The 729,255-nt window shown below is 63.2% G+C and carries 730 protein-coding genes, 7 tRNA genes, 3 other RNA genes, 4 pseudogenes and 1 riboswitch (1 of these 745 only partly in view); of the genes and pseudogenes, 415 read left to right on the top strand and 329 right to left on the bottom strand.

Features of this window, described 5'->3' with window-relative positions:
- The 3 genes from OEZ71_RS05810 to trpS all read right to left on the bottom strand — a co-directional run.
- Positions 1-841 (bottom strand): calcium-binding protein (locus OEZ71_RS05810; protein WP_318527804.1); only part of this gene is annotated, 841 nt, incomplete at its 3' end.
- Positions 842-1,354: 513 nt separating this feature from the next.
- The gene (locus OEZ71_RS05805) at positions 1,355-1,840 is read right to left on the bottom strand and encodes a VOC family protein (protein ID WP_263738961.1); all 486 of its coding nucleotides are present in this window, start codon (positions 1,838-1,840) and stop codon (positions 1,355-1,357) included.
- 257 nt (positions 1,841-2,097) lie between these two features.
- Positions 2,098-3,135 carry a tryptophan--tRNA ligase gene (gene trpS / locus OEZ71_RS05800; protein ID WP_263738960.1) on the bottom strand — a complete coding sequence of 346 codons (1,038 nt, stop codon included), beginning with the start codon at positions 3,133-3,135 and terminating at the stop codon, positions 2,098-2,100.
- Positions 3,136-3,218: 83 nt separating this feature from the next.
- On the opposite strand from trpS, the gene OEZ71_RS05795 reads away from it, so the two are divergent.
- Positions 3,219-3,905, top strand: a complete 687-nt coding sequence (locus OEZ71_RS05795; RefSeq protein ID WP_263738959.1) for a rhomboid family intramembrane serine protease — start codon at positions 3,219-3,221, stop codon at positions 3,903-3,905.
- On the opposite strand, the gene murJ is transcribed toward OEZ71_RS05795, so the two are convergent.
- The 3 genes from murJ to OEZ71_RS05780 are packed head-to-tail and all read right to left on the bottom strand — an operon-like array spanning position 3,896 to position 9,385.
- A complete protein-coding gene (gene murJ / locus OEZ71_RS05790) occupies positions 3,896-5,440 on the bottom strand; it encodes a murein biosynthesis integral membrane protein MurJ (RefSeq protein ID WP_263738958.1) in 1,545 nt (514 codons plus the stop codon). The two genes, OEZ71_RS05795 and murJ, sit on opposite strands and share 10 nt — an antisense overlap.
- Positions 5,437-8,229 (bottom strand): [protein-PII] uridylyltransferase, encoded by a 2,793-nt coding sequence (locus OEZ71_RS05785; protein WP_263738957.1) that lies wholly within the window; start codon positions 8,227-8,229, stop codon positions 5,437-5,439. Before OEZ71_RS05785 ends, murJ begins: the two co-directional genes overlap by 4 nt.
- Positions 8,213-9,385 (bottom strand): penicillin-binding protein activator, encoded by a 1,173-nt coding sequence (locus OEZ71_RS05780; RefSeq protein ID WP_263738956.1) that lies wholly within the window; start codon positions 9,383-9,385, stop codon positions 8,213-8,215. The genes OEZ71_RS05785 and OEZ71_RS05780 overlap by 17 nt, the downstream gene beginning before the upstream one ends.
- Before the next feature lie 95 nt (positions 9,386-9,480).
- Here OEZ71_RS05780 and rsmI point away from each other — a divergent pair, with 95 nt between their 5' ends.
- The 4 genes from rsmI (at position 9,481) to OEZ71_RS05760 (ending at position 12,618) form a co-directional block, all read left to right on the top strand.
- Positions 9,481-10,341 carry a 16S rRNA (cytidine(1402)-2'-O)-methyltransferase gene (rsmI, locus tag OEZ71_RS05775; RefSeq protein WP_263738955.1) on the top strand — a complete coding sequence of 287 codons (861 nt, stop codon included), beginning with the start codon at positions 9,481-9,483 and terminating at the stop codon, positions 10,339-10,341.
- Between the two features lie 8 nt (positions 10,342-10,349).
- Entirely contained in the window at positions 10,350-10,691 is a 342-nt protein-coding gene (locus OEZ71_RS05770) for a YraN family protein (RefSeq protein ID WP_412175602.1), read from the top strand.
- A 68-nt stretch (positions 10,692-10,759) separates the two neighbouring features.
- Positions 10,760-11,698 carry a glutathione synthase gene (gshB, locus tag OEZ71_RS05765; RefSeq protein ID WP_263738953.1) on the top strand — a complete coding sequence of 313 codons (939 nt, stop codon included), beginning with the start codon at positions 10,760-10,762 and terminating at the stop codon, positions 11,696-11,698.
- Positions 11,695-12,618 (top strand): alpha/beta hydrolase, encoded by a 924-nt coding sequence (locus OEZ71_RS05760; RefSeq protein ID WP_263738952.1) that lies wholly within the window; start codon positions 11,695-11,697, stop codon positions 12,616-12,618. The genes gshB and OEZ71_RS05760 overlap by 4 nt, the downstream gene beginning before the upstream one ends.
- On the opposite strand, the gene OEZ71_RS05755 is transcribed toward OEZ71_RS05760, so the two are convergent.
- Both OEZ71_RS05755 and OEZ71_RS05750 read right to left on the bottom strand, forming a co-directional pair.
- Positions 12,603-14,117, bottom strand: a complete 1,515-nt coding sequence (locus tag OEZ71_RS05755) for a YifB family Mg chelatase-like AAA ATPase (protein WP_263738951.1) — start codon at positions 14,115-14,117, stop codon at positions 12,603-12,605. The two genes, OEZ71_RS05760 and OEZ71_RS05755, sit on opposite strands and share 16 nt — an antisense overlap.
- Positions 14,118-14,171: 54 nt before the next feature.
- Positions 14,172-15,041 carry a glutathione S-transferase gene (locus OEZ71_RS05750; RefSeq protein WP_263738950.1) on the bottom strand — a complete coding sequence of 290 codons (870 nt, stop codon included), beginning with the start codon at positions 15,039-15,041 and terminating at the stop codon, positions 14,172-14,174.
- Between the two features lie 153 nt (positions 15,042-15,194).
- On the opposite strand from OEZ71_RS05750, the gene coaBC reads away from it, so the two are divergent.
- From coaBC to OEZ71_RS05710, 8 genes are all read left to right on the top strand, one after another.
- Positions 15,195-16,400, top strand: a complete 1,206-nt coding sequence (gene coaBC / locus OEZ71_RS05745) for a bifunctional phosphopantothenoylcysteine decarboxylase/phosphopantothenate--cysteine ligase CoaBC (protein ID WP_263738949.1) — start codon at positions 15,195-15,197, stop codon at positions 16,398-16,400.
- Positions 16,401-16,449: 49 nt separating this feature from the next.
- Positions 16,450-16,917: a dUTP diphosphatase gene (gene dut, locus OEZ71_RS05740; RefSeq protein ID WP_263738948.1), complete on the top strand. Its 468-nt coding sequence runs from the start codon at positions 16,450-16,452 to the stop codon at positions 16,915-16,917.
- Positions 16,914-17,948, top strand: a complete 1,035-nt coding sequence (locus OEZ71_RS05735) for a HesA/MoeB/ThiF family protein (RefSeq protein WP_263738947.1) — start codon at positions 16,914-16,916, stop codon at positions 17,946-17,948. Before dut ends, OEZ71_RS05735 begins: the two co-directional genes overlap by 4 nt.
- Positions 17,949-18,079: 131 nt before the next feature.
- Positions 18,080-20,110, top strand: coding sequence for a M3 family metallopeptidase (locus OEZ71_RS05730; protein ID WP_263738946.1), 2,031 nt, complete (start codon positions 18,080-18,082; stop codon positions 20,108-20,110).
- Positions 20,107-21,180, top strand: coding sequence for an NAD(P)/FAD-dependent oxidoreductase (locus OEZ71_RS05725; protein ID WP_263738945.1), 1,074 nt, complete (start codon positions 20,107-20,109; stop codon positions 21,178-21,180). The genes OEZ71_RS05730 and OEZ71_RS05725 overlap by 4 nt, the downstream gene beginning before the upstream one ends.
- A 42-nt stretch (positions 21,181-21,222) precedes the next feature.
- On the top strand, positions 21,223-21,990 hold the full coding sequence (locus OEZ71_RS05720; protein WP_412175601.1) for a glycoside hydrolase family 25 protein: 768 nt from the start codon (positions 21,223-21,225) through the stop codon (positions 21,988-21,990).
- 96 nt (positions 21,991-22,086) lie between these two features.
- Complete coding sequence (locus OEZ71_RS05715; RefSeq protein ID WP_263738944.1) at positions 22,087-22,431, top strand: carboxymuconolactone decarboxylase family protein; 345 nt, start codon at positions 22,087-22,089, stop codon at positions 22,429-22,431.
- Positions 22,432-22,568: 137 nt separating this feature from the next.
- Positions 22,569-23,294 carry a glutathione S-transferase family protein gene (locus tag OEZ71_RS05710; protein WP_263738943.1) on the top strand — a complete coding sequence of 242 codons (726 nt, stop codon included), beginning with the start codon at positions 22,569-22,571 and terminating at the stop codon, positions 23,292-23,294.
- On the opposite strand, the gene OEZ71_RS05705 is transcribed toward OEZ71_RS05710, so the two are convergent.
- Together OEZ71_RS05705 and OEZ71_RS05700 are read right to left on the bottom strand one after the other, a co-directional pair.
- Positions 23,291-23,815 (bottom strand): GFA family protein, encoded by a 525-nt coding sequence (locus tag OEZ71_RS05705; protein WP_263738942.1) that lies wholly within the window; start codon positions 23,813-23,815, stop codon positions 23,291-23,293. The two genes, OEZ71_RS05710 and OEZ71_RS05705, sit on opposite strands and share 4 nt — an antisense overlap.
- 229 nt (positions 23,816-24,044) lie before the next feature.
- A complete protein-coding gene (locus tag OEZ71_RS05700; RefSeq protein ID WP_263738941.1) occupies positions 24,045-26,543 on the bottom strand; it encodes a GcvT family protein in 2,499 nt (832 codons plus the stop codon).
- Between the two features lie 202 nt (positions 26,544-26,745).
- Between OEZ71_RS05700 and OEZ71_RS05695 the strand changes: the two genes are divergently transcribed.
- On the top strand, positions 26,746-27,720 hold the full coding sequence (locus tag OEZ71_RS05695) for a quinone oxidoreductase family protein (protein ID WP_263738940.1): 975 nt from the start codon (positions 26,746-26,748) through the stop codon (positions 27,718-27,720).
- A gap of 87 nt (positions 27,721-27,807) precedes the next feature.
- On the opposite strand, the gene OEZ71_RS05690 is transcribed toward OEZ71_RS05695, so the two are convergent.
- Together OEZ71_RS05690 and OEZ71_RS05685 are read right to left on the bottom strand one after the other, a co-directional pair.
- Entirely contained in the window at positions 27,808-29,052 is a 1,245-nt protein-coding gene (locus OEZ71_RS05690) for a hypothetical protein (RefSeq protein ID WP_263738939.1), read from the bottom strand.
- Positions 29,053-29,164: 112 nt separating this feature from the next.
- Positions 29,165-30,151, bottom strand: coding sequence for a 2-hydroxyacid dehydrogenase (locus tag OEZ71_RS05685; RefSeq protein ID WP_263738938.1), 987 nt, complete (start codon positions 30,149-30,151; stop codon positions 29,165-29,167).
- A 130-nt stretch (positions 30,152-30,281) separates the two neighbouring features.
- Between OEZ71_RS05685 and OEZ71_RS05680 the strand changes: the two genes are divergently transcribed.
- On the top strand, positions 30,282-30,806 hold the full coding sequence (locus OEZ71_RS05680; RefSeq protein ID WP_263738937.1) for an SH3 domain-containing protein: 525 nt from the start codon (positions 30,282-30,284) through the stop codon (positions 30,804-30,806).
- 40 nt (positions 30,807-30,846) lie between these two features.
- On the opposite strand, the gene OEZ71_RS05675 is transcribed toward OEZ71_RS05680, so the two are convergent.
- The 3 genes from OEZ71_RS05675 to OEZ71_RS05665 all read right to left on the bottom strand — a co-directional run bounded on the left by OEZ71_RS05675 (position 30,847) and on the right by OEZ71_RS05665 (position 33,154).
- On the bottom strand, positions 30,847-31,845 hold the full coding sequence (locus OEZ71_RS05675; RefSeq protein WP_263738936.1) for an Lnb N-terminal periplasmic domain-containing protein: 999 nt from the start codon (positions 31,843-31,845) through the stop codon (positions 30,847-30,849).
- 105 nt (positions 31,846-31,950) lie between these two features.
- The gene (locus OEZ71_RS05670) at positions 31,951-32,595 is read right to left on the bottom strand and encodes a hypothetical protein (RefSeq protein WP_263738935.1); all 645 of its coding nucleotides are present in this window, start codon (positions 32,593-32,595) and stop codon (positions 31,951-31,953) included.
- A gap of 22 nt (positions 32,596-32,617) precedes the next feature.
- The gene (locus OEZ71_RS05665) at positions 32,618-33,154 is read right to left on the bottom strand and encodes a DUF2141 domain-containing protein (RefSeq protein WP_263738934.1); all 537 of its coding nucleotides are present in this window, start codon (positions 33,152-33,154) and stop codon (positions 32,618-32,620) included.
- 126 nt (positions 33,155-33,280) lie between these two features.
- On the opposite strand from OEZ71_RS05665, the gene OEZ71_RS05660 reads away from it, so the two are divergent.
- Complete coding sequence (locus tag OEZ71_RS05660) at positions 33,281-34,114, top strand: LytTR family DNA-binding domain-containing protein (RefSeq protein ID WP_263738933.1); 834 nt, start codon at positions 33,281-33,283, stop codon at positions 34,112-34,114.
- 59 nt (positions 34,115-34,173) lie between these two features.
- On the opposite strand, the gene OEZ71_RS05655 is transcribed toward OEZ71_RS05660, so the two are convergent.
- Positions 34,174-35,652, bottom strand: coding sequence for an NAD-dependent succinate-semialdehyde dehydrogenase (locus OEZ71_RS05655; RefSeq protein ID WP_263738932.1), 1,479 nt, complete (start codon positions 35,650-35,652; stop codon positions 34,174-34,176).
- 190 nt (positions 35,653-35,842) lie between these two features.
- On the opposite strand from OEZ71_RS05655, the gene OEZ71_RS05650 reads away from it, so the two are divergent.
- The 3 genes from OEZ71_RS05650 (at position 35,843) to OEZ71_RS05640 (ending at position 40,801) form a co-directional block, all read left to right on the top strand.
- The gene (locus tag OEZ71_RS05650) at positions 35,843-36,646 is read left to right on the top strand and encodes an alpha/beta hydrolase (RefSeq protein WP_263738931.1); all 804 of its coding nucleotides are present in this window, start codon (positions 35,843-35,845) and stop codon (positions 36,644-36,646) included.
- Positions 36,647-36,880: 234 nt separating this feature from the next.
- Complete coding sequence (gene lysA, locus OEZ71_RS05645; RefSeq protein ID WP_263738930.1) at positions 36,881-38,146, top strand: diaminopimelate decarboxylase; 1,266 nt, start codon at positions 36,881-36,883, stop codon at positions 38,144-38,146.
- Between the two features lie 45 nt (positions 38,147-38,191).
- Positions 38,192-40,801: a TIGR02302 family protein gene (locus OEZ71_RS05640; protein ID WP_318527803.1), complete on the top strand. Its 2,610-nt coding sequence runs from the start codon at positions 38,192-38,194 to the stop codon at positions 40,799-40,801.
- Between the two features lie 18 nt (positions 40,802-40,819).
- On the opposite strand, the gene OEZ71_RS05635 is transcribed toward OEZ71_RS05640, so the two are convergent.
- Positions 40,820-41,755 (bottom strand): zinc-ribbon domain-containing protein, encoded by a 936-nt coding sequence (locus tag OEZ71_RS05635; RefSeq protein WP_263739012.1) that lies wholly within the window; start codon positions 41,753-41,755, stop codon positions 40,820-40,822.
- Positions 41,756-41,926: 171 nt separating this feature from the next.
- Between OEZ71_RS05635 and OEZ71_RS05630 the strand changes: the two genes are divergently transcribed.
- The 5 genes and pseudogenes from OEZ71_RS05630 to OEZ71_RS05610 all read left to right on the top strand — a co-directional run bounded on the left by OEZ71_RS05630 (position 41,927) and on the right by OEZ71_RS05610 (position 45,397).
- Complete coding sequence (locus tag OEZ71_RS05630) at positions 41,927-42,598, top strand: cell division ATP-binding protein FtsE (protein ID WP_263738929.1); 672 nt, start codon at positions 41,927-41,929, stop codon at positions 42,596-42,598.
- Between the two features lie 5 nt (positions 42,599-42,603).
- Positions 42,604-43,500, top strand: a complete 897-nt coding sequence (locus OEZ71_RS05625; protein ID WP_263739011.1) for a cell division protein FtsX — start codon at positions 42,604-42,606, stop codon at positions 43,498-43,500.
- The gene (locus tag OEZ71_RS05620; protein WP_263738928.1) at positions 43,497-44,234 is read left to right on the top strand and encodes a lysophospholipid acyltransferase family protein; all 738 of its coding nucleotides are present in this window, start codon (positions 43,497-43,499) and stop codon (positions 44,232-44,234) included. Before OEZ71_RS05625 ends, OEZ71_RS05620 begins: the two co-directional genes overlap by 4 nt.
- Positions 44,235-44,237: 3 nt before the next feature.
- Positions 44,238-44,840, top strand: a pseudogene (locus tag OEZ71_RS05615) (pyridoxamine 5'-phosphate oxidase family protein).
- Positions 44,837-45,397 carry a DUF2585 domain-containing protein gene (locus tag OEZ71_RS05610; protein WP_263738927.1) on the top strand — a complete coding sequence of 187 codons (561 nt, stop codon included), beginning with the start codon at positions 44,837-44,839 and terminating at the stop codon, positions 45,395-45,397. The pseudogene OEZ71_RS05615 and the gene OEZ71_RS05610 overlap by 4 nt, the downstream one beginning before the upstream one ends.
- A 12-nt stretch (positions 45,398-45,409) precedes the next feature.
- On the opposite strand, the gene OEZ71_RS05605 is transcribed toward OEZ71_RS05610, so the two are convergent.
- Together OEZ71_RS05605 and OEZ71_RS05600 are read right to left on the bottom strand one after the other, a co-directional pair.
- Positions 45,410-46,369 carry an acetyl-CoA carboxylase carboxyltransferase subunit alpha gene (locus tag OEZ71_RS05605; RefSeq protein ID WP_263738926.1) on the bottom strand — a complete coding sequence of 320 codons (960 nt, stop codon included), beginning with the start codon at positions 46,367-46,369 and terminating at the stop codon, positions 45,410-45,412.
- 160 nt (positions 46,370-46,529) lie between these two features.
- On the bottom strand, positions 46,530-47,486 hold the full coding sequence (locus tag OEZ71_RS05600) for an L-malyl-CoA/beta-methylmalyl-CoA lyase (protein WP_263738925.1): 957 nt from the start codon (positions 47,484-47,486) through the stop codon (positions 46,530-46,532).
- 275 nt (positions 47,487-47,761) lie between these two features.
- Between OEZ71_RS05600 and dgcN the strand changes: the two genes are divergently transcribed.
- From dgcN to OEZ71_RS05585, 3 genes are all read left to right on the top strand, one after another.
- Positions 47,762-48,763 carry an N-acetyltransferase DgcN gene (gene dgcN / locus OEZ71_RS05595; protein ID WP_263738924.1) on the top strand — a complete coding sequence of 334 codons (1,002 nt, stop codon included), beginning with the start codon at positions 47,762-47,764 and terminating at the stop codon, positions 48,761-48,763.
- An 82-nt stretch (positions 48,764-48,845) separates the two neighbouring features.
- Complete coding sequence (gene dgcA, locus OEZ71_RS05590; protein ID WP_263738923.1) at positions 48,846-49,811, top strand: N-acetyl-D-Glu racemase DgcA; 966 nt, start codon at positions 48,846-48,848, stop codon at positions 49,809-49,811.
- Positions 49,812-49,885: 74 nt separating this feature from the next.
- The gene (locus tag OEZ71_RS05585; RefSeq protein ID WP_263738922.1) at positions 49,886-50,749 is read left to right on the top strand and encodes a D-amino-acid transaminase; all 864 of its coding nucleotides are present in this window, start codon (positions 49,886-49,888) and stop codon (positions 50,747-50,749) included.
- Between the two features lie 66 nt (positions 50,750-50,815).
- On the opposite strand, the gene trhA is transcribed toward OEZ71_RS05585, so the two are convergent.
- A complete protein-coding gene (gene trhA, locus OEZ71_RS05580) occupies positions 50,816-51,466 on the bottom strand; it encodes a PAQR family membrane homeostasis protein TrhA (protein WP_263738921.1) in 651 nt (216 codons plus the stop codon).
- Positions 51,467-51,620: 154 nt separating this feature from the next.
- Between trhA and OEZ71_RS05575 the strand changes: the two genes are divergently transcribed.
- Together OEZ71_RS05575 and OEZ71_RS05570 are read left to right on the top strand one after the other, a co-directional pair.
- Positions 51,621-51,857 (top strand): Lrp/AsnC ligand binding domain-containing protein, encoded by a 237-nt coding sequence (locus OEZ71_RS05575; protein ID WP_263738920.1) that lies wholly within the window; start codon positions 51,621-51,623, stop codon positions 51,855-51,857.
- A gap of 1 nt (position 51,858) precedes the next feature.
- Positions 51,859-52,596: an SDR family oxidoreductase gene (locus OEZ71_RS05570; RefSeq protein WP_263738919.1), complete on the top strand. Its 738-nt coding sequence runs from the start codon at positions 51,859-51,861 to the stop codon at positions 52,594-52,596.
- Positions 52,597-52,605: 9 nt separating this feature from the next.
- Here OEZ71_RS05570 and OEZ71_RS05565 read toward each other — a convergent pair whose 3' ends face one another.
- From OEZ71_RS05565 to OEZ71_RS05525, 9 genes are all read right to left on the bottom strand, one after another.
- Positions 52,606-53,373 carry a TIGR02186 family protein gene (locus OEZ71_RS05565; RefSeq protein WP_263738918.1) on the bottom strand — a complete coding sequence of 256 codons (768 nt, stop codon included), beginning with the start codon at positions 53,371-53,373 and terminating at the stop codon, positions 52,606-52,608.
- Positions 53,373-54,290 (bottom strand): sulfite exporter TauE/SafE family protein, encoded by a 918-nt coding sequence (locus OEZ71_RS05560; RefSeq protein WP_263738917.1) that lies wholly within the window; start codon positions 54,288-54,290, stop codon positions 53,373-53,375. Before OEZ71_RS05560 ends, OEZ71_RS05565 begins: the two co-directional genes overlap by 1 nt.
- A 127-nt stretch (positions 54,291-54,417) precedes the next feature.
- A complete protein-coding gene (locus OEZ71_RS05555; protein WP_263738916.1) occupies positions 54,418-55,386 on the bottom strand; it encodes an ABC transporter permease in 969 nt (322 codons plus the stop codon).
- On the bottom strand, positions 55,386-56,477 hold the full coding sequence (locus OEZ71_RS05550; protein WP_263738915.1) for an ABC transporter permease: 1,092 nt from the start codon (positions 56,475-56,477) through the stop codon (positions 55,386-55,388). Before OEZ71_RS05550 ends, OEZ71_RS05555 begins: the two co-directional genes overlap by 1 nt.
- Positions 56,477-58,054: an ABC transporter ATP-binding protein gene (locus OEZ71_RS05545; protein ID WP_263738914.1), complete on the bottom strand. Its 1,578-nt coding sequence runs from the start codon at positions 58,052-58,054 to the stop codon at positions 56,477-56,479. The genes OEZ71_RS05550 and OEZ71_RS05545 overlap by 1 nt, the downstream gene beginning before the upstream one ends.
- Positions 58,055-58,062: 8 nt before the next feature.
- Entirely contained in the window at positions 58,063-59,055 is a 993-nt protein-coding gene (locus OEZ71_RS05540; protein ID WP_263738913.1) for a BMP family lipoprotein, read from the bottom strand.
- Positions 59,056-59,198: 143 nt separating this feature from the next.
- Complete coding sequence (gene rimI, locus OEZ71_RS05535) at positions 59,199-59,630, bottom strand: ribosomal protein S18-alanine N-acetyltransferase (RefSeq protein ID WP_263739010.1); 432 nt, start codon at positions 59,628-59,630, stop codon at positions 59,199-59,201.
- Between the two features lie 2 nt (positions 59,631-59,632).
- Positions 59,633-60,238: a tRNA (adenosine(37)-N6)-threonylcarbamoyltransferase complex dimerization subunit type 1 TsaB gene (gene tsaB / locus OEZ71_RS05530; protein WP_263738912.1), complete on the bottom strand. Its 606-nt coding sequence runs from the start codon at positions 60,236-60,238 to the stop codon at positions 59,633-59,635.
- Positions 60,228-60,788 (bottom strand): NifU family protein, encoded by a 561-nt coding sequence (locus tag OEZ71_RS05525; RefSeq protein ID WP_263738911.1) that lies wholly within the window; start codon positions 60,786-60,788, stop codon positions 60,228-60,230. The genes tsaB and OEZ71_RS05525 overlap by 11 nt, the downstream gene beginning before the upstream one ends.
- Before the next feature lie 131 nt (positions 60,789-60,919).
- Here OEZ71_RS05525 and OEZ71_RS05520 point away from each other — a divergent pair, with 131 nt between their 5' ends.
- On the top strand, positions 60,920-61,756 hold the full coding sequence (locus OEZ71_RS05520; RefSeq protein ID WP_263738910.1) for a DMT family transporter: 837 nt from the start codon (positions 60,920-60,922) through the stop codon (positions 61,754-61,756).
- A 4-nt stretch (positions 61,757-61,760) separates the two neighbouring features.
- Here OEZ71_RS05520 and OEZ71_RS05515 read toward each other — a convergent pair whose 3' ends face one another.
- The 4 genes from OEZ71_RS05515 to fsa all read right to left on the bottom strand — a co-directional run bounded on the left by OEZ71_RS05515 (position 61,761) and on the right by fsa (position 64,948).
- On the bottom strand, positions 61,761-62,453 hold the full coding sequence (locus OEZ71_RS05515; protein WP_263738909.1) for a CDP-alcohol phosphatidyltransferase family protein: 693 nt from the start codon (positions 62,451-62,453) through the stop codon (positions 61,761-61,763).
- 38 nt (positions 62,454-62,491) lie between these two features.
- On the bottom strand, positions 62,492-63,421 hold the full coding sequence (locus OEZ71_RS05510; RefSeq protein WP_263738908.1) for a tyrosine recombinase XerC: 930 nt from the start codon (positions 63,419-63,421) through the stop codon (positions 62,492-62,494).
- A 9-nt stretch (positions 63,422-63,430) separates the two neighbouring features.
- Complete coding sequence (locus OEZ71_RS05505; protein WP_263738907.1) at positions 63,431-64,138, bottom strand: DUF484 family protein; 708 nt, start codon at positions 64,136-64,138, stop codon at positions 63,431-63,433.
- A gap of 156 nt (positions 64,139-64,294) precedes the next feature.
- A complete protein-coding gene (gene fsa, locus OEZ71_RS05500; RefSeq protein ID WP_263738906.1) occupies positions 64,295-64,948 on the bottom strand; it encodes a fructose-6-phosphate aldolase in 654 nt (217 codons plus the stop codon).
- 86 nt (positions 64,949-65,034) lie between these two features.
- On the opposite strand from fsa, the gene OEZ71_RS05495 reads away from it, so the two are divergent.
- Entirely contained in the window at positions 65,035-67,230 is a 2,196-nt protein-coding gene (locus OEZ71_RS05495) for a primosomal protein N' (RefSeq protein WP_263738905.1), read from the top strand.
- Positions 67,231-67,344: 114 nt separating this feature from the next.
- Here the strand turns inward: OEZ71_RS05495 and OEZ71_RS05490 are convergent, their stop codons facing one another.
- From OEZ71_RS05490 to OEZ71_RS05475, 4 genes are all read right to left on the bottom strand, one after another.
- Complete coding sequence (locus tag OEZ71_RS05490) at positions 67,345-68,109, bottom strand: anti-sigma factor family protein (RefSeq protein WP_263738904.1); 765 nt, start codon at positions 68,107-68,109, stop codon at positions 67,345-67,347.
- A complete protein-coding gene (locus tag OEZ71_RS05485; RefSeq protein ID WP_263738903.1) occupies positions 68,106-68,609 on the bottom strand; it encodes a sigma-70 family RNA polymerase sigma factor in 504 nt (167 codons plus the stop codon). Before OEZ71_RS05485 ends, OEZ71_RS05490 begins: the two co-directional genes overlap by 4 nt.
- A gap of 11 nt (positions 68,610-68,620) precedes the next feature.
- The gene (locus OEZ71_RS05480; RefSeq protein ID WP_263738902.1) at positions 68,621-69,004 is read right to left on the bottom strand and encodes a COG4315 family predicted lipoprotein; all 384 of its coding nucleotides are present in this window, start codon (positions 69,002-69,004) and stop codon (positions 68,621-68,623) included.
- A gap of 133 nt (positions 69,005-69,137) precedes the next feature.
- Positions 69,138-70,196 carry a YeeE/YedE family protein gene (locus tag OEZ71_RS05475; RefSeq protein ID WP_263738901.1) on the bottom strand — a complete coding sequence of 353 codons (1,059 nt, stop codon included), beginning with the start codon at positions 70,194-70,196 and terminating at the stop codon, positions 69,138-69,140.
- Positions 70,197-70,336: 140 nt separating this feature from the next.
- On the opposite strand from OEZ71_RS05475, the gene OEZ71_RS05470 reads away from it, so the two are divergent.
- The 3 genes from OEZ71_RS05470 (at position 70,337) to OEZ71_RS05460 (ending at position 72,895) form a co-directional block, all read left to right on the top strand.
- Positions 70,337-71,572, top strand: a complete 1,236-nt coding sequence (locus tag OEZ71_RS05470) for an MFS transporter (RefSeq protein WP_263738900.1) — start codon at positions 70,337-70,339, stop codon at positions 71,570-71,572.
- Between the two features lie 120 nt (positions 71,573-71,692).
- Complete coding sequence (gene msrA, locus OEZ71_RS05465) at positions 71,693-72,346, top strand: peptide-methionine (S)-S-oxide reductase MsrA (RefSeq protein ID WP_263738899.1); 654 nt, start codon at positions 71,693-71,695, stop codon at positions 72,344-72,346.
- Between the two features lie 3 nt (positions 72,347-72,349).
- Positions 72,350-72,895, top strand: coding sequence for a sugar O-acetyltransferase (locus OEZ71_RS05460; RefSeq protein WP_263738898.1), 546 nt, complete (start codon positions 72,350-72,352; stop codon positions 72,893-72,895).
- A gap of 13 nt (positions 72,896-72,908) precedes the next feature.
- Here OEZ71_RS05460 and OEZ71_RS05455 read toward each other — a convergent pair whose 3' ends face one another.
- Together OEZ71_RS05455 and OEZ71_RS05450 are read right to left on the bottom strand one after the other, a co-directional pair.
- Positions 72,909-73,565 carry a TetR/AcrR family transcriptional regulator gene (locus tag OEZ71_RS05455; RefSeq protein ID WP_263738897.1) on the bottom strand — a complete coding sequence of 219 codons (657 nt, stop codon included), beginning with the start codon at positions 73,563-73,565 and terminating at the stop codon, positions 72,909-72,911.
- A 61-nt stretch (positions 73,566-73,626) separates the two neighbouring features.
- On the bottom strand, positions 73,627-74,082 hold the full coding sequence (locus tag OEZ71_RS05450) for a carboxymuconolactone decarboxylase family protein (protein ID WP_263738896.1): 456 nt from the start codon (positions 74,080-74,082) through the stop codon (positions 73,627-73,629).
- A gap of 202 nt (positions 74,083-74,284) precedes the next feature.
- On the opposite strand from OEZ71_RS05450, the gene OEZ71_RS05445 reads away from it, so the two are divergent.
- Positions 74,285-75,157, top strand: a complete 873-nt coding sequence (locus OEZ71_RS05445) for a 50S ribosomal protein L11 methyltransferase (RefSeq protein WP_263738895.1) — start codon at positions 74,285-74,287, stop codon at positions 75,155-75,157.
- A gap of 87 nt (positions 75,158-75,244) precedes the next feature.
- Positions 75,245-75,592, top strand: coding sequence for a hypothetical protein (locus OEZ71_RS05440; RefSeq protein WP_263738894.1), 348 nt, complete (start codon positions 75,245-75,247; stop codon positions 75,590-75,592).
- An 87-nt stretch (positions 75,593-75,679) separates the two neighbouring features.
- Here the strand turns inward: OEZ71_RS05440 and OEZ71_RS05435 are convergent, their stop codons facing one another.
- A complete protein-coding gene (locus OEZ71_RS05435) occupies positions 75,680-75,871 on the bottom strand; it encodes a DUF1127 domain-containing protein (protein ID WP_263738893.1) in 192 nt (63 codons plus the stop codon).
- Positions 75,872-76,185: 314 nt separating this feature from the next.
- On the opposite strand from OEZ71_RS05435, the gene ruvC reads away from it, so the two are divergent.
- The 4 genes from ruvC (at position 76,186) to OEZ71_RS05415 (ending at position 79,078) form a co-directional block, all read left to right on the top strand.
- The gene (gene ruvC / locus OEZ71_RS05430) at positions 76,186-76,689 is read left to right on the top strand and encodes a crossover junction endodeoxyribonuclease RuvC (RefSeq protein WP_263738892.1); all 504 of its coding nucleotides are present in this window, start codon (positions 76,186-76,188) and stop codon (positions 76,687-76,689) included.
- Positions 76,686-77,360: a Holliday junction branch migration protein RuvA gene (ruvA, locus tag OEZ71_RS05425; protein WP_263738891.1), complete on the top strand. Its 675-nt coding sequence runs from the start codon at positions 76,686-76,688 to the stop codon at positions 77,358-77,360. Before ruvC ends, ruvA begins: the two co-directional genes overlap by 4 nt.
- 2 nt (positions 77,361-77,362) lie before the next feature.
- Positions 77,363-78,388, top strand: a complete 1,026-nt coding sequence (ruvB, locus tag OEZ71_RS05420) for a Holliday junction branch migration DNA helicase RuvB (RefSeq protein WP_263738890.1) — start codon at positions 77,363-77,365, stop codon at positions 78,386-78,388.
- Positions 78,389-78,463: 75 nt separating this feature from the next.
- Positions 78,464-79,078, top strand: coding sequence for a DUF2927 domain-containing protein (locus OEZ71_RS05415; protein WP_263738889.1), 615 nt, complete (start codon positions 78,464-78,466; stop codon positions 79,076-79,078).
- Positions 79,079-79,087: 9 nt separating this feature from the next.
- Here the strand turns inward: OEZ71_RS05415 and OEZ71_RS05410 are convergent, their stop codons facing one another.
- Together OEZ71_RS05410 and OEZ71_RS05405 are read right to left on the bottom strand one after the other, a co-directional pair.
- Positions 79,088-79,945: a class I SAM-dependent methyltransferase gene (locus OEZ71_RS05410; protein WP_263738888.1), complete on the bottom strand. Its 858-nt coding sequence runs from the start codon at positions 79,943-79,945 to the stop codon at positions 79,088-79,090.
- Positions 79,946-79,948: 3 nt separating this feature from the next.
- Complete coding sequence (locus OEZ71_RS05405) at positions 79,949-80,263, bottom strand: bactofilin family protein (RefSeq protein ID WP_263738887.1); 315 nt, start codon at positions 80,261-80,263, stop codon at positions 79,949-79,951.
- A 169-nt stretch (positions 80,264-80,432) separates the two neighbouring features.
- Between OEZ71_RS05405 and ybgC the strand changes: the two genes are divergently transcribed.
- The 13 genes from ybgC (at position 80,433) to folD (ending at position 93,768) form a co-directional block, all read left to right on the top strand.
- Positions 80,433-80,834 carry a tol-pal system-associated acyl-CoA thioesterase gene (gene ybgC, locus OEZ71_RS05400; protein WP_263738886.1) on the top strand — a complete coding sequence of 134 codons (402 nt, stop codon included), beginning with the start codon at positions 80,433-80,435 and terminating at the stop codon, positions 80,832-80,834.
- A 115-nt stretch (positions 80,835-80,949) separates the two neighbouring features.
- On the top strand, positions 80,950-81,645 hold the full coding sequence (gene tolQ, locus OEZ71_RS05395; protein WP_263738885.1) for a protein TolQ: 696 nt from the start codon (positions 80,950-80,952) through the stop codon (positions 81,643-81,645).
- 4 nt (positions 81,646-81,649) lie between these two features.
- A complete protein-coding gene (gene tolR, locus OEZ71_RS05390) occupies positions 81,650-82,132 on the top strand; it encodes a protein TolR (protein WP_263738884.1) in 483 nt (160 codons plus the stop codon).
- 11 nt (positions 82,133-82,143) lie between these two features.
- On the top strand, positions 82,144-83,307 hold the full coding sequence (locus OEZ71_RS05385; RefSeq protein WP_263738883.1) for a hypothetical protein: 1,164 nt from the start codon (positions 82,144-82,146) through the stop codon (positions 83,305-83,307).
- 122 nt (positions 83,308-83,429) lie between these two features.
- On the top strand, positions 83,430-84,746 hold the full coding sequence (tolB, locus tag OEZ71_RS05380) for a Tol-Pal system beta propeller repeat protein TolB (protein ID WP_263738882.1): 1,317 nt from the start codon (positions 83,430-83,432) through the stop codon (positions 84,744-84,746).
- Positions 84,747-84,822: 76 nt separating this feature from the next.
- The gene (gene pal, locus OEZ71_RS05375) at positions 84,823-85,350 is read left to right on the top strand and encodes a peptidoglycan-associated lipoprotein Pal (RefSeq protein WP_263738881.1); all 528 of its coding nucleotides are present in this window, start codon (positions 84,823-84,825) and stop codon (positions 85,348-85,350) included.
- A gap of 8 nt (positions 85,351-85,358) precedes the next feature.
- Entirely contained in the window at positions 85,359-86,198 is an 840-nt protein-coding gene (gene ybgF / locus OEZ71_RS05370) for a tol-pal system protein YbgF (protein WP_263738880.1), read from the top strand.
- A complete protein-coding gene (tilS, locus tag OEZ71_RS05365) occupies positions 86,195-87,433 on the top strand; it encodes a tRNA lysidine(34) synthetase TilS (RefSeq protein WP_263738879.1) in 1,239 nt (412 codons plus the stop codon). The genes ybgF and tilS overlap by 4 nt, the downstream gene beginning before the upstream one ends.
- A gap of 79 nt (positions 87,434-87,512) precedes the next feature.
- Positions 87,513-89,432: an ATP-dependent zinc metalloprotease FtsH gene (gene ftsH, locus OEZ71_RS05360; RefSeq protein ID WP_263738878.1), complete on the top strand. Its 1,920-nt coding sequence runs from the start codon at positions 87,513-87,515 to the stop codon at positions 89,430-89,432.
- A gap of 22 nt (positions 89,433-89,454) precedes the next feature.
- A complete protein-coding gene (locus OEZ71_RS05355) occupies positions 89,455-90,234 on the top strand; it encodes a methyltransferase domain-containing protein (RefSeq protein ID WP_263738877.1) in 780 nt (259 codons plus the stop codon).
- 81 nt (positions 90,235-90,315) lie between these two features.
- Positions 90,316-90,951 (top strand): MOSC domain-containing protein, encoded by a 636-nt coding sequence (locus tag OEZ71_RS05350; RefSeq protein WP_263738876.1) that lies wholly within the window; start codon positions 90,316-90,318, stop codon positions 90,949-90,951.
- A gap of 132 nt (positions 90,952-91,083) precedes the next feature.
- The gene (locus OEZ71_RS05345) at positions 91,084-92,760 is read left to right on the top strand and encodes a formate--tetrahydrofolate ligase (protein WP_263738875.1); all 1,677 of its coding nucleotides are present in this window, start codon (positions 91,084-91,086) and stop codon (positions 92,758-92,760) included.
- 117 nt (positions 92,761-92,877) lie between these two features.
- The gene (folD, locus tag OEZ71_RS05340; protein WP_263738874.1) at positions 92,878-93,768 is read left to right on the top strand and encodes a bifunctional methylenetetrahydrofolate dehydrogenase/methenyltetrahydrofolate cyclohydrolase FolD; all 891 of its coding nucleotides are present in this window, start codon (positions 92,878-92,880) and stop codon (positions 93,766-93,768) included.
- Positions 93,769-93,772: 4 nt separating this feature from the next.
- On the opposite strand, the gene OEZ71_RS05335 is transcribed toward folD, so the two are convergent.
- From OEZ71_RS05335 to OEZ71_RS05315, 5 genes are all read right to left on the bottom strand, one after another.
- The gene (locus OEZ71_RS05335) at positions 93,773-94,198 is read right to left on the bottom strand and encodes a PaaI family thioesterase (RefSeq protein WP_263738873.1); all 426 of its coding nucleotides are present in this window, start codon (positions 94,196-94,198) and stop codon (positions 93,773-93,775) included.
- On the bottom strand, positions 94,195-94,857 hold the full coding sequence (pdeM, locus tag OEZ71_RS05330; RefSeq protein ID WP_263738872.1) for a ligase-associated DNA damage response endonuclease PdeM: 663 nt from the start codon (positions 94,855-94,857) through the stop codon (positions 94,195-94,197). Before pdeM ends, OEZ71_RS05335 begins: the two co-directional genes overlap by 4 nt.
- Positions 94,858-94,933: 76 nt before the next feature.
- Entirely contained in the window at positions 94,934-97,336 is a 2,403-nt protein-coding gene (locus tag OEZ71_RS05325) for a ligase-associated DNA damage response DEXH box helicase (protein ID WP_263738871.1), read from the bottom strand.
- 34 nt (positions 97,337-97,370) lie between these two features.
- Positions 97,371-98,156 (bottom strand): NAD(P)-binding domain-containing protein, encoded by a 786-nt coding sequence (locus OEZ71_RS05320; RefSeq protein WP_263738870.1) that lies wholly within the window; start codon positions 98,154-98,156, stop codon positions 97,371-97,373.
- Complete coding sequence (locus OEZ71_RS05315) at positions 98,156-99,466, bottom strand: ATPase (RefSeq protein ID WP_263738869.1); 1,311 nt, start codon at positions 99,464-99,466, stop codon at positions 98,156-98,158. The genes OEZ71_RS05320 and OEZ71_RS05315 overlap by 1 nt, the downstream gene beginning before the upstream one ends.
- 104 nt (positions 99,467-99,570) lie before the next feature.
- On the opposite strand from OEZ71_RS05315, the gene OEZ71_RS05310 reads away from it, so the two are divergent.
- Positions 99,571-101,235 carry a hypothetical protein gene (locus OEZ71_RS05310; RefSeq protein WP_263738868.1) on the top strand — a complete coding sequence of 555 codons (1,665 nt, stop codon included), beginning with the start codon at positions 99,571-99,573 and terminating at the stop codon, positions 101,233-101,235.
- Here OEZ71_RS05310 and OEZ71_RS05305 read toward each other — a convergent pair.
- The 13 genes from OEZ71_RS05305 to OEZ71_RS05245 all read right to left on the bottom strand — a co-directional run bounded on the left by OEZ71_RS05305 (position 101,217) and on the right by OEZ71_RS05245 (position 112,750).
- Complete coding sequence (locus OEZ71_RS05305) at positions 101,217-101,756, bottom strand: prepilin peptidase (protein ID WP_263738867.1); 540 nt, start codon at positions 101,754-101,756, stop codon at positions 101,217-101,219. The two genes, OEZ71_RS05310 and OEZ71_RS05305, sit on opposite strands and share 19 nt — an antisense overlap.
- Positions 101,757-101,761: 5 nt before the next feature.
- Positions 101,762-102,622, bottom strand: coding sequence for a tetratricopeptide repeat protein (locus OEZ71_RS05300; protein WP_263738866.1), 861 nt, complete (start codon positions 102,620-102,622; stop codon positions 101,762-101,764).
- A gap of 25 nt (positions 102,623-102,647) precedes the next feature.
- Complete coding sequence (locus OEZ71_RS05295) at positions 102,648-103,214, bottom strand: tetratricopeptide repeat protein (protein ID WP_263738865.1); 567 nt, start codon at positions 103,212-103,214, stop codon at positions 102,648-102,650.
- Positions 103,215-103,218: 4 nt separating this feature from the next.
- Positions 103,219-104,199 (bottom strand): type II secretion system F family protein, encoded by a 981-nt coding sequence (locus tag OEZ71_RS05290; protein WP_263738864.1) that lies wholly within the window; start codon positions 104,197-104,199, stop codon positions 103,219-103,221.
- Between the two features lie 13 nt (positions 104,200-104,212).
- Positions 104,213-105,181, bottom strand: coding sequence for a type II secretion system F family protein (locus OEZ71_RS05285; protein ID WP_263738863.1), 969 nt, complete (start codon positions 105,179-105,181; stop codon positions 104,213-104,215).
- A gap of 5 nt (positions 105,182-105,186) precedes the next feature.
- Entirely contained in the window at positions 105,187-106,635 is a 1,449-nt protein-coding gene (locus OEZ71_RS05280) for a CpaF family protein (protein WP_263738862.1), read from the bottom strand.
- A gap of 15 nt (positions 106,636-106,650) precedes the next feature.
- Positions 106,651-107,901 (bottom strand): AAA family ATPase, encoded by a 1,251-nt coding sequence (locus tag OEZ71_RS05275; protein WP_263738861.1) that lies wholly within the window; start codon positions 107,899-107,901, stop codon positions 106,651-106,653.
- 262 nt (positions 107,902-108,163) lie between these two features.
- Entirely contained in the window at positions 108,164-108,814 is a 651-nt protein-coding gene (locus OEZ71_RS05270) for an OmpA family protein (protein WP_263738860.1), read from the bottom strand.
- 16 nt (positions 108,815-108,830) lie between these two features.
- The gene (locus tag OEZ71_RS05265; RefSeq protein ID WP_412175600.1) at positions 108,831-110,237 is read right to left on the bottom strand and encodes a type II and III secretion system protein family protein; all 1,407 of its coding nucleotides are present in this window, start codon (positions 110,235-110,237) and stop codon (positions 108,831-108,833) included.
- 213 nt (positions 110,238-110,450) lie between these two features.
- Positions 110,451-111,323: a Flp pilus assembly protein CpaB gene (cpaB, locus tag OEZ71_RS05260; protein WP_263738859.1), complete on the bottom strand. Its 873-nt coding sequence runs from the start codon at positions 111,321-111,323 to the stop codon at positions 110,451-110,453.
- A gap of 239 nt (positions 111,324-111,562) precedes the next feature.
- On the bottom strand, positions 111,563-111,757 hold the full coding sequence (locus OEZ71_RS05255; protein WP_263738858.1) for a hypothetical protein: 195 nt from the start codon (positions 111,755-111,757) through the stop codon (positions 111,563-111,565).
- Positions 111,758-111,979: 222 nt separating this feature from the next.
- Complete coding sequence (locus OEZ71_RS05250; protein ID WP_263738857.1) at positions 111,980-112,171, bottom strand: hypothetical protein; 192 nt, start codon at positions 112,169-112,171, stop codon at positions 111,980-111,982.
- A 387-nt stretch (positions 112,172-112,558) separates the two neighbouring features.
- Positions 112,559-112,750, bottom strand: coding sequence for a hypothetical protein (locus OEZ71_RS05245; protein WP_263738857.1), 192 nt, complete (start codon positions 112,748-112,750; stop codon positions 112,559-112,561).
- 342 nt (positions 112,751-113,092) lie between these two features.
- Between OEZ71_RS05245 and OEZ71_RS05240 the strand changes: the two genes are divergently transcribed.
- Entirely contained in the window at positions 113,093-113,968 is an 876-nt protein-coding gene (locus tag OEZ71_RS05240) for a lytic transglycosylase domain-containing protein (protein ID WP_263738856.1), read from the top strand.
- Between the two features lie 10 nt (positions 113,969-113,978).
- A complete protein-coding gene (locus OEZ71_RS05235) occupies positions 113,979-115,412 on the top strand; it encodes a UbiA family prenyltransferase (RefSeq protein WP_263738855.1) in 1,434 nt (477 codons plus the stop codon).
- 3 nt (positions 115,413-115,415) lie between these two features.
- Here OEZ71_RS05235 and OEZ71_RS05230 read toward each other — a convergent pair whose 3' ends face one another.
- Positions 115,416-115,652 carry a hypothetical protein gene (locus OEZ71_RS05230; protein WP_263738854.1) on the bottom strand — a complete coding sequence of 79 codons (237 nt, stop codon included), beginning with the start codon at positions 115,650-115,652 and terminating at the stop codon, positions 115,416-115,418.
- 149 nt (positions 115,653-115,801) lie between these two features.
- Between OEZ71_RS05230 and OEZ71_RS05225 the strand changes: the two genes are divergently transcribed.
- The 4 genes from OEZ71_RS05225 (at position 115,802) to OEZ71_RS05210 (ending at position 117,813) form a co-directional block, all read left to right on the top strand.
- Positions 115,802-116,506 (top strand): M48 family metallopeptidase, encoded by a 705-nt coding sequence (locus OEZ71_RS05225; RefSeq protein WP_263738853.1) that lies wholly within the window; start codon positions 115,802-115,804, stop codon positions 116,504-116,506.
- Positions 116,507-116,628: 122 nt separating this feature from the next.
- Positions 116,629-116,913: a DUF6455 family protein gene (locus OEZ71_RS05220; protein ID WP_263738852.1), complete on the top strand. Its 285-nt coding sequence runs from the start codon at positions 116,629-116,631 to the stop codon at positions 116,911-116,913.
- Between the two features lie 52 nt (positions 116,914-116,965).
- Positions 116,966-117,328, top strand: coding sequence for a YigZ family protein (locus OEZ71_RS05215; RefSeq protein WP_263738851.1), 363 nt, complete (start codon positions 116,966-116,968; stop codon positions 117,326-117,328).
- Between the two features lie 122 nt (positions 117,329-117,450).
- The gene (locus OEZ71_RS05210) at positions 117,451-117,813 is read left to right on the top strand and encodes a diacylglycerol kinase (protein WP_263738850.1); all 363 of its coding nucleotides are present in this window, start codon (positions 117,451-117,453) and stop codon (positions 117,811-117,813) included.
- Positions 117,814-118,102: 289 nt separating this feature from the next.
- On the opposite strand, the gene rimO is transcribed toward OEZ71_RS05210, so the two are convergent.
- A complete protein-coding gene (gene rimO / locus OEZ71_RS05205) occupies positions 118,103-119,473 on the bottom strand; it encodes a 30S ribosomal protein S12 methylthiotransferase RimO (RefSeq protein WP_263738849.1) in 1,371 nt (456 codons plus the stop codon).
- A gap of 286 nt (positions 119,474-119,759) precedes the next feature.
- Here rimO and OEZ71_RS05200 point away from each other — a divergent pair, with 286 nt between their 5' ends.
- From OEZ71_RS05200 to OEZ71_RS05185, 4 genes are all read left to right on the top strand, one after another.
- Positions 119,760-119,960, top strand: a complete 201-nt coding sequence (locus OEZ71_RS05200; protein WP_263738848.1) for a YgaP family membrane protein — start codon at positions 119,760-119,762, stop codon at positions 119,958-119,960.
- An 11-nt stretch (positions 119,961-119,971) separates the two neighbouring features.
- Positions 119,972-120,934 carry an efflux RND transporter periplasmic adaptor subunit gene (locus OEZ71_RS05195; protein ID WP_263738847.1) on the top strand — a complete coding sequence of 321 codons (963 nt, stop codon included), beginning with the start codon at positions 119,972-119,974 and terminating at the stop codon, positions 120,932-120,934.
- A complete protein-coding gene (locus OEZ71_RS05190) occupies positions 120,931-124,125 on the top strand; it encodes an efflux RND transporter permease subunit (RefSeq protein WP_263738846.1) in 3,195 nt (1,064 codons plus the stop codon). Before OEZ71_RS05195 ends, OEZ71_RS05190 begins: the two co-directional genes overlap by 4 nt.
- 188 nt (positions 124,126-124,313) lie before the next feature.
- Positions 124,314-124,484, top strand: a complete 171-nt coding sequence (locus OEZ71_RS05185; protein ID WP_263738845.1) for a hypothetical protein — start codon at positions 124,314-124,316, stop codon at positions 124,482-124,484.
- A gap of 30 nt (positions 124,485-124,514) precedes the next feature.
- On the opposite strand, the gene OEZ71_RS05180 is transcribed toward OEZ71_RS05185, so the two are convergent.
- The 4 genes from OEZ71_RS05180 to OEZ71_RS05165 form a co-directional block, all read right to left on the bottom strand.
- Positions 124,515-125,324: a division plane positioning ATPase MipZ gene (locus tag OEZ71_RS05180; RefSeq protein ID WP_263738844.1), complete on the bottom strand. Its 810-nt coding sequence runs from the start codon at positions 125,322-125,324 to the stop codon at positions 124,515-124,517.
- Positions 125,325-125,432: 108 nt separating this feature from the next.
- Entirely contained in the window at positions 125,433-125,654 is a 222-nt protein-coding gene (gene rpmE / locus OEZ71_RS05175; RefSeq protein ID WP_263738843.1) for a 50S ribosomal protein L31, read from the bottom strand.
- Between the two features lie 11 nt (positions 125,655-125,665).
- Positions 125,666-126,040: a 50S ribosomal protein L19 gene (gene rplS, locus OEZ71_RS05170; protein WP_263738842.1), complete on the bottom strand. Its 375-nt coding sequence runs from the start codon at positions 126,038-126,040 to the stop codon at positions 125,666-125,668.
- 302 nt (positions 126,041-126,342) lie between these two features.
- Positions 126,343-126,942, bottom strand: a complete 600-nt coding sequence (locus OEZ71_RS05165) for a DUF1285 domain-containing protein (protein ID WP_263738841.1) — start codon at positions 126,940-126,942, stop codon at positions 126,343-126,345.
- A 76-nt stretch (positions 126,943-127,018) separates the two neighbouring features.
- On the opposite strand from OEZ71_RS05165, the gene OEZ71_RS05160 reads away from it, so the two are divergent.
- Genes OEZ71_RS05160 through OEZ71_RS05145 form a run of 4 tightly spaced genes read left to right on the top strand, consistent with a single transcriptional unit; the run spans position 127,019 to position 133,762 of the window.
- A complete protein-coding gene (locus OEZ71_RS05160; RefSeq protein WP_263738840.1) occupies positions 127,019-128,023 on the top strand; it encodes an AAA family ATPase in 1,005 nt (334 codons plus the stop codon).
- 14 nt (positions 128,024-128,037) lie between these two features.
- Positions 128,038-128,916: a DUF58 domain-containing protein gene (locus OEZ71_RS05155; RefSeq protein WP_412175609.1), complete on the top strand. Its 879-nt coding sequence runs from the start codon at positions 128,038-128,040 to the stop codon at positions 128,914-128,916.
- Positions 128,916-131,681, top strand: coding sequence for a DUF4159 domain-containing protein (locus tag OEZ71_RS05150; protein ID WP_263738838.1), 2,766 nt, complete (start codon positions 128,916-128,918; stop codon positions 131,679-131,681). The genes OEZ71_RS05155 and OEZ71_RS05150 overlap by 1 nt, the downstream gene beginning before the upstream one ends.
- Positions 131,678-133,762: a hypothetical protein gene (locus OEZ71_RS05145; RefSeq protein ID WP_263738837.1), complete on the top strand. Its 2,085-nt coding sequence runs from the start codon at positions 131,678-131,680 to the stop codon at positions 133,760-133,762. The genes OEZ71_RS05150 and OEZ71_RS05145 overlap by 4 nt, the downstream gene beginning before the upstream one ends.
- Positions 133,763-134,001: 239 nt before the next feature.
- Here OEZ71_RS05145 and OEZ71_RS05140 read toward each other — a convergent pair whose 3' ends face one another.
- Positions 134,002-134,205, bottom strand: coding sequence for a hypothetical protein (locus OEZ71_RS05140; RefSeq protein WP_263738836.1), 204 nt, complete (start codon positions 134,203-134,205; stop codon positions 134,002-134,004).
- Positions 134,206-134,223: 18 nt separating this feature from the next.
- On the bottom strand, positions 134,224-134,718 hold the full coding sequence (locus tag OEZ71_RS05135; protein ID WP_318527801.1) for a hypothetical protein: 495 nt from the start codon (positions 134,716-134,718) through the stop codon (positions 134,224-134,226).
- A gap of 145 nt (positions 134,719-134,863) precedes the next feature.
- Between OEZ71_RS05135 and OEZ71_RS05130 the strand changes: the two genes are divergently transcribed.
- From OEZ71_RS05130 to OEZ71_RS05100, 7 genes are all read left to right on the top strand, one after another.
- On the top strand, positions 134,864-136,297 hold the full coding sequence (locus OEZ71_RS05130) for an FAD-linked oxidase C-terminal domain-containing protein (RefSeq protein WP_263738835.1): 1,434 nt from the start codon (positions 134,864-134,866) through the stop codon (positions 136,295-136,297).
- Positions 136,298-136,355: 58 nt separating this feature from the next.
- A complete protein-coding gene (glcE, locus tag OEZ71_RS05125; RefSeq protein WP_263738834.1) occupies positions 136,356-137,465 on the top strand; it encodes a glycolate oxidase subunit GlcE in 1,110 nt (369 codons plus the stop codon).
- Complete coding sequence (glcF, locus tag OEZ71_RS05120; RefSeq protein WP_263738833.1) at positions 137,465-138,751, top strand: glycolate oxidase subunit GlcF; 1,287 nt, start codon at positions 137,465-137,467, stop codon at positions 138,749-138,751. Before glcE ends, glcF begins: the two co-directional genes overlap by 1 nt.
- Before the next feature lie 118 nt (positions 138,752-138,869).
- A complete protein-coding gene (locus OEZ71_RS05115; RefSeq protein ID WP_263738832.1) occupies positions 138,870-139,679 on the top strand; it encodes a trypsin-like serine peptidase in 810 nt (269 codons plus the stop codon).
- 7 nt (positions 139,680-139,686) lie between these two features.
- Positions 139,687-140,193 (top strand): trypsin-like serine peptidase, encoded by a 507-nt coding sequence (locus OEZ71_RS05110; protein WP_263738830.1) that lies wholly within the window; start codon positions 139,687-139,689, stop codon positions 140,191-140,193.
- Positions 140,190-140,519 carry a trypsin-like serine peptidase gene (locus OEZ71_RS05105; RefSeq protein ID WP_263738829.1) on the top strand — a complete coding sequence of 110 codons (330 nt, stop codon included), beginning with the start codon at positions 140,190-140,192 and terminating at the stop codon, positions 140,517-140,519. Before OEZ71_RS05110 ends, OEZ71_RS05105 begins: the two co-directional genes overlap by 4 nt.
- Positions 140,520-140,643: 124 nt before the next feature.
- Positions 140,644-141,108, top strand: coding sequence for an Hsp20 family protein (locus OEZ71_RS05100; RefSeq protein ID WP_263738828.1), 465 nt, complete (start codon positions 140,644-140,646; stop codon positions 141,106-141,108).
- 403 nt (positions 141,109-141,511) lie between these two features.
- On the opposite strand, the gene OEZ71_RS05095 is transcribed toward OEZ71_RS05100, so the two are convergent.
- A complete protein-coding gene (locus OEZ71_RS05095) occupies positions 141,512-141,991 on the bottom strand; it encodes a cupin domain-containing protein (protein WP_263738827.1) in 480 nt (159 codons plus the stop codon).
- A 69-nt stretch (positions 141,992-142,060) separates the two neighbouring features.
- Here OEZ71_RS05095 and OEZ71_RS05090 point away from each other — a divergent pair, with 69 nt between their 5' ends.
- A complete protein-coding gene (locus OEZ71_RS05090) occupies positions 142,061-143,038 on the top strand; it encodes a LysR family transcriptional regulator (RefSeq protein WP_263738826.1) in 978 nt (325 codons plus the stop codon).
- A gap of 1 nt (position 143,039) precedes the next feature.
- Here the strand turns inward: OEZ71_RS05090 and OEZ71_RS05085 are convergent, their stop codons facing one another.
- On the bottom strand, positions 143,040-145,073 hold the full coding sequence (locus OEZ71_RS05085) for a vWA domain-containing protein (protein WP_263738825.1): 2,034 nt from the start codon (positions 145,071-145,073) through the stop codon (positions 143,040-143,042).
- Positions 145,070-145,609 (bottom strand): RNA polymerase sigma factor, encoded by a 540-nt coding sequence (locus OEZ71_RS05080; protein WP_263738824.1) that lies wholly within the window; start codon positions 145,607-145,609, stop codon positions 145,070-145,072. The genes OEZ71_RS05085 and OEZ71_RS05080 overlap by 4 nt, the downstream gene beginning before the upstream one ends.
- Before the next feature lie 187 nt (positions 145,610-145,796).
- Here OEZ71_RS05080 and OEZ71_RS05075 point away from each other — a divergent pair, with 187 nt between their 5' ends.
- From OEZ71_RS05075 to OEZ71_RS05005, 15 genes are all read left to right on the top strand, one after another.
- The gene (locus OEZ71_RS05075; protein ID WP_263738823.1) at positions 145,797-146,321 is read left to right on the top strand and encodes a peptidoglycan-binding protein; all 525 of its coding nucleotides are present in this window, start codon (positions 145,797-145,799) and stop codon (positions 146,319-146,321) included.
- A gap of 109 nt (positions 146,322-146,430) precedes the next feature.
- Positions 146,431-147,561 (top strand): DNA alkylation repair protein, encoded by a 1,131-nt coding sequence (locus tag OEZ71_RS05070; RefSeq protein ID WP_263738822.1) that lies wholly within the window; start codon positions 146,431-146,433, stop codon positions 147,559-147,561.
- 70 nt (positions 147,562-147,631) lie between these two features.
- Positions 147,632-148,507 (top strand): cation diffusion facilitator family transporter, encoded by an 876-nt coding sequence (locus OEZ71_RS05065; RefSeq protein ID WP_263738821.1) that lies wholly within the window; start codon positions 147,632-147,634, stop codon positions 148,505-148,507.
- Between the two features lie 25 nt (positions 148,508-148,532).
- A complete protein-coding gene (locus OEZ71_RS05060; RefSeq protein ID WP_263738820.1) occupies positions 148,533-149,753 on the top strand; it encodes a serine hydrolase domain-containing protein in 1,221 nt (406 codons plus the stop codon).
- 134 nt (positions 149,754-149,887) lie between these two features.
- Positions 149,888-150,331, top strand: a complete 444-nt coding sequence (locus OEZ71_RS05055) for a hypothetical protein (RefSeq protein WP_263738819.1) — start codon at positions 149,888-149,890, stop codon at positions 150,329-150,331.
- Positions 150,332-150,369: 38 nt separating this feature from the next.
- Positions 150,370-153,027, top strand: coding sequence for a cation-translocating P-type ATPase (locus tag OEZ71_RS05050; RefSeq protein WP_263738818.1), 2,658 nt, complete (start codon positions 150,370-150,372; stop codon positions 153,025-153,027).
- Positions 153,028-153,157: 130 nt separating this feature from the next.
- On the top strand, positions 153,158-154,309 hold the full coding sequence (locus OEZ71_RS05045) for a WD40/YVTN/BNR-like repeat-containing protein (protein WP_263738817.1): 1,152 nt from the start codon (positions 153,158-153,160) through the stop codon (positions 154,307-154,309).
- A 152-nt stretch (positions 154,310-154,461) separates the two neighbouring features.
- Positions 154,462-154,698 carry a hypothetical protein gene (locus OEZ71_RS05040; RefSeq protein ID WP_263738816.1) on the top strand — a complete coding sequence of 79 codons (237 nt, stop codon included), beginning with the start codon at positions 154,462-154,464 and terminating at the stop codon, positions 154,696-154,698.
- An 86-nt stretch (positions 154,699-154,784) separates the two neighbouring features.
- On the top strand, positions 154,785-155,678 hold the full coding sequence (locus OEZ71_RS05035) for a LysR family transcriptional regulator (RefSeq protein WP_263738815.1): 894 nt from the start codon (positions 154,785-154,787) through the stop codon (positions 155,676-155,678).
- 123 nt (positions 155,679-155,801) lie between these two features.
- Positions 155,802-157,244, top strand: a complete 1,443-nt coding sequence (locus OEZ71_RS05030; RefSeq protein ID WP_263738814.1) for an aldehyde dehydrogenase family protein — start codon at positions 155,802-155,804, stop codon at positions 157,242-157,244.
- Positions 157,245-157,249: 5 nt separating this feature from the next.
- Positions 157,250-158,263 carry a dipeptidase gene (locus OEZ71_RS05025; protein WP_263738812.1) on the top strand — a complete coding sequence of 338 codons (1,014 nt, stop codon included), beginning with the start codon at positions 157,250-157,252 and terminating at the stop codon, positions 158,261-158,263.
- Between the two features lie 38 nt (positions 158,264-158,301).
- Entirely contained in the window at positions 158,302-159,855 is a 1,554-nt protein-coding gene (locus OEZ71_RS05020; RefSeq protein ID WP_263738811.1) for a BCCT family transporter, read from the top strand.
- 82 nt (positions 159,856-159,937) lie between these two features.
- Positions 159,938-161,635 (top strand): hypothetical protein, encoded by a 1,698-nt coding sequence (locus OEZ71_RS05015; protein ID WP_263738810.1) that lies wholly within the window; start codon positions 159,938-159,940, stop codon positions 161,633-161,635.
- The gene (locus OEZ71_RS05010; protein WP_263738809.1) at positions 161,632-162,270 is read left to right on the top strand and encodes a DUF3726 domain-containing protein; all 639 of its coding nucleotides are present in this window, start codon (positions 161,632-161,634) and stop codon (positions 162,268-162,270) included. Before OEZ71_RS05015 ends, OEZ71_RS05010 begins: the two co-directional genes overlap by 4 nt.
- Positions 162,271-162,372: 102 nt before the next feature.
- Positions 162,373-163,392, top strand: a complete 1,020-nt coding sequence (locus tag OEZ71_RS05005; protein WP_263738808.1) for an Ldh family oxidoreductase — start codon at positions 162,373-162,375, stop codon at positions 163,390-163,392.
- 28 nt (positions 163,393-163,420) lie between these two features.
- Here OEZ71_RS05005 and OEZ71_RS05000 read toward each other — a convergent pair whose 3' ends face one another.
- Genes OEZ71_RS05000 through OEZ71_RS04990 form a run of 3 tightly spaced genes read right to left on the bottom strand, consistent with a single transcriptional unit; the run spans position 163,421 to position 166,925 of the window.
- Positions 163,421-164,023: an amino acid synthesis family protein gene (locus tag OEZ71_RS05000; protein WP_263738807.1), complete on the bottom strand. Its 603-nt coding sequence runs from the start codon at positions 164,021-164,023 to the stop codon at positions 163,421-163,423.
- 11 nt (positions 164,024-164,034) lie between these two features.
- Positions 164,035-166,119, bottom strand: coding sequence for a CoA transferase (locus OEZ71_RS04995; protein ID WP_263738806.1), 2,085 nt, complete (start codon positions 166,117-166,119; stop codon positions 164,035-164,037).
- Positions 166,116-166,925 carry an alpha/beta hydrolase gene (locus tag OEZ71_RS04990; RefSeq protein ID WP_263738805.1) on the bottom strand — a complete coding sequence of 270 codons (810 nt, stop codon included), beginning with the start codon at positions 166,923-166,925 and terminating at the stop codon, positions 166,116-166,118. The genes OEZ71_RS04995 and OEZ71_RS04990 overlap by 4 nt, the downstream gene beginning before the upstream one ends.
- 148 nt (positions 166,926-167,073) lie before the next feature.
- Between OEZ71_RS04990 and OEZ71_RS04985 the strand changes: the two genes are divergently transcribed.
- The gene (locus OEZ71_RS04985) at positions 167,074-168,555 is read left to right on the top strand and encodes an aldehyde dehydrogenase (RefSeq protein ID WP_263738804.1); all 1,482 of its coding nucleotides are present in this window, start codon (positions 167,074-167,076) and stop codon (positions 168,553-168,555) included.
- A gap of 256 nt (positions 168,556-168,811) precedes the next feature.
- Here OEZ71_RS04985 and ccoP read toward each other — a convergent pair whose 3' ends face one another.
- Genes ccoP through ccoN form a run of 4 tightly spaced genes read right to left on the bottom strand, consistent with a single transcriptional unit; the run spans position 168,812 to position 172,215 of the window.
- Positions 168,812-169,681, bottom strand: coding sequence for a cytochrome-c oxidase, cbb3-type subunit III (gene ccoP, locus OEZ71_RS04980; protein ID WP_263738803.1), 870 nt, complete (start codon positions 169,679-169,681; stop codon positions 168,812-168,814).
- Position 169,682: 1 nt separating this feature from the next.
- Positions 169,683-169,862, bottom strand: a complete 180-nt coding sequence (locus tag OEZ71_RS04975) for a cbb3-type cytochrome c oxidase subunit 3 (RefSeq protein WP_263738802.1) — start codon at positions 169,860-169,862, stop codon at positions 169,683-169,685.
- A gap of 10 nt (positions 169,863-169,872) precedes the next feature.
- Positions 169,873-170,598, bottom strand: coding sequence for a cytochrome-c oxidase, cbb3-type subunit II (ccoO, locus tag OEZ71_RS04970; protein ID WP_263738801.1), 726 nt, complete (start codon positions 170,596-170,598; stop codon positions 169,873-169,875).
- A 15-nt stretch (positions 170,599-170,613) separates the two neighbouring features.
- Positions 170,614-172,215, bottom strand: coding sequence for a cytochrome-c oxidase, cbb3-type subunit I (ccoN, locus tag OEZ71_RS04965; RefSeq protein WP_263738800.1), 1,602 nt, complete (start codon positions 172,213-172,215; stop codon positions 170,614-170,616).
- Positions 172,216-172,423: 208 nt separating this feature from the next.
- Between ccoN and OEZ71_RS04960 the strand changes: the two genes are divergently transcribed.
- Positions 172,424-173,263: a universal stress protein gene (locus tag OEZ71_RS04960; RefSeq protein ID WP_263738799.1), complete on the top strand. Its 840-nt coding sequence runs from the start codon at positions 172,424-172,426 to the stop codon at positions 173,261-173,263.
- A 298-nt stretch (positions 173,264-173,561) separates the two neighbouring features.
- Here OEZ71_RS04960 and rsgA read toward each other — a convergent pair whose 3' ends face one another.
- Both rsgA and ffs read right to left on the bottom strand, forming a co-directional pair.
- Positions 173,562-174,602: a ribosome small subunit-dependent GTPase A gene (rsgA, locus tag OEZ71_RS04955; RefSeq protein WP_263738798.1), complete on the bottom strand. Its 1,041-nt coding sequence runs from the start codon at positions 174,600-174,602 to the stop codon at positions 173,562-173,564.
- A 159-nt stretch (positions 174,603-174,761) separates the two neighbouring features.
- Positions 174,762-174,858, bottom strand: an RNA gene (ffs, locus tag OEZ71_RS04950) — signal recognition particle sRNA small type.
- A gap of 161 nt (positions 174,859-175,019) precedes the next feature.
- On the opposite strand from ffs, the gene OEZ71_RS04945 reads away from it, so the two are divergent.
- Both OEZ71_RS04945 and OEZ71_RS04940 read left to right on the top strand, forming a co-directional pair.
- Entirely contained in the window at positions 175,020-175,502 is a 483-nt protein-coding gene (locus OEZ71_RS04945; RefSeq protein WP_263738797.1) for a BrnA antitoxin family protein, read from the top strand.
- A gap of 663 nt (positions 175,503-176,165) precedes the next feature.
- Positions 176,166-176,934: pseudogene (locus tag OEZ71_RS04940) on the top strand (IS5 family transposase).
- A gap of 19 nt (positions 176,935-176,953) precedes the next feature.
- On the opposite strand, the gene OEZ71_RS04935 reads toward OEZ71_RS04940, so the two are convergent.
- A complete protein-coding gene (locus OEZ71_RS04935; protein ID WP_263738796.1) occupies positions 176,954-177,943 on the bottom strand; it encodes an adenosine kinase in 990 nt (329 codons plus the stop codon).
- Complete coding sequence (nth, locus tag OEZ71_RS04930) at positions 177,940-178,584, bottom strand: endonuclease III (protein ID WP_263738795.1); 645 nt, start codon at positions 178,582-178,584, stop codon at positions 177,940-177,942. Before nth ends, OEZ71_RS04935 begins: the two co-directional genes overlap by 4 nt.
- Positions 178,585-178,709: 125 nt before the next feature.
- On the opposite strand from nth, the gene OEZ71_RS04925 reads away from it, so the two are divergent.
- The 4 genes from OEZ71_RS04925 to polA all read left to right on the top strand — a co-directional run bounded on the left by OEZ71_RS04925 (position 178,710) and on the right by polA (position 184,182).
- Entirely contained in the window at positions 178,710-179,321 is a 612-nt protein-coding gene (locus OEZ71_RS04925; protein ID WP_263738794.1) for a Hint domain-containing protein, read from the top strand.
- 75 nt (positions 179,322-179,396) lie between these two features.
- A complete protein-coding gene (locus OEZ71_RS04920) occupies positions 179,397-180,251 on the top strand; it encodes a bifunctional helix-turn-helix domain-containing protein/methylated-DNA--[protein]-cysteine S-methyltransferase (RefSeq protein WP_263739008.1) in 855 nt (284 codons plus the stop codon).
- A 101-nt stretch (positions 180,252-180,352) separates the two neighbouring features.
- The gene (locus tag OEZ71_RS04915; protein ID WP_263738793.1) at positions 180,353-181,015 is read left to right on the top strand and encodes an OmpA family protein; all 663 of its coding nucleotides are present in this window, start codon (positions 180,353-180,355) and stop codon (positions 181,013-181,015) included.
- Between the two features lie 335 nt (positions 181,016-181,350).
- On the top strand, positions 181,351-184,182 hold the full coding sequence (gene polA, locus OEZ71_RS04910) for a DNA polymerase I (protein ID WP_263738792.1): 2,832 nt from the start codon (positions 181,351-181,353) through the stop codon (positions 184,180-184,182).
- A 48-nt stretch (positions 184,183-184,230) separates the two neighbouring features.
- Here the strand turns inward: polA and OEZ71_RS04905 are convergent, their stop codons facing one another.
- Positions 184,231-184,860, bottom strand: a complete 630-nt coding sequence (locus OEZ71_RS04905; protein ID WP_263738791.1) for a ribonuclease T2 — start codon at positions 184,858-184,860, stop codon at positions 184,231-184,233.
- Between the two features lie 126 nt (positions 184,861-184,986).
- Between OEZ71_RS04905 and OEZ71_RS04900 the strand changes: the two genes are divergently transcribed.
- Positions 184,987-185,745, top strand: a complete 759-nt coding sequence (locus OEZ71_RS04900) for a DUF1013 domain-containing protein (protein ID WP_263738790.1) — start codon at positions 184,987-184,989, stop codon at positions 185,743-185,745.
- Between the two features lie 217 nt (positions 185,746-185,962).
- On the opposite strand, the gene OEZ71_RS04895 is transcribed toward OEZ71_RS04900, so the two are convergent.
- The gene (locus OEZ71_RS04895) at positions 185,963-186,934 is read right to left on the bottom strand and encodes a zinc ABC transporter substrate-binding protein (RefSeq protein WP_263738789.1); all 972 of its coding nucleotides are present in this window, start codon (positions 186,932-186,934) and stop codon (positions 185,963-185,965) included.
- 103 nt (positions 186,935-187,037) lie between these two features.
- Here OEZ71_RS04895 and OEZ71_RS04890 point away from each other — a divergent pair, with 103 nt between their 5' ends.
- The 4 genes from OEZ71_RS04890 to OEZ71_RS04875 are packed head-to-tail and all read left to right on the top strand — an operon-like array spanning position 187,038 to position 190,634.
- Positions 187,038-187,523: a transcriptional repressor gene (locus OEZ71_RS04890; RefSeq protein WP_412175608.1), complete on the top strand. Its 486-nt coding sequence runs from the start codon at positions 187,038-187,040 to the stop codon at positions 187,521-187,523.
- On the top strand, positions 187,520-188,293 hold the full coding sequence (locus tag OEZ71_RS04885; protein ID WP_263738787.1) for a metal ABC transporter ATP-binding protein: 774 nt from the start codon (positions 187,520-187,522) through the stop codon (positions 188,291-188,293). Before OEZ71_RS04890 ends, OEZ71_RS04885 begins: the two co-directional genes overlap by 4 nt.
- A complete protein-coding gene (locus OEZ71_RS04880) occupies positions 188,286-189,074 on the top strand; it encodes a metal ABC transporter permease (protein WP_263739007.1) in 789 nt (262 codons plus the stop codon). Before OEZ71_RS04885 ends, OEZ71_RS04880 begins: the two co-directional genes overlap by 8 nt.
- Before the next feature lie 51 nt (positions 189,075-189,125).
- On the top strand, positions 189,126-190,634 hold the full coding sequence (locus OEZ71_RS04875) for a malonate--CoA ligase (protein WP_263738786.1): 1,509 nt from the start codon (positions 189,126-189,128) through the stop codon (positions 190,632-190,634).
- Between the two features lie 93 nt (positions 190,635-190,727).
- Here the strand turns inward: OEZ71_RS04875 and OEZ71_RS04870 are convergent, their stop codons facing one another.
- On the bottom strand, positions 190,728-192,032 hold the full coding sequence (locus OEZ71_RS04870; protein ID WP_263738785.1) for a UDP-glucose dehydrogenase family protein: 1,305 nt from the start codon (positions 192,030-192,032) through the stop codon (positions 190,728-190,730).
- Positions 192,033-192,192: 160 nt separating this feature from the next.
- Here OEZ71_RS04870 and OEZ71_RS04865 point away from each other — a divergent pair, with 160 nt between their 5' ends.
- Positions 192,193-192,828: a CAP domain-containing protein gene (locus OEZ71_RS04865; protein WP_263738784.1), complete on the top strand. Its 636-nt coding sequence runs from the start codon at positions 192,193-192,195 to the stop codon at positions 192,826-192,828.
- A 134-nt stretch (positions 192,829-192,962) separates the two neighbouring features.
- Positions 192,963-193,160 carry a hypothetical protein gene (locus tag OEZ71_RS04860; protein ID WP_263738783.1) on the top strand — a complete coding sequence of 66 codons (198 nt, stop codon included), beginning with the start codon at positions 192,963-192,965 and terminating at the stop codon, positions 193,158-193,160.
- Between the two features lie 87 nt (positions 193,161-193,247).
- On the opposite strand, the gene OEZ71_RS04855 is transcribed toward OEZ71_RS04860, so the two are convergent.
- From OEZ71_RS04855 to OEZ71_RS04795, 13 genes are read right to left on the bottom strand one after another with little or no spacing between them, the layout of a single operon-like run.
- Complete coding sequence (locus OEZ71_RS04855) at positions 193,248-194,885, bottom strand: amidohydrolase (RefSeq protein ID WP_263738782.1); 1,638 nt, start codon at positions 194,883-194,885, stop codon at positions 193,248-193,250.
- Positions 194,882-195,667, bottom strand: coding sequence for a methyltransferase domain-containing protein (locus tag OEZ71_RS04850; RefSeq protein ID WP_263738781.1), 786 nt, complete (start codon positions 195,665-195,667; stop codon positions 194,882-194,884). Before OEZ71_RS04850 ends, OEZ71_RS04855 begins: the two co-directional genes overlap by 4 nt.
- 33 nt (positions 195,668-195,700) lie before the next feature.
- Positions 195,701-196,582, bottom strand: a complete 882-nt coding sequence (locus OEZ71_RS04845; RefSeq protein WP_263738780.1) for a dimethylsulfoniopropionate lyase — start codon at positions 196,580-196,582, stop codon at positions 195,701-195,703.
- A complete protein-coding gene (locus OEZ71_RS04840; RefSeq protein WP_263738779.1) occupies positions 196,579-197,418 on the bottom strand; it encodes an ABC transporter permease subunit in 840 nt (279 codons plus the stop codon). The genes OEZ71_RS04845 and OEZ71_RS04840 overlap by 4 nt, the downstream gene beginning before the upstream one ends.
- A complete protein-coding gene (locus OEZ71_RS04835; protein ID WP_263738778.1) occupies positions 197,415-198,356 on the bottom strand; it encodes an ABC transporter permease in 942 nt (313 codons plus the stop codon). The genes OEZ71_RS04840 and OEZ71_RS04835 overlap by 4 nt, the downstream gene beginning before the upstream one ends.
- Positions 198,357-198,360: 4 nt before the next feature.
- Complete coding sequence (locus OEZ71_RS04830; RefSeq protein ID WP_263738777.1) at positions 198,361-199,524, bottom strand: ABC transporter ATP-binding protein; 1,164 nt, start codon at positions 199,522-199,524, stop codon at positions 198,361-198,363.
- Between the two features lie 46 nt (positions 199,525-199,570).
- Entirely contained in the window at positions 199,571-200,674 is a 1,104-nt protein-coding gene (locus OEZ71_RS04825) for a polyamine ABC transporter substrate-binding protein (protein WP_263738776.1), read from the bottom strand.
- A gap of 40 nt (positions 200,675-200,714) precedes the next feature.
- Positions 200,715-201,935, bottom strand: a complete 1,221-nt coding sequence (locus OEZ71_RS04820; RefSeq protein WP_263738775.1) for an aromatic ring-hydroxylating oxygenase subunit alpha — start codon at positions 201,933-201,935, stop codon at positions 200,715-200,717.
- Entirely contained in the window at positions 201,932-203,080 is a 1,149-nt protein-coding gene (locus OEZ71_RS04815) for an aromatic ring-hydroxylating oxygenase subunit alpha (RefSeq protein WP_263738774.1), read from the bottom strand. Before OEZ71_RS04815 ends, OEZ71_RS04820 begins: the two co-directional genes overlap by 4 nt.
- 11 nt (positions 203,081-203,091) lie before the next feature.
- Complete coding sequence (locus OEZ71_RS04810; RefSeq protein ID WP_263738773.1) at positions 203,092-204,288, bottom strand: aminomethyltransferase family protein; 1,197 nt, start codon at positions 204,286-204,288, stop codon at positions 203,092-203,094.
- Entirely contained in the window at positions 204,285-205,841 is a 1,557-nt protein-coding gene (locus OEZ71_RS04805; protein WP_263738772.1) for a phytoene desaturase family protein, read from the bottom strand. The genes OEZ71_RS04810 and OEZ71_RS04805 overlap by 4 nt, the downstream gene beginning before the upstream one ends.
- Positions 205,828-207,441 (bottom strand): phytoene desaturase family protein, encoded by a 1,614-nt coding sequence (locus tag OEZ71_RS04800; RefSeq protein ID WP_263738771.1) that lies wholly within the window; start codon positions 207,439-207,441, stop codon positions 205,828-205,830. The genes OEZ71_RS04805 and OEZ71_RS04800 overlap by 14 nt, the downstream gene beginning before the upstream one ends.
- Positions 207,438-208,781 carry an aspartate aminotransferase family protein gene (locus OEZ71_RS04795; RefSeq protein WP_263738770.1) on the bottom strand — a complete coding sequence of 448 codons (1,344 nt, stop codon included), beginning with the start codon at positions 208,779-208,781 and terminating at the stop codon, positions 207,438-207,440. The genes OEZ71_RS04800 and OEZ71_RS04795 overlap by 4 nt, the downstream gene beginning before the upstream one ends.
- A gap of 202 nt (positions 208,782-208,983) precedes the next feature.
- Between OEZ71_RS04795 and OEZ71_RS04790 the strand changes: the two genes are divergently transcribed.
- Both OEZ71_RS04790 and OEZ71_RS04785 read left to right on the top strand, forming a co-directional pair.
- Positions 208,984-209,655 carry a TetR/AcrR family transcriptional regulator gene (locus OEZ71_RS04790; protein ID WP_263738769.1) on the top strand — a complete coding sequence of 224 codons (672 nt, stop codon included), beginning with the start codon at positions 208,984-208,986 and terminating at the stop codon, positions 209,653-209,655.
- 614 nt (positions 209,656-210,269) lie between these two features.
- Positions 210,270-211,066 (top strand): annotated as a pseudogene (locus OEZ71_RS04785) (IS5 family transposase).
- A gap of 31 nt (positions 211,067-211,097) precedes the next feature.
- Here OEZ71_RS04785 and OEZ71_RS04780 read toward each other — a convergent pair.
- From OEZ71_RS04780 to OEZ71_RS04755, 6 genes are all read right to left on the bottom strand, one after another.
- Positions 211,098-211,709 (bottom strand): tetratricopeptide repeat-containing protein, encoded by a 612-nt coding sequence (locus tag OEZ71_RS04780; RefSeq protein WP_263738768.1) that lies wholly within the window; start codon positions 211,707-211,709, stop codon positions 211,098-211,100.
- Positions 211,660-212,367: an ABC transporter ATP-binding protein gene (locus OEZ71_RS04775; RefSeq protein ID WP_263738767.1), complete on the bottom strand. Its 708-nt coding sequence runs from the start codon at positions 212,365-212,367 to the stop codon at positions 211,660-211,662. The genes OEZ71_RS04780 and OEZ71_RS04775 overlap by 50 nt, the downstream gene beginning before the upstream one ends.
- The gene (locus tag OEZ71_RS04770) at positions 212,357-213,124 is read right to left on the bottom strand and encodes an ABC transporter ATP-binding protein (RefSeq protein ID WP_263738766.1); all 768 of its coding nucleotides are present in this window, start codon (positions 213,122-213,124) and stop codon (positions 212,357-212,359) included. The genes OEZ71_RS04775 and OEZ71_RS04770 overlap by 11 nt, the downstream gene beginning before the upstream one ends.
- A complete protein-coding gene (locus OEZ71_RS04765) occupies positions 213,121-214,098 on the bottom strand; it encodes a branched-chain amino acid ABC transporter permease (protein ID WP_263738765.1) in 978 nt (325 codons plus the stop codon). The genes OEZ71_RS04770 and OEZ71_RS04765 overlap by 4 nt, the downstream gene beginning before the upstream one ends.
- Positions 214,091-214,960 carry a branched-chain amino acid ABC transporter permease gene (locus OEZ71_RS04760; RefSeq protein ID WP_263738764.1) on the bottom strand — a complete coding sequence of 290 codons (870 nt, stop codon included), beginning with the start codon at positions 214,958-214,960 and terminating at the stop codon, positions 214,091-214,093. Before OEZ71_RS04760 ends, OEZ71_RS04765 begins: the two co-directional genes overlap by 8 nt.
- Before the next feature lie 73 nt (positions 214,961-215,033).
- Positions 215,034-216,326: an ABC transporter substrate-binding protein gene (locus tag OEZ71_RS04755; protein WP_263738763.1), complete on the bottom strand. Its 1,293-nt coding sequence runs from the start codon at positions 216,324-216,326 to the stop codon at positions 215,034-215,036.
- Between the two features lie 402 nt (positions 216,327-216,728).
- Here OEZ71_RS04755 and OEZ71_RS04750 point away from each other — a divergent pair, with 402 nt between their 5' ends.
- Positions 216,729-217,457 carry a FadR/GntR family transcriptional regulator gene (locus tag OEZ71_RS04750; protein ID WP_263738762.1) on the top strand — a complete coding sequence of 243 codons (729 nt, stop codon included), beginning with the start codon at positions 216,729-216,731 and terminating at the stop codon, positions 217,455-217,457.
- 2 nt (positions 217,458-217,459) lie between these two features.
- Here OEZ71_RS04750 and OEZ71_RS04745 read toward each other — a convergent pair whose 3' ends face one another.
- On the bottom strand, positions 217,460-218,755 hold the full coding sequence (locus OEZ71_RS04745; RefSeq protein ID WP_263738761.1) for an ABC transporter substrate-binding protein: 1,296 nt from the start codon (positions 218,753-218,755) through the stop codon (positions 217,460-217,462).
- Between the two features lie 163 nt (positions 218,756-218,918).
- Between OEZ71_RS04745 and OEZ71_RS04740 the strand changes: the two genes are divergently transcribed.
- From OEZ71_RS04740 to OEZ71_RS04675, 14 genes are all read left to right on the top strand, one after another.
- The gene (locus tag OEZ71_RS04740) at positions 218,919-220,292 is read left to right on the top strand and encodes an NAD(P)-binding domain-containing protein (RefSeq protein WP_263738760.1); all 1,374 of its coding nucleotides are present in this window, start codon (positions 218,919-218,921) and stop codon (positions 220,290-220,292) included.
- Positions 220,293-220,368: 76 nt separating this feature from the next.
- Positions 220,369-220,758 (top strand): cupin domain-containing protein, encoded by a 390-nt coding sequence (locus tag OEZ71_RS04735; RefSeq protein WP_263738759.1) that lies wholly within the window; start codon positions 220,369-220,371, stop codon positions 220,756-220,758.
- Between the two features lie 445 nt (positions 220,759-221,203).
- Complete coding sequence (locus OEZ71_RS04730; protein WP_263738758.1) at positions 221,204-222,457, top strand: tyrosine-type recombinase/integrase; 1,254 nt, start codon at positions 221,204-221,206, stop codon at positions 222,455-222,457.
- A complete protein-coding gene (locus OEZ71_RS04725; protein ID WP_263738757.1) occupies positions 222,454-223,122 on the top strand; it encodes a hypothetical protein in 669 nt (222 codons plus the stop codon). The genes OEZ71_RS04730 and OEZ71_RS04725 overlap by 4 nt, the downstream gene beginning before the upstream one ends.
- Before the next feature lie 75 nt (positions 223,123-223,197).
- The gene (locus OEZ71_RS04720; RefSeq protein WP_263738756.1) at positions 223,198-223,386 is read left to right on the top strand and encodes a helix-turn-helix transcriptional regulator; all 189 of its coding nucleotides are present in this window, start codon (positions 223,198-223,200) and stop codon (positions 223,384-223,386) included.
- A 3-nt stretch (positions 223,387-223,389) separates the two neighbouring features.
- The gene (locus tag OEZ71_RS04715) at positions 223,390-223,611 is read left to right on the top strand and encodes a hypothetical protein (RefSeq protein ID WP_263738755.1); all 222 of its coding nucleotides are present in this window, start codon (positions 223,390-223,392) and stop codon (positions 223,609-223,611) included.
- A complete protein-coding gene (locus OEZ71_RS04710; protein ID WP_263738754.1) occupies positions 223,608-224,693 on the top strand; it encodes a bifunctional DNA primase/polymerase in 1,086 nt (361 codons plus the stop codon). Before OEZ71_RS04715 ends, OEZ71_RS04710 begins: the two co-directional genes overlap by 4 nt.
- A gap of 13 nt (positions 224,694-224,706) precedes the next feature.
- Entirely contained in the window at positions 224,707-224,940 is a 234-nt protein-coding gene (locus OEZ71_RS04705) for a hypothetical protein (RefSeq protein WP_263738753.1), read from the top strand.
- Between the two features lie 175 nt (positions 224,941-225,115).
- Positions 225,116-226,351, top strand: coding sequence for a phage major capsid protein (locus OEZ71_RS04700; RefSeq protein ID WP_263738752.1), 1,236 nt, complete (start codon positions 225,116-225,118; stop codon positions 226,349-226,351).
- Between the two features lie 177 nt (positions 226,352-226,528).
- Positions 226,529-226,954: a hypothetical protein gene (locus OEZ71_RS04695; RefSeq protein WP_263738751.1), complete on the top strand. Its 426-nt coding sequence runs from the start codon at positions 226,529-226,531 to the stop codon at positions 226,952-226,954.
- Between the two features lie 270 nt (positions 226,955-227,224).
- Complete coding sequence (locus OEZ71_RS04690) at positions 227,225-227,458, top strand: tautomerase family protein (RefSeq protein ID WP_263738750.1); 234 nt, start codon at positions 227,225-227,227, stop codon at positions 227,456-227,458.
- 34 nt (positions 227,459-227,492) lie between these two features.
- A complete protein-coding gene (locus tag OEZ71_RS04685; RefSeq protein WP_263738749.1) occupies positions 227,493-228,371 on the top strand; it encodes an alpha/beta fold hydrolase in 879 nt (292 codons plus the stop codon).
- Between the two features lie 411 nt (positions 228,372-228,782).
- Positions 228,783-229,718: a polysaccharide lyase gene (locus OEZ71_RS04680; RefSeq protein ID WP_263738748.1), complete on the top strand. Its 936-nt coding sequence runs from the start codon at positions 228,783-228,785 to the stop codon at positions 229,716-229,718.
- A 179-nt stretch (positions 229,719-229,897) separates the two neighbouring features.
- Positions 229,898-230,137, top strand: a complete 240-nt coding sequence (locus OEZ71_RS04675; protein ID WP_263738747.1) for a hypothetical protein — start codon at positions 229,898-229,900, stop codon at positions 230,135-230,137.
- 357 nt (positions 230,138-230,494) lie between these two features.
- Here OEZ71_RS04675 and OEZ71_RS04670 read toward each other — a convergent pair.
- Both OEZ71_RS04670 and OEZ71_RS04665 read right to left on the bottom strand, forming a co-directional pair.
- Positions 230,495-230,570: transfer RNA gene (locus OEZ71_RS04670), tRNA-Ala, on the bottom strand.
- A 184-nt stretch (positions 230,571-230,754) separates the two neighbouring features.
- Entirely contained in the window at positions 230,755-231,084 is a 330-nt protein-coding gene (locus OEZ71_RS04665) for a TIGR02300 family protein (RefSeq protein WP_263738746.1), read from the bottom strand.
- A gap of 156 nt (positions 231,085-231,240) precedes the next feature.
- On the opposite strand from OEZ71_RS04665, the gene OEZ71_RS04660 reads away from it, so the two are divergent.
- The gene (locus OEZ71_RS04660; RefSeq protein ID WP_263738745.1) at positions 231,241-231,933 is read left to right on the top strand and encodes a M48 family metallopeptidase; all 693 of its coding nucleotides are present in this window, start codon (positions 231,241-231,243) and stop codon (positions 231,931-231,933) included.
- A gap of 51 nt (positions 231,934-231,984) precedes the next feature.
- On the top strand, positions 231,985-232,635 hold the full coding sequence (locus tag OEZ71_RS04655) for a GntR family transcriptional regulator (protein WP_263739006.1): 651 nt from the start codon (positions 231,985-231,987) through the stop codon (positions 232,633-232,635).
- A 16-nt stretch (positions 232,636-232,651) separates the two neighbouring features.
- Here the strand turns inward: OEZ71_RS04655 and lpdA are convergent, their stop codons facing one another.
- From lpdA to mdh, 10 genes are all read right to left on the bottom strand, one after another.
- Positions 232,652-234,040, bottom strand: coding sequence for a dihydrolipoyl dehydrogenase (gene lpdA, locus OEZ71_RS04650; RefSeq protein WP_263738744.1), 1,389 nt, complete (start codon positions 234,038-234,040; stop codon positions 232,652-232,654).
- A 153-nt stretch (positions 234,041-234,193) separates the two neighbouring features.
- Positions 234,194-234,589, bottom strand: a complete 396-nt coding sequence (locus tag OEZ71_RS04645) for an MAPEG family protein (RefSeq protein ID WP_263738743.1) — start codon at positions 234,587-234,589, stop codon at positions 234,194-234,196.
- 17 nt (positions 234,590-234,606) lie between these two features.
- Positions 234,607-234,972: a hypothetical protein gene (locus OEZ71_RS04640; RefSeq protein ID WP_263738742.1), complete on the bottom strand. Its 366-nt coding sequence runs from the start codon at positions 234,970-234,972 to the stop codon at positions 234,607-234,609.
- Positions 234,972-236,525: a 2-oxoglutarate dehydrogenase complex dihydrolipoyllysine-residue succinyltransferase gene (odhB, locus tag OEZ71_RS04635; protein WP_263738741.1), complete on the bottom strand. Its 1,554-nt coding sequence runs from the start codon at positions 236,523-236,525 to the stop codon at positions 234,972-234,974. Before odhB ends, OEZ71_RS04640 begins: the two co-directional genes overlap by 1 nt.
- Entirely contained in the window at positions 236,525-239,491 is a 2,967-nt protein-coding gene (locus tag OEZ71_RS04630; protein WP_263738740.1) for a 2-oxoglutarate dehydrogenase E1 component, read from the bottom strand. The genes odhB and OEZ71_RS04630 overlap by 1 nt, the downstream gene beginning before the upstream one ends.
- 52 nt (positions 239,492-239,543) lie before the next feature.
- The gene (locus OEZ71_RS04625) at positions 239,544-240,266 is read right to left on the bottom strand and encodes a sulfotransferase family protein (RefSeq protein ID WP_263738739.1); all 723 of its coding nucleotides are present in this window, start codon (positions 240,264-240,266) and stop codon (positions 239,544-239,546) included.
- Positions 240,267-240,319: 53 nt separating this feature from the next.
- Positions 240,320-241,201 (bottom strand): succinate--CoA ligase subunit alpha, encoded by an 882-nt coding sequence (gene sucD, locus OEZ71_RS04620; RefSeq protein WP_263738738.1) that lies wholly within the window; start codon positions 241,199-241,201, stop codon positions 240,320-240,322.
- A 4-nt stretch (positions 241,202-241,205) separates the two neighbouring features.
- On the bottom strand, positions 241,206-242,399 hold the full coding sequence (sucC, locus tag OEZ71_RS04615; protein WP_263738737.1) for an ADP-forming succinate--CoA ligase subunit beta: 1,194 nt from the start codon (positions 242,397-242,399) through the stop codon (positions 241,206-241,208).
- A gap of 234 nt (positions 242,400-242,633) precedes the next feature.
- Complete coding sequence (locus tag OEZ71_RS04610) at positions 242,634-243,866, bottom strand: hypothetical protein (RefSeq protein WP_263738736.1); 1,233 nt, start codon at positions 243,864-243,866, stop codon at positions 242,634-242,636.
- Between the two features lie 84 nt (positions 243,867-243,950).
- Positions 243,951-244,913 (bottom strand): malate dehydrogenase, encoded by a 963-nt coding sequence (gene mdh, locus OEZ71_RS04605; protein ID WP_263738735.1) that lies wholly within the window; start codon positions 244,911-244,913, stop codon positions 243,951-243,953.
- A gap of 151 nt (positions 244,914-245,064) precedes the next feature.
- Between mdh and OEZ71_RS04600 the strand changes: the two genes are divergently transcribed.
- On the top strand, positions 245,065-245,808 hold the full coding sequence (locus OEZ71_RS04600) for a sulfite exporter TauE/SafE family protein (RefSeq protein WP_263738734.1): 744 nt from the start codon (positions 245,065-245,067) through the stop codon (positions 245,806-245,808).
- A gap of 49 nt (positions 245,809-245,857) precedes the next feature.
- Here the strand turns inward: OEZ71_RS04600 and OEZ71_RS04595 are convergent, their stop codons facing one another.
- Positions 245,858-246,319 (bottom strand): hypothetical protein, encoded by a 462-nt coding sequence (locus OEZ71_RS04595; RefSeq protein WP_318527800.1) that lies wholly within the window; start codon positions 246,317-246,319, stop codon positions 245,858-245,860.
- A gap of 142 nt (positions 246,320-246,461) precedes the next feature.
- Between OEZ71_RS04595 and OEZ71_RS04590 the strand changes: the two genes are divergently transcribed.
- The 11 genes from OEZ71_RS04590 to OEZ71_RS04540 all read left to right on the top strand — a co-directional run bounded on the left by OEZ71_RS04590 (position 246,462) and on the right by OEZ71_RS04540 (position 254,350).
- Entirely contained in the window at positions 246,462-247,304 is an 843-nt protein-coding gene (locus OEZ71_RS04590) for an HpcH/HpaI aldolase/citrate lyase family protein (protein WP_263739004.1), read from the top strand.
- Positions 247,305-247,344: 40 nt separating this feature from the next.
- A complete protein-coding gene (locus tag OEZ71_RS04585) occupies positions 247,345-247,902 on the top strand; it encodes an NnrU family protein (protein ID WP_263738733.1) in 558 nt (185 codons plus the stop codon).
- A 68-nt stretch (positions 247,903-247,970) separates the two neighbouring features.
- Positions 247,971-249,002, top strand: coding sequence for a MaoC family dehydratase (locus OEZ71_RS04580; protein ID WP_263738732.1), 1,032 nt, complete (start codon positions 247,971-247,973; stop codon positions 249,000-249,002).
- Between the two features lie 69 nt (positions 249,003-249,071).
- Positions 249,072-249,773 carry a DUF1194 domain-containing protein gene (locus tag OEZ71_RS04575; RefSeq protein ID WP_263738731.1) on the top strand — a complete coding sequence of 234 codons (702 nt, stop codon included), beginning with the start codon at positions 249,072-249,074 and terminating at the stop codon, positions 249,771-249,773.
- A gap of 205 nt (positions 249,774-249,978) precedes the next feature.
- Positions 249,979-250,362 carry a succinate dehydrogenase, cytochrome b556 subunit gene (gene sdhC, locus OEZ71_RS04570; protein WP_263738730.1) on the top strand — a complete coding sequence of 128 codons (384 nt, stop codon included), beginning with the start codon at positions 249,979-249,981 and terminating at the stop codon, positions 250,360-250,362.
- 12 nt (positions 250,363-250,374) lie between these two features.
- Entirely contained in the window at positions 250,375-250,746 is a 372-nt protein-coding gene (gene sdhD / locus OEZ71_RS04565) for a succinate dehydrogenase, hydrophobic membrane anchor protein (RefSeq protein WP_263738729.1), read from the top strand.
- Between the two features lie 10 nt (positions 250,747-250,756).
- Positions 250,757-252,559 carry a succinate dehydrogenase flavoprotein subunit gene (gene sdhA / locus OEZ71_RS04560; protein WP_263738728.1) on the top strand — a complete coding sequence of 601 codons (1,803 nt, stop codon included), beginning with the start codon at positions 250,757-250,759 and terminating at the stop codon, positions 252,557-252,559.
- Positions 252,559-252,933, top strand: coding sequence for a hypothetical protein (locus tag OEZ71_RS04555; RefSeq protein WP_263738727.1), 375 nt, complete (start codon positions 252,559-252,561; stop codon positions 252,931-252,933). The genes sdhA and OEZ71_RS04555 overlap by 1 nt, the downstream gene beginning before the upstream one ends.
- Positions 252,933-253,259 (top strand): hypothetical protein, encoded by a 327-nt coding sequence (locus OEZ71_RS04550; RefSeq protein ID WP_263738726.1) that lies wholly within the window; start codon positions 252,933-252,935, stop codon positions 253,257-253,259. The genes OEZ71_RS04555 and OEZ71_RS04550 overlap by 1 nt, the downstream gene beginning before the upstream one ends.
- Positions 253,256-253,570 (top strand): hypothetical protein, encoded by a 315-nt coding sequence (locus OEZ71_RS04545; RefSeq protein ID WP_263738725.1) that lies wholly within the window; start codon positions 253,256-253,258, stop codon positions 253,568-253,570. Before OEZ71_RS04550 ends, OEZ71_RS04545 begins: the two co-directional genes overlap by 4 nt.
- A 3-nt stretch (positions 253,571-253,573) precedes the next feature.
- Positions 253,574-254,350 (top strand): succinate dehydrogenase iron-sulfur subunit, encoded by a 777-nt coding sequence (locus OEZ71_RS04540; RefSeq protein ID WP_263738724.1) that lies wholly within the window; start codon positions 253,574-253,576, stop codon positions 254,348-254,350.
- A gap of 56 nt (positions 254,351-254,406) precedes the next feature.
- Here OEZ71_RS04540 and OEZ71_RS04535 read toward each other — a convergent pair whose 3' ends face one another.
- The 8 genes from OEZ71_RS04535 to OEZ71_RS04500 form a co-directional block, all read right to left on the bottom strand.
- A complete protein-coding gene (locus OEZ71_RS04535; protein ID WP_263738723.1) occupies positions 254,407-256,416 on the bottom strand; it encodes a hydantoinase/oxoprolinase family protein in 2,010 nt (669 codons plus the stop codon).
- A 10-nt stretch (positions 256,417-256,426) separates the two neighbouring features.
- Positions 256,427-258,055 (bottom strand): GMC family oxidoreductase, encoded by a 1,629-nt coding sequence (locus OEZ71_RS04530; RefSeq protein WP_263738722.1) that lies wholly within the window; start codon positions 258,053-258,055, stop codon positions 256,427-256,429.
- Between the two features lie 77 nt (positions 258,056-258,132).
- Positions 258,133-259,032 (bottom strand): NAD(P)-dependent oxidoreductase, encoded by a 900-nt coding sequence (locus OEZ71_RS04525; RefSeq protein ID WP_263738721.1) that lies wholly within the window; start codon positions 259,030-259,032, stop codon positions 258,133-258,135.
- A 21-nt stretch (positions 259,033-259,053) separates the two neighbouring features.
- Positions 259,054-260,490, bottom strand: a complete 1,437-nt coding sequence (locus OEZ71_RS04520; protein WP_263738720.1) for an aldehyde dehydrogenase family protein — start codon at positions 260,488-260,490, stop codon at positions 259,054-259,056.
- 4 nt (positions 260,491-260,494) lie between these two features.
- On the bottom strand, positions 260,495-262,048 hold the full coding sequence (locus OEZ71_RS04515; RefSeq protein ID WP_263738719.1) for a trimethylamine methyltransferase family protein: 1,554 nt from the start codon (positions 262,046-262,048) through the stop codon (positions 260,495-260,497).
- 85 nt (positions 262,049-262,133) lie between these two features.
- A complete protein-coding gene (locus tag OEZ71_RS04510) occupies positions 262,134-264,578 on the bottom strand; it encodes a GcvT family protein (RefSeq protein WP_263738718.1) in 2,445 nt (814 codons plus the stop codon).
- Positions 264,579-265,616, bottom strand: a complete 1,038-nt coding sequence (locus tag OEZ71_RS04505) for an alcohol dehydrogenase catalytic domain-containing protein (protein WP_263738717.1) — start codon at positions 265,614-265,616, stop codon at positions 264,579-264,581. It abuts the gene before it with no gap.
- Positions 265,617-265,640: 24 nt separating this feature from the next.
- Complete coding sequence (locus tag OEZ71_RS04500) at positions 265,641-268,085, bottom strand: GcvT family protein (protein WP_263738716.1); 2,445 nt, start codon at positions 268,083-268,085, stop codon at positions 265,641-265,643.
- A 230-nt stretch (positions 268,086-268,315) separates the two neighbouring features.
- On the opposite strand from OEZ71_RS04500, the gene OEZ71_RS04495 reads away from it, so the two are divergent.
- Positions 268,316-269,194 carry a LysR family transcriptional regulator gene (locus tag OEZ71_RS04495; protein WP_263738715.1) on the top strand — a complete coding sequence of 293 codons (879 nt, stop codon included), beginning with the start codon at positions 268,316-268,318 and terminating at the stop codon, positions 269,192-269,194.
- A gap of 220 nt (positions 269,195-269,414) precedes the next feature.
- Here the strand turns inward: OEZ71_RS04495 and OEZ71_RS04490 are convergent, their stop codons facing one another.
- The 4 genes from OEZ71_RS04490 to OEZ71_RS04475 form a co-directional block, all read right to left on the bottom strand.
- A complete protein-coding gene (locus tag OEZ71_RS04490) occupies positions 269,415-270,182 on the bottom strand; it encodes an HpcH/HpaI aldolase family protein (protein WP_263738714.1) in 768 nt (255 codons plus the stop codon).
- The gene (aroQ, locus tag OEZ71_RS04485; protein ID WP_263738713.1) at positions 270,179-270,616 is read right to left on the bottom strand and encodes a type II 3-dehydroquinate dehydratase; all 438 of its coding nucleotides are present in this window, start codon (positions 270,614-270,616) and stop codon (positions 270,179-270,181) included. The genes OEZ71_RS04490 and aroQ overlap by 4 nt, the downstream gene beginning before the upstream one ends.
- A 115-nt stretch (positions 270,617-270,731) precedes the next feature.
- Positions 270,732-272,618 carry a monovalent cation:proton antiporter-2 (CPA2) family protein gene (locus OEZ71_RS04480; protein ID WP_263738712.1) on the bottom strand — a complete coding sequence of 629 codons (1,887 nt, stop codon included), beginning with the start codon at positions 272,616-272,618 and terminating at the stop codon, positions 270,732-270,734.
- A 6-nt stretch (positions 272,619-272,624) separates the two neighbouring features.
- Positions 272,625-273,098: an Lrp/AsnC family transcriptional regulator gene (locus OEZ71_RS04475; protein WP_263738711.1), complete on the bottom strand. Its 474-nt coding sequence runs from the start codon at positions 273,096-273,098 to the stop codon at positions 272,625-272,627.
- Between the two features lie 117 nt (positions 273,099-273,215).
- Here OEZ71_RS04475 and hppD point away from each other — a divergent pair, with 117 nt between their 5' ends.
- Positions 273,216-274,310, top strand: a complete 1,095-nt coding sequence (gene hppD, locus OEZ71_RS04470) for a 4-hydroxyphenylpyruvate dioxygenase (protein ID WP_263738710.1) — start codon at positions 273,216-273,218, stop codon at positions 274,308-274,310.
- Positions 274,311-274,350: 40 nt separating this feature from the next.
- Here hppD and OEZ71_RS04465 read toward each other — a convergent pair whose 3' ends face one another.
- The 3 genes from OEZ71_RS04465 to OEZ71_RS04455 all read right to left on the bottom strand — a co-directional run bounded on the left by OEZ71_RS04465 (position 274,351) and on the right by OEZ71_RS04455 (position 279,142).
- On the bottom strand, positions 274,351-275,949 hold the full coding sequence (locus OEZ71_RS04465; RefSeq protein WP_263738709.1) for a winged helix-turn-helix domain-containing tetratricopeptide repeat protein: 1,599 nt from the start codon (positions 275,947-275,949) through the stop codon (positions 274,351-274,353).
- The gene (locus OEZ71_RS04460) at positions 275,937-276,167 is read right to left on the bottom strand and encodes a DUF1127 domain-containing protein (protein ID WP_263738708.1); all 231 of its coding nucleotides are present in this window, start codon (positions 276,165-276,167) and stop codon (positions 275,937-275,939) included. The genes OEZ71_RS04465 and OEZ71_RS04460 overlap by 13 nt, the downstream gene beginning before the upstream one ends.
- Positions 276,168-276,307: 140 nt before the next feature.
- The gene (locus OEZ71_RS04455; protein ID WP_263738707.1) at positions 276,308-279,142 is read right to left on the bottom strand and encodes a hypothetical protein; all 2,835 of its coding nucleotides are present in this window, start codon (positions 279,140-279,142) and stop codon (positions 276,308-276,310) included.
- A 157-nt stretch (positions 279,143-279,299) separates the two neighbouring features.
- On the opposite strand from OEZ71_RS04455, the gene OEZ71_RS04450 reads away from it, so the two are divergent.
- Positions 279,300-280,001 carry an SIMPL domain-containing protein gene (locus OEZ71_RS04450; protein WP_263738706.1) on the top strand — a complete coding sequence of 234 codons (702 nt, stop codon included), beginning with the start codon at positions 279,300-279,302 and terminating at the stop codon, positions 279,999-280,001.
- Positions 280,002-280,048: 47 nt separating this feature from the next.
- On the opposite strand, the gene OEZ71_RS04445 is transcribed toward OEZ71_RS04450, so the two are convergent.
- The 7 genes from OEZ71_RS04445 to OEZ71_RS04415 form a co-directional block, all read right to left on the bottom strand.
- Positions 280,049-281,335 carry an O-acetylhomoserine aminocarboxypropyltransferase/cysteine synthase family protein gene (locus OEZ71_RS04445; protein ID WP_263738705.1) on the bottom strand — a complete coding sequence of 429 codons (1,287 nt, stop codon included), beginning with the start codon at positions 281,333-281,335 and terminating at the stop codon, positions 280,049-280,051.
- Between the two features lie 89 nt (positions 281,336-281,424).
- On the bottom strand, positions 281,425-281,553 hold the full coding sequence (locus OEZ71_RS04440; RefSeq protein WP_263738704.1) for a hypothetical protein: 129 nt from the start codon (positions 281,551-281,553) through the stop codon (positions 281,425-281,427).
- A 104-nt stretch (positions 281,554-281,657) separates the two neighbouring features.
- Positions 281,658-283,040, bottom strand: coding sequence for a trypsin-like peptidase domain-containing protein (locus OEZ71_RS04435; protein WP_263738703.1), 1,383 nt, complete (start codon positions 283,038-283,040; stop codon positions 281,658-281,660).
- Between the two features lie 92 nt (positions 283,041-283,132).
- The gene (locus OEZ71_RS04430; protein WP_263738702.1) at positions 283,133-283,555 is read right to left on the bottom strand and encodes a c-type cytochrome; all 423 of its coding nucleotides are present in this window, start codon (positions 283,553-283,555) and stop codon (positions 283,133-283,135) included.
- 142 nt (positions 283,556-283,697) lie between these two features.
- Entirely contained in the window at positions 283,698-284,699 is a 1,002-nt protein-coding gene (locus tag OEZ71_RS04425; RefSeq protein ID WP_263738701.1) for a hypothetical protein, read from the bottom strand.
- 104 nt (positions 284,700-284,803) lie between these two features.
- Positions 284,804-285,025, bottom strand: coding sequence for a hypothetical protein (locus OEZ71_RS04420; protein ID WP_263738700.1), 222 nt, complete (start codon positions 285,023-285,025; stop codon positions 284,804-284,806).
- A gap of 143 nt (positions 285,026-285,168) precedes the next feature.
- Positions 285,169-285,243, bottom strand: a tRNA-Thr gene (locus OEZ71_RS04415).
- An 89-nt stretch (positions 285,244-285,332) separates the two neighbouring features.
- Here OEZ71_RS04415 and OEZ71_RS04410 point away from each other — a divergent pair.
- The 9 genes from OEZ71_RS04410 to OEZ71_RS04370 all read left to right on the top strand — a co-directional run bounded on the left by OEZ71_RS04410 (position 285,333) and on the right by OEZ71_RS04370 (position 291,215).
- Positions 285,333-285,485, top strand: coding sequence for a hypothetical protein (locus OEZ71_RS04410; protein ID WP_263738699.1), 153 nt, complete (start codon positions 285,333-285,335; stop codon positions 285,483-285,485).
- A gap of 7 nt (positions 285,486-285,492) precedes the next feature.
- Complete coding sequence (gene murA, locus OEZ71_RS04405; RefSeq protein ID WP_263738698.1) at positions 285,493-286,761, top strand: UDP-N-acetylglucosamine 1-carboxyvinyltransferase; 1,269 nt, start codon at positions 285,493-285,495, stop codon at positions 286,759-286,761.
- Positions 286,761-287,240: a DUF2948 family protein gene (locus OEZ71_RS04400; RefSeq protein WP_263738697.1), complete on the top strand. Its 480-nt coding sequence runs from the start codon at positions 286,761-286,763 to the stop codon at positions 287,238-287,240. Before murA ends, OEZ71_RS04400 begins: the two co-directional genes overlap by 1 nt.
- Positions 287,237-287,713, top strand: coding sequence for a GNAT family N-acetyltransferase (locus OEZ71_RS04395; protein ID WP_263738696.1), 477 nt, complete (start codon positions 287,237-287,239; stop codon positions 287,711-287,713). Before OEZ71_RS04400 ends, OEZ71_RS04395 begins: the two co-directional genes overlap by 4 nt.
- A gap of 172 nt (positions 287,714-287,885) precedes the next feature.
- Positions 287,886-289,199 (top strand): histidinol dehydrogenase, encoded by a 1,314-nt coding sequence (gene hisD / locus OEZ71_RS04390; protein WP_263738695.1) that lies wholly within the window; start codon positions 287,886-287,888, stop codon positions 289,197-289,199.
- Positions 289,196-289,675 carry a UPF0262 family protein gene (locus tag OEZ71_RS04385; RefSeq protein WP_263738694.1) on the top strand — a complete coding sequence of 160 codons (480 nt, stop codon included), beginning with the start codon at positions 289,196-289,198 and terminating at the stop codon, positions 289,673-289,675. The genes hisD (OEZ71_RS04390) and OEZ71_RS04385 overlap by 4 nt, the downstream gene beginning before the upstream one ends.
- 65 nt (positions 289,676-289,740) lie before the next feature.
- A complete protein-coding gene (locus OEZ71_RS04380) occupies positions 289,741-290,136 on the top strand; it encodes an arsenate-mycothiol transferase ArsC (RefSeq protein WP_412175607.1) in 396 nt (131 codons plus the stop codon).
- A 96-nt stretch (positions 290,137-290,232) separates the two neighbouring features.
- Positions 290,233-290,631 carry a ketosteroid isomerase-related protein gene (locus tag OEZ71_RS04375; protein ID WP_263738692.1) on the top strand — a complete coding sequence of 133 codons (399 nt, stop codon included), beginning with the start codon at positions 290,233-290,235 and terminating at the stop codon, positions 290,629-290,631.
- Entirely contained in the window at positions 290,628-291,215 is a 588-nt protein-coding gene (locus OEZ71_RS04370; protein ID WP_263738691.1) for a GNAT family N-acetyltransferase, read from the top strand. The genes OEZ71_RS04375 and OEZ71_RS04370 overlap by 4 nt, the downstream gene beginning before the upstream one ends.
- Positions 291,216-291,678: 463 nt before the next feature.
- Here the strand turns inward: OEZ71_RS04370 and OEZ71_RS04365 are convergent, their stop codons facing one another.
- Complete coding sequence (locus OEZ71_RS04365) at positions 291,679-292,398, bottom strand: GntR family transcriptional regulator (protein ID WP_263738690.1); 720 nt, start codon at positions 292,396-292,398, stop codon at positions 291,679-291,681.
- Positions 292,399-292,601: 203 nt separating this feature from the next.
- Here OEZ71_RS04365 and OEZ71_RS04360 point away from each other — a divergent pair, with 203 nt between their 5' ends.
- The 6 genes from OEZ71_RS04360 (at position 292,602) to OEZ71_RS04335 (ending at position 297,944) form a co-directional block, all read left to right on the top strand.
- Positions 292,602-293,789, top strand: a complete 1,188-nt coding sequence (locus OEZ71_RS04360) for an ABC transporter substrate-binding protein (RefSeq protein WP_263738689.1) — start codon at positions 292,602-292,604, stop codon at positions 293,787-293,789.
- Between the two features lie 76 nt (positions 293,790-293,865).
- Entirely contained in the window at positions 293,866-294,735 is an 870-nt protein-coding gene (locus OEZ71_RS04355) for a branched-chain amino acid ABC transporter permease (protein ID WP_263738688.1), read from the top strand.
- 4 nt (positions 294,736-294,739) lie between these two features.
- The gene (locus OEZ71_RS04350) at positions 294,740-295,708 is read left to right on the top strand and encodes a branched-chain amino acid ABC transporter permease (protein ID WP_263738687.1); all 969 of its coding nucleotides are present in this window, start codon (positions 294,740-294,742) and stop codon (positions 295,706-295,708) included.
- The gene (locus OEZ71_RS04345; RefSeq protein WP_263738686.1) at positions 295,705-296,487 is read left to right on the top strand and encodes an ABC transporter ATP-binding protein; all 783 of its coding nucleotides are present in this window, start codon (positions 295,705-295,707) and stop codon (positions 296,485-296,487) included. Before OEZ71_RS04350 ends, OEZ71_RS04345 begins: the two co-directional genes overlap by 4 nt.
- Positions 296,488-296,490: 3 nt before the next feature.
- The gene (locus tag OEZ71_RS04340) at positions 296,491-297,213 is read left to right on the top strand and encodes an ABC transporter ATP-binding protein (RefSeq protein ID WP_263738685.1); all 723 of its coding nucleotides are present in this window, start codon (positions 296,491-296,493) and stop codon (positions 297,211-297,213) included.
- Between the two features lie 8 nt (positions 297,214-297,221).
- A complete protein-coding gene (locus OEZ71_RS04335) occupies positions 297,222-297,944 on the top strand; it encodes an aspartate/glutamate racemase family protein (protein WP_263738684.1) in 723 nt (240 codons plus the stop codon).
- 105 nt (positions 297,945-298,049) lie between these two features.
- Here the strand turns inward: OEZ71_RS04335 and OEZ71_RS04330 are convergent, their stop codons facing one another.
- Positions 298,050-299,252: an ROK family transcriptional regulator gene (locus tag OEZ71_RS04330; RefSeq protein WP_263738683.1), complete on the bottom strand. Its 1,203-nt coding sequence runs from the start codon at positions 299,250-299,252 to the stop codon at positions 298,050-298,052.
- Positions 299,253-299,457: 205 nt separating this feature from the next.
- On the opposite strand from OEZ71_RS04330, the gene OEZ71_RS04325 reads away from it, so the two are divergent.
- From OEZ71_RS04325 to OEZ71_RS04315, 3 genes are all read left to right on the top strand, one after another.
- Positions 299,458-300,477 (top strand): sugar ABC transporter substrate-binding protein, encoded by a 1,020-nt coding sequence (locus OEZ71_RS04325; protein WP_263738682.1) that lies wholly within the window; start codon positions 299,458-299,460, stop codon positions 300,475-300,477.
- Between the two features lie 118 nt (positions 300,478-300,595).
- Complete coding sequence (locus OEZ71_RS04320; protein ID WP_263738681.1) at positions 300,596-301,666, top strand: ABC transporter permease; 1,071 nt, start codon at positions 300,596-300,598, stop codon at positions 301,664-301,666.
- The gene (locus OEZ71_RS04315; RefSeq protein WP_263738680.1) at positions 301,663-302,445 is read left to right on the top strand and encodes an ATP-binding cassette domain-containing protein; all 783 of its coding nucleotides are present in this window, start codon (positions 301,663-301,665) and stop codon (positions 302,443-302,445) included. Before OEZ71_RS04320 ends, OEZ71_RS04315 begins: the two co-directional genes overlap by 4 nt.
- Before the next feature lie 240 nt (positions 302,446-302,685).
- On the opposite strand, the gene OEZ71_RS04310 is transcribed toward OEZ71_RS04315, so the two are convergent.
- From OEZ71_RS04310 to dapA, 3 genes are read right to left on the bottom strand one after another with little or no spacing between them, the layout of a single operon-like run.
- Entirely contained in the window at positions 302,686-303,702 is a 1,017-nt protein-coding gene (locus OEZ71_RS04310) for a proline racemase family protein (RefSeq protein WP_263738679.1), read from the bottom strand.
- Positions 303,703-303,715: 13 nt separating this feature from the next.
- Positions 303,716-304,963 carry an NAD(P)/FAD-dependent oxidoreductase gene (locus OEZ71_RS04305; protein WP_263738678.1) on the bottom strand — a complete coding sequence of 416 codons (1,248 nt, stop codon included), beginning with the start codon at positions 304,961-304,963 and terminating at the stop codon, positions 303,716-303,718.
- 34 nt (positions 304,964-304,997) lie between these two features.
- On the bottom strand, positions 304,998-305,888 hold the full coding sequence (gene dapA, locus OEZ71_RS04300) for a 4-hydroxy-tetrahydrodipicolinate synthase (protein ID WP_263738677.1): 891 nt from the start codon (positions 305,886-305,888) through the stop codon (positions 304,998-305,000).
- Between the two features lie 127 nt (positions 305,889-306,015).
- On the opposite strand from dapA, the gene OEZ71_RS04295 reads away from it, so the two are divergent.
- From OEZ71_RS04295 to OEZ71_RS04285, 3 genes are all read left to right on the top strand, one after another.
- A complete protein-coding gene (locus OEZ71_RS04295) occupies positions 306,016-306,750 on the top strand; it encodes a GntR family transcriptional regulator (RefSeq protein ID WP_263738676.1) in 735 nt (244 codons plus the stop codon).
- Between the two features lie 10 nt (positions 306,751-306,760).
- Positions 306,761-306,907, top strand: coding sequence for a hypothetical protein (locus OEZ71_RS04290; RefSeq protein ID WP_263738675.1), 147 nt, complete (start codon positions 306,761-306,763; stop codon positions 306,905-306,907).
- Positions 306,908-307,045: 138 nt separating this feature from the next.
- On the top strand, positions 307,046-307,291 hold the full coding sequence (locus OEZ71_RS04285) for a tyrosine-type recombinase/integrase (RefSeq protein WP_318527806.1): 246 nt from the start codon (positions 307,046-307,048) through the stop codon (positions 307,289-307,291).
- 52 nt (positions 307,292-307,343) lie between these two features.
- Here the strand turns inward: OEZ71_RS04285 and OEZ71_RS04280 are convergent.
- The 6 genes from OEZ71_RS04280 to OEZ71_RS04255 all read right to left on the bottom strand — a co-directional run bounded on the left by OEZ71_RS04280 (position 307,344) and on the right by OEZ71_RS04255 (position 310,515).
- Positions 307,344-307,419, bottom strand: a tRNA-Phe gene (locus OEZ71_RS04280).
- Positions 307,420-307,511: 92 nt separating this feature from the next.
- The gene (locus tag OEZ71_RS04275) at positions 307,512-307,688 is read right to left on the bottom strand and encodes a DNA gyrase inhibitor YacG (protein ID WP_263738674.1); all 177 of its coding nucleotides are present in this window, start codon (positions 307,686-307,688) and stop codon (positions 307,512-307,514) included.
- The gene (locus OEZ71_RS04270; RefSeq protein ID WP_263738673.1) at positions 307,685-308,737 is read right to left on the bottom strand and encodes a ribonuclease E/G; all 1,053 of its coding nucleotides are present in this window, start codon (positions 308,735-308,737) and stop codon (positions 307,685-307,687) included. The genes OEZ71_RS04275 and OEZ71_RS04270 overlap by 4 nt, the downstream gene beginning before the upstream one ends.
- On the bottom strand, positions 308,734-309,318 hold the full coding sequence (locus tag OEZ71_RS04265) for a Maf family protein (protein WP_263738672.1): 585 nt from the start codon (positions 309,316-309,318) through the stop codon (positions 308,734-308,736). Before OEZ71_RS04265 ends, OEZ71_RS04270 begins: the two co-directional genes overlap by 4 nt.
- A gap of 1 nt (position 309,319) precedes the next feature.
- Complete coding sequence (gene infA / locus OEZ71_RS04260) at positions 309,320-309,538, bottom strand: translation initiation factor IF-1 (protein ID WP_263340199.1); 219 nt, start codon at positions 309,536-309,538, stop codon at positions 309,320-309,322.
- A gap of 71 nt (positions 309,539-309,609) precedes the next feature.
- Positions 309,610-310,515 carry a carbon-nitrogen hydrolase family protein gene (locus tag OEZ71_RS04255; protein WP_263738671.1) on the bottom strand — a complete coding sequence of 302 codons (906 nt, stop codon included), beginning with the start codon at positions 310,513-310,515 and terminating at the stop codon, positions 309,610-309,612.
- Positions 310,516-310,759: 244 nt separating this feature from the next.
- Here OEZ71_RS04255 and OEZ71_RS04250 point away from each other — a divergent pair, with 244 nt between their 5' ends.
- The 4 genes from OEZ71_RS04250 (at position 310,760) to OEZ71_RS04235 (ending at position 313,039) form a co-directional block, all read left to right on the top strand.
- Positions 310,760-311,131 carry a VOC family protein gene (locus tag OEZ71_RS04250; protein WP_263738670.1) on the top strand — a complete coding sequence of 124 codons (372 nt, stop codon included), beginning with the start codon at positions 310,760-310,762 and terminating at the stop codon, positions 311,129-311,131.
- Positions 311,131-311,820, top strand: a complete 690-nt coding sequence (locus tag OEZ71_RS04245) for a helix-turn-helix transcriptional regulator (protein WP_263738669.1) — start codon at positions 311,131-311,133, stop codon at positions 311,818-311,820. Before OEZ71_RS04250 ends, OEZ71_RS04245 begins: the two co-directional genes overlap by 1 nt.
- Positions 311,821-312,150: 330 nt before the next feature.
- Complete coding sequence (gene deoD / locus OEZ71_RS04240; RefSeq protein WP_263738668.1) at positions 312,151-312,855, top strand: purine-nucleoside phosphorylase; 705 nt, start codon at positions 312,151-312,153, stop codon at positions 312,853-312,855.
- A gap of 108 nt (positions 312,856-312,963) precedes the next feature.
- Positions 312,964-313,039 (top strand) — tRNA-Ala (locus OEZ71_RS04235).
- 372 nt (positions 313,040-313,411) lie between these two features.
- On the opposite strand, the gene OEZ71_RS04230 is transcribed toward OEZ71_RS04235, so the two are convergent.
- Positions 313,412-316,504 (bottom strand): efflux RND transporter permease subunit, encoded by a 3,093-nt coding sequence (locus tag OEZ71_RS04230; RefSeq protein WP_263738667.1) that lies wholly within the window; start codon positions 316,502-316,504, stop codon positions 313,412-313,414.
- 4 nt (positions 316,505-316,508) lie between these two features.
- On the bottom strand, positions 316,509-317,645 hold the full coding sequence (locus OEZ71_RS04225) for an efflux RND transporter periplasmic adaptor subunit (protein WP_263738666.1): 1,137 nt from the start codon (positions 317,643-317,645) through the stop codon (positions 316,509-316,511).
- 212 nt (positions 317,646-317,857) lie between these two features.
- Here OEZ71_RS04225 and OEZ71_RS04220 point away from each other — a divergent pair, with 212 nt between their 5' ends.
- Entirely contained in the window at positions 317,858-318,616 is a 759-nt protein-coding gene (locus OEZ71_RS04220) for a LamB/YcsF family protein (protein WP_263738665.1), read from the top strand.
- A 36-nt stretch (positions 318,617-318,652) separates the two neighbouring features.
- Here the strand turns inward: OEZ71_RS04220 and rfbA are convergent, their stop codons facing one another.
- Genes rfbA through rfbC form a run of 4 tightly spaced genes read right to left on the bottom strand, consistent with a single transcriptional unit; the run spans position 318,653 to position 322,021 of the window.
- On the bottom strand, positions 318,653-319,555 hold the full coding sequence (gene rfbA / locus OEZ71_RS04215) for a glucose-1-phosphate thymidylyltransferase RfbA (protein WP_263738664.1): 903 nt from the start codon (positions 319,553-319,555) through the stop codon (positions 318,653-318,655).
- Positions 319,552-320,421: a dTDP-4-dehydrorhamnose reductase gene (gene rfbD, locus OEZ71_RS04210; protein WP_263738663.1), complete on the bottom strand. Its 870-nt coding sequence runs from the start codon at positions 320,419-320,421 to the stop codon at positions 319,552-319,554. The genes rfbA and rfbD overlap by 4 nt, the downstream gene beginning before the upstream one ends.
- Positions 320,418-321,455, bottom strand: coding sequence for a dTDP-glucose 4,6-dehydratase (gene rfbB / locus OEZ71_RS04205; RefSeq protein ID WP_263738662.1), 1,038 nt, complete (start codon positions 321,453-321,455; stop codon positions 320,418-320,420). The genes rfbD and rfbB overlap by 4 nt, the downstream gene beginning before the upstream one ends.
- The gene (gene rfbC / locus OEZ71_RS04200; protein ID WP_263738661.1) at positions 321,452-322,021 is read right to left on the bottom strand and encodes a dTDP-4-dehydrorhamnose 3,5-epimerase; all 570 of its coding nucleotides are present in this window, start codon (positions 322,019-322,021) and stop codon (positions 321,452-321,454) included. Before rfbC ends, rfbB begins: the two co-directional genes overlap by 4 nt.
- A gap of 590 nt (positions 322,022-322,611) precedes the next feature.
- On the opposite strand from rfbC, the gene OEZ71_RS04195 reads away from it, so the two are divergent.
- Genes OEZ71_RS04195 through OEZ71_RS04145 form a run of 11 tightly spaced genes read left to right on the top strand, consistent with a single transcriptional unit; the run spans position 322,612 to position 336,076 of the window.
- The gene (locus OEZ71_RS04195) at positions 322,612-323,586 is read left to right on the top strand and encodes a UDP-glucuronic acid decarboxylase family protein (RefSeq protein WP_263738660.1); all 975 of its coding nucleotides are present in this window, start codon (positions 322,612-322,614) and stop codon (positions 323,584-323,586) included.
- On the top strand, positions 323,586-325,109 hold the full coding sequence (locus tag OEZ71_RS04190) for a hypothetical protein (RefSeq protein WP_263738658.1): 1,524 nt from the start codon (positions 323,586-323,588) through the stop codon (positions 325,107-325,109). The genes OEZ71_RS04195 and OEZ71_RS04190 overlap by 1 nt, the downstream gene beginning before the upstream one ends.
- On the top strand, positions 325,106-326,119 hold the full coding sequence (locus OEZ71_RS04185; RefSeq protein ID WP_263738657.1) for a glycosyltransferase family 2 protein: 1,014 nt from the start codon (positions 325,106-325,108) through the stop codon (positions 326,117-326,119). Before OEZ71_RS04190 ends, OEZ71_RS04185 begins: the two co-directional genes overlap by 4 nt.
- 54 nt (positions 326,120-326,173) lie before the next feature.
- Positions 326,174-327,085 carry a glycosyltransferase family 2 protein gene (locus OEZ71_RS04180; protein WP_263738656.1) on the top strand — a complete coding sequence of 304 codons (912 nt, stop codon included), beginning with the start codon at positions 326,174-326,176 and terminating at the stop codon, positions 327,083-327,085.
- 43 nt (positions 327,086-327,128) lie between these two features.
- Positions 327,129-328,760, top strand: a complete 1,632-nt coding sequence (locus OEZ71_RS04175) for a glycosyltransferase family 39 protein (protein ID WP_263738655.1) — start codon at positions 327,129-327,131, stop codon at positions 328,758-328,760.
- Between the two features lie 38 nt (positions 328,761-328,798).
- Positions 328,799-330,700 carry an asparagine synthase (glutamine-hydrolyzing) gene (gene asnB, locus OEZ71_RS04170; protein ID WP_263738654.1) on the top strand — a complete coding sequence of 634 codons (1,902 nt, stop codon included), beginning with the start codon at positions 328,799-328,801 and terminating at the stop codon, positions 330,698-330,700.
- 34 nt (positions 330,701-330,734) lie between these two features.
- Complete coding sequence (locus OEZ71_RS04165) at positions 330,735-331,136, top strand: GtrA family protein (protein ID WP_263738653.1); 402 nt, start codon at positions 330,735-330,737, stop codon at positions 331,134-331,136.
- A complete protein-coding gene (locus tag OEZ71_RS04160; protein WP_263738652.1) occupies positions 331,133-332,584 on the top strand; it encodes a protoporphyrinogen/coproporphyrinogen oxidase in 1,452 nt (483 codons plus the stop codon). The genes OEZ71_RS04165 and OEZ71_RS04160 overlap by 4 nt, the downstream gene beginning before the upstream one ends.
- 2 nt (positions 332,585-332,586) lie before the next feature.
- A complete protein-coding gene (locus OEZ71_RS04155; RefSeq protein ID WP_263738651.1) occupies positions 332,587-333,372 on the top strand; it encodes a polysaccharide deacetylase family protein in 786 nt (261 codons plus the stop codon).
- Positions 333,369-334,820: a lipopolysaccharide biosynthesis protein gene (locus tag OEZ71_RS04150; protein WP_263738650.1), complete on the top strand. Its 1,452-nt coding sequence runs from the start codon at positions 333,369-333,371 to the stop codon at positions 334,818-334,820. Before OEZ71_RS04155 ends, OEZ71_RS04150 begins: the two co-directional genes overlap by 4 nt.
- Entirely contained in the window at positions 334,817-336,076 is a 1,260-nt protein-coding gene (locus OEZ71_RS04145; RefSeq protein WP_263738649.1) for a glycosyltransferase family 4 protein, read from the top strand. The genes OEZ71_RS04150 and OEZ71_RS04145 overlap by 4 nt, the downstream gene beginning before the upstream one ends.
- Here OEZ71_RS04145 and OEZ71_RS04140 read toward each other — a convergent pair.
- Positions 336,073-337,605: a GMC family oxidoreductase gene (locus OEZ71_RS04140; RefSeq protein ID WP_263738648.1), complete on the bottom strand. Its 1,533-nt coding sequence runs from the start codon at positions 337,603-337,605 to the stop codon at positions 336,073-336,075. The two genes, OEZ71_RS04145 and OEZ71_RS04140, sit on opposite strands and share 4 nt — an antisense overlap.
- A 96-nt stretch (positions 337,606-337,701) precedes the next feature.
- The gene (locus tag OEZ71_RS04135) at positions 337,702-338,673 is read right to left on the bottom strand and encodes an NAD-dependent epimerase/dehydratase family protein (RefSeq protein ID WP_263738647.1); all 972 of its coding nucleotides are present in this window, start codon (positions 338,671-338,673) and stop codon (positions 337,702-337,704) included.
- Positions 338,674-338,922: 249 nt separating this feature from the next.
- Here OEZ71_RS04135 and OEZ71_RS04130 point away from each other — a divergent pair, with 249 nt between their 5' ends.
- Both OEZ71_RS04130 and OEZ71_RS04125 read left to right on the top strand, forming a co-directional pair.
- Positions 338,923-340,269, top strand: a complete 1,347-nt coding sequence (locus OEZ71_RS04130; RefSeq protein WP_263738646.1) for a nucleotide sugar dehydrogenase — start codon at positions 338,923-338,925, stop codon at positions 340,267-340,269.
- A gap of 344 nt (positions 340,270-340,613) precedes the next feature.
- Positions 340,614-342,095, top strand: coding sequence for an NAD(P)/FAD-dependent oxidoreductase (locus OEZ71_RS04125; protein ID WP_263738645.1), 1,482 nt, complete (start codon positions 340,614-340,616; stop codon positions 342,093-342,095).
- 489 nt (positions 342,096-342,584) lie between these two features.
- Here OEZ71_RS04125 and OEZ71_RS04120 read toward each other — a convergent pair whose 3' ends face one another.
- The gene (locus tag OEZ71_RS04120; protein WP_263738644.1) at positions 342,585-343,031 is read right to left on the bottom strand and encodes a DMT family transporter; all 447 of its coding nucleotides are present in this window, start codon (positions 343,029-343,031) and stop codon (positions 342,585-342,587) included.
- Positions 343,032-343,276: 245 nt separating this feature from the next.
- Between OEZ71_RS04120 and OEZ71_RS04115 the strand changes: the two genes are divergently transcribed.
- The 3 genes from OEZ71_RS04115 to OEZ71_RS04105 all read left to right on the top strand — a co-directional run bounded on the left by OEZ71_RS04115 (position 343,277) and on the right by OEZ71_RS04105 (position 345,032).
- Positions 343,277-343,918, top strand: a complete 642-nt coding sequence (locus OEZ71_RS04115) for a hypothetical protein (RefSeq protein ID WP_263738643.1) — start codon at positions 343,277-343,279, stop codon at positions 343,916-343,918.
- A gap of 177 nt (positions 343,919-344,095) precedes the next feature.
- Complete coding sequence (locus OEZ71_RS04110) at positions 344,096-344,590, top strand: hypothetical protein (protein ID WP_263738642.1); 495 nt, start codon at positions 344,096-344,098, stop codon at positions 344,588-344,590.
- A gap of 70 nt (positions 344,591-344,660) precedes the next feature.
- Positions 344,661-345,032: a hypothetical protein gene (locus OEZ71_RS04105; RefSeq protein WP_263738641.1), complete on the top strand. Its 372-nt coding sequence runs from the start codon at positions 344,661-344,663 to the stop codon at positions 345,030-345,032.
- Between the two features lie 3 nt (positions 345,033-345,035).
- On the opposite strand, the gene yghX is transcribed toward OEZ71_RS04105, so the two are convergent.
- On the bottom strand, positions 345,036-345,923 hold the full coding sequence (gene yghX / locus OEZ71_RS04100) for a YghX family hydrolase (protein ID WP_263738640.1): 888 nt from the start codon (positions 345,921-345,923) through the stop codon (positions 345,036-345,038).
- Positions 345,924-346,057: 134 nt separating this feature from the next.
- Here yghX and ubiT point away from each other — a divergent pair, with 134 nt between their 5' ends.
- From ubiT to ribD, 7 genes are all read left to right on the top strand, one after another.
- Positions 346,058-346,573 (top strand): ubiquinone anaerobic biosynthesis accessory factor UbiT, encoded by a 516-nt coding sequence (gene ubiT / locus OEZ71_RS04095; protein WP_263738639.1) that lies wholly within the window; start codon positions 346,058-346,060, stop codon positions 346,571-346,573.
- Positions 346,570-347,568 carry a ubiquinone anaerobic biosynthesis protein UbiU gene (ubiU, locus tag OEZ71_RS04090; RefSeq protein WP_263738638.1) on the top strand — a complete coding sequence of 333 codons (999 nt, stop codon included), beginning with the start codon at positions 346,570-346,572 and terminating at the stop codon, positions 347,566-347,568. Before ubiT ends, ubiU begins: the two co-directional genes overlap by 4 nt.
- On the top strand, positions 347,559-348,497 hold the full coding sequence (gene ubiV, locus OEZ71_RS04085; RefSeq protein ID WP_263738637.1) for a ubiquinone anaerobic biosynthesis protein UbiV: 939 nt from the start codon (positions 347,559-347,561) through the stop codon (positions 348,495-348,497). Before ubiU ends, ubiV begins: the two co-directional genes overlap by 10 nt.
- Positions 348,498-348,732: 235 nt before the next feature.
- A complete protein-coding gene (locus OEZ71_RS04080) occupies positions 348,733-349,473 on the top strand; it encodes a DUF616 domain-containing protein (RefSeq protein ID WP_263738636.1) in 741 nt (246 codons plus the stop codon).
- On the top strand, positions 349,470-349,889 hold the full coding sequence (locus OEZ71_RS04075; RefSeq protein ID WP_263738635.1) for a secondary thiamine-phosphate synthase enzyme YjbQ: 420 nt from the start codon (positions 349,470-349,472) through the stop codon (positions 349,887-349,889). The genes OEZ71_RS04080 and OEZ71_RS04075 overlap by 4 nt, the downstream gene beginning before the upstream one ends.
- A 253-nt stretch (positions 349,890-350,142) precedes the next feature.
- Complete coding sequence (nrdR, locus tag OEZ71_RS04070) at positions 350,143-350,610, top strand: transcriptional regulator NrdR (protein ID WP_263738634.1); 468 nt, start codon at positions 350,143-350,145, stop codon at positions 350,608-350,610.
- Entirely contained in the window at positions 350,607-351,704 is a 1,098-nt protein-coding gene (gene ribD, locus OEZ71_RS04065) for a bifunctional diaminohydroxyphosphoribosylaminopyrimidine deaminase/5-amino-6-(5-phosphoribosylamino)uracil reductase RibD (RefSeq protein ID WP_263738633.1), read from the top strand. The genes nrdR and ribD overlap by 4 nt, the downstream gene beginning before the upstream one ends.
- Here ribD and OEZ71_RS04060 read toward each other — a convergent pair.
- Entirely contained in the window at positions 351,693-352,463 is a 771-nt protein-coding gene (locus tag OEZ71_RS04060) for an inositol monophosphatase family protein (protein ID WP_263738632.1), read from the bottom strand. The two genes, ribD and OEZ71_RS04060, sit on opposite strands and share 12 nt — an antisense overlap.
- A gap of 1 nt (position 352,464) precedes the next feature.
- Entirely contained in the window at positions 352,465-353,250 is a 786-nt protein-coding gene (locus OEZ71_RS04055) for a DeoR/GlpR family DNA-binding transcription regulator (RefSeq protein ID WP_263738631.1), read from the bottom strand.
- Between the two features lie 121 nt (positions 353,251-353,371).
- Here OEZ71_RS04055 and OEZ71_RS04050 point away from each other — a divergent pair, with 121 nt between their 5' ends.
- From OEZ71_RS04050 to OEZ71_RS04025, 6 genes are all read left to right on the top strand, one after another.
- A complete protein-coding gene (locus tag OEZ71_RS04050) occupies positions 353,372-354,880 on the top strand; it encodes an alkaline phosphatase family protein (RefSeq protein ID WP_263738630.1) in 1,509 nt (502 codons plus the stop codon).
- Positions 354,881-355,165: 285 nt separating this feature from the next.
- On the top strand, positions 355,166-357,205 hold the full coding sequence (locus OEZ71_RS04045) for an ABC transporter substrate-binding protein (protein ID WP_263738629.1): 2,040 nt from the start codon (positions 355,166-355,168) through the stop codon (positions 357,203-357,205).
- A gap of 83 nt (positions 357,206-357,288) precedes the next feature.
- Complete coding sequence (locus OEZ71_RS04040; protein WP_263738628.1) at positions 357,289-358,299, top strand: ABC transporter permease; 1,011 nt, start codon at positions 357,289-357,291, stop codon at positions 358,297-358,299.
- A 12-nt stretch (positions 358,300-358,311) separates the two neighbouring features.
- Positions 358,312-359,463: an ABC transporter permease gene (locus tag OEZ71_RS04035; protein ID WP_263738627.1), complete on the top strand. Its 1,152-nt coding sequence runs from the start codon at positions 358,312-358,314 to the stop codon at positions 359,461-359,463.
- Positions 359,460-360,455 (top strand): ABC transporter ATP-binding protein, encoded by a 996-nt coding sequence (locus OEZ71_RS04030; protein WP_263738626.1) that lies wholly within the window; start codon positions 359,460-359,462, stop codon positions 360,453-360,455. The genes OEZ71_RS04035 and OEZ71_RS04030 overlap by 4 nt, the downstream gene beginning before the upstream one ends.
- Positions 360,452-361,453 carry an ABC transporter ATP-binding protein gene (locus OEZ71_RS04025; protein WP_263738625.1) on the top strand — a complete coding sequence of 334 codons (1,002 nt, stop codon included), beginning with the start codon at positions 360,452-360,454 and terminating at the stop codon, positions 361,451-361,453. The genes OEZ71_RS04030 and OEZ71_RS04025 overlap by 4 nt, the downstream gene beginning before the upstream one ends.
- Positions 361,454-361,458: 5 nt before the next feature.
- Here OEZ71_RS04025 and pbfA read toward each other — a convergent pair whose 3' ends face one another.
- The 4 genes from pbfA to OEZ71_RS04005 form a co-directional block, all read right to left on the bottom strand.
- Complete coding sequence (pbfA, locus tag OEZ71_RS04020; protein ID WP_263738624.1) at positions 361,459-362,805, bottom strand: (R)-1-hydroxy-2-aminoethylphosphonate ammonia-lyase; 1,347 nt, start codon at positions 362,803-362,805, stop codon at positions 361,459-361,461.
- Positions 362,806-362,865: 60 nt separating this feature from the next.
- A complete protein-coding gene (phnY, locus tag OEZ71_RS04015) occupies positions 362,866-364,314 on the bottom strand; it encodes a phosphonoacetaldehyde dehydrogenase (protein ID WP_263738623.1) in 1,449 nt (482 codons plus the stop codon).
- A gap of 17 nt (positions 364,315-364,331) precedes the next feature.
- Complete coding sequence (gene phnA / locus OEZ71_RS04010) at positions 364,332-365,555, bottom strand: phosphonoacetate hydrolase (protein ID WP_263738622.1); 1,224 nt, start codon at positions 365,553-365,555, stop codon at positions 364,332-364,334.
- A 62-nt stretch (positions 365,556-365,617) separates the two neighbouring features.
- Positions 365,618-366,802 (bottom strand): 2-aminoethylphosphonate--pyruvate transaminase, encoded by a 1,185-nt coding sequence (locus tag OEZ71_RS04005; protein ID WP_263738621.1) that lies wholly within the window; start codon positions 366,800-366,802, stop codon positions 365,618-365,620.
- 133 nt (positions 366,803-366,935) lie between these two features.
- On the opposite strand from OEZ71_RS04005, the gene OEZ71_RS04000 reads away from it, so the two are divergent.
- Complete coding sequence (locus OEZ71_RS04000) at positions 366,936-367,808, top strand: LysR substrate-binding domain-containing protein (protein ID WP_263738620.1); 873 nt, start codon at positions 366,936-366,938, stop codon at positions 367,806-367,808.
- A gap of 130 nt (positions 367,809-367,938) precedes the next feature.
- On the opposite strand, the gene OEZ71_RS03995 is transcribed toward OEZ71_RS04000, so the two are convergent.
- Both OEZ71_RS03995 and OEZ71_RS03990 read right to left on the bottom strand, forming a co-directional pair.
- The gene (locus tag OEZ71_RS03995) at positions 367,939-368,640 is read right to left on the bottom strand and encodes a glutathione S-transferase N-terminal domain-containing protein (RefSeq protein WP_263738619.1); all 702 of its coding nucleotides are present in this window, start codon (positions 368,638-368,640) and stop codon (positions 367,939-367,941) included.
- Between the two features lie 84 nt (positions 368,641-368,724).
- Positions 368,725-368,970, bottom strand: coding sequence for a hypothetical protein (locus OEZ71_RS03990; protein WP_263738618.1), 246 nt, complete (start codon positions 368,968-368,970; stop codon positions 368,725-368,727).
- A 101-nt stretch (positions 368,971-369,071) separates the two neighbouring features.
- Positions 369,072-369,149, top strand: a riboswitch (SAM riboswitch).
- A gap of 44 nt (positions 369,150-369,193) precedes the next feature.
- Between OEZ71_RS03990 and metZ the strand changes: the two genes are divergently transcribed.
- From metZ to OEZ71_RS03975, 3 genes are all read left to right on the top strand, one after another.
- Entirely contained in the window at positions 369,194-370,369 is a 1,176-nt protein-coding gene (gene metZ / locus OEZ71_RS03985) for an O-succinylhomoserine sulfhydrylase (RefSeq protein ID WP_263738617.1), read from the top strand.
- Between the two features lie 103 nt (positions 370,370-370,472).
- Positions 370,473-371,570, top strand: coding sequence for a GTP cyclohydrolase FolE2 (gene folE2 / locus OEZ71_RS03980; protein ID WP_263738616.1), 1,098 nt, complete (start codon positions 370,473-370,475; stop codon positions 371,568-371,570).
- 120 nt (positions 371,571-371,690) lie between these two features.
- Positions 371,691-372,800 carry a serine/threonine protein kinase gene (locus OEZ71_RS03975; protein WP_263738615.1) on the top strand — a complete coding sequence of 370 codons (1,110 nt, stop codon included), beginning with the start codon at positions 371,691-371,693 and terminating at the stop codon, positions 372,798-372,800.
- 99 nt (positions 372,801-372,899) lie between these two features.
- Here the strand turns inward: OEZ71_RS03975 and OEZ71_RS03970 are convergent, their stop codons facing one another.
- From OEZ71_RS03970 to hisB, 3 genes are read right to left on the bottom strand one after another with little or no spacing between them, the layout of a single operon-like run.
- Entirely contained in the window at positions 372,900-373,814 is a 915-nt protein-coding gene (locus OEZ71_RS03970; protein WP_263738614.1) for a glutaminase, read from the bottom strand.
- Entirely contained in the window at positions 373,811-374,452 is a 642-nt protein-coding gene (hisH, locus tag OEZ71_RS03965) for an imidazole glycerol phosphate synthase subunit HisH (protein WP_263738613.1), read from the bottom strand. The genes OEZ71_RS03970 and hisH overlap by 4 nt, the downstream gene beginning before the upstream one ends.
- Positions 374,449-375,036, bottom strand: coding sequence for an imidazoleglycerol-phosphate dehydratase HisB (gene hisB, locus OEZ71_RS03960; protein ID WP_263738612.1), 588 nt, complete (start codon positions 375,034-375,036; stop codon positions 374,449-374,451). Before hisB ends, hisH begins: the two co-directional genes overlap by 4 nt.
- Before the next feature lie 277 nt (positions 375,037-375,313).
- Here hisB and OEZ71_RS03955 point away from each other — a divergent pair, with 277 nt between their 5' ends.
- Positions 375,314-375,889: a transglutaminase-like cysteine peptidase gene (locus OEZ71_RS03955; protein ID WP_263738611.1), complete on the top strand. Its 576-nt coding sequence runs from the start codon at positions 375,314-375,316 to the stop codon at positions 375,887-375,889.
- 69 nt (positions 375,890-375,958) lie between these two features.
- On the opposite strand, the gene OEZ71_RS03950 is transcribed toward OEZ71_RS03955, so the two are convergent.
- The 6 genes from OEZ71_RS03950 to OEZ71_RS03925 form a co-directional block, all read right to left on the bottom strand.
- Positions 375,959-376,429, bottom strand: a complete 471-nt coding sequence (locus tag OEZ71_RS03950) for a hypothetical protein (protein ID WP_263738610.1) — start codon at positions 376,427-376,429, stop codon at positions 375,959-375,961.
- Positions 376,430-376,738: 309 nt separating this feature from the next.
- Positions 376,739-376,813, bottom strand: a tRNA-Gly gene (locus OEZ71_RS03945).
- A 111-nt stretch (positions 376,814-376,924) separates the two neighbouring features.
- Positions 376,925-377,260, bottom strand: a complete 336-nt coding sequence (locus OEZ71_RS03940) for a hypothetical protein (RefSeq protein WP_263738609.1) — start codon at positions 377,258-377,260, stop codon at positions 376,925-376,927.
- 61 nt (positions 377,261-377,321) lie between these two features.
- On the bottom strand, positions 377,322-377,825 hold the full coding sequence (locus OEZ71_RS03935) for a DUF2314 domain-containing protein (RefSeq protein ID WP_263738608.1): 504 nt from the start codon (positions 377,823-377,825) through the stop codon (positions 377,322-377,324).
- Complete coding sequence (locus OEZ71_RS03930) at positions 377,822-381,262, bottom strand: pyruvate carboxylase (protein ID WP_263738607.1); 3,441 nt, start codon at positions 381,260-381,262, stop codon at positions 377,822-377,824. Before OEZ71_RS03930 ends, OEZ71_RS03935 begins: the two co-directional genes overlap by 4 nt.
- Positions 381,263-381,425: 163 nt before the next feature.
- Positions 381,426-382,562 (bottom strand): alpha-hydroxy acid oxidase, encoded by a 1,137-nt coding sequence (locus OEZ71_RS03925; protein ID WP_263738606.1) that lies wholly within the window; start codon positions 382,560-382,562, stop codon positions 381,426-381,428.
- Positions 382,563-382,665: 103 nt separating this feature from the next.
- On the opposite strand from OEZ71_RS03925, the gene OEZ71_RS03920 reads away from it, so the two are divergent.
- Positions 382,666-385,017, top strand: a complete 2,352-nt coding sequence (locus OEZ71_RS03920; RefSeq protein ID WP_263738605.1) for an ATP-dependent helicase — start codon at positions 382,666-382,668, stop codon at positions 385,015-385,017.
- 470 nt (positions 385,018-385,487) lie between these two features.
- Here the strand turns inward: OEZ71_RS03920 and OEZ71_RS03915 are convergent, their stop codons facing one another.
- Positions 385,488-385,703 carry a DUF1127 domain-containing protein gene (locus OEZ71_RS03915; protein WP_263738604.1) on the bottom strand — a complete coding sequence of 72 codons (216 nt, stop codon included), beginning with the start codon at positions 385,701-385,703 and terminating at the stop codon, positions 385,488-385,490.
- Positions 385,704-385,949: 246 nt separating this feature from the next.
- Here OEZ71_RS03915 and OEZ71_RS03910 point away from each other — a divergent pair, with 246 nt between their 5' ends.
- The 9 genes from OEZ71_RS03910 (at position 385,950) to OEZ71_RS03870 (ending at position 395,977) form a co-directional block, all read left to right on the top strand.
- Positions 385,950-387,020, top strand: coding sequence for an Mrp/NBP35 family ATP-binding protein (locus tag OEZ71_RS03910; protein ID WP_263738603.1), 1,071 nt, complete (start codon positions 385,950-385,952; stop codon positions 387,018-387,020).
- Positions 387,021-387,655: 635 nt separating this feature from the next.
- The gene (mraZ, locus tag OEZ71_RS03905; protein ID WP_263738602.1) at positions 387,656-388,159 is read left to right on the top strand and encodes a division/cell wall cluster transcriptional repressor MraZ; all 504 of its coding nucleotides are present in this window, start codon (positions 387,656-387,658) and stop codon (positions 388,157-388,159) included.
- 3 nt (positions 388,160-388,162) lie between these two features.
- The gene (gene rsmH, locus OEZ71_RS03900; protein WP_263738601.1) at positions 388,163-389,155 is read left to right on the top strand and encodes a 16S rRNA (cytosine(1402)-N(4))-methyltransferase RsmH; all 993 of its coding nucleotides are present in this window, start codon (positions 388,163-388,165) and stop codon (positions 389,153-389,155) included.
- A complete protein-coding gene (gene ftsL, locus OEZ71_RS03895; RefSeq protein ID WP_263738600.1) occupies positions 389,155-389,502 on the top strand; it encodes a cell division protein FtsL in 348 nt (115 codons plus the stop codon). Before rsmH ends, ftsL begins: the two co-directional genes overlap by 1 nt.
- A complete protein-coding gene (locus OEZ71_RS03890; RefSeq protein WP_263738599.1) occupies positions 389,499-391,283 on the top strand; it encodes a peptidoglycan D,D-transpeptidase FtsI family protein in 1,785 nt (594 codons plus the stop codon). The genes ftsL and OEZ71_RS03890 overlap by 4 nt, the downstream gene beginning before the upstream one ends.
- A 28-nt stretch (positions 391,284-391,311) precedes the next feature.
- Entirely contained in the window at positions 391,312-392,790 is a 1,479-nt protein-coding gene (locus OEZ71_RS03885; protein ID WP_263738598.1) for a UDP-N-acetylmuramoyl-L-alanyl-D-glutamate--2,6-diaminopimelate ligase, read from the top strand.
- On the top strand, positions 392,790-394,235 hold the full coding sequence (locus tag OEZ71_RS03880) for a UDP-N-acetylmuramoyl-tripeptide--D-alanyl-D-alanine ligase (protein WP_263738597.1): 1,446 nt from the start codon (positions 392,790-392,792) through the stop codon (positions 394,233-394,235). The genes OEZ71_RS03885 and OEZ71_RS03880 overlap by 1 nt, the downstream gene beginning before the upstream one ends.
- Positions 394,236-395,318, top strand: a complete 1,083-nt coding sequence (gene mraY, locus OEZ71_RS03875) for a phospho-N-acetylmuramoyl-pentapeptide-transferase (RefSeq protein WP_263738596.1) — start codon at positions 394,236-394,238, stop codon at positions 395,316-395,318.
- The gene (locus OEZ71_RS03870; RefSeq protein ID WP_263739002.1) at positions 395,315-395,977 is read left to right on the top strand and encodes a DUF2161 domain-containing phosphodiesterase; all 663 of its coding nucleotides are present in this window, start codon (positions 395,315-395,317) and stop codon (positions 395,975-395,977) included. Before mraY ends, OEZ71_RS03870 begins: the two co-directional genes overlap by 4 nt.
- On the opposite strand, the gene OEZ71_RS03865 is transcribed toward OEZ71_RS03870, so the two are convergent.
- Positions 395,974-396,417 carry a hypothetical protein gene (locus OEZ71_RS03865; RefSeq protein ID WP_263738595.1) on the bottom strand — a complete coding sequence of 148 codons (444 nt, stop codon included), beginning with the start codon at positions 396,415-396,417 and terminating at the stop codon, positions 395,974-395,976. The two genes, OEZ71_RS03870 and OEZ71_RS03865, sit on opposite strands and share 4 nt — an antisense overlap.
- A gap of 128 nt (positions 396,418-396,545) precedes the next feature.
- On the opposite strand from OEZ71_RS03865, the gene OEZ71_RS03860 reads away from it, so the two are divergent.
- Both OEZ71_RS03860 and OEZ71_RS03855 read left to right on the top strand, forming a co-directional pair.
- Positions 396,546-397,217: an SDR family NAD(P)-dependent oxidoreductase gene (locus OEZ71_RS03860; RefSeq protein ID WP_263738594.1), complete on the top strand. Its 672-nt coding sequence runs from the start codon at positions 396,546-396,548 to the stop codon at positions 397,215-397,217.
- A gap of 132 nt (positions 397,218-397,349) precedes the next feature.
- Entirely contained in the window at positions 397,350-397,712 is a 363-nt protein-coding gene (locus OEZ71_RS03855; protein WP_263738593.1) for a hypothetical protein, read from the top strand.
- 76 nt (positions 397,713-397,788) lie between these two features.
- On the opposite strand, the gene OEZ71_RS03850 is transcribed toward OEZ71_RS03855, so the two are convergent.
- Positions 397,789-398,217 carry an FKBP-type peptidyl-prolyl cis-trans isomerase gene (locus OEZ71_RS03850; protein WP_263738592.1) on the bottom strand — a complete coding sequence of 143 codons (429 nt, stop codon included), beginning with the start codon at positions 398,215-398,217 and terminating at the stop codon, positions 397,789-397,791.
- Positions 398,218-398,377: 160 nt separating this feature from the next.
- Between OEZ71_RS03850 and murD the strand changes: the two genes are divergently transcribed.
- The 17 genes from murD to OEZ71_RS03765 all read left to right on the top strand — a co-directional run bounded on the left by murD (position 398,378) and on the right by OEZ71_RS03765 (position 418,983).
- Positions 398,378-399,778: a UDP-N-acetylmuramoyl-L-alanine--D-glutamate ligase gene (murD, locus tag OEZ71_RS03845; protein ID WP_263738591.1), complete on the top strand. Its 1,401-nt coding sequence runs from the start codon at positions 398,378-398,380 to the stop codon at positions 399,776-399,778.
- A gap of 191 nt (positions 399,779-399,969) precedes the next feature.
- Positions 399,970-401,373, top strand: a complete 1,404-nt coding sequence (locus OEZ71_RS03840) for a hypothetical protein (RefSeq protein WP_263738590.1) — start codon at positions 399,970-399,972, stop codon at positions 401,371-401,373.
- A 192-nt stretch (positions 401,374-401,565) separates the two neighbouring features.
- Positions 401,566-402,732 (top strand): putative lipid II flippase FtsW, encoded by a 1,167-nt coding sequence (gene ftsW, locus OEZ71_RS03835; RefSeq protein ID WP_263738589.1) that lies wholly within the window; start codon positions 401,566-401,568, stop codon positions 402,730-402,732.
- Positions 402,732-403,829, top strand: a complete 1,098-nt coding sequence (locus OEZ71_RS03830) for a UDP-N-acetylglucosamine--N-acetylmuramyl-(pentapeptide) pyrophosphoryl-undecaprenol N-acetylglucosamine transferase (RefSeq protein WP_263738588.1) — start codon at positions 402,732-402,734, stop codon at positions 403,827-403,829. Before ftsW ends, OEZ71_RS03830 begins: the two co-directional genes overlap by 1 nt.
- Positions 403,826-405,235: a UDP-N-acetylmuramate--L-alanine ligase gene (murC, locus tag OEZ71_RS03825; protein ID WP_263738587.1), complete on the top strand. Its 1,410-nt coding sequence runs from the start codon at positions 403,826-403,828 to the stop codon at positions 405,233-405,235. Before OEZ71_RS03830 ends, murC begins: the two co-directional genes overlap by 4 nt.
- 48 nt (positions 405,236-405,283) lie before the next feature.
- Complete coding sequence (locus OEZ71_RS03820; RefSeq protein WP_263738586.1) at positions 405,284-405,532, top strand: DUF2484 family protein; 249 nt, start codon at positions 405,284-405,286, stop codon at positions 405,530-405,532.
- Between the two features lie 188 nt (positions 405,533-405,720).
- The gene (locus OEZ71_RS03815) at positions 405,721-406,878 is read left to right on the top strand and encodes a hypothetical protein (RefSeq protein ID WP_263738585.1); all 1,158 of its coding nucleotides are present in this window, start codon (positions 405,721-405,723) and stop codon (positions 406,876-406,878) included.
- A gap of 254 nt (positions 406,879-407,132) precedes the next feature.
- Positions 407,133-408,071 carry a UDP-N-acetylmuramate dehydrogenase gene (murB, locus tag OEZ71_RS03810; RefSeq protein WP_263738584.1) on the top strand — a complete coding sequence of 313 codons (939 nt, stop codon included), beginning with the start codon at positions 407,133-407,135 and terminating at the stop codon, positions 408,069-408,071.
- Between the two features lie 45 nt (positions 408,072-408,116).
- Positions 408,117-409,040: a D-alanine--D-alanine ligase gene (locus tag OEZ71_RS03805; protein WP_263738583.1), complete on the top strand. Its 924-nt coding sequence runs from the start codon at positions 408,117-408,119 to the stop codon at positions 409,038-409,040.
- A complete protein-coding gene (locus tag OEZ71_RS03800; RefSeq protein ID WP_263738582.1) occupies positions 409,028-409,930 on the top strand; it encodes a cell division protein FtsQ/DivIB in 903 nt (300 codons plus the stop codon). The genes OEZ71_RS03805 and OEZ71_RS03800 overlap by 13 nt, the downstream gene beginning before the upstream one ends.
- Positions 409,927-411,258, top strand: a complete 1,332-nt coding sequence (gene ftsA, locus OEZ71_RS03795) for a cell division protein FtsA (protein ID WP_263738581.1) — start codon at positions 409,927-409,929, stop codon at positions 411,256-411,258. Before OEZ71_RS03800 ends, ftsA begins: the two co-directional genes overlap by 4 nt.
- A 172-nt stretch (positions 411,259-411,430) precedes the next feature.
- A complete protein-coding gene (gene ftsZ, locus OEZ71_RS03790; RefSeq protein WP_263738580.1) occupies positions 411,431-413,050 on the top strand; it encodes a cell division protein FtsZ in 1,620 nt (539 codons plus the stop codon).
- A 217-nt stretch (positions 413,051-413,267) separates the two neighbouring features.
- Positions 413,268-414,191: a UDP-3-O-acyl-N-acetylglucosamine deacetylase gene (gene lpxC, locus OEZ71_RS03785; protein WP_263738579.1), complete on the top strand. Its 924-nt coding sequence runs from the start codon at positions 413,268-413,270 to the stop codon at positions 414,189-414,191.
- 126 nt (positions 414,192-414,317) lie between these two features.
- On the top strand, positions 414,318-415,157 hold the full coding sequence (locus OEZ71_RS03780; protein WP_263739001.1) for an outer membrane protein assembly factor BamD: 840 nt from the start codon (positions 414,318-414,320) through the stop codon (positions 415,155-415,157).
- 39 nt (positions 415,158-415,196) lie between these two features.
- Entirely contained in the window at positions 415,197-416,843 is a 1,647-nt protein-coding gene (gene recN, locus OEZ71_RS03775; protein WP_263738578.1) for a DNA repair protein RecN, read from the top strand.
- Between the two features lie 215 nt (positions 416,844-417,058).
- Complete coding sequence (proS, locus tag OEZ71_RS03770) at positions 417,059-418,396, top strand: proline--tRNA ligase (RefSeq protein WP_263738577.1); 1,338 nt, start codon at positions 417,059-417,061, stop codon at positions 418,394-418,396.
- 95 nt (positions 418,397-418,491) lie between these two features.
- A complete protein-coding gene (locus OEZ71_RS03765; protein WP_263738576.1) occupies positions 418,492-418,983 on the top strand; it encodes a DUF2937 family protein in 492 nt (163 codons plus the stop codon).
- A gap of 14 nt (positions 418,984-418,997) precedes the next feature.
- Here the strand turns inward: OEZ71_RS03765 and OEZ71_RS03760 are convergent, their stop codons facing one another.
- On the bottom strand, positions 418,998-419,825 hold the full coding sequence (locus OEZ71_RS03760) for an MBL fold metallo-hydrolase (RefSeq protein ID WP_263738575.1): 828 nt from the start codon (positions 419,823-419,825) through the stop codon (positions 418,998-419,000).
- Positions 419,826-419,946: 121 nt separating this feature from the next.
- Here OEZ71_RS03760 and OEZ71_RS03755 point away from each other — a divergent pair, with 121 nt between their 5' ends.
- Both OEZ71_RS03755 and OEZ71_RS03750 read left to right on the top strand, forming a co-directional pair.
- The gene (locus OEZ71_RS03755) at positions 419,947-421,260 is read left to right on the top strand and encodes a lipoprotein-releasing ABC transporter permease subunit (protein ID WP_412175599.1); all 1,314 of its coding nucleotides are present in this window, start codon (positions 419,947-419,949) and stop codon (positions 421,258-421,260) included.
- Positions 421,253-421,930 (top strand): ABC transporter ATP-binding protein, encoded by a 678-nt coding sequence (locus OEZ71_RS03750; protein WP_263738574.1) that lies wholly within the window; start codon positions 421,253-421,255, stop codon positions 421,928-421,930. Before OEZ71_RS03755 ends, OEZ71_RS03750 begins: the two co-directional genes overlap by 8 nt.
- On the opposite strand, the gene OEZ71_RS03745 is transcribed toward OEZ71_RS03750, so the two are convergent.
- Positions 421,927-422,790 (bottom strand): helix-turn-helix domain-containing protein, encoded by an 864-nt coding sequence (locus tag OEZ71_RS03745; protein ID WP_263738573.1) that lies wholly within the window; start codon positions 422,788-422,790, stop codon positions 421,927-421,929. The genes OEZ71_RS03750 and OEZ71_RS03745 overlap by 4 nt on opposite strands.
- A 99-nt stretch (positions 422,791-422,889) precedes the next feature.
- Here OEZ71_RS03745 and OEZ71_RS03740 point away from each other — a divergent pair, with 99 nt between their 5' ends.
- The 3 genes from OEZ71_RS03740 to OEZ71_RS03730 are packed head-to-tail and all read left to right on the top strand — an operon-like array spanning position 422,890 to position 424,925.
- Positions 422,890-423,105 carry a DUF2061 domain-containing protein gene (locus tag OEZ71_RS03740; protein ID WP_263738572.1) on the top strand — a complete coding sequence of 72 codons (216 nt, stop codon included), beginning with the start codon at positions 422,890-422,892 and terminating at the stop codon, positions 423,103-423,105.
- A complete protein-coding gene (locus tag OEZ71_RS03735) occupies positions 423,098-423,994 on the top strand; it encodes a fatty acid desaturase (RefSeq protein ID WP_263738571.1) in 897 nt (298 codons plus the stop codon). The genes OEZ71_RS03740 and OEZ71_RS03735 overlap by 8 nt, the downstream gene beginning before the upstream one ends.
- Before the next feature lie 37 nt (positions 423,995-424,031).
- Positions 424,032-424,925 (top strand): DMT family transporter, encoded by an 894-nt coding sequence (locus OEZ71_RS03730; protein WP_263738570.1) that lies wholly within the window; start codon positions 424,032-424,034, stop codon positions 424,923-424,925.
- Positions 424,926-424,929: 4 nt separating this feature from the next.
- On the opposite strand, the gene OEZ71_RS03725 is transcribed toward OEZ71_RS03730, so the two are convergent.
- Together OEZ71_RS03725 and OEZ71_RS03720 are read right to left on the bottom strand one after the other, a co-directional pair.
- The gene (locus OEZ71_RS03725; protein WP_263738569.1) at positions 424,930-425,616 is read right to left on the bottom strand and encodes an NUDIX hydrolase; all 687 of its coding nucleotides are present in this window, start codon (positions 425,614-425,616) and stop codon (positions 424,930-424,932) included.
- On the bottom strand, positions 425,609-426,007 hold the full coding sequence (locus tag OEZ71_RS03720; protein WP_263738568.1) for a DUF983 domain-containing protein: 399 nt from the start codon (positions 426,005-426,007) through the stop codon (positions 425,609-425,611). The genes OEZ71_RS03725 and OEZ71_RS03720 overlap by 8 nt, the downstream gene beginning before the upstream one ends.
- 175 nt (positions 426,008-426,182) lie before the next feature.
- Here OEZ71_RS03720 and OEZ71_RS03715 point away from each other — a divergent pair, with 175 nt between their 5' ends.
- The 4 genes from OEZ71_RS03715 (at position 426,183) to OEZ71_RS03700 (ending at position 428,296) form a co-directional block, all read left to right on the top strand.
- The gene (locus OEZ71_RS03715; RefSeq protein ID WP_263738567.1) at positions 426,183-426,794 is read left to right on the top strand and encodes an EF-hand domain-containing protein; all 612 of its coding nucleotides are present in this window, start codon (positions 426,183-426,185) and stop codon (positions 426,792-426,794) included.
- Between the two features lie 95 nt (positions 426,795-426,889).
- Positions 426,890-427,474: an RNA polymerase sigma factor gene (locus OEZ71_RS03710; RefSeq protein WP_263738566.1), complete on the top strand. Its 585-nt coding sequence runs from the start codon at positions 426,890-426,892 to the stop codon at positions 427,472-427,474.
- Entirely contained in the window at positions 427,467-427,823 is a 357-nt protein-coding gene (locus tag OEZ71_RS03705; protein ID WP_263738565.1) for a hypothetical protein, read from the top strand. Before OEZ71_RS03710 ends, OEZ71_RS03705 begins: the two co-directional genes overlap by 8 nt.
- Positions 427,824-427,825: 2 nt before the next feature.
- On the top strand, positions 427,826-428,296 hold the full coding sequence (locus tag OEZ71_RS03700) for a periplasmic heavy metal sensor (RefSeq protein ID WP_263738564.1): 471 nt from the start codon (positions 427,826-427,828) through the stop codon (positions 428,294-428,296).
- 6 nt (positions 428,297-428,302) lie between these two features.
- Here OEZ71_RS03700 and OEZ71_RS03695 read toward each other — a convergent pair whose 3' ends face one another.
- Positions 428,303-429,724: a diguanylate cyclase gene (locus OEZ71_RS03695; RefSeq protein WP_263738563.1), complete on the bottom strand. Its 1,422-nt coding sequence runs from the start codon at positions 429,722-429,724 to the stop codon at positions 428,303-428,305.
- A gap of 84 nt (positions 429,725-429,808) precedes the next feature.
- Between OEZ71_RS03695 and OEZ71_RS03690 the strand changes: the two genes are divergently transcribed.
- From OEZ71_RS03690 to OEZ71_RS03670, 5 genes are all read left to right on the top strand, one after another.
- Complete coding sequence (locus OEZ71_RS03690) at positions 429,809-430,066, top strand: DUF3572 domain-containing protein (RefSeq protein ID WP_263738999.1); 258 nt, start codon at positions 429,809-429,811, stop codon at positions 430,064-430,066.
- Positions 430,067-430,135: 69 nt separating this feature from the next.
- Entirely contained in the window at positions 430,136-430,846 is a 711-nt protein-coding gene (locus OEZ71_RS03685; protein ID WP_263738562.1) for an HAD family hydrolase, read from the top strand.
- A 99-nt stretch (positions 430,847-430,945) separates the two neighbouring features.
- Positions 430,946-432,499: a trimethylamine methyltransferase family protein gene (locus OEZ71_RS03680; RefSeq protein WP_263738561.1), complete on the top strand. Its 1,554-nt coding sequence runs from the start codon at positions 430,946-430,948 to the stop codon at positions 432,497-432,499.
- A 161-nt stretch (positions 432,500-432,660) separates the two neighbouring features.
- A complete protein-coding gene (locus OEZ71_RS03675) occupies positions 432,661-433,242 on the top strand; it encodes a heme NO-binding domain-containing protein (protein WP_263738560.1) in 582 nt (193 codons plus the stop codon).
- Positions 433,242-434,306: a GGDEF domain-containing protein gene (locus OEZ71_RS03670; RefSeq protein ID WP_263738559.1), complete on the top strand. Its 1,065-nt coding sequence runs from the start codon at positions 433,242-433,244 to the stop codon at positions 434,304-434,306. Before OEZ71_RS03675 ends, OEZ71_RS03670 begins: the two co-directional genes overlap by 1 nt.
- Positions 434,307-434,327: 21 nt before the next feature.
- Here OEZ71_RS03670 and OEZ71_RS03665 read toward each other — a convergent pair whose 3' ends face one another.
- The 13 genes from OEZ71_RS03665 to OEZ71_RS03605 all read right to left on the bottom strand — a co-directional run bounded on the left by OEZ71_RS03665 (position 434,328) and on the right by OEZ71_RS03605 (position 447,653).
- The gene (locus OEZ71_RS03665) at positions 434,328-434,885 is read right to left on the bottom strand and encodes a PqiC family protein (RefSeq protein ID WP_263738558.1); all 558 of its coding nucleotides are present in this window, start codon (positions 434,883-434,885) and stop codon (positions 434,328-434,330) included.
- Between the two features lie 4 nt (positions 434,886-434,889).
- Complete coding sequence (locus OEZ71_RS03660; protein ID WP_263738557.1) at positions 434,890-436,974, bottom strand: MlaD family protein; 2,085 nt, start codon at positions 436,972-436,974, stop codon at positions 434,890-434,892.
- The gene (locus tag OEZ71_RS03655) at positions 436,971-437,606 is read right to left on the bottom strand and encodes a paraquat-inducible protein A (protein WP_263738556.1); all 636 of its coding nucleotides are present in this window, start codon (positions 437,604-437,606) and stop codon (positions 436,971-436,973) included. Before OEZ71_RS03655 ends, OEZ71_RS03660 begins: the two co-directional genes overlap by 4 nt.
- A complete protein-coding gene (locus OEZ71_RS03650) occupies positions 437,573-438,139 on the bottom strand; it encodes a paraquat-inducible protein A (protein ID WP_263738555.1) in 567 nt (188 codons plus the stop codon). The genes OEZ71_RS03655 and OEZ71_RS03650 overlap by 34 nt, the downstream gene beginning before the upstream one ends.
- Positions 438,140-438,316: 177 nt before the next feature.
- The gene (locus tag OEZ71_RS03645) at positions 438,317-439,780 is read right to left on the bottom strand and encodes a mannitol dehydrogenase family protein (protein WP_263738554.1); all 1,464 of its coding nucleotides are present in this window, start codon (positions 439,778-439,780) and stop codon (positions 438,317-438,319) included.
- A 29-nt stretch (positions 439,781-439,809) separates the two neighbouring features.
- Entirely contained in the window at positions 439,810-440,583 is a 774-nt protein-coding gene (locus OEZ71_RS03640) for an L-iditol 2-dehydrogenase (protein ID WP_263738553.1), read from the bottom strand.
- Complete coding sequence (locus tag OEZ71_RS03635; RefSeq protein WP_263738552.1) at positions 440,580-441,584, bottom strand: ABC transporter ATP-binding protein; 1,005 nt, start codon at positions 441,582-441,584, stop codon at positions 440,580-440,582. Before OEZ71_RS03635 ends, OEZ71_RS03640 begins: the two co-directional genes overlap by 4 nt.
- Positions 441,585-441,594: 10 nt before the next feature.
- Entirely contained in the window at positions 441,595-442,425 is an 831-nt protein-coding gene (locus OEZ71_RS03630) for a carbohydrate ABC transporter permease (RefSeq protein ID WP_263738551.1), read from the bottom strand.
- A gap of 8 nt (positions 442,426-442,433) precedes the next feature.
- The gene (locus OEZ71_RS03625) at positions 442,434-443,300 is read right to left on the bottom strand and encodes a carbohydrate ABC transporter permease (protein ID WP_263738550.1); all 867 of its coding nucleotides are present in this window, start codon (positions 443,298-443,300) and stop codon (positions 442,434-442,436) included.
- Positions 443,301-443,417: 117 nt separating this feature from the next.
- Positions 443,418-444,722, bottom strand: coding sequence for an ABC transporter substrate-binding protein (locus OEZ71_RS03620; RefSeq protein ID WP_263738549.1), 1,305 nt, complete (start codon positions 444,720-444,722; stop codon positions 443,418-443,420).
- Between the two features lie 116 nt (positions 444,723-444,838).
- Positions 444,839-445,870, bottom strand: coding sequence for a LacI family DNA-binding transcriptional regulator (locus OEZ71_RS03615; RefSeq protein ID WP_263738548.1), 1,032 nt, complete (start codon positions 445,868-445,870; stop codon positions 444,839-444,841).
- 138 nt (positions 445,871-446,008) lie between these two features.
- On the bottom strand, positions 446,009-447,232 hold the full coding sequence (locus OEZ71_RS03610) for a multidrug effflux MFS transporter (protein WP_263738547.1): 1,224 nt from the start codon (positions 447,230-447,232) through the stop codon (positions 446,009-446,011).
- Positions 447,233-447,299: 67 nt separating this feature from the next.
- Entirely contained in the window at positions 447,300-447,653 is a 354-nt protein-coding gene (locus OEZ71_RS03605; protein WP_263738546.1) for a DMT family protein, read from the bottom strand.
- A gap of 252 nt (positions 447,654-447,905) precedes the next feature.
- On the opposite strand from OEZ71_RS03605, the gene OEZ71_RS03600 reads away from it, so the two are divergent.
- The 9 genes from OEZ71_RS03600 (at position 447,906) to OEZ71_RS03560 (ending at position 456,314) form a co-directional block, all read left to right on the top strand.
- Positions 447,906-449,438 (top strand): acyl-CoA carboxylase subunit beta, encoded by a 1,533-nt coding sequence (locus OEZ71_RS03600; RefSeq protein WP_263738545.1) that lies wholly within the window; start codon positions 447,906-447,908, stop codon positions 449,436-449,438.
- 4 nt (positions 449,439-449,442) lie between these two features.
- Positions 449,443-449,883, top strand: coding sequence for a DUF6497 family protein (locus tag OEZ71_RS03595; protein ID WP_263738544.1), 441 nt, complete (start codon positions 449,443-449,445; stop codon positions 449,881-449,883).
- Between the two features lie 211 nt (positions 449,884-450,094).
- Positions 450,095-450,223 (top strand): hypothetical protein, encoded by a 129-nt coding sequence (locus OEZ71_RS03590; protein WP_263738543.1) that lies wholly within the window; start codon positions 450,095-450,097, stop codon positions 450,221-450,223.
- Between the two features lie 69 nt (positions 450,224-450,292).
- Positions 450,293-450,646: a hypothetical protein gene (locus OEZ71_RS03585; RefSeq protein ID WP_263738542.1), complete on the top strand. Its 354-nt coding sequence runs from the start codon at positions 450,293-450,295 to the stop codon at positions 450,644-450,646.
- Between the two features lie 352 nt (positions 450,647-450,998).
- The gene (locus tag OEZ71_RS03580; protein WP_263738541.1) at positions 450,999-451,208 is read left to right on the top strand and encodes a hypothetical protein; all 210 of its coding nucleotides are present in this window, start codon (positions 450,999-451,001) and stop codon (positions 451,206-451,208) included.
- A 78-nt stretch (positions 451,209-451,286) separates the two neighbouring features.
- A complete protein-coding gene (locus OEZ71_RS03575; protein ID WP_263738540.1) occupies positions 451,287-451,487 on the top strand; it encodes a hypothetical protein in 201 nt (66 codons plus the stop codon).
- A gap of 126 nt (positions 451,488-451,613) precedes the next feature.
- On the top strand, positions 451,614-453,614 hold the full coding sequence (locus tag OEZ71_RS03570) for an acetyl-CoA carboxylase biotin carboxylase subunit (RefSeq protein ID WP_263738539.1): 2,001 nt from the start codon (positions 451,614-451,616) through the stop codon (positions 453,612-453,614).
- 17 nt (positions 453,615-453,631) lie between these two features.
- Complete coding sequence (locus tag OEZ71_RS03565) at positions 453,632-455,164, top strand: hypothetical protein (RefSeq protein WP_263738538.1); 1,533 nt, start codon at positions 453,632-453,634, stop codon at positions 455,162-455,164.
- Between the two features lie 271 nt (positions 455,165-455,435).
- The gene (locus tag OEZ71_RS03560; RefSeq protein ID WP_263738537.1) at positions 455,436-456,314 is read left to right on the top strand and encodes a hypothetical protein; all 879 of its coding nucleotides are present in this window, start codon (positions 455,436-455,438) and stop codon (positions 456,312-456,314) included.
- A gap of 7 nt (positions 456,315-456,321) precedes the next feature.
- On the opposite strand, the gene OEZ71_RS03555 is transcribed toward OEZ71_RS03560, so the two are convergent.
- Positions 456,322-456,768, bottom strand: a complete 447-nt coding sequence (locus OEZ71_RS03555) for a DUF4174 domain-containing protein (protein WP_263738536.1) — start codon at positions 456,766-456,768, stop codon at positions 456,322-456,324.
- A gap of 101 nt (positions 456,769-456,869) precedes the next feature.
- Between OEZ71_RS03555 and scpA the strand changes: the two genes are divergently transcribed.
- Positions 456,870-459,002 (top strand): methylmalonyl-CoA mutase, encoded by a 2,133-nt coding sequence (gene scpA / locus OEZ71_RS03550; RefSeq protein ID WP_263738535.1) that lies wholly within the window; start codon positions 456,870-456,872, stop codon positions 459,000-459,002.
- Between the two features lie 79 nt (positions 459,003-459,081).
- Here the strand turns inward: scpA and OEZ71_RS03545 are convergent, their stop codons facing one another.
- Both OEZ71_RS03545 and nhaA read right to left on the bottom strand, forming a co-directional pair.
- On the bottom strand, positions 459,082-459,351 hold the full coding sequence (locus OEZ71_RS03545; protein WP_263738998.1) for a DksA/TraR family C4-type zinc finger protein: 270 nt from the start codon (positions 459,349-459,351) through the stop codon (positions 459,082-459,084).
- A 69-nt stretch (positions 459,352-459,420) separates the two neighbouring features.
- Positions 459,421-460,620, bottom strand: coding sequence for a Na+/H+ antiporter NhaA (gene nhaA / locus OEZ71_RS03540; RefSeq protein ID WP_263738534.1), 1,200 nt, complete (start codon positions 460,618-460,620; stop codon positions 459,421-459,423).
- A gap of 142 nt (positions 460,621-460,762) precedes the next feature.
- Between nhaA and OEZ71_RS03535 the strand changes: the two genes are divergently transcribed.
- From OEZ71_RS03535 to OEZ71_RS03525, 3 genes are all read left to right on the top strand, one after another.
- Positions 460,763-461,368: a VOC family protein gene (locus OEZ71_RS03535; protein ID WP_263738533.1), complete on the top strand. Its 606-nt coding sequence runs from the start codon at positions 460,763-460,765 to the stop codon at positions 461,366-461,368.
- Entirely contained in the window at positions 461,368-461,865 is a 498-nt protein-coding gene (locus OEZ71_RS03530) for a GNAT family N-acetyltransferase (RefSeq protein WP_263738997.1), read from the top strand. The genes OEZ71_RS03535 and OEZ71_RS03530 overlap by 1 nt, the downstream gene beginning before the upstream one ends.
- Positions 461,866-461,972: 107 nt before the next feature.
- A complete protein-coding gene (locus OEZ71_RS03525) occupies positions 461,973-462,572 on the top strand; it encodes a rhodanese-like domain-containing protein (RefSeq protein WP_263738532.1) in 600 nt (199 codons plus the stop codon).
- 12 nt (positions 462,573-462,584) lie between these two features.
- On the opposite strand, the gene OEZ71_RS03520 is transcribed toward OEZ71_RS03525, so the two are convergent.
- The gene (locus OEZ71_RS03520; RefSeq protein ID WP_263738531.1) at positions 462,585-463,247 is read right to left on the bottom strand and encodes a pyridoxamine 5'-phosphate oxidase family protein; all 663 of its coding nucleotides are present in this window, start codon (positions 463,245-463,247) and stop codon (positions 462,585-462,587) included.
- A 75-nt stretch (positions 463,248-463,322) separates the two neighbouring features.
- On the opposite strand from OEZ71_RS03520, the gene pdxR (OEZ71_RS03515) reads away from it, so the two are divergent.
- Positions 463,323-464,756, top strand: a complete 1,434-nt coding sequence (gene pdxR / locus OEZ71_RS03515) for a MocR-like pyridoxine biosynthesis transcription factor PdxR (RefSeq protein ID WP_263738530.1) — start codon at positions 463,323-463,325, stop codon at positions 464,754-464,756.
- On the opposite strand, the gene OEZ71_RS03510 is transcribed toward pdxR (OEZ71_RS03515), so the two are convergent.
- The 3 genes from OEZ71_RS03510 to OEZ71_RS03500 form a co-directional block, all read right to left on the bottom strand.
- A complete protein-coding gene (locus OEZ71_RS03510; RefSeq protein WP_263738529.1) occupies positions 464,753-465,214 on the bottom strand; it encodes a hypothetical protein in 462 nt (153 codons plus the stop codon). The two genes, pdxR (OEZ71_RS03515) and OEZ71_RS03510, sit on opposite strands and share 4 nt — an antisense overlap.
- Before the next feature lie 54 nt (positions 465,215-465,268).
- A complete protein-coding gene (locus OEZ71_RS03505; protein ID WP_263738528.1) occupies positions 465,269-466,165 on the bottom strand; it encodes a DMT family transporter in 897 nt (298 codons plus the stop codon).
- A 68-nt stretch (positions 466,166-466,233) separates the two neighbouring features.
- Entirely contained in the window at positions 466,234-467,166 is a 933-nt protein-coding gene (locus OEZ71_RS03500; RefSeq protein ID WP_263738527.1) for a LysR substrate-binding domain-containing protein, read from the bottom strand.
- A gap of 104 nt (positions 467,167-467,270) precedes the next feature.
- Here OEZ71_RS03500 and OEZ71_RS03495 point away from each other — a divergent pair, with 104 nt between their 5' ends.
- On the top strand, positions 467,271-467,717 hold the full coding sequence (locus OEZ71_RS03495; protein WP_263738526.1) for a cupin domain-containing protein: 447 nt from the start codon (positions 467,271-467,273) through the stop codon (positions 467,715-467,717).
- Here OEZ71_RS03495 and OEZ71_RS03490 read toward each other — a convergent pair.
- On the bottom strand, positions 467,657-468,094 hold the full coding sequence (locus OEZ71_RS03490) for an OB-fold nucleic acid binding domain-containing protein (RefSeq protein ID WP_263738525.1): 438 nt from the start codon (positions 468,092-468,094) through the stop codon (positions 467,657-467,659). The genes OEZ71_RS03495 and OEZ71_RS03490 overlap by 61 nt on opposite strands.
- A gap of 189 nt (positions 468,095-468,283) precedes the next feature.
- On the opposite strand from OEZ71_RS03490, the gene OEZ71_RS03485 reads away from it, so the two are divergent.
- Positions 468,284-469,174 (top strand): sterol desaturase family protein, encoded by an 891-nt coding sequence (locus OEZ71_RS03485; RefSeq protein ID WP_263738524.1) that lies wholly within the window; start codon positions 468,284-468,286, stop codon positions 469,172-469,174.
- A gap of 109 nt (positions 469,175-469,283) precedes the next feature.
- Here OEZ71_RS03485 and OEZ71_RS03480 read toward each other — a convergent pair whose 3' ends face one another.
- A complete protein-coding gene (locus tag OEZ71_RS03480) occupies positions 469,284-469,892 on the bottom strand; it encodes a sulfotransferase family protein (RefSeq protein WP_263738523.1) in 609 nt (202 codons plus the stop codon).
- Positions 469,893-470,008: 116 nt separating this feature from the next.
- Here OEZ71_RS03480 and OEZ71_RS03475 point away from each other — a divergent pair, with 116 nt between their 5' ends.
- Together OEZ71_RS03475 and OEZ71_RS03470 are read left to right on the top strand one after the other, a co-directional pair.
- Complete coding sequence (locus tag OEZ71_RS03475) at positions 470,009-470,332, top strand: 2Fe-2S iron-sulfur cluster-binding protein (RefSeq protein ID WP_263738996.1); 324 nt, start codon at positions 470,009-470,011, stop codon at positions 470,330-470,332.
- Positions 470,332-471,087: an FG-GAP repeat domain-containing protein gene (locus tag OEZ71_RS03470; protein ID WP_263738522.1), complete on the top strand. Its 756-nt coding sequence runs from the start codon at positions 470,332-470,334 to the stop codon at positions 471,085-471,087. The genes OEZ71_RS03475 and OEZ71_RS03470 overlap by 1 nt, the downstream gene beginning before the upstream one ends.
- A gap of 93 nt (positions 471,088-471,180) precedes the next feature.
- Here OEZ71_RS03470 and purD read toward each other — a convergent pair whose 3' ends face one another.
- On the bottom strand, positions 471,181-472,443 hold the full coding sequence (purD, locus tag OEZ71_RS03465) for a phosphoribosylamine--glycine ligase (RefSeq protein ID WP_263738521.1): 1,263 nt from the start codon (positions 472,441-472,443) through the stop codon (positions 471,181-471,183).
- A 69-nt stretch (positions 472,444-472,512) separates the two neighbouring features.
- Between purD and xseA the strand changes: the two genes are divergently transcribed.
- Positions 472,513-474,015, top strand: coding sequence for an exodeoxyribonuclease VII large subunit (gene xseA / locus OEZ71_RS03460; RefSeq protein WP_263738520.1), 1,503 nt, complete (start codon positions 472,513-472,515; stop codon positions 474,013-474,015).
- A gap of 105 nt (positions 474,016-474,120) precedes the next feature.
- On the opposite strand, the gene OEZ71_RS03455 is transcribed toward xseA, so the two are convergent.
- Both OEZ71_RS03455 and OEZ71_RS03450 read right to left on the bottom strand, forming a co-directional pair.
- Positions 474,121-474,537 carry a hypothetical protein gene (locus OEZ71_RS03455; RefSeq protein ID WP_263738519.1) on the bottom strand — a complete coding sequence of 139 codons (417 nt, stop codon included), beginning with the start codon at positions 474,535-474,537 and terminating at the stop codon, positions 474,121-474,123.
- A 61-nt stretch (positions 474,538-474,598) separates the two neighbouring features.
- A complete protein-coding gene (locus tag OEZ71_RS03450) occupies positions 474,599-475,606 on the bottom strand; it encodes an alkane 1-monooxygenase (protein WP_263738518.1) in 1,008 nt (335 codons plus the stop codon).
- A 462-nt stretch (positions 475,607-476,068) separates the two neighbouring features.
- Between OEZ71_RS03450 and OEZ71_RS03445 the strand changes: the two genes are divergently transcribed.
- The 5 genes from OEZ71_RS03445 to OEZ71_RS03425 all read left to right on the top strand — a co-directional run bounded on the left by OEZ71_RS03445 (position 476,069) and on the right by OEZ71_RS03425 (position 480,514).
- Positions 476,069-476,701, top strand: coding sequence for a lysoplasmalogenase (locus OEZ71_RS03445; protein WP_263738517.1), 633 nt, complete (start codon positions 476,069-476,071; stop codon positions 476,699-476,701).
- Positions 476,702-476,761: 60 nt separating this feature from the next.
- Positions 476,762-478,099 (top strand): signal recognition particle-docking protein FtsY, encoded by a 1,338-nt coding sequence (ftsY, locus tag OEZ71_RS03440; protein ID WP_263738516.1) that lies wholly within the window; start codon positions 476,762-476,764, stop codon positions 478,097-478,099.
- Positions 478,100-478,107: 8 nt separating this feature from the next.
- Entirely contained in the window at positions 478,108-479,007 is a 900-nt protein-coding gene (locus tag OEZ71_RS03435; protein ID WP_263738515.1) for a DMT family transporter, read from the top strand.
- Between the two features lie 5 nt (positions 479,008-479,012).
- Positions 479,013-479,615 (top strand): inner membrane-spanning protein YciB, encoded by a 603-nt coding sequence (locus OEZ71_RS03430; protein ID WP_263738514.1) that lies wholly within the window; start codon positions 479,013-479,015, stop codon positions 479,613-479,615.
- Positions 479,616-479,680: 65 nt separating this feature from the next.
- Positions 479,681-480,514 carry a class I SAM-dependent methyltransferase gene (locus tag OEZ71_RS03425; RefSeq protein ID WP_263738513.1) on the top strand — a complete coding sequence of 278 codons (834 nt, stop codon included), beginning with the start codon at positions 479,681-479,683 and terminating at the stop codon, positions 480,512-480,514.
- A 110-nt stretch (positions 480,515-480,624) separates the two neighbouring features.
- Here OEZ71_RS03425 and OEZ71_RS03420 read toward each other — a convergent pair whose 3' ends face one another.
- From OEZ71_RS03420 to OEZ71_RS03410, 3 genes are all read right to left on the bottom strand, one after another.
- Complete coding sequence (locus OEZ71_RS03420; protein WP_263738512.1) at positions 480,625-482,661, bottom strand: capsular polysaccharide biosynthesis protein; 2,037 nt, start codon at positions 482,659-482,661, stop codon at positions 480,625-480,627.
- On the bottom strand, positions 482,661-483,794 hold the full coding sequence (locus OEZ71_RS03415; protein WP_459542628.1) for a polysaccharide biosynthesis/export family protein: 1,134 nt from the start codon (positions 483,792-483,794) through the stop codon (positions 482,661-482,663). The genes OEZ71_RS03420 and OEZ71_RS03415 overlap by 1 nt, the downstream gene beginning before the upstream one ends.
- Before the next feature lie 77 nt (positions 483,795-483,871).
- The gene (locus tag OEZ71_RS03410) at positions 483,872-485,125 is read right to left on the bottom strand and encodes a capsule biosynthesis protein (protein ID WP_263738511.1); all 1,254 of its coding nucleotides are present in this window, start codon (positions 485,123-485,125) and stop codon (positions 483,872-483,874) included.
- 227 nt (positions 485,126-485,352) lie between these two features.
- Between OEZ71_RS03410 and OEZ71_RS03405 the strand changes: the two genes are divergently transcribed.
- The 5 genes from OEZ71_RS03405 to OEZ71_RS03385 all read left to right on the top strand — a co-directional run bounded on the left by OEZ71_RS03405 (position 485,353) and on the right by OEZ71_RS03385 (position 488,605).
- Positions 485,353-485,958: a riboflavin synthase gene (locus OEZ71_RS03405; RefSeq protein ID WP_263738510.1), complete on the top strand. Its 606-nt coding sequence runs from the start codon at positions 485,353-485,355 to the stop codon at positions 485,956-485,958.
- 120 nt (positions 485,959-486,078) lie between these two features.
- A complete protein-coding gene (gene ribB / locus OEZ71_RS03400; protein WP_263738509.1) occupies positions 486,079-487,173 on the top strand; it encodes a 3,4-dihydroxy-2-butanone-4-phosphate synthase in 1,095 nt (364 codons plus the stop codon).
- Positions 487,174-487,176: 3 nt separating this feature from the next.
- On the top strand, positions 487,177-487,728 hold the full coding sequence (locus OEZ71_RS03395; RefSeq protein WP_263738508.1) for a 6,7-dimethyl-8-ribityllumazine synthase: 552 nt from the start codon (positions 487,177-487,179) through the stop codon (positions 487,726-487,728).
- Positions 487,725-488,207, top strand: coding sequence for a transcription antitermination factor NusB (nusB, locus tag OEZ71_RS03390; protein ID WP_263738507.1), 483 nt, complete (start codon positions 487,725-487,727; stop codon positions 488,205-488,207). The genes OEZ71_RS03395 and nusB overlap by 4 nt, the downstream gene beginning before the upstream one ends.
- A gap of 95 nt (positions 488,208-488,302) precedes the next feature.
- Positions 488,303-488,605: a hypothetical protein gene (locus OEZ71_RS03385; RefSeq protein ID WP_263738506.1), complete on the top strand. Its 303-nt coding sequence runs from the start codon at positions 488,303-488,305 to the stop codon at positions 488,603-488,605.
- A 64-nt stretch (positions 488,606-488,669) separates the two neighbouring features.
- Here the strand turns inward: OEZ71_RS03385 and ssrS are convergent.
- A non-coding RNA gene (gene ssrS / locus OEZ71_RS03380) (6S RNA) lies at positions 488,670-488,827 on the bottom strand.
- A gap of 105 nt (positions 488,828-488,932) precedes the next feature.
- Here ssrS and OEZ71_RS03375 point away from each other — a divergent pair.
- The gene (locus tag OEZ71_RS03375) at positions 488,933-489,385 is read left to right on the top strand and encodes an MmcB family DNA repair protein (RefSeq protein ID WP_263738505.1); all 453 of its coding nucleotides are present in this window, start codon (positions 488,933-488,935) and stop codon (positions 489,383-489,385) included.
- On the opposite strand, the gene OEZ71_RS03370 is transcribed toward OEZ71_RS03375, so the two are convergent.
- Positions 489,360-489,572, bottom strand: a complete 213-nt coding sequence (locus OEZ71_RS03370) for a DUF6324 family protein (RefSeq protein ID WP_263738504.1) — start codon at positions 489,570-489,572, stop codon at positions 489,360-489,362. The two genes, OEZ71_RS03375 and OEZ71_RS03370, sit on opposite strands and share 26 nt — an antisense overlap.
- 130 nt (positions 489,573-489,702) lie before the next feature.
- Here OEZ71_RS03370 and OEZ71_RS03365 point away from each other — a divergent pair.
- Positions 489,703-489,779, top strand: a tRNA-His gene (locus tag OEZ71_RS03365).
- Between the two features lie 133 nt (positions 489,780-489,912).
- Here OEZ71_RS03365 and OEZ71_RS03360 read toward each other — a convergent pair.
- The 4 genes from OEZ71_RS03360 to OEZ71_RS03345 form a co-directional block, all read right to left on the bottom strand.
- Complete coding sequence (locus OEZ71_RS03360; protein ID WP_263738503.1) at positions 489,913-490,362, bottom strand: host attachment protein; 450 nt, start codon at positions 490,360-490,362, stop codon at positions 489,913-489,915.
- A 74-nt stretch (positions 490,363-490,436) separates the two neighbouring features.
- Positions 490,437-491,411, bottom strand: coding sequence for a Gfo/Idh/MocA family protein (locus OEZ71_RS03355; RefSeq protein WP_263738502.1), 975 nt, complete (start codon positions 491,409-491,411; stop codon positions 490,437-490,439).
- Between the two features lie 82 nt (positions 491,412-491,493).
- Positions 491,494-492,387, bottom strand: a complete 894-nt coding sequence (rpoH, locus tag OEZ71_RS03350) for an RNA polymerase sigma factor RpoH (RefSeq protein ID WP_263738501.1) — start codon at positions 492,385-492,387, stop codon at positions 491,494-491,496.
- Positions 492,388-492,552: 165 nt separating this feature from the next.
- Positions 492,553-493,602 (bottom strand): RluA family pseudouridine synthase, encoded by a 1,050-nt coding sequence (locus OEZ71_RS03345; protein WP_263738500.1) that lies wholly within the window; start codon positions 493,600-493,602, stop codon positions 492,553-492,555.
- On the opposite strand from OEZ71_RS03345, the gene OEZ71_RS03340 reads away from it, so the two are divergent.
- A complete protein-coding gene (locus OEZ71_RS03340; RefSeq protein WP_318527796.1) occupies positions 493,592-493,921 on the top strand; it encodes a DUF6476 family protein in 330 nt (109 codons plus the stop codon). The two genes, OEZ71_RS03345 and OEZ71_RS03340, sit on opposite strands and share 11 nt — an antisense overlap.
- 43 nt (positions 493,922-493,964) lie before the next feature.
- On the opposite strand, the gene OEZ71_RS03335 is transcribed toward OEZ71_RS03340, so the two are convergent.
- The 3 genes from OEZ71_RS03335 to OEZ71_RS03325 form a co-directional block, all read right to left on the bottom strand.
- The gene (locus OEZ71_RS03335; RefSeq protein WP_263738499.1) at positions 493,965-495,143 is read right to left on the bottom strand and encodes a dipeptidase; all 1,179 of its coding nucleotides are present in this window, start codon (positions 495,141-495,143) and stop codon (positions 493,965-493,967) included.
- Between the two features lie 52 nt (positions 495,144-495,195).
- On the bottom strand, positions 495,196-496,149 hold the full coding sequence (locus OEZ71_RS03330) for a capsular polysaccharide export protein, LipB/KpsS family (protein WP_263738498.1): 954 nt from the start codon (positions 496,147-496,149) through the stop codon (positions 495,196-495,198).
- Positions 496,150-496,213: 64 nt separating this feature from the next.
- Positions 496,214-498,034 (bottom strand): M3 family oligoendopeptidase, encoded by a 1,821-nt coding sequence (locus OEZ71_RS03325; RefSeq protein ID WP_263738497.1) that lies wholly within the window; start codon positions 498,032-498,034, stop codon positions 496,214-496,216.
- A 150-nt stretch (positions 498,035-498,184) separates the two neighbouring features.
- Between OEZ71_RS03325 and OEZ71_RS03320 the strand changes: the two genes are divergently transcribed.
- The gene (locus OEZ71_RS03320; protein WP_263738496.1) at positions 498,185-498,922 is read left to right on the top strand and encodes a proteasome-type protease; all 738 of its coding nucleotides are present in this window, start codon (positions 498,185-498,187) and stop codon (positions 498,920-498,922) included.
- Here the strand turns inward: OEZ71_RS03320 and OEZ71_RS03315 are convergent, their stop codons facing one another.
- Both OEZ71_RS03315 and OEZ71_RS03310 read right to left on the bottom strand, forming a co-directional pair.
- A complete protein-coding gene (locus tag OEZ71_RS03315) occupies positions 498,923-499,858 on the bottom strand; it encodes an alpha/beta fold hydrolase (protein ID WP_263738495.1) in 936 nt (311 codons plus the stop codon). It lies immediately after the preceding gene.
- Positions 499,859-499,860: 2 nt separating this feature from the next.
- Entirely contained in the window at positions 499,861-500,148 is a 288-nt protein-coding gene (locus OEZ71_RS03310; protein WP_263738494.1) for an SCP2 sterol-binding domain-containing protein, read from the bottom strand.
- 182 nt (positions 500,149-500,330) lie between these two features.
- Between OEZ71_RS03310 and OEZ71_RS03305 the strand changes: the two genes are divergently transcribed.
- The 6 genes from OEZ71_RS03305 (at position 500,331) to OEZ71_RS03280 (ending at position 505,635) form a co-directional block, all read left to right on the top strand.
- Complete coding sequence (locus OEZ71_RS03305; protein ID WP_318527795.1) at positions 500,331-500,777, top strand: tetratricopeptide repeat protein; 447 nt, start codon at positions 500,331-500,333, stop codon at positions 500,775-500,777.
- A 10-nt stretch (positions 500,778-500,787) separates the two neighbouring features.
- Positions 500,788-503,532 carry a helicase-related protein gene (locus OEZ71_RS03300; RefSeq protein ID WP_263738493.1) on the top strand — a complete coding sequence of 915 codons (2,745 nt, stop codon included), beginning with the start codon at positions 500,788-500,790 and terminating at the stop codon, positions 503,530-503,532.
- 7 nt (positions 503,533-503,539) lie between these two features.
- A complete protein-coding gene (locus tag OEZ71_RS03295) occupies positions 503,540-503,842 on the top strand; it encodes an RNA-binding S4 domain-containing protein (protein ID WP_318527794.1) in 303 nt (100 codons plus the stop codon).
- A gap of 114 nt (positions 503,843-503,956) precedes the next feature.
- Positions 503,957-504,295, top strand: coding sequence for a ferredoxin FdxA (gene fdxA, locus OEZ71_RS03290; RefSeq protein ID WP_263738492.1), 339 nt, complete (start codon positions 503,957-503,959; stop codon positions 504,293-504,295).
- A 307-nt stretch (positions 504,296-504,602) separates the two neighbouring features.
- Positions 504,603-505,112, top strand: coding sequence for a CarD family transcriptional regulator (locus tag OEZ71_RS03285; RefSeq protein ID WP_263738491.1), 510 nt, complete (start codon positions 504,603-504,605; stop codon positions 505,110-505,112).
- Between the two features lie 103 nt (positions 505,113-505,215).
- A complete protein-coding gene (locus OEZ71_RS03280) occupies positions 505,216-505,635 on the top strand; it encodes an ACT domain-containing protein (RefSeq protein ID WP_263738490.1) in 420 nt (139 codons plus the stop codon).
- Positions 505,636-505,637: 2 nt separating this feature from the next.
- Here OEZ71_RS03280 and OEZ71_RS03275 read toward each other — a convergent pair whose 3' ends face one another.
- Positions 505,638-506,333 carry an EI24 domain-containing protein gene (locus OEZ71_RS03275; protein WP_412175598.1) on the bottom strand — a complete coding sequence of 232 codons (696 nt, stop codon included), beginning with the start codon at positions 506,331-506,333 and terminating at the stop codon, positions 505,638-505,640.
- Entirely contained in the window at positions 506,330-506,908 is a 579-nt protein-coding gene (locus OEZ71_RS03270; RefSeq protein WP_263738489.1) for a nitroreductase family protein, read from the bottom strand. Before OEZ71_RS03270 ends, OEZ71_RS03275 begins: the two co-directional genes overlap by 4 nt.
- A gap of 106 nt (positions 506,909-507,014) precedes the next feature.
- Between OEZ71_RS03270 and OEZ71_RS03265 the strand changes: the two genes are divergently transcribed.
- Both OEZ71_RS03265 and OEZ71_RS03260 read left to right on the top strand, forming a co-directional pair.
- A complete protein-coding gene (locus tag OEZ71_RS03265; protein WP_263738488.1) occupies positions 507,015-507,266 on the top strand; it encodes a DUF167 domain-containing protein in 252 nt (83 codons plus the stop codon).
- Between the two features lie 92 nt (positions 507,267-507,358).
- On the top strand, positions 507,359-508,153 hold the full coding sequence (locus tag OEZ71_RS03260) for a hypothetical protein (protein WP_263738487.1): 795 nt from the start codon (positions 507,359-507,361) through the stop codon (positions 508,151-508,153).
- A gap of 6 nt (positions 508,154-508,159) precedes the next feature.
- Here OEZ71_RS03260 and OEZ71_RS03255 read toward each other — a convergent pair whose 3' ends face one another.
- From OEZ71_RS03255 to OEZ71_RS03235, 5 genes are all read right to left on the bottom strand, one after another.
- A complete protein-coding gene (locus OEZ71_RS03255) occupies positions 508,160-508,471 on the bottom strand; it encodes a nitrile hydratase accessory protein (RefSeq protein ID WP_263738486.1) in 312 nt (103 codons plus the stop codon).
- Positions 508,468-509,139 (bottom strand): nitrile hydratase subunit beta, encoded by a 672-nt coding sequence (nthB, locus tag OEZ71_RS03250; protein ID WP_263738485.1) that lies wholly within the window; start codon positions 509,137-509,139, stop codon positions 508,468-508,470. The genes OEZ71_RS03255 and nthB overlap by 4 nt, the downstream gene beginning before the upstream one ends.
- Entirely contained in the window at positions 509,136-509,750 is a 615-nt protein-coding gene (nthA, locus tag OEZ71_RS03245; protein WP_263738484.1) for a nitrile hydratase subunit alpha, read from the bottom strand. Before nthA ends, nthB begins: the two co-directional genes overlap by 4 nt.
- An 86-nt stretch (positions 509,751-509,836) precedes the next feature.
- The gene (locus OEZ71_RS03240) at positions 509,837-511,477 is read right to left on the bottom strand and encodes a BCCT family transporter (protein ID WP_263738483.1); all 1,641 of its coding nucleotides are present in this window, start codon (positions 511,475-511,477) and stop codon (positions 509,837-509,839) included.
- A 30-nt stretch (positions 511,478-511,507) separates the two neighbouring features.
- Positions 511,508-511,924, bottom strand: a complete 417-nt coding sequence (locus OEZ71_RS03235) for a universal stress protein (RefSeq protein WP_263738482.1) — start codon at positions 511,922-511,924, stop codon at positions 511,508-511,510.
- Positions 511,925-512,277: 353 nt separating this feature from the next.
- Between OEZ71_RS03235 and rpmB the strand changes: the two genes are divergently transcribed.
- Together rpmB and OEZ71_RS03225 are read left to right on the top strand one after the other, a co-directional pair.
- Positions 512,278-512,565, top strand: a complete 288-nt coding sequence (gene rpmB / locus OEZ71_RS03230; RefSeq protein WP_263738481.1) for a 50S ribosomal protein L28 — start codon at positions 512,278-512,280, stop codon at positions 512,563-512,565.
- A 136-nt stretch (positions 512,566-512,701) separates the two neighbouring features.
- Positions 512,702-513,625, top strand: a complete 924-nt coding sequence (locus OEZ71_RS03225) for a DMT family transporter (RefSeq protein ID WP_263738480.1) — start codon at positions 512,702-512,704, stop codon at positions 513,623-513,625.
- 75 nt (positions 513,626-513,700) lie between these two features.
- On the opposite strand, the gene dtd is transcribed toward OEZ71_RS03225, so the two are convergent.
- The gene (dtd, locus tag OEZ71_RS03220; RefSeq protein ID WP_263738479.1) at positions 513,701-514,138 is read right to left on the bottom strand and encodes a D-aminoacyl-tRNA deacylase; all 438 of its coding nucleotides are present in this window, start codon (positions 514,136-514,138) and stop codon (positions 513,701-513,703) included.
- A 1-nt stretch (position 514,139) separates the two neighbouring features.
- Complete coding sequence (locus OEZ71_RS03215) at positions 514,140-515,063, bottom strand: carbohydrate kinase family protein (protein ID WP_263738478.1); 924 nt, start codon at positions 515,061-515,063, stop codon at positions 514,140-514,142.
- Positions 515,064-515,218: 155 nt separating this feature from the next.
- Here OEZ71_RS03215 and OEZ71_RS03210 point away from each other — a divergent pair, with 155 nt between their 5' ends.
- Positions 515,219-515,638: an Hsp20/alpha crystallin family protein gene (locus OEZ71_RS03210; RefSeq protein ID WP_263738477.1), complete on the top strand. Its 420-nt coding sequence runs from the start codon at positions 515,219-515,221 to the stop codon at positions 515,636-515,638.
- A 17-nt stretch (positions 515,639-515,655) separates the two neighbouring features.
- Here OEZ71_RS03210 and OEZ71_RS03205 read toward each other — a convergent pair whose 3' ends face one another.
- Both OEZ71_RS03205 and OEZ71_RS03200 read right to left on the bottom strand, forming a co-directional pair.
- On the bottom strand, positions 515,656-516,597 hold the full coding sequence (locus OEZ71_RS03205) for a DUF2927 domain-containing protein (RefSeq protein WP_263738476.1): 942 nt from the start codon (positions 516,595-516,597) through the stop codon (positions 515,656-515,658).
- Between the two features lie 233 nt (positions 516,598-516,830).
- The gene (locus OEZ71_RS03200; RefSeq protein ID WP_263738475.1) at positions 516,831-518,270 is read right to left on the bottom strand and encodes a pseudouridine synthase; all 1,440 of its coding nucleotides are present in this window, start codon (positions 518,268-518,270) and stop codon (positions 516,831-516,833) included.
- A gap of 100 nt (positions 518,271-518,370) precedes the next feature.
- On the opposite strand from OEZ71_RS03200, the gene OEZ71_RS03195 reads away from it, so the two are divergent.
- The 3 genes from OEZ71_RS03195 to OEZ71_RS03185 all read left to right on the top strand — a co-directional run bounded on the left by OEZ71_RS03195 (position 518,371) and on the right by OEZ71_RS03185 (position 520,381).
- Entirely contained in the window at positions 518,371-518,826 is a 456-nt protein-coding gene (locus OEZ71_RS03195; protein ID WP_263738474.1) for a nucleoside deaminase, read from the top strand.
- A 62-nt stretch (positions 518,827-518,888) separates the two neighbouring features.
- On the top strand, positions 518,889-519,773 hold the full coding sequence (locus OEZ71_RS03190; protein ID WP_263738473.1) for a sulfotransferase domain-containing protein: 885 nt from the start codon (positions 518,889-518,891) through the stop codon (positions 519,771-519,773).
- 380 nt (positions 519,774-520,153) lie between these two features.
- Positions 520,154-520,381: a hypothetical protein gene (locus tag OEZ71_RS03185; protein WP_263738472.1), complete on the top strand. Its 228-nt coding sequence runs from the start codon at positions 520,154-520,156 to the stop codon at positions 520,379-520,381.
- Positions 520,382-520,423: 42 nt separating this feature from the next.
- Here OEZ71_RS03185 and OEZ71_RS03180 read toward each other — a convergent pair whose 3' ends face one another.
- Positions 520,424-521,116 carry a metal-dependent hydrolase gene (locus OEZ71_RS03180; RefSeq protein ID WP_263738471.1) on the bottom strand — a complete coding sequence of 231 codons (693 nt, stop codon included), beginning with the start codon at positions 521,114-521,116 and terminating at the stop codon, positions 520,424-520,426.
- An 84-nt stretch (positions 521,117-521,200) separates the two neighbouring features.
- Here OEZ71_RS03180 and gatC point away from each other — a divergent pair, with 84 nt between their 5' ends.
- From gatC to OEZ71_RS03160, 4 genes are read left to right on the top strand one after another with little or no spacing between them, the layout of a single operon-like run.
- Positions 521,201-521,488, top strand: coding sequence for an Asp-tRNA(Asn)/Glu-tRNA(Gln) amidotransferase subunit GatC (gene gatC / locus OEZ71_RS03175; protein WP_263738470.1), 288 nt, complete (start codon positions 521,201-521,203; stop codon positions 521,486-521,488).
- Positions 521,485-522,972: an Asp-tRNA(Asn)/Glu-tRNA(Gln) amidotransferase subunit GatA gene (gene gatA, locus OEZ71_RS03170; RefSeq protein ID WP_263738469.1), complete on the top strand. Its 1,488-nt coding sequence runs from the start codon at positions 521,485-521,487 to the stop codon at positions 522,970-522,972. Before gatC ends, gatA begins: the two co-directional genes overlap by 4 nt.
- A 33-nt stretch (positions 522,973-523,005) precedes the next feature.
- Positions 523,006-523,773, top strand: a complete 768-nt coding sequence (locus tag OEZ71_RS03165; RefSeq protein WP_263738468.1) for a hypothetical protein — start codon at positions 523,006-523,008, stop codon at positions 523,771-523,773.
- Between the two features lie 3 nt (positions 523,774-523,776).
- Positions 523,777-524,436 (top strand): N-acetylmuramoyl-L-alanine amidase, encoded by a 660-nt coding sequence (locus OEZ71_RS03160; RefSeq protein WP_263738467.1) that lies wholly within the window; start codon positions 523,777-523,779, stop codon positions 524,434-524,436.
- A gap of 49 nt (positions 524,437-524,485) precedes the next feature.
- Here OEZ71_RS03160 and OEZ71_RS03155 read toward each other — a convergent pair whose 3' ends face one another.
- From OEZ71_RS03155 to OEZ71_RS03145, 3 genes are all read right to left on the bottom strand, one after another.
- Positions 524,486-525,511, bottom strand: coding sequence for a fatty acid desaturase (locus tag OEZ71_RS03155; protein ID WP_263738991.1), 1,026 nt, complete (start codon positions 525,509-525,511; stop codon positions 524,486-524,488).
- Positions 525,512-525,817: 306 nt separating this feature from the next.
- On the bottom strand, positions 525,818-527,536 hold the full coding sequence (gene metG / locus OEZ71_RS03150; protein ID WP_263738466.1) for a methionine--tRNA ligase: 1,719 nt from the start codon (positions 527,534-527,536) through the stop codon (positions 525,818-525,820).
- Positions 527,537-527,599: 63 nt separating this feature from the next.
- Positions 527,600-528,820: an MFS transporter gene (locus OEZ71_RS03145; RefSeq protein ID WP_263738465.1), complete on the bottom strand. Its 1,221-nt coding sequence runs from the start codon at positions 528,818-528,820 to the stop codon at positions 527,600-527,602.
- Positions 528,821-529,038: 218 nt separating this feature from the next.
- Between OEZ71_RS03145 and OEZ71_RS03140 the strand changes: the two are divergent.
- Positions 529,039-529,825 (top strand): annotated as a pseudogene (locus OEZ71_RS03140) (IS5 family transposase).
- A gap of 101 nt (positions 529,826-529,926) precedes the next feature.
- On the opposite strand, the gene OEZ71_RS03135 reads toward OEZ71_RS03140, so the two are convergent.
- Positions 529,927-532,206, bottom strand: coding sequence for an adenosylcobalamin-dependent ribonucleoside-diphosphate reductase (locus OEZ71_RS03135; RefSeq protein WP_263738464.1), 2,280 nt, complete (start codon positions 532,204-532,206; stop codon positions 529,927-529,929).
- Between the two features lie 113 nt (positions 532,207-532,319).
- Between OEZ71_RS03135 and OEZ71_RS03130 the strand changes: the two genes are divergently transcribed.
- Entirely contained in the window at positions 532,320-532,751 is a 432-nt protein-coding gene (locus OEZ71_RS03130) for a DUF1489 family protein (RefSeq protein ID WP_263738463.1), read from the top strand.
- Between the two features lie 36 nt (positions 532,752-532,787).
- On the opposite strand, the gene hisG is transcribed toward OEZ71_RS03130, so the two are convergent.
- From hisG to hisS, 3 genes are read right to left on the bottom strand one after another with little or no spacing between them, the layout of a single operon-like run.
- Positions 532,788-533,492, bottom strand: a complete 705-nt coding sequence (hisG, locus tag OEZ71_RS03125; RefSeq protein ID WP_263738462.1) for an ATP phosphoribosyltransferase — start codon at positions 533,490-533,492, stop codon at positions 532,788-532,790.
- A complete protein-coding gene (locus OEZ71_RS03120) occupies positions 533,486-534,580 on the bottom strand; it encodes an ATP phosphoribosyltransferase regulatory subunit (RefSeq protein ID WP_263738461.1) in 1,095 nt (364 codons plus the stop codon). The genes hisG and OEZ71_RS03120 overlap by 7 nt, the downstream gene beginning before the upstream one ends.
- Complete coding sequence (hisS, locus tag OEZ71_RS03115; protein WP_263738460.1) at positions 534,581-536,071, bottom strand: histidine--tRNA ligase; 1,491 nt, start codon at positions 536,069-536,071, stop codon at positions 534,581-534,583.
- Between the two features lie 120 nt (positions 536,072-536,191).
- Here hisS and OEZ71_RS03110 point away from each other — a divergent pair, with 120 nt between their 5' ends.
- The 3 genes from OEZ71_RS03110 to OEZ71_RS03100 all read left to right on the top strand — a co-directional run bounded on the left by OEZ71_RS03110 (position 536,192) and on the right by OEZ71_RS03100 (position 538,109).
- Positions 536,192-536,422: a SlyX family protein gene (locus OEZ71_RS03110; protein WP_263738459.1), complete on the top strand. Its 231-nt coding sequence runs from the start codon at positions 536,192-536,194 to the stop codon at positions 536,420-536,422.
- Between the two features lie 5 nt (positions 536,423-536,427).
- The gene (locus OEZ71_RS03105) at positions 536,428-536,952 is read left to right on the top strand and encodes a GNAT family N-acetyltransferase (protein WP_263738458.1); all 525 of its coding nucleotides are present in this window, start codon (positions 536,428-536,430) and stop codon (positions 536,950-536,952) included.
- A gap of 83 nt (positions 536,953-537,035) precedes the next feature.
- Positions 537,036-538,109, top strand: a complete 1,074-nt coding sequence (locus OEZ71_RS03100) for an AbrB family transcriptional regulator (RefSeq protein WP_263738457.1) — start codon at positions 537,036-537,038, stop codon at positions 538,107-538,109.
- A 21-nt stretch (positions 538,110-538,130) separates the two neighbouring features.
- On the opposite strand, the gene OEZ71_RS03095 is transcribed toward OEZ71_RS03100, so the two are convergent.
- The 3 genes from OEZ71_RS03095 to OEZ71_RS03085 form a co-directional block, all read right to left on the bottom strand.
- A complete protein-coding gene (locus OEZ71_RS03095; RefSeq protein WP_263738456.1) occupies positions 538,131-538,757 on the bottom strand; it encodes a DUF1638 domain-containing protein in 627 nt (208 codons plus the stop codon).
- Entirely contained in the window at positions 538,754-538,927 is a 174-nt protein-coding gene (locus OEZ71_RS03090; protein ID WP_263738455.1) for a hypothetical protein, read from the bottom strand. Before OEZ71_RS03090 ends, OEZ71_RS03095 begins: the two co-directional genes overlap by 4 nt.
- A 121-nt stretch (positions 538,928-539,048) precedes the next feature.
- On the bottom strand, positions 539,049-539,750 hold the full coding sequence (locus OEZ71_RS03085; protein WP_263738454.1) for a corrinoid protein: 702 nt from the start codon (positions 539,748-539,750) through the stop codon (positions 539,049-539,051).
- A 165-nt stretch (positions 539,751-539,915) separates the two neighbouring features.
- Between OEZ71_RS03085 and OEZ71_RS03080 the strand changes: the two genes are divergently transcribed.
- The gene (locus tag OEZ71_RS03080; RefSeq protein WP_263738453.1) at positions 539,916-540,998 is read left to right on the top strand and encodes a PA0069 family radical SAM protein; all 1,083 of its coding nucleotides are present in this window, start codon (positions 539,916-539,918) and stop codon (positions 540,996-540,998) included.
- Positions 540,999-541,070: 72 nt separating this feature from the next.
- Here the strand turns inward: OEZ71_RS03080 and OEZ71_RS03075 are convergent, their stop codons facing one another.
- The 3 genes from OEZ71_RS03075 to OEZ71_RS03065 all read right to left on the bottom strand — a co-directional run bounded on the left by OEZ71_RS03075 (position 541,071) and on the right by OEZ71_RS03065 (position 543,711).
- The gene (locus OEZ71_RS03075; protein ID WP_263738452.1) at positions 541,071-541,967 is read right to left on the bottom strand and encodes an ankyrin repeat domain-containing protein; all 897 of its coding nucleotides are present in this window, start codon (positions 541,965-541,967) and stop codon (positions 541,071-541,073) included.
- A 174-nt stretch (positions 541,968-542,141) separates the two neighbouring features.
- Positions 542,142-543,155, bottom strand: coding sequence for a betaine--homocysteine S-methyltransferase (gene bmt, locus OEZ71_RS03070; RefSeq protein ID WP_263738451.1), 1,014 nt, complete (start codon positions 543,153-543,155; stop codon positions 542,142-542,144).
- Positions 543,156-543,396: 241 nt separating this feature from the next.
- Positions 543,397-543,711 (bottom strand): DUF1476 domain-containing protein, encoded by a 315-nt coding sequence (locus OEZ71_RS03065; protein WP_263738450.1) that lies wholly within the window; start codon positions 543,709-543,711, stop codon positions 543,397-543,399.
- 169 nt (positions 543,712-543,880) lie between these two features.
- Between OEZ71_RS03065 and purC the strand changes: the two genes are divergently transcribed.
- From purC to OEZ71_RS03045, 4 genes are all read left to right on the top strand, one after another.
- Positions 543,881-544,642 (top strand): phosphoribosylaminoimidazolesuccinocarboxamide synthase, encoded by a 762-nt coding sequence (purC, locus tag OEZ71_RS03060; protein WP_263738449.1) that lies wholly within the window; start codon positions 543,881-543,883, stop codon positions 544,640-544,642.
- A 14-nt stretch (positions 544,643-544,656) separates the two neighbouring features.
- The gene (gene purS, locus OEZ71_RS03055; RefSeq protein ID WP_263738448.1) at positions 544,657-544,896 is read left to right on the top strand and encodes a phosphoribosylformylglycinamidine synthase subunit PurS; all 240 of its coding nucleotides are present in this window, start codon (positions 544,657-544,659) and stop codon (positions 544,894-544,896) included.
- Positions 544,897-544,994: 98 nt separating this feature from the next.
- The gene (locus tag OEZ71_RS03050; RefSeq protein ID WP_263738447.1) at positions 544,995-545,909 is read left to right on the top strand and encodes a DMT family transporter; all 915 of its coding nucleotides are present in this window, start codon (positions 544,995-544,997) and stop codon (positions 545,907-545,909) included.
- Positions 545,910-545,955: 46 nt separating this feature from the next.
- The gene (locus OEZ71_RS03045) at positions 545,956-546,999 is read left to right on the top strand and encodes a zinc-dependent alcohol dehydrogenase family protein (protein ID WP_263738446.1); all 1,044 of its coding nucleotides are present in this window, start codon (positions 545,956-545,958) and stop codon (positions 546,997-546,999) included.
- Positions 547,000-547,019: 20 nt separating this feature from the next.
- On the opposite strand, the gene OEZ71_RS03040 is transcribed toward OEZ71_RS03045, so the two are convergent.
- On the bottom strand, positions 547,020-548,615 hold the full coding sequence (locus tag OEZ71_RS03040) for a SulP family inorganic anion transporter (protein ID WP_263738445.1): 1,596 nt from the start codon (positions 548,613-548,615) through the stop codon (positions 547,020-547,022).
- A 233-nt stretch (positions 548,616-548,848) separates the two neighbouring features.
- Here OEZ71_RS03040 and OEZ71_RS03035 point away from each other — a divergent pair, with 233 nt between their 5' ends.
- The 6 genes from OEZ71_RS03035 to OEZ71_RS03010 all read left to right on the top strand — a co-directional run bounded on the left by OEZ71_RS03035 (position 548,849) and on the right by OEZ71_RS03010 (position 557,442).
- Positions 548,849-549,226: a GFA family protein gene (locus tag OEZ71_RS03035; protein ID WP_263738444.1), complete on the top strand. Its 378-nt coding sequence runs from the start codon at positions 548,849-548,851 to the stop codon at positions 549,224-549,226.
- 108 nt (positions 549,227-549,334) lie between these two features.
- The gene (purQ, locus tag OEZ71_RS03030; protein WP_263738443.1) at positions 549,335-550,003 is read left to right on the top strand and encodes a phosphoribosylformylglycinamidine synthase subunit PurQ; all 669 of its coding nucleotides are present in this window, start codon (positions 549,335-549,337) and stop codon (positions 550,001-550,003) included.
- Positions 550,004-550,137: 134 nt separating this feature from the next.
- Positions 550,138-551,880 (top strand): sensor histidine kinase, encoded by a 1,743-nt coding sequence (locus tag OEZ71_RS03025; RefSeq protein WP_263738990.1) that lies wholly within the window; start codon positions 550,138-550,140, stop codon positions 551,878-551,880.
- A gap of 11 nt (positions 551,881-551,891) precedes the next feature.
- Complete coding sequence (locus OEZ71_RS03020) at positions 551,892-553,223, top strand: sigma-54-dependent transcriptional regulator (protein ID WP_263738442.1); 1,332 nt, start codon at positions 551,892-551,894, stop codon at positions 553,221-553,223.
- A 444-nt stretch (positions 553,224-553,667) separates the two neighbouring features.
- Positions 553,668-556,427, top strand: a complete 2,760-nt coding sequence (locus OEZ71_RS03015; RefSeq protein ID WP_263738441.1) for an Rne/Rng family ribonuclease — start codon at positions 553,668-553,670, stop codon at positions 556,425-556,427.
- Between the two features lie 16 nt (positions 556,428-556,443).
- On the top strand, positions 556,444-557,442 hold the full coding sequence (locus OEZ71_RS03010) for a methyltransferase domain-containing protein (protein ID WP_263738440.1): 999 nt from the start codon (positions 556,444-556,446) through the stop codon (positions 557,440-557,442).
- Between the two features lie 189 nt (positions 557,443-557,631).
- Here OEZ71_RS03010 and OEZ71_RS03005 read toward each other — a convergent pair whose 3' ends face one another.
- Positions 557,632-559,257 carry an AMP-binding protein gene (locus OEZ71_RS03005; protein ID WP_263738439.1) on the bottom strand — a complete coding sequence of 542 codons (1,626 nt, stop codon included), beginning with the start codon at positions 559,255-559,257 and terminating at the stop codon, positions 557,632-557,634.
- Between the two features lie 94 nt (positions 559,258-559,351).
- On the opposite strand from OEZ71_RS03005, the gene OEZ71_RS03000 reads away from it, so the two are divergent.
- A complete protein-coding gene (locus OEZ71_RS03000; RefSeq protein ID WP_263738438.1) occupies positions 559,352-560,275 on the top strand; it encodes a DMT family transporter in 924 nt (307 codons plus the stop codon).
- Between the two features lie 10 nt (positions 560,276-560,285).
- Entirely contained in the window at positions 560,286-560,942 is a 657-nt protein-coding gene (locus tag OEZ71_RS02995; protein ID WP_263738437.1) for a sulfotransferase family protein, read from the top strand.
- A 6-nt stretch (positions 560,943-560,948) separates the two neighbouring features.
- Here the strand turns inward: OEZ71_RS02995 and OEZ71_RS02990 are convergent, their stop codons facing one another.
- The 10 genes from OEZ71_RS02990 to OEZ71_RS02945 form a co-directional block, all read right to left on the bottom strand.
- On the bottom strand, positions 560,949-561,842 hold the full coding sequence (locus OEZ71_RS02990; RefSeq protein WP_263738436.1) for a DMT family transporter: 894 nt from the start codon (positions 561,840-561,842) through the stop codon (positions 560,949-560,951).
- A 160-nt stretch (positions 561,843-562,002) separates the two neighbouring features.
- Positions 562,003-564,204, bottom strand: a complete 2,202-nt coding sequence (locus tag OEZ71_RS02985) for a 3-hydroxyacyl-CoA dehydrogenase NAD-binding domain-containing protein (RefSeq protein ID WP_263738435.1) — start codon at positions 564,202-564,204, stop codon at positions 562,003-562,005.
- Positions 564,201-564,674 carry a cupin domain-containing protein gene (locus tag OEZ71_RS02980; protein ID WP_263738434.1) on the bottom strand — a complete coding sequence of 158 codons (474 nt, stop codon included), beginning with the start codon at positions 564,672-564,674 and terminating at the stop codon, positions 564,201-564,203. The genes OEZ71_RS02985 and OEZ71_RS02980 overlap by 4 nt, the downstream gene beginning before the upstream one ends.
- A 2-nt stretch (positions 564,675-564,676) precedes the next feature.
- A complete protein-coding gene (locus OEZ71_RS02975) occupies positions 564,677-565,888 on the bottom strand; it encodes an acetyl-CoA C-acetyltransferase (protein WP_263738433.1) in 1,212 nt (403 codons plus the stop codon).
- 12 nt (positions 565,889-565,900) lie between these two features.
- Positions 565,901-566,539 (bottom strand): glutathione S-transferase family protein, encoded by a 639-nt coding sequence (locus tag OEZ71_RS02970; RefSeq protein ID WP_263738432.1) that lies wholly within the window; start codon positions 566,537-566,539, stop codon positions 565,901-565,903.
- A gap of 304 nt (positions 566,540-566,843) precedes the next feature.
- Complete coding sequence (locus OEZ71_RS02965; RefSeq protein ID WP_263738431.1) at positions 566,844-567,056, bottom strand: hypothetical protein; 213 nt, start codon at positions 567,054-567,056, stop codon at positions 566,844-566,846.
- A gap of 76 nt (positions 567,057-567,132) precedes the next feature.
- Entirely contained in the window at positions 567,133-568,911 is a 1,779-nt protein-coding gene (locus tag OEZ71_RS02960) for an acyl-CoA dehydrogenase C-terminal domain-containing protein (RefSeq protein WP_263738430.1), read from the bottom strand.
- Between the two features lie 18 nt (positions 568,912-568,929).
- Complete coding sequence (locus tag OEZ71_RS02955; RefSeq protein ID WP_263738429.1) at positions 568,930-569,322, bottom strand: MerR family transcriptional regulator; 393 nt, start codon at positions 569,320-569,322, stop codon at positions 568,930-568,932.
- Between the two features lie 186 nt (positions 569,323-569,508).
- A complete protein-coding gene (locus tag OEZ71_RS02950; RefSeq protein WP_263738428.1) occupies positions 569,509-569,880 on the bottom strand; it encodes a MerR family transcriptional regulator in 372 nt (123 codons plus the stop codon).
- A 67-nt stretch (positions 569,881-569,947) separates the two neighbouring features.
- Positions 569,948-571,093 carry a putative manganese transporter gene (locus tag OEZ71_RS02945; RefSeq protein WP_263738427.1) on the bottom strand — a complete coding sequence of 382 codons (1,146 nt, stop codon included), beginning with the start codon at positions 571,091-571,093 and terminating at the stop codon, positions 569,948-569,950.
- Positions 571,094-571,189: 96 nt separating this feature from the next.
- Between OEZ71_RS02945 and OEZ71_RS02940 the strand changes: the two genes are divergently transcribed.
- From OEZ71_RS02940 to OEZ71_RS02930, 3 genes are read left to right on the top strand one after another with little or no spacing between them, the layout of a single operon-like run.
- Positions 571,190-571,639, top strand: a complete 450-nt coding sequence (locus OEZ71_RS02940; RefSeq protein WP_263738426.1) for a PaaI family thioesterase — start codon at positions 571,190-571,192, stop codon at positions 571,637-571,639.
- Positions 571,636-572,151: a PaaI family thioesterase gene (locus tag OEZ71_RS02935; RefSeq protein WP_263738425.1), complete on the top strand. Its 516-nt coding sequence runs from the start codon at positions 571,636-571,638 to the stop codon at positions 572,149-572,151. Before OEZ71_RS02940 ends, OEZ71_RS02935 begins: the two co-directional genes overlap by 4 nt.
- Entirely contained in the window at positions 572,144-573,448 is a 1,305-nt protein-coding gene (locus tag OEZ71_RS02930; RefSeq protein ID WP_263738424.1) for an MATE family efflux transporter, read from the top strand. Before OEZ71_RS02935 ends, OEZ71_RS02930 begins: the two co-directional genes overlap by 8 nt.
- Before the next feature lie 52 nt (positions 573,449-573,500).
- Here OEZ71_RS02930 and arsC read toward each other — a convergent pair whose 3' ends face one another.
- The 3 genes from arsC to OEZ71_RS02915 are packed head-to-tail and all read right to left on the bottom strand — an operon-like array spanning position 573,501 to position 575,232.
- Positions 573,501-573,842: an arsenate reductase (glutaredoxin) gene (gene arsC, locus OEZ71_RS02925; protein WP_263738423.1), complete on the bottom strand. Its 342-nt coding sequence runs from the start codon at positions 573,840-573,842 to the stop codon at positions 573,501-573,503.
- Positions 573,839-574,897: a quinone-dependent dihydroorotate dehydrogenase gene (locus OEZ71_RS02920; RefSeq protein WP_263738422.1), complete on the bottom strand. Its 1,059-nt coding sequence runs from the start codon at positions 574,895-574,897 to the stop codon at positions 573,839-573,841. Before OEZ71_RS02920 ends, arsC begins: the two co-directional genes overlap by 4 nt.
- Positions 574,894-575,232, bottom strand: coding sequence for a DUF952 domain-containing protein (locus OEZ71_RS02915; RefSeq protein ID WP_263738421.1), 339 nt, complete (start codon positions 575,230-575,232; stop codon positions 574,894-574,896). Before OEZ71_RS02915 ends, OEZ71_RS02920 begins: the two co-directional genes overlap by 4 nt.
- A 150-nt stretch (positions 575,233-575,382) precedes the next feature.
- Between OEZ71_RS02915 and OEZ71_RS02910 the strand changes: the two genes are divergently transcribed.
- From OEZ71_RS02910 to rnpB, 3 genes are all read left to right on the top strand, one after another.
- Positions 575,383-576,963: a bifunctional metallophosphatase/5'-nucleotidase gene (locus OEZ71_RS02910; protein WP_263738989.1), complete on the top strand. Its 1,581-nt coding sequence runs from the start codon at positions 575,383-575,385 to the stop codon at positions 576,961-576,963.
- A 203-nt stretch (positions 576,964-577,166) separates the two neighbouring features.
- Positions 577,167-577,373, top strand: a complete 207-nt coding sequence (locus tag OEZ71_RS02905; protein WP_263738420.1) for a cold-shock protein — start codon at positions 577,167-577,169, stop codon at positions 577,371-577,373.
- Positions 577,374-577,511: 138 nt separating this feature from the next.
- Positions 577,512-577,912: RNase P RNA component class A (gene rnpB / locus OEZ71_RS02900), an RNA gene on the top strand.
- Between the two features lie 51 nt (positions 577,913-577,963).
- On the opposite strand, the gene OEZ71_RS02895 is transcribed toward rnpB, so the two are convergent.
- Entirely contained in the window at positions 577,964-578,215 is a 252-nt protein-coding gene (locus OEZ71_RS02895; protein WP_263738419.1) for a hypothetical protein, read from the bottom strand.
- Between the two features lie 149 nt (positions 578,216-578,364).
- On the opposite strand from OEZ71_RS02895, the gene OEZ71_RS02890 reads away from it, so the two are divergent.
- The 6 genes from OEZ71_RS02890 to OEZ71_RS02865 all read left to right on the top strand — a co-directional run bounded on the left by OEZ71_RS02890 (position 578,365) and on the right by OEZ71_RS02865 (position 582,735).
- Positions 578,365-579,273, top strand: a complete 909-nt coding sequence (locus OEZ71_RS02890) for a LysR family transcriptional regulator (protein WP_263738418.1) — start codon at positions 578,365-578,367, stop codon at positions 579,271-579,273.
- Positions 579,274-579,531: 258 nt separating this feature from the next.
- The gene (locus OEZ71_RS02885; protein WP_263738417.1) at positions 579,532-580,236 is read left to right on the top strand and encodes a tellurite resistance TerB family protein; all 705 of its coding nucleotides are present in this window, start codon (positions 579,532-579,534) and stop codon (positions 580,234-580,236) included.
- Between the two features lie 171 nt (positions 580,237-580,407).
- Positions 580,408-581,148 (top strand): EF-hand domain-containing protein, encoded by a 741-nt coding sequence (locus OEZ71_RS02880; RefSeq protein ID WP_263738416.1) that lies wholly within the window; start codon positions 580,408-580,410, stop codon positions 581,146-581,148.
- A gap of 132 nt (positions 581,149-581,280) precedes the next feature.
- Positions 581,281-581,448, top strand: a complete 168-nt coding sequence (gene rpmG / locus OEZ71_RS02875; protein WP_017928995.1) for a 50S ribosomal protein L33 — start codon at positions 581,281-581,283, stop codon at positions 581,446-581,448.
- 462 nt (positions 581,449-581,910) lie between these two features.
- On the top strand, positions 581,911-582,267 hold the full coding sequence (locus OEZ71_RS02870) for a hypothetical protein (RefSeq protein WP_263738415.1): 357 nt from the start codon (positions 581,911-581,913) through the stop codon (positions 582,265-582,267).
- 33 nt (positions 582,268-582,300) lie between these two features.
- Complete coding sequence (locus OEZ71_RS02865; RefSeq protein WP_263738414.1) at positions 582,301-582,735, top strand: copper chaperone PCu(A)C; 435 nt, start codon at positions 582,301-582,303, stop codon at positions 582,733-582,735.
- A 38-nt stretch (positions 582,736-582,773) separates the two neighbouring features.
- On the opposite strand, the gene OEZ71_RS02860 is transcribed toward OEZ71_RS02865, so the two are convergent.
- Positions 582,774-583,298, bottom strand: a complete 525-nt coding sequence (locus OEZ71_RS02860; protein ID WP_263738413.1) for a GNAT family N-acetyltransferase — start codon at positions 583,296-583,298, stop codon at positions 582,774-582,776.
- Positions 583,291-584,478: a phosphoglycerate kinase gene (locus OEZ71_RS02855; protein ID WP_263738412.1), complete on the bottom strand. Its 1,188-nt coding sequence runs from the start codon at positions 584,476-584,478 to the stop codon at positions 583,291-583,293. The genes OEZ71_RS02860 and OEZ71_RS02855 overlap by 8 nt, the downstream gene beginning before the upstream one ends.
- Before the next feature lie 152 nt (positions 584,479-584,630).
- Between OEZ71_RS02855 and OEZ71_RS02850 the strand changes: the two genes are divergently transcribed.
- From OEZ71_RS02850 to OEZ71_RS02840, 3 genes are all read left to right on the top strand, one after another.
- Positions 584,631-585,137 (top strand): peptidylprolyl isomerase, encoded by a 507-nt coding sequence (locus tag OEZ71_RS02850; protein ID WP_263738411.1) that lies wholly within the window; start codon positions 584,631-584,633, stop codon positions 585,135-585,137.
- The gene (locus OEZ71_RS02845; protein WP_263738410.1) at positions 585,130-585,744 is read left to right on the top strand and encodes a peptidylprolyl isomerase; all 615 of its coding nucleotides are present in this window, start codon (positions 585,130-585,132) and stop codon (positions 585,742-585,744) included. The genes OEZ71_RS02850 and OEZ71_RS02845 overlap by 8 nt, the downstream gene beginning before the upstream one ends.
- Before the next feature lie 87 nt (positions 585,745-585,831).
- Entirely contained in the window at positions 585,832-586,806 is a 975-nt protein-coding gene (locus tag OEZ71_RS02840) for a DUF3179 domain-containing protein (protein WP_263738409.1), read from the top strand.
- A 107-nt stretch (positions 586,807-586,913) separates the two neighbouring features.
- On the opposite strand, the gene OEZ71_RS02835 is transcribed toward OEZ71_RS02840, so the two are convergent.
- Together OEZ71_RS02835 and tyrS are read right to left on the bottom strand one after the other, a co-directional pair.
- The gene (locus OEZ71_RS02835) at positions 586,914-587,645 is read right to left on the bottom strand and encodes a heparan-alpha-glucosaminide N-acetyltransferase (RefSeq protein WP_263738408.1); all 732 of its coding nucleotides are present in this window, start codon (positions 587,643-587,645) and stop codon (positions 586,914-586,916) included.
- A complete protein-coding gene (gene tyrS, locus OEZ71_RS02830) occupies positions 587,642-588,892 on the bottom strand; it encodes a tyrosine--tRNA ligase (RefSeq protein WP_263738988.1) in 1,251 nt (416 codons plus the stop codon). Before tyrS ends, OEZ71_RS02835 begins: the two co-directional genes overlap by 4 nt.
- 63 nt (positions 588,893-588,955) lie before the next feature.
- On the opposite strand from tyrS, the gene OEZ71_RS02825 reads away from it, so the two are divergent.
- Complete coding sequence (locus OEZ71_RS02825; RefSeq protein ID WP_263738407.1) at positions 588,956-590,059, top strand: anhydro-N-acetylmuramic acid kinase; 1,104 nt, start codon at positions 588,956-588,958, stop codon at positions 590,057-590,059.
- 22 nt (positions 590,060-590,081) lie between these two features.
- Here OEZ71_RS02825 and OEZ71_RS02820 read toward each other — a convergent pair whose 3' ends face one another.
- The gene (locus tag OEZ71_RS02820; RefSeq protein WP_263738406.1) at positions 590,082-590,216 is read right to left on the bottom strand and encodes a hypothetical protein; all 135 of its coding nucleotides are present in this window, start codon (positions 590,214-590,216) and stop codon (positions 590,082-590,084) included.
- Positions 590,206-590,829 (bottom strand): TetR family transcriptional regulator C-terminal domain-containing protein, encoded by a 624-nt coding sequence (locus OEZ71_RS02815; protein ID WP_263738405.1) that lies wholly within the window; start codon positions 590,827-590,829, stop codon positions 590,206-590,208. Before OEZ71_RS02815 ends, OEZ71_RS02820 begins: the two co-directional genes overlap by 11 nt.
- 97 nt (positions 590,830-590,926) lie before the next feature.
- On the opposite strand from OEZ71_RS02815, the gene OEZ71_RS02810 reads away from it, so the two are divergent.
- Positions 590,927-591,214 carry a cupin domain-containing protein gene (locus OEZ71_RS02810; protein WP_263738404.1) on the top strand — a complete coding sequence of 96 codons (288 nt, stop codon included), beginning with the start codon at positions 590,927-590,929 and terminating at the stop codon, positions 591,212-591,214.
- Here OEZ71_RS02810 and OEZ71_RS02805 read toward each other — a convergent pair.
- A complete protein-coding gene (locus OEZ71_RS02805) occupies positions 591,130-591,954 on the bottom strand; it encodes a class I SAM-dependent methyltransferase (protein WP_263738403.1) in 825 nt (274 codons plus the stop codon). The two genes, OEZ71_RS02810 and OEZ71_RS02805, sit on opposite strands and share 85 nt — an antisense overlap.
- Positions 591,955-592,230: 276 nt before the next feature.
- Here OEZ71_RS02805 and OEZ71_RS02800 point away from each other — a divergent pair, with 276 nt between their 5' ends.
- The gene (locus OEZ71_RS02800; protein ID WP_263738402.1) at positions 592,231-592,914 is read left to right on the top strand and encodes a DUF6639 family protein; all 684 of its coding nucleotides are present in this window, start codon (positions 592,231-592,233) and stop codon (positions 592,912-592,914) included.
- A 14-nt stretch (positions 592,915-592,928) separates the two neighbouring features.
- Here the strand turns inward: OEZ71_RS02800 and OEZ71_RS02795 are convergent, their stop codons facing one another.
- Positions 592,929-593,561 carry a TetR/AcrR family transcriptional regulator gene (locus OEZ71_RS02795; protein ID WP_263738401.1) on the bottom strand — a complete coding sequence of 211 codons (633 nt, stop codon included), beginning with the start codon at positions 593,559-593,561 and terminating at the stop codon, positions 592,929-592,931.
- A gap of 129 nt (positions 593,562-593,690) precedes the next feature.
- Between OEZ71_RS02795 and OEZ71_RS02790 the strand changes: the two genes are divergently transcribed.
- Both OEZ71_RS02790 and hydA read left to right on the top strand, forming a co-directional pair.
- Positions 593,691-594,941, top strand: a complete 1,251-nt coding sequence (locus OEZ71_RS02790) for a Zn-dependent hydrolase (protein WP_263738399.1) — start codon at positions 593,691-593,693, stop codon at positions 594,939-594,941.
- 350 nt (positions 594,942-595,291) lie between these two features.
- Positions 595,292-596,746, top strand: a complete 1,455-nt coding sequence (hydA, locus tag OEZ71_RS02785; protein WP_263738398.1) for a dihydropyrimidinase — start codon at positions 595,292-595,294, stop codon at positions 596,744-596,746.
- Between the two features lie 3 nt (positions 596,747-596,749).
- On the opposite strand, the gene OEZ71_RS02780 is transcribed toward hydA, so the two are convergent.
- Complete coding sequence (locus tag OEZ71_RS02780) at positions 596,750-597,148, bottom strand: cupin domain-containing protein (protein ID WP_263738397.1); 399 nt, start codon at positions 597,146-597,148, stop codon at positions 596,750-596,752.
- Positions 597,149-597,243: 95 nt separating this feature from the next.
- Between OEZ71_RS02780 and OEZ71_RS02775 the strand changes: the two genes are divergently transcribed.
- The 7 genes from OEZ71_RS02775 (at position 597,244) to OEZ71_RS02745 (ending at position 603,800) form a co-directional block, all read left to right on the top strand.
- Positions 597,244-598,026 (top strand): ABC transporter ATP-binding protein, encoded by a 783-nt coding sequence (locus tag OEZ71_RS02775; RefSeq protein ID WP_263738987.1) that lies wholly within the window; start codon positions 597,244-597,246, stop codon positions 598,024-598,026.
- A 156-nt stretch (positions 598,027-598,182) separates the two neighbouring features.
- A complete protein-coding gene (locus OEZ71_RS02770; RefSeq protein ID WP_263738396.1) occupies positions 598,183-599,052 on the top strand; it encodes an ABC transporter permease in 870 nt (289 codons plus the stop codon).
- The gene (locus OEZ71_RS02765) at positions 599,049-599,897 is read left to right on the top strand and encodes an ABC transporter permease (RefSeq protein WP_263738395.1); all 849 of its coding nucleotides are present in this window, start codon (positions 599,049-599,051) and stop codon (positions 599,895-599,897) included. The genes OEZ71_RS02770 and OEZ71_RS02765 overlap by 4 nt, the downstream gene beginning before the upstream one ends.
- A gap of 22 nt (positions 599,898-599,919) precedes the next feature.
- Positions 599,920-600,903, top strand: a complete 984-nt coding sequence (locus OEZ71_RS02760; protein WP_263738394.1) for an ABC transporter substrate-binding protein — start codon at positions 599,920-599,922, stop codon at positions 600,901-600,903.
- Positions 600,904-601,101: 198 nt separating this feature from the next.
- Positions 601,102-602,124, top strand: coding sequence for a tRNA dihydrouridine(20/20a) synthase DusA (dusA, locus tag OEZ71_RS02755; protein WP_263738393.1), 1,023 nt, complete (start codon positions 601,102-601,104; stop codon positions 602,122-602,124).
- A gap of 84 nt (positions 602,125-602,208) precedes the next feature.
- Positions 602,209-603,027, top strand: a complete 819-nt coding sequence (locus OEZ71_RS02750) for a sulfite exporter TauE/SafE family protein (RefSeq protein WP_263738392.1) — start codon at positions 602,209-602,211, stop codon at positions 603,025-603,027.
- Positions 603,021-603,800 (top strand): hypothetical protein, encoded by a 780-nt coding sequence (locus OEZ71_RS02745; RefSeq protein WP_263738391.1) that lies wholly within the window; start codon positions 603,021-603,023, stop codon positions 603,798-603,800. Before OEZ71_RS02750 ends, OEZ71_RS02745 begins: the two co-directional genes overlap by 7 nt.
- Before the next feature lie 139 nt (positions 603,801-603,939).
- Here OEZ71_RS02745 and OEZ71_RS02740 read toward each other — a convergent pair whose 3' ends face one another.
- The 3 genes from OEZ71_RS02740 to OEZ71_RS02730 form a co-directional block, all read right to left on the bottom strand.
- The gene (locus tag OEZ71_RS02740) at positions 603,940-604,899 is read right to left on the bottom strand and encodes a hypothetical protein (RefSeq protein WP_263738390.1); all 960 of its coding nucleotides are present in this window, start codon (positions 604,897-604,899) and stop codon (positions 603,940-603,942) included.
- Between the two features lie 137 nt (positions 604,900-605,036).
- Entirely contained in the window at positions 605,037-605,510 is a 474-nt protein-coding gene (locus OEZ71_RS02735) for a hypothetical protein (protein ID WP_263738389.1), read from the bottom strand.
- Between the two features lie 210 nt (positions 605,511-605,720).
- Entirely contained in the window at positions 605,721-606,449 is a 729-nt protein-coding gene (locus OEZ71_RS02730; protein ID WP_263738388.1) for a winged helix-turn-helix transcriptional regulator, read from the bottom strand.
- Positions 606,450-606,621: 172 nt separating this feature from the next.
- Here OEZ71_RS02730 and OEZ71_RS02725 point away from each other — a divergent pair, with 172 nt between their 5' ends.
- From OEZ71_RS02725 to OEZ71_RS02715, 3 genes are all read left to right on the top strand, one after another.
- Positions 606,622-606,894: a DUF4242 domain-containing protein gene (locus tag OEZ71_RS02725; RefSeq protein WP_263738387.1), complete on the top strand. Its 273-nt coding sequence runs from the start codon at positions 606,622-606,624 to the stop codon at positions 606,892-606,894.
- Between the two features lie 399 nt (positions 606,895-607,293).
- Positions 607,294-607,794: a hypothetical protein gene (locus tag OEZ71_RS02720; protein ID WP_263738386.1), complete on the top strand. Its 501-nt coding sequence runs from the start codon at positions 607,294-607,296 to the stop codon at positions 607,792-607,794.
- 261 nt (positions 607,795-608,055) lie between these two features.
- Positions 608,056-608,739, top strand: coding sequence for a DUF5765 domain-containing protein (locus tag OEZ71_RS02715; protein WP_263738986.1), 684 nt, complete (start codon positions 608,056-608,058; stop codon positions 608,737-608,739).
- Positions 608,740-608,883: 144 nt separating this feature from the next.
- Here OEZ71_RS02715 and OEZ71_RS02710 read toward each other — a convergent pair whose 3' ends face one another.
- From OEZ71_RS02710 to OEZ71_RS02700, 3 genes are read right to left on the bottom strand one after another with little or no spacing between them, the layout of a single operon-like run.
- Positions 608,884-609,843: a methyltetrahydrofolate cobalamin methyltransferase gene (locus OEZ71_RS02710; protein WP_263738385.1), complete on the bottom strand. Its 960-nt coding sequence runs from the start codon at positions 609,841-609,843 to the stop codon at positions 608,884-608,886.
- 27 nt (positions 609,844-609,870) lie between these two features.
- Positions 609,871-610,794, bottom strand: coding sequence for a methylenetetrahydrofolate reductase (locus OEZ71_RS02705; RefSeq protein WP_263738384.1), 924 nt, complete (start codon positions 610,792-610,794; stop codon positions 609,871-609,873).
- Positions 610,795-610,821: 27 nt separating this feature from the next.
- Positions 610,822-611,118, bottom strand: coding sequence for a virulence factor (locus OEZ71_RS02700; protein ID WP_263738383.1), 297 nt, complete (start codon positions 611,116-611,118; stop codon positions 610,822-610,824).
- Between the two features lie 281 nt (positions 611,119-611,399).
- On the opposite strand from OEZ71_RS02700, the gene OEZ71_RS02695 reads away from it, so the two are divergent.
- Positions 611,400-612,512, top strand: a complete 1,113-nt coding sequence (locus tag OEZ71_RS02695; RefSeq protein ID WP_263738382.1) for a Ppx/GppA phosphatase family protein — start codon at positions 611,400-611,402, stop codon at positions 612,510-612,512.
- Between the two features lie 88 nt (positions 612,513-612,600).
- Positions 612,601-613,359 carry an RlmE family RNA methyltransferase gene (locus OEZ71_RS02690; protein WP_263738381.1) on the top strand — a complete coding sequence of 253 codons (759 nt, stop codon included), beginning with the start codon at positions 612,601-612,603 and terminating at the stop codon, positions 613,357-613,359.
- A 66-nt stretch (positions 613,360-613,425) separates the two neighbouring features.
- Here OEZ71_RS02690 and OEZ71_RS02685 read toward each other — a convergent pair whose 3' ends face one another.
- From OEZ71_RS02685 to OEZ71_RS02670, 4 genes are all read right to left on the bottom strand, one after another.
- Positions 613,426-613,869, bottom strand: coding sequence for a Hint domain-containing protein (locus tag OEZ71_RS02685; RefSeq protein ID WP_263738380.1), 444 nt, complete (start codon positions 613,867-613,869; stop codon positions 613,426-613,428).
- Positions 613,870-614,400: 531 nt separating this feature from the next.
- A complete protein-coding gene (locus OEZ71_RS02680) occupies positions 614,401-615,666 on the bottom strand; it encodes an ABC transporter permease (protein ID WP_263738985.1) in 1,266 nt (421 codons plus the stop codon).
- A 5-nt stretch (positions 615,667-615,671) separates the two neighbouring features.
- On the bottom strand, positions 615,672-616,478 hold the full coding sequence (locus OEZ71_RS02675; protein WP_263738378.1) for a taurine ABC transporter ATP-binding protein: 807 nt from the start codon (positions 616,476-616,478) through the stop codon (positions 615,672-615,674).
- 133 nt (positions 616,479-616,611) lie between these two features.
- Complete coding sequence (locus OEZ71_RS02670; RefSeq protein ID WP_263738377.1) at positions 616,612-617,610, bottom strand: taurine ABC transporter substrate-binding protein; 999 nt, start codon at positions 617,608-617,610, stop codon at positions 616,612-616,614.
- Between the two features lie 417 nt (positions 617,611-618,027).
- Here OEZ71_RS02670 and tpa point away from each other — a divergent pair, with 417 nt between their 5' ends.
- Entirely contained in the window at positions 618,028-619,407 is a 1,380-nt protein-coding gene (tpa, locus tag OEZ71_RS02665; RefSeq protein WP_263738376.1) for a hypotaurine--pyruvate aminotransferase Tpa, read from the top strand.
- Positions 619,408-619,532: 125 nt separating this feature from the next.
- Here the strand turns inward: tpa and OEZ71_RS02660 are convergent, their stop codons facing one another.
- On the bottom strand, positions 619,533-621,098 hold the full coding sequence (locus tag OEZ71_RS02660; RefSeq protein ID WP_263738375.1) for a hypothetical protein: 1,566 nt from the start codon (positions 621,096-621,098) through the stop codon (positions 619,533-619,535).
- A gap of 191 nt (positions 621,099-621,289) precedes the next feature.
- On the opposite strand from OEZ71_RS02660, the gene pdxR (OEZ71_RS02655) reads away from it, so the two are divergent.
- The 7 genes from pdxR (OEZ71_RS02655) (at position 621,290) to OEZ71_RS02625 (ending at position 630,902) form a co-directional block, all read left to right on the top strand.
- On the top strand, positions 621,290-622,762 hold the full coding sequence (gene pdxR, locus OEZ71_RS02655; protein WP_263738374.1) for a MocR-like pyridoxine biosynthesis transcription factor PdxR: 1,473 nt from the start codon (positions 621,290-621,292) through the stop codon (positions 622,760-622,762).
- A 103-nt stretch (positions 622,763-622,865) separates the two neighbouring features.
- The gene (gene xsc, locus OEZ71_RS02650) at positions 622,866-624,644 is read left to right on the top strand and encodes a sulfoacetaldehyde acetyltransferase (RefSeq protein ID WP_263738373.1); all 1,779 of its coding nucleotides are present in this window, start codon (positions 622,866-622,868) and stop codon (positions 624,642-624,644) included.
- Positions 624,644-625,390 carry a sulfite exporter TauE/SafE family protein gene (locus OEZ71_RS02645; protein WP_263738372.1) on the top strand — a complete coding sequence of 249 codons (747 nt, stop codon included), beginning with the start codon at positions 624,644-624,646 and terminating at the stop codon, positions 625,388-625,390. Before xsc ends, OEZ71_RS02645 begins: the two co-directional genes overlap by 1 nt.
- Before the next feature lie 13 nt (positions 625,391-625,403).
- A complete protein-coding gene (gene pta / locus OEZ71_RS02640; protein WP_263738371.1) occupies positions 625,404-626,417 on the top strand; it encodes a phosphate acetyltransferase in 1,014 nt (337 codons plus the stop codon).
- An 89-nt stretch (positions 626,418-626,506) separates the two neighbouring features.
- Positions 626,507-629,293: a molybdopterin oxidoreductase family protein gene (locus OEZ71_RS02635; protein WP_263738370.1), complete on the top strand. Its 2,787-nt coding sequence runs from the start codon at positions 626,507-626,509 to the stop codon at positions 629,291-629,293.
- On the top strand, positions 629,290-630,027 hold the full coding sequence (locus OEZ71_RS02630) for a 4Fe-4S dicluster domain-containing protein (protein WP_263738369.1): 738 nt from the start codon (positions 629,290-629,292) through the stop codon (positions 630,025-630,027). Before OEZ71_RS02635 ends, OEZ71_RS02630 begins: the two co-directional genes overlap by 4 nt.
- Positions 630,027-630,902 (top strand): dimethyl sulfoxide reductase anchor subunit family protein, encoded by an 876-nt coding sequence (locus tag OEZ71_RS02625; protein ID WP_263738368.1) that lies wholly within the window; start codon positions 630,027-630,029, stop codon positions 630,900-630,902. The genes OEZ71_RS02630 and OEZ71_RS02625 overlap by 1 nt, the downstream gene beginning before the upstream one ends.
- 132 nt (positions 630,903-631,034) lie before the next feature.
- Here the strand turns inward: OEZ71_RS02625 and OEZ71_RS02620 are convergent, their stop codons facing one another.
- Entirely contained in the window at positions 631,035-632,027 is a 993-nt protein-coding gene (locus OEZ71_RS02620) for a LysR family transcriptional regulator (RefSeq protein ID WP_263738367.1), read from the bottom strand.
- A 78-nt stretch (positions 632,028-632,105) separates the two neighbouring features.
- Here OEZ71_RS02620 and hisD (OEZ71_RS02615) point away from each other — a divergent pair, with 78 nt between their 5' ends.
- The 8 genes from hisD (OEZ71_RS02615) (at position 632,106) to OEZ71_RS02580 (ending at position 640,936) form a co-directional block, all read left to right on the top strand.
- Positions 632,106-633,419, top strand: coding sequence for a histidinol dehydrogenase (gene hisD / locus OEZ71_RS02615; protein WP_263738366.1), 1,314 nt, complete (start codon positions 632,106-632,108; stop codon positions 633,417-633,419).
- Positions 633,420-633,435: 16 nt separating this feature from the next.
- Entirely contained in the window at positions 633,436-634,119 is a 684-nt protein-coding gene (gene cuyB / locus OEZ71_RS02610) for a cysteate racemase (protein WP_263738365.1), read from the top strand.
- 156 nt (positions 634,120-634,275) lie between these two features.
- Positions 634,276-635,385 (top strand): mandelate racemase/muconate lactonizing enzyme family protein, encoded by a 1,110-nt coding sequence (locus tag OEZ71_RS02605; protein ID WP_263738364.1) that lies wholly within the window; start codon positions 634,276-634,278, stop codon positions 635,383-635,385.
- 61 nt (positions 635,386-635,446) lie between these two features.
- The gene (locus OEZ71_RS02600; RefSeq protein WP_263738363.1) at positions 635,447-637,015 is read left to right on the top strand and encodes an ABC transporter substrate-binding protein; all 1,569 of its coding nucleotides are present in this window, start codon (positions 635,447-635,449) and stop codon (positions 637,013-637,015) included.
- Positions 637,016-637,119: 104 nt separating this feature from the next.
- Positions 637,120-638,076 carry an ABC transporter permease gene (locus OEZ71_RS02595; RefSeq protein ID WP_263738362.1) on the top strand — a complete coding sequence of 319 codons (957 nt, stop codon included), beginning with the start codon at positions 637,120-637,122 and terminating at the stop codon, positions 638,074-638,076.
- 11 nt (positions 638,077-638,087) lie between these two features.
- Positions 638,088-639,011 (top strand): ABC transporter permease, encoded by a 924-nt coding sequence (locus tag OEZ71_RS02590; protein ID WP_263738361.1) that lies wholly within the window; start codon positions 638,088-638,090, stop codon positions 639,009-639,011.
- A gap of 13 nt (positions 639,012-639,024) precedes the next feature.
- Positions 639,025-640,653 carry an ABC transporter ATP-binding protein gene (locus tag OEZ71_RS02585; protein WP_412175605.1) on the top strand — a complete coding sequence of 543 codons (1,629 nt, stop codon included), beginning with the start codon at positions 639,025-639,027 and terminating at the stop codon, positions 640,651-640,653.
- 196 nt (positions 640,654-640,849) lie between these two features.
- Positions 640,850-640,936: transfer RNA gene (locus OEZ71_RS02580), tRNA-Leu, on the top strand.
- A gap of 26 nt (positions 640,937-640,962) precedes the next feature.
- On the opposite strand, the gene OEZ71_RS02575 is transcribed toward OEZ71_RS02580, so the two are convergent.
- Complete coding sequence (locus OEZ71_RS02575; protein WP_263738359.1) at positions 640,963-641,421, bottom strand: MarR family winged helix-turn-helix transcriptional regulator; 459 nt, start codon at positions 641,419-641,421, stop codon at positions 640,963-640,965.
- 188 nt (positions 641,422-641,609) lie between these two features.
- On the opposite strand from OEZ71_RS02575, the gene OEZ71_RS02570 reads away from it, so the two are divergent.
- The 6 genes from OEZ71_RS02570 to OEZ71_RS02545 all read left to right on the top strand — a co-directional run bounded on the left by OEZ71_RS02570 (position 641,610) and on the right by OEZ71_RS02545 (position 649,323).
- Entirely contained in the window at positions 641,610-642,497 is an 888-nt protein-coding gene (locus OEZ71_RS02570; protein ID WP_263738358.1) for a UPF0280 family protein, read from the top strand.
- Positions 642,494-643,081, top strand: a complete 588-nt coding sequence (locus OEZ71_RS02565) for an amino acid synthesis family protein (RefSeq protein ID WP_263738357.1) — start codon at positions 642,494-642,496, stop codon at positions 643,079-643,081. Before OEZ71_RS02570 ends, OEZ71_RS02565 begins: the two co-directional genes overlap by 4 nt.
- Positions 643,047-643,925, top strand: a complete 879-nt coding sequence (locus OEZ71_RS02560) for an FAD binding domain-containing protein (RefSeq protein WP_263738356.1) — start codon at positions 643,047-643,049, stop codon at positions 643,923-643,925. Before OEZ71_RS02565 ends, OEZ71_RS02560 begins: the two co-directional genes overlap by 35 nt.
- Complete coding sequence (locus OEZ71_RS02555) at positions 643,922-646,621, top strand: molybdopterin-dependent oxidoreductase (protein WP_263738355.1); 2,700 nt, start codon at positions 643,922-643,924, stop codon at positions 646,619-646,621. Before OEZ71_RS02560 ends, OEZ71_RS02555 begins: the two co-directional genes overlap by 4 nt.
- Before the next feature lie 28 nt (positions 646,622-646,649).
- Positions 646,650-648,098, top strand: a complete 1,449-nt coding sequence (locus OEZ71_RS02550) for a 6-hydroxynicotinate reductase (protein WP_263738354.1) — start codon at positions 646,650-646,652, stop codon at positions 648,096-648,098.
- Positions 648,099-648,159: 61 nt separating this feature from the next.
- Positions 648,160-649,323 carry an aminotransferase class I/II-fold pyridoxal phosphate-dependent enzyme gene (locus tag OEZ71_RS02545; protein ID WP_263738353.1) on the top strand — a complete coding sequence of 388 codons (1,164 nt, stop codon included), beginning with the start codon at positions 648,160-648,162 and terminating at the stop codon, positions 649,321-649,323.
- Positions 649,324-649,509: 186 nt separating this feature from the next.
- Here the strand turns inward: OEZ71_RS02545 and OEZ71_RS02540 are convergent, their stop codons facing one another.
- The 13 genes from OEZ71_RS02540 to OEZ71_RS02480 form a co-directional block, all read right to left on the bottom strand.
- Positions 649,510-650,706, bottom strand: a complete 1,197-nt coding sequence (locus tag OEZ71_RS02540; protein ID WP_263738352.1) for an amidohydrolase family protein — start codon at positions 650,704-650,706, stop codon at positions 649,510-649,512.
- A 101-nt stretch (positions 650,707-650,807) separates the two neighbouring features.
- Positions 650,808-651,764 (bottom strand): ABC transporter ATP-binding protein, encoded by a 957-nt coding sequence (locus tag OEZ71_RS02535; RefSeq protein WP_263738351.1) that lies wholly within the window; start codon positions 651,762-651,764, stop codon positions 650,808-650,810.
- Positions 651,761-652,738, bottom strand: coding sequence for an ABC transporter ATP-binding protein (locus OEZ71_RS02530; RefSeq protein ID WP_263738350.1), 978 nt, complete (start codon positions 652,736-652,738; stop codon positions 651,761-651,763). Before OEZ71_RS02530 ends, OEZ71_RS02535 begins: the two co-directional genes overlap by 4 nt.
- Positions 652,739-652,742: 4 nt before the next feature.
- Positions 652,743-653,636, bottom strand: a complete 894-nt coding sequence (locus OEZ71_RS02525) for an ABC transporter permease subunit (RefSeq protein ID WP_263738349.1) — start codon at positions 653,634-653,636, stop codon at positions 652,743-652,745.
- Between the two features lies 1 nt (position 653,637).
- Positions 653,638-654,645, bottom strand: a complete 1,008-nt coding sequence (locus OEZ71_RS02520) for an ABC transporter permease subunit (RefSeq protein ID WP_263738348.1) — start codon at positions 654,643-654,645, stop codon at positions 653,638-653,640.
- Entirely contained in the window at positions 654,645-655,745 is a 1,101-nt protein-coding gene (locus OEZ71_RS02515) for a M24 family metallopeptidase (RefSeq protein WP_263738347.1), read from the bottom strand. The genes OEZ71_RS02520 and OEZ71_RS02515 overlap by 1 nt, the downstream gene beginning before the upstream one ends.
- Before the next feature lie 62 nt (positions 655,746-655,807).
- The gene (locus tag OEZ71_RS02510; RefSeq protein WP_263738346.1) at positions 655,808-657,400 is read right to left on the bottom strand and encodes an ABC transporter substrate-binding protein; all 1,593 of its coding nucleotides are present in this window, start codon (positions 657,398-657,400) and stop codon (positions 655,808-655,810) included.
- A 133-nt stretch (positions 657,401-657,533) separates the two neighbouring features.
- The gene (locus tag OEZ71_RS02505) at positions 657,534-658,163 is read right to left on the bottom strand and encodes a helix-turn-helix domain-containing protein (protein ID WP_263738345.1); all 630 of its coding nucleotides are present in this window, start codon (positions 658,161-658,163) and stop codon (positions 657,534-657,536) included.
- Between the two features lie 96 nt (positions 658,164-658,259).
- A complete protein-coding gene (locus OEZ71_RS02500; protein WP_263738344.1) occupies positions 658,260-659,561 on the bottom strand; it encodes a sigma-54-dependent transcriptional regulator in 1,302 nt (433 codons plus the stop codon).
- Positions 659,558-661,369: a sensor histidine kinase gene (locus tag OEZ71_RS02495; protein WP_263738343.1), complete on the bottom strand. Its 1,812-nt coding sequence runs from the start codon at positions 661,367-661,369 to the stop codon at positions 659,558-659,560. The genes OEZ71_RS02500 and OEZ71_RS02495 overlap by 4 nt, the downstream gene beginning before the upstream one ends.
- A 99-nt stretch (positions 661,370-661,468) precedes the next feature.
- Positions 661,469-661,843, bottom strand: coding sequence for a DUF1850 domain-containing protein (locus tag OEZ71_RS02490; protein WP_263738342.1), 375 nt, complete (start codon positions 661,841-661,843; stop codon positions 661,469-661,471).
- Positions 661,840-663,912 (bottom strand): TRAP transporter permease, encoded by a 2,073-nt coding sequence (locus OEZ71_RS02485; RefSeq protein WP_263738341.1) that lies wholly within the window; start codon positions 663,910-663,912, stop codon positions 661,840-661,842. Before OEZ71_RS02485 ends, OEZ71_RS02490 begins: the two co-directional genes overlap by 4 nt.
- A gap of 86 nt (positions 663,913-663,998) precedes the next feature.
- Positions 663,999-664,949, bottom strand: a complete 951-nt coding sequence (locus tag OEZ71_RS02480) for a TAXI family TRAP transporter solute-binding subunit (protein WP_263738340.1) — start codon at positions 664,947-664,949, stop codon at positions 663,999-664,001.
- A 211-nt stretch (positions 664,950-665,160) separates the two neighbouring features.
- Between OEZ71_RS02480 and OEZ71_RS02475 the strand changes: the two genes are divergently transcribed.
- Positions 665,161-666,882 carry an ATP-binding protein gene (locus OEZ71_RS02475; protein ID WP_263738339.1) on the top strand — a complete coding sequence of 574 codons (1,722 nt, stop codon included), beginning with the start codon at positions 665,161-665,163 and terminating at the stop codon, positions 666,880-666,882.
- A complete protein-coding gene (locus tag OEZ71_RS02470; protein ID WP_263738338.1) occupies positions 666,879-668,114 on the top strand; it encodes a sigma-54-dependent transcriptional regulator in 1,236 nt (411 codons plus the stop codon). The genes OEZ71_RS02475 and OEZ71_RS02470 overlap by 4 nt, the downstream gene beginning before the upstream one ends.
- A gap of 46 nt (positions 668,115-668,160) precedes the next feature.
- On the opposite strand, the gene olsA is transcribed toward OEZ71_RS02470, so the two are convergent.
- From olsA to OEZ71_RS02455, 3 genes are all read right to left on the bottom strand, one after another.
- Positions 668,161-669,000 (bottom strand): lyso-ornithine lipid O-acyltransferase, encoded by an 840-nt coding sequence (gene olsA / locus OEZ71_RS02465; RefSeq protein ID WP_412175597.1) that lies wholly within the window; start codon positions 668,998-669,000, stop codon positions 668,161-668,163.
- Entirely contained in the window at positions 668,997-669,782 is a 786-nt protein-coding gene (gene olsB / locus OEZ71_RS02460) for an L-ornithine N(alpha)-acyltransferase (protein ID WP_263738337.1), read from the bottom strand. Before olsB ends, olsA begins: the two co-directional genes overlap by 4 nt.
- Before the next feature lie 137 nt (positions 669,783-669,919).
- Positions 669,920-670,099: a DUF3553 domain-containing protein gene (locus OEZ71_RS02455; protein ID WP_263738336.1), complete on the bottom strand. Its 180-nt coding sequence runs from the start codon at positions 670,097-670,099 to the stop codon at positions 669,920-669,922.
- Between the two features lie 32 nt (positions 670,100-670,131).
- Between OEZ71_RS02455 and OEZ71_RS02450 the strand changes: the two genes are divergently transcribed.
- Positions 670,132-670,731: a histidine phosphotransferase family protein gene (locus OEZ71_RS02450; RefSeq protein WP_263738335.1), complete on the top strand. Its 600-nt coding sequence runs from the start codon at positions 670,132-670,134 to the stop codon at positions 670,729-670,731.
- On the opposite strand, the gene OEZ71_RS02445 is transcribed toward OEZ71_RS02450, so the two are convergent.
- The 8 genes from OEZ71_RS02445 to rplU all read right to left on the bottom strand — a co-directional run bounded on the left by OEZ71_RS02445 (position 670,725) and on the right by rplU (position 676,957).
- Complete coding sequence (locus OEZ71_RS02445; RefSeq protein WP_263738334.1) at positions 670,725-671,072, bottom strand: TraR/DksA family transcriptional regulator; 348 nt, start codon at positions 671,070-671,072, stop codon at positions 670,725-670,727. The two genes, OEZ71_RS02450 and OEZ71_RS02445, sit on opposite strands and share 7 nt — an antisense overlap.
- Entirely contained in the window at positions 671,069-672,322 is a 1,254-nt protein-coding gene (locus OEZ71_RS02440; protein WP_263738983.1) for a glutamate-5-semialdehyde dehydrogenase, read from the bottom strand. The genes OEZ71_RS02445 and OEZ71_RS02440 overlap by 4 nt, the downstream gene beginning before the upstream one ends.
- A gap of 54 nt (positions 672,323-672,376) precedes the next feature.
- On the bottom strand, positions 672,377-673,492 hold the full coding sequence (gene proB, locus OEZ71_RS02435; RefSeq protein WP_263738333.1) for a glutamate 5-kinase: 1,116 nt from the start codon (positions 673,490-673,492) through the stop codon (positions 672,377-672,379).
- On the bottom strand, positions 673,480-674,511 hold the full coding sequence (gene obgE, locus OEZ71_RS02430) for a GTPase ObgE (protein ID WP_263738332.1): 1,032 nt from the start codon (positions 674,509-674,511) through the stop codon (positions 673,480-673,482). Before obgE ends, proB begins: the two co-directional genes overlap by 13 nt.
- A gap of 314 nt (positions 674,512-674,825) precedes the next feature.
- Complete coding sequence (locus tag OEZ71_RS02425; RefSeq protein ID WP_263738331.1) at positions 674,826-675,317, bottom strand: GNAT family N-acetyltransferase; 492 nt, start codon at positions 675,315-675,317, stop codon at positions 674,826-674,828.
- Positions 675,318-675,322: 5 nt separating this feature from the next.
- Positions 675,323-675,862, bottom strand: a complete 540-nt coding sequence (locus OEZ71_RS02420) for a GNAT family N-acetyltransferase (protein ID WP_263738330.1) — start codon at positions 675,860-675,862, stop codon at positions 675,323-675,325.
- Between the two features lie 297 nt (positions 675,863-676,159).
- Positions 676,160-676,429: a 50S ribosomal protein L27 gene (gene rpmA / locus OEZ71_RS02415; protein ID WP_263738329.1), complete on the bottom strand. Its 270-nt coding sequence runs from the start codon at positions 676,427-676,429 to the stop codon at positions 676,160-676,162.
- 6 nt (positions 676,430-676,435) lie between these two features.
- Positions 676,436-676,957: a 50S ribosomal protein L21 gene (rplU, locus tag OEZ71_RS02410; RefSeq protein WP_412175596.1), complete on the bottom strand. Its 522-nt coding sequence runs from the start codon at positions 676,955-676,957 to the stop codon at positions 676,436-676,438.
- A gap of 279 nt (positions 676,958-677,236) precedes the next feature.
- On the opposite strand from rplU, the gene OEZ71_RS02405 reads away from it, so the two are divergent.
- On the top strand, positions 677,237-677,662 hold the full coding sequence (locus OEZ71_RS02405; RefSeq protein WP_263738328.1) for a hypothetical protein: 426 nt from the start codon (positions 677,237-677,239) through the stop codon (positions 677,660-677,662).
- An 89-nt stretch (positions 677,663-677,751) separates the two neighbouring features.
- Here the strand turns inward: OEZ71_RS02405 and OEZ71_RS02400 are convergent, their stop codons facing one another.
- Positions 677,752-678,375, bottom strand: coding sequence for a thiamine phosphate synthase (locus OEZ71_RS02400; RefSeq protein WP_263738327.1), 624 nt, complete (start codon positions 678,373-678,375; stop codon positions 677,752-677,754).
- A gap of 64 nt (positions 678,376-678,439) precedes the next feature.
- Positions 678,440-678,766, bottom strand: coding sequence for a TfoX/Sxy family protein (locus OEZ71_RS02395; protein WP_263738326.1), 327 nt, complete (start codon positions 678,764-678,766; stop codon positions 678,440-678,442).
- A gap of 65 nt (positions 678,767-678,831) precedes the next feature.
- On the opposite strand from OEZ71_RS02395, the gene OEZ71_RS02390 reads away from it, so the two are divergent.
- The 4 genes from OEZ71_RS02390 to OEZ71_RS02375 all read left to right on the top strand — a co-directional run bounded on the left by OEZ71_RS02390 (position 678,832) and on the right by OEZ71_RS02375 (position 683,549).
- The gene (locus OEZ71_RS02390; RefSeq protein WP_263738325.1) at positions 678,832-679,569 is read left to right on the top strand and encodes an RNA methyltransferase; all 738 of its coding nucleotides are present in this window, start codon (positions 678,832-678,834) and stop codon (positions 679,567-679,569) included.
- A 160-nt stretch (positions 679,570-679,729) separates the two neighbouring features.
- On the top strand, positions 679,730-680,878 hold the full coding sequence (ctaA, locus tag OEZ71_RS02385; RefSeq protein ID WP_263738324.1) for a heme A synthase: 1,149 nt from the start codon (positions 679,730-679,732) through the stop codon (positions 680,876-680,878).
- A gap of 3 nt (positions 680,879-680,881) precedes the next feature.
- Positions 680,882-682,366 (top strand): carboxypeptidase M32, encoded by a 1,485-nt coding sequence (locus OEZ71_RS02380; protein WP_263738323.1) that lies wholly within the window; start codon positions 680,882-680,884, stop codon positions 682,364-682,366.
- A 4-nt stretch (positions 682,367-682,370) separates the two neighbouring features.
- Positions 682,371-683,549: an MFS transporter gene (locus OEZ71_RS02375; RefSeq protein ID WP_263738322.1), complete on the top strand. Its 1,179-nt coding sequence runs from the start codon at positions 682,371-682,373 to the stop codon at positions 683,547-683,549.
- A gap of 60 nt (positions 683,550-683,609) precedes the next feature.
- Here the strand turns inward: OEZ71_RS02375 and OEZ71_RS02370 are convergent, their stop codons facing one another.
- The gene (locus tag OEZ71_RS02370; RefSeq protein ID WP_263738321.1) at positions 683,610-684,398 is read right to left on the bottom strand and encodes an enoyl-CoA hydratase; all 789 of its coding nucleotides are present in this window, start codon (positions 684,396-684,398) and stop codon (positions 683,610-683,612) included.
- Between the two features lie 55 nt (positions 684,399-684,453).
- On the opposite strand from OEZ71_RS02370, the gene OEZ71_RS02365 reads away from it, so the two are divergent.
- The 4 genes from OEZ71_RS02365 to OEZ71_RS02350 all read left to right on the top strand — a co-directional run bounded on the left by OEZ71_RS02365 (position 684,454) and on the right by OEZ71_RS02350 (position 686,810).
- Positions 684,454-684,885, top strand: a complete 432-nt coding sequence (locus OEZ71_RS02365) for a PaaI family thioesterase (protein WP_263738320.1) — start codon at positions 684,454-684,456, stop codon at positions 684,883-684,885.
- Between the two features lie 504 nt (positions 684,886-685,389).
- A complete protein-coding gene (gene rplM, locus OEZ71_RS02360) occupies positions 685,390-685,854 on the top strand; it encodes a 50S ribosomal protein L13 (protein ID WP_263738319.1) in 465 nt (154 codons plus the stop codon).
- Between the two features lies 1 nt (position 685,855).
- Complete coding sequence (rpsI, locus tag OEZ71_RS02355) at positions 685,856-686,359, top strand: 30S ribosomal protein S9 (RefSeq protein ID WP_263738318.1); 504 nt, start codon at positions 685,856-685,858, stop codon at positions 686,357-686,359.
- A 193-nt stretch (positions 686,360-686,552) separates the two neighbouring features.
- The gene (locus OEZ71_RS02350) at positions 686,553-686,810 is read left to right on the top strand and encodes a hypothetical protein (protein ID WP_263738317.1); all 258 of its coding nucleotides are present in this window, start codon (positions 686,553-686,555) and stop codon (positions 686,808-686,810) included.
- Positions 686,811-686,954: 144 nt separating this feature from the next.
- Here OEZ71_RS02350 and OEZ71_RS02345 read toward each other — a convergent pair whose 3' ends face one another.
- Entirely contained in the window at positions 686,955-687,176 is a 222-nt protein-coding gene (locus OEZ71_RS02345; RefSeq protein WP_263738316.1) for a DUF1127 domain-containing protein, read from the bottom strand.
- Positions 687,177-687,264: 88 nt separating this feature from the next.
- Here OEZ71_RS02345 and OEZ71_RS02340 point away from each other — a divergent pair, with 88 nt between their 5' ends.
- The 4 genes from OEZ71_RS02340 (at position 687,265) to OEZ71_RS02325 (ending at position 690,996) form a co-directional block, all read left to right on the top strand.
- Positions 687,265-688,680 (top strand): aminotransferase-like domain-containing protein, encoded by a 1,416-nt coding sequence (locus OEZ71_RS02340; RefSeq protein ID WP_263738315.1) that lies wholly within the window; start codon positions 687,265-687,267, stop codon positions 688,678-688,680.
- Positions 688,677-689,309, top strand: coding sequence for a DNA-3-methyladenine glycosylase family protein (locus OEZ71_RS02335; RefSeq protein ID WP_263738982.1), 633 nt, complete (start codon positions 688,677-688,679; stop codon positions 689,307-689,309). The genes OEZ71_RS02340 and OEZ71_RS02335 overlap by 4 nt, the downstream gene beginning before the upstream one ends.
- Positions 689,306-689,971, top strand: a complete 666-nt coding sequence (locus OEZ71_RS02330) for an alpha/beta hydrolase (RefSeq protein ID WP_263738314.1) — start codon at positions 689,306-689,308, stop codon at positions 689,969-689,971. Before OEZ71_RS02335 ends, OEZ71_RS02330 begins: the two co-directional genes overlap by 4 nt.
- Before the next feature lie 425 nt (positions 689,972-690,396).
- Positions 690,397-690,996, top strand: coding sequence for an HNH endonuclease (locus OEZ71_RS02325; protein ID WP_263738313.1), 600 nt, complete (start codon positions 690,397-690,399; stop codon positions 690,994-690,996).
- Between the two features lie 30 nt (positions 690,997-691,026).
- Here OEZ71_RS02325 and OEZ71_RS02320 read toward each other — a convergent pair whose 3' ends face one another.
- Positions 691,027-691,767, bottom strand: coding sequence for a cytochrome b (locus OEZ71_RS02320; protein WP_263738312.1), 741 nt, complete (start codon positions 691,765-691,767; stop codon positions 691,027-691,029).
- 133 nt (positions 691,768-691,900) lie between these two features.
- Here OEZ71_RS02320 and fabD point away from each other — a divergent pair, with 133 nt between their 5' ends.
- The 28 genes from fabD (at position 691,901) to cysE (ending at position 714,849) form a co-directional block, all read left to right on the top strand.
- Positions 691,901-692,830, top strand: a complete 930-nt coding sequence (fabD, locus tag OEZ71_RS02315; protein WP_263738311.1) for an ACP S-malonyltransferase — start codon at positions 691,901-691,903, stop codon at positions 692,828-692,830.
- A 74-nt stretch (positions 692,831-692,904) separates the two neighbouring features.
- Positions 692,905-693,642, top strand: a complete 738-nt coding sequence (gene fabG / locus OEZ71_RS02310; RefSeq protein ID WP_263738310.1) for a 3-oxoacyl-ACP reductase FabG — start codon at positions 692,905-692,907, stop codon at positions 693,640-693,642.
- 183 nt (positions 693,643-693,825) lie between these two features.
- Positions 693,826-694,059, top strand: coding sequence for an acyl carrier protein (locus OEZ71_RS02305; RefSeq protein WP_103256210.1), 234 nt, complete (start codon positions 693,826-693,828; stop codon positions 694,057-694,059).
- A gap of 195 nt (positions 694,060-694,254) precedes the next feature.
- Positions 694,255-694,779 (top strand): GNAT family N-acetyltransferase, encoded by a 525-nt coding sequence (locus OEZ71_RS02300; protein WP_263738309.1) that lies wholly within the window; start codon positions 694,255-694,257, stop codon positions 694,777-694,779.
- An 88-nt stretch (positions 694,780-694,867) separates the two neighbouring features.
- On the top strand, positions 694,868-695,233 hold the full coding sequence (locus OEZ71_RS02295; RefSeq protein WP_263738308.1) for a hypothetical protein: 366 nt from the start codon (positions 694,868-694,870) through the stop codon (positions 695,231-695,233).
- Between the two features lie 158 nt (positions 695,234-695,391).
- A complete protein-coding gene (locus OEZ71_RS02290) occupies positions 695,392-696,135 on the top strand; it encodes a 1-(5-phosphoribosyl)-5-[(5-phosphoribosylamino)methylideneamino]imidazole-4-carboxamide isomerase (RefSeq protein WP_263738307.1) in 744 nt (247 codons plus the stop codon).
- Between the two features lie 96 nt (positions 696,136-696,231).
- Entirely contained in the window at positions 696,232-697,494 is a 1,263-nt protein-coding gene (gene fabF / locus OEZ71_RS02285) for a beta-ketoacyl-ACP synthase II (protein ID WP_263738306.1), read from the top strand.
- Positions 697,494-698,651, top strand: coding sequence for an endolytic transglycosylase MltG (gene mltG / locus OEZ71_RS02280; RefSeq protein ID WP_263738305.1), 1,158 nt, complete (start codon positions 697,494-697,496; stop codon positions 698,649-698,651). Before fabF ends, mltG begins: the two co-directional genes overlap by 1 nt.
- 237 nt (positions 698,652-698,888) lie before the next feature.
- Positions 698,889-699,215, top strand: a complete 327-nt coding sequence (locus OEZ71_RS02275; protein ID WP_263738304.1) for a hypothetical protein — start codon at positions 698,889-698,891, stop codon at positions 699,213-699,215.
- Complete coding sequence (locus OEZ71_RS02270) at positions 699,163-700,506, top strand: DNA-packaging protein (RefSeq protein WP_263738303.1); 1,344 nt, start codon at positions 699,163-699,165, stop codon at positions 700,504-700,506. Before OEZ71_RS02275 ends, OEZ71_RS02270 begins: the two co-directional genes overlap by 53 nt.
- Before the next feature lie 150 nt (positions 700,507-700,656).
- Complete coding sequence (locus OEZ71_RS02265; RefSeq protein ID WP_263738302.1) at positions 700,657-701,829, top strand: phage portal protein; 1,173 nt, start codon at positions 700,657-700,659, stop codon at positions 701,827-701,829.
- Positions 701,826-702,068, top strand: coding sequence for a GTA head formation protein, RCAP_rcc01685 family (locus OEZ71_RS02260; protein WP_318527792.1), 243 nt, complete (start codon positions 701,826-701,828; stop codon positions 702,066-702,068). Before OEZ71_RS02265 ends, OEZ71_RS02260 begins: the two co-directional genes overlap by 4 nt.
- A gap of 13 nt (positions 702,069-702,081) precedes the next feature.
- Complete coding sequence (locus OEZ71_RS02255) at positions 702,082-702,636, top strand: HK97 family phage prohead protease (RefSeq protein WP_263738301.1); 555 nt, start codon at positions 702,082-702,084, stop codon at positions 702,634-702,636.
- Positions 702,637-702,674: 38 nt separating this feature from the next.
- Positions 702,675-703,871: a phage major capsid protein gene (locus tag OEZ71_RS02250; protein WP_263738300.1), complete on the top strand. Its 1,197-nt coding sequence runs from the start codon at positions 702,675-702,677 to the stop codon at positions 703,869-703,871.
- Positions 703,872-704,029: 158 nt separating this feature from the next.
- On the top strand, positions 704,030-704,626 hold the full coding sequence (locus OEZ71_RS02245; RefSeq protein ID WP_263738299.1) for a head-tail connector protein: 597 nt from the start codon (positions 704,030-704,032) through the stop codon (positions 704,624-704,626).
- The gene (locus tag OEZ71_RS02240) at positions 704,623-704,961 is read left to right on the top strand and encodes a head-tail adaptor protein (protein ID WP_263738298.1); all 339 of its coding nucleotides are present in this window, start codon (positions 704,623-704,625) and stop codon (positions 704,959-704,961) included. Before OEZ71_RS02245 ends, OEZ71_RS02240 begins: the two co-directional genes overlap by 4 nt.
- On the top strand, positions 704,958-705,365 hold the full coding sequence (locus OEZ71_RS02235; RefSeq protein WP_263738297.1) for a DUF3168 domain-containing protein: 408 nt from the start codon (positions 704,958-704,960) through the stop codon (positions 705,363-705,365). The genes OEZ71_RS02240 and OEZ71_RS02235 overlap by 4 nt, the downstream gene beginning before the upstream one ends.
- Positions 705,366-705,471: 106 nt before the next feature.
- The gene (locus OEZ71_RS02230) at positions 705,472-705,885 is read left to right on the top strand and encodes a phage major tail protein, TP901-1 family (protein ID WP_263738296.1); all 414 of its coding nucleotides are present in this window, start codon (positions 705,472-705,474) and stop codon (positions 705,883-705,885) included.
- The gene (locus tag OEZ71_RS02225; protein ID WP_263738295.1) at positions 705,885-706,205 is read left to right on the top strand and encodes a gene transfer agent family protein; all 321 of its coding nucleotides are present in this window, start codon (positions 705,885-705,887) and stop codon (positions 706,203-706,205) included. The genes OEZ71_RS02230 and OEZ71_RS02225 overlap by 1 nt, the downstream gene beginning before the upstream one ends.
- Before the next feature lie 19 nt (positions 706,206-706,224).
- Positions 706,225-706,434 (top strand): rcc01693 family protein, encoded by a 210-nt coding sequence (locus OEZ71_RS02220; RefSeq protein WP_412175604.1) that lies wholly within the window; start codon positions 706,225-706,227, stop codon positions 706,432-706,434.
- Positions 706,403-707,074: a phage tail tape measure protein gene (locus OEZ71_RS02215; protein ID WP_263738293.1), complete on the top strand. Its 672-nt coding sequence runs from the start codon at positions 706,403-706,405 to the stop codon at positions 707,072-707,074. The genes OEZ71_RS02220 and OEZ71_RS02215 overlap by 32 nt, the downstream gene beginning before the upstream one ends.
- A 10-nt stretch (positions 707,075-707,084) precedes the next feature.
- Positions 707,085-707,717: a DUF2460 domain-containing protein gene (locus OEZ71_RS02210; protein WP_263738292.1), complete on the top strand. Its 633-nt coding sequence runs from the start codon at positions 707,085-707,087 to the stop codon at positions 707,715-707,717.
- Positions 707,714-708,601 carry a DUF2163 domain-containing protein gene (locus tag OEZ71_RS02205; RefSeq protein WP_263738291.1) on the top strand — a complete coding sequence of 296 codons (888 nt, stop codon included), beginning with the start codon at positions 707,714-707,716 and terminating at the stop codon, positions 708,599-708,601. The genes OEZ71_RS02210 and OEZ71_RS02205 overlap by 4 nt, the downstream gene beginning before the upstream one ends.
- Positions 708,601-709,038, top strand: coding sequence for an NlpC/P60 family protein (locus OEZ71_RS02200; protein ID WP_263738290.1), 438 nt, complete (start codon positions 708,601-708,603; stop codon positions 709,036-709,038). The genes OEZ71_RS02205 and OEZ71_RS02200 overlap by 1 nt, the downstream gene beginning before the upstream one ends.
- Before the next feature lie 12 nt (positions 709,039-709,050).
- On the top strand, positions 709,051-712,959 hold the full coding sequence (locus OEZ71_RS02195) for a baseplate multidomain protein megatron (protein ID WP_263738289.1): 3,909 nt from the start codon (positions 709,051-709,053) through the stop codon (positions 712,957-712,959).
- Positions 712,952-713,662 carry a DUF2793 domain-containing protein gene (locus tag OEZ71_RS02190; RefSeq protein WP_263738288.1) on the top strand — a complete coding sequence of 237 codons (711 nt, stop codon included), beginning with the start codon at positions 712,952-712,954 and terminating at the stop codon, positions 713,660-713,662. Before OEZ71_RS02195 ends, OEZ71_RS02190 begins: the two co-directional genes overlap by 8 nt.
- Before the next feature lie 4 nt (positions 713,663-713,666).
- Positions 713,667-713,960 (top strand): DUF7742 family protein, encoded by a 294-nt coding sequence (locus OEZ71_RS02185; protein ID WP_263738287.1) that lies wholly within the window; start codon positions 713,667-713,669, stop codon positions 713,958-713,960.
- Positions 713,961-714,039: 79 nt separating this feature from the next.
- Positions 714,040-714,849, top strand: coding sequence for a serine O-acetyltransferase (cysE, locus tag OEZ71_RS02180; RefSeq protein ID WP_263738286.1), 810 nt, complete (start codon positions 714,040-714,042; stop codon positions 714,847-714,849).
- Between the two features lie 13 nt (positions 714,850-714,862).
- On the opposite strand, the gene OEZ71_RS02175 is transcribed toward cysE, so the two are convergent.
- The 7 genes from OEZ71_RS02175 to OEZ71_RS02145 all read right to left on the bottom strand — a co-directional run bounded on the left by OEZ71_RS02175 (position 714,863) and on the right by OEZ71_RS02145 (position 721,852).
- Positions 714,863-715,726 (bottom strand): asparaginase domain-containing protein, encoded by an 864-nt coding sequence (locus OEZ71_RS02175; protein ID WP_263738285.1) that lies wholly within the window; start codon positions 715,724-715,726, stop codon positions 714,863-714,865.
- A gap of 55 nt (positions 715,727-715,781) precedes the next feature.
- On the bottom strand, positions 715,782-717,074 hold the full coding sequence (locus OEZ71_RS02170) for a pyruvate dehydrogenase complex dihydrolipoamide acetyltransferase (RefSeq protein ID WP_263738284.1): 1,293 nt from the start codon (positions 717,072-717,074) through the stop codon (positions 715,782-715,784).
- Between the two features lie 12 nt (positions 717,075-717,086).
- The gene (locus OEZ71_RS02165) at positions 717,087-718,448 is read right to left on the bottom strand and encodes a pyruvate dehydrogenase complex E1 component subunit beta (RefSeq protein ID WP_263738283.1); all 1,362 of its coding nucleotides are present in this window, start codon (positions 718,446-718,448) and stop codon (positions 717,087-717,089) included.
- Between the two features lie 13 nt (positions 718,449-718,461).
- Positions 718,462-719,451, bottom strand: coding sequence for a pyruvate dehydrogenase (acetyl-transferring) E1 component subunit alpha (gene pdhA / locus OEZ71_RS02160; protein ID WP_263738282.1), 990 nt, complete (start codon positions 719,449-719,451; stop codon positions 718,462-718,464).
- A gap of 205 nt (positions 719,452-719,656) precedes the next feature.
- Complete coding sequence (locus tag OEZ71_RS02155; protein ID WP_263738281.1) at positions 719,657-719,959, bottom strand: FtsB family cell division protein; 303 nt, start codon at positions 719,957-719,959, stop codon at positions 719,657-719,659.
- 115 nt (positions 719,960-720,074) lie between these two features.
- On the bottom strand, positions 720,075-720,968 hold the full coding sequence (locus OEZ71_RS02150; protein ID WP_263738980.1) for a fructose bisphosphate aldolase: 894 nt from the start codon (positions 720,966-720,968) through the stop codon (positions 720,075-720,077).
- 110 nt (positions 720,969-721,078) lie between these two features.
- On the bottom strand, positions 721,079-721,852 hold the full coding sequence (locus tag OEZ71_RS02145) for an SDR family NAD(P)-dependent oxidoreductase (RefSeq protein WP_263738280.1): 774 nt from the start codon (positions 721,850-721,852) through the stop codon (positions 721,079-721,081).
- A 160-nt stretch (positions 721,853-722,012) separates the two neighbouring features.
- Between OEZ71_RS02145 and OEZ71_RS02140 the strand changes: the two genes are divergently transcribed.
- From OEZ71_RS02140 to OEZ71_RS02130, 3 genes are all read left to right on the top strand, one after another.
- A complete protein-coding gene (locus tag OEZ71_RS02140; protein ID WP_263738279.1) occupies positions 722,013-722,855 on the top strand; it encodes an isocitrate lyase/PEP mutase family protein in 843 nt (280 codons plus the stop codon).
- Positions 722,856-722,985: 130 nt separating this feature from the next.
- On the top strand, positions 722,986-723,537 hold the full coding sequence (locus OEZ71_RS02135) for a 2OG-Fe(II) oxygenase (protein ID WP_263738278.1): 552 nt from the start codon (positions 722,986-722,988) through the stop codon (positions 723,535-723,537).
- A 68-nt stretch (positions 723,538-723,605) separates the two neighbouring features.
- The gene (locus OEZ71_RS02130) at positions 723,606-724,865 is read left to right on the top strand and encodes an aminotransferase class V-fold PLP-dependent enzyme (protein WP_263738277.1); all 1,260 of its coding nucleotides are present in this window, start codon (positions 723,606-723,608) and stop codon (positions 724,863-724,865) included.
- Positions 724,866-724,949: 84 nt separating this feature from the next.
- Here the strand turns inward: OEZ71_RS02130 and OEZ71_RS02125 are convergent, their stop codons facing one another.
- Positions 724,950-725,654: an NAD-dependent deacylase gene (locus OEZ71_RS02125; protein WP_263738276.1), complete on the bottom strand. Its 705-nt coding sequence runs from the start codon at positions 725,652-725,654 to the stop codon at positions 724,950-724,952.
- Between the two features lie 40 nt (positions 725,655-725,694).
- Between OEZ71_RS02125 and OEZ71_RS02120 the strand changes: the two genes are divergently transcribed.
- Positions 725,695-726,153, top strand: coding sequence for a low molecular weight protein-tyrosine-phosphatase (locus OEZ71_RS02120; RefSeq protein WP_263738275.1), 459 nt, complete (start codon positions 725,695-725,697; stop codon positions 726,151-726,153).
- Between the two features lie 16 nt (positions 726,154-726,169).
- Here OEZ71_RS02120 and OEZ71_RS02115 read toward each other — a convergent pair whose 3' ends face one another.
- The 3 genes from OEZ71_RS02115 to OEZ71_RS02105 all read right to left on the bottom strand — a co-directional run bounded on the left by OEZ71_RS02115 (position 726,170) and on the right by OEZ71_RS02105 (position 727,880).
- Positions 726,170-726,469: a hypothetical protein gene (locus OEZ71_RS02115; RefSeq protein ID WP_263738274.1), complete on the bottom strand. Its 300-nt coding sequence runs from the start codon at positions 726,467-726,469 to the stop codon at positions 726,170-726,172.
- A 103-nt stretch (positions 726,470-726,572) separates the two neighbouring features.
- Positions 726,573-726,770: a heavy-metal-associated domain-containing protein gene (locus OEZ71_RS02110; RefSeq protein ID WP_263738273.1), complete on the bottom strand. Its 198-nt coding sequence runs from the start codon at positions 726,768-726,770 to the stop codon at positions 726,573-726,575.
- Positions 726,771-726,830: 60 nt separating this feature from the next.
- On the bottom strand, positions 726,831-727,880 hold the full coding sequence (locus OEZ71_RS02105) for a Glu/Leu/Phe/Val family dehydrogenase (protein WP_263738272.1): 1,050 nt from the start codon (positions 727,878-727,880) through the stop codon (positions 726,831-726,833).
- A 131-nt stretch (positions 727,881-728,011) separates the two neighbouring features.
- Here OEZ71_RS02105 and OEZ71_RS02100 point away from each other — a divergent pair, with 131 nt between their 5' ends.
- Positions 728,012-728,467 carry an Lrp/AsnC family transcriptional regulator gene (locus tag OEZ71_RS02100; RefSeq protein WP_263738271.1) on the top strand — a complete coding sequence of 152 codons (456 nt, stop codon included), beginning with the start codon at positions 728,012-728,014 and terminating at the stop codon, positions 728,465-728,467.
- 103 nt (positions 728,468-728,570) lie between these two features.
- Here OEZ71_RS02100 and OEZ71_RS02095 read toward each other — a convergent pair whose 3' ends face one another.
- Positions 728,571-729,255, bottom strand: partial view of an ASKHA domain-containing protein gene (locus OEZ71_RS02095; RefSeq protein ID WP_263738270.1) — the end only. The gene runs 1,352 nt beyond the window's last position; 685 of the gene's 2,037 nt are visible here — the last part of the coding sequence; its start codon lies off the right edge, out of view; its stop codon occupies positions 728,571-728,573.

Genomic DNA, 729,255 nt, shown 5'->3' with positions numbered 1-729,255 from the left:
GCCAGTCGTCATCGGCCTCGCCTCTCAGCGTGTCGAACCCGTTGCCGCCCCTGAGCGTATCGGTACCCGCACCGCCCCATAGCCGGTCGACCCCGCCGCCGCCGTCGAGCGAGTCGTTGCCATCGTCGCCATAGAGGAAATCAGTACCGACGCGACCGAAAAGGTTGTCGTCATTGGTTCCTCCTTCAAGGGTATCGCCGCCGCCGCCGCCATCGAGCGTGTCATTGCCTGACAAACCCTGCAGATGGTTGTTGCCGCCGCTGCCGGTCAGTGAATCAGCGAGACCCGTACCCCTCGCGTTTTCTATGCTGATCAGCGTGTCTGTCGCGCCAAACCCATCCGTGGCAGTGCCCTGACCCAGATGAACCGTAACCCCTGAGATGACGTTGTAGACGCCATCCCGATCATAGAGCACCCAGTCCTGACCGGCGCCTCCGTCGATCGTGTCCGCACCGTTGAGCGCGCGAAACAGATTGTCGCCGTCGTCACCCGTTAGAAGATCGTTGAAGTTCGATCCGCGCACCATCTCAAAATTGCTAATCGTATCGGTGCCGCCCATACCGTCCGTGGCTGTCCCTGTACCGAGGTTTACAGTGACGCTGCTGGAGGAGTTGTCATAGTTCAGTTCGTCGATGCCGGTGCCGCCATCCAACGTGTCGTTTCCCTGATCGCCCCGGATGTAGTCGTCGCCATCTCCACCAAGAATGTTGTCGTTGCCGGTTTGGCCAAAGATGTCGTCGTCACCCGCAAGGCCGTCGATCGTGTCATCGCCGGTAAGATCCCTTGGGTCAAGGAAATCGCCAATGACATCGTTGCCGCTGGTGCCCGTAATATTAGCCATATTTTTACATCCAATCTTAGGCGCTTACCCTTTAGGGAAATGCTGCCACCACCTTCGTTTCGATGGGCCACCCCCTCAAAGGCGCAAAAGGCTGCCACTCGAATCCCATTGGAAAGAATCGAGAAGGAACGTCGCGCCGTCAATGTTGGCTTTCGCCTTTTTCGCTCACGATTTTTCTGGCTTGCCGAGGTTTGACCACATTTCGATTTGTGCGCGGGTAATGCTGGGGCCCAAAAAACAGTTCAATAATTTGATTTCAAATGAAAAACTTTCTGCGATCTATGGGTTTCTCGCGGCGTATGCGTCGGTTGATCGTTGGTGTTAGGGTGTCTCTAGGACTCGCTTAGTGCGCATCACATATGGACGATTGTTCGCGCTCTTGAACCATTCTGCCGCCAGAGCGGACATCGTTTGGTTATCAACGCCCGGAACGTGATTCAGACTGATAGTCTAAAGGTTGACACATCGACGCTGTGGTGCTGGTGGGGTTCGTCGAAGGGACCGGTGGTTGCATCAACCAGATTCCTCTAACAAGGCCTCAAGGTTAAGCCTGCGCGTAACCATAGAAAGGCTTCCGTCGGCTTCTCGCGGCCATTCCGCCTCGGGCCGGTCTCGGTAGAGTTCCACCCCGTTGCCGTCTGGATCGGTGATGTAGATCGCCTCGCTCACGCCGTGATCCGATGCGCCATCCAGCGGGTAGTTTGCTTCGACCAGACGCTTCAGCACGGTCGCGAGCGACGCCCGGTCGGGGTAGAGAAAGGCGGTGTGAAAGAGGCCGGTATGACCGGGGGCAGGAGGTGTGCCGCCCTTCGATTGCCACGTGTTCAGACCGATATGGTGGTGGTAACCCCCGGCCGACAGGAACGCCGCCTGGGTGCCGTAGCGCTGCATGAGGGTGAAGCCGAGCAGGTCGGAATAGAACCCGAGCGCGCGGTCAAGGTCGGCGACCTTCAGATGGACGTGGCCGATGCGGGTGCCGGGCGGGGCGGTGTAGTTCATGACAGATCCTCTCTCGTGTGACAGGCCCATCCTACGTTATTTACGTTTTGCACAGAAGATCCGATATCGCAGTTATGATGTGCGAAAATGCATAGGCCCCCGGAGCGCGTCCAGGGTCCTGTGGGTCGGTACGGGGGGACCAGTGACCGCACTGCGTCCGGAACATCGTCGCGTCGGGGACAGGCAGTATCGACAAGACCGGACGGGGCAATGCTGCCCCGTTATTGAATCACCCGTGTGACGATTCCCGCCCCGGCTCAGCCGCGCGAGCGGATCAGCCCGACAATGTCGTAGGTCTGCTCGAGGATCGGCTGGGCGATGGCATTGGCGCGTTCGGCCCCGTCGCCGAGGATGCGGTCGATTTCGGCCGGATCGGCCATCAGCCGCGTCATCTCATCGGCGATGGGTGAGAGTTTGGCCACGGCCAGATCAGCCAAGGCCGGTTTGAACGCGCCGAAGCCTTTCCCGGCAAATTCCGACACCACGGCTTCGGGCGTCACTTCCGCAAGGGCGGCATAGATGTTGACGAGGTTGCGCGCCTCAGGCCGGTCCTTCAGCCCCTCGACGTTCTCGGGCAGCGGCTCGGCATCCGTTTTCGCCTTGCGGAACTTCTGCGCGATCGTGTCGGCGTCGTCGGTCAGGTTGATCCGGCTCGCATCCGAGGGGTCGGATTTCGACATTTTCTTCGACCCGTCGCGCAAGGACATGACGCGGGTCGCGGCACCTTCGATCACCGGCTCCGTCACCGGGAAGAAATCGACCTTGTAGTCATGGTTGAACTTGATCGCGATATCGCGGGTCAGTTCCAGATGCTGCTTCTGATCCTCGCCGACCGGGACATGCGTCGCGTGGTAAAGCAGGATGTCCGCCGCCATCAGCGACGGATAGGCGAAAAGGCCAAGCGACGCCTTCTCGGCATCCTTCCCGGCGGTCTTGTCCTTCCACTGTGTCATGCGGCCCATCCAGCCCATGCGCGCGACGCAGTTGAAAATCCAGGCGAGCTGGGCATGACCCGGCACCTGGCTTTGATTGAAGAGGATCGAGCGCCTGGGGTCCAGCCCCGAGGCGATGTAACCCGCCGCCAGTTCCCGTGTGGCGCGGGTAAGGTCGGTCGGGTTCTGCCAGACCGTCATCGCATGGAGGTCGACGATGCAATAGATCGTCTCGATGCCGCTGTTCTGCATCTCCACAAACCGCTTCACTGCGCCGAGGTAATTGCCCAGTTGCAGGTGGTTCGTGGGCTGGATGCCCGAGAAAACACGCGGAGTGAATTTGGACTGCGCCGCGTCGGTCATGACTGTCCCCATAGGTTCGGCTGGAAATTCGAGTTTTGTTCGCGTATCGCAGGGCAGGGGCAGCGTCAACATGGGGAGGGGCAATGCGTCCGGGATATGATGAGCGGCCGGTCAACCCGCTGCCGCGCGTCGTCTGGCTGATCGTGCTGCCGCTGGCTGCGATGGAGGCCTGGATCAATGCCGGCATTCTGGGGCTGGCCGGTGGCCGGTCGGGGATCGGCTGGCGCAACGCCATGGCGCAGGACTGGGCGCTTGAGCCGCAGATGCTCGATCAGATGCTGCAGGGCGGCGGGTTCAATGCCGATTTCGCGATGCGGTTTCTGACCTATCCGCTGGTGCATGGCAGCTTCACCCACGCGCTTCTGGCGATGGTTTTCATCCTCGCGCTTGGCAAGTTCGTGGGCGAGGTGTTTCGCGGCTGGGCGGTGCTGGCGGTGTTTTTGGCTGCCACCGTCGCCGGAGGCGTGGTCTATTCTCTGGTGCCGGGGCTGACGACATGGCTCTTCGGCGCCTATCCGGGGGCTTATGGCCTGATCGGGGCCTTCACTTTCATCCTCTGGGCGCGGCTTGGGGCGGAACATGCGAACCGCGCGCGCGCCTTCACACTGATCGCCTTTTTGCTGGGTATCCAGCTTGTTTTCGGCGCGCTTTTCGGTGGCAAGCCTGACTGGGTGGCCGATCTGGCCGGTTTCGCGGCGGGGTTCGGGCTTTCGTTCCTCGTCGTGCCGGGTGGGTTCGCTCACCTGATGCGGGTGATCCGTCAGCGCTGACGGCTGAGGCCCGAGCGGAAATCGGCAACGCGGAAGGCGCCAAGCGCGTAGGCGGCGAGTCCATACACGGCCATGCCGCCCAGAACCAGTACCGCGAGCGCCCAGTACCGGTGCCCATGGGCGCTCAGTTGATCTGCCAGCACATAGTCCAGCGCCCAAAGCGCCACACCCATCACAACCGATGCGGCGATGGTGCGGGGCAGGCGGGTGCGCAGCCGGTCATCTGCGCGCGCGGCCTCTCCCATTCCACGGGTTCCCCACCAAAGCTGGAAGGTCATCGCCCAGCCCGCAAGAGTGGTGCCAAGGGCGGCTGCGATGAAGCCAAGGAAGGGCGCAAGGCCGATGGCGAGTGCGGCGTTCACCACCATCGACCAGAGCGCGAAGCGGAACGGCGTGCGTGTGTCTTCCCGCGCGAAATAGAGCGGTTGCACCACCTTCTGCAGCACGAAGGCAGGCAGGCCAGCGCCGTAGACCGCAAGCGCGAGTGCTGTTTGTGCTGTGTCGGTGGCATCAAAGGCACCGCGCTCGTAAAGGACGGAGATCAGCGGAAGCGGGATCACCATCAGAGCGATAGCGGCGGGCACGGTCAGGAACAGCGCGAATTCGGTTGCCCGGCTCAGTGCATAGCGGCTGCCGAACGTGTCGTCGGCTTTCAGACGGCGGGAAAGGTCGGGCAACAGCACAATGCCAATGGCGATGCCGACGACGCCAAGCGGAAGCTGGTAAAGCCTGTCAGCATAGCTGAGCCAGGCAATCGCACCTTCAAAGAAACTGCCGACCTGACGGCCGACCAGCAGGTTGATCTGCACCACGCCTCCGGCCAGCACGGCAGGGCCTGCGATGGTCAAGAGCCGCTTCAGGTCCGGCGTCATCCGGGGCCGCTTCAGCTTCAGTGCAAATCCCATCCGCGCCGCCGCGAACCAGACGAGCGCGAGCTGCGCAAAACCGGTCACGGGCGTTGCCCAGGCCATGGTCAACCCCATGTCCCAGCCTGCCCAATTGGCGGTCAGCATCGCGGCGATGAAGATGATGTTGAGAAGGACCGGTGCGCCTGCGGCGGCGATGAACCTGCCACCGGCATTCAGCAGACCTGAGAGGAGTGCGGTGAGCGAGATGAAGAGGATATAGGGAAAACAGATGCGCCCGTATTCGACCGCCAGCGGCAATCGCTCATCACTGGCAAAACCACCCGCCATGGCCAGTACCAGCCACGGCATTGCCACGATCGCGACCAGCGAAACCAGCAGCACGACGAAGGCAAGGCCCGACATCGCGTCCTCTGCAAATCCCTTGGGGTCCTCGTCTGCCTCCAGCTTTTTCGAAAAGAGCGGCACGAAGGCGGTGTTGAACGCGCCTTCGGCAAAGAAGCGGCGGAACATGTTGGGGAGCGTGAAAGCCACGAGAAACGCCTCGGCCACCGGCCCGGTCCCGAGATAGGCAGCCGTCAGCACGTCGCGCGCGAACCCCGCGATACGGCTCAGCAAGGTCCAGGCCCCGACGGTGAGGAAGCCCCGGATCAGACGGATCGGTTTCATTCTGCTCTCGCCCGCTCCGCGCCTTCGGTGATCGCCTGGCGCAGTTTCCTTTCCAGGCTGTCCTGCTTCGGTTTCGTATGCAGTTTCAAGCCGAACATGTCTTTCACGTAAAACGCGTCGACGACCTGCGCCCCGTAAGTCGCGATCACGGCGCTGGCGATGTAGATATTGTTGGCGGCGAGCGTCCGTGTCAGGTCATAGAGCAGGCCCGGCCGATCGCGCGTATCGACCTCGATGATAGTGTAGATCTCGGACCCTTCGTTGTCGAAGGTGATATGGGTCGGGAACTGGAACTGGCGTTCGCGTTTCTTGATCTTGTCGCGGTCCTTCAGCGCGTCGCGCGCCACGACCTCGCCCTTCAGCGTCTTTTCGATCATCGCGCGCAGGCGGGGCAGCCGGGCCTCTTCATAAGGATGCCCCTCGGCGTCCTGCACCCAGAAAACCGCCGTGGCGTACCCGTCTTTCGAGGTATAGGTCCGCGCATCGACGACGTTCGCGCCCACCAGCGCCAGCGCGCCCGCAAGGCGCGAGAAGATACCGGGATGGTCCCCCAGTGCGAAACAGGCCCGCGTCGCGTCGTGGTCAGGGTCGGGCTTGATGTCGATACGGATCGCGTTGTCGGGAATGTCCTTCAGAAGCGTCGCGAAGACGGCTTGGGTTTCGGTCGCAAGGCCCTGCCAGTACGGCCCGTAGTGCCGCCCGGTTTCCTTGCGGATGTCCTTCGGGTCCCAACCATCAAGCGCCTCTCGCAAGGCACGCTTTGCTTCCGCCTCGCGCTTGCCGGCGTTGAGGGTTTCCAGGCCGCCTTCCAGCGCATCCGTCGTCTCGGCATGAAGACGCCGCAGCAGCATGGCCTTCCAGTTGTTCCATGTATTGGGGCCGACGCCCCTGATGTCGCAGACCGTCAGAACCGTCAGAAGGTCGAGCCGCTTCTTCGTCTTCACGATCTTGGCGAAATCGCGCACCGTCCTTGGGTCCGCGATATCGCGTTTCTGCGCCATGTCGGACATGAACAGGTGATAGCGCACGAGCCATTCCACCGTCTCGCATTCCTCGGCGTTCAGGCCGAGCCTCGGCGCCACTTTCCGTGCGATCTGGGCACCGAGGATCGAGTGATCCTCGGGCCGACCCTTGCCAATATCGTGCAAAAGCAGCGCCACGTAGAGAACCCGCCGGTTCACGCCCTCTTCGAGGATCGAGGACGACAGTGGCAGTTCCTCAATCAGTTCCTTGCGCTCGATCTGGGCGAGGGTGGAGATCGTCTGGATCGTATGCTCGTCCACCGTGTAGCTGTGATAGACGTTGAACTGCATCATCGCGACGATCGGTTCGAATTCCGGGATGAAGGCGGACAGAACGCCCAACTCGTTCATCCGTCGAAGCGCGCGTTCAGGGTTGCCGTGCTTCAGGAGCAGGTCGAGGAAGATCCGCGCCGCCTCGCGATCCTCGCGCATGTCGTCGTCGATCATGTCGAGATGCTGAACCACGACCCGCATCGCGTCGGGGTGGATGAGGTTGCCGGTCCTTACCCCTTCTTCGAAAAGCCGGAGCAGGTTCAACTTGTCTTTCAGGAACGCCTTCTGATCGGCGATGTTGATCCGCCCGCGCTCCAGCCGGAAGCCTTCACGGGTCTTGCGGCGGCTGCGGCGCAACAGGCCCGCCAGCATCGCCTCTTTCTTGACGTGGCGTTCTTCCAGAGCGGTCAGGAAGACGCGGGTCAGTTCGCCCACATGCGTCGCGTGGCGGAAATAGTCCTGCATGAAATGCTCGACCGCGCGCCGCCCGCCCGCATCGGAGTATCCCATCCGCGCCGCCACCTCGACTTGCAGATCGAACGTCAGCTGGTCCTGCGCGCGCTTGGTGATCAGGTGAAGATGGCAGCGCACCGCCCACAGGAAATCCTCGGCCGCCGCGAAGGTCTGGTATTCCTCGCGCGTCAGCAGCCCCTGATCGACCAGTTCCGCCGCCTGCCGCACCGCATGGATATACTTGCCGATCCAGTAGAGCGTCTGAAGATCGCGCAGCCCGCCCTTGCCCTCCTTGACGTTGGGTTCAAGCACGTAGCGCTGACCGCCCTGCCGCTTGTGCCGCTCGGCGCGTTCCAAGAGCTTCGCCTCGATGAACTCGGTGCTGGTGCCTTTGAAAAGCTCGTTCCTGAGCTTGTCGCGCAGCTTTATCGCCAGGTCGTGATGACCGCAGATATAGCGCCGTTCCAGAAGGGCCGTGCGGATCGTGTAATCCTCGCGCCCAAGGCGCAGACAATCCTTCACCGTTCGGCTGGCATGGCCGACCTTCAGCCTGAGATCCCACAGGATATAGAGCATCGATTCAATGACGCTCTCGGCCCAGGCGGTCATCTTGTACGGGGTGATGAACAAGAGATCGATATCGGATTGTGGCGCCATCTCGGCCCGGCCATAGCCGCCGACCGCCATCACCGCCATATGCTCACCCTCGGTCGGGTTGGCGCGGGGATGCAGAACCTCGCTCACCAGCGTGAAGACGACCCGCACCATCGCATCGGTCAGCGTGGCATAGGCATGTACCGTCGCCCGTGCGGCGCGGGGATGGGTGGTGAAATCCGCGGCAATGGTATCCAGCGCTTCCCGCCGCGCGGCGGCAAGCGCCTGCACGATCAGGGCGCGCTGTGCCCTTGTGTCCTCGGCTTCGGCAAGGTCCGGGCGGAGCCCCGCCACGAACCTGTCGGTGTCGAATATCGGATGCGCGCCGATATCGGCGGGAAGCGCGACGACCGGCCCGCGCAGGACCTGCTCAGAACCCGGCGCCACTGAAGCTTCTCGGGGCGCTGTCGATCACAACCATCTGCGCGTTTCGCACCTGTGCGATGGCGAGGCCGCGTTCATTGGTGCCGTCAGCGCGCAGGCGGAAGACGCCGCTCACACCGGCAAAGCCCGCGCCCTGCGTAAGCGAGGCGGCCGAGAAGGCGTCGGGCCGCCCCTGCTTGGCCAGCGCGCCGATGGCGGCGATCCCGTCATAAGCAAGTCCGGCGATGGGATGTGGCACATCGCCATAGGCGGCGGTGAACCGCGACTGGAACAGGGTCTGAAGCGCCGGATCGGGTAGGGCGAACCACCCACCCTGCACGCCGGGCATGGCGAGCGTTGCGGTCGGGATGTCCCAACGTGTCAGGCCGATGAACTGGGTATCACCGGGCCGGAGGCCGGATTCAGGCAGAAGCTGCGCCAGCAGGGGTAGAGCGCCTGCCGTATCGGCGGTGAAGAACACGGCATCAGATGCCGAGGCCTTGGCGGCGCTGGCGATCCGCGGGGCGGCATCGATCACGCCCTGCTGCGAGAAGGAATAGGTTTCCGCCCCCGTTATGGTCGCACCGGAACGCGCGGCGGCAGTTTCAATCGCGCGCTTGCCAAGAGCACCGGCAGGATTCTGATCATAGACGACCATGATCCGGCCCTTGCCGTTGCGTGCCGCGTAAGAGACGAGCCGGTTCGCGGTGTTCTGGAAGGTCGGGCCGAGGACAAAGACGTTGCCGCCGGCGATGTCGGTGTTGTTCGAGAAGGACAGCACATTGACGCCCGAGCCGCGCACCGCGATGCCAGCGGCGTTGGCGGCCTCGGCGTAGACCGGACCCAGGATGACTTGTGCGCCCTCCTGAACCGCCTGTTGCGCCATCGCCGCCGAGAACGCAGGGTCGGAACCGGCGTTGTAGACCCGCAGGTCGATTTGCACGCCCTGAAGATCAGCAATGGCCAGATCGGCCGCCTGTTTCAGATTTCGCGCCAGCACCTCGTCACCCGAATTGCCGCTGCCACTGGGCAGAATCAGCGCGACCTGAACCGGCGCGCCGGGGTCGAGGGCGGGTCCGCGGCTGGAGGGCGAGGGGACGCAGGCCGTAACGACAACTGCTGCCGCGAGCAGCGCGGCGCGGGTCAACGCCTTGCGGCGGCTGGTGAAAACAGCGAACATGGTACAATCCTTGGCTCGGTCACGGGGCGATGGAAACGACGGCGAGACTAAGCGGTCTCTGGCACGAAGTAAACGCATCAGCAGGAAGGACGGCGATGACCGGCCAAAGGCACCCCCTCGGCCCCGGATTGTACTTCATCGCCACGCCGATCGGGGCGGCGCGGGATATCACCTTGCGCGCGCTCGACATTCTCGCCAGCGCCGATGTGATCGCGGCAGAGGATACGCGCAGCCTGCGCCATCTGATGGACATCCACGGTGTCGCCCTGGGCGACCGGCCGCTTCTGGCCTATCACGACCACAATGGCGAGCGTGTACGGCCGCGCATATTGGCGGCTCTGGCCGAGGGCAAATCGGTCGCCTACGCGTCTGAGGCGGGGACGCCCCTTGTGGCCGATCCGGGCTTTCAACTCGGCCGCGCGGTTATCGCGGCGGGGCATCAGGTGATCTCGGCCCCCGGCCCCTCGGCGGTTCTGGCCGCTTTGACGGTTTCGGGCCTGCCCTCCGACCGGTTTCTTTTCGCGGGCTTCGCGCCGTCCTCTGGCTCACAGCGGCGGACCTGGCTGAAGGAACTCGCGGCATTACCGGCGACGCTCATCCTCTATGAATCTCCAAAGCGTCTTCAGGCACTCTTAACGGATATCCATTTAGTCTTCGGGGCAGACCGGAAAGCGGCGATCTGCCGCGAGTTGACCAAGAAGTTCGAGGAGGTCACGCGCGGCACTGTCGCCGAACTGATTTCGGCCTATGCGGACCGAACGGTCAAGGGCGAGATCGTGGTCGTCATCGATCGGGCGGGCGTTCAGTCCGCAAAACCGGCCGACATTGAGGCCGCTCTGAGGGAGGCGATGGAATGCCATTCGATCAAGGATTCGGCGACGCTGGTCTCGCAGGCGCTGGGATTGCCCCGCCGCCAGGTTTACCAGATCGCGCTCAAACTGGCCGGAGACGGTTGACGGGGGCGATGGCCCATGCCGCCGGTATGGCTGCCGAGGATCAGGTGGAGGCGCACTACATGCGGTCGGGGCGAACGGTCGCCGCGCGCCGGTGGCGCGGCAAGGCCGGCGAAATCGACCTGATTCTGCGAGACGGATCAGGCTTGATCTTCGTGGAGGTCAAACGCGCTAAGACGCATCGTCTGGCCGCAGAACGGCTCAGCACGCGCCAAATTCAAAGAATCCGCGCCGCCGCATCAGAGTTCGTCGCCGCGGAACCCGCCGGACAGGATAGCGAGATGCGATTTGATGTGGCGCTGCTTGATGCGGCGGGACAGATTGAAATCGTCGAGAATGCACTCGGTCCCTGATCGCGGATTGCATCCCGCGCGCGCCTCGGCCATCAATCGCAACGGTTGAAGCAGGAAAGGCCCGGCGCATGTCCCTGAAAGTCGCATTCCAGATGGACCCGATCGAAAGCGTCAATATCGACGCCGATTCGACCTTCCGCATCGCGCTGGAAGCGCAGTCGCGCGGGCACGCGCTTTTCTACTACACGCCGGGGCGGCTTTCCTACCGTGAGGGACGGGTTCTGGCGCGCGGCTGGCCGCTGGAGGTGCGCCGCCAGAAAGGAAACCATTTTACCTTGGGGGCAGAGGTTGAGGCCGACCTCGGCGACATGGACGTGGTATGGCTCCGTCAGGACCCGCCCTTCGACATGGGCTACATCACGACCACCCACCTTCTCGACATGATCCACCCGGAGACGTTTGTGGTGAACGACCCCTTCTGGGTCCGGAACTATCCAGAGAAACTGCTGGTCCTGAACTTTCCGCATCTGACACCGCCGACACTGATCGCGCGCGATCTTCAGACAATCCGCGACTTCAAGGCCGAACACGGCGATATCATCCTCAAGCCGCTCTACGGCAACGGCGGCGCGGGCGTCTTCCGGCTGGATCCGAATGACCGCAATCTCGCCTCGCTGCACGAGTTGTTCATCGGCATAAACCGCGAGCCGCTGATCGCGCAGAAATACGTGCCTGCCGTGGTAAAGGGCGACAAGCGGATCATCCTTGTGGACGGCGAACCGGTTGGAGCGATCAACCGCATTCCGGCAGAGGGCGAGACCCGGTCGAACATGCATGTCGGCGGAAGACCCGAGAAAGTCGGCCTGACCCAACGCGACAAAGAAATCTGCGCAGCGATTGGCCCGACCTTGCGCGAAAAGGGCCAGATCTTCGTCGGCATCGACGTGATCGGGGACTGGCTGACCGAGATCAACGTGACCTCTCCCACCGGCATTCAGGAACTGGAGCGCTTTGACGGGACCAATGCGGCGGCGAAGATCTGGAAGGCGATCGAGGCGAAGAGGTGAGCCTCAGGCTCACGCTTCTGAATGCGGGTCTCCGCGTCCTTGCCCGGCCGCGGCTTGCCCGTCTTGCCGACCCTGCCGAGGCGCGGCGGGAAATGGCACGTATTGCTCGCTATTATCTTGCCCGGCCGAGGGGCGTAGCGATCGAGCGGAGGAAGGCCGACGGCACCGTGCCGTCGCGGCTTCACGTGACCGCGCCCGGCGTGGGTCGGAAGGTGCTTCTTTACTTTCACGGCGGCGGCTATGTCGCTGGCTCTCCGGACACGCATCTCGGTCTTCTCGCGGCGCTGGCGCGGGCTACGGGGATGGTGGTGATCGCACCGCGCTACCGGCTTGCGCCGGAGCATCCCTTTCCGGCCGCACAGGACGATGCTTTCGTGGCCTGGCAAGATCTGGTCGCGCAGGGATGCGAACCGGGCGACATCGTGCTGGCCGGCGACAGCGCAGGGGGCGGTCTGGCCTTGTCGCTTCTGGCAAGGCTCTGCGCCGATGGGGTGCCGCCCGCGGCTGTCGTGACATTCTCGGCATGGACCGACATGACCGGTTCCGGCCCGTCCTGCAGCGAGAATGCGGGGCGCGATCCCCTACTGCCGGCCGCTCGTCTGGATGAGCTTGCCGGGTTCGCGCTTGGTGGCCAAGACAGGCGCGATCCAGCAGCCTCGCCCTTGTTCGCCGCCTATCCCGGCTGCCCACCGGTCTTCTTCGCGGTGTCCCAAGCCGAAATCCTGCGCGACGACAGTCTGCGTCTTGCCCGGCGGCTCGAAGGCGAGGGGGCGGTGGTCGAGGTCGAGTTGCATGCCGATTGTCCCCATGCCTGGCCGATCTTCACCCGGCGCATCCCCGAAGCCGATGCCACAATCGGCCGCGCGGCCGACTTTGTGCGGCGGGTGATGGCGCCGGTCGCTGCTCAGCGCCCGGCCTGAATGCTCAGCCGGTAGCTGACGGCTTCAGCGACATGCGGTTTGCGCACCTCCTCCGACCCGCCGAGATCGGCAATGGTGCGCGCGACGCGCAGGATACGATGATACCCGCGCGCCGAGAGGCCGAAGCGTTCGGCGACCCTGGCGAGCAGGTCGCGCCCCTCGGCGTCAGGGCTCGCCACCTCTTCAAGGAGCCGCCCTTCGGCATCGGCATTGACCCGGATACCGGCATGAGACGCGAAACGCGCTGCCTGCCGGTCGCGCGCGGCGGCAACGCGTTCGGCAACGGCAGATGACGCTTCGCCGCCGTCGGGAAGATCGAGATCGGTATAGGCTACCGGCGGCACCTCTACCCGCAGGTCGATCCGGTCCATCAGGGGGCCGGAAATGCGCCCCAGATAATCCTCCCCGCATTGCGGCACCCGGGCGCAGGAGCGGGCGGGGTCGGTCAGGTAGCCGCACTTGCAGGGATTTGCGGCGGCCACCAGCAGGAACCGGCAGGGATAGCGGATATGGGCATTGGCGCGGGCCACGACGACCTCGCCGGTCTCGATCGGCTGGCGCAGGGTTTCCAATACGGCGCGCGGAAACTCGGGAAACTCGTCAAGGAATAGGACACCGTTATGCGCGAGGCTGATTTCGCCCGGTTTCGCACCCCTGCCGCCGCCGACGATGGCCGCCATGGAGGCGGTGTGGTGCGGTTCCCGGAAGGGCCGCGTGCGGCTGATCCCGCCCTCGTCCAGGAGCCCCGACAGCGAATGGATCATAGAGGTTTCCAGCGCCTCGGGCGCCGTCAGCGGCGGCAGAATGCCCGGCATCCGTGCGGCGAGCATCGATTTGCCGGATCCCGGCGTGCCGACCATCAGCAGGTGATGCCGCCCGGCCGCTGCGATTTCCAGCGCGCGTTTGGCGCGTTCCTGTCCTTTCACGTCCCGCAGGTCGCGTGCCGCCTCGCCGCGCGTCACCTCACCGGGCGTGGCAGGCGTGATCGGCGACTGGCCGGTATAGTGGCGCAATACGTCCGCGAGCGTGCCCGCCGCAATCACGGGCGTGGCGCCGACCCATGCCGCCTCGGGGCCACAGGCCTTCGGGCAAAGCAGCACCCGTTCCTCCTCGGCCGCCGCCATCGCGGCGGGCAGTGCACCGATAACGGGCACAAGGCGGCCGTCGAGAGAAAGCTCCCCGAGTGCAACTGTCGCCTCAACCTCTTCCCTTGGAAGTATGTCGATGGCAGCCAAGAGCGCCAACGCGATCGGCAGGTCGAAATGCGAGCCTTCCTTGGGCAGGTCGGCGGGCGAGAGGTTAACCGTGATTCGTTTCGAGGGCAGCGCGATCGACATCGCGGTCAGCGCGGCCCGCACCCGGTCGCGCGCCTCGCTGACCGCTTTGTCGGGCAGGCCGACGACGGCGAAGGCGGGCATCCCGGCCGCGACGGAGCATTGCACCTCGACGATGCGCGCCTCCACGCCTTCAAAAGCCACCGTATAGGTGCGCGCGACCATGAGCCGTCCCCTTCAGATTGGTTAACGGCTACTCCGGGCGTGGTTTAGGAATGATTAACGCGCCACCATTGCCATGAAGGCGGGCCAGACTTCCGGATCGGCCAGCGTCTTGTCGCGGCAGAACGGGTTGCAGAAGCCCCAGACCTTGCCGTCCAATGTGAGGAAGTCGGTCACCGGGGCGCCGGAATAGGGGCAGGCCGTGTTCTCCGACGGGCCATCGGCGATCTTTGCGGCCAGTGGCATCGGGCCGGGCCAGGGCCGTTCGGCATAGGGCTTGGCGTAACTTGGCTGGATCAGGTTCTGCGCCTTGCCCATCGCCCGCCAGCGGCGGAAGGAGGGATCGGCAAGATGCGCGTTCACATAGGCCATGGCCGCGTCCGAAACGGGCAGATTGTAGGTGGCGATCCGCGTCGCCACCGGGGCGAAGAACGCATCGGCCGCCGTGTAGCGGCCAAAGAGCCACGGGCCCTCCGCGCCGAACCGTTCGCGGGCGCGGGTCCAGATGAGTTCAATCCGGGCGAGGTCGGCCATAACCTCGGGCCGTGGGGCGCTGTCCTCATAGCTCAGCAGCAGGTTCATGGCGCAGTCGCCGCGAAGCGCGGTAAACCCCGAGCACATCTCGGCCGCCATGTAGCGGGCCATCGCGCGGGCGGCGGGATCTTCGGGCCAGAGGCCGGCCTCTGGGTGGCGTTCGGCCAATGCTTCGGCGATGGCGAGGCTTTCGCCGATCACCTCGCCTTCGGGTGTGCGCATTGCCGGAACCAGACGGGCGGGGGCAAATTCTGACATAAGGCGCTGAAAATCATCGGAATAGAGGATGCCGGTATGGCATTTGACCGGAATTCCGAACTTTTCGAACAACAGCCAGCCGCGCAGCGACCAGCTGGAATAGGACCTGTCGCCGATGGCGAGATGATAGGTCATGTTTGCCTCCGTTTTTTGCTTGCTAGCGCGGCCTTTGGCCCGCGTCACGTTCAACTTCGTGGGCCAGTCCATCACCATCCGTGATGCAGCCTGCGGCTTGTCTTCGGGGCGGGGGCACCCTAATCCTTTGGGGGACAAGCGAATGAGGCCCCCATGCTTTCGGGCAAGCGCATCCTTCTGATCATCGGCGGCGGCATCGCAGCCTATAAATCGCTCGACCTGATCCGGCGGCTCAGGGAGCGGGGCGCGGCGGTGACTCCGGTTCTGACACGGGCGGGCGAGGAGTTTGTGACGCCTTTGTCGGTTGCCGCTTTGGCCGGTGAGAAATGCTACCGCCACCTTTTCGATCTGACCGACGAGGCGGAGATGGGGCATATCGAACTGAGCCGCGCCGCCGATCTGGTCGTGGTGGCACCCGCGACGGCGGACCTGATGGCGAAGATGGCAGGAGGACATGCAGACGACCTTGCCTCGACGCTGCTGATGGCGACCGACAAGAAGGTGCTGATCGCACCGGCGATGAATGTGCGGATGTGGCTGCACCGCGCCACCCAGCGCAACATCGCGATGCTGCGCGCCGATGACATCCGTTTTGTCGGCCCGAATGAGGGCGATATGGCCTGCGGCGAATACGGGCCGGGGCGGATGGCGGAGCCTCTGGAGATTGTCGCGGGGATCGAGGCGATGATGGGCGACGGCCCCTTGCAGGGCCGCCATGTGGTCGTAACCTCGGGCCCCACGCATGAACCCATCGACCCGGTGCGTTATATCGCCAACCGCTCCTCGGGCGCGCAGGGAACCGCATTGGCCCGGGCATTGCGGGATTTGGGCGCGCGGGTCACGTTCGTGACCGGGCCCGCCTCTGTGCCGCCGCCGGGCGGGGTGGAGGTTGTGCAGATCGAGACGGCCCGTCAGATGCTGGACGCGGTGAAGACCGCGCTCCCCGCCGATGCGGTCATCTGCGCCGCCGCCGTGGCCGACTGGCGGGTGGCGAATGCTTCGGGGTCCAAGATGAAGAAGGACGGGTCGGGCAAGGCCCCTGCGCTCGACTTCGCCGAGAATCCCGACATCCTCGCAACGATATCGCAGATGAAGAAGGGCCGCCCCGCGCTCGTCGTCGGCTTTGCCGCCGAGACCGATGACGTGGTCGCCCATGCGACCACCAAACGGGAGCGCAAGCACTGTGACTGGATCGTCGCCAATGATGTGCGCCCGGCCACGGGCATCATGGGCGGGACCGAGAACGCGGTGACGCTGATCAGTGAAACAGGGGCCGAGGAATGGCCGCGCCTGCCGAAGGATGAGGTGGCAAGGGGGCTTGCCGCGCGCATCGCTGCGGCTTTGGGCGCTGGTGGATAGGGCAAATGCCTCCGGCGGGAGTATTTTGGCCAAGAAGAAGGGGCAGGCGATGATCCCGACGATTCGGGTTCTGCGCGAGGATTGGGCGGACCCTGCGGTGCCCTTGCCGTCTTATGAGACGGACGGCGCGGCGGGCGCGGATATCCGTGCGAACCTGCCCGGGGAGATGCGCGCGGCGGGCTTTGTCCTAAACCCGATGGAGCGGCGGATCGTACCGACCGGGCTCAGGGTAGAGATTCCGGCGGGGTTCGAGATGCAGATCCGGCCGCGCTCCGGGCTGGCGCTGAAGCACGGAATATCGCTGCCCAATACGCCCGGCACGATCGACAGCGACTATCGCGGGCCTTTGGGAGTGCTGCTGATCAATCTTGGAGCAGAGCCCTTTACTGTCGCCCATGGCGACCGCATCGCCCAGATGATCGTGGCGCCGGTCGTGCAGGCGGCGTTCGAGCCGGTCGACGCATTGGGCGAGACTGCGCGCGGAACGGGCGGGTTCGGCTCCACGGGGCGGCAATGAGCGTCTTTCTGATCGCGGTGGCATTGGTGGCGCTTGGCCTCGTCCTGCGGCTACCGGGGCGGATGATCCTCGCCATGCTCGGGCTTCTTTGGGCCGGGGTGATGCTGGCGCTTTTGGCGCTGCCCGAGGGAAATGCGATGCGCGCGGCTCTGGGCGACGACTGGCGGCCTTGGGCGGCGCTGGGCGTCGCTCTGGCGGCGGGACTGGCCTATCGCGGTTTCCTGGCGTGGTTGAGAGTAAAGGCGGAGAACATAGCCGCCGCGCCCGCGTCATCGGGCCCATTCTCGGAAGCCGAGCTTGACCGCTATGCCCGCCATATCGTGCTGCGCGAAGTGGGCGGCATGGGGCAAAGACGGCTGAAAGACGCGAAGGTTCTGGTCATCGGCGCGGGCGGGCTCGGTTCTCCGGCGCTCCTCTATCTCACGGCGGCAGGGGTGGGCACGATCGGGGTGATCGACGATGACGAGGTGTCAAACTCCAACCTTCAGCGGCAGGTGATCCATACCGACGCGAGGATCGGCCAGCCGAAGGTTTTTTCAGCCGAAGCGGCGATGAAGGCATTGAACCCGTTCATTTCGGTGAAGCCCTATAACCGGCGGCTTGGTGAGGGTGAGGCGGTCGCGCTTTTTGCCGAATATGATCTGATCCTCGACGGGTCAGACAATTTCGACACGCGTTACATGGTCAACGCCGCCGCCGTCGCCGCGAAGAAGCCGCTGATTTCGGCCGCGATCACGCAGTGGGAAGGCCAGATCAGCCTTTACGACCCGGCGCGGGGTGCCCCCTGCTATGCTTGTATCTTTCCCGACCGTCCTGCCGATGGCCTTGCGCCCGCCTGTGCGGTCGCGGGCGTGATGGGCGCCTTGCCTGGAGTCGTCGGGTCGATGATGGCGGTCGAGGCGATCAAGGAGATCACCGGGGCGGGCGAGGGTCTGCGCGGCAGGATGCTTATCTATGACGCACTTTACGGTGAAAGCCGCCAGATCGCTTTGAAGCGCAGTCCGGGCTGCGCGGTCTGCGGTTGCGGGTAGGGCGGCCCTCGGGGGGCATCGAGCCCCCTCGGCCCGCGCCTCCGGCGGGAGTATTTTCCCGACAGAAAGTGAGAGCTGGTTCTGGTCTTTGACGGCTCACGCGCCTAGCTTCGCGCTCAAAGGAGAAACCCATGACCAATCCGTTGCTTGAGCCCTGGACCGGTGAGTTTGATCTGCCGCCCTTTGACGCGATCCGGGATGCGGATTTCGCCCCTGCCTTCGAGTGGGCTTTAACCGAGGCGCGGGCGAATATCGCGGCGATTGCCGGAAATGCCGAGCCGCCCGGTTTCACCAATACGGTTGAGGCGCTGGAACTGGCCGAGGAGGCGCTAAACCGGGTGGCGGGCGTGTTCTACAACCTTGCAGGCGCGGATTCGACGCCGGAACGAGAGGCCTTGCAGCGCGATCTGGCGCCGAAGATGGCCGCGTTCTCGTCGGAAGTGACGATGAATGCGGCCCTGTTCGCGCGGATCGAGGCTTTGTGGTCGGGCCGCGATACGCTGGGTCTGTCGGCGGAACAATCCCGGGTGCTGGAGCTGTACCGGCGCATGTTCATCCGCGCCGGCGCGGCGCTGGACGCGGCAGGCCGCAAGCGCATGGCCGAGGTCAAGGAACGGCTGGCGGTGCTCTCGACGTCCTTCACCCAGAACCTTCTGGCCGATGAACGCGACTGGTGGATGCCGCTGGCCGAGGCGGATCTGGACGGGTTGCCGGATTTCGTCATCGCCGCCGCAAAGGCCGCCGCCGAAGAGCGCGGGCAGCCGGGCCATGTGCTGACGCTCAGCCGCTCGCTCGTGGTGCCATTCCTGCAATTCTCGCTCCGCCGCGATCTGCGCGAAAAGGCCTATGAGGCATGGACTGCGCGCGGTGCGAATGGTGGCGCGACCGACAACCGGGCGCTGGCGGCCGAAATCCTGAAGCTGCGGGAGGAGCGGGCAAGGCTGTTGGGTTACGACAGCTTCGCCGCCTACAAGCTGGAACCCGAAATGGCCAGAACGCCGGACGCGGTGCGCGACCTTCTCATGCGGGTCTGGGAACCGGCGCGGGCCAAGGCCATGGCGGATGGAGAGGTGCTGACGCGGATGATGCATGCGGACGGCATCAATGGCGATCTGGAGGCCTGGGACTGGCGCTATTACTCCGAAAAGCGGCGGCTGGCCGATCATGACCTCGATGAAGGCGAGCTGAAGCCTTATTTCGGGCTTGAGGCGATGATCGGCGCGGCCTTCGACTGTGCCACCCGGCTGTTCGGACTGGAGTTCCGGCCGCTCGACGTACCGCTCTATCATACCGATGCGCGGGCCTGGGAGGTGACACGGGGCGGACGTCACATCGCAGTCTTCATCGGCGACTGGTTCGCGCGATCGTCGAAACGCTCGGGCGCATGGTGTTCGGCCTTCCGCGAACAGCGCAAGCTCGGCGGCGATCAACGGCCCGTTGTCGTGAATGTCTGCAACTTTGCAAGACCCGCGAAGGGGGAACCGGCGCTGCTCTCATGGGACGATGCGCGCACACTTTTCCACGAATTCGGCCACGCGCTGCATCAGATGCTGTCGGACGTCACCTATGGCTTCATCTCCGGCACCTCGGTCGCCCGTGATTTCGTCGAACTGCCGAGCCAGCTTTACGAACACTGGCTGGAAGTGCCCGAAGTGCTCGACAACCATGCCCGGCATGTGAAGACCGGCCAGCCGATGCCCGCCGCCTTGCGTGACCGGCTTCTGGCGGCATCGACCTATGATCAGGGCTTCGCCACGGTCGAATATGTGGCGTCCGCGCTCGTCGATCTGGCCTTCCACGAGGGGGCCGGACCGGCCGATCCTATGGCGGTGCAGGCCAAGGTGCTTAAAGAGATCGGCATGCCCCACGCGATCCGCATGCGCCACGCCACCCCGCATTTCGCCCATGTCTTCGCAGGCGACGGCTATTCCTCGGGCTATTACAGCTACATGTGGTCCGAAGTGATGGATGCCGATGCCTTCGAGGCGTTCCGCGAAGCCGGGGATGCCTTCGATGCTGATACGGCGCAGCGACTTGAAGAGCACATCCTGTCAGCGGGCGGGTCTCAGGAAGCCGATGCGCTTTACACCGCATTCCGGGGCAAAATGCCGGGGGTGGAACCGCTTCTGAAGGGGCGTGGTCTTCTGGAACCTGCGGCATGACCACGGATTTCCTGATCATCGGTGGCGGCATTGCCGGGGTCTCGGCTGCTGCGCGGCTGTCGCATCTGGGGAAGGTCGTGCTCCTGGAGGCTGAGGATCACCTCGCCTATCACACATCCGGCCGGTCCGCCGCGCTTTATGAGCCGAATTACGGCCTCGCGCCGGTCGTCGCGCTGGCGCGGGCGAGCGGTGCCCATCTACGCCATACGGGTGTTCTCAGCCCGCGCGGCATGTTGCTGGTTGCGTCACAGGAGGAACGTGCGCCGTTCGAAGCTGATTGCGAGGCCCTCGGCCTGGAGGAAATCGCAGTCGAGGCGGCGCGCGACATTGTGCCGATTCTTGATCCGGCGCGGCTGGACAGGGCGGCTTATGGCGCACATGCCGAGGATATCGACACGGACCTGCTGATCCAGACCTTTGCGCGTGAAGCAAGAGCGAACCGGGCTGAGATCATCACCGGTGCGCGGGTGACGACGATTGCCCGGACGGGTGGCCTGTGGCGGGCGGATACGCGGAAGGGCACATACGAGGGCCAGTTGGTGGTCAATGCCAGCGGGGCATGGGCCGATGAGGTTGCCGGCATGGCCGGTATCCGGCCCATCGGTTTCACACCGCTCCGCCGTTCGATGGCCCGTATTCCCGCGCCCGGCGGCCACGACCCTGCCCGCTGGCCACTGATCTTTGGCGCGGGCGAAAGCTGGTATGCGAAGCCCGATGCCGGTGCGCTGATCGTGTCTCCCGCTGAGGAGGACCCGACCCATCCGCATGATGCTTGGGCCGAGGACATGGTTCTGGCCGAGGGGATCGCACGGTATGAGGCGATGGTGACCGAACCGGTGACGCGGCTCATTGCCTCATGGGCGGGGCTTCGGACCTTTGCGCCCGATAGGGTGCTAGTCATAGGCCCCGATCCGTCGGAACCCTCGTACTTCTGGCTGGCGGGGCAGGGCGGATACGGGTTCCAGACCGCACCGGCTGCCAGCCAATTGGCTGCCGACCTGATTGCCGGCCGCGCGCCGGAGATTGATCGCGCTATGGTAGAAGCCCTTTCGCCAAACCGCTTTTCGTGACATCCTGTCTGAAACAGGCAAGACCCCGGGCAGGAGGGCGGAATGGGACGGATCAGGCAGTTTCTGGCTTTTGCACTGGTATGCGGGCTTGCAGCCTGCGGTGGAGGCCGGATTGACGGCATCCCGCATCGGTTCAGCGATATTGACCCTTACGACTGGCGTGGTATCACGCCCGCGCATCACCCGATCCACGGTATCGACGTGTCGCGTTATCAGGGCGATATCAACTGGCACCGCGTCGCCGCATCTGATGTGGCTTTCGCCTTCATCAAGGCGACAGAGGGCGGTGACCATGCCGACCCGGCCTTTGCCCAGAATTGGCAGGGCGCGGCGCGTGCAGGCATCCCACGCGGGGCCTACCACTTCTACTATCTCTGCCGTTCGGCTGAAGAGCAGGCGGCGTGGTTCATCGCCAACGTGCCCTACACGCCCGGCGCCCTGCCGCCGGTTCTGGATGTTGAATGGAATCACCAGTCCCGCACCTGCCGCACCCGCCCCGATCCGGCGGTTCTGCGGGCCGAGATCCTGACCTTCCAGCGCATCGTCGGTGTGCGCTATGGCCAGCGGCCCCTGATCTACACGACGGTCGATTTCTGGTCGGACAACGAACTGTGGAAACTCAGGGGTGAGGAATTCTGGCTGCGGTCGGTCGCCGGTCACCCGCGCCAGAAGTTCCCCGGCCAAAGTTGGGCCTTCTGGCAATATACCGGCACTGGAGTGGTGCAGGGCATTTCCGGCCAGACCGACCTCAATGCCTTTGCCGGGACCGAGGCGGACTGGTCCACCTGGCTGATGCGGCGGCGGCTCTGATTTCACATTCAAAATACTGAATGGATTTGACCGAAGTCAAAGTCGACCGTGCACGCCCCATGTCAAACCTGCCGCCAAACCAACGCGGAGACCGACATGAGCTACAAGGGCCAGATCGACCAGACGCGCACCGAATTGCGCGCGCTCTACAAGACCATTCCCGCCGCGACGGCGGGCTTCACAACGCTATCGAACGCGGTGAAGGAAAACGGGCCGCTCAGCATCAAGGAAAAGGAATACGTGGCGCTCGGCATGGCGGTGGCCTTGCGCTGCGAGCCCTGCATCAACTTCCATGTCGAGGCGTTGATGAAGGCGGGCGCGACACGGGAAGAACTGGGCGACGTTCTTGCCATGGCGGTGCAGATGGGCGGTGGCCCGACGCTGATGTATTCCGCCGCAGCACTTGCCTGCTGGGATGAACTGGCGGCGGCAAAAGGGTAGGTTGCGGCTCTCACACGTCACTGGGCGGACCTGGTGTGGCTTGCATCCATTTTTGGTGGTTTTTTTTTAAAAGCCGACCAAGGTCGCTTTGCCGTCAGAGCGGACAAACCTGGGATGGTGCTGTAGTCTGAAAATTGTTGTTACAGAAAACACAGGCCGCGCTTGTCATGCTTGAACTACAATACACGGCCGGTTCACCCTACGCCCGCGCTGTCCGCATTCTGCTGCACGAGCTGAAGTTGGACTATGTGGGGTACGAACCCGAAGCAGCCCCGACGCCAACCCAACTCGGCGCGGATACACCGACGATGCAGGTGCCATCGCTTCGGGATGGCGAAGTCGTTCTCTGGGAAAGCGGCACCATTGCCGAATATCTTCTGCGCAAAGCCTCGCAACGCATTGATGAAAAACCGCAGCTTGCGGCGGCGTTATGGCGGCCAATGCAAGAATGGGAGGACAAACTCCTGTTTTCGACAATTCAAACACTGGGGACTGCAATCACGACAATATCCCAATTGACATGGACCGGCGTCACCGTTCGGGAAAACCCGCATCTGCAAAGGTGCGCCGAGCGTGCGCAGTGGATCCTGAAATGGCTTGAAGACAGATTATCCGACGACGCCCACGGGTTTTTTCCAGGTGCCTTATCGGTTCAGGACATCTTCCTAACCTGCCACATTCGGTTTGCTCAAGCACGACCACTCGGTCTGGAGTTCAATCTCGAAAAAATGCCAAAGTGCAGCGCATTGCTGGAACGAATGGACCAAAGAAATAGCTTTGTCGCCAATCCCATCTGGTGGTGGGATCCTGATGTCATTGGGTATTCTGGCGTTGGTAAACCGGTCTATGAAGCAAACCGCTAGGACTTCAGGTTATCCAGACGCTGGCGGCTTTCCGCCTTTAGTTCATCCGTCACCAGAGTGTGAGCATCGAAGACTAGTGGTTTGGACGCGACCCCTTCGGACTGCCAGTAATGAGCATCATAGATGTCAAAACCGGCGGGAAGCACAGTGCCCTTTGGCGCGGTACTGAGGAAGAAGTGAAGCGAATTTTCTTTGGACCGTTCAAACCAATCCTTGTCGTCGAAAGTTCCGGAATAGACGCCGACGATTGTCGGGAAGCGTTCGAACATCATATGCGTTTTGGTTCCGCATTTGGGGCAAAAGTGGATATCGATTTTTTTCCCGCTGCCTGAACTCGTGTGCTGATAGACGCTGGGTTCTCCGCGTTGCAGGTGAAAGTCTTGCCTCTCGAATATCGTTTCAACGAGATACGCACTTCCCGTCGCTCTCTGACAAAACTCGCAGTGGCAGTTGATGATATCACGAGGTTGCCCATCAACCGCGTATTCGATTTCACCACACAGACAACGCCCGGTATGCATTTCCGTCCCTTCCACGTTTGGATCGACCTAAGACCGAACTCCGCCTGACCGTACTGGCCATCTTCGCAAAAAAACACGCCCCCGCAAAGTATTGCGGGGGCGTTTGGACAGTCTGGTTCAGAAATCGGGGCTCCCGCCCCCTTGTCTCTCTTGCCTTAAATGCGCCGGGGATCGCCCATAGGCATGCTCGGTTTCGAGAGCCAATGGACGACGCTTAGCACCGCTCGGGTCAGCCGTTGACGCGGATGCGTTCGTTCGACGGGTCGAACGGGCTGTCCTCGACGACGACCGCATCCCATTCCTGACGCAGCATCCGCACCTTCAGCTTGGTGCCGACTTCCGCCAGCTCGGGGCTGACATAGCCCATGCCGATCTGCTTGTTGAACGCGACCGAGTAGCCGCCCGAGGTCAGACGGCCGACTTTCTTGCCGTCGACAAGAAGCGCCTCCTTGCCCCAAGGATCGGTGTCCGACGGTCCGTCGATCAGCACGGTGACGCATTTGAAGCGCACGCCGGTGTCGATCATCGCCTGCTTGCCCTGGAAGTCCTTCGAGAGGTCGATGAAGCGGTCGAGGCCAGCCTCGGCGGGCGTCGCGTCGCGGCCAAGCTCGGTGCCGAAGGCGCGGTAGCTCTTCTCCTGACGCAGCCAGTTCTGGGCGCGGGCGCCGACGAGCTTCATGCCGTGCTTCTCACCGGCCGCCAAGAGCAGATCCCAGAGGTAGCGTTGCATCTCGATCGGGTGGTGCAGTTCCCAGCCGAGTTCCCCGGTATAGGCCACGCGGATCGCGTTGACCGGGCACATGCCAAGCTCGATCTTGCGGGCCGAGAGCCAGGGAAAGCGCTTGTTCGACAGCGCGGTTTCCGGCTCGGCATCTTTGATGATCTCTTTCAGGATGTCGCGCGACTTCGGACCGGCGATGGCGAAGACGCCCCACTGGGTCGTCACGTCATGCATGTCCACATGCGCGCCGCCATTTGCGATGAAGTCCTCGATCGACTTCTTCAGGTAGTCGGCGTCATAGGCGGTCCAGGCCCCGGCGGAGACGAGGTAATAGTCGTTCTCGCCGTTCCGCACGATCGTGTATTCGGTTCGCGTCGTGCCGGTGGGGGTCAGCGCATAGGTCAGGTTGATACGGCCGATTTTCGGCAGCGCGTTGCAGGTGAACCAGTCGAGGAAGGCGGTCGCACCCGGGCCCCGCACGATGTGCTTGGTAAACGCCGTCGCGTCGATCAGACCGGCCGTTTCGCGGATCGCCTTGGCTTCGTCCACGGCATATTGCCACCAGCCGCCACGGCGGAAGCTGCGGGAATCGTGGTCGAACGATTCAGGCGCATCCTTCGGCCCGTAATAGTTCGGGCGTTCCCAGCCGTTCACCTGACCGAACTGCGCGCCAAGTGCCTTCTGGCGGTCATAGACCGGCGCGGTGCGCAGCGGGCGGCAGGCCTCACGCTCTTCGTCCGGGTGGTGCAGGATGAAGACGTGGTCGTAGCATTCCTCGTTCTTGCGCGCTGCATATTCGGTCGTCATCCAAGACCCGTAGCGCTTGGGATCGAGCGAGGCCATGTCGATCTCGGCCTCGCCCTCCACCATCATCTGGGCGAGGTAATAGCCCGTGCCGCCCGCAGCGGTGATCCCGAACGAGAAGCCTTCGGCCAGCCACATGTTGCGCAGGCCGGGTGCGGGGCCGACCAGCGGGTTGCCGTCCGGCGTGTAGCAGATCGGGCCGTTGAAATCGTCCTTGAGGCCCACGGTCTCGGACGACGGCAGACGGTGGATCATCGACATGTATTCTTCCTCGATCCGCTCCAGATCGAGCGGGAAGAGGTCGGCGCGGAAGCTGTCGGGAACGCCGTATTCAAAGCGCGCGGGAGCGCCCTTTTCGTAGGGCCCGAGGATCCAGCCGCCACGCTCTTCGCGCACATACCATTTGGCATCGGCATCGCGCAGAACCGGGTGCTCGGGGTTGTTCTTGCGGTATTCGACCAGCATCGGATCGGGCTCGGTGACGATGAACTGGTGTTCGACCGGGATCGCCGGGATCTTGATGCCCAGAAGTCTGGCGGTGCGCTGGGCGTGGTTGCCGGTCGCGGTGACAACATGTTCGGCACGGATCTCAGCGGTTTCTTCCGAGGCGACCAGGTTGCCGCCCTGTTCGACCATCTTGGTGATCGAGACGATCCACTCCGAGCCGGTCCACTTGTAGCCGTCGACCTGCCATTTGCGTTCGATCGTGACGCCATGCTGGCGTGCACCCTTGGCCATCGCCTGGGTCACGTCGGCGGGGTTGATATAGCCGTCCTGCGGGTGAAAGAGCGCACCCTTCAGGTCATCGGTGCGCAGGAGCGGCCAGCGCTCCTTCATTTCCTTCGGCGTCAGGAACTCGTGATAGACGTCACAGGTTTCCGCCACGGACGAATAGAGCATGTATTCGTCCATGCGGTCCTGTGTTTGCGCCATGCGCAGGTTGCCGACCACGGCAAAACCGGCATTGAGGCCGGTCTCGGCCTCAAGCGACTTGTAGAAGTCGACCGAGTACTTGTGGATATGCGTGGTGGCATAGGACATGTTGAAGAGGGGCAGAAGACCGGCCGCATGCCAGGTCGAACCCGAGGTCAGCTCGTCCCGCTCCAGCAGCATCGTATCCCAGCCTGCCTTGGCCAGGTGATAGGCGATCCCCGCTCCGACGGCACCGCCGCCGACGACAAGGGCTTTGACATGGGTTTTCATCGGGCCGACTCCTCGGGTGAAATTTCTGGCCCCTATCTGCCAGAGCCGGAAAAACGGGGAAATGTCAGCCCGACCTAAAGCAGAGGAAAAACGACATACCGGCCTGTCGCTGATGGACTTGACCGGAAATCCGGCGCAAAACCCCTCGACCCCGGGCATTCGCCTGCCTAGGGTCGTGCGGTGTCAACAAGAGGGGGCCGGGATGGCGCGGACGGTTGTGATCGAAGCTCATGGCGGGCCGGAAGTGATGAAGATCGTGGACCGTCCGGTCGGTGAACCGGGGCCGGGTGAGATCAGGATCGCGCATAAGGCCTGCGGGCTGAACTTCATCGACGTCTATCAGCGCGAGGGGCTTTACAAGCTTGCCTTGCCCGCCGCGCTCGGCATGGAGGCTTCCGGTATTGTTGAGGCGGTTGGCGAGGGCGTGATCCATCTCAAGCCCGGCGACCGCGCCGCCTATTCCAGCCAGCCGCCCGGCGCCTATTGCGAGGCGCGCGTCATGCCCGCCGCGCAGGTCTGTCCCCTGCCCGACAGCATTTCCTTCGAGGAAGGCGCAGCAATGATGCTGAAGGGGCTGACGGTCGATTACCTTTTCAACCGCACGACGCCCATAGCGAAGGGGGACTGGGTACTTTTCCACGCGGGCGCGGGCGGCGTGGGGCTGATCGCCTGCCAATGGGCGCGATCGGAGGGCATCAACCTGATTGCGACCGCCGGATCGGACGCGAAATGCCAGATGGCGCTCGACCACGGCGCCGTACACGCGATCAACTACCGGACCGAGGACTTCGCCAAACGGGTGCGTGAGATCACGGACGGGCGCGGCGTGGATGTGGTGATGGATTCGGTCGGCAAGGACACGTTCGAAGGCTCGCTCAATTCGCTCCGCCCGCTTGGCATGATGATCTCCTTCGGCAACGCCTCGGGGCCCGTGCCGCCGGTGGATCTCCTGGCGCTCGCCTCACGCGGATCGCTGAAGATCACCCGGCCGACGCTCTTCACCCATATCGCCGACCATGCGACCTGTCAGGAGATGGCCGGGAGGCTATTTTCCAAGGTCGCGTCCGGTTCGGTGCGGATCGAGATCGGCCAACGCTTCCCGCTTGATCAGGTCGCCGAAGCGCACCGTGCGCTTGAGGCGCGCATGACCACCGGATCGACGATCCTGACGCTTTAAAGCGTTTCGGGTTTTGTCTGAGACAACAAGTATCGGAATTCGAACGAAAAGGGTTCGAATTCCGATACCAAGTAAACCCGGAACGCCCTAATCGCCGATCGTGCAGCGCTTGGCAGAGCCAAGTTCGCTGCAGTTTCCGAATGTACCCCGGTTAACCTTCACCTCGGCCTGGGGCGCGGCTTCGGCCTTCGACGCGCCGCCACCGAACAGGCCGCTCAGCATCGACATGATGCCACCGCCACCAGTTGCCGGAGCTTCTGCTGCGGGAGCTTTCGCCGCCGCCTGCTGGATCTCTTGCGGCGCCTCTGGCTCGACTTCGGCTTTCTTTTCCTCGACCACGACCTGAGGAGCGGCAGCTTCGTCAAGCAACGCCTGACTCGCCGCTTCAAGGCGCGCCTTCGCGGTCTCATACTGCTCATCGTCGAGCCGCCCATGCCGACGGTTGATCTCCAGCGCCGCCATCTGCAAGTCGATATCGGCCGCGCGCGCCCTGATCCTTTGTTGCCGCGAAGCCTCTGCGACCCGGCGCTGTGCCTCTGCCTTCTGATCTTCTTCCGCGATTACGGGGGCGTCCGATCCGATGCCCGGCAGCGGTTCGGTCAGCATCGCATTCAGCCGGTCATAGTCGATCAGGTTGAGCAACGTCAGGACATCCCCGTCTTCTGCCAGCGACCGCACCGAAACGCGCAGTTCCTTTCCGATCTGCCCGGTGATGACCTTGTGGTCACGCTCCATGGCTTGTGCGCCGAAAAGACCGAGTTCCTCGCGGTAGGTGACGCCCTTTACAATCGCATAACCATTCTTGCCGGACATCGCCTCGATATTGTTGGCAGCCATCTGCATCGCCATCCCGCTGAAACCACCGGGTTCCGGCGCAAGACGGGTCAATCGCATCGCAATGACCGCGCCGGGTTTCTGGTAGACATAGACCTCGCTTGCATCCTGTGCATCGACCATCGCCTTGCCGGCAGAGCTGAGCGCCTTGAGCACAGGATCATTTTTCAATTCGTCGGGCGCGAAATCGTCCTTCTGCAGGTCGTACCGCCCGCCGAACAGCGCCTCGGCCCCGGCATCCCAGTCGGTCCGGGTCCAGCCCTCGGGGGCCTCCGGCAGGTGGTCGCGCGGATCCATGCCGCGCAGGCGGTTGCGCTCCGTCTCGGCCGCAAGAGCGGCCTGATGGTCGCCAAAGCGGTCCGAAATCGTCTTCAGATAGTCTGTCGCCCCGAACGCGCCCGGTGTGCTTTCCGCCCGGCGCGCTTGATTGACATAGTCCACGGCCCCGACGGCGATCACGGCCAAGGCGACGAATGCGCCAAGAAAAACCTTGGACATGGCTGCTCCGTTAAATCAATTCGATCAACGGTTTCGCAGCCGAACACGACCGAAATGTGACCTCAGCCTGAAGAAAATGTGTGTCAGGCTCATCGGCCGGCGAAAAGGCGTGTCAGAGCATCGACGGCACCACCAGATCGGGCGGACGATGGCCGTCGGCGAAGGTCTTGATGTTGATGATCACCTTCTCGCCCATCTCGGTCCGACCTTCGACCGTGGCCGAGCCCATATGCGGCAGAAGGACGACATTCGGCAGCGCCCTGAGCCGGGGATTGATCTCATGCCCGTGCTCGAAGACGTCGAGACCTGCGCCCGCAATCTCGCCCGCGCGCAGCATCCGCGTCAGGGCGTTTTCGTCGATCACCTCGCCGCGCGACGTGTTCACGATCACCGCACCGTCTTTCATCAGACGCAGGCGGCGGGCGTTCATCAAGTGGAAGGTTGCGGGCGTATGCGGGCAGTTGATCGACAGCACATCCATCCGGCTGACCATCTGATCGAGACTTTCCCAATAGGTGGCCTCAACCTCGGCTTCCTGTTCCGGGCGCAGGCGTTTGCGGTTGTGGTAGTGGACCTGCATGCCGAAAGCATGGGCGCGCCGCGCCACCGCCGTCCCGATCCGACCCATGCCGAGAATACCCAGACGCCGTCCGCCGACGCGCCCGCCCATGAAGGCTGTCGGCGCCCAGCCTTGCCAGTTGCCTGACTGCATCACGGCCAGCCCCTCGGGAATGCGGCGGGTGACGGCAAGGATCAGCGCCATTGTCATGTCGGCGGTATCTTCGGTCACAACGCCCGGCGTGTTCGATACCAGAACCCCCCGCTGTCGGGCGGACTGAACGTCGATATGGTCAATGCCCGCGCCATAGTTTGCGATCAGCTTCAGCTTGTCGCCCGCCTGCGCCAGAAGGTTCGCGTCGATGTGATCGGTCACGCAGGGAACGATCACATCGGCGCGGCGCATCGCGGCGGCAAGCTCATCGCGGCTCATCCGTGTGTCGGGATCGCGCAGTTCGACATCGAACAATTCCTTCATCCGGGTCTCGACGACCTCGGGCAAGCGTCGCGTGACGACAACACTCAGACGCTGTGATCCCATCGGATGCTCTCCTCTCTTCCAAACCGGCGTTTCTCTTGGCAAAGTATGGGCGCAACGGGGCGGGCCACAAGCCCCGAATGACAGCGCCCTTCAGGCTTGGGCGAAAAACGGGCAGACGATGCAGGCAGGCATGACCAAGTCACACAAGTTTCGGGCGTTTCTTGCCCAGATCGCACTTTGCGCCGGGCTGGTAGCGCCCGCCTTCGCGGCTCCGAACGGTGACGGCGCCCGAGGCCCCGTCACCAACCTGCCGCTGCCGCGTTTCGTGTCGCTGAAGGCCGCCGAGGGCAATGTGCGGCGCGGCCCGAGCCTCAGCCACCGCATCGACTGGGTGTTCCGCCACCGCGACATGCCGCTTCTCGTGACGGCTGAGTTCGGTCACTGGCGCCGGGTCGAGGATCAGGAGGGGCAGGGTGGCTGGATCTATTACAGCCTGCTTTCCGGTTCACGCACCGTCAGCGTCGCAACCGACCGGGCCGCTCTGCGCAGCCGCCCCGATCCCGAGGGGCCGGTGGTCGCCGAGGCCGTGACCGGCGTGATCGGGCGCCTTGGCGAATGCGGGCCTGACTGGTGCCGGATCGCGGCAGGCGGCACGAAGGGCTGGGTCGAGAAGACCGCGCTTTGGGGCGTGGCGCGCGACGAATTGCGGGAATGACGCCCGAAGATATCGCCTGCGCCTGACGCGTTTTGGATATTCACTGCCCTGAGCGAATCCAGTCCGAGAAATTGGCGCCTGCAGGCACCTCTTGTGCCCACGCGGTAATCGCGCCGCGGCTGCGACGCTCGCTCATCGCGATCTCATCGCGCAGCCCGCCAATCTCGTCGAGGTATTCGGGCAGAAGCCCTGACTTCACCAGCCGGATATCGATCGGCATTTCGGGCGCGACCAGTTTCGCGAGTTGATAGACCGTCGTCGTGCAATTGTCGGTGATCGTGTTGTAGAATTCAGGGCGTTCGGCCAGCGCGTTGCCGAAACTTGCATAGGTCAGGAACATCTCGCGCATCCGGGCCTGATCCAGCCGGACCGGATAGAGGCGCACGTCTTCCTTACGGTGATTTGTCCGCAACCTGACGATATCGTTTTCCTCGGCCGCGATCAGCACCAGTTCGAATTTTCGGAAGAAGCCGCCGAGAATTTCGAACTCCTCATCCGCCTCGCGCCGGATCTCGACCGAGAAGACGACATGCTGGCCATCGCCGAAGCCGAAGCTGACCAGAAGATGGGCGATGTCGGGATTGTCCCAGACCGAGGTGAACATGTCGATGCTGTCGAGCTTCGTCAGATCATAGTGCCGCCTGCCCCAGTGTTCTTCGGCCCTGTCGCGATCCTGCCAATCGAAGGCACGGATATTGTGCAATGTGACCTGGTCGCCCGATATCTCTGCGGTGACACCACGTGCGACATCGGCGGCCCAGTCGCGGTCGTTCGAAGGTTGGATGGTCATGTACCAGCCCCCGATAGTCACCGCGATGAGCGCGAGGCCCGCCCAACCCGCCCGCCGTGACCGGAAGCGCAGGGCAAGAGTGGCCAAAGCGGCGGCGATCAGCGCGGCCTCAAAGGCAATCAGAAGGGCACCCGAGAAGTGAACCGACAAGGCCGCAGCGGCCCAGGCGGTGGCGCTAAGTGTCAGGACGACAAAGCCCGCAAGGGCGGCAAGGCGCAGGAAACGGGCGCGGCGGGATGGTTGGGTCATGGGGCATCCGTACACAAAGAATGACCGCCGGGCGAGGGGTCCGACGGTCCACAATGTCACGCGGCCTTTCAGTGGCCGACTTGCCGCAGCACCCTGCCACAACGTTTAACCCTGCAGCACATCTTGCGCATCCGCCGTCACTGACCAACCACGCCGTATCGCGTGAATACCGACCGCCATCAGCGCCAGACCGAAACCCGCCGCCGTCAGACGCGCCAGTGCCAGACCACCAACTGGGCTTAGTCCGATACCGAAGGCCATTGCGGTCAACGCCAGCGCGAGCCCGACAAAGCGTGGGACGACGCCAATCCTCAGCCAAACAATGCCGAGCATGGCGTAACCGGCAACAGTCAGAAGCCCGGCCAGCGGGAAGAAAATCGCCACCGGCCCCATTGCGTCACCTGCGCCGTGATCCTGAATGACTTCCGGATAGTTGACGGCAAGGAAAGGCGCGATCAGTACCTCGTAATAATCCAGCCCGAAGATCATCATCATCCCGACGAAGAGCATCACAAACCCTGTCAGGCCGAGCTCTCCAGCCATGAGGGCGGTCGGGGCATAAAGGGCCGTCGTGCCCAGAAGCCCGAGCACCAGCGAAAGCGCGAAAAGCGCGTGAATGATAATCCAGCCCGACGACGCGATCGTCTCTGCGCTCATGTGATGTGGATGCGCGACGTAGGAATAGCCGAGTGCGGCCCCGGACAGGATCAGCCCGGCGGCCCCGGCGCGCGTGATGGAAGCGAGTGTCATGGTAAGTCCTTTCATTGATGGATCAGATTGGCAGGCGAAGGCCACGGAACTTTCGGTAAAGTGCCAGCCCGCCGAAGATCGCCATCAGAGCCGGGAGTCCGATCAGCATCATCTGCGAAACAGCCGCGAAGACGTTCATGCGCAGGTGGATGTCCTGCCGGGCGGGAGCCTGGCCGACATCAAACGCGACCTCCTCCCATTGCGGCAGGCCAAGACTCGTCCAGGCGCCATTTGAATAGCCGTAAGGTTCCTGCGGCAGGCCAAGGAACGGACGGTTGAGCTCGTCATCTTCGTCCCCGTCATGGTGCGCGATGATCGCGTAGCGGCCGGACGGAATGTCGTCCGCAGTCCAGACCGCGCGACCATCGTGGATCGGCACCGAGACGATGCGCGCCACCGGTATCTCGCCGCGATAGCCTGCTTCACCCTCCATCAGGACGATGCGGGCCATGCCGGAACTGTCCGCAAATCCGGTGATGGTCAGGTTGATTTCACCGGCCGCCAGCGGCAGTGCGGTCGCAAGTGCCAGTATCAGACCCGGAATAAGTGATTGATTCATCTGTTGTCCTTTCATGTGCGTCGTGGCGACGACATGACTGCTGCGGACCCGCCCGGATTTCGAGCACGAGTTCGTCAGATGAGAAGGTTGTTTCGCGAAACCGGGCGATGGTACGCTTCGCGAAGCGTGAACCGTGACGGGATATCCCCGCGATCCGGTGCTGCGGGACCGCTTGGAAGCGTCGCGCTGCGCTATGTGATTGCGATTGCGGCGACTGCGGCCCTCATGGTCTGGCAGGCGGGCGATGCAGTGCGCGCGGGGTCCGACCTGACCGACCTGACGCTTTTCTGGACGGTTTCGGTGACCGCCGGGTGGTTGCAGATGATCCTGATCGCGCGCGGTGTGCGTGCCTCATTCGGGGCGGATCGTTACCCCGGCTGGAGCCTGCTCATCGCCTCGTCCCTCATCGGAGCCGTACCTTTGACCTTCGAAGTGCGTTGGCTGGTGGAAAGCATCGTCGCCCCGCGCGCGGGCTTGCCGCCGCCATGGGTGACCTATCTGAACGTCACTGTCATCAATACGGTCTTCTCGCTCATCCAGTATGTGTTCATCGAACGCTGGCCGCTGCTGAACCGCGTGGCGTCCGAAGCCGCGCCGCGTTTCCCAGATCACCCCGAAACACCGCTATCCGGCGCGCCGGAATTGCCTGCGGTCAACCTGCTCCGCCGACAGCCCGAAGGCGTCAATGGCGTCATCCGTTTCCTGCAAATGGAAGATCACTATCTGCGCGTTCATACCGACGAGGGCAGCGGACTTGTCCTTTACCGGATGAGCGACGCGGCGGAGGATCTTGCCGGTACGGACGGCATGCAGGTTCACAGATCATGGTGGGTTTCACGCGCTGCGGTCGAAGACGTGCGGCTGGAAAACCGCAAGCGGACAATCGAGACGAAATCCGGCGTCGAGATTCCGGTCGGCCGGTCGTTCGAACCGGCGCTTCGAAAGGCGGGGTGGTTCTGAGCCACTGAAATGCAAACGGGCGGGGTGGTCCCCGCCCGTTCTGTATATCACTACCGGTATCAGACCGACAGGCAGATGTACTTCATTTCCAGATAGTCCTCGACACCGTGATGGCTGCCCTCGCGGCCGAGGCCGGACTGCTTGACGCCGCCGAACGGGGCGACTTCGGTCGAGATGAGGCCGGTATTGACGCCGACCATGCCGTATTCCAGCCCTTCCTGCACCCGCGTGATGCGGCCGATGTCGCGGGCGTAGAAATATGAGGCAAGGCCGAAGATCGTGTTGTTGGCGAGCTGGATCACTTCCTCTTCTGTGTCGAATTTGAAGAGGGGGGCGAGGGGGCCGAAGGTCTCTTCGGTCGAAACCTTCATCGCGGGCGTGATGCCGGTGACGACGGTCGGTTCAAAGAACGTGCCACCAAGGGCGTGGCGCTTGCCGCCCGTGACGACCTTGCCGCCGCCCGCCAGCGCGTCGGCGATATGTTCCTCGACCTTCTCGACAGCCGACTCGTTGATCAGCGGGCCAGTGGTCACTCCGTCCTTCAGCCCGTCGCCCACGTTCAGCTTGGCGACGGCGGCCGACAGCTTCTCGGCAAAAGCATCGTAGACGCCCGCCTGCACATAGATGCGGTTGGCGCAGACGCAGGTCTGACCGTTGTTGCGGAACTTGGAGATCATCGCGCCCTCGACCGCCTTGTCGAGATCGGCGTCGTCAAAGACGATGAACGGCGCGTTGCCGCCAAGCTCCATCGAGCATTTCATCACCTGATCGGCCGCCTGACGCAGCAGGATGCGGCCAACCTCGGTCGAGCCGGTGAAGGTCAGCTTGCGCACTGCGTGGTTCTCGCAGAATTCCTTGCCGATGGCCGAAGATTTCTTCGAGGTGATGACCGAGAAGACACCCGCAGGCACTCCGGCGCGCTCGGCCAGCACTGCCATGGCGAGCGCCGACAGGGGCGTCTCGGCAGCGGGGCGCGCGACAAAGCCGCAGCCTACGGCGAGCGCGGGGCCCGCCTTGCGGGTGATCATGGCGTTGGGGAAGTTCCACGGCGTGATCGAGGCAGCGACCCCGATCGGCTGTTTGATGACGGTGATGCGCTTGTCACGCTGATGGCCGGGGATCGTCTCGCCATAGATGCGCTTGGCTTCCTCGGCGAACCATTCGATGAACGAGGCGCCATAGACGACCTCACCCTTGGCCTCGGCCAGCGGCTTGCCCATCTCCGCGGTCAGGATCGCGGCAAGGTCATCGGCATTCTCGACCATCAGGTCATGCCACTTGCGCAGGACCGCAGCGCGTTCCTTGCCGGTGCGGGCGGCCCATTCGTGGCGCGCCTTGTCGGCGGCGGCGATGGCGCGCGCGGTTTCGGCGCGGTCAAGATCGGGGACGGAACAGATCACATCGCCACGGGCGGGGTTGATCACCTCGAACGTCGCGCCGTCATCGGCGTCAATCCATTCGCCCGCGACATAGGCCTTGGTCGCCAGAAGCGTCGGGTCCTTCAGAAGGGCGCGGAGGTCGGTGACGGAATCGAGCATGGGAATCTCCTTTCTCAGAACCGGCCGGGCCGGGACGGTCGTTGTTATGCCCGCGAGGGGGCGGAATGCAAACTTAAAATATTCATCACCCGCAGAAAATTTTGATCGCCTGTCGGGTTTCGCACGCGGAAAACCGCCGGCATTGCAAAAACTGCCAAAGAGCGCGATGCATGGCGGCGGAGGACCGACCATGCGCTATGACGATGCCTTTGCGAATGGCAAATATATCGAGGGGGCCGAGGCCTATCCGCCGCTTTGGGCGGAAAAGGCTGCACAGTTCCGTGCGGCGCTGGGCGCACGGGCCCGGCTTGGCCTGCCCTATGGCACGGGTGAGCGGAACTGGTTCGACCTCTTCCTGCCCAAGGGGAAGCCCGAGGGGCTTCTGGTCTTCATCCATGGCGGCTACTGGCGCGCCTTCAGCCCGCGCGATTTCTCGCATCTCGCCGCCGGGTCCACCGCGCGCGGCTGGGCCTGTGCGATGCCCGCCTACACTCTGGCCCCCAACGCACGGATCAGCGCCATCACCGCCGAGATTGCCGCGAGCCTGAACGTCATGGCGGCAGAGGTGGCGGGTCCCATCGTCATGACGGGGCATTCGGCGGGCGGTCACCTCGCCGCGCGGATGGTGTGCCGCGATATCGCGCTGCACGACGCCGTCGCCGCATGCCTCGCCCGTTCCGTGCCGATCTCCCCCCTGACCGACCTGCGCCCGCTAATCGAGACCGCTATGAATGACGACTTCCGGCTAACCCGTGCCGAGGCGGCAGCCGAAAGCCCCGCGCTTCTGACGCGCCGTTCCGGTGTGCCGGTTCATGTCTGGGTCGGCGGCGCCGAACGCCCCGCCTTCCTCGATCAGGCCCGCAGGCTCGGCAATGCCTGGGCCTGTCCGGTGACGATCGATGCCGGGCGGCACCATTTCGACGTGATCGAGGGGCTGGAAGCACCGGATACCCCGCTGATGATGGCATTGAGCGGTGCGACCCTTACCCACTAGAAGTCGAGCCGCCCAGTTCGGCCCTGTTTCGATTATCCGCGTCGCCGGTTATTGCCCATTTTCCGGTGCCTTCGGCTCGATTGCGGGCGGAGAGTGCTATTCCCCACGCGGCGGCTTTGTTCCCGCGGCGGAGAGGCAAACTGAAGCATCGGTGCGGCGGGGAATGGCTTTCCTTGGTCCTCTCGATGTTCTACATCGGCGCCGATGGGGGACGCTGTGTAAGGCTCTGACGACATGGATCACTTCCTTTACCGCGACGGCGCGCTTCATGCCGAGGACGTGGCGATCGCCGAGATTGCCGCTTCGGTCGGGACGCCCTTCTATGTCTATTCGACGGCCACGCTGACCCGGCATTACAAGCTCTTTGAGGAAGCTCTGTCGCCCCTGCCGCATCTCATCTGTTTCGCGATGAAATCCTGCGGCAACCTGTCGGTCGTAAAGACGCTCGGCGCGCTTGGCGCGGGCGTCGATGTGGTGTCCGTCGGCGAATATCTGAAGGCAAAGGCCGCGGGCGTTCCGGGCGAGCGGATCGTCTTTTCCGGCGTCGGCAAGACGCGGGATGAAATGCGGATCGCGCTGGAAGGCGGCATCCGCCAGTTCAATGTCGAAAGCGAGCCTGAGCTTTTCGCGCTGAGCGAGGTTGCATCGTCGATGGGCCTGACCGCGCCGATCACGATCCGGGTCAATCCGGATGTCGATGCCAAGACCCATGAAAAGATCGCGACCGGCAAGAAGGAAAACAAGTTCGGCATTCCGATCAGCCGCGCCCGCGAGGTTTATGCCGAGGCGGCACGCCTGAAGGGGATCGATGTCGTCGGCATCGACGTGCATATCGGCTCGCAGCTTGTCGATCTGGTGCCCTTCGAGGAGGCGTACCTGAAGGTCGCCGAGCTTACCCGGCAACTTCGCGCCGACGGCCATGACATCCGCCGGCTCGACCTCGGCGGCGGTCTTGGCATTCCCTATGAGCGGTCGAACGCCGCGCCGCCCTTGCCCCTCGACTACGGCGCGGTGATCAAGCGCACCGTGGGCGATCTGGGTTGCGAGCTGGAGATTGAGCCGGGACGGCTGATTTCCGGTAATGCGGGCCTTCTGGTGAGCAAGGTCATCTATGTGAAGTCGGGCGAGGAGCGGGATTTCCTGATCCTCGACGCGGCGATGAATGACTTGATCCGCCCGTCGATGTATGGCGCGCATCACGACATCGTCCCGGTGGTGGAGCCTGCCCCGGCGACCCTGCCGCAGCCCTATGACATCGTCGGGCCGGTCTGCGAAACCGGCGACACCTTCGCCAAGCAGCGCGCCCTGCCGCCGATGCGAGCGGGCGATCTGGTGGCGTTCCGGTCGGCCGGCGCTTACGGCGCGGTCATGGCCTCGGAGTACAATATGCGCCCCCTCGTGCCCGAAGTGATGGTGCACGGGGATCAATTCGCCGTAATCCGTGCCCGTCCCACCTATGACGAGATGATAAACCGCGATAGCATGGCCCCATGGCTTTAGCGCGCAATCCCGCGTGCTGGCCCGGAACGGAGGCCGGCAACCGGCGTGAGAAAGGTCAGAGCCCTTCCACATGAGGCGCTGAGGCGTCTCAAATGGCCCGTGCGCATCACGCGGGCCGGGATGGCGGCTGAACGGATCACGCGGGGTTTCTGGCCGGTCTGGACGATCCTCTTCACTGTCATTGCCGCCTTGGCGCTGGGCCTGCATGACACGTTGCCGGTCGAGGCGGTGTGGATCGGCGGCGTTCTGGCGCTGGGCGGGCTTGGCTGGGCGCTCGTCAGAGGCATACGCGACTTCCACTGGCCCACCCGCGCAGAGGCGCTGGAGCGGCTCGATCTTGCGATGCCGGGACGCCCGATCGCAGCGTTGCAGGACAGTCTGGCGCTTGGGCATGAGGACAAGGGTTCGACCGCGGTCTGGCGCGCCCATGTCGCGCGGATGGCGGAACGAGCCGTGGGCGCAAGACCGCCGGTCCCCGACCTGCGCGTGTCGCGCCGCGACCGTTTCGCGCTGCGCTACGCGGCGCTTACGGCCTTTATCATCGCGCTTCTTTTCGGCTCGCTCTGGCGGGTGGCCGAGGTGCCGGCACTCGCCCGGCCTGGCAAGGCCGTCGATGTGGCGGGCGGGCCGTCATGGGAAGGGTGGGCCGAGCCGCCACCCTATACCGGTCTTCCGAGCCTTTACCTCAACACCATCACCGATGAGACGATCCATCTGCCGGAAGGCACAAGGATCACCTTGCGCCTTTACGGCGCGGCGGCGGATCTGGCTGTCGAGGAGACGGTGTCGGGCCGGGTGCCGGAGCCTGCGCCGGACGATGCGGGCGCGGAGCCTGCTGCGCTCGATACCGTGCGCGCGGTGGAGTTCGAGGCGGTCGCGAATGGCCGCCTGACCATTTCGGGCGAGGGCGGACGTGCGTGGAATGTGACGATCCTGCCCGACGAGCCACCGATGGTCGAGATCGCGGGCCGGATCATGAAAGAGGCCGATGGCCGTATGACGCAGCCGTTCATTGCCAATGACGATTATGCGGTTACGTCGGGCCGTGCCGTGATCGAACTGGACTTCGATGCGATTGACCGCCGCTATGGTCTGAGCGCCGAGCCCGAGGCACGCGATGTGCTGATTTTTGACCTGCCGATGCCGATTTCGGGCGACCGCAAGGAATTCAGCGAGGCGCTGGTGGAGGATGCGTCGAAGCATCCCTTCGCCAATCTGCCGGTGAAGATGACCTTCGAGGTCACCGATGGCCGCAACCAGACTGGGCGGAGCGCAACGGAAACGCTGCTTCTGCCGGGGCGCACCTTCTTTGACCCGGTTGCGGCGTCGCTGATCGAACTCAGGCGCGACCTGCTTTGGACCCGCGACAATGGCAGGCGCACCAGCCAGGTCCTGCATGCGCTGACCCACAAGCCCGAGGGGCTGCTGAGGAACGAACGGGCGTTCCTGATGATCCGGGTCGCGATGCGGCGGCTGGACGGGGCGCTGGGACAGGGGCGGCTGAGCGTCGAGATGCGCGATGAACTGGCCGAGGCTTTGTGGAACATCGCCGAACTGATCGAGGATGGCGGGCTCGCCGATGCGCTGGAACGGATGCGGCAGGCGCAGGAGCGGTTGTCGGAGGCGATCCGCCGCGGTGCCTCGCCCGACGAGATCCAGCAGTTGATGGACGAGCTTCGGCAGGCGACCGACGACTATATCCGCAAGCTGGCGGAAAACATGGAGCGTCAGGGCACTGACGAGCCGGGCCAGCAGCAGGCAGAGAACAATCAGTCGATCACCGGCGACCAGATCCAGCAGATGATGGACGAGATCCAGCGCCTGATGGAAGAAGGCCGTATGGCCGAGGCGCAGGAGCTTTTGGAGCAATTCCAGCGGATGATGGAAAACCTGCGGGTGACCGAAGGCCAGAACGGCGAGGGTCAGCAGGGGCCGGGCGGCAAGGCGATGGAGGGTCTGCGCCAGACGCTGAGGGATCAGCAGGGCCTGTCGGACGAGGCGTTCCGGCGGTTGCAGGAGCAGTTCGGCCAGCAGGGCGAGGGCCAGCAGCAGGGGCAGGAGGGTCAGCAGGGCCAGAACCAGTTCGGTCAGCAGGACGGTGAGAGCGGTGAAGGCGACGACCCCAACGGAATGGCGCGAGGCGACGGTATGGGTCGCGACGGCCTTGCTGAGCGCCAGCAGGCGCTGCGCGAGATGCTGCGGCGGCAGGAAGAGGGCCTGCCCGGCCTGCCCTCAGAAGATGGCGGTGCGACGCAGCGATCGCTGGACCGCGCGGGCCGGTCGATGGACGGCGCCGAACAGGCCTTGCGTGACGGCAATCTTGCTGAGGCGCTGGAACGTCAGGCCGAGGCGATCGAGAGCCTGCGTGAAGGATTGCGCAGTCTTGGCGAGGCTTTGGCCCAGAACCAGTCGCAGCAACCGGGGCAGCAGGGCGAGACATTTGGCGCGACAGGGCCGGATGGGACGCGCGACCCGCTGGGTCGCCCAACCTATGGTGTCAATCCTGAGATCACCGGGCGCGGATATATCGGCGAGGATGGCGACGTCTATGGTCGTGCCCGCGATCTGCTGGACGAGATCCGCCGCCGGTCGGGCGAGCAGTCTCGTCCGTCGGATGAGCTTGATTATCTCAAACGTCTGATGGACCGATTCTGATCCGGTCGGGGCACCGGATCAGGAAGCGTCGCCCTTGATCGCGGCTGTCAGCGTTTGCATCTGGCCGTCCAGCCAGACCCGCGCCGCGTTCACCGCCTCGACATAGGCTGAAAGTGCCGGTTCGAGCGCCGGAACCGATTGCGCCAGCGTCGGGGCCAGAACGTAAAGTCCAAGCGCAAGGGCGGCAATCAGAACGGCCAGCGAGAAGCCGCGGCGGAAGCCCGAGCGCTGCCTGACGGCCATCGCCTCGGGTGCGTCGCGGGCGGCGGCTTCGTCGCCGCGTTCCGAAGTGGCACGCAGGGTCGAGTTGATTTCCTCGATATCGGGAAGCAATTCGCGCCGGGAGGCGCGCGATGTCAGCGCATCGTCGTCAAGATCGTCCTCATCGCCGCGGACCCGCACGACACGGTCGCGCACCGGTTCGGTGGCGGCTGCCGCCGTTGCAGCGGCGACGGCAAGGCCGAGATCGGGCTGGGTTTCCAGCGCCGCGCTTTCGGATTTGCGAGCCCTTGTCTCGCGCTCGGCCTCTTCCTTGAGAACGCCACGCACGGCGTCGTCGAGTGTGCGGCGGCGCAATTCGCCTTCGGGGGCGGCGGGGACAGGCATTTCTTCGGCTGTGTCCGGTGTCGCCTTGTCGTCATCGGGCGCGTCGTCTTCTGACGCGCTGGGGGCATCGTCTTGTTCGGTCTCGTCGGGGGTATCGTCCGGCTCGGTCGTCGGTTCGGGTACTGCGACTTTTTCTTCGACGGGCGGCGGTGCGCTCGGCGCTTGCGCAGCGGGTTTCTGCGGCGCCGGTTCCGCGATCTTTACAGGCGCCGGCGTCGTCAGTTTCAGCGAAGCTTGCTGAAACCACGCATGTCCGCAATTCGAGCACTGGACATCCCGGCCCGTCTCGGGGATGACGCTGTCGTCCACCTCATATTGTGCACCACAGCTCGGGCATATCAAACGCATGTCGTTCCCACCGATTTCGCCAGCCACAATCGCGGCCCATGTGACCGCTTCGTCATTATTGTTGGCCATTTGTAGCAAGCAAAGGCGCAGGCTCCAAGTCTTGATGCTGCAGCGCGGGATTTCCCTGCAAGGTGATGCAGCGGCGACTCGGCAGAACATGTGTGTTCTACGATGATTGCGTTCGACGATGTCAGCTATGGGTATGGCGGTACGCCGCTGTTGCGCGGGATTTCCTTGCGGCTGACGCCGGGGTCGTTCCATTTCCTGACCGGTCCCTCGGGCGCGGGCAAGTCGACCTTTCTGAAACTTTGCTACGGCGAGTTGATGCCGGTTGACGGCAAGGTCTCGCTGATCGGGCAGGACCGCGCGGCGATGTCGCGCGACGATATTGCCCGGCTGAGGGGGCGGATCGGGGTTGTGCATCAGGATTGCCAGTTCCTCGACCATCTTCCGGTGGCCGAGAACGTGGCGCTGCCCCTGACCGTGGCCGGGCGCGAGGCCGATGCTGGAGAACTGCGCGAGCTTCTGTCCTGGGTCGGCCTTGGATCGCGGGCACGGGCCCTGCCGCCGTCGCTGTCGGGCGGCGAACGCCAGCGCGCGGCTTTGGCTCGTGCGGTCGTCCTGTCGCCCGACCTCCTGCTGGCCGATGAGCCCACCGGCAATCTCGACTGGGAGATGTCGCTGAGGCTTCTGACGCTCCTCAGCGAGTTGAACCGGATGGGCAAGACCATCGTGATCGCGACCCATGATCTGAACCTGATCCGGGCCGCCAAGCCGATGGTCTCTGCCCGGGTGCTGCGGATCAAGGACCGCCAGATCATTCATGCGGGGGCAGAGCTGTGAGCGCCATGATGATCCGCCTGAAGTTGCTCGCCGGTGGCGAGGGCAGCAGTGACCGGGTGGTTCCGCCCTCGGGCGCGCCCGCGATCCTGACGATTGCCTCGGCCGCTGCGATGGCCTTCCTTGCCGTCTTCGCGCTGGCGTTGTCGTTGGCCGCCGGACGGCTGGCCGAGCGCTGGTCCGAGGCCCTGTCGCAGGGCGCGACGGTGCGCATCTCCGCCCCGACGGGTGAGATGGAAGCCAAGACCGCGCGCGTTCTGGCAATTCTGGCCGAAACGCCCGGCATCGCGTCGGCCCGGGCCCTGGAGCCGTCCGAGATGCAGGCGCTGATCGCGCCGTGGTTCGGGCCCGACCTGCCGGTTGACAGCCTGCCGATCCCGCAACTGGTGGAGATCGCCGAGGAGGGGCAGGGTTTTGATGCCGAGGGGCTACGGCTCCGGCTGTCGGCGGAAGTGCCCGAAGCGGTGATCGACGATCATCAGGGCTGGCGGAGGCCGCTGGTCGCGGCGGCGGGGCGGCTGCGGCTGCTGGGGTTCCTCTCCATCGTCCTGATCGGCGGGACGATGGCCGCAATGGTGACGCTGGCGGCCCGTTCAGCGCTGGCCGCGAACGGGCAGGTGATCCGGGTGCTGCGCCTTGTCGGCGCGCGCGATACCTTCATCGTTCGCGCTTTCGTCCGCCGGTTCACGCTGCGCGCCGTCGTCGGGGCGCTGGCCGGGACGCTGGCCGGGATGGCCGCCGTAGCACTTCTGCCCGCCGCGTCTCAGGCGGGTGGGTTCCTGACCGGGCTCGGGTTCAGCGGGGCGGGTTGGCTCACGCCGCTGGCAATTCCCGCCCTGACCGCTATCGTGGCCTTTGTCGCGACCCGCGCGGCGGCGTTCCGCAGCCTCAGGGAGGTTCAATGAGACTGCTCCTGCAATACGTCCTGTCGCTGATCTTCATCGTGCAGATGTATCTGGCGATGGTGGTCTATGCGCTTTTCTGGACGCCTTTCGTGATCTTCCGGCGCGAGGCGGCCTTTGATGCGGTTCATGCCTATTGCCGCTGGGTCCGCGCCTCGGCTGCGCTGCTGGTCGGGCTGAAATCCGAAATTCGCGGCGAGGTCCCAGAAGACGAGGTGCTGATCGGTGCGAAGCACCAGAGTTTCTTCGACATCATCCTGATCGTCTCGGTCGTACCGAGGCCGAAATTCATCATGAAGAAGGAGCTTCTCTGGGCGCCTATCGTAGGCTGGTACGCAAAAAAACTTGGCTGCATTCCTGTTGATCGTGGCAAGCGCGGACAGGCGGTCAAGCGCATGGTGGCGGATGTGAAGGCGGGGCGGGCCTGGCCGGGGCAGCTGATCATCTATCCGCAGGGCACGCGTGTCGCGGCGGGGGCGACACGGCCCTACAAGGTGGGCGTCGGCGTCCTTTATTCCCAGCTTGGGCAGGATTGTGTGCCTGCTGCCACCAATGTCGGCGTCTTCTGGCCGCGCCATGGGCTGTTGCGCAAGCCGGGCCTTGCAGTCGTGGAGTTCCTGCCGCGCATCCCGGCAGGGCTTACGGTCGAGGAATTCATGGACCGGATCGAGCCCGAGGTAGAAGGCGCTTCGAACCGTCTGATGGCAGAGGCGGGGTTCGTCGGTCAGGAGGGCTGAAGGGTGCAGGCGATCACGTCCGTCGAGGAACTGGAGCGCCACTAGGGAACGCCCGCACAGGCCTCGCTCGTGAAAGTCGCGCGGTTGATGACCCCGACCTATCGCACATGGATCGGTCGGTCGTGGCTCTGCATCCTTTCGACCGTCGGCCCCGAGGGCACCGATGCCAGCCCGCGCGGCGATGATGGTCCGGTGGTGCGCGAGATCGATCCGGGTACGCTGGCCTTGCCCGACTGGAAGGGCAACAACCGCATCGACAGCCTGCGAAATATCGTCCGCGACCCGCGCGTGAGCTTGATGTTCCTCGTCCCCGGCTCTGACAACGTGATCCGGGTCAACGGCACGGCACGGGTCACGGCGGACGAGGCCTTGCGCGAGAGTTTTGCGCGGGATGGCAAAAGCCCCCGCACCGTGATCCTGATCGCCATCGGGGAGATATATTCGCAATGCGCCCGCGCGCTGATGCGCGCAGGTACTTGGAGCGGCGATCAGTCCGAGGGCCTGCCGACCATCGGCGACATGCTGGCCGAGATGAGCCGGGGCGCCATCGACGGGGCGGCCTATGACGCGGAATGGCCGGGACGGGCGCAGGAGTCGCTGCGGTGAGCCGCGACCGGTTGCCCTATGTGCTGACCGCCTTCGCCGTTTTGGCTGCCGCGGCGGTGCTTCTTGCGATGGGGCGCGTGCCGATCTGCACCTGCGGCTATATCAAGCTGTGGCACGGCGAGACGATAAGCAGCGAAAACTCGCAGCATCTGACCGACTGGTACACGCCATCGCATCTGCTGCACGGGCTGATCTTTTACGCCGCGCTGTCGCCTCTGGCCGTGCGTCTGGCAGTCGGCTGGCGGCGTCTCATCGCGACAATTGTCGAATGCGCATGGGAGATCGCGGAGAACACCAATGCGGTCATCGAGCGCTACCGCGAGGTGACGATCTCGCTCGACTATTACGGCGACAGCGTGATCAATTCGGTCTTCGACATTTTTGCAATGATCGCGGGGTTCTGGCTCGCCCGGCGCATTCCGGTTCGCGCGAGCGTCGCGATCCTTCTGGGGTTCGAGTTGTTGACCGCCTATGTGATCAGCGACGGGCTGGCGCTGAACGTTCTCATGCTGGTCTATCCGCTGGACGCCGTGCGAATGTGGCAGGGCGGGCTTTAAGAGAGCCGGGCCTCAGGCCGCGAGGCCCTTGGCGCCCATGGCGAGGAACTTGTCGCGGCGGTCCTTGACCAGTTCGGCCGGTTTCTTGCCCGACAGCTCCTTCAGCATCTCGCCAATGGCCTTGCCGACACTTTCGATGGCGTCCTTGCGCATGCGCTGGGCGCCGCCAAGGGGTTCCGCGATGATCCGGTCGATGACGCCGAGCTTGTGCAGGTCCTGCGCGGTCAGGCGCAGCGCATTCGCGGCCTCGCGCATGCGCTCGGCATCCTTCCACAGGATCGACGCGCAGCCTTCGGGCGTGATCACCGAATAGATTGAATGTTCCAGCATCGCGATACGGTTGGCCGAGGCGAAAGCCACAGCCCCGCCCGATCCGCCCTCGCCGATGATCACCGAGATCAGCGGCACGCCGATCTCAAGGCATTTTTGGGTAGAACGCGCGATGGCCTCGGATTGCCCGCGTTCCTCGGCGCCCTTGCCGGGATAGGCGCCGGGCGTATCGACAAGCGTGATCACCGGCAGGCCGAAGCGGTGGGCGAGGTCCATCAGGCGGATGGCTTTGCGATAGCCCTCGGGCCGCGCCATGCCGAAATTGCGTTCGATCCTAGTCTTGGTGTCAGAGCCCTTTTCCTGCCCGATGACCATCACCGGCTGGTCGTTGAAGCGGGCAAGACCGCTCATCACCGCATGGTCATCGGCAAAGTTGCGATCGCCCGCGAGAGTCGTGAACTCGGTGAAAAGCGCGTCGATATAGTCCTTGCAATGCGGCCGGTCCGGGTGGCGCGCGACCTGGCATTTCCGCCAGGGGTCAAGGTTCTTGTAAAGGTCCTTCAGAAGGTCCGCCGCCTTCTTGTCGAGCGCGGCCGCCTCCTTGGCGACATCCATCCCCTCATTCTTGCGCGCCAGCGCCCGAAGCTCCTCGGCCTTGCCTTCGATCTCGGCCAGCGGCTTTTCAAATTCGAGGTAATTCATCCCGCACTCCCTGAAGGGTCACGGCCTATATGCCGCCCGGTCGGGCGATTTGCAACGGGGCAGGCCGGGTCTGGCGCCTGACCGCTCCTGCTTCTTCTGTTCCGGAAATACTCGCGGGGTGAATTGGCCGAAGGCCAAGAGGGGGCGGCGAGCCCCCTTTTCAGCCTGCGATCATTTCTGATTGCCGCACGATCACCTCGGCCTGCTTGATCGAGGCGATATCCACGAGCCGCCCCTTATAGACGGTCGCGCCTTCGCCGCGGGCCTTGGCGGCTTCCATTGCGGCAAGGATTTCGCGGGCCTCGGTCACCTGTGCCTCAGACGGCGTGAAGACCTCGTTGCAGAGCGCGATCTGCTTGGGGTGAATCGCCCATTTGCCGACCATGCCGAGCGTGGCCGAGCGCCGCGCCTGCGCCAGAAAGCCCTCGTCATCGGAGAAATCGCCGAAGGGTCCATCGACCGGCAAGATGCCATGGGTGCGGCAGGCGGCGACGATGGCGGCCTGGGCCCAGTGCCAGGGATCGGACCAGTGCTTCTGTCCCTCGCGGTGCATGTAATAGTTTTCCTGGGTGCCGCCGATGCCTGTCGTCTGCATGCCCATGGAGGCGGCGAAATCGGCAGCGCCGAGGCTCATCGCCTGAAGCCGGGGAGAGGAGGCCGCGATTTCCTCGACATGGGCGATGCCGGCCGCCGATTCGATGATCACTTCCAGCGCGATGCGCTTCTTGCGGCCCTTCGCGGCCTCGATGGCGGTGACGAGGGCATCGACCGCGTAGACATCGGCGGCGCAGCCCACTTTCGGGATCATGATCTGGTCAAGCCGCTCGCCCGCCTGTTCCAGAAGGTCGACCACGTCGCGATACCAGTAGGGCGTGTCGAGCCCGTTGATGCGGACGCTGAGATGCTTGTTGCCCCAGTCGATATCGCCGATGGCCTGAATGATGTTCTTCCGCGCCTCGGGCTTGTCGTCGGGCGCCACCGAGTCCTCCAGATCGAGGTTGATTACATCCGCCGCCGATGCCGCCATCTTTTCAAAGATCGCGGGGCGCGATCCCGGGCCGAAGAGCTGGCAGCGGTTCGGGCGGGCAGGGGCGGCGGGCTGGAGGCGGAAGCTCATCGGCAGATCTCTCGGTAAGGAAGTTACGTTTGGCGTTACCGCTCGGATAGAATATTGCGCTGCAGCATGCAAGGTTCTTTCGCAGGCGCAGAAATTTCGAAAATGCAGTGCTCGAACGGAGAAAGACGGGCCGGGCGCAATTCTTTATCGAAGAATCTTGCATAAGCGTTGGTTTGTACGGGACCAGATTGCGAACTATCCGGGTAGCTCGCCTGAAATTCCCATGAATTCCGTGGGAAATTGATGCAACTTTCCATCAAACGCGGGAGGCTGCCATGATCGAAACCCCCTATCTTCTTTTCCTCGGCGATGCGCCGGACCAGCTGGCCGCGAAGGTGGCGCAGGGCATCAAGGACTGGCGTCCGGAATTTGCGTTAGGCCAGTACCGGATGGAGGGCTGTAAGGCCGACATGAAGGTGCCCGACATGGATCTGGCCGAGGCCCATGCGGCAGGTGCGCGGACGCTGGTAATCGGGGTCGCCAACCGGGGTGGCGTGATTTCCGACAGTTGGAAAGCGGTTCTGCATACGGCGCTGGAACAGGGGTTTGATATTGCGAGCGGCCTGCACAACCTTCTGCGCGACGAGGCCGATCTGGTCACCACCGCCGCACGGCATGGCCGTATCCTGCACGATGTGCGGGTGCCCTCGGTCAAATACCCGATCGCCAACGGGGTGAAACGGTCGGGCAAACGCTGTCTGGCCGTGGGTACGGATTGCTCGGTGGGCAAGATGTATACCGCGCTCGCGATGGATGCCGAGATGCGGGCGCGGGGCATGAAGGTGAGTTTCCGCGCCACCGGTCAGACCGGCATCCTGATCACCGGCGACGGGGTGCCGCTCGATGCCGTGATCGCCGATTTCATGGCGGGGTCCATCGAATACCTGACGCCCGACAACGATCCCGATCACTGGGATCTGATCGAGGGGCAGGGAAGCCTTTTCCACGTCTCCTATTCCGGCGTGACCATGGCGCTGATCCATGGTGGCCAGCCCGATGCGCTGATCCTCTGCCACGAACCGACGCGGACCCATATGCGCGGCCTGCCGGGCTATGCACTGCCAAGCCTGGAGCAGGTGCGCGATACGGCCCTCGCGATGGCGCGGGTTGCGAACCCGGCCTGTCGGGTCGTGGGCATTTCGGTCAATACCCAGCATCTGAATGAGGAAGAGGCGGCGGCTTGTCTGGCCGAGGTCGAGAAGCGGATGGGCCTTCCCGCCGTCGATCCCTTCCGTCATGGTGCCGCGCGACTGGTGGACGCGCTGGCCGCAATATAGCCCCGGGGGTGCGACCCGCGTCCTCGCGGACGACGGCCCGCCCACCCGGCCTTCGCGGGCGCCCGGAATGGAGAGGATTGTCATGGCGATTGAGGTTCGGGCCGAAAGCTTCCGGCTGGCCGAGGTGTTCACCATCTCGCGCGGCTCGCGGACGGAGGCGAAGGTGCTGACCGTGACGGTGACGCGCGATTGCGTGGCGGGGCGCGGCGAATGCGTACCCTATGCGCGCTATGGCGAGACGTTGGAAAGCGTGACTGCCCAGATTGCCGGTCTGCCGGAGGATATCACCCGTGGAGCATTGCAGGCCGCCTTGCCCGCGGGCGCGGCCCGCAACGCGATCGATTGCGCGCTCTGGGACCTTGAGGCGAAGCGAGCGGGCCGTCGTGTCTGGGAACTTGCGGGCCTGCCCGCGCCGGGGCCGGAGATCACCGCCTTTACCCTGTCGCTCGACACGCCCGAGAACATGCGGGCGGCGGCGGCGCGCCATGCCCATCGCCCGCTTCTGAAGATCAAGCTTGGTACGCCCGACGACATGGCGCGGCTGGAGGCGGTGCGCGCGGGGGCGCCTGCGACACGCATCATTGTCGACGCGAATGAGGGCTGGACGGCGGAGGTCTATTCCGACCTTGCCCCGCATCTGGTGCGTCTTGGCGTGGCATTGGTCGAACAGCCGCTGCCTGCGGGGGATGACGGGATGCTGAGCGAGATCGCCCGTCCCCTGCCGGTTTGCGCCGATGAAGCCTGTCACGACCGCGCCTCGCTGCCGGGACTGAAGGGCAAGTATGACATGGTCAACATCAAGCTCGACAAGACCGGCGGGTTGACCGAGGCCTTCGCGCTGAAAGAGGCGGCCTTGGCCGAGGGCTATGGGCTGATGGTGGGCTGCATGGTTGGTTCCTCGCTCGCCATGGCGCCGGCTGTGCTGGTCGCGCAGGGGGCGGCTTTCACGGATCTCGACGGTCCGCTGCTTCTGGCCGAGGACCGCGACCATCCCCTCTTCTACGATGTCGCAGGTGTGCATCCGCCCGAGGTGGCACTGTGGGGGTGATGACCCTATCAAGGCGGGCTTGACCTTGTCCGCGTCAGGCCCGATGAAACGGCAACTGACCGGAGGAAAGCCCCATGAGCCGCATCGTCTATGTCAACGGAGACTATCTGCCCGAGGAAGAGGCGGTGGTATCGGTTTTTGACCGGGGCTTTCTGATGGCCGATGGCGTCTATGAGGTGACGAGCGTTCTGGGTGGCAAGCTCATCGACTTCGCCGGGCACACCGCGCGGCTGAACCGGTCGCTAAGGGAGCTTGATATGGCGAGCCCCTGTTCGGACGAGGAGCTTCTGGCGATCCACCGTGAGCTTGTGGCGCGGAACGGGATTGAGGACGGGCTCGTCTATCTTCAGGTCACGCGCGGCAATCCTGGCGACCGCGATTTCGTCTTTCCCGATCCGAAGGTCACGAAGCCGACGCTGGTGCTCTTCACCCAGTCCAAACCCGGTCTGGCCGACAGCCCGGCGGCGAAAACGGGGTGGAAGGTGATTTCCATCGACGACATCCGCTGGGGGAGGCGCGATATCAAGACGACGCAGCTTCTTTACCCCTCGATGGGCAAGATGATGGCGAAGAAGGCGGGTGTGGACGATGCCTGGCTGATCGAGGACGGGCTGGTGACCGAGGGCACGTCGAACAACGCCTATATCGTCAAGGGCGGCAGGATCATCACGCGACAGTTGTCGAATGACATCCTCCACGGCATCACCCGCGCGGCGGTTCTGCGCTTTGCCGCCGAGGCGCAGATGGTTGTTGAAGAGCGCAGCTTCACGATCGACGAGGCGAAGGCGGCTGACGAGGCGTTTGTTACGTCCGCGTCGGCTTTCGTCATGCCGGTTGTCGAGATCGACGGGGTGGCGCTTGGGTCTGGCAAGCCGGGGCCGGTCGCAACACGGCTGAGGGAGATATATCTGGAAGAAAGCCTGAAGGCGGCGGTCTGAGACGGATTTCAGGCCGGGGGTTTTCCACCCCCGGACTCCCGGAGAGTATTTCTGAACAGAAGAAGATCAGGCGCTTTCAACAAGGTGCAGGGTGACGGCGGCGTAGAAGACGAGGCTCGCCGTCAGCACGAAGACATGCCAGATCGTGTAGTGGAAGGGCAGGCGTTCGAAGAGGTAGAAAGCCACGCCCGCCGTATAGAGAAGGCCGCCGGTGACGATCAGGATCAGGACCGGGGCGGAGAGCGCACCAAGGAACGTGCCGCCAGCGGCGAGCCCGGCCCAGCCCATGCCGAGATAGAGCGCGAGCGTGAGGGCGCGGAAGCGGTGGGGCCAGAAAAGCTTGATCCCGACCCCGGTGAGGGCTGCAGCCCATAGTCCTGCGAGGAGCAAGTGGCCCTGCCCGGAAAGCAGGGTGAAAGGCGTGTAGGTGCCAGCGATCTTCACATAGATCGCGGAGTGATCGAGCCGCTTCAGCAGCTCTTCCCAACCCGGCGCGGGGATCATGTTGTAAAGCGCCGAACAGAGGATCATCGCGATAAGTGCGAGCCCGTAGACCGTCACGCCGAACATCGCGGTGAAATCGCCGCGCAGGAAAGCTGCGGCGGTGATCAACACCGGGACGGCGATCAGGACAAGCGTCAGCCCGGAGGCGTGGATCACCGCATCCGTGAGCCGTTCGGCCCGGCTGTAACTCGTGCGTACGCTCAGGAGCTGCATGGCGGAAGTCTATCAGGCGCGGCTATTCCAGACTATGGCGGCGCCCGTAAACATTTGGTGTCAGGCGTGACATATCTGCGTGATCGGGGCGCCCGGCCCTGCTTCCCATCGGGTTTCACTGCCGCTACTGTCGCGGGCAAAGAGAGGTGAATCCATGCGCTGCGTCTTCGTCCAGTTTCGTTGCCATCCCGGTCAGACCTATGCCGTCGCCGATGCGATCTATGACCGCGAGGTTGTCTCGGAGCTTTATTCGACCTCGGGCGATTATGACCTGATGGCCAAGGTATATATCCCCGAGGATGAGGATGTGGGCCATTGGCTGAACGAGAAGCTTTTTGATATTCCCGGTATCAGCCGGACGCTGACGACGATGACGTTCAAGGCGTTCTGAGGTGGCGGGCACAATCGTCGTCACCGGTGCCTCGGCCGGGATCGGGCGGGCAGTGGCCGAACGGTTCCTCGCGGGGGGCTGGAACGTCGCGATGATCGCGCGGCGGGGGGATGTGCTGGAGGAAATCGCCGAAGGCCATGACAGCGCCCAGCCACTGGCCTGCGATGTGGCCGATGCAACTGCGGTCGATGGGGCATTTGCTGCGGCGGTCACGCGCTTTGGCCGGGTCGATGTGCTGTTCAACAACGCGGGCATCATGCGGCCGGGCGGACTGATTGACGAGATTCCGCTTTCCGACTGGACCGACATGCTGGCCGTGAACCTGACCGGCATGTTCCACGCTGCCCGCGCGGCCTTTCGCCAGATGCGGGCGCAGAACCCGCAGGGTGGGCGGATCATCAACAACGGGTCCATCTCAGCCCATGCGCCGCGCCCAGGGTCCGTGTGTTACACGACGACGAAACACGCGATCACCGGGCTGACGAAGACGCTGGCGCTCGATGGCCGCCCCTTTGGCATTGCCTGCGGCCAAATCGATATCGGCAATGCCCACACCGAACTGGCGGCGAAGATCGCGACAGGCGTGCCGCAGGCCGATGGCAGCATCCGGGCCGAGCCGATGATGGATGTGGCAGATGTGGCGGGAACCGTGTGGTCGATGGCGACCCTGCCGCCCGGCGCCAATATGCTGTCGGTCACGGTGATGGCGACCAACATGCCTTTTGTCGGGCGCGGTTAACCCGTCGGATCAGCCTTTGAAGTACCGGAAGATCGCCGAAGCACCCCAGCCCGCGGCGATGGCGATGAAGATCGACAGGAGTCCGTAGACCAGCGGCCGGTCATGGGCGAGACGGTAAAGGAAGCGTTCCAGCCCGACCTTCTGCACGGCAAGATTGGTCGTATAGCTGGTGACCACCTGCCGGTCGCGGGTCAGGTAGAGCGTGACCTTGTAGGTCCCCTCGGTCAGGTTCGCGGGCAGTGTGACGGCGGTCTTGAAAAGCGTCTGGTCAAAGAAGGCGACGGTGCTGGGCCTCGCCTGATAGCTGCCGTTTGCCGCCTTGATGCGCATCAGGGCGTCGGTGAACGCATGCGAATCCATGACCGTTTGCGGCGCGCCGACGGAGCGGATCGCGCGAGGGATGGAGATCTTGTAACGCAGATCCTCGGTATCCGAGAGGATCTGGTTCAGGGGGCGGGAGGTGGCGATGGCGTAGAAGGACGGGGCGCTGTCGATCTCCACCGCGTCGGTGTTGATCCAGATGCCTGCCACCTTTTCCTTGCGCCGAACGGTGACCGGTTTCGACGGGCCCGCGACGGTGATGATCACCGACAGGGGTTCGGTGATCGAAATCGGGGTTTCGCGCTTGACCGCGCCATAGAGGATCAGTTCCGATCCGTCGAAATCGGCGGTGATCGGAACCTGCCGCTGGCTAAGATCGGCGACGATTTCTTCCTGCGCCGCGGCTGGCAGGGCCAGCGCGGTCAGAAACACCGCAAGAGTGAGAAGGCGCCCCATCATCCGTGCCCCGCCGGGCCGATGGAATAAAGTTCTGAAGGCATGATCAGAAGATCGAGCGCCAGTTTCAGGCAGACCGCGAGGACCATCATGGCGAGGAGGATGCGCAACTGTTCAGCCTTCAGCCGCGTGCCGATCATCGCGCCGAACTGGGCGCCGATCACGCCTCCGATCAGGAGAAGCACCGCGAGTGGCATATCTACGGTGAAGTTCGTAGTGGCATGTAGAAGCGTGGTGAAGGCGGTGACGAAGATGATCTGGAAAAGCGACGTGCCGACGACGACTTTCGTGGGCATGCCCAGCAGATAGATCATCGCGGGCACCATGATGAACCCGCCGCCAACGCCCATGATGGCGGCAAGGATGCCGACCAGCACACCGACGAGCAATGGCGGGATGACCGAGATATAAAGCCCCGAGGTGCGGAACTTCATCTTGAAGGGCAGGTTGTGGACCCAGTTGTGCTTCTTGCGCGTGGGCACGGCGCCGGTCTTCTTCGCCCGCCGGATCGCGCGCAGGCTTTCGATGAACATTAGCCCGCCGATGATGCCGAGGAACACGACGTAGCAGAGCTTGACCAGCAGATCGACCTGTCCGAGGCTTTTCAGGAAGTTGAAAAGCTGGACGCCAAGTGCCGCGCCGATCAGGCCGCCGATCAGTAGAACCGTCCCCATCCTGAGATCGACCGTCTTGCGTTTGAGATGCGCGAGGACGCCTGAGAAGGAGGAGGCGACGATCTGGTTCGCCTCGGTTGCGACAGCAACTGCTGGCGGGATGCCGATGAAGAAGAGAAGTGGGGTCATGAGGAAGCCGCCACCCACCCCGAACATGCCCGAAAGCATGCCGACGATACCGCCCAGCCCCAAAAGCAGGAACGCGTTGACCGAAACCTCGGCGATGGGGAGGTAAATCTGCATTAGAACGCGGTACCGAACGGCAAAAGAACCCTTGACCACTCATGCCCCCATGTGGGGCCGGTGTCAAACCGTTGCGACGCTTGTCTTTAGGCCAGTTGCAAAATCCGCATAAGGCCAAATATCCTGTTCAGCGTTCCTTAACATAGGGCTCTCCGCCGGCGCGTGGCGGAATGGCCCGTCCGACAAAGCCCGCAAGCACGATGACCGTCAAGATATAGGGCAGCGCATCAAGGGCGGGGACGGGTACGTCGAAGCCAAGCGTGCCCTTGATCACGTCGGGCCTGAGCGCCAGCGCCTGGAAGAAACCGAAGAGAAGCGTGGCCATCAGCGCGTACCAGGGCCGCCACTTGGCGAAGATCAGCGCGGCGAGCGCGATATAGCCGCGGCCTGCGGTCATTTCCTTGCCGAAACCGGTTTGCAGGCCAGCGGCCATATAGGCGCCCGCAAGGCCGCAAAGGACGCCGGTGATGATCACGGCGGTGTAGCGCAGCCGCACGACCGAGATGCCCGCCGTATCGACCGAGGCGGGATTTTCGCCGACGGCCCGCAGGCGCAGCCCGAAGCGCGACCGGTAGAGTACCCACCATGTCAGCGGTACGCAGAGGAGCGCAATATAGACAAGCGCGCCGTGGCCCGAGATGACCTCGGCATAGAAGGGGCCGAGGATCGGGACGCCGGAAAGCGCTTCGGCAAAGGGTAGCTCGATCGGGTTGAAGCGGGCGGGGCCGGAGAGCGGCGGCGTGCGTCCGCCCTGCCGGAACAGCGACTGGGCGATGAGCACGGTGATGCCCGAGGCCACGAAGTTCAGCGCCACGCCCGAGATCAGCTGGTTGCCCCGGAAGGTGATCGAGGCGATGCCGTGGATCAGCGCGAAGATCATCGACCCGGCGATCCCGGCCAGAAGCCCGATCCAGACCGAGCCGGTCAGGGCAGCGACCGCGCCGGTGCACATCGCCGCCATCAGCATCTTGCCCTCAAGCCCGATGTCGAAGATGCCTGAGCGTTCGGAATAGAGCCCGGCAAGGCAGGCCAGAAGCAGCGGCGTCGCGAGCCGCATGGTGGAGTCGAGGATCTGGATGAGCGTTGCGAAATCCATCACGCCACCTGTGTTCTGCGGGGGCTGAAGAAGAGCCCGAGCAGCATGCGGACCATGTGGTCGAGCGCGCCCGTAAAGAGGATCACGAGGCCCTGAACGACGGTCCTGAGTTCGATCGGGATCGAGGTCCAGAGCCCGAGTTCTGCCCCACCCTGAAAGAGGAACCCGAAGAGGATCGCGGCAAGGAAAACGCCAATCGGGTGGTTCCGCCCCATCAGCGCAACCGCGATGCCGATGAATCCCGCACCTTCGGTCGAGTTCTGCAACAGCCGTTCGCTTTCGCCCATGACGTTGTTTATCGACATGAGCCCCGCCAATGCGCCCGAAATCAGCATGGCGATCATTGTCACCCGGACGGGCGAGATGCCCGCGTAAAGTGCTGCCGGTTCGGATTTGCCGAAGGCGCGGATTTCGTAGCCGAGGCGCGTGCGCCACAGGAGAAGCCAGACCAGCCAGCAGGCAATGAGCGCCACGAAGAGCGTGACATTGGCCGGGATCTGTTTGTCGAAAAGGACACTCAGCCCCGGGATTTCATGCAGCGTCGGCAGGTTCGTCGTTGCCGGAAACCGCGCCGTGGCCGGGTCCATCTGGCCCGCGGGTTTCAGCACGGAAACCAGCATGTAGATGATCAGGGCCGCTGCGATGTAGTTGAACATGATCGTGGTGATCACGACATGGCTGCCGCGCTTGGCCTGAAGATAGGCGGGTATCGCCGCCCAGGCAGCGCCGAACAGCGCGCCCGCTATCATCGCGCCGGGCAGCGCCAGCGTCCAGTGCGGCCAGGGGATAAAAAGGCAGGCCAGCGCAACGCCAAGACCGCCGATCTGGGCCTGCCCCTCGCCGCCGATATTGAAGAGCGAGGCATGGAAGGCGACCGTCACCGCTAGGCCGGTGAACATGAAGCTTGTGGCGTAATAAAGTGTGTAGCCCCAGCCGTAGGCCGAGCCCAAGGCACCCGTCACCATGGTGCGCAGCGCCTCCATCGGGCTTTGACCGATGGCAAGGATGACGAGGGCCGAGATAATGCCCGCCAGAAGCAGGCTGATGAGCGGGACGAGGACCACATCGGCCCAGCGCGGAAGTCTGGTCATCACGCGGCCTCCCCGGTTTTGCCGTTGGTTATCCCGGCCATCAGAAGGCCAAGCTCGCGTTCATCGGTCTCATCTGGCAGGCGTTCACCCATGATCTTGCCGTCGAACATCACCGCGATGCGGTCAGAAAGGCTCATGATTTCATCGAGTTCGACGCTGACCAGCAGAACCGCCTTGCCCGCGTCGCGCAGCTCGACGATGCGCTTGTGGATGAACTCGATCGCGCCAATATCGACGCCGCGCGTGGGCTGGCCGACCAGAAGAAGATCGGGGTTCCGCTCGATCTCGCGCGCGAGGATGATCTTTTGCTGGTTGCCGCCCGAGAAGCTCTTGGCCGAAAGCGTCGGGATCGGCGGGCGGACGTCGAAACGTTCCATCTTGCCCTTGGTGTCCTCAAGGATGGCGGCATTGTCCATCAGCCAGCCATTCTTCTGATAGGCCGGGTCGTGGTGATAGCCGAAGGCGGTGTTTTCCCAGGCCGAGAAATCCATGATCATGCCGAGATGCTGGCGGTCCTCGGGCACATGGGCGATGCCGCGCGCGCGGCGTGACTGGCCGTCGGAATGCTGGCCCGTCAGGTCGATCTGATCGCCATTCAGCCGGATCGTGCCGGTGCCGTGGGCGATCCCGCCGAGCACGGCCAGAAGTTCCGACTGGCCGTTGCCCGCGACGCCCGCGATGCCGAGAATTTCGCCGGCGCGGATCTGAAGCGAGATTCCCTTCAGCCGTTCGACCTTGTCTTCATCCACAACACGAAGGTTCTCGACCTCCAGCACGACCTTGCCGGGCTGGGCCGGTGTCTTGGCGACATCGAGCAAGACCTTGCGCCCGACCATCAGTTCGGCCAGTTCCTCGGGGCTGGTATCGGCGGTCTTGACCGTCGCCGTCATCTCGCCCCGCCGCATGACACTGACCGTATCGGTAATCTCCATGATCTCGCGCAGCTTGTGGGTGATCAGGATGATCGTCTTGCCCTGTTCCCTGAGATTGGAGAGGATGCGGAAGAGGTGGTCGGCCTCGGCGGGGGTCAGTACGCCCGTAGGCTCATCAAGGATCAGGATATCGGCGTGGCGGTAAAGTGCCTTGAGGATTTCCACCCGCTGCTGGTGGCCGACGCTCAATTCCTCGATCAGTTCGTCGGGGTCGACATCGAGTTCATATTCCTCGGCCAGTTCGCCCAGCACCTTGCGGGCCTTGGCGAGCGAGGGGCGCAGCAGTGCGCCGTCTTCGGCGCCGAGAATGACATTTTCCAGCACCGAGAAATTCTGCACCAGCTTGAAATGCTGGAAGACCATTCCGATGCCGGCGCGGATCGCGGCCTGGCTGTCGGGTATGGCGGTGGGGGTGCCGTTGATCAGGATCTGACCTGAATCGGCCTTGTAGAAGCCATAGAGGATCGACATCAGCGTGGACTTGCCCGCGCCGTTTTCGCCGATGATCCCGTGGATCGTGCCCTTGGCAACGCTGATCGAGATGTCCTTGTTGGCCTGAACCGGGCCAAAGGCTTTCGATATCCCGCGAAGCTCGATGGCCGGAGCGGCAGTGGCCTGCCGCTCCTTTCCCGTGTCCCCCGTCATGATGCTGCTCAGTTAACCGGGCAGCTGTCGTCGGTCATGTAGTCGTGCACCGCGATCTCACCCGAGGTGATCTTGGCGGCGGCGTCATCGACAGCGGTCTTCATCTCGTCCGATACCAGTGCGGCGTTGTTGTCGTCGAGCGCATAACCGACGCCACCCGAGGCGAGGTCCATGACCTGCACGCCGCCTTCGATTTCGGTGCCTGCCTTGAACGCCTCGTAAACGGCGTTGTCGACGCGCTTCAGCATCGAGGTCAGAACCTGACCTGGATGCAGGTGGTTCTGGTTCGAATCGACACCGATCGAGAGGATGCCCTCATCAGCGGCGGCCTGAAGCACGCCAATGCCGGTGCCGCCCGCCGCAGCATAGATCACGTCCGCGCCCTGCGATTTCTGGGCCTTGGCGATTTCGCCGCCCTTCACCGGGTCGTTCCATGCGGCCGGGGTCGAACCGGTCATGTTCTGGATGATCGTCGCATCCGGGTTTGCGGCCTTGACGCCCTGCACATAGCCGCAGGCGAATTTGCGGATCAGCGGAACATCCATGCCACCGATGAAGCCGACCGTGCCGGTTTTCGACGCCATCGCCGCCATCATGCCGACCAGATAGCTGCCCTCATGCTCGGCAAAGCTGATCTGGCGCACGTTCGGGAAGTCGAGCCAGTCGACGTCGATGATCACGAACTTGGTGTCCGGGAAGTCGGGGGCGACCTGGCCCAGAACGTCGCCGAAGGCGAAGCCGGTCATGACGACAGGGTTGGCGCCCGACTCGGCCAGTCGGCGGAGCGCCTGTTCGCGCTGCGCCTCGGACTGCATTTCCAGTTCCTTGTAGGTGCCGCCGGTTTCGGCCTTCCAGCGCTCGGCGCCGTTATAGGCGGCCTCGTTGAACGACTTGTCGAACTTGCCGCCGAGGTCGAAAATAATGGCGGGATCGGCAGCCGCGAAGCCGGCCGAAAGCGCGAGCGTTGCGGCCGCGCCGAGGAATGTCTTCATGAGGGTCATGGGTCGCTCCCAGTTTGGTTATGCGTATCCGCATCCTGTGGGCCCAAATCGGCCTGTCGCGCGGATTGCGTCCGATTAGGGCGGATGCGTGGGGGGCGGTCAATAGCTATTTGGAGTGACGAAGGGTCGGTTTGACCTTTTGGTCAGGAATTCTCCGGTGTCGGAGGTAGGGGCCGGGCGAGGATGAGCGCGTCGGTCTTTTTTCCGTCGGGTTTGACGTAGTAACCGGGCCTGCGCCCGGTCTCGGCGAATCCGGCGCTGGCATAGAGCGCATTGGCCGCGTGGTTGTCGGCGGCAACTTCGAGAAAGGCCGTCGTGGCACCGCGCGCGCGGGCTTCGCGGAGGAAGGTGGCGACAAGTCCGGCGCCAAGGCCACGGCCCCGGGCTTCGGGCCGCACAGCAACTGTCAGCAGTTCAGCTTCGTCGGCGATGACGCGGCCGATGAGGAACCCGTCCGGTTCGGCGATGAGGAAAGCCCCCGGCCCTGAGAGGAGGTCGGCGATCTCTGCCGCGTTCCATGGCCGGGGCGTTGTGAAGGCGGCGGCGTGGATCGCGGCCAGTTCTTCCGGTGAGATGGTCACGGCAGAATGACCGGTGGCGCCTCACGCGGCGGCGCGGCATCGGCGGGACGGATGTAGAGAGGGGCGGGCCGAACGGGCGTGTCGCGCCAGCGGCGGGCCGCGACGCGGGCGATATGGGTCGCATGTCTGTCGCCCGGGATGGTGTCGAGCCGCAGGATAGGGGCGTCCAGCGTGGTCAGATCGGCCTCGGGCAGCAGCTCCGGCTGTCCAGTGTCAGCTCCAAGGCGCTGGGCATAGACCATGCCGCGCGGGGCGGGGATCACCGCCCAATGTGGGTCTGTTTGGTCAGGGGCCGTCGCCTCGAATCCCGACACGCCAACGGCCGGGATGCTGAGCGACAAGGCCAGCCCGCGCGCGGCGGCGACCGAGATACGGATGCCGGTGAAGTTGCCGGGGCCGGTGCCGACGCCGATGGCACTGACGTCGGACCATGTCCGGCCTTCGTCGCCGAGCATCTCTTCCAGCATCGGCATCAGCCGTTCGGCCTGACCGCGCCCCATCTCTTCGACCCGGGCCGCGAGCACGGATTCGCCTGACAGCAAAGCGGCCGCGCAATGCGCGGCCGATGTGTCGAAGGCAAGGATCAGGGGCTCAGGCGGCAACGGGCCGCACCTCGACCACTTCGGGGATGTAGTGACGCAAGAGGTTCTCGATCCCCATCTTCAGCGTGAGGGTCGAGGACGGGCAACCGGCGCAGGCGCCCTGCATGTGCAGGTAGACGATGCCCCGGTCGAAGCCGTGGAAGGTGATGTCGCCGCCATCCTGCGCGACCGCAGGGCGGACGCGGGTGTCGAGAAGTTCCTTGATCTGTTTCACGATCTCGCCGTCCGGGCCGTCATGCGCGGCATGGGCGCTTTCGGCCTGTTCGCCCTCGATCACCGGCTGGCCAGACTGGAAATGCTCCATGATCGCGCCGAGGATCGCGGGCTTGATATGGTCCCACATCACCGACTCGGCCTTCGTAACCGTGACGAAATCGGTGCCGAGGAAGACGCCGTTCACGCCCTCGACCGCGAAGATGCGCTTGGCCAGAGGCGACTTGCCTGCCGTATCGGCCTGCGGGAAATCTGCCGTGCCGGTGCCAAGGACGGACTGGCCGGGCAGGAATTTCAGCGTCGCGGGGTTCGGCGTGGATTCGGTCTGGATGAACATGGGGGCAGCCTCCGTTGCGCATCTGATATGCGCCCCGATGGGGGTCAAGTCAAGGTTTGGAATGATTCTAAACTGGGGTGCTTGTGACCGATGCACCCGGGCGGTAGGAGTTCGGTCAGGGAGGTCGCCGGATGAGCCTGATCGTTTTCCTGTCGGTTCTCGGTGCGGCGCTTCTGCACGCAAGCTGGAATGCGCTGGTGCGCGTGGGCGCGAGCCGGGTCGGCACGATGATGGTGCTGTCGGGTGTGCAGGGTCTGATTGGTCTGGTCATCGCCATGACGATGGACTGGCCCGGCGCGGCGGTCTGGCCCTGGCTGGTCGCCTCGGGCGTGGTCCATTCGGCCTACAAGATCTTCCTGACCTTCGCCTATGAACATGGCGATCTGAGCCGGGTCTACCCGCTGGCGCGTGGCACCGCGCCGATGATCACGCTGATGGTCGGTGCGATCTGGCTGGGCGAAGCTGTGTCGATGAACGAAACGGCCGGGATCGTTGTGCTTGGCGTGGGCATCCTCGCGCTGGCGCGCGGGGTCTGGACCTCGGGCGAGTCGCGGCGAATGCTGCCTTTTGCCTTCGGCGCGGCCTGTGCGACCGCGGGCTATACGGTCGTCGACGGTCTGGGCGCGCGGGTGGCCGAAGATGCGGCTTTGTTCGTGGCCTGGCTCTTTGTGCTCGACGGGATCATCTTTGCCGCCGCGATGCTGGCGCTGCGCGGGCGCGGATCGTTGCCCACGGGCTGGCGGGTCTGGACGGCGGGAAGTCTGGGTGCGGCGGCGTCCTACGGTTCCTACGCGGTCGCGGTCTGGGCGATGACATTGGCGCCGATCGCGCTGGTGGCGGCGCTCAGAGAGACGTCGATCCTCTTCGGGGTTCTGATCGGCTGGCTTATGTTCGGCGAGCGGATGACGCCCGGCAAAGCGCTGTCGGTCGCTCTGATCGCGGCGGGCGTGGTGCTGACGCGGATCTGACGGGTCAGGCGCGTTCGGGCAGCAATTGCTGGGCAACTCCGGCGACAAGCAGGTAGACCGAGGTGATCGCCAGTCCCCAGTGCGCCAGTTCCCCCGGCGCGAAATCGACCCATGCGGCGCGGGCGGCGAAAACGACCCACGCCAGCGCCACCGGCAGGGTGATCCAGCGCCAGCGTTCGGAACGCACCGGGTGGACGAATTTCAGGTTGGTGAACATCGAGGCAGCGAGGGCGACGATGATCGCGGTCATAAGGTAAAAGTTCGGTTCCAGCGCGAAGAGGACCAGCACGACCATGTTCCAGCAGGCCGGGAAGCCAGCAAAGGAATTGTCCGTCGTTTTCATCCGCGTGTCGGCGAAGTAAACGACACTCGAATAGGTGATGACGATGATCGCCAGCCAGCCGGTCCAGCCAGGCAGAAGGCCGGAATGGAAAAGCGCGAAGGCCGGGATGAAGACATAGGTGAGATAGTCGATGATGAGGTCCAGAAGCACCCCGTCATAGGTCGGCCAGTTCGTCTTGACGTGGTAATGGCGCGCCAAGGGGCCGTCGATGCCATCGACGATGAAAGCCACGACAAGCCAGAGGAACATGAGACTCCACTTGCCTTCGGCGGCTGCAAGCATGGCGAGCATCGACAGCACGGCCCCGGTCGCGGTGAAAAGGTGGACGCAAAGCGCCTTGATCTGGGGCGTCATGTCGTGCCGTTCCCTTTCCGCCCTCAAAGCGCCGCTTGTCAGGCGCGTGGATGGGCCTCTTCGTAAATCTCCATCAGCCGGGTGCTGTCAACCGCCGTATAGGCCTGTGTGGTCGAAAGCGAGGCATGGCCGAGCAATTGCTGGATCGCGCGCAAGTCGCCGCCGGCCGCCAGCAGATGGGTGGCAAAGCTGTGGCGCATCGCATGCGGCGTGGCCGAGGCGGGCAGGCCGAGCCCGGCGCGGGCCTTTTCCATGACGCCAGCGATCAACCGGGGGTTCAAGGGCCCGCCCCGCGCGCCGCGGAAGAGCGCCTTTCCGGGTTCCTCGGCAATCGCCATCGGGCACAACTCAGCATAGCGCGCCACCGCCTTGCGGGCGGCGGGCAGCACCGGGACGATGCGTTCCTTGCCCCCCTTGCCGCGAATACGAAGCAGTTCAGGCAAAGGGTGATCGGCGCCGGTTAGGTTCAGGGCCTCGGATATCCGCAGACCGCAGCCATAAAGCAATGTCACGACCGCGATGTCGCGGGCGGCGATCCAGTCTTCGCGGGCGAAAGTGCCGACCTGATCAATCACCTCTCGCGCGGCGTTTTCCGAAAGCGGGCGCGGCAGCTTGCGCTGATATTTGGGACCGCGGGCCGCAAGGATCGCCGTCGGATCGAATCCGTCGCGTTCCGCGAGCCAGCGGGTGAACCCTTTCACCGCCGAAAGCGACCGGGCGAGTGAACGCGACGCCGTGCCGCGCCCGCGTTCACTGGCCATCCAGGCCCGCATGTCCGACTGGGTGACCCGGGCGAGCCGCGCGGGTCCGATGCTTTCGCCGTGATGGGCGGCGAGGAAGCTCAGAAACCCGGTCACATCCGCGCGGTAGGCGGTCACGGTGTTCTCTGCCGCGCCATCCAGAGCTGTCAGGTGGTCAAGCCAGTTCGTGAGCGCGTCACGCAGCGCGGGGGAGAGGGCGAGGCTCATCGCCCCGGCTCAGGCGAGCCAGCGGCGCATCGCGCGTTCGAAGACGCCACCGAAGAAGGTCAGAAGGTCTGTGCCCTGATTGGGACGGAACTGGTGCGGGTCCTCGGAGCCGAGCGCGAGAATGCCCGGCAGCTTACCGTCGCCGAAATCGAGCCGCAGCGCCGCCTCGGAGCGAATCCAGTCACCGGTGGTGCCATAGATCGTATCGGTCGAGGGCTGGGTCTGGCGCAACGTGACGCGGCGGGCGGGGGCCGAGCGTCCGCCCGACATGTACTCGTCGACAAAGCCGGGCCCGACGATGCAGAGGACATCGCCGACGCGTTCCAGCGCCGGTTCGCGCTCGACATGGACGGTTTCAAGAACCAGCCGGACGCAGTCCACGCGCAGAATCTGCGCGACCTCGCCGCCGAGGTCCTTCAGGAATGTCTCGAAATCGGTCGGCTCCAGCATCCGCAGAATGGCGCGGTGGATCTGGTTGGTTCCGGCGAGGTTTTCATAGGCGGCCGCGATGACGGAGCGGTGCGTATCCTCAAGCCGGTCGAGCCGTGCCTCAAGCCGTTCCATTGCGATGCCGCGCAGATCGACGATATTTGCGCCCATCGTGCGTTCATTCGCGCTGATCAGCGCTTTCATAAGGTCGCGGTCTTCCAGAATGACCTCGGGTGCGGCCAGAAGCCGGTCCCTGAGTTCATTCGCTATGGTGGCTGTATCGGCCATGTCTGCCCCGGTCGTCTTTGTCTGTTTTGAAGACCTTAGCAGCCTTGGCGCTGAGTTTCCGCAATTTTTTCGGAAATCCGTGACTGGAAACAAACTGTTGCCGGAAGGAATCAGTTGGTCGCGGGCCGGTGCGTCCGGCCCGCGGTATACACGTGGTCAGAGAATTTTCTGCCCGGTCTTGGCCCAATCCTTGAGGAACTGGTCGAGCCCCTTGTCGGTCAGGACATGGTTGGCCATCGACTTGATCACGCTCGGGGGTGCGGTCATTACGTCGGCGCCGATCCGGGCGCTTTCAATCGCGTGGTTTACCGAACGGATCGATGCGGCGAGGATTTCCGTGCGGAAATCGTAGTTGTCATAGATCTGGCGGATATCGGCGATCAGGTCCATCCCGTCGAGATGGATGTCGTCGAGCCGACCGATGAAGGGCGAGATGAACGTGGCCCCGGCCTTGGCGGCCAGAAGCGCCTGAGCCGGAGAAAAGCAAAGCGTCACGTTGACCATGTGGCCTTCGGATGCGAAAGCCTTGCAGGCGGTGAGCCCGTCCCAGGTCAGCGGCACCTTGATCGCGATGTTCGGCGCGATCTTGGCAAGCTTCATGCCTTCGGCGATCATCTCCTTGGCCTCGGTGGCCACGACTTCGGCGGAAACGGGGCCCGAGACCATGTCGCAGATCTCTTTGGTGACTTCGAGGATGTCGCGGCCCGATTTCAGGATCAGCGAGGGGTTGGTTGTGACGCCGTCCACCATGCCAAGGTCATTGAGTTCCTTGATGGCGTCGGTGTCGGCGGTATCGACGAAGAATTTCATGGCAGCTTTTCCCGGGCTTGAGCGGATGTTCGGGCGACCTATTAGCGCAAACGGCGCCCTGCCGGAACCCATGATCGGGGGCGGGATTGACTGAACTGGAGTTTTTCGACGAAGGCGCGCTGGTTTCGGTTCTGACGACTGAACCCTTGGGAAAGGCGCTCGACTACCGCGCGCCCGAGGGCGGCTGCTTTCTTGGCGCCTTCGTCGAGGTTCCATTGGGGCCGCGCCGGGTGATGGGCGTGGTCTGGGGCGTCGGCGAGGGGGGATATGACCTGGCCAAGGTCCGTCCCGTCACCCGGGTGCTGGATGCCGCGCCGATGGGCGATGCGATGCGGGCATTTCTGTTCCGCGCTGCGGATTACACTCTGACGCCGATGCCCGCGATGCTGCGCCTTGCCACCCGCGCGCCGGGTCTTGCCGACCCGCCGGGGCCGCGCCGGGTCTATCGCAAGGGCTGGTCCGAGCCGGACCGGATGACCGAGGCGCGGGGGCGGGTGCTGGATGTCTTGGACGAATATGGCGGGGCGGCTTTCACGCTAGGCGAACTGGCGGGGCTCGCCGGGGTGTCGACGAGCGTCGTCAAGGGGCTTGTGAAACAAGGCGCGGTCGCGGAGGAAGAAGCACCGCGTGACCTGCCCTATCCCGCGCTTGATCCCGACCTGCCGGGGAAGAAACTGGCGGAGGATCAGGCCAGCGCCGCCGGACAGCTCTGCGAGGGGATCAGGGCCGGGCGCTACGGGACGACTTTGCTGAAAGGCGTCACCGGATCGGGCAAGACCGAAGTCTATCTGGAGGCCGTGGCCGAATGCCTGCGGGCCGGTCGGCAGGCTTTGGTGCTGTTGCCCGAGATCGCGCTGACGGCGGAGTTCCTGACCCGGGTTGAGGCGCGGTTCGGCGCCAGCCCCGGCGAATGGCATTCCGGCGTGACCCAGACCGAGCGGCGGCGTTTGTGGCGCATGGCGGGCGAAGGCGGCGTGGGCCTTGTGGTCGGTGCGCGGTCGGCTTTGTTCCTGCCCTTCCGCGATCTTGGTCTGATCGTCGTCGATGAGGAACATGACACTTCCTACAAGCAGGAGGATGGCGCGCTCTATAATGCCCGCGACATGGCGGTCCTGCGCGCCTCGCTTTGCGATGCGCAGGTGGTGCTGGCCTCGGCCACGCCCTGCCTCGAAAGCTGGGCCAATGCCGAGGCCGGGAAGTACAGCCGCATCGACCTGTCCTCGCGCTTCGGTGTGGCCGAGATGCCGGAGCTGTCCGCCATCGACATGCGCGCCGAAAAGCTTGAGCCCTCCCGCTGGATCGGGCCGACGCTCGCGGGCGCGGTCAGGGCGCGGATCGAGCGGGGGGAGCAGGCGCTTTTGTTCCTCAATCGACGCGGCTATGCGCCGGTCACGATCTGCCGCGCCTGCGGCCATCAGATCGGCTGCGAGCATTGCGATGCGCGCATGGTGGAGCACCGGTTCCTCAAACGCCTCGTCTGCCATCAGTGCGGTGAGACCAAGCCGATGCCGACCGCGTGCCCGTCGTGCAAGGCCGAGGACCGGCTGGCCCCGGTGGGCCCGGGGGTGGAGCGACTGGCCGAGGAGGTGGCGGCGCGTTTCCCCGAGGCAAGGGTGGCGGTGCTGTCCTCGGACCTCTTCGGCTCGGCCCGTGCGCTGAAGGACAAGATCGCCGAGATTGCGGGTGGCGGGGCCGATATCATCATCGGTACGCAACTGGTGGCCAAGGGACACAACTTTCCGCTTCTGACTTTGGTCGGTGTGATCGACGCCGATCTGGGGCTGCAAGGCTCTGACCTGCGGGCGGCGGAACGGACCTTTCAGCTGATGCGGCAGGTTTCTGGCCGGGCCGGGCGGGGCGAAAAGCTCGGTGAGGCGATGTTGCAGACCTACCAGCCCGAACATGCGGTGATCCGCGCGATCCTTTCGGGCGACGAGGAGGCGTTCTGGAAGGCTGAGGCGGCTGAGCGAGAGGCGGCGGGGATGCCGCCCTATGGGAGGCTTGCCGGGATCGTGCTGTCCTCGCCCGATGTGCAGACGGTCTTCGATTTCGGCGCCGAGCTTGCCCGCCGCGACGCGCCGCTGCGCCGGATCGGGGCGCAGGTCTTCGGGCCCGCGCCCGCGCCGGTGGCGCGGGTGCGGGGACGGCACCGGGTGCGGCTCCTCGTGAAGGCCGCGAAGGGGGTGGCGCTGCAACCGGCGTTGGCGGAGTGGGTCGGGCAGATGCGGGTGCCGAACAATCTGCGTCTGTCGATCGATATCGACCCGCAGAGCTTCTACTGAGGTGCCGGGGGTTCTACCCCGTCGTCCATTGGTTCTCGAACCAATGGCGCACCAATGGACGACCCCCGGAGTACTTTTAGACAGAAAGTGAATGATCCGGCGCGTGTGAGGCGCTCAGATCAGCTGGTCATAGGCGGCAAGGGCAATGGTGCGAAGCCTGTCACGGTCAAGGTCGCCGATCACCGCATAGCTGAGACCGGCATCGTGCCAGTAGAAGCCCTGCGTCTCCCCGTACGACATGAACTGGAAGGCGCTGTTTTCCGCACCGCCTTCGGGCAGGGCGTAGAGCGTGAGGCGGCGGCCGGTATCGTCTTCATACATGAAGAGCGCAGCTGGGCTTTTGTCGCCGGGCAGCAGGCGACCGCCCATCAGGCGAAAGCCCTCGGCGGCGAAGTCAGGCGCCTTGATGGCATGGCCGAGCCGTTTGGACAGCCATTGCACGAGGTGATCGGCCTGATCGGCGGCGACCTCTACCGGATGGACGACCTCTGCGACATAGGTGACGTGGGCGCGGAGCGCGTCGTCGGCAATCGTGAAGGCGTGTACCCCCGGTGCGCGCGCGCCCGCGGCAAACCACCCGGCGGTCGAGCCGATGGCCAGAAGTGCGAGTGCCGCGGCCAGAAGCTGCGCAGTGGGGCGGCGGGGCGGTGTTGTGGCGGCGGCGAGGAGTGCGCGGTGCGCCGCGGGCAAGGGTTCCTCGGCGACGGGCCCATAGAGGGCCGCAAGGGCTGCATCCTGCCGGTCCCATTCGGCGAGCGTCGCCCGCGCTGCGGGATCGGCGGCGATCCGGGCTGAAAGCGCGTCACGCGCCGCCGTGTCGAGCGCGCCGGAATGGTAGGCGACAAGGTCCTCCTCGCGGATCGGCTCTGGTCCGGTCATGCGCGGCCCTCCTTCTTTTGGGGCGCGGTCCGCCCGGTCATCTCGCGAAGCGCGGCCCGCGCCCGGCCGAGCCGCGATACCAGCGTGCCCTCGGGAATGTCGAGAAGGGTTGCGGCTTCGGCAAGGCTCATGCCTTCCAGCGCCACCAGAAGGAGCGCCCGGCGCTGGTCGTCGGGCAGGCGGCCGATAGCCGCCTGCACTTCGCGCAGGTCCATATGCGCCTCTTGCCGTTCGGGACCTGCGGGCTCTTTCGGCAGGCTTTCTACCGCGACGAGGTGGCGGCGCGGGGCCTGCCTGAGACCGTCGCGGTGGAGGTTCAGAAGGATGCGGAACATCCAGGCCCGGACGGGGCCGTCGCCGCGCCAAAGATGCCGCCGCGAAAGCGCCCGTTCGAGGCTGTCCTGGACGAGATCGTCGGCTGCATCGCGGTCACGCATCAGCGCATGCGCATAGCGGCGCAGGCTCGGGATGGCGGCCTCGATCTCGTCCAGAAGGCTCATTGTTGGTCCGTTCAGGGTTTGGCGGCGTGCCAGACGTCCTTGACGCCGTCGCCGGTCACGTCGCCCGGGGCGGCGTCCTTGACCCACGTGTAAAGCGGCATGCCCTTGTAGGTCCACTGCATCGTGCCATCAGTGCGCTCAGTCAGGCCGTAATCGCCTTCGGCCTCGGCGCCGTCCGCGGCCATCAGAGGCGGCCAGTTGGTCGCGCAGTCGTCGTAGCAGGCCGAGACGCCGCCCTCGTCTTTGTCGAAGGTGTAGAGAGTCATGCCGTCAGCATTGGTCAGGACCGGACCAAGGCTGCTTTCGCCGGTCAAAATGCCTGTTTCGGCAAGAGCGACACCACCGGCGAAGGTGGCAGCGACGGTCAGGGTGAGAAGGGGCAGGCGGTTGGTCATCGTCATCTCCTGTTGGCCCGGGATCGGGCGTTCTGCGGGCGGCCGTTTCGGGGGACGCCTGAAGAGATGACGCTTGAAGGGGCGTTTCCATCCCGGGTGCTGGGAGCAATCACGGCAACGTGATGGCTCCGCTTCAGGCGGTGGCGGTTTGGGGGCGGTCGATCAGGGCATCGGTGACCACGGCCCCGACCCACATCGCGGTCAGGGCAACCCATGCGGTTGCGGCGAAGATTGAGCCGCCGGTGACGCCTGCGCCGATGGAGCATCCGCCTGCCAGCATTGCACCGAAGCCCATCAGCACTGCGCCGGACATGGCCCGGCGCATGTTGCCTTCGTTTTCGAATCCTTCGAAGCGGAACTGCCGCGACAGGAGCGCCGACGCCCCCGCACCGATCACGACGCCGGGGACGAGGCCCACATCGAATTCGAGGATTTGCACAGGCTGAAGGAAGAACATCAGCGTCGTCGCGGACGGGCCGGAAAAGGTGACCGAACTGATCGTCACCGGATCGAAGCTGACCTGCGCCAGTGCGAAGGTGGATATCCAGCCGAGCGCAACCGCAAAGCCGACGCCTGAGGCGAAGATGAGCGTCGAAGCGCCGATCCGGTTTCGGCGGGCGAGGGCGAGCGCCAGAAGGGCGATCATCAGGCCGAGCACAAGCCCGCTTTCACGCGGCAGGCCGCTCCAGTCGATGAGGTCGATGTTGCGGCCGCCGGGCGTCGTCCACGACGCGGCGATCCTGTCTCGGAGGGGGGCGAGGAGGCCCTTGAGGCTCATCTGGGCGACGACCGCGAAGATCAACCCGGAGACGATGGCGCGCAGGTTGCCGGATGCGGCGAGGACCAGAAGCCGCCCCGGACAACCCCGCGCCAGCACCATGCCCGCGCCGAAGATCAGCCCGCCGATCACCGCCCCGCTCCATGATCCGGCCACGGCCATCATCCGCGCCTCTTCGGTCCTGAGAAAACCGGCGAGCGTGGCGCCCTGAACCCAGACGAGCGCGGTCGAGAAGCAGAGCAGCCACACTGACATCCGGGGGCCGAGCGAGCCGCGGGCGAACTCGACGCAAGCCGCGCGCAGGCAGAAGCGCGACCGTTGGGCGGCCACACCAAAGATGACGCCGGTCACGAGGCCAAGCAATGCGGCCGCCGGTTCCTCTCCGATCTTTTCGACAAGTGCCAGAATGTCCAATGTGGCCCCTCCGGTTTTTCAAACCCATGCCGGAATGTGAATGTATCCTCCTTGATCTAAATCATGCCTGTGCGGGACGGAGCAGTGGCCTGTGCGCGCCTGCTCTCGCCAAGGCCGGGAAAGCGGCGTATGTCGGGGCCATGTTGATCCGGACCATCACCCTGAAAGATGCGGAAAACCTGCCGCGCTGGCGGCGGCCCGCCTTTCTTTTGTTCCTGATGGCCGCCGCGATGCCGATCGCTTTTGCAACATGGTCCGCACTTCTCAACAACTTCGTGAAAGAGGCGGCGGGGTTCACGGGAGTCGAGATCGGTTGGCTGCACACGGTCCGCGAAATACCCGGTTTTCTGGCCATCGGGGTGATCGTCCTTCTCTGGGCGATGCGCGAGCAGGTTCTGGCGCTTCTGTCGTTGGCGCTTCTGGGCGCGGCAACGGCGGTGACGGCGATGTTCCCGAGTTTCGGCGGCATCCTGATGGTGACGCTGCTGTCCTCGATCGGCTTTCACTATTTCGAGACGGTCAACCAGTCGCTGCAACTGCAATGGATCGACAAGAAGCACGCGCCTCAGGTGCTGGGCTGGATCGTCGCCATCGGCTCGGGCGCGTCGCTGGTGGCCTACGGGCTGATCGTGCTGACCTGGAAGACCTTCGATCTGAGCTATGGCGTTGTCTATGGCATCTCTGGTGGGTTGACTTTGGCCATCGCGATCATTGCCGCCCTTGCATATCCGCAGTTCGAGGCGCCAGAACCGCAGCTAAAGCATTTCGTGCTGCGCAAGCGCTACTGGCTTTATTATGTGATGCAGTTCATGGCCGGTGCGCGGCGGCAGATCTTCATCGTATTCGCCGCCTTCATGATGGTCGAACGCTTCGGGTTCGAGGTGCATGAGGTCACGGCTTTGTTCATGATCAACTTCCTCGCCAACATGGCGTGCGCGCCCCTGATGGGCAAAGCGGTGGGGCGGTTCGGCGAGCGAAATGCGCTTCTCTTCGAATATGCCGGTCTGCTTTGCGTCTTCCTCGCCTATGGCGGCATCTACTGGTTCGGCTGGGGCGTTGTCGTTGCGGCCGTTCTTTATGTACTCGACCACCTTTTCTTCTCACTCGCCTTCGCGCTGAAGACCTATTTCCAGAAGATCGCCAGCCCCGGGGATATTGCGCCGACGGCGGCGGTGGCTTTCACCATCAACCATATCGCAGCGGTCTTCCTGCCTGCGCTTCTTGGGTATCTCTGGGTGATCTCGCCCGGCGCGGTTTTTGGTCTTGCCGCTGGAATGGCTGGCGTCTCGCTGCTGCTTGCCCTGATGATCCCCCGCCATCCCGAGCCTGGAAACGAGACGATCTTTGCCCGAGGTCTGCCGATAGCGGCGGAATGAGTTGGGCAGCGCACGCGGCGATGTGATCGCGGGCGTTGTGGCAGTGCTGCGGATGCAACGCTATATAGGTGCTTGAACCGGGCGGAGGTCGCCGCCACCGCCGCTGAATAGGAGCCATGCATGCTAAACGCCCTTTTCGGAAAGAAGACCACGATGCCCGCCAAGGATGACGCCCTGCCGGGCCGTGCCGACCCGATTCCGACGGCGGAGGAGCATTTCCTCTTTCACCGTCCGCTGAAATCGCCGGTGCCAGAGGGGATGGAAGAGGCGACGTTCGGCATGGGCTGTTTCTGGGGCGTGGAACGCAAGTTCTGGCAACTCGACGGTGTCTGGCTGACCATGGTCGGCTATTCCGCCGGTCTGACGCCCAACCCGACCTACAAAGAGACCTGCACCGGCATGACCGGGCAGAATGAGGTGGTGCGGGTGATCTACGACCCTGCGGTTATCACCTATGACGATCTGCTGAAGGTCTTCTGGGAAGGCCACGACCCAACACAGGGCGACCGGCAGGGCAACGATGTCGGCACGCAGTATCGCTCGGGCATCTACACCTATACCGATGCGCAGGCTGAGGCGGCCGAGGCCAGCCGCGAAGTTTATGCGGAGAGCCTGAGAGGCGCGGGTTATGGCCCGATCACGACCGAGATAAAACCCGCGACGGAATTCTACTTTGCCGAGGATTACCACCAGCAATATCTCGCCAAGAACCCCGGCGGCTATTGCGGCATCGGTGGCACCGGCGTGACCTGCCCGATCGGGCTCAAGGCCTGAGCCATGCCCCGTTCGCCGCGAGAGATCATGGCGAGCGGGGACTGGTATTCCTGTCTGGGCGGAGAGTACGAGGCCCTGCGCCGTGCCGCGCGGCGGGCCTGCCATCAGCATGCCACCATGGCCCCGGACGAACGCGGGGCCTGCGCCCCCGCGTTGGCCGACCTGATCACTATGGGCCGTGACTGCTGGATTGAGGCACCGTTCCACTGCTCCTATGGCATCCACCTGACGCTGGGCGACCGGGTCTATCTGAATGCAGGTTGTGTGGTGCTGGATTCGGCGCCGGTGACGATCGGATCATATTCGATGCTGGGGCCGGGCGTGCATATCTATTGCGCCGACCATCACCGCGACGCCGAAAAACGGCGCGAGGGGATCGAGCGCGCATTGCCGGTCACTATCGGCGCCGATGTCTGGATTGGTGGCGGCTCGATCATCCTGCCGGGGGTGACGATCGGCAACGGGGCAATCGTCGCGGCGGGCGCGGTGGTTTCGCGCGATGTCGAGACTGGGAACCGGGTGGCGGGCGTGCCGGCGCGGCCGATCTGAGTCAACATTGCCTCTACAACGCCTTCGCTTCGACCTCCATCCGGTCAAGGAGTTCGTTCAGCCCATGTTCGAACATCTCGCCGTGATGGGCTTTGCCGAAATACTGGCCGATGCCGATGATCGAGGGGTAGTCCCGTGCGGCTACGTCTCCGGGTACAGGTTCAACCGCTGACGACCCTTTCGCATAACCGAGACTTTCGTCCACACCTGCGCCCGTAACGTAGTAGCTGATCGCCCTGAAATGCAGAGCGAGCCGTTTCGGCTCGAGGCCGGAGCCCGCCATCATCTTCACGATGGCATCGAGAAAGGCGAGGCCTGAGGCGTTGTTCAGTCGGAACGTCGCGAAATAGAGGAAGAAACCGGGATGACGCAGAGCCGTGTCTCGGTAGTTCAGGCAGAACCGGAAGATCCGCTCGCGCCAGTGCAGGTCTTCCGGCGGGAGCGGCGTTTCGGCGATGCAGATGTCGATGAGCGCCTCGAAGAGATGCGCCTTGGACGGGTAGTAGTGGTAAAGGCTCATCGCCTGACAGCCGAGCCGTGCGGCGAGGTTGCGGAAGCTGAACCCGTTAAGACCGGCTTCGTCGACAAGCTGCATGGCCTCGGCGGCAATTCGCTCGGCGCTGAGCGGTACGCGTTTACTGCGTGGTTTCTTGGCGGTCGGTTCGGTCATGTTCCCGGCTCAAACAGAATTCGGCCCGGCACGCTGGTGCACGCCGGGCCGGTGCGGCTCGTCAGCTTCCGCCAAGCTCTTTCCTGAAGGTCGCGAAGTCAACCTGAAGCCCGTGGAAGATTGTGCTCCAGTTGCGGGTCATTCCAGCCAAGGCGACGGCCTCGCCGATCTCCTGATCGGTGGCGCCTGCCTGACGGGCGGTGTTGGTGTCCATCCAGATGCAGTAGTCGCAGGGGATGGTCGAGGCGACCGCGAGAGAGATCAACGCTTTGGTTTTAAGGTCGAGTGCGGTTTCATCCGACATTTCCAACATCTTCAACTCGGTCCAGAGCCCGGGAAGGGCAGCGTCAGGAACCTGATTGATGAAGGTCGGTACGGCCCCGAAGGTGGCGGCGATTTCATCGCGCGCAGCCTGGGCTGCAGCCTGGGCGGCATCCTGGGCGCGGGACTGACCCGGAAGTACTGCGGTCAAAGCGACGAATGACAGCGAAACGATATGGCTCTTGATGCGCGGCATTTCGTGTTCCTCCTGATTAACCTTACAGCGTAAGAGATGCTTAATGAATAAACTTACACCGTAAGAAATCAACTCACGAATTCGTGATCGGCGCCCGGCACCCGACCCATCAGGACGATCGCAGCAGTTGTCTCTGCCTTGACGCCAAGGACGTGCCGGACTAAGGCCCGCGCGTTCCGCAAAGCACCTTGGGGAGGTCGCCATGCCCACGTTTTCCGCCCTGACGACCCTGTCGACCAAGGAATCCGCCGAAGCCTTGGCCGTAGCGATGGAGAACTTTCTGCCCGAACCGACCGGTATCGGCTGCTTTGAGATCGAGGACGGGTCGGGCCGGTACGAGGTTGGCGTCTATTTCGAGGAGGAACCGAACGAGGTCGAACTGGCGCTGATGGCGGCGATTTACGGGGCAAAGCCTTTCGCCGTCTCGGAAGTGCCGGAAACCGACTGGGTCGCCCATGTGCGGCGCGAATTGCAGCCGGTCGAGGCGGGGCGGTTCTTCGTCTATGGCAGCCACGACGCCGACAAGGTGCCGGAGGGCTGCGTTCCTCTGCTGATCGAGGCGGCGATGGCTTTTGGCACCGGGCATCACGGAACGACCAAGGGCTGCCTCATGGCGCTCGACCGGCTCGACCGGGCCGGGTTCAGGGGAAAGCGGGTTGCCGATATCGGTTGTGGAACGGCGGTGCTGGCGATGGCCGCCGCTGCGATCTGGCCCGACCCGGTCATTGCGTCGGATATCGACCCGGTCGCGGTCGATGTTGCTGCGGCCAATGTCGCGGCGAACAGGCTGACGGGGCGGGTCGATTGCGTCGAGGCGGTCGGTTTCGGCCATCCCGACCTGAAGGCCCGCGCACCCTACGATCTTATTTTCGCCAATATCCTGAAGGGTCCGCTGATCGATCTTGCCCCAGATATGGCCCGTTTTACCGCCCCCAAGGGCCACGTGATTCTATCCGGTATCCTGAACAGTCAGGCCGACGAGGTGGTCAGCGTCTACACCAAAGCCGGATTTCGTCAACTGAGCCGCGACGAAATCGGTGAATGGACGACATTGGTTCTGCTTCGGGATCAATAGCCTAGCCGCCTTGTCGGGTCGCATTTTTGCCATATTTTCAACCCAACCTTGGCTCTCACGGGGGCGTAATGATTTTGGGAGATCGGCATGGTCGACCGTAATTTGCAGAATTTCTATGGTCGCATCGGCCGCATCGAAAAGATTCACCGGGCCGGTGGCGGATTTGAAGCCCAGGGCACGCTCGGCATGTCGCATTACAACGCGCAGCGCCGGTCTGCGAGCCGCCGCGGGTTCCTGACGCCTCTCGTCCTGATCCTGATGTCCATCGTCCTGATCAAGTCGATGATCCACGCCTCCATCGGCGCGACCGCCTATGACGAGCGGATTGCCACGCTTCAGGCCGGCGAATATGCCGACCGCGTCGGCGCCTATGTGCTGCAGGCCGATCCGCTGACCATCGCCGTTTCCGATCGCATCCGCGCTTTTCTGTTCTGACGCTCGCACGCAGAAACGGAAAAGGCCGTGTCGGGTATGCCCGGCACGGCCTTTTTGCGAACCGAAGTCGCGTGTAGTGTCAGTCGATCAGCCGCGCGAGGCGATCATGTCGATGTCACCGCGCGACAGGCCGATATCGTCCAGTTCACGGTCGGACAGCTTGGACAGCGCGGCGCGCGTCACACGGGCGTCGTTCCAGCCGGCGAAGGCCGAGACAAACAGGCCGAAGATGCCGGACATCGAACCGGCGGCGGGGCGGTGGGCTTCACAAACAGCCATGGTCGTTTCCTTGTCTTCGAAGGCGCGTCCCTACGACGCGTCTCGTTGAAGCGGCAGATAGACCTCGTGCTGCGCCGCGGCAAGGAGCGGAAATGCATGTCGGACATGCATCCATTGCAAGTCTCATTTTTGCCGTAAGGTATTAAAACAAATGGGTTTCCTTGGGGTGCCAAAATGTCGTTTTCCAGCGATGCCAAGGCGAATTCCGTCCTCCGCCGTCGCGCGTCCGTGATCAGTGCCAATCCGGCTTTCTTCCTTTGCGATGTTCGCTATTCGTGCTAGTCGTGTGAAAAAAGCAACATAAGAGGGAGCAGATGCGCGTTCTCGGGATCGATCCGGGGCTCAGGAACCTCGGTTGGGGGGTTATCGAGGTCGCCGGATCGCGACTCACCCATGTCGCAAACGGCATCGTCCATTCAGAAGGCAGTGACCTCGCCCAGCGTCTCTTGTCACTTTACGACGCCCTGAAGCAGATCGTTGCAGACCACGCACCGGATGCCGCAGCGGTGGAGCAGACCTTCGTCAACAAGGACGGTGCGGGCACGCTGAAGCTCGGTCAGGCGCGCGGCATCGCGATGCTGGTTCCGGCACAGGCGGGGCTGACCGTCGGCGAATACGCCCCGAATACCGTCAAGAAGGCCGTTGTCGGCGTTGGCCATGCCGACAAGGGCCAGATCGCGCATATGGTGCGGTTCCAGCTTCCGGGCGTCGAACTGGCCGGGCCGGACGCTGCCGATGCGCTTGCCATCGCCATCTGCCACGCCCATCACCTGCAAAGCGCGGGCCGACTGGCGTCCGCCATCAGGGGGGCGGCATGATCGGGCGGATTGCCGGGGTGATCCTGCACCGGGCGATGGATCACGTGCTGATCGACGTGCGCGGCGTGGGCTATATCGTGCATGTCTCGCAGCGCACTGCGGCCAGTCTGCCACCGGTGGGCGAGGCCTGTGCGCTTTATACCGATCTGCTGGTGCGTGAGGATCTGTTGCAGCTTTTCGGCTTTCCCACGCTTCTGGAAAAGGAATGGCACCGGCTTCTGACCACGGTGCAGGGCGTCGGCGCCAAGGCCTCGATGGCGATCCTCGGAACGCTCGGGGCCGAGGGTGTCGGCCGCGCCATCGCCCTGGGCGACGCCTCTGCGGTCAAGGCCGCGCCCGGCGTTGGGCCTAAGCTGGCCCAAAGGGTCGTGCATGAGTTGAAGGATAAGGCCCCGGCTGTCATGGCCCTCGGCGGCGCGCTCAGCGTTGATACATCCGGGATGGACGACGTTATTGAACGCGCCCCGGCACCTCGCAAAACATCCGCCCCAAAACCGCAGCCCTCGGCTTCGGCCAGCGCCACGGCGGAGGCACTCTCGGCGCTGATCAATCTCGGCTACGGACAGGGCGAGGCGGCGGCCGCCGTCGCCGAGGCTGCAGGCGCGGATGAGGGTGCGACCACGCCCGCGCTGATCCGCGCATCGCTGAAACTGCTGGCACCGAAGGGGTGACGATGGAACCCGATCGCACCCTCCGCCCCGCGCCGCAGCCCGAGGATGCCGACCGGTCGCTGCGTCCGCAGGCCTTGTCGGATTTCGTCGGGCAGGAAGAGGCGCGCGCCAATCTGCGGGTCTTCATCGAAAGCGCGAAGCGGCGCGGCGAGGCGATGGACCATACGCTGTTTCATGGCCCGCCGGGCCTCGGCAAGACGACGCTGGCGCAGATCATGTCTAAGGAGCTTGGCGTCAATTTCCGCATGACCTCGGGCCCCGTGCTCGCACGCGCGGGCGATCTTGCGGCGATCCTGACCAACCTTGAGGCGCGCGACGTGCTTTTCATCGACGAGATTCACCGGCTGAACCCGGCGGTGGAGGAGGTGCTCTATCCCGCGATGGAGGATTTCGAACTGGACCTCGTGATCGGCGAGGGGCCTGCGGCCCGGACGGTCAGGATCGAGTTGCAACCTTTCACGCTGGTGGGCGCGACGACGCGGCTTGGCCTTCTGACGACGCCCCTGCGCGACCGGTTCGGCATTCCGACGCGGCTTCAATTCTACACCGTGCCCGAACTTGACCACATCGTCACGCGCGGGGCTCGGCTGATGGGCATCTCGTCGGACCCTGAAGGCACTCTGGAGATCGCCAGACGCGCACGCGGCACGCCGCGTATCGCCGGGCGGCTTCTGCGCCGGGTGGTCGATTTCGCGCTGGTGGAGGGCGACGGGCGGCTGACGCGCGAGATTGCGGATAGTGCCCTGACGCGACTTGGCGTCGATCACCTCGGTCTCGACGGGGCCGACCGGCGTTATCTGACACTGGTGGCGGAGAATTACGGCGGTGGGCCGGTGGGGGTGGAGACGATCTCGGCCGCGCTTTCGGAAAGCCGCGACGCGATCGAGGAGGTGATCGAGCCCTATCTTCTGCAACAGGGCCTGATCCAGCGCACGCCGCGCGGGCGGATGCTGGCGCAGAAGGCATGGACCCATCTCGGGATGGCTGCGCCACGCTCGACCGGGCAGACGGATCTGTTCGGAAAGTAGGGGCCGGTTGAGGCGGGCTGGTAAAACTTCTATGCCTCCGGCGATTTGTTTGCGGAAAGATGAAGGGACCTGCCCGTGACACCGGATGAGATCGCTGCGCTCTTTACCCGCTCATCGGGCGACTATGTCTTTGCCCGCTGGTCGCGTCCCATCGTTCCGGTCGTCTTCGGCACCGATGATGCGACGCTGGCCACGGTGAAAAGCGCGGTAGAGGCGGTGGTTACACTCGCTGGCCACAAGATGGCCGAGACCGATCCCGAACAGGGCGCCAACCTGATGATCTTTTTCTTCCGCGAGTGGCGCGAATTGCTGGAGGTGCCCGACCTCGACCGGCTGGTCGAGGGGCTGGGCGGGCTTGTCGCCCGGCTGGAGGCCGAAGGCGCGAACCAGTATCGCCATTTCCGGTTTGAGGAGACGGGCGCGATCCGGGCCTGCATCGCCTTCGTACGGATGGACGACAGTCTGCAGGAGATGCCCGCCGAGACGATCGCGCTGAGCCTTGCCGCGCAGGTCGTGCTATTGTGGTCCGACACCGCCTTTCGCGAGCAGTCGCCGCTTGCGCTGGTGAGGGGGACGGTGGTTTTCAAGCCCGAAATCGGCGGGCTGATCCGCGCCGCCTACGACCCGGTGATGCCGGATGCAGCGCAGGATCCGAGCCATGCGATGCGGCTTGCCGCGCGGATGGCCTGATCAGTGGAGTCAGCGGCGGGCTGAAAAGACGTTAACGGTTGCCGGAATCCGCAGCCCGTCCGGCCCGACAAACGCTGCCAGCCGGTTCGCCACGTCGGCCGTGATGGCTTTGCGGTCTTCCTCAGTGCCGTTCTTTTCCCGCATGAGCACCGCGACGGGGCCGATGGAGGTGGCAAGTTCGGCGGCGTCGTCGGCCGTGCCGGGAACAAAGAGGCGAGTCTCTGTCTCTGCCCCCTCGATGTCTGTCAGGCCGGCCTTGCCGAGAATACCCGTTACGTAGTCAACCTCTGCAAAGGCGAATTGTCCAGGCGTGCGCGGCGGGTCGGCGGGCAGTGACCCCAGACGCTCAGTTCCGGCGGTCTTCGCAATATGGCTCCATGGGTTCTGAGCGGCCGAGGCCCAGCTTGCGAAGACGAGCCTGCCGCCTGGCCGCAGAGCGGACGCGATGTTGCGGAAGGCGGCAACCGGATCGGCGAAAAACATCGTGCCGAAGCGCGAGATCATGATATCCGCCGCGGCCGGCTCAAAGGCGTGGGTCTGGGCGTCAGCAAGCGCAAATCGGATATTGGCGCGACCGGCCGCACGCCCACGCGCGACGGAAAGCAGCGTTTCCGATATGTCGACGCCAAGTGCCCGGCCTGCCGGACCGCATTTGTTTGCCGCTTCGAGAGTGAGCGCGCCGGTGCCGCATCCGATATCGAGTATGCTCTCGCCGGGCGCAATCGCGGACCGGGCGATCAGCAGATCGGTTGCCTCGGTGAAGAGCGTGTCGAGGCGCGTCTGGTGAAGCGCCCATTTCTGGCCGGGCTGTTCGGTCCAGAATGCCGCCTGAGCGGCGTTCGGCCCGTCTGTGGCGTCGACCGCCACCCGTCAGTTGCCGCTGATCTGTACTTTGCCTACGAGCCGCGCGCCTTTTTCGGAAATCAGCGTGCGCGCCGATACATCCGCCTTCACGTCCGAGCTTTTCTCAAGCGACAGTTCCGTGCACTTGATGCGGCCCGACTGAACGCCCTGGATATTGACCGTTTCGGCCGAGATGGCCCCGTCGACGCGGCCGCTGGGGTGAATATCGACGGCGCGCGCATCGACATCGCCGGTGACTTTGCCCTTCACGTCGATCTCACCTTCCTTGGAGGTGATATTGCCTTCGATGGTCAGGTCTTCTTCGATGACGGAGCGGGTCATGCGGGCTCTTTCCTTTGCGGCGCGGCCGGTGCCAGCGCGATGTGGGTTTCCCCATGGCTACACGAGGGTGGGTTTCCTGCCAAGCGGATTGGTCCCGGGGCGGGCGGTACACCGCTTGTCAGAATGCGGCGCGGACCTGTAGGGAGGGTGCGAAGCCATGAGGTCAGTGATGAGCCATTCCTTCCCGATCCGCGTCTATTACGAGGATACCGACCTCGCCGGGATCGTCTATTATGCCAACTACCTAAAGTTCATCGAACGGGCGCGTACCGAATGGGTCCGGGGGCTTGGTGTTGATCAGGGACGGTTGAGGGCCAAGGAGGGCATCGTCTTTGCGGTGCGCCGGGTAGAGGCGGACTATCTGCGTCCGGCGAAGTTCGACGATGAGCTTACCGTGACAACGGTTCTGCAGGGGGCAACCGGGGCACGGATGGTGCTGGACCAGACCGTGGCGCGCAGCGGCGAGGTGTTGTTTCAGGCCAATGTCACGCTTGTTTGCCTCACTGCATCGGGCCAACCAGCGCGTATTCCGGCGGAAATTCGCCGCCTTCTCGGAGCTGCGCTGCACTAAGCCGGGGCGCGGAATTGCCAACCACGCAGATGTGTTGGCTTTCCCACTAAAACCCGGATAGAATCACGTGTATGAGAGCCGCAACAAACGTGGCCCAACCGGCGAGCAGTAACATATGGAAACTGAAACCCTTGCGATGGCGCAGGAGATGGACTTCTCCTTGCTTGCGCTTTTCTGGCGCGCCTCCTTTGTCGTGCAGCTGGTGATGATCATGCTGACCGTGGCCAGTTTCTGGTCCTGGGCGATCATCATCCAGAAATTCATCTCTTACCGGCAGGCGCGGCAGGAGGCCTCGATCTTCGACCGCGCCTTCTGGTCGGGTGAGCCCTTGGACGAGCTTTTCGAAAAGATCGGATCGCAGCCGGACGGGGCGAGCGAGAAGATCTTTGCCTCGGGCATGGTCGAATGGCGGCGGTCGCACCGGCAGGACGGTGAGTTGATCGCGGGCGCGCAGGCCCGGATCGACCGGTCTATGGATGTGGCGATCGTGAAAGCGACGGAAAGCCTGACGCGCGGGCTGCCCTTCCTTGCGACCGTGGGTTCGACCGCCCCCTTCGTCGGCCTTTTCGGCACCGTCTGGGGCATAAAGGTCGCGTTCGAGCAGATCGCGATCAGCCAGAACACCTCGCTTGCCGTTGTCGCCCCCGGCATCGCCGAGGCGCTGGTTGCCACCGCGCTCGGCCTACTCGCCGCGATCCCTGCCGTGATCTTCTACAACAAGCTTTCGACCGACAGCGACCGCATCATCTCGGGCTACGAGGCCTTCGCCGACGAGTTCGCCACCATCCTTTCGCGCCAGTTGGACGGCTGATCCGATGGGCGCAGGGGTAGTGAAATCGGGCGGCGGGGGCGGCAGGCACCGCCGCCGTGGCGGGCGTGGCAAGGCAGCTGTGATGAGCGAGATTAACGTCACGCCCTTCGTGGACGTGATGCTGGTCCTCTTGATCATCTTCATGGTGGCTGCGCCGCTTCTGACCGTCGGCGTGCCGCTGGAACTGCCGAAGACCGCAGCACAGGCGGTGGCGACCGAGCAGGAGGAACCGCTGACCATCTCGGTGCAGGAGGATGGCACAATTTCCATCCAGAACACGCCGACGCCCGAGGGTGAACTGATCGCCAAGCTGCGCGCCATTGCGGCTGAGCGGACCGATGACAAGCTTTTCCTGCGCGCGGACGGCAAGATCCCGTATGAGCGGGTCGTGCAGGTCATGGGGGCGCTGAATTCCGGCGGTTTTTCCAACATCGTTCTTGTCACCGACGCCGGTGGCCCGAGCTTTGACGGGCAGGCGGGGAACTAGGGCATATGCCCATGGAGAGGTCCGAACGCACAGGTTTGATCGTTTCGGGGGCCGCGCATCTTGGCGCGATCCTCTGGCTCATTCTGGGCGGGATCTTCTTTTCGCATGACCTGCCGCCGCCGGTGGAAACCGCCGAAGTCACCCTGATGTCCGAGGCGGAGTTTGCAGCCCTCAGCGCGGCGGCGCCCACCGCGCCGACCGAGACGGAGCCCGCACCTTCCCTGCCAGAACCCGCGCCCGCCGACGAAACGCCACCCGCGCCCGAGCCGGAGCCCGAGATTGTGCCGGAAGTGACCGAACCGACCCCGCCGGAACCGGTGGTGGAGGAAACGCCGCCCACGCCGCCGACCCCGCCGACCGAAGTTCCGCTGGACACCCAATTGCCCGAACCGCAGCCCGACCCCAAGGCCGCGCCTCGGGTTGCGCCGGACCCGACCGATGCGCCGGATGAGCCTGCCGACGTTGCGCCCGAGGCTGTGGCCGAAACGACGCCGGAGCCCGCCGAGGAACCTTTGCCCGAGCAGCCTGCGGAAGCCGCCGCGCCGCCTGAAAGCGGACAGGTGCTGGAAACCGAGGCGAACAAGGAACAGACCGAACTGGCCTCGGCCGCGCCGCTGACCTCGCCGCGCCCGAAGCCGCGCCCCGAGAAGACGCCCGATCCGGAACCCGCGCCCGAGCCGGAACCGGCCGCAGAACCCGCGCCGGAGCCCGAGCCCGAACCTGAGCCCGCCCCTGAGCCGGAACCCGAAGCCGAGCCTGCGGAGGATGCTGTCGCCGATGCGCTGGCCGAGGCACTGGCGGGTGCGGCATCGGAAGAACCGTCGCCCGGAACCGGCACCGCGCCCTCCGGCCCGCCGCTGACCGGCGGCGAGAAGGACGGCTTCCTGCGGCAGATTTCGCAGTGCTGGAACCTCGGCGCTTTGTCGACTGATGCGATGGCGACCAAGGTGACGCTGGCCTTTTCGATGACGCCCGAAGGCCTGCCCGTCGATGGCAGCATCCGGCTGGCCGGGTTCGAAGGCGGCAGCGAGGCCGCAGCGCAGCAGGCCTATGAGGCCGCCCGCCGCGCCCTGATCCGCTGCAAGGGGCAGGGCTATGCTCTGCCGCCCGAGAAATATGAACAGTGGCGCGAGATCGAACTGGTCTTCAACCCGGAAAACATGAGGCTGAGATGACCCATCCCGCCCAATCTGAGCAGCAAAACGCCGATCCGTGTAACAATCCCGAAGGGGCTGGTTGTTCCCCAGTCCCGCGTAACGCAGCCTCCCCCCGACACATAGCGAAAGGGTATGCCCCGATGCTCCGGACTTTCATCGCCGCCGCCTTCTGCGGTCTCGCCCTCCCGTTTGCCGCCGCAAGCGAGCCCCTGCATCTGGAGCTTGGCGTCGGTGTGATCGAACCCTTGCCCTTCGCCGCCCCGACCTTTGTCGCCGAAAACCCCGGCGCAGCGGAGATCGCGCAGGCGATTACTCAGGTTGTCGCCGCTGACCTTGCCGGGACCGGTCTTTTCCGGGAAATCCCGTCTTCGGCCTTCATCAGCGGGGTCACGAGCTTTGACGCGCCGGTCGCCTATGCCGACTGGAAGGCGATCAATGCGCAGGCCTTGGTGACGGGCGCGGTGGCCGCGACCTCGGACGGGCGGATCAACGTGAAGTTCCGGCTTTTCGACGTCTTCTCGGATGCGCCCTTGGGCGACGGCTTGCAGTTCGGCGGCGGGCAGGGCGACTGGCGGCGCATCGCGCACAAGGTTTCCGACCAGATCTATGCCCGGATCACCGGCGAAAGCGCCTATTTCGACAGCCGTGTGGTATTCGTTTCGGAAAGCGGGCCGAAGGATCAGCGGCTGAAGCGGCTGGCGATCATGGATTATGACGGGGCGAATGTTCAGTACCTGACCGACAGCTCGACCATCGTGCTGGCCCCGCGCTTCTCGCCCGCAGGGGACCGGATCCTCTATACCTCGTTCGAGACCGGTTTCCCACGCATCAAGCTGATGGATATCGCGACTGTCACGTCGCGGGCATTGGCCGAGCTTTCCGGCAACATGACCTTCGCGCCGCGCTTCTCGCCCGATGGGGGCACGGTCGTCTTCTCGCTTGAAAACGGCGGCAATACCGACCTTTATTCGATGCAGCTCTCCTCAGGTCAGATGACGCAGCTGACGAACGCACCCTCGATCGAGACGGCGCCGTCCTTCTCGCCCGATGGCAGCAAGATCGTCTTTGAAAGCGACCGGTCTGGGAATCAGCAGCTCTACATCATGCCGGCGACGGGTGGCGAACCGACGCGGATCAGCTTTGGCGAGGGGCGGTACGGAACCCCGGTCTGGTCGCCGCGCGGCGACATGGTGGCCTTCACCAAGCAGAATGCGGGCCGGTTCCACATCGGCGTGATGCGCACCGATGGCAGCGAAGAGCGGCTTCTGACCGCCTCGTTCCTCGACGAGGGTCCGACCTGGGCACCGAACGGTCGCGTGATCATGTTCACCCGTGAAACCCCCGGTGCGGGCGGCGGGGCGCAGCTTTTCTCGGTCGATATCACCGGGCGGAACCTGCGCGCGGTGCCGATGGAAGGGGCGGCATCCGATCCGGCATGGTCGCCGCTTCTTCCCTGAACGGCGTGGATTCCCAATCGCTACGACGAATGATAAGGTAACGGCCATCGAGCCAAGAACAGAGGCGGTAAACGCAATGATGAAAGTCTCCTCCATCCTTCTGGTCGTGGGCGCGCTGGCGCTGTCGGCCTGTAACAACCCTGACCGCTACGGTGCAGGCGGCGCCGGTGGCGCGGGCGGCATTGGTGGTGCCGGTGGCATCTCCTCCGGCGCGCTGGGCGACCCGAACGACCCGAACTCGCTGGCCTATTTCCAGCAGACGATCGGCGACAAGGTGCTCTTCGCCGTCGACCAGTCGACCCTGACGCCTGAAGCGCAGTCGGTGCTGGCACAGCAGGCGGCCTGGCTGAACAACCATCCCGGCAACACCGCCATCATCGAAGGCCATGCCGACGAACAGGGCACGCGGGAATACAACCTCGCGCTTGGCGCACGCCGCGCCTCGGCCGTGCAGCAGTTCCTGATCTCGCAGGGCGTCGCGCCGAACCGGCTGCAGACCGTGTCTTACGGCAAGGAACGCCCGCTGGCGGTCTGCTCGGATGAGGCCTGCTATGCGCAGAACCGCCGCGCTGTCACCGTGATCGGTGCGGGCGCGGGCGTCTGAGCACGATGATGATCCGGCTTCCCTCCCTTCTTCTGGCGGTGGCGCTTCTTGGCGCCCCCGCTTTCGCCCAGGACCGTACCCAGACCATCGCCGATATGCGCGCCGAGCTTTCGGCCCTTGCCGGGCAGTTGCAGGCGCTCCGCTCGGAACTGGTTGCGGGCGGCGCCTCGGCGATGCAGGCGGCGGGAGGGGCGTCGGCCCTGGACCGGATGAATGCGATGGAGGCGGAACTGTCGCGCCTGACATCGCAGACCGAGGCCTTGCAGAACCAGATAAACCGGGTGGTTTCGGATGGCACCAACCGGATCGGCGATCTGGAGTTCCGTATCTGCGAATTGGAAGAGGGCTGCGATCCGGCCAACTTGCCGATCACCCAGAGCCTTGGTGGCGGAACGGGCGCGGGGGCGGCCTTGCCCGCCGTCACGACACTGCCTGCCACCAACACCGGCGCTGCGCCGGAGCTTGCGATGAGCGAACAGGCCGATTTTGACGCCGCCAAGGCAGCGCTCGAGTCCGGCGACTATCAGGGCGCGGCAGACAAATTCTCGGCCTTCACCACCAACTATCCCGGTGGGCCATTGACCGGAGAGGCGCAGTTCCTGCGCGGTGAGGCGCTGTTGCAGTTGGGCGATACGTCGAACGCGGCGCGGGCCTATCTCAATGCCTTTTCCGGTGCGCCGGACGGACCGCGCGCGCCTGCGTCGCTTCTGAAACTTGGTGCTGCGCTCGGCGTTCTGGGCCAGACACAGGAAGCCTGCGTGACATTGGGCGAAGTCGGTGTGCGGTTCCCGACCGCGCCGGAAGCGGTCGAGGCTTCGACCGCCATGCAGGCGCTTGCCTGCCAGTGACGCCGGAGGCGCAGTCTGCCGCCTTCCGTGAGGCTTTCACGCCGAGCCTGCCCGACAGGCTCGGCGTTGCCGTTTCCGGTGGCGGCGATTCCATGGCACTTCTCTGCCTTGCCGCCGATTGGGCGGCCGAAGGTGGCCCACCGGTGATGGCGGTCACCGTCGATCACCGGTTGAGGCCCGAGGCGGCAGAGGAGGCGCGGATGGTCGCGCGATTCTGCAAAACGCTTGCTGTGCCGCACCAGACATTGGTTTGGGACCATGCCGGGATCGAGGGAAACCTGCAGGATGCGGCACGGCGGGCGCGGTACCGGCTGATCACCGGCTGGGCCCGGGACAATGGTGTCACTCATGTCGCGACGGGTCATACGGCGGACGATCAGGCGGAATGCGTGCTGATGGGGCTTGCGCGGGCGGCAGGGATCGACGGGCTGTCAGGAATGCGGCCAAGCTGGATTGACGCGGGTATTGTCTGGATGCGCCCGCTTCTTGGAATGACGCGGGCAGCGTTGCGCGACCTGCTGACCGCCCGGGGCGTAAATTGGGCCGAGGACCCGACGAACGAGGATGATCGCTACACACGGGTAAAGGCGCGCAAGGCGTTGCAGGCGCTCGCTCCGCTCGGGGTGACAGTCTCGGACCTTGCCACTGTTGCGGAAAACCTGGCCGAGGCGCGTCAGGTCGTGGCCGAGGCGACAATGGCAGCGGCCGACCGGGTGGCCCGAGAAGCTGGCGGCGAGGTAATCTTCGATCGCGAGCAATTCCTTCGCCTTGCGCCTGAAGTGGCCAGACGGTTGTTGGTCGCGGCGCTGCAATGGCTGTCCGGCGCCGACTACCCGCCTCGCGGCGACGCCGTTCAGCGGCTGAAGGCTGCGGTTCGGGAACGGCGGGACGCCACGCTCTGGGGCTGCAAGCTGGCGGTGCGGGGCAATGACGTGCGCCTGACCCGTGAACCCAAGGCCGTTAGCGGGATGGAAGGCAAAACCGACGCGATCTGGGACAATCGCTGGCGGCTTACGGGGCCGCATGAGGCTGGATTGACCGTCCGGGCCTTGGGGTCAGCGGGACTCAGGCAATGCCCGGACGGGCGCGAGATCGGATTTTCGCGGGCGGCGCTGGTCGTTTCCCCTGCCGTCTGGCGCGACGAAACACTGATTTCGGCCCCATTGGCCGGGTTTTCGAACGGATGGGGTGCGGAAATCGTCGCAGGCTTTCGCTCATTCCTGATATCGCATTGAACCCGGCCTCTTTATCTCTATTTTAGGGAGGAACCCGCACGGTGCGCCGTGGCGGCAGAATTACGTGTGGAGGATTCCCGTGGGTAACGCGCGCAACATCGCCTTCTGGGTCGTGCTGTTTCTGTTGATCCTGGCGTTGTTCAATCTGTTTGGCAACGGACAGTCGACGATGAACTCGCGGACGCTGAGCTATTCCGACTTCCTCGCGAAGGTCGACGCCGATGAGGTCAGCGCGGTCGTGATCGACGGTGAACAGGTGCAGGTCCAGACCAAGGACGGTACGACCTATGTCACGATCAAGCCGGAAGGCGAGGAACTGGTCGAGCGGCTGATCGAGAAGGATATCAGCGTGAAGGCCGAACGGCAGGAGCAATCCGGCTTCTTCTCGGTTCTGTCGCTGTGGCTGCCCTTCCTCGTCCTGATCGGCATCTGGATCTTCTTCATGAACCGGATGCAGGGTGGTGGTCGCGGCGGCGCCATGGGCTTTGGCAAGTCACGCGCGAAGCTTCTGACCGAAAAGCATGGCCGGGTGACGTTTGACGACGTTGCGGGCATCGACGAGGCCAAGGAAGAACTGGAAGAGATCGTCGAATTCCTGCGCAACCCGCAGAAGTTCTCTCGCCTCGGCGGCAAGATCCCGAAAGGGGCGCTGCTGGTCGGTCCTCCGGGCACCGGTAAGACGCTTCTCGCGCGTGCCATCGCGGGCGAGGCAGGCGTGCCCTTCTTCACCATCTCGGGCTCCGACTTTGTCGAGATGTTCGTGGGTGTGGGCGCGAGCCGGGTCCGCGACATGTTCGAACAGGCCAAGAAGAATGCGCCCTGCATTGTCTTCATTGACGAGATCGACGCCGTTGGCCGGTCGCGCGGCGTCGGCTATGGCGGCGGCAATGACGAACGCGAACAGACGCTGAACCAGCTTCTGGTCGAGATGGACGGGTTCGAGGCCAATGAGGGCATCATCATCGTCGCGGCCACCAACCGGCCGGACGTTCTGGACCCCGCGCTGCTGCGCCCCGGTCGTTTCGACCGGCAGGTGCAGGTGCCGAACCCCGATATCAAGGGTCGCGAGAAGATCCTCGGCGTTCACGCCCGCAAGGTGCCGCTCGGTCCCGATGTCGACCTGCGCATCATCGCGCGCGGCACGCCCGGCTTCTCGGGCGCGGACCTCGCCAACCTCGTGAACGAAGCCGCGCTGCTGGCAGCACGTGTGGGCAAGCGGTTCGTGACGCTCGACGATTTCGAAAAGGCCAAGGACAAGGTCATGATGGGGCCGGAGCGCCGGTCGATGGTCATGACCGAGGATGAAAAGAAGCTGACCGCCTATCATGAGGCCGGCCACGCGATCGTCGGCATCCATGTGCCGCAGCATGATCCGGTCCACAAGGTCACGATCATCCCGCGCGGCCGGGCATTGGGCGTCACATTCTACCTGCCGGAACGCGACAAGCTGAGCCTGACGCGTGAGGCGGCCCTGTCGAAACTCGCCTCGGCGATGGGCGGCAAGGCGGCGGAGGAACTGGTTTTCGGGGCCGAGAATGTCACCAACGGCGCTTACAGCGATATCCAGCATGTGACGAACCTCGCCACCGCGATGGTCAGCCAGTGGGGGATGTCCGACAAGCTTGGCAACATCAACTACACCGCGACGCAGGAAAGCTTCCTCGGCGCGCAATCCTCGTGGAACGCCTCGGCCGAAAGCCGTGAACTGATCGATCAGGAAGTACGCCGTCTGGTGGATGAGGCCTATGATCGCGCCAAGAAGATCCTCAAGGATCACTGGGATGAGATGGAAAACCTTGCCCAGGGCCTGTTGGAATTCGAGACGCTGACGGGCGAGGACATGATGCGGGTCATCCGCGGCGATGCGCCAAAGAGCGGTGACGATGGCGACGACAGCCCGGACACGGGCAGCCCGGCGCCCTCGCTGACCGCGATCCCGAAAACCAAGAAGCCGAAGACGCCGAAGGGCGGCGGGCTGGAGCCCGAACCGTCTGCCTGACTCCAGCGCAAGGGGAGCTGTCATGGCAAGGGAGCGCGACTGGAATCCCGACGCTTATGCGCGGTTTGGTGACCTTCGTTTGCGCCCCGCGCTCGACCTTCTGGCGCAGGTTGGGGACCTTCCGGACGGTGATGTCGTCGATCTCGGCTGCGGCAACGGTGCGGCCGGGCCGACGCTGGCGGAGCGGTTCAGCGGGCGGCGTCTTTTGGGTGTCGACATGTCCCCGGCGATGCTTGCCGCCGCCGAAAAATGCGCCTGCTACGATAAATTGAGCGAAGCTGATGCCGCCGAGTGGCAGCCGGAGAGCGCCACCGCTCTCATCTTTTCCAATGCCGCGATGCACTGGCTGCCCGATCATGCTGACCTCTTTCCCCGGCTTGCATCTGGGCTGGTTCCGGGTGGGATGCTCGCGGTGCAGATGCCCCGGCAATACGGTGCGCCATCGCACCGTTTCCTGCGCGATTTCGCGGCCGAGATGTTTCCCGACCGCTTTGACCTCAAAGGTTGGGTCGCGCCGGTTTCTCCGCCAGTCGAATACCACCGCCTTTTGTCGCCGCTTGGCCGCATTACCGTGTGGGAGACGGATTATGTCCAGCGGCTGGAACCGGCGGATGGTGCCCATCCGGTTCGCCGCTTCACGCAATCCACCGCAATGCGCCCCTATCTGGAGCGATTGAACGACGAAGAAACCGCCGCTTTCATCAAGCGCTATGATCAGGCGCTGAGTTCGGCTTATCCGGTTGAGGCCGACGGGTCCGTCCTTTTCCCGTTCCGGCGGATGTTTTTCGTTCTTACCGTCTGACGCGGCCATCGCCGACCGGGCATGTTGTTGCGGTCGTCGGGGGTGGTTAGACTGCGATAAACCCACGTCAAAGGACTCTTCATGCCCGCTCTCATCCCGACAGATCACCATGCGACCGTCATCTGGCTTGGCTATGTGCCGCATCGCGACGAGGCGGCCATCGAGACGTGTGCGCTCGACCAAATGACGCTTGGCTGGGACGGATACTCGGGCGACTGCCATTCGGGCGTGACACGGCCATCCTGTTCCCGCGTGGTCAGCCAGCACCCGAAGAACACCGAGATCCGCAATGTCCGGCAAGTATCGGTTGTCAGCGCCGAGGAACTGGCCGACATCGCCGCGACGCTTGGTCTCGACGCGATCGACCCGGCATGGCTCGGCGCTTCGGTGGTTCTGTCCGGCATACCCGATTTCAGCTATGTCCCCCCGTCCTCACGTCTTCAGGCCGAAAATGGCACGACCTTGGTCGTCGACATGCAGAACCGGCCCTGCCGCTTTCCCGCATTGACGATTGGAAAGGCGCGGCACGGGCAGGGGCGCGGCTTTAAGGAAGCGGCCGAAGGCAAGCGCGGTGTGACCGCCTGGGTGGAGCGGCCCGGTGGCCTGACGATCGGCGACCGCCTCAGACTGCATATTCCCGACCAGCGCGCCTGGTTGGCCAATGGAACCGGCTGGCCGGGGAGGGTGGAATCGGCAAGCGAAATGGTTTCCGATTAGAAACTCGCACTGCCGAGGCTGGCGATTCCGCCCGGGAAAATGTCGGAATTCAACCGTACACAATGGCGGTCGGGGGCTATATCCCGGGGGAACCGATCACCCGGCAGCCGCCGACAGGGAGAGATGTGACTGATGGCTTTCAAATCCGATATCGAAATTGCCCGCGAGGCAAAAAAGCGCCCGATCCAGGAGATCGGCGACAAGCTGGGCATTCCGACCGAGCACCTTCTGCCCTACGGCCATGACAAGGCGAAGGTCAGCCAGGACTTCATCACCTCGCTTGAGGGCAAGAAGGACGGCAAGCTGATCCTCGTGACCGCGATCAACCCGACGCCCGCGGGCGAAGGCAAGACAACGACGACCGTGGGTCTGGGCGACGGTCTGAACCGGATCGGCAAGAAGGCGGTCATCTGTATCCGCGAAGCCTCGCTCGGGCCGAACTTCGGGATGAAGGGCGGCGCGGCCGGTGGCGGCTACGCACAGGTCGTGCCGATGGAGGAGATGAACCTCCACTTCACCGGCGACTTCCACGCGATCACCAGCGCTCACAACCTCCTGTCGGCGATGATCGACAACCACATCTACTGGGGCAACGAGCTGGAGATCGACGCCCGCCGCGTAACTTGGCGCCGCGTCATGGACATGAACGACCGCGCGCTGCGCGACACCGTCGTCAACCTCGGCGGCGTATCGAACGGCTTCCCGCGCCAGACCGGTTTCGACATCACGGTGGCTTCGGAAGTCATGGCGATCCTCTGCCTCTCGAAGAACCTCGACGACCTGCAGGAGCGTCTTGGCCGCATCGTCGTCGCCTATCGCCGCGACAAGACCCCGGTCTATTGCCGCGATATCAAGGCCGACGGCGCGATGACCGTGCTTCTGAAGGACGCGATGCAGCCGAACCTCGTGCAGACGCTGGAAAACAACCCGGCCTTCGTCCATGGCGGCCCGTTTGCCAACATCGCCCATGGCTGCAACTCGGTCATCGCGACCAAGACCGCGCTGAAGCTTGGTGAATATGTCGTGACCGAGGCCGGTTTCGGTGCGGATCTCGGCGCAGAGAAGTTCTTTGACATCAAGTGCCGCAAGGCGGGCCTCAAGCCCGCTGCCGCGGTGATCGTGGCAACCGTGCGCGCGATGAAGATGAATGGTGGGGTGGCCAAGGCCGACCTCAACAACGAGAACGTGGACGCCGTCAAGAAAGGCTGCCCGAACCTCGGTCGTCACATCGCCAACGTGAAGGGCTTTGGCGTACCGGTCGTCGTTGCGATCAACCACTTCTACTCCGATACCGACGCGGAAGTGCAGGCCGTCAAGGACTACGTGGCCGAGCAGGGGTCGGAAGCGATCCTCTGCCAGCACTGGGCCAAGGGTTCGGAAGGCACAGTGGATCTCGCTAACAAGGTCGTGCAACTGGCCGAGTCGGGCAGCGCCAATTTCGCGCCGCTTTATCCGGATGACATGCCGCTCTTCCAGAAAATCGAAACCATCGCCAAGCGCATCTACCATGCTGACGAAGTGCTGGCCGACAAGTCGATCCGCGATCAGCTGAAGACCTGGGAAGAGGCCGGTTACGGTAACCTGCCGGTCTGCATGGCCAAGACCCAGTACAGCTTCACGACCGACCCGAACCGCCGTGGCGCACCCACCGGCCACTCGGTCCCGGTCCGCGAAGTGCGGCTTTCGGCGGGCGCAGGCTTCATCGTCGCGATCTGCGGTGAGATCATGACCATGCCGGGCCTGCCGCGCACTCCTGCGGCGGAAACGATCCGGATCAACGACGAAGGCAACGTCGAAGGTCTCTTCTAAGAACAGGGGCGGCCGGGTGGGATATCGAACCCCGCCCGGCCTCACATCTTGCGCCCTTGCCGGGGCGCAATCCGTCTGGCACATGCCGGGCGGCAAGAGCAACGGAAGGATGCGGGAATGAGCGCCAAGGTGATCGACGGCAAGGAATTTGCGGCCAATGTGCGAGCCAAGGTGGCAGAGCACGTAGCACGGCTGAAGGAAGAAAACGGCATCACGCCGGGCCTTGCGGTCGTGCTGGTGGGCGAGGACCCGGCGTCGGAGGTCTATGTCCGCTCCAAGGGCAAGTCGACGGTCGAGGCTGGGATGAATTCCTACGAACACAAGCTCGACGCAGACACGTCCGAGGCCGATCTGCTGGCGCTGATCGACAAGCTGAACAACGATCCCGCCGTGCACGGCATCCTTGTGCAATTGCCACTGCCGGGGCATCTGAATTCGGATCTGGTGATCAACTCGATCGACCCGGCGAAGGATGTCGACGGCTTCCACATCTCGAACGTCGGCCTCTTGGGCACCGGGCAGAAGTCGATGGTGCCGTGTACGCCGCTCGGCTGCCTGATGATGCTACGCGATCACCACGGCTCGCTCTCCGGTCTGGATGCGGTTGTAGTGGGCCGCTCGAACATCGTCGGCAAGCCGATGGCGCAATTGTTGCTGGGCGACAGCTGCACCGTCACCATCGCGCATAGCCGCACCAAGGATCTGGCCGAGGTCTGCCGCCGCGCCGATATTCTCGTCGCCGCCGTGGGTCGCCCCGAGATGATCCCGGGCGACTGGGTCAAGCCGGGCGCGACCGTGATCGATGTGGGCATCAACCGGATTGAACGGGACGGCAAGAAAAAGCTTGTGGGCGACGTCGAATACGAAAGCTGTGCCGCCGTTGCCGGGGCGATCACCCCGGTGCCGGGTGGCGTCGGGCCGATGACCATCGCCTGCCTTCTGGCCAATACGCTGACCGCCTGCTGCCGCGCCAATGGTCTGGCCGAGCCCGAAGGGCTGACGGCCTGAGGCGTCAGACCGGGACCATCGTTCCCTGAAGCACCGCGATGAGGCGGCGTTCGCCCGCCTCTTCCACCTCGACTTCGGCGGTCACGACCGTCAAACGTCGACCGGCCTTCACGACACGGCCCGTTGCGATCAGACGGTCGCCCTTCGCAGGCGCCAGCAGGTTGACCTTCATCTCTGCCGTCATCACCTCTGCCTTATCGGTCATCAGTGTCAGTGCGGCATAACCCGCCGCGGTGTCGCCCAAGGCAAAGGTCAGTCCGGCATGACCGACATCGTGCTGCTGACGGGCAAGCGGCAGGATCGGCGCGGTGATCTCGCAATGGCCCGGGGTCAGCACGGTGATCCCGGCCCCGAAGGTGGTCATCAGCCTCTGCCGGGCGAAACTCGCCCTCACCTTCGCATCGCGGGTCGGGGTCAGGGCCTCGGTCATGCGGGTTCCTTTCTGCGTGGCATCGGCATCGGTCGCGCGGCCTGACCGGTCAGGATGGCGATGGCGCCGGGTTGCATCAGATCAGATAGCGCGGGGTCGTCGCTGTAAAGGCCACCGGTATAGGTGCCATAGGCAGGCAGAATCAGCCGTCGTGTATCCACCAGAAAGCAGCGCCGGGCCTGCCCCGCGATGCGGGCCTTGGGATGGTAGTGGCCAGAGACCTCACCGACCGCTCCCTCGGCAACGATGTGCCGGAAGGTCAGCGGACCCATCACCAGTTCGGCCCGATGCTCCCCGCCAAGGTCAACCGGCCCCGGATCGTGATTGCCCTCGATCCAGACCCAGCGCCGACCGGCCATCAGGCGGGCGAGCCAGAGCGTATGCGTCTCCGCAAGCTCCGCCGCCTGAAGGTCATCAAACGTATCGCCAAGGCAGATCACCGTCCGCGCGCCCGTCGCCGCGATGTCAGAATCGAGCCGCGCCAGCGTCTCATCGACTTCATAAGGCGGCAACAACGCCCCCGCCCGCCGCGCGTAGCGTTCCGAGCGGCCAAGATGCAGGTCAGAGACGGTCAGGCAACCCTCTGACGCCCACCAGAGCGCGCCCGAGGGGAGAGCGGTCAGCCCTGCTTCTCCGAGATGGAAATTAAATCCGTTCATGTCTTGTTCCTGCCGCGCCCGATCCCAAAAGGCAATGCCATCTTCTTCTTGGCAAAAATACTCAACGTCCGACGGTTCAGCCAAGTCCGGCCTCTGCCATAAGCCGCGCGGCGGTTTCCTCCATCAGCCGTTCCCGGGCGGCACCTTCGACCGGTACTTTGCCGTGTTCGAGGAACAACGGCGCGGCAAAAGGCGTCAAGCGGGGCAGGGCGAGATGGTCGATCCGGTCGCCTACCCGGTCCAGCATATTCTCGATCCGGCCGAACCCCACGAGACCCCGCATCGCCTCTTCCCTTGTGACCTGCATCAGCAGGTGATCGGGGTCGTAGCGGCGGAGCGTGTCGTAGAGGATGTCCGACGAAAACGTCGCTTGCCGTCCGGATTTCCGTGCGCCGGGCAGATTGCGGGCGATGAGCCCTGCGACAAGCGCCACGTTGCGGAAGGTGCGTTTCATCACTGCATTGCCCGCAAGCCAGCCCTCCAGCCCGTCCCGCAACGCGGCCCGGTCGAAAAGCGCAGTGGGGTCGGGCACCGGATCGAGCCCCCAGATCAGCGTCGCGTAATCGGTGGCGACAAAGCCCAGCGGGTTCAGCCCTTCCTCCTCCATGCGCTTGGTCAGGAGAAGGCCCAGTGTCACCTGCGCGTTCTTGCCCATGAATCCATAGGCGCAGAGATGGGCGCGACCCTCGGCGGGAAAGGTCTCGATCAGGAGGCGGTCAAGCTGGGGCAGCCGCGACATGTCGCGCTGCAGCGCCAGCCATTCGGCGGTATGGGCAGGCAGGTCCGGCCAGCTGTCCTGTCGCAGCATCCGCAGGATGCGATGCGAAAGCTGGGTCGAGGTGGAAAACTTAGTCCCCGAATAGACCGCGATCTTCGGTTCGCGCCCCGGTGCGGGTGCCACCTCCAGCGCCATTTCGCGCAGGCCCACATAGCGCACAATCTTGCCGCCGATCAGGAACGTATCGCCGGGGGCGAGTTTTGAGGCGAAGCTTTCCTCGACCTCTCCCAAGGGCTGGCCCCCCAGCCGGTTCTGCCAGCGGACCTTAACCATTTCGGCATCGGTGATCGTGCCGATATTCATGCGGATATCGCGCGTCGCGCGTGGGTCTCGGAGCGTCCAGAGCCCATCGCGCAGCATGAGCCGCTGCCAGCGGTCATAAGCTTTCAGCGCATACCCCCCGGTCGCGCAGAAATCGAGGCAGGCGTTGAAATCCGGTCGCGTGAGCGCGGCATAGGGGCCGGCACTCGTCACTTCGGCGAACAGCGCATCGGCATCGAAGGGCGCGGAGCAAGCGGCTATGAGTATATGCTGACAAAGGACATCGCGCGGCCCCGGCCCGCGCGGATCGCCGTCAAGGTCATGGTCCTTCACAGCCTGCAACGCGGCCTGACATTCGACCACCTCCCACCGGTTCGCGGGCACCAGAAGCGCCTTGGAGGGCGCGTTGTAGCGGTGATTGGCACGGCCGATCCTCTGCACCAGCCGCTTGACGTTTTTCGGCGCACCGACCTGGATCACGAGATCCACATCACCCCAGTCGATGCCGAGGTCGAGGGAACCGGTGCAAACCACGGCGCGCAACTCGCCCGCGACCATCGCTGCCTCCACCTTTTCGCGCGCCTCGCGCGAGAGTGAGCCGTGGTGGATGCCGATGGGCAGCCCCTCATCATTCGCCATCCAGAGGTCGCGGAAGAAGAGCTCCGCCTGCGCGCGTGTGTTGTGGAAGATCAGCGTCGTGCGGTGCCGGCTGATTTCGGTCAGCACCTCCGGGATCGCATAACGCCCGCCACCGCCGGACCATGGCGGTGGCCCTTTGGTTTCCAGCATGGCGATGTCGGGATCGGGGCCGGGATCGGCATGGATGATCTCGCAGGGGTCCGGGTGGCGGGCGAGGAAACGGGCGATGGCCACCGGGTCTTCGACCGTGGCCGAAAGGCCGACGCGCCGCAGGCCCGGGGCAAGGGTGCTCAACCGGGCGAGCGACAGCATGAGTTGGTCGCCACGCTTCGATTCCGCGAGCGCATGGACCTCATCGACAATGACCCGGCTGAGCCTTGCGAAGATATGCGGGGCATCCTCGTAACTCAGGAGAAGCGCCAAGCTCTCCGGCGTCGTCAGCAGGATATGCGGCGGGTCGGCGCGCTGGCGGCGGCGTTTAGTGTAGGAGGTGTCGCCGGTCCGGTCCTCGATCCGGATCGGCAGGCCCATCTCGGTGACGGGCCGGGTCAGGTTGCGGCGGATATCGGCGGCGAGCGCCTTGAGGGGCGATATATAGAGTGTGTGCAGACCGCGATGCCCGCCATCGGCCAATTCCACCAGCGTCGGCAGAAAACCCGCCAGTGTCTTGCCGCCACCAGTCGGTGCAATCAGCAGAAGCGAAGGTTCATTCGCCCGATCCAGCAGCGCTTGCTGATGCGGATGAATCTGCCAGCCACGGGCGTCGAACCAATTGGAGAACGGGGCGGGCAGGGGGCGCATGACGCCAGTCTAGGCACCGACAAAACCTTCGCAACTAGTGAAGCGCGCGTGCCTTCATCCCACGGAAAATCTTTTCCATCGAGCGTGGCGGCGTGAGATGCGCGCCGGTCAGTGCGGAGTCGAGGGCGTTTTCGACATCGCGCACCAGCGTTGAGACGCTGTCCTCGTTGCTGTTGCCGTCCATCAGGTCATAACCGGGCATCGTCAGACCCTCCAGCAAGTTGCCTGACATGTCGAGCAAGCGTGCCTCATCTATGCCCTGTGCCTCGGCCCAGTCCAGCGCCAGACGTGTCATCGCGTTAGAGGATGCCGCGAGGAAGTCGTTCATGACTTTCGCGGCCATCGCCGCCCCAAAGCCGCCCATCCGCACCACCTGCCGTCCGAGCAGATCGAAGATCGGCATGAGTTGTGCGATTTCTTCCTTCGGACCGCCAAGAAAGAACGACAATCGTCCCTCCTCAGCCGCGCGTGGCGTGCCGGAAAAGGGTGCGTCCACGAGTGCGATGCCATCCGAAATCCGCCCGCGAAGCGCCCGGACATAGCGCGGCGAGAGCGTTGCGGCGATGACGATGGTCTTCAGGCCGGGTGTATTTTTGGCAAGCTTCTGCCCTTCGAAGAGCAGGCCTTCGGCCTCGTTGATATCCCGAGGCACAATGATCAGCGTCCGCAAACCGGCGGCAAATCCGGTGCCATCATCGGCCTGGCCATCGGCCGTTGGCGACAGGTCGCAGGTGCTGACCTGAATGCCAGCCTTGTGCAGACGCGACATGAAGCTGCGGGCGGCGCGTCCCGACCCGGCTATACCCAGTGCATGCATCATCAGTGTATGATCTTTTCGTCGCGGACGAACATGTTTGCCCAGGCACGGTCAATCAGTTCCGGCGTCATCTGATAGGGAATACCTTCGAAGTTGCAGATCGCGATCATCTGGTCGATCAAGAAGACCGGCTGATAGTTCGCGTAGATGTTGTCGATGGTCGGGTATTTGACCTTCAGCAGGTGCAGTAGCGCTTTCTCGTCGAGCGGCATCTTCTTCTTCTTTGCCACCATCGCGAAGATCTTGAGGAAGATCTCCTGGTTCGGGCCGTCGATCTTGATCTTGAAGAAGATCCGGCGCAGGGCGGCCTTGTCGAAGATCTCATTCGGATGGAAGTTGGTGGAGAAGATTACCAGCGTGTCGAAGGGCACCTCGAACTTCTCGCCCGATTGCAGGGCGAGAATGTCGCGGTTTTCTTCCAGCGGCACGATCCAGCGGTTGACGATCTTCTGCGGGGGTTCGGCCTGACGGCCAAGGTCGTCGATGATGAAGACGCCGCCGGTGGCCTTCATTTGCAGCGATGCCGTATAGGTCCGTGCGGTCGGGTTGTAGGTCAGGTCGAGCATGTCGAGCGACAATTCACCGCCGGTGATCACGGTCGGGCGCTCGCAAAGAACATAGCGGTTGTCGAAGCGGTTCGAGGACCGGCGCAGGCTGTTCGGATCATCGACCGACTGTTCCGCGGCGGAATGCACGATCGGGTCGTAGACCGTAATCACCTGACCGGCATATTCAATGGCCCTTGGGATATAGATCTTATCGCCGATCGCATCGCGGATACCGTTCGAGATGGAGGATTTACCGTTACCCGGCGGGCCGTACATCAGGATCGAGCGCCCCGCGCCGACGGCGGGCCCGAGATGGTCGAGGAGTTCATCAGGCAGGATCAGGTGCCCCATCGCGCCGGTAAGCTGCTGCCGCGTCATCTGGACATTGCGGATCGATTGCTTGCGGACCTGCTCGCGGTAGACGTCGAGCGGCACCGGCATCGCGCCGTAATATTCAGACTGGCCGAGCGCGTCGAGCGCGCGCGCCTTGCCGCTGTCGGTCAGCTGATAGCCCATTTCACCGCCAGAGGTCGCGTGCAGCGTACCCGTTGCCTGAAGCAGTTTCTGAGTACGCGCAAGGTCGATCAGCTCCTGTGTCGCGGGGATCGGCAGGGCAATCTGGCGCGAGATTTCTGATACGAATTCAAGATTCATGCGGAAGATCGTCTTCAGAAGTAGATCGCGCATCATCACAGTCGACAAACCGGTTTCCGCCAGTGATTTCGGCGGGATAGGCGCGATGACGTTGGGCACCTGCATATTCATTCTATGGGACCTTCTACGACCGTTTTGCGAGACGGAGACCGGAGACGCGATTAATCGCTCGGCCGGTTGCCGCATGGGATTCACAGGGGCACTCTGACGCGCTAATGTGGCTAAAAAATGGAAACAATTTACGGATAGAGGCGCAAATGGGCAGATCGAGCACCGCCCGCCTGACGGCGTTCCTGATTGTGCTGATTGCGATCCTCGGCACGGCACCGATCCTGAAAGGTGCATTCTACCTCGGCAAGCACGAGGGCGACACGATGCATCTGGCGGAGCTGGTGCTTCGCATGGCTGACGGGCAGTGGCCGCATCTCGATTTCATGACGCCGATCGGTGTTCTTGCGCTAGCGCCTATGGCGATCTTCGTTAAGGCGGGCGCCGGTCTGGGGCACGCGATCTTCTATTCGCAGATATTGGTCGCGGCGGTTCTGCTGCTGCCGGTTCTGCGCGTGGCGACCAGCCGGCTGACCGGCATCTGGCCCTATGCCTATGGTGGCTTTGTCATGCTTTTGTGCCTCGCGCTGGTCCATGGCGAGGCGCAGAGTGATATTTCGATTTCGATGCATTACAACCGATGGGCCTGGGCGGTGAGTTATATCATCATCCCACTTGCGGTTCTGGCACCGCACGACCGCCCCAGACCTTGGCTGGACGGTGCGCTGATCGGGATAGGCCTGGCGGTTCTCGTTCTGACGAAGGTCACCTATGTCGTCGCGCTTGCGCCAGGCATATTGGTCGCGCTTCTTGCGCGGCGGAACTTTTGCATGATCGTCTCGGCATTCCTTTCGGGACTGGTGATCGCGGTTGTGTTTACTGCTCTTGCCGGCTTTGACTTCTGGTTCGCATATGTTCGCGATCTTCTGTCTGTGGCGCAGGGCGATTCTCGTCCAGCGCCGGGGATGAGTTTCGGGAGTGTTGTCGCCGAACCTATATATTTGGGGGGGTCCCTGACCTTGATTGCGGCCGTGATCTTCCTGCGTCAGGCCAAACAGTCTGTCGAAGGTTTGGCGTTATATGTACTGATGCCAGGCTTTTTCTACATCGCCTACCAAAACTGGGGTAATGATCCGCAATGGCTGTATCTTGTTGCCTTGTGTGCCTTTCTGCTGCGGCCTGAACGCGGGGTGACGAACGGAATCGGCTGGGACCTGCGCGATGCTTTGACCTATACCGGCGTACTTGCCTTGGCCTTCGGGGCGCCATCAGCGATAAATCTGGCCTTCAGCCCGTGGCGTCACCTTGCTGCCGAGACCGAAGAAACCGTACCGCTTCTGTCGAGATTGCCAGCGCACGATGACATCAAGATGTCGCGTGCACGCCTCTATACAAACCATATAGTCCTTCCCTATGACCGGCCTGGTGAGCCGTTTGAAGCGTACCACGAGTATGCCGACCGGGAGGGTCCAGCGATGCTAAACGGTGATGAACTGGCTGATTGCGAGCTGACAGGCGGGTTCTCTGCCTGGTTCGAACTGGTCACAGATGATTTGGAGGCGGCCGGTTATGCCGGATCGGCCGTCATGGGCACGGATCTGTTTTCAGCCTATTGGATGTTCGGCGACTTCCGTCCCGTAAAAGGCGGGGCCCCATGGTATTACAGTGGAACACCGGGGATCGAGTATGCCGATTACGTGGCTGTGCCGCTCTGCCCTACGTCGTTATCGCGGCGGGCTTCCATGCTTGAGGCGATCAACGAAGGTGGCTGGACCCTTCGTGAGGTGCGGCGCACCGCGCTGTACATCCTGACTCAGCCGGTTGGGCCTTGAAAGAATGTCGAGAACGCCAGAAGCGTCAGATAAGTAAGGAATGTGCCGACCAGCGCCAGTCCCATCGGGAATTTCGCGTGGGTCCAGGAGACCCAATCAGGCGTCATCGCCCGCACCGCAGGGATTGCCCGAAGCAGGCGATGGGAAGCAAACGCACCGAGCAGAAAAGCCGCGAGGAGTATCGCGGCCTGGCGCGCATCGTTCACGCTTTGAACGAAAAAGGGCGCGGCCGCAGCCGCAAATTTTGCATCACCAGCGCCCACACCGGCCACGGCATTTAGTACAATACCTATGACAAGGACGACGACTAGGCTCAACCAGCGCCAAAGCCATATATCGAAGGGCACGAGCAGAATGCCCGCAACGGCAAAAATTCCCACGAGGGCATAAACCGCCTTGTTCGGGATCTTCATGTACTTGAGGTCGGACCACGCGACCCATGCACAGACTGGAACGCAAAGGACAAGGAATATCCGGTAGGCGAACGCGACCGCCTCAGGACCGGCGTAGGGATTGAGCATCGTTTTCAGCCCTTGGTGACGGTTGCGTTCAGGGTTTCCAGCGCGCGGGTTGCCTGCTCGAAATGGCGTGGGCTGGTTTCCACCGCGTCTTCCAGAAGGCTTTTGCCGATCGTTACATCGCCCTGCTTGATCGCGGTCAGGGCTGCTGTGTAGAGCAATTCGGCCTGTTCCTGCTGGGTCATTGTGATGATCGGAAGATCATATTTGCGCTGCGCCGCGCGGGCCAGAACCAGGTTGTTCTTCGTCGTGAAATTGGAACTGTCATAGGTCAGCGATTCCGAGAACAGCCGTTCTGCCCCGGGGAAATCACCACGGGTCAGTTTCGAATATCCCCAGTTGTTCAGGATACCGGCGGGTCTGGTGGTTAGGCCGAAAGCGGTCTCGTAGAAGCTGTCAGCCTTGGTCCATTTCTTGTTGGCGTCCGCGATCATCGCTTCCAGACGGTAGCGGTCGAAGGTTTCGTGGGTGGGCGGAATAGCATTCAGCGCGGCTTCAGCCTTTTGCCATTCATTGGCGCGGATCAGTGCGTCTGCGTGGCCGACGCGGTCCTCGTTGGTGCCTTCAGGGCTGTCGATCACCTGCTTCCAGACGACGGCAGCTTCTCTCGGCTTCTTGGCTCTGACAAGGGATTTGGCGAGGCCCCGCCGGATATCTATCCGTTCCGGATGCTGTTGAGCGGTTTTTGAGAAATAAGCCACCGCCTCGTTCGGATCCGCGACCGTAAGCATCAGGTCGTTGAGATTGCTCTCGTCAATGACATTGACATCTTCGATGGCACGTCTGACCTCGGCATCAGTATTCTGCTCGCAGGCCGATAAGATTACCGCGCCAAGTATGCACAACGGTGTCAGGAACGGGTGGCGCATTTGCTGCGTCCTTTGCTGCTTTGCCTCATTTCTTTGCGAGAAGCAGGTATCGCCCATGCCCGCGCCTCACCAGCGTGAATTCGCTGTCTTGGGGCGCATCATAAGTTGGTTTTTCCAGCATGGCGAGGGAAAGACGCAGATTGTCGCGGATGGCGTCCGAACGGCCACTATCAAGAGCGAATGCGGTCTTGAAGACGCGGCTGGCTTCGGGAACCCGTTCGGTTTCCATCAGCACGACGCCGAGATTGTTCCAGGCGGGCACGAAGGTTTCGTCTTCGTCAATAGCGCGACGCAGCGCGCGTTCAGCCTGACCAAGGCGGCCGAGCTGGAGATTGGCGGACCCTATGGCCGAGAGCGTATCGACGTTGAGCCCGTGAACACCCGCTGCACGATAATAGGCCTTGAGCGCGAGTTCATATTCGCCCGCTGCCATCAGCCGGTGGCCAACGATCAGACCATCCACAGCCTCTTCGCCCCGCACCACGCCTGCCGGCGCGTAGGGTGAAGTGTCTTTAGCGGGAAAGCCGCCTGTCGACTGACAGGCGGCCAGAAGGCCGACGAGGGCCAAAAATCCGAATTTGCGTGCAGTCATGGCCTCAGGGGCGGAAATTGGCGAACAGCTGCAGCATATCGTAAACGGACGGACCAACAAGGATGATCAGAAGCGGCGGCACCGTGAACATCATCGTGCCGAGCGTCATTTTGGTCGGTAGTTTGTTTGCGGCCTCTTCGGCACGCATCACGCGCTTGTCACGCATTTCAGCCGCATAAATCCGCAAGGCTTCGGCAATCGAGGTGCCGAATGTCTGCGACTGGATCATCACGGTCACAAAGGATCCGACATCGGCAACACCAGAACGTTCTGCGAAGGCGCGCAGAACGCTTGTCTTGTCCTTGCCGGCCTTGATTTCCTGCGCGACGATTTCGAATTCCTCGGCAAGTGCGGGGTAGCCTGTCTTCAACTCCTTGGAGACCCGAATGATGCCCTGGTCGAGTGATTGGCCAGCCTCGACACATACGAGAAGCATGTCGAGCGCATCGGGAAAGCCGTTCTGGATTTCTTCCTGCCGCGTCTGAATCCGCCGCTCAATCCAGTATCTCGGCAGATAATAGCCGATCGCGCCGGGCGCGATGACCGCCAGAACGAGCGTCGTGGTGGTAATCTCTCCGGTTGCTGATGCGATGATCGCATAGATGACGCCGATGACGAGGAACACGATGCCGAGGATGAACTGGATGGCGTGGAATTTACGCACCGCGTCTCGGCCGCGATAGCCTGCCCGGGTCATCTTCAGGCGAGACGAACTCATCTCTTCCTCGGTCTTCGGTTCGAGGAAGTTGGCGAATTTGTCGAGCTTGTCGTTGCGGTTCGACGAGCGCAGGGATTTCTTCTCGAACCCACGTGCTGCCGCGACCGGTTTCGAGGTTTCTTTCAGCTTGGAGTAGGGGTCCTTCTGCTTCTTCAGCATCACGGGAAGCGTCACGGCAATCAGGAGGATGCCGAGAATTGCGACCGCGAAGAGCGGGCCAAGTGGCCCCATCTTTTCGATGAGCAGGTCGTTGATTGCAGTCAGCATGAGTGAAGTCCCCTCAGACCTTGATGTTCACCATCATCTTCATGAAGATGATGTTAATTCCGAGAAACACGAAGACGATGAGCGCCGCTGGGACGAAGGCAGCGGTGTCCTTCACGGTGTCGAAATAGTCCGGCTTCAGAATCTGAATGACCGCAAGCACCACCAGTGGGAAGGCCGACAGGAACACGCCGGACCATTTCGCCTCGGCGGTGATCGCGCGGACACGGCGGAACAGCCGGAAACGAGCCCGAATGACCTTTGCCAGACCGTCGAGGATCTCGGCCAGGTTACCACCCGACTGCTGCTGGATCGTCACCGCCACCGCAAGGAAGCGCAAATCCTGCATATCCATGCGTTCGGCGAGTTCCTTAAGGGAATCCGAAACGTCCCGGCCATAGGCGCTTTCATCCGCGATCATACCGAACTCGGTGCCCAGTGGATCGGGCACTTCCTTGGCGACGATCTGGATCGCCGAAGAGAACGGGTGGCCGACACGCAATGAGCGCACCATCAACTCGACGGCCTCGGGCAACTGTTCCTCGACCATGTCCATGCGTTTTTTCGCGCGGCGGTGGATCCAGAAGTAGACGCCGCCGATCCCCATGGCGAGGGCAACTGCGATACGGACGGGCGTCGAGGCCGTGGTCCCAACCGTGAGTCCAAGGAAGGCAACGACCGACATGAGCATCATCAGCGCGATGATTGCGCGGGGCGAGAAGGCGATGTTGGCTTTCTGGGCCTTGGTCGCGAGCAGCGAATAAAGCGGGATGCCCTTGGCCTTTAAGTGCTGGCTCGCCTCCTTGCGAAGCTGTTCGAGCACCTGTTCACGCTGTCCGCCTTTTTCCAGCAGTTCAAGCCGTCGGTTGACGCGGGAGTTGAGCGAGATCGACTTGCCGAACACGACAAGATAGATGCCGTTCACGAGCATCAGGACCGCAAGGAAGATCAGTCCATAAATAATGGGTGTCGGGCTGATAATCATGTTTGTTACTCCGCCGCGACAGGTTCGTAGATGGTGGCAGGCAGGTCATAGCCCCAGGCCCGGAAGCGATCCGAATAGGCGGAACGCACACCGGTTGCTGTAAAGCGGCCGACAATCTTTCCATCGGCGGCCAGACCCAACCGCTCGTAGCGAAAGATCTCCTGCATCGAGATGACGTCGCCTTCCATCCCGGTGATCTCGGTGATTGATGTCATGCGGCGCGACCCGTCCTGAAGGCGCGAGGCCTGCACGATGAGGTTGACGGCCGAAGCGATCTGCGAGCGAACGGCCTTGATCGGCATCTCGATCCCGGCCATGGCAACCATGTTTTCCAGACGGCTGATACCGTCACGGGCCGAGTTGGCGTGGATCGTGGTCATCGACCCGTCATGGCCGGTATTCATGGCTTGCAGCATGTCGATGACTTCCTCACCGCGCGTTTCGCCGACGATGATGCGGTCGGGGCGCATCCGCAGGGCGTTGCGCAAACAGTCGCGCTGGGTCACGGCCCCCTTGCCCTCGACGTTGGCGGGGCGGCTTTCCATCCGGCCCACGTGAATCTGCTGAAGCTGAAGTTCCGCCGTGTCTTCGATCGTCAGGATGCGTTCGGAGTTGTCGATGAAGGACGACAGTGCGTTGAGCGTTGTGGTCTTACCGGAACCGGTACCGCCCGAAACGATGACGTTCAGCCGGGTTGCGACGGCGGCTTGAAGATAGGCGGCCATTTCTTCGGTAAAGGCGCCATAGCGGACGAGATCGTCGACGCCCAACTTGTCTTTCTTGAATTTCCGGATCGAGACGAGCGAGCCGTCGACCGCGATCGGCGGAACCATACAGTTGAAGCGCGACCCGTCGGCAAGGCGGGCGTCGCAATAGGGGTTCGATTCATCGACGCGACGACCCACAGCCGACACGATCTTGTCGATGATACGAAGGAGATGACGTTCGTCCTTGAACGTGATGTGGCTCAGTTCAAGCTTGCCGTCCCGTTCGATGAAGATCTGCTGCGGCCCGTTGACGAGAATATCATTGACCGTGTCGTCCTGCAGCAGCGGCTCAAGCGGGCCGAGGCCCATGACCTCGTGATAGAGTTCCTGAAAGAGGTTGGCACGTTCGTCCTTGTTCAGGACAACGCTCATCGATTCCAGTGCTTCGGTGGAAATCGCGATGATCTCCTGCCGCAGTTCGGATTCCGACGCGTGTTCAAGCGCTCCGAGGTTGAGGTTGTCGAGCAGGCTCTTGTGCAGCTCGACCTTCAGCTCGCCCATGCGCTCCTTGCGCTTTTTCTCTTTGTCGGCAGCGACGGAAACTGCCGGGTTGTCCGCAGAGGTGCGGCGCGCGACCACAGGGCGCCCTGCGGCGGCGGTCTGCGCTGCTGCCGGGGCCGCGGCCTGCGTGGCTGCTGCTGCCGGGGCGGCACCGGGTTGGGCTGGCTTCTTGTAGCGTGAAAACATCGCGCGCTCCCGTGATTAGGCGCTTCCGGCCTCAGCGGCCTTGTTAAGCTGGTAGATCGATTGCGCCAGTTTGGCGATTTCCTTGCGCAGCGGGTTCTTCGATGCGGTTTCCGCAAGCGGCAAACCGTGATCGTTGGATTCGGTAACCTGCCTGGATCCATCGGGCAGTTGCAGTTCGATGGTGATATCGAGGCTTTCGGCGAGGCGTTTGACGCGACCCTTGCCGGACAGGTCGGTGAATTTCGGGGCCCGGTTAAGTACGTAGCGCAGCTTTTCGTAGGGCAGTTCTTCTGCCTTCAGTGCACGGATCATTCTGAGTGTGTTCTGGGCCGAGCGCATGTCGAGCTCCATCATCGCAAAATAGACATGCGACTGGCTCAGAACCGCTTCGGTCCATTGAACGACCGTGCGGGGCATGTCGACGACGACGAAGTCGAAATTCGCTCGGGCGACGTCTAGAACACGGTTGATGTCTTCTGACGTGACGATGTCAAGCGGCAGCATTTCCGACGGCGCGGTCATGATGTGCAGCTTGTCATTGAAGGTCAGAAGGGACTGAAGGAAGCTGACATTGTCGATCGAGGCCGTGTCCGAGAGCATCTCGTAGACGGCTTCACGACGCGGCAGGTCGAGATAGGTCGAGACCGAGCCGGTCTGAAAGTCGAAGTCGAGAAGACACACACGCGGACCGTTGTCTTTCTGGACGTTGGCGAGTTCCCAAGCGAGGTTCACAGCCATGGTCGTGGCGCCCGTACCACCGGCCAACCCGTGGATCGGGAGTATGACACCGTCACGATCGCCCTTGGGCTTGAAATTCGGCGTTGCTTGCCCGGCATCGATCACCTGCTCGGGCGCCGGGGCCCGGTTGAGCCGCTCGATGGCCTCATGCAACGCGTTTTCCGGCAGGGGATAGGGAACGAAATCGTCAGCGCCGAGCTTAAGAAGCTGGTGCAGTGCGATGGGGCTGACCTCATCGGCAATCAGGATCACCTTGACGCCCTTGGACTTGGCGGTGGTGATGATGCCGGAGATCCGGGCCAGATCACTTTCGTCCTGGGCGTCGACTGCAATGGCAACGAATTCGAGCGCCTTGGAGTCCGGCTGCCCGAGGAACACGATCGCGTCATCGAAGGTCAGGTCACCCCAGCTTTCGCCAAGCTCGGCTTCCATGTCCTCGATCAGAAGATCGAAATTACTGACGTCGCGCGAGATTGTGCACGCGGTGATCGGTGCCGGCTCTGGCTGCAGGGCTGCTACGCTGCTCATTCACATCCGTCCTTCTTAACAGGGGGACGGGGGTTGGTGCGTCTTCAGCGCCGGCTTCCGTCCGAATCGCGCAAGCCCCAACTTTGTCCACCCCGCCCGACTCTCATGCCGGGCCATTACTTTCAGGTTCAGAAACTCCCCGATAATGGTGGCAAGATTTGGGCTAAAAGATCGTAATTATGCGTTCAATGGAGACGATCAAAAGAATTGGGCGGCCTTTGTTGCCAAAGGCCGCCCAGTTTCGAAAGCAATCCCGTCGGAGTTAACCGCCAGACGCGATGCCCTGCACAGCTTCCTGTGCGTGCGGCGGTTCGGCGCTCTTGACGTATTCGCGCCAGATGACTGCCGCGTACTTCCCGTTGAGAAGCGCCGGGTTCTTTTCGACAAAGCCTGACACTTCCGTAACGGTACGACGGTTGCGGCGTTCCTCGGTCTGGACATAGACCAGAGGCTGTGTTTCGCCGAACGAAGCGACCGCCTCAAGCCGCGAACGGCTGATGCCTTGGCTGGAGAGGAAAGCCACGACCGCGTTCGCCCGCCGCAGACCCAAAGCCTTGTTGTAGGCATTGGAGCCGACAAGGTCGGTATGCCCGTAGACGCGGAACCGTATTTCCGGGAATTGCCGGATCCAGTTGGCCTGCTGCATGAGGGCCGCCTGCGCCTCGCCGTCAAGCGTTGCACTGTCGAAAGCGAAGTTGACCGTGTTTGGCACGTCCGAAGCAAAGCGACGGGTCAGGTCCATGACATAGGACCGTTCGCCGGATTGAACGAGCGTGTTATTCATCGTCGAATTGCCGAAATCGGCGGTTTCGATCTCAGAACCTGCCTCGGAATAGAAGGCGCGGGCGATGTTTGTTTCCTTCGAGCAACCCGCGAGTCCAGCAAGGCCGGCAGAGAGAAGGAGAAGGCTCATGTGCTTTTGCATCGTCTTACTCCATCACGTAGCCGTAAGAACCGGAATAGTCCTGCTTGGCGACTTCGCCAACGGCACCATTTCCGCCGGTTGCCGAAGTTTTGCCGAACAGGAACAGTCCAGCCTCGGTGGGCGGTTTCACACGGTCAGTCGGCAGCGCCAGCGCTTCACCCCGTGTCGGTGTCACAAGATGCGGCGTGACAATGATCACAAGCTCGGACTGCCTGCGATTAAAGTCTGAGCTGCGGAACAGGGCACCCAGGATTGGAATATCACCTAGCCAGGGAACCTGGTTGGCGTTGTCAAGGAAGTCATCCCTGATGAGCCCCGCAATTGCAAAGCTTTCACCATCGCGCATTTCGACGGTCGTTTCCGCTTCGCGCCGGCTGAACGTCGGCAAGGTGATATTGTTACCGATGTCTACCGTGTCGCTTGTGTCAACGGCTGAGTAGGCGGTGTTAATCATCAAGTTGATGACGTCGCCATCAACAACCCGCGGCGTAAAGGCCAGTTCCACACCGAAGGGCTTATACTCAACAGTGATCTGGTTGTTTTCGGCCGCAACGGGAATCGGTACCTCGCCACCGGCGAGGAAGCTGGCTTCCTGGCCCGACAGGGTTGTCAGGTTCGGTTCGGCCAGCGTGCGGACAAGCCCCTTGGACTCAAGCGCTTCCAGCAGAATGCCGAACTCGAAGGCGCCGACGCCAAAACCAACACCGACCGCGCCGTTCGCGCCTGTCGAGACCGAGCCACCGGGACCGGTCAGGACATTGTTGATCCCATCGATATTTCCGGCCGCTCCGGCCTGGAAGTGCGATCCGCCGATCCGCTGGAAGCCGATCGAGCCGTCCAACTGCTTGGTCACGTTGCGTTGCACTTCGGCGATGCGTACCTTCAGCATGACCTGCTGCACGCCACCGACCATCATAAGGTTTGACACCCGGTCGGGCGCGTAGCGCTGAGCCAGATCAAGCGCGCGGTCGAGTTTCGCAGTCGAGGAAACCGTGCCCGACAGAACGATGCCGTCATTGGCGGTTCGGACTTCGATCTGCTCGCCCGGCAGGATCTGCTGAAGACGTTCCTTGAATTCCGCCACATCGAGCGAGACCTGAACGTCCACGTTGGTGATCAGACGGCCATCCGGCGCAAGCAGGGTCAGCGTCGTGCGACCCGGCGCCTTGCCGAGAATATAGATCGATTTGTCAGACAGCGTTGAGATATCCGCGATGCCCGGGTTGGCGATCGAAAGTTCCGCAAATGGTTCGTCCGCTTCAACAACAACAGCGCGGTTCATTGGTACTGAAAGCGCGCTCGACACGGAACCCGTAACAATCTTAAGGGTTTCCGCGTTGGCGGCTGGAATGGCGGTCATGGTGAGCGTTGCGCCCAACATCCCTGCCGATACAACTGTTTTTATATACATGTGACCTGCCTTTCCGATCACGCCTCGTGGAAGGGTTATTGGTACCCAATTGCCGCAAGAATGCGTGACAAGGTGTTTTATTGCAATAATCAACTGTTTGCAGTGTGCTCTTTATGTGGGCCGTAAGCAACACTAGGAAGGGGTTGCGACAAAAGATTGCGCCGACCACTTCATATGGTGGTCGGCGCGGAACATTCTCAAAGTCGGCTCGGGTCAGTTCGTGCAGGGGATCTCCACCTCGACCACTTCGCCGCCCTTGTTGGTGCGGATGGTGCAGGGCTTCTTTTCCTCGACGGCTTCCTCAGGCGCCGCCTCGACTATACCGAGTAGGGCGTTGCGGTTGATTTCGACCGCACCCACCTCCGCGCTGTCGCCGGTCCCTACTAGAGACAGTGTAAGACGACCCGTACGCTGCGCCAGAGCAAAGGCCGCAACCTGCTGCGGCGTCGCCTCGATAGTCACGGTTTCGGCGATCATGGTCTCTTCGCTGCGGTCGGCGTCCGCGCTCTGGTTGATGGCAATAAGCCGCACGGCCTCGTCGATAAGTTTTGTGACTTCCTGGCCGTTGATCGTACCGCTCCAATAGACGTCGACACGATCATCCGGCCGCAGGAAGCCCGACACGCCCGATGTCACGTCGACAGTGATGGTAAAGGCGCGCATGCCCGCAGTGAGGTTCGCGTTGATGCCGGCATCGATGCCGGGTTCGGTTATTTTTGCGCCAAGGATCGGTTCAAACGGCTCATAGCTGCGTAGGGCAGCGCGCGGCCGGGTTTCACCTTCCCAGAAGACCGGCAGGATCGACTTGTCGCCACCTTGCGGAGCAACAACTGTGTTGAACGCCCCTGCCGGAACCTTGTCGGCCTGCCATCTGATGACCTCAAGGTCGTCGCGGGTGAACCGGTCGCCGTATTTCATTGGTTTCTTGGCAACGACGACGTTGACGAGCGGTGTTGCCCTCGCCTGTTCTGCCGCAAGGCGGTCACGTTCGGCCTGAGTCTGTTCGATGAAGCCCTGTGCCATATAAACGGCGAAACTCGCCAAGGCGATGCCGACGACCAAAACCAAACCAAATACCAACCGCATGGCGCGTCCTTTCGTGGTTCAGGCGGCAACCCCCATGGCTCAGCCAATGGGCTTGCCCGCCTCCTTATCGCGGAATATCGGAATGGAATACGGCGAAATGGTGGTCAAAGCGAGCCCGGGTGGTGGAATCTTGCCGGTTTTAGAAACATTCAGCCCATTCCGTACTCTTAAAGCCGTTCGGCGCCCCGTGGGACGCCGTAAGGACGCCATTTATCTGGCATCGGATAAACAGCTGCGTTTTAGAACGTGGTGGTGATCGTCGCACTCGACAGGTGGTCTTGAACCCGCTGGCCTATGCTGGTCATGTTGCCGCGAAGGCCGGCCATTGCGATTCCAACCAACGCGCAGATGGCAGCGGTCAAGACGACCCAGTCAACGGTCACAGCGCCGGTTTCTTCTGTGCGGAACCGTGAAAACATCCTGATGAATTTCATCGTTTGCTCCGTTCATTTTGAGGCCGGTGCCATTCCGGCATGCGGGCCCATAATCCTTGACTTCCCTGATGCCAGCTAACGCCACCAAGATGGCACGATTGCGGCGCATGTCGTTCATTTTCACGCGATAGGCCGGTGGTTTTGAAACGATGCGTTTCCGAAACGTCAACGAAAAAGCCGCGCCTCCCGGGCGCGGCTTTCGCGTGACTTTTCGGCCAGGTCTTAGAACGTGGTCGAGATCGTCTGGCTGGAAAGGTAGCTGTTGATTTCGCCGGTGAGCTTGCCGGTGCCCTTCTTGACGGCGGCGAGCGCAGCAACGCCGAGGCCGACGACAGCAGCGGTTAGCACGACCCAGTCAACGGTCACAGCGCCATCTTCTTCGTTGTGGAACTTCTTAAGCTTGAACAGTTTCATGTCTCTCTCCGTTTGGTTCGCTCTTCAGGTTCATCCGCGAACCGTGTTGTAAGTCGGAGGGCCATTGCCAGTTCCCGACACCGTCGCGGCATAGGGACTTTTTGCCTGCGAATCGTGACCCAACTAGGGCAGCGACAGTACATTTCCGTGCTTTTATGTCCGGCTTCGTAAACAGCGGATGAGGAATGTTTCTGATTTAAGATCAATCCGAGCGCGAGTTGTATGCAGCTACGTGGTTGCAGCGCCGCCCTCCGAAACGAGCTGCGCTGACTCAGAAATACCAGGGCGGGCAATTTCGTGGATTCGGATGCGCGTCAAACCGCGTTCAGACAAACGAAAAAGCCGCGCCTCCCGGGCGCGGCTTTCGCGTGACTTTTCGGCCAGGTCTTAGAACGTGGTCGAGATCGTCTGGCTGGAAAGGTAGCTGTTGATTTCGCCGGTGAGCTTGCCGGTGCCCTTCTTGACGGCGGCGAGCGCAGCAACGCCGAGGCCGACGACAGCAGCGGTCAGAACGACCCAGTCAACGGTCACAGCGCCATCTTCTTCGTTGTGGAACTTCTTGAGCTTGAACAGTTTCATTTCTCTCTCCGTAATTTTCGCCCGTTGCGCATCCGCGGCCAGTCTCTTGAAGTGGCGCTTTCGCCAGCCCCAGACCAACGCGGGATGGGCATATCTGGCTAGTCAAACGTGGCAGGAGTTGGGCAGCCTTCGTACATTTTATGGTTGCCTTGAGGTTTTTGAGTTTGACGGCATTTTCCGTTGTTTTTTCGCATTTCTGCGTGATCAAACAGGTTTCCGGCGGCCCTATTGTTGTTGCTGAAAGGACGATTCGATTCCGAAACACCGAGGCGTGACCTCTAAAGTCTGGCTCTTGGAAGCGGATTCTGAGAAAAAGAGCGCGCAAAAAGTGTGGTCAGGCAAATGAGCAGCAGGATGCAGGGCATCGTTTTCAAGGTGCTGCCGTGGTGCGTAGCGGTAGCGCTTGCGGCGGGATCGGCTGCGGCGGAAGAGCCGCCTGCGGGCTATCCTGACTTTACCTTCAAACGAATTGGCGCGCCGAAAGCGAGCGTCGGCAAACGGATCACCGTGCAAATCGACCCGGCAGAGCAGGCGCGTCGGCTTGCGGCCGGACCGCTGCCGCCTGCAGAGAAACCGATACCCCATGGTGGCGCCGCTCCGGGGCTCCGCCCGTCGGCACCAGCTTCACCCTCCAAATACGACTGGTACTGGGAAACCGTGTCGCCTGCATTGGTGGACATGGACGGGCGGTTCCCGAAAGCCATTGCAGCACTCCTTCAGGGACCGGGCGGCACAGCAGTTCCCTCGCCGCGTTTGCAGCATCTGCAGGACATCGCGACCGTCCACGGCACCGAGATCCTCAAGGCGACGATCGGGACCGAGGTTTCGCCGGCGCTGGTTCTCGCGGTGATCGGTATCGAAAGCGCGGGTCGGTCCGATGCCGTGTCGTCGGCAGGAGCGGTAGGCCTCATGCAGCTTATTCCGGCCACGGCGAACCGGTTCGGTGTGTCGGACAGCACTGACCCTGTCCAGAATATCAAGGGGGGCGTCGCCTATCTCGACTGGCTGATGCGAGAGTTCAACCGCGATCCCCTCATGGTGCTGGCCGCCTATAATGCGGGTGAGAATGCCGTCAAATCGAATGGCGGCGTGCCACCTTATGCCGAAACGCGGGCCTATGTTCCAAAAGTGCTGGCCGCCTGGACGGTGGCGCGGGGGCTTTGCGTGACGCCGCCGGAACTGGTGACTGACGGTTGTGTGTTCGCCGTGAAAGGATGAGTTTCCCCAGATGACCGAAGTTAAGCCGCTCGTCCTCGATGTCGATGGGACGTTCCTGAGGACAGACATGCTCTTCGAAACCTTCTGGGCGGGGTTGGGGCGTGATCCGGTCGCGACGTTACGGGCGGCGGTCTTGTATTTTCGCGATCCGGCGCGGCTGAAATCAGAACTTGTCGCTATCGCGCCCATCCGGACGGACCTTCTGCCGGTCAATCCGGAGATCGCTGATCTGGCGTTGCAGTCACGCATGGCGGGTCGCGAAGTTGTGTTGGCCTCAGCCTCCGACAGGCGCCTCGTTGAACAGCTCGCTGCGGATTATGGCCTGTCGGACGAGGTTTTTGCATCCGATGGCAAGATCAACCTGAAGGGGAAGAAGAAGGCCGAGACTTTGGTGGCGGCCTATGGCGCGGGTGGGTTCGACTATGCCGGAGATTCAGCGGTCGATCTGTCGGTCTGGGAGCAGTCGGAAAATGCCCTCGTCGTCGGACGTATCGCATCGGCCCGTGAGCTGACGGCGCGGGGTCACAACGTCGTCGAGATGCCGGGCGGATGGAGCTGGCGGGCGCTTTTCAAAGCCCTGCGGCCCCATCAATGGGTCAAGAACGTGCTTCTGGTTCTCGCGATGATTGCGTCGCACCGCTTCGATCTGGAAACCCTGGTGCCGATTCTCTGGGGTATCGTCGCGTTTTCCGCCGCAGCCTCCTCTATATATATCGTCAACGATCTGCTCGATCTGGAAGCGGACCGCCTGCATCCGACGAAATGCCGCCGTCCGTTTGCCAGTGGCGATGTGCCCATCGTGGTCGGCATGGCAACGTTCGTCTTGCTCGCGCTCCTGGCGCTCGGCGTCGCTGCGGCTTTAAACTGGGCGTTTTTCGGGGTGGTCGTTCTCTATATGATCACGTCGCTGGCCTATTCGCTGAAGCTTAAACGCATGCGCTGGGTCGATGTGGCGACGCTGGCGGCACTTTACACGATCAGGGTCGTCGCCGGTGCGGCGGCGGGCGAGGTCGATGTCTCGGTCTATATGCTGATCTTCATCTTCCCGATCTTCATTACGCTCGGCTGCGTGAAGCGGCTGACCGAACTGACGCTTGCCACCAATGATGATCCGCTGCCCGGTCGAGGTTACGGCCGCAAGGATCGGAGCGATCTGCTGAACGTCGCCGGGCTCGGCATCTTCGGGGCTCTGCTGATCTTCTTCCTCTATTCGTTCAGCGAACAGGGGCAGGAGCTTTACCCGACCACATGGCTTCTTTGGGTCGCAATGATTCCAATGGCGATATGGCTGATCCGCATGGTTCTGCTCGGCTGGCTTGGAAAGCAGGATTACGACCCGATCGTCTTCGCGATGCGCGACAAGTTTGGCATCGGTCTTTTGATGATCACGCTCAGCCTGATGTTCTGGGCGGCTGGCCTTTGGTCGCAGTGGTTCGGCGGTTGAGCCTCAGCCCTTCGGTTTCAGCCGGTAGACGCCTTCGGGCAGGTTGAGCGCGGCCGCCAGTTCGCGCACCTGTGCCATCGACATGACGATCTTGCAGACCTCATCCTTGCGCGGATCGTATTGCTCGATCGTGACGCATTCGGCAAAGCCCTGAATCGTCACATCCTCTTCCAGATGTGTGCTGCCCTCATCGACGAGGGTAATGACGGTGGCGTCGAAATCGTGCTCGATGGTGAACATGGGATCACACTAGCGCGGGGCGCAGGCACGCTCAATATCCCCAGGCATTCACGACCCGGAGAGGCGGCTGGCTGCCCCTTCCGTCGGACAAGGCGGGGCGGTATCATGAGGCAGGCGGATCGACGCAGTCAAAGCGCCCGGAGAGGCACATGAAGAAGTCACTTGTCATCGTTTTCCTTGCACTCGCGGCCTGTGTCGAACAGGGGCCGGTCGTGCCGGTATCGGGCCCGCCGCCGGTGTCGGCAGGACCGGCTGTTGGACCCAAGGTCGCGGCGCGCAACTTCGTTTCGGTCGTGGCCCGGATGGAACCGGTGATCGAGCGGGAATGCCGCGCGCGGCAGGCCCGCGCGAACTGCGATTTCCAGATTGTCGTCGATGACCGGCCGGGCCAGCCGCCGAACGCCTTCCAGACAGTGGATCGCTCCGGCCGTCCGATCGTCGCCTTCACGCTGGCCTTGATCGCGGACGCCCGCAATACCGACGAACTTGCCTTTGTAATGGGCCACGAGGCGGCGCATCACATCGCCGAGCACCTGCCAAGGCAGCAGCAGGAGGCGATGACAGGGGCGCTGATCCTCGGCGGCCTGACGGCGCTGACCGGTGGCGGCGACACGGCGATCAGGGAAGCGCAGCAGATCGGCGGCACGCTCGGTGCGCGGCGTTATGCCAAGGACTACGAACTGGAGGCGGATGCGCTGGGGACGATCCTCGCCTGGCAGGCCGGATATGACCCTGAACGGGGTGCCGCCTTCTTCACGCGTATTCCCGACCCGGGCAACCGGTTCCTCGGAACCCATCCACCCAATGCCAGCCGGATCGATACTGTGCGCCGGACGCTGGCGACGCTCCGCTGACATTGTGACTGAACCTGCGCGGCGCAGTTCCGACGTCGTCTGGCTTGACATGGATCAAGGCGTAGACCCCTCCGGAGCGGTGATCCTGTCGTCAGGATCAGCGCAGCGAGAGGAACGCCGCCATGAGCGAGGTTGTCAGATTCAGCACCCGCCGCACCGGGACCCAGCCGGATATGCCCTATTTCCTGACCGATGCGGAAACCCGGCGTCACGGGGTGGATATTGGCAGGGCTGTGCATTCGGGCATGTTGACGGCTGAAGACTTCCGCGAGATCCTCGCCTTTTGCCGCGATTGCCACGAGGGGCCAGCGATCCGCCGCGAACCCGGCCATGACCGCCTCGCCGATTGCGCGCCCGACTGGTGCGCCAACCGTGCGATCCTAGAAGGCCTGCGCGGGCTCGTCTGAATCCGCCCTTTCCCGGCAGTCCGTTCCCCGATACACCGGGGCCGGAGGTGCCATGCGGATCATTGAAAACGTCATTTCGGATCGGGGATCACGCTATGCCGTGTCAGGCGGGCTGGTCGCAGACCGCGCGGCGGCGGATGCCTTCATCCGCGACCTGACGACGATCAAGAAATTCGCAAAGGCAACGCATAACAGCTGGGCTGTGCTGCTTGAGACCGATGGCCAGCCGGAGCCGCTGAAGAACGATGACGGCGAAAGCGGGGCTGGCGCGGTCATCCTGCGGATGCTGGAGCGCGAAGGGCTGACCAACCACATCGTCGTCGTCACCCGCTGGTATGGCGGCGTGAAGCTGGGTGGAGACCGCTTTCGCCATGTGACTGCAGCGGTGCGGACCTATCTGGCCGAACGGGGCTGACCGTTCCGGCCTGTGGCATTTCAGCCAACCCCAACAGTTCAGGGACACGTCGGAACAGCGGCAATGCTGGCGATGCCCATGTGTCGCCGGTAGTCTCGCCTGCGAACAGACGGGAGGAGGCGATGGCTTTGGACATTGCTGCGGAGTTGCGGCGGTTTGTGAACACCGCCACATGGTCATGGCAGGGTTTCGCATCGGCCTGGGCGACCGAGAAATCACTGCGCCAATGGGTCGTGGTAAACGTTCTTTCGGCCGGACTTGCCTTCTGGCTGGACCTGACTGCGGGCGAGCGGGCCCTGATCATCGCACTCGGCCTCATCATCCTTGCGGCGGAGCTTTTCAATACCGCGATCGAGGAGATCGTCGATTTGGCTTCGCCCGAGCGCAATCCACATGCCGGCAAGGCCAAGGATTGCGGATCAGCGGCCGTGGCGCTGACCGCACTCGCGGGCGGCTGCACCTGGCTGGTCATCCTGCTGGGGTAGGGGATACCGGTATCGTTGAAGGGCCGGGTCTATGCTAGCCTTCGATTACGGTGCTTGGGTGGGTGGCCCGCAGCACGCGAGACATCCGACGTGATGCGAAGACCCCGTCGCCGTGCTCCCCGGCGGCGGGGTTGGCATGTGAGGCCTATTTCAAAGTTTTGAAAGCGAAAGCCGTTGTGCGGTTGAATGCTGCGGTCGGCAGAACGTCTGCTGAATGTCGGCAAAACGTATGGCAAAGGTCGGGTGGGCACCACTTGCGTGTTTCCGCTCGCAGGCCTCGCATAAGCAGTTACGCTCGCCGTCCCCACAGATCGTATTCGCTGGCTTCCTCCACCTCGACGGTCACGATATCGCCCGGGGCGAGCCCCTTGAAATCCTCGTCGATGAAGAGATTGCCGTCGATTTCGGGTGCATCCGCCTTGGTGCGGCAGGTGGCGCCTTCGTCATCGACGGTATCGACGATGACCTCGATGCGCGTGCCCACCTTGGCGGCCAGCTTCGCCTCGGAAATCGCCTGCGCCTTTTCCATAAACCGGTCCCAGCGGTCCTGCTTGACCTCGTCGGGCACATGGTCGGGCAGGGCGTTTGACCGCGCGCCATCGACATTTTCGTACTGAAAGCAGCCGACCCGATCGAGCTGCGCTTCGTCCATCCAGTCGAGCAGGGTCTGAAACTCTTCCTCCGTCTCGCCGGGATAACCGACGATGAAGGTCGACCGCAGCGTGATGTCCGGGCAGACAGCGCGCCACGCGGCGATTTCGTCCAGAGTTTTCGCCGCCGCCGCAGGCCGTGCCATCCGCTTCAGCGTGTCGGGATGGGCATGCTGGAACGGGATGTCGAGATAGGGCAGGATCAGCCCCTCTGCCATCAGCGGAATGAGGTCGCGCACATGGGGGTAGGGATAGACGTAGTGCAACCGCACCCAAGAGCCGAGCGACCCCAGATCGCGGGCGAGGTCGGTGATATGGGCGCGGTGGCCGTTCTTTTCGGCATGTTTCAGGTCCAGCCCGTAGGCTGAGGTATCCTGGCTGATCACCAAGAGTTCGCGGACGCCCGCCTCGACCAGCTTCTCGGCCTCGCGGATGACCGCGTGGGCGGGACGCGAGACGAGCCGCCCACGCATGTCGGGGATGATGCAGAAACGGCATTTGTGGTTACAGCCCTCGGAGATCTTCAGATAGCTGTAATGGCGGGGGGTCAGTTTCACCCCGGCCGCAGGCAGAAGGTCCACGAAGGGATCGGGTGCGGGTGGCACGGCCACATGCACCGCGTCCAGCACCTGTTCGTATTGATGCGGGCCGGTTACGGCCAGAACCGAAGGGTGCGCACCGGTTATATAGTCAGGCTCGGCCCCGAGACAGCCGGTGACGATGACGCGGCCGTTTTCGGTCAGTGCCTCGCCAATCGCCTCAAGGCTTTCGGCTTTGGCGCTGTCGAGAAAGCCGCAGGTATTGACGATGACCGCATCCGCCCCCTGATAGTCCGGGCTGATCGCATAACCTTCGGCGCGCAGGCGCGTCAGGATGCGCTCGCTGTCCACCAGCGCCTTGGGGCAGCCAAGCGAGACCATGCCGATCCGGGGCTGGCCGGGCCGGGCGGGACTGTCGAAGACGGGCTTCGGCGCGAGGTCGGGGCGGAGGTTGGGCGGGTTCTGGCTCATCCGCGGCATATAGCCTAACGCGCGAGGCACGTGAATGGGGGTCAGGGTGAATCTCGCCGCCGGTCAACCCGGCATATTTTGAATGCCGTAACATGATGCTGGTCAAAGTGCATGGATGTCCAGTGTGTCAGCATTTGTGAACGCACGGGCCAGAGCAGGAAGGGTGATGATTGTCGAAACTTGTATTACACGCCGCGAATTTTCTGACGCCCCGGGGCCGGAATATCTTGCAATCCGGAAAATACATTCATAAATGTGAATGTGAAAGAAACATGTGAGGTGCACTATGACCCTTGATCGCTCTGTTCTTGCTTTTGCCGGTATCATGGTCCTGCTTTCGGTGGCGCTGACCGTCTGGGTTTCGTCCTACTTTGTCTGGTTCACCGTCTTTATTGGCGTGAACATGCTGCAATCGGCCTTTACCGGTTTCTGTCCGGCGGCCTCGATCTTCCGCAAGCTGGGGATCAAGCCCGGCACAGCATTCTGAAAGGCATTCCGATGCGCGCGCTTTTGTTCGTCTCTTTCCTTGCGGTTGCCGGACCGGCTCTGTCCGAGACGGTGACACTTTCGCCCGTGATGCTTCCCGAATGGAAAGCCGTCTACGGCCGGATCGAGACGAAGGAGACGATCCCCGCCCGCGCGCGCATCGGCGGCACCATCCGATCGCTTTCGGTCAGCGAGGGCGACACGGTGACCGAGGGGCAGGAGATCGCTGTCGTCCATGACGACAAGATCGAGTTCCAGATCGCCGCCTATGATGCCCAGATCGCTGCTTTGAAAGCCCAGCTTGAAACGGCGGAAACCGAACTCAAGCGTGGCGAGACGCTGGTGGAACGCGGCGTGGCGACGGTGCAGCGGCTGGATCAGCTGCGCACGGCGGTCGATGTGGTGCGCGGTCAGATCAGTGCGACCGAGGCGCAGCGCGATATTTCGGTCCAGCAGGCGACCGAAGGCCGTGTCTTGGCCCCCGCTGCGGGAAAGATTCTGACTGTTCCTGTCACACCGGGGGCGGTGGTCCTGCCCGGTGAACCGGTGGCGACGATCGGTGGGGGCGGGTTTTTCCTGCGTCTTTCCGTGCCCGAGCGTCATGCGACCGCTCTGGCAGAGGGCGATGCGATCCGCATCACCACTGACAGTGGTGAAAACGAAGGCCGTATTGCCAAACTTTACCCCCAAATCGACAACGGTCGCGTGACGGCAGATGTCGAAGTCGCCGGTCTCGACACCGCCTATGTGAATGCCCGCGTTCTGGTTCAACTGCCGGTCAGCGAGCGCGAGGCCTTGCTTGTTCCCGCAGCGGCCGTCGCGACCCGCTCGGGCATCGATTTCGTGACGGTCAGCGAGGCCGGGCAAGAGGCTGAGCGCGCCGTCGTCACTGGTGAAACCGTCGTGACCGACAGTGCAGAAATGGTCGAGATCCTATCGGGCCTCGCCGCTGGCGATACAGTGGTCACGCCATGAGCGACGCCCCCAAACTTGGCATCGCGGGTGGTCTGACCCGCGCCTTCATCGGTTCGCCGCTGACGCCGCTTTTCCTGCTTGCCGCCTTTGTCTTCGGCCTCGTCGCGCTCGTCTCGCTGCCGCGCGAGGAAGAGCCGCAGATCTCGGTGCCCATGGTCGATATCATGGTGCGCGCCGACGGGCTGAAGGCTGCCGACGCCGTCAAGCTGATCACCGAACCCCTGGAGACCATCGTCAAGGGCATCGACGGGGTCGAGCATGTTTACTCGCAGAGCCGCGATGATCAGGTCATGGTCACGGCCCGATTCCTTGTCGGCACCTCGTCTGACGCGGCGGTGCTGCGGGTCCATGACAAGGTGCGCGCGAATATGGACCGCATTCCCGTGGGTGTGCCGGAACCGCAGATTATCGGACGCGGCATCGACGATGTGGCGATCCTGTCACTGACGCTGTCACCGACCGAAGGTGCCGCCGACCGGGTCAGCGCCAACGATCTGACCCGCATCGCCCGCGAACTGAGGACCGAGATCGCCAAGATTCCCGATGTGGGGCTGACTTATATAGTGGGCGAGACCTCTGAGCGTATCCGCATCGCGCCCGATCCGGCGCGGCTCGCGCTTTACGGCGTCACGCTGCAACAGCTTGCGGGCAAGGTGCAGGGTGCGAACCGGGCCATGCCGGTGGGCAATGTCCGCGATCAGGGGCAGCAGATCGAGGTCATCGCGGGCGAAACCCTGTCCTCGCCGCAGGAGATCGGAAACCTTCTGATGACCACGCGGGACGGACGTCCGGTCTATGTGCGCGACGTTGCCGATGTCAGCTTTGTCTCAGGGGCCGAGGAACTGCGCGTCGCGACCGTCACCAAGACCGAAACCGGCCTTATTCGCCGCCCCTCCGTGACGCTCGCCGTTGCCAAGCGGGCCGGTTCAAACGCGGTTACTGTGGCCGAGGCGATCCTGCACAAGGCGCATGCACTGGAAGGCACGCTGATCCCGCATGACATCGAGGTCGAGGTCACCCGCGATTACGGCGAAAGCGCCAATGAAAAGGCGAATGAACTGCTCTATCACCTTGCATTGGCGACGGTGTCGATCATCGCCCTTGTCTGGCTGGCTATCGGGCGGCGTGAGGCGGTTGTGGTCGCGGTGGTGATCCCGGTCACGATCCTCCTGACGCTCTTTGCCTCCTGGCTCATGGGTTACACGCTGAACCGCGTCTCGCTTTTCGCGCTGATTTTCTCCATCGGTATCCTCGTCGACGATGCCATCGTGGTGATTGAAAACATCGCCCGCCATTGGGGGATGCATGACGGGCGCGACCGGCGGCAGGCCGCCATCGACGCCGTGGCCGAGGTCGGCAACCCGACCATCGTCGCTACGCTGACGGTTGTCGCCGCCCTTCTGCCGATGCTGTTCGTCTCGGGCCTGATGGGCCCCTACATGTCGCCGATCCCTGCCAACGCCTCTGCCGCGATGATCTTTTCGTTCTTCGTTGCGGTCATGGTCACGCCCTGGCTGATGCTGAAGGTGGCGGGTAAGGCGCCGACCCATGGGCATGAGGAAGGGCAGGGCGGTCCGCTTGGCCGCGCCTATTCGGCGGTGGCGAAGCCTATCCTCGCGTCAAAGGCGCGCAGCTGGGGGTTCATCGGGGCGGTGCTTGTCCTGACCTTCGGTTCGCTTGCGCTCTTTTATACCAAGGACGTGACGGTCAAGCTCTTGCCCTTCGACAACAAGTCGGAGTTGCAAGTCACCATCGACCTTCCCGAAGGATCGTCGGTCGAGGCGACCGATGCCGTGGCGCAGGCGGTTGCCCGCGCGGTGCTGGACCTGCCCGAGGTGCGGTCGGTCCAGACCCATGCGGGTACGGCGGCGCCCTTCAACTTCAACGGTCTCGTGCGGCATTCCTACCTGCGGTCCATGCCCGAGATGGGCGAGGTCGCGATCAACCTTTTGCCCAAGGGCGAACGCGACCGGACAAGCCACGATATCGCGCTGGAAATCCGCGACCGGATTATGGCGCTTCCGGTGCCTGAAGGTACGTCGCTGAAAACCGTTGAGCCACCCCCGGGGCCGCCCGTGCTGGCCACGCTTCTGGCCGAGATCTATGGACCGGACCCCGAAACACGCAGGCAGGTTGCTGAAAAGGTCGAAGACGCGTTCCGTTCGGTCCCGTTCATCGTTGACGTAGACAATTCATACGGGCAGCCCGCACGGCGGCTGCGCGCGACGATCTCGACCGACAATGCCGAGTTCTTCCAGGTCCAGGAATCCGATGTCTTTGATACGATCGCAATCCTGAACGGCGGCACGACCATCGGTTATTCCCATCGCGGCGAGGGTCGCCAACCGATCCCGATCCGGGTCGAGCGGCCAAAGGGCGAACGCACGCTTGACGAGACGTTCCTCACGACGCCTATCCCGGCGAACGTGCTTCCGGGCGCGCGCGGCGTGGTCGAACTGGGCGACGTTGTCGAAGTGACCGAGGAAACCGCTTCTTTCCCGGTCTTCCGCCACAACGGCCGTGAGGCCGAGATGGTGACAGCGGAACTGGCGGGTGATTTCGAGGCCCCATTGTACGGAATGCTCGCCGTTCAGGATGCGCTTGATGCGCAGGACTGGACCGGATTGCCGAAACCGGACATTTCGCTCCATGGCCAGCCCGAGGACGAAACCGGACCTACGCTTCTCTGGGACGGGGAGTGGGAGGTAACCTGGGTCACCTTCCGCGACATGGGCGCGGCCTTTGGCGTGGCGCTCCTGGGCATCTACATCCTCGTCGTCGCGCAGTTCGGATCGTTCAAGGTGCCGCTGGTGATCCTGACGCCGATCCCGCTGACCTTCATCGGCATCCTCGGTGGTCACTGGGCCTTTGGTGCGCCGTTCTCTGCGACGTCGATGATCGGCTTCATCGCGCTTGCCGGTATCATCGTGCGGAACTCGATCCTGCTCGTGGACTTCATCCGCCACGCGCCGAACCGCGATAGGCCGCTGACCGAGATCCTGATCGAGGCCGGCGCGATCCGCTTCAAACCGATTCTGCTGACCGCTCTCGCCGCCATGATCGGCGCGGCGGTGATCCTGACCGACCCGATCTTTCAGGGCCTCGCCATCTCGCTGCTTTTCGGGCTCGCCTCCTCGACGTTGCTGACCGTTTTGGTGATTCCGGCGGTCTACCGCGTCCTCAGAACCTGACCTTCGGGCGATTGATTCCTCTCCGCTCCCAGTCCGGGGGCGGGAGAGCGCATTAGGGATGCACCGTGTGCAATCGCCTCAACTGTCGCGAGAAATCCCCTGAATGTCCCACAACGCGCCAATTTTCGGACACGGTGCTCGGTCAAGACTTCACTTACGGGGCGCATGCTAAAAGGCAGGACAGGAAGATGAAACTCGCAACCGCCATTCTGAGCCGCTTGTTCCGCAACCGCACCGACAAGCAGGACGCGTTCGAAAGCCGCCTCGTAACCATGGGCAGCGAAGTCAACCGGACCCGCCGCCCTGTGACGACGACGCGCCCGCCGCTCTTCGTCCGTCAGGCCCGTCAGATCGCCTGACAATTCCTGACATAGAGAATACGGTAACGGTCAGAAATTGACCGTTACACCCGGCAGGTTCAGTTCACGCACCAGATCGCGCACTTCCTGCCGCGCCGCCACGTTGGAGATGTTGAGCTTCTCCACCCCCACATCCTTCAGATCGAGAAGCGTGAGACCCCGCGGGAACAACTCGCGGAAGATAACGCGCTCGGAAAAGCCGGGCGCCACGCGGAAGCCGATCCGCTTTGACAATTGTTCAAGCGCGCCGCCGACCTTGCGCTTGTTGTGCATCTGCTGCGCGCCAAGACGGTTTCTCAGCACGATCCAGTCGATGGGCTTCAGCCCGGCGCGGGCACGCAACTGCCGGGCATGCCACACCATTTCAGAATAGATCGACGGGCCGATGACCCGGCTGGTATCGGGATCGACACGGGCCAGAAGGTCGAAATCAATGAAGCTGTCATTCAGCGGCGTGATCAGCGTATCGGCCAGAGAATGCGCCACCTGGCTCAGGCGGGTGTGCGAGCCGGGGCAGTCGATGATGATAAACTCGGCATCCTTTTCCAGCCCGGCGACGGCGGCAGAGAGGCGGCGGTCATAGACGTTCTCACCGGCGGCGAGCGTCGACTGATCCACCTCGGGCAGGTCGCGGTAGTCCGGGGTCGGCAGGTCTAGGCCCTCTTTCCGGGCGAAGGCGCGGCGGTTTTCGACGTAACGACCGAAGCTGCGCTGCCGCAGGTCGAGGTCGAGCGCACCAACCTTGTGTCCCATCCGCGCCAAGGCCGTCGCCACATGCATGCAGGTCGTCGATTTCCCCGACCCGCCCTTTTCGTTGCCCACGACGATGATATGCGCCACGTGTCTGTCCCTGTATCTCGTTCCGTGTTCCCGGAATCAAAAAGGCGCGCCGTCCCCAGCGCGCCTCTACTATATGTTGCGCCCCCACTCTTGGGAAGCGCAAGGGGCTCAGAATCCGAGGCCCGCGTACTTGTTCTTGAACTTCGACACGCGACCGCCGGTATCCATCAGCTTGGCCGAACCGCCGGTCCAGGCCGGATGCGCGGAGGGATCGATGTCGAGCGACATCGAGTCGCCTTCCTTGCCCCAGGTCGAGCGGACCTGGAACGTGGTGCCGTCGGTCAGCTTGACCTCGATCATGTGGTAGTCGGGATGGATGTCTTTTTTCATGGCCCGGCTCCTTACACGGCTTTTTCTTTGTAGTTGGTGACTTCGGCGATCCGGGCAGATTTGCCGCGACGGTCGCGCAGGTAGTAGAGCTTGGCGCGGCGGACACGGCCGCGGCGCACGACCTCGATCGAGTCGATGTTGGTCGAATAGAGCGGGAAGACGCGCTCGACGCCCTCGCCGAAGGAAATCTTGCGGACGGTGAACGAAGCGGCGATGCCGGCGCCACCCTTGCGGGCGATGCAGACGCCTTCGTACATCTGCACGCGCGAACGCGTGCCTTCCGTCACCTTGTAGCCGACACGGACCGTGTCGCCCGCCTTGAAGTCCGGGATGGACTTGCCGAGCGCGGCGATCTGCTCGGCTTCGAGTTGCGCGATCAGGTTCATCGCGTGATCCTTTCCATGTGCTCGCGGTGGTTCCGCGATGGTGTTCGCGCCTCAGAGCTCCGTGTCTTCATCGGGTCCGCCTTGGCGCCCGCCGGAGGTCAGGTCATCGTTCCTTGTTTTTGCTGCCGCTCGCCGCCCTAGCCGAAGAAAACAAAGGGCATGGGCCAACAGACAACAAGCCCGGCCGACTCGGATGAGCCCCGGACGGGGGGGGTATAGGGGTGTCGGATTGGTCGGTCAAGGGGATGCGCTTTCGGAGTTGAAATTCATGGTTTTATTAAAGGTCTTCGTGGCAGGCGGCATCAATTCAGATCTGCCGAAGGGATTATCGGGAAGAAGTCGCCACCGGACCAGAGGCCGAACCAGCCTTCGCCATCCTGCTCCTCGTGCGCGCCAAGGTTGATCAGCCGGTAGAAGGTCTTGCGGTCGATCAGAGCCTCAAGGTTGCGTCGGACAAGGATGTAGGGCGAGGGTTCGCCTGTGTCGGGGTCGCGGACGACGCGGATCGGGTGGTCGGGGCCAGCGGTGACTTCATCCTCGACATTGGTCACGAAGGTGATCGTCTGATCGCGGCCGTCGCCCGTGGCGTTTGCATCGACGGCCACGAAAGGCGCATCGACGACGCGGATGCCGACCTTTTCGACCGGGGTGACAAGATAGTAGTCATCGCCGTCCCTTCGGATGATCGAACTGAATAGCTTTACCAGCCCATGGCGGTTGATCGGTGTCCCAAGGTAGAACCATGTCCCGTCGCGTCGGATTTCCATGTCCAGATCGCCGCAGAAGGGCGGGTTCCAGAGATGCACCGGTGGCGGCCCCTTCTTGCCTGCGGCCTTCGCAGCGGCTGCGAGGTTTTCCGCCGAAGGTTTCACGATCAATTGTTCTTTTTCCGAATTCGTCATTGGTGCCGGGTCGAATTTCTGCCTTTATGATCCCATCTATACTTAACTCATCGTGAGAGATGAAGGAGCGCGCGTCATGGCCGAGGCCAATGAACTTCTGACCGAGATCGAAGCCCTGGGCGAAAAGATCGCCGAGGCGCGGCAGGCGGTCGGTCGCCGTTTTATCGGGCAGGAACGGGTGGTGGAACTGTCGCTGGCGGCACTTCTGTGTGGCGGGCATGGTTTGCTGGTCGGCCTGCCGGGCATGGGCAAGACGATGCTGGTCGATACGCTGGGCACGGTCATGGGCCTCACGTCGGGCCGCGTGCAGTTCACGCCGGACCTGATGCCCGCCGATATCCTTGGCTCCGAGGTGCTGGAGACGGCAAAGGACGGCTCACGCAGCTTCCGGTTCATCGAAGGGCCGGTCTTCTGTCAGCTTTTGATGGCGGACGAGATCAACCGCGCCAGCCCCCGTACCCAGTCGGCTTTGTTGCAGGCGATGCAGGAACGCGAGGTGACGATCGCCGGTCAGCACCGCAAGCTGCCCGCGCCGTTCCATGTGCTTGCCACCCAGAACCCGATCGAACAGGAAGGCACCTATCCGCTGCCGGAGGCGCAGCTTGACCGGTTCCTGGTCCAGATCGACGTGGAATACCCGGATCGTAACACCGAACGCGATATCCTTCTGGCGACGACCGGCGTCGCGAAACAGGAAAGCCCGCGCATCTTCACGGCTGAAGAACTGATTGCGGCCCAGACCACCGTGCGGCGCATGCCGGTGGGCGACAAGATCGTCGAACTGATCCTCGATCTGGTCCGCGCCTGCCGTCCGGGCGAGGCGGAGGCCGGTCAGGCGATCAACGACAGTGTCAGCTGGGGGCCGGGGCCCCGCGCGGCGCAGGCCCTGATGCTGACGGTCCGGGCGCGGGCGCTTCTGAACGGCCGTCTTGCGCCCTCGGCCGAGGACGTTCTAGCCCTCGCCCGACCGGTGCTCAGCCACCGCATGGCGCTTTCCTTCGCTGCCCGCGCGCGGGGCGAGGAACTGGCCGATATCATCGACGGGGTGGCGCGTGACATCACCCGGGCCGAAGCGGCTTGACCACCACCGGACATATGTCGGCCCGCCCGGCGGGTCTGAGACGCAATGCGGAAGGTTTGGCGTCTGCCCTGCCGCCCCTCATGGCCGATGCCCGCCATCTGGCCTCGACCGTGCAGCTTGGCGAACATGGCCGCCGCCTCTCTGGCATGGGGTCGGAGTTCTGGCAGTACCGCCCCGCCCATGCGGGCGATGAAGCGCGGTTCATCGACTGGCGCCGGTCGGGCAAGGCCGATGCGCAATTCGTGCGTGAACGGGAATGGCAGGCGGCGCAGTCGGTGCATCTTTGGGTCGACGATGCACAGTCGATGGAATTTACCGGCGACCAGAAACGACAATCCAAGGCCGATCGCGCCCGCCTTCTGGCGCTCGCGCTTGGCGTTCTTCTGATCCGGGCGGGCGAAAGGGTCGGGCTGACCGATCCTATTGCGCCGCCGCGTTCGGGCGAGGTGCAGCTTCTGCGTCTGGCTCATGCCTTCACCCGCCCGGCGGGCGAGGCGGATTTCGGCGCACCCGAGGCACGCGCCATTCTTCCGGGGTCGCGCGCGGTCTTCATTTCGGATTTCATGGGTGCGCCCGAGGGGGTTGAAAAGGCGCTGGGCCTTGCGGCTGACAAGGGTGTGACCGGGGTCCTGATGCAAATCTTGGACCCTGTGGAAGAGGCTTTTCCTTATGACGGGCGCACGATCTTTGAAAGCATGGCCGGGACCATGCTGCATGAAACTTTGAAGGCGGGCGACCTGCGCGACCGCTATCGGCAACGGCTGGCCGAACGCAAGGAACGGCTGGCTGCGCTTGCCCGGCGGGCAGGGTGGCTGTTCACCACGCATCATACGGGCGCGTCAGCACAATCGGCGCTGCTTTGGCTTTATGCCGCGATGAGGAAGGACCACTGATGTTCGTCCTCGGCCCCATCGGCTTTACCGTACCATGGCTGCTCTGGGGGCTCGTGGCGCTGCCGGTGCTGTGGCTGCTCTTGCGCGCCATTCCGCCCGCGCCGATCCGTCGGCGGTTTCCGGGCGTGGCGCTTCTGCTGGGGCTGAAGGACGACGAACAACAGACGGAGCGGACGCCCTGGTGGTTGCTGCTGATCCGGATGCTCGCCGTGGCCGCGATCATTGCCGGGTTTGCCGGACCGGTCCTGAACCCCGAACAAACGGAAGCAGGCGACGGGCCGCTTCTGATCCTCGTTGACGGAAGCTGGGCCGATGCCCGCGACTGGCCGCGCCGGACCCAGCGCATCGCTGCCGCCCTCTCCGAAGCGGGGCGTGCGGGGCGGCCGGTGGCGCTTGTCGCGCTCACCGATATCCCGCCGGGAGAGCTGGTCTTTGCGGCTGCCGATACCGTGGCGCGCGGGTTGCCGGGATTGCAGCCCCGTGCCTGGGAGCCGGGTGTCGAGGATATGAAAGCGCTGACTTCGGCACTGCCCGAGGAAGGTTTTGACACGCTCTGGCTGTCAGACGGGATCGCGCGGGACGGCAGAGTTGAACTGACCGAAGTGCTGGCGGCGCGGGGCCAGGTGAAGGCGGTCGAGAGCTTGCGCGATGTGCGTGCGCTCGGCGCCGCGACATACGAGGGCGGTCAGGTTGGTGTGAGTGTTTTGAGGGCGCGGGACGTGGCGGCGGGACCCACCGAGGTTGTGGCGCGCGGGCTCGATCCGGCAGGGATCGAGCGGGAGCTGGCGCGCTCGTCGGCCGAGTTCGCGTCTGGTGAAACCAGCGTTACGGCTGCATTCGACCTTCCGCCCGAGTTGCGCAATCGCATTACCCGGTTCGAGATCGCGGGCGAGGCAACGGCGGGGGCGGTGGCCCTGGCCGATGACGCGCTGAAGCGTCGGAAAGTGGCGCTGGTCGCAGGCACGGTGGACCGCGAGGGCTTGCAACTGCTGGCGCCCGATCACTACCTGCGTCAGGCTCTGGTGCCGACAGCCGAGGTGATCGAAGGCACCGTGGGCGACGTTCTATTGTCCAATCCCGATGTGGTGATCCTCGCCGATATCGCCAAGGTGACGGAGGAGGAGGCGCTGGTTGATTGGGTCGAGGCTGGCGGGCTCTTGGTGCGGTTTGCCGGGCCACGGCTTGCGGCCTCGGATGTGGGGCGCGATGCGCCCGATCCCCTGTTGCCGGTTCGGTTGCGGGCGGGTGGACGTTCAGTTGGCGGCGCGATGAGCTGGGGGGAACCCAAGACGCTTCAGCCTTTCGCCGAAGGCTCGCCCTTCCACGGGCTCGCCCTGCCAACCGATGTCGCGGTCACGGCGCAGGTTCTGGCACAGCCCGGTCCCGATCTGGCCGAGGCAACGATTGCCGAACTGTCCGATGGTACGCCGCTCGTGACCCGGCGGTCGATCGGTGAGGGGCAGGTCGTGCTGTTCCACGTCACCGCAAACGCCGAATGGTCGAACCTGCCGCTTTCGGGTCTTTTCGTGCAGATGCTTGAGCGGCTTGCGGTTTCAAGCCGCCCGGTACGGCCCGTCGAAGCCGATCTGGAAGGGACGACCTGGGTTGCCGAGCGGGTGCTCGACGCGTTCGGCAGCCTGCAGGAGGCAAGCGACCTGCCCGGCATTCCCGGCGAGCGGCTGGCAGAGCCGGTGCTCGGCCCCGACCTGCCGCCCGGGCTTTATGCTTCGGGCGACCGTCTGATGGCCGTGAACGTCATCGCGCCGGACCGGAAACTGGCCGCAGTCGACTGGCCTTCGGGTACGGTTGTCGAGGGGTTGAGCGTCCCGCGCGAGACACTTCTGAAGGGCTGGTTCCTTGCGGTGGCTCTGACGATGTTGATGATCGACCTCGTGGCGTCGCTGGCGCTTTCAGGGCGGCTCAGGCGGGCGCTACCGGGCATTGCGGCGGTTTTGGTTGCCGCAATTCTGGTGCCCTTGCCAGAGGGTGCCCGGGCGCAGTCAAATGCGGACACGCGGCTGATCGAAGCGACAGGCAGCGTGGTTCTGGCTCATGTCACCACCGGCGATGCCCGCGTGGACGAGGTCGCGCAGGCGGGGCTCCTCGGTCTCTCGGAGGTGCTCTTTGCCCGAACCTCGGTCGAGCCGATCCTGCCGATGTCCGTCGATCTGGAGACCGACGACCTGTCGGTCTTTACCTTTCTCTACTGGCCGGTGACGACAACGCAACCTGCGCCGTCTCCCGAAGCCTATCGCAAGCTCAACCGGTACCTCCGATCGGGCGGCATGATCCTTTTCGATACCCGCGACGCCGATGTTGCGGGCTACGGTGTTGCCTCACCTGAGGGCCGTCGTCTGCAGGCCCTTGCCGTGCCCCTCGACATTCCGCCGCTGGAGCCGATCCCCTCCGACCATGTGCTGACCCGGGCATTTTATCTGTTGCAGGACTTCCCCGGCCGCTATGCAGGGCGTTCCCTCTGGGTCGAGGCCGCGCCGCCTGATGCTGAACGCGCCGAGGGTATGCCGTTCCGCAACCTCAATGACGGGGTTACGCCAGTGGTGATCGGCGGCAATGACTGGGCCGGGGCATGGGCGGTTGACGAGTATGCGCGGCCGCTTCTGCCGGTCGGCAGCGGGCTTGGCGGCGAGCGCCAGCGCGAGATCGCCTATCGCTTCGGCGTCAACCTGATCATGCATGTACTGACCGGCAACTACAAATCCGACCAGGTCCATGTGCCAGCGCTTCTGGAAAGGCTGGGGCAATGAACGGTCAGGTGATTTTTGATCCGCTTCTGCCATGGCCGGTGATCTGGGCGACAGCCGTTCTGGCCGCGCTTATGACCGGCTTTGCGCTCTGGCGCGGGCTGTCGGGTGGCTGGTTACGGATGCTCGCAGCCGCCGTGCTGCTGGGCGGCATCGCGCAGCCTTCGCTGCAGACTGAGAACCGCCGACCCCTGTCCGATATCGTCATCCTCGTCGTCGATGAGAGTGCGAGCCAGAAGATATCGGACCGCGCCGAGCAGACCGCTGCCGCCGTCGCCCGGGTCGAGGCCGAGGTGGCGGCGCTTCCTGATACCGAACTGCGAAAGATTGTCATTGGAGACGGGGCAGGGGATACCGGCACGCTGGCCCTCGCCGCGCTGTCGCAGGCGCTTGCGGAAGAGCCGCGTGCACGGGTCGCGGGCGCGATCCTTGTGACGGACGGGCAGGTTCATGATCTTGAGATCGGTGCCGACATGCCTTCGCCGCTGAATGTCCTTCTGACCGGTCATGCGGCGGATTGGGACAGGCGGCTGATGGTCAAGACCGCGCCGGTTTTCGGCATCATCGGCGAGCCGATAAACCTGACGCTCCGGGTCGAGGAGCAGGGAAACATGCCGGGTCAGCTCGCCGGGCGTCCCGTGGTTTTGTCGGTGGCCATCGACGGCGGCGCGGCCCAGGACTTCACCGTGCCTGTGGGCGAGGATCTGGACCTGCCCCTGACGCTCGACCACGGCGGCCAGAACGTGGTGCAGATCAGGCTTGCCGTGGAAGAAGGTGAGTTGACCGACCGCAACAATATGGCGGTCATTCAGATCAACGGGGTGCGCGACCGGTTGCGTGTGCTGCTTGTATCGGGTGAGCCATATGCGGGCGAACGGACCTGGCGCAACCTATTGAAATCCGACAGCGCGGTGGACCTTGTGCATTTCACCATCCTGCGCCCACCGGAAAAGCAGGACGGGGTGCCGGTGTCGGAGCTTTCGCTGATCGCGTTTCCGACGCGGGAGCTCTTTATCGAAAAGATCGAAGAGTTCGATCTGATCATCTTCGACCGTTATCGGCTGAGGGGCATTCTGCCGGCCTCGTATCTCGACAATATTCGCGACTATGTCGAAAAGGGCGGGGCGGTTCTGGTCTCGGCCGGACCTGACTTTGCGTCGGTCGAAAGCCTCTATCATTCCGGGCTGGGCGACATCCTGCCCGCGCGTCCCACCGCGATCGTGATCGACGAGGGCTATCGTCCCCGTGTGTCGGATCTGGGCCAGCGCCATCCGGTGACCGAGGGGCTCGAGACCTACACGCCCGAAGGTGGCGTTGCGGGCAGCGTCGGGGCACCCGAATGGGGACGTTGGATGCGTCTCGTCGATCTGGCGGACCCGGTCGGTCAGGTGGTGATGGAGGGGCCTCGGGCCAAACCGCTTCTGGTTCTGAATCGAGTTGGCGAGGGACGGATCGCGCTTCTGGCGTCCGACCATGCCTGGCTCTGGAACCGGGGTTTCGAGGGCGGCGGGCCGCAACTGGAACTGCTGCGCCGTCTTGCCCATTGGATGATGAAGGAACCCGATCTGGAGGAGGAGGCGCTGACCGCTGAGGCAGAGGGCCAGAGCCTGACCATCACCCGCCGGACGCTGACCGAAGGCGCGCGTGAGGTGACGGTGACGGCACCTGACGGCACGGAAACGGTCTTGCAGCTTACAGAGGCCGCGCCGGGCCGCTACCGGGCAGAGTTTCAGGCGACCGAGATCGGGCTTTACCGGATGACGGATGGCGAGTTGGACCGGGTAATGGCCCTTGGTCCAGCCGCGCCGAAGGAGTTCGAGGAAACCATCGCGAGCGGAGAAAAGCTCGCGCCAGTTGTCACGCCGACGAATGGCGGGTTCCTCGCTTTGGAAGACGGCGCGCCCGATGTTCGGCGGGTCAGAGAAGGGCGGCCTGCGATCGGGCGCGGTTGGATCGGAATAACGCCGCGCGAGGCGTATCAGACACTCGATATCCACATCGCACCGCTGTTGCCCGCCTGGGCGTTTCTTCTGATCGCCGCAGCGTTGACCGTGGGCGCATGGCTGCGCGAAGGACGCCGCTGATCAGACCGGACGGGGCCCGCGCGCTCCTGGCAAGTTGATCCGAACGGCTGCAGCGATCTTGGTGCCAAGCAAGGCCCCGATCCCGGCGCGCATCCAGTTCTGACTTCACCCGATTGCGCCCTAGGTGCGGATCAGCCGCACATGGCTGAGAAGCGTGAGCGCACGGGAATTGATGCCGGTTGGCGACCGAGCCCTGTCCCTCACATTGGCGAAGGGCATCTTCCCGATGTTTCCGGCTGTCAGACCGGAACATTGTCCCACAGGCTATCGGGATCGTTGGCTGTTTCGGATACAACCTTGAGGTGTGGTCGGCGTCCGAACGGCGGAATCGGGGCGCCGAGCCGGTCGCGCAGCATGCGCTTCAGCTCTTCTGCTCGTTCGGGCCTTGCCAGCAGGTCATCCACGAACAGATCAATATCGTCGCGGCGTTTTGCCTGGCTCATGACATCCTCCCGAATTGTCTATGTTTTTTTGTGCAATGTTGGCTGCGGAGAAAAAGATACCACAACTTTTGCGATTCCCCGATGACAAGTTGATGACAGATTTACGTAACGTCCACTTTTCGGCAAAAGACCGCTGAACGATTTCCTGGGTAATCTGTTTGGAATGTTCATTCGCGTCGGGCTTCCGACCCACCCATCGAGGGTGCAGCGCGGTCGGATGAGCACATGGTCGAGCCCTTCAGGAATCGCCACGCCGGACAGCGACCGCGTGAAGGGCTGTTCCTCGACATGCGGATGGGTCAGTTCCCGATAGCCGAGCTTTGTGCCATCCGGCGCAAGGACTTCCCAGCCGCTGGCATAGTGGTCCCAGCCGGTGTCGGGATGGGCAAGCGTTACGGAAATGAACCAGTCCGCGCCCTGATGGATGGCCTCGGCGGCGACAACCTGCGGTGCGTCAGCATAAGCTGGCAGGGTGGCGAGGGTGGAAAGAAAAAATAGCCCGTTTCTGATCATGGATACAGACTGCCACGGTCGCAGAAATATCGGTATCACTTTGCCGTGCAGTAGTTCTGAAATGCATCGACCCAGGGAAACGGGCAATCAATTGGTTGCTTTATTGTATAATTGGTTATAATTTTTTACCAATTTGGAGATTGATATGCATATCCCGGCGCCAGACCCCACTATCATTGCACGACGCGCGGACATTGTCGCGCGTTTGCGTAAGGTCCTGCCCGCCGATGCGGTCATCGACGACCCGACCGAGACGCGCGCTTATGAATGCGATGCGCTCGCCGCCTATCGCTGCCCGCCTCTGGCGGTCGTCCTGCCGCGCTCGACCGGCGAGGTGGTGGCGGCGCTGAAGGTCTGCCACGCCGAAGGCGTGCCGGTCGTGCCGCGCGGGTCGGGCACATCGCTGGCAGGTGGGGCGCTGCCAACAGCGGATTCGGTCATCCTCGGCATTGCGCGGATGAACCGGGTCTTGGAGATCGACTATGCCGACCGTTTCATCCGGGTGGAGGCCGGACGAACGAATTTGTCGGTCACCGGTGCGGTGGAAGCCGACGGATTCTTCTATGCGCCGGATCCATCGTCGCAGCTTGCCTGCGCCATAGCCGGGAACATTGCGATGAATTCGGGCGGTGCGCATTGCCTGAAATACGGCGTGACAACAAACAACCTTCTGGGCGTGACCATGGTGACGATGGCGGGTGATATCATGGAGATCGGCGGGGCCCATATGGATGCGGGCGGGCTCGATCTTCTCGGCGTGGTCTGCGGGTCGGAAGGGCAATTGGGTGTCGTGACGGAAGCCACCCTGCGTATCCTGCCGAAGCCTGAAGGCGCACGGCCTGTGCTCATTGCCTTCAACGCGAATGAAGTCGCGGGGGCCTGCGTCGCCGACATCATCAAGGCCGGCGTCCTTCCGGTGGCGATCGAGTTCATGGACCGCCCCTGCATCCGCGCCTGCGAGGATTTTGCCAAGGCCGGATATCCCGATTGCGAGGCCCTATTGATCGTCGAGGTCGAGGGCGCACCCGCCGAGATCGACGAACAGCTTGGCCTCATCCGGCAGATCGCGATGCGTCATGACCCGGTGGAGTTCCGCGAGGCTGCTTCCGAGGACGAGGCAAAGAAAATCTGGCTTGGCCGCAAGTCGGCTTTCGGTGCGATGGGGCAGATCAACGATTATATGTGCCTCGACGGCACGATCCCGGTTTCCGCGCTGCCGCATGTCCTGAAGCGGATTGGCGAGATGAGCCGGGAATACGGGCTGGATGTCGCCAATGTTTTTCATGCGGGCGACGGCAATATGCATCCCCTTATCCTTTTTGACGCCAACAAGCCCGGCGATCTGGAGACCTGCGAAGCACTCGGGGCCGCGATTCTGAAGCTCTGCGTCGAGGTGGGTGGTTGCCTGACGGGCGAACATGGCGTTGGCATCGAAAAGCGGGACCTGATGCCCGATCAGTATTCACCTGCGGATATGGAGGCGCAGATGCGGGTCAAGGATGTCTTCGATCCGGCATGGTTGCTCAATCCCGCAAAAGTGTTTCCGTTGACCGTGAGTGCCGGTCGGCGCGCGGCCTGACAGCCGCCCGGGGGCGTTGCCCCGGGACTCCCGACGTATTTCGGAACAGAAGAAGATGATGAAGCCAGAGACGGAAGATGAGGTGGCCGGGATCGTCGCGGGAGCGACGGGACCGTTGCGCATCGTCGGCGGTGGAACGCGGAACGTGGGTCGGCCGGTTGTCGGCGAAGTGCTGGACCTTTCCAGCCTGTCCGGCATTTCGCTTTACGAGCCCGAGGCCCTGACGGTGGTTGCCAGGGCGGGAACGCGGCTTGCCGATCTCGAGGCTGCCCTGGCAAAGGAAGGTCAGAGACTGGCCTTCGAACCTGCCGACTGGCGCGGATTGCTGGGGCTCGACGGTCATCCGACCGTGGGTGGCATGGTGGCGGCCAATGTCTCGGGTCCGCGCCGGGTGCAGGCGGGCGCTTGCCGCGATGCGCTTCTCGGGGTGCGGTTCGTCGATGGTACCGGGGCGATCGTCAAGAATGGTGGCCGCGTGATGAAGAACGTGACCGGTTATGATCTCGTAAAACTGATGGCCGGTAGCTGGGGTACGTTGGGCGTTCTGACCGAGGTCGCGCTGAAAGTCCTGCCGGTTCCTGCGGCGGCGGCGACGCTGGTCGTCGCGGCCGAGGGGGCAACGGCCGCAGTCGCTGCCATGTCGGCGGCGCTCGGTTCGCCCCATGACGTGACCGGGGCGGCCTTCCTGCCGGGGGAAGGCGTTTTGATCCGGATAGAGGGCTTCGCGGCATCGGTCGAATACCGGGCCGACAAGCTGGAAGGGCTTCTGGTCGCCCATGGCCCGGTCCGGATCGAGACTGATCCGGACCGGGTTGCCGATCTGTGGCAGCGCGTCGCGAATGTCTCGCTATTCGCGGGCAAGGGCGGTGACGTCTGGCGATTGTCCGTGCGGCCGTCTGATGCGCCCGCTCTCGTGGCGGCGCTTGCCTGCGAATATATGCTCGACTGGGGCGGGGGATTGATCTGGGCGCTTCTGCCGGAGGGAGAGGATGCGCGGGCGCGGCTCGGTTCGTTCAAGGGGCATGCAACCCTGATCAGGGCGGCGGAGGATACCTGCGCCCGTATCGCGCCGTTCCATCCCGAACCACCGGCACTGGCGAAGATATCGGCGGACCTCCGCGCGCGGTTCGATCCGAAGGGCATTCTCAATCCGGGGCTGATGGGCTGATGCAGACGAGTTTCACCGAAAAGCAGCTTCAGGACCCCGGCATCGCCCGGGCGAACGAAATCCTCAGGTCGTGCGTGCATTGCGGGTTTTGCACGGCGACCTGTCCGACCTATCAGGTGCTGGGTGACGAGTTGGACAGCCCGCGCGGGCGCATCTACCTGATCAAGGACATGCTGGAAAACGACCGCCCGGCGGATGAGAAAACCGTCCGGCATATCGACCGCTGCCTTTCTTGCCTTGCCTGTATGACGACCTGCCCCTCGGGCGTGCATTACATGCATCTGGTCGATCACGCCCGCGTTCATATTGAGAAGACGTACCGGCGACCGTTCATGGATCGCGCCCTGCGCTGGGTTCTGGCGCGGGTCATTCCCAATCCCCGGCTGTTCCGATTGTCACTCTTGGGCGCGAAACTGGCCCGTCCCTTCGCCGGACTTCTGCCCGATGCGCGGCTTAGGGCAATGTTGGCAATGGCGCCGAAGCGGATACCGCCGGTCAGCCGCAATGACGCTCCGCAGGTGTTCCCGGCAACGGGTGAGCGGCGGATGCGTATCGCGCTGATGACCGGATGCGCGCAGAAGGCGCTGAACACCGACATCAACGATGCGACGATCCGGCTGCTGCGGCGGCTCGGCTGCGAGGTCGTCGTCGCGAAGGGGGCGGGCTGCTGCGGGGCGCTGACCCATCACATGGGTCGCGAGGCTGAGGCGCATGCCTCGGCCGCCGCCAATATCTCCGCCTGGATGGCCGAGAAGAACGGTGCTGGGCTGGACGCCATCGTCATCAACACCAGTGGCTGCGGCACGACGGTCAAGGATTACGGCCATATGTTCCGCACCACTGCTCTGGCTGCGGATGCGGCGGGTGTCGCGGCTTTGGCCTGCGACGTGACCGAACTGCTCGTGCGGCTTGGCGTGGAGGGACAGGCGCCCGAGGCCCTGAAGGTCGCCTACCACGCGGCCTGTTCGCTGCAGCATGGCCAGAAGGTGACGTCAGCGCCGAAGGCACTGCTGAAGGCCGTCGGCTTTGAGGTCGTGGAACCCGCTGACCCGCATCTCTGCTGTGGCTCGGCAGGCACTTACAATCTCCTACAGCCGGAAATTTCAGCCGAACTCAAGGCGCGGAAGGTTAAGACGCTGGAGGCGCGCAAGCCCGACCTGATCGCGGCAGGCAATATCGGCTGCATGATGCAGATCGGATCGGGTACGGATCTGCCCATCGTACACACCGTGGAACTCATTGACTGGGCGACCGGCGGGCCGCGCCCGGTTGCTCTGGGGCGCTGAGGACACGTTGCGCGGAAAAGACGCCGTCATTCTGAGTGACGTCTGGCCGGGCCGGAACGCCCGGCCATAAATTTGCCCTAACGGCCAGATAGAGCACTGGGCTGGGAGAGGTGGACAGATGTGGCAGACCCTGGCGGCGACAGTTTTGGCTTTCTTGCCGGTTGCGGCCCTAGGTGCCGAAACCGGACTCAAGAGGCTGGAAACCGGTGATGCCACGCGCGGCTGGGAGGCCGTGGGACGCATCGACATTTCCGATGATTCATTCTGTTCCGGCGCACTGATCGCACCATCGCTGGTGCTGACCGCCGCGCATTGCCTTTACGACATGAATAGCGGCGTCATGCATGACACCGAGGATTTCACCTTCCTTGCGGGCTGGCGCAACGGCCGCGCGGCGGCCTATCGCAAGGTCCGTCGTGTTCTTGCGCATCCAGATTATGTCTATGAGGGCAGGGAGCGTGTGGACCGGGTGGCCTATGATCTGGCCTTCCTTGAACTCGACACGCCGATCCGGCTGCCATCAATTCAGCCTTTTTCCATCGGGAACGATCCGCGCGGCGGCGATACGGTCGGCATTGTATCCTACGGGTTTGACCGCTCCGAGGCTCCGTCGCTTGAGGACGATTGTGAAGTGCTCGGTCGTCAGCCCGGCATTCTCGTCCTGACCTGTTCGGTTGAATTCGGGTCGTCGGGGGCACCGGTCTTCAGCATGCAGGGGGGTGAACCGGTGATCGTATCGGTCGTATCTGCAAAAGCGGAGGTCGATGGTCAGCGCGTTGCGCTCGGCACGGCGATGACGCAGCCCTTGAACGAATTGCGGGCGGCCTTTGCCGCCGATGAGGGGACGTTCCGTAAGGTTATGCCTTCGGTCGGTTTCGGCAGTGCCGACAGCCAGGGGACCGGCGGCGCTAAGTTCGTGAAACCGTGAGGGAGTGATGCGCGAGTTTGCCGGATACGTGCTGACCGCGCTTCTGCTGTCCGGTCCCTGCCTCGCCCAGGATCTGAAACGCCTGAGCCTTAGGCAGGATCTTCTGGGGCTGGAAGCGGTGGGGCGGGTCGATGTCGGGGAAAACGGCTACTGCACCGGAACGCTTATCGCACCCGATCTTGTGCTGACGGCGGCCCATTGCGTCCTTGATGAGGACGGGCCTTTCGATCCCGCGGTGTTGCGGTTCCGCGCCGGGCTCAGGGATGGCAGGTCGGTGGCGGAAAGCGCGGTTGTGCGCAGTGTCGCGGATGCGAGTTACGATCCTCAGGAGACCGACGGCGCGGCGCGGGTATCGGCCGATCTCGCCCTTCTGGAACTTGCCGAACCGATTCCCGCGGCGACGGCCGCCCCTTTCCGGGTTGCGCATCTTAATGGATCGCTGCGCAGCGTAGGCGTGGTGTCCTTCGCGCGCGGCAGGGATCAGCGCCCTCCCGGCAGGCGGAATGCGGCGTGATCGGACGGCGCGACAGGCTCATCGCGTTTGATTGCGATGTCGATTTCGGCTCATCCGGGGCGCCGGTTTTTGACCGGTCGGGAAACCGCCCAGTCATCGTCTCGATCATCTCGGGTGGCTACCGCGATGAGGGCAAGCCGATTTCGTTCGGAATGACCCTGCCGGACGCGGTCGACCGGCTGCGTCAGGCGCTGCGGACCGGGCGCGGGGTGAATGTCGCGGGGACAAGCACGGCCCCGAGCGGTTTCACCGCGCGACGGATCGTGCCCGGCGGCGGGACGACAGGCGATACGGTCGGAAACGGGGCGCGGTTCATCCGTCCCTGACCCCTTGAAATCAGGAAAATCCGCCCACATCTGATCCATGCCGGGGTGCCGAATGCGGGTCCCGGAAATGTTCAATCGCCCGACCGAAAGGTGGGCCCCAGGTATCGCTCTATGGAGGATGACCATGAGAACCTATGATTTTTCACCGCTTTACCGTGCGACTGTCGGTTTCGACCGGATCGCCGACCTGATGGACCGGGTGCTGTCGGCAGATGCGCCGCAGCCGACCTATCCGCCCTACAATATCGAAAAGACCGATGAGAATGCCTACCGCATCACGATCGCCGTCGCCGGGTTTACTGGCGATGAGCTGAATGTCGAGGTGAAGGAAGGCGCGCTGCTCGTTTCGGCCCGGAAGGCCGCCGAGGAAGAAGGCAAGACGTACCTGCATCGCGGCATCGCGACCCGCGCTTTCGAGCGCCGCTTCGCGCTGGCCGATCACGTTAAGGTCACGGGCGCGACCCATGCCGATGGTATGCTGCACGTCGATCTTGTCCGCGAAGTGCCGGAAGCTCTGAAGCCGCGCCGGATTGAGATCGCAGGTCCCTCGACGGTTGAGGCGAAGGCCGTGGAGAAGGCAGAGGTCTGATCCGAAGGCAGCAGTTTGACGCGAAGGGGCGCTTATGGCGCCCCTTTCTTTTTTTTGCCCGGGGGCTGACCGGAAGGACCGGTGCGTCAATGCAGTCAAGCCAGAAATCCCGTCGTGAGATTCACAACACGTTATTCCGGCTTTTGTGCTATGATTACTGGGATGCAGTCACGTCCTGGGGGTAGGACATGGTTGAATATGGAATTGCAGCAGGGGCTCATGCCGGTTCGGACGGGATGTCCTTCGCTTGGACGGTTCCGGCTGTCGACAACCCGGCCCTTCTGTTGATCGCTGGCATCGTGGCAGTCGGTTTCGTCTGGAAGTTTGTCCGCTGACAGACCTTGCGGGCAAGACCTGACAGACGAATGCCAGACGCCTGCTGCCGGGTAAGCTGTACCCGTCTTCAATGCAGAGGCGGGCCGACGATCTCGATCCGGTGTTCGGCACAGATTCGGGTGAGTGCGGCTTTCATATCCTCGGTCGGCTCCGCTGGTTCGGGAAGTGTAGCGGCGGTTGCCTTGCGGGCCACCCGGCGCACCATGTCCTCGAAATCCTTACCGGTTGTTATCGCCAGAAAATGTGCCCCGTCTTTGCTTTCGACGCGGAAGCTGTGCGGCTTGCCCTTCGGCGCCATCGCAGTACCGCCAGCTTCGAGATAGACATCCCTGCCGTCGATATTGATGCGAAGCCGCCCCGCGAGACAGACGAAGACCTCATCCTCGGAATGGTGGATATGCAGGGGAGGGCTGTCACCATGGGCCGCCCATTGCTCGACGACAGAGATATTGTCCTCGCCCTGAGCGGCAGAGACCGGGATAGCCAGCAGGTTGTTGAGAAACCAGAAGAGTTCGATCCGGGACTCCGGTTGCGATAGGGCGTTCATGACGGGGTTCCTTGTCTGGTGCCACCTTCCGGGCGGCCTGCTTGCAAACTAGCGCCACTTCGCCCATCAATGAAATTGCAAGTTGTTATAGGGCCGATCCACGCCATGGATATCAATGCGCTCGACCTCAACCTGATCCGTGTCTTTGACGCGCTCTGGCAGGAACGTGGCGTGACACGGGCGGGGGACCGGATCGGCCTTTCGCAACCCGCCGTCAGTGCCGCGTTGAACCGATTGCGCCACGCGCTCGGCGATCAGCTTTTCGTTCGCCGTGGCAATACGATGATCCCGACGCCGCGGGCCGAAGAACTGGCGCCGCGCGCCCGATCCGCATTGGAAGAGATCGAGCGCATGCTGGCGCCCGGCCCGGCCTTTGATCCGGCGGCTTTGGAGCGGACGTTCACCCTTCTGACATCCGATTTCTTTTCGATGCTGATGATGCCGCAACTGGCAGAGAAGCTGCATGGCATCGCTCCGGGGGTCCGGATACGGGTACTGGACAGCTCGCTTGGCGGTGTCGAACGCATCCTGCGTGACGATCAGGCCGACATGGCGCTGGAGCGTCCGATCACCCTGCCCGAAGGTGTCGCGAAAACGCCGCTTTTCCGGTCGCCCTTCGTGATGGCTGCGGCGCGGGACGATCCGGCCGTTGCGGGTCTGACCGAGGGCGAGACGATGCCGCTTGCGGTCTTCTGCAAGCTCAATCACGCCATCCGCTCGGTTGACGGCTCGATGACGGGGCAGGTCGATACAGCATTGGAACGTCACGGCCAGTCCCGCCGGGTGACGCTCGCGCTGCCGCATTTTCAGGCGGTCGCTCTGGCCGTGGCGCGGGGCGGCATGACGGCGGCGTTGCCGGTCCAGTTCGCCCGCGTGGTGCGGGAGCCATTGGGCCTGCGGTTCTTCCAGCCGCCGGTCCCGATACCGGCACCCGATATCAGCCTTTACTGGCATTCCCGTCACGACAAGGATGCGGCGCATCGCTGGATGCGCCGCATGGTGCTGGATCTGAGTGCCGAGCTGGGCTTTCAGGACACAACGCTGTAGGTCACCGGGCAAGGCTCTGGGCAAGCCGCATCAGTTGCACAGCTTCGGCGCGGTAGCCGAACGGGTCTTCGCCCCTCGCGCCGTTCGCAAGTCCGATCGCCTCGTCCCAGCTCCACTCCCCCAGATATTTCGGATTACTGAGAAGCTGGCCCATTCCCGCGATGGCGGCGGCGAAGTTCGCGTCGGCGTCGGCCTCGCCCGGCGTTACCGGGATCGGGGTTTCGATGAGCGTCGAGATTTCTTCGCCCGGTTGCTTGTAGCGGAGCTTGAGGAAGCCGAGTTCGGCGAAATCGCCTGCAAGCGTGGGTTCGGCATAGCGCAGAGGGTCGCTGAGGATGGCAGGACTTCCGACCGGCGTGACCTCGTAAAGCGCCGTTACCTGATGGCCCGCGCCGATCTCTCCCGCATCGACCTTGTCGTTGTTGAAATCCTCGCGCGCGAGCGCCCGCGTCTCATAGCCGATCAGCCGGTATTCGGCGACGGCCGCTGGGTTGAACTCGATCTGGATCTTGACGTCGTCGGCAATGGGGAAGAGCGCGCCGGAAAGCTGGTCGACCAGCACCTTCTGTGCTTCGGAAAGCGTGTCGATATAGGCCGCCGTGCCGTTGCCGTTCTGGGCCAAGGCCTGCATCGTCGCGTCGTCGAGATTGCCGCGCCCGAAGCCGAGGACGGACAGGTAGGTGCCGCTGTCGCGTTTCTTCGCGATGAAGTCCTTCAGTTCCTCGGGGTCGTGGATGCCGACATTGAAATCTCCGTCGGTGGCCAGAAGGATGCGGCCGATACGCCCGTCTTCGGCCATGCTCTCGGCCACCTGATAGGCCTGTTGCAAGCCTTCCTGCCCGGCGGTCGAGCCCCCCGCGTTGAGCCGGTCGAGCGCTGCGAGGATTGTGGCGCGGTCGGACGCTTCGGTCGGTACCAGCACCAGCCCGGCCGAGCCCGCATAGGTGACGATGGCCACCCTATCCTCGGGGCGGAGCTGGCCGAGCATCAGGCCGAAGGACTGTTTCAGAAGCGGCAGCTTCTTCGGGTCGTCCATCGAGCCCGACGTGTCGATCAGCAAGACGAGGTTCAGCGGCGGGCGGTCATCAGTTGCGGGCAGTTCGCCCTGAATGCCGATCCGCAGAAGCTGCGTGTTCTCGTTCCAGGGCGTCTGGAAGAGGCTGATCGAGGCGCGGAACGGGGCCTCGCCCGCATCCGGCGCGGCGTAGTCATAGGGGAAATAGTTCACCATCTCCTCGATCCGGACGGCCTCCTTCGGGGGGAGGTGGCCGTTCGTCAGCGAGGAGCGGATGACCGAGTAGGACGCGGTGTCGGTGTCGATGGAGAAGGTGGAAACCGGTTCCTCCGCCACGATCTTCACCGGGTTCGGGTCATCGTTGGCGTAGGTTTCGGTATCCGGTTCGGGAAGCGGAGCGATCTCGGCCTCTGGAAGTGCTATCCCGCTCTGCGCGTAACCGCTGAATTGCGGGGAGTTGCCGTTGGCACGTTTCGCCGTCGCGACAGAGTCGGCGGCCGGTGCGGTCAGCGCGATCGACGGTTCATCCATCACGATCACAGGTTCCTCGGCCATCACCATGGGTGCTGCCTCCACGACGGTTTCCGCCCGGCCCAAGGCATCTGAGGAGGTCTTCGCATCGGCAATCGCCGTGTCGTCGAATTCCTCCTTGGTCTCCGCCTGCCGCAAGCGGTTTTCGTTTTCAGCAGGTGCGGGTTCCTGCACAACTGGCACTGTCGGTTGCGGCGTGACCTTCTGCCCCTCAAGGCTCGGCCAGATCATCACGCCGATCCCAATGGCGGCGACGGAGGCGGTGGCGGCGAGTGCGCCGCGGGTCGTGAGTTTCGTGAACATCTCGCGTACTCCTGTCAGAACTCCCGCCCGTTCGGGGCGGTCCTGATTGGGACGCGGCTTAGTCGCCGTTTCTTGGTGGCGGTCGAAATTTTCCATCGCGCGGCGCAGGGCTTCGGCCTTCGCCGCCGGATCGGGGGCGGGGTTGGCCTTCAGGCCCGCGCGAAGCTTTTCGAATTCATCGCTCATAACATGCCCTCCGCCCGCGCCATTTCGCGCAGGCGTTTCTTGACCTCGCTCATCCGCCAGGCGACGGTGCCTTCGGAAACGCCGAGCACTTCGGCGGCGTCCTTCTGGCTCAGCTCCTCGCCCAGAGTCAGCGCAACCGTGTCCCTCAGTTCCGGCGTCAGCCGTGCCATCGTGGCGGTCAGCCAGTCCTCGGCCTCCTCCGCCTCGGCAATCTCGGCCCGGCGAGCGATCTCCCAATCGCCCCAGCCATCGGCCGCCTTCCGGTGCGTCACCATCCGGCGGCGGCGGTCATGGGCGGCGTTGACGGTGACCCGGTAGAGCCAGGTCGTGAACCGCGCGGCCTGCCGGTAGCTGCCAAGCTTCGCGGGCAAGGCAAGGCAGATGTCCTGCGTCAGGTCCTCGGCCTCGGCCTTCGACCCGGTCAGACGGAATGACAACCCGAAGACCCGGTCGTAATGCCGGTTGAGGAGCGCCGCGAAGGCTTCGCGGTCTCCGTTCGCGGCGGCAATCGCCAGGGCCTCATCCGGTGTTTGCATGCGCATGACGGAACTATGACGCAGGGGCGGCGTCAATCCTTGGTGGCTGGGCGAAAAAAATTTTCGATACAAAACAGGCGCAAAGCGGACACCGGGCGCCCGGTTATCGCATAACGAGGGGCTGATTTTGCCTAGCAACCCGCGGTCGGCCATATCGGGGCAAGTGTTCAGCACGAAAGGAAACGACATGCTGCCCAATGTCAGACGCACCACGATTTCCGGTATTGCCGCCTTGTCGCTGGCAATGACCGCCGCCGCCCCCGCCCATGCCTGGGGCAAGAAGGAACAGGACCTCGTCAAGGGTCTCGCCGCTGCCGCGATCATCGGCGCGGTGATCCTGAACAACCGCAACAGCCAACCGGCCACGACCCAGCGCTACACCCAGCCGCAGTACCAGCCGCCGGCTCAGACCTACCGTGCCCCGGCAAGCTATCAGCAGCCGACCTACCAGCCGAGCTATCAGCAACCGTCCTATCAGTCCGGCATTTATTCGAGCCCGGCGGCACAGGCCTTTAACAGGCTCTCGGCCTATGAGCGCCGCGCGGTGCAGACCCGGTTGTCGAACTGGGGTTACTACCATGGTGGCATCGATGGTTCGTTCGGGCCGCAGACGCATCGGGCGATCATGGCCTATGCCGGTGACACGCAGGGCACCAACCAGCTTTCGACCACCGCCGGTGCCTACGATTTCTACGCCCAACTGATCGGGTAGCCGCCATCCTCCTGACAGGAGGGTGGCAGGAGCGCGCCGCTCACGGGCTTGGCGCTCCGTCCCCGACCATGGCAGGGTCCTTCGGGTCTTGCCATGGTCGGGGAACCTCATGGAACCGTTCAAATCCGTCTATTCACCCGGCCTCGTGAGCCTGATCGGGCGGCTGATGTCACGCCATTGGGCAGGATTTAACGCCGGAGCTTTTGAGAATGCGGTCTTGCCCGGTTTGGAGGCGCTGGAACTGAAAGCCCGCGCCCAGCTGATTGCGGATGCGCTACATGCGCAGTTGCCGGGCGATGCGGAGGAACGCAACCGCATCCTGACGGCGGTGTTGCATCCCGATCCTCTGGACCATGCCGCCGCGCCGTCGGATGAAGACGGCATCTGTGGCTGGGGTATCTTGCCGCTGACCATGATCGTCGGCCAGTACGGGCTGGACGCGTTCGACAGTTCGATGGCGGCGCTGGCCGAGATGACCAAGCGTTTTTCATCGGAATTCGGCATCCGCCATTTCCTGCTGGCCGATCAGGGCCGGGCTTTGGCCATCATGTCGCGCTGGGTTGATGATCCGAACCGCCATGTGCGCCGTCTGGTTTCCGAAGGAACGCGCCCGCGTCTGCCGTGGGCCATGCAGTTGCCCGCGCTCAGGGCCGATCCCGCGCCGGCCCTGCCGCTTCTGTCAAGGCTGCGCGACGATCCGGAGGAATATGTTCGGCGATCCGTTGCAAATCACCTGAACGATATCGCCAAGGATCATCCGGCCCTCGTGACGTGCATCGCCCGGGACTGGATGGATGGCGCCGATCAACCGCGCCGGGCGCTCCTGCGCCACGCCTGCCGTGGGCTGATCAAGGCGGGTGACGCCGATACGCTTGCCGTCTTTGGTCGGATGCCGCCACGTCTCGCGCCGGTCGTGCCGCGTCTTTCGGCGGACCGTGTGGGGATGGGCGACGACCTGACCATTGCCGCCGATTTGTCGTCCACAACGACAGAGCCGCAGGAGCTGACGGTTGATTACGTCCTCCACTTCCGAAAGGCGAATGGCCAGCTTTCTCCGAAAGTGTTCAAGGGGACGGTCCTGACGCTTGAAGCCGGAGAAAGCCGCGAGTTCCGGCGTACCCACCGCTTTCGCGAGGTTACAACCCGGCGGCACTATCCGGGGCAACATGCCGTCGCGTTGAGGGTCAACGGGCGGGATAGTGACCGGGTGGCGTTCCACCTGGACTGCGCTGCATCGTAAGAACGGTGCGCCTTTCGCGCCCCGCCCGGGGATGGTATGAGCCCGGTCAAAGACCTGCCGGATCAAGCACGTGCAAAAGACCTCTCTCAACCTCTCCGCCGGGATCGCCTCGGTCTCGGTCGCGCTGATCCTCGTTGGGCTCAAGCTCTGGGCGCTTGGCGCCACTTCGGCGCTGTCGGTCGCGGCCTCACTGGCGGATAGTGCGCTTGACCTGATGATGTCGCTCGGCGGGCTTATGGCGATATTCTATGCGGCACGCCCCGCCGATGACGATCATGCCTTTGGCCATACATCGGTCGAGGATCTCGCGGCGCTGGCGCAATCGGTTTTTATCGTCATCTCGGGCGTGGTCATAGGCACCGGCGCAGTGCGTCGGCTTCTGTCGGATACGCCGACCGCGCTTGCGCAAGAGGGGCGCGGGATTGCCGTCATGGTGGTGTCGATCCTTCTGACCGTGGCGCTTGTCCTCTGGCAGCGGAGGGTCGCGCGGATGACCGGCAACAAGGTCGTTGCGGCGGATTCCCTGCACTACATGTCCGATCTGATGCCGTCCGTGGGCGCAATCGGCGCTTTGTGGATTTCGCGCCATTTTGGTGTCGGGCAGGTCGACAGCGTTGTGGCTCTCGCAGCAGCCCTGATGCTGATCTTCGGAGCTATTCGGATTGGCAAGGGGGCCTGGGATGCGCTGATGGATCGGCGTGCCGACCCCGAACTGATCGCCGCAATCGGCGAGCTTGCCGGAACCTGGCCGGGCGTGCATGGTTTCCACGATCTGAAGACACGGATGGCGGGCAGCAGGGTTTTCGTGAATATCCACATCGAGCTCGACGGAGATCAGTCGCTGCGCGACGCCCATGCCATCGGTGCCAGTCTGCGCCGGAAGATCATCGAGACATGGCCGCAATGCGATGTGATCGTGCACAAGGATGTCGCAGGAGAGCGGTAAGACGCAGGGGACGGAAGGGAACAGGATGCACAGTTATCTGAATTCCGAGACACCTCCGCCGATCATGGTCGGCACGCCACCGCCGCCCGAATGGCGGGTGCCGATGATCGACTGGGACCGGCCGCCCTGGAACCGCTGGGCCTTCCAGCATATGCGCAAGCTGTTGCCGACTGCATCTGTTCCGCGCGGCGACTACATGCGGCCGCTGGAAGAGACGCAGGTGCCGATCGAGGGGATAACCTTTGACACGGGCGCAGGCCCCACAACCGTCGCCGAATGGATCGACCGGACCTATACCGACGGCTTTCTGGTGCTGATGGATGGCAGGATCATCCACGAATCCTACTGGAACGGCATGAGCCTCGGATCGCTGCACCTTATGCAGTCGGTGTCGAAGTCCATAACCGCGACCGCTGCCGCGCCGCTGATCGAGGAGGGGCTGCTCGATCCTTATGCGCTGGTCACCGATGTCCTTCCGGAACTTGCCGCCACTGCCTGGGCCGGTGCCACGCTCGGTCAGGTCATGGACATGACGTCAGGCGTTCGGTTCGACGAATCCGATTATGCGAACCGGATGAGCGATATCGGCAAGATGGACGTTGCATCAGGCTGGAAACCGGTTCCGCCCGGCTATGAACACGCCGACTGGCCCGCCTCGGTCCATGATCAGATCCTTTCGCTGAAAACCACAGAGGCCGTGCATGGCACGCGGTTCGAATACCGGTCGATCGAAACCGATGTCCTTGCCCATGCGATGGAGCGGGTGACGGGGCAGCGCCTGCCCGAAATCGTATCGGACCGGCTCTGGAAACCGCTCGGGGCAGAGGCCGAGGCTTATTTCACCGTCGATCCGTCCGGCTATGCGCTGGCCTGTGGCGGCTTCAACGCCAGCCTGCGGGATCTCGCCCGCTTCGGTCAGCTTTACCTCGACGGCGGCATGGTCGCAGGACGGCAGGTCATTCCCCATGCCTGGATTGCCGATGTACAGGGTGGCGATCATGGCCATTTCAACGACCACGGTCGGGATTACTTCCCGAACGGATGCTACCGAAACCAGTTCTGGATCGAGGACCGGGACCGAAGCGGTCATTTCTGTCTCGGTGTTTTCGGGCAATGCATCTATGTCTCGCCCGAACGCGGGATGGTCTTTGTGAAGCTCTCGACATGGCCCGAGGCCACGAATCCACAGCGCATGAAGGATACCGTCGCGGCGTTCCACGCCATCGCCCGTCATATGGGCCGCTGATCGAAGCTGGAAGGCTGGTCGTTTTCCGATGCTTAACGGCCCATTGCGGTGGGGCTTTGACCCTTGTCAATGCGCATCACCTATCAGTTGAACAGATTCAGAGAAGAGGCCCGCCGATTCGATGGAGACTCAAGATGGCTAAACCCGCCGCCCCTTCCGACGCCGACATGGTTACCGATCTGTCCCACCAGACATTGGCTGCGTTTCGGCTCAATCCTCTGACCGGCCCGCTCGCACGGCATTTCTGGGAAATTCAGGAGCAGCTGCTGTGCGAGGCTGAAGAATTCAGTCAGCACTGGTTCGCACGCCGCCATACCGCTGCCCGATCTGCCCTCAAGGCAAGCGAGGCGGCGGCCGGAAACACGGTCGCTAATCCCGCGGCCGTCATGAAGGCACTGAGCGAATGGCAATTGCACTCGGCCGAAAGGATTGCCCAGGACATGCAGGAATGGGCTGGGTTCTGCGCACGATGCGCCGGTCATCTTGCCAAGGCAGAGGTGGAGACGGGTCAGGAAGCGCTCGAGAAGGCTTCGGATGAGATCGCGATGATCAAGACGGAGCATTCCGACCCCGTATGAACACATGGCCCGACGGTGACGCCGGCTACGGGGGGATCATGACGAAATCGGAGAGTTCGCGCGCTTTTGCGCTCCCCCCCGAAGCGGTCGTGGCAAATATGGGCTGCGATCCCAACACGGGCCTCGACCACGACGAGGTGCGTCGGCGGCAGCGCGTCTACGGCCTCAATCGGTTGGCCGAGCATAAGCCGCAAAGCGTCATTTCGATCCTGGCGCACCAGTTCAGAAGCGTCATCGTCTGGCTTTTGACGGCTGCTGCTGCGCTCTCATTTTTTTTCGGTGATCTGGCTGAGGGCGCAGCGATCCTCGTAGTCCTCGCGATCAACAGCGTGATCGGCTTCGTCACAGAGCTTCGTGCCGCCCGATCGATGGAGGCGCTGACACGCCTTGCCGACACGCGGACGCTGGTCAGGCGTGGCGGCAATACGCGAAAGGTCGATGCGCGCGTTCTGGTGCCGGGAGATATCGTGCTTCTGGAGGTCGGCGATATCGTGACCGCGGATCTTCGGCTGCTAACTGTGTCGGCCCTGCAGATAGATGAATCCGTCCTGACAGGGGAATCCGCGCCAGTGCAGAAAGTGCCTGACGTCCTTGCCCTTCAGACCGACATCGCGGATCGCGTGAACATGGCGTTCAAGGGAACCGCAATCACGCGCGGATCGGGGGAGGGGATCGTCGTCGCGACCGGCATGAAGACCGAGATCGGTCGCATCAGCCATCTTGCGGCAACGGCCAAGGGAGAGGCGTCACCGCTGGAGCGTAAGCTCGACAGGCTTGGCCACCGTCTGGTCTGGCTGACGCTTGGACTGGCGGTGATGACAATCGGTGCTGGTGTGTTGCAAGGCCTCGGGGTCGGCGTGATGGTGCAGACCGGTGTCGCGCTTGCAGTGGCGGCGGTGCCCGAAGGGCTGCCGGTGGTCGCGACCCTCTGCCTCGCGCGGGGAATGTGGCGCATGGCGGCGCGCAACGCGGTCATTACCCGGTTGTCCGCCGTCGAGACGCTGGGCGCGACGACGCTGATCATGACCGACAAGACCGGCACGTTGACCGCGAACGAGATGGCGGTTGTCCGCTATCTACTGGCGGACGGAGATATCGAAACCGGTGAGGGATTGGCGACGGATGCGCGCCTGGCCGAGGCGTTCAGGATCGGGGTCCTCTGCAACACCGCCCGACCGGGTGACGGCACTGCGGAGGGCCTTAGCGGCGACCCGATGGAAATCGCGCTTCTGACTGCTGCCGAGGCCGCCGGACTAAGCCGCAATGAGACAGAGAATCGCAATCAGCGGGTTGCGGAACATGCCTTCGATCCCGACCGAAAGATGATGGCCACGGTTCATGCCGCCGGGGATGGCTTCCTCTATGCGGTGAAGGGTGCGCCGGAGGCGGTTTTGGACGTATGCAGCCATGAATTCGGGGCAGACGGCGCCCGTCCCCTAGGCGCTGATGACCGCGCCGACTGGACGCGGAGGCAATCGCAGGCGGCCGGGGCCGGGCTCCGGCTTCTGGCGCTGGCGATGAAACAGGAAAATTCACCCGATGAACCGCCCTATGAAGGTCTGACTCTTGTCGGGATTGCCTGCCTTCTGGACCCGTTGCGGCCGGATGTGCCTGCGGCGATCCGGGCAAGCCGCGACGCCGGGGTCCGTGTGGTGATGGTCACGGGCGATCACGCCGATACAGCGGCGAGAATTGCGCGGGATGCGGGTCTTGCTGCGCAAGGCGCTGCCGTGATGGAGGGGCGCGAATTGCGCGGGTTGGCGGACCGTCAGCCCGATGATGCCCTGCTGGAACGCATTCTTGACGCTGACGTTTTTGCCCGCGTGGCGCCGGATACAAAGTTGATGCTGGTCTCGCTGTTTCAGGCCGACGGCCATATCGTCGCGATGACGGGCGACGGTGTGAACGACGCACCGGCGTTGAAGAAGGCCGATATCGGGATCGCGATGGGCCTGCGCGGCACGGCTGTCGCGCGCGCGGCTGCGGATGTCGTACTTAGGGACGATGCCTTCGCGACGATCATCGCGGCGATGCGTCAGGGGCGGGTGATCTTTGAAAACATCCGCAAGTTCGTCGTCTACCTGATGTCCTGCAATGTCAGCGAGGTTCTGGTCGTCGGAATTGCGGTGGGTGCTGGATTGCCACCACCGCTTCTGCCATTGCAGATCCTGTTCCTGAACCTGATTACTGATGTTTTCCCGGCATTTGCGCTGGGCCTTGGCGGCGGCGATGCGAATGTCATGACGGTCCCTCCCCGCGACCCCCGCGAACAGATCATCGGTCGGGCGGAATGGAGGCGGATCGCTATTCTGGGGGCTGCGATCACGGCCGCGACGCTCGCGGCCTTTGGTCTTGCGCTCGGCTGGCTGGGGCTTGATGCACGGCGGGCGGTGACGGTCGCCTTCGTGACATTGGCGCTGGCACAGCTCTGGAATGTCTTCAATCTTCGCAGCCCGGAGTCCCGGCTTTGGGTGAACGAGGTGACACGCAACCGGTATGTATGGGCGGCGCTTATCCTCTGTTTGGCACTTATCGCGATCGCGCTCTGGCTGCCGAGCGCGTCGCAGCTTCTGGATCTGCCCCATCCCGGAGGCCAGGGTCTTGTGCTGGCGGCGGTCCTGAGCACGGGCCCTCTTCTGGCGGGGCAACTCGCCCTGACGGCGCGCCGCCGCGCGGGACGGGGCCAGCATCAATAACAGTTGCATAGGCCTGAAGCTGATGTCCGTGTTTCCGAAATAGTCACCCTTGTGGGCGGCTCTGACGCTCTGTGCCGGGCATCGAGCCTGTGCTAGGCTTGCCTTGTATCCGCATGGAAAGGCCGCCCCGATGTCCCGGTCCGTCACGATCCTGACTGGAACCACCAAAGGTCTCTTTCTGATTGCCGGGGGAAGAGATGGCTGGACTGTCTCGGGCCCGCACTGCAACGGCTGGCCAATCAATCATGCGGTTGGCGACCCGGAAACCGGCATGATCTGGGCCGGGGGCGGCGGAGAGTGGCATGGCGCGGGCGTCTGGCGGTCGGTCGATGGCGGCAGGACCTGGGCTTTGGCGAAGCTCACCAAGGGGCAGATGGACGACTGGGCCGCGAACGATCCCGGTTTCGCCGAGATGATCGGCTGGACTGGCGACGCGCCGCAATTCGGATCGGACTTTGCGCAGGTCTGGTCGCTGGGCCTTGCCCATGGTCGGCTCCATGCCGGGACCAAGCCTGCCAGCCTGATCACCAGCGACGATGGCGGTGTGACCTGGCAGACGGTGGAGGGGCTGACCGATCACCCCTCGCGTCCCGACTGGAATGGCGGTGCGGCGGGGCTGGTGCTGCACACCATCGTCGCCGATCCCGGCAATCCGAAGAAGCTCTGGGTCGGCATTTCCGCAGCCGGCGTCTTTGCGACCGAGGATGGCGGTGCGACATGGGACCGGCGCAACCGGCTTTCGAATGCCGAGGCCTGTGACCATCATGACCACCCCGCCGCGCCACGCGACGGCGAGACCGGGCATTGCGTGCACAACATGATGCGGGCGCCGGGTGGCGGCGATGTGCTTTACCAGCAGAACCATCACGGGGTCTGGCGATCCTCCGATGGCGGGCGCAGCTGGGACGATATCACCGAAGGCCTGCCCTCGACCTTTGGCTTTCCGATCCGCGTTCATCCGCGTGACCCGGACACGATCTGGACCCTGCCGTTGAACGGCGACACGGCGGGCCGGTTCCCGCCCGGTGCCGCCGCCGCTGTCTGGCGGTCGCGCGATTGCGGACAGAGCTGGCAGGCGATGCGGAACGGGCTGCCGCAGGAAAGCTGCTATTTTACCGTGCTCCGGCAGGCCATGGCGGGCGACACGCACGACCCGGCGGGCATCTATTTCGGCACCAATTCAGGTTCAGTCTTCGCCAGCGTGGACGAAGGCGACACATGGGACGAAATCGCCCGCCACCTGCCGACGATCCTTTCCGTCGAAGTTCTGGAGCGCGGCTGAGGCTCTTATCTTGCTGCAGGCGCATCCTATATCTGCCGAACGTGATCGGCGGTCCCAACGCGCGCGCGGAGTCGCGAGAAGTGGATCTCGGGCACGGCCGGCAATGTTCAAATGTGGCGCCCCATGCGTTGGGGTCTGGGAGTCGCCATCACATGGCTTTAATCGACCGTGACAGGATGAGGACGCTATGGAAGCGAGGCCGAAGGGTTCTGGTCCGGATCAACCAAAAGGTTCCGCCCGGTCTTCGCCTGCTGCTCGGCCTGCTTCTGATCGCGGGTGGTATCCTCGGGTTTCTGCCGGTGCTCGGGTTCTGGATGATCCCCCTCGGGATTGCGGTGGTCTGGCTCGACATCCGTGCGTTCCGGCGCAGGCGGAATGGGCGCGGGTGAGGTATCGGCCCCGTCGCGCGGTTTTGACTGGCCAGAATTTCGGCGTGGCTTTATCTATGAGGCAGAAGTTAAGGTGAGTTGAATTCATGAGCATCAAGATCGACATGTTGCGCTGCTTCGTGGCGGTTTGTGACCATGGCGGTCTCGCAGGCGCGGCCGAGGCGTTGGGGCGCACACCTTCGGCCGTGTCGATGATGCTGAAGCAGTTCGAAGATCACCTTGCCGCCCCCTTGTTCGAGGGTGCGCGCAAGTCTCGGCTGACGCCACTGGGCGAGATGATCCATGCCGAGGCGCGGCGGGAGCTTGATCATTTCGCCCGCACTGTCGCGATGATCGAGGGTCACTCTCGGGCCGAACTGGGTTTTGTGCGGCTCGCCGTCACGCCTTCTGTCGCCACGGCCGTACTGCCATCCGTCATCCGCAGCTTTATGGCAGACCATCCGAAGGTGCGGGTCGATCTGCGCGACATGAATTCGGCCGCCGTGCAGCACGAGTTGGAACGCGAGCGCGCCGATATCGGTATCGCCACTCTGGGCCCGATGCCCGGCTTTGATCGCAAGCGGCTCTTCTCTGACGGGTTCGGCATTGTCTGTCGCTCGGACCATCCGCTTGCAGCAGAGCGCGGGTCGGTGGGCTGGACCGATATCGCCGATCATGACCTGATCGCTAACGGGCTGTGCGATCTGATCCGGGAAGAAGCATTTGCGCCGATCCTTGCCGCCTCGCGCCTTTCAGTGCCAAACACTGCGTCTCTGCTTGGCTTCGTGCGGGCCGGAGTGGGTATCACCATTTTGCCGCGCCTTGCCGTTCTGGAAGAGCGGGACGGGCTTGTCTTCCGGCCATTGGCGGAAACCGCGGCACAGCGCGATGTGCATGTCGTATCGCAGCCGGTGCAAAAGCTGGCCCCTGCGGCGCGGGCCTTCCTCGCTGCTTTAGGCGAAATCGGTTTGTCAGGGATTCTGGACCGTCGCTCATCCTGAATTCAATTTTACTGAACAAAACTACAATGCTTTCGGTTTGAACTGAATCGGCGCTTGCCCTTACTGTCGCGCCGGGCCGCTCTGCGTCCCGATGACTGACGAACAATCCGGAAAGGGCCACCCGTGAACAAGAATTACATCGCCGGGGAATGGGTCGCAGGTGACAGCGCGATCGACAATATCAACCCTTCGGACCTTTCCGATGTGATCGGTCAATATGCGCAGGCTTCCACCGCGCAGCTCGACAAGGCACTGGATGCGGCGCGTGAGGCGCAACGGGTCTGGGCCGGTTACGGGCTGGAACGTCGTCAGAACGTGCTGAACGCCATCGGCAACGAATTGATGGCGCGGGCCGAGGAGCTGGGTACGCTTCTGGCGCGCGAAGAGGGCAAGCCTTTGGCCGAGGGCAAGGGCGAGGTCTATCGCGCCGGGCAGTTCTTCACCTATTACGCCGCTGAATGCCTGCGCCAGATCGGCGACAACGCCGACAGCGTCCGTCCGGGCGTCGAGGTCGATGTGCGCCGCGAACCCGTGGGCGTCGTCGCGATCATCTCGCCCTGGAACTTCCCGACCGCCACCGCGACCTGGAAGATCGCGCCTGCGCTCGCCTTCGGCAACGCGGTGATCTGGAAGCCCGCCAACCTGACGCCCGCTTCGGCCGTGGCCCTGACCGAGATCATTTCGCGCCAGGACATTCCGGCGGGGCTTTTCAACCTCGTCATGGGGGCGGGCGGGGCCATCGGCCAGAAGCTGGTCGAAAGCACCGGCATCAACGCGATTTCCTTCACCGGGTCGGTGCCCGTGGGCAAGCAGATCGCGGCCTCGGCCATTGGCAACCTCACGAAGCTGCAGATGGAGATGGGGTCGAAGAACGCGCTCGCGGTGATGGACGACGCCGATATCGAACTCGCCGTCAGCCTTGCCGCCGGGGGTGCCTTTGGCGGCTCGGGCCAGAAATGCACGGCCTCGTCGCGTCTGGTCGTGCATTCGGCCATTCACGATACCTTCGTGGAAAAGCTGGTCGCTGCCGCCAAGGCGTTCAAGGTCGGCCACGCGCTTGAGGCGGGTACCCAGATGGGGCCGGTGGTCAGCGAAGGCCAGTTGAACGGCAACCTTGGCTATATCGACCTTGGCAAGAAGGAAGGTGCCACGCTGGAATGCGGCGGTGAGCGGCTGACGATGAAGACCGAAGGCTTCTATATGTCGCCCGCCGTCTTCACCGGCACGAAGAACGACATGCGCATCAACCGCGAAGAGATGTTCGCGCCGATCACCTGCGTCATCAAGGTCGACAGCTATGATGAGGCGCTTTCGGTCGTGAACGACACCAATTTCGGCCTGACCTCGGGCATCGTCACCAAAAGCCTCGCCCGCGCCGCGCATTTCCGCCGCAACGCGCGCACCGGCTGCGTGATGGTCAACCTGCCGACGGCGGGCACCGATTATCACGTCCCCTTCGGCGGTCGCGGCGACAGCTCCTATGGTCCCCGCGAGCAGGGCGCCTATGCGGCCGAGTTCTACACCACCGTCAAGACCGCCTATATCGCCGCCGGCAACCCGGAGTAAGGCCAATGACCTACCGCATTGATTGCCTGCAATACGCCAACTGGTCCGAAAAAATCTTCCGGCAGATGCGGGAAGGCGGGCTCGATGCGGTCCATGTCACCATTACCTATCACGAGAATTTCCGTGAAACGGTGCTGAACATCGAACGCTGGAACCGCTGGTTCGAGCGCTATCCGGACCTGATCTTTCAGGGCCGCACCGGCGACGATGTGCGGCGGGCGAAGGAAACCGGTCGCACGGCGATCTTCTTCGGGGCGCAGAATTGCAGCCCGATCGAGGACGATATCGGGCTGGTGGAGGTCCTGCACACGCTTGGCCTGCGCTTCATGCAGCTGACCTACAACAACCAGTCGCTGCTCGCGACCGGGTGTTATGAGGCCGACGACATGGGCCTGACCCGCATGGGCCGCGAGGTTGTCGAAGAGATGAACCGCGTGGGTCTTGTCATCGACATGAGCCATTCGGCGGAACGCTCGACCCTTGAGGCCATCGAATACTCCACCCGGCCGATTGCCATCACTCACGCCAACCCGGAATTCTGGCATCCGGCGAAGCGGAACAAATCGGACCGGGTTCTGCGGGCGCTTGCCGAAAGTGGCGGGATGCTCGGCTTTTCGGTCTATCCTCATCATCTGCAGGGGGGAAGCGGCTGCACGCTGGAGAGCTTCTGCTCAATGATCGCGCAGACGGCTGAGCTGATGGGGATAGACCGGATCGGCATTGGCACGGATCTGTGTCAGGACCACCCCGACAGCGTCGTCGAATGGATGCGCACCGGGCGCTGGACCAAGAAGATCGATTACGGCGAAGGCTCGGCCGCGGCACCCGGCTTCCCCGACATGCCGGACTTTTACGGCGACAACCGCGATTTCGGCAATCTGGAGACGGGCCTGCGTGCGGCGGGTTTCGATGCCGAGGGCGTGGCGAAGGTGATGGGCGGCAACTGGCTGCGTTTCTTCGATGAGAATTTCACACCGATTCAGGCGTCCTCAGACGCCGGAAAACGCGCCGCGGAATAGTCCCGGCTCGACACTTTGGCCATTCCAAGGAGGGGAGAATGACCGAAATCACTGCGTCGCAAACAGCCGGGGGCGGCTTTGCGAGTGTCAATAAGCCACTGTTTGCGATCACAGCCGGGTTCATCGCGCTGTTCTGTCTGACGGCATTCCTCGATCTTGAGGGCCTGTCCTCTGCCGTCGATGCGGGCTTTGCCTTCTCGGCGAAGTATTTCGGTCTTTACTGGCAGATCCTGCTTCTGGCGACCTTCGTCATCGGCCTCGTTCTGGTGGTCCTGCCCGGCGGCAAGGCGGTTCTGGGCGGGCTCGACCGGCCGGAATTTACCGTGTTCCAGTGGGGCGCGATGATCATGTGCACGCTTCTGGCGGGCGGCGGCGTCTTCTGGGCGGCCGGTGAGCCGATGGCGCATTTCCTCTATTCCCCTCCGCTCTTCGGCGGCGCGGGCAATACCGAGGCTGATGTGACCCCGGCGCTGGCGCAGGCCTTCATGCATTGGGGGTTTCTCGCCTGGGCGATCCTCGGGTCGCTGACCACGATCATGCTCATGCATTACCACTATGAAAAAGGCCTGCCGCTCGCACCGCGCACGCTGCTTTATCCGGTGTTCGGTGACAAGGCGATCAACGGTCCCATCGGCCTGATTGCCGATGCCTCCTGCATCATCGCGGTTGTCGCGGGCACGGTTGGTCCCATTGGCTTTCTCGGGCTGCAGGTCAGCTATGGCCTCGGCGATCTCTTCGGCCTTCCTGACACCTTCACCACGCAGGCGATGGTCGTCCTCGGGCTTGTCGCGCTTTACACCGTGTCGGCGATGACCGGGCTGTCGCGGGGCATCCAGCTTCTGTCGAAGTTCAACGTGATCCTTGCAACCGTCCTCTTGGCCTTCATGCTGATCGCCGGTCCCACCGGCTTCATCTTCAAGAACTTCTTCGGCGGCATGGGCACCTATATCGCCAATTTCATCCCGATGGCGATGTATCGGGGTGAGGCGGGTTTCTTCGGTGATCCGGGCTGGCTTGGGTGGTGGACGGTCTTCTTCTGGGGCTGGTTCCTCGGTTACGGCCCGCTGATGGCGATGTTCATTGCGCGGGTCTCGCGCGGCCGGTCGATCCGCTCGATCGTGATCATGCTGTCCATCGTCGCGCCGATCATCACCAACTTCTGGTTCACCATCGTCGGCGGGTCTGGCATCGCCTTTGAACTCGCCGAACCGGGATCGGTCGCCACCGCGTTCGAGGGCTTCAACCCGCCTGCAGCGCTTCTCGCGATCACCAAGCAACTGCCGATGGGCTTCATCGTCTCCGTCCTGTTCCTGATCCTGACCACGGTTTTCGTGGCCACGACGGGCGACTCGATGACCTATGTCATCGCCATGGCGATGTCGGATGATGATCAGCCCGCAATGCCGGTGCGTCTGTTCTGGGGCATCGCGATGGGGGCGATGGCGCTTATCTTGATGCATACCGGGTCGGGCGGCGTCGGCAAGCTGCAAAGCTTCATCGTGATCACCGCCGTGCCGGTGTCGCTGGTGCTTCTGCCCTCGCTCTGGGATGCTTTGCGCATCACGCTGGCGAAGGGTCGCGGGGCGAACTGATCAATAAAACGGGGCGGTTCCGGTTTCGGACCGGGATCGCCCACCATCCGGGAAACGCGCGCAGATAGAATCAGGGGAACACATGGCACAGACAGCCGATCCACAGATACAGCGTCGCGATCCGAATGTCGTGATGACGCTGGCCCGCATGGGCTCATTCCACCAATGCCGCCTTTCCTTCATGCGGGTGCTGCTGCGCCGGATGAAATCCGAGAACTGGCGGTTCGAGCGGCGCCTGTTTGACATCGACGCCAAGGGCGTCGGCCGCGCGGTCTATACCGCGCATGGGCCTGAGCGCAGCTATTCGCTCATCGCTTTCGCCAATGATCTGCCGCCGGAAAAACGCTCCGACCGGGTGATTGCCACCGAATGGGATGCGACCTTCACGCTTTTCGATGGCATCCCGACCGAGGCGGATATCGACCGCCTGTCGCGGAACATCCCGAAGCAGGAGGCTGGGCGGGTCACGGAAAGCGAACTTTCCGTCTCGCGGGCCAACCGGTCGGTCCGGCTTTTCGATTATGTCATCGATTGCCTCGCCGCCGGGCGACAGCCCGACCCGGAGCAGATCTGGGCCGTGGGCTACCTGATGCGCACGACCGCCGTTTACGGCTCTGGCAAGCTCGGCGCGGCCGACCGTGAAAAGACCGAAAATCGCCCGGAATTCCGCGCGCCCTTCCAGGTGGAGATGCTGTCGGTCTATCTGACCCGCGCCTTCGTTCTGGATCTGGTCGAGGAAATGGCCCGCCTGCGGTCGCCTGAAACGGCCGTGGTGCTGGACCCGGTCCTGCGCCGCAGCCTTGGCATCGGCAATTCGACCGGCCTTGGCATGGCGCCGTATCTCATCAACCATCCGGTCCTTCTGAACAACTGGATCGCCGCGCGGGAAGAGGCGCTGGCGCGGGTGCGGTCTGTGGCATCGGCAAGCGAGGCCGAGGCCGACCGCTTCCGCGAAATGCTGGCCCGGTCGATCCTGAACATCTCCTACTGGCGTTCGGAACACCCGATGCAGCGGGAGAAGGTCATGGGCCTCGCCCGCGATATCGAGCTTCTGGCCGGTCATGTGGAGGCAGCGGGCCTTGCGGGCGGTCATCCCTGGGACGCGCTCTGGCGCTGGGGCGAGGCCAATCTGGGACTGGAGGCGCAGGAGCTTCTCGTCTCACTGATGATGGAACCCTACGGCCGCCTCGTCGACGACCTTCATATCTGCATGGCCGCCAACGAGGCCGCCGCGCACCGGATCGACGGGGCGATGCAGGTGGACGCGCTGAAAAACATCGTAGAGGATGTCTATGGCTGGGCGCTGACCACCGACTGGAATGCGCAGACCGCGCAGGCGCGGGTCTGGTACACGTCCGAGGAAAAGCTGGAGCCGAGGCTCGGCGAGCGGTTCGAAGAGCCGCTGGCACCTTACGAACAGCCGCTCGCACCGGGCCGGGATGCGGCGGCGATGTATCGTGACCTGACCGCGATGGCGGGGGACGCCACGGTAGCGGCCTTCGTCCTCGCCCATCCCGAACACCGCCATATCGTGCGCCGCGCCCAGATTGCCGCGCGCTATCCCTATGCCGAGATCCGGGACAATACGATCTCCGCTGCGATGATGCCCATCGACCTTCTGCGCGCGAAACTCGCCTTCTTCGGGGCCAGCCATTTCGATCCGCGTTCTGACCGCTGGGTCCGGATCAACATGTACCGTGACGCGCCTTTCCCGCATGAGCTTGCTGCATCGGGGGACGATGACTGGGCCTATCCGGCGCTTGAGGAGGCTGCCCAATGAACTGGTCGCTGAACGAACTGGAAGCGATGTCCCGCAAGGCTGCGCGCGGCTGCGGCTTAAGCTGGGGGCTGGCGGAAGAGGCCGGGCGGGCAAGCCGCTGGCTGGCGACGCATGACCTGCCCGCGCCGCAACTGTTGGCCGATCTGCTGACGCAGAATGACGGCGTGGCTTATACCGATCTGGCCCCGGATTGTGAGGCAGAGCATTGGTCTGCACCGGCGGGGCGGCTCTGCCCGCTGATCGCCGGGGCTGCGCTCTCCGACCGGTTGCAGGGGCTTGCACCGGGCGCGGCGATACAACTTGGCCGCTGTGCCTATCCGGCCTTCCTGCTGCCAGCTCTTGCCGGTGGCGAGGGGACGGTTGTCGTGGCCTGGGGTGGTGTGACGGTCACTGTCGGGCCGAAGGGCGTGACCTTTGACGGGCGCGCCGAGGCGCTGTCGGTGCAGGAGGTCGATACCGTGACGATCCGGCGCGGCGAGGCGACGCAAGGGTACGCGTTGCCCGAAAGGGCGCGATGCGACATTGAGCCGGACGCCATCGAAGTGCTGCAACGCTTCGCCCACCGCACCTATGCGCCCGCGACCGAGGAAAGCCGTGCGGCCGGTGCCGGTGCGGGTCTGACTGACAACGACTGAAGCATTTCGGGTTTCAGTCGATATGGCAAACATCAGAATTCGAACGAAAAAAGTTCGAATTCTGATTCAATGTGAACTCGAAATACTATTGGAGAATACGACATGGCCGAAACCGAAACGCTGAGCCTTGACGAGATCGAGACGCTGGCCTTCGATGCGTTGGTCGCCGCCGGAACCCGCCCTGAAAGCGCCCGGGCCCTAGCCAAGGCCACGGCCGAGACCGAGGCCGACGGCATTTCCAGCCATGGCATGGCCTATGTTCCGATCTATTGCGAACATGTGCAATGCGGAAAGGTCGTGGGCGACGCGGTGCCGGTCGTGGACCGTCCGAAACCGGGCCTGATCCGCGTGGATGCGGCAAACGGCTTCGCCCATCCGGCGATTTCGGCCGGGTTCGACCTGCTCTTCCCGCTGGCCCGCGAACAGGGCATCGCCGCGCTTGCGATCCACAATTCCTACAATTGCGGCGTTCTGGGCGTGCATACCCGCGCCATTGCCGAGGCGGGTCTTCTGGGCATCGGCTTTACCAATGCGCCCGCCTCCATCGCGCCGGTCGGCGCGCGTCAGCCAATCGTCGGCACCAACCCGTTCTCGATCGCGGCACCGGATGCGAATGGCGCGCCTTCGATCCTCATCGACCAGAGCGCCAGCGTCATCGCGAAAAGCGAGATCATGAAACGCTCGCGCGAAGGCCTGCCGATCCCCGAAGGCTGGGCGCTTGGCCCCGATGGGCAGCCGACGACCGACCCGGCCATCGCGCTCAAGGGCTCCATGGCGCCGTCGGGCGGTTACAAGGGCGTGGGCATCGCGCTTCTCGTCGAACTGATGGCGGCGGCGATGACGGGGGCGACGCTTGGCGTCCATGCCAGCCCGTTTTCCGGCACTGCGGGCGGGCCGCCTGCGACGGGCCAGTTCTTCATCGCCATCGATCCGGCTGCGACCTCGGGCGGCCAGTTTACCGACCGTCTGGCGACGCTCGTGGCCGAAATGCGCGACCGGCCGGGCGCACATATTCCGGGCGAGGGTAGGGCGTCCGCTCGGCGCAAGGCCTTGAAAGGTGGCGTCGCCGTCAATTCAGCGACGCTTGCCAAGGTTCGGGCGATCAGGGACGGGCAGGCCTGAAGGTTCAGAGCCTGCTCCCGGCCGGGCCTTAGACCCCGGCCGGGTTCTCCACGTCACGCCCAAGCGCGGCAAGATCGGAATAGCGGTCGCCGATCCGGTGATGCGGCCGCCCGCCGGTTGCCGCGCCCAGGGCCACCACGAGTTCGTCATGCCCCGGCGCATCGGGGATGGAGAACTGGACCGTCAGGTAATGCGACCGACGCCCGCCATCATGCTTGTCCATCAGCGGGATCTGGATCTGGGTGTTGGCGGGGCCGCGCGTATTAGTGAAACCCAAATAGGTCTTCGCCCCTACCGCTTCGCGATAGAAATTGCCGTAAAGCAGTGTGTGGATCAGCGCCGAGCCGTGCTCCAGCTCGCAATCCGTCCCACATAGGGCGGCCTTGCCATAGGCCTCTATCGCGTCGCCGGAACCCGCAAGCGCGATCAGCCGGTCGGTCAGTATCTTGCCCAAGGGCGGGGCCATGCGCCGGATCTCGGACGCGAGGTCTTCGACGTACCCCCTGCCATGCCATGGATTCTTCACCACGGCAGCCACCCCGATCACCCTGAGCACCGGATTGGCGGCGCGGTCGCCGTCGCGGTGGATATCCTCGTCATAAGTCACGACCTTTCGCAATTCCGGCAGCATCTCTCTCTCCCTCAGCTTCCCGTCACGCGACGGACCTTTCCGGTTGTTTCATTGCCCTGATAGATGCCGAAGGCGCCGTGGCGGAACTCACCCGCATAACGTTCAAGCATCGAGCGTTCGGCGGCATTCGCCACGCGCTCCCAAGGCACCTCATCAAGGGGGATCAGCGCCATGCCCTTGGGCACCGGGCCGTCGACCTGACCGTGATAGAAGATGCCATTCGTACCCGTCTCGCTATCCTCGTAAACCGCATAAAGGAACTCGACCTCCGGCCTCAGGCCCCGCGCGGCAAGGTCCCGCCTGAGCGCTTCAAGGTTGGGGATGGGACCTGGCGCGACGGGCACCGAAAGTGCGCCATCCGCAGCTTCACAAAGCAAGAGCCGCCCCTCATCCGTCAGCACCGCACCAATCCGTGTGCCGCCCGTCGCCGAAACGGCCGATACAAGCCGGTCCTCCAGACCGATGGAGAAGTAGCTGCCCCGGAAATAGCCTAATGGACTACCCTCGGCCGTCGCAAAATCGATCACCCGGCCGATCAGCACGATATGATCGCCCGCATCGACGAGCCGTTCACGAACGCAGGCGAACTGGGCCAGTGCCCCGTCGATCAGGGGCACATCGCCCGCGCCCGGCCGCCAGTCGCATTGATCGAACTTGTCCGCTGCGCGGCTGGCGAATAGCCCCGAGATTGCCTTCTGCTCTTCGGCCAGTACGTTTACGGCAAAATGGTCGGCCTGCATGAACGTCTCGCAGCTATGCGCGGTCTTGGCGAGGCAGACGAGCAGCAAGGGCGGGTCGAGCGACACAGAGGTGAAGGAGTTTGCTGTAAAGCCGCGCGGGGTGCCGTCCACCTGCCGTGCGGTCAGGACGGTGACGCCGGTGGCGAAAGCGCCGAAAGCATTGCGCAGGGCTTTCGGATCGACCGGCGGCGCCACCGGGCGTTCCACAAGGATCTGATCATGCTCCCCCAGCCGCGCGGGCGTAACAGGGGCAGGTGTCGGGTTGCGCGAAAAATGCAGCGGATTACCTGCAACCCGCCAGTTCCTGTGGCCCGGCTCGGCATGTGGCACATCGGCGATCATGCTGCGTGCGGCGATATGCGGATCGGCGAAGATATCGGCGACCGTGTTCACCGGGCCAAAGGGGACAAGACCGCCCAGCAGATCGGCCAGTTCTGCCTTGCTGTGCGCGGATGTCCAGTCGGCGACCAGCGCATTCACCTCGGGCGAATTCGCCCGCCGGTCGGCGCGGGTCGCGTAACGCGGGTCCGTCCCCAGCGCCGGCTGTCCCATGGCGCGGGTCAGATTTTGCCAGAACGCATCGTCGACGATGCCCAAAGCCACATGGCCGTCGCGGGCCGGAAACACCCCGAATGGGGCCAGAAGCGGATGGCCGTTGCCCTCGGGGCCCGGCACCGTGCCGTCGAAATCGTGCTGGTAGATCGCGCGTTCGCAGAGCGAGACCATGGCGTCATACATGGCGATATCGACGAACTGTCCCAGACCCGTCGCCTCGGCCTCGCGCAACGCAGCGAGAATGCCGAAAGCCATGATCGACCCGGCAAAGACGTCGCCGATCCCTGGCCCCACCTTGGTCGGCGTCGCCGCATCCGGCCCGGTCAGCGCCACGAGCCCCCCCATTGCCTGGGCTACAACGTCATAGGCGGGCCAGTCCTGATAGGGGCTGACCCCGGACCGGGGATCGCCGAAGCCCCTTATCGCGGCGTAGACAAGACGCGGATTGACCTTGGCAAGGCTTTCATAGGACAGGCCCAGCCGCTCCATCACGCCCGGGCGGAAGTTTTCCACCACGACATCGGCGGTGGCAGCCAGCTCGCGGAAGGCAGCCTTGCCCTCGTCCGTCTTCAGATCAAGCTGCACGCTTTTCTTCGACCGGTTGAGGCTGACGTAATAACCCGCCCACTCGCGATTCGGATCGTCGTCGCGGAACGGACCATTCTGGCGGCTGGTATCGCCGCCCTTGCCTTCGATCTTGATGACCTCGGCCCCATGATCGGCCAGCATCATCGTGCAATAGGGCCCCGACAGCATGCGAGAGAGGTCGAGCACACGGATGCCCCTGAGGATGCCGGTCATGGTTGCGCCCCCAGATGCCGATCAAGGAAGGCGATCAGCGGGCGGTTCACCGCCGCCGGATCTTCGGCCAGAGCCATGTGCCGCAGGCCCGGCAGGATCAGCGCCTCGGCGCCTGCGATCTCAGCCGCGATGGCGCGGGTCATTTCGGGGCCGTTGCCGTAATCCTCATCGCCAGTGATCACCAGCGCAGGCACGGTGATCGGCGGGGTTTGCGCCACGATCTCGTGGATGCCCGTCGCGAGGATACGGTAGACCTGCGGATAGATCGCGGGATCATTGGCCATGACCCAGGACCGGACGAGGTCCATCATCTGCGGATTGGCCGCGCGGTAGGCGTCGGTGAACCAGCGGACCAAAGCCGCCTCGACCGTGGCGCTCGGCCCCTCGGCCTTCGCCTGTTCGACGCGGGCAAGGATCGCGGCCTGCGCCTCGGGCGTCCGTTCATGGGGCGAATGCAGAATGCCAAGCGCAGTGACGCGCTCCGGATGGTCGTGCGCGAACCGCCGCGCGATCATCCCGCCCAGCGAAAACCCGACAATCGCAGCTCGGTTAAGCCCGAGGTGATCCAGAAGCCCGGCCAACTGGTCCGCTAGCGTCTTCAGCACCGGGTCAGGCGGTGGCGGACCGCTTTCGCCGTGGCCGAGAAGATCGTAGGCCAGAACCCGGTAGCGCCCGGCCAGTTCAGGCACCAGCCACTGCCAGCAGGCCCGGTTCAGCCCCAGCCCATGGATCAGCACCACCGTCGGCGCGCCTTCGGGGCCGGAGAGGTCATAGACGGTCCCATCCTGTGCCGTGCCGGTGGCCATTCTCCCCTCCTGCGGTCCCTGTTTATTCATGGGTGCCACCACCGGGTACAACCGCATCCGCATTTTTCGCCATGGCCTGACGAAAAATCCGATCCCACCCGGCGCGGCTTAGTGACTATTGAAGGAACAACGCGGGAGGAACGGCGCCATGGCTGACGTAAAAACTTACAAGATGCTGATCGACGGCGAATGGGTGGGCGCCTCTGACGGCGGCATGTTCGACAGCGTGAACCCCTCGACGGGTCAGGTCTGGTCGCGCGTGCCCGAGGCGACGGCGGCGGATGTCGACCGCGCGGTGCGCGCCGCCGACCGGGCCTTTACCTCTGGCCCCTGGGCCGAGATGCTGCCCTCGGCGCGCGGGCGCTGCCTGCGCAAGCTCGGCGATCTTCTGGCGCAGAAGTCCGAGGAACTGGGCCGGACCGAGAGTATCGACACCGGCAAGATGCTGAAAGAAACCCGCTGGCAGGCGAAATACATCGCCGAGTTCTTCCATTTCTACGCGGGCTGCGCCGACAAGATCTCCGGCGAAACGCTGCCCATCGACAAGCCCGACCTCTTCGTCTTTACCCGGCGCGAGCCGCTGGGCGTTGTGGCGGCGGTGGTTCCGTGGAACTCGCAGCTTTTCCTTGTGGCGGTAAAGATCGGCCCGGCTTTGGCGGCGGGCAATACGGTGGTGCTGAAAGCCTCCGAACACGCCTCTGCCGCCATGCTGGAATTCGGTGAGTTGATCGAAGAGGCCGGTTTTCCACCCGGTGTTGTCAATATCGTCACCGGCCATGGCGATCCCTGCGGCAAGGCCCTGACCTCTCACCCCTTGGTGGCACGGATTTCCTTTACCGGCGGGCCGGGCGCGGCGCGGCATGTCCTGTACAATTCGGCCGAAAACTTCGCCGAAGTGTCGCTGGAACTGGGCGGCAAATCGCCCTTCATCGTCTTTGACGACGCCGATATCGAGAGCGCCGTCAACGGCTCCATCGCCGGTATCTTTGGCGCAACGGGGCAAAGTTGTGTCGCCGGATCGCGGCTGTATCTGCACGAGGATATCGCCGACGAATTCCTCGTAAAAATGACTGCCCTCGCCGAGAAGATCCTGATCGGCGATCCCTTGGCAGAGGAAACCCAGATGGGGCCCCTTTGCACGACCGGCCAGCTGGAACATATCGAACGCGAGGTCGCCCATGCGGTCAGCGAGGGCGCGAAGGTCCTGACCGGCGGCAAGCGGCCTGAGGGGCTGCCGGGCACCTACTACGAACCTACGATCCTCGACTGTCCGCGTCAGGACCTGCGCATCGTCGATACCGAGTTGTTCGGTCCGGTGCTGGCGGTGCAACGGTTCAGAACCGAGGAAGAGGTTCTGAAACTCGCTAACGACACCAAGCACGGGCTGGCGGCGGGCATCTTCACCCGCTCGGGCGCACGGCAGATGCGGATGGCGAAGGCGATACGCGCCGGAATTGTCTGGGTCAACACCTACCGCGTCGTCTCACCTATTGCCGAGTTCGGCGGGGTCAAGGGGTCAGGCTATGGCCGTGAAAGCGGTTTTCAGGCGATGTACGACTATACGCGGCCGAAGACGGTCTGGGTCAACACATCCGATGCGCCGATGGCCAATCCGTTTGTCATGCGGTGAGGGGCGGTAAGTTCGGCACGGCTGGTACCGGCCGCTTAAGACTGCCGTTAGAAGCGTTGCCTAATCATCCGTTGGGAGGATTCCCAGCCAGTTGCATCGGGGAGGGAAGTCTATCTTCGCCCGCTAATCTTGGCTGACACGATGGTGGAAAATCGGTTAAGAGAAAGGCACCGGCGCCCCCAGGAAACGCGCGAACAGGACGGGGCGCCGATGCTCTCTACCCGGGGGGCGGGCCGGAACCCGTCCCCCGAATTCTTTATTCTCCGCCGCCGCGGCTGTGGACCCAGGCCGAGACCGCACGAATGTCGGCCTCAGACAGGCGACCGGTCCAGCCCGGCATGACGCCGAAGCGGGCATTGACCACGCTCTCGGTCACGGACTCGACATCACCGCCATAGAGCCAGATCGCGTCGGTCAGGTTCGGCGCACCCTGGAAGCGGTCGCCGGTTCCGTCTTCGGCATGGCAGGCCGCGCAGTTGTCGGCATAGACGGTGGCGCCGTCGGTCGCGAGACCGGCGTCATGCTCCTGTCCCGAAAGCTGCAGCACATACTGCACGACCTGATCAATCTGTGCGGGTTCCAGAAGCTCGTCGGCGCCAAAGCGCGGCATTTCGGAATAACGTGCGTCCGGGTCCTCGGTATTGCGGATACCGTGGCTGATGGTCAGGTGGATATCCTCCATCGTGCCTCCCCAGAGCCAGTCGTTGTCCAGAAGGTTCGGATAGCCCTTGGCACCTGCCGCACCCGACCCGTGACACTGCGCACACCAAGTGCGGAAAATCGCGCCCCCGGCATTCTGTGTATAGTTGACCAGATCCGGGTCCGAATTGATTTCTGTCAAGTCGGCGGCGACAAGTTTCGCCTCGACCGGGGCGTTCGCCTCTTCAAAGCGCTGGATCTCGGCCGCGACCGCCGTACGGTTGTTGGTCCCGATAAGGCCTTGGGTGGCCGAGTTTACCAACGGCCATGCGGGGTAGGCGATCGTGTAGAGCACGCCCCAGAAGATCGTCAGGTAAAACGTCCAGAGCCACCAGCGCGGCAACGGATTGTTGTATTCCTCGATGCCGTCCCAGACGTGACCTGTCGTATCCGGTTCGGCCTGTTGTTTGATCGGTTTCTTGCTCATGTCAGGCCTCCTCCGCCGGGGCGGGTTTGTCTTCATGCCGGAAGGGGATGTTCGAGATGTCGTCGTGCACGGACCGCGATCCGGGCCGGAAGGCCCAGAACACAACCCCGAGGAACACGAGGAACAGCGCGAGCAAAGCCCAGCTGTCGGCGAACTGGCGGGTTATGGTGTAAAGATCCATCTCCCCCTCCTCAGCGGTTCGGATCGGGCTGGAAGGTCGAGAAATCGACCATCGTGCCCAGAACCTGAAGATAGGCCACCAGCGCGTCCATCTCGGTGATGCCGGCCTGCCCGTCGAAGTTCGACACGACCGCGCCCGGATATCGCTCGATCAGCCCGTCGGTATCGGCGTCCGGATCGGCCTGCGCGGCGAAGTCGGCCTTGGCCAGTTCGATCATCTCGGACGTGTAGGGCACGCCGACCAGTGCGTCGGTCGAGAGGCGATCTTCGATGTGATCAGGCTCGATCAGACGGTTCGAGAGGAAGCCGTATTTCGGCATCACCGATTCCGGCACGACCGATTGCGGGTCGGTCAGGTGATCGACATGCCATTCATCCGAATAGCGGCCGCCCACTCGGGCCAGATCCGGTCCGGTGCGCTTGGACCCCCACTGGAACGGATGGTCGTACATCGATTCCGCCGCGAGGCTGTAGTGGCCGTAGCGCTCCACCTCGTCCCGCATCGGCCGGATCATCTGGCTGTGGCAGACATAGCAGCCTTCGCGGATGTAGATGTCGCGCCCGGTCAGTTCCAGGGGCGTGTAGGGCCGCACGCCTTCCACCTTCTCAATGGTGTTCTCAAGGTAGAAGAGCGGTGCGATTTCCACGATGCCACCAACGGTCACAACCAGGAAGGACCCGATCAGAAGCGCGGTTGCGTTGGTCTCAAGGAACTTGTGCTTGTCAAGGATACCCATCTTGCGGTCCCTTCCTTATTCAGCCGGGACCGGCGTCGAAACGGATGCCGTGGCCGGCTGTTTCGCGACGGTTGCCCAGAGGTTGTAGACCATGATGATCGCACCGAGGAGGTAGAGAACCCCGCCCATGCCGCGCACCACATACATCGGGAACTTGGCGCTGACGGTGTCGGCGAAGGCGTTCACGAGGAAGCCCTGGTCGTCGACCTCACGCCACATCAGGCCTTCCATGATGCCCGTGACCCACATCGAGGCGGCGTAAAGCACGATCCCGATTGTGGCGAGCCAGAAGTGCCAGCTGACCAGCGTCAGGCTGAAAAGCCGCTCCCGCTTCCACAGTTTCGGCACCAGGAAGTAGAGCGCGCCGAAGGTGATCATGCCGTTCCAGCCAAGCGCGCCGGAATGGACGTGACCGATGGTCCAGTCGGTGTAGTGGGAAAGCGAGTTGACCGCCTTGATCGACATCATCGGACCTTCGAAGGTCGACATGCCGTAGAAGCCGATGGAGACGACCATCATCCGGATGATCGGATCAGTGCGGAGCTTGTCCCAGGCGCCCGAGAGCGTCATCAGGCCGTTGATCATGCCACCCCAGGACGGCATCCAGAGGATGATCGAGAACACCATGCCCAGCGTCGATGCCCATTCAGGCAAAGCGGTGTAGTGCAGGTGGTGGGGACCGGCCCAGATATAAAGGAAGATCAGCGCCCAGAAGTGGATGATCGACAGCTTGTAGCTGTAAACCGGCCGTTCAGCCTGCTTGGGCACAAAGTAGTACATCATGCCGAGGAAGCCCGCGGTCAGGAAGAAGCCCACCGCGTTGTGGCCGTACCACCACTGCGTCATCGCATCCTGCACACCGGCGAAGACCTGCACCGACTTCGACCCGAAGACCGAGACGGGAATCGAGAGGTTGTTCACCACATGCAGCATCGCCACGGTGACGATGAAGGACAGAAGGAACCAGTTCGCCACGTAGATGTGGGGCTCTTTCCGCTTGACGATCGTGCCGAGGAAGACGGCGAGGAAAGCGACCCAGACGATGGTCAGCCACCAGTCGACGTACCATTCCGGCTCGGCATATTCCTTGGACTGGGTGGCGCCGAGGATATAGCCCGTCGCGGCCAGCACGATCACCAGCTGGAAGCCCCAGAACACGAACCACGCAAGGTTGCCGCCCCAGAGCCGGGCGGCAGAGGTGCGCTGGACGATGTAGAAGGACGACATGATAAGCGCGTTGCCACCGAAGGCGAAGATGACCGCCGAGGTGTGCAAGGGCCTGAGCTTGCCGAAATTCAGGTAACCATGCGTGAGTTCAGAGAAATTCAGCGCCGGAAAGGCAAGCTGGAAGGCGATGGTCACGCCGACGAGAAAGCCCACGACACCCCAGAGGGCCGTGGCGATCACGCCCGCGCGGACGACGCCGTCATTATATTCGTGAACCGGTTCCGGATGATCCTCGCCCACCCGGCGCAGGACCCAAAGGAAGGTCACAGCGGCGGCAAGCATCACCGTCATGGCGTTGACCATATAGGCCAAGTCGCGCGCGTAGTTGGCGGCGATGGCGGCAAGAACCGCAATCGCGCCGAGTACGGCGAGTTTTACATAATCCCACATCTCAGCGTTCCCTCGTCATGCCTTTGTGCCCGATTCGGGATTTGAACCGGCCACTTCTTGACTGAGCGCGTTGTGGCGGCGGGGGGCAAGACCCGCCTTGATCTGGGTCAAATGCCGGGATCGGGCGGTTTGATCCTTGTCAAAGTGGGGATGCGACGCGGGGCCTAAGGTTCATTTAGCGGTAGCCATGCACCGAGGAGATGCACCGATGGCCTTCAAATCCATTCTTACCATCATCACAGACGCCGGCAGAAGTGCTGCCCAGATCGACGCCGCCGTGGCGCTCGCACGGCGCGAGGACGCGCATCTAGACGTTCTCTGCATTGGCGTCGACCTGACCCAGACCGGTTATTACTATGCGGGTGCGACCGCGATCCTCACACAGGAAGCCTACAATCAGGCGCGGGAAGAGGCGGACAAGGCAGAAGCGGCGGTGCGTGCCCGGCTTGATGCGGAAGACATCCGCTGGGGTGTCGATACCGCCGTCGCCCAGATCGGTGCGCTGGGCGGGCCGGTGGCGATGTTGGCGCGGTTCTCCGATCTCGTCATCCTGTCGAAACCCTATGGTCCAGCGGGCAGTCAGGCCGCCGAAGCCATTGTCGAAGCCGCGCTTTTCGAGGGCCGCGCGCCGGTTCTGATCCTGCCCGAAGGCTATTCGGGGGCCGACTATGGCACCCGTGTCGCGCTGGCCTGGAACCAGAGCGATCAGGCATTGTTCGCGACCCGCGCCGCGCTGCCGGTGCTGAAGGCCGCCACCATGGTGGACATCACCATCATCGACCCGCCGACCCATGGTCCGGAACGTTCCGATCCCGGCGGGATGCTGTCCCAGCTTCTGTCGCGTCATGGTGTTCATGCCGAGGTTTCGGTTCTGGCCAAGACCCTGCCGAAGACATCCGAGGTTCTTGCCCGCCATGTCCGCGACATCAATGCCGATCTCGTGGTGATGGGCGCCTACGGCCATTCGCGGTTCCGCGAGGCGATCCTCGGCGGCACCACGCGCAACATGCTGGAACATTGCGAAGTTCCGGTGCTGATGGTGCATTGAGTCTTTCGTCGCCCGCCACGGGGCGTCGCTGCCTTGAACCCGCGCGGGACCGGTGAATCGGTCCTGCGCGTCTGTGTTCGGGGCGTCGAGCAAAGACATGTCGATCTTTACGATATCCGCCCCGCCGTGGTGATGACTGCGGTTGCCATACGAAAAACATGGCCCGGGAGGCCCGGTTATATCCTGCAATCGGTAAATTAGTTCTTTACCCCGCGTTTCCTGGATGAGTGTGCGCCCGCGCCAGCCTGATCCCCATCCCCGCACCTTTAGGGGAGGAGATGGGGGGAGGAGAGCGGAATCAGCCGGGACGCTTCGCCTTCATCGCCTGCTTGACGACCTTGGAAAACGCCTTGCCCCGGCGCCTTTTCTCGGCGGCCGATGCGGCATGGGCGGCATCTTCGGCTTTCAGCTTCTTCCAGCGTTCCAACCGGCCCGCATCGACCCGCCCCGCGGCAATGGCCGCCTGCACCGCGCAGCCGGGTTCCGGCCCGTGGGTGCAGTCGCGGAAGCGGCACTCGCTGGCGATTTCAGTAATCTCGCCAAAGGTTTCGTCGATGCCTTCGGCCATGTCGGTCAGGCGAAGTTCGCGCATGCCGGGCGTGTCGATCAGCCAGCCGCCGCCGGGGATCGCGTGCATCTCGCGCGCGGTCGTGGTGTGGCGGCCTTTCATGTCGTCCTCGCGCACCTCGCCGGTTTCAAGGTCGATCCCGGTGAGCGCCGAGGCGAGCGTCGATTTGCCCACCCCCGACATGCCGAGGAAGGCCACGGTCTTGCCCGGCCCGCACCAGTCGCGAAGCGTGTCGACGGCACCGGGGGATTTGGCGTTCAGCAGGATCGCCGGAACCGAAGGCGCGATGGCACGGAGCCGGTCGAGATAGGCGTCGGGGTCATCTGTCTTGTCGGCCTTGGTGACCACGAAGACCGGGGGAATGCCGCCCGCATGGGCCAGCGCGAGGTAGCGTTCGAGCCGCGCCTCGTTGAATTCCTCGGTGCAGGAGGTGGTCAGAAAGACCGTATCGACATTCGCGACGATCAGCTGTTCGCGTGAGGCATCGCCCGTCGCGCGCCGGAAAATCCTTGTTTTCCGGCCAAGTAGCCGTTCAGCCCGGTCCGTTGAGGGGTCGGCGAGAACCCAGTCGCCGACCGCGACATCGCCTGCGGACAGGCCGGGTGGCAGGGTGAGGAGAAGCGGGCCGCTTTCGGACAATGCGCTTAGCCGGTCGCGGTGGACGCCGGTGACGCGGGCCGGTTTCAGGCTGTCCAGCTCATCAGTATCGAGCTGGCGCAGGAAGTCCGCCGACCATCCGAGATCGGCGAGTGCATGAGAATTGGGGGTCAATGTTCTGCCCTCTTGGCAAACCGATATCTTTGCCTGTCAGCCGGTGCTGCAGGCGGGGAATGTCGGGATGGGCGGGGCAGATCGGAGGTCTCAGACAGCCCCGGCCCGGAGGGAAACAAGCTCTGCCATGTTCTACTCCTTTTGCCGGTGGTGACCGAAGGTGAGAGGCTGGACAACGACCCAAGCGGGGCTCGTTACGGCTGCTTCCTTCCGGACCTGACCGGGTTGGCGAGGCGCTCGCCCGCGCCAACCTCTCGGGGTCCGATATAAAGGCTGGTCCGCGGATTCGCAAGGCGGGGTCGGGTCGGCACGCCGTCGGCATTCTGTCGGCAAAACGTATGGCAGGACCGCGCGGCCCGTTCGGCCGGTCTTTACCCGTTCCGGCGAGGCTGAACCGGCCGAAAAGGAGCCGAGCCGATGACCGATCCCGCGCCACAAAGTACCGAACCGCCCCGCCGCTTTATCCAGACCCGCACCGCGCGGATGGCCCGCGCAAGGCTCGCGCGGCACCTTCAGGGCTTAGGCGATGACGAGGGGCTGTGGTGGCGGGTGCAGGAACGGGTGCCCGAAGCCTGGGCCACGGTCGAGGAGGATATCGACAGTGAGGAGGAGAAGGTGAAGATCACGCTCAGGCTCGACGCCAGCGTGGCGAAACTGTTCCGCGCCATGGGCAAGGGCTATCAGGCGCGGATCAACCATATCCTTGCGACCTATGCGCAGATGCGGATGGGCGAGATCGACCGTCAGGCCCGCGACCTCAGCGCGGTGATGAGCGAGTTCGGTGTCGTCCAGTCGGAAGAGGCGCGTCAGACCTATCTGTCGTTGCGCGATACCGAGGGGCTGTTCGACGCGGAAAGCCGCAGCCTGCTGGATGCGGCTTTCGGGTTGACGCGAGGATGAGTGGAAGTCGCAGGGTTCAAGGAGTCACAGCGAGAGTGCATCTGACTGAAGTGAGCCGGAAGGAGACGCATTGGAAGCGCTTCCATTCGAGCCCCATTCTGCAAAGAACACCATCTCGACGCACGGTACGATTTCGAGGTCAGCGTCGCTGCTGCACCTACCAAATAGCCCAGTTTATGCGCCGGGTAGTCGGCAGCCATACCGCCCATGCAGATATCGGATCGCATTGGTGTGAAAACTCACGAACATTGACTTTACAGCCCTCGCAAGCAGAGTTGCTCATCAGCGAGCGCCATTTGAGAGAGGCTTTGCCATAAGACTGTTCCTATTTGTCTACCTGGCTTGCCTTGGGCCGATCATCGGCCTTTCAGGTCGAGCCGATGCGTAGTCTGTCCGCCCGTTCTCGGTGGAGAGGCAAAGACCGCGTTTGAGCCGTCGTCTGAGGTGAATGTGCAGAACAAAGAGGCGATCAAGCTGGTCCAGATTGGTGGGAGAAAGGCTGTGAGGCTGCGGCTCGACCAAGCATGGCAGGGCGGTAACTTGGATTGGTATCGTCGAGGACAGCCAGGTCATGCACAGCGGCTCCAGTTTAGGGTCAGGACCCATTGATTTGCTTGAGGGCGCCCGGCCTGCGTCATTCAAGCTCCCGGACTGACGGGGGTGATGACGAGCACCCTTTTCTGGCTGACGGACGAGCAGATGGAGCGGCTTACGCCGTTCTTCCCCAAGAGCCATGGCAAGCCGCGGGTCGATGATAGGCGGGTTCTGAGTGGGATAATCTTCATCAATCGCAATGGGTTGCGATGGTGCGATGCGCCGCGGGAGTATGGCCCTCCCAAGACGCTCTGCAACAGGTGGAAGCGGCGGGCGACATGGGGGTCTTCGCGCGGATGATGGAGGGGCTGGTCTCCGGAGGGGGCGAGGCGAAGGTCGCCATGATCGACGCGACCTATCTGAAGGCGCACCGCACGGCTTGGAGCCTGCGGGCGAAAAAGGGGGCGACGACCAGCGCGGGCGTCTGATCGGGCGGACCAAGGGCGGGCTGAACACCAAGTTGCACGCCGTCACGGACGCCAAGGGACGGCCCCTGAAGTTCTTCATGACCGCAGGCCAGGTCAGCGACTACACCGGAGCCGCCGCCTTGCTGGGCAGTCTGCCCGCCGCCGAATGGCTGATCGCAGACCGGGGTTATGACGCCGACTGGTCCGGGGAAACGCTGAAAGACAAAGGGATACGTCCATGCATCCCCGGTCGAAAGTCCCGCGGCAAGCCGGTTCGCGACGACAAGCGGGGCTATCGCCGCCGCAACTGGATCGAGATCGTGTTCGGCAGATTGAAGGACTGGCCCCGCATCGCCACGCGCTACAACAGATGCGCGACGACTTTCCTGTCCGCCGTCGCCCTCGCCGCAATCGTCATGCTCTGGCTTTGACGATCAATGAGGCTGGAGCCTAGATCAACCCCTGCGCCCGGAAGAGCGCCTTGACGTCGACTTCGGGCCTTGCACCGAAATGGCTGATGACTTCGGCGGCCGCGATGCAGCCCATGCGGCCTGCCTTGGCCAAAGGCTGGCCGGTCGCCAGACCGTAAAGAAACCCGGCGGCGAACTGGTCGCCCGCGCCGGTTGCATCGACGGGCACGACACGGTGCACCGGCACCTCGGCCCGTTCCTCGCCGCGCAGGATCACGACATCCGCGCCCGACCGGGTGCAGACGACCAGCGGGCAATCCTCCTGAGCCTGCTTCAGCGCCGCTTCCAGATCCTCGGTCTGATAGAGCGAACACCATTCATGCTGATTGCCGATCACGTAATCCATCTGGTCATGCACGAGCCGCCGGAAATCGGCGCGGTGCCGGTCGACGCAGAACGGGTCCGACAGCGAAATCCCCGCCTTGCCGCCCCCCTTGTGACAGGCCTCGGCCGCTTTCAGGAACGCGGCCTTGCCCTGATCCTTGTCGAAGAGGTAGCCCTCCAGGAACAGGTAATCTGTGGATTTTACCACCTCTTCATCCAGATCCGCGGGCCCGAAATCCGCGCCCGCGCCAAGATAGGTATTCATCGACCGCTCGCCGTCCTGCGAAACAAAGATCATCGAGCGCGAGGTGGGCAGGTCCGCTGCCGCAGAGGGCGGGTTCGGAAAATCCGTCCCCTCCGCCTCAAGCGACTTGGCATAGAACCGGCCCAAAGCATCATCCTTGACCTTGCCGACAAAGGCCGTCTTCAGCCCCAGATTGCCGAGCCCCGCCAGCGTGTTCCCGACCGACCCGCCGGGCGCCTGTGTGCGTTCCTTCATCGCGGCATAAAGCGTCTCGCCCCGCTCGCGGTCGACAAGCTGCATGATGCCCTTTTCGATCCCCATCCAGTCGAGGAAATCGTCGTCGCACTGGGTCAGCACATCGACGATGGCATTGCCGATGCCGACAACCTGATACTTGGTCAAAGGGTCTTCTCCTCATAGGGGCAAAGGTCGCGGATATGGCAGGCGCCGCATTTAGGTTTCCTCGCCACGCAGATATAGCGGCCATGCAGGATCAGCCAGTGATGGGCATGTTGCTGGAACTCGGCCGGGACGTTGTCCTCGATCGCGCGTTCAACCGCCTCGACGGTTTTGCCGACAGCGATTCCGGTGCGGTTGCCGACCCGAAAGATATGGGTGTCGACCGCCTGAGCAGGCTGTTTGAACCACATGTTCAGGACGACATTCGCCGTCTTGCGCCCGACGCCGGGCAGCGATTGCAATGCCGCACGGGATGACGGCACCTCGCCGCCGTATTCCTCGACAATGATGCGGCTGAGCTTGATGACGTTCTTCGCCTTCTGGCGGAAAAGGCCGATGGTCTTGATATGCTCGATCAGCCCCTCTTCGCCCAAAGCCAGCATCTTTTCCGGCGTGTCGGCGATCCTGAACAGGGCCCGCGTCGCCTTGTTCACCCCCGCATCCGTCGCCTGCGCCGACAGGGCCACGGCGACGACAAGCGTGAAGGCATTCACATGCTCCAGCTCGCCCTTCGGCTCGGGCTCGGCCTCACGGAAGCGGGTGAAGATCGCTTGGATCGTATGATAGTCGAGCTGTCGCGCCATGAGAGCCGGTATGCAATGGCCGCGCGCGCGAGGCAAGCGCGTACAATTCGAAGGATTTCCTCCCGCCGCATTAACCGGGATTTCGCGCCCCAAGGCGACCCTCTCCCTCACGGCAAGGAGGCGTCATGGCTTTATCCCCGCAACATTCCCCCTTCCCGCAGACGACGGGCTTTGCCCCCGGCACCGGCATAGCGACGGAACGGGGTGAGGTGGCGGTCGAGGATCTGAAAGCGAACGACCGTATCCTGACCATGGATCATGGCTACCGGCGGCTGATCTGGTCCGGTGCGCTTCCCCGGCCGCAAGACCACCGGCTGGTCCGGGTTCCGGCGGACAGCCTCGGCCCCGGCCTGCCGCAGCGCCCGCTCCATCTCGGCGTGCATCACCGGTTGCTTCTATCCGGCCCCCGGGTCGCGCTGCATATCGGCGATCACGAGGCGCTCGCCACGGCCGATCATCTGGCGGGGACTGGCCGACAGTCGTCAGACTTGCTTCATTCTGCTCCCCTGTTTCAGCTATTGCTCGGCGACCATGAACTGATCCTTGCCAATGGCATCTGGTGCGAAAGCCTCTTTGCTGATGCAAACTGGTTCACCAACCCACCCGCCGCACTCGGCACCCACCTTCGCGACTGCCTGCGCACACCGCATATTCAGACCGCGCGGACCTGCCTTTCCCGGCAGCAGACCGCCGCAATCATGGGTCCCATTCGCCGCGACGGCGGCCTCGCCGCCTGATCCCGCCAAAGCCGCATGATCCGGGTCGCGCCGCCGCGCGCCCTCGCCTATCTTCAGGGGCAAGGAGATATGTTCATGCTGACCGAGACCAACGACGACCGCTACCATTACGGCGTCATCGCCCGCGCCCTGACCCTCATCGACGCCGAGGGTGGCACCGCGATGACGCTCGACGATCTGGCCGCGCGCCTGTCGATGAGCCCCGCGCATTTCCAGCGCGTTTTCTCACGCTGGGTCGGCGTCTCGCCCAAGCGCTACCAGCAATACCTGACCATCGACCTTGCCCGGCGATTGCTGGCCGACCGCCATACGCTTCTCGACACCGCGGCGGAGGCCGGGCTCTCGGGCACCGGCCGCCTCCATGACCTCTTCCTCAGATGGGAGGCGATGAGCCCCGGCGATTACGCCCGCGCCGGTGAAGGGCTGGGCGTCCGCTACGGCTGGTTCCCCTCACCCTTCGGCGAGGCGCTCGCAATGGGCACCGAACGCGGGCTCTGCGGCATGGCCTTCACTGCGGAAACGGGACGCGATGCCGCCTTCGCCGACCTCGCGGCACGCTGGCCGCGCGCCCGCTTCGACGAGGCCCCCGCGACGCTGGAGCCATGGGTCACAGCCGCTTTCGCCCAGGCGGGCGAGGCGCGGCTACACCTGATTGGCGCGCCCTTCCAGATCAAGGTCTGGGAAGCCCTCCTGACCATCCCCTCGGGCCATGTGACCACCTATTCCGACATCGCGGGCGCCATCGGCAATCCGCGCGCCGTCCGTGCGGTTGGCACGGCGGTCGGGCGCAACCCGGTCAGCTGGCTCATTCCCTGCCACCGGGCGATCCGCAAATCCGGCGGTTTGGGCGGCTATCACTGGGGCTTGCCGGTCAAACGCGCCATGCTGGCATGGGAGACCGCGCGGGCCGAGGCGGAAGGCGCCGCCTGATAGGCGAAAAGCTGCTGGAACCGAATCTGGGGCCGCGCGTTATTGCCTAACAACGGATAATCTCCGAAATAGCGCGCAGATAACAAATCGGAGCAGCTTGCATGCACATCAAATCTTTACTCGTCGCCGGGACCGCAGCGGTTCTGACGCTCACGGCCTGTACCCCGGTCGATGAATATTCGTCGAACCCGAACCAGCGCACCAAGGAAGGCGCGCTGACCGGCGCGGCCATCGGCGCCGGGCTCGGCATCCTCACCGGCGACGGCGGTAAGGACAAGCTCGACCGCGCCGTGGTCGGCGCCGCGATCGGCGGTCTTGCCGGCGGCGTGATCGGCCACAACCTCGACCGTCAGGCGGCCGAACTTCAGGCCGAGATCAACGACAGCCGCATCCGCATCATCAACGAAGGCAACCAGCTTCGCGTCGTCATGCCGGAAGGGCTTCTCTTCGCCGTCGACAGCGCCGCGGTCATGCCCTCGATCCAGAACGACCTCTATGCGGTCGCCGACAACCTCAACCGCTACCCGAACAGCCGGGTGGAGATCATCGGCCATACCGACAATACCGGCTCGGCTGCCTACAACCAGGACCTCTCGCAGCGCCGCGCCATGGCGGTTTCCGCCGTACTGCGCAACGCGGGCGTCTCGGGCGGCCGCCTCGTGGCCTATGGCCGTGGCGAGGATGTGCCAGTCGCGTCGAACCTGACGCCCGAAGGCCGCGCCCAGAACCGCCGGGTGGAGATTCTGATCATCCCGACGGGCTGATCTGTCACCCACGAACCAGAAAGGCCGGGCCATCATGCCCGGCCTTTTTCATGGCCTTTCCGGAACGGGTGTCCACTTTCGGGAAAAAGGAACATATCGGACAGATCAGAACCGCGTGGCCAGAATAGTTTTGACCAAAACTTTTCCGGCCGGCACGAAGGGTTTTGTTCCAAAACCCTTCGTGCCCCGTCGCACTGCCCAGAGTGAAGATTTTCCCGAGCTCTGCCCGCAAATGGCTCACACCCACCCCTCGCCATTTCTTGCTTTCCCGAGGGTGGCACCCGGTCAGGGAACGTGACAATACTCGTCCGACCGAGGCGCGAGGGGAGGCTGACATGACATTCGGCAAGGGCTGCCATCTGCATCTGATCGACGGCTCGGCCTACATCTTCCGCGCTTACCACGCGCTGCCGCCGCTCACGCGCAAATCGGACGGGTTGCCTATCGGGGCGGTGGCGGGGTTCTGCAACATGCTCTGGTCGCAGCTTGCCAACAACAAGGGCGATGATGCGCCGACCCATATCGCCTGCGTCTTCGACTATTCGTCCAAGACCTTCCGCGATGAGATCTACGACCAGTACAAGGCGAACCGGCCGGAGCTTCCAGAGGACCTGCGGCCGCAGTTTCCCCTGACGCGCGAGGCGACCAAGGCCTTCAACGTCGCCTGCCTTGAGATGGAGGGGTATGAGGCCGACGACATCATCGCCACGCTGGCCCGCCAGGCGCGTGAGGCCGGGGGCGAGGTCACGATCATCTCGTCTGACAAGGACCTGATGCAGCTTGTCGGCAATGGCGTCGAGATGTTTGACGCGATGAAGTCGAAGCGTATCGGTGTCGATGAGGTGGAAGAGAAGTTCGGGGTGAAGCCCGACCGGGTGATCGACGTGCAGGCTTTGGCGGGCGACAGCGTCGACAACGTCCCCGGCGCGCCGGGGATCGGCGTGAAGACGGCGGCGCTTTTGATCAACGAATACGGCGATCTGGAAACGCTTCTCGAGCGTGCGGAAGAGATCAAGCAGCCGAAGCGCCGTCAGGCCCTGATCGATAATGCCGATCTGATCCGCATCTCCAAGCGGCTGGTGACGCTTGACGATCACACGCCGGTGGAATGGACCCTCGACGAGCTGGAGGTGCGGGCACCCGAGGCCGAACCGCTGATGGGGTTCCTGACCCAGATGGAGTTCCGCACGCTGACGAAACGCGTCGCCGAGGCGCTGAAGGTGGAGGCCCCGGCGATCCCGGAGGCGCCTGCCGTTCCGGTCAGCCATGACGCGGAGGAGGAGGCCCCGGCGCCGGACCAGCCGCCCTTCGATCATGCAAAATACGAATGTATCCGCGATGCCGGGGCGCTGACCCGCTGGGTCGATCTGATCCGCGAGCGGGGCTATGTCGCCGTCGATACCGAAACCACCAGCCTTGACGAGATGCGGGCCGAGCTTGTGGGGATATCCCTTTCGGTCATCCCCGGCGAGGCCTGTTACATCCCGCTGGGCCATAAGCAGGGTGGCGGCGATCTCTTTGGGTCGAACGATCTGTCCGATGGGCAGATGGGGCTTGATGAGGCGCTGGCGATCCTGAAACCAGTGCTGGAGGATGATGCGATCCTCAAGATCGGCCAGAACATGAAATACGACTGGAAGATCTTTGCACGCCAAGGGATCCAGGTTGGACCCATCGACGATACGATGCTGATGTCCTACGCGATGCATGCAGGTCAGCACAATCATGGCATGGACCTTCTGTCGGAACGCTATCTCAGCCACAAATCCATTGAAATCAAATCGCTTCTTGGCTCTGGCAAGTCGGCGATCACCTTCGACCGGGTGCCGATCGACGAGGCCGTGAAATACGCCGCCGAGGACGCCGATATCACGCTCCGCCTCTGGCAGGCCTTCAAGCCGAACCTGCACCGGGTGCAGGTCACGACCGTCTATGAAACGCTGGAACGTCCACTGGTGCCGGTGCTCGCGGATATGGAAATGGCGGGCATCCGGGTCGATGGTCAGGTCCTGTCCCGCATGTCGAACACCTTCGCGCAGAAGATGGCGGGGCTGGAGGCCGAGATACAGGAGATCGCCGGTCAGCCCTTCAATGTCGGCAGTCCCAAGCAGCTGGGCGAGATCCTGTTTGACACAATGGGCGTCGAAGGCGGGCAGAAGGGCAAGACCGGCGCGTATGCGACCGGTGCCGATGTGCTGGAAGACATCACGACGCTGGAGGATGTGAACCCGGATGCCGCGAAGCTGGCGGCGACGGTTCTTGACTGGCGGCAACTCTCGAAGCTGAAATCGACCTACACGGACGCGCTTCAGACTGCGATCAATCCCGATACTGGCCGGGTCCACACATCCTATTCCATCGCGGGCGCGTCGACGGGCCGCCTCGCCTCCACGGACCCGAACCTGCAGAATATCCCCGTCAGAACCGAGGAGGGGCGGCGTATCCGCGAAGCTTTCATCGCGGGGCCGGGGATGCGGCTGGTGTCGCTTGACTACAGCCAGATTGAGCTGCGCATCCTTGCCCATGTCGCCGACATCCCTCAGCTGAAGCAAGCTTTCCGTGATGGGATCGACATTCACGCGATGACGGCGTCCGAGATGTTCAACGTGCCGGTCGAGGGGATGGACCCGATGGTGCGCCGCCAGGCCAAGGCGATCAATTTCGGGGTGATCTATGGCATTTCGGGCTTTGGCCTTGCCCGCAACCTGCGCATCCCGAGGGCGGAGGCGCAGGGCTTCATCGACCGCTATTTCGAGCGCTTCCCGGGGATCAAGGACTACATGGAGGCGACGGTAGCCTTCGCCAAGGAAAACGGCTTCGTCCAGACGCTTTTCGGGCGCAAGATCCACACGCCCGAGATCAATGCCAAGGGGCCCCATGCGGGCTTCGCCCGCCGCGCGGCGATCAACGCGCCGATTCAGGGCGCGGCGGCGGATGTGATCCGGCGGGCGATGATCCGCATGCCTGCTGCCATCGCCGACCTTCCCGCGACGATGTTGCTGCAGGTCCATGACGAACTTCTCTTCGAGGTCGAGGAAGGCGCAGTCGACAAGCTGATCGCGACGGCGCGGGATGTGATGGAGGGCGCGGCCCATCCGGCAGTGCATCTCGATGTGCCGCTGGTGGTCGATGCCGGGCAGGGGGCGAACTGGGCCGAGGCGCATTGACCCGGTTCAATTGCCTGTATGTCGGGTTTAAACCCACCTTACTGTCGCTCACCGCACCTTTTCCATCAGCGCGTCCCGCATCCGGCAATCGCGGATTGCATCCTCGCCGCAGGTGCGGAACTCCAGGTCGCGGGTCAGGCAGATGCGGGCCTCGTCGATCCGGCCCGCCTCGCAGGTGATGGTGATCATGTTGCGGTCAAGGCCGGGATTGGCTTCCAGAAATGCCTCCTCCACCACGCTTGCGGGCAGTTTCACGTCGCGGTCGAGTTGGGCGAGAACATCGGGGATCGTGACCTTTTCATAAGCCAGGCGCGAGGCCGCGAAATAGTCGTCAGCCGAAAGGCCGGTGCAGCGGCCGTGTTTCTTCCATTCATGCCAGGCCAGGCCCGCCGATCCCATGATGTCGGCCATCGCCCTTGTGTCCGCGCGTGAGGGGTCGCGCGCGGAGGTGCGGCAATAGCTCGGCCAGCCGAACTCGTATTGCGGCCAGAGCCCGTGCAGGGTGAAGCTGTGATCGTGCCGGGGGTCGCACTGATCCTCGCCCCGCGCATCGCCGGTCAGCGCGCAGAAGGTGGGCGACCACGAGAGCGACAGGATGTAGTAGTCGAACGCGCCTGCCGCTTCGCCTTCCGCGAAAACGGGCAGGGGCAGAAAGGCAAGGGCGGCAAGCCAGCGCATTTTCTCTTTTCTCCGGTCGCGCGAAGGACTATATAGCCCCCCAACTTCCCCGAAAACGAGGAAAGGCGGCCCGAAAGGTCGCGGCCGTTTTCCCGGCACGGGAGAGATTTGTAAAGGAGATGCCGTATGAACAAACCGCTTATGGCCAAGGCCACGGCCGTGTGGCTGGTGGACAATACGACGCTGAGCTTCAAGCAGATCGCCGATTTCTGCGGGTTGCACGAGCTTGAAGTGCAGGGCATCGCCGATGGTGATGTCGCGACTGGCGTCAAGGGTTTCGACCCGATCGCCAACAACCAGCTTGAGCAGTCCGAGATCGACAAGGGTGAGAAGGACCCGCTGCACAAGCTGAAGCTGAAGTTCAACCCGGCCTCGCTCGGCGAGGAAAAGCGCCGGGGTCCGCGCTATACGCCCTTGTCCAAGCGTCAGGACCGTCCGGCGGCGATCCTGTGGCTGGTGAAGTTCCATCCCGAGCTTGCCGACAGTCAGATCGGCAAGCTTGTTGGTACGACGAAGCCGACGATCGCCTCGATCCGCGAGCGGACGCATTGGAACATCAACAATATCACGCCGATCGACCCGGTGGCGCTGGGCCTCTGCCGTCAGTCGGAACTGGATGCCGCCGTGCAGAAGGCCGCGAAGAAGAAAGCGGCTGACGGCGCGGTAATGTCCGATGACGAGCGCCGCAAGCTCGTTTCGACCGAGCAGTCGCTTGGCATGTCGTCCGAGCCGAAGATGCCGACGGCGATTGCCGGGCTGGAGAACTTCTCCCTCAGCCAGAGCGAGGAGGACGAAGAGAAGAACCCGGCGGACTACTCGAACGCCGACAGCTTCTTCAACCTGCCGCATGACGATGATGACGACGAGGATGACGACGACAAGTGATCCCCGAACGCCCCGGCACCGCCGGGGCGTTTTGTTTCAGTCGTGTCGGGACCGCAATCGCGTGGAAACAGGGCGCCGGAAACTTTGAAAGTTTCCGGCGCGATTTCTTTTCAAGAAATCGTCTCCTGGCCCCGGGATTCGCGTTCGTGAAGGCCTGACATTCGTGTTGTTCAGCGGCTGCGCGGGCCTTTTTTCCCGCTCCGGGGCGCCGTGGACGTCAGTTACCGGCGAGACAGTCGGTGATGGCCGTGACCATCCCGACCAATATCTGATCGTAGAGCATCGGCCCAGGTTGCAGGCCGCGTCCCTCAGGGTCGAGCGGCGCACCGATGCGGGTGTCGGTGCCCTCGGCGAGAAGCGTCACCATGTCGGGGTCACCCATGGCCTCGGGGAAGATACAGACTGCGCCGCCGCTTTTGAGAAGGGCGCGAAGCTCTGACCGACGGGCGGCGCCGGGATCGGCGGCATCGCCTTCGGCAAGGCTCGCGGCGATGGTCAGGCCGAAGTGATCGGCGAAGTAACCGTAGGCGTCGTGAGCGACGACGATGGGCTGGTCTTTCACGGTGGTGAGTTGCTCTTCCAGCTCATCCTTAATCGTATTGATCCGGCTGAGTGCCAGGGAGGCATTTGCGCGGTAGGTTACGGCATTGCCGGGGTCGCGTTCGACCAGCGCATCTGCGATCAGGCCGATCCAGAGCGCGGCATTGTCGGGGTCGAGCCAGGCATGGGGATCGAGGCCGTCGTGGTCGTGTTCACCGGCTACCGGGGCATGATGCGCATGATCGTGGCCATCCATGCCATGGCTGTGGCCTGTATGAGCGTCATGGTCCGATTCGTCATTGTGGTCGGCTTCAAACTCGCGGATCGTCGTGCCCGTCTGATGAAGCAGCGACAGGGATTGTTCGCCCGATCCTTCGTCGACAATCCGGTCAAGCCATGGCGTCAGTTCGGGGCCGATCCAGACGATGAGATCTGCCCCCTGAACCGCGCTGATCTGCGACGGCCGGAGCTGGAAATCATGGGCATCCGCCCCCTGATCGAGAAGCAGCGTCGGGGTGCCGAGATCGCCCATCACTTGGGATACCAGGGAGTGCACCGCCGGGATGTCGGTCACCACCTCGGGCACCTCGGCGAGCGACGGGGCGGCGGCCAAAACAAGGCAGGTGGAGAGGGCGATTACCGGACGCATGGCAAGTTCCTTCCGGGCCGTAGATGAGGGGATTGTCGACCCGCGGGCGATATCGTATGTTATAGCATAACATGTCAAGTCGATTGCGACCAGACATCGGGGGATCACTGAGATGACCGATCCGGCATTGGCCTTTGAGGCCCATGACCACAGGACCTGCGCGGGCGATGTGCTGACCCGGGCGGAGGCGATCAGCGGCGCGCGGCTGACGCCGGTTCGCCGACGTACATTGGAAATCCTGCTCGAATCGCACCGGGCAATGGGGGCCTATGAGGTTCTTGAAAAGCTCGCCGATGCCGGGTTCGGCAACCAGCCGCCGGTAGCGTACCGGGCACTCGACTATCTCGTCGATCAGGGCCTTGCGCATCGGATCCGGCGTCTGAATGCCTTCGCCGCCTGCATGCATCCGGGCGAGGCGCACAGTCCCGCCTTCCTCATCTGCAAATCCTGCGCCGCCGTGGCCGAGGCGCCGGCAGCGGCGATTCATGCCGCGCTGGGCAAGGCGGCCGCCGATATCGGCTTCACCGTGGAACGGGCGAATGTCGAGGCGCTTGGGCTGTGCCCCACCTGTGCGGAGACGGAATCGTGACGCTGATCGAGGCGCGGGGGCTCTGCGTTCAGCACGGTGCGGCGACCGTTCTGAAGGGCGTGAATTTCGCGATCCGGCCGGGCGAGATCGTGACCGTCGTTGGTCCGAACGGCTCGGGCAAGTCGACGCTGATCCGCGCGCTGATCGGGCTGGAGCCCGCTGCGGAAGGCGAGGTGATCCGCCGGGTCGGTCTTGGTATAGGCTATGTGCCGCAACGGCTGCATATCGACGCGGCCCTGCCGATGACGGTGGGCCGGTTCCTGTCGTTGCCGCGCCGGGTTCCGTTTGACGAGGCCGAGGCGGCTTTGGTCCGAACCGGCGTTCCGGGGCTGCGAGACCGGCAGATGGCAGGATTGTCCGGGGGACAGTTACAGCGCGTGCTGCTCGCGCGCGCGCTTCTGGCCCGGCCGGAGATTCTGATCCTCGACGAGCCGACTCAGGGCCTCGACCAGCCGGGCATCGCCGCCTTTTACCACCTGATCGAGGAGGTGCGGGCCGAGACGGGTGTCGCCGTGCTGATGGTCAGCCATGACCTGCATGTGGTGATGAGCGCCTCGGACCGGGTCATCTGCCTCAACGGTCATGTCTGCTGCGAGGGCGCGCCGCATGTCGTTTCGGCGGCGCCGGAATACCGCGCGCTGTTCGGGTTCGGGACGGGTGGGGCTCTGGCGCTTTACCGTCACGTTCATGACCATGATCACGATCACGGAGATGATCACGCGCACCATGGCCATGATCATGCGCACCGGCACGAGGACGAGCATGCCTGACGATTTCCTCATCCGCGCCGGCCTGGCCGGAATCGGCCTGATGCTGGCGGCCGGTCCGCTCGGGGCCTTCGTCGTCTGGCGGCGCATGGCCTATATGGGCGATGCGACCGCGCATGCGGCGATCCTTGGCGTGGCGCTGGCGCTGGCCGCCTCGCTGCCGGTCCTTGTCGGCACGATGATCGTGGCGCTGGCGATGGCACTGGCGGTCAACGGGCTGAGCGGGCGGGGGCGGGCGGCCGATACCGCGCTTGGTGTTCTGGCCCATTCGGCCCTTGCGCTTGGCCTTGTCGCGGTGTCCTTCCTGCCCTCGGTCAGGGCGGACCTGTCCTCGTATCTCTTCGGTGATGTGCTGACGGTGCGGTGGGGCGAACTGATCTGGATCTGGGTCGGATCGGGCGCGGTTATGGCCCTGATCCTGTGGCGTTGGGACGCGCTATTGACGGCAACGGTGAACGAGGAACTGGCGATGGCTTCGGGCCTCGACCCCCGGCGCGAAAAGCTGGTGCTGACGCTGGCGCTGGCACTGGTGGTCGCGGTGGCGCTGAAAATCGTCGGCGCGCTTCTGATCGCGGCAATGCTGATCATTCCCGCCGCGACGGCGCGGGCCTTTGCCCGCAGCCCCGAGGCGATGGCGCTTTTGTCCGTGCTGATCGGCGTTGCGGCGGTGATTGCCGGTCTTTGGGCCTCGCTTCACTTCGATACGCCCGCCGGGCCGTCAATTGTCGTGGCTGCCGCCGGGCTTTTCGCCGTCAGCCTTTTGCCCTGCCGCCACCGGGGCTAGAGTCTGAGATCGGTTGGCAGTAATTCGGGCAGGACGAAGCAGGGGCAGGCCATGGGAAATCATCTTTACGACGCCCTCTTCGGGCGGCACGAGGGGCGCGACGCCGATTTCCTGATCCTGCCGGACGGGGGGCGGGTCAGCCATGCCGCCTTTGCCGACCGCGCGGCGCGCTTCGCCGGGGCGCTGGTGGCCATGGGCCTTGGGTCCGGCGACCGGGTGGCGCTGCAACTGGAGAAAAGTCCCGACATGCTGGCGGTCATCGCCGGGGCGATCCGGGCGGGTGTCGTCTTTCTGCCGCTCAATACCGCCTATACCCCAGCCGAGGTCGCGTATTTCGTGGGTGATGCCGGGGCGAAACTCCTGCTCTGCGATGGCCGCGCCGAGGCAACCCTCGCCCCGGTCGCGGCGAAGGCGGGCGCACAGCTTGCGGTGCTGAACGCCGACGGGACGGGCAGTTTCGCCGAGGCTGCCGCGATGGCTGTTCCCGTGCCGGTGGTGGAGCGGAACGCGGACGACCTCGCGGCTTTGCTCTACACGTCAGGCACGACCGGAAGATCGAAAGGCGCGATGATGAGCCACGCGAACCTTCTGTCGAATGCCGAGGTGCTGGTAGATTACTGGCGCTTTACGGATCAGGACGTGCTGTTGCACGCCTTGCCGATCTTTCACACCCATGGCCTCTTCGTCGCGACGAATGTCGCGCTCTTGGCGGGCGCGCGCATGATCTTCCTGCCGAAATTCGACGCAAGCGAGGTGATCCGGCACTTGCCGCAGGCCACCACGATGATGGGGGTTCCGACCTTCTATACAAGGCTGCTGGACGATCCGCGTCTGACCCGCGATCTGGCGGCGAGGATGCGGCTTTTCATCTCCGGCTCGGCGCCCCTGCTGGCCGAGACGCACAGGCAATGGCAGACCCGGACCGGCCATGTCATCCTGGAACGCTACGGGATGACCGAAACCAATATGAACACGTCAAACCCCTATGAGGGCGACCGCCGCGCAGGCACCGTGGGGTTCCCTCTGCCGGGCGTGGAGGTGAAGGTCTGCGATGCATCGGGTGTGGATCTGCCGGCGGGGGAGATCGGCACGATCGAGTTGCGCGGCCCGAACGTCTTTCAGGGCTACTGGAACATGCCGGAAAAGACCGCCGAGGAACTCAGATCCGACGGGTTCTTCATCACCGGCGATCTGGGGATGGTGGATGCAGACGGCTATGTCACCATCGTCGGTCGGGGCAAGGACCTGATCATCTCGGGCGGCTTCAACATCTACCCGAAAGAGGTCGAACTGGTGCTTGATGCGCTGCCGGGCGTTCTGGAAAGCGCCGTGATCGGCGCGCCGCATCCTGATTTCGGCGAAGCAGTGGTGGCGGTCGTGGTGCCGGAACCCGATGCCTTGCTTGATCCGCAGGCGATCCGCGCGGCGCTTGGGCAAAGCCTCGCGAAGTTCAAGCAGCCGAAGCATATCGCGTTCCGCGATACACTGCCCCGCAACACGATGGGCAAGGTTCAGAAAGCCGCGCTGCGCGAGGACTTCAAGGGCATCTTCGCGCCCTGAACTTCTTCTGTTCGAAAATACTCCGGGGTCGTCCATTGGTGCGCCATTGGTTCGAGAACCAATGGACGACGGGCAGCGCCCCGGAAGGCTTGGTCAGCGCCCGACGCCGGAATAGGCCTCGAACCCCGCTGCCTCAGCATCCTTCGGCGAATAGATGTTCCGCAGATCGGCCATGCGGGCGGTCTTCATCGTGCCGCCAAGACGGGCGAGATCGAGGGCCCGGAACTCGTTCCATTCGGTGAGGATCACCACCACATCCGCGCCCTTCGCGGCGGCATAGGCATCCTCCATCCAGGTTACGCCCGGCAGGAGGCTTTCACCCTCGCGTCTGCCTTGAGGGTCGACCACGCGGACCCTGGCGCCGTTGCCGACCAGGGCGGGCACGATGGTCAGCGAGGGCGCGTCGCGCATGTCATCGGTATTGGGTTTGAAGGTCACACCCAGAACCGCCACGGTCTTGCCGTTCACCGAACCGTCGCAGAGGTCCATGACCTTCTCGATCATCCGCCGCTTGATCTCGTCATTGACCTTGATGACCGTCTCGACGATCTGCATGGGTGCTGCATGTTCCTGCCCGATCCGGGCGAGTGCGGAAGTGTCCTTCGGGAAGCACGATCCGCCATAGCCGGGGCCTGCATGGAGGAACTTGTTGCCGATCCGGTTGTCGAGGCCCATGCCCTTCGACACCTGTTTCACATCCGCGCCGACCTTTTCGCAAAGCCGGGCGATTTCGTTGATGAAGGTGATCTTGGTCGCGAGAAAGGCATTCGCCGCGTATTTGATCATCTCGGCGGTTTCGAGATCGGTGTAGAGGATCGGAAAGTCGCGCAGGAAGAGCGGGCGGTAGATCTCGCCCATGACCTTTTTCGCGCGATCCGAGGTGACGCCGACGACCACGCGGTCGGGGCGCATGAAATCGTCGATCGCGGCACCTTCACGCAGGAATTCGGGGTTGGAGGCCACGTCAAACTCGGCCTCGGGCGATGTCTTCTCGATCACCGCACGGACGGCGGCATTGGTGCCGACCGGCACGGTCGATTTGGTGACGATGACGGCATAGCCGGTCAGGGCCCGGCCGATTTCCTCAGCCGCCGCCATCACATAGGTGAGGTCGGCATGGCCGTCACCGCGCCGCGTCGGCGTGCCGACGGCGATAAAGACCGCATCCGCCCCGTCGACAGCCGCATTCAGGTCGCCGGTGAAGGTAAGCCGCCCTGCGGCGACGTTCCGGGCCATCAGCACATCGAGACCGGGTTCGTAGATCGGCACGTCTCCGCGCAAAAGCATCTCCACCTTGCGCGGGTCCTTGTCGACACAGGTCACTTCATGTCCGAAGTCGGACAGGCATACACCCGAGACGAGGCCGACATAGCCGGTTCCGATCATTGCGATTTTCATGAATGAACCCTCGACAAATACAGTGCGACGACATGGAACGATCCCCCGCCCCCTGTCAACGCCCCGGCCCGAAAACGGCATGGCCGGGCCACGTTATTGCCAAAGTTTCATGCACAGTGACCCATGCGCTGCCGCGTTGTATCGAGCAATGAGGGGGATGATGCGAAATCTTGCTGCCAAAGCACTGTTGAGTGCCGCCATTGCCCTGACGCTTGCCGCTGGCGCGGCTGAGGCCTGTTCGCGCAACATGCCCAAAGGGGCAGAGACGATGATCAAGGCGAATGCGCGGATCGACCAGGGCCTTGCGGACAAGGCGATTCTGGCCGAACTCAACTATCACCGCTGCAAGAAGGGGCTGCATGAGCTGAAGCAGGCCACCGGACTGCGCAAAGTCGCGGGAACCCATGCGAAGTGGATGGCGCGGTCGCAACAATTGTCACACCGCTCGACGGTTGCGGGGCAGGCCACCGCAGCCGCGCGGCTGAAATCCTCCGGCATCCGGTTCCGTGCAGGGTCCGAGAACATTGGCTATATCGCCCGGTATCAGCTTGATGGTCGCCGGTTTCTGATCCGTGACCGGGCGAATTGCGGTTTCGCCACGAATGGCGGCCAGATGATTCCGCCGCACAGCTATGCCTCGATGGCGCGGACCATTGTGGATCTGTGGATGGGGTCGCCGAAGCACCGGCGCAACATCCTTGACCGCAAGGTCACGCAGGTCGGATCCGCAGTCGGCTTCGACCCGAGATCGGAATATTGCGGTCGGCTTTATGTTTCGCAAAGCTTTGCCGGGTAAGGCTGGCGGCAATGCAACAGCCAAGTCACAATCCGCCGAATCGGCAAATTCTGCTTTTCTTCACGCCATGATTGTGTTTCGCTTTAATCAATAATGGCGCCGCGCGCTTACGTATCTGAAACCGGAGAACTGAGATGAAAAAAGTTATGACCATTGCCGTTGTGCTTGGCCTTTCGGCTGGTACGGCATTCGCTGGCGGTATGTCCGACCCGATGGTTGAAGGCGAACCGATCGTTGCCGGCCCGGCGGGTTCGGGCAATGGCGCCCTGATCGGCGGTCTGCTGCTGCTTGGCATCGCGGCTGCTGCGGCAAGCTCGTCTTCGGGCACCTGATCGCCTGACTGCGACTGAATAATTCAGAAAGGCCGGGCGGTTCACTGCCCGGCCTTTTGCTTTGGGCGCGGCGTCGGTTCTGGCGGGTCAGTGCCTTTCAAAGACCACGTCTCCGCCGACCATGGTCAAATCGACATTCGTGCCACCGATTTCGTAGGCCGGGCAGGTGAAGATATCGCGGTCGAGTACGATCAGGTCTGCCGCTTTGCCGATCGCAAGGGAGCCGGTTTCAGTCGATCTCCAGGCGGCTGCTGCGGCTTCGGTCGTGTAGCCCGCGACCGCTTCCATCCGCGTGATGCGCTCTTCCGGTACGAAGGGTGGCACCTTGCCCTCGGCCGCGGGGGGCTGGCGGGTCACGGCGGTTTCGATGATCTCGAACGGGTTGAGGGTGGAGACGCCCCAATCACTGGACAAGGCCATCGCAGCGCCGCCATCGAGCAGGGACCGGAACGCATAGATCCAGCGACTGCGGTCGTTGCCGACCATCGGCACGGCGACATCGGTCACCGATGGCTCGCTCCGGGCCCAGAGCGGCTGGACATTGGCCATGACCCCGAGCGACCGGAAGCGCGGAATATCGGCGGGGTCAAGAAACTGGATATGGGCGATCTGGTGCAGAGACGGCCAGTCGCCATTCGCGATTCGCGCCGCTTCGCAACCATCGAGCGCGGCCCGCACCGCCATGTCGCCGATGGCATGGACGTGGATCTGGAAGCGCGCGGCGTCGAAGGCCGTGAACATCTCGTTGATCTGGGCGGGCGTGAACATCAGGGGCGCGTTGCCGCCCTCGGCGTCCGAATAGGGCGCGATCATAGCGGCCGTCCGGTTCTCGACGACGCCATCGAGGAAGAACTTGGCCGAATGCACCTTGAAGCGCGGCCCCCTCGCGCTGGCGCGGAAGGCGGTCAGACGCTCGACCGCGCCTTCTGTCGTGTCGAACGCGTTGACAAGCGAGGTTGCCGCAACCCGCAATGTCAGCTCCCCCGCCGCTTCCAGCGCGCGGTAGACGCGGACATGGCGCTCCTCCACCTTGGCGTCGATGACGCCGGTGATGCCATGGCGGTGCGCGAGTGCCTGCGCCCATTTCACGCCCGCGGCAAAGTCGGCGTCGGAGGGGTGAGGCATACGGCTTTCGGCCCACATGACCGCGTTTTCGTAGAGCATGCCGGTGGGCTCGCCCCTGGCATCCGTAACGAAATGGCCGTTCTGCGGATCGGGCGTTCCGGGTTCGAGCCCGACCGCCTTGCAGCCGAGCGTATTCATGCAACCGTTATGCCCGTCCGAGGCGACGATCAGGCAGGGCCGGTCGGGAACGGCGCGGTCGAGCAGGTGGCGGTCGAGGTTCTGCGCGGTGAAGATGCCGGAATACCAGCCGGTGCCATTGACCCATGGCCGGGAGTGCGTTTTCGCGAAGGCCGACAAAGTCGCCACGATATCGTCCTGGCTGCGCGCGGCCGAAAGATCGGCGTTCTGGCTGTAGTCCTGTCCGCTGTCCTGAAGATGGATATGGGTGTCCTGAAAGCCCGGCAGCACCAGTCGCCCGCCAGCGTCGATCACACGAGTGGAAGAGTGCGCCAGATCCCGGATATCGGCACTGGTCCCCAGTGCGATAACGCGCCCGTTCCGGACAGCCAGCGCCTCGGCATAGGGGATCGCCCCGTCCATCGTGACGATGCGCGCATTGATGACAATCAGGTCAGCGGAATGATGAGCGGCAACGGTCATTCAGGTTTGCGTGCTCTGAGATGGGTCGGGCAATGTTCGCCGCTGTCGAGGACGGGGATCATCCTTTGCCAGATGCCAATATTGTCATCCACGAAATCCTGCCCGACCAGCTTGGCCGCCGCCTGCCCGACCGGGCCCTGGAGGCGGTCAAGTTCTGACCGTGCCGTATCGCGGTACCAGAGGTTGCGGCTGGTAATCGTGATGTCGGTAAACCCCGCTTCATTCATGGCTTCGCGGTAGCGGCCGGGCGAGGCCATGCCGAAATCGAGCCCCTCGGCGGCGATATAGGCGGCCATCTCGGCGCTTGGCGCGCCGTCATGGCCGATCAGCCAGTCGGAAGCGATGAACCATCCCCCGGGGCGCAGCACGCGGAAGACCTCGCGCATGAGGGCGTGCTTGTCGGGGATATGGACGATGGAATCCTTGGAAAAGACGATGTCGAAGGTGGAGGGCGGGAAGGGCAGGGGACCGGGCGCGACCTTCAGGCAGCCGATGCGATCCGACAGCCCGGCGTCCGAGATCACTTCGCGGGCGCGGGTCAGCACGGTGTCCTCGACGTCGATCCCGGTGACGTATCCCGCGCCATGGTTGCCGATGAGCGCGACGTCGATCCCGCCTGCACCGCAACCGATGTCAAGAATGGCCTTGCCGCCAAGATCCATTCCGGCAACGACCCGGCCGACCTCGTCCGGGCCGCCCGGGGACAGGAACCCCGTGCCCCAGAGAGCCTCGAGCATGTCGATCAGGCGCCTGTGATAAAGCTCGCCACCTTCCGCTTCCATGTCCCCGTCCTCCCTCTCTTGTCTGTATCTGGGTCAGGCGCTGATTTTCAGACGTTCAAGCGCGTCCCAGTCCGTGGCCGCGATGATCTGCGCGGGTTCGTTCACGTCGCGCGTCCAGCAATAGATGCACAGGAACGGAACCGGGCCCACCTTGGTCAGATGCGGCTGGCCGGGCTCGTTCCAGACCGGTTCATGCGCGGGTTTGACGGCGATTGGTCCCTCCGGCGCGAAGCGCCAGCCATGCGGTCCGGTCAGGGGTGCATAAAGCTCTGGCGCGGGATGCGCGTGGTCGCGGTAGAGCAGACCGGGCGCGATCAGGAAAAGGCCGAGATCGAAGTCGTCGGCGGCAATCGCGCCCTCTCCGATCAGCGAGGTATAGGCGTGGCCGGCGTTGAAAGCGGTGCCGATCTGTTCCGGGGGGTAGCTGTCATAGACGCGCCAGCACAGATGCGGTTCGGCCATTTCGATCGCGGTGGCAAGGGCAGGGTGACTGTCGGTGAGTGCCGCAAGCGCTGCGGGCAGATGGGCGCGGACGGTCGCGTCCGGGCCGCGTGGTTCAGACCGCACGGGACCATCGCGGAGGGCAGCCAGTCCGGCGCGGGATTCTGCGATACCGGCACCGGGGAGGGTCGCGAGATAGCGGTCGACCTCATCCAGCAGAAGGCGCAATGCCTGCTCGCGGTTCAGATCGGGCGGAGGGGGCAGGTTCGGTGCAAGACCGCGCGTCGCCATGAGTGCCGCGGGGTCGTCACCATCGCGCGCCGAGCAGATGCGGTAGACCTCAAGGGCCTCGGATGACAGCAGACCCTTGCAGTTGAAGTACATCGCGGCGGCATAACGCACGCGCCCCGAACCCGGCTGTCCAAGCGCGGCGTAAAGGTCGACACGTGCGCGCGCATCGTCCCGTGCGGTCATTGGTTGGCCTGATAGGCAAGCTGGATGTCAAGCTCGCGGCGCTTTTCCGCGCGGTTCAGGAGCCAGCCCGCGGTAAAGACCCCAATGCCCACGATCACCACCGTGATCGTCGCCAGAGCATTGATATCAGGCGTGACGCCAAGCTTGACCTTCGACCAGATCAGGATCGGCAGGGTCGTCGTGCCCGGCCCGGTGGTGAAGTTCGTGATAACCACATCGTCGAGCGAGATGGTGAAGGCCAGAAGCCAGCCCGACAGGATTGCAGGGGAGATGACCGGCAGCGTGATGTCCTTCATCACCTGCCATGGGCGGCTGCCCAGATCCATCGCGGCCTCTTCAATGGCCTCATCGGCTTGGACGAGGCGGGAATGGACGATGGTCGTGACGAAGACCATTGAGAAGGTGATGTGGGCCAGCGTCACCGTGGTGAAGCCGCGCGTCGCGGGCCAGCCGATATATTCGGCCATCAGTATGAAGAGCATGAGCGAGGCGATGCCGGTGATCACTTCGGGCATGACGAGCGGGGCGGTCACGAGACCGGAAAACAAGGTGCGTCCCCGGAACCTCTTGAACCGCGCCATCGCGATGCCCGCCATGGTGCCGAGGATCGTTGCGACCGTGGCGCTGAGGACCGCGATCTCCAAGGACAGGATTACCGCCTTCAGGACCTGCCGGTTGGACAGCAGCGAGATGTACCACTTGGTGGAGAACCCGCCCCAGACGGTCGCCAGCCGCGATCCGTTGAACGAATAGACCATCATCGAAATGATCGGGATGTAGAAGAAAGCGAATCCGAAGCAGAGCATCGTGATCAGGAAGACGGGTCGGCGGTTCATGTTGCCTCCTTCTGCGCTTTCTCATGCGCCTTGCCGTCGTAATAGGTGTAGATCATCAGCGGCACGACGAGGAGGAGGAGGAGCGCCACGGCCACTGCCGAGGCCATCGGCCAGTCCCGTGCCGAGGCGAATTCGTCGGAGATGACGCGGCCGATCATCGGCCGCGAGGAGGAGCCGACGAGCGAGGGGATGATCAGCTCGCCCGAGGCCGGGATGAACACCAGAAGCGATCCGGCGATGATACCCGGCACCGACAGGGGCAACGTCACGTCGCGGAAGACCTGGAACGGTTTCGATCCGAGGTCCATCGCCGCTTCGTTCAGCGAGATGTCGAGCTTTTCGAGATTGGCATAGAGCGGCAGGATCATGAACGGCAGGTAGGAATAGACCGTCACCAGCACGACCGCGAAGCCGGTATTCATCATCGGGATGTAGCGCAGCGCCATGTCGGACGGGACGATCCAGTTGTAGGCACCTGTCAGGAGCTTGTTGAACCAGCTGTTCGTGCCCATGAGCCCCATCCAAGCGTAGACCCGCAGAAGGAACGAGGTCCAGAACGGCAGGATCACCAGCATCAGGAGGACGTTGCGCCATGACCGGCTGACCCGCGTCAGGCCCAAAGCCATCGGATAGCCGATCATGAGGCACATCAAGGTTGCGAGCGTCGCGTTGCCGATGGAGTTCAGATAGGCGCGGATATAGAGATCGTCGCTGAACAGCCGCGCGTAGTGGTCGGTGTTCATCACCGGGTGGTCACCGCCGAAGGAGAAGGGCGGCGCCGTCGGGGTGCGCGTGGCGAAGCTCATCGCCATGACGATGATGAAGGGCAGAAGGAAGAACAGCGCCAGCCAGATATAGGGCGTGGCGATCGTGATCTTGATCCAGCCGCGCCGGTTGAACCATTTCCGCAATCTTGCAGAGCGTGACGAGAGGCTCATCGGATCAGTCCTTCAGCAGGATGGCCGACGAGGGGTCGAACGACAGCCAGACCGCGTCTTCCCAGTCCGCGACCCTCTCGTTTTCACCGACGCGCCGCGAGTTGACCGAGTTGATGGACAGCACGCGCCCGGATGGCAGTTCGATGCGGTAGAGCGAGTCCTTGCCGAAATAGGCGAGGTCGCGGACCTTGCCCGAAATGGCATTCGGCCCCTCGGGTTTCGAACGTGAGATCGTCAGCTTTTCGGGGCGGATCGCCAGTGTGATTGGCTGGCCGGGCGAAAGGCCAGGGATCGCGCGCGCCTCGACGGTCGCGCCAAGCTCTGGTGCGTCCACCGTCGCGACATCGTCGCGTACGTCCCGGATCGTCGCCTCGAAGAAGTTGATTGACCCGATGAACCCGGCGACGAGTTTCGAATTGGGGTATTCATAGACCTCGGTCGCGGTGCCGGTCTGCATGATCCGGCCCTTGTCCATGACCGCGAGACGCGACGACAGCGTCATCGCCTCTTCCTGATCATGGGTGACGACGATGAAGGTCGTGCCGGTCTTGTCCTGAATATCCATCAGTTCGAACTGCGTCGCCTCGCGCAGCTTCTTGTCGAGCGCGGCGAGCGGTTCGTCGAGCAAGAGAAGCTTCGGCTGCTTGGCGAGCGCGCGCGCCAGCGCAACGCGCTGCCGCTGGCCGCCGGAAATCTGGTGCGGCTTGCGGTGGGAAAAGTCGGAAAGCTGCACAAGCGCCAGCATCTCGCGCACCCGGTCTGCACGCTGGGACGCTGTCATGTCCATATGTTTCAGCCCGTAGGCGACGTTCTTTTCGACCGTCATATGGGGAAAGAGCGCATAGGACTGGAACATCATGTTCACCGGGCGCTCATAAGGGGGCAGGTCGGTCATGTCCTGCCCGTCGATAAAGATGCGGCCCTCGGTCGGGTCCTCGAACCCGGCGAGCATCCGCAGAAGCGTGGTCTTGCCGCAGCCCGAACCGCCGAGGAGAGAAAAGATCTCTCCCTTGCGGATTTCGAGGTTGACGGAGGAGACCGCCGTGAATGATCCGAACCGCTTCGTTACGCCTTCAACGCGAATGAAGGGCGGTTCCTTTTCGGCCAGCGCGGCGGCGCGCGGAAACTGCGCGACTTTCGCGCCAATATTCGTCGCAGGTTCGGACATCCAGACGGTCTCCTCCGGTGAGTGGTTGCCAGTGGAACCGGTTGGTTCAGCCCGACTTGATGTCCTGCCAGGCGCGGGTGATGGCCCGGTCCTGCTCTTCGCTGAACGGTTTCGGCGCCCACATCCGGCCGATCGTCTCGGCGTCGGGATAAACCGCCGGGTCGTCGAGGATTTCCTGCAGAACGAATTCGCGCGCGGGCACGTTGGCATTGGCGTAGTAGGTGTAGTTCGTGCATCCCGCAGCGACTTCGGGCTGCATCATGAAGTCGAGGAACTTGTACGCGTTCTCGCGGTTCGGCGAGTCCGAGGTGATGCACATCACATCGACCCAGGCCGGCGCACCGGTTTTCGGCACGAAATAGGCGAGGTTCATGTCGATCCCGGCCTCGGCCGCGCGGCCCGCCGCTGTCGCATAGTCGCCCGACCAGTTGTTGATCGCGCAAAGTTCGCCGTTCGGGATCGCGTTGAGGTAGTTCGTGTTGTCGAAGGTGCGGATGTACTGGCGGATCGGTTTAAACGCCTCGACCACCTTCTGGTAATCCTCGACATTCGTCGTGTCGCCGTCGAGCCCGAGATATTTCAGCACCATCAGCATGATGTCGGTCGGGCTGTCGAGGATCGAGATGCCGCAATCGGCGAGCTTCGCGGCATTCTCGGGATCAAAGATCAGATCCATCGAGGTCATGTCGGCATCGGGGATCCGTTCGTTCACCATGTCGACATTGTAGGTGAAGCCGACCGAGCCCCACATGTAAGGCATGCCGTATTTGTTGCCTTCATCCCAACCCGACAGGATGCGCAGGATTTCGGTGTCGAGATTGCCCCAGTTGGGCAGCAGGGACTTGTCAAGTTCTTCGTAGATCCCGGCGGCTATGGCGCGCGGCATGTCGATACCAGCATGGTCGACCACATCGTAGCCCGTCGATCCGGCAAGCATCTTGGCCTGCATCTCCTCGGCCGAGGAATAGGTGTCATAGACGACCCCGATGCCGGTCTGCGCTTCGAAATCGGCGAGCGTCGTCTCACCAATATAGTCCGCCCAGTTATAAACATTGACGGTGCCGGATTGTGCCCAGGACGGGCGCACATACGGCATTGCAAGGCCCGCTCCGAGCGTTGCAAGCGTTGTTCTTCTTGTCAGTTTGGTCATTGCTGATCTCCTCCCTTAAACGTCGCCGTTCATGTTGAGATTATGAGGTTTTCGCGCCGGCGCTACGCAATTCTTCATTGACCGTGATGAGTGCATCTTCCGATGGTTTTTCATCGAGATTCATGACCGGAATAAGTGCGCGCAGCCGATCGTGGTGGGTGCGGACGCCGAATTCGAGGTCGGACAGGTGAAAGTCATCGAAGGCCGAGGACTTCATCGACTCGTTGGACCAGATCGAAAGCTGCTGATCCTCAACTGAGGTTTCACGGTCGATCCGGTAGGCGAGGTAGCGCGCGGCGCGCTCCTCGCGCGTTTCGTGCGGGCGACGGTAGAGCCTGCCCGACATCTCGGTCTGGTTCAGCGAATGCGGAATGTCCTGGTAGTACTGCGCGCCTTCGGGCGTAAAGGCGATGACCGAATTTGGAAAGATGCCGTAATAGGTCCAGCTGCTGCGCAAGTGATCGGGCAGCCAGTCGCGGCCCTTGCTGAATTTCACGTAGTTCCGGACCGACCAGAGGCGGCCGGGCTGGTCGCCGTATTCGGCGATTGATTGCGAAATACCGCCGGGAAAGATCATGTCCTTGTAGCTGCGGCCGTAAAGGTCCTGAAGCGCGGGATGCGCCATCGCCACATGGTAGCCTTCGTTGTCCACGTCGCGCATGGACTTCCAGTTGATCGGCAGCGGATCAACCGTCCAGTGGCCGAGCGCGTCGCTGGGCAGCAGTTCGGACGCTCGGTAGGCTTCGAAATCCGCGTCAAAAGGCTTGAGAAGTTCGGCAACCGATGGCTGCGGACCTTCGCGGAACCGCAGGAAGATGAAGCCGTGCCAGATTTCCATGTCGAGCGGTTTGAGCCCGAACTTGGACCGATCCATGTCGCCAAAGGTTTCGGGCCGCGCCGCCCCCCTGAGCGTGCCGTCGAGATTGTAGACCCAGCCGTGGAACGGGCAGACCATCGCGGATTTGCAATGGCCCGCCTCGCCGTCGGCCAGCCGCGCGCCACGGTGGCGGCAGAGATTGTGGAAGGCGCGCACCTCGCCATCGCGGCCCCGGATGATGAGCGCGCGTTCGTCGAGGAAGTCGAAGGTCAGCCAGTCGCCGGGCGCCGGCATGTCGCTGACATGCCCGGCCACCTGCCAGTGGGTCAGCAGAACTTCATTGCATTCGAGGTCGAACAGCGCCTGCGAATGGTAGGTCCAGCCCGGGAGCCCCCGGCGGTCCCAGTCGTTCGGTACGGGTATCGGTTTCAGGCTCTTGTTCATGGCGTTTCTCCGATGGTCGTATTCATCTGCCGACGCACCCAGTCATGGAATTTCGCGATGTCGAATTCCTGTGGCATCAGCCGTCCGTGCCGGTAGCGGCTGCTTCGCAACCCGCGCTGGTTCATCTCACAAGCCTCACCATCCTGAGCCATCACGATGGTTGCGAACGCGGCCACGGATGCGGCGTCAAAGCCGGGCTGGGCAAGCGTTTCTGCCGGGAACAGCCATTCGGCGGTCAGCCGGGTCCGTTCCGGCCCGAGCGGCATCAGCGAGACGGCGCGCACATAGTCGACATGGGCGACGATGTACATCGTGGGATAGATCGTCACGAAGTTGTGGCCGTTGGCACGTTCGTCGGCGGAAAGGTTCGGAAATTCCGGGCCGCAGGGTTCACCCGACATGGTCCATGTCACGGCCTTGTCGCGCAGCGCGGTTGGCCGTTCGGTGTCGGCTGACCAGTTCGAGCTCTCCTCGGGTGACATGATCCCGTCGCGGTAGACCGGGACCATGTCGCAAAGCTCAGGGTGGATGCCCGGGCAGTGCAGGCATTCGTTGTAGTTCTCCCAGAAGATCTTCCAGTTGCAGTCGATGTCCTTGACCAGACGGTGGCCCGTGCGAAGGTCCGCCATCGGCCAGTTGTCGAGTGCGGCCAGTCCCAGATCGGGCGCGAGTTCGCCGGGCTCGTCTGCGAGGTTGAGAAAGACGAAGCCATTCCAGAGCCGGACGTGGACCGGGAAGAGGCTGTGATCCTCCTTGCGGAAATCGTCGGTCGGCGTCGCATAGGCGGTCGAGATCAGCCGCCCGTTCGTATCGTAAGCCCAGGCATGGTAGGGGCAGCGGATAAGCTTGCCGAGCTCGGCATTATCCTCGATGCAAAGTTCCGAGCCGCGGTGGCGGCAGGTATTGTGAAAGGCCGTTACCCGGCCATCCCGGTCACGGCAGAGGATCAGATTGTGGCCCGCAAGATCGAACCGCCGGATGGTGCCGGGGGAGAGGTCATCAAGCCGGCCCGCGCAGACCCAGTTCCGCGCCCAGATCGTCTGCCGCTCGCGCTCGTACCAGTCGGGATCGACATAGGACGACGCGGGAAGCGTCTCGGGGCAGTGGTCGAGAAGCGGTGATGCGGGATGGCGGTGTTCGGTCATGACGTTTGTCCTCAGAACCGTCCGGGGGGTGTGGCGCGCCGACGTGGCGGGGCGAAGAAGGGGCGAGCGACGATTTCGGCCTTCATCATCAGCTTGACGTAATGCAGTTCGCGGAGCGCGTAGATTTCGGCCCAGATGCCGCCTTTCGCCTTGGTGTCATACGGGCGGCGCATATGGGCCAATGCGATGCTGCTCTTCGTCACCGGCGACCATGCGGCGGAGGTGACCTGACCGATCTCGCGGTCGCGCCCGTCATAGAGGATCGCGTGATCTGCGGCGACGTTGCCTTCGATGTCGAGCGCGACAAACGCCCATTCGCCCGATTGCGTGTCGCGTTCCTTCAAAAGCGCGCGGCGGCCGTTGAAATGGCCCTTGCCGAAGTCGATCATCCAGTCGAGCGCCATCTCGTAAGGGGATCGCACGCGGTCTTCGCGAACCGCCTGATCGGCGGGCACGAAATCGGCATTTGTGGTGATGAAGCCTGCCTCGATCCGCGCGAGGTTGAGCGCGGTGGACCCGACCGGGCGGATGCCGCAATAACTGCCTGCCTCCATCAACCGGTCCCAGAGTGGCAGCGCCCGCCCCGGCTCGATCCAAAGTTCATAGCCGAGATCGCCCGTAAAGCCGGTGCGCGAGATCGTCAGCGTGCCGCCCTTGAAAGGATAGCGCGCGATGCGGAAGGGTTTCAGCGCCGAGACGTCAAAGCCCGCCTCGGTCAGAACCGCCGCCGTGCAGGGCCCCTGAAGCGAGAGGCCCGCGATCTCATCCGTCACGTCGCGGATCGTGACGTCAAAACCGATGGCGGAATCCGCCAGCCACGGCAGGTGCCGTTCCTGACAGCAGAGCAGGAACTCGGCTTCCCCCAGCCGGAACAATGTGCCGTCATCGAGCAGTTTGCCGTGATCGTCGCACCATGCCGTGTAATGCACCGCGTCCACCGGCAAGCGTGCCACGTCCCTGAGCGTCAGCCGGTTGAGATAATCGACGGCGCCGGGCCCGGTGATCCGGTATTTGATCATCGGGCAGAGGTCGTAGAGGCTCGCGGTGTTTCGGATCGCGGTGTATTCCGTTTCCGCGTCTTCGAGAACGGTCGCGGTCGTGTATCCGGCCCATGGGGCCCATTCGTTCAGGACATTGGCTGCGGCGATACGGTTGTGAAATGCCGTGGTCCTGAGCGGGGTTTCGAAATGGTGACGCAGATCCTTCATGCCGCCACCCCCGACAGGATGCGTTCGGCCGCGTTCCAGCCCGCCGCACCCGAAATGCCGCCGCCCGGATGGCTGCCCGCGCTGGCGAGCCAGAGCCCCGCGATGGGTGTCGAATACTGAGCGGCATCGGCGAAGGGGCGCAAGAACAGCATCTGCTCCACGCTCAGTTCGCCGTGGTGCCAGTTGCCTCCGGCCATCCCGTAGCGCGCTTCGATATCCTGTGGCATCAGAAGCTCGCTTTCGGAAATCAGGCCGCCGATCCCGGGCGCATGGTCTTCAAGAACATTTAGCGTATTGGCCAGCATCTGTTTGCGCGCCTTGTCGAGCCCGTCTCGCGGGTCGTGCGGCGCGAACTGGACGATGGCCGACAGGAGATGCGGGTCGCTTGCCCCGGCAGCTTCATGCGCAGTCGGGATCACGATCTCCATCACCGGGCGTTCGGGCACTTCGCCGTATTTCGTGGCGTTGAAAGCGGTCTCGACCATGTTGATATCCGGTGCGATCACCAGTCGCGTCGCAGGGTTCGCGCCACGGAAATCGGGTCGTGCGGTCAAGGCAAGGTGCAGTTTTGCGGCACCGCCACGCGACCGGATGTTCCGGGTACGCCGGACGAAACCGGTGTCGAGGTGGAGCGCACCCACGAGGTCCAGCAGGGTCTGTTTCGGACCTGCCGCGGACACGATCGTCGGGGCCCGATAGGTTTCGCCCGAAGTCAGGACCACGCCGGTCGCGCGGTCGTCTTCGATCAGGATGCGCTCAACCCGCGCGCCGGATTGCAGCGTCACACCTGAAGCCGCGGCGGAGCGCGCCATGGCGTCTGCGACGGTGCCCATGCCGCCTTTCGGCAGCGCGAGCGCGGCACGGGTGCCTGCCGCCTCGCCCGCGAGACGGTTGAGATAGACCAGAAGCGAGTTCGGCGAGCGCGGGCCGAGCCATGACCCGAGCACGGCGTCGAAGGCCAGTACGCCCTTGAGCCGGTCATCGGTGAGGTCGTCTTCCAGCACGTCGGCAACGTTGATGAGGAAAAGCCTGAGAAACTCGCGGAACTCATCGCGACCGAGACGGCGCAGCCCAAGCCCGATCTTCGCGAGCCCGAGCATATCGTTGCCGGCCTTGCGGGCGATCCGGGGTGGGGTCAGCGCGCGGAACGGGACCAGCGCCTCGGCATAGATCAGCAGGCGCTTGCGAAGTGTCGCCCAGGCGGCCCGGTCGGCGTCGCTCAGCGAACCCGAAAGGCTGGCCCCGGCGGGGCCTTCGAGAACGAGGTGGTCGCCGGTGGCCGACAGGGCGGTCGTCGCAAGGTCCGTCGCAGCATAGGAAAAGCCGTACTGGTCCAGATCCATTCCGGCATGAACGCGCGGATCGAGCATCATCAGGAGATGCGCGAGCGGCATCTGCGAGGCACCCGACGCCCCGTCGCCACCGACGGCCGCGCCGCCGGGGCGGTCTGCGGCATCGAGCACGAGGACGCGCTTGCCCCCCTTGGTCAGGCGGGCCGCGCAGGCCATCCCGTTGGTGCCGCCACCGATCACGATCGCATCAAACGACTGCATAGGCCTCCCTCATCTCGGTGGGCGCGCGCGTGTCACGGAGGATTTCGGCGGCGGCGTTGCGGCCGGGGGCCCCCATGACACCGCCGCCGGGATGGGCGGAGGAGCCGCAGAGCCAGAGGTCGCGGATCGGCGTCTTGTACTGGGCATAGCCCGGCACCGGTCGGTTGAAGAGAAGCTGGTCGAAGGTCAGCTCGCCCTGGAAGATATTGCCCTCGGTCAGGCCGACCTCGGCCTCCAATTCGCGCGGGGTGCGGATCTCGGCATGCAGCACGCGGTCCTTGAAGCCGGGCGAGTATTCGGCGATCTGGTCGATGACGGTCTGGCCGAAGGCGTCGCGGTCGGCATCGGTCCAGTCGCGCCCGTCGATCTTCGGCGGCGCATACTGGATGAAGCAGGACATGAAATGCTTGCCCGGCGGCGCCATCGTCGGGTCGATCATCGTCGGCATCATCGTGTCCTGGAACGGATCGCGGCTGAAGCGGCCGGCCTTCCAGTCGTCATAGGCGCGTTCCATCCGCTCGACGCTGTCGGTGAAATGCAGATCGCCCTTCAGCATCGGCGATCCTTCGGGAAGCGCCGGGAAATGAGGTGCAGAGTCGAGCGCAATGTTGAGCTTGCCGGACGAACCGCGGGTCTTGAACCGCTCCACCCGACGGGTGAAGGCGGGCGGCAGTTCATCCCGGTCGACATGTTTCAGGAAGGTCCGCTTCACATCCATGTTGGACAGGACGCGCTTGGCCGCGATCTCTTCCCCATCGTCGAGTCTTAGCCCGACCGCGCGGCCGTTGCTTACCAGAACGGTATCGACGCCCTTGCCCGTCCGCACCTCGCCCCCGGAGGCGCGAAGCGATGCGGTCAGCGCCTGCGTGATCGCCCCCATGCCGCCGCGCGCGAAACCCCATGCGCCGACATTGCCGTCAACGTCGCCCATGTAGTGGTGCAGAAGCACATAGGCCGAGCCCGGGGACATCGGCCCGAGCGCGGTGCCGATGATCGCCGAGACAGCGAGATAGGCCTTGATCACCGGACTTTCGAAATATTCATCGAGGAAGTCCGAGATCGACATGGTCCAGAACCGGATCATGTCGCAGATCTGGCTTTCGGACATTTCGCCGACCTTGCGGCCAAGCCACGCCAGTTCGGCAAGATCGCGCGGGCGGAACGTCGCGGGATCGGGGGGCGTCCGCATCAGAAGCGGCCGGATGAACCGGCAGTGCCGCATGATATCGCGCGAATAGCGGTCATAGGCTTCCGCATCGCGTGGCGAATAGCGCGCGAATTCGCGGCGGTTGGCGTCGTGATCACGGAAAATCGCGAGATAGCCGCCGTCGCGGGTGAAGACAGCGCCACCCTCATAGGGCAGAACCTGCAGGCCATATTTCGGCAGTTCGAGGTCGCGCATGATCTCGGGCCGGAAGAGCGAGCAGACATAGGAACAGTTGGAATAGGTGAAGCCGGGATGCAGTTCCCGCGATACCGCGGCCCCACCGATCCAGTCGTTTTTCTCCACGACGACGACCTTCAGCCCGGCGCGGGCCAGATAACAGGCTGCAACCAGCCCGTTATGGCCCGCACCGATGATGGCCGCATCGTAGCTCATGCGCGCTTCTCGGCCTCGAAATGCTCCAGCGTCATGTCAACCGCCGTCTCGAACGCCTTCAGCGTGTCATCGAGGCAGGCCGTGTCATGGGCTTCGCACATGAACCAGGGTTCGCGGCTGTCGGGTTCGCAGATGATGCCGAGATCGTGGAGGAAATAGGCCATCTGGTCGTAGAAGGAATAATCCGACCGCTTCCAGTCGCGGTAGTTGTCGGGTGCCTTGTCGGCGAAGAAGAGGCCGAACATCGAGTCGTGACCCGCATAGGAATGCGCGATGCCGCGACGGTTCAGGACGCTCGACATGCCGGCCTTCAGATCGGCACCGTATTTCGCGAGCGTTTCCAGCGCCGGTGTCTCGTCAAGGATGCGCAGACATTCCTCGGCGGCGGCAAGGCTGACGGAATGCGCGGTATAGGTGCCGCCATGGGCCGCACCGCCATAGCGGAATGTCCGCATGACTTCCTCGCGTCCGCCGACAACCGCGATCGGGTAGCCGTTCGCCATTGCCTTGGCGAAGGTGCAGACATCGGGTGTAACGCCAAGCAGCGCCTGAACCCCGCCGCGCGCGACGCGGAAACCGGTCTTGACCTCGTCGATGATCAGCAGAACGCCGTACTGATCGCAAAGCCGACGTGCCAGCTGCACATATTCGACCGAGGCCGAGATTCCGCAGCAATTGCCCTGGATCGGCTCGATCAGCATCGCGGCCATCGTGTCGCCGTGGCGCTTGAACGTGTCCTCCAGCCGTTGTGCGTCGTTCATCGGCACAAGATGGGCGAGGGACCGCAATTCCTGCGGAATACCTTGCGAATAGGGTACGACCTCAGGGTCGCCGCCGCCCTTGCGGCTCCAGTCCTCGACATTGGCCATCCACATCGCCGCGTCGAAAAGACCGTGATAGGCGCCCTCGATCAGCAGATAGCTGTCGCGTCCGGTATGGGCGCGGGCAAGGCGCAAAGCGGCCATCACCGCCTCGGTGCCCGAGTTGGAGTAGCGCACGAGATCGACGCCCGGCACCATCTTGGCGATGCGGTCGGCAACGGCCAGCTCACGCTCGGTTGACAGCGCGAAAACCCCCCCGACCTCCATGCCGCGGCGGGCGGCCGCGTCGACCCGCTCATCGGCATAGCCGAGAATTGCAGGCCCGTAACCGAGGCGATAGTCGACATATTCGTTGCCGTCGATGTCCCAGATTCTCCCGCCCTTGCCGTGATCGACATAGATCGTGCGGTCATCACCCCAATAGCGGAAGGTCGATGCCACGCCGAGCGGCAGTCGTTTCAGCGCCTTTTTGAACTGTTCATTCGATTTTCCGATAGTACGTCGTGGCGCGGCACGCATGATCCGTTTCCTTTGCGAATAAGGCGAAGCAGCGGTGATCGTCGATCAGCGGGTCTTCGCGGTCATCGCCATTTCACACGGATTTTGACTGTACTGTCAATCAGAATTTGACTGACAGTACAGTCAAAATGTGATTTAATTGAAATCGCGGGCAGATATTCTATGTCTGTCGCAATCGAGGGCCGCGATCGGAGCAGCGAAAATGAACCAGGTCGAAGGCAATGCGGCGGTGCAGCCGTCTCCGCGCAAGCTCAGCCGCCAAGCGCGACGCGAACAATTGATCGAAGCGACGATCGAGATCATCGCCCGGAAGGGTTATGCCCGGACAACGCTGACCGATGTCGCCCGCCATGCCGGGCTCTCGCATGGATTGGTCAATTTCCACTTCGAGACGAAGGAAGGTCTGCTGGGGGAGACGCTTTCCTATCTCGCTGAGGAATACCGCCGCAACTGGACCGCCGCGCTGGAGGCATCGGGACCCGCGCCGGCGCAACGTCTTGACGCGATACTCAGGGCCGATTTCAATCCCGAGATCTGTACACCATCACGCCTTGCCGCTTGGTGCGCCTTCTGGGGCGAGGCGCAGAGCAGGCCGCTTTATCAGGAACAGTGCGGGTCGAACGACCGGGAATACACCCGCGTCCTTGAGGAGATCTGCGGCGAACTTCTGGCCGAAACCGGCCAATCCGGCGATCCCGTCCGCATCGCCCGGGTGCTGCGGATGACGACCGAAGGCGCCTGGTTCGACCTGATGACGATGAGCGATCCCTACAGCATGACGGAAGCGCTCCACACGGCATTCAACTGTGCCGCGGCCTTCTTCCCGGGGAAGTTCACCGAAATGGGCGTCGTGGGCGGTGCGGCAAAGGGTTGATGCGCCGAGCATTGCCGGCTGCTATCAGACAATCCGTTGGCCGGTAAGTTGGCTGTGTACGCGGTTGACGACAGGGTTGGCGGGGCAAGACCGCATATCCTCCAGCCGCCGATGCGCAACAAATCGGCGAGGCGTTCGAAGGGCTCGGAAACGCCAGACGTTGCGACCCATGACAATTCCAACCAGCCGGACTACCCGTGCGATCCGCCACGTCGCCGCCATCTGCTGAGTTCAGGGTTAATGATCTTGGACGGGAAAAAGTGCCAAATTCGGCAGATTACGGCCCGGCTCGTGCCAGATTTCAAGTTTACGTTGCATTCGTAAACAAGTGTCTTCGAGGAACCAGTGATGCGATTGGTTGAGTCAAATCCATTTGCGGAGGGGGTGAACCCTGGCCGGGCATTCCCGCCTGATGAGACGGTCCAGATGGCACGGCGCGAAGCGGTTATCGCGGAACTGCGAGGCCAACTTTCCGACGTTGTGGACCTCGCCAAGAAACCCGATACCCTTTGGCGTCTCCGCGCCATCCTCAACACCTAGGTTCAGGACCCATTAATAGGGTTGCGGCCGTCCGGCCTGGGTAATTCATGCTCCCGAACTGACGGGGGGTTATGATGAGCGACCTATTCTTACTGACCGATCAGCGGATGGAACGTCAGAAGCCCTTCTTTCTAGAGAGTCATGGCAAGCCGCGTGTCGAGGACCGACATGTTCTGAGCGGGATAATCTGTATCAATCGCAATGGATTGCGGTGGTGTGACGCGCCCCGGGGAAATGGCCCGCCGAAGATGCTCTACAACCGCTGGAAACGGTGGGGCGACATGGGGGTTTTCGCCAGGATGATGGAGGGGCTGGCTTCCGAGGGCACCGAGCAGAGGGCCATCACGATCGGCGCGACCTATTTTAAGGCGCGTCGCACGGCTTCCAGCCGGCAGGCGAAAAAGGAGGATCCGACGATCAGCGCGGGCGTCTGATCGGTCGGACGAAGGGCGGGCTGAACGCCAAGCTGCACGCTGTCACCGACGCCAAAGGCTGCCCGCTGCGCTTTTTCATGACGGCGGCCCCCTTCTCGGGGATGCACGCATCGCCTGTCAGGCAACGGATCAGCGACGACACCGGCGCGGCGGACCTGCTGGGCCGTGCTGGGCTGTCTGCCAGCCACCAATTGGCTGATCGCTGACCGGGGCCATGATACCGATTGGTTCAGGGATGCGTTGAAAGACAATGGCATACGCCCCTTTATCCCTGGCCGAGAGTCCCGCGGCAAAACCGTTCGCTTCGACAAACAGGCGGTATCGCAGCCGCAACCGGATCGAGATCATGTTTGGTAGACTGAAAGACTGGCACCGCATCGCCACCCGCTACGACCTACCTATGCGCCCTCGCCGCAACCGTTATCTTCTGGCTTTGACGATTAATGAGTCCGGAACCTGATCACCTGCTCAAAGCGGGCAGGCAATTAAAAGGCAGGCACCAAGTATCTTTCGCATGTCGTCGAACACGACCGGCCGCTCGCCCCGCCAGCGTGAGGAATGGCGGTGCGGTAGCGTCAAGGAGCCTGCTTCGAGCGCATCCAGGGTTTCCTCGGTTTCGACGATGATGCGGCTGATCCTGAGCCGGGTGTTGGCAAGGTAGGTCTCGCGATGGCGTGCCTCCATGCGCAGATGGAACAGCGAAGAGCGCGAACGTGGGCGCACGACCATATCATCGACATCGCCCCGCGATGCCTGCCATTGATGCCGCGCCTTTGCGAAATACCTCTTTGCTGTCACGGTCCCAGCGCCGGAGGCAATGCCAAGATTGATCAGGCTTGTCGCGATCCGGCGGTCGCTTGGAGCAAATGAAAATCGGGCCTGCCGGTAGGCCAGGTGAAACAGACAGACCGCACGGAACCGACGATGCGCTTGCCAGGCAGCAATGGCAGCTTCGCTCAGCCGTTCCCAGCGCAGATCGGCACGGCGCCAGCCGCTGGCTTTTGCCTGCCGCCAGTCGACATCTGCCGCGTCAAATCCCAAGATATGCCGCGCGGACATGCTCATTGTCATGGAGCTCATGGGCTGGACCCTCCAAAGCAAGGTTTCCGGTTTCAAGGACGTAGGCGTGGCTTGCCAGATCAAGCGCCAGACCGGCATTCTGTTCGACCAGCACCACCGGCACCCCGTCGGCATTGATCTCTTCGATGATGCGGGCAATCTCCTCGACGATGACGGGGGCGAGGCCCATCGAGGGTTCGTCCATCAACAGAAGTTTTGGTCGCGCCATCAATGCACGCCCGATGGCCAGCATCTGCTGTTCGCCGCCCGACATGGTCTGGGCGCGCTGAGTGCGGCGCTCCTTCAGGCGCGGAAAGCGGTGGTAGACCTTGTCCAGATCGCTTTCCACCCCGGCCTTGTCGCGGCGCAGGAAGGCACCCGTGCGCAGGTTCTCTTCCACCGTCATGTCGGGGAAGATGCGGCGGCCTTCTGGTACATGGGCAATGCCGCGTGCGACGATGCGGTCGGCGGGCAAGGTGTCGATCCGCTCACCCTCGAACAGGATTTCGCCGGTGGCGAGTTTCGCAAGGCCCGACATGGCGCGGAGCGTTGTCGTCTTGCCCGCGCCGTTGCCGCCGATGATGGTGACGATGGCGCCGTCGGGAACCGACATGGATAGGTGCCTGAGGGCAGAAACCTGACCGTAATTCACCGCGACATCGCGCAATTCAAGCAACATGGCGGGCACCCCCCAGATAGGCCTCGATCACTGAAGGATGGTGGCGGATGTGGTCGGGGCCGCCCTCGGCCAGCCATTTTCCAAAGCTCATGCAGGTGATGCGGTCGCAGAGCCCCATGATCGCCTGCATGTCATGTTCGACGATCAGGATCGTGGTGCCGTCATCGCGCAGCTTGCGCATCAGGCCCATCATCACCCGCGTCTCTTCCGGGTTCATGCCGGTGAAGGGTTCGTCCAGCAGGATGACATCGGGATGGGCGGCATAGGCCACGGCCATGCCAAGCGCGCGCTGGTGTCCGTGTGACAGATCACCGGCGCGGTTATCGGCCAGATGCGCGAGGTTGAAGAACTCCAGCGCCTCGCGCGCCCGCGCCTCCGCGCCGGTCCGGTCGTGGCGGTCGTAGCCGACGATGGCCGCAAAGATGTTCGGGCGGAAGGGCATATGCGTGCCCACCAGCGCGTTTTCCAGCACCGTCAATTCGGCAAATAGCGTGGAGTGCTGGAATGTCCGCACCACGCCGCGCCGCGCCACCTCGTGCATCTTCAGGCCTGAGATGACCTCGCCCCTCAGACGCACCGCGCCCGATGTCGGTTTGTAGAAGCCCGAGATTGCATTGAAGGTCGTGGTCTTGCCCGCGCCGTTCGGACCGATCAGCCCGTGGATCGTGCCATGATCGACGGTGAAACTCAGCGCGTCGACCGCCGTCAGCCCGCCGAACCGCATCGTCAATGCGTCGATCTCCAGAAACTTGGTCATTCTGCGGCCCTTTCGACGGGGATCGCGGACTTGCGACCGGGTTTCAGTTTCTGCACGAGGCTTTCGAGCCCCTTCGGCAGGAAGAGGATGGAAAGGATTAGGATCAGCCCGTAGATCAGCGGCCGGGCCTGTTCGAAGCCCATCTCACGCAACACAACCTCGTTCAGGACGGTCAGCGTGACACAACCAAGGATCGGTCCGTAAAACGTGGCGGTTCCTCCGACAATCGCCCATGTCAGGACGAAGACCATCACCTCGACGTCAAAGCTGTTGGGATTGATGGTGCCAACATAATGCGCCAGAAGCGCGCCGCCGAGACCGGCAAAACCGCTGGCGATTGTGAAGGCAAGCGTCCGGTAGGCGCGCACATTGACACCCGCCGCCTGGGCCAACTTGTCCTGCCAGTGAACAGCGTGAAAGGTCAGGCCAACCGGCGATTTCTCGATCCGCCAGAGAATCCATAGGCAAAAGGCCACCACGATCGTGGCGAAGTAGAAATAGCTGATCGGCTCGAAGAAATCGAAATCGTAGATGCCGACGGAGAAGTCCGGCATCGGGTCGATCCCCTTGATGCCCTTCGGTCCGCCAAAGGGTTCGCGGAAGCGCTTCCACAGAAGCCGGATGATTTCGCCCGCCGCGAAACTGCCGATCAGGAAGTAAAAGCCTTTCATCCGGAACAGCGGCACTGACAGGATCAGCGCAACCAAAGCCGCCGCGACACCGCCGAGCAGGATCGAGACGGGCACCGGCACACTGAACATTTTTGTCAGAAGCGCCGAGGCATAGGCCCCGACCCCCATGATCACGACATGCGCGAGCGACCATTCCCCGGTCAGCGTCAGCAGCCGGTAGGAGGTGACGATCAGGACGTTGATCGCCAGATAGACCAAGATTTCCTGCTGCGAGAAGCTGAGCACATGCGGCAGGAAGATGAGTGCGGCAAGAAGCGCGAGCCATGGGATGACTTTAGGCACGGTCGGCACTCCCCATGAGACCGGTCGGCCGGACGATCAACACGATGAGCATCAGCATCAGGCCCACGATGTCGGCCAGAACCCCGTCCCAGAATGTCGTCACAACTGTGTGGATGAAGGCATAGGCGACCGAGGCGATGATGGCGCCTTCCAGCGACCCGACACCGCCGACGATAATCACGATGAAGGCAGTGATGATCACGGAATGGCCCATGAACGGATTGACCGACACCAAGGGCGCTGTCAGCGCCCCGGCAACCCCGGCAAGCCCGGCACCGATGAACATCGCGATGCGGGCGGTCTGGTTGATCGAAATGCCCTGAAGCGCGGCAGCCTCCGGGTCCTGTGCCGAGGCGCGCAGGGCCCATCCAAACCGGGTGCGTTTCAGGAAGAACCACAGGGCCGACAGCAGAACCACGGCTGCGATGATGACGTAAAGCCGGGCGACCGGCAGGCGGACCTTTTCGGAAAACGCGATCACATCTTGCGTCACAGGCGGGATATGTTCCATCCTCACCCCGAAGCCCATGACCGCAAGAGATTGCAGGATCATCAGGAAGCCAATGGATGCGACGAGGCCGCCGAGGGGATTATCCCGTAGTGGCCGGAACAAGGCACGCTCCATCAGCAGGCCAAGAAGCCCGACAAAGGCCAACCCGATCCCGACCGCGACCAGAAACGGCATATGCAGATCGGCATAAAGGGCGACGACGGCGTAGGCGCCCGCCATGAACAACTCGCCATGGGCGAAGTTCACGACCCCCATCACGCCGAAAATCAGGACCAGCCCTACGGCGACGAGCGATATGTAGCTGGCCGCGTAGAGGGCGTTGAACCCGGTCTGTGCCAGAATCTCCAGCATCGACTTCTCCCTGTAGGAAATATGGGACGGCACCGGGCATGCGCTCCCGGTGCCGCCTTTGCCACGAAGCCAGTCAGCCGCGCTGATCGAACATCTGACCGTAGTCAGACATGTGTTTGCGCAACAATTCACCGTGCTTCGCGTACCAGTCAGGGATCGACCGGAACTCCTTGATCACAGCCTTGCCATCCTCGATCGCGACGACTGGCCATGCGCCAACCAGCGCGTTGGAGATGCCGAACAATTCCTCGCCCCACCAGTCGGCGTCGCCGAAGGCATGCTTGCCCTTGCCGCCTTCCTGCATCGCGGCCAGAACCGCCTCGGGTTCGGCCGAGCCGGCCTTTTCAGCGCCCGCCTTCCACAGATCCATGATCGAGGCATATTCCCAGCTGACCGCGCCCCACTCTCCGGGATGGCGATTGTTGTATTCAGCGTAGAACCCGTTCGGATCATCGAAGTTGACGTTGTCAGCATTCATGGCCGGGTCGTCGAAATCCGGGAACTGGAAGATGAAGCCCTCCATGAACTCCTTCGACGTCTTGGCGATCATCTGGTCGTAGAAGTCCGCGGTGCAGGAGATGATCTGGCCCTTGAAGCCCTGCTGGAAGAGCTGCTCGGCAATCGGATGGACATAGTCCGAATAGCAGGTGTCGAGGCAGACGATCTGCGGGTTCTTCGCCAGAAGCCGGGTGACGACAGGCGCAAAATCGGTCGTGGCAGGATCAAACAGAAGGGGTTCGTCCAGCATCTCGATTCCGGCGGCTTCGAACGCGGCCAGATAGGTCGCGACCGAGGGCAGGCCGAGCGCATCATCCTGCGCGCACATGACGGCGGTCTTCAGGTCGGGTTTGTTCTCGGCCAGCCACTCCACGCCGGTGACGTTGTAGATCGGGTGCACTTCGGCGGGCGCGATCAGTGTTGTGGTTTCTGGCGAAAGGTCTGACGGCAGGAGCGTGGAGAAGAGCATCCCGGTTTTCTCCGCAACCGGCTGCACACCGGGCCAGGTATCGCCGCCAAGCATCATGATGAAGCTGACGCCATCCTCGCGGATCAGCTTGGTCGCACCCGTGCGCGCCTTGGCGGGGTCGTACTCGTTGTCGTAGGAGACGAATTCGACGTTAAAGCTTTCATCGCCCAGTTTGATACCGCCGGCGGCATTGACCCGTTCGGCCCAGATCTGGCAACCATCAAGCCCAGGCTTGCCCCAGGCCGCCACCGGCCCGGTCAGGGGTGCGAGAAAGCCGATCTTGATCGTGCCACCGGCGGCCGCGGCGGCACGGGGAAGGCCCGCCGCAATGGTTCCGAGAGCCGAGGTTTTCAGGAAAAAGCGCCGGTTAAATCCGGCACGGTGAATCTTCGTGAACATTTGCGTCTCCCATGTTGGGACCCGGTCGCGGGACGAAGCCGCGTCGGGCCTATCCTGTTCGATGCGGGCTGGGCCAATTTTCGACCTCTACTGAACCAATTTGCGCAAACTGGATCGGCCGCACAACCAAACGCTAGCAGGAAGGCTTTTTCCTGCCAAGAAATTCTGTTCTTCTGGAGTAAATTATTTTGGAGGAAACGCCCTCAGAAGCCCACATGCTCCGGGTAATTCCTTAACATCATTACGAGACTCGCCGCTGAGAACCGGAAGGCGGACCGTTCTGCCAGTGCCAACCAATTAAGCAACCAGAGGGCCAATATCGCAAATTGGTTCCTTGAGCGACCGACGTTGTGGTATTTTGGCAAATCTGGTTAACTCCGCCAAACCAACCGGGAATCCACAGTGAATACACGTATCGTCCCCGTGAAAGCCCCCGATAGCACCGAAGCGACAATCGGCGCGACCGTTCAGTCCGTTATCGACACGATCGTCGCGCGAATCGAATCGGAGGAATACGAGGTCGATGAGCGATTGCCTTCGGAACGGACGCTGGCGTCAGAACTTGGCGTGGCCCGCAACACGGTGCGCGAGGCACTCGATGTTCTGGAGACCCGGAAGATGATCCGACGGCGCGCTGGCAGCGGCAGTTTCGTCACCTACCAGTCTGGCGCACAAGGCAACTCGGCACCCTCGGCACTGGCCTCGAATACCAGTCCGCTGAACCACCTTGTCGTACGCGGCATCCTTGAGCCGGAAATGGTGCGTTTGGCGATCATCAACATGACGCCACGCCAGATTGAAGCCCTGGGCGAGACCCTTTCGCTTATGGAGCAGGTCCGGACGGATGCCGCGGCTTTTGCTCGGCAGGAGGAGGAGCTTTACCGCCAGATCGCACATGGAACCGGCAACCCGCTTCTGGCGGCCTGTTACGAACTTGCGATCGACGCCTGCCGCCAGAATTTCCGAGCCGCCCTGCTGCGCCGCCACCTGACGCCAAAGCGCATTGGTGACTACCAGCAACGTTACAACACGCTGTTCAACGCAATTGCCTCTCGCGATATCGAGGCGGCTGTGGAGTTCATCAAACTGCACCTGATCGAAGAGCAGAAACTCTTGCTGCAAGAGGTCTGACGCTAAAGGCTTCTCCGGGCCAGTCCGGTATTGCTTGTTGCGCGGACTTGGCGCTGGTCCCACATCTGCCCAAGCTCGATCATCTGCGCCTTCAGCGCCGTCCCGTGCTGCGCAAGCCAGTCGGGGATTGAGCCAAACTCGACGATTCGGGCCTTGCCGTCCTGAATCTCCACCACCGGCCAGTCGCCGACCAAGGCATTGTCTATGCCAAATATTTCCCGTCCCCACCAGTTTGCAGGACCAAAGGCATGCATCACCGCGCCGGACTGTTTCATGGCCGCCAGAACCGAAATCGAGGTCACGCTGCCCGCCCGCTCCACAGCTGACTGCCAGATATCGAGGATGGCTGCGTACTCCCAGGACACCGCGCTCCAGCTGTCAGGAAAGCGCTTTTGATACTCCAGGTAGAAGTCCTTCGGCCGGTTGAAGAAGAAAGCCTTTTCGGCCAGCGCCGGATCGTCGAAGTCGGGAAACTGAAAGACGAAGCCCTCCATGAAGTCGCGCGAGGTGCGCGAGACCAGCCGGGGATATGCGTCGAGCGTGCAGGACAGAAGCTGGCCCTGAAATCCTGCCTGATGGGCAGCCTCGGTCAGGGCATGAACCATGGGCGTATAGCTCGTGCACCAGCAGAGAATGTCTGGATTTTCCGCCATCATGGTCGCTACCATACCGGTCGCGTCGGCATCCTGCGGTGCATAGCGGATTTCCTTCACCACCTTCATTCCGGCGGCAGCAAATGCCGCCCGGTAGGTCGCCAGCGAAGGAAGTCCAAGCGCATCGGTCTGGCTGCAAAGCGCAACGCGGCGCAGATGCGGATGGTTGCGCGCGAGCCAGCCCACGCCGGTCACATTGTAGATCGGATGCACCTCGCTCGGTGCGATCAGATAGGGCGTGTCGGGGGACAGGTCCGAGGGCAGAAGCGTCGCCGTCAAGAGCTTGCGGTCGGTCAGATAGTCGATGACCGGGGACAGGGTGTCGCCGCCGAGCGCCAGCAGCAGTTTCACATCGTTGTCCTGCACCAGTTTGCGGACGCCCTCCAGCGCCAGCTTTGCATCGTACTGGCAATCGAAAGGCACCAACCGGATATTGTGCCGGTGCCCGTTCAGAAGCAGGCCGCCTGTCTTGTTGATGCTGTCCGCCCAGATCTGGCAGCCATTCAACCCCGGAAGGCCCCAGGATTGGACTGGACCAGTCAACGGCGCCATGAAGCCAATATTGATCGTGTCGGCGACTCCGGCTGTCAGCCGGGGCAGCGCGCCCTTTACCGCCAGTCTGTGCGCGAAACTTCCAGAACCCATGTGCCGAAGAATACGTGGTTTTTTGCATATGCGAAGCGAAATCGACAAAAATATCACTGGGAGGCAGAAGATTTTATTGACAGGGATGTGACCGGTTCGCCAATCTGGTCCAAACCAAAAGCACCAAAAAATGGAAACTGGTTCAAACCAGCAGGAGGTCAAAATGACGAAACGCGTGGCGATCATCGGTGCCGGTCCATCCGGTCTGGCGCAATTGCGGGCCTTCCAGTCCGCAGCGAAGAAGGGCGAGGATATCCCGGAACTGGTCTGTTTCGAGAAGCAGGCGAACTGGGGCGGGCTCTGGAACTACACCTGGCGTACCGGTGTCGACGAGCACGGGGAGCCGGTTCACGGCTCCATGTACCGCTACCTCTGGTCGAACGGTCCCAAGGAGGGGCTGGAATTCGCCGACTATTCCTTCGAAGAGCATTTTGGCAAACAGATCGCCTCTTACCCGCCGCGCGCGGTGCTGTTCGACTACATCGAAGGCCGCGTGAAGAAGGCGGGCGTCCGCGACTGGATCCGCTTCTCAACCACCGTGCGCAACGTCACCTACGACGAGGCGACGAAGAAGTTCACCGTCACCGTCCACGATCTGGTGAACGATCACGTCTATTCGGAAGAGTTCGACAATGTCATCGTGGCTTCTGGCCATTTCTCAACCCCGAACGTCCCCTATTATCCGGGCTTTGATACTTTCAACGGTCGCATCCTCCATGCGCATGACTTCCGCGACGCTCGGGAATTCATCGACAAGGATATCCTGATCCTCGGCACCTCGTATTCGGCCGAGGACATCGGCTCGCAATGCTGGAAATACGGCTGCAAGTCAGTGACAGTCGCCCACCGCACCGCGCCGATGGGCTTCAAATGGCCGTCGAACTGGAAAGAAGTGCCCGCGCTGGTGAAGGTCGAGGGTCGGACTGCCACGTTCAAGGACGGGACGACAGGCGATTTCGACGCGATCATTCTCTGCACCGGTTACAAGCACCACTTCCCCTTCCTGCCCGACGATCTTCGGTTGAAGACCGCGAACCGGCTGGCGACGGCCGATCTCTACAAGGGCGTCGTCTGGGTCCATAACCCGAAGCTCTTCTATCTCGGGATGCAGGACCAGTGGTTCACCTTCAACATGTTCGACGCGCAGGCCTGGTGGGTTCGCGACGTGATCCTTGGCAGGATCGAAGTGCCTGCCGACAAGGCCACGCTTCTGGCCGATGTCGAGAAGCGGGTGGCCGACGAGGATGCCGGCAAAGATGCACATGACGCGATCCACTATCAGGGCGACTACGTGAAGGAACTGATCGCCGAGACAGATTATCCAAGCTTCGATGTCGAAGGCGCCTGCCAGGCCTTCTTCGAGTGGAAAGACCACAAGAAGCAGGACATTATGGGCTTCCGCAACAACAGCTACAGATCCGTCATCACGGGCACGATGGCGCCTTTGCATCATACACCATGGAAGGATGCACTGGACGATTCGATGGAGTCCTATCTGCAGAACGAAGTAAACGCGGCTGTCGCCAAGACGGCCTGAGCGGCCTGACGCTGTTTTACCCACTGTCTGTTTCCGTGGCCGCGCAGATGCGGCCGCGGTAAAGGGAAATCATGTCATGCCCGCGCGCCCCAAACCTTCCCGCCGCAGTCTCACCCGCTTTGACACGGCGCAGTTCAGTCCGCTGACGACCTTTGGGGACAGCGAAGGTGCGATATTGTGGCACAACATCTCGTTTGATGCGGAGAGCGGGACGGGGAGTTACCTGATGGTTATGGCGCCGGGGGCAAGCAGCATGCCGCACCGGCATCGGGGGGCGGAGGAGTTTTACGTGCTCGAAGGTGAGCTGATTGATTTCGACGGCCAGGTTTGCCGCGCGGGGGATTTTGTCCGTCTGGCATCTGGGACCGCGCACAGTTCGCTTTCGCCGACGGGCTGCAAGCTGCTGGTGACGCATTGGGGCCGGACCGAGCGGGTCGGGATCGGGGAACTGGAGCCGTTGTCGTGAACGATCGGTTTGTCATCGAGCGGCCCTATGAGCGGGCGGGCGTGGTCACGCCGGGCCTGCCGGCCCTGTCGCCTGGGGTGGAGCGTTATCCGGTGCCGGGCGGCGGTAGCAGCACCATGCAGATGCGGTCCACAAGTGTGGTCCGGTTTGAGTGCTAGTGCATGATCGGCCGAGGTGTCACACCGGTTACAGTGTTAAGCTAACCTGTTGAACTTAGGATTTGGTGGAGCCAAGGGGAGTCGAACCCCTGACCTCTTGAATGCCATTGAAAGGAACACCCCTAAAGTGGCCTAACAAATCAAAACACCAGATAGGGTGGAAACCACTTGAAATAAAGAATAATACGTCCCATGTTATGTTCTGTTAGTAACACGGGGTAACGCTTACTATCTCTCGAATATGTTACCCCAGTGTTACCCCGGAGGACCTTTTGACTGGGGGAGCAATGGCAAAGGCATTCACGACACGGGGTATCGAGGCAATCAAGCCCGACCCCGAAAAACGGCAGGAAATCCCCGACGCGGGATTGTCCGGCCTCTATCTCGTTGTCCAGCCAAGCGGCGTGAAATCCTGGGCGCTGCGGTATCGTTTCGGGGGCAAGCCTTCCAAGCTCACGCTCGGTCGTTGGCCCCTGATGGGCGTGGCCGATGCCCGCGCTGCGGCGGCTGACGCACTCGAAAAGATCGAACGCGGCGACGACCCGGCGACCGAGAAGATGGCGACAAAAGCGGCCCGCAAAGAGGCCCAACTGGACGAGCGCGACAAGTTCGCGAACGTGGTCGCGTTATTCCTGAAACGCCATGCCTCGCGGAACCGGCGCGCCGACGACGTTGCCGCGATGTTTCGGCGCGAAGTGATCCCACAATGGGGCGAGCGCAAGATTGGCGAGATTACGAAGCGTGACGTTATCGACGTGCTGGACGGGGTTGTGGACCGGGGCAGCCCCGTGAGCGCAAACCGGCTGCGGGCGCATCTGAACACACTTTTCAACTGGGCGAAGGGCAGGGACATTGTGCAGGCCAACCCGCTGGACGGGATCAAACCACCTTCACCGGAGAAGGCGAGGACACGCGTTCTAGGCGACGATGAAATCCGATTGTTCTGGAAGGCCTGCGACAAACTCGGCCAGCCGTTCGGGCCGTTGTTCAAACTCCTGTTGCTGACGGGCCAGCGGCGCGGGGAAGTTGGCGAAATGACGGAGCGCGAAATCTCGGGTGAGGAATGGGTTATTCCCGCCGAACGCGCCAAGAATGACGACGAGCATAGGGTGCCTCTGTCACAGGCCGTGCGTGACGTTCTGGCGGGCGTGGAGCGTATCAGCGGCAAGGCCGGCCTGATCTTTACCACAACAGGTGCGCGGCCCGTATCGGGCTTCACACGGGCCAAGGGGAGGCTTGACCGGCTGATGGTGGAAATCGCCAGCGAGGGTCAGCCCGAAGAAATCGAGTTGCCGCCCTTCACTCTCCACGATCTGCGCCGAACTGCGGCAACAGGCATGGCGGGGCTTGGCTTTCCTCCGCATGTTGTCGAGGCGGTGCTTAACCATCGCAGCGGAACCCGTCGCGGCGTTGCCGGGGTCTACAACCGCTTTGATTACGCCGACGAGAAGCGAAGGGCGTTAGAGGCGTGGGCACGGTTCGTCGTCTCGCTGGTCGAGGGTAGCGGCGACAATGTGGTGCGGATGGAGGCGGGCCGATGAAGGAGAAAATCGTGAAGGATGCAATGCACCGCTGGGTGGAGCGCATCCGGTCGCCGTCTGAAATGGCAAAGGACCGAGAGTTGCCACTTTCCGCAAAAGATCGGGTTGCTGCGATCAAACAGGCGATCTCCACCAAACTGATGGCGCTAGGCTGGCCCGATCCCGGACGAACGCTAGAAGTTTCTTCGGATGGCTCTTGGTCTTACTTGGATGGCCCTGCCGTGCCGCCAATTTCGGTTTCCGCAGGCTTCGCGTACATCGAAAATGCAACTGAACCGCTATCCGAGGCGCACATGCTGTCACGAGCGTTCTTTCGCGCAGTCTGCGCTGAGAACGCCATCAAGTCCGGAGACCCGGAAGCGATATTCTATCAGGGCATGGCCCTTGGATCGTGGCTTGAAATGGTGGAAACCCGCCATGCCCATTTGCGCAAGGCTGATGTGGGCGGGCGGCAAATTGCGTCTGGTGTAAGGGGAAACGCCGAGAAGACGGCAAGTAGCTTCAAGGCCATTTACGGCGACAAAGCCCAGACTGAAGCGAATGATATTCACCGCCGAAACCCTAATTTGAGCTGGGCAGCGATCCGTCGCACACTTTCGGTGACCTACAATGTCAGCGACGGCACGATTAAAAATGCACTGACGAACCCAAAGAAAGGCGGGTAGGACGCCGCGAACTACCCGATTCCGACCCTCTAACCTTGGCGCACGGGCTTTAACTCTGGCGAAAAGGTTAAGAACATGGGCGAGGAACGTATTACGGCATCGGTAGTGCGCGAGCTTTGCGGCGATGTCTCCGACATGACGCTGTGGCGCTGGCTTCACGACGAAAGCCTAAAATTCCCTAAACCGACATACCTCCGAAATCGGCGTTATTGGCGTAAGGCCGATGTAATCGCGTGGCTCAACGCCCAAGCTGAGGCGGCCTAGGCCATGACGCCGCAACAGAAGTGGCGCGAACGTAATCCGAAGGCCGATTGGGCGCACGCTGCGACACGCTCGGCGATCAATCGCGGCTTGATTGAACGGAAGCCCTGCGAGGTCTGCGGCGACCCGGAAACCGACGCGCACCACCCGGATTACGACCGGCCTCTGACGGTCCGGTTTCTGTGCCGCAAGCATCATAAGCAAGAGCACTCCGGGGGGCGCAAGTGACGCCCGGTCTCGGCATATTCAGGGAACACGCGACGGCCTACGCCGACGCAGGCTTGCCAGCGTTCCCCGTCAACACGCGGGCCAAGCGCCCTGCCGTGAAGGGGTGGCGTCAAGCGACGACGGTACGGACGCGGGCGTGGTCAACGATTGAAAAGCTCGGTGCCGCCGATGGTCTCGGCATCGTCATGGGCAAGCCTTCCCGGATCACGGAAATCGACATTGACGGCGTTGGCGAGGCTTGGCTTGCACTTGCGGTCGCGCGGTTCGGGGAAACACCGATCACGATCCGCACGGCGAGCGGCAAGGCTAAGCTTTGGTTCCGCCATGACGGGGAGCGCCGCCATATTCGACCCTTCTCGGGGCAACCAATCGACATTCTCGGCGATGGCTTCACCATTGCGCCGCCTTCGTGGCGCGAGGACTTGGGCGCGGCCTACGCCTTCCTGACGGGCGGCATCTGCGACGTTGACCGCCTTCCGATGATCCGGCGCGGGGCGCTGGACGCCGCATTCTCGCAGCTTCCCGAGGCGGTGACGCTGGGCGGCAGGAATACGAGCCTCTGGCGTCAATGCATGGTGCAGGCGCGCTTCTGTGACGACGTGGAGGCGCTTCTGGACGTGGCCGCAACTTGGGCCAGCGCTTTTCCCGAGCCTCTACCGACGGCAGAGATTGAACGCTGCGCGCGGTCGGCCTGGAGCTACCAGATCGCGGGCCGGAACTTCGTCGGCCTCGCGAAACCGCAACTCACAGAAGGAGACAGGATTATGGACGCGCTGATTGATCGGCCTGAAGCGTTCACACTCTATCAGATGCTGGTGCGCTGGCATTCGGGCAGGCAGTCGTTCGCGATTGCTCCCCGGGCCATGAGCGAAGCCGGAAGCCCGCCTTGGTCACGCCATCGGATCGAAAGCGCGCGCGACGTTCTCTTGGAGCGCGGCTTCCTCGAAGAACTTGCGGAACCGAGCCGCATCAGACGGAAAGCGGGCCTTTATCGCCTCGCAGGCAGACTTCCCAATTCTGGGAACAATCAAGATACACCCTCCCCCCCCTTTGCTGGGGGTGTGGGCGAACTCATTCAGTAAAGGAGAACGACCAATGACCGACGCGGAAATCATGGAAACCGAAATGAAGCGCGTTCGTGACTTTCTCGGGCAGGCGGTCGCGGACCTTGAAGCCGACGAGGGCGATCTGCGGTTTTTCAGCGCGGCTTTCTTGACGGCGGCAATTCAATTGCACGTCGACATCGAAGGCGTCGAAGGCTTGAAGCGCGCGATTGCCCGACTGGCGGCGCGGGAAATGGTTCGCAGCGGAGAGGCGGGCCGGTGTTGACCGCATGGAGTGTAATGTGATAACATATTGGTGCGATTTGCCCGGCCAACTCTACACTGGGCGCTCTGCCAAACGCAGAGCACACCCTTCGCCCCGCAAGGCGCGCAGGAGAAAGCAAAACCCAATCAACCGGGTTGCGCCTTCTCCGCGCGACCTATCGAGCGAAGGACAGAAAATGACCATCGAAGAACTTGAAAAGCGGAAGGCCCAACTGCTTAAGCAGGCTCGGGCCAAGATCAACGACATCACCCGAGACACGCCGGAGGAGATGGCCGAGCGAATCGAGGCGAAGTACGATCAGCTCATGGAAGAAGTCGAAGCGATTGACGACAAGATCGTTGATCTTCGCAGCGGCTTCAAAGCGCCGCAAGTCGCCCGTGGAGCGAACGCGACGGGGTACGGCGTCGATAGCGGGTCCAACGAAGACGACCACACTCGTGCATTTGCCAGTTGGCTCCGCAGCCCGAAATCGGAACACACGCGAGCTGATCTGACGAAAGTCGAGCAGCGTCTAGCTTCGGGCCTGACCGGCGCAGCGGGTGGGTTTGTGGTTCCGGAAATGATCTCGACACCGATCATGTCGCGGGCGCGCGATGTAAACCCGTTCCGCAGCTTGGCTCGGGTGGTCAATGTCACGACCGGCGACGTGAAGTTCCCGATTAGTGAGGCAGATGCAACCTCGGGCTGGGTCGGCGAGGGCGGCACACGCAGCGCAACAACCGAGCCGACGCTGGCGTCCAAGGTTCCGACCTTCGGCAGCGCCTATGCGTTGGTCTCCATGACCGAAGAACTCGCTCAGGACTCGGCAATCGACATTGCGCAATGGTTCGCAGACGAAGCCGGTCGCGCGATGGGTGAAGCCGAAATGGCGGCGATCATCTCGGGCAATGGCACCGATAAGCCGACCGGTTTGTTTAATGTCGCACCGGAAAGCGGCGCGGACGGGTCGCGGACGGCTGATGCGCTCAAGTACCTCCCGTCGGGCGCGGCCAGTACTCTCGGCACTTCACCTGCTGATCTTTTGATCGACACCTATTACGATTTGAAAGCCAGTTACCGCACCAACGCCGCATGGGTGATGAACTCGGCGACGGCAGCGTTTGTCCGCAAGCTGAAGAACGGCAGCGGGGATTATTTGTGGGCCGATGGCATTGCGGCCGGGCAACCGTCCACGCTTCTCGGCCATCGTGTCGCTATCGCGGAAAGTATGCCCGACATCGGAACCAACGGCCTTCCGATCATGTTCGGCGACTTCAACCGTGGATACGTCATCGCGCAGCGCACGCAGCTTGCGGCGACACCCGACCCCTACACCACGCCAGGGCAGGTGCGCGTCTATCTGCGCTATAGGATCGGCGGCTGCACATATGATGAAAACGCGATCCGCGCCATCAAGTGCGCAACGAGCTAAGCGAATGGTCCGGGCATTTCCCCGAAGCTCCTTGATGCTCGGATCGGGCAAGGCGGGTGTCGGTGCTCGCCTTGCCCACCCTACGGGGAGGGGTGGGTCAAATCTCTCCCGACCGGGGGAGCCGGAACCGCGTGGGGGCATCGCTTGTCAGAAACTGCAACAAACGTGGAAATTGTAATGGGCACTAGAGGACCGAAATCGGCGGCGGAAACTGCGGTTGCACCGATGGGTGTGGTAGGCATCGTCGCGCGCCAGGACGCGGCTTGCGACCTTCGCGACGAGGAATCCGAAGTCTGGAAAGGCATCGTGGAAAGCCTGCCTGCCGACTGGTTCACGCCGGGATCGGCTCCGGTTCTCGCGGCCTATTGCCGGGCGACCGTCTCGGCGCGCCGCATCGGCATGTTGATCGTGCAGGCAGAGGAAGAGGGTGAATACGACGTTGATCGGCACATGAAGCTGATCAAGGCACACAATCAGATTTCACAGGTGATCAAGACGCTGGCCACGAGCCTGCGACTGACGCCGCAATCCAGATACAGCCCGCGCGCTGCCGGTAGTCAAAAGCCGGAAGGGCCGAAACCTTGGGACATAACTAATTGGTGAGTTTGCCGCCCTTAGATTTAGGACATGCGGACGACTTTCGCTTGCTAACTGCTGCGCTCAATGACCGCGAAGAGCCCGAAGCCGACCAAGCCGCGCGTGCGGCAGGTAAGTCAGGACGGGCGGAATGTAGGCCTGCGCCGCGCCTTGATCGAAGGTTCGTACGGCGGACATGGTAGCCGCATGCGAATTTGGCGGAATTTGTTTGAAAGCGGCCTTTCTGATACCTGTGACGCTGGATTTGGGGCCCCTGATGCTTGAGGAGAATTCCTGATGCCTATCGTTCGAATCGCAATGCTGGCTGGACGCAGCCAGGAACAGAAAAAGGCCTTGGCCAAGGATATAGCCGAAGCGTTGATACGCCATTGCGCTGCAGATCCCTCATATATCAACATCTTGTTTGAGGATTTTGTTCAGGGTCACTGGCTTGCAGGCGACGACATGATCGACAAGTCAGACGACGATGTTAAATCGGTGCGGGCGGTGCCGATCTCGTACGAACGTTGACAGGCAGTAAGCGACAATCCTAGAATTTTCGAGAATGAACCCCGTGGATGGGAACATTTCCCCCATGATCTCGCACCCGGCGCACTCTGGCATGAACTTCAAAACGAGCGACGGAGTGACTCTGTTCTATCGGATCGACGGTGACGGGCCGGCGCTGATGATGTTGAGCGGGATCTGGAGTGATACCACCAGCTGGAATGCGCAGGTTCGCGATTTTGCTGAACACTTTACGTGCATTCGCCTCGATCATCGAGGCATAGGGCAGTCCGAAAAATGGGTAGGAGAGTACAGCTATGACCTCCATGCCCGGGACGCAAAGGACCTTCTGGATCATTTGGGACTGACATCGGCATCGGTCCTGGGTGCCTGCCATGGCGGCATGGCAGCCGTTACTCTGGCGAAGAGATATCCGGGGTCAGTGCGGGCGCTGTGTATCAATGCAACCCAACTGCTTGGGTCCGAAAGGTTCAGGCAGATGTACCTTGGCTGGAAGAGAATTCTTGAGACGTCGGATTTCGAGACGCTCTACACGGTGATCATGCCCACGATCATGTCAGATCACTGGCTGAGCCGAAACCGGGATCGACTTCCTTCACTCCTTCAAGCCATTGAAGAAAGGATCGAATTTTCGGCAGCCCAAAGGATGGTCGATGCCCTAGTCGCCTACGCCACGTCCGGTTTGACGCCCGCAGAGATTGCCTCGATTGACATTCCTGCCTTGATAATGGCGTCGGCAGAAGACAGGTTTATCCCACCGAAAGTAATTCATGCCGAGTGCCAATTCTGGCCCAACGCCACCTACCACTTGTTCGAGAATTCTGGGCATTTCCCTCAGCGGGAGGTGCCAGAGACATACAATTCCGTCGTATTCGATTTCTTGCAGAGTCTCACTGATAGCGGCACACTAACCTGATAATCCGGACCGGACAGAATGCGGTCCTTTACAGCGTCATGTGCGAACTCTGGCTCTGAGGTAAAGTTGATCTTTGGCGGAAAGTTTCCAAATGGCGGCTCAGTCCCGCAGAGCGGACAAGGCGGATGGACAGCAGCGAAGGGCGACTCTGAGCCCGAAGCGGACGCATTGGAAGCGCTTCCATTCGAGCCCACTTTTGCAAAGAACACCATCTCGACGCTCGGTACGATTTCGAGCTCAGCGTCGCTGCTGCACTTTCCAAGTAACCCAGTTTATGCGCCGGGTAGTGGGCAGCCGTACAGCCCATGCAGATATCAGATCGAATTGGTGTGACAACTCACGAACATTGACTTTACCGCACTCGCAGGCAGAGTTGCTCGTCAGCGAGCGCCATTTGAGAGAGGCTTTGCCATGAGACTGTTCCTGTTTGTATTCTTCGCGTGCCTTGGGCCGATCTTCGGCCTTTCAGGTCGAGCCGATGCGCAGTCTGTCCGCTCCGTTCTCGGTGGAGAGGCAAAGAGCGCGTTTGAGTCGTCGTCCGAGGTGAATGTGCGGAACAAAGAGGCGATCAAGCTGGTCCAGATTGGTGGAAGAAAGGCTGTGAGGCTGCGGCTCGATTATGCCTGGCAGGGCGGTAACTTGGATTGGTATCGTCTAGGTCGAGGACAGCCAGGTCATGCACAGCGGCTCCAGTTTAGGGAAACTGCACGAGCACAAATGAAGCCCGGACGCGAATACTGGTATTCCACATCTTTTCTGCTCCCCTCAAGCGTTCGCACCGTCTCGAACCACACGTTGAGCGCGATGGATTTCAAGCATGTTATGTTCAGGGGATCAGTCCCAACCGTCGAGCTAGAGTTCTCCAAGGGGCGCTTCCGAATAAAGGAAAGTCTCGACAGTCGTTGGAAATGTGGCACCTACAGAAATGTGGACGGCGGCCAGACAGCAGTCTGCGATCGAACAAACATCGTCGCCAGCCTAGGAGCCCAGTCGCGATTCACCAACCGATGGGTGCAAGTTGTGGCGCACATGAAATGGGTCGCAGACGGCACAGGCTTCTTCAATCTCTGGATCGACGGACGTCCGATCTATGGGTTTTCAGGCGACTCGCTTCGGCAAGCGGAGGCTGTGCAGTTCAAGTTCGGCCCATACCGTCACCATATGAACGGAGACCCGGGCGTCGCGGATATCTATTATGCCGGGATTGTCAGGGCCAAATCTTGTGATGGACTTGGACTGTTGAACTGCGACGTGTTGTTGTCGAATCCGCCGCGTCTCGGCTTTCAGAACATCCAAGGGACGGAGCGCCAGGTGGCAAACGAGTTCACGGATGGCCTCACCCGCTGAATCGGAACACTTGGAAGCTTGTCGGCTTTTGCTAGGAAACGCGAACCTCCAGTGCGGTTTCGCATTATTCTGAGCGACCGCTTCGTCCGCTTAGCAGACATTGGCAAGGAGGCGACTTATGTTACTCCAATGACCCCGCCCAGCGCCTCTGAGACGCACCACTGCAGCAATCCGAGCTCATGGCCGGGATTGATGCCTTATGGTACGTTGATAGCATGCAACGCACAGTGGCGTTCCTGGGCGGCATGGCGGCGGCGTTGCAGGGCGGTAACGAGAAGATGGCCAAGATCGGCGAGAAGTTCGCCGCCGCCGAAGCATTGGTGAACGCTTGGAGGGCGTATAGCCAAATCCTTGCGATCCCCGGCTGCCCTTATGGCAGAAGCTGCCTGCGGCCCTGTCCATCCTTGGGGCGGGCATGAAGGCGGAAAAGGCTATCGGCGGTTCTGGTGGTGGCTCTGGCGGCGCTTCTGCGGCCCCTGCGGCGGCCTCTGATCCGCGCGTCCATCCTTGCGCAGGAGAACGATACGTCCGGTCTGTACAAGGACGGCAACGGCGTGACGTGGGTTCTGGAAGCCGCCGAAGAATTGGCGGGGAAATTCTCAACGAGGTGGAACGGCTTGAACAGGCCAAACGCACCGCGTGACGCGCATTCTTGCTCGGCAATGGTTAGGGTCGGAAACGTTGGTTCCGGCCCTTTTTTGTTACCCTCAGCGTTACCCTGAAAAGAAACCGCGCCCTGCGGCGTGTTCATTTCTCTTGCAAGTCTTTGATTTGTTTGGTGGAGCCAAGGGGGGTCGAACCCCTGACCTCTTGAATGCCATTCAAGCGCTCTCCCAACTGAGCTATGGCCCCACCGGAGGTCCGGGCGTTGCCGCCCGCGTGAGGCGCGATATAGGCAAGGCGGTGGGGCGGCGCAAGGGAAAAATCGCAAGGTCCGTCAGATTGCCGACAAGTGGCCACAGGCGCAAACGAAACGGGCGCGGCAATGCCGCGCCCGGTGGAAATGCGTGACGAAGGCGACGGGCGCCTGCTTTGGTCAGCTGTCGTCGTCTTTGCCTGCGACATCGGCGATGTCGTCGAGCGACACGTCATCGTCGTCGTCATCTTCCAGCAGATCGTCATCGATATCCGAGTCGCCGGCATCATCGTCGAGATCCGTATCATCGGTCAGATCGTCGGTATCGAGATCAGCGGTTTTCGGCGACGCCTTTTCGCTGATCAGGGTCCGGCCGCGACCGGCGACGAGGCTTTCAGCCGTGAAGGTGTGACCGCATTCCGGGCAGGTCATCGGGTCGCGCTGCAGGTCGTAGAACCGGCTGGCGCAATGCGGGCAAAGGCGCTTGACGCCCCATTCGTCCTTGGGCATGGAACACTCCTTCCGTGCACGTCTATTCGAGAGTCGGTGCCAACTGCCACAAGTGTGCGGGGCTGTCAAAGGCTTTCGGCCGCATTTTGCGCGACGTCGCGCTTTGGCCTTTTCCCCGCCGGTGGCCACGGTAATCTGGGGTAATGGAAGGAACCCATGACCCAGCACAGTTTGCCCGGCGACCCACCCCTTGAGATCACGCTGCGCCGCTCCGCCCGGGCGCGGCGGTTTTCGCTCCGCGTGTCGCGGCTCGATGGCCGGGTGACGCTGTCGATGCCGGCACGGGCGCGCGAGGCCGAGGCCTTGGCATTTGCCCGCGAAAAGGAGGGCTGGCTGCGGCAGGCGGTTCGTGGCGCAGGGGAAACGCTCCGAGTGGCTCCGGGTATGCTTCTGCCCTTTGAAGGGCGGCAATTGACAGTGGCCGGGGCGCCGGTCCGGGCGGTACGGGTTGACGGCGATGCGATTCTGGTGCCGGAAGGTCTGAGCAATGTGGCGCCACGGGTGCTGGCCTTCCTGAAACTCGCTGCGCGGCAGCGGCTTCAGGCAGCGAGCGAGGCGCATGCGGCGGCGATCGGCCGCCGATTCACCCGGCTTACCCTGCGCGATACCCGGTCACGCTGGGGCTCCTGCACCGTCGACGGGCGATTGATGTATTCCTGGCGGCTGATCATGGCGCCGCCAGAGGTGCTCGACTATGTCGCAGCGCATGAGGTCGCCCATCTGGTTGAGATGAACCATTCGCCCGATTTCTGGGCGGTGGTGGCGGGTCTGATACCAGACTATGCCCGGCACCGGCGCTGGCTGCGCACCCATGGGCCAGCCCTGCACCGCGTGGACTTTGGCGGTTGACCGCATTCAACGGCGATTGACGCAGGGGCCCGCTTCGTGATCACTGGCGCCATGCTTTCGCCCCCGCGCCCAGCCGATGCCGGACTTGCTGCCCACGACCGACTCTACCGGTCCCTGCGGCAACAGATCATGCATGGCGAGATCGGACCGGGGCGGGCGCTCACGCTGCGCGGACTGGCCAAAAGCTATGGCGTCTCGATGACACCCGCCCGAGAGGCCCTGAGGCGACTCGCCGCCGAAGGGGCACTTACCCTGTCCTCCTCCGGCCGGGTCACGACGCCCGACCTGAGCAACGAGCGGATCGAGGAACTGGCAAGCCTTCGGGCGCTGATCGAGACGGAACTGGCAAGCCGCGCCCTGCCGCGCGCCCATCTGGCGCTGATCGAGCGGTTGCAGGCGATCAACATGGCCAATGCGGAAGCTGCCGTGAAGCGCGACCCGGTGGCCTATATCCGCACCAATCTGGAATTTCACCGGACGCTTTACCTGCGTGCCCAGGCCCCGGCCATGCTGGCGATTGCCGAAACGGTCTGGCTACAGCTCGGCCCGACGATGCGGGCGCTCTATTCGCGTCTCAGCCGGTCCGAGCCGCCCCAGCACCACCGCATGATCATCGCCGCGCTGAAGGCGGGCGATGAACCGGCTTTGCGGCTGGCGGTGCGGACCGACGTGACGCAGGGCCTGCGCCACCTGACCAGTTGAGGGACTTGTTCCTTACCTAGCTGTGGATCGGGCCGTCGCCGCAGGCGAGCGCCGCCTCGCGCACCGCTTCCGAGAAGGTTGGGTGGGCGTGGCAGGTCAGCGCGATATCCTCGGCCGAGGCGCCGAATTCCATGCCGACGCAGATCTCGTGAATGAGATCACCAGCCGCGGGCCCGATGATATGGGCGCCGAGGATGCGGTCGGTTTCCTTGTCGGCGAGCAGTTTCACGAAACCGTCGCCCTGAAACACCGCCTTGGCGCGGCCATTGCCCATGAAGGCGAACTTGCCGACCTTGTAGGCGCGGCCTTCTTCCTTCAGCTGTTCCTCGGTCTTGCCGACCGTGGCAACCTCGGGGGCCGTGTATATCACGCCGGGGATTACGTTGTAGTTAACGTGGCCGTGTTTGCCCGCGATGACCTCGGCGACCGCCATGCCCTCGTCTTCGGCCTTGTGGGCGAGCATCGGGCCCACGATGGCATCGCCGATGGCGTAGAGGCCTTTGACATTGGTCCGCCAGTGGTCGTCGGTCTTGATCTGGCCGCGCTTTTCCATCTCCACCCCAAGCGCTTCCAGCCCGAGCCCGTCGGTATAGGGTTTGCGCCCCGTGGCGACCAGAACGCAGTCGGCGTCGAGCGTCGCCTCGCTGTCGTCCTTGCGCAGTTTGTAGGTGACTTTTGCCTTGCCACCCTTGACGGCCGCACCCTGCACGGCGGCGCCCATGATGAAGGTAAGCCCTTGTCTTTTCAGCAATCTCTGGAAGGTCTTCTGCACCTCACCGTCCATGCCCGGCGTAATCGCGTCGAGGAATTCGACGACCGTCACCTTGGTGCCGAGACGGGCATAGACGGAACCAAGCTCCAGACCGATCACGCCCGCGCCGATGACCACCATTTCCTTCGGGATCTTGCCAAGCTCCAGCGCGCCGGTGGAGGTGACGACGACTTTTTCATCGACGGTAACGCCGGGCAGCGAGGAGGGCTCTGAGCCCGTGGCGATGACGATGTTCTTGGCCTCATGCACCTCATCGCCGACCTTGACCTTGCCCGCCGCAGGGATGGAGCCCCAGCCTTTCAGCCAGGTTATCTTGTTCTTTTTGAACAGAAATTCGATGCCCTTGGTGTTCTGGCCGATGACCTCGTCCTTGTAGGCAAGCATCTGTTTCCAGTCGACTTTCGGTGCCGCGACCTTGAGCCCCATCTTCTCGAAATTATGCTCCGCATCGTGCAAGCAGTGGCTGGCATGAAGGAGCGCCTTCGACGGTATGCAGCCGACATTGAGGCAGGTGCCGCCAAGCGTTTCACGGCCCTCGACAACAGCGGTTTTAAGCCCGAGCTGGGCGCAGCGGATGGCGCAGACATAGCCGCCGGGGCCGGCGCCGATCACGATCACGTCGAACTCAGCCATGGGTCACTCCTTTGGTTTTTGGTGTCGGCCAAACGTCGGCAAAACGTATGGCAAGCGTATGGCACGATGCCCGGGCGCGGCGCGGGGGGCTGTCTGCCCCCCGACGCGGCCATTCGGCCGCTCCCCCCCGAGGATATTTTTGAACAGGTGAAGTCATGCGGCCATCAGCGCGATGATGTAGAGGATCACGGTCGCGGCGAAGCCGATGAGCCACAGAAGCGTGCGGATGCCGGTGATGCCGAGCCCGTAGGAAGGCACATAGAGGATGCGGGCGATCAGGAAGGCCTGTGCGGCGGTGAGCGTGGTGGCGCTGAACCCGTCCTTCAGGGCAAGGATCAGGATAGCGGGGGCGAAGAGCGCCATCGCGGTGATCGAGTTCGAAAGCGCCCGGTCGAGGCGGGCGGTGATGCCGGTGAGCGTTCGGGCCTCATCGCGGGCGGACATGAGGTAGCCCATGCCAAGCTGGCCGGTGGCGCCCGTGACCTTCAGGATCAGGATGAGGGCGGTGTAGAGCCCGTAAAGTGCGAGGATGTTCAGTTCGCTGGACATGGTTGCAGTTCTCCGATCTATGCAGACGGCGCTTTCTCCGCCGCGCCTTCGGCAGGTAGGGCACGGAACCAACGCACGATTCCGGTAAGGCCAACAAAGCCGAGTACAGCGAACCCGTAGTTTATGAGAGCCACCAGACTCGGTGCGCTGGTAATGCCGTCAATAAACAGGAACGCACACCAAAGGCCGAATATTATGGCTGCGGCTCTGCTTCCGCGACGCAGAAAGTAGCCAGCAAGAAGGAGGATCACGGTCTGAACCAGTAACCCGACAATGGTGCCACGCAAACCTGCTTGCCCTGCAACGTGAAGTGCCGTCGAGAGGACCAAAGCCAAACCGCTGATCCAAACCATAACTTTCAGGGTTAACAGCGCGAGATTCATCACAGATCCATCAGCAGCCGACGCGGGTCCTCCAGCGCTTCCTTGACCCGGACGAGGAAGGTCACCGCGCCTTTGCCGTCGACGATGCGGTGGTCGTAGCTGAGGGCGAGATACATCATCGGGCGGATGACAATCTGGCCGTTCACGACCACCGGGCGGTCCTGGATCTTGTGCATGCCGAGGATGCCCGACTGCGGCGGGTTCAGGATCGGCGAGGACATGAGGCTGCCGTAGACACCGCCGTTCGAGATGGTGAAGCTGCCACCCTGCATCTCGGCCATGGAAAGCTTGCCGTCACGGGCGCGGAGGCCAAGTTCGCCGATCTTCTTCTCGATCGCCGCGAAGGACATCTGGTCGGCGTCGCGCACCACCGGCACGACGAGGCCGGTGGGCGTGCCGACGGCCACGCCCATATGGACGAAGTTCTTGTAGACCACGTCGCCGCCGTCGATTTCGGCATTGACCTCGGGCACCTCTTTCAGTGCGTGGCAGCAGGCCTTCACGAAGAAGGCCATGAAGCCCATCTTGACGCCGTGCTTTTTCTCGAAATCGGTCTTGTAGGTGTTGCGGATGTCCATGACCGCGGACATGTCGACCTCATTATAGGTCGTCAGCATCGCGGCGGTGTTCTGGGCGTCCTTGAGGCGGCGGGCGATGGTGGCCCTCAGCCTTGTCATCTTCACCCGTTCCTCGCGCGCGGCATCCTCGGCCGGGACCGGGGCGCGGGGGGCGGCTGCCGGGGCCGGGGCGGCCGAGGCGACGGCGGGGGCGGCCTGTGCGGCGCCTGCGGCGGCCTTGGCCACGTCCTCTTTCATGACACGGCCGTCGCGGCCCGAGCCTGTGACCTGATCGGCGGAAAGCCCGGCCTCTGCCATGGCCTTTTTCGCCGAGGGCGCGTCTTCGACATCCTTGCGTTCGGTGACCGTCTCGGGCCCCGCGCCGGGTGAATCGACGGCCTCGGCCTTTTCGGCCTTGACCTCTGGCCCCGACGCCGCGCCGCCCGCGCCTTCGGCGACCACCGCGAGGCGGGCCTTGGCATCGACCGTGGATCCCTCGGCTGCGATGATTTCCGCGAGGCGTCCGGCGACGGGCGAGGGCACCTCGACCGAGACCTTGTCGGTTTCCAGCTCGCACAGCATCTCATCGACCGCGACGGTGTCGCCGACCTTCTTGAACCAGGTGGAGACGGTCGCCTCGGTCACGCTTTCGCCGAGGGTCGGCACCATTACATCAACATTTTTCCCAGCCATCTTGCCCTCTTCGGCTTGCGGCGCGTCGGCGCCTTTTTGGGGTTTCGCGGGCGCCGGGGCGGCGCCGGATTCGGCGATCTGTGCAAGCAGCGCGTTTACGCCGACCGTGTCGCCTTCGTTGGCGACGATTTCGGCGAGCGTGCCAGCGGCGGGCGCAGGCACCTCGACGGTGACCTTGTCGGTCTCCAGCTCGCACAGCATCTCATCGGCCTTGACCGCGTCGCCCGGTTTCTTGAACCAGGTGGCGACGGTCGCCTCCGAGACGCTTTCGCCGAGCGTCGGAACCCTTACTTCGATACTCATCAGCCAGCCTCTCCTACGGTCAGGGCGTCGTTCACGAGCGCCTCCTGTTCCATCTTGTGGCGCGATGCGAGGCCCGTCGCGGGCGAGGCGGTCGCCGCGCGGCCTGCATAGCGGGGCCGCTGGACCTTGGCGCCGATCCGGGTCAGGACCCATTCGATATTAGGTTCGACGAAGGTCCATGCGCCCTGGTTCTTCGGTTCTTCCTGGCACCAGATCACATCGGCGTTCTTGAAGCGGCCAAGCTCCTTGACCACCGACTGCGCCGGGAACGGGTAGAACTGTTCGAGGCGCAGGAGGTAGACGTCATCGAGCCCGCGTGCGTCGCGTTCGGCCAGAAGGTCGTAATAGACCTTGCCCGAGCACATCACCACGCGCCTGATCTTGTCGTCCGCTTTCAGATTCATCTCCGAATGGCCCTTCTGCGCGTCGTCCCAGAGGACGCGGTGGAAGGTCGATCCGGTGGTGAAATCCTCGGCATCCGAGATGCACATCGGATGGCGCAGAAGCGATTTCGGCGTCATCAGGATCAGCGGCTTGCGGAAGGTCCGGTGCAGCTGACGGCGCAGGATGTGGAAGTAGTTCGCAGGCGTCGAGCAGTTGGCGACGATCCAGTTGTCCTGTGCGCATTGCTGCAGGAAGCGTTCGAGCCGGGCCGACGAGTGTTCCGGGCCTTGCCCTTCGAACCCGTGCGGCAGGAGGCAGACGAGGCCCGACATGCGCAGCCATTTCGATTCGCCCGAGGAGATGAACTGGTCGAACATGATCTGGGCGCCGTTGGCGAAGTCGCCGAACTGCGCCTCCCACATCACCAGCGCGTTCGGTTCGGCCAGAGAATAGCCGTATTCGAAGCCGAGCACCGCGTATTCCGAGAGCATCGAGTCGATCACCTCGTACCGCGACTGGCCTGCCTTGATGTGGTTCAGGGGATAGTGCCGTTCCTCGGTCGTCTGGTCGATGAAGGCGGAATGGCGCTGGCTGAACGTGCCGCGGGTGCAGTCCTGCCCGGCCAGTCGCACCGGATAGCCCTCGGTCAGAATCGAGCCGAAGGCCAAGGCCTCGCCCGTCGCCCAGTCGAAGCCCTTGCCGGATTTGAACATCTCGGCCTTGTTTTCCAGCTGGCGCGCCACGGTCTTGTGGATGTCGAAGCCGTCGGGCACGCGGGTCAGCGCGGTGCCGATCTCTGTCATCAGCTTTTTGGTGATCGCGGTCTTGCCCGGCGTATATTCCTCACCCTCGCGGTCGAGATGCGACCAGCGGCCATCCAGCCAGTCGGCCTTGTTCGGCTTGAAGTTCTTGCCGGTCTCAAACTCCTCGTTCAGATGGGCCTGGAAGGCGGCCTTCATATCCTCAATCTCGCCTTCCGGGATCAGACCGTCCTTGACCAGCCGCTCGGTGTAAAGCTGCAGCGTGGTCTTGTGGGTCTTGATCCGCTTGTACATCTGCGGATTGGTGAACATCGGCTCATCGCCTTCGTTGTGACCGAAGCGGCGATAGCAGAACATGTCGATGACGACGTCCTTGTGGAACTTCTGGCGGAACTCGGTCGCGACCTTGGCGGCGTGGACGACGGCCTCCGGGTCGTCGCCGTTCACGTGGAAGATCGGCGCCTCCACCATCAGCGCGATATCGGTCGGATAGGGCGAGGAGCGCGAGAAATGCGGCGCGGTGGTGAAGCCGATCTGGTTGTTCACCACGATATGCATCGTGCCGCCGGTGCGGTGCCCGGCAAGGCCGGAAAGGCCAAAACATTCGGCCACGACGCCCTGACCGGCAAAGGCCGCGTCGCCGTGCAGCAGGATCGGCAGAACCCTTGTGCGGTCGCTGTCGTTCACCTGTGCCTGCTTGGCGCGGACCTTGCCGAGTACGACGGGGTTCACCGCCTCAAGATGGCTCGGGTTCGCGGTCAGCGAAAGGTGTACGGTGTTGCCGTCGAATTCGCGGTCGGACGAGGCGCCGAGGTGGTATTTCACGTCGCCCGAACCATCCACATCCTCGGGCTTGAAGCTGCCGCCCTGAAACTCGTTGAAGATGGCGCGGTAGGGTTTGCCCATCACATTCGCGAGGACCGAGAGCCGGCCGCGATGCGGCATGCCGATGACGATATCCCGCACGCCCAAGGCACCGCCGCGCTTGACGATCTGTTCCATCGCGGGGATCAGCGCTTCGCCGCCATCGAGGCCGAAGCGCTTGGTGCCCATGTATTTGACATGGAGGAACTTCTCGAAGCCCTCGGCCTCCACCAGCTTGTTCAGGATCGCCTTGCGGCCCTCGCGGGTGAACTGGATTTCCTTGCCGTAGCCCTCGATCCGTTCCTTGAGCCAGCCGGCCTCCTCGGGATTCGAGATATGCATGTACTGAAGCGCGAAGGTGCCGCAATAGGTCCGCTTCACGATGGCGATGATCTCGCGCATCGACGCATGTTCGAGGCCCAGAACCTTGTCGATGAAGATCGGCCGGTCCAGGTCGGCATCGGAGAAGCCGTAGGAGCGCGGATCCAGTTCCGGATGCGGGGTTTCCGCGCGCATGCCGAGCGGGTCGAGATCGGCAACAAGGTGGCCCCGGATGCGGTAGGCGCGGATGATCATCAGCGCGCGGATGGAGTCGAGCACCGCCTGCTTGACCTGATCGTCGCTGACGACGACGCCCATATCGGCGGCCTTGGCCTTGATCTTGTCGCCCGCGCCCTTCATCTCCTGCGCGGCAATCGGCCATTCACCGGTGAGTGCCGAGGTCAGTTCGTCGGCGGGCATGGGCGGCCAGTCGGGCCGCTCCCAGGTGGCGCCCTTCGCCTCGCGCCGGACATCGTTTTCCGCATCGCCAAGTGAACGGAAGAACGCCGCCCAAGTCGCATCCACCGCGCCCGGGTCAGAGGCGAAGCGGGCATAAAGCTGCTCCACATATTCGGCATTCGCGCCCTGGAGGAACGAGGAGGCGTGGAACTGGTCGTTGGGGCTTTGGTCGGTCATGGGGTCACCTCGATTGGGTTGGGACCGTATTGATTGGGAGTCAGAGGGCGTATCATGTGCGCCCCCCGGAAAGTGCGCCGGCGAGGCGGCCCATCAGGCCCTTGGGCGCTGCGGGCTGTATTGCGGGCTGGGTCGTGTCGTCGGGCGAATAGCCGAACCGCCGGAAATCCTCGGCATAGTAGCTGGCGATCCGGGCCATCGTTTCGGCCGAGGGGTTCAGGCGTTCGGCATCGGGGGCCATGCCCTTCTTGCGCACGTTTTCCTTCGGGATCGCGCGCGGGCCGTCGGTGTTGCCCGCGAGGCTGTCGAGATGGGAGACGAGCGGCGCCATGCCGTCCTCCAGCCGGAATATCGTTGCCCCTTCGGGCACGATGTCGGATTGCGGGCGGAGGTGGTTGTCGTAGTGGAAGGGCTCTGCCCCGGCGCGGTTCAGCCAGTCGTCGAAGAACTCGTCGATAGACCAGAGCGCCGCAACGGTCCCCTCCACCTCCACCTGGAACTGGAAGGCGCTGACCAGCCGCTTGACCGGATGGCGCACGACCGCGAAGGAGGAGGCAATCCAGTCGGGCGGGATCAGGCGGGTGAGATCGTCAAAGGCCGCGTGCTGAGGCGAGGACCGGGTCCAGCGCGCGTGTTCCGGCAGGTCGAGGTAACGGGTGTTGAGGAAGGCCAGGCTGCCGAAGCGGGACTTCAGGTAAGCCTCGACCGAGGACCCGCCGCATTTCGGGACATGGGCGTAGTAGTGGAGCTTGTCGCCAATTCGGAAGATCGGCATGTCCGTTTACCCCTGATTGCGCCGCCCCAGCGTGGACCGGGGCGGCACGAAACTCAACCGATGGCCTTGAGGACGGCCTCGCCCAGCGTCGCCGGGCTGTCGGCCACGACGATGCCCGCCGATTTCATCGCCTCGATCTTTTCCTCGGCGCCGCCCTTGCCGCCGGCGACGATGGCGCCCGCATGGCCCATGCGGCGGCCCGGAGGCGCGGTGCGCCCGGCGATGAAACCCGCGACCGGTTTCTTGCGGCCGCGCTTGGCCTCATCCTTCAGGAACTGTGCGGCTTCTTCTTCGGCGGACCCGCCGATTTCGCCGATCATGATGATGCTTTCGGTCTCATCATCGGCAAGGAACCATTCGAGGACGTCGATATGCTCCGTCCCCTTGATCGGGTCGCCGCCGATGCCGACGCAGGTCGACTGGCCGAGGCCGACATCGGTGGTCTGCTTCACGGCCTCATAGGTCAGCGTGCCCGAGCGGCTGACGACACCCACGCTGCCCCGCTTGTGGATATGGCCGGGCATGATGCCGATCTTGCATTCGCCGGGTGTGATGACACCGGGGCAGTTCGGGCCGATGAGCTTTGACTTCGAGCCCTCAAGCGCCCGCTTGACGCGCATCATGTCGAGGACGGGGATGCCCTCGGTGATGCAGACGATCAGCTCCATTTCGGCGTCGATGGCCTCAAGGATACTATCGGCGGCAAAGGGGGGCGGGACGTAGATGACCGACGCATTCGCCTCGGTCGCGCGCTTGGCCTCATGGACCGAGTTGAAGACCGGCAGCCCGATATGGGTCTGCCCGCCCTTGCCGGGGGTGACGCCACCCACCATGCGTGTGCCGTAGGCCTGCGCCTGTTCGGTGTGGAAGGTGCCCTGCGAGCCGGTCAGGCCCTGGCAGATGACTTTGGTGTTCTTGTCGACGAGTACGGACATGCTCTTACCCCTTCACCGCCTTGACGATCTTTTGTGCTGCGTCGGACAGGTTGTCCGCCGCGATGACGTCGAGGCCGGAGGTGTTGATGATCTCCTTGCCCTTCTCGACATTCGTGCCCTCAAGCCGCACCACGAGCGGCACCTTCAGGCCGACTTCCTTCACCGCCGCGATCACGCCCTCGGCGATGATGTCGCAGCGCATGATGCCGCCGAAGATGTTGACGAGGATGCCCTTCACATTCGGGTCCGAGGTGATGATCTTGAAGGCCTCGGTCACCTTCTCTTTCGTCGCGCCGCCGCCAACGTCAAGGAAGTTGGCGGGCTCGGCCCCGTAAAGCTTGATGATGTCCATTGTCGCCATTGCAAGGCCCGCGCCGTTGACCATGCAGCCGATCTCGCCATCGAGCGCGATGTAGTTCAGGTCGAACTTGGAGGCGGCGAGTTCCTTCGGGTCTTCCTCGGTCTCATCGCGCAGGGCGGCGATATCGGGGTGGCGGTATATCGCGTTGCCGTCGAAGCCCATCTTGGCGTCGAGGCATTTGAGCTGGCCGTCGGGCGTGACGATCAGGGGATTGATCTCCAGCATCTCCATGTCTTTTTCCACGAAGATCTTGTAGAGCGTCTTGATCAGCGCCACGCATTGCTTGACCTGACCGCCTTCCAGCCCGAGGGCAAAGGCGACGCGGCGGCCGTGGAAGTCGGAAAGGCCCGAGGCGGGATCGACGGAGAAGGAGAGGATCTTTTCCGGTGTCTGCGCGGCGACTTCCTCGATATCCATGCCGCCCTCGGTCGAGCAGACGAAGGCGATGCGGCTGGTCTGGCGGTCGACGAGCAGGGCGAGGTAAAGTTCGCGCGCGATGTCGCTGCCATCCTCGATATAGATGCGGTTGACCTGCTTGCCCGGCGCGCCGGTCTGGTGGGTCACCAGCGTGCGGCCAAGCATCTTGCGCGCCTCGGTCGCGGCTTCCTCGACCGACTTGGCGATGCGGACGCCGCCCTTTTCGCCGGCCTCGGCCTCCTTGAACTTGCCCTTGCCGCGGCCACCCGCATGGATCTGCGCCTTCACGACCCAGAGGGGGCCGTCAAGTTCGCCCGCGGCGGTCTTTGCCTCTTCGGCGCGGAGCACGGCGCGCCCGTCCGACACCGGCGCGCCATAGCTGCGCAACAAAGCCTTGGCCTGGTATTCATGGATGTTCATCGCTGGTCCCCGTTCCGTTCGGTTTCACCCGTCATGGCATAGGAAGGGGCCGTGACGAAATGATAAATGTGGAAAAACCCCTTGTGGTGGGCAAATTCGACATTTTGTGATCACAGCTTGAAAAAGTGTGATCACATTTGGTATTTCCATATGCCGATCCGCGTTGGGCCGTGTGGAATCGTCGTGAGTTCTGCCCGTCCCCGGATGGCCGCGTCGGGTGAGATGCAGCGGGGATCAGTTCAGCATCAGCGCGTAAAGTCCTGCCTGTCCCTGGACCAGCCGTGTGAAGCTGCGCCAGTTGGCGCTGCTGATCAACTCACCTTGCGCAGCATAGGGAATGAAGGCCTCGCCCTGAATGGCCTGAACGAGCGGCAAGGGTCCGGGGTCATCGAGAAAAGCGGCGAGATTGATGCCGTGCCCGTTCGCGAAGCGCCAATGCGGGATCAGAAGCTCACCCTTGAGGAGCTTTTCGCCGTCCGAAAGAACGGCCAGCCACGCAATGTCGACATTCTCTGGCACAACAATCCCAAGCGCGGAGGCCTGTGTCGGCAGGGGGATCCATTCCCGATCATTGTCGGTTTCTTTCGCGAGTTCCTGCCAAAAGATCCGGTTATGTGCGATCATTGTCAGAAAGTGATCCCGTGCACGGCCAAGGCGCGAGGCGTCAGGTCGATGGCGCATGGTTTCGGTCAGGACCGCGATGGCGTCGATGTAGAACGCATCCTCGGCGCCGAACACAAGGCCGTGTCTACGCTTCTTTCCGCTTCGCTGAACCTGCTCGGCAATAGACTCGCGCAGTGCGATGACCCGCGCAAGCTCGTCCGTCGGGTCGAAGGCCAGGATCGTCTCCGAGATGCCCGAGACAGCCTGCACGTAGGCCCGCAGCCAGTAGACGTCGGCCCGGTCGAAGCGCACCGTCGCGCGAAGCGGGCTCGGTGCGTCCGGGTTCTGCTGCGCCCGCGTCTCAAGGACCTGCAGGCGCCATCGTCCGATGAGCGCAGGCAGGGCGGTATCGACGAAGGATTCGTCGGCGTCTCGGGTGCCGTTCATGTTCACGTCGAACCAAAGGTCGGGCAGGGCGAGTTCGAAGGAAGGATCGGCATCGGGCGGTATCGTTGCCAACACGTCTTCGGCGGCGGCCATGTCGTCGATTACCGCGCTGAAAAGGTCCGCGATCATGGTTGGCGAGATCGGTTCCGGCGTCGGATTCGGCGCCAGTTCGCCGGCCAGCAGCGGCAGGTCGAGGTTCTCCGTGAGGCCGTAGCGCCAGCGGAGCTGGTACGCACGCTCGACCGCGCGCAGGAACAGGATGCCACCAAGGGCCATCCGGTCGTCGGCGCTTGGATCGGCGATGGCGTCCAGATCCGCAGTTGCGCCGGCGAGGCCACTTTCACCGATAAGCGGCGAGGCGTCCGCCGATGCCATGCAGGGCAGAATCGACAGAAGAATTGAGAACAGGAACCGCATCTTTCCCCCGTAAAACAGACAAAATGCGCCACCAAGGGTGACGCATCCTGCCGTTTCAGGTCTTGATCTGACGCAATGCGGCCATCAGGCCAGCGACGGGTCGATCCCCTTGCAAGCGGCGACAAGGCCCTTCACCGCGTCAACCGACTTGTCGAACATCGCCTGTTCGTCGGCATTGAGCTTGATATCGACGATGCGTTCGATGCCGCCCGCGCCGATGATGGTCGGCACGCCGACATACATGCCATTGAGGCCGAATGCGCCATCGACATGGGCTGCGCAGGGAAGAAGGCGTTTCTGGTCCTTCAGATAGGCCTCGGCCATCTCGATTGCGGATGCGGCGGGCGCGTAGAAGGCCGAGCCGGTCTTCAAGAGGCCAACGATCTCGGCCCCGCCGTCGCGGGTGCGCTGGACGATGGCATCAAGCTTGTCCTGCGTGGTCCAGCCCATCTCGACCAGATCGGGCAGGGGGATGCCTGCGACGGTGGAATAGCGGGTCAGAGGGACCATCGTGTCGCCGTGTCCGCCAAGCACGAAGGCGGTAACATCGCGCATCGAAACATTGAATTCAAGCGACAGGAAATGCCGGAAGCGGGCCGAATCAAGCACGCCCGCCATGCCGACGACCTTGTTCGCCGGCAGGCCCGAGAACTGCTGGAGCGCCCAGACCATGGCGTCCAGGGGGTTGGTGATGCAGATGACGAAAGCGTCGGGCGCATTCGCCTTGATGCCCTCGCCAACCGACTTCATGACCTTGAGGTTGATGCCCAGAAGGTCGTCGCGGCTCATGCCGGGCTTGCGCGGTACGCCGGCGGTGACGATGCAGACATCGGCGCCCGCGATGTCGCTGTAATCATTGGCGCCTTTGAGGTTGGCGTCGAAGCCTTCGACCGGGCCCGACTGCGCGATGTCGAGCGCCTTGCCCTGCGGCGTGCCTTCGGCGATGTCGAAGAGAACGACGTCGCCGAGTTCCTTGATCGCGGCGAGATGGGCGAGCGTGCCGCCGATCTGACCTGCGCCGATAAGGGCAATCTTGGGTCTGGCCATGAGATGTCTCCGGGTACGAGGTGAATGTCGCGGCATTGGGTAATCGTTCAGAGCCTTTCGCGCAAGCCCGCTGCGCTGCGGCATCGTGCGTTGCTTTGCAAAGGGCGACCCTTCGGCTATTGCAGGCGACACTCGGGGCGGGGGTATCGGCATGGAAGGCGGGCTGTTCTGGACGGTGGCGGTGATCGCCGCTTCCTTGGTCGGGCTGTCGAAAGGGGGGCTGCCTGTCGTCGGTATGCTGGGCGTACCGGTCCTGGCCCTCGCTATCTCGCCAGTGACGGCGGCGGGGCTGTTGCTGCCGGTCTATGTCGCCTCGGACATGATCGGGCTTATTGCCTACCGGCGGGCCTTCGACCGGCGGGTTCTGGCGATCCTCGCGCCTGCGGCTGTTCTGGGCATCGGGTTGGGCTGGGTGACGGCGGCCATGGTGCCGGAACGGCTGGTCACCGGGATTGTCGGGGCGATCGGGGTGGCTTTCGCGGTGTCATTGCTGCTGCGGTTGAGGCCCGAAGGGCAGGTGCGGCATGCACGGGTGGGGTCTGGGCTCTTCTGGGGGGCTTTGACCGGCTATACGAGTTTCGTCAGCCATGCCGGTGCGCCACCCTATCAGGTCTATGTGCTGCCGCTAAAGTTGGACAAGACCACGTTCGCCGGGACCACGACGGTGTTCTTCGCCTTCGTCAACGCGGTGAAACTGGTCCCTTATTGGGCGCTGGGCCAGCTTTTCCCCGGCAATCTGAAGATCGCGGCCGTTCTTGCGCCGCCCGCGATCATCGCGGTGCTGGCCGGGGTGTGGCTGGTGAAGGTGCTGCCCGAGGTGCTGTTCTTTCGGCTGGTAACATGGGCGCTGCTGGCGGTTTCACTGAAACACCTCTGGTCCGCTGTTGCCGGTTGAGGCCGGGTGTGGGATGGGTTTCAACCCACCTTCCTGTTCAGAAACCGGCTCAGGCGCCCTTGTCTGTTGCGGGCAGCTGTTCGGCCAGCGTTTCATAGTTCTGGCCCGAGGCGACAAGGCAGGTCATGCCGCTGGCAAGCGTCACGGTGATCGTCCAGGTGCCCGTCTCTGCCGAGGCAAAGACCTCCATAACCGCGTTGTTGGCGGCAAGGCCGATCCCGCGGCGCGTTTCACCGTAGCGGCCGGCAAGTTCGGCCACGACCGTCTCGCGCTCGGCACAGTTCGGACGACCTTCCGCGAAGGCGTGATGCGTGGCGAGGATCAGCCCGCCGAAGCCTAGCGAAAGGGCGAAGAGTTGCTGTTTCATCGCGCTGTCCATCCTGCTGCGAAGGTAGCCCATGGTTTCGATCTCGTCGGGGTGGGTACCCGTCGACTGCGATAGGGCCGTGATCGGGAAATGCTGCGCCCGGAAACGGAAGATATGGTTAAGGCAGGGATCGCCCCGTTTCACGTGGTCCGGATCAGCCGAACGTCACGTCAGCACCACTTTTTTCTGCGCTGCGGCATTTTTGGCCTTGCCGAATGCACCAAACCTGTGCTCATTTGCGCAATAATATTACAAGGAGAGGTTGATGCCTGCCGAAAGCGACCGGATGCGCCCCTACCGATCGGTGCTCTATATCCCCGCTGCGCGCGAACGTGCGCTGGAAAAGGCGCAGACCCTGCCCGTGGATGCGATCATCTTCGACCTTGAAGATGCGGTTGCAGCAGACGAGAAGGAAAACGCCCGCGTGTTGCTTGCCCGGGTGCTCGGTGAGGCGGATTATGGCGGTCGCGCGCGGATCGTGCGGGTCAACGGGCTCGACACGCCCTGGGGCGCCGAGGATATTGCCGCCTTCCGGGGGGCGAAGATCGACGCGCTTCTGATCCCGAAGGTCGGGTCGGCGGCGGATGTGGAGGCCGTGGCGCGGCTTATTCCCGACGTGCCGCTCTGGGCGATGATGGAGACGCCGGCAGGCATGCTGAATGCCGCCGAGATTGCTGCCCATCCGCGACTCAGCGGCATGGTCATGGGTACGAATGATCTGGCCAAGGAGATCGGCGCGCGGTTCCGGCCTGACCGGCTGCCGATGCTGACCGGCCTTCAGCTGTGCCTTCTGGCGGCGCGTGCCCATCGCCGCATCGCCATCGACGGTGTCTACAACGCCTTCAAGGATGATGAAGGCCTGCGCGCCGAATGCCGGCAGGGCCGCGATATGGGCTTTGATGGCAAGACGCTGATCCACCCTGCGCAGCTTGCCATCGCCAACGAGGAATTCGCCCCGTCCGACGCCGAAGTGGACCTTGCCCGCCGTCAGATCGAAGCCTTTGACGCGGCGCGGCGCGAGGGGCAGGGCGTCGCGGTCGTCGATGGCAGGATCGTTGAGAACCTGCATGCCGCAACGGCACGGCAGATCATCGCCCGTGCCGAAGCTATTGCGGAACGCGCGATTTAGGTGAAACTGCCGCCCGAATGACGGCAGTCGGAGAAAGACAATGCAGATCCTGATCCTGGGCCTCGCGCTCTGGTGGGTTTCCCATCTCTTCAAGCGGGTCGCACCCGGTGCACGGGCGCGCATGGGTGTCATGCCGGGCAAGATGCTGGTGACGGTGCTGTCGCTCGCTGCGATCGGACTGATGGTCATCGGCTATCGCCGTGCGGGGTTCGAGCCGGTCTATACGCCGATGGCCGGGATGGGGCATCTCAACAATCTTCTCATGCTGATCGCGGTCTTTCTCATGGGCGTGCCGCATTCGAAGGGGATTGTGAAATCGAAGCTGCGCCATCCGATGCTGACCGGCGTTGCTGTCTGGTCGGTCGGCCATCTCCTCGTGAACGGTGACGTTGCCTCACTGGTGCTTTTCGGCGGAATTGGCATCTGGGCCGTGCTTTCGATGGTCCTGATCAATTCCCAGGAAAGCTGGACACCGCCGGCGCGGGGCCGTCTGAAAAGCGATGTGATAGGTCTCGCCATCGCGCTGGTCGTCTACGCGGTGATCGCGGGCATCCATATCTGGCTTGGCCGCAACCCGTTCCTGGGGACCTATGGATGAAACGCTAAGGTCAGGCCGTGATCCACGACAGCCCCGGCCTACGCATCAACGACGGAACTGAGTGACCAATGAAGACCAATCCCGGCCGTTTCTTCGAAGACTACTCCCTCGGGCAGGTGATCGCCCACGCGGTGCCGCGCACCGTTTCGGGAGGGGAGCGGGCGCTGTATCACGCGCTCTATCCGGCCCGCCATGCGCTTTATTCCTCGGATGAATTTGCCCGTTCCTGCGGCTTGCGCGCGGCGCCGATGGATGACCTGATCGCCTTCCATACGGTCTTTGGCAAGACCGTGCCCGACATCTCGCTCAACGCCATTGCCAATCTTGGCTATGCCGAAGGGCGCTGGCTGAAGCCAGTCTGGCCGGGGGATACGTTGCGTTCAGAATCCGAGGTGATCGGGCTGAAGCAGAACTCAAACGGCAAGTCGGGCGTGGTCTGGGTGCGCACGCGGGGCCTCAACCAGCAGGGCGATACGGTTATGGACTATGTCCGCTGGGTGATGGTGCGGAAACGCGATGCGGGTGCGCCCGCACCGGAAACCGTGGTGCCTGAACTGAAGTCGACCGTACCTGCTGCCGACATTGTCGTGCCCGAGGGGCTGGATTTCACCCGCTATGACTTCACGCTGGCAGGCGAACCGCATCGCTGGGGCGACTACGCGGTGGGCGAGAAGATCGACCATGTGGATGGCGTGACCGTGGAGGAGGCGGAGCACATGCTCGCCACCCGCCTCTGGCAGAACACCGCCAAGGTTCATTTCGACGCGACAAACCGCGAGGACGGCAAGAGGCTGATCTATGGCGGACATGTGATCTCGCTCGCGCGGGCTTTGTCGTTTAACGGGCTGGCGAACGCGCAGGTCATCGTCGCGCTGAATGCGGGCGCGCATGCCAATCCCTGCTTTTCGGGCGACACGGTGCGGGCGTGGTCCGAGGTGCTCGACAAGGCCGAAACCGCCGCCCCCGGCGTCGGCGCGATCCGGCTGCGGCTGGTCGCGGTGAAGCAAGGTGCCCCTGACTTCGCGCTGAAGGGCGAGGACGGGAAATACCTGCCCGAGGTGCTCTTGGACCTCGACTACTGGGCGCTGATGCCAATGTGATCGTTAGGTGTTTCCCGAAACGCTACAGGGCGATGGACCGGTGGGCAGGGCCGCTGCTAGTCTGCGTTCATGACATGGTTTCGCCCCTTCCTGACCGGCCTTTCCCTGCTCGCACCCCTGCCCGGCGCGGCTTGCGATCTGGCGCTATTGCTGGCCGTCGATGTCTCGGGTTCGGTAGATGCCCGCGAATACCGGGTGCAGATGGAGGGGTTGGCTGAAGGCCTGCGCGATTCTGTGGTACGGGAGGCTTTGATCCGGGGTGAGGCCACCGTAGCTCTGATGCAGTGGACAGGGGCATCGCGGCAGGAGCTGACGGTGGGCTGGACGCAGGTTTTGAGTGAGGATGATCTGGAGGCTTTAGCCCGGCAGATCGAAACCGCGCCCCGGGTCTGGACGGAGTTTTCGACCGCGATTGGCGAGGCGATGACCTTCGGTGCCCGGGTCTTTGACGACGCCCCCGCCTGCAAGCGCCGGGTGATGGATATCTCGGGCGACGGGCGGTCGAACGAGGGGGCCGAGCCGGTGGAGATCAAGCCCGAGATGGAGGCGCTGGCGATCACGGTGAACGCGCTGGTGATCCGGGGGGATGATGACGGGCTGCCGAACTATTTCGCCGAGAATGTGATGACCGGCGGCAACGCCTTTGTGGTGACGGCAGAGAATTACGACGAATATCCCGAGCGCATGCAAAGGAAGCTCAGGCGCGAAACCGAGCGGCAGATTTCGATCGGCGAGTCACCGGCCCCGATTCCGGTGCGTTGGCAGAAGTGATCGCAATTAGCCGTAAGGCTTCGATATTTGTGATCACAAGAAAAATCGACGTGATCACAAATCAATTCTTTATCGCTAACGCGCGGGAAATCGTCGGTTTTGGGCCAATCGCGGCGTGACATGGGCGGCTTTTGCGTTATGAAGTACGGGACTGCCCGCTGGCGTTCCCGCACGCCCGTGTGCAAAGGCAAAAGAGGGACCGACCATGGCCGATGTCAACCGGGGCAACCGTCCGCTGTCGCCGCATCTGCAGATCTACCGCATGCCGCTGACGGCGATCACCTCGATCCTCACCCGGATCACCGGCAATGCGCTGATCGTTGCGGCCTTCCTGATCGTCTGGTGGCTTCTGGCGGCGGCGACGAGCGAGGCCTATTTTGCGACCGCCGATGCGGTGCTGACAAGCTGGTTCGGCAAGCTGGTGTTCCTCGGCTCGATCTGGGCGGTCTGGTATCATCTGCTGACCGGTCTCAGGCATCTTTATTATGACAGCGGGCGGGGGCTCGACATCCCGACGGCGGAGAAGCTCGGCTGGGCCTGCATCATCGGGTCGGTCGTGCTGACCCTTCTCACCATCATCATTCTCTGAGGGGGCAGGACCATGCGTTACCTCACCGACCGCAAGCGCGCCGCAGGCCTCGGTTCCGCCAAAACCGGGACGGAGCATCACTGGCATATGCAGGTTTCGGCCGTTGGCCTTGCAATCCTGATCCCGCTTTTCCTCTTCACCTTCGGCGGCATTCTTGGCGCGCCTTATGAAGAGGTCGTCGCCTATTACGCTCGGCCCTTCCCGGCCATCGTGGCGGGGCTGACGCTGCTCGTTGGCCTTTATCATTTCAAGAACGGCGCGCAGATGATGATCGAGGATTATGTCCACGGCTTTGCCCGCAAGGCCGCGATCATCGCCACCGTTTGCTTTTCTTACGGCCTGATGGCCACCGGGCTTTACGCGCTGATCAAGCTCGCGCTCTGAGGGACTGAACATGACCGCATATGCTTACGAAACCCATGAATATGACGTGGTCGTGGTTGGTGCCGGCGGCGCGGGGCTGCGCGCGACGCTCGGCATGGCCGAACAGGGGCTGCGCACCGCCTGCGTGACCAAGGTTTTCCCGACACGCTCCCACACCGTTGCCGCGCAGGGCGGCATCGCCGCTAGCCTCTCGAACATGGGGCCGGACCACTGGCAGTGGCACATGTACGATACCGTCAAGGGCTCGGACTGGCTGGGCGATACCGACGCGATGGAATACCTCGCGCGGGAAGCGCCGAAGGCGGTTTATGAGCTGGAGCATTACGGGGTGCCGTTCTCCCGCACCGAAGAGGGCAAAATCTATCAGCGTCCCTTCGGCGGCCATACGACCGAATTCGGCGAAGGCCCCCCGGTGCAGCGCACCTGTGCCGCTGCCGACCGTACGGGCCACGCGATCCTGCATACGCTTTACGGCCAGTCGCTGAAGCACAATGCCGAGTTTTACATCGAGTATTTCGCGCTCGATCTGATCATGACCGACGGGGCCTGCACCGGTGTTGTGTGCTGGAAGCTCGATGACGGCACGATCCATGTCTTCAACGCGAAGATGGTGGTTCTGGCGACGGGTGGTTATGGCCGCGCCTATTTCTCAGCGACCTCGGCCCATACCTGCACCGGCGATGGCGGCGGCATGGTGGCCCGTGCCGGTCTGCCGCTTCAGGACATGGAATTCGTGCAGTTCCATCCGACCGGCATCTACGGCTCGGGCTGCCTGATCACCGAAGGCGCGCGGGGCGAAGGTGGCTATCTGACCAACTCCGAAGGCGAGCGCTTCATGGAACGCTATGCGCCGACCTACAAGGATCTCGCGAGCCGTGACGTCGTCAGCCGCTGCATGACGATCGAGATCCGCGAGGGCAGGGGTGTGGGCCCGAACAAGGACCATATCCACCTGCACCTGAACCACTTGCCGCCGGAAACGCTTGCGCTCCGCCTGCCCGGCATTTCCGAGAGCGCGCGCATCTTCGCAGGCGTCGATCTGACAAAGGAGCCGATCCCGGTCCTGCCGACCGTGCACTACAACATGGGCGGCATCCCGACGAACTATTGGGGCGAGGTGCTGGCACCCACCAAGAAAAACCCCGATGCCGTGGTGCCCGGCCTGATGGCGGTGGGCGAAGCGGGCTGCGCCTCCGTGCACGGCGCCAACCGGCTTGGGTCGAACTCTCTTATCGACCTTGTCGTCTTCGGCCGCGCCGCCGCGATCCGCGCGGGCGAGGTGGTGAACCCGAAGGACCGCAACCAGCCGGTCAACACCGCCGAAGTGGACAAAGCGCTGTCGCGCTTCGATGACCTGCGGAACGCCAACGGTGCGGTGCCGACCGCCGATCTGCGCCTTGAGATGCAAAAGACCATGCAGGCCGACGCCGCCGTCTTCCGCACCGACAAGACTTTGGCCGAGGGCGTGAAGAAGATGGGTGCGGTGGCAGCCAAGATGGCCGACCTGAAGGTCACCGACCGGTCGCTGATCTGGAACTCCGACCTGATGGAGACGCTGGAACTTGCGAACCTGATGCCGAATGCTCTGGCCACGATCACCGCCGCCGAGGCGCGCAAGGAAAGCCGGGGCGCGCACGCGCATGAGGACTACCCGAACCGCGACGACAACGAATGGCGCAAGCATTCGCTGGCTTGGGTCGATGGGGCGAAAGTCAAGCTCGACTACCGCCCGGTCCATCTCGATCCGCTGACGACCGAGAAAGAAGGCGGCATCGACCTTAAGAAAATCGCGCCGAAAGCGAGGGTTTACTGATGAGGAAACGGATCGTCATTCTTCCGCTGGCTCTGACACTGGCGCTGGGCGCGTGCGTTCAGGAACGCCCGAGCGTTCAGACCGCCGACGGGACGCTGTCCTACACCAAGAAAAAATCCGGTGCGGCGGTTCTGTCGGGCGGGGCGGGCTATCACGGTGCCTATCTGCAGGAGACCCCGAACAAGCCGGCGCCGGAGAAAAAACCCGAACCCGTGGTCAAGGCCGCGCCGGGCAAACTGCCGCTTCCGGCGGGTTACGCGCTGCTGCCGGGTGATGAGGAACTCTGGCCGACTTTGACACGCGCGCAGCAGGAACGCGCGCTGTTGTTCCTGAAGGATGGCTCCACCATCCGCGCATCACTGAGGACCGACTGATGACCATACGCTTGCTGACGGCCCTCGCTCTCGTCACGTCTCTGCCGGGCTGCGCCGGTGTGATCGTTGCCGATGCGAGCAAGAACGAATCCCGCGCGGCCATCGCCAAGGTGATGGCTGAGGAACGCCCCGGTATCGACGCAGAAGCGGCTGGCAAATGCGTGCAGAAGGCGATGACGCTGGTCGAAACGGTTCAGCTCGGCACCGCCGACAACTACAAGTCCGTCTCATCGGCCAACCGCGAGCGTATCCGCACCTATGCGGCCCGGGCTGAGGCGGTTGCCTGCCTCGACGCTCTGCCGGTGACGGAGGAGGTCGCCGGGTGACCTTGCTTGCGCCCCATATCGGCTTGCTTGGTGCGCTTGCAATGCTTGCGCTCCTGGCGACCTGCGGACCGATGTCGGTCGAACGGGCGGAGGAGGCCTGTTACGAACGTGCCCGTCTTGCCGCCGGTCCGCGCGGCATGGTCGCGGTGGGAACCGGGTCGGGCGGACCATCCAGCAAGGTGCGGCTGACGATCTCGTCCGAATGGCTTCAGGGCAAGGACCCGGCCGAGCTTTACAATTCCTGCGTCTATCGAAAATCCGGTCAGCTTCCGCGCCGACCGCTCTATGACCGCCCCGGTTGGAAGGGATAAGACATGGTCCAGTTCACGCTTCCCAAGAATTCGAAGATCCGCACCGGCAAGACCTGGCCGAAACCGACGGGCACGAATATCCGCAAATTCCAGATCTATCGCTGGGACCCCGATACCGGCGAGAACCCGCGGGTCGATACCTATTTCCTCGACATGGACCAGTGCGGGCCGATGATCCTCGACGCGCTGATCAAGATCAAGAATGAGATCGACCCGACCCTGACCTTCCGCCGTTCCTGCCGCGAAGGCATCTGCGGGTCCTGTGCCATGAATATCGGCGGGATCAATACGCTGGCCTGCATCTATGGCCTTGATGAAGTGAAGGGCGATGTGAAGATCTATCCGCTGCCGCATATGCCGGTGGTGAAGGACCTGATCCCCGACCTCACGCATTTCTATGCTCAGCATGCCTCGATCATGCCCTGGCTGGAGACCAAGACCAACCGCCCGGCGAAGGAATGGCGTCAGTCGATCGACGACCGCAAGAAGCTCGACGGGCTTTATGAATGCGTGATGTGCGCCTCCTGCTCCACCTCCTGCCCGAGCTATTGGTGGAACGGCGACCGCTATCTCGGTCCCGCCGCGCTCTTGCATGCCTATCGCTGGATCATCGACAGCCGCGACGAGGCGACGGGCGAGCGTTTGGACGATCTGGAAGATCCGTTCAAGCTTTACCGCTGCCACACAATCATGAACTGCGCCAAGACCTGCCCGAAGGGGCTGAACCCGGCCAAGGCGATTGCCGAGATCAAAAAGATGATGGTCGAGCGGGTGGTGTGATCTTACCCGCGCTATCGAGACCCGGCTGACATCGCGGCAGAGAAGGGCATCACGGCTTAGCCGGTGGCGATCCGTGGGCGGCCCTGTGCGGTGACCCGCAGGCGGGCCTCGATGAACATCGGCTGGCCTTCGATCTCGATCTCGGAAATGTCGCGGTCGACGGTCAGTCGGATCTTTTCCACTCCAGCCTGCCGGGCACGGGCCTCGGCATCCCCGACAAGGGCTGCCTCCAGCACGGCGATGGCCTTGTCGCGGTCGTTGAAACGCTGGGGACCGTCGGGCAGGTGGGCCGAGAAGAGGCCTGGACCGGGGCTGGTGACGATGCCTTCGGCATGCATGGCGATCTGGCCGACGACGGCGCCGATGGCGTTCGCCACGCCCGCATGTTGTGGCAGGACCATGCGGCTGCCGATGCGGTCGCCCACCGCGCCGTAATATGATGGCGCCGAGGCGCCGAGCCCGATCACCGGCACACCAAGGCTTGTCTGCACCTTCACGATGCCGGAATGGCCATCAAGCCCCGCTTTCATCAGCGGATGACGGGCAAGCACCTCGGGCGCCTCACCCCAGTCGCGGCTGTCCTCCGCAAATGCCGCTTCCAGCAGGCAATCGACGGTTTGCGCGGTCAGTTGGTCGATGATTGCCTGTGCCAAAGCCTCAGGCCCCGCCGCGATGCGGTCGCCGCGTCCGTTCCGGCGGCGGGCGAAAAGGGTGACAGCTTTGCGCGCGGCCGTCGCGTCCCAGCTGTCTAGCCGACCCAGCACATGGGCGGCATCAGAAGGCGTCATGCCCGACAGCATCACATGGCCGCGCTGGACGAGGCGGGTGAGTGCCGGAAGTTCCAGTCTTGTGCGAACGCAATCGGCGATGCGGCGCGGTCCGGCCAGAAGCCGTTCCACCACCGCCGCCTCGCGTCCCGAAAGCCCCTCGGGCGGAGTGTCGCGCCACATCGGAAGGGCAAAACGACCATCATGCTCGCCCACCGCATCCATCGACAGCCATGTATCGAGTGCCTCATGGACCAGATCAGGATGGTCGCGGGCGGCGAGCGCCACCGGCACCAGACGCCGGGGGCCAAGGCGCAGGCTGGTTTGCAAACCCTCGATCAGGTGGACCTCGCTGTCACCGCCAAGGCCCGTCGTACGCATTGCCACGGCCTCGACCATGGTGCGGAACTCACCCACCCGCGCGCCCATCGGGTCGATCATCGGCTTGCCATCTTTCAGAAGGCAGACATCGGTCGTGGTGCCGCCGATATCCGAAACCAGTGCATCGGTCTCACCGGTCAGCCAGCTTGCCCCGGCGATGGAGGCGGCGGGGCCGGACAGGATGGTCTCGATCGGCCGGTCGCGGGCGAGGTCGGCCGAAACCAGCGCCCCGTCGCCGCGCACGACCATCAGGGGCGCGTCGATGCCAAGGCTTGCCATATGCGCCTCGCAGGCCGAGATCAGCCGGTCGATCATGCCGATGAGGCGGGCATTCAGCACCGCAGTCAGCGCCCGGCGGGGGCCGTTTAGTCCGGCGGAAAGTTCGTTCGAGCACGTGACGGGCTTGCCGGTCCTTTCGCGGATCAGATCTCGGGCGGCAGTTTCATGGCCTGGGTTGCGGGTCGCGAAACTGGCGGCGACGGCAAAGCCCGTGATGTCGGGGCCAAGGGCGTCCAATCCTGCCGCGAGGGCCGCGAGGTCAAGCGGCGCAACCTCGCCGCCACCATGATTGTGGCCACCCGCCAGCCGGATCACTGGATCGCCCTTCAGCGCGTCGGTCAACCCGGCGCGCATGAGTTCGCTTTCCTCGAACCCGATGAACACCAGCGCGACGCGCCCGCCCTGGCCTTCGACCAGCGCATTGGTGGCCAAAGTGGTCGAGAGCGAGACCATGGCGATTTCGGCGGCCTTCACGCCCGCCTTCTCAATGGCTGCGTCAATCGCTCGACCGACGCCCAGCGACAGGTCAGGACGCGTTGTCAGCGATTTCGCCGAGGCGATGACGCGGTCTTCGGCCTCGTTGAGGACCACCGCGTCGGTATAGGTGCCGCCGGTATCGACGCCGAGAAGATAGGTCATGCGTTTCCCTTTACTTCGCGTCCTTCAGGATGCGGTCTGCCCCGATCCAGCCGGTCAGAATCGACGGCGCATTGGTATTGCCGCCAATGAGCGTTGGAAAGACCGAAGCGTCGCAGACGCGCAGGCCCTCGACGCCCCGCACTTTCAGATCAGGATCGACCCCGGAAGTCGCGGGATCGCTGCCCATCCGCACCGTACAGGACGGGTGGAACACCGTTCCCGACCGCGCGCGGAAATCGGCGATCAGGTCTTCGTCGGTCACGACCTCGGGTCCCGGCCGCAATTCTTCGGCGATGAGTGAGCGCATCGGCTCCTCAGCCGCGATTTTTCGCAGGTATTTCACCGCCAAGAGCATCTCTTCGACGTCGTGGTTGGTCGAGAAGGCGTTGGCGACGATCTTCGGTGCCGCAAAGGGATCGGCGGAGTTGAGCGTGATCTCGCCCCGGCTGGTCGGGCGGCAGTTCGACAGGCCGATGGAGAGGCCTGAAAACGGGTCAGGGGTCAGCAGCGGCCGTTCGCCCACCCGCGGGATCAGCGTCGAGAAGGCCTGAAAGTAGAGCTGCATATTGGGGCGGGGCAGGTCGGGCGAGGTGCGGAAGAACCCGCCCGCATGGTTGATCGACTTTGCGAGCGGCCCCCTGCCCCCCATGAAATACTTCATGCCGACCAGCATCTTGCCCCACCACGGGCGCAGGATGTCGTTGTAGGTCGGCACCGTCATCCGCCAAGTGTAGTTAACGCCCTGATGATCGTTGAGGTTCTGCCCGATCTGGGCGTTGTCGGTGATCACTTCGATGCCGTGGCTTTTCAGATGTGCCGCCGGGCCAACGCCCGACAACATCAGTAGTTGCGGCGAGTTGATTGCGCCGCCTGACAGGATCACCTCGCGCCCGGCGCGCGCCTGATGCAGCTTGCCACCCTTGCGGTATTCGACTCCTACGGCCCGCCGCCCTTCGAATAGCACACGGGTTACATGCGCGTGGGTCAGGACGGTCACGTTTGGCCGTTTCATCGCGGGCCGCAGGAAGGCGCGGGCGGCGGAATTGCGCCGCGCCTTGTGGATCGTCATCTGATAGATGCCGACACCTTCCTGCACCGCCCCGTTGAAGTCCTCGTTGCGGGCAAGGCCGGTGGCCTCGGCGGAGCGGATATAGCTTTCGACCAGCGGGTGCAGGTCCCTACGGTTGGCCGAGATGAAGAGGGGGCCGCCCGAGCCGCGAACGTCATTGCCGCCCGCCTCGTTATCCTCGATCGCGCGATACGCTTCGCGCGCGGCATCCCAGCCCCAGCCGGGGCCTGCCTCGGCCGCCCAGTCGTCATAGTCACTCTGATGGCCGCGGATCCAGACCATCGCGTTGATCGAAGACGACCCACCAAGGATCTTGCCCCTAGGCCAGAAGTCCTGATTGCCGGCAAGACCGGGGTCCGGCTCGGTCCTGTACATCCAGTTCACCGCCGGATCAAAGAAGAGCTTGCCGTAGCCCAAGGGCAGGTGAACGTAGAACCTCCGGTCGGAACCGCCTGCCTCCAGCACCAGCACTTTGTGCCGTCCATTCGCCGACAGCCGTTCGGCCAGAACCGAGCCCGCCGACCCCGCGCCAATGATGATGTAATCGAACCCGTCCACGTTCTCCCTCACGCGCAGCACCCCGTCCTGATGCCTCAGGCGGGGTGTGTCTTCATCCCGTTCCGCGACGGGTCAGTGTCGTTTTGCGGTCATTCCAGCCGCGCAGGGAAGCCCGGCGCGCGCAGATCGGTGTCAAGAAGGTCTTCCAGAAGCTTCGCGATCATCGGCGATTGTGCCTCGCCGCCATAGGCGGCTTTCGCGGCGATATAGGTCTGGTTGGTCATGCTCGCCAAGTCCAGCGGGACACCGAATTCCTTGCCGAATTCCAGCGCAAACCCGAGGTCCTTCAGCGCCAGATCGATGTTGAAGGCGATATCGTAGGAGCCGTTGAGGATCAGCGCTCCCTCGGTCTCATGCACGAACGAATTGCCCGACGACGCGGCAATCGCATGCCAGGCCTGCGCCAGATCGAGCCCGCCGCGCTTGGCCAGCATAAGCGCCTCGCCGCAGGCCTTGAGGTGGATGAAGGCCAGCATGTTGGTGATGACCTTGATGATCGAGGAGGAGCCGAGGGGACCCATGTGGAAGACACGGTTGCCCATCGCCTCGAAGGCTTTCCAGTGCAGGTCGACCGTTTCCTTGTCGCCACCCGGAAGCATGGTGATCTCGCCCCGATAGGCAAGGTGGACGCCGCCGGTGACGGGCAGTTCCAGCATCTTGATGCCCTGCGCCTCGGCCACTTTCGCAAAGGCCAGCACATCGTCACGGCCAAGCGTCGACATCTCGATCCAGGTCGCGCCCTTCTTCATCTTCGGCAGGATCTGCGCCAGCACCTTTTCGGTGACCGCCGGTGAGGGCAGGCAGGTGATGACGTGATCGACCGAGGCCGCGACCTCGGCAGCGCTGTCCGCCCATGTCGCGCCCGCCGCGATCAGCGGTTCGGCCAGTTCCTTTTTCAGGTCGGTGACCGTGACCTTGAAGCCCGCTTTCAGCAGGCAGCCCGCGCAGGCCGCCCCGAGATTGCCAAGGCCGATATAGCCGTAATGCATGTTGTTTCCTCCGTAAGCGCCTCAGGCGCCGTATCCGATGATGCCTTTGACCTCGCAGAAGTCGTGAATGCCCCAGTCGGCATATTCACGCCCATTGCCAGATTGCTTGTAGCCGCCGAAGGGCGCGAACGTGTCCCACTCGGGGTAATTGATCTGCACCTGTCCGGTGCGCAGACGCCGCGCCACCGCGCGGGCCTCGGTCAGTTCGCCCTGCACATAGCCGCCAAGGCCATAGACGCTGTCATTGGCCATCGCGACAGCCTCGTCGACGCTATCGTAGGGCAGGATCGCGAGAACCGGGCCAAAGATTTCCTCGCGCGCGATGGTCATGTCCGGGGTGACGCCGCCAAAGATCGTGGGGCGCACGTAATGGCCCCGGTTCATACCGTCTGGCCGCCCCGTCCCACCGGCGACCAGAATCGCGCCCTCGTCAATGCCGGTCTGGATCAGCCCCTGAATCTTCTCGTATTGCGCCCGGCTGACGACCGGCCCGATCGCGGTTTCCGGATCGGCCGGGTCGCCGACGCGCAGGCTCTCGCACTTGGCCTTTGCGATCGCCAAGGCTTCTTTCTCGACCGCGCGTGGCACGAACATCCGAGTCGGCGCGTCACAGCTTTGGCCTGTGTTCGACATGCACGCGTCAACGCCGCCCTCGACCGCCGCTTTAAGATCGGCGGAAGCGAGGATTATATTGGCCGACTTGCCGCCCAGTTCCTGCGCCACGCGCTTGACCGTCGGCGCCGCCGCCTCAGCGACCATGATCCCGGCCCGCGTGGAACCGGTGAAGGATACCATGTCGACCTCCGGGTGCGAGGAAAGCCGCGACCCCACGCCCGGCCCGTCGCCGTTCACAAGGTTGAAGACCCCGGCGGGCACGCCTGCCTCGTCCATGATCTCGGCGAAGACCAGACCTGAAAGGGGCGCGATTTCCGAGGGCTTCAGGACCATGGTGCAGCCAGCAACCAAAGCGGGCGCCACCTTGCAGACGATCTGGTTCATCGGCCAGTTCCAGGGGGTGATCAGGCCCACGACACCAATGGCCTCGCGCTGGATCAGCGTCGTGCCGCGCATCTCTTCCCAGTGGAAGCGTTCGGCGGCCTCGATGGCGGCGGCCAGATGCACGTCTCCCGCCCAGACCTGCGCCGCGCGGGAAAAGCCGATGGGCGCGCCCATTTCGACCGACATCGCCTGAGCGAGGTCTTCGGAGCGGCTCAGATAGACCTCATGCACGCGGCGCAGAAGCGCGATCCGCTCAAAGACGGGCACGGTCGAAAAGGCGGGAAAAGCCGCCCGCGCCGCCAGGACCGCCCGGTCGGCATCCAAGGCCGAACCGATGGCGACCTCACCAAGGATCTCTTCGGTCGCCGGGTTTTCGACCGGCAACCGGTTTGCCCCGGCGCCGGGCAAAACCCATTCGCCGCCAATGTAGAACTGGCCCAACCGCTCCAGAATTTTCATCGCCTTACCGGAAGTAGATGTTGTATTTCGCCCGGATTTTTTGATCGAGGTCCGGGTCGATCAGGCATCCAGCCTTGGACAGGATCTCGTTCTTTCGCGCAATCGCCGCGTCCAGCAGCAGCGGCTTGCCCGCCTCGTTCCATTCCTTCGGGCTCATCCGGTTCGCGACACTCGGATAGATGTATTCCGTCTGCATCAGCTTCAGCGTCTGGTCGGACCCGAGATAGTGGCCGGGCCCCCCGACGCAGACCTGCTTCATCGCTTCGATGGAGGTCGAATCTTCCGTCACGTCGATTCCGCGCACCAACCGCATGGCCTGACCCAGAAGGTCGTCGCCAAGGATCAGGCTTTCGAGGCAGAACCCCAGCAGCGAGGCATGCATGCCCACTGCCTCATAGCACATGTTCAGTCCCGCAAGACCGGCGAGCGCATTGGTGATGCCCTGTTCCCAGCCCGCCTGCATGTCCGGCAGTTTCGAATCCGAAATGCCCGAGGCGGCGCCACCCGGCAGGTTGTAATAGCGGTGCATCTGCGCGCAGCCCGCTGTCAGCAGTGCCTGTTCGGCCGAGCCGCCCGACATGGCGCCGGTGCGCAGGTCGGAAACGAAGGGCCATGTGCCGAAGATCGCGGGCGCGCCCTTCTTCACTGCGTTGACATAGACAACACCGGCAAGGCATTCGGCAACCGCCTGAACGATGGTCAGCGCGATTGGGGCAGGGGCCGTGGCGCCGGCCTGACCGGCCGACAAGAGCAGCACCGGCATACCGCGCCGGATGCAATCCTCCATCACGATGCAGCTTTCCTCGGCAAACTTCATCGGCGGCACGACGAAACAGTTGGAGTTCGACACGAAAGGCCGCTCGAGCCATTTCTCCTCGCCGCCCGCGACCATGTGAATGAGGTCGAAGCACTTGGCGACATGGGAGGGATCGCTGAACGAGGTGCCGACATGCTTCTTCGTGCCCGCAAGCGAGCCATAAAGCGTGTTGAGGTCCATCTCCTGATTGTCGACCACATCGCGGCAGACCATGGTCCGCTGATAGAAATGGATATTGTCGAGATTGTCGACCAGCCGCGCCGCGTCATAAAGGTCCTGTGCTGTGGACTCGCGGTAGTCGAGTGTCACCGGATCGACGATATGCACCGCCGCCCCCGCCGTGCCGTAATGCACCTTCGTGCCCGACAGATGCAGGTCATGCTTTGGATCGCGGGCGCAAAGCGTGATGTCGCGCGCGGCGACCGCCAGCATGTCCTCGACCAGCGCGCGGGGAAACCGGATGCGGCCATCGTCGCCAAGAACCGCACCCGCGCCGGTCATCGCCTCAATGCCCGAGGCAGGGGCCTGCGACAGGCCGATGACTTCCAATGCCTCCAGCGCCGCCTGATGGATCTTCTCCACACCCGCTTCGGTCAGCGGCTTGTACTGGCCGCCCGACATCCCCGCGCGCACCGGCCGGATCGCATCCGACAGCGGTGCGGCCCGTGCCGCCCGCCGCGCCTCGCGTCCGCCTGCCCGTGCCGCGCGCCGCGGCTCGCAATTCATGGCTTCATCCGACATTGCCGCTCTCCCTAAAAGCCATTGGCTTCTTCTGTTCAGAAATACTCTCCGGGGGTCCGGGGGTGGAAAACCCCCGGCCGCTCAATCACATCCGCACACGTTCGGATTTCGGGTCATACATCGGCGCCAGCGAGGCCTCGGCCTTCACCCGGCGGCCCGCCACCTCGACCTCATAATCCGACGCCAGCACATCGGCGGCGCTTTCGCCCTTGCAGGGCACATAGCCCATGCCGATGGCGGCCCCCAGATGGTGGCCATAGGCGCCCGACGAGAGGTAACTGACGATCTTGCCGTCGCGGATCAGCGGTTCGTTGTGATAGACCATCACGCCGGGTTCGGTCAGCCTGAACTGCACCATGCGCTTCTCAAGCCCCGCCTCCTTCTTCCGCAACACCGCATCGCGGCCGATGAAATCGGGCTTCGCGGTCTTCACGGCAAAACCGAGGCCCGCCTCCAGCACATGATCCTCGCAGGTGATGTCATGGCCGAAATGGCGGAACGCCTTCTCGATCCGGCAGCTATCCATCATGTGCATGCCGCAGAGCTTCAGACCCATGCCTTGCCCCGCTTCCCAGAGCGTCTCGAAGGCATGACCGCACATGTCGGAGGAGACATAGATCTCCCACCCCAGCTCGCCGACATATGAGACGCGGTGCACCCGGGCGAGGCCCATGCCCAGCTCGATCTCCTGCGCCGTGCCGAAGGGGTTCACCTCATTCGAGAAATCGTTGGGGCTGACCGCCTGCATGAGTTTCCGCGCATTCGGCCCCATCACCGCCAGCACGCCTTCACTCGCCGTCACATCGGTGATCACGACGTTGAAATCGCCGATATGGCGGCGCATCCAGGCCTGATCCTTGGGCCGGGTCACTGCGGGGGTGACGACCAGATAGGCGGTCTCGGAAAGCCGCGTCACGGTCACGTCGGCCTCGATCCCGCCCGTCTTGTTCAGGAACTGGGTATAGACGATCTTGCCGGGTGCCACCGACATGTCGGCGCCCGAGATATGGTTCAGGTAAGCCTCGGCATCGCGCCCTTCGACCCGGATCTTGCCGAAGGAGGACATGTCATACATGCCGACATTGGTGCGCACCGCCTTGTGCTCGGCTGCCTGATTGCCGAACCAGTTCTGCGGCCCCCAGCTGTACTGATATTCCCGCTCTTGCCCTTCGTTCGCGAACCAGTTCGCCCGTTCCCAGCCGCCGATCTCGCCGAAAACTGCCCCCTGCGCGTCCAGATGCGCGTGGAAGGGCGTCCGCCGCACGCCGCGCGCGGTGGCCTTCTGGCGATAGGGGTAATGGTCGGCGTAAAGGAGGCCCAGCGTTTCCTTGGAGCGCTCGAATAGGTAGTGCTTGTTGCCCTGAAACGGCTGGTTGCGGCCCACGTCCACATCGCCGAGGTCGAAGGGTTTCTCGCCCGTCTCCATCCATTCGGCCAAGGCCATGCCCGCGCCTCCGGCGGACTGGATGCCGATGGAGTTGAACCCGGCGGCAACCCAGAAATTGTCCACCTCCAGCGACAGGCCAAGATTGTAGGCGTCGTCGGGCGTGAAGCTTTCCGGCCCGTTGAAGAAGGTGTGGATGCCAGCTTCGGCCAGCATCGGCAGACGCTCGACTGCGCGTTCTAGGATCGGTTCGAAATGGTCGAAATCCTCGGGCAACTGGTCAAAACAGAAATCGTCGGAAATGCCGTTCATGCCCCAGGGCTTGGCGTTCGGTTCAAACGCGCCCAAGAGGTACTTGCCCGCATCTTCCTTATAATAGGCGCATTCATCCGGCACCCGCAGCACCGGCATCTGGGTCAGACCGGGGATCGCCTCGGTCACGATGTAGAAATGCTCGCAGGCATGCAAGGGCACATTGACGCCCGCCATGCGGCCGACCTCATGGCCCCACATCCCGGCGCAGTTTACGATGTGATCGGCCTCGATCACGCCCTGTTCGCCGTTCTGTTCCCAGGACACCGACTTCGCCCGGCGGCCTTCGACCTTGATGCCGGTCACCTTTACACCCTCGGCCACCACGGCACCGCGCTGGCGGGCGCCCTTGGCGAGAGCGAGCGCGATGTTCGCCGGGTCGCCCTGACCGTCCGTGGGCAGCCAGACCCCGGCCTTCACACCCTCGATGTTCAGATGCTGGTAGCGGTCCTTGACCTCCTGCGGCGACAGTTCCTCAACCGGAACGCCAAAGGCGCGGGCCATCGACGCCCCACGGAACAACTCCTCTTTCCGCGCATCGGTCAGCGCGACGGAAATAGACCCTACCTGCTTGAAGCCGGTCGCAAGCCCGGTCTCGGTCTCCAGCCCGCCATAGAGATCGGCGGAGTATTTGGCGAGCTTGGTCATGTTGGCCGAGGCGCGCAACTGGCCGATCAGGCCCGCCGCATGCCAGGTCGTGCCACAGGTCAACTGCTTGCGCTCCAGAAGCACAACATCCTTCCAGCCAAGCTTGGTCAGGTGATAGGCCACCGAACAGCCGACGACACCGCCGCCGATGATGACCACGCGGGCCTTTGAGGGTAGCTGGGACATTTAAGTCTTCTCCTGGGGAATGAGCACAAGTTTGCCGGGATACTTGCCCGACTGAAGGTCTTCCTGCGCGGCCACAATCTCGCGCAGTGGGTAGGTCTTTGAGACAAGCGGGCGGAGCGCGCCGGAATTGATGATGTCTGCGAGACCCGCGAAAGTGTCGCCGGACTGGTGCGAGCAGCCGAAGATCGTCAGGTCATGGAGGTAGATAGTCCTGAGATCTGCCTCGACCATCGGCCCCGCGATCGCGCCCGACGTGGCGTAGCGGCCGCCGGGGCGCAATGCGTCCAGCCGCTGCATCCAGCGCGAACCACCGACAATGTCGATCACCACGTCGAAGGATGCGGCGTCAAGATCGGCTTCGCGGTCGATCACCGCGGCACCGGTGGCCCGCACATGGGCCGACTTGGCAGCAGAAGATTGCGCCGTCACCTGTGCCCCGCACAGCAGGGCCAGTTGCACGGCGGCATAGCCGACGCCGCCAGACGCACCGGTGATGAGTACGCGGTCGCCCGACGCGACGCCGGACCGGGTCAGCAGGTTATGTGCCGTACCGTAAGCGCAGGGCATGGCCCCGATTTCAATATCCGACAGGGGCGAGGGGGTCACGTCGTAGAGATGACGGGCCGGGACGCAGCAATACTCGGCGAACGCGCCGTCGTATTCAGAGCCGATCGCCACGAAGCCCATCGGATTGTCCGGGGTCGGTTCGGCCTGGTTGACCGGGCAGATCACCCGCGCGCCAATCTCGAGACCTTCCACACCCTCGCCAAGCGCCACAACGCGACCGCAAAGGTCACCGCCTTGAATGCGGGGAAAGTGAAGCGCGCCGCCCCATCCGCCGCCCTCGGCGTCCTCGTTGCGGGCATACCAGCCGACGCGGGTATTGATGTCCGTCGGGTTCACGCCGGCGGCCAGAACCTTGACCAACACCTCGCCCTTGCCGGGGTGCGGCACCGGAATGCTGTCCGACCATGCAAGCATTTCCGGGCCGCCATGGCCGGTCAGCTGCACGCCGAACATCGTGGATGGGACAGACATTGCGCCTTCCTTCCGCAGGATGGTTCAGGCCCGGATCCGGGCGTTTTCGGGATCCCAGAGCGGCTGGTCGGGCTGCACCACCGCGCGGCAGCGTTCTCCGTAGATCTCGACCTCCAGCTCGGTCCCCGGCACCGCCAGATCGGCCCGCACCATGCCGAGAGCGACCGAGGCGTTCACTCGGTAACCCCATGCGCCGGACGTGGTTTCGCCGACGACCTTGCCGTCATGCCAGAGCGTCGACATGTAGGGCGCGTCGCAATCCTTGGCGTCGACGATGAGCGTGACGAAGCTTTTCTTTACCCCGCGCTGCTTTTCCGCCAGAAGCGCGGCCTTGCCGGTGAAATCCTGCGGCTTGTCGAACCTGACGAAGCGTTCCAGCCCGCCTTCCAGCAGTGAATAATCGGTCGACAGATCGCCCTTCCACGCGCGGTAGCCCTTTTCGATGCGCAAGCTGTTCAACGCCCACATGCCGAAGGGTTTCGCCCCACCCGCCAGCACCGCGTCATAGATCTCGGGCATCTCGGCGTTTTCGGCATGCACCTCCCAGCCGAGTTCGCCTGCGAAGGAAACACGGATCAGGAAGGCCTTCCTGCCCGCGACCGTCGCGTGCTGATGGGTCAGCCAGCCCATGGAGAGGTCGGCGTCCGAGATGCCTGCCAGAAGATCGCGCGATTTCGGCCCGGCGATGATCAGGCAGTCACGCTCCGTCGTCGTTTCGCGCACCGTCACGCCCTCGGGCACCGAATTGCGGATCAGTTCGCCGTCATGCCACTGCGCGGTGGCCGCCGTGATCAGGACAAAACTGTTTTCCGCAAGCCGGATGCACGAAAGCTCGGTCAGGATGCGGCCGCGCTTGTCGGCGACATAAATCAGGTTCATCCGCCCGACCTTTGGAATGCCGCCGGTGCAGAAGCCGCGCAACCAGTCGTCGGCACCTTCGCCCTGCACCCAGAAGCGCGAAAAGCCCGGCAGGTTCAGGACGCCGACGCTGTCACGCACCGCCTCGCATTCTTCCTTGATCCGCTGCTCCCAAGGGCCCGAACGGCCCCAGGTATGCGTCGCCGCCTCAGAGGTGTCGTCGCCCGGCTGTGCGAACCAGTTGGCCCGTTCCCAGCCGTTATAGGCCCCCATCTGGCCGCCAAGCTCCTTGATCTTGTCATGGACCGGGGAAACCTTGCGGTCGGGTGCGGCGGGCCAGCGGTGCCAGGGGAAATGCATGGCATATTCGTTGCCGTACACTTCCTTTCCCTTTTCGATGCAATACTCGCGGTCGGTATAATCGGTGTAGCGGCGCGGATCGCAGGACCACATGTCCCACTCCGTGCAGCCCTCGGTGATCCACTCGGCCAGCACCTTGCCCGCCCCGCCGCCCTGGGCGATGCCGAACGTGAAGACACAGGCTTCGAACGCGTTCGGCACGCCGGGCATTGGACCGATCAACGGGTTGCCATCGGGAGCGTATGGGATGGGCCCGTTGATGATGCGGCTGATACCGGCCGTCCCGGCGAGCGGCACGCGTTCCATCGCATCCGCGACAATCTCCTCGATCCGGTCGAGATCGTCGGGGTAAAGCTGGAACGAGAAATCGTCCGGCATCGGGTCGGACGGGTTGACCCAGTGCGCCTTGCAGTTCGGCTCATAGGGTCCGATGTTGAAGCCGCCCTTTTCCTGCCGCAGGTAATAGGACACGTCCACATCGCGCAGCAGCGGCAGCTTGTGGCCGACTTCCTTTGACCATGCCTCGATCTCCGGCACCTGCTCGGTCAGGACATATTGATGGCTCATCACCATCATCGGCACGGTGCGCCCGCCATAGGGCTTGAACCACTCGCCGACCTTCTGGGCGTAATAGCCTGCGGCATTGACCACGTATTCGCAGCGGATATCGCCCTTCTCCGTATGGACGATCCATTCGCCGTTCTCGCGGCTGACACCGGTCGCGGGCGTGAAGCGCAGGATCTTTGCGCCCATATCGCGCGCGCCCTTGGCCAAGGCCTGCGTCAGCTGCGCGGGGTCGATGTCGCCGTCGGCCGGGTCATAGAGCGCACCGGCCAGATCGTGGGTCTCGATGAAGGGATACTTGCCCTTGATCTCGTCAACGCCCAGCACCTCAAGGTTCATACCCTGATAGAGGCCCATGCCCTTGGCGCGCTGAAACTCCTGCATCCGCTCCTTCGAATGCGCAAGGCGGACCGAGCCGGTGACATGGTAATTCATCGGATAGTCGACCTCGGCGCCAAGGCGCGAGTAGAGTTCGGTCGAATAGCGCTGCATGTTCATGATCGACCACGAGGTCGAAAAGGTCGGCACGTTGCCCGCCGCGTGCCAAGTCGAACCGGCGGTCAGTTCGTTCTTTTCCAGAAGCACGCAATCGGTCCATCCGGCCTTGGCCAGATGGTAGAGGGATGAGACGCCGACGGCGCCGCCCCCGATGATCACCACACGCGCTGTCGAAGGAATCCCGGCCATCTCGCTCTCCCTGAAATGTGGCCGGAGTATTGACGCAGGGAGGCGCCACTTTCAATTCGTGAGGTCACGACTTATTAATCGGCACATCCGATTAGAGGGGCGCTAATGTCCACGACTTCTTATGACCGATCCAAACGTGTCGCGGGAGCCGGCGGCGGTCTGGTCTGGGTTCAGCGAACGGATAAAAGACAGGATTGGCAGCGTGGAATTCGTTGCGGGGAGGCAGCCGGATGCAGATCGAACTGATCGAAACCTTCCTTGATCTGAGCGAAACGCGCAGCTTCAACCGCACCGCCGACCGGCTCGGTGTTACGCAATCGACGGTGTCGGGCCGGGTGAAGGCGCTGGAAGCCGCTTTGGGCCACCGGCTGTTCATCCGGTCGCGCGCAGGCACCGAACTGACGACCGAGGGGCTGCGCTTCGTCCCCCATGCCCGGACGCTGCAGCACGACTGGACCGAGGCGCGGTATGCGATCCGCGATCTCGGCAGCGGGGCGGTGACGGTCAGGGTGGGCATTCAGGCCGATCTCGTCGGCATCCATTTTTCCGAACTCATTCGCGACTTTCGCGCGACACTGCCCGAGGCTGCCTTCCTGTTCGAGGCCGACTATTCCGCGCAAATGAGTTCGGACCTTGCGACCGGGATCGAGGATATCGCGATCCTTTTTACTCCCCGCTTCCACCCGGATCTCTATTTCGAGACGCTGGGTGAGATTCGCTATCTGATGGTCTCGACCGAAACCGACCGCCTGTCAGAGGTTCGACGAGAGACCTACATCATGCCGCATTTCTCGGATGCCTTGCCGCGGATCCATGCGAACCTTCTGCCAGAGCTTGCCAAGACGAGCCTGTCCATCGGCCAGAACGCCGCGATGGTGTCGCTATTGGAAACCATGGGCGGCACGGCCTACGTCCTTCGCGATTCCGCCGAAAAGCTGCAACGTGCCGGGACTTGCCGTCTGGTCGCGGATGCGCCGCCGATCCTGTTGCCGATCTATGCAGGCTTCCACATCCGCAACCGCCACCGGCCCCTCCACCGGCGCCTGTTACAGATCCTGCGGACACATTTTGGGCCGGTAGAGCGGCAGACTGCGCGTCGGCGGGTTTGACACAATACAGTCGTGTGTCAGCCGATCGTATTTTCGGCTTTCAAGAACGTAGCTGCCGTCAAGGGGGAAGGTCCTTCGCCCGGCTTGTGTTGCGCATGGGGCAATGTCCGAAAATGGCCGATCCCAAACAACACGGTTTCGCAGCGTGCCAAGCATTCTGAAGGGGTGGAGCCGGCGCTCTGCACGGAAGTGTTTCCGGCAGGATCAAGCGGCAGCGGGTTCAGACCCGGAATGACCGGGCGAGGCTGTCGGCGGCGTTGACCAGTAGCGCCATGTCGAGGCCAACCGCGACGAAGCCTGCGCCGCGGGTGACGGCTGTGCGGCCAAAGTCGGGGTCGAGCGAGAGAAGGCCCGCGGGTTTGCCGATGGCATTGAGCCGGTCAATGGCGGACAGGATCGCCGCGCGCACCTCGGGATGGCCCGGTTCACCGAGATGGCCCATGGAGGCTGCGAGGTCCGAGGGGCCGATGAAGATCGCATCGACCCCGTCAACGCAAGCGATCTCCTCCAGCCGCTCCATGGCTGCGGCGGTTTCGACCTGCAGGATCAGGCAGATTTCATCGTCGGCGCGTTTGGCATAGTCGCGGATTCGGCCATAACCGGCCGCCCGCATCGTGCCCGCAACGCCGCGCGCGCCCCTAGGCGGATAGCGCACCGCCGCAACGGCGGAGGCGGCCTCGTCCGCCGACTGGATCTGTGGCAGGATCAGGGTCTGGGCGCCCTGATCGAGATGACGCTTGATCAGCGCGGTGTCGTTCACCACGGGGCGGACGATGCAATCGGTCGGGTGGGGTGCAGCGGCCTGCAGGAGCGACAGGATCTGGCTGACCTCGACCGAGGTATGTTCGGTGTCGAGCACCATCCAGTCGAAACCCGCGCCCGCCAGCGCCTCCACCGCCATCGCGTCGGGGATCGTGGACCAGAGCCCGTAAAGCGTCTCGCCCGCCTGCAGGCGGCGCTTGAAGCGGTTCGGGGCGAGCTCCGTCACGCCTTCACCAGACGGGCGGCGCGTTCGATGGCAAAGGCATAGCCCTGCACGCCCGCCCCGGCGATAACCGCGTCAGCGCGGCCGGAGACATAGGAATGGTGCCGGAACGGCTCGCGCTTGTGGATGTTCGAGATATGGACCTCGATCACCGGTCCTTCGAAGGCCGAGAGCGCATCGAGGATCGCGACCGAGGTATGGGTGAAGGCGCCGGGATTGATGACGACGGCGGAGGCGGTGCCGCGCGCGCCCTGGATCCAGTCGATCAGCTCGTATTCGCGGTTCGACTGGCGGCATTCGGCGGTCAGGCCATGGACCTTGGCCGTCGCGGCGCAGAGCGCCTCGACATCGGCGAGCGTTTCATGCCCGTAGATCGTCGGCTCGCGGGTGCCGAGCAGGTTCAGATTGGGGCCGTTGAGAACGAGGATCGGCTGCATGGTTGACGGGTCCAGATTTGCGGGCTGCGGCGATGATGGTCGAAAGCATGTGTGCCTGCAACGGTCCGGGAGCGCGGCAGAGGCGGATGTTGCCGAGTTGCCGCCCGGTTCCGACCTATTCTGCGGCTGTATCGGTGCGCGCCTCGTCCTCGGCAATCTCTGCGCGGGTCTTCGCGTGGCGGCTGAGCAGGGCGGCCTCAAGCTCCCGGTTCAGTTCCTTGGCGCGGGCGATGTATTCGGCGTTCTTTTCGGTCGGGACGCCGGGTTTCCACACCTCGGCAAGCTCGCGTACGGCGGCGCGGTCCATCTTGAAGAAGGTCTTCTCCATCTCGCGCGCCTCGTATTCCGACAGGCCCACATTCTCCAGCACATAGCGGCCTATCCGCAGTGCGCCGTCGAAATACTCGCGCACGATGTCATCGGCACCCGCCCGGTAGAGTTCGAAGACATGTTCGCGGTCGCGCGCGCGGACGATGATATGCAGGTCGTCTCGCTGGCGGCGGGCATAGGCCACAAGTCGGGTCGCCGCGTCACGGTCGTCGAGGCAGACAACGAGAACGCTCGCCTGTGCCAGCCCCGCCGCGCGCAGAAGCTCGGGACGGGTGGGGTCGCCGACATAGCCCTTGAACCCGAATTTCCTTAGAAGCTGGATCACCTTCAGATCGTGATCGAGAACCGTGGTGTGAATGCCCGACATCGTCACCATGCGGTTCACGACCTGCCCGAAGCGCCCCACGCCGGCGATGATGACGGGCTGCTGTTCATCGATCTCGTCGGCCTCGTGGGTTTCGCCTTCATCCTTCATCCGCTTGGCCAGCACGTCGTGCAGGATGAAGGCGAGGGGCGTGAGGAACATCGAGAGAGCGATGACGAGCAGAAGTTCCCCTGCAAGTGCATTCGGCAGGATGCGCTGCTTGACGGCGAAGGCGGTGAGCACGAAGCCGAATTCACCCGCCTGGGCAAGGCCGAGGGTGAAGAGCCACTGATTGCGGCCCTTGAGCTTGAAGAGCTTGCCGAGACCGTAAAGCACCGCGCCCTTGGCGACCATGAGGGCAAGCGCGAGTGCGGCGATTCTGACTGGCTGCGTCAGCAGCGTGTCGACATCGATGCCCGCGCCGACGGTGATGAAGAAGAGGCCGAGCAGCAGGCCCTTGAAGGGGGCGATGTCGGATTCGATCTCGTGCTTGAATTCGGAGTTGGCGAGGACAACACCCGCGAGGAAGGCGCCGAGTGCGGGTGAGAGGCCGACCATCAGCATGAGCGTGGCGATGGTCACGACGATCATGAGCGCGAGCGCGGTATTGACCTCGCGCAGCCGGGCCCGGTGAACAAAGCTGTAAAGCGGCCGGATCACATAATGCCCGGCAAGAACCACGGCGGCGACGGCACCGAGCGTCACCAGCGTCACGCCCCAGCCCGGAAGCTGCTGCAGGAAGGGCAAGGCGGCATGGCTTTCGGCCGCCTGCGCCTTTGCGAGTGCACGCGCGCCGGGCAGCGCCAAAAGCGGCAGGAAGGCCAGCATCGGGATGACGGCGATATCCTGCATGAGCAGCACGGAGAAGGCGCTGCGCCCGCCCTGTGTCGGCATGAGGCTTTTCTCGGACAGGGTTTGCAGCACGATCGCGGTCGAGGACAGCGACAGGATGATTCCGAGCGTCAGCGAAATGCGCCAACTTTGGCCAAGGGCCAGCGCGCCAAGTGTGACGACAAGCGCCGTCACCACGATTTGCAGCCCTCCAAGGCCCAGAAGCCGATCGCGCATGCTCCACAGAGCGCGCGGTTCCAGTTCTAGCCCGATGAGGAAGAGCATCATCACCACGCCGAACTCGGCAAAATGCTGAAGGTCCTTGGTTTCCGATCCGACAAACCCGAAGACCGGGCCAATGACGATCCCGGCGACGAGGTAGCCCAAGACCGACCCGAGCCCGAGGCGTGAGGCGACGGGCACCGCCAACACCACGGCGATCAGATAAAGCGAAGCCTGAAACAGAAAACTTTCCATGAAATCCTAAGTCGGCAAAGGGGCGTCGGGTTTGAACTGGTCCATCACGATCTGGCTTTGAACCCGTGAAACGGCGGGGTGGGCGAGCAGGACCTGATGGATCAGTCTGTTCAGGCCTGCGAGGTCTTCGCAATAGACGCGGAGTAGATAATCCGCCTCTCCGGTCAGGGTCCACGCAGATGTGATCTCGGGCTGGGTGGCGACGAGGCGGGAAAAGGCCGTCGTTGTGTCGGCCCCGTGACGGGCCATCTGGACCTGAACGAAGGCCTGAACGGCAAGGCCGAGGCGCAGGGGATCGAGTTTTGCGGCATAGCTCTGGATCAGCCCCTCGGCCTCCAGCCGCTGGCGTCTGCGACCCGCCTGGCTGGGCGAGAGGTTCAACTCTTCGCCCAGCTCCTGCGAGGTCAGATGCGCATCGCGTTGCAGCGCGGCCAGGAGCCGTGAGTCGGTCTCATCGAGCGTGATGCGTGAATCTTGCATGATTTTGCAAGTATAGCGCGGAAAACGCGCATATGTACATCAAGTTCTTATTTCAAATGCGCAACAGATGCGTGACAGGTGCGGTAAAATGACCATGAATGCGCACAGGAGAATTTCATGGGTCCATTTCCCCATTCCGCCCCGAAATCGGTGATATCCGAAACCAATCCCGCCGGAACCGACGGGTTCGAATTCGTCGAGTTTGCCCATCCCGAACCAGAGGAGCTTCGGCAGCTTTTCGCCCGGATGGGATATGAGCTTGTGGGGCGCCATCGTTCGAAGGATATCGAGCTTTGGCAGCAGGGCGATATCACCTACATCCTGAACGCCGAGCCCGGCAGCTTTGCCGCGCGCTTTGTCGCAGAACACGGGCCCTGCGCACCGTCGATGGGCTGGCGGGTGGTCGATGCGAAACACGCTTTCGACCATGCCGTCGCGATGGGGGCCGAGCCCTATGAGGGCGACGACAAGACGATGGACGTACCCGCGATCCGTGGCATCGGCGGGTCGCTGATCTACTTCATCGACAAGTACTACGAGACCTCGCCCTATAATAAGGAATTCGACTGGCTGTCGAAGTCAAAACCGGAAGGCGTGGGTTTCTACTATCTCGATCACCTGACCCACAATGTCCACAAGGGCAATATGGACACGTGGTTCAGGTTCTATGGTGACCTTTTCAACTTCAGGGAAATCCGCTTCTTCGACATTCAGGGCAAATTCACCGGCCTGTACTCACGGGCGCTGACCTCACCCTGCGGCCGCATCCGCATCCCGATCAACGAGGACCGGGGCGAGAAGGGCCAGATCGTCGAGTATCTGAAACGGTACAAGGGCGAGGGGATCCAGCATATCGCGGTCGGGACCGAGGATATCTATGGCGCGACCGACGCCATTCACGACCGCGGCCTGCGGTTCATGCCGAAACCGCCGATGAGCTATTACGAGATGAGCCGCGACCGGGTGGTCGGCCATGAGGAGCCGCTCGACAAGATGGAAAAGCACGGCGTTCTGATTGACGGCGAAGGCGTGGTCGACGGCGGCGAGACGCGGATCTTATTGCAGATCTTCTCGAAGACCGTGATCGGGCCGATTTTCTTCGAGTTTATTCAAAGGAAGGGCGATGACGGGTTCGGCGAGGGCAACTTCAAGGCCTTGTTCGAATCCATCGAGGCCGACCAGATCGCACGGGGCGTTCTCAAGGCGAGCTAAGGGAGGGGGCGGGGGTAGCGTCCGGCAAGCGACGCGCCCCTCAGCCTTTCCGCCAGATCGCCAGTGCCATTCGGATGCCGTCCAGCATGTGCTCGCGCTCACCCGGGTGTTCGTACGTATAAGACCTCTCGGCGGCCGCAAGGTGATTCCAGTCCGGCGCTTCAGCCGCTACGGCGCCGAGGTGCCGCCGGACGTCGTCATCGCGGCCGAGCTGCGCTGCGATTGCGGCAGCCCAGACCCGCTGGCGCAGATCGGGGTGCGCAACGCGCGCCATCGCCTGCGCCGCTTCTTCATAGCGGCGGAGCTGATAGAGCGCCTCGAACTGGATCACATAATAATGGCCACTGCGGATCGGCTGGATTTCGTCCAACCGTGCCAGGCAGTTCAGTGTCTCGGCGGGCCTGCACCGAACAAGCATCAGGATCGCCATGTCGTGCAGGCTGTCCGCACTCGACGGGTTCAGCCTCAGCGATTGTGAGATATTGGCCTCTGCAGCTTCATACTCCCCGGTAAACGACTGCACGTAGCCGAGCGCGGCCAGCGTGCGCGGTTCGGCCGGAGCGATTTCAACGCCGCGTTGCGCGTAAGTGCGCGCGCGCTGCCGAACCTCGTCGCTGGCAAGACCATAGCCATGCTGGGCCAGTTCCGCCCAGGCGAGCCAGGACCAGGCGAGGCCGAAACCGGGATCGACCGCGATTGCCTGCTCCAGATGCACGCGCGATTCATCGATCAGAGCCGGGTCCGCCCGCCGCATCAGGGCCATCGCTTTCGCGTAGTGGTCGAACGCGGTCACGTTGGAAGTTGGCCGTTCCACCGAGCTGCTTCGCCCTTCGATCAGGAGCGCCGAGGCGAGTTGGCCGACGATCCGGACTGTCGCGTCGTCCTGCAGCGTCAGGATCGCGTCGCCGGAGCAATCGAAAATCTCGGCCCAGACCATTGAACCGTCCGCGCAGTCGTTGAGACGGAGCGCAAGGACCGGTCCGTTGGGTCCCGGGCGTGCCGTGCCGTCGACAAGGTAGTCCGCCCGCAGTTTTTCCCCCACGCGGACGAGGTCGCGCCCGGCATCTTCGACGGCGGATTCAACCGAATGGCGCGCGATGACGGTCAGGGTCCGGAACCTTGCCAGACCCATTCCGATCCCGTCATTCACGAACTCGATGCGGGCGCTGAGTTCCGGTTGGCCGGTCTGATCTGCGAACGGCAGGATCGCGATGCGCGGCAGATCTCGGCTGGTGCTCAGCCCGGACTCTGCGAGGTCGGTCGCCTCTGCGAGCATGTAGCCACGCCTTGGCACCGTGCGGATCATGTCGCTTGCGTCAGGACCGAGGGCGCGCCGGATATCTCTGATCGTCTGGGTCAGGGAATCCTCGGTGACGGTCACATCGGGCCATATCGTGTCGAGCAGCTCCGCCTTGGTCACCACACGGCCCCTATTGCGCGCCAGATGGCACAAGAGCGCAAAGGACTTGGCGCGCAGTTCAATCGTCTCACCGTCGCGGCTGAGCGTGCCATTGTGGACGTCGAGCGATACCGGTCCGAGTGCAATGCGCCCATCCTGATTGTTGTCCGCCATGCCTTCACGCTCCGCGATGGAAGCGGCATGCTCGCGGAGAGAGACAATCCGTGTCAAGCGCGACACGCGGGCGCCTGTGGCGTCGCATTGGTTCCAGTGAGATCAATCGGTGCGATTCCGATGTCGTCCAGATAATGCGGCGAGAGCGCCGCGAGGCGTTCGACCGCCGCGCGGAGTTCCGCGTCTGCCTGCCGTTTCAGATTCCACAGCTTGTATGTCTTCCAGACGGATTGAATTCGGCTGAGCGGGTGGGGCAGGGTGTGATGAAGGGTAATGTCGGCCATTTCGTGCCTCCTGATCCGGTCGGGGCGGCATCGCACCGTCCCTGTTCAGAGCGTGTCAGAAGGCGTGAGAGAAGTCCGGAAGGTGGCCTGAAGGTTTTCTGAAACTGCAATGAATCCCAAAATGCTCTTTGGGAATGTCTTCAGCCGTTCTTGAGGATTTTCAAGACGATGGTTTTGCCGCGCTTGACGTAACTCAGTTCGCTGTCGCCGATGGCCGCCACCTGACCGCCATCGAGCCGGTCGCCGATCTTCAGCTTGACGTAGCGCCCGTTGGGCATCCGCACCAGCGCCCGGCGGTTGGCGGAGGAACCGTAGATGCCGATCAGACTGATTTCACGCAGGTTGATCGCGTTCTTGATCGTCGCCTGCTTGGCCACCGTGGCAGTGGTCGGAATGTTCGGGGCTGCCGAAACCGGTTCGGGTTCGTCGATCTCTTCCTCCGGTGCCGCCTGAGGCGCTGCTTGCGTCGGTGCCTCGGGAACGGCAAGGCTGGCCGCAACCGCTGCCGCGACCGCGTCGTCGACCGCCGGGGTGGCCGCGATAACCACGGGTCTCAGTCCTTCAGGGCGCGCGCGCGGGCGCAGCGATGTTGCCACGGCCTGTGGCGTGGCCGAGGCCAGTGCTTGCGCCAGCGCTTCCGCCTCGGCCTCTTCCTCCGCGATCCGGGCCTCGGTCGCGGCCACGAGGGCTGCGGGGCGGGGCTTCGGCTTCAGGGCGGCATGGGCCGGATCGACCGGGGCGGGCAGGGGCGCGTCTTCTGCCGGGGCGGATGGGTCCTCTGCCGTGGCGGTGTCAGACGGACCTGCATCGGGCGATGCTGGGTCAGACGTGGCGGCGGCCTCGGGTTCAGCTTCCAGTGCCGGTGCGGGGTCCGGCGTTTCCGGCTCCGGCTCTGTGGCGGGCAGAAGTGCGGCGGGCCGGGCCACAGGGGCGACGGGGGGGCGTCCCGCGAAGACCGTGACGCCATCCGGTGTCCGCACCCCGTCCGCGGTCGGGACGATGAACCCATTGGCGTCGAACTGGTATTCGGTACCCGGCGGAGGGGGCACCGGTTGGGGCTTCAGGCCCGGATCGGGTGAGGTTGTCGTGGGGGCGAGAAGGCTCAGAACCGGGGCTGCATCAGTGCCGGGATCGGATTCCGTACCGATCGACGGGGGCACATCTGCGCTGGGCGGCGGGGTGTCGGCGGTGCTTGGCGGGCTTGTCCAGATCGTCCCGGCATCCGGGGCGGACAGGTCCGGCGCGGCGAGTGCTACATCTTCCGTGACCGTGGTTTCGGGCGCCGGTGGGGTGGTGTCTGCCGGGGGTTCCGCAACCGCTATCTGGTCGACCTCTGGCGCAGAAGCTGCGGCGACCACATCTGTCGGCACCTCGGACTCTGCCGCCGTTTCTGTCATTTCGGTAATCGCGGGCGCGTCTGCGACGGTGGCGGGTTCCGACGGGGCGGAGGCATCCGAGAACCAGAGCGACCCAAAGCCCACAAGCGCCATCAGGACCAAGAGTGCCGCGACAAGAACGAGGCCGAGCTTGAGCCGCAGGGGTGGGGCATTGCGCAGGCCGAGCCCGATCTCGAATGCTCCCGCCTCCCTGTCCGCGGGTGGTGGGATCATTTCGGCGGCTTTCTGCCGTGCCTGCAACTGAGCCCTTGTGCCATGACGTGCGTCGGTCAGATGCACAGACGGAACGCGCGGAGCCTTAACGCGCGGCGTCTGAATGCGTGGCTCGGCGGCTGGTGTATCGTCCACCGCCACATCGGCGCCTGTCACGCCTCGGCTTTTGTCTGTCGCGGACCGGCCGAAACCGGGCAGGTTGAACCGGGACGGCCGCGCGGCCAGGCTGGGTGTTTCCGGCTTTCCGGGCGGGACTGCCGGACCCACACGGCGCGATGCGAAGGCCGGGGCTGCCGGAACAACGGGCAGTTCCGGCAGGTCCGCCGTCTCATCGACGTCCGGCATGTCATCGACCGCGATGAAGGGGGCCTCTGCGGCCTCCCCCGCCGAAGCCGGTTCTGGTCCGAGATCCGTGTCAAGCTCGTCCTGAAGCGGGTCGTCGGGGTCGGATAGGGTCTGGCCGTCCGCGGACAACTCCTCCGCGTCGTCCGGGACGAGCCCGGCGGTGATGCCCAGCTCGGTTTCCGCGTGGTCGCGCTCTGTGCGGTCGGCCATGACATGGTCGGCGGGACTGGGCCTGGCCTCGCCGGGCAAGACATCGGCGCTGACGACCATGTCCGGATCGCGGGCTTCGGGCTGTACCGCCGCCTCCACGTCCGGGACGTCACCGCCGGAAACATCTTCCGGCGTGTCTCTGGTTGTGGCCGTCGCCGGTTCATCGCTTTCGGGCTTGGCCGATGCCAGATCATCGACACGTGTCGCGTCTTCCGCTTCCGCCTCGTCGTCGGTTCCTGCCGCTGGATCGTCCACCGTGCTATCGGTCTCTACGACGCCCAAAGCCTCCGATCTACCGACGAGGTCGTTTCCCTCGTCAACAAGTTTCGCGCCCGACCGGGTCAGGCCGAAAGAGGGTTCGCGCGGGAACTGGTCAGGGTCGGGCGCGGCGGCGAAGCAGAGCGGGTGAAAGCCATGTTCTTCCGCAAAGGCCTCGGCCTCGGCAAGCGTGTCGCGGGCCACGACGGCGACCCGGACAGTTCCGTCCTGTTCCGCCCAGTCAAAGACCAGATCCTCGACCGAATAGGGCGTGCGGCCCTCCAGTGCCCCGGCGATCTGGCGACAGCGCGCGTCTTCATCGGGGCCCGGCGCATCGGCCTCGGTGTAGAGAATCTGCGAAGCGGGCAGCACCAGCTTTGTGGCGAACCCGTCCGGTGAGAGCGCTGCAGCAAGGTCGCGCAATTCGGCGAGTTGTCCGTCGAGTTCGGGATCAGCGAAATCGGCACGGCCGAGCTCTTCCCAGCCATCCCCGGCACGGGCGAGCAGGTCGACCGCATCATGGTCGAGTCTAAGTGAAAAACCGGGTTCCATTGTGCGCAAGTAACATTATCGCGGCCCACACCAAAGCCGCATACCACCTGATTTCTGTCCTAAAGCAGATTCTTGCCCATGGAAAGCCGTGCCGCCAAGGAACTGCTTGCGAGGAACGTCAAAGCCTTGATGATTGTCGCGCAATATGGAGGGATTCATGCGCTTGTTCAGTATCTTCACGGTCATTCTTGCCCTGTCAGGCCCGGTTTTGGCCGCCGAGACGGGACCCGCCACGATCACGGTGACCGGCGAAGGGCAGGTCGAGGCCGCGCCGGATATGGCGATGGTATCGCTCGGGGTGACGACCGAGGGGGACACCGCCTCGTCAGCGCTCGGCGCCAATTCCGAGGCGGTTGCGGCGGTGATTGCCCGGCTGAAGGCCGAGGCGATCGAGGACCGGGACATCCAGACCTCGGGCCTGTCGCTCGGCCCGCGCTACGACTATGGCGGTTCGAACGGCGGTCAGCCGAAGATCACCGGTTATCTGGCGATGAACATGGTGACGGTCCGGGTGCGCGACCTCGCGGCGGTCGGAGGCGTATTGGACGGGGTCGTGTCCGAGGGCGCCAATACGCTGAACGGGCTCAGCTTCGGTCTTGAGGACGACGCGTCAGCCATCGACGAGGCGCGGCGGCGCGCCGTGGCCGACGCGGCGCACAAGGCTGCGCTTTACGCCGAGGCCGCGGGGGTCAAGCTCGGCAGGGTCCTGTCGATCTCGGAACCGGCAGGCTTCCAGCCGCGCGGCCCGGTGATGATGGCCGAGGCGAGTTTCGCTAAGGGCGCGGCGGATGTGCCGGTGGCCACGGGCGAGGTCAATCTCGGCGCGTCCGTGTCGATCGTCTACGAGATCGCCGAATAAAGCCGAAGCGGGTCGGCAAGGTGGGCCGGGGCCCACCTTGCTGTTTTTCAGGCCGTCGCCTTGGCCAGTGCCTGATCGAGGTCGGCGATGATGTCGTCGGCATCCTCGATCCCGATCGACACACGCACGACGTTCGGGGCCGCACCGGCCGCCTTCTGCTGCTCTTCGCTGAGCTGGCGGTGGGTGGTGGAGGCCGAGTGGATGATCAGCGAACGGGTATCGCCGAGATTCGCCACGTGGCTGAAGAGTTCGAGTGAATCCACGAGCTTCACGCAGGCCTGATAGCCGCCCTTGACCGCGAAGGTGAATAAGGCGCCTGCGCCTTTCGGATAGAGCTTTGCCGCCCTGTCCGCATAGGGTGAAGAGGCGAGGCCGGCATAGGTCACGTAGTCGACACGGGGATCGTTCTCCAGCCATTCGGCGACCTTCTTCGCATTGGCAACGTGGCGTTCCATCCGCAGGCTCAGCGTCTCGATCCCCAGAAGCGTGTAATGCGCGGCCTGGGGGTTCATCGTCATGCCGAGATCGCGAAGGCCGATGGCGATGGAATGGAAGGTATAGGCAAGGGGTCCGAAGGTTTCGTGGAATTTCAGCCCGTGATAGGCGGGTTCGGGTTCCGACATCGAGGGGAACTTGCCGGAAGCCGACCAATCGAACTTACCCGAATCCACGATGCAGCCGCCGGTCACGGTGCCGTTGCCGGTGAGGTACTTGGTGGTCGAATGCACCACCAGCGTCGCCCCCATCTCGATCGGGCGGCAGAGATAGGGCGTGGCTGACGTGTTGTCGACGATGAGCGGCAGCCCCGCTTTGTCGGCGACACCGGCCAGCGCCGGAATGTCCGTGACATAGCCGCCCGGATTGGCGATCGACTCGCAGAAGATCGCACGGGTGTTGTCGTCAATCGCCGCCTCGACCGCAGCAAGATCATCAGTGTCGACGAATTTCGCCGACCAGCCGAAGCGTTTTATCGTCTGGCTGAACTGGGTGACGGTGCCGCCGTAGAGACGGGTCGACGCGATGATATTGCAGCCTGGTCCCATCAGCGGGAACAAGGCCATGATCTGCGCGGCATGGCCCGAGGAACAGCAGACCGCGCCCTGGCCACCCTCCAGCGTCGCGATGCGTTCGGCGAGTGCTGCGACGGTCGGGTTGGTCAGGCGGGAATAGATATAGCCCACTTCCTGAAGGTTGAAGAGTGCGGCCGCATGATCGGCATCGCGAAAGACATAGGCCGTCGTCTGGTAGATCGGCACCTGTCGCGCGCCGGTCGCGGGGTCGGGGCGGGCGCCCGCATGAATCTGCAATGTGTCGAAACCGTAAGTCCTGGCCATTCCTGTCTCCGTCAGTTGGTCGCGGAGACGTTAGGGCAAGGGCGGAGGCGGCACAACGGGTCTTGGGTGCTCTGAACAGTACCCGGCCTTCAGTCGTCACGCCCCTTGCTCGGGCGGTGATCGGGATAGGTCGCAAACCCCGATCCGGACGACACCTGGCAGGCAGAGACAAGGCCCATAACGAGTGCGGCAAGCAGAAATGCGGTGATCGGTTTCATCTCTCGGTCTCCCGGTTGTTTCGGCAACCGTCCCTCGGTTCCATGCTAGGGACGACGGCAATCACCGGGAAATCACTTGCCGGACAAAGGTCGTGATCGTCAGATCACCGACCCGAGAGACGGATCACCGCGCGCCGGTTGCCGCGCTGGAACTCGATGCGCCAGCTTGTTCCACCTTGCGCAAGGACGGCCACGAGGTCGTCTGGCGATGTGATCGGGGACCCGTTTACGGCGATGAGGATATCGCCAGGGCTAAGTCGTGTACGCCGCGCCGGTCCCGCGACCTCGGTCACCACGACGCCCTCGGCCGTGAGCGGTAGGCCCAGTCGCTCGATCAGGGCGGGGCCGAGCGGGGCGATGGTAAGACCGGCAAAGACCGTGCCCGCAGGCATCCGCACCGTCTCGACCTCCATCCCCGGCGCCTCCGAAAGCTCGATCTCGGTGGTCGCCTCGATCCCGTCCCGCCAATAGCCGACGATTGCCGTGCCACCGGGACCGAGCACGGCGAGGCGGTAATCAAGCTCCTGCGGTCCGTCGATGCTCTCGCCGTCAATGCCGGTCAGAACGTCACCCGCGATGAGACCCGCCTTTGCGAAGGGGCTTTCGGGATGCAGGTCGCGGATCGCCACGCCGCGCGGGAACGGAAGGCCCAGCGCCTCGGCCAGATCGGCATCGACGGGTTGCACGTCGATCCCTGACCACGGTCGGGCAAAGTCCTTGGCCCCCGCCTCGGCCTGACGGACATATTGCGCGACGAGATCCGACGGGATGGCAAAACCGATGCCGTTCGATCCGCCCGACCGGGTGAGGATCGAGGTGTTTATCCCGAGTAACCGCCCGTCCGTATCCACCAGCGCACCGCCTGAGTTGCCCGGATTGATTGCGGCGTCGGTCTGGATGAAATAGCCCCGGCCGCGCCCCATATCGCCGCCCGCCCGGGCGAGGCCCGAGATGATACCCGACGTCACCGTCTGGCCCACGCCGAACGGATTGCCGATGGCAAGGACGAGATCGCCGACCTCGGCCTCGTCGGATCTGGCAAGTTCCAGCGCGGGCAGGTCCTCGGCCCCGTCGAGCCGGATCACCGCCAGATCGGCGGCCTCGTCGGCCAGGATGACCTGACCGGAAAACTCTCGCCGGTCAGTCAGAACGACGCGGATATCCTCGGCCCCACCGACGACATGATAGTTCGATACGACGATGCCGTCCGGCGAGAGGATCACGCCTGAGCCGAGCGAGTTCTGCACACGTGGTACGGTCTGGCCGAAATCGAAAAGCTGGGAAAAGAACGGGTCGTCGGCGAAGGGGCTCAGTCGCTGGGCGACAATGCGGCTGGCATAGATATTGACGACAGCTGGGGCGGCCTCTTTCACCACCGGCGCGAAGCTGAGTGAGATCTCGGCCCGATCGGCCGGCACCTGCGACTGGGCATGGAGCGGCATGGGCAGGGCGGCAGCCGCGATGAGGAAGATGGCGGCTATACGCATTGGATTACCAGTCCGGGTTATTGCATGCTCTTGCCAAGATTGTTCGCCGCCCCGGCAAGTTCAAGCGCGGCCCGCGCCGATTTCCGTCCCTCCTATTCTTCCTGAAGTGTCGAGAGATACTCGATCAGCGACAGTATCCGGGTGCGCACATATGCCTCGGTCTCCTCGGGTGAGTAGTTCCAATCCTGCGCCGCGTCCATCCGCATCCGGTAGCGGTTGCCCCATATCGGCATCTCGCGCGTGCCGTGTGCGCTGGCCATGTCGGAGCCGTCGATCACATCGTAGATCACCGTAACCGGAAAGACGCCGCCGTTGTCTTTCTGCAGCGTCGTCAGGTCCGGCGGCGAAGTGCCCTGCAGATAGCCGACGAAGGGGCCGTCGCCCTTCGCCGTCTCGCCGTGGCAGGCGATACAACTGTTGCGGTACTCGAACTCGCCGATGCTCATCGCGGACGCGGGTGCCGCGAGTAGTACCGCGATCATGGTCGTGATTGCCGTTTCGGAATAAGTTCGCATGGCAGAGCCCCCCTTCAAGAAATGTCTGGTCCCTGAGTCCGCGCGTCCGAACGGTGACACGTTGGTGGCGGGCATCAAAGAAGAAGAGTGCATCATTTTGTAACCGGATGTCGCAGGAGTGTAACCGGCCCGTTCCCTGGATTCAGCGCATCCAGAGTTTGGCCTGCTTGATCTGGTTGCGGATCGTCTGTTCCCGGCGTGGCAGGGCGCCCCTGTCGAACATGGCGCGGATCTTGTGGCCCTTGCCCTGATAGACGAGCTTTTTCAGCGGCTCGTATTCCTTCAGCACCTTCTTGATCGGATTGGGGGCGATGGCACGCTCAAGCGCCGCGACGGTGGCGTCGCTTTCGCGGGCGTAAAGCAGCGGCAGAGTGCGGTAGTGGCAGCTTGCATCACCGTCCAGCCCGGCCAGTTCTGGCCCCGGCCTGCCGCCGCCGAAGGAATGGATCGCCAGCGGCAGCGCCACCTGATCCAGCCACGGGTCGAGCGATTGACAGACAAGCTCGGCGGGCCCGTCATCGCGGATCGCCAGTGCATAGTTGAGGAAGCGCCGGCCAAATTCGCGTGGGCAGCGGTGAAAGAACCAGCCCGCGTTGAAATAGAGATACCTCTCCCAGTATTCGTCGGGCTGGGTCTGGTCGAGCGAGCTTTCGAAATCCAGCCCGAATTTGTGGTAAAGCGATCTCCAAGTCGCCGCGTAACCCGGCCCATAAAGCTCGATCTGCGGCCAGGTCGCCTCGCGCCGCATCGAGGCCGAGGGGCGGTCGAAATCGAAACCGACCGATGTCAGCGGACCGGTGAAAAGTGTGTCTGTGTCGAAGAAGACGAAGGGCTCGCCGTCGGGCAGCGCGAATAGTCCCTCGATCTTGTTTCCATAGGGATAGACCTGACCAAAATGCGGCGTGTCAAAGGGCAGGATTTCGGCCTCGAACCCTTCAAGAAGTACCCTGATCTCGGGGGTCATGCGTGGATCACCCTGCCAGTGCGGACCGGGTTGCGGTTCGCCGACATAGAGGCGGCCGGGAAAGTTCGGATTTGCGGCGCGGAAGGTCGCGGCAAAGATCACGGCCTCATAGCCCAGGCGCCCGGCCTGACCGATGCAGAAGACGTTGAAACTGCGTTTGCCCGGGTCCGTTTCCGCCATCTCTGAAGATTGTCCCCGTTCGAATTCCCGTGCGTCCCGGTCGACTTATAGGCGGGTTGCGGAGGGCCGGAAAGCCACGCCTGTTCAGGCGGATGCGGCCTGACCTATCCGCCGATATAGACGCCATCTTTTGGGCGGTAAAAGATTTTCTGGTTGTGCAACCGGCCAAGCAGTTCCTGAACCTGCTTCAGCCGCACCGCCTTTTCGCTGTTGCCCGATTGGCCAGCAATGTCCCGCGACAGGGTGTCCCGGGTCTGGCTCAGCGCGGTTTCGATCAGATCGATATCCGAGACCGAAAGCTCGAACATTTCGTTGTATCGGGGCATAACGTGTCCTCCGGGGGAAGCAGCCTTATGGGCTCAGGCTGACACCGTCCGTGGCGTATATCCATAGGAAAATCGTCGAAAGATTCGTGTCTGAACCTGTGGCGCCGGTATTCTGGATGTGGGATTCGGGTTGCCTTGTCGGCTGGTGCTGCCGGAGAGATTTGAACTCTCGACCTCTCCCTTACCAAGGGAGTGCTCTACCCCTGAGCTACGGCAGCCCGTTTCGTGGGGCGCGTGTTAGACGCAAATTCCGTGCCGCGCAAGGGCAATCTGGACCCTTTCGCGCCTTCACTGTAGAGAGGGCGCCATGGACAGGAAAACCCCGAAAAACCGGCCGGAAAAGGACGAGGGCAGCCGTGAAGCGCGGCTCAAGGCGGCGCTGAAGGCGAACCTCGCGCGCCGCAAGGCGCAAGCCAAGGCGCGGGGCGCAAAGCCCGCTGGGGATAACAAGGAAAGCTGAGGCAGGCATGGATTCGATCATCGTCACGGGCGGCGCCGAACTGAAGGGCCAGATCCCCATTGCCGGGGCCAAGAACGCCTGCCTTGCACTGATGCCGGCGACGCTGCTCTCGGATGAGCCGCTGACGCTCACCAATGCGCCGCGTTTGTCGGACATCAAGACAATGACGGTCTTGCTGGAATCGCTCGGGGCCGAGGTGCGGTCGATGCAGGAGGGGCGGGTTCTGGCCATGTCCTCGCATGACCTGAATAACCTCACCGCCGATTACGACATCGTCCGCAAGATGCGCGCCTCCAATCTGGTTCTGGGGCCATTGCTGGCGCGGGCGGGCCGGGCGGTCGTATCCCTGCCTGGCGGCTGCGCCATCGGTGCGCGGCCGATGGACCTGCATATTGCGGGGCTGGAGGCATTGGGCGCGAAGATCGAGCTGAAGGACGGCTATCTGCATGCCGATGCGCCGAAGGGGTTGAAGGGTGCTGTGATAGACCAGCGGTTTGCGAGCGTGGGGGCGACCGAGAACATCGTGATGGCCGCGACACTTGCAAAAGGCACGACGGTTCTGAAGAACGCGGCGCGCGAGCCGGAGATCGTCGATTTGGTTAAATGCCTGCGCGCCATGGGTGCCCAGATCGCGGGCGAGGGCACCGCGACCATCGAAATTCAGGGCGTCGACCGGCTGCATGGCGCGACCCATCCCGTGGTTGCCGACCGCATCGAACTGGGCACCTACATGATCGCCCCCGCCATTGCCGGCGGAGAGGTGGAACTCGTCGGCGGCGGCATGGATCTGCTGCCGGCCTTCTGTGAAAAGCTCGATGCGGCGGGGATCGTCGTTACCCCGACCGAAAAGGGCATCCGGGTTTCACGTTCGAACGGGCGTGCCAAGGCTGTAGATGTGAAAACCGAGGTTTTCCCCGGTTTCCCCACCGACCTTCAGGCGCAGATGATGGCGCTGCTCGCGACCGCCAAGGGCACGAGCGTGCTGGAAGAGACGATCTTTGAAAACCGCTTCATGCATGCGCCGGAACTGATGCGGATGGGGGCCGATATCGAGGTTCATGGCGGCCATGCTACCGTCAAGGGGGTCGAGCGGCTGAAAGGCGCGCCGGTGATGGCGACCGATCTGCGCGCCTCGGTCTCGCTGATCCTCGCCGGGCTTGGGGCGGAGGGCGAGACGGTCGTGAACCGGGTTTATCACCTCGACCGGGGTTACGAGCGGGTTGAGGAAAAGCTTTCCGCCGTCGGGGCGCGGATCGAACGGGTGAAGGGGGAGTGATGGCCGAAGACGCAAGGTTCGAGGACGGCGCTGAACGTCCGCTCCATCTGAAGGCCGAGACGGCAGAGGATGTGCCGGTCATGGCGACTCTGGTGCAGGACGCGGTCCTGTCGATCACCGACATGACGTGGCAGCCGAAGTTGCGCCGGTTGGCGTTGCTCATCAACCGCTTCCGTTGGGAAGACCGGGCCGCCGCCGAGGCGCGCGGGCGCCCCTATGAGCGGGTGCGGTCGCTTCTGGTGATCGATGGCGTCCTGTCGGTGTCGTCTCAGGGCATTGACCGGGGCGACAAGGACGCGGTCCTGTCGGTGCTCGATATCCAGTGGACACCGGGCGCGGATGCGGCGGGTCGGGTGGAACTGGTGCTGGCGGGCGACGGCGGCATCGCGGCGGCGGTCGAATGTCTCGACCTGACGCTGAAGGATGTGACGCGGCCCTATGCGGCGCCATCGGGCAAGGCACCCGGGCATCCGGAATGATCGTCCGCCGGGTCGGGCCAGCCGAAGCAGAAGTCTGGCGGGCGATCCGGTTGGAGGCGCTGGGCAAGGCGCCCGAGGCATTCTCGGCCCGGCTCGCCGACTGGCAGGACCGGCCGCTTACCGATTTCGCGGCGCAGCTTGAGGCCAATCCGACCTTTCTGGCCTTTGAGGGCGATGCCCCGGTTGGCTGTATTTCCTGGGTCCCGGAGGCCGATGATCCGTCGCGGGGCTGGATCGGCGGGGTATTTGTTGCCGATCGTATGCGTGGAAAAGGTGTCGGTCAGGCCCTGATCGCGACGGCCGTCGCGGATGCGCGGACCGCTGGTATCACCGAGATGTGGCTGGAAGTCAGGGCCGGGAACGTGGCCGCGCTGAAGGTCTATGAGCAGGCGGGTTTTGCCGTGGTGACTGATCCTGACCGGCCCCGTAACAGCTGCGGGTGCGAGATCGGCATGCGGCGCGCGCTGCGGTGAGGCCGCTCGGGGGCGCTGCCCCCAGCCGCGCGGAACGCGCGGCTTCCCCCGGAGTATTTGGCCCAAGAAGAAATATGTGGTTGCCGGGATACGCGGCACGACCGGCCCGGGGCCGGGTGCTTGAGGCGCGCGGCCAGCGATTGTAAGGGGAGCGGGACGCTAGGAGTGCACCATGCCCGTTTTCCTGTCCACCACCGATGCCGGATTCGAAGCCGCCTTCGTGAGACTTCTTTCGGCAAAGCGCGAGGATGCGCCGGATGTCGATGCGGCCGTGGCCGGAATCATTGCCGATGTACGGGACCGGGGTGACGCGGCGGTCATCGAGCTGACGGCAAAGTTCGACCGGCTGGAGCTGACGCCCACGACGATGGCCTTTTCCGAGGCGGAGATCGACGCGGAATGCGCGAAGGTGTTCGACGCGGACCGGGCCGCACTGGAACTCGCCGCAGAGCGTATCCGCGCTTATCACACACGGCAGATGCCTGAAGATGCGCGCTGGACCGATGCGGCGGGGGCCGAGATCGGCTGGCGCTGGGGGCCGGTCGATGCGGCAGGGCTTTATGTGCCGGGGGGGCTCGCCTCCTATCCGTCCTCGGTTCTGATGAACGCGATCCCGGCCAAGGTTGCCGGGGTGGGGCGGCTGGTGATCTGCTGCCCGACGCCGGGCGGGGCGGTCAATCCGCTGGTTCTGCTGGCCGCACGGCTTTCGGGGGTCGATACCGTTTACCGGATCGGCGGCGCGCAGGCGATCGCTGCCATGGCCTATGGCACGGCGACCATCCGACCCGTCGACAAGATCACCGGGCCGGGCAATGCCTTTGTCGCGGCGGCCAAACGGCGGGTCTTCGGGCGTGTCGGGATCGACATGATCGCCGGGCCGTCCGAGATCCTCGTGATTGCCGACAAGGACAATGACCCGGACTGGATCGCGCTCGACCTCTTGTCACAGGCGGAACACGATCAAAGCGCGCAGTCGATCCTCGTGACCGATGATGCGGCTTTCGGGCAGGCCGTCGCGGCGGCGGTGGAGGAACGGCTGGAAACGCTCGACCGCCGCGACATCGCGGGCGCAAGCTGGCGCGGCTATGGCGCGGTGATCGTGACGCGCGATCTGGACGAGGCCGCAGCCTTGTCCAACCGCGTTGCCCCCGAGCATCTGGAACTGTGCGTGGCCGACCCCGATGCGCTGGCCGAACGGATCACCCATGCAGGGGCGATCTTCCTTGGCCGCTGGACTCCTGAGGCGATCGGCGATTACGTGGGCGGGCCGAACCATGTGCTGCCAACGGCGCGCTCGGCACGGTTTTCGAGCGGGCTGAGCGTGATGGATTTCCTCAAGCGCACGACGATTGCGAAGATGACCCCCGGAGCCTTGGCCGCCATCGGCCCGGCGGCCGAACGGTTGGCAATCTCGGAAAGCCTTGAGGCGCACGGGCTTTCGGTCAGGGTCCGGCTTGACCAGTTGAATCGGGATGACGTGACATGAGCCGTATCTGCCATATTGAGATCGACGATCGCGGCCTGCCCGCGCCGACGCCTGAAGTGGAGCAGGAGCGCAAGGTCGCGGTATTCGACCTTTTGGAAGACAATTCCTTCTCGCTGCCGCCCAAGGATGGTGAAACGCCGCCCGAGGGGCCGTTCCGGCTGGGCCTTGCCATCCGGGAAAAGCGGCTGGTCTTCGATATCGCGACCGAGGGTGAGGACAAGGTGGCGGAGTTCCACCTTTCGCTCGGGCCCTTCCGGCAGGTTGTGAAGGACTATTTCCAGATCTGTGAAAGCTATTTCGAGGCGGTGAAGCGGTTGCCGCCCTCCCAGATCGAGGCGATCGACATGGCCCGGCGCGGTATCCACAACGAAGGCGCGCGGGTTCTGCAGGAACGCCTCGAAGGCAAGGCCGATCTCGACATCGACACCGCGCGGCGTCTCTTCACCCTTATCTGCGTTCTGCATTTCGGGGGCTGAACTTGGACGGCAAGCTGCCCCAGTCGGTGCTCTTCTGCTGCGATCACAACGCCGTCCGTTCGCCGATGGCGGAAGGAATGATGAAGAAGTTCTACGGTCACGCCTGCTATGTGCAGTCGGCAGGTGTCCATAACGATCTGGAAATCGACGGCTTTTCCATCGCCGTCTGTCACGAGATCGGGGTCGAACTGTCGCGCCACCGTTCACGCAGCTTCGAGGAGATGCAGCAATGGGGCGATGACCTGTCGGGCTTCGATCTGGTCGTGGCCCTGTCCCCGGCCAGTCAACGGCAGGCCCTTGAATTTACCCGCTTCTTCCATCTGGACGTCGAATACTGGCCGGTGATGGACCCGACCGGGATCGGCGAGAACCGCGAGACGAAGCTCAACGCCTACCGCCAGGCCCGCGACCAGATCCGCAAGCGGATGATCGAGAGGTTCGGGCCGCCGACAGTGGAGTAGCCGCGGCGGCGCTTGTGCACAATAAACTGACGCATTGGGAATGGGCGGCATCCCCGCGCTGCCCTAATGTCCGCCGCGACAAATGGGAGACAACCGATGACCCGCGCCACGATCGAAGCCTATTACGCCGCCTTCAACCGGGGCGACCTCGACGCCATGCTGGAAACCCTGCATGACGATTTCGCCCATCATGTGAACGAGGGTGCGACGCGGTTGGGCAAGCAGGCCTTCGCCGAGTTCTGCCGCCACATGAACGAGACCTACCGCGAAGAGCTGACCGACATGGTGGTCTTTTCCAATGACGCGGGCACGCGGGGCGCAGCTGAATTCGTGGTGAACGGCACGTATCTGAAGACCGATCCCGGCCTGCCCGAGGCGCGGGGGCAGAAGTATGTGCTGCCCGCGGGCGGGTTCTTCGACCTCAAGGACGGCAAGATCACGCGTGTGACGACCTACTACAACCTCCAGGACTGGATCCGGCAGGTGTCTGCATGAGCGTCGACGTCCTCGCCCTGACCGGTGAGGCGCTGGAAGCCGCGCTCGATGATGTCGCGCGTCTTCGCATCGCCGTTTTCCGCGACTGGCCGTACCTCTACGACGGGCATCTTGACTATGAGCGGCGCTACCTCAAGACCTACCGCAAGAGTGAGAATGCGATCCTCGTTGGCGCCTTCGACAATGGCCGCCTTATCGGCGCCTCGACCGGGACGCCGATGGAAGAACACGGCGACGAGTTTGGTGCAGCCTTCGCCGAGACCGGCATTCCCCTGACCGACATCTTCTACTGCGCGGAATCGGTTCTGCTGCCCGACTACCGGGGCAGGGGGGTCGGTCATGCCTTCTTCGACACGCGCGAGGCGCATGCCCGCAATCTTGGCCGGACCCATTCGGCCTTCTGCCGGGTCGTCAGGCCTGAGGATCACCCGCTTCACCCCGCAACCTACCGCCCGCTCGATACATTCTGGCGCAAACGCGGCTACGCCCCGCTTGAGGGCGCTGTGGCGGAATACGCCTGGAAGGATATCGGCGAGGCGGAAGAGAGCGTGAAGCCGATGCAGTTCTGGATCAGGGCGCTTTGACACCGGGCTACGCCGTTAGCCTGCACTGAGCGCTGAAGCCGCCCACCGGTTTTTTGTGTCCATGTGGCGGGCATTCCCACCAGTTTTTGGCGGCATGGCGCGACGACGACGCTGACAAATATGACCGCAAACATTGCAAGAAAACGTCTGCAAGGCCGGTGCGACCCGCAGGGGCGTTCGTTAGAATGCAATGATACTGCGTGCTGCTCGTCGATGCTGACCTTGATCGGGTCCGCAGCATTTCTAGGGCGCTGCCGTTGGACGGTTTTCGGCTTCGAACGTCTGGTAAGGGCTGCCACATACCGACGGAATCCGATTTTTCGACCACATTGCGGGTGACCGCTGAGCGCGGCGCCAATGTTCGATTGGAACACGGCAGGGCTTCAGATCAATGCCGTCCAAGCCCGCAAAGGGTGCCTTTGGTACCACTCTCCGGCGCGCTCCATCTCCGGTGTTGCCTGAGCTATGCGTCGCGGCGGCCAAAGACCGAAACAAGATCGACGCCAGCACCGGGTCGGGCGGTCAGATCGACCCGCTCTTCGATATGGCGCAAGTGCTCTGCCATAATCTCGGCTGCGCGTCGGTCGTCAGACTTGCGCAAGGCGTCGATCAGTTCAGCGTGGTCATCGTCGCGGCAATTGGTTACGCCCGGCGCGCCATAGATCCCGATGATGAGAGAGGTGCGGGTGATCAGTTCCTTGATCATCCTGAGCATAACGCCGTTTCCGGCGATCTGTGCGAGCATCGTGTGGAACTGGCCCGACAGCCTGATCGCGTCGCGGCGGTTGCCACTGTCATGGGCCTGCGATTCCAGTTCCAGGTGACGGGCGAGGGCCGCGATATCCTCGGCTGCTGCGCGTTTGGCCGCCATGCGTGCGACGTTGGGTTCGATCGCCTGCCGGGCCTCAAACACCTCGCGCGCCTGTTCGGCCGTCGGCCGCGCGACGAAGGCGCCGCGATTGGAGTGCAGTTCGACGACTTCGCGGCTGGCCAGCAAGAGAAGGCTGCGGCGAATGCGCATGCGGCCGACGCCGAACACCTCGCAGAGCGCCGATTCGGATAATTTCGTCCCCGGCGGCAGGCGCTGTTCGATCACCGCTTCGAAAATGCGGTCGACAATCTGTTCTTCGGCCACCTCCTCGGCGGTTGAAAGCTGTTCGCTGTTTGGGCCGGGTAGGGTCATTGCGCTTTTTTTCCAAGGTCAAAGGAAGCGTTACCAACAGATATAGGCCGGATCTTTGTCCAACAAGATAGCATATGCGTCGACAAGACTATCATATTTTTGTTGACAGAATTGTTAACAATCCTGCTGAATGATATTGCCGCACCGGCTCTGGCCTCATGGCGCGTCGGAAAAGAACCGAATGGCATTCAGGGAGATATCAGATGAAAAGACGCACTTTGCTCAAGACATCGGCGCTGGCCGCCGTGGCAAGCCTGTCGTTCCTTGGCATGGCGCATGCCGAAAATCCGGTCCTGAAGATCGGCTTTGTCGGCGTGACCTCGGGGCCGGCCGCTGCCTGGGGCATCTCGAACCAGCGATCCATGGAAACCCGCGCCGCATGGCTTAACGAGCTTGGCGGGTACGAAATCGACGGTCAGAAATATGACATCCAGATCGTCGCCTTCGACGACCAGAAGGACCCCAAGCGCGCGATTGCGGGCATGGAGAAGATGGCGCAGGAAGGTATTCACTACGTCGTCGGTCCGAACGTCGATGACGGTGCTGCCGCCGTCCGCCCAGTGGCCGAGCAGAACGGGATCATGTACTTCCCGTATGCCTTCCCGAAAGAGCTCTATACCGCCCCCGCCTCGAACGCGGTCCTGGGGATGGTCGCGAACTATCAGTCGGGCCCGGCGATCTACAAGCACCTGATGGAGAACGAGGGTGTACAGAAAGTTGCGTTCGTCGCCGCGAACGAATCCGACCCGCTGTCGCAGCGTGACGGTGGTGTCGAGGCAGCCAAGGCGCTCGGCCTCGAAGTCGTCTCGGACAGCGTGACCTATCAGGTTGACACGACCGACTTCACACCGGTTCTGCTGCCGGTGATCCAGACCCAGCCGGATCTTCTGGTCCTGTCGGGCGTCTCGCCTGCGAACGCGCCGCAACTCATTCGCTCCGCCCGCGAGCTTGGCTACGAGGGCCTGATCTCGACCGAGACCGCGCAGGACGCGACCGTGCTTCAGGAAGGCGCGGGGGAACTCGCCAACGGTTTCATCTCGGTGGGCGGCGCCTCCACTCCGGAACTCGCCTCGGATGCGATGCGCGAATTCGTCGACCGCTACACCAAGATGTTCGGCGAGTACAACGACGAGTCGAACACCAAGGTCTATGCGCTCGAATACATCCTCGAAACCATCAAGGCGAACCCCGCCGCGATGACCGATGTCGAGGCGTTCAAGACGACGATGGACACGTTCGAAGCGCCGAACCCCTACATGGTGGGCGACGCCAAGCTGACCTATGTCGGCACATCCTCCTTCGGGCAAAAGCGCCAGGTATCAGTGCCTCTGGTTGTCAACGTGTTCAAAGACGGCGCTTTCGAGACGTTGTTCGTGGCTCAGGTTGACTGACTCAGTCTGAACCCCGTCTCATAGGGGTCCGGCCTTTCCCAATACGCGGCCGGGCCCCGTCAATCCGAGGACACCGATGGAACAGATCATCGCAAATGGGCTCTATCTGGGTGCCCAATACGCCCTTATTGCGCTTGGGCTGACGCTTATCTTCTCGCTGATGAACGTGCTGAACTTCGCCCATGGCCAGATGTATGTGCTGGGCGGTTTCGTTACCTATACTATCGTCGCGCAGTTCGGACTGCCGTTCATCGTCGGTCTCTTTGCCTCAGCCATCGTGCTGGCGGTGGTGGGCGCGCTGATCGAGAAGTTCCTTTTTGCGCCGGTAATCCGCAAGTCGAAGCGCGAGGAATCCACGATGCTGCTGGCGGCGGGCATCGCTTTCTTCCTCGACGCGGTGATCCTTCTTGTCTTCGGAGAAAAACAGCGCGGCGTGCCGAAGATCGTGAATGGTGTCCTCAACTGGGATTTCCGCATCATCATGCCCTATGACCGTATCCTGATCGGGGTGCTGGCCATCGCGATGATCGCAGGCTTCATCCTCTTCATGCAATACACCAAGGCCGGGCGCGCCATGCGGGCTCTGGCGCAGGATCGGATGGCGGCCGAGCTGATGGGGGTCGACGTCAAGCGCTATTCGATGATCGGCTTCGCGCTTGGCGCCATGCTGGCGGGCCTTGTCGGCGGGCTGCTGGTGACCATCACCGGCATCAATCTCGGCATGGGCGGACCGACCTCGATCAAGGCCTTCATGATGATCATGATCGGCGGCGCAGGGGTCATATCCGGCGCCATCGCAGGCGGCTTCATCCTTGGCATGATGGAAAGTATCGGGCTGACCGTTCTCGCGGCCTATGGCGACATCACCTATCTGGTGATCTTCGCCTCGCTGATGGTGTTCCTCGCCATCCGGCCTCAGGGCCTGATGGGCAAGCCGTGGGGGTAAGGGGATGAAGGCGAAACTGCTTGGACTCGGCGCCTTTCTGATCACAGTCTTTGTGATCGTCCCCTGGCTGATCGCGATCAGCGGGAGGTGGGATTTCTACTACACGCTCACATCGGTCGCGCTTCTCTCCATCGCGTCGGCCGGGGTCTGGCTGACCTTCTATATCGGCCGGATCAATATCGGTCAGGGCGCCTATGCGCTGGCGGGCGGCTATGTTTCCGCCATCCTGATCACCAAGGCGGGCTTCAGCTTCTGGGCGACACTGCCACTCGCGGGACTGTTCTGCGCGGGGCTCTCGGTTCTGATTGGCCTGCCGATCCTCCGGCTGCGCGGCGTCTACTTCGCAATGGTCACACTCGTGCTGACCGAGGTCGGACGCCTCTCGGCTCTGGCGCTGCCCGTCACGAACGGTGCCAAAGGTATCACCTCGATCCCGCTGCCGGGAGAGGTGTCGGTCTTCGGCCTGACGCTGATCCCGGATTTTGCCACGCTGGAGAACCCCAAGCTGGCCTTCTACCTCGTCGCGGTCCTCCTCATGGTGATCTGCTACGCAGCCCTCTATCGCATCGTCAACTCCCGGCTCGGCCATCTCTGCCGGTCCTTGCAGCAGAACGAGGAGCTTTCGGCCTCCATCGGCGTGAATACCGCCTATCTCCGGGTGCTGGCCTATTCGATCTCATCCTTCTTCGGCGGCATTGCAGGTGCGATGTTCGTGGCAATCTCGCAGTCGATCTACCCCTCCTCCTTCCAGGTCGCGGACAGCGTGAACTTCATGCTGAACTGCTTCCTCGGCGGTCTGGGTTACGTCTTCGGTCCGATGCTCGGCACGCTGATGCTGTATTTCGGCTGGGATCTTCTGTTCACGACCGGGCGTTTCCAGCTGCTGATCTACTCGTCGCTTCTGATCTTGCTCATGCTCTTCCTGCCCAACGGCGTCCTCAGCCTCTTTGAACGCAAGGGGGTGCGCAAATGAGCCCCATCCTGCAAGTCAAGGGCGTGACCAAGCGCTTCGGCGGACTCACCGCGAACAACGATATCTCCTTCGACGTGGCGGAGGGGGAGATTCTATCGGTAATCGGCCCGAACGGGGCAGGCAAATCGACGCTCTTCAAGCTGATCGCCTCGTTCCTCAAGACCACCTCGGGTGAGGTCCTCTTCCGGGGCCAACGCATTTCGAACCTCGCGCCGCACAAGGTGGCGCGGATGGGGGTCGTGCGGACGTTTCAGGAAACCACGATCTTTCGGTCCATGACGGTGCGCGAGAACATCATCGTGGCGCATCACCTGCGCTCGAAGGCGTCGCTGCTGGGCTTCTTCCTCGGAACCTCGCAGGCGCGGGCTGACGAGGCGGAATTCGGGGCCTCGGCCGATGACATCATCGACTTCCTCGGCATGAGCGCGATCCGTGACGAGCTTGCCTCGAACCTGCCGCAGGGCCATCTGCGCGCCCTCGGCATGGCCATCGGACTGGCCACGAATCCCACGGTCCTGCTGCTAGATGAACCTTTCGCCGGCATGAACCACGACGAGACGATGCGTATGGTATCGCTTGTCCGTCGCCTGCGCGACGAACGCGGGGTGACCGTGCTTCTTGTGGAACACGACATGCCGGCGGTCATGAAGATCTCCGACCGGATCGTGGTGATCAATTTCGGCGAGAAGATTGCGGAAGGCACACCGGCCGAAATCCAGTCCAACGAAAAAGTCATCGAGGCCTATCTCGGCAGCGAAGACGCGGCGATCGGGATGTAGGCCATGACCCAGATGCTGAACTTCAAGGATGTCGAGCTCTACTACGACCACGTCTATGCGCTGAAGGGGGTGTCGATCGAGCTGAACGAGGGTGAGACTGTCGCCCTGATCGGTGCCAACGGGGCGGGAAAATCCTCGATCCTTCGCGCGATCACGGGTCTCAGGCCGATACACGCCGGCGAGATCCACTATATGGGGGATCGGCTCGACGGGATGTCCGCCGCCGAGATCGTGCGAAAAGGCATCGCTATGGTGCCCGAAGGACGGAGGGTCTTTCCCTATATGTCGGTAAAGGACAACCTGTTGATGGGGGCTTTCACCCGAACCGACAAGGCGGACATCCAGCGAACGCTCGAAAGCGTGCTGGAGCGCTTTCCCCGGCTCAAGGAACGTTATGGCCAGCAGGCCGGAACCCTGTCAGGCGGCGAGCAACAGATGATGGTGATCGGCCGGGCCCTGATGGCCAAACCGCGCCTGCTTCTCCTCGACGAACCCTCTCTCGGCATCGCGCCGAAACTGGTGCAGGACATCGCCCGCGCGATCGTCGCGATCAGCCGTGACGAAGGGGTAAGCGTGCTTCTGGTCGAACAGAACAGCCGCATGGCGCTCTCGATCTCGAACCGCGCCTATGCGATGTCGACCGGTTCGGTGGCCCTGTCGGGCAACAGCAAGGACCTGATGGGCGATGACCGGATCAAGGCCGCCTATCTCGGCGGAGACCTGTAGGTGGCATGATGCGTATTCTCGTCGTCAACCCGAACTCTACCCGTCACATGACCGAAACGATCGGCGCGGCCGCCCGGCGCGTCGCATCGCCCGGAACCGAGATCATCGCCGTGAATCCCGCGGACGGACCGCCGGCGATCCAGGGCTTCTATGATGAGGCAATGTGTGTTCCGGGCCTGCTCGACATTATCCGCCGGACCGCAGGCTTCGATGGCGTCGTCATTGCCTGCTTTGACGATACCGGTTTGGATGCCGCGCGCTGCCTGACCGACCGGCCAGTGATCGGCATCGGCGAGGCGGCCTATCACATGGCCTCAATGCTCTCGAACAAGTTTTCGGTGGTCACGACGCTGGCGCGATCGGTGCCGGCTCTGGAACACAACCTCATCCGCTACGGGCTTGCAGCGCGCTGCGCCCGGGTCCGCGCCTCTGATGTGCCGGTGCTTGAACTTGAACGTCCCGGATCTCAGGCCCGCGCCCGCATCGGTAACGAGGTCGCGCGTGCCATCACCGAGGACAAGGCCGAGGCTATCGTACTCGGCTGCGCCGGAATGGCCGATTTTGCGGCATCCCTCTCGGCCGAGCATGGCCTGCCGGTGATCGACGGCGTGGTCTCGGCGATAGCGATGTGCGAGGCCATGATCCGGCTCGATCTGCGCACTTCACGATTGGGCGGCTACACCCCACCTGACGCTGCCGCACCCGGCGTCGCCCGTATTGCAACGACCTGATCGCCTGACGCAACCGCCAGCCCACATCATGGCACAGCTGCGGGGCTAACCAAGTACAAATGAAGCCTAGCTGCATGTGCCTGGAACAGATAATGCCCTCAGGTTTTACGCCAGTCCGCGTCCCTGCTTCGACGATAGGCCGGCATTCGTGTTCAGAAAGAACAATGAGAAAACCGGGTTGCTTGCGGCACCGATGCTTCTCGCATTCTCGCCGACACTGCCAGCTTCGATCCGCGGCTTGATCAGGCCGCGGGTGTCTTGGTTCTCGATGTATCGCCGCACCCTCTCTACCAGTTCGCTTCGCACTTCTGCTGGAAAGGCGCCGTCAATTACGATGGCTTCGAAGTCGATGACCGAGCAGATCGACAGTGATGCCTTAGCGAGTTCCTGCGCCGTTTCGCCGATCCACGGTGTCACGTAACGGGTTAGAGAACTCCAGTTCTGTGGACGCTGCCACATCACTTGCGGGTCAAGTCCAGCTTCGATCAGGCGCGCTTCGAGAAGGTGCAGGGAGGCCACATCGATCAGCTGTTTGCTTTCACCCAAGGGACTCGTGGTTCGCATCGACCCCAAGGCTCCCGCATTCCCCTGATTGCCTTCAAAAACGGTGCCGTTGAGGGCAACGCCCCCACCGATAAACGAGCCGATGAAGAAATAGGCATAGTCGCGAAATTCCTTGCCGCGGCCATAGAGCTGTTCCGCATGACAACCCGCAGTCGCGTCGTTAACCACAAAGACCGGCAGGTCCGAGAATTTTGAGACTTCAGCCGCAAAGTCTATGTCTTTCCAAGACCGGAATCTTTCGGCCGCAGTCCCAGTCAGGTCGTGCCACCGCCAGAGCTCAAAGGGCGTGCCGATCCCGATGCCGCATATCCGGGAACGAACATTTGCAGGTTCCGCCTCAAGCATTCGAACCAACCCGTCTTTCAAAAAGCCGAAAACGGCGTCCGGAAACGGATAGTCGTAGGATGTGAACAACTGCTGTCTCGGTTTTCCCGAAAAATCCATGAGCAACAGTTCCGCGCTGCGTCTTCCGATCTTCATTCCGATCGAAAACACGCCATCGGGATTCAGCTCCATCGGGATCGATGGCTTGCCGACCTTGCCGCGTATGGGATCGCCGCGCCGGATGATCCCGTCACTTTCCAGCTCACGGAAGATGATCGAAATGGTCTGAGGCGAAAGTCCGGTCAGTCGCGCCACGTCTGCGCCCGGGGTGGGTCCGTAACGTTGCAGAACGGACAATATCAGGCGCTCGTTATGGTCGCGTACGCCGCGCTGATTCACGCCGCCGGTCAGTCTGATCATCGATTCCCCGTACATCGGACGGACCATAGACACCTCTGCTTCCCCTTTAAACTATGGACTTTTCGATTAATAAATCAAGTTTATTTATTTATTGACAGAAACGGGGGAATCGCGCTTTCCTGTGAGCGACCCGCACCAGACCTCCATGGGGGCCCGGGACGGGACGTCCGGCTAACAACGCGATACAAACGTACGGGAGGACCAAATGAAAAGACTTCTGACACTCGGCGCATCCGCCGCAGCCATCGTCATTGCCGCGACCTCGGCACAGGCAGCTGGCGAAACCGTTTGCCTGATCACGAAAACGGACACGAACCCCTTCTTCGTAAAGATGAAGGAAGGCGCCGAGGCCAAGGCGGCCGAACTCGGGATGACGCTGAAATCCTTTGCCGGCAAAATCGACGGCGACCACGAAACCCAAGTGCAGGCAATCGAAACCTGCATTCTCGACGGGGCGAAGGGCATCCTGCTGACTGCGTCCGACACCAGTTCGATCGTCCCCGCCGTTCAGCAGGCCCGGGATGCAGGCATTCTGGTCATCGCGCTCGACACGCCGCTTGACCCGATTGATGCGGCTGATGCCACCTTCGCGACCGACAACTACAAGGCTGGCCTTTTGATCGGCCAGTGGGCAAAGGCGAAGCTGGGCGATGCCGCATCCGAGGCCAAGATCGCAACGCTGGACCTGAATGTCAGCCAGCCGACGGTCGACGTCCTGCGCAACCAGGGCTTCCTTGAAGGCTTTGGCGTCGACCTCGCAGACCCGAATGTGATCGGCGACGAAACCGATCCGCGGATTGTTGGCAGCGATGTAACCGACGGCAACGAAGAAGGCGGGCGCCGAGCGATGGAAAACCTTCTCGCCAAGGACCCGATGATCAACGTCGTGCACACGATCAACGAACCTGCCGCCGCCGGTGCCTATGAAGCGCTAAAGGCAATCGGACGTGAGAACGATGTCCTCATCGTATCGGTCGATGGCGGTTGCCCTGGCGTTCAGAACGTCGACGCCGGTGTGATCGGCGCGACCAGCCAGCAATACCCGCTCCTGATGGCATCGCTGGGTGTTGAGGCGGTGAAGAAGTGGGCCGACGAAGGAGCCAAGCCGGAAAATACTCCGGGCAAGGACTTCTTCGACACCGGCGTCGCACTGATTACCAATGAGCCCGCCGACGGCGTCGAGTCGATCTCGGTCGCTGAGGGGCTGGATCTCTGCTGGGGGTGATCTCCAAAAATAAATTCGGAGGCGCCTTAAGCGCGCCTCCGTAACGCTAAGGGAACTCCCGTTTATCCGTTAGACTTACCTCGTGGGCGGCACCTTCCGTCTGCGGAAGGGGGGCAGAATGTCTGATGCTAACCAACACAACGACACGTTCGAAGCCGCGGCCAGTAGAACTGAAGCGGTCGCGCATTTCGAGAGCCAGAGACGCGGCTTTGTCGGCCAGTTGCAGCATATCCTGCACGTCAACTCCTCTTTCGTGCCCCTGATCGTTCTGGTCGCGGCGGTTCTGATTTTCGGTCTTTTACTCGGGTCAAAGTTCTTTTCTCCCTTCGCGCTCACGCTGATCCTGCAGCAGGTGCAGATCGTCGGTATCGTCGCCGCGGCGCAAAGTCTTGTGATCCTGACTGCCGGAATCGACCTGAGTGTCGGCGCGATCATGGTTTTTTCATCCGTAATCATGGGGCAGTTCACGTTCCGCTATGGCATCCCCGCTCCGGTCTCGGTCCTCTGCGGGCTGGGCTGCGGTATGCTGATCGGCGCGCTCAATGGCTGGCTGGTCAGTCGGGTGAAGCTGCCGCCCTTCATCGTCACGCTCGGCATGTGGCAGATCGTGCTGGCCACGAACTTCCTCTATTCCGCGAACGAGACGATCCGCAGTCAGGATATCGAAGCGAACGCGCCCTTCCTTCAGTTCTTCGGCAGCAAGTTCAATGTCGGCGGTGCGGTCTTTACGGTCGGTGTCGTGTTCATGCTGCTTCTGATCGCCGTTCTGTCTTACGCACTGCGCCATACTGCGTGGGGGCGTCACGTCTATGCTGTAGGGGATGACCCGGAGGCTGCGGAACTGTCCGGTGTCAATGTTCACCGCACCCTGATGTCGGTCTACATTCTGTCGGGACTAATATGCGCTTTCGCGGGCTGGGCGCTGATCGGGCGCATCGGTTCGGTTTCTCCAACATCCGGTCAGCTTGCGAATATCGAAAGCATCACTGCCGTGGTGATCGGGGGCATCTCGCTCTTCGGCGGGCGTGGGTCCATTCTGGGCTCGCTCTTCGGCGCGCTGATCGTGGGGGTTTTCACGCTCGGCCTCAGGCTTCTCGGCGCGGATGCGCAGTGGACCTTCCTCCTTATCGGCCTGCTCATCATCGCCGCCGTCGCGGTCGACCAGTGGATCAGAAAGGTATCGGCATGATCACCGACAATATTCCCGTCGTCGAGGGGCGCGGTCTCGTCAAGCGCTACGGCCATGTCACTGCCATCGACCATTCCGATTTCGAGCTTCGTAAGGGCGAGATCCTTGCTGTTATTGGTGACAACGGCGCGGGAAAGTCGTCGATCGTCAAGGCGATCTGCGGCGCGACTGTGCCGGATGAGGGTGAGATTCTGATTGAGGGAAAACGGGTCAATTTCAACTCCCCGATGGATGCGCGCAACATGGGGATCGAGATCGTCTACCAGACCCTTGCCATGTCGCCCGCGCTCTCGATCACCGACAACATGTTCATGGGTCGCGAAATCCGCAAACAGGGTTTTATGGGCAAGTATCTTCGGCAACTTGACCGCCCGGCCATGGAGAAATTCGCCCGCGACAAACTGACCGAGCTGGGACTGATGACGGTCCAGTCCATAAATCAAGCGGTCGAGACGCTTTCGGGCGGCCAACGTCAGGGTGTTGCCGTCGCCCGCGCCGCAGCCTTTGCGTCCAAATTCATCATCATGGACGAACCGACGGCAGCATTGGGTGTCAAGGAAAGTCGCCGGGTGCTGGAGTTGATTCAGGACGTCCGGGCGCGGGGAATTCCGATCATCCTGATCAGCCACAACATGCCACATGTGTTCGAGGTTGCAGACAGGATTCACATTCACAGGCTAGGCAAGAGGCTCTGTGTGATCGACCCGAAGGACTACACGATGTCCGATGCGGTTGCCTTCATGACCGGCGCCAAGGAGCCGCCGGCGCAGGCCGAATAGGTGCCAAGTCAGGTCGATTTGTTGAGCAACGACACACGCGCCGCGTTTCAACGATTGTGCTCTGAGCTTTCTCAATCACCCGTTCTTTTGAAGTTCTGCTCGGCACGCGACCAACAGCAGTACAGGGTGCGGCCGCAGAACCGCGACCCGTTTTCCGATGTCAGGCCCGCGTCCTTCGGCATCAGCACTTGATCTGTTAAGCGCTCGGGAGGCACGACGCTGAACCGGGCCTTTCTGTCATCATCCACCCCATGTGTCGGACAGAGTGAAACCATGTGGAAAAGGGTCACTCGGATCCAATCCGACCTGAGTGATCGCGTATATCCAGCATTGCCCCGAAACTCTGTTCCGGACTGCTTTGAAAGGTCCAACCACAGTTTCACCTCTGAATTCGGTCACGAATTCCCCACCGATGATCGAGCGGGAGATCCGCCTATCACCGGGCTGAACCAGACCGTCGGCATACGCCACGGCCATCTGCGAGCTTGACCCGGTGCCGCAGGGTGACCGATCCGCCCTGCCGGGGCGAAGCGTGGTGCAGGTGCGGATCGCGCCGTCCGGTTCGGTGCTGCGGAACATGACATAGGCCAGCCCGTCGAGCGCTGGCGTCGTCGGATGCAGTGCGGGTTCTGCCGCGGCGATCAGGGACCGGAGCGCGACGCCCGCCTCCGCCAGCGCGCGCGCGGTTTCTGGGACAATCGTCAACCCGATCTGGTCCACATCTACCAGGGCATAGAAGACGCCACCGAAGCAGAGGTCATAGGTGACGTCCCCCCAGGCCTCAGTCTCAATCAGTGCAGCTTTCCTGGCAACGAAGGCAGGCGGCATGTCCAGAGTCACCCGGGTTACCTTGCCGTTCTTGCAAGCCGCAACCGCGCGCACCGGCCCGGCGGCAGTATCGAGCGTGACGACCGTCTCCGGCTCCTGCATCGGTTTCATGCCGGTTTCAAGGATTGCGGTGACCGCACACATGGCATTTGACCCAGACATCGCATGCGCCTGGTCAGGTTGCAGGACGATGAAGCCTGCATCGGTTTCAGGAAGCGTTGGCGGCAACAGAAGGCAAAAGGACCCGGCCGGGCCCGATCGTGGCTCGGAACAGAGAAGCCGACGCAGGCTGTCATCGACCTTGTTCAGATGGTTGAGCTTGTCGGCCATCGTAGCCCCGGGGATATCGAGTACACCGGCGGTGATCACCCGGCCGATCTCTCCGGCGCAATGCACATCGACGGTCTGCAGGGTTCGGTTCCAGTGCATGGTGTGATCTCCTTCAGAACCGGTCGATCCGATAGGGTCGCAAGTCGATTTCGGGGGCCTCGCCCGCGATCAACCTCCCCATCAGGCGCGCGCAGGTCGCGGCATAGGTCAATCCAAGATGGCCGTGGCCGGTCGCATAGTAAACGCCCGGCACCTTGGCAGAGGCCGACATGACCGGGATCGTATCGGGAAAGGCCGGACGGTGGCCCATCCATTCGCTGGCACCCTCTACCCTCAGATTCGGCAGGGCCTCGCGGGCGCGTTTCACCGTAATCCGGGCGCGCCGATAGTCGGGCGGTGCATCTAGGCCCGCCATCTCGACCGTGCCGCCGACGCGAATGCCACCTGCGGTAGGCGTGACCATGAAGGCGCGTGCGGGCCAGATGATCGAATGGCCAAGCCGGATGCCGGACGCCATGATTTGCGTGTGATAGCCGCGCTCGGTCTCAAGCGGCATGGGTTCGCCCAGCAGGCGCGAAAGTCGGCCCGAAAACGCCCCTGCCGCCACGACGACCTCGTCGGTCTCCAGAACCGTACCGTCATCAAGCTGCACCCCCGAGATGCGCGACGACCGCGTGAAACCGGTGATGGCTGTCCGTCGGATTTCGCCCCCCAGGCCCTCGAACCTATCTGCCAACCGGGTCACATAGGCATAGGGATCGCGCAGCGACCGGTTGTCGGGAAACAGAACCGCCTTGCCGATGCCGGGTGCGATCTCTGGCTCAAGGTCGCGAATGTCGCATGGACCGAGGACCTCATGAGCAAAGCCGAAGCGGTCAAGAATTTCGATGTGATCCCGGTCGGCTCGGAACTCAGCCTCGTCCGTGTAAAGCGACAGGCAGCCGGTTTCGGATATCACCTCCGGTGCGCCGATTTCTCGCAAGAGCACCTGTGTATCGCTCAGTGCACGGGCGCAAAGCGCGGCTCCTGCTGACTCCAGCGCGCGCATCCGGGAGGGTAGCGAGGCGGCGAGGAAGCGCAGGAACCATGGAATCAGGCGGGGCATATAGCCCGGGCGCACATGGACCGGGCCTTCGGGATCCAGTAGCCACCCCGGAATCTGCCGCCAGACCGAAGGCCGGGAGGCCGGCATGAATTCGGTCACGGCAATCGAAGCCATGTTGCCAAACGAGGCTCCGCGTCCCGGCGCGTCACGATCGATCAGGATGACCTGTCGTCCCCGTTTTTGCAGCTCATACGCGATAGCTGCGCCGATCACACCTGCACCGACGACGACAGTGGTCTTCTTGACCTTGTTCATTGATCGACTCGACCTGGATTGTGGAAGCGACGCGTTACCCGAGAAGGATCGGCTCCATCGCCGCGCGAAATTCCGCCTTTTCCTCATCTGTAAGCGGCCCGAGTGGCGCGCGGCACTGGCCGACCGTCAAGCCCTGCAACTCACAACCATACTTGATTTTCTGCACGAACTTGCCGGATTCGAGAATGTTCATCGCGCCGTAAAGCGTCCGCATCATCTCCCGTGCCTTTGACAGGTCCCCGGACCTGTAGGCGCGGTCAAGGTCGCAACACGCCCTAGCCATGCAGTTCGACGGCCCGCAGATCCACGCATCCGCACCCCAGAACATGAAATCAAGCGCAATGTCGTCTGACCCCGATATCAGTTGGATCTTGCCCGCGTAGCGGCTTGAAATCGCGATGGCGCGCTGCAGCGAGCCTGAGCTTTCCTTGATGCCCACGATCCGCGGATTGTCAGCGAAATGGTCCATAAGTTCGAAGCTGATATCCGCGCCATCCTTCAAAGGGTAGGAGTAGAGCACGATGTTCACGTCGACCGCGTCCAGCACCGCCTCATAATGCCGGATGAGTTCGACCTGCGTCGGACGGGTATAGAAGGGTGGCGCTAGCAACACGGTGTCGTAGCCGATGTCTTTCGCGATCTTCGTCTGTTCGATCACCTCGCGCGTTGCCGGAGCGTTGGTACCGGCGATCAGAAGCTCATTGGGGTTTGCGAAATCCTTGACGAACTGAAGCACCGATCGGCGTTCAGCGGTCGACTGGCTGAAGTATTCGCCGGTCGAGCCATTCGGAACCCAGCCGGTCACGCCGCACTCGCGGAAATGCGTGAGCAGCCGTTCGAAGGCCTTGAAGTCGATCCGGTCGTCGTCACCGAAAGGCGTGACAAGCGCGGGCAGCACGCCTGTGAGTTTGACGTTGTAGCTCATGGCAATTTCCTTTCGCTGGCGGGGTTTTGTCGACATAATGTCGTCAAGTTTCATGTCGACAAATTGCCGACAAGTCAATAACCGTTACAATCATCCCAGTAAGGCCGTTTGTAGGGGCGCGACGAAAATGAAAGAAGTTCCGCAGGATGGCACGAGGCAGGGAAAGGGTTCTGGTGCGAGATTTGTCTACGACACACTGAAGCACGAGATCCTGTCGCTCACGCTCGCCCCCGGCATTCCGCTTGATGAAACCTCGCTCGCCGAAAGATTCGCGCTGTCGCGTTCACCCGTGCGCGAGGCTCTGGTGAGGCTCTCAGCCGAGGGGCTGGTTGTGATGCTTTCCAACCGCTCGACGCTGGTGGCGCCGATCGACGTGGCGGGCTTTCCCCGCTATGTCGAGGCTCTGGATTTTCTGCAGCGCATCAATACCCGCCTCGCGGCGCAGAATCGGACGGAGGACGACTTGGCTGAAATGCAGGACGCAGCCCGCGCATTCGATCGCTCGACCGCCAAGAACGACTACCTCGCCATGTCAGCCACCAACCGCGACTTCCACATGGCAATCGCAAAGGCGGGGCGGAATCCCTACTTGGCTCGGTGCTATGGCCAGTTGCTGGACGAAGGCCGCCGCATCCTGCATATGCATTTCGACTTTCTGCGCGCCTCGACCAGTGACCGATTGCTCGGTTCGGAACATGCTGACATGATCGCGGCGATCCGCGACCGGGACATCGCGCGCGCCGACACACTGGCCCATGCGCACACCCGCCAGTTCCACGACCGCTTCGTCAAGTTCCTGAGCGCGTCCTACATGGGCGATTTCGACTTCGATCTATCGACGCTGGGAAGCAACGGCGCGTGAGTATCGGGCGTTGAGGGCACATGCGCTTGCCCGATGTCAGCGTCTCATTCTCGGGCGCTCGGACGCGCTGAAGCTGCACAAGGACCAGATCGACGGCGATACGATCTGGGGCGTTCGCGGCAAGACGGGAGAAGAAGTCGCGATTCCGGTCGGTTAAACTCTTTTGGAAGCACTCAGCACCATCCCCGATCACCAGGCAGATACGGTCCTGTGCAATTCGCACGGAGAACCATGGACCTATGATGGGTTCTCGACCGTCTGGCATCGCTTCACGATGGGTCTGTAGAAAAACGACCTGATCCAGAGCGGCCTCACCCTCAAAGGTCTGCGCCATACGGTGGCCACGACATTGCGCGAAGCGGGGCTCGACGAAAGGCGCATTGCCGACCTTCTTGGGCAGAAAACCCTTTCCAAGGTCCGGCACTATTACCGGTCCGCGAAGCTGGCCGCGAAGAACCGCGAAACCATGGCGACTCTCGAAACCCAGAACGCGCGCCGCGCGCAATTTGTCAAACCTTCCACCAAAAGCGCCAAACCCTAACCGAAAGGGGCGCCGGAGTGACTATTAAATTCAATAAATTATGGCATTTAAGTGGTGCCCAGAGCCGGAATCGAACCAGCGACACGCGGATTTTCAATCCGCTGCTCTACCAACTGAGCTATCTGGGCACCGGGGGCGATTGCGCCCGGCCCGGCGTGTTTAGGCGAGACGCAGGGGGCTGTCCAGAGGATTTTCGTGATTATCTTGCGCGGAGGGGCAGCTAATTCGGGCGCTGCGTCGGATGCCCGGTATCGGCCTCATCGGGCAGGTCCTCTTCCACAGCCGGGATGGCGTAAGAACCGTTCAGCCAGCGGCCGAGATCGACATCGGCACAGCGTTTGGAACAGAAGGGCCGGTATTTCGGATCGGTTTCTTTCTGGCAGATCGGGCAGGTCATGGCTCACCCTTTCCCAGAATCGTGGCCAGAGGCAAGCGGTCGCGTTTGCGTTGCAGTTCGAAATTCCCCAAGGGTGTCCAGCCCGCAAGGCTGGTCTCGGCGGCCTCGCCCTTGAAGGCCACGCGCAACTGCTGATCCAGCGTCGCGCGGTCGCGTTTCGGCATGGGCGCGAAATCGACCGTCACCTGACCGCCGAGCCCGCGCAGGCGCAGCTGGCGCGGCAGGTCGCGGGCGGCGGCGATATTGGCCTTGAGGCTGGCGGCGGGCGAGGTGTCGGGGCCGGTATTGACGTCGATGGCGATCAGCGCACGCGTCGGTTCGATGGCCATATTGGCGCCACCCGGCAGTTTCACCACCGGAGACAGAACCGCGTCGATCATCTCCTCCACCCCGTGGCGGGCAAAGGCCTCCTCGCCTTCCGCAACTTCGTCGGGGGCGGGATCGGACCAGTCGCGGGCGGCTCCCTCATGCGGGCTCGCCGCGTCGACAAGCAGTTCCGGCCCGCCGTTTAGGTCGCCACTCACGGCCTCGGCCAGTTCCCGCATACGCGCGATTTCGCCCGCGATCTCATCGTCACCCGCCAAGGCGGCGGCGGAGCGCATGATCAATCCGAATTCCGAACCCTGCATACCGTCAGTGGCCAATGCCTCCAGCCGCGAACGATCCTCGGCCTCCCTGATCCGGCGCGAGATGTTGAGGCCGGGGGCGGAGGGCGTGACGATGGCCAGATGCCCCTTGAAGAGCAGCCGCGTCGTGACCGGCAGCGCCTTGCCGGGCTCGGCAAAGCCCGAGACCTGAACGATGACCGGCTGACCGGGGGCGAGCCCCTTCGTTTCGCGCAGAAAGCCTTTCTGGCCGTCCGGCAGTTTCACGAAGGCCCCGCCCTGGCCCTTCATCTGCCGGTCGAGTACCCCGCGCAGGATCGCGCTTGGCGCATAACCCGCAGCCTCGCCCGCCTCGATCAGCAGGTCCTGCAACTGGCCATCGACGACCAAGGCCGCGGCCTCGCGCCCGCGATAGGTTCCCAGAACGACGACCCGACCCTTCATGCCTCAACCCCGTGAGTATCAATCCCGGCGGCTTCCAGAAGATGCGCCGTCTCGGCTACGGGCAGGCCGACGACGCCGGTGAAGGAACCCTGAAGCCAGGGAATGAAAGCACCAAAGCGTCCCTGAATGCCGTAGGCCCCGGCCTTGCCCTGCCACTCGCCGGAGGCGAGATAGGCGTTGATCTCCACGTCCGACAGCGCCTTGACCTTCACCACCGTCTCGACGCTGCGTTGCCAGAGCCTGTCGCCCCGCTTAACCGCGACAGCCGTGATGACCCGGTGGCGGCGGCCCGATAGCTTGAGAAGAAACTCCGCCGCCTCGCCCGCGCTTTCCGGTTTGCCGAGGATACGACGGCCAAGCGCAACGGTCGTGTCGGCGCAAAGTACGACCTCATCCGCCGCGGCGATCACAGCGGCCGCCTTCTCTCGCGCCATGCGCTCGCAGTAGGGGCGCGGCAATTCACCCTTCAGGGGCGTTTCATCTATGTCGGGGGCGCGGATGTCGTCGGGGGCCAGCCCCAGCTGCGCCAGCAATTCCTTGCGGCGCGGGCTGCCCGATCCCAGAACAAGGCGCGGAGGCACCTTACTTGAAGCGGTAATTGATCCGCCCCTTTGACAGGTCATAGGGCGTCATCGTCACCTGAACCTTGTCACCCGCCAGAACGCGGATGCGGTTCTTGCGCATCTTTCCTGCCATCGTCGCGATGATCTCATGGCCGTTTTCGAGCTCGACCCGGAATGTCGCGTTTGGCAGGAGTTCCTTCACGACGCCCGGAAATTCGAGTCCTTCTTCCTTGGCCATGGTCACTCCATTGTTGTTCACCCGGGCCACCTGCCCGGGCGCGCGTTAAATGCGCCCGATGGGAAGGGATTTCAAGCGATTTCTCGGTTACGCCCATGAACCGTGACGCGGGAAAGCTGCACGTCCTGCTCCGGCCAGTGCTGCATGTTCAGGACGCCACCATCGGCGCGGACCTCGGCAATGGCGTCGCGGCTGACCTCGGCATAGACCCAGCCGGGCTTGCCAAGCGGGCCTTCGGCGATGATGCCGGTCGATGGAAAGCCCCGGTCAGGCGGACCATAGACCGAAGCCGAGCCGGTGTTTTCCTCCATCCCGTAGCACCAGTCTGCCGCGCCGACGACCGGCGCATGAACCGCCACCATCTGGTTTTCCAATGCGCGGGCCATTGCGCCCACGCGGACGCGGCTGAACCCCGCTAACGCCTCGGTTGCGGACGGGACCAGAAGGATCTCCACCCCCGCTTCGGCCAGAGCGCGGCCCAGAAGCGGAAACTCGCTGTCATAACAGATCAGGATGCCGATCCGGCCAAGCGGAGTGTCATATACCTGCAATCCGTCGCCCGGCACGATATGCCAGCCGTCGCGTTCCCAGCGGGTCATCATCGCCTTGTCCTGATGTCCGATCAGCCCGCCAGGGCCGAACAGGCTTGCCCGGTTCACCGGCCGACCGCCCGCATGGGGCAGGCCGAAAACCGGGCCGGAAGCCGACAGGATATGCACGCCGTGCTCTGCGGCAAGCCGGACATGCAGCGCCTCGGACGCGGGCTTGTGGCGGCTGACCTCGTGCAGGGCGTCCTGAATATCGCCCGCAACGGCTGCGCCTCCAAGCGAGGCAAGCTCCATCGCGCCGTATTCCGGAAAGACCAGCAGCTTCGCCCCCTGTCCGGCGGCTTCGGCAACCCAGGTGGAGAGTTTTTTCTCGTACTCAGCCCATGTGTCGAACCAATTGAGCGGATAGGCGGCGGCGGCGATCTTCATACATCCTCCCGGGCGATGGCCCGACAGTTAAAGAAACGGGGCGAGGGCTTTGATTTATCCCATTCTGCACGAAGCAACGAGGGAGTGGAACCCGCCTAACATCCGATTCAGGCCGATTTGATCAAAAAATCGAGGGTGTGAAGTTTCCCGCCTGAGATGAGACGTTTCGAAACCCTCCTGACAGAACCCTGTCAGGAGCCCTGTGCGACAAGGGCGTCCTCAACCGAATTGAAAGGAGTCCCCCATGAGCACCCAACCCGTTGTCGTCTGGAGTGAAATTCCGGTTTCCGATATGAAGAAGGCAGTGGCGTTCTATAACGCGACCTTCGACTGGCAGATGACAATCGACGAAAGCGGCCCCAATCCGATGGCAATCCTCGGCGGCAATATGGAAACCACCGGCGGCCATCTCTATCCGGGCGAACCGGCTTCGGGCAACGGGCCGACCGTGCATATCGCGGTGTCCGACCGGCTGGAGGATGCCGCGATCCGCTGCCGCAAGGCGGGCGGTGAGGTGATCGGAGAGATCATCACCATCCCGCCTGGCCGTTTCGTCTATGCCAAGGACCCCGACGGCAATTCCATCGGGCTCTTTGAACCGGCCAAGGCGGCCTGATGCGGCGCGCCGACCGCCTCTTCCAGATCGTCCAGTATCTGAGGGGCGGTCGGCTTCTGACCGCGCGCATGCTCGCCCAGAGGCTTGAGGTCAGCGAGCGCACGATCTACCGCGACATTGCCGATCTGATCGGGTCCGGCGTGCCGATCGACGGCGAGGCGGGGATCGGTTACATGATGCGGTCGGGTTATGACCTGCCGCCCCTGATGTTCTCCCGCGAGGAAATCAGCGCCCTTGTCGCGGGCGCCCGCATGGTGCGCAGCTTTGGCGGCGCGGCGATGGCGCTTGCGGCGGAAGTGGCGCTGGCCAAGATCGAGGCGGTCCTGCCCCCCGACCTGCGCGACCGCCCCGCCGGGGTGGCGATCCATGCCCATGACGCGGGCGCGCTTTCCGATGCCGACCGGGCCATGCTCGACCGGCTCGACCGCGCCGTCGAGACCCAACTGAAACTGGCGCTCGACTACCGCGATGCCGACGGGGCGGCGACACTCCGGACAGTGCGTCCGCTTGGCCTCTGGTTCTGGGGCAAGGTCTGGACCCTGATCGCCTGGTGCGAACTCAGGGAGGATTTCCGCATGTTCCGCATCGACCGGATCGCCGGGGCGGAGGATGCAGGCCCGTTCCGGCCTGAACGCGACAAAACCCTCGCGGCGTTCTTCCAGCAGGAAGTCAACCACCGCCGGGCGTGATGCGTCGCCGTTCAATGCACTTCCCGATGTTTCACAAGCCAATCGTTTGACTGTCCTTCGCGCCGCGATTTCTTTCAAAGAAATCGCACCGGATACTTTAGAAGTTTCCGGTGTCCGGCGATGTGGTCGCACGGCGGTGCGGATCAAATGATGCGGTTCGGGGGCGTCGGTTTGCCATACGTTTTGCCGACACATTGCAGACGTTTCGCCGACCAAGAAAATCCATGAAAAACAATATGTTGTTTGTTAGCCTGGCTAAGAGCAGCAACCCTCTTTAACCTTCCCTTAGTTCTTGCCTATACTCCTCCGATCCAGCGAGACGAGGACCCAATGACCCCCCATATCGGTGCCAAGCCCGGCGACATCGCCGAAACCGTCCTGATGCCCGGCGATCCGCGGCGCGCCAAATGGGCGGCCGAGACCTTTCTGAAGGATGCGGTCTGCGTCAACGAGGTGCGTGGCATGCTGGGCTTTACAGGCACCTGGAAGGGCAATCGGGTGACGATCCATGGATCGGGCATGGGTATGCCGTCGCTGTCGATCTATGCCACTGAACTCATTCGGGAATACGGCGCAAAGACGCTGATCCGCATCGGTTCGGCCGGGGCGATGCTCGACCATGTGAAGATCCGCGACGTGGTGATCGCGATGACCTCCTCGGCGATCTCCACCCCGTCGCGCGGCTTCTTCAAGGAGATGCAGTTCGCGCCTTGCGCCGATTACGGCCTCTTGGAAAAGGCAGTCGCGGCGGCGCGGGGCAGGGGCACACCGATCCATGTCGGCGGCATCTATTCGTCCGATATCTTCTACGACGAACGTCAGGACCTGACCGACATGCTGGCGCGCCACGGCGTTCTGGCGGTGGAGATGGAAGCGGCCGAGCTCTACACCGTCGCCGCCCGCCATGGTGCACGGGCCCTGGCGGTGCTGACAATCTCTGACCACCTTGTCACCCATGAAGCACTGCCTGCGGAGGACCGCGAGAAGAGCTTCGGCGACATGGTCGAAATCGCGCTTGAGGCGGCCTTCGCCTGAGGCGTTCCGGACGCGTTACACCGGGCTTGCAGGCGAAAGATTCTGCGCCGTTCCGGCAGGCATCCGCTTGACAATCCGCAAGGGCTGCGCCACATGAGCAGCCGGTGCGGGGCAGTAGCTCAGTTGGGAGAGCGCGTCGTTCGCAATGACGAGGTCAGGGGTTCGATCCCCCTCTGCTCCACCAAATTTCTCCTTAAGAACATCATAGCTTTGACTGGCGCATGAATGGTGCCAGGAATGCCGCCAATCCTGCGTTGTCGCGGGATACTGATGAATGGCTCGTTGCAAATGGACGACGGCTTTAGGGCCCGACTTGTGTCCAAGCCGGGTTTCGTCGGAGAATAGGCAACGTGTGTGTATGAGTGAGTTTTGTATGATTAATGACGCGAATGAAACGCGCGTGTTTCCGGTTGTCGAGTCGGTGGAATTGGCGGATGGCGCGGCCGCCGTGGCCGTACGCAGGAACGAAGAAGGCGCTACTTCCTTCGCTGTTCCAGGTGGTTCCTGAAGTCGCTTGCCGTGGCCTATGCCCTTATCGAGATGGGCCTGACAAGCGTTATTCGGCGGGGCCCGCGAGCTCAGCATGGGCGTCCTTTGACCGTCCCATACCGCGCGAGGTCAGCATCAGAAGCGACGGGGTGACGACAAGCGTCAGAACCGTCGCGAAGGCGAGGCCGAAGACGATGGCGGAGGAGAGCGAGATCCACCATTGGGTGGATGGTGCGCCGAATGTCGTCTCGTGGCTCAGAAGTTCGAGGTTGAAGCCGAAAGCAATGGGCAACACGCCGAGGATCGCGGTGACGGCGGTCAGCACGACAGGCCGGGCGCGTTCGTGGCAGGTTTCCAGAATCGCCTCGACCTTCTCCATCCCTTCGCGGCGCAGGTTGTCATAGGTGTCGATCAGCACGATGTTGTTGTTCACGACGACGCCCGCAAGCGCGATGATGCCGATCCCGGTCATCACGATACCGAAGGGCTGGCCCATGATCATCAGGCCTAGGAAGACGCCGATCGTCGACATGATCACGGCCGAGAAGATCAGCCAGACCGAGATGAAGCGGTTGAACTGCGCCAGAAGCACCACGAAGATCAGCGCCAGTGCGGCGAGGAACGCCTTGCCGAGGAAGGCGCTGGCTGCGGCCTGTTCCTCATCCTCGCCGGCGAGTTGCCAGCGGATGCCGTTCTTTTCCAGATCCGATGCCGCCAGACGTTCGGTGATGGCCTGCCGGATCGGGTCGGCCTGAATGCCTTCGCGGATATTGGCCTGTACGGTAACCGTGCGGCGGCTGTCGATGCGCGTCAGCGTACCGGTGGTCAGGACCGGTTCGCGGGTCACGAAATTGGCAATGGGGACAGGGCCCTGCTCGGTCTCGACGCGCAACTGGTCAAGCGATGAGATCGTGCGCTGATCGGGCGGCAGGCGCAGGACGATATCGACTGCGTCATCGGTGCCGGCGGGGCGGAAATCCGACAGCTTCAGCCCGTCGGTCACGAGCTGCACCACGGCGCCGACAGCGCCCGGCGCGATGCCGTAACGGGCGGCGGCGGCCCGATCGACACGGATTTCCCAGTCGATGCCCGGCGGCGGCAGGCCGTCGTCGATGTCGATCACATCGGGCGTCTTGGCCAGTTCGTCCGCGATCAGCCGGGCAGCATCGTTCAGGCCGGCAGGATTGGTCGCCGACAGCCTGATCTGGATGGCTTTTCCGGTGGGCGGCCCGGCATCGGGCACCGAAACCTCAATCTCCACCCCCGGAATGCCCTGCATCGCCTCGCGCAGATCGGCGAGGATCGCGTTGGCGTTCTTGCGTTCGCGCCAGTCGATGAATTCATACTGAATGACGCCCACGACATCCTCGGCGACTTCAGCGCCCGGCCCGGCAGCCTCTCCAGCGCGGGTATAAACCGTCTTGATGCCGGGCCAGCCAAGAATGCGTTCCTCGGCCTGCCGCGTGAGCGCATCCATTTCCTCAATGGAAAGATTGCCGCGAGCATGGACGTAAAGAAGACCGTAGTCAGGTTCGACATTCGGGAAGAACTCGACGCCCTTGCCGTAAGTGCCATAGGCGAAGGGCACCGCGATGAGTGTCGCGACCGCCGTTATCGTCACGAGCCAGGGATGCCGGATCGCGCGGGCGACAAAGCGCATATAGAGATTGTTGCGGCCGCGATCCTTTTCCTTCACCGGGCGGGCGATGATCGCGCCGATTGTCGGGGCGAAATAGAGCGCGTAGACAAGCGAGGCCGAAAGCGTCGCGATCAGCGTGATCGGCATGTATTTCATGAACTCGCCAACCACGCCCGGCCAGAACAAAAGCGGCGAAAACGCAGCGACACGCGTCGCCGTCGCGGCGATCACAGGGCCTGTCATCTTGTGCGAGGCAAGCGCGAAGGCCTGCCGTTTGTCCATGCCTTCGGCCATGCGCCGTTCGGCATATTCGGTGACGATGATCGCGTCATCAACGAGCATGCCGACGGCAAGGATCAGGCTGAAGAGGACGACGATGTTGACCGTCAGCCCCGCCAGTTGCAGTCCGAGGATGCCGATCAGGAACGAGGCAGGGATGGCAAGCCCGATCAGCAGCGAGGCGCGGCCCGAAAGCGCGTAGAGAATGACGATGAAGACGAGGATAACCGCCGTCAGAACCGAATTCTGAAGATCGGCCAGCATCTGCCGGATCGTCGTGGATTTGTCCTGGCTGAAAGAAATCTCGGTACCCTCGGGCAGGGTTTTCTGAAACTCCTCGGTCACTTTCTTGACCGCGTCCACCGTCTCGACAAGGTTCGAGCCGACGCGCTTCGACACCTCGATGGCGATGGCTGGCTTGCCATCCAGCCGGGTGATCGTCTCGGGGTCTTTGTGGGTGGCGCGGATCGCGGCCAGATCGCGGGCGCGGACGGTGGCGGTGCCGTTGGTGATGACGGGCAGGTTCGCCACGTCCTCGATGGTCTCGATCAGCGATGGGACCTTGATGGCGTAACGGCCTTCGGCACCTTCGAGTGCCCCGGCGGCAATCAGCTGGTTGTTGGCCGCGACACCGGCCATCAGCGTATGGGGGTTGAGGCCGTATGACGACAGTTTCGCCGGATCGATGATAACCTCGACCAGATCCTCGCGAACGCCTTGCAGGGCTGCGTCGAGGACGCCGGGAATCTCTTCTATCCGGTCGCGCAACTCCCGTCCGGCACGGGCGAGGATACGCTCAGGCACGTCGCCAGAGAGCGAGACGACGAGGACAGGAAATTCCGAGATATTGACCTCGTGCACCGATGGCTCATCGGCCCCGTCGGGCAGATCGCGCTTGGCTTCGGACACCTTTGAGCGCACGTCGTCGAGCGCTTTTTCCAGATTCGCACCGGCCTGGAACTCCAAGAGGACGTTGCCGCCGCCCTGATAGGCCGTTGCGGTCATCTCCTTGATCCCGGCGATGGTCTTCAACGAGGTTTCCATGGGCCTGAGCAGCAGCCGCTCGCTGTCCTCAGGTGAGATGCCCTGATAGGAGAGGCTGACATAGAGGATCGGGATCTGGATGTCCGGCTCGGCCTCTTTCGGGATCGTGATATAGGCCTGTGCGCCCGCAAGCATCAGGAAGATGAGGACGGAGATCGTCAGCCGCGCATTGCGGATGGCGGTTTCGACGAGACCCATCGGTTCAATCCCCCAGCGCGATGGAGGCAGCGTCCTTGACGCTGACCGTCTCGCCGTCGCGGACAAGGTCCTGACCGAGAACGATGATGCGCGCATCCTCCGGTACACCGGTCAGAACGAGGCCCTCGGGCGTGTCGTCGATCAGTTCGACGGATGCGAAATGTGCGACATTGTCGGGGCCCACGATCCGCAGACCAAGTTCGCCTTGCGTCGAAAGCGTGATGACCGAGCGGGGAACGGTAACGGCGCGTTCGGGGCGGGTATAAAGGCTGACCTCAGCCGTCATGCCCGCAGGCACGGCACCGTCGGGATTGGGCAGTTCAACCTCGACCGGATAGGTGCGGGTTTGGGTTGATGCTTCGCGTGCGACATGGCGCACCTTGCCTTCCAATTGTCGGCCATTCACGAGCCGGATACCGGCGCGGTCGTTGACGGAGACGAAGCCGATATCGACTTCGCTGACTTCGGCGCGCACGACGATCGGGTCAAGCGACAGGACCGTCGCGATCGGAGTGCCGGTCTGGACCCATTCGCCAAGTTCGACATCGACCTTGTCGACGATGCCGGTAAACGGCGCGCGCAGGTTCAGACGGTCCGCTGCTGCCTCTGCCTGGCTCAACGCTGCTTCGGCCGCTGCCTTGTCGGCACGAACCTTGATCAGCTGCAATTCGGCGGTGTTGCCGCTTTTGAAAAGCTTTTCGGCGACTTCAAGTTCCTGCGTCCGCTGGGCGAGCGTGGCTTCTGCGGTCATGACGGCGGCGGCGACATCGGCGCCTTCGACCGTCATGACGACCTGATCGTCGGTGACCATATCGCCCTGGGTAATCGGCAGGGCGGCGATGACCCCGTCAGAACGCGCGGCCAGCACCGTCCGTTTGTCGGCACCTGTTACGCCGGAGATTCGGATTTCACGAGCATGATCCTGAAAAACCGGTGTCAGAGCGGCAACCGTCCGGAGTGCCGATGCCGGCGCTGCACCATCGTCCTGGGCCAGTTCGATCGACGTGGCCTCCGGCGCGGGCTGCGCGGCATGCGCTTCCTCGCTGCCGACAGAGGCGAACTTGCCGGTTGCGACCCAAGCCGTTGCTGCGACCAACACAAGGATGGCCGTCACTTTGTGGCCCTTGAAATGCGAAGCCATAGTTTGAAAATTCCTATCCATGGGCAGGCACGACCCCGCCCGGCGAAGGCGGGGTGATTTGTGCCGCTATCCGTCGCCCACATTATCTGGCAACTGAACGGTAAAGTTCAATATGCTTCTCATGTTTTCTGATCGGGGTGGGTTCAGGGGGACAAAGCCGTGCGTTTGACGTATCAGGGCAGATACGAAACCTGATAAAAAAGAGGCATGAGATGACGAAGAGCGTCGATCTGAACGCGGATATGGGTGAAGGCTATGGCCGCTGGAGCCTCGGCGACGATTCCGCGCTGCTCGGGATCGTCAGCTCGGCCAATATCGCCTGCGGGTTTCACGCGGGCGATCCCGATGTGATGGCGCGTACAATGCGGATGGCGGTCGCCGGGGATGTCGGGATTGGTGCCCATCCGGGGTTTGCCGATCTGCACGGATTCGGGCGCTACCGGATCAACCTGCCTAGTGAAACTCTGCAAAACGCAATCCGCTACCAGATCGGTGCCGCCTTGGCGATGGCCCGCTGCGCTGGCGGACGGGTGCGGCACGTCAAGCTGCACGGCGCGTTGGCCAATATGGCGTCCGAGGACGCGTCTCTTGCCCGGCTTTGTTATACCGCCGCGCTGGAAGTCGATCCCGACCTTATCATCATGGTATTGGCCGCGACCGCGCAGGAAGAAGCCGTGCGCGACCTTGGCTGCGCCTATGCGGCCGAGATCTTCGCCGATCGCGCTTATGAGGATAATGCGACGCTGGTGGACCGGTCGAAGCCGGGTGCAGTGATCCATGACGCCGATCGGGCGGCGGCGCGCATGGTCGAGATGGTGCAGGCTGGTGCAATCATCGCCGAAAGCGGCAAGCGTATCCCGACGAGGATCGACACGATCTGCCTGCACGGCGATACGCCTGAGGCCGTGGATATTGCCCGCGCGGTGCGCACAAGCCTGGAAGCGGCGGGGATCGCCGTCGCGCGGTTCTGAGCGTACTCCTCGTGCGGCCTGACGGCCTTTCCGTCGTCAGGTCGAGCGGGCAAGATCGGGGTCTGCGGCGACCCGGGCAAGGTATTTGCCGTATTGCGTCTTGAGATAGGGCTGCGCGAGTTCGGTGAGTTGACCGGCGTCGATCCAGCCGTTGAGGAATGCGATTTCCTCAGGGCAGCCCACTTTCAGGTTTTGCCGGTCTTCGATGGTGCGGATGAATTCCGCCGCTTCCAGAAGGCTTTCATGCGTTCCGGTATCGAGCCAGGCGAATCCCCGGCCCAGCGTCTCGACATTAAGCGCGCCGGCGCTGTGATAGAGGTTCAGAAGATCGGTGATCTCCAATTCACCGCGCGCCGATGGGCGGATGGTTCGGGCCCGCGCCGGTGCGTCGCCGTCGAGGAAATAGATGCCGGTCACGGCATAGGGGCTTTTCGGCTTCTCGGGCTTTTCGATGATGGAGAGCACCTTGCCCTCGCGGTCGAACTCCACCACGCCATAGCGCTCGGGGTCCGAAACCCGGTAACCAAAGACCGTACCGCCCGAGGCGCGGGCATCGGCGGCCTTGAGCTTGGCCGACAGACCTTCACCGAAAAAGACGTTGTCGCCGAGCACCATCGCCGAGGGCGCGCCGCCAAGAAAATCCTCTGCGAGAAGATAGGCCTGTGCCAGCCCGTCGGGCGAGGGCTGTTCGATATAGTCGAACCGCATGCCCCAGTCTGATCCGTCGCCAAGAAGTGCCTGGAACTGCGGCAGGTCGCGCGGTGTCGAGATTATGCAGACCTCGCGGATATGGGCCAGCATGAGGGCCGAGAGCGGGTAGTAGATCATCGGCTTGTCGTAGAGTGGCAGCATTTGCTTCGACACCGAATGGGTGATCGGATAGAGCCGCGTCCCCGAACCACCCGCCAGAATGATGCCCTTGCGTCCTGTGCCGCTCATCCCGCTGTCTCCAGTTCGTCGATCACCTTGGCGAGGCTTTTGTGCCAATCCGGCTGTTCTATGCCATAGACCGCCCGGATGCGCGAGCAGTCGAGAGTGGAATTCGCCGGTCGTTTCGCAGGCGTCGGGTAGTCCAATGTGGGTATGCGTTTTATCTGCGGTTTTTTGGGCAATGACGCTCGCGCGAAGATTGCCTCGGCGAAATCGGCCCAGCTGACACTTGGCGTGCCTGCGAAGTGGAAGATGCCGGACTGCCCTTTGCCGTTCTGGAAGGCTGCCGTGATGGTCCAGAGCACGTCGGCGATATCCGATGCCGCCGTCGGCCCGCCGCGCTGGTCGTCGACCACACTCAGCATATCGCGCCCGGCCCCGACCCGCAGCATGGTTTTCACGAAGTTCTTGCCATGCGCCGAAAAGACCCACGCAGTGCGTAGGATCACGTGGCCCCCTCGGGCAGCAGCCACTGCACGCTCTCCAGCCAGCTTGGACTCGCCGTAAACGCCGAGCGGAGCGACCGGATCATTCTCTGCCCAAGGCCGTGTGCCGCTGCCGTCGAAAACGTAGTCGGTCGAGACGTGGAGGAAGGGAAGACCGCGCGTTGCGGCGGCGCAGGCCATCGCGCCGGGCGCCTCGGCATTCACGAGAAATGCCGTGTCCCGGTCGCTCTCGGCCTGGTCGACGGCGGTGTAGGCGGCAGCGTTGATGATAATGTCGGCATCTGTCGCCGTGATGGCCGCAGCGCAGGCGGCGGGATCGGTCAGATCAGCCCGGTCGCGCCCGAGCGTCGCGACGGTGACGTCTCTGGGCGCCCGGCGAGCGAGTTCAATGCCCAGTTGGCCGGTTGTGCCGAAGATGAGCGCCTTCATCCTGTCCCGAGCCTTTTGCCGACGCCGTCGCGGTCCTGCAGCGCGCGCCACCAGTTTTCGTGATCGAGGAACCATTGCACGGTCTTCTCCAGCCCCTCGTCGAGCGTCACCGAAGGCCGCCAGCCAAGTTCCGTGCGGATGCGGCCGGGGTCTATGGCATAACGCTGGTCGTGGCCGGGGCGGTCGGCGACGAAGGCGATCTGTTCGGCATAGGGCGCGTTGCCGGGGCGTTTTTCATCAAGAATGGCGCAGATCTTCGTCACCAGTTCCAGATTGGTGGCCTCGTTTTCTCCGCCGATATTGTAGCTGCGCCCGACCGTGCCCTTTTCGACCACAAGCAACAGCGCCTCGGCGTGATCCTCGACAAAAAGCCAGTCGCGGATGTTGTCGCCTTTCCCGTAAATCGGGATCGGCGCGCCAGCGAGCGCCTTCAGGATCACCACCGGAATCAGCTTTTCGGGGAAGTGGTAGGGGCCATAGTTGTTCGAGCAGTTCGTCAGCACGACCGGCAACCCGTAGGTTTCATGCCAGGCCCGGACGAGGTGGTCCGAGGATGCCTTGGACGCCGAATAGGGGGAGCGGGGATCGTAGGGCGTGTCCTCGGTGAACTTGCCGGTTGGCCCGAGCGAGCCGAAGACCTCGTCGGTTGAGATGTGGTGGAAGCGGAAGGTTTCCGGCCTGCCCTCCGCCATCCAAAAGGTGCGGGCGGCTTCCAGCATCGTGTAGGTGCCGGTGATGTTCGTTTCTATGAAAGCCGCCGGACCGTCGATCGACCGGTCGACATGGCTTTCGGCGGCCAGATGCATAACCGCGTCAGGGCGATGCGCGGCAAAGATCATGTCGAGCCGTTGCCGGTCGCAGATATCGGCCTGTTCGAAAGCGTAAAGCGGGCTGTCGGACACTTCGGCGACATTGGTCAGCGATCCGGCATAGGTCAGCTTGTCGAGATTGATCACCGAGTGGCCGGCCCGCACCGCATGGCGCACGACGGCCGATCCGATGAACCCCGCGCCGCCGGTTACCAAGAGCTTCATGCCGCGCCCTCCCAGACGAAGGGCGATTCGAAATCGCGGAATATTCCGGCGGCGGCGTCCTTGTCCGACAGAACTGCCCGGTCCGGTCCCAGCCCCCAGTCAATGGCGATGTCCGGATCATCGAACCGGACCGCGCCGTCGCATTCGGGTGCATAAAAGCCGGTGCATTTGTACAAGACTTCACTGTCCGGTTCGCGGGTGACAAATCCGTGCAGGAAACCTTCAGGGATGAAGAGTTGACGACCGTTTTCGGCCGACAGCTCCACCCCGGTCCAGCGGCCGTAGGTTGGCGACCCATTTCGGATATCGACGGCCACGTCAAAAACCCGTCCGCGACCGCAGCGCACAAGCTTGGCCTGCGCGTGGGGTGGCGACTGAAAATGCAGCCCCCGGACCGTGCCGATATCGCGCGAATAGGAATGATTGTCCTGAACGAAATCCAGTTCGATACCTGCGTCGGCCAGCGTTTTCCGGTTCCAGACTTCGGAGAACCAGCCCCGGGCATCTCCGAACCGGCGCGGAGTCAGGATGAGGACGCCGGGCAAATCTGTCTTGTCTACCTGCATGAGAACCTTGAACCAGGTTAATTTTGCCGGACCATAGCGGCGCAGCCTTGTCTGAGAAAGACCGCAGGTGCTTTGCTGCATACTGGAAGCGGATTGTTTCCGCTACCACGATTGTCCTGTCAGTCTGTGATCGTGGTTGACGGTAAGGAAACCCCCCGCTCGCGATCTGCAGGAAATCGTGCTATTGCATGGCGTTGTTGGTAGAACCGCACATGCGGACGGTGTCGGGCGGGGGCAATTGCGGCCGGGCCAAAAGCATCCGTTTCGGGCGGATGGCGCTGCGAAGGATTTGAGAGGGCATTTCAGGTTGGCATTTACGGACGGCATCTGCATGGTCAGCAAATGCGTGTCCGTAGAACCGGAGCGGCGATGGTTGAAAAGTGGCCAGGGACAGCGATTTCCGAGATTCCGGGCAGTAGTAGATTGGGCAGGCGCGTGGTGATGATGGGCAAGAGCGATTTTGTGGGCGGTAAGTGTGGCAGGCGGCAGCGCCAACGGCCTGGGATTGCATCGAGTGTCATGCCCACGAGATCAACGTGTGAATATGCTGCACGGGGTCATGCCCGGTTTTCTTGCGGCGGCAGATTGCAATGAGCGTCGTTTCCAAACGAATTCTCGTCACCGGCGGCGCAGGTTTTCTCGGCTCGCATCTGTGCGAGCGGCTTCTGGATGCAGGGCATGACGTGCTCTGTGTGGACAACTATTTCACCGGGCGCCGGTCGAACGTCGCGCATCTGATGGAAAATCCTCGCTTTGAAGTCATGCGCCATGACGTGACCTTCCCGCTCTATGTGGAAGTGGACGAGATCTACAACCTCGCTTGCCCGGCAAGCCCGGTGCATTACCAGCACGACCCGGTTCAGACCACCAAGACCAGCGTACATGGCGCGATCAACATGCTGGGGCTGGCCAAGAGGCTTCGCGCCAAGATCCTGCAGGCCTCCACCTCGGAGGTTTACGGCGATCCGGTCGTGCACCCGCAGACCGAGGATTACTGGGGAAATGTGAACCCGATCGGCTTCAGGTCGTGCTACGATGAGGGCAAGCGCTGCGCCGAAACGCTGTTCTTCGACTACTACCGTCAGCACCGGCTGCGCATCAAGGTTGCGCGGATCTTCAACACCTACGGTCCGCGCATGCATCCCAATGACGGGCGGGTCGTGTCGAATTTCATCATGCAGGCGCTGGCGGGAGAACCGATCACGATCTATGGCGACGGCAGCCAGACGCGGTCGTTCTGCTATGTTGACGATCTGATCGACGGATTGATCCGGCTGATGGAAACCGACGACGACGTGACCGGGCCGGTGAATATCGGTAACCCGGTCGAAATGTCGATCCGGGAGCTGGCCGAGGCGGTGATCGACCTGACCGGGTCGTCGTCCGAACTGATCAACGAACCCTTGCCCCATGACGATCCCGTGCAGCGTCGCCCTGATATCAGTCTGGCACGCCGCGTTTTGGGGTGGGAGCCGAAGGTGCGTTTGCGCGACGGGTTACAGCGGACAGCGGCGTATTTTGTCGAACTGCGCAAAGAGCTGGATGCGAGAGGGGGGACAGGCTGATGGCGATGGCGACGGGTAACGGTCAGATCGCCGGGCGGTCGAGCGGCCTCGGTTCGGCGCTTTGGATCGTCGCGGCGGTGATCGCCTGTCTTAGCGTCTTGGCCGTCAACGGCAGGCCTTTGTTCTATTTCGACACGGTTGGCTACATTTCGCAGGGGCATTCGGGGCTGAAGAAACTCGGCATTGTCGGCGAGTCTCCGCTAGCGGGCCGCATCAAGGACGTTGCGACCAATACCCCGGATGCCAGCGAGATTGATGCGGCGCAAACCGTCGATGGGTCCCGCTCCACCGTCTATGCGCTGGTCTCCGGTGCACTGGCGCGGCTGGGCGCCCTGGAAGGTCTGATCGCGATGAATGTCATCGCCGTCCTGTTGGCCGTCTGGTTGCCGATGCGGATCGCGGCGCGACGCTGGGGGCTGCATATGTCCGTGGCGCAGGCAGTGTCGGTGCCGGTGATCGTCGCCTCGCTCGGCTCATTGCCCTTCTTCGTCAGCTATCTCATGCCCGATACATTTGCACCGGTGCTGATCCTGACGATCGGTACGATCACGGTCTTCGGTCGGCAGATGACGGTCTGGGAAATGCTGCTTGCCGTGGCTCTGGGCTCATTCGCGATCGTTGCGCACTTGTCGCATCTGGCAATCGCGACGGTGATGATCCCGGTCGTGGCGCTCGTTGCGCTGGTCCTGTCGCGTCGCCGGTGGTGGCTGGCCCCTGCCTTGGTCCTGATCATGGTCGGCATCGGCTTTGCCGAGCAGAGCGTCCTGCGGTCGGCCGCGAAATCGGTCGCCAATTCCGAGGTGGTGATCAAACCCTACATCACCGCGCGGATCATCGAGGACGGGCCCGGCCTGTCCTATCTAGACGCGCATTGTCCCGACGACACGATCCCGACCTGCAAGCTGCATGCAGCACTGCAATTGTCGGACGACCCGTTCCGGATCACTGCAAGCCATATCGTTTTCGAGACAAGTGAACGGCTTGGCTCGTTCCGCCTGATGACGGCGGAGGACCAGCGGATCGTGGCCGATGACCAGATCGGCTTTTTCTTCGAGGTTCTGGCCGATCAGCCCATCGCGCTCACGCTGGCATTCCTGAAGAACACATTGATTCAGTCCGGCTGGACTTCGGTTGACATGACCTTGCAGAACGAGCCGATCATCGCCCAGCATGCCGGGGTTTCGGGTCTGATGTCCGGGGCGTTCGAGCATGGACGGCTGACCCGCGATATCGGCTGGCTGGTGCCGGTGACAACTGCGCATCATGCGCTCTACATCCTGTCGCTTCTGGTGATCGTTGCCCTCGTCCTTCTCCCGCATCGGGTGCCGAGGGAAATCAAGGCGCTGGCGATCATGGTCCTCTTGGGCGTTTTGGCCAATGCGCTTGTCTGCGGCGGTATTTCGCAACCGGCGACGCGCTATGGCGCCCGGGTGATCTGGCTGTTGCCGCTCGTGGCGACGATCCTCGCGATCTTCGCCCGCCGGTCGCGCCAGTTCGAGGCCCCGGGGGAGGGGCGCGTATGACTGGTACGGTCTCGATCACGGTCGTGGTTCCGGCTTTCAGGGCCGCGCATCTTCTGCCGCGGGTTCTGGCGCCTCTGATGGCGATGCACCGGCGCGGCGACGTCGATGAAGTGATCGTCGTTGACGATGTGTCGCCCGACGACACGGCGACGATTGCCGCCGACCTTGGCGCGCGGGTCATCATTATGGATAAGAACGGCGGGCCGGGCGCGGCGCGCAACAGGGCCGCCGAAGAGGCAAAAGGCGATGTCCTGTGGTTCGTCGACAGCGATGTGATCGCGTGGGAAGACGGCGCTGAAAAGGTGCGCGCGGCCTTTGCCGATCCGGAAGTGGCAGCTGTCTTTGGGTCTTATGATTCCACGCCCGACGGCCAGCACTGGTTCTCGCGCTACAAGAACCTGATGCACCGCTTCTATCATCAGCGGGCGGAACGCGACGCGCATACGTTCTGGGCAGGCTGCGGTGCGGTGCGGAAGGATGTGTTCCGACAGATCGGCGGGTTCGATATTGAGACCTACCGTGTGCCCTCCATCGAGGATATCGAACTGGGCTACCGCATTCGCCGCACGGGCGGGCGCATCGTGGTGGACCCGACGCTTCTGGGAAAACACCTGAAGGTATGGACGCCGAAGAACGCCATCCATACCGACATCTTCCGTCGCGCGTTGCCTTGGTCGCGGCTTATGATTTCGCGCGAAGGTATGCACAACGACCTGAACACCAGCCATGGCGAGAAGGCCAAGGCGCTGGTTGCGGGATTGCTGATCCTGTCGCTTCTGGCGCTGCCATTCACGCCGGGGCTATGGCCTGTGACGCTTAGCCTCCTGGGACTGGCGCTGATCGCGAATACGGCATTTGTCCGCTTCATGTTTTCAAATGGCGGCCTTGGTTTCGCCATCCTGACCTTTCTTTATCATCAGGTCTATTACGTCTATTCGGCGGCGGCTTTTGCCTGGTGCCTATTCGAATATCACGTCCTCGGCGTGAAAAACCGCCTGCATGTGCCGTAAGGCGCTGCGCCAGTACGATTGAACCGGACCGGAGACGGAAAAGGGATGAAAGACATGAAAGACAGAGAGGCCGATCAGGCCGAACTGAGTTCACTGGTTTCCGAGGTTGAGGGCATGTCGCTCTCCATCGTGATTCCGGCCTATAACGAGGAAGGCGCGGTCAAGGCGACGATCGACGAAGTGCGCGCCGCGATGGACCCGCTGGGTATTCCCTATGAAATCATCGTCGTAGATGATGGGTCAGAGGACCGGACTTTGGAAATCGCGCGGCAGACGGGTGTCGTTGTCGACAGCAATCAGGTCAATACTGGCTACGGTGCGGCGCTGAAACGCGGGGTCAGGCGGGCGCAGCACGAATATGTCGCGATCATCGACGCCGATGGCACCTATCCGCCGCATTACCTGCCGGACATGCTGGCAATGTGCCGCGATCAGGACATGGTCGTGGGGGACAGGGGCGCGGCGATGAAAAACGTCCCGCTGGTCCGGCGGCCGGCAAAATGGTTTCTGAACAAATTTGCCTCCTTCCTGGCCGAGCGCAGGCTCAATGACCTCAATTCCGGCCTGCGGGTCTTCCGTAAGTCAGAACTCGTGCCATTCATCCCGCTTCTGCCGCAGAAGTTTTCCTTCACGACGACGATCACGCTTTGCATGGCGGCGAACGGCAAGCGGATGATCTATACGCCCATCGAATACGGCAAGCGCGTCGGCAAATCGAAGATCCGGCCGATGGACTTCATCAACTTCCTGATCCTGATCCTGCGCATCTCGACGCTCTTCAATCCGCTTCGCGTCTTCATTCCGCTTGGCCTTGTCTTCATGGTCATTGGTACCGCGAAGTTCTTGATCGACCTGACCTTCGGCGACCTTTCGGAAACCGTGATCTTTGCCTATCTGGCGGCAATCATGATCTGGTCGCTGGGACTGATCGCCGACATGATCTCGCGCCTGCATCTCAGGCCGTGAGAGTGCCGGGCAGATCGGGGAACGGGCGGACGGTGCAGACCAGATGAAGGCTGCTTTCATCCTTTTCGGCTTTTTTTGCCTTGGGCTTGCGCTCGTGCCCGGCAGCGCGCTCGGCGCGGCAGAGGGGATGGAAGCCGGGGTCACGGCTTTCAGGATCGCGCTTGGTGTCTTCGGTGCCTATCTGCTCGCGCTGCCTCGTTTCGTCGCGACGGGCAATCCTGACGACGCGGAATACCACGATACCGCCCCGGCAGGCGCCTTTGCGGCGCTGATCGTAATTTTGGCGTTAGCGGCAGGGTTGCGGTTTTACGCCCTTGGGCGTGGTATCTGGTACGACGAGATGCTGATGCATGTCAGCCATATGCATCTGAGCCCGCTACAGATACTGACGACCTTCAAAGACGCCAACAACCACATCCTCTACACCTTCCTCGCGCGGCTTTCGATCGATGCCCTAGGCGATACGGTGGCGGCCATCCGCGTCCCGGCGGCAGTTTTCGGAATTGCCAGTGTCGCGGCGATCTATGGTTTTGCCCGCCGCGTGACGGCTTGGCCCGAGGCTTTGGCCGCCGCGCTTTTGCTGGCGCTGTCCTATCATCATCTTTGGTTCAGCCAGAATGCGCGCGGCTATACGGCGCTCCTGTTATTCTCGCTACTGTCGAGTTCTTTCCTGATCGACGCGATGCGGTCGGGCAGCACGAAACACTGGGTCGCCTATGCGATAGCGGGCGCGCTGGGCGCCTTCACCCATCTGACCATCGCGTTTTTGTTCGTCGGGCATTTCCTTTTCTTCCTCTATCGCGCCGTCGTGAACCGGAACGACGGAACATTCCCGTTCTGGTCCGGAATTTTCCAAGGCTTCGGCATCCTCACGCTGCTAACGCTGGTCCTTCACGCCGTGGTTTTGCCCGACATGCTGGGTGGTGCGCTTCTCGGATCGGGTCTTCAGGGTGACAGCGAATGGACGAACCCGCTCTGGGCTATCAGCGAACTGCTGGGGTCGCTCAAGCTTGGCTTTTCCGGTGCGGGGGTGCTGGCGGCGGGCGGGCTGGTGGTAATTGTCGGCCTGGCCCGCTTTGCCAGGACGGAGGGTGCGCCGGTTGCATTCTTCGTGATTCCGGTCGGGCTTGCCGTGCTTCTCATGACGAGCATCGGCTACACGCTTTTCCCGCGTTTCTTCTTTTTCGCGATGGGCTTTGCCATTGTCATCGTGATCCATGGCGCGACGGCCTTTGGTGCGCTTGCTGCGCGGCTGTTACTGTTGGAGGGACCCTTGCAGGGCTGGACCACCATTGCCCCTGCACTGGTGCTGATCGCGGCATCGGCTTTTTCGTTGCCGCGCGCCTATTATCCAAAGCAGAGCTTCGCCGAGTCGATCGACTATGTTGAAGCGCATCGCGGCGAAACCGATGTGGTCGCCGTGATCGGCATATCCGATCTGCCTTACAACCGGTATCATCAGAAGAGCTGGGCGCGGATCGACACAGTTGCCGAGCTGGACGCGCTTCTTGCCGGCGGAGATCGGGTCTGGGTTCTTTACACCCTGCCCGTGCAGGCGCGCACGGCGCATCCCGAACTGCTCGACCGGCTGGAGCGGGACTTCACCCGCGCCGAAACCTTCTGGGGAACGCTCGGCGGCGGTGAGATTGTGGTCAGCGTGTCTGGTGCAGGCTAGGTGATCAGAGCGTGGTTCGAGAGGTGAAAGAGTAAGAGATGTGCGGAATTTGTGGAATCATGGCGATCGGGTCGGGCCTTGGGTCGGGCGATATTTCCTTGCTCGAAACCATGACCGACACCATGGCGCATCGCGGCCCGAATGATCGGGGCACATGGGCCGAGGGGCCGGTCGGTTTCGGCCACCGGCGGCTCTCGGTCATCGACCTTTCCTCGGCCGGACACCAGCCGATGGGTAACGAGGATGGCGCGGTGATGATGACCTACAATGGCGAGGTCTACAATTTCCGCGAACTCAAGGCAAAGCACCGGCTTGAGGAAAAGGGCCATGTCTTCAAATCGCTGACCGACAGCGAAGTGATCATCCACCTCTTCGAGGAGCTTGGCCCCGCGATCGCGGCGGAGCTGAGCGGCATGTTCGCGCTGGCCATCTGGGACCGGAAGACCGGGATGCTGCATCTGATGCGCGACCGCTACGGGATCAAGCCACTATTCTACCAGCAGGATGGCGCCTATTTCCGCTTCGGGTCCGAGATCAAGGCGATCATCGCCGATGCCCGCGTCCCGCGCCACCCCTCGCTTCAGGCGCTACATGATTTCCTGACGCTTAACTACGTTCCTGACCAGCAGACCGCCTTCGAAGGTATCCACGAAGTGCCCCCGGGCCATGTCCTGTCGGTCGCGCCGGACGGTACGACGACGCTGACGCGCTACTGGGACCTCGATTTCACCGCATCGGATGCGATCACTGAGGAAGAGGCGGTGGCGGAATCCTTCCGGCTGATGGACGAGTCGCTGGCGCGGCACCTGATCGCAGACGTACCGGTCGGCATCTTCCTGTCGGGCGGGCTCGATTCCAGCACGCTCGTCGCGTTGATGAGCAAACAGACGAACGCCAGGCTGCACACCTATTCGGTCGGGTTCGAGGACGACAGTTTCAACGAACTGCCCTATGCCCGGATCGTCGCCGAACACTTCAAGACCGCGCATCGCGAGGTGATTGTCACCGCCGATATGGTGCGGGAGCTTTTACCGAAAAGCATCGCCTTCATCGACGAACCCTATGGCGATGGCTCTGCGATCCCGACCTATTGCGTCAGCGAGCTTGCCAAGGATGAGGTCGTCGTGGTGCTGTCGGGCGAGGGCGGAGACGAGGTCTTTGCCGGATACGACACCTATGCCGCCTACAAGACCTACCGAATGGCGCGCCGCGTGCCGGGCTTTATCCGCAACGGCATCATCGCGCCGCTGGCGCAGCTTCTGCCCGTCTCGGACAAGAAGCTGAGCTTCGAATTCAAACTCAAGCGTTTCCTTGGCGGACTCGACCTGCCGCCGGAAGAGGCGCACCTTTGGTGGCGTATCGTTCTTACCGAGGCGCAGAAGTTCGGGATGTATTCCGATCGCGTGCGCAAGGAACTCGACGCCCAGCCGACCGTCCGGCATTTCCGCGAACGCTTCGCCCGCTGTGGCGCGGACGAGGTGCTGTCGCGGCTGATGTATATCGACTCGACGCTCTTCCTGCCTGACGACCTGATGATCAAGAACGACCGGATGACCATGGCCCATTCGCTGGAGGCGCGGGTGCCTTTCACCGATCCGGAACTGACCGGTTATCTCGGCCGCGTGCCGCCCGCCCTGAAGATGAAGAACGGTCGCAAGAAGCATCTGATGCGCCGCGCGATGGAGGGGCATCTGCCGCAGGCGATCCTCGACAAGAAGAAGGTCGGGCTGGAAATGCCCTATTCGCGCTGGCTGAAGACCGATCTGGCCGACATGGTGCACCACTATCTGGGTGAGGAACGGATGCGGAAACTCGACATCTTTCGCCCCGAGGCGGTTAAGCAGTTGGTCGACGAACATATGGCCAGCAAGCGGGACCATGGCCGCGCACTCTGGGGTATGCTGAATTTCTCGATGTGGCATGAGATGTATATCGAATGACGATTGGTTTTCCGACATATGGCGGGGGCCTCTGATGCTGGCCCGGATCGGAAACAGCCGGTTCATGCGCTTTTTCGGCGTGTCGAGCGTGGGGACGGTGGCGGACTATATCTCCGCCCTTGCGCTGCATTTCTTTCTGGGGCTCTCCGGCGTCGTCGCCTCGACGCTCGGCTTTCTCATCGGCACGGTCCTGAACTATCTCGGCCATCACCACATCACCTTTTCGACCGGCGATGGGTCCCCGGCATCCCTCTTTGGGTTTTTGCGCTACCTGGCAGCCGTCATGGCGTCGCTTGTCGTGCGGCTGATCGTGCTCGTCGGGTTTGAACGTGCCATGGCCGTGCCGTTCTGGATCGCGCTGACGGTGGCCTTCGGGGCCTCGTTCCTGTGCAGCTATTTCATCTCTCTTTTCTGGGTATTCAGGAGAAACACTTGACCACCCCAACCGACAAACCGAACCCCACTGGCACGAAGCCCCGGATCACCATTCTTGGCGCGGGGCCTGCCGGCATCGCCGCCGCCTACGCGCTGACCAAAGGCAAGGCCGAGGTCGAAGTGCTGGAACGCGCGCCTGTCGCGGGGGGCAACTCGACCTCGTTCATGATTGACGGCATCTGGTGCGACTATGGCTCTCACCGCTTCCACCCGGTGGCGGATGAGAATGTGCTGGCCGATGTGAAGGCGCTGCTGGGCGAGGATCTGCTCTTGCAACCGCGTCATGGCCGTATCCGGCTGGGCGGGCGCTGGATCCATTTTCCGCTGAAGCTGCAGGATGCGCTTCTGAAGCTGCCACCGGCTTTCGCGGCCTCGCTGATCGGCGACATGGTGTTGAAGAAGTTCCGCAAGAAATCGACCGGCCCGCGCAGCTTTTCCTCGGTTCTCTACGACGGACTCGGGCCCACGATTTCGGAAAACTTCTACTTTCCCTATGTCCGCAAGCTCTGGGGCCTCGACCCCGATAAGCTGGCGGTCACGCTGGCTGAACGGCGTGTCTCCGGCTCGTCCATCGGCAAGATCCTTGGCAAGATGCTGCGGATGATCCCGGGGCTCAGGGGCGCGACGACGGGGCGGTTCTACTATCCGAAGAAGGGCTTCGGCCAGATTTCGATCGCGATGGTGACGGCTGCCGAGGGGCAGGGGGCCAGCTTCGCTTTCGGCACCAACATTGTCAGGATCGAACGCGAGGGCAATCGCGTGACCGGTGTCGTGACGAAAGACAGTGATACCGAGACCCGGCACGATCCCGATCAGGTCTATTCGACGATCCCCCTGACCACGGTCGTCAAACTGATGGACCCGCCCCCGCCGCCCGAGGTGATCATGGCGGCCGAGGCGATCCGCTTCCGGGGTATGATCCTTGTCTATCTCATCCTTGAGACGGACCAATTCACCGAATACGACGCGCATTACTTCCCTGAACTCTCGATCCCGATCAGCCGGATGTCCGAGCCGAAGAACTACAGTTCGGCGGCCGAACCGAAGGGCCGCACGATCCTCTGCGCCGAGCTTCCCTGCGATCCGGGTGAGAAGTGGTGGGACATGTCGGATGAGGAACTGGGCCAGCACTACTGCGAATGGCTCGGCAATCTCGGCCTGCCGGTGAAGGTCCCGGTGATCCGTACCGAGACGCGGCGCATCGCCCATGCCTATCCGGTTTACGACCTCGACTATCAGCGGCATTTCGAGACCGTGGACAATTGGCTGTCGTCGCTCGACGGGTTTCTCAGCTTCGGGCGGCAGGGGCTGTTTGCGCACGACAATACCCACCACGCCTTCGCCATGGCCTACGCGGCTGCGGATGTGCTGACGGAAGAAGGCGGGATAGACCGGGCAAAATGGGCCGAACATCGCCACGAGTTTGAAAGCCACCGGGTCGAGGACTGAGCATGGGCGGGCCGGTCGTCGACATCCTGATGTATCACTCGATCTCGGATCGGGGCGGGGCGACCTCGATCGCGCCCGCGACCTTTGCCGCCCAGATGGCGGCGATTGCCGAGGCCGGGGTGCCGGTGATCACGCTCGACGACTATCTCGCAGCGAAGGACGGGCGGGGTACACTTGCCCCCCATTCGGTGATCCTGACCTTTGACGACGGCTTTCAGGATTTCGCCGATGCCGCCTGGCCGGTGATGGCGAAGCACGGGTTCAAACCCATCGTCTATTTGCCCACCGCCTATATCGGACGCGAGGAAGGCTGGCGCGGCATCGCCGAGCCACCCCGCAAGCTGATGGGTTGGGGCACGATCCGGGCGCTTGCGGCCGAGGGCGTGCAGTTTGGCAGCCACACGGTCAGCCATCCTGATCTGGATGCCCTGCCGGAAGATGCGCGGGGGGCGGAACTGGAACGCTCCAAGGCGGTGATCGAGGATCGGCTCGGCCGCTCCATCCGCCATTTCGCACCGCCCTATGGGATTGCCGGGCCAGAGGTGCGGACGGCAATTGCAACGCTTTACAAGACCTCGGTCGGAACCCGGCTGGGGCAGGCCGGGCTGGGGGACGATTCCCACGATCTGCCACGGCTTGAGATGTTCTACTTCACCGATATCGCCCGCTGGCGTGCTCATCTGGCGGGGCGGGGGGCTGCCTATCTTGCCGCCCGCAAAGGGCTGCGCGCGATCAAGTCGGCGGTCGCCAAACCCTGGCAGGGCATCGCCTCGGGGGCGGGGCGGTGAGCGTCGGGCACAAGTTCATCAAGGGTGTCGCCTGGATGGCGGCCGGCGGCTGGACCGAACAGGCGATCAACTTCGTCGTCTTCGTGACGATGGCGAAACTCTTGGGGCCGGAGCTCTACGGCCTTTTGTCCATGGCAGCAGTCTTCATCGTGCTGGCCGAGGCTTTGGTGCGCGAAAGCGTGTCGGAATACCTGATCGCGGCGCATGACCCGAAAGAAGAGGACTACAACGCCACTTTCTGGCTCACGGCCGGGCTGGGGCTGGTGCTCGCACTGATCCTTTGGGCCGGTGCCGGGCCGATTGCCGCGCTTTACGGGCACGAGATTGTGGCGGGACTGATCCGGGGCCTATCGATCACGGTTCTTCTGATCGCCTTCACCGCCGTGCCGGTTGCGATCCTGCGGCGCGAGTTTAATTTTCGTGTCCTCTCGCTGCGCGCCATTGCGGGTGTCATTGTCGGCGGCTCGGTGGGGATCGGCATGGCGTTGTCAGGCTGGGGCGTCTGGAGCTTCGTCGGCCAGTGGATCGCCATGATCTCGACGAATGTCGTGATGGCCTGGACGGCGGTCGCGTGGCGCCCGGGGATGAAGACGACAAAGACCCATATCCGTCAGGCAGGCGCTTTCGGCGCAAAGGTGTTGGGTCTGCGCATGGCCGAACTTGCCGTGGTTCAGATGCCCACGCTCCTGATCGGCGCGACGCTCGGGCCGCTCGCAACCGGGCTTTATTCCCTCTCGTGGCGGCTGGTGGAGACGCTGACCTTCCTCATCTCAACGCCTTTGCGCATGGTTTCACAACCGGCCTTCGCGGCGGTCCGCCGCGAGGGGGGCAGGGCAGGCGACCTGCTGCTGGATATTGCCCGGCTGACCGGTGTCATCTCCTTCCCGTTTTTCATTGGCATCGCGGTGATGGCCGAACCGGTTTTGCGGCTCTTTTTCGGGGAAGAATGGCTCGACGCCGCGCCGGTCCTGTCGGCGCTCGCCTTTCTCGGGCTCTATCTGTCGGTTGCCATGGTCCAGCAAAGTTTCTGCCTGGCGGCGGGCAAGGCGGGCGAGATCACGATGCTAACATGGGCCAACGTGGCGCTTGGTGCAGTCCTGATGCTGGTCGTCGCGCGTTGGGGGCTGGTGGCGATCACGGCTGCGTTTGTCGCGGCACACTACTTCCTTTGGGGCTTTCGCTATCGGCTGGTGGCGCGATTGGGCGAAATGACGGTTCTGCCGCTCGTCACCTGCAATATCGTTCCGGCACTCGCTACCGGTGGAATGGCATCGGTGGTGATCCTGACCCATCGGGCGCTTGTCGGCGCGCCGCTGATCGTCGATGTCGCGGTTAGCATCCTCACGGGGGTCGTCACCTTTGCCGCGCTGACGCTGCTCTTCATGCGCGACCGCCTGCGGCTGTTCCTGTCCTATGCGCGGCCCGCCGCACCGGAGATCCCGGTATGAGGTCGCTGTCCATTGTCATGTTCACCACCTTCTACCCGCCCTATTCCTTTGGCGGCGACGCGATCGGCGTGCAGCGCATGGCGCGCGCGCTGGCGGCGCGGGGGCATGACGTTACGGTCGTGCATGACGAGGACAGCTATCTGATCCTTGGCGGCAAGCTTCAGGCGGAAGGATCGCCCGACGGGGTGAGGCGGATTGGCCTTCGCGCCAAGAACGGCTTCGTCTCGAATCTTCTGACACAGCAGCTTGGTCGGCCGGTCGTCCATGCTGGACACATCCGCGAGATCCTAGACCAGCGAAAACCGGACATTATCTGGCACAACAACACCTCACTCATCGGCGGGCCCGGCCTGTTGCCGATGGGCGAGGGGCTAAAGGTCTATGAGGCGCATGAACATTGGCTGGTCTGCCCAAGCCATGTTCTCTGGCGTTACGGGCGCGAGCTTTGCGATGAAAAGCATTGCCTGAAATGCCAGCTGAGTTTCAAACGCCCGCCGCAACTCTGGCGGCATACCGGGATGCTCGACCGGGCACTGGATCATATGGACCTGATCATCGCAAAAAGCGAATTCAGCCGGTTGAAGCATGCGGAGTTCGGTCTGAGGCAGGAGATGCAGGTCCTGCCCTATTTCCTGCCCGACCTGCCGGAACTGGCCGAGCCCTATACCGGCCATCCGCGCCCCTATTTTCTGTTCGTGGGGCGGCTGGAGAAGATCAAGGGCCTGCAGGACGTGTTCCCGGCGATGGACCGCTATCCCGATGCGGACCTCTTGATCCTCGGCGACGGAGATTATGCGGATGAGTTGAAGCGGCTGGCGGGCGGGCGCCGGAATATCCAGTTCCTTGGCCGCAAGAGTCCCGATGAACTGAACGCCTACTATCGGGGGGCGCTCGGGCTCATCGTGCCCTCGGTCTGCTATGAGACCTTCGGCATCATCCTGATCGAAAGCTTCCGGCTTGGCACACCGGTCATCGCCCGCAGGCTGGGGCCATTCCCCGAGATCGTGGAACGGTCGGGCGCGGGGGCCCTCTTTGAGACCGAGGACGAACTGGTTGATGCAATGCGGGCGATCCAATCAGACCCGAAAACCCGTGCCGCCCGCTCGGACGCCGCCCGCAAGGCTTTCACCGAGGTCTGGCGCGAGGACCGGGTTCTGAAGGCATTTGGCGCCGCATTTGCCCGCGCGGCGCAGCGAAAGGGCGACGCCGAACTGGCCAAGGCGCTTGAGGCTGGGGCGTTCGAGAAAGGGGCTTAAGGCGCCAGCGTACCGATGCGGTGGGCGTTGGCCATGACCGAAAAGGTGATCGTTGTCGCCGGGATCGCAGGCAGGCTGGACGCGTCGATCAGGTGCAGTCTGTCCCAGCCGAGTGGACGGCCCAGTGGATCGGACTCGCCCGCCTTCGGTTCGGCGGACATCGGGATGGAGGCCCCGACATGAAAACTCGATCCGGGTACACCGGGACGGGCGGCGAAGATGAGTGGCAACAGTCCCACTTTGCGCATTGCACGGCCCATGTGCCCGGCGGCGGCCGTCAGAATGCGCTCCATTGCCGGGTTTGCCTCCAGCCGTGCCTGTAACCGCCCATCGCTGGCAAGGCTGAGAGATATCCGGTGCGAATGGTCCGAATGCAGGAAGAGCTGCGCCACGATCAGCCGCCTTGCCAGTGCGGTGAAGAGGGGGGCGGAGCCGGGCACTTTTCTCGCATAGTTCTCGACAAGATCGCGGGGGAAATGTTCGTTCCAGGTGTAAAGCTGGGAATGAACGAGGAAGGGTGACACCTCGGGCGCGTCAATCTCGACGAAGGCCTGCGGCAGCGTGTGGAATGGCCCCCGGTCGGGGCGAGTGGAGTTGCGCCAGCGGTGCAGCATCGGCAGGAAGGCGTGCTGGCTGTCCTTCAGCACCAGTTCGTGAAGGCTTGGTTGCGACGCCATGAGGATGCGCGCCGTTTCCAGAACGCCAGCTCCAAGGAAGGCGCGTGCGCCGGTGACGGTAGTGCCATCGCCGAGATGGAGCGTGATGCGGTCCGGCCCCTCCTCGATCCGGGTGACGACGGCGCCGGGACGGTAGGTGAAACCCGGGTCCTGCCGCAAGTCGGCCAGAGTATCGCGCGCCGACCAGATGAACCCAAAAGGGCAGCCATGCAGGCAGAGGCCGCAGAGGTGGCAGGAGGTGTCGACGGCCTGACGGGCGGGGCCCGCATGTACGCCCATCCCGGATAGCACCGCGCGCCGTGCATCGACGCGGGCCAGCAGTTCCCGCGCCTGTGTTGACGGCTCGATGCCGGTTCTTCCCTCCATCGGGAAGGCCGGTAGTGTGGTTTCAATCTCGTCCGGTATGCCCGCCACCGGTAGGAATCCCGCCACGGCACGGTAATGTGGCGCGAGGTCGTCGGCCGAGATCGGCCAGTCCACCATGTCCTTCTGCGCATAGGGCAGCACGGCCGAACCCCAGAGGTTCGACAGGCCCCCGGCCGCGCGTGATGCACGCAGGCCCATCCAGCCGGGCAGGTTGGCGAAGGTGTCCGCCCCGTCCTCCATCGCGAAATCCGAACCGTAACGGCGAACCTGACCCGGCGCGGCGGCAAATTGCGGCTCCATCCACGCGTCGCGCGCTGCCTGCCCCCACGTGCCGGGATCATCGTTGGCGAGGGCCGTGCGGCGGGCTTCGGCCTCGGGTTCCAGCACCTTGCCGCCATCTAGCATCAGGACCGGACGGCCACGCGCCAGCAGCGCTTTTGCAGCCGCAACACCGGAGGGGCCGGAACCGATGACGATATCGGGCATCAGGGCCATGGTCTGAGGGCGCCGTTGCCGGACGAAACGCCTCTGCGGTCTTCAAACGCAGCTTGCAGTGCCGGGCAGGTCACCTTGGGCATGTCGTCAGGCCGCCATGGCGGCGCGTTTCTCGGCCACGATATCGGCGATGATCTCGCTCAGGGGGCGACGCGGCCGGAAGCCGATGGCGCGTTCCAGCTTCGACACGTCGGGCAGGCGACGGGCCATGTCCTCGAAGCCAACCGGGTAGACGCTCTCGTAAGGCACAAGCTGAATCTCCGACCGCGAGCCGGTCGCCGCGATCACCTGTTCGGCAAGGCTAAGGATCGTGACCTCCTGGTCATTGCCGACATTGAAGACCTGACCCAGCGCCGACGGCGTCGCCATCAGCCGCACCAGCGCCTCGACCACATCGGCGACATGGCCGAAGCAGCGTGATTGCTGCCCGGTGCCATGAACCATCAGCGGACGGCCTTCCAGCGCGGACTGCACGAAATTCGGCAGAACCATGCCGTAGCGCCCCGTCTGGCGTGGGCCGGTCGTGTTGAAGAAGCGCAGAACGATCGCCGGAAGCTCGGCCTCACGCACATAGGCGAGCGTCAGGAACTCGTCGAGCTGCTTGGCCGAGGCATAGGACCAGCGCAGGTTCTTCGTCGCACCGATGGTCAGATCGTCATCTTCGGAGAACGGAAATTTCGTTGCCTTACCGTAAACCTCCGAGGTGGAGGCGACGAAGGTCAGCTTCTTGTCCTTTAGCGCCGCTTTCAGCACCGTTTCGGTCCCGCCGACATTGGTCAGGATAGAGCGAGACGGTTCGTCCATGATCAGCTTGACGCCCACGGCGGCGGCTAAGTGGAAGATGACATCGGCCTCATCCACCAGATCCTGCACGGTCGGTGCGTCGAGGATCGTGCCCTCGACAAAACGGAACCGGTTACTACCGGCCAATCCGGAAAGGTTCTCCCTGCGGCCCGTCGACAGATCATCGAGCGCGGTCACGCCATGCCCCTCGGCCACAAGCCGCTCTGCCAGATGCGATCCGATGAACCCCGCACCACCGGTAATCAGAACCTTCATATTCCCTCGCAAAAAAAGCCGCAGCTTCAATCGGCCCGGATCGTAGCATGGGGCTTTGTCGACGACCATCGGCATATCCCCTGTCGGGGCCAAACCGTCGCCTTGTTAGGGATTGTTCGCAAAGGGGGTACAACATTCCTGACTGGCGTCAGCAAGATTGCGGCCTCTATAGTCTATGTGCCATTTTATCAAGGGTTGTGGCTGGGACGCGCGTTCTGCGGGCTGCCTGATTGTTGAAGCAGGGTGTTAATGACCAACGTATTTTCCCTCTATTCCACGCTCAAGGATCGCATCGGCAGACATGACGCCCGGATTGCGACCGTTGGGTTGGGTTATGTCGGTCTGCCGCTTGCACTGACAGTAAATGAGGTAGGATTTCCAGTTACCGGGCTCGATCTGAACGAGGCGCGCGTTTCCGCGATCAATGCTGGTGAGCGCGTCATCTCCTACTTCCCTGAAACCCGCGTGCGTGACGCCGTTGCGACGGGCCGTTTCACAGCGACAAGCGACCCTGCGAAGCTCGCCGATGTCGACGTGATCCTGATCTGTGTGCCGACGCCGCTCTCACCGTCGCGCGAACCTGATCTGAGCTACGTGATCCGCGCTGCCGAAACGATTGTCGCCCAATTGCGTCCGGGGCAGCTTGTCGTTCTGGAAAGCACGGTATGGCCGGGTGCGACCGCGACCGTCGTCAAGCCGATCCTTGAATCCCGGGGGCTCCGCGCGGGGGATGATTTCTTTCTCGCCTTCTCGCCCGAACGCGAGGATCCGGGCAATGCGAATTTCACGACCCATACCATCCCCAAGATCGTCGGCGCCGATGATGTTCGGTCGCGTGATTTGGTCGATCTTTTCTATTCGCAGATCGTGACCCGGACCGTGCCGGTCAGTTCACTGGCCACCGCCGAGGCGGTGAAGCTGGCTGAAAACAGCTTCCGCACCGTGAATATCGCGTTGGTGAACGAGATGAAGGTCGCGCTGGAGGCGATGGGCGTCGATGTCTGGGAAGTAGTGCAGGCTGCCGCGACCAAGCCCTTCGGCTACATGCCCTTCTATCCCGGCCCCGGTATCGGCGGCGACTGCATTCCGGTTTCGCCGGTCTATCTGTCCTGGCGGGCAAAGGATGTCGGTTCGGCCATGCCGATCATCGACCTTGCGCGGCTGAACAACGATTCAGCGCCTGCTCTCATCGCCGGCCGCGTTGCGATTGAACTCGGGCGGGGCGGCGTTGCCGTCAAGGGCGCGCGTGTTCTGATCCTTGGTATTGCCTACAAGAAGAATGTCGAGGACACCCGCGAAAGCCCCGCACTCGCGATCCTGACTGAGCTGGAAGAGATGGGGGCGGTGTGCGACTATCACGATCCCTATTTCCCGGTGATGCCGGTGACGCGGGATCATCCGTCTCTCGCAGGGCGCCAGTCGGTGGCATTGTCGAAGGACGCCGTCGCCGGATACGACGCGGTTCTCGTGGCGACCGACCACAGCAATGTAGACTATGCGCTGGTGGCTTCCTCTGCCCGACTGGTCCTTGATACGAGGAACGTCTTTGCAACGCTCTCGCTTACAGAGAATTGTGGCAGATTGATTAAGATCTGACGTTGACGGAAACGTTAACTTTTTGGGATTTTGTGGTTTTTCTGGTGAGTCATGGTTATGGAAATGTGGCGAAGTGACGGTCTCCGATTCGGAAAAAACATTTTTAGCGATATTAGTTGTGCAATTTATTCAACCAATGATTGTGTATCAAAATATGCATATGAGCAACAATCATGCGTTCAGATGAACGAAGAGTGCAGAAGTTGAATTATTGGTTCCGGATGTGACTGTGTTGAGGGGTGAACTGGTATGGATCGTTTTGAGCCTCGGCGCGCGCAATGTATATTGGCGTCTGCGTGGGTGGATTTTATGGACGCATACTTAAGGGAACGGTGGTAGAGATTATGAAGCAGGATAAACGTTCCCCGGTCGTCGTTATCGGCGGCGGCCCAGCCGGTCTTACTGCCGCCTACGAATTGCAAAAACGCAGCTGCCGGCACAAGCCACTTGTCTATGAAGCCTCCGACATGGTTGGGGGCATCTCGCGCACGGAATCGAACAACGGCTACCGGTTCGATATCGGCGGCCACCGTTTCTTCACCAAGGTGAAGGAAGTGGAGGAGATGTGGCATGAGGTGTTGAAGGACGACTTCATCACCGTGCCACGCCTCAGCAGAATCTACTACCGCGAAAAGTTTTTCGACTATCCGCTGAAGCTCTTCAACGCGCTCACGAATATCGGCCCTTACGAGTCGATGCGCATCCTGCTTTCCTACTTCAAGTGGCAGGTCCGTCCCTACCGCAAGGAAGAGAACTTCGAGGAATGGGTCATCAACCGCTTCGGCGGTCGGCTCTACATGCATTTCTTCCGCAGCTACACGCAGAAGGTCTGGGGCATCAATCCAAAGGATATCCGCGCCGACTGGGCGGCGCAGAGGATCAAGAACCTGTCCTTGTTCAAGGCGGTCTGGAACGCGATCTCGGGGGCGAATGATACGACCTCACTGATCGAGGAATTTCAGTATCCCCGTCTCGGCCCCGGTATGATGTGGGAAAAGACGCAAAGCCTTGTCGAGGAAAAGGGCGGCGAGGTGCATCTGAGATCTGAAGTGATCAAGGTGAACCGTGAAGGCAACCGCGTCACCTCGATCGACGTGAAGCATTGGCACGAGGACGGGCGTGAGCCTGTGATCGAGCGGGTGGAGGGCGAGCATTTCGTCAATTCGATGGCGCTTCGCGATCTGATTCATTCTTTCGACCCGCCCCCGCCGCCGGAAGTGGTGGAGGCCGCCAACAAGCTGAAATACCGCGACTTCCTGATCGTGACGCTGGTTCTCGACCACGCTGACCCGTTCCGCGACAACTGGATCTATATCCATTCGCCGAAGGTGAAGGTCGGACGTATCCAGAACTTCCGCGCCTGGTCAAAGGAAATGCTGCCCGACCAGAACACCGCCTCGATCGGCATGGAGTATTTCTGCCAGCAGGGTGACGGGCTCTGGTCGATGTCGAATACCGAATTGCGTGAACTGGCGTCGAAAGAGCTGGAGCAGCTTGGGCTCGCCAAAGCCACGGACGTCATCGACGCGGCCATCATCCGTCAGCCCAAGGCCTATCCGGTTTATGACGGCGAATACCGCGAGGCGCTTGATGTGCTGGAGGAGTGGATTCTCGGGCTGGAGAACTTCCAGACCGTGGGGCGCAACGGGCTGCACCGCTACAACAACCAGGACCATTCGATGCTGTCGGCGATGTATGCCGCCCGCAATATCCTTGGTGAAAAGAACGACGTGTGGAACGTCAATGTGGAGCGGTCCTACCACGAGGAATTCGAGGTCAAGGACGCTCCGAAAGGGTCGGGCAAGCCGGTTTTGGCGGCGGAGTAATCTCTCCACCGCCATATTAGATTCTCATTGATTTTCATATTATTGCGGGGCGGGATATCGCCTCGGTCTCAGATCATCGCCCAGTCAGTAAAGCGGTAGGCTAAGCGCGGCGCCGGTGGTTTCCGGTCGCCGGGACGGGGCTTCGGGACGGGCGGTTTTGGCGCGTTGCGGGGCATGGCTTCCTCCTTCGCATGGGAAAGACATGGGGGCCTGATGCGGCCGTGCCAGCTTCATTTCAGGCTTCTGGCGGGGTCGTGAAAAGGCGTGCGCGACCGGGGTGCCGACGTGTTTCGGGACCCCGGCCTGTTACCCCTCGGTCCCTTGAAAAATGCCTTTCATCAATGGGAACAGAATAGCAGATCGGGAGTCGTCCCGCAGGTCGGGAAAACCGGACTGACGCTTGTCGGCAAAGCGTCTGCAAACCGTCGGCAAAACGTATGGCAGGGCCGTGCGCCGGATTTACCTTTGCCTGCTACCCCGGCGACCTTGTCAACGCAGCGAGACGAGGCCCGCGCCGCAGATCACCAGAAGCAGTCCGGTGGCTTTCCTCAGCCCCACCGCATCCACCGGCGCGCCGAACCAGCCCATATGGCTGAGGACCGCCCCGGTCACGATCTGGCCCGCGACCAGAAGAACGAAGAACGGGCCGGGCCCGATCCGGGGGATGAGGAAGGTCGAGCCGAGGATCATCAGCGCGCTGACGACGCCGGTCAGAAACATCCAGCCCGGCACCTCGCGCAGCCGTGCGAAGTCGGCCATCCGGTTGCCGGCGCCGACCGCCAGTATCACGGTCGTGACGAGACCGAAGAAGTAGAACGGCGCATTGGCGAGGATGGGTGAGTCGACGATGCGGCCGCTTTGGCTGAGAACGGGCAGATAGACCGCGAGCAGGACGCCCATGGAGAGGGCAAGGGTGAGAAGAGCTGCATAGGGCATCGGGACCTCCGGTATCGGGACGGGCCATGAAAGGCGCGGCGGAGGGCCCGAGGCAAGTCATTTCGTTCTCCCGTCCGCACCCTTGGACGCAGGGTGCGCGCCGAGTGGAAATAGTTGGGGTTCGCTGTGGCTCGATTCATATGGACCCTGCACCGACGGTCGATCCGCAGTCCTCCGACTTGCCTCCTTGACCGCACATGGCAGCCGCTCGCATTGTCCGACAGGCTGATCAGGGAGGCACATGGATGAGGGTGGTTCAACGCGAGGGGCGTCGGGGCAGCCAGAAATGGATTCAAATATGCGTCGCCCGATATCCCAATCTTTTGCAACCCGAAAGCCTTGCGCCAATTGAATGGGTTTCGCCGCTGGCGGGAGATGAATATGCCGAATACCGGGATACGGCCTTTCTTGATCGGTTAGGACTGGAAGCTCTCGCTCCGAATTTGAGGACTTTCTGGCCTGAACGCGGTCCACAATGGGATGCCCTTGGGCTGGCAGACCGCGCGCCTGTCTTGGTTGAAGCCAAGGCGCATGTCTCCGAATTCCTGTCGTCGGCCTGTCAGGCTGGCCCCGCATCACGCGGAAGAATCGAAGCGGCGTTTTTGGCAGTAAAACGAGATCTGAATGCGGATGGCGATGTGAACTGGGCTCAGTACTTTTATCAATATGCCAACCGGCTGGCCCATTTGTGGTGGTTTCACGAACAGGGTGTTAAGGCTCATCTGGTCTTCGTCGGCTTTCTCAACGACCATGAAATGAAGGGTCCCGTCCACCGGGAAACATGGATCGCGGCTTTCGAGGTGGCCACCTATGCTCTTGGTTTGCCCGCGCGTCACAAACTTTCAGGATACATCCACCATGTCTCGCCAGATGTCAGTCTGCTTTAGAGACAACTGGCCGCAATCCGGGCATAGGGCGTACACTCAGCTCTGCTGAAACTAGGTGGGCTCCCTAACACTACCCCCGCAAGGGGGAGGCGAGCCGCGGGGCTCCGACGGTGCTTCCTTCCGAACGGCCGCTGTTCTAGTCTGGGGCCAATTGTTCTCTCCCGAAGGAATTGCCCGGTGCGATTTCTCTTCCTGCTTTCCATTCTTGCCGGCCCCGCATTCGCCGCCTGTCCGGAGACGACCGAGACCGATTTTGCCTGCACTTTCTCCTCCGGGGCCAAGGCGGTCGATGTCTGCCATGATGCCGAAACCGTCACCTATGCTTTCGGTCGCCCGGGTCGTGCGCCGGAACTTTCGCTGGCTGTGCCGCTGACGCAAGTCGAGTACCAGCCCTGGCCCGGTATCGGTCGCGCGATCTGGGAAACCGTCACCTTCCGGTCGGGCGATGTCAGCTACACCGTCTTCGGCACTATCGACCGGCCGGTCGAGGAGGGGACGGACCCCGAGGTGACCGGCGGGATCGAGGTGCGGCGGGGCGACGCGGTTCTGGCCACGCTGCGTTGCGATCCGGGCTCGGTCACCTTCGCCTATGGTGACGGGCTTTATGAGGCAAAGACCGCTGCCGGGCAGTGCTGGGACCCGGGCCGAGAGGTCTGGTCGGCCTGCGAATAGCCCGCGCGGCGGGCTTGGAATTCGCGGTGCAGGGCTTATCTGAAGGGAACAGCTTTCGGAAGGTCGCACCATGCGCTTCGCAGTTCTTTTCGTCGCCCTTGCCCTCGCGTCCCCCGCTTTCGGCTTCACTGCCCAGAACGGCCTGATCGTGCGGTCGGACGGTGCGTCGGACTTCACCGTTCCGTGGCGCGGCAAGTCAGGACCGCAGGATTTCTGGTGCGCGGCGGGGGATTACGCGATCCGCGCCCTGCATCTGGCCCCCACCGCGATGATCTACCGCGCGTCCGAACCGCCGCGCCGGGCGGGCGAACCGATGACCTTCACCCTTTCCGCCGATCGGGCGGCGGCCTCATCGGGGCTTGTCACGCTTTTTGATCAGCGCCCGGGTCTGACCGCCGGCCACACCCAGTCGCTCTGCGAAATCCGGCGCAACCGGCGCTGAGGCTCAGACCAGCTTTTCGCGGAAAAACTCCACGGTCCGGCCCCAGGCGAGGTCTGCCGCCGCCTCGTCGTAACGTGGGGTGGAGTCGTTGTGGAAGCCGTGATTGACGCCCTCGTATATGAAGGCCTGATAATCGGTTCCCGCCGCCTTCAGCGCGGCTTCATAGGCGGGCCAGCCTTCGTTGATCCGCTCATCAAGGCCTGCGTAGTGGAGCATCAATGCGGCTTTGATTTTCGGCACATCCTCTGCTGCTGCCTGCCGTCCGTAAAAGGGGACGGAAGCCTTCAGTTCCGGATAGGCCACGGCCGCTGCGTTACAGACGCCGCCTCCGTAGCAGAATCCCACGATCCCGACATTGCCGGTCGACCCCTCATGCGCCATGAGGTGTTCGACGGCGGCAAAGAAATCGTTCATCAGTTTCGTGCCGTCTACGATCTTCTGCAAAGCGCGCCCCTCATCATCATTGCCCGGATAGCCGCCGACCGAGGTCAGCCCGTCGGGCGCAAGCGCCATGAAACCCGCCTTGGCCAGCCTGCGGGCCACGTCTTCGATATAGGGGTTGAGCCCCCGGTTCTCGTGCACAACGACGACCGAGGGCAGCCTGCCCGCAGCTTCTGCGGGTCGGACGAGGTAGCCGCGCACCTCTCCGTGACCGTTGGGCGAGGGATAGGTGATGTATTCGGGCGTGATGTCGGGGTCGTTGAAGCTGACCTGTTCGGCCAGCGCATAGTTCGGGCTCATCGCGCCGAGGATCGCGGCGGCGGTCATGGTGCCGACCGTGTACTTGGCGGCCCGGTCGAGGAATTCGCGCTTGGTGATCATGCCATGGGCGTAGAAGTCATAAAGCTCGAGGATTTCCGGAGCGAAGTCCTTTGCTGTGAGACGGGTCATCCTGAGGTCCTCCCTGTAGCCTGTCGGCGGAAGTTAGCATTGCTGGGCAGTGTTCCCGATCACGGTTTTGTAGGATTGCGGGCGATTGACAAATATCAAGTAAGGCGGATCGGGACGGTGCTAGCGATCTGGCCATGAACGACACTGATTCCGGCCCCGCCGCCCGCATGCCCCCGCCTCTGCTGCCCCTGTTCCCTCTGCAGCCGATCCTCGCACGGATCGTGCGGCGGATCGCGGCCGAGAACCCGTCGATGTTTAACCGCCTCGGCCCCTGGGTCGGGGCGGATTTCATCATCGACCCGGTGAATATGCCCTTTGCATTGCATCTGAGGCCGGATCGCGAAGCGCCGGTTCTGCGCGCCGTATCGCGTCGGGCGCTGCCGCCCCATGTCGCGCATATCTCGGGCCGGTTCCTCGACCTTCTGGAACTGATCGACGCCGATCTGGACGGTGATGCGCTATTCTTTTCGCGCGCGCTGGTGATCGCGGGCAATACCGAGGCGGTGGTTTCGCTGCGCAATGCGCTTGACGATATCGACGGGTCGATTGCCGAACGGGTCGCTGGCATGTTCGGTGCGCCGGGCCGGGCGGTGCTGGCTGCGCTGCGCCGCGCAGGCGAACGTGCGCGGCAGAAGGAGGCACGCGCATGACCACGGCCGAGCTTGTCTGTCCGGCGGGGACGCCCGCCGCTTTGCGCACGGCGGTCGATGCGGGGGCTGACGCGGTCTATTGCGGGTTTCAGAACGCGACCAATGCGCGCAACTTCCCGGGGCTGAATTTTACCCCTGACGAGATGGCGGAAGGCGTCGCTTATGCCCATGCGAAGGGGGCCAAGGTTCTGCTGGCGCTGAACACCTTTCCCCCGGCGGGCAAGTTCGCGCTTTGGCAGGAGGCGGCCGATCTGGGCGCGAAATACGGCGTCGACGCGATGATCGTCGCGGATATGGGGGTCGCCGAGTGGCTGCGCCGCACCCATCCCGGCCAGCGGCTGCACCTGTCGGTGCAGGCCGCGGCCTCCAGTCCGGAGGCGATCCGCTATTATGTCGAGGCCTTCGGCATCAAGCGCGTCGTCCTGCCGCGCATCCTGACAGTGCCGGAAATCCGCACGCTGGCGGCCGAGATCCCCTGCGAGATCGAGACCTTCATCTTCGGCAATCACGGCCTGATGGTCGAGGGGCGCTGTTCGCTGACGAACTACGCCACCGGGCTTTCGACCAATATGGATGGCGTCTGCTCGCCCGCGAACGATGTCGAATACCGGCGCGAGGCCGACGGGTCGATGACCACAAGGCTCGGCGCCTTCACCATCGACCGTTTCGCACCGGATGAAACGGCAGGCTATCCGACGATCTGCAAGGGCCGCTACCGCGCGCCCTGCAGGCCCGAGGGCTATTATGCGTTCGAGGAACCGATCAGCCTCAACCTCTCGCGGCTTCTGCCCGAGTTGATGGCGGCGGGCGTGCACGCCTTCAAGATCGAGGGGCGCCAGCGGTCGCGCGCCTATGTGCGACAAGTGGTTTCGGCCTTCCGGTCCGCAGTCGACGCGATCCGCGCAGGGCGGGAGCCGGAACTGGCGAACCTCCTGGCCCTGACCGAGGGGCAGAAGGAAACGCAAGGTGCCTTCAGGACTAAGACATGGCGGTAAAGATGGACCTGACACTCGGCCCGATCCCCTTTCACTGGTCGGCAGAGGCCCGGCGCGACTTCTATGCAAGGATCGCCGACGAGGCACCGGTCGATACGGTCTATCTGGGCGAGGTCATCTGTTCCAAACGCGCGCCTTTCCATGAGCCCGACCTCTATGAGACCGCCGAACGGCTGGAGCGGGCGGGCAAGCGTGTCGTCATCTCGTCACTTGCCGAGATCATGCTGAAGCGCGAACGCAAGGCGACCCAGGGGCTGTGCGACGGCGAGGACGGGCGCGAGGTGGAGGCCAATAACGCCGCCGCCCTTCTGCACCTGACCGGCCGCCCGCACCGGGTCGGTCCCTATATGAACGTCTATAACGAAGAGACGATGGCGTTTCTTGCTGCGCGCGGTGCCACCCATTTCGCGCTGCCCGCCGAATTGCCGCGCGATGCGGTTGCGGTTCTCGGTGAAAAGGCGAGGGTGCTGGGTGCAGGACTTGAGGTGCAGGTCTTTGGCCGCGCCTCGCTCGCGCTGTCGGCGCGGTGCTATCATGCCCGCGCGCATGGCCGGACCAAGGACAACTGCCAATTCGTCTGCGAGGAGGATCCGGACGGCATGCCGCTCGATACGCTCGACGGGCCAGGGTTCCTGACAGTGAACGGCATCCAGACCATGTCGCGGAGCTACATGAATCTTGCCGCCGCGGTGCCGGAGATGGTGGGAATGGGTGTGACCGCGCTCAGGCTCGGGCCGCAGAAGCAGGACATGGTGGCGGTCGCGCACATCTATCGCGATCTTGCCGATGGTCGCATCGGAGCCGACGAGGCTACGTCACAGTTGGATGCACTGAAAATGGGTCCCGGTTTTTCCAATGGCTTCTGGTGGGGCGAGGCCGGCTATCGCCGCATTGCCCGCATGGGCGCAGCCGACGGTGTCTCTGCATGACACGTCCACTGTGAGCCCGTTGACGACCGATTGCAGATATCCCTCCCACCTTCGGTATTGCGACAAGGCATGAAGGTTTTTGTTAAAACTTTTCCCGCCACGCCGTCCTGATCTGTCGGGCATGCCCGCTCTATCCGCCTGGCGAAAGGTCAGATCAAGGCATTGCCACGCTGCCCCCCCTGTCATCCCGCCAAGGCGTGGTTATAGTGCCGGGCGAAACTGCCTCTGGGGTTCCATGTCCCTTGTTCTTTATTCCGCCCATTACGGGGCCGCCGATCCGCTGAATCCCGATGTCTTCGGCGGCTTCGACACGTGCCGCAGGGTTCTGTTCACCGACCGGGAAGGGGTGACCCTGCCGGGGGTGGAAGTGATCAGTGATCCGCTCGACGGGCTTGACCCTGCCCGTGCCTCGCGTCGGGCGAAACTCGCGCCGCATCGCTACTTCCCTGATGCCGAATGGTCGATCTGGATCGACAACAAGTCGCGGCTGAAACGTGACCCGTTGGAGGTGCTGGCGGCGGTCCGGGGGCAATCCGATGCTGCATTCTTCGCCTTCCCGCATTTCCGGCGCGACTGCGTTTACCACGAATTGCAGACCTGTTGGGAAAATGGGCTCGACGATTACCGTATCCTGAAAGAGCGTGAACGGACTTACCGCAGCGAAGGCATGCCCGCGCATTCCGGCCTGATCGAGGGCCATTTCATGGTGCGCTGCCACAAGGACCCGGCCATGATGCGCTTCGGCGACCGATGGATGGAACATGTCTTGCGCTTTTCGCGGCGGGATCAGATATCTTTTCCCTATCTCGTCTGGCGGCTGGGGCTGTCCTACGATTTCATCACCGTGCTCGACTGGCGCGAAACGGTGGAGTTCACCGTCCATGACCGCAAGACCCGCAAGACTGACTTCCCGCGAAGGAACGTCCTTTATCAGGAGGCGCGCAAGGTCTGGCACCGGATCAAGGGGCGGAAATGAGCCGGCAGGAGGTGTTCACCATCCCGACGCGCGGGCCGGGGCTTTACGAGTTCACCGACAAGGTGCGAACCTTTTGCCAAGGGCAGGGCGATGCGCTGCTGACGCTCTTCGTGCGCCACACCTCTTGTTCGCTCGCCATTCAGGAAAACGCCGATCCCGAGGTGAGGACCGACCTGACGGAGTTCTTCCACCGGCTGGTGCCGCCCTCCGATCACCCGGCCATGTCCTACCTGACCCATACCTATGAAGGCCCCGACGACATGCCCGCCCATATCAAGGCGGCCCTGCTGCCCGTCAGCCTGTCGATCCCTGTGATGGCGGGGCGCCCGGCGCTTGGAACCTGGCAGGGTGTCTACCTGTTCGAACATCGCCGGGCGCCCCATGACCGCATGGTGGTGGCACATCTCATCCGGTAGGCCGCATCTGCGGGAGGGGCCTGCCGGGAAGATCCGTGGCTGCGGTCGTTCGGCCGGAGTCTCGTTACCCCCGGCTCCGGGCTGAACAGATGCTTTGTCCCACAACCGGAGCGCGCAAACGAGGGGAACCTGTTGCGCAATTTCCCCCAGTTCCGTCGCGTCATTTGGTGGTGGAAATTGCCCCCTACCCAAACTCTTGAGGCGAGCCTATAGTGCCTGTGGATAACCGGGGATCTTGGCCGAGGGGAAGGGAATGCGCTGCCCGTTTTGCGGAAATGTCGATACTCAGGTAAAGGATTCACGCCCCGCCGAGGATCATGTGGCCATCAGGCGGCGACGCTTCTGCCCGGCCTGCGGCGGGCGGTTTACGACCTATGAGCGGGTGCAGCTGCGCGACCTCGTGGTGATCAAGTCCTCGGGCAAGCGTGAGGATTTCGACCGCGACAAGATGGAACGCTCTATCCGCATCGCGATGCAGAAACGCCCGATCGAGCCTGAACGCATCGACCAGATGATTTCCGGCATCGTGCGGCGGCTGGAAAGCCTTGGCGAGACGGACATCCCGTCGAAAACCATCGGCGAGATCGTGATGGAGACGCTGGCGCGGATCGACACGGTTGCCTATGTGCGGTTTGCCAGCGTTTACAAGAACTTCCAAGCGGCGGACGATTTCGACAAGTTCGTTTCTGAACTGCGCCCGCCCTCAACGGCGGAAGAGTGAGCGCCGCCGACGACCGGCGTCATATGGCCCATGCTCTCGGCCTTGCCCGGCGTGGGCTGGGCCGGGTCTGGCCCAATCCCGCCGTCGGTTGCGTGATCGTGAAGGGCGGCCGGCTCGTGGGGCGCGGCTGGACCCAGCCGGGCGGTCGGCCGCATGCCGAGACGGTGGCATTGGCTGAGGCGGGTTCAGCGGCCCGTGGCGCGACGGCCTATGTGAGCCTTGAGCCCTGCGCCCATCACGGCAAGACCCCGCCCTGCGCGAACGCATTGATCGCCGCCGGTATTGCGCGGGTCGTTTCGTCGCTGGAGGACCCCGATACCCGCGTTGCAGGCAAGGGCCATGCGATGCTGCGCGACGCCGGGATCGCGGTTGAGACCGGGATGATGGCGACCGAGGCCGAGGCGATGCAGCGCGGCTTCCTGACACGTATGCGGCAGGGCCGCCCGATAGTGACGCTGAAACTGGCGATGAGCGTGGATGGACGCATCGCGACGGTGTCGGGCGAAAGCAAATGGATCACCGGGCCCGAGGCGCGGCGGCGGGTTCATGCGATGCGGGCGACCCATGACGCTGTTCTGGTCGGGGGCGGGACGGCGCGGGCGGATGACCCTGATCTGAGGGTCCGCGACATGGGTGTCGCGCATCAGCCCGTCCGTGTGATTGCCGCGCGCAACCTCGATCTGCCGGAGGGCAGCACTCTCGCCCGGACCGCGCGCGATGTGCCGGTCTGGCTGGTTCATGGAGCAGACGCGCCGAAGGCGCGGCGGGATGCGTGGCAGGCAGCCGGGGCACGTCTGTTCGATTGCGCTGAGGGGGCGGGGGGGCTCGACCCCACCGCGATGCTCGCGGCACTTGGCGCGGCGGGGCTGACGCGGGTCTTCTGTGAGGGCGGCGGGCAGTTAGCGGCGTCATTGATGGCGGCGGGGCTCGTGGATGAGATCGCGCTTTTCACCGCGGGACTGGCGCTGGGCGCCGATGCTCGGCCGGGGCTCGGGCCGCTGGGGCTGACGGCACTGGGGGGTGCGGAACGGTTCCGGCTGAATTCGGTCGAGCGGGTCGGGGCGGATACGCTCAGCCTCTGGTCAAAGACCTGACGCGGTGATCTCCAGCAGTTCGGCGTGAAGCTCTGCCGTGGCGGCGGCCACGGTTGCGATCCCGGTCTGCATGGAAAGCCTTTCGCCCCGCCAGCCGGTCATCACGCCACCCGCTTCCTCCACCAGAAGCGCAACCGCGTGGTAGTCATAGGGTTGCAGGTCGAAATCCACGACCGCATCGACATGACCCGAGGCCAGCAGCGCGTAAGGGTAGCAGTCATAGGCGAAGCGCCTTGTGCGGCCGAATTCCATGAGGCGGGCAAAGACCCCGGGCGCGGCGCGCCAGATCTTTTCACCTTCGTTGATGTAGAGCACCGCGCTGTCCTGCCCCCGGCGGCCGGAGGTGCGCAGCTTCTGCCCGTTCAGCATCGCGCCTTGCCCTCTTGCGGCGGCATAGACCTCGCCCATGGCGGGGGCCGAGACGATGGCGAGGTCGGCTGTACCGCGCGTCAGCTTGGCCAGCAGGAAACCGAACAAAGGATGGCCGGTCATGAAACTGCGGGTGCCGTCGATCGGATCGACGATCCAGAGGTCGTCAGCCTCGCCGCGTTCGATCCCCTGTTCCTCGCCATAGATGCCGTGGCCGGGGAAGCGGTCGGCGATCAGGCGGCGCACTTCGGCCTCCACCGCGCGGTCGGCTTGCGTCACCGGGCTGTCGTCTGACTTGAAATCGACGCCAAGGGCGCCCCGGAAATGGCGCATCGCCACTTTGCCGGCCGCCTCGGCGATCTGAATGGCATCGGCCATGGTCGCAGTCATTTCAAACCACCTCCTTCGCAATACGCACCGAGACCCCCCAACCTTTGAGTGCCGCGGAGAGACGGGCGGGAGGGACGCGGTCGGTCACCAGCAGGTCGATATCGGCGGGGTCGCAGGAGACTTGCGGCGCACGGCGGCCGAATTTTTCGTGGTCCGCCGTCACGATAGGACGGTGGGCCTGTTCCACGGCGACGCGCGAGATGGCGGCCTCGGCGGGGTTGAAGACGAGAAAGCCATGGCGGTCGTTCAGCGCGTTGGCTGAGAGGATCGCGACATCGAAGGCGTGGCGGCGCAGCACCTCTTCGGCGAGAGGGCCATAGGTGCCGTGTTCGTCATGGCCGACATCGCCACCGGTCAGCACCACGCGGTTGTCATTGTGATGGGCGAGCGTTTGGGCCACGGGCATGGAGTTCGTCACGACATAAAGCCGGTGGTGTGCGCGCAGCGCCTCGGCGACGAAGGTCGTGGTGGTGCCGACATCGAGGAAGATGCACATGCCGTCGGTGATCTCGCGCGCGACACTTTTAGCGATGCGCTTCTTTCCGTCGGGATTCTGCGCGATGCGCTGGTAAAATCCCGGCTCCACACCGGCCAGCACAGTGCCGCCATGAAGTCGTTCGACCTTGCCGTCATCGGCCAGAGTCTTGACCAGTCGGCGCACCGTTTCTTCTGAAACATCCATGGCTTGCGCGATGTCGGCATTGCGCGCCGATCCGCCCTGCCGGCGCAGGACTTCCAGCAGTTCAAACTGCCGGTGGCTGGTCTTTCCACCGTCCGGTCGCGTCATGGTTCCTCCCTAAACGGAAGTTAGCCCACATAAATCCACAAAAATCCACGAAATTTCATTGCACCGAATCAAAATTGTTGCACTTCTGGTCGATAACGATGCCCACAGGAGGGGCTGAGTAGTGCCAAGGGATAACGTTCTTTTCGTCGTGATCGACCAGCTTCGGGCGGACTGTCTGCATGGCGCGCTGGCCAGCCATGTCGATCTGCCGAATCTGCGGGCGCTGGTGGCCGATGCGGCGTCGTTTCACCGCCATTACTCGGTCGCCAATCCCTGCGGGCCCTCTCGCGCCTCGCTGCTGACCGGGCAATATGCGATGAACCATCGGTCGGTCCGGAACGGTACGCCCTTGCCGCATGATACGCCGAACCTTGCAACGGAAATGCGAAGGGCGGGCTGGCTGCCGCTGCTCTTCGGCTACACCGACGCGACGCCCGACCCGCGTGTCCACGCGCCGGATGATCCGGTGCTGAAAAGCTATGAGCAAGTGCTGCCCGGCTTTCAGGAAGTCGTCGAGATGCGGCTGGAGGAGAGCCTGCCATGGCGGGCTTATCTGATGGAAAAGGGCTATGACGTTCCGCCTTATCCCGACATCTTCCGCCCGGCCGGTCCCCGCCCCGACGACCCGGCACTTTACCGGGCCGAGGACAGCGATACGGCGTTCCTGACCGATGAGACGATCCGCGCCCTGCGCGCCCGAAAGCAGGGCTGGTTCGCGCATGTGACCTATATCCGGCCACATAATCCGCTGGTCGCGCCCGAACCCTACAACCGGATGTATGATCCTGCGGTATTGCCCTTGCCTGCCCGCGCTGGAACGATGGCGGAGGAGCAGGCGGTGCATCCGTTTGTCGCCCCGTGTCATGCCAAGAACCCAATCGCGGGCATGGTGGAGGGATTCGCCGATCTTGACCCAACGGATGAGAATATCCAGCAGTTGCGCGCGATCTATCTGGGGCTTGCGACCGAGGTCGATCACCATCTCGGACGCCTGATCGCCTTCCTGAAAGAGACCGGTCAGTATGACCGGACCCTGATCATCGTGACCGCCGATCATGGCGAGATGCTGGGCGACCGCTATATCTGGGCGAAGTCGACCTATCACGATGCGGCCTACCATGTGCCGCTGATCATCCGCGATCCGGACCTGCCGGGATCGTTCGGCGCGGTACATGACCTGCCGACGGAATCCATCGACGTCACACCGACGATTCTCGACCGGTTCGGGCTGGAGGTGCCGCAGACGATGAATGGCCGCAGCCTGATGCCCATGCTTCGGGGGGAAAAGCCCCGCGAGTGGCGCCGCTTCACATTCTCGGAGCTGGATTTCGGCGATCCGGTGGCGCCGACCCTGCCGCAGAAGCGGCTGGGCCTGACGCCCGAGACGACGAATCTGGCTGTGCTCAGGAGCGGGAGGCATACCCTCGTTCATTTCAATGGCGGCCTGCCATCGCTGCTTTTTGATCATGACCGGCACGGTGAGATGCGCGACATCTCGGGCGATCCGGACGCGCAGAGCGCTTTGTTGGAGATGTACCGCGCCATGGCCGATCACCGGATGACCCATGCGGCGAGCCGATTTACCCGAACGATGGTGACGGGGGAAGGAGCCGTGACGGTGCCGCGATGACCATGGGTGTACAAACATTTCCACGGGCATTCGGCATGCTTGACGGGGTTTCGGTCGCAGGCCCATACTCGGGCCAGCGACGCCGGGAAGCCGGCGCACCAAGGGGAGGAATCACGCGTTTTCTCATAGGCCGAAAGGCTTGGTCTGCGCGTCGGATTCTGGCCATATCTGAAGGGAGGTACTGGACCTATACTTGAATTCCGGCCGTTCATAGCGTTCGGGCAGTTGGCCGGATTACTTCACAAAAACAACGAAATCCAACAAAGCCAAACAACGGGAGTGAACATGAAAAGACTGTTATTCGGTAGCGTTGCGCTGCTTGCATTGCCCATGGCGGCCTATGCGAACTGCCCCGGCATCACAGTTGCCGATATGGGCGGGATCGCACCCGGCGCCTTCCCCCAACAATACGACTTGGCGGAATTCCAGACAGCCGCCGGTTGCACGATGGAGTTCTCGGAAAACCCGGCAATTGCCGATCTGAACGGCATGATCCGCGGAAATCCGGAGCTGCCGGCGCTCGCGGATCGTCTGCCGGAGGAACCGCTTGTCGTGGTGCCCTATGACTCGGTGGGCAAATACGGCGGCACGCTCGACGCGCTGTCGAACGCGACCGAGGCCGGTACGTCCGACTTCCTCTCGACCCGCCATGTCAACCTCGTGCGCTATTCGGACGATCTTGAAACCATCGTGCCGAACATCGCCAAGTCGTGGGAATGGAACGCGGATTACACGCAGCTGACCTTCCACCTGCGTAAGGGCCACAAATGGTCGGACGGCGCGCCGTTTACGTCGGCAGACGTTAAGTTCTGGTACGATAACCTCGCGCTTGACTCAAACGTCATCGAAAAGCCGAAGGACTATGTGCTGGTCGCCGGTGAGCGGATGACGGTCGATACGCCGGATGAGCAGACCGTGGTCTTCAATCTTCCGGCGCCGAAGCCGGGTCTTCTGGCCCACTTCGCGACCCATTTCGGTCAGGGCTTCCAGCCCAAGCACTTCCTTGGCCAGTTCCACCCGGATGTGAACCCGGATGCCGACAAGCTGGCCGCCGATCTGGGCTTTGCCAATGGCTATGAGGTCATCAAGGCCTATTACGGCAACTCGGACTGGACCGACACGCCGACGCCGCAGTTGAACGCGCCGGACAAGGTTGCAAACATGCCGGCCGATACGATGCCGACGCTGGAAAGCCACATCCTGATCCGGGATACGACCGAGGGCCGGCACTTCGTGGCGAACCCCTATTTCCATATGGTCGATACGACGGGTCAGCAGCTGCCCTACATCAATGAGCAGGACGAGATCTATGCCAACGACCAGGAAGTACGGCTGCTGAAGCTTGTGAACGGCGAAGCGGACTACAAGACCCAGTCGCTGCAACTGGCCGATGCACCGCTGCTGCTGGAGAACCAGGAGAAGGGCGGGTATACGATCCAGCTGAAGCCGAAAATCGCTATGCATGCGGTGTCGTTCAACGTCACCTCGGCGGACGAGGAAAAGCGCAAGGTCTTCGGCGATTTCCGGTTCCGCAAGGCGATGTCGATCGCGATCAACCGCGAGGAACTGAACCAGACGGCTTACTTCGGTGAGGGCGTTATCCAGCAGTATACCGGCTTCTCGCCGCTGCCGGACTACATCGACGAGAAGTGGAAGGCCTTCGCGGCCGAGTTCGATCCCGACGGCGCCAAGGCGCTGCTGGATGAGGTCGGCGTGGTCGACGCCAATGGTGACGGCTTCCGCGACCTGCCAAACGGCGATCCGCTGGTGCTGAACCTGCAGTTCGCGACTCAGGGTATCGCCGGGCAGGTCGTCGAACTGATTGGCCAGCACTGGTCCAATGTCGGCATCAACACCACGGTGAAGGAAATTACGCCGGACGAGTACCGCTCGGCGCAATCCTCGAACCAGCTCGATGTCGGTCTTTGGGAAAAGGGTCAGCCGACGGGTATCATCCTTGGCAACAACGAACTTTGGGTGCCGCCGTTCGAGAACTACTTTGCTCACCGCACCGGGATGCTCTGGGCCGAATGGGTCGATTCCGGCGGTGCGAGCGGGGTTGAGCCGCCCGATTACGTCAAGCAGCTTGTCGACGACATCAACGCGTTGCAATCGACGCCGGCGGGCACGGACGAGTTCAAGGCCATCGCCAACCGCATGGTCGAGAACATGACCGGAAACCTGCTGTTCATCGGCACTGCGCTGACGCCGGACCCGATCTATCACCGCAATGCGCTTAAGAACTTCACCGAGTTCAAGACCGCGTCCTACGAATACTACCGGACGTATCCTTACCGCGCACAACAGTGGTACTTCGACGAGTGATGTCGTGACCTGATGTCGAAATCGGCCGGGGCGGCTCAGGCCGCCCCGGTTCGAAGGCCCGCTTTCACACAGGACCACCCGCCATGGCCCAATTCGCCCAGTTCGCGCTGACCCGCGCCATTCTTGCGCTGATCACGCTTCTGACCGTCTCGCTCATCGTCTTCACGCTGATGGAGCTGGTGCCCGGCACCTGTGCGGAACGCTACCTTGCATTCAAGAACACCCAAGGCTCGCAGATCACCATCGCCGATATTGAGGCAGAGGAGAAACGTCTGGGCCTCGACAAACCCTTCCCGGTCAGGTGGGGGAACTGGGTCTACAACGTCTTCGTCCATGGCGAATTCGGCGACAGCTGCATCCTGCGGCTGAACATCAACCAGCTTCTGGCGGACAAGTTCTGGATTTCCCTTGGCATCTGTATGGCCGCGCTGATCCTCTCATACGCGATCGCGGTGCCAATAGGCATCGTGACCGCCAGTTCGACGAGCGCGGTTGCCAACAACTCCCTGCGCTTCGTCTCCTATCTCGGCCTGGCGCTGCCGAACTTCCTTCTGGCGCTCATCATCATGCTGATTTCGACGGTTCTGTTCGGCGACAGTCTGACGGGCCTGTTCTCTAAGGAATACAGGGATGCGGCGTGGAGCTGGGCGAAGTTCGGCGACTTCATCAGCCGCGCCTGGCTGCCGGTCTTCATCCTCGGATGGTCCGCCACCGCCTTCGCCCTGCAAACGGTGCGGGCGCTGATGCTGGACGAGATCGGCAAGCTTTACGTCACCGCCGCCTCGGCGAGGGGCGTGTCGGGGTCGAAACTCCTCTGGCGCTATCCTGCCAAGCATTCACTGGGGCCGGTCATTAACTCGCTCGGCTTCGACCTCAACCGTATCTTCAACGAATTGCCCATCGTCGCGCTGATCCTGACGCTGACCGAGGCCGGGGCGCTTCTCTTCGAGAGTCTCGCCCGGTCAAACGACCAGCAGTTGGCGGGGGCGATCATCTTCCTTCTGACCGCCAGCATCGTGGCCCTGAATTTCGTCACCGATATTCTTCTGGCCCTCATCGACCCGCGCGTCCGGCGCGGCATCATCGGATCGTAAGGGGAGGCGGCCATGTTGTTCAGACGCAAGACAGCCACCGCCGGGGTCGATCAGAAGGCCAAGGAAGCTTATTTCACCGCCTCGCAGGGGCAGCTGATCTGGGCGCGGTTCAAGGGCAACCGGACGGCGATGATTGCCGCCTGGGCACTGGTCCTGATGATCATGATGGGCATCTTCGCGCCCTTCCTGTCGCCCTATGATCCGACCATCGCGGGCCGCGACGAGAACTATGAAAACGGCGCGCCACAATTCCCGAAATTCTGGGACGAGAACGGGTTCTCGCTCCGCCCCTTCGTTTATGCAACGGAACGCGAGCGTTCGATCAAGACGAACTTCCGCTGGGTCGTGACCGAAAACCGCGAGCACCGGCTCTATATGCGGTTCTTCGTGAAGGGGTGGGACTACAAGATCCTCGGCGTCATTCCCGGCAACATTCATCTTTTCGGACTGGATGAAGGCGGCATGATCCACCTCTTCGGTACCGATGCCAGCGGCAAGGATATCTTCGGGCGAACGCTGCACGCGATATGGACGTCGCTCGCGGTCGGTACATTGGGTGTCTTCATCTCCTTCGTGCTGGCACTGATCATAGGAGGGGTGGCCGGCTATTTCGGCGGCTGGATCGACTCGGTCCTGCAAATGATCACCGACGCGATCCGAACCGTGCCGTCGATCCCGCTGTTCATGGCGCTTGCCGCCTTCATGCCCGATCACTGGTCGTCCGAGACGCGGTTCTTCTTCATCTCGATCATCCTCGGCCTCATTGGCTGGCCAACATTGGCGCGACGAATACGAACGCACCTCTTGACCGAGCGGACGCAGGAATATGTGCTGGCAGCCGAATTGTCGGGCGCCTCGGCGGGCCATATCATCCGCCGCCACCTGCTGCCCTCGTTCACCAGCTACATCATCGTCGACCTGATGATTTCCTTCCCCTACATGGTCCGGTCGGAAACCGCGCTCAGCTTCATCGGCCTCGGGCTCAAGGACCCGGTCAACTCGCTCGGCGCGCTGATGCAGAACGTCTCGAAGGCGGACGTGCTTCTGAATTACCAGTGGTATTTCATCCCCGTCATCTTCTTCGTGGCGCTGGTTCTGGCCTTCGTCTTCGTCGGCGACGGATTGCGCGACGCGGCTGACCCCTATTCGGATACGAAGAAATGACGGCACTCATCGAAGTCAAGAACCTGACCATCCAGTTCCGGACCGATGAGGGTCTGGTAACGGCGGTCGATGATGTGAGCTTTTCGATCGACAAGGGGCAGGTGATGGGCCTTGTCGGCGAAAGCGGCTCGGGCAAGTCGGTGACCGCGAAGGCGCTGATGCATCTGAATGCGAAGAACGCGGTCTACGGGCCGAAAAGCCAGATCATCCTGCACACGGCGAATGGCCCGGTTGAGGTCCTGAAGCTGAAATCCGCGCGCGATCTGAAGATCGTGCGGGGCGGCGCGATCTCCATGATCTTTCAGGAACCGATGGCGAGCTTTGCCCCCGCCATCACCATCGGCGACCAGATGGTCGAACAGCTGATGCTGCATTCCAACATGTCAAAGGCGCAGGCCCGGGACCTGTCGGTCGAGATGCTGGACCGGGTCGGCATTTCTGACCCGGCAAGGCGGTTCAGCCAGTATGCGTTCGAGCTTTCCGGCGGGATGCGCCAGCGGGCGATGATCGCGATGGCGATCTCGACCAAGCCGAAGCTTCTGATCGCCGATGAGCCGACGACGGCACTCGACGTGACCATTCAGGCGCAGGTCATCGACCTGATGAAGGACCTCGTGCGCGAGTTTCACATGGGGATCATCTTCATCACCCATGACCTCGGCGTCATCGCCCAGACCGCCGACAAGGTCGCGGTGAAATATCTCGGTCGGATCGTCGAGGAAGGTCCGGTGCGTGAGGTCATCCGCAACCCGAAACATCCCTATACGCAAGGCCTGCTGGCGGCCCTGCCGAAACTCGACGATCTCGATGCGCCGCTGACCCCTGTTGCGGGCGACATCCCGTCGCCACTGGAGCGCCCTTCGGGCTGCGTCTTCCATACGCGGTGCCCGAAGATCATCGGCGATGTCTGCAAGTCGAAACTGCCCCATGACACGCAGGTCGATCCCACGCACCGGGTCGCCTGCCATCTGCATACGGAGGTCCCGGCATGAGCGAGACCCTGATCAAGGCCCGCGACCTGTCGGTCGGTTTCAAGATCGGTTCCGGCTTCTTCGGAAAGTCGATCCTGAAGGCGGTGGACCATGTCGATATCGACATCGAGAAGGGGTCGTTCTTCGGTCTTGTCGGCGAAAGCGGATCGGGCAAGACGACGCTCGGTCGGGCGCTTCTGAAGGCGGTGCCGATCACCGGCGGGTCGGCGCACTATACCGATGGCGAGGTCGATTACGACCTGACGACGCTCGCGGGGCCGGAACTGAAAGACTACCGCAAGCGCGCGCAGCTCATCTTCCAGGATCCCTATGCGGCGCTTAGCCCCCGCATGACCGTGCGCGACATCATCGCCGAACCCCTGGAGGTGATGGGGCTGACCAAGACCCGCGAGGAAACCGATGCAAGGGTCCGTCAGATCGCGGCGAAATGCCGGCTGAACCTCGAACACCTGCGGCGCTTCCCGCATGCCTTCTCGGGCGGTCAGCGCCAGCGGATTTCCATCGCAAGGGCGCTCGTTTCGGGGCCGAAATTCGTCGTGGCCGATGAGAGCGTGGCGGCGCTCGACGTCTCCATTCAGGCCGATGTTCTGAACCTCCTGAAAGAGCTGCAACGCGATCTGAAGATCACCTTCCTCTTCATCAGCCATGACCTGTCGGTCGTCGCCCATACCTGCGATCATCTCGCGGTTATGTATCTGGGGCGACTGGTGGAAAGCGCGCCGACGCGCGAGGTCTTCAAGGCGCCGCGCCACCCCTATACCAAGGCCCTGTTCTCGGCGATCCCGTCGCTCGACCCCGATGACCGGGGCCGCGCGCAGAAGCTGGAAGGCGAAATCCCGTCGCCCACAAACCAGCCCTCGGGCTGCAAGTTCCACACCCGCTGCCCCTTCGCCATCGACATCTGCAAGAAGGATGAGCCGAAGCTGGAACATCCCGGTGACGGGCATGAGGTCGCCTGCCACCGTTGGCGCGAACTGGCCGATACTCTGGCAGCCTAGGGGCCTCAGATCTCGGCGCGGATGGCCTCGGCCACGATGTCGAGTGCTCGGTCCAGGTCGTCTTTCGCGATGGTCAGGGGCGGGGAAAGTGTGAGGACACATCCCGCGCTGATCTTGAAGCTGAGACCCGCCTCAAGGCAGCGGTAGTAGATGCGTTCCGCCGCCGCGCGTCCCGGTGCGCGGGTCTCGCAGTGCTCGACGATCTCGACCCCGAACATCAGGCCGCGGCCCCGGATATCGCCGACGAGTGGATGGTCGCCGACCATTTCCTGCAGCCGGTTGAGCGCATGGGCGCCAAGCTCCGCCGCGCGGTCCACCAGCCCCTCGTCGTGAACTACGCCAAGGGTTTCCAGCGCCGCCCGGGCCGTCACCGGGTTCTTTTCATGGGTGTAGTGGCCGATGGCGAAATCGCCGCAGACATCCAGATCGCGCCGCGCGATCACCGCCGCGATGGGCAGGATGCCACCGCCGAGCGCCTTTCCCAAAGTCACGATGTCTGGGATCACCTCGTCATGTTCGAAGGCGAACATTCTTCCGGTCTTGCCAAGGCCCGTCGGGATCTCATCCATGATCAGAAGCGCGCCGTGCCGGTTGCAGGCCGCGCGCACCGCTTTCCAGAAGCCCGGCGGCGGCACAACGGGCACCGCCCGCATCGGTTCGGCGATGACTGCGGCGACATCGCCCTCGCGCTCCAGCACGAACTCCACCATCTTCGCGCAGGCGAGTCCGCAATATTCCGGCCCGGCATGGCCATAGGCGCAGCGGTAGCAGTTGAAGGGGGCGACATGTTCGGCGCCCGGCAGCAGGGGCCCGGCGATGTGGGACCGGAACGTCGCCTCGCCGCCGACGCTCGACGCTCCGAAGCCCGCGCCGTGGAAGGCGTCCCAGAAGCTCACTGTCTTGAACCGTCCGGTCGCCGCCCGCGCGATGCGAAGCGCGACCTCATTCGCGTCCGAGCCACCGGTCGTAAAAAGAACCTTGCCCAGATCGCCCGGCGCCAGCGTCCCGAGCGCTTCGGCCAGTTCCACCGAGATCTCGTTGGTGAAGCGGCGGGGCGAGAAGCTTAAGCGATCAAGCTGGTCCTTAATCGCGGCCACGACGCGCGGATGGCCATAGCCGATGTGATGGACGGAATTGCCATGGAAATCCATGTAGCGCCGCCCGGCGGTGTCCTCGATCCAGATGCCGTCCGCCTTGACGATGGTGGAAACGCAGGGCGAGGACAGCGACTGGTGCAGGAATGCGTCCGCGTCGCGCGCCAGCAGGTCGCGCGTCGCCGCATCGGGATGGCGCGCCGCCCAGTTGCGGCGCGCTTCCGATGTATTGGACTCGCCTTCGGTGTGGGTGATCACACGCGCCTCACTTTCTGTCCGAAAATACTCCCGCCGGAGGCTCCCGTCCTCGCCACATGCTCAGCGTGGCCAGGGAAGCGAATAAGTCTTCACATTGGTGAAGAACTTCATTGCCTCGGTCACACCTTCCTTCACGCCGTTACCGGAATCCTTGATCCCACCGAAGGGCGAGGTTTCGATCCGGTAGCCGGGCTGTTCCCAGATATTCACCGTGCCGACATTCAGCCCCTCGATATAGGCCTGCATGCGGCGGAAATCGTTGGTGCAGACGCCGGAGGAGAGGCCGAACTCGGTGCCGTTCGAAATCCGCATGACCTCTTCGTCATTGTCCGGGACGCGGACGATCGGGATGACGGGGCCGAAGGTTTCCTCCATGACAAGCTCGCTGTCATGGGGCACGTGATCGACGACGATCGGTGGCAGCAGCGCACCCTTGCGACCGGGATCGTAGAGCACCTTGGCGCCCTGATCGGCCGCCATATAGACGCGCTTTTCGAAAAGCTCGGCGGCCTTGGAATGGATCACGCAGCCAAGCTCGGTCGCGGGGTCCATCGGATCGCCGAACTTGATCTTCTTGGCTTTCTCCAGAACCAGCGGCACGAAGCGGTCGGCGACCGACTCCTGCACGAGGATGCGCTTTACCGCCGTGCAGCGCTGGCCGCTATTGCCGGTCGCGCCCGCCACCGCAATCGTCGCAGCCTTGTCCAGATCGGCATCGTTGAGGTCATTGAGCACGATCAGGGGATCGTTGCCACCCAGTTCCAGCGCCTGACGCTTATAGACGCCTTTTGCGGCGATCATCTTGCCGACCGGCACCCCGCCGGTGAAGGTGATGATGTCGATATTGGGGTTGGTGATCATCTCCTCGCCGATATCCTGCGGCCAGCCGGTCACTACCTGGAACATTTCAGGCGGCAATCCGGCTTCATAGAGGATATCGGCGAGGGTCAGTGCCGTGAGCGGCGTCAGTTCGGTCGGCTTGCACACCATGCAGTTGTTGGTGGCGATCGACGGGGCGATCTTGTGGCTGACCATGTTCAGGGGATGGTTGAAGGGCGTGATCGCGCTGATCGCCCGGACCGGCTCGCGCTTGGTATAGATCTTGCGGTCTTTGCCGTTATGCGTGAGGTCGCAGGAGAAGATCTGCCCGTCATCCTGCAAAGCCTGCGCGGCGGCGAAGGTATAGACGTCCTGCGCGCGCTTCGTCTCGTAGACCGCGTGCTGATAGCAGATGCCCAGTTCCAGAACGAGCCATTTGGCCAGATAGTCGCGCCGCTCGCCGATGATTTCGCCTGTGCGCTTCAGGATCTGGCTGCGCTCGTAGCGCGTCAGCTTCGATCGGTAGTTCGCCGCGATCTCGAACGCCTTGCGGGCATGTTCGGCGGTGCCTGCCGGGACCGTCCCCACGACCTCGTCAGTATAGGGATAACGGACCTCGATCACCTTGTCGGTAAAGACCGTCTCGCCGCCGATCCGCATGCCTTCGTGGCGGATGTCGATAGTCGTCATGTGCTGGTCCTTCATGGTCAGAGCGCCGCTGCGGTGCAGGCGTATAGGAACGCGTCGAAGTTCCTGAGTTCCGGCGCGTTCGGCAGGTCCACCTTGCGGTTGACGATGAAGGGCACTTCCTGCTCGGTCAAGCCGCCGTGGGAACGTAGCGGCTCTTTCAGCGCGGCAAGGTCGTGGCGGTGGGCCGAGGTGCCGATGGTCATGTTCTCGCCCGAGATCATGACGATATCGCCGATCCGGTCGGCGGGCAGTTCGAAGCGTTTCACCGCCTCTTCGCGGGTGACGACAAGGATGATCTCGTCGCGCGCATCGAGTTTCGCCATGATACCGGCGCGGTCGGTCCCGGCGGGCAGATAGCAGGTCGCGAAGGACCCGAGCGCCCCGTGGTGGACGACATAAGGGTCGGTGATCGGCAGGATCACGCGGGCGGCGTCCTCGCCCAGCCATTCGTCCATCAGGTCCTGCACATAGATCACGGCGGGCGTCCCGTCCGCGTTGTGCTTGGGCTTCATGCCATGGTCGGCGGTGACGACGACGGCGGCGCCGAGCGCGTCGAGCTCCGCCAGATAGCGGTCGAACATTTCGTAGAAGTCCTTCGCGCCCTTCTGGTCGGGGGCGTATTTGTGCTGGATGTAGTCCGTCGTCGAGAGATACATCACGTCGGGTTTGAATTCCTTGAGAAGCTTGACCCCGGCGGCGAAGACGAACTCGGAAAGGTCGGCCGAATAGACCTCAGGCACCGGCATCCCAAGCCATGCGCTCGCATTATCGATCCCGTGTTCGGCCTTGGTCGTGGTGCCGGACTTCTCCGACGAGAAGGCGACCGCGCGGTCCTCGTCGAACTTCAGCCCCGCGCCCAGAAGCGCGCGCAGCTTGTCCTTGGCGGTGACCATCGCCACCCGGGCGCCGGCCTCGTAGAATTGTGAAAAGATTGTCGGCGCGCGCAGGAAGCGCACGTCGTTCATCATCACCTCCTCGCCCGTCTCGGGGTCATAGAGGTAATTGCCGCAGATGCCATGCACCGCAGGAGGCCGCCCCGTGGCGATCGAGAGGTTGTTGGGGTTGGTGAAGGAGGGGATGACCGAATGCGCCAGCCGGTCGGTGCCCGTCTCGCGCATCCGCTTCAGTGTCGGCATAAGCCCGTCGGCGATGGCGACCTCCAGATATTCCGGCTCACAGCCGTCTAGGCAGATCGCTACGGCGGGCACTTTCGGCCAGGGATAGGCGCGGTCATTAGCCATCACGGGCGCGCGGTTTTGCATATTCATCTTAGGTCCTTCCGTCTCAAATTTCGGGCGCCGCCTCAGGCGGCGAGTTTGGCGCGTTCGGCAATCGCGGCTGCGGGCGGGGCAGCAGAGGTGACGCCCATCTCGGCCAAAGCCTCTTTGGCGGCCTGAACCACGTTCCGCATCACATGTTCGTCCATCCGGCCGATGCAGCCGACACGGAAGCTGTCCACAACGGTCAGCTTGCCGGGATAGATGATGAAGCCCTTCTGTTTCATCTTTTCGTAGAAGTCGTTGAAGACGAAGTTCGGATCGGCCGGGCAGAAGAAGGTCACGATGATCGGGCTGAGCCAGCGATCCTTCAGCAGCGTCTCAAAGCCCAGTTCCCGCATCCCCTCGACCATCACGTCGCGGTTGCGGGTATACCGTGCGCCACGGCCCGCGACGCCGCCTTCCTCGGCATGGAGGCGCAAAGCTTCCAGAAAGGCCGCGACGACATGGGTGGGCGGCGTGTAGCGCCACTGGCCGGTCTTTTCGAGATAGGCCCATTGCGCGTGGATATCGAGCGCAAGCGAGTGGCTGTTGCCCTTTGCATTCTCCAGTTCAGAGCGCCGCGCGATGACGAAGCCGAAGCCCGGCACACCCTCAATGCATTTGTTGGCAGAGGATACCATCGCCTCGTACCGGATCTCGTTCACGTCGAGGGGCAGGGCGCCGAAGGCGGACATCGAGTCGATCAGAAGCTTGCGGCCCTTGGCGTAAACGGCTTCCGAGATTTCGGCGACCGGGTTCAGGATACCCGACGACGTTTCGCAATGGATCACGATCACATGGGTGATGTCGGGATCGGCATCGAGCGCGGCCGCAACTTCGTCGCCCCGGGGCGGCATGTAGTCGCCCTTGTCGATCAGGGTGTAGCCCCGGCCCAAGTATTTCATTGTCTCTGCGGCGCGGAGCCCGTAGGCGCCGTTCGCCAGCACCAGAACCTTGCCGTCCCAGGGAATGAAGGTGCCCAGCATCGCCTCGACCGAGAAAGAACCGGAGCCCTGCATCGGCACGCAGACGAACTCTCCCTTCGTGTCACCTGCAAGCGCAACAAGCTGATTGCAAAGCGACTTCGTCATGGCGCGGAAATCGGCATCCCACGAACCCCAGTCCTTCAGCATCGCTTCCTTGGTGGAATAGGCCGTGGTCAGCGGGCCGGGGGTCAAGAGATAGGGCTCGCCCAGTCTGGGGGTCGGCAGGGGTGTGGTCTGCGTCATGCGGAGGCTCCGTTCGGGACGCTGCGGATGGGGGTCTTTTTCCATGTGTCACACCATATGTAAAATCGTTAATTTAGATTGATATATAAGTTTAAATGATACATCTGTGGAACATGTCCATTGGGAGGCCGCCATGCGCTATGTCCAGCTTCGCGCCTTTCATCATGTCGCCATTTTCGGCGGGTTTTCCCGGGCCGCGGAGGCGTTGCATCTGACCCAGCCCGCGATCTCCGATCAGGTTCGGAAGCTGGAAGAGGAATACGACGTCCTGCTCTTTAACCGTCACAAGCGGCAGGTGTCTCTAACGCCGCAGGGTGAGCGTCTTCTGGAGATCACGCGGCGGCTGTTTGACAGCGAAAGTCAGGCGCTGGACCTTTTGTCCGAAGCGCGCGCGTTGCGCTCGGGGGCCCTGCGCATCGTGGCCGACAGCGCCCATCACCTGCTGCACATCCTTGCCCGGTTCCGCGACCGTTACCCCGGAGTGCGTATTACGGTTCACGCGGGCAATACGGAAAGCGTGCTGGATGCGCTTTATGCTTATGAGGCCGATATCGGGGTTCTGGGAAACATGCCCGACAGCCGCGATATCGAGGCGCTGAAGCTGAACTCCACGCCGATTACCGCCTTCGTGGCGCGGGATCATCCGGTGGCGCGCCGGTCCAGCCTGACGTTCCGCGATCTTGCAGGGCTGCCGCTGGTGTTTCGCGAGGAAGGGTCGCGGACGCGGGCAAAGCTGGAAGAGACGGCGCGGGCCGCGGGCGTGGTGCTGACGCCCGCCATCGAGGCCGAGGGGCGCGAGGCGGTGCGCGAGATCGTGGCCTCGGGCGCGGGCGTCGGGTTCGTCTCGGCGGCCGAGTTCGGATCGGACGCGCGGCTGGTCAGCATTCCGATCGAGGCCGGGGCTGCGATGGTCATGGATGAGGCGCTGATCTGCCTGCGCGAGCGCAAGGCCGGCAAGCTGGTGCAGGCCTTCTTCGAGGTGGCGGCAGAAATGGCGAGCGGTTAGGGGCTTGTGGCTGGGGCTCGGGAAGGAGCCACGTCTCACTGGTTTGAAGCGTTTTGCAGAATTGGCCGATATGGTAGGGAAGCGATTTCTTCGAAAGAAATCGCGTCGGAAACTTTGAAAGTTTCCGGCATCACCGCCGGAACAGCAGTTCCTGCGCCTTGCGGTCGTCCTGCAGATTGCTGCGTTTTTCATTCGCCACTGCCCGACCACGCTGGACGCCGGGGCGGGCGCCGACCTCGTCGAGCCAGCGTTTCATGTTGGGCTTGTCGTCCAGCGTCTGCTGTTGACCTTTCCAACCCGAACACCAGCCCCAGAGCGCCATGTCGGCGATCGAGAAGAATTCACCCGCGACGAAACGGTTGTCTGCCAGTTGCTGGTCGAGCACGCCGTAAAGCCGCCCGACTTCGGCCCGGTAGCGGTCCTGCGCATAGGGCAGGACCTGCGGCACCTCCAGCGACGGCGCATATTTCAGGAAGTGATGCGCCTGTCCCGCCATCGGCCCCACGCCGCCGACCTGCCAGAAGAGCCATTGGTCGACCGCGACCCGTTCTCGTTCGGTTGAGCCGTAAAACTTCCCGCTCTTGCGGGCCAGATATTGCAGGATCGCGCCGCTTTCGAAGATTGAAATCGGTTCGCCGTCCGGCCCCTCGGGATCGACGATCGCGGGCATCCGGTTGTTCGGTGAAATCTTCAGGAAGTCCGGCTTGAACTGATCTCCGGCACCGATATTCACCAGATTGAGGTTGTAGGGCAGCCCCATCTCCTCCAGCGCGATTGAAATCTTCCAGCCATTCGGCGTGGGCCAGTAATAAAGCTCGATGGGGGCGGTCATGTCCGATCCTGTGCTCATCCGTCAGTTGAGCCATATGTGGAGCGTGAAATCCCCCGGTGCAACGTGCGCTGACGCACAGGTTGACTACCCGTAATCGTTGAGAACTTCCTGCGAGGTCAGGTAATGACGGACCGACCAGTAACAGGCCTCTTCCGTCGGCTTGGAGCAGATGACGGACCGGCCGTCGACCAGAACCCGCCAGGTACCGGCGGCGTTCTCTGTAATCCGATAGGTTTCGGCCCCGATGCGAAATTCGCCCAGAGGCGCGGGGGCGGGCTGAACGCAGGCAGCAAGGGTAAAGAGGGCGGCGAGGGCGGCGGAACGGGGCATCGAATCTCCTTTCGCTGTGAGGCCAGTTGACCGCATCGGGACAGCGGTCACAAGGATCAGGGCTGTATTCGGACGTTGACCCGGCGTCCACTTCGCGCTATCGCCTGTCTTGTGGCGATTTGTTACCGGATTGCGGGCCACGTTAAACATGCCGCTAAAGAGGTCGGAGGCCCAAGGCCCCCACCTGTTCCGGTGGGGGTTTTTTGTTGCCGGAGGAATGGTCATGGCAGACTGGAAAACACGCACCAAACTCATCCACGCAGGCGCGCGGCGCAGCCAATATGGCGAGATGTCCGAGGCGATCTATCTGACGCAGGGCTTCGTCTATGAGAGCGCCGAACAGGCCGAGGCACGGTTCATCGAAAGCGGGCCGGACGAGTTCATCTATGCCCGCTACGGCAACCCGACCGTGCGCATGTTCGAGGAACGCATGGCCGCGATCGAGGGGACCGAGGATGCCTTCGCCACGGCGAGCGGCATGGCAGCGGTCAATGGCGCGCTGACCTCGATGCTGAAAGCCGGCGATCATGTCGTAGCGGCAAGGGCGCTCTTTGGCTCCTGTCTCTATGTCCTTGAGATTCTGGGCCGTTTCGGTGTTGATGTGACGCTGGTGGACGGCACCGATCTGGATCAGTGGCGGGCGGCGATGCAGCCTGACACCAAGGTCGTTTTTCTCGAATCGGTATCGAACCCGACGCTTGAGGTCATCGACGTGAAATCGGTCTGCGAGATTGCGCACGGCGTCGGCGCGACCGTCATCGTCGACAACGTCTTTGCGACACCGACCTTCTCCAGGGCCGTTGAACTGGGCGCGGATGTCGTCGTCTATTCCGCTACCAAGCATATCGACGGGGGCGGGCGCTGCCTCGGTGGCGTGGTCTGCGGCTCGAAGGACTACATTCGCAAGGTTCTGGAACCCTATCTGAAGCATACCGGCGCGGCGCTCAGCCCGTTCAACGCCTGGGTGATGCTGAAGGGGCTGGAAACGCTTGATCTGCGCGTGCGGGCGCAGGCCGCCAATGCGCTGGCGCTGGCTGAGGCGCTAGAGGGGCACGACAAGCTTTCCCGCGTGATTTATCCGGGGCTCAAAGGTCATGCCCAGCACGGGATCGCGATGGAGCAGATGGGAGCGGGTGGCACCGTGGTGACGCTGGAGGTCAAGGACGGGCAGGCGGCGGCCTTCCGCTTCCTCAACGCGCTGGAAATCGTGAAGATTTCCAACAATCTCGGCGATGCCAAGTCGATCATCACGCATCCCGCGACGACGACCCACCAGCGGCTTCCGGCCGAGCAGAAGGTCATGCTCGGCATTACGCCGGGGCTTGTGCGCCTGTCGGTCGGGATCGAGGATGCGGGTGACCTCCTGGCTGATCTCCGTCAGGCGCTGGATGCGGTCTAAGGTCGCGAAAGCGCCGAGAATATCCGCGTAGGGTTGGACAAGGTGCCCGGCCTTCCCGCATAATGGGTCGTCCGGTCTTGTCCGGATCATCGAGGAGCTTGCCATGAACTTCGTGGGCGAGATTGACCGGGAACCGAACCGCGCCGATGCCGAGGAGGCTTTGGCCGTCCTGCGTGCATGGGCGCAACGTGCCGACCCGACCGAGGTCGCCCGGCTCGACCCCGCCATCGCCCGGCTTCTACCCGGGCGCGACCTGGGCAATTACCCCGATCTGTCACGGACCTATCCCGAGGGGTTCAAGGCCGATGAGGCCTATCGCGCCTCCATGCCCGATCTTCAGAACGGCCCCTCCAGCCTGATCGTCGGTGCGCAGGCGCCGATCCAGCATGTCGGCATCTCCAACTTCCGCCTGCCGATCGTGTTTCACACCCGCGATGGCGGCGACATCACGCTGGAAACCTCGGTCACCGGCACGGTCAGCCTGATCGGTGAGAAGAAGGGCATCAACATGAGCCGCATCATGCGGTCCTTCTATGCCCATGCCGAACGGACCTTTTCCTTTTCCGTCCTCGCCGCCGTGCTGGAGGATTACAAGAAGGACCATGACAGCATCGACGCCCGTCTGATGATGCGGTTTTCGTTCCCCGCGAAGGTGCAATCGCTGCGTTCGGGCCTGACCGGCTGGCAGTATTACGACATCGCGCTGGAACTGATGGAGCGCGAGGGGCGGCAGACCCGGATCACCCATCTCGACTATGTCTATTCCTCGACCTGCCCCTGTTCGCTGGAGCTTTCCGAACATGCGCGCCAGGCGCGCGGGCAACTGGCTACGCCGCATTCGCAACGCTCGGTCGCGCGCATCTCGGTGGTGGAGGAGGGCGGCAAACGGCTCTGGTACGAGGATCTGATCGACCTCGCCCGCGCCGCCGTGCCGACCGAAACGCAAGTGATGGTCAAGCGTGAGGACGAGCAGGCCTTTGCCGAGCTGAACGCCGCCAACCCGATCTTCGTTGAGGATGCCGCGCGCAGCTTTGCCGAACGGCTTCTGGGCGACGACCGGATCGGCGATTTCCGCATCGTTGCGAGCCATCAGGAAAGCCTGCACAGCCACGATGCCGTGTCGATCCTGACCGAAGGTCCGACCTTCGTCGCCGACAGCATCGACCCGCGGCTCTTTTCCTCGCTTCACAAGGCTGGTTGAAACCGGGCGTCCCTGACCGTTTGGCGGGCGATGTCCTTATCGCGTCGCTCCCGGGGCTTGTGTGCGGCGTTCCGTCCTCATAGGAATTCGGGCAAACACCGACCCGGGGGATGGGATCACATGCAAAAGACCGTCGTGAACAGCTGGAACGAATGGGACCCTCTGAAACATGTCATCGTCGGCCGCGCCGACAATTGCCATATCCCGCCGGAGGAACCGGCGCTGGACGCCAAGGTGCCCGAGGACAGCGACATGCGCGGCCAGTGGGGGCGGCGGCCGCAGGAGACGATTGACCGGGCCAATGAACTTCTGGACAACTTCGCGTCTATGCTGGAGGGGCGCGGCATCCGGGTGGACCGGCCGACACCGATCGACCATTCGCTGCCCGCGACCACGCCCGATTTCCACACCGACAGCCAGTTCGGCTGCATGCCGCCGCGCGATGTGCTGTTGACCGTCGGGTCCGAGATGCTGGAGGCGACGATGTCCTATCGTTGCCGTTGGTTCGAATATCTGAACTACCGGCCGCTGATGCAGCAGTATTTCAACGAGGACCCGAACTTCCGTCACGAAAGCGCGCCGAAGCCGCGGCTGACGGATGCCGATTACCACCCCGATTACCTGTCTGAGAAGATCGGCGTGGAAAAGCGGCTGAAATGGACAGCCGAGAAGTTCTTTGTCACGACCGAGGAAGAGCCTTTGTTCGACGCCGCCGATGTCTTGCGTTTCGGCCGCGATCTGGTGGTGCAGCATGGTTTTACCACCAACCTCAAGGGCATCGAATGGCTGCGCCGCCACTTCCCCGATCACCGGGTCCATGCGGTGAACTTCCCCGGCGACCCCTATCCGATCCATATCGACGCGACCTTCACCCCGCTCCGCCCCGGCCTGATCCTGAACAACCCGCAGCGCCGTCTGCCGGAGGACCAGCGCGAGATGTTCAGTGCCAATGACTGGGAGATCGTGGATGCCGCGCAACCGGCCCACAACGCCCCGCCGCCCTTGTGCTATTCCTCGACCTGGCTTTCGATGAATGTGCTGGTGCTCGACCCCAAGACGGTCTGTGTCGAAGCCTCGGAAGTCTATCAGATGGAACAGATGGACAAGCTGGGGATGGAGGTCGTGCCGGTCGAGCTGCGCGACGCCTATGCCTTTGGCGGCGGCCTGCATTGCTGCACGGCGGATGTCTACCGCGAAGGCGGCTGCGAGGACTATTTCCCCAAACAATAGCTCTTGTCCGGCCCGATTTCATTGAAAGAAATCGGGGTCTGGTCCGCGTGGTTTTGTCAGGTGGCGATGAGCAGGGCGGTGCCGAACCCGCCGCAGGCGTCAGCCAAAGACCGACCAGCCGGTGCGGCGGGCGAGCATCTCGACCGCCTCGGTGCCCAGCTTGGAATTTCCCTGTAGGTTCAGGCCCGGCGACCAGACCGCGATCGAGGCCCGCCCCGGCGCGATGACGAGGATACCGCCGCCAACCCCGGATTTCCCCGGCAGGCCCACGCGATAGGCGAACTCGCCCGACCCGTCATAGTGGCCGCAAGACATCATCAGCGCATTGATCCGCCGCACGCGGTCGGGGGATACCAGCCGGGGTGCATCAGGCGCGCCCATCAGGAAGCGGCCGGCGCGGGCGAGCTGATCGCAGCTCATCTCGACCGCGCACTGGTGGAAATAGGCGCCAAGCGTCAGTTCAGGCGGGTTTTGCAGGTTGCCGTGGCCACGCATGAAATGCGCCAGCGCGAAGTTGCGGTGGCCTGTTTCGGTTTCCGAGCGGGCGACGTCTTCGTTGATATGAATGTCGTCATCCTCGGCGGCCGCGCGGATGAAACGCAGAAGCTCGCCCAGATATTCCCGCGGCGCGTGACCGGCCAGTACCGCGTCGGTGACGACGATGGCACCCGCATTGATGAAGGGGTTTCTGGGTTTGCCCTTCTCATGTTCAAGCTGGAGGATCGAGTTGAAGGCAAGGCCCGAGGGCTCGCGCCCGACGCGGGTCCAAAGCCTGTCGCCAAGCCGCCCGAGTGCCAGTGCGAGTGCAAAGACCTTGGAGACGGACTGGATCGAGAACGGCACGGCGGCATCGCCCACCGAATGCTGGCTGCCATCGGCAAGCACGACCGAGAGGCCGAAATGGGCTGGATCGACGCTCGCCAGTTCGGGGATATAGTCCGCGACCTGCCCGCGATCCGCACTCTGCCCGACCGTATCGAGAATCGCGCGCAGGATCGTGGGGATATCGGTCATGGTCGCCAGTTGAGAAAATTTGCGATCAGGCGCAGGCCGGTCGCCTGGCTCTTTTCGGGGTGGAACTGCATGCCGACCATGTTGTCGCGCCCAACGATTGCGGTGATGTCGCCGCCGTAGTCGCAATGGGCAAGGCGATGGGCCGGGTCGGCCACACGGAAATGGTAGGAATGCACGAAATAGGCATGCTGGCCGGTTTCGATTCCTGTGAGAACCGGATGGGGATGGTCGATGATCAGGTCGTTCCAGCCCATATGGGGGATTTTCATCGACGGTTCCGAAGGTTCGATCCGCACAACCTCGCCGCCGATCCAGCCAAAGCCCGGAGTCTCGCGGTATTCAAGCCCGCGCGTGGCCATCATCTGCATGCCAATGCAGATGCCGAGGAAGGGGCGAGCCTTTACGGTCACCGCCTGTTCAATCGCCTCGAAAAGTCCGGTGAACCGGTCGAGCGCGGCCCGGCAGGACGGGAAGGCCCCGTCGCCCGGCAGCACGATCCTGTCGGCGCGGGCCACATCTTCGGGGAGGGAAGACACGAGAACCGATCCGGCCCCTGTCTCTGTCGCCATGCGCTGAAACGCCTTCTCGGCCGAATGCAGGTTGCCGCTGTCGTAATCGACAAGGACCGTCAGGCTCACAGTGCCCCCTTGGTCGAAGGGAGAACGCCTGCCGCGCGCGGATCGGGCTCCACGGCCATGCGCAATGCCTTTGCGACCGATTTGAACGCCGCCTCGGCGATGTGGTGGCTGTTGATCCCATGCACGCGGTCGACATGCAGCGTGATCCCGCCATGGGTCGACAGCGCCTGAAAGAACTCGCGCACCAGTTCGGTGTCGAATGTACCGATCTTTGCCGTCGGGAAATCGACGTTCCAGACAAGGTAAGGCCGCCCGGAGAGGTCAAGCGCGGTCGTGATCTGCGCATCGTCCATCGCCAGCGCGAAATGGCCGTAACGGCGGATGCCCTTCTTGTCGCCAAGCGCCTGTGTCAGCGCCTGGCCGAGCGCGATGCCGCAATCCTCGACCGTGTGGTGGTCGTCGATATGCAGATCACCCTTGGCGCGAATGGCGATGTCGATCAGCGAATGGCGTGAAAGCTGGTCCAGCATGTGGTCGAAGAAGCCGACATCGGTCTGGTTGGAATAGCTGCCGCTGCCGTCGAGATTGATCTCGACAGCAATGTCGGTCTCGGCGGTTTTCCGCGTGATCGTCGCTTTGCGCATCGCTGCCTCCGCTGCCTGCCGGGTGCTTATAGGCGGCGGGAGAGCGCCTGAAAAGGGGGCGAGCATGGGCGGCCTTTTGCATGCTTACGCAGCGTTAATCACAAACATCTTGATGTCATGATCAAATAACCTTTTTCTGACATTCAGTTTCGGGGATGGGAACAATAGAGGCTGCCACATGATCGGAGTATTTGCGCGACGCCCAGATTGGGGCGAATGCAGAAGGACTACGCCCATTGGGTCTGATGCGATGGATTTGCGGTCCTGCCTCAGCTATGTGGCTGCGGTGACGCTGGCGTGCCTTGCTGTAGTGCTCACGCCGACACCGCTCCACGCGAGCGCCGATGGCGAATCTTTCATACAAGCAGATAAACCGATAGCGCCGCCTGACGGCTTCGCGGGTCTTTGCGATCGGTATCGGTGGGCCTGCGCGCGCAACGGAGGTGGAAACGGGGCCTCATCGGATGACGTAAAGCTTGCTGGCAAGATCAACCGTCAGGTCAACCGGAGCACACATTCGATTTCCGACCGCCGTCAATACGGCCGCGAAGAGGTATGGGCCCTTCCCACAGCTCGGGGCGGGGATTGTGAGGACTTCGTTCTCTTGAAGAAAAGAGAGTTGATACGCCACGGTGTCGCGCCAGAGCGGCTGCTGATTGCTACGGTGCTTGACCGCAAAAGGGGATCACACGCGGTTCTCGTCCTGAGAACGGACCAGGGCGACATGGTACTGGACAATGTCCGGAACCAGATTCTGCCCTGGTGGCGGACGGGATACAGTTTTATCCGCATCCAGAACCCATCCAGGCCAACGCAATGGAGCGCGGCGCTGGTCGGCGGCGTCTTCCGATGATGTGAGCCAGAAGACGCCCTTTGCCGGTAGTGTTCGTCAGGAAGGCCCCGCGTGTGTGAGGTGCCGTTACTAAACGGCTTCCCGCTCGCCCTCGCGCTCCTCTTCGCCCTCGCGCTCACCTTCGTCTTCGGGCTCCTCTTCGCCCTCGCGCTCACCTTCGTCTTCACGCTCCTCTTCGCCTTCGGGCTCCTCTTCGCCTTCGGGCTCTTCTCCACCGCCGCCAGTCGGCTGCGGGCGCACCCTGTCATCGCGCTTCTCATCCGGCTCGTCTTCGATTGTCGCCGTCGGAATGCTGGTCAGCGCCGCCGTTACATAGGGGCAGTATTCCAGTGTGTATTCGAGGATGTCATCGAAATACCGGCTGCGCTGCAGACGGCGGATTTCACCGCGTGTGAACGACGTGCGTTCGCAGAATGCCTGAAGCTCCTCCTGCGATGGCGCAGCGGCCTGCGCCGCTGAATTCGTCATAACGAGACCTGGAGCGACCAGAAGCGCCGCTGCAAACATCCGTTTGGTTGCCGAAAAAGTCATGAGTTTCATGTGTCCACCCTTCATAAAAAATGTCTTGGTGTCGTCGGCGCAAGACAGCCGAAACCGAACTGAATTCGATGGTTGCACCCGCCAACCACCAAGTCAAAAAAGCGTCTTAACTTTGTCCAAAATGTGGCTATCCGCTCAAAATCCCGCGAACAGTTTCCGCAGCGAGCGCAAAGCACGCTGATTAATCTAGGTTTTTTGAAGCGGCTTGCAAAGGCAGGAATTCCAGTAGTCTGGTGGAGTGGCGTGCCGCCCGGGTGGGAAGGAAGGCTGGAAAACACAAAGGGCACCCTAAGGTGCCCCGTGTTTTTTTGGAGCGGGCGATGAGATTCGAACTCACGACCCTAACCTTGGCAAGGTTATGCTCTACCCCTGAGCTACGCCCGCATCCTTGGATGGGAGCGATTTAGTAGACCTATGAACCGGCTGCAAGAGGAAAATCGTGTGTCGCGGGCAGATTTTTCGGGAGATGCATTGCAGTTGGCCGGCCTCGGATCGTCAGCGGCGCTGGCTCCGGAACAGGGGTGGCTCGTCCATTCCGGCCAGGGCATCGAGGATTGCCAGTTCAATCGGAATTTCATTCTGTGCCACGGGTGCGGCGTAGCGGATCAGCTGGCCCCCGGCGGCCTGCAGCTGCTGACAGACGTCGCGCGCCCGCGTCTCGACAACGTCGATGAGCCGGTCGAGCCGGTCCAGCCTTTCATGCAGTTCAGCAGGGTCTGCGCCGGGACCGGATTCCCGCACCCAGCGGAAGGTCCTGCGGATGTTGCCAAGCGTGACGATCACATCCTCGACCAGAAACTGTTCAAGCCCAAGCCTTGTCACATCTGTCATCTGTCACCCCGCTTTGTCCCTGAGTACACTAGGAACGACGGGTTAATGCGATGCTAAGAGTTCAGCGCCAGCTGGTTGGTACCGGGTATTGCGCAAGGAGCTGCTGCAGTTGAGCCGCGCTGGCCGGGCTCATCCGGTCCAGAAGCACACGCGTCGTGTAGTGACCGTAAAGCTTCTGGTCATGTCCGACAAAGCTCCAGTCGCGGATGCTGTCGCGGTGGAACTCGATCCGGTCGCCAATCCGTTTTCCCTTGATCGAGACCGGTTCGTTATCGAGAAGGCCGTGGGCGATGCCATCGGGTTTGACGGCGAATGTGCTCACCCAGATGATCTCGTCATCCATCTCGGAGTGGTCTACCGGCACTTCGACCTTGATGCTGAAACCATCGCCCGACCCGCCTGAAAGCGCGCCGGAATGTTCCAGAAATACAGGTAGGGTTTCTGCCGCTTCTGAAAAGGCCCGGCTCATAGCCGGGTCGGAGGCCGGAACATTGATCGTCGGGTCCTGCGCCTGCGCGCCGAGCGGCGAAAGCAGGCACAGGGACGTCAGGACGGCGCGGATCATTCCAGCTCCACCAAAAGGTCCTTGGCCTCGATCTGGCTGCCGGCGTGGATGAGGACAGCCTTCACGGTTGCGGCCCGGTCGGCATGGATGCCGGTTTCCATCTTCATCGCCTCGATGGTGAGAAGAAGGTCGCCCGCATTCACTGATTGCCCGGCTTTGACCGCGACCGAGGCGACGGAACCCGGCATCGGCGCACCGATATGGTTGGGGTTGCCGTCTGCCGCTTTCGGCTTGGCCGCCGTCTTGGCCTTGATCGCGCGGTTCGGCACCCGGATGACGCGGGGCTGGCCATTGAGCTCGAAGAAGACCTTGGCCTCGCCTTCCTCATTGGTCTCGCCCACCGCCTGAAGCCGGATTTCCAGCGTCTTGCCTGGGTCGATCTCGGCCGAGATCTCCTCGCCCGGCTGCATGCCGTAGAAGAAGGTGCGGGTGGGCAGGGTCCGGACCGGGCCATAGATCCGGTGGCGGCCCATATAGTCGAGGAAGACCTTGGGATACATCAGGTAGCCGTTCAGGTCCTCGTCATCAACGGCAAAGCCCAGAAGCTCTTTCGTGACGCTCGCTCGGGTCGCTTCGAGGTCGACGGGTTTCAGATGCTTGCCGGGTCGTTCGGTATTGGGCTTTTCATCCTTCAGCACCTTGCGGATGATCCCTTCCGGGAAGCCGCCCGGCGGCTGGCCGAGATTGCCGCGCATCATGTCGGCGACGGAATCGGGGAAGGCGACGTCGGTGGCGGGGTCTTCCACCTGCGCGCGGGAAAGGTTCTGCGCCACCATCATCAGGGCCATGTCGCCCACGACCTTCGACGAGGGTGTTACCTTGACGATGTCGCCGAACATCTGGTTGGCATCGGCATAGGCCTGCGCCACTTCGTGCCAGCGCTCCTCAAGTCCGAGCGACCGGGCCTGCGCCTTGAGGTTGGTGAACTGGCCACCCGGCATTTCATGCAGGTAGACCTCGGACGCAGGGGCTTCGAGGCCGCTCTCGAAGGCCGCATACTGGCCGCGCACACCTTCCCAGTAGTTCGAAATCTCGCGGATCGCACCGATATTGAGGCCGGTGTCGCGATCGGTATGTGCCAGCGCCTCGACGATGGAGCCGAGGCAGGGCTGCGATGTACCGCCCGAGAAGGCATCCATCGCGGCATCGACGGCGCTTACGCCCGCATCGGCGGCGGCGAGGATCGTCGCCCCGGCAATGCCAGAGGTGTCATGCGTGTGGAAGTGGATCGGCAGGCCGACCTCTTCCTTCAGCGCCTTGAAAAGAACGCGGGCCGAAGCAGGCTTCAGAAGCCCCGCCATGTCCTTCAGGCCGAGCACATGCGCGCCTGCGGCCTTCAGTTCCTTGCCCATCCCGACATAGTATTTCAGGTCGTATTTCGCCCGGTCGGGGTTCAGGATGTCGCCCGTGTAGCAGATCGCCGCTTCGCAGACTTTGTTGTTCTCGACCACCGCATCCATCGCGACGCGCATGTTCTCGACCCAGTTGAGGCTGTCGAAGACACGGAAGACGTCGATGCCGGTCGTCGCGGCCTGACGCACGAATTCCTGCACCACGTTGTCGGGATAATTGGTGTAACCGACGCCGTTCGAGGCGCGCAGCAGCATCTGCGTCATCAGGTTCGGCATGGCCTTGCGCAAGTCGCGCAGACGCTGCCAGGGGCATTCCTGCAGGAAGCGGTAGGCCACGTCGAACGTGGCACCGCCCCAGCATTCGACGCTGAACAGTTCGGGCAGGTTGGCGGCATAGGCGGGTGCCACCTTGATCATGTCGATCGACCGCATCCGGGTCGCCAGAAGCGACTGGTGCCCGTCGCGCATCGTGGTGTCGGTCAGCAGCAGTTTCTTCTGGCTCGCCATCCAGTCGGCGACGGCCTGTGGCCCCTTTTCTTCCAAGAGGTTCCGCGTGCCTTTGGCCGGTGCCGCGCGGAGCGCGGGCGGCTTCGGCGCGCGCGCCTCGGCATGGGGTTTCGGACGGCCGGCGGTTTCGGGGTGCCCGTTCACCGTGATGTCGGCGATATAGGTCAGGATCTTCGTCGCCCGGTCGCGGCGCTTCTTGAAGTTGAAGAGGCCCGGCGTCGTGTCGATGAACTTCGTCGTGTAGGTGTCGTTCAGGAAGGTCGGGTGCTTCAGCAGGTTCTCGACAAAGGCGATGTTGGTCGAGACGCCCCGGATACGGAATTCGCGCAAGGCCCGGTCCATCCGCGCGATGGCCTGCTCGGGCGTCGGCGCCCAAGCGGTGACTTTCACCAGCAGCGAGTCGTAGTACCGGGTAATGACGCCGCCCGAATAGGCGGTGCCGCCATCGAGGCGGATGCCCATCCCGGTGGCCGAGCGATAGGCGGTGATGCGGCCATAGTCCGGGATGAAGTTGTTCTGCGGGTCTTCGGTCGTGACGCGGCATTGGAGCGCGTGGCCCTTGAGCTGCACGTCCTCCTGCCGGACGACACCGGTCGCCTCGGCCAGCGTCTTGCCCTCGGCGATCTTGATCTGGCTTTGCACGATGTCGATGCCGGTCACCTCTTCGGTGACGGTGTGTTCGACCTGAACGCGGGGGTTCACCTCGATGAAGTAGAACTGGCCGGTATCCATATCCATCAGGAATTCGACCGTACCCGCGCATTCATAGTTTACATGGGCACAGATCTTGCGGCCAAGCTCGCAGATCTCGGCACGCTGCGCGTCGGTCAGGTAGGGCGCGGGCGCGCGTTCAACGACCTTCTGGTTTCGGCGCTGGACGGTGCAGTCGCGTTCATAGAGGTGATAGATATTGCCGTGGCTGTCGCCGAGGATCTGCACCTCGACATGGCGGGCGCGCAGGATCATCTTTTCCAGATAGCCTTCGCCGTTGCCGAAGGCGGCCTCGGCCTCGCGGCGGCCTTCACGGACCTTTTCGACCAGTTCCTCGGGCTTGGTGATCGGCCGCATCCCACGACCGCCGCCGCCCCAAGAGGCTTTGAGCATCAGCGGATAGCCGATCTCGGCCGCTTCAGTCTTGATCGCGTCGAAATCGTCGCCCAGAACTTCGGTCGCCGGGATGACCGGTACGCCGGCGGCGATGGCAACCCGGCGGGCCGAGGCCTTGTCGCCAAGGGCGCGCATGGTTTCTGCCTTCGGACCGATGAAGGTGATGCCGTTCGCGGCGCAGGCCTCGACGAATTCGGGGTTCTCGGAGAGGAGCCCGTAACCCGGATGGATCGCATCCGCGCCGCATTCTTTGGCTACCCGGATGATCTCCGGGATCGAGAGGTATGCCGCGACCGGCCCCATGCCCTCGCCGATCCGGTAGGCTTCATCCGCCTTGAACCGGTGGAGCGAGAGTTTGTCTTCCTCGGCATAGACCGCGACGGTGCGCTTGCCGAGTTCGGTTGCGGCGCGCATGACGCGGATCGCGATTTCTCCACGGTTGGCGACAAGGATCTTCTTGAATTCGGTCATCGGTCCCTCCCCGGGTGGCGCGGCGCGAACTTTAGGGATGCTGCGCTGCGGCGCAATACCCAAAACCACCGATCTGTCAGGATTCGGTAACGTTTCGTTCTGCATATGCCCCTTTGGGCGGCGTTCTGACGCGCAAGCGAAGCAATTATTCCGAAAGCGACGTTCAGGGGGTCAGCAAGCAGCCCGGCAGGTCGGCAAGCGTCTTTGCGCCAAGCTGTCCCATATTCGAAGCCATGTCCTTGGCGAGGATGTCGGCGAGATGGGCAGGCCCCACGGCCCCAAGCGCCCCGAGCGCATAGTGCCAGGCCCTACCCAGCATGACGAAATCAGCGCCAAGCGCCAGCGCGCGCAGGATATCGAGCCCGCCCTCGATCCCGCTGTCGAAGATGACCGGAAGGGTGGTCGCGGCGCGCACCTGCGGCAGGGCCTCGATCGTCGCGGGGGCGGCATCGAACTGACGCCCGGCATGGTTGGAAACCCAGATCGCGTCCGCACCTTCATCCTGCAACCGCGCGGCATCGTCGGCGCGAAGCACGCCCTTGACGATCAACGGCCCCTCCCAAGCATCGCGCAAGGCCTTCACATAGTCCCAGTCGGGCGAGGTGCGCAGCAGATAGCCGATATGGGCGGTCGAGGAGAGGCTGACGGTGTTCTCGGCATAGCCATCCATCAGCCGCATCCGCGGCATACCCATGCGCATCGTGCCCATTGCCCAGGCAGGCCGCAGCGCCACCTGCGCCATCAGGCGCGGCGTCAGTTTCGGTGGCTGGGTCAGGCCCGATCGGGTCTGGCGTTCGCGGCGGCTGGCCACGGGCACGTCGACGGTCAAGATCAGGGCATTGAACCCGGCATCCTTCGCCCGCTTCAGCATGTCGGCGCGAATCTTCGGATCGCGCGGCGGGTACATCTGGAACCAGCCATGCGCCCCGAGGACCGGGGCCACGAATTCCGGCGTCTGGCTGGCGACGGTAGAGATCGAATAGGGTAGCCCCGCCTTGCCTGCCGCGGCGGCCAAGAGCCGCTCGGCATCGGGCCAGATCAGTCCCGACATGCCGACGGGCGAGATGCCGAAGGGCAGGGGGAAGTCATGGCCAAAAAGCTTTGTCGAAAGGTCCGGCGTGAACTCGCCATGCAGGATCGAGGGACTAAGCAGGACCTCATCCAGCTTGACGCGATTGCGCCTCAACGTCGCCTCGGTCCCCGTCGCGCTGTCGAGATATTCCCAGACGAAATGCGGGATGCGGGCCCTTGCGCGGGCCTTCAGGTCGGATATCGCGGGGTAACGCTGATGCAGATCCATGGGGGAGTTGTTCCGAGGCGCGCGCAAAAAGTCCAGCGTTGGGGTTGGAACAGAGTGTGAACTTCTCTTTAATTCACTTCCCGATGCGGCTAGATTGCCACCCATGAGCAGTTTCGACGATACCGACGCCTTTGAGGGCGCCTCCCTCTCTGCCCGCGCGATGGCCGCGCGACCGGCACCGTATCTCGACGGTCTGAACCCGGCGCAGCGGCAGGCGGTCGAGACGCTGGACGGTCCGGTCCTGATGCTGGCCGGGGCGGGGACGGGCAAGACCCGGGCCTTGACCGCCCGGATCGCGCATCTTCTGGCGCGGGGGCAGGCCCGACCGAACGAGGTTCTGGCCGTCACCTTCACCAACAAGGCCGCGCGCGAGATGAAGGAGAGGGTCGGGCGACTGATGGGCCATGCGGTCGAGGGGATGCCGTGGATGGGCACATTCCACTCGATCAGCGTGAAGCTTCTGCGCCGCCACGCGGAACTGGTGGGGCTGAAGTCGAACTTTACGATCCTCGACACCGACGACCAGATCCGACTGATGAAACAGATCATCGCCGCCGCCAATATCGACGAAAAGCGCTGGCCCGCGCGGCAGTTGGCGGGGCTCATTGACAACTGGAAGAACCGCGCCTGGGGGCCGGAACAGGTGCCCTCGTCCGAGGCCTCGGCCTTCAACAATATGGGCACCGAGCTTTACGCTGCCTATCAGGCCCGGCTGCTGACACTGAATGCCTGCGATTTCGGCGACCTGCTGCTGCATGTGGTGACGATCTTTCAGAACCACATTGACGTTCTCGAACAATATCAACGCTGGTTTCGCTATATAATGGTGGACGAATATCAGGATACGAACGTCGCCCAATATCTCTGGCTGCGCCTCCTTGCGGCGAAACACAAGAACATCTGCTGCGTCGGTGATGACGACCAGTCGATCTATGGCTGGCGTGGGGCGGAGGTAGGCAACATCCTGCGGTTCGAAAAGGACTTCCCCGGCGCGACCGTGATCCGGCTGGAACAGAACTACCGCTCGACCGAACATATCCTCGCCGCCGCTTCAGGGCTGATCTCGGCCAATGCCGGGCGCTTGGGCAAGACGCTCTGGACCGAGGCCAAGGGCGGCGAGAAGGTCCGCCTCATCGGCCACTGGGACGGCGAGGAAGAGGCGCGCTGGATCGGGGAAGAGGCGGAGGCCATTCAGCGCGGAACCCGCGGCATGGAGCCGCGCAGCCTGAACGATCAGGCGATCCTTGTCCGCGCCTCGCACCAGATGCGCGCCTTCGAGGACCGGTTCCTGACCATCGGCCTGCCCTACCGTGTCATCGGCGGCCCGCGCTTTTACGAACGGCTCGAGATTCGCGATGCGATGGCCTATTTCCGCCTTGCCGTGTCGCCCGACGACGATCTGGCCTTCGAGCGGGTGGTCAATACGCCCAAACGCGGCCTCGGCGACAAGGCGCAGCAGACGATCCAACGGCAGGCGCGGGAGGACGGGGTCAGCCTTCTGGAAGGCGCGCGCTATTGCGTTGCCTCGGGCCAGATCGGTGGCAAGGGCGGCGCGCAGCTTCGGACTTTCGTCGAGAACATCGACCGCTGGCACCGGGCGACGCTGGTCCCGGACTACGACCATGTCCGGCTGGCCGAAACCATCCTCGACGAATCCGGCTACACCGCGATGTGGCAGAACGACAAGACGCCCGAAGCGCCGGGGCGGCTGGAAAACCTCAAGGAACTCGTGAAGGCGCTGGAAAATTTCGACAACCTTCAGGGCTTCCTCGAGCATGTCTCGCTGATCATGGACAATGACAGCGAGGATGCCGAAGAGAAGATCACCATCATGACCCTCCACGCGGCCAAGGGGCTGGAGTTTCCGGTCGTGTTTCTGCCGGGATGGGAGGACGGGCTTTTCCCCAGCCAGCGTTCGATGGATGAAAGCGGGCTCAAGGGCCTCGAAGAGGAGCGCCGCCTTGGCTATGTGGGTATCACTCGGGCCGAAGAGCTGTGCACGATTTCGTTCGCCGGGAACCGGCGGGTTTACGGACAATGGCAAAGCCAGATGCCCTCACGCTTTATCGACGAACTGCCCGCCAAACATGTCGAGGTGCTGACGCCTCCCGGCCTCTATGGTGGCGGCTACGGGGCCGCTGCCATGTCGGCCGGGATCGAGGATCGCGCCGCACGGGCAGACGTCTACAACTCGCCCGGCTGGAAACGCATGCAGACCCGCAGCCAGACCCGGCCCGTCAGCCAGCCGCGCGAGGCGCGCAATGTGGTCATCGACCTCGATGCCGTTTCGGCCTTCACCGAGGGCGACCGCGTTTTCCACCAGAAATTCGGCTACGGCGTGGTCGAGGGGATCGAGGGCGACAAGCTGGAGGTCGCCTTCGATAAAGCTGGCACCAAACATGTCGTGGCGAGCTTCATCGTCAGCGCCGAGGCGGCGGACGATATCCCCTTCTGAGTTTCTTCATTGCAGAAATACCCCTGCCGGAGGCGGTCTGAGCCTAAGCGCGTAAGCGCGCAGGCGAGACAAGCGAATGGCCCGCATGCGGGCCACAATCTTTTCATATCCGCAGAATGAAAAAGGCGGTGCCCTGAAGGCACCGCCAGTCGCAACCACGATCCCAAAGGGGGAGAGAGGGACCGTCGTAATCTGGATGAAAACGGGCGGCACCTCAGGGAGGAGGAGGGGCGCCGCCCATCTTCATCGCGGCTGTCCCGGGAGGAAGTGGGCCAGCCGGATCAGGGTGAAGATGCGGCGGTGGCAGGGAGGAGGACGCCACCGCCGCATTTCACATCGCCAGCCCCAGGGAGGAGGAGGGGGCGGCGCATCGTCAGGGACCTTTCGGGTCCGATCTCTGCGGCGGCCTCAGGGAGGAGGAGCCGCCGCATCTTCCGCAGGCCGGGGGAGGAGGAGGCCCGCAGAGAAACTTACTTGCCGTAGGCCGCTTCCAGCGCGATCGCGTCGATCGAGGAGCGGTGCAGGCCGAGGTCGTGCAGTTCACGGTCGCTCAGCACCGACAATTCGTTGACGGTCTGGCGGTACATGCGGTAACGCTGACGGCTGTCGCGGAGCGCAGTGAAGAAAGCGGCGATACGGTCGGCCAGGCCGATATGGGCGCCACGGGTAACAGTTGAGTAAGCCATTTTTCTTGCCTCATCATTCGGATCATTGGCACCGTCTCAGGCGCCGTTGCCGATAACATGGACCTCATGCTGCGGATGCACAATACCCGCCGCAATCAATGCTGCCATGCAGCAATTGCATAGCGCATCACGGGAATTTTACCTTCCCTAGCGGTAGCTTACGGGATTGCGTAATGATGCGGCAATGTCCCCCTTGTCCTTGCCCAGAAAGCGGGCATGTTGGGTTCGACCTTAAGGACAGACATCATGACCCAGACCCGCGACACCGTTCTCGCCGCCCTTTCCCGCCTTGCACTGCCTGATGGCGGCGACCTCGTCTCACGCGATCTGGTGCGGGCGCTCACGATCGAAGGCGACAGCGTCCGCTTCGTGATCGAAGCGCCGGACCCGGAGATCGCGCGGCGGATGGAACCGGTGCGTCAGGCCGCGGAAGCAGCGGTGAAGGCGCTGCCCGGCGTGACAACTGTGTCAGCCGTGCTGACCGCGCATGGCCCGGCCGCGAAACCCGCGCCGCCCTCGCTGAAGATCGGCGGGCATCCGACGCCGCAGGCGGGGCCAGCAAAGATTGCGGGCGTCGATCGCATTCTTGCTGTCGGGTCAGGAAAGGGAGGGGTCGGCAAATCCACCGTTTCATCGAACCTTGCGGTGGCGCTTGCACGGCAAGGCCGCCGCGTCGGGCTACTCGATGCCGATATCTACGGCCCCTCGCAGCCGCGCATGATGGGGCTGTCAAAACGCCCCGCCTCGCCCGATGGCAAGACAATCATTCCCCTGCAGGCCCATGGCGTCACCTTCATGTCCATCGGTCTGATGCTGAAAGAGGATGAGGCCGTGGTCTGGCGGGGGCCAATGCTGATGGGCGCGCTTCAGCAGATGCTGGGGCAGGTGGCCTGGGGCGATCTGGATGTTCTGATCGTCGACCTGCCGCCCGGAACGGGCGACGTGCAGCTGACGCTCTGTCAGAAAAGCCATGTGACCGGCGCTCTGATCGTTTCTACCCCGCAGGATGTGGCGCTTCTCGATGCCCGACGTGCCATCGACATGTTCGGCAAGCTGAAGACGCCGATCCTTGGTCTGATCGAAAACATGTCAACCTATGTCTGCCCCAATTGCGGACACGAGGCGCATATCTTCGGTCATGGCGGGGTCGCTGCCGAGGCTGACAAGCTTGGCGTGCCGTTCCTCGGTGAGGTTCCCCTCAGCCTCGACGTTCGGCTGGCGGGGGACGCCGGAACGCCCATCGCGGCTGGCGAGGGGCCGATCGCCGAGGCCTATGCGCGTCTTGCCCAGCGTCTTGTGGCAGGCGGAATGGCCTGATCCGGGAATTCACGGGAGCGTCGGCTGCTCCATGGGAATGCATGGGGCAGACATCGAAATCTGTCCGTATAACGAATCAACGGGCTGTGATTTCCCGTGTTTTGGCGTGATTCTGGCCGCTGAACGTCCTCATGGGCTACGCATGGCGGTCAATCTCAGGTATCTGCATAAATTTCTGGGAAATTATGGGACTCACGTTCTTCGAGCGGGAATGTCTATATGTAGCGGTAAATATGTCATGCTTTGCAAATTGTGGGATGAGTCTGGGGATAACTCCTACCAATTGTTGCGTTGCAGCATTCTTTGGCGCAACTTCTAGTACCTTTTGAAGCAAGATTTTCCTTGCTTCCCGTAAATTCCCATGGCATCCCTAATACACCGATGAGGACGGGCTCAAGGGCATCAAGACCCAAAAGGCGAAAGTCAGGTTTCATACAGGCACCCGCTTTCATCGAACCAAAGATCCGGCGCGTGAGCGAGCAGACATCCCCCCAGGTGGCATGCGCAGCCGGACAACCCAGAGATGGGACGAGGGCGGCGGATTGGGCAGTGGCAGCAGCCCAATCCGCCGTTGTCGTTTCAGGGTCCGGACGGCGGATTTCGGGGGGAGGGGACAGGTTAAGGAGCGCGGGCCGTTGGCACGCAGATTCAGAGGATCGGATACGTTCAAGGTGGACGCGAAAGGTCGCGTTTCCATCCCCGCGCCGTTCCGCCGCGTGATCGAAGCCTCTGACCCCGACTGGACCGAAGGTCTGCGTCCCAACATCGTCATCGTCTACGGACCGGAAAGCCAGAACTGGCTTGATGTCTTCTCGATGGAAGCGATTCACGAGATGGACGACCAGATCGGCATGATGCAGCGCGGCTCGCCCGAGCGCCTGATGATCGAGGAGCTGATGTATGGCCAGTCCTTCGAGGCGCAGATCGACGATGACGGCCGCCTGACCATCCCGCAGAAATACCGCGACAAGATCGGCCTGACGAATGAGGCGTTCTTCATCTCGGCGGGCGACTATTTCCGGATCTGGAACCCTGAGGCCTACGAGGCCAAGGCCGCACGGCGGAGCGCAAAACTCGCCGATCAGTATCCCGAGGACTTCGACCCTAGAAGCCTCCTGCCATCCCTGCCGAAAGGGTGAGAGATGGCCGCTGCCGCTGCCCGCATATCAGACGCCCCCCATATCCCGGTTTTGCTGCGGCCGCTCCTAGAGGCGGTCGCACCTGTCTCCGGCACATGGATTGACGGCACGTTCGGGGCCGGGGGCTATTCGCGCGGCCTCTTGGAGGCAGGGGCGGACAAGGTCATCGGCATCGACCGCGATCCGATGGTGTTTCGCATGGCCGAAGACTGGGCCGGGCAATATGGCGATCGGCTGGAACTGGTCGAAGGCACGTTTTCCGACATGGATCGTTTGGCCGGTGAACCGGTCGATGGCGTTGTCCTCGACCTCGGCGTGTCGTCGATGCAGCTTGATCAGGCCGAGCGGGGCTTTTCCTTCCAGAAAGACGGCCCCCTCGACATGCGGATGGCCCACAGTGGGCCTACCGCCGCCGATCTGGTAAACGAGGCGGGCGAGGGCGAGATTGCCGACATCCTTTATCATTACGGTGAAGAGCGCGCCTCTCGCCGGATCGCCCGCGCCATTGTCGCCGCGCGGCCGTTTTCGCGCACGCTGGAACTTGCCGCTGTCATCGAACGCTGCCTGCCACGGCAGAAACCGGGCCAGAGCCATCCGGCGACCCGCAGCTTTCAGGCGATCCGGATCGCCGTGAATGACGAGTTCGGGCAGTTGGCCGAGGGGCTCGAAGCCGCCGAGCGGGCGTTGAAACCGGGCGGGCAGCTTGCGGTCGTCACCTTCCATTCACTGGAGGACCGCATCGTCAAGCGCTTCTTCCAGCTTCGCTCGGGCGGCGAGGGGCAGGGCAGCCGCTATGCGCCGGCGCGTAAGCAGGTTGAGCCCGCCTTCTCGCTCAAGACCCGCAAGGCCGTCGGGCCCGATGACGAAGAACTTGCACAAAACCCGCGCGCACGGTCCGCAAAACTGCGCGTGGGTATCCGTACCGAGGCACCGGCCGGTTCCGTCGACCGCGCCGCGCTCGGACTTCCGAAACCCGCGCTTGAAGGGCGAAACTGATGCGCAGCCTGATCGTTGTCCTTGCCGCCGCCGCTGTCATGGCACTTGCCTTCTGGGCCTACCGGGAAAACTACCGGACCCAGGCCGAACTTGCCGAGATACGCGATCTTCAGCGCGAAATCGGGCAGCTTCGCGAAAGCCTTGGTGTGCTGAGGGCGGAATGGGCCTATCTCAACCGACCTGACCGGTTGCGGGAGCTGGCGGATATCAACTTTGAACGCCTTGGTCTTCTGCCGCTGGATCCCCGGCAGTTCGGCGGGATTGCCGAAGTGCGCTATCCCGCGGTCGCGCTGCCGCCGATCACCGATCCCATCGATACGGTCGCGCTTGGAGAGGTCGCACAATGACCCGGATACCGCTTCGCCCGCTTGCCCGCATCCTGTCGGCCCGTGAAAAGGGCGAGAACCCGGACGCCATCGAACGCGAGAATATCCGCCTGAGGCACGAGGCGATGCGCGACAAGGCGCGTATCCGCGCCGAGGGGCGCCTTCTGCTTCTGGGCGTTGCCTTTCTTGCGGCCTTCATCACGGTCGGTGCCCGTATGGGGGTGCTGGCCTCGACCGAACCGGCCGAGCCGCAGACCGCCGCAACCGGCGCGTCGATCATCGCACAGCGCGCAGACATCATCGATCGACAGGGGCGGATTCTGGCGACGAACCTCGTCACCCATTCGCTCTATGCCCAGCCGCAGCTCATGGTCGATCCCGCGCGCGCGGCGAGTGAATTGGCCGCGATCTTTCCCGACCTTGATGAGGCGCGCCTGAAGGACGACTTCAGCGGCAAGCGCAAGTTCCTTTGGGTAAAGAAGAAAATCTCGCCCGAGCAAATGCAGCTTGTGCATGAGATCGGCGATCCCGGCCTTCTTTTCGGTCCGCGCGAAATGCGGCTTTATCCGAACGGCGCGATTGCGGCCCATGTTCTGGGCGGTGCGAGTTTCGGGCGTGAAGGCGTCCATTCGGCTGAGGTCGTCGGTGTCGCCGGTGTTGAAAAGACTTTCGACGGATGGCTCCGCGATCCGGCGAATGGCGGTGCGCCGCTGGCGCTTTCGCTCGATCTGACGATCCAGTCGACGGTCGAGGATGTGCTTTATGGCGGCATGAAGCTGATGAACGCCAAGGGCGCGACGGCCGTGCTGATGGATGTCCATTCGGGCGAAGTGGTGGCGCTGGCCTCATTGCCGGATTTCGACCCGAACACAAGGCCCGCGCCGTTGCTGAAGGGCGATCCTTCTGACAGCCCGCTTTTCAACCGCGCGGTACAGGGGGTCTATGAGCTGGGCTCCACATTCAAGATTTTCGCCGTGGCGCAGGCGATGGAGCTGGGCCTCGTCAACCCCACGACGATGGTCGAGACCAAGGGTCCGATGTTCTGGGGCAAGTTCAAGATCCGCGATTTCCACAATTACGGGCCGCAGCTTTCGGTCACCGATGTGATCGTGAAGTCCTCGAATATCGGCACCGCCCATATCGCTCAAGCGATCGGCGGCGAGCGCCAGCAGCAGTTCCTTCAGGCCCTCGGCATGTTCGATCCGACCTCGATCGAGTTGGTCGAGGCCCCCACGGGTAAACCGCTCCGGCCCGCAAAATGGCCGGAAATCACCACGCTGACCGTGTCCTACGGCCATGGCGTCGCGGCAAGCCCGCTGCATCTGGCCTCGGCCTATGCCTCGCTCGTCAATGGCGGCACGCGGATCACGCCCACGATCCTGAAGCGCGACAAGGTGGAAACCGGCGCGCGTCTGGTGTCCGAGGCGACCTCGGCCACGCTCCGCGACATGCTGCGGCAGGTCGTCGTGCGGGGGACTGCGAGTTTTGGCGAGGTGCCGGGCTATGCCGTCGGCGGCAAGACCGGGACCGCGGACAAGCCGCTGCCGAACGGCAAGGGCTATCACAAGGACAAGGTCATCGCGACCTTCGCGTCGATCTTTCCATCGAACGATCCGAAATATGTGCTGGTTGTCTCGCTCGATGAACCGGTCGAAACCTCGGGCACCGAACCGCGCCGCACGGCGGGCTGGACAGCGGTGCCCGTGGGCGCCGAGATCATCCGCCGCGCGGCACCATTGCTGGGGTTGAGACCCGAGCTTGAACCCGTGGCAGAGGCCGGGGTAATACGCGTCCGCAACTGAGGGCAGACATGTGGCGGGGACGAATTTCATGGCCGGGACCAAATCGCTGGGGGAACTTGGCCTGACCGCACAGGGCGGGCGCGAGGCGCGCGTCACCGGCCTTTCCGTCGACAGCCGTCAGGTGAAGGAGGGGCACCTTTTTGCGGCCCTTCCCGGCAGCCGGATGCATGGTGCTGAATTCATTCAATATGCCCTGCGCATGGGGGCGGGCGCGATCCTGACCGACCGCGAGGGCGCGGAGATCGCCAAGGCGGAACTCGCGGCGTCCGACGCCGCGCTGATCGTGACCGAGGACCCGCGCCAGACGCTGGCCTATAGCGCCGCCCTTTGGTTCGAACGCCAGCCCGAAACCGTCGTTGCAGTCACCGGCACCTCGGGCAAGACCTCTGTCGCGACCTTCACCCGGCAGATCTGGCAGGCGCTTGGGCGGGTTTCCGCCAATCTCGGTACGATGGGGGTGATGGGCGATTTCACCGCGCCACTCGCGCACACGACGCCCGAACCGATCACGCTGCACCGCGTATTGCGTGAGATGGCCGATGCCGGTGTCACCCATGCGGCGATGGAGGCGTCGTCCCATGGGCTTGATCAGGGGCGGCTCGACGGGGTGCGGCTGGATGCGGCGGCGTTCACCAATTTCAGTCAGGACCACCTCGACTACCACGCCAATTTTGACGACTATTTCGCCGCCAAGGCAGGGCTTTTCGCCCGTGTCCTGCCCGAAGAGGGCACGGCGGTCATCAATATCGACGAAGCGCGCGGCCGGGAAATGGCCGAGATCGCGCGCCATCGCGGCCAGCGCCTGCTGACCGTGGGCCGCAATCCCGTTGCCGACCTGTGCATCACCTCGCAGCGCTTTGATGCGACCGGTCAGGACCTGCGTTTCACCTTTGACGGCAAGCCGCATCTGGTGCGTCTGGCCCTGATCGGCGGCTTTCAGGCCGAGAATGTGCTGGCCGCTGCCGGTCTCGTCATGGCCGCGGGGGAGGAGCCGGAGGCCGTCTTCGGGACGCTCCCCGGCCTTGTCACCGTGCGGGGGCGGATGGAGCTTGCCGCCAAGCGCGACAATGGCGCGACGGTCTTTGTCGATTATTCGCACAAGCCGGGCGCACTCGCCTCGGCCCTGCAATCGCTCCGCCCGCATGTCATGGGCCGCATCGTTGTGGTGTTCGGCGCGGGCGGCGACCGCGATCGGTTGAAGCGTCCACTGATGGGCGAGGCGGCGGCGGCCTTTGCGGATGTGGTCATCGTCACCGATGACAATCCCAGAACCGAAGACCCCGCCGCGATCCGCGCCGAGGTGATGGCGGGCTGCCCCGAGGCGACCGAGGTCGGCGACCGGGCCGAGGCGATCCTGCGCGGGGTAGATGCGCTGCAACCGGGTGACGCGCTCTTGATCGCGGGCAAGGGCCATGAGACGGGGCAGATCGTCGGCAGCGATATCTATCCCTTCGACGATGCCGAACAGGCATCGGTCGCGGTTGCCGCTTTGGAGGGCCGTATCTGATGGGCGCGCTCTGGACATCGGCCGAGGCGGAGGCCGCCACCGGCGGTCGGACGACGACAGCGTTCGAGGCGATGGGAATCTCCATTGATACGCGCTCGATCCAGCCGGGCGACCTCTTTGTCGCGCTGAAAGATGTGCGCGACGGCCATGATTTCGCCGCCGATGCGCTGAAGAAAGGTGCGGCGGGCGCGCTGGTGTCGCATATCCCGGATGGGTGCTCGGACACCGATCCCCTGCTGATCGTGCCGGATGTTCTGGAAGCGCTGACCGCGCTCGGCGCGGCGGGGCGGGCGCGGACCCGGGCGCGGGTGATCGCGGTCACGGGGTCCGTGGGCAAGACCTCCACCAAGGAAATGCTGCGCGCGGTGCTGGCGGGGCAGGGCAGCGTCCATGCCGCCGAGGCGAGTTTCAACAACCACTGGGGCGTGCCGATCACGCTGGCGCGGATGCCTCAAGACGCCGATTTCGCGGTGATCGAGATCGGCATGAACCATCCCGGCGAAATTGCACCCCTTGCCCGCCTTGCGCGGCCGCATGTGGCGATGATCACCACGGTCGCGCCCGCCCATCTGGAGGCGTTCGAGAATATCGAGGGCATCGCCCGCGAAAAGGGCGCGATCTTTGAAGGGCTGGAGCCGGACGGCGTGGCCGTGATCCCGACCGGCCTTCACGTGACGCCGATCCTTGCCGATGCCGCCGCCAGGGCCGCCCGTGTGATCACGTTTGGCCCGGCGAAGGACAGCGACTACCGGCTGGACGAGGTCAAGCTGGCGCAGGATACGACCATCGTGCGGGCCACAAGGGGTGGCGAGCCTGTGCTCTTCAAGGTCCAGACGGCGGGACGCCATTTTGCCGCCAATGCGCTGGGCGTTCTGGCGGTGGCCGATGCCATTGGTGCGGACCCTGCTGTTGCGGCCTGCGATATCGGCCAGTGGCGCCCGCCAGCAGGCCGGGGCCAGCGCGAGCGCATCTATCTCGATATCGTCGATGAGGCGCTGAGCTTCGATCTGATCGATGACGCCTTCAACGCCAACCCCGCCTCCATGGCCGCCGCCTTGGAGGTTCTCGCTGTCACAGAACCCCGTGACGGGATCGGCCGTAAACTCGAAGGCCGCCGCATCGCTGTTCTGGGTGACATGCTGGAGCTTGGCCCGGATGAGGGCGCTCTGCATGAGGCGGTGGCGGACCATCCGGCAATGGCGCGGTTTCACGTTGTTCATTGCGTCGGGCCAAGGATGCGCGCGCTCTGGCAGAAGCTACCGGAACGCCAGCGCGGCGAATGGTTTGACCGCGCCGGGGAACTGGCCGAGCGTGCCCATCATTTGGCGGATGCCGGTGATGTGGTGCTGGTGAAGGGATCAAAAGGATCGAAGGTAAGCCTTGTGGTTGACGCGCTCAGAAAGCTCGGGCAGCCGGGTGCGGGCGAGACACGGGGGACTGAATAGATGCTGTATTGGCTTTCCGGACTGGCCGAAGGCGGCGATGTCTTCAACCTTTTCCGCTACATCACCTTCCGCGCGGGGGCGGCGTTTTTCACGGCTCTGGTATTTGGCTTTCTCTTCGGCCAACCGCTGATCAACTTATTGCGCCGCAAGCAGAAAAAGGGTCAGCCGATCCGCGATGACGGACCGCAGAGCCACTTTTCCAAGGCCGGGACGCCGACGATGGGGGGCTTGCTGATCCTCTCGGCGATCCTTGTGGCGACGCTGCTCTGGGCCCGGCTCGACAATCCCTATATCTGGATCGTGCTATTTGTGACCTATGCCTATGGGCTGATCGGCTTCGCCGACGATTATGCCAAGGTGACGAAACAGAACACCAAGGGCGTGTCGTCGCGGATGCGGCTGTTGCTGGGTTTGGTGATCGCGGCCCTTGCGGGCGCGATGGCGGCTTATGTCCATCCGGCCAATCTGACCAATCAGTTGGCCTTCCCGGTCTTCAAGGACGCGCTCTTGAACCTTGGCTATTTCTTCGTACCCTTCGCGATGATCGTCATCGTCGGCGCGGCCAATGCCGTGAACCTGACCGACGGGCTCGACGGTCTTGCGGTGATGCCGGTGATGATCGCGGCGGCGACGCTTGGGGTCATCGCCTATGCGGTCGGCCGGACCGACTTCACGAACTATCTCGGCGTTCATTATGTGCCCGGCACGGGTGAGATCCTGATCTTTACCGCGGCGCTCATCGGCGGCGGGCTCGGTTTTCTCTGGTACAACGCGCCGCCGGCGGCGGTCTTCATGGGCGATACCGGTTCGCTGGCTCTGGGCGGCGCGCTGGGTGCCATCGCGGTCGCGACCAAGCATGAGATCGTGCTGGCGATCGTCGGCGGATTGTTCGTGGTGGAGGCGCTCAGCGTCATCATCCAGGTCGCCTATTTCAAGCGCACCGGCCGAAGGGTCTTCCTGATGGCGCCGATACACCATCATTTCGAGAAGAAGGGCTGGGCCGAGCCGCAGATCGTCATCCGCTTCTGGATCATTTCGCTGATCCTCGCGCTGATCGGACTGGCGACGCTTAAGCTGCGCTGATGCGCGAGGCGGACCTCTACGCGCCGGTGAAGGCGCATCTGGAGGCGCAGGGCTATGAGGTCAAGGCCGAGATCGGCGAGTGCGATGTGCTGGCCCGGAGGGGCGAGGAACCTCCCGTTGTGGTCGAACTAAAGCTGACCTTTTCGCTGGCGCTCGTGATGCAGGGCGTGGCGCGGCAGGCGATGTTCGATCATGTCTATCTGGCGGTGCCGGTTTCATCCGAACGGGGCTGGAAGCTGCGCTACAGGGATATCATCCGGCTTTGCCGCCGGCTTGGCCTCGGGCTTCTGGCGGTAAAGCATGGCGGGGTCGAGGCCCATCTCGATCCCGGACCCTATCAGCCGCGCCGGAATGCCCGAAAGGCGGGCCGCCTGATCCGCGAATTCGACCATCGGGTCGGCGATCCGAATACCGGCGGCACCACGGGCGTCAAGCGCATGACCGCCTACCGGCAGGACGCGCTGCGTTGTGCGGCGCATCTGGCTGCCCACGGACCCTGCAAGGCCGCCTCGGTTGCGCAGGCGACGGGCGTCGCCCGGGCCGGGCAGATGTTTCGGGCCGATCACTACGGCTGGTTTGAACGGGTGGAACGCGGGGTCTACAGGCTGACGCCCAAAGGGGCTGTCGAGGCGGTGGAGGAGTCGCGCGGTCGGGCCTAACCAGCCTCTGCCGGTACCGGGGTGCCGGTTACTGCGTGACCGGTCTCATGCGCAAGGACTGACCAATGCGCGAAGGCTTCGGTCCGGAAAAGCTTTCGCACCAAGACCGCGCCGAGAATGATCACGGTCGCGCTCAGGAGCGGCGACATGGCCAGTTTCAGCCCGAACTCCGGAACACCATAGGCCGCCAATGCCACGCCGAGCCGCGAAATCGCCGCCGCCTCGATCATTGTACGTAGGGCGGGTAACAGAAGACTGACGATGGTCGCGGTGGTACCGATGAACGCAGCGTAGAAGAGACCGGTGAAAATCGGCATCGGCATGCCCATGACTATCACGTCGTAGCGCATATACATGACGAAGCCCGCGAGGAAGGACAGGCCGATCACGAAGCGCAAAAGCCGCGTTTCGCGGCGCAGGCGCCTGGCAAAACGGGTCAAAAGAGAGGGTGTCGCTGACATTTCCATAGGATGAGCGTGTCTGCTAAATAAAGCATTAATGCGGCCAAGCTGGCGCAAAACCGTGGCCGTGCCGGTAAATGGCGCGGCAGATGATCGAGGACACCTCCATGACCAGACCCTCCCGTCCGACCGCGCTTGTCACCGGCGGCAATCGCGGCATTGGTCGCGCCATCGCGGCGGGCCTGACCGCGACGGGTTGTGCGGTGACGATCGGGGCGCGGGATGCAGAGGCTGGTCGCAAGGCGGCCGCGGAAATAGGCTGCGGTTTCCTGCCTCTCGATCTGGCCGATCCGGAGAGCTATTTTACAGCGATGACCGGGGCAGGCGGCTTTGACATCCTCGTCAACAATGCCGGTATCCTCAGCGGCGCCTCGCTGCTGAGCCCCAAGAGCGATTTCGACGATGCGATGCAGGTGATGGTGTCGGCACCTCTCGACCTGATCCGGCTCAACCTGCCGCATTGGCGAGAGACCGGCTGGGGCCGGATCGTGAACCTGTCGTCTGATTGGGGCAGTTTCGGCCATGGCCTTGCCGGGCCGGGCGCTTATGGCGTTGCCAAGGCGGCCCTGAACGCGTTGACGAAAGCACTGCCGCGCGACCTGCCCGCGGGCGTCAAGGTCAATGCGATGTGCCCGGGATGGGTCAGAACCCGCATGGGCGGAGAAGGTGCCAACCGCAGCCCCGAAGAAGGCGCCGACACCGCGATCTGGCTGGCGCTCCTGCCTGAAGACGGGCCGACGGGCGGGTTCTTCCGCGACCGTCAACCCTTCGATTGGTAACTCAGATGATCCATTCCGGGTCGCGCAGGTGTTAGTTGTGTCGGCCACTTTGATCCAATTGGATCATGAAACGGTGTTCCTCTGCGCTATCCTTGGTCCTTATATTGTTGAACTGCATTAGAGGGGATGGCCATGAAGCGCACAATCTTGTCGGCGATGGCAGTCGGGGTCCTGTGTATGTCCCCCGCCCACAGCGAGGCGATGAAACGGATCAAGACAGAGGCCGATTATCGCGCCCTGATCGTGGGCAACACCTTTGGAAACGAAAAGGGCGACTGGGTGACCGTGAATGCCGATGGTTCGATGAACGGCCAGTTCGGCGGCAAGGAATTTTCCGGGAAATGGCTTTGGAAGGGCAGCTACTGGTGTCGCAACGGCGTTCTCGGCGGGCAGGAAATCGGCTCGGACTGCCAGGTGGTTGAGTTTGACGGCCGCACGTTGCGGAACGTCCGCAAGAAGGGCAAGGGCGATACCGCGTTGTTCACTTTGAAATAAGGTCTGCCCTGGCCTGTTTGGGGGACCTGCCAGTGAAATGCAGGAGGCAATCGGACGCCCCCTGCGTCACCGCGTTTTAGCCGATCGACACCAATTCGATGTCGAAGTTCAGGTCTTTCCCCGCGAGCGGATGATTGGCGTCGAGCGTGACCGTCTCGGCGGTAACCTCTGCCACGATGACCTGCATCGCTTGTCCGTCCGGTGTGCGCATCTGCAGGGCGGTCCCGATTTCGAGCGGGATGTCGGCGGGAATCTGGTCGCGCGGGATGGCCTGACGGGCATCGGGATTGTGCGCGCCGTAAGCCTCCGTCGCCGGAACCGGCACCGACTTTTTGTCGCCCACCGCCATGCCCGGCAGCGCCTTGTCGAGGCCGGGGATGATCTGGCCGGAGCCCACAGTGAATTCCAGTGGATCGCGCCCTTCTGAACTGTCGAACTGAGTGCCGTCGTTCAGCGTGCCGCGATAGTGAATGCTTACCTTATCGCCCGTCTTTACCTGGGTCATGGCGTCCTTTCGGGATGGGGGATGAATTCTGAGGCCGCGTCTCTCGCGGGTGCTCTCGTGGCCCGACCCTAGACCGGATGGGCGCGGGGGTAAAGCCGGGGTCCTTGCGGGCGCGCGGGGGGCAGGGCATTGTCGCGGGCGCGAAGGATATGGGGGCAGCATGATTCCGGTCAGGGGCTATGAGGGCAGGAAGGTCGCGGTGCTGGGCCTGGGCCGGTCGGGGCTTGCAACCGCGCGGGCGCTGATCGCGGGCGGTGCCGAACCCTGCCTCTGGGACGACAGCCCCGAGGCGCGCGCCAATGCCGAGGCGGCAGGCTATTCGTTGACCGACCTGACGCGCGGCAATGCCTGGGATGAGGTGGCTACACTCATCGTTTCCCCCGGTATCCCGCATCTCTACCCCGAACCCAACAAGCTGATTGCCCGCGCGATGGCGGCGGGGGTGCCGGTTGATAACGATATCGGGCTTTTCTTCCGGTCATGGTCCACACCCGACTGGGACGATATGGATCAGGTGCCGAAGGTGATCGCGGTGACCGGATCGAACGGCAAGTCGACGACGACGGCGCTCATCCACCACATTCTTCAGGTCGCGGGACGGCCCACCCAGATGGCGGGCAATATTGGGCGGGGCGTGCTAGATATCGAGCCCGCGCAGGATGGCGAGGTCGTGGTGCTGGAACTTTCATCCTACCAGACCGAACTCGCGCGCGCGATGACGCCGGATATCGCTGTCTTCACCAACCTTTCGCCTGACCATCTCGACCGCCACGGCGGCCACGGCGGTTATTTCGCCGCCAAGCGCAGGCTTTTCGCCGAGGGCGGACCCGACCGCGCGGTGATCGGCGTTGATGAGGTCGAGGGACGGTTTCTGGCCAACCAGCTGGCGCAGGGCGTGGGCGATGACCGGGTGATCCGGATTTCTTCGGGGGTGAAGCTGGAAGGGCCGGGCTGGTCGGTCTTTGCCCGCAAGGGGTTTCTCGCGGAATGGCGCAAGGGGCGGCAGGTCGCCTCCATCGACCTGCGCGAGGTCCGTGGGCTGCCCGGCGCGCACAATCACCAGAATGCCTGCGCCGCCTATGCCGCCACTCGCACGCTTGGCCTCGCGCCGAAGCTGATCGAAGAGGCGCTGCATTCCTTCGAAGGCCTGCCGCATCGCAGCCAGCTTGTCGGCGAACGGGACGGGGTTCGGTTCGTGAACGACAGCAAGGCCACCAATGTCGATAGCGCGGCCAAGGCATTGCAGGCCTTTCCGAAGATCCGCTGGATTGCCGGGGGGCTGGGCAAGGATGGCGGGATCGCGAGCCTGAAACCGCATCTGGGTTCGGTCGTGAAGGCCTATCTTATCGGCCATTCGGCGCGGGATTTCGCGCTGGAACTGGGCGACACGCCGCATGAGATCTGCGAAACGATGGAGAGCGCCGTGGCGCGCGCGGCGGAAGAGGCCGAGGCGGGTGACGTCGTGCTGCTTGCCCCGGCAGCGGCCTCGTTCGACCAGTATCCCAATTTCGAAAAACGCGGCGAGGATTTTGCGGCCCGGGTGCGGGCTCTGATCGGGTAGTTTCCGCAGCCGTTATCCGGAATTGTTGCGCGTGACCCCACAGTTCCGTTCGCTAGCGCGCATTGCGTCCGAACATGGTTCAATGCCACGCAATATTCGCGCTTCCGCCGGGAAATGGTCTCAAATGACGTGAAGTCAGGATCATCCGGCCCCAGTGAAGTGCCGCGGGGCCCTCATGTGGAGGCCATGTCATGCCGAAACCTTCCGGTGCAGGTGGTGGGAAGAATGCAACCCCGACGCCGCCAGCAGGCGCCATCGTCGGAACGTCGGGTGACGATCTCATCAGTGATGTGACCTCTCCGGCCTCGACCGCCGGTAACGACGTGATCTGGAGTCTTGAGGGCAATGACGAGGTTCATGGCGGCGACGGCAACGATACGATCGAGGGCGGTGCCGGCGACGACACGATCTATGGCGGTGCGGGCAATGACGTCATCAATGGCGGCGATGGCAGCGATGTGATCATCGCGGGCGCGGGCAGCGACACGATAGATGGCGGCACCGGTGGCGGCGTCGATGCGGTGATCTATTACGGCGAGGTTGGTGTCGATTACGACTACACGATCCAGACGACGACCGTCGGAAAGGGTAAGAACGCGCAAACTGTGGTGACGGGCTTTACTGTGACCGCGCTCGACGGGTCGGGCGATGTCGATATCATCACCAATGTCGATGAGTTGATCTTCGTCGAACTGCCATCGGCGGGTGATATCATCACCCAAGGCGACTTCGATCTGGTGGCCTTCGACAGCACGGTGACGCTCGATCCGCTGGCCAACGACTATCTGGAAGGCGGACAGCCGGGGGCCGGGCTGACACTGTCGGCGATCCTCGATGTGCAGATCGACCTCGATCAGGACGGGATCAACGATGTCGATCTGATCCCGGACGGCCAGCCTCTGTCCTACTACACCGGTGGCGGGCTTTTGAATGACGGGTCAATCCTGACGCTCAATCCCGACGGCACGCTGACCTGGGACCCGAACGGCGTTTACGACACAGGGGGCGGCACCACTCCGGTCGTGCAGTTCTGGTATGAGGCCACCGACGGTGCGGGCAATTTCGCCTATGGCGATGTAACCTTCCAGGTGACCTATCCCGCGCCAGTGGGCGATATCCAGTTCGAAGACATGACCAGCGTCTACGACCCGATCACGGCGGCGATCACCGGCATCTGGATCTATCAGGACGGGCCGAACGGCCAGTATTGGATCAGCCAGCTTTCCTCGGCAACGAACTATTTCGAGGAGCGCGACGCAGGGGCGGCGAGCTTCGATTATGACGGCGACGGCGACGACGAATTCCGCGTCTGGACCGATCCGAACGGTGACACGCATGAAATGAATGTCACCCATCAGGACCACTCGCCCTTCGATCTCGGCGGCTTCACCATGACCGGCTTCGACCCGGGTGAAACGGCGACCATCGTCTTCTCGGATGTCAATGGCAATGCGGTCGGGCAGGTGACGGTCACATCCGCCGATCTCGATGCGAATGGCGTCCTGAGCTTTACCAACGCCACCGATGTGATCCAGTTCAGCGTGATCGCCGGGGCGGGGGACGAGTTCTACCTCGACGATATCTTCCTTCTGTAAGCGCAATCTGCCTGATTGCTGCCGCCGATCCGCTTACGGCTTGACCGGCGTGTCAGGGGAATTTTCGTGCTTTGAAAATGCGCGGAAATTCCGCCTATTGCCCTTCTTTCACTGGCACTGAGGCGCGATCTTCGTTACACTTCCTGTCAGACCCGGCAAACGGGCGGTTCGAGGCAGTGAAAGCGGTATCCCATGACTGAGATGGTCTATGGCTCCATCCCCGCACGGGCAGGTGAGCCAGTTCTTCCCCGCTGGTGGCGCACAATCGACAAATGGTCGCTCTCCGGGGTGATGGTGCTTTTCGGCATCGGGCTGCTTCTTGGCCTCGCCGCCTCGGTGCCGCTCGCGGAAAAGAACGGACTCGATCCTTTCTACTATGTGACGCGGCAGGGCTTTTTTGGGGTCATGGCTTTGGCCGCGATGATGTTCACCTCGATGATGTCGCCCGATCTTGTGCGGCGCCTCGGGGTCATCGGATTTCTGCTGGCCTTCGTGGCGCTGATGCTGCTGCCGGTTTTCGGCACCGATTTCGGCAAAGGCGCTACACGCTGGTATTCGCTGGGCTTCGCCAGCTTCCAGCCGTCCGAGTTCCTCAAGCCCGGTTTCGTGATAATCTCCGCCTGGCTTATGGCGGCCGCGCAAGAGATCAACGGCCCCCCGGGGCGGCTTTATTCTTTCGTCCTGACCATCGTCATCGTCCTCTTCCTCGCACTTCAGCCCGATTTCGGGCAGGCCTGCCTGATCCTCTTCGCCTGGGGTGTGATGTATTTCGTGGCGGGCGCGCCGATAACGCTTCTCACCGTGATCGGCGGGCTGGTCGTGGCGGGCGGCATCTTTGCCTATGATGTCTCGGAGCATTTCGCCCGCCGCATCGACGGGTTCCTCGCGGCCGATATCGACCCTAGAACCCAGATCGGATACGCCACCAACGCCATTCAGGAAGGCGGCTTCTTCGGTGTCGGCGTCGGCGAGGGCACTGTCAAATGGTCGCTTCCTGACGCCCATACGGATTTCATCATCGCGGTCGCGGCCGAGGAATACGGGCTTGTCCTCGTCCTCGTCATCATTGCGCTTTACGGCGCGATCACGGCGCGGTCGCTCTTCCGTCTGATGCGGGAACGTGACCCGTTCATCCGGCTTGCGGGCACGGGGCTTGCCTGTGCTTTCGGGGTGCAGGCGCTGATCAATATGGGCGTGGCGGTGCGGCTTCTGCCCGCCAAGGGGATGACGCTGCCTTTCGTGAGCTACGGTGGATCATCGGTCATCGCGAGCGGTATCGCGGTCGGCATGCTTCTGGCCTTCACCCGTGCGCGGCCGCAAGGCAAGATCGGTGATTACCTGATCAAACGGGGGCGCTGATGGCGGCGCCCCTGCTTCTCATTGCAGCCGGGGGGACCGGCGGGCATATGTTTCCGGCACAGGCCTTGGCTGAGGCGATGCTGAGCCGTGGCTGGCGGGTGAAGCTGTCCACCGACGAACGCGGCGCGCGGTATGCGGGCGGCTATCCGAAAGAGGTGACGGTCGAGACGGTGACCGCAGCGACCTTCGCGCGAGGCGGTTTTGCCGCGAAACTTGCCGTGCCGTTCCGGATCGCGGGCGGGGTTCTGGGCGCAATCCTCGGCATGATGCGCGACAAGCCCGACGCGGTGATCGGGTTCGGCGGTTATCCGACGATCCCGGCCCTTGCAGCCGCTGTCGCCTTGCGCATCCCGCGAATGATCCACGAACAGAATGGTATCCTCGGCCGCGTGAACCAGCTTTTCGCCAAGCGCGTGCGCTGGGTGGCCTGCGGCACCTGGCCGACGACCCTGCCTCAAGGGGTCGAGGGTCATCACACCGGCAATCCCGTCCGCAAGGCCGTGCTTGATCGCGCCGGGGCCCCCTATATCCCGCCCGGCGACTACCCGATGAGCGTCGTCGTGATCGGCGGGTCTCAGGGCGCACGTATCCTCTCAGACCGCGTGCCATCGGCGATGGCCGTGTTGCCGGAGGCGCTCAGGGGCAACATCCGTGTCGCGCATCAGGCCCGGCCCGAGGATGTCGACCGCGTCGTTGCCGCTTATGCCGAAGCGGGCATCCGCGCCGATGTGCGCCCCTTCTTCGACGACGTGCCGCGCCGTTTTTCCGAGGCGCAGCTGATCATTTCCCGCGCGGGTGCTTCATCGGTTGCCGATATCTCGATCATCGGCCGCCCGTCGATCCTCGTCCCCTTCGCCGCGGCTGCGGGCGATCACCAGACCGCGAATGCCCATGGGCTGGTGGAGGCCGAGGCCGCGATCCTGATTCCGGAATCCCGGCTTGACGCCGCCACGCTGGCAGGCCATGTCGCCACGGTTCTGGAAAACCCCGCCGCCGCGACCCGCATGGCCAAGGCGGCCCTTGCCTATGGCATCCCTGACGCCACCGACCGCCTTGTCCAGATGGTCAAGGCCCTGCCCGTGAAAGAGACGACATGAACGCCGCCGCAACCAAACTGCCCGGAGAGTTGGGCCCCATCCACTTCGTCGGTATCGGCGGTATCGGCATGTCAGGCATCGCCGAGGTTCTGATGACCTTAGGCTACCGGGTGCAGGGATCGGATGCGAAGGCCTCGAAGATCACCGAACGGCTGGTCAAGCTGGGCGCGACCTTCTTCGAAGGTCAGAAGGCCGAAAATATCGGCGAGGCGGCGGTTGTCGTGATCTCTTCGGCGATCAAGAAGGGCAATCCCGAGCTTGAAGAGGCCCGCAAGCGCGGCCTGCCCGTGGTGCGACGGGCCGAGATGCTGGCCGAACTCATGCGCATGCGCTCTAACGTCGCCATCGGTGGGACGCATGGCAAGACGACCACGACGACCATGGTGGCGACCCTGCTCGACAAGGGCGGTTTTGACCCGACCGTGATCAATGGCGGCATCATCCATGCCTATGGCTCCAACGCCCGTGCAGGCGCCGGGGAATGGATGGTGGTCGAGGCCGACGAAAGTGACGGCAGCTTCAACCGCCTTCCCGCGACCATCGCCATCGTCACCAATATCGACCCCGAGCATATGGAGCATTGGGGCGATTTCGATAAGCTTCGGCAGGGGTTTTACGACTTCGTCTCCAACATCCCTTTCTACGGCGCCGCCGTCTGCTGCACCGATCACCCCGAGGTTCAGACGCTGGTGGGCCGCGTCACAGACCGGCGGGTCATCACGTTTGGCTTCAATGCGCAGGCCGATGTCCGCGCCGTGAACCTGCGCTACGAGGCTGGCGTGGCCCATTTCGACGTGGCGTTGCAGGGGGAAGGCGAGGACGCGGTGATCGAGGGCTGCACCCTGCCGATGCCCGGGGATCACAATGTTTCCAATGCCTTGGCCGCCGTCGCCGTGGCCCGGCATCTGGGCATGAAGAAGGATGAGATCCGTGAGGCTCTGGCCAATTTCGGCGGCGTCAATCGGCGCTTCACCAAGGTTGGCGAGGTCCTTGGCGGGGTCACGATCATCGACGATTACGGCCACCACCCGGTGGAGATCGCGGCCGTCCTGAAGGCTGCGAGACAGGCCACCAAGGGCCGGGTCATCGCCGTCCACCAGCCCCATCGCTACACCAGATTGTCCAGTCTTTTCGAGGACTTCTGCACCTGCTTCAACGAGGCCGACGTGGTCGCCATCGCCGAGGTCTACGCCGCGGGCGAGGACCCGATCCCGGGGGCGAGCCGCGACGATCTGGTCGCGGGTCTCATCGCCCATGGCCACCGCCATGCCCGCGCGATCGTCAGCGAGGACGATCTGGAGCGGCTGGTGCGGGAACAGGCGAAACCGGGCGACATGGTGGTCTGCCTCGGCGCGGGCACGATCTCGGCCTGGGCCAATGCGCTGCCCGCCCGGTTCGGAGGCTAAGCCATTGGCAAAACGGCAGAAACATATGATCCGGGGCAGGGGCTGGCGATGAACCTGTCGATCACCCTCGCCTGTCTCTGGGCCGTCACGGCAACCCTGATCGCCATGCTTCCCTCACGCGACCACCACTGGCGCGCGGCCTATGTGCTGATCGCTTTGGGCATCCCGATCCTTGGCTATGTGACCTATCAGAACGGACCATGGCTGGGCCTGATCGTTCTGGCCGCAGGCGCCTCGATCCTGCGCTGGCCGCTCATCTATCTCTGGCGCTGGGCGAGGGGAAGACGGGCGCGCTGAGTCTGTCGGCACAGCGTCTGCCAACTGTCGGCAAAACGTATGTCAAGCGTCTGGCATCCGTCCCGACACTTAGCCTTGCGGGGTGAGGTGGTTTGGGTCAGCTTGAGGGCATGGTGAAGGCGTCTGAGATACGAGACTGGGAGAGTTTGACTGGGTGGCTGAACGCCGCTCCGTTCGAAGTGAAGTTCATGATCCTCGCCCGCGCGGTGCTCCGTTTTCTCCCGGCACTGTTGGAGCGGCCTGTAGACCTTTCCAAAAGTTGGGACATAACGACCTTCCCTGTTTTGAGAGCGGGACTCCTCCTCGACTACGCGGTCAAGACGCGTTTGACCGGACTCGATTATTCAGGGCTGGGTCCAGTCTTAGAAGCCTGTCGGAAGGTGCAATCGGATTTTTACGCCGGATATGAAAACGGCGAGAACTCCAAATGGGCTTCGTATTCCTCGCAAGCGATGCTTGGGGTGGTAGAGGCACTCAACGAACATGCTTTCGGTAGGGCGACGGCAGCCGAAAAACTCGAACATGCTTACGACAGATATTGGGCGGCGTTCGGGCAATCGGATCTTGGGGAGGATTATCTCGACAATGAAATTGCCAGGGACGCCGTGGCCATTGAAGGCAAACGCGGATTTGGGCCGCTCTGGAACCGGACCACGCATCTCGAAAGAATATGGGAGAGTGTAAAAGAAAAATGGGTTGGGTCCGGACATGATTGGGCCTTCTGGATAAGCTGGTGGGATGGGGTTCTGTCCGGTCAGCAGGTTGACTGGGAGTTGCAGCGGCAGGTCACGGAGATTTCGGAGGATATCTGGCAGTTGGGGCCGGATGCGGTGGCGGCGGAAATCGCGAGGCTTGAAAAAGTCGCCGTCGCCGGGGGCGCGGAGGCTGCAAATGAAAAAGCGCGACCCAATCTTTCTGCGCTTCAGCGCAATGCACATGCGGTCCGGCTGCAACTCGAGGCACTTCTCTTTTTTGTCGAGGAGGAGATCGAACGGCTGAGGGGTCAGAACAGTCTGTCAAGCCGTGAGCGCGATGCTTTGACACTGCGTCTTGAGATGCTCGGGAAGATCGTTGAGGCGGTCAAGCTCATGCGTGAGGCGTTCGAGGAGGAAGCGCCCCGCCAGAATGCGCTGGTCGTTGTCGAGGCACAGCTTCCAGCCGTTGTTGAGGCGGCTGACAAGGCTGTGACACAGGGGGAAGCGCCTGAGGTTAGTGCGGCGATTGTGTCGATGGCATCGGCCATCAAGTATCTGACCGACGCTGGGACGCCGGGAAACTACGCGACCGGTATTGCCTTTGCCGACACCTGCATGCGCAAGATTAAGGGATGGTTGAAGAGCAAGTGATGCCCCGCCCGGCGGCAACGCCGGGCAGAGCCCGACCCTCCCCCCCGGGGGAGGGCGCTTCTCGCCCACCCCGAGGGTCGGGCGCTGTCCTTCCTGCTCTATATGCGGGAGAGCCCCCACCCCCATCCCCTCCCCACGAGGGGGAGGGGAGATGCGAGACGGTTAGGTTGGCGCGCGATTGTGGTGCGGTTTCTTGTGGGGCGTTCCTCGGGAGAGGCTTGCTCCGATCGCCCTGCCGGATTAACCGTCACCTCATGACCGTGACCCTTCCCTGCCCCCGGGGGGCTTTGACCCCTGACCGGCCTTTGGCCGATCTGACCTGGCTGCGCGTTGGCGGGCCGGCGGAGTGGCTCTTTCAGCCTGCCGATCTCGACGACCTCTGCGCCTTCCTTGCGGCCCTGCCTGCGGATGTGCCGGTCTTTCCGATGGGGGTCGGTTCGAACCTGATCGTGCGCGATGGCGGCATTCGGGGCGTGGTGATCCGGCTGGGGCGCGGGTTCAACGGGATCAGCATCGACGGCAACCGGGTGACAGCGGGGGCGGCGGCCCTGGATGCCCATGTCGCGCGGAAGGCGGCCGAGGCGGGGGTGGACCTGACCTTCCTGCGGACCATTCCCGGCGCCATCGGCGGGGCGGTCCGGATGAATGCGGGCTGTTACGGGTCTTACACCGCCGATCACTTCGTTCAGGCGACGGTGGTGATGCGGGACGGGACCGTGCGGACGGTCACGAAGGATGAGATGGGCTTTGCCTATCGTTCGTCGTCCTTGCCCGAGGGGGCCATCGTCACCGAGGCGGTGTTCGAAGGGCCCTTGGCCGATCCGGCGGAACTGGCCGCGCGGATGGAGGAGCAATTGGCCAAGCGCGACGCGACCCAGCCGGTCAAGGACCGCTCGGCAGGCTCCACCTTCCGCAATCCGGCGGGGTTTTCGTCGACCGGCAAGGCGGATGATGTGCATGACCTCAAGGCCTGGAAGCTGATCGACGCGGCCGGGATGCGGGGCGCGCGGCGGGGCGGCGCGCAGATGAGCGAGAAGCATCCGAACTTCCTGATCAACACCGGCGGCGCGACGGCTGCAGACCTTGAAGGATTGGGCGAAGAGGTCAGAAAAAGGGTTTTCAAAAACAGCGGTTTGACATTAGAGTGGGAAATCATGCGCGTGGGCGTAGCATCGCCCGAGGCAGACGCGTAGAAACCATAAGACAAGGGTCCGCAAAAGGACCCGTTCGAGGCAAAATTGGCAGGCAAGTCGGGCAGACAAGCCTCCAGAGTGGCGGTACTGATGGGCGGCCTTTCCGCAGAGCGGGAGGTGTCGCTGTCGAGCGGGCGTGAATGCGCCCAGGCGCTCCGGGAGGCAGGATTCACGGTGATCGAGGTCGATGCGGGCCGCGATATCGCCGCGCGCCTGGCCGAGATCAAGCCTGATGTCTGTTTCAATGCGCTCCATGGCCGCTGGGGCGAGGATGGCTGCGTGCAGGGGATGCTGGAATGGCTGGCCATTCCCTACACCCATTCGGGCGTGCTGGCCTCGGCGCTGTCGATGGACAAGACGCGGGCAAAGGACATCTATCGCGGTGTCGGTCTGCCGGTGGTTGAGAGCCTTCTGGCGCCCAAAGCCGAGGTCATGGCGCGGCATGTGATGGCGCCGCCCTATGTGGTGAAGCCGAATGCCGAAGGGTCCTCCGTCGGTGTCTATATCGTTGCAAAGGACGCCAATTCGCCGCCGCATCTGGGCGAGGAGATGCCCGAGATCGCGATGGTCGAGGAATATGTGCCGGGGCGTGAGCTGACCGTCTCCGTCCTCGGCGACCGGGCTTTGGGGGTGACCGAGATCCATACCTCGGGCTGGTACGACTACCATGCCAAATACGCGCCGGGCGGATCGACCCATAGCTGCCCCGCGATTATCCCCGCCGAGATTGCCAAGGCGGCTTGCGACTATGCCTTGCGCGCCCACCGGGCGCTTGGCTGCCGGGGCCTGTCGCGGTCGGATTTCCGCTGGGATGACAGCCGGGGGCTGGCGGGTCTCTTCATTCTGGAAACCAATACCCAGCCAGGGATGACGCCCACGTCGCTCAGCCCGGAACAGGCGGCGGCGGTGGGCATGTCGTTCCCCGAACTTTGCGCCTGGATCGTGGAGGACGCGTCATGCGGTCGCTAGGCGGGGCGGAACGGCGGTTTGCCGAACTGGCCGAGCCGGTGCGCCGTGATCCGGCGCCGTCGCGGCTGGCCTACCGGATGGACCGGCTGTGGCTGACGCCGATGTTCCGGCTGGCGGTGCGGGTCGGCCTGCCCTTCGTTCTGGCGGTGTCGCTGGTCGGCGGCTACCTCGCCGACGACGCGCGGCGCGCGGGCATCGCGAAATCGCTGGCCGATCTGCGTGAAAGTGTCGAGACGCGGCCGGAATTCATGGTCAAGCTCATGGCGATCGACGGGGCCTCCGCCCCGGTCTCGACCGCGATCCGCAAGATGTTGCCGGTGGCGCTTCCGGCCTCGTCCTTCCGGCTGGACCTTGAGGCGCTCCGCGCCGAGATCGAACAGGTCGATGCCGTGGCCTCGGCCGAACTGCATATCCGCAAGGGCGGCATCCTTCAGGTCACGGTGCGCGAACGCCAGCCGGCGATCCTGTGGCGGACCGAGACGGGGCTCGAGATGCTGGACGCGACCGGGCACCGGGTGGCGACGCTTCTGAACCGCGCGGCGCGGCCCGATCTGCCGGTGATCGCGGGCGAGGGGGCGGATGCGCGCGTGGGCGAGGCGCTGGCGCTTCTCGATGCCGCCGAACCGATCCGGGACCGTATTCGCGGGCTGGTCCGCGTCGGCGAGCGGCGCTGGGACATCGTGCTCGACCGCGATCAGCGCATCCTTCTGCCAGAGACACGGGCGATGGAGGCGGTGCAGCGCGTTATCGCGCTTCATCAGGCCGAGGACATGCTGGGCCGCGATTTGACCATCGTGGACCTGCGCAATCAGAACCGGCCGACGATCAGGATCGCGGCCGACATAAATGCCGAACTGACAGGGCTTGAAACCGAGGTAACAGGGCAATGACCGATCTTTACCAGTCCCAGCGCGCGATGCGGAACATGCGCCGTGCGGCGATGCAGCGGGGCGTTGTCGCGATCCTTGACGTCGGCACGTCGAAGATCGCCTGTCTGGTCCTGCAGTTCGACGGGTCCGAGGAGATGCGCGAGGACGGGCTCGGCTCACTCGCCGGGCAGTCGCAGTTCAGGGTGATCGGTGCCGCCACGACCCGCTCGCGCGGGGTACGGTTTGGTGAAGTCGATGCGATGGCCGAGACCGAGCGTGCGATCCGCACCGCCGTGCAGGCCGCCCAGAAGATGGCGCAGACGCGGGTCGATCACGTCATCGCCTGTTTTTCCGGCGCGAGCCCCCGCAGCTATGGGCTGGCGGGCGATATCGAGCTTGCCGACGGTCAGGTCAGCGAGCAGGACGTGGCGCGCGTGCTGGCCGCCTGCGATGTGCCGGATTTCGGCGCGGGGCGCGAGGTGCTGCATGCCCATCCGGTGAACTTCGCCATCGACCACCGGTCGGGCCTTGGCGATCCGCGCGGCCATGTCGGCAACCGGCTGTCGGCGGACATGCATCTGCTGACCATCGACACCGTCGCGGTGGAGAACCTGCTTTACTGCATCAAGCGCTGCGATCTGGAAATCGCGGGGCTGGCGTCGTCGGCCTATGTTTCGGGGCTGTCGAGCCTTGTCGAGGACGAACAGGAACTGGGCGCGGCCTGTATCGACATGGGCGGCGGATCGACCGGGCTGTCGATCTTCATCAAGAAGCACATGATCTTTGCCGACTCGGTGCGACTGGGCGGCGATCATGTCACTTCCGATATCTCCAAGGGTCTGCAGGTGCCGCTGACGACCGCCGAGCGGATCAAGACGATCCATGGCGGGGTTCATGCGACCGGTATGGACGACCGCGAGATGATCGAGATCGGCGCCGATTGCGGCGACTGGGAAAAGGACCGTCGGCAGGTCAGCCGTACGGAACTGATCGGCATCATGCGGCCGCGTGTCGAAGAGATTCTGGAGGAGGTCAGGGCGCTTCTGGATGCGGCCGGTTTTGACCAGTTGCCGAGCCAGCAGATCGTCCTGACGGGCGGCGCGAGCCAGATCCCCGGCCTCGATATGCTGGCCGCGCGAATCCTTGGCCAGAACGTGCGACTCGGTCGTCCCTTGCGCGTTCAGGGACTGCCGCAGGCGGCGACTGGCGCGGCCTTTGCATCAACTGTCGGTCTTTCGCTCTTCGCCGCACACCCGCAAGACGAGTGGTGGGATTTCGAAATTCCGGCCGAACGCTACCCGGCCCGGTCGCTTAGAAGAGCGGTGAAATGGTTTAAAGACAACTGGTAAACACATGATCTTGATGTGTCGGCGAAATACCGCTGAATGGCTCATATTTAACCCCCAGATTTTGTAGCGTTTTTGCGTTTTTTTCGTGACCTCCGGCGATTCTGTGACTAAAATCGCACTAATGCGGAAAAAAGCGGCCAGTTCAGGCCGGGGACAAACAGGCGGATAATCAATGGCATTGAATCTGATGATGAGTGAACGCGAAGACCTGAAGCCACGTATCACCGTGTTTGGTGTGGGCGGGGCCGGCGGCAACGCGGTCAACAACATGATTGAGAAGCAGCTTGAGGGCGTGGAATTCGTCGTGGCGAATACCGACGCGCAGGCGCTGCAGCAAAGCCATTCGAAATCGCGCATCCAGATGGGTGTGAAAGTGACCGAGGGTCTGGGAGCGGGCGCCCGTCCGTCGGTCGGCGCCGCCGCCGCCGAGGAGACGATCGAAGAGATCGTCGATCACCTCGCGGGCGCACACATGTGTTTCATCACGGCCGGTATGGGTGGGGGCACCGGTACCGGGGCTGCGCCGATCATCGCGCAGGCTGCACGCGAGCTTGGCGTTCTGACCGTCGGCGTCGTCACGAAGCCGTTCCAGTTCGAGGGCGGCAAGCGTATGCGTCAGGCTGATGAGGGCATCGAGGCGCTGCAGAAGGTCGTCGATACGCTGATCATCATCCCGAACCAGAACCTGTTCCGTCTGGCCAATGAAAAGACCACCTTCACCGAGGCCTTCGCGATGGCCGACGACGTCCTGTACCAGGGTGTAAAGGGCGTGACCGACCTCATGGTCCGTCCGGGCCTGATCAACCTCGACTTCGCCGATGTCCGCGCGGTGATGGACGAGATGGGCAAGGCGATGATGGGCACGGGCGAAGCCTCGGGCGAGGATCGCGCGGTGCAGGCGGCCGAGAAGGCCATCGCCAACCCGCTTCTGGACGAGATCAGCCTCAAGGGCGCCAAGGGCGTTCTGATCAACATCACCGGCGGCTCCGACCTTACGCTCTTCGAACTCGACGAGGCGGCAAACCGCATCCGCGAGGAAGTGGACCCGGATGCCAATATCATCGTCGGCTCGACGCTCGACGATGCGTTGGACGGCACGATGCGGGTGTCGGTCGTGGCGACCGGCATTGATGCGAACGTTGCGCAGACCGAAATCCCGACCCCACGCCGCCGTCTGGCCGAGCCGCTGCAGCCCGCCGCCGTGGCCGAGCCGGAGCCGGTTCGCGCGCCGGAGCCGGTCCGCGCCGAACGTGCGCCCGAGCCGGTTGCCGTCCAGCCGGAACCGCGCCGGGAAGAACCGCGCCGCGAGCCTGTGGCCGCGCGCGAGGAAGAGCGGACGCTCTTTGACGCGACCTCGGCCGGTGGCGACCTGCCGCCGCCCGCCTATCAGCCCGAGCGCAACGCGAATGTGCAGAACCTGCATGTCGAGGATGACCCGCAAAGCTTCGTCGCGCCGCGCCCCCGTGCGCCCGGCACGCCGTCGCCCGAGGCCCTTGCCCGGCTTCAGGCCGCCGTCAACCGCGCGCCCGTCCAGCAGCAGGCGCCGCGCCCGGCGGCCCAGCCCGCCGCGCGAGCGCCGCAACCGACCCCGCGGGTCGCTGAAAAACCGCGTTTCGGCATCAACACGCTTCTGAACCGCATGACCGGTCACCCGGCCGAGGAGCGTGAGCGGACGATGCCGCCGATGCGTCAGCAGCCGACCACGCAGGCGAGCTATGAGGACGATCACGAGGTCGATCCGGATCAGGAACGGATCGAGATTCCGGCCTTCCTGCGCCGTCAGGCCAACTGAGAACCGGTAACATTTTCCGAAAAAAGGGGCGGCGGCAGCTGCCCCTTTTTATTTGTAGGGCAACGAGTTATGGACGGATTCCCAAGTGCAGGCGGGGCTTTGCCGACAATTGCAACGATTGTTACAGTCCGTTGCAAAGAGTGAGTTGGCTTTCAGGGCAGGCGCGATTACCTCCACGCTAGCAAAAGGCCGAACCATGGCCATGTCGGGGTGAACCGTGCAGACGACGATACGATCCGCAGTGACTTTTACCGGCGTCGGCCTTCATTCGGGGCTGCGGGCGCGGATGACGATTCACCCTGCTTCAGCCGAATATGGCATCTGGTTTCGCCGTACGGACGTGATCGGCCGCGACGCAATGGTGCAGGCGCACTGGGCCTCGGTCAGCAACGCGACTTTGTGCACCGTGATCTCGAACGCCGCCGGGACCTCGGTCTCCACGATCGAACATATCATGGCCGCGCTTGCAGGCTGCGGCGTCCACAATGCGCTGATCGAGATCGACGGGCCGGAAGTGCCGATCCTCGACGGGTCATCGGCGCCTTTCGCGTCGGGTATCATGGCGCGTGGCATCCGGGTGCTGGATGCGCCGTTGCGGTGCTTCGAGGTTCTGAAGCCCGTCGAAGTGCGCCATGGCGAGGCTGTGGCCCGGCTGGAACCGGCGGGGGCGCTTGAAATCGACTTTGCCATCGATTTCGAGGATGCCGCGATCGGCCATCAGCAGAAACATCTTCAGATGGGCAATGGCACGTTCCTGCGCGAACTGAGCGACTGCCGTACCTTCTGCCGTCAGGCGGATGTGGAGGCGATGCGCGCCAACGGGCTGGCGCTTGGCGGCAATCCCGGTGAGAACGCAGTCGTGTTCGATGGCGACCGGGTGGTCAGCCCCGGCGGCCTGCGCCGCAGCGATGAACCCGTGCGTCACAAGATGCTGGACGCGCTTGGTGATCTTGCCCTTGCCGGTGCGCCGCTTCTTGGGCGCTATACCGGCATCCGCGCGGGTCACGCGATGACCAACCGCCTGCTGCGCGCGCTCTTTGCCGACCCCTCGGCCTATCGGATCGTCGATTGCGACGAAGCGACGCGCCGCAGCCTGCCCGGCTCGGGTGTCAACCGCGCCGATATTCCGGCGGTTGCCTGAGCCCTTCCCACGCGCTAAACGCGTTTTGCGCCCCGGATTTTTCTGTGCTAGACGAAGGCGGATACCGGGTTCGGATGCGGTCTGTCCAGGGCCGGGAATGTAATGCAGAAACGGGGTAGGCGGGCAATGGTTCGGGGCAGTAAAGCGGCAAAGCTTGTCGGTGGCCTCGTGCTGACCGCGTTTCTTGCGGGCTGTGGCGGTGGCAACCGCGAGGTCGATCTGGAACAGCTCGACGCGTCGGCGATCTACAGGCTTGGTGAACGCGAACTGGAGACGAGCCGCAAAAGCGAAGAGGCGGTAAAGTATTTCGCTGAGGTCGAACGGCTGTACCCCTATTCCGAATGGGCCAAGCGCGCTCTGATCATGCAGGCCTTCGCCTATCACAAGCACCGAGAATACGAGGAAAGCCGCGCGGCCGCGCAGCGCTATATCGACACCTATCCGGCGGAAGAGGATGCGGCCTATGCCAAATACCTGCTGGCGCTTTCCTATTACGACCAGATCGATGAGGTCGGCCGCGATCAGGGCCTGACTTTCCAGGCGCTGCAGGCCTTGCGCGCGGTGATCGAGGAATATCCCGACAGCGACTATGCCCGCTCGTCGATCCTGAAATTCGATCTGGCTTTCGACCATCTCGCCGCGAAAGAGATGGAAATCGGGCGCTACTACCTGAAGCGCAAGCATTACACCGCCGCGATCAACCGCTTCCGCGTTGTGGTGGAGAACTTCCAGACCACGACCCATGTGCCCGAGGCGCTGCACCGGCTGGTCGAGGCCTATTTGTCGCTCGGCTTCACCGACGAGGCGCAGACGGCTGGCGCGATCCTTGGCCATAATTTCCAGTCCACCGACTGGTACGAGGACAGCTATGCGCTGCTGACCGGCCGCGGTCTGAAGCCCGAGGCGAAAGGCGACAGCTGGCTCTCGAAGGTTTACCGCCAGGTGATCAAGGGCGAGTGGCTGTGATGGGGGTGGTGGGGTAAAACCCCACCCTACGGGGCGGATATGCTGCGCTCGCTCGAAATACGCGACATGCTGATCATCGACCGGCTGGACCTTGAGTTCCGGCCGGGGCTGAATGTGCTGACCGGCGAGACCGGGGCTGGCAAGTCGATCCTTCTGGATTGCCTCGGCTTCGTGCTGGGTTGGCGGGGTCGGGCCGAGCTGGTGCGCGCGGGTGCCGATCAGGGCGAGGTCACGGCTGTCTTTGACCTGCCCGCAGGGCATGCCGCGCGGGATGTGCTGGCCGAGGCCGGGCTTGAGGCAGGGGACGAGCTGATCCTGCGCCGGGTTAATTCCGCCGATGGCCGAAAGACCGCGTGGGTCAATGACCGACGGTCGTCGGGCGAGGTCTTGCGGGCGCTGTCGGATACGCTGATCGAGCTTCACGGACAGCATGACGACCGGGGGCTTTTGAACCCGCGCGGCCATCGCCAGTTGCTCGATGCCTTTGCCGGGGTCGATCCCGCCCCGCTGCGCCGGGCCTGGGCCGCACGTGCAGAGGCGCGCAAGGCGCTGGCGGCGGCAGAAGCCGCCCTTGCGGAGATGCGCGCCGAGGAGGAGTTCCTGCGCCATGCGGTGGCGGAGCTTGACAAGCTCGACCCGCAGCCGGGAGAGGAGGCCGATCTCGATGCCCGCCGCCGCCTGATGCAGGCCGGTCAACGCATCCGCGAGGATATTGCCCGCGCCGCGCAGGCGCTTGGCCCGGATGGGGCAGAGGGCCTGATGGGTGATGCCGCGCGCTGGCTCGACGGGGCGGCGGAGAAGGCCGAAGGCGCGCTGGATGAACCGATTGCGGCGCTTGGCCGGGCGATCACCGAGCTCGGCGAGGCGGCGCAGGGGGTGGAGACCTGCCTTGAGCGGCTGAGCTTCGATCCGCGCGAGATGGAGGCGGTCGAAGAACGCCTCTTCGCGATCCGCGCTCTGGCGCGCAAACATGGCGTGCTGGCTGACGATCTTGGCGGTTTTGCCGAAGGTTTGCGCGACCGGCTCGCCGCGCTTGATGGCGGGGCGGAGAATATCCGGTCGCTGTCCGGGGCGGTGGCGGCGGCGGATGCTTCCTATGACGCGGCCGCCTCAGACATGTCCGCCCAGAGATGGGAGGCGGCGGGCCGTCTTGACGCCGCGATTGCCGCCGAACTGGCGCCGCTGAAGATGGAACGAGCGCATTTCGCGACCTCCTTCACGGAAGCTGAGCCAGGACCCGAAGGCGTGGATCAGGTCGAGTTCACCGTGGCCACCAATCCCGGCGCGCCTGCAGGGCCCCTGAACCGCATCGCATCAGGGGGCGAACTCTCGCGCTTCCTGCTCGCACTGAAGGTCGTTCTGGCGCGGGGCGGCGATGCGCTGACGATGATCTTCGACGAGATCGACAGGGGTGTGGGCGGCGCCACGGCGGATGCGGTGGGCCGCAGGCTCGCCCGGCTGGCCGAAACGGCACAGATCCTCGTTGTCACCCACTCCCCGCAGGTCGCGGCACGTGGCGCGCATCACTGGCGCGTGGAAAAGCAGGTCGTGGCCGAGGTGACGACCTCCACCGTCCTGCCGCTCGCGCCCGGGGCGCGGGTCGATGAACTCGCACGTATGCTCTCGGGCGAAAACGTCACCGAGGCGGCGCGCGATGCCGCGCGCGCCCTTCTCGCGGCACCGTAGGTCCCGCTTTCCCACATCTTCACTTTCTGTCCGGAAATACTCTCGGGGGTTTGGGGGCTGATAGCCCCCAACCGGCCGCGCGCTTGCCGCGCGGACGCACCAAAGCTGTGACGCCGAAGGCGTCTCAGCTGGATCAGACCAACCGGCCCGCTTGCCTGAGCCCGGTCTTTGGCATAAGCGGTCATGAACCCGAATTTCAAGGATCCGAGACCGAGATGCGCCTTTCCCGCTATTTCCTGCCCGTCCTCAAGGAAAACCCCGCCGAGGCGCAGATCGTCAGCCACCGCTACATGCTGCGCGCCGGCATGATCAAGCAGCAGGCCGCCGGGATTTATTCCTGGCTGCCGATGGGATTCAAGGTGCTGAAGCGGATCGAAGAGATCGTGCATCAGGAACAGATCCGCGCGGGCCATATCCCGATGCTGATGCCGACCTTGCAGCCCGCCGATCTCTGGCGCGAGAGCGGCCGCTACGACGACTATGGCGAAGAGATGCTGCGCATCACAGACCGCCACAAGCGGGACATGCTCTATGGTCCGACCAATGAGGAGATGATCACCGACATCTTCCGCGCCCATGTCGGCAGCTACAAGGACCTGCCGCTGACACTCTACCACGTCCAGTGGAAGTTCCGTGATGAGATCCGCCCGCGTTTCGGCGTGATGCGGGGCCGCGAGTTCTACATGAAGGACGGCTACAATTTCGACCTGACCAAGGAAGACGCGCTGCACGCCTATAACCGGCATCTGGTCAGCTACCTGCGCACCTATGAGCGCATGGGTCTTCAGGCGATCCCGATGCGGGCGGACAGCGGGCCCATCGGCGGCGACGATACGCATGAATTCCTCGTCCTCGCCTCGACGGGTGAAAGCGAGGTCTTCTATGACAGCGAAATCACCGATCTGAAATTCGGCAACCGTGACATCGACTATGACGATCACGCGGCCTGCCGGGCGGTGCTGGAGGAGTTCACCTCGCGTTATGCCCGCACGGATGAGACCCATGACGAGGCGGTCTTCAACCAGATCCCCGAGGCGCGCCGCCGGGTCGCGCGGGGTATCGAGGTTGGCCAGATCTTCTATTTTGGCACCAAGTATTCCGAACCGATGGGCGCGACCGTCGTCAATGACAAGGGCGAACGCATGCCTGTCCACATGGGCTCGCATGGGATCGGCGTGTCGCGGCTCGTCGGAGCGATCATCGAGGCGAGCCATGACGACAAGGGCATCATCTGGCCCGAGGGCGTGACGCCGTTCCATTGCGGGATCGTCAATCTCAAGCAGGGCGACGCCGCGACCGATGGGGCTTGCGCCGAGATCTATGCCGCGCTGGTCAAGGCGGGGCTGGAGCCGCTTTACGACGACCGCGACGAACGGGCCGGGGCCAAGTTCGCGACAATGGACCTGATCGGCCTGCCGTGGCGCATCACCGTCGGCCCGCGCGGGTTGGCGGCGGGCAAGGTGGAACTGACCTCGCGCCGTACCGGCGACAGCGAGGAGATGAGCCCCGAGGCTGCCGTCGCGCGCATCAAGGCGATCTACGAAGGCATCTGAGCCCTTCGCCACGGCCCCTGTTGCGGAACTGCTTGCGGCAAGGCGGGCAACCGGGGCAGAGTAGGGCCGGGGAAGGTGACGGAAAGGGTCAAATCGTGCTGAAGGTTCTGAGCCTCGTGGGCGGGCTGGCCGGGGCGGCCGGTCTGTCGCAGTTTCCCGAGTTTTCGCAGCAATATCTGCAACGGCTGGCGGGTCAGGTCGATGCGCTGACCGAGGTCACGACGGAGTTTGACGCCTCGGCCACGAAGGCCGGGCTGAGCCGCGAGGAGGCTTTGGCCTCGATGAGCGGGACCGAGTTCCTCGGCTACCGGCAGGAGGACATGCGCCGCGCCTACACCCGGCTCGACCAACTGACATCCGACCTTGCGCTCTTGCGCGAGGCCGGACCGTACGAGCGGATCTTGTTGCCGCACCGGTTCACCGATACCGCACTTTTGCAGGCCACCTGGACCGATTTCGAACCGGCGATGCCGGTGACGACGGCGGGCCTGTCGACAGCAGGCGCGGGTTTTGTCGGTGGCTGGGCGGCGATCGGCGGGCTTTTGTCGCTGATCTTCGCACCGTTCCGGCGGCGCGCGCGGTACTGACCGGGCAGACCGGCTCAGTTCACGAGCCCGGCATTGGTCAGGTACTCGGCCATGCCTTGGATATTCATCGGCCGCCAGTCCTCGTACTGGCTCCAGCCCATGTAGTCGTCCATGGTTAGTTCGGCAGTGATCTCTTCGACCGATTTGCCGTCCTTCAACCCCTGAAGCACGCCTGCGCGCAGGGTTTCGATATATTCGCGGTTGGGGGCAACCTCATCATGTGTGCCGACCCGGCCATGACCGGGGGCAAAGGTTTCGAAATCGAGGCTTTCGACCTTGGCGACCTGTCCTATCCAGTCGTCGATATTGGCGCCGCCGAACGTCTGGTAGGGCAGCCGTTCAGGCGAGGCGACATCGACGATGAAGCCGACATTTTCCGGGCGGACCACGACGGCGATCATGTCCTCGCCATGGCCGGGGCCGAGATAGGTGAGTTCGAAGGTCTTGCCGCCGAGGTCGAATATGTGGGTATCGGCGAAGCGTTCGGTCGGCGTGACGCCGTCGATATCGGCGGGGGCGTTGTCATGGGCGATGATCGTGGTGGCGCCGAGCGCGGCACCGCCCGAGGCATGGTCGCCATGTGAATGGGAATAGATCAGATGCGTGACCGGCTGATCGGTGATCTGGCTCAGGTTCTCGGTCAGCCAGCCCGAGGCCTCGGCATTGATCGGGTCGACCACGACGGTGCCTTCCGAGGTCGGCACGACCAGCGCGTAGTGGAAGTTGTTCTGGAACCGGTAGACGCCGCCTGCGACATTCTCGATCGCGCGGGTCGCGTCCTGCGCCATGGCCGAGGTCGTCAGCGCAAGGCAGGCAGCGAGCGAGAGGGTGATGCGTTTCATGTGGTCCTCCTCTGTTATCGCCCCATGATGCCCGCTCAAGCCGGTCTGCCGGATCACGATCGGGTGAGCAGGGGCCCGCCCGGCGGGGTTCCGCGCCTTGACCCGGACGGGGTTTCGGCGCATGTCTCCGGCCCAAAGAGGACAGGAGCAGAGCTTGGCCACAGCGCCGTTTTCCCGTTTCGAGATCATGATCGCCTGGCGCTATCTGCGCGCCCGCCGCGCCGAGGGCGGCGTGAGCGTCATGACCTGGATATCGCTCGTCGGCATCGCGCTTGGCGTGATGGCGCTGGTCGCGACCCTGGCCGTACGGGCGGGATTCCGGGCTGAGTTCGTGGACACGATCCTTGGAGCGAACGCCCATGTTTCGGTCAGCCGGGCGACATGGGTCGATGGGGATGGCGTGGCGAGCCGCGCCATTCCCGATGCCGGGGCGCTCGCCGCGTCGATCCGCGAGATTCCGGGCGTTACCCGCGCCGCGCCGATCATCCGCGGTCAGGCCATGGTGACGGCGGGCGACCGGTCGAATGTGGCCGAGATCTATGGCATCACGCTCGACGATCTGAAGGCGATCCCGCGTATTGCGAGTTCCGAAGAGGCGATGGGCGATATCGAGCGCTTCGATGAGGGAATGGCCGTGGGCCTTGGCATTGCGCGCGACCTTGGCATTGCTGTCGGCGACCGCGTGAAGGTGATCCAGCCGAACGGCACGAAGACCGCTTTCGGGACCAGCCCGCGCGTCAATGCCTATGAGGTCGTCTATATCTTCAGCGCAGGCCGCTGGGACATCGACCGCACCCGCATCTACCTGCCCTATGCGGAGGCCGAGCCCTTCTTCAACCGCGAGCGTGGCGCCGATGAGATCGAGGTCTTCGTCGCCGATCCCGAGGCGATCGAGGCCTATGCGCCGCAGCTCTATCAGACGGGTGGGGACGGGACGCTGCTGTGGACCTGGAAGGATGCGTCGAGCGCCTTTCTGAATGCGCTTTCCATCGAGGATGACGTGATGTTCGTGATCCTCGCGCTGATCGTGCTGATCGCGGCTTTGAACATCACCTCGGGCCTTGTGATGCTGGTCAAGAACAAGGGCCGCGATATCGGGATTTTGCGCACGATGGGCCTGACCGAAGGCTCGATCCTGCGCGTCTTTTTCCTCTGCGGCGCGTTCGTCGGCGTGATCGGGACCATCGCCGGGGTGATCCTCGGCTGCCTTCTGGCCTTGAACATCGACGGCATCATGTCGGCGATCAACTATGCAACCGGGGGCGGCGCATGGGACCCGTCGGTGCGTGGCATCTACCGGTTGCCCGCCGAACTGCGCGGCTGGGACATCTTCCGTGCCGTGACCCTGTCACTCGTCCTTTCCTTCGTCGTCACCATCTTCCCCGCCCGCCGTGCGGCACGGATGAACCCGGTGGAGGCCCTGCGTTATGAGTGAGACGGTGCTGGAGCTGAAAGGCGTCGCCAAGACCTATCTCAGGGGTCTGCCGGGTGAAGTACGGGTCTTGTCCGATCTGGACTTGACGGTTGCGCGGGGCGAGGTCGTAGCCTTGGTCGCGCCTTCGGGCGCGGGCAAGTCGACGCTGTTGCACATCGCGGGGCTTCTCGATACCGCCGACACGGGCACGGTCGCCATCGGCGGCAAGGTGATGACGGGCCTTTCCGACCGCGCGCGGACGGCGGCGCGGCGGCAGGATGTGGGCTTCATCTACCAGTTCCACCACCTGCTGCCCGAGTTCAGTGCCGAGGAGAATATCGTCCTGCCGCAGCTTGCCAATGGCGTGGCGCGGGCCGCTGCCGATGCGCGGGCGCGCGACCTTCTGGCGCGGGTCGGCGTCGGTCACCGCGCCGATCACCGTCCGGCGGAGCTGTCAGGCGGCGAGCAGCAGCGTGTCGCCTTCTGCCGGGCGCTCGCCAACCGGCCAAAGCTGCTTCTGGCCGATGAGCCGACGGGCAATCTCGACCCCGGCACCGCCGAACAGGTTTTTGACGCTCTGATGGAGCTTGTCCGCGAAACCGGCCTCTCGGCGCTGATCGCGACGCATAACATGGAGCTTGCCGAGCGCATGGACCGTGTCGTCCGGCTGGAGGCCGGGCATCTGGCTTAAAGCTCGGTATCCTGCGCCAGCCGGTCCAGCAGCGTCGGAAAGTCGCGCGCGCCGAGTTCCGCTTCGCGCACCAGCCAGTCGAAATGCGCCGAAAAGCTCGTCACGCGGGCGCTGTCGCGGAAGGCGATGTAGTGGCGGCCGAGATAGAGGACCGCGAGGAGAGGGCCGAAGATCGTGACGGGTGAGGAAAAGACCCGCCGCGCGTCGAAGACATAGATGCGCAAGGCCGGGTAAAGCGTGCCGTAAAGCTGGCGCAGCCGCTCGATCTGTTCGGCGCGGATCTCGGCGGGCAGGCCCCGGTAATAGCCCTCGGCGCGGGCAAAAGCCTCCAGTTCGTGCAGTGGCAGCGCGATCTCGTAATCCGAGCCCGACCGCGCCAACAGGTTCAGCCGGTCCTCGGAGGCGCCGATGGCCTGATCGGCGGTGCGGCCAAGCTGGGGTTCGTATTCCCAGCGCAGCATGTCGCGGGTCTTCAGCATGTCGGGCAGGGTGGCCGGGACATGGCGGATCTTGTAGCCCGCCGCCTCCTGATGCCAGCCGAAGATGGTTTCGTCGATCAGCGCGCGGGGCGCCTCGGTCATGGTCATCGAGGTTGCCAGCAGATCGGCGAGTCGTTCGGGCCGTTCTGTCAGGCCCAGAAGCCAGTCGGCCGAAACATCAAGTGCGGTAGCGCATTCGGCCACGACCTGCGCGTTCGGCAGCCGGGCGCCCTGACCGGTCAAAAGCTGGGATATGGTGGAGCGGTCCACACCCACAAGGCGGGCGAGACTGCTTTGGTTTTCGCCCTTTTCGGCCAGAGCCTGCACGAGACGGTCACGAAACAGGCCGGCGCGGTCGCGTTTGTCGATATTTTTGCGCATAATGTTAATTAAATCACAAATGATGAGAATTGTTAATCATATTCGGAATTCGCAATTTCCCGGTCTTCGCTTAGCTGGTCTGAGGGGAAAGGGATGTGAATGGATACGCGTAAACGGACGTTTCTGAAGGCAATTCTGTGGAACCTGCTTGGCCTCGCCTCGATGGCCCTTGTCGGCTTCTTGATGACGGGTTCGGCGGCGCTTGGCGGGGGAATGGCCGTTGCGAACACGCTGATCGGCCTCACCTGCTATATCGTCTATGAGCGCGTCTGGTCCCGTATCTCCTGGGGACGCATAGGGGGCGGGCATGTCTGAGGAGCGTGGCACCGTCGAATGGCCGACACTGGCGCTTCTCACCGGGTGCTACCTCGCCTGGGCGCTTGCGACCACGGTTCTTGCCGCGCTCTGGCTGCCGCTCGGCATCGCGGTGCTGATCCTGTCGGTGGTGCTGCATTCCTCGCTTCAGCATGAGGTGCTGCATGGCCATCCCTTCCGCAAGAAGGCGCTGAATGAGGCGCTGGTCTTTCTGCCCATAGGGCTTTTCTACCCCTATGGCCGGTTCCGCGACCTGCACCTTGAGCATCACCGCGACGAGCGGCTGACCGATCCCTATGACGATCCGGAATCGAACTATCTCGACCCGGTGGTCTGGGCAGGTCTGCCGCACTGGCGGCAGCGCCTTTTGCGGGCGAACAACACGCTTCTAGGCCGGATGCTGATCGGCCCGGCTTTGTCGGTTCATGCGCTCTATACCGGCGATGCCCGCGCGATCCTTGACGGAGATCGCGCGATCGCCCGCGACTGGGCCTTGCACTTGGCCGGGCTGATCCTTTTCGGGCTCTGGATCGCCGCTGCCGAGATGCCGGTACTTGCCTATTTCGCCTCGGCCTATGCCGGCATGTCGATATTGAAGATCCGCACCTTCCTTGAACACCGCGCCCATGATCTGGCGCGGGGCCGGTCGGTCATCGTCGAGGGGCGGGGCGTCTTCTCTTTCCTGTTCCTTAATAACAACCTGCATACGGTGCACCATGCAAAGCCCGGTGTTGCCTGGTACAAGCTGCCTGCGCTTTATGCCGAGCGGCGTGAGGAGTTCCTGCGCCGGAACGAGGGGTATCTGTACCGATCCTATGGCGAGATCTTCCGGCAGTATTTCCTGAAGGCCAAGGATCCGGTGCCGCATCCGCTGCGTCCGGGGAACTGATCTTTCCTCTGCACGTCCGGCGTGACAGAAGAGGCGCATGAGCCTCTGGGTCATCTTCACTCTGGCCGCCGCCGCCATGCAGACCGTGCGTTTCATGCTGCAAAAGCAGTTGAAGGGCGCGGGTTTATCGACTGGCGGCGCGACTTTTTCACGGTTTCTGTTCGCCGCGCCCATCGCCCTGACGCTGGCCGTGCTGGTCCTGCTGGGGACCGGCGATCAACTGCCCGCAATCGGTTCCCGTTTTCTGGCATTCGTGGCCCTTGGCGGCATTGCCCAGATCGTCGCGACCTTTCTCACCGTCGCGCTTTTCTCGCTGAGGAACTTCGCGGTGGGTGTCGCGTTCACCAAGACCGAGACGGTGCAGGTCGCGCTGTTTTCCGCCGTGATCCTTGGCGAGGCGGTGAGCCCAGCGGGATGGCTGGCCATCGGGATCGGTTTTGCCGGTGTGATCCTTCTGTCGCGCGGGCTGGAGCCCGGTGCAAAGCTGGTCGGGCGGCCCGTTCTTTACGGCCTTCTGGCTGGCGGGCTCTTTAGCCTTTCGGCTATCGGCTATCGCGGCGCGACGCTGGAGCTGATGCCCCTGCCGTTCTTCACCCGGGCGCTGGTGGCGCTTGCCGCCGCGACGTTTCTGCAAACGATCCTGATGTCGGCATGGCTGACATGGCGCGAGCCGGGCGAGTTGGCCCGTGTCCTGACCCGCTGGCGCAGGACGGTTCTGGTCGGGATAACCGGAATGCTCGGATCGCTCGGCTGGTTCGCGGCCTTCGCGTTGCAGAATGCAGCCTATGTCAGGGCGCTTGGGCAGGCCGAGATCGTCTTTACCATGATTGCATCGGTTCTGGTCTTTCGCGAACGCCTGCTGACGCGCGAGATGGCGGGGATCGCGCTGGTCGTACTCTCGGTCCTGATGATCGTCCTCAGCTTCGCCTGAGGTGTCACTGCAGCCTGCGGAACCGGGGAACGGGCCCGGAATTGTCGAAGAAGGGCACACTGTCGGGTGGGCCGTTGCGGTCCAGAAGGGCCGAGACCTCGCCCAGAACCACCTCGGTGATGAAGGGCAGGTTCAGCCGCCTTGCCTCGGTCAGCGGCACCCAGTGCAGATGCGACAACTCATCCGAGGCGCGCGAGAAATCATCGGGATCGCCTGCGACATGGGTCGCGTCGGCGAGGAAGAACCGCGCATCGAAACGGCGCGGGCGGCCGGGCGGCGTGATGGCGCGGAAGACGAATGTCAAAGGGGCGGCGGCGGGGACGAAACCCGATCCAGCAAAGTCCTGCCAGTCGTAAGGCACTGCCCCGGGCCAGGCGCCGCTTTGCCCGAGGATCAGGCCGGTTTCTTCCCAAAGCTCGCGGATCGCCCCGGCGGCAAGCGCGCCTGCCAGCCCCGGGGCGGCGTCGAGCCCGAGCCGTTCGGTGCAGACTGGTCCGATCGGCGCGGCCAGCGGGATGTCGGCATCCCCCCGGTCCACGGCGCCGCCGGGAAAGACATATTTGTTCGGCATGAAGACCGCGCCCGCGCCGCGCTGACCCATGAGGATGGAGGGGCCAGCGTCATTGTCGCGGCGCACCAGAAGCACTGTCGAGGCATCGCGGATCGGGGGGGCCTCTCCAGTCTCAGCCATTGGAATCCGCGCCGAAGCCGTGCATGCGCTTGGCCCACTGGATCGCGACCAGAACCCCCTTCATCCGCGGCAGGAGAAAGAGCGAGAGGGCGACGCAGCCGATGGCGAAAACCGCAGACAGGACAAGCGGATCGGGGCGGAACTTGACAAAGGCCCACATGATCATCGGCGCCATCAGGTGTCCGACGATCAGGATCGTCATATAGGCGGGCCCGTCATCGGCGCGCTGGTGGTGCAGATCCTCACCGCAGGCAGAGCAGCGGTCATTGACCTTCAGATAACCGTGCAGCAACCGCCCCTCGCCGCAATTCGGGCAGCGCATGCGCCAGCCGCGCCACATGGCGGGGCGCACGGGGCGGTCATCCTCGGGGAGGGCAAGCGTATCGGTCATGGGCGTCTCCTGTTGCATGTCCTGTAGCATTTCAGGCCGCGAAAGCGAAGGCAGATGCGGGCCGAGTGAAAAAATGTCGCGGATATTGCGGCGGGCGGCGACGGAAAATGGGACAACACCCGTTTGACGATTGGACGGCGGCGGACACCGCCGGGTTTTACCGAAAGGACACGACATGGCTTTCAAGACTTCATATGCACTCGTCGCACTTTTCTCTGGCGTGGCGCTTCTCGCGGTGCCGGCCATCGTATCGGCCCATGACCGCGGCGGAATGCGCGGCGGCATGATGGGGGGCGGAATGATGATGCCGGCAATGATGGGGGCCGGCGGTTTCGACTTTGCCGAGTTCGACGCCGACGGTGATGGCAAGATCACGAAGGAAGAACTGGACGCCCACCGCAAGGCGGCGATCGAGGGGCTCGACGCCGACAAGGACGGGTTGATCTCGAAGGACGAGGCCACCGCCTTCATGACCGCGAAGATGCAGGAGCATGTGACCACGATGGTCGACCGGCAGTTCGCCATGCGCGATCTGGACGGCGACGGCAAGATCAGCGCGGTCGAGATGCTGGCCCCGCCGGCGCATGACCGGATGTTCGACCGGGCCGATGCCGATGGCGACGGCGCGGTGAGCGCGGAAGAGGCCGAGGCGATGAAGGCCAGGATGTCCGAGATGCGCGAAGGCCGCCGGGCGATGCGTGGCAAGGGTCACGGAATGGGTTACGGTCACGGCATGGGCCACGGTATGGGCCAGTGGTTCGGCTGGGACGACGAGGACGCCGAGTGAGCGTTACTGGAATGAAGGCCGGGACGGAGCTTGTGCGCCGTCCCGGAAAAGGTGAATTTTCGGGCCGTGCCTGAACGCTATGGGTCTTGGGAACGATGGCCATGGCCTTTGACGCCGAGGATGACAGATCGGATGAAGCGCTTCTGGCGCTTTACGGCCGCGGCGATGCCGGGGCCGCTCGGGTGCTGACGCTTCGGCTGACCCCGCTGGCATTTCGCGTGGCCGCGCGGATGCTGGGCGACAAGGCCGAGGCCGAGGATGTGGCGCAGGAGGCGATGCTGAGGCTTTGGCGGCAGGCACCGAACTGGCAGGGCGGGCAGGCCAGGGTCACGACATGGCTCTACCGCGTCGCGGTCAACCTTGCCACCGACCGCCTGAGGAAACGGCGCGGCCTGCCCTTGGATGAGGCGCCGGAACCGGTGGAGACGGCGCCCGGGGCGGTTGGACGGATGATCGAGGCAGAGCGGGCGGCGGCATTGGATGCTGCGCTGATGGCCCTGCCGGAACGCCAGCGCGAAGCGGTGATCCTGCGCCATCTCGAAGGGCTGTCCAACCCCGAGATTGCCGAGATCATGGGCGTGGGCGTCGAGGCGGTCGAAAGCCTGACGGCAAGGGGAAAACGTGGATTGACGGCGGCTTTGGCCGGGCGGCGCGCAGAACTGGGGTATGACGATGACTGATCGCAAGCATGACGACGACGGGCTGGAAGGTTTCTTCTCGGCCGCGCGTGCGTATCCGCCGGAGCCTTCGGAGGCGCTGTTGGCCCGCGTGCTGGCCGATGCGGAAGCCGCACGGCCTGCGCCTGTGCCTGTGCGCGGGCCGGGTCTGCTGTCGCGGATCGGCGATCTGCTCGGCGGTTGGCAGGGACTGGGTGGGCTGGCCACGGCGACTGTCGCGGGGCTCTGGATCGGCTATGCCGAGCTTGCCGATCCCGATCAGCTGACGGGCGGACTGGTCGGGGCCAGTGACGTGGTCGACCTGCTGCCGCAGGCCGAATTGTTCGCGCTGGCGATGGAGATGGAGGAATGAGCATGGCAGAGCCGACCGGAAAAGCGCAGGGCATGGGGCGGGGTCTGAAGATCACCCTCATCCTGTCGCTGGCCTTCAACCTCTTCATCGTCGCGGTGGTCGCCGGATCGGCGCTGAACCATCATCGCTGGCGGCCGCATGGCGATATCGGCGCGGGGATCTTCACCGAAGTGCTGACGCGCGAGGATCGGCGGGCTTTGCGCGATGCCTTCATCGCCGCGGAACCCGGTTTCCGCGATCACCGGGCCCAGACACGCGAGGACATGGCCCGGCTGGCCGAGGTTTTGCGGGCCGAGCCGTGGGACCCGTCTGCCGTGGATGCGCTGATTGCCGGACATTCTGCGCGGATGACGGAGCGCTTCGACCTTGGCCGACGGCTGATCAGTGACCGTATCGCGGCGATGAGTGCAACGGACCGCGCGGCCCTTGCCGACCGGATCGACGCCGAACTGAAGCGCCGCCAGCGGCGGTAAGAGCGGTCACGCCGCGCTCAGCCCGACCGTCACCTGATTGCGTCCCTCGGCCTTCGCGCCAAGAAGCGCGCGGTCGGCAAGTCCGATCAGGTCCTCGACAGTGCCGCCGGGACGGCCGGGGCCAAGGGCAAGACCGATCGACATCGTGACGGGAATGGTTCCGGAGCCACCCGGCAGCGGAACCGGGCGTTCGCCGATCACCCGGCGCAGGCGTTCGGCGGTGAGCTGCGCGGCTTCGGGCGTGGTGTCGGGCAGGGCCACGAGAAATTCCTCGCCGCCGATCCGCGCCAGAAGATCGACGGCCCGGAGATTGGAGCGCAGCCGCCCGGCGATTTCGACCAGCACCGAGTCGCCTGCGGGGTGGCCGTAGGTGTCGTTCACCGATTTGAAGCGGTCGAGGTCCAAAACCATCACCGCGAATTGTCGTCCGGCCCCTGCTGCGCGGTCGGCGATCCGGGCCAGATGCGGCAGGGCGTAGCGCCGGTTGTGCAGTCCTGTCAGCGGATCGGTCATCGCCAGCCGCAACCCGTCGGCAAGCGAGCTGCGGAGGCGATCGGATTGCTGCTTGCGGACGATCTGGGTCCGGACGCGCAACGCCATTTCCTCGGGGTCGGCCGATGCTTCGATTAGGTCGGAAGCGCCAAGGTCGAGGGCCATCGCCGCGGCCTCGCGCGCCTCGGCGGGCAGGATAACGCAGACCGACGAATAGCGCGTCGCCGCGCGCGAGCGCAGTTCGGACAAGAGCCGCAACCCCTCTCCCGGACCGCCGAGATTAGCGGCGACGAGATAGACGTCGGGCATCGGTCCGTTCAGGCGCGGCGCCAGCGCCGTTTCGCGGTCGAGCACAACGAAGTTGTCGTCGAGAAAGGCTGAAAGTTCGCGTTTCAGGGCCAGCGCGAATTCGGGGCGGTCGGCGACGACCCCGATGAGCGCCCGACCGGCAAAGGTCTGAGCCGGTTCTGCAAAGCCAAGCTCGCGATAGGTGCTGTCGCGCAGCCCGAGTTGTTGCGCGGTTTCGCGCGCCCTGAGAAGGCTACGCATCCGCGCCAGGAGGACCGTTTCGTCGAGAGGTTTCCAGAACACTTCCTCGGCTCCGGCACGCAAGGCCTCCATCTTGCGGTTCATGTCGCGAAATGCCGTGACCATCACGACGGGAATGTCGCTGGTGGCGGGATCGTTCTTCAAACTCTCGCAAACAGCGATTCCGTTAAGATCGGGCAGTTCCACATCGAGGAGGATAAGATCGGGCCGGACTTTGCGCGCGATATCCAGGGCCTCTCTGCCGCCAGATGCTTGAATCGTTTCGTAAAATGCGGCCGCCAGCTTGACCTTGAGGACAATGCGGTTCGTCGCGACATCATCGACGATCAGGACCTTGCCAGCCACGAGACGCTCCATCGTGTTTACTTCGTCATCCGGTGCCCTCATCATTTGTTTGCAATGGTTAAGAAAAACTTTCGAGCGGGGCAGGGAGTGGTAAATTCATCTGACAGCAGGCGGGATTTCGCCGAGATGATCGCACTGCGCGCGCTGGGCTGGCTGGTTGGCAATGATGACCTGCTTCCGGTCTTCCTCGGGGCCAGCGGAACGGCACCGGACGAGCTGCGCAACCGTGCGTCTGATCCTGATTTTCTATCCTCGGTGCTGGATTTCATCCTGATGGACGATGCCTGGGTCGTTGCCTTCTGCGATGCTGCGGGGCTGGCCTATACCGAACCCATGGCCGCGCGGCAGGCCCTGCCCGGCGGCGCCGAGACGCACTGGACCTGAAACCCGCCGTTGCCTTCGGGGCGTGTCCTGGTGCAGTGTCTGGCTTCATTTCGGATCGGAACGATACCCATGGCTGAGATACGAGGACTTGTCTTCGACAAGGACGGAACCCTGTTCGATTTCACCGCGACCTGGAGCAACTGGGCCCGCGTGATGCTGACCGAGCTTGCCGGAGGATCGGAGGCCCTTGCCGGAGTGCTCGGGCGGGCTGTGGGGTTCAATCTTGACACAGGTATCTTCACGCCGGACAGCCCGGTAATCGCAGGGACCCCGGCCGAGATTTCCACCTATCTGCTGCAGCATCTGCCGGGGGCCGACCGCGCGGTACTGGTCGCGAGGATGAATGCCGTCTCGGCCACGACCGAGCAGGTGGCCGCAGTGCCGCTGGAGGACCTCTTCGAACGCCTGTCAGCACGCGGTCTGCGCATTGGGCTAGCGACGAATGATGCCGAGGAACCGGCGACCGCGCATCTGGCAAGCGCCGGGGTCGGGCGGTTCTTTCACTTCGTTTCCGGTTTTGACAGCGGATACGGGGCCAAGCCCGATCCCGGCCCGCTGTTGGCCTTCGCGCGGGCGCAGGGACTTGTTCCGGCCGAGGTTGTGATGGTCGGCGACAGCCGCCATGACCTCATCGCCGGTCGCGAGGCGGGCATGCGGACGGTTGCCGTTCTGACAGGTGTGGCCCGGCAGGAGGAGCTTGCGCCGCTCGCCGATGCGGTTCTTCCCGATATCGGCCATCTGCCGGACTGGATCGACCGTCAGGCGATGGCTGAGACCTGAGGGCAGCGGCGCAAAAACGACGCCCTATGTCGCAGAGCGATGCGATTCCCGCTGTCGCCGATCCGATTGTGATCGGTAACGGAAGTTGGGGACGCGACCATGACAAGTGAAATCAGGCGTAAGCGGGCAGGTGGCCGGGCAGGCCATGCCGAACGGGCCGGGGTCAAGGCCGTAGACCAGATGCCGTGGCGCATTCCGGTCAACCCTGACCGCCCGATCGAGCCGATGGGCCCGGAGGGGGTTCAGGCCATCCACAAAGGCGCGATGCGTATCCTGAGCGAGATCGGCATTCGTTTCCTCAACGACGAGGCACTGGGTATCTTCAAGGAGGCCGGGTGCAAGGTCGATGGTGATACCGTCCGAATGGATGAGGACTTCGTGATGGAGATGGTGGGCCGCGCACCCGCCGAATTCACCGTTACCCCGCGGAACCCCGAGCGCAGGTTGCCCTTCGGCGGCAAGCATATCCTGTTCGGTAACGTCTCCTCGCCGCCGAATTACTGGGATCTGGAACGCGGCAAGGTCACGGGCTTCATGGAGGGCTTCCGCGACTTCATCAAGCTGACGCAGTATTTCAACTGCATCCACTTCGCGGGCGGCTATCCGGTGGAGCCGGTGGACGTTCACGCCTCGGTCCGTCATCTCGACTGCCTCTATGAAAAGCTGACGCTGACCGACAAGGTTTGCCACGCCTATGCTTTGGGCAAGGAGCGGGTCGAAGACGGGATGGAGATGGTGCGCATCGCTGGCGGGCTTTCGCCCGAGGCATTCCGTTCCGCCCCGCATATGTATACCAACATCAACTCCGTCTCGCCGCTGAAACACGATTTCCCGATGATCGACGGGGCGCTCAGGCTTGTCAGGAACGGGCAGGCGGTGATCGTGACACCCTTCACGCTGGCTGGGGCCATGGCGCCGGTGACGATGTCGGGCGCAGTGACCCTGTCGATCGCCGAGGCCCTGGCCGCGATCGCGCTTCTGCAATACGTCGCCCCGGGGGCCGCTGTGGGGATCGGCACTTTCACGTCGAATGTTGACATGAAGTCTGGCGCGCCCGCCTTCGGGACGCCGGAATACATGCGGGCCACCCAGATGACCGGCCAGATGGCGCGGTTCTACAAGCTGCCGCTGAGGTCTTCGGGCGTCTGTGCCGCGAACGTGCCGGACGGTCAGGCGATGTGGGAGACCTGCAACTCGCTTTGGGCCGCGATGCAGTCGGGCACGAACATGGTCTATCACGCGGCGGGCTGGCTGGAAGGCGGCCTGATCGCCTCGCCTGAGAAGTTCGTGATGGACTGCGAAGTGCTGCAGATGCTGCAGCGCTACATGGAGCCTGCTGTCTGGGCGACGACGCCCGACGACATCGCCATCGACACGATCGCCGAGGTCGGCGCCGAAGGTCACTATTTCGGCTGTCAGCACACGCAAGAGCGTTACACGACCGCCTTCTATCAGCCCATCGCCTCGGACTGGCGCAACTATGAAGCCTGGCAGCTGGACGGGTCGGTCTGGACCGCTGAGCGCGCCCATCGCATCTTCAAGTCTATCATCGCCGAGTTCGAGGCACCGCCGATGGATGCGGGCGTGCAGGAGGAACTGAAAGACTTCGTTGCCCGCCGCAAATCCGAAGGCGGCGCACCGACCGACTACTGATCCTGTCAAGCGGAGTGCGCGGGCCGGACCCGCGCACAAGACATCTCTCGCAGTCTTCGCGAGACGCGAAGCCTGCTCGGGCCTGAGCCGCGCGCTGGGGCTTTCGCCAATTCTTAACTCGACTGCGCTTAGCCTGACCCGGGAATAGGGAAAGGGTTAGCATGCACGGTCTGGTGAACCGGTCGATACAGTGTTTCCTGAGGGACACGTATGGCGCAGAGCTTTGGGCGAAGGTGGCATCAGAGGTGGGAATTTCCCCAGCCGGGTTCGAGGCGCTTCTGAGCTATGACGACGGTCTGACCGACGTGGTCATCGACGCCGCTGCGCGGCGGCTCGGCAAACCGCGCGAGGCCTTGCTGGAGGATGTCGGCATCTATCTTGCCGGGCTGGAACCGCTGCGCCGGTTGTTGCGGTTCGGTGGCGTCGATTATGTCGATTTCCTTCAATCCTTGGACGAATTGCCGGAACGGGTTCGGCTGGCGGTGCCGGAACTCGACATTCCCGATCTGGTCCTGACCCCGGCCGGGGCGGGGCGGTATACGCTGGTCTGCCGGGCCCGGCACAGCGGTTTCGCAGCGGTCTTCGCCGGCATTCTGCGGGCGATGGCGGATGACTACGGATCGCTCGTCCTGATCGAACCAGGGGCGGAGGAAAGCGATTCCGGCAGTGTAGCTATCGAATTGCTGGACGCGCGGTTCGCGGTTGGGCGGCATTTCGACCTCGCGGGGCCGGCGCGGCCATGATGGACGGCAATCCGCATAGCGATACGGCGCTCTTGGCCGATGCCGATCTTGGCCGCCTGATGCCGATGTATCTCTGGGTGGCGCCCAGTGGGCATATAAGATCGGTCGGCGCCACGCTGGCAAAGCTTTGCGACGGGTTCGCCCTGACGGGCACGCGGTTTCTGGAGGTTTTCGAGATCCGTAAACCCGCGCGGGTTCAGTCGATGGAGGAATTGCGTGTGCTTGCCGGTCAGCGCTTGCATCTGGCCCTGCGCGAACCGCCGCGCACCCCGCTGCGGGGGCTAGTTGTGCCTTTGCAGGAGGGGCAGGGCGTGCTCGTCAACTTGTCTTTCGGGATCGCGGTCGCCGATGCGGTCCGCGAACATGCGCTGACCAATGCCGATTTTGCGCCCACCGACCTGACGGTCGAACTGCTTTACCTTACCGAGGTAAAGGCCGCCGTGATGGAGGAACTTGCCGCATTGAACCGCCGTCTTCAGGTCGCGCAGCGTGCGGCAGAGGCGCAGGCATTGACCGATGCGCTGACGGGATTAGCAAACCGGCGCGCGCTGGATCAGGAACTTCAACGCGCGATTGACGGCATCGACCGTGGCAGCGAGGGCTTTGCCCTGATGCAGATCGACCTCGACTATTTCAAGTCGGTCAACGACACGCTCGGCCATGCGGCGGGCGATCTGGTTCTGACCTCGGTGGCAGACGCCCTGCGCACAGCGACGCGACGGCACGATATCATCGCGCGGGTCGGTGGAGACGAGTTCGTGCTGATCCTGCCGGGACCGATCGACGAGGCGATGATCACGCGCATCGCCCGTCGGGTGATCGAGGATATCGAAAAGCCGGTGGCGTTCGAGGACCAGCCTTGCTGGGTATCGGCGAGTATCGGGGTGACATTGTCGCGGCTCTATGACCGGCCGGATGCCGACCGGATGCTGCACGATGCGGATGCGGCGCTTTATTTCTCCAAGCGGAGGGGGCGCGCGCGCTGCACGATCTACACTCCGGGCATCGAGGAGGCGGAAATGGTCCAGCCGGATTGCGGCCCGCCGGAGCCCGACTGGCCATGAGGCTGGCGCTTGGCAGGGTGATCAGCGACGAAGCTCGGCTGCGACCGACTGGGCAAGCTCGGCGATGGCGCGACCCGAAGCCGCGGCGATGGCCGCCGGTCCGGTCCCGTCGATCTGCGTCTGGATGGCAAACCGGCGTACCCGTTCGCGCAACGCACCGTCAGGCGCGGCAATGGCATACTGGCCGGTGAATTCGAATGTGCCATCGGCGCGTGCGAGCATCCGTTCGACGCGGAGTTCGATCCGTGCCTGCGCCGGTTCGGCCAGCGGCCAGGGTTCGGCCGCGACGGTGGCGCTGGTCGCATCATCTAGGCTGCGGGCAAATGCCATGGTCACCCCTCGCACCGGATCGTCGGCCCAGAGCGTATCCTCGATATTGCGGAGCGCGCCGGTCTCATCGGCCTGCGCGATCTCTACTGCCGCAGCATAGGCCGGGAGCGATGCCTCGCGCACCTCGATGGTCGAGACCCGGACCGGGATTTCGGCACCTGCGGCGGGCGGGTCGATCAGGAACCGCGCCTCGTTGCCTGCGCCACAGGCCGAGACGGCCAGAAGAAAGATCACCGGAAAATACCGCATCACATCACCGTCCCATCAGAAGCGAATTCGGGTTGCGTTCGATTGCCCGGGCCAGCTGGCTGACCGAGCGCGCCGCCTGCCGCACCTCGCGCAGGGCAGAGAGCGTTTCGTCGTTGAACTGCGAGCGGTCGCCATAGGCCGCGATCAGGCCCTCGGCCTGTGCTACGAGCCGTTCGAGCCGGGTCGAAAGCTCCGGCAGGCCCGCTGCGGCTTCGGCCACAGCATCGGCAGCTTCGCGCGCCGAGGCCATGGTGGCGTTGGCGTTTTCAACTGCGCCGCCTTCGCGCAGTTCGGCAAGGCTCGCGCGGATCTCGCCGAGGGCGGCATTGAGGGCGGGCGGCAGATCGCGCGCGGCTTCGGTGCCGATCACCTTGTCGGCGCTGTCCAGGACCCGTGTCGCGGCGGCAACGAGTTCTTCGGCCTCCAGCGAATTGGCCTTGGCGGCGACCGCGCGCAGATCCTCGACCAAAGCCGGGAATTCCTGCGATGCGGTGGCGAAGTTCGTTGCCGCCTCGTCCGCGCGCTTCAGCGCGGCGGCGAGATTGTCGAAGGCGCCCGCCTCTTTCAGTTCGGCCACGATGCCGCGCAGATCAGCGACAGCGGCGCGGATGTCGCCGGGCAGGGCGCGTGTCGCCTCGTCATTCACCAAAGCGCGGGTGTCTTCGAGAAGCGCCACGACCGCATCCGGCGCGGCGCGGGTGCCTTCAGACGAGGCCACGGCCTCGATCGAGGCCATGAGGCTGATCGCCTGATCCAAGAGTTCCTCGATTGGCAGCGAGTTGATGCGTTCCAGCATGCCCTCAGCGGTCGCGGTGAAGTCGGGCAGGTTCGACTCGACGCTGGGCAGGATCGGCAGCGGCGTTGCCTCGCGCTGGAAACTTTCGGGCGGCAGGTCGGGCAGTTCCACGAGTTCCACCACAAGGGCGGCGCTGAAGAGGTTGGCGGCGGCAAGGCGTGCCCGCAGGCCACGTTCCACGGCGGCATCGAAAAAGTCGAGTACGTCATCGGGTCCCGCGCCTGCGGCAAGGCCGAGCCGGTCGGGTTCGATGGCCAGATTGGCCAGAAGCCGGATCTGCGGTCCGGTTTCTGTTTCTTGAATATCGGCTGAGATGGCGGAGACTTCGCCGATCTTCAGCCCGCCATACTGGACCGGCGCGCCGGGTTCGAGGCCCGAAACGGATTCGCCGAATTCGGCGGCGATGGAGACAGCATCGGCGGTCGAACGTGCGAGCAGATTGCGTCGCGCCTCTGTTTCATCCGGATAGATGGTGAAGACGTGGCCAACGCTGACCGGCTCACCACCCTCATAGACGGAGTCGAAGTTGACGCCGCCGGCCACGACCGATGCGATTGAGTCGAAGTCGAGCGTCAGGCCCTGACCGCCGAGCGACACGGAAAAGCCCGACGTGTCCCAGAACCGGGTAGCCGAGTTCAGTCGGCGGTCATGCGGGGCCTCGATGAACGCATCGACGACGATGGCGTCGGAACTGATCGTCAGGCGCGGTTTTTCCAGACGCCCCACTTCAACGCCGTGATAATAGACCGGTGCACCTTCGGAGATCAGCCTGCCGTCGGTGGTCATGAGGGTGATGCGCCGCCCCGGCCGACCGGGCTGTTCCAAAGGCGGGCCATCGGACCCGACGAAGGCATATTGCTCTGCCCCCAACTCCTGATCCCAGGCGCCTTCGATATACACGCCCGAAAGCACGGTCGACAGACCGGTGATGCCGCGCGTGGAGACCTTGGGGCTGACGATCCAGAACTGCGCCTCGCTGTCGATATAGGGGGCCACGTCCTTGTCGACCCTTGCATGGACCACGACCTGCGACAGGTCTTCGCTGAAGGTCACCTTTTCGACGGTTCCGATCACCACGTCGCGGTAGCGCAGGGTTGTTTCACCCGGGGTGACACCCGGCGCATTGGGAAAGGAAATGGTGATCGCGACGCCGCGCTGGGAAAAGCTCTGCCACGCGAGGCCAAGTGAAATGACCAGCGCCAGCACCGGCACAAGCCAGACAAAAGAGAGGTTCCGCCAGAACGACGGGCGCGCGGCGGAGATATCGAGGTCGGCGGGTTTCGGATCGGTCACGTGTCGTCAGCCTCATAGGCGTCCCAGAGAAGTCTGGGATCGAAGTTCTGCGCGGAAATCATGGTGAACGCAACCGAAAGCGCGAAACTTGCGGCGGCGATGCCGGGGTGGACGGTGGCGACGAAGTCGAGTTGCACGAGGGCCGCGAGGATCGCCACGACAAAAACGTCGATCATGGACCAGCGGCCGATGAATTCGACCACTTCGTAAAGGTGCTGCCGCCCGTGGCCGCGGATCACCACGGCAGAGCGGGCCGACACTGCCAGATAGGCGATGGCGATGAACTTGCCGATCGGGATCAGCACCGACGCCACGAAGACGATCAGCGCAACGCCCCATGAGCCGTGGTCAAAGAGCTCGATCACGCCGCCGACTATGGTGTTCTGTTGTGTCTTGCCAAAGGTCGAGGTGACGAGCATCGGGTAGAGATTGGCCGGAATGTAGGCGATCATCCCGGCGAAAAGCCAGGCCCAGACCCGTTGCAGGCTGCCCGTGTCCCGGCTGGCGAGCCGGCTGCCGCAGCGTCGGCAGGTCACGGCTTGCCGCGCATGGACGCGCCCGCAGGTCGTGCAGCCCACAAGCCCCGCCCGGCGCGCGGTCAGGACCGACTGCGTTCTTCGAGCGTTTTCCATACTGTCAGCCTGCACATGAACGAGTCCTTGAGGACGGTGACCAGAACCAGGGCCGCGAAGGCCCAGAATGCCGGGCCGGGCGTGACCTTCGCAAGCCCGGTAATTTTCACCAGCGCCACCGCGACGCCGACGATGAAAATCTCGGCCATCGCCCAGGGCCGGGTCGCCTCGGCCCAGCGGAAGGCGCGCGCGGCCTGTGGGGCTGGGTGCCAGCCGAGCGCCATTGGTCCGAGCGCATAGGCGATGGCCACGAGCCGGGCGAAAGGCAGGACGACGATCAGCGCGGCAACGGCGATGGAAAGCGGCAGCATGCCGCTTGCGCTGAACGCGGTGATCGCATCGAAGACCGAGCTTTTTCGGCTGAGGCCGCCGACCTGCAGTTCAAGGAAGGGAAAGAAGATTGCGGCGATCATCAGAACGGCCGCCGTTGCCGCCAGCATAACGATCCGGGTCATCGCGCCCTGACGGGGTGTCATCAGAACGGTGTGGCAGCGATGGCAACGCGCCTTTGCACCCGTCGGTACCTGCGCCATGTTATGAAGCGCGTCGCATGTCGGGCAGGCGATCAGCCTATCCAATCCGGCCGGGGTTTGACCGTCTTCGGACGTGTCTGGGGAAGCCTGTCTCAAGATCCGTAGCCCGTGTCTCGCCGCGTCATTGCAATGGCGATCTTATATGCGCGGGAGTGGAGAGGCGATAGGGGGGCAGGGTCAGGTCGTGTACTTCGCGAGTGCGATGCTGATACCCTCGGCCCAGATCAAGCTCAGCCAGCCTTCAAAGGCATCAGCAAAGCGGGACTCTCGGGACAGATCGCCGTAAAACTGGCTTTGTTCAAGCCATGCCCGGGGACGCGTCCGGGCTGCGTTTGCGGCTGTGACAAGGTCTGCCCGGTTCGGGTCGTTTATGTCAATTTTGCTGCCATCCTCGCGCACGCCTGCGCTCATCCGGGCCCAGGCCGCTTCGACGAGGGCGAGGCCCTCGATTGCTCCACCGGTCGCCAGTTGCTCTTTCAGTATCGGCAGGATGAACCCGGGATGCTTGGAAGACCCGTCAGCGGCCACCCTGCGTGTCGTGTCGACAATCTTGGGGTTCGAGAAGCGCCGCATTATAAGCTCCGCGTAGTCGAGCGGCGCGAATTCCGGCACTGCCTTGACTGTTGGGGCGATTTCCTGCGTGGCGAGCCTTCTGACAAAAGCCGAAATCAGGTTGTGCGACATGCAACCCGCGATCGTGTCGACCCCGAGGACCTGCGCCGCCTCTGCGATTGCGGAATGACAGGCATTCAGAAGGCGCAGTTTCATGGTCTCATAGGCATGAACATTGTCTGAAAAGGTGACGCCCACCTTTTCAAAGGGCGGACGACCGGCGCAGAAGTCATCTTCAATGACCCATTGACGGAAGTTCTCATGCGTGACGGGAACCGCGTCGTCGATCCCGATTTCCCGTGCCAGCGCCAGTTCCTTGGGGCCCGTCGCAGGTACAATGCAGTCCACCATCGAATTGGGGAATGTGCAGTTCTGATCGATCCAGTTGGCCAGATCGGGGTCACTCAGCCGCGCCAGCCCGACCACCGTCTGCCGCAAGACATCGCCGTTGCCTTGCAGGTTGTCGCAGGATTGCCCGGTGAAGGGTCCTACCCCCTGATCGCGGCGCAACCGCAAAGCGGCCACCATGGCCCCGAAAGCCGTGCGCGGGCGCTCGGGATTGGCGGCGTCATGGAGGATGTCGGGATGGCGGGCGTCGAAGGTCTTTTCCGCCGGGTCGAGGTAATAGCCGCCCTCGGTTACTGTCGTCGAAACGATACGGATGCCCTGTTCGGCCATGCGCGCGATCAGGGCGGCGTTGCCCTCTTCTACCGGCACATAGTCAATCATTGAGCCGGTAACCTCGACATTCATACCGGCGGGATCGAGTTCGATCAAAGTGGTCAGGCAGTCCTGCGCCAGCATCTTCCGTCGCTGCTCCCCATCGACCGGGCGCACACCCGCGCCAACGATGGCCCAGTCGTGGGCAAAGCCCAATTGCATCAGCCGGTGCAGATACCACGCCTGATGAGCGCGATGAAAATTGCCAAGACCGATGTGCAGTATCCCGGGCGTCAATCCCGCGCGGTCATAGGTCGGGCGGCGGACGCTTTCCGGCAGGGCGGCGAGCGTCGCGTTGGAGAGTTTCATTGGTCGGGGTCTCTGCATCATGTTGTTCATCAACTCATCCACTGGCCACCATCGACGTTGTAACACTGGGCCACGACGTATTCGGCCTCGTCGCTGGCAAGAAAGATCGCCATGCCGGTGAGGTCCACGGCCCGGCCCATGCGGCCATAGGGGACGGCCTCGCCCACCTCGCGCTTTTTCTGGCCGGGGGCCTTGCCTTCGTATTTCGCAAAGAAGGCGTCGACACCGTCCCAGTGTTCGCCGTCGACCACGCCCGGCGCGATGGCATTCACGTTGATGCCGTGACGGATGAGGTTCAGCCCGGCCGACTGGGTCAGGCTGATGACGGCCGCCTTTGTGGCGCAATAGACGGCAACGAGGCTTTCGCCGCGCCGCCCGGCCTGGCTGGCCATGTTGATGATGCGCCCGCGGATACCGCGGTCGATCATGTGGCGGGCGACGGCCTGCATCATGAAAAGCGTGCCTGCGACATTGATCTCGAACGTGCGGGCGTAATCTGTGCGGCTGATCTCCACAATCGGCGCGGCGGTGAAGATCGCCGCGTTGTTGATCAGGATGTCGATCTGTCCGAGCTGTTGCGCGGTCTCGGCGACTGCGGCGTCGATACTGTCCTGCCGGGTCACGTCCAGTGCGACTGCGATGGCCGCATCGCCGAGGTCCCTCGCGGTTTCCCGGGCCCGCGCGATGTCGATATCGGCGATGGCGACGCGGGCGCCCTCGCCGATATAGGCCTCGGCAAAGGCACGGCCAATGCCGCGCGCTGCACCGGTGATCAGCGCGGTTCTGCCGTCGAGCCTTTTCATGCGATCCGGAGGCCCTTCGCGTCGAATTTGTGAACGACGTCGTCGCGCGGGGTGAGGTGAATCCGGTCGCCGTGGCGGAAGCCGACCTCTCCGTCGGCGCGGACGGTGATCGTCTCGGCCAGACCTGTATCGTGGATGTGGAAGAACGTGTCGGACCCAAGGTGCTCTGAAACGCCGACCCTGCCGGACCATGCCCCTTCACTTTCTGAAACGGCGATATGTTCCGGGCGGATACCGATTGTGTGGGCACCGTGCTTTGCGGCCTCCGCCCCTTCGATGAAATTCATTTTCGGCGACCCGATGAATCCCGCGACGAAGAGGTTGCGCGGTTCCCGGTAGAGTTCCAGCGGCGAGCCGACCTGTTCGATATGACCGGCGCGCAGCACCACGATCTTGTCGGCCATGGTCATGGCTTCAACTTGGTCGTGGGTGACGTAGATCATCGTCGTGGCAAGGCGCTTGTGAAGTTCGGAAATTTCCAGTCGCATGCCGACACGCAAAGCCGCGTCGAGGTTGGAAAGCGGTTCGTCGAAGAGGAAGGCGGCCGGTTCGCGCACGATGGCGCGGCCGATGGCAACGCGCTGGCGCTGGCCGCCTGACAGCTGGCCGGGCCGCCGGTCGAGATAGTCGGTGAGGTTTAGAACCGATGCGGCGCCTTGGACGCGGCGGTCGATCTCATCCTGCGCCATCTTTGCCATCCTGAGCGGGAAGGCGATGTTCTTGCGCACCGACATATGCGGATAGAGCGCGTAGGACTGGAACACCATGGCCAAGCCACGTTTGGCGGGCGGCACCATCGTCGCGTCCTCTCCGTCGATGCGGATCGTGCCGCTTGTCACGTCCTCCAGCCCCGCGATCAGACGCAGGAGCGTTGACTTGCCGCAGCCCGAAGGGCCGACGAAGACCGCGAACTCGCCGTCCTCAATGGTCAGATCAAGGGGTGGAATGACCTCGGTCGCGCCGAAACTTTTCGTCACCTTGTCGAGTGTGATGCGTCCCATTGGCTTCCCCTTATTTCACCGCGCCGAAGGTCAGGCCGCGGACGAGTTGTTTCTGGCTGAACCAGCCAAGGATCAGGATCGGCGCGATTGCCATGGTCGAGGCCGCGCTGAGCTTTGCGTAGAAGAGGCCCTCGGGGCTGGAATAGCTGGCGATGAAGGCCGTGAGCGGACCGGCCTTGGCAGCCGTCAAGTTCAGTGTCCAGAAGGCTTCGTTCCAGGCTAGGATGACGTTCAGAAGGATCGTCGAGGCGATGCCCGGAATCGCCATCGGCGTCAGGACATAGAGGATTTCCTCTTTCAGGCTCGCTCCATCCATCCGCGCGGCTTCAAGGATCTCACCGGGGATTTCCTTGAAATAGGTGTAGAGCATCCAGACGATGATCGGCAGGTTGATGAGCATTAGCACGATTACAAGGCCGATGCGGGTGTCGAGAAGCCCGAGTTTGATGAACATCAGGTAGATCGGGTAAAGCACGCCGACAGCGGGCAGCATCTTGGTGGAGAGCATCCACATCAGGATGTCCTTGGTCCGCTTTGAGGGCACGAAGGCCATCGACCAGGCGGCGGGCACGGCGATGATGATGCCGAGAAGCGTGGACCCCCCGGCGATGATCACCGAGTTCCACAGATAGCGCATGTAGTCCGACCGGTCCTGCACGATGGAGTAGTTCTCCAACGTCCAGTCGAAGAACAGGAACTTTGGCGGATAGGTGATGGCGTCGCCCTCTGTCTTGAAGCTCGTGAGGATCGTCCAGAGGATCGGGAAGAAGATGATCAGGCCGACACCCCAGGCGAGGGCGGTGTTGATCGTTTTGCGGCGGCTGGTGACGGCACGGGCCATGATTTACCTCACGCGTCCAGGTTCTTGCCGACAATGCGCATCAGGAAGAAGGCAACGATGTTGGCAAGGATGATTGCGTAGACACCACCGGCGGAACCGAGGCCCACGTTCTGGCTTTCCAGCACACGCTGGAAGATCAGGTAGGTGAGCGTCTTGGTGCCGAATGCGCCGGCGGTAGTGACGAAGATCTCGGCAAAGATCGACAGGAGGAAGATCGTCTCAATCAGGAGGACCACGGTGATGGCGCGGCTCAGATGCGGGATGGTGATGAACCAGAACCGCTTCAGGGGCGGCGCGCCGTCCATTTCGGCCGCCTCCAGCTGTTCACTGTCAAGCGACTGGATCGCAGTCAGAAGGATCAGGGTGGCGAAGGGCAGCCACTGCCAGCTGACGATGAGGATGATGCTGAAGAAGGGTTTGTCGATCATCCATTCGACCGGCGTCGCGCCGAAGAACTTGAAGACATGGGCAAAGAGGCCGTTGACCGAGTCAAGGAACATGTTCTTCCAGACCAGGCCCGATACGGTCGGCATAACGAAGAAGGGCGCGATGACGAGGATGCGGACGATGCCCTGACCCCACATCGGCTGGTCCAGCAAAATGGCGAGAAGCACGCCGAATACGACCGTGATCAGCAATGCGCCGACGACGATGGTCAGGGTCGCCACGACCGCCGGCCAGAAGGCGGACGACGTGAGGAATCGGATATAGTTGTCGATGCCCGCAAAGCCCAGATCGCCGCCGCGCAGCGGCAGATAGGTCCTGACCGAGAACCACAGGGTCATGATCAGGGGCACGAGCATCCAGCCAAGAAGAAGGATGACGGCGGGGGCCATCATGACCCGGGCGGCGGAACGTGAAGCTTTCGTGGCCATCGGGCAAACCTCCCTTGATTGTGCAGGAAGCACAGTGCTAGCGGTGACTTTGGCCTGGCAAGGATTTATAGGGTGCCAGAGGGCGGTTCACCGCCCTCTGGTTCAGACGGGCCGCGCTTAGTAGCCAGCAGCTTCCATCGCGTCAGTGGTGATCGCCTGGGCTTTCTCCAGGGCTTCCTCGACGGTCTGCTGACCGGCATAGGCGGCCGAGAATTCCTGGCTCACATCCGTCGCGATACCTGCGAATTCGGGGATCGCAACGAACTGGATGCCGACATAGGGCACCGGCTTGACGGTCGGGTTCGTCGGATCAGCCGCATTGATCGAGTCGAGCGTCATCTTGGCGAACGGGATGTCCTTGTAGTTCGGGTTTTCGTAAAGCGAGATGCGCGCACCGGGCGGAACATTGGCCCAGCCCTCCTTCGATGCCACCAATTCGATATAGCTCTTGGAGGTGGCCCACTCGATGAATTGCTTGGCGGCGTCGGTTTTCTGCGAGCCGGCCGGGATTGCCAGTGCCCAGGCCCAGAGCCAGTTCGCCCGCTTTTCGACGCCCTCGTGGTTCGGCGCGAGCGCAAAGCCAACCTTGTCGGCCACCGTCGAATCGTTGGGGTTGGTGACAAACGAGGCGGCGACGGTGGCGTCGATCCACATGCCGCACTTGCCCTGCTGGAACAGCGACAGGTTTTCGTTGAAGCCGTTGGTCGCATAGCCGGCAGGGCCGGACTCGTTCATCATGCCTACGAAGAAGTTGAGCGCTTCGGCCCATTCCGGCTGATCAAACTGCGCGTTCCAGTCCTCATCGAACCAGCGTGCACCGAAGGAGTTGCCAGTCACTGTAATGAAGGCACCGCCTTCACCCCAGCCGGCCTTGCCGCGAAGGCAGATTCCGTTGATATCGTTGGCACGGTCGGTCATCGCTGCGGCAGCTTCACGGATGAACTCCCAGGTCGGTGCTTCAGGCATCTCGAGCCCGGCCTTCTCCATCAGGTCGGTGCGGTACATGATCATCGAGCTTTCGCCGTAGAACGGTGCCGCGTAGAGTGTACCGTCGTAGCTCAGACCACTGCGCATGGCCGGCAGGAGGTCGTCAACGTCATAGTCAGCGGACAAGTCGTCCAGCGGGACGAGCCAGCCGTTCTTGCCCCAGATCGGGGTTTCGTACATGCCGATCGTCATGATGTCGAACTGACCGCCCTTGGTCGTGATATCTGTCGTGACACGCTGGCGCAGGACGTTTTCCTCTAGCGTGACCCACTCGACCGTATGGCCGGTCTTGGCGGTGAAATCCTCGGACAGACCCTGCATGCGGATCATGTCGCCGTTGTTCACCGTTGCGATTGTGATCGTCTCGGCAAATGCGCCGCCGGCGGTCAGCAGCGATAGCGCCGTTGCCGCACGAAGTGCGTTCCTCAGGTACATCCGACTCCTCCCTGTACTTGGATGTGACCCGTTAACGATAACGACAATCCTGCCGCTCCGTCAAATTAAAAATTTACGCGCGTAAAGATAAATAGAAGCGAGCGGAAACCAATTGCTTACGCGGAGCTGCGCATCATGAGCTTGCCGTCGAACAGCGTGGTTTCACGACTTTGCGCCCGCTCGCCCGATTCGATAAAGGACAGAAGGGTTTCGACGCTTTTTTCGGCGATCAGCACATAGTCATGCGAAATGGTGGTAAGCGGCGGACAGGTAAAGCGCGAGTAGGGGTGGTTATCGTGACCGGCGACCCGCAATGCGCAGTCTTCGCCGCGACCTACGCGCTGTCCCGTCTCATAGGCGGCGGTCAGGAAGCCGATGGCAAGGCGATCGTTGCTGCACAGTACGGTGTTTGTGGTCAGCAGGCGTTGCGAGATTACGCGCTTGCCCTCGACATAGCCGATCTCCTCGAAGTTCCAGCCCTCTCCGTCAACCTGGATAAGCTGGGTGGGATAACCGAGCTTTTCCATGACCTCGCAATAGGCATTACGGCGACGATAGGCGTTCGGGTTGGGCGGGGTGCGCATCTCGAAGAAGACCGGTGGTTCCCCGGTCCGGCATAGGTATTCGCAGATCTGCTCGGTAGCCTGCACATTGTTGTGACCTATAAAAGCTTCTCCTAAATCACTGATATTGCAGTCGAATAGAACTGTTGGCACATCGTCACAGAACGCTTTGACCGCAGCCGGATCCGAAGCGCGCCCGAGAGGCGCCAGCAGCACGCCTGCCGGTTTGATGGATCGCAGCAAATCGAGGTTGTCCATCTCCTGCTTGGGATCGCCATGTGAACTGAGCAGGATCGTACGGAAGCCCGAGGCGATGATCAGGTTTTCGATATTTCTGGCGATCTCGGCAAAGAACGGATCGGCGAGGTAGGGCACCACGATGCCGATGTTCTTGGTCAGCCGCCGGTTCTGGTTGATCGCGTAGATGTTCGGGCGATAGTCATACTGTTCCAGCGCCGCCTCGATGCGCTGACGGGTGGATTCCCGCACGCTTTGCGGATCGTTGAAGTATTTCGAAACCGTCGGCCGCGAGATCCCGCTGGCGGTCGCGAATTCTTCCATATTCCGGATTTTCGGATCGTTCATTCTGTCGTGCCCCGCAAGAGTCTGCGATCGGTGTCTGGTGTCGATATCCGACGACCGGATGGTCTTTCATGAATGACACAGAATGTTTTCGCGCGCAAATTTCTGGTCGTAGCCCACAGGAATTTCCGATGGACGGATTCAAAGCCCGAGTCTGCGGGCGCGTCGAATGACCATGCTGATGGCGACGACTGCGCAAGCCGACGAGGTGAACATCAGGAGCGTGAGCGGCAACGCTCCACCTCCGTACCCGAGCGCCCATCCCGCAAGTGCCGAAAGACCTGCGCCGCCGCCGATCATGATTGCGCCGCCAAGGCCGGATGCCGTCCCCGCCAGTTCAGGTCGCACCGAGAGCATCCCGGCATTGGCGTTGGGCAGTGCCATTCCGTTGCCAAGACCGACGGCCACGATCAAACCGAAGAACACGTTCGGCCCGGCCAGCCCTGCGATATCCAGAAGCGCCAGAAGTCCCATGCAGAATGCTGTGATAGCCGTACCTGTCAGGATCATCCGGTTCAGGCCGATTGCGACCGAATACCGCCCGGAAACAAAATTTCCGAATGCGTATCCAACTGCAGGCGCGGCAAAGTAGATGCCCAGAATCCCGGATGACATATGGAAGATTTCGGAGCCCACATAGGGAGCGCCGCCGAGATAGGCGAAGAACGCGCCGGAGGAAAAGGCGGCGGCAAGGCAATATCCCCAGAACCGCGGCGAGGTCAGCAGTTCGGGATAGTGCCGGACCTGATCGGCGAAGCGTGCGTTGCGACCCGCGGCGGTTTCGCCGAGGTCCGCCCAGATCAGCCACAGGACCATTCCTCCCAGAACGACAAGAAGCGCGAAATTCGCCTGCCAGCCAAAAGCCTCGTCCAGTGCGCCGCCGATGGCCGGGCCGATCATCGGCACGACGGACATGCCCATCGTCACATAGCCGATCATCGAGGCGGCCTGTTCACCGGGCACCATGTCGCGGATGATGGCGCGGCTGAGGACCATGCCCGCTGCGATCACCGCTTGCAGCATACGGAAGACAAGGAAGGTCCCGGCTGTCGGCGCAATCAGCGTGCCGAGGGTGGCGATCATGAACAGGACCACCGACCACAGAAGAACCGGGCGGCGCCCGAACCGGTCAGAAATCGGCCCGATGATGATCTGAAGAAGCGCGCTGAAGCCCAGGTAAAGCGAAACCGAAAGCTGCATCACCCGGTATTCCGTACCAAACCACTCGGTCATTCGGGGCAGGGAGGGCAGGAAGATGTTCATCGCCAGCGTCGAAAGTCCTGTGACCATGACCAGCGTCACGATATGGGGCGGTGTGGACCGGCTGAGGAAACGGACTTCCGGGGGCTGATGCTGCGGGTTCATTCCCATCGCCTATGGGGGAAGCCCCGCCTTGTCCAGCAGCCATCACGCACACTGGTCTGTGCGCTCCCTATCCCCATTTGTGGAAAATGAAGAACGCCCCGAGCGCGATCAGGGCAAAACCCACCGTGTGGTTCCAGCCCAGGCTTTCCCGCAGATAGGTCACCGAGAAGACGGCGAAGACGACGAGGGTGATGACCTCCTGGATGGTCTTCAGCTCTGCTGCGCTGAAGTAACCGTGGCCGATCCTGTTCGCGGGCACCTGCAGCAGGTATTCGAAAAACGCGATGCCCCAACTTGCGAGGATCACGACGAGCAGCGGGGCGGTTTTGAACTTCAGATGGCCGTACCACGCGAAGGTCATGAAGACATTCGATGCGATGAGGAGGCCGATCGTGATGACGGGAACTGGAAGCCAGGTCATGGGAATGCTCACGCGGGGAGATCTTGATTCTGATACCCCGACAAACGAGGGCCGGGAAGTGGGCTGTGCGCTCTGAGGATCGTGAGCTCAAGCAGCGTTCGCGCCGACCTGGATAGTGAATATCCACACGCGAATTCGCAAATATTCAATTTGCACATAGGTGTCGGCATTAATGTTGCAAATTTTCGCAAATCCGCTTTGCCCTCGGCGGCGCAGGCGCTAGGTTGCCGCAAGCGCGACATGGGGGAGATCATGAAAGACATTCTGGAACAGCTCGAAGCGCGTCGTAATACGGCCCGACTCGGTGGCGGACAGCGCCGGATAGATGCCCAGCATGCGCGGGGCAAGTTGACTGCACGCGAACGGATTGAGCTGTTGCTCGACGAAGGCTCGTTCGAGGAATTCGACATGTTTGTCGCCCATCGCTGTACCGATTTCGGGATGCAGGAGGACCGGCCCTCGGGCGACGGTGTCGTCACCGGCTGGGGCACGATCAATGGCCGCATGGTCTATGTCTTTTCCCAGGATTTCACCGTCTTCGGCGGCTCGCTGTCGGAAACGCATGCGCAAAAGATCTGCAAGATCATGGACATGGCGATGCAGAACGGCGCGCCGGTGATCGGGCTGAACGATTCGGGCGGCGCGCGTATCCAGGAGGGTGTCGCCTCGCTTGCCGGCTATGCCGAGGTCTTCCAGCGCAACATCATGGCCTCGGGCGTGGTGCCGCAGATCAGCGTCATCATGGGCCCCTGCGCGGGCGGCGCGGTCTATTCCCCCGCCATGACCGATTTCATCTTCATGGTGAAGGACACGTCCTACATGTTCGTGACCGGCCCGGACGTGGTGAAGACCGTCACGAATGAGATCGTGACCGCCGAGGAGCTTGGCGGCGCGTCGACACATACGAAGAAATCCTCTGTCGCCGATGGGGCGTTCGAGAACGACGTTGAGGCTTTGATCGAGGTGCGGCGGCTTGTGGACTTCCTGCCGCTCAATAACCGAGACAAGGCGCCGACGCGGCCCTTCTTCGACGACGTCGCGCGGGTTGAGGAAAGTCTCGACACGCTGATCCCCGACAACCCCAACCAGCCCTACGACATGAAGGAACTGATCCAGAAGGTCGCGGACGAGGGGGATTTCTACGAAATTCAAAAGGATTACGCGGGCAATATCATCACCGGCTTCATCCGGCTGGAAGGCCAGACCGTGGGGGTGGTGGCGAACCAGCCGTTGGTTCTGGCGGGCTGTCTGGATATCGACTCAAGCCGCAAGGCCGCGCGGTTCGTCCGTTTCTGCGATGCGTTCGAAATTCCAATCCTGACTCTTGTCGACGTGCCGGGCTTCCTGCCGGGTACTTCCCAGGAATATGGCGGCGTGATCAAGCACGGGGCGAAACTGCTGTTTGCCTATGGCGAGGCAACGGTGCCGAAGGTGACGGTCATCACCCGCAAGGCCTATGGCGGCGCCTATGACGTTATGGCCTCGAAACACCTGCGCGGCGATTTCAACTATGCCTGGCCGACCGCCGAGATTGCGGTGATGGGGGCCAAGGGCGCGACGGAGATCCTCTATCGCTCGGAACTCGGCGACAAGGAGAAGATCGCGGCGCGGACCAAGGACTACGAGGACCGCTTCGCGAACCCCTTCGTGGCCGCCGAAAAGGGCTTCATCGACGAGGTGATCATGCCTCATTCGACGCGCAAAAGGGTGGCGCGGGCCTTTGCCTCTCTGAGGACGAAGAAGCTTTCCAACCCATGGAAAAAGCACGACAATATTCCGCTTTGAGCCGATGAGGGGGACGCTGCGTTGGATCGCTGTTGGACTTGCGGGCATGGCCGCCATGGCCGTGTGGGTGCTGATGCGCCCGGCACCGGAGGCGCCAGGCGCCGCTGGCGCGCTGCCGGTCCCGTCGGGGCAGGTGGTGACGTATCTCGACACGATTCAGGCGGCGCCCGGTCCGGAAGGGCTGACCATCCGGTTCCGCTTCATCGCCCCGGCCATAGCGCGGGACGGCGGAACGGTAACGGCCGAGGCCGCGCAGGAGGATATGGAGTGGCTTTGCCAGAACTACGCCCTGTCACGTTTGCCGACCACCGGTCCGGTGCCGGAGCAGGTGGTGATTTCGCTGTCGGACAGACCTGTGGAATTCGGCGCGCCGGCCCCGGAAGCAACACAATTTTTCGAAGCCTTCAGCGTCGAGGACGCCACATGCTATTGGGAGGCTTTCTGATGGAACCACAACAGTTTGTGTCCGTAGGCGGATACCTGCCTAAAAGTGATGCAGACCTGCCACATTTCGTGAACTTGACTGTAGCGCAATGGGCCAGGAATGTGGCATGCACTATGATTATCGCAGGTGGTCGCAATGCCGCCGAACTTGAAAAACTGTGGCGGCTCAACACGGAAGACCGTTCGCCCGCCCATCTGAGCAGGAGTTACAGATGTCCTATAAAGTGCTTCTCGCATGCGCCCTCGTCGCTTTCGCGGCTGCTTGCGCCCAGCAGGAAGAAGTCGTGGTTGAAGAGCCGGTTACCGTTGAGCCGGAATTCACCGGCAAGTACGGCAGCTAATGCCTTCGGGCCGATCCGCTTTGGCGGATCGGCCCCTCAAGCCTCGCACCATCTCCCGGGGGGTGCGGCATGCTGAAGCATCGCGGCTTTCCCGGCCGCCTTCCCGGCACCGATTTCCAGTTCACAATCCGGCGCGCGAACCCCAAGGGTGTCACGCGACTCATCGCACGCGAACGGTTTCGTGACCGTGGCGCGGCGGATCGCCGTGCCGATCTCGGATTCATGACTGCCCTCTGGGAGCATTTCGGCGAAGAACCGTTCGAGCGTGGCAATCTCGATGCCGGCCGTCTGAGCTGGCTCTTTGGTCGCGAAGTGATTCCGGCAGATGAGGATTTTGATCCAGAGAGTTACGAGGCGTTGCTCAGAATCGATCTCGCCAAGGCAAAAGCGGCTTTTCCCGAAGCTTTTGGTGAGGGCGAATAGGCATGTTTTTGCGCAACCATTGGGCGTTTGGGCGCAATCCCGCCGAAAGTTTCCCATACGGAAACTTTGGGTTTGCCATGGACGTTTTGTGCGCACATGCTGAGTGTGGGGCGTCACCCTACAGCAAGCATAACGCCCCGATTTGTCAAAACCGTTACCCTTCCCCTTCTCTACGGCCTGGCCCTTCAGGGGTCAGGCCACTTTTCTGGTGGGTGGCTCGCTGTAAGACCGGCGCTTCGGGCAATCGGCAAAGCCCTGCCGAGGCCGGAAAATCACGTCGAATTCACTTTTCCGTCCCCGCGTTTTCGCTAGACTCCGCGCATATAACAAATCTTGCTGGAGGAAGAGCAGAATGCGGATTTCCAAGATCATTCTCGGCCTCGTCGCTGCGGCGGCGCTGGCCGGGTGCATGCAGACCGATGGCGAACGGGCGCTGGCCGGTGCCGCTGCCGGTGCGCTTGTCGCCGATGCGACCGACAACAACGTCCTCACCGGCGCGGCCATCGGCGCGGCCGGTGGCGCTGTCTGTGACGACGTCGGTCTCTGCCAGCGCAGCTACTGACGTTATTGCCTATCAAGGCGGTTTGATAGAGCCTGACCGGGCGCTTGTCGCGAACCTGAACTGCGGAGAAGTAACTACATGTCGATCAGAACCATTCTTGCGGCGGCAATCGCCACTTTCGCCCTGTCCGCTTGCCTTGACACGGACACGGAGCGCGGCCTTGCCGGCGCTGCCGGTGGTGCAGTTGTCGCCGATGCGCTTGGCGGCAACGCCCTTACCGGCGCGGTTGTCGGCGGTGCGGCCGGCGTTTTCTGCGACGACGTCGGCGTCTGCCAGTAATCACCTGATCCGGGCTGCAGCGGCAGCCCGCCATACACTCAATCGGACCACCGTGGCCCCGTGCCGCGGTGGTCATTTCATTTGCACGACCGGGACCAACCCGGCGCGGCCTGAAGGGGGACAGTAATGTTCAAGAAGATCCTGATCGCGAACCGGGGCGAGATCGCCTGCCGCGTCATCAAATCGGCCCGCAAGATGGGCATTCAGACGGTGGCCGTCTATTCCGACGCAGACCGCAATGCGTTGCATGTGAAGATGGCTGACGAGGCCGTTCATATCGGCCCGCCGCCCGCCAATCAGTCCTATATCGTGATCGACAAGATCATGGACGCGATCCGCCAGACCGGCGCTGAGGCGGTGCATCCGGGTTATGGCTTCCTGTCGGAGAACATGAAATTCGCCGAGGCGCTGGAGAAGGAAGGCGTCGTTTTCGTCGGCCCGCCGAGCCCTGCCATCGAAGCGATGGGCGACAAGATAACCTCGAAGAAGATCGCGCAGGAGGCGGGCGTCTCCACCGTTCCGGGCTATATGGGGCTGATCGAAGACGCCGAAGAGGCAGTTAAGATTTCGAAGGAAATCGGCTATCCGGTGATGATCAAGGCCAGCGCCGGGGGTGGCGGCAAGGGGATGCGCATCGCCTGGAATGACAACGAGGCGCGCGACGGCTTCCAGTCCTCGAAGAACGAGGCTGCCAGTTCTTTCGGCGATGACCGGATCTTCATCGAGAAGTTCGTCACCCAGCCGCGTCACATTGAAATTCAGGTTCTGGCCGACAAGCATGGCAACTGTGTCTATCTACATGAGCGCGAATGTTCGATCCAGCGGCGGAACCAGAAGGTCATCGAAGAGGCGCCATCGCCTTTCCTTGACGAGGCCACCCGCAAGGCGATGGGCGAACAGGCCTGTGCATTGGCCAAGGCCGTGGGTTACACCAGCGCCGGGACGGTGGAGTTCATCGTCGATGGTGAGCGGAACTTCTATTTCCTTGAGATGAACACCCGTTTGCAGGTGGAGCATCCGGTCACCGAACTGATCACCGGCGTCGACCTCGTCGAACAGATGATCCGGGTGGCGGGCGGTGAAAAGCTGCCCTTCGCGCAAGACGACCTGAAGATCAACGGCTGGGCCATCGAAAGCCGCCTTTACGCCGAGGACCCGTACCGCAACTTCCTGCCCTCCATCGGCCGTCTGACCCGCTACCGCCCGCCGGTCGAAGCGGCGACTGCGACAGGCGTCGTACGCAACGATACCGGCGTCTATGAGGGCGGCGAGATCAGCATGTATTACGACCCGATGATCGCGAAACTGTGCACTTGGGCCGCCTCTCGGTCCGAAGCGATCGAAGGGATGCGCGTCGCGCTCGACACGTTCGAGGTGGAGGGGATCGGGCATAACCTGCCGTTCTGCTCGGCGGTGATGGACCATCCGAAATTCGTCGCGGGCGACATGACCACCGCCTTCATTGCCGAGGAGTTCTCGGACGGCTTCAACGGTGTAGCACTTTCCGAAGGCCAGTTGCGCCGGGTAGCGGCCTGTGCCGCCGCGATGAACCGCGTGGCCGAGATCCGGCGTACCCGCATCACGGGGCGGCTTGGCAACCACGAACGTCATGTCGGCGACGACTGGGTCGTGGTCGTTCAGGGCGAGGAGATTGCGGTGAAGGTCGCCGCCGACCGCGATGGTGCAACAGTGCATTTCTCGGACGGCGTGGCCCACCGCGTCACCTCGGACTGGACGCCGGGCCAGTCGCTCGCGCGGCTGGAAGTGGATGGCGAACCGGTCGTCCTTAAGGTCGACAAGATCCCGGCTGGTCAGCGTATCCGGACCCGCGGGGCTGACCTCAAGGTCTATGTCCGCACGCCCCGGCAGGCAGAGCTTGCGCGCCTCATGCCCGAAAAACTGCCGCCCGATACTTCCAAGTTCCTGCTGTGCCCGATGCCCGGCCTGATCGTGAAGATCAGCGTCGAGGAAGGGCAGGAGGTGCAGGAAGGTCAGGCGCTGGCCACCGTCGAGGCGATGAAAATGGAAAACATCCTGCGTGCCGAGAAGAAGGGCGTCGTGAAAAAGATCAACGCGGCGGCGGGCGCGAGCCTGAAGGTCGATGACGTGATCATGGAGTTTGAATGACTTCGACACGACGTCAGATGAGGTCCGGATCCGCGGCCTTGGCAGGAGCGCTGACCGCGCTCCTTGCGCTGGCCGTGATCTGCGCGGCTGCGATGACGCGTGGCGCCGGTGGCTTTGAATACCCTCTGGACGACGTCTACATCCATCTTGCGATGGCCGAGCAGATCCGGGTCGGAAACTATGGCGTAAATCCCGGCGAGGCCGCTTCGGCGTCCTCGTCGCCGCTTTATCCGTTGTTATTGACCCCCTTTTCGGGGAGCGGACTGCAACGGTGGCTGCCTTTGGCGTGGAATGTTCTGGCGGTTGCTGCGGCCGGTGCGTTATTCGGTGTTGCGCTAGCGCGGGCGAGCCTTGAGCGGCTGGCAATTCCTTTCGCGGTCGCCGCGCCTGTCGCGCTGAATATGTATGGCGTCGCCTATACGGGCATGGAAAATCTCGCGCACGGAACTGCCAGCTTGATGATCGTTCTGGGGCTATGGGCGTTTATCGAGACTCGCAAGGTGGGATGGCTGCTGGCATCAGGGGTCCTTCTTGCCCCTGCGTTGCGCCTGGAAGGGCTTGCATTGGCCCTTGCCGCGTCGGGGCTTGTCGCCGCGCTTGGCAACCGGTGGGGTGCACTGGTCCTTGCAGCGTTGGCTTTGGGGCCCGCGCTTGGATTTGCCGCCTTTCTGGCTGCTCAGGGCCTCGGGCCGCTGCCGAACTCTATCGTGGCGAAGCTGGCATCCCATCCGGGCACTGTCGAAGCCCCGGTGATTGCACGGGTCGCGGGGCGGTTAGCCGGAAATCTTCAGATCTTGGGCGGGCAATTCGTTGGCGGGTTGACGCTGTCGCTCGCAATTCTCTCGATCGCGGTCCGTCGCCGCGCCCCAGAGGTAGGACTGTTCGGCCTGGCCATTGCGACGGCTGGTCTTGCCCATCTCATGTTCGGATCGATCGGGTGGATGGACCGCTACGAGAATTACGTTGTTCTTTCTCTGGCAGCGGCGATGGCCTTGGTGCTCGGCCTCTTTTCCAAGGCTTTCAAGAACGGTGTTCTTGCCGTGGTGATGCTGTCGGGTCTTGGTGTTTACCTTCCTGAAGTCGTCAAGTCCTGGGTTTGGAACGTCGCCGCTATGCAGCTTCAACACAAGCAGATGGCGCGCTTTGCAAAGGATTTCGTCAAGGCTCCGGTCGCTGTGATGGATATAGGTCACGTCAGCTGGCGGAATCCCGACTATGTGCTGGATCTGTGGGGTCTGGCTTCGCCCGAAGCCCTGAAGGCGCGGCTTGACAACGCGACCGACGGTTGGGTCGGTCGTCTTGCCAGGGAACGGGATGTCCGGGTGGTGATGATATACGAGCAAAAGCTTACGGGCGCGATGGATCCGGCCTGGGTCCGGCTGGGGCGGCTGCGACTGGAGTCGGTCCCGCGCGCTCTCATCGGCGGCTTCGAGGTCACTTTCTTCGCGACGAGCAGCGCCGATGTGCCAGCCCTCGTCTCTGAACTAAAGGCATGGGAGCAGGAGTTGCCCGAGGGTGCCAGGTTCGTCCACGAAGGTTTCGATCGATGACCGGGTTCTGTTGCGATCATACGCATTGCTCCACCGACACCCGTCGACGTAGTTGGAAATTGCATATCGCTGGTCCGATCTCGGGTACTGGCTTGGGCAGCGGCTCGCGCAACTTGCGGAGCGCTTCGGGTGGGATGAATTGGTCCGTGTCGACCAGTGTTGCATCGGGCGCAAGAGCGGGTTTGGCGGTTTCCCTCGCCAGCGTGGCATGTGGGAGCCTGAAGGTCGATCAAGTTATCATGGAAAACGAATAGGCGGGGCACGGCAAAGGTTGGACTACATCCTGCATATCGGCGCACACCGGACCGGGACAACGGCCATGCAGCAGTCGTTCGTCCGCCATCAGGCGCGGCTTCGTCAGGCAGGCATTGCCTTCTGGGGGCCCGATGTCATGCGCTCGGCCGGGCTGAAGGATTTCGTCTCAAACCATGTTGCGGGGCAGGCGCCTTATATCGGTCTGGCCAATGCGCGTGCCGCGCTGGCCCTGCATGTCCGGACAGCCCATGGCTGCGAGAAGGTCGTGATCAGCGATGAGAACCTCGCTGGCGCCATGCGGGTCAACTATGCCGAAGCCGAGCTTTATCCCGATGCTCTGGTGCGTCTGTCCGCCGTCGCGGAGCTTCTGCCTGCGCGACCCTCGGCAATCTACATTACGACCCGCGACTTCGCCGGGTACTGGCGGTCGGTTCATGCCCATCTTGCCCTGCACGGCGTGGTGCGGAGCAGCATCGACAGCACGCGGCTGGCGGCGTCGGAGGGCAACAGCTGGCTGCCGTTCCTACGGGCGGTGCGGTCGGTCTTTGCCGAGACACCAATCAACGTGATGCGGTACGACAGTGGGATCGTCGGGCGTCTGGGCGCAGCTATGCTCGGCCATGACCTCACGGCGGATATGAAGGCCGGGACGGCGGGAAATGCCTCGCTCGGGCCGGAAGCGTTGGCCGATGTCGCAGCTATCCCGCCGGGACCCGCGCGTATGGCGAGGATCGCCGAGCACAGAAAGTCGGCGATACCGCTCGACAACCCATTTTCGGCGGCTGAGACCGCGCGGCTTGATGCTGCCTATGAGGCCGATTGGGCCGCGTTGCGGAATGGTGAGATCGCGGGTGTCACGGCGGAACGCGAATTCGCAGCGGAGGGGGCGGAATGATCAGCGCCTATCCACCCGAACCACGCCTCTGGTCGAGGATTTCCTGCCTCCGCAGTGGAAACTTGTCTATCGCCCGCACGATCTCGCGCACGCTCCAGGGAAGAGGTTTGCGCAGCTTTACGTCGCCGTCCTTGTCCAGCAACACCATCGAAAAGCCGCGCGGGCGCAGCTTGCGGCGTGCTTCGGACGGGGTGGCGGGATCGGTGTCGGTCAGGATGACGACATCTCGCTTGAACAATTCGCCGGGGTCCTCGGCGAGATATCTCAACTGCGTCTGGAAGGCGGGGTCGTTCGGGCTGTCGGCAAAGACGACGATCGGCCGTTTGAGCCAGAGCAGGTCGGCCAGCGTCACTTCGGCCGCCGGAACCGGCTCCAGAACGGCGGCAGCAGGTCCTTCCGCCAGCGCGGCCGGAGCGAGACAAAGGGTCAGGATCAGGGCGATGGCGGATTTCATATAGTCTCCTTTGTCTCAGATATAGGCGAAATGCGCGGATCGCCAAAGGGTTATGCCGGAACTTTCGTGGGGCCGGGACAGGAATGGAAAGGATGCAAGCAATGACGGACGGGATTGGGGCCTGGCGCAAGCTGGCTGAGAAGGAGCTGAGGGGCGAAAGTCCCGACAGCCTGACCTGGGACACGCTGGAAGGCATCGCGGTCAAGCCGCTCTATACCGGGGCGGATACCGACGGGCTGGGCCATATGGGCACGCTGCCCGGGATTGCGCCCTTCACGAGGGGGCCGAGGGCCACGATGTATGCAGGTCGCCCCTGGACGATCCGGCAATATGCGGGCTTTTCGACCGCCGAGGAATCAAACGCCTTCTACCGCCGCAACCTTGCTGCCGGGCAGCAGGGCGTGTCCGTTGCCTTCGACCTTGCAACCCATCGCGGCTATGACAGCGATCATCCCCGCGTGGTGGGCGATGTCGGCAAAGCGGGTGTCGCCATCGACTCGGTCGAGGACATGAAGATCCTCTTCGACGGCATTCCCCTGGAAAAGATCAGCGTTTCCATGACGATGAACGGCGCGGTGATCCCGATCCTCGCCAGTTTCATCGTCGCGGGCGAGGAGCAGGGCGTCGACCGCACGGCCCTTTCGGGGACGATCCAGAACGACATCCTGAAGGAATTCATGGTGCGGAACACCTATGTGTACCCGCCCGAACCTTCGATGCGGATCGTCGCCGACATCATCGAATACACCGCGTCCGAGATGCCGAAATTCAACTCCATCTCCATTTCCGGCTATCACATGCAGGAGGCGGGCGCGAACCTTGTGCAGGAACTCGCCTATACCTTGGCCGACGGGCGTGAATATGTCCGCGCCGCCATCGCGCGAGGCATGGATGTGGATGCCTTTGCCGGACGGCTCAGCTTCTTCTTCGCCATCGGCATGAACTTCTTCATGGAGGCCGCGAAGCTCCGCGCCGCACGGATGCTGTGGCACCGGATCATGTCGGAGTTCAACCCGAAGAAACCGGGCTCGTCCATGCTGCGTACCCATTGCCAGACCTCGGGCGTCAGCTTGCAGGAACAGGACCCCTACAACAACGTCATCCGTACGGCTTATGAGGCGATGAGCGCGGTTCTGGGTGGCACCCAGTCGCTGCACACCAATGCGCTCGATGAGGCCATCGCGCTGCCGACCGACTTCTCGGCGCGGATCGCTCGGAACACCCAACTGATCCTGCAGGAAGAAACGGGGGTAACGAAGGTCATCGACCCCTTGGCAGGATCTTACTACGTCGAAAGCCTGACGGCTGAACTGGCCGAGAAGGCTTGGGCGTTGATCGAGGAAGTCGAGGCGATGGGCGGTATGACCAAGGCCGTCGCCTCCGGCATGCCGAAGTTGCGGATCGAGGAATCGGCTGCCCGCAGGCAGGCAATGATCGACCGGGGCGAGGAGGTCGTGGTCGGCGTCAACAAGTATCGCAAGGACAATGAGGACCCGATCGATATTCTCGATGTCGACAACATGAAGGTGCGTGACGCGCAGATTGCGCGGTTGGAAAAGATCCGTGCCACCCGCAATCAGGCGGCCTGCGAAGCGGCTTTGGCCGAGCTGGAGCGGCGCGCGGGCGAGGGCGGCAATCTGCTGGAAGCGGCCGTGGAGGCCGCGCGGGCACGGGCTTCGGTAGGAGAGATCAGCATGGCGATGGAAAAGGTGTTCGGCCGTCACCGGGCCGAGGTGAAGACGCTCGCCGGTGTCTACGGCGCGGCCTATGAGGGCGACGAGGGCTTTGCCGCGATCCAGAAGGATGTCGAGGCCTTCGCAGAGGAGGAAGGCCGCCGTCCCCGCATGCTGGTCGTCAAGATGGGGCAGGATGGCCACGACCGGGGCGCCAAGGTCATCGCCACGGCCTTCGCCGATATCGGCTTCGACGTCGATGTGGGGCCCCTGTTCCAGACGCCGGAAGAGGCCGCGCAGGATGCGGTCGACAACGATGTGCATGTGATTGGGATTTCCAGTCAGGCGGCGGGTCACAAGACGCTGGCACCGAAGCTGATCGAGGCGCTGGAGGCCGCGGGCGCGGGCGACATCATCGTGATCTGCGGCGGGGTCATCCCGCAGCAGGATTACGACTTCCTAAAGAAGGCCGGCGTCAAGGCGATCTTCGGGCCGGGCACGAATATCCCGGCGGCGGCAAAGGACATCCTCGGCCTGATCCGCGCGGCGCGGGCGGCGTAACGCCGCTGAGTTACAAGAGACCGCGAAGCGCCTGACCGTTCTGCCGGTCCGGCGCTTCGATTTTGGGGCGGGCAAGCCGTTACTTCAGCTGGCTGTCCTTCGACCCGCGCCGGTTGATGCCGCCGCGCATCACGGGCCGCGCGTCGCGTTCGTTCTGGCAATCGATGCAGAGCTTGACGCCGGGAATGGCCTGACGCCGCCGCTCGGGAATGTCCTCACCGCACTCGGCGCATTCGGCGAGGCTCTCGCCCTCAGGCCGCCGACGCGCCTGCATGCGCTTCAACTCATCCTCGATCGAAGCATCGATCTGTTCGTTCACCGCGCCGTCGCGCGCCCAGCCGCCTGCCATTGACGTGATCTCCAATCCTGCATCCGAGACTAGGACCGGTTCCCGGGGCCGGTCAACCGGCCCCGGCGGTTACTCCGCCGCAGCCGGTGCCGCGCTCTCTGCATCCTCACGATGCGCGGGCGACAGCCGCAGGACCGCATAGCCGAGGATCGCCGAAACTGCAGACCCCGCCAGCACTCCCAGCCGCACCGCATTCATCTGGGCCTGATCGTCGAAGCTGAGCCCGCCGATGAAGAGCGACATGGTGAAGCCGATCCCGGCAAGGCAGGCGAGGCCGTAGATATGCGCCCATGTCACGGCATGGGGCAGTTTCGCCCAACCCGCCCGGACCACAAGCCATGTTGCGCCGAAGACACCCAGTTGCTTGCCGATCACCAGACCCGCCGCAATACCCATCGGCAGGGGCGCGAAAAGATCGCCCAAGGTCAGGCCCTGCAGCACGACGCCCGCATTGGCGAAGGCAAAGACCGGCACGATCAGAAAGAGGACGTAAGGCGACAGGGCATGTTCCAGCGAATGGAGCGGCGATTTGCCGTATTTATCTTTGAGCGGGATGAAGAAGGCCGTGACCACGCCCGCAAGCGTCGCATGAACCCCCGATTTCAGCACCAGTACCCAGAGTACGGTCCCAAGCAGGATGAACGGCGCAATGCGGTGCGCCCCCGCACGATTGAGCAGGAACAGACCGGCAAGCGGCAGGAGCGCCACATAGAGGTAATCGACGTGCAATTCCTTGGTGTAGAAAAGCGCGATGATCAGGATGGCCCCAAGGTCATCGAGGATCGCCAGCGTCAGCAGGAAGATCTTCAGCGCCGCCGGCACCCGTTTGCCCAGAAGCGCCAGAACGCCCACCGCAAAGGCGATGTCTGTCGCCGCCGGGATCGCCCAGCCGCCCCGCGCGACAGGATCGGAGAAGTTGAATGCCAGAAAGACCAGTGCAGGCAGCGCCATACCGCCCACCGCCGCCATACCCGGCAACATCACGTCGCGCGGGTTCTTGAGCTTTCCCTCGACCATCTCGTGCTTCAGTTCCAGCCCGATCAGGAAGAAGAAGATCGCCATCAGCCCGTCATTGATCCACAAGATCAGCGGCTTCGACAGGCCTTCGCCATCCAGCAGGATCGAGAATTTCTTCAGAAGCAGATCGTGGTAGCCGCCCGACAGGGCGGAATTCGCGACGATCAGCGCCAGTAAGGCCGAGGCCATGAGAAGGACGCCCCCGGCGGCGTCATGGCGGAAGAAGCGGTCAAGGGCGCGCGCAAGGCTCATTCATCAATCCCGATTGTTTTCGTTATCTTTGGGGTCCACATGGGACCTTATTAGCATCTTTCAAGTTTTCGTGTTCCGATTTCGGCACTTGCGGGGGCGAATGGTGCCTCTAGGATGCCGCTCAGGCGGCAGGAGGGGCCACATGGCGGCATTCGACCATATCGCGGTTTCGGCTGAAACGCTTGAGGCTGGCGTGGCCCATGTCGAGGAAATCCTGGGCGTTTCGCTGGAAGCAGGTGGGAAACACCCGCATATGGGCACCCACAACCGGCTCCTGAGCCTTGGGCGCGGGGAATACCTTGAGGTCATCGCAATCGACCCAGACGCGATGAAGCCCACCCATCCGCGCTGGTTCGCGCTGGATGATTTCGCGGGCGTACCGCGATTGACGAACTGGATCGTGCGGGTCGACGATCTCGATGCCGCCCTTGCCGGAGCGCCGAGAGGCGCGGGGAGACCGACCGATCTGGCGCGGGGCGATTTCCGCTGGCGCTTCGCGGTGCCGGAGGACGGGTATCTGCCCTATGACAACGCCTTTCCGGCACTGATCGAATGGCAAAGCGCGCACCCCGCCGACCGGCTGACCGACACCGGATGCCGCCTCATCCGGCTGGAGATCGCGCATCCCGAGGCGAAGGCTCTTGGTGCCGCGCTGCCGCTGTCCGATCCGCGCATCGTTGTGGTCCCGGGGGCAAAGGAGATGCGCGCCACAATCGCCACACCGCATGGGGAAAGGGTGCTGACATGATGATCCGTCCGGCCCGCGATGCCGATATTCCCGCGCTCATCGCCCTCTGGAACCCGGTGATCCGCGACACGACGATTACCTTCTCAAGCGAGGAGAAGACGCCCGAAAGCCTCGCCCGGATCATCGACGAACGGCGCGCGGCGGGGCGCGAATTCCTGCTGGCCGAGGAAGACGGACGGCTCATGGGCTTTGCGACCTATGCCCAGTTCCGGGGCGGCAATGGCTATGCCCATGCGATGGAGCATACGATCGTTCTGGCGCCGGAAGCGCGGGGCAGGGGGGCAGGCCGGGCCCTTATGGCGCGGATTGAGGATCACGCCCGCGCCGGTGGCGCCCATACGCTCTTTGCTGGAATATCGGGCGAAAATCCCGACGGCGTCGCCTTTCATGCCCGGATGGGCTTTGTCCATGTCGCGCGGCTACCCGAGGCGGGGCGCAAGTTCGGACGCTGGCTCGACCTCGTGCTGATGGTGAAAGTTTTCCCCACGCACGGATGACGTTGCGCCAATTGTCGCAGTTCAGGCCAATGCAGCTGGTGGACTTGCGTGACTGGGACCCGGCAGGCAATGTGAAGACATATTCAATAAGATGAATGAGGTGTGTCATGCTGCGTCAGGGAATTACCGGAGCGGTCGTTTTGGCATGGGCTGCTGTCGCCACGGCCGGGGCGCAGGAGGTCAAGGTCGGGATCGGCCCCGACCGTCCCTCTGTCACGGTCGTCACCGAAGAGGGGCCGGTAACGATCACCCGGAACCAGGATACCGGCGCGGTGCTTGAGGGCGACTGGGCGCAGACGTCACGTGAATGCCCGCCTTTCTGCATCCAACCGATGGTGCCGGAAGACGGGGTCACGCCGATCGGGGAGCTGGAACTTCTCGACCTTCTGGAAGGCGGCGAAGCGGTGGTCATCGATAGCCGGACACCGGACTGGTTCAGCGGCGGCACCATCCCCGGTGCCATCAACATACCCTATACCGAAATCGCCGACCGGCTGGGTGACCTCGGCTGCGAGCCGGATTTCGATGGATGGGATTGCGCCGGTGCGAAGGAGGTCGCGCTCTTTTGCAACGGGCTCTGGTGCGGGCAGTCCCCATCAGCGATCAGGGTGATGGTCGGGCTCGGCTATCCGGCCGAACGCATTCGCTACTATCGCGGCGGAATGCAAAGCTGGCGGCTTCTCGGTCTGACGGTGATCTCGCCCTGATCCCGAAACGCGTTAACGGGCGAACCGGACGCGCGCCTCGGCGAAAGAGGGTGGTTCGGCCATCCCCTCGGGCGTGTGACCGTCGGGCACACCCCGGCCAAGAGCGGTGGTGATGGGCAGGACCCCGCCCCACAGTCCAAGCGTCAGGTCGGCGTCGTCATCGACTGGTGGCCCGGAGCGGATCTTGGCGCTTGCCGCTTCGATATGAAGGGCCAGCACGCCGGTCGCCTTGTCTTCCTGCGGGGTTATGGGCCGCACCTCCTCATACCGCCCCGGCAGCAGGTGTTCGGTGATCAGTTGCAGCGCCCGGTTGCGCTCGGCGCGGTCGGTGACGATATGGGCGGTGCCATGGATCACGACCGAGCGGTAATTGACTGAATGGTGAAAGGCCGAGCGCGCGGCGACGATTCCGCCAAGGATCGTCACCGTCAGGCAGGCCTTCAGACCGTTCGTTTGGTTCATCGCCCGGGTCTTGGTCGCGCCATGCAGATAGACCACGTCGCCGTCGCGGGCATAGGCCATCGGGATCACCATCGGCCGGTCTTCCGCCACGAAGCCGAAATGGCCGACCAGCCCGGCATCGAGGATCGGGTCGATCTGCGCGCGGTCATAACTCGCCCGCTTGGGATTGCGGACGCGATTGAAGGCTGGCTGGGTCGGGGTCTTGCGCGGCATGGCTCTCTCTTTCGCTTGTGCTTGTGGCATAGCAGCCACTATGGTTCCAAGGAAGATCCAGTTCTGGAGATATTAATGGAACCAGTTTGGCGGCGGGCCATCGGCTGGACGGAGGGTGCGAAAGAGGGGGAGGGCGCGCTTGTCACCCGGCTTTATCGCGCCTTCGCCGCCGCGATCCGCGAGGGGCGGCTGGCCGATGGTCGCGCCTTGCCATCCTCGCGCAAGGCCGCCGAGGGGCTGGATGTGTCACGCAACACCGTGATCGCCGCCTATGACCTCCTTCGCGCTGACGGATTGATCGCGCTTCATCCGGGTCGGGCGCCGGTCGTTACCTATCGTCCGGTCGCGTTGCCCGCGCCGAACGCGGCCGCAGGGCCGGGCCTGTCGGCACGCGGTGCGGCTCTTGCAGCCCCTGCACGGGACCGAGGCCCGGCGGCGCTTGTGATGGCGCCGGGCTGCCCTGACGAGACCGAGTTTCCCGGCGACCTTTGGGGTCGTGCCCTGCGCCGTGTCGCGCGGCATCGCCACGGCGCGAGTTTCGGATATGGCGACTATCATGGGCTTGCCGCCCTCCGTGCCGAACTGGTCGAGCGGCTGGCCATGGATCGCGGCATGACGGTGGACTCGGATCAGATTCTGGTTCTGCCGGGCACGCAGGCGGCACTGTCTCTGGCCACCGCCGTGCTGACCGATCCCGGCCAGACCGCCGCAATCGAAGAGCCGGGCTATATTGGCGCGCGGGCGGCGTTTCTTGGGGCTGGTTTGCGGCTGCTGCCGCTGCCGGTGGACGATCAGGGGGCCGATGCGGTCGCGCTGGCCGGCATTCGCGATCTGCGGCTGATCTACCTGACCCCTTCGAACCAGTTCCCGCTTGGCGCCCGCCTGCCGCTTGGCCGCCGTCAGGCCATCCTTGCCGCCGCTAGCGCGGCGGGTGCTGTGGTGCTTGAGGACGATTATGACGGTGAGTTTCAGTGGCGCGGGCAGGAGATAGCAGCGATGCAGGCTGAGGCGAAAGGCGGCGAGGTGATCTATCTCGGCACGGCGGCCAAGGCGCTGATGCCCGGTTTGCGGCTGAGTTGGATGGTGTTGCCCCCGACATTGGTCGCGCCGATGCGCGTGGCGCAGCGCAATCTCGGCCTGGCGGCCAATCTGCACGCCCAGGCGGCTTTGGCCGACCTGATGCGGTCTGGCCAGTACCGCGCACATCTGAGGCGCATCGCGCGGCTCAACCGCGAGCGGGGCGAGGCGCTGGTCGCGGCGCTTCGGGCGCGGCTTGGCAACCGGATCGGCGTTGCACTGCCCGACGGCGGCGTGCAACTGACAATCCGGCTCGGGACCGGGGCGGAGGAAAGGGCCACCCTTGACGCGCTTGGCCGGGCGGGTTTCGGGGCGACGGCTCTGTCAGGCTACAGCCTCGCCGACAACTGCCACGGCCTTGTGACCGGCTTTGCCGATGCCACCACAGAGCGGACAGAGCGGTTCGTGGCAACGCTTGCCTCTGCGCTCTAGGCCACCTGTCCCAGCCATTTTCGCGCAGTTTCGGCGCAACGCCGGGTACTGGTGCCGGTCTGGTAATAACCGGTCAGTGGCACAGGTTTCTCGCGTGAGCTGAATTGCAGGGCAATGCGCCACATGTCGTCGTTGCTTTGCAACAGGACACCATCCGGATCCAGATCGCTCAGCGGAAAGGTCTCGCTGCGAAATCCCCGCCAGTTGCGGCGGCGCAGCTCCACCGTTCCGGCTCGGCGGTCGAGGATCAGCCAGACCCGCTCCACCGCGAAGGCGGTCAGCGCGAGGCAGCCGAGCGTCGAAGCCGCCGCCGCGCCGGTCATCAAGAGGTTGCCCTTCGACAAGGCGTCGATGGCCCAGGCCGCGCAGGACAAAGTCATGAAGACAAAACACAGCGCCCAGAACCAGGGCTTTTCCTCAACGATCAGTTGGTCGTTGTTTTGGTTCAGTATCCGCATGTTGCGCAGGATAGCGAAGATTGTGACATAGCAATGGCAGGGCGGTCGGACGGGTCAGATGTGTCCCGCAGGGGGAGTCCGGCTCCGCCGGCCGGTCGCCAGAATGTAAAGTGCGAGGCTGGTCACCACCACAGCGCCCCCAAGCATCATGGGCACCGTCATTGCCTCTCCCGCCCCGGCCCAGACCCAGGCCGGGCCCAGAACGGTTTCGAGAAGCATCAGCAGGCTGACATTGGCGGGTTCGGTATGGCGTGAGGCATAGCTGAGCGCGAGGAAGGAGACGGGCAGGATCACCGCACCGGTCGCCGCGATGGCCCAGACATTGCCCGCGGCAAGCGTGCCGGCCGGGGACAGGGCAAACCCGATCGTTCCGGCCATCAGCGCGCCCGTACCGATCGTGGGCAGCAGCGGCAGGTCCCGCGCCCGGCGCATCAGTACGAAACCGAGCGCCAGCATCGCCGCCACGCCCAGCCCCGCGAGCGCGCCCAGAAGCGAGGCGCGGTTGAAACCCAAACCCTCTGCCCCGTCGCCGAATACGGCGATCGCGATGCCGCCCATCACGGCCGCCATCGCGATCCAGGTCGTACCGCGGGTCTGTTCGCCCGACAGCCAGCGCGACAGGAGGGCCGAAAAGACCGGCATCGTCGCCACGCCAAAAAGCACGATCGCGACCGGCGCATGAGCGATGCCGAGTGAAAAGAGGGTGCCATTCACCGCCTGGCAACACATGACGCCGAAACCCGAGACGCACATCATCGCGCGAAGGTCGCGCCGCCGCGTCTGGGCCGTCACGAACCAGACGGCGATCAGAAGGCTGCCCATCAGCAAGCCCCGCCAAGCCAGCATGGCGAAACCCTCGAGTCCGGACCAACGCATGAACATCGTGTCCGGCGTCAGGATAAGCGCCCCGAAGGCGGCGAGGCCGAGGCCGAATAAGGGATGGCGTGTCATGCGAATTCCGGGTGTGATTTGTCCTATGGCTAGGCGAGCGGAGCCCTGCTGTCCATGGTCCTGACGCGCTACTGCGCCGCCGTGAGCGGCATCAGCACGTTATCCTGCGTCGCGGCATCGAGCAGAATTTCCTTAAAAAGCCAGCTTCGGAACATGCGGATATGCATGTCGGTCGCCCGGTGCGCCTCGTAGGCGAGTGAGTAGATGGTGCGGACCGGTGAGACAATATCGAAGATCTGGACCAGTTCGCCGCCGCGGATCAGGTCGATCAGCAGTTCGCGGTATGCAAGCTCCACGCCGGTTCCACTTAAGGCCGCAGCCGTTGACAGCTCGCAATGGGAAAAGACCGGCCCGTGTTCCGGACAGGCCTCGGCGCAGTCGGCGGCGGCGAACCACTCAGCCCATCCGTCATCCGTCTCGTCGCGCAAGAGGACATGGTCGGCAAGGTCCGTCGGTGCTCTGAGTTCGGGATGCGCTGCACGATAGGCCGGGCTGCAGACGGGCGTGCGGGTCGAGGCAAAAAAGGGCTCTATCACCACGCCCTCCACCGGCGCATCGCCCCAGTGAATGATCACGTCAAGCGCGCCATTGCGAAAGTCGGTGGGCGGCAGCCCGGTTTCGATCTTCAGATCAATTTCGGGGCAAACGCTCATGAACCGTGGCAGTCGCGGGATCAGCCACCTTTTCGCGAACCACTCGGTCATCTTCAGCCGCAGCTGGCCACGCGCGGCATCGCCGGTGATCTCGCGCGTACTGGCGTCGATGTCATCAAGAAGCGGCCCGATGCGGGACAGGTAGCGCTGCCCGGCTTGGGTCAGGCGGACGACCTGAGGACCGCGCGAAAACATCGGCCGACCGAGATAGGTTTCCAGCAGGCGGACCTGATGACTGATCGCCGAGGGAGAGACACACAACTCGTCTGCCGCCGCTTTGAAGCTGCCAAGCCGCGCCGCCGCCTCGAAGGCGCGCAGCGCGGGGAACGGCGGCAGCTTGCGTTTCATCGACGTGAATTTCCTTCAGCCCCGGGTGAAATCTCTTCGTTTGAAGGCGCTCCGGCTTCGATTTTACGCTGAATGAAGGAAATTCGCAAAATCAGGGGGAACAAATGATCCAGCGTAACCGCAACACGGAAGGCCGGAGCATCGGTTTTGTCCCTGCGACCGGATGTGTCATCTTTGGTTTGGTTGCTGGAGCGGCGCTTGCGCAGATGTCCGGCCCGACCGAGCATCAGGGCCTGACCGTCGACAAGCTTGGCGTGATCGAGGAGGAGATGCTGCGGCGTCAGACCGGGCTCGAGGGCTATTTCATGCAGCTTCGTGCCATTACCATCGCGCCGGGCGGCCAGATCGCCGAGCATTCGCACGAAAAACGCCCGGGCCTCGTCAAGGTCATCGCCGGGGTAACGGTCGAAGGCCGCGCGGCGGGCGAGACGGAGTTTTCAGAGGATGGCGCGGACGCGATCATCGAGGATGGCGATACGGTGCACTGGTTCTATAACCGCACCGACGCCCCCGCGACGGCGATCGTCTGCGATCTGACGCCGGTCTCCTGATCCGTTCGATCATGGCCGGGCGTCGGCGGTGCGAGCAGATCGTCGAGCATATCGGTGATGTCCTCGATTGTCTCGGCGACGATATGGACGACCTCCGACTCGCGCTGAAGCCGCCCGGTCACGCGCAAAAGCCGCCCGGCCACGACCGCGCGGCGGAAGCGCTGGAAAACCTTCTGCCAGACGACCACATTGGCCACCCCGGTCTCATCCTCCAGCGTGAGAAAAACCACCCCTTTCGCGGTGCCCGGCCGCTGCCGCACCAGCACCAGCCCCGCCACTGTGACCCGCGCGCCCGAGGGCGGTTCCCCAAGCCGCGCATGGGGCAGGGCGGCGGGCGGGCGGGGCCAGTCTTTAATCGGCGCATAGTCGGTCAGCATGAGAACGATAGTAGAACATTTTTACGGGCTGCTACAATCCCGGGAAAGGACTGGGTTTGAACCGCCGCTTGCGGGGCGATGCTGCCCTCAGAAGATCTCGGGTCAATGTCTGCTATACATATGGCGCAGTCGTCTCCTAGTAATGATGGCAGTTCAATCGCGACCGACTCCCGCAGAAGGACACCTTCCATGTCCGGCACAATCCTTGCAGCCGAGCCGACCATTCGTCTTGTTGCTTTTCTGGGCGTTCTCGCGGCCATGGCGCTATGGGAAGTTGGAGCGCCCCGGCGACGACGCGATATACCGCGTGTTATCCGATGGACAAATAACCTTGCGCTCGTCGTGCTCGACACCGCGATTCTGCGGCTGACGTTTCCGATCCTCGCGGTTGGTCTCGCGGCTATGGCAGAGGAGCGCGGATGGGGGCTCTTCAACAACATCGATGCTCCGCTTTGGGTTGCCATCGTTGTCTCTATGCTGCTTCTCGATCTCGCAATCTACCTTCAGCACGTGATGTTCCACGCGGTGCCGGGGCTTTGGCGTCTGCACCGCATGCATCACGCCGATCTCGATTTCGACACGACCACAGGTTTACGTTTCCACCCGGTAGAAATCCTTATCTCGATGGGGATAAAGCTGGTGGTCGTTGCAGCTTTGGGCCCCCCCGCTGTCGCCGTGCTCTTGTTCGAGGTCATCCTGAACGCGACGGCGCTTTTCAATCACGCCAACATTGATTTTCCTCGCCGGGTAGATCGTATGCTCAGATGTATCGTCGTCACCCCGGACATGCACCGAGTGCACCATTCCGTTGATCCACGCGAAACCAATTCGAACTTCGGCTTCAATCTCCCGTGGTGGGACCGGCTTTTCGGAACCTACCTCGCCCAACCCGCGAAGGGACACAAGGGTATGGAGATCGGCATCGAGCAGTTTCGCACGCGCCGCGACCTCTGGCTCGACCGGATGCTGATACAGCCACTGCTCGGTGCGGCGAGCGGAGGTGCGCTCGACGCCCGGAGTCATCGGAGACGATCTTCATCTGCGTCATCGAAGCAAGGCAAGCCAAGCACCGACAAATAGGCTGAAAACCTTGAGCCAATGTCCTTTTGCGGGGCGTTTTGTCATTCAGACGGGGTGCAGCATTTGTCAAAGTGGGCTCAAAGCGCGCCTCACACACGCCCCCAAACCATTAGCGTTTCTCCGCCGCGTCGACCGCGGCGTGGAAATCATCGCTTGCGTTGCGACGAGGGAAAGGTGCATCCGGCACCGGCAAACCGAGATGCCGGCAGAGCGGCTCCCAACCCGATCCGACGGAGTAGATCAGCAACCGTTCAGGCGATATCGTCGCCTTCACCTCCTCGACATGAGCCTCGTATGTGGCAATCGCATGGGCGCGGTCGTCGGGCCGCCCGCCGAAAACCTGTTCGGCGACCAGCGCCACGCCGAGCGAATCAGGGTCCGTGGACGCCTTGATGACAGACAGGATCGTGCGCTCGAAACTCGCCCACCAGCTTTCCGCTGTCCGCCAGGTCAGGACAACCATGGCGTCCGGGCAGAACTTTGACAGTTCGCGCCAATAGGCGGCCGAGGGCCAGTCCACGCAGGATGAAAATCCCCTGAGCAACTCCGGCCAGTTGGGCGTTGCTCCCTGCGCCAGCGCCCGCCACATCTTCTGCTGCCTTTCGTCCTGCAACACCTCGAACATGTGGTGGCAGGGACCCACCCCCAGCAAGTTCAGCGCCTCACGCATCGAATCCGTCCCGGTCCGGCCGAACCCGGCCCCGATCACCTTCAGCATTGTCCACATCCCCCTTGCAGATTTTCCACAGGTTAGCACGGAAATGCCAAAGGGGTGGAGCATGGCGCATGGAGCGGCTAGATACGCAGAAACTCCGAACGGGATGGAACGAGTCGATGGCCAAGATCACCTATGTCGAATTCAACGGAACCGAGCATGTCGTCGATGTGGCGAACGGGCTTACCGTCATGGAGGGTGCCCGCGACAACGGCATTCCGGGGATCGAGGCCGATTGCGGCGGCGCCTGCGCCTGTTCGACCTGCCATGTCTATGTGGACCCCGCCTGGATTGAGAAACTGCCCGCCAAGGATGCGATGGAAGAGGACATGCTGGATTTCGCCTACGAGCCCGATCCGGCCCGTTCTCGGCTGACCTGCCAGCTCAAGGTGTCCGATGCGCTGGACGGGCTGAAAGTCTTCATGCCCGAAAAGCAGATCTGATGCGCCTCTTCGCGGCCTTCTGCTACTACATGGCCGCTTCCTTCGCGGCGACGCCCGCCCCCGCGCAGTATGTCGGTTGCGAAGGTCCAATCCTCAAGGCCAGCTATACCCGACCGACCGACCGCTACGACCATGGCATCTTGGGCGATGCGATCGAGTGGGGCGGGATGAAGGTCGTGATCGACTGGGCGGATGGATGTGGCTTGGTCGGCCCCATCGACATAATTCTACCGCAGGAATCGGTCTACGAGGACTTCGCGCCACGGCTCTGGGATGTCACCGGCGACGGACAGCCCGAGATCGTGACCGTCATATCCAAAGTCAGCAGCGGCGCCAGCCTGGAGATTCACGGATTCGCCGGCAACAGGTTCACCGCCATTGCCTCGACCCCTTATATCGGCACGCCTCACCGCTGGCTCGCCCCCGTCGGCGCGGCCGATCTCGACGGTGACGGGCGGGTGGAGATTGCCTATGTCGAGACGCCGCATCTGGGCAAAATCCTGAAGATCGTCCGGCTCGAGGGCGACCGCCTCGTCCCCGTTGCCGAGGCCAAGGGTCTCACCAATCACCGGATCGGCGATCCCTTCATCCAGGGCCGCATCGCCACCTGCGGTGGGAGCCCAACGATCCTGACCTCCAACGGAGACTGGACCCGGATCATCGGAACAACCCTCGCCGACGGGAAATTGGCTGTCCGCGACCTCGGACCTTACAGGGGGCCGAAGAGCTTCGACCGCATCGCTGGCTGCCGCTGAGACGGCCTCACTTTCTGTCTGAAGATACTCCGGAGGGGTCCGGGGAGGCAGCGCCTCCCCGGCGGGTCGGCCCGCCGAAGGCGGGACGAAACTCTAAAGCGCCCGCCAGCCGATATCGCGGCGGCAGAAACCGCCGGGCCAATCGATCCGGTCGACCATCGCATAGGCCCGATCCCGAGCTTCGGAAAGTGTCGTCCCCCGCGCGGTGACGTTCAGCACGCGACCGCCCGAGGCTACGACCGACCCGTCGCGCGCCGCCGTTCCGGCATGAAAAACCATATGCGACGAATCTTCAGGCAGCTCCTCAAGCCCCCGGATCTGCGACCCCTTGGCATAGGCGCCGGGGTAGCCTGCGGCCGCCATCACCACCGTCAAAGCATGGTCGTCCGCCCAGTTGACCCGGCAATCCCCGAGCCGCTCCTCGGCGCAGGCATGGATCAGGTCGAAGGCCTGCGCACCGAGCCGCATCATCAGGACCTGGCATTCCGGATCGCCGAAACGGACATTGTATTCGACGAGCCGGGCATACCCGTCCTTGATCATCAGCCCGGCATAGAGCACGCCCTGAAACGGCGTGCCGCGCCGCGCCATCTCGGTCACGGTTGGGCGCACGATCTTATCCATCGCCTGGTTCAGTACCGCGTCCGAAAGGATTGGCGCCGGGGAATAGGCGCCCATGCCGCCGGTATTCGGGCCGGTGTCACCATCGCCGACCCGCTTGTGGTCCTGCGCCGTGCCCACGGCCAGCACGTCGGTGCCATCGCAGAGAACGAAGAGCGAGGCCTCCTCGCCCTCCATGAATTCCTCGATCACCACCTCGGCGCCCGCCTGCCCGAATTCGCCGCCGAACATGTCGTCGAGCGCCGCCAGCGCCTCCTCGACCGTCATCGCCACGATCACGCCCTTGCCGGCGGCGAGGCCATCGGCCTTGACAACGATCGGCGCGCCCGTCGCGCGGACATAGTCGACCGCCGCCGCCTTGTCGGTAAAGCGCGCGTAACCCGCGGTCGGTGCCCCCGCCGCGTCGCAAATCTCCTTTGTGAAGCCTTTCGAGGCTTCAAGCCGTGCCGCTTCCGCCGAGGGACCGAAGGTCAGGACACCCGCCGCACGCAGCGCATCGGCCACGCCTGCGGCCAAGGGCGCCTCCGGGCCCACGATGACGAAATCGACCGCGTTTTCCTCGGCGAACCCAACCACCGCCGCACCATCCATGATGTCGAGATCGGCGCACTCGGCCAGCATCGCGATCCCGGCATTGCCCGGCGCCACGATCAGACGGTCGCATTTGGGGTTCTGCTTGACCGCCCAGACCAGCGCATGTTCCCGCCCGCCGCCGCCCAGAATGAGAATATTCATCGCCGTCCCCCGCTTGGCCTCGCTTGCCCGGCGTTCTAAGGTCGGGGGGCAGAGGATACAAGCGGACCCATGGACATCTTCGAAGAGAGCCAGCAGGGCGGCAATGCCCATGAATTCACCGTCTCGGAAATCTCGGGCGCGGTGAAGCGCATGATCGAGGGCGAGTTTGGCCATGTCCGGGTGCGGGGCGAGATCGGCCGCGTGTCGCGCCCCGCCTCGGGGCATCTTTATTTTGACCTGAAGGATGACCGCGCGGTCATCGCCGCGGTGTCGTGGAAAGGGCAGGCCGCACGGCTTTCTGTGAAGCCGGAAGAGGGGATGGAGGTGATCGCAACCGGCCGCCTCACGACCTTCCCTGGCCAGTCGAAATACCAGCTCATCGTCGAGGATATCGCGCCCGCAGGCATGGGCGCCCTGATGCTGATGCTGGAAAAGCGCAAGGCGGCACTGGCGGCGGAGGGGTTGTTCGCGCCGGAGCGCAAGCAGGCGATCCCCTATCTGCCCGAGGTGATCGGGGTCGTCACCTCACCCTCGGGCGCGGTGATCCGCGATATCCTGCACCGGCTCCGCGACCGGTTCCCGCGCAAGGTGCTGATCTGGCCTGTCGCGGTACAGGGGGAGAAATGCGCGCCAGAGGTCGCCGCCGCGATCCGGGGCTTCAATGCGCTGACGCCCGGCGGCGCGCTGCCGCGCCCTGACCTGATCATCGTCGCGCGTGGTGGCGGATCGCTGGAAGACCTCTGGGGATTCAATGAGGAAATCGTGGTCCGCGCCGCGGCCGAAAGTGCCATCCCCCTGATTTCGGCGGTGGGGCACGAGACCGATACGACGCTGATCGACCATGCCGCCGATTACCGCGCGCCGACGCCGACGGCGGCAGCGGAAAAGGCGGTGCCGGTCCGAATGGAACTGCTCAGCTGGACCGCCGATCAGGGCGCACGGCTTTCCCGCGCATTGACCCAGCGGCTCGACCAGCGCCGCCAGCGGCTAACCGACCTGTCCCGCGCGTTGGGACGACCCGAAACACTTCTCGATCCAGCCCGGCAAGGCCTCGACCAGTGGTCCGACCGTCTCGGCCCTGCATTGCATGCCGCAGCCACGCGCAAGCGGGCGGGCTTTAACACCGTTGCGGGGCGGCTGCACCCGGCGACGCTTGCTGGCCTGATCGCCCGCGAGCGGCGGCATTTCACCATCTTCGCCGAGCGCCTTGCGCCCGCGCTGACCCGCCTGACCCGCGATGCGGGGCGCGAAAACACCCGTCGCCGCGCCGATCTTGAGGCGATCACCCAGCGCCTCGCCACCGCCCAACGCCAGCGCCTCGATGCACTCGCCGAACGGCTGAGTGCGACAGACCGCATGCGCCAGACGCTCGGCTATACCGAAACGCTGAAACGCGGCTATGCGGTGATCCGTGCCGAAGGCGCCGTTGTCACGACGAAAGCGGCTGCCGAAACCGCCGCCGCCCTCGATATCGAATTTCACGACGGAACCCTGCCGGTGCTCGCGGGCAGCCCGGCAAAGCCGAAACGCCAGAAATCCGACCCACCGCCCGATCAGGGCAGCCTTTTCTGACCGTCCGGTTCCTTCCTTGCCGAAACACCCTCGGGGGTCCGGGGGTAAAACCCAAGGCGGGCCGACGCGCCTCAGGCGCGGCGAAACCCGGAAAGCGAATGCCTCTCAGACCCCGAGATCCAGCCCCATGCAGGCCATCGGTTCGGGGCTTTCCTCGACCGCGATCAGCGGCAGGCCGAAGGGATCGCCCCGGAACTTGGCCAGAAGGCCTTCGTCGCTTTGCCAGAAGGTCCAGCATTGCGGCTCGGGATTGTCCTCATAGACAAAGCAGATAAAGCCCTGATCTTCGTACCACTCGCCTCTGCGGCAATCGTCGCCGAGAAAGGCCCAGACCACCTGACGGCCCGGCTGGTACTGTTCGACGCCGTAGGGTTCGCCGCCGGAATTGTAGAAAAGCGTGCGCCCCACCGTCGCCGCATCGAACTCCTCTGCAGTCAGCGGCCCGCCTGGCTCCGCTGCGCCGAGCGCCGATCCAAGAATCAGGGCAATTGCGGTTCCGACGATCCGTGACAGACAGGTCATTCCGGGGCCTCTCGATCTGCCGCGCCAGAGTGCCAGAAAGCGTGCGCCGAGGCCAGCGCGCTCAGGCATCGGCACGGCGGCGCATGGCTGCAAGCCGCCGGTCCATGAGCCGATGCCAGACAGGCGGGATCAGCGCGATCGTCGCCATGACCGGCAGCGAATGGGGCAGGCGGGGTGTTTCGGTCACCGGGTTCAGCCCGAGTTCAGGATAGGGTCGCGCAGGATGGGCGTGGTGATCGGCATGGCGCGGTGCGTTCAGCATCATCATGCCTGAAAAGGCATGTGGCGCGTCCCAGCTATGCCCAGGTCCGGCGGGTTCCAGCCCGCCCGAGGGCAGTTCGCGGCGCAAAAGCCCGTAATGCTGCACGTAGTCCGACAGAAGAAGCTGAACCTGCGCATGGGCACAGAGCAGGAGATAGGCCAAAAGCCCGTCAAACCCGAAGAGCCACAGCACCGCGACAAGCGCCAGCGCCGCGCCGCCGAGGTAGATGGAATAGGGGTTGAGGCCCGCAAGCCCCGTCAGCCGCGCTTTTTCGCGGCGGTTCTTTTCCATCTCATATCCCGCCACGAAGGCAACCGGCCAGGCGCGGGCAGCGAAGGCGTAGAAGCTTTCCCCTTCGGCGGCCGTGTTCGGGTCGTCAGGCGTTGCGACGAAGCGGTGATGGACCAACCGATGGGCCGAGGTGTGATGGCCGAAGAGAAGCGAGATATAGACAGCCATGCCCAACCCGAAGAGCCGCCGGTCGGAGCGGTGAATGAGTTCATGGGCGTTCGAGTTCGACACCTGCCCGAACCAGAGGCCGAAGGCGAGGAAAGTGGCGATACCGTCGAAAAGGCCGAGGCCCGATCCACCGGAAAGCGCCCAGAGGCCGATCAGGAGGAGCAGGAAATGCACCACAGCGAGCAGGACCGACAGCCGGTCGGCGGCTGCGACGGTCTGCGGCTCGGGACCGGTCGCCCCGCGTTCCCGGGCAACTTCGTCGGCGACATGAAGAACAAGGGTCATCGACAGCAGGGCAGGCAGACTCCAAACCCCGCCCAGAACGGCGGCAAGGATTAGAAGAGGCACCGGCGCGAGCGTTGCCAGCAGGAAGGGACGTAAATGACGCCACGGCGCCCACGCGGTTTGGAGCCTATCCTGCCAGGTCTCGGATGAAGCAACGGCGGGGCGGGGCCGCGCATCTGCATCCGGACCGGCCGGAGCGGGCTCGGGTCGTTCCGGTTCGATCTTTCGCTCTTGTGAGGTCGCTGGAGCGGTGTCCTCTGAGAGGGCCGAAAGGACCGAGGCGATCGCTGCATCGTCTGCGCCAGACTGGTCGTCCATGTCCGGCCGCTTCGGGTTGTCACCGGTACGGCGTCGGGTCAGTCGGGACAGCGGGTTCAGAACCATGGGCGATACATCCTTGCAGGCGCAAATCTGGCAAATCCCGCCGCCGCCGTCGACCCCTGTTCGTGCCGCCACGTCAGACCGCGTGACCGGTTGACCGGGGCCGGGCCCCCATGGCCTTCTCGCGCCTGACCCGGAGGGACCATGACCGCGACCACTTTGTTCATCTTCGCCGTGCTTCTGGCCACCCTTTACGAAATCGTCTTCTGCTGGCGCGGGGCATCCTGGCCGAAGAGCCTGATCAAGACCGGTTCGGTCGCGGTGCTGGCCCTCGCCGCGCCGGGACTCGCCGCCCCCATGCTTATCGTCGCGGGACTGGCCCTTGGGGCGTTGGGCGACTTCTTTCTTTCGCGCCCCGGGGAAAAGGCATTCCTTGCGGGGATGGGGGCCTTCGCCGCTGGTCATCTCGCCTATGCCGCCGAGTTCTGGATACCGGGCACGCTGCCGCCCCTTTTCCCCGCGCTGGCGCTGCTGGCGCTTGGCATATCGACCGAGTTCTGGCTCGCGCCACAGACCGGGGCGCTGCGCTGGTCGGTCCGGGCCTATGTGGGCGTCATCACCCTCATGGCGCTCGCAGCCCTGACACTCGGCCCGGACCGGCAGGTCGCGCTGTGGGGCGCGGTCCTTTTCGTCTTGTCCGATCTTCTTCTGTCGCTTGACCTCTTCGTGGTCAAAAGCCCCGGCCTGAACCGGCTCCTGAGCCATGCGCTCTGGGCGGCCTACTGGTCGGGTCAGGCGCTGATCCTTCTGGGAATGGCCGCCAACGCGCCCTTCTGACCCTTCAATCCCAACCCGAAACGTAATAGGTGGGGGCAAGACCAGCAGCCGGGGCCGCCTATGTCGTTCTTCAAGAAGCTCAAGGACAAGCTTTTCAAATCCTCATCGAAGCTCGAAGAGGGGCTGGAGGCGATTGTCGCCGAAGGGGCTGAGGAGGAGGTGGAAGCGCAGGCCGCGGCACCCGAGCCGCAGCCGGAGCCAACGCCCGAACCGGAGCCGATCCCCGAACCCGAACCGGAGCTGGCACCGGAACCCGAGCCGATCCCGGCGCCCGAACCAGAGTCTGAACCGGAGCCGGAACCCGAGCCGGAAATTGAACCCGAACCAGCCCCTATGCCGGACCCGGTCGAACTCCCCCCAGCCGCGCCCGAAGTGCCCCCCGCGCCGCCGGTGGAGGCACCGCCCGCAGCGCCGGAACTGCCGGAGCCCGCACCGGTCGAATTGCCGGAACCTGCACCGGTTGAAATCCTGTCGTCGTCACCTTCGGTGTCGAACGAGCCCCTTGCCGAACGCCCGGGTTTCCTTGGCCGCCTGTTCAAGCGTCCTGCCGCCCCGTCCGCGCCGCGCCGGGTTCTCGATGACGCGATGCTCGAAAGCCTTGAGGAACTGCTGATCCAGTCCGATATGGGCGTCGATACCGCGCTACGCGTGGCCGCGAACCTCGCTGAGGGGCGGATGGGCCGCAAGCTTTCGGTGCCCGAGATCAAGGATCTGCTTGCCGGCGAGGTCGCCCGGATCATGGAACCGGTCGCCAAGCCCATGCCGCTTTACAAGACCAAACCGCAAGTGGTGCTGGTCGTCGGCGTCAACGGCTCGGGCAAGACCACGACAATCGGCAAGCTCGCCAGCCAGTTCCGTGCCGCGGGCAAGAAGGTGGTAATCGCCGCGGGCGATACGTTCCGCGCCGCAGCTGTCGAACAGTTGCAGGTCTGGGGTGAGCGCGCGGGCGTACCGGTGATGACCGCGCCCGAGGGATCGGACCCCGCGAGCCTTGCCTTCGATGCAATGACGAAGGCGCAGGCAGAAGGCGCCGACCTTCTGATGATCGACACGGCGGGGCGCCTGCAAAACCGGCAGGACCTGATGGAGGAACTGGCCAAGATCGTCCGCGTGATCCGCAAGAAGGACCCCGACGCGCCGCACAATACGCTTCTGGTGCTGGATGCCACGACAGGACAGAACGCGCTCAGCCAGGTCGATATCTTCCGCAAGATCGCCGATGTCTCGGGCCTCGTGATGACCAAGCTTGATGGTACGGCCAAGGGCGGCGTCCTCGTCGCGCTCGCCGACAAGTTCGGCCTGCCGATCCACGCCATCGGTGTGGGTGAACAGATCGACGACCTGTCGCCCTTCGACCCCGAGGAGTTTGCCCGCGCGCTTGTCGGCAGTGACGGCTGACCGCGCGGATGACCGCATGGCTCGCCTCGATTGAAGGCACGGACCTTGGCAGTCAGGTGGCGATGGCGCTCGCGCTCTTTGCCGCCTTCACCCATGCGCTCTTCGGTGCGCTGCAGAAGGGGCGTCACGATCCCTGGCTGAGCCGGGCGGCAATCGACATCTCCTATGCGGTCATCGCGCTGCCCTTCGCACTGTTTGTCGTGCCCTGGCCCGAGCCGCATATGTGGCTCATCTTCGCGGGCGCATTCGTGATCCATATCGGATACAAGGTCTCGCAGGCCATGACTTACAGCCGGGGCGCCTATGCGGTGGTCTACCCGGTCGTGCGCGGCACGGGGCCGTTTTTCGCGGTTATCGGCGCGGGGCTTCTCTTCGGCGAACATTTCACCGCCGGTCAGTGGGCCGGTGTCGCGGTTCTTCTGACCGGCATCTTCGGGCTTGCCGTCTATAACCTGCGCACCATTACCGTGGACCGCGAAACGATGGTGCCCGCGCTCTTCTGGGCGGTTGTCACTGGCATGTTCGTGGCGCTCTACACGACCTACGACGCCTACGGCATCCGCGCGACCGCGGACCCGTTCACCTTCCTCGCGTGGTTCTTCCTCATCGACGGGCTCTTCATGCCTGTCTATACGTGGCGGCGCTGGCGGCGCCTGCCGTCGTCCGAGATCGTGCCGCTGATGAAGCGGGGTGTAATCGGGGCCTTCACCGCCTATTTCAGCTTCGGTGCCATCCTTCTGGCGACGCGGCTCGATAATGTGGGGGAGGCGGCGGTGCTGCGCGAGACCTCGACGGTCTTTGCCGCCCTCATTGCCTGGCTGATGCTCGGTGAACGGGTCGGGCCGCGCAGGCTGACTTTGATGGCTTTGATTGCGGCGGGCGCTGTGATCGTGAAACTGACGGGGTAGGGCCAATGGCCGGAAAGAAGATCAATCCGTGGCTGAAACTGGGGCTGGAGCTTGGCCCCGTCATCGCGTTCTTTGTGGCCTTTGTGCGGCTGAAGGATCAGACGGTGACCATCGGCGGCACCGACTATGGCGGGTTCATCCTTGCCACGGCGGGGTTCGTGCCGCTTCTGGTCCTGTCGACGCTGATCCTGTGGCGGCTGACAGGCAAGCTGTCGGCCATGCAGATCGCGACGCTGGTGCTTGTGATCGTCTTTGGCGGGCTGTCGGTCTGGTTCAACGATGAGCGGTTCTTCAAGATGAAGCCGACGCTCATTTACCTCATCTTCGCGGGTGTGCTTGGCTGGGGGTTGCTGAAGGGCAAGTCCTACCTCGCGCTGGTGCTGCAGGATGCGATGCCGCTGGAGCATGACGGATGGATGATCCTGACCCGCCGCCTGACGGTCTTTTTCCTGAGCCTTGCCGTGCTGAACGAGGTAATCTGGCGGACGATGTCGGATCAGGCCTGGGTGAACTTCAAGACCTTCGGCCTGACGGCGGCGATTTTCCTCTTCTTCATGGCGCAGGGGCGTGTGTTCCGGGACTACGAGATCGAAGAAAAGGACGGCTGAGAGCCCTGCTTTCCTTCTCAGGATGCATCGCTGTAGACTTCATTTCGGAGCGGCTTGGGGGGGAAATGGCTGATACGACTGACTTTGAGAAGATGGAGTTCGAAGGCTGGGGCAATCCTGACATCGCCAGTGGTTATGCGGATGGGTTCGCCTTTGCCACTGCACTGGTGGCTGAAGAACTTGCGAATGCAGTTTCGGCAGAGCCGGGAATGCAAGTACTTGATCTTTGCACCGGGCATGGCGTCGTCGCGGCAAGACTTGTCTCGCGCGGTGCGGCCGTTACAGGGTTGGATTTTTCCGATGTCATGATCGAATTGGCGAGCTCTGCAGTTCCGCAGGCCCGATTTGTACGGGGCGACGCCATGGCGATGGGCTTTCCCGATGCGAGCTTTGACGCCGTGACGATCGGATTCGGCGTTCCGCACTTCTCTGACCCAACGGCCGGTTTGAGCGAAGTCGCCCGCGTACTGAATCCCGGGGGAAACTTAGCGTTTTCGATCTGGCATGGGAAAGGGTCGGATGGGGCTTTCGGTTGGCTTTTTGACGCTGTGGGTCGGTTGGGAGATCCTTCTGTAATCCTGCCTGACGGGCCTGATGCGCACCTTCTTGCCGACAGTAAAAGCGCCAAATCTATCGTAACATCGGCTGGCTTCGTTGATGTTCAGGTCTCGGACGTGAATTCCCAATTGCGTGTTGAAAGCCCGGAAGCCCTGTTTGATGTTTTTGACAAAGGCGCAGTCCGAGCGGCTTCTTTGCTTGGGGGACAGTCTTCACCCCAAAGAGACGCCATTCGAGAGGACCTTGCTGCACGAACGCGCAAGCAGGGAAAGAGGAATGGCGCCGGTTATCTTGTCCCAGCTCCGTCAGTTGTTGTTTCCGCGGTTCGGGCCGGCCGGTAGGGGTAGGCAGTCGAGCAGATCCGAAAGAGTGGCAGAAAAGTCCCGCATTTCTGTCGTTCTACCGTTAAGGGAAACGCATCTTTTCACGCCCGTCCCGGTGGTCACAGAGGCTACCGCCAAAGCCAGGACTGGCTGGCGAAAAGGCCCTGAAGCTTTGACAACAGCCGGTTGGCCTTACCCATCGCCGGAATCTCGCGATGGGCAAGGCGGTCGACGATGACCTCGGGCGGGCAGGGCAGGCCGGTCACCGGGTCCATGTAGCGCGGATAGGCGATGAGGGCGGCGTGGACAAAGGCCGCGAGCGTCGGCTGTGCCTTGCGCCGTGCCGGGGTGGGGAAGAGGTCGCGAGTCAGGCCCCAGCCGCTATAGAAGGGCATTCCAAGACAGGTCACGGGCTTGCCGCGCAGGAGCGCCTCGAACCCGAGCGTGGAGGTGATGGTCCAGACCTCGTCCACCGCTTCGATCAGCGCGGCCGGGCTTGCCCCGCGGACGATGATGTTGGCGTGGTTCAGGGCCTCGGTTTCCGGCACCGCACCGGTCCGCAGTCCCGCCTCGACATCCGGATGCGGCTTGTAGATCACGATGGCATCGGGGTTTTCGGCCCGGACCCGGGCGAGGAGGGCGGCATTGGTATGTTCCTTGCCAGCGCCGAGCCGGATCGAGGCATCGTCCTCCACCTGACCCGGCACGAGAATGCGGTGGCCTTTCGGCAGGTCCGGCACCGCCTCGGCATCGAGGTTGTATTTCGAGAGGCCAAAGCGCACCAGCCGGGCGATCAGACGTTCCGCCCGAACCTCGCCGCCCGGTGGCGGTCCGGCCGCGACCAGCCGCTCCAGATCGCTTTCACGCGCCGGGTCGTAGTAGATCCCCCGGGGGTCGGCGACGAGGGACAGCGGTGGCACGAGTTCGGCTCCGAGGCCGCGCGAGCGCAGGAACCCGTCTTCTACGCGCATCACCGGAACGTTTTGGGAAAGCGCCGAAAGGCTGTCGGGCTCTCGCCCGGCCCAGACGAGCAGGCCGCGCCCCTCGGCTTTCGCGCGGCTAACGGCGCGGCCCGGATCCTCCTGAAACCTGAGCCGCTTTTCCCGCCCAAAGGTCTTTTGCAGATGTGCCCGTTTCCACAGCCGCATTCCGAGGGCGACATGGCCGCCCTGGTCTTCGCGGAACGCGCGGACCTGCGCCTCTAGCTGGTCCACCGCCTCTTCGAAACTGCACAGCCGGTCGCGGCAGGGGTCGTACCATGTGGGCGCGAGGATCATCGCGGCGGCGAACAACTGGGCGCGAGTCAGGCGGCGTTCGCGCCGGGCGACCGGGTTTTCGTCCTGCGTCAGTCCCCAACCTGCGTAGAAGGGCTGGCCGAACACACGGGGTTTGTGGCCCGCCATGATCGCCTCGAACCCGAGTTGCGACGAGACGGTGTAAACGCCGACCGCGCCTTCCATCAGGGTCCATGGCGATACCGGCGCCGTCAGGACCGAGATCTGGCCATGGGTGTGACCCTCGTTGAAATGGCCCAGCCGGTGGCCCGCTTGCGTGTCAGGATGGGTCTTGATCACGATGCGCGCGCCGGGATGCTCTTCCTGTGCGAAAACCAGCATCTCTCGGAAGGTTGCGGCGGTCGCCCCGCCATGGCGGATCGACGCATCGTCACGCGTCTGGTCGATCACCAGCACATAGCCCGGATCGGGCACCGCGAGGGTCGGATCGAAATTGTTGTACTTCGACAGATGCGCTGCTTTGAGCCGTGCCATCCCGTCCCGCGCGCGGTCGAGGATCGCCGTGTCGTCGAGCGGATGCGTGGCAAGGATCTGTTCGATTGCAGAGGGTGTCGCGCTGTCGAAATGCACGCCCTGTTCGTCGATCATCAGTCCGAGCGGCGGTTCGCCGCCCGCGCGTCCGGGCCGGATCGAGCGCAGGAAGGCATCCTCGACCCGGACGACCGGCGTATCGGTCCAGTCCGAGACCTTTTCGCCGCGCGGCGCGGTCGGGCTGCGGCCCCAGACGCCAATGCAGTCAGCAGGTCCGGTCGGTCGACCAACTCGAATGTCATAACCTGCGAGTGTGAGGATACGCCGGATGCGCGGCTGTGTCAGAAAACCACCGGAAAAGACGTAGAGCTTCCGGGGGGCGTTCCCCGTCCCCTCCATCAGTTTCCGGCGGCCTTTGACAGCGAATTGGCCGAACCCGCTGCTCCGGTCAGTGCGCCGAGCAGTTTCTGCCAGCGGGTATAGGGGGCCTCGGTCACGTAAACGGTATCGCCGTCGCGGATCATGAAATCGCGGGCGTTGAAGAGGCCCGAAGGTTCAGTCAGGTCGAGAACATAGGCAACCCGCTGCGGTCCGATGAGATCAGTCCGGCCCAGCACCGTATTGGCGGTCGCGGGGTCCTCGTCCCTCAGGACGAAAACGCCGGTCGGGTCGGCGGCGTTCGTTGACAGGCCGCCAACCTGGGCAATCGCCTCGATCGCAGACAGTTCCTGCGTCTCGAAGTGCACGCGGTTCTGTGCCCCCGTCGCACCGATCGCGGTGAAGTTCCGCTGGTCTTTCTCGACGAGGATCACGTCACCTGGACGCAGCGCGACATCGAATTGGGGGTTGGAATAAAGATCCTTGAGCCAGACGCGCCCCGTATGGTGACCACGGGTGACGACGATCTGCGCAATCTCAGGTTCGATGATCACGCCGCCGGCCTTGGCGAGCATCGCCGACAGCGTCCGGGTCGGACGTTCGATCGGATAGACACCCTGGCCGCCGACCCCACCCATGACAGAGACAGTCGCGCCGTCCCCGGCGATCCGCGCCACGGTAACCTGCGGATCGGGCGTCTGGGCATCCAGTTTTTCGGTAATGATGCGGCGAAGAGCTTCCGGCGTGTTTCCGGCAGCCTGGATCCGGCCTGCATAAGGGACAAAGATGAAGCCGTCGCCATCGACCTGCATTTCCTGCAATGCGGTCGAATTCATACCCGGACCCGCCAGCAGGCCGTTATCGACGTTTTCCCAGATCGTCAGGCCGAGGACGTCACCCGGGCGAATCACATCAGAGCCGATGACACCGGCCCCGAGGAACCCGTTTGTGAAGCCGAGCGGCGGAACCATCGCTGTCGCGCGTGCAACCTGCGCGGTGACCGGAACGATGAATGTATCGCCCTGCTCTTCGACCGAGCCTGCGCGAATCTCTCCCTTGGTCGGTCCCGATCGCGGCAGACCGCATGCAGAAAGGCCGGAAAGCACGGCAAACAAGGCCATCGCTGCGGTCACGCGTGACGAAACTGGTCTCAAGGTCGGCTCCTCCGCCGGGACTTCTGCCTCTGGTTTTGCGGTAGCCTACTGAATGCGCTCCTTCAATTCCAGACGCGCTATTCCACCGCGACCAACTGTTGCCTTGGTGCCGCTTTGCCCGCGACGAGCGCATCATAGGGGTCTTCGTCGGCCAGGATCATGTCCGTCACCTGCCGCAGCAGGTGACGACGGCCGCGAGCGGAATAAAAGCCGCCCGGGATTTGCGAGGTTTCAAGCAGATAGTGGCGATAGTCGCGATAGGCGCGGCTGTCGGGACGCCGGGGACTGGCGAAGAACTCCGCAAGCGGCTGATCCGACACGAATTCGGGTTGATTGTAGACGGCGCGGCCAAACGCCTTGAGCGGCAGTCCGCGCCACAGCACCTGCTGGCCCGCGGTGGAATTCACGGTGACCGCGCTCCGCGCGCCGTCAAGCAGTTGCGCAAGTTTGCCGCCGCGCACGAAATGGACACGGTCGCCGATCCTGAGCCGCCTTGCGGTTTCCCTTATGGTGCGCGTGACCGAGGCGCGTTCGTCCTCAAGCGGGTGGGCCTTGAAAACGATGTGGTGATGCGTCGGCGCCCCGCGCGCGAATTCCTCAAGGCAGAGGGTCAGGAATTCTGTCATCGAGGCGAAATCGGAATGGGCCCGAAAGCTCGCATCATGTTCGAGCTGCATCAGGACAAGGTGGTACGGAAAACCTCCGCCGCGAATGCGCCAGGTCGCAATGCGCCGCTCCAATGCGTGCAGCGGCATCAGCAGCAACCGGCGCAGGTAAAGCTGGAACTCTTCCGATACCGTGATGCTGCGATGCGACCGCATATTGCGGTAGCGCTTATTCAGGGTCAGGAGGATGAAGTGATAGAGCGCGCCATAGAACACATGTTCGCGCATGTCGCCCCAATGCGAAGGTGCCTTGGGCAGTTCCATTTCCGACCGTGCGAGGGCCGCCTGCATCGCGGCGACGGGCATCGACATCAGGCGGGAATGACCGTTCGAACCGCCACGTTCGTAAGTCGCCCAGTAGGGGCGCAGGTAACCTTCCTCGAAGACATGCACGGTGATGCCGCGCCGTTTCGCAGCCGCGATGGCCGTGGCATGAACCGGCCGCGCGTCACCGTAGAGAATGAGATCGGTGATCGCATGGTCGCTGAAAAGCTCGTTGATCGTATCCGCCCAGTCCTCGATGTTGCCGCGAAACGGGATGTAACCCGGACGCCGCCAGAAAAACTCGTCGCCCCGGTTGAAGCCGACGCGCCAGACCTCGGCTCCCGCCCGGCACAGCATATCACCCAGATGGCAGAAGAACGGCCCGTGCGGCCCCTGAAGCATCAGGACCTTCCGTGAACTGCTGGGGTTCAATTCGATGACTGGCATGCTGCTCGACCGTTTCTCGCGCGGTTTCTGGCCATTGTGGCCGTTTCTGCGTTCTTGTCACGGATTATTGCGGCGGCCAGTTGGCGGAATGCAGGCGCCGTTGCGAATTGGTCGATCCCCTTGCCCCGGAGCGGGTGGCGGGATAGGCAGGGGCGGTCTTTCAGGGGCAAAGGAGGCGTCCCATGTTCACCGGAATCGTCACCGATATCGGCGAGATCCTTGCGCTGGAGCAGAAGGGTGACCTGCGCGCCCGGATCGCGACCGCTTACCCGGTGGAGGGGATCGACCTTGGCGCATCCATCGCGTGCAACGGTTGCTGTCTGACCGTCGTCGCGACCGGCGCAGATCCGCGTGGCTGGTTCGACGTCGATATTTCGGCTGAGAGCGTCGCCAAGACCAATATCGGCGACTGGAGGGTTGGGCACCTCATCAACCTTGAACGGGCGCTGAAGGTCGGGGACGAGTTGGGCGGCCACATCGTGTCGGGCCATGTCGATGGCGTGGCCGAGATCGTCGCTATGAGGGATGAAGGCGACAGCACCCGCTTCACCTTCCGCGCGCCTGAGGCTCTGGCGGGCTTCATCGCGCCCAAGGGGTCGGTCGCGCTCAATGGCACCTCGCTGACGGTGAACGAGGTGAACGGGGCAGAGTTCGGCGTGAACATCATCCCGCATACGAAAGAGGTCACGACCTGGGGGCAGGCGAGGGTCGGTGATAAGGTGAATATCGAGATCGACACGCTGGCCCGCTATGTCGCGCGTCTCAGGGAATGGGGCGGGCAAGGCTGAAATTCGGTCCCCACCCGCCCGGAAATGGCGCGCTTGCCGGGGTGAATGTCGCCTGCGGGCTGGCCAAAGTCCCACCTTTGCTCTATCGCCTCGCGGGGACAATCCACCGGGGCCGATCACATGACCGACGATCTGACAGCCGCCATTTCCTCGACCGAGGAAATCATCGACGAGGCGCGCAATGGCCGCATGTTCATCCTTGTCGATCACGAGGACCGCGAGAACGAGGGTGACCTCGTCATCCCGGCGCAGATGTGCACGCCCAATGCGATCAACTTCATGGCCACCCATGGGCGCGGGCTGATCTGCCTGACGCTGTCTTCTGCCCGGATTGAGGCCCTTGGCCTGCAGCTCATGTCGGCCAAGAACTCGTCGCGGCACGAAACCGCCTTCACCATCTCCATCGAGGCGCGGGAAGGCGTGTCCACGGGCATCTCCGCCCATGACCGGGCGCTGACCGTGGCGACGGCCATCGACCCCTCAAAGGGCCCGCAGGATATCGCCACGCCGGGCCATATCTTTCCGCTGCGCGCCCGTGACGGTGGCGTTCTGGTCCGCGCCGGCCATACCGAGGCCGCGACCGATATTTCTCGGCTCGCAGGCCTCAATCCCTCAGGCGTGATCTGTGAGATCATGAACGAGGATGGCACCATGGCGCGGCTGCCCGATCTGGTGACATTCGCCCAGAAGCACGGGCTCAAGATCGGCACGATTTCCGATCTCATCGCCTATCGCCGCCGCCACGACAACCTCGTGCGTGAAACCGCCAGCCGCATCGTCACGTCGGCCCATGGCGGTGACTGGACCATGCGCATCTTCACCGACCAGACCGAAGGCACCGAACATGTCGTGCTGACCAAGGGCGACATCACAACACCCGAACCGGTTCTGGTCCGCACCCACGCGCTGAACGTGCTGGAGGATGTACTGGCTCTTGGCCCCGCGCCTGAGGGCGAGCTGGCCCGCGCGATGAAGATCATCGCCAAAGAGGGGCGGGGCGCTGTCTGCCTCTTCCGCGATCCGAAGGCCAAACTGGTGGCCGAGGAAGAGGACGGGCCACGCACGATCAAGCAGACCGGGCTTGGTGCACAGATCCTGTCGTCGATGGGGCTGAAAGAGCTGATCCTGCTGACGGATTCGCCGCTGACCCGTTATCTTGGCCTCGATGCCTATGACCTGCACATCACGGGCACCCGCCCGATCACCGAGGGCTAAGTCATGGCCGCACAGGAACAACATTACATCCTCGAACTGCCGAAATTCGACAAGAAGGTGCGCCTGCTGATCGTGGTTGCGCCTTATTACAAGGACATCGCCGACAACCTCGTTGCAGGCGCGAAGGCGGTTGCGGAACAGGCGGGGGCCGAGGTCGATCTGGTCGAGGTGCCCGGCGCGCTGGAAATACCGACCGCCATCGGCATGGCCAGCCGCATGGCCGATTACGACGGCTTCGTCGCTTTGGGCTGCATCATCCGGGGCGAGACCACGCATTACGACACGGTCTGCAACGACTCGTCACGCGGCCTGACCATGCTTGGCCTTTCCGGTGTTGCCATCGGCAACGGCATCCTGACTGTCGAGAACCGGAAACAGGCCGAGGTCCGCGCCGATCCGGCCGATCAGAACAAGGGCGGCGGTGCCGCAGCGGCGGCCTTGCATCTTGTCGCGCTATCGCGCAAATGGGCGCGCCGGACGAAAGGCATCGGGTTCAAGCCGCAGGGCGAGGAATTCCGCATTGCCGGCGACAGCGAAGGACCCAAGACCGCATGAGCGACGCCGCCCCGAAACCGACCATTGCCGAAAAGCGCCAGATGAAATCTGCCGCGCGGCTTTATGCCGTGCAGGCGCTCTTTCAGATGGAGGCATCGGGGCAGACCGTCGACAAGGTTCGGCGCGAGTTCGAAAGCTTCCGCTTCGGCGCGGTCTATGAGGGCGACGAGATGGCCGAGGGCGACCCCGACCTTTTCCGCAAGATCGTGGAAGAGGCGGTGAACTGGCAGGCCAAGATCGACCAGATGACCGACCGGGCGCTGGTGGCGAAGTGGCCGATCGGCCGCATCGACCCGGTGCTGCGCGCGCTCTTTCGTGCCGCAGGCGCCGAACTTACCGACGAAAAGACCCCGCCCAAAGTGATCATCACCGAATTCGTTGATGTCGCCCGGGCATTCTTCCCGGATGGCAAGGAACCGAAATTCGTCAACGCGGTCCTTGATCACATGGCCCGCGAAGCCCGGCCCGAGGCGTTCTGATCACCGCCTTTAGAGCGTCGGTTCACTCCGATGCGACAGCATGTCCCTGTGATTTCCCGCGCGCAGCGCTAGAGTAATTGCGAAGGGAGACTGTCATGCCCGCACTCGTCCGCCTCTACATCCGCAATGTCATCATCGGGTTCGGCCTGTCGACCGTTTTCGTCACCGCGCTGCTATGGCTGAATGTTGCCAATCTTTGGCACCTTATTTCGACCTCGCCGCAGGGATGGATCGCGCTTCTGATGCTCTTCGTGTTCAATGGTATCATCTTTGCTGGCGTGCAGTTCGCGATCGTTATCATGCGTATGGGCACGGATGACCACTCCGGTGGCGGCAGGAAATCACCAGTGACTGTCCGGGCAGAACCGGTTGCGATCTTGGTCAAATCCAACAGCTAAGGCATCCGCTTGCGCCGGACTGCTGCGCCGGAGCATTGCTGCGTCAATCTGGATCGGGAAGGTGGCGGGAACCACGGCGACCGTGAAGGCGTGTATTTCCCCGGAGCCTGGTCTAACCAGGTGGGCGCCGGATATCAGGACCACGATCCAGACAGAGCCAGCTCCCTCGGAAAAAATTATCGGCCACTGGAAAAGGGCCTTGCACGAGAAGCGCAGAACCCGCCGCGAAGTGAAATAGGGCCCAATGCGCCTTTCGGCAAGAGGCAAGCTCGCCATCAAGGTTCGGCTGCTCTGGACAGATGTTCACTTTATGTTCATATTTCGGCCATGCAGGACGATCTCATGCCCGGCCAACTTCTCGCGCGCGGCGTCTGCCGCCATCTTCTGCACCATGGCTTTGTCACGGTGGAAGAGATGGTGCCCGCACCCGGCCTCAGGCTTGACGTGATGGGGCTCGGTCCGAAAGGAGAGCTCTGGATCGTCGAGTGCAAGTCGAGTCGGGTGGATTTCACATCGGACCGTAAATGGCAGAACTATCTGGAATGGGGCGACAGGTTCTTCTGGGCGGTCGATGCCGATTTCCCGGTGGAGCTTCTCCCCGAGGGCACCGGCCTGATCCTTGCAGATGCCTATGATGCTGAGATTGTGCGGATGGGGCCAGAAGCGCCTTTGGCCGGTGCGCGACGCAAGGTGATGGTGCAAAAATTCGCCCGCCACGCCGCGCTGCGCCTGCAGGGGTTCCGCGATCCGGGCGTCACCGCTTCGGGGATTTCCCCTTAGAACCACCCATACCCCGCGCGGCCTCGGCGGCGGCGCGCAGTTCTTCGGCGATCTCCTCGGCCTCTTCAGGGTCGAAATCCAAGGGCAGTTCCAGCCCCTCGGCCTCGACATAAATCCGGACCATGCCAAGCGTCGTCGGCCCGATCTGCAGATTCGCCGAGATGTCGCTTTCCTTGTCGATCCCCATGACCGGCCTCCGTTTCATACCCCGCCTTGGCTATAGCGGAACGGGCGGGCGAGGCAAGAACCGCAATGCTGCGACAAGCGCAATCCGGGACTTGCATTCGCGTTGGCACGGGTCTAAATGGCCCCCGAGTGCCGACGTAGCTCAGTTGGTTAGAGCACTAGATTGTGGATCTAGGGGTCCCCCGTTCGAGCCGGGGCGTCGGTACCATCCTCTCTTTCATCGTACATCGGTCGATACCCGGCCAGCACGTTTCGTGCCCTGATCATGGGCATTGCCATTCATTGTCGACACTCGGTTCACCGCGAATTGGGCACTCATCCTTTGGTGGACGATACCCAATTCACATCGGCTGGATGTCCGCGAAATGGCGCGGCAGGTCCTGCGCCGCCACCTTCACCAGGTCTTTTGCCAGGTCGGCATGCAGCGCCTGCGCCGGTGCCCCGTTCAGCCGTGCCCGCAATACGCCGAGCATTTTGGGTGCCGCAGCGAGGATTAGCCGATCGGGCTTGATCCGCAACCATTCGCGGTCAAGTTCCTCGACGACATAACCGGCAAACCGCGACCGTCCGGCCTCATCTGCGTTCTCACCGGGATCGAAACCATGCCGCGCCATGCCGCCCGGACCGCCGGTCTGCCGTCCCGGTCGGTCGTCATATTCAATCTGGGCATCGAGGAACTGCGCGGCCGACAGCCCGGCCACCTCCTTCAACCCCTTGCCGATACCCTCATTGATCAGAAAACGCGCCGTCTGGTCGTCGGCGACAAGAACGAGCGTACGGACCGGTTTCATGGCAAACCTCCTTTGTGGCCTGCCACTGATATGGGGGCTTAACGCAGGCGCCGCCATGACCTGCGTCAACGCGCCTATTCGGCGGCCAGAACCCGGTCGATCATCGCCTGCGTGCCTTTGGCATCCTCAAGGGTCCACGGATACGGCGTGCCTTGACGTATTGACCGCCCGAAGGCCTCGACCTGATTGCGGTACTGCCGGGCGCCCGGGAAGCGTTCGATGTGGTCGGCCCTGTCCTGTCGGAACATGTGCAACTGTGCCTCGCCGAACAGGCCCGCATTGAAGGGCGCGGTAAGGCGGATGAGGCCCGTTTCGCCTTGGAACACCACCTCCTGCCGGGGGAAAAGCCGCATCGAGGTCATCGCGTGATAGGTGAAGCGCCCGCCGGGCCCTTCCATCTCGCCGAAGACGCGGGCGAAGACATCGAAACCGTTCTCGCGCGTGATCTGTGCATCGAGCGCCACTGGTTCAGCGCCGGTCGCCCAGCGGGCTGACCCGTAGGTATAGACCCCGATATCGGGGATGGAGCCGCCGCCCGTCTCGGGCCGGTTGCGGATATTGCCGGGGTCAGAGCGGTTGTCATAGCTGAAATGCGCATCCGCATGCAGGATACGACCAATCGCGCCCTCCGCGATCAGGGTCCGGGCGCGCTGCCATTGCGGATGGTGGACGATCATATAGGCCTCGGTTGCCATCAGCCCGGTCCGGTCCCGCGCCGCGATGAGGGCGTCGATTTCATCTGCCTGCATCGCGATGGGCTTTTCCGTCAGCACATGCTTGCCCGCCTCAAGCGCCTTGAGAGTCCATTCGACATGGAGGTGATTGGGCAGCGGTATATAGACTGCCTCAATGTCCGGGTCGGCGAGCAGAGCATCGTAGGAGTTATGGACCTTGAGGTCCGGGCAGAAGGCCGAAAACGGTGCAGCTTTCCTTGGATCGGATGTTGCAAGCGCGTGGAACCGCGCGCCTTCGGCTTCGTGAATTGCCCGCGCCATATGCTCGCGTGCGAATTTCGCGGCGCCGAGCACCCCCCAATTGACCGGTTTCATGCCGCCCCCTTGTGTCAGATTGCGCTAACATCTACGCCCCTTGCGGCCGGGGGAGCAAGCCGCAAGGGTAGATTTCGACGGATCAGGCGGGAACGACCATGCCTTTTTCGGCAGCCAGTTTGCGCATTTCGGCCTGAAGCTTTTCGAACGCACGCACCTCGATCTGGCGGATACGTTCGCGGCTGACGTCGTACTGGCCGGACAGATCCTCCAGCGTTACAGGCTCATCAACCAGACGGCGCTGCATCAGGATATCGCGTTCGCGGTCGTTCAGTACGTCCATCGCCTGTTCCAGAAGTTCGCGACGCACCGACAATTCATCGGCCTCGGCATAGTGTCCGGCCTGATCGGCGTCTTCGTCTTCCAGCCAGTCCTGCCACTGGGCGGTGCCATCCTCGGCCCCTACCGTCGCGTTCAGCGAGGCATCGCCGCCCGACAGACGACGGTTCATGTCGATGACCTCGTCCTCGGTGACGTTCAGGTCATGGGCGATCTTCTCGACATGTTCGGGCCTGAGGTCGCCCTCTTCCAGCGCGCCGATGCGGCTTTTCGCCTTACGGAGATTGAAGAACAGCTTTTTTTGGGCCGACGTTGTGCCGAGCTTCACGAGACTCCAAGACCGCAGGATGTATTCCTGGATCGACGCACGGATCCACCACATCGCGTAAGTGGCCAGCCGGAAGCCTTTTTCAGGATCGAAGCGTTTGACCGCCTGCATGAGCCCGACATTGGCTTCAGAAATTACTTCAGCCTGCGGCAGACCGTAGCCGCGATAGCCCATGGCGATCTTGGCGGCGAGGCGCAGGTGGGAGGTGACCATCTTGTGGGCGGCGGAACTGTCCTCATGATCCACCCAGCGTTTGGCCAGCATGTATTCTTCTTCCGGCTCCAGAAGCGGAAACTTGCGAATTTCCTGCAGATAGCGGTTCAGCCCCTGTTCCGGGCTCGGCGCGGGAAGGTTTCCGTAGTTCGACATGACTCTGACCCTCTCTTTCCGGTCGAGGACCACGAAATCTATTCGCTAGGCCCCCGCTCTGCAAGGCCGTGGCCATAGCAGCGTTTGTTTAACGTGAGATGAGTATGGTTCCGTCGCTTTGCCAGATTTGTGACAGACGCTTCACATCCTTGTCAGGAAACGCGATCAAACGCGCCCCGGTTCCCCGCGCAGGAGGTCGAGCAATGATTGGAAATCCTCTGGCAATGGGCTTTCGAAATCGTGCCTTTCGCCGGTCACCGGATGGTCGAAGCCGAGCGTTGCGGCATGAAGAGCCTGGCGGGGAAAACTCGACGCCGCCTCGGCCGCCTCAACGCCAAGGGCCTTCGCGGCGGGCTTGCGCCTCCCGCCATAGACCGGATCGCCAATCAGCCCGTGGCCGACATGGGCCATGTGAACCCGAATCTGGTGGGTGCGACCCGTCTCCAGCCAGCATTCGACAAGCGCGGCGGCGGGCGGTTCACCAAACCGTTCGACGACACGCACCCGCGTCACAGCATGCCGCCCGCCATGGAACAAGACCGCCTGCCGCTGCCGGTCGGTCTTATGGCGGGCAAGCTGGGTGGTGATCTTCAAAACGCCACCGGGTTCGAAATTCGTGCCCTTGACCCCATGAAGGCGCGGGTCGGCGGCATCCGGCACGCCATGCGCGAGCGCCAGGTAGCGCCGGGTTACCGTGTGTTTCTCGAACTGTTTCGCAAGCCCATGATGCGCCCGGTCGGATTTGGCCACGACCAGAAGGCCCGACGTGTCCTTGTCGATCCGGTGGACGATCCCCGGCCGCCTTTCGCCGCCGACGCCGGACAGCGTATCGCCGCAATGGTGCAGAAGTGCATTGACGAGTGTCCCGTCGGCAGAACCCGGCGCGGGATGCACGACCATGCCTGCGGGCTTGTCGATGACGATGAGATCGGCATCTTCCCACACGATGTTGAGCGCGATTGGCTGTGCGACCGTCTCCACCGGCTCTGGCGCGCCGAGCGCGATATCAAAGACCTCACCCTCCGCAACTTTGGCCTTCGGGTTGTCGACCACCGCACCACCTTGCGTGATTGCCCCCTCGGCCAGAAGCTTCGCCAGCCGCGACCGCGAAAGTGAGGCTTCTTCTGGCACATCGCGCGCCAGCGCCTTATCAAGGCGGTCGGGCGGGTTTGGCCCGATGACGACTTGCAAGGTACGGCTTTCGATGTCCGACATGAACGAGGCTCCGACTGACGCCGATCAGGGCACCCCGCCCGAACTGCGTTTTCTCAAGATTCTGGTCACGACGCTGGCCGGGACCATGATCCTCGGCCTGATAACGATCATCTTCCTCTTTGTCACCCGGCTGCCGGATGCCTCTATCCCGCGCCCGGCTCTCCCTGACGGCATTACCCTGCCCGAGGGCACGAAGGCCGAGGCGGTGACGATTGGGCGCGGCTGGATTGCTGTGGTGACCGAGGCGGATGAGATTCTGATCCTCGACGCCACAACCGGTGAACTGCGCCAGCGGGTACAGATTACGCCGCAAAACTAAAGCCGAAGGTGGTAAGCAAGGGCATGCCACGCCACCGGCCTGATCACTCCTCCGGCAGCGCGGCCTGCAGAAACCGTACCATGTTTCCGCCCATGACCTTGGCTATCACATCTTCGGGCAAGCCCCGGTCGATCAGGGCCTGCGTCAGGGCGGCAAGTTCGGATGCGTCGAATGTTGTCCGCACCGCGCCGTCGAAATCAGAGCCAAGCGCGACATGATCTTCACCCACGACCCCGATCGCGGCAATGATCGCCCCGGCAATGCCGGCTGGCGTGTCGTCGCAGGTCACGTCCGCCCAGAACCCGATGCCGATCAGCCCCCCCTCGGCTGCGATTGCGCGCATCAGGTCATCGGGAAAATTGCGGACCGTCTCGCAATGGCTACGGATGCCGGTATGGCTGACAACGACCGGCATGTCGGTCATGTCGAGCACGTCGCGCGCGGTCTGCGGCGAGGCATGGGCAAGGTCGATGATCATGTGCCGCCGGATCATCTCCTCCACCACCGACCGGCCGAAACGTGTCAGGCCGGCCTCCGCACCCGCCTCGCCGTGCAACGAACCGCCGATCTCATTGTCGAAGAAATGCGTCAGCCCGATAAGGCGGAACCCGGCATCGTAAAGCTTTCCGAGATTGGTCTGATCGTCGCCCAACGCGTGCCCCCCTTCGGCGCCGAGAATGCCACCCACGACCTGCTCGCCTTCTGAGCGGCGGCGCAGGACTTCGGTCAGATCGGCGCGGCTGCGGATGATCTTCAGCATTTCGGGGGCCTTTTCTTCGGCAATCGCCAGCTGGCGCGCCTGCTCCAGCGCGCGTTCAGTCAGGTCAAGCCAAGCACGGAAGGGGCGAAGCTGGCCGATATAGAGGAGCGTGATGTCGTCGCGCGCCTCGGCCGCGTTTTCCTCGTAATTCAGGCCCGATGGGCTTTTCGTCACCGTAGTAAAGACCTGCAATGCGACATTGCCCTCGGCCAGCCGCGGCAGATCGACATGCCCGCGTGTCTGGCGTTTCGTCAGATCCCGGTCCCAGAGAAGCGTATCGGCATGCATGTCGCCGATGATCAGCCGCTCATGCATGGCCTGTGCTGCCGGGGTCACGGGCCAGGGATCATGCTTCGTCACCGGGTTCTGCATCCGGTCGGCGATTTCGGGGCCGAGCGCGAGGAAACCGAACAGACCGACGACCAGCAAGAATCCGATCAGTTTCAGTATGATCCGGATCATCGCGTGTAACTCCCCTTATGCGACACCACTCTTCTTTGCGGGTGCGATCCCGTCAACCGTTCGGCATGAGACCGGTTGTATCCACTCCGTGCTGCGTCATCCGGGCGAGCGTGTCATCGATCAAAGTTGCGCTGCCGGCATTCAGTGTGTTTTGGGCGAGAAACCAGTAGAGGAATTCAGCAAAGGGGAAGGGCGTGTTCGTGGCCACGCGCAGCGCGCCGTGCATTTCATCCGGGTGCCGGATGGTCACCGCGCAGTGATGCAGGTCACTGCGACCGCAAAGCACCACCGGAACACGATGGATCATCGATTCCAGTGCAGTGGCCGAAGTTGCCGTCACCGTAACGTCGGAAGATGCGAGAATGTCATGCACATTCGCGTCAGTGATCACTACTCCGGGGCTTTGCCCGGCAACCGCAAGAATGTGAGCGGTGTCGCCGGTCAGATTGCGTGGATGCGGCTTCAAGATCACCGTCCGGTCGCCGCGCGAGGCGAGAACAGCGGAAAACATCTCCCGTTCGGACATGTATCGCGCGCGGTTTACCGGATCGCTGTCGCCCTGAAGGAAAACAGCGATCGCGTTTTTGGGAAATGTCCGGCGGTCCTGCGGCTGATCGTACCGGCTTTGCCGCCGGTCCACGAGGCGGCGGGTCTGATGCATCAGGAACACATTCGCGAGGGCCGGATCGACGTCGTCAGGGCGGAACGTCTCAGCGGCAAGACTGGAGTCGCCGAAGATCCCGTGGGGATCGCAGTACCAGAACGGATAGATATAGGCCAAGCCGGTGTTCAGAACGCGGGGATGGCGAATACGACCGTTGTGAACAAGGTGAATGTCGCCGGTGTCGCCCATGTTCGTCAGAGCTTCGATGTCGCGCCACCGCACTTCGACATGGGCACCGCGCGCAAGAAAACCGGACCGGATCTTCTGAAAAAACCCCGGAAGGTCGGCCCCATCCGACGCCATCATATGCAACGGTACGTGCAGGATCAGACCGGGCCGCATGAACCCGCCAAGCTTTTCGCGCAGGTTTTAAGAGGTGGCTCGCAACGGCGTTTCGCCGCGGGGATCATCCCTCCATCGCCTCCAACTCGTCGATCATCCCGGCGATCATGCTGAGGCCCTTGTCCCAGAACTTCGGATCGCTGGCATCCAGACCAAAGGGTGCCAGAAGCTCTTTGTGATGCTTCGAACCGCCCGCCTTCAGCATCTCGAAATACTTCTCCTCGAACCCCGGCAGGCCTTCCTCGTAGACCGCATAGAGCGCGTTCACGAGCCCGTCCCCGAACGCATAGGCATAGACGTAGAAGGGCGAGTGCACGAAGTGCGGGATATAGGACCAGAACGTCTCATAGCCGTCCATGAATTCGAAAGCATCTCCAAGGCTTTCGCCCTGAATGCTCATCCATAGTGCGTTGATATCCTCGGGCGTCAGTTCGCCCGCGCGACGGGCGGCGTGCAGCTTGCATTCAAAGTCGTAGAACGCGATCTGGCGCACGACCGTGTTGATCATGTCCTCGACCTTGCCAGCCAGCAGGACCTTGCGTTCGGCTTTCGTCTTTGCCTGGGAGAGCAGTTTGCGGAAGGTCAGCATCTCGCCGAAGACGCTGGCGGTTTCAGCCAGCGTCAGGGGCGTTGAGGCCAGCATTTCGCCCTGCGGCGCTGCCAGCACCTGATGGACTCCGTGGCCCAGTTCGTGGGCCAATGTCATCACGTCGCGCGGTTTGCCGAGGTAGTTCAGCATGATGTAGGGGTGCACGTCGGTCACGGTCGGATGTGCAAAGGCACCCGGGGCCTTGCCGGGTTTCACGCCCGCGTCGATCCAACCTTTTTCGAAGAAAGGTTTAGCGATATCAGACATTTCCGGGGCGAAGTTCGTATAAGCCGACATCACAGTTTCCCGCGCGTCGTCCCAGTTGACGGTCTTCTTTTCCTCGATCGGCAGCGGTGCGTTGCGGTCCCAGACCTGCAACTTCTCCAGCCCCATCCATTTCGCCTTCAGCCGGTAATAGCGGTGCGACAGCTTTGGATACGCGGCGACGACGGCGTTCCTCAGCGCCTCGACCACTTCGGGTTCGACATGGTTCGACAGGTGCCGCCCGGTCTGCGGCGTCGGCATCTTGCGCCAGCGATCCTCGATCTCCTTTTCCTTGGCCAGCGTGTTGTGGACACGGGCAAAAAGCTTGACGTTCTCGCCGAAGACCTTTGCCAGTGCCACTGCGCCCGCCTCGCGCCGCGCCCGGTCCTGATCCGAGAGCAGGTTCAGCGTGGCTTCAAGGTTCATCACCTCACCGTCTACCGTGAACTCCAGCCCCGCCATCGTCTCGTCGAAGAGCTTGTTCCAGGCCGAAGCGCCGACTGTGGACTGGTCGTGCAGGAATTTCTCCAGTTCGTCCGACAATTGGTGCGGCTTCATCGCGCGCATGCGGTCGAAAACCGGCTTGTAGCGGGCGATGTCGGCATTGGCGGTGAAGACGGATTTGTAAGCATCCTCTTCAATCCGATTGAATTCCAAAGAGAAAAAGACAAGCGGGGTGGTGAAGTCGGTCACCTTGTCCTGGCAATCGGACATGAACTTGGCCCGCGCGCCGTCCATGGTGTTTTGATAATAGCGCAGGCCAGCGTAGGACATGATGCGCCCGGCAATCGCCTCGATCTTTTCATAGGCGTGGATGCAGTCGAGCATCGCATCCGCATCCAGTGTCGCCAGCTTGCCTTCATACCGTGATGCGAAATCGGCGCAGGCCTTTTCCAGCCAGTCCATGTCGCGCGTCACTTCGGGCGCGTCGGGCGCGGTGTAAAGGTCGCTCAGGTCCCATTCCGGCAGATTGCCGAGCCCTCCGGACGAGGCATTGGCGTCGAAGACCGGGTGGGGCAGGCGGATCGGCATGGGGCACTCCTTCGAAATCTGTCGCACAGAGATGGCAGGGGCAGGCGGGCATGGCAAGGCCGGGTGGCATGAAATCACCGGCATCGGCGGTGTTGCGGGCGCTTGCGCCGCCATTTAGTGTGGCGCGGTCAGGGGAAAGGACAGGCGATCATGACCTATTGCGTGGGGCTCTTGCTGGATGCGGGCATGGTGCTGTTGTCGGATACCCGCACCAATGCGGGCCTCGATCACATCTCGTCCTACCGCAAGATGTTTTCGTTCGAAATGCCGGGCGAACGTGTCATCGCGATTTTGACGGCCGGCAGCCTGTCGGTCACGCAGGCGACGCTGGCGAAACTTCAGGAAGCGATCGAGAACCCCGAGGCGACGCCGGAAAGTTCAATCCTGATGGCGCCGACGATGCTGAAAGTGGCCGAGATTGTGGGCGAGACTTTGTGGTCTGTGCGCGATGCCAACGATCAGCGGTTGAAGACCAATGGCAATTTCGGCGCGGCCTCGATGATCGTTGCGGGGCAGCGCAAGGGCGGGCGGATGCGTATGTTCCTCGTCTATCCGGAAGGCAATTTCATCGAAGCGACCGAGGACACGCCGTTCCTGCAGATCGGTGAACACAAATACGGCAAGCCGATCCTCGACAGGATCGTGCGCCCCGGAACGTCGATCGAGGACGGCGAGAAGGCGGTGCTGCTGTCGATGGACTCGACGCTCCGGTCAAATCTCTCGGTCGGCATGCCGCTTGACCTGGCGGTGATCCACAATGACGAATGCAAGGTCGGTTTCCAGCGCCGGATCGAACCCGGGGATGCCGATTTCCGTAGGATGAGCGACGGCTGGTCAAAGGCACTGAGATCGAGCTTCGCAAAGATCCCGCTTCATGTGCAGGGGTGATCAGCGGTGGCTGGCGTCAAAGAGGGCCGCTGCGCGGTCGTAGAACTTTGCCCGCGTCTCTGGCCCTTCCATCATCAATTCGTGTTCCGCGCTGCCGACAAGATCGAATTCCGATCCCGGCCAGCGCGACATGCGGTCATGGATCGAGGCAGCATGGACGATGCGTTCCTCGGCCCCCAGAACCGTCAGGCAGGGCAGGTCGGGCGAGGGCATCCGGTGCAGAGCGTGTGTTTCCTTCAGCGCCTCGTAAAGCCAGCGCATCGTCGGCCCGCCGATTGCTAGGTCGGGATGCGCGGTCAGTTGGTGGCGCATGAATTCCCACATCTCTGGGTCGCGCGTCAGCACATTGCGTTCGAAATCCGCCTCCAGAACATAGGTCAGCGGCGAGGTCGAGGGCACCATCCGGTGACCCTGACCGGTCACAGTCGCCAGCCAAGAAAGACCCCAGGCGACGGGGCGTACGATGGGCTGCATCAGTATACCCCACATTGGCGCCGAGAAGGTCACAGCGTTGACTGGAATGCCGTCATAAATAGCGCGCAGACCTATACAGCCCCCCATCGAATGTCCGATCAGGAAAAAAGGGCGGGGCAGGTCCTGATCACGGATCCAGTCCATGAAGGCGTCGACATCGCGGCTGTAGTCTGAAAAGCACCGGACATGGCCCGGCGCACGGTCGTCGAGCAGCCGGTCGGCAATGCCCTGACCGCGCCAGTCGAGCGTCGCCATGGCATAACCGCGCGCGGCGAACTCACCCGCCGCGGGGCCATATTTCTCAATATATTCTGTCCGCCCGGGAAACAGCAGCACCGTCCCCTTCTCGCCGCCACGCCAATGGGCCGCGCGGATGCGGACCCCGTCTGCGGCCGTCAGCCACACGCAGGTCGCGCCATCGGGCGCATCGGCGACGTCGTCGTAGAAGGGGGCCTGTTCCATCCTCAGGAAAGGGCGGCGCCGAGTTGCATGGCAAGGCCCATATCGCCGTCAACCGCCAGCTTGCCCTGCATGAAGGCGGCAGTGGGGTTCACGTCGCCCGAAAGTATGCCCTCAAAGGTCTCACGGTCCGCCGTCAGCGTCACGTCGGCTTCGTCATCGCCCGCGCGCACGTCCGATCCGTCAACGATCAAGGCGCCTTCGCCTTCGATCACGAATTTCGCAGTGCCGGCGATGCCACCGGACAGCCTTTCGCTCAGCGCAGCAACGGCCGCGGTTACGATATCACTCAATTCTTCCTCCAAATGTGAGCGCCAAGCCTCTCGCTTTCCGGCGCGGATCGGCTACACTCTGCCTTGTAATGCGGATGTGTGCCACCCTTCTCAATCCCGTGTTCGCTGCATGTGCCGCAGCGTTATTCCTGTCTGCGCCGGTTTCCGCCGCGTCTGAATATCTGGACAATCTATACGCGGAATTGGCCGATCCAGACAACCCTGAGTGGCGTCGGGTTCAGGCCGACATTCTGCGGGAGTGGTCAAAGTCAGGCTCGCCGTCGATGGACCTCCTGCTGAAACGCGGACGCGAGGCAATGGAGGCGGGCGATCTGGCCACCGCAATCGAGCATTTCACGGCATTAACCGATCATGCGCCGGAATTCGCCGAGGGCTGGAATGCGCGGGCGACAGCCTATTTCCTGAATGGCCAGTTCGGGCCGTCCATCGCCGACATCCAGCATACGCTGGCGCTGAATGAACACCATTTCGGGGCGCTTTCAGGGCTTGGCCAGATATTCGAGGCGCTTGAGCAGGAGGAGAAAGCCGTCGCGGCCTATCGTGCGGCGCTTGCTATACATCCCCATCAGGAGGGGATAAAGCAAGCGCTCGAACGGCTGGAGCAGAAGACCACCGGCACCGAACTCTGAGGGCAGTCCCATGGCGGCGGAGACGAGGATCACAGCGGTCCTCGGGCCGACCAACACAGGCAAGACACATTACGCGATCGAACGGATGCTGGCGCACCGCACCGGCGTCATCGGCCTGCCTTTGCGCCTGCTCGCGCGCGAGGTGTACGACCGGATCGTTGCGGCGCGCGGGCCTGCGGTTGCGGCGCTGGTCACGGGCGAGGAGCGGATCGTCGGCGCCCGCGCCCAATACTGGGTCTGCACGGTCGAGGCGATGCCGACCGACATCGGCTGCGACTTCCTTGCCGTGGACGAGATCCAGCTTTGTGCCGATCCTGAGCGGGGTCACGTCTTCACCGACCGGCTGCTGCATGCGCGCGGCTTGTCCGAGACGCTGTTTCTTGGCTCCGACACGATGCGCAGCACCATCGCCGCCCTCGTGCCGAAGGTGCAGTTCCTGAAACGCGAGCGGTTCTCGACGCTGACCTATGCAGGTTCGAAAAAGATAAGCCGGATGCCCGCGCGGTCGGCCATTGTCGGGTTTTCGGTTGAAAATGTCTATGCCATCGCTGAGCTGATCCGCCGCCAGAAGGGCGGCGCGGCGGTGGTTATGGGGGCGCTTTCGCCCCGCACCCGCAATGCGCAGGTCGCGATGTATCAGAACGGTGATGTGGACTACCTCGTCGCCACCGACGCCATCGGCATGGGCCTGAACCTCGACATCAATCATGTCGCCTTTTCCGCCACGGCGAAGTTCGACGGCTGGCGGATGCGCGATCTTTTCCCGCACGAACTGGCCCAGATCGCCGGGCGGGCAGGACGTCATACCACAGCGGGTACGTTCGGTGTGACGGGTGAGGCCGCCCCGCTGACCGAAGAGGTAATCGCTTCGATCGAGAACCATCGTTTCCGTCCGATCGAACGAATCAACTGGCGGGCGAGCGATCTGGATTTCGGCGGGGTGGAGCGGCTGATTGCCTCGCTTGAGGCCGCGCCGGCCGAGGAACGGCTGATGCGCGGGCGGGAGGCCGACGACCTGAAGGCGCTGAAGGCGTTCGCAGATCTGCCGCATATCCGCGACCGTCTAAAACATCCCCGTGACCTGCGGCTTTTGTGGGATGTGTGCAGAATCCCTGATTTTCAAGGGATTTCGGCCCAAGAACATGCCAATCTCTTGCAACGCATCTTCGGATTCCTGCAGGATGGGCATGTGCCCGATGATTGGCTTCAGGCGCAAATTCGCCGGATCGACAAGATTCAGGGCGACATCGACACATTGTCGAAAAGGTTGGCATATATCCGCACCTGGACCTATGTCGCGCAGCGTTCCGGCTGGGTCGCCGACGAAAGCCATTGGCGCGAGGAAACGCGCGCTGTAGAAGACCGCCTGTCAGACGCGCTGCATGACGCGCTGACACAAAGATTTGTGGACCGGCGGACGAGTGTCCTCCTTCGCCGGCTCAAGCAGAAGGAGAGCCTTGTGGCCGAGGTGAACGACAAGGGCGAAGTGACGGTTGAGGGCGAATTCGTCGGCCGTCTGGAAGGGTTCCGTTTCCATCAGGATGGGACCGCTTCGCCCGATCAGGCGAAGACGCTGAAACAGGCGGCCTATGAGGCATTGCGCCCGGAATTCCACCTGCGCGCCGACCGGTTCTACAACGCGCCCGATACCGAGCTGGATTTCACCGAGCAGGGCGGCCTCATGTGGGGCTCGTCCGCCGTCGGCAAGCTTGTCAAGGGCGCGGACGTGATGAAGCCGCAGGTCGAGGCGTTCGTCGACGAGGAGGCCGGATTCGATGTCGGTGAAAAGGTTCGCCGCCGTCTGCAGCATTTCATCGACCGCAAGGTGGCGACGCTCTTTGAACCGCTGCTGAACCTCCAGCGTGATGAGACGCTGACGGGTCTTGCCCGTGGTTTTGCCTTCCGTCTGGTGGAATCGCTCGGCGTCCTGCCGCGTGAAGGCGTGGCGGACGAGGTCAAGGCGCTGGATCAGGACATGCGCGGGCTGCTGCGCAAGCACGGTGTCCGGTTCGGGCAATACACGATCTTCCAGCCCCTCCTTCTGAAACCCGCGCCGACGCGGTTGCGGCTGGTGCTCTGGTCGCTGAACGAGGGGCTCGACGAGTTCCCCGAAAGCCCGCCGCCGGGCCTCGTGACCGTGCCGAATATTCCCGATGTACCGAAGGGCTATTACACGCTCTCAGGCTATCACCCGGCAGGCGCCCGGGCGATCCGCATCGACATGCTGGAACGGCTGGCCGACATCCTGCGCACGATGGACAGCCGCGCGGGGTTCGAGGCGAATCCCGACATGCTTTCGATCACCGGCATGACGCTGGAACAGTTCGCCGACCTGATGGCCGGACTTGGCTACAAGGGTGAGCGGGGCGAGCGGGAAAAGGTTCGGTCCGAACCTGTGGCCAGACCGGCGGAAGAGGGCGCGAGCGCCAATCCCATCACCGAAGAAGAAGCAGCGCTTCAGACCGTGACCGAGACGGAGGTCTTCTATACCTTCACCTGGGCGCCGAAACCGCGTGCACCGCGGGGCGACCGCCCGCAGCGCGGCGAACGCCGCGAGGGCAAGCCGGATGGCGAGCGTCGCGACGGCAAGCCGCGTGGCGACCGTCCCAAGGGGGGCAAGGGTAAGCCGGGCGGCAAGGGCAAGCGCGACGATCAGGGCGGTCGCAACTTCGAATCCCGTCCGCCGAAGAAGGACCGGATCGACCCCGACAACCCCTTCGCAGCCGCGCTGATGGGCTTGAAGGACAAGATCTGAGGCGGGCTTGGCCGAGGACCGCATCCGTATCGACAAATGGCTCTGGCAGGCGCGGTTCTTCAAAACCCGCAGCCTTGCCGCCGGGGTGGTGACGGCCGGACATCTACGTGTGAACGGCGACAAGACCGCCAAGCCCGGTCGCGCCGTGGGGCCCGGCGATGTGCTGACCTTCCGGCAGGCGAGCGCGATCCGCGTGGTCCGTATCCTGGCCTGCGGCACCCGACGGGGGCCAGCGCCCGAGGCGCGTTTGCTCTACGAAGATATCACGCCGGGTGACACTGTGCCCCCGGATGCTGTCGCGCGGGAATGATCGTCCTTTCCCGGCCGGACTGTTCACGCCTTTGGTCTTTCCGCCGCCCTCTATCTTGAATGATCCCCGCCTTGGGGCTAGGTAGCGGCAGGACCCAAAGCCCGGACGCCGCCCATGACCTATGTCGTCACTGACAACTGCATCGCCTGTAAATACACCGACTGCGTCGAGGTTTGCCCGGTCGACTGCTTCTATGAAGGCGAGAACATGCTGGTCATCCACCCGGATGAATGCATCGACTGCGGCGTCTGCGAACCCGAATGCCCCGCTGATGCGATCCGCCCGGATACCGAGCCCGATCTGGAGAAATGGGTGGAGTTCAACCGGCAATATTCCGAAAAATGGCCGGTGATCACCCAACGCAAAGACCCGCTGCCGGAGGCGGAGGAACGCGACGGTGAAACCGGCAAACTGGAGAAGTATTTCTCCGAATCGCCGGGCGAGGGCGACTGATTCGCGAAATCTGACCGAATCACTTTCGGTCAGCGTGAAAAAACCGGGTTTTCGCAACGCGCAAGCGCGTTATGAGCCTAATGCATGACGCATTTGATCATAGCGCCTTGGGGCGACCCTTTCAGATATGCGCATTTTCTGCTATATTACTGTTACAACTGGATGAGGATATCTGGACCATTGCCGCTGCGACCACCTCGCAGCGTTGGGGGAAACAGGCGAAAAATCGAACTTTGACCGGAGCCTTCCAAGACCCCGGCTGTGTTTTTTCGCTGCGATGACAGATACCGTGTGAGGAAAGGCTCATATGACCAAGTCGAAGAAAACCGATTTCCGCCCGAATGACTTCGTCGTCTATCCCGCCCATGGCGTTGGAAAGATCATGGCGGTCGAGGAGCAGGAAATCGCCGGGCTGAAGCTCGAGCTTTTCGTCATCTCGTTTGAGAAGGACAAGATGACCCTGCGTGTGCCCACGCACAAGGCGACCGAGATCGGCATGCGTCAGCTGTCATCTCCTGACCTCGTGACCAAGGCGCTTGAAACGCTGAAGGGCAAGGCCAAGGTAAAGCGCGCGATGTGGTCGCGCCGGGCGCAGGAATATGAGCAAAAGATCAATTCCGGCGACCTGATGGCGATTGCCGAGGTTGTGCGCGACCTGCACCGCACCGACGACCAGCGCGAGCAGTCCTATTCCGAGCGTCAGCTCTACGAAGCCGCGCTTGAGCGTCTGACCCGTGAAGTCGCCGCCGTGTCGGGCGTCGATGAAGCCGGTGCGCAGAAGAAGGTGGACGACGTCCTCCTGTCGCGCGCAGCCTGATATTTTGAAGCGTTAAAGTACGGACCGCAGAGGCTGGCCTCTGCGGTCTTTGCTTTTGCCATAGGGGATTACGCGGGCGGGCGTAACACAATGGGAGGTCGCCATGCCGGTGATATCGCGCACGGCAAAAGACATGATCGGTAACATGGCGCCGGTCCTTCGGGACGGCGAATACGTGTTTATATCGACGCCGGATGATGAGCTCGGCCAGTCGCTCGCCCCGAACGCGGTCGCGACCTACCGGGAAGATGAGGGCATGTCGCTGATCCTGCCCGAGTCAATCGCCCAAGGCGCCGGTTTCGATGCGGCCAATCCGATGCGCTGTATCACGCTGAAGGTTTATTCGGCGTTGGACGATGTTGGCCTGACGGCAGCGGTTGCGGGCGCGCTGGCAGGGCAGGGCATCCCCTGCAACATGGTCGCGGCCTATCACCACGATCACGTCTTCGTTCCGTCGGACAGGGCCGATGAGGCCATGCAGATACTGATCGCGCTTCAGAATGAGGTCGCGGGCGGCGGATGAGCTCAGCCGCGCTGGTTCTTCAGCCGGTGAAAGAGATGCGTGAAGGTCGCAACGCCCAGAACCGGGATCACCAGATTGACAAGCGGGATCGACAGGGGGGCCGCCATCAGCATGCCCGCGATCCAGACCTGACCGGCATGGCGCTTGCGCAGATCGCGCGCGCCCTGCCGTCCCAGCCGCCGCATCGCGACCATCTGGAAATATTCACGCCCCAGAAGATAGCCATTCACCGCCCAGAACATCAAAGGCGCGAAGGGGCCGACAAAGGCGTAAAGCAGAAGGGCGAGCAGGTTCACCGCGACCAGAACGCCAAAGAAATTCACGCTGTCGATCAATGTGTCCATGATGGGCAGGCGCGGCGTGCGGGGCAGGGTCGGATGGTAGCGGTCCTCCACCGCCTGCGCGACATCGTCGAGGAAAAGCCCACTGAAGGCCGAAGCCACCGGCACCATGAGGAAGACCGACAGTCCCAGCATCAGGAAGAATGAACCCCAGCCAATCAGGCTGTCGACCCACGCGACTTCGCCGAGCCAGGGCAGGGTCAGCGTATCGGGTGTGATCCAGTCCAGCGCCTGAACGAAGAGCACATAGACCCCGAAGAGCAAGGCCAGCGACAGAAGTACGCCCAGACCGACGACCTTGAGAAAGCGCCTGTCGCCAAGCTGACCCAACGCCTTGAGAAAATCGCCGAAGATCATTCGTTTACCCAGGTGGTGATGGCCGCGATATCAGGGCGCGGACGATCCGGCGGCGTATTGGTTTCGGTGCCTATATGAATCAGGCCCGCCACCCATTCGCCTTCGGCAAGCCCCAGCCCCTCGCGGCAGAATTCTCCGTCATGCATATGCCAGCCGGTCAGCCACGAAGCCCCCCATCCGGAGGCGAGCGCGGCATTCACCAGCGTCAGGCAGACCGCCCCCGCCGACAGGATTTGCTCGATTTCGGGAACTTTCTCGGTGGTGCGGGGGACATGCACGACTGCAATGGCCAGATCGGCATCGGCCAGTTGCATCACGCCCTTGATCACCCGGTCAGGGTCCAGCCCCATCGCTGCCCCGCGTGTTTCTGCGAGCATGGCAAGCCGCGTCAGCGCGGCTTTCTCCAACACGATGAAACGCCATGGCTCCAGCTTGCCGTGATCGGGCACCCGCGCCGCCGCCGTTAGGATCGGTTCGAGTTCCTCGCGCGTCGGAACGGGTGCGCGCAGGATCTTGGCGGGCCGCGACCGGCGGGTCAGGAAGAACTCCATCGCGGCGGGATTGGGGACGGGCATTGAGGCCTCCGTTCATTATGGGCGGCACACTTGGCCAGAGTGGCGGCGGGGTCAAGCGGCTTCGGTCACAACTGGTGCGCCGCGCGCGGAGCGGTTAACAGATGGTATGAGCGATCTCAGCCATCTGTCACGGCCCGGTGCCGAGATTACCGTGCGCGTCACTCCGAAGGCGTCGCGCAATGCCATTGTGGCCGAGGATGGCACGATCCGTATCTATGTTACCGTGGTGCCGGAAGGCGGCAAGGCCAACATCGCTGTCGTAAAGCTTCTGGCCAAGGCGCTGGGTGTTCCCAAATCCCGCCTGACCCTGATCCGGGGTGAAACCGCCCGCGACAAGGTGTTCAGGATCGCGGAATAGGCCCGGAAGGGCGGGAATCCCCTAAGAAGACGAATTTGCGATTTCGTGCTACTCTGCCATCGGTTTTTTGAAAAAATTGATGGATGGTTCCAATGACATTGATCCGTTTCCCGCTTGTATTCTGTGCAGCCCTCGCGCTTACGGCCTGTCGCCCCGACGCTTCCATGGTCAGCGCGAATTTCCAGTTCTCGAACGCCGCCGGGCTCGGCACCCAGAATGCCGGTCTCTATGAGCCGGGCTCCACCTTCCTGTGGAACACTGCTACCAACCGGCTGGAATTCCTTGATACGCTGGCGCTGACGCCGACCACGCCGGGTGGCGTTTCGGCGGGTGATGTCTCCTCGACCAACGTGGCCGAGATGGGCATCTCCGGCCTGCCGGAATCGCTCTTTGGCAAGGAGGGGCTGATCAAGGCCTCGATCGGCGCCAAGTCGCAATTCGTGGCCAAGGGGGCGCTGCGCGAAGACTACAACAACACCATCACCGCGCTTGCCAACTATGTGCAGGAACAGGTGACGGCGGGCAACAATCCAGACCTGATCCTGCACCCGCGCGAGGATGAATTCCGGATCGTCGTCGTGCGGTCCGTGATCCGGGCGAACGAGTCCTCGCTTTTCGTTGGCGGCACCGACAGTTCCGATCCGAACAAGGTCGTGGATGTCTCGCTGAATATTCCGGGCGGCGAGGCGATCGCGCTGCGCGTCCGGGTCGGTACCCGCACCGCCTGCGGCCGAAGTGAGGGGTCGGATGGCAAGTCTCCGGCCTGTTTCTTCAATGTTCAGGTGCTGGACCCAGAATATGAAGAGGGCAATCCGCGCATGCAGTTTCTGGTTGGCAGTGCCTATCCGGCGAACAACCTGCCCGGGGCGTTCCGGTCGCTGCGGTAATCGCAATCAACCGGGCAACTGGACAGGTTGACCGTGGGGCGTGGCAAGATAGGCCCGCTCCCACGCGGCCTTTGTGGCCGCGGCTTCGTCCACGGGTGCATGGCCCGAGCGGTCCAGCAATCCTTCAAGCGTCGTGAGCCATGCGGCGTAGTAATCGGCCCCGCCATCAAGCAGCCGGTCGGTGCCCATCGCCTTCAGCGTCGCGCCGAAAGCCTCGGCCCATCGGGCCCAGGTAAAATGTCCGGCCTCACTCATCGCGACGGTCAGCGCGAAAAGCTGCGCCTGCCAAGGCTCGTCGAAGCGGGACGGCGGCGTCATGCCGGGACCAGATAGCTTTGCCAGAGGTCGAGCGTGACCTCGTCGCCTTCGCCTTCGGCTTCGCCCCAGAGATCGGCGGCGGTGAAGGCGACGGTATAGAGCGGCTCGGGCCGTTCGCCGAGCCCATGGGCGTTGGCGTCGGGCAGGACATGCGCGCCGTGGCTGAGGATAACGGTGCCGGTCTGACCGGCGGCATAGGCGGGCAGTCTTGTATGGCCGCCGGGGATATCGGCATTGCGGGCGGGCAGGCGGGTGCGCACCCGGTCACCGGGCGCAAAGGCCGGTTCGGCGCCGGGCCTAGTATAGGGGCTGCCCCGTTTCAGCGCCGGACCAACAGCCTCCGCCCGGAAGAGTTTCGGGTGGGCCCCCGCAGGCTCGGCAGTGCCTGCGGCCAGCTCGTCCTTTGTGACCAGCCCTTTTTCCACCAGCAGATCGGCCAAGGCCGCCATCCACTTCTCATAATAGGAAAAGCGCGCGTAGTCCTTGGGGCTCAGGCTTTCGCGGGCATGGCGCGACGTGTCGATCGACCATGCGCCAAGGCCTCCTGCCGCAAGCGTCAGCGCCAGCGCCTTGCGGTGCCATTCGGGGCCGATGGGCACTATGCCCTGCGGTTCGGGGATAACGGCAGGATCGCCGTAGCGTCCGCCCATGTCATGGACCCGGGTCATTTCGACGCCCCCGCAAGACCGGTTCCGATCATCGAATCGCGGCTGACAAGATCAGACAGGGCCGCCTCGTCCAGCCCTTCGGACCCTTCCGGACGCATCGGCACAACCAGATAGCGGACCTCGGCGGTCGAATCCCACACCCGCACCTTCTGCCCGTCTGGCAGGCTCACGCCGAACTCTGCCAGCACCTTGCGCGGTTCGCGAACCGCCCGCGCCCGGTAGGCGTCGGATTTGTACCACGCGGGCGGGATGCCGAGCAGAGGCCACGGATAGCAGGAGCAGAGCGTGCAGACGACCATGTTGTGGGTGTCGGGCGTATTCTCCACCGCGACGACATGTTCCCCCTGTCGACCCGAGATGCCGAGCTCTGCAATCGCGGCGGTGGCATCGGCCAGAAGCCGGTCACGAAAGGCCGGATCGCTCCACGCCCGCGCCACGACTTTGGCACCCAGATGCGGGCCGACTTTCCGTTCGTAGGTGTCGAGGATTTCGTCCATCGCAGCCGGATCGACCAGCCCTTTGCGGACAAGGATTGTCTCCAGCGCCTTTACGCGGAGGGCTGGGTCGGAGGGCAGAAGCGAATGCGGGTGGTCTGGGTGATCGTGCGGCATGGGCGCATCATGCGGTGCGCCAAAGCCACTGTCCAGAATGCATCGCCCGAACGGGCGACGCATCTCTTTCTTTCCCGGTGAACGAGCTACCGGCTTTCGCTCGTCAGCCCCTTGAAGATTGCCCAGCACATCAACAGAAGCACAAGCGTGAACGGCAGACCGGTTGAGATGACCATGGCCTGAAGCGCGCCTAGCCCGCCGCCGATCAGCAACACGATGGCGACCGCACCCTCGAATGTGCACCAGAAGACCCGCTGCGGCAGCGGCGCGTCGACCTTGCCGCCCGCCGTGATCGTGTCGATGACAAGCGAGCCCGAGTCCGACGAAGTCACGAAGAAGACGATGACCAGCACGATCCCGATGAAGGAGGTGATGGATGCAAGGGGCAGCCCTTCCAGCATCGCGAAGAGCGAAAGTTCCGGCACATAGCTGTCGATGACATAGGTCTTCACCGCGCTTGCCGTCGGATCGGTCAGCACCTGGTCTATGGCCACGCCGCCGAAGACCGCCATCCAGAGGACACAGACGAGCGAGGGGATCAGGAGCACGCAGATGATGAACTCGCGCACTGTACGACCGCGCGACACGCGGGCGATGAACATGCCGACGAAGGGCGACCAGCTGATCCACCAGGCCCAGTAGAAGGCTGTCCAGCCCTGCATGTAGCCAGTATCCTCACGCCCGAACGGGTTCGACAGCGGCGCGATATCGGCCGCATAGGCGCCGAGGCCCGCGAGGAAGTCGCCGAAGATCGTCATTGTCGGTCCGGCCAGCAGCACGAAGACCAGCAACAGCGCCGCAATGCCCATGTTGATCTCGGACAAGACCTTCACGCCCCCATCGAGGCCGCGCAGGACCGAGATAAGGGCCACCGCCGTAATGACAGTGATCAGCACGACCTGGACGGAGACGTTGTTCGGGATGCCGAATATATGCTCAAGCCCCGCATTGGCCTGCTGCGCGCCGAAGCCGAGTGAAGTGGCAAGGCCGAATAGTGTCGCGAAGACAGCCAGGATGTCGATGACATGGCCGACCCATCCCCAGACCGCATCGCCGAAAATCGGGTAGAAGGCCGAGCGGATCGTAAGTGGCAGGCCCTTGTTGAACGTGAACAAGGCCAGCGCCAACGCCACGATGGCGTAGATCGCCCACGGGTGCAGACCCCAGTGGTAGATCGTGGCCGCCAGTCCCATCTTCTTGGCGGCTTCCACGTTCTCGGGAATGATCGATCCGTCTTCCGCGATCGGCGAAGGTACGCCGAGCGGCTCGGAAATTGCCATGTGATAGACGGGTTCCAGAACGCCAAAGAACATCAGACCGATCCCCATCCCGGCGGCAAACAGCATCGCGAACCAGCCGATATAGGTGTAGTCGGGCGTCGCTTCCTTTCCTCCCAGCCGGACCGCGCCCCATGGGCTGACGATGAGGAACAGACAGAAGAGAACGAAGATATTGGCCGCGCCGAGGAAGAACCAGTCGAAGGTGGAGGTTAGCCATGGCCGTAGCCAGCCGAAAACCGCGCTGGCCTGTTCGGGCAACGCCAGCGCGTAGAAGACGAAGGCGACGATCGAAAGGCCGGACACCATAAAGACCGGGTTGTGTACGTCAAAGCCAAAGGGACCAAGCTGGCCCTCCACGTTGTCCTGACCGATCGTGTAGTCGGTTTCGATAAGTCCGGCATCGCCTTCCGGCACCGGGATGCCCTGGTTGGTATCCTGTTCCGTCATGTCGGTCGCCTCCCTGTTCCTGTCCTGTTATTATCCACGCACGAGCATTACGGATGCGTTCGAATGCATCGCGAGCGTCCCCCCGTGCGAGGCCCAGATGTAATCCGTCACGTTCGGCAGATGCGTTGCCATGACCACGAGGTCAGCCCCGGTCTCTGCCAGGGCGCGGCTCAGAGCGTCGTCAAGCTCTGTCGTGGGGTCATGGCTGATCACCATGTGCGAGGTTGCTGTGTGACCGCGCTCTTTCGCCTCGCCCTCTGCAAACTTCTTGAGCTTTTCCGCGAACTCCTCAGGTCGGTGAGCCAGTTCGCTCGGTTCCGATCCTGTGACGCCGACGTAGCACACGCTCGCCGAGTAATGCCGTGCCAGATCGGCGGCAACGCTTAGGGCCTTCTGCATGCTTTCAGTATGGCGGAGATCCACCGGAACCATGATTTTTCTGAACATTCTGCCCTCCTTGCTGCCATGCCCTGTGGTGGAGCATTTGGCTTTGCGTCTGGCCTTGTGTCGCCATGATCGACGCGATTTGTCTAATTACGACATTTATGTCGTAATTAGAGCATAATTTTCCGTTTCAAAAAACCGGTGACACCAAATACTTTTGATCACTTGGTTTGGCGGCGGATGTCACGGTGCGATTTTCGGTGCGGCGAGCTACGCCAATGCAGGGGATGAATCGCTTGACGCCGCTCGGCGTAGGCCGTAAATGGCGCGGACGGAATTCGGGGCTCTGCCGTGCGGGGCCCTTATATGATATGTGGATGACGGGCCCGGAGGCTCGAGAAACAAGGAACGAAACCATGTCGCGCGTTTGCGAATTGACCGGTAAGGGCCCGATGTCGGGCAACAACGTGAGCCACGCGAACAACAAGTCGCGCCGCCGTTTCCTGCCGAACCTGAACGATGTCACCCTGATCTCGGACTCGCTCGGCCAGTCGTTCAAGCTGCGTATTTCGGCGGCTGCCCTGCGCTCGGTTGATCACCGCGGCGGTCTGGACGCTTTCCTCGCCAAGGCGAAGGACGAAGAGCTGTCGTCCAAAGCGCTGAAGATCAAGAAAGACATCGCAAAGGCGCAGGCCGCGGCCTGATTGCCCTTGATCGGTGATGGATTGGCCCCGCTTCGGCGGGGCTTTTCATTTTAGAGCCCCTGTCTGCCGTGGTCAGGAGCTTTGACCTTGCACTTCGCCGCCGCTCGGGGTTTCTCTGGCGCGAAGGAAGGCGCCCATGAATCCATTGCGCGGCATTGCCCTGAAACTCTGTTCGGTCGCCGTCTTCATGACGATGGCGAGCCTGATCAAGGCGGCCTCGCACGCCGTTCCGCCGGGCGAGGCGGTGTTCTTCCGCTCTGCTTTCGCCATTCCGGTGATCCTGATCTGGCTGATCGCGACGCGTGGGCTGAAATCCGGCCTCGCCACCCGCAATCCGCTGGGCCATTTCTGGCGCGGATTGATGGGTACGGTGGCCATGGGATTCGGCTTTGCCGGGCTCGGACTTCTGCCCCTGCCCGAAGTCACGGCGATCGGCTATGCCGCGCCCCTTCTGACGGTCGTTTTTGCTGCGATGTTTCTGGGTGAGAATGTCCGGATGTTTCGCATCTTCACTGTCGCGATCGGCATGGCGGGCGTTCTCATCATTCTTTCGCCGCGCCTGACAGCACTCTCTGCGGGCGAACTTGGTGCGACCGAGGCTCTTGGTGCGATCGTGGTTCTTGTGGGCGCGATCTTTGCCGCACTTGCGCAGGTCTTCGTCCGGCGTCTTGTGGCCGAGGAGAAGGTCAGCGCCATCGTCTTCTACTTCTCGGTCAACTCCGCGCTTCTGTCGCTGATCTCGCTGCCCTTCGGCTGGACCATGCCTGATCCGGCAAGTGCAGCCATGCTGATCGGGGCGGGGCTGTTTGGCGGGCTGGGGCAGGTCCTGCTGACCTCGTCCTATCGCCACGCCGATGCATCGGTGATCGCGCCCTTTGAATATGCCTCGATGTTGCTGGCGCTCGGGGTCGGTTATGTCGTCTTCGACGAAGTTCCGACGCGCATCGTTCTGGGTGGCGCGGCGCTTGTTGTCTTCGCCGGCATCCTGATCATCTGGCGCGAACGCCAGCTTGGTCTCGAACGCGACCGTCAGCGCCGGGCAATGACCCCGCAGGGTTAAGGTCCTCCGGTCCGGAAGGATTTTGGAACAAAATCCTTCCGTGAAAAGTTTTGGACAAAACTTTTCGGCGCGCGCTCAGACGTCCAGCCAGATCGTCACGGGTCCCTGATTGACGAGGCTCACATCCATGTCGGCGCCGAACTCGCCGTTCGCGACCGTGATCCCGAGCGCGCGCAGCCGGTCGGAGAAATAATTGTAAAGCCTTTCGCCCTCGTCCGGCGGTGCGGCCGTGGAGAAACCCGGCCTGTTGCCCCGTGACGTGTCGGCGGCAAGGGTGAACTGGCTGACCACGAGGGCTGCGCCGCCGGTATCGACAAGGGAACGGTTCATCTTGCCCGCCTCGTCCTTGAATATCCGCAGTTTCGCGATCTTCTGGGCAAGCTGGTCGGCCTGAGCATCCGTATCGCCCTGCATGGCGCAGACAAGGATCATCAGGCCCGCCCCGATCTCTCCGGTCACGCGCCCGGCGACGGTTACGCGCGCTTCGCTGACCCGTTGAACAAGTGCCCGCATCTCAGTCGATCTCCCCGGCCCAGGGCGGATTGGCCCCGGCGCGGGATACCGTGACCGCAGCAGCGGCGCAACCGAGCGTGAGGGCGGCCTCCATCGCATCGGGTGTCAAGTCCGCCAAGGCGGTTTTGGTCAGCAGGCCGTCACGGTGCAGCGCCGCAAGCAGGCCCGCATTGAACGTATCGCCCGCGCCGACCGTATCGGCGACTGTGACCTTGCGTGCGGGTACAGAGATTTCGTGTCGGGCGGTGAACCCATGTGCGCCTTCCGCCCCTTCGGTGACGAAAACCACCTTGGGGCCACGGGCGAGGAGCCGTTCCGCGACTTCGCCGATGTCGCCGGGGCCTTCCAGCCAGCGCAGATCCTCGTCCGACACTTTCACGATGTCCGACAGCGCCAGCATCCTCCCGATACGGGCGCGATAGGCGGGTTCATCTGTGATGAAGCCGGGACGGATGTTTGGGTCCAGCATCGTGACGCGTGACGCCGCTTCGCGCGTCATCAGGGCCTCATATGCGCTGCCGCAGGGGTCACCAACAAGGCTGATGCCGCCGAAGAACAGCGCGTTCACCGTATCGGGCAGGGCGGGCATATCGGCGGGGGTCAGCATCCGCCCGGCGGTGTTCTCGTCATAGAAAGCATAACTCGCCTGTCCGTTCACGAGCCGCACAAAGGCCAGCGTCGTCGGCCGGGCTGATCGGATGGCAAGCGTGCTGTCGACGTCCGACGCGGTCAGCGCATCGGTCAGAACCGTCCCGAAAAGGTCCGTCGACAGGCCCGAAAGGAACGCCGAGGGCGCGCCAAGCCGACCGAGCGCGATCGCGGTGTTGAACACAGCGCCGCCGGGATAGGGGGCAAAGGCATCCTCGCCCGTGCCGGTCTTCCGGGGCAACATGTCGATCAGCGCCTCGCCGCAACTCAGGATCATCCTGGCCCCCGGTCAATGTTAGCGTAAACAGACCCCTCCTTAACCGAGTCCGGCCAGCGTCGCAACGTCGGTGACGTCGGATGTTGACGCACGTCAAGGCGCGGAAACTCCAACAGGTGCAGACTTACTGAGTTCCAAGAAAGAGGAGCATGATCATGGTTGAGAAAACCCCTGCCACAAGCAATTTCTGGCCGAGCTTCTACGAGCCTTTCCGCCATTTCGGCGCGCGGCTTTCCGAATGGCTGGCCCCTGCCTCTGAAGCCTCGTCGGACGACAAGACCTACCGGATCGCCGTCGAACTGCCGGGTGTTGATGAAAAGGACATCGATATCACCGTCGATGACGGCATGGTCACGGTGAAGGGCGAAAAGAAGGAGAGCCGCGAGGAGAAGGGTGAGACCTGGTATTTCAGCGAACGCCAATATGGCAGTTTCAGCCGGTCGTTCCGCCTGCCCGCCGATGCCGATGCCGGAAAGATCAGCGCCGATCTGAAGGATGGTGTGCTGACGCTGACCGTCGCGCGCGCGGCGCCCGAGGTCGCGAAAGCCCGGAAGGTGCCGATAGGCAGGGCGTGATCCTTTGGCGGCGGGGATCAGCTTCCCGCGGGTAGCAGTTCCGCTGCCATCGCCTCGACGATAGGCCGCGCCTCGGCCAGCGTCATGCCGGGGCTGAGGCGTCGGTCATAAAGCATGCGCAGCATCAGTTCGTCCTGCCGCGTCAGCAGGGCGAACTCTTCATTGTCGTTGAAGATCGAGGGGCGCGCCCGGGGGTGGTCGGCGACAAGGCCGAGGCTCTGGGCCAGTTCCTCGTGAATACAGGAAAGGCGCAGCCGGTCGGGCAACTCACCACGGATCACCGTCAGCGCGCCAGAGTAGGATGCGCTCTGTCCCGGCGTGAAAGAAAAGACGGTGCAATAGGTATCGGGGCGCATGTGGGCCACGCTGTCAAGCGCGGCGTCGGACACTTCGGGTGCGAAGACGCGGATGCGGTCGACGACCCCCGCGCGCTCGCCTGCATTAACAATCATCACGACATGGTTCGGGCGCCAGGTGCTGACCCGTATCGGCAGGCCAGTGAGGCGCGACAGCCGCGAGGCATAGTCGCTGATCACCGCCTCGTCGGCGCGCCGCTGTTCGAGCGGGACGGAGGCGCCGAATTCCACGCCGATCCGCACCGGCTGCCGCCAGCGGTGCAGCCGGTTCTCGCTGGCTTCCGCAACCAGTTGTCCGCCGCGTTCTGTGAACTCGTCAAAGAACGCAATGCGCAAGAAGTTTTCGGCCAGTTCACGCGGTCCGAAAGGGGCATCCTCGGCCCCACCGTCAACCCGCAGAAGGTCTTGGGCCAGATAATTCGCCTCTACACGCGCGTAATAGGCCCGTTCGACCTGGCTTTGCGGCGATGGTGTGGTGATCCGCGGCTCGCCAGATGTGCCGCCGGCTACCGATTCCGGGCCAGGACCGGTCGTCGTGCAGGCCGACAGCCCGACCATCAGGATCGGGAGGTACAGAACAGACCAGGATACATGAAAGCGCATGGCGACTCAGGCGGTCCGGGCGGGCAGGGTTGAACGGGTGGTCAGACCGGCCTCCTTACGGGTCGAACACGGGTGGATATCCGATCGCCACTGCCCATTTTGCGATGCCAAAGGGCCGCGTGCCGGTTCAGGGCCCACCACTTTGGCCAAGCTTCGCACGCCCGGGGCCGCGCGCCAAGCCCATCCCGGCGCTGACCACGCGGTCGGGCAAGAATTCGCGGTTCGCTGATGCGTTATTTGCGTCCCTGCGGTCCCTTGCGCGGCCCGCCGGTCTTTGGTCGGTCACGCCCCTGACTGTTGTCGCGCCGTGGTGCGGGTTTGCCCCCTTTGGCACCCGCAGGCCCGCCATCGCGGGGTTTGGAGAACTTGCGCTCGCCGCCGCGTTCGGCCTGGGCTGCGCCGGTGCGCGGCTTGGCAAACTTGCGATCCGGCGCGTCGTCACCGCGTCCGCCTTCGTCGCGCGGTTTCTGGAACTTGCGCTCGCCCCGTGCATTTTCAGCGCGGGGTTTGGAGTATTTGCGTTCCGTCTGTTCGCCTTCAGTTCGTGGTTTCCCGAACCTGCGCGCACCATCCTGCCCGGAACCCTCGGTCTTCGCGCGCGGTTTCCCTAACTTGCGGTCGCCGTCGCGCTCCGTCCGTTCGCCATCATGGCGGGGTTTTGAGAACCTGCGCTCACCCGAAGCCCCCTTGTCTTCGTCGCGCGGGAACCGGGGTTTGCCGCTCTTCGGCCGGTCGTCCCGTTGCCGCGCCGGACCCGTATCGCCATCGCGGTCGGGGCGTTTCGTCCAGCGGGGGGACTTCGCCCCGCCGTCCTCGTCCCGGCGTGGGGCGCGTGGTTTGTGCGGACCCTTGGCGTCACCGCCGCGCGGTGTGCGTGGCTTGCGATCGCGCGGTGCGTCACCGTCGCGCGGTTTGCGCTTTTCTTCAGCCGGTTCCTCGCCGATCAACCCGCCGAGCTGCTCGCGCATTACCTTGGCCTTCACCTCGACGACATCGCCCGGCTTCATCTTGTTCAGCCGGAACGGGCCATAGCTGACCCGGATCAGCCGGTTCACGATCAGCCCCACCTCGGTCATTGCGCGGCGGATTTCCCGGTTTTTGCCCTCGCGCAGCCCGACCGTCAGCCAGGCATTGGCGCCCTGCTGCTTGTCGAGCGTGATTTCCATCGGCTGGAATTCTTCGCCCTCGATGGCCACGCCACGGCGCAGGGGATCGAAGGTCGCGTCGTTCGGGCGGCCGTTCACCCGAACCCGGTATTTTCGCAGCCAGCCGGTGGAGGGCAGCTCCAGCTGCCGTTTCAACTCTCCATCATTGGTCAGGAGCAGCAGCCCTTCTGAATTGAGGTCGAGCCTCCCGACGCTCATCACGCGCGGCATGCCCTCGGGCATCGTGTCGAAGACGGTCTGGCGGCCCTTTTCATCCTTGGCCGAGGTCACGAGGCCAACCGGCTTGTAATAGAGCCAAAGCCGCGCGGGCTGCGGCGCGTCGATGGGCTTGCCGTCCAGCATCACCTTGTCGGTGGGCGTGACGTCGAGCGCGGGGCTTACCACCTTCTGCCCGTTCACCGAAACGCGGCCCTCAAGAATCATTTTTTCCGCATCCCGGCGCGAGGCGACGCCCGCGCGCGCCATGGCCTTAGCGATACGTTCGCCCTTGGATTTGTCGTCGCTCATGGGTCCGCCCCCGGGAATGGCACTGAAGCGCCCCCTCTATACAGAATCACCGCCCGGGGGAAGCGCTTGCGTGAGGGCACGGGGCAGGGCATGAGGGGCCATGAGCGAATTTCGCAGCCATATGGATCAGGCCTTGGACGAGGCGCGGGCGGCTGCGGCACGCGGCGAGGTGCCGGTGGGCGCGGTCGTGGTGGCACCGGACGGCCGGGTCGTGGCGGCAGCGGGCAACCGCACGCGCGAACTGAATGATCCGACTGCCCATGCCGAAGTGCTGGCCTTACGCACAGCCTGTGCCCTAGTCGGGTCCGAGCGGCTGCCGGATCACGACCTCTATGTCACGCTCGAACCCTGCCCGATGTGCGCGGCGGCGATTTCCTTCGCCCGGATCGGGCGCCTTTATTACGGGGCGGAAGATCCCAAATCCGGCGGCGTCGCCCACGGGGCGCGGGTCTTTGCCCATGCCCAATGCCACCACGTGCCCGAGGTCTATGACGGCATCGGGGCGGAAGAGGCGGCGCGGCTATTGCAGGAATTCTTCGCCGGACGCCGTGGCTGACATAATGCTTGGTCGAATGCCCGCTTAGAGCTAGCCTTTTCTGGGAAGGGGCAGACCGGAACATGACAGGTGATTTGCCGACACGTTCCAAGATCTATCAGGGCCGGATCACTAATTCGACCATATGGGATCGTTTCGCGCTCCGGCCCGATGACACCTTGGTGGTAACGCCGCCGAAATGCGGAACGACCTGGGTTCAGGCCATTGTCCTGATGTTGATCCATGGTCGGCCCGGTATGGACAAGGTGCTGGACCAGATATCGCTTTGGGTCGATTGCGGGTTTCGCGATATTGACGCGCGCGCGGCCACAATGACCGCCCAGACCCACCGCCGCTGTATCAAGTCGCATACGCCGCTGGATGGAATCACCTTTGACCCAGCCTGCACTTATTTCGCGGTCTACCGACACCCTCTCGACGTGCATTTTTCAATGCGCCGCTTCGCGCTGGCGATGAATGTCGACCTGATGAAGGACCGCTTTCCCGACGCGATTTCCGAAGGCTTCCGGATGTACTTGGACGACGCTTCGAAAGACGGCGGCAACGACGATATGACGCTCGACTCGATCACCTATCACTATCAGTCCTTCCGGCGTTGGGCGCATCTGCCCAACGTGCATCTCGTTCATTACGCGGATCTAAAGCGCGACCTGAAAGGGCAGGTCCTGCGGATCGCGGAGATCCTCGGCTGCGATCATCCTGAAAACCTGATTGATGAAATTGTCGAAGGTGCCCGTTTCGACACGATGAAGGCAAATGCCCGGGAAGCTGTTCAGGACCAGAAATCGGTACTCGACAATGCCGAGACGTTTTTCGCGAGCGGCACCAACAACAAGTGGGAAAAGCACCTTACACCCGACGAAGTCGCCCTTTACGACCGGCGCATCCGCGAATTGTTGCCCGAGGACGACGTGCGCTGGCTGGAATGGGGATCAGCGACCGTGTGACGCCGGTATTGTGTCGAGGCGAACACATACAATCCTCAACCGCTCAAGGGTACAATTCCGCGGTTCCTGCCAGCCGGAATCGGTGTATAGACGCGCCGTCCCGACACGCGAACAAAGGAGGCGTTGGATGAACCATTATGATCTCGCTGCGCTCCGCACCCGTGTCGGCGTCTGGGGGATGGCTGTGTCCGCCCGCCCACTGACCTGCGACCGCTATCAGAGCGCCTCGTAACCGTCAGAAATCAGGCGAGTTTCTTCGCCTCATTTTCCTGAACCCGTAATCGGAAACCGGCCTGTCCGCTGCGGACCTACCGCGTGTTCCAAACCTGACTTCATCCAAAGGAACCAGTGTGCCGAATGGCGCCTGGCGGAGTGATACAATGAACGCACATTTCATACCCGTCCGCCCCGAGGACCGGCCCCATGTCCGGGCCGTAGCGGTGCTTGTCCACCGCTACGGTGTCTATGCCGTTATCTTGGCTGCGGTGAACCTCGCCTTCCGCAGGCACCGCTACAGGCGGCGCTACGATGCCGATCTGTCGGATCATGTCCGTCGCGATGTCGGGCTGGAGCCCCCGTCGCGGGGCCGTTCCTACTGGGAATTGTGAAGCCGGGGAGGCCGTTCGGCGGCCCCGGCGACCCGGGCAATTTCAGATCGTGATCGGGCTCAGCACGTCGGGCTCGATCACATTCACGCCCGGCAGGCCGGACTTCAGCTCATCCGCTGACTGAGCCAGCAGCGGGAAGGTTCTGTAATGACAGGGGATAACGGTCTTGAAGGCAAAATATTTCTTCGCCGCCCAGGCCGCCCGCTTCATGTCCATGGTGAAATGGCCCCCACAGGCGAGAATGCCGATATCGGGTTTATGATATTCGCCCATCCATCCCATATCGGCCATGATGTCGGTATCGCCCGAGACATAGATCACGTGACCCTCGCCCGCGATCATGTAGCCCGCCTCATGCCCGGCATAGACCGGCCCGTCGCGCCCGGCAAGCGAGGAAGAATGACTCGCCGCCACCATCGTGATCTTCGCGCCGCCCAGATCGACCGTGCCGCCCTTGTTGAACCCGATACCGGAAATCCCTTCGGCGGCCTCCCAATGGGAGATCAGATCGTAGATGCCGACCACCGGAATGCCGCCATCCTTTGCGATGCCCACCGCGTCGCCGGTGTGATCGCCGTGGCCATGGGTGATCATCACGTGCGTCGCCCCCGCAATCGCCTCTGTCCGCCTCTCGGCCGGGAACATCGGATTACCGGTCAGCCAGGGGTCGAGCAGGATCACCGCCCCCCCGATCTCGATACGAAAGCCGGAATGGCCAAGCCAGGTGATTTTCATGGCATCCTCCCAGTGTTGCCGCCCTTGCGGGCCGGTCGCCCTGAGGGTAAACCCTGCCCCGATCCAAGGACGGAGTACAGCCCGATGTCCATTGACACCGACACCGCGCGCAAGGTCGCGCATCTGGCACGGATTGCCGTGAAGGAAGATGACCTTCCGGCGCTGGCAGGCGAATTGTCCGCCGTGCTCGCCTTCATGGAACAGCTCAATGAGGTCGATGTCGAGGGCGTGGAGCCGATGACCTCGGTGACGCCCATGCGTCTGAAGCGGCGCGAGGACGTGGTGACGGATGGCAATATGGTCGACAAGATCCTGTCGAACGCACCCGATGCGCGCGAGGGGTTCTTTGCAGTGCCGAAGGTGGTCGAATGAGCGCGCTGAACCAACTGACGATTGCGGCGGCGCGCGATGCGTTGCGCAAGGGTGAAACCAGTTCTGCGGAACTGACCGAAGCCTGCCTGTCGGCGATCGAGGGGGCCGGGGCGCTCAATGCCTTCGTGCACAAGACGCCCGAGATCGCGCGCGAGCGCGCTGCGGCGGCGGATGCCCGCATCAAGGCGGGCGATGCGCCGTCGATGTGCGGTATCCCAGTGGGCATCAAGGATCTGTTCTGCACCAGAGGCGTCCCGTCGCAGGCCGCGTCGAACATCCTTAAGAATTTCAAACCCGAATACGAATCCACCGTCAGCGAGCAACTGGCCGATGCAGGCGCGGTGATGCTCGGCAAGCTCAACATGGACGAATTTGCCATGGGGTCCTCGAACGAGACCTCGTGCTACGGCAACGCGGTCAATCCGTGGCGGCGCGGCAATGACGATACTGCGCTGACCCCGGGCGGGTCCTCGGGCGGTTCGGCGAGCGCGGTTGCCGCCGACCTCTGCCTTGCCGCGACCGGCACCGATACCGGCGGCTCGATCCGCCAGCCCGCCGCCTTCACCGGCATAACTGGCATCAAGCCGACCTATGGCCGCTGCTCGCGCTGGGGGATCGTCGCCTTCGCCTCGTCGCTCGATCAGGCCGGGCCGATGACCAAGGATGTGCGCGATGCAGCGATCATGCTACAGGCGATGTGCGGCCATGACCCGAAGGACTCGACGTCCGCCGACCTGCCTGTGCCGGATTTCGAGGCGGCCCTCACGGGTGACATCCGGGGCAAGAAGATAGGCATTCCCCGCGAATACCGCATGGACGGCATGCCCGAAGAGATCGAGAAGCTCTGGGCTGACGGTACCGCGATGATGAAGGATGCGGGCGCCGAGATCGTCGATATCTCGCTGCCGCACACGAAATACGCGCTGCCCGCCTATTACGTGGTCGCGCCCGCCGAGGCGTCCTCGAACCTCGCCCGCTATGACGGGGTGCGCTATGGCCACCGTGCCAAGCTGGCCCAGGGCGACGGCATCACCGAGATGTACGAAAAAACCCGCGCCGAGGGCTTCGGTCACGAGGTTCAGCGCCGGGTGATGATCGGGACCTATGTGCTATCGGCCGGGTTCTACGACGCCTATTACAATCGCGCCCGCAAGGTGCGCGCCCTGATCAAGCGCGACTTCGAAAATGTCTTTGCCGACGGCATCGACGCGATCCTGACACCTGCCACGCCCTCGGCCGCCTTCGGGCTGGGCGAGATGGCTGATGCCGACCCGATCGCCATGTATCTCAATGACGTCTTCACCGTCACTGTAAATCTCGCGGGCCTTCCCGGCATCGCGGTTCCGACCGGTCTTGACCGGCAGGGCTTGCCGCTTGGGTTGCAGTTGATCGGCCGCCCGTGGGAAGAGGGCGATCTGCTGAATCACGCCTATGTGCTGGAACGCGCCGCAGGATTTGTTTCCAAACCCGCGAAATGGTGGTAAGTGGCGCCGCTTAAAAGGATCGGAGAGTTCCGGATGCGTTACCTGTTGCCCTGTCTTGCCCTGTTGCTCGTCACTGCCTGCGTCCCGTCAGAGCCTGCGGCTCGTGGTGGCGGGGTCGGTTTTGGCGACTACGATGAATACCAGCGCCAACAGGCAGCTTTGCAGGCGCAGCGGTATGCGACGACGCAGACGGTTCAGGGGCCGGTGACGAATGCGGCGGTTCCGTTCCCCTCGACCGGGACCGGTGCACCGACGGCAGCCGAACTTGCGCAGGCCGGTGTCAGCGGCGCGGCACCTCTGGCCCAAAGCCAGACTACGGTCGTTCCGCAGCAACCGCTTTATCCCCAGACCGCCTCGGCAGCGCCCACCACGGTGCCCGCGACCGTTCCCGACGCCGCGCCGGCGGTCAGCAATGCCGGGATCTCGGACGAACAAGATTTTTCAGCCGTTTCGACACGTGAGACGATCGAATCCGATAAGGAACGGATTGCCCAGAACCGGGCTCAGTACCAGCAGATTCAACCCGGCGCACTGCCCACGCGCAGTGGCGGCAACGCGGCGCTGATCATCGAATATGCGGTCAAAGCCCCGAACCGTCTGGGTGAGCCGATCTACCGCCGCTCCTCCATTGCGCTTGCCAATCACGAACGTGCCTGTGGTCGCTATGCAAACCCCGAAGAGGCGCAAGAGGCCTTCCTGAAATCGGGTGGACCGCAGCGCGATCCGAAGAACCTCGATCCGGATGGCGACGGCTTCGCCTGCCGCTGGGATCCGACGCCGTTCCAGAACGCACGCGGCTGAACCTTGGCCTTTGCCTCGCCCAATTCCGGCGACAGACGGGAAGGGGCGCGGCCGAGCCTGATCGTGATCCACTATACCGCGATGCCGACCTGCGCCGAGTCGCGTGCGCGGCTTTGCGACCCTGCGGCCGAGGTGTCGGCGCATTGGCTGATCGCCGAGGATGGGACCTGCGACCAACTCGTTGATGAGGCCCGCCGCGCCTGGCATGCCGGGGCTGGGGCCTGGGGTGGCATAACCGATGTGAATTCCCATTCCATCGGGATCGAACTCGCCAATCCCGGCGATGCGCCGTTTCCCGAACCGCAGATGGCTGCGCTGGAACGGCTGCTTGCCGCAATCATGGCGCGCTGGGCAATCCGTCCCGAAGGGATCATCGGCCATTCGGACATGGCGCCCGAGCGCAAACGCGACCCGGGTCCCCGGTTCAACTGGCAGCGGCTGGCGCTTGGCGGTTTCGCGGTATGGCCGCAGGGCGAAGGCGATCACCGCGCCGATTTCAGGACCTCAGCGCGCGCTATCGGCTATCCCGATGCTGCGCCGGAGGCGGTTCTGACCGCCTTCCGCATGCGATTCCGTCCCGGCGCCCTAGGGCCAGAGGACGACATTGACCGCGCGATGGCCGACGAGCTGGCCAAACGCTTTCCGGTCAATGGTGTGGAGTGAGATTCCCGGGCCTCTGCCGTTTCAAAACGGCTCCCGACGCCTCACAATATCAGGGCAGTTTGCGCGCCTCGGCGAAGGACAGAAGTCGCCGTCGCTCTTCGTCCCAGAGGTGCAGCCGTGCGCACGAGAGGCTCTCGCGCAGGGTCAGCCGGTTCGCGGTCGCTAACGCGCTGTGATCACGCAGGACCTCAGGCAGCCGGTAGAAGGGGATACGGCTGTACAGATGGTGGACGTGATGGATGCCGATATTGCCGGTGAACCAGCGCAGGACCGGTGGCAGAACATAGTGCGAGCTGCCGTGCAGGGCCGCGTCGTGCAACTGCCACTCGTCACCCTTGTCCCAATGGGTTTCCTCGAATTGGTGCTGAACGAAGAACAGCCAGATGCCGGCCGCGGCAGCGACCAGAACGGTTGGCAGGAAGACCAGCGCGATGACCTTCAGCCCGCCGAAATAGATGATCGCGGTCAGAATCACGGCAAGCGCGGCATTGGTGCCCATCGCGCTGACCCAGTACTGCGCGCCGCCACGCATGAGGCCCACGGGCAGGCGGTTCTGAAAGAGGAAGATATAGATTGGTCCGAGCACGAACAGAGTGATCGGGTTGCGATAGAGACGGTAGCCAAACCGCCCCAGCGGTGACAATGCCCGGTATTCACGCACTGTCATCGTATGGATATCGCCAACGCCGCGATGGTCCAGATTTCCAGCCGAGGAGTGGTGAATTGCATGGGTGCGCCGCCACACGTCGTAGGGCGTAAGGGTAAGAACACCAATCGCCCGCCCAGCCCAGTCGGCAATTGCCCGGTTGCGGAAATAGCCCCCATGTCCGCAATCGTGCTGGATCATGAAGAGGCGGACCAGAAAGCCCGCATTCAGGACCGCGATGGCAAGCGCCAGCCAGCCGCTAACCGAAACCGCCCTCCATGCCACGGCCCAGAGGCCGAGGAAGGGGATCACGCTGACCAGAAGCTCGTAGGTGCTGCGCAGCGGGTCGGGGTCGCGATAGGCGGCGAGAATGCGGACCCAGTCCTTGGGGTCGGTCGCGACGGCGGCGGGTTGGGGCAGGCTGTTCATGCGGTCGGCATCGGTTCCTCTGGGGATGGCCTTCCGACCAATATCCCGCGCCGCAACATCGAACATCATGTAAGCCGCGCCGGTCTTGGGCGGGCTGTCGTGGCTACAGCAATCCATGGCCGTTTATCGCGGCAATGGGCGCGTGTCGAGTGTCTGGTTCATGGAACCGGCAACATGTGTCTTTACTGGCATTGGCGGGAGAATGGGGCGCAGTCGCGCATGTCACCGATCGCACGTGAACAAACAATATGTTCGCGTGTCACATAGATGACGTGCGCGCCTGCCTGCGTCAGAGTGACGCTTGCTTCAAGCCCGGATACCGCTGAACCGTTTCTGCCAGTCCTCGCGGTCCTCGTCGGCGATCTTAGCGAAGAGGACGTCGGGGGTCTCGAAGGTATGGCCGGGCTTGAGCGCGGTCAGCGCTTCGGCGATCGGGCCGGGCCAGCTTTTATCCTCGCAGCCCATCGCCTTCAGCATCGTGGCCGAGGCGTCGGGGATGAAGGGTTCCGACAGGATCGCGTAGAGCCGGACGAGATTCAGACCCAGCCGCACCATCGCCGCCGCGCGGTCGGGGTCTTCCTTGAAGACCGACCAGGGGGCCGCTGCTTGCAGGTACTCGTTGCCCGCCACCCAGATGGCGCGCAGCTCAGCCGCCGCCTTGCGGATATCCATCGCCTCCATATGCGCCTCATAGGCGCGGACACGGGCCTCCAGTTCTTCGATCAGCGCCTTGGCGCGCTCGCCGGTCTGGCCGCCCTCCGGCAGCGCCTCGCCGAATTTCGAGCGGCAGAACTTGGTGATGCGGCTGACGAAATTGCCGAGCACATCGGCAAGGTCCTTGTTGACCGAGACCTGGAAGTTTTCCCAGGTGAATTCGCTGTCGGAGTTTTCGGGCGCGTGGCTGAGGAGCCACCAGCGCCAGTAGTCGGCAGGCAGGATCGACAGCGCCTGATCCATGAAGACGCCGCGCCCCTGCGAGGTGGAAAACTGGCCGCCATCGTAGTTCAGGTAGTTGAAGCTCTTGATGTAATCGACCTTTTTCCACGGCTCGCGCGACCCCATGATCGTCGCGGGGAAGGAAAGCGTGTGGAACGGCACGTTGTCCTTGCCCATGAACTGCACGTAGCGCACATCTTCGGCACCCTTGTCGGTCCGCCACCAGCGTTCCCAGTCAGCCTCGGTCTTGCCGTTCGCGTCGGCCCATTCGGCGGTCCCGGCGATATATTCGATGGGCGCGTCGAACCAGACATAAAAGACCTTACCGTCCATGCCGCTCCAGGGAGCGCCGGGAAACTGTACCGGAACGCCCCAGCTGAGGTCGCGGGTGATGCCCCGATCCTGCAAGCCCTCACCGTCATGCAGCCATTTCTTGGCGATGGAGGTGGTCAGGACCGGCCAGTCCTGCTGGCTGTCGATCCATGCCTCGATTTCACCCTTCAGAGATTTCTGTTTCAGGTAAAGGTGCTTGGTCTCACGCACCTCCAGCTCGGTCGAGCCTGAGACGGCGGAACGCGGGTTTATCAGGTCGGTCGGGTCAAGCTGCTTGGTGCAGTTCTCGCACTGATCGCCCCGCGCCTTGTCGTACCCGCAATTCGGGCAGGTGCCCTCGATATAGCGGTCGGGCAGGAAGCGGTTGTCGGCGACGGAGAAGACCTGGCTTTCGGTTACTTCCTCGATGAAGCCGTTCTCGGCGAGTTTCTTCGCGAAATGCTGGGTCAGCGCGTGGTTGCGCTGGCTCGACGAGCGGCCGAAATGGTCGAAGGACAGGCGGAAGCCCTTGGCGAGATCGCTCTGAATCTGCCACATCTCGGCGCAATAATCGGCCACCGGCTTACCTGCCTTGGCAGCGGCAAGTTCGGCGGGCGTACCGTGTTCGTCGGTCGCGCAGATGAACATGACCTCATGGCCCCGGCACCGCATGTAGCGGGCATAGAGATCGGCCGGGAGCTGCGAGCCCACGAGATTGCCGAGGTGCTTGATCCCGTTGATATAGGGGATCGCCGAAGTGATGAGAATCCGGGCCATCTGTCGCCTTTCCGTCCGTCGCCGGGCCGATTTACCGGCTTTGGGCGGCAAGGGCCAGAGGGTTCAATCCTCGCCGTTTCGCTTCAGGAGCCGCCCGATCAGGAAGCTGGTGCGCGGAGTATAGACATAGCGGGTGCGGTCCGAGGGCGTGGGGCGCGCGCGCATCCTGAGCGCGCCGAAAACCAGAAGGCCAAGATGGATCGTCGCGATGAAAACGAACATAGAGGCAGGGCCGAACCATGCAATCAGGCTGGAGGCTACGAGCGGCGAGGCGATAGCGCCAAGCGCGTAAAGGAACATCAATGCCGCCGACAGTTCGACCCGTTCCTCGTCAGTGGCGAAGTCATGGGCATGGGCGGTGGAAACCGAATAGATCGGCATCGTGGTTATGCCAAAGAACCCAGCGGTGAGGAAGATCGCGGCAGTGCCGAGGCCGGAAAGCGCCACCGTTGTGCCGCAGGCGAGGGCGGCGGTGACGGACAACCACATGAGAACGGTCCGCCGGTCGAACTTGTCGGCGAGCCAGCCCACCGGAAATTGCGCCACCGCGCCGCCAAGGACGAAGGCGGCGAGGAACAGCGCGATCATGTCGGCCGAAAGGCCGACCTCGATCCCGTAGATCGGACCGACCATGCGGAAGGCGGCGGTGGAGACGCCCGAGACGATGACGCCGGCGGCGGCAAGCGGCGACTTGGCCCAGGCCATGGCGGGGCGCAGGCGCGGAGCGGCGGGCGTGTCGGGCTGCGGCGCGCGGCTGACGGTCAGGGGCAAAAGGGCCGCGCAGCAGATAATGGCCAAAAGATTGTACGAGAAATAGGTGGCAGGACTGAGCACTCCGATGACCAGCTGCGCCGCGAGCGAACCGCCGACATCGACGATACGGTAGATACCCATCGCCCGGCCGCGCGTTTCGTTCGTGACCTTGGCCTGCAGCCAGGCCTCGATGATCGTGTAGCAGCCCGCGACGCATGCGCCCGAGGCCATGCGCAAAAGCGCCCAGGCGATGGGATCGACGATCATCATATGGGCGATAAGGCCGATTGTTCCGGCGGCCGTGAAGGCCGCGAAAGCGCGGGAATGGCCGACAGTGCCCATGAGCCGGGGCGCCCACCAGCAGCCGATGAAAAAGCCGAAAAAATGTGCAGACCCAAGCGTCCCGACCTCGGCGGTGGAAAAGCCAAGTTCCACACCCGAAAGAGCATCTAGCGGCGCCACGCCGCCGGTGCCGAGCTGCAAAAGAACGACCGACAGGAACAGAGCAGCAAAGGAGATCAGAAGGCGCATGGGCTTGTCCGGTGAAGCGCGGCCACCTTGGCGTTCCGATGCGGGAATGACCAGAGAAGAATTGTATGGCCGCAAAACGGAGCGGCTGTTTTCAGGCGGCGCGGCCGCGAAACACTTTTGCAGCGGGTATTCGGGTGCGCATCCGAGGGGAGTTTTAGGCCGTGTTGACAAAAGGGATTCATAGGGCGCTCTGAGCGTGATTCAAGCTGGTATCTGCTATGGAGACCAGCTCGGCACGAGACTTGATGTCGGACGAGGAGTGGGCCTTTCATGAGCCCTTCATCTTCGCGGTCCGCGCTCCGAAAGGGCGCAAACCCAAGAACCATCGTCTTGTTCTGGATGGGATTTTCTGGATTGCGCGCACCGGATCGCCGTGGCGCGATCTACCTGAAGAGTTCGGTAAGTGGTCGTCGGTCTATCGCCAGTTCCGGCGCTGGACATTGGCCGGGCTCTGGGAGCAGATCATGGACACGCTGAACAAAAGTCGGCTGGTTCCCGATGCCCTGCAGATGATCGACAGCACCGTGGTTCGCGCCCATCATCAGGCAGCGGGCGCTAAAGGGGGACTCCGCGACAAGGTTTTGGCCGTTCAAGAGGTGGCTTTACGACCAAGATCCACCTCCGCGTCAATGCGTCGGCCTGCCCATGAGGTCGGAGATCACGCCGGGCCAGACATCGGACTACCTGGGCTTCGATCTGGTCATGGCCGATAACCTGCCCGAGCCGTCTGTCCTGCTGGCGGATCGCGGCTATGACTCTGACAACGTTCGCAAAACCATGGAGGCCCGCAACGTCGTGCCAGTCATCCCCATGCGCAAGACCCGCAAACTGCGCGTGGCGGTCGACCGGACCCTCTACCGGCTGCGCAATCTGGTCAAGCGCTGCTTCAACAAGCTTAAAAACGCCCGGCGCGTCGCTACCCGCTACGACAAGACCGCCGAGAGCTTTCTTGGCTTCATCGACATCACGTCGATCCGCCTATGGCTCCGCCATTTGTCAACATGACCTAGCCGCAGAGGGCGATAATATCTGGACAAAAGGGTGTCAAAAACCCCCAAAAAAGGGCGTTTTCTCCCGGACTCATCAATAACCAGCCGTCCGGCCGGTCAGCCGCATTTCGAATGGCCGCAGGACGGGCAGGTCATGCAGCCTTCGATCATCTGCATGCCGTATTGCCCGCAGGACGGGCAGGCGGGGCCGCGCGGGGCCTCTCCCACCGACATGACCTCGGCCTTGGGATCGGTCTTGAGGCCGAGCCCTTCGCCTTCGAGGAAGCCGATGGCGATCATGTGGCGTTCGATGACACCGCCGATCGCGGCGAGGATCGAGGGGATGTAGCGGCCCTGCATCCACGCGCCGCCGCGCGGGTCGAAGACGGCCTTCATCTCCTCAACGACGAAGCTGACATCTCCGCCCCGCCGGAAGACGGCCGAGATCATGCGGGTCAGCGCCACGGTCCAGGCGAAATGCTCCATGTTCTTGGAGTTGATGAAGACCTCGAAGGGCCGCCGGTGGCCGCCCTGCACGATGTCGTTGATCGTGATGTAGATGGCGTGTTCGCTGTCGGGCCATTTCAGCTTGTAGGTCGCGCCCTCCAGCGATTGTGGTCGGTCCAGGGGTTCGGAGAGATAGACCACCTCGCCATCCGTCGATACGGCGCCCCGGACCTGATCCGGGGCCTCGTCAGCCTTTTCGCTGACGGTCAGGACCGAACCTGTCACTTCGTTCGGGCGGTACGTGGTGCAGCCCTTGCAGCCCTGATCCCAGGCCGCCATGTAGACGTCCTTGAACGCCTCGAAGCTGATCTCCTCGGGGCAGTTGATGGTCTTCGAGATCGACGAATCCACCCATTTCTGCGCCGCCGCCTGCATTCGCACGTGATCCAAAGGCGGCAGTGTCTGGGCGTTGACAAAATGATCGGGCAGGGGCTTGTCGCCGAAGCGTTCGCGCCAGAGGTGATAGGCGTAATCAACGACCTCCTCCTCGGTACGCGAGCCGTCCTTCTGCAACACCTTGCGGGTGTAGGCATAGGCAAAGACCGGCTCGATGCCGGAGGAGACATTGCCGGCATAAAGGCTGATCGTGCCGGTGGGCGCGATAGAGGTCAGGAGCGCGTTGCGGATGCCATGTTTGGCGACGGCCTTACGCACGTCGTCATCCATCTGCATCATATTGCCCGAAGCGAGGTACTTTTCCGCATCGAAGAGCGGGAACGCGCCCTTTTCCTTCGCCAGTTCCACCGAGGCCAGATAGGCCGCCCGCGCGATGTGGTGCATCCACTTTTCGGTCTGCTTCGCGGCCTCTTCCGAGCCGTAGCGCAGGCCGACCATCAGAAGGGCGTCCGCCAGTCCGGTGACGCCAAGGCCTATCCGGCGTTTGGCCTGCGCTTCGGCCTCTTGGCTCGCGAGCGGGAAGCGCGAGGCATCGACGGTGTTGTCCATCATCCGCACGGCGGTCGCGACGAGGTCGTCGAGCGAGGTTTCGCAGAGATGGGCGCGGTCCTCGTACGGATACCAGACAAGGCGGGCGAGGTTGATGGAGCCGAGAAGGCAGGCGCCATAGGGCGGCAGGGGCTGTTCGCCGCAGGGATTGGTGGCGGCGATGGTCTCGGCATAGTTCAGGTTGTTCGCGGCGTTGATGCGGTCGATGAAGATCACGCCCGGCTCGGCATAATCATAGGTCGCCCGCATGATCTTGTTCCACAGGTCACGCGCCTGAAGGGTTTTGTAGACCTTGCCGCCGAAAGTCAGCTCCCACGGCCCGTCCGCCTTCACTGCCGCCATGAACGGGTCGGTGACGAGGACGGAGAGGTTGAACATGCGCAGCCGCGCGGCGTCCTGCTTGGCGGCGATGAAATCCTCGATATCTGGGTGATCGCAGCGCATGGTGGCCATCATCGCGCCCCGACGCGAGCCCGCCGACATGATCGTGCGGCACATCGCGTCCCAGACATCCATGAACGACAGCGGGCCCGAGGCGTCGGCGGCGACGCCCTTCACCTCGGCCCCCCTCGGCCGGATGGTGGAGAAGTCATAGCCGATGCCGCCGCCCTGCTGCATGGTCAGCGCGGCTTCCTTCAGCCCGTCGAAGATGCCGCCCATATCGTCGGGGATCGTGCCCATGACAAAGCAGTTGAAGAGCGTGACCGTGCGCCCCGTGCCCGCGCCTGCGGTGATGCGGCCCGCGGGCAGGTATTTGAAATGCTCAAGCGCGGCGTAGAAGCGGTCTTCCCAGGCTGCCGGGTCCTTTTCGACCGAGGCGAGCGCCCGCGCGATCCGCCGCCAAGAATCCTCGACCGTGCCGTCGATGGGCGTGCCGTCCGCCTGCTTGAAGCGGTACTTCATGTCCCATATCTGCTCGGCAATGGGGGCGGCGAAACGGGTCATCGTGCGGCAGTCCTCGGTCTTTGGAAAGGCTTATCACGATACGCGGACCTGCCGCCCCGGTCAACTTGATCTCGTGGGCCGGGGGCGTAGAATGGCAAGGTCTTGGGGGTGACATGGCCGGATTCGTCCATCTTCTGAAGCTTTGCGTCGGCGCGGACAGCGTCGATGACCTCTTGGATTGGCAGAACACCCATCCGTCGCCCTTTGCCACCGGCGAGCGGCGCCACGTCACCCGGATGTGGCCAAAGCGCGAGGCAGAGATTCTGGCGGGCGGGTCGCTTTACTGGGTGATAAAGGGCGTGATCCTCTGCCGTCAGCGGATCGTCCGGCTGGATGAGGTCGACCGGGGCGACGGCATCCGCCGCTGCGGCATCGTGATGGACCCGGAGATTGTGCGCACCGAGGCCGCGATGCGCCGCCCGTTTCAGGGCTGGCGTTATCTCGACCCCAAGGACGCGCCGCGTGACCTGCCGAAGGGGCGTGGGACCGATACGGCGCTGCCCGAGGAGATGGCGCTGGCCTTGGCCGAGATCGGGCTGCGGTGATCGGACGACCCCGGAGCATTTCTGAAAGGAAGTAGATCAGAGCGCGTTCGGGTTGAAGCCGAGGCGCTGGGAAAGGTCAGTCAGGATCGGTCGGGCGCCGTTGCGCCAGTCGGCGCTGCGGGCGGCGTAGAGCGTCGCCTGGCTTTGATGGATAAGCCCGTCGGTGAGGATCTTCAGGTGGTTCGCGCGCAGGGTCTCACCTGTCGAGGTGATGTCGGCAATCGCTTCGGCGGTCAGGTTCTTGACCGTGCCCTCGGTCGCGCCCTGGCTGTCGACAAGCTGGTAATCAGCGACGCCGTTCTCGGTCAGGAAGTTGCGCACCAGCCGGTGGTATTTCGTCGCGATCCGCAGGCGGTGGCCGTGGGTCCGGCGGAAGGCCGCGGCGGCGGCGTCGAGGTCGTCGAGCGTGTCCACGTCAGGCCATGAGGCCGGGACCGCGATGATCAGGTCGGCATGACCGAAACCCATCGGTGCCAGTTCCGCCACCTGCCGGTCCCAGTCGGCGAGCTTGTCGCGGACGAGGTCCGATCCGGTGACGCCAAGATGGATGCGGCCAGCGGCCAGTTCGCGCGGAATCTCGCCTGCCGACAAAAGCACGAGTTCAAGCCCTTCGGCCCCCTCGACAGCGCCCGCATATTCGCGGTCCGAACCAGTCCGGCGGAGCGTGATGCCGCGCGCGCCGAACCAGTCGAATGTCTGCTCCATGAGCCTGCCCTTGGACGGGATGCCGAGTTTCAGCATGGTGCGCCCTCCGTCAGGTCGGCGACAAGTCCGGGGCGGATCACGCCGCCGACGGCGGGGATGGAGCGGCCTTGTCCCAGAACCTCGGTCAGCGCGTCATAGCGCCCACCTGAGGCGATGGGCGGCAGGTCGGGGTCGAGCCCGTGGAAAGAAAAGACGAAGCCGTCGTAATATTCGAGCGTCGTGCGACCGTGAGAGGCCTCGAAATCGAGGTCATCCACGGCGACACCCTTTGCAGCGAGCGCCTCAAGCCGCGCTTCCATCCGATCGGTCGCCGGGGCGATGGCAGGCATGTCACGCGCCAGGTCACGCAGATGCGCGAGCGCGGCAGGGCTTTTCGCCGACAGGTTCAGAAGATCGTTCAGCCGTGTCACTTCCTCGGCCGCGATCGGTGCTGCGGCGGCATCTTCCTGCAAGGCTGCGAGCCGCGCCGCAATCTCGGCTTCGGACCGCAGTCCGACGAGTGGCGCTTGAACGGGGCTGTTGCCCCGGGCAAGCGTCTCGAGGAGGCGCGCGCGGGTGGCGGGGACCGGCGCGCGGCCGCCGAACCGGTCGAGAAGCTGGGTGAAACGGCGGGGTCGCCAGATGTGGCGCAGAAGGGCCGCCTTGCGGCTTTCCAGCGTCTTCAGCCCACGCACCGCATCCATCAGGATTGCGATGTCACCGGTGACGGCGCGGAGGTTCAGGGGCGCAAGGAGGCCCGCGAAAAGGGCAAAGACCTCGGCATCCGCCTGAACCGGGTTTTCACGGTCGAAAATCTCGTAACCTACCTGAAAATATTCGCTTTTCCGGTCGGTCAGATGTTCCTGCTTGCGGAACACCTCACCCAGATAGCAGTAGCGCGCAGGCTCTGCCCCGCCCGCCATATGCATCTGCACGACGGGCACGGTGAAGTCTGGGCGCAGCATCATTTCGCCCCGGATCGGGTCGGCGGTTACATAGGCGCGGCCGCGGATATCCTCGCCATAGAGGTCCAGAAGCACCTCGGCGGGCTGGAGGATGTCAGCCTCCACCGCCACCGCGCCCGCGGCACGGAAGGCGGCCATGAGGCGGTCGGCCTCGGCCCGGGCTGCCCCTTTCAGCGCCATTCAGACGGACCCGAGAATGCGGCGCACCTCGGCCACCAACGCATCGCGCGGCACCTCGGTCTGGGCGGGCTGGTTCTTCCATTCCTCGTGGCTGGCCTCGGCGGCGATCTTCGCGCCGAGGAACAGGTCCTTGACCTGAACGACGCAGCGCTGGGCCTCGTCCGTGCCCTGGATGACGGCGGCGGGGGAGTTCCGTTTATCGGCGTATTTCAACTGGTTGCCGAAATTCTTCGGGTTGCCGAGATAGACTTCGGCGCGGATGCCCGCCTGCCGAAGCTCGGTCGCCATCGCCTGATAATCGGCCATCCGGTCGCGGTCCATGACCGTGACGACAACGGGGCCCCGCGCGTCGGTCTGCATCCGCCCCTTGGCATGAAGTGCGGCCAGAAGGCGGTCAACCCCGATGGAGACGCCGGTTGCCGGGACCGACTGACCGGTGAAACGCTTGACGAGATCGTCGTAGCGCCCGCCACCGGCGACCGAGCCGAACTGACGCGGGCGGCCCTTTTCGTCGAGGATCTCGAAGGTCAGTTCAGCCTCAAATACCGGGCCGGTATAGTAGCCGAGGCCGCGCACGACGGAGGGGTCGATGACGATGCGGTCGGGGCCGTAGCCTTGGGCGGCGAGAAGCTCGGCAATCCTTTCAAGCTCATCGACACCTTCGGTGCCGATAGCGGAGCCGCCCGCCAGTTCGCGCAGACGCGCCACGGTTTCCGCCCCGGTGTCGCGGCGGGCGGACATGAAACCGAGAACGACATCTGCCTGTGCGTCCGACAAGCCCGCGCCATCAGTATAATCGCCGCTTTCATCCATGCGGCCCTTTCCGATCAGCGCACGGACACCCATCTCACCCAGCCGGTCGATCTTGTCGATGGCGCGCATGACGATGCCGCGTTCATGTTCGAACTTCGACGGATCGGCGGGATCGAGGACGCCCGCGACCTCCATTACACCATTCAGAACTTTACGATTGTTTACCCGCACGACGTAGTCGCCGCGGGGGATGCCGACCTCTTCCAGCGCATCGGTCAGCATGGCGCAAATCTCGGCGTCGGCGGCAACCGATCCGGAGCCAACGGTATCCGCATCGCATTGATAAAACTGGCGGAATCGGCCCGGTCCGGGTTTCTCGTTGCGCCAGACCGCGCCCATCGCGTAGCGGCGATAGGGCGTCGGCAAGTCGTTGCGATATTGCGCGGCGACGCGGGCGAGGGGGGCGGTCAGGTCGTAGCGGAGCGCCAGCCAGTCGGCGTCATCCTCCTGCCACGCGAAGACACCTTCGTTCGGGCGGTCCACATCGGGCAGGAATTTCCCAAGCGCCTCAACGGTTTCCACGGCCGAGGTCTCCAGGGGATCGAAGCCGTAGCGATGGTAGACGGCGGCGATCCGGTCCAGCATCGCCTTGCGCTCCGTCACTTCGGCGCCGAAATAATCGCGGAACCCTTTCGGCGTTTCAGCCTTCGGTCTGCGCGGTCCCTTGTCCTTGGCCATGATCCGACCCTTCACATTTCTCCGCGCGCGGGTGTAACGGATGGGGGGCGGGGGAACAAGCAGGTCGAGCGGCCGGAAAAGGGCGGTCTGCGAAACGTCGGCATTATGTCGGCAAAACGTATGGCAGGTGCCGGGAAGCGAGGACGGATGGAGAGGCTGGAAAAGGCGGAGGAAGAGATTGCGCATCTCAGACGCGCGGTCGATGACCTGTCGGATGTAATCGCGAGGCAGGCGCGTGAGATCGACCTGTTGACCCGCCGCGTGGCGCTTTTGATGGAGCGGGCGGCGGAGGCGGAGGCCGAAGCATCGGGGGGTATCCCGCTGGCCGATCAGAAGCCGCCGCACTGGTAGGGGCGATGGAGGTCCGACCGGTACCCATTCCCGATTTCGATACGGCCCGCCTGTCGCTGCGCCGGTGGCGGCCAGAGGAAGACCGGCCTGCCTTGGCCGAACTCGGCAAGGTTCTGACGCCGCGCGTGTTGCAGCATCTTCCCGAAAAGCTGCAACCGGGCCCGGGCAAAGCCGGTATCGCCGGTTGGGTCGAGGACCGGTTGGCGGAAAGCGCGCTTTTCGTCGCGCGATCCCGGGTGGAGGGGCACATCGCGGGCCTCATGATCCTCGCCGCCTTCGATGCGCCCGATGCGCCCCTTTCGGTCCATGTGGGATACGTTCTGGCCGAGGCGGAATGGGGCAAGGGGCTTGCGAGCGAACTTTTGTCCGGGCTGATCGAGGCCGCACGCCCCGCCGCGCCGCTGCGCCTGATCGGCGGAACCGTGCGAGAGAATGCGGCCTCGGTCCGGGTTCTCGAAAAGGCCGGGTTCAGGCGCGACCCGGACCTGTCGGACGACGGCACGATCATGTTCGTGCGCGATCTGCTGTAACCGATGCATTCGGCGCGCGCGGACAGGTTCATGTCAGGATCGGGGGGGAGAAGTTGCATGACGACACCCGAACCCGGTTCCGCATGACGCCCCGCCTCACTTCGTTTTTCGGCGTACCGCACTGGCCGACGGTGGTTTTGACCTATGTTCTAGGCTTTGCAGGCGGCTTTGTCGCGAAGGCGCTGCATCTGCCGCTGCCGATGCTTCTCGGTTCGCTTCTGGCTGTGGGGGCTGCGGCGATTGCCGGGCTGAAGCCACTGGGCCATCTGCCGCAGGCGCCGCAGAAGATCCGGATGCTGGTCATCCCGATTATCGGCATCGCCATCGGCGGGGCCGCGCGGCCGGAGATTGTCGGGGAAGCCGCGCATTGGCTGCCCTCGCTCGCCGCGCTCTGCGTTTTCATTCCGCTGGTGCATTACCTCGGCTTCCGGCTTTTGACCGCGACGGGCCGGGTGGATCGGGTCACCGCGCTTTACGGCACCGCTCCGGGCGGTCTTGTCGAGACCGTGCAGATGGGCGAGGAGGCTGGCGCCGATGTGCAGATGCTGGCGATGCTGCAATTCCTGCGGCTCATTCTGACCATCGTTCTGGTGCCGGTCGCCTTTTCGCTGATGGAGGGCCATGCGGTCGGGTCCGCCGGGGGAGCGGCGGTGGCGGGAGCGCCGTTACATATCGGGGATGTGGCGATTCTGACCTTCTGCGCCGTTGTCGGGGCCATCGTCGGCCTGCGCCTGCGCCTGCCCGCCGGTCATGTGCTGGGGCCGATCCTTCTGTCGGCGGCGGCCCATATGGCGGGCTGGACCGAGGGCGTGCCGCCCGGCTGGATGCTGGCGGCGGCGCAGGTGGTGATCGGCACATCGCTGGGGGTGCGCTTTGCGGGCATGCCGAAGGGGCGGATTCTGGTGGCCCTGCGCCTTGCTGTGATGAATGCGGGCGTGACCATTGGGGGCGCGGTCCTCTTCTCCGTCGCCCTTGCGCCGGTGGCGGGCGAACCGGTGCGCGCTGTCTTTCTGGCCTTCGCGCCGGGTGGTCTGGTGGAGATGGGGTTGATCGCGCTCAGCCTGAAGATGTCGATCCTCTACGTGACCGCGCATCACCTTCTCAGGATCATCCTGTCGGTGAGCGTCGCGCGCTGGTTCGGTGGGCGGATCGGATGACGGATACCCCAGCCCCGGCGGTTACAACTTTGCGAGTTCGGTCTTCAGATCGCCATATCCGGTGAAGCGGCGTTCATAGGCGAGGCCAAGGCGTTTCGCGCAATCCTCGGCCTTGGCGTCGAGTGCGGGGTCGTCGGTCTGGGCTTGGTAGACCAGTTTCTCGTAATTGCCGAAATACATGTCCCGGAGTTCGGGGTGTCGGTCGAGCCCCATCGGTTTCCAGACGAAGGCGTCGAACTGACGGACGAGGAAGTCGGTGAGGTAGAAGGCGGTGAACTCTTCGCGCGCGGCGAAGGTGTCGTTGCCCTCGAAGAAGGAATAGCAATGCGGTCCGGGGATCATGTTGACGCCAAGCTCGGCGCAGCGCGCCTCCAGCCCGCCGCCGGTGCCGCAATCGGCATAGACGACGAAGATTTCGTCATAGGAATCGCGGTGCTTTTCGACCGCCTCGGTCACGGCCTCGGTGATCTTCTCGGGCCAGAGGTGGTATTTCGCGGGCAGGCAAGTGAGGTCGAGATGTGTCCAGCCATTGGCCTCTTTCAGGTCGACGATCTCGCGCGCGAGCGCGCCGCAGGCGATCAGCAGGATGCGGCCTTTGTGCGCGGGACCAATGCCCTCCTCGGTCAGGACCTTGTCGGAAGGAATCACGACTTGCCCCCCAGAAACCGGACGAGAAGCGCGAGCGCCATCAGTGCGACACCGGACAGTGCCGCGATGGCGGGCGGGACAAGGCCGGTTGCACTGACCGCAGCGGCGGCGGCTATCGTCAACGCGGCAGCGACGAGAACGAGGACGAGGATCAACAAGACGCGTGGCATGGCCGTTATTTCCCTTCCCCTTCTATCTGTGTCCATCGGGGCCGGATGTGAAGTCACCGGAAAGAAAAAGGCCCCGCGAGGCCATATGCCTGCGGGGCCGACAGGGAGCATTCCCTAAAACTCAGCCAGCGGCGAGCTTGTTGTGCTTGCGCGAGATGAAGTCCTTCGCGGTCTGCACCGCGACGGCCGCATCGCGGCAATAGGCGTCGGCACCGATGGCCTTGCCGAATTCTTCGTTCAGCGGCGCGCCGCCGACGAGCACGATGTAGTCGTCGCGCATGCCCTTTTCCTTCATCGTGTCGATCACGACCTTCATGTAGGGCATCGTGGTGGTGAGAAGCGCCGACATGCCGAGGATGTCCGCCTCTTCCCGCTCAAGCGCGGCGATGTAGTTTTCGACCGGGTTGTTGATGCCGATGTCGACGACTTCGAAACCCGCACCTTCCATCATCATGCCGACGAGGTTCTTGCCGATGTCGTGGATGTCGCCCTTGACGGTACCGATCACCATCTTGCCGACCTTCGGCGCGCCGGTTTCGGCCAGAAGCGGCTTCAGGATCGCCATGCCGGCCTTCATCGCGTTCGCGGCGAGAAGCACTTCCGGAACGAAGAGGATACCGTCGCGGAAGTCGGCGCCAACGATGGTCATGCCGGCCACGAGCGCCTTGGTCAGCACGTCGTAGGGTGCCCAGCCTCGGTCCAGAAGGATGCGCACGCCCTCTTCGATCTCTTCCTTGAGACCGTCATAGAGGTCGTCGTGCATCTGAAGCACGAGCTCTTCGTCGTCGAGCTCGGAAAGGATGATTTCTTCTTCGTCGGCCATAGCATGTCTCCTGGCGGTTCTTGCGCCCGTAATGCGGCCAATGTTGCCACATCACTTGGCGATTTGCGACATAGCCCGCGCATTCGGCGACAGAGAGCGACAAGGTGGCGGTAACGGTTGCGGTCGTGCTTGATTCATGTTCGCTAAATGTTCTAATTTCGTACCATGTCCTTGCCGCCCCCCGATCCCTTTCTGCGCCTGAAGGCGCGTGGTGCCGTGAGTAATGCGGCGGGCCGGTTTGAGCCCTATGCGCGGGTGGCGGAAAACGACGGCTGGGAGATTGCCGAGGAAGAGCGGGTGGCGCGGACCGAGGTCAGCGAGGAACGACCGCGTTCGGTGATCAATCCGGTGACCTCTCCGGACCTGAATTTCGACCGTTCCCTCAATGCTTACCGGGGCTGCGAGCATGGCTGCATCTATTGTTATGCGCGGCCTAGCCATGGCTATCTGGGCCTGTCGGCGGGGCTCGATTTCGAAACGAAGCTGGTGGCGAGGCCGACGGCACCGGAGGTGCTGGAACGGGAACTGGGTCGCAAGTCCTACAAGGTCGCGCCGATCGCCATCGGCACCAATACCGACCCCTATCAGCCGATCGAACAGCGCTACCGGATCACGCGGCGGATGCTGGAGGTTCTGTCGGCGTGGAATCACCCGGTGACGATCATCACGCGGGGGGCGCTGATCGAGCGCGATCTGGATATCTTGAGCGGCATGGCGGCTCGGCGGCTGGTGCAGGTGGGCGTGTCGGTGACGACACTTGACGCGCGCCTTGCCCGGCGGATGGAACCGCGCGCGCCCACACCGGAGCGGCGGCTGGCGATGATCCGGGCCTTGGCCGGGGCAGGGGTGCCGGTCCGGGCGATGGTTTCCCCCGTGATCCCGGTTCTGACCGAGCCGGAGATGGAGCGCATTCTGACCGCCGCCGCGGAAGCGGGGGCCACGGCGGCAAGCTGGATACTCTTGCGCCTGCCGCATGAGGTGGCGGAGCTTTTCCGCGACTGGCTGGCGCGAGCCGAGCCGGGCCGGGCGGCGCATGTCATGAACCGCCTGCGCGAGATGCGGGGTGGCAAGGACTATGACCCAGACTGGGACCGGCGGATGCGGGGCGAGGGGCTGCATGCCGATCTGATCGCCCACCGTTTCGCGATTGCCACGAAACGGCTGGGTTTGGCGCATGACCTGCCTGACCTCGATTGTTCCGCCTTTGCCCCGCCGCCGAGGCCCGGCGATCAGCTTTCGCTTTTCTGACTTGCGGTCTTGAACGCACATATTGTGCAACAGATGCTGCAAAATCTTCAGATCTGCGCAATTCTTTCGTTTCTAGGGCGTAAGACTGGCGAGGTATGCAATGATGGCGATCCGCGCGGCGCGATCAGGCTGACCGCCACGGGTCATGTCGGTTCCGGGTACGATATTGAATGGATCGGCGAGAAAAACGTTGAGGTCTTCGGGGGTCCAGTTTCCCGTCTGTGCCTTCATCTCCTCGGTATAGGGAAAGCCTTCGACCGACGCCTTGGTCCGGCCTACCACGCCGACCAGGTTGGGGCCGGGATGTTGGCCTGTGTTGATTTCGCCGGGTGTCAGGCCATGGCACCCGCCGCATTCGTAGGCTAGCACGCGTCCTTCCTCCGGGTCGGCCGATTCAAGTTCCCCCGGCGTGAGCGCATCCACTGGCGCCGGACCGGCGCCCATGTCCCGCAGAAACGCGACCATCTCGCTTCGGTCCTTCGATCCTGCATACTGAATTGCGGGCCAACCGTATCGAAGGGTAACCGCATTCACATCGGCGCCGTGTCCCAGCAAGAGGCGGGCGGATTCGATTGCGCCACGCTCGGCGGCCTCATGGAGCGGCATCGTCAAATCTTCGCCGCCGGGCAGGTTCGGATCGGCACCGGCAGCAAGCAGGGTGGCAACGATCCCGGTGTGGTTGTTCCGCGCTGCGATCCCGAGCGTGGTGCCGAATTCAGTCGTAGAGTCAGGGTTGGCGCCTACCGATAACAGGTAGTCCACGGCCTCGTCCTGTCCACGCTGGGATGCAAAGTAGAGCGGTTTGGCGAGCGTTTCCGGGTCCGGGTTCGACTCTGCGGGCAATGCCGCCTTCAGGCCTGTCATATCGCCAGAGGAGGCAAGGGAAACCAGATTCTGCGCTGCCGCCATGCCGGGCATCAGAACCACCAAAAAAAGCAATCGAATTTGTACGACGAGGCGCAGGTGCAACGCTGTATCCTCCCTCCGGGGGGCGGTCAGCATAGTGTAACACGAATGGCAAAATAGCCCAAAGCAGGCCCGGACCGGCGCAGAATCAGTCCAAGTCAATCGACCTGTTCGCGGGATCGCGCCATGGGCAACCCGCGGCGTGCGAGGCGGCGCAGATAACGCGCCTCGCGTGATTCAGCCGCGCCGGCGGCCGCGTCGTTCGCGCCCCGGAGCCGCGTCGTCGCCGGTGCCGTCCGAGGCCGAAGAAAAGCCGCCGAGCTTTGCCGCGATCTCGTCGAGGGTCGGGCGTGCCCCGCGCGGGCGGGTCTCAAGCGCTTCCCGCATCGCGGCGAGATGTTCGGGCATCGTGCCGCAGCAGCCGCCGATGATCGTGGCGCCCGCATCGCGCGCGAGCACGGCATATTCGGCCATCAGGTCCGGCGTGCCGTCATAATGGATATGGCCGTCATGGTATTTCGGGATGCCGGCATTGCCCTTGGCGATGATCGGCCGTTCGGGGCCCGCCGCGACGAAGCCAAGCACGGTGCGCATGAGGTCCGCCGCCCCCACGCCGCAATTGGCGCCGAAAGCCAGGGGCGGGTTCGGCAGCTTCTCGACCATCGCGGCCATCGCGGCTGAGGTCATGCCCATCATTGTGCGCCCGGCGGTGTCGAAGCTCATCGTGCCGCACCAGGGCATGCCCGCGCGGCCGCAGGCCTCGGCGGCGGCGGCATATTCCTCTGGCGCGGAGATCGTCTCCACCCAGAGCACATCGACGCCGCCCTCTTTCAGCCCCTCGGCCTGTTCGTGGAACATCTCGACCGCGATCTCATGCGTCAGCGAGCCCATCGGCGCCATGATCTCGCCCGTCGGGCCCATGGAGCCCGCAACGATGACGGTGCGGCCCGCCGCATCGGCGATTTCGCGCCCCAGTTCCGCGCCGATCCGGTTCAACTCGCGCACCCGGCCCTGCGCATTGTGCAGCTTCATCCGGCTTGCATTGCCGCCGAAGGTGTTGGTCAGGAAGATGTCTGACCCGGCATCCACCGCGCTCTTGTAGAGCGTACGGATATTGTCCGGCTTGTCGGTGTTCCACAGTTCCGGCGCCTCACCCGCAGTCAGCCCCATGTTGAAGAGATTGGTGCCGGTCGCGCCGTCGGCCAGCAGCCAGTCGCGCGTCGCCAGGAGGCGGGAAAGCGGGTCGCTCATCGGGAAAGCCTTTCATCAATGCGGTACCGGGGCAGTCGCGTCCCCGTTTGCCCCGATGTGCCATTTCGGCGGGCGGTTTTCAAACCGATCTTTCTCATGATGATCGTGAATCCGCCGAAAACGCGGCCGGTCCACAAGGTCGCTCATTGCCAAGTTCGCTGTATGGGTACGCTCAGGGCCAATGGCATAGGACCGCCTTGACGGCGGTCCGGACCTTATGGCGATCGGGTGCGGTCGGGCCTCAGGCCTCGTCCATGAGCTGGCGCTTGGCCTCGATCATCAGCTCGGCCATCTTGGCGCGGATCGTCTGTTCGCTGGCCGAGGCGCCGAGATCACCGGCGACCTTGCGATAGACATCCTCATCGCCCGCTTCCTCGAAATCGGCGGCGACCACTTCCTTTGCGTAGGCCGCGGCATCGTCGCCCGACTTGCCCATGAGCCCGGCCGCCCAGAGGCCGAGAAGCTTGTTGCGACGCGCTTCGGCCTTGAACTTCATTTCCTCGTCATGAGCGAACTTGTTCTCGAAAGCGTTCTCGCGGTCGTCGAATGTGGTCATGGCTGGGTCCCGTCTGGAAGTGGTCCGTTATTCCTCATATGCCCGCAGCACCCCGGCTCTGCAAGCCCTGAGGCGATCCCCGGGGCCAATGGCTTGCGGCGAAAGCGTGGTTGTCCTATAGCGGCGGCAAGATGGGGCGGGGTTTTTCCGCCATACGAACGGAGCTTGCATGGCACGTCGCAAGAAAATCTACGAAGGCAAGGCGAAGATTCTCTACGAAGGCCCCGAGCCCGGCACCTTCGTGCAGTATTTCAAGGACGACGCCACCGCCTTCAACGCGCAGAAGAAGGCGACGATCGAAGGCAAGGGCGTTCTGAACAACCGCCTGTCCGAGTATTTCATGACGGGCCTCGCCAATATCGGCATCCCCAACCACTTCATCCGCCGTCTGAACATGCGTGAGCAGCTGATCCGGCAGGTGGAAATCATTCCGCTGGAAGTGATCGTGCGCAATTTCGCGGCCGGGTCGCTGTCGAAGCGTTTGGGCATGGAAGAGGGCACCGCCCTGCCGCGCCCGATCGTCGAATACAGCTACAAGAACGATGCGCTGGGCGATCCGATGGTCAGCGAGGAATATATCGTCGCCTTTGGCTGGGCCAACCAGCAGGACCTTGACGACATCGTCTCCATCGCGCTTCGGGTCAACGACTTCCTGTCGGGCATTTTCTATGGCGTCGGCATCAAGCTCATAGATTTCAAGATCGAGATCGGGCGGATCTGGGACGGCGATTTCATGCGGCTGATCGTGGCCGACGAAATCAGCCCCGATTCGTGCCGGCTGTGGGACATCAAGACCGGCCAGAAGCTGGACAAGGACGTGTTCCGCCGCGATCTCGGCGATCTGGCCGATGCCTATAGCGAGGTCGCCCGCCGCCTTGGCGTGCTGCCGACGCAGGCCACCCATATGTCGAAACCGACGCTGATCAACTGAAAGGCCCCGATCCGATGAAAGCCCGTGTCCATGTCATGCTGAAGGATGGCGTTCTCGACCCGCAGGGCGAGGCGGTGAAACATGCGCTTGGCACGCTCGGTTTTTCCGGCGTGGAGGGCGTGCGTCAGGGCAAGGTGATCGAGCTTGATCTGGCCGCGACCGACAAGGCGGCGGCCGAGGCCGAGGTCAAGGCGATGTGCGAGAAGCTTCTCGCCAATACCGTGATCGAGAAATACACGGTCGAGATCGCCTGAACGTCGCCTGGGTTTTTCGGTCCGCTGTAATAAAATTGCCTTTCGCATGACCCGGCGCTAGCCTTCTCCGTCGCCAAGCACTGGTGGGGGAAGGGCACATGGCGCAAGGGGATGCTTCGGCCCACGCTGCCGGAAGTCGGTTTCTTGGCCTTTTCTTCATCATCGTCGCGGCGCTCTTCATCGGGCTCATGCCGAATGCGGCGAAGCTTGCCTATGGCGAGGGGGCAAACCCAATCGCGGTGCTGGTGATCCGTGCGGTTGTCGCCGTCACCGGTCTTGCGGTCTTCCTGCGGATGCGCGGCAATATGCTGTCTATTCCGAGGCCGTTCGTAAGAAAAACCGCGCTCGCTGGCATAGCGATGCTCTTTTCAGCCGGGGGCGGGATGAGCGCGGTCGCCTATATCGACGTTAGCCTCGCGAGCGTGCTGTTCTTCACCTTTCCGTTCTTCGTAGCGGCCGTGAACCACTTTCGTGGCCTGACGCGCCTGGGTCGTGCCGAGGTGATCTGCATGATCCTTGCGTTTCTCGGCCTTGCGCTGGCCCTTGGAGTCAGCCTTGAAAACGCGAACCTGACCGGTATCGCCCTTGCCTTGGTGTCCTCGCTTGGTATCGCGGTTACGGTTCTTGCCACCACCGATACCTCGATCGCGCTTGGCGCCGTACGGGCAAATCTTCATATGACACTCTGGGCGGGGGCGTATTTCATTCTGCTCGCGGTTCTTGGCCCGCTGACCGGTGCCATGCAGCCGATGCGCTTTCCGGCCAATGCGGTGGGTTGGGGATGGGTTCTTGCTGCGGGCGTCAGCTTCACTCTCGGATACCTCTTCTTTTTCATCGCCGCGACGATCCTCGGTGCGACCAAGGCGTCCGTCCTGTCGATCCTCGAGCCGATCATGATGATCGCCTTCGCCGTCATTCTGGTTGGCGAGACCCTGTCGCCGCTACAGGCCCTTGGCGTGACATTGGTCTTTGGAAGCCTGATCGCCTTCGACCTTGTTCCAAAGCGGGCGTGATCGGTGCATGGTCGCGCCAAAATCACCGGAGCCGGAGAGATTCGCCATGCGCGCCGCCGTCCTGACCAAGTTTCGTGCGCCTCTTGAACTGGCATCCATTGCCGACCCGGATTGCCCTGAGGACGGGGTGGTCCTGAAGGTGCTGGCCTGCGGTGTCTGCCGGTCGGACTGGCATTCATGGACCGGCTCGGACCCGGACGTTTCGCTCCCGCATGTGCCGGGCCACGAATATTGCGGCGTGGTTGAAGAGGTGGGCGCGCGGGTGACCCGTTGGCGTCGCGGCGACCGCGTCATAGCGCCATTCATCCTCGCTTGCGGCCAGTGCCCGTCCTGTGCGGCGGGAAACCAGACGACCTGCCCGACACAGGTCATTCCCGGTTTCACCCATCCCGGCGCCTTTGCCGAGAGGATTGCGGTGCCGCGCGCCGATCACAACCTGACGGCTTTGCCCGAGGCGATGGACCCCGCATTGGCGGCTGCCCTTGGTTGCCGGGTCACGACGGCCTGGCACGGGTTGACGGGCCGCGCCGCGCTTCAGCCGGGCGAATGGCTCGCGGTCTTCGGCAGCGGCGGCGTGGGGCTCTCGGCGTTGTTGCTGGCGAAAGCCATCGGCGCAAGGGTGGTCATGGTCGATGTGGTCGAGGACAAGCTTGCCCATGCAAGCGCCCATGGTGCAGATGCCACGGTCAATGCCTCAACCTGTGACGCCCACGAAGCCATCCGCGAGATCACCGGCGGCGGCGCGCATGTCGCGGTCGAAGCGCTGGGGATTGCGGAAACCACCGTAAGCGCCTTGAAATGCCTGCGGAAACTCGGACGCATGGTGCAGATCGGCATGCCCGCCGGAAAACATACGCAGATGACCCTGCCGATGGATGCGGTCTATTCCGGCCAGCTGGCCCTTTATGGCACGCGCGGCATGCCCGCATGGCGCTACCCGAGCCTTCTGAGCCTCATCGAAGCCGGGCAGGTGGACCTGACCCCGCTCATCGCCCGCCGCGTGGCGCTTTCCGATGCCTCGACCGAGCTTGCGGCCTTCGACGGCCCGACGCCGCCCGGCGTCGCGGTCATTACCGATTTCGCGCAGTAATCCGCGTCATTGCCCGGGGGTCAGTGACCACCCAGAACCCCGGCCTTCACACCGTAATCCACCGCGATGCCGTAATCGGGGTCATCCTCGCTGTCGACCATCAGCTGGCCCGCGCGGTTCAGAAGCGCGTGGCAATCGCGGCTGAGATGGCGCAGGACCAATGTCTTTCCCTGCGCCTCGTAGCGTGCGGCCAAGGCCTCGATGGCGGCGAGGGCGGACTGGTCGGCGACGCGGCTGCCATCGAAATCCACGATGACCCGGGCGGGATCGGTTTCGGGGGTGAAGAGTTCGGCAAACCCGTCGGTCGAGCCAAAGAACAAAGGCCCCTCGATCCGGTAGACCTTGGCGCCGTCCTCCTCAGCCGTCGTCGCATGGATGCGCTTGGCGTTCTGCCAGGCATAGGCCAGCGCCGAGACGATGACACCGGCGACGACGGCGGTCGCAAGGTCGGTCGCGACCGTGATCGCGGTCACGAGGATGATCACCACCGCATCGACGCGCGGCACTTTCCTCAGCACCCGGAAGCTCTGCCAGGCGAAGGTGCCGATGACGACCATGAACATGACGCCGACAAGGGCAGCGAGCGGGATCTGTTCGATGAGCGGCGAGGCGAAGAGGATGAATGACAGGAGGAAGAGCGCGGCAGCGGTCGCCGCGACACGGGTGCGCCCGCCCGAGGTCACGTTGATCATTGACTGGCCGATCATCGCGCAGCCGCCCATGCCGCCGAAGAAACCGGTCACGGTATTGGCCACACCCTGGGCCACACATTCCTGGCTCGCGCCGCCGCGCTTGCCGGTAATTTCCCCCACGAGGTTCAGCGTCAAAAGACTCTCGATCAGGCCGATGGCGGCGAGGATCACCGAATAGGGCAGGATGATCTTCAGCGTCTCCATGCTGAAGGGCACGGTGGGCAGGTGGAAGGCGGGCAGGCCGCCCTTGATCGAGGCCAGATCGCCGACGCGCGGCACTTCGATGCCGAAACCGATGACCAGCGCTGCGACGATACCGATTCCGGCCAAGGGTGCGGGGATGGCCCGCGTGATCCGTGGCATGACCCAGATGATCGCCATGGTCGCCGCCACCAGTGCCAGCATGGTGACGAGGGGCCAGCCCGTCATCCAGACATGGCCGCCATTGCCGTCGGGCAGGCGGAATTGTTCCAATTGGGCAAGGCCGATCACGATGGCGAGCCCGTTGACGAAACCGAGCATCACCGGATGCGGCACAAGGCGGATGAACTTGCCGAGCTTAAGCAGCCCGGCCGCGATCTGGAGTATCCCCATGAGGACAACGGCAGCGAACAGGTATTCGGCCCCATGGCTCGCGACGAGCGACACCATGACAACCGCAAGTGCTCCGGTTGCGCCCGAGATCATGCCGGGCCGTCCGCCGATGAGCGCGGTGATCAGTCCGACGAGGAAGGCCGCGTAAAGCCCGACAAGGGGATGGACGCCTGCGACGAAGGCAAAGGCCACCGCCTCGGGCACGAGGGCGAGCGCCACCGTCAGCCCCGAAAGCAGCTCGGTCCTGAGTGCTGCCACCGACAGCGGGAAGGCCGGCGCATGGGTCGGCGACACGGCAGCGGCAAAGGCCGCAAGCGCGGAGCGGGTCATCGGGAAACCTCGGGGATTGGGTCTGTTCGCAGCGGCCCGTGTAACCGCGATTGGATGGGGGTGAAACCCCGGAGGGTCGATTTTTCGGAATGGCTGCGTTCCCGTCGCTGCAGGGCACCTGCACATGTTCCCTGCAGCCTGCCCCTTATTTTCGATTTCGCGGGGTGGCACATTCAGGGCTAAATACACTGGTGACAACGGTGCGGACGAGCCGGGTTGAAGGGGAGGATGTGATGGTGCGCGAGGCAACCTGTTCATGCGGCAAGCTTTTGGTCCGTTGTTCGGGGGAACCTGAACTTGTTTCCGCATGCCATTGCACCGCATGCCAAAAACGAACAGGTGCGCCATTTGGCGTGGCGGCATTTTTCCGCAAGGAAAGAGTACGCGTTCAGGGTCAATTTCACACCTTCAGCCGTTCATCGGATTCCGGATATCTGCTGAAGTTCCATTTTTGCGTTGGCTGCGGATCGACGGTGTTCTGGGAACCGTTGAGGAAGCCCGACATGTACGCGATCGCTGTCGGCGCATTCGGTGATCCGGATTTCCCCGCGCCGAGCCAGGAGGTGTATACCGAGGGACGGCACGCCTGGATCGCGCCATTCGTCTTCTAGAGGACGGGCCCGGGCCACCGATTTGCTGCTGCAAAGAACTCGTGTCTTTCATGTTCCGTGGCTTTGCGTTATGGGCCGGGACGGAACGAGGCCCGAGGAGATTGCCCCATGAAAGCCGCCGTCATCACCTTCCCCGGATCGAACTGCGACCGCGATCTGGCCGTCGCCTTCGAACGCGCTGGGGCCGAGGTGGTGAAGGTCTGGCACAAGGACAGCGATTTGCCCACAGGGACCGATATCGTCGGCATTCCGGGAGGATTCTCCTTCGGCGACTACCTGCGCTGTGGCGCGATTGCGGCGCAGTCACCGGTCGCCGCGTCGGTCAAGGCCTTTGCTGAAAAGGGCGGCTATGTCATCGGCATCTGCAACGGCTTTCAGGTTCTGACCGAAACCGGCCTGCTGCCCGGTGCGCTTTTGCGGAACGCCACGCTGAAATATGTCTGCAAGGCGCTTGACCTGAAGGTCGCGACGGCCGACAGCGCCTATACCGCAGGCTGGACGAAGGGTCAGACGATCCGTATCCCGATCGCCCATCACGACGGAAATTACACGATCGACGAAGATGGGCTGAACCGCCTGAAAGGCGACGACCGCATCGCCTTCACCTATGTCGAGAACCCGAACGGGGCCACGGCCGACATCGCGGGTGTTCTCTCGGCCAATCGCAGGGTCCTTGGCATGATGCCGCATCCCGAGCGTATGGCCGAGGCGGCGCATGGCGGGTCCGACGGATCGGTGCTTTTCCGCTCGCTCATGGACGCGATGGCGCTGAGCTGAGTGCCGGTGCTTGAGGCCCGCGTACGCTGGGCTTACACTCCGGAATAATGTCAGAGGACAAGGCCCGCATCGTCTTTCCTGCCGCAGCCGCCGGCAAGGCGCCCTCCGCATCGGAGGGGGGCGGCGGGCAACCGATGCGGCGACGTTTCGTGTCGATTCGCAGCCCGTGGTGGCTGCGTCTGATCGTGCTGGCGCTGATCGCGGGCGCCGTCGCGGTGATCTGGGTCACGAACTCGTTTCTTGGCGACCGGTTTACCGAAACGACGCGCAACCGCGCCGAAGTGCGGCTCGCGCTTTATACCGGCCATATCCTTAGCGAATTGCAGCGAACCTCGGTCGTGCCACTTCTTCTGGCGCGCGATCCGCAACTGATTTCGGCGCTCAACTCGGCCGATTTTTCCACCACATCGCAGAACCTGATCTCGGCCCAGACAGAGATTGGTGCCGCCTCGATCCTGCTTCTGGATGCGAGCGGCCGCACGGTCGCCGCGACCGACCGGACCCAGATCGGCACGAATTTCGGGTCGGCTCCGCAATTCGTCAATGCACAGCGGTCCAAGGATACGGTCTTTACGGTCGGGGAGCGGGCGACGGGCGGTTACGACTTCGCCTATTCGCGCGCCGTCCTTTCGGACAACCGGCTGGTCGGGGTCATCGTTGTCGGCGCCGAACTGGCGAAGTTCGAACGGGTCTGGGCCGGAATTTCGGATGCCGTCGCCGTGGTAAACAGCGAAAACCGGGTCATCCTGTCGACCGAACCGCGCTGGCGCGGCCTGCCGATCGGCGAGGCGCTGGCCGTGCGCCCGGCACCCTCGGCCATTGCCCGGGCTTTCCAGGCCACGACGGATTGGGCCAACGACCCGCCCGATGCCTATGTCCGTGGCGAGGCCGTGATGCGTAACGAGGCCCGCATCCCGTTCCGGGGCTGGAAGCTGATCAGCTTCACCACCTACGATTCGATCCGCGAGAAAGTGAACGCCTTTCTGGCGCTCGAAATCATGGTCTTCGCGGTGCTGCTCTCACTGATCTTTTATCTGCTCTCGCGCAGGGCCCGGCGCCAATCCGCCGTTGCGCGGCGGGAATCTGCCGATCTGCGACAACTGAACGCCCGTCTTCAGCAGGTGATTGCCGAACGCGAGAAGGTCCAGAAAGACCTTGAAGTGGCCGAACAGACGCTGGCGCAGTCCTCGAAACTCGCCGCTTTGGGCGAGATGTCGGCGGCAGTGAGCCACGAGCTGAACCAGCCGCTCGCGGCGATGAAAACCTATCTCGCGGGGGCCCGGCTTTTGTTACAGCGCCGACGCGCGGAAGAGGCGCTGTCATCGTTCCAGCGCATCGACGACCTGATCGAACGCATGGGCGCGATCACCCGGCAATTGAAAAGCTATGCCCGCAAGGGCGGCGAGGCATTTGAGCCGGTCGATGTAAGGTCTTGTATTTCCTCCGCTTTGTCGATGATGGAGCCGACGCTTCGCACAAGGTCCGTGCGCATCACCCGGATGCTGACCCGTGAAAGCGTGGTGGTGATGGCCGACCGGGTGCGGTTGGAACAGGTGATCATCAACCTCCTAAGGAACGCGCTAGACGCGACGCGGCAGAGCGCCGATCCCGAGATCGAGATCATCCTGACGGCGGGCGAGACGGTGACCCTTGCGGTTCGTGACAACGGCCACGGGATCGACGATCTCGAAAACCTCTTCGAGCCTTTCTACACCACCAAGAAGCCCGGAGAGGGGGTCGGACTGGGGCTGGCCATTTCATCCGGGATCGTGAAAGACCTTGGCGGGCGCCTCACGGCGCGCAACGCACCGGGGGGTGGGGCTGTATTCGAAGTGCAGCTCCCCATATTAACCGGGAAGACGCAGGCAGCGGAGTGAAGAGGTAGTTCATGGCACGCGCGATGAAAGTGGCGATCGTCGATGACGAACAGGATATGCGGCAGTCAATCAGCCAGTGGCTGGCCCTGTCGGGGTTCGACACCGAGACCTTTGCCTGCGCGGAAGATGCGCTGAAGGCGATCGGATCGGATTATCCCGGGGTCGTGGTGTCGGATATCAAGATGCCCGGCATGGACGGTATGGCCTTTCTCAAGCGCCTGATGAGCGTCGACAGCGGTCTGCCCGTCGTGATGATCACCGGCCATGGCGATGTGCCTATGGCGGTGGAGGCGATGCGGGTCGGGGCCTATGATTTTCTTGAAAAGCCGTTCAACCCTGACCGTATGACCGAGCTTGCCAAACGCGCGAGCCAGGCGCGTCGGATGACGCTCGACAACCGGGCGCTGAGGAAGGAACTCAGCGACGGCACCACAATCATGAAGAAGCTGATCGGCAATTCCCCGGCGATGGAGCGGCTGCGCGAGGATATTCTCGATCTCGGTCAGGCCGACGGCCATGTGCTGATCGACGGCGAGACCGGGACGGGCAAGACTTTGGTCGCCCATGCGCTGCACGCGGTGGGGCCGCGGGCGGGCAAGAAATTCTCGGTCCTGTCCTGTGCCGCCTATTCCGAAGACCAGCTTGGCGCGCGGCTTTTCGGGCCGATGGAGGAGGGTGGGCAGATCCCGCTCGTTGAGGAGGCGCGCGGCGGTACGCTTGTCCTTGAGGATGTCGAGGCGCTGAGCCAGCCCTTGCAGGCGCGGCTTCTGACCTTCATCAACGAGCAGGGAAGCCCGGCCGAGACCCGCATTATCGCGATCTGCAACGACCACGAACAGGGCAGGACCGTGGAGGACGCCCTGCGTCCCGACCTCTATTTCCGCCTTGCGGCGCTCAAGATCATGCTGCCGCCCCTGCGCTCGCGCGGTGAAGATATCCTGACGCTGTTCACCCGGCTCGCCGAACAGTTCGCCGAGGAATATGGCTGCGATGCGCCGCAGGTGACGGCGCAGGAGGCGGCGCAGCTGCTACAAGCGCCGTGGCCGGGCAATGTCCGCCAGTTGATCAACGTGGCCGAACGCGCTGTCCTTCAGAACCGGCGCGGATCGGGCTCCATCGCTTCGCTTCTCATGGCCGAGAACGAAGAGGCCGGGCCCGTGATGACGACGGAGGGCAAGCCCCTGAAGGATTATGTCGAGAGCTTCGAGAAGATGCTGATCGACAATACGATGCGGCGCCACAAGGGCTCCATCGCGGCGGTGATGGAAGAGCTTTGCCTGCCGCGCCGGACGCTGAACGAGAAGATGGCGAAGTATTCGCTGCAGCGGTCAGATTACCTCTGAGGCGAATGTAAGGTGGGTTTAACCCACCTTGCCTCCGGCCTGCGGCGGCGCACGCCAAATTGGCCATTGTGTTCGACCGGCGTTCCCCGCTAATGTCGCTCCACGTCGATCCGGCGCGTTACCTGCGCCCCGACCCATCAGATTTGCTGCCGTCCTGCGCGCCGGAACCGCACCGGTCCCGGGCAGGGCAATGGCAGGCCGATTGGCCGCAAGGCCGCACATTCGCCCCGTCAGCCGCGTCCGGCCCCGGGGCCCGAGTTGGATGCCGCGAGGCATCCGGGACAGAACCGCGATGAAGCGCGTGAGGACAGAGCAGCGGACCACCGGCAGGCCTTCGGCCGCCGCCCCACTGTGTTCCGCACCGCCTTTCGCATCAGCAATTGAATGCCGTTTGCGTGCCGGCCCGCCAGGGTCCCGGCCGCTTTCTGCGTTCGGAAAGATTACATGGCCAAGAAAATGCTCATCGATGCCACCCACGCGGAAGAGACCCGCGTTGTGGTGGTCGACGGAAACAAGGTTGAGGAATTCGACTTTGAAACCGTCAACAAACGCCAGCTTGCCGGCAATATCTATCTAGCCAAGGTCACGCGGGTCGAACCCTCGCTTCAGGCTGCCTTTGTCGATTACGGCGGCAACCGTCACGGCTTCCTCGCCTTTTCGGAAATCCATCCGGATTATTACCAGATCCCGGTCGCGGACCGGCAGGCGCTTCTGGAAGAAGAGCGTGCCTATGCCGAGGCGCAGGAGGCCGAGGAGAACAACCGGGGCCGTCGCCGCAGCAGGCCGAAACCCAAGTCAAAGGCCGAGAAGGCCCGGTCCGACGACGCGGTGGTCACGAGCGACGATATCCCGGGCATGACCGTGGTCGACCTCGATGACGAGGATGCCGATCAGACGGACGCTTCGGACGTGACCAATGCCGACGAGGAAAGCACTGGGGCGGCGACCACTGAGACGCCTGACACCGTTGAATCGGCTGTCGACAACGACGCCGATGACGGGAATGGCGACGCCGAGGCTGAAGGCCCCTATGTTGCGGCTGATCATGCCTCTGACACCGATGAGGAAATCGAATCGGTTGCGGACGAGGATGTGGCCGAGGAGATCCGCCAGCCGAGGAAGCCGCGTCCGCGCCGTTACAAGATCCAGGAAGTGATCAAGGTCCGGCAGATCATGCTGGTCCAGGTCGTCAAGGAAGAACGCGGCAACAAGGGTGCGGCGCTGACGACCTATCTGTCGCTTGCCGGCCGCTACTGCGTGTTGATGCCGAACACCGCCCGGGGCGGCGGGATCAGCCGCAAGATCACCAATGCCGCCGACCGCAAGAAGCTGAAGGAGATCGCGGGCGAGATCGAGGTGCCGCAGGGTGCCGGTCTGATCATCCGCACCGCCGGAAGCCAGCGCACCAAGGCCGAGATCAAGCGCGACTACGAATACCTGATGCGGCTCTGGGAGCAGATCCGCGATCTGACGATGAAGTCGATCGCGCCCGCGCCGATTTATGAAGAAGGTGATCTGATCAAGCGCACGATCCGCGACCTTTACAACAAAGACATCGACGAGGTTCTGGTCGAGGGGCCGGACGGCTACCGCGCGGCCAAGGACTTCATGAAGATGATCATGCCGTCCCACGCCAAGAACGTGAAGCACTACCACGAGGGGCTGCCCTTGTTCGCCCGCTATCAGGTTGAAAGCTACCTCGCGGCGATGTTCAACCCGACCGTTCAGCTCAAATCGGGCGGCTATATCGTCATCGGCGTGACCGAGGCGCTCGTCGCCATCGACGTGAACTCAGGCCGCGCGACAAAGGAAGGTTCGATCGAGGAAACCGCGCTCAAGACCAACCTTGAGGCGGCCGAGGAAGTGGCGCGGCAGTTGCGCCTGCGCGACCTTGCAGGGCTTATCGTCATCGACTTCATCGACATGGAAGAGCGTAAGAACAACGCCGCCGTCGAGAAGCGCCTGAAGGAGAAGCTGAAAACCGACCGCGCCCGCATTCAGGTTGGCCGCATTTCGGGCTTCGGTCTTCTGGAGATGAGCCGCCAGCGGCTACGCCCGGGCATGCTGGAATCGACGACCGCGCCTTGTCCGCATTGCCACGGCACCGGCATCATCCGGTCGGACGACAACCTTGCCCTGCAGATCCTGCGCCAGCTGGAAGAGGAGGGGACCCGCAAGCGGTCGCGTGAAGTGCTGCTGAAGGCCCCCGTCGCTGTCGTGAACTTCCTCTTCAACCAGAAGCGCGAGCATCTGGCCCAGATCGAGGCGCGTTACGGCATGTCGATCCGGATCGAGGCCGATCCGGCGATGGTCAGCCCCGATTTCTCCATCGAAAAGTTCAAGACCGCGACCCGGGTTGTGCCCGAGGCCGCGCCGGTTGTCTCGGTCGATGCGCTGCGACTGGCCGAGGAGGAAGAGGACGACATCGCCGAGGTCGAGGCCGAGGACGAGGAAGAAGACGCCGTCGCTGCGGCCCCCGCTGCAAGCGACGGCGAAGGCGATGCCCCGCGCAAGAAGAAGCGCCGTCGTCGGCGGCGGCGCAAGGGTGGCGGCAATGGCGCCGATGCGGCGCAGGGCGCCGATCAGGGCGACGACAGCGATGCCGGCGCGGAAGATACGGATGCGGTGACCGAGCCAGCGGCGGAAGCCGCGGCGGAACCGGTGGCCGAAGAGGCAGCAGCCGAGAAGCCGAAATCGCGCCGCAGCCGGTCGCGTAAGAAAAAGCCGGAGACCGAAGCCGTGGCGGAACCCGCTGAGGCTGTCGCTGCCGAGGAAGCACCGGTCGAGGCCGCGTCCTCCGAGGTGGCCGAGGCCGAAGCGGAGCCCAAGAAAGCCTCACCGCGCAAGCGGGCCGCGACGGGCCGGAGCCGGTCAAAGAAAGCGGCAGAGGCTGAAGCCGAGGCCGAACCCGCCCAGGCGGTGGAAGCCGAGGCCGAGCCGAAAAAACCGGCAAAGCCCCGGACCTCGCGCAGCCGCAAGGCGGCGGCGAAGCCTGCCGCCGAAGAGGCGCCCGTAGTCGTGGCGGCGGAACCTGCCGCACCGGTGGCGGAGGAAGCCCCGGCAAAGGTCGAGCACGAGCCGGCCCCTGAGCCTGTGGCCGCAGAGGCCGACGCAGCCTTGCAGCCGGACCCGCAGATGGCGGAAACGGCCGAAGAAGAAGCCGCGAAGCCTAAACGGCGCGGCTGGTGGTCGCTCGGGCGGTAAGCCTTGAACGGATGACATGAAAAGGCCGGGCAGATCGCCCGGCCTTTTTCTTTGGGCGTATCAGGAAGTCTTGTCGGGCTGTTCTGAGCCCAAAGCGGGCCTTATTCTCGAAAGCTTTCAATGTGGGGGTGTTAAGCGTAGCATTTCAACAATTAGCGCCATCCTCAACCTACCGCAGCAAGGAATAGTGATGTCGAGAGAGAACTCTGATGGCAGGATTTACGCATTCGGCTATAGCCCGGCGGCGATTGGATTGATGGGCAGTCGGACGGCTGCCGTGAATGCGGGTTTTCTGCTTCCAAGACTGACTTCCGGGATGTCGGTCTTGGATGTCGGATGCGGACCAGGCTCGATCACGGTAGGATTGGCTGAGGCGATCGCACCGGGCGAGGCCGTGGGTGTCGATATCGAGGCTTCGCAGATCGAGATCGCCCGCGAAAAAGCCGCGAAACTGGGACTCGGCAACTGTCGGTTCGAGACCGCGAGCGTGCTCGCCCTTCCATTTCCGAACGACGTCTTCGACGTGGTCTACGGACACACCATTCTGATGCAGTTCAGCGATGTCGGCCCGGTTCTCGAAGAGGTGAAGCGGGTGTTGAAGCCAGGAGGCTTGGCTGCGTTTCGGGAAATCGACTTTGGCGCCAGCCTATATGGTCCTGCCGATGTCGCGATGAAGACGGTGATGTCGACCCTCCAAAGATCAGTACGCGAAAACGACGGCTACCCGGACATCGGACGTGATCTTCCGGCTTTATTTGCGGGAGTTGGATTGAACGTCCTCAGTGCGAGACCGGTCTACGCCTACTCGCCGAACGCAGAAGCAAGAGCGGGCATGTACCGGGCGATGTCGGGGCTCTGGACGCAAGCCGACTTTGTGAATGAGGCCGTAGGAAAGGGTTGGATCACGGAGGATGAGCGCGCTTCTGTTGCACGTCGTCTTGAAATGGAAGCCAAGGACCCGGGCGGATTGTCAGGCACTACTTACGTTGAAGTAATCGGGCAGATGCCAGCGTAAATTGTGAGCTTAATCGCCGAGTTGTCACAAGCGACGAATTCGAAGAGCCTGCGTTGATGTTGGATTGCACTTCGTGATCTCGGTGGCGAAGTCGGAATCCAGATACCTGTTTTGTCCGCAAAGCGAACCAACACGATCACGGGCAGACCTTTTCTTTGAACCCATGGTCCGGTAGCGGGGATGTAGCGATCAGAGTTCCTTTGCCCGCGCCCTTAATTCGAACTTCTGCACCTTGCCGGTCGAGGTCTTTGGAAGTTCGCAGAAGACCACCCTCTTGGGGGTCTTGAAGCCTGCCAGCCGCTCGCGGGCAAAGGCGATAAGCTCCGCCTCATCCGCCGTCCGACCTTCTTTCAGTTCGACGAAGGCGCAGGGCACCTCGCCCCATTTGTCATCGGGCTTGGCCACGACGGAGCAGAGCGAGACGGCCGGATGGTGCATCAGCGCGCCCTCGACCTCGACCGACGACACGTTCTCGCCGCCCGAGATGATGATGTCCTTGGCGCGGTCGGTGATCTTGATATAGCCGTCCTCGTGCTGGAAGGCGATGTCGCCGGAGCGGAAGAACCCGCCCTTGAAGGCTTCGGCCGTGGCCTCGGGGTTCTTGTAGTAGCCCTTCATCACCGAATTGCCGCGAATGGCAATCTCGCCCACGGTCTTGCCGTCGCGGGGCACAGGATTGCCGGTTTCGTCGTGGACGGTGATGTCCTCCATGAAGGGCATCAGGACCCCGGTGCGTGCCTTGATCGACGCGCGTTCGGCCTGCGCCAGCCCATCCCAGCGGCCGTGCCAGAGGCATTCGGTGACATGGCCGTAGGTTTCTGTCAGGCCGTAGACCTGTGTGACGCGGAAGCCGAGCGGCTCGATGGCGGCCAATGTGGCGGCAGGGGGCGGGGCGCCGGCGGTATAGACCTCGACCACATGGTCGAAGGGGCGGCGGTCGGCGTCCTTGGCGTTGATGATCGAATTCAGCACGATCGGCGCACCGCCCATATGGGTCACGCCCTCATCGGCGATGGCGTCATAGATGTTCTTGGCGGTGACATCCCGGCAGCAGACGAGCGTGCCGCCGACGGCGGGCAGCATCCAGGTGTGGCACCAGCCGTTACAGTGAAACAGGGGCACGATGGTCAGGTAGACCGGCCTGATGCCAACGGCCCATGTCACGGCAGTCCCCATCGCGAGGAGATAGGCGCCGCGATGGTGATAGACGACGCCCTTTGGCCGGCCCGTGGTGCCGGAGGTGTAGTTGAGCGACAGGCTTTCCCATTCATCCTGCGGCATGATCCAGGGCGCGTCGGGGTCGCCCTGTTTCAAGAGCGCCTCGTATTCGGTGTAGCGGCCGGACGGGGCAAAGCCCGCCTCTCGGTCGGCGACCTCGATAATCTCAGGCCCGGGGCCGTCCATTTCGGCAATCGCGGCTTCGGCCAGTGGCAGTAGCGCGGTATCGACCAGTGCGATCTTCGCCTGTCCGTGACCGAAGATATAGGCGATCGTGTCCGTATCGAGGCGCGTGTTGATCGTGTTCAGGACGGCGCCAGCGGCGGGAATGCCGAAATGCGCCTCGGCCTGGGCGGGTATGTTGGGCAGCAACGTGGCGACCACATCGCCCGGCTGCACGCCACGCGCGGTCAGGGCAGAGGCAAGGCGGCTGACCCGGGCGCGGTATTCGGCGTAGGTCCGGCGTGTGCCGCGATAGACCACTGCGGTCTGATCGGCAAAAACATCGCCTGCGCGCGCCAGAAACGACAGTGGCGTCAGGGGCACGAAGTTCGCCGCATTCCGCCCCAGTCCGGTTTCATCCGCCATCCAACCCATACCAGTCCTCCCCGACCGAAGATGTCGCTAACCGGCGCGATTATTGCCATCGCAGCGGCTTCAAGGATACCGGGATTCGACATTTGGTGGCGATATGACGACAGAAGCTGAGCCGAGGGCGGTGAATGCGACGATCCTCGCGGCGTTTCTAATCCTCGGTTACGCCATGGCGATCGGGTTTACCGACAATTACGTGCAGCTTATCGCGCGCGATGCCGGGCTCTGGCAGTTCTTTGCAACCCGGACGGCTTTCGGCTTCGTGATCCTCGGGGCGGTCGCGGCGGTCATGGGCTGGCGGCTGCGCCCGCGCAACTGGGCGGCGGTTGCGGGGCGGAGTGCGCTGCACGGCACGGCGATGATCGTCTATTTCGGCTGCCTCGCCTTCCTGCCGGTCGCAACCGTGGCGGCGGGGCTTTTCACGGCACCCATCTTCACCCTGCTGATTTCCCGCTTCATCTTTGGCCAGGCGCTTGGACCGTTCCGGATACTCGGCGTGATCCTAGGGTTCGGCGGTGCGATGCTCGTCCTCGGGCCGGGGCAGGGGACGCTTCTGAGCCCGCTCACGCTTCTGCCCATCGGGGCGGGTGCGCTTTATGCGCTTGGCAATATCGCGACGCGGCAATGGTGCGCGGGCGAGACGGCGGAAACACTGCTGATAGGGTTCTTTGGCGCCCTCGGCGTCTTTGGCCTGATCGGTATGGCGGCTTTCGCGCTCTGGCCGCAGGAGGTGCCTGCGGGGGCCGACGGGTTCATCATTCGCGGCGCGGTCTGGCCCACGTCGACCTTCCTTTTCTGGACTTTCGTGCAGGCGGCGGGCTCGCTTCTTGGGGTGGGCATGATGATCAAGGCCTATCAGGTTGCCGAGGCCAGCCGGGTTGCGATCTTCGAATACGTGATCCTGCCCGCCTCGGCCTTTTGGGCCTATGTGATCTGGGGCGATGTGCTGGCCCCGACGGCGGTCTCGGGCATCGTCATGATCTTTGCCGCAGGGCTTATCATCGCGCTTCGCGGGAGATAAATTCGCCTGCATGATCCTGTCGCGCGGGCGCCGCTATATCTTCATCCATATCCCCAAGACCGGGGGAACGGCGCTGACGCTGGCGCTGGAGGCGCGGGCGAAGCGCGACGATATCTTCGTTGGCGACACGCCGAAGGCGAAGGCGCGAAAGGGACGGCTGAAGGGGGTTGAGACCGCCGGACGGCTTTGGAAGCATTCGACGCTTGCCCATATTCGCGGCCTCGCCACGGACGAAGAAATTGGTTCGTTTTTCACTGTGACCATGGTGCGCAATCCCTGGGACCGGATGGTCAGTTATTATCACTGGCTGCGCGCCCAGAGCTTCGCCCATCCCGCCGTGGCGCTGGCGAAGGAATCGGAGTTCAGTGACTTCCTGAACGCGTCCGAAACCCGCAAGAGCTTTGCCTTACATCCCTATGGAAGTTATGTGAAAACTTCCGGAGGGAATGAGCGTTGTGACCTCTTCATCCGGCTGGAGCATTTCGACGAAGACGTGATCCCGTTCGAGGCCCATCTCGGCTTTCGGCTTGCGCCGCTCGCCGTCGAGAATGCATCGGATCGACCGAGCGACTGGCGGCGGCTTTATTCGGCTGACGATGCCGAAACGGTCGCGCAAGTTTGCGCTGCTGACATTGAGCGGTTTGGCTATCGCTTCGACCCAGACTAGGCGCGCCTATCTGGTGAAGATCAGCGCCAGCCCCGCCACGGCGAGGGCTGCGCCAGCCCAGCTCTTGGCGCTGGGTCGCTGGCCGGTTCTGATCCAGAGGAGCGGCAGGATGATCACCGGGGATGTCGCTGAAAGCGTCGCGATGATCCCGGTTTTCGCGCCCTGAAGCGCGTAGAGAAACAACGTCATGCCCAGCAGTAGCCCGATCACCGCCGTCAGCGCGGTCAGCACAAGTGCAGTTCGGCTGATTGATACGGGGCGTGGCGGGGCGAGGGGGAGGGCAGCCACAACGCCCATCATCAGCCCCGAGGCACCGACCCGGATCAGCGACCCCACATAGGGGTCGAGCCCGCCCTGCATATAGGGCCGGGCGATCAGGGCCCCGATGGCCTGACCAAGTGCGGCCAGAAGACCGAAGAACAGGCCCGCCCGCAGCCGACCGTTCATCTGCTCGAACCGGTGCGCGGTCTGGGGTGGCCGCCCCATGATCGCCAGCGCGACACCGGTGACCGTGATGCCGATGCCAAGCGCCGCCTGCCCACCAAGCCGTTCGCCAAGGACCAGCCAGGCGAGCACGGCCGCCATCGGGGCGTTCAGCGCATAGATCGCGCCCGCGCGTCGTGGTCCGAGCCGGCCGACCGCAGCGAAGTTGAACGTATCGCCCAGGAGGATGCCGATAACGCCCGACAGCGCCAGCACCACGATCCCGTGCCAGTTGGGCAGTGCCATGGTGCCGGAGGTCAGAACGATTGCGGCCAGAAGCAGGGCCACCAGGCCCTGGCGGATCAGGTTGAAATGAAATGGCCCAAGCGCCCGGACGGCGTCAGAGGCCAGAATGCCGGTTGTCGCCCAGCAGGTCGCGGTGCCAAGCGCCGCCAGTTCGTGGATCGGAAAAGCCATGGCACCCCCTGCCATCGCAAGTTGCATGTCTTGCAGGGGGCCGCAAGGGTTTCATGGGGGTGTAGAAACGGGGAGGCTTCGGCGAAGTCGAACTTGGCTGTCGCCATTTGCGCTGTCGACCGCCGCGGGGTGGAGGCGGGGGCTACCCCCCGCCGCCTTTTCAGGCCGCTTTGCCGACGGGCGACAGGCGACCATAGAAGGTTTCTCCCTTCGCCGCGAGGTCACGGAGCAGCTTGGGCGCCACAAAGCGGGCGCCATAGCGGTTTTCCAAGCCCCCGCAGATCGCCACGGCCTGTTCGGCCCCGATGATGTCGAGCCATGCGAACGGACCGCCCGACCAGGGCGCGAAGCCCCAGCCGAGGATCGCGCCCACATCGCCTTCGCGGATGTCCTCCAGCACGCCCTCTTCCAGCGCCCTGACCGCCTCCAGCACCTGCGCCATCATCAGCCGGTGCTGGACCTCATGCAGGTCGGGTTGCGTGTCGGCCACCGGCCAGACCGCGCCCAATTCCTCCCAGAGCCCCAAACGCCCGCCTTTATCGTCATAGGCGTAAAAGCCCGCATTGGACTTGCGCCCCAGACGGCCCCTGTCGGCCATCGCGAAGAGGACCTCGTCAACCGCGCTGTCAGGATAGGCATCGCCCATCGCCGCCTTCGTCGCCTTGGCGATCTTCACGCCAAGGTCGATGGAGGTCTCATCGACGAGTTGCAGCGGCCCAAGCGGGAAGCCCAAGAGCTTCGCGGCATTCTCGATCAGCGCCGGTTCGACGCCCTCGGCCACCATGCGGATGCCTTCGTTGATATAGGGAATGATGCAGCGGTTGGCGTAGAAGAAGCGCGCATCGTTGACGACGATCGGCGTCTTCCTGATCTGCCGCACGAAGTCGAGCGCCTTGGCCACGGCCACGTCGCCGGTTTCCTTTCCCTTGATGATCTCCACCAGCATCATCTTGTCGACAGGCGAGAAGAAGTGGATGCCGATGAACTGCTCGGGCCGCTTCGACGCCTTGGCAAGGTCCGAGATCGGCAGGGTCGAGGTGTTGGTGGCAAAGATCGCATCCGCCGGGATGACGGCTTCGGCCTTCGCTGTCACGTCGGCCTTGACGCCCATATCCTCAAAGACCGCCTCGACGATCAGGTCGCAGCCCTGAAGCGCGGCATAATCGGTCGTCGCATTGATCCGGCCAAGAACCTCGGCCTTCTTCTCGGCCGTCACCTTGCCCCGCTTCATGCCCTTGTCCAAGAGCCCTTCGGAATAGGACTTGCCCTTGTCGGCGGCCTCCTGTTTCGCGTCGATCAGCACAACCTCGATGCCCGCGCTGGCCGAGACATAGGCGATGCCCGCGCCCATCATGCCAGCACCGAGCACGCCCACCTTCTTCACCGTCTGGTCATCGACCTTCGGGCGGTTCGCGCCTTTCTCCAAGGCCTCCTTGTTGATGAAGAGGCTGCGGATCATCGCCGCCGACGAGGGGTTCATCAGCACATTGGTGAACCAGCGCGCCTCGATCTTCAGCGCGGTGTCGAAGGGCACCATGGCGCCCTCATAGACCGCCGCCAGCAGCGCCTTCGCCGCCGGATAGACGCCCTGCGTCTTGCCATGGACCATGGCCGAGGCCCCGACGAATGTCATAAATCCCGCCGGGTGATAGGGCGTGCCGCCGGGCATCTTGTATCCCTTGGCGTCCCACGGTTTGACGATATCGGCGTCGGTCGCCGACAGGACCCATTCCTTGGCGCGGGTCATCAGGTCTTCGGGCGCCACGACCTCATCGATGATGCCCGCGGCCTTTGCCTTCTTCGGATCGGAAAGCTTGCCTTCCAGCAGGAACGGTGCCGCCGCCATCGCGCCCAGCTTGCGGGTCAGGCGCATCGTGCCGCCCGCTCCGGGAAAGATGCCGACCATGATCTCCGGCAGGCCGATCTTCGCCTTGGGGTTGTCGGCGGCAATGATCCGGTGACAGGAGAGCGGAATTTCCAGCCCGATACCAAGGGCTGTGCCGGGCAGGGCGGCGGCGATGGGCTTGCCGCCCTTCTTGGTCTTGAAGTCCATGCCCGCAAGCTCGATCTTCCGCTCCAGCCCGTGGAACTTCATGATCCCTTCGAAAAGACCCCGCGCCGGGTCGTCGCCGGCACTTTCCTTCATCTTGGCGATGACGTTGAGGTCCATGCCTCCGGCGAAATCCTTCTTGCCAGAGGTCAGGATCACGCCCTTCACCTTGTCGTCGGCCAGCGCCTGATCGACGAAGCCCTCCAGCGTGACCATGCTGTCGAGGTTCAGGACGTTCATCGACTTGTTCGGTACGTCCCAGGTGATGATGGCGACGCCGTCTGCGTCCACTTCGTAGGTGAAATCGGTCATGTTCTGTCTCCCTGATAGGGGGTGCCGTCCTTATGGGTGAATGTGGCCTTGCCGTCCTTCAGCTCCACTTCCAGATCGACATCGGAATAGGTGGCTTTTTCGGGGTTCATGCGGGAGCCGATGACGAGGAACCGCGCCTCGGCTGCCGATTTGTTGATGAAATGATGGCCGTTCGGATCGCCCGCCGGAAAGGCGGCGCAATCGCCGGGGCGCATGAGGGTCTCGCCCTCATCCTGCACCAGCACGCATTCGCCTTGCGTGACCATCACGAACTCATCCTCGCGGTGATGCCAGTGGCGCAAGCTGGACAGCGCGCCGGGCGCAAGGATCACCTCATTCGCACCGAACTGTGTCAGCCCGCCAGCATCGCCGAGGCGCAGGCTGGATCGCCCGGCCATCTGGCTGGCATAGGGTTCGGGATAGATGGAGCCGGTCTTCACCGGCACCTTGCTTTTGTCGATGACGGGCATGGTCACACCCGCTCGATGATCGTGGCCGCACCCATGCCGGAGGCGATGCAGAGCGTGGCGAGGCCGGTGCCCTTGCCGCTGCGCTCCAGCTCATCCAGAAGCGTGCCGATGATGATGGCACCCGTGGCGCCAAGCGGGTGGCCCATGGCGATGGAGCCGCCATTGACGTTGACCTTGGAATTGTCGACGTCGAAGGCCTGCATGAAGCGCAGAACGACGGAGGCGAAGGCCTCATTAACCTCAAAGAGGTCGATGTCGTTGATCGACATGCCGCTGTCCTTCAGAATTTTCTCGGTCACCGGCACCGGGCCGGTCAGCATGATCGTCGGATCGGTGCCGATCTTGGCCGTGGCGCGGATGCGGGCGCGGGGTTTCAGGCCGTGGGCCTCACCGAATTCCTTGTTGCCGATCAGGACGGCCGCCGCCCCATCCACGATGCCAGAGGAGTTGCCGGCGTGGTGGATATGATTGATCCGCTCCAGATGCGGATATTTCATCAGCGCGACCTTGTCGAAACCGGGCATGACCTCGCCCATATCCTTGAACGAGGCTTTCAGCGCGCCAAGGGTCTGCATGTCGGTGCCGGGGCGCATGTATTCGTCATGGTCGAGGATCGGCAGCCCATTCTGGTCGCGGATCGTGACGATAGACTTGGCGAAACGCTTGTCTTCCCAAGCCTTTGCAGCGCGGTTTTGAGACTCCACCGCAAGCGCATCCGCCTCATCTCGGCTGAACCCGTATTCGGTGGCGATGATGTCGGCGGAAATGCCCTGCGGAACGAAATAGGTCTTCATCGCCAGCGTCGGATCGACGGCGATCGCCGCCCCGTCCGATCCCATGGCAACGCGGCCCATCATTTCGACGCCACCCGCGATATAGGCCTGACCGGCGCCGCCCTTTACCTGATTGGCGGCAAGGTTCACGGCTTCCATGCCAGAGGCACAGAAGCGGTTGATGGCAAGGCCCGGGATGCGTTCGTCGAGGTCCGAGAGCAGCACGGCAGAACGGGCGAGGCATCCGCCTTGTTCGCCGACCTGGGTCACGTTGCCCCAGATCACGTCCTCGACAGCGTGGCCCGCAAGGTTATTGCGTTCCTTCACGGCGTTCAGGATCTTCGCCGAGAGTGCGACAGAGGTCACTTCATGGAGCGCGCCATCGGCGCGGCCCTTGCCGCGCGGGCTGCGCACGGCGTCATAGATATAGGCTTCGGTCATCGTGTCCTCCGGTCAGTTCGCCGCCCGGTCAGAGGGGTTGCCGGGCATAAGGTCATAGGGATGTTTCCAGCCGGGCAGGGCAGAAATGCCCGCCAGCCAGCGGTCGATTTCGGGCCAGTCCTTGCGGTCGAAACCGAAGGGCTCAGGGTAATAGAGGTAGCCGCAAGCCGAGATGTCGGCGATGGTCGGGCCGCCGCCGACGATCCAGTCGCGGCCCTTCAGATGGGCGTCAAGCGCGGCATAGGCATTCTTGAGGCGGGCCTGCATGAAGGCGATGACGTCCCTGGGGCGCTTGTCCTCGGGCAGGAAGTTCATCAGGAACCGGGTCATCCCGGCCTGCGAGGACATCTTGTGATTGTCCCACAGGACCCAGCGCAAGACCTCTTCGGCCTTGCCCGGTGCGCCGCCGAGTTTGCCCGTCCGCTTGACGACATGATACATGATCGCGCCGGACTGGCTGAGTGTCTGGCCGTCTTCCTCAAAGACCGGCACCTCTCCCATGACATTGAGCTTGCGAAACTCGGGTGTGCGTGTCGCGCCGTTGAAGAAATCGACGAAGACCGGTTCCCAGTTATAGCCGGAAAGTTCCAGCGTCAGCGCCGCCTTGTAGGCATTGCCGCTTTCGCCAAAGCAGTGGAGTTTTGCAGTCATGCCGTGCCCCTGCTGAATGTCGCGCCAGCGGGGGTTTCACACCCCGTCGCCATTGGTGCTCGAACCAATGGCGCACCCAATGGCGACCCCGTGGAGTATTTTCGCCAAGAAGAACAAGGATTTGTTAACCAGAATCGGGCGAGTTTCGCGGGGCGGTACAGGCAGGAGTGCCGATGACCGCCCAAGGAGAAGTCGCTCCGGGATCGACGAGAAGCACCCCAGGTTTGAGGGCCGACGTCGTTTCCGGGGCGCATCTTGTATTTCTTCTTGGCAAAAATACTCAATTCCGACATCGCCATCCTGCTCATGCCTTCCGGTCTTCAAGCTCGGCTTTGAATAACCTGAGCCGGTGGGTGAGGTTGTCCTTGTGCGTCACAGATCCGAAATGCTCGAAGAGGAAAGTCAGCGCCTCGTCGGTCGTGATCTCGGCCTCGTCGGCAAAGCGCGACAGCGTGCGATAGGCGTCGTTCGACATTGCTGCCGGGAAACGTCGGGTCAGGCGCAGGCGTTTGGGCATTCGGGTCCTCTGGCGTTCGGTCTGACCCCCGCGATGTGCCGCGGGAGCCGTCCATGCGTGTCTCTTCCCGGAGACTTTAGAACGCGTCGGCAGGCAGCGTCATCACGACATCGGCACCCGACTGGATGCGCGCGAGATGGGTCGCCGTCATCGGCAGTTGCCGGGCCATGTAGTAGCGCCCCGTCGTGAGCTTGTTTTCGTAAAACGCGGTGTCGGAAGCGCCGCCCGCGAGCGCCGCAAGCGCCACCTTGGCCGAGCGCGCCCACATCAGGCCGAGGCAGACATGGCCGAAAAGGTGCATGAAGTCGTAGGAGCCCGCGAGCGCGGCATTGGGGTTCTTCATGCCGTTCTGCATGAAAAACATCCCGGCCGCCTGAAGGTCTTTCGAGGCTGCCTTCAAAGGCTCGAGGAAGTCCTTCTTCAGGCCCTCGTCGCCTTCGTTTTCCTTGATGAAGCTCTTCACCATGTCGAAGAAGGCCATCACATGCTTGCCGCCATCGGCGGCCAGTTTGCGACCGACGAGGTCGAGCGCCTGAACGCCATTAGCGCCCTCGTAGATCATCGCAATCCGGGCGTCGCGGGTGAACTGCGACATGCCCCATTCCTCGATATAGCCGTGGCCGCCATAGATCTGCTGGGCCTGCACCGTCATGTCGTAACCGCGATCGGTGAGGAAACCCTTGATGACCGGGGTCAGGAGCGAGATCATGCCCTCCGCGTCGGCATCCCCGCCGCGATGCGACTTGTCGATCAGCGTTGAACCCCAGAGGATAAAGGCGCGCGCCCCTTCGGTGAAACTTTTCTGGTCCATCAGGCTTCGGCGGATATCGGGATGGACAATCAGCGGGTCAGCGGGTCCGTCGGGGTTTTCCGCGCCCGTCACCGCACGGCCCTGCAGCCGGTCCTTGGCATAGGCCACCGCGTTCTGATAGGCGGCCTCGGCCTGTGCGAGACCCTGCATGCCGACGCCCAGACGCGCCTCGTTCATCATCGTGAACATGGCCCGCATGCCCTTGTGCATCTCGCCGATCAGAAAACCCTTGGCCCCGTCATAGTTCATAACGCAGGTCGAGTTGCCGTGGATGCCCATCTTTTCCTCGATCTTGCCACAGGAGAGCGCGTTGCGTTCCCCCAGGCTGCCGTCTTCCTTCACCAGGAATTTCGGCACGATGAAGAGGCTCACACCCTTGATCCCCTCGGGCCCGCCGGGGATCTTGGCCAGAACCAGATGGATGATGTTGTCGGCCATGTCGTGTTCGCCGGCCGAGATGAAGATCTTCTGCCCGGTGATGGCATAGCTGCCGTCGGCCTGCGGTTCGGCCTTGGTGCGCATCAGCCCCAGATCGGTGCCGCAATGCGGCTCGGTCAGGTTCATGGTGCCCGTCCAGTCGCAACTGACCATCTTGGGCAGGTAGGTCGCCTTCTGGTGTTCCGATCCGTGAGCGAGGATGGCCGAGGCCGCACCATGGGTCAGACCCTGATACATGGCGAAGGCCTGGTTGGCCGAGGCGAACATTTCCAGCGTGGCGATGCCCATGACGTAAGGCATGTTCTGGCCGCCGAACTCTTCGGGCATGTCGAGGCCGGTCCAGCCGCCTTCGCGAACCTGATCGAAGGCCGCCTTGAAGCCCGTGGGCGTGCGCACGACGCCGTTTTCCAGACGGCAGCCTTCCTTGTCGCCAACGACATTCAGGGGCGCCAGCACCTCAGAGTTGAGCTTGCCGCATTCTTCCAGAACCGCTGCGGTGAAATCCGGTTCCAGTTCGGAATAGCCCGGCACATCGCTGTTCGCGACGTCCAGAACCTCGTTCAGGACGAATTGTATGTCGCGTGTGGGCGCCGTGTAGCTGGGCATGAATGCTCTCCGTTGGTGTCAGATCTTGATCGGTTTGGGATTAACGAGATGTTTTTCGCCCAGTTCGATATGGGCTTCGAGTTCAGCGATTGCGACGTTCAACTCGTCGCGCCGTTGCGTCATATCGGCCAGATGGTGCTTGGCGACGTCGAGCGTCTTGGCCACCTGCGCCATGTTCAGGCTTTGCGGATCGTAGAGGTCGAGAAGCTGCCGGATCTCCTCCAGGCTGAAGCCAAAGCGCTTGCCACGCAGGATCAGCGTGAGACGCCCGCGATCCTTTTTCGTGTAAAGCCGCTTCTGCCCCTCGCGTATCGGATAGAGGAGTTCCTTGGATTCGTAGAAGCGAAGCGTGCGCGGTGTCACGTCGAACGCGTCGCACATTTCGCGGATGGTCATGGTTTCATTACTCACGGTCGGGCCCTCATGGTTGTCGTAACGTCATGTAGGGCAGAATGGACGTTAATTCGATCCTTACAAGGGAAGTTGACGCCTACGTCACTGTAACGTGGCGTCACAAAAATTATGACGTAATGTCCTAAGGATTTTTGCCAATCGGGCGACATTTCCCTACCGCCGCATCGGGGCGGCAGGCGGCGTTCAGCCCTTCAGCGACTCGGCCGTCTTGTCGCGCAAGTCCGTGAGTTCGCCGATCGTCTGGTCCAGTTCGGCGCGTTGTTTCTGCAGTTCACCAAGCTGTCGGTTGGCGAGATCGACGAATACCTGATACTGCTCCTTGGTGCCCTTCTGGCCGTACAAGAGCAGCCACTGGCGGATCTCCTCCAGCGAAAAACCGAAGCGGCGGCCGCGCAGGATGAGCTTCATCCGCGCGCTTTCGCGCGGACCATAGAACCGGGCGCGTCCGTCCTTACGGGGGGCCAGAAGCTCTATGTATTCGTAATAGCGCAACGTGCGCGGGGTGACGTCGAACCGCGCGCACATCTGCTTGAAGGTGAGCTCTTCGTCGGCCATCGGACTCCTCCTGCGATGAACGTAACCGCAGGAGAGGCGCCGTACAACTCGCGATCGGTGCGCGGTGTCAGTTCAGGAAACCGGGCGCGAAGATGTAGAAGCCATAGGCGAGGATCAACGCAGGGATTGTCGAGAACACCGTGGCCATTATCGCCGCTTTCGGGGCGAGAGCGATGGCGGGGAAGAGTGCGTCACCGTCATTCGAGATGGCATTGGCCATCAGCGCCGAGAAGGGAATCGCGCCGTTGATGTAGAGCGTGGCGACCAGAACCTGCGGTCCGCAACCGGGGACGAAACCGATGGCGGCGGCGATCAGCGGCAGGACCGGGGCGATCGAGGCGAAGGCGGCTTTGAGATCAAGCCCGGCATAGGCGGCGGCATAGTCATAGGCGAGATAGGCGATGATCACCCAGACGGAGATGAAAGAGGTTTCCTCGGCCATCCGGGTCACCGGCCCGTCGGCGGAATTGGTCATCGCGTTCACGGGCGACGCAGCCCAGATCGCGAGGCCGGTGAAGACACCTGCCAATGCGAACCACGCCACGGGAAGCCCGAGGATGTGGTTGATTTCAATGGCGCCGATCTGTGCGGCACCGACGATCAGGCCGGGAATGGCAGCGGCGAGGTAAGCGTAGTCGCGGGCACGGGTCTTGCCGATCCGGGGGGCGATTTCGCAGGCGCCGCCCTGCGGCCGGTAGTCGACGGAAACGAAGCGGTCGATGAGCCAGCCGGTGACGATGCCTGCGCCGAACTGGATCGGCAGCAGAACGAGTGCGGCATCGGGCCGGGTCGCGATCAGGAGAAAGGCAGCGTCCCCCATCGTTGCGGTCAGCGTGGCCACGACCGCGCCGAACGAAACCTTGCCCGAGGCATAGGCCGCCACCACGACGACAGCGCCGCCGCAACCGGGTGTCGCGCCCAGAAGCGCGGCAATCGGCACCTGCATTCCGCGCGCCTTGCCCATGGCAAGGCCCATATCGAAGCGGAAGAGTTTCTCGAGCCCGTAAAACAAAAGAAGCGTTGCCGCGACAAAGGCCGAGACCTGTACGAACGCGTCCTGCATCAGCCCGCGCGTCAACTCGCCCAGTTCCCCGGGTGCAAGCGCGAGAGCCACGAGGGCTGCGACCAATAGCAGCCGGCGCGGACGGAACGGGCCGAACCGGGTCAGTCCGATTTCGGACAGGGCGGGGGTGGTAAGGTCGGTATTGTGCATGGCGCTCTGCAATTGCGAATTATTCTTAATTGCAGAAGATACCACTTGCGGCTGGTTTGGCAAGGGCCAATAACTCGGGCCGAAAGGATCGGGGCCATGGACAACAGAAAAACCGCCGCCGCGCGTCAGTTCATTGAGGCGATCCCGCATAGCCGGGCGCTTGGAATGGTGCTCGACAGCCTCGAAGACGGGGTGGCGGTGATCTCCATGCCCTATGATCCGCGTTTTGTCGGCGATCCGCAGACGGGCGTCATCCATGGCGGTGCGGTTTCGGCCCTGATGGATACCTGCGGCGGGGCGGCGGTGATGAGCCACCCGACCGGGGTAATCGGAACGGCGACGATTGATCTCAGGATCGATTACATGCGGCCGGCGAAACCCGGCGACCGCATCACCGCGCGGGCAGAATGCTATCACGTCACCCGCGCGGTCGCCTTCGTGCGCGCCACGGCGCATGACGCGGATACGTCGCTGCCGGTGGCCACGGCGACCGGGGCCTTCACGCTGGAACGGGCACCCGCACGGAAAGGGGAGGGAACCGCATGACGAAACGCGCCAAGCCCGAGCCGGTGCAGGTTGTCAAGGAACGCCGCGATGCGGCCCTGAAGGCCATCGTGCATGGCGTTCCCTATATCCAGTTCCTTGGCATTGAGTTCGAACGGCGCGGTGATGAACTGACCGCCGTTCTGCCCTTCGATGAAAAGCTCATCGGCAATCCCATGTTGCCCGCGATCCATGGCGGGGTGACCGCGGCATTCCTTGAGGTGGCTGCGATCATTGAGCTTTCGTGGTCGCTGATCTGGGAAGAGATGGAGAGTGGGCGGCTCGACCCGAAAACACTCGACCCGAACCATCTGCCGCGTCTGCCGAAGACCATCGACTTCACGGTCGATTATCTGCGCACCGGCCTGCCGCGCGACGCTTACGCGCGGGCGCGGGTCAACCGGTCGGGGCGGCGTTATGCCAGCGTGCATGTCGAAGCCTGGCAGGACAACCGGTCGCGGCTTTTCGCGCAAGGAACGGGGCATTTCCTGATGCCTGACCGTTCGGATGGCTGAAATCACCCATCGGCGCGTTCTGAAGATCGCGCTGCCCATAGTATTGTCGAACGCCACGGTGCCGCTTCTGGGTGCGGTCGATACCGGCGTTGTGGGGCAGATGGGTCAGGCAGCGCCCATCGGCGCGGTGGGCGTGGGGGCGGTGGTCCTCGCCTCGATCTACTGGATTTTCGGTTTCCTCAGGATGGGTACGTCGGGCCTTGTCGCCCAGTCCCATGGCGCAAAGGACCCCGCTGAAACCGGCGCGATCCTGATGCGGGCGCTGATGATCGGCATCACGGCCGGTATCGTTTTTATTCTCTCTCAGGTGCTGCTCTTCCGTGCCGCTTTCTGGCTGGCGCCCGCCTCGGACGAGGTGGAGGCGCTGACGCGCGGATATCTCGCGATCCGCATCTGGGGCGCCCCGGCAACCATCGCGCTTTATGCCGTAACGGGCTGGCTGATCGCGGTGGAACGCACCAAAAGCGTTCTCGTCCTGCAGCTCTGGATGAACGGGCTGAATATCGGGCTCGATTTCCTCTTTGTGTTGGGGTTCGGCTGGGGTGTGGAAGGCGTGGCCGTCGCCACGCTGATCGCCGAATGGAGCGGCCTTGCCCTCGGCCTCTGGCTCTGCCGCCCCGCCTTCGCGGGCGGGCAATGGTGTGACTGGGCGCGGGTCTTTGACCGGGTCCGTATCGTGCGGATGATGAAGGTCAACGGCGATATCATGATCCGCTCGGTCATCCTTCAGGCCTCTTTCACCACTTTTGTTTTCTGGGGCGCACATTTCGGCGATGTCACGCTCGCCGCCAATCAGGTGCTGTTGCAGTTCCTTGAGATCACGGCCTTCGGGCTCGACGGGTTCGCCTTTGCTGCGGAATCGCTCGTGGGGCAGGCGGTCGGCGCGCGGTCGGCCTTTACCGTTCGCCGCGCGTCGGTCGTTACCAGCCAGTGGGGTGTTGGCGGCGCAGTTGCGCTTGGCCTCTTCTTCTGGCTTGCGGGGCCCGTACTGATCGACCTGATGACGACCGAGCCGGATGTGCGCGCGACGGCGCGCGGCTACCTGATCTGGGTGGCAATGGCCCCTGTCGTCGGCGTTGCAAGCTGGATGTTTGACGGCATCTTCATCGGTGCCACGCTCAGTCGCGAGATGCGCAACGCGATGCTGGTTTCCGTGGCGATCTATGTCGTGGCCCTGATGACCCTGCCCGGGGCCTTCGGCAATCACGGGCTCTGGGCTGCGCTCATGGTGCTGAACGTCGCGCGGGGGGTGACGATGGCTCTGCGCTACCGGCGGGCGGAAGAAGTGGCGGCCTGAGTGCCGGGGGTTCCACCCCCGGACCCCCGGAGTATTTCGGAACAGAAGAAGATCAGAAGAGGTCGAGCACCGATTCCGGCGGACGGCCGAGCGCGGCGCGGCCTTCGTGCAGGACGACGGGCCGTTCGATCAGCGCGGGATGCGCAGCCATGGCGGCGATCAGGCGGTCCTCTTCCATGTCTTTGGCCAGGCCGAGGTCCTTGAATAGCGCATCGCCCGAACGCATCAGGGCGACGGCCGGAATGACGAGTGCGGCAAGCGCGGCACGGATTTCAGTCTCGGTTGGCGCGTCCTGCTGATAAAGGCGGATCGTCGGGGCGATGCCGCGTTCTTCCAGGAGCGCCAGTGTCTGGCGGGATTTGGAGCAACGGGGATTGTGCCAGATCTCTGTCATAGCCAGTCCTTTCGTCCGGTGCCGACGGACTCGGCCACCGTGGCGAAACCGTCGCGGGCCAGAAGCGCATCGAGGCCCTTGGCAATCTCGGTGACAAGCGACAGGCCCTGATAGACCATCGCCGAATAAAGCTGCACCGCCGACGCACCGGCGCGGATCTTCTGATACGCGTCATCGGACGAGCTTATCCCGCCAACGCCGATGAGCGGCAGCTTGCCTTCTGTCATCTGGGACAGCTGCGCGAGGATGCGGGTGGATTTTTCAAAGAGCGGCGCGCCGGAGAGGCCGCCTGCCTCGTCCCGATGGCGGCTTTTCAGCCCCTCGCGCGACAGCGTCGTGTTTGTCGCGATCACCGCGTCGATGCCGGAGGTCAGCGCGACCTCGGCCACGTCGGCCAGTTCGGCCTCATTCAGGTCGGGGGCGATCTTGAGGAAGACGGGGATGCGGCGGGGTAGGCCGTCGCGGGTCGCAATTACGCCCGCGAGCAGCGCGGACAAAGCCGCCTTGCCCTGAAGGTCGCGCAGTTTCTCGGTATTGGGTGACGAGACGTTGACGGTAGCGAAATCGACATGCGGCCCACAGGTCGCCAGAACCTTCGCGAAGTCGGCGGCACGGTCATGGGAGGTCTTGTTGGCGCCAAGGTTGAGGCCCACGGGCACATGGCGTTTTGCCTTTGCGAGGCGGGCGGCGATGACGTCGGCGCCTTCGTTGTTGAAGCCGAAGCGGTTGATGACGGCGCGGTCCTCGTTCAGACGGAAAAGGCGGGGTTTCGGGTTGCCGGGCTGGGGCAGGGGGGTCGCCGCGCCGACCTCGACAAAGCCGAAGCCCGCGCGGGTGAGCGGCGTCACGGCTTCAGCATTCTTATCGTAACCGGCGGCAAGCCCGACCGGGTTCGGCAGGTCGAGCCCGGCGAGGCGGGTTTTCAGCCGAGGGCTGTGATAGACGCCGGGCAGCGGCGCAAGGCCTGCTGACAGGGCCCGGATCGACAGGCCATGTGCGACCTCGGGGTCAAGTTGATGGAGCGCGCAGAGACCGGCTCGTTCGATGAGCTTCACAGCATGCCCTCAGGGAAGATATGACCCGTTGCCCCGAGCGGTAGCGACTTGTCCCAGACAACCTCGGAGATCGACAGAGGCCTGTAAAGATGCGGGAACAGCGCCCCGCCGCGCGAGGGTTCCCAGCGCAGATCGGTACCGAGGTCACCTGCCCGGAACGCCACAAGCACCAGGTCGCTTTCAGTGGCAAAATGCTTTGCCGCCGTCTCGGTTACCTGTTCGGCGGTTGAGAAATGGATGAACCCGTCGGCCAGATCGACCGGCGCGCCGAGCGTCTCGCCCGCGGTGCGGAAAGCGTCCCATTCGGGGCGGCGGAAGATCTTGTAGATCAGCATGGCCTGCTCTTGCCCGGTCGCGCCCTTCCGGTCAATCCCGGCCGTGTTATCAAGGCTTCACAATCTGCCGTTACGGCACCGGTGATGGGCTTTGACACCGCTTCGATCTGCGCCCATTCTGACGTGATCAACGATAACAGGGAGTTCCAGATGGCAACCCGGATTCTTACCTCCGCGGCACTTCTCGCGCTTTCGGCGGGCATGGCGCAGGCGGATTATGCACTGACGATTCTGCACACCAACGATTTCCATGCTCGGTTCGAGCCGATCTCTAAATACGATTCGGGCTGTTCGGCCGAGGATAACGACGCGGGCGAATGCTTTGGCGGCACCGCGCGGCTGGTCACAGCCATCGCCGAGGCGCGGGCGCGGTCGAACAACTCGATCCTTGTCGATGGAGGCGACCAGTTCCAGGGCACGCTTTTCTACACCTACTACAAGGGCGCGGTTTCGGCCGAGTTCATGAACAAGCTCGGCTATACCGCGATGACCGTGGGCAACCACGAATTTGACGACGGGCCGGAAGTTCTGCGCGGTTTCGTCGATACCGTCGAGTTCCCGATCCTGATGTCGAACGCCGACATCTCGGGCGAGCCGCTTCTGGACGGTACGATCCAGAAATCGGTGATCATCGAACAGGGCGGCGAGAAGCTCGGCCTGATCGGCCTTACGCCGCAGGATACCGACGAAATATCCAGCCCCGGCAAGAACGTGACCTTCACAGATCCGGTCGGCGCCGTTCAGGCTGAGGTCGACGCATTGACGGCCGAGGGGGTGAACAAGATCATCGTGCTGTCGCATTCCGGCTATGCGACCGACCAGAAGATCGCGGCCGAGACAACCGGCGTCGACGTGATTGTCGGTGGTCATGACAACACCTATCTCTCCAACACCTCGGATCGAGCCAAGGGACCTTATCCGACGATGGTAGGTAGCACTGCGATCGTGCAGGCCTATGCCTATGGCAAGTTTCTGGGCGAACTGAACGTCACCTTCGACGATGCGGGCGAGATCATCGAGGCTACTGGCGAACCCCTGATCATGGATGCCGCTGTCGCCGAAGACGCTGCGACGAAGGAGCGCGTCGCCGAACTCGCCGTGCCTTTGGAGGAAATCCGCAATAAGGTCGTCGCCGAGGCGGCTGAGGCGATTGATGGCGACCGCGCCAATTGCCGGCATGTCGAATGCCAGATGGGTAACCTCGTGGCCGACGCGATGCTGGCTCGGGTCGCCGATCAGGGCATCCAGATCGCCATCGCCAATGGCGGGGGCCTCCGCGCGTCGATCGACGCGGGCGAGGTGACAATGGGCGAGGTGCTGACCGTATTGCCGTTCCAGAACACGCTTTCGACCTTTCAGGCTACCGGTGCCACGATCAAGGAAGCGCTTGAAAACGGGATGGCCCAGTTCGACGATGAGTCGAAGGACGGTCGGTTCCCGCAGGTTTCCGGCATGAAATATACGTTCGATCCCGCCGCTTCCAGCGGAGAGCGTATATCTGATGTCATGGTGGACATGGCCGGCACATGGGAACCGCTCGATCTCGCGAAGGTCTATGGCATCGTGACGAACAACTTCGTCCGCAATGGCGGCGACGGGTATTCCATGTTCGCGTCCGAGGGCATGAACGCCTATGACTTTGGTCCCGATCTGGCCGATGTAACGGCCGAATACCTTGCGGCGAACGCGCCCTACACGCCCTATCTCGACGGTCGCATTGCCAAGAAATGATGCGTCACGGCGCGGGCAGGTTCCGGCCTGCCCGCACCTTGTTACCGATAATCCTTGCAAAATCGCGTACGAAAGTGCATATGTCTGGCCGCGACGTTACCTCTTTCGACCACTGTCTCCCTTACCGGCCTCAGTTCTTCGATTGTGACTGACTGCGCCGGACCGCTGCGCTGTGTGGGCGGTACTAAACAGGAGATATCACGATGGCTACTGGCTCCGTGAAATGGTTCAACGCTACCAAAGGTTTTGGCTTCATTGCTCCCGATGGCGGCAAAAAAGACGTGTTCGTGCACATCTCGGCGCTTGAGCGTGCGGGCATCCGCGAACTGGCCGACGGTCAGAAAGTGACCTTCGACGTCGAAGCCGGCCGTGACGGCCGTGAATCGGCGACGAACCTTCAGCTCGCCTGAGCTGAACGGCAACGTTCGGACATTCCGGAAAGGGCGGCGCGAAGGCGCCGCCCTTTTCAATTCGGGTCAGGTGGAGCGCGCAGACACGCCCGCAACGCAGTTGACGCGGCCAGATTCAGCGCATACCTCCAATCCCGCGCGGATGGCCGGATGATCGCGGCCCCTTCGGGGGACGAGGAAAGTCCGGACTCCATGAAGCAACGGTGCCGGGTAACGCCCGGCCGGGGAAACCCGAGGGAAAGCGCCACAGAGAATATACCGCCCCCGTTTCGGCGGAGGTAAGGGTGAAACGGTGGGGTAAGAGCCCACCGCGGGACTGGCAACAGGACCGGCACGGCAAGCCCCACCGGGAGCAATGCCAAATAGGGGCCTCGCGCGGGTTGATCGGGCAACCGATATCACCGCAGGGACGCTTCAGCCCGAGAGGCCCGGGTTGGCAGCTTGATCCCGCCGGTAACGGCGGGACGAGAGGAATGGTCATCCAGCCCCGGATCAAGGTTCGGGGTGGACAGAATCCGGCTTACAGGCCATCCGCGCATGATTTCGGCACGAAACGGCGGTCCTCGGGGCCGCCGTTTTTTCTTGGCCCTTCAACGCCGACCTCCGGCCTCGGCGTCTGATCCGAGCAAGAGTGCGCGGGCAACGCGTTGAGCGAACCCAACTATTGAGGGCCAGTAGGTCGATACCAGGCGCAAGCGGTCCGCCTTCCGGCGCAGGGCGTCTTCGCCGAGAACCCGTGCGGTTTTGCGGTCGACATAGGCCTTGCGCGCGATACCATGGCGACATTGCGGGTTTTCGTTCCGTGAACTCGTGGAGACATGGCTTGTGTCATATTCGAACATCGCGACTTCCCTCCTCGGGCCTTATGACTGCTGATGGAAGAAGGATATGTCGATCAGTATTACAATATAATTGAGTATATACGGCATTTACTATTCCAAAATATGGAATAATATAAACTGTCATGGATATGCTTCTGGCCATGAGGGTGATGGGCGAGATCGTCTATCAGGGAAGCTTCGCGGCAGCGGGCCGCGCGCTCAATCTGTCGCCGCCCTCGGTAAGCAGGATCGTGTCGGATCTCGAATCCAACCTCGGGGTTCGCCTCTTCAACCGCAGCACGCGGCGTCTCGCGCTAACTGAAGAGGGACAGGTCTTCTTGCAAAGAGGCGAGGCGATACTGGATGAAATTGATGCGCTAAGAGAGATGATGCGAGCGCGTCACCGTGTCCTGAGTGGCCGGATCACGCTCAGTTCGTCGGTCGCTTTTGGCAATGAACTGCTGCCGCCGGCCATCGCGGCGTTTCTTGGCAAGCATCCGGGCGTTCAAGTTCAACTCGGTATTTCAAACCGGACCGTGGACCTCATTCAGGAACATGTGGATATCGCGTTTCGCATAGGCGTTGGCGGGCTGCCCGACTCCACGCTTCAGGCGATCAAGGTCCTCGACTACCGGCTTATTTTCGTTGCAGCACCCGGTTACGTGAGCGCGCACGGCTGTCCGACCGATCTGGAGGAACTGAAAGGACGCCCAATTGTAAAGCTTTTCACGGGTAGTTGGGGTCACGTTCACACCCTCCAGACGCCGGACGGTCCTGTCGAATACCGTGTCCCCGAAGGGTTCAGCGTTGATGCCTTCCGTGCCCAGCTTGGGGCAGTTCTGGCAGGGCATGGCCTCTCGCTCATGCACGATTACATTGCCGAGCCGGAGATTTCGGCGGGGCGGCTGATCCAGGTTCTGCCCGGGTTTCAGACTGAACCTCAATCGGTTTTCGCGGTTTATGCGCACCGTCACCTTATGGCGACCCGAATTCGGGTGTTCCTCGATTTCATCCGGGAGTGGTTCAAAGGCCGCAATACGCCGACGCGCGGCGCGGCAGTGCCGGATGAAAGCTTGTAGGCTGCGACGGTGTCACAGCTGCCCGGGTGCGAGACGGTTGAGCAGTCGGACCCCATGGTCCTTGTCCGTCGAACTCCGGTGCCGACCGTGATACGTGTCGCCGTCGACTACCTTTCGGAGATTTTTGGTCGCTGCCGGGCGGAGTTTGATCGGTTCGTTTTCGGGTAACGCGACCGAAGGGAAGGAGAGATCGGCAATTTCCGGTGCACCAACCGAGGATTGAGGTATCATGGCCGTGGTTCGTCAGAGAGGTTTGCCATGAGTTTCGTAAAGACCCTTGCCACGCTCGCCGTCGGTTTCGCCGCCGCGCGCGGTTATGACAAGTATCGCAAAGCGGGTGGGATGGAGGGCGTCAGGGAGGCGCTGAAACAGGCCGGGGAGCCGGGCGGTGCAGTCGATCAGTGGGGCCAGCAGGCCGAGAAGATGGGTCTGCCCGGCGGCGCGAAGATGGTGCGGCAGATGTACGAACAGTTCGGCGGTGCCTCCGAGGCAGCCGAGGCCGGCATCGGCAGTCTGATCGGCTCCATGACCAGTGCGGCCACCGCAGGCGGCAAGGCGATGGGCGACATGATGGAGGCGATGACAGGTGCTTCGCCCGCCTCTCCCATCGCCGAGGAAAACGCCCGTCTGATGATCCGCGCGATGATCCAGGCCGCGAAGGCCGATGGCGAGATCGACGCCGAGGAGCGGGCGAAGATCCTAGACCACCTCACCGATGCCAGCGACGAAGAGATCGCCTTTGTCGAGGCCGAGCTTGACCGGCCGCTTGACGCCATGGCGATGGCCGAGGCGGCGGGTGCTTCGATGCGCGAACAGGTCTATTCGTCATCGCTGATGGCGATCCGGCTCGACACGCCGGGGGAGCAGGCCTATCTCGACCAGCTGGCCACGGCGCTCGGACTCGACATGGCCGCGCGCACCCGGCTCCATGCGGCGATGGGGCGGCCCGCACCCGGCCGATAGGCGCCGCCGCGACTGCATTTCCTTCGAGGTCGGCGCATTTCGCGATCGTGCCGGTTTTCGCGCGCACGCAAGCGTGATCTGCGTCGTTGATGCAGATCAACACCGATGCGAACGGGCGGGTCTTTCATGTCAGCGACTTTAGTCGCAATCGCGAAAGGAACTCCGATGCAGATGCAATCGTTCGTAGCCGTGCTTGTCGCCGCGTGTGTCGCCGCTCCGGGTCTGCAGGCGCAAACCGGGTCCCGTTACGGGATGGGCTATGGAATGGGTCCGGGGCAGGGCGGGCCGGGCTACGGCATGATGGCGCCGCAGGGAGATGCGCCGCAGGGTTGGGGCTGGTTCGCCCCGCACGGCGGCATGGGCTGGGGCATGGGCCCGGGCTGGGGCGTGCCGGGCGAACATCCCGACTGGGACGACATGCCGCATTGGGGCATGGCTCCCGGCTGGGGCGGCGGGATGCCGGGCTGGGGCGGCGGGATGCCGGGGCCCGGCATGATGCATGGCTGGGGTGGCACGCCCGGTTGGGGCGGCGGGTTCGGGCCGGGACCGATGATGCCCGGCCGCGGTGGCTTTGCGCAGGTCGACCGCGACCAGAACGGCACCGTCACCGCCGAGGAGGCTGCCGACCATGCCGAGGCGGTGTTCAGCGCGCTCGACCTTGACGATGATGGCGGGCTCACGCCTGATGAATACATGGCCACCCGGATGGGGTGGGGCGGCGGTTTCAATCCGGCCGCCGAGGAGGCGCGGCAGGCTCGCAAGAAAGCCCGCTTCGACCCGATGGACGGCGATGGTGACGGTGTGGTGACGCGCGCGGAGTTTATCGCAGTCGCGCGGGAGCATTTCGAGGCGGCTGACAAGGACGGCAATGGAGTATCGCCTTGGGAGTTCCGCGCGCAGGTCTGGAACTGAGGCTCCGGAAGCCTCTCCGCCAGAGTCGCGATCCGATGCGAAGAGGTGGTTGACACGGCCGGGAAGACCAGTAAAAGGCGGGCTTCAAGGATTTCTCGGGCGGCGCTGCCGTCCGGCTAGTGGAGAACGACTATGGCGAAGCCGACGACGATCAAGATCCGTCTGAACTCGACGGCGGGCACCGGGCACTTCTACGTGACCAAGAAGAATGCCCGCACCATGACTGAAAAGATGGTTGTGCGTAAGTACGACCCGGTCAAGCGTGAGCATGTCGAATACAAGGAAGGCAAGATCAAGTAAGATCTGCCGATCCCGAGGGATAGTTAGGCCGCGCAATTGCGCGGCCTTTCCTTTTGAAAGTCTGGAAATCGCACAGGCTTGCTCTGAGCCCGTTGCGGAATTTGGCGCGTACGACCCTTTTCGCCCGGAACAAGCCGAAGGCGCCGGCCGAGCGCCTGCCCGTCCCGGCGGGCTGGCGCTTTTGTAACCGCGCGCCTCGCATGAGGTCAGAGGGGTTTTGCTGCCATAAATTGTATTGAATACTGGTTGCCGCGCCACCCCACGGGCAGGCGCCCGCCCGGCTAACGTTGTGCATGCGGCAAGGTCCGTTTCGTCCCGAGTCCGACCGCTGCTTATCGTGTGGGGCTTAACCGAATTCACCACCGTTCCAGCCAAACAACTGAAACCGGGGCGTTTCCCCCCACTCTGCTACCGATTGGCGCGGGCCTTTTCAATCCCCACACCCGCCTCTAGGTTCCGGCTATGATCTTCCTTCCGCTCCGCAAGGCGATTGCCCTGATTCTCGTCGTCGCCGTGACGGCGATGAGCCTTGCTGCCGCGACCGCGCGGGGTCAGGTCTCCGTGGCGGGGCAGGTGGTGGTGCTCTGCTCGGGCGGCGGTCTGGTTCAGGTCACGCTCGACGCCGATGGTAATCCCACCGGCGAGAGCCATTTCTGCCCCGACCTTGTGGCGTCGGTTCTGTCGGCCCATGTGCTGACCGCGCCAGACCCTGAACGACCCGTCGTTCGGGCCGAGAAGGTCGTGGTTTCTTACGGCGTGTCTTCGACATTCCACGCGCCTCCGGTATCGCGGGCGCGGGCCCCTCCGGTTTCAGCCTGATCCAACCATCAGACTGAAACCTAGGAGAAAAAGATGACATTCCTGAAATCCACCCTGACCGCCGTGGCGGTCGCCTTCGCAATGCCCGCATTCGCGGCAGATACAATCACCGTGACCGACGCCTATGCCCGGTTCATGCCCGGCGCCATGGCGGGCGCGGCCTTTATGCAGATCGAGAACCATGGGGCGGAGTCCGACCGGCTGGTCGGTGTCGCCTCGGATATCGCCGAACGGGTCGAACTGCACACCCACAGGACCGGCAGCGACGGGGTGATGCAGATGATGCATGTGCCCGAAGGCTTTGAGGTCCCGGCCGGAGGCACCCATGCGCTGCAGCGCGGGGGCGATCACGTGATGTTCATGGGGCTTGCGGAGCGTCCGAAAAATGGGGGCAGCGTGACCGTTACCCTGACATTCGAGAAAGCCGGGGAGGTCACGCTCGACATTCCCGTCGACAACGCCCGGTAACATTTTGACTTGCCCGGTAAGGTGGGTTCAAACCCACCTTACCCCCGGGGCGGCAGGTCGAAACGCTTGCGCTGCCGGTCCACCCTGGTTCCATCCCGCAACGGCAGCGCGACGAGCCGGTCGTAATCGGCAAACCCGCTCCCGCTATAGTATCTGAGCCCTGCGGTGTTATCGGTTCGAATGGTCGCGTCGATCGTGCGGACGCCTGCAGTCTCGGCAGCGATCCGGGTTACGGACCACAGCGCCTTGCCGATGCCACGACCCTGCTCGCCGTCGGCGACGAAACTTGCAATGACCGCCCAATCGGCGGGCAGCTTTCCCGGACCGGGCCAGTCGGGATCGCACCATTCGAGGTGCTGAAAGCCCAGAAGGCGACCCGCATCCTCGGCCACGGTGCAGGAAATCAGGCGCGGCGGGCGGATGTAATGCGCCAGCATCCGTGCTTCGTCAAACGGTCTTTGATGGGCCGTTGTTCCGCCCTTTGCGATGATCGCGTTGAGAATCGCGCACATCGCCCCGGCATCATCGGGGCGCGCCGGGCGGGTGCGGACGAGATCAGTCAAGGGCTGCGACGCCGGGAAGGGTCTTGCCCTCCATCCATTCCAGGAACGCGCCGCCTGCGGTGGAGATATAGCTGAAATCTCCGGCGACACCGGCCTTGTTCAGCGCTGACACCGTATCCCCGCCACCGGCGACGGAGGTCAGGTGGCCCGCCTTAGTCAGCTCCGCCGCCTTGGCCGCCGCGGCGTTGGTCGCGGCATCGAAGGGCTCGATCTCGAAGGCGCCAAGGGGGCCGTTCCAGATCAGCGTCCGGCAGGCGGTGAAGACATCAGCGATGGCGGCGACCGTCTCTGGACCGGCATCGAGGATCATCGCATCTGCGGGACAAGCATCGACAGCGACTGTTTCGTTCGCCGCACCCGCCTTGAATTCCCGCGCGACCACGACATCGGTCGGCAGGTGGATGGCGCAGCCTTCTTCTTCCGCCTTGGCAAGGATCGCGCGGGCGGTGTCAGCCATGTCGCGCTCGGCCAAGGACGCACCGACCTCGATCCCCTGCGCGACAAGGAAGGTATTGGCCATTCCGCCGCCGATCACCAGATGGTTGACCTTTTCAACAAGGTTGCCGAGAAGGTCGAGCTTGGTCGAGACCTTGGCCCCGCCGACGACCGCCACGACGGGCCGAACGGGATCACCAAGGGCGGCGTCCAGCGCCTTCAGTTCCGCCGCCATCAGCCGCCCCGCGCAGGAGGCCATCAGATGCGCGATGCCCTCGGTCGAGGCATGGGCCCGGTGCGCGGCCGAGAACGCGTCATTGACATAGACCTGCCCAAGCGCCGCGAGCGAGGCGGCCATCGCCGGGTCATTCTTTTCCTCGCCCGCATGGAACCGGGTGTTTTCCAGAAGGAGAACGTCGCCCGGCGCCATCGCCGCGACGGCTTTCTTGGCCGGGCCGCCGATGCAATCCTCGGCGAAGGCGACTTTCTGGCCGAGCGCCGCTTCCAGCGCGGGCAAGGTCACCCGAAGGCTCATTTCCGGCACGACCTGCCCCTTGGGGCGGCCGAAATGGGCGAGCAGCACGACCTTGCCGCCCTTTTCCTGAATGGCCTTCACGGTCGGCACGATCTTTTCGATGCGGGTCGCGTCGGTGACGCGGCCCGCTTCTACCGGCACGTTGATATCGACCCGGACGAGGGCGACCTTGCCGTTGAAGTCCATGTCGTCGAGGGTTTTCCAGCTCATCGGGCGAATCCTTTCGGGCGGGCGGGTCGAATTGACGATTTATCCGCCAGATCGCCCGAACCATAGGCGAAGGTCAACCGACACGCGCGCTTTGCCCTTTTCTTGGGCGTCCGCCCGCACTAGGTTCCCCCGCAACAGTCAAGGAGACCGACATGGCCGAGATCAAGGATCCCGAAAACACCATCATCATGACGCTGAAGGACGGCGATGTGGTGATCGAGCTTCTGCCCGACGTGGCGCCGAAGCATTCCCAGCGTATGAAAGACCTCGCGCGCGGCGGTCATTACGACAACGTGGCTTTCCACCGAGTGATCGAGGGCTTCATGGCCCAGACCGGCGACGTGCAGCACGCCAATATGGAACAGAACTACAATCCCGGCCGCTCCGGCACCGGTGGATCGGACCTGCCGGACCTTCCGGCGGAGTTTTCCAAGCTGCCGCATGACCGGGGCACTCTGGGCGCTGCGCGGTCTGCCAATCCGAACTCGGCCAACAGCCAGTTCTTCATCAACTTCAAGGACAACCACTTCCTTAACGGGCAGTACACGGTCTATGGACGTGTGGTGTCGGGCATGGAGCATGTCGACAAAATCCAGCGCGGCGAACCGCCTGCGAACCCTGACCGGATGATCTCGGTCAAGGTCGCGGCGGATGTCTGATACGCGCGTCTTTCTCGGCGCCATGGCGGTCGGGGTGGTTGCGATTGGCGCGGCTGCCTTCCTTTACATGCGCAACACGACCGGAGAGGTCTCGACCGAGGACGGGCCGGGGCCGAATCTGGTGATCGAGGTGGCTGGGGAGGCCAACGGCGCGGTCGTCATCGACCTTCTGCCGGAAGTCGCGCCGCAGCATGTCGCCCGGATCGTCGAACTGGCCGAGAGCGGCGCCTATGACGATGTCGTCTTTCACCGGGTGATCGACGGGTTCATGGCCCAGACCGGCGACGTGAAGTTCGGCAAATATGGCGGTGACATTTCCGCCGCTGGAACCGGCAGGTCCGATCTGGAGAACGTGCCGGCCGAGTTTTCCAAGCTGCCGTTCCAGCGCGGCACCGTCGGCATGGCGCGGGCGGGCAATCCCGACAGCGCGAATTCGCAGTTCTTCATCATGTTCGCCGAAGGCAGCTTCCTGAACGGTCAGTACACGGTCTTCGGCAAGGTCGTGTCGGGGATGGAGGTCGTCGATGCGATCCGGAAGGGCGAGCCCGATCTGAACGGTAAGGTTGCAGAGCCCGACCGGATGGTGAAGGTGACGGTCGTCAAGTAACACATCTCTTCACCTTCGGGTGAGATGCCCGCCCCGGGGGCTGGTCTAACACCCCCGTCCGCGCCACCATCGCGGGCGGGGGTTGTCATGTTCCATGCTCGCCATCTTTTGATCTTCGTCGTTGGCCTCGTGCTGGCCACTCCGCTTCTGGCTTCGCCGGAACTCTGGCGCGGTGAGTGGCCGAAGACCGATTTCTCCCGTGCTGCAGTGCCATTTGAGGAAATCCTGTCCGGCGGCCCGCCGAAGGACGGCATTCCGGCGCTTGACGATGTGGAGATGATCCCGGTCAGTTCCGAAACCCGGCTTGCCGATGCCGAGCCGGTCATGGTGCTGGAGTTGGACGGTACGGAGGCGCGGGCCTGGCCGATCCGCTATCTGACCTGGCATGAGATCATGAACGACGAGGTGGCGGGCATACCGGTCGCGGTGACCTTCTGCCCCTTGTGCAATGCCGGGATGATCTTCGACCGGCGGCTCGATGGGCAGGTCCTGAGCTTCGGTGTGTCGGGCAAACTGCGCCACTCTGACATGATCATGTATGACCGTCAGACCGAAAGCTGGTGGCAGCAGGCTTTGGGCGAGGGGATCGTCGGGGAGATGACCGGCAAGACTCTGGTGCAGCTTCCGGGCTGGATGGAAAGCTGGGGTGCCTTCCGTGCCCGCAACCCGGATGGTCTGGTGATGGCGGAACCCGACTGGCCCCGGCGTTATGGTCAGAACCCCTATGTCGGCTATGACGGTCTGGCCAAACCCTTGCTCTATTCCGGTGAAATGCCACCCCATGCGATCGAGCCCCTGTCGCGGATCGTACGGGTGGGCAACCGGGGCTGGCCGCTGGAACGCGTGGCAGAGGCCGGACGGCTGGAGGAAGGTGGGGTGATCATCGACTGGACTGCCGGGCAGGCTTCCGCCCTGGACCGTGCCCGGATTGCTGAAGGCCGCGATGTGGGCAATATCCGGGTGAAGGACACGGCGACCGGCCGGGATCTGGTCCATGATGTGATCTTTGCCTTCGCTTTCCATGCCTTCCATCCTGATGGGCAATGGATGTTGGGCAAGTAGGTGTTTTTAAATTGAGCGCCTGCGGCGCGAGATTTTATCTCGTCGTCGGCCCTCCGGCCTCCTCCTCGGATCGCCTCCGGCGGGAGTATTTTCGGACAGAAAGTGGATCAGAGCATGATCTGCGTGGCGGCCCAGACGAGGCCGATCAGCACCGGCTGGTGGATCAGGTAGATCGCAAGGCTGTGGCGACCGGGCCAGGCGAGGGGGCTAGGTTCGCTGTGATGCGTGAGGTGGGACCAGAGCCCGGATCTTGTGCCCAATTTGGCGAGCGCAAGGCCCGCGAGGAAGGGGGCGAGCCAGGGGAAGAGCGGCACGTAGTCGATGGCGGGGCGCGCATTGGTCGAGAGACCGAGCGGCCAGAGGAGGGGGGCGTCGAAGGCAGGATTGTGCGGCAGGTGGGAGATGGCAAAGACGCCGGCGGCCGCGGCGAGGGTGATGGCGGCGGGCAGGCGCAGGAAGAGAAGGCCGATGACGCTCGCCGTCGCGATGGAATGGAGGATGCCGAAGAAGACGAACGTTTGTGGCAGCGCGATCCTTGTACCGATGGTGACGATGAGCGCTGCGCCCGCAATCACCGCGACGCGGCGGACAAACGGACGCCAGCGGATGCCCTGTGCATGGGCGAGCCAGAGGCTGATACCGGCGAGGAACAGGAAACTGCCCGCGACGAGGCGCGCGAAGATGGCCCAGAAGCCGGTGACGGCGGTGCCGGGGGAGAGATGGCCGAACATCTCCAGATCGTAGGTGAAATGGTAGATGGCCATGCCGATCAGCGCGACGGTGCGGGCGATATCAAGCGCCGCGATCCGTCCGGGTCGCTGGTCGGCGGTGCCTGTCACCCGATGACCACGAGGGCGTGGCGTTTCTTGCCCGCCGTCAGTTTCACGGCATCGGCAAAATCGCCCGCGCCGAAGATCTGGCCCGCATCTGTGGCGAGGTCATCGTTCACCCGCGCGCCGCCCTCGGCGATCAGACGTTTCGCGTCCTTGCCGGATTTGGCAAGGCCCGAGCGCACAAAAAGCTGGGCCAGGCTGATCCCGTCTGCAACGTCACCTGCCGAAAGCGTCAGGGTCGGCAGGTCATCGCCCACGCCGCCCTTTTCGAAGACCTCGCGCGCGGTCGCCTCAGCGGCGGTAGCAGCCTCGGCCCCATGGGCCAGCTTGGTGACCTCGTTGGCCAGCACGATCTTGGCCTGATTGATCTCCGACCCTTCCAGCGCGCCGAGCCGGTCGCATTCCTCAATCGGCAGTTCGGTGTAAAGCTTCAGGAAGCGGCCGACATCGGCATCGGTCGTATTGCGCCAGAACTGCCAGAATTCGTAGGGCGAGAGCATATCCGAGTTCAGCCAGATCGCACCCGACTGGCTCTTGCCCATCTTCTTGCCGTCGCTGGTTGTCAGCAGAGGCGACGTCAGGCCATAGATCTCGGCGTCCAGCACGCGGCGCGTCAGGTCGATACCGTTGACGATATTGCCCCACTGATCCGATCCGCCCATCTGCAACAGGCAGCCGTAGCGCCGGTTGAGCTCAAGGAAGTCGTAGGCCTGCAGGATCATGTAGTTGAATTCCAGGAACGACAGCGACTGTTCCCGGTCGAGTCTCGATTTCACCGATTCAAAGGACAGCATCCGGTTGACCGAGAAATGCCGCCCGATATCGCGCAGGAAGTCGAGGTAGTTGAGTTCGTCGAGCCATTCGGCATTGTTCAGCATCAGGGCGTCGGTCGCGCCTTCGCCGAAGGTGACATAGGCGGCGAAGACCCTCTTGATCCCGGCTATATTGTCGTCGATCTGGGCGGGCGTCAGCAGCGGCCGTTCCTCGGCGCGGAACGACGGGTCGCCGACCTTGGTCGTGCCGCCGCCCATCAATACGAGCGGCTTGTGGCCGGTCTTCTGAAGCCACCGAAGCATCATGATCTGGATGAGCGATCCGACATGCAACGACTTCGCCGTCGCGTCAAAGCCGATATAGGCGGGCACGACGCCCTTGGCCAAAGCCTCGTCCAGCCCCTGATAATCGGTGCAGTCGGCAAGAAAGCCACGCTCCATCATCACGCGCATGAAATCGGATTTCGGGTGGTAGGTCATCGCGGTATCGTCCATTCTCATCCGCACCCGCATATATCGGGGGGCGAGGCCGAGGGGAAGGGCATGAAGAAGGCCGAAGCGATCTGGGTTCTGGGCGCGATGTCGGGCACCTCGCTGGACGGGGTGGATGCCGCACTCGTCAAGACCGATGGCGAGAGCATCTTTGGCTTCGGCCATCACGCCTACCGGCCCTATTCGGGACCCGAACGCGCGGTGTTGCGCGCGGCCCTTGGCCGCTGGCCCGGCGAGGACGGGGTGGATGCGGCGGCGCGTGTGGTGGAACACGCCCATATCGAACTGATGTCGGGCCTGACCGAAGGGGCGGCTTTGGCGGGGTTCCACGGCCAGACGTTGGCCCATGATCCCGGCGGGCGGGGCACGCATCAGGCCGGCGACGGTGCGGTTCTGGCCGAGGCGCTGGGTCTGCCCGTTGTCTGGGATTTCCGTTCTGCCGATGTGCAGCTTGGCGGGCAGGGCGCGCCGCTTGCCCCCTTCTTCCACTTCGCCTGTGCCAAGTGGATCCGGGCGGAGGAGCCCATCGCCTTTCTCAATCTCGGCGGTGTTGGAAATTTGACCTGGCTCGATCCGCGGCTTGCAAAGCCCGACCTGCCGGGCGCCTGCCTTGCCTTCGATACCGGTCCGGCCAATGCGCCCATTGACGATCTGGTGTCATCGCGGACCGGGGCCAGTTGCGACGAAGGCGGCAGGCTTGCGGCGAAGGGGAAGGTGGACGAGGCGGCGGTGTCGCAGTTCCTGACCCATCCCTATTTCTACAAGATGCCGCCAAAATCGCTCGACCGGGACGGGTTCCCGGCGCTGAAAAGCGCCGTGGAGGGGCTTTCGGTCGAGGACGGGGCGGCGACGCTGACGGCAGCGGTCGCGGTGTCGGTCGCGCGCGGCGCCGAGCATTTCCCCAAACCTGTCTCGCGCGTGCTGGTGACCGGCGGCGGGCGGCACAATCCGGTGATCATGGCGGGCCTCGCCGTCGCGCTCGATCTGCCCGTCGATCCGGTCGAGGCTGTGGGGCTGAATGGCGACATGCTGGAGGCGCAGGCTTTCGCCTATCTCGCCGCCCGCGTCCGGCGCGGTCTGCCCACCTCGTGCCCCGGAACCACCGGGGTGAAAGCAGCCATTGGCGGCGGCACGATCAGTCGCCCGCAGCAATAGGACCAGTAATCGCTGTGTTTTGTCAGACGACAGTCTTCGCGCGCACCTGAAACTCGTGATTGCCGGAAAGGCCGAACCGGTCGTCTGATCCGGCGATGGCGTCGCCCGGTTCGTCAGCACTGGTCTTGGTCGGGTTGTGTCTCTTCCTAGGGGGCAAGCAGTTTGCGAAACAGCGTTTCCAGAAAGGCGTCGGCTTCGGCATAGGGATCATGGCCCGGGCCGAGAACGGCGCGGACCTGAACGTCGAAATCGGCGTAATGCTGGGTCAGTGCCCAGATCGAGAAGATCAGGTGATGCGGCGGCAGATCGGCGATGCGTCCCGCCGCGGCCCAGTCCCGGAGAGTATTGGCCTTCTCGTCAACCAGCGCCTTCAACTCGCCTTCCAGCGCCTCCATGATCCGCGGCGCGCCCTGAAGGATCTCATTGGCGAAAAGGCGGCTCTCGCGGGGGAAGTCGCGGCTGAGTTCCAGCTTGCGCCGGACGTAATCCATGATTTCCGTGACCGGCTCGCCCTCGGGGTCGAGCGCCCTGAGCGGATCGAGCCATGTGTCGAGCAGGAGAGACAAAAGCTCGGCATGGATCGCTTCCTTGGACGGGAAATAGTAAAGCAGGTTCGGCTTGGACAGCCCCGCCACTTCGGCGATCTGGTCGAGTGTGGAGCCGCGAAAACCATTCTGGGAAAAGACGTCGAGCGCCGCGTCGAGGATCGTCTGGCGGTTCTTCTGCTGAATGCGAGTCAGCGGACGCTCCGCCGCCTTTCCATTGGCCACGCTCTGGCTCTCCCCTATCCGGTCCTTTCCTGCTAGCTTGATTTTGACCGGGAGGTCAAACGCGAATTCCAACCGCATGACGACAAGGAGAACCGCCTTGGACAGAGCGCCCTGCACGGCCACCGAAATTATCGACGATGCCCGTGTGCGTGTCACCCGGTTCGACTTTGCGCCGGGCGCCGAAACCGGCTGGCACCGTCACGGGTTCGACTATGTCATCACCGCCGTCACCGATTGCGAGATGCTTATGGAAGAACCGGGCGGCGCGACGCGTCGGGTGACCGTTCCGGCAGGCACCGCCTATCGCCGTGCGGCGGGGGTCGAGCACAATGTCATCAATGCCGGTTCCGGCTCCATGAGCTTCGTCGAGGTGGAGCTGAAGTGACGCACGGGTTCGGCAACCGGTTCCGGGACCGCCGGTTTTGTGGCGCAATACATCAGGTAGGCGCGGCGTCCCTCGACGAAGTCACGATAAATCCACGATCCCTTCGTCCCGGCCCAGAGCCGCGCAAGGGATCGCGTCCCGAGCGGGAACCGTGCCCGGATTTCCCGCGTTCGACGAGCATCGTCACGGTCAAGCCCCCTTACGATGCATTCCGTGATGTCTGTCACTTTGGGTAAGTTGAACCCGACTTGTGCCAGTTCGGCCAAGATCCTCGTGCGTTCGTCACCGGGCGCGACACGGGGCGGCGTGAAATCGGTGAAGAGAAACTCGCCACCCGGCCGAAGGACGCGGAATGCCTCGGTGAAGAATCCTACCCGGTCAGGATAGCAATGCGCGCTTTCAACGTTCACGACGGCATCGAAGCGGTCGTCAGGAAAGGGCAGAGCCATGGCGTCACCTTGACGGAAAGTCAGTCCGTCGACGCCCCCATGCACACGGTTACAGAAGGCAATGGCTTGATGGGCAAGATCGCAACCCACAGTTTCGGCCGGGCCGAGATAACGGTGAACATGGGACGCTCCACCGCCACGTCCGCACCCGGCATCGAGCACGCTCGCGCCGTTCAGCGATACCTGGCTGGCCACGGCATGATATAGTTGGGCGGGATATCGCTCTGCCTCGTCATCGGGCAGAAGCTCGGGCGAGGCAGCCTGATCAGCGGGTGCGTAGCCGTAGTTCATGAAACGAAGATGTACGGCATCTCGAAATCGCCAGCCGATCAACTCGTAGAGCAGTCGCGCACGCCCGCCGTGAAAGACCTGCAAATTGCGTGGATTGTACCTCAAAATAGCCAAAAGTGCCTCTGTCCCTCAGGCTTGGGGGTCGAAGATTGTCAAGGTTGCAACAATGGTCAAGTTGTAATTTGTTAAAAGAGCCTAGCTGACATCGCTTCGGCAGCGGGTTTTGGGGGTGTGGTAATGGGGCTCGCGTCAATTCATAGAACACCGGGCAGCCCGGTGGCTTTCGCAGTCACAGCGCTCTTGTTGTTTGCCTGCTTCTCTGCTGGCGCACCGGCCGCGCGGGCAGAGCCGTTTCGCTGCAATCGTGTGGAAGCGCTGGTCGAGGCGCCCACGCCTGAGATGCGGGAAACGACCTGCAACGCGATTGGCGCGGCAGTCAACGCCTGGGCTTCTTGTGATGTGTCCACGTCCGAAGCGATCACGGTGCGCGTCGTTCCCTCGGCGCGCCATCCACAATATGGCGAATGCCTTGGATATTACGATTCCCGTAATCAATGTTTGGAAGTGGCCGATCCCGCGAGCTACGCCGACCTGATAAACGAGGAAGATGCGCGACGGGAGCTTGCGGCCGAGACAGTCTTCCGTGGCATCGTCGCACATGAGTTCGCTCATGCCCTTGTTGCGAGCGAATCCGGCGAACACGCCATCCGGCCGGCGGATCATGAGTTCATTGCAGCGGTATTCGAGATGGAGTCCTACGGCGAGACAGCCCGCGCCAGATTGTTGGCGGCCGACCCCGTCAAACCGCAGGGATCGCGCGGCCTGGTCAACCTTGGGATTTATGCGATGGCGCCAAGGGTCTTTGCCAACAATGCCTGGCAGCTCTTTCAATCCGAACAGGATGGATGCGCGCTTATCCGGGCAATCCTGCGCGGTGAGGCGTCGTTGGCGACGAGGTAGAGCGCGTCTTGGGGTCAGATCGCCCCGATACCCCGTAGGATGATGGTCTTCACGCTTTCCTTCGCCTCTTTCCACTGCCGGTCCGAGAGTGGCTTGCCGCCGTTCAGCGTCTCGATCTGGTGGCCGAAATCGGCGTAGTGCTGGGTCGTGGCCCAGAGCATGTAGAGCAGATGGCGCGGATCGACCGGGGCCATCTTGCCCTCGTCCACCCAGCGCTGGATCACGTCCGCACGCCCCTTGGTCCAGTCGCGCAGCGTGGTTTCCAGATAATCCTGGATCACCGGCGCCCCGTGCATCACCTCGCTCGCCCAGACCTTGGACCCGAACGGATGCTTGCGTGAAATGTCCATCTTGGCGTCGATATAGGCCCCGATCCCCTCGACCGGGCCGGGGGCGTTGTCGAAACTGTCGGCGGCATGCAGCCAGATCTCGAAAATCTGTTGCACCACCTTGCGATAAAGCTCTTCCTTCGTGGCAAAATAGTAGTGCAGATTGGCCTTGGGCAGCCCCGCCATGTCGGCGATCAGCTGCATCGTGGCCCCCCCGAACCCGGCCTCGGCGAAGACCTTCTCGGCGGCGGCGAGAATACGCGCCTCGTTTTCCCGCCGCGCGGCGTCTCGTTTGGACAGTCGGATCGGCTCTGCCATCGTCCCCGAAGAAATTTGTTGACCGGTTGGTCAGGTTGTGTTGCTCTCAACCTTGACCATACGGTCAGAAAACGAGTCGCTGCAAGGGGCATGAAGACCTCAGGGCACACGACCGACAGGAGGATGACGATGCCAGCCCCCGGAGAGAATCTCAGGATCGACCCCGCGCGCCTTTGGGACAGCCTGATGGAGATGGCAAAGATCGGCCCCGGCATCGCGGGCGGCAACAACCGCCAGACGCTTACCGACGCCGACAGCGAGGGGCGGCACCTGTTCAAGCGCTGGTGCGAGGCGGCGGGCATGACCATGGGCGTCGACACGATGGGCAATATGTTCGCCACGCGGGCGGGTGAGGACCCGGACGCGCTGCCGGTCTATATGGGCTCTCACCTCGACACCCAGCCGACGGGCGGCAAGTATGACGGCGTTCTGGGCGTTCTGGGCGCGCTTGAAGCGGTGCGCACGATGAACGACCTTGGCATCAAGACCAGACACCCGATTGTCGTGGTGAACTGGACGAACGAGGAGGGGACCCGCTTCGCCCCCGCCATGCTCGCCTCCGGTGTCTTCGCGGGCAAACACACGCAGGACTTTGCCTATGACCGCGAGGATCACGACGGCAAGAAATTCGGCGATGAGCTGAAGCGGATCGGCTGGGTCGGCGACGAAAAGGTCGGTGACCGCAAGATGCACGCGCTCTTTGAGCTGCATATCGAACAAGGCCCGATCCTTGAGGCCGAGCACAAGGATATCGGCGTCGTCACCCACGGGCAGGGCCTGCGCTGGATCGAATGTACGGTGACGGGCAAGGAAAGCCACACCGGCTCCACCCCCATGCATATGCGCAAGAACGCCGGGCGGGGGTTGGCGCTGGTGACGGAACTTGTGCATGAGATCGCGATGAAGAACCAGCCGAACGCGGTGGGCGCGATCGGCCATATCGACGTCTATCCGAACAGCCGCAACATCATCCCCGGCAAGGTCGTCTTCACCGTCGACATGCGGACCCATATCCTCGACAAGCTGAACGCCATGGTCGCGGAGTTCATGGAGCGCGCGCCGAAGCTTTGCGTCGATATCGGCGTCGAATTCGAGTGCAAGATCGTCGGCCAGTTCGACCCGCCCGCCTTCAACGAGACCTGCGTGAAGGCCGTGCGGTCTGCGGCGGAACGGCTGGGCTACAGCCACATGGACATCGTCTCGGGCGCGGGCCACGACGCCTGCTGGATCAACGACGTCGCCCCCACGGCAATGATTATGTGTCCCTGCGTCGATGGCCTTTCCCACAACGAGGCCGAGGAGATCAGCCCGGAATGGGCGGCGGCGGGCACGGATGTGCTGTTGCACGCGGTGCTGGAAACGGCGGAGGTCGTGGGGTGATGCCTAATGTCTAGGCAGTCTATAGCGCACGGTGTAGCTTGCTCCGTTCCGAACAAGTTTGTTCGGAAGTTCTTGGTCTCCATCTGCAATTGCGCGACGCATTGCGTCGCAACAACTGGGCATTCGATGATCTACTCCGGGATACGATCCCAAGTTTCGATGAAGATTGCCTGCCGTGATTTCTACTGCCGTGAATCCAAGCTCGGTGCCTTGTTGAAGAAGGCGATGGAGCTCGCGCTCGAAGTCGTCAGTGTTCGGTGCCATGGCGCTCGTGTTCCTATTATGAATGCATTCATCTTGGGAAATGAGGTTGCTCTGGCTAGTCAGAAAATGCAGTTCAGGGGGAACCAATGACCACAGTCATCAAGAACGGCACCATCGTCACCGCCGATCTGACCTACAAGGCGGATGTGCTGATCGAGGGCGGCAGGATCGCCCAGATCGGAGAAAACCTGAAGGGTGACAAGGAGTTGGACGCCACCGGCTGCTATGTCATGCCGGGGGGGATCGATCCCCATACACATCTGGAAATGCCCTTCATGGGCACCTATTCCACTGACGATTTCGAAAGCGGCACCCGCGCCGCCTTGGCGGGGGGCACGACCATGGTCGTCGACTTCGCGCTGCCCTCGCCTGGGCAGGGGCTGCATGACGCGCTTCAGATGTGGCACAACAAGTCGGGCCGGGCGAATTGCGACTACAGCTACCACATGGCCGTGACCTGGTGGGGCGAGCAGGTCTTTGACGAGATGAAGACCGTGATCGAGAAGGAGGGCATCACCACCTTCAAGCATTTCATGGCCTATAAGGGTGCCTTGATGGTCAATGACGATGAGATGTATGCCTCCTTTAAGCGGCTCGCGGAACTGGGCGGCATCGCGCTTGTCCATGCCGAGAACGGCGATGTGGTGGCGGAACTCTCCGCGAAACTGCTGGCCGACGGCAATGTGGGGCCGGAGGCCCACGCCTATTCCCGCCCGCCGCAGGTGGAGGGCGAGGCCACAAACCGCGCCATCATGATCGCCGATATGGCGGGGGTGCCGCTTTACGTGGTGCACACCTCCTGCGAGGATGCGCATGAGGCCATCCGCCGGGCGCGGATGCAGGGCAAGCGCGTTTGGGGCGAGCCGCTGATCCAGCACCTGACGCTGGACGAATCCGAGTATTTCAACAAGGACTGGGACCACGCCGCCCGCCGCGTCATGTCGCCTCCCTTCCGTAACAAGAAGCATCAGGACAGCCTCTGGGCCGGGCTTCAGTCGGGCTCACTCTCGGTCGTCGCCACCGATCACTGTGCGTTTACCACTGATCAGAAGCGCTTTGGCGTCGGCGATTTCACCAAGATCCCGAACGGGACGGGGGGGCTGGAGGACCGGATGCCGATGCTCTGGACCCATGGTGTGAATACCGGCCGCCTGACACCGAACGAATTCGTGGCTGTCACTTCAACAAACATCGCCAAGATATTGAATTGCTACCCGAAAAAGGGCGCGGTTCTTGTGGGCGCGGATGCCGATCTGGTGGTCTGGGACCCGGAGCGCACGAAGACGATCAGCGCAAAGTCGCAGCAATCGGCCATCGACTACAACGTCTTCGAAGGCCACGAGGTCAAGGGCCTGCCGCGCTACACGCTGACGCGCGGTATGGTCGCGGTGAATGACGGCAAGGTCGAGACCCGCGAGGGGCATGGCGAATTCGTCCGCCGCGAGGCCGGGAACCCGGTCAACAAGGCGCTGTCGAGCTGGAAGGAACTAACCTCGCCCCGTCCCGTGCAGCGGACCGGCATACCGGCCTCGGGGGTTTGAGTGTCACGAGGGGACCAGCGCTTCAAGCTCGGGCATCAGGACGACGCTTTCCTGCTCGTTCGGATCGGTCCGCGCAATGACGGCCGTGCACGGCTCGGGCCCCGGGTTAAGGGGCAGGTGGGGCATGCCCGCCGGGATATAGATCATGTCGCCGGCATCGGTTTCCATCCGGTGCTGAAGCTGATCCCCCCAATACATTACCGCATGGCCGGAAATCTGGAAGATCGCGGTTTCGTGGCTTTCATGCATATGCGCCTTCGCCCGGCCCCCCGGAGGGATCGTCAGAAGATGCATGCAGATCGCCGCCGAACCGACGTTTTCTCGTGCGATTCCAGCATCATAGGTGAAACCCTGTTTGCCGGTATAGCGGTCGGTAGGGCTGATTTTTCGGCACTCTGCCATGCTGTCTCTCCTGCGTTTGATGGCGAAACATACGACAGAAACCGGAGAAATTCAGCGTCGAATGAAGGGATGTGGACGTGAAGGATACGACGGACATGTCGGGGCCGGTGATCGAGGCGAAGGGGCTGGGACTGACGTTCCAGACGGGTGACGGCCCGGTTCATGCCCTGAAGGATGTGAACCTGACGGTCGAGAAGGGCGATTTCGTGTCGTTCATCGGCCCGTCGGGTTGCGGCAAAACAACCTTCCTGCGCGCCATCGCGGCTTTGGAGCATCCGACGGAAGGGACATTGACCGTCAACGGGATGAGCTCCGATGCCGCGCGGCAGGCGCGGGCCTATGGGTATGTGTTTCAGGCGGCGGGGCTTTACCCGTGGCGGACCATCGCCGGAAACATCAGGCTTCCCCTTGAAATAATGGGGTTTTCACGTGCCGAGCAGGTGGCGCGGGTGGAAAAGGTGCTGGCGCTTGTCGATCTGGAGGGCTTTGGCAAGAAGTTCCCCTGGCAGCTTTCGGGCGGCATGCAGCAGCGCGCCTCCATCGCCCGGGCGCTGGCCTTCGACGCCGATATCCTTCTGATGGACGAGCCTTTCGGCGCGCTAGATGAAATCGTGCGCGACAAGCTGAACGAGGAGGTCCTGAAGCTCTGGGCGCGGACCGAAAAGACCATCGGGTTCGTCACCCATTCGATCCCCGAGGCGGTTTATCTGTCGACCAAGATCGTGGTGATGTCGCCCCGTCCGGGGCGGATCACCGATGTGATTGAAAGCCCGCTACCGAAGGAACGGCCGCTCGATATCCGGGATTCAAAGGAATTCATCGAGATCGCCCATCGCGTGCGCGAGGGGCTGAGGGCGGGGCATGGCGATGAGGTCTGAAACCCGTCTGCAGAGCGTCGGCAAAACGTATGGCATGCGTATGGCAGGCGTCGGGACGGATGCGACCGCAGACGGGGGGCTGTCTGCCCCCCAGTCCCCGATTGCATCGGGGACTCCCCCCGAGAGTATTTTGGAACAGAAGAAGGATGGCGGGGCATGAGGTCGCTTCTGCCCATCCTTACCGTGGTCGCCGCCATTATTACGCTCTGGTATGCGGCGACGGTCTGGCTGAACAGTCAGTGGAGTTACGATCAGGCGGCACGTGCCGGGGTGGGGATTTCGTTCTCCGAGATGGTTGCCGACACGATGGCACAGGAGCGGCCTGTTCTGCCCGCGCCGCATCAGGTGGCTCAGGGCCTCTGGCAAGGCGTGGCGGGGCAGAAGATCACCTCGAAGCGCAGCCTTGTCTATCATGGCTGGATCACCTTTTCCGCCACGATGCTGGGCTTTGCCATCGGCACTGGTTTGGGTGTTCTTTTGGCTGTCGGCATCGTGCATGACAGGGCGATGGACATGTCGGTGATGCCCTGGGCGATTGCCAGCCAGACCGTGCCGATCCTTGCCATTGCGCCGATGGTGATCGTGGTGCTGGGCGGGCCGCCGTTGAATGTGCCGCCCCTCTTTTCCAAGGCGGTGATCGCGGCCTATCTGACCTTCTTTCCCGTCGTTGTCGGCATGGTGAAGGGGCTGAGGAGCCCCGACGGGATGCAGCTTGATCTCTTGTCGACCTATAACGCGTCGCGCGGGCAGACGTTCTGGAAGCTTCGTCTTCCCGCCTCCATGCCCTATCTCTTCGCCTCGCTGAAAGTGGCCGTTGCCGCCGCCGTCGTCGGCACGATCGTTGCCGAGCTGCCTTCGGGCGCCGTCGCGGGGCTGGGCGCGCGGTTGTTGCAGGGCAGCTATTACGGCCAGACCGTTCAGATCTGGGCCGCGCTTTTCGCCGCCGCGACGCTGGCGGCGGGGCTCGTCGTGATCATCGGGGTGATTGAGCGGGCGACGCTTCGGCAGATGGGGATGGCGCGATGAGCTGGCTTTGGGGCGCGATACTCTTCTGGCTGGCGGCCTGGGGCTTCAATGCCTGGCTTGCGCGGCAGCCGGTCGCGAAGACCAGGGCGGTCAGGCTCTTTGTGCCCGCACTTTTCGGCGTGACGCTGCTCATTCTCTGGGAGGGCATCGTGCGGGGGCTCAATGTGCCCGGCGTGATCCTGCCAGCGCCCTCGGTGATCTGGGGGACGCTCAAATCCTCCGTCCCGATCCTCTGGGGCGATTTCGTGCAGACGATCCTCAAAGGGGCGCTGTCGGGCTATCTGATCGGCTGCGGGTCGGCGGTGCTGACGGCGATCCTCATCGACCGCTCGCCCTTCCTGCAGCGGGGCCTTTTGCCTGTCGGCAATTTCGTGGCCGCGCTCCCCATCGTCGGCATCGCGCCGATCCTTGTGATGTGGTTCGGCTTCGACTGGCAGTCGAAGGCGGCTGTGGTCGTCGTCATGGTCTTCTTCCCCGTCCTCGTGAACACGGTAGCGGGGCTTGCCGCCACCGACCGGATGCAGCGCGACCTGATGGCGACCTATTCGGCGAGCTACTGGCAGACCTTGATGAAGCTGCGCCTGCCTGCGGCGATGCCCTTCATCTTCAACGGGCTGAAGATTGCGACCACGCTTGCCCTGATCGGCGCCATCGTCGCTGAATTTTTCGGCTCGCCCATCAAGGGGATGGGGTTCCGCATCTCCACCGCCGTGGGACAGCTTGCGCTCGACATGGTTTGGGCGGAGATTGCCGTCGCGGCCCTGGCCGGTTCGGCATTTTACGGTTTGGTGGCAACGCTCGAACGCGCGGCCACTTTCTGGCATCCCTCGCAAAGAGGGCGGTAACGACAACAAGGAGGATGTGACAATGAAAAGACTTATGACAAGCGCGATGGCGCTGAGCCTGATGGCGGGCGCAGGATGGGCGGCGGACGATGTGACGCTACAGCTGAAATGGGTCACGCAGGCCCAGTTCGCGGGCTATTACGTCGCCAAGGAGCAGGGCTTCTACGACGAAGAAGACCTGAACGTCACGATCCTGCCGGGCGGCCCGGATATCGCGCCGACACAGGTGATCGCCGGCGGCGGGGCCGATGTGACCGTCGAATGGATGCCCGCAGCACTCGCCGCGCGGGAAAAGGGCCTGCCCTTGGTGAACATCGCGCAGCCCTTCAAGTCGTCGGGCATGATGCTGACCTGTCTGAAGGAATCGGGCGTCGCTGGCCCTGAGGATTTCAAGGGCAAGACGCTGGGCGTCTGGTTCTTCGGCAATGAATATCCGTTCCTGTCGTGGATGGCGACGCTCGGCATCCCGACCACCGGGGGTGCGGATGGCGTCGAGGTGCTGAAGCAGGGATTCAACGTCGATCCGCTTCTCCAGAAGCAGGCGGCCTGCATCTCCACCATGACCTATAATGAATACTGGCAGGTGATCGATGCCGGGATCAGCCCGGACGACCTTATCACCTTCAAGTATCAGGACGAGGGCGTGGCGACGATGGAGGACGGGCTTTACGTGCTCGAAGAAAATCTCGCCGATCCGGCCTTTGAGGACAAGATGGTGCGCTTTGTCCGGGCCAGCATGAAGGGCTGGAAATGGGCCGAGGAGAACCCGGACGAGGCGGCGATGATCGTTCTCGACAATGACGAGACGGGTGCCCAGACCGAAGGTCATCAGAAGCGCATGATGGGCGAGATTGCCAAGCTGACGGCCGGTTCCAATGGCGCGCTCGACCCGGCGGATTACGAACGCACGGTGGCGACATTGCTGGCCGGCGGGTCCGATCCTGTGATCTCCAAGGCACCTGAGGGCGCCTGGACCCATGCGATCACCGACAAGGCGCTGCAATAAGCCCTGCCTCAAGTGCGAGGGGAACGCGCGGGCTTCGGCCTGCGCGTTTTTCATTGCTTATGCAGGAGGCACCGGTCCGGGCAATGCTCGCCGTCGCGGTGGCGTTCCCCTTGGCAATGATGCTATGAGCCGCTTTCGATGCCGCGTCGTGCGGCGTCGGGGAGGTTGGGACGTCGGTCCGACGGAAAGATGGGAATGATGACGACGGCGAAGATCGGCAGCAATCCTGAGGACGCGAAGGTCCGGCGCGCGGCGCGTCTGTCCATCGCACCCATGATGGATTGGACGGACCGTCATTGCCGCTATTTTCACAGGCTCATGTCGCGTGACGCCCTGCTTTACACCGAAATGGTCACGGCGCCTGCGGTGATCCATGGCGACCGGTCGCGGCTTCTCGGGTTCGATGCGGCGGAACATCCTGTGGCCCTCCAGCTTGGCGGATCGGAGCCTGCGGAACTCGCCGAGGCGGTGCGGATCGCGGGCGATTTCGGCTATGACGAGATCAACCTCAATGTCGGATGTCCGTCGGACCGGGTGCAGTCGGGATGTTTCGGCGCGGTGCTGATGGAGCGACCGACGCTTGTGGCCGAGTGTGTGGCTGCGATGATCGCGGCCTCGCCTGTCGAGGTCACGGTCAAATGCCGCATCGGGGTCGATGATCAGGTGCCGGAGGAGGTGCTGCCCGCCTTTCTCGAGACCGTATCGGCGGCCGGTGTCTCGCGGTTTCAGATCCATGCCCGCAAGGCCTGGCTTCAGGGCCTGAGCCCTAAGGAGAACCGCGATATCCCGCCCTTGAACTATCCGCTGGTCGTGGCGATGAAACGCGCCTTTCCGCATCTGCATATCTCGGTCAATGGCGGGATCACCACGCTGGATCAGGCCGAGGCGTTCCTTGCCGAGGGGCTCGACGGGGTGATGATCGGGCGCGCCGCCTATCACGAGCCTTATGAGGTGCTGGCCGGGGCCGATGCCCGCATCTTTGGCGGTCAGCCTGCGCCGGACCGGTTCGAGGTGGTGGAGCGGATGCGGCCCTATATCGCTCGCCATCTCGAAACCGGCGGCCGGCTCCATCAGATCACCCGCCACATGCTGGGCCTCTTCCACGGCCAGCCCGGCGCGCGCGGCTGGCGGCGCGTGTTGTCCGAGCGCGCGAACCGGCCGGGTGCGGGGCTGGAGGTGATCGACGCGGCGCTTCAGCCGATGCTGGCGCTTGCGTCCTGATTGCGGGCCACTCCGGTCAACTGATCTGGCCAATTTCCGGCAAAGCGGATATCTGGCATCAGGAATAGGCGGAAGGGACGCAGGATGCCGGGATTAGCGGAACTTATGCCGATGCTGGCCTTGCTGCTGGCGATCGGGGCCTTCGCGGGCGTGATCGCCGGGCTTCTGGGGGTTGGGGGCGGGATCATCCTCGTACCCGCTTTCTTCTTCGCCTTTTCCGGGCTTGGCTATCACGGGCCGGACCTGATGCAGGTCTGCCTTGCCACCTCGCTTGCCACCATCATCGTTACTTCGATCCGGTCGGTTCTGGCCCATAACCGCAAGGGCGCGGTCGACTGGGCGATCCTGAAGGGCTGGGCGCCGGGGATTGCCATCGGCGCCGTGCTCGGCGTTCTTGCGGTGGCGCAGCTCAGGACGCCTGCGCTGCAGGCGATCTTTGGATGCCTGGCGCTGGTCGTGGCCTTCTACCTCGGCCTCGGTCGGTCGGAATGGCGGTTGGGGCCGGCCATGCCGATCGGGGCAGGCAGGGCGGTGCTGTCGCCGCTCGTGGGCTTCCTTTCGGTCCTTATGGGTATCGGCGGCGGGTCCTTCGGCGTGCCCTTGATGAGCCTTTACGCGACGCCCATTCACCGGGCGGTGGCGACGGCGGCGGGGTTCGGCGTGGTGATCGCGGTGCCTTCGGTCGCCGGGTTTCTTCTGACGCAGGTCGACGGCGCGCCGCCCTATACCATCGGTGCCGTCAACCTGCCCGCTTTCGTGGTGATCATCGCCATGACGTTGATAACGACGCCATGGGGGGTCAGGCTCGCCCATGCGATGGATCCAAAACCGCTGAAGCGGGTCTTCGCGGTCTTCCTCGCGCTGGTTGCGGTCAACATGCTGCGCAAGGCAGCAGGGTGGTAGCCGGGCTTGCGGCGCGGGGCTGGGCCCGGTTCGGGCCCGATCCGGAACTCGGGCGCTGGGCCAAGGCGGCGCTGCCGCTGGCGCGCGATGCACTGGCGCAAAGCCCCGAGCCCCTGCGTTGCGGCGGCACATGGGATGTCGGGCTCGACCTTCTGCCGAATGATGCCGCGGGCCGGGTCGGAGGTGTTGCGCTAGAGGGTGCGGCCATGTCCGCGATTGCGGCGCTATACGGCATTCTGCCGCTCCACCGTGCGCAGTTATCCGCAGTCTATCCCGCCTATCCGCAGCCATGGGAGGCGGAAAGCGCTGCGGCCTACAGCTATCGTCTGACCCGCGACGCGGCCCATATCGACGGCCTTCTGCCGGTCGGTCCCGAAAGGCGGCGGATGGTGCGTGAGCCGCATGCCTATATCCTCGGCCTGCCGCTGACAGAGACGAGCGAAGGTGCGAGCCCGCCGGTCGTCTGGGACGGCAGCCATCTGATCATGGCCCGTGCCTTTCGCGACGCCTTCGCTGGACATGCCGAGGCAGACTTGCCGGATGTCGATGTGACCGACGCCTATCATGCCGCCCGGCGCGAGGTCTTTGCCACCTGTCCCCGCGTGGTGCTGCATGCCGGGCCGGGCGAGGCGGTGCTGATCCACCGACTGGCCTTGCACGGGATCAGCCCTTGGCAGAACGGGGCGGAGACGCCGGAGGAAGGCCGGATCATCGCCTATTTCCGCCCGGAACTGCCCGGTGGCATTGCGGAGTGGCTTAAGGTTTTGGCGTAGGCGTGCGGTCGTAGCACCCTCTTGGGCATGGCACGGCCTTGCAGCATGAGCGTTTGCATTGCATCTTTTTGTCTGCTCTGAGCCCAAAGAACCCATCTTAGCACTAAGGCGGATGTCCGGATTGGTTGAAGAGCGTGCGCTATTCCAGGCTAAGTCGTCGTATCATCGCATCGACAAGATACACTGTGTCCGCAAGCGGGTCCTCGCCATGTTGCCTTGGCCCGACACGTGCCGTTGAAACCGCAAGTATCTCGGGGGTGAGATTAAACCAAATCGTGCAAGCGCGGTTGCTGTTTTCCGTCCCCAACTTGGTGCAGCGATAACCCTCACGCTCTCCATCGGACCGCGCTTCTATGATGGAGTTGGTGTCGAAGTAGCCATACGATGGCCTCGGTTCTCCGTCCGAGCGGGCGTAAAGCTGGATCACGGAGGGTGATGTGCGCTTCATCGCATCACAGTACGCGTCTGGTGGAATGCGGTCGGCGTTGACGCTGCAGGAAGTTTCAAAACCCTCCTCAAACCAATCGAACGGCAGCCAGATGTGAGCAACCTCGACAGGCACCCGCCCACCATCCGATGAGCGACAAAGCGCACGAACATCCGGTTTCGCCCCGACCCATTCCGCATATGCACCCGCCCACGCTTGTTCAGGTGATCCGTCTCCGATCACCGATTGCAGCCCAAGACTACGCGGCGCGGTTAAGGTTAGGCTCGCGATCCGAAAATCGACCTGTTTGGCGCAGGCGAGATCAGGTACCCGCTGCTGTTCGAACACGAAAGCTGTCCCGGCAAACCACGGAAAAAGCACGAGCGCACCGACCAATAGGGGTTTCGCCGCGCGATGCGCAATCGCACCCAAGACTAGCCCGACAATAAGAGCTGCAACAGTCCATCCACTAAAAAAGAAAGCCTCTGTCAGCGTGTAATGGTTGATGCCGTTCATGATCGCAATCGGCCATGGCCAAACCAGACCAATGAACAGGATAATCGCGGGACGTAGTGAACTTATCGGTCCCAGAACCGCGCGGGCGAGTGTCATGCACGCCCCGATGACAAGGACGATGAGGATATCAATCGTGTACTCGGGAAGCGGAAACATTTGGTTTGCCTTTTGCTCACAGGTCTTCGTCGGGATTTACTTCCACATGCAGACGTTCAAAACCTACTGTTTATTGGCGGTTTTGTCCCGACTTTAACACCTGCGGTTGCTTTGCAGTTAAGGTCTGGAACGAGCCCTTAGTTGCCATGAGCCGCGGTCTCAAAACGTATGCTTTCCAGAATTTCCGAAGCGGTATTAACGTCATTCAAGTCATCGAAGTAAATTGCAAGCTGGACACTGTCATTCGGCCCGATAGCATGCCCATAGTAGGAAGGCGCAGGCTCTCCGTCGCTCTCTTCTTCGAGCCGATATGTAAATAGGTGAAATCGGTTCTTGAACTCTGAAGTTTCATTGAACCTATTGGGCGAGGCATCAGCCACTATCCGTTTGAGGCGGCTTTCGATCGACTGATTGTGTATGTTTTCCCAGATGTTTATCCAGATAGTAAAGTTGGGACGCCAAAGCACAAAGGAGCCATCCTCTACTCTTCTGCTGTGCGCTTGAGACAGTTTGATTGACCAGCTTGAGGTCAAATTCACGGTTCCATCGACGCTTGGGAAGTCAGGATGCAGCGACATTTTGGCGGCCAAAATATTCCGTTTCTTGTGCAACTAACGTTGGGTGCCGACAAACTCCACAGAAATCAAAAAAACCTTTTGCGCAATTAATGTGAGGAAGTTGCCAGCATGAATTCAGCCAAGGTCGGGTTTGTCCGCATTGCGCCGTTGGGCTCAAAAAGAAAATCACGACAGAGCCATACAGCTATCATCTTATGACGGTTCTGAGCCCGGAAAGAACCCGGGTCCCGAACCGCGAATGCCCTAGGGCCGAGGGCACTGATGCGCCACGTTTTCCAGTTTCAGCACCTTGGCCGGATCTTCCTTGGTGCGGTGGTAGAACCAGCGATCCATGGTCCGTGCCAGAAGGGCGTCACCACTCAGAAAGAGCCGGCCCGTCTCAATCTCGCGGGGAATTGTCGTTCGCCCGAGCAAAATCGAAGAAATCGAAATCCGATCCGTTTCGATGAACAGGTCAACGTCAAAGCCGGGGATCGACGAACAGATTTCTATCGGCAATCCGGGGCGGATAAGCACCCAATATGTATCATATTCAAGACCCGGATCGCTGAACCGGAACTGAATGACCACCTGACGCTTTGGCAGTTCGTCCAGGTCGAAATAATTCCGCATCTGCCACATCAGGTTGGAGACCGAGAGTTTTTCGAGCGCCTGTCGTGCCTCGATGTTGCACTGGGCCCAGCTTCCAAGCGCGTCCAGCGCGGGCTCCAGATCGATCGCACGTTGCGTTCGCACATAGTGCACCTCTCCGGTCGCCCGGTCCTCGAGCCTCTCGACCAGCCCGTGCGCCTCAAGTTCCTTCAGACGTTTCGACAAAAGGGTTGGTGAGATACTGCCGACCCCGCGCTTGATGTCGTTGAACTTGGTCGATCCGCCCCACATCTCGGTCAGGATCGGGATCGTCCAGCGTGGTTCCAGGATTTCGCAGGCATGTGATATCGGGCAGATCAGTCCATAAGGCTTGACGCTCATCGGGCAAACTCCTCCGGAATTCAGCCTAACGAAGGCTTGGCCTTTGGGTCCAGTACACAATCTGTATTGGGGGTGGTTCTCTTTTTATACTACCCGGTCCTCGCTTTGTACTGGCAGCATCTGCAAATCACCGAAGTTGCGAAGGCTGACAGCCAGAGAAAGGAAGGATGATATGCGTCGATTTGTTATTGAGCGAGAGATCCCAACCGTCGGAAGCTTTGATCGCGGCCAGCTGCGCGACGCCTCACGAACATCCAACGATGCTTTGGCCAAGCTTTCGCCGAAAGTTCAGTGGGAACACTCCTATGTCGCTGATAACAAGACATTTTGCGTCTATCTTGCCGATGACGAGGACGCCATCCACGAGCATGCCAAGCTGAGCGGGTTTCCGGCAAATCGCATTACGCCGATTTCGTCGGTTATCGATCCGACGACAGCGAACTGACGTGGCAAACCAGGCCGGTGTGCTTGCTCCCAGCCACCGGCCAGTTATCACCAAGCTAGCGATGCCAAGCGTGCGCATCGCAGACATTGGCAAGCTGCCAGCATGCCTAATCCCTTTAGCCGCGCCGAGCGTTTCGGCGACGCGCCCATGTCCCATGTACAGCCCAAGTCCAGCGGGGAGCGCTGGCAGGGACCAGCGGTCAATCGCATCGTGAATTGATCGCGATCAAGGACTCTGCGCCTGTCTTTTCTTTCCATTGATGGGGACACCTCTATTCGGCAAAGCGCGGCTCCTTGGCCCGCTCGGTCCCGTTAAAGAGGTTCAATAAGGGGGAAAGGGAATATGCGAATTTTACCGATTAGACCGCCCGTCGCGGGATTTCTCGTTCTTGGCATAGCATTGGCGGGCTGCGCCGAGCCTGCGAACCAAGCGGCCATGGTGCCCGGGCAGATTGCTACGGCGGCGTCATCCAGTCCTTACAAGCAGAACATCTCGTCAGTTTCCGGATATGGCGGCGAAGAGACCAACCCGCTCTGGACCTCGGAAATATCCAAGGAAGATTTTCAGAAGGCGCTTGAGGCCTCAATCAGGCAAGCGGGGCTATACTCAGATCGTGGAAGGTATTCTCTTCGCGCGGATATCCTGAGTGTTGAGCAGCCGCTCGTCGGGTTGGACCTCAAGGTTGCGATGACGGTTCGGTACACTCTGACCGACGCCAACGGACGGATGCGGTTCGACGAGACTATTTCTTCGGAATACACCGCCAAGTTTTCTGAGGCATTTGTCGCTGTCGAGCGTCTTAAGAAGGCGAACGAAGGGGCGGCGCGGGTGAACATCAGCAAGTTTCTCAATCGCATCGGTGTCTCCGCGCGTGGAGGATCAATCGCGGCGGTTTCGTAAAGCATCCGCGAACGGGACAAGGTGGCCCGTGACGGACACGTTGCGGGCAGTCCGCGACACCGGCGCGGCAATCGAAGGACAGGCGAGGGGGCGCCTGATGTCTGATGTGAACGCAAAGCGGGCCAGCGTAATACCGCCAGCGTTCTTGTGTAAGAGAAAGGCAGCCGCGTGCTGGAGGTGTCCCAGGCCGGTCACGGCGTTCAGGCTCATTTGTGAAAGGGTATAACGAGCATGTGTTGGAGCGCGACGGCATCTGTGGCGATGGTTGCAGCCGGTGGCGTGGCAACGGCAGTGACTCTCAAGCGGGGCGAGCCGAAAGCGATCTGGGTTACGATCGGCTTCTTTACCCTGATGGAAGCCCTGCAGGCTGGTGGTTACGCCGTGGTGGACCAGTGTGGAACCAGAGCCAACCAGACAATCACCATCCTGAGCTACCTGCATATCGCGGTGCAACCGCTTTTCATCAACGCTTTCGCCATGGCGATAGCCCCTCTCGAAGTCGCCAGGCAGATGCGCCGATGGGTATGGATTCTGGCAGCTTCGGCATCGTTTTTGTTGGTGTTGAGGCTTGTTCCAATCGACGGATTTGGGACCTGCACGTCCGGCGAAGTGTTGTGCGGACCGGCCTGGTGCCTGAGGTCCGGTGAATGGCATATCGGATGGGAAGTTCCCCTGAATGGTCTTCCCTCACACTTCGGAATCCCTGTTCAGTTCCCCTCGTATATGATGGCGGTCTTTCTGCTGCCACTGGTTTACGGCGCATGGCGATTTGTTTTCTTTCATGCGCTGTTCGGCCCGTTCCTTGCAGCCAACCTGACCAACGACCCCAACGAGATGCCCGCGATTTGGTGCCTGTTTTCAATAGGAATCTTGGCGATCTCGCTCAGTCCATTCATCCGCTACAGGATCATGGGAGCGCGTCTGCCAGTGTCTGCTGTTTCATAGCGGTGTGGATCAGCAGCGTGATCAGCACGGGGAGACGAGCGGCAACGTCGTCTGCAATACGTATCCAGAAGGTCTGCATATTGGATGCCGCCAAATGAAAAGCCCCGGCTTAGGCCGGGGCTTTTCTCATCGTGTTGCCAAAGGTCAGGCGCGGGCGCGGCGGCCGCCGCGGCGGCCCGAGGCGGCCTGGCTTTGCGACTGCGAGGCTTCGGCGAAGGTCATGCCGCCCTCGACCGCTTCCAGCACCTTGGAGAAGCGGATCCATTCGCCGCCATTGGGATCGTGGGCCGAGAGGAAGTTGGCGGCGCGTATCGCCTCCATCTCCACTTGACGGACCGGGTTCATGATGGCGCTCGTCATGCCCGCGCCGATCGCCATCGGCAGGAAGGCCGCGTTGATGCCGTGACGGTTCGGGAGGCCGAACGAGATGTTCGAGGCGCCGCAGGTCGTGTTGACGCCGAGTTCCTCGCGCAGGCGCTGCACCAGGGTGAATACCTGACGGCCCGCCGTCGCCATCGCGCCGACCGGCATCACCAGCGGGTCGACCACGATGTCGTGTGCCGGGATGCCGAAGTCGGCGGCGCGGTGCACGATCTTCTTTGCCACCTCGAATCGCACATCCGGGTCTTCGGAAATGCCGGTGTCGTCGTTCGAGATCGCCACGACCGGCACGTTGTATTTCTTCACGAGCGGCAGGACGAGTTCCAGACGATCCTCTTCGCCCGTCACCGAGTTCAGGAGCGGACGCCCTTGCGCCGCCGCAAGGCCCGCTTCCAGCGCGCCCGGGACGGACGAGTCGATGCAAAGCGGCACGTCGACGAGACCCTGGACGATCTCGATCATCTTGGTCATCAGCGGCGGTTCGGTCTCGTTCGGGTTGGGGTTCGAATTGTAGACCACGCCAGCGTTCACATCGAGGACCATCGCGCCGCAGGCGACCTGCTCCAGCGCGTCCTTCTCGACGGTGGAGAAGTTGCCCGCCTCAAGCTCGGCCGCGAGCTTCTTGCGCCCGGTGGGGTTGATCCGCTCGCCGATCACGCAGAAGGGCTCGTCAAAGCCGATGACGACGGTTTTCGATTTCGATTCCAGGACGGTGCGGGTCATGGTTCACCTTGTTTCTTTGTTATGTCTTCAGGCCTGAGCGGCGGGGACGGCAGACGCGCCGCCGTTCTCGATGGCCCAGGTTGCGTTCGTCTTGATACCGCCGAGCGGGAAGAAGTGCACGGATTCGATGCCGAAGTCCGGATTGGCTTCCTTATGGGCGGCAAGTTCGGTGATGAACTCGTTCGGCTCATAGGGCAGGAGAAGCTTGGTCACGTCCATCGCGCGCTTCTGCAGAACCTTCAGCGAGGGGCCGACGCCGCAGGCGATGGCGAACTTGATCATGGTCTGAAGCTTCGCGGGGCCCGCGACGCCGATATGAACCGGGATGTCGATGCCTTCGGCCTGCAGACGGTTCACCCATTTGATGACAGGCTTCGCCTCGAAGCAGAACTGGGTGGCCATCGCCATCTTGGCGTCGGTGCGGTCCTTGAAGGCCTGCTTCCAGCGAAGCGCGTCCATCACGTTCTTGTCCGACCCGTCGGGGTCGATGTCCTTGTTGCCTTCCGGGTGGCCGGCAACATGCAGGCGGTCGAAGCCGTCGAAGAGGCCGGTTTCCATCAGCTGCATCGAGCAGTGGAAATCGCCATGCGGCTTGGAGATGCCGCCGCCGAGCAGGAGCGCCTGCTTCACATCGGCCTCACCCTGATAGCGGGCGATCCAGTCGGCGAGCGTCGCCTTGTCCTTGATGATGCGCGCCGGGAAATGCGGCATGACCGGGAAGCCCTCGGCGGCGATGCGCTTGGCGGTCGCGACCATGTCCTCGATCGGCGTGCCGTCGATATGGGCGATGTAGACGCGGGTGCCAGCGGGCAGCAGATCGCGGAAATCCTCGACCTTCTCAGCGGTGCGCGGCATGACCTCGATCGAGTAGCCTTTCAGGAAGGCCTCGACAGCGGCGTTCGCACCCGAGGGTGCAGCGGTTTCCTTGCGGCGGAAATTCAGAAGTGCCATTGCAACCCTCCGGTTAAATTAGGGGCGTCACGCCCAGCCATCATTGTCGATGAGCGCCTTGATACGCTCCTTGTCGTATTCGGCGTCGATCCGCGCCACCTGGGCGGTTGCGACCTCTTCGTCATCGCCCTCGACGGTGAAGGGTTCGGCCTTGCGCCATTCGGCGAGATAGTCATCGGTTCCGGCCGCGCCCGTCTTCATCGCGGCGCGGTCGATGGCCTGTTCAAAGCGCTCTGGCAGCGGCTTTTTCGTGCCGCGGCGGCCCTTGCCGACGATGACCTGGGCCGGGATGTCGCGCCAGTAGACGATGGTGACTTCAGCCATGACGATTCCTTCTCGGTTCGCGCCCTCAATACTCGTCGCAACCCGCACATCAGTGCCGGTTTTCGACATTGTGCGGGACCGGAGCGACCTGCTTGTGTCCTGTTGCCGCTCACGGGACGGGCATGCCATGGCTGGCAGGCCGATTTCGAGGTCAAAATCCTCATGAAGAACATGAGGCCCGCCTTCATTCTCAAATTGTCACCGGGCAGACCCGCGCCCAGCTTGCGCGACGGGGTTCCGCCGACTAAGTTTAAGGTAACAGCAAATCGGAGGGCGCAAAGATGGCGCCCAGGCGTCCCGGAGGTGCGGGCGCGTTCCCGAGATCGGTCGAGCCGCCAGGCACCCCAAGGCCGGACCCAGCGCAGCTATATGCGGCGCTGGATCTCGGCACCAACAGTTGTCGCATGCTGATTGCCCAGCCGAAGGGCAGTCAGTTTCATGTGGTCGACAGTTTCTCGAAATCCGTCCAGCTCGGGCACGGGCTGGAAGCGTCGGGCCGCTTGTCGCGCGGCTCGATGGCGCGCACAGTGCAGGCGATTCAGATCTGTCGCCGCAAGATTGAGCAGCATGACGTGAAGCGGATGCGGCTGGTCGCGACCGAGGCCTGCCGCCGGGCGAAGAATGCCGCGGAATTCATCGGCATGGTGAAGAAGGAAACCGGCCTGCCCCTGGAGATCATCGAGCCCGAGGAAGAGGCGCGGCTGGCGGTCGTGTCCTGCGCGCCGCTGGTCTCGACCAAGACCGAGCAGCTGCTGGTCGTCGATATCGGCGGCGGCTCGACCGAACTGGTCTGGATCGACCTGTCCGCCGTGCCCCGCCATGACCGGCCCCGCGCGATCATGCGGCTTCACGCGGGCTTTCACCCGCCGGAAAGCCCGTTTCCGGCCGCCAAGGTTGTCGACTGGATTTCGGTCCCACTGGGGGTTGCGACGCTGAAGGACCAGTTCCACGACGTGGAAGACGACGCCGCGCGATTCGCGCTGATGAGCTGGTTCTTCGAGGAGAACCTCGCCGATTTCTCGCCCTACAATTCCAGCCAGCCGCGCGAGGGGTTCCAGATCATCGGCACCAGCGGCACGGTGACCACCGTCGCGGCCAGCCATCTGGGGCTTAAGCGCTATGACCGGACCAAGGTCGATGGGCTGCGCATGACCTCGGATCAGATCGACAAGGTGATCCTCGAATACCTCCACATGGGCCCCGAAGGGCGCAGAAACGATCCCCGCATCGGGCGCGACCGGCATTCGCTGATCATGTCAGGTGCGGCGATCTTGCAGGCGCTGATGCGGATCTGGCCGACCGACAGGTTGTCGGTTGCCGACCGGGGGCTGCGTGAAGGGCTGCTTTACGCCCAGATGTCGGCTGACGGGGTGCTTGAGGACGGGCCGTTCTGAGCCTTTGGCCGCGCGCGATTGCCTTGGCGGCGCTGGGTGCGTATTTGAACCGGAACGAAGTACTGAGGGCCCGGCACGGGCAGGGGATATGGCGAAGACACCTTCGGGCAAGACATCGGGACGCGGGCAGCGCGATCTTCGGGTGCGGGTCAAGACCGCCAAGGGGCGGAAACTGTCTTCGACCCTCTGGCTCGAACGTCAGCTGAACGATCCTTATGTGCAGCGGGCCAGGAAGGAAGGCTACCGGGGCAGGGCGGCCTACAAGATCCTGGAGCTTGACGACAAGTTCCGCTTCCTCGTGCCCGGCGCGCGGGTCGTCGACCTTGGCTGTGCGCCGGGGGGGTGGTGCCAGGTCGCGGTGGAGCGGGTAAACGCGCTTGGCCAGAAATCCGGCAAGAAGGTCGGCACGGTTCTGGGCGTCGACCTTCAGGAGGTCGAACCCATTGCCGGGGCCGAGATCCATCAGCTCGATTTCCTCTCCGACGATGCGGACGAGAAGGTGAAGGAATGGCTCGGCGGCAAGGCCGATGTGGTCATGTCCGACATGGCGGCGGCGTCCTCCGGCCACAAGGGTACAGACCACCTGCGCATCGTGGCGCTTTGTGAGGCGGCTGCTTACTTCGCTTTCGACGTTCTGGAAGAGGGCGGCACCTTTGTCGCCAAGGTTCTTGCGGGTGGGGCCGAGAACGAGTTGCAGGCGCTTCTCAAACGCGCCTTTACCAAGGTCGCGAATGTGAAGCCGCCCGCAAGTCGTGCCGACAGTTCGGAAAAATTCGTGGTCGCCACGGGTTTCCGGGGCGTTCCTGAGGAAGATGCTGCCGATGATAGCGTTTCGGGTTTACTTTGAATCAGAAGTCGAACCTTTTTCGTTCGAATTCTGATACCTGTCATTCAAGCTAAAACCCGAAACGCTTTAGGCATCCACGCTGATGCAGAGACCTTCCGCCAGAACGGCGGCCGGGGCCGTGCACTGAAAGCTGTAATAGCTGACCAGCGACTGTGGCGCCCGCATCACGCCCGGTTTGTTCACGAGATCTCGCGCAAGGCGGAAGTCCTGCCGGAACTGGCCGGGGCTGACATTGATCTTCTGTCCCGGGGAGACAAGCAGATCGGTTTTCGGACAATTCGGCCCGAGCGCCCCGGCGGATATCCGGATCGGCTGCGCGTCTGGATTGGCGCTCAGGAAATCGGCGTCGAGATGGTTGGTGACGATACGCGTTACCCGGACAATGCTGCCCTGAACTGTGCGCAGGGGATCGTGCTTGCGCAACGCCTGAACGGGCAGCGCGCCGAAAGAGGTTTCAACGCGGGCCGTACTGACAAGACCCGGCAAGGTCCAGATTACAGGGACTGCCATGCGGGGGGAGGGGCGTGGGCTTTCCGGGATCATGGCACCCCGACCGGGCGGAAGCGGATGTTGGTTCGTGGAATGGGCTGACTCGTAAAAAGATTTCATTGGTCCTCGTTACTCTTACTGACCGCTTGAACGGGCGGTCGTTACTGGATGAGCATAGGAAAGAGGGGGAATGCGGCTGAGCCAAGGCGGGATTTATCCTGATTCCGGACTGGTTTGGGGCAGCCATGATTACCAGCGCCGGCCAATGGTTCCACAGACGAAACGATCGTTGACGGTTCGCTACCCATTTTTGTCACCGGTCGGGATTGTGGACTGAAAAGCGGTTCCGCAGGCCTGAAAAGCACCCGACGCGGCAACTTAAGGAATGCGGCAGGATCGCCCCATTTCCCTGCTAGCGGTCTGGAAACATTCTGTTTTTAATAAAAGCCCAGGATATGAGATGCCGAATTCACAATCCGCGCGGGAACAATAAAGAAAAAACCCGACCTTTATGGCCGGGTCAGGTGGGAGCGTCGTTCCGTAAGCTGCGCCTCAGGCGCGGCCCTTCCAGGGCACCAGCCATTTTTCAGCCATGCGCATCAGGATATCGATGCCGAAGCCGATGAGACCGATCAGGATGATCCCCATGATGACGATATCGGTAAGCTGGAATTTGGAGGCGACCATGATCATCATGCCCGCGCCCTTTTCGGCAGCGACGAGTTCCGCCGCGACGACCGTGCCCCAGCAGACCCCCATTGCCACCCGCGCACCGGTGAAGATGTCGGGCAGCGAGTTCGGCACGATGACGTGACGCATGATCTGCGGCTTGGTCGCGCCGAGCGAGTAGGCGGCGTGGATCTTGGTGATCCTCACGCCGGACACGCCGGACCGGGCCGCGATGGCCATGATCCAGAGTGCCGCGAGGAACAGAAGGATGATCTTGCCGGTCTCGCCGATCCCGGCCCAGATGATCACCAGCGGGATCAGCGCCAAGGGTGGCACCGGACGCATGAACTCGACGATCGGGTCGAACCAACCGCGGAACCAGTCCGACAGGCCCATCGCATAACCCAGCGGGATACCGACGATGGCGCCGCAGATGAAGCCGACGACAACCCGAAAGAGCGAATAGCCGAGATGCTCCAAGAGCGTGCTGCCGCGATAGCCGGAATTCAGGATCTCCAGGAATCGGCTCACGACCGATTCCGGCGCGGGCAGCCAGATCGGGTCCATCTGGAGGCCAAGCGGCGGGGCGAATTGAATCGCGCCCTTGTCGCTGAGCGAAACCGTGCCCGCACCGATGCTAACGGTTTGGCCGGGACCAATCGGCTTGCCATCGACGGCCACGACCTTGGCACCCATTTTGCGGGTAATTTCGTCGTTCTTGTCGAAGATGATCGTCGTTGAACGACCGGACGCCATGGTCAAACCGTCATTCTTGGCAAAGCCGTCGCCGGGTTCAATCGCGGGTTCGGCAACGTCCGCGCCAAGCTGGTAGACCAGTACCTTGATCGTGGCATCGTCGCGGGACCCGTCCTCGGCCTCCAGCGTGTAGGTGAGTTCCGCCTCGCCGGTGAACGGCCCCGGCGCGTGCAGGAAGGAGGGCAGCAGCTTCGATCCGGTGAAGGACCCCCAGATAAGGAACAGCGTCAGGATCGAGACGACGCTGGCGACCCGGTTCGGCGTCACCGCGCTTTCGTCGCCGAAGGTCACGGTCTTCAGCGAGGTGAAATCGCGCCTTGTCTTGTGGACGAGGAACTTCGTCGCGACGAAACTGCCGACGAAGATTGCGACATAGACCGCAAGGATGATCAGACCGGTCATTGTGCCGCCTCCATGCGTCCCATGATTTCCTCTTCCATGTTCCAGATCATCGCGAGGATCTCTTCGCGCTTCACGGCGAAGTCGGGATGTTTCTTGACCTCGCGCAGGTCCTTGCCGACGCCGAGATCGGCGAAGGGCAGGCGGTATTCCTTGTGGATGCGGCCGGGGCGCGGGGCCATGACCAGAAGGCGTTCGCCCAGAAGCAGCGCCTCTTCCACCGAATGGGTGATGAGGATGATGGTCTTGCCGGTCTCTTTCCAGAGCTTCAGGACAAGGCTTTGCATCTTTTCCCGCGTCAGCGCGTCGAGCGCGCCCAAGGGCTCGTCCATCAGGATCACATCGGGGTGGTTGGCGAGGCAGCGGGCCAGCGCCACGCGCTGCTGCATACCGCCGGACAGCTCATAGATCGCCTTTTCCTTGAACTCCCTCAACCCGACGATGTCGAGGAGATGATCGACCTCCTTGCCGTACTGGGATTCCTTCTGACCGGCCATGCGGGGGCCGAAGCTGACATTGTCGCGCACGTTCATCCATTCGAAGAGCGCGCCCTGCTGGAACACCATGCCACGTTCGGCATCCGGGCCCGTGACCGGGTGGCCGTTCAGCATGATCTTGCCTTCGGTGGGCGCAAGGAAGCCCGCGACGATGTTGAGAAGGGTGGTCTTGCCGCAGCCCGAGGGGCCCAGGACGCTCAGAAGTTCGCCCGGCGCCAGATCGAGGCTGACATTCTTCAATGCCTGCACCGACGAGCCGTTGGGCAGGTCGAAGCGCATCGAGATATTCTGTATGGAAAGTCCGGCCATATCGCCACTTTCTTGAGGTTTGGACGGGAAGATCGCGTCGCGCGATGTTCACTTGGCGGGGCTGCGCCTAGCGCAGCCCCTTCCGTGAGTGGAGGTCCGGGCGCTGCCGCCCGAACCCGGTTCAACTGGTACCTTACATGCCCGAGGCGGCAGTCAGCCCGTCGGTGTTCACCGCGCCGTCATAGCTGTCGAGCGCCGCGTCGATGGAGCCTGCCGAAACGAAGACGTCGGCTACGCCCTTCATGAAGCTCTGCGCGCCGCCGCCGAGCCATTTGGCACTCAGCTGCTCTTCCACGGTCGGGAAGACAAAGGTGGCCATGGTCTCGGCCGTTGCGGCCTCGTCCATGCCGGCATCCGCGGCGATGACCGGCAGCATTTCGGCGTGGTTCGCCTCATCGGCCCACATTGCGTTGGCGTCGGCCGTAACCTTCAGGAATTTCGCCAGGAGGTCACCGTTTTCGGCCGCGAAAGAGGCGGGCACAGAGGTCACGTCGAAGACGAGGATGCCGAGTTCTTCCTTTTCGGCCCCGGTCAGAAGGATATTGCCGTGTTCCTTCATCCGGCGCAGTGCGCCACCCCAACCGCAGACCATGTCGAGCGAACCCTGCGCGAAGGCGGCAGCGCCATCGGGCGGCGCCATGTCGACGATTTCCATAGTGCCGATATCGACGCCGAAATGCTCCATCTGCTTAAGGAAGCCGTAATGCGCCGCGGTGCCGATCGGAACGGCGACCTTCTTGCCTGCCAGTTCGCCCGCATTGTCCTTGTCGATCTCAAGATCGGTGCGCACAACGCAGTTGTCGTTCTCGGCATAGGACACGGCCACATCGACGGCCTGAAGATCCTGCCCGGCCGAGGTCGCGACGACGAAGGGCGGCACGCCCTGGCTGACCGAGATATGCACGTCGCCCGAGGCCATTGCGGCCGACATCGCGGTGCCGGTGTCGAAGCTGCGCCAGTTGATCTTGACGCCCATCTCTTCTTCGTAGGTGCCCTTGACCTTAGCGTATTCGAAGGGCATCGGCCATTCGAGGAAATAGGCGACGGTGATCTCGTCGAGCGCATGCGCGGCCTGACCACCGGCCATGAGGGCCATGGCAGCGACTGCGGTCGTCAATGTCTTGGTTTTCATTCGGTCTCTCTCCCTGAGTTGGTCCGGTCATTTGCTTCGCGCCGTGATCCTTAACACGATGCGTTCGAAGGGCGTTTAGGTATAGGGCCAGATTGGGGTTGGTTTGTATATCCAGATGCTGGTTCGGCGGTGATTGCCGATCAGTGCCCTTCATCCGTTCCTCCCCTCCCGGGCTGAATGGCATTTCCGCGCCCGGGCAGCCATTCTGGCAAGCGCGCCCAAGCTTTTTCCATGAGCGGGAAAGCTAGATTTCGGAAAGTGAAAACTTTCTATGGAACTGGTATTATGCGAGCTGCATCTCTGGCCCTACGGGCGGCGCTGATTCCGTGGTGATTTCGGTTGAAAGTCCGTTGGTCGCAAAGCAGCCCATAAGGGGCAGAGCGCACCGGGCAGCGCGCATCAGAAAGGGTGAACAAGATGAACAACTCCGTCTACTCAAACGATATTTCCGAGGTGGTCGAGGCTGACCGCGCCCATCTCTGGCATCACCTGATTCAGCACAAGCCGTTCGAGACCTCGGACCCCCGAGTCATCATCGAAGGCAAGGGCATGCGTGTCTGGGATGCCAAGGGCAACGAATTGCTGGACGCCGTGTCCGGCGGCGTCTGGACGGTGAATGTGGGCTATGGCCGCGAATCCATCGCCAAGGCGGTCTATGACCAACTGATCAAGGTGAATTACTTCGCCAACTCGGCCGGTTCGATCCCGGGGTCGATCTTCGCCAAGAAACTGATCGAGAAGATGCCGGGCATGAGCCGGGTCTACTACACCAACTCCGGTTCGGAAGCCAACGAGAAGGCCTTCAAGATGATTCGCCAGATCGCGCACAAGCGCTACGGCGGCAAGAAGCACAAGATCCTCTACCGTGACCGCGACTATCACGGTGCGACCATCGCCACGATGTCGGCGGGCGGCCAGGATGAGCGCAATGCCCAGTACGGCCCCTTCGTGCCGGGCTTCGTCAAGGTTCCGCATTGCCTGGAATACCGCAAGCAGTGGGATGTCGAGAACTATGGCGAGCGCGCCGCCGACGCGATCGAGGAAGTGATCCTGCGCGAAGGTCCCGACACGGTCGGCGCGCTCTGCCTTGAGCCGGTGACGGCGGGTGGCGGCGTGATCACGCCCCCGCAGGGCTACTGGGAGCGGGTGCAGGAGATCTGCAAGAAGTACGACATCCTTCTGCATATCGACGAGGTCGTCTGCGGCGTGGGCCGCACCGGCACCTGGTTTGGCTACCAGCATTTCGGCATCAAGCCGGATTTCGTGACCATGGCCAAGGGCGTCGCCTCGGGCTATGCCGCCATCGCCTGCATGGTGACGACCGAAGAGGTCTTCAACATGTTCAAGGACGACTCGTCTGACCCGATGAACTATTTCCGCGACATCTCCACGTTCGGCGGCTGCACCGCCGGCCCGGCGGCGGCAATCGAAAACATGCGGATCATCGAGGACGAGGGTCTTCTGGAGAACACCATCAAGATGGGCGAGCGGACGATGAACAATCTTCGCGCGCTGATGGAAAAGCACCGGGTGATCGGCGACGTGCGCGGCAAGGGCCTGTTCTGCGGCGCCGAACTGGTGGCCGACCGTCAGACCAAGGAGCCGGTGGACGAGAAGAAGGTCCAGGCCGTTGTCGCCGAATGCGGCGCGCAGGGCGTGATCATCGGCGCGACCAACCGCTCGCTGCCCGGCTTCAACAACACGTTGTGCCTCAGCCCCGCGCTGATCGCGACCGCCGACGATATCGACCAGATCACCGGCGCCATCGACAAGGCGCTGACGAAGGTCTTTTCCTGAGTGTCGTGTCGCCCCGGCTTCGGCCGGGGCGCACCTTTAACCTGCGCCGGTCCTTCGATCGTGCCGGTTCCCGAGCAATCTGAATTGCTGTTGCTAGAGCGTTTTCAAGCTGAGCTCGTATTACGTCAAACGTCGAGATCCCGGCAACTCTCGGCGATTGCCCCTTGTGCCTGCGCACAACGGATCCAGATTTCAAAGTTTTCGTCAGTCAACGCCAGGCGATAGTCGCCTATGATTTCTGACCAGGCCGGATCGGCCCGCATGTAGATGTCCCAAGAAAAGTCTGATTGACCGAAGAAATAATACTCATGCTCGACGATCAGGACTTCTGGCCGGGAGGCTGATAGATCGGCAAGAATGTTTTTGCGGGTATCGTCGAGGATTGCCTCGAACCGTGCGCAACGTTCAGGTTCGGAATCGCAGTCTGTACTCGCAAGCGCGCGCTGCGCGCCGGGAACTGGCCAGAGATGGGCGTAGCGGCTGCTCCAATCAGCGTCGATCTCCAACGCAATAGGCGGCCCGGAAGAAACATGAGTCGACAAGCTCGCGATCTTCAGCGGCTGCCAGCCGGCGCTGACGATATGTTGCGGGACCCTTTCCGCCTCGCTGCGGTACATGCCTTGAAGATGACTAAGATAGTGCGAGCCGAGAATACCCATGATCGCGCCGACCGCTATCGGCGTCATCCGTTCGGCATGCGCGAGCGCCCAGAAACAAGTCATGAGTGCGAAGGCCTCGAACGGAATTGAGTGATATGGAAAGCCCTTCCATTGAACGAAGTATACCACGACGCCAGCCAGGGTAGCCGAGATCAGTACGCCACTTCCCGCCGGAACATTTCGTCGAACAAGAAGGAGAAGCAGTAAAGGAGCGAACGGAAAAAAAATTATTGCCAGATAGCGGCAAACCGAGGAAGCGGGGAGGCTGAAAGCACCGTAGAATTCACGGGCGAGCGGGACCACGTCGCGAAAGTATTCCGGGTAAAGAATGTAGACGACGGCGACATAGGAGGTGCCGACTGCAACCATCGTCAGATTGCTGGCCGAAAGGATCGGGCGCAGTGACCGTGATGTCAGGACTTGCCCTAGCGTGATCGCCGCCGGGATCAGAACGAAATAGGGCTTCAGGCAGATGCCAAGGGCGGCGACCGCAGCCAGAAATATACGAGTGCGTCCACGCAACCGCTGCTGCAGTGGAAGTTGTGAAACAAGCCAGGGCGTTGTCAGGATAATCAAAAAATGTTCACGCTGGCCGATATCGTTCATGGCCGGCACAGTCATCGCCAGGCCAAGGCCCAGAAGAAAGAGGAGGCGTTGGTTTGTTTGTACGCGGGGCGCCAGATTCCAGCAGATGAACATGCTTAGAAAGGTCGCGATGCAGACAAACAGATACTGCGCATTCGTGTCGCTGATGCCCAGAAGATCGGACAACAGGATCGGTGGTACGGTGAAGTAGAAATTCAGCGGCGGATTGAGTTCGACTATATCGACATAGAGCCGCGCGCCATCCAGCCAATCCCGCGTCGCGACCAGATACCAAGCCGTATCTAGATTGATCTGGCGGTCCCAGAGGAACATCAGGAGGCCAAGGCACATCGCGAAGGCGAAAACCGCGCCGTTTGCGAGGTTATTTGCTACCGGAAAGCGGTATTTGGGAAAAGCTGTTTGCGTATTGTCTATTGTTGCGCGCATGTCGGCAATTGGCCTTGAAAACAGTTATTTGCGTCGCAAGGAAGCCGAACTATGTGGCAATATTGCGGAGTGATCTGCACGATTTCCGATCAATTCACGTCTCGCCATGCTTGAAGCTTCGGTGGTGAGGTTGACGCGGCACCATTCCGCGTCATTCTTAAGTCCAGTTTTTTCTGAACATATGGCCAGTCATGTCGATCCCAGCGGAAGCGTTCTTCCTGACCCCCGGTTTTAACGGGACGCTGCAGCAGCAGATTCAGCAGATGGTCGCCGACGGCATTCTGCGCGGCCGGTTCGGGCCGGGCGAGAAGATGCCGTCGAGCCGCGGGCTTGCCCGGCATCTGGGGGTCAGCCGGATCACCGTGACGCTGGCCTATACCGAACTTGTGTCGGGCGATTACCTCACATCGCGCGGGCGGTCGGGGTATTTCGTGTCCGATACCGCGCCGATCCATCCGGCCTTTACCCCGGCCGAGCGGCCGCATGGCGATTCTGTCGACTGGGAGCGTATTATCGGCCGCCGGTTTTCCCGCCACGAGTTGATCGCGAAGCCGCAGGACTGGCAGTCCTACCCCTATCCGTTCATCTACGGGCAGGCCGATGCCACGCTCTTTGATCATCAGAACTGGCGGCAATGCGCGCTCCGCGCCCTCGGCAAGCGGGATTTCGAGGTTCTGACCGCCGATTTTTACGAACGCGACGACCCGATGCTGATCGAGTACATCATCCGTTCGATCCTGCCGCGGCGGGGGATCAGTGCGCGGCCCGAGGAGATCCTGCTGACCATGGGTGCGCAGAACGCGCTTTGGCTCTCGGCCCAGATATTGCTGAAACCCGAGGGCTTAGCGGCAGTAGAAAATCCCTGCTACCCGGGGCTCAGGGCGATCCTTGGGCAGTTGGGCGTACAGGTGCGGCCGGTGGACGTGGATAGTCACGGTGCTTCGCCCGACGCGGTTCCTGAGGGAACAGAGGTGTTTTTCACGACGCCGAGCCATCAGTGCCCGACCAACGCGACCATGCCCGTCGATCGCCGCACGGCGCTTCTGGAACGGGCCGAGCGCGAGGATTTCGTCATTGTCGAGGACGATTACGAATTCGAGATGTCGTTCCTGAAGCCTGCCGCGCCTGCGCTCAAGTCGCTCGACCGGGAAGGACGGGTGATCTACGTCGGCTCCTTTTCCAAATCTCTCTTTCCGGGGCTGCGCCTTGGCTATGTCGTGGCGTCCGAGGCCTTCATCCGCGAGGCGCGTGCGCTGAGGGCCGCGATGCTACGCCACGCGCCGGGCCATATCCAGCGCACGGTCGCATATTTCCTGTCGCTTGGCCATTACGACGCGCTGATCAACCGGCTGAATCAGGCCTACAAACGCCGCCGCACAACGATGGATGAGGCAATCCGCCTGAACGGGCTGGAAATCGCCGGGCAGGGGGCCTTTGGCGGGTCGAGTTTCTGGATGCGGGCGCCCGACCATATCGATACCGACCTTCTGGCGGCGCGGTTGCGTCCGAAGGGCGTGTTGATCGAGCCGGGGCGCATCTTCTTCGCTCCCGGCACGGCTCCGCGCAACTACTACCGGATCGCCTATTCCTCGATTGCCCAGACCCGCATTCCGGAGGGGATCGGCCTGATTGCCGAAGCGCAGCGTCAATCTGGACATAACTAGGTGGCGTGACTGGCCCTACAGGGCGGCGCGACTCCCGGCGTAAGAACATCATGAAAAGGGGGGAACATCCCCTGCAACAGCCTGTTCCCGAGGGAGACCCGCCATGAAGATGACCACCGAGGAAGCCTTTGTAAAAGTCCTGCAGATGCATGGGATCGAACATGCCTTCGGGATTATCGGATCGGCCATGATGCCGATCTCGGATATCTTCGGCGAGGCGGGCATCACCTTCTGGGATTGCGCGCACGAAGGTTCGGGCGGGATGATGGCTGACGGCTATACCCGCGCCACCGGCAAGATGTCGATGATGATCGCCCAGAACGGCCCGGGCATCACCAACTTCGTCACCGCCGTAAAGACCGCCTACTGGAACCACACTCCGCTTCTGCTGGTGACCCCGCAGGCCGCCAACAAGACGATGGGGCAGGGCGGTTTCCAGGAAGTCGAGCAGATGGCGGCCTTCAAGGACATGGTCTGCTATCAGGAAGAGGTCCGCGATCCCTCGCGCATGGCCGAAGTGCTGAACCGCGTGATCCTGCAGGCCAAGCGGGCCTCGGCGCCCGCGCAGATCAACGTGCCGCGCGATTACTTCACCCAGGTGATCGATATCGACCTGCCGCAGATCGTCGAATTCGAACGCCCGGGCGGCGGCGAAGAGTCGCTTGCCAAGGCGGCAGAGCTTCTGTCGAACGCGAAGTTCCCGGTCATTCTGAACGGCGCTGGTGTGGTCCTTGGCGGCGCAATCGGCGACTCGATGAAACTGGCCGAGCGTCTGTCGGCCCCGGTCTGCGTGGGCTACCAGCACAACGACGCCTTCCCCGGCTCGCATCCGCTCTTTGCCGGTCCCTTGGGCTACAACGGTTCCAAGGCCGGGATGGAACTGATCGCCAAGGCCGACGTCGTCCTGGCCCTTGGCACGCGGCTTAACCCGTTCTCGACGCTGCCGGGTTATGGCATCGACTACTGGCCGAAGGATGCGGCGATCATTCAGGTCGACATCAATCCCGACCGGATTGGCCTGACCAAGAAAGTGACCGTCGGCATCGTCGGTGACGCCAAGAAGGTCGCGAACTCGATCCTCGACCGGCTGTCGGACAATGCCGGTGACGCCGGCCGCGACGACCGCATGGCGCTGATCGCCAAGACCAAGTCGGCCTGGGCGCAGGAACTGACCTCGATGGATCACGAGCAGGACGATCCCGGCACCACCTGGAACGAACGCGCCCGCGCCGCAAAGCCCGACTGGCTGAGCCCCCGGAAAGCGTGGCGCGCCATTCAGGCGGCGCTGCCGAAGAACGCGATCATCTCGTCGGATATCGGCAACAACTGCGCCATCGGCAACGCCTACCCGTCCTTCGAAGAGGGGCGCAAATACCTGGCACCGGGCCTTTTCGGCCCCTGCGGCTATGGTCTTCCCGCCGTGGTCGGCGCCAAGATCGGCTGTCCGGACGTGCCGGTCGTCGGCTTCTCGGGCGATGGCGCTTTCGGTATCGCGGTCACTGAACTTACCGCCATCGGGCGCGAGGAATGGCCCGCCGTGACCCAGATCGTCTTCCGCAACTACCAGTGGGGCGCGGAAAAGCGGAACTCCACCCTGTGGTTCGACGACAACTTCGTCGGCACGGAACTCGACACCCAGGTCTCCTATGCCGGCATCGCCAAGGCTTGCGGATTGCAGGGTGTCGTCGCCCGCACGATGGACGAGCTGACCGACGCGCTGGCGAAGGCGATCGAGGACCAGATGAAGCATGGCAAGACCACGCTCATTGAAGCCATGATCAACCAGGAACTGGGTGAGCCCTTCCGCCGTGACGCGATGAAGAAGCCGGTCGCGGTCGCGGGCATCAACAAGGCCGATATGCGTCCGCAAAAAGGAGCGTGATGACGCTCCCCTTCGATCTGGGGGCGGGGGCGGGCCTCTGGCTTGCCTTCGCCTTCTTCGCGGCGGCCTTTGTCCGGGGCTATTCGGGCTTTGGCTTTTCGGCCCTTGTCGTCGCCGCAGCGGGCCTTGCGACCAACCCGGTTTTCCTCGTGCCGGTCGTGGTGATCGCCGAGATCGCCATGACGCTTCTCCAGGCACGGGGCGTGGCGGGAAAGATCGAATGGAGGCGGGTCCTGTCGATGCTGGCGGGCGCTGCCGTGGTCATGCCGATTTCCGTCGCGCTTTTGGCGCGGGTGGGTGAGGACCGGGCGCGGATCGCGATTTCGCTGATGATCCTCGTCATGGCGCTGATCCTGCTGACGGGCTGGACACTGCACCGCAAGATCGGGCTTGTCGGTCACGCGGGCGTCGGTCTGGCATCGGGATTTGCCAATGGTGCGGCGGTGGGCGGATTGCCGGTCGCGGCCTTCATGGCGGCGCAACCCATTCCGGCGGCGGTCTTTCGCGCCACCATGGTCGCCTATCTGACCGCTATCGACATGGTGGCGCTGCCGCTCATGTGGGCGAACGGGATGGTGACGCGGGATACGTTCGTGACCTGCGCGCTGGCCACGCCCCTGCTTGTCACAGGTATCTGGCTGGGCGGACGCCGGTTCCTGTCCGCCACGCCGCAAAGCTTCCGCCGCGTCGCAATCCTGCTGCTGATTGGCCTGTCGGTTCTCGGGCTGGCGCGGTCTCTGGTGTGAAGGAAAGATGACGATGAGCGTTCAGGACCGCATCTTCTCGGCAGCGATCAAGGCCGGTACAACGATTGTGCTGAGCGAGGGTGAAGACCCGCGTATCGTTGCCGCCGCCCTGTCCTCCCAGGCGCGCGGACTGGCACGGATCATCCTTGTCGGGGATCACGCTTTGGTCACCGCCGAACTGGCTCGGCAGGGCGGGGCGGAAGGCGACGGTCTGACGATCCACGACCCCGCAACCTCGCCGCATCACACGCGCTTGGCAGCGGTCTATCATGACCTGCGCAAGCATAAGGGCGTGACCGCGGAACGCGCGGCCGAAGCCCTGCGCGACCCACTGACCTATTCCGCGATGCTGGTGCGCGAGGGGCTGGCAGACGGTACTGTCGGCGGCGCGGTCGCGACCACGGCCGACACGGTCCGCGCCGCGATCCAGTGCATCGGCAAGGCGAAGGGCGAGGCGCTTGTCTCCTCCTTCTTCCTGATGATCATGGAAGCGCCACATCACACCGTGAAAGGCGCCGTGGTCTTCTCCGATTGCGGGCTCGTGGTCGACCCGAGCCCTCTGGACCTCGCCGCCATTGCCGGGCAATCTGCCCGCTCACTGACCGCGCTGACGGGCGAGGACCCGCGCGTCGCGATGCTCTCCTTTTCCACCAAGGGCAGTGCCGCGCATCCGGCGGTCACGAAGATGCAGGAGGCGACGGCATTGGCCCGCGCCGCCCATCCGGGCCTCATTCTCGACGGAGAATTGCAGTTCGACGCGGCCTTTGTACCCGTCGTTGCCGCCTCGAAGGCCAAGGGCTCGCCGGTCGAGGGTCGCGCGAATGTCTTCGTCTTCCCGGACCTTGATGCGGGCAATATTGGCTACAAGATTGCCCAGCGGATCGGCGGGGCCATGGCGATCGGCCCGGTGCTGCAGGGCCTCGCCAAACCGGCCAACGACCTCTCGCGCGGCTGCGTTGCGGCCGATGTCGAACTGATGATCGCTGTCACCGCGCTGCAGGCCAACATGACGAAAGCGAACGTTTAGTTCGAAAAAATGCAATTCGGGTTCAACGGGTTGCCGTGTAAAGAGAAGACGAAGAAACTCCTGCCCGGGCGGGGGAACGGGGAACGCACATGACATATCAGCAGCCGAAACTGGACACTTCTCCCAAAATCTCAGACGAGGTGAGGAAGACGACCTGCTACATGTGCGCCTGCCGCTGCGGTATCAACGTGCATCTGAAGTCGGGCAAGGTTTCATATATTGAAGGCAACCGCGATCACCCGGTGAACAAGGGCGTGCTCTGCGCCAAGGGGTCGTCCGGCATCATGCAGGTCACGGCACCCTCGCGGTTGCGCGCGCCGCTTCGCCGGGTCGGCCCGCGCGGATCGGGCGCGTTTGAGGAGATTTCGTGGGAAGAGGCATTCCAGACCGCCGTCGCCTGGCTGAAGCCGCTGCGTGAAACCGCGCCCGAGAAGCTCGCCTTCTTCACCGGCCGCGACCAGTCGCAAAGCTTCACCAGCTTCTGGGCGCAGGGTTTCGGCACCCCGAATTACGCCGCCCATGGCGGCTTCTGTTCGGTCAATATGGCCGCTGGCGGCATCTATACGATGGGCGGCGCGTTCTGGGAATTCGGCCAGCCGGACTGGGACCGGGCGAAGCTTTTCATCCTCTTCGGCGTGGCCGAGGATCATGACTCGAACCCGATCAAGATCGGCATCGGCAAGCTGAAGGCGCGGGGGTCCCGCGTGATCGGCGTCAACCCGATCCGCACCGGCTATAACGGCGTGGCCGATGACTGGTACGGCATCACGCCGGGCACCGATGGCCTGCTGATCCTGTCGCTGATCCACGAACTCCTGAAAGCAGGCAAGATAGACCTCGACTACCTCGCCCGCTTCACTAACGCGCCCTGTCTGGTCGATGAAACGGCTGGGCCGGGCCGGGGCCTTCTGCTGCGCGACAAGGACGGCAAGCATCTGGTCATCGACAAGACAACCGGCAAACCCGCCGTCTTCGACAAGAAGGGCGTTCAGCCCGACCTCGGCGCGACCCACAAAGGCGCGCGTACTGTCTTCCAACACCTCGCCGAGCGTTACCTCTCGGACGACTACGCGCCCGAGGCCGTGGCCGAGCGCACCGGCATCCCCGCCGCCCGCATCAAGGGACTGGCGGCCGAGATCGCGCGGGCGGCCTTCGATGAACCCGTCGTCCTCGATCAGGAATGGACCGATTTCCGGGGCGACACCCACAGCCAGATGGTCGGCCGTCCCGTGGCCTTTCACTCCATGCGTGGCGTATCGGCCCATTCGAACGGTTTCCAGACCTGCCGGGCTTTGCACCTTCTGCAGATTCTTATCGGTTCGGTCGAAACCCCCGGCGGCTTCCGCTTCAAGCCACCCTATCCGAAGCCGGTGGAGGCGCATCCGAAACCACATTGCGGCTTCAACCCCGGCACGCCGCTCAACGGCCCGCATCTGGGCTTTGTCCACGGGCCGGATGATCTGGCGCTCAACCCCGATGGCAGCCCCGCGCGCATCGACAAGGCCTTCACCTGGGAAAACCCGATGAGTGCCCATGGCCTCATGCATATGGTCATCCCCAACGCGCATGCAGGCGATCCCTACAGGATCGACACGATGCTCCTCTACATGGCGAACATGTCGTGGAACTCGTCAATGAACACCCGCTCGGTCATGGAGATGCTGACCGACAAGGATGCAGACGGCGACTACAAGATCCCGCGCATCATCTACTCCGACGCCTACGCGTCTGAGATGGTCGCCTATGCCGACCTGATCCTGCCCGACACGACCTATCTGGAACGGCACGACTGCATTTCCCTGCTCGACCGCCCGATCTGCGAGGCAGAAGCGGCGGCGGATGCGATCCGCTGGCCGGTGATCGAGCCTGACCGGGAGGTGCGGGGCTTCCAGTCGGTGCTGGTGGAGTTGGGCAACCGGCTGAAACTGCCGGGCTTCGTGGATGCCGAAGGCAAGGCCAAGTATCGCGATTACGCGGATTACATGGTCAACCATGAACGCCGCCCCGGTGTGGGTCCTCTGATGGGCTGGCGCGGCAACGGCGATCAGACCGGGCGCGGCGCGCCGAACCCCGATCAGTTGCAGCGCTATATCGACAATGGCGGCTTTGCCATCGCCCATATCCCGGACGAGGCGCAGTTCTTCAAACCGTGGAATGCGGCCTATCAGGACTGGGCGGTGGAGCTTGGTCTTTACGACAAGCCGCAGCCCTATCTCTTCTCGATTTACTCCGAACCGATGCAGCGCTTCCGCCTTGCTGCGGAAGGGCACGGGACACGTCAGCCGCCCGAGCATCTGCGCGAACGCGTGCGCGCGACCATGGACCCGCTGCCGATCTGGTATGAGCCTTTCGGCGACAGCGCCGGGGCGGACTATCCGGTTCATGCCCTGACCCAGCGGCCCATGGCGATGTACCATTCCTGGGGCTCGCAGAATGCATGGCTCAGGCAGATACACGGTCACAACCCGCTCTATGTGCCGACCAAGATCTGGGAAGAGCACCGATTTCAGGACGGCGACTGGGCCCGCGTGACCTCGCCTTCTGGGGAAATCACCGTTCCGGTGGCCCATATGGCCGCCTTGAACGAAAACACGATCTGGACCTGGAATGCGATCGGGAAACGGAAGGGCGCATGGGCACTGGACCCGGATGCGCCGGAATCCACCAAAGGCTTTCTTCTCAATCACCTGATCCACGAGCTTCTGCCTGAAAAGGGTGACGGGATGCGCTGGTCGAACTCCGACCCGATCACCGGACAGGCGGCATGGTTCGACTTGCGTGTCAGGATCAAAAAGGCCGACCCACCGGAGGAAGCGCAGCCGGCCTTCCCACCGATCCCGTCGCCTGTTCCCGCCGCACGGAGGAACCGCCCATGACTGCCCTTCCGCCACCCTCCGCCAAGAAGCTCGGCCTTGTCATCGACCTCGATACCTGCGTCGGCTGCCATGCCTGCGTGACCGCCTGCAAGGGCTGGAACGATCAGGGCTATGGCGTGCCTCTGTCGGACCAGAACGCTTACGGATCAGAGCCTTCCGGCACGTTCCTCAACCGGGTGCACAGCTATGAGGTACAGCCCGACCAGGGCACGGCGCAGGTCATCAACTTCCCGCGCTCCTGCCTTCATTGCGAAAACGCGCCTTGCGTTACGGTCTGCCCAACCGGGGCCAGCTACAAACGCGCCGAGGACGGGATCGTTCTGGTAAACGAGGACGCCTGCATCGGGTGCGGCCTGTGCGCCTGGGCCTGCCCCTACGGCGCGCGGGAACTGGATCAGGCGGCGGGCGTGATGAAGAAATGCACGCTCTGCGTCGACCGGATATATAACGAGAACCTGCCGGAAGAGGACCGTCAGCCCGCCTGTGTCCGCACCTGTCCGGCAGGCGCGCGCCATTTCGGCGACCTCGGCGACCCTGACAGCGACGTGAGCAAGCTGGTGGCAGACCGCGGCGGCTATGAGCTGATGCCCGAGATGGACACCAAGCCGGTCAACCGCTACCTGCCGCCGCGCCCCAAGGGACCGGAGCAAGAGGTCGACATACTCGCGCCCCTGCTTGACGTGAAGACCACCGGCTTTGCCGGGTGGCTCGACCGTATTCTGGAGAAAATCTAATGCATCCGGCCCCTTCCGTCATTGTCTTCACAACGCTTTCGGGCGCCGGTTTCGGGCTCTTGGCCTTTCTCGCCCTCGGGCTTCTGCCGGTCTACGGGCTTCAGGCCTTCCTGATCTGGGGGCTGGGCTACGGGCTGGCCGTGATCGGGCTTCTGGCCTCCACCTTTCACCTCGGCAACCCTCAGCGGGCCTGGCGGGCCTTCACCCAATGGCGGACAAGCTGGCTGAGCCGCGAGGGCTGGGCGGCGGTTGCAGCACTTCTGCTGCTGGCCCCCGTTGCTTTGGCCGCGATCTTCGGCGGCGGCCTGCCGCCGGTCTTCGGTCTTGTCGGCGCGGCCTTCTGCCTTGCCACTGTCATCGCCACCTCGATGATCTACACGCAGCTCAAGACCGTGCCGCGCTGGACCTTCTGGGCGACGCCTGCCCTGTTCCTTGCCTTCGCTGCGACCGGCGGGGCGATCATGACGGGGCAGGCGCTGCTGGCCTCAATCCTCTGTGCCCTGCTCGCGATCCTGATGATCGTGGCCTTCAAGCTGGGTGACCGGCGCTTCGGCGAGGTCGGCGCTTCCATGGGGTCGGCCACGGGCCTCGGGTCTGTCGGCAAGGTCCGGGTGCTGGCCCAGCCCCATACCGGGCCGAACTATCTGATGAAGGAAATGATCCACGTGGTCGGGCGAAAACACGCCTCGACCCTGCGCCGGATCGCCGTCACGCTGGCGGCGATCCTGCCGGGGCTGATGCTCTTGTTCATGCCGCCGCATCCCTTCGTTCTGGCGGTGATCGCGGCCATCCACCTGATGGGCGCCTTCGCCGCGCGTTGGCTTTTCTTTGCCGAGGCCGAACATGTCGTCGGTCTCTACTACGGCCAGCGCTGAGGCGGATATTCCACTTTCCTGAAGCTACGCTTCCACGTCGCGAAAAGACGGGCGTCCCGCTTGCCGGACCGCCCGTTTCTGCCGCCTAACGGTCTGAATTGCAGCGTTCAGGGCCTGATTGTGATCGCCGAGTTAAGCCGGAATGACAGCGAAGGAATCCCCAAGCCAAGGCGCGAAGTCCTTGGCCGGACGGATGAGCCGAGCCGTCATCAGGGCGCGAAGGGTCCGGGTGATCTCGGTCGCGACATGGCTGGACTGATCGGCCGCCGCGAAGAGCGAAATCGTGCGCGACATGGCGGCCAAAGGCAGCGGGTGGATCGTCACCCGATCGAGAAAGGCGCGCGCCCGCAGAACCGCGAGCGGTGTGGTGATCGAAAAGCCGACGCCATTGGCCACCAGCGCCATGATCGACTGGTTGCTGTCAATCTCGAACCGGTCGGGCAGGGCAATGCGGTGACGCGCCAGATGCGCCTCGATCTGCCGCCCCATGAGCTGGCCGCGGTCGTAGCGCAGCAGCGGCAGGGCCGCGAGCGCCTCCATCTCCTTGCCCTTGGGCAATTCGAAACCGCGCGGCACGGCCAGCACATAGGGGTCGCGCAAAAGCCGGTATTCGACAGTGCCCTGCACCGCATCGGCGGGGGCGGCGGACACCACGATATCAAGCTGACGGTTCGCCATCCGGGCGATCATGTCATGGCTGGGTCCGGTGGTCAGGCGAAAGTCGCAGTTGCGCAGGTTTTTGGCCAGCGCGATGACCAGTTCCGGCGTGATCTCGGCGTCGAAATCGTCGATCATGCCGACGCGCAGGCTGGTCAGGTGCGAAATGTCCAGAACGGTCAGTTCCGCCTGCGCCTGACGGATGCGGCTCAGCGCGTCGCGGGTGCGGTGCAGGAACACCCGGCCGGCGGGCGTCAGTTGCAGCGGACGGTGGCTGCGGTCGAGCAGCGGGCAGCCGAGCGAGTTTTCAAGGTTCGAAAGCTGTTGCGAGGCGGCCGGAAGGCTGAGCCCCATCAGTCGCGCGCCTTCGGCGACGGTGCCGGACTGCGCGACCGCTTCGAAAAGCTCCAGTGCGCGAAGGGTAATGCCTTTGGCGAGCATGATCTGGCGGCTCCGCATCGGGGTCATAGTTTTCAGAAAGTTGAACTTACGGCGGGGTCCGGTCAAGCCCCCGCTGCGAAATGACAGGAAAGGAACGGCGCGATTATGGGTATCACCTTCTTCAAGCAATCGACGACCACAAGCGAAGAGGTTGCGGCCGATGTTCCGGCGACCGTGGCCCGCATGCTGGCCGAGATCGAGACGGGCGGCGAGGTGGTGACCCAACGCTATGCCGAGAAGCTGGACGGCTGGGCGGGTGACATCGTCGTCCCGCGCGAAGTGATCGAGGAAGCCGCCAGTTCCGTGCCGCAGCAGCTTAAGGACGACATCCGCTACGCGCATGACAATATCGCCCGCTTCGCGCAGGCCCAGCTTGACAGTTGCAGCGAGACGGAGATCGAACTGCGCCCGGGCCTCAAGGCCGGTCAGCGGCTGATCCCGATCTCGTCCGCCGGGGCCTATGTGCCGGGCGGGCGTTACAGCCACATCGCGTCAGCTCTGATGACGGTGACTACGGCGAAGGTGGCGGGCGTCGGTCATATCAGCGCGGTGTCGCCGCCGCGTCCGGGCAAGGGTATTCCGGCGACGATCCTCTACGCGCTCGACTATTGCGGCGCCGACCGCATTCTGGCGCTGGGCGGCGTGCAGGGCATCGCGGCGATGGCCTATGGCCAGTTCGGCCTGCCGCCCGCCGATATCCTCGTCGGTCCCGGCAATGCCTATGTCGCCGAGGCCAAGCGTCAGCTGTTCGGCCGGGTCGGCATCGACATGTTCGCGGGCCCCACCGACAGCCTTGTCATCGCCGATGAAACCGCCGATCCCTACCTGGTCGCCTGGGACCTGATCGGGCAGGCCGAGCATGGCCAGACCTCGCCGGTCTGGCTGGTGACCGACAGCACCGCATTCGCCGAGGCCGTCAGCGCCCATATCCCGAACTGCATCGCCGAACTGCCGCAACCGAACCGGGGCGCGGCCGCGGCGGCGTGGGAGGCCTTGGGCGAGATCGTGATCTGCGAGAACCGCGAAGAGATGGCCGCCCATGCCGACCGCGTAGCGCCGGAACATCTGCATGTTCAGGCCGCCGACCTTCCGTGGTGGAAGTCCCGGCTTTCGGCCTATGGCTCGCTCTTCCTTGGGGCCGAGACCACGGTGGCCTTCGGCGACAAGGCGGCGGGTACGAACCATGTTCTGCCGACCTCCGGTGCCGCGCGGTATACCGGCGGGCTTTCCGTCCACAAGTTCCTCAAGACCGTAACCTGGCAGGAAGTGCAGCCCGAGGCGCTCCGCGATCTCGCCGCCGTCACCGCCCGCATCTCGCGGTTCGAGGGGATGGAGGGGCATGCCCGTTCGGCCGATATCCGGCTGGAAAAATACTTCCCCGGCGAGGCGTTCAACCTTAGACCGGCACGAAACGGCTGAACGGTTAGGAGTGGTAATGCGGCGTGTGGGTATTCTCGGGGGCATGGGGCCGGATGCGACCGTGCTTCTGATGCAGAAGGTCATTGCCGCGCGGCCTGCGGCGGATGATGCGGACCACATCCCGCTCATCGTGCACCAGAACCCGCAGGTGCCAAGCCGCATCAAGGCGCTGATCGAGGGGACGGGGGAAAACCCGGGCCCCGTCCTCGCCGCTATGGCCCGCGATCTGGAACGGGCAGGGGCGGAGGCACTCGCCATGCCCTGCAACACGGCGCATGCCTATGCGCCGGATGTGAAGGCTGCGACCGGGCTGCCGTTTCTCGACATGATCGAGGCGACGGCAGCGGATCTTAGCGCGAAAGGTGTCCGGCGGGTCGGTATGCTCGCCTCGCCCGCCGTGCGGATCGCAGGCGTGTTCGGCCCGACCTTTGCCGCCAAGGGGCTGGAACCGGTCTGGTCGGATGACGAAGACGCCCTGCTTGCCGTTATCCGCGCCGTCAAGGCGGGCCGCAAGGGGGCTGCCGAAACGGCGGGTCTGGAACGCCTTGCGCGTGGCTTCATCGACCGGCAGAACTGCGATCATCTTGCTGTAGCCTGCACGGAATTGTCGATTCTCATGCCCGGCCTGCCCGCTGATCTTCCGCTGACGGATACGCTCGATTGCCTCGTCACGCGCGTGGTGGAGTTCGCGGTTAATTAACGGCTCAATCAATAAAAACCGCGATCATGTCGTATTTTCGTCGTGAAGCGTCGTATTTCATGTGAGGGCGATTAATGTCAGACAATACGGTGGTCTGGCTGCGTGACTCAACGCTCAGTCTCGCGGTCGTTCCTTTGGGGGGGAGACCATCGCGGAATGACGAAGATTTCTTGCCTTGAAACCTTTTCGAATGAATTTGTTTCGTTTGTGAAGGTCACGGCAGAGGATGGCGCCACCGGTTGGGGGCAGTGTTCCACCTACAACGCCGATATCACCGCGCTGATCCTGCACCGGCAGGTCGCCCCACATGCGCTCGGCGCGGGCACGGACGATATTCTCGGCCTCGTCCAGCGGATCGAGGAAAAAGAGCACAAATTCCCCGGCTCCTACCGCTGCCGCGCATTGGCGGGGCTCGACACGGCTTTGTGGGACTTGCGCGGGCGGCGTGAAGGCAAGCCGGTGGTGGAGCTTCTTGGCGGCAAACCGGGTTGGATCAGGGCCTATGCCTCGTCGATGAAGCGCGACATTACCCCCGAGGATGAGGCGGCGCGCTTTATCCGCCTGCGCGATGAACAGGGATTTGACGCGTTCAAATGGCGGGTCGGGGCGGAATGTGGTCGCGACGTGGACGAATGGCCGGGCCGGACAGAGGCGGTCGTGCCGGTTGTCGCCCGCGCGCTTGGCGACGGAATCGCGAAACTGGTCGATGGCAATTCAGGCTTCTCGCCCGAACGCGCCATTGCTGTCGGGCGGCTCTTGGAGGCCGAGGGCATCGGCCATTTCGAGGAACCCTGTCCCTACTGGGAGTTGGAACAGACCAAAGAGGTCACCGATACGCTCGATATCGACGTGACCGGGGGCGAGCAGGACTGGGATCTTGCCACATGGAAACGCATGATCGACATGCGCGCGGTCGACATCGTTCAGCCTGACGTCATGTATATGGGCGGTATTGCCCGGACGCTCATTGTGGCCGAGCTTGCCGCCAAGGCAGGCGTGCCCTGCACCCCGCACAGCGCCAACCTGTCGCTCGTGACCATCTGCACGATGCATCTTCTGGGGGCGATCCCGAACGCCGGCAAATACCTCGAGTTTTCCATCGAGGGAGAAGACTATTACCCTTGGCAGCAGGATCTCTTCCTCGGCGACCCCTACGCTGTTCAGGATGGCAAGCTCCGTATTCCCGACGGCCCCGGCTGGGGTGTCGAGATCAATCCCGACTGGCTCGGCCGGGCGAAATATCAAAAGAGCGCGTTAGAGGCTTGACCCGGAGCGTCCGGGGGGCCGTAATCAAGAAAAGCGACAAAGACTCGACAAGGAGGACAACATGTCGAACTTCACTAACGGAACCGGTGGCCTCAGCCGCCGCGGTCTTCTCAAGGGCGCGACCGCCCTTGGCGCCGCGGGCCTGATCCTGCCCGCCAGCGTGCGCAAGGCGATGGCCGAGCCCAAGCGCGGCGGCATCCTGCGCATCGCGCTTGCCAGCGGCAACACCACCGACAGCCTCGATCCCGCGACCTGGGATTCGACCTTCGTTCAGAGCTTCAACACCGCCCGCTGCAACACGCTGACGGAAATCGCGCCGGACGGTACGCTGGTCGGCGAACTTGCCGAAAGCTGGGAAGCCTCGGCTGATGCCGTGACCTGGACCTTCAAGATTCGCGAAGGCGTGACCTTCCACAGCGGCAAGGCGATGACGGTGGACGACGTCGTCGCCTCGATCAACTACCACCGTGGCGAAGAGTCGAAATCGGCCGCGAAGCCCTATGTCGACCCGATCACCGATATCAAGGCGGACGGTCAGAACGTCGTCATCACGCTCTCGGGCGGCAATGCCGACTTCCCGTTCATCCTCGCCGATTATCATCTTGTCGTTCTGCCCTCGGCCGACGGCAAGATCGACGTGACGACGACGGACGGAACCGGCGCCTACGTGCTCGACAGCTTCGAGCCGGGCGTGTCGGTCAAGATGAGCCGCAACCCGAACTACTTCAAATCCGACCGGGCCTGGTTCGACGGCATCGACGCGCTGTCGATCGTTGATGCGGCGGCGCGCCAGAACGCGCTGATCACCGGCGAAGTGGATGTGATCGACGGCGTCGACCTGAACACCGTGTCGCTGCTGGAGCGTGCGCCGGGCATCAAGGTTCTGCCGGTGACCGGCAACCAGCACTTCGTCTTCCCGATGGATACGCGGCTGTCGCCCTACGACAACAACAACATCCGTCAGGCTCTGAAATACGGTCTCGACCGGGACGAGCTGGTCGAAAAGATCCTGCGCGGCTTCGGCAGCGCCGGCAACGACCATCCGATCGGCCGCGGTCAGCGCTACTTCAACACCGAGCTGGAGCAGAAGACCTACGATCCGGACAAGGCCAAGTTCTACCTGAAAGAGGCTGGCATGGACTCGATTTCGGTCCAGCTTTCGGCCGCGGACGCCGCCTTCTCGGGCGCGGTCGACTCCGCCGTGCTCTATGCCGAGCGGGCCGCCGCTGCCGGCATCAATATCGAGGTGGTGCGTGAGCCGAGCGATGGCTACTGGGACAACGTCTGGATGAAGAAGCCGTTCTGCGCCTCCTACTGGGGTGGCCGTCCGACCGAAGACCTGATGTTCTCGGTCGCCTACAGCGCGGGTGCGCCGTGGAACGACAGCTTCTGGGATCATGCCCGGTTCAATGAACTGCTGGTCTCGGCACGGTCGGAACTGGACGACGACAAGCGCCGTCAGATGTACTGGGAAATGCAGGACATCTGCGCCAACGAAGGCGGCGTCGTCATCCCGATGTTCGCAAGCTACGTCAACGCGCATTCCGACAAGGTCGGCGTGCCCGAGGTCATCGGCACCAACCAGGGCCTCGACGGCCTGCGCCTCTACGAGCGCTGGTGGTTCGCCTGATCTGACAAGGCCCCGGCGCGAAAGCGCCGGGGCCTATCCGTCCCTGCCGGGACCAACCGGTTTCCTCGAAGAGGCCGGGCGAATAACAACAGGAGAGGACCGGGATGGGCCTGATTTGGACGATGATCGCCAAGCGCCTCGGCTTGGGGCTGCTGACCTTGTTCGTGATTTCGGTTATCATCTTCAGCGCGACCGAGCTGTTGCCGGGCGACTTCGCCAAGGCCATTCTCGGTCAGTCGGCGACCGAGGAAACCCTGGCCGCGTTCCGCAAGGAAATCGGGCTCGATCTGCCAGCCTATCAGCGCTACTTCAACTGGCTTGGGGGCGCTCTTCAGGGCGATTTCGGCACATCGCTGTCCGGCAACAAGCGACCGGTTGCGGATCTGATCGCCACACGGCTTGGCAATACGCTCTTCCTCGCCCTCTATGCAGCCGCCATCGCGGTGCCGCTGTCGCTGGTGCTTGGCATTCTCGCCGCCCTCTACCGGAACTCGATCTTCGACCGCGCCGCCAATGCCGCCGCGCTGACCTCGATCTCGTTTCCCGAGTTTTTCGTTGCCTATATCCTGATCTTCGTTCTCGCGCAGTCGGGGTTCTTCCCGTCGATGACGCGGATGGACGCGGATACCAGTCTGGGGGAGGCGCTCTACCGCGCTTTCCTGCCCGCGCTGACGCTGACGCTTGTCGTCACCGCCCATATGATGCGGATGACCCGTGCGGCGATCATCAACCTCCTGGCCTCGCCCTATATCGAGATGGCGCGGCTCAAGGGCATCGATCCGATGCGGGTGATCCTGAAACACGCGCTGCCGAATGCGCTGGCGCCGATCATCACCGTCATCGCGCTGAACCTCGCCTATCTGATCACCGGTGTCGTGGTGGTCGAGGTGGTCTTCGTCTATCCTGGCCTCGGCCAGCTCATGGTTGACAGCGTGGCCAAGCGCGACTTCCCGGTTGTGCAGGCGGTCGCGCTGATCTTTGCCGCGGCCTATGTGCTTTTGAACCTCACCGCTGACGTGCTCTCGACCCTGTCGAACCCGCGTCTGATCCATCGCAAGTAAGGGGGTCAATGATGTCTGTACTGATCACCCTTTTCTGGATCGCTGTCGTTATCGCCGGGGCGCTGGCCTCGGGCTGGGTCTTCCGCACCGCCGTCATCGCGCTTTCGCGCGGCAATCTGCGCAAGGCCATGCGCACCGCGCCGCTGACCGCCGCTTTCGGGATGCTGATCATCCTGCTTTACATCCTCGTGGCGGTCTTCGCCCCGGTGATCGCACCCTTCGCAGAGCGTGAGGTCGTGGGCGGCCAGTTCCTGCCATGGGAGGCGCCGCATATCTTCGGCACAGACAACCTCGGGCGCGACATGTTCACCCGTCTCGTCTACGGGGCGCGGAACACGGTTGGCATCGCCTTCATGACCACGGCGCTCGCCTTTTTCATCGGTTCGATCCTCGGGCTTCTGGCGGCCACCGTCGGCGGCTGGCTGGACCAGATCCTCAGCCGGGTCGTCGATATCCTGATGGCGATCCCGTCGCTGATCTTCTCGCTCCTGCTTCTGACGATCTTCGGCACCTCGGTCATCACGCTGATCCTCGTCATCGCCGTCATCGACTCCACCCGGGTCTTCCGGCTGGCGCGGTCGGTGGCGCAGAACATCGTGGTCATGGATTATATCGAGGCTGCACGGCTCAGGGGCGAGGGGCTCTGGCGGCTCATCACACGCGAGATTCTGCCGAACGCCATGGCGCCCCTCGTTGCAGAGTTTGGCTTGCGCTTCTGCTTCGTCTTCCTCGCCATCTCGGCGCTCTCGTTCCTTGGCGTCGGCATCCAGCCGCCGACCGCTGACTGGGGCTCCATGGTGCGCGACAACGCGGCGTTGATCACCTTCGGCGATGTCACGCCGCTTCTGCCCGCCGGTGCCATCGCGCTTCTGACCGTGGCGGTCAACTTCGTGGTGGACTGGATGCTGCACCGCGCCAGCGGGTTGAAGGAGTAAGGCGATGAAAGACATGAAGGAAAAGCCCGTCCTCCTGACGATGCGCAACATTCAGATCGAAGGCCGTTCGGATGAAACCTGGTCGCCGATCATCAAGGGCGTGGACCTGACGCTGAACAAGGGCGAGGTGCTGGGCCTGATCGGAGAATCCGGCGCCGGCAAGTCGACGCTGGGTCTTGCCGCGATGGGGTTCACCCGCGATGGCTGCCGCATTTCCGGCGGCACGATCGACTTTGACGGCATCGACCTGATGAAGGCGTCCGAGGCCACGAAACGCGGCCTCAGGGGCAAGCGCATCGCCTATGTCGCGCAATCGGCGGCGGCCAGCTTCAACCCGGCCCACAAGCTGATCGACCAGTACAGCGAGGCGCCGGTCCAGCACGGTGTCATGGGGCGAGGCGAGGCAGAGCATGACGCGGTGGAATTGTATCGCCGTATGCAACTGCCGGACCCGGATGAGATCGGCTTCCGCTATCCGCATCAGGTGTCGGGCGGCCAGTTGCAGCGCGCGATGACCGCGATGGCGATGGCCTGCCGCCCCGACCTGATCATCTTCGACGAGCCGACAACCGCGCTCGACGTGACGACCCAGATCGAGGTCCTTTCGGCGATCCGCGATATCGTGGCGCAGTTCGACACGGCGGCGATCTACATCACCCACGACCTCGCGGTCGTGGCGCAGATGGCCGACAAGATCAAAGTGCTCCTGCGCGGCGACGAGGTGGAGGAAGCCGATACCCGGACCATGCTCGCGAGCCCGAAAGAGGCCTATACCAAGACCCTTTGGGCCGTGCGCAGCCATGCCCGCGCCACCCAGCCGCCGGTCGAAAAGGGCACGGTTCCGGTCGTTTCGGTCAAGGGGGTGACGGCGGGCTATGGCCAGGTCGACATCCTGAAGAACATCAACTTCGACATCCACAAGCGCCGCACGGTTGCTGTCGTGGGTGAAAGCGGGTCGGGCAAATCGACAGCGGCGCGGGTGATAACCGGGCTTTTGCCACCGCGACAGGGGCAGGTCCTGTTCAACGGCAAGGCCCTGCCGCCCGATTACCGGCAGCGGAGCCGGGATCAGTTGCGGCAGGCGCAGATGATCTATCAAATGGCCGATACCGCGCTGAACCCGAAACTGCGCCTGCGTGAACTGATCGGCCGCCCGGCGCAGATGTATCTCGGGCTTCAGGGCAAGGCCCTGACCGCACGTATCCGCGACCTCCTGGATCTGATCGAACTCGAACCCGACAAGTTCATCGACCGTCTGCCGTCAGAGTTGTCGGGTGGTCAGAAGCAGCGGGTGGGGATTGCAAGGGCGCTGGCGGCCGAGCCGCAATTCATCATCTGCGACGAGGTGACATCGGCCCTCGACCAGCTTGTGGCCGAAGGCATCCTGAAGCTTCTCGACCGGCTCCAGACCGAATTCGACCTCGCCTATATGTTCATTACCCATGACCTCGCCACCGTGCGCGCCATCGCCGATGAGGTCGTCGTGATGCAGCGGGGCCGGGTTGTCGAACAGGGGCCGAAGGACGAGATGTTCCAGCCGCCCCACGACCCCTATACCGAACTGCTTCTCTCCTCGGTCCCCGAGATGGATCCGGACTGGCTGACCAAGCTTCTGAAGGAACGGGCGGAAAAGGCCTCCTGATCGGGTGTAAGGTGGATTTTAACCGACCTTGCCCGGGGCCGGTCCGAACAGCACCTCCGCAGTCTTGGTACATCGGTCCCATACCGGAAAAGGCGGCGCCGGTCTTTTTTGTGCGAGGCCGAAAATCCCCCTTCACATTGCCAGAGCGTTTGGCTAAGAAGCGCCCACCTCGCCCGGGGCATCACCTGGGCCCGGTGCGGTTGTGGCGGAATTGGTAGACGCGCAGCGTTGAGGTCGCTGTGGGCTAACCCCCGTGGAAGTTCGAGTCTTCTCAACCGCACCACTCCTACCCTTTCAGGATCGGTGCCTTCAAAGCTTATCAAGCAGGACCAGAAGCCGCGCGCGTTCGCGCGGGGTGAGGTTGCGCAATGTCCGTTCCGAAATCTGCGCCGCAATCGGAACGACATGATCGAGCACCGCGCGGCCCTCATCCGTCAGCGAGATTTCGATCCGCCGACGGTCCGTGGGCGAAGGTGCGGTGGCGATCATCCCCTTCCGGCTCAGTCGTTCCACAACACCCTTGGTCGTCGCGGCATCCATCGCCACGAGACGGCCCAACTGGTTCTGCGATGTCGTGCCCTCATCCTTCAGCTTCGCCAGAACCGCGAACTGGCGCGGCGTGAGGTCCGGCATTTCCGACGCGAAAATCTCCAGATGACGCTGGTTGGCCAGCCGCAGCTTGAAGCCGACCTGGTCTTCGAGGCGATATTCCGGCTTTTCCGTCACGTTGGTCCATTCCCGGCTGATCGTGGATGACGTTAGGTTCACTTGTGACTCTAAGGCTTCGTCCGATAATGACAAGTCAATCTGAAAGTGTGAAAACTACACTGTCGAAACTGTTTGACAGCAAACGTTTTTGGAGTGGTAATCGGTGGTGAGTCCAAAGCCCCGACCGCAGGGGCATGATGAGTTGAGGCCGGCCGATGACTGCCCCAGCCATTTCCGTCCAAGCTGACATGCCTGCCCGATCCACGGTTGGCGGGTACCGGCCGTGGGTCGGGCGCACCCCAAAAGGCGGGCGCCTGCGGCTCGTGCAGGGGCCGATTGACCTCATCCTCGATCTCAAGGGGCCTGCGGATGCGGTCCGTGCCGCCGAGGCGCGGGCGGCCGGGGCGTTCGAGGGGCTTCTCGAACGGCTCGTCGCCGAACTGCCCGTTCTGCGCGAACCCGCCGGGAAGGGGGCATCGCCGCAAGGCCGGGTGGCCCGCGCCATGGCGTCGGCGGTCGCACCGTTCCAGCCGGACTTCATCACGCCAATGGCCGCCGTCGCGGGGGCGGTGGCCGATCACATCCTTGCCGCCATCACCGCAGAGGGCGCGCTCGAAAGTGCGGCGGTGAATAATGGCGGCGATATCGCGCTCTGGCTGACAGGTGCGGCACGCTACCGGATCGGAATCGCCGATGGCCGCCCCGGCACGGCGCCCCTCGCTCTGATCGGCATTGGTGCCGGGGACGGGATCGGCGGCATCGCCACTTCCGGCTGGCGCGGACGCAGCCATTCGCTCGGCATCGCCGAAGCGGTGACGGTGCTGGCACACAATGCCGCTGCGGCGGACGCGGCCGCCACGATGATCGCCAATGCGGTCGATCTGCCCGGCCATCCCGGCGTCAGCCGCCGCCCGGCGCGCGATCTTGCGCCGGACAGCGATCTGGGGACCCGGCTGGTCACGGTGGATGTCGGCCCGCTGACCCTGGGCGACCGGGCCAGGGCGCTCGACGCGGGTGCAAGATATGCGACAGAGGTGATCGGGCGCGGATTGGCGCGCGCCGTTTTCCTGTCGCTTCAGGGAGAGGTTCGGTCAGTCGGCGCGGACCTTCCGGCCATTAGGGAGGAAAAGCGATGACACAGGCGAAGATCCGCAAGATCGTGACCGTGGTCGAAGAAGTGCGGAGCGAGATGGGCCAGCCGATTTCCCCGCCCACCCGCCGCGCGGCCGCCATCGCGGTGATCGAGAACCCGTTCGCGGGCCGCTACGAACCCGACCTAGAGGCGCTGATGCAGATCGGCGAGGAACTGGGCGGCACTTTGGGCGACGCCTGCGTCAAAGCCTTGGGTATCACGCCCGATCAGGCGCAGAGCTACGGAAAGGCGGCGCTGGTGGGCGAGAATGGCGAGTTGGAACACGCCGCCGCCATTCTGCATCCCCGCCTCGGCGCACCGCTGCGCAAGGCAGTGGAGAAGGGGGCGGCATTGGTGCCCTCGAACAAGAAGCAGGGGCCGATGGGCCATCCTCTGGACGTGCCTCTGGGCCACAAGGACGCCGCCTATGTCCGCTCGCATTTTGACGGGATGGAAGTCAGGGTGAACGACGCCCCCCGCGCCAACGAAATCCTTGTCGCCGTTGCCGTGACCGACAGCGGGCGGCCCCTGCCGCGCGTGGGCGGGCTGACGCATGAAGAGGCTGAAGGCAAGGACGGGCTGCGCTGAGATGGTGGTCTACCGCCCCGAAATTCTGGAAGACGCGCTGGGCTTTCTCGCCGAGGCACCAGCGACCGTGCTGGCGGGCGGAACGGATGTGTTCCCGGCGCTCGGCGACCGCCCCGTGCCGGGGCGGGTTCTGGATGTGACGGCGATTGCCGGGCTGAAGGGAATCACCCGCGACGACGGGCGATGGCGGATCGGGGCAGGGGTGACCTGGGCGGAGCTGATCCGCGCCGACCTGCCCGCAATGTTCGACGGGCTGAAGATGGCCGGGCGGCAGGTGGGCTCGGTCCAGATCCAGAATACCGCGACCATGGCGGGCAATATCTGCAACGCCTCGCCCGCCGCCGATGGGGTGCCTGTGCTCCTGACGCTTGATGCCTCGGTGGAGCTTGCCTCTGACAATGGTCGGCGGGAGGTACCGCTTGCCGATTTCGTGACCGGCGTGCGTAAGACCGATCTCAGGGCGGGGGAGGTGGTGACCGCGCTGCTGGTGCCGGATGTTGCGGGCGACGTCCGGTCGGGGTTCGGGAAACTCGGCAGCCGCGCCTATCTGGTGATCTCCATCGTTTCACTCGCCGGGCTTGTCCGCTTCGACGCTGGTCGCGTGGCCGAGGCACGGCTGGCCGCCGGGGCGGCTTCGCCGGTGCCGATGCGGCTGACTGCGCTTGAAGGTGATCTGATCGGCCTCGGCCCGGATGAGATGGCCGGTGCGGTGCGGGCGGACCATTTCACCGCGCTCACCCCCATCGACGATGTGCGGGCGGGGGCCGACTATCGTCGGGACGCATGCCATACGCTTGCCATACGCTTGCTGGACGCTTGCGGGACAGCCGGAGGACGGTCATGACGGCGCTTCACTTCACGCTGAACGGACAGGAGGTGCGGCACGAGGTGCGGGGGCTGGAGCGGCTGTCCGCCGTACTGCGGCGCGACCTCGGCTGCCTTGATGTGAAGGTCGGCTGCGATGCCGGGGATTGCGGCGCCTGCACCGTTCTGGTGGACGGCGCGCCGGTCTGTTCCTGTATCACATCGGCTCAGCAGGCAGCGGGGCGGCGGGTGGAGACGCTTGCGGGTCTGCGTGATAACTATGATTCCTTTTCAAGACTTTACGAGGCGTTCCTGAACCATGGTGCGGCGCAATGTGGTATCTGCACGCCCGGCATGATGGTGGCCGCGACCGCCCTTCTACGCGACAATCCGACACCCTCCGAACCTGAGGTGGAGGACGCCTTGGGGGGTGTTCTCTGCCGCTGCACCGGCTACCGAAAGATCATCGACGCAGTGATGGGCGCGGCCTCACCCGCCGAGGACCGCACCAGTGTCGGGGCCGGGATCGTCCGTCTCGACGGTGCCCGGAAGGTCGAGGGGCGCGAGGTCTTCAGCGACGATGTCGCGCCGGATAACGCATTGGTTTTAAAGGTAATCCGCTCACCTCATGACCACGCTCACTTCACTTTCGGTGACCTTGAGTCATGGCGTAGGGCCCATGGACTCGACCTGATCCTGACCGCGCGGGATGTGCCGGGGCGGAACCTCTTCGGCACCATCCCCGGCTTCATCGACCAGCCGGTCTATGCCGAGGAAACCGCCCGGTTCCGGGGCGAGGCCGTTGCGGCGGTCGTTGGCCTGGCCGAGAGCGTGATGGCACTGGATTTGTCGTCTTTCCCAATCACTTGGATACCCATAGACGCAGCCCGCGAACCCAAAGATGCGAAGACGTTGGAGCCCTTCCACGAGGGCCATGCCGCGAATGTCATGTGCCGGGGCTTCGTGAAGAAGGGCGATGCAGAGGCGGCGCTCGCAAGGGCCGATATTGTCGTTGAGGGGGAGTTCGAGACTCGTTTCATCGAACACGCCTATATCGAACCCGAGGCGGGCTATGCCGACTGGGTGGACGGGCGGATCGAGGTCCATGGCGGCACGCAGGCCCCGGTCATGGCGCGGGATTCCGTGGCCGAGATTCTGGGGCTTTCCCCCGACGCGGTGCGGGTGGTGCCGACCGCAGTGGGCGGCGGCTTCGGATCGAAGCTCGACATCTCCTTCCACCCGCATGTCGCGCTGGCCGCCTGGCATCTGAAACGCCCGGTGTGGATGACGTATTCACGTTCGGAATCAATGGCCTCGACGACGAAGCGACATCCGGCACAGATGCGGGTGCGGGTGGGGGCGACGCAGGATGGCAAGCTGTCGGGCTTTGCCTTTGATGGCACCTTCAACACCGGCGCGCATTCTTCCTGGGGGCCGACCGTGGCCAATCGCGTGCCGGTCCACGCGGGCGGGCCCTATGCCCATGCGGATTATGTCGCGCATACGGAAGGCGTGTACACCAACTGCGTTCCTGCCGGCGCCTTCCGTGGTTTCGGGGTGCCTCAGGCCGCCATCGCGCAGGAGGCGTTGTTCGACGATCTGGCTGAAAGGCTCGGGCTGGACCGGCTGGAGTTCCGGTATTTAAACGCGCTCGACAACGGTATTCCGACCGCCACGGGGCAGGTCTTCGACGGGGCGGTAGGGATCAAACCGTGTCTGGATGCCTTGCGTCCTGCGTGGGTTGCCGCGTTGGAGAATGCGAACAAATTCAATGCTCAGTTCGGCGTTCTTCGCAAAGGCGTGGGAATCGCCTGCGGCTGGTATGGCTGCGGCAATACCTCGCTGCCGAACCCGTCGACGATCCGTGCAGGGATCACGGGCGACGGGCGGATCGTCCTGCATCAGGGGGCGATGGATATCGGTCAGGGCGCCAATACGGTCATCGCCCAGATCTTCGCCGAGGCGCTCGGTGTGGACGTCCGGAATGTGGACCTGATTGGTCCCGATACCGGAGTGACGCCCGATGCCGGCAAGACCTCCGCCTCGCGCCAGACCTATGTCTCGGGCAATGCCGCGCGGCTGACGGGGCTGGCGCTGCGCGCCGACATCCTGCGGCTGACGAACGCGACAGAGGGGCGCATTGCCCTCGCTCCGGGAGAGGTGAGAGTGACCGCGCCGGACGGCACCCTGCATCATGCCGCGCTGCCTGCTGGCGATGGTTATGTGATCGAGGCGGCAGAGACATATGACCCGCCGACCTCGCCTCTGGACGAAAACGGGCAGGGCGTGCCCTATGCCGTTTACGGCTATACCGCGCAGATGGTGGAACTGACGGTGGATACTGAACTTGGCACCGTGACGCTCGACCACATCCATGCCGCCCACGATGTCGGACGCGCGATCAACCCGGTTCTGGTTGAGGGGCAGATCCATGGCGGCGTGGCGCAGGGGATCGGGATGGCGCTGATGGAGGAATACATTCCTGGCCGGACCGACAACCTGCACGACTACCTCATCCCGACGATCGGGGACGTACCGCCGATCACCTCGCATATCGTGGAGGTCGCCGACCCCAATGGACCTTACGGTGCAAAGGGGCTGGGTGAACATGTGCTGATCCCGACGGCACCGGCGATCCTCTCGGCGATCCGGCATTCTTGTGGCGCAAGGGTGACGCGGCTGCCGGCTACGCCCGATCGGATCCTGGCTGCGATCCGCGCTGCAAGGGAGGGTTAAGTTGGTAAAACAAGCCGTTGAATCCCGTATGAAAGACAAGATCCGTTGCGATGCCTGTCCGGTCATGTGTTACATCGCCGAGGATCGCGCCGGGGCCTGTGACCGCTATGCCAATGAGGGCGGTGAGCTGGTGCGGCTCGACCCGTTCACGGTGCTGGAGGCGGCGAAAGAGGGCGACGGTCAGGTGGTGCCTTTCCTGGAGTTGGAGGCGGGCGAGTGGGACGGCGACCTGCTAAGGACTGACCGGCCCTTCATCACCGCGATTGGCGCCGGCACAACCTATCCCGACTACAAGCCCGCCCCCTTCATCGTGGCGCAGGATCATGATGGCGTCGACATGGTCACCATCGTGACCGAGGGGATATTTTCCTATTGCGGGGCCAAGGTGAAGATCGACACCGACCGCTATCTGGGGCCCGAGGCGGCACCGGTGAGGGTCGATGGCGAGCCCATCGGCCATGTGATGACGGCCGAATACGGCTCGCAGATGCTGTCCTTGGGCGGCGTGCATCACCTGACGGGTGGCGGCAAGAAGGAAGGCCGGGTCACCTGCGATGCGCTTCTGCGCCTGTGCAACCGCGAAGCGGTGGAGATGAGTATCGACGGCGGGGCCGACGTTGTGTTGCAGGCGGGCAGGCCGCCTGTCGTGAATGGCGAGGAAGAACATCTGATGCGGGTCGGCTGCGGGTCCGCGACAATCGGCATGTTCGCCAAGCAATGGCATGGGCTCGTGGATGAGGTTGTGGTGGTGGACGATCACATCACCGGCGTCCTTTCCGAACATCAGGCGGGCAAGGTTCTGGGGATCGAGCCTACCGGGATCAAGATCCTCGGCCACAAATCGACGCCCGGCCGCTATTTCCGCGTGGCGGAGCCGGGAACCGGCTGGGGCGGCACGAATATTCTGGACCCGCTGACGATCCTCGGGCCATGGCGGGCGCCCGCGCGGCCGGGCCTGACGCTGCTTATGGTTTCGACCACGGGTGAGCAGTATGGGTACTATGTGCTCGACGCCGATCTTCGGCCGGTGCAGACAGACCTGCCGGAGCGCCTCAGACAATCGGTTGAGAGGATCGCGGAGAATTGCGAGCCGTCGATGACATCGGTCGTCTTCATGGGCGGGGCTGGCGGGTCTCTGAGGGCCGGGGTGACGGAGAACCCGGTTCGGCTTACGCGGTCGGTGCGCGAGGCGGTGACGAATGTGACCTGCGGCGGGGCGGAGTGCTATATCTGGCCCGGCGGCGGTATCACCTTCATGGCCGATGTGACCGAAATGCCGTCGAACGCTTTCGGCTATGTGCCAACGCCGGCGCTGGTGGCGCCGATCGAGTTCACCATGCGGCTTGACGATTACGCCGCGCTTGGGGGCCATATGGGTCAGGTCCGCCGGGTCGAGGAGATCGCGGGTGAGATCGAACGCAGGGTCATCAAGACCCCGCCGTTGCGACCGGGAAAACGTGACGCCAGCCGCGACTGACGCAGGGCTATTTTATGACTATCGCGGCCGTTTTTTTGGGCCGCAGAGATGGGAGGAGCGAATGCCAATCGTATCAGAGGGCGCGCGCCGCGCAGGTGAGGCCATCCGGGTCGTCTCGGAATTCGCGGAGCAGTTTCTTGAGGAGGACGGCCAGCGGGCCGACTTCACCTTCGGCAATCCGCATGAGCGTCCCCTCGCGGGCCTCGTCGATGCGATCAAGACCGCGGCCGAACCGCATACCAATGACTGGTTCGCCTACAAGACGAGCGTCGAGAGTGCGACAGAGACGGTGGCCGCGGCGTTGAGCGCCGAGTTGCGCCTGCCGTTCAAGGCGGCCGACGTGACGATGACGCAAGGCGCGTTCAAGGCGATTGCGCTGGCGTTCGACGTGCTTCTCAACCCCGGCGACGAGGTCATCCATCCCAAGCCTGGCTGGTTTGCTTATTCGCCGATCCTTGCCCACCGGGGCTATGTCAGCGTGCATACCCCGCTCGACCCCCAGACATACGACCTCGACCTTGACGCGATCGAACGGGCGATCACCCCGCGTACGCGGATCGTCGTCGTCAATACGCCGCACAACCCGACCGGGCGGATCTATTCGCGCGCCCGGCTCAAGGAACTGGCCGCATTGCTGGACAAGGCATCGGAGCGTATCGGCGCGCGCATCTTCATCCTGTCGGATGAGCCCTACCGTCGGATCCGGTTCGACGGCGTGGGCTTCACCTCGCCGGCGGAGGTCTATCCATGGACGCTGATCGATTACAGCTACGGCAAGATCCTTTTGTCGCCGGGACAACGGATCGGTTACCTCGCGCTCAGCCCTCTGATGCCCGAGGCCGACAGGGAGGCGCTGCGGGCGGCGATCTTTCCCACCCAGACGGCGCTAGGCTGGGGGTTCCCGGATGCGACGATGCAATACGCGATCCCGGAACTGGAGAAGCTGTCGCTCGACATCCCGGCGCTGACCGCAAAGCGTGACCGGCTGGTCGGGTCGCTGAGGCAGTGGGGGTATCGGATCACGGAACCCGAGGGCACCTTCTATCTCTGGGGAGACGCGCCGGGGGGCGACTCGCTGGCCTTCGCGCGGCGTCTGGCCGAGAAGAACGTCTTCGTCATGCCGGGGACGCTGTTCGACTGCCCGGCGCAGTTCCGCATCTGCCTTACAGCGACGGCAGAGATGGTGGAATTCGCCCTGCCTGCCCTCCGGGACGCTGCTTTCTGATCAGGCGGCGCTGCCTGTTGAGGAAAGTGCGGGTGGGATCGAGCGGAAGGTGGACCGTGCGGCGAGACCGGTAGGTGTTTTCAGATTGAGCGCCCGCAAGCGGGCGCACGACATCTGTCGCACGCGGGCAGGGCCCGCGCGCTCCGGTTTGCCTCCGGCGGGAGTATTTTCGGACAGAAAGTGGAATCAGGTTTCGATCACTTCCGGCAGTCGGGTCGCGGGCGGGGTGTTGCGGCTGCGGGTGGTGCGGACGATGCCATCGATCACCGTCATGCCGACGCCGGGCAGGTTGCCCTGATGGACCGAGCCGAGCATAGAGCCGCCCGGTGCGTGCTGGGCCATGTCGACGAGGACGAAGTCGGCGGCCTTGCCCGGTTCGATGATGCCGCAGTCGAGGTCGCGCATTCGTGCGGTGTTGCCGGTGGCGAAGCAGAAGGCAATCTCGGGCGGGATATCGCCGAGGCTGGAGAGCATGGCGATCATGCGCAGGATGCCCAAGGGTTGGACGCCGGACCCGGCGGGTGCGTCGGTGCCGAGGATGATGCGTTCGGGCTGGCCGAGTTCGAAGGCGGTGCGCATGGCGAGGAGGCCCGCGCGTTCGTTGCCGTTATGGACGATCTCGATGCCCCTCAGGCAGCTTTCGCACAGGCAGGTGATCTGGTCGTCGGGCAAAGCTGTATGTCCGCCATTGATATGGCCGATGATGTCGGCGTCCGCCTCCAGCACGACATCCTTGTCGATGAGGCCGGAGCCGGGGATCGAGGGGCCGCCGGTATGGATCGTCGACTGGATGCCGTATTTACGTGCCCATTTGACCATCTGGGCCGCCGTCTCGCCTGCCTTGACCGAGCCGAGGCCGACCTCGCCCAGAAGTTTGACGCCCGCATCGGCAAGGTCCTTGAAGTCGCTCTCGACCATGCCCTCTTCAAGCACCGGCGCGCCGGAATGGACCTTGACGCCGGAGGGTCGGAAGTTGTCGTACCAGCGCTGCGAGGCGATCGCCATCGCCTTGAGGCCGACGATGTCCTTCGGCCGGCCCGGCGCGTGGACCTCTCCGGCCGAGATCATCGTGGTGACGCCGCCGTGGAGACACGAGTCGATCCAGTTCAGCTGTTGCTGGCGCGGCGTGTAGTCGCCGATGACCGGGTGGACATGGCTGTCGATGAGGCCGGGGCAGAGGGTGACGCCCTTGGCATCGACCACGGTCGTCGCGCGGTCGGTGTCGAGGTCCTTCTCATAGCCCACCGCCGTGATCCGGTCGCCGTCGCAGACCACGCAATCGCCGTCGATCAGCGGTTCCTCGATCTTGCCCGACAGGATCTGGCCGATATTGCGGATGACAAGCTTCGTCTTGCCGGTGGCGGCGGGCGTGGGATCAGCCATGGGACCATCTCCTTGACGTCATGTCCTGGATGGTCCCACAAGAGCTGTTTGCAGGCAAATGGTTTGGCGCGGGGTTAGGTTGGTTTTCAACCCACCTTCCGTCAGGCTTCGGGGAAGAAGCAGGCGGCGGGATGCCCCTCATCTCCAAGTGTTGGACGTTCGGCGCGGCACTTGTCTTTCACCTTCCAGCAGCGCGGGGCGAATGCGCAGCCTGCGGGCACGTTCAGCGGCGAGGGCAGTTCGCCTTCGAGCTTGATCCGGGTCTTCTTCGCCTTGGGGTCGGCCATCGGCGTCGCCGAGAGGAGCGCCTTGGTATAGGGGTGGCGCGGCTTTGCGAAGATCTCGGCCTTGGGGCCGACCTCGACCGGGCGGCCGAGATACATGACGATGATGTCGTCGGCCATGTGCTTCACCACCGACAGGTCATGGCTGATGAAGAGGTAGGCGAGGCCGAGCCGCTCCTGCAGGTCCACCAGAAGGTTCAGGATCTGGCTCTGGATCGACAGGTCGAGCGCCGAGACGGGTTCATCCAGCACCAGCACCTTCGGTTCCAGCATCAGCGCGCGGGCCACTGCGATGCGCTGGCGCTGGCCGCCGGAGAACATGTGCGGGTAGCGGTCGAAATGCTCAGGGCGCAGGCCGACGAGCTTCAGCATGTCGCGCGCCTTGGCCTCGCGTTCGGCGGCTGGCATGTCGGGGCGGTTGATCTTCAGGGGTTCTTCAAGGATCGAGCCGATCCGCTGGCGCGGGTTCAGCGAGCCGTAGGGGTCCTGAAAGACGATCTGCACGTCGGCGCGGTGTCGCGCCCAGGTCTCGGGCGTCACGTTATCGCCGCCGATGGCGAAGGTGCCGGAGGTCGGCTCCTCGATCATCGTGATGAGGCGGGCGAGAGTGGATTTTCCACAGCCGGACTCGCCGACGACGGCCAGCGTCTTTCCGGGTTCAAGCTTGAAGCTCGTCTCGGATACCGCGCGGACGGTGCCGCCCTTCGAGAATAGACCGCCCTTCACGTCGTAGTGGCGGGTGAGGTTTTCAGCGACGACGACGGGGGTGTTCATGCCGTGACCTCCGCTTTGGCGTTCAGGGGATAGTGGCAGCGGGCGAGGCCGAGTTCCGGGCCGCAGGGCGCGGGCGGCGTGCTGCGGCATCTGTCATCCGCGAACTGGCAGCGGGGCGAGAAAAGGCAACCCGCCGGCCGGTCGAACTGGCCGGGCACGACGCCGGGGATCGTCGGTAGTTTGCGCGAGGTGGCGCGTTCAGGGAGCGCGGCCAGAAGTGCGGCCGTATAGGGGTGGTGAGGCGTCTCAAAGAGATCGCCGACGGGCTGTTCCTCCACCTTCTGGCCGGCATATTGCACCTGAACCCGCTCAGCGGTTTCGGCCACGACGCCCATGTCATGGGTGATCAGGATCAGTGCCATGCCGGTTTCGCGTTGCAGGCCCGTGAGCAGGTCGAGAATCTGCGCCTGAATGGTTACGTCGAGCGCGGTTGTCGGCTCGTCGGCGATCAGAAGTTTCGGGCTGCACGCAATCGCCATCGCGATCATCACCCGCTGGTTCATGCCGCCCGACAACTGGTGCGGGAAGGCCTTCAGCCGGTCTTCGGGTGCGGGAATACCAACCATCTCGAAAAGCTCGACGGCCTTGGCGTGGCGTTCCTTCGCATCGAGCCCGAGATGCAGACGCAGGGCTTCCTTGATCTGGAACCCGGCGGTGAAGCAGGGGTTGAGGGAGGACATCGGCTCCTGGAAGATCATCGCCATGTCCTTGCCGATGATCTTGCGGCGCTGACGGTCGGAAAGCCCGCGCAGGTCCTGGCCGCCGAAGCTCATCACGTCCGCGGTAATCGTCGCAGTCCAGGGCAGTAGGCCCATCATGGCGAGCATGGAGACAGATTTTCCCGAGCCGGATTCGCCGACGATGGCGAGGATGTCGCCGGTATCGACAGAGACGTCGACACCATCGACGGCACGGAACTGGCCCGAGGCGGTGGCAAAATCGACCGAGAGGTTGCGGATATCGAGAAGGGGCATCGCGTCAGCTCCGCTTCAGTTTCGGGTCGAGCGCATCGCGCAATCCGTCGCCCATCAGGTTGATGGCCAGAACGGTGATCAGGATCGCAACGCCGGGCCATGTCACAACCCACCAAGCGCGCAGGATGAACTCGCGCGCCTCGGCCAGCATCGTGCCCCATTCGGGGGTGGGGGGCTGCGCGCCCATGCCGAGAAAGCCGAGCGCGGCGGCATCGAGGATGGCGGTCGAGAACGACAGGGCGGCCTGCACGATGATCGGCGAGAGGCAGTTCGGCAGCACGGTGACGAACATCAGCCGCGTCTGCTTCGCGCCGGCGACACGGGCCGCCGTGACGTAATCCTTCGACCTCTCTGACAGCACGCTCGCGCGTGTGAGGCGCACGTAGTGCGGCTGGAGCACGATGGCGATGGCGATCATCGCGTTGGTGAGGGATGGACCGAGGATCGCGACCAGAACCAGAGCGAGCAGCAGGGACGGGAAGGCGAGGATGATGTCCATCACCCGCATGATGATCGTATCGACCCATTTCGGCGCAAAGCCCGCCAGAAGGCCGATGACGATCCCGCCAGAGGCTGCGAAGGCCACGACGATGATGCCGACATAGAAGGAATAGCGCGCGCCGTGAAGCAGCCGCGAAAGCATGTCGCGGCCGACAGCATCGGTGCCGAGCGGATAGGTGAGGGAACCGCCTTCCTGCCAGAAGGGCGGTTGCAGAAGCGCGTCGCGGAATTGCTGGGTCGGGTCGTGCGGCGCGAGGATCGGCGCGAAAAGGGCCACCGCGATGAAGGCGGCGAAGACCCAGAGGCCGATCACGGCGCCGCGGTTTTCTCGGAAATAGTACCAGAATTCCGACAGGCGGCCGGGGCGGGCGGTGGCGGTTGCGGTCGTGTCGGCCATGTCAGCGCTTCCGGATCTTGGGGTTGATGAGGCCGTAGAGCACGTCCACGGTCAGGTTCACGATCATCACCATGACGGCGATCAGAAGAAGGCCGCCCTGAACGACCGGGTAGTCGCGGCGGAAGATACTGTCGACCATCCACTTACCGATGCCGGGCCATGAGAAAATCGTCTCGGTCAGGATCGCCCCGGCCAGAAGCGTGCCGACCGAAAGGCCGATCACGGTGATGACCGGGATCAGTGCGTTACGAAGCGCGTGGATCCCGTTGACGCGACCGGGCGCGAGGCCCTTGGCGCGGGCGGTGCGGATATAGTCTTCGCTTAGGACCTCAAGCATCGCCGAGCGGGTCTGGCGGGCGATGACGGCCAGCGGAATGGTTCCCAGGACGATCGTTGGCAGGATCAGGTGATGCAGCGCCGACCAGAATGCGCCCTTCTGATCCGACACAAGCGCATCCCAGAGCATGAAGCCCGATGGGTCGTTGAAGTAGTAAAGCAGGCTGATCCGGCCGGAGACGGGCGTGATCCCGAGCATACCGGAAAAGACGATGATCAGCAGGAGCGCCCACCAGAAGATCGGCATCGAATAGCCGACGAGGGCTGTCGACATCAGCGTCCGGTCAAAGAGCTTGCCCCGGTTCACCGCCGCGATTACACCCGCCGGAAGGCCAAGCGCGACAGCGAAGATCATCGCGCAGATCGAGAGTTCCAGCGTGGCGGGGAAAAGCGCGAAGAACTCGTCCCAGACCGGCTTTTTGGTCACGAAACTCTGCCCCAGATCGCCCTGCACGACACCGCCGAGATAGTCGAGGTACTGCTGCCAGATGGGCCGGTCGAAACCGAACTGCTGAACCAGTTCCTGATAGCGTTCCTCGCTGACCCCGCGTTCGCCCGCCATGACGATGATCGGATCGCCCGGCAGCATGCGGATGAAAGCAAAGGAAATGACCGTCACGCCGAAGAAGGTCGGCAGAAACGTCAGAAGGCGCGAGAGGAGATAGCGGAGCATCAGCCGACGACCTTGAGTTCTTTCGGGAAAGTGGTGAGCGAGCGGGAGCCGGTTTCGGTGACGAGGACGTCATCCTCGATCCTAACACCAAAACCGCCGGGTCCGGTGCGGTAAAGTCCGGGCTCATTGGTAAAGACCATTCCGGGTTCCAGCACCTGAGGATTGCCGCGCATGATATAGGGGGCCTCGTGCACGTCGCGCCCGAGGCCATGGCCGGTCTTGGTGCGGATGCGGTCGGCGAAGGGCGAGGCTTCCAGCACCGAAATGACGGCATCGTCGACATCATGGGCGGTTGCGCCGGGTTCGGTCTTGGCATGTCCCATCAGGTTGGCGCGCAGCACCGTGTCATAGACCGCCTGCGCCTCATCCGTGGCATGGCCGACAAAGACGGTGCGGGTGATATCGGCGCAGAAGCGGTGTTTCTTGGCGCCGAAGTCGATCAGGAGCGCATCGCCCGGCTGGATTTCATAATCGTCGCGGGCATGGGCATGGGAATGGGCGGAGTTGTCCGAGGCGGCGACCAGTGCGCCAAAGGCCTGATCGTCGGCGCCATGGGCGAAGAGGGCGGCGACGAGGATGCGTTCGACCTGGGTCTCGGTCATGCCGGCCCTGACCTGATCGAGCGTTTCGCCAAGCGCGGCCTCGGATATCCGGATCGCCTCGGAAAGTGCCGCAATCTCTTCGCGCGTCTTTTTCAGCCGCAAACCGGCGATCTGGTATTCGGCATCAACGACATTCAGGCCAGGATTTGCGGCGGTCAGCGCGTGATGGGTGAAGACCCGCATGACCTGACCCTCGACGGCGACCGAGCCGAGCGGCAGGTGCCCCGCCATCGCGGCGAAGGCATCATTGTAGCCGGTCTGGTCGCGCCAGTCGAAGACTTCGCCTTCGAAACCGAGCTTGGCGAAGGAGGTCAGTTCGAGATTGGGGACAAGGGCCGCGGGTGTCCCCTCGGCCGGAATGACGATGACCATCGGCCGTTCGTTGGTGCCGAAAGACGCGTCATAGAGGCGTTCGAAATTCGGCCCCGGCACCAGTGCCACGGCATCAACACCCAAATCGCGCGCAATCGCACGATGTGCGGCGTAACGGTCGGTCATGAATGGGCTCCCCCGGAAAGAAAGGGCGGGGCCGAAATGGCCCCGCCCGATTTTTATTGTTATTATTCAGTCAGATCGACGCCATAGAAGATATGGCCGCCGAGCGGGTGGACCTTGTATCCGGTCACTTTCGGGCTGACGGGCATGAAGACGACCGAGTGGGCGATCGTGGCCCAGGGCGCTTCACGCTTGAAGACGACCTGCGCCTCTTCATAAAGCCGCGTGCGCTCTGCCGGATCGGACACGACCTTCGCCTTCTGGATCAGCGCCTCGAACTCGTCGTTGCACCACTGGGCGCGGTTGGAACCGCCGACACCGTCACAGCCGAGCAGCACTGCGAGGAAGTTGTCCGGATCGCCGTTGTCGCCGGTCCAGCCCAGAAGCACGGCACCGTCACGGTCCTCGGCCTTCGAACGGTCAAGATACTCGCCCCATTCGTAGGAAACGATCTCGACATTCACGCCGACCTTGGCCATGTCGGCCTGGATCAGCTCGGCCATGCGACGCGCGTTAGGGTTGTACGGGCGCTGCACCGGCATTGCCCAGACCTTCATGTTTAGATCGGTGACGCCTTCGGCCTCAAGCGCGGCCTTGGCGGCTTCCGGATCATAGGGATCGTCCTCGATCGCGTCGTTGTAGGACCAGATGGTCGGCGGGATCGGGTTTTTCGCCGCCTGACCAGAGCCCTGGAACACCACGTCGATGATCGCCTGCTTGTCGATCGCCATGTTCAGCGCCTTGCGGACATTGGTGTTGTCGAAGGGCGCAACCTTGGTGTTGTAGGCGAGGTAGCCGACGTTCAGGCCTTCCTGCTCAAGCATATTCACATCCGGGTCGGCCTTCATCGCCTCGATATCGGCCGGGTTCGGATAGGGCATGACATGACATTCGCCGGCCTTCAGCTTCTGGTAACGTACTGAAGCATCGGGCGTGATCGCAAAGACCAGATCGTCAATGGGCGAGGCGCCGCGCCAGTAGTCGGCATTGGCCTTGTAACGGACGACCGCATCCTTCTGGTAGGCGACGAAGCTGAACGGACCGGTCCCGATCGGGGCCTGGTTCACCATCTCGGGCGTTCCGGCAGCCAGCATCGCGTCGGCATATTCCTTCGACATGATCGAAGCAAAGCCCATCGCGAGGTTCGAAATCATCGGCGCTTCGGGACGGTTCAGCACGAACTTGACGGTGTAATCGTCAACCTTGACGATTTCCTTGATCAGGTCCGGCATCGACATGCCGTTGAAGTATTCCCAGGTGCCGCCCGAAACCTGGTTGTAGGGGTTTTCGGCATCACCCTGACGCTCGAACGAGAAGATCACGTCATCGGCGTTGAAATCGCGCGACGGCGTGAACTGATCGTTGGAATGGAACTTCACGCCCTTGCGAAGGTTGAACGTATATTCCAGCCCGTCTTCCGAGGATTCCCAGCTTTCGGCGAGGCCCGGGATGACATTGGTCGTGCCGGTTTCAAAGAGCACCAGCTTGTCATAGATCGTGTGCTCGGAAGCATCGAAGGTGGTGCCGGACGTGTAGAGCGCCGGGTCGAAGCCCTCAGGGGAGCCTTCCGAGCAGTAGACGAGCGTCTTTGCCGAGGCTGCGCCGCCCATCAGGGCTGCGAGCACAAGGCCGGTGGCGAGTTGGTATCTGAGGTTCATATCTTACTCCCAGTGTTGAGGTTTATTGTTGTTCTTCAGGTTGTTGCTGTCATTTCGGGGTTGAAATGGCAGGTCTTTTCCCGGTCACGCCGTGTTTCGGCGGGGCGGGGAAACTTGTGACGGTAGCACGATCTCATTGGCCGTCCTCCCGTAATCCGGTGGCGAGCGACGGTACTATGGGTGCGGCGCGGGTGGGGCCGTGAAACAGCTCCAGCGTCCCGGTCCACAGGACCTTGGCCCAGTCGTCGCTGTCATTGTACCAGCCATGGGGCCGGTTGCCGCTGTAATGCAGGCTGTCGCCCACCTGCATCCGAAACTCCTCGCCCTCCAGCACCTGCACGACCGAACCTTCGAGGATGAAGACGATCTCTTCGCCCTCATGGCTGACCGTTTCAGAACGGTAGCCGGGCGGGACGTGCAGGATGAAAGAGGACAGATGGCTGCCGGGAAATTCTGCGCCGATACGTTCATAGACGACGGACGAACCATCGACAGAAAAGCGCGGCCGGTTGGCGGCGACGGTCAGCGCATCGGCGGGGCGGGGCGTGGCGATGAAATAGTCCAGCCCGACGCCAAGTGCCTTGGCAATCTGCGCCAGCGTCCCGAGGGTCGGGGTCGCGTTGTCGCGCTCCAACTGGCTGAGATACCCGACCGAAACGCCGGACTTTTCGCCCAGCTCCTGCAAGGTGATCGCCAGCTTTCGGCGGCGGCCGCGAATGAGCGGGCCGATGCTGGTCGTCGTCTGCGGCTGCGGGCGTGACAAGTCTTCTCAATCCGAGTCGTGATGGACCTTATGCTAGGACAAAAATTTTTTTTGTCACGCTAAAATGATTATTAACCCGACATCAGCAGCGGCGCGCTATACGGCGATGCCAAGGCGCTTCATCTTGTCGTTCAGGGTTCTGCGTGGAAGTCCAAGGAGTTGCGCGGCGCGTTCGGTATTGCCGCGGCAGCTGTCCAAGGCTGCCTGAATCTCGCGGGCCTCGAAATCGGCAAGGCGGTCGGACAGGGTTTCTCCGGTCACGGCACGGGGGCTGTCGCCGGTTTCGGTGTCGATGCCAAGGGCGAAGCGCTCTGCCGCCGCCTTCAGCTCGCGCACGTTTCCGGGCCAGGCACGGCGGGCCAGCGCGCGCCGGATGGCGAAGGTGATTTCGGGTAAAGTTCGACTGGTGCGGGCGGCCGCGAGATTCGCGAAATGGGCGAAGAGAAGCGGAATGTCCCCGGCCATTCCGGACAACGGGGTCGTGGTGATCTCTGCCCCCGCGAGCCGATAGTAGAGATCGGGGCGGAACGTCCCCTCGTAACTCAGAGCTTTCAGATCCGCCTTGGAAATTGCGACAACCCGCAGATCAAGCGGCCGCAGCCGGTTTTCGCCCAGCCGTTCGACGCTGCGTTCCTGAAGTGCGCGCAATAGCTTGGCCTGTACCGGCAGCGGCATCGCCTCCACCTCGTCCAGAACCAGCGTCCCGCCGCTGGCCAGTTCCAGCTTGCCGGGTCGGTCAGCCGTAGCACCGGGAAAAGCGCCTGCGGCATGGCCGAATATCTCGATCTCAAAGAGGGCTTCGGGCAGGGCCGCGCAGTTCAGCGCGACATAGGCACCGTTGGCGCGGTGGCTCTGGGCGTGAAGGGCGCGGGCGACGAGCTCCTTGCCGGTGCCGGTTTCGCCGGTCACAACCACATCGACATCGAGGGGCGCAAGGGCCGCGATCCTTTGCCTGAGGTCGGTTATCGCCGGGCTATCGCCAAGAATGGCCTGCGGGGCCATCGCGGATCGCAGCCGGTGAAGTTCGTCGCGGGTGGCGCGTGCCTTCAATGTGCGCTCGATCACCAGAAGCAGGTGCCCCGCATCATAAGGTTTTTCGAGGAAATCTTCGGCACCATCGCGGATCGCGCGCACGGCCTGAGAGATGTCGCCATGCCCGGTCATCACGATCACCGGATGGTCGCCACCGCGATCCTTCAGCGCCGCGATCAGGCCGAAACCATCCATCCCGGGCATTCTGAGATCGGTGACGATCACACCAGGATCTTCGTCCAGCGCATCGAGGGCGGCAGCGGCGTTGCCAAAGGCCCGTACCCGATGTCCGCCCGTCTCGATCAGATCGCTCGCAGCGGCCAGATGATCGGCGTCGTCATCGATGACAAAGACAAGCGCGCTCATTCCGCGACCTCGGCAATGCTTTGGGCGAGCGGCAGGACAACGCTGACCGTCGTGCCGCGACCGGGATCGGAGTGGATATCGATTCGGCCCCCGAACTCGGTCACGATGGCCTGAGAAATTGACAGGCCAAGCCCAAGGCCCTCGCCGCTGATCTTGGTTGAAAAGAAGGGTTCGGTGACGCGAACCAGATCGTCCGGGGCGATCCCGGTGCCGGTGTCGGTCACGGTAATGCGGGCAGTGCCGTTCCCGTAATCCGTGGCAATCGTCACGATCCCACCTTCGCTGTGTTCCACCGCGTCGAGCGCATTCAGAAGCAGGTTGAGGCAGACCTGCTCCAGACGCACCGGGCCGGCCATGACCATTGGCGCCGGGTTGGTCGGGCGGAAATCGGGCGTGACGCCCACGGCCTTCGCGCGCGGCGCAACGAGGTCGAGCGCACTATCGACTACCCGGTTGAGGTCGGTGAGCGTCAGCTGGTTCGGCTCTTTCCGGCTGAAGCTTTTGAGATGTTTCGTGGTGCGCTGCATGCGCCGGATCAGGTTGCGGGCGGTGCCGATGCGGGTGGTAGTCCTGTCTTCGGACGTCGAGAGTTCAGCAGCGGCAAGCGTGGCTTCCATCGCCGCAAGGGGTTGGCTCATCTCATGCACGATGGCCGCCGACATGCGGCCGAGTGCCGCCATCTTCTCGGTATGGACCAGCGTTTCTTGCGCTGCCCTGAGGTCGGCCTCGGTCTTGCGCCGCGCATCGATCTCATGGGCCAATTCACGGGTGCGTTCGGCGACCCGCGCCTCCAGTAGCGCGCCTTGCCGCAGCCGAAGCTGAACAAGCTGGCGGCGTTGATGGAGGATGAGGCCAAACCCGGTGCCCGCCATGGCCACGAGCGCCGCACCTGTGGCCCAAAGGATCGCGGTGGCAAGAACCGGAGAGGTTGGCGCAGCGGAAAGAACGACCCAGCCATCGGCCTCGATCCGGGCAACACGGCCGCGCAGGGCCGAATTGTCCGGGCCGGGCAGCGACAGCCGGTCCGGGCTGTCGAGAAGGGGGCGAGCGGCGGCAAGATCGACGCCGTCATAGGTCCGGACTTCGGACAACCGTGCCAGCGTTCCCTCGTCCAGCGCCGTGAATGGGCGGTAAAGCCAGTCGTCGATGCCGGAGAGGAATATGACCCCGTCGCGGTCGGCGATGGCGGTTGCCGAACGTGCGCTTTTCCATGTTTCTTCCAGCGGCTTCAGGTCGATCTTCACGGCCAGAACGCCAGTCCTTTCACCGGTCCCGATCCGCGAGGACAGGAAGTAGCCCGGTTTGCCGGTGGTTACGCCGATCGCATAGAACCGGCCCTTCCCGGTGGCGATGGCATCGCGGAAATAGGGCCGGAAGGCATAGTTGTTGCCGACGAAGCTTTGCCCGGTATTCCAGTTCGAGGCGGCAATGGCGGTGCCATCGCCGTCAAGAAGGAACAAGTCGGCCGCCCCCGATTTTCCGGTCACCGTCTCAAGGTATCGGTTCGCGGCATCAATCGCCGATGGAGCGGGCGCGTTGAGTGCGGCACGGATGCGGGCATCCTCGGCAGCAATCTCCGGCAGGTGGCGAAACCGCTCGATCTCGCTTTCGATGGAGCGGCGGGTCAGGATCAGCGACTGGTCGAGATCGGCGTCGAGGGACGACAGGCCAAGGCGGTAGGAGAGCGTGAAGGCAAGTGCCGCCGCCAGGCAGGCCACGGCAAGGAAGATCGCGACGATGCGGCGGCTGGCGATCATCGGCTTCGGCTTTCCCGGCATGGTCTCGGGCAAGGCGCGGTCCCCCGGCACTGGATTCGGGGCGAAGCGTATCGGAGCTTCCGTCCAAGGTCACGCGGTCCGCTGGTATCCTTCGTGACAGCACCGTGCGGCGGAACGGAAGGCAAGCGCTCAGCCCTTGCAGGGCGAAAGCCGGATCGCCTCGCCGGGCTCTGCGCCGATTTCGTGACAGGTGGTTTCATCACAGATTCGCCAGCCACCCCCTGTTGCGCCGGATGCGGCAAGGGTGAGGTTCGGAACCGGGGGCAGGTCCGGGGTCCAGACCCACCAGCCGTCGACAAGCGCAGCGCCTTCGCCGGGATCCATCCCCGCGCCGGAACCTTTCACGGCGGCTTCTGTAAGATGCAGCCTGCCTCCTTCGACGGCCCATGTCTCTCGCCACTCGGTCTTTTCGACAGAGTGGCGCCAGCTCAGGTCGAAGCTTGCCGAGGCAAGGGTCAGCGTGGTGGTGGCGCTGGCGCTGACAAGGAGGCAGGCGAGGCTCATGCCCGCCTCGCGGTGCGGGTGCGCCAGACAAGGCCCGCGAAAATCGCGGCCATGGCGAAACCCGCTTCGTCCGTGAGTGGAAGCGCGGCGATGAGCGTGACGGCGGCCGTTGCGGCGAGAATGCGCAGCGGCCAGTTGATGGGATAGCCGAGCCAGCCGATGACGGCCGCGCCCCAAAGGCCGATGGCGATGACGGTCTTGACCACGATATAGGCGACACCGGGCCAGAACCCGAAGGCTTCGGCCAGCGGGCCGCCACCCTGCAACATCAGCGTCGGAGTGTAGACCGCCATGAACGGGATGACGAAGCCGGCGGCCGCGACCTTGATCGCCTCCATCGAAATCTTGAGCCCGTTTTCCTTGGCGATGGGGGCGGCTGCGAAACAGGCAAGCGCCACTGGCGGCGTTAGGTCGGCGAGTATGCCGAAATAGAAGACGAACATGTGGCTGACGATGAGCGGTACGCCGAGTTCCAGCAGGGCGGGGCCGGCGATCGACGAGGTGATAATGTAGTTGGGGATCGTGGGGATTCCCATGCCGAGGATGATGCAGGTGATCATCGTCAGGATCAGCGACAGGAAGAGGCTGCCTTCGCCGACATGGACGATGAACTGCCCGAAGGTGTTGGCGGCCCCGGTCAGGGTCATCGTGCCGATGATGATGCCGACAAGCGCGCAGGCGATGCCGACGGGCAGGGCGGTTTTCGCGCCTTCCGCAAGACTGTCGCGGCAGAGCGCCAGCGTCTCACGCCCGCCTTTCGAGATCGCGTTCCAGCCGATCAGGGCGGCGATTGCGACGGCCACCGGCATGATGCCGAACTCGAAGAAGGCGGCGGCGATGGCGCCGAGGCCGATCCAGAAGATAATTCGGATGACGCCATTCGGCAGGCCAAGCGCGATGGAACCGCCGAGGATCAGCATCACCGTGAGCGCCAGTCCGATTGTCCCGGCGAAGAGCGGCGTAAAGCCGGAGAAAAGCAGGTAGACCAGCACGCCAAGCGGCAGGATGAGGTACCAGTTCTCCTTCAGCGCCTTGATGGGCGAGGGCAGGTCGGCCTTGGCCATCCCCTTCAGCCCGTGCCGCCCGGCCTCCAGATGCACCATCCAGAAAGCGGAGGCGAAGTAGAGGATGGCGGGGATGAGGGCGGCCTTGACCACCTCGACATATTCGACGCCCAGGGTCTCGGCCATGATGAAGGCGACGGCGCCCATCACAGGTGGCATCAGTTGCCCGCCCATGGAGGCGGTGGATTCGACCCCCCCGGCGAAGGCCGGGCGGTAGCCGAAGCTTTTCATCAGGGGGATGGTGAACTGGCCGGTGGTTACGACATTCGCCACGCCCGATCCTGAGATTGTGCCCATGAGACCCGACGAGACGACCGCGACCTTGGCCGCACCGCCCTGCTTGTGGCCGACAAGGCCCAGCGAGACATCGGTGAAAAGCCGGATCATCCCCGCGCGTTCAAGGAACGAGCCGAACAGGATGAAGAGGAAGATGTAGGATGAGGACACATAGGTCGGGATGCCATAGATGCCCTCGGTCCCGTAGGCCATGTGGTCGATCACCTGACTGAAGTCGTAGCCCCTGTGGTTCAAGGGCGAGGGCAGGTATTCCCCCCAGAAGCAATAGGCAAGGAAACAGCCCGCAATGATCGGCAGTGCGGGCCCCATCAGAAGCCAGGCGGCGGCGAAAACGGTGATCAACGCGACGATGCCAAGGAATATGTCACGCGGCAGCGGGTCGCCCGCCCTGAGGATCAGGGGCGTGTATTCCCACCACTGATAAAGCGCGACAATCACACCGGACAGCGCCAGCGCCCAGGCGACGGCCTTGAACGGCACACCCTTGCGCTTCAGCGCAACAAGCAGCGGGAAGCCCAGCAGCGTCAGGAACCCGACATGGAAGGCCCGGACGATCTGGCTGGAAAGGTCCAGAAGATGCGCCGCCGTTGCGATCTGGAAGACGGAGAAAAGAACCGCGATCCAGAAAAGCGCGCGGCCTTCGGTCGTTGCCGGAAAGCTTTCCGCCAGGGGATCGTGCAGCCCCAGATCGGGAGCGTCCTTTGGCATGTCATGATGTGGCTGAGCCATTGCGGTTTTCCCCTCCCCTGGAAAGCCGTGAGCCCCGGGCGGACGGGCCGCCCGGGGTTTTGAGGTTACATCAGGCCGGCTTCCTTGTAGAAGCGCTCCGCACCCGGATGCAGCGGGATCGGCATGCCGTTCAGCGCGTTTTCCAGCTTGATCTGGGCGGCTGCCTTGTGGGCGGCTTCCAACTCGCCAAGGTTCTCAAAGAGAAGCTTGGTCATTTGATAGGCGGTCTCTTCCGACACGTCCTCATGAGTAACAAGGAAGTTGACGACGGCCACGGTCGGCACGTCGGCATCCTGCCCCTGATAGGTGCCTGCCGGGATGGTCGCGGCGATGTAAGGCGCGCCGAGCGCGGTCACGACCTCTTCGGGGACCGAAACCATCTGGATGTCGAGCGACGTCGACAGGTCCTTGATCGAAGCCACGCCGAGGCCAGCCGATTGCAGGGTGGCGTCAAGCTGGCGGTTCTTGATCAGTTCGACTGATTCCGCGAAGGGCAGGTATTCGGTCTTGCCGAGGTCGTCATAGCTCATTCCCGCCGCCGCGAAGATCGTCCGCGCATTCAGTTCGGTGCCCGACTTCGCCGCGCCGACCGACAGGCTCATGCCCTTCAGCCCGTCGAGCGAGGTGATGCCGCTTTCCTTCGAGGCGACGATCTGGATGTAGTTCGGATAAACCGCCGCGATGCCGCGCAGTTTGGCGAGCGGTTCGGCAAAGCCTGCATCGGCATTGCCTTCCCAGGCAAGCTTGACCGAGTCGCCAAGCGCCAGCGCCAGTTCACCCTTGCCCTGCTGGAGAAGGTTCAGGTTTTCGACCGAGGCCTTCGTGGACTGCACCTGTGTGCGCGCGCCGTCGATATTGTCGGCATAGATCTTCGACAGGCCGACGCCGAGCGGATAGTAGACCCCGGACGTGCCGCCGGTCAGGATGTTGATGAATTCCTCGGCCTGCGCCGTTGCCGGAACTGCCAGAGTGGCGGCCGCGATGAGCGCACCCAGCTTGCCTTTGAGATTGAGCATTATGTCCTCCCGTTGCGTGATCCGCCTGCACCTCCATGCGGGCGGGGATGGCGAATGCTAGTTCGGTGTGATGCGCCCGGGCAATCAACAGCTGCAGGCGCGGGAAAGAAGCCTCGCAGCTTTCTGCCAAGGCGGTCGCAATCAATCGCCTGAAAGCCGCTGGCGTTCGCCCCGTCGCCTTGGCTAGACTGTGCGGAAGAGGGAGGACTGCATGATCCGACGCGCGCTGGCGCTCTTGGTATTTCTTGCGCTTGCGGGAAGCGTTACCGGTGGGATCTGGTGGCGGTCGCTGAGTGATGCACTGGCGCGGCTGGAGGACCGAGGTCGGGCCGATCTGGCGCTGGCGGGTGACCGGCTGCTGGGGCAGTTGCAGCGGTATCGTGAGATGACGGTACTAATGGCGGATCATCCCGAGGTGCTGCGCCTTGCGCTTGATCCGGAAGCGGATGCCGGGCAGGCCGACCGGCTTTTGCGGCGCACCGCCGATATGACGCGCTCGGACGAACTTGTGCTGACCGACAGGTTTGGGAAAGTCATCGCCTCGTCCGGACCTGATCATGGTGCGGACATGTCATCGGGGCCTTATTTTCGGCGCGCCATGCAAGGGGCGCTGGGCTTTCATCACGAGATCGACCGTTCCTCTGGGCGGCGGCTATTCGTCTATGCCGCGCCGGTCTTTTCGCCCGAGGGGCCGGTTGTTGGCACCTTGATTACCCGGGTGGAGACCGAGGCGGTCGAGGTGATCTGGCGCGGTGAGCCGATGATCGTCTTTTTCACCGACACAGATGGCATCGCCTTCGTGTCGAACCGCGACGAACTGGTTCTGGTGCGGCTTGATTTGCTGCCGGGGGAAGAGGGCACCGTGCCCGCTGACCTGCTCCGCCGCGAGGTGCGCCGCATCGACCGGCACGAGATCTGGGACCTTGACGGCGGGCCTTATCTGCCGGCCCGTGCCTTGCATCTGACCCGACCTCTGCCGGTGATCGAGATGACGGGAGAGGCACTGGTGGATATCGCCCCGGCGGAACGCCAGGCGATGCTGGAAGCCCTGTTGGCAGCGGCGGCCTGCATCGTCATTGGTACGGCCATCTACGCGCTTCTCGAACGCCGCCGTGCCTTGGCCGTTCAGCTTGCGACCGAAGCCGAGGCGAATGCGCGGCTGGAAAGCCGGGTCGAGGAGCGGACGCGCGAGCTTTCGGATGCCAATGATCAGCTGCAGCGGGCGCAGGCTGATCTGGTGCGGGCGGGCAAGCTGTCGGCGCTTGGCCAGATGTCGGCGGGGATCAGCCATGAACTCAATCAGCCGCTGACCGCGATCCGGTCCTATGCCGAGAATGCCGGGCTGTTTCTGGACCGCGGCCAGAACGACAAAGCCGTGGAAAATCTCGGACGGATCAATGACCTTGCCCACCGCATGGGGCGGATCATCAAGAACCTGCGCGCCTTCGCCCGGCAGGAAAGCGAGGCGATGAGCGATGTCGATCTGGGGCAGGTCGTCGCCGCATCGCTGGAACTGAGCGAAGCGCGGCTCAGGGCCGCCGGGGTCACGGTCGACTGGACACCGCCTGTCCGCGCGGTCTGGGTCCGGGGTGGCGAGGTGCGGTTGCAGCAGGTGCTGATGAATCTTCTGGCCAACGCCGCCGATGCGATGGAGGCGGGCGGACTGGTGACGATCCGGATCGACCGGATCGCAGGCCGTGTTCGTCTTACGGTGACCGATACCGGGCCCGGTATTGCCGAGCCCGACCGGGTCTTTGACCCGTTCTATTCGACCAAGGAGGTCGGCGCGAGTGAGGGGATGGGGCTTGGCCTGTCGATCTCCTACGGGATCGTCAAGAGTTTTGGCGGTGCGATTTCGGGGCGCAACCGACCGGAGGGCGGCGCGGAGTTCATGATTGAGCTCGACCCGGCGCGGAAGGCGAGGGCGGCATGACGGAACGGGTGTTGCTGGTTGACGACGACCGTGCTGTACGCGAGGCGCTGGGGCAGACGCTGGACCTTGCCGGGCTGCGTCCGGTGCTGGTTTCAAGTTTCATCGAGGCCAAGGACCACATCGCGCGGGATTTCCCGGGTGTGGTCGTGTCGGATATCCGGATGCCAGGCCGGGACGGGTTTCACCTTCTGGAACATACACGCAAGACCGATCCCGACCTTCCGGTCATCCTCCTGACCGGAGAGGGCGACGTACCGATGGCGGTCAAGGGCATGACCGGCGGAGCCTTCGACTTTCTTGAAAAGCCATGCAATCCCCAGGATTTTCTTTCCGTCGTGCAGAAGGCCCTGAAGACACGGGCGCTGGTTCTGGAAAACCGAGCCCTGAAGCGCGAGATCCGGCGCGGCGATGCAGCGGCGCGGATGCTTGTCGGGACCTCAGCCCTGTCGGAACAGATGCGCGAGGCGGCACGCGCGGCGGCGCGGACCTCAGCCGAGGTGCTGATCTCCGGCCCGCCGGGCGCCGGGACGGCGAAGATGGCGGAGGTCATCCATCTGCTTTCGGCCGCTGCAATGCGTCCGTTCCAAAAACTCTCGGCAGCCTCGGCCACGCCCGAAACGCTCGCGGCCGCCTTCGAGAGGGCCGAGGGCGGGTCGATCTTTCTCGACGAGGTGGCAGCCCTGCCACCTGCAGCACAGTTTGCCGCGCTCGACCTGATCGACAGCAATCCTGGCATCCGGGTGATCGCTGGCACCTATCGCGACCTGAGGACAGAGGCCGGGGAAGGGCGGTTCAATCCGGACCTGTTCTACAAGCTCGACGTGATTCGCGTCCGTATTCCGGCGCTGAAGGAACGTCCCGAGGACATCCCGGTTCTCTTCCGTCACTACGTTGCGATTGCCTGCGAGCAGTCCGATCTGCCGGTGCCGGAAATCACACCCGAGGTCATCGCCGACCTGATGGCGCAGGACTGGCCCGGCAATGCCCGCGCGCTGATGAATGCGGCGATGCGCTTTGCCATGGGGCTCGATGAAGCGCATGAGGATGACGGGGCACCCGGATTGGCCGGGCAGATGGCGCGCGTTGAGAAATCGCTGCTCATTGAGGCGCTGGTCCGCCATGCCGGCAACGCGACCGAAGCGGCGACCGCGCTGAAACTGCCGCGCAAAACGTTTTACGACAAGCTCGCCCGTCACGGCATCAGACCTGAGGACTACCGCAGTCAGAACTGATTGGGTTTCCTGCCGCGGAGCGCAAAAGGGTCAGCGGGGCCGTGATCTAGTCTATAAAACCGTCTGGCAGGGCGCTGCGCAGCCCGTCCCGCACCGCGACTTCGCAGTGCAGGGCAAGGTCCTTGCGTGAGGCAAAGTCAGCTACGCTGATCGGCTCGTGGAACACAACCTCAACCGCGCCCTGGCGAGGTTTGGCGAGTACCTTCGCCAGATGCGGCCCGAAGGCCATGTCACCCCACCAGCCATAGAAGCGATCCGTCGCCCCTGGCGGTGCACGGTAGATCACCGTCACCGGCTGGATCTCCATCACATGTTCCAGACCGTGACTGTAAAAGGCGGCAAAGAGAGTCGGCTTGAACGGCAAAACACGCAGCCCGTCGGTTGACGTTCCCTCGGGAAAAAAGAGCAGCTTGTGGCCCGCCCGTATCCTCTCCTCGAACAGGGCCTGCTGAACCTTCGCCTGTTTCGGATCGCGGGCGATGAAGGCGGTGCCGGTCGCCCGTGCCAGCCAACCGATGAAAGGCCAGCGCGCGACCTCGGCCTTGGAGACGAAATAGATCGACTGGCAGGCATTCAGCGCGAAGATGTCGAGCCACGACGAATGGTTCGCCACCGCAGCGCCGACATGGTGCATCGGTTTCCCTCGCACCGAATAGCGCATCCCCATTATCGGGAAGGCGACGCGGCAGACGCCACGGGTGATCCGGGGCGTAAAGGGCCGGTTCAGCCCGCAAAGCGGTCGTTCCACCAGACGGCAGAGCAGCAGCAGCCCCAGACCGCCGAACGTCACCAGCCCCAGAACCCCGCCGCGCAGGACGATCAGCACCAGCCCCGCCGGACCAAGCGGCGGGCGGTCCGACGCGATCTCCGACCGCCATGTCGTCACGTGCGGGCCTCATGCTTGCGGGTGTAGAACCCTTTATGCCGCTCGCTCATCGCGGCGGTGTCCATCAAGAGGCAGACATCGGTCGTGTTGAATTCCCGGTCAATAAACGCGCCGTCGCCGACAAAACCGCCCAGCCGCAGATAGGCTTTGATCAGGGCGGGCATCGCCACCATCGCCTGCCGCCGGTCCAGTTGATCAGCGGGCACCAGATCCATGCGTTGATAATGCGCGGGCAGAGCCCGCACCCGCAGCGCTTCCGGGGCCAGATGGTGGTGATGGAGCCACGACAGCGGCATTTTCAGCGTCTCGATATCCGTGCCGTGGAAACTGGCGACGCCAAAAAGCACCTCGATCCCGTGTTCCAGCACGTAGTCGGCCAGCGCGTTCCACAAAAGAAACATTGCCGGACCACCGCGATAATCTGCATCGACGCAGGACCGGCCCAGTTCCAGGAGCGTGCGACCGGACTTTTTTAACGGACCAAGATCGTATTCGCTGTCGCAGTAAAACCGTCCGAATTCGGCCGCGCGATCGCCGCGAAGCAACCGGTAGACGCCGACCACGTGGTCGAGCTCGGCGATATTCCGACGTGGATCGACAAGGATGAGGTGATCGTTAACTGGGTCGAACTCGTCCCGTTCCAGCCGGTTGGGGTGATCGACAAGCGGCCCGTCGCCGCCCAGTTCCTCGACGAAAACGCGGTACCGCAACCGCTGCGCGGAGAGAAAATCGGCTTCGCGCACGGCCAGCCGGACCTGAAGATGCGTGCTATCTGGGGTCATCGCCAGCGTTCGAAATCTGCGTTTCCTGCTCTGTTCGGTTTTTAGGATGGGCAATGTTCATTTGCAACCAACGGTCCGGTCTGGCGGCGTTGACTAATCGCATAGGTTGCGTTTAAGTCCAGATAATCGCCTGAAAGTTAAGTGCCGTCATCCATGACCAGAACCAGTTCGACACGCGTTCCATCGATCACCTTCTTTCCGGCATGTTCGAAATTGACCGTCACCTTTTGGCCGATCCGTGACTGGACCTGGCCCAGCCCCCAGTCGGTGCAGGTCGGGTGGCGCACGAACATCCCCGGCTCAAGCATCTCGTTCAAGACCCGTAACTCCTTGTAAAGGAAACTATTCCATGCCGCTTGCACCACCCGACGATCTGACGGCGCTTCTCGGATCGCGCATCTGTCATGATCTTATCAGCCCCCTTGGCGCAATCGGCAATGGGGTGGAGTTGCTGATGATGACCGGCGCGGCGCATGGCCCGGAAATGGCGCTGATCTCGGAAAGCGTCACGAATGCCAGCGCCCGTATCCGGTTTTTCCGGATCGCTTACGGGCTCGCCAGTCCGGGGCAACCGGTCGCCCGCACCGAAATCCGTTCGATTCTCGACGACATGACGCGCGGCGGGCGGCTTTGCATCGACTGGCAGGTTGCAGGCGATCCGCCGCGCCCCGAGGTCAAGCTGGCATTCCTCGCGCTGCAATGTGTTGAGACCGCGCTGCCCCATGGCGGGCGCGTCATCGTCACGAACGAGCCTGTGTGGAGGATCGAGGCGAAGGCCGAAAAACTGAAAGTTGATCCTGAACTCTGGGCCCGACTTGACGGTTCCTTACCCGGAACGGAAATCTCGGCGTCGCATGTGCAGTTCGCGCTTTTGCCCGAAGAAATCCGCCGGTCCGGCCGCACATTGTCGGTCGAAACCGATAACGGGCAAATCGCGATCGGCTACTGAGCGCAGGTGATGCAGGTCATCACCACCGGATCGACATCCAGCCGGCCGGTGCCGATGAAGCTGCCGCAGTTTGCGCACCAGCCGAACTCAGCGTCCTCCATCCGGCGGAGCGCTGCCTTCAGGGCCACCCGGCGCTGGCCCCGCCGGGCCTCGATCGCCGTGGCCATGGCCCGACCCTGCATCGCATCCATCCGGCTGAGTCGGCCAACCGATTGCTGGTCCAGCTCCACCGGCCTGCGGTCATCACTGGTGGCATCGGTCGCGGTGTCGAGTTGCGCAAGTTCAGCCTCGATCACTGACCGGTAGCGGGCGGCAAGCTCGGCGTCGCTCGGCTCACTCACGCCCGGACCGTTCCGTCGCCAGTCACGAGGTATTTGAAGCTCGTCAGTTGTTCGGCCCCGACCGGTCCCCGCGCATGCATTTTGCCGGTGGCGATGCCGATCTCTGCCCCCATGCCGAACTCGCCGCCATCGGCGAACTGGGTGGAGGCATTGCGCATCAGGATCGCGCTGTCGAGACGCTGGAAGAAGCGCTTGGCAGTGGCATCGTTCTCGGTCAGGACCGCCTCGGTATGGTTCGAGCCATAGGTCCGGATATGGGCGATGGCGCCGTCGACATCGTCAACAACCTTCGCCGCGATGATCATGTCGAGGAATTCGCGACCGAAATCATCTGTTTGCGCGGGTTTTGAGCCCCGAAGCCCCTCTGCCCTGACCTCGACCCCCGCCGCGATCAAGTCGTCGACGATCTGTTGGCCGAGCGTGGCTGCGACATCCTTGTGAACGAGCAGGCATTCCGCCGCGCCGCAGATGCCGGTGCGTCGTATCTTGGCATTCAGAACAACCGCGCGGGCCTTCTCCGGGTCCGCATCCTTGTCGACATAGACATGGCAGATACCTTCGAGATGGGCAAAGACCGGCACTCGGGCTTCCTTCTGGACCAGGCCGACGAGCCCCTTGCCGCCGCGAGGCACGATCACGTCGATATGCTCCACCGCTTTCAGCATCTCGGCCACCGCCGCCCGGTCGCGGGTCGGCACAAGCTGGATCGCCGTTTCGGGCAGGCCTGCAGCCTTTAGCCCCTCCACCAGACATTCATGGATGGCACGCGAGGAATGGAAGCTTTCCGAGCCGCCACGCAGGATCACCGCATTACCGGATTTGAGGCACAGGGCGCCTGCATCGGCCGTCACGTTCGGGCGGCTTTCGTAGATCACGCCGACCACGCCCAAAGGCGTCCGCACCCGCTGGATGTGAAGCCCCGTGGGCCGGTCCCACTCGGCGATGACCTCACCCACCGGGTCCTTCTGCTCGGCGACAGAGCGCAGACCATCGACGATGCCGCGAATACGGTCTTCGTCGAGCCGCAGCCGATCCATCATCGCCGGGCTCAACCCCTTGTCGCGGCCATAGTCGAGGTCGCGGGCATTGGCTTCGATGATCTCCGCCCGCCGCGCCCAGACCGCATCCGCCGCCGCGATCAGCGCAGCATGTTTACGCTCGGCCGTGGCAAAGGCCAGTTCAGCGGCAGCGGCCCGCGCTGCCCGGCCCATCTCCACCATCAAGGCCGGTATATCGCTGAAATCCTTCATCTTCTTCTGTTCCCAAATACGTGGCACCCAGGCATGGCCCGTCAGGGCCATCCGTCAGAACGCCATATCGTCCCGATGAACCATCGGTCCGCGACCGGCATAGCCGAGAATAGCCTCGATGTCACCCGAACGCCGCCCGGCAATGGCCTTCGCTTCGCCCACCGAATAGCGCACCAACCCCTTGGCCAATGCCTCGCCCGTGGGGCCGAGGACGGCCACGGGATCGCCGCGTTCGAACCGGCCCGACACGCGCGTCACCCCTGCAGGCAGGAGCGACTTGCCCGATTTCAGGGCCGTGACAGCACCTGCATCGAGATGCAGCTCCCCACGCGGCTTCATCGCCGCGATCCAGCGCTTGCGCGCCAGTTGCGGCGTGCCTTCGGGCAGGAACCATGTGCAGTTGGCGCCCTCAGCCAACGCCTTGAGCGGACGCAGGACAGAACCCTCGGTGATCGCCATGGCGCAGCCGCCGGCGACGGCGGTCTTGGCGGCGAGAAGCTTGGTCTTCATCCCGCCCTTCGACAGGCCCGAGACAGGATCGCCCGCCATCGCCTCAATCTCACCTGTGATCTTCTCAACGATCTCAAAGCGTTGGGCGGCGGGGTTCACCTTCGGATTGTCGGAGTAGAAGCCATCCACATCCGACAAGAGCACAAGCTGATCCGCGCCGATCGTCACTGCGATCTGGGCTGCAAGACGGTCATTGTCGCCAAAGCGGATCTCATCCGTAGCCACGGTGTCGTTCTCGTTCACGATCGGCACGACGCCAAGACCCAGAAGCGTTTCCATCGTCGCGCGGGAATTGAGGTAACGCCGGCGGTCCTCGGTATCTTCCAGCGTCACCAATACCTGACCGGCCGTCAGGCCGTGGGGTACCAGCACCTCCTCATAGGCCCGCGCAAGCCGGATCTGGCCGACTGAGGCCGCCGCCTGGCTCTGGTCGAGAGTCAGCGCACCTTTCGGCAGTCCAAGCACGCCCCGGCCAAGAGCGATGGAACCCGAGGACACAAGGATCACATCGGCGCCCCGCGCCTTGGCCGCCGCAACGTCTTCGGCCAGCGCCACAAGCCAGTCGCGGCGTAACCCGCCCGCCGGATCGACCAGAAGCGCCGAGCCGATCTTGACCACCAGCCGTCGCGCTGTCGTGATATCGGGCCTCAGGGCTGCCACGGCTGATCGTCCTCGGGTTCAGCCTCTTTCCGTGTCTTGGCGATGATCTTCCAGAGTGCACGGAGGACATCCTGCACACCTTCGCCCGAAACGCCCGACATCAGATGCACCGGCCCGTCCGCAGCCTTCTCAAGGCTGCGCTTGCGGTTCGCCAGTGTCTTGGCATCGAGCGCGTCGATCTTGTTCAGCGCGGTGATCCGCGGCTTCGCCGCGAGGTCGGGGGAATAGGCCTCAAGCTCAGTCAGGATCGTCCTGTAATCCTTTGCGATCGTCGAGGATGTTCCGTCAACGAGGTGCAGGAGGACCGAGCAGCGTTCGACATGGCCAAGGAACATGTCGCCAAGGCCTCGGCCTTCGGATGCGCCTTCGATCAGACCGGGAATGTCGGCCATCACGAATTCGCGGCCATCGACGCCCACGACACCAAGATTTGGTACCAAAGTGGTGAACGGATAGTCCGCGATCTTGGGCTTGGCGTTCGAGACGGCGGCAAGGAAGGTCGACTTTCCGGCATTCGGCAGGCCCAGAAGCCCGGCATCGGCGATGAGTTTTAGGCGCAGCCAGATCGTGCGTTCGACGCCCTCCTGACCGGGATTGGCACGGCTCGGCGCGCGGTTGGTGGAGGATTTGAAGCGCAAGTTGCCCCAGCCGCCATTGCCGCCCTGCGCGAGCAGGACACGCTGACCGACCTCGGTCAGATCGGCGATGATGGTCTCTTCATCCTCGTCGATGATTTCCGTTCCAACAGGCACCTTTAGAACGATATCTTCACCTGTCTTTCCGGTCCGTTGCGAGCCCATGCCGGGCTGTCCGGACTTGGCGAAGAAGTGCTGCTGGTAGCGAAAGTCGATGAGCGTGTTCAGCCCCTCGACCGCCTCTGCCCAGACCGATCCGCCATTGCCGCCATCGCCGCCATCGGGGCCGCCGAATTCGATGAATTTCTCGCGCCGGAACGAGACGCAGCCCGCGCCGCCGCCGCCGGAGCGGATATAGACTTTGGCGAGGTCGAGAAACTTCATGGGTCAGGCTTTCCTAGGGGTCGTGTGGCGATAGCTTGTGGCGGCGGTTTTCGCAAGGGTGGCGCGGTCGGCAATGCGTCTGCAAAGCGTCGGCAAAACGTATGGCAGGCGCGCGCGGTGGGTTAAGGGTTCGGCCTCGGCTGCGCCTCGGCCGACCGGCCGGGAGGGCGCTGCCCTCCCGGACCCACCCGGAGTATTTTTGCCAAGAAGAAGATGGGAGGGTCAGACCCTGAGGGCCACGCCGAGAGTTGAATCTTTCGAATTGTTCGCTTCGGCCTGTCGGTTGAGATCACGAAGGACTCGCCGCGCGCCAGTCATCGCGCGTCAGTGCCATGCCGTGCAGGAGGATGGCGGTGTCTCCGCGCGCGCGACAGGACGTCATCCGAAACCCGTCGGGCCGGAAGCCGAGTTTGGTCAGGACATGGTGCGAGGCGGTATTGCCTGCGAAGTGGCCGGAGCGGAGCATGCTGGCGGCTGGATTTGCGAAATGGGCGGCGAGCAGGGCGCGGGGGCGCTTCGGTTGCATAGCCCCGGCCCCAGACCCGCCGCGCGAGCCCGTAACCGAGGGTCGGGTCGAGCCCGATCTTGCCGCATGCGCCGTTGCGATCGTCGATCGCCCAGACCTTGCCCGGCTGGACGGTGCCAAGAAAGCTGCGGTAGTCCTCCGGTTGGTAAGAATGCGGCACCGCCGTGAGCCAGCACGCGACGTCGTAGTCACCAATACCGGCGAACACTTGCGCCTCATCGGCGTCGGTCAGGGGGCGCAGGGTGAGCCGTGCCGTTTCGATCACAGCGCGGAGAGGCATTTTCGTCAGGCCATCTTGCGCAGATAGGTCCAGGTCGGCGCAGTGGCGCCGCGGGCGACCGAGAAGGCCTCGGCATCGCCGAGATATTCGAAGCCGCAATTGGTCAGCACCCGGGCAGAGCCGGGATTGTCCTGAAAGACCTCGGCAAAGAGTGTGCGCGCCTGCTGGGGATTGGCCGCGACGATGGCGGCAACCGCCTCGGACGCGTAGCCGGTGTTCCAGAAGGCGGGCGCGACCCAGTATTTGATCTCGCTCTGCGCGCGTTCCATCCGTGTCAGACTGACGAGGCCCAGCACCTCGGCATGGCCAAGCTCAGACCCGTCGAGGACCCAGATATCCTCCCCCCGTCCGTCCGAAAGCATGCGGGCAATGAACGCCGCGGTCGCGCCGGGAGGCAGGGGGTGCGGAATGGTGCGCGTACCTTCGGCCACGCGCCGGTCGGCGGTATACATCTCGATGAGGCCGGCATCTGACATCCGCAAGGGACGCAGTACAAAACGCTCGGCCGCCAGCGCGGGCTGGACGACGATCGGTTCCTGCATCATGAACTCTTCCTCCTCCTCAACGAATGGCGAGGATCACGGCCGCCCTACCAGCCATGCCCCGTCCGACACTCGCAATGTGACGCGCGACCCTCCCGGCCGCTTTGGGCGCCACGCTGCCCGATACACCCCAAATGGGGCGTGAGCATGACCGGATCAAGCTTGCGCCGTTCACACGTACCGTGATCATGCTCATCACTGCCTCATTGAAACCGTACACTGGCAAACTCCTGCCTGTAAAAGAAAAGGGACCGGCCTTTCAGCCGGTCCCCGTCTACAATCCGATTGTAAAGGTTCGGCTTACTCGGCTGCCTCCGCTGCCGGGAGGACCGAAATAAAGGTGCGGCCCTTGAGACCTTTCTTGAAGGTCACGCGGCCTTCGGCGGTTGCAAAGATCGTGTGGTCACGACCCATGCCGACGCCTTCGCCCGGCCACCAGGTGGTGCCGCGCTGACGCACGATGATGGCGCCCGGAACCGCTTCCTGACCGCCATAGAGTTTCACGCCGAGACGGCGACCAGCGCTGTCGCGGCCGTTGCGGGAGGAACCGCCTGCCTTTTTATGTGCCATGGGGTGTTACTCCTTCGCTTTGGCCGCGGCCTTCTTAGGCGCAGCTTTCTTTGCCGGGGCGGCCTTGGCTTCGGCTTTCTTGGCCGGGGCCTTCTTCGCCGGGGCAGCTTTCTTTTCGGCCTTCTCGGACTTCTCCGTCGGGGCCGCGTTGTTATGCGCGGCGACGCGGGCGGCATGGGTGCCGATGGCTTCCTTCACGCCCGACTTGTCCGCGCCGGAGGCGAGGATGTCGGTGACGCGGAGCAGGGTCAGCTTCTGGCGGTGGCCACGGGTGCGCTGCGAGGAGTGCTTGCGGCGGCGCTTCCAGAAGGTGATGACCTTGTCGGCCTTGATGTCGTCGATGACTTCGGCCTGGACGGCAGCGCCCTTGACGAGCGGCGCACCCAGAACCGGCTTGTCGCCGCCGATCATGAGAACTTCGTTGAACTGGACTTTGTCACCAGCGGCGGCTGCGATCAGTTCCACGCGGAGCACATCGCCCGCCTGAACCTTGTACTGCTTGCCACCGGTCTTGAGGACCGCGAACATGGGTCTTTCCTTCATTTCTGCCGCGCCCTGTGGCCCCGGATCATCCGGCGTTTATGGGTTTCCCCGCCTCGGGCAGCGCGCCCCTTTCGGGACGACATTACCAAATATAGAATCCCGGTCGGGCCGAGAGACCCGCCGGGATGCGGGCTTATCAGGCAGGCGGGGGTGAAAGTCAAGGGCCGACTGGCATCTGAACATGTGGGGACTCACTTGCCGGTACGCCGTCACCCTCTTACACGTTCAGGTGGAATATGTGTGCCGATAAACGGAGGCAGGGGCATGGAACGACGGACAGGCAGAACCCGAACCGGAGCGATGGCAACACTGGTGGCGACCGTAACGCTTGCCGCCTGTGCCGAAGATCCCGCAGAGATTGCCCGCTACCGGGCGGAAGAAGAGGCGCTTAAGACCATGATCATCCGCGACGCGGCGGTGAGGGAGGGGTTGGAGACCTTCATCGGCTGGGGCATGCCGGGCGGGGTTCACGGTTTGCAGGATTACGGTGGTGAAAAGATCGAGTCCGTGTTTGCGGCCTACGACCCCGCCAAGACAAGCGGCGAGGCGGTGATCCGTGCCTTTTCGGAACACTGCAAGCGGATCGGCCGGACGGGTGCCGAAGCGACGCCGTCGGGCATTACCACCGGCAGGAACTCTCCGGGCGGGCGGCGGAAGTTGCCTGCCTACATGCTCAAATGCGTCTCTTAATCGGCGTCGCACCGTCCAGAGCTGACCATTAGCGCCGGACTTGAAGAGGCGCGTGGCACATTGGGCCGGACATGAGTGACACTGCCTGATTACAGAGCAGAGCGGGCGATCAGTACTTTGAGGGTGGCCACGGGATCATCGCTTGACCAGATCTCGGCCCCGATGCCGAAGAAATCCGTGACCGGGGCGAGGTCGGTCACAAGGTCGGCGGTCAGCCCGCCTTCGGCAACGACCGGGACCTCGATCATCTCGGACCACCAGGCGAAGAGTTCACGGTCGGCGCGGGCGCCGGTGCCGAGCGCGGTGGCGCCGACGGGGCCGAAGGACACGTAATCGGCCCCGGCCTCGCCGGCATTCATCCCCTCATGCCGCGACGTGCCGCAGAAGGCGCCGACGATGGCGTCGGCCCCGAGCGTCTTGCGGGCGTCCCGGATATTACGCGCGCCGTCGGTCAGGTGAACCCCGTCTAGCCCGTGGCGTTCGGCCAGTTTCAGATGCGTCTCGATCACGACGGCCACGTCACGCTCATGCGCGACCATCCGCACCGCATCCGCCGCCCGGCCGATCCGGTCCTCGTCGCCCCCGGCGATTGCAAGGCGAATGCAGGCGATCTCTTCGGCATCCAGAACGGCGGCGAGCCGGTCGGGAAAGACCTCCAGATCGAGATCGGGCGGCGTGATGAGGTAGATCTGCGGGCGGTCGTTTTCGGCCATGGGTGGCTCCGGGTCTTTCGGTTCCGCTGCCGATTAGCGCAGAATTGTCTGCTTGGCTATGGCCCTACTTTGCAGGCAGGGTTTTCACGAAACCGAGCGCCAGCGCCAGAACTGTGCCCCGCCGCGCATCGTCGGCCGTGGCCTCGAGGCTGAATTCGATGATCCCGCCCATGGGCTTGCCGGTGAAGGTCATCGGCCCCGCGCCGGGCACGGCAAGGGCTGCCGCCATGTTCGGCTTGCCGACGCGGAACATCGTGCCGCCCTTGTGGATGCCGCAGAGCATATTGCCGTTCATCAGGAAACAGAGCCCGCCGAACATCTTCTGTTCGCGGATCGGCAGATCGGCCAGATCGTCGCGCAGGACCTGCGCCAGCCCCTCGTCCCAGGCCATGGCGGCCTCCTTGCGATAGAAGCAAGGTCAAAGTATCAGGCCCGCGACCCGAGAGGAAACATCTGATGTCCGACCTTCAGCCCGCCTTCATCCTCGTTCGCCCGCAGATGGGCGAGAATATCGGCGCAGCGGCGCGGGCGATGCTGAATTTCGGTCTTTCGCACATGCGGCTGATTGATCCGCGCGACGGCTGGCCCAATCCGCGCGCCGTCGCCATGGCCTCGGGTGCGGCGGGGAAGGTGCTGGACCATGCGGGCGTCTTCGAGACGCTGCCGGAGGCGATCCACGACTGTTCCTATATCTTTGCGACGACCGCGCGCTCGCGCGACCTGACCAAGCCGGTGATGACGCCGGAACGCGCGATGGAACATGCCCGCGCGCTCTCGGCCTCCGGCCAGAGGGTCGGTGTGCTTTTCGGACCCGAACGTGCCGGGCTGGAGAACGAGGACATCTCCCGCGCAAACGCGATCATCTCAATCCCGGTGAACCCGGATTTCGCCTCGCTCAATCTCGGTCAGGCGGTGCTGCTCTGCGCCTATGAGTGGCGGCGGCAGGGCGATCAGACCCCGCCCGAGGTGCTGGAACTGGCAGGAACCGAGCTTGCCCCCGCGATCGAGGTCGAAAAGCTGGGAGATCATTATGAAGAGCGGCTGGAGGAGGCCGGGTTCTTCTTTCCTGCGACCAAGGCCGAGGGGATGAAGCTGAATCTGCGCAATCTCTGGAGCCGGATGCCGCTGACGCGGGCCGATGTGCAGACGCTGCACGGGGTGCTGCGCCAGATTGTGCGCAAAGCCGGAAAATGAAGTCGGGTGCGGCTATGGAAGGATTTTGAGACAAAATCCTTCCATATTGAAAAGTTTTGACCCAAAACTTTTCGAACCGGGCTCGGCGGGACGCATGGCCGTCTGGCCTTGAAGCCGACCTTGCGGTTGCATAGTGTCCGCCCGTCGAACGGAGGGCGCGATGGCCGGCAAACGCAGTATTTTCGAAGAGGTCGGTGAGGGGCAGAAATCCGCTGCCACGCCACAAGGCGGCATGATCGATCAGGGCCGGGGCGGTGCGCGCGGTGCTGTGCGGATCTGGCTTGCCATTCTCTTCGCGCTGGTCGTCGCGATGATCGCGGTCGGCGGTCTGACGCGGCTGACGGACAGCGGGTTGTCGATCACCGAGTGGCGGCCCGTGACCGGTGCGCTGCCGCCGATGAATGCCGCTGAGTGGCAGGCCGAATTCGCCAAGTATCAGGCCAGCCCGGAATTTCAGTTGCAGAACCATCAGATGGGACTTGAGGAGTTCAAGACGATCTATTGGTGGGAATGGGGTCACCGCCAGCTTGGCCGATTTGTCGGGCTGGTCTGGGCCGTGGGCTTCCTCTTCTTCTGGGCGACGAAACGCATGCCCGCCGGCTGGACGGGACGGCTCGCGAGCCTTGGTGCGCTCGGCGGGTTGCAGGGGGTCATCGGCTGGTGGATGGTGTCGTCCGGCCTGACGGGGCGCATGGTCGATGTCGCCTCCTACCGCCTTGCGGTCCATCTGGGGCTCGCCTTCGCGATCCTCGGGCTGATCGCCTGGTATATGCTGTCGCTGTCGCGGCGCGAGACAGAGCTGTTGCAGGCGCGCAGGTCGCGCGAGGCAAAGCTTTTCTCCATGTCGACGGGGCTGATGCATTTCGCCTTTCTCCAGATCCTGCTTGGTGCCTTGGTGGCAGGGATCGACGCGGGCCGGGCCTTTCCGACCTGGCCGCTGATGGGGGAGAGTTTCTTCCCGGCTGACGCGTTCTATCTGCCCGAGGGCGGACCGGCGGTGCTGGCCTTCTTCGAAAATCCGGGGCTGGTGCAGTTTGTTCACCGGATGGCGGGTTATCTTCTGCTGGCCTTTGGCATCGTCGTCTGGCTGCGGGGGCGCCGGTCTGCCCATCCGGCGACACGCGGGGCCTTTACCTTCGTGATCGTGGCTTTGGCCGCGCAGGTGGTGCTGGGCATCGTTACGGTTGTCCATGCCGCCCCCCTGTCGCTCGGGCTCATCCACCAGTTGGGCGCGGTCGCGGTCTGGGTCGCCGTGATCCGAGCGCGGCACCGGGCGCAATATCCGATCACCGCGACGATCCGGGGATAAAAAATGACCGCCTTTGCCGACCTCATGGCCTTTCAGCGCGAAACAGAGGCGCTGGCGCAGATCGCGGGCCGTCTGGGCTGGGATCAGGAAACCATGATGCCCGAGGGTGCCGCCGAACAGCGCGGCGAGGAGATGGCGGCGATCGAGGGCGTGCTGCATTCCCGGCGCACCGATCCGCGCGTGGGTGACTGGCTCGCCTCGGCCAAAGCGACGGATGCGGCGGGGGCGCGGGCGCTCGACCTAATCGGGCGGTCCTATCACCGCAACGTCGCCGTTCCCGGAAGGCTGGCGGCCGAGATCGCGCGGGTGACGAGTGTCGCGCAGGGCATCTGGGCCGAGGCGCGGGCGAAGGACGATGTCGCGCATTTCCTGCCGGTCTTCGAAAAGGTCGTGGCGCTGATGCGCGAGAAGGGGCAGGCACTGGCGGAAGCCGGGTTCGGCGGCGGCGATGTCTATGACGCACTTCTGGACGATTACGAACCGGGCGCCACGGCCGCGACAATTGGCGCTATGTTCGGCCGTATGCGGCCGCGCCTTGTGGCGCTTAGGGAAAAAGTGCTGGGGGCTGCGGGGCACCCCGCGCCGGTCAAAGGGACATTTGCCAAGGAAGGGCAACTGGCACTGGCGCGCGAGCTTGCCACGGCCTTTGGTTATGACTGGAATCGGGGGCGGCTCGATCTGGCGGTGCATCCGTTCTCCTCGGGCTCCGGCAACGATGCCCGGATCACCACGCGGGTGGTGGAGGCCGATCCCTTCAACTGCCTTTATTCGACGATCCACGAGGTCGGTCATGCCTGTTACGAACTGGCGATCGACCCCGACCATCTTTTCACGCCCTTAGGCGCGGGCGTGTCGATGGGGGTGCATGAAAGCCAGAGCCGGATCTATGAAAACCAGTTGGGCCGGTCGCGGGCCTTCACCGGCTGGCTGCACGGGCGGATGCGCGACACGTTCGGCGATTTCGGCGTGGCGACGGCGGAGGAGTTCTATCGCTCGGTCAACCGGGTCCAGTCGGGCTATATCCGCACCGAGGCCGACGAGGTGCATTACAACCTGCACATCATGATGCGCTTTGATTTGGAGCGGCAGGTGATGGCGGGGGTCCTTGAAGTGGCCGATCTGGAGGCGGCGTGGAATGCCCGCTTTGCCGAGGATTTCGGCGTGAAGGTCGACCGGCCCGCGAACGGGGTCTTGCAGGATGTGCATTGGTCGGTGGGGCTTTTCGGCTATTTCCCGACCTATACGCTCGGCAATGTCTATGCCGGATGCCTGATGAAGGCCTTGCGGGCCGACCTGCCTGATATTGACGCCGATCTGGCGCGCGGCGATGCGAGACCGGCAACCGACTGGCTGGCGGCGAAGGTGCAGCGCTTCGGCGGGCTGTACCGCCCGGCAGAGGTGATCGAACGGGCCTGTGGTTTTGCCCCCAGCGAAGCGCCGCTGCTTGACTATCTCGACGCCAAGTTCGGCGATCTCTACGGGCTCTGAAGTCATGTCCCGCGACGACAGCATCGGCGTCTGGCTGCTTGCGGTGGGTCAGACGGCGGGCTTCGCGTCGCTGGTCTATATCTTCGGGGCGATCATCCTGGCGCTGGAGGACGGAAGCGGCTGGAGCCGGGCGGAACTGGCGCTCGGGCCGACGCTGGCGCTTCTGACGCAGGCGGGGCTGGCGCCGTTTTCGGGGCGGTTGGTGGACAAGGGCTATGGCGGGGCGCTTCTGGGCGGCGCGGCGGCTTTGGGGGCAGTGTGTCTGGCGGCCCTGTCGCGGGTCGAGGTGCTCTGGCTCTGGTATGCGCTCTGGATCGTCATCGGCTGCGCGCAGGCCGCGAGCCTTTATGAGACCTGCTTTTCTTTCCTGACGCGACGACTGGGGCGGGAGGCGCGGACCGGCATCATCAGGGTGACGTTGGTCGCGGGTTTCGCCTCCACCTTCGCCTTTCCGCTTGGCGCGCTGACGGGTGAGGCACTGGGCTGGCGCGGCGCGGTTCTGGTCTTCGCGGCGGTTCAGCTCGCGGTGACGCTGCCCGCCAATGTCTTCGGCGTGCGGTTCCTCAGGCGCGGCGAGCGGCGTGGCGGGCCGATGGTGGCAACGCCGCCCGGCGCGATCCGCGCCGTGCTGAAGCGACCGGATTTCTGGGCGCTTGCGGCGTTCTTCGGGCTTCTGATGGGCAATCACACGATGCTCTTTACCTTCGCCCTGCCGATCCTGACCGACCGGGGAGCGCCGCAAGGACTGGCCGTTCTGATCGCCTCCACCGTCGGCCCGATGCAGGTGGCGGGGCGCATCATTGTGATGCTGGCGGGCGCGCGCGCCAAGTCCGGCCCCGTTGCGCGCGGCATCGCGCTGGGTATGAGCCTTGCCAGCGTGGCGCTCTTGATCGCGACCGGTCAGGTCTGGCTTCTGGTGATCTATGCCGTGCTTCAGGGCGCGTCGATCGGCATCCAGTCGATCCTGCGCCCGCTGTTGACGGCAGAGGCGCTGGGGCAGGACAACTTCGGCGCGGTGAGCGGGGCGCTCGCCATGGCGCCGCTGACCGCCGGGGCGGCAGCGCCGTTCCTCGGGGCGCTTCTCATTGGGGCGGGGGGCGTGACATTGCTTCTATGGGTGACGCTGGTGGCCGCGCTTGTGGCGCTCGGCCTCGCGGTCTGGCTGAGGACGCGCGGGATCTGAAGTCGGGCCGGGGGCCAGCCCCCGGGCCCCCGGAGTATTTTCAGACAGAAAGTGGGAGGGTCAGGCCCAGTCGGGTTTTCGTTTTTCGATAAACGCCGAGATACCTTCCTCGGTGTCACGCCAGAGCATGTTTTCGACCATCACGGCGGCGGCGTGGTCGTAGGCCTCGGCCCGCGTCATCTCGATCTGGTCATAGAAGGCGCGCTTGCCGATCTTGACGGCGGCGGTGAGTTTGGCCGCGACGATTTCCGCGAGGACCCGGGTCTCGGCAGACAGGGTCTGGCTGGGCACGACCTTGTTTACCAGCCCGACCTCGGCGGCGCGGGCGGCGTCGATGAACTGGCCGGTTGTCAACATCTCGAACGCGACCTTGCGCGGCACGTTGCGCGAAAGCGCGACCATGGGGGTGGAACAGAAGAGCCCGATATTGACGCCGTTAACGCCGAACCTTGTGCCCTCGGCGGCGACGGCCATATCGCAGGAGGCCACAAGCTGGCACCCGGCGGCGGTGGCGATGCCATGCGCCTCGGCGATGACCGGCTGGGGCAAAGCGGGGATCATCTGCATGACCTTGGCGCAGCGGGCGAAGAGGTCGGCGAAATAGGCGCGGCCCTTGTCGGGCGCGGCGCGGCCTGCCTGCATTTCCTTCAGATCGTGACCGGCGCAGAAGGCCTTGCCCGCGCCTTTCAGGATTACCACGCGGATGTCCTTGTCGTCCGCCAATCGCGTGAAGGCGTCCTTCAGCGCGGCCAGCATCGCGTCAGAGAGCGCGTTCAGGCTGCCGGGGCTATTGAGGATCAGCGTGGCGATGCCGTCGGCATCGTCGCGCAAAAGGATCGGGTCGCTCATCTTGTCATTCCTTCCGGTTCAGGGAACTCTAGGCCGGTGAGGCGCGGGAGGGAAGATGCAGGCGGTGATGAACGAGGCGGAACTGGCGGCGTTTCTGGAGCGCGAGTTTCCGCAGGTAAAGGGTGACTTCGCGATCGAGCGTCTGACCGAGGACGGGATCGTCATGCGGCTGAAGGTGGCAGAGCGGCATCTGAGGCCCGGCGGCACTGTCTCGGGCCCGAATATCTTCGCATTGGCAGATGTCGCGGTCTATCTGGCCATCCTTGCCCGCATCGGGCCGGTGGCGCTGGCGGTGACCACGAACGGAGCGGTCGATTTCCTGCGCAAGCCGGAAGCCGGGCGCGACCTGATCGGCACGGCGCGCCTGTTGAAAATGGGACGGGTTCTGGCGATAGGGGATGTGCTGATCCGGTCCGAAGGGATGGACGCGCCGGTGGCGCGGGCAAACATGACCTATTCAATCCCGCCGAAACGCGCCGGTGAATGAGGTCAGATGAACCCATCCCCCTGGCAGGAGGTGCAGCGCGTGGTTCGGGTTCCGAAACAGCCGCTGCAGCGGTCATATTGCGGTTTGCCCAGCGGCGTGGTTCCCATCACGACCTGTCCCGCGCCGCCGCAGATCTGGCAGGGCGCGCGGCCGGAGCCGTGGCAGCGGTGGCATCGGCGTTTGACCGGCGGGGTCCCATCCTTTTTCGAGCCTGTTGGCGACATATGATTATCCGTACAATTCCGGGGCAGGGCTGAAATTCAAACGAGTCTAGCAAATCATGGACCGTTCTGTCAGTCATCAGGCTTTGGTCTGATGCGTTGTGGGGTGTCCTAGGGATGATTTTATTGGGGTATTTAAATACCTATTTTTTAACACGTTGAAATTAATCAGATAATTACAGAAACACCCACTTGACCTGCGCGTGCGGATCGGAGACAAGCCCGCATCCGAATTTCGGGCGGCTTCCGGGCTGCCCAGGAACCCGAACTCGAAGGGCTGACAATGAAGACCTATACCGCAACTCCGGCGGAGATCGAGAAGAAGTGGATCCTGATCGACGCCGAGGGCGTTGTTCTGGGCCGCCTCGCCACGATCGTCGCCATGCGCCTGCGCGGCAAGCACAAGGCGACCTTCACCCCGCATATGGACATGGGCGACAATGTCATCGTCATCAACGCCGACAAGGTGCAGATGACCGGCAACAAGCGCGCTGACAAGCGGTACTACTGGCATACCGGCCATCCGGGCGGCATCAAGTTCCGAACCGCCGAGCAGGTGCTGGACGGCGCCCATCCCGAGCGCGTGGTGATCAAGGCCGTCGAGCGCATGATCAGCCGCAACAAGCTGGGCAAGCAGCAGATGTCGAACCTGCGCGTCTATGCCGGTGCCGAGCATCCGCATGAAGCGCAGTCCCCCGAAGTTCTCGACGTCAAGTCGATGAACCCGAAGAACACCCGGAGCGCGTAAGATGGCTGACGAAATCAAATCTCTCGACGATCTGAAATCGGCCGTCTCGGGCACCGAGGCTGTCGCCGAAATCGAAGCGCCCCGTGAACCGCAGCGCGACGCGCTGGGCCGGTCCTATGCGACGGGCAAGCGCAAGGACGCGGTTGCCCGCGTCTGGATCAAGCCGGGTTCCGGCAAGTTCCTGATCCGCAACAACAAGGGCGAGTTCATCGACTACACGAAGTACTTCGCCCGTCCGGTGCTGCAGATGATCCTGCGCCAGCCGTTCCAGGTCGCCAATGTCGAAGGTCAGTTCGACGTGATGGCCACGGTTGCCGGTGGCGGTCTTTCGGGTCAGGCCGGTGCGGTCAAGCACGGCATCTCGAAAGCGCTTCAGCTTTACGAACCCAGCTTGCGCGGTGCGCTCAAGGCTGCGGGCTTCCTGACTCGCGACAGCCGCGTGGTTGAACGGAAGAAATACGGCAAGGCAAAAGCCCGCCGCAGCTTCCAGTTCTCGAAGCGCTGATACTTTTTCGGCTGTTGCCGGAGGGAAAACTCGAAGGCGCGGGCCATTGGTCCGCGCCTTTTTGATTCTGTCACGTTCCTTTTACGCTGTTGCGCTAGGGACTCGATCACGCGGATTTGTGTTCAACCCGATTGACGCAATGGCAGGTATGACCCCAATGTCGCGCCATTGAGGCAGAAAACAGAGCAGAAAAATGCCCATACGTGTGTCTTACCACAGCTCCCTCGGGGGCTTTGATTTCCTTGGCCTGCGCCATTCACCGACCGGCGCGGTCGAAATTGTCTACGATGACGGCGTGAAGCGCCGCCTTGTCTGGCGCGTTCAGAGCAAGGTGCGCGAAAGCCTGATCGACGAGGCGCTGCGGCGTGCGGTCAACCAGCCGCGCGTGGTTTCGGCGATGTATAGCGAGCTGAAGCGTCGCTCGATCGCGATCGAGGCGGTCGCGGTCTGATTGGCGAATCGTCCGTGGTTGGCTGAAGTAAGCTGGGTTTCAACCCACCTTACCTATCCGAGTACGGGTCGATCCGGCGTTAAAAAACGGCCGGGCAGGGCCCGGCCGAGGAAGAGGTTCCGTGGGGATGAACGGAACCGGGACTTATTTACAGAACGGACGGCCGATCTCCTGATCGCGGATCAGGGGGTCGAGGCCGATGTCCCGCAGGTGGAAATCGCTCAAGTGCGACAGCGCGATACGGCTGCGGCGGCGTGCCTGCCATTGCGTCACGACCTTTACCAGTGCGGCCGGGAGCGTGGTCAGCACCTTGCGGCCCATCGGGGCGGCGAGGGGACGCGGGGCGGCTTTGGTCATCATGGTCATGTTGCATCTTTTGTATTGATACAATATTCAGCTTTCAGTACATAAAGGCGTACAATAGTATTGGCTGACCATCCAGAGGAACATTGTCATGGGTACAATGTGGCAGCCTGACCTGACGCATTACGACGGGCCGAAATACCTTGCCCTTACGCGATCGCTTCGCGAAGCGGTTCGCGACGGCGAACTGCCTGAGGGTACTAAGCTGCCGCCGGTGCGCGATCTGGCCTGGCGTCTGGGCATGACGCCGGGCACCGTGGCGCGTGCCTATCAGATCGCGACTCAGGAAGGTTTGCTGGAAGCCGCCGTCGGCCGGGGCACGTTCGTCGCCTCTAACCGCCCGAAATTCGGGGCTTCCCAACCGCTTATGATGGAGCCGCGCCTGATCCACAGAAGTGATCCGGACGCGAAGGCGCCGGTCGATCTGCGGACGCCGCAGCTTCCCGATGTCGGGCAAGGGCAGGCCATTGCTGCGGCTTTCGCCGGTCTTGGCGAGAGCGGTTGTGTCGATTATCTCGGCTATCCCGGGCTCAGGCGTGACAGGCCGTTGCGCGAGGAGCTTGCCAACTGGCTCGCCGACCGCATCCTCGGGCCGATCTCGGCTGATGACATTGTATTGACACATGGTGGGCAGAACGGGATCAATCTGGCCTTACAATGCTGCCTGAAGGGGACCCGACCGCAGGTCTTCTGCGAGGAACTCTCTTATCCCGGGTTCCGCCACGCCGCGCGACTGAATCGGGCAGAGATCGTGCCCGTCGCCATCGACGGCGGCGGCATGATCCCCGAGGCGCTGGATGCCGCCTGCCGCCGCCATGATGCGCGCATCGTTTGTGTCACCACGGATGCGCAGAACCCCACGACGGTAAAGATGCCAGCCCGACGCCGGGCGGAAATTGCCGAGGTGGCGCGGCGGCACGATATCCAGATCGTGGAGGATGACTGCTATTCGGTGCAGGTCGCGACTGATCCGTCCCTGCGGGCCCTTGCGCCGGAACGGACCTGGCATGTGACCTCGGTCTCAAAATCGCTGGCCGCCGGTCTGCGATTTGGCGCGATCGTCTGCCCCACGGGTCTGGGCGAGGCCGGGCGGCTTGCCGCGCAGCATTCCTATTTCGGGCTTGCCCGTCCGGTGACCGATATCGTTTACCACCTTCTTGCCTCGGGCGAGGGGGCACGGCTGCGCGACAAGGTGCAGGCGGTCTTTGCCCGGCGTCTGGAGATGACACTGAACGTGCTCGGCGCTTTTGACCTGCGCTGGCAGAAGGGGTTGGCCTTTGTCTGGCTGCCGATGCCGCAGGGATGGCGCGCCTCCACCTTTGCGCGCGAGGCGGAAGCGGCGGGCGTCATCGTGCGGTCGGCCGATGAATTCGCGCTGATCGAGAGCCATACGCCGAACGCCGTGCGTATCGCGCTGAACGGGGCTTTGCCCGAGGCGGAGTTTTCCAAGGCGCTGGAAACCATGGCGCGGCTTCTGCGCAATCCCCCGGGCGATCTGCCGGTCTGATGGTCGGCCGCATCATTGAAACCGAGACCTGCGTGGCCGAGGGGGCAGACTGGCTGGCCGCACGGCACCCGGATTTCGCGCGTCTTCTGGGCGAAACGGGACCTTTGCCGCTGCGTCGACGGCCGGACGGATTCGCGGCCCTGTTGGACGCGATCATCGGCCAGCAGGTTTCCACCGCTTCGGCCGATGCGATCTGGGCGAAACTTGAGGCGGCGGGGCTGGCGAGTGAAACGGCGATGCGGGGCGCAACCGAAGACGACCTGCGCGCCTGCGGCTTCAGTCGCCAGAAGATCCGCTATGGCAAGGCACTGGCCGAGGCGCGGCTTGACTATGCCGCTTTGCGCTTCCTGCCGGACGACGAGTTGATCGCCACGCTGACCGCACTGCCCGGCATTGGCCTATGGACGGCTGAGGTCTATGCGATCATCTCGCTTGGCCGGGCCGATGTTTTCGCGCCGGGCGATCTGGCGCTGCAGGAAGCGGCGCGGCTGTTGTTCGGCCTGCCTGAGCGCCCGAATGAACGGGAATTGCGCCGGATTGCTGAGGATTGGTCCCCCTGGAGGGCCATTGCGGCCCGCGCGCTCTGGGCCTACTACCGGGTCGTGAAAAGCCGGGAGGGGATCAGGTGACGCGTGAGTTGAAGTTCGGCCGCAGGGCCGCACGGTCGGGGAAGGCCAAGTCTATGGTGATCTTCCTGCACGGCTATGGCGCTGATGGCGCCGACCTTCTGGGCCTTGCCGATCCGCTGGCCCCGCATCTGCCCGACACGGTTTTCCTGTCGCCGGACGCGCCTGAGCCCTGCCGCAACAACCCGATGGGTTATCAGTGGTTCCCGATCCCCTGGCTCGACGGGTCGTCCGATGCGGAGGCGACGGCGGGCATGCTCCGCTCCATCGACGACATCAATGCCTTCATCGATGCGCGTCTGGCCGATGAGGGGCTGACCATCGACCGGCTGGGCGTGATCGGCTTTTCGCAAGGCACGATGATGGCGCTGCATATCCTCCCGCGCCGGGCCGAACCCGTGGCGGCGATTGTCGCCTTTTCCGGTCGCCTTTTGCAGCCAGAGACGTTTACCGCCGAGGCGGTGTCGAAGCCGCCGGTTCTGCTCATTCATGGCGATCAGGACCCGATGGTGCCGTTCCAGGAAATGGGACTGGCGGGAGAGGCGCTGACTGCAGCGGGGTTCGAGACCTATGGCCATGTCATGAAGGGCACCGGCCACGGCATCGCGCCGGACGGGCTGTCGGTTGCTCTGGCCTTTCTCAAGGACAAGCTGCCGGGGGCTTGAAACCGCCACCGGCGGCATTAGGTTGTGACCAGCGAATCCCTCAAGGAGAGAACCATGGAAATCATTGCAATGACCGCACTCGCCTTCATTGCCCTTGGTTTCGTGATGACTTCTCCCCGCCGGGAGCCGAAGCGGCTGCCGGTTCGCATCCACCGCGACGATCGGCGCCGCTGACCCTTAGCAGATGTCTGCGTTGGGCCGCGTTTTAAGGCCCGATTGGTGACACGGCGCGCACCATTGGTCGGTGCGCGCCGTTCCACGACCTGTCATGATCCCTTCATGCTCGCCCGGTAAAGTCTTTGTGGCAACCATGGCATATCGCGGGGCTTGTCAGACGCGAAACGCCAGATATAGTTGTGGATAAGCAGGGGCGGGCGCTCCCGCCCCGGTGCCACAGCGGCATGCGAGGTGAGGACGACGTAAGAATGCTCGACCATCCGACTGACACCGAATTCCGCACTGGTTTCGTCCGCGAACCTTCGGCGTTGAAACATTGTCCGGCGCTGGTGCTGAACGCGGATTTCCGGCCGCTGTCCTATTATCCGCTGTCGCTCTGGCCTTGGCAGGATGCGATCAAGGCGGTGTTTCTCGACCGGGTGATGATACTGGCCGAATATGATGAAGTGGTGCGGTCGCAGCGTGCGGCGATCCGAATACCCTCGGTCGTGGTGCTGAAGGATTACGTAAGACCTCAGAAGCGCGTGGCCTTCACGCGCTTCAATCTTTTTCTGCGGGACGAATTCTGTTGCCAGTATTGCGGGTCGAGGGGTGATCTGACCTTCGATCACGTCCTGCCGCGCTCGCGGGGCGGCGTGACAAGCTGGGAAAACGTGGTTGCCGCCTGTTCTCCCTGCAACCTGAAGAAAGCCAACAAACCTTTGAAACAGTCGGGCCTGTCGCTGCGCCGTCCGCCCTTCCGGCCGGATGTGGAGGATATGCAGCGGGCCGGGCGGCGGTTCCCACCGAACCACCTGCATGAAAGCTGGGTCGATTTCCTTTACTGGGACGCCGAACTGGAGGCCTAACCCGGCGGCGTGTAGAGTTTCGGGTTTATTCTATTCCGGCCTGTCGAGATCGTCGAAGGTTTCCAATCCGTCCAGGACGTCGAACGGGTCAGGCTCGGGCAGCGGGGCTGTGAACCATGCCGCGGTCAGTGAGGCGATCCAGAGCGCAAGGGCCAACGCGGCGGTCAGGATTGCCCTGCGGGCGGGTGGGACGGAGGGGCCGGTCCCGGCGGTAATTCTCGCAAGCGTGGCATCGCGGTCAATCAGTACATGTTTCAGAGTGCCTGCGATATGAAAGGCAAGGGCGGCCATGACCAGCCAGCCTGCTGCCTCGTGCAGATTTCGGAAGGCGAGCGCCAGTGCCTCGTCGGCGGGAACGAAGGGCAGCGCCTGACCGAAAGGCCAGAGGATCGGGGCAAATCCCGGAGCGGCGGAATGGTAAAGGAGCCCGGTGGCGGGCAGAGCCAGAAGGCCGATCCAGAGGAGGCGGTGGATCAGCCGCGCGAGAAAGGTTTCCACCGCGCGTTCGGGGTGAAGCGGACCGGGGTCGGGGCGGAGAATGGCCCAGAGAATGCGCGCCATGCCGAGTGCCAAAACCGCCATGCCGATGGTCTTGTGAACCGAGTATGCGCGGAAGACGGTGGCCACCTCGGCCTCGGTTTCCGCCGGAAGCCGGGTCATCCAGAGGCCCAGTCCAAGTGCGGCGAAGATCGCGAGCGCGGCCAGCCAGTGGAGGAGGCGCGCGGGCAACTCGTAACCGTGACGCTGTTCGGCGCGTGGCGGGATGCGCATAACGGTCCTCATACGTGTAAACCCATGATATCCGATCGCCCTGAGGGCGTCAGCCACCCTAATCGCCGTTACCGGCGCATTGCGCGACGTCACTCGTCAGGGTATTCGGGGCAAAACAACACAGGGGGTCATAATGGCACGGGCATTCGTATTTCCGGGGCAGGGCGCGCAGGTAACCGGCATGGGCCGGGCTCTGGCCGAGGCCTATCCGGCGTCGAAGGCCGTCTTCGATGAGGTCGACGAGGCTTTGGGCGAGGCCCTCTCACGGCTCATCTGGGAGGGCAGTCAGGAAGAGCTGACGCTGACGCAGAATGCCCAACCGGCGCTGATGGCGACCTCGATCGCCGCGCTGAGGGCGCTGGAGGCAGAGGGGATCGGCGTGGAAAGCGCTGCCTTCGTCGCGGGCCATTCGCTGGGCGAGTATTCGGCGCTTTGTGCTGCGGGCGCGCTCAGCCTTTCCGATACCGCGCGGCTTCTGCGGCTGCGGGGCAAGGCGATGCAGGAGGCGGTACCGGTCGGCGTTGGCGCGATGGCGGCCCTGCTGGGGCTTGATTTTGAAACCGCTAAGGCAGTGGCCGAGGAGGCCGCGATGGGCGAGGTCTGTCAGGCTGCGAACGATAACGACCCGGCGCAGGTCGTGGTTTCGGGCCACAAGGACGCGGTAGAGCGGGCGGTGGAGATCGCCAAGGCGAAGGGCGCGAAACGTGCGATCCTTCTGCCGGTATCTGCCCCCTTCCATTGTGAATTGATGGGTCCGGCGGCGGCTGCGATGGCCGATGCCCTAAGCCATGTGCATATCGATGAGCCGAAAGTGCCGCTGGTGGCCAATGTCACCGCCCATGATGTGACCGATCCCGCGACGATCCGCAGCCTGCTGGTGGAACAGGTCACGGGTTCGGTCCGCTGGCGCGAGAGTGTGGGATTCATGGCGGCAAAAGGTGTGACCGAGTTCTGGGAGATTGGCGCGGGCAAGGCGCTTTCCGGCATGATCCGGCGTATCTCCAAGGAGGCGGAGACGCGCGCGGTCGGCACGCCTGAGGATGTGGTTGCGGCAAAAGGGTAAGGCGGCCGGGGAGGGCGCTGCCCTCCCCGGACCCCACCCGGAGTATTGTGGGACAGAAAGTGAGGGGCTGATCGATGTTTGATCTGACGGGAAAGACGGCGCTGGTGACGGGTGCTTCGGGCGGAATCGGTGGTGCGGTTGCCAAGGCGCTGCATGGCGCGGGGGCAACGGTGGGCCTCTCGGGCACGCGTGAGGCGCCCTTGCAGGAGCTGGCGGCGGAACTGGGCGAGCGGGCGCATGTGTTGCCCTGCAACCTGTCCGACGCCGAGGCGGTGGAGGCGCTGCCGAAGCAGGCGGTCGAGGCCATGGGGGGGCTCGACATCCTGGTCAACAATGCGGGCATCACCCGCGACAGCCTCTTCATGCGAATGTCGGATGAGGATTGGCAGTCGGTTCTGGATGTGAACCTGACCTCCACCTTCCGGCTGTGCCGGGGCGTGATGCGGCCCATGATGAAGGCGCGCTGGGGTCGGATAGTGAACATCACCTCGGTCGTCGCCACGGCGGGCAATCCCGGTCAGGGCAACTATTGCGCGGCCAAGGCCGGTGTGACCGGCATGTCGAAGGCCTTGGCGCAGGAAGTGGCCAGCCGTGGCATCACGGTCAATTGCGTGGCGCCCGGTTTCATCGCCACAGCGATGACCGACAAGCTGAATGACGAACAGAAGGCGCGCATATCGGCTGGCATTCCGGCAGGACGCATGGGTGCGCCCGAAGAGATCGCCGCGGCTGTACTTTTCCTTGCCAGCGGCGAGGCCGCTTACGTCACTGGGGCCACGCTCCACGTAAACGGCGGCATGGACATGGTCTGACGTCCGGCAAAACGGACGTTGCGAAAGCGTTTGCCTCCGCATTAGACTGTGTTATAGGCGGCGGCGACATGCCGGAACGGACAAGGGCTTTTCCGGTTGCCTTTGCTTTCATGCGGGGCATGAGCCGCTCGCGAAGAGCAAGAGACCAGAAGGCGGGAAGACCCGCGGAAATGAGGATTTGACATGAGCGACATCGCAGATCGCGTGAAGAAAATTGTCGTCGAGCATCTTGGCGTCGAAGAGGACAAGGTGACGGAAAGCGCCTCGTTCATCGACGATCTGGGCGCGGACAGCCTCGACACGGTCGAGCTGGTGATGGCGTTCGAAGAAGAATTCGGGATCGAGATCCCTGATGATGCGGCCGAAACCATCCAGACCTTCGGCGACGCGGTCAAGTTCATCTCCGAAGCCGCCTGATCGGAACCGGATTGAGTACGGAACGGCGCCCTTGCGGGCGCCGTTTTCGTTTGGTGACCGCAGTGTTCGCATGGCCCTGACCATGCGATTAGGACAGTCGCCGTGACGGGTGCGCGAAGCCATCAACTCTTATGGTGCCAGGTCGTTCTGACAGTCGCGGATCGCACCTGACAGATGAAAGGCAGGGAGACGTCCATGATTCCGGTGATTGAAACCGAACGGCTGATCCTGAGGGAAATGGTGAAAGCGGATTTTCCCTCCTTTGCCGCGGTCTGGCAGGAGCCGGAGGTGGTGCGTTTCATCGGCGGCAAGCCAAGGCCCCTGACCGAAAGCTGGGGCGTCTTTCTGAAGGTGGCCGGAAACTGGGCGGTCGAGGGATTTGGGCAATGGGCGATCACAAGGCGCGAGGACGGGGCGTTTCTGGGCCAGACCGGCTTTTTCACCGGCATGCGCGGAATTGGCGATGATTTCGATGCCGCGCCTGAGGCCGGATGGGTACTGACCGCCTCTGCCCACGGCAGGGGCTATGGCCGGGAGGCGGTCATGGCCGCGCATCGCTGGTTTGATGCGCAGGAGTTTGGCGGGGTCAGCCATGCGATGATCGAGATCGGGCATGATGCCTCGTTCGCGATTGCCCGGACGCTCGGCTACCGGCCCATGCGCGAGAGTGTGGATCTGGGTGATCCGGTGATGCTCTTGCGCCGTGACACGCGCGTCTGACGCCCCTTCACGTCTGCGTGGGGTGCGTTGCGCCCGGCCCCGGTTTTGGGATTCTGGATCACATCACAGATTGCAGGAAGGTAAGGGAATGGGACGACAGGTGTTCGCGCTGGCAGGCGCATTTGTCATCGTCTTCGCATGTGTCTGGATGGGGCTGTCCGAACGGCTGGGGGCGCATCCGTTCTGGGCCGTCAAGATCGGCTGGCTCGGGGGCGCGGCTGGTGCGGGGCTGGCGCTGGTCCTGATCCTTGTGCGGGTTCCGCCCCGCTGGCGGCTGGCGTTGGGTGCTGTCGGGACGGTGGCGGCACTCGCAGCTGCGAAGATCGGCGCGGCGCGTTTCGCGGCCTCTTATGCGGAAGATGCGCTTGCGGGCCGGTTCTGGTTCATCGGATGGATCTGTGTTGCGGCGGCTCTTGTGGTCATGTTGCAGGCCCTTCTGGGCTGGCGCCGATAGGGGCTACGTGGCGCGATTTTTTCAAAAACGTCGGAATCGCCTTTGGGTTTAGCGCAATCAGACCTAACATCAAGGTAAGGGCAGCGCCCCGGAACATGAGGCGACCGCCCAGTCTGTGCGGAGGATTTTTCCGTGCGATATCAACATGGAGGCGCTAGATGATCATCTATCCGACGATCGAGATTCAAAATGGCCGCTGCGTGAGTCTGCATCGCGGCAGGCTTGAAGAACCGTCCATCTGGCATGTTGATCCTGTTGAAAAGGCAAAGGAATTCGCGCATGCGGGCGCGGAGTGGATGCATGTCACCGATCTGGACGCGATGGCGGGCAGCAACAAGAATCACGATCTGATTCTGAAGATCATCCGGGATGCCGGTTTGCCGGTGCAGCTTGGCGGCGGGTTCCGCACGCGGGACAGAATCGCCGAATGGATCAATCTCGGGGCGGGGCGGATCGTTGTGTCGACGCTGGCCGCGCAGAATCCGCATCTGGTGAAGGAGATCGCATTCCATCACCCCGACCAGATCGTCCTGTCGATCGACGTCTGGAAAGGTCATGTCCTGACCCATGGCTGGAAGACGGAAAGCTCCTATGCACCCGAGGCGTTCATTGATGCATTCAAGGGAACGCCCTTTGCCGCCGTGGTGGTGACGGATATCGACTATGACATCGGCGATGCCGACGCCGCGCTTGGCGTTGTCTCTCGTATCGCTGAACGGACGAAGATTCCGGTCATCGCCAGTGGCATCGTGCGCACGGTCGACGATGTGTCGCGGCTGAGGCTGCTGGGTGAAGTGTCCGGCGCGATGATAAGCCGGGCGCTGTTCAATAAAACCGTGAATCTCAAGGATGCCCTGCGTGAGGCGCGGCCCGACACCGCGCATGTGGCCGAGTTCATCTGACCGGCAACGGCCCGCTGCCGTATCGGCAACGGGCCTTGCCCGCCCCGGCCAGAGCCGTATATCTAACTCCGGATACAAACTGAGTTGGGGAACGCGATGAGGCGGGTTGTTGTCACCGGACTGGGTATGGTCACACCGTTGGCCTGTGGCGTCGAGGAGACGTGGAAGCGGCTGATTGCCGGGCAATCGGGCGCTGGGCCGATCACGCGGTTCGATACCGCGAATGTGGTGACCACCTATGCCTGTGAGATCCCCTTCGGTGACGGCAGCGATGGCACGTTCAATCCCGATGACTGGATGGAGCCGAAAGAGCGCCGCAAGGTCGATGACTTCATCCTTTACGGCATGGCCGCCGCGGATATGGCGGTGAAGGATGCCGGTTGGATGCCCGAGGACGAGGAAAGCCGGTTGCGCACCGGGGTCATGATCGGGTCAGGGATCGGTGGGCTGTCGTCGATTGCGGAGACGGCCGTGCTGATCAAGGAACGGGGTCCGAAGCGGGTTTCGCCCTTCTTCATTCCGGGATCGCTGATCAACCTCATCTCGGGTCAGGTCGGGATCCGCTATGGCTTCAAGGGGCCGAACCATGCGGTAGTGACCGCCTGTTCCACCGGCGCCCATGCTATCGGCGATGCGGCGCGGCTTATTCAATGGGGCGATGCTGATGTGATGCTGGCAGGGGGCGCCGAGAACCCGATCAGCGAGATCGGGATCGCCGGCTTCAATGCCTGCAAGGCTTTGTCCACCAAGCGCGCTGACGAGCCGACCAAGGCCTCGCGCCCCTATGACGCCGATCGCGACGGGTTTGTGATGGGCGAGGGCGCGGGTGTGGTCGTGCTGGAGGAATACGAGCACGCTAAGGCGCGCGGCGCGAAGATCTATGCCGAGGTTCTGGGTTATGGCCTGTCGGGCGATGCCTATCACATCACGGCACCGTCGGAGGACGGCGATGGGGGCTTCCGCTCCATGTCGGCGGCGTTGGCGCGGGCAGGTATCACGCCCGACCAGATCGACTATATCAATGCCCATGGCACCTCGACCATGGCCGACACAATCGAGCTTGGCGCGGTCGAACGGCTGATGGGAAATGCGGCGGCGAAGGCGACGATGTCCTCGACCAAATCGTCGATCGGCCATCTTCTGGGCGCGGCGGGTGCGGTCGAGGCGATCTTCTGTATCCTCGCGATCCGCGATCAGGTGGCGCCGCCGACGATCAACCTCGACAACCCGGCGGTTGAACCGAAGCTGGATCTCGCCCCGAACAAGGCGGTGAAGCGCGAAATCAACGTTGCGCTGTCAAACTCCTTCGGCTTTGGCGGCACCAATGCTTCGCTCGTCGTTGGCCGGGTGACGGACTGATGTGGCGCAACATCGCCTCGAACTTTCTGACCATCGCCATTGTGTTGCTGGTGGCGGCGGCGGCTTTGGTCGCCTGGGGGCAGCAGCAGTATAAAGGGCCGGGGCCCCTGGCCGAGGCGATCTGTTACCGGGTGGAAAGCGGCGCGAGCCTGCGTGGGGTGGCTGCCGATCTGGCGGATCAGGGGGCGGTGAGTTCGGCCTATATCTTTCGGGTCGGAGCCGATTACGAAGACAAGGCTGGCAGTCTGAAGGCGGGTTCGTTCCTCATACCGCCCAAGGCGTCGATGGCCGGGATCGTTGAGACGCTGACTGGCAGCGGTCAGTCGACCTGCGGGACGGAAGTGAACTTCCGCATCGGCGTCAACGGGGCCGATGTCGTGGTGCGCGAGCTTGACCCGGTGACGAACCGCTACGAAGAAGTGGCGAAATTCGATCCGGCGGTTGAGGCTGCGCCCGCTGCTTACGTCGAAAGGGCCGAGGACCCGGCGGTGCGGTTCCGCATCACGCTGGCCGAAGGCGCGACAAGCTGGCAGATCGTTGAGGCGTTGAAACGGGCGGAGTTTCTGTCCGGCGAGCCGGGTGAATTGCCCGCAGAGGGTAGGCTTGCGCCCGACAGCTACGAGGTCGTGCGGGGCGCTTCGCGCGCCGAACTGCTGGCCGAGATGCAACGGCGGCAGGACGCGGTTCTCGCCGACCTCTGGGCGGCGCGGGCGGATGGGTTGCCATACGACAGTCCCGAAACGGCGCTGATCATGGCCTCCATCGTCGAGAAGGAGACCGGGGTGCCCGAGGAGCGGGGCCGGGTGGCGAGTGTCTTCCTGAACCGTCTGGAACAGGGCATGAAGCTGCAAACCGACCCGACGGTGATCTACGGCATCACCAAGGGGCAAGGTGTGCTCGGGCGCGGGCTGCGCCAGAGTGAGCTGAGGGGCCGCACGCCCTACAACACCTATGTGATCGACGGGCTGCCGCCCACGCCAATCGCCAATCCAGGGCGGGAGAGTATCGCCGCCGCGCTGAACCCGGATGAGACGCCGTACCTGTTCTTCGTGGCCGACGGCACGGGCGGGCATGCCTTTGCCGAGACGTTGGACGAGCACAACGCCAATGTCGCCAAATGGCGGGCGATCGAGGCGGAGCAGGGTTCGGGGAATTGATCCGGACTTGAACTGGTAAGGTGGGTTTAAATCCACCTTACTCTCAGATGCCGCACCTGGCACGCTCTGCGAACTATGCGTTAACACTTTGATAACACAGTTTTTCTTGACTATCCGAACGCTCCCGGATATACCTTCGGGCATGCTAGAAGAAGTGGGCAAGCGGCCGGGGGCGACCCCAGGGCCGCTTTTTCATTTCGCTCGTGCGGGACCTGCATGAGAGGCGGCCGGGACTTAATGACAACAGGGAATACGGCCGAAGGGCCGAAGATTGAACCTCTGGTCGATCAGGCCATGGGGTTACTCGGTTTGATCGTCGGCGAGATCAACGCGGCGATGGACCGGATCAGACAGGACCAGTTCGACGACCTGAAAGAGGCCACGCGATCCTACAAGGATCTGCGGCAGGCGCTTCTGATGGTGTTCGAGGAAAGGGCGAAAGTTGCGAAACTCGACAAGCTTGAAGCCGGAATCGCCTATGACTACGCGCTCGACCTCGACGTGGCGCGGGATGAGATCGGCCGCCGCCTGGCTCGCCTCCGCGACGCCGGAGATGGTGGATGAGTTTCTTGAGTGCCTGAGTGACGAGGCGCTGATGGCGCTGCCCTGGCTTTTCGAGTTCTGGGCGCTGCCGCATCAGTTGCCGCCCGAGGGCGCGTGGAAAAGCTGGGTGATCATGGGCGGGCGCGGCGCGGGCAAGACCCGTGCCGGGGCTGAGTGGGTCCGCGCACAGGTCGAGGGGGCTCGGCCGCTGGATCAGGGGCGGGCGCGCCGCGTGGCTCTGCTGGGCGAGACGGTGGATCAGGTCCGCGAGGTGATGGTGTTCGGCGAGAGCGGCATTCTTGCCTGTTCCCCCCCGGATCGCAGGCCGGTGTGGGAGGCGGGGCGCAAGCGGCTCGTCTGGCCGAACGGGGCGGTGGCGGAGGTCTATTCGGCCTTCAGCCCGGACTCGCTTCGGGGGCCGCAGTTCGATGCGGCCTGGGCCGACGAGCTTGCGAAATGGCCGAAGGCGGAGGAGGCCTGGGACATGCTGCAATTCGCGCTTCGGCTGGGTGAGCATCCGCAGCAGGTGGTCACGACGACGCCGCAGAATATTCCGGTGCTGAAGGCAATCCTGAAGAACCCCTCGACCGTGCTGACGCAGGCGCCGACGGAGGCGAACCGGGCCTATCTTGCGGCCTCGTTCCTGGAGGAGGTGCGCGCGCGTTATGAGGGCACGCGGTTGGGGCGGCAGGAGCTGGACGGGGTTCTGTTGGAGGATGTCGAGGGGGCATTGTGGACGACCGCCGCCTTGGAGGCGGGGCGTGTTGAGGTGCCCGGCAGGATGAGCCGGATCGTCGTGGCGGTGGACCCGCCGGTGACCGGTCACAAGGGATCGGACGAATGCGGTATAGTCGTGGTGGGGGCCGCGACCGAGGGACCGCCATCGGACTGGCGGGCCTGGGTTCTGGAGGACGCCTCGGTCAGTGCGGCATCGCCCGACACCTGGGCGCGGGCGGCTGTGGCGGCGATGGCGCGGCATGGCGCCGACCGGCTGGTGGCGGAGGTCAATCAGGGCGGTCAGCTGGTGGAAAGCGTGGTACGGCAGGTCGATCCGACCGTGGCCTACCGGGCGGTCCATGCCGCGCGCGGGAAGGTTGCGCGGGCGGAGCCGGTGGCAGCGCTTTACGAGCAGGGGCGGGTGCATCATCTGCGGGGGCTTGGCGCGCTGGAGGATCAGATGTGCCGGATGACGGCGCGGGGGTTTGAGGGCAAGGGCTCGCCCGACCGGGTCGATGCGCTGGTCTGGGCGCTGACCGAGCTGATCGTGGAGCCCGCGGCGAAGTGGCGGCGGCCGCAGGTTCGAAGCCTGTAGGCGAGGTCGGAGCGGGGGGCTGTCTGCCCCCCGACGCGTTCCGGACCGGGTCCGGAACGCTCCCCCCGAGGATATTTGACCCAAGTGGAAGTTGGGGCGTCCGGTGCGGGCGCCGGGCATCTGGCGGTCGGGCAAGACAGGAGAGATCGGATGGTTTGGAACATCTTCCGGCGCGCCGAAGGCGCTGTGCCGGAGCATAAGGCCTCGGCCACGGGGCGGGTTGTGGCCTGGGGCTCGTCTGGGCGGGTGGCGTGGAGCCCGCGCGATGTGGTGAGCCTGACGAAGACCGGGTTTTCCGGTAATCCGGTGGGGTTCCGGGCGGTAAAGCTGATCGCCGAGGCGGCGGCGGCGCTTCCCTTGGTTTGTCAGGATGGCGAGCGGCGTTATGACGTGCATCCTGTCATCGACCTGATGCGGCGGCCCAATCCGGGGCAGGGGCGGGCGGAGCTGTTCGAGGCTTTGTACGGTCAGCTTCTGCTGAGCGGCAATGGCTATGTCGAGGCGGTGGGCGTCACCGGCCTGCCGGTGGAACTGCATGTGCTGCGGTCGGACCGGATTTCGCTGGTGCCCGGCGCCGATGGCTGGCCGGTGGCCTATGACTACACGGTGGGCGGGCGCAAACACCGCTTCGACATGACCGGGCCGGTCGATCCGATCTGTCACATCAAGTCGTTCCATCCGCAGGATGACCATTATGGCCTGTCGCCGATGCAGGCGGCGGCGGTGGCGGTTGACGTGCACAATTCGGCGTCGAGCTGGTCGAAGGCCCTGCTCGACAATGCCGCGCGGCCCTCGGGCGCCATCGTCTACAAGGGGGCGGACGGGCAGGCGCAATTGTCGGGCGATCAGTATGACCGGCTGATCCAAGAGATGGAGATGCATCATCAGGGCGCGCGCAATGCCGGGCGGCCGATGCTGCTGGAGGGTGGGCTCGACTGGAAACCGATGGGGTTCAGCCCGTCGGACATGGAGTTTCAGAAGACCAAGGAGGCGGCCGCGCGGGAGATTGCGGTGGCCTTCGGGGTGCCGCCGATGCTGCTGGGGATACCGGGCGACGCCACCTATGCCAATTATCAGGAGGCGAACCGGGCGTTTTATCGGCTGACGGTGTTGCCACTGGCCACACGAGTGACGGCGGCGGTGTCCTATTGGCTTTCGACCCATCTGGGTGAGCATGTGGAACTGCGTCCGGATCTGGATCAGGTCCCGGCTTTGGCCATTGAGCGCGATCAGCAGTGGAAGCGGATCGGTGAGGCGACGTTCCTGACCGATGCCGAAAAGCGGGCGATCCTGGGGCTGCCGCGTCTGGCGGATGAGGAATGAGCATGGAGGGGCCGGGGTCGCGTTACCTGAAAGAGCCCTTTCAATGCGCCCATGAACATCGGTTCGAGGCGACGGAACGGGTCATGGCGCTGCAATTCGAGATGGTCGAGAAGCGGCTGGAGCGGATCGAGGCGATGATCGGGGGCGTGGAAAAGCGGCTTTGGATGACCGTTTTCGGGGTGGTGGGCGTCTTTCTGGCACAGGCGGCGCAGTCCTTGATCGAGTTCGGGCCGAAATAGGAAATCTGACATGATGACAAGTGATTACGGGCTGGAGATGAAGTTCTGCCGGCTGGGCGAGGATGTCGCCGTCAAGGAGGGCTGCCGGATTGAGGGCTATGCCTCTTACTTCGGCATCACCGATCAGGGCGGCGATGTTGTGGTCAGCGGGGCCTATGGCAAGTCGCTGGCGCGGCTGAAGGATCAGGGCCGGGCGGTGAAGATGCTGTGGCAGCACGATCCGGCCCAGCCCATCGGGGTCTGGGACGAGATCGTCGAGGATGGCCGCGGCCTGCGCGTGAAGGGCCGCATCCTGACCGAGGTCGAGAAGGGCCGCGAGGCGGCGGCTTTGGTTGCGGCGGGCGCCATCGACGGATTGTCCATCGGCTACCGCACGGTGACGGCGGAGAAGGACGCGAAGGGGCAGCGCCTGCTTCGCGAGGTGGAGCTTTGGGAAGTGTCGCTGGTCACGTTCCCGATGCTTCCCGAGGCGCGGGTCGGGGCCAAGGGCGATGCGCTTGGGGTGACCGATCTGCATGAGCTGGCGGCTTTGTTCGACGAGGCGCGCCGGGCATTGGCGGGGAAATGACCCCCGCCTGACGCAACCCCTGACTTGAGGTGATGGGTATGAAGAAGACCGAGACGAAGGCTCGGGCCGGGGAAGGCGTGTCCGACGCTCCGGCCGGGGAGGTGAAGTCCGCGCTGCAGGGTTTCCTGAGCGAGTTCAAGGGCTTTCAGGACGACGTGAAATCAAGGTTGCAACAACAGGAAGAGCGACTGACCATGCTGGATCGCAAATCTCACATGCCGGGCCGTCCGGTTCTGTCCACCGCCATCGACCATGAGGCGCCGCACAAGAAGGCCTTTGCTACCTATCTGCGCTCGGGCGACGATGACGGGCTGCGCGGCCTGACGCTGGAGGGCAAGGCGCTGAATAGCCAGGTGAACGCGGAGGGCGGTTTTCTGGTCGATCCGCAGACCTCCGAGCGTATCCGCGGGGTGCTGAAGGCGACCTCGTCGCTGCGTTCGATCGCCAATGTCGTGCAGGTTGAGGCGACCTCGTTCGATGTGCTGGTGGATCATACCGATCTAGGGTCGGGCTGGGCCACGGAAACCGGGTCGATTGCGGAGACCGGCACGCCGCAGATCGACCGTATCTCTATCCCGCTGCATGAATTGGCGGCGATGCCGAAGGCGTCGCAGCGTCTGCTGGACGACTCGGCCTTTGACGTCGAAGGGTGGCTTGCGGAGCGGATCGCCGACAAGTTCAGCCGGGCCGAGGCGCAGTCCTTTATCTCGGGCGATGGCATCGACAAGCCGACGGGCTTTCTTACCCATAGCGCCGTTGACAACGGGGCCTGGGCCTGGGGATCGCTCGGTTACGTGCCGACGGGGGCGGCGGGCGATTTTGCCGCGACCAATGCCTCGGACGCGATCATTGATCTTGTCTATGCGCTGAACGCCGAATACCGGGCGAATGCGAGCTTCGTGATGAACTCGAAGACGGCGGGTGCCGTGCGCAAGATGAAGGATGCCGATGGCCGCTTCCTGTGGTCGGACGGTCTGGCGGCGGGCGAGCCCGCGCGGCTGATGGGATATCCGGTTCTGGTGGCCGAGGACATGCCGGATATCGGCAATGATGCCTATGCCATTGCCTTCGGTGACTTCCACAACGGCTACACGATTGCCGAACGCCCCGACATGCGGGTGCTGCGCGATCCGTTCTCGGCCAAACCGCATGTCCTCTTCTATGCCTCCAAGCGTGTGGGCGGGGATGTCAGCGACTTTGCCGCGATCAAGCTGCTGAAATTCGCGATCTCGTAAGGGATTGCGGGTCGGCCGGGACTTTCGGGCCCCGGTCGTTCGGGCGCGGGCTGCCCAAATCCCTCGTGTTGTCTAGCTGCTCCCTCCGTCCGAGCAATGCGGGGCGCTGGCCCGCGTCCGATTCTTCACAGAATGGGCGCAACTATCGGAGACTTCCCATGATGCTGAGCGAAGTGACACCGGTGCCGCAGGCGATACTCCCGGTGGCGGAATTCAAGGACCATCTGCGGCTTGGCACCGGGTTTGCCGATGACGGGGCGCAGGATGCGCTGGTCGAGAGTTACCTGCGCGCCGCTTTGGCGGCGGTCGAGGGACGGATCGGCAAGGCGCTGATCGCGCGGGATTATGTGCTTGAGACGAATGGCTGGCGTTGGCCCGATACCCAAGCCTTGCCCGTGGCCCCGGTAAGTGCGGTTGTGTCCGTCACGGTAAAGGACCGGGACGGGGTGCCGGACCTGATCGACCCGACGCGCTACCGGCTGGAAAAGGATGCCCACCGGCCGAAGATCGTGGCGACGGGGGCCTTGTTGCCGGGTATTCCGGTGGGCGGTGTGGCCGAGGTGGTGTTCACGGCTGGTTTTGGTCTGGTGTGGGCGGATGTGCCGGTGGATCTGGCGCAGGCGGTGTTCCTGCTGGCGGCGCAGTATCATGAGAACCGGCATGAGGCGGGTGAACGGATGGCGATGCCCTTTGGCGTTATGGCTTTGATCGAGCGCTGGCGGACGGTGCGGGTGCTTGGCGGGGGTGCCGCATGAGCGCGCCGAGGCTGAATCGCAAACTCGTGCTGGAAGAGGCGCAGCGGGTGCCGGATGGTGCGGGCGGATGGGCGCTGAACTGGGTGGCTTTGGGCACGCTCTGGGCGGCCGTCGATGCCGGGTCGGGGCGGGAGCGGGCCGGGGAGTTTCTGACCGTATCCTCGGTCAACTACCGCATCACGGTGCGGGGCGCGCCGCAAGGTGCGCCGTCGCGGCCGAAGCCCGAACAGAGGTTCCGGGACGGGTCGCGGGTTTTCCGCATTACCGCCGTGACCGAGGACGATCCGGGCGGGCAATACCTGACCTGCTTTGCGCAGGAGGAGGTTGTGGCATGAGTTACGGAGCAGCGGCCGCGCTTCAGGCGGCGATCTATCAGAGGTTGACGGCGGATTCAGCGCTGGATGCGCTGTTATCTGGCGCGGTCTATGACTCCGTACCGCCGGGTACGGTGACGGGAACCTATGTGTCGATCGGGCCCGAGGATGTGCGCGATGCCTCCGATCAGGTGGGGCGGGGCTCGTTTCACGAATTCACCGTCTCGGTCGTTACCGATCAGGCGGGGTTTCAGAATGCCAAGGCGGTGGCGGCGGCGGTGTCGGATGCCTTGACCGGCGCGACACTGGTGCTGGCGCGCGGCCATCTGGTGGGGCTCTGGTTCCTCAAGGCGCGGGCGCGGCGGGTCGAGAAGGCGGATGTGCGGCGGATCGACCTGACCTTCCGGGCGCGGATCGAGGATTGAGCCTGGGGCTCCGGATCAGGTTCGGGGCAGGGTTGCACAAATCGAACAATTCAGGGTGTCAGTTCTTCGCTGACGGCCCGGTACTTTCACGAAACGGAGAACGGACATGGCTGCCCAGAACGGCAAGGACCTTCTGATCAAGCTCGACCTGACCGGGGGCGGGCAATTCACCACAATCGCGGGGCTGCGTGCGACGCGGATCAGTTTCAACGCAGAGACGGTCGATGTGACCAGTCTGGAGAGCCAGGGCGGCTGGCGGGAGTTGCTGGGCGGGGCGGGCGTACGGTCGGCTTCGGTCTCTGGTTCCGGCGTATTTGTCGACAGCGCGACCGACGACCGGGCACGGCAGATTTTCTTTGCCGGAACGGTCGAGCAGTTTCAGGTGATCATACCGGATTTCGGCATTGTCGAGGGACCGTTCCAGATCACCGCGATCGAATATGCCGGGAGTTACAACGGCGAGGCGACCTATGAGCTGTCGCTTGCCTCGGCCGGCGCGCTCAACTTCACGGCGATCTGATGGCCAATCCGTGGACGGGGGAAGTGGCCGTGACGCTCGATGGTGAGCGGCATGTGGCCAAGCTGACGCTGGGCGCGCTGGCGGAGCTGGAGGCGGGGCTGGGGACCGGGACGCTGATCGAGCTGGTGGAGCGGTTCGAGGCGGGGCGGTTTTCGACGCGCGATGTGCTGATGCTGGTCGTGGCGGGGCTGCGCGGCGGTGGCTGGAAGGGCACGGCTGGCGATCTTTTGAACGTGGAGATCGGCGGCGGGCCGGTCGAGGCGGCGCGTGTGGCGGCCGAGCTGCTGGCCCGTGCCTTTACGGTGCCGGAGGCGCAGTGAGGTGGATTGGCCGGGGCTGATGCGGGCGGGTCTGTCGGGCCTTGGTCTGGCACCGGACGTCTTCTGGCGGCTTACGCCTGCCGAGCTTGTGCTGATGCTGGGTGATCCGGGCGCCGTGCCGCCCCTTAACCGGGCGCGGCTGGAGGAATTGGCGCGGGCCTGGCCGGATGCGCCTGTCGGGACAAAGGAGGGCCGAGATGCCGGTGACGGACGGATTGGACGGGATTGATGGGCTGGCGGCACAGGCCGCTGCCCTTGAAACCAGCCTGGGTGGTGCGCAGGTGATGGCGGCGGCGTTTGACGCCGAACTGATGCGGATGCGGGAAAGCATGGTCTTCACCGGACGTGAGGTGAATACGCTGTCGAAGAGCATCGGCGGCGGCTTGAGGCGGGCTTTCGACGGGTTGATCTTTGACGGGATGAAGCTGTCGGATGCGCTGAAACAGGTGGCGCAGACGATTGTGAACAGCGTCTACAACACCGCGCTGCAGCCTATTCAGAATGCCGTCGGGGGCGCGATTGCAAATGGCATCAACGGGTTGGTGAGCGGGCTCTTTCCTTTCGAAAAGGGTGGGAGTTTTTCTCAAGGCAGGGTGATGCCCTTTGCCAAGGGAGGTGTCGTGTCCTCGCCCACAATGTTCCCGATGCGGAATGGTCGGGGTCTGATGGGCGAGGCGGGGCCAGAGGCGATCATGCCCTTGGCGCGCGGTGCCGACGGGCGGTTGGGCGTTCAGGCGGCGGGTGGCGGGCGGCCGGTGAACATTGTCATGAACGTGACGACGCCCGATGTGCAGGGCTTCGCCCGCAGTCAGAGCCAGATTGCGGCGCAGATGGCCCGGGCGCTCGCCCGAGGCGACAGAAACCGGTGAGGAGAGCGGCATGGCATTTCATGAGGTGCGGTTTCCAGCGAATCTCAGCTTCGGCTCGGTCGGGGGGCCTGAGCGGCGCACGGAAGTGGTGCAGTTGTCGAACGGGTTCGAGGAACGCAATACCCCCTGGTCGCAGTCGCGGCGCCGTTATGATGCGGGGGTAAGCCTGCGCAGCCTTGACGATATCGGGGCGCTGATCGCGTTTTTCGAGGCACGGCAGGGGCAGTTGAACGGCTTTCGCTGGAAGGACTGGGCGGATTACAAATCCTGCACGGCCTCGGCCACGCCCGCCTATGCAGATCAGCTGATCGGAATCGGTGACGGCTTGAGGGCGGAGTATCAGCTTGTGAAAAGTTATGCGTCCGGGTCGCAGGCGCAGAGCCGGGATATTAGCAAACCGGTGGCGGGGACGGTGCGTATCGGCTTGCAGGGTGACGAATTGCAGGAAGGCGTCCATTTCACGGTCGATGTGGCGACCGGGATCGTCACCTTTGCGAGCCCGCCCGCCGTCGATGAACGGGTGACAGCCGGATTCGAATTCGACGTGCCGGTGCGTTTTGATACCGACGGGATTCAGGTCTCGGTCGCCTCGTTTCAGGCCGGCGACGTGCCGCAGGTTCCGGTGGTGGAGGTGCGGCTTTGACCTATCCCCAGGCGTTGAAGGATCATCTGGCCACGGGCGTCACCACGCTTGCGCGGGCCTTTGCGGTGACCCGCAAGGATGGGGCGGTTCTGGGGTTTACCGACCACGACCGCGATCTGGCTTTCGAGGGGATCACCTTTCGTGCCGGGTCGGGCATGACCGCGAAGGCGATCCAGCAGGCGACGGGCCTGTCGGTTGACAATACCGAGGCCTTTGGCGCGCTTCAGTCCGAGGCGATCACCGAGGAGGACATCCTTGGCGGGCGCTTTGACGGGGCAGAGGTCCGGGGCTGGCTGGTCAATTGGGCCGATGTCTCGGTTCGTGCCCTGCAGTTTCGCGGCACATTGGGCGAGATCGTGCGCAAAGGCGGCGCGTTCAACGCTGAACTGCGCGGGTTGGCGGAGGCGCTCAATCAAGAGCAGGGGCAGATATATCACGCCCGGTGTTCGGCAGTGCTGGGGGACAGCCGCTGCAGATTCGATCTGAACCAGTTAGGTTTTTCGGAGGAACGCGCTGTCGAAGAGATTGAGGAGGCGCGGGTGTTCCGGTTCGTGAATTTCACCGGCTATGACGACCGGTGGTTCGAAAAGGGCCGGTTCCGGGTGCTGACCGGGAAGGCGGCCGGATTGGTCGGGGCGGTCAAGAATGACCGTTTGGGCACCGGCGATATCCGGACGGTCGAGCTGTGGCAGGCGCTGGGGGCTGCCCCGGCTGTTGGGGACATGGTTCGGCTTGAGGCGGGATGTGACAGGCGCGCGGATACCTGCCGACTGAAATTCGCCAACCTCGATAACTTCCGTGGCTTTCCGGACATTCCGGGCGAGGACTGGCTTATGTCCTATCCGGTCGGGGCCGCTATCAATGACGGCGGGAGCAGGCGGTGATGGGCGCATCTCGGCACAAGTCAGTCGAAATCGCGCGGGCCTGGATCGGAACGCCTTATCGGCATCAGGCCTCGGCAAAAGGGGCGGGAACTGATTGTCTGGGGCTGATCAGGGGTGTGTGGCGTGAGCTTTATGGTGCAGAGCCCGAAGCGATGCCTGCCTATACGAAGGACTGGTCGGAACCGGAAGGGATCGAGCGGTTGTGGCAGGCCGCGGGACGCCATCTGCGGCCGTGCGATCCGGCCCGGGCGGTGGCGGCGGGCGAGGTTCTACTTTTCCGGATGCGCGAAGGGGCCGTCGCCAAGCATCTGGGGTTGGTAGCCGCCGTCGGTAGCCGCTCAAGTTTCATTCACGCCTATTCCGGGCACGGCGTTATGGAAAGTCCGCTTTCCGTCCCCTGGCTTCGCCGCGTCGTGGCGAGGTTCGAATTTCCCTGAAGGAGGGTCGGCATGGCGACCATTTTGCTTTCGGCCGCTGGTGCCGCGATCGGTGGCGGTTTCGGCGGTTCGATCCTCGGTCTTTCGGGCGCGGTCATCGGGCGTGCGATCGGGGCAACACTGGGGCGGGCGATTGATCAGAGGCTGATGGGATCGGGCTCGCGCACCGTGGAAACCGGGCGGATCGACCGGTTCCGGCTGACGGCAGCTTCGGAGGGCGCGCCTGTCGGACAGGTCTGGGGGCGGATGCGGATTGCCGGGCAGGTGATCTGGGCTTCACGCTTCACCGAACATGTGACCACATCGGGTGGCGGCGGCAAGGGCGCGCCGTCGCAGCCGACGGTGCGGGAGTTTTCCTATTCGGTGAACGTCGCGGTCGCGCTTTGTGAAGGGGAGATCACACGGGTGGGGCGCATCTGGGCGGATGGGATCGAGATATCCCGCGACGACGTGACGATGCGTGTCTATAGCGGGGCCGAAGACCAGTTGCCCGATCCGAAGATGGAGGCCGTGGAGGGGGCGGGCAATGTTCCGGCCTATCGCGGAACGGCCTATATCGTCTTCGAAGACCTGGATCTGTCGCGGTTCGGCAACCGGGTGCCGCAGTTCAGTTTCGAGGTCCTGCGGGCGGCGCAGGGCGACGCGATCGACGCGGAACCGGACCTGACGCGGGGTGTGAGTGGGGTCGCGCTGGTCCCGGGGACGGGCGAATACGCACTTGCGACGACGCCGGTGCATTTCAGCATGGGTGTCGGGCAGAATGTGTCGGCGAATATCCACGCGCCGGGTGGCAAGACCGATTTCGTCCTGTCCATGGAGGCATTGCGCGAGGAATTGCCGGGCTGCGGTTCAGCATCGCTGGTGGTTTCGTGGTTCGGGGGCGATCTGCGCTGTGGGCGTTGTACGCTGAAGCCGAAGGTGGAAGACAGGCGCTTCGATGGTGTCGGCATGCCGTGGCGGGCTGGTGGGATCGGACGGGCAGCGGCTGAAGAAGTGCCGCGTGATGCGTCGGGGCGTTCAATTTACGGCGGTACGCCTGCGGACCGGGCGGTGATCGAAGCGATCGGGTCGTTGAAGTCCGATGGCAAGTCGGTGGTCTTTTATCCGTTCATCCTGTTGGAGCAGCTGGCTGGAAACGGGTTGTTTGATCCTTGGTCCGGTGCTGCCGACCAGCCTGCCTTGCCGTGGCGGGGGCGGATCACGCTTTCAGCTGCGCCGGGTCGGGCGGGGACGCCGGACCGAACGGTGGCAGCGGATGTCGAAGTCGCGGCGTTTTTTGGCACTGCTCAGGCGTCCGATTTCATTGTCACCGGCACCACGGTTTCCTACACCGGACCGGCCGAATGGTCCTATCGCCGGTTCATCCTGCATTACGCGCATCTTTGTGCCGCCGCTGGTGGCGTCGATGCGTTCTGTATTGGTTCGGAAATGCGCGGGCTGACGCAGATACGCGGTGCAGGGGATGCGTTTCCCACTGTCGCGGCGCTGCGAGCCCTGGCAGCCGATGTGCGGAGCATTCTCGGGCCCGCCGTCAAGATCAGCTATGCTGCCGACTGGACTGAGTATTCCGGTTATCAGGACGGAACCGGCGATCTCTACAATCACCTCGACCCACTCTGGGCGGATGCCAACATCGATTTCATCGGCATCGACAATTACATGCCGCTGTCGGATTGGCGCGAGGGGCAGGACCATGCTGATGCTCATTGGGGATCGCTCTACAACCTTGAGTATCTGAAGGCCAATATCGAGGGCGGCGAGGGCTATGACTGGTTCTATTCCAGTCAGGCCCATCGCGATGCCCAGATCCGCACGCCGATCACCGACGATGCATATGGCGAGGATTGGGTGTGGCGCTACAAGGACATCCGATCCTGGTGGGAGAACGAACATTTCGACCGTATAGCCGGTGTGAAAGGCGTGCAGAGCCCGTGGGTCCCGCAGTCGAAGCCGGTCTGGTTCACGGAGTTTGGTTGCGCGGCCATCGACAAGGGAACGAACGAGCCGAACAAGTTCCTCGACCCCAAATCGTCCGAATCCAGCTTGCCGGTATATTCCAACGGTCGGCGCGACGACCTGATCCAGATGCAGTACCTGCGCGCGGTCATCGACTATTGGCGCGATCCCCAGAGGAACCCCGTTTCTACCGAATATGGCGGGCCGATGATCGATATGGACCGCGCCCATGTCTGGGCCTGGGATGCAAGGCCGTTTCCCCATTTCCCGGCCAATTCAGACCTTTGGTCGGATGGCGAGAATTATGCCCGCGGGCATTGGATGAATGGGCGCGTGTCGGCGCAACCCCTGTCGAGCGTGGTGGCCGAGATTTGTGCGCGTTCGGACCTGAACGATATAGACGTGGACGGGCTTTACGGCCTTGTCCGGGGTTATTCGGTGGCGGATGTGACGACTGGGCGGTCGGCACTACAACCACTGATGCTGGCCTATGGGTTCGAGGCGCTGGAGCGGGATGGTCTGATGCGGTTCCGGATGCGGAACGGTGTGGTCAAGGCAAATGTCGGAGCCGCAGACATTGCCGTGAGCGAGGAAACTGATGGTTGGGTCGAGACGGTTCGCGCGACTGAGGCCGAGGTCGCGGGGCGGGTGCGCCTGAACTATGTCGAGGCCGAGGGCGATTACGAGGCACGTTCGGTCGAGGCGATTTTTCCCGACGAAGCGGCGCTGGGTATCGCACAGTCGGAACTTGTGCTGGCGCTGACCCGGTCCGAAGGGCTGCGGATCGTCGAGCGCTGGCTGGCCGAGGCGCGGGTAGCGCGGGATGGCGCGCGGTTCGCGCTGCCGCCGTCGCTGGGTCATCTCGGGGTCGGCGATGTTGTAGATCTTGGCGGGGCGGGACGCTACCGCATCGACCGGGCCGAGCAGGCGGGGGCCATCGCGCTGGAAGCAGTAAGGGTGGAACCGGCAGTCTATGGACCGTCAGACGAAGCTGAGGAACGCGTGACACCACGCAAATTCGCCGCTCCGGTTCCAGTCTTTCCTCTGTTCATGGACCTGCCGCTCATGACCGGCCAGGAGGCGCCCCAAGCACCGCATTTGGCGGTCACCGCGACGCCTTGGCCGGGTTCTGCTGCGGTATATTCTTCGGACACCGATGCGGGGTACCTGCTGAACCGGCTGATTTCGACCCGTGCGGTCATTGGCGAGACGGAAACAGCGCTAGACGCCGCCGCGCCGGGGCTTTGGGACCGGGGGCTGCCGCTGCGCGTCAGGGTTTCTGGTGGCGATCTGAGTTCTGTCAGTCCCGACCAGCTTTTTAACGGGGCCAATGTGATGGCGATCGGCGATGGCTCGCCGAGCAATTGGGAACTTTTCCAGTTTGCCGATGCTGTACTGGTTGGTCCCGATACCTATGACCTTTCGATGCGGCTGAGGGGGCAGGCAGGTACAGATGCGGTCATGCCTACGAATTGGCCCATCGGGTCCTATGTGGTCCTGATGAACGGTGCGCCGAAGCAGATCGATATGGCGCTGGCTGCGCGAGATCTGGCCCGGCACTACAGGATCGGCCCATCGACGCGGGCTTATGATGATCCGTCCTACATCCACCGGGTCGAGGCGTTTTCCGGGATCGGTCTTAGGCCGCTGTCACCCGCTCATTTGCGGGCACGGCGCGGTCTGGTGGGCGATCTGGGCGTGAGCTGGGTCCGTCGCACGCGGATTGACGGGGATAGCTGGTCAGGGCTGGACGTACCATTGGGAGAGGCGCTTGAACGGTATCTCGTCCGGGTTGTCGAAAGCTCTCTGATCCGGCGCGAGGTGTTCGTGGCGCAGCCGAACTGGACTTACACAACGGCGATGCAGGCCGCCGATGCTGTGACCGCGCCGTTCGAAATTCATGTGGCTCAGTTGTCCGATGCGTTCGGGCCGGGACCCTTCAGGAGGATCACTGTCAATGCCTAATACCAACCAGCTTGGCCTGCCGCTGTTGCAACCGGCGCAGGCGCAGAAACATGTGACCGTAAACGAGGGGATGGCGCGGCTCGACGGGCTTGTGCAGCTTGTGCTGATCTCGAAGAGTGTCGCCCTGCCACCGGCGATCGTTATCGACGGGGCCTGCTATGGTGTGCCGGTCGGCGCGGTTAACGAATGGTCGGGGCAGGACGGCAAGATTGCCATCGGCACCAATGGTGGTTGGGAGTTTGCTGATCCTAAGCGCGGCTGGCACGCTGCGATTCTGGATGAGGGCGGCACTGCTTTGTATGACGGCGCTGCATGGCGGATCGGGATGGCGACCCTATCGCCCAAGAATGCGGGACTGTCGCTGAAAGTCGCGGAAATCGATCATGTGATAGCCGCAGGACCGGTTTCGACAACGATGGTTGTCATCCCCTCGAATGCCGTGGTGTTCGGGGCGACCGCACGCGTCACAGTGGACATCACCGGCACGCTCACGGGGTGGTCACTCGGCAATCCCGGGGCGGTCGGGCGATATGGTTCGGGCCTTGGCCTTGCAGCCGGGTCATGGGCGCGTGGAGTGCTGGGACAGCCCACGACATTCTATGTGCCCGAGGCGATGCAGCTTGATGCTGAGGGTGGAAATTTTGCCAGTGGCGAAGTGCGGATCGCCGTCCATTACCTGGAACTCGCCCTGCCGGACTTGTGATGACATGCGGCAAGTTACGCATGGCGATGTGATCGCTTTAGCAAGGGCGGTTGTCGATCTGCCGCCTGCCTGCCGCATTTCCGAGATCGTTCGGGTTCTGGAATGCGCCCATGCGGCGGACTTGTACCGCAAGCATAAGGGCCGGTCGCATCCGTTCTGGGGGAATGGCAGTCTTGCCGGGGCCGTCATGGGCAAAGCTGCCAAAGTTACAGAGCCATTTCAGTCAGACACACGTTATCTGGAAGCGATGGCAGCGGTGATTGAAACACTGCTTGATTGGAAGCATCGCAAAACTTGATGACCCATTGCCTTTCCTCTTCCGGTTTTGCGCCTTATCTCTATCTGCTATAAAGGGTCTGCAAGCGGAGGGCACCGTCATGGCCGAAACGAAACGTAAGGTTGCTCAGGTCGATCCGGTCTGGTCGCATATTTGCGAGGAGGCCCGTGCGGCGGTTCGCGATGAGCCGCTTCTGGGCGGGCTCATCCATTCCAGCCTTCTGCATCATCCGTCGCTGGAGCGCGCGCTCGCCTACCGCTTTTCCCTGAAGCTTGCTTCAGGTGAGATGAGCGAGCAGATCCTGCGTGAGATCGCCGACGAGGCCTATGCCGCTGATCCCGAAATCGGGCAGTCGGCGCGGGCCGATATCGTCGCGGTCTATGACCGTGATCCGGCCTGCCACCGCTTCCTGCAGCCGGTGTTGTTTTTCAAGGGCTTCCAGGCGGTTCAGTGCTACCGGATCGGTCACTGGTTGTGGCAGACCGGGCGCCGCGATCTGGCCTATTTTGTCCAGATGCGTGTGAGCGAGGTCTTTGGCGTCGACATTCATCCCGGCGCCATCGTGGGCAAGGGAATTATGATCGATCATGCGCATTCAATCGTCATCGGCGAGACGGCTGTAGTTGGCGATAATGTTTCCATGCTGCACTCGGTGACGCTTGGCGGCACGGGCAAGGAAGATGGCGACCGCCATCCGAAGATTGGCAATGGTGTGCTGATCGGGGCTGGTGCAAAAATCCTTGGCAATATCAGGGTTGGCGACTGCTCTCGCATCGCGGCGGGGTCTGTCGTGCTGCACGAAGTCCCGAAATGCACCACCGTCGCGGGCGTGCCCGCACGTGTCGTTGGTGAAGCCGGGTGCGAGCAACCCGCGCTGACAATGGATCAGATCATTGATGGTGGCGTCTGACGCCGTAGCGGCGTCAGAGGTCGAGCCAGAGATCGGCGAGCGCGCGTTCGGCTGTTTTCGTGCCGCCGTTTTCAACTCCTGAAGCCCACAACGCTTCCCCTGCCGCATAGGCGCCGGGGGTAAGCCCCCCGCGTTCGCATTGGCTGACGGCGACGATCCTGCAGCCACGTCCGGTTGCGGCAGAGAGCACCGACAGCAGCTTCGGGTCCTGCATCATGGTACCGGCACCGAATACCCTGAGGATGGCCCCATCGAGGTGTTCAAGGGCTGCGCCAAATGCGTCGACGGCAGCCCCGAAGCCGGGGGCGAGGGTCAGGATGGCGAGCTTCCGATCGGGAAAGTGTCTTGGGGCGAAGGGACCACGCATCGAAATCGCAGCTTGCGTTTCGCGAAAGGAATCGGGCGCGGAAGAATGGTGTTTTACCACGGACGCCCCCGTGAGAATGCGCCCGGAGAAGGCAAGCCAAACGCCCGGGGCCGCTCCGCTGACGGCATCGAGCGCCAGAATGAGGTTGGACTCGGCGTCCCCAGGCACCCCGAGTGGCTTCATCGAACCGGTCAGAACGACGGGGATCGGCAGGCCCGGAAGTGCCGCCGACAGGGCGGCGCCGGTGAAGGCCATCGTATCGGTGCCGTGGGTAAAGATTATACCGTCCCCCGACCACTCCGCGATCCGGTCGATCAGCCGGTTCCAAACCGCCGGTCCCATTTCGGCGCTGTCGATCAGCGGGTCAAAACTGTGAATCGTCAGGTCGAGCTTGGGTGGCGCGAGACGGATAAGCGCCTCCTCGACAAGCCCCGGCTGCGGCGCGAGGCCATTGGGTCCATGCGCCATGCCGATGGTGCCACCGGTATGAAGAACGAGAATCCGGGTCATCTGGATTGGCCGCCCATGGTGCGAGGGGCGGGAGTGTGACCTCCCGCCCGTCAGGTCAGGCTAGCATCGACATCGGGCTTTCGAGATAGCCGACAATGGCTTTCAGAAGTTCGGCGCCAAGTGCGCCGTCGATAACCCGATGATCGACCGAAAGCGTCATCGACATAACCGTCGCTACGCCAATCTCTCCATCCGCCTTCACGACCGGCTTCTTGATCCCCGCGCCAACGGCCAGGATCGCGCCATGCGGTGGGTTGATGACGGCGTCGAAATTTTCGATCCCCATCATGCCAAGGTTGGAAATCGCGAAGCTGCCGCCCTGATATTCGTGGGGGGCCAGCTTGCGGTTTCGTGCCCGGGTCGCGAGATCCTTCATTTCGGCCGAGAGGGCAGAAATCGTTTTCTGGTGCGCATCTTTCAGGACCGGCGTGAAGAGCCCGCCTTCAATGGCGACTGCAACGGCCACGTCCGAAGGTTTCAGCTTCAGCATCCGGTCGCCCGCCCAGACAGCATTGGCATCGGGCACATCCTGAAGCGCCAGCGCGCAGGCCTTGATGATGAAGTCGTTTACCGACAGTTTCACGCCACGCCCTTCAAGCTGGGCGTTGAGCTGACCGCGGAACTTCATCAGTGCATCAAGCTGCACCTCACGACGCAGGTAGAAATGCGGGATCGTCTGCTTGGCCTCGGTCAGCCGGGCCGCGATGGTCTTGCGCATGCCGTCGAGCGGGATTTCCTCATATTCCCGACCCTCGTACATCCGCGCAACCATATCGGCCGACGGCCCGGCAGGAGCCACCGCCGGAGCCGCAGGTGCGGCTGCCGGTGCCGCCGCAGGGGTCGCGGCCTTCGGCACCGCGCTTGCACCTTCGACATCGGCCTTGACGATCCGCCCATGCGGGCCGGAGCCGGTCAGGGTCGCGATGTCGATGCCCTTTTCCTTTGCCAACCGGCGTGCGAGCGGCGAGGCGATCACACGCTTGCCGTCCGGTTTCGGTGCGGCGGGGGCTGGTGCCGGGGCTGCAGCCGCCGGTGCGGCTGCAGCCGGGGCGGGGGAGGCCGCAGCAGGTGCCGCTGCGGGGGCAGGAGCCGCATCAGCGCTTTCACCTTCCTCGACCAGAACGGCGATGGGGGTGTTTACCTTCACACCCGCCGTCCCTTCGGCCACGAGGATGCGGCCCACGATCCCTTCATCGACCGCCTCGAATTCCATCGTCGCCTTGTCGGTTTCGATCTCGGCCAGGATATCGCCGGAGGAGACGGTATCGCCCTCCTTCACCAGCCATTTCGCGAGCGTTCCCTCCTCCATCGTCGGTGACAGAGCGGGCATCAGGATTTCGGTTGCCATGTCTTTCGCTCCTTACCGGTAGGTGACTTGCTTGACCGCTGCCACGACCTCGTCCGAGGTCACCAGCGCGTGCTTTTCAAGGTTCGCCGCATAGGGCATCGGCACGTCCTTGCCGGTGCAGTTGATCACCGGCGCGTCGAGGTAATCGAAGGCGCGTTCCATGATCACTGCCGAGAGGTGGTTGCCGATCGAGGCGACGGGCCAGCCCTCTTCAACCGTCACACAGCGGTTGGTCTTCATGACCGAAGCGATGACGGTGTCATAGTCGATCGGGCGCAGCGTGCGCAGGTCGATCACCTCGGCGCTGATCCCCTCGGCGGCGAGCTTGTCCGCCGCGTCCAGCGTGTGGGTCATGCCGATCCCGAACGAGACCAGCGTCACATCCGTGCCTTCGCGCCAGATTTTGGCCTTGCCGAAGGGGATGGTGAAATCGTCCATATCCGGCACCTCGAAGGAGCGACCATAGAGGATTTCGTTCTCAAGGAAGATGACGGGGTTCGGATCGCGGATCGCCGATTTCAGGAGGCCCTTGGCATCAGCCGCCGAATAGGGCTGCACGACCTTCAGGCCGGGGATCTGCGCGTACCAGGCGGCGTAATCCTGGCTGTGCTGGGCAGCCACGCGGGCCGCCGCGCCGTTCGGTCCGCGGAAGACAATCGGACACCCCATCTGGCCGCCTGACATATAGAGCGTCTTTGCAGCCGAGTTGATGATGTGGTCGATCGCCTGCATCGCGAAGTTGAAGGTCATAAACTCGACGATCGGCTTCAGGCCGCCGAAGGCGGAACCGACCGCGATACCGGCAAAGCCATGCTCGGTGATCGGGGTGTCGATCACCCGCTTGTCGCTGAATTCGTCCAAGAGGCCCTGGCTAATCTTGTACGCGCCCTGATATTCGCCGACTTCCTCGCCCATCAGGTAGACGTCCTGATCGCGGCGCATCTCTTCGGCCATCGCTTCTCGCAAAGCCTCACGCACGGTCATAGTTTTCATCGCCGTGCCTGTCGGCCAGTCGGGCGAGGTGTCCGCTTTCGGCGCTGCGGGCGCGGCAGCCGCGGGTGCCGCAGCGGTGGGTGCGGGCGCAGGGGCCTCGGCCGCCGGTGCCGCAGCAGCGGCCGCATCGGCGCTTTCGCCTTCCTCGACCAGCACCGCGATGGGCGTATTCACCTTCACGCCTTCGGTGCCTTCTGTCACGAGGATACGGCCGACGATGCCTTCATCGACTGCCTCGAATTCCATCGTCGCCTTGTCGGTTTCGATCTCGGCGAGGATCTGGCCGGACGACACCGTGTCGCCCTCCTTCACCAGCCATTTCGCAAGTTTGCCTTCCTCCATCGTCGGGGAAAGCGCGGGCATGAGAATTTCGGTAGCCATGTGCGTGTCCCCCTTACGCGTAGATGTCGGTCCAGAGCTCGTCGAGCGCCGGTTCCGGGCTGGTCTTGGAGAATTCAGCGGCCTCGTTGACGACGGCCTTGATCTCTTTGTCTATGGCCTTCAGGTCGTCATCGGTCGCATGCTTGCCCTGCAGAAGCAGTTCGCGCACATGTTCGATCGGATCGCGTTCATCGCGCATCTTCTGGACTTCCTCGCGGGTCCGGTACTTGGCCGGGTCCGACATCGAGTGGCCGCGATAGCGGTAGGTCATGACTTCGAGGATGTACGGACCCTTGCCCGCGCGGCAGTGCTCCGTGGCCTTCTCGCTTGCCGCCTTCACTGCCAGCACGTCCATGCCGTCGACCGTTTCGCCCGGAATGCCGAAGGCGAGGCCGCGCGTATGCAATTCGGGAGTGGAGGTGGAGCGTTTCTGCGCCGTGCCCATCGCATACTGGTTGTTCTCGATCACGAAGATCACCGGCAGTTTCCACAGGGCGGCCATATTGAAAGTCTCGTAGACCTGGCCCTGGTTCGCGGCACCGTCGCCGAAATAGGTGAAGGTGACGCGTTTGTTGTCCTTGTACTTGTCGGCGAAGGCGAGGCCGGCGCCAAGTGGCACCTGAGCGCCGACGATGCCGTGGCCGCCATAGAAATGCTTCTCTTTCGAGAACATGTGCATGGAGCCGCCCTTGCCTTTTGAGAGGCCGCCCTCACGGCCCGTCAGTTCGGCCATGACGCCCTTGGGGTCCATGCCGCAGGCCAGCATATGACCGTGATCGCGGTAGGAGGTGATGCGCTTGTCGCCCTCTTCGGCCGCGGCTTCCAATCCGACCACGACCGCCTCTTGCCCGATGTAGAGATGGCAGAAACCACCGATCAGACCCATCCCGTAAAGCTGACCTGCCTTTTCCTCGAATCGGCGGATGAGCAGCATCTCCCGGTAATAGGTCAGCAATTCTTCTTTAGATGTATTTGATTTCGCGGCGCTTTTTCTTGCGGCCATGCCGAGAACCTCCCAATGGCGAGAAAGTAGTTCAACGTTAAACTATCTTATAGCGTAACTGCGGTTAAATCGCGAGCAATATTTGTGCGTGGCGACTTTAATATCGGATCGCCCCTGGCGATCCGACCCACCGGGGGCGCTGCGCCCGGACCCCCGGAGTATTTTCCGACAGAAAGTGACGAAAGGCGTGGTTTGCCGCGATGCGCTAGTGAATGACGATTTCGTCAGCGCGCACCAGTCCAAGCACGTCCCGCGCGCGTTCGTCCAAAAGGTCAAGATCGAGATAGGTGTCGGACAGGCGATGCGTCAGATTGGCCATCCGCGCGACCTCGGATTTCAGCCGGTCCCGCTCGGCTGTCAGCGCGTCCCGTTCAGCCGTCGCCTGCACCCGCCGGAACACGCCGAAATCACCCTGCACAGCGGCAAAGGTGAAATAGAAGCCGAGCGCGGACGCCGTCATCAGATAGAGCGCCATGGCAAGGGCCGGACGTTTGCGCGGTGCATTCATGCTCTGCCTCGTTTCACCGCCTCTTGCGGGCGGGCTCGCGAATCATTGCACAGGAGATTCGCGAAGGGAATCCCCCTTCGCGATTTTCCCAAGGTTTTTGCGGGTTTTTGCGCGATCAACCAGCGACCGAGGCGTCGCGGATCGACTGGATCGTGGTGTCCAGAACCGCATTGAATTCTGCGTCAGACTGCTGCGCCGACAGACCTTCGGTCAGGGCGCGGCTGAAGCTCGCGATCATGCCGGTATTCTGGGCCAGAAGCGCATTGGCCTCATCACGGCTGTAACCGCCCGACAAGGCAACGACCCGCATCACACGCGGATGATCGACCAGCGGCTTGTAAAGATTGGCCTTGGTCGGCAGCGTCAGCTTCAGCATGACCTGCTGATCGGCGGGCAGGGCGTCGAGGTGCCTTTTCAGTTCCGCCAGCAGGATGTCCTCCGCCTCGGCCTTGTCGGCGATGGAGATTGTGACCTCGGGCTCGATGATCGGCACCAGCCCATGGGCCAGAACCTGACGGCCCAGATCGAACTGCTGCGCCACGATGGCGGCGATGCCCGCCGGGTTGGCCGCGTCGATGACCGAGCGTTCCTTGGTGCCGAAGATGCCCGCCTTGACGGCGCGGCTCAGGAGGGCATCGAGGCCGCCAATGGGCTTCATCAGCTTCACGCCGTCCTTGGCCTCTTCAAGTCCCTTGTCGATCTTCAGGAAGGGCACCACGCCGCGATCTTCCCACAGATAGGTCGCCGAGGGCTTACCGCTGATCTCATCGTCCATGGTTTTTTCGAACAGGATCGCGCCGATCACGCGCTCACCGGTGAAGGCGGGCGAGGTGGCGATGCGGGCACGCATCTGGTGGATCAGGCCGAACATCTCGGCATCATTCGAATAGGCATCCTCGCCGATCCCGTAGAGCTTGAGCGCCTTTGGCGTCGAGCCGCCGCTCTGGTCCAGCGCGGCAATGAAGCCCTTGCCCGAGCGCATCTGTTCCGCCTGTTTTTGCCGCGACATGTTCACCTCCGCCGGAATGCTGAAACCCATGGATCAAATCCTGATCCCGGCTTCTAGGCGCTTCACGCGGCCCATGCAAACGTGGTGGCGCTAACGCAGGTCTGGCGGTTCTATTTCAGGAACAATGCAGCGATCCGGGGCACGAGAAAGCGCGGCGCGAACCGGGGGGCAAAGGCGAAGAACTTGTTTTGAAGGCCGGTCACGCGAATCCGCTTGCCCTTCTTCATCGCCTTCCAGCCCGCTTTCGCAACGCGCTTGGCTGAAGCAGGCGGCAACGCCTTGAAGAGAGCGATCCCCTCCATCTGCGCATCCTTGGCAAAATTGGTGGCCGTCGCGCCCGGGCAAAGCGCCGTCACCGTGACCGGGCCGCCACGCAGCTCTTCGGCCACGGCCTCGGTCAGCGACAGCACATAGGCCTTGGTCGCGTGGTAGACCGCCATGTTCGGTCCCGGCATGAACCCGGCCGCGGAGCCCACATTCAGGATGCGTCCGCCGCCCTGCCGGGTCATATGAGCGACCGCACGTTTGGTAAGTGTTGTGAGGGCCGTCACATTGACCATGATCGACGCCATTTCACGGGTGAAATCGGCACCGGTGAAGGGGCCATTGTAGCCAAGCCCGGCATTGTTCACGAGAATGTCGATATGGCGGCGCATCTCGGCCCGTCGCCACAGGGCCTCAACAGCCTTCGGGTCTTCAAGGTCGGTCGGCAGCACCTCGATGGCGACATTGTGCTTGGCGCGCAGTTCATCGGCCAGACGTTCCAGTTTCTGTGCCTGCCGCGCGACGAGGATCAGGTCACGTCCCTCGGCCGCCGCAAGGCGCGCGAATTCCACGCCCAGCCCCTCGGAGGCACCGGTGATCATAGTCCATTTGGTCGACATCTGCGCGTCTCTCGGCCAGTTTGTTGTGAAGTTGTATCCAATCTGTAAACGGCGAAACTATGGCCGTCTTGAGGAACCTCGCGTCATCGGCAGGGCGTGATTGCCGTGCGATGAAAGTGTTCCTATTATGTTCTTGTTTTGGTAATCAGGGAGTGGCGTGATGGCGGTCCGAAAGGTCAAATTCGACAGGTTCCGGGCAATGCATGATCGGGCAGGGGCCTTCGTGATGCCCAATGCCTGGGATGCCGGGTCTGCGATGATCTTGACCGCTTTGGGATACGAGGCGATTGCAACCACCAGCGCGGGATATGCCTTTTCGGTCGGCAAGCGGGATTCCTTTGCCGCACTCTCCCGCGATGAGGTGCTGACCAATGCCGCTGCCATCGCGGCCGCCACCGACCTGCCGGTCAGCGTCGATCTTGAGGACGGTTTCGGACCCGCGCCCGAGACGGTGGCCGAAACCGTGATCATGGCGGCTGAGCGGGGCCTTGTCGGCGGTGCGATCGAGGATGCCACGGGCGATCCCGATGATCCGATTCACCCTTTCGGGCTGGCGGTCGACCGGATCAGGGCGGCGGTTGAGGCCGCGCGGGGGCGGTCTTTCCTGCTGACCGCCCGCGCTGAGAATTTCCTTTACGGACGGCCCGACCTGAACGATACGATTGCCCGCCTGCAGGCCTTCGCCGAGGCAGGGGCGGATGTGCTCTATGCGCCGGGGCTGCCTGATCTGGAAGCGATCCGAACGGTATGCCGAGAGGTGGACAGGCCGGTGAATTTCGTGATGGGCCTGTCGGGGCCGAACCATACGGTCGCCGATCTCTCCGGGGCCGGGGTCAGGCGCATCAGCACCGGTGGCTCTTTTGCCCGTGCCGCGCTCGGCGCGCTGATACGGGCAGGCAGGGAGGTGCTGGAGGCGGGCACATTCACCTATGCTTCCGATGCGGTGCCGGATGCGGAGGTGGCGGCGATGATGTCGCAGAAACGGGGTGGCGGGCAGCTTTGACGCGGCCCCGCGCGGATTCACAATAGATCCGAATGCGAAAAGCGACATTGCGGTCGCACATGATGCGGACTTTTGCACCGAACCGCGCCATCGGGGGGCGATTCCTAATTCTGACCCAGGCGACCCGCCCATGTTTACCCCCTATTCTCTGCCCGACGCTTTCGATCCCGCGGAATGCGACCGGATCATCGCGCTTGCCAGCGCCGCGCCGCTGGATGATGCCGGGCTCGTCCGCAACACCTCCGATCACAATATCCGCCGCGCCGATCTGGCATGGCTCGATGAACGCGAGGGGGCGGAATGGGTCATGGACCGCATCATCCAGCTTGTCGCCCGCGCCAATCGCGAGGCGTTCGATTTCGCGCTGACCGAATTCGCCGAAAGCGCGCAGGTCGCGCGTTACGGGGCTGAGCGCGAGGGGCATTTCGACTGGCATTCCGACATCGGCATGGGGGCTGCCGCCGCACGGCGCAAGCTGACGATGGTGGTTCAGCTCTCAGAGTCGGATGCCTATTCCGGCGGGGTGCTGGAACTTATGCCCGACGCCAATATCCATGCCGCCGAGACAGGGCGCGGCACGGCGACCGTCTTCCCGAGCTTTGTCCTGCACCGCGTCACGCCGGTCACGGCGGGTGAACGCTGGTCGCTCACGATCTGGTCTCACGGCCCGGCTTTCCGCTGAACGCGACCGGTCGGGCTTGACCTCCCCGCCCGGACGCGCCCAATTGGCCAAAAAGCGGGAGAGCAGGAATGATCGCCGATAAGCCGGGATTGATGGAAGAAGTGCGGGCGCGTTTCGCCCATGTCGAGGCTTGTCCCTTCGAAGGTCCACGCATCTTTTTCGAGAATGCCGGCGGCGCGCTGCGGCTGAAATCGGTGATCGAGACTTCAGCGACCTATGCGGGCTATCCTGACAATCAGGGCCGCGACAATCCGGCCGCGGCGGCATTGATGGCTGCGATTGCGAAGGGCAAGGCCGATATGGCTTTGTTCTTCAATGCGGCTGGTGGCCGGGTCTTTGTCGGCGAAAGCGGAACCGAGGTGTTGTTCCGGCTGGTCCGCACCGCCGCGCTCGGGGCCGAAACGGGCGGCGTGATGCTCGGTTCCACCCTTGAACATCCTGCTTCGGCCAGCGCCATGGCGCGCTGGGCCGCGGTGACGGGCAGACCCCATATCCGCGTCGCGCATGACGATGCCACCGGGACCGTCGGGCTGGCGGCCTACCGCCCGCACCTGACGGCCGATCTCAGGGTCGCGACCATCGTTCATACCTCGCCTGTGACGGGCATGTCGGTCGATGTCGCGGGCATTGCGGCGGCGATCCGGGAGGTTGCGCCGGATTGCTTCATCATCGTCGACGGCATCCAGCATGCAAGCCACGGAGCCGTCGATACCGGCGCGGTTCTGGCGGATGGCTATGCAGTATCGCCCTACAAGGTGTTCGCCCGCCATGGCTACGGCGTCGGCTGGGCCTCGGACCGGCTGACCGCTTTGGTCAAGGAACAGATTGTCGGCGGCCCCGCTGATGCATGGGAACTTGGGACCCGCGATGCTGGCAGCTACGCGACCTTTTCCGATGTCGTGGCCTATCTCGACTGGCTTGGCGGTCACTTCACGACAAGCGGCGAGCGGCGGAGCCGGATCGAGGCGGCGGGCAAGGCCATTGCCGGACATGAGGCGCGTCTGATGACGGCGATGATTCACGGTACCGGCAATCTCGCCGGACTTGTTGCCCTGCCGGGCGTTACGCTGATCGGCGGCGATGCGGTGGAGGGGCGCGAGGGCGTTGTATCATTGCGCCTTGCGAATATGGCCTCGGGCGATCTGGTGCGGTTTCTGGCGGAGCGGGGCATCCGTGTTCATATCCGCCGCAATGACCATTATTGCGGAAATATCCTCGGTCCCCTTGGGTATGAGGACTGCATTCGCGTGTCGGTCAGTCATTATAACACCGAAGCCGAGGTCGCGGCTTTTCTCACCGCGATGCGTGAGGCCACGGGCGCGCCCTGATGCGGGCGGGCAGGGGGCCGTCTGCCCCCTCTGCGCCCGTTCCGGGCGCATTCACCCCCGAGAGTATTTCCGGACAGAAAGTGATCAGCTTTCGTTGAGCATTTCCGCCACCCATTCGGGCACGATCTCGCTCGCCCGGCCATGCCGCGACTCGTCGAAAACTGTCGCGTTCTGTGAGGGTTCGAGGTTCAGTTCCAGCGTCCGCGCCCCCGCGGCGCGGGCCGCCGCGGCGAAACCGGCGGCGGGGTAGACCGTGCCGGATGTGCCGATGGAGACGAAAAGACCGGCGCAGGTCAGAGCCTCGCCGATCCGGTTGAGATGATAGGGCGTTTCCCCGAACCAGACCACATCGGGCCGGGCCCGGGGGCGTGCGCATTCGGGGCAGGGATCGGTGGCCCGCATGACTTCAGGTGCAGGCCAGCGGTGGCCGCAGGCGGCACAGAGCGCGGTCAGATGTGTGCCGTGCATGTGGATCACCTCGGGGCTTCCCGCCTGTTCGTGCAGGTTATCGACATTCTGCGTGATCAGCGTGACGGGCCCCTGCCAGTGCCGGGCGAGCCGGGCAAGCGCGAGATGCGCCGGATTAGGCTTGACTGCGCGTACCTTCTCGCGCCGCCAGTTGTAAAAATCGAGTACGAAATCCGGGTCGCGGGCGAAGCCTTCGGGTGTGGCCAGGTCGCGCCAGTCGTAACGAGACCAGATACCGCCGACATCGCGGAAAGTTCCGAGCCCGCTCTCGGCCGAAATCCCGGCGCCTGTCAGGATGACGATATGGTCGGGTTTTGACATCGCCCCCTCCTTCTGCCATGGCCGGGGACGGAGGCCCAGCATGAAGCGCGTTCTCTTCGTCTGTCTCGGCAATATCTGCCGCTCCCCGGCGGCCGAGGCGGTTTTTGCCGCCAAGGCCAGTGCGGCGGGGCTGGCGGCCAGTGTGGACAGCGCCGGAACCGGCGGCTGGCATATCGGCGGTCCGCCCTATCCGCCGATGATCGCAGCGGCGGCCGCGCGTGGCTACGATCTTGCGCCGCTCAGGGCGCGGCAGGTGCGGCGGGCGGATTTCGACGATTTCGACCTAATTCTGGCGATGGACCGCGCAACTCTCGCCGAACTCTCGGCTCTGCGCCCTGGGGGCAATGCCACGCCGCTCCACCTCATGCTCGAAAATGCGCCGGGCTGCGGCACGGACGAGGTGCCCGATCCCTACTACACGCGTGATTTCGACCGGGCTTTGGACCTGATCGAACTGGCCGCCGATGGGCTGGTTGCATCGCTGACGCGGTCGGGCTGACCGCAAGCCTGTCCGCTCAGTTCGCGCAGACCTGTTCGGCTGCGGTGCCAAAGTTCGTGTAGCGTGCCCAGAACTCACGGTGGCTGGCGCGGTTCGAATAGGCGATGTCCTGAACCTTTTCAGGATCACGCAGGAGTTTTGCCGCCAGTTGCTGGTCGGAACTGGTCAGCGTCATGTTGGCGACGCGCTGGATACAGTCACAGATGATCGGGCTGGTCGACCGGTCGGATTTCAGGCAGGCACTGTCGATCGGCCCCGCTAAAGCTGTCATCGGGGCAACAGCGCAGAGCGCCGCCGCAAACAATGCTATCCTCATTCCTTCGTCCCATCCCACCTGCGCCGCCGGTTTTTTCGGTCTTGGCGCCATCAAGCGGGGCGGAGTATGCACCGATCGCCCCCTTGGTGCAATTGCCAGGGCCTCAGCGCAGGATCGTCGCCGGATAGCCCTCGGCCTTCAGCACTGTCAAGACGGCCTCGGCCGGGGCGGTGGTCCGGACGTCGGCAGTGCGTGCGTTAAGGTCAACCACGACATCGGCATGGCTGTCGAGGTCGATGATCGTGCGTTCCACCGACGCCTTGCAGTGACCGCAGCTCATATCGGGAATCGAGAGTTTCATCGGAATGCTCCTTCGCGGCACGGCCCGAAAATCTGCCGGGTCGCGCCGCGCGTCAAGGGGTCAGGCCGCCGCACGGGCCATATGTTCGGCCACGATCCGCTCGGCGACGTGATGCGGGCTCACCCCCTCGGCCTTGGCGGCGGACAGTATCGCCTCCATTGTCCGGTCGAGCGCCGTAAGCTGGGCCGCGACCCAGCTTTCGCGGTCGGAGATTTTCAGGATCTCGGCCGCGACATTGATGATGCCGCCGCCATTGGCGACGAAATCAGGCGCGTAGAGGATATCGCGGGCCGCGAGGCGATCAGCGTCTGCATCGGTGACCAGCTGGTTGTTGGCACCGCCAGCGACGATGGCGACGCGAAGCGCCGGAATGGTTTCGGCATTCAGGATGCCGCCGATGGCGCAGGGGGCGAAGATATCGGCGCCGGCGTGGTATATCTCGTCTTCGGCAACGGCTTCGGCCGACCATTCCGCGACAGCGCCTGCAACGCGGGTCGCGTCGATATCGGTCACGATCAGGCGCGCGCCATCGCCATGCATCAGGGCGCAGAGATGGCGCCCGACATTGCCAAGGCCCTGTACGGCGACGGTCAGCCCGTCAAGGCTGTCTTTGCCAAGCCTGTGTTTCGCCGCCCGACGTACAGCATTGAAAACGCCCCGCGCAGTCACTGGCGAGGGGTCGCCGCTGGCATAGGCCCCACCGGCCAGACCGGCAACAAAGGTGGTTTCCTCGGCCAGCACCGCCATATCCGCGGTCGTCATGCCCATATCCTCGGCGGTCCAGTATCGACCGGCCAGTGTCTCGACCGCGCGCCCCATGGCCCGCAGCAGGTCTGGTGTCTTGCCCTGCGACGGATCGCCGATGATCACCGCCTTGCCACCGCCGAGCGGCAGACCGGCGGCGGCATTCTTGAAGGTCATGCCCCGGCTCAGGCGCAGAACGTCGCTCAGCGCCTCGTCCTCGCTGCGATAGACCCGCATCCTGAGCCCGCCCGCGGCCGGGCCAAGCGTGGTCGAATGAATGGCAATGAATCCTGTCAGCCCCGAATCCCGGTCCTCGACCCGATAAACCTCTTCATGCTCTTTTGTGGCGACTCGGGTGATCTGCATTGTAGGCTCCGTGAATGCGATGGATGGAAGATAACACCCTTTGACAGCGGGCTTTCGCCAATCTTTGATGTTGAGATTGGTGATTTGAGTGATATTATCCACCAAAATTTAAAAATGTAGGTGAAGTCACCATGGATGCCACCGACCGGCGCATGCTCACCGCGCTTCAGCGCGACGGACGTCTTTCCGTCACCGATCTCGCTGCCGAGATTGGCTTGTCGCAGACACCCTGCGCCCGTCGACTGTCGCGGCTGGAGGCCGATGGCGTGATCGAGGGGTATTCGGCGCGGATAGATCAGGGCCGCGTCGGCCTGCCGGTGTCGATCTTCATCTGGGTGGAGCTTGAGCGGCAGGCGAAAGACGCCATCGACGCCTTCGAACGCGCGGTCCGGGGGTTCGATCGGGTGATGGAGTGCCACCTAATGACCGGCTCGCGCGATATCCTGATGCGGGTCGTCGCGGCCGACCTTGCCGATTTCGACCGGTTTCTGGAGGAAAAACTGATGCGGGTGCCCGGCATCAGGTCCACCCGATCTTCCTTCGCGCTGCGCACGATGGTCAAACGCCAGGTTCTGCCCGTCGGGTAGGGCCATAAATCGTCATGACTTTTGCCATGAAAATTTGAATTTTCATGGCCCTTCCGGACGGCCAGTCTGAACCAACGGGCCCACGGTCAGATTGGCTTTCGGCCTATCCCCGCCGCCGCCGACGGCCGCCCTCGGCACCCGATCCAGCGGTGTTGAAGCTGACGTCAGGCAGCGTGACGACGGCCGAGAGTTCCGGGAAGGGCGCGGTCGCATGGGGGATTGCGTTTGCGGCGACGAAATGCTCCTGAAAGCGCGGCTCGATCGCGGTTTCGACCTTGTAGATGCGGTTGACCTCATCCTCGATCGCCGCCCGCGCACCGATATTGCAGAGCGCGATGCGTGCGCCGGTGCCCGCGGCATTGCCCGCCGAGAACACCTTGTCCAAAGGCACATCCGGGATCATGCCGAGGACCATCGCGTGCTTGGGCGAGATATGGGCGCCGAAGGCACCCGCCAGAACCACGCGGTCGACCTTTTCAATCTCCAACTCGTCCATCAGGAGGCGCGCGCCGGCATAAAGGGCCGACTTGGCCAGCTGAATAGCCCGGATATCGCCCTGCGTTACGGTGATCAGCGGTCCGCCGCCCGTTGTGCCATCGTAAAGCACATAGGCATGGGTTCGGCCCGTCGCTGTACAGCGGTTGGTGCCGACCTGCTCTGCCGATCCGATCAGCCCGCTCGCATCGAGAATGCCCGCCATCCGCATCTCGGCCACAACCTCGATGATGCCCGATCCGCAGATGCCGGTGATGCCGGTCTGGGCGGTGGCGGTGGCGAAGCCCTCGTCA

The organism is Albidovulum litorale (genome assembly GCF_025751495.1).
Lineage (GTDB): Bacteria > Pseudomonadota > Alphaproteobacteria > Rhodobacterales > Rhodobacteraceae > Albidovulum > Albidovulum litorale.
Note: the sequence above shows the minus strand (reverse complement) of the source record. Positions and strands in the feature narration are given on the sequence as shown.

Bases quoted from the DNA above. Each gene is read 5' to 3' on its own strand.
- OEZ71_RS05805 (WP_263738961.1), bottom strand. From the start codon at position 1,840: ATGAACTACACCGCCCCGCCCGGCACCCGCATCGGCCACGTCCATCTG.
- trpS (WP_263738960.1), bottom strand. From the start codon at position 3,135: ATGACCGACGCGGCGCAGTCCAAATTCACTCCGCGTGTTTTCTCGGGC.
- OEZ71_RS05795 (WP_263738959.1), top strand. From the start codon at position 3,219: ATGCGTCCGGGATATGATGAGCGGCCGGTCAACCCGCTGCCGCGCGTC.
- murJ (WP_263738958.1), bottom strand. From the start codon at position 5,440: ATGAAACCGATCCGTCTGATCCGGGGCTTCCTCACCGTCGGGGCCTGG.
- OEZ71_RS05780 (WP_263738956.1), bottom strand. From the start codon at position 9,385: ATGTTCGCTGTTTTCACCAGCCGCCGCAAGGCGTTGACCCGCGCCGCG.
- rsmI (WP_263738955.1), top strand. From the start codon at position 9,481: ATGACCGGCCAAAGGCACCCCCTCGGCCCCGGATTGTACTTCATCGCC.
- OEZ71_RS05770 (WP_412175602.1), top strand. From the start codon at position 10,350: ATGGCCCATGCCGCCGGTATGGCTGCCGAGGATCAGGTGGAGGCGCAC.
- gshB (WP_263738953.1), top strand. From the start codon at position 10,760: ATGTCCCTGAAAGTCGCATTCCAGATGGACCCGATCGAAAGCGTCAAT.
- OEZ71_RS05755 (WP_263738951.1), bottom strand. From the start codon at position 14,117: ATGGTCGCGCGCACCTATACGGTGGCTTTTGAAGGCGTGGAGGCGCGC.
- OEZ71_RS05750 (WP_263738950.1), bottom strand. From the start codon at position 15,041: ATGACCTATCATCTCGCCATCGGCGACAGGTCCTATTCCAGCTGGTCG.
- coaBC (WP_263738949.1), top strand. From the start codon at position 15,195: ATGCTTTCGGGCAAGCGCATCCTTCTGATCATCGGCGGCGGCATCGCA.
- dut (WP_263738948.1), top strand. From the start codon at position 16,450: ATGATCCCGACGATTCGGGTTCTGCGCGAGGATTGGGCGGACCCTGCG.
- OEZ71_RS05735 (WP_263738947.1), top strand. From the start codon at position 16,914: ATGAGCGTCTTTCTGATCGCGGTGGCATTGGTGGCGCTTGGCCTCGTC.
- OEZ71_RS05730 (WP_263738946.1), top strand. From the start codon at position 18,080: ATGACCAATCCGTTGCTTGAGCCCTGGACCGGTGAGTTTGATCTGCCG.
- OEZ71_RS05725 (WP_263738945.1), top strand. From the start codon at position 20,107: ATGACCACGGATTTCCTGATCATCGGTGGCGGCATTGCCGGGGTCTCG.
- OEZ71_RS05720 (WP_412175601.1), top strand. From the start codon at position 21,223: ATGGGACGGATCAGGCAGTTTCTGGCTTTTGCACTGGTATGCGGGCTT.
- OEZ71_RS05715 (WP_263738944.1), top strand. From the start codon at position 22,087: ATGAGCTACAAGGGCCAGATCGACCAGACGCGCACCGAATTGCGCGCG.
- OEZ71_RS05705 (WP_263738942.1), bottom strand. From the start codon at position 23,815: ATGCATACCGGGCGTTGTCTGTGTGGTGAAATCGAATACGCGGTTGAT.
- OEZ71_RS05700 (WP_263738941.1), bottom strand. From the start codon at position 26,543: ATGAAAACCCATGTCAAAGCCCTTGTCGTCGGCGGCGGTGCCGTCGGA.
- OEZ71_RS05695 (WP_263738940.1), top strand. From the start codon at position 26,746: ATGGCGCGGACGGTTGTGATCGAAGCTCATGGCGGGCCGGAAGTGATG.
- OEZ71_RS05690 (WP_263738939.1), bottom strand. From the start codon at position 29,052: ATGTCCAAGGTTTTTCTTGGCGCATTCGTCGCCTTGGCCGTGATCGCC.
- OEZ71_RS05685 (WP_263738938.1), bottom strand. From the start codon at position 30,151: ATGGGATCACAGCGTCTGAGTGTTGTCGTCACGCGACGCTTGCCCGAG.
- OEZ71_RS05680 (WP_263738937.1), top strand. From the start codon at position 30,282: ATGACCAAGTCACACAAGTTTCGGGCGTTTCTTGCCCAGATCGCACTT.
- OEZ71_RS05675 (WP_263738936.1), bottom strand. From the start codon at position 31,845: ATGACCCAACCATCCCGCCGCGCCCGTTTCCTGCGCCTTGCCGCCCTT.
- OEZ71_RS05670 (WP_263738935.1), bottom strand. From the start codon at position 32,595: ATGACACTCGCTTCCATCACGCGCGCCGGGGCCGCCGGGCTGATCCTG.
- OEZ71_RS05665 (WP_263738934.1), bottom strand. From the start codon at position 33,154: ATGAATCAATCACTTATTCCGGGTCTGATACTGGCACTTGCGACCGCA.
- OEZ71_RS05655 (WP_263738932.1), bottom strand. From the start codon at position 35,652: ATGCTCGATTCCGTCACCGACCTCCGCGCCCTTCTGAAGGACCCGACG.
- OEZ71_RS05650 (WP_263738931.1), top strand. From the start codon at position 35,843: ATGCGCTATGACGATGCCTTTGCGAATGGCAAATATATCGAGGGGGCC.
- lysA (WP_263738930.1), top strand. From the start codon at position 36,881: ATGGATCACTTCCTTTACCGCGACGGCGCGCTTCATGCCGAGGACGTG.
- OEZ71_RS05635 (WP_263739012.1), bottom strand. From the start codon at position 41,755: ATGCGTTTGATATGCCCGAGCTGTGGTGCACAATATGAGGTGGACGAC.
- OEZ71_RS05630 (WP_263738929.1), top strand. From the start codon at position 41,927: ATGATTGCGTTCGACGATGTCAGCTATGGGTATGGCGGTACGCCGCTG.
- OEZ71_RS05625 (WP_263739011.1), top strand. From the start codon at position 42,604: ATGATGATCCGCCTGAAGTTGCTCGCCGGTGGCGAGGGCAGCAGTGAC.
- OEZ71_RS05620 (WP_263738928.1), top strand. From the start codon at position 43,497: ATGAGACTGCTCCTGCAATACGTCCTGTCGCTGATCTTCATCGTGCAG.
- OEZ71_RS05605 (WP_263738926.1), bottom strand. From the start codon at position 46,369: ATGAATTACCTCGAATTTGAAAAGCCGCTGGCCGAGATCGAAGGCAAG.
- OEZ71_RS05600 (WP_263738925.1), bottom strand. From the start codon at position 47,486: ATGAGCTTCCGCCTCCAGCCCGCCGCCCCTGCCCGCCCGAACCGCTGC.
- dgcN (WP_263738924.1), top strand. From the start codon at position 47,762: ATGATCGAAACCCCCTATCTTCTTTTCCTCGGCGATGCGCCGGACCAG.
- dgcA (WP_263738923.1), top strand. From the start codon at position 48,846: ATGGCGATTGAGGTTCGGGCCGAAAGCTTCCGGCTGGCCGAGGTGTTC.
- OEZ71_RS05585 (WP_263738922.1), top strand. From the start codon at position 49,886: ATGAGCCGCATCGTCTATGTCAACGGAGACTATCTGCCCGAGGAAGAG.
- trhA (WP_263738921.1), bottom strand. From the start codon at position 51,466: ATGCAGCTCCTGAGCGTACGCACGAGTTACAGCCGGGCCGAACGGCTC.
- OEZ71_RS05575 (WP_263738920.1), top strand. From the start codon at position 51,621: ATGCGCTGCGTCTTCGTCCAGTTTCGTTGCCATCCCGGTCAGACCTAT.
- OEZ71_RS05565 (WP_263738918.1), bottom strand. From the start codon at position 53,373: ATGGGGCGCCTTCTCACTCTTGCGGTGTTTCTGACCGCGCTGGCCCTG.
- OEZ71_RS05560 (WP_263738917.1), bottom strand. From the start codon at position 54,290: ATGCAGATTTACCTCCCCATCGCCGAGGTTTCGGTCAACGCGTTCCTG.
- OEZ71_RS05555 (WP_263738916.1), bottom strand. From the start codon at position 55,386: ATGGATTTCGCAACGCTCATCCAGATCCTCGACTCCACCATGCGGCTC.
- OEZ71_RS05550 (WP_263738915.1), bottom strand. From the start codon at position 56,477: ATGACCAGACTTCCGCGCTGGGCCGATGTGGTCCTCGTCCCGCTCATC.
- OEZ71_RS05545 (WP_263738914.1), bottom strand. From the start codon at position 58,054: ATGACGGGGGACACGGGAAAGGAGCGGCAGGCCACTGCCGCTCCGGCC.
- OEZ71_RS05540 (WP_263738913.1), bottom strand. From the start codon at position 59,055: ATGACCCTCATGAAGACATTCCTCGGCGCGGCCGCAACGCTCGCGCTT.
- OEZ71_RS05525 (WP_263738911.1), bottom strand. From the start codon at position 60,788: ATGTTCATCCAGACCGAATCCACGCCGAACCCCGCGACGCTGAAATTC.
- OEZ71_RS05520 (WP_263738910.1), top strand. From the start codon at position 60,920: ATGAGCCTGATCGTTTTCCTGTCGGTTCTCGGTGCGGCGCTTCTGCAC.
- OEZ71_RS05515 (WP_263738909.1), bottom strand. From the start codon at position 62,453: ATGACGCCCCAGATCAAGGCGCTTTGCGTCCACCTTTTCACCGCGACC.
- OEZ71_RS05510 (WP_263738908.1), bottom strand. From the start codon at position 63,421: ATGAGCCTCGCCCTCTCCCCCGCGCTGCGTGACGCGCTCACGAACTGG.
- OEZ71_RS05505 (WP_263738907.1), bottom strand. From the start codon at position 64,138: ATGGCCGATACAGCCACCATAGCGAATGAACTCAGGGACCGGCTTCTG.
- fsa (WP_263738906.1), bottom strand. From the start codon at position 64,948: ATGAAATTCTTCGTCGATACCGCCGACACCGACGCCATCAAGGAACTC.
- OEZ71_RS05490 (WP_263738904.1), bottom strand. From the start codon at position 68,109: ATGACCGGACCAGAGCCGATCCGCGAGGAGGACCTTGTCGCCTACCAT.
- OEZ71_RS05485 (WP_263738903.1), bottom strand. From the start codon at position 68,609: ATGAGCCTTCTGGACGAGATCGAGGCCGCCATCCCGAGCCTGCGCCGC.
- OEZ71_RS05480 (WP_263738902.1), bottom strand. From the start codon at position 69,004: ATGACCAACCGCCTGCCCCTTCTCACCCTGACCGTCGCTGCCACCTTC.
- OEZ71_RS05470 (WP_263738900.1), top strand. From the start codon at position 70,337: ATGTTGATCCGGACCATCACCCTGAAAGATGCGGAAAACCTGCCGCGC.
- msrA (WP_263738899.1), top strand. From the start codon at position 71,693: ATGCTAAACGCCCTTTTCGGAAAGAAGACCACGATGCCCGCCAAGGAT.
- OEZ71_RS05460 (WP_263738898.1), top strand. From the start codon at position 72,350: ATGCCCCGTTCGCCGCGAGAGATCATGGCGAGCGGGGACTGGTATTCC.
- OEZ71_RS05455 (WP_263738897.1), bottom strand. From the start codon at position 73,565: ATGACCGAACCGACCGCCAAGAAACCACGCAGTAAACGCGTACCGCTC.
- OEZ71_RS05450 (WP_263738896.1), bottom strand. From the start codon at position 74,082: ATGCCGCGCATCAAGAGCCATATCGTTTCGCTGTCATTCGTCGCTTTG.
- OEZ71_RS05445 (WP_263738895.1), top strand. From the start codon at position 74,285: ATGCCCACGTTTTCCGCCCTGACGACCCTGTCGACCAAGGAATCCGCC.
- OEZ71_RS05440 (WP_263738894.1), top strand. From the start codon at position 75,245: ATGGTCGACCGTAATTTGCAGAATTTCTATGGTCGCATCGGCCGCATC.
- OEZ71_RS05435 (WP_263738893.1), bottom strand. From the start codon at position 75,871: ATGGCTGTTTGTGAAGCCCACCGCCCCGCCGCCGGTTCGATGTCCGGC.
- ruvC (WP_263738892.1), top strand. From the start codon at position 76,186: ATGCGCGTTCTCGGGATCGATCCGGGGCTCAGGAACCTCGGTTGGGGG.
- ruvA (WP_263738891.1), top strand. From the start codon at position 76,686: ATGATCGGGCGGATTGCCGGGGTGATCCTGCACCGGGCGATGGATCAC.
- ruvB (WP_263738890.1), top strand. From the start codon at position 77,363: ATGGAACCCGATCGCACCCTCCGCCCCGCGCCGCAGCCCGAGGATGCC.
- OEZ71_RS05405 (WP_263738887.1), bottom strand. From the start codon at position 80,263: ATGACCCGCTCCGTCATCGAAGAAGACCTGACCATCGAAGGCAATATC.
- ybgC (WP_263738886.1), top strand. From the start codon at position 80,433: ATGAGCCATTCCTTCCCGATCCGCGTCTATTACGAGGATACCGACCTC.
- tolQ (WP_263738885.1), top strand. From the start codon at position 80,950: ATGGAAACTGAAACCCTTGCGATGGCGCAGGAGATGGACTTCTCCTTG.
- tolR (WP_263738884.1), top strand. From the start codon at position 81,650: ATGGGCGCAGGGGTAGTGAAATCGGGCGGCGGGGGCGGCAGGCACCGC.
- OEZ71_RS05385 (WP_263738883.1), top strand. From the start codon at position 82,144: ATGGAGAGGTCCGAACGCACAGGTTTGATCGTTTCGGGGGCCGCGCAT.
- tolB (WP_263738882.1), top strand. From the start codon at position 83,430: ATGCTCCGGACTTTCATCGCCGCCGCCTTCTGCGGTCTCGCCCTCCCG.
- pal (WP_263738881.1), top strand. From the start codon at position 84,823: ATGATGAAAGTCTCCTCCATCCTTCTGGTCGTGGGCGCGCTGGCGCTG.
- ybgF (WP_263738880.1), top strand. From the start codon at position 85,359: ATGATCCGGCTTCCCTCCCTTCTTCTGGCGGTGGCGCTTCTTGGCGCC.
- OEZ71_RS05355 (WP_263738877.1), top strand. From the start codon at position 89,455: ATGGCAAGGGAGCGCGACTGGAATCCCGACGCTTATGCGCGGTTTGGT.
- OEZ71_RS05350 (WP_263738876.1), top strand. From the start codon at position 90,316: ATGCCCGCTCTCATCCCGACAGATCACCATGCGACCGTCATCTGGCTT.
- OEZ71_RS05345 (WP_263738875.1), top strand. From the start codon at position 91,084: ATGGCTTTCAAATCCGATATCGAAATTGCCCGCGAGGCAAAAAAGCGC.
- folD (WP_263738874.1), top strand. From the start codon at position 92,878: ATGAGCGCCAAGGTGATCGACGGCAAGGAATTTGCGGCCAATGTGCGA.
- OEZ71_RS05335 (WP_263738873.1), bottom strand. From the start codon at position 94,198: ATGACCGAGGCCCTGACCCCGACCCGCGATGCGAAGGTGAGGGCGAGT.
- pdeM (WP_263738872.1), bottom strand. From the start codon at position 94,857: ATGAACGGATTTAATTTCCATCTCGGAGAAGCAGGGCTGACCGCTCTC.
- OEZ71_RS05325 (WP_263738871.1), bottom strand. From the start codon at position 97,336: ATGCGCCCCCTGCCCGCCCCGTTCTCCAATTGGTTCGACGCCCGTGGC.
- OEZ71_RS05320 (WP_263738870.1), bottom strand. From the start codon at position 98,156: ATGATGCATGCACTGGGTATAGCCGGGTCGGGACGCGCCGCCCGCAGC.
- OEZ71_RS05315 (WP_263738869.1), bottom strand. From the start codon at position 99,466: ATGAATATGCAGGTGCCCAACGTCATCGCGCCTATCCCGCCGAAATCA.
- OEZ71_RS05310 (WP_263738868.1), top strand. From the start codon at position 99,571: ATGTGGCTAAAAAATGGAAACAATTTACGGATAGAGGCGCAAATGGGC.
- OEZ71_RS05305 (WP_263738867.1), bottom strand. From the start codon at position 101,756: ATGCTCAATCCCTACGCCGGTCCTGAGGCGGTCGCGTTCGCCTACCGG.
- OEZ71_RS05300 (WP_263738866.1), bottom strand. From the start codon at position 102,622: ATGCGCCACCCGTTCCTGACACCGTTGTGCATACTTGGCGCGGTAATC.
- OEZ71_RS05295 (WP_263738865.1), bottom strand. From the start codon at position 103,214: ATGACTGCACGCAAATTCGGATTTTTGGCCCTCGTCGGCCTTCTGGCC.
- OEZ71_RS05290 (WP_263738864.1), bottom strand. From the start codon at position 104,199: ATGCTGACTGCAATCAACGACCTGCTCATCGAAAAGATGGGGCCACTT.
- OEZ71_RS05285 (WP_263738863.1), bottom strand. From the start codon at position 105,181: ATGATTATCAGCCCGACACCCATTATTTATGGACTGATCTTCCTTGCG.
- OEZ71_RS05280 (WP_263738862.1), bottom strand. From the start codon at position 106,635: ATGTTTTCACGCTACAAGAAGCCAGCCCAACCCGGTGCCGCCCCGGCA.
- OEZ71_RS05275 (WP_263738861.1), bottom strand. From the start codon at position 107,901: ATGAGCAGCGTAGCAGCCCTGCAGCCAGAGCCGGCACCGATCACCGCG.
- OEZ71_RS05270 (WP_263738860.1), bottom strand. From the start codon at position 108,814: ATGAGCCTTCTCCTTCTCTCTGCCGGCCTTGCTGGACTCGCGGGTTGC.
- OEZ71_RS05265 (WP_412175600.1), bottom strand. From the start codon at position 110,237: ATGTATATAAAAACAGTTGTATCGGCAGGGATGTTGGGCGCAACGCTC.
- cpaB (WP_263738859.1), bottom strand. From the start codon at position 111,323: ATGCGGTTGGTATTTGGTTTGGTTTTGGTCGTCGGCATCGCCTTGGCG.
- OEZ71_RS05255 (WP_263738858.1), bottom strand. From the start codon at position 111,757: ATGAAATTCATCAGGATGTTTTCACGGTTCCGCACAGAAGAAACCGGC.
- OEZ71_RS05250 (WP_263738857.1), bottom strand. From the start codon at position 112,171: ATGAAACTGTTCAAGCTTAAGAAGTTCCACAACGAAGAAGATGGCGCT.
- OEZ71_RS05245 (WP_263738857.1), bottom strand. From the start codon at position 112,750: ATGAAACTGTTCAAGCTCAAGAAGTTCCACAACGAAGAAGATGGCGCT.
- OEZ71_RS05240 (WP_263738856.1), top strand. From the start codon at position 113,093: ATGAGCAGCAGGATGCAGGGCATCGTTTTCAAGGTGCTGCCGTGGTGC.
- OEZ71_RS05235 (WP_263738855.1), top strand. From the start codon at position 113,979: ATGACCGAAGTTAAGCCGCTCGTCCTCGATGTCGATGGGACGTTCCTG.
- OEZ71_RS05230 (WP_263738854.1), bottom strand. From the start codon at position 115,652: ATGTTCACCATCGAGCACGATTTCGACGCCACCGTCATTACCCTCGTC.
- OEZ71_RS05225 (WP_263738853.1), top strand. From the start codon at position 115,802: ATGAAGAAGTCACTTGTCATCGTTTTCCTTGCACTCGCGGCCTGTGTC.
- OEZ71_RS05220 (WP_263738852.1), top strand. From the start codon at position 116,629: ATGAGCGAGGTTGTCAGATTCAGCACCCGCCGCACCGGGACCCAGCCG.
- OEZ71_RS05215 (WP_263738851.1), top strand. From the start codon at position 116,966: ATGCGGATCATTGAAAACGTCATTTCGGATCGGGGATCACGCTATGCC.
- OEZ71_RS05210 (WP_263738850.1), top strand. From the start codon at position 117,451: ATGGCTTTGGACATTGCTGCGGAGTTGCGGCGGTTTGTGAACACCGCC.
- rimO (WP_263738849.1), bottom strand. From the start codon at position 119,473: ATGAGCCAGAACCCGCCCAACCTCCGCCCCGACCTCGCGCCGAAGCCC.
- OEZ71_RS05200 (WP_263738848.1), top strand. From the start codon at position 119,760: ATGACCCTTGATCGCTCTGTTCTTGCTTTTGCCGGTATCATGGTCCTG.
- OEZ71_RS05195 (WP_263738847.1), top strand. From the start codon at position 119,972: ATGCGCGCGCTTTTGTTCGTCTCTTTCCTTGCGGTTGCCGGACCGGCT.
- OEZ71_RS05190 (WP_263738846.1), top strand. From the start codon at position 120,931: ATGAGCGACGCCCCCAAACTTGGCATCGCGGGTGGTCTGACCCGCGCC.
- OEZ71_RS05185 (WP_263738845.1), top strand. From the start codon at position 124,314: ATGAAACTCGCAACCGCCATTCTGAGCCGCTTGTTCCGCAACCGCACC.
- rpmE (WP_263738843.1), bottom strand. From the start codon at position 125,654: ATGAAAAAAGACATCCATCCCGACTACCACATGATCGAGGTCAAGCTG.
- rplS (WP_263738842.1), bottom strand. From the start codon at position 126,040: ATGAACCTGATCGCGCAACTCGAAGCCGAGCAGATCGCCGCGCTCGGC.
- OEZ71_RS05165 (WP_263738841.1), bottom strand. From the start codon at position 126,942: ATGACGAATTCGGAAAAAGAACAATTGATCGTGAAACCTTCGGCGGAA.
- OEZ71_RS05160 (WP_263738840.1), top strand. From the start codon at position 127,019: ATGGCCGAGGCCAATGAACTTCTGACCGAGATCGAAGCCCTGGGCGAA.
- OEZ71_RS05155 (WP_412175609.1), top strand. From the start codon at position 128,038: ATGTCGGCCCGCCCGGCGGGTCTGAGACGCAATGCGGAAGGTTTGGCG.
- OEZ71_RS05150 (WP_263738838.1), top strand. From the start codon at position 128,916: ATGTTCGTCCTCGGCCCCATCGGCTTTACCGTACCATGGCTGCTCTGG.
- OEZ71_RS05145 (WP_263738837.1), top strand. From the start codon at position 131,678: ATGAACGGTCAGGTGATTTTTGATCCGCTTCTGCCATGGCCGGTGATC.
- OEZ71_RS05140 (WP_263738836.1), bottom strand. From the start codon at position 134,205: ATGAGCCAGGCAAAACGCCGCGACGATATTGATCTGTTCGTGGATGAC.
- OEZ71_RS05135 (WP_318527801.1), bottom strand. From the start codon at position 134,718: ATGATCAGAAACGGGCTATTTTTTCTTTCCACCCTCGCCACCCTGCCA.
- OEZ71_RS05130 (WP_263738835.1), top strand. From the start codon at position 134,864: ATGCATATCCCGGCGCCAGACCCCACTATCATTGCACGACGCGCGGAC.
- glcE (WP_263738834.1), top strand. From the start codon at position 136,356: ATGAAGCCAGAGACGGAAGATGAGGTGGCCGGGATCGTCGCGGGAGCG.
- glcF (WP_263738833.1), top strand. From the start codon at position 137,465: ATGCAGACGAGTTTCACCGAAAAGCAGCTTCAGGACCCCGGCATCGCC.
- OEZ71_RS05115 (WP_263738832.1), top strand. From the start codon at position 138,870: ATGTGGCAGACCCTGGCGGCGACAGTTTTGGCTTTCTTGCCGGTTGCG.
- OEZ71_RS05110 (WP_263738830.1), top strand. From the start codon at position 139,687: ATGCGCGAGTTTGCCGGATACGTGCTGACCGCGCTTCTGCTGTCCGGT.
- OEZ71_RS05100 (WP_263738828.1), top strand. From the start codon at position 140,644: ATGAGAACCTATGATTTTTCACCGCTTTACCGTGCGACTGTCGGTTTC.
- OEZ71_RS05095 (WP_263738827.1), bottom strand. From the start codon at position 141,991: ATGAACGCCCTATCGCAACCGGAGTCCCGGATCGAACTCTTCTGGTTT.
- OEZ71_RS05090 (WP_263738826.1), top strand. From the start codon at position 142,061: ATGAAATTGCAAGTTGTTATAGGGCCGATCCACGCCATGGATATCAAT.
- OEZ71_RS05085 (WP_263738825.1), bottom strand. From the start codon at position 145,073: ATGAGCGATGAATTCGAAAAGCTTCGCGCGGGCCTGAAGGCCAACCCC.
- OEZ71_RS05080 (WP_263738824.1), bottom strand. From the start codon at position 145,609: ATGCAAACACCGGATGAGGCCCTGGCGATTGCCGCCGCGAACGGAGAC.
- OEZ71_RS05075 (WP_263738823.1), top strand. From the start codon at position 145,797: ATGCTGCCCAATGTCAGACGCACCACGATTTCCGGTATTGCCGCCTTG.
- OEZ71_RS05070 (WP_263738822.1), top strand. From the start codon at position 146,431: ATGGAACCGTTCAAATCCGTCTATTCACCCGGCCTCGTGAGCCTGATC.
- OEZ71_RS05060 (WP_263738820.1), top strand. From the start codon at position 148,533: ATGCACAGTTATCTGAATTCCGAGACACCTCCGCCGATCATGGTCGGC.
- OEZ71_RS05055 (WP_263738819.1), top strand. From the start codon at position 149,888: ATGGCTAAACCCGCCGCCCCTTCCGACGCCGACATGGTTACCGATCTG.
- OEZ71_RS05050 (WP_263738818.1), top strand. From the start codon at position 150,370: ATGACGAAATCGGAGAGTTCGCGCGCTTTTGCGCTCCCCCCCGAAGCG.
- OEZ71_RS05045 (WP_263738817.1), top strand. From the start codon at position 153,158: ATGTCCCGGTCCGTCACGATCCTGACTGGAACCACCAAAGGTCTCTTT.
- OEZ71_RS05040 (WP_263738816.1), top strand. From the start codon at position 154,462: ATGGCTTTAATCGACCGTGACAGGATGAGGACGCTATGGAAGCGAGGC.
- OEZ71_RS05035 (WP_263738815.1), top strand. From the start codon at position 154,785: ATGAGCATCAAGATCGACATGTTGCGCTGCTTCGTGGCGGTTTGTGAC.
- OEZ71_RS05025 (WP_263738812.1), top strand. From the start codon at position 157,250: ATGACCTACCGCATTGATTGCCTGCAATACGCCAACTGGTCCGAAAAA.
- OEZ71_RS05020 (WP_263738811.1), top strand. From the start codon at position 158,302: ATGACCGAAATCACTGCGTCGCAAACAGCCGGGGGCGGCTTTGCGAGT.
- OEZ71_RS05015 (WP_263738810.1), top strand. From the start codon at position 159,938: ATGGCACAGACAGCCGATCCACAGATACAGCGTCGCGATCCGAATGTC.
- OEZ71_RS05010 (WP_263738809.1), top strand. From the start codon at position 161,632: ATGAACTGGTCGCTGAACGAACTGGAAGCGATGTCCCGCAAGGCTGCG.
- OEZ71_RS05005 (WP_263738808.1), top strand. From the start codon at position 162,373: ATGGCCGAAACCGAAACGCTGAGCCTTGACGAGATCGAGACGCTGGCC.
- OEZ71_RS05000 (WP_263738807.1), bottom strand. From the start codon at position 164,023: ATGCTGCCGGAATTGCGAAAGGTCGTGACTTATGACGAGGATATCCAC.
- OEZ71_RS04995 (WP_263738806.1), bottom strand. From the start codon at position 166,119: ATGACCGGCATCCTCAGGGGCATCCGTGTGCTCGACCTCTCTCGCATG.
- OEZ71_RS04990 (WP_263738805.1), bottom strand. From the start codon at position 166,925: ATGGCCACCGGCACGGCACAGGATGGGACCGTCTATGACCTCTCCGGC.
- OEZ71_RS04985 (WP_263738804.1), top strand. From the start codon at position 167,074: ATGGCTGACGTAAAAACTTACAAGATGCTGATCGACGGCGAATGGGTG.
- ccoP (WP_263738803.1), bottom strand. From the start codon at position 169,681: ATGAGCAAGAAACCGATCAAACAACAGGCCGAACCGGATACGACAGGT.
- OEZ71_RS04975 (WP_263738802.1), bottom strand. From the start codon at position 169,862: ATGGATCTTTACACCATAACCCGCCAGTTCGCCGACAGCTGGGCTTTG.
- ccoO (WP_263738801.1), bottom strand. From the start codon at position 170,598: ATGGGTATCCTTGACAAGCACAAGTTCCTTGAGACCAACGCAACCGCG.
- ccoN (WP_263738800.1), bottom strand. From the start codon at position 172,215: ATGTGGGATTATGTAAAACTCGCCGTACTCGGCGCGATTGCGGTTCTT.
- OEZ71_RS04960 (WP_263738799.1), top strand. From the start codon at position 172,424: ATGGCCTTCAAATCCATTCTTACCATCATCACAGACGCCGGCAGAAGT.
- OEZ71_RS04945 (WP_263738797.1), top strand. From the start codon at position 175,020: ATGACCGATCCCGCGCCACAAAGTACCGAACCGCCCCGCCGCTTTATC.
- nth (WP_263738795.1), bottom strand. From the start codon at position 178,584: ATGGCGCGACAGCTCGACTATCATACGATCCAAGCGATCTTCACCCGC.
- OEZ71_RS04925 (WP_263738794.1), top strand. From the start codon at position 178,710: ATGGCTTTATCCCCGCAACATTCCCCCTTCCCGCAGACGACGGGCTTT.
- OEZ71_RS04920 (WP_263739008.1), top strand. From the start codon at position 179,397: ATGCTGACCGAGACCAACGACGACCGCTACCATTACGGCGTCATCGCC.
- OEZ71_RS04915 (WP_263738793.1), top strand. From the start codon at position 180,353: ATGCACATCAAATCTTTACTCGTCGCCGGGACCGCAGCGGTTCTGACG.
- polA (WP_263738792.1), top strand. From the start codon at position 181,351: ATGACATTCGGCAAGGGCTGCCATCTGCATCTGATCGACGGCTCGGCC.
- OEZ71_RS04905 (WP_263738791.1), bottom strand. From the start codon at position 184,860: ATGCGCTGGCTTGCCGCCCTTGCCTTTCTGCCCCTGCCCGTTTTCGCG.
- OEZ71_RS04900 (WP_263738790.1), top strand. From the start codon at position 184,987: ATGAACAAACCGCTTATGGCCAAGGCCACGGCCGTGTGGCTGGTGGAC.
- OEZ71_RS04895 (WP_263738789.1), bottom strand. From the start codon at position 186,934: ATGCGTCCGGTAATCGCCCTCTCCACCTGCCTTGTTTTGGCCGCCGCC.
- OEZ71_RS04880 (WP_263739007.1), top strand. From the start codon at position 188,286: ATGCCTGACGATTTCCTCATCCGCGCCGGCCTGGCCGGAATCGGCCTG.
- OEZ71_RS04875 (WP_263738786.1), top strand. From the start codon at position 189,126: ATGGGAAATCATCTTTACGACGCCCTCTTCGGGCGGCACGAGGGGCGC.
- OEZ71_RS04870 (WP_263738785.1), bottom strand. From the start codon at position 192,032: ATGAAAATCGCAATGATCGGAACCGGCTATGTCGGCCTCGTCTCGGGT.
- OEZ71_RS04865 (WP_263738784.1), top strand. From the start codon at position 192,193: ATGCGAAATCTTGCTGCCAAAGCACTGTTGAGTGCCGCCATTGCCCTG.
- OEZ71_RS04860 (WP_263738783.1), top strand. From the start codon at position 192,963: ATGAAAAAAGTTATGACCATTGCCGTTGTGCTTGGCCTTTCGGCTGGT.
- OEZ71_RS04855 (WP_263738782.1), bottom strand. From the start codon at position 194,885: ATGACCGTTGCCGCTCATCATTCCGCTGACCTGATTGTCATCAATGCG.
- OEZ71_RS04850 (WP_263738781.1), bottom strand. From the start codon at position 195,667: ATGGAAGCGGAAGGTGGCGAGCTTTATCACAGGCGCCTGATCGACATG.
- OEZ71_RS04845 (WP_263738780.1), bottom strand. From the start codon at position 196,582: ATGACCGCACGGGACGATGCGCGCGCACGTGTCGACCTTTACGCCGCG.
- OEZ71_RS04840 (WP_263738779.1), bottom strand. From the start codon at position 197,418: ATGAACCGCCGACCCGTCTTCCTGATCACGATGCTCTGCTTCGGATTC.
- OEZ71_RS04835 (WP_263738778.1), bottom strand. From the start codon at position 198,356: ATGAGCCTCTCGTCACGCTCTGCAAGATTGCGGAAATGGTTCAACCGG.
- OEZ71_RS04830 (WP_263738777.1), bottom strand. From the start codon at position 199,524: ATGTCCGAACCTGCGACGAATATTGGCGCGAAAGTCGCGCAGTTTCCG.
- OEZ71_RS04825 (WP_263738776.1), bottom strand. From the start codon at position 200,674: ATGACCAAACTGACAAGAAGAACAACGCTTGCAACGCTCGGAGCGGGC.
- OEZ71_RS04820 (WP_263738775.1), bottom strand. From the start codon at position 201,935: ATGAACAAGAGCCTGAAACCGATACCCGTACCGAACGACTGGGACCGC.
- OEZ71_RS04815 (WP_263738774.1), bottom strand. From the start codon at position 203,080: ATGACCGAACACCGCCATCCCGCATCACCGCTTCTCGACCACTGCCCC.
- OEZ71_RS04810 (WP_263738773.1), bottom strand. From the start codon at position 204,288: ATGAAGGATCTGCGTCACCATTTCGAAACCCCGCTCAGGACCACGGCA.
- OEZ71_RS04805 (WP_263738772.1), bottom strand. From the start codon at position 205,841: ATGCAGTCGTTTGATGCGATCGTGATCGGTGGCGGCACCAACGGGATG.
- OEZ71_RS04800 (WP_263738771.1), bottom strand. From the start codon at position 207,441: ATGAGCTACGATGCGGCCATCATCGGTGCGGGCCATAACGGGCTGGTT.
- OEZ71_RS04795 (WP_263738770.1), bottom strand. From the start codon at position 208,781: ATGCGTGCCGCGCCACGACGTACTATCGGAAAATCGAATGAACAGTTC.
- OEZ71_RS04790 (WP_263738769.1), top strand. From the start codon at position 208,984: ATGAACCAGGTCGAAGGCAATGCGGCGGTGCAGCCGTCTCCGCGCAAG.
- OEZ71_RS04780 (WP_263738768.1), bottom strand. From the start codon at position 211,709: ATGAGCTCCATGACAATGAGCATGTCCGCGCGGCATATCTTGGGATTT.
- OEZ71_RS04775 (WP_263738767.1), bottom strand. From the start codon at position 212,367: ATGTTGCTTGAATTGCGCGATGTCGCGGTGAATTACGGTCAGGTTTCT.
- OEZ71_RS04770 (WP_263738766.1), bottom strand. From the start codon at position 213,124: ATGACCAAGTTTCTGGAGATCGACGCATTGACGATGCGGTTCGGCGGG.
- OEZ71_RS04760 (WP_263738764.1), bottom strand. From the start codon at position 214,960: ATGCTGGAGATTCTGGCACAGACCGGGTTCAACGCCCTCTACGCGGCC.
- OEZ71_RS04755 (WP_263738763.1), bottom strand. From the start codon at position 216,326: ATGTTCACGAAGATTCACCGTGCCGGATTTAACCGGCGCTTTTTCCTG.
- OEZ71_RS04745 (WP_263738761.1), bottom strand. From the start codon at position 218,755: ATGGGTTCTGGAAGTTTCGCGCACAGACTGGCGGTAAAGGGCGCGCTG.
- OEZ71_RS04740 (WP_263738760.1), top strand. From the start codon at position 218,919: ATGACGAAACGCGTGGCGATCATCGGTGCCGGTCCATCCGGTCTGGCG.
- OEZ71_RS04735 (WP_263738759.1), top strand. From the start codon at position 220,369: ATGCCCGCGCGCCCCAAACCTTCCCGCCGCAGTCTCACCCGCTTTGAC.
- OEZ71_RS04730 (WP_263738758.1), top strand. From the start codon at position 221,204: ATGGCAAAGGCATTCACGACACGGGGTATCGAGGCAATCAAGCCCGAC.
- OEZ71_RS04725 (WP_263738757.1), top strand. From the start codon at position 222,454: ATGAAGGAGAAAATCGTGAAGGATGCAATGCACCGCTGGGTGGAGCGC.
- OEZ71_RS04720 (WP_263738756.1), top strand. From the start codon at position 223,198: ATGGGCGAGGAACGTATTACGGCATCGGTAGTGCGCGAGCTTTGCGGC.
- OEZ71_RS04715 (WP_263738755.1), top strand. From the start codon at position 223,390: ATGACGCCGCAACAGAAGTGGCGCGAACGTAATCCGAAGGCCGATTGG.
- OEZ71_RS04705 (WP_263738753.1), top strand. From the start codon at position 224,707: ATGACCGACGCGGAAATCATGGAAACCGAAATGAAGCGCGTTCGTGAC.
- OEZ71_RS04700 (WP_263738752.1), top strand. From the start codon at position 225,116: ATGACCATCGAAGAACTTGAAAAGCGGAAGGCCCAACTGCTTAAGCAG.
- OEZ71_RS04695 (WP_263738751.1), top strand. From the start codon at position 226,529: ATGGGCACTAGAGGACCGAAATCGGCGGCGGAAACTGCGGTTGCACCG.
- OEZ71_RS04690 (WP_263738750.1), top strand. From the start codon at position 227,225: ATGCCTATCGTTCGAATCGCAATGCTGGCTGGACGCAGCCAGGAACAG.
- OEZ71_RS04685 (WP_263738749.1), top strand. From the start codon at position 227,493: ATGAACCCCGTGGATGGGAACATTTCCCCCATGATCTCGCACCCGGCG.
- OEZ71_RS04680 (WP_263738748.1), top strand. From the start codon at position 228,783: ATGAGACTGTTCCTGTTTGTATTCTTCGCGTGCCTTGGGCCGATCTTC.
- OEZ71_RS04675 (WP_263738747.1), top strand. From the start codon at position 229,898: ATGGCCGGGATTGATGCCTTATGGTACGTTGATAGCATGCAACGCACA.
- OEZ71_RS04665 (WP_263738746.1), bottom strand. From the start codon at position 231,084: ATGCCCAAGGACGAATGGGGCGTCAAGCGCCTTTGCCCGCATTGCGCC.
- OEZ71_RS04660 (WP_263738745.1), top strand. From the start codon at position 231,241: ATGACCCAGCACAGTTTGCCCGGCGACCCACCCCTTGAGATCACGCTG.
- OEZ71_RS04655 (WP_263739006.1), top strand. From the start codon at position 231,985: ATGCTTTCGCCCCCGCGCCCAGCCGATGCCGGACTTGCTGCCCACGAC.
- lpdA (WP_263738744.1), bottom strand. From the start codon at position 234,040: ATGGCTGAGTTCGACGTGATCGTGATCGGCGCCGGCCCCGGCGGCTAT.
- OEZ71_RS04645 (WP_263738743.1), bottom strand. From the start codon at position 234,589: ATGTCCAGCGAACTGAACATCCTCGCACTTTACGGGCTCTACACCGCC.
- OEZ71_RS04640 (WP_263738742.1), bottom strand. From the start codon at position 234,972: ATGAATCTCGCGCTGTTAACCCTGAAAGTTATGGTTTGGATCAGCGGT.
- odhB (WP_263738741.1), bottom strand. From the start codon at position 236,525: ATGAGTATCGAAGTAAGGGTTCCGACGCTCGGCGAAAGCGTCTCGGAG.
- OEZ71_RS04630 (WP_263738740.1), bottom strand. From the start codon at position 239,491: ATGACCGACCAAAGCCCCAACGACCAGTTCCACGCCTCCTCGTTCCTC.
- OEZ71_RS04625 (WP_263738739.1), bottom strand. From the start codon at position 240,266: ATGCCGATCTTCCGAATTGGCGACAAGCTCCACTACTACGCCCATGTC.
- sucD (WP_263738738.1), bottom strand. From the start codon at position 241,201: ATGTCCGTACTCGTCGACAAGAACACCAAAGTCATCTGCCAGGGCCTG.
- sucC (WP_263738737.1), bottom strand. From the start codon at position 242,399: ATGAACATCCATGAATACCAGGCCAAGGCTTTGTTGCGCAGCTATGGC.
- OEZ71_RS04610 (WP_263738736.1), bottom strand. From the start codon at position 243,866: ATGCGGTTCCTGTTCTCAATTCTTCTGTCGATTCTGCCCTGCATGGCA.
- mdh (WP_263738735.1), bottom strand. From the start codon at position 244,913: ATGGCCAGACCCAAGATTGCCCTTATCGGCGCAGGTCAGATCGGCGGC.
- OEZ71_RS04600 (WP_263738734.1), top strand. From the start codon at position 245,065: ATGGAAGGCGGGCTGTTCTGGACGGTGGCGGTGATCGCCGCTTCCTTG.
- OEZ71_RS04590 (WP_263739004.1), top strand. From the start codon at position 246,462: ATGCGCCCCTACCGATCGGTGCTCTATATCCCCGCTGCGCGCGAACGT.
- OEZ71_RS04585 (WP_263738733.1), top strand. From the start codon at position 247,345: ATGCAGATCCTGATCCTGGGCCTCGCGCTCTGGTGGGTTTCCCATCTC.
- OEZ71_RS04580 (WP_263738732.1), top strand. From the start codon at position 247,971: ATGAAGACCAATCCCGGCCGTTTCTTCGAAGACTACTCCCTCGGGCAG.
- OEZ71_RS04575 (WP_263738731.1), top strand. From the start codon at position 249,072: ATGACATGGTTTCGCCCCTTCCTGACCGGCCTTTCCCTGCTCGCACCC.
- sdhC (WP_263738730.1), top strand. From the start codon at position 249,979: ATGGCCGATGTCAACCGGGGCAACCGTCCGCTGTCGCCGCATCTGCAG.
- sdhD (WP_263738729.1), top strand. From the start codon at position 250,375: ATGCGTTACCTCACCGACCGCAAGCGCGCCGCAGGCCTCGGTTCCGCC.
- sdhA (WP_263738728.1), top strand. From the start codon at position 250,757: ATGACCGCATATGCTTACGAAACCCATGAATATGACGTGGTCGTGGTT.
- OEZ71_RS04555 (WP_263738727.1), top strand. From the start codon at position 252,559: ATGAGGAAACGGATCGTCATTCTTCCGCTGGCTCTGACACTGGCGCTG.
- OEZ71_RS04550 (WP_263738726.1), top strand. From the start codon at position 252,933: ATGACCATACGCTTGCTGACGGCCCTCGCTCTCGTCACGTCTCTGCCG.
- OEZ71_RS04540 (WP_263738724.1), top strand. From the start codon at position 253,574: ATGGTCCAGTTCACGCTTCCCAAGAATTCGAAGATCCGCACCGGCAAG.
- OEZ71_RS04535 (WP_263738723.1), bottom strand. From the start codon at position 256,416: ATGACCTATCTTCTCGGCGTCGATACCGGCGGCACCTATACCGACGCG.
- OEZ71_RS04525 (WP_263738721.1), bottom strand. From the start codon at position 259,032: ATGCATTACGGCTATATCGGCCTTGGCAATCTCGGGGCGGCCTGCGCG.
- OEZ71_RS04520 (WP_263738720.1), bottom strand. From the start codon at position 260,490: ATGAAAATTCTGGAGCGGTTGGGCCAGTTCTACATTGGCGGCGAATGG.
- OEZ71_RS04515 (WP_263738719.1), bottom strand. From the start codon at position 262,048: ATGTCGGATGAAGCCATGAATTGCGAGCCGCGGCGCGCGGCACGGGCA.
- OEZ71_RS04510 (WP_263738718.1), bottom strand. From the start codon at position 264,578: ATGTCCCAGCTACCCTCAAAGGCCCGCGTGGTCATCATCGGCGGCGGT.
- OEZ71_RS04505 (WP_263738717.1), bottom strand. From the start codon at position 265,616: ATGTCTGTCCCATCCACGATGTTCGGCGTGCAGCTGACCGGCCATGGC.
- OEZ71_RS04500 (WP_263738716.1), bottom strand. From the start codon at position 268,085: ATGGCCGGGATTCCTTCGACAGCGCGTGTGGTGATCATCGGGGGCGGC.
- OEZ71_RS04495 (WP_263738715.1), top strand. From the start codon at position 268,316: ATGCAGATCGAACTGATCGAAACCTTCCTTGATCTGAGCGAAACGCGC.
- aroQ (WP_263738713.1), bottom strand. From the start codon at position 270,616: ATGCAGCCGATCCTCGTTCTCAACGGCCCCAATCTGAACCTGCTCGGC.
- OEZ71_RS04480 (WP_263738712.1), bottom strand. From the start codon at position 272,618: ATGGAAAGTTTTCTGTTTCAGGCTTCGCTTTATCTGATCGCCGTGGTG.
- OEZ71_RS04475 (WP_263738711.1), bottom strand. From the start codon at position 273,098: ATGCAAGATTCACGCATCACGCTCGATGAGACCGACTCACGGCTCCTG.
- hppD (WP_263738710.1), top strand. From the start codon at position 273,216: ATGGGTCCATTTCCCCATTCCGCCCCGAAATCGGTGATATCCGAAACC.
- OEZ71_RS04460 (WP_263738708.1), bottom strand. From the start codon at position 276,167: ATGGCCGACATTACCCTTCATCACACCCTGCCCCACCCGCTCAGCCGA.
- OEZ71_RS04455 (WP_263738707.1), bottom strand. From the start codon at position 279,142: ATGGAACCCGGTTTTTCACTTAGACTCGACCATGATGCGGTCGACCTG.
- OEZ71_RS04450 (WP_263738706.1), top strand. From the start codon at position 279,300: ATGCGCTTGTTCAGTATCTTCACGGTCATTCTTGCCCTGTCAGGCCCG.
- OEZ71_RS04445 (WP_263738705.1), bottom strand. From the start codon at position 281,335: ATGGCCAGGACTTACGGTTTCGACACATTGCAGATTCATGCGGGCGCC.
- OEZ71_RS04440 (WP_263738704.1), bottom strand. From the start codon at position 281,553: ATGAAACCGATCACCGCATTTCTGCTTGCCGCACTCGTTATGGGCCTT.
- OEZ71_RS04435 (WP_263738703.1), bottom strand. From the start codon at position 283,040: ATGCGTATAGCCGCCATCTTCCTCATCGCGGCTGCCGCCCTGCCCATG.
- OEZ71_RS04430 (WP_263738702.1), bottom strand. From the start codon at position 283,555: ATGCGAACTTATTCCGAAACGGCAATCACGACCATGATCGCGGTACTA.
- OEZ71_RS04425 (WP_263738701.1), bottom strand. From the start codon at position 284,699: ATGGCGGAAACGGACCCGGGCAAACGCAGTTTCAACGTCTTCTGCATC.
- OEZ71_RS04420 (WP_263738700.1), bottom strand. From the start codon at position 285,025: ATGCCCCGATACAACGAAATGTTCGAGCTTTCGGTCTCGGATATCGAT.
- OEZ71_RS04410 (WP_263738699.1), top strand. From the start codon at position 285,333: ATGGACAGGAAAACCCCGAAAAACCGGCCGGAAAAGGACGAGGGCAGC.
- murA (WP_263738698.1), top strand. From the start codon at position 285,493: ATGGATTCGATCATCGTCACGGGCGGCGCCGAACTGAAGGGCCAGATC.
- OEZ71_RS04400 (WP_263738697.1), top strand. From the start codon at position 286,761: ATGGCCGAAGACGCAAGGTTCGAGGACGGCGCTGAACGTCCGCTCCAT.
- OEZ71_RS04395 (WP_263738696.1), top strand. From the start codon at position 287,237: ATGATCGTCCGCCGGGTCGGGCCAGCCGAAGCAGAAGTCTGGCGGGCG.
- hisD (WP_263738695.1), top strand. From the start codon at position 287,886: ATGCCCGTTTTCCTGTCCACCACCGATGCCGGATTCGAAGCCGCCTTC.
- OEZ71_RS04385 (WP_263738694.1), top strand. From the start codon at position 289,196: ATGAGCCGTATCTGCCATATTGAGATCGACGATCGCGGCCTGCCCGCG.
- OEZ71_RS04380 (WP_412175607.1), top strand. From the start codon at position 289,741: ATGGCGGAAGGAATGATGAAGAAGTTCTACGGTCACGCCTGCTATGTG.
- OEZ71_RS04375 (WP_263738692.1), top strand. From the start codon at position 290,233: ATGACCCGCGCCACGATCGAAGCCTATTACGCCGCCTTCAACCGGGGC.
- OEZ71_RS04370 (WP_263738691.1), top strand. From the start codon at position 290,628: ATGAGCGTCGACGTCCTCGCCCTGACCGGTGAGGCGCTGGAAGCCGCG.
- OEZ71_RS04365 (WP_263738690.1), bottom strand. From the start codon at position 292,398: ATGACCCTACCCGGCCCAAACAGCGAACAGCTTTCAACCGCCGAGGAG.
- OEZ71_RS04360 (WP_263738689.1), top strand. From the start codon at position 292,602: ATGAAAAGACGCACTTTGCTCAAGACATCGGCGCTGGCCGCCGTGGCA.
- OEZ71_RS04355 (WP_263738688.1), top strand. From the start codon at position 293,866: ATGGAACAGATCATCGCAAATGGGCTCTATCTGGGTGCCCAATACGCC.
- OEZ71_RS04350 (WP_263738687.1), top strand. From the start codon at position 294,740: ATGAAGGCGAAACTGCTTGGACTCGGCGCCTTTCTGATCACAGTCTTT.
- OEZ71_RS04345 (WP_263738686.1), top strand. From the start codon at position 295,705: ATGAGCCCCATCCTGCAAGTCAAGGGCGTGACCAAGCGCTTCGGCGGA.
- OEZ71_RS04340 (WP_263738685.1), top strand. From the start codon at position 296,491: ATGACCCAGATGCTGAACTTCAAGGATGTCGAGCTCTACTACGACCAC.
- OEZ71_RS04335 (WP_263738684.1), top strand. From the start codon at position 297,222: ATGCGTATTCTCGTCGTCAACCCGAACTCTACCCGTCACATGACCGAA.
- OEZ71_RS04330 (WP_263738683.1), bottom strand. From the start codon at position 299,252: ATGATCAGACTGACCGGCGGCGTGAATCAGCGCGGCGTACGCGACCAT.
- OEZ71_RS04325 (WP_263738682.1), top strand. From the start codon at position 299,458: ATGAAAAGACTTCTGACACTCGGCGCATCCGCCGCAGCCATCGTCATT.
- OEZ71_RS04320 (WP_263738681.1), top strand. From the start codon at position 300,596: ATGTCTGATGCTAACCAACACAACGACACGTTCGAAGCCGCGGCCAGT.
- OEZ71_RS04315 (WP_263738680.1), top strand. From the start codon at position 301,663: ATGATCACCGACAATATTCCCGTCGTCGAGGGGCGCGGTCTCGTCAAG.
- OEZ71_RS04310 (WP_263738679.1), bottom strand. From the start codon at position 303,702: ATGCACTGGAACCGAACCCTGCAGACCGTCGATGTGCATTGCGCCGGA.
- OEZ71_RS04305 (WP_263738678.1), bottom strand. From the start codon at position 304,963: ATGAACAAGGTCAAGAAGACCACTGTCGTCGTCGGTGCAGGTGTGATC.
- dapA (WP_263738677.1), bottom strand. From the start codon at position 305,888: ATGAGCTACAACGTCAAACTCACAGGCGTGCTGCCCGCGCTTGTCACG.
- OEZ71_RS04295 (WP_263738676.1), top strand. From the start codon at position 306,016: ATGAAAGAAGTTCCGCAGGATGGCACGAGGCAGGGAAAGGGTTCTGGT.
- OEZ71_RS04275 (WP_263738674.1), bottom strand. From the start codon at position 307,688: ATGACCTGCCCGATCTGCCAGAAAGAAACCGATCCGAAATACCGGCCC.
- OEZ71_RS04270 (WP_263738673.1), bottom strand. From the start codon at position 308,737: ATGAAGGGTCGGGTCGTCGTTCTGGGAACCTATCGCGGGCGCGAGGCC.
- infA (WP_263340199.1), bottom strand. From the start codon at position 309,538: ATGGCCAAGGAAGAAGGACTCGAATTTCCGGGCGTCGTGAAGGAACTC.
- OEZ71_RS04255 (WP_263738671.1), bottom strand. From the start codon at position 310,515: ATGAAGATCGCCGCCGCCGCCTATCCGCTCAATTGGTTCGACACATGG.
- OEZ71_RS04250 (WP_263738670.1), top strand. From the start codon at position 310,760: ATGAGCACCCAACCCGTTGTCGTCTGGAGTGAAATTCCGGTTTCCGAT.
- OEZ71_RS04245 (WP_263738669.1), top strand. From the start codon at position 311,131: ATGCGGCGCGCCGACCGCCTCTTCCAGATCGTCCAGTATCTGAGGGGC.
- deoD (WP_263738668.1), top strand. From the start codon at position 312,151: ATGACCCCCCATATCGGTGCCAAGCCCGGCGACATCGCCGAAACCGTC.
- OEZ71_RS04230 (WP_263738667.1), bottom strand. From the start codon at position 316,504: ATGGGTCTCGTCGAAACCGCCATCCGCAATGCGCGGCTGACGATCTCC.
- OEZ71_RS04225 (WP_263738666.1), bottom strand. From the start codon at position 317,645: ATGGCTTCGCATTTCAAGGGCCACAAAGTGACGGCCATCCTTGTGTTG.
- OEZ71_RS04220 (WP_263738665.1), top strand. From the start codon at position 317,858: ATGACGAAGAGCGTCGATCTGAACGCGGATATGGGTGAAGGCTATGGC.
- rfbA (WP_263738664.1), bottom strand. From the start codon at position 319,555: ATGAGCGGCACAGGACGCAAGGGCATCATTCTGGCGGGTGGTTCGGGG.
- rfbD (WP_263738663.1), bottom strand. From the start codon at position 320,421: ATGAAGGCGCTCATCTTCGGCACAACCGGCCAACTGGGCATTGAACTC.
- rfbB (WP_263738662.1), bottom strand. From the start codon at position 321,455: ATGAAGCTCTTGGTAACCGGCGGCGCGGGGTTCATCGGATCGGCCGTC.
- rfbC (WP_263738661.1), bottom strand. From the start codon at position 322,021: ATGCAGGTAGACAAGACAGATTTGCCCGGCGTCCTCATCCTGACTCCG.
- OEZ71_RS04195 (WP_263738660.1), top strand. From the start codon at position 322,612: ATGAGCGTCGTTTCCAAACGAATTCTCGTCACCGGCGGCGCAGGTTTT.
- OEZ71_RS04190 (WP_263738658.1), top strand. From the start codon at position 323,586: ATGGCGATGGCGACGGGTAACGGTCAGATCGCCGGGCGGTCGAGCGGC.
- OEZ71_RS04185 (WP_263738657.1), top strand. From the start codon at position 325,106: ATGACTGGTACGGTCTCGATCACGGTCGTGGTTCCGGCTTTCAGGGCC.
- OEZ71_RS04180 (WP_263738656.1), top strand. From the start codon at position 326,174: ATGAAAGACAGAGAGGCCGATCAGGCCGAACTGAGTTCACTGGTTTCC.
- OEZ71_RS04175 (WP_263738655.1), top strand. From the start codon at position 327,129: ATGAAGGCTGCTTTCATCCTTTTCGGCTTTTTTTGCCTTGGGCTTGCG.
- asnB (WP_263738654.1), top strand. From the start codon at position 328,799: ATGTGCGGAATTTGTGGAATCATGGCGATCGGGTCGGGCCTTGGGTCG.
- OEZ71_RS04165 (WP_263738653.1), top strand. From the start codon at position 330,735: ATGCTGGCCCGGATCGGAAACAGCCGGTTCATGCGCTTTTTCGGCGTG.
- OEZ71_RS04155 (WP_263738651.1), top strand. From the start codon at position 332,587: ATGGGCGGGCCGGTCGTCGACATCCTGATGTATCACTCGATCTCGGAT.
- OEZ71_RS04145 (WP_263738649.1), top strand. From the start codon at position 334,817: ATGAGGTCGCTGTCCATTGTCATGTTCACCACCTTCTACCCGCCCTAT.
- OEZ71_RS04140 (WP_263738648.1), bottom strand. From the start codon at position 337,605: ATGCCCGATATCGTCATCGGTTCCGGCCCCTCCGGTGTTGCGGCTGCA.
- OEZ71_RS04135 (WP_263738647.1), bottom strand. From the start codon at position 338,673: ATGAAGGTTCTGATTACCGGTGGTGCGGGGTTCATCGGATCGCATCTG.
- OEZ71_RS04130 (WP_263738646.1), top strand. From the start codon at position 338,923: ATGACCAACGTATTTTCCCTCTATTCCACGCTCAAGGATCGCATCGGC.
- OEZ71_RS04125 (WP_263738645.1), top strand. From the start codon at position 340,614: ATGAAGCAGGATAAACGTTCCCCGGTCGTCGTTATCGGCGGCGGCCCA.
- OEZ71_RS04120 (WP_263738644.1), bottom strand. From the start codon at position 343,031: ATGCCCTATGCAGCTCTTCTCACCCTTGCCCTCTCCATGGGCGTCCTG.
- OEZ71_RS04115 (WP_263738643.1), top strand. From the start codon at position 343,277: ATGAGGGTGGTTCAACGCGAGGGGCGTCGGGGCAGCCAGAAATGGATT.
- OEZ71_RS04105 (WP_263738641.1), top strand. From the start codon at position 344,661: ATGCGCTTCGCAGTTCTTTTCGTCGCCCTTGCCCTCGCGTCCCCCGCT.
- yghX (WP_263738640.1), bottom strand. From the start codon at position 345,923: ATGACCCGTCTCACAGCAAAGGACTTCGCTCCGGAAATCCTCGAGCTT.
- ubiT (WP_263738639.1), top strand. From the start codon at position 346,058: ATGAACGACACTGATTCCGGCCCCGCCGCCCGCATGCCCCCGCCTCTG.
- ubiU (WP_263738638.1), top strand. From the start codon at position 346,570: ATGACCACGGCCGAGCTTGTCTGTCCGGCGGGGACGCCCGCCGCTTTG.
- ubiV (WP_263738637.1), top strand. From the start codon at position 347,559: ATGGCGGTAAAGATGGACCTGACACTCGGCCCGATCCCCTTTCACTGG.
- OEZ71_RS04080 (WP_263738636.1), top strand. From the start codon at position 348,733: ATGTCCCTTGTTCTTTATTCCGCCCATTACGGGGCCGCCGATCCGCTG.
- OEZ71_RS04075 (WP_263738635.1), top strand. From the start codon at position 349,470: ATGAGCCGGCAGGAGGTGTTCACCATCCCGACGCGCGGGCCGGGGCTT.
- nrdR (WP_263738634.1), top strand. From the start codon at position 350,143: ATGCGCTGCCCGTTTTGCGGAAATGTCGATACTCAGGTAAAGGATTCA.
- OEZ71_RS04060 (WP_263738632.1), bottom strand. From the start codon at position 352,463: ATGACTGCGACCATGGCCGATGCCATTCAGATCGCCGAGGCGGCCGGC.
- OEZ71_RS04055 (WP_263738631.1), bottom strand. From the start codon at position 353,250: ATGACGCGACCGGACGGTGGAAAGACCAGCCACCGGCAGTTTGAACTG.
- OEZ71_RS04045 (WP_263738629.1), top strand. From the start codon at position 355,166: ATGAAAAGACTGTTATTCGGTAGCGTTGCGCTGCTTGCATTGCCCATG.
- OEZ71_RS04040 (WP_263738628.1), top strand. From the start codon at position 357,289: ATGGCCCAATTCGCCCAGTTCGCGCTGACCCGCGCCATTCTTGCGCTG.
- OEZ71_RS04035 (WP_263738627.1), top strand. From the start codon at position 358,312: ATGTTGTTCAGACGCAAGACAGCCACCGCCGGGGTCGATCAGAAGGCC.
- OEZ71_RS04030 (WP_263738626.1), top strand. From the start codon at position 359,460: ATGACGGCACTCATCGAAGTCAAGAACCTGACCATCCAGTTCCGGACC.
- OEZ71_RS04025 (WP_263738625.1), top strand. From the start codon at position 360,452: ATGAGCGAGACCCTGATCAAGGCCCGCGACCTGTCGGTCGGTTTCAAG.
- phnY (WP_263738623.1), bottom strand. From the start codon at position 364,314: ATGACGACTATCGACATCCGCCACGAAGGCATGCGGATCGGCGGCGAG.
- phnA (WP_263738622.1), bottom strand. From the start codon at position 365,555: ATGGCTAATGACCGCGCCTATCCCTGGCCGAAAGTGCCCGCCGTAGCG.
- OEZ71_RS04005 (WP_263738621.1), bottom strand. From the start codon at position 366,802: ATGACGCAGACCACACCCCTGCCGACCCCCAGACTGGGCGAGCCCTAT.
- OEZ71_RS04000 (WP_263738620.1), top strand. From the start codon at position 366,936: ATGCGCTATGTCCAGCTTCGCGCCTTTCATCATGTCGCCATTTTCGGC.
- OEZ71_RS03995 (WP_263738619.1), bottom strand. From the start codon at position 368,640: ATGACCGCCCCCATCGAGCTTTATTACTGGCCCACGCCGAATGGCTGG.
- OEZ71_RS03990 (WP_263738618.1), bottom strand. From the start codon at position 368,970: ATGCCCCGTTCCGCCGCCCTCGCCGCCCTCTTTACCCTTGCTGCCTGC.
- metZ (WP_263738617.1), top strand. From the start codon at position 369,194: ATGGCAGACTGGAAAACACGCACCAAACTCATCCACGCAGGCGCGCGG.
- folE2 (WP_263738616.1), top strand. From the start codon at position 370,473: ATGAACTTCGTGGGCGAGATTGACCGGGAACCGAACCGCGCCGATGCC.
- OEZ71_RS03975 (WP_263738615.1), top strand. From the start codon at position 371,691: ATGCAAAAGACCGTCGTGAACAGCTGGAACGAATGGGACCCTCTGAAA.
- OEZ71_RS03970 (WP_263738614.1), bottom strand. From the start codon at position 373,814: ATGACCGATATCCCCACGATCCTGCGCGCGATTCTCGATACGGTCGGG.
- hisB (WP_263738612.1), bottom strand. From the start codon at position 375,036: ATGCGCAAAGCGACGATCACGCGGAAAACCGCCGAGACCGACATTGCT.
- OEZ71_RS03950 (WP_263738610.1), bottom strand. From the start codon at position 376,429: ATGAAACTCATGACTTTTTCGGCAACCAAACGGATGTTTGCAGCGGCG.
- OEZ71_RS03940 (WP_263738609.1), bottom strand. From the start codon at position 377,260: ATGACAGATGTGACAAGGCTTGGGCTTGAACAGTTTCTGGTCGAGGAT.
- OEZ71_RS03935 (WP_263738608.1), bottom strand. From the start codon at position 377,825: ATGATCCGCGCCGTCCTGACGTCCCTGTGCCTGCTTTCGCCGCTCGGC.
- OEZ71_RS03930 (WP_263738607.1), bottom strand. From the start codon at position 381,262: ATGACCGAATTCAAGAAGATCCTTGTCGCCAACCGTGGAGAAATCGCG.
- OEZ71_RS03925 (WP_263738606.1), bottom strand. From the start codon at position 382,562: ATGGATCTGCATCAGCGTTACCCCGCGATATCCGACCTGAAGGCCCGC.
- OEZ71_RS03920 (WP_263738605.1), top strand. From the start codon at position 382,666: ATGAGCAGTTTCGACGATACCGACGCCTTTGAGGGCGCCTCCCTCTCT.
- OEZ71_RS03915 (WP_263738604.1), bottom strand. From the start codon at position 385,703: ATGGCTTACTCAACTGTTACCCGTGGCGCCCATATCGGCCTGGCCGAC.
- OEZ71_RS03910 (WP_263738603.1), top strand. From the start codon at position 385,950: ATGACCCAGACCCGCGACACCGTTCTCGCCGCCCTTTCCCGCCTTGCA.
- rsmH (WP_263738601.1), top strand. From the start codon at position 388,163: ATGGCCGCTGCCGCTGCCCGCATATCAGACGCCCCCCATATCCCGGTT.
- ftsL (WP_263738600.1), top strand. From the start codon at position 389,155: ATGCGCAGCCTGATCGTTGTCCTTGCCGCCGCCGCTGTCATGGCACTT.
- OEZ71_RS03890 (WP_263738599.1), top strand. From the start codon at position 389,499: ATGACCCGGATACCGCTTCGCCCGCTTGCCCGCATCCTGTCGGCCCGT.
- OEZ71_RS03885 (WP_263738598.1), top strand. From the start codon at position 391,312: ATGGCCGGGACCAAATCGCTGGGGGAACTTGGCCTGACCGCACAGGGC.
- OEZ71_RS03880 (WP_263738597.1), top strand. From the start codon at position 392,790: ATGGGCGCGCTCTGGACATCGGCCGAGGCGGAGGCCGCCACCGGCGGT.
- mraY (WP_263738596.1), top strand. From the start codon at position 394,236: ATGCTGTATTGGCTTTCCGGACTGGCCGAAGGCGGCGATGTCTTCAAC.
- OEZ71_RS03860 (WP_263738594.1), top strand. From the start codon at position 396,546: ATGACCAGACCCTCCCGTCCGACCGCGCTTGTCACCGGCGGCAATCGC.
- OEZ71_RS03855 (WP_263738593.1), top strand. From the start codon at position 397,350: ATGAAGCGCACAATCTTGTCGGCGATGGCAGTCGGGGTCCTGTGTATG.
- OEZ71_RS03850 (WP_263738592.1), bottom strand. From the start codon at position 398,217: ATGACCCAGGTAAAGACGGGCGATAAGGTAAGCATTCACTATCGCGGC.
- murD (WP_263738591.1), top strand. From the start codon at position 398,378: ATGATTCCGGTCAGGGGCTATGAGGGCAGGAAGGTCGCGGTGCTGGGC.
- OEZ71_RS03840 (WP_263738590.1), top strand. From the start codon at position 399,970: ATGCCGAAACCTTCCGGTGCAGGTGGTGGGAAGAATGCAACCCCGACG.
- ftsW (WP_263738589.1), top strand. From the start codon at position 401,566: ATGACTGAGATGGTCTATGGCTCCATCCCCGCACGGGCAGGTGAGCCA.
- OEZ71_RS03830 (WP_263738588.1), top strand. From the start codon at position 402,732: ATGGCGGCGCCCCTGCTTCTCATTGCAGCCGGGGGGACCGGCGGGCAT.
- murC (WP_263738587.1), top strand. From the start codon at position 403,826: ATGAACGCCGCCGCAACCAAACTGCCCGGAGAGTTGGGCCCCATCCAC.
- OEZ71_RS03820 (WP_263738586.1), top strand. From the start codon at position 405,284: ATGAACCTGTCGATCACCCTCGCCTGTCTCTGGGCCGTCACGGCAACC.
- OEZ71_RS03815 (WP_263738585.1), top strand. From the start codon at position 405,721: ATGATCCTCGCCCGCGCGGTGCTCCGTTTTCTCCCGGCACTGTTGGAG.
- murB (WP_263738584.1), top strand. From the start codon at position 407,133: ATGACCGTGACCCTTCCCTGCCCCCGGGGGGCTTTGACCCCTGACCGG.
- OEZ71_RS03800 (WP_263738582.1), top strand. From the start codon at position 409,028: ATGCGGTCGCTAGGCGGGGCGGAACGGCGGTTTGCCGAACTGGCCGAG.
- ftsA (WP_263738581.1), top strand. From the start codon at position 409,927: ATGACCGATCTTTACCAGTCCCAGCGCGCGATGCGGAACATGCGCCGT.
- ftsZ (WP_263738580.1), top strand. From the start codon at position 411,431: ATGGCATTGAATCTGATGATGAGTGAACGCGAAGACCTGAAGCCACGT.
- OEZ71_RS03780 (WP_263739001.1), top strand. From the start codon at position 414,318: ATGGTTCGGGGCAGTAAAGCGGCAAAGCTTGTCGGTGGCCTCGTGCTG.
- recN (WP_263738578.1), top strand. From the start codon at position 415,197: ATGCTGCGCTCGCTCGAAATACGCGACATGCTGATCATCGACCGGCTG.
- proS (WP_263738577.1), top strand. From the start codon at position 417,059: ATGCGCCTTTCCCGCTATTTCCTGCCCGTCCTCAAGGAAAACCCCGCC.
- OEZ71_RS03760 (WP_263738575.1), bottom strand. From the start codon at position 419,825: ATGAAACGCATCACCCTCTCGCTCGCTGCCTGCCTTGCGCTGACGACC.
- OEZ71_RS03755 (WP_412175599.1), top strand. From the start codon at position 419,947: ATGTCTCCGGCCCAAAGAGGACAGGAGCAGAGCTTGGCCACAGCGCCG.
- OEZ71_RS03750 (WP_263738574.1), top strand. From the start codon at position 421,253: ATGAGTGAGACGGTGCTGGAGCTGAAAGGCGTCGCCAAGACCTATCTC.
- OEZ71_RS03745 (WP_263738573.1), bottom strand. From the start codon at position 422,790: ATGCGCAAAAATATCGACAAACGCGACCGCGCCGGCCTGTTTCGTGAC.
- OEZ71_RS03740 (WP_263738572.1), top strand. From the start codon at position 422,890: ATGGATACGCGTAAACGGACGTTTCTGAAGGCAATTCTGTGGAACCTG.
- OEZ71_RS03735 (WP_263738571.1), top strand. From the start codon at position 423,098: ATGTCTGAGGAGCGTGGCACCGTCGAATGGCCGACACTGGCGCTTCTC.
- OEZ71_RS03730 (WP_263738570.1), top strand. From the start codon at position 424,032: ATGAGCCTCTGGGTCATCTTCACTCTGGCCGCCGCCGCCATGCAGACC.
- OEZ71_RS03725 (WP_263738569.1), bottom strand. From the start codon at position 425,616: ATGGCTGAGACTGGAGAGGCCCCCCCGATCCGCGATGCCTCGACAGTG.
- OEZ71_RS03720 (WP_263738568.1), bottom strand. From the start codon at position 426,007: ATGACCGATACGCTTGCCCTCCCCGAGGATGACCGCCCCGTGCGCCCC.
- OEZ71_RS03715 (WP_263738567.1), top strand. From the start codon at position 426,183: ATGGCTTTCAAGACTTCATATGCACTCGTCGCACTTTTCTCTGGCGTG.
- OEZ71_RS03710 (WP_263738566.1), top strand. From the start codon at position 426,890: ATGGCCATGGCCTTTGACGCCGAGGATGACAGATCGGATGAAGCGCTT.
- OEZ71_RS03705 (WP_263738565.1), top strand. From the start codon at position 427,467: ATGACTGATCGCAAGCATGACGACGACGGGCTGGAAGGTTTCTTCTCG.
- OEZ71_RS03700 (WP_263738564.1), top strand. From the start codon at position 427,826: ATGGCAGAGCCGACCGGAAAAGCGCAGGGCATGGGGCGGGGTCTGAAG.
- OEZ71_RS03695 (WP_263738563.1), bottom strand. From the start codon at position 429,724: ATGAGGGCACCGGATGACGAAGTAAACACGATGGAGCGTCTCGTGGCT.
- OEZ71_RS03690 (WP_263738999.1), top strand. From the start codon at position 429,809: ATGATCGCACTGCGCGCGCTGGGCTGGCTGGTTGGCAATGATGACCTG.
- OEZ71_RS03685 (WP_263738562.1), top strand. From the start codon at position 430,136: ATGGCTGAGATACGAGGACTTGTCTTCGACAAGGACGGAACCCTGTTC.
- OEZ71_RS03680 (WP_263738561.1), top strand. From the start codon at position 430,946: ATGACAAGTGAAATCAGGCGTAAGCGGGCAGGTGGCCGGGCAGGCCAT.
- OEZ71_RS03675 (WP_263738560.1), top strand. From the start codon at position 432,661: ATGCACGGTCTGGTGAACCGGTCGATACAGTGTTTCCTGAGGGACACG.
- OEZ71_RS03670 (WP_263738559.1), top strand. From the start codon at position 433,242: ATGGACGGCAATCCGCATAGCGATACGGCGCTCTTGGCCGATGCCGAT.
- OEZ71_RS03665 (WP_263738558.1), bottom strand. From the start codon at position 434,885: ATGCGGTATTTTCCGGTGATCTTTCTTCTGGCCGTCTCGGCCTGTGGC.
- OEZ71_RS03655 (WP_263738556.1), bottom strand. From the start codon at position 437,606: ATGGAAAACGCTCGAAGAACGCAGTCGGTCCTGACCGCGCGCCGGGCG.
- OEZ71_RS03650 (WP_263738555.1), bottom strand. From the start codon at position 438,139: ATGGCGCAGGTACCGACGGGTGCAAAGGCGCGTTGCCATCGCTGCCAC.
- OEZ71_RS03645 (WP_263738554.1), bottom strand. From the start codon at position 439,780: ATGAAACTCTCCAACGCGACGCTCGCCGCCCTGCCGGAAAGCGTCCGC.
- OEZ71_RS03640 (WP_263738553.1), bottom strand. From the start codon at position 440,583: ATGAAAAGGCTCGACGGCAGAACCGCGCTGATCACCGGTGCAGCGCGC.
- OEZ71_RS03635 (WP_263738552.1), bottom strand. From the start codon at position 441,584: ATGGGACGCATCACACTCGACAAGGTGACGAAAAGTTTCGGCGCGACC.
- OEZ71_RS03630 (WP_263738551.1), bottom strand. From the start codon at position 442,425: ATGGCCCGTGCCGTCACCAGCCGCCGCAAAACGATCAACACCGCCCTC.
- OEZ71_RS03625 (WP_263738550.1), bottom strand. From the start codon at position 443,300: ATGGCCACGAAAGCTTCACGTTCCGCCGCCCGGGTCATGATGGCCCCC.
- OEZ71_RS03620 (WP_263738549.1), bottom strand. From the start codon at position 444,722: ATGTACCTGAGGAACGCACTTCGTGCGGCAACGGCGCTATCGCTGCTG.
- OEZ71_RS03615 (WP_263738548.1), bottom strand. From the start codon at position 445,870: ATGAACGATCCGAAAATCCGGAATATGGAAGAATTCGCGACCGCCAGC.
- OEZ71_RS03610 (WP_263738547.1), bottom strand. From the start codon at position 447,232: ATGAACCCGCAGCATCAGCCCCCGGAAGTCCGTTTCCTCAGCCGGTCC.
- OEZ71_RS03605 (WP_263738546.1), bottom strand. From the start codon at position 447,653: ATGACCTGGCTTCCAGTTCCCGTCATCACGATCGGCCTCCTCATCGCA.
- OEZ71_RS03600 (WP_263738545.1), top strand. From the start codon at position 447,906: ATGAAAGACATTCTGGAACAGCTCGAAGCGCGTCGTAATACGGCCCGA.
- OEZ71_RS03595 (WP_263738544.1), top strand. From the start codon at position 449,443: ATGAGGGGGACGCTGCGTTGGATCGCTGTTGGACTTGCGGGCATGGCC.
- OEZ71_RS03590 (WP_263738543.1), top strand. From the start codon at position 450,095: ATGTCCTATAAAGTGCTTCTCGCATGCGCCCTCGTCGCTTTCGCGGCT.
- OEZ71_RS03585 (WP_263738542.1), top strand. From the start codon at position 450,293: ATGCTGAAGCATCGCGGCTTTCCCGGCCGCCTTCCCGGCACCGATTTC.
- OEZ71_RS03580 (WP_263738541.1), top strand. From the start codon at position 450,999: ATGCGGATTTCCAAGATCATTCTCGGCCTCGTCGCTGCGGCGGCGCTG.
- OEZ71_RS03575 (WP_263738540.1), top strand. From the start codon at position 451,287: ATGTCGATCAGAACCATTCTTGCGGCGGCAATCGCCACTTTCGCCCTG.
- OEZ71_RS03570 (WP_263738539.1), top strand. From the start codon at position 451,614: ATGTTCAAGAAGATCCTGATCGCGAACCGGGGCGAGATCGCCTGCCGC.
- OEZ71_RS03565 (WP_263738538.1), top strand. From the start codon at position 453,632: ATGAGGTCCGGATCCGCGGCCTTGGCAGGAGCGCTGACCGCGCTCCTT.
- OEZ71_RS03555 (WP_263738536.1), bottom strand. From the start codon at position 456,768: ATGAAATCCGCCATCGCCCTGATCCTGACCCTTTGTCTCGCTCCGGCC.
- scpA (WP_263738535.1), top strand. From the start codon at position 456,870: ATGACGGACGGGATTGGGGCCTGGCGCAAGCTGGCTGAGAAGGAGCTG.
- OEZ71_RS03545 (WP_263738998.1), bottom strand. From the start codon at position 459,351: ATGGCAGGCGGCTGGGCGCGCGACGGCGCGGTGAACGAACAGATCGAT.
- nhaA (WP_263738534.1), bottom strand. From the start codon at position 460,620: ATGAGCCTTGCGCGCGCCCTTGACCGCTTCTTCCGCCATGACGCCGCC.
- OEZ71_RS03535 (WP_263738533.1), top strand. From the start codon at position 460,763: ATGGCGGCATTCGACCATATCGCGGTTTCGGCTGAAACGCTTGAGGCT.
- OEZ71_RS03530 (WP_263738997.1), top strand. From the start codon at position 461,368: ATGATCCGTCCGGCCCGCGATGCCGATATTCCCGCGCTCATCGCCCTC.
- OEZ71_RS03525 (WP_263738532.1), top strand. From the start codon at position 461,973: ATGCTGCGTCAGGGAATTACCGGAGCGGTCGTTTTGGCATGGGCTGCT.
- OEZ71_RS03520 (WP_263738531.1), bottom strand. From the start codon at position 463,247: ATGCCGCGCAAGACCCCGACCCAGCCAGCCTTCAATCGCGTCCGCAAT.
- pdxR (WP_263738530.1), top strand. From the start codon at position 463,323: ATGGAACCAGTTTGGCGGCGGGCCATCGGCTGGACGGAGGGTGCGAAA.
- OEZ71_RS03510 (WP_263738529.1), bottom strand. From the start codon at position 465,214: ATGCGGATACTGAACCAAAACAACGACCAACTGATCGTTGAGGAAAAG.
- OEZ71_RS03505 (WP_263738528.1), bottom strand. From the start codon at position 466,165: ATGACACGCCATCCCTTATTCGGCCTCGGCCTCGCCGCCTTCGGGGCG.
- OEZ71_RS03500 (WP_263738527.1), bottom strand. From the start codon at position 467,166: ATGAAACGCAAGCTGCCGCCGTTCCCCGCGCTGCGCGCCTTCGAGGCG.
- OEZ71_RS03495 (WP_263738526.1), top strand. From the start codon at position 467,271: ATGATCCAGCGTAACCGCAACACGGAAGGCCGGAGCATCGGTTTTGTC.
- OEZ71_RS03490 (WP_263738525.1), bottom strand. From the start codon at position 468,094: ATGCTGACCGACTATGCGCCGATTAAAGACTGGCCCCGCCCGCCCGCC.
- OEZ71_RS03485 (WP_263738524.1), top strand. From the start codon at position 468,284: ATGTCCGGCACAATCCTTGCAGCCGAGCCGACCATTCGTCTTGTTGCT.
- OEZ71_RS03480 (WP_263738523.1), bottom strand. From the start codon at position 469,892: ATGCTGAAGGTGATCGGGGCCGGGTTCGGCCGGACCGGGACGGATTCG.
- OEZ71_RS03475 (WP_263738996.1), top strand. From the start codon at position 470,009: ATGGCCAAGATCACCTATGTCGAATTCAACGGAACCGAGCATGTCGTC.
- OEZ71_RS03470 (WP_263738522.1), top strand. From the start codon at position 470,332: ATGCGCCTCTTCGCGGCCTTCTGCTACTACATGGCCGCTTCCTTCGCG.
- purD (WP_263738521.1), bottom strand. From the start codon at position 472,443: ATGAATATTCTCATTCTGGGCGGCGGCGGGCGGGAACATGCGCTGGTC.
- xseA (WP_263738520.1), top strand. From the start codon at position 472,513: ATGGACATCTTCGAAGAGAGCCAGCAGGGCGGCAATGCCCATGAATTC.
- OEZ71_RS03455 (WP_263738519.1), bottom strand. From the start codon at position 474,537: ATGACCTGTCTGTCACGGATCGTCGGAACCGCAATTGCCCTGATTCTT.
- OEZ71_RS03445 (WP_263738517.1), top strand. From the start codon at position 476,069: ATGACCGCGACCACTTTGTTCATCTTCGCCGTGCTTCTGGCCACCCTT.
- ftsY (WP_263738516.1), top strand. From the start codon at position 476,762: ATGTCGTTCTTCAAGAAGCTCAAGGACAAGCTTTTCAAATCCTCATCG.
- OEZ71_RS03435 (WP_263738515.1), top strand. From the start codon at position 478,108: ATGACCGCATGGCTCGCCTCGATTGAAGGCACGGACCTTGGCAGTCAG.
- OEZ71_RS03430 (WP_263738514.1), top strand. From the start codon at position 479,013: ATGGCCGGAAAGAAGATCAATCCGTGGCTGAAACTGGGGCTGGAGCTT.
- OEZ71_RS03425 (WP_263738513.1), top strand. From the start codon at position 479,681: ATGGCTGATACGACTGACTTTGAGAAGATGGAGTTCGAAGGCTGGGGC.
- OEZ71_RS03420 (WP_263738512.1), bottom strand. From the start codon at position 482,661: ATGGAGGGGACGGGGAACGCCCCCCGGAAGCTCTACGTCTTTTCCGGT.
- OEZ71_RS03410 (WP_263738511.1), bottom strand. From the start codon at position 485,125: ATGCTTCAGGGGCCGCACGGGCCGTTCTTCTGCCATCTGGGTGATATG.
- OEZ71_RS03405 (WP_263738510.1), top strand. From the start codon at position 485,353: ATGTTCACCGGAATCGTCACCGATATCGGCGAGATCCTTGCGCTGGAG.
- ribB (WP_263738509.1), top strand. From the start codon at position 486,079: ATGACCGACGATCTGACAGCCGCCATTTCCTCGACCGAGGAAATCATC.
- OEZ71_RS03395 (WP_263738508.1), top strand. From the start codon at position 487,177: ATGGCCGCACAGGAACAACATTACATCCTCGAACTGCCGAAATTCGAC.
- nusB (WP_263738507.1), top strand. From the start codon at position 487,725: ATGAGCGACGCCGCCCCGAAACCGACCATTGCCGAAAAGCGCCAGATG.
- OEZ71_RS03385 (WP_263738506.1), top strand. From the start codon at position 488,303: ATGCCCGCACTCGTCCGCCTCTACATCCGCAATGTCATCATCGGGTTC.
- OEZ71_RS03375 (WP_263738505.1), top strand. From the start codon at position 488,933: ATGCAGGACGATCTCATGCCCGGCCAACTTCTCGCGCGCGGCGTCTGC.
- OEZ71_RS03370 (WP_263738504.1), bottom strand. From the start codon at position 489,572: ATGGGGATCGACAAGGAAAGCGACATCTCGGCGAATCTGCAGATCGGG.
- OEZ71_RS03360 (WP_263738503.1), bottom strand. From the start codon at position 490,362: ATGAAACCGGTCCGTACGCTCGTTCTTGTCGCCGACGACCAGACGGCG.
- OEZ71_RS03355 (WP_263738502.1), bottom strand. From the start codon at position 491,411: ATGAAACCGGTCAATTGGGGGGTGCTCGGCGCCGCGAAATTCGCACGC.
- rpoH (WP_263738501.1), bottom strand. From the start codon at position 492,387: ATGTCGAACTACGGAAACCTTCCCGCGCCGAGCCCGGAACAGGGGCTG.
- OEZ71_RS03340 (WP_318527796.1), top strand. From the start codon at position 493,592: ATGTCCGACATGAACGAGGCTCCGACTGACGCCGATCAGGGCACCCCG.
- OEZ71_RS03345 (WP_263738500.1), bottom strand. From the start codon at position 493,602: ATGTCGGACATCGAAAGCCGTACCTTGCAAGTCGTCATCGGGCCAAAC.
- OEZ71_RS03335 (WP_263738499.1), bottom strand. From the start codon at position 495,143: ATGATCCGGATCATACTGAAACTGATCGGATTCTTGCTGGTCGTCGGT.
- OEZ71_RS03330 (WP_263738498.1), bottom strand. From the start codon at position 496,149: ATGCGGCCCGGTCTGATCCTGCACGTACCGTTGCATATGATGGCGTCG.
- OEZ71_RS03325 (WP_263738497.1), bottom strand. From the start codon at position 498,034: ATGCCGATCCGCCTGCCCCACCCGGTCTTCGACGCCAATGCCTCGTCC.
- OEZ71_RS03320 (WP_263738496.1), top strand. From the start codon at position 498,185: ATGACCTATTGCGTGGGGCTCTTGCTGGATGCGGGCATGGTGCTGTTG.
- OEZ71_RS03315 (WP_263738495.1), bottom strand. From the start codon at position 499,858: ATGGAACAGGCCCCCTTCTACGACGACGTCGCCGATGCGCCCGATGGC.
- OEZ71_RS03300 (WP_263738493.1), top strand. From the start codon at position 500,788: ATGGCGGCGGAGACGAGGATCACAGCGGTCCTCGGGCCGACCAACACA.
- fdxA (WP_263738492.1), top strand. From the start codon at position 503,957: ATGACCTATGTCGTCACTGACAACTGCATCGCCTGTAAATACACCGAC.
- OEZ71_RS03285 (WP_263738491.1), top strand. From the start codon at position 504,603: ATGACCAAGTCGAAGAAAACCGATTTCCGCCCGAATGACTTCGTCGTC.
- OEZ71_RS03280 (WP_263738490.1), top strand. From the start codon at position 505,216: ATGCCGGTGATATCGCGCACGGCAAAAGACATGATCGGTAACATGGCG.
- OEZ71_RS03275 (WP_412175598.1), bottom strand. From the start codon at position 506,333: ATGATCTTCGGCGATTTTCTCAAGGCGTTGGGTCAGCTTGGCGACAGG.
- OEZ71_RS03270 (WP_263738489.1), bottom strand. From the start codon at position 506,908: ATGCCCGTCCCCAATCCCGCCGCGATGGAGTTCTTCCTGACCCGCCGG.
- OEZ71_RS03265 (WP_263738488.1), top strand. From the start codon at position 507,015: ATGAGCGATCTCAGCCATCTGTCACGGCCCGGTGCCGAGATTACCGTG.
- OEZ71_RS03260 (WP_263738487.1), top strand. From the start codon at position 507,359: ATGACATTGATCCGTTTCCCGCTTGTATTCTGTGCAGCCCTCGCGCTT.
- OEZ71_RS03255 (WP_263738486.1), bottom strand. From the start codon at position 508,471: ATGACGCCGCCGTCCCGCTTCGACGAGCCTTGGCAGGCGCAGCTTTTC.
- nthB (WP_263738485.1), bottom strand. From the start codon at position 509,139: ATGACCCGGGTCCATGACATGGGCGGACGCTACGGCGATCCTGCCGTT.
- nthA (WP_263738484.1), bottom strand. From the start codon at position 509,750: ATGCCGCACGATCACCCAGACCACCCGCATTCGCTTCTGCCCTCCGAC.
- OEZ71_RS03240 (WP_263738483.1), bottom strand. From the start codon at position 511,477: ATGACGGAACAGGATACCAACCAGGGCATCCCGGTGCCGGAAGGCGAT.
- OEZ71_RS03235 (WP_263738482.1), bottom strand. From the start codon at position 511,924: ATGTTCAGAAAAATCATGGTTCCGGTGGATCTCCGCCATACTGAAAGC.
- rpmB (WP_263738481.1), top strand. From the start codon at position 512,278: ATGTCGCGCGTTTGCGAATTGACCGGTAAGGGCCCGATGTCGGGCAAC.
- OEZ71_RS03225 (WP_263738480.1), top strand. From the start codon at position 512,702: ATGAATCCATTGCGCGGCATTGCCCTGAAACTCTGTTCGGTCGCCGTC.
- dtd (WP_263738479.1), bottom strand. From the start codon at position 514,138: ATGCGGGCACTTGTTCAACGGGTCAGCGAAGCGCGCGTAACCGTCGCC.
- OEZ71_RS03215 (WP_263738478.1), bottom strand. From the start codon at position 515,063: ATGATCCTGAGTTGCGGCGAGGCGCTGATCGACATGTTGCCCCGGAAG.
- OEZ71_RS03210 (WP_263738477.1), top strand. From the start codon at position 515,219: ATGGTTGAGAAAACCCCTGCCACAAGCAATTTCTGGCCGAGCTTCTAC.
- OEZ71_RS03205 (WP_263738476.1), bottom strand. From the start codon at position 516,597: ATGCGCTTTCATGTATCCTGGTCTGTTCTGTACCTCCCGATCCTGATG.
- OEZ71_RS03200 (WP_263738475.1), bottom strand. From the start codon at position 518,270: ATGAGCGACGACAAATCCAAGGGCGAACGTATCGCTAAGGCCATGGCG.
- OEZ71_RS03195 (WP_263738474.1), top strand. From the start codon at position 518,371: ATGAGCGAATTTCGCAGCCATATGGATCAGGCCTTGGACGAGGCGCGG.
- OEZ71_RS03190 (WP_263738473.1), top strand. From the start codon at position 518,889: ATGACAGGTGATTTGCCGACACGTTCCAAGATCTATCAGGGCCGGATC.
- OEZ71_RS03185 (WP_263738472.1), top strand. From the start codon at position 520,154: ATGAACGCACATTTCATACCCGTCCGCCCCGAGGACCGGCCCCATGTC.
- OEZ71_RS03180 (WP_263738471.1), bottom strand. From the start codon at position 521,116: ATGAAAATCACCTGGCTTGGCCATTCCGGCTTTCGTATCGAGATCGGG.
- gatC (WP_263738470.1), top strand. From the start codon at position 521,201: ATGTCCATTGACACCGACACCGCGCGCAAGGTCGCGCATCTGGCACGG.
- gatA (WP_263738469.1), top strand. From the start codon at position 521,485: ATGAGCGCGCTGAACCAACTGACGATTGCGGCGGCGCGCGATGCGTTG.
- OEZ71_RS03165 (WP_263738468.1), top strand. From the start codon at position 523,006: ATGCGTTACCTGTTGCCCTGTCTTGCCCTGTTGCTCGTCACTGCCTGC.
- OEZ71_RS03155 (WP_263738991.1), bottom strand. From the start codon at position 525,511: ATGAACAGCCTGCCCCAACCCGCCGCCGTCGCGACCGACCCCAAGGAC.
- metG (WP_263738466.1), bottom strand. From the start codon at position 527,536: ATGGCCCGGATTCTCATCACTTCGGCGATCCCCTATATCAACGGGATC.
- OEZ71_RS03145 (WP_263738465.1), bottom strand. From the start codon at position 528,820: ATGCGCCTTCTGATCTCCTTTGCTGCTCTGTTCCTGTCGGTCGTTCTT.
- OEZ71_RS03135 (WP_263738464.1), bottom strand. From the start codon at position 532,206: ATGACCCGTTTCGCCGCCCCCATTGCCGAGCAGATATGGGACATGAAG.
- OEZ71_RS03130 (WP_263738463.1), top strand. From the start codon at position 532,320: ATGGCCGGATTCGTCCATCTTCTGAAGCTTTGCGTCGGCGCGGACAGC.
- hisG (WP_263738462.1), bottom strand. From the start codon at position 533,492: ATGCTGAAACTCGGCATCCCGTCCAAGGGCAGGCTCATGGAGCAGACA.
- OEZ71_RS03120 (WP_263738461.1), bottom strand. From the start codon at position 534,580: ATGGCGCTGAAAGGGGCAGCCCGGGCCGAGGCCGACCGCCTCATGGCC.
- hisS (WP_263738460.1), bottom strand. From the start codon at position 536,071: ATGGCCAAGGACAAGGGACCGCGCAGACCGAAGGCTGAAACGCCGAAA.
- OEZ71_RS03110 (WP_263738459.1), top strand. From the start codon at position 536,192: ATGGCAGGTGCCGGGAAGCGAGGACGGATGGAGAGGCTGGAAAAGGCG.
- OEZ71_RS03105 (WP_263738458.1), top strand. From the start codon at position 536,428: ATGGAGGTCCGACCGGTACCCATTCCCGATTTCGATACGGCCCGCCTG.
- OEZ71_RS03100 (WP_263738457.1), top strand. From the start codon at position 537,036: ATGACGCCCCGCCTCACTTCGTTTTTCGGCGTACCGCACTGGCCGACG.
- OEZ71_RS03090 (WP_263738455.1), bottom strand. From the start codon at position 538,927: ATGCCACGCGTCTTGTTGATCCTCGTCCTCGTTCTCGTCGCTGCCGCG.
- OEZ71_RS03085 (WP_263738454.1), bottom strand. From the start codon at position 539,750: ATGGCCGACGAAGAAGAAATCATCCTTTCCGAGCTCGACGACGAAGAG.
- OEZ71_RS03080 (WP_263738453.1), top strand. From the start codon at position 539,916: ATGTCCTTGCCGCCCCCCGATCCCTTTCTGCGCCTGAAGGCGCGTGGT.
- bmt (WP_263738451.1), bottom strand. From the start codon at position 543,155: ATGAGCGACCCGCTTTCCCGCCTCCTGGCGACGCGCGACTGGCTGCTG.
- OEZ71_RS03065 (WP_263738450.1), bottom strand. From the start codon at position 543,711: ATGACCACATTCGACGACCGCGAGAACGCTTTCGAGAACAAGTTCGCT.
- purC (WP_263738449.1), top strand. From the start codon at position 543,881: ATGGCACGTCGCAAGAAAATCTACGAAGGCAAGGCGAAGATTCTCTAC.
- purS (WP_263738448.1), top strand. From the start codon at position 544,657: ATGAAAGCCCGTGTCCATGTCATGCTGAAGGATGGCGTTCTCGACCCG.
- OEZ71_RS03050 (WP_263738447.1), top strand. From the start codon at position 544,995: ATGGCGCAAGGGGATGCTTCGGCCCACGCTGCCGGAAGTCGGTTTCTT.
- OEZ71_RS03045 (WP_263738446.1), top strand. From the start codon at position 545,956: ATGCGCGCCGCCGTCCTGACCAAGTTTCGTGCGCCTCTTGAACTGGCA.
- OEZ71_RS03040 (WP_263738445.1), bottom strand. From the start codon at position 548,615: ATGACCCGCTCCGCGCTTGCGGCCTTTGCCGCTGCCGTGTCGCCGACC.
- OEZ71_RS03035 (WP_263738444.1), top strand. From the start codon at position 548,849: ATGGTGCGCGAGGCAACCTGTTCATGCGGCAAGCTTTTGGTCCGTTGT.
- purQ (WP_263738443.1), top strand. From the start codon at position 549,335: ATGAAAGCCGCCGTCATCACCTTCCCCGGATCGAACTGCGACCGCGAT.
- OEZ71_RS03025 (WP_263738990.1), top strand. From the start codon at position 550,138: ATGCGGCGACGTTTCGTGTCGATTCGCAGCCCGTGGTGGCTGCGTCTG.
- OEZ71_RS03020 (WP_263738442.1), top strand. From the start codon at position 551,892: ATGGCACGCGCGATGAAAGTGGCGATCGTCGATGACGAACAGGATATG.
- OEZ71_RS03015 (WP_263738441.1), top strand. From the start codon at position 553,668: ATGGCCAAGAAAATGCTCATCGATGCCACCCACGCGGAAGAGACCCGC.
- OEZ71_RS03010 (WP_263738440.1), top strand. From the start codon at position 556,444: ATGAAAAGGCCGGGCAGATCGCCCGGCCTTTTTCTTTGGGCGTATCAG.
- OEZ71_RS03005 (WP_263738439.1), bottom strand. From the start codon at position 559,257: ATGGGTTGGATGGCGGATGAAACCGGACTGGGGCGGAATGCGGCGAAC.
- OEZ71_RS03000 (WP_263738438.1), top strand. From the start codon at position 559,352: ATGACGACAGAAGCTGAGCCGAGGGCGGTGAATGCGACGATCCTCGCG.
- OEZ71_RS02995 (WP_263738437.1), top strand. From the start codon at position 560,286: ATGATCCTGTCGCGCGGGCGCCGCTATATCTTCATCCATATCCCCAAG.
- OEZ71_RS02990 (WP_263738436.1), bottom strand. From the start codon at position 561,842: ATGGCTTTTCCGATCCACGAACTGGCGGCGCTTGGCACCGCGACCTGC.
- OEZ71_RS02985 (WP_263738435.1), bottom strand. From the start codon at position 564,204: ATGACCGATTTCACCTACGAAGTGGACGCAGACGGCGTCGCCATCATC.
- OEZ71_RS02980 (WP_263738434.1), bottom strand. From the start codon at position 564,674: ATGCCCGTCATCGACAAAAGCAAGGTGCCGGTGAAGACCGGCTCCATC.
- OEZ71_RS02975 (WP_263738433.1), bottom strand. From the start codon at position 565,888: ATGACCGAAGCCTATATCTATGACGCCGTGCGCAGCCCGCGCGGCAAG.
- OEZ71_RS02970 (WP_263738432.1), bottom strand. From the start codon at position 566,539: ATGACTGCAAAACTCCACTGCTTTGGCGAAAGCGGCAATGCCTACAAG.
- OEZ71_RS02965 (WP_263738431.1), bottom strand. From the start codon at position 567,056: ATGCCCAAACGCCTGCGCCTGACCCGACGTTTCCCGGCAGCAATGTCG.
- OEZ71_RS02960 (WP_263738430.1), bottom strand. From the start codon at position 568,911: ATGCCCAGCTACACGGCGCCCACACGCGACATACAATTCGTCCTGAAC.
- OEZ71_RS02950 (WP_263738428.1), bottom strand. From the start codon at position 569,880: ATGGCCGACGAAGAGCTCACCTTCAAGCAGATGTGCGCGCGGTTCGAC.
- OEZ71_RS02945 (WP_263738427.1), bottom strand. From the start codon at position 571,093: ATGCACAATACCGACCTTACCACCCCCGCCCTGTCCGAAATCGGACTG.
- OEZ71_RS02940 (WP_263738426.1), top strand. From the start codon at position 571,190: ATGGACAACAGAAAAACCGCCGCCGCGCGTCAGTTCATTGAGGCGATC.
- OEZ71_RS02935 (WP_263738425.1), top strand. From the start codon at position 571,636: ATGACGAAACGCGCCAAGCCCGAGCCGGTGCAGGTTGTCAAGGAACGC.
- OEZ71_RS02930 (WP_263738424.1), top strand. From the start codon at position 572,144: ATGGCTGAAATCACCCATCGGCGCGTTCTGAAGATCGCGCTGCCCATA.
- arsC (WP_263738423.1), bottom strand. From the start codon at position 573,842: ATGACAGAGATCTGGCACAATCCCCGTTGCTCCAAATCCCGCCAGACA.
- OEZ71_RS02915 (WP_263738421.1), bottom strand. From the start codon at position 575,232: ATGCTGATCTACAAGATCTTCCGCCGCCCCGAATGGGACGCTTTCCGC.
- OEZ71_RS02910 (WP_263738989.1), top strand. From the start codon at position 575,383: ATGGCAACCCGGATTCTTACCTCCGCGGCACTTCTCGCGCTTTCGGCG.
- OEZ71_RS02905 (WP_263738420.1), top strand. From the start codon at position 577,167: ATGGCTACTGGCTCCGTGAAATGGTTCAACGCTACCAAAGGTTTTGGC.
- OEZ71_RS02895 (WP_263738419.1), bottom strand. From the start codon at position 578,215: ATGTTCGAATATGACACAAGCCATGTCTCCACGAGTTCACGGAACGAA.
- OEZ71_RS02890 (WP_263738418.1), top strand. From the start codon at position 578,365: ATGGGCGAGATCGTCTATCAGGGAAGCTTCGCGGCAGCGGGCCGCGCG.
- OEZ71_RS02885 (WP_263738417.1), top strand. From the start codon at position 579,532: ATGAGTTTCGTAAAGACCCTTGCCACGCTCGCCGTCGGTTTCGCCGCC.
- OEZ71_RS02880 (WP_263738416.1), top strand. From the start codon at position 580,408: ATGCAATCGTTCGTAGCCGTGCTTGTCGCCGCGTGTGTCGCCGCTCCG.
- rpmG (WP_017928995.1), top strand. From the start codon at position 581,281: ATGGCGAAGCCGACGACGATCAAGATCCGTCTGAACTCGACGGCGGGC.
- OEZ71_RS02870 (WP_263738415.1), top strand. From the start codon at position 581,911: ATGATCTTCCTTCCGCTCCGCAAGGCGATTGCCCTGATTCTCGTCGTC.
- OEZ71_RS02865 (WP_263738414.1), top strand. From the start codon at position 582,301: ATGACATTCCTGAAATCCACCCTGACCGCCGTGGCGGTCGCCTTCGCA.
- OEZ71_RS02855 (WP_263738412.1), bottom strand. From the start codon at position 584,478: ATGAGCTGGAAAACCCTCGACGACATGGACTTCAACGGCAAGGTCGCC.
- OEZ71_RS02850 (WP_263738411.1), top strand. From the start codon at position 584,631: ATGGCCGAGATCAAGGATCCCGAAAACACCATCATCATGACGCTGAAG.
- OEZ71_RS02845 (WP_263738410.1), top strand. From the start codon at position 585,130: ATGTCTGATACGCGCGTCTTTCTCGGCGCCATGGCGGTCGGGGTGGTT.
- OEZ71_RS02840 (WP_263738409.1), top strand. From the start codon at position 585,832: ATGTTCCATGCTCGCCATCTTTTGATCTTCGTCGTTGGCCTCGTGCTG.
- tyrS (WP_263738988.1), bottom strand. From the start codon at position 588,892: ATGACCTACCACCCGAAATCCGATTTCATGCGCGTGATGATGGAGCGT.
- OEZ71_RS02825 (WP_263738407.1), top strand. From the start codon at position 588,956: ATGAAGAAGGCCGAAGCGATCTGGGTTCTGGGCGCGATGTCGGGCACC.
- OEZ71_RS02805 (WP_263738403.1), bottom strand. From the start codon at position 591,954: ATGAACTACGGCTACGCACCCGCTGATCAGGCTGCCTCGCCCGAGCTT.
- OEZ71_RS02795 (WP_263738401.1), bottom strand. From the start codon at position 593,561: ATGGCAGAGCCGATCCGACTGTCCAAACGAGACGCCGCGCGGCGGGAA.
- OEZ71_RS02790 (WP_263738399.1), top strand. From the start codon at position 593,691: ATGCCAGCCCCCGGAGAGAATCTCAGGATCGACCCCGCGCGCCTTTGG.
- hydA (WP_263738398.1), top strand. From the start codon at position 595,292: ATGACCACAGTCATCAAGAACGGCACCATCGTCACCGCCGATCTGACC.
- OEZ71_RS02780 (WP_263738397.1), bottom strand. From the start codon at position 597,148: ATGGCAGAGTGCCGAAAAATCAGCCCTACCGACCGCTATACCGGCAAA.
- OEZ71_RS02775 (WP_263738987.1), top strand. From the start codon at position 597,244: ATGTCGGGGCCGGTGATCGAGGCGAAGGGGCTGGGACTGACGTTCCAG.
- OEZ71_RS02770 (WP_263738396.1), top strand. From the start codon at position 598,183: ATGAGGTCGCTTCTGCCCATCCTTACCGTGGTCGCCGCCATTATTACG.
- OEZ71_RS02765 (WP_263738395.1), top strand. From the start codon at position 599,049: ATGAGCTGGCTTTGGGGCGCGATACTCTTCTGGCTGGCGGCCTGGGGC.
- OEZ71_RS02760 (WP_263738394.1), top strand. From the start codon at position 599,920: ATGAAAAGACTTATGACAAGCGCGATGGCGCTGAGCCTGATGGCGGGC.
- dusA (WP_263738393.1), top strand. From the start codon at position 601,102: ATGACGACGGCGAAGATCGGCAGCAATCCTGAGGACGCGAAGGTCCGG.
- OEZ71_RS02750 (WP_263738392.1), top strand. From the start codon at position 602,209: ATGCCGGGATTAGCGGAACTTATGCCGATGCTGGCCTTGCTGCTGGCG.
- OEZ71_RS02740 (WP_263738390.1), bottom strand. From the start codon at position 604,899: ATGTTTCCGCTTCCCGAGTACACGATTGATATCCTCATCGTCCTTGTC.
- OEZ71_RS02730 (WP_263738388.1), bottom strand. From the start codon at position 606,449: ATGAGCGTCAAGCCTTATGGACTGATCTGCCCGATATCACATGCCTGC.
- OEZ71_RS02725 (WP_263738387.1), top strand. From the start codon at position 606,622: ATGCGTCGATTTGTTATTGAGCGAGAGATCCCAACCGTCGGAAGCTTT.
- OEZ71_RS02715 (WP_263738986.1), top strand. From the start codon at position 608,056: ATGGTTGCAGCCGGTGGCGTGGCAACGGCAGTGACTCTCAAGCGGGGC.
- OEZ71_RS02710 (WP_263738385.1), bottom strand. From the start codon at position 609,843: ATGACCCGCACCGTCCTGGAATCGAAATCGAAAACCGTCGTCATCGGC.
- OEZ71_RS02705 (WP_263738384.1), bottom strand. From the start codon at position 610,794: ATGGCACTTCTGAATTTCCGCCGCAAGGAAACCGCTGCACCCTCGGGT.
- OEZ71_RS02700 (WP_263738383.1), bottom strand. From the start codon at position 611,118: ATGGCTGAAGTCACCATCGTCTACTGGCGCGACATCCCGGCCCAGGTC.
- OEZ71_RS02695 (WP_263738382.1), top strand. From the start codon at position 611,400: ATGGCGCCCAGGCGTCCCGGAGGTGCGGGCGCGTTCCCGAGATCGGTC.
- OEZ71_RS02690 (WP_263738381.1), top strand. From the start codon at position 612,601: ATGGCGAAGACACCTTCGGGCAAGACATCGGGACGCGGGCAGCGCGAT.
- OEZ71_RS02685 (WP_263738380.1), bottom strand. From the start codon at position 613,869: ATGGCAGTCCCTGTAATCTGGACCTTGCCGGGTCTTGTCAGTACGGCC.
- OEZ71_RS02675 (WP_263738378.1), bottom strand. From the start codon at position 616,478: ATGGCCGGACTTTCCATACAGAATATCTCGATGCGCTTCGACCTGCCC.
- OEZ71_RS02670 (WP_263738377.1), bottom strand. From the start codon at position 617,610: ATGAAAACCAAGACATTGACGACCGCAGTCGCTGCCATGGCCCTCATG.
- tpa (WP_263738376.1), top strand. From the start codon at position 618,028: ATGAACAACTCCGTCTACTCAAACGATATTTCCGAGGTGGTCGAGGCT.
- OEZ71_RS02660 (WP_263738375.1), bottom strand. From the start codon at position 621,098: ATGCGCGCAACAATAGACAATACGCAAACAGCTTTTCCCAAATACCGC.
- pdxR (WP_263738374.1), top strand. From the start codon at position 621,290: ATGTCGATCCCAGCGGAAGCGTTCTTCCTGACCCCCGGTTTTAACGGG.
- xsc (WP_263738373.1), top strand. From the start codon at position 622,866: ATGAAGATGACCACCGAGGAAGCCTTTGTAAAAGTCCTGCAGATGCAT.
- OEZ71_RS02645 (WP_263738372.1), top strand. From the start codon at position 624,644: ATGACGCTCCCCTTCGATCTGGGGGCGGGGGCGGGCCTCTGGCTTGCC.
- pta (WP_263738371.1), top strand. From the start codon at position 625,404: ATGAGCGTTCAGGACCGCATCTTCTCGGCAGCGATCAAGGCCGGTACA.
- OEZ71_RS02635 (WP_263738370.1), top strand. From the start codon at position 626,507: ATGACATATCAGCAGCCGAAACTGGACACTTCTCCCAAAATCTCAGAC.
- OEZ71_RS02630 (WP_263738369.1), top strand. From the start codon at position 629,290: ATGACTGCCCTTCCGCCACCCTCCGCCAAGAAGCTCGGCCTTGTCATC.
- OEZ71_RS02625 (WP_263738368.1), top strand. From the start codon at position 630,027: ATGCATCCGGCCCCTTCCGTCATTGTCTTCACAACGCTTTCGGGCGCC.
- OEZ71_RS02620 (WP_263738367.1), bottom strand. From the start codon at position 632,027: ATGACCCCGATGCGGAGCCGCCAGATCATGCTCGCCAAAGGCATTACC.
- hisD (WP_263738366.1), top strand. From the start codon at position 632,106: ATGGGTATCACCTTCTTCAAGCAATCGACGACCACAAGCGAAGAGGTT.
- cuyB (WP_263738365.1), top strand. From the start codon at position 633,436: ATGCGGCGTGTGGGTATTCTCGGGGGCATGGGGCCGGATGCGACCGTG.
- OEZ71_RS02605 (WP_263738364.1), top strand. From the start codon at position 634,276: ATGACGAAGATTTCTTGCCTTGAAACCTTTTCGAATGAATTTGTTTCG.
- OEZ71_RS02600 (WP_263738363.1), top strand. From the start codon at position 635,447: ATGTCGAACTTCACTAACGGAACCGGTGGCCTCAGCCGCCGCGGTCTT.
- OEZ71_RS02595 (WP_263738362.1), top strand. From the start codon at position 637,120: ATGGGCCTGATTTGGACGATGATCGCCAAGCGCCTCGGCTTGGGGCTG.
- OEZ71_RS02590 (WP_263738361.1), top strand. From the start codon at position 638,088: ATGTCTGTACTGATCACCCTTTTCTGGATCGCTGTCGTTATCGCCGGG.
- OEZ71_RS02585 (WP_412175605.1), top strand. From the start codon at position 639,025: ATGAAGGAAAAGCCCGTCCTCCTGACGATGCGCAACATTCAGATCGAA.
- OEZ71_RS02570 (WP_263738358.1), top strand. From the start codon at position 641,610: ATGCCTGCCCGATCCACGGTTGGCGGGTACCGGCCGTGGGTCGGGCGC.
- OEZ71_RS02565 (WP_263738357.1), top strand. From the start codon at position 642,494: ATGACACAGGCGAAGATCCGCAAGATCGTGACCGTGGTCGAAGAAGTG.
- OEZ71_RS02560 (WP_263738356.1), top strand. From the start codon at position 643,047: ATGAAGAGGCTGAAGGCAAGGACGGGCTGCGCTGAGATGGTGGTCTAC.
- OEZ71_RS02555 (WP_263738355.1), top strand. From the start codon at position 643,922: ATGACGGCGCTTCACTTCACGCTGAACGGACAGGAGGTGCGGCACGAG.
- OEZ71_RS02550 (WP_263738354.1), top strand. From the start codon at position 646,650: ATGAAAGACAAGATCCGTTGCGATGCCTGTCCGGTCATGTGTTACATC.
- OEZ71_RS02545 (WP_263738353.1), top strand. From the start codon at position 648,160: ATGCCAATCGTATCAGAGGGCGCGCGCCGCGCAGGTGAGGCCATCCGG.
- OEZ71_RS02540 (WP_263738352.1), bottom strand. From the start codon at position 650,706: ATGGCTGATCCCACGCCCGCCGCCACCGGCAAGACGAAGCTTGTCATC.
- OEZ71_RS02535 (WP_263738351.1), bottom strand. From the start codon at position 651,764: ATGAACACCCCCGTCGTCGTCGCTGAAAACCTCACCCGCCACTACGAC.
- OEZ71_RS02530 (WP_263738350.1), bottom strand. From the start codon at position 652,738: ATGCCCCTTCTCGATATCCGCAACCTCTCGGTCGATTTTGCCACCGCC.
- OEZ71_RS02525 (WP_263738349.1), bottom strand. From the start codon at position 653,636: ATGGCCGACACGACCGCAACCGCCACCGCCCGCCCCGGCCGCCTGTCG.
- OEZ71_RS02520 (WP_263738348.1), bottom strand. From the start codon at position 654,645: ATGCTCCGCTATCTCCTCTCGCGCCTTCTGACGTTTCTGCCGACCTTC.
- OEZ71_RS02515 (WP_263738347.1), bottom strand. From the start codon at position 655,745: ATGACCGACCGTTACGCCGCACATCGTGCGATTGCGCGCGATTTGGGT.
- OEZ71_RS02510 (WP_263738346.1), bottom strand. From the start codon at position 657,400: ATGAACCTCAGATACCAACTCGCCACCGGCCTTGTGCTCGCAGCCCTG.
- OEZ71_RS02500 (WP_263738344.1), bottom strand. From the start codon at position 659,561: ATGAGCGCGCTTGTCTTTGTCATCGATGACGACGCCGATCATCTGGCC.
- OEZ71_RS02490 (WP_263738342.1), bottom strand. From the start codon at position 661,843: ATGAGCCTCGCCTGCCTCCTTGTCAGCGCCAGCGCCACCACCACGCTG.
- OEZ71_RS02485 (WP_263738341.1), bottom strand. From the start codon at position 663,912: ATGCCAAAGGACGCTCCCGATCTGGGGCTGCACGATCCCCTGGCGGAA.
- OEZ71_RS02480 (WP_263738340.1), bottom strand. From the start codon at position 664,949: ATGCTCAATCTCAAAGGCAAGCTGGGTGCGCTCATCGCGGCCGCCACT.
- OEZ71_RS02475 (WP_263738339.1), top strand. From the start codon at position 665,161: ATGATCCGACGCGCGCTGGCGCTCTTGGTATTTCTTGCGCTTGCGGGA.
- OEZ71_RS02470 (WP_263738338.1), top strand. From the start codon at position 666,879: ATGACGGAACGGGTGTTGCTGGTTGACGACGACCGTGCTGTACGCGAG.
- olsB (WP_263738337.1), bottom strand. From the start codon at position 669,782: ATGACCCCAGATAGCACGCATCTTCAGGTCCGGCTGGCCGTGCGCGAA.
- OEZ71_RS02450 (WP_263738335.1), top strand. From the start codon at position 670,132: ATGCCGCTTGCACCACCCGACGATCTGACGGCGCTTCTCGGATCGCGC.
- OEZ71_RS02440 (WP_263738983.1), bottom strand. From the start codon at position 672,322: ATGAAGGATTTCAGCGATATACCGGCCTTGATGGTGGAGATGGGCCGG.
- obgE (WP_263738332.1), bottom strand. From the start codon at position 674,511: ATGAAGTTTCTCGACCTCGCCAAAGTCTATATCCGCTCCGGCGGCGGC.
- OEZ71_RS02425 (WP_263738331.1), bottom strand. From the start codon at position 675,317: ATGCCTCTCCGCGCTGTGATCGAAACGGCACGGCTCACCCTGCGCCCC.
- OEZ71_RS02420 (WP_263738330.1), bottom strand. From the start codon at position 675,862: ATGATGCAGGAACCGATCGTCGTCCAGCCCGCGCTGGCGGCCGAGCGT.
- rpmA (WP_263738329.1), bottom strand. From the start codon at position 676,429: ATGGCACATAAAAAGGCAGGCGGTTCCTCCCGCAACGGCCGCGACAGC.
- rplU (WP_412175596.1), bottom strand. From the start codon at position 676,957: ATGTTCGCGGTCCTCAAGACCGGTGGCAAGCAGTACAAGGTTCAGGCG.
- OEZ71_RS02405 (WP_263738328.1), top strand. From the start codon at position 677,237: ATGGAACGACGGACAGGCAGAACCCGAACCGGAGCGATGGCAACACTG.
- OEZ71_RS02400 (WP_263738327.1), bottom strand. From the start codon at position 678,375: ATGGCCGAAAACGACCGCCCGCAGATCTACCTCATCACGCCGCCCGAT.
- OEZ71_RS02395 (WP_263738326.1), bottom strand. From the start codon at position 678,766: ATGGCCTGGGACGAGGGGCTGGCGCAGGTCCTGCGCGACGATCTGGCC.
- OEZ71_RS02390 (WP_263738325.1), top strand. From the start codon at position 678,832: ATGTCCGACCTTCAGCCCGCCTTCATCCTCGTTCGCCCGCAGATGGGC.
- ctaA (WP_263738324.1), top strand. From the start codon at position 679,730: ATGGCCGGCAAACGCAGTATTTTCGAAGAGGTCGGTGAGGGGCAGAAA.
- OEZ71_RS02380 (WP_263738323.1), top strand. From the start codon at position 680,882: ATGACCGCCTTTGCCGACCTCATGGCCTTTCAGCGCGAAACAGAGGCG.
- OEZ71_RS02375 (WP_263738322.1), top strand. From the start codon at position 682,371: ATGTCCCGCGACGACAGCATCGGCGTCTGGCTGCTTGCGGTGGGTCAG.
- OEZ71_RS02370 (WP_263738321.1), bottom strand. From the start codon at position 684,398: ATGAGCGACCCGATCCTTTTGCGCGACGATGCCGACGGCATCGCCACG.
- OEZ71_RS02365 (WP_263738320.1), top strand. From the start codon at position 684,454: ATGCAGGCGGTGATGAACGAGGCGGAACTGGCGGCGTTTCTGGAGCGC.
- rplM (WP_263738319.1), top strand. From the start codon at position 685,390: ATGAAGACCTATACCGCAACTCCGGCGGAGATCGAGAAGAAGTGGATC.
- rpsI (WP_263738318.1), top strand. From the start codon at position 685,856: ATGGCTGACGAAATCAAATCTCTCGACGATCTGAAATCGGCCGTCTCG.
- OEZ71_RS02350 (WP_263738317.1), top strand. From the start codon at position 686,553: ATGCCCATACGTGTGTCTTACCACAGCTCCCTCGGGGGCTTTGATTTC.
- OEZ71_RS02345 (WP_263738316.1), bottom strand. From the start codon at position 687,176: ATGACCATGATGACCAAAGCCGCCCCGCGTCCCCTCGCCGCCCCGATG.
- OEZ71_RS02340 (WP_263738315.1), top strand. From the start codon at position 687,265: ATGGGTACAATGTGGCAGCCTGACCTGACGCATTACGACGGGCCGAAA.
- OEZ71_RS02325 (WP_263738313.1), top strand. From the start codon at position 690,397: ATGCTCGACCATCCGACTGACACCGAATTCCGCACTGGTTTCGTCCGC.
- OEZ71_RS02320 (WP_263738312.1), bottom strand. From the start codon at position 691,767: ATGCGCATCCCGCCACGCGCCGAACAGCGTCACGGTTACGAGTTGCCC.
- fabD (WP_263738311.1), top strand. From the start codon at position 691,901: ATGGCACGGGCATTCGTATTTCCGGGGCAGGGCGCGCAGGTAACCGGC.
- fabG (WP_263738310.1), top strand. From the start codon at position 692,905: ATGTTTGATCTGACGGGAAAGACGGCGCTGGTGACGGGTGCTTCGGGC.
- OEZ71_RS02305 (WP_103256210.1), top strand. From the start codon at position 693,826: ATGAGCGACATCGCAGATCGCGTGAAGAAAATTGTCGTCGAGCATCTT.
- OEZ71_RS02300 (WP_263738309.1), top strand. From the start codon at position 694,255: ATGATTCCGGTGATTGAAACCGAACGGCTGATCCTGAGGGAAATGGTG.
- OEZ71_RS02295 (WP_263738308.1), top strand. From the start codon at position 694,868: ATGGGACGACAGGTGTTCGCGCTGGCAGGCGCATTTGTCATCGTCTTC.
- OEZ71_RS02290 (WP_263738307.1), top strand. From the start codon at position 695,392: ATGATCATCTATCCGACGATCGAGATTCAAAATGGCCGCTGCGTGAGT.
- fabF (WP_263738306.1), top strand. From the start codon at position 696,232: ATGAGGCGGGTTGTTGTCACCGGACTGGGTATGGTCACACCGTTGGCC.
- mltG (WP_263738305.1), top strand. From the start codon at position 697,494: ATGTGGCGCAACATCGCCTCGAACTTTCTGACCATCGCCATTGTGTTG.
- OEZ71_RS02275 (WP_263738304.1), top strand. From the start codon at position 698,889: ATGACAACAGGGAATACGGCCGAAGGGCCGAAGATTGAACCTCTGGTC.
- OEZ71_RS02270 (WP_263738303.1), top strand. From the start codon at position 699,163: ATGAGATCGGCCGCCGCCTGGCTCGCCTCCGCGACGCCGGAGATGGTG.
- OEZ71_RS02265 (WP_263738302.1), top strand. From the start codon at position 700,657: ATGGTTTGGAACATCTTCCGGCGCGCCGAAGGCGCTGTGCCGGAGCAT.
- OEZ71_RS02260 (WP_318527792.1), top strand. From the start codon at position 701,826: ATGAGCATGGAGGGGCCGGGGTCGCGTTACCTGAAAGAGCCCTTTCAA.
- OEZ71_RS02255 (WP_263738301.1), top strand. From the start codon at position 702,082: ATGACAAGTGATTACGGGCTGGAGATGAAGTTCTGCCGGCTGGGCGAG.
- OEZ71_RS02250 (WP_263738300.1), top strand. From the start codon at position 702,675: ATGAAGAAGACCGAGACGAAGGCTCGGGCCGGGGAAGGCGTGTCCGAC.
- OEZ71_RS02245 (WP_263738299.1), top strand. From the start codon at position 704,030: ATGATGCTGAGCGAAGTGACACCGGTGCCGCAGGCGATACTCCCGGTG.
- OEZ71_RS02240 (WP_263738298.1), top strand. From the start codon at position 704,623: ATGAGCGCGCCGAGGCTGAATCGCAAACTCGTGCTGGAAGAGGCGCAG.
- OEZ71_RS02235 (WP_263738297.1), top strand. From the start codon at position 704,958: ATGAGTTACGGAGCAGCGGCCGCGCTTCAGGCGGCGATCTATCAGAGG.
- OEZ71_RS02230 (WP_263738296.1), top strand. From the start codon at position 705,472: ATGGCTGCCCAGAACGGCAAGGACCTTCTGATCAAGCTCGACCTGACC.
- OEZ71_RS02225 (WP_263738295.1), top strand. From the start codon at position 705,885: ATGGCCAATCCGTGGACGGGGGAAGTGGCCGTGACGCTCGATGGTGAG.
- OEZ71_RS02220 (WP_412175604.1), top strand. From the start codon at position 706,225: ATGCGGGCGGGTCTGTCGGGCCTTGGTCTGGCACCGGACGTCTTCTGG.
- OEZ71_RS02215 (WP_263738293.1), top strand. From the start codon at position 706,403: ATGCCGGTGACGGACGGATTGGACGGGATTGATGGGCTGGCGGCACAG.
- OEZ71_RS02210 (WP_263738292.1), top strand. From the start codon at position 707,085: ATGGCATTTCATGAGGTGCGGTTTCCAGCGAATCTCAGCTTCGGCTCG.
- OEZ71_RS02200 (WP_263738290.1), top strand. From the start codon at position 708,601: ATGGGCGCATCTCGGCACAAGTCAGTCGAAATCGCGCGGGCCTGGATC.
- OEZ71_RS02195 (WP_263738289.1), top strand. From the start codon at position 709,051: ATGGCGACCATTTTGCTTTCGGCCGCTGGTGCCGCGATCGGTGGCGGT.
- OEZ71_RS02190 (WP_263738288.1), top strand. From the start codon at position 712,952: ATGCCTAATACCAACCAGCTTGGCCTGCCGCTGTTGCAACCGGCGCAG.
- OEZ71_RS02185 (WP_263738287.1), top strand. From the start codon at position 713,667: ATGCGGCAAGTTACGCATGGCGATGTGATCGCTTTAGCAAGGGCGGTT.
- cysE (WP_263738286.1), top strand. From the start codon at position 714,040: ATGGCCGAAACGAAACGTAAGGTTGCTCAGGTCGATCCGGTCTGGTCG.
- OEZ71_RS02175 (WP_263738285.1), bottom strand. From the start codon at position 715,726: ATGACCCGGATTCTCGTTCTTCATACCGGTGGCACCATCGGCATGGCG.
- OEZ71_RS02170 (WP_263738284.1), bottom strand. From the start codon at position 717,074: ATGGCAACCGAAATCCTGATGCCCGCTCTGTCACCGACGATGGAGGAG.
- OEZ71_RS02165 (WP_263738283.1), bottom strand. From the start codon at position 718,448: ATGGCTACCGAAATTCTCATGCCCGCGCTTTCCCCGACGATGGAGGAA.
- pdhA (WP_263738282.1), bottom strand. From the start codon at position 719,451: ATGGCCGCAAGAAAAAGCGCCGCGAAATCAAATACATCTAAAGAAGAA.
- OEZ71_RS02155 (WP_263738281.1), bottom strand. From the start codon at position 719,959: ATGAATGCACCGCGCAAACGTCCGGCCCTTGCCATGGCGCTCTATCTG.
- OEZ71_RS02150 (WP_263738980.1), bottom strand. From the start codon at position 720,968: ATGTCGCGGCAAAAACAGGCGGAACAGATGCGCTCGGGCAAGGGCTTC.
- OEZ71_RS02145 (WP_263738280.1), bottom strand. From the start codon at position 721,852: ATGTCGACCAAATGGACTATGATCACCGGTGCCTCCGAGGGGCTGGGC.
- OEZ71_RS02140 (WP_263738279.1), top strand. From the start codon at position 722,013: ATGGCGGTCCGAAAGGTCAAATTCGACAGGTTCCGGGCAATGCATGAT.
- OEZ71_RS02135 (WP_263738278.1), top strand. From the start codon at position 722,986: ATGTTTACCCCCTATTCTCTGCCCGACGCTTTCGATCCCGCGGAATGC.
- OEZ71_RS02130 (WP_263738277.1), top strand. From the start codon at position 723,606: ATGATCGCCGATAAGCCGGGATTGATGGAAGAAGTGCGGGCGCGTTTC.
- OEZ71_RS02125 (WP_263738276.1), bottom strand. From the start codon at position 725,654: ATGTCAAAACCCGACCATATCGTCATCCTGACAGGCGCCGGGATTTCG.
- OEZ71_RS02120 (WP_263738275.1), top strand. From the start codon at position 725,695: ATGAAGCGCGTTCTCTTCGTCTGTCTCGGCAATATCTGCCGCTCCCCG.
- OEZ71_RS02115 (WP_263738274.1), bottom strand. From the start codon at position 726,469: ATGAGGATAGCATTGTTTGCGGCGGCGCTCTGCGCTGTTGCCCCGATG.
- OEZ71_RS02110 (WP_263738273.1), bottom strand. From the start codon at position 726,770: ATGAAACTCTCGATTCCCGATATGAGCTGCGGTCACTGCAAGGCGTCG.
- OEZ71_RS02105 (WP_263738272.1), bottom strand. From the start codon at position 727,880: ATGCAGATCACCCGAGTCGCCACAAAAGAGCATGAAGAGGTTTATCGG.
- OEZ71_RS02100 (WP_263738271.1), top strand. From the start codon at position 728,012: ATGGATGCCACCGACCGGCGCATGCTCACCGCGCTTCAGCGCGACGGA.